Raw genomic sequence first — 649,909 nt, forward strand, 5'->3', positions numbered from 1 at the left:
GCTGAGTGTAGACTATGTGGAGGTGCAGTTGCAACACAACCGGCTGGTGGGCGGTACGCTGAAAGGAGACGTGAATGTTTCCTTCCTGGGCGATGCACCGGTGCGCTACCTGGCCGCTATTGAAACAAGACAGGACGATACCTATTATGCCTTCGCCCTCGAAATAACAGAAGAGAAAAAGTTCAGTTGCTTTGCCGGCGACATTTATTTGTTTCCCAACAGCCAGGTAAAAATTGAAAAATACAAGGGACGATTTATTCCCAGCGCTGTACTGCATGGTAAACTCGATATTAATAAAGGACTGCTGAAAGCACCCGGTATCAGTTTCCAGGACCTCACACTGAGCACACAGAAGCCCTATGTACACAAAGGCGCCTTAAGCCTGCATGGCAGTGTGGGTTTTAAAATAGGTAATTTCCAATGCAGCCTGGATGATCTCACGCTGGGCCTCTCATCGGGCCAGTTTGCCATTGGCACCCATGTGCGCATGAGCCTCATGAACTCAGAAGACAAGGGCTTTGCCGCCACCACCGGCGTAATTGTATTGGGCAGTGTGAAGGAAGAGATACAAACCATTAATACCGGCAAATACGTTGTTGAAAAAACTCGTACCCGCTGGACGTTTGATAAAGTAAAGGTGGGAGATATCGCCATCAACTGCAAGACCACGGCATTCGAACTGGAAGGCGCGGTATCCCTCTTTGATGATCACCCTGTATATGGTAATGGCTTCAAGGGCAAGCTGTCGCTCAAACTGCCGGCGCTGCCCGCGAAGATCGTGGCGCATGCGATGTTTGGCGCCAAAGACGATTACCGTTACTGGCATGTGGATGCCTTTGTGCCCATCCGTATTCCGCTGGCCTCCGCCTTCTCCATCCGGAGATTGTTGGGTGGATTATCCTACCACATGGAACGGCCGCCTGCAATGGACCCGTATAGTGTTCCGGACGCACCGGATTCAACCGGCACGACGAATGCCGATGAACTATTGTCCTATGTACCATCGCGTGAGGCAGGGCTGGGCTTCCTGGCTGGTGTTACCATTGCCACCGAACCTACCCCCACCGTATTTAATGCCGACGTGATGCTGGAGATCATGTTCTCCACATCGGGAGGCTTGCGCTACGTGCAATTTGATGGCGCGGGTTATTTCTTCGCCAACATGAACGAGGGCAAGAAAGGTGAAGAAGCCAAGGCGCCTATAACCGCCAAAGTGTACATGCGGTTCGACAATACCAACAAAAGCTTTCATGCCAGTGTAAAAACCTATATCAACATCTATGAGATCATAAAAGGGACCGGCCCCAACAACCTCGCGGTGGAAGCGGTCATGCACTTTGATCCGCAGGAATGGTGGATGTATGTAGGACGTCCTTCCCAGATGATGGGATTGAATATTGCTGGCCTGGCCACCATACAAAGTTATTTCATGGCAGGTACCAGGGTGGAAGATATGCCGCTGCCACCGCCGGAAGTAACCAGCGTACTGGACATCGGCGATGGCAACTTCATGGCCCAGGAGAATGCCATGTCTACCGGCCGGGGCATTGGCTTTGGCGCACACTTTAAAGTATCGGTGGGCATTGGCAAGGACAAAGGCTTTATCTATGCCTACCTCGGTGTAGGCGCGGGAGCAGATATCCTGTTGCGTGACTATGGCGAGGCGCGATGTAAGGGCAGCAGTGATCCCATTGGTATCAACGGCTGGTATGCTTCGGGTCAGGCGTATGCTTACCTGCAGGGGCGGGTAGGGGTGCGTGTGAAAATACTGGGCCGGAAAAAAGAATTTGATATCCTGTACCTCGCCGCCGCGGCTTTATTGCAGACCAAACTGCCCAACCCTGCCTGGATGCGCGGTGTGATTGGTGTGAAATACTCTATCCTGGGCGGTTTAGTGAAAGGAAAGGCCAGTCTCAAAATGGAGATCGGCTCACAATGTGAGATCGTGAGCGGTAAAGAGATTGACATAAAGGTCATCAATGATATTCAACCCGGCGATCTGTCCAGGGACATCAGCGTATTCAGTGCACCGCAGGTAGCCTTTAACATCCCGGTGGAGAAATCATTCAGCATGATGAACAATGAAGATGTGGTAACCACTTACCAGATAAAGCTGGATGAATTTAAGTTGAGCGATAAAAAGACCGGCGACATCAAAGGCGAACTGGAATGGAATGAAGGAAAGGACGCCGCCACGCTGAACTTCCGCGACATATTGCCGCCGGATGCTGAGCTCATGGCTGCTGTAAAAGTGCACATTGAAAAATGGACAGGTTCCTCCTGGGTAGCGCTTACAGAGAACGGTAAAGTGGATTATGAAGTTAAAGCAGTTAGCTTCCGTACAGGCAGCGCGCCCGGTAACATCCCGGTGGAAAACATTGCGTACAGCTACCCCGTACGTCAACAATTCAACTTCTATACGAAAGAATACAACCGTGGTTATGTGAAACTGAAAAGAGGACAGCCTTACCTCTTCACAGAAACTGACAACAACGGAAGCTGGAAATACTATGCCCGTTTTGAAACCACGGATGGCAATGTCATCAATGCGCCCATGGCCTACGATGTGAACAAAGCGCAACTGGATTTTGAGATACCGGATAACCTGGCGGCGGAAACCATCTACCGCCTGGGTATTGTGAAGGCGCCGGCCAATGCAGTGTCGGTCAACAACAATGTAACGGCACAAAGCACAACGGTAGTGGAGGGCGAAGACGAGACCACTGTTACCGAAAAAACATTGAAAGGCGTAGCGCTGGCAGCCACAGAGACTTCCCTGATGGAAGCTACTTTCAGGACCAGTAAATATGCCACTTTCCGCGAGAAGATGGACGCAGCTTCCAATAGCATGGACCTGCTGGATATTGCGACGGATTATGTGCCGGTCATCGGCAAGCGGTTCGACAGCTATGAAACCTTTGACCGCTTTGAGCTGTCCGGCGATGGTGGTAAAGTATCGCCCTTACTCTTTGCCAAAGCAGCTGTATCGGGCAACTGGTTACAGAACAAGATCGTGCCGCTCCTGTACCAGTCGTACCCGATGGATAAGGATGTGACCATCGAGCAGCGTGATGTGCGCCTGCTGGGCTCGCCGCCATTGCTGGCAGTAAGTGTGTTCAACAACGATCCGGCTCATTATCAGCTAACCAATGAAGCCGTGAATGCAGGTATGGCTCCGGGCATGGCCGGCCGCTTCAGGATCATGTACTTCCTGTCGTACGTAAGCTACCAGGACTACCATGAGCTGCTGTCGAAAGCAGTGGTCAAATACCTGTCGGGCAACACGGGTGCTGTTCCGGCATCCATCAGTCAACTGATGACGACCACTTATCCGGAACTGGAACCCAATCAGCAGTACCAGGTAGAGCTGAATTACCGCTTGCCCGGTACCAATACAGTAACATCAACCATTAATTACAATATCCTGTATAGATAAGACCAACCCATTAACCTAAACTATGAAAACATTAAACCATTGGGCGTTAGCTGCCTGCCTGTTGTACACGGGCGTGGCTGTTGGCCAGCAAAAAGAGCACCGCATCATTGCATTGGCCAATCCCCGCCACGACTCCATTGTCATACGGTGGGCGCCTGCCAGCCAGGTGGCCTGGCAAACCGGCAACAAATACGGTTACTTCATTGATCGTTTTGTGGTGGCGCGTGATGGTAAAGCAGTGGAGCTAACCAATCAGCAACCGCAGCGGTTGCGTGCAGCGGCCCTCCGCCCATTGCCCGAAGGGGAAATGGAATTGCTGGCTGCCAAAGACGACCGGGTGGCCCTGGTAAAAGATGCTACCTGGAGCAAGGACTTCCAGCTTTCTTCTCCGGAAAAGAACTTAGGCGATTACATTACCCAGCGGGGCGAAGCAGATATGCGCTTTGGTTTTGTACTGCTGGCCTGCGACCTTTCACCGGTGGCAGCCAACGCAGCCGGTCTGCGTTTTGTAGACAGAACAGTAAAAAAAGGGGAACGGTATGCCTATAAAATATCCGTAGCGCAGCAACCGAAAGGAGCGGCTATAGAACCGGCCGTTTGTGTCACTTCCCTGCAGGAGCCCATTAAGCTTTCTCCACCGAGAGAGTTCTCTGTGCAGTTTGGCGATAGCCTGGCTGTGCTGCAATGGCTGTCCAATATTGATAAAGGTATCTACACAGCTTATATGGTAGAGCGGTCGCTGGACGGGAAAAAGTTTACACCTGTCACCGACCTGCCGGTGATCTATTCCGGCGACAAAGCAGATCAGTCATTCAGTTACTTCAAAGATTCACTGGCCGATAATGAAACCACTTATTACTATCGCGTGAAAGGCTTAACGCCTTTCGGGGAGTCAGGCCCTTATTCTACCATTGCCCACGGGCAGGGAGCGCCGGCTTATGAAAAGCCGTTCATTGATTCCATTGCAGCCATTGACAATAAAAAGATCTACCTGCAATGGCACCTTGCTGCTTTGTTAAAAAACAAAGCCCAGTCCATTGTGATCACAAGGGCCGGTAAAGCGGCAGGACCGTATAAAGACGTATCACCGGTGCTTGACCGCAAGACGGTTTCCTGGACCGATGAAAAGCCGATAGCAGATGCTTACTACCGGCTGAAGATCAAAACTGTTGATGGACGTACCGTTTACTCGCTGCCGCAACTGGGGCAGGTGATGGATACAGAACCGCCGGCGATGCCGGCAGGCGTAAAAGGAACCATCGACAGTATGGGCATTGTGCGCCTGGAATGGCAGCCCAACAAAGAAACCGACCTGCAGGGATACCGCATCTTCCGTACCAATGCAGCCCACGAAGAGTTTTCAGAAGTCACCAGGCGTATCCTGAAAAAGAACAGGTTTACAGATACCATTAAGATGCAAACACTGTCGGAGAAAATACTGTATCGTGTGGTGGCGGTAGATAAGACATTCAATCCATCAGACTATTCGGATACCTGCACGCTGGTGCGTCCCGACAAAATAGCGCCTGCGGCCCCGCTCTTTACCTATGGCCGCATGCAGGATACGGTCCCCGGTATCTTATTGCAATGGCGCAACAGCCGGAGCGACGATGTGGTAAAGCAGGCATTGTACCGGGTAAATGCAAAGATTGGTTCCGCCAACAGGGAAAGGATACTGCTGGACAGTGGCAACAGTCTGCATGAGTGGCTGGATACGGCTGTACAGGCCGGCAGCACCTATTACTATGAGATCATTGCGGTTGATGAAGCAGGTAATCAATCGAAAGACCGGAGCGGTGATATCCTGTATGAAACAGGCTGGCGTCCGGCCATTAAAGACGTGAAAGCAATGGCCAACCGGGAAAAGCAACAGATCCAGGTGGAATGGAAATACGGCCAGCAAGCAGCCATCTACTACGTGTACCGCTCCGTCAATGACCAGCCCTGGCTGCTGTTTAAAAAACTGGCAGGTACACAAAAAACAGTAACTGATGATGAAATAAAAATAGGCAACAGGTATGCTTACAAAATAAAAGCGGCATGGAAGGAAGGAAAAACAACCATGATGAGCAAGCCTGTTACCGTTGACTATTAAACCTACATCATTCTATGAGAAAACTATACAAGCAATGGACGATGCTCCTGCTCTGCATAGCATCGGGCTGTTCAGTAGCCATGGCCCAAATACGGGTAGAGATCATGGTGAAATCGGTATACGTGGATTATACCATGGACTCTGATGGTTCCTACGGCGGACGGTTCCGTTTTTACTACGATGTAGCTGAAGACCGCTGTGGCCCCTTGCTGCATCCCTTTTGTGGCGATCATGACAAACGTTGTATACGCACAGATGGTAAGTTTTTTTCAGGCGATATCTGGACACCACTTAATATCATCACGCTGCCGGCAAACAGAACTACCTTTACGCTGCACATGCGTACCCACCATGAGCGGCAGAAAGACTGTCCCAGCAGGTCCAGTGAAGAATGTACCGTGGAAAACCTCGGTTGTGGTCACCCCGACAGGCATGAAATGACAACCAGTATGGGCGTTAGCCTGGCCGATTTTCAGCCGGGCGTCTGGACTTCATTAGGCAGGATGACCAACCAGGATGATGGGCTGGCCTATGCCGATCTGCTCATCCGTTATTCTGTTCCCAAACCGGAAAAACCAGCACCGCAGCCCAACCCCTCATCGACTACCTTTTGTGCCCAGGATGTGCTGGAGCTGTCAACCAACGTGCTGCCCAATAATACTGGTCTGCAATACCAATGGCAGTATGCCAAACAAAGCGAAGATTATGAGATCTGGAATCCCGACAAGGACCCGCAAAACTATGAGGACCCGATGTATGGTTGCGGCCACTGGGAATATGATCCCTGGGAAGGACAGATCTGGGTATGGGGAGGCGACTGTCACCTGCCGGATTATATTACTGTTCACAACTGGCGGTCTCTGCCGGTTACCAATAGCAGCACCGACCGTTTTGCGCAGTTCACGCCGCTGCAGGCTATCTTCAACAACAACATTACCGAAAGGTCCAATGTATACTTCCGTACAACGGCCACCAGCCCGGAAGGATTGGTGAGCCCCTGGTCTGATATGTCTGTTTACACCATTCTACCTGCGCCACCTACACTGACTATGTCGGGTGTAGACATCAAACCGTCCTGTATATTTCCCAATAACGGGCGGGTGACCATTCCCTACAATGCCATCAGTACGCCTTTTACACAGGTGCGCTGGTTGCTGAAGAATGGTCACTTTAACAATGGTACCTGTACCATTGTGTTTAACGGGGATGGCACTATTACCAGTACCTGCGGTAACATTGAGTCGCAGAGCAATGGGCTCATCAACGTACCGAAATCGGCTGCAGATGCACCGATCATTATTGATAACTTACCCAAAGGACAGTACACCTTATGGCTCATCAATCCCGGCGAAAACTCAGGCGCCTGTTATACACCGGTAAACATTACCATTGGTGAATACCCGGCCCTTACGCTGGATTCGCTATATGCCAGTAACATTTCCTGCTTCGGGGCCAGTGATGGCGTCTTACGCTTGCGGGCAGGTGGTGGCGATGCTACAGGTGGTTACCAGTTTAAACTGGTGGCTAAAAATCACCCTGCTTTAAGTTTTGATTTTACTACTATCTCAGGAGATGTATTTGAGCGTACCGGTTTGCCGGCCGATGAGTACACCGTGTCTATGAAAAACGCGTGTACGCCGGAAAAATCATTCACCATTGTACTCACAGAGCCAATAAGAACAAGGGGAGCGGCTGTATTCAATCAGCCCACTTGTTACAATCCTGCCAATGGAAGCGTGGTGCTGGATGTATCACAAGGCATGGGTAACTATACTTACCAGTTATGGAATGGAGGTAGTACACCCGTTAAAGAAACAGTGGCTGTTGCTGCCACGCACCTGGTGTTTGATCAGTTGGCGCCGGGCACTTACACCGCAAAAGTGTTGGATGCCAACCGGATGAGCTGTCCGGGCTGGGATACTACCGTGGCGCTCGTGGCGCCGCCGGTACTGGGCACCACGGACTTGCAGGTAGATAGTGTTACCTGTTATGGTGGGGCAGATGGCGTGGTCAAAGTGAAAGGCACAGGCGCCACTGGCCGGTATGTATTTACCCTGCAGCGTAATGGAACTACCGTGAGCACGAATACGGATGGTACGTTCAGCAACCTTACTGCCGGCACTTATTCCCTGATCACGTCAAGACCGGCCGATGAAAGCTGTAATGATACTTATGTTCAAACCATCATAGTACCACAACGAAGCCCATTAAGCGTGGCGTCGCTGACGGTGGTGCCGGTTACCTGTAACGGGCAGGACAACGGCAGCATCCGCGTAGGGGCTGGTGGTGGCTCCGGTAGTTATGCTTATTACTGGGAGTACTGGAATGGTACGGCCTGGCAAAACAATCCTTTCTGGTTTGCAACCGATATACAGATCAGCGATCTGAGGCCGGGCAGGTACCGCGTGTCCATTTCAGATAAAAGATCTGCCGCCAACTGTAAAATTGTTTCAGAAGAGATCACCATCACCGAACCGGCTGTGCTGTTGATTGCAAATGTACAACCCACCGATGCGGCCTGTAAGGACGACGGCGGGCGTATTAAGATCACAGCTACCGGTGGTAATGGCGGTTACCAATACTATTATTCCATTGGCGACAGGCAGCATTATACCTTGTTCACAGAAAATACGCCGCTCACCGAGAATGGTGATTACTATGTAAAAGTAGTGGATGCCAAGGGCTGTTTCGTGGAAAGTGATGGCGCGTATTCCATCAGCCTGCCACCTATACCGATGGCATTTACCCTCGAAGCGTCCGACTACGAAGGTTGGTCGGTAAGTTGCTTCAACGGCAATAATGGCCGTATCACCATTGCGGCCAGCGGAGGCAGCGGCAGTGGTTATGAATACCAGCTCGGCAATGGCGCCTTCCAGTCTACACCTGTATTTGAGCAACTGGCTGCCGGTCAATATACAGTTACGGTGAAAGACCTGCGCGGATGTGTGATCAGTAAAACCATTACCCTCACGCAGCCGGCAGTGCCTGTACTGGGTGCCATTATTGACAAGAAAGAAGTAGACTGTCCGGGTACGCCTACCGGCTCATTCCGTATCACAGCACAAAACGGGCGTGCTCCTTACCAGTACAGTATTGACAATGGCGCTCACTTCCAGGATGACAATGCCTTTACCAACTTAACCACAGGGACCTACCAGGTAGTGGTAAAAGATAAATACAATTGTACCTGGACTACCAGCGTAACCATTGTATCGCTCATTACACCGGTACAGTTTACGCACAACATCAAGCATGTTTCCTGCCATAATGGAAATGATGGTGCAGTAACTGTGACGGCTACTGCGGGTGTAGCGCCTTACCAGTACCAGTGGGAAAACATGAACAATCAAACCAGTCAGCTTACTGCACTGAAGGCTGGTAACTATATGTTGCATCTTACGGATGCTGCGGGCTGTCTGAACCATGATACTGTTACCATTCAACAGCCGGCGGCTGCTCTATCGGCAGTAGTGAAAACCCAGCCGGTATGTGTGGGCAGCAAGGGGAACATAGCAGTCACCGCCACCGGTGGCACACCGCCTTACCGGTATTCAGCCGGCAACAATACCTTCCAGGACGATCCGGTACTGGGCAATCTCAGCGCCGGAACTTATACCGTAGTCATAAGGGACCATAACAATTGTGAAGCATCCTATACGGCGGTTATCAATCCGGCCAATGCGATGCCGGAGATCAACTTCCTGGTGGCTTCTGGTAAAAATGCGCTGGATACACTCGTGATCAGGGAGATTTCCCTGCCGGCGCCGGATTCCGTGCAGTGGAGTTTTGATCCGGCCGCACAGGTACTGGATGCAGGGCCATCGCCACGCATTAAATTCAGTCAGGCGGGCAATTATTGGGTATCCATGACAGGTCACTTCAAAGGTTGTGCTTATACCTTGCGTAAAACCATCTATATAAATCCTTATGATCCCGATGCTGGATTAGTATATACGCCGCCTGTGCATATCATAGATACCGTGGTCTTATTCCCCAATCCCAACAGTGGTCAGTTCTCGGCGCGGGTAAAAATGAGCCGTAAGCAAAAACTGATCATGATCATACAGGACATGGGAACAGGCCGTGAAGTGATGCGCAGGTCGTACAACCCGTCACTAATTACGGAAGACCAGTTCACGCTGGGTAGTGTAGCGCCTGGTACCTATGTGTTGCGCGTGATCACAGAGAATGATAGCAGGGATGTATTGTTTATAATAAACAGATAACCCAACCGAACCTTAACCGATGAAAAAGACGCATAAACAACTGGTAATACTCCTGCTTTCCCTGGCAGTCCAGCGCACCCTCCACGCACAGGCGCTGGACGAACTGGGCGTGAAGAAAGGGATTAAGATCAATGGTTCCATCAGTGCCAATACCGTGGCGTATACGGCATCCGGCATTGATTCCCGGCGAGATCCGTTCAACTGGTTCCTGCAGGGAAACCTGAACATTAATCTCTTTGGTTACAACATGCCTTTCTCCTTCAGCTATAGTAACCAGGGAAGGCAGTTTGCCCAGCCTTTTAACCGGTTCCAGTTTGCGCCTTCCTACAAATGGGCGCGTGGCTATTTCGGTAATACCAGCATGACATTCAGCAACTACACACTCGCCGGCCATATGTTCAATGGAGTGGGAGTGGAGCTGAGTCCGGGTAAATGGAGACTGTCGGGCATGTATGGTACCCTGCAAAAAGCAGTGGCATTTGATGTGAACAATAAAGAAACCTACAACAGTGCCGCCTTTACCCGCAAAGGCTGGGGATGGAAAGCGGGTTATGAAGACAAAGGCAATAGCTATAGCATTAGCTTTTTCCGGGCAAAGGATGATACTACTTCCCTGGCTTTTGTTCCACCGGATGCCAACCTGACGCCCCGTGAGAACACGGCGATTGCAGTAGCGGTGAAACAGAACATTGCCCGTCGTGTGTTTGCCGATGTGGAGTATTCTGTATCTGTACTGAACCGGGACCTGCGGGCGGTCAAAACCTCAGCCGACAGTATGCAGGGCAGCTTTAACCTGTTCAAAAACGTATTATCGCCCACCGCGTCGGCTGTATACTTCGATGCCGTACAGGCGGGGCTGGGGTATACCGGTAACTTCTACAGTGTCCAGGTACGCTATGAACGGGTTGCGCCGGGCTATACTACACTGGGTGCTTACAATGTGGTCAATGATATGCGCAACATAACCATGGCACCCACGCTACAATTGTTCAATAGCCGGGTACAGTTGGCGGGTAATGTCGGCATACAAACCAATAACCTCGATAAATCCAAAACCAGTTCCACCCGTCGTTTTGTAGGAAGTGGAACGATCGGTGTAATGCCCAATGAACATTGGATGATCAATGCTTCTTATTCCAACTTCAGTACCTATACACGCGTGCGCCCGGTACATGATCCTTACTTCAACAATCCACTGGATTCGCTCAACTTTTACCAGGTAAGCACCAGTTACAATGGGGTAGTGGCTTACCAGTTTGGCAGCAAGACCGTTAAGCATGGACTCATGCTCACAGTGAACTACCAACTGGCCAGTGATGCGCAGGAGGCCCAACAGCCGGTACAAACACAGAAAAGCAACTTCTATACCGCCAATGCGGGGTATAGCTATAACCAGTTGGAAAAGGGGATGACCTTTACGGCCGGCGGCAACTATTACATACAGGAAATGCCGGGCATGCGCACCTATTTCACCGGCCCTACGGTGAGTGCCGGCAAAACGGTATGGAAAAAGAAATTGCGGCTCAATGCCTCTTCGGCCTATAACATCACAAAGGCCATCGTGAACAATGCCAGCACCCGCAACAGTGTATGGAATGGCACGTTGCAGGCGGCCTTTACACCGCAGAGCGGGGAGCAGCAAGCTGCCACCACTGCTACGACCACCAATAGTAAAAAAATAACAGGTAGACATAGTCTCAATGCAGGGCTGAACTTTTTGCACCAGCAGGCGGTAACCACCCGCCCCGCCTTTACAGAACTGACTGTAACGGTTGGCTATAACTGGAGCTTTTAACAGCCGCCTGCGTCAAGAACCTAAAAAGATATCCTGATGAACCTGAACCACCTTATCCGAAGAAAAATAAACCGGCTTACCGCTAAGTGGCTGGCCGTTGTTACCATCTGCATGGCAGGGATGTTGGCGCAGCTACCGGCTGCCGCTCAAACCATTCACCCTGTTACGGCTTCTTTGCAACTGGTGCCGCCCTACAGTGTGTACCTGGCCGATTATGCAGCACCGGGCAATGATAAGCTGCGGGTGATCCTGACGCTGAATGACCTGAGCCAGGCTTCCTATACCATCCGCCTGCGTATAAAGGTGGAGCTCAACGGCCGTACCATCATGCAAACGGACCCTGCCTGGCGTCCTTCGGGTATTACCCTCTTACCGGGCATGCCACAGGTGATAGCAGGTGCTCAGTTACAGGACTACCTTGTCACCAATCACTTACAATTCCTCGACGGGTTCAGCAAGGACAATTATGAACGTACCAAAGCCCTGCCCGAGGGGGCCTACCGGATATGTATCATGGCCTATGATTACTACCGGAATGACAATGTAGCCGTGAGTAATGAAGGATGTAACATCTTCTTCTTTCAGAAAAAAGAGCCGCCGGTACTCAACACGCCTTTGTGTAATACCCGGGTGGACAGGAAAGATCCGCAGTTCCTCACCTTCAACTGGAGCATGCGCAATACGCCTTCTCCCTTTGCAGGTGCCTCGGGTACAGGTTATCGCTTTGAACTTTTTGAAGTAAGGCCCGCGGGCAGTAATCCGGAATACATTGTGCGCAGCAGCAAGCCCGTTTATACAGCTACTACCGATGGATTGATGCTGGTATATGGTCCCGGCGAACCGCGCCTGATGGACAGCATGCAATATGTATGGCGGGTACAGGCTTTTGACAAAGACGGACGGGATGCGTACCAGAACAACGGGTATAGTCCGGCCTGTGTATTCACCTACGGAGGTGTGGACCCCTTCATGGCCGCCAATATAGGCCGGCCGGAACTGTTTGGTGAATCCTTGGGTGAGCGCAGTGGTAAATGGTGGTGGCATATCAGCAATGGCAAAACGGTGGATGGATGGAACATTCAATACCGTAAGCAGGCAGCCACTAGCAACAAGAACGATGCCCATGAATGGAACAAACAATACGTGACTGATTCGTTGTTACACTTGTTCAACCTGGAGTCGGAGAATACCTATGAAGCGCAGGTGCAGCCGGTCATACGGGGCATTACCGGCTCCTGGAGTGAAACCGCGGTATTTAAAACATTGCCCAAAAGAGTATATGAGTGCGGCAAAAATGATACGGCTGCCTTTGGATTGGGACAAGCCGGAGCTGGTCAGCCCCTGAACAGTGCAGTAGCAGGTATGGTGATCAGGGTAGGAGACTTTGACATGCAGCTGTTGCAGGTATCGGGCGGCAATGGCCGCTTCACCGGGTATGGTGCGGTAGCTACACCTTTGCTGGGCCTGCGCCTGAATGTAAAGTTTGCCGATGCGGTGATCAATGACCGTTTGCAGCTTACGCAGGGAGAAGTCATAGCACTGAGTGATGGCATTGACGCCTGGATAAAAGACCGCACACAGGTAGGCAGGGACGTGGATGTCATAAAAGGCTGGACAGAAAAGATGCCTGATTTTGAAACGGCATCACTGCCTGTGCTGATCGACTTTGCCCGTGAACTGCTGGGTATCAGCGACGATATCTGGAAAGATACCTATGTATTTACAGAAGCAGAACGTAAGGATGTACAGGATGCCCTGGCAGAAGTGAAGGCAGCCATGAAGGACCTGGAAGATGGCAACCCGGACAATGATGCCGCTGCAGAAAAGAAGCTGCGCACCACCCTCAAAAAAGCCAGACCCCTGCTGGAAAAGCTGAGCAATAACATTGGCAAAGGGGTATTGGTAAGATTGGGACTGACAAGGAAGAAACTCTACAAAGCTGTTGTATCTAATTATATCAAAGAGATAAAGGCCCTTTCAGGCAATGTGTTCAATAGACCGGCAACCAGTGATATGGCCATGCATGGACCTGCCTACGAGGAAGATCACTGGATGTTCATGGCCGGATTGCCTGCCTGTATCAAAGCGCTGGATAAATCCCGGCAGGAACAACTGGCTGGTTACTTACAGCAAAAAATAAGTGTTGATACTGAATGGGACAAGTATGTGGAAACACTGCAGGAGAAAATAGCCGGCAAGCAGGCGGATGAACAATTTTTTGATAAAGTAGAAAAGGATATAGACGCAGCCGGAAAAAACAAAGCTGATCTTACGGTGGAAAGCTGGAGCCAGGACAATGGCAATAGCTGGAACGAAACCAATGAGCGTTTCTGTACCTATGTGCTGGAAGAGTTTGACGCGGCCCAACAGGAAATGCAATTGCTGAACAGTTTGGTGGTTGACTTTTCGACAAACCTAAGTGAGCTCAGTAAAGACGAAGGGGAATATATACTTAATTATGGTGCGAAGGTCCGTCTCAAAAAAGGATTGCAATATACCGATGGAAAGGTGAAGGTAGACGGCAAAACCTATGTACCTATACATGGCGCCCAGGAGCATGATTTCAAAGGATTTTATGAGGAGACAATACTGAGGGGCATTGAGAAAACGCCGGGTAAGGACTCTTATAACATTGATACCCTGAATAAACGGATGGCATGGCTCGATCAAAGCTATTATGAAAAAATAAGTGAGCTGAGCCGCGTTTATGCAAGAGAGTTCTTTAATAATGCCATACGCAACCAGGCGCTCAACCGGTCAAAAGCACTGGAAATAGCCGCCTGGCTGGACAAGATCAATGAAAGTGTATATGATCAGTACCTCAAGCTGGCATGGGCAGATCGCAGCGAACAGGAAATAGGCTTATACGAAATGGGCTTTAGCCTGGGAAGCTGGCAGGATTTTGAGGCAGCTATTAAAGAGTTCATTCTTATCGTTAATAATAAGAACGCGGCCTTATCTGCTGCGGCCAAACAATGGTATGGTGCTACCACGTTGGAGTATAAAGACCCGATCAGGGAAAAGATCATCAAAAAGATCTTATGGCAGTTTAAAGACCAGGATTACTTAAACCTCTCCATTACACTGCGCGACAGTGTGCTGTTTATACTGAATGCAGGCAACCTGCATAGCTGGAACCTGGGTGATAAGATTGCTATGCAACTGGTCATCAAAGTAGATTCGCTGCAACAGAAAGCCTGGATGGAATTGCTGACGAAAGGCAACCGGTTACGCGAATTATTTAGCCATGTTGATGGCGATGAATTCAGTGAGATGATCCTGGGCCTCAGCACCATGGTCGTTAAGCACTTTAAGCGGCCAGCCAACTTCCTGCCGGAGGATGCTATCCTCAAAGGCAGGTACCTGCCTTTCAAAGAAGGATTGTTCACCGGCTATGTGCTAAGTAAATGGATTGATGCCAATGGCTACATCAGTTTAAGCACCCGCCCTCAAATATCGTTCGATCAGAAAGACGCTGAAGGCATTAAGGCGACAGAATGGGTGTACATCGATTTCAAAAGTTCGTTTAAACTGAATGACAACCTTACTTTCCGTAAGGGTGGCAGGCAGGCTATGCCGGCCCTGTTGGCCTATGCGCTCTTTAATGAAGAACAAAACAGGCGCCGCTGGGATGCCGCTAAGTTCACCCTCGACGTAGCGTTGCTGTTTACCGGTGTAGGGGAGATCAATGCGGCTATACAAGCGGGTACCAAGCTGGAAAGGGCTATCCGGATCACCAAAGCGGTAGCTGACATAGGACTTGGTCTCGGTGATATTGTAGTGAATGACGTACTGGCTACCAAACTGAACGGGACGAAGGAAGGCAAGGAGTTTTTGGATACCTGGAATACCATCCAGTTGTATTATGGATTGGGCAGTGTAACCACTGAAATAGGATTGTATGCCAGGAAGCTGTACAAGCAGGGCAAGCTGTTGAAGGATATGAATAACGGTATGGCGTTTAGTGATGAGCTGAAGGAGGAACTGGATGATGTAATGGATGGTGTGAAAAAGGAAACCGGCGTGGCAGATGATGCAACAACCACCACAACGACACCGGCGAAAGTGGTGCCGGCCTGGGAAACTTACCTGAGGAGTCTCGGTTATTCAATGTTTGAAGAAATTGACGGAAATGTTTTCTTCCGGGATGGCATGGGCCGCCTGGGAAGAGTAACCGATAAAACCCAGCCAGCCCAAATTGACTGGTTTACACAACTGTCTGGCGGCAGCTGGCAGGTACACCAGCAAAATGCCTCGGCTTATCTCCGGTTCAAATATGGCAATAACGTATTTCAGCAACTGAAAGTAAAAATTCACCATGTGAACGGTAGTTCCGTAGATTGCTACCTGGATGATGTGGTATTGACCAATAATGGCAGCTACATTATTTCAGATGCCAAGCATAGCCAGCAGGCACAAATTGTAGATGGCGTATCGGTTCCACAATACACGAAGAATCAAACGGACGGCTATCAGTGGATCATTGACGGAAGTGCCGCCAGGATAGAAGTGATTGGCTATAAGGGCGGGGTAGTAATTCCTAAAGGTGTGGATCTGTTGCCTGCTCTTGAGAATAAAATCCTAATATTGACCAACGATTCAAATGGTATTTTGACCGAACTTTCGACCTTTAGAACAAGATGATATGACAAAGCAAGTGGTAAATAAAGCATTACTGGATATGGCACAGCCGGTATTGGAGCCATTAGGGTTTAAAAAAAAGAAAGGGACCGACGGCTGGACTTTTCTTAAGGTAACAGACTTTGGATACAATGAGGTTATTTTGCCGGTATGGCAATACGGAGCAATATCTTATGTGGGCGCATTCTTTATGGTCAGGTTGGATGTCCTGAATAAGGTATTTCTCCCTTTCAGTTCATTCGTGGTAAAAGAGGATGATCAGTCTATGACCTTAGGCGCCGACATTGGAACTTTTGGTTATAAGGATGATCATAAGATCAAGACTGAAACACCGGAAGAACTGGCGGCTGCCATTGAAATGTTGAAAGGCATGATGGTAGATCAGGGACTGCCATTTTTTGAACGGTTTACCACCGTTGCTGATGTAGATAAGGAATTCAATCGGGAAAACAGGCCGAAAGGACTGTACTGTCATGATATCACCCAGCGGCCGGTGGTTGCCCTTACCGCCGCTGCCTTGAATAAAAACCCGGCATTTGATCATTGGGAAAAATATTACCGGGAAGCGCTGCAGCAGGCCACTCCTGTCCTCAAAGAAAAATATGAGCGACTGGTAGTTCATTTGCGGCAGCAAGTATTATCATAGCCGCTCACTTACTACCCTCGCTGTGTAAAAAAGGCTTCAGCAGGTCAATAGGTACGGGGAAGATAGTAGTGGAATTATTTTCTGTGGCTATCTCCCGTAATGTTTGCAGGTAGCGTAAGGTCAGGGCGCTGGGTTGATCGGCCAGGATCTTCGCGGCATCGGCCAGGCGCTGGGAAGCCTGGAACTCTCCCTCGGCAGCAATGACCTTACTCCGGCGTTCCCTTTCCGCTTCTGCCTGTTTGGCCATGGCGCGCTGCATCTCCTGCGGCAGGTCGATCTGCTTTACTTCTACATTGGAGACTTTAACGCCCCAGGGCTCCGTATTGGAGTCAATGATCTGTTGCAGCTTGTGGTTGATCTTTTCACGCTGGGAAAGCAGGTCGTCCAGCTCCGACTGACCCAGCACACTGCGCAAAGTAGTTTGAGAAAGCTGGGAAGTGGCTACCAGGAAATTCTCTACGCCTACAATGGCTTTTTGTGGTTCAATCACCCGGAAATAAACCACTGCATTTACCTTGATGGAAACATTGTCCTGCGTAATAATATCCTGGGTGGGTACGTCCATCACTACGGTGCGCAGACTTACCCTTACCATTTTATCAATCACCGGGATCAGTAAAATGAGCCCGGGACCTTTTACCCCGTTGCCGCCGATCAAACGGCCGAGCCGGAAAACCACGGCCCGTTCATATTCCCGCAGGATACGAATGGCATTGGCCAGCAACAGAATAGCAAATAAAGCAATTACAATAGCTACCACCGGATACTGTCCCATATTATTGATTTTATATTAAGCTTCCGTTCTTTCAACATACAATGTCAGGTTCCTCATTTCCCTCACCCGCACTTTGTCTCCTTTATCAATCCTGCCTGTTAGGGATACCGCATTCCATACTTCTCCCTGGAACATAACAGTGCCTGCAGGGTCCAGTATATCCAGTGCGTAGGCAATAGCGCCCACCAGGCCTTCCAAGCCGGTAACGACCTTTGCCCGCTGCGCCCTTAATCCCATGCCCACCACAAAAAGGAAGAACAAGGTGGTAGTCACCGTAAAAGCAATAATAACGATCCGGGATATCCGCACAAACTCCAGGGACGACTGGCTCCTGATCAACATCAGCGAGCCCAGCAGTAGTGATACGACGGCGCCAATACCCAATACTCCATGACTGGTTATTTTGATCTCCAGTATAAACAGGATGATGGCAAAAATGATCAGCGCCAGTCCGGCATAATTAATGGGCAGGGTATGCATGGAGTAAAAAGAAAGGATCAATGAAATGATGCCAATAACGCCTGGCAGGATAGCACCGGGATTGTACAGCTCAAACATGATCCCGTACAGGCCCAGCAGCATCATAATATAGGCGATGCTGGGATCACTGAGCACATTCAATATTCTTTCTATAAAGCTCATGCTGTAGGGCACTATCCGGGCATCTTTTGTGTGCAGGGTAACGGTGGTGGCAACCAACTCCACCTGCTTGCCATGCACCTGGTCCAGCAGGTCCTCTTCGTGGAAGGCAATAAGATCAATTACGCCTTTCTGCAGCGCTTCTTTTTCGGTGATGGATACACTGTTGCGTACGGCATCTTCGGCCCACTGCACATTGCGGTTGCGTTTTTCGGCAATGGCCCGGATAAAAGCAGCGGCATCATTCGTTCCTTTTGCATTCATGATGGAATCGGTTGATGGCTGAAAGCTTACCGGGTGTGCTGCACCGATATTGGTGCCGGGGGCCATAGCGGCAACATGGGCAGCCAGTGTAATAAAGGCCCCTGCCGAACCCGCATGGGCGCCGCCCGGCGCCACATACACGATGACGGGTACCGGCGATTCCAGCATACTGCTCACGATGATCCGGGTGGATTGCAATAAACCACCGGGCGTATTGAGGTGAATGAGGAGACAGGTGGCTTTTTCCTCCTTGGCTTTTTGGATGCCATCACGGATATAATCGGCTACTACAGGGTTAATAGCGCCATCAATCTTCAGGGAGATAACCGTTTGCGCAGGCAATACGATCGGAAGAAAGAAAAAGCAATATGGTAAGAGATGTTTCACATAACATCTGTTGACAAATGCAACAGTAACTGTTGCCTGAAAGAACTACTGTAATTTACTGAATTCCGGCCATAATCAATCATTTAGTCCACAAACTGCACTGAATACACCATCGGCAGGTAGTTATTGATTACCTGCCAGCTTTCGCCTTTGTCAGGAGAAAAGAAGAAATTGCCGGTAGTAGTGCCAAAGGCTACCCCATTACCGGAACTGGCCAGTGCATGGCGGTAAACAATATCAAAACAGTTCTCCTGCGGCAGTCCTTTTCTTTGTTCCCTCCAGGTTTTGCCGCCGTCATCAGTACGGCAAATGCAAAGCGCTCCCTTAATAGCGGTCCGCGTCATATCACTATTGGCAGGCGCCACCCATGCCTGATCGGGATTGTCTTCCGCAACGGTGATGGCAAAACCAAAACGGGCGGGACCTTCCGGCTCCCCAATATCATCCCAGCTTTGGGCGCCATTGACAGAGCGAAAAATACCGCAATGGTTCTGTTGCCACAGGTTGTCCGGATCGCCCGGTGCGGCTACCAGTATATGCGGATCATGACCCATTTCTGCATAAGGGTCGGGCAGGAAATCGGCACGCAGGCCTTTGTTGCGCACGGCCCAGGTTTTACCACCATCGGCCGTTTCAAATACGCCAGCGCAACTGATGCCGATATGAATATGGTTCTCATCCCGTGGGTCTACTATAATGGAGTGGATGCCGGGCAAGTCGCGGCCACCACCAAACCAGCCTTCCTTACGGGTGGGATGGTTCCACAGGGATTCTACCAACTGAAAGCTGGTGCCTTCATCTTCGCTCACAAACAGGCCACCGGGATCAGTGCCTGCCCATATCTTGGAAGGAAAGCTTTTACCGCCATGCGCCATAGACCATATATAACGCGTGGTGGCTGGCTGGCCATCTTTTACTTCCGCGCCTTCGGGATAGGCAGGCGCGGCTACTTCTTCCCAGGTAGCGCCCCGGTCTTTGGAGCGGTGTAGTTTCACGCCCCAGTGTCCATGATCAAGGCAGGCCCACCAGGTACCGTTGCGTGGGTCGGCATAGGCAATAGAGACCGGTACGCCTTCAAAGGAAAGATTTTCTGTTTTCCATTGGCCATTTTGAAAATGATAGGCAATAAATCCTTTACGGGTGCCCAGCAGGATCGTTGATTTCATGATTGTTGTGTTTACGTGTGTCAGAGTTTACCCCGCTCTGCGGGGCTGAGGGTGACAACTATGAGTATTATCCTCCGGATAAAGCTTGCATAATATAGATCTCACTGTTTTCGGAAAACGGATCGCTCAGGGTGGTCCTGTCTTTGATCATCGTGCCGTCAATAAAAATATTCACATGTTGCCGCAGCTTCCCCTGCTCATCCAGCACATAACTGCGCACGCCGGGATAGCTGCTTTCCATTTCTTCCAGTACAGCAGCCAGCGTATCCCCTTGGGCCGCTGTCTGCTGTAAACCAGGAAAAAACCTTTTTAATGCGTATGTGAACTTTACGGTCGGCATAATTTAATGCGTGTTATAACACTGTCGAAAGTTGTCAAAGCCTACTTCCCTCGTTGCCTTACTGCCTCTATGCCTTCTTCTTATTAATTCTTAGGAAAACCGGGATCTGCTTTCACTTCCTGTATTTGTTTGGTGTGCCGGGTACTGTGTGCCGCCATGAACAGGATCATCTGGTAGGCGTCCAGTTGACCGAACGGCAGGGCAAGCACATGATTGCGCAGGTCTTCATCCGTTGATCTTACATAACTGATGAGATTGGACCTGCTGCTTTTGAATGATTCCAGCGCATCTGTCATGGTTTTAAAGGGAGAGTTCTCTGGCTTTAAATTGTCGAAGGTTTGCCGTTTCTCCGTCCGGTCTCCTATGTTTTGTACCACCTGTGCATCAGTCCATTTTATTTCAGCACGCTTCTCGGGATTGGCGGGTTGTTTAATACCTCCTTCTGTCATTTGCCACAGCATCTGTTCGGTAGTGGCAATATGCTTCACGCATTCCTCTACGCTCCACCGGTCTGGGGCCGGTTTATACTTCAACTGGGCTTCACTCAGGCCTTTCAGTTCCTGTAACAGGTCTTTTTCTGTGCTTTTCAATAAGCGGACTGCTTCTTTTCTTTCTTTTTTTGAAAGGGGGCTGGCAGGAATAGTAAAGGCAAATGTTGCCAGCGCAAGGGCAAAAAATAGCATCTTTTTCATACATAGCAATTGTAGATGAATATTTAGGTGTCAAAGCTAACCTCTTAACCGGTTTGTGAGCGGGGGTGAATAAGACAATCTATAGGGTGGATTCGGACAAAATACCTTCCGTGTACTGTTTTGCAGGGTAGGAGCAAATAAAGGATACTAAAGTTAATAAACTTTTTTAATCTGTTTTTGTTGATTGCTGAAGATTTCTTAACTTATAGACACAATATATGAATGATACTTCCAGTACAGTTCCTTCCGCTGATTTCTCAGGAGATGTTGCTACTCACTATGATCAATTTCTAGGTCCCTTATTCTTTGAACCATACGCCATAGAAGTAGCAAAACGAATTGACCCTGCCGCGGTTTCTATTGCATTGGAAATTGCTGCCGGAACGGGCCGGGTTACCCGCCATATCCGGGAACGTATTCCCGCCTCAGCAAAATTAATCGCTTCTGATATTAGCGGGGAAATGTTGGCTGAAGCAAAGAAGAAATTAAGCCATCTTGATATTGACTGGCAAAATATCGATGCACAACAACTCCCTTTTAGTGACAATAGTATCGACCTGGTTGTTTGTTGCTTTGGATACATGTTTGTTCCTGATAAGCCAAAGGCATTCGCTGAGGCATATCGCGTTTTAAGACCAGGAGGCATGTTTTTATTTACAACCTGGGATAGCCTGGAGCATAATGCTGCGTCCTATACTTCCAGGTCTATAGCAAAGGAATATTTGGAAGAGCCGTTGCCTGAGTCATATAATCTTGCCGCCTCGATGAGTGATGAAGCTGCTATAAGACAATTATTACAGGATGCAAGGTTTTCAAAAATAGCCATTGAGAAAGTAAAACATTTTTCCGTCAGCCCAACTGCAAAAGAGGCAACATACGGTCTTGTAGAGGGAGGACTTATTTATAAGGAGATCAAAAAGCGTAATCCCGCATGGATAGATGAGATAAAAATCAGAGTAGAAAAAGAACTTGCTGAAAAATTCGGCGCTGCCCCTATGAGTGCCCCAATGAGTGCTGTAATCAGCCAGGCATGGAAATAATAAGGACATGGCACAATAAAAAGTATGCCTGCAGGATTTTATTAATCCTTACTACAATATCCGTATACTGGCGCACAAAGATCCTTACTTCTTCCGGCGTTTCTTTCTGTATCCTTTTGGCAATTTTACTTCTCGTATTGCAATGATATTCACTTATAAGTTAATTTACAAATTCAAGGCTGATACTTCAAGGCCTGGTTCTTCCTGCAAACATATTCTGTCGTCCATCTTTGCCTCCCGCGGGAGCCACCCCTTAGTTGTGCGCTTTTGTCCCGAAGCAGAAGCGAAGGAAAGCCGGGGGAGAGCCCTGTCGGATTGGGAGGCAAGAGGTAATGGAATGCTCAGGGAATGGCCTGAGAGTGGCCTGAGGGTTGCCTAAGAATGGCCTATAGGAGTAGGGTATGCAGGGAATATGTGTGGAATACCTGTAGCCTATCCAGGCAGGATGGCTGCCATTATTGTACCATTCGGCTACCATGCCGCTACAAGCCATAGACAATAAGTGTTCTGCGAGGGCTTGCAGCCCTATTTCCGGGCCTCCGGCCCGCTTTAACCGGACATTCCTGATAGCTGTCCCATAGTAGTCCCCTGGTAATCCCATAGACGACCCATAGTCCTCCCATAGTAGAAGTAAGGGACTAGTAAGCCAGTAGTAAGGGAGTAGTAAGGCAATAGTAAGACAACAGGGGTCAAATGCAGGCGGGACGCCGGTTTATATTGTTTCCGGTTGGCAAACCCACTGCCATGGCGGGTTTGATCGAATCACGCATATTGAAATGTATATTCCCAATCATGGAAAAAGTTAGCATAATAGCTTAATACAATTTAACGCAAAAAGCACCTTTCACCAACAAAAACATACAAAAAATAGGGCACCCATTGGTTAGCTCAGCTTACCGGTACGCCATATTTCCTGGCCTGGTTGCGGATAAACTGGTCAGCCTCCTGGCTGCCATCGGCGCATACCTGGTCCATAGGTTTGCCCAGCTTTTTGGTGAGTGTGGGATTGTTGATCACTTCGCGGGTACCCAATCGCCCCTGACTTTGCAATACAGTGGGCAGGCAGGAACTATCACCCATAAAACCTACTTCGCCGGGAACGGTCACAAAAGAACCGCCAATGCCGCCGTGCGAAGTGTAGAAATATTGTTCTTCCGCATGATCAACACCTATATAAGTAAGGGAAGTATTGCTGAATGAACCGCGGGAATGAACATCCGGATGACGCCTGGCATGGGCCACATACTTTACATTCTCCACTTTCATACCGTCAAGGCAAGGCTGGCGGTCTACCGAATCATACAGCCCCATAAAATATACCTTGACTACGGGGCTCAACATACGCGCCAGGTTGGCCACCACCAATCCACCACGACTATGTCCTACCAATACGATCCGTACATCATTCACCGTTAGCGGTTGTTGTTGTAACAGTTGGCTGGTCACCTGAGTGGGTAGCCGCGCCGGTTCATAAATACCATGCTCAGCCAGCATAGTCTGTTTGTGGTATTCAGCACTTTGCTGGCAACTATTCACGTCATACATGTCCAACGGTCTTACCTGCCTCGAACGGGAAGCGGGGAATAACGTACCCAGCCTATGATAAATAAAATCAAGTGATTGCTGTAAGATCTGCTCCGAATCGCTGCCGGTAATGGTGTTGGATGGACCGTGAAACCAGCGACGATCAATTTGCATAGTACCATATTGAACATCACGTACAAACCGGAAAGTATTACTATTGCTGCCATCTGCTTTCATCCAGGAAGTGGAACCGGTGCCATCAATACCAACAACGATAAATTTAGGCTGCATGAGGATTGGTTTGCTGAACGGGCAACAAATTTTAAACCAATTTAATAATTTTGGAAAGATTTTTGCTTTAACTTTATATCGCTACGCGTAGAAGCCTGCTCAAGACAAATCTCCTTTTGACAGCTTCCCGCTTTACTCAATTTTTATTTTTTCCTTTTACCAACGTTTTCTGATCATGCCCATGAAGTACTATTCATTGCCATTGGATCCTGAATGTCTCATGCAGAAAAAAGAGCATCCTGGCTGCACCCTCAAACAATCAGTGGCCGGCCACCTGCACCTCATCGTTACCACGGCATTTGGTGAAATGCAGGGGGAGCACGAGTTTGGTAATGCTATATGGGAACATGATTTCGACAACCTCGCCACCCGTTCAAAACAGCAGGAGCTGATGAAGGAATCGTTAACAAAAGCAGTCAGGCAACATGAAAAACGATTGGATGCCGTGAAAGTGGAAGTAACTGTTAAACAGGAAGAAATGGTGGCGCTGGCAGTCACCTCACGCATAAAAAAAAGACTGGACATTCTGATAATGGGGCGACTCACGGCTACCAGTGAAAACATTGTTTTCCGGGATAGCTTTTTCGTGGGACCATTGTCGTATAGTTAACCATTTATCTTATCTATGGAGAACAGAGAGCAAATAAAGAACCGGATGATAAAAACGGCCGCCAGGCTATGGGGCTATACGGAAGATGAATCTGCTTCCGCTTTCGATCCCCTGGTCAACCTGCTGTTTACAGCCTGTGCGCTGGAGCTGGAGAAGATTTCCGGGGAGGTGGCCGCCTCCAGGGGGCGTTTGCTGGAAAGAATGGTGCAACTCCTTTCGCCCGAAGTATTGAATGGTCCGCTGCCGGCACATGCGGTGTTGCATGCAAGGGCCATTGAGGAAGGCGCCCGCCTGCGCGACAGTGACCAGTTCTTTGTATCACAAAGAATAACTACTGCTTATGAATCCGGCAACAACCAGTTCAAGGATATCTTCTTTTCGCCTACGGCGCCTTTTCATATCAATAGTGCCGCTGTACAGTACCTCGCTACCGGTTACCAGTTATTCTGTTACCGCGAGAAAATAGCCAAGGAGGTCATAGCCCATTGCCTGCCCGGCCGGGAATTGTCGCCGGCCGTATTGTGGCTGGGCATTGCCGGTAGCCCGTCCAGCCTGCACCAAACACAATGTTACTTTGAGATCAGGAATGAAGTGAACCGCGGGCTGTTCTACAGCAACCTGCCGGCTGCCCGTTGGTACTATGGCGACCGGGAGATCATGGCTGAGCCTGGCTACAACCAGGAAGAAGTGAGTGGTGAGCGGCTGGACATAGAAGAACTGCTTACCCGCAAGAACACCAGCTCTTACAAGATCAAAGAGCAGGTGAATGCTTTTTATAAAAACCGGTTCATCACCTTGTTGGAAAAGGAGAACGTAGCAGGAGCCGGAATGCCCATGCCGGCCGAACTGCTGCAATGTTTTGATAAGAAAGACCTGCAAGGGTTACAACAACAGTCCCTGCGCTGGATAAAGATCGTTTTCCCGGAAAACATACCGGCTGCCGTACTGCAGGATGTAGTATGCCACTTCAATTGTTTCCCGGTCATCAACCGGCAATTGCATGAATTATCCTATCGTATGCACGACCTGGTGAACATCATTCCCCTGCAGGCCGCCGATAGCTTTTTTGACCTGCATGAAATAACCGACCAGGAAGGGACTATCTACAACCTGCGCACCGTCCGGAAAAATGAAAAGGAAAAACTGTCGGTGCTCCTGCGCCAGGGCGGTATAGCCCGGTTCGACGAGCGCAATGCAGCGGCCATCGTGGAGCACATCATCCAGTTGCTGAGTGATGAGAGTGCGGCGTTTGCAGTGTTGGGCCGTGAATTTATGGCAGGCGAAATGAAACAATTGCAACAGCTCATCTATAAACTGGAGCAACAGTTGCAGAACAGGCAGCTACACCGGGAGCATACGCCTTTCCTGGTAGTGCGGCCCACCGGTACTGAAAAGATCAATAACCTCCTCATCACCTTCTGGAGTACCGGAGGCAGTCAGGGTAACCAGGTGAAAGCAGGGACCAGTCTGCAGACTTATAAAACAGCCGACGGCTATCACCACCAGGATATCATCCTGGTATCCGGTACCGTGGGCGGGCGCGACCGGCTCAGTGCCGCTGAAAGCATTACTGCTTACAAGTCGGCGCTGCTGTCCCGCGACCGGCTGGTGAGCCTGGAGGACATCAAATTATTCTGCCAGTTACAACTGGGTAATAAGGCTCAAAAAGTACAGGTGGAAAAAGGGGTGATGGTAGCGCAACAGGTAGCGCAGGGATTTGCCCGCACCATTGATGTACGCATTGTGCTGAGCAGGAAAGATTACCTCGACGCACAGGAAAAGAACCAGTTAACCTTCTGGAAAGAGGACCTGGTGCTGCAGTTGTCAAAGAAATCTGCAGGCCTTACCCCTTTCCGGGTATTCATAGAAGAAGCAGCTTAATACACATGCACCAAATCATTGACATAGAAAAACTATTCGAAGAACTATCAGCCAACCGCTATGATATAAAAGCAGAGGCATTGATTGGCCAGGTGCTGCAACAGGCTGGCGCTGGGGATATCGTGGCGATTAACGACGGACGGTTTTTCCGCGAATACCGGAAAGACCTGTATGGGATTGACCGCATCGAAGATTCCTGGAAGCAACAATTGTTGCAACTGCACCTGTCGCGCACAGGTTTGTACGACCTGTTGCCCGAAGGGCTCTTTCATCAGCCGGTGGGAGAAAGCAACCGGAATGATGCAGCCGGCAATATGGCGGCGTATAGCAGGCGGGATAAAAAGAAAGAAGCGGCTGCGCGTAAATTCTTTCAGCCCCTGGAGAACAGTTTCTTTTTACAGCGGGTACAACTGGAGAAAGAAGAAATGCGGTTGCTGACAGGGATAGACAGTGGTTTGCTGGCGGATTACTTCTTTCATTTCTGGGGATTCCCGGAAGGGCTGAACAGGAACAGCGGTGTATTGCTGGTGTTGTTATTGCCTTATGCGCATGTGATTGCCGGTAACCTTGCCCTGATGCAAAGCTGCCTGCAGATATTGTTGCAGGAACAAGTAACCATCTGGCAGGTAGCGCCTTCCATGAGTTATGCCAATGAGCAGGAGGGAGGACTAGGGGAGCAGGCGCTGGGCAATGATATGGTATGTGGTAACCAGTTTTGGGAAGACCATACTTGTCTGCAATACGATATCGGTCCGCTGCAGCATAGCTATCCTTCCGAGTATGTGCAGGGAGGGGAGAATGACCTGGTGCTGGAAGTATTCAACAACTACTTCGCACCGGTAGAAGCAGACATTACCATCAATATTGAAGTAGACCGTGAAAAAGCACTGATCAGATTAGATGAAGAACACAGCCCGATATTAGGTTATTCAAGTATGCTATAAAAATCATGTCACCCTGAGCTTGTCGAAGGGTGCTTTGGAAAAGACTTATCGTAACCATTGCAAAAGCCATAAAACAGTACGACAATATGGAAAGATTAATAACACCAGACCTCAATAAGGTGTTGATGTTACTGGGCATCGGGTTCCTCAGCCTTTCCCTGATCCTCGGCTTCGTGGCCCGTAAGATCCGGAACAGCTTCAAACCTTTCAGCAAGCGGGCTATCCTGTACCTGGTAATAGCCGCGCTGTTATTTGCCCTCACCGGTCTTATCATAGGGGCGCCCTTATTCAGCAGCTATACCGGGTATTTTATTTTCTTCCAGGTGCTGTTCCTGCTGTATGGTACGGCCCATGTATACCTCATGGAGCGCAAACTGCCCTGGGGGGGCGACAGGGCTTTCTGGCCCGACTTCATCTTTACCTTCCTCATCATGGTGGTAGGCGCTGTGGGCTTTGTGCTGGCTTACCGCCTGATGAACCGGGAAGGATTGGAGATAGCGCTCATGCCCTCAGTATTGGTATTCGGGGTGCCCCTGTTTGTATTGTACACTTTCCGGCAGGCTATGGCGCTGCCGCCCAAAGTATTGAAACAATGGTATTATCCCGTACATCAGCCGGTGGAAGACCCGGATGAAAGCAAACTGAAGAACCTCTTGCTCATCAGCTTTGAATTTCAGAAGAAAGGCGAGGATGCCTGGTATACCAACTTCAGGGCGAAAGCGCCTACAGATATGGAACTGGGTACCCTGTTCTATTACTTCATCAATGATTACAATGAGCGGCACCCGGAAGGACGTATCCATTTCGTCAACGGGCAGGGATCGCCACATGGATGGATGTTTTACAAGAAACCCAAATGGTACAATATATTCACCAGATACGTAGATGCAGACAGAACGATCTTTACCAACAACATCAGGGAGAATGATGTGATCGTATGCGCACGCACGTTTGAATAAATCATTACGCATGGAAGCACAACAGGAATTTTTGCCCGTGAACTGGGCCAATGGCATGAAGATCAATAAAAACCATTTTATTGCGCAGGATCATGCATTCACCTGGCGGCAGGCGCAGACTGTGGGGAGTTTTCTCAATGAGCACAACTATGGCCTCTTGCCTTTGCTGGACCGTCACCAGGCATCGGTAAAATTGTTCCTCTCGCTCGATAATGAACAGACTATACACCTGCGCATACAGCATTGCCGGGCCATTACCCGGGGCGGTTATGTGCTGGAGTTTGACAGTGATACAGCGCTCAGTGGTCAAAACCTGGCAGTTACTGTACCTGGTTTGCAGGTGCCCTTCAGTGAGCTCAAAGGTTTGTCGGAAGCCTGGTACGTAGTGCTGTCCGTCAATCCTTATGAACGTATTCCTTTTGGTCCGGCTGATCCGGGCGAATCTCCACCCCGCTTGCCTTTTACCATGCCTGCCTATAGCCTGCACCTGTTGCCGGTGAATGAAGCAGGAACCCTGGCGCCGGGCAGTGGCCAGGTGCCGGTAGGGAAAGTGGTGGTGGAAGAACAGGTGGTCAAACTGGTGGAACAATACATACCGCCCTGTACCGCTGTGAACAGTCATCATGAACTGTTGGAAGTACATGCCGGCCTGGAACAATTCTTCGGACAGATGGAGCTTTATGCCCTGCACATTATCCAGAAAATATTGCAGAAGAAACAACAGAATGAACTGGCCGATGCCATTCACCTCATCTGCCAGCAGATAACCGCCTATACAGCCAGTGAATACAGCAATTTCCGGTTAACCTATCTCTACCAGCCACCGGTATTCATGATCACAGCAGTAACCGGGCTGGCGCGGATGCTTAAAAACAGTATGGACTATTTCACCGGTACCAGCAAGGATGAGCTGGTGAGCTACTTTACCGAATGGTGCGGCGTAACACAGGGAGAACTGGAGGGCGCGATAGTAACTGTTTGTAATTACAAATACAATCACCTGGATATTAATGAGGCGCTGGATAAGGTGCTGAGATTTACACAGATCATTTCAGCGCTCTTTGCCAACCTGTCCAGGCTGGAATACATCGGTAAGAAAAAAGAGGCAGGCATATTCGTGAAAGAGCAGATCCTGGTGCCGCAGCATGAGAACGGAGCAGTAAAAAAACGGAGAAGCTTCCTGGCTGATTAGGCCGTGGTTCGTGTCCGCTGTGGTTCGTGTCCCCACGAACCACTCAAACAATTGACCATTAAAACCATAAAAATGCAAACTGTAGTCAATACCCGGGAAAGGGACCGGGCATTTTTAAAGTTCCTTTTCTTTTTCGTCATCACGGTATGCCTGGTTTCAGGTGCTATCTATTTCGACATGCGCATGCCTGCCAAAGAAAATGAAGTGCTGCGGCAGCAGGTGAGCCGTTACCGTACCCAGAGCCTGGCGCAGGAGAAATTTGCCAACAGTATGGACCATGCCAAAGTATTGATCGATTCCCTGCGGCAGCCCGGTGTAAACAGCATGTACCTCAACCAGCAGATAGCAGTACGTCTGCGGGAGCTCACCGACCTGCAATACAAAGACAGCAGTATTTACAGCCGGATGAATAAAAATATACTCGACCTGTTCCTGCGTTACCAGGATGCGACCAACAAGGTAGTAAGCATGGGGGATATGCCCGCAAAACTGGAAGATTACAAATCGAAGTATGAGCAAACGCAGCGCGACCTGGACCAGGCCCGCCGCGACCTGGACCTCCTGCGCCGCGCCAGCAATGCCGCGGGCTATTAACTGATCATTGAATACTGAGCATTGAACACTGCGTTCTGCCCCTTTAGGGGCTACCGCTTTGTAGAAATTAACATAGACAAATTCATTTGCCCCATAGGGGCAACCCTTGAGCGATGAGTAAACATGTAATATTATATTTTATCATAGCAGTCCTGGCAATTGCGTGCGGCAACAGTAGGAAAGCTGCCAGCAATTGGCAAACCATTGTGGTAAGCACGGCCGATAGCAGCAATCGCACCCTCGCTGCCTTGAGCCCCGATCAACGCCTGCGGGTGAAATATGCCGCCTGGCTGAAAACCGATCCCGACAGTCTGAAAAATATGACCCTCTACCAGTTTATTGATAAATGGATGAAAACGCCGTACCGTTGGGGCGGCACCGATGAAAAAGGGATTGATTGTTCTGCCTTTATGCAACGCCTGCTGCAGGATGTATACAATATCCCCGTGCCCCGCACATCGGTGGAACAGTTCTTTACTAAAAGTATAGAGCCTTTTCATGACGGTCATTATTTCGCTGAAGGCGACCTGGTCTTTTTTGCGACCATTCCCGGCAAACCGGTTTCGCATGTAGGGTTTTACCTGCAAAACCGTGTTTTTGTCAATGCTTCCTCTTCACAGGGCGTTAGCCTGGCCAACCTCGATGATCCTTACTGGAAGAAACGGTATGTGGCGGCAGGAAGGGTGAAGCGGTTTCTTAACTGAACATTGAGCATACGGTATTATTAGTATTTAGTCAACTGCTTTAAACCGCGGTAGCAACCCGAAACCCCAAACGCGAAACCCGAAACAATTATTCAATGATGGAAAATAAAAAAATACAACCGGCTTACCTCGATGATAAGATCATCATCACCATGATCATCCTTAGCCTGGTGGCATTGATGGTCACCGCTTTCCGGTATAAGAGCTATGAACCCTGCCTGGCTTTCCATATCAAAGCGAAGGCTGAATACTACCGTACCGGAGAGCCCATCCGTTTTGAAACAGATGTCCGCAATGGACAGGAATTCCGTTGGGAGTTTGGCGACAATGAAGTGAGCCAGACCAATATATCTTCCGTGGTGCATACTTACGACGTGCCCGGGGAATATACCATCACCCTTACGGTGAATGGAACATGCAGCGAATACAAAACCATCTACATCACCCGGGCGCCTAAACTGGAAAATCCATTGCTGCTGCCCACCTTTGTCTGTCCCCAGTCGGCAGAAGTAGGGATGCCCGTTACCTTTACTGATACCACGGCAGGTGCGCGTAGCTGGGAATGGCGTTTTGGCGAGACGGCTGCCATAGATGCCACTTCCTCCACTGCCAGTTATGTATACAAAACTCCCGGACTGAAAACCATTGCCCTGGTCATCAATAACAATGTGCAGCAAATGGCTACCTGTAAAGTCTTTGTGAACGAAGCGGCACGGCCAAAGGACAACAATAACCGGCGCAACCGGCAGCCCGGCAATATCATCGTGATACCGGCCAAGCCTGTTACGCCCACCCTGAATGAACAGGCCAATGAACAACCAGCCATGAAAGAACCTCCCAAGCCAATGGGCGCCAGCATCAGCAAGCAGGACCTGGAAGGTAAGCTGCGCATGGTGGCCAGCAATTTCTTTAAGGCAGAAGGGTTTACCCCTTATCTCTGCAACAACCTGAATATACCGGTAAGCCTCAATGGAGAGGAGATCACTTTCGTTGAGTTCTGCAACAAGCTGAGCGCCCTTAAAGGCGAAAAGAAAATTAAAGAGCTCAACGTGCAGCAGATCAAGAGCAGTGAAACCAATTGCATCATCAGCCTGAATGTAAGCATGAAGCTGAAAAAAGGCTTCCTCGGCTTATTCTAAAATATATTTTATGACAGAACAATTGAGCGGCATTCACTTATCAGAAACCACCAAACGTGTAAGCCATATAGCGCAGGCGCTGGCGCGCGAGAACATGCACCCACGCATTGGAACGCCGCACTTGTTGAAAGCCCTGGTGCACAAAGAAGCCGGACTACAGCCTTTATTAAAACAACTACAGAAGGATATTTATTACATGGAAGAATGGGCCGATGTGCGGCTGGAATCACTGCCCAAAGCTACCCGGCTGGATGATGTGCTCAGCAGCGACGAGCAGGTGAAAGCCGTGATGGATGAGGCCGATATCATCCGGCTCATGACCGGTAAGGACCAGGTAGAGCCCCTGCATATACTGGCAGCACTCAGCACGCCCGGTGTAGGCTTCAGTTATGAACAACTGAAGACCTTTCCCCTCCAGCGGCAGGAACTGGTAACGCAGGCTGTGCAGGAAGATCCCTTACAGAAAAAAAATGGTGCATCATCTCCTGATCAATCAAACGAAGCATTTAGTCAGCAGGCATTATTAAAATACTGCGTACACAAAAATATCCGGGCGCGTGAAGGAAAGACAGACCCTATTGTAGGCCGGGATAAAGAGATCAGGGCTATGGCAGAGATACTGAGCCGGCGCTCCAAGCCCAATGTATTGATCATTGGCGATCCGGGGGTAGGGAAGTCGGCATTGGTGGATGGATTTACACAGTCTATTGAACAACGTAAGGTGCCTGCCTTCCTGGAACAGGCACAGGTGTTTGAACTGGACAATGGTGCGCTTGCGGCAGGCGCTTCTTATAAAGGAGAGGTGGAAGAACGTCTGAAAAGTATTATCCGCGAGATCAAGCAGTTTGATAAAGCCATCCTTTTTATTGATGAGATGCATGTGCTCATGGATAAACAGGGTGCTATGGCGGGTGCTGCCAACCTGCTGAAGCCTGAGCTGGCACGTGGGGAAATTACCGTCATCGGCGCCACCACGCCCGAAGAGTACCGCAAATACATTGAGAAAGATGAAGCCCTGGCCCGCCGCTTTGATGTCATCAAAGTAGAAGAACCGGATGCGGCTGTTGCTTACAGGATGATGAAGATCATCATGCCGCGCTATGAACAGCACCACCAGATACAGGTAGACAACCATACCCTGCACGAAACCATCCGCCTGGCCAAGCGTTATGTCAAAGACCGCCGTTTGCCGGATGCTGCGATAGACCTGGCCGATCATGCCATGGCTGCCTTACGGTTGACCCGCGATACCGGCGCCAAAGCTGTGCAGGAGATGAAAGCCCTGTTTGAGGAATGGCAACAGCCGGGCAACCAGCATACAAAGGAAGACTGGCAATGGCATTACCAGCAGCTCAGCCAGCGGCTCAGCCCTGTACTATGGGCGGCTGTACCGCCTGCCGCTGGTCCTCTGGAGCACATGGACCCCGACGCCTGGATCGTTTACCTGCAAACAATATATGTATTGCTGGAAGAGGCTGCGGCGGATGACAGGTTATTGTTAAGCAATGCCGATGTGGCAGCCATCGTGGCTTACCGAACAGGTATTCCCATTGGCAAGGTGCAGGCGCAGGAGCAGGACCGGTTACTGAAAATGGATACCATTCTCCGGCAACGGGTCATCGGGCAGGACCATGCGATCCGTTCCATCAGTGAAGCGATCCTCGAATCAAGGGCTGGCCTGGGGAAACCCGGACAACCATTAGGTTCTTTCTTTTTCCTCGGGCCTACCGGCACCGGTAAAACGGAGCTGGCCAAAGCGCTGGCCGATTTTCTTTTCCAGGATGAAAGCGCCATGATCCGGTTCGATATGTCGGAGTTCAAGGAAGAACATGCTGCCGCCTTACTCTATGGCGCGCCGCCCGGCTACGTAGGATATGAAGAGGGAGGCTTGCTGATCAATAAGATACGCCAGCAGCCTTATTCCGTGGTGTTGTTTGATGAAATTGAAAAAGCGCATAAATCAGTATTCGATATTTTCCTGCAGATCATGGATGAAGGCAAGCTGCACGACAAACTGGGGAAGGAGGGCGACTTCTCTAATGCGCTGGTGTTGTTTACCTCCAATATCGGCAGCCAGTTTGTGGTGGATGCATTTAACAGGAATGAGATACCTGATTCCGGGAAACTGATGGAGATCATGAGCCAGCATTTCCGGCCTGAGTTCCTGGGTCGCCTGACAGAAATTCTGCCTTTTGCACCCATGACCACGGCGATGGTACGGAACATACTGGATATTCAATTACGGGGGCTGCATGCTTTATTAGAAAAACAAGGCATTCGTTTGTCCCTGACAGAGAATGCCAAAGAGCAATTGGCGAAGATGGGTTATGCGCCCCAATATGGGGCGCGGCCATTGTCGGGCGTCATACGGAACCAGTTGCGGCGGCCGCTGTCGCGCATGATCATCAGTGGGGAAACGCCCCCGGCATCAGGATGGACATTGGACGCAGACGCCGCAGGCAAACTGGTGTGGATAAAATGACACACCAACATCACACGCTGCGGAGAAACGATTAATTTCCCCGCAGTGTCTCCCGGAGGGGACGCTGCGGATTAGGAAGAGGAGTAAATACAACGTTAACTCCATGTAAACTTTTTGATGAACAAGGGTATGTGGGGATTTTTTACTAATTTACTTGTGCAACGCCGTTATTTTAATTTTTAGGAATAGTATTTGCGTTTATTTTTGTTTTAAGCAACCCCGTTAGTTTTTCCCCTAAACAAGTAAGGTCAGCAATTAGCAGCAGTACATCATGCCTATGGTGTATGAAGGCTGTATTTTACCATATACGTAAAACGATAAACTATGTCTATTGAACCTTATGGAATAGGTGGCACCGAGGTGAAAACCGACGCCTATGAAGCCTTTGCAGATATTCCACAGAACCGTGTATTGCTGGCCGAGAAGCTGACACACGAGCCACCCGTGAAACCGGATATCGTGGAAGGACTCACCAGCATTGATGATGCCTTTGAGCACTACAAGCCGAAAGTGGACATCACCTTTGAAACAGAAGAAGGTGCCATGCGCAAAGAGACCCTGCACTTTAAAGGGCTGGCCGATTTTGGTGTTAAAGGCATTGTGGCCCAAAGTGAATACCTCGGTGATGTGAATATGAAGCAGTTGCAATACCAGAAGATCATCCGCCAACTGAAATCGAATAAGCTGCTGAAGCAGGCGCTGGCAGGTGAAGAAAGCAGGGAGCACCTCATCAAGGCACTGCAGGCGCTGGTAGAAGAGCTGGAAACAGCCAGGTAGTTATCGCCGGTAACTAATCATTGTAAAACCATCCAACCACGTATACCTTATTATTATGAGTACAAAACTTACCAATGCTACGGTGCCGCAGGAAGACATTGCTGTGCAGGAAACATTGAGCCCCGTACGTCAGTCCGCCGAACAATTAGAAAGAAGTGTGCAGGGATTGGCTAAATATGGCGGCTTCGACCTGCTGGAATCAGCCATAGATGCCGTGCAGAACATCAACCCGGAAAGAAAAGCACGCAAAAAAATATTCCTCGAAGAGAACGCCAAAAAAGAAGAAAGGGCTGCCCTGAAAAAAACACTCCAGCTATGGCTGGAAGTGCTCAAAAGCTCCAAAGACATTACTGATATGGTGCACACCTGTGAAGAGCGTTCCGCACAGGCCAGCCAGGTATTAAAGAAAAACCTGAAAACGGCCATCCAGGAAACAGCACAACTGGAAAGGTCCTACCGCTCCCTGGCGCTCTTCTTTAAAAATACAGAAAGCCTCAAAATAAAGAACATCTCCATCATCAATGTAGAGCCGGAACAACTGAAGGACCTGGACAATACCCGGTTCATTGATTCCATCCGTACAGAGCTGCTGGAGAATTATGACCGCCTCGATCTGCGTAATAACTATAGTATATTGGTATTGCCCGGCTACCTCGGCAGCAACAAAGTAGTAGAAAAATGGGCCAAGATCGCTTATGAAAGCAAGGTGATGCTGGTCACCGATTTTGAGAACCTGGATACGCCCGATGATGTAATGGAACTGTTTGAGGCAGCCAACCTCACCAGCGGCGATCCTTACCGCTCCAATGTGATCATGACCTGCAACTGGCTGGTAGGCCGTGGTAAATTTGATGAAGTTGATGAAGCAGAAGACCTCTTTGTGCCACCGGCGGCCGCACTGGCAGGCAAGGTATATACCACCCTCATGTCGCAGGTAACGGCCGGTAAAAAATTCGGCGGTATCAATGAAGTGGATGGCGTCCGTTTCGACCTGAAGAAAAGCGAAATAGCCGGACTGGAAAAGCTGGGGCTTATTCCCATGGTAAAAGAATACGGTAAAGTAATGGCATTCTCTGCCAAGACCTTGTTTAATGGCGATAACCTTGGACTGCAGACTTATTCTGTAGTAAGGGTGTTTGACTACGTAACCAAGGTGATGATGGACTTCCTCAATCGCCGCACATTCGAAAACTTCAATGCATCTACACGCAAAGAACTCAACGGACAAATTGTGAAATTCCTGGATGGCATAACCGGTCCCAGCAAACTGATCGAAGACTTTGCGATCAAACGTTTTGAGCAGGACCCTGTTCAAAAAGACCGGATATACCTGGATATTCACCTGAAGCCTTATTTTCCTGCCAAAACCTTTTTGATCAAACTGGAAGGCCAGAAGGGTGATGATGCCGATAAGGCAGAATGGCAATCAACGTATGAGCAGAATAAATAGGTTTCATTCTCTCCCCCTAAAACACGTTTAACGAAGACATTAAGTTAAGCTCATTGCTGGAATAGGCGATGGTGCCTGGTTGTCTGCCTACAGCGGCAGGGGATCATGCATCGCTATTCCCCCAACACTGTTTTTTATTATTTGGTCTTATACCTTTTTTAATTTTTAAAACCATTAAGTATGTCTTTCAAGTCAAAACTCAAAGTGGCTGGCAAAGAAGTAAATGTGCTGGCCTGCAGCTATGCGCTGAAACAGGAAACCGACGCTACCGGGCGTCCTTCCTCCATTACCCGCGGCGGTAAGATCACCCTCACGATTGAATCCACCGGAGATACCAGCTTCTTCGAATGGATGACCAACAATTTCGAGCGTAAAGATGGGTCTATTGTTTTCAGCAAACGGGATACCGATGCTGCACAGAAAACACTGAATTTCACAGAAGGTTACCTGGTAGATTACAAGGAGAACTTTGATAGTACCGGCGATAGCCCCATTACTGAAACGTTTACCATTAGCGCCCAGACCATTGAAGTGGGAAGCGGTAAACACGTAAATGAATGGGTAAAATAAAATATCCGTTGCAAAAGGGTGGGCAATTGCTTCACCCTTTTGCTGCTGAAGCACACGATCACATCGTCCCGGTTCGTGTCCTCACGAACCGGAATGAGCAACGACACGATCACCAATTAATCTATTTTCCATGTCATTCATAGCAAAATTAAAAGTAGACGGAGACGAGGTCAATGTACTGCATTGCGCTTTTCGCTTCTCACAGGCTACTGACGGCACCGGCAAGCCTACCGCCATACCGCAGGGCGGATCTGTGACCGTAGTGGTGGAAAGTAATGGCAGCACCGACCTGTTTGATTGGATGGTGAGCCCTACCCAAACCAAAAGCGGCACGATCACCTTCTACCGCCGGGATAATATGAGCAAATTAAAAACCCTGGAGTTTTCAGATGCCCATTGTGTGGACTACTATGAAACCTATGACCACAATACTGATAATCCCATGCAGGTACAGGTAACGTTGAGTGCCAAAGAAGTAAAAATGAATGAATCACAGTTCAAAAACAACTGGCCTGAATAAGTCGCCAGCCTCTGGCTGGTGACGGGTATTTCAAAGCCTCCGGCTTTGGTCGAATGTTGCCTTTTTCCGGGACATCACTGCCGGGACGTGAAGCAGGAGCATAGTACGTTCTTTTAAAAGATTGGTTCTCTTATAACCATAAACGACATAACATTTTTTATGGCACAACTCATCAGTAGTAACCTTAGTATTGCCGGTAATCCCATACGGCAAATAACCTCTTTTCAGCTAACCCAGCAGATATTTGATCACCATTATTTCAGGCTGGTCTGCCCCGCCGAATCTATTGACGGGCTGGGCGGCAGCATGCTCCAGGCCTCGCGCAACCTCATAGGAGGTGTACTCCAGGCATCCGTAACGCCTGTGGGCGCAGCAGGTACCTTACAGTTCAAAGGCATCGTAATGCAGGTAGAAGCCGACCGTTTCAGTGGCCATGCAGGCAATCTCATCATCTCCGGTTGTAGTCCCACCATTATCTTAGACAGTGGCCCTCACTGTAAAAGCTGGACGAAAAAGGCCGTCAAAAACATTGTGCAGGATGTGCTCAAACACTTTCCGCAAAACCTGTTGCAGCCACAGGTAGCACCGCTCTATCCCGAAACACTGGCCTATACCGTACAGTATAAACAAACTGCCTGGCAGTTCCTGCAATACATCTGTTCCACGTACGGCGAATGGCTCTTCTATGATGGAGAGCAACTGCATATAGGCCCTCCTCAGGCCGGTAGCGCCGCTTCTTTAACCTTCGGCAGCAGCCTCAGCCGCTTCAGTATGGCCCTGCAGGTGAATCCATCCAACAGTAAGATGATGGCTTATGATTACCTCAACCACGAAGTGTACGACAGTACGCCACAAAGCATAGAAAGCAAGGCGGGGCTGAATGAGCTGGGCAAGCACGTACTGCAGGCCAGTCAGGCAGTATACGCCTCCCAGCCCAAACTCTGGAACAACCAGTTCTTCTCCAACAAGAAGCAGTTGGATGATGTGCTCAATATCAAGGCTGCCATGCAAAGCAGCAACAACGTGCGATTTGCCGGCAGCAGCGACCATCCTGGTTTAAAACCAGGCGGCACCATCAGCGTACAGGGACGTAACCTGCTGAACCTGTCCAATGAAAATTATGGTGATTACCTCGTCCTTTCCATCAATCATTACTTCGATGGACAGGGCAACTACAACAACGACTTTACGGCCATACCATCCGGGATCAAACTGCCGCCGCTTGGCAAACAGATGACGCCCTACAGCGAAACGCAAAGCGGCATGGTGACCGATAACCATGACCCCGATGGACTGGGCCGGGTAAAAGTAAAATTCCATTGGATGAATGGTGCGGAGAAAACGCCGTGGATACGGGTTACCAGTCCGCATGGCGGTGGTGGCAAAGGGATGTTCTTCATTCCCGAAATAGGGGAGGAAGTTATTGTGGGTTTTGAAGGAGATAGTCCTACCAAGCCCTATGTGGCAGGCACTGTGTACCATGGAAAGGCCAACAATACCTTCAGCAATGGCAGCAATGATGTGAAGGCGCTGCAAACACGCAGTGGCAATAAGGTGGTGATGAATGATAAAGACGGGAGTGTTTTTGTGGAAGACAAGGATGGTAACAGCATGCTCATTGACGGGGCTGGTAACATTACGGTGAAATCCAACAAGACGGTGATGATAGATGCTGTGGATGAGATCACTTTCAAGACCAAAAAGATCACCATGTTGGCGGAGAATGAGATATACATGGAATCCAAAAAGTTCGACGGGCAGTTGTCTGAAACGGCGACCCTCTTTGGAAAGAATGAAATGAATGTGCAATCGAAGTCGGCCGTCAATGTGACCTCTGAAAATAAAGTAGACATTGGTGGGCAAACGGAAGTGTCTGTGACGGGTACGGAGAAAGTGTTACTTTCTTCCACTGCTGTGCAGGTACAAAGCCAGGCCGATACCTGCATCGCCGCCGCTACCATCAAATTGAATTGTTGATGTCAGTCGCTCTGCGAGACTTGCAGTCTCGCAGTCCTATTTCAGGGCCTCCGGCCCTATCGAAGTAAAAGCCTAACTAACCTTATCATAAATGAATTAAACAATGAATGAACACAATCCCATAACGGTGCGACTGGATGAGATGGTGAAAGTGTGGAAGAACAATGTGCAGCCTCATCATACCCTCCTGCGCTGGATGCTGAAGCCGGAAGACAGCCGCATGTATGAAGGCTTTTGCCGGCTGGAAGCTTCGGCCCACGGAAAACTGGATAACCTCTTTGTTTTCTTTTATACGCCTTTTACCCGGGCAGAAACCTATAGTTATGACCTCATACAAAACTGGTTGCATGAATACGAAGAGGAGGAGCAACAGAAGGCGATGCGGGCAGCCGGTGTTACCGGCAACTGGGAAGTAAGCCTCTTTCAAAAAGCCGTAGCAGCAAAAGACTATGCCGGCTGCGATGAACTACTGCCCGGCATGATACAGTTATACAGGAACTGGGTAAAAATGCCCACTACGCCGTTTGTATTCAGCCTGCTTCCCAAGCAAATGAGCGACCCGCGCCAGTTCAGACAATGGATATGCCGGTGGATGGAGCAGCTAAGACCTACCGGTACGCAGTTGCTGTTGTTTGATCATGCAGACAGCAATTATTGGGGCGAAGTATTTGAAAAATACCGGCATGAAGCTGTTACCCTTCGCCATGACCTGCGGATGCAGGAAGCCATACGCCAGATAGCCACCAGTGGCCACACCACCGATCCCTATGCTTTTTTCCGCAAGTGTATGTTTGAAATGGGCGATGCATCCACTAAAAAGAATAAGCCACTGTTAAATACTTGGGGCGAAAAGGGCATTGAAACGGCTAAAAAGAGCGGCGATAAAGTGCTGCTGGCCACTGCCTATATCACCTATGCCGGCATGCTGTTTCCCTTCCGTGATCACCCCGCCATAGAGCACTTATTGGATACGGGCATCCGCCTTTGCCGGCAGGAAATAATGGCCGGCAATGAATCCATGAAACCCTTGCTGCTGCAATACTATACTTACAAGGGAGCCTGCTACCAGGTGCAGAAAGAACGCAGGGAGGCGCTGCAATGGTTTATGAAAGCGGGTGATGAGGCCGTACAATTTGGTTTTACTGCACAGGCTGTTTCGGCCTACTACAAAGCGTATGTCTTTGCAGAGTACAAAAACTTCCGGGAGGAAAGCCTGGCAGCCTCCCGCAGTGCATTGCTGTTAACAGACCAGCTCACCGTAGAAGAAATACAGTCGTCAGAATATCCCTTCATGGCTTATGACCTGGTGCAGCAACAGCGGCCACAGGATGCTGCATTGATCAGGACAGTGGAAGAGAAAATGGAGGTGGCCTATGACCACGACTGGCAGCACACCGTAGCCGAACTGAAAAAGAATTATACCAAAAAGAAATTACGCCAGGCAGAAGCCGGCATAGAAATCTGAAACGTAAACAGTCATGTACGTTGCTAATACACACTTAAAACCCGTAATAGGGATCGATATTCACTTTGTGAACCTGCCTTTCCCTTTTGTCCCCTTGCCACATCCATACATAGGGCTGGTCATCGATCCCTTTGACTACATTCCCTTCATCGGGGCTACTGTAAAAGTGAATGGTGTGCCGCGGGGTAATACCGATACCGCCGGTATGATCATCACTTTTGTACACATTCCCTTCGGTGCAGGGTTTACTATATTTCCCATTATTGGTCATGACAGCCAGAACTTCTTCGGCAGTAAAAAAGTACTGGTGGATGGAGCGCCCATGAGCGGGGCAGGGTATATGCTCATGACCTGTAATGACATTGGTTTGCCACTTTCTTTCCGCCCCGGCCGCAAATTCATTCCCATACCTTCCCTGTACCTGCCTACTTCTTTTTGTATTCCCCTGCAATGGGGCAAGCCCGTTATGGTAGGAGCGCCGCTGGTGCCCAACTTCAGCCTCATGGCTTTGCTCAAGGCATTTGTCATGGGCTCCTTTCTGAAAATATTCGGCAAGATCGGTGGCAAGCTCCTGAAAGTACTCAATAAAAAAGTACTTAAAAGGTTTCCCGCCACCAGTAAACTCAGCAGCAAACTCTGCAGAATGGGTTTTGAACCGGTAGACCTCATTACCGGTCGCGTGAACTATGAGTATACGGACTTTGAATTGCCCGGTCCGATACCCCTGCGCTGGACACGTAACTGGGACAGTGATTCCGGTATCCAAAGCGTGTTGGGGCACGGTGTGCAATTAAGCTATGACCGTTGTATACAGCTATGGCCCGAAGAGGAAGCCTTATCGCTCTTGCTGGCCGATGGCCGGCTCACCGCCTTTCCTGTATTGCAACCCGGTGAGCAATTTTATCATCCGCAGGAAAAACTATTACTGCGCCGCAAGCAGAATGGTCACTTCCTGGTGGAAGACTATAATGATTCCTTATACTTCCATTTCAATCATGAAACAGTGCCAGGCACCTGGCGCCTGTCGTTCATAGAAAACTATCAGGGTAACCGCATCCAGTTGCATTATACCGGTAAATACCTGCAGGCGCTTACCGATAGTGCAGGGCGGCGGCTTTTACTGCAACTGGACAATGATCACCGTATTACCAAAGTAGAAGTAAAGCACCGGGATACGCGCCAGGTGCTGGTAACGTATGCTTACAATGAGGAAGGCGATTTAATACGAATAGCCGATGCGCTGGATCAGCCTGTTATAATCGAGTATAACCAACACCTGATGGTGCAAAAAACAGACCGTAATGGACAGGTTTTCTACTGGGAATATGACCAGTACAAACGCTGCATACACACCTGGGGTGAGGGAGGTGTACTGGAAGGGTTTATTGAATATGGTAAAGGCTACAATGTAGTCACCAACTCACTGGGCGAAGAAACGACCTTATTCTATGACGAAAACAACCTGTGTATACAGGAGACAGATCATTATGGTAATCACTGTTACACAGAATACACGGAAGACTTTGAAATATACCGGGAAATTGATGAGGAAGGGCATATTACGGGGTATGTATATGATAATAAGAACCGTTTAAAGGAAAAGCAACTGCCGGATGGCAATAGTCTGCAGTTTAATTACAACGACTATAACCAGCTCACCATGGGCACCAACCCGGATGGTACCACGGAGACCTATGCTTATGATACACAGCGCAGGGCCCGTTTTGTGAACTATCCCAATGGGCAGACCATTGCCTATGAATACAATGAAGAAGGGCAACTGGAAATCCTCATTGCCAATGGCAGCCAGAAAACACGGCTGACGTATGATGAAGATGAGAACCTGGCCAGTGTGCAAATGCCCAATGGCGCCACCGATCACTGGAAATACGATGCATTGGGCCGCTGTGTACAGGCCATCAATGCTGCCGGTGAGCTCAGGTACTATGAATATGATGGGCTGGGCAGGTTGTATCGTTGCCACCTGCCGGATGGAAATAACCTGCACATGGCTTACAACGCTTATGATGACATTGTACAGATCAAAGATAAATTTGGCGAGGTGCGTTTTGAATACACGCCCATGGGGCAGTTAAAAAAGCGTATCCGGGAAAATACAGAACTAAGCTTCCTGTATGATACCGAAGAAAGGTTGTGCGGTATTGTCAATGAAGCAGGCAGGTATTATACGGTAGGGTATAACAAACGTGGAGAGATCATCCAGGAAACCAGCTTTGATGGCCTGCAACGCTTCTATGAGCGTGATGCCACGGGCAGGCTTATCGCAACAAAATATCCCGGTAACCGGCAAACCCGCTATGAACACGATGCCAATGGGCGCCTCGTGCGGGTAGAACACCATGATGGTAGTTGGTTGCTGTTTGGATATGATAAGATCGGCAATCTCATTGAGGCAGTGAATGAGCACAGTACCATACGGCTCGCCCGCAATAAGCTGGGTTATGTGGAGAAAGAAACGCAGGACCAATATACCATTCACAGTGTGTATGATAAGCTGGGCAACCGTATTCGCGTTACCAGTAACCTGGGCGCCGATATTCAGTTGCAGCGGAATGAACTGGGGTTGGTAACGGGTATGCAGGCGAAGGCTGATCAGCTATTATGGCAGGTGCAGGTAAAGTACAACCCGGCAGGACAGGAGATTGAAAGGATGCTACCAGGAGGACTAACGGGGGCATGGCAATATGATCAGGCGGGCCGGCCTGGTATTCATAAAGTAAGTCGCAAAGGAGTGGCGCTCCACTGGAAAAAATACACCTGGGATGCGGGCGAGCGCCTTACCCATGTATTCGATGCCTTAGCACAGGCCGGCAGCCGCTTTAAACATGATGCGGCCGGTAACCTCATCTTTGCGCAATATGCCGATAACCGCATCCTGCATCGTTCGGTAGACAGAACCGGCAATATTTATGAAACCACAGAGCGGGGCGATCGTACTTATAACGCGGCAGGCGCTTTATTACAAAGCGAAAAATACAGCTATGAGTATGACGATATGGGCCGGTTGATTGGGAAGCTGCCCAAACGGGCTGATGCCGGCGCAGGACCTACACGCTATGAATGGTATGCTGATGGCATGCTGAAAAAAGTGATACGGCCCGATGGTAAAATAGTATCCTTTACCTACGATGCACTGGGCCGCCGGATCTCCAAATCATTTGATGGTACCATTACCCGTTGGGTATGGGACCGTGAAGCGCCCTTGCATGAATGGACCTATGCGGAAAAAGAAAAGCCGCAGGCCGTGATCAATGAATGGGGCGCCATACAATATGATAAGCAGGAACCCAATCCCAATGATCCTGCCCTGGCGGCTACGGCCATTACCTGGGTATTTGACGGTGACCAGACTACCGTGCCCTGCGCCAAAATACAGAACGGCACCGCGTACAGCATTATTACCGATTACCTCGGCACGCCAATGGCTGCTTATGATGAGGCCGGGAAACGGGTATGGGAATGTACCTTGGATATTTATGGCCGCGCTATGAGCGTCGCCGGAGATAAAAAATTCATACCTTTCCGGTTCCAGGGACAGTATGAGGATGCTGAAACCGGCCTTTATTACAACCGGTTCCGGTATTACAGTGCCGAAGAAGGCAGGTTCCTGAGCCAGGACCCCATACGCCTTATTTCAGGCGACTTTAATTTGTACTCGTACGTAAAAGACCCCCATAAATACGTAGATCCTTCCGGCCTGCACACCGTCTTCGCCCGCTTTATGAATGGTTCGGAATACCTGGGCGAATTTGAGAGCCAAAGAGTATCCCCGCCCAAATGGACAGAATTTGGTGTGCATGGTGATTCGGAATATTTTTTGCTGAAACAAATATCAACCCGTACCGATCTGGAAGGCAAAACGTTATTTATTAAATCCCTTGGTAATCCCAAGACGAACTACTGGAAGCTCAAATTTCCATTGCCGCCCTGTAAAAAAACAGATGGTGGTTGTGACCGGGCCTTACGGGAGTTTGCGGAGAAAAATAAGATGCGCATCATATACGCCTACGAATATAAAGGCAAGCTTAAAACAGTCAAATATGGCAGTTGCAAATAACGACTTTGAAGCGGCTTTTCAGGAATACCTCGCCTCCACAGAGTGGGCGTCGTATGAAGATCCTTTTGACACTGCTGAATACATTCCGGAAATGCTGCTGGAATTACACGGTGGAGTAGAGGCGGAAAGGGAAGAAGAGATACTGGGAGAACTATTCAGCCGCATCTATTACCAGGAACGGTTAACCACAGCCATCCAGGTAACTATTCGTCCGCTGTTGCTACTTTGTATCCTTGATAAGATACAGTCAAAAGACCTGGTGCTGGAGTTACTGCTCGACATTGAGCAACGCTATCTTTACCTGAAGGGCGTTATTGGCGTCATGCCGGCTAAATATGCCTACCTCGGAGAGGTGTATGACAGTGAGCAGGAGGCAGCCACTTCTATAGAGATCGGTGAAAAGCCTTATTATGAGCTCATCCAGCAGCAACGGGACCTACTGGTGGTTTTGTTCAGCAACCAGTCTCCGCTGATCCGTAACCTGGCCATCAAAGCCTATGGTTTATCAGCCTTGACCGCCAATAGGGAAGCGCCGGCCCTGGATACCCATTTGCTGCTACAACAGGTAAGTAATGACACTACTGCCGGCAATACACTGGTGGCATTGGGCATGGTGGCCCGGCTGAGCGGGCAACCCTTATTGATCCCTGCGGCATTACCTGCCGGTCGCCAATACCAACAGCATATAGCAGTGGCAGAAGGACTGGCCGGTACAGCCAGTCCTGAAACTATAGCCTTATTAAAACAAATAGAGGCAGATCCTGCCGATTATAACTTACTGCCCTGGTATCGTGGCGACCTGCAGTTATTAGCCCTCGCCGGGTTGGCCAACAGCATTAAAAATGATCCCTCTATAACCGGTTACCTGTTTGAGGTGATCCGCCAGCTTAAAAAGCAGCCGGTATCCATTCCTCCTACAGAATTGAAGACCTATGAGGTTGCTGCTGAATTCCTGGCTTCCGCTTATTTCTCCTCCCTGGTGCCTGCTGCCCATAAACGGGGCAATGAGGAACTGACACCGGAACAACTGGCGGTTGTCAAAAAACTCTCCGGCGAATTGAAGATCATTACCAATATACAGGTAGTGGCCGGCCTGCCCGAAAGCATCAAAGCCGTCAACAGCTTTGCCGGACTGGCGCAGTAAGTAATTTACTTTAGCCCGGTAACCTTCTTCAATTCTTCCCGGTTAAGACGACTCATCAATGTAATGGTCTTGGGATGGCTCTTGCCCACAGCATCTATGACCACATACGTCGGAAAACCACCTTCCGCATCAAGCCTGCTCCTCAGTTTACTCAGGATGGCATCGTTTATAAAAATGTGTGTACCTGGTATTTTCATGCCTGCCACCTTGTTTTTCCAAATCGCTATACTTGAATTGGAGCTGGTGCACAGGTAAACATAGGCTACCGGCAGGTCTTTATTTGCTTCATGGAGCTGCTTGCTGGAAGGCAGATCTCCCAGGCAGGGGGCGCACCAGGTGGCCCAAAGATCTATAATGATCGCTTTGCCTTTGAACTTTGATTGCAAATGGACAATAAAGTCATCTATATTCCCGATACTGTCCAGCCTGTAGAGATTAGCGTCAAAAGGCAGGGTCCCCAGGGGTGTACCTATATAAATGCTGTCCTTATCGAGGCTCTTTTGTAATGCCAGCAGACTGTCAATATCCTTTTGCCGCGCGAATGCCTGCGCCAGTTCTTCTTCCATCCGCTTCCTGCACCATTTGGTGCGGGTGCTTTGTATAATGGACGGGTAGGTGGTAGCGAATGTATCCTTATAGGCCTCCAGCAGGGACAGCTTCAGGATATCCGCCTTGGGCCTTTCAAAATGGCGGTCAATAAAAGTTAACTGGTTCCTGAAAGCGGGTCCTGTGGAGGGGAGTCCCTTATGGAACCGGGTATATTGGCTAAGATACCGATAGAATAATACGCCATCATTGCTGGTAAAGTAGGGTGTATGTTGCTTTATTTTTTGCAACCAGTTGGACGGCAGATCACCGCCGCAATGTACGATACATATAGTGCTATAAAACCAGGAGTCCGTTTCATTCCGCACAGCCCATTCAAATGCCGGGTACTGTGTGATAAATTCATCGTCGAGGCGGGATAGTTCCTTATATATTGAATCGGCCCTTTTATAAAATGTAGTGTCCGGATGGCCCAGCGGCTTGCCGTGAAACGCTGTCTCGAGGGTATTTTCCAACATATCCTGCTCTCTTTTTTTGTACAGTACATGTTTAGTCATGGCAGTATTCAATGCGCCGTCGGTCCCGGTGTACACAACACCATCGCTATTAAAATAGATCCTTTTGTGCCTTGCTTTAACAGCATTGATCGTTACCGTCAGGTCTGTATTTACATACACGCCGGTATACAGGTAATTGCCCACGTTCAGCCATATCTGCTGATAAGGTAAGTTTTGATCCAGCGTGATGTGGGCTTCGCCTTTTTCATTGGTGATGGTGTGCCTGGTAATCTGAAAGCTGGTGCCAAGGGTTACCATGGTGCATTTGATGTCCGTTTTCCCCGGGGCATCAAGCACCTTGACAGTTAAAGTGGGCAGTTGCCGTTTGGCCAGGTAATCGCTCATTTGAGCGTCCTCAATCGCCAGGGGTTTCTTGTTTTGTGCATTCAGGTAAGGGCATAACAATACCAGGAAAGCCAGTAGAACCGGTTTCATATACAGTTTATATTAAAGGTGAATAATTATTTCCTGTTCGGGATCAATGCCTGTACAAGGTTTTCTTTTTTGCCTCTTGAAACAGGTACTTCCGTATCATCATCCAGCAGCAGATGCCCTCCGTTTTCCCTTATCCAGCTTTTGATGAAGCTTTTGTTGACGAGGTGCGACTGATGACAGCGTATAAATCCATAATCTGTCAGCAGTTCTTCAAATTCAAATATGGGTCTGGATACCGTGATCTTTTCTCCTCCGGTTAAATAAAAGATGGTATAGGCGTTAGAAGATTCACACCGGATGATCTTATCCGGGTTCACAAAACGCATTTCCCTGGTAGTGGCCAGGGCCAGCCGGTGTTCCTTTTTTTCATCTTTCTGCCTGATCAGCTTCAGCAGATTCTCCAACTGGAAGTTTTGCTTTCGTTGTTCCAGCTTATCCTTCACCTTGGCAACAGCAGCTTTCAGCTCATGCGTGTTAACGGGTTTCAGTAAATAGTCAATAGCAGAGAATTTCACTGCCTGAATACCGTACTGATCGAAAGCTGTTACAAAAACGACCTCAAACTCGCAATGGGGCAACGCTTTTAATACCTCAAACCCGTTTTTGCCCGGCATCTGGATATCCAGGAATACCAGGTCGGGAGCAGTTTCCATGATGATGGAAATCCCGTCATCCGCATTGGTAGCGGTTGCTGCTATTTCCACTTCCGGTGCATGCTTTTTTAAAAGCCCGTACAGGTTGTCAATGTTGTTCTTTTCATCGTCAATGATCACTGCTTTTATCATATCAGCCAGTTTTTAAAGTGTATAACCACACAGGTCATTTCTTTTTCCCTGCCTATTGTCAGCGCTATATGTTGGTCTTCCAGTGTTTCGTTCAGCAAGCTGATGCGTTCCCGGGTGAGTTTCAAACCAAATCCTCCGTTATCGCTGTCTGCAGTTATTCCCTTGCCGTTATCTGTTACACGCACCAGCATGTCTGCTCCCTTTTTCTCAAAGTGTACACCCAATTTTCCCTGCTCATGCAGGGCAGCTATGCCGTGTTTGATGGCATTTTCCACCAGCGGTTGCAGCAGCAAACCGGGCATTTCCACGGCATGGGCATCTATTGAGGGATCAATATCAATAATATAACTAAAGCCGAAACGCAATTGCTCAAGGTTCAGGTAGCTGCTGAGCATGTCTGTTTCTTTGGTTATACTCACAAATTCGTGATTGCTTTCCTTCAACGAATTCCTCATCAGGGTGCTGAACTCCATCAGGTACTGATTGGCTTTATCCGGCTCGTTTTTGGTGATAAATGCCTGGACAGAATTCAGGGAGTTAAAAACGAAATGCGGATTAAACTGGGAGCGGATGGATTTGAGCTGTGTTTGTACCAACTGTTTTTGTATGCCTTGCATTTTGAGTCTGCGTGTCTGCCTCCTTGCTTTGAACAGCAGGATAATAAAACCGGTAGCCAGTACACTTACTGCTGCAAGCCCGGCTTTGAACCAGATCGTTTGATACCATGCAGATATGATCGTAAAAGGATAAACCGCCACATGCTGCCTTTGTACACTATACCTGATATGCAGTTTGTACCGACCGGGTTGCAGGTCCCGCAGCCAGATGAAGTTCTGGTTAAAGTCATTTACCTTCCAGCCTGTACTGTCATTGCCATGAACAAGGTTATACTCAATAATCTCCTTCGATTCCACTATTTCATCCAGGTAAAAGATCAGGTTGTTTTCGTCCGGCTCAAATTCATGCCTTAGTTCCAATGCCGGATACCCTTTTGTCCAGTCTGCCAGCGGTTCCAGGTGCTTGTTGGGCATCCACTGTCTCTTGATAGTTTCCAGGAAGTCGGACAATTGTGCAGGTGCAAAAGTGGCTATTACGGTAGGCTGCTGGTTGATCCAGACAGCCGATAGTGCCACCTGGATGAGATCGGGCTGGTCAATCCTTCTGACCTGGATGGTGAGGCTTTTCCCGAACCCGTTTTTAAATTGGCCCAGGTAAGCTACAGTTTTGTCTTTTTTATCTTTTTGAGCAATCTGAGTCGTGAGGTAAGCTTTACAAAAAAGCCTGGGCCGGGTCCAGGGCACCACCACTTGTGTTTTGTTCTCCAGGATACGGAATTCATATTGCGCCGCATTCTCCCGGTTGATGCCATTGACGGTTACAATAATACCAGATGAATCGAACAGGGGAATGGCGTATTTCCCGGAATAGCTGTCAAAATATAGAATATTGAAGACAGTGGTGTCATTGGCGAATGTTGCCAGTTCCGGTATTTTTTCATGGGCAAAGGAATAGTTGACCGCCAGCTTTTTAGCATAAAAGGCGCCTATCTTTAAATAAGGCTCTTTAAGTGTTGTGGTATAGTTTTTATTGGAGTGGAGATAATACCTGGGAGCGGGATATGAGTAAGGGCTAAAAACAAAATATTTCCGGATGGTATCTCCGGGGCTGTTCATATAGCTATTGATCGTGTCCATCTGCAGCTCCAGCCTTTGCCCTTTGCAAAGGGAAACCAATAAAAGAAGTAAGATTATGCCGGCTGTTGTACGCATCAGAAATGGGCTTCGGGTTTATGAACAACAAAACAAACGAATTCAGGTCAAACTTTATGGGGAGTTTTGAAATTGACAGGAACGGCTTTGAATTTTGATATACCAATTTTTACTACAGCAATGGTATTTGCTGAAAGGCCCGCATCAACAGAAAGGCTGTCACCAGGAAATAGGCTGCACTCACCTACCGTATGGGCCAGGCGGGAAGCCATAACACCGCCTTCAAAGGAAAAAATGACAAACAGGATAATACCCAGGCGAATGCCCCATATATACGGCTTGTGCAAAAAAAACAGTCGGACCCCGGGGCTATTCGTATAACCCCAGGTTCCGACTGTCAAGGGAGAAATTGCATTTATTTAGTGCCCGATCCGGTAAAGGTGAAGCTACCAACCGGCAGGTACACATCCTGTGCATTTCTTCCGGTATCGAATGCCTTCAGTTGGTTTATGGCATTTATATACCGGCGATGGCCATGCTCAAGCACCCATGCCATTTTAATTTCAACGGCAGCATGTGCAGGTAATAACTTGCCATCAGGTCCCTGCAACTTAATTTTCAGGTCGCCTTTGTAATAAGCGGGCAGCTTGACAACTTTTTCAATATGCTGCGATTCATTGCCTATTTCAATAAGGCCTGTATCAAATTTAGCTGCAGGATCATCATTGCGCAGAGAGATCTTTGAACCGGCAGGGACATTCCTGCATTGTACCAGGAAAGCAAATTTTTCCTCTGTGCCGTCTTGGTTATAGAATTTCAGTGTTTCTTCAGCCTGCTTCTGCGGATCCTGGTTATGCCAGGCTGCTGCACCGTTATGGGTTATCCAGAGTTGGGAGTTCCAATTGCCCGGTGTGATCTTCAACGGATCGTTCTTCTCAAAAAACTCATAGTTCAACACGGCTATAACGCATACATGATCCTGGGAGGTTGGGTTAAAAAAGAACGCCTCAGAGGCACCGCGTACACCTTGACCTAGGGGGCCTGGTTTGCCATCCATTAATAAAATATCTCCTTCAGAAGCCTGGCCTTTCTCCGTGTAGCATTGGATCCAGGAAGAAGGAGGCTGGTTAAAACCGCCGGTGGTATAAAACATCTGTACTTTAGGTGTGATAGCCCCTAAAAAAGCCATATTCTGCGCACGTGCGTAAATATAGTTCTTACCGACAATGGGCGTTTTCCAGTATTCATTGTTCCAGTTTTCAATTAATTGCTGAGGTTGCAATGGTGTGTTTTCGTTACACACAATATCAAGGCTTTCGGTATATGAACCGGGTGTGGGAATAAGGCCAATGTCATAAATGTTTTTACGGCAAAGTATCCCCCTCCATTGTGAAAAAGCGACTTTAGCATATTCGTCAGCAATAGACCGGTCTATACCCAGTGCCTGTACAAGGCTTTTAGAAAGTATGGCATAATCCATCTGAATGCCGGTCCAGTAGGTGTCTCCATATACAGCACTTACCACGTTGGCAATATCCTGGTAAGTAAGCTTGGGGCTCATACTTTTGTAAATGAGGTATATGGCATCCGTGTCATATTCCCCATCATTAAAGTATTGAATGGCTGCGTCCCACATTTGCTGTATGGTCCTGATGGAATCCAACGCTGCAGGCTTTTTTGCGGTACTGTTTTTCTTAGAAGTAATTGAAGTGTTTGACATAGATTTTGATTTTTTAAATTATGCCTACTCTGATAATGGCTTTTCGGCATCCGCCCATAGTCGAATATTTCATCTCTTGTAGAATCAAAACAGAAATTTGAAAAATCAATTTAAGGTGAAGTAATAAAGAGCCCTATTGCATGAATTTGATTCTTAGCAATTACTATAATACTTATAACACAGAGGCTTCTAATCAGAGAAGATCATCAAAAGGAGTAAAACATACAGGCCATGCAGCGCTTAGGTGGGGAGCCAATCTTTGCCTTAAATAAAAAGGATAGGAAAAATTAACGGATGGTGAAATTAATGCATATTAATGAAATGGCCAACCCGTATAATGACGGTATTTTTGCACGTTCCGTGCAAAGCGCAGACATGCGTTTCAACTGGTTCTATTGAAAAACAACTTGCTCATACCGATAGGTATCGTTATCTTTAGAATCCTATCCTTTACTTCATCCAAAGTTTCCATCTCTCCGTTCAAACAAAGTAACCTCGTCCGATTAATCTGTATGCGTGAACACTCCCGCAGTGAGGTCTAATGTTTTTCCACCAGTAAAACCTATAGTTATGCGTACATTGCTAAGAGTTGTTATGGATGTAACCGCCGCTAATAAAGCGATATCGGATGGCACACTTCCACAAATTATTGAGACTACTATGGATAAGCTGAAACCTGAGGCAGCTTATTTTCATGCGTCAGACGGTCAACGGTCTTGTTTTATGGTATTTGATCTGAAGGACCCCTCTGAGATACCTGGTATTGCAGAGCCCTTTTTTATGAATTTGCATGCCAAAGTTGAATTATGCCCGGTCATGAACGCGGAAGACCTGAAAAAGGGGTTGACCGTAATAATGAAAAAATAAGTGCTCCTCTATAGAGCAACATTTATTCAAACTAAAAGAAGCCATCTCCCTGTTTTTGTAAACACAGGAGATAGCCTCTTTGTATTGCCAGACAGTCAACTGTCAGCTACCGGCTGCATAGTGACGTTGTATTGCTATCAAGGTTCGTTTTTCATGGTGTTGTTTGGTTTTACGGTCATTGATTACCAGGTTGGCTTGCGTACCTGTCCATAGCCACCTCCCCTGGGACGGTCTTCAAAATGCAGGTGCGGACCTGTCACATTCCCCGTAGCACCTACTTCACCCAATTTCTGACCTGCTACTACCGTAGCACCGGTGCTCACTGAGCGAACAGAGAGATGGCAATACACATAATCGCGGCCATTGGTGGCACGCAGGCCAATCCATCTGCCATAGGCGCCACCAGTATTGTTTGACCAGGCAATAGTGCCACCCAGAACAGCTACCACCGGAGTACCCGTGGGAGCGGCATAATCATCTCCTGTATGGTAGCCCGCTGCATAACGGGGATCTACAATACCAAATGGATACGTTACCACTTTGCCGGGAACGGGTGAAGGGATCCTGGCCGCAGCGGCAAGTGTAGTAGTCTCATCGCTGGCTTTTTGTTCAACAACCGCTTCTTCCTGTGCAGCAGGTTTTTCGTTTTTGCTACAGGATAATGCAGTTACCATAAGTACTAACATGCCCAGGGACATGCTTTTGCTAATTGTGATGCTCATAGTTGTTAATTGTATTTGAAGGTTAAAAAAGCAATCGTTTTTATTCCGTTGCCATCAGTTTTTTACTGGCTGTTTTACCGGTTTGTAAACGGATCGTCACAGTATATAAGCCGGTTTTTAATTTGCCGGTAGGTAAGGTCAACTGGTTATGACCTTGCTGCAACATTACCCGTTGTTGACGCACCATGCTGCCGTAATGGTTTGTCAGGGTAATCGTTGCCGCCTGTGAAGCCTCCTTCAGCAGGTAGGTTACTTTCACGTCAGAACCGGTAACAGGATTGGGTGATAACCGCAGGTTATCAGTATCTGGCGTTAGTTCACTGGTTTTTGTTGCGGGTTGAGCGGCCATCAGGGCGGCAGGTACCTGAATGGTTACTGTGTCAGGCCCGTAATAATGATCCAGGATCCACGCATATGTTTGATCAGTACCCCAGAAACTGGAACCCCATTGGCACATGCCTTTCCCACTGCCATTATTGGTCCTGCCCGCGCAACGTGTATCGGATATACAGGCCCAGGTGGTACCATTGCCACTGAACCCATCACCACAACCGGCATTGTTGTTCTCTGACGCATAATCGGCTTTTATAATAGCGCCATTCTTGATCAGTACTACACCAGCCGTTGCAATGGCTGCATTCTTCACGCTGGCAGCCCGGTCATTCTGCCAGGTCTGGTGACAGACAGCAGCCGACAGATCATAATTATTGGCAAAGGGGTGTTGCACATACCAGGCGCCGCGTGAGCGGTAGGCTACAGCACCAGCTTGTAAAGAAGGAGCATTCCAGCTGGACAGCCACTCATCATCCAAACCTGTTTGTACATACGCTTCCAGGCTCATGACCTGTACCGATAACGAACTACAGGGTGTTGTACAGGCGCAACTGGTAGCAACTCGTATAGTGGAAGGAATACCCGGCACAGCAACTACTGAACCCGATAGATCAAGGTTGATATCGGCTGCAATGGAATCATCAGCTGCACTACCGATGAAGAAAGTGGTGAGGGAATTATAGCCACTTTTAGAGATCGTAATATTATACCGGCCTGTATCGGCCCCAAACACTACCTGGCCACTGGCATTGGTAGTGAGGGTAGTGGTTGTTCCACCCACTTTGGTGGCGGCTATAGTAGCGCTGGCAATAGCCGTACCCGCACTTTGGTCTTTTACCGTAAAAGCGATCCTGGTTACACCAGGCGCAGTAGGCAATTGCACACTCACACCACCCGGCGTATAATAATGGTCCAGTATCCAGCCATACGTTTTATCGCTGGCCCAGAAGCTGGAGCCATATTGGCACATGCCTCTTCCATGCCCGAATTTGGCTCTGCCCGCACAGCGTGGATCCGATATGCAGGGCCAGGAAGTACCGGTGCCGCTATAACCATTGCCACAACCTGAATTATTATTTTCAGAAGAATATTCAGACCGGAAAATAGCCCCGTTCTTCAGCAATACGGTGCCGGCTGTAGCGATGGCCGCGTTCTTCGTACTGGTAGCTACATCATTTTGCCAGGCCTGGTTGCAGGTAGTGGCGGCAATATCATAACTGCTGGCCACCGGGTGCAATACATACCAGGCGCCGTATGTACGATAGGCCACTGCACCAGCTTGTAAGGAGGCTGCTCCCCAGCTGGCTATCCATTCATCATCCAGGCCCGTTTGTGTATAGGCTTCCAGGCTCATCACCTGTACCACGCTGCAACTGGTGCAGGAGCAACTGGTGCCCACCCGTATGGTGCCAGGTACGGCAACGGCCAGTGCTGCGGCGGCAGCCTCATTCTTTTGGGCAGCAGCTATGGCAGCTGGTTCGGCGTAGCGTTGCTGTTCCTCAGCGGCTGTTCTGTCAAACAGACCATGCTTATGTACTTCTGTTTCTTCTGTTGGTGTTGCTCCCGGCTGCTGCTGCAGCCGTGGTGAGCCGGCAGCTGTAAGCGCGATCTTTAGCGTATATACATCAGGTATCGCATAGAAGTTTTGAATGGTATAGGCTGCATAACCGGCCTTCGCTATGCGTATGGCAATGGCCGGCGGTGTTTTGCCTTCCGCAATAGCAGCTGCTGAGGCTGGGAATGCTACAGAAAAGTAACCCTCATTGTCCGATACGGTCTTATAAGCACCGACGCTTACCTGCGCACCTGCCAGCGGTGTATTTTCATCAGCATCCCTAACATAACCACTGATCACCAGCTGGTCTTTATTCACGGGCCATTGCCTGGCCTCAGTGGTTGCAGCGGTAGCGACAGGATCAAGATTGATATGGGCTTCAATAGCCCGGTCGGTACCCGTTACAAAATAAGTGGTCAATGTTTGATAGCCCGGCGCCGCAATGGAGAAGTCATGTCTTCCTGTGCTGGCATCAAACAGCGCTTTGCCATTTTTGGCGGCTTGCAATGAGCTGGCTTTCCCATTGGGCGTTGTTACGCTGACTGTAGCGCCTGGAACAGCAAAGCCGGTTTGTTGGTCCTTTATGATAAAGGTGATTTGTTGTGCCAATAGTTGCACAGGCAGCAAGAATAAAAGGATCATTACAGGGAGTAACTTTTTTCTGATCATAAGATTTAGTTTTAATTGGTTGACAAATTGGTTGTTTGGCTACAGCTATTTTTTACTGTAGCAGGTTAGGCATAACAGGGTACTTCTCCGGGAATACCGGAGACAATAGGGTTATAAGCAAGGGATGTCCTTGTTGTAAAATAAAATGGCTATAGGGCAGGTGGCAAAACCAGGCTGGCTATGTCGGCAGTAAGATCAGTGATGCGTGATGGGAGAGTGGCCAGGCAATAGTTGATGAGTAAATCTTTTTCATGGATAGTATAGGTTGGTTTACGTTATTATGTACAACATAATATTAGCAAGAAGTTTTCAACTTACCATGAGATGTTGATAAGAATTTGTCAATTACATTAGCTACAGCCATGCGGATTGCGGGTTCCTGCCGGTTGTGTATAAGCGTGTGTTGTGTAATAGGTAGCGTTAAAGCAGATTGACGCAAAGGCAAAGCTTACAACGCCAGCTTATCTAAGAATTCACCCTTACGCCGCTGGGAAACTTCCAGCTCTGTGCCATCGGCCATGATCACATATCCACCTTTCCCTTTTACGTAACTTTTATTAAGCTGACCATACAATATTGCTCAGTTCAATAAACTCATGATCCCTCCGCTGCCTGCAGGCGGCCCTTGCCAAAATAGATGAGTACAATGTAATTACCGGGTACAAACCGTACCTTAATAATCATTTAGTTGCGGGCCGGCAATTGCTTGTACACGGTATTACAAAACTAACGTATGAAAACAATCTGTTTGGCAGTACTCGTCTTAATAGTGCATATATGCCCTGCACAAAAAGAACAAAGCGATAATCGCTTCAGCAATAACAAAAACAAACCGGAACGCCAGGAATGGTTGCGCGACCTTGGGTTCGGGATGTTTATCCACTTTAATGTAGATGCCCAGCTTGGCATCACCATCAGCCATTCCCTGGTAGGCGCTTCAGACGATTACCTGCAGCGTTATTTTAAGGAATTGCCCAAAACCTTCGATCCCGCTAAGTTCAACGCCTTTGAGATTGCCAAACTGGCAAAGCTGGCCGGGATGAAATACATCGTTTTTACCGCCAAACATCATTCCGGCTTTTGTTTCTGGAATACCCGTACTACCGACTTTAATATCATGAAAACGCCTTATGGAAAAGATCTTTTAAAGACATACGTAGAAGGGGTACGGAAAGCCGGCCTGGCAGTGGGATTCTACTATTCGCCGGAAGATTTCCGGTTTCTGTACGAGAATAATATCCTCATCAAACGGGGTGATATGAAATTCGACAAGAAGACCAGCGACGCCTATGATGATCTTGTGAAGAAACAGACGACAGAGCTGTTTACTATGTTTGGCAAAATTGATGTCCTCTTTATTGATGGAGAACCGAAAGAGCCCTGTAAGGAAGTTGCCTGGAAACTGCAGCCCGATGTAGTCATTACCCGTGGCGCCATCAATACACCTGAACAAACCCTGCCAGGCGTAGCCCTGAATGAGTTTTGGGAGTCCTGTGTTACCATGGGTACACAATGGAATTACAAGCCAACGCATGACGATATCAAAAAAGGTGGACGGCTGATAGAACTATTGGTAGAAGCCCGTGCTAAGGGAGGTAATTTCCTGCTGAACGTGGGGCCGCATCCCGATGGATACATTCCTTATGAGCAGGAAATAGAACTAAGGGAAGTGGCAGCCTGGCATTTCATCAATCAGGAGGCAATAGAAGGCGTGCGTCCCTGGATTGTAACCAATGAAGCGAATATCTGGTTTACCGCATCCAAAGACAAGCGCACGGTGTATGCAGTCATTACCGGTATACCCGATTGGGTAAAAGGAGACCGCAAAGAATTTGTATTGGGTTCAGTGAAGGCCACACCCAATACAGTCATCAGCGTATTGGGCCAGAATGATAAAGTGACGGAATACAAGAACGAGCTGGATGTAAAATCACGGTATGAACAGAAAGACGATGGCCTGCATATTTCAGTGGCCAGGGCCCAAAGGGTTTATGACAACTACAAATGGCCCAATCCCATTACCGTAAAAATTACCCATGTTGAACCGGCCCTGGAACCGCCGGTGATTGAAACATTGGCAGCAGCAATAACCCCTGAAGGAGTGAGCGGGAAAGGCAGGTTGTTAAAAAAGGGGAATACAGATAAAGTCAAACTGCTCTTTGAATACAGGCCCTATGCAGGATTTGCCGAAAACCTGTACAGCACTACCTGGTTAAAGACCTCATCTGTAGAAGCCACTGCAGAAGGGCCATTTACCATGCCGCTCCCGGTACTTGAAAAAGGGAAAGAATATGAATTCCGGGCAGTCGTGATCCATCCGCAGCTAACTGTCAGGGGCGATGTAAAACGCTTCACCGTGAAATAAACTTCCGGTAGGAGTCTTTAAAATTTCTTCAATAACTCTTCCAGCCAGTTGTTTTTACTTAGGTCGAGTGGGATATTGGGCTGTATGCCCACATTGTCTATGCCGAGTCCCACATCAATCCGGCGGGAGCGGGTGGTAGAATAATATAAAGTAAAGGCGGGGCAATAAAAATCTTTCGGAACAATATTGGAATAATCCAATACGCCCTTGGAATGCTCACCGGCAAAAACTACTTTCTTACTTTGCCGGGCGATCAGTAAAAACTCTTCAGTAGAGCTGCCACATCCACGATTAATAACGATGGCTACTTTGGCAGGGGCAGACCAGATGTCTGGCAGGCTATCTGTTTCATCATCTGCAAAATGGATCAGCTCCCGTTCTTTTCCTTTTCCACGATAAATCCGCTGTAATATCTTGTCCAGGTAATCATCGGGAAGCTTGCCCCGGTATTTACTGACCATATATTCCCAGGCGGCTATATTATCAGGGGTGGTCAGCAGGTCAAGACCAATTCTTTTTACAGGATTGGTGTAAATGATAGGTTTTAGGAAGGATATCGAATGATCGCTGCCACCTCCATTGCCCCGCAGGTCTATAATGAGTCTGGGCATGGATTGAATGTGCTTTAAGTTGGCCTTTATAATAGAGTCAATGGCTTTGGCGTAAGCACCGTCAAAGCTCCTGATACGTATATAACCGGTTGAATCATTGATGGTTTTGAAAGAGACAGTGGCATTAAGTCCCTCTTCAAACAAAGGTTGCGCAGCTTCCGTTTTTATCACAGTTCCCTGCTTATACCAGCCTTCCTGCTCGAATCCGTTTTGTTGCTTAAATCCGATAGTGGAAAAGCGGACATCATGGTTACGATTGTACCAGATGCCCTGGTACGAATCCTTGCCTGTTTTGATCAATTCAAACTTCACCTGGCCGGGTTTCCACAGGGGTGTCCGGGAATTAACTATTACGCCCGTGTAGGAACGTAGCCCTTTTTTACTTTTCACCACCGCCACCTTGTAAGTGGAATCGCGCATGTAATAAATACCTTCGATAGAGGAGGCAGGAGTATTGCCCAACCGGCTAACTGCCTGTTCGTCCAAGCTGATCATTTCCACATGGGCTTTGTCGGCAGGTACCTCTATAAAAACATGATGATCTTTGAAAAAACTAATCCAGTGGCGAATAGTAAAGAGGTAGTCAGCCCTTGATTGAGCAGTCTTCGCATAAGCATAAGATTGGCGTGTATGTGCCTGGTAAGCCTTTTGGGTGGCAGGGGTTACCTTATCTGTAAATCCTACATAGTTTTTCTCCATATAGGCTTTTATACTATCCAGTGTTTGATGACAGCTAACAGGCTGACTAATGCCGGTAAATGTAAAAAGTAAAAAGGCGATAAAGAGAGCCAGCATCTTTTGGCTGGTAGTCCGGGCGGTAAATTTGATACACATAAATGGGGTAGGGATCATTGTTAATAGGTTCCAAAAATAGGCCGGTTAGACTAAAAAATATCAGTGGAGGATCTATTTTTTTATTATAGTAGTCTTGTTACTTGTGTGCGTTACCGTACAAACCGGTAAGTGCATTTTATCAGGAAAATATTCCGGGCCCGGTCATTTGAAAAAGCATGGTCAAATAAACTCTTGCCCAGTGGCCTGTCAAGGTCAGCAGCAGCATCGGGTGTATTGCCCTGCGACCATACTAGGTATAGTTCAGAACCGGGCTTATATTCCCAGCGTACTACCAGGTTGGAACGGAACTGTACAAAATTGAAATCAGGCTTGCTGAAACTATAATCCGGTGTGCCGTCGGCATTTTCATCTACCTGGTATTGACCGTTATTGAAATTGACCTCATTGGCTTTAAATACATAAAACCTGTCATCGTATTTTTTAGCCAGTGGATCAGCTACGTAACCAAAATGGTCATACAACGGGCGGGTGATAAAGGGCTGCCCGTAATACTGAAGCGTTAGATCAGGTGTGATATTATAACTCAGCCTGCCGGTGAAGCGCAGCGTATTTTGTTTTACTTCACCTACGATTGTCCTGGTAGTGTTATTATATTGAATGGCGTCCACAAACTGGTCCTGCCGGCGCCAGTAATAGGAGTAACTGCCACTGAGGCTTATCTTTAAGGCATTCAGCGGCTGGTAACTCACGCCTGCCTCCAGTTCGTATAGCTTGAATGTATTGTTAAATCCCCACCGGCTGAAGATACCCGCATTTACAGCAACCTTCTTCCGGAAGTCGCTGTTTACATAAAGGTTGTGCGCCAGGTTGGCCGGCAGCCGCATGGAAGAAGCGCCACGAAGATCGGTATTGGATACTTCATATACTGTCCAGGTAAGGCCTGTGCCCGACTGCCAGTTGTTGTTAAAGACAGCGTGTGTGTTGGTGTTGAATGCCTGGTACAGGAATTGTCCGCCATAATCCCACCTTGACCAGTGGTTGTAATTGATGCGTGCAGTGCGGAACAGGAAGAAGGGCTTTTGCCAGTGCACGCCGGCCCATGTAAAGTGATTGATCTGGTTGGAAGTAAGCAGGAAACCGATATCATTCAACTCCAGCCCGGGCGAACGCAGGGTGAGTCCTGTTTCAAATCGTAATAACTGGCCCGCCTTTCCCTGACGGCCACCAATCTTGCCAAAGCGGATGGTGCCGCCCATGCCGGTCAGAGAGGTTCGGTTGCTATCCACCGATACCTCCGGGGCATTGGCGCGCTGAAAGAGGTGTTCAAAGGCCGTTTGGGTATTCAGGATAGCTTCCTTGCTGCCCTGCACCTGGCTGAATACCACATTGCCCCGCAGGTACCAGGTGCGGTTCTTCCAGAACTGTACAAAATCAAGCCCGCCGGAATAGGCGCTGCGGTGCAACAGGTCACTCAACCCTTTCTCCCGGTTGACGGCGGTAAAAATGCCCCCTATAATCGTATTGCCCGATTTAATATCTTTTTGCAACCTGCCTACAAAATAACTGGTCAGCGGTTCCACCAGTTCTTTTCTTCTGTTCCCGGCATCATCAATCGTAGCCATCTCCCGTTGGGTGATACTTTCCAGCACGCCAATACTCCAGCCTTTCTTTGTTTTGCCACTGAACTTGGCTGCGCCCAGTATCGAAGTATTTTGCGGGTACTTAACATACTCTCCAGGACCCACGTTGGGATAACCATGCGGCGAACTGCCAATGCGGCGGGAATAGAACAGCAGGTCCGAATCATAGTCGCCACCGGCTTCAGAGCCCGTTAACTGGTAATCAAAAATATTCCTGCTCTCAATAAAAAAAGGCCTTCGTTCTCCAAAGAAATTCTGGAATCCGTCAATGCGAACCTGCGAAGGATCGGCTTCTACCTGCCCAAAATCAGGGTTGATCGTGAAATCGAGGATAAGATCATTTGTTACCGCCAGTTTGCCGTCTAGGCCGGCGGTGAGTTTCGTGTCGAACCCTTTGGCAAATGGATTACCTGCTTCTTTTTTATACTTGTCGGCCTGTGCAATCACATAAGGCGCTATTTCCACCTGCCGGTACATGGGTATATTCTTCAGGCCTCGCAGTTCGCCAAAACGGCTTACCCATACGCCGGAGTTTTGGGGAATATGTTGCCAGGTAGAACGTTCTTCCTTGCGGAACAACCGGCGGGTCACCTGGAAGCCCCATACCTTTTCCGGCTCATTGCCATACCGCAACTGGCTAAGGGGGATCTTTACTTCGGCTGTCCAGCCTGTCGCATCCACGTGCGTTTTGCCATACCAGATAGGGTTCCAGTTGGCATCCCAGTTATTGCCGTCACTCGATACAAACTCATCGCCCCGCACACCCGATACTGAAAGGGTAAAAGAAAAAGCGGTACGCAGGTCATGGTAACTGTCAATATTGATCTCCACCCAGTCGCCGGGAAATTCATCCCGCCGGCTCATTCGTCTGATAATAGAGTCCGGCGCCGCGTCATGACAACGGTAAGCAATATACAGGAATTGCTTGTCGTACAGGATCTTGAAACTGGTAGGCTGGGAGGGAGGTTTGCCGTCATTGGGCTGCCATTGGGTAAAGTCGCCGCCCCATTCCACGGCATTCCAGGCTTCTTCTGAAGGAATGCCATCGAGGGTAATAGAACCGCTTAATGATTGGGTGAAATATTGCTTTCGGATGATCGTATCCGCAGGGTTGGTTTGTGCTGCAGCAGCAAGTGACTGTAATAATAGAACGAACAAGCAGATGTTTCTCATGGTGTGACAAGGGCTAACATCTGCAATAATACTGGTTTGCTGATATATATCAACGATAAAGTGTAGCAGCGGTCATTTTGTCATGATAGCTGGACTGATAACGGTTGAGCTGATTAAAGTTTTGTGATCCTGAAGTAGGCAGTGGCGGGAGGGCGGGGATGCGCACCGGGATAAGGGTCGATATTCAATAATTTGATCTTATAGTTACCCACAATAGTATCAGGCCAGGAAGGGGCAAGGATTAAGGTATGTTGATCAGTATTAACAGAGAAGGTAAATTTTCCTATTGCCATACCTCCCCATATGCAATAAACGCCCCTCGGACAGCGGGATTCATGGATAAGGCTGTCATAACAGATCTTTACCTCGTCATTTCCAAATACTTCAACGCTGCATTTGCCCAGCCGTACAGCTGCTGTTCCTTTAGGGACGTCTTTTTTACAGGCTGCCACAATCATAATAAGGGGTAAGGCCACCAGGAAAAGCAAGGTAGGTTTCATCATTCATTTTCTTGCTTGACAATCTTGTCTGGAAAACTGTTGCATGGGATTCGGGGGGAAGCCATCTCCCTGCATATAGGCGGGGAAATGGCTTTGTTTGTTAAGTACTTACGGTGTACAATCATAATTGCCGGTAAGATAATAAGTATGGTAGCTCATTTCTCCCCAGTCCTGCGATTCGTTGCAATCCAGGTCATTCCATTCTTCCTGGTCCTGGCCCAGGTAAAGCCGGGTCTGTCCGGGATTAACAGTCACCCAATGCGTGGAACTGCTGGTGCCCCAGGGCGCCACATCTACTACCTCTACTTCCAGGGCTACCGGCTGCGTAAACGAACTGCCGTGATAAACGAGGTATTTCTCTGTGATGTGGAAATAATAACAGGAGCTCCCTGTCCACCCGAAGTCATCATATTCAAAATGAAAATCATTGGGGGTAGGACAACTTTGGGCTTCAGCGGCTTTCCAGTCGGTGGTAGCGTCGGGCTGTGCCAGCAATAGACACAATGGGAAAAGATAAATGGCGGTAAGGTTTGTAATGCGCATAAAATAAATGGTTTAATGCCCAGAAATTACGCTAATACCTAACCCTGCGGGTCAGCTATTTATGCAATCTATTCAGTCTGATGGTCGCTGTGGGGTTACCGCTTCAGCACTTTTTCTGTCTTCACTGTTTTACCATTTTCTACGATCATCACCATATACAATCCTTTCACCCAATTCCGGGTATCTATCTGAACAAGGTTGCCGGTAGCCAGTTCCCTGGCCACTTGCTGTCCGGTTGTATTAACGACTACTACCTGGCGCCCGGCCCGCAGTCCGCTTACCGTTAATACGGTTTGCACGGGATTGGGAGCGATGAGCAGCGGAGCAGCACAATCCGAACGCAGGCTGATAATATCGCTGTAGGCCTGCCGTTTGTCTTTATCTATCATCGCCAGGCGGAAATAATTGACACCCGGTTGTATGCCAGTATACTTGTAATGATAAGAAGCGCCATTGGGGTTGTTCCTGCTGCTGACAGCACCCACCGGCCTGTACTCAACAGCATTGACGCTATGCTCCACCACATACTTCCAGCTATTGCTTTCACTGGCGGTTGTCCAGCTCAGTTGGCCGGTACAGTTCACTACCTCACCGCGGAAACTCGCAACGGTAACCGGCAGGGGAGAGAGGAGGTCGCTGGCCTTACTGAAATAACCGGTGGCATCACTGGCCAAATAAGGCACGGTATAGGTGGCACAGTGGGAACTGATGGGAGAACCGCCATCGGTTTGTGTACCCGTGCTCCAGAAACCCGCACTGGTTTGTTGGGTTACAAAGGCCGTGGTATTGGTAAACGAGCTGCCGTTGGTTCCGGTACCCGAGGGATTGGTGGCTGAATTGTGCTGTAAACATATATTGGCAGTGCCGGGTGTGTCAGTATATACATGCCAGGTGCGATCTATGCCTTCTGCAGGCACCGATTCTGTAGCGCCTGAATTGGCATAGTTTTTCACCTGTACATTATAATCATTGGTCGACCCGGAAGTATTGGTGAGGGTAAGGGGCGTATAGTCGCTCTCAGCCTGTCCTACAGGGAATGTATAAGCTGCGTTGTTGGCAACTCCTTCTTTCTTCAATACGCCTGTGCCATTGCTGATAAAATACCCTTCGTAGGCATTGATGGCACTATGTATATAACTGCCTGTGGCCGTCAGGATGAAATTATTGTTATTCAGGGCTACATCTCCACCGGCAGTAGCAAAGCCAAAGGCGCCACTAAGGCGTGTATCGCTGCTGCCTGCCGCGGCCGAATTATCGAGGTTGCACAAAGAAACATTATTCGGATTATAGTTGGTGATGGATACATTCATGTCCACGCCGCCGCCATCTATATATTGAATGGTATTGCCGGTGGCGGTATAGGCCGTAGCATTAGCTGGGTAGCGCAGGCTACCGCTCACGGGGTCGTTGGTGTTTATTGCCGGCCTGGGCATAATGAGTGAGATAATGCCGGCGCCACCGGAATTGTTGACCACAGCACCCGGCTGGTTGATCCACTCATTGCCATAAAAATAGAAATTACCGCCGTTGTTAACGGTAAGCGTAGAACCTGCATTAATATACAGGTTACCATATACAAACAGCTTTCCACTGCTTTCAATAACAATACTGCTATTGTTGCTCAGCCGCAGATCGCCATTAATATATACATCTCCTTGTATGGTAAGCGTACCCCCATCGCCGTTATCAAGGCCGCCATCCTGTACGTATTGCGACCCGGGGCCGGAAAATATAAGGCTGCCGCTGGTGGTAGTAACCCCGCCACGGCTCGCATCAAAAGGGGTGGATGATGTGCCGGGGCATTGGGCTGCAAGCCGGTGACCTGCCGCAGTAAGCAGAAGCAGTATTAACAGGTAGGAATATGTTTTCATAATTGCTCGTCATTGCTTTAAAATGGATAAATAAGTGCGTGCCGGATCGGCGCTAATGGCAACAGAAGCACTGCCGGGAATAGAATAGGTCAAATGGCTACCCACTATGGTTACCTGGTCACCGGCATTCAAATAATAATGGATGGATGTTGTAGCGGAGCCGCTTCCCGGTGGATCGCCGGCTACAACGCCGCCTGATACTTGCACCGAGGTGGTTCCGACAGCGACATCAGCGCCATTTATCCGGATGGATATGTGGAGGAAAGGGGTGCGGAAAGAGCCGCCCCCGCCAACATTGGTTTGAAAACCTGCGCTGATGCTGTACCAGCCCTGCATGCCGGCGGGCACAGTAAGTACACTTCCATTCCAGGCGCTGCCAAAATTATTGGTGGTTACCGCCCAATCAGTAATGGCTGCGGCGCCGTTAATCATTTGTGTGCCGGCGCTTTTTACAAACAACCCCGTAGGGGTGGGTTCATACCTCACCCAGCGTGCGCCATTGTTAAAATAAATACCCGCGCTAACGTTATTGGGACTGGTACCGGCAGTGGCCGTATTATACACTACCATGCCTGCCACATGGGCGGCCAGCGGAGCCGGGTTATCGGCCGCAGTAAGTGCTACACGGTTCAGCAAAAGCCCTTTATTGGCAGCACCAAGTTCCAGGCTCGCATTGACGTTGGGGGCGCTGGTGCCAATACCAATATTGCCCGTTTGTGCCTGGCTTGCAAAAAAGATGGATAAAAACAGGAAGGATAGGATCGTTCTGATCATTGTAGTGGTTTTATGAAATATGGTAAATGTTGGTATACTTTACGGTTTCAGGGTGGCGTGCTTGCCGGCTGGGCTAAGAAGCCCATTACGGTGCTACGGTGCGGTAAAAAAGTAAAGGGCACGTAAACCGGTTTATCACGGCAAATTACGGGTTATGCCTTATGAGTGCCTGTAGAATGACTTGTGGTTTTTTGTAAGATTATTACTACAGGACAGGAAACTATGCGGGCCGCATTTAATCAGTCGTGGATGAACCTCCCTATTTTTGCAGCAACAAACCAATGCTTACGGGATCATTTACTATATATAGTCTGCTGTGCGCTTTGCTGTTTATGGCTGCTGTAACACAGGCACAGGAGGCTAAGCCAGATACCGCCAGGGCCCAGGAGCTGGAACGGGTGGTCGTATCCGCCTCCCGCCGGTCAGAGCATATTTTGCAGGCTCCCATCAGTATTGAAAAGTTAAGCGGTGAGGCCATTAGAAACCATACACAGCCTTCTTTCTTTGATGCTATAGAAAACATAAAAGGCATTCAGGTGATTACGCCAAGCCTTGGGTTTAAAGTGATCAATGCAAGAGGGTTTACCAATACCACCAACGTGCGCTTTGTGCAAATGGTAGATGGCGCCGATATCCAGGCGCCCCATATAGGTGCGCCCATGGCCAATGCGCTGGGGCCTGGCGACCTTGATATTGCCAGTGTAGAAGTAGTACCGGGATCAGCTTCTGCACTATATGGCATGAATGCCATCAACGGAACGGCTAACTTTATTACTAAAGATCCATTTCAGACAGCAGGACTAAGCTTTGCACAAAGAACAGGCGTAAACCATATGGGCGATCATGAACAGGAACCTGCTCTGTTTTCGGAAACTGCTTTACGTTGGGCCAAAGCCTGGAAGAACCGGTTGGCTTTTAAGATCAATGTAACGTATGCGGAGGGGACAGACTGGTATGCCAATAATCAGACCGACCTTAATCCTACTGCAAATAGCTCAACAGGCCTCACCGGAGCGTTGAATCCGGGCAAAGATGCGGTGAACATATATGCTGATGAATCTTCCAACCGGAGAACACTGACCGTAAATGGAAGGCAATATGTAGTAAGCCGCACCGGTTATGCAGAAAAAGACATGAGCAGTTACCGGCTGCAGAATGTCAAAGGCGATATGACAGTAGCCTATAAATTTAAAAACGACGTTCAGCTCTCGTATACATTCAGGATAGCGCACAGTAATACCATTTACCAGCGAACCAATCGCTTCCGGCTTGATAACTACGTGACGGGTCAACACAGTGTGCTATTTAAAACAGGCAGCCTGCAGGTAAGGACCTATGTGAACACAGAAAACACCGGCGATTCGTACAATATCCGCTCCATGGCCGAAAACATAGATCGTAGCTTTAAGTCGGACAACACCTGGTTTTCCGATTTTACCAGTCGCTTTAATACGGCCATTAATAATGGCGCTGCTGTACCTGTTGCCATGCAGGAAGCGAGGAGTTATGCCGACAATGGCCGGCCGCAACCTCATACCACACAAACAGATGACTTGATCAGCCGGCTGCGGGACATCAACAACTGGGATATGGGGGCTGCCCTTCGGGTGAAGTCGGCTATGTACCATGCAGAAATGCAACACAGCCTTACGGATGATGTTTTTAAAAAACTCTATACCCGTTACAAACTGTCTGTTATGTATGGCTTCGATTACAGGCAATATGTGGTGGTGCCCGATGGTAACTACTTCATTAACCCTGTGAAGCAGGGTAGTAACCTCACTTACTGGAAAGCAGGCGGGTTTATACAGGTAAACAAATACCTGCTGAACCAGCAACTGAGGGTCAATGGCGTGTTGCGGATAGACAAGAACCAGTATTTCAATGCCAACCTCAATCCGAGGATCGCACTGGTATATACCCCCTGGCCACAGCACAACTTTCGCCTGGCCTTTCAGCAGGGCTATCGCTTTCCGAGCTTGTTTGAAGCGTTTTCCAACATCAACAGCGGAGGTGTAAAAAGAGTGGGCGGCCTGCCGGTCATGTCGCAGGGCATCTTTGAAAACAGTTACCTGCGTGCTTCTATTGATGCTTTCCAGGCTGCCAATACCAATGATGTGAACACGAATGGGCTCACCCTGGAACAGGCGATGGAAAAGAACCAGGGTTTACTGAAGAGAAACAACTATACCTACCTGGAGCCGGAAAAAATAAAGGGCATTGAAGCCGGCTACAGGGCGCAGCTTCTGAACAACAAACTCACCATTGACCTGGATTTTTACTTCAACCGGTACAGCAACCTGATGGCGCAGGTAGAAGCCAATATTCCCCGGAATGCTTCTCCGGATAGTCTGCTGTACTACCTGAACAACCGGCAATTACAAAACCGTTACCGTCTTTGGACCAATTCCAAAACGGTAAGTAATAACTATGGGGGCACCCTGGGCATTGGTTGGGAGCTACCCAACTACTATAAGCTCAGCGGCAATATTACCATGGCCAAACTGGCCCGTACTTCCCGGAATGATGGCCTGGAGGATAGCTTTAATACTCCTTCCTGGATCTATAACCTTACTGTTGACAATCCGGCTCTTACTCCGCATACCGGTTTTGAAGTAAACTACAGGTGGCAGAGCAGGTATCTCTGGCAATCGTCGCTGGCCAGTGGCTGGGTAGAGGCATATAACACGCTGAATGCGCAGGTACAATACCATACTATCAAGGGTGACTTTCGTATAAAACTGGGGGCAACCAACCTTTTGAACAAATACTATTATTCATTCATAGGCGGCCCTTCTATTGGTGGATTTTATTACAGTACTGTTACTGTAAGTATTCATTAGCGCGTGACTGCCTGTTGATTGCCTGATTTTCAGGACACTGCGGACTATAAATAATTGTTTATTTAACACTTAAAGGATTTTTGCTACATTGCGGTCAGCGCAACTGCCATTGCTTTCAACGGGCGTTAACCTGAGACCATGCGGGAAAAACAACAGCCATACTTTGATCAAAGCGTATCAGATAATTACCGGAACCTGTATACCCGCTACTACACCAGGCTCTACAACTACGGCCGTAAATTCACCACTGATATCATTCTGATTGAAGACAGTATCCAGGATATCTTCCTCGATTACTGGAAAAGAAAAGACACGCACCGGCAGCCGGAGGCGATTAACAGCTACTTCTTCTCTGCATTCCGGTATTCTCTCTTTAAAAAAATAAACCGGGAAAAAAAGCACGTCTCCTTATCAGATGAAAAAGAGGAGCCCGATTTCTCCATTCACCATTTCGCCAGCCGCTATGAAGCTTCGCCCGATATGGAGGAACAAATACAGGCCGCCCTCCGGCAGCTTACCGGCCGGCAACGGGAAGCCCTTTTCCTGCGTTTTTATGAAGGGCTGTCCTATGAGGAAATTGCCGTCATCATGGATATCTCGGTAAAGGCTTCTTATAAACTCATGGCCAGGGCCTTACTGCAATTAAAAAACACCCTTCCCCTTCCTGTTTGGCTGCTCTTCTGGTCAATGTTAAACCGTTATCCCGTGCATTTTTGATCCCTTGGGCAAAAAAATAAAAAAAAGTTTCCCTGCCGTGGGGTAATTATCCTTATTCCCGGCACTATATATACTTATAGCAATGGAGATGCCTGATTATAAAGCGTATGAAAACTTCAGCAGCAGGGACTTTATCTGTAATCCTGCCTTCCAGGAATGGATCATTGAGCCCACGGCTGAACGGGTGGACTTTTGGAAAGAATTCCTCTTGCAATACCCGGCCGCCACGGAGCAGGTGCAGGTAGCAAGGTCCTTCCTGGAGCGGATCGCTTTCCGGGAAGAGTTTCCGGATGAAGCCATCGTGGCGGCTGCTTTTGAAAAGCATCTACAGGCGGTAGCTGCAGAAAACAGCCCGGAAATGCAACCCACACGGGGAAAGGTCCGCAGGTTATGGAAATTAGCCGCAGCAGCTGTGGTGGCAGGCATCCTGCTTACAGTAGCTGCCACGTGGTACATCTCACGCGATACCAGGAAGCTGTACCAGACCCAATATGGCCGCACGGAAAACATTGTATTGCCCGATGGCTCTACAGTAACCCTCAATGCTAATTCGACCCTTCAATATATAGATGACTGGCATAAAGTGCCTACACGGGATGTATGGTTACGGGGAGAAGGCTTTTTTACAGTCAGGAAAGCCTTTCAGCGTAACACCCAGGCACTGCAAAAGTTCAGGGTGCATACGGCCGATCTGACCGTGGAAGTGCTCGGTACCTCCTTCGATATCCGTGAACGGCGGGGCATTACAGAAGTGGTCCTGGGATCGGGTAAAATAGAGCTGTTCTTCCGCAATCCTGCCCACAAAAACATCGTGATGAAGCCGGGTGACCGGGTAGTGTATGATCCCCGGCAGCAACAGGTATTAAAGGATACCACCAATGCCGCCGATTACAGCGCCTGGCAACACAACAAGCTGATCCTTAAAAATCCCACGGTGCAGGAGATCACCCGGTACCTCGAAGACAACTTTGGCTACCGGATCGTGCTGGAAGACCCGCGGATGGGCAGCAAAACGATTAACGGACCTATTCTCTATGATAGTTTGAACGATGCCTTATTCATATTGTCAACTGTTTTAAACACACAGGTTATAAAAAAAGACAGCACCATTATTCTCCGGCCAAGATAAGCGTGCTGTGGTCTCTGATTACTTATTCTAAAAATTGCTAACAATGATTGCTTATCATTTGAGAAGATGCTTCTTCGCATGCCTATGCCTTAGCCTTTTTACTACACAGCTATATGCACAGGCAAAATCCTCCTCCCTGCAGGACGCCTTAAAAAAAGTAACACAGGTATTCGGAACACAGTTTGTGTATGATGCCGCGTTGCTCGAAGGCAAACAAACCAGTTTTGATTTCACCAATGTAGAAAAGAGAACACCGGAGGAAGTGCTTAAAGCTATTCTGTATCCCCATAACATTGTGTTCCTCTACGTAAAACCTAATTACTATACCATCGTTGCCAAAGACCGGATCGAAGGTGTAAATACTGCTGTTACAGCCGCTAATGCATCGCCTGCATCGTCGTCCGTTTCTACAGATGTGGTGAAAAAGAAGCTGACGGTTACCGGCTTTGTGACAGACAGCACCCGCAAAGGCATTCCGCAGGTGACCATCGTGGAAAATGGCACCCGCAACACCGCCATGTCGGCCGCTGACGGAAGCTTCAGCATCGCCATTTCGAAAGAAGAGGCCATACTCAATTTTTCTTCCATTGGTTATGTGGCGCAGGATGTGCCGGTAGGCGGCAGGACTACGCTGACGGTCACCATGAAAACAGCTACCAGCAACCTGACAGAAGTGATCGTTATTGGTTATGGTACACAGAAGAAAGGGGAGGTAACCAGTTCAGTAGCCACAGTAAAAGCAGAGAACTTTACCAAAGGGACTGTGTTGGACGCCGGTCAGTTATTGCAGGGTAAAGTGGCAGGACTTTCTGTTACCGCTCCGAGTGGCGATCCTACCAGCGGCTCACAAATACTATTGCGTGGTAATACGACCCTCTTGGGCGCCAATGCCAATCCGCTGATCCTGGTAGATGGTATTCCCGGCGATCTCAAAACCGTAGCGCCCGAAGACATTGAATCCATTGACGTGCTCAAAGATGGTTCTGCGGCTGCGATCTATGGCACACGCGGCACCAACGGTGTTATCATCGTCACTACCCGCAGGGCCAGCGGTAACTATACCAATTCCGTTGAGTACAGTGGTTCGGTAAGCACCCAAACCATTGCCCGCAAGCTGGACATGCTCACTGCCGCCGATTACCGCAAGCAGATTGCCGATGGCGACCGGGAACCGGTACTCGACCTGGGCAGTTCTACCGATTGGCTGAAAGAAATATCCCAAACGCCCATTAGTCACGTGCACAACCTTACCTTCCGTGGTGGCAACAGTACTACCAACTACCTCGCCAACATCAACTTCCGGTTGCTGCAGGGCATCTTTAAAAAGTCGGATAATAACACCTTTACCGGCAGGGTGGATATCAACCACAACATGTTCAACAATAAGCTGAAGTTCAACTTCGGTATGATCAGCTCACAAAATAAATTTACCACCACCGGCGATGGGTTTAGCTTCAATGGTTACACCTACCGGCAGGCGCTTATCCGTAACCCGACAGCGCCGATCTATGATTCCACCGGCCGCTGGCATGAGGAAACAGGCCAGTTCAACTATGAGAACCCGCTGGCGCGCCTGTATGAAAGTGACGGAAGGAACACCTCGCAGAATATGCGTTACAACACCACCATTACCTTTTTGCCTGTCAGGGGCCTGCGGTTAAATGCCCTCCTGTCCTATTCCAAATTCAACCAGAGCAGGGGATATGCCGAAACCAAAGAGCATATTTCCAACCGCCGGGATTCCCGCAATGGTTTTGCTTCTGTAGGCGGGCGGGAGATCATCGACCGCCTTATGGAACTGACGGCTGAATACTCCAGGAGTATTGTTGATCACCGTTTTTCTTTGCTCGCCGGCTACAGCTACCAGGAAAATGATTACTCAGACCACTGGATGCAGAACTGGGATTTTCCCACCGATCTCTTCTCCTATAACAACATAGGTATTGGTAAAGCACTTAAAGAAGGGCTCGCGCCGCAATCCAGCTACCGGGGTGTAACCAACCTCATTGGTTTCTTCGGCAGGCTTACCTATAGCTACCAGGATAAATACCTCCTGCTGGGTAGCCTGCGTTATGAAGCCGCCAGCCAGTTATACGGCGCTGAAAAGCCCTGGGGCCTCTTCCCCGCGGTGTCTGTAGGCTGGCGTATTACCAAAGAAGGGTTCATGCAAAACCAGCAGTTGTTTGATGATATCAAGCTCCGCGCAGGTTACGGTGTTACGGGTACGCAGCCTGTTGACCTCTTCCGTGGTGTGGCCTTGCTGGGATATGGCAGCTTCTATTACATGGATGGCCAGTGGATACAAACACTGTCGCCTTCACAGAATCCTAATCCCAACTTAAAGTGGGAAGAGAAGCACGAAACCAACATTGGCCTCGACTTCAGCATGCTGAAAGGAAAGATCTCCGGTAGCGTAGACTATTACGTAAGGAACATCAATGGTCTGCTGTATGATTACCAGGTACCCAGTCCGCCCAATCTTTTCACCAGTACGCGTGCCAACGTAGGTAAAATGCAGAATAAAGGGATAGAAGTGATCCTGAACTATATGCCCATCCAAACCAGGACCTTTGTATGGAACACCAGTGTCAACTTCTCCACCAATTCCAACAAGCTGGTCAGCCTGTCCAACGACCTGTACAAGCTCACCAATAACTACTTCACGACCGGTGGTACCGGTGAACCGATCCAAACATTCACACATAGGGTGGATGTTGGCAGCAACATCGGCAACTTCTATGGCTTCAAAGTCATTGATATCAGCGATGATGGCAAATGGATCTATGAAGGCAAAGACGGTAAACCGGTGGAGTACGACGACTTCAACCATGCTTTTGAAGACAAGAAAGTACTGGGCAATGGTCTTCCCAAATACTATGCAGGCTGGAACAACAATTTCCGGTACAAGAACTGGGACCTGGCCATCACCATGCGTGGCGCCTTTGGCTACCAGATACTCAACTTCCAGCGCATGTACTATGAGAATACCAACATCCAGCAATACAATCGCCTGAAATCTGCCTACGATAAGATCTTTGGCAAGGCCGTACTCAGCAAAGACGTTCCGCTGGAATTCAACAGCCATTATGTGGAAGACGGCGATTTCTGGAAAGTAGATAACATTACGCTGGGATACAACCTTACCAAGACAGGTATTTCTTTCATTAAATCGGCCCGCTTCTATGTGTCTACGCTCAACACTTTCATGATCACCGGCTATAAGGGCATTGATCCTGAAGTGAACAGGCTGGGATTGGACCCCGGTAATGACAACCGGGATAAATATCCTACCACACGTACCTATACACTGGGCCTCAACTTAAATTTCTAACGATTAAGCTGCCAATTATGAAACGATATATTATTACTGCCGCTATAGCCGCTACCTGCACGCTGTCCTGTACCAAACTGAAAGATACCAGTTACAACCAGATCATCGCCTCCCAGTTCAATCCCAGTGGCGATGACCTCAACTCACTGGTGGGAAGCGCTTATGTAAACTGGCGTTCCCTCTTGCTCAACTGGAATGGGGTGCACCGCGCCCAGGAAAACTCCGCCGATCAGGTGGTCACACCTGCCCGCCCCAATGGCTGGGTGGATGGTGGTATCTTCCGCCGCATTCATGAACACAAATGGACGGCCGACGACGATGTCATCAACAATTGCTGGAGCCGTACCTTCGCCGGCGTTACCAATTGCAACAGGATCATCTACCAGTTGGAATCAGGCGGTATCCCGCTTACGCAGGGAAAGGAGAACGTCATTGCAGAACTGAAAGTGCTGCGTGCTTCCTATTACTACATGTTGTGCGATCTGTTTGGCAATGTGCCCATCGTTACTGACTTCAACGTGCCCGCGGGATTCCTGCCGCAGCAAAACACCAGGAAACAGGTGTATGACTTTATAGTGAAAGAGATTACGGACAACCTTCCTTTGCTCAGTGATAAAAATGACCAGTCTACCTATGCCCGTTTCAACAAATGGGCGGCCCATACACTGCTGGCAAAAATGTACCTCAATGCGGCTGTATATACCGGCACGTCTGCCTGGGACAAATGCATAGAGCAATGTGATGCGGTTATCAATTCCGGCGCCGGTTATGTGCTGGAAGCAGACCAGCGCGAGGTGTTCAAGACTAATAATGAAAATTCCAAAGAGATCATCTTCGCATTGCCGCTGGATGAGAACTATGTGACCGACTGGAATGCATTTGATATCCACATGCAAACCCTGCAGCCTGCCAACCAGGCTACTTATAACCTCAAGTCGGCGCCCTGGGGTGGTATCTGTGCTATACCGCAGGCTATCAGCAGCTTTGATCCGGATGATGCCCGTCTTACCAGCAACTGGATACAAGGGCAGCAATATGCTGCCAGTGGTGTGGCACTCAAAAGTACCATGGGTGCTACTTCCGGTCAGCCGCTTGCCTTCATCAATCAATTGCCGGGCATTGATAAGTCGGATGAGATACATGGTTTCCGCCTCGGCAAATTTGAAATTAAAATGGAAGCCAGCGTACAGTTGAGCAATGACTGGCCTTTATTCCGGTATGCCGATGTGTGGATGATGAAAGCGGAGTGCCTGCTGCGTACCGGCAAAGCGGATGAAGCGGCGGTTATCGTTACTGATGTGCGCAAGCGTAACTTTAAATCCAATCCTGCCAAAGCTACCGTTACCGGCGCACAACTATTGGGTGGCAGTGTATATGATTATGGTCTGCGTAATCATCTTAATACTACCCATGAGGGTGGGGGCGATATCCAATACGGCCGGTTCCTTGATGAGCTGGGTTGGGAATTCAACCAGGAAGCGAGAAGAAGGCAGGACCTAATCAGGTTTGGCGTATTCACCACCAAGTCCTGGTTATCGCATACTCCCAATGGCAGTTATAGAAGCCTATATCCCATTCCCCGGACAGAGCTCAATAAGAATGGTAACCTGAAACAGAATGATGGATATCCGCAGTAAGGCAAGTGGCTAGTGGTAAATGGCGAGTGGGGCAGATTATTAGCAAGATACTCTTAAAGCCTACTCGCCACTCGCCATTTACCACTCGCTTTATGCTTATCTTCGATTTATCTTATTCTCCGCAGAGTCTCCCAACGGGGACTCTGCGGTTTTAAATGATCATTGTTTCATGAAAAATATCATAGTCAGTATTGTTCTTTTGCTCAGCATAAGTCTCGCAGGTTTTGCCCGGCAATCGCTAAAAACTTTTCCATTGAACGCAGTCCGCCTCCTCGACGGCCCTTTCAAAGAAGCGCAGCAAACCGATAAGCGCTACATGCTTTCCCTCGATCCCGACCGCTTGCTGGCGCCTTTCCGGCGGGAAGCCGGGCTGCCTGCAAAAGCAGCTTCTTATGGCAACTGGGAAAATACCGGTCTGGATGGTCATATCGGCGGGCATTACCTTTCTGCTTTATCACTCATGTATGCTTCAACAGGAGAGGAGCGGGTGAAGCAAAGGCTGGACTATATGATTGACCAACTGGAACAATGCCAGCAGGCCAATGGGGATGGATACATCGGTGGCATTCCTGGTGGTAAGGCCATGTGGGCAGCGGTGGCAGCCGGTAAAATTGATGCCGGCGCTTTTTCGCTCAACCAGAAATGGGTGCCCTTGTACAATATCCACAAACTATATGCAGGCTTATATGATGCCTGGGCCATTGCCGGCAATCAAAAAGCAAAGACCTTGTTGTTGAAATTGTGCGACTGGTGTGTGAAGCTGACAGCCAACCTTTCCGATGAACAGATACAGCAGATGCTGCGCAGTGAGCATGGCGGCCTGAATGAAGTATTTGCCGATGTGGCGGCAGCTACTGGTGATCAGCGATACCTCGCGCTTGCCCGCCGCTTCTCCGACCGGCACATCCTCGATCCACTGTTGCAGCAAAAGGACATGCTGACCGGCATGCATGCCAATACCCAAATTCCCAAAGTAATCGGGTACAAGCGGATTGCTGAAGTGGCGCAGGATACGGCTTGGGCCAGGGCGGCTGATTTCTTTTGGAATACCGTTGTGCGGCATAGAACAGTTTCCATTGGTGGCAACAGCGTGCGGGAGCATTTCCATCCGGCCAGTGATTTCAGTTCCATGGTAGAATCGCGCGAAGGGCCGGAGACCTGCAACTCGTACAACATGCTCAAGCTCACGAGGCACCTGTTCCTGACCAGGCCTTCCAATACCTACATGGATTATTATGAACGAACGCTGTACAATCATATCCTTTCTTCACAAAGTCCCACAGGAGGGTTTGTATATTTCACGCCCATGCGCCCACAGCATTACCGGGTATATTCACAGCCGCAGGAAGGCTTTTGGTGTTGTGTAGGCTCCGGACTGGAGAACCATGGGAAATATGGGGAACTGATTTATGCGCATACGAACAATGATCTCTATATAAACCTGTTCATACATTCCACCCTCGAATGGAAAGAAAAGGGCTTGAAGCTCACGCAGGAAACGGCTTTCCCGTTTGAAGACAAGTCACAGATCCGGTTGTCGCTGGCAAAGCCGGCCCGTTTTACGGTGTATGTGCGTAATCCTTCCTGGGTAACACCGGGTACGATGCGCGTTTATGTCAACAAAAAACAGGTTGCTATACGGCCTGATGGCGGTTCTTATATCGCTATCAACCGGCTATGGAAATCAAATGATATAATCAGTATCCACCCGCCGCAGCATACTGAAGTGGAGCGGTTGCCGGATAGCTCACAATGGGTGTCTTTTGTGCGTGGCCCTATCGTACTGGCAGCAGCTACGGATACTGCCGGCCTGGATGGACTGTTTGCCGATGGCAGCCGGATGGGGCATGTTGCCGGTGGGCCGTTGGTGCCACAGGATGAAGCGCCGCTCATTGTAGGCGAGAGCAATAACATGGCCAGCGCCTTACTGCCTTACACTAAAAATCTAACCACTTTATCCTTTACAGCTCCCGCTCTCTTTTATCAACCCAAATACAAAAAACTGGTGCTGCGACCTTTCTTCAGGGTCCACAACAGCCGTTATGTTATCTACTTTCCCTACACCCGTCCGGAAAACCTGGAGCAGGTAAAGAAGGCGATGCAGGAAAAGGAACAGGCCCGGATGGCGCTGGAAACCATCACCGTTGATGTGGTATATGCCGGGGAGCAGCAACCTGAATCGGACCATGCTTTCAAAGGAGAACAAACAGAAACCGGTTATTTCCGGGAGCGCCATTTCCGCAATGCAAAGGGATGGTTCTCTTATGACTTGCGCAATGCAGGCGGGCAGGCAAAAAAGTTACGCGTCACTTATTATGGCCGTGAACGCAACAGGAGCTTTGATATCTATGTAAATGATGTATTACTTTCAACGGTGAAAATGGAAGGCACAGGCCCCGATGCCTTTACCGATGTAGACTATGCGTTGCCGGAAAGCCTGTTGAATAATCCTCCCTCCAGCATTAGGGTGAAATTTGCTGCCCAGCCTAACGCTGCCACAGCCAATATTTTTGAAGTAAGGTTACTGAAATAGACTACCTCCTCCATAGACTATTCCCCGCAGCGTCTCCCAACGGGGACGCTGCGGTAAAAGGAAAACACATCATCCTTTTGCCAGTTCCCACATATTTACTACTTTTCAGCCCTGTCGCGTTTTTCGTGTCAATTTTACTATTGTTTGTCATTACTACACCATTCCATTATACCTTGACCTATGCTCATCCGAAAACTATATGTGCTGATTGACAGACAATGGCTTACATAATGAGCAGGAGCTACTGCAACAAATAGCCGGGGGGAATGAGACCGCCTTTAAACAGATCGTAGACGTCTATTGGACAAAAGTATATGGTCAGGCGCTGGCCTATTGCAAATCAGCCCCCCAGGCCGAAGAACTCACCCAGGATACTTTCATTGCCATCTGGATCAACCGGCAAAAGCTGCCGGACCTAACCAATTTCGCCGGATACCTCTATAGCATCGCCCGCCACAAACTACTCAATACCATCCGGCAAAAACTGGCGACTACTATCGCTGTTGACAACATCCCCCTGGAAGAAACGAACTGGCGGCCAGATGTACAAATGGAATACCGGCAGGCTTATGACCAACTGATGCAGGGCATGGAAGCCCTGCCGCCAGTACGGAAAAAGGTATTCATGATGAGCCGTCTGGAAGGAAAAAGTTATGACGAGATCGCCACAGAGTTACAGGTATCACGCAATACCGTAAAGGAGCATATTGTGAAGGCGCTCAACTTTTTACGCAGCCATGTGGCAACTCACCACGACTGCTTTTTTCCGGGAGTACTATTGCTCATCTTCCTGCGGGATTAATTTTTTATAAACTTTTTTCAACCTCCGACCACCCTGTCTCCGTAAAAATGTGACTATATACAGGTACCGGCTCTAAACGAATGGAATTTATGCCAACGAATGAACAAATACAGGCTTTGCTGGACGAATATGTAACAGGCAATATCAGTACAGGTGATAAGGCATTACTGCTCATCTGGCTGAACGATCCGGCCATTGCCCCACAAATAGAAGAACTATTGCAACAGGAACTGGCATCGGGCCGGTATGAGGCGGACCCGTATCCTGGTGTGCATACCCGTTTGCACGCCCGTCTGCAGGCAGTCATGGACGCTACTATACAAGCGGACGTGACTGCTGCACCGCCTTCCTTGTTGCGTCGTATAGCCAATAATAAAAGCTGGTGGGCTGCCGCAGCAGTCCTGATTGTCCTGTTGGGCGCCGGCCTGTATTGGGTGCTGCAACCCACGGCTCAAACAACCATTGTAGCGGTACCTGAAACCGATGTACCGCCAGGTGGTAACAAAGCTACCCTCACCCTGGCCGATGGCAGGGTAGTAATGTTGGACAGTGCAGGCAACCAGGTGATCCAACAAGGAAATACTACCGTACGGCAACAGGATGGTCAACTGGTATACGACGCAAAAGCACTCACAACTCACAGCTCACAACTCACCTTTAATACACTCTCCACACCACGTGGAGGACAGTTCCAGGTTACTTTACCCGATGGTACCAGGGTATGGCTGAATGCCGCTTCCTCCATCCAGTATCCCACTGCCTTCACTGGTAGCACAAGAGAAGTGATCATTACCGGCGAAGTCTACTTTGAAGTAGCGAAGAATCCAGGGCAACCTTTCGGGGTTTCCATACTTCCCTTCAAGGGCAGGAGTGGAAGCCGGGTTGAAGTGCTGGGAACGCATTTTAATATCAATGCTTATGACGACGAAGAAGCGCTCAGAACAACGCTGCTGGAAGGCAAAGTGAAGGTCTCGGCAAACGTGAAAAACGGCTCGCAGCTCGCAGCTCATAGCTCACAGCTTCTTTCTCCTGGTCAACAGGCACAGTTAAGGAATGATAAATTATCAGTCATTAACAATCCTGATATAGCAGCTGTCATGGCCTGGAAAAACGGTTCATTCAATTTCGACGATAAGTCTTTAAAAGAAGTCATGCGGCAGCTTGCCCGCTGGTACGATATAGAAGTGGTATATGAAGGCAAAGTACCTTCCGTCACATTGGTAGGAGAAATGGGACGGGATGTGCCTTTGTCAAAAGTACTGGCCTTTCTCAAAGGATCACGCATGCATGTTCGGATGGAAGGAACCAAAAAACTGGTCATTACCAACTGACAATTAATTAAACCAATCCCGTTGAAATAAGGTGCAATCCTGTCCGGAAGACGCTTTCGGGCAAGGTAACAAAAAAGCCGTTCCGCGTAGGAGGCGGAACGGCAGCAGTTTGATCTATAAAAAAAGTCGTGCGAGACTGATTCAATTAACCAAACCAAAACAAAAGTATGCAAAAAACTTTTGCGCGGACACTTATTGTCCGCTCAGAGCTGCTGCTCTTTTTAGCCAACTCTACAAGGTTGGTTAAAAGCTGCTTAACAACCAAAACACTGCTGGCAATGAAGTTGACCTTTTTATTGCTTACTGTAACCTTCCTCAACGTATCGGCCGAAGGGATCGCCCAGTCTGTTTCCTTCTCCGGTAAAAATATTCCCCTGAAAACGGTGTTTTCTGCCATCAGGCAGCAAACCGGCTATAGGGTGGCCTATGCACGCGAGGTGTTGGAGGAGGCCGGACCAGTATCCGTAGAAGCGAAAAATATGAGGCTGGTTGATTTCCTCAACCTCGTGTTGAAAGATCAGCCGGTACGATATACCATTGAGCAGAAAACCATCCTCATCATTGAAAAACCGCGTTCCAGTATAACGGTGTTAGTGCAGGCGCCGGCTCCGTTGGAAGATACGGCCGCATTCCTTATTACCGGTGCAGTAACCGATACAGCCGGCAAACCACTGCCAAGAGCAACGGTATTGGTGAAGGGCCGGCAACAGGTAGTAACCACTACCGACGCTGCCGGAAAATTCAGCGTACGGGTGTACCTGAATGATGTGATCACCATCAGCTATGTAGGATACGAAGAGCTGCAACACGTAGTTAAAAGCAGAACAGGTTCTCTGTACTTTTCATTGAAGCAGGCGGTGAACAAGCTCAATGATGTAGAAGTAGTATCTACCGGTTACCAAACCATTCCGCGGGAAAGGGCTACCGGTTCCTTTGGTATTGTTACCGCGAAAGACCTTGTTAAAATACCCTCTACCAGTATTCTCGAACGCCTGATGGGACAGGTAGCCGGCGTGAATATTTCTACCGCTACAGTAGCCGGCAAAACACGTAGTGGTTCTATCCAGATACGTGGCCTCTCTACCATTCCTGGTTATACGGCTGAGTCAAAGGTGAGTATGGACCCTTTGCTGGTGGTAGATGGATTTGTTACAAAGCAATCCATTTCGGGCGGAGCGCTGGATTTCCTTAACCCCGATGATATAGAGCAGATCACTTTCCTGAAAGATGCCGCTGCCGCTTCTATCTGGGGTATGCAGGCTGCCAATGGGGTGGTGGTAGTAGTTACCAAAAAGGGCATCCGTAACAGCAAACCTACCCTCAGCTTTTCCACTACCTATGGTACCAGTGCACGGCCGCGGATGGATTATTACCCTATCAATTCTTCCGCCGAATACATTGACCTGGAGAAAGAACATATTGACAAAGGTATTTTCCCGGACCCTCTTCCGAGGAGCAATCCCGGCGTCTTTTATCCTGAAAACAACAGCCAGGCGCAAGCAATCATTTGGCGTTATAAACGGAATGAGATCACAGAAGCGCAGATGAAGGCATCGCTCGACAGCCTCGGCCTGCTCGATAACCGTGCACAAATTCGTCAATACCTGCTGCAGCCTTCTTCCACGCAACAGTACAACCTGTCTGTTTCGGGCGGTGGCCCCAATAGCTCTTTTTACTTTTCGGGTTATTACTACCAGGATGAACCGGTATACAGAAGCAATGTAAACAAGGGATACTCCCTCAATGCCGGCAATACAGCCACCCTGCTGAACGGAAGAGTGACCCTTACTACCGGGCTTAATTACAGTAATAAGCGGGATAAACTCAACATGGCCGCTGTTAATGCCTTAAATACCGCCCCCGGTGGGCTTAGGCCGTATGATATGCTGAAAGATGCGAACGGCCAGAACATATATTATGACGTGCTGGTGATCCCTACGCTGGCCAGGTACCTCGAAAGCCGTGGATACCTGCCCTTCAGCTATAACCCCATTGATGAGCTCAATTATTCCAATTCAATTGCCAACGGCAATAATGTTACGTTGAACGTAGGCATCAATACCAGCATCACCAATTGGCTCAACCTGAATCTCTCCGGCAATGTCAGCAGGACATTCGCGGAGACAGAAACCTACGATGAGCCGGAAAGCTATGCGGCAAGAATGTTGGTGAACAAAGCCACCGGGCTTTATCCCACTTATGTATGGAATGGGTTACCCAAAGGCGGAAGGTCGGTGCTCAGCAATGCCCAGGGCAAAAGCTATAACCTGCGCGGAACGATCGGCATCAACAAAAACTGGAACAATACACACCAGGTGAATGTACTGGTGGGAACGGAGATCCGGGAAACCAACGACAAGGGCACCGCCGAAACGCGTTATGGGGTAGATAAATCCATCAATCTTTACCGCTCAGTAAGCGTAGGCGCTACCTATAAGGATATCAATAGCAGTACTCAATCTATACCGGTTACCACCAGCGCTATATCGGAATTTACCACCAGGTCTTTATCTTATTACGGTAATGCATCTTATACTTTCCTGGGCAAATACATTATATCCGGCAGCACCCGTTTTGATGATTATAACCTGCTGGGAGCAGGCAAGCGTGAAAGAGCCATTCCCTTATGGTCGGCCGGGCTTAAATGGAATGCCAGCAAAGAAGCGTTCCTGGAGCGGGTGGCCTGGTTAAATAACCTCGGCGTAAGAATGACCTACGGCTTTAGTGGCAATGCGCCGCAGGGATATGCGCCGGTAACCGTGATCAATTTGCTGGGGGCAGATTTTTATACCGGTCAGCCCTATGGCAATATCAGCTCGCCCGCCAACCCAACCCTCACCTGGGAAAAAACACGGATGATCAACCTGGGTGTTGATTATGCGCTCTTCAAAAACCGGGTGTATGGTTCTGCCGAGCTCTACTACAAATTAAGCACCGACATCATCTGGCAAATGCCGATCAATGGCACCTACGGCTTTTCTACCTTTTTATTCAACACGGCCAACCTGCATGGGAAAGGGGTAGACCTCAACGTATCAGTAGTACCGGTGCTCACCAAAAACTGGAGATGGACCACTACGCTCAATCTCTCTTACAATACCAACATCGTTAAAGACGCCCGGTTTAAGCGACCTACAGGTTCCTTTGATACCAAAACACTGTATGAGGGTTACCCGGTTGATTACCTGTTCTCCTATAATTGGGCGGGCCTCGACAGTACCGGCCAGGCGCTGATCAAAAGCCCGGACGGTAAAACAACCTATACCATCATGGAATATCCGTTCCAGGATATACGTACCTATTCCGGCCGTACTACTTCTCCCTGGTTTGGCGGTTTCAACAACTCCGTTAGTTATAAAGGATTTGAGTTGAGCGCCTACATCTCCTTCAACTTCGGCGGCGTTTTCCGCATGCCATCGGCCAATGGCTATGGTTTCAGCAACAACGGGTTTGTAGGACGGAATAAGGATATTGCCACCCGCTGGCGCAAAAAGGGCGATGAAGCATTTACGGATATGCCCGGCATGGTATACGGTGTAGGCGCCAACTTCTACCAGAGCATCAACCGGTACATTGAATCGGACAAACTGGTGAGAAGTCGCAGCTATATCAAGTGCAGGCAGGTATCACTGGCCTACACCATTCCCACTGCCATCGTCAGCAAAATTGGTATGAAGAACCTGACCATTTCAGCCGTTGCACGTGAACTGGGACTGATATGGGCCAAGAACAAGGAAGGGCTCGATCCGGAATACCTGTATAGTGCAGGTACCGGCTTTCAGTTGCCGCCTTCTGTAAAATATAGTTTCCGGCTTGCTACCAACTTTTAACACCTTAAACTGACTTTTATGAATACTTATATAAAGCTCGTTTCCATCTGCCTGTTTGTTGTGAGCCTGACCGGGTGCCGTAAATACATTGACGAAACGCCCATACAGAACAGCCGGGTACTGGAGTATACCGACGATTACGTGGCATTGGTCAATAACAGGGAGTTCCTGGAGCCGGCATACGGCCTGCCCAACCTGCTGAGTTCGGACGATGTGGACTTCACAGCCCCCGAAGTATTGAACGCTGTTAAGCTGAACCCGATATGGACACAGGTCTATACCTGGACGAAACCCTTCTATACAGCCACATCCGATGACTACGAGTGGAATTATCCCTACCGGGCTATCTATCAAATGAACGTGATCATTGAAGGGATCATGCGCAGCAAAAACGGTACGCTCAGCCTGAAGCAGGTAACATTGGCCGAAGCGCTGGTGCACCGGGCCATGAACTATTTCACCCTGATGAGTATATATGCGAAGCAGTATGATGAACAAACAGCGGCTAATGATCCTGGTGTTCCTTTATTACTGACACCGGAATTGTTTGTAGACCTTACCAGGGCATCGGTAAAAAAAGTGTATGAACAAATGCTGGCCGACGTGAAGGCGGCCATTCCGGCATTGCCGCTGACGCAGCCCACTAATATGAAACCCACCAAGGCTGCCGCGTATGCTTTACTATCGAAGCTATACCTGAATATGAGAGCATTCAACGAGGCAGCTGCATTCGCCGACAGTGCCCTCACCATCAAAGGCGCACTGGCCGATTACAATCCCTATGTAGCCACCGCTACTTATACTTTCCCCAGTCAGTTTAATGATAAAGAGGTTATCCTCCGGAAAGTACAGCGCAATGCCTTTAACCCGGCGCAATTAAATCCCGCGTTACTGGCTTTGCTGGATACTAAGGATATCCGTTACAAACTGTTTGTACAGCCAGGCAGCAAGCTGAGCCCTTCTTTCACCGGGCTGGGTTTTTACCCAAGGGAAAGGTATTCAGGAGGCTCACCCGACAGGGCGGCCGTAGGCCTTACCGTTCCTGATCTATGGCTCACCAAAGCTGAATGCTTCGCCCGTGCCGGTGATAAAGACAAAGCCATGCAAATGGTGAACGACCTGCGTAAAATGCGTTTCAGCCCGGCGGATTATGCAGACCTCACGGCCACCGATGCCGCCGATGCACTCCGCATAGTAGTGGAAGAAAGAAGAAGGGAGTTCTTTGGCCGCGGACTGCGCTGGCTCGATCAGCGAAGGCTGAACAAAGACCCGCAGTTTGCCAAAACGGTTACCAGGACCTTTGATGGCAAAACCTTCACCCTGGAACCCAACAGCAATGCGTATGTATTCCCAATCCCTATTAACCTGATTGCACTAAATCCTGAAATGGAGCAGAACCCGAACTAAGCGTAATTCTTTTAAACATACAATCTAATCATGCTACAAAACAAACGTATTTGTATCCTGTTCGTATTGCTTGTTGCTTTCCGTACCACCGAAGCCCGGCAACACCGGCACCATGAAGAAGCAAAAGCGACGACCAATGAAGTAAAAGACACGAGCAAGCCTGCTCAGCCCGTGAAAGAGCCCATCAAAAAATTCTCCGACTTGATCACGGCAAAGGCAAAAGCAAGGTATGGGATCTTCAATGTATACGGGCTGAATGACCGGTACTTCCTGGAGATCAGGGATTCTGTATTCAACCGGGAAATGGTGGTGGTGAACCGCCTTTCGAAAGGCGGCGCCGATGTGCGTACCCGCATGGCCGGCTATGCAGGCGATCAGATCAATGAACACGTAGTGCGGTTTGAAAAAGGACCGGGAACGAAGATCTTCCTGCGCAGTGTATCGTACAATGAATGGTCCAAAGATTCCACGCAGTCCATGCACAAAGCCGTCCTGAACTCAAACCTGCAGCCGATCGTAGGCGCCTTCGATATCAAGGCTTACTCGAAGGACTCTGCCGGCGTAGTAATTGACTTTACCGATTACATGAATGGTGATAACGACATCCTGTATTTTAATCCCATTGCCAAAACCGCATTTGGCCTGGCTGCCTTACAGGCCGATAAATCTTACATCGTTAGCGTAACGCCATACCCATTGAACCTGGAGATTAAGTCCGTTAAAACCTATGCGCGGTCGGGCACTGGCGGCGGCGTAGCCACTGTGGAGCTGAACAGCTCTATTGTACTGCTGCCGTCCAGGCCCATGACCCCGCGTTACTGGGACAAACGGGTAGGTTATTTTAGCAACAGCTATGTCGATTTTGATGCCAATCCGCAGGGTATAAAACCCATATCCATGATCGCCCGTTGGCGGCTGGAGCCAAAGCCGCAGGACATGGAAAAATACAAAAGGGGAGAGCTGGTAGAACCACAGAAGCCCATTGTATTTTATATTGACCCCGCCACCCCCAAAAAGTGGATACCCTATCTCATCGCAGGCGTGAACGATTGGCAGGGCGCTTTTGAACAGGCGGGTTTCAAAAATGCGATCTATGCAAGACTGGCTCCCACCAAAGAAGAAGATTCCACCTGGAGCCTTGAAGATGCGCGTTACTCTGCCATCGTATACAAACCTTCCGTAGTGGCCAATGCCAGCGGTCCGCATGTAAGCGACCCACGCACCGGCGAGATACTGGAAAGCCATATCAACTGGTACCATAACGTGATGGAGCTATTGCGCAACTGGTATTTCATCCAGTGCTCACCCAACGATCCCCGCGCCCGCACGATGCACTTCAGTGATTCACTGATGGGCGACCTCATCCGTTTTGTATCTTCCCACGAAGTAGGGCATACGATCGGATTACGGCACAACTTCGGCGCCAGCACCGCCTATCCGGTAGAGAAGCTGCGTGACAAGGAATGGGTACGTAAGCATGGTATTGCTCCCTCTATTATGGATTATGCCCGTTTTAACTATGTGGCGCAACCGGAGGACGGACTCACAGGAAGTGACTTATACCCACGGATCAATTATTACGACAAATGGGCCATTGAGTGGGGATACCGCGTGCTGCCCGATGCCAAAACACCCGAAGCGGAAGTCCCTGTACTCGGCAAATGGGTCATAGAAAAACTGAAAGATCGGAAATATTACTTTGGTACAGAACAAGAGGCCGATGATCCGCGTGATCAGAGTGAAGACCTGGGCGATGATGCCATGAAGGCCAGCCTGTATGGTATTAAGAACCTGCAACGGATCATGCCCAATATGCTCCAATGGACCTACGAGCCGAATGAAGATTACAGGGACCTCTATACAATACACAGGGAGCTTAGAAGTCAGTTCATGCGCTACATGGGGCATGTGGTCACCAACATCGGCGGCAAATACAATACCCCAAAAATGCGGGAGGAGGAAGGTCCGCAGATAGAAGCAGTACCCAAGTCCATACAAAAAGAAGCCGTGCGTTTCCTGCAACAGCAACTCTTCATTACACCCACCTGGATGCTGGATACGGCCATCATGGCCCGGACTTACCAGGACCCTGTAGACCTGGTGCGCGGCATGCAAACACAGGTACTCAGCTACCTGCTTTCTGCACAGATGCTGAATGACCTGGGTAATGATGATGCAGCTTCCGACGGTAAAGGATATGCACCACTGGAATACCTCAGCGACCTGCAGAAAGGGATCTGGAGTGAATTGTATACGCACAAATCCATTGACATTTATCGTCGTAACCTGCAAAAGTTTTACCTCAGGAGTGTACTGGGACTCATCAAAGCGCCGGCAGGAGAGATGAGCCCCTTCCAGACCAACCCACTTGATGTGGACGCCTCCTCCATTGGCCGGGCGCACCTCGTCCAGTTAAAGAAAGACATCGTGGCCGCTACGCCACTTGCAAAAGATACGATGACCCGTTATCATTTGCAGGAACTGGCCGCCAGGATAACAGCAGCGCTGGACCCGAAGTAATCAATGACAATCTATACAAACCTTAAACTATGAAAATCAGGATAGGCTGGCTACTCGCAGCAGGCGTACTGTTGTTGACAAGTTGTGTTGATCAAAACGAAAGCGGCCAGGAAGCTTACCGTTGGGTGATCTTCGGAACAATTCCCAGGAAGCCAGGCGAGGACGGTAAAGTTGCCGGCATTGCTACGTGGAACGAGCCGCTGCGTATTACAACAAGAGCCGCAGATACTTTTACGATATGCAACAATTACGACAGTATTTATATATCGTTTCCCGGGAATGCCGATGCGAAACTGTTTAAAAAGGTGCAGATTGAATCCAAGGTTTGGAAAGCCAGGCCGAACTATGGTAACCTGTTTTTTGTGGGTAATTATGTTACAGAAGGCCTTCCTGGTTATTATATCAGCTTTTATTTCACCAAAGACAGGAGTACCAGTATGCAGCTACATTATACAGATCCCGGAAATATGAATGCTGTAATATTATTTGCGAAAGACAGTATCAATATCCTGAAGGAAGCCGGTGTGATCATAGATCCAAGAGATGAGCTCCCGGAACCTCAAAGAATCAACTCGCATCGCTGATAAGGAGAGATTAGTAGCAACAGTCAAACAACAGCAGGGGGCTTATGCCCCCTGCTTGTATTATAATAGGTGGCCGCTCATTCTTCCGACAAAGGGGCAAAATAAGTACAATAACCTCCGGCCTCCACTGGTCCTTTAAACAAGGCGCAATGACCACAATCACCTGTCTGTGCCGGCGGCAGGTACAATTTACACGTACTGCATTTACTGTCTGCCACAGGGGTGACCGCCACATAGCCCAGCTTTTTTCTTTTCTCCTGTTCTTCCTTGCTAACGCCACTTACATCATTGCAGGATGCAGAGGAGGTCTTTTTCTTGCTTTTACAACGGCTCAGCAACAAGGCGCTGCCCAATGCGAGGCTGCCAATGCCCAACGTGCTTTTGATAAACTGTCTGCGTGTATTCATGACTTAGTGAATAGTAGTAAATATTTTGTTCAGTTCCGCTACAGTTTGATTCGTTATGTTGTGTAAGCCGGTCCTGAGATCTTTGATGCTTTTTATTAATGCAGGCGAGGCGTTCGTAGATTTTTCTATGCCATTCATAAAGCCGGTTATGGCAACTGCAAGGCGGTTGTTCAATGGCAGGGGAGGGTGGGTAAGAAGTGTAAGAAAATGGTTTACCTGCGCCTGGTCATTCCTGGCCCCAATGCAATAAGAAAGATCCTGGACGAAGGTGTTTGCAAATTTTGTGGTGTCGGAAATATTGTTGGCGAGCAGTGTCTCCAGCATATAAGAGGTGGAACCTGCCTCAGCGCTTAGCACAGCCATCTGCACGGGTTTATGATATCCATAACGGCTCAATGCCTGTACAAAGGCATCTCTTACGGATTGGTTATTGAACTGCCCCAGGCTCAGTACGGCCTGCAGCACAACCTGGGCTGAACCTTTTTTGATCAGGGCAATCATGACTGGTGCACAGGCCGGATAATGCTCCGCCAGTACCAGGCCATGCGCCTGCACATTGGCCGAACTGTCTGTAAGCGCTTGCTGCACGATGGAAATATCCAAGGCATCCAGAGCTTCCAACACATACAGGGCATGCAACCGTGCCCTTGCATCTCCCGCTTGCCGGAACATTTTCTTTATAGCAGGTATAACCGATTTATCCTGTCTTTCTACCAATAACCGGTGTGCCTGCAAGGCATACCATTGGTTGGGATGAGCAAAAAGGGGCACAAGGCTGTCACCACTCATTTTGCTTAATTGGAACGACGGTTTTTTGTACCTGCTGCCTGCCGGCATGATTCGGTAAATACGGCCTTTGTCACTGCCATTATAAAAATCCATACCGGCTTTCAGGTCGTCCGGGATGGCCGAAGGTGTTTCAATGTGTTGCCTGTAAAAATCGAGCAGGTACAAATAGCCGTCGGGCGCGCTGCAAAAATTCACCGGCCGGAACCAGGTATCTGTCGAAAAAATAAATTCTCTTTTCTCTTCACCCGGCGCACGCCGGGCTGTAAAGAAAATACTATCGGCAGGTCTTGTTAGTACATCCCGGTGTACAAGGTTGCCGGCTACTTCACCGGTAAAAACATTTCCGTAAAATGGGGCAGGCAACCCATCTCCATTATAATAAGTTCCTCCGGAAGCCCCGGTAAAATGGTCTCTTTCATATTCTACCCTGGCCAGTTTGCTGGCCTGGAATTCGGCATTCCTCCTTTTGGTGCGTTCTGCCCGCCAGTAGGGAGTGGCCGATTGCTGGTGCATAATGGGGTCGTGGTCGGATATATTCCTGATCGATCTGACGGTAGGAAGATAGGGGTGCCGGTGGGTATAGCGCCAGGGGATCAGTGTTTGCTGAATATGGATCGAGTTTTCCGTCACGAACCGGTTGCCATCATCATCTAATGCCTGACCAAACTGTCCCGGTCCTGTTTCCGGTTCAAAAAGATGACGATCGAGTCTGAACCGGAAGTCGGCGCCCTTTACAGAAAGCGGTGGCGCCGCCGGGTTATCTTTAAAAGTAATATTGCCTTCCTGGCCCCTGTTGTTGGCATAGATCCAGTTGTCTGCGCCAAACCGCAGGTTGGTGATCTGTGCTTCGGGATTGTCTCTAAAGAAACCGCTGAAAAGCACTTCATGGGTATCAGCCACAAAATCGCCGGTAGTGTCTTTCATATACAGGATCTCCGGTGCGGCGGTAACCAGTAAGCCGCCTTTCCAGGGCAAAATGCTGGTGCCTTCAGATAGCTTGTCGGCAAATACGATGGAAGTGTCTATCCGCCCGTCTCCATCGGTATCCCTGAGTACACGGATCTGTCCTCTTTCTTTTCCCGGTTCAGGCTGTTCGGGATAATCCGACATTAATACCACATAACAATTCCCATCTTCATCAAACTCCATGGCAACAGGATCTGCTACATGGGGCTCAGCGGCGAACAATTCTATTTTGAGTCCCGGAACAATGGAAAGACTTTGTACTGCCTGATCGGGCGGGAGGGGGCCTGGATAAGTTGCGTTGTTTTTACAACCGGTAACGGCGCTGCACGCAAAAAAGAGGAATAGGTACAGACAGCGAATGGACCATGTTGCCGAAGGCATCTGACAGGCGGATTTGATACGGGTCATCAGGTTTTTTTGTTTTTGATGCGTTGAAACGGTAGATTTGGTTCTTGTTCGTTAACGTACACGAATATATCGCTTAATTTCAAAATAATGCTCTTTTTTTAATCCCCCTTTATAGCAATGAAACAGGCAAACAGCAGGCGACAGTTTATTCGAATGGTTTCTTTGTCCGGTATAGGAATATACATGGCGGATGGCCACGCATCATCTCTTGTATTGCCTGGTGGCAATAACCCGGTACAGGAAAAACAGACACCGGTAGTACCGGGTGGGCCATTTATTTCCCGGAGAATGGCAAGCTGGTGGAGTACGATAGAAGACCTGCAATGGCCACAGAAAAAGATCGTTGATAAAATTAAACGGCGCGCCGAAGGGTTTGCTGCAGCAAACATTGACACAGCCATCAATTACGGATTTCATATACGGTTCGACTTTGCCAATTACTTTGGCCAGTTGCATGGCTACTATGCCCAGGTAAAAGAAGAACTGCACCAGCGGGGTATCCGGTTCATGGAGCACTACTCGTGCAACCATGTGGAGCGGCCACGGGGCAATGCCGAATGGCATACCCTGCAAAAATCGCAGCGGCATCATACACTATTATTTCATGATCCTGTTGCTGCGAAATATGCACAGTATGAAGGCTATCTTTTCCAGAGCTTGTGTGAAGTGGATATCAGGGATGGCAGTCGCGGTTATGCCAAACAATACCAGTTGGAAACCTTCTGCCACAACAATCCCCACTTCCTGGATATGCACCGCAAATACCTACAGCGGCATCAACAGGAAGTAGGATGCGATGGCTTCCAGGTAGATGATATGTGTAACTATGCAGGGTTGACTACCTGCGGTTGTACCTGGTGCAGGGAGCGGTTCAGAAAAGACTATGGGCATGAAATACCTCCTTTTGGTGAAAAAGCCTTCTGGGGAGATGTCAGCAAACCCATGTTGCAATGGGGCAACTATGACAATCCTGTATTCAGGGACTGGCTGAAAATGAAAGACGATAGCATTACCGATCATGTAAAGATGGTAAAGGAAACGATCGGTCAGAAACCGTTGATGACCTGTTGTTCCAGCACCGGCCCGGTAGTGCTCAATGCCGTTTCGCTGAACCTCGAAAGGATTGCCGCGCAGGTAGACTTCTATATGCTGGAGAATGTAGGCACCAATATTAAATGCGTGCACTGGGTGGAAAAAGATGCAGAAGCATTACAGCAAAAGGATATTGCCCGCAAGCGGGGCCATGCGCCGGCCATCGCACTGAGCTATACCATTTACCGGGAAGGTGGGTACCTCGGCTGGGCGCTTGCCCGTTTTTGGGGAGTGGCCAACTGGGCCAGCACTTTTCATCAAAGACTGGAAGAAGATCCGGCTGACGCCATGGAAGTGGAAGACCTGATACAACCCATCAACAATTGGGAGATCAACTACAGTAACCTCGATTGTCACGAAGGGCAGGACCTTGTTGAAGTAAGACTGGCGAACAATAGCTATTGCAGGGCCAATGGATGGAAAGGAACGGATGGCAAAGAACACTGGGACAAGGTGAAAGCCTGGTCGGAACAATTTGTGAAGCATAACATCGGCTACCGGTTTGTACGGTGGGAAGAACTGGCCAGTGCAGATGCCTTGCTGGCCGAAAATACCCCGCTGGTGATCGATAGCATGGCTTGCGTGTCGGACAGGCAGTACCAGGCATTATGTACTTACCTGGCAAAAGGCGGTGCAGCCTGGCTGGCATTGCCATTTGGTACACATGATGAAAAAGGGAACAGGCGCAACGTGCCGTTTTCAACCGGTTTGCTGGCGCGTCAATACAAACAATTGATACTGGTTAAAACGGCTACCAGCGGCCCGGTGTTAAACAACCTGTTGACAACCCGAAAATGTACACCGGCGGTTGTGCAAACAGCAGGGAACAGCAATTGGGCCATCAGGGCCAGGAAACACAAGGACAGAACAGTATTCCATTTTCTGAATACGGCCCTGGTGGGTAAGCCTCATCCGGTGATCAGGGATATAAGCAATGTACCTGTCCTGAACGGCATTGAGGCTGATACTAAAGACAACAGGCTGGTGGTGGAAGTGAATACCCGCATCATTCCTGTTTCGTCCTTAACAGTAGTAAGCCCTGAACTGGCGGCACAGAACCGGGTTGTTACAGTCATTAAAAAAAGCCAACAGGTGGTTGAGCTGCACTTCGATCTGTCGGATATAAAAATATATGCAGTGGCGCAATGATCAGGGTATTTCTTTTGTTAAGAAATGAAGTATTTGATAAAAAAGTTTGGCTGGGAGAAAGCTTTTCCGTTAATTCGTGTACGTTAACGAAATTGATACAAAAACACCTTTTATCCTGCGCCCGTTTACAAAATATGTCCCGTTAAAGTTCAGTATCCTTTATTATAGTATCGCTTATATAGTTATCACGCAAATAAATAAGAATGAGTCATACCTCAAGACGCAAATTCATCAGGAACGGTTCATTGGGAACGGCCGGTGTGCTGTTATCATCGGGCCTGCTCAACAATTCCCTGGCCACATCACTTAACACGTCAACTGCCAAACCGGCTATATTGGGTGGCATGCCAACATTTAACCCCACCGATTGGGTAAAGTGGCCGGTGTGGCTGCAGGGTGAAGATGAGCAGCGCTTCCTCGACAGTGTAAGAAGCGGCGTATGGTCGCGCAATAAGATCGTGACGGAATTTGAAACAACATGGGCTGCCATGCTGGGGTCAAAAAAATGCCTTACGGTAGTAAACGGCACCAATGCCCTGATCACGGTCATGAACAGGCTGGATATAGGACCCGGTGATGAAGTGATTACCACACCCTATACCTTTATTGCCTCCATACAAGCCATACTGGCCAACAATGCCATGCCTGTATTTGCAGACATCGATCCGCTTACCTTTCAGATAGATGCTACTAAGATAGAGCGCCTGATCACCAAACGTACAAAGGCCATTCTCGCTGTGCATATACTGGGATTGCCTGCCGATATGGACAACATCATGCGTATTGCACAAAAGCACAACCTGCTGGTGATTGAAGATGCCTGCCAGGCGCACCTGGCAGAGTATGATCACAAAAAAGCAGGTACCATAGGAAAAGCCGGCTGCTTCAGTTTTCAAAACTCCAAGAACCTGCCGATCGGTGAAGGGGGAGCCATTGTATCGGATGATGAAAAACTCATCGATCAATGTTATGCGGCCCATAACCTCGGCTACGGTAATGCTACTTCTACCGGCAGCATTGCTGCTGAAAGTTCGATGAAAGCCGGTAAAGTAAGATTGACCGAATACCAGGCTGCTATTGGCCTGGCGCAACTAAAGCGGCTGGAAGCGCAAACCGCCACCCGCAATAGCAATGCGCAGTACTTAACTTCCATGCTGAAAGACATCAAGGGTATTACGCCCATCAAACTGAATGATAAAGTTACACAGGGCGCCTGGCACCTGTATGCGTTCCGGTATAACCAGGAAGCTTTCAAAGGATTGGCGCGGCAGTCATTTATCAAGGCATTGGCGGCAGAAGGATTGCCTTGCTCCGGTGGCTATAAGGTAATGCATACACAGGAGTTTATGCGCGATGCTTTCAACTCCAGGGTCTATAAAGGTTTTTATACAAAAGACCTGCTCGATTTTAATAAATACAGGGAGAGAAGCAAATGCCCCGAAAACGCATTGCTGTGCAATGAAGCCGTATGGATACCACAGAACGTTTTACTGGGCACAAAGGAAGAAATGGAAAAAATTGCCGCCGTAATAAAGAACATTAGCAACAACGCCGATAAAATCAAACATTAAGAAACTAAAAGTTTAAGAAGTTCATGCAACCAGGTAAGCAAAGTGAGCAGGCTGTTTTGAAGCCGTCTAAGCCATATGAGAAAACATTGATCGCGAAAACTTTTGATTCAGGATTTGAATGGGCGCACGATACCTATAATGCCATTACGGTAGCCGGTGACGGTAGGGTATACTATGTGCTTTCCTCTGAAAAACATGATGTGGCCGGCAGGATATATGTTTATGCCCCTGTTGGTAATGTCATCTCGTTCCTGGGTGACCTGACGGAGGTCTGCGGCGAGCAGGGACAAAACCTCATTTCGCAGGGCAAAAGCCATGTGGAATTTTATGAAAGAGGCTCCAGGCTTTTTTTCTCCACGCATGTGGGATATTATGAATTAATTGATGGCATGGACCGTTTGCCACAGCACGCGCCCAAAGGTTATGGTTTGTACAAGGGCGGCCATATTTTGTCGTACGATCGGCAAACCGGCCGGTTTGAGGATCATGCCATCATCCCGGATGGCGAAGGAGCGGTGTCCATGACCATGGATACAGAACGGGGAAATATCTTTTGCATTTCCTGGCCTTCCGGCAACTTTATTCACTACAACGTGGACACCCGTGAAATGAATGACCTCGGCAGGACGGCTGGTAAAGGGGAGGATGGTACGCCGGGTAATGACTTCAGGTCGCTTTGCAGATCGCTGTTCATTGATCAGCGTGATGGCACGGTGTACTATTCTACGGCGGAAGGGGATATCTATGCTTATGAGCCGCAGTCACGCTTATTGCGTAAACTGGAGGAATGTAACCTGCGGATAGATTACTTTGGGAAATACGATCCTACGCAACCGGGCAGTATGGGCTATAACTGGAGAAAAGTCTTCTGGCATCCGGAAAACGCCGTGGCGTATGGCGTGCATGGAAATTCCGGTTACCTGTTTAAATTCGATCCACGCGAAGAGAAGATCGAACTCGTAGAGCGCATCACGTCGGGTCTGTCCAAAAAAAGCGGCATGTTCGATCAGTTCAGCTATGGTTATCTCGGCTTTCAATTGGGCCCCGACCAGGAGACTATTTATTACTTAACAGGCGGGCCTGTTTATCACAATGGAAAGCGTATTAGCGGATTGAGTGAAATTGCCAAAGGAGCTGCAAGGGGATTGGAAAACCTGCACCTGGTTACCTACCATATTCCTTCCGGCAAGTACAGCGATCATGGTCCGGTGTTTTATGAAAATGGCGACAGGCCCTTGTATGTAAATTCCATTGCTGTTTCGCCTGCTGGCGCTATTTACGCGCTGGCCCGTATTGACCGGAACGGAAAAACAATTACGGATCTGATCAGTATTCCTGATCCGCTGGTAAAAAAAGACAGAAACACCCACGCCAATGGCAAATAAGTATAGGCTTCTATTGTTTTTTGTATTGCTGCAGCAGGTATCCTGGGCAGGCGGCATCAAGGTTGGAACAGGCAGGGTAAGCATAACACCTGAACTGCCTTTCTATTTGAGCGGCTATGCAGTACGTACAACACCGGCGGTAACCAAAGTACATGACCTGTGGGCAAAGGCATTGGTAATAGAGGAAAATACCTCCAGCCGCATCGTGATCATCACCACGGATGTGCTGGGTTTAACTTCTGCTATCACTGAAACCGTGGTCGACAGGGCGCAAAAGAAATATGGTATTGCACGGTCGCAGATTGTTTTCAATGCTTCGCATACCCATTCAGGCCCTATGATATGGCCTGCACTAAGTATCATAGGAGAGTACGATGCGGCTACCATACAAGTTTTTACGCGGTATACAATGGATCTGACGGATAAATTGATGCAGGCGATCGATATGGCCATGCAAAGCCTGGTCCCTATGACCTTGAGTTATGGGAACGGAACCGCAGGATTTGCTGCCAATCGCCGGCAGTTCACGGCAAAGGGCGTTGCGAATGGCGTAAACCCTACCGGGGCTGTTGATCATGATGTGCCGGTGCTGGCGGCCAAAGACGCGGAGGGAAAAGTAAAAGCCATCCTGTTTGGTTATGCCTGCCACAATACGACGGTTACCAGTAACAGTAACATCGTGAATGGCGATTATGCAGGCTTTGCACAGATTGAGCTGGAAAAAATGTTTCCTGAAGCAACAGCCTTGTTTTTTACCGGTTGTGCCGGCGACCAGAATCCCATCCCAAGAGGAACGCTGGAACTGGCAGAAAAATACGGAAAAGAGCTGGCCGGCGCTGTACAGGTGGTGCTGGCCGGTAAAACCGAGCCCGTGGGCGCACCTTTGCGCAGCGCCTATACTACCACCAAACTGGATTTTGAACCGGTTAACCGGGAAGCGATGGAAAAGGAACTGCTGGACAGCAGCCGTTTTAAACAAAGAAGGGCCCGGCTGGTCACGGAGGCCTACAATAGGGGCTGGGATATGTCAACACACCCATATCCTGTGCAGGCTGTGCGCATCGGCAACAAATTGACCCTACTGGCCCTGAGTGGTGAAACCGTGGTGGATTATTCGCTGAAAGCAAAAAAAGCATTTTCATCAGAGCGGCTATTTGTGGCCGGTTATTGCAATGAGGTGGTTTGTTACATACCCACCCAAAAAGTGCAGGCAGAAGGTGGTTATGAAGCAGTGGAGAACATGATATACTATGGGATGCCCGGACCCTTTAAAAAAAATGTGGAAGACAAGGTGTTTGCTGCCATCAATACCGTGATGCAGCAGATTGGTGTGCGAAAAAAATAATTATAACAATGTATTAATTACTACAACATGCCACGACAACTGCTTGTTTTCCTGAGCCTCTTATTGATGACGGCCTGCGCTAATAAAAAAGCTCAACGCTCGGCTGGTGATGTACCGGCCAGCGAGATCCGTACCAACAACCTGAAGAACACTTATGGCACCTACGCCAGGCCGCCGCGAAAAGGAGGGCCGGATGACAGGGTAGATATTCCAAAGCTGATTGATCAGTTAAAGGACCTGCATGCCAATACCTATCACTGGCTGATCTGGCACAATGTGAACGATTGGGACGACCTGAAGCTGTTTCTTCCGGAAGCGAGAAAAAATAACATCAAAGTTTGGGTAACCATATTACCTCCTTCAGAATCCAAGCCCATCTCCAAATTTGATTCAGAACCTTACGCGCAGGATTACCAAAGGTGGGCTACCGAAATTGCCCTGTTAAGTGTAAAGGAACCCAGTCTCGTAGCCTGGAGCATCGATGACTTTGCACATAACCTCACCCGCTTTACCCCCGCGTTTACAGATAGCTGCCTGCAAAAAGCAAGAGAGGTCAATCCCCGCCTGGCTTTCATCCCCTGTGTGTATTACCGCCAGGTAACACCCGCTTTTGCGGCGAACTACGGTCCTTTAATGGATGGAATATTGTTCCCTTACAGGGCCGAATCGGTGCGCGCCAACCTGCAGGATCCCACCATGGTACAAAAAGAAATAGATACGTTGCGTACATTATTCAGGAAGGATTTCCCGGTGATCGTAGATATCTATGCTTCAGCTCATTCAAGACTGGGCCCTTCTACTCCTGAATATGTAAAAAATGTATTGAGCCTGAGTCATCATTATGCCGAAGGCATTCTTATTTTTTGCCACCAGGACCCCGTCACCGCTTCGGAGAAATACAACCTTATCAAAGCTGAATTTAGTAAACAGTAATGATTGCCATTGAAAATTGCCTGACCTGTAAATAAACCCGTTTACAGCAACGGAAGCGCCTATTCAACCTTATCCTCGGGTACGTACACGAACAACCAAAACATTCATCAATTCAACTGTTTCTGTTATGAAAAGAAAATGTAAAGCAGGTTGTATATTCCTGAGGCTTCATTTTTCTTGTTCTTATTGGCTCATGGCATTGTTGATTACCGGTTTTTTACCGGTAACAGGCCGGGCGCAGAGCCAGCCGGTAGTAACCGGCCGGGTAGTGGAGGCCGCCACTAACAAAGGCTTGAAAGGGGTAACCGTATCGGTTAAAAACACCAGCCGGAAATCAGCTACCAGCGAAGATGGCCGGTATACCATCCAGGCAGCTTCGGCAGATGTACTTGTTTTTACTTTCATTAGTATGAAAGTCCACGAGGAAAAAGTGGAGGGTAGGACCGTGGTAAATGTAGGGATGATACCCAAAGACACCTCGCTCAATGCCGTGGTGGTTGTGGGGTATAATTCGGTAAAGCGGGGCGACCTGACCGGGGCCGTGGCGCAGGCCAATATGCAGGATATATCGAAGGCACCCGTAGGTTCCTTTGCTGAAGCGCTGGCAGGCAGATTGGCTGGGGTACAGGTGTCAAGCTCCGACGGACAACCCGGTGGAGGGATGAACATTGTGATCAGGGGCCCGGGCTCCTTAACCCAAAGCATCTCGCCCTTGTATGTCATTGATGGATTCCCCGTGGAAGATATTGACCCGGCTACCATCAACCCGGACGATATAGAATCGATAAGCATCTTGAAAGATGCGTCGTCAACAGCCATCTATGGTTCAAGGGCCGCCAACGGGGTAGTGCTTATCCAAACCAAAAAAGGCAAAGCCGGTAAGGCGGTGGTTTCACTGAGCGCCTCCAGCGGGTTTCAACTGAAGCGGAAAGAAATAGCGCTCATGAGCCCCTATGAATTTGTAAAATACCAGTTGGAACGGTTTCCCACCGCACCCGAATCATGGAGATACATAGCCGGCGGCAAATCGATAGAAGACTATAAAAACGTACAAGGAACAAATTACCAGGATTACGTATTCACCCAGGGAAAGATCAATATTTATAACCTCGCAGTAAGAGGGGGTAACGAGCAAACAAAATATTCCGTGTCGGGATCTTACTTTGATCAGGAGGGTATTGTTATCAATACCGGCCTCAAAAGATATACGGGCAGAATATCGCTCGACCACAACATCAGCAATCGTATCAAAGCAGGTTTTATAGCGGGCTATACCAACGTTACGTCCTGGGGACAAACCATTAGCAGCAGTCCTTCCTCCAGCACATCGAGCTATGTCATGTTCAGAACATGGGCATACAGGCCCGTCGGGTTCCCGGATGCAGGCCTGGACCTGTTAGCGGAAGAAACTGATGAATCGTCTATCACCAGCAGTGATTTCAGGATCAATCCCGTGATAGACCTGGAAAACCAATACCAGTACGATTACAACCGGCAGTTGGAAGGATTGGCCAATGTGAGTGTCAACATTTCGAAAGACCTCGTTTTAAAATTAACGGGTGGCATCCGGAACAACAGTTATACCTACGACCGGTTCTATAATTCAAAGACAACCAAAGGAAGCCCGTCCAATCCCAACAATGCAGATGGTATCAATGGTTCTGTACAGGATACCTATACCAATAGCTGGTCCAACGAAAACACACTTACCTATAACCACGTGTTTAACGAAAAACACCGGCTCTCTGCCATGGCGCTGCTGAGTTTCCAGAAGAACAGGTACCGCACCGAAGGTTATTCCGGAAGGCTGTTGCCCAATGAAAGTCTTGGTATGGCCGGGCTGAATGATGGCATCGCCTTTAACCCCGTTTCGCACAGATCGTACAATACCCGCAGTTCGTATGGCGGCATGGTGAACTATAGCTATGATTCCCGGTACCTGCTCACACTTAACTTCCGGGCCGATGGTTCCTCCAAATTTGCAGCCAGTAACAGGTGGGGCTATTTTCCCGGCGCCGCTGTTGGCTGGAATATGCACCATGAAAAATTCCTGTCAAAAAGCAACGTCATCAGCAACTCGAAGATCAGGGCCAGCTACGGCATCGTAGGTAATGACCGCGTGGGCGATTTTAGCTACATATCGGCATTGACCACTTCCACCAATGGTTATTCTTTCAATGGCGCCACCCCCACATTGGCTGTTTATCAGTCTAACCTGGGCAATGCAGACCTTACCTGGGAAAGGACCACGTCCATAGATGTTGGGTATGAACTGGGACTTTTCAACAACAGGGTAGAGCTGACAGTTGATCTCTATAAAAGAACAACAGATGACCTGTTGCTGAATGCGCAGTTGCCGCCAACTTCCGGGTTTTCGACCGCGTATAAAAACATCGGCAAGCTCGAAAACAAAGGTGTTGAGCTGTCGCTGAATGCCCGTGTTATTCAAACCGGTTCATTTAGCTGGGAAACCGGTTTTAACATCACATTCAACAGGAACAAGGTATTGGCGCTTACAGAAGGGCAGCGCAACCTCGACAATGCCGTTACCACAGATGTAAACTATAACGACAACCTGTATACCTCCGAGATCGGCAAACCTTCGGGCATGATGGTAGGTTATGTTTGGCTGGGCAATTACCAGTACAGTGATTTTAACAATACCGCTCCCGGTGTATATGTATTGAAACCCGAGGTGCCCACCAATGGCAAGCCGAGGAATACCATTCAGCCGGGCGATGTAAAGTATAAAGACCTCAATGGAGATGGCGTGGTGAACAGTGATGACAAAACCATTATTGGCCGCGGCCAGCCTGTGCATTGGGGTGGATTCGTCAATAACTTTAAATATAAAGGGTTTAGCCTGAATATATTCTTCCAGTGGTCGTATGGTAACAACATCTACAATGCCAACCGCATCACCTTTGAAGGCAATACCAACGGAAGAAAGAACATGAACCAGTATGCCTCGTATATAAACAGGTGGACGCCGGAAAATCCCACCAATGAAAACTTCAGGGCCGGCGGAGAAGGGGTGATCGGTTATCACTCCTCGAAATATGTGGAAGATGGGTCGTACCTGCGGCTGAAAACACTGTCGCTGGACTATTCATTGCCCACGCGTTATATAAAAAGACTGTTCATGAGCAGTTTGTCGCTGAATGTGGCCATGCAGAATGTTTTGACGTGGACTAACTATACCGGTCTGGACCCTGAAGTATCTACACGCAACAATATTCTTACGCCCGGGTATGATTACTCGGCCTATCCCCAGGCAAGGAACATCACGTTTGGTGTAAAAGCTAATTTTTAAAACGTATAAACTCCCCAGTATGAAAAGAATACATTTCCTGTTGTTGGTGTTACTGACTGCAACAGGTTCCTGTAATAAGTTTCTTGATGCCAAACCGGAGGATATCGTTTTTCCGGGTAATTATTATCAAACGGAGCAGGAGCTGGATTACGCCTTAACGGCGGTGTATCATATCCTGGGTTCCGACGGCCTGTATGGGAACAATGCCCTCTATCTCTTAGGCTGGTCGGCCGATGAGGGATATATGAACAGGAGTTCCATTGCCGTAGGCGCATTCAGGAATAACAATACCATCAGTGATACCTATGTTACGGCGCTTTGGAGAGAGTTGTACAATGGCATTAACCGGGCTAATATTTTACTCGCCAATGTAAACAACAATACAGCCATCCCCGAAGAAAAAAGACAAATAGTGCGTGGGCAGGCGCTTTTTTTAAGGGCTTACTTTTACTTTTTGCTGGTGCAGAACTTTGGCGGCGTTCCCCTGAAATTGCAACCGAGCAACTCCGCCATTGATGTACATATAGCAAAAGCTACTGATAAAGCAGTGTACGACCAGATCATCAAAGACATGACCGAGGCGGAAGGTTTGGTACCGACTATTAACACCGTCGGTTTTAGTGGCCGTGTAACAAAATCTGCTGTCAGGGGCCTATTAATGCGGGTATGCCTCCATATGGCGGGCTACCCTGTAAAGGAGGAAGCAAGGTACCAGGATGTGATTACCTGGGGAAAGAAGATCATAGACGACACCCAGGCTGGCCACCAGTTGAATGCCAGTTATTCCAATATTTTTATTACAACGGCCCAGGAAAAATATGACATCAAAGAAAGTATCTGGGAAGTGGAGTTTGTGGGGAATGGCACCGATAATTATTCTGAGACAGGAAGAAACGGCTGGATCAACGGCATTTCCACCGCCAATACCAACACGGGCAGGGCCGATGCCTACATGAGTTATACGGCCAAATTATACAACAGTTATGAACCCGGCGACTTGAGAAAGTTCTGGTGTATTCCGTTCTTTAACTACACGGCATTGCCTGCCGCCAGCGGTACCAAAACGCTCATTAACGAGATCGCTACCGAAGCGGGGAAGTATACCAGAACACCCGGTAAATGGCGGCGTGAATATGAAACGCTCATACCCAAAATGGCTACCCGCTCGCCCATCAATATTCCTTTATTACGCTATTCGGATGTGCTGCTGATGTATGCTGAAGCGCAGAACGAATTACAGGGGCCCACTACGGAAGTGATCGACCTGGTGAACAAGGTAAGACGCAGGGCCTGGTCAACCGGTATCAAAAGCATTACCGTAACAAACGGTGGAAGCGGTTACACATCGGCGCCAACTGTAACCATCACCGGTGGGGGAGGAAGCGGCGCAACGGCTAAAGCCGTGATCACGGCGGGTGCCGTAACACGCATCGACCTCGACCGCGACGTCACCGGCGTTACGTTTTACAACAACGGTAAATATACTTCGGCGCCAACCATTACGATTACCGGCGGAGGCGGAACAGACGCTTCGGCCACCGCTGACATTTACCTGTTGACGGACGCTGATGTAAAGCCGGCCTTTACCGCCACCAAAGAAGCGTTCAGGAAATTCATACAGGATGAAAGGCTGCGTGAACTGAATTTCGAGAACCTTAGAAAGGCCGACCTTGTTAGGTGGGGTATTTATTACGAGGTGAGCCAGGCAATGGCCGCTACCATGACGATCGATATGCCCGGTTCTGTATTCATCAGCTATTATTCCAATACAGAAACCCCCAAACATTTATTGCTTCCCATACCGGCTGCAGAAATGGTCACCAATAATAAAATGGTACAAAACTCCGGTTGGTAATCACCTATAAAATAACATGACTATGCAATATAAATTATGGTTGTTCATAGGCTATTGCCTGTTGGCCGGCTCCTGCTCCAAAAAGTTGGGAAAAGTAGACGCCCCGGCATTTGAAGTGACTGTAAAGAAAACAACCTTTAAAGTGGGCGAACCGGTGTTGTTTAGTTTTAAAGGCGAACAGGATAATATTGCGTTTTACTCCGGTGAAGGGTTTAACGACTATGCTTTTAAAGACGGTCGTGTAATAAATGTGAGCGGAAAAGGTGTTGCGCTTGATTTTGCCACTCAGTTATCTGGCACCGGTACCCAAACCAACCAGCTTTCTGTATGGATTTCCGGCGACTACAACGGTAAAAATGACCTTGCCAATATACAGGCAGCTACCTGGGCCAATATTACCGACAGCTTTACGCTCGCTACTGCCGCCACCAGCGTGGCCTCTGGTAAGGCAGATATCAGCTCCTGGTTTACACCTGGCAAACCGGTGTACATCGGTTTTAAATACATCACCAAACCGCAGGAAACAAACGGCCTGGCCCGTTCATGGGGTATACAAACGGTGGTGGTAAGAAGCAAAGCGCCATTGGTGTTAAACAAAGAATTGCTGCTCACAGACCAGGAAAACGCCGGTTTCCGGATCATTGATCAGTATCCGAAAGACGCGCCTTCCAAATCTACTATTATCTCCACCAAAATATCCCTGCTCGGGAATACATACAAGCAGTCTACCGATTCTATTTTTAATCCCAACTATTCTCTTTACAACCCCGCCAACCCGATCTACAATCCGCAGAGTCCATTGTATAGCCCTACAGCAGTTATACCGGTATACGTTCCCTTCGATCCGGCCAGCCCTTACAATGATCCGTTAACCGAAACCTGGGCCATATCAAAACCCATTTACGGTGATTCGGTCAATCTGGGACCCGACTGGGCGCTGTCGCTGAAAGGAATAAATACAGATTACCTGCAGGAATATGTTTATACTTACAAAACGCCGGGCACGTATAAAGTGTATTTTATTGCCTGGAACCAGAATATTGAAGGGGCACAACAAGTGATCAGGCAGGTTGACCTTACCATAACACCTTAACCAGGATAACATACAGCATGACAAAAAACACAACCATTTCAGTTGATTCGTTGAGCCGCAAACAGGTAATTGTATCCATTACCATCATTGGTGTAATGTTCTTTATGTTCGGCTTCGTATCCTGGGTAAATGCCATTTTGATCCCGTACTTCAAGATCGCTTGTGAGCTTAGTCATTTCCAGGCCTACCTGGTGACATTTGCTTTTTATATCTCCTATTTCATCATGTCTGTTCCCGCTTCGTACCTGCTCAAGGCCACCGGGTTTAAAAAAGGTATGATGACCGGTTTCTGGATCATGGCGGTGGGCGCTTTTTTATTTATTCCCGCAGCAGCTACCCGTACCTATGCTGTTTTCCTGTTGGGTTTGTTCATACTGGGTACCGGGCTGGCCATTCTGCAAACCGCTGCCAATCCGTATATCACCATATTGGGACCTAAAGAAAGAGCCGCACAGCGCATCAGCATGATGGGCATCTGTAACAAAGCGGCGGGCATACTGGCGCCTCTCATCTTTGCAGCCGTGGTATTAAAGGCCACCGACAGCGACCTGTTCAAACAGTTGCCGGGCATGAATGCGGTGCAAAAAGAAGCGGCCCTCGATGAATTGATCGGCCGGGTAATTGTTCCTTATATATGTGTGGGCGCTTTTCTTTTTCTGTTAGGTTTAATGATCCGGTTTTCTCCACTGCCTGATATCGATACAGAGCATGAATCGCCCGAGTTGCAACAAGCCAACCAGGGTAAGTCGGGCATCATACAGTTCCCGCATCTGGTATTAGGCGCCATTGGTATCTTCCTGCATGTGGGCACACAGGTAATAGCCATTGATACCATTATTGGTTATGCCGGTTCTATGAACATCCAGTTGCTGGAAGCCAAAGTCTTTCCTTCCTATACCTTGTTTTGTACCATTTGCGGGTATATTATCGGCATCATTGTGATCCCTAAGTTTATCAGCCAGGTAAATGCCTTGCGGGTATGCACCATACTGGGCACCCTCTTTTCGCTGCTCATTATTTTTACACATGGGAAGGTGAACTTTTTAGGACATACAGCCGATATCTCTATCTGGTTTGTGGTGTTATTGGGTTTGTCCAATTCCCTGATATGGGCAGGCATGTGGCCCCTGGCATTAGATGGATTGGGAAAATTCACCAAGCTGGGCGCCTCTGTGCTCATCATGGGTTTATGCGGTAATGCCATCCTGCCGCTTATCTATGGAGCCGTAGCCGATTCGAACGGGCTCCGGCAGGGGTACTGGGTATTAGTGCCTTGTTATTTATACCTTGTATTCTATGCCGTGTACGGGCATCGTATCAGGTACTGGCGTTCCAATAAGAAACTGGTTCTTCAATAATGGTAAATAGTGGCACATGAGTGAGCGATCAATAAAAATTATCAATGGGAACATCATTACACCGTTCAGGGTATTGAACAATGGAACGGTGGTGATCAAAAGCGATAAGATCGTTGATATTTCGGAGCGGGATATAGAAGTGCCCGGCGCCCTTGAACTGGATGCGAAAGGCCATTATGTGATGCCCGGTTTTATAGACATTCACGTGCATGGCGGGGGAGGGGGTGATTTTATGGACGGCAGTGAAGCGGATTTCTTACAGGTCGCCACTACACATTTACAATATGGCACCACTGCCATGCTGCCTACAACACTCACCAGCGACACAGCGGGGATCATTAAAACCCTGCAATGTTACCGGGAGGTAGCGCAACAAAAAACGGGCGGGGCGCAATTCCTGGGCGTGCACCTCGAAGGGCCTTACCTGGCCATGAGCCAGCGTGGTGCGCAAGACCCTGCCTGGGTCCGCAACCCCGATCCGGCGGAATACAAAGAGATCGTCCGGGCATCAGGTGGAGTCATCAAACGTTGGAGTGCGGCGCCTGAATTACCGGGTGCTATCGAATTTGCGCACTACCTGCAGGACAATGGTATTCTACCCTCGCTGGCACATACTGATGCCATCTATGAAGAAGCGGCAGCAGGATTTAAGAATGGTTATACACTCGCTACGCATTTGTATTCAGGTATGTCGGGTGTTACCCGCCGGAATGCTTACCGGTATGCAGGTGTTATAGAAACGGCTTTTTTGATTGATGAAATGGATGTTGAAATAATAGCCGACGGCAAACACCTGCCGGCCCCGTTGTTACAACTGATCTATAAAATAAAAGGACCTGAACGTATCGCGCTTATTACAGATGCGATGCGTGGCGCAGGCATGCCGCCAGGCGATAGTATCCTGGGAAACAGGGACACCGGTTTGAAAGTGATCATCGAAGACGGCGTTGCCAAACTGCCCGACAGATCGGCCTTTGCCGGCAGTGTGGCTACCGCCAACCAGTTGGTAAAAAACATGGTGGTGCTGGCCGGCGTTCCGGTGGCACAGGCAGTGCAGATGATCACGGCCACACCCGCCCGCATACTGGGTATTCATCAACAGAAGGGTACGTTGGCGGGCGGTATGGATGCCGATATCACCATTTGTGATGAACAGTTTCATGTAAAAGCCGTGATGGTGATGGGTGATATATTATACAGGGAAAAATCATTTTGATACGAGATATGATAAAAGAATTCAAACAGGATAAACTGCTGGTCCGTACCTATGAAAACAGGGCCATCATGGGAGCGGAAGCTGCCCGGGAGGCCATTGCTGCCATACAGGCATTGCTACAGGTGCAACAGGAAGTGAACATCATCTTTGCTGCGGCGCCCTCGCAAAACGAGTTTCTGCAGGCGCTCAGCCAAGCGCCTGTTCACTGGAGCCGGGTCAATGCCTTTCACATGGATGAATACATTGACCTGCCTGCCGATGCACCACAGGGATTTGGCAATTTTTTACGGAATGCCCTTTTAAATAAAGTGCCGTTCAGGTCTGTTCATTACTTACAGGGTAATCATCCTGATATAGCAGCGGAATGCAACAGATATAGTGAACTGCTGCGGAACCATCCTGTTGATATTACCTGCATGGGTATTGGAGAAAACGGTCACCTCGCCTTTAATGACCCGCCGGTGGCTGATTTTAATGATCCCGTACTGGTTAAAAAAGTGCAACTGGACGAGGCTTGCAGGTTACAGCAGGTGCACGATGGTTGTTTTAAACAACTCACCGAGGTTCCCACACATGCCATCACCCTTACCATTCCGGCCCTGATGGCAGCTTCAGACATTTTCTGTATGGTGCCGGGGCCTACAAAGGCCACAGCCGTGTACAATACCATCCATCATACCATTGATGAAAGCGTACCTGCTTCTATTTTGAGACGCCATGAACATGCCATATTGTTTACCGATAACCTGAGTGCAGGTATGTTATAACAATGTATATTAGAGTATGAAATCATCGAAGGAAAAAGAGCATCAACTTTCAGGGATCAAAGAGATCGCCCGGCGGGCCAACGTGTCTATAGGTACTGTAGACCGGGTAATTCATGACAGGGCCGGTATAGCCCCAAAGACAAAAGAAAAAGTCCTGAAGATCATACAGGAGCTTAATTACCAGCCCAATATTCATGCAAGGCGGTTGGCATTGGCGAAACAAATAAGGATCGCTACGCTGATACCAGCCAAATCGAATGAAACCAGTTTCTGGGAGGGGCCTTTAAAAGGATTGGAGATGGCTGCTGCAGAGATCAGCCACTATGGGGTACAGGTAGAGCAGTTCTTTTATGACCAGGACTCCATTGATTCTTTTTTACAGCAATCGCGCCTTTTACTGAAGACAAAGCCTGATGGCATATTGCTGGCCCCGTCTTTTATAGAAGAATCTGTTGGGTTTGCCCAAAAATGCCGGAAGATGAACATCCCGTATGTGCTGATAGATTCCGATCTGCCTGGTGAGGGGAGCCTGGCCTATATTGGTCCGAACCTGAATGCGAGCGGTAACCTTGCAGCACACCTGGTCAGTTATTTGATTGACGAAAATGACAGGATACTCATTGTAAATATTTCCAAGGAGCTGGATGACCAGCACCATCTATTAAAGAAGGAAGAAGGATTCCGCAATTATTTCCGTACGCACCGGTGGGACAACCAGATTGTAAAGATCAATATCAATAAAACCGATCCTAAATCTATTGAAAAAGGATTGGCCGCTATGCTCAAGCAGCACGACAATATCAAGGTGATCTTCGTCACCAATTCGCGGGTATCTAACGTGGCGGCCTTTGTAGAAAAACTCGACAGGAAGATCATACTGGTTGGGTACGATTTTTTGAATGAGAACATCGAATACATCAATAAGGGCGTTATTGACTTCCTGATCTGTCAAAAGCCGCTGGAACAGGCTTACAAGGGCGTGATGGCGCTTTACCAACACCTGACCCTGGCCTCTTCGCCGGTAGAAAAGGTCAGCTTCATGCCGATAGATATTATTACCCGGGAGAATTACCGGTTTTACAACTATTAAACAAGTCAGCTTACTCATAAACGGACCATCCCCCGCTTATTGTACGTGTACGTAAACGGTGTCGTTGGTCAAAACAACACACAGCCATGACAACTAAACAACATAGAAGAGATTTCATCAAACAAACCGTGTGCGCAGGCATTGGCGCAGGTGTTCTTTCGCAGTTCCCCTTTAGTGGAATGGCGGCCGGTACTGTTGCCACTGGTAAGCGCATTGGCATTATCGGGCTCGATACCTCGCACAGTACCTCCTTTACCGCTTTGCTCAATGATCCGGCAACCGGCGACGCATTTAAAGGATATAAAGTAGTGGCGGCTTATCCCTATGGAAGCAGGGACATTGAAACCAGCGCCAGCAGGATACCCGGATATATTACAACGGTCCAGGCCAAAGGTGTGCAGATCGTCAACTCCATACCCGAGTTGCTGGGTATGGTCGATGTGGTGATGCTCGAAACAAATGATGGCAGGCTGCACCGTGAACAGGCGGTCCAGGTGATCAAGGCAGGTAAACAGCTATTTATTGATAAACCCATTGCCAATTCGATGGCAGATGCCATTGCTATTTTTGACCTGGCGAAGAAAAACAACGTTCCCATATTTTCTGCCTCCTCGCTTCGTTTCACCGAAGGCATGGAAGAGGTGCTGAGTGGAAAAAAGATCGGAAAGGTCCTTGCTGCCGATGCCTATAGTCCGGCAAAGCTCGAGAAAACGCATATCGACTTTTACTGGTACGGCATTCATGGCGTTGAAATGTTATTTACGGCCATGGGCACCGGTTGCAAAACGGTTACCCGTTTTTATCAGAATGATATGGACCTGGTGGTGGGGGTGTGGGAAGATGGCAGGATGGGTACCTTCCGCGGCACCCGTTGCGGTAAAGCGCTCTATGGCGGCACCATCTTTGGTGAAACGGGCAATGCCACTTACGGTGGATATTCCTATGAGAGAATACTGCATAAAATTATAGACTTCTTTGAAACAGGTATTTCACCTGTGCCTGCAGCAGCAACGCTGGAGATCTGTGCCTTTATAGAAGCTGCCCAAAAAAGCAAGCTCAAGGGAGGCAAGCCTATTCAGATGCAGGAAATATTTAAACAATATCATTACAAGACGTAGTTAAGTGGGAAGGGATCGGAAGCTGCTCTTTTTATAGTATATTATCCGTAATTTTGATACAATAGCCAATCGGTTAATAGCTAATCAACAATGTTTGAGCCGCTTCTTAAGTATATAAACAACTACACTTCTACAACACTTTCAGAAAGCGAGTCTGAGCTGATTAAAAGCGCGTTTACCCTAAAGAAAATAAAGAGGAAGCAATATTTTTTGCAGGCGGGTGATGTATGCAGGTATTTTGGGTTTATTCTCAAAGGCGCTATGCGACAATACCTGGTGGATGACAAAGGGGTGGAACATATTGTGCATTTAAGTATTGAAAACTGGTGGGTGGGCGACCGTGAGAGTTGGGTAATGCTCACGCCTTCGAATTATTATATTGATGCCTGGGAAGATACTGAATTGTTACTCATTACAAGAGCCGACACCTTAAAACTGGTGCAACAGATCCCGGCTTTCAGTGAATTGTTACGGCTGCTGGACGAAAGAAACAATATTGCTACACAAAGAAGAATAGCTTCTTCCATTAGTTATACTGCAGAAAAGAGGTACATTGATTTTATCAACAGCCACCCCGATTTTTTACAACGTTTCCCACAACATGTCATTGCTTCTTACCTCGGCATTACAAAAGAAACGCTTAGCCGGGTACGCAAACAGGCAATGCAAAAATAAACCGCACTTTACTATTTGACCTTTTTGTTTCCACTTTGTTTCCGTTGACATTTGTTAACGGTTTTTTTTATCATTTATCATCGTTTCTCACTCCCTCTTTGATGCAATTTTGGTTATTGATCGTTCGAGCTATCAAACAGCTTATTGACTAATATTTTAAATGCTAAAAGAAATGGAAAAGAATCCGAAAACCGGCCTTGCCGGCCTGCTTCGCCCCGAGGACAGTATTCTCGTGCTGATAGACCATCAGCCTTATCAGTTCACCAATCTGCACAGTCACGAACCCACCATGATTGTCAATAATGTCGTTGCGCTGGCTAAGTCAGCGAAAGTCTTCAACGTGCCCACCATCCTCACCACAGTGCTGGAAGAGCGTGGCGGGTATATCATCAAGGGGCTTCAGGATGTCTTCCCGGAGCAAAAGCCAATCAACCGCACCTTCATTAACACCTGGGAAGATCCGAATGTTACCGATATCGTGAAGAAGAGTGGTCGCAAGCAGCTCGTGCTCGCCGCACTGTATACCGAAATTTGCCTTGCCATGCCAGCGATCCAGGCACTCGCCGAGGGATATGATGTTTTTATTGTTACCGATGCTTCGGGTGGCGTTACGGCGGAAGCGCATGACATGGCCGTGCGTCGTATGGTTCAAGCCGGTGCGGTGCCCATCACCTGGATGGCTGTGATGGCCGAATGGCAGCGTGATTGGGCACGCGACACTGCCGCTGGCGTAGCAGGCGTCGTTGCCGAACATGGTGGCGGTAGTGGGGTAGCCTTCGCCTGGGAACTGCAGCTTCTTGCTACACCTGTTCCTGCAGCGCATTAATAAATCAACTGTTAGGAAGGGAAGCAGCATTTTGGAGCAATATCAAAATGCTGCTTTTTAAAATCATTGTACGTATTTCTTGATAATTAAGAAAGAGAGGATCATGAAAAAGAAGATTAGTTTTTCAGGAAAGGGGTCAAGAGCCGATATTGGTAATATGACCATTTACCGCATGCTGCCCAATAGGTATACCGATGCTGTAGGGCCATTTGTTTTTCTCGACCATATTGCACCGACTGTTCATGAAGTGAATGCAACAGCAAAAAAAGCCGGGACGGGGGCACATCCCCACAGAGGCATTGCAACGCTGACTTACATTCTGAACGGTGAAGCCGAACATTTTGATAGCAAAGGCCATCACGCCAAAGTCGGCGCCGGTGGAATACAGTGGATGAAAGCAGGCAACGGAATTATCCATGATGAAAATCTGACTCCCGATGCCCATGATAAAGACAGGCTAACGCATGCTTTTCAGTTCTGGATAAATCTTCCGGCGCAGCATAAAGCCGAGCCGCCACAATACCTTGCCATACGAGCTAATGGCGTTCCCCAACAGATACTGAATGACAGCGCAGGATGGATTAAAGTAATTGCAGGAGGCTATGATCATTTGCATTCAGCCATACCCGATTACTCGAAGCAGTTTATTTACCACCTGCACCTGGAAGCAGGCAAGCAATTTTCGCTGGATACAGAAGATGGGTTGGAATATGCTGCCTTTCTGCCAGAGCTGGGTGCTACAATAAATGACAGTGCATTCGATGCAGGGGAATTTATTGAGTTTGATCGAAACGGAGGAACCATATTGATCGTGAACAAAAACACCGTGGCAATGGACATTGTCTTATTTGGAGGAGAGCACTACACGGAGCCTATCGTTGCAGAAGGCCCCTTTGTGATGAACAGTCACCTTGAGATAGCAGACGCCTATAAAGATTTCTTTGCAGGCAAATATGGTACAATAAATTACGGGTAACAATTCAAAAGCTTATCCTTCAACACTTACCTTCACTACCGCCATTCCCTTCGTCGTAGGCACATCACTGGCCTTTCCTCTTTCGGCACCCGCCACGCCCAGGAATAATACCCACGGAGCCGTAGTGGCCGGCATCGGTACTTCAAAATGGAAGGGCTTCGATTCATCTTTAAAAGAAACAACGGCCGCCCGCATAGTTTCTTTTTTAAAGCGGTCCTTCTTAAAGTCCGGGAATACTACAGTAATGCTTAATTGATACCCATCCAGGAAATCCTGCTTTGGCCATTCGGGGTGTTGCTGCAGTTGAACGGTCACCTGCATCTTTTTTCGCTTCGTATCTGTCTCTATGGAGAATTGATGGTGTAGTATCTTATCCAGTGAATACTTCCTGCTACATTCCAGCTTTAAAAGTCCCTTCAGACTAAAACCTTTGTCTTCTTTCAATTGTTTTCTGAATATAGCCAGCAGGTCTGTCCATAAGCCGCCATCTTTGTGCTCGGTACGGACCGCATCAAAGATCAGTTTGGCAGGTTTATTGCTGCTTATTAATTGCTCTTTGCTTTGCTCCAGGTCAGCATTAATAGAAACGGGTGTATAAGTACCACGCTTAGCCCGCACATGAGGTTTGTATCGTCTGCTGCGAACGATCGTTACATCATAAATGGAGCCACGCATCTTGACAACAGAAGGTATCAGCTTTGCCATAAGACATAAACTTTAAAAGATGAACAATAAAACAGGGGATCGCTATACCCATATACGAGCAGATATGGTACTTGGATTTAATAAAATATCTTCTTTTTACTATTTTAATGCCTTCTTACAGCGTACCTGCAACGATGTTTCAGTGACATCATAGCGGACTTTCAGCGATCTTACAGCGATGTTACAGCGGCCTTATAGCGATACAAATCAATGTTATATCTTACCCAGGTAAATACCACAGCAGTATCTCTGCCATAGCAGGGAGGGGGCAGCGCCCACCCGGCAGTACCCCAAAAGGCAGGTAAACGTAGTCTCATTGTATCAGCAGCAGCCCCTATATTACTTATCTCGATTACTGGATCACTTATCCCGACAGAAGTTCTATTAGCCTCGACGTGTATGTGTACAATGCTTCCGGCTATGTGGGTGTCGGATTTACGTCGGTGTACGCATATCCCTGTCCTTAATTGTCAAATATTGATCATCGATCATTGATTATTGATCATTGGCCAATATGCAATGATCAACACACGAAGTTCAATGATAAAAGCCCGGCCGCTTGCTCCGGGATTATTCATAAACGGGAGTTTTTTTCGCATGACCGCCTGGTGAGACCCCGGGGTCTGTTTGTAGACTTATATCAAATAGTGATCTATTTTATTGGCTGGTTATAATATAGGATATGCTATCGCGTTTTTTTGCAACACTAGTCAAACTCCTTATCTTTTTTTCGTTGATCGGTGTCAATCCAATAATTCATGAAGACCTTTTTTAAAAGTGCCATGCTTTCGCATGTGCGCACTCACCGCTCTGTAAAAACCTTATTGCTTGCAATCGCTGCCTCCTTTTACCTTTTTCCTGCTTCGGCGCAGAGTTATTATCCCGGCGGATTGGGCAACACTAACCTCATCGTATGGCTGAATGCTGCAAACACCTCTTCTGTTACGCTGACCGGCGGTACTAATGTGAGAAGATGGAGCGACCTGAGTGGGCGTTCCTATCACTTCGTACAAAATACCAACGCCCGGCGACCAGTTTATTATGCTACCGGGGGACCTAACAGCAAGCCGGCTATCAGGTTCACCGCTTCCAATGATCATTACCTGAGCACTCCTTCTATACCGAATACTATTTCATATACGGCTGGTGTGAGTTCCTTTACAGTCGTTAACTTTTCAGCCACATCAGGCGGTGGCTATGAACGGATCTATGATTTCGGGGTCGGTGAAAGTGATAATTGTATCTGGTTCGGACGTCATGGTACTTCCAGCAATATAGCGTATGAAGGCCGTACCAATGGTACATTGGTGCAAACCTATACCAATACTACTTCGATCATTGCCAATGGCACGCATCAAATGCAGGAAGTGATACAACAGGGTGGTACAGCCGGTACTACTTCACCGGTAACCTATTACAGGGCAGGTACTGCCTGGACCAGCGGTGGTACTTATGGGAGCATCACCTACGTGCCTGCTGCCGCCAACCGGGGCAGTAATTATATAGGCCGCAGCAACTGGGCGGCTGATGAGTATTATAATGGCTACATGTCTGAAATATTGTTCTACAATATCTTCATGAATACTACCCGGCGCATCATCCTCGAAAATTATTTATCAGCTTCCTGGGGAATTACAGTCGCTAATTCCAGGTACACCACACCCGCTGTCGGCGATTACGGCACCAACCTCGTAGGCATCGGTTATACCAGCGCCTCCGATCATTTTCTCACTGACGTCAATGGCTCTACTGATGGGCTTGGTTTCAGCAGTGGCGCCACTGCTTCCGATTTCCTGAATACGGCCGGTTACGTAATGGCGGCACATGACGGACAAACCAATTCGGTCAACAGTAGTATCAATATATCCGGCATAGGCAATAACCTGTACAAGTGGAATCGCTCCTGGAATATCCAGAAAACCGGTGGCAACAGCACCGGAAATATTTCCATACGGTTTAATTTTTCCGATTACAACGGATCTTCTCCCAATAGCACTTATTCTTATGCTTTATTGTACAATGCTACGGATGGTTCCTTTACCTCCGGCACCAATCAGTTAAAGGGTAACAATGATGTGATTACCGGCGATATTGTATCGTTTTCTGTAAATGCAGCCAACCTGCCGGCGGGTTATTATACGCTGGTATGGAGTACCTCGGCTGTATTGCCGGTAGAGCTCACCAGCTTTACTGCCACCCCGAAAAACAATAGCAGCCTGCTGCAATGGAGTACGGCACAGGAAACCAACAGCAGCCATTTTGAAGTCCAACGTTCGGTAGATGGGACTACTTATTCCACTATCGGGCAGGTAGCTGCGAGGGGAAACAGCACGGCAGTAAGCTGGTACAGCTTTACAGATCCGAATCCCATAGCCGGCCGCAATTATTACCGGCTGAAAATAATAGATAACAAGGGGGCTGTTAATTATTCTGCCATTCGTGTGGTGGATAGGGAAGGGGCTGCCGCTGCACCGGAAGTTTATCTAACGGCATCCGGCAGTAGCCTGCATATTAACGGTCTTACTGCCACAGGTATGGTTACCGTGCGTATGTTCAACGCGGCGGGACAACTGGTGAAAAGAGTACAACAACCTGCGACACCCGTGATGGATATTGCCATGGAACTGCCCGGGGGATGGTATATGGCCGAGATCAGCAGCGCAGACAAAACATACAGGAAGAAGATCATTAAGCAATAAAGCGCTCAGTGTTTCAGTGCGTCCAGCACCTCAGCTTTACGCCTCCTGGAAACCTCTACGCGACTGGCATCCTTGAGTGTAATAAAACCATCGTGGTCAATAAAAGAAATAAAGCTTTTATTGACCAGGTGCGATTTATGACAGCGGATGAAATGATAAGGCGTCAATAGCTCATCATACTCGCCCAGTGTTTTGGAGGAAAGATATTGGCGGCCGGTAGTAGCAAAAAAACGGGTATAATTGCCAACAGCCTCACAGCGGATGATCTCGTTGGGGAAAAGGAAATGCACGCCTTCTCTCGAAGGCAGCGCCAGCCTGAAATCAGTGTTGCCGGTGGCATGTATATTCTGTTGCATATTGTCAAAAAGCACCTGCTGATGGAGTACATCTTCCTGTGAACTGGTAAAGCGTTTTACAGCCTGGATCAGCTCTTCCACATCAATGGGTTTTAGCAGGTAATCAAAGGCGCTGAAGCGGATGGCCTGGATGGCATACTCATTATAAGCGGTGGTAAAAATTACCTTGAAATTCTTATTGGGCAGTTGCTGTAAAAGATCAAAACCGGAAATATGCGGCATACGGATATCCAGGAACACAAGATCTGGCTGATACTCACCGATCATGGCAGCAGCATGCTTTGCATGATTGCACACAAATACCTGTTGTATCTGCGGAATAAACTTTTCAATCATCAGGCGCAGCACATCGGTGGCTCGCTCTTCATCATCAATAATCATTGCTTTAACCATAGGATTATCTTTAAAAATTATACAGATGGATAATGACTCTTGTTCCGGAAGCGTTGCCTGCTGCATCCTGCATGTCAATAATTGAAAGGGAGCTGTTGGAGCTTTTTTGCTCATTCCAGGCTTTCAGTCTTTCATGTCCTACACTGACGCCTTTACCGGTATGACGCCGGGCATCTGCATTGTGCTCCTTCATCGCCTTGCTGGCGGCACAGCCAATACCATTGTCCTCTACAATACACTGAATGCCATCGGTACCGGTCTCTGAAAAATGGACGATCAGGCGGCGATGCCCCTCTTTATGCAGCAGGCCATGCCACAAGGCATTTTCAACAAAAGGCTGAAAGAAGAGGGTAGGTACATACGTTTCCTCCTGGTCAATGGCGGCATCACAGGTAATACGGTATTCAAAACTTTCTTTAAAGCGCAATGATTCAAGCTCCACATACAGCTTTAAGATCTCCAATTCCTCTTTCAGCGTGATCTTCTCGCGGTCGCTTTGGGTAAGCACCAGCCGCAGCAGCCTGGAAAATTTGGAGAGGAACCGGGTGGCGGTGGTCTCTTCGCCGGCCAGTATCATTTGCTGAATGGAATTGAGGGCATTGAACAAAAAATGCGGGTTCATCTGCAGCCGCATGCTTTGCAGCCTGGCTTCGGTGGCCTTCTGCTTGTTCAGTAAAGCTTCCAACTGGGCCTGCTGCTTGTTCTGCTCAGCTTCAATAACCACCATCTTATCGGCCAGCAGGGCTGCGATCGTGGTAAGTATCTGCAAATGCCGGTCGGTATAAAAACCCTTTTGTGAATGCTCGCTGTCTATGATCCCGATCACCTTGCCGTCCCGTATCACGGGAACAGTAATTTCGGAATATCGCCGCACATCGTCTACAATATACCGCGGGTCTTTGGTGGTGTCGTTGATGATCTCCGGCTTTCCACTCTGCGCCACGCTGCCTACAATGCCTTCTCCCGGTTTTATCTCTATAGGGTTCATGATCTTGTTCTCTTCGGTTGTTTTAGGTCCCCAGGCAGCTTTCTGTACCAGTAATCCGCTTTTTTTATCCAGCAGGTAAATCACGCAGTCCTCAAAGCCCAGCCGGGCAATACAGTTCCTGGCGGTGTCCCAGAGCATTTCATCAATCGTCGTCTTTTCATTCAGCAGGGTAGCAAAATAATTGACCACCTGCTCTATTTCGAGCTGGTGCTGGTAACTGAGTGTCTTTACCTTCTGCAGTTCCGTCTTTTCGGCTTCCCTTCTTCTGATCATCTTTTCCCGGCTGCGGATCAGGTAAAAAGAAAGACCGAGCACACCCAGGGCAGCAGTGGTGATCACCCACCATTGGCGCCACCAGGGCGCCAGGATGGCAAAGCGGATGGGCGTTTTGCTTTCCACCCATTGTACGCCATCGGAGGAGGCTTTTAACCGGAAACTGTATTTCCCCGGCCTTAAAGAATTATAACGCACTTCATTCTGGTCCATCACCGTTGTCCATGTCTTATCGGTCCCTTCCAGCATATACTGGAATAAAATATTGCGGCTCCCGAATACATTCACTGCCGCAAAATGGAAGGCTACATTATTACGGCTGAAGGGAAGCTGGAAAAAATCCGAAGCCACGAAATAAGTGGAATCAAGAACAGACACCTTAAAAGTGAGGGGATTGGGGTTCGTGTTTAGCTGCAGCATAGGACGGGGATCAAAAAAACTGATCCCTTTTTCGCTGCCCCAATATTGTATACCGTCCGCATCATTGAAATGAGCGCCTGGACGGAAACCAAAATGCCCCAGGCCGGCCCTGCTGTCAAAATAACGGAACGATTTACGGCGTGGATCAAAGCAGGTGATCACCATATCATTACCGATCCAGATAGTGCCCTGCTTGTCTTCCAGGAATCCTTCACACCGGTTCAGCCACAGCCCGTTTTGTTGGGTGTAATTGTCAATCCTGCCGTTGGGTTGCAGTATGCTCATGCCTTCCGGCGATCCGATATACACGGCGCCATCGGCTGCCTGGATGAACGAGTAGCAGTAGTCGGAGACGAGCTTTTTTTCTTTGTTGAAGATAGTGACCGAATCTGTAGCTGGGTCCCAGCACCAGGCGCCCAATCCCGCTGTGCCCAGCCAAAGGCGGTTTTGCCGGTCCACATATACCGTATTCACCCGTTTGGTGACCAGTTGCTTAAAAACAGGATGCGATGAAAGCGGATCAACTTGTTGTGTGAGAGTATTGATCTTATAAACGCCGCCTCTGCCGCATGCCCAGATCATGCCTTCCTGGTCCATCGTAAGGTGTGCAATAAAATTATTGCGCAAGGTGGAGTCCAGTCCGCCAAAACCATTATTAAAAATCCTGAATTGGCCGCTGGTTGGCTGCATCACGCCAATGCCGCCGCCATCTGTGGCCACCCATACCTGGCCCTTCCTGTCTACGCATACACTATTGATCTCGATCTTCCTGAAGCCGATGCCTTCATTGGGGTACGGGTATTCATAAAACGTGGACGTATTGGTGTGCGGGTCCCAGTTGATCAGCCGGTCATAAGCGGCCAGCCAGAAAGTACCGTTCTTGTCTTTGGCGATCGCATTGATGTGCCCGTCAAACAGTTGTTCGTTCTTATCCACGAAATAAGAAAGATGGGAGGCGGAGTAATTTTTTGTATTGAAATAAGAAAGCCCGGAAGTAGGAGAGCTGATGAACACATTCCCATTGTCTTCACAGTGGATGCCGGTATTCCAGTCGGATGCCACCGACAAAGGATCATAAGGCTTGTGCCGGTATTGGGCCAGTTGTTTCGTTTGCGGATCGAAAATAAAGATGCCGCCAAAGCGGGTAGTAATGATGATGCGCCCGTCGACCGCCTTACGCACCTTATTAATGTTATACCTTACGGTACGGCCTTTTTCCGTGAGGATGGTGGAGAATTGTTCTTCAATTTTCCCCGTTTTGATGTTAATGGCATACATATACCCTTTAAAGCTGGCGGCAAATACCAGGGTATCGTTCAGTTTGCAGGCCGTTGAGATATCAGGCAGTTCAAGCCGGAGCATTTCTTTTTTGCGGCTGTAATCGATCATGATCAGCCTGCGGAAGCTGCCGCACACCAGCAACGTATCGGGGCTGAACAGGTTGCCATTCGTAAAATTTTCCTTTAAAAGAAGTTCGCCTGAAAAAGCAAGGAGCTCCCATTTTTTGTGCTGTTCATTAAAATAGAAATGCCCTTTGTCTGAGAGAATAATAACGCCATAGGAGCGGGTTTCCACCTGTATAGTCGCATTGTACCCGGTAATGGTATCGTGGGGAATGATCTTGTGAAATTGTCTTTTCTCATCAATCATGGTGACTCCTTTAATCGTCCCTACCCAGATGCGGTTACGGCTGTCGCAGATCAGGCCGCCGATCTGGTCGGTGAACAGTCCCGGCGTATTTTGCCTGGTAAACAAGGTCAGCGTTCGCCCGTCGTACAGATGCAGGCCATTACTCGTCCCGATCCACAAAAAACCATTACGGTCGGTAGTGACGGCGGTCACATTGTTATCCGACAGGCCGTTGGAGGTATTCAGGTGATGGAACGCAATAGGCTGCCCGCCTGCAGACAGGGTCAGCAGCAGGAAAACAAATACGGCTCCGTGTATGGCTTTTTTATACTTCAATCACCGGCAGGTTCCCGTTTAATCGTTTAATTGGATCTATAAGTTAAAAACATTATTTACTTCCGGCAAACTTTTTACCAGGTTAATAGCTGGATAAGCAGGATGCCAGCATTAATATAAGGAAGTGTTTCATTTCCATACTTTTTTTAATAGTATGTTATAGTGAGTGTGTAACTGGACGAACCCGTAACAATTTGTTTTGCAATACGGCCCTGACTATCCGTTACTGGTCAGTTATGGGATGATATTTATCTGTCCGATCTTTATTTGATCACCGCAATGGGTAACCCCATATACCATATAGGTCCTGGCGCCGTTTCCATTGGGCTGCAGCGAACCAAGCGGTATAAACACCTTCAGGATTTGGGTGTCAAAATCATGTGCGGGAGGTGCTGTAGTAACATCCTGCAGCCCTGTACTAACCCACTTGATGTCCTTAAATTGAAAGTATTTACCGGTAACTTCTCCATAGGGATTCCCGCCGGCAGACTTGGAGAAGTTGCCACCAATGGAACTGATGATTTGTATATTGGGTTGGTTGATGACGTAAAAGCTCTTGATTGCACCCGCCACATTAGTGCCTTCGATCTTTAACTGGAAATCCATTTTGCGTGCCGGCCTGGTGGGTATGTTTACACCCCCGGGAGAAGGAACTGTACAGTTATTCAACTGACAGAAATCTTTGGGCGGAAGATAAAAAATGAGTCCTCCGCATACCTGGTTCAGTATCCTTTTGGAGGCAGGTATTTTTACACCATTCACATAAAGTCTTAAATCATTAAAATACTTGTCATTACCATAGATGCCGGAGATGCCACAGGACATCACTACAGAATCACCGGGCTGCACCGCCTGTGTGTATTGCTGAGGCCCGAAATGATAGCAGATATTATTGATGCCTGGAAGACCTACAAAATAACTGTTGCTGTCGGCGGTAGCCGTTATATTATTCTGTTTTACCCGGATCTTGCCATAATCAAAACCCTTAAAAAGCGTATCGCCGCCCCCGGTGATATATTTATAGGGAACTTTCACTACCAGCTTGGTTGCAGTGGCGCTGACAACGTCGGCCGTCATCACCGTATCGGAAGTAGTAACGCCATATCCTCTTATGCTAACAATGTTATTGGCCACAGTGGTGCTAAAGCCTGTGCCGGTAATGGTCAGCTCACTTCCCCAAAAAGCGTATTTGGGTGTAACATCGGTAATTTTCAAGGTGCCTGGATTGCCTCCTCCAGGGCCTCCGCCGGAGGAGGGATTGTCATCTTTGTTGCAGGATGCAACCATTGCGGTTGTTATGATACTACCCAACAAGATCTGTTTGAGATTCATGGTTATTATTTTTACTGTTTGTGGTAAGTTGGTTTGATAGTGATCAATTGCATTGGTATTGATGATTGAAAGTGGCAGTCACTGGTGTGCTGTAATGGTAGGTTACTTTCACACTGCTGATCTTGCTTGCATTGTCAAAGCTGTGATCGAGGGTGGCTATGTAGGTTGGGTTACTGAATGATTTTACCAGGTTCTTTGTCTTTATGAAAAAGAACCCATAATTGGCATACTGCAGGTGGTGAAAGAAGTCGCCATCCCCGGATGGCTTGTCAGTATGGTATTCATACGTTGTAGTGTTGCCGGAGTACTGGTGTTTCACCAGGTTGCCGTTTGCCCATTCAAACGTTTCTACCGAGGGAGTGCCTCCGGTGGATTTGGTGGTGGTTATTTTTATTAGCTGTGTACCGCTGTACTCATAGACTGTATTTTCCCATTCGGTCCCCGAAAGGTTCTTTTCCATTTTTACGTTGGATACCAGGCCATTGCTGTTGAGGGTAATCATACGCTTGTAAGAAAAGGAGCCTGAAAGGGTTTCATTGACAATGGCGGTGTTGCTGGAGTAAGAAAATGTCCTGACCCTGTTCTTATAAGTTACCGAGGCGAGTTTGTCTTCGGCATTATAGGAGTAATTGTAGTCGAAGCTCTCGGCGTCGCTTATGCTGGTGGTGGTGATGATCCTGCAGGCTGGCTTGTTGCTGCTTCCTTTTTTACAGGCATAAAAAGGGACCATGGTCAGCAGAAAAATGACCATCGCCACGGGCACATTGATTGTTTTCATAACTGGTTCTTTGGTTAATGCCGTGAAAATAAGCACCACATCCTGGCAGGATTCCAGGTTTCTATCCTCCGGTTAGTAGCAATTACTGAACGGTAAAAGGTCAACTGATTGCCCGCTGCCATGATGCCTTTTGCCCAATAAGTATTATTTTTACATTCCTGCACTGCAGTCAATAAAGCCTTTTCCGGTAAACCTTTCCTCTTCGCCCGTCGAAGCCTTAGCATAAACGGGGCCTTATCGATCACCTGCTTCGCCATTACATGTTGTATTTAATAACTGCTGAAACAACCCGTGCCGTCAGATCCATTACATAATGAACAGGAATTGCTGCAGGGCCTGCAGGCCGGGGAGGAGCGCGCCTTTGCGGCCATTTATGAGCGCTATGCACCTGCTTTGATTGACTATACGGCAGCACGGCTTACCTCGCTGGAAGAAGCCCGGGATATCATTCATGATTTATTTGTGTACCTGTGGGAAGAGCGCGCCCATATCAACATTGCCCACTCCCTGCAGGCATTTTTATTCGCTGCCGTGCGCTACCGAATCATTGACCATATACGCCGCAGGATCACCCGGCGGGAATATGCCGATAAAGTACAGGCTTTGCAAACGGCTATTATATCGGAGATGGAATATGCGCTGGACGTAAAAGACCTGCAACTGGTTATTGAAAACGCTGTACGGGAATTGCCGCCCCGCGTGCAGCAGGTGTACCGCCTCAGCCGCGACCAGCACCGCAGTGTTACAGAAATAGCTAAGGAACTGGGCGTTTCCCCGCAAACCGTCAAGAACCAACTGACCACAGCATTAAGCCACCTCCGGTCGGTGCTGCACCACCTGCCTTCCTTCCTTTGGTGGTTTTAACCTGTTCGTTACCATAGGATTAAAAAATTATTATCAAACGATAGTACTACCTCTTTTTTGATCCGACTACTAATAACAGACTATACCTATGGATCAATCAACGATGCAGGAATTATTGGACCGCTATCTGTCAGGAACCTGTTCTCCGGAAGAGCAACGGAAAATAGAAGACTGGCTGAACCATCAATCCCGGGAAAACAATGAATGGACAACGATGGACGCGTCTGCGAGAACGGCCTGGATGACTGGTGTATACCAGGATATCCGGCATACCATTACGCAACAGGCGGTAGCCGGCAACAACGAAAAACCAGTGATACCCTTTTACCGGCGACCATTCTTCCGGATGGCTGCTGCAGCAATCATCGTGCTCCTGCTGGGAGCCGGCGTTTATGTATGGTTAATCCGTACCCCTGAAAATGTTTTACCCTCAACAGAAGGGTTGTCCAATCGCTTTAAGAACGATGTGCTGCCGGGTGGTAACAAAGCCCTGCTCACCCTGGCCAATGGCGCTACCATTGTATTGGACAGCGCCGCCAATGGAACACTGGCGCAGCAGGGGAGCGTGGTGGTAACAAAAAAAGCAGATGGCCAGTTGGCTTATGATGCAAAAGCACGCACAACTGACAACTCACCACTCACCTTCAACACCCTTTCCACTCCGCGCGGAGGTCAATACCAACTGGTATTGCCCGATGGCAGTAAGGTATGGCTGAATGCTGCCTCTTCTATTCGCTATCCGACTGCCTTTACCGGTAAGGAGCGGAACGTGGAGGTCACCGGCGAAGCTTATTTCGAAATAGCGAAAAATGCGAAGATGCCGTTTAAAGTGAAAGCAAATGGCCAGGCGGAAGTGGAAGTATTGGGCACCCACTTCAATGTGAATGCGTATGACGACGAAGCTGCGATAAAAACTACATTATTAGAAGGGAAGGTGAAAGTAACACCGGCTACGGGTCATAGCTCGCAGCTTCTTTCGCCCGGACAGCAAGCACAGCTTATCAATGATCAATTATCAATAATCAATAATCCAGATGTGGAAGCAGTCATGGCCTGGAAAAACGGCCAGTTTAGCTTTAACAATACAGATATCAAAACCATCATGCGGCAGATTGCAAGGTGGTATGATGTAGACGTATCCTATGACGCGAATGTGCAAGATACTTATACCGTGAGTCTTTCACGCAATGTGCCGGTATCAAAACTGTTCACGTACCTGGAATTAAGTGGTGGCGTGCATTTTAAGATAGAAGGGAAGAAGGTAACGGTGATGGAATAAATAAAACAATATAGGATACGAATGAAAAAGTCTTTTTAAAAGAACTGTGTTAATTCAAAGCAAAAACCGTCTCGCGGCCAGGCGAAACGGTCAATCGTTTGGATTAATTCAACTGTAACAATCATTGTCAGACTGCTATCATCCCGACAAATTTGTCGGGACGAGTAAACATTGTTTAACCAAACACTACCAAAGTTATGCATTTTAAGTGGCAAAATCCCGCTTTAACAGGGATTGCAGGAAAGCCTTTGGCCTTGTCGTCGGACAGGCGGTCCGAAGGATTCCTTCGGAGAAAGGCGCTCACCAAAACGCTGTTGATCATGAAGCTGACGGTCCTCTTATTACTCACCGCCTGTTTGCAGGTAAGCGCAAAGAGCTATGCCCAACAGGTATCCCTTTCCCTGAAAGACGCCCCTCTCGAAAAAGTCTTCAAGGAAATACAAAAGCAAACCGGCTACCAGTTTGTCTACAACAACCGGCTGGTGCGCGGCTCCAGGAATGTATCGCTCCAGGTGAGCAAAGTTTCTGTGGAGCAGGTGCTGCAGCTCTGCTTTAAGGATCAGCCATTGACCTATGCCATTATTGATAAGACCATTATTGTAAAACCCAAAGAGGTGCGCTCTTTTACAGCAGCGTCTGCACCGGTACTGATAGCTATCAGGGGCACGGTACAGGACGAAGAAGGCAATCCGTTGATGGGCGTATCAATTACGATAAAAGGAAGCGATAAGGGGGTAACCACCAGTGCCAATGGTGAGTTCTCTATACCGGAAGCAGATGAAAATGCTACGCTGGTATTTTCTTCTGTAGGTTATGAAGCGCAGACCATACCCGTGCAAAAAAGGACCAGCTTCTTTGTCCGTCTTAAACGTTCTACCAAAGCCCTGGATGAAATGTATATCATTGGTTATGGCACTACCACCAAAAGATACAGCACCGGTTCTGTAACGCGGATCACTTCAGACGACATCAGCAAGCAGCCGGTGACCAACGTACTGCTGGCCATGCAGGGACGTATGCCCGGTGTTTATGTGGCGCAAAACAACGGTTTGCCGGGAGCAGGTCTTACCATACAGATTCGAGGCGCTAACTCGCTCAATAGAACGCCGGGCCAGCTACCTTACACTATCAACCAGCCTTTATACATCATAGATGGTGTGCCTTACCTGTCGGAGCCTATCAATACACAGAGCACTACTTCCAATGTGCTTCCCTCTGCAGAAGGTAACACCCACCCGATGAATACCATCAACCCGGCAGATATTGAAAGCATTGATATCTTAAAGGATGCGGATGCTACCGCTATTTATGGGTCCCGGGGGGCAAACGGCGTAGTGCTGATCACTACCAAAAGAGGCAAAGCGGGCAGAACGCAGTTCACCATGAATGTAAATACTGGTCAGTCCAAAGTAGCCAACTTCGTGGAGTTGCTGGGCACCCCCGAATACATCGCCTTGCGCAAAAAAGGCTTTGCCAATTACGGGAATACGCCTACGGTGGCCAACGCTCCCGATCTGTTGGTATGGGATACCACCGCCTATACCGATTTTCAAAAGGTGCTGATTGGTGGTACGGCTCATTCCACTGATGTTACCGCCAGCGTATCCGGCGGCGATACCCGCACCAATTTCCTGCTCAGCGGCAGCTATCACCATGAAACCAATGTATATCCCGGTGGCCAGGGTTACCGGCGCGCTGCTGCCAATATCAGCATAAACCATAGCTCGGCCGACAAAAAGCTGTCCATTGGCTTTACGGCTATTTACAGTGCTGATAAAAACAACATCACCGCTACCGACTTAACTACGTACGCATACAACCTGTCTCCCAATTTTCCCCTGTACAAAGCAGATGGCAGCCTCTACTGGACAGGCGATCTCCTGGGCACTAAAAACCCGCTGGGTTATTTGTACCAGACCAACGACAACAAGACCTCCAACCTGATGAGCAGCCTCAACCTGAAATACAACCTCATCAAGGGGCTGGATATAAAGACAACCATGGGCTTTAGCCGTACAGATATGGACCAGGTAAGGATCACGCCGTCTATCTCTATGGACCCGGGTGTTGCCAGTAATGTGCCCGGCTCAATGTTCAGCTACAACTATACCAACAACTATATTATTGAGCCGCAGGCTACGTATAAAGCCACTATCTGGAAAGGGACGCTGGAGGCACTGGCTGGCGGTACCTGGCAGTTCAGGCAATCAAAGCAACCTTTTTATACGATTGCCAGCGGGTTTGCTTCGGATGAATTCCTGCGGAATCCTTCGCTGGCTACTACCATAAGCACCCGCACCTCATCACAGGATTACAAATATGCTTCCTTCTTTGGCCGCCTGAATTATAATTGGGATGGCCGCTATATAGCGAACCTTGTATACAGGCGGGATGGTTCTTCCCGCTTCGGGCCTGGCAATAAGTATGGCAATTTCGGATCAGCGGGAGCCGCCTGGATATTCTCTGAAGAACAATTTGTTAAAGGGTTGCACTGGCTCAGCTTTGGCAAATTGCGTGGCAGCTATGGTGTAATAGGCAGCGATGCCATTGGTAACTACGGCTACCTCGACAGCTATAGTTCATACTCCTATGCATATAATGGAATGGCCGGTCTCTATCCATCCAGGCTGGCCAATGCCGATTACAAATGGGAAGAGACCCGTAAGCTGGAAGCAGCTATTGAACTGGGCTTTCTGAATGACAGGTTGCTACTCACTGCTGCCTTTTACCGCAACCGTACCAGCAACCAGCTTATTAACTTCACGGTAAGTCCGCAAACCGGGTTTACCACCTACCAGTCAAACCTGCCGGCATTGGTTGAGAACAAAGGATGGGAGTTCTCCCTCAGCAGCACCAATATCCGCAATAAGGATTTTACCTGGAGTACTTCGCTCAATGTAAGCCTCAACCGGAATAAACTATTGAAGTTCGATAACATAGAAAAGACATCTTACTTTGGCCAATACATAGTAGGCAATCCCATCAGCAGCGTGTATGTGTATCACTACAAAGGCATTGATACGCTCACCGGATTGCCCTCTTTCGAAGATGCCAATAAAAGCGGTACCATCACAGGTGGATTTGCTGCTACCGGCCGGGGCGACCGGTATTTTGCCGGCACTACTTACCCGGAATACTTTGGAGGTCTTTCCAATACCTTTAAATACAAAGGCCTTTCACTGGACATCCTCTTCCAGTTTGTGAAACAAAAAGCAAGAAGCATCATGAGCGCTTCTTTCTATCCACCGGGTTATATGTATAACGCTTCGGCCGAAGTGGTGCACGAATACCTGGCGCTGGGTTCGCGGGATAAACTCATCACCGCTACTACTTCACCGTCCTCCGCTTTAGCCGCTTACTTAGCTTATTCCAACTATACCGGTTCCGATGCGTTGCTGGTGGATGCTTCCTTTATACGGCTGAAGAACGTAAGCCTGTCTTACAGTCTCCCGGAAAAGCTGCTGCGCAAAGCCCGGCTCAACAACCTGCGTCTATATGTACAGGGACAGAACCTGTTTACCATTACTTCCTACGATGGATTTGATCCGGAATCACAGTCGGTAAGCGTGCCGCCTTTAAGGACCATTGTTACAGGTATTCAGTTCACCTTTTAAATCAGCTACTACCATGTTTAAAACATACATCATACCGGTTATTACCTTCTCCCTGGCCATTGCCTTGCTGCCGGGTTGTAACAAGCTTGTTGAAATAGATCCGCCGCTGAATGAAATGAGCTCCGAACGGGTATTCAAATCGGATAATACAGCGAAGTCAACATTGTCAGGTTTATACAGCCTCTTGTCGCAGTCCCAGGCACAGGTTATACAGCTCACGCTTTTCCCGGCCCTTGGATCGGATGAACTGGAGCTTCTGCCCGCCAGCGTTACCTATGAGGATGTGCGGAACAATACCATGCAGGCCACTTCTTCCAATGCCTCCGGTTTTTTTAATGATCTCTATGCTTCTGTATACCGCGCCAACAGCATCATTGAAGGACTGCAGAAATATACCGGCACTTCTGCCGCGGTGAAAAAGCAACTAACAGGAGAGGCGAAATTCATCAGGGCTTATTGTTACTTCTACCTTGTTAATCTTTTTGGTAAAGTGCCGCTGGTGCTGGAAACAGATGTTACAAAAACGGCTTACCTGCCAAGGACATCTGTAGACTCCGTATATGACCAGATCATTAAAGACCTGACAGATGCAAAGGATAGCCTGCCTGCTGATTATTCCGCTTCATCAGGCAACCGCACCAATGCCAATAAGTATGCGGCTACTGCTTTACTGGCGAGGGCTTATCTCTATACCGGCAATTACACGGCAGCAGAGAGCAATGCTACAGAAGTGATCAATGCTACTTCGCTTTATTCACTGATACCTGCTGCCAGCATGGGCACCGGTGTTTTTATAAAGAACAGCGCAGAAGCCATTCTGCAGTTTATGCCTTACCTCAATGCGACTAACAGCTACACAGCAGAAGGCGCCACCTTTGTGACCACTACCTCGCAGTATTCCCTGCGCACTACTTATGTGAATGCTTTTGAAGCCGGCGATCTCCGCAGGTTGAAGTGGATCAACGAGGTAACGCTTAATGGGGTGGTCAACTACCAGCCTTATAAATACAAGTACAGGACCAATGCGCTGGCGGTAGCGGCCGGTGTTACCGAGTATCCCATGGTATTAAGGCTGGCCGAGCAATACCTCATCCGTGCCGAAGCGCGGGCGAATACCGATAATAGCACAGGTGCCCTGGCCGACCTGAAAGTAATACGCAACCGTGCAGGTCTGGCGGAAAGCACTACTACTGATAAAGCGGCCCTGTTGCTGGAAATAGAAAAAGAAAGGCAAACAGAATTATTCTGTGAGCTGGGCCACCGCTGGTTTGATCTGAAACGTACGGGGCGGTCTGATGCAGTGATAGGAGCTATAAAAACTACCTGGAATAGTACAGACGCTTTGTATCCCATACCGCAAACAGCGAGAGACGCAAACCCTAATCTATCACAAAACGACGGGTACAACTAATTCGCCCCGGTGCGTGTCCCCACGCACCGGAATAGAGTAATCATTCATTTATCATCACAATCATGCACCAAAAAACATTAAGCAAGGTCCTTGCAGGCTGTTTTGTATTGACCTTACCCGCCTGCTTTGTAACGAAGAAAAAGAAAACGCCTCCCCCCGCGCCGCCTGTGGCTGCGGTAAGGAAGGATACCGCACGCCCGGCTACGGCCATTAAACAGTATAAGGACTTCATTACGCCAAAGACCATCACGCAAAAAGGGTTGTTCACCGTTCACCAGGCAGAAGGCAAATATTATTTTGAACTGGCCGATTCTCTCCTGGGCCGCGACATTATGGTCATCACCCGTTTTATTAAAACACCGGCCGGGGCCGCCAATTATGGCGGTGAAGAACTCAATGAGCAGGTGATCCGGTGGGAGAAGGGACCTTTCAATAATATATTCCTGCGCGCTGTGACACTGATCAGTGCGGCTGATAGTACCAACATGATCTATAAAGCTGTCAGCAACTCCAACCTCGACCCCATCATCGCTGCTTTTGATATCAAGGCCGTGGGCAAAGATTCAACCAGCACCCTGATAGACGTAACCGATTTCTTTAAAAGCGATGCGCCCATCCTCTCCATCAGTGGTGAGGCGAAAAGGGTTTTCGGCATGGGGCCACTGGCCAATGACAGGAGTTATATCAAGAGCATCCGCACGTATCCCATCAACACGGAAGTGTGCATGGTGCGTACCTGGCCGGCCACGCCCTCGCCCACGACACGGCTGCCGGCTGTCTTTGCAGGAGCGATGACCCTTGAACTGAACAATTCATTCATCCTGCTGCCTCAAGTGCCGATGCGCAAACGCCTGTTCGATTACCGGGTGGGTTATTTTGCCAGTGAATACAACCTGTACGGCGATGATCAGCAGGAAGTAGAAAGCAAAACTTTTATTCATCGCTGGCGGCTGGAACCACGCGAGGAAGATATGGACAAGTGGAAGCGCGGAGAGCTGGTAGTACCGAAAAAGCCCATCGTTTATTATATAGATCCTGCCACCCCTAAAAAGTGGCGGCCTTACCTTATTGCAGGTATCAATGACTGGCAGGTGGCTTTTGAAAAAGCAGGATTTAAAAATGCCATCACAGGTAAAGAATGGCCGGAAGCCGATACCACCATGAGCCTGGAAGATGCCCGCTATTCGGTAATACGGTATTATGCTTCTCCTACTGAGAATGCCTATGGCCCCAACATCGCCGACCCGCGTAGTGGCGAGATCATAGAAAGTCATGTGGGCTGGTTTCATAACGTGATGAGACTGGTGCATGACTGGTACATGGTACAGGCTGCAGCTATTGATCCACGCGCCCGGAAAATGGTGTTTGATGATGAACTGATGGGACAACTGATCCGTTTTGTATCCTCTCACGAAATTGGGCATACACTGGGCCTGCGCCACAATATGGGCAGTAGCAGCCGTACACCGGTAGAAAACCTGCGCAACAAAGCCTGGGTGGAAGCGCATGGACATACGGCCTCTATTATGGATTATGCCCGTTTCAACTATGTGGCGCAGCCGGAAGATAGCATCAGCGAAAAAGGTATATTTCCCCGTATTGGTGATTACGACAAGTGGGCCATTCAATGGGGCTATTCACCCATCACCGGCACCAGTGATGAAAAGGAAGATCATAAAATACTGAACCGCTGGATCATTGATAGCCTGAAAGCCAATCCCCGTTTATGGTTTAGTGGAGAAGGGAAAGACTTCGATCCACGCTCACAAACGGAAGACCTGGGCAATAATGCCATGCAGGCCAATGAATATGGCATCAAGAACCTGAAACGCATTATGCCACACCTGGCCGAATGGACCAAAGTAGAAGGAGAGGGGTATGCAAACCTGGCCCACATGTATGGAAAGGTATTGGACCAGGTAGACCGGTATGTTTCGCATGCCCTGAAATACATTTGCGGTGTATACCAGACTGCCAAAAGTGTAGAACAACCGGGTGATCTTTTTGAACCTACACCAAAGGCATTGCAAAAAGAAGCTGTTGCCTTTATCAACCGTCATCTCTTCGATACACCGCATTGGTTGCTCGATAAAAGCATCCTGAATAAAGTAAGCCATCCCTTGCTCACCAATGGAGAGAAACTGGCCGATATGCAGAAGACCATGCTCATGCTGGTATTGTCCGGTGGCCGGATGAATCGTATGACGATTGATGTGAACCGCTGGGGTGCAGCCAATACCTATACGCCGCATGAACTGATACAGGACGTAAAGGCAACCGTATGGCGTGAATTAAAGACAAAACAGCCCATTGACAACTTCCGCCGTGATCTGCAAAAAACTTACGTATCCATCTTTGCCAGCCAGCTGGATCCTAATGCTGTACAGGGGGGTATCCAGGGCCTGCTGGTGTCTATGTCGGCTTCCACCATCGTGAACACCGATATCAAGGCCATTGCGTTGGCCCATCTTACAGCATTGAAGAAGGAGGTTACGGCTGCCATACCTGGCACTAAAGACAGGATGAGCCTTGAGCATTTGCAGTTTGTATTACAAATGATCAATAAAGCGCTGGACAATAAAAAGTAAGTACCATGCCGAAAATACATTACATCCTCGCGGCTGCTGTTATCACACTCTGCTCCGCAGCGTCCCCTATCCGCCCTGGTTCGTGGGGACACGAACCGGGGCAGGGGTTCACCATCAACGGTCACATAGAAGGCCTCTCTTCCGGCACCGTTTACCTTGTTCATGAGTACGATCAAACCACCTTTACAGATTCTGCCGCTGTTACAAATGGACGGTTTGTGATAAATGGCCGCCTGCCGGAGCCGCTGGTCTGCACCCTGAAAGTGTCGGGCACTAATCAGATCAGGATATTCTTTGTGGAGAATGCACAACTGTCTGTAACGGGCAGCCTGCGCTCACTGCACAATGTGGTCATTACAGGGAGCCGGGAGAATGACGTGTGGAACGGCTTCAAGGATAACGGGCAGGAGGTAATTGGTGAAAAAATAATGGAAGTGCGACAAGCTGCCAGGAACAGGAACAACCTGGCGGATTCCCAGCGGGCCACCTTGTCCCCGGCGGACCATGTCATCATTGATGTTTTCAAAGACAGCGTGATGCAATCCTTTGTGACGTCACATACCACTTCGGTAGCGGCCGCTTTTATTATCTATAACACCTACGTTGTTTATCCTGATTCTGCAAGGGCCAGCCGACTGTATGACCTGTTGAGTGAGGAAGTAAAACATTCCTATTATGGCCGGCGCATCCGGCAATACCTGGAAGCGCCGGTGGTGACTGCCATCGGGCAAAAAGCGCCGGGTTTTTCCCTCCCCGATACAGCAGGTAATATGATTTCTCTTGCTGGCATTAAAGGGAAGTATATACTGATAGATTTCTGGGCAAGCTGGTGTGGCCCCTGTCGTAAAGAACATCCTTTTCTGATAGCTGCTCATAACAGGTTTCATGCTAAAGGGTTCGACATCCTCAGTATCTCGGTGGATGAGAGCCGGGAGGCCTGGCTAACGGCTATCCATAAAGATGGCCTGCTTTGGCAGCAGGTATCGGATGGCAAGGGGATGGGAGGAATAGTGCCGGGTATGTATGGCGTAAAAAGTATACCTAAAAACTTCCTGCTGGATAAAACGGGGACCATCATTGCCAGGAACCTGCGGGGTGAAGAGCTCGCAAAGAAATTAGAAATGCTGTTGCCCTAAGCTAATAATACAGCTTTGAGCATTCTTTTGTTACCCCGTTTATCAGGGAGCTCTTCCGGGCTCCCTTTTTTGATGCAAAAAAAGCCCGGTGGAGGCTCTTGCTCCACCGGGGCACTTTAAAAATGGCCAGGGTCCCTCATAACATTAATGCAGTAATGTTATTCATCAGGCTGACCGGTATGTTTATCACTAAGGCATAATCCATAATTTGCTCGTAGCCACGTCCGTTCCATTCGTCACTGCCTTCCAGTTATCACTGTTATAAGTGATCTCACTATCGGGATAAGTAAACCGCGTATAACTTCCAAAGTTGGCGGTATAATATTGCGTATTTACAGCCGACATCGGCGTTTTACCACCCGTGCGGCGCAATAACGTCCAGGTATCCCAGGGCTGGCGGAACTGGTCTATCCATTCCTGCGCATAGATCTGCTTTAAGGCGTTGGCCGGTGTTGCTACATCATACGCCACATTGGTCAGCAGAGTGCTGATCTGTCCTGCCGTAGCGGTAGCTGCCGCTGGTTTGTTCACGGCCCATACCGGTGAGTTATAAGCAATACTGGTCCAGAAATTGAGGGAGGCGGTAACGCCGGCATCATATTCTGTCTTCGCCGTAGTAGCATTGGCCGTTACGCCCAGGCCCCTGTTATACACTTCGGCTTTCAGGAAATGCACTTCCGCAGCAGTGAGCATCAGCTCAGGAATATAATTCTTGTCCTGTTCAAAATACAGGTTAAAAGGAGAATATATGCAGGCCGCTCCTTTTTGAGCCCAGTTTGTGTAACGGTCCTGGTGATAAGGCGCTCCACCTTCTGTAGGCGTGGAGGTGGTGGGATTCTGCGGGTAAGCAGCCCAACTGCCGGCATTGTTGGTCTCAAAGAAATACCGGGCACGGGGATCAAAAATACCACTGCCATCAGTATTGTTATTAGACGACATCAATCCCCACATCGTGCTTCCCATACGCAGGTAGCAGTTGGCCGAGAAAGACCATTCCCGCCATTCCAGGACAAGTCCCGGTATTTTAGTGGGCCATAGTCCAATATTGTCTCCATCGGCCAATAAAGGCTTGCTCAATGCTTCGGTGATATGCGTTGCTGCCAGGGTGCTGTTCTTATCATACATTGTGATGGCTACCCGCAGCCGCAGGCTATTGGCAAACTTGGTCCATAGCGCAATATCATTGCCCAAAAACGTCTCATAAGCACCTACGGAATATTGAGAAGAGGATGTACTGAAATTATCAACGGCCCACTTCAGGTCGGTCAATACAGATGCGTAAATATCTGCCTGGCTATCATAAGCTGCTTTAAAAGCCGATGATCCGTCAAGTGCTACCTTACCTGCTTTTGAGTAAGGCATGTTGCCATAATAATTGGTGGTCTTGATAGTCTTATAGGCCATAATGGTTTTCATCATGGCGTACACATTGTTCATGCTGCTCACATCTTCACTGGCGGCAATGCGGCTTTCCAGTACCCGGTAAGTGCCCAATGTGTTGTAATAATTGTTCCAGGCGGCATCCCGTGCATTGAGATAGGGATATGAGCCGGAAGTGATCATACCCTGTTGTGTAATGGGGTAGATCCAGGCGTTGAATACCGACTGCTCGCCCGCAGTAAGCGGTAGAGAGCTGATCACTGCATTGAATAACTCCGGGATAGAGGCTGTGGTAGGTTGATTCCAGGGGGCATTCAACGATTCAAAATTCTTCTTACAGGCGCTGCCAAACAGCAAGGTGGAGAAAAGCAACAAGTATATACGTTGACGAATAGGTATCATAATCGGTTGTTTGAAGGTTAAAATCTCGCTTTTACAGAAAATCCTAAATCACGTGTGCCCGGGAATTGCGCCCACTGGATACCCTGGCCATTGCCCACACCATTCACCGCTTCGGGGTTCAGGTTATCCGGGAGGCTGGAGTACAGGTAAAAGAGATTACGGCCAATGAAAGAAATATCCAGGCCCTGCAATACTTTGGTCCCCTTCAGGAACTTAGCCGGTATGCTGTAAGTGAGTGTTACTTCCCGCAGCTTAACCCAGGTATTTTCAAACACCCCTTCACTGCGTGGCATAGCATTCACATTAGACCAGGCTTGTGAAGTGCCGGCATACTTCCACATATAGTGTACTACATCTGTATTGGGCGTACCGTCGGCAAAAACACCATCCAAAATAACGCCGTGGTTGGCCTTGGTGCCATCGGGATAAGTATAAGCCAGACCGCCGCCATTCCTTTCTTTCAGGGTTTTTGGAGAAAGACCTTCCCCGATAGCAGCGCTGTAATCAGCAGAGAACAGGTCGCCACCGAGTTTGAAATCGGTCAATACATACAAGCTGAAATTTTTATACCGTACATTATTGCTTAAGCCACCGGTCAGTTTGGGCGTGGCATTACCAATAGGCACCACATCAGTAGTAGTCACATATTGTGTACCCACTACCTGCGTGCCGGAGCCGCCATCGCTCATAACCCTTTTAACTACTTTTTTGCCATTGAGGTACGTGTAATCATAGCCATAAATGGTACCGTAGTTTTCTCCTACCTTGGCGTACATCATCACCCCGTTGGAGCCCCAGAGGGAAGCCAGTTGGTACTTGTCTACACCTTCAGCCAGTGATACCACTTTGTTCTGGTTATGCGCGCCATTGAAGGTTACATCCCAGCGAAGGTCCCTTGTTTGAACCGGTGTCCCCTTGATAATAAACTCAAATCCTTTGTTGCTCAGTTCACCGGTATTAAACGTGATGGCGCTGGCGCCGGAAGAGGTGGCCAGTGTGGCGCTTAAGATCTGGCTGGTGGCCTTGCTGCTATAATACGTAAAGTCAACATTCAGCCTGTTGTTGAAAAAGCCCAGTTCAAAACCTGCTTCATAAGAATTGTTCCGCTGGGGCTTCAGCAAATTGGCCGGAGGCAGGGAAGCTTGTAAGGAACGCACCGGGTAGCCGCCAAAAGAACCAGGCCCTATTTCGGTGTTTAAAAAATTGGAGATCACGTACTGGTTATAGGTATACTGCGTCTGATAAGGATTGGTGCCATTGGCGCTTTCTGCTGCTGACACTTTCAACTTGCCATAACTGAGCCAGCGCATATCACTGAAGGTTTCGCGGAATGCCTCTGTAAATATGAAGCTGGCGCTGGCCGAAGGAAAGAAATAAGAAGAGGTCTGTATCGGCAGGGTAGAGGACCAGTCATTTCTGCCAGCCACCTGCAGGAACAAATAATTATCATAAGAAAGGTCCAGTATCCCGAACAAAGAGTTGATATTGTAGTCGCGTCTTGCTTCTGTAGGACTGGCGATGGAGTTGGTCGTATTATTGGCTAAATAATATTGAAAGGGAACACTGAAAGGTCCTTTGTTATAGGAGTTTACATCATGCATCCTGCTCTTCAGCGCTGCATTGCCGATCATCAGGCTGCCATTGATCTTTTTGCCAAACAGGTTGTCCTTATGCAGCGTAGTAAAAGCCTCGAAATTGACATCCTTATTTTCTACCTGCTCTACGCCATAAGCGCCAAGGGTACCCAGTACATTGGTAGGGTAGTTCTTTGTTTCTATCGTGTTCATGGCATAGCTGAGAGAAGCACGGCCGGCAACCGATAACCAGGGTGTAAGATCGGCCGTTAATTTAATAGAACCTAACAACTGGTTGCGCTTCAATTCCTGGTTGTTCATATACAACTCCCAGAACATGTCGCTAAAAGCATTGTTATTATAAGGATAATAGCCAAGCGGAGAGGTTTGCGCAAAAAAGTTCTTGCTGCCATCTGCCAGGCGATAAGAACTGAGCTCGATAGGCCTGTAATCCCTGGGCATACCATAGATCATGAATTGCGCCCAGCCATTATCATTGGCAGGATCGGGAGTATTCAGCCGGTTATAATTGGTATAACTGGCGCTGACCTCAGCCTTCAGTTTCTTTGAAATGATAAGACTGGAACCAAGGTTGATATTATTCTGGTCATAATTACTGTTCGGTACAATGGCCGTATTGGTGAGCCTTGATAAACCTACGCGCACGGTACCAAAATCACCGCCACCACTGAAAGAAAGATTATGTGTAGTCGTATTGCCCGTGCGGAAAAACGCTTTCCGGTTATCAGGTTGTGGGCTCCAGGTGCGTTTTACACCGTCCCACCAGATAATTTCGGTGCCATCCAGTTTGCGTCCCCAGGATGCCGCAGGACCATACCAGCTAAACTTGTCCCAGGAAGAATAGCCGCCCGGTATAGCGCCCCCCACCTGGTATTTATCGCCTGCAGGTTGTGCATCCCAGGGATAATTGCCGGGATAGCGGAGTTCACCGCTGGCAGTGGTGGGAAATCCAGGCTCGGCAGTCCACAAAGCATTGGCGCCACCGTAACCATATTCATTTTGTACATCCTGGTAACGGTAGGCATTGGTGTAAAAAGTGGATACATTATAATCAATGCCAAGACCGGGTCTTTTACTTCCTTTTTTGGTAGTAATCAGGATCACCCCATTGGAGCCCCTGGCGCCATACAGCGCAGCAGCGGCAGCGCCTTTCAGCACCGTAACATCCTCCACCTCATCACTGTTGATGAAGTTCATTACAGAGCCCCAGTCTTTAGGGCTTACTACATCTGCTCCTGCTGCGGTGGAAGCCATGCCACCGATGGGCTCGTTCTGTACCTGGATACCATCAATGACCAGCAGGGGCTGGTTATTGCCCAGGATACTGTTGTTGCCCCTGATAACGATCTTGGAGGAACCACCCTGTATACCATTGGAGGCTGTGATATTTAAACCGGCCGATTTACCCATCAGGCCCGTGGCCAGGTCGGGTGCAGCAGCCTTGGTAATATCATTCGCTACTACCTTTTGTGCTGAATAACCAATAGCCTTGGATTCTCTTTTAATACCCAATGCAGTTACTACTACTTCATTCATGGCATTGGCTGCATTGACCAATTGAATAGCGTATTCGTCTTTAGCGCCTACGGTTACTTCGAGGGTCTGGAAACCCACTGCGCTGATCACCAGCACATCTCCCTCATTGGCCTCGATCTCAAAATTACCGCTGGCGGCGGTGCTGGTGCCGCGCTGGCTGCCTTTGACCACGACGCTGACGCCGGGTACCGGGTTGCCTGCTGCATCTTTAATACTTCCTTTGATGGGCTTGAGAAAAGGTGCTGCAGCCGAATTGTTGGCAACATCCTGGGTGAGATAGCTATACAGCTTATTTCTCTTCAGGATCACCTGGCTGCCAACAGCTTCAAAGCTAATGTTGTAAGGTTGTAATAGGGTACGGAGGATGGCCGACAGTGCTTCATTGCTGGCTGTCACAGTTACTTTTTCTTTTTCGGGAAGGGTATTACGGGCATAGGAGAACTTAATGCCTGCCTCAAGGCTCAACTTGCGCAGCGCCGACTTAATGTCTTCATTTTTGACAGATACTGATATCTTCTTGTCCAGCACGCCTTGCCCGGTTGCATCCGTTGCAAACAACGAAGCACTGAGGGCAAGTGTGATAAAGCATTGGACGAGTGCGACTTTCATAACAAACGAGGGGTCTTGAATACGCAATCGGAATTTCTTCATAACTTGAGAAAGTTTTGCAGTTAAGTAATTAATGTAGAACCCCCTTTTCATGGTTGACAGACCAGGATTGAAAAGGTTTATTAACGGTTGGCGGCTGTTCCAGAGCAGCCAACCGTTTTTTTAAAACATTGATTTCACAGGGCTTTTATCTTCCGGCTATTTGCATCCTTTGCCTTCTATGTTGATACCATAGTCACTGATGCTGTAAGAGGCACCTATGGTTTTTGTGATGACTTCCAGTTTTTCTTCGAGGCTTTCATTGCCCAGGGAAATAGTAATAAAACAATTCCCAAATACTACCTTGTCGTAATGCACCGGCAGGGCATACATTTTTTCCAGCGTTTTGAATACAGTATCCATGGATGCATCTTCGAAATTGTACCCATGGAGGTTACCGCTTTCCAGTTCGATAGCCGATTTACCGGCATAGGCAGTGGTGATCAGTTCTCTTCCCTGCAATGAATACGTGCACACCTGTTGCGGTAATACGATCCTTGCAGCGGATTGCTCCAGGTCCTGTCCCTTCAGGTATACAGACACTTTGCCGGTCTTCACGGTAACGGATTCCTGGTTATGGGAAGTGGTTACCCGGAAACTGGTGCCCAGTACTTTGACCACCATGTTTTGGGTGTAGATGTAAAAAGGCTTGTGAGGGTTCCTGGCTACATCAAAGAAGGCTTCGCCCGTGAGGGACACTTCTCTTTTGTCACCATTCATTAAACGGTTATAAGTGATGCGGGCGCCTTTGGCAAGAGTGATCCGCGATCCATCCGGTAAAAAGAACAGTTCATTTTTGTCATTGCCATTGTAACGGATCACTTCCTGCGAAGGCGGGTTTTCCCGGATTGTTTTTGCTACCGGTGCAGCCGTATGGTCCGGCTGTCTGGATAAGGTAATCCCGAGCAACAGAGCGATGGCAGCGATGGTGGCGGCGGCCAGCCAATACTTCCATGTTGCGGTCCGGTGCATCTTCGGTGCAGGAGTTGATTCGCGGTCAATAGTGTTACGTATATTTCCCCATAGCTGTTCTGTAGTATCTTCTTGTGCTTCCTGCTCCATGTCATTTTCCGCAATCCTCAACTCCAGCAGGAATTGCCGGGCAGCTTCGGCCAGTGCTGCATGCTCAGCGCTGGCGGCCATCCACTGTTGCCAATAGGTTGTATAAGGACTTTGTGGATTGATCAGCCAGTCAACAAACCGGTTGTCCAGCAGCAATTCATTTATCCTTTCCTCTTGCTGATTCATAGTATAAGTGTGAATAGGTATACCATTACTATAATAATGGCAGGTTCCCGGTTTATATACTCACTTTTAACAAAATATTTTTAGACTTTTTTTCCGGGGTCAGGAGAAGTGGCAGGAAAGTACGCCTGCCGCAGGGTTTTCAGGGCGCGCTGCACCAGGTTGAGCACCGATTGGTAGTTCATATTCATCGTGGAGGCAATGATCTCATACGGGAAGTTGTGATAGAAGCGAAGGTAGATGACTTCCTGCTGGCGCCTGGGTAATTTATCGAGGAGTTGCTGGAGGGTTTTGCGGGTTTGTATTTCCTGCTCTCTGGCCAATATCTCCAATTCAATGGGATTGGTGAGCAGATCATTGGAAGAAAGCTGCATTTCTGCTTCACTGATAAATGACTGCCGGGTGGCAGCCCTTGACAGTTTATTCCGCAAGGCCCTGAAGAGGTAATATTTGGGTTGATCTGTATCGGCCAGGTTCTCCCTGTTCCTCCAAAGTTCCATGAACAGGTCCTGGATGCTGTCTTTGACCAGGTTAAGATCGGGCGTAACCCGCAAACCATAATTGATCAATGATTTGATATGGCTTCTGTAAATACCTTCCAGGGCTTTTACATCGCCGTTCTTAAAACGACGCCACTCCATATCGTCATGGGAGACAAACAGACGCAAGTTTCTTTACTGTTAACTTAATCAAGATCAATAATTGCTTGCTTGTATTCTTACAGATAAGCAATTATTGATGTGAAATTGAAGATAGATAAATTTATTTTAATTAATGTTAAATAGACAATCATATACCTGATACAGCTATAATTTTTCAAGATGGATATCCACCCGCAACGCTTTTAATCCGCTTACGCCCTGCAACTCTTCCAACTCAAGCTGTTCAATGCCGGGCTTTAGCAATTGCTTGCTTTGCAGGAACAGGATATATTCCTGGTATTCCTGGGCTTCACGTGGATTGGAGTATACCATGGCTATTTTTCCAGGTTGGGTAAGCCTTTCTTTGGTGCCCTGTATACATACCTTGTCCAGCCTTTTTTTCATCACCTCATAGCGGATGTTGTACGAGCCTTCCACATCAAAACGCCGTTCATCTTTCCGGAAGCTGATAGAAATGGGTTGACTGTGTACCAGGATCAGTTGCGTGGTTTGCAGCGGCACTTTCAGCGAGGGCAGCAGCTTATGGGTGATGCACGCAATCTCTGCCATGGACCTTAATTGCCATAGCCGGATGTTCTTGAGGTACAACAGGTCAAACTGGTTATGGGGCGAAATGGACTGCCCGATGTAAATGGTATATTCTACGCCATCGGTTTTATATTTCTCAAAATAATGGGGGAAAGATTCCTGCATAATGGCTTCTGCTACTTCAAGACCTTGCAACACGGCATCGTTAATAGCTGTCAGGGTAGCTTCATACTCATTGCGGAAACGATAGAGGTAGCTGGCGGGATCATGCACCTGGTCAAAATAATGGGCTATTGTTTCCTGTGCCTTCCCATTGCTTTTCTGGAGGTGCTGCAGCACAGGATGCAATTCCTGTTCAAAAAAGTCACTGATGCGTACTTCATTTTCTGCAGCGAGACTCTTGTCAATGGATTGCCGGAAGTTTTGCGTTTTAAACGTTAGTCCTTCCAGTAATGGTAACGAGAGCTGGACCTCCAATTGATTTAAAATATCCTCTACCAGGTTTAAATGTTCCTTCAGGTCTTTTTGAATGGCATGACTTCTTTCTATGGAGGAGTTGCGGATATCAACGGCGCCATACAAGGGATACACCTGTTCAAAAACAACATTGCCGGGCATGGATGCCGGGCCTCCATTGTCGTGGCTATGCATATACTGCCAGGCTACTTCTGCAAACTTCCATTCCACGGAAGGCTGCAGGGCGGTGAATTTCTCCTTGATCAGCTTTTCGATCCGGTGGTTAAACGTGTCCCGGTTCTTTAGCAGGGCTAATGATAACAGGGGCATGGCCGGTTCTATTCTGGACAGCACTTCCTGGTTAAACTGGTTGGGGATGGGGGAGGTCAGTTCCAGCAATCCCAGCAGGCCATCATTATTCTGTATAGGATAGGAAATATAACTCCTGGCGCCTGCTTCCCACAAATGTTTCAGGAAAGGCGCCATGGTGGTCATCTGCTCATCCAATACGGCAATCGGAACAGGTTCAGGATGTTCTGTAAGAAAGCCGAGGCATAGCTGGTAAGCAGCCTTGCTGGCTTCATCATCCGCCCGCCAGTTTTTGCCCATTAAACTATGTGATATACAGGTTTCATCCAGTACAAACTGATCATTGAGCTTTACGAAAGGCATTAATCCTACCTCCACATTATTCAGGCCTGTCAATGCCTGGATATGGGCTTTCAGGTCATGGATGATCCCGGTATCGCAGACTTCCTGTCGCAGCAATACTTTCTTGATGGCTTCCAGCGACTCCTGGGTGGTAACATCTTCCGCCACCCAAACGGCGAAGCCTTCCACTTCAAACAGGCTAAGCGGCATCTTTTGCAACTGCATTTCAAGGTCCATGATCCTGAACGTGTTGAGGCAAACAGCGCAATCCTGTATTTGCGGTAAGGTCCCTTTCAGGTGTATATCAATGAATCGCCTGTCATAGCGGAGCCTGTAATATTTTTTGATGCCTGTGACTGCATCTGTTACGGGATATACCAGGTCTGTACTGTCGTTCAGCTTAATGCCATAAAACTTATCCAGCACATGTTCATAGATCAGGGAACACAATGCCTGTTTAATATATTGCTCCGGAACATCTGCCGGTAGCAGGAACTGTGCTTCTTCCTTGTCAACAAATAATTTCCTGAAAGCACTGGAATAATTAAAGACAGTAAACTGGTAAGGCACAGCCATGGTAAACAGGTTCTTTTCCTGCTCACTGATGACCGGGAAAAGAACAGTGCCCAGCAATTCAAGCAGGCCCTGGTGTTCGTCCAGCAAGCTGCGGTCTTCTACCGGCTGCAACAGGGCAGGCTCTGCCTCAAACTTTTCAATCAGGTAGTGATAGAATCCCGACCGGGTATCGGTACTGCCTGTTAGCTTGTCTTTTAAGTAATTAATAAAAGGAAGGAAGGAGATCTTGCTGTCAATCATCAGGCGTTCATCCGTAATGCCTGGCAGGGCGGCAAGTACTTTCACTTTTTTAGGGTAGCGGATAGCAGGAATAATATCTTCCAGCATAACGCAGTATTTAAAGTGAATAATAGGATCCAGCAAACAGCAAAGGTAACAATTATATAATTGGACTGCATGCTGTATTTGTATGCCAGTTTTCCAGTCGCGGGAATAAATTTTTGTTAAAGGAGGGGTAAGCAGGTCTCATCGGGACAAGACCCGGTTTCATCGAGCAAGAAGCCTTGGTGATCCATCTTCTTTTAATCTTTACATCAGACACAGTTCTTATACCCGGAAACCAATTTATCAACGTAACTAAAAATTCTCAGCATGGAAAGAAAGCACTTTTTAAGGAATGGCTTAGCGGCCTTAGGTATGGTAGCCGTTGCGCCCCTTGCCTGTAAGAAAGATACCTCTGGAAGCACAGACGATGGCAGCGGTTCCGGCTCAGGTTCCGGCTCCTGTACGGTTAGCCCCTCTGAAACCGAAGGGCCGTTTCCTACCAAGTCGCCTTCTTCCCTGGTGAGAAGCGATATTAAGGGCGACAGAACCGGTGTTGCTTTCACGGCTAAGATCTACATCAAGAATAAGAACAACAGTTGCGCCGCTCTCTCCGGCGCGCTGGTTGATATATGGCATTGCGATAAGGATGGCTATTACTCTGAGTACGGCGGTACCAGCATGCAAACTGTTGATTATACCGCTGTACATTTTTTAAGGGGACGGCAAACTACTGATACAGATGGCCTGGTGACTTTTACTTCCATCTTCCCGGGATGGTATCAAAGCCGCGCCACGCATATTCATGTACATATTTATAATGCAGCGGGAACGTCCCTCCTGGTAACACAGATCGCTTTCCCCGAAGGCAGTGGAAGTGCGGTAGCTACCGTAAACAGCTCGGCAGGTACATCGTATGGTTACACCAAGGGCATGACAGGATATACTTATAATGCATCAGATAACGTATTTAGCGACGACTCGGCAGGTGCGGAATTGTCTACCGTTACGGGCAGCATTTCAGGAGGATACACGCTTACACACACGATCTATGTTGCTGCATGAGTGGTTGAGAAACGGGTTTAAAAATCCAATGTGCTGAAAGTGTGCGTATACGGGTTTGCAAGTTCTTCATGGGTTGTCGGTCTGAAGCTTGTGAACCCGTTTTTTTTAAAATCATAAGTTATGTGTAAAGGAATTATTCGCCTGTGTTACCGTAAGATCATTGATGTAAATGCCACCAATCCCTGGGACAAGCTGGTATTTGAAGATTCTTATACAGAATTCCTGATGCAGGCGCAATTGTACAACCAGGAAAAGAAATACACTTCCTTCAGCCAGTTGATCACTCATGTGCCCAATGCCGAGCGACTTCATTTCCTGGTAAGCGCTGCTGTAATGGGCTATCTGCAACAGCTCAATGGAAAGATCCCTGATATGCTGAATGCGCTGGGACGATTGTTCCTGCCCTTTAAGCATTTCCGTTTTGAGATCATTAATTCCGACATAAAAGATAAAACAAAGCACCAGGTAGCTATTAATTTCTTTACTGATCACCTTACCTGGCATGATACCATTAATAACCAGTTATTGTTATCCATTCCCGGCAATACCGAAAAGGATGAGCTGTTGACCGAACTGTTTTCCCTGCCGGCTTATGTAAGTATTTACTCTTTAAAACCTGTACAATAATATGATACCACAATCCAAAGGGAAAATATTCCTGTCCGACGAACGTGGCCATCATGAACTTGATTGGTTCAGGAGCTACCATACGTTCAACTTCGGGCAGTACCAGCATGAACATAAAGGGGCTATGGGTCCGCTCTATGTATTGAATGATGAAACGCTGGCAGGCGGAAAAAGTGTGACATTGATGGCGGAAGAGGATTCCGATATCCTGCTGGTGCCTGTAGTGGGAGCGCTTTCCGTAAAGGACGGTATAGGCAATTCCTGCCTGGTGGATGCAGGACAGTGCTATCTCGCCACTGCACCGGCGGGCACAGCCATTGAACTAAGCAATCCATACGAAGAGGAGCTGATCAATTTTTTGCAGGTATGGTTTAAACGTGGGGAGGCTAATGTCCCTTCCTGCAAACCAGCAGCACAACTGTGTTCTTTTGATCTCTATGCTAATAAGGACAAGCTGGTTGAATTATTTCCCCGGACTGGTTCGTGGGGACACGAACCAATAACATCCAACAAACCGTATGGCAGGCAGTTCATCGGCAAGTTCACCGGCCGGGCGGAAATTACACATACGATCACGTCTCCCTATAATGGCTTATTTGTATTTGTAATAGAAGGCGCATTTGAAGTACAATACAGGATGTTGCATGCAGGCGACGGGCTGGCCTTGTGGGACCTACAGGAAGTGGAGTTCGAGGCCTTGTCCAATGATGCGATCATATTGGTTGTAGAAATGATGGTTTAGTGAAAAGTGAGTGTGTTTGCTTTGATAGAAGAGGCTAGTGGCGAGAGGTGGTTAATTAGTTAGCAAGTTACAGCTAAGGCCCACTTGCCACTAGCCATTTACTACTCGCTACTTATTACAACGCACAATTCTCATGATAGTTCTTCAATATGATCGGTTCCTGCGTCATTTCAAAGCCATCGTACTTCACCAATAGCTCATCCAACACCGCTTCCGCTTCTTCTATCAGGGTGGCTGTAACAAGCCGCTGACGCAGCCCGGCAAAGCGGGGTAATCCTTTAAAATAATACAGGTATTGACGCCGCATGGAATAAATGCCGGCAACAGGGCCTTTCCAGGCTACTGACTTGCGCAGTTGTTTCCTGCTTACCGCAACGCGTTCGGCCAGGGTGGGAGCGGCGTGTAGCTCACCGGTTTGTAAATAATGTTTGATCTCGCGGAAGATCCAGGGATAGCCAATGGCGGCACGGCCGATCATAACGCCATCCACGCCATAGCGGTTCTTATACTCCAGTGCTTTTTGTGGTGTATTAATATCGCCATTACCAAAGATGGGTATATGGATGCGGGGATTGTTCTTCACCTTGGCAATCAGGCTCCAGTCGGCCTCACCCTTATATAGCTGGCAGCGGGTGCGTCCATGAATGGCCAGCGCTTTAATGCCTGCATCCTGTAAGCGTTCCGCTACTTCTTCAATATTCTTATTGTTATCATCCCAGCCCAGTCTTGTTTTCACCGTTACCGGCAGGCGGGTGCTTTTTACACAGGCTTCGGTAAGCCGTACCATTAGGTCTACATCTTTTAACACACCGGCCCCGGCGCCGCGGTTCACAATGCCTTTAATGGGGCATCCGAAATTAATGTCCAGCAGGTCGGGATTGGTCACTTCCACAATGCGGGCGGCCATGGCCATTCTTTCTTCATCGCCGCCGAAGATCTGGATACCTACAGGCCTTTCTTCATCGAAAATGTCCAGCTTACGCCGGGCCTTGATGGCATCCCGGATCAATCCTTCACTGGAAATGAATTCTGTGTACAGGAGGTCGGCGCCATTGTCTTTGCATACCACCCGGAAAGGCGGATCGCTCACGTCTTCCATCGGCGCCAGCAGGAGCGGGAAATCGGGTAGGGTGATATGGTCTATTTTAATCAAAGTGCCTCGATAAAGGCTGCAAAAGTACATATAAAAAGCGAGTGGTAAATGGCGAGTGGCGAGTGGGCCTTTGATGCGATTTGCCAACAAATATGCCCCACTAGCTACTAGCCATTTACCACTAGCCCCTTACTCACAACCCTCTTATTGATAGACTCTTATATAATCTACGATCAACCACTGAGGGAAATAGGTCGTTGCATCCGGGTTGCCCGGCCAGTTGCCACCCACGGCCAGGTTGAAGATCAAAAAGAACTCTTCATTGAAGGGATAGTTATTGGCGCCCAGATCAGCCTTGTTGACGGTAGAAAATACGTTGCCGTCTATCAGCCATTTGAGCTGGTCTTCTTTCCATTCCAGCGAGAATACATGAAACGCATCATTAAAAGTGCCGGAAGGCAGGGTATAATTCCGGTTGATCTGGGTGCTGCCCGGACCGGGGCCATAATGAAGGGTGCCATGTGTTTTATTGGGTTCATGGCCCACTACCTCCATCAGGTCAATTTCACCGCTCTTAGGCCATCCGCCAAACACATTTTTCTCCGGCATCAGCCAAAAGGCAGGCCAGATGCCTTTGCCTTTTGGTAAGATAGCCCGGATATCTATGCGTCCGAATTTGATCGGTTTCTTTCCTTGCGTAAGGATCTTGGAAGAAGTATAATTCTTGCCGTTAAAACTTTCAGGCCTTGCTTCAATGATCAGCTTGCCGTTTTGGAAAAACAGGTTCTCCGGTCTGTCGGTATAATATTCCAGCTCATTATTACCCCAGCCGCACAGGCCCGGACAACCATCGCCATTCTGGTGACCCCAGATGGTGTTGTCAAGCGAAGTGCCATTGAACTCATCACTCCAGGTCAGGGTATAGCCTGCATAGGAAGCAGGGGCGTCATAACCTGCATTGTTGAAACCTACTTTGGTATCATCATTACGGATCGTACCACTGCCCACCAGCTTCTGCAGACTACCATTTACCGGGTTTTGCAGTTGTACCGCAAAATTGTCATCGCCTTCCCGGATATCATCGCCTATGACGGATACAATGATCTTCTTTTGTGTTTCTCCGGCAGGGATCGTGATGGTCTGGTTGCTGACTGTTACATAATCTTCTCCTGCCTTGGCGGTACCACTGGTGATGGAATAGCTGAGGGTGATTTCCTTGGCCGATTTCTTGTCCAGCGTTACCTGGAACTCAAACGCTGTAGAGGCATTGTTGCCCTCAAACAGGGTTACATCATTAATGGAGATAGCAGGGAGCGCACCATTGCCCCCCGGCTCTCCCTTACTCTTACTGCACCCCGTTGAAGAAAACGTAAACGACAGGGAGCAGATAATAATAGAAAGTAGCTGGACCATATAAACCTGTCTTTTATTCATAATGCAATTGTGTGTATAATTAAAGTGTCAGGCTGAGCCATGTCATCCTGAGCTTGTCGAAGGATTGCCGAAGGGCTTCGACAGGCTCAGCCTGACATTCTTATTTCGCTTTGAAGGTGAACTTCCATTGTCCCCAGCCATACTTTTTGTTCAGGACCATTTTGGTAGCTGTCATTTCAATAATATCATAGGTAATAGCGGCTTCAGGTATGCCGGTAGTACCGGTTTCGCCTACTTTATATAAGGCCATATAGGCGCCGGTACCTATCACCTGCAACTTATTACCACTAATTACTTTAAAATTAAAATTACCACCGCCCCAGGGCTGGTATTGGGCAGGTAACTGGCTTACGTTCACACAACCAACCGGGAAACCAATATCGGTGGGCCAGGGATTGCCGCCTTCATCATCTACCCGTATATCGCCTTTCACATCGAGGATGAAAGTACCGTCTTTCTTGAAAGTATACTCATCATTAAAGGCGCAGGGACGGCCAATAACATCACCTTCTCCGCTCGACCACCACTGTCCGCCACCGGGATCACCTACCCATAAAGCGCCACCACCCGGTTGTTCCAGCACCCAGGTCTTGGTGTCACAATTCGTCAGCAGGGCTTTTCTGCCGGCGCAACCATTGGGGTCATCTGCGGCTACGCTTACTGCTACGGTAGTGGAATCTATACCACCGTCGGACATTAGGATAAGCTTTACTGTATAGTCACCTTTCTCAGGATAATAGGCAGTGTCAACCTGCCGGCCTTGCCGGGGGCCGCCACCATCACCGATATTCCAGCGGTAATAGAAGGAGCCCGGCGTAGTAGCTGTAAGCAGGTAGGTATTTACTTTGCCCGTTACAGGGGTTACGGTAAAAGCTGCTTTGGGTTTGGCGCCAATATCGCCAAAGCTTTCTTTGGGGCTGCAGCCCGGCATCAAAACAGGCACCAGTAATAACAGCAGCCAGTAGTGGATATATTGATTGTTCTTGCGTAACATGATTGTTAGTTTTTTATTCATAACCTTTATTTTGTACCAGCACCTTATTGGTTACATCAATCTCCTGCTGGGGAATGGGCAACACTTCATTCTTATTGGGCTTGAACCCTCTTGGTCCCAATACATCGACAGCTTTGTTGGTGCGTACCAGGTCGAAGAAGCGATGCCCTTCAGTAGCCAGTTCCAGGCGGCGCTCTTTATAAATATTATCTAGGGTGGCAGATACGGCAGTCAGTCCTACGCGATGCCGCACCGTATCCAATAAATATTGCGCACGTGCTGCATCACCGCCGCCACGCACCAGCGCTTCTGCTTCCAGCAGGTAAGTATCGGCCAGCCTGATCTCTATTTCATTGATCGGCCAGTTGATCTCTGCAGTGCCTACATTGGAGCGGACCGCTGTTTGTGGTGCATACTTCCGTACAAAATAATCGGTGTTCTGGTAGCGGGCATTGTACTTGGCGCCCTGCGCTTTCATGGCATTGCCATCAATAATGGTATGCGGGAAACGGGGATCGCCGGTCATGGCAGCTACCAGGTCTTCTGTAATGGGACAGAATCCCCAGCCACCGGAATACAATGGACCATTATAATCAGCGGCTCCTACGAACTGAGGCGCTACATTTCCTTCACCACCATTGATCCAGCCCCAGTCGCCCCAGGCAGCGAGGTTGGAGTGGGGGATCTCCAGGATGGACTCAGCATGGAACTTATTGTCCGGGCGGAAAATATCACCAAAGTTGGACAGCAAATGATAGGCTGCTGATGTATTCACTTCTTTCAGCAGGTTCGCGGCTTCTGCCATGCGGGCATTGTTATTCTGATATAAGATCGCTTTGCCCAGGATGGCTGTGGCGGCGCCCCTGGTAAGACGGCCAAACTCACTCACCGATAGTGTAACGGGCAGATCGGGACGGGCCTCTGTAAGGTCCTTTTCAATCTGCGCATAAATGGCGGATGGTTCTGCCTGCTTCTGGCTGTACAGTTCGCTGGTAGGAATAGAGGCGGTAATCAGTGGCACCCTGCCAAAGAAACGTACCAGGTCAAAATAGAAATAGGCGCGCAGGGTCTTGGCTTCTGCAATCACCCGCGATTTAAAACTGGCCGGTAAACCATTCACCTTTTCAATCTTCTCCAATACAAGATTAGCGCGGTATACACCGGTATAACTCTTTTGCCAAAGACCCAGTTGAGGCCCGCGGAAAGGATCGAGCGTAAAATTATCATACGCTACCCAGCTTGGCTGGTCCGATGCATCACTGCCGCCTGCATAGGCATCATCAGAAGCGGCGGAGAGCAGCGGCATCTTCATCGTATAACCGCCGGAGTTGCCCCATTGCATCACGTCATACACCGATACCAGTCCCTGGAAAACCTGTTCCTGGTTCTTGTAAAAATTATCTTCCAGCTCCGTGCCCTTGGGTTCCAGTTCGAGGAAACTTTTGCTGCACGAAGCGCTTGCTATGAACCCGCCGATCAGTACGGGCCACCATTTTATATTGATTCGTTTTGCTTTCATTACTCAGGATTTTTTGTGGAATTAAAAACCAATGTTAATACCTGCCATCAGGGCGCGGGCCTGCGGATAAATACCCCTGTCCGTACCATAGCTGTCACCACCGATCTCAGGATCAAAACCATTGTATTTGGTAAAAGTGAACAGGTTATTGCCGGTGAGGTACACACGCACTCTGGTTAGCCCGGTTTTCCTAATAATGTCCTGTGGCAGTGTATAGCCGATCTGCAATACCTTGATGCGGAAATAAGAACCTTCCTGCAGGTAGAAATCTGAACTGCGGCTGAAATTCTGGTTGGGATCATTGAATACCAACCGGGGGAACTTATTGGAAGTGCCTTCGCCTGTCCAGCGGCTCAGTGCTTCTGTGGTCCAGTTGGCGGTAGGCAGGTCAAAACGGCGCAGCGCCTGGAATACTTCGTTGCCGGCCACGCCTTGTCCAAATACCAGCAGGTCAAATCCTTTCCAACTGGCTTCGGCTGTGAAACCAAAACTTACATCGGGCGTAGGATCGCCAATGATCGTACGGTCATCATTATTAATCTGGCCATCGGCATTATAATCCACAAACCGGATATCGCCGGGCTGTGCATCGGGTTGCAGCAGGCCGCCGTCTTTATTCCGGTAATTCGCTACTTCATCATGGGTCTGGAAAAGCCCATTCGTTTTAAAGCCAAAGAAAGAGCCAATGGCATAGCCTACGGAGGTACGGGTCATCTCCACACCCTGCGGACCAAACTTCTGTCCTTCCAGGAACTTCTTATCTGCTCCGAGGTAAGTCACCTCGTTCTTCAGGTAAGAGACATTGCCACTTACGCGGAAGTTGACATCGCCGATTTTATTATTATAACCCAGTTCCAGCTCCACACCACGGTTCTCCATGTCCGCGATATTGCCGATAGGACCTGTGTTGCCGGCATAACCCGGTACAGAAATGCCCAACAGCATGCCGCTGGTCTTCTTATTGTACACATCAAATGTGAGGTTGAAATTTTTGAACAGCACCGCATCAAAACCGATATTGATCTGCGATGTTTCTTCCCACTTCAGGTCGGGGTTGGAAATGGCATTCGGGCTTACGCCATTGATCAGCACCGGTGTTTGTCCAATGGTATAATTCCTGCCACCGCCCACCGTAGAGAGGTAACGGAAATCACCAATGCGGTCATTACCGGTCACGCCATAAGAGCCCCGTATCTTCAGGAAGCTCACCGCTTCAGTAGCAGGGAAGAATGCTTCACGCGAAGCTACCCAGCCTACGGACACAGAAGGGAACACGCCGTATTTGTTATTGGGGCCAAACTTGGATGATCCGTCACGGCGTACCAGGGCTGTTAACAGGTACTTGCTGTCATAATTATAAATAATACGGCCATATAAAGAAGACAGGGATTCCTGGTACTCACCGCCCCAGAAGAACTGGTTGGTTTGCGGAACCGGGAATGCCAGGGAGGCATCTTTGATATCATTGACTGGGATACCCCGCTTGGTACCACCTTGTGATTTACCGGTGTTCTTTTGGGCGGTGGTACCCACCATGCCGGTAACATCATGTTTGCCGATGGCGCGGTGGTAAGAGAGTTGGTTTTCCCACACCCAGAATACGCCGCGGTTCGATTCACGGGTATAGCCATTGAGCGTAACCTGGTTGGTGGTATTAAGGTAATGTACCGGGGAGAAACTTTCATTGCCCCAGAAAGCGAGGTCGGTACCGATCGTACTGCGGAGCCTTAACCCTTTAATGGGTTCTACTTCGCCAAATACATTGGCCACGATCTTATCCGACCAGTTATTGCCCTGCGCTACTTTTAAAGCAGCTACGGGGTTTAGTATCTCTGAGGTAACAATATTGGAAATACCATAGGGGTTGCCATTTGCATCCCGTACTACAGGATAATCACTGTAGGGGCTTGAGTTGATCAGTGCCGGATCGGTAACGATCAGCGGCGTAATAGGGTCCATATTAATGGCCCGGTTGAGCGGGGTGCCCCATTCGCCATTGGTGCCTACACCTACAGAAGAAATGCGTGTATAACCAATATTGTTGCCAAAGGAGATGGCATTGGTGATCTTATGGGTGGAATTGAAACGGACCGTAAACCGCTTGAAATTGGAGTTGGACGGTGCTACAATACCTTTCTGGTCCAGGTAACCGAAGGACGCATAATAAGTTGATTTGTCAGAACCACCCATCAGGCTCAGGTCATGGTTCTGGATAGGAGCGCCGTCATCAAAAACCTGGCTTTGCCAGTCGGTCCCTTTGCCAAAGGCTGCCGGATCAGCAAAGCGGGGCGCCTGGCCATTGGCCACATACGCTTCATTGAGCAATGTGGCGTATTGGGTGGCATTGAGCAGGCTCAGCTTACGCCATGCTTTTTGCGTACCATAATAACCATTGTAGTTAACGGCTATCTTGCCGCTTTTACCTCTTTTGGTGGTAACCAGGATTACCCCATTGGCCGCGCGGGCGCCATAGATGGCTGCAGAAGCGGCGTCTTTTAATACTTCAATGGATTCAATATCATTCTGGTTCAGGTACTCAATACCGCCGCCGATCTGTACGCCATCTACAATGTACAGCGGATCACTGTTACCGATGGTGGTGGTGCCACGGATGCGCACGGTAGAGCCTGCGCCGGGCTGACCGGAACTGCTGGTGATCGTTAAGCCCGATACCCGCCCTTGCAGCGATTGTTCAATACGCTGTACAGGCATATTCTCCAGGTCGCTCGCCTTTACCCGGGATATGGCGGTGGTAACGGCCCCTTTCCGCTGGGTACCATAACCTACTACCACCACTTCATCCATACTGCCGGACCTTTCTTCCAGCGTAATGACGATGGCGCCGGCGTCACGGACCACGAATTCCTGTGTGGCCATGCCAATATGGGAAATGATCAGGGTGCTACCTGCTTTGGGAAGGGTAATAGAGAACTTGCCCTGCGCATCGGAAGTGGTGGCAGTTTCAGTTCCTTTTACAGTGATGGTAGCGTTGGGTACCGGCAGGCTGGCACTTTTACTGGTTACCGTTCCGGTAACGGAGATGGTTTGTGCATAGACCTTACTAATAAGCAGTGTCTGGAATAGTACTGCAAGGCTTAGCAGTACAACTTTCATTTTCATAAGCAAACAATTTTGGTATGATGGAACAGGCAATAAGGGAAAACATCTACCCGATTACACAAGGGTGTTTACGTAGCTTTCCCCGCTTCCTAAAATTATTAATCAGTACTGCAAGCGCATATTTTGTAACTACATCACTACTACATCATCCCGTTATAAGTCAATAAAAACAGTCTTTTAGGCTACAACAATACTACATCATCAAAAAAATGTTACTTTCACATAGACCAACCTGCTTATGAAGAGATCAAAACGATTGCTGCTGTTACTGATTACAGCGGGCTTCACCTGCTACGGGCAAAACACCATCGGTTTGCCGGAGATCATCAACTATTCTAAACATATTTATGGTGGTGGCACCCAAAACTGGGACATTCAGCAGGATGCAAACGGTATTATGTATTTTGCTAATAATGAAGGTGTGCTCAGTTTTGATGGCACTCACTGGCGTATCTACCCCTTGCCCAATAAAACCATTGTCCGCTCCATCGCCATCGGGAAAGACAAGCGGATCTATGCAGGCGGGCAGGATGAGATCGGCTATTTTTCCCCTGATTCTACCGGCCGCCTCGTCTTCACTTCCCTCAAACACCTGATACCTGATAAGGAGCGCTCCTTTGCCGATGTCTGGGATATCATTCCCTGGGGCAATGATATTTTCTTCCGTTCTGTGCATAAGATCCTGCAACTCACCAATCAAACCATCATTGTGTACCCGGCTGTATCAGAATGGGCCTTTATGGGAGTGCATGATAAACAGTTGGTTGCACAGGACATGAGTCACGGGCTGCTGAAATTCAGCCAGGGTACCTGGCAGCCTTTGATCAGGCAGGAAAACCTGCCGGCCGGATTGTACACCAGTACCCTGATACCCATGGGCAATGACAGCTCCCTGCTGGCTACTTTGAAAGACGGACTGTTTACCTTATCCGGCGGCCGTGTTACGCCCTTTCATTCGCCTGCTTTGGACATAGTGGCCAAAGAGACCGTGTATGGTGGACTGGCCCTGGAACACAATTGGTTTGCCCTGGCTACCAGCCTCGGCGGCTGCTATATTTTTAACCGGAAGGGCGAACTGATACAAAGCTTTTCCCGTAAAGAGGGACTGCAGAATAACAATATCACCAGCATCTTCCGTGACCGGAACAATAACCTTTGGCTGGGACTGGACAATGGGATAGACTTTATTGCCTATGACAATGCCATCAAACATATTTACCCGGAGAACCTGAATGAAGGTTCCGGCTATGCAGCCCTTATTCATAATAACCAGCTCTACCTCGGTACTACCAATGGCGTGTATACAGTGCCTCTTACGGATATGGATGATCTCAGTTTTGTAAAGGGCCGGTTTGCCCCGGTGCCCAATACAAAAGGACAGGTATGGGGCTTATCGGAGATCAACGGGCATGTATTACTGGGGCATCACGATGGTTCCTACCTCATTACTCCTAAGGGCGCCATTCCTGTCAATGCCAAACCGGGCTGGGGTTACTGGACTTACCTGCCGGTCAATAAAGTACTTCCTTCTGCACAGGTATTGGCGGGTACCTACCACGGACTGGAATTGCTGGAATACAGGAATGAGGCGTTTTATGCCGGCAGGACCATTGAAGGCCTGGATGAACCGGCCCGCTTTATCACTTTCGATAACAACAATATTGCCTGGGCTTCGCATCCTTATCGCGGTGTGTACCGGATTGATATGAGTGTGCGGCCTGCTCAGGTGAAACTATATGCCGATAAGGAGGGGCTGCCTTCCTTTATGAATAACCACGTTTACACCGTCAGGAACCAGGTAGTGGTGGCTACGGAAAAAGGCGTGTATACCTACAATGACAAAACCGGCAGGTTTGAAAGTTCGCCCTGGTTCAGTAATATGCTTGGCAATACCAGCATCCGTTATCTGAAAGAAGATACGGATGGCAATATCTGGTTCATTCATGAGAAGCAACTGGGCGTAGTTGATTTTTCTGCCGGAACGCCCCAGCTCGTTTACCTGCCGGAGCTGAACGGGAAAATGGTGAGCGGCTTTGAGCATATCTATACCATCAATAGCCGTAATATTTTTTTGGGGGCCGAGAACGGTTTTTATCATATTAACTATGAGCAATACCGTAAGAATAAATACTTGCTGCAGGCGCATATCAATACGGTTACTTCTACTACGGGGCAAACAGACCGGCTGATCTTTGGCGGTTACTTTGGTGAAGTGAATGATACCAGGGGGCAGGAGAGGGCGGCCATTCCCGCTATTGCCTGGAAATGGAATTCCCTTCATTTTGAATATTCATCTTCCTTATATGGCCAGCAGGCCAATATCGCCTACAGTTATCAGCTCAGGGGATTTGATAATGGCTGGTCCGAATGGTCAAAGAAAACGGAAAAGGATTATACCAACCTGCCACCAGGCTCTTATACCTTTGAAGTGAAGGCCCGTAATAACCTGGGCAATGAATCGCCGGTGAGCAGGTATACGTTCCGGGTATTGCCGCCCTGGTACCAAAGCTGGTGGGCCATGACGTTATATATTTTATTGCTATGTGCGCTGGGCTATAGTCTGTATAAGCGGCAGCAAAAGAAATTCATTCGTCAGCAGCAGCGGCATGAAGAGGAACGGAAGCGGTTGCAATACCTGCACCAGTTGGAAAGGGAGAAGCAGGACAAGGAAATTGTAAAGCTGCGCAATGAAAAGCTGGAGTCGGAAATAGACCATAAAAATAAAGAGCTGGCTTCGTCGGCCATGCACCTGGTGCAAAAAGGGGAGTTGCTCACCAGGATCAAAGAAGAGCTGATGCGTCTGAAAAAAATGCCTGCCAATGGTGATGATGGAGAAGAACTGAAAAAGTTGCTACGCATTCTCAATGAAGAAGATAAAATGGACCAGGGCTGGGAGCAGTTTGCCTTTCATTTCGACCGGGTGCACAGTGATTTCCTGGTGGCGTTGAAGGAACATTATCCGATGCTTACAGCCAATGAGATCAAATTGTGCGCCTACCTGCGCATGAACCTGTCAACCAAAGAAATAGCACAATTAATGAATATTTCTGTCCGGGGTGTGGAGATCAGCCGCTACCGCCTGCGCAAAAAACTACAAATATCTACCGATACTAATTTGTTCCAGTTCCTGATGAATATTAAGTCTGTTAATTCATGATACCGCCCCGGTTCGTGTCCCACGAACCGGCTGTTACCCAACCCTTTTTCCCCGCTATTCGTATCTCCCTTTGAACCGGATAGGGAATGCAGGTGATTTATCCACATCTGTTCATGCCGGGTAAATAGTGTTTCTGGTATTAATAATTGGCTCGAAACTTGCGTTCTCCCTATCATCCAATACCTGCCTCTTACCCTTTACTTTATGTTGATCGCATTCGTAGATCCTAATCCTGCTTGAAAAACAGTCCCAAAGCGAGTTGCTGCTTGAAACCCAAAAATCAATCTTACGTATGCGAAACTACGCCCTGTTGTGCTTATTGTTACCTGTATTCAGTGTTGCCCAGGAATCCAATCGTTTTCACCTCACTTTCTTTGGTGGAGTCGCTAATTACCAGGGTGACCTGCAAGGCAGGACCTTTACTTTTAATCAATCCAATCTTGCTATTGGCGCCGGTCTGAAATATGACCTTACACCGCACTTTGCTATCCGGACAGGCATCAACTATGGAACTGTTGAGGCGGCTGACAACCAGAGTGACCAGGCCGTTCTGCGTGCCCGTAACCTCAGCTTTCAAAGCCGCATTCTGGAAGGGAACCTGTTATTGGAGTACACGCTGTTCAATATGGAAGATAAAAAGATATCTCCCTACTTGTTTGGTGGTGTGGCCTTGTATCATTTCAATCCATATGCCTTCGATTCGTCGGGCAATAAAGTGTTCCTGAAGCCCCTGCATACAGAAGGGCAGGGACTGGTAGCCGGCAGGAAAGAATACAAGCTCACCCAGTTTGCCATTCCTTTTGGTGGAGGTATTAAATTCCGGATCACCAACAATGTGATATTGGGTTATGAGATCGGTCTGCGTAAGCTATTTACCGATCACCTCGATGATGTGAGTACTACTTATGCAGATCCTTTTGTGCTCGCCGGTCAGGACAATATAGGATTGAAAGCCGTGGAAATGTCGTATCGTGGTGGAGAGCTGAAAGATGGCGATCCCGTATATCCTGCTGAAGGCACCATCCGCGGCGGCTCCAAATACAAAGACTGGTATTACTTCCAGGGCCTCACACTAACCATTGGTTTAGGCGGTGGTAATGGCGGCTGGGGTGGAGGCAAGGGCAGTATCGGCTGTCCCAAAAATGTATATTAGAAAAAGTGATATCTCTGATACAAACCGCGGCGCTCTTATGAGCGCCGCTTCCATTTCTCCCGTACCTTTGCACCCGCAAATACAAGCGCATGGCATACAGGCATCAGCAGCATTTTATTGAGACGTTGGAACAGGCGGGCGAACTGGTACGTATTAAAACGTATGTAGATCCCAAATTGGAGATCGCTGAGATCACTGACCGCATCAGTAAGACATCCGGCGGTGGCAAAGCCCTGCTGTTTGAGAATACCGGGTATGATTTCCCGGTGCTGATGAATGCCTATGGCAGTGAGCGTCGCATGTGCCTGGCCCTGGGGGTACAACACCTCGATGATGTGGCCCGCAATATTGAAGACCTCTTCAAACTCCTGTCATCGCCCAAAGAAAGTATACTGGACAAACTGAAACTCCTGCCCAAACTGGGTGAGTTTGCTTCCTGGATGCCCAAGGTAAAGAGCGGACGAGGAGCCTGCCAGGAAGTGATCTGGCAGGGTGAAGCGGCTGATATTAATAAGCTGCCTGTGATCACCTGCTGGCCCAAAGATGGCGGCCCCTTTGTTACTTTACCGATCATTCATACCAAAGACCCTCATACCAAAATCCGCAATGTAGGTATGTACCGCATGCAGGTATTTGGTCCGCAACTCACCGGTATGCACTGGCACCGCCATAAAGTGAGCGCCAAACATTTCAGTGAATATAAGAAGCTCGGCATCAAAATGCCGGTAGCGGTAGCCCTCGGCGGCGATCCGGTGTATGCGTATTCAGCTACCGCTCCTTTGCCGGAGAATGTGGATGAATATATGCTGGCAGGCTTCCTGCGCAAGCGAAAGGTAGAGCTGGTAAAGTGTATTACGCAGCCTTCCATTGAAGTGCCAGCCGATGCCGACTTTGTGATTGAAGGATATGTAGACCCAAATGACGAACTGATCTGGGAAGGGCCTTTTGGCGATCATACCGGTTATTATTCACTGCCCGACTGGTATCCTAAGTTCCATATCACCGCTATTACACACCGCAAAAACCCGGTATATCCTGCTACCATTGTAGGCATTCCCCCGCAAGAGGATGCCTGGCTGGGCAAGGCTACCGAACGCATTTTCCTGGCGCCTATCAAGATGACGATGGTGCCGGAGATTGTGGATATGGATATGCCCGTGGAAGGCGTATTCCACAACCTGGTGATCACGAAGATCAACAAGGAATATCCCGGTCAGGGCCAGAAGGTGATGAATGCGATGTGGGGCGCCGGACAAATGATGTTCAATAAAATACTGGTGCTGGCAGATGGGAAAGTGCCCATCACAGATTATAAAACACTGGCGCAATACGTATTTAAGAACTTGAATCCGGCTACTGATATTTATTTCTCGCAGGGGCCGATGGATGTGCTGGACCATAGCTGCAGCAAACTGGGCTTTGGTGGTAAGATGTGTATTGACGGTACTGCCAAACTGGAAGAAGAAACGGATGAGAGTTTTGTGTTCCGTGTTTCGGGTTCCGGGTTGGATGATAAGCTGGTTACTTCAACATTCCCGGAGATACACAGCCTTAACAGCAGCCTGTTGGCCTACGATATTCCCTGCATTCTCATTTCCGTTCAAAAGAACCGTAAGGGGCATATCCGCGAACTGCATCAGCAGTTATGCCAGTTACCCGCCCTGGAAGGTATAAAGATGGTTCTTTATGTAGAGCATACGGTAGATGCCAATGACCTGCCGGTAGCTTTGTGGCGCTTCTGCAATAACCTGGACCCACGGCGCGACAGCATACCAACAGAACAACCTTCCCAACAAGATCCTGGTAAGAAATGGGCCTGCATGGGATTTGACGGCACCATTAAAACAAAGGCTTTTGATGACTTCCAGCGCGACTGGCCCAATATCATTGTGGCTGCCGATGAAACGATTGAATCAGTAGACAAGAAATGGTCCGCCCTGGGACTGGGCGATTTCATTCCTTCTCCATCCCTGAAGTTCAAAGGGCAGATCTATGGGGAGGAAGCAGTGGTGGAATAACTCACTGCTTCTTGATCACAATCCGTTGTGCATCATCCAGCGCTACATCGTCGAAGAATTTCTTGACAGCAGCATATTCCGCAGCTGGTATTTGCAACTGGTTCAGCATAAGTGAGGTGGCAGAAAATATAGTCTTCTGACCTTCATCATACCAGAATTTTGTTTGATAGCTGGCAAGGCCACATTTGATCTCTTTGCTCTGCGGTAAAGCCTCGATCGCAAAGCCATCGGGCAGCTTGATCATGGTCGTATCTGTTTTTACGTATGGATTCTTGAAATAATAATCCAGTTTCCGCTTATCGGCTTTCGGCAACTTCGTTTCACTCAGTTTGTATTGGCGCGGGCTGAGGAACATCTTATTGCCCGCGATAAACTCAGGTACTTTTTCTATCACCATTTCGAGTTCAGCGAGCATGTTGACCGGGTCTTCCTTCCTGGCGAAAATGAATTCATCAGGCTGCTTGTAGCCCATATAGTTGACGATAAAATCCTTTTGATCATCCTTTTTTTCATTGACCACATAGTCGATCAGCATCTTGAAATAGCCGGTAGTGTTGAACTTACTCACTACTTTACCGGAGCCATCAGGCTGAATAACGATCGTAGTCAGTACATCAAATTTATTGGCAGTAGCAACACTTTTCGGCGTAGGTACCAATACGCCCCCCTCTTCGGTGATCAACAGCGCATTCCTGTTCTCTGTACTGGAGCCCAGCATACCAAAATCGATTACCTTGTTGGTACATTCCAGCCAGATAGTGTCCTTAGGCTGAGGCACACACAGGATCACGTGGTTGAACCTGGCCATAGGGAAATTCGGATCCACAGGCGCCATGTCGTATTGCGAATTGATGAGCGCCCGGTGGCTCCTGACCCCTACAGCTTTAAGCGCTGCATGCATGTAGTTGGTCAAGCCCTTGCAATCACCATATTTCTTCTGGTCGGTAAAAGTAGCGGGCAATGATTTCCATCCGCCAATACCCAACTGTATGCTGACGTACCGAAAATTCTTTTGCAGGTAGTCATAAATGATGCGTGCTTTTTCACGGTCATCTTTTGCATCTTTTACCAGGCTTTTAAGGAATGCCTTGCGGTCTTCGGGAAGTACATCGACGCCTTTGTGTAGCTCGTTGTACCATAAGCCGAGGTTCTTCCAGGTGCTCATGTCGCCTTCGTAATCATCCATCTTGAACCGGTTGGCTGCCAGAAGGATGAGGGGATACCGGTCCGTGGGGCTCACAGCGCCCGGCTCTGTTTGAATAGCCGGCAAATTGTTGACCGACCATACATAGATCTTGTACTTATCGTCTTCCGTTACTTTAGGAGGCAATTTGATCTCCTGCTCTTTATAGCGGAGGTCCAGGCTCTTGGGTACCTTAACGGTAAAGGAGGATTGCTGTACGCCTTCATCCGGTACAATGATGCTGTATGCAGGCATGAAGAGGGAGCCTTTATATTTCTTCTCCACTTCGGTCTCGATGGTAATTGGATAGGAAGGTGCGGGAATCTTTATATAGGCCCTCTTGTCGTCATTGATAAGGTCATCGCTGCCGCCATAGGTCATCAGGTCTTTCTTCTTATACTTGTTGATCTGCTTGCCCGCCGCATCATATACTTTGATCTCTACACTTTCCAGGAAGAAGAACTTATTATCATATTGCTCTGAGAAAAATAATTTGTATTCACCGTCTGCATTCAGGATGGTGTATATTTCGTGCTTTTTTAAATAGCCCCTGTCGATATCCGTGATCTCAAAAAAAGTATTCTCATAACGCTTCACGATATTGGCATTCTTTTTAACCGGCTCAGGTATGGCTGTTACATCCAGGGAGGGTACCTGTGCCTGCAAAAGAAGCGACCATAATACAGGGGCAGTCAACAACAGTATCTTTTTCATAACCTTACTTTTTCTTGAATACGATCTGTTCGTTCAACAGATCGAACATCTTTTTATAAAACTCTTTCAGCTCGCCATATTCATCCACACTATACAGGCTCTTTTTAAATTCGATCCGTATACGGGCCAGTATTTTATTGGTATTGGCATCATGAAAGATCTCCCGTATAAAGATCACCGTTTTATCGGCATTCACCAACTGGAGTGATTTAGGCAACTCATCCGGTGCATATCCTTCCGGTATATCAATATAGGTGCTGAAGTTGACATGCTGCCGGAAACCGAAATTGACATCGCTGAAGCGGTTGGTGGCAATAAAGGGGTTAGACTCATAACCGGAGAACAGGTTCACCGGTACAAAAATATAGTCGCCGGTCACAGTGGCCGGTCCCTTAAACTGCAGGTGCTGGGCCAGGGGCAGGGAATCCTGCTCCACATTTTTTACATCAATACTGTCAACGGTAACAGAAGAGCCCGGTTTGTGAAAGCCACTCAGGTACCGTTCACGGCCGCGTTTCCAGGAACGTAACCGGTCGGTGCGGGCATAATGCGTGCTGTTAACATATACATCGCCGGTTATCACATTCCCGGCGCCGATCTTCAGGGATACGGTCAGGTTCTCCCGGTATTGAAGCGTTTCATCGGTGATATTGATAATGCCGCCTTTCTTCCGGTGTACAATAAAGGCAGTGGTATTCAGGATAGGGAAGGGGACCATTTCCGGTTGCCCAAACTGGTCGGTAGCATCCAGGAAGTATTTTTTATCTCCGATTATCACTACCACATAGGTGGCATTGAACTGGTCTACAAAAGGATATTGGGTCAACACCTTTCCATGGCGTCGTTCACTCACCAGCATGGGATAAGCTTCCAGCCCGCTTTCCGTGAGCAGGTTCAGTAAAATGAGGTTCACATCAGTGATATTGCCGGTTTTCTTGCTCCAGGCTGTTTTCACGCCTTCCATAGTGCTGTAACCATTATAGCCGTTCCAGTTCATATAATTACGTGTATAATTATATACCCGCTTCATTTTTTCCACGGGAGAAGGCAAGGCTTTCATTTGCGTGGTAAACTCTTCCGTGCCGCTGATGTTTTTGCCGATCTGGGCACCGAAATAAGAAGCTGTATTCAGCTCACGCGTTACCTCATCCCAGGAGGTCATATACTTTTGCCGGCCAAATCCACTGTTGTTGAAGGCCGCTAATTGGAAAGTTACCCGTTGCAGGTAATCTTTCCGGGCATCCATATAGGGTTCATCACGCAGACCGGCAATGTCGCGCATTTCAAAGATCGTTTTGCCTTCACTGGGCTTTTTGTCTACTTTCATTTCCAGTTGATCGCTTTTATATACCATGTAGGCAAACTCCGTATTGGGTGGAACGGTCAAGGTATACTTGCTTAGCACTACCGGCAGTTCCTGCTGGAATTGCCAGTCATCCAGGCCACCGTAGTGCTTCATCGTACTGCGGTATTTGTATTCTATGATGCTGCCTGGTTTAACGCCAGGAAAAGTGAATTTCTTCCGGTGAACCAGTTCATTGCTGGACTCCGTAAAAATAGCCTTCCTCTCCAGGTGCTGGATGGTATGATTGCCGGATGCATCAAAGTTGAAGGCCAGTGCTTCAATATCGTCAATCGATTCAAAATCATTCCGTACATAATAGGGGATAGCCACATTGGCATATTCAAGCCCTTTCTCTTTCAGTATTTTGATACGGATATGACGATAGGTGATCAGGTGACGGTCATCATCATAATCCGATACGGCTTCGTCAATCAGTACAATGGCATCGGCTTCCTTGTCGAAGGCGCATACCTTCATGGCCCGCTCTTCATTCGTCAACTGCGCCCAGGTTTCAAATTCCGGTTGTGCCCATACTGTTATACAACCTAATAACGGCAGGATCATCAATGCTGCATGTCGACATAGCCGGTTCATCATACCGCGTGTTGCATTCATGTACGTCAGGATTTAGCTTTTTTACGGATCGCGTATTGCTCATTCAGCAAGGCGAATAACTGCTTATAAAATTCCTTAAAATCCGGGTATTCTTCTGCTGTATAAAAAGGTTTTTTAAATTCCAGCGAAATACGCACCGCCAGCGTGTTCTTTTCCGCATTGATCCGGCGGGTAATGGAAATGCTGGTATCCGGCATGATCATCCGTATACTTTTGGGCAGGGCCTCAAACTCATAGGTCTCCGGTATCGTGATATTGGCTACTACCTGGTAATTCTGGTTGGTGCCAAAGAAAACATCGGAAAACCGGTTGTCTGCCACAAAAGGATTTTTTTCCAGGCCGGTAAACAAGTTAACGGAAAAGTATTTATAATCGCCTGAGCTGTTCACCGGCTGGCTGAACGATGCGTTCTGTATCAGGGGCAGGCTGTCAATATCTTCATTCTCAATGCGCAGGGAATCTATTTTGATACCGGAGCCGGTGGAAGTGAAGTATTCTTCTATGAACTTATCTTTCCCTTTTTTCAGTATGGGCATACAGGTAACGCGGGAATAATCGTAGGCTGTAACGCTGGTCTCGCCTTTCATAAGTCCCTGCTCATCCACATCGGCCCTTACCACCACCGTTTTTTTGAAGTGTGGTTTTTCATCCCACAATACACGCCATCCCCATTCCCAGGTATCTATTTTTTCGATCACCAGCCCTTCTGAATACATGACTTCATAGGGGATCAGGTGGGAAGGGGTGTATTTTTCCGTGGCATCCAGGATATAATTGTTCTCGCCAATCGTTACATAGGCCAGCACTTTGTTGAACTGCTGCCAGTGGGCTACGCCTGTATTTACCCGCCCGTTGCTCCTGGTGCTTACCAGCAGGGGCGATGCTTTCAGGCCGGCATCTTTGAGCAGGTTCACCAGGATGAGGTTGATCTCGCCATTGGTACCCTTCTTATCCTTCCAGGCGCTCTTTACTCCATTCAGCGCCCAGATATTGCCATACCCGTTCCACTCCATGTTCTTCCGCACGTAGTTGTGGATAGTGACCATTTTCTGGTAAGGATCTGTCTGCTTTTTAAGGGCTTCGTCCAGGTCGACAGTGCGGGGTATTTCCCTTTTCAGTTGTATGCCAAAGTCTTCATCTTCCATCAATCCCCGGATGATCTGTGGCCAGGTACGCACAAAGCTGCGCCGGGGTGCGCCGGGAGGATTAACGGCGATCAGTCTTGTTTCGATCCGCTGCAGGTAATCGTCCTCACAGGTGATATAGGGTTCGTCCCGCAAGGCCGGGATGTTCGACATGGTGAGGACCTTGATGTTCCGCCGGCTCTTGTTCTCAGATTTCTGTTGTACCGGCAGCACGCACATAGGCGTGGAAACAAATTCCACTTCTTCGGGAAAGTCTGCCCGGTACCGGCTGTACTTCACCGGGATTGATTTCTGGAAATACCAATTGGTGAGGCCAATATTGGTATGAGTATATTTGTATTCAATGATACTGCCTGCCTTTGCTTCGGGGAAAGTAAATACCTGTTCAGAAAACCTTTTATCAATCGGCTTTTCGTAGATCAGCTTTTTCTCCACCTTCGTGGTAATGATATTGCCGGCTGCATCCAGGTTATACGTCTGGGCAGTAAGGCCCTTGATGTTTTCATCGTTGCGGTAACTATGATATGGAATGTGTATATCGGCGGTTTTTAGCCCCTTATCCTTGAAGATCTTGATCCGTATATGGCGTACCAATTCGATGGATCCCATATTGTCACAATAGGCTTCTGCGGCATCGAACAGCACCATGGCTTCGGCATCTTTGTCAAAATCGCATTCTTTTAACTGGAGATCTGCCTTCTCAACAGTACCAAATGCAGGAATGTCTTTGTCCCGTTGGGCAAAAACCGGCAAGGAAAGCCCTATTACGGCAATCAGGGCAAGCGTTTTTCTCATATTTGGGGTTTAGTTTTTTGAACCTGGGAGGCTCTGCCGGATCTATAGTCTGGCATATAACGCAGGAATTGTCCCGCTATTATTCAGGAACCTTTAACAGGAATAATTATTTAAATATTGGCATATATGAATATGGCTGGTTAGTTTTGCCAATGGAGGTGGTTGGTTGGGAATGGACAGGCAGCATGAATAAGGTACGAAATACCTTTGGTTTTGGAAGGGTTGCATACTAAGGGGTTTATTCGACAGCAATTAACGAAAAAAAATCTTAATAAATATTAAAAATAGCACTTGATCATGTTCGTGAAAACATCTGTTATGGTGATCTGCTGGGTAGCAATGGCCGGTTTAGGGTATTCCCAGACGAAAAAGCCTGCGCCGGTTAAAACAATGGGCGCCAAACCCGCTGCTGCAAAGGCTAAGAGCCCTGTTAAGCCAACGGGGCAGAATACCCTGTTGTGGGAAATTTCAGGCAATGGATTGCAGCAGCCTTCCTACCTGTTTGGCACCATGCATATTTTGTGCGATAAGGATGCCACGCTGAGCCCTAACCTTAAAAAAGCGATCAAAGATGTGCAGGTGATCTATTTTGAGCTGGACATGGACGACCTGGCAGAAATGATGAGCGCCCTGAAATACCTGCGCATGAATGATGGAAAAAAGCTGTCGGACCTGCTGACCCCGGAAGAGTATGCGCGTGTGGAGAACTATTTCAAAACCCATAAAACACCCATGCCCCTCTCTTTTATGAGCCGTTTTAAGCCTTATTTCGTTTCCAGCCTCATCGGAGAGCAGGTAATGACCTGCGAGGACGGACAGAAAAATGGCATGGAACAGCAGATCATGAAGGAAAGCCAGCAGTATGAGAAGGAGATCAAAGGGCTGGAAACACCGGAGTTCCAGGCCGGACTGTTTGATAGCATTCCCTACGACAAACAGGCCAAAGACCTGGTATCCTATATTGACAGTATTGACAGCTATAAGAAGGTAACCCTCGAAATGGTGGATGTATACCGCAAGCAGGACCTGAAACGCATGGATTCCCTGGTAAGCAAAAGCGATCCGGGCCTGGAAAAATATATGGATCTGTTGCTATATGGCCGTAACCGCCGCTGGGTAACTGCCATGCCCGATATCATGGGACCCCGTTCTGCCTTATTTGCTGTGGGGGCCGGTCACCTGACCGGTGAGCAGGGTGTGATCAATCTGCTGAAGAAGAAAGGGTATAAGTTGACGCCGTTGAAGAACTGATAAAAAGGCAAGTGGTGAATGGCGAGTAGCGAGTGGAGGAAGTTATCAGCAAACAATTAAGCATAATAAAAAACAAAATAGCTAGCGGTAAGTGGCCAGGGATATACCCGCAAAAGCCCACTTGCCACTAGCTATTTACCATTTACTTCTTAAAACTGCTCCAGTCCGCTGAAAAAGAAGCTGCCTTCAATAGCGGCATTCTCATCACTGTCACTACCGTGAACAGCGTTTTCACCTACAGAAGTAGCATATAATTTACGGATGGTACCTTCATCTGCCTGGGCAGGATTGGTAGCACCGATCAGTTTGCGGAAAGCAGCCACCGCATTTTCCTTTTCAAGGATAGCGGCAATGATAACGCCACTGCTCATAAAAGTGACCAGTTCGCCATAAAAAGGGCGCTCCTTGTGTACGGCATAGAATTCGCCGGCTTTTTCAGCACTCAGCTTAGTTTGCTTTAAGGCTACGATGCGGAAACCTTCTTTCGTGATCTTGTCCAGGATAGCTCCGGCATGACCATTTTTCATTGCATCGGGCTTAATCATCGTAAACGTGCGGTTACTCATATAGTTTTACTCAATTTTGGCCGCAAATATAGAGAAACGTTTCGGGTTTGGTGTTTGGGGTTCCGGGTTCTTTTGCTTTACCAATCAGTAACCAGTATACCTGAAGCTAAAAAATGCGGCAGCAACCCGAAACCCCAAACCCGAAACTCAAAACTCAAAACTTTAAACCCGAAACAGTTGGCCGTTGGACTTTATTTCCGCAACTTTGCCACCATTTTATGCAACCTATCCAGGAATTATATCCTTTACTTCATACGCCGCGTACCGTGGTGATTACCATGCATCAAAAGCCCGACGCCGATGCCATGGGATCAGCCCTGGGACTCTACCATTTCCTGCAACAGTTCGGACACCGGGTAACGGTGATCTCACCCACCAACTGGGCCAGGTGGCTCAACTGGATGCCGGGCTGTGATACCGTAGTGGATTTTGAACTGTACCGGGAGAAGGCAGAAGGTATCCTGGACCAGGCAGAATGGCTCTTTTGCCTGGATTTCAATGTATTACAGCGTACCAAGAACATGGCCCCCAAAATAAGGTCCTTGTCTTGTACCCGTATTTTGATTGATCATCACCAGCAGCCTGAGGTAGCCAGCTTTGCCTATGGCATCAGCGATACGGCCAAAAGCTCTACCTGTGAAATGGTGTACGATTTTATTACCGGCTCCGGCCATGGCGATAAGATCAATACAGACATCGCAGAATGCCTCTATGCCGGTGTAATGGCCGATACAGGTTCTTTCCGTTTCCCGGCGGCCAGCGCCCACGTGCATGCCATGGTATCGGACCTGAAAGGGCGTGGGCTGAACCATACCCAGGTACACGAAAACATTTATGATAACTTCCTGGAAAACCGTTTACGGTTTATCGGTCATGTACTCCTGCACCGCATGGAAATATATTATGAGTACAATACGGCCCTGATCGCGATCTCCAAGAAAGACCTGCTGCGTTATGAAGTCAAGACCGGCGATTCTGACGGACTGGTCAATTACCCGCTCAGCATCCAGGGCATCAAACTGGCGGCCCTGGTCATTGACCGGGATGAGGAACGCAAATGGAGTTTCCGCAGCAAGGGCGATTTTGATGTGAATACTTTCGCGCGTAATTATTTTGAGGGGGGAGGGCACTATAATGCATCCGGCGGACGCAGCAGCGCTTCCCTGGACCAAACTGTGCAGGACTTCCTCGAAGCCATGAAAAAAAGCGCATTACAATTACAGGATTAATGAACACTATATAATTGCCGCTGGTGAAGTGGCAGGTGACCTATAAAAAACAATTAACTCAAATGAAAAGAACAACGATTCTTCTTGGTAGCCTGGCAGTCATGCTATTAATGGCAGCATGTTCAGGCGGTGGCTTTAAGAAAACACGCAGCGGCCTGTTATACAAAGTAATATCTGACGGCAAAGGAAAAACCGTACAAAGAGGGCAGGTCATGAAGTTTCACGTTTCACAGCGCATAAAAAGTGGTAGCAAAGACACTTTGCTGGGAGAAACTTATGGCAAAATGCCCCAATATGCGCCGGTTGACAGCATCGGACCCATGTACCACCCTGCAGAAATATTCCCCCTCCTGCGCAAAGGCGATAGCGCTGTAGTGGTAATGCTGGCCGATACCCTGTTTAAAAAGAACCCCGGTGGTTTACCTCCCTATATCCACAAGAAGGATAAGATCTATATCACCTTTAAAATACTGGATGTGTTCACTGCTGACAGCCTGGCCCAGAAAGACCAGACAGCGGAAGGTATGAAAGAGCAGACCCGTCAGCAGGCAGAACAACAAAAGCTGGCTGAAGAAGGCATTAAACTGAGACCCCTTGCCGTAAAGGAAATTGAAGACTACCTGGCTAAGAATAAGATCAGCTACCAAAAAACAGCCAACGGTACGTATGTACAGATCAAGGACCCGGGTAACGGCGTTCAGGCTGATTCCGGTAAAAAGCTTTCTGTTAAGTACGTTGGTAAACTGTTCCCTACCGGTAAAGAGTTTGAAAGCAATACGTACGATGGACTGGTACTGGGTACTGGCTCTGTGATCAGGGGATGGGATGAAGGACTGGCTTTCTTTAAGAAGGGCGGTAAAGGAACTTTATACATTCCTTTCTTTGAGGCTTATGGCGACAGGCCCGGCCCCGGCGGCAAACCCCATGCAAGCCTGATGTTTGATGTGGAAATCGTGGATGTAACAGATGCCCCCGCTGCTCCTGCTGCGCCCGGCCCTGGTGCACCCCCTGCAGGCGAACCGCACACCAATCACTAAACAGTGGATGCATAAATTATTGAAAGGCAGTCTGTAAGGGCTGCCTTTTTTAATGGGCTCATAATCTATTATCATGGTGTTCAATTGATTATCCGTCCCGGAAAACTTACTTTCTCTTTTCCGGGCTTTGCTACTTTTATTCCGCCCAGGTTCGTAGGGACATGAACCTCGGCGGTGGGCATGCAGGCAAGGTAAATTATAAAACATTGAATGTCAATAAAAAACTAAAAGAGTTGAGGTTGCTTATGCAAGCGTGGGAGGATCCACGGCTGTATAGAGGCTTCACTTCGAAGGAAGTACGGATGCATATCGCTATAAGGTCGCTGTAAGGTCGCTGAAACGTCGCCGGAAGGCCGTTGAGAGGTTGTTATAATGATGCGGGAAGGGATGGTCTTTTTTCACCGCAATCGGATGGGACTAATATATTATATGTATATTTAATCATATAAACCATACTCTATAACAATTTACAAAATCCAAGCCTTATGGCCAAATTAAGACCCTCCCTTATTAAGATCCAGGGAACCCTTATGGGGGTTACTATTGTCAACAGCAAACGATATGGAGAACATGCCCGGGCCGCGCGGGGTACTTATAAGCCTGTTACTATTAACGATGGATTGGTTCAAAGCGGTGAACGGCTGCAGAACAGTAACAGGCCTGCCAAACTAATTTTTGATGCCGTGCGTGATGAGCACAAAGATGGCGGCTTTTGGACCGACCTGTTGTCTGTTTTCCGGAAGCAACTGAAAGAAGATAAGCGCTTTAGTTTTAAAGGACTGCTTAAGCTGGAGTGTAGCAAAACACACAAACTGGACAGTTTGCTGCATAGGCAGTTTGAAATTGATACTATTAGTGCAGCCAATACACTGGATGTTACAGTAACCCTGCTTCAACATCCTAAGTGGGACCGAAAACTTTACCTGGATGGCTACCAGTTGGGTGTTACAGCGGTGTATCCTGATTTCAATGCAGACACTGTTTGCAAAGCAACAGCCCGTACGCCAGTGATCCTGTTCAAGCAGGAATTGACGCCGCTGCATTTTCAATTACCCATGCCCGCAACAGATGCTCCCTGGGTTTTGTTTATGCATGTAGCTGCCAGCCGGAAAGGATATATTTATGATTTACCGCAACATAAAGGGATGGCTATTGTAAAGGTGCGTAGTGAACCTCCTGCTGAAGATGCTTCGAATGTTTTGCCGGTTGGACATGCTTAGGGGGTGATTTCATTCATCTTGAAGAAACTATTTTCCGGCAGGGTTGGGAGGTTCCCCGAATCGTTCCTGTAAGTTTTGCCCATAAAACAGGTATAAACACCTTCGGATGTTTCAATAATTTTTTGTGCTTTCGGATCAATGAACGATTCCGTTATAACATTTGTTTTTGTAGAATTTAAGAGGGTTTGATTGATTACAAGGTTGTGACTGATGGGGCGAAGCTGTCCCTTTAGTTGTCTTGTTCAAAAAATAATTATTATTAAATTTACTCCTAAAACATTTTATGCCCCTCTATACTATGTCCGAAGTTCATCATCAACTTATTTGCCAAAGCTTTCATGCTATTTTCAGTAACAAAGGATATATGGGCTCCATTGCAGAAAAAGCAAAAATTAATTACCAAACAAAAGGCGGGCACAAGGTGAACAAGCAAAACAGGCTACATTATTTTGCTATTGGCCATGCATTCAGGCAAATAAATACCAAAGCTATTTTCAAGTGCCAACTGGATGAAGATGCTCAAATGGAATTGCCAACAGCATTTCCTGCTTTACAGAGCAACAAGTTTAATTTCACAGAAAATACGACAGATTATTTATTGCAGTTAATCGATGACCTTAGAAATCTTAATGCACATTGCCTGCATGATTTTGAAAAAATAAAAGTCAGCAATATTGATAAACGCGTTGTTGATTTCCTAAAAGAAAGTTTTGAATTGGCGCTTATACAATCATGCTACAAACTTAAAGTGCAGAATGCGGAGAACAAAAATATTATTCTTACAGACGAAGAGAAAAACAAGATATTGGAAGATGTTATTTCTCCATCAGATGAATCTGCGCTCATAGATTTTGTTCGAAATATATTTTACCAGACTATTTATACGAACCCCTATAATAAGTTAAAGCAGGAACAGCAAAAGCACAAGGATTTTATTGACCAGTTTAAAACCAAGGCCGCCCTGATTGAATGGATATTGTTTAAGGATTTGAAAAAAGACTTACCCTGGATATTGAATAAAGATGGCGAAGGTAGATCTGGAAATCACAGGCATACGCTTATTACAATACCTGCGGGGAAGTACCTGAGTTATGAAGCCTGCTTGTTTATGCTGACCATGTTCCTGTATAAGAATGAAGCCAATTTGTTAATACCAAAACTAAAAGGGTTCAAGAAAAATGGAAATGTGCAGGATGAGAGTAAACTGGAGGTATTCAGGCTTTTTGCCAAAAAATTCAAAGGACAGGATATTGACAGTAATGAAAACCACCTGGTAAAATTCAGGGATATTATACAATATCTTTCAAGGTATCCGCTTGCATGGAATAAAGAACTTGAAAATGAAAATAATGCCGTATGCGAAGAATTAAAAAGGCAAATTCGAAAACTTGAATTAGAAAGGTTATACCCTGATTTTAAGAATGAGGGAAAATTTTACTTATATGCTAACGAAATGCTTTGGGGAGAAGGAAACATTCGCAATTGCGGATTGACAGACGAAGAAATTATACTATACGAATATGAGATTTTTGTGCATGACGAAGTGAAAAACTATGATAATGAGCTGGAAAAATTGAAAGATAAGTTATTAAAAACAAGTCAGGATTCAAAAAAAGAAAAAATACAAAGCAATATTAGAAAAGTAAATGCAAAAATTGATAGAATTGTAGATGCCGGAGGAGAAATGTACAATCGGCGCACAGAGGAGCTAAAACTAAAAATAAAGCATAACACCTTGTACCAAACTTATGGCAGGAACCAGGACCGATTTATGGAATTGGCGATAAGATTTCTTGCAGAGCATAATTATTTTGGAGGATATGCCCGGTTTAAAATGTATCAGTTTTACACCGTGGAAGAGCAGGAGCAATATCTGAAAGAACAATATGGTACAATCAATTTCGATAAACTGAAATTTCATGGCGGCAAGCTTATACATTTCGATACTTTCCCTAATCATCTTTCAAAATACCCTGATTGGGATATGCCGTTTGTTATTGAAAATAATGCAGTGTATATAAAATTACCCGGTAATAACAGGATCATTTGCCTGCAAAGGGGATTGGTAATTTATTTACTGGAACATGCTTTGAAAAAGGATCCAATCGAAGAAAGAGGCAGTACTTTACTAACCTATTATTTGCAAGCCCGCCATAAAGATTTTTCAGATGCTGTAAGTGTTCTGCAAGAACAGGATACAATTACCACCGAACAAAAGACCGGGTTCAAAAAAATACTTCCCAGACGCTTGCTTAATCAATATGCGCCCGCTATAGATAACAGCGAAAATATTTCTGCTTTTAAAGCCATTCTTGTAAATGCAGAAACAAGCGAACAACGTTATGCAGAATTATGGCAAAAGGCAAGGAAGACAGACTATCTTAAAGAATTTGAAAAGAAAAACAAAGGCAAAAACTTTAAACTGAACTTTATAAGAAAAGCCTGGAATATAATGTACTTCCGGGAAGTATATATGAGCAGCAAAGCCTTCTCAAAGCAACAGGAACAGGATACGCAAAAAAATAAGGAACATGAAAAAGGGCATCATAAAAGCCATCATATAACCAGGGAAGGGTTTAATAACTTTTGCAGGTGGATGTATGCTTTTGATGAAGCGCCAAAGTATAAATCATTTTTGCGTGGTTTGTTTGAACAGAAAAACTTTTTAGACAATGCGGAGTTTGCCAGTTTGTTTAATCAAAGCCGTTCGTTAAATGAATTATATATAAACACAAAGAAAAAATATGAATCCTGGCTTAGTAATCATGCAACCAGCGCAACGCCAGCAAAATACCAGTTTGATAATTATACAAGCTTATTGTCTGAGGGCGTAATTCATGTCAATGTTTCGCATTTTGTAAATTATTTGAAACAAAAGAGGGAAATTGGTACAAATGGTGATGGCGCTCTTTTATTCAAAAGCCTGGAAAATACAAGCCATTTAATCAGCAGTTATTATTTTGACAGGACTTATAACAAACAAACTGACAAAAAAATAAAAAAGCTTTTTAGCGAGTTAAACCAAAGTAAACTGGAAGACTGTCTTTTGTATGAAATGGCAATGTATTATTTTAAGGAAGACGATAGAGTAGCTACTCATATAAAGAATAATGTACTTGATATTTTGCAGCAGGATATTGTATTTACGGTAAACAAGGGAGCTACAAGCCAATATAACATTATTGTTCCGTTTAAGGATATTGATAAATACAGACAGTTAAATGCAGGTAAGCAAAGCTCCGACTTTATTAAAGAACTGCCTCTATATTTAAAGGAGGTTAAAGGAGAAAAAGCAATAAAACCTGTTTGGGAATTTTATGCAAAAAGCAATAACTCAATTACGATCGCTCATGTAAATACCGTTAACAGCCACCTTATAAAAGCTGCATCCGGTTTTATTAAATGCATTATGTCGCTTGAAGAATATTATATATGGAAACAATCTCTTATGTTGGCCAATAGTAACAGACTTGATATAAGAGATATTACGTGCTTGTATAACGAGTATTTGAAGAATGACAAGGAAATAAGAGACCGTGCACTGCATTTCAATCTTCCCTATGGGAAAGATGGAAGATTGAAAAACTACCAGGTAGCCGTCATTGACTTTGAGAAACTTTTTATTAAGAAAGAAGTTTCATCGCGTATTCAGCAATACAATGACCTTGGTTTTATGCAGCAGCAGGTTACGGATATCTTTCTTAACCAGCTTCATAATGAATATTTTGATAGGGCCGGTAAAGAAACAAAAGACAAAAAAATAAAAGCCGGGGAAGCAAAAGAAAAATATTTTTCTGAAGTTATAAAACCTGTTTTGCAACATGGATAAATTGTCGCTTTACGAATTTCTTTCCTTTTTTCTGCCGGGTATAACAGTCATATATATAATGTACCAGGTAATGCCTGCCGGATACGGTTTTTTGAAGCCTTCTACCGACCTGCTGGATGGTTTAATGATAAGTATTATTGCACTGGCAACAGGATTGCTGGTGCACAGTATTAGTTTTTTGTGGCTGAAATATAAATGGTATAAGTGGCTTGTGTACCCGAGTGTTAATTGCATCGTTGCAAAGGACAAGGAAACTATAAAAATAAATTACAGGAAATTAAAGGAGAACGAAGAACATAAAAATGATACGGCAGAAGAAATATTTGACAAGGCATATTGGTATCTTGAATACCACGGCAAAATTGATACGGCCAAAATGTTCCAATCTATGTATTTCTTTTTAAGAAATATGGTAACACTTTGTTTGCTGATGATACCTGTCCTAAGTTTAAGTCTTATTTTCTTTTACTCTTTTAATACTATTCTATTTATTGTCATACTCTTTTTGTCACTTTTTGCCATAAGCACAATAGCAAATTTTTACAGGCGCAAAATGGTAGGCAGAATATTTGGCAATTATGTTATTGCATTGAAAACCTAACTCTGTACTCTATATGTTTCACATAAGAGGTGCATTTTTATATCGTAAAATGCGATATAACCAATTTATTTAAAAGCAGTTCTGCAAATGCTGTTGTAACTGCTCTTTGTTTGAAGGGTAAAAACAACGGAACAGTATGATATAATCTATAATATTTTGTTGTAACTGCTCTTTGTTTGAAGGGTAAAAACAACTGAGAAGACTTCCTTTTGTATATCCGTTAAGTTGTAACTGCTCTTTGTTTGAAGGGTAAAAACAACATGTATGATTACGCTATTTAAATGCCTCTTGTTGTAACTGCTCTTTGTTTGAAGGGTAAAAACAACATCAATGGTTTTACATACGACTATCAATTTGTTGTAACTGCTCTTTGTTTGAAGGGTAAAAACAACCATACCTTCGGTACGTTCCATCACCAAACGGTTGTAACTGCTCTTTGCTTGAAGGGTAAAAACAACTTCCATTGGAGAATTTAATATAGGCGGAAGGTTGTAACTGCTCTTTGTTTGAAGAGTAAAAACAACTGTTCGGAGATAGGCGTAAGAAAGACTGTCTGAACCCATTATCCTACAGGCAGGTGCCCATTTCGGGCGGCATCCCGCTGTTGCGGGACAAGCTCTAAAGGCGCCGTAGCCTATGCACAAAACCAGGGCTACAAAGCGACAGCCCCGCTGGGGCTGGATTGGCCTATCCAACCAATGCTCCCCCGGTATGGGAACTGCCGCCGAATTTGCAGCAATGACTGAAGGAGGAAGAACAGTCAGGAGTCTGGAGCCGGGAGTCTTGAGTTCAGAGTCAGGAGCAGGATGCGCTACAACTAATGCGGGGTATGAAAAGCCTGTGCAGGTATGGGTAATCAATGAGAGCGGTCAACTGGTTTTTAGCGGACCAGCCCCTGGTATGTATTTTTCTTCTGATATACCTATAGTCAATTGTCTTTCTTCAACTCCATTTGCAGGATTGGGAAGTCTTTCCCTTCTGCGTCCTTCTCTAAGCGGTTAACCACCCGGAATCCTTTTTGCAGGTAAAAGTGCAATGCCTGTGGATTGTCTTCGTTAACATCTACCTGGGCCACCTGGTGATTGGTAATGGCAAAATCGGTGAGCAGGCTGCCATAGCCTTTTCTGAAATGGTCTGGGTGAATGAACAACATTTCAATTTTGCCGGGCGATAGTCCTAGGAAGCCTGTAACTACCTTTGCTTCATTCTTCAATAAATACAGGTCCACCAGGTCAAAATATTCTTCCAGTATGCGCTGCCTGAAGTAGACGATATCTGCATCCTGCAAAAAATGATGGGTAGCTCTTACTGAGGCCTCCCATATATCAATAAGTACTGTGTGATCGCTTTTGCCGGCCGGGCTGATTTGTATGGACGTAGTTGGCATGATACCGTAAGTTAATTCATTCAAACGTCTGCCCAAAAGTCAGAATATTGCCTTCCGGGTCTGTTACATGGAATTCCCGCAATCCCCAGGGCTGACTTACCGGTGGGGCAGGAATAGCTGCTCCTTTGGTCAATAGCTCTGCATACAAGGCATCTGCATCCCGGATATACGTGTAGCAACTGGCAATGCCTGTATGTTGTGGTGTGCGCAACACTAACAGTAACCGGACACTGTCGCGGTCCATAACGCCCAGGTCATGTTGTGCATAGTTAATGCTGAACCCCAATACATCACGGTACCAGGCAATACCGGCAGGCACATCGTTGAGCGGCATGGAGGGCATGATCTTACGGAGTTGCCCGGCACCGGCCTCCGTATGCAGGTGGGCATAGAATTCATGGTAGGATTTCCCAAACCAAAGCGCATGGCCATCGGGGTCACGCACTTCAAACAGTTCTATCTTGATCCAGTTTACTTTTTCGGGCCGGGAGGGATTACCGCCGCGGGCAGCAATAGCGGCATGCATCCCTTGCACATCTTCCACTTCAAAGAAGACCATGGCCGATCCGCGCGGGGGGAGCGGGCCTGAACTGTCTACTACTAAACCTTCTTCTGTATAGAATTGGATGCGGGCAGGGCCATAGACCACTTCGGCCAGGGAGGGGACACTGCTTTTGGAAGTTTCCGGCGCTTTGTCAAATCCCAGTACGTCACGGTAAAAAGCCACACTATTGTCTATATCACGCACTACGAGGTGACGGCTTACGGGGGAGGTGATGGCGGGCTTGTGGAGATCCTTATGTCCATTGTTGACAGTTGACATAAAAGTTTATTTAGTTAGGAGGTGGCGCCGTATTGACGGAATAAAGCATCGAGGCGTTCAATGGTTGGCGAGGGTAAATCGCTTTCCTGCGCCAGCCAGCCCAGCATGCCGCGTTCAATGGAGGCGCCGGCTTTGAGTAAGGTTTCTATGATGACCATATAATCCACTTCTTTTTGCGGCCAGCGGTATACGCCATCACTGTTGCCTACGGCCCATACGGCGCAACCAATGGCATTGCCGCCATACATGTTCCTGACTTCCGTGGAAGCACCTCGTGCAAGGAGTAGTTGTATCGTATCGGGATGTCCGCCGATAAGCGCCCAGTGCAGGCTGTACATACCATCCACATTGGTATTGAGGTCGAGGCCCTGATTGGCCAGGAACTCAATCACGGCGGTATGTCCATACTCACCCGCCCACATAAGGCCGCGCTCCAGTTGTGTTTGCGTGGCGGTGGGCAGGAGCGTGCCATCTTCCCGGAAGTATTGTTGCACCACATCCAATCTGCCCACACCAATTGCTGCTTCGAGGTCGAGGCGCGCGCCTTTGCGCATGAGATAATCGGCGGCTTCCGGGCGGCCATTGGCCAGGCAACCATTAATGGTACAATGCCCATGGCCCGATGCTCCGGGATCATCAATATAGGCGCCTGCATCCAACAGTATTTGCAGCATGGTGGTCATAATGCCCGCTTTGGCCGGATGAAAACTGGTAGCCATCAGTCCCAGGGTGGTGGAGCCTCCGCCGTACATACCGGCCGTGGCATTTACATCGGCGCCGGCCGCCAGTAGGAATTGCAATACTTCTACCGCATTGGAAGGATACCGCTGGCGGTAATTTTCCACGCCATTGGTGCCGGTATAATGCAGGAGCATGGAATGATGCGAACGCATGGAACGCGCGCTGATGAGGGAAGGATCATCCTGCAATAGTGTTTGCAGGGCAGGGATATCGCCGGCTACGATGGCCTCCACAGCAGCTTCGAACCGGGCTGCCAGGGAACCGGGTTGTGTAATGGCAGCTACCCAGTCGGCCAGGTCTTGCCAGCTATTGAATGCATACAGGTTGGTAATAGCGGCTACTGCATCAGTTTTAGTAATGACCTTGTTGCGGAACTCCTCGTCTGTCAGCCGCCAGAAATAGTTATCCTTTATAAACCGCAGGGCTTTTTTATCCCTGGCTATACAGGCTTCGTACAGGTCATCGGCCTGTTGCTGGTACTGGTCCAGGCTGGCCTGTAATGGTAGTGGTTGCATGTTCATGATAGCTATTTTTCAGGACCTATGCATTACTAAACGGAAGCCGATACACTCATCGGCGGCATCCCGTATAATTGCGTAACGTTTATCTGTCCTGCAGTGTACAGCCCAATTGTGATGACAGCCACCTCTTAATATCCGGTCGGTACTGTTTCCGGAAAAAGGACTTCCGTCTTTAGGAATAGAATTGGTGTCCGTGGTAAAATGATCCTGACACCATTCCCATATATTGCCACACATATCATGAATCCCTAATTGATTAGGCGCTTTTTGGCCCACAGGATGTGTTTCATTGCCACTATTGTCCTTGTACCAGGCCACTTCATCTATATTATTACTGCCACTATAGATAAAGTTATCTTTCCAATATTTTCCGCCGCCGGCAGCATATTCCCATTCAGCCTCTGATGGCAGGCGAAAGCTCAGTCTTGCATTTCCGGTATACTGGTTGTTAATATCACTTGCAATGGTGCTTGTGTTTATTTTATCTAAAAAGCCGCCAATCTTTGTAATGTCATCCCAGGATACATGTTCTGCAGGTTTGTCATCTCCTTTAAAACGGAAGCGGTTTGCTTCTGTGCCCATCAAATATTTCCATAGGGCTTGCGTGACGGTACATTTTGCAATGAAAAAGTCTTTGATATTTATTGCCTGTTTTTTTTGTTCTTCTCCCAATAAAAAGGGGCTGTCTCCTGTGCCTTCTACAAAGATCATGGTAAGGTCATGAGCAATACCTTCCAGGTGAAATGTATATCGGATATCCATAGTTATATAAAGGTTAATGGTTATTGATGTGCGTTATGCTGTTGAAGCAGCGTGATGATGTCCTGGTGCCCCTTACGTGTGGCCCAGGCCAATGGGCGGGCCCAGGGTTCATTGGCCGGGAGATTGGGATCGGCTCCTTGTTGCAACAGCCAGGTTACCATGGCTGTCTTGCCTTCGCGTGCCGCCCAGCCAAGTGGGGTAGCCGACCTTCCCGTTTCCTGTGCATTGAGGTCACAGCCATAACCGATACAAATAGCTGCAATATCAATATCTCCTTTGGCGGCGCAGCGGTGAAGCAGGGTAATGCCCAGCCAGTTGCGGCGGTGCGGGTTCAGACCCCGTTCAAACAGCCATTGGGTATATTCAGCCGATCGTAGGGTACTGGTATCCCACCAGGCGGTTGGGTCCCACAACTGACGATGTAAGGCATCCGGCTGATAGCGAAGGATCAGTTCGATATGCTGCCGTTTTTCTTTGCCGATAAAGCCGTTGATCAAATGATCTACCGGTAGTTGCGGATTGGCTTGCAGTTGTGCGGCCAGCGCTTCTATGTCATCATGCTTTGCGGCGCCATCTGATGGCCGTGTTTTGCGGGCATAGGAAGCAATCAGGTCTATGATCTCCTGTGGTGCGTTGACATGTTTTGCCATAGAAAGACAGTTGCCGGACGATTCCACTTCGGCATTGGCATCGGCGCCATTTTCCAGCAGCAGTTTCACAATATCGAAATGCCTGCCACCAATAGCTGCATGCAGGGCGCCGCCCCAGGGAGCAATCTCCGGTTCCGGTTCATTGGGATTGGCGCCACGTTCCAGCAGCAGTTTTACCGTTTCAATGTGTCCTGCGGCGGCAGCACAACGCAAGGGCAACCCGGAATAGTAACCTACATGAGCAGGGGGCCGGTTGGCCAGTCCGGGATCGCGGTCCAGTAATGCACGTACGCGTTCATAATGGCCTACTTTGGCAGCCACACTGATATCGTAATCAGCGCCGCGTGCTATCAGATATCCGATGAGGACTTCATGTGTTCTCAGTCCTGTAGCAGGAAGATCGCGATACCAACTGCGGTAATTATAATCCCCCCTGGTAAGGTCCAGCGGCCGGGCTCCATCGGGACGCATGGCATTGACATCTGCTCCTTGGGTAAGCAGGTAATCAACCAGGTCCAGTTGCCTTGTTAATACGGCCCAATGGATGGGTTGATTGCCCTGTTGATCGGCAGCATGGAGGAGTGCCGGTTGCTCTTTCAGCAAGGCATATACTCTTGTTGTGTCAAAGGCTTTGATAGCGGCTGCAATGGTATCTCCTTCAGGCGCGATATGGTAACGGTCCCTGTAAATACTTTCAAAAAGGCTGGCCAGTTCATGATACCCGCGTTCACGGGCCATGGCCAATACATCACCTCCGGTATTGAACGGATCGGCGCCTTGTGCCAGCAGATAGCTGACCGCCGCCTGCTGGTTCTCCCGGACAGCGAAATGCAGGGGTTTGAAATATTCAAAGGAACAATGTACCAACCGGGGATCATGCGCCAGCAGTTGCTGAATGGTTGGCAGGTCGCCTGCAACGGAGGCACAGGTCATGTTCCATACATCGGTGCCGCGTCCCTGCGACCAGTGCTGATACGTTTCCCTTTTCAGTTCATCGGGCTGCACCATGCGGGCAATGGTTATGTTCCCTTCATAAAGCATACTGTATTGTTTAGCCAGGTTGCCGTTCACCAATGCAATAACAGAGGCCATCCGGGGCTACTACAAAAAAGACCTTCCAAAAGGTGTCGCCGTATTTTTGAACATCGATAGCGGATGTTTCCTTTTGCAGGCCATTCGACCGCAATTCTGCGAAAGCAGTATCTACGCTGTCTACCGAAAAGAAACATCCATCCTGGGTAGGGTCGCCGCCATTTTCCGCCAACCCTATCTGGATATCGTCCCGCTCCAGGATGGCCGATTTATGTGGCACATCGTCACGCGATATGAGATTGAATCCCATGATCGTTTGGTAAAAAGGAAGGGCCGCCTCCAGGTCGTTGACCGGCAGGTTCATCGCATCTTTTTGGTAAGGGCTGGCCGTTTTAAAAATTGCCTTTGTCTTTTCCATAAATAAAGTCAATGGTTAATTATTCATGTGCGTTATACTGTTTCAATAGCGTGATAACATCCTGGTGTCCTCTGCGGGTGGCCCAGGCCAGGGGAGTGGCCCAGGGAGCGCCTGCCTTGTTGGGATCGGCGCCCTGCTTCAGCAGGAATTCCACCATGGGCAGCTTGCCATATTTGGCAGCAAGGCCTAATGGGGTAGAATAGAATTCTTCTTCTACGGCATTGATATCTGCTCTATGTTCAAGGAAAAGAGTCACGTTCTCTATATCGTTCCGCCTGGCATACACATGCAAGGGTGTAATGCCCAGCCAGCTCCGGTAGTTGGCATCCATGCCCTGTTGAAACAGGAAGTTTGTCAGTTCCCGTGACGCTGCAACATCCTGCGGCCCCCGGCTTTTTACACTGATGGCGATCTGTTTTGCCAGTTGGGGTTGGTAGCGGAGCATCAGGCGCACAAAGGACCCATGCCCTTCGCTGGCGGCATTCTCCAGTGCATTGACGTTATTGGCCAATGCAGGATTGGCGGCAAATACGGCGGCGCCTGTCAATAGATCTCCATCATAGGCCAGCAGGTGTACTTTGCGGGTGGCGCCATGGATGCAAAGCAGTTCGATCATGGGTTTATCATCATTGTGCATGGCCCTGCTCAAAGCATCTCCGGAGCTTTCCACTTCCGGATTGGGATAAGCGCCATGGTCCAGCAGTAATTGCACAATATCCATATGTTTATAAGCCACTGCTTCATACAGGGCCTTTCCCTGCGGGGCATTGCCTGGTTCGGGTAAAGAAGGATCTGCGCCCCGTTCCAGCAACAACCGAACGATGGCTATATGCCCGCCTGTTGCTGCATTGGTGAGTGCGGCACCCGAGCCCGGATAGCCGGTACGGCAATCAGAAATACGGTTCACGAGTGCAGGGTCCTGGTCCAGCAATTCCCGCACGCGCGTTATATTTCCTGTGAGCGCTGCCATGTACAGGTCAAGCTGTGCGCCGCGGGCCATTAGATGGTTGAAGATATCGCGGGGAGTAGCTACGGTGTCTTTGGGCACGTCGCGCCAGCCACGATAACCATAATCACCATTGCACAGGTGGATAGGTCTGGCGCCGTCAGAACGTTTCGAGTTGATATCTGCTCCGCGGGCCAGTACTTCATCCATCATATCCGGCTGCCGGCTCATCGTAGCCCAATGAATAGCCTGATTGGTAGTGTCGTCACGGGCATGCACCAGCTCAGGTGACGCGTCCAGCAGAGCCCGCACTTGTGCCATATCCCTGTTCCTGATGGCCGCTGCTATAGCATTGCCTTCCGGCGTGCCTTGTTGCCCGGTAATGGCATTTTCCACCAGGTGCTGTATTTCGGTATAACCACGGTCGCGGGCGATCTGTAATAAAGTATCGCCGGTACCGGAATTGATCGGACTGGCGCCATGCTCCAGCAGGTAAGCCACCACGGCCGGCTGGTTCTCCCGCACCGCGAACGACATGGGATTGCGGTAATCATATTCACTGCGCAGCAGGGAAGGGTCTTTGCTGAGCAGGCTTTGAATAGCCGGCAGGTCGCCCTTCCTGGCGGCGCAAAACATAGCCCATACATCTGTTCCTTTTCCGGTAGACCAGAATAAGGGTTCGTCTTTGGTGAGTGCTTCCGGTGGATACATGCTGATGATTTTAGCGTTTTATGCCGCACCTGCCCGGCGAAGCATACTCTCAATAGCTGTGTGTCCTTTCTTTTTGGCCCAGGCCAGGGGAGTGGCCCAGGAAGCGCCAGCCTTGTTGGGATCGGCGCCCTGCTTCAACAGGAAGTTGACCATGTCCTCATGTCCCCATCTTGCTGCCATGCCCAGCGGGGTGGATTGGTACTCTTCGTCTATGGGATCAAGTTGTGCGCCGTGTTTAAGTAGTAAGGCCGCTTTTTCAAGGGCGCCTTTCTGCGCCATATCATGCAGCAGGGTAACATGGTGCCAGTTCATCACATCGGGGTTCATACCATGCTCCATCAGAAAAACGGCGCTGTCATATCGCTCGAAGTAATAGAACTGCGTCCATTTTAATACGTCAGGTACTTTGGCGCCATAGCTCATCAGGAGTTGCATCATAGCCTGGTTGTTTTCCTTGGCAGGCATCATCAAAATGCCTTCACTCCAAAAGAAGGTTTCATCCAGCGCCAGGGCAGGATTGTCCTTTAATAGCTGGGCTGTTGTATCCAGGTCTTCTTTATCTACAGCATTTTCAAAATCCTGCTCCTGTTTGCTCCTGTTGTAATGGATGCCTCCGTTATCACCCCTGAACCGGCAACGCGAAAGATCACTAAGATACTGTTGCAGCAGGCTGGCAATGGTAGTATTTTCCCTGTCCTGCGCGATGGTAAGCAGGTTGTCCAAAAAAGGGTAAATGCGGTAAGCAGGATCAAGGGCGCCTTCGTTCAGCAAATATTCAACCAGTGGTGCGTGCCCCTCCCGCACGGCCAGGTGAACAGGTGGTGTATAGTTGTATTGCGCATAGATGAGGCCGGGGCATTTCTGCACCAGTTCCTGCACGCGCTGCAGGTTGCCGTCCCGGCTGGCCGTGAGTATTTCCCATACTTTGGTGGTAGTAGACACACCATTGTGTACCTGCATGAGCAATTCCTGCTTCAGTTCAATGGGTTGTATCATGTGACGATAGGAATTTAATCAACAGGACAGATCTCTGCCAGTTTTTGCAGATCGCGCCAGCCATAGCCGCCATGAAATTCTCCTTTCTTACTATACAATCTTTCGCCATGCAGTGCTTCATGAAAACGGCAGGAAGGGTTTTGGGGTATACCAAATAATACCATAGAGGTAATGCCCTGGCTCAGAAAGCGACGTGCCACATATCCCATCAGCAACCGGCCCAGTCCGAGACGCTGGTATTCCAGCAACAGGTAGATCTTACTGAGTTCCCCGCCAAAATCCGGCAGGTCGGCATGATTATATACTAATCCTTTGGCAAACCCGATGAGCCTGCCTTCACGGTTCTGAACAACGTAACAGAACCAGCTTCCATCCTTTACGGTAAACTGCTCGCGCCACTGGTATTCGCGGATCTCAATGGTGGGCGGGTTCCTCACTGTCCAGTAGGTATCATTCCAGGTTTGTACATGCAGGGCTGCCAATGCAGGCAGGTCATTTTCAGTAACTTCCCGGATGGTAAATGATTCCATCGTTTCGCCCCACTCACGCAGCCGGCGCATATTGGTAGTTTTGGAAGGCCTTCTGAGTCCCATGATAAAACGTCCTATGGCGTGATTCAGTTTCATATAAATACTAACAGGTTACAAATACGTGAGCCATCGCTTTTCCGGGTGTGCCTGTTTATAACCGGCGTACCAGCGGCTGGCAACATACAAGATCACTACGTCTATAAAGAATACCAGGTACAGCAATCCGAGGCTCCATTTGTATTCCGGCGGAACAGCACTAAAGGGGGCGATCCCATACCATTCCTGCCCGGTGATGCCATACTGCATAAAGTTAACCAATAGCGCGCTGAGATGAATGAGCGGAATATGCAGGAGGTAATAAAACAGGGGTACCCGGCCAATGGTGGTGAGCACCCTGGCCAGCCAGCCCCGGGCTTTTTCTGCATAAGGGATAAGGGCAATGGCCGGTCCCAGTGTCATCAGCAGGTACCAGGTGGAGGCGGGGTATTTGCGCTGGTCGAGCAGGCGGTAAATAAAGGGCCTGGTATCATCGGCATCCGGTATACCTAACGCGATCCTGGTACTACCGCCAATGATGAAGGCGGCAATAGCGCCTACCCCGATCTGCAGGCAAATGCGGCGGCGCCTGGCCGGCTCCATTTGCAGGATAAGGCCAAAGCCATAACCCGCGGCCATGACGCCAATCCAGGGAACAATGACATACAGTATGGCCACATTGGGCGGGCCTTTCAGTCCGGAGGAATAGATAAACTCCCAAAAGCGGCCAAAAGGTTCCTGGAAGGAGGACGGGAATGCTTTCGGCAGTAAGCCAAACAACTGCTGCAAAAGAATGATGGCCAGGCCTATGATACCTACGGTTAATGGTTTGAGCCGTACCAGCAGGGCCATCCCCATCATACTCCATCCCAGCATCCAGAGTATGCCGATAAAGATGAACTCGCTGTAATCCACGTTGAAGGCCCAAAAAAAACGTACAAGGGTAAGCTCCAGTATGACCAGCAAGAGGCCGCGGGTAAAGAGGAAGCTGGTCAGCTTGCGTTGATCGGGTTGCTTTTTCCCATAGAAGAAAGCGGCTGTACCGGCAAAGAAACAAAAGACCGGTGCGCAGAAATGGGTGACCCAGCGGGTGAAAAAGATAGCAGGCTCAGGCCCGCCGGGTGGCTGCCCTGTATAACACCGCACATGGTCAATGACCATCAATACCATGATGGCGCCGCGCAGCAGATCAACAGATTGCAGGCGGGTGGGGGGAGTTGTGTGATTCATGGTGTTTTTTTATGGCTATACTTTCCCTTTACTGATCACTCGTCGGCAGGTTGAATTTCACGTTAATCAAAGACTCCAAAAAACATTTGTGATACCCTGTTTGAAAACCTACATAAGCTGTCTTTTTATCGTGAAAACAGGAGGAGCAGGTAATATAGTTGCCGGTAGCCAGTGATTTTCTTTTTAGATTTGGAAGAGCAGGCAACGAGGCATTGAGGTAACGACGTGAAAAGTCAACAAGTGTAAACTACTTTTTATGAGTACGATTCCTGTTAGTGGTCAATTAGTTCTCCGGGATGCCAGTGCAGCACAACTGGAGCAGGCTGTTGCTGAGAATCACCGGCAGTTGTTTTGTGACAATGCCAGGGCATTAGGTGGCGTTGTAAATGTTGCTGACGGACTTACCTATACGTATACACCTGCCAACGGTTCGGCTGTTGTATTTCCTTCATTAACTTCCGGGAATGCAGGTGCGCAACTGGATGCGATGATGGATTTCTACCGGGCGAATCAGGCACAACACGTAGGCTATTGGTCACTGGCTCCCACAGCACCTGCTGATGTGGGGGCCTATTTACTGGCCCGCGGCTTTCAGCCGGGATGGGAACCCTGCTGGATGGCCCTGGACCTGGATGTTGCACAAACCGATGAACTGGCGCCGGCAAAGTTGGAAATACGGGCATCTAATGATACCCCTGTGCATGATGTGGAGGGACTTCCTTATAACGATACTGGCGGTCCTATTTCAGATGCCTTATTCCATACCTGGCCCGAAAAGGTACAGCGCTTCGTTGCTTTCCTGGATGGTGTCATCGCAGGGCAATGCTGCCTGTTCTTTACGACCGGTGCCAATGGCATTGCCGGCATGTATAGTGTAGGAGTAGTGCCTTCGATGCGCAGGAAAGGCATTGGCAAAGCGATTGTACTGGCTGCCTGTCGCTATGCCAAAGAGCACGGCTACCAGTATGTGATGCTGAATGCAAATGGTATGGGACGACCCGTCTATGAGCGGGCCGGATTTCAGGTGATTGGTCACGGTATTACCTGGTGGCTGATGGGGCAACGCTATATTACGCATCCACCTGCACGGCACATTGTATCACTGGCAGAAGCAACCGGCAGAGGCGAGATCGCTGCCTTGGAAAAAATGGGTGCATCGGCTACTCCCGAAGAGTTGAATACACCACTCACCAATGGAATGACCCTGTTGCAACTGGCGGCACATTGCCGGCAACCTGCGGCGGCTGAATGGCTTATTGAACACGGGGCATCCCTCACGGCGCTGGATGCGTGGGACCTGGGCTGGAAAGAACGTGCCGCAGCGCTATTGGCTGCCCATCCACCCGAAGTAAACCGCACTTATTTTGACTGGCAGGGCACTTTATTGCATATTGCCGCACAAAGAGGCGATATAGCCCTGGCGCAACTGGCGCTGAACGCCGGTGTTGATCTTTCGATAAAGGATAAGGAGCATGATGCCATAGCATTGGGCTGGGCTTATTATTTTCACCGGAGGGAGATCATAGCACTGATTGAAAAACATAGTGCCGGTTCCGGTTCGTGAGGACACGAACCGGTGCGACAGTGAGGAAACGGACCTGGGCGACACGGGTTCTGGTTAGTGAAGACACTAACCGGGGCGATCAATAACTTTATACTATTACAAAATCAACTGCTTTGCGTTCCCTCTTTCTAAAAGGTAATTTATTCCACTGGCTCTTCTGGGGTATTTATATCATCTATGGGATCATGGACTCCCGGCCTTGGATCATGAAAAAAGGTTTTGTGTGGTCCCTGCAGCCCTTGCTGCTCTTTTTTGCCATGATAGCGCTGTTGTTGTATGGAAATATCCGCTTCCTGATACCGGTATTCCTGGAAAAGAAAAAGATCGTATGGTATATTATCGGTCTTATTGCCATTATTGTGCTGTATACTTACCTGCGCAGCTTTAACCAGCAATATTGGGATGCCCAGGTATGGCCGGATGAGCCAATGGCGCTTAATGGTTATTTACACTGGAACGTTTTTAATGCCTTGTGGTTCCTCGTCATGTCGTCCCTGCTGTATTATGCCCAAAAATCGAATGAACAGCGGCAGCAGGTAAAAAATATACAGATATCACAACTGCAAACAGAGCTTAAATACCTGCGGGCGCAGGTAAACCCGCACTTCCTATTCAATGGCCTCAATACGATCTATGGTTCCATTGACCGGCAGAACCAGCAGGCAAGGGATATCCTGTTGCAGTTTGCCGACCTGCTGCGTTACAATCTCTATGAGGCTGATGTAGACTGGGTGGAACTGGAGAAGGAAACTCTTTATCTGCAAAACTATGTGGCGCTGCAAAGGGCCCGGAGCGATAGCAATGTGCAGATAACGCTGGACATCAATGTAATGGATGGGTCAGTAAAAATAGCGCCTTTGATCTTCCTTGCTTTTGTGGAGAATGCTTTTAAATACAGTACCCGGGATGATAACCGGAGCAATGTTATTAAGATATCTTTGCAACAAGCGCCCGGCCGCATTGAATTCACCTGCTCTAATACGTATGAGCAACTGGAGCAGGAGGCAGGCGGCATTGGATTGAGCAATGTGATGCGCAGGCTGGAATTGCTGTACAAGGACCATTATACGCTCAATATTATGAAGGACCAGGCTGTATATACCGTTCACTTAACGCTGCTGGTATGAAGAAACTACGCTGTATCATTGTGGACGATGAACCCATCGCCCGGAAAATATTGCAGGAGTTCGTGGAGCAGGTGCCTTTCCTGGAACCTGCCGGCCAGTTTGAGAATGCTTTGAAAGCAGAAGCCTTCGTGCAGTACAACAAGGTGGATATTATGCTGCTCGATATTGAGATGCCCAAACGCTCGGGGCTTGATTATCTCAAAGGCCCCTCCATAAAACCCCTGGTTATTCTCACCACGGCCTTTCCGCAATATGCACTGGAAGGGTATGAGCTGGATATTATTGATTACCTGTTGAAACCGGTTGCCTTCAGCCGGTTTTTAAAGGCGGTACAGAAAGCCAAAGAGTATACCGATCTCCGCGACGCTACCGCACCGCCCACACTTCCCTCCTGGATCTTTGTGCGAAGCGACAAACGGATTGAGAAGATTGAACTGAAAGACATCCTGTATATTGAAAGCCTGGGCAATTATGTAAATATCTATACAGATCAGAAGAAGATACTGGCTTATCTTACCCTGAAAGGGCTGGAAGGACAGTTGCCGGCCCTTGAGTTTATGAAAGTCCACCAGTCATTCCTCGTCAACTGTGCCCGTATTGATGCCATTGAAGGCAATACCATCCGGATGAAAGACAAAACCCTTCCCGTGAGCCGTAATTACCGCGACGCCCTGATGCAAATGGTAGAGCAAAGATTACTCAAACGATAGCAGCTTTTGGTCAAGGATTTACGGCCACAGGCGTAAAACTTTTCCCCGTATCCCGGCAGATGAATAGGTTTACCTTAAATCATACTTGTATGAGGTACTTAAGTATTGTTGGCTGCATGGGCGTATTGGTGGTGGTGCTTCTGGCCGCCCACGTATTGCCAGGTAACAGAACGGTTGCCGGCACTGCAGTCTCCGGTGTATTTGAAGGCACCAGCCCGGGAGTGACACACGCAAGAGCCTTTCTTAAAATTCCCCTGACTGACAAATGTGATTTCATCAAATGGAAACTCACTCTTTTACAGGATGATAAAACAAAGAGCCCTGCCACCTTCAGACTGGAGCAGGAATACGGTTTTTATGTTGACAACCGTACCGATAAAACACTCGGACAAGCGGTAATAGAAGGCAGGTGGGAAATCACAAAAGGAATACCCTCAAAACCGGATGCTGTCGTGTACCGGCTTTATTCGGGGCCGCATTCCATTTATTTTGTACAGCTCGATCATAACCTGCTTCATTTCCTGGACGCTGATAAAAATCCGGCAGTTGGCAATGGCGGCCAGAGCTTTACGCTAAGCAGGACCGGCAAGATCATACCGCCTATGTCTATTTATCAAACCTTACAGACGTCTGCCTCACTGACCAGCGGTATAAAAGATTCTGTACTGGTTTATGAAGGCCGAACACCTTGTACGGCTATTGCCAGGGAACTCAACCTGCCTGCCAATCCGGAATGTTTTAAGCTGAAATGGCTTCTTACCTTGTACCAGGACCCTCAAACAGGAAAGCCTGTACGGTACACGTTGAAGCGTATTTTTCATCAGCAAAATATTATTGAAGGTACCTGGACAGTCATAAAGGGAACAGCCGCCGACCCCCAGACCCTTGTTTACCTGCTTGATCCCGGTAAACCCGGCTATACGCTTTACTTACAGAAAGGAGATGACAATGTGCTTTTCTTCCTGGATGCAAAGAGGGACCTGCTGGTGGGGAATGAGCTTTTTAGTTATACCTTGAACAGGAGGAAGCTTAAGTAGTGGCAACGTTGCTGAAAGCTACAAAATAAAAGTGCGAGGCTGCAAGCCTCGCACAGTACTACAAACTTTGCACAGCGTTGCGGCCTCGCACAGTCAGAGCAAATATTTTCTATTATTAAGCCATCACACCAATCTTATCTCCCTTCCAGTCGGGGAAGAGTGCTTTATCGTTGTTGATGCGCAGGTGTTTATCGGCCACTTCACTGAATACGGCCCGGAAGTCGGTAGTAACAGCGAGGTCGCGGCCATCTTCCAGGTTCTCTACTGACAATGGATTCACCAGGCCATGTACTTTACCGCCACCCACATCATTGCCCAGTATAAAGTTGCAGGAAGCCCTTCCGTGGTCGGTGCCTGCCGTGCCATTCTGTTTTACGGTGCGGCCAAACTCTGTCATCGTCATCACTGTTACGTCATCCTGGTAAGCGGAGAGGTCGTTCCAGAAAGCAGTTATACAGTTACTCAGGTCCATTACATTGCGTGCAAAGATACCGGTCACGGCGCCCTGGTTGAAATGCGTATCCCAGCCGCCGGATTCAGCAAATGCTACTTCCAGTCCCACATCCATTTTAATAAGTTGGGCTATTTGTTTCAGGGAGTTGCCTAAGGCACTGGTGGGATACACCACATTGTTGGCCGGCTTATAATTCTTTATAGCTGTTTTCTGCAACATCTTGATGGCGTCAAAGCTTTCCTTACCGGTTTTATTCAGCAGGGAAGAAGAGGTTTGATCATAAAGGTCTTCAAAGCTTTTGGCGGCTACATTGGAGCCCATCGGGTTGCCCCGCATCTGGATGGCGAAGTCCTGCAGGTTGCTGATGGCTACAGAAGGATTGTCGCCATAGAAAGAACGTGGCATGGAAGAGGTGAGGCTCACGGCCCGGAAAGGCGTAGCATCATGTCCCAGCAATCCTACGGCCCGGTTGAGCCAGCCGCTGGCCGTGCCTTTGTTGAAAGGCGTACCACTTTCCATATAATCCTGCGCATCAAAGTGCGAGCGGGTATTGTTGGGCGAGCCAATGCCATGTACAATGGCCAGGCGTTTTTCCCGGAACAGGGGTTCAAACACTGCCATAGAAGGATGGAGACCGAAACGTCCATCCAGATCTATCAGTTGACCGTTGGCGTCGCCTTTGGCGGCCGTCATGAACAGGGTAGGGCGCGCCGCTTTCAGGTATGGATCGGTAAACGGCGTTACGGCCATAAGGCCATCCATAGCGCCGCGCTGGAATATGCAAACGAGTATTTTATTTCTTTTGTACGGATGAATGATCTTCTGACTATTGGCGGCACGTGCAATGAAGGTAGGCACACCACCTACGCCAATTCCGAATAAGGCCAGACCACCTGATTTTAAAAATCCTCTTCTTGTAGCCATGATAATAAGGTTTTTCTTTGAGACTTATTTACGTTGAAATTCCGGTGAACCAATGATGATACCTACTACCTGCGACAGCATGTTGTTATTGCCTTTGGCATATTGCATGGCATAGTTATTCTTAGCAGGATTTTTGGGTATTTTGTTGGGATTCTTTTTTCCGCCGCCTTTCTTTTTAGGCATCAGTTCCGTTGTTTCATCCATCTCCGTCATCGTATTTTCTTCATTGTCCTGCATCATGGTAGTCTGCTGCTGTGGCGGGGTTGTTTTGCCTGCAGCCTCATCTACTTTCTTACCCAGCTCCGGATCGTTCAGCAAAGGAGTGAGCCGTTTGATAGAGGCTTCAAGGTCGCGCTCCGGCATGATCATTTTGCCATAGGTTTCCAGTGCTGCTTCGGCACTTTCCGGTTCCCGGTGGTTATTGAGTGCATAGAGGTCTACTGTTATGCCTGGTATGCGGTTAGAAGCCAGCGCCAGGCCAAAGTTCATGCGATTGAGCAGGGAGCCGGTATTGATCCAGTATTTACCATTATCGGGGAAGCCGGTGGGCGCCTGGTAATAATACATCCGTTGTCCCATCTTACTTACCCAGGTATACAACTGGTAAGGTTGGGTAATGGTGGCATTGAGGTTGCGCACCGAACTGATGGCCAGTTCAAAGGGCGACTTGGTTTTTTCCCGCAGCGCTTCTTTACTCCAGAACTCCGGTGAGGTGGCCATGGTGATGAGCACTTCGCGGATATTGCCCTCTTTGGCCAGGAAGGTTTGGGCCATTTTATCTATCAGGCTTTGGGGCGGATTGTCATTCACAAAACGCACGGCCAGTTTGCGGGCAATGAATTTCGCGGTAGAAGGGTGGTGGGCCAGCATGTGCAGCAGCTCAACGCCTTCTTCATAGCCGCCATTGGCTTTAAATGGTTTGCCCAATACTGTTTTGGCGCTTTTGTCATGACGGTTGGCGGCAAACAGAAAGTCTCCTTCCCGTACATAGCCCTGCTTCTGCATCTTTTCTTCTCCCAGTCTTTCAAGCTGTTTGCGGGCCGCATTGGCGCCATAATCGTTCAGGGGATATACTGTCCAGCCGGTTAATATTTTGGCGGCCTGTGTTACATCCTGTTGGGTATAACCACCATCCACACCCAGTGTATGCAGTTCCATCACTTCGCGGGCATAGTTTTCATTAAGTCCCCGGGTCTTGCGTAATTGTTGTGCTTTTTTCAAAGCCATGGCCTTGGCGGAGGTATCGGATTCCATGGCTTCCATCCGTTGATCAAATTGCTGCTGCGCTTTGGCGGTCCGCGGATTGGCTGGCGGCATATTTTCACCCATGCTGGTAAAATTGTCTAAGTAATACAGCATGGCGGGTGATTTGGCCGTAGCCATCAGCATGGTTTCGAAATTGCCCAGTACATTCGGGCGTATGGCGTCGCGCTCGTAAGCCATGACAAACGGGCCACAATCATTTTTGGTGAGGGATACATTGAAGTGGTTAAACCAGAAATCGGTGAGCACTTCCTGTAACTGGTTCTCTCCATAGGTGGCCCTTAATATCTTCTGGTTAGCTAACTGGCGGTACAGTTCCTGCATGGGCTTCAGCCCTTTTTCATCCATATAGCGCTGCAGTTGGTCCTTATAGCCTTTCTTGTCGCTGGCATTCACGGAGTCTTTGTGGATATAGCCATCCCGGATGGCCATACGCACCAACTGGCCACCCCTGGGATAGATGTCGGCAATTTCGTCATTGCTCAGCTTCAGGGCATCATAGGAACCCAGCAACTGTGTGAGGGTGTCATCGGGTAGTTTGGCTTCCAGTTGTTGCCGGAACCATTTTTCCAGTCCCATATTTACCACAGCATCCACATCGCCGGGACGGGCGCCAAAGGTGAACCTGTTCAGGAGGTGGGCGGCGGCCTGCCTTTCGGTCAGTTTTGCTTTTTTGTAAGGAAAACTAAAGGGAGCTGATGAATTGTCTAACGGACGCAAGAAGAAGGAGCATAGCAATACACCTGTTACCAATACCGCGAAACTGGTGTAAAAGATCCTGATGTAATTTTTCATATTAAGATTTATTGCAGGATTAGTGCTGATGAATGGATGTCGGTTGCTTCAGGATGTTAGGATACAATCGTTCAAAAAAGTTGCCACAAATGCCTGCCGGTCATTTATTAACACAAGGCCGGGTTTTCTGGCAGGCACAATATGTCTGAGACCCTGATTTCTCCCCGAAGTTTAACGGTACTTTAAATAAATTATTGAGGAACAGGCAGCTTGCAGGTAAATGCGGGGAGGCGGAATAAATGGGGGCAAAGGATAGCTCCTGGGGGCAAAATCCGCGAAATCATGGTTCTGACATAATATTGCGGTATCTTTATAACGCATTTGCCTCTTTTCTGTGATGCAGGCCGGGATAAGCCGGCTGATCCGGTAACGGGGTAATTTTCAACCAATAGTGCATGCTGATCGATTCATATAACAGGGTTCATGATTATCTGCGGATCTCACTGACAGACAGTTGCAACCTCCGTTGCTTTTACTGCATGCCTGATGAACATATTACCTGCCTGCCCAATAAACAACTGATGCAACCGGATGAGATAGACCATATCGCCGGCCTGTTCGTGCAACTGGGTGTGAAGAAGATCAGGCTGACGGGTGGCGAACCCCTGGTACGTAAAGGAGTGGGGGAGATCATCAGGCGCCTCGGCGCTTATCCCGTAGAATTGACGATGACCACGAACGGTGTGCGGCTGCAGGAGTTTGCGGCCGACCTGCAGGCGGCTGGTATGCGCTCCATCAATATCAGCCTGGACACTTTACAGGCCGATAAGTTCATGCTCCTGACCAAAAGGGATAATTTCCAAAAGGTATACGATAATATCCACGGGATGGTGCAACTGGGCTTGCGCGTGAAGGTGAATGTGGTGGCCATGAAAGGAGTGAATGAGGATGAGATACCGGCCTTCATCGCGCTGACAAAAGAACTCCCGCTCCATATCCGTTTTATTGAGTTTATGCCTTTTACCGGCAATCACTGGGAACATGCCAAAGTGATCGGCCTGCAGGAGATACTGGATATTGTAGCGCAGGGGTATTCCTTTGAGCCCATCCAACACAAGAAGCACGATACCGCCAAGAATTTCCAGGTAGCCGGCCATGCAGGCACTTTTGCTGTGATCAGTACAATGACAAAACCTTTCTGTGGTGATTGTAACCGGATGCGCCTCACGGCTGACGGCAAGATGAAGAATTGTCTCTTTTCCCAAACAGAGACCGACCTGCTGGGCGCTTTGCGGCGTGGTGAAGACCTGGTGCCCCTGATCAAAGAATGTATCTGGTCGAAAGCGGCGGAAAGAGGCGGACAGTTTGTAGATGATTATGCCCATACCGATCCGCTGAGCATAAAGAACAGGAGTATGATTGCCATTGGCGGTTGATACTATACATTTGCACTAACCTACTACAAGCGCGATGAAACCTACCATTACGATTGAATACTGCCCCAAATGCGGCTGGATGCTGCGGGCCGCCTATATGGCCCAGGAGCTGCTTACTACTTTCAGCGATGACATCAAAAGCGTGACGCTACTGCCCTCCGAAACCGGCGGCCGTTATGCCATCTATATTAATGATGACATTGTATTCGACCGTAAAGAAACCGGTCATTTCCCCGAAATAAAAGAACTGAAACAATTGGTGCGGGACGTTGTAAATCCTGCTAAAAGTCTTGGTCATTCCGATAAGAAATAATGAGCAATCAAAAAGAAACACCTGCTTTGTTATCCGTACAGGAAGCAAAAGCATTGATCACAACCCATACTTCTTTAAGGCCATCGGTTACCCTCCCGCTCGAAAAAGCATTGGGACGGGTACTGGCCGCCAGCGTCTATTCACCGGTATCCATACCTGCTTTTCAGCAAAGCGCCATGGATGGGTATGCTTTTAATTATGATGGCTGGAAACAGCGTGCTGTACTGAAAATAACCGGCGAGATGGCCGCAGGCGCTACAGCACCCCTGCAGATTGCTGCGGGAGAAGCTGCCCGCATTTTCACCGGCGCGCCCTTGCCCGGTGGGGCCGATACAGTGGTGATGCAGGAAAAGGTACGGGTGGAAGACAATGAGCTTATTATTGATGATGCCGATTTACAGCCCGGAGGCAATGTAAGGCCCATTGGCTCAGAAATAGCCGCCAATGAACTGGCCTTACCGCAAGGCGCTGCGCTAACGCCTGCAGCCATCGGGTTCCTGGCAGGCATGGGCATCCATGAGGTAGCTGTTTATCCCGCCCCCAACATTACGATCATTGTTACCGGCAATGAATTACAGGCGCCGGGTACGCCCTTGCAATTTGGCCAGGTATATGAGTCTAACTCCTACACGTTGCGCACTGCCTTACAACAAATGCAGGTGGGGCCTGTTTCCCTGATGGCCGTGGAAGATGATTTCGATAAGTTGCTGCATACGCTTGCCCAGGCATTATCGGAATCCGACATGGTATTGATCACTGGTGGTGTGAGTGTAGGCAATTATGATTATGTGGCAAAGGCATTGGAAATATGTGGGGTGACACGCATTTTCCACCGGCTGAAACAAAAGCCCGGAAAGCCCCTGTATTTTGGTAAAAGGGATGAGCAACTGGTGTTTGGATTACCCGGTAATCCTTCTTCCGTGCTCACCTGTTTTTATGAATATGTGTATACCAGCATCCGTGAACAGATGGGTTATCCGCAAGCCACTTTGCCCGTTATGCGGATGCCCTTGCTCAACGACTATGCCCGGAAACCGGGACTTACCCAATTCCTGAAAGGATACTGGAATGGAGAAGGGGTGCGGGTATTGCAGGCGCAGGAGTCGTACCGTATGCACTCATTTGCCGTATGTAATTGTTTAATTGTGCTGCCGGAAGAAGCGGGAGATGTAACGAAAGGACAATTGGTAGAGGTACATTTATTACCTGTTTAGTATAATAGCCGGCAATGGATTTAACGCTGATACTCTTTTACTGTCTTTTACTACTGGTAGCTTTTCTCTATGCTTCTGTAGGCCATGGCGGCGCCAGCGGTTACCTGGCATTGATGGCGCTCTTTGGTGTGGCGCCTGCGGTGATGAAACCCACCGCACTGGTATTAAACCTGTTTGTATCGGCCGTGTCTTTTATCCAGTTTTACCGGGCCCGGCATTTTAAAAAGGAAATATGCTGGCCACTGATCGTGGCTTCCATACCTATGGCGTATATCGGCGGCAGGATCACCCTTGATGCGGATATCTATAAAAAGATACTGGGCGTGGTGCTGCTGATCTCTGTGGTGCGCTTCCTGATGCCTGGCAGCACCGCTGCCGGGAAATTGCGGCCTGCCAATCGTACCTGGTTGTTCATTATTGGCGGACTGATCGGTTTGCTGTCGGGCATGATTGGTATCGGAGGGGGTATTATTCTTTCTCCCATCCTGTTATTGCTTCGCTGGGCCGATGTAAAACAGTCTGCTGCGCTCAGTGCTGTTTTCATTTTCGTCAATTCCCTGGCCGGATTATTGGGGCAACTTAGCAAATCGGTATCCTTTACGCCTTCCATGTATGCTTATGTAGGTATTGCCCTGGTGGGAGGGTTGGCTGGTGCTTACTTCGGCGCCAAACACTTCAAAAATTCGGTATTAAAGTATATCCTGGCGGGGGTATTGCTGCTGGCGGTGTTTAAACTGATATTCACCACTGCGTAAGGCAAAGGCAACGAGGCATAAAGGCAGCAAGGCAACGAGCAGAGAAGCCTTCGGTATAAAGTGGTATTTTTGTGAGGTGATTTTTTAGTAAGCAATAATTTATCATGGCGCTAACCATTCAGCTTTTTGGACAGTTTAAGGAAATGGCAGGCAGCCCCACGCTGCAGGTGGAGGGGGCGGCTGATACGGACGCCCTGCGGCGCAAGCTGGAAACCATGTTCCCGGAATTGCAAAGTATTCCTTACCTCATAGCTGTTGACAAGGATGTGGCTACCGGCAATACCGTGTTAAAGCCTGCTGCTGTCATTGCTTTATTACCTCCTTATTCAGGCGGATAACCTGTTATTGATTGATGTATGGAGAAGAAGATGAAAAATATATTTGTACAGGGCGCTATTGCACCGGCTTTTGTGGCCGAGAGCATACAGAAGCATAGTACAAAAATGGATATTGGCGCCCACAGCATTTTTATGGGACAAGTGCGGAGTGATGTAATAGATGAGAAGAAGGTGGTGGCCATTGAGTATACGGCCTATGAAGAAATGGCGCTGGAAAAAATGCATGTTATCCGCGAGGATATCTTCAGTAAATACTCCCTTACCTGCATGCATATCTACCATAGCCTGGGCAGGATAGCAGCAGGGGATATCTGCCTGTTTGTATTCACCTCTTCGGGTCATCGTAAAGCGGCCATTGCTGCTTGTGAAGAAGTAGTGGAACGCATCAAGCAGGAACTGCCCATCTGGGGGAAAGAGCTATTCGATAATGAAACCCATCAGTGGAAGGAAAATAAATAAGCATGGTCAACATCACCCATAAGGTCAGCAGCCTGCGTACCGCCATTGCAGTAGCCCGTTTAACAGTATCAAAGCCAGAGACCATCACCGCCATCCGGGATAAAAAGGTGCCCAAGGGCGATGTGTTTGAGTTTGCGCGGGCGGCTGGTTTGCTGGCCGTGAAAAAGACCAGCGATGTGATCCCTGATTGTCATCCCTTACCGGTGGAATATACTGCCATCACGTACGCCATTGAAGAGCAAACGGTAATTATTTCCGTAGAAGTACATACCATCTATAAAACAGGCGTGGAAGTGGAAGCCATGCACGGCGCAGCAATAACGGCCCTTACGATGTACGATATGCTGAAGCCTATTGACAAGGGTATTGAGATTACCTCCATTAGCCTGCAACAAAAGAAAGGCGGCAAGTCTGATTTTAAAGACCGCACGGGTTCTTTGCGTTGTGCAGTAATTGTTTGTTCCGATAGTGTATCGGCCGGCAGCAAGCAGGATTTTGCGGGTAAGGCCGTGGTGGAAAAGCTGCAGCAGCATGGACTGGCCACTGCCCTGTATGAGATCATCCCCGATGAGTTTGCCATGATACAGGAGAAAGCAGGTCAGTTGAGCAATGAAGGATATAATCTTGTATTATTTACTGGCGGTACAGGTCTTTCACCACGTGATGTAACCCCGGAAGCTATTACACCCTTATTGGATAGGACTGTTCCCGGCATTATGGAAGCTGCCCGCAGTTATGGTCAGGATCGTACGCCCTACGCCATGCTGAGCAGGGGAGTGGCCGGATTTATAGGTAGTACGTTGGTGCTCACTTTACCCGGCTCCACCCGCGGTGCAGCAGAGACCATGGATGCTTTGTTTCCCTACATACTGCATATTTTCCGGGTGGCAGAAGGGATGCGGCATGAGTGAGGACTTCTTAATCACTTTCCTGTTAGGCGGGTCGGGAGATTAGAATTTCCACCATGGCTTTTTTGATTTCGCTTTAGTAGGCTCGTCTTTATCATTTCTCAATATATTGGGTTCAATGCCCATTAAGGCTGCATTGCCGTATGGTTCAATTCCGGGGCCAACATCTTTGGGTATGTAGCGCTGTGCGAACACTAATCCGTCTTCTTCAGAAATATCAAACGATCTTACAATTATCGCATCATTTCTTTCGCCTTTAACTGTTGCATACCCATCATAGGCAATTAAAGCCAGTCTTGGTCTGGGATTAAGATCTTTTAGAAGTTTTTCAGCTTCAGCAGGAGCATTCTCCAGCCGCTCTGTCAGAATTCGGGTTAAACTTTTTTGATCACCCATCTTTGCCATAACAAATGCAACTAATGGTCCCCCGCCATCCCTGATTGAATTGATCCCGTGGTCCAAACCTAAAAAAATGAAGTCTGTATATTCCTGACTAATCTTGTTAATGTCTGTCATAAATGAAATGTCTTTTTGTGAGCTATTAGTCATGATTCAATTAATAGCACTAAGTAGATTTTTCCTTCGGCATTTTTATAAACCTCGATACCACTTAAGTCTAAATCAGACAAGTCATGCCCCCAAACGCCATACTTGCCATTGGTTTCATTTCTATTTATAAGCCCTTCTCTTTTTTCCAAAGGTATTGTCTTGGTCGATGCCGTTACTTCTTCCTCTTTATAGATTAAATGATATCTTTTGCTTATTTCCTCAATTAACTGTTTTTTGGTAAAACCATTGCCTGATGTTAGTAGTTCGAATGAAGCGGGCTTATTTAAGGGGTAATCAACAATAAGGGTTGCTTTTGTATACGGCAGCACAATTTTATCGGCATCGATAAGTTTTGAAATTTCCTCGTCGGTCTTTTCAAGACTAATCCAGGGAATAATTCCGTCTTTAAATACTTCTAAATCTTCTTTTGTAGGTTTTAATCTTAGCTCAATTGTGGTAACCAGTGCGCCTATTGTATCCAGCCGGGATTCTGTTTCTTCCTTCGCTTTCAGTATCGCTTGTTCATAGTCAGAGGGTTTGATTTCCGTTACTGAAGAAGATGGCTTCTGATTGCAGCTAATAAAGGCTATTATAATGATAAAAAGCAGTTTATAGTTTATAGTTTTGCCTACGGGATTTTTCTCGGGTAGTGGTGGAATTGCCAGGCAATTAATGACGTATATCTTCATGAGTCACAATGTACACAACGAAACCGTTTTTTACAACTATTCAAGTACGGACCAGGATGTCCCGGAATTCTTCAGCATCTCCTGATTGGATGAGCGTGAGCAGTGATGTATCGGGCAATATAGCGGTGTTAAAGAAGAAGTTGCTGAATTGGCCAACCGGCTGGTGAGCATGTACCGTTCTGATATAGACCAGTGTCGCCAACTGATACTCAAGGCTAAACGAAGCGTGTTTGCAAGGTTTGGAAAAGCGAAGCTTTATCTCCATGAAATGGAAGCCAGGTTGAATGAAATCGAAAGAGAATTGCCAGTTAGCCGTCAGATTTCGTTTGACCCGGTGCAAGCGCTTCGACAACTCAGCAGGATTTCTTACCTGCAAGGTAGTGAGTATCCTGGGGAAGTCGAAGCTTGTGACCGGCTGTTGAAAAAGATGAATGCTGACCGAAAAACAATGCTGTTGTTGTGGGCCGGGCATGCAGCAGTGGTTTACAATGATTGTATTCAACAAATTGCCAAAGAACTTACAACGCAAGCTGAGCTATACAATAAAGCCCATGGTGAGAGCAGAACCCTGCTTGATCAACATACTTATACCATCAATAGGGAAAGAAGTAAGTTGGGTTACGCCTGATCAGGTATTATTTCTTTAACCACTCCAGGATACAGATGATGATGGCGAGTGCTACTTCGGCCACCAGTATCATGGCGCTGGTTAAACCTACTTCCACACAATCTCGGAATGTGATGTTTTCGTTTTCCAACAGTTGGGCTATACCTGCGCCCAAGCTAAGCATCACGAGGCCAATCTGAGTACGGTCTAGCTTCTTGCTTATGCTGATGAAGGCTGGTGACTGCAATTCATCTTTCTTTGGGTAATAAAACTTAACCAGGAATATCAACGCGTAGAATACAACAACTGGTATGATGAAGGTGAGTGAGGTCATGGATGCGGAGTGTGAACAGTAGTTTACAGAAATGCATGGGGTCATGTCCATATAATGGTTGAATCTTACGAAGTCGTATCTTCCATCTTAAACTTATTCCTGTTATTCCTATCGTGCTAAGACCTTTGAATTTCACTAAGCCCTTCAAATATGAGTTCTGTAATTGTCCAGTTGTCCCGACTACGTTCTGTAATAATCACGACGGATCAAATAAATCATCCATGGTGATGGTGCTTTGGATAAAACCAAGGGAATGCAGGTTTTCCTTTAAACCCCAAGTTGTTATGAGTACCGGAAAAACGCTCTTCCGTGTCTGTGTCTCCTCCTTGAAGGTAAATAGTTTTCTTTCAAGCTCTTTTTTATAGACTTTGGTTAGTGTGAAAGGTTCCTGGGTAAATTTCACTTCACAAAGATTAATTACATGATCTCTTCTGTCAATTAAGAGATCAATTTGGACGCTTCGTTCCTTATCGACCCATGAAGATTCTTCGGTATAAACCCCACTTATGCCCAATGCTTTTTTGATAGCAGTAACGTGTTGAAGACATATGCTTTCATAGGCATAGCCGCTCCATGCCCGCCATGCCGGACTATCTATCCGGCTCAACCAGGCTCCGGCACCCGATAGTTTTTGATCCTTTATAAATTTCAGATAAAACAGGGTATATGGATCCGAGAGTCTGTAAATACTGTCTCTGATCTTTTTTCCAAACGGAACACTTTTGCTGATAAATCCGCTCTCCTCTAATTCACGGAGAATCGTTGTAAGAGCCCCACCATCTTTGATGCCGCTCAATTTCACCATTTCTTCTCGGCCAAGTCCTTTAGGCTTGCCGGCAAGCACTTCGATGATCATGATGTGCCTGTCAGCCTGATTGAATAATGAGCCATATAGATTGTCATATTCTAATGCCAACAATCCATTTTTTGAAAAGGCCAGCCGGTCGATTTCCTGAAATGCACTCTTCCCTTGCCTGATGGCGTTAAGGTAAAAAGGCACTCCGCCCATAGCCATGTATAGCTGAAGTATCTGGTACCTGTCCAACTGAGTTTGATGAGCGCGAAAGAAACTTTCTGTTTCCTGAAGTGTAAAAGGCAGTAAACGGATTCTCTGAGTAACCCTGTTATAAAGCCCTCCTTTGTTGTTGATCAATTTATTGATCATCCAGGATGCTGCAGATCCGCAAACCACCAGCAGAATATCCGGACGATTGGAAGCCCAGGCATTCCAAAAATGCTCAAGGGCAGAAAGGAAATTAGAGCGTGGCGTATCGATCCAGGGCAGTTCATCAAAGAAGACTACTTTTTTAGGAGCCTTTAACGTTTTAAGGTAATTCCTTAGTAAACTAAAAGCATCAAACCAGTTTTTCGGAAGCTCACCCGGACCTATGCCTGTATCCAGTTCCCTCAAAACAGAAAAGAAATTGGCCAGTTGTTGTGAGGTATTAGCCCGCGCTATACCTGTCATTTGGAATGCAATTTGCTTATTGTAAACCTGACGTATAAGAAAGGTTTTGCCTACTCGCCTCCGCCCATAAACTGCCAAAAACTCTGGTTTTTCACTTTTAAGCAATTGTTCCAGCACTTTTTGTTCCTCGTTACGTCCAATTATTTTCTCCATCTTGAAACTATTTATCTTGCGGCAAGTATAAAGAAATAGGAACTTACCGCAAAAAATAACGCCCTAAATAGCGCTAAGCTATGTAAAAATGAACCTTGGCGCTAATATTAATTATTGACACATGGCTACTACATTGATTTGTAATTATTTATGTGCTATGTGAGATTCTTATAGGGGCCTTACCCCCTTACTCGATAGAACGATTCCCGGCATTATGAGGGGAGTGGCCGGATTTATAGGTAGTACATTGGTGCTCACTTTACCCGGCTCCACCAGCGGTGCAGCAGAGACCATGGATGCTTTGTTTCCTTATATACTTCATATTTTCCGGGTAGCGGAAGGGATGCGGCATGAGTGAGGTTTTACTGAGCTAATCTGCCCAGTAGTTTTAATTTATGCTTTACTTCTTCCGACCAGGGAAAGCCGATGGAAAGCCTCATACAGTTTTCAAATTGATCCTGTAAGGTAAACATCCTTCCCGGGGCAATGCTTATTTTCTGTTTTAGAGCTTTGTCAAACAGTTCTGTGGTATTCACTGTTTTATTGAACTCCACCCATAAGGCAAGTCCACCCTGCGGCCTGCTTGTTTTAGTGCCTTCCGGAAAATATTCCGCTATAGCCTGTATATAATGCTGATAATTGCTGTGTAAGGTCTGACGCAACTTGTGCAGATGATTTTCATACCGGCCGCTTTTCAGGAAATTGGCTACCGCCTCCTGTATAAGGGTAGAAGATGATATGGCATGAACCAGTTTGAGTTTCAGGATCTGTTCCTTGTATCTGCCTGGTGCTACCCAACCCACACGATAGCCCGGCGCCAGGGCTTTGGAAACTGAGCTACACCACAACACGGTTCCCTCTTTATCAAATGCCTTGCAACATGTTGGACGTTGAGTGCCAAAGTAAAGATCGCCATATATATCATCTTCTATGAGCGGGATATGATGTTGGGCCAACAGCTTCACCACTTCTTTTTTATGTTCATCAGGCATACAACTGCCCAAAGGGGTATTGAAGTTTGGCACCAACAGGCAAAGGTTGATCCTGGGGATTGCTTTTTTCAAGGCATCTATTTCAATGCCAGTAGCCGGATGTGTAGGCAGTTCAAGTACTTTTAGTCCCAGGCTCCTGGCCAGTTGTAAAGTGCCGGGATAACAAGGGCTTTCCATAGCAATGGTATCGCCAGGCTTTCCCAAAGCCATCATGCAAAAGGATAAAGCATTCATCCCCCCGGCGGTAGTTACCAGGTCATTTTCATGAAGACTTCCTCCCCAATACATGGCGCGGGCGGCAATCATTCTCCGCAATTTTTCATTGCCCTGCAACTGTTCATAGGCTGTACCGCTACCCTTAAGTTCCCGGGTAGCATGTATTATTTCTTTATTCAGTTTTGTTAATGGCAATAATTCAGCGGCAGGCGCTCCAACAGAAAAAAGCGTAAGATCAGTTTTGCCGATGTTGGCATAGACTTTCCTGATCAATTCCTCCGGCTCTTTATTGTTGCTGACCTGTGAGGGCTTGCTTACTTCCGGAAGTGGAAGTTTTCGATACGATAGCCGGCTTACAAAATATCCGGATTGTGGTTTTGATTCAATGAGTGATTGGGCTTCCAGCTCCAGGAAGATCCTTTTAGCGGTATTCATGCTGATGCCATGCTCCTGGCACAACATCCTGACCGAAGGCAGACGGTCACCAGGCTTTAAAACTTCATTCCTGATCAGTTTGGCAATATTGTTTGATATGTCAACGTATAGAAAATCGTTTTTCATGCTATAAAGGTAACTGTGTCCATTAAAATAGTCAAAACTGAGACTGTGCCCATTGGGCAACCCTGTCTATTTTTGCATGAAAACTGCAATAACTATGTCAGAAGTAATTATTAAGACAGGTAAAGAGAATATGGATGTTACAATGATACATCGTTTCCTGACAGAAGATTCCTATTGGGCTAGGGGCATTTCCTATGCGCTGGTGGACCGTTCACTGACCCACTCATTTTGTACCGGCGCCTTTGTAAATGGTAATCAGGTCGGATTCGGAAGAGTGATCACTGATTATTACACTTTCGGGTGGTTCGCTGATTTTTTCGTATTACCGGAATACCGCGGACAAGGAATTTCCAAAAAAATATTATCCCATATATTGGAGCAACCGTGGTCTAAACGTTTGAGAAGAAAGATGCTCAATACCAGCGACGCACATGGCTTATACCGCCAGTTTCAGTTTAAAGATCTTGGGAACCCTTCCTATGTATTGGAAGTATATCAACCCGATATTCACTTACAGTATAGAGAAGAAATAGAGGCGTCTCAGGTTTTGTAGATATTAGCCTATTTAAAATAATAATCCATGTTTATACCCAACGCATTCAAATTCGAAGATACCGCGGGCAAGATCGCCTTTATGAAACGGTACAGCTTTGCTACTATAGTGACCTGTAAAGACCAAATGCCAATAGCTACCCAATTGCCGTTTGTTGTGGATGAAAGTGCCGGGAGTTTGCGGTTATGCGCCCACCTGGCTGCTGCCAATGAACAGGCAAAATATATAGAAACGAATACTTCCCTCGTCATATTCTCGGAGCCGCACGCTTATATCTCGCCTAAGCATTACGATAAGCGGGAGAGCGTACCCACCTGGGATTATATTGCTATACATGCCTATGGAAGGGCCAGGATCATCGAAGATGAAATGGCCAAGCTGAAAGCCCTGGAACAGATGATACATTTTTATGAACAGGATTATATGGAACAATGGCAAGGCCTTTCCGATAAGTTCAAAAAGGGCATGATGCAGGGTATTGTAGCTTTTGAAATTGAAGTAACAGATTTACAGGGACAACAGAAGCTGAGCCAGAATAAAACAGTAAAAGAGCGGGAAAAGATCATTCAACAGTTGGAGAAAAGCACTGACAGCGTTCAAAAAGATTTGGCGCCTTTCATCAGGAACTTGTCGAAGTAACGTGGTCGCTTTTTAGCAATAGCAGTAGATGGCATCCATGAAGCTTCCGCTAATATTTCTCCCATTCCCAATGCTCTGATAACATCCTGTATCGCTTTATATCAGTATCGTTGCTGTCGCCCCATTTTGTTTGTCCAAGATTGTCGCGAATTTCGTAACGGACCAGGAAACATCGGGGATCGGTATTGTTTTTTGCAATAGCCCTGTCAATTTCTTTCATAGCCTCATTGTATTTTTTTAATTGATTGAATACAGAAGCCCGGTACATATTGATCCTATAATCCTTTAATCCAAGCTCTTCAGCTTTGTTTATGTTATCAAGTGCATTATTAAAACAGTTTTTGGTGTCATCTCCCCAACCTAAATAAGGGCCTCGGTGAAAATGTGCAAGGGCACGGGCAAGATACAGTTCGGGAGCTTTTGGATGCTGGCTGATGATGGAGTCAAAATGAATAACCGGATGATCAGCACTGGAGTGGTTATACCCAAACTCTTCTGCTTTTAGCCAATGCCTGAAGGCCGATTTTTTGTCTCCATCGAGGTATTCAGCCCTTGCAAGCGTAAAGTAAGTATCGCAGTACTCAGATACTCCCTGAGGCCGGTCGTTTAAATGATTGTCGGGTATTTCTTCAATGGTCGTCTTTAAATCGTCAATGGCCCCTTTATAATCCTTAAGGTATTTCATTTTGAAATTTGCCCGGTCAATGTTTGCATTGGTGCTGCCTTTTGAAACGGCACACATAGTACTATAATCTGCTAATGCTTTGTCGTACTTTCCCAGTTTAATGAACAACTCTATTCTCGTTCTGTAATTTTGCACTTTACTTTCCCAGTCCTCTTGCCACTTGTAGGTTTTGCAATTGATGGCCAACGAAATATTTTCGATCGCTTTCTCGTATTCCAGGGTTTGGGTATATGCGCTGCTAAGAAGGTATAATATTTCGCAATTTTTAGTGCCATTGTTCTTTTCAATTCCTTTCTCAATATCCGCAAAGGCTGGTTCGGGCTGGTTATTTTGAAGGTAGTAGGTAGCCCTCTTGAGATAATAGGAAGCCGGAAGGTCTTTATCCGATAAAAAAGAAAGGTCAATGCCGGGTTGGTATTCAAGATAACCATTGGCCGGCAATTGCTTCACCGTATATAAAGTCAATCCGTTTCTGAGCAATGCGCTGTTCCTGTCATGGCCGCCCTCATTGGTGTAGGTATTGCTATCCTGCTTAGACCGGTAATACTTGAAATAACCTCTTTGTATTACCAGTGAATCTATTCCATCCCGGAAGCCCATACCATTTTGGCCCATGATCCCGATCATATCAATCATCATGGTATCTTTCTTGTATATGATGTACATTCTTTGGTTTGATCCGGCATCTGAATAGCTATTTTCATCTATATCTGCTGTTGACGGCAAACTAAATCCGGAAGCACGCCCGTTGATACGGGCTTTGCTATATCCCTTTAATAGTTTCGGGTATAGAAATGTTTCCTGGTAGATCTTTTCTCCGGCCAGAATAAATGTCCTGATTTTTAAAGAAGTGTCGGTGAGCAGGTCTATCTTATCAAGTTTGTCATTGTACAGGTTGTTAATGATTAACCCACCCCCGCCACCTGGCTGTCCGTACAATTGCCCGGTAAAAAGCAGCAGTAAAAAAAGAAAGTTCCTGTTTACAGCATTCATGTACAAAATGTGAAGATGGTAAAATGAGTATCTCCTGATTCCGAGATTACAAAATTTGGATGAAACAACAGAGGATTTATGCATCTTAATCGTTGGAGGTATGTTAAATGGCAGAAAACATAGCTTCCTTGCTCCCGATCAATTATTATATAGCTGTGGATTTTTATATGTAAATTAGGTGATAGCTGATCTGCGATGATGAAGATATTGCCTTATATCGTGTTATTCATTTTTTGCCAGAAGTCCCCGGACCCTGGTATGCTACCACCGAATGGATTTGAAAAAACGCCTCAAGTAATATCCATTAAGAAGGGTATTATCCCGGAAGCATCAGGCATTGCCGATAGTAAAAGAAACGCCGGTTATTTATGGGTACAGCAAGACAGTGGTAATCCTCCTTATGTCTATTTATTAAAACACGACGGCACGATAACGGATTCTGTATTCATTGAGGGTGCTGACAATAGGGATTGGGAAGATATGGCCCTTGCCGGTAGTCAACTGTATATAGCTGATATTGGTGATAATAATGCGGCCCATTCTCAATGCACATTTTATTATTTTACAGAACCAGCCCGAGGCACGCACAAAATTGCTGACTTCAAAACAATCCATTTCAAATACCCGGATGGTGCGCATGATGCTGAAGCATTCCTGGTAGATCCTGGTACGAAAGATATTTATATTATCACCAAGAGGGGGGAGAAATCGAAAGTCTATAAACTCGTTTATCCGCAAAGTACCACCGCATTAAATGAAGCCGTGTTTGTGGCCAATCTTGCCTTCAATGGTGTGGTAAGTGCCGCCATTTCCCCCGATGCCAAAGAGATCATTGTAAAAACCTATACCCACCTGTATTATTATACCAAAGAGGCTTCCCAGTCTATAGCTGCGGCGCTCGAAAAACAACCTTCCACCTTGGATTACCAGGTAGAAATGCAGGGAGAAGCCATTAGTTTCAGGCTTGATAACAAAGGCTTTTATACCCTCAGCGAAAAGAATTTTAATGTTATACCATCCCTTCATTATTATAAGCGGAAGTGAATAAGCTGTACTTTAGGTCATTTTAAAAGTTGTTCCAATACTTTCTTGCCACCTTCGTTTTTGGGATTGAGTTCAACCGATTTTTTATACATGTTGACTGCTTCATTTTTGTGTCCCATTTTTAAAAGAATCTCCCCGTAACTGTCGTAAGCGTTCCAACTGTTAGGAAATAATTCTGTGTTGAGCTTGAAGGTTTCATAGGCTTCCTGGTATTTGCGTTCTTCCGGAAAATGAAAGGGATTTGGGTTGTTGCTGCCTCCCATAAAATCATATCCCAGGTAATTCAATTCTTCTTCACTGAGTTGATAATGTAAGGTGTCTTGTTTTAATGAATTGACCGTATCACTGGCTGCAACAGCACCGTCCTTCAGCAATACACGGGCGTAAATAGCCGCTAAACTTTTTTTGGGAAGTGATACCTGAACGCCATTGAGTATTTTCAATGCCGCAAAGCCTAAGGGCTGAGCGTTAGTATAGTGAATATTGTCGAAGATGATGATGGTCTGATGTTGGGAGATATTTCTTATCAATATGCAATTGATGCCAGTAGCATTCCCATTGTGATAAACCGCCTTTCCAAATGTGGTATCAGTTGATACTTCCCATCCCAATCCGAAGTTTCCGGGATTATTGTTCCCATTATTTAGTTTTACCGGTGTAAAGGCTTCATTAATTAGAGACGCCGGCAACAGCTTACCATTGTAATAGGCCTTATCGTAGTTGAGTAAATCATGAACGGTACTTACATAATCTCCGAATCCTGAAAAATTATAGGCCGACCAATAGTTGACGATATAAGGAACTTGTGTTGCTTTGACCAGGCTGTCTGAATAGCGGTGCGGATAAAGATAAGCATAGGCCAGTGGAACCTTGTTAGAGTCACTATATTGAGACCGCATTGATAAAAAATGTGTATTGGTCATATTGGCAGGCCGCAAAACATACCTTGTTATGTAGTCAGGGTGCATCATGCCGGAAACTTTTTCGATCAATAGTGCCAATACTATAAAATTCACATTGTCATACCTTCCTTTATCGCCGGGTTGATAAAGTAATGGCTTTGGATTTGACACCACACCGTCCATGAAATCAGCATTGGTAAATACTCTTTCAGGTTGTTGCTTTCTTATACTGTCAAAAAAAGCATTATAGGGAGGAATACCCGAGGTATGAGATAGAAGATGTTTGATAGTAATTTTTTCGTACGGAAACCAGGGCAAGTATTTTTTTACAGGATCACTTATCTTTAGCTTGCCGGATTGGGATAGTTGAAGTATAGCTGTGGCGGTAAGTGTTTTGGACAGTGAGGCAATAACGAATGCTGTGTTATTGGTATTGGCTATCTTTTTTTCAAAATCGGCATACCCAAATGATTGTTCATAAATAATTGCTCCGTTTTCTGCTACCAATACATTTCCATTGAACTGCCCGCTTTCAGCCAGTGCTGAAAAGTATTTTTTCAAAGCCACCTGTTTAGTTTGGCCAAACAGATGAGTGAAGCTTAGCAAAAGAAGAGGAAGAATTTTAATTTGTTTGTTAAACATGAAACGATTTGTTTAAGAGAATCAATATTGTCATTCTTTTGGCAATGGGCATGCCTGATACTTAAATAGAAATAAATCAACTATTTATATAGCTATATGCCTATAACGCCGTTCGTTTTCAATACAACAGATGTACGCTTATATTACAACTAAGAGGTCCTGTTTTTATAATCTAATTACAAACGATTACCAGATTATCCAGTACATTAAAAAGGCTTAATCTATTACGATTATTTTTTATAGCTTTAACTTATAGAAACTCTCAATCAAACCGGCATGTTGGGCGTAGTATTATCCGGCGGGCTAAGTTCCCGCATGGGAACCGACAAAGGGCTGATGAAGCTGGAGGCGAAGACCTGGGCGCAAACAGCGCTGGATAAGCTCACCACTTTACAGCTTCCAGTGGTTATTTCTGTAAATGCCACACAATATGAAACCTACCCGGCTGTATTCCCCGCAGAACAATTGGTAAAGGATAATGAGGGCCTGGATATCCACGGACCACTGGCTGGTGTGCTGAGTGTGCATGTTCAATACCCCCAGGAAGACCTGCTGGTGCTGGCCTGCGATATGCCACTAATGGATCCGGTGATCATAGAACAATTGATTATAGCGTACAGGAATAACGAGGAAGAAGCCTATGTATTTACCAATGGTGGAGAGCCGGAACCGCTGTGCGCTATCTATACTGCCAAAGCATTGGCCGCCACCCTCCAACGCTACCATAATCGTGAACTGTCAAAGCATAGTATGAAGTTCATGCTGGAGCACCTGGTGGTCCATTTCATCCCTTTACTGCCAGGCCAGGAAAAGTTCTTCCGCAACTTTAATGCGCATGCGGAGTTGAATGGGTTGTAGTTTTGGGTTTCAGCCACCGGCGGCAGAGCTGGTAAATGGGTTTCTCCACAGCTATATACAGCACTATACTTACTATCCATAATAACACAAAGTTCCTGTCGGGGAGCAATACCCAGGATTTGATCTTCAGGTTTACATAACTGATGTGTACGAGATAAAAGGCAAAAGAAGCATTTCCTAAGAATACCATTACACGGGAAGCAAAAAAACGCTGTACCCAGGTCTTTTCTTCCATCAGGCCGGCAAAGGAGATAACGGTAAATACAGGCAAAATAAACAACAGGATGAGCAGGCCGGGCAGGGTATCGGTGCCATGCTGGTAGATATTTTTTGGAAAAAGGCCTATGGTATAACAGGTAATAAAAATACCTGCTATACCTATGAGGGTTTTGTGCGGTAGTTGCTTTAAGAAGGTGGTACGGCCGCTTTTCCAGGCGCCCGCCAGCAACATGCCCGCCAAAAACTCCGTACTGCGTCCGAAAAAAGTGGAATGCAGGAGGAAGTCGGCTGGGTAGAAGAATTTTCCGGGATTGCCATTTACCTGATGCCAGGTATAGCCAACGGCCCATGCTGCTGCCAATAAAGCAATTAAAAAAGTAACCAGGTACAACAGGTGTTTGCGCTGAAGCAGGCATAGCAATGGCGCCAGCCCGTAAAAACACATTTCTACATTCAGCGACCAGGCCTGTGCCAGGCCATCCAGGTTATGAGCGTTGGAAAAGGCATGTGCCAGTGAATAGGTAAGTGGGGTAAAGGCCCCCTTGCTATAAGGGGTGTCTAAATAATAGCAGGTAAGAATGAGCCAGTATAAAGGCATGATCCGTGCAAGTCTTAACCCAATATACCGCCAGTAGGCGCCAGGAGATTGTAAAGGCTTCTCTCCGTAGGTGTACGCGATGAGAAAACCGCTAAGCACAAAGAAGAGGGAAACCCCAATATGGAATTCATTCAGTAGGCGGATAACTTCAACAGGCAGGCTATCGCGCCAGTATTTGCGGTTGTGGTAAACAAATACCAGGCAGGCTGCCAGGCAACGAAAACCGGTCAACGCATTAAACCTTGTGGGTTCTGGAGGCAGATTTTTTCTCTCTACGGCAGGTAGTGGAACAGGTTCCGCCACCAATGTTGTCAGGGGCATAGGCCGATAAAGATACTATAAACCCTGTACCGCCAAAACTGGTTTTCCTGCAACCATAAAGTCGTTCTTACCTGCTTCGCATACCGGACAGCAATAGCTGGCCGGCAGGGCGGCAAAGGAAGTCCCTTTGGGAATGCCATTGGCCGGCTCGCCATAAGCTTCATCATAGATGGTAAGACAGTGCTTGCACTGGTACACCAGTGTTTTGGCTTCACCGGCAGGAACCGCTTCTTTTTTAGGTACGCTGGCTTTTTCCTGCGCCACGATATCGGTAAGCTGCTGCTTATAATACAGGAGGATGGCCCGGCGCAATTGCTCTGCCAGCAACACCTTGGGGTTGTTGCTGCTGAATACAAAACCTGTCCGCTCATTGGGATTGAAATTCTGTGCGCATAAGATATCGTATACAAAGAACATCTCTATACCGGCAATGGTAAGCAGGGGCCTGCGCCTTACCAGTAGGCTACTGAATACTTCACTTTTGCGTCTTGTTTTAATGCCAATGCAAATGCCAAAGGTGCGGGTGTCTTCATTGTTCAGGCGCTTCAGCAGGTAACGCTTCAGCTTTAATCCGGCCGCACAGTTATCCTCTACCTGGAAATTGAGCTCGTTGGCTGCATGACGTACATTCACCTGGTGACGGGCCAGCAGGTTATTCCACAGGTGACGGTTTTTCTCGGTAATGTTTTTAATGATCAGGGATTTCCAGGGTGTAGAACATACCTGTCCGATCTTGGTTTGCAGGCACAGGCGGCAGATGTCTTTCAGGAAAGCAATGTTGAATAACTCATCCCGCCGGTAAATGCCGAGCCAATACTTGTCGTGGTACCTGTTCAATCCTTCATAATAGGGTAGGTTGAAGCCGGGCAGCCGGGCAGGCGCTTCCGCAGTTTTGGTGATATAACTTTCCTGTCTTACCCGCTGAAAGAGGTCGTCGCCATTGGCCTGCTTGTTGTCATAAAACAGCTCCTTATGCTGCAGGATGATGTTTTCAATATGTTTCGACATCCGGGCCACATCATTGGTATATACCATTTCCTTCCACTCATAGATAACGTTGGTACGGGGGAAACGGATAAAGAGGTGCCAGAAGTGCTGGGCCTGGGCGGAGGCCACCCAGTTGATATTGCCGGTCAGTAAAGGCGTAAAGCTCTGGTTGCTGTCGGAAATATTGATCTTCAGCCGGGGCTGGTAATCCACCAGGTCGAAGATGTCTTTGTACACCCCTTCACTGAGCCAGGTTTGGTTGATGAATACTTCTTCGGCAGGGTAGGAGCTTACAATATTGGGATGACGGTCTTCATCCACTTCATACTCCACATCCAGTTGTTTCAACTGCTCCTCCAATACCGGGAAGTCTTCATTGACTACATCAAACAGCAATTGCTGACGCAGGCCAAACCGCACTTCCGTAATACCGGCTTTGCCGGCTGCAATGAGTATATTCAGCAGGTCGCCGGGGGAGATGATGCCGCCCTGAAAATTGATCTTGATGGTGTACGTGTACTTCATGGGTTTACTCAGTTATAGGTAATGCTTCCTGCGTTTGCAATTGCTTCTCCAGTATAGCCTGCACTTCCGGCCTGCAGCTTCCACAGCCCAGTCCCGCGCCGCTGGCCTGGCACAAGGCTTTCAGTTCCGTGCATCCCTCTTTGATCTTGTTCACAATGTTGCCTTCGCCAATATTACCGCAACTGCACACCAGCTTGCCAATGGCCGCTTCTGCTTTTTTGCCGGACCTTAATAACTGCAAACGCTTCTCACTTAGTTCCATTTTGTTCTGTATCAGGTCGCGGAACTCCAGGAACTCCGATTTATCGCCGATCAATATAGCGCCCACCAGCCGGTCATTGTAGATGATACATTTCTTGTAATAACGTTTTGCCTTGTCAATGAATACTACCTCTTCATAGCCAGGATCGGCAGGACATTCAGCCAGTCCCAGCGAGACCAGGTCGGTGCCATGCATTTTCAGGATGTTCATGAGCAGCGAACCATCATAGTATTTGGAAATATCGCCTGCCAGGTAACGGGCAACAATTTCCGCCTGTTGTTCGGCGGCAGCCGTAATGCCGTAGAGGAAGCCTTTGAATTCTGCGATCTCACCGATGGCATACACGTTGGGGTCGTTGGTGCGCAGGTACTCATCTACTACTACACCACGCTTGCAATCCAGTCCGCTGGCGCGGGCCAGTTCAATATTGGGTACGGTACCGATGGCAATTACAATGGCCTGGCAGTTGATCATCAGGCCGCTCTTCAGGCGGATGCCTTCTATCTGCTGACTGCCCAGGAAACGTTCTATTTCATCGTTGTAGTAAATATCAATGCCTTTATCGGTCAGTTCCTCGTGCAGGAGCTGACTACCCAGCGGATCAAGCTGGCGGTCCATAAGGCGGGAGATACGCTGTATCACGGTCACTTCCACATTCACTTCCCGCAGGGAGGCGGCCAGCTCAATACCTAATAAGCCTCCACCTACAATCACTACTTTGCCATTGGCCGGATCAACGTGGTTCTTAAAGTTGTCTGCATCTACCCGGCTGCGCATGGTGAAGATGCCGGGCAGGTTGGGGATGTCACGCAGGAGGGCAGCGCGGCTGCCGGTAGCCATGAGTAACAGGTCATACTGATGGGTGTGGCCATGGCTGTCGGTAACTGTTTTGGCGGCCCGGTCAATATGCTCAATGCTTACACCGCGATGCAGGGTAATGTTATAATCATATTCTTCCTGGTCGGTCATTTTCACCAACTGGTTCCATTCCTGTACACCGCTGATATAATCGGGCAGCATCACGCGGTTATAGAAAGGGAAGTTCTCTTTGCTGAACACCACGATCTCATCTTCCGTATTCAACGCCCGGTAGCTCTTTACAAAACCACAGGCGCCGGCGCCCGCACCAATCACGATGATCTTTTGCTTTGGCTTTTGATAGCGTGTTACCTGTACGGCACTGAACTTAAAATCAGGCTCTTTACTCTTAGGGTCTACCAGGTTATTGGTGAGGTTATTGGCCCGGTTCAAGTCGTTGTTCAATACCTTACCCCAGTGCATGGGCAGGAATACCACGCCCGGTTTAATATCGGTAGTTAGTTTGGCTTTCACCCTTACTTCACCGCGGCGGCTGTTGATCACCACCACTTCATTGTCGCGGATATTGCGGGTCAGCGCATCATCGGGGTGTATCTCCAGGAATGATTCGGCAATGTGTTGATTCAATTTGTTGACCTTGCCCGTTTTACTCATGGTATGCCATTGATCGCGTATACGGCCGGTGGTGAGGATGAGGGGGAAGTCATCATCGGGCATTTCCGATTCATTGCTGTCGGGGAATGAATGGATGATGGCTTTGCCCGAAGGCGTATAGAATTGCTTATCGGTAAACAGGCGCGGGGTGCCATGACCGTTCATGACTTTATTGTACGGCCATTGTACACTGCGTTTTGCTTTTAATATGTCATAGTTCAGGTCGCTGATGTCAATGCGGGTACCGGCTGTTAAAGCTGCATGCTCTTTGTAGATATCTGCAAAACTGTTGTAGTCAAATCCTTTGTAGCCCATCTTTTGGGCAAAGCGGCAAATGATCTCCGCATCGGGCAGGGCTTCACCGGGGGCGTCCACCACTTTTTGCAGGTAGCTGATGCGGCGCTCCGAATTGGTCATCGTGCCTTCCTTCTCCGTCCAGGCGGCGGCAGGCAATACCACATCGGCATATTGCAGGGTTTCGGGCCGGTTGCTCACATCCTGCACCACTACAAATTTTGCTTTCTTCAGGCCTTCTTCTGCCATGCGTACATCGGGCAGACTGATGAGGGGATTGGTGCACAGTATCCAGATGGCTTTTAACCGTCCATCATTCAATGCCTCGAACATCTCTGTAGCCGTGAGTCCCGGTTTGGGGGCTATCTTGCCGCCTCCCCAGAATTTTTCTACTTCCTCCCGGTGGGAAGCATTGAGCAGATCACGGTGGGCCGGCAATAAATTGGAAAGTCCGCCTACTTCACGGCCTCCCATGGCATTGGGTTGTCCCGTTAAAGAGAAAGGCCCCGAGCCGGGTTTGCCGATATGGCCGGTGATAAGGTTGAGGTTGATCAGGCTGAGGTTCTTGTTTACGCCGATCACACTTTGGTTGAGCCCCATGGTCCACATGGTAATGAACCCTTTGGCCTTGCCGATATAAGAAGCAGCCAGGCGGATGGCTTCTTCTTCCACGCCACAGATCACGGCTGCTTCGGCCACACTGCGCTCAAATACGGTATGCCGGTATTTTTCAAATCCTTCCGAGTGATGCTGAATGAAATCATGGTCTATGCGGTCTTCCTCTATCAGGCAGCGGCCAATGGCATGGTGCAACACCACATCGGTGCCGGGGTTCAGTTGCAGGTGCACATTGGCGAGGGAGCAGGTTTGTGTTTTGCGGGGATCGCTTACAATGATCTTCAGGTTGGGATTGGCCGCTTTGGCCGCTTCCACACGCCGCCATAAGATGGGATGACACCAGGCCGGATTGGCGCCTGCCACCAGGATACAATCAGCGAGTTCTATATCATCATAGCTGATAGGAACACTGTCTTCTCCCAGCGCCATTTTATAACCCACTACTGCGCTGCTCATGCACAGGCGGGAGTTGGTATCAATATTGTTGCTGCCAATAAAACCCTTGATGAGCTTATTGATCACATAATATTCTTCTGTTAGACATTGCCCCGATGCATAAAAAGCTACGCTATCGGGACCATACTTCTGGATAAGGGTTTTGAATACGGCTGCTGTTCTGTCCAGCGCCTCCTCCCAGGTAACCCGCTGCCGGGGCTGGTGACGGCTGTACCGCATTTCGGGATACAATAACCTGTCGCTGGTATCCATCACGGTATAATGCAGGTTCATGCCCTTGCTGCAGAGCATACCTTTATTTACCGGGTGATGAGGATCTCCTTCCACCCGCAGGCTGCCATTCTTTTCCTTGTTCACAATAATGCCGCAGCCTACGCCACAATAACAACAGGTTGTTTTATACGATTCATTCATAGAATACATTAAAATCTGTCTTCCAACTTCGGTTTTTATTTCGCTCTTTGCAAGGCCGGAGCCACTTCAGCTTTATCTTCTTGCTTACTTACCAGTCTATAGATTAAAATGATCACACCAGTCACAAATACGCCTGTACCTAAGTAAAAGAAGGCATCGGCATAAGGCATTCCTTTAAACAGGAAGCCGATGGCCATAGCGCCCACATTACCACCAGCGCCTACAATACCTGCTACGCTGCCCACTGCTTTGGGGTTGATGAACGGCACAATGCTGTAGGTAGCACCATTGGCCATCTTGAGGCAAAGACCAAAGAAGAACAGGAGGGCAATGGCGGCGCCCAGGCTGCCTGCTTTGGCAAAGAGGATGATGCCGATCCCTTCCAGCAACAGCAGGATGGTGAGCAGGTTCACTTTGCCATTAAAGCCAAAACGGTTGCCTACTTTATCAGATACAATACCACCTACGGCACGTGCAAAAATGTTGAGCCATCCGAAGATGCTGGCCAGCAGGCCCGCCATGATGATGCCGGCGCTGTATTCGTCGTGGAAATAAGTGGCGGCAAAATTATCCACTGTGATCTCCACGCCGAAGCAGGCGGCATACGCAATAGTGAGTATCCAGGTACGATAATCTTTGGCAGCCAGCAGGAAGGTGTTTTCTTTCTTGCCGGTATTGCGTTCTATCTCCTCAAAATTGCCTTGTGGTGTATCCTTGGTATAACGGAAATACAGGAAGGCCATTATCAGCAATAAGATGCCGGGAACGATCATGGCCAACCGCCAGCTATTCTCTTTGCTTACCCAACCCAGGCCCACAAAACCTGCTGCGATTAATGGCATAATGATCTGGGTAGCACCACCACCGGTATTGCCCCATCCGCCGGCTACTGCATTGGCAGTGCCTTTGATATTGGGAGCGAACATCACAGAGGTATGGAATTGTGTCAATACAAAAGAAGCGCCGATGACGCCAATGGCCAGGCGGAAGATGAGGAAGCTGGTATAACTTTGGCTTAATCCGATCAACATCACCGGGATGGCGCACAGTATCAGCAGTAAGGTATAGGTCCTGCGTGGTCCCCATACATCACAAAGGCGGCCAACGATGAGCCGGGCAATGATGGTAGCTGATACAGAGGCAATACCGATATTTCCCTTTTGGGCTTTGGTCAGATGCAGTTGTTCACTTACCAATGGCATTAACGGTGCAATACCAAACCAGGCAAAGAAACAAAAGAAGAAAGTGAGCCAGGTAATGTGAAAAGTGCGCATCTGTACGCCCTTCAGGGAGAATACCTTTAATTTTTCAAGCGGTTGATTGTTGATGAGAGCCATAATAGTTTTTTAATGATTCGTTAGGCATGTATATCGTCAATAGAGAATTTTTCTATCAGCAGGTTCAGGAGCTTGTCGTGGATCCGTATATATTCCGGGTCATGCACGATCTCCTTTTTATTCCTGGGGCGGGGCAGTGGTATATCCACTATTTCCTTGATGGTGGCGGCTGGGCCATTGTTCATGATCACCACACGGTCCGATAAGAAGATGGCCTCTTCAATGTCATGGGTTACCATTACAATGGTCTTCTCCCGGTTGTCGAGGTTCCACAACTTCAATAATTCCAGGTGCATATTGCTTTTGGTGAGTGCATCGAGCGCGCCGAATGGTTCATCCAGTAATAAGATGGAAGGATTGATGGCAAAAGCCCTGGCAATGGCCACGCGTTGTTTCATTCCGCCCGATAATTGTCCCGGCAACTTATCCTTGTGTGGCCAGAGGTTCACCATCTTCAGGTTCTTTTCCACCAGCTCTTTTTTCTCCGCAGCCGGCTTGTTCTTCAGGGCGGCGTCTACCGCTTCATAAATGTTCTTATATACACTGAGCCAGGGCAGCAGGGAATAGTTCTGGAAAACGATGCCCCGGTCGGGACCAGGACTTGTTACCACATTCCCATTGGCTACAACCGTTCCTTTAGTGGGCTTCACCATGCCGCTGATGGTGCCCATAAGGGTTGATTTGCCACAGCCGGAGTGACCGATGAGCGAAACGATCTCACCTTTTTTGATCGTTAAAGAAATATCCTGTACAGCCGTATAAATGCCTTTGGGTGTTTTAAAACCGACGGTCACATTGTTCACGGCAATACTGTCCTGGTTCAATACCGGGTTCAGTATCTCTTTATCAACGGCAGCCAGTTTGTCTGTGCTGTTAGGTTTTATAGATGGAAGGCTCATTGTACGTGTTTTTGAATGTTAAAAAATAAGATCAGCTTGCATACGTGAACCGCTTTTGCAGCGACATAAACAGTTTATCGAGCAGCAGCCCCACAATGCCAATGATGATGATGGCTACCAGTATCTTGGCCACACTGCCACCATTAAAGCCTTCTTCCCATACAAAATACCCCAGGCCAATACCGCCGGAGAGCATTTCCCCTGCCACGATCACCATCCAGGCCACGCCGATGGAAAGCCGCAACCCGGTGAGGATATGCGAAAAGCTATAGGGCAACATGATCCTGGTGATGTATTTCCAGGTAGAGAAGCCAAAAGCCTTGCCTACGTTCTTATGATCTTGCGGAATATGTGATACGCCAAAGGCGGTATTGATGAGGGTGGGCCACAGCGAGCAAATGAAGATCATAAAAATGCTGGCCTTGGGGGAGTCCTGGAAAATGGCCAGCCCCAGCGGGAACCAGGCCAGTGGTGAAACGGGCCTTAACAGTTGTACAATAGGATTGATGATATTCATTACGGGTTTGCTGGCGCCCATCACCAGGCCGAGTGGGATAGCAATGAGACTGCCCAGGCCAAAACCGGTGGCCACACGGCCCAGTGAGCTCAGCAGCTTGGTGCCGATGCCTTTGTAATCCGGATCGTCCTGGAAAGGGTTTTGCATTACTTCTTTGAACACAACCCATGTCATCCGCGGAGAAGGGATCTCATTTTTGGTGGAAGCTGAAATCAGCTCCCAGATACCACCCACCAGCGCTATCCCTGCTATAAAGTACAGCAGGGAGGATAGTGTTTTGAGTGAAAAAAGAGTTTTCATGCTTATTATAGTTTAGCGTGATTATCGTTTGGTTGTTTTTAAGTAAGCCGCCACGTTATTGGGATCAAAGGATACATCATACGCGGTTTTGAATGGCTGCATATCCGGTTGTACCGGTACGCTCATTTCTTTGGCTACTTCTGCAAACAGGTCATCGAGGATTAATTTTTCCACGATGCCTTTGTAGTCAGGATCTGATTTCAAATAGCCAAACCGTACATACTGCGCCAGGAACCAGGTAGCGTGTGATTTGCGGGGCATATTTACGATGCCATTGTTATAAAAGGTCATGTAATCATCCTTGTACTTTTGTACACCCAGTTCACAACCCAGGTCATAAGAACCTGCCAGGCGGGCTTCAATTACTTGTAATGGAGCATTTACATAGTTGGGTTTGGTAAGCCAGCTTGCTGCTTTTTTCCGGTTGCCCATATTATCGAGCCATTTGCAGGCTTCAATAATGGCTTTCATCACTTTCTTTAAGTCTTCCTTGTCGGTAGCTGCGAAGTTGGCATTTACCACCAGTGCTTTTTCCGGGTGGTGCTTCCACAGGTCCTGCGTAGAGATATGGGTGAATCCAATATTCTGGGCAGCAGCGAGGCCATTCCAGGGCTCACCTACACAATAGCCTTCCATATTGTCTACGCGCATATTGGCTACCATTTGCGGCGGGGGGATGGTAATAATGCCGACTGATTTCTGGTTGATGCCGGCAGCAGCCATCCAGTAACGCAGCCATATATCGTGTGTGCCGCCGGGGAAGGTCATAGCAAAGGTTACTTCTTTACGTCCCTGTACTGTTTTTACAGCGCCTGCTGCTTTGTTCACTTCCTTAAACCCTGCCAGTCCGCAGAACTCTTTGGAGAGCGTGATAGCCTGGCCATTGTTGTTCAGCACCAGGGCAATTTTCATTTCAGTACCAGCCTTGCCGCCAATGCCTGTGTACACAGAAAGGGGCATGGAGAACAGGCAATGGGCGCCATCCAGTTCACCATTGATGACTTTATCGCGTATGTTGGCCCAGGAGGCTTCTTTTGAAAGCTCTACATCAACGCCGTATTTTGCGAACAGGCCTAACTCTTTCGCTGCTACCAATGGTGCGCAGTCGGTGAGTGGTATAAACCCCAGCTTGATCTTCCTGGCCGGTGTAGGCATTTTAAAGGAGGATACACTGGAAAATAGAAGTACGAGGCCTATGAATAGGAGGGATTGTTTTATATAGCGTGTCATGTTTGTTGTTGTTTGCATACCTGAAAATTTGTTTTGCTTCATCATCGTTGTTGCCTATTGCCTGATCGCTACGGGTTTGCTATAGAAAAAGTCCGGGCGGATATTGATCATGGCATAAAACCATTGACCTGTTCTCCGGTACGTATCTGCTACTGCATCGGTAGTGGCCTGTGCTTTGGCAAAGGGCATGCTGGTAGTTGCCTTCATAAAAGAGTAACCCAGCTCTATATTGGTAAACTTGTTCAGATTATAGTTCAGTAAAAAGTCGATCTCAGAGCCAAGGCCTTTGCTGATCACGGTACCATCGGCTTTCTTCATATCCTTGTGCAGGGCGAAGTAGTGATAGTCTACCCCGGCGCTCAACGCATTGCCGGTAAACTTGGCTTTCATATAAAAGTTCTGCAGGCCGCCGGCAGGAGAGCCGGTCCCTACGTAGAAGTAATCCATATAACCCCAATGCCTGTGTGGCGTGCCATACAGCGGGTCAAAGCGGTTATTTTTAGCGGAAGGATTAACGGCATCATTACCGGAAAGCACATCATAGCCCGGGCCAAAACTTATTTTGCCCTTTTGGTAGATACCTGAAATGGTATAGTGGTAAGCATCCAGCTTTACGCCATCGCGGTCTTTACCCGATTGTGCGTAGTAAGCGCCCTGTAAAGCGATCTTGCCAAAGCCTGAAGCATTGCCAATGGTATGATTGATCATTAAACCATAGGTATAGCGACTGCTGGTGCCTGAGTAATCGAAGGCGTCGGAACTGCCGGCACTGGCAAAACGCCGTCCATATACATAACCGCCATTGGCAGTTACGGAATCAATTTTATATTTTCCAAAATTGTCGTTGAAGAAGAGGGCGGAGAACTTTGTCTGGTTGAATTTGCGGCTGATGTAAACGCTGGTGAATGATTTATAATCCTGCGTGGCGGCATTGGTGCTGGCCGGATTGCTGAAAGCAGGATTGCCTGTTTTGCTGCTGTTGTTGGCGATGCTGCCACCTGCCGTGAGGGGTAATATGCCAGCGGGTGTGGGCACCAAAGTACCGGCTGAGTTTTTGATATAAGGAGGCACATTGCCGGGCACATAGGAGGTGCCTGTGATGCCAAAGGCGTCTGAGTTTTGGTTAAAGGCGTAGCCAACATCTACCTGCCAGCCTTTATGCACCATTTTGAGCAAGGCCATATCATGACGGCGGCCTTGTTGCAGCCAATCCAGGTTGCCTATTAAACGTACATCATCATAGATCAGTTCCTGCCGTCCGATCTTAATGGAGAGCTGGTCAACTAATTTAAATTTAAAAGTGGTGTCTGCTTTGTTGGCGAGCATCACTTCTGCCCAGCCTTCATGCAGCATAAGTCTGTTGCCATCTGCAGGAGAAATGGAAGATGCGTCCTGGCCCCATACACGCACGTCCTGTACAGAAACGCCAAAGGTTACCTTGTCCCACTTGTAACCGAAGTTGAGCCTTGTTCTTTGTGAAGTAAATGTTGCTGCCTTTGAACCAACGGGCACAAGGTTGCCGAGCCCGTTACGAACCTCGGTACGTGTACGCAGTTGGCCTGTTAAGGAGAACTGCCCGTTTGTGTTGATGACGAAAAGCAGCATACACGAAAAGAGACTGAGTTTTGCAATGAAATTCTTCATAGCTTTGTTTTGGTTTTAGATTGTTTGCGATTTAAAATCACGGCCCGTGTGCGACGCCAATCTCCACGGGCTTTTTTATTTAAACTCTTTATTCTTCTACTCCTATATATACTACACCTGCTTCTACTTTCACTGCATAAGTCTTGATCACATAATCATCACCACTGAGGCATTCACCGGTGCTGAGTGAAAATGTTTTCTTATGAAAAGGGCAGGCTACCTTGGGTTCATCGTTCTGGGAACCGATCATGCCGCGGCTTAAGGCCATTTGCTGACGATGCGGGCATTGGTTTTGGGTAGCATACCATTCATTGCGACGGGTAAAATGGAACAGGGCTATCTGTTCATCTTTGTGCTTTACGCATACACCACCATTTTCCGGTACGTCTTCTACGCGGCAGGCGGGAAACCAGGTAAGTGTTTGTTCGAGTGTGGGCATAGATATATAGTTTGGTCAATAAGAACCTGTGCCCCGGTCCCGCTGTTTAGCGGGACGGGACTTCGTTGGTTAATACAAAAACATTCAGGCTGCTTCTGTATTGATCAGAGCAGACAAACAATCGTTAGAGGAGAAATAGGAAACAGGTTAAGTGTGTTGCTTTGAGAGAATGAATGACGGATCAGAGACTTACTTCCATTCTGTAGCTCGTTTTTGACTTCTCATGGGTTCAAATTGTACAGTAGGATCTTTTTCTTCCGGTGCATTGACAAAGTGATTGAACCGTTTACGCAGTTCAGGACTTTCTACCACTTCCTTCCATTCGCATTTATAATTGTCTACCAACAGTTGCATTTCTGCTTCCAGTTGTTCAGCAACGCCCAGGCTGTCATGCACCACTACATTTTTCAGGTAAGAAATACCGCCGTCCATCTTATTGAGCCAGGTGGCCGTCCTTGTTAACGGATCGGCGGTTTTTATATAAAACATGAGAAAACGATCAATGTATTTAATACAGGTTTCGCTGTCCAGGTCAGTACCCAGCAATAAGGCATGTTGTGGCTTAGAACCGCCATTGCCGCATACGTAGAGGTTCCAGCCTTTGTCGGTGGCAATGATGCCAAAGTCTTTTGACTGGGCCTCTGCACATTCACGGATACAACCTGATACGGCCGACTTGAGTTTATGCGGCGCGCGCAGGCCACGGTACCTTTCTTCAATCTGGATGGCAAAGCTTACACTGTCGTGCAAACCAAAGCGGCACCAGGTGCTGCCTACACAACTCTTCACAGTACGCAGGGCTTTTCCGTAAGCATGTCCGCTTTCAAAGCCGGCAGCGATCAGCTCTTCCCAGATAGCAGGCAGGTCGCTCACATGCGCACCGAAAAGGTCAATGCGCTGACCACCGGTGATCTTGGTATAGAGATGATATTTCTGTGCTACCTGCCCGATAACGATGAGCTTTTCCGGTGTGATCTCGCCACCCGGTATACGGGGTACTACAGAGTAAGTACCGCCTTTTTGAATATTGGCCAGGTAACGGTCGTTGGAGTCCTGTGCAGTAGCATTGCCTTTCTGCAGGATCATTTCATTCCAGAGGCTGGCAATGATAGAGGCGATGGCGGGCTTGCATATTTCGCAACCATCGCCTTTGCCTAATTTATCCAGTGCTGCATCATAACTTTTCAGGTCATGTACTTTCACCAGGTCAAACAATTCCTGGCGACTGTATTGGAAGTGTTCGCACAGTACATTGCGTACATATTTGCCCTGGGATGCCAGGGTGTGTAGCACCAGGTCTTTCACCATCGGTACGCAACCACCGCAACCAGTACCTGCTTTGGTACATTTCTTCACTGCATCTACCGTTTCACATCCCTGCTCGCTTACGGCGCTGCAAATGGCTGCCTTGGTGATGCTTTCACAGCTACAGATGAGGGCTTCATCGGGCAGACTGGTTACGCCGGCGCCTGCTTCAGCAGATCCACCGCGTGCACCTAATATTACATCTTCCGGATTGGGAGGAAGTACTACTTTGTTCTTGCAGGTTTGCAGCAGCATATTGTATTGCTCTGCATCGCCTACCAGGATACCGCCCAGCAGGTGCTTGCCATCATTGCTGATGTTAATGCGTTTGTACACGCCTTTGAGGGTATCTTCCCACACAATGCTGCGGCCTTCTTTGGGATGTACGAAAGGATCGCCAAAGCTGGCAACATCTACACCGATCAGTTTGAGCTTGGTGCTCATGTCAAAACCGGTAAATGCTTTTTCACCGCCTGTGAGGTTGGCAGCTACCACATCGGCCATTTCATAGCCGGGTGCTACCAGTCCATAGATCATACCTTTATGTAAGGCACACTCGCCAATAGCGAAGATGTGCGGATCGGTGGTCTGTAATTGATCATTCACCACAATACCGCCGCGGTGACCTGTCTCCAGGCCGCAGAGCTTGGCTACCTCATCACGGGGTTTAATACCCGCAGAGATCACCAGCATGTCTACATCAATCGTGGTATCATCGGCAAACTGCATAGCTGTGATGCAGTCATCGCCCAGGATGGCGGTGGTGTTGGTGTTGGTGCGAATGTGCAGGCCCAATGCTTCCAGCTTGGTGCGGAGGGTGTGGGAGCCGGCATCATCTATTTGCCGGGGCATCAGCCGGGGGGCAAACTCGATCACCTGGGTATCAGTAATACCGAGGTCGAGCATGGCTTTGGCCGCTTCGAGGCCCAGTAGTCCGCCTCCGATCACAGCGCCTTTCTTAGCATGGCGTGCGTAGGAGGTCATCATCTCCAGGTCTTCGATGGTGCGGTAAATAAATACGCCTTGTTTTTCAACGCCGGGAATGGGCGGCACAAAAGCAGAAGAACCGGTAGCCAGGACCAGGTAGTCATAGCTTTCGGTGATGCCTTTAAAGGAGTGAACGGTTTTATGGGTCCGGTCAATACTTTGTACCGGATCACCCAGGTGTAAACGGATCCCATTATCGGCGTACCATTCAGCAGGGGCGAGTGTCAGTTCGTCTGCTGATTTGCCGGCAAAGTATTCGCTCAGGTGAACCCGGTCATACGCGGGCCTCATTTCCTCTCCAAATACGATCAGCTCAAAGGGCTGTTCCCCCTGTTTGGCCAACAGTTTCTCGCAAAACTTGTAGCCAACCATTCCGTTTCCAATGATGACGATTTTCATGCAGTGCCTTGATTTTAAGTGTTAATGACTGCGAGCAAGCAAACATTAATAAAAAACGCATGTAACAAAGTGGCATGTAATCGTCAGAAATAAATTATGTTTTCTGTGACTTCTGTCATAAATTTAGGAATAATTATATTAAGCAACAAAGAATAATTTTCAATATATTCATATAAATAAAATAATAATACATGATGGAGCCCCGATTATCCCTGGTGGGAGCGGGTCCTGGAGACCCGGAGCTGATTACCCTGAAGGCTATTAAAACACTACAGCAGGCCGATGTAATATTATATGATGCACTGGCAAATGAAGAATTATTATCATATGCCAAACCGGGCGCTATTACCCGTTTTGTGGGCAAGCGCTATGGCTGCCATGCTTTGTCCCAGCAGGAAATCAACCACGTGATCATAGAAATGGCGCTGGCCCATGGTCATGTAGTACGCTTAAAGGGCGGCGATCCCTTCGTATTTGGCCGTGCCCAGGAGGAAATAGCAGCGGCCCGGGAAGCGGGCATCCCGGTACAGGTAGTGCCCGGCATCTCCAGTGCGGTGGCAGTACCGGCGGGACAAATGATCCCCTTAACCTGCCGGGGCATCAATGAAAGTTTCTGGGTAACCACCGGCACCACCCAATCCGGGGAAATATCAGCCGATATTAAGCTGGCGGCCCAGTCATCGGCCACCGTTATTATCCTAATGGCTATGAGCAAGTTAGAAGCTATTATGGAGATCTTTGCCGGCCATGGGAAGGGCGATACGCCGGTAGCCATTATCCAGGAAGGCACCACCAGCCGGGAAAAGATGGTAATGGGTACCGTACGGGATATCGTATTCAGGGCGCAGTATGCAGGGTTAGGAAATCCGGCCGTTATTATAGTCGGGGAAGTGGTAAAGTTGCATCCAACGATGCTGCCTGGTTTGGAATCCCAGGTCGCAGATGCTTATGCGTCCCGGCAGCAGTGATGTATTATATATAATAATATATGCACTAAATTGCGCTAACGATTGTAAAAACCGTCATTTGAAGATCGAAACTTTAGTCCCAAAACCTAAACGATCTTATCTTCACGCCCATGAAGTCGGTTAAAACCAGTTGTGACCTACAGCATTGTTTTTTGTGTAAGCGTTGTTTAAAAGAATGGATACCTGCCATTGAAGCCAATAAAAAGAGCTACCAGTTTAAAAAGGGAGAGCTCATTTTCCGGGAAGGCGACCCGGTAACCGGTATTTATTTCTTATATGATGGCAAGGCAAAAGTGCACAAGAAATGGGGCGAGGAAAAGGAGCTGAATGTGCGTTTTGCCCATCAGGGGGATATTATCGGGCACCGGGGACTGGGTAAGGACACCATCTACCCGGTATCGGCCACGGCCCTGGAGACCTGTACGGTTTGCTTTATTGACCTGGCATTTTTCAAGACCACCCTCAAAGTAAATACTGAATTCACGTACGACCTGCTGATGTTTTATGCCGAAGAGCTGCAGGAATCAGAAAAACGGATGCGCAACCTGGCGCACATGCCCGTGAAAGGACGCATTGCCTATGCCTTCCTGATATTGAAAGAAAAGTTTGGCCTTACGCCGGAGGGCTTTATCAATATTTCGCTCACCCGGCAGGACATCGCTTCTTATGCCGGCACCACGTATGAAACCGTCTTCCGCATAGTGACCGATCTTACCCAGGCCAAAATTATTACGGTTGATAATAAAGACATTACCATCCTGGATGAAGCAGCATTGGTACGCCTCACCCAGGAAGCGGAGAATGGGGGGTGAGTGGGCGCCTGATGCGCTGTATATGCTCTGCAATAGGCCTGCGAATGGCCTCCGACTTGCACTGGCTCCTCAATGAAAACAGGCTGTCTGAGAGCACTCCAGTGCAAGTTTTAGCGGATAAACGTGCCTTATCCCGGCCTGGCTGATACTATAACCTGGCTATGATGGCCAATGCGATTAACCACACACCGCCAATGATCAACCCTGTCCTGTTAGGTGCCCGGAATAATCTCAAAAACAGGAAATAAAGTGGTATGATAAAAAAGCTGCCGATTATAATAGCTACGACCATTTTGAGGTCCATAGCCTCCGGGAAAGGCTTTTTCAACATCCAATGCGATATGGCCGTCCAGATGATATAGACGGAAACAAAGGCAGTAGTAAGAGATATTGCTCCAGGTAATCCATTCGTACCTTTCTCTGCCCCAAAATCCAGGTATCCCCGGCGCCAGCCACCATCATAAGTTGATATGCGAAAAGCTTTCTGAATACGCACACCACCCAATCCCACAAAGAAAGCAATGCCTGTAATAACCCAGAACCAAATTCCGAATGCATTGGAAATAGCCAGCGGATTGATAAAACGCTTCACCTGATTGGTTGATCCCGCAATCAGCCCCATGAACAGGAGGAATGCCAGGTAGATGAACAGCCGGGAGTTTCCTTCGCCGTTATTGATTTGCGGAGCTGATGAGGAAATAGGCTGCACCGGATCAGCAGGCTTATCCGCTACGTGAGGTGACCTGAACAACTGGACCAGCAGTTTTACGAGGAAGTAGAGAAAGACGCCCCATCCCCCAACTACCACAATGATTGACATGATCCCTCCTCCGTCACTTTTTGTCATAGATCTGAATACCAGCATGAAAATGATGAATGCAAGGCATAATACAATGAGATTGGTTAAGTTCTTATTCGGCTTTGCCATATAAGCAGTTTTTGGGGTTAGTGATGGTGGTTAGTGTAAAATAATTTAAAACTCGGAAAGAAAACCCGTATCTCTGCGAAGATTGCTTTTTTGACAGTTGTCAATAAGCCTTTTGTCATCTCATTTCCCCCTTTTGTCTACCCCCATTCGGTTAAACGCAGGATAATGGTAGCTTGCAGCCATGCCGATACGCTCGAGATATTTCTCACCAGGTATGCATGTGGTTATCTGGACCGCCTTGCTCAGCGTGCCATTGATTGTATTCCATAAAATAGAGACCGGCTTGCCCAATGGTTTTTTCCTGCTCGGCAACCTGTATCATATCGGCCTGTTTTACTTCAATGCTTTTTACTTGTATCCCCGGTTCATGACCCGGAAACGCTGGCCGCTGTATATTGTTTTCCTGGGCATCATTCTTGGAGGCTCGTATTACATAAAAGTGGGGCTGATGGGATTGATTGGCTATGAGCAACCAGGTGGACTTTATGCCGGGTACTTCTTTTTCCCACCCATCCCTTTTTTGATCGCTTCCATTATTTACCGGCTTATTACAGATCGTATACAGGCAGAGCGGGCAGAGAAAGAAGCACAGGCAGAAAGGCTGGCTTCTGAGCTGAAGTTCCTGCGCTCACAGGTAAGTCCGCATTTCCTGTTCAACGTACTCACGAATATGGTTTCGCTGGCCCGTAAGAAGTCGGACCAACTGGAGCCGGCCCTCATACAGTTGTCAGATATGCTGCGCTATATGCTGTATGAAACGAATGGCGAGCGCTTCCCTGTCACCAAAGAGGTTGAATACCTGCGCAATTATATCGAACTGCAACAGCTTCGTTTTGGAGAAGATGTAAGGGTGCAGGTGGACATTGAGCATAGTGAACCTTCCTGTGCCATTGAACCAATGCTGCTGATCCCCTTTGTGGAAAATGCTTTCAAGCATGGCATTGGCCTGGTGAAAGATCCGTATATTAAGATAGCCTTACAGGTAAAGGAACAATATTTGCACTTCCGGGTAGTGAATAATTATAACCGGGATAATGTGTCAAAGGATGCCGGTTCCGGGATAGGACTGGCCAATGTGCGTAACCGGCTGCGCCTTTTGTATGGCGATAAACATACCCTGACGATACAGGACAATGGCGAAGTGTATGATGCCGACTTAAAACTTGCTTTATCATGCTGAAATGTATGGCAGTAGATGATGAGAAACTGGTACTGGACCTGCTGGTGGATAATATACAACAGGTGCCTTTCCTGCAGTTGGTAAAAGCCTGCCGGAATGCAATGGAAGCCGCGGCCATATTGCATGAGCAGCCGGTAGACCTGATTTTCCTGGACATCCAGATGCCGGGACTGAATGGATTACAATTTTTACAGTCATTGAAGAACCCGCCCATGGCCATCCTGGTCACTGCCTATAAGGAATATGCGCTGGAAGGGTTTAACCTCGATGTGGTGGATTATTTGCTGAAGCCGGTATCTTTTGAACGCTTCCTGAAAGCCTGCAATAAAGCGCAGGACCTGTATAACCTGCAGCAGAAGTCTGCAACCAAAGAGGAAGCGCCGGATTATTTCTTCGTGTATGTGGAATATGTGCAGGTGAAAGTGTCTATACCCGATATTTTATACATTGAAGGGATGAAGGATTATGTAAAGATCTTCCTGGCATCTTCTTCCAGACCGGTGATCACCAAGATGAGCATGAAGGCGATACAGGAAAAACTGTCGGCCTTCCGTTTTATACGCACGCATAAATCTTATATCGTTGCAGCCGGTAAAGTAACGGCTGTTAAACGTGATCTTATTTGCATTGGCTCCCTCGAACTTCCCCTGAGTGAGAATTACAAGGGGGAGGTGGAGAAAGCACTTGCGCTCTGACAAAAGGTGAGTCGCCCTGCAGCCCGGCCTTCAGCGCTGCAAGAGCGGCCCACCTTATTTCTTAAGTCTCCTCATTTCCCCCTTACGTCTATTCACCACTGATCAAAGTCTATTCTCCGGGCAGGCGCCTGCATAGCGATGATACTTTTGGGTTGTAAAAGTATTGAGCTATGAAACCTAACAATTTCCCTTATGTCTTTTTTAGCGTGTGGCTGATGGCAGGCATGACCCTGCAAGCTACTGCACAGACGGTTATCCGCGGGAAGGTATTGAACAATAAACAACAGCCTTTGCCGGCGGCCAGCATTGGTGTGAAGCAATCACGCATAGGTACCCGGGCCGATACTGCCGGCAATTTTGTCCTGAGCCTGCTGGTCCATGATAAAGTGGTATTGAAAGTGTCTTCTGTGGGCTACCAGCCTAAAGAAGTAGAAGTGTCCGCGGGTGACTCCATGATTACTATTATACTGGAAGAGGAAAGCGTCAGTCTGGGTGAAGTGGTGGTAGTGAGCGCCGGCAGTTTTGAGGCGAGTGATAAGGCGAAAGGCGCTTCGCTAACACCCATTGATGCGGTAACAGTAGCAGGTAATGGCGGCGATATTGCCAATGCCTTAAGGGCGCTGCCCGGCGCTCAGCAGATCGGTGAACAGGAAGGATTGTTTGTGCGTGGCGGAACAGGGGAGGAGGCCAAACAATTTGTAGATGGCGCCCTGCTGCCACATCCCAATTTCTCCCCCGTGCCCGGTATGCCGCAGCCGGCAAGGACCAATCCCTTTTTATTCAAAGGCATCCTGTTCAGCTCCGGTGGCTATTCTGCCTTATATGGCCAGGCGATGAGTAGCGCATTGATCCTGGAAACGGTTGACCTGCCCGATCGGTCCTCCGCCAGCTTGCACGTATTCCCCATGAGTGTAGGCGCGGGATTCCAGCAATTGGGTAAAGACCGCAAGAGCAGCTATGGCGTGAATGCGCGGTATGGCAACCAGACCTGGTACAATAACCTGGTGGGGGCCAAACCCGATTTCTTTTACGGGCCCGAATACCTCACGGGCGATGCCAATTTCCGCATCAGGACGAGTAAGACAGGCATGCTGAAATTCTACAGCAATTATGGTTATAACCATACCGGCATGCGGACCAGCGATGCCGACAGTGCAGGCCTGTTGTCTTCATTCGAGTTGAAAGGGTTCAATGTATACAATAACCTGTCGTACCGGGAGTCCTTGCGGCATCAATGGAAGATAGACGCTGCGATTGCGTACAATTATTTTAAAGAAAATGTGGCTAATCAATTATTGGATGCAAAGAAGGCCCCTGTCTTTATTCGGGTATATCCTTATGATCAAAAGAATAACAGCCGTGATACACGGTCCGGCTTTGCGCAGGCCAGGGTGGTGATGAGCAAGGGGTTCCGGCGCAGGCAGTCCCTACGGTTTGGCGGGGAATATTTTTATAACAAAGACCACTATACGTATAACGATACGTTGCATACCGGGCAGGATAACCTGGTGGCCGCCTTTGCAGAAGGGGATGTATACATCGCCAAACACCTCGCCGCTAAGGTTGGCGTGCGTGCAGAGTATACTACTTTGTTACGACGCATGAATGTAGCGCCACGGGTCAGCCTGGCCTGGCGTTTCCCCGATGCCGGACAGATCAACCTGGCTTACGGTGTTTTCTATCAAAAGCCGGAGGATAGCTACCTGTTACAGAATAGGAACCTGGATCTCAGCCGGGCCACACACTACCTGGTCAATTACCAGTATAAAGCCAATAACCGGTTATTCAGGGTGGAGGGATATTATAAGCGTTACCAACACCTGGTTACTACGCAGCCCGCTGTTGCCAACGACGGTAAAGGATATGCCAGGGGTATTGAGCTGTTCTTCCGCGATAAGCGCACGTTGAAAGGTGTTGACTACTGGATTACGTACACGTATCTCGATACCAAACGCAGGTTCCTCGACTTCCCAACCTCCATGCGGCCGGCATTTGCCACACCGCATACAGCTTCCCTGGTGGTGAAACGCTTTTTCCAGGAGATCAACCTGAGCGCCAACCTGGCGTACACCCTGGCTACCGGTCGCCCGTACTACGATATTCAAACCCATGCTAACGGTACCACTTATGTTGCCGATCAGGGCACTACTAATACTTATAGCGCGCTCAACCTGAGTTTCGCCTATATATTCTCGCTGTTCAAGGGTTGGAAGAATAAAGACTTCTCCGGTATCGGGCTGGGTATGAATAACGTGTTTGGCAGGGAGCAGGTATTTGGCTATAACTACAGCGCCAATGGCCTGTATAAGCTGCCCATTACACAACCCGCCGCCCGGACTTTTTACTTCGGCATTTTCATGACGTTCGGCATTGACAGGAGAGACGATTTTATCAATGAGAATTTGTGAGTGATGAGGCACAAGCACGCAGCGGCACTTGTCGGCGCTGCATGCGTGCGCCAGTGAAGAGTAGTGAATGCGTTCCTTCGATTATCTAAATTAAAAATAAAACAAGATGAAAAAGGTACTTATTATGACGATGGCAATAGGTATGATCCTGACTGCCTCCCTGGCCCAGGATAACCCTGACCAGCAATTGCAGGCGGCGGTGGCCCGGCTCGGCAAGGCCACTGCCGTTAAGGATTACCGGCAACTGGCCATTGATTTTGCCGGCATTGCCGCACAGCAAAAAAACAACTGGTTGTCCTGGTATTATGCAGCCTTCTGTAATGCCAAAACAGGCTGGCTGTACGAGAATGATGGCGAGCGGATAGAACCCTTTGCCAACCTGGCGGATGAGCAGATCAAAAAATCATTGTCCCTGCTGGATACCGCTACACAGAAAAAAGAATTATCTGAAGTGTATTGTGTGCTGAGCATGGTGAACCGGGCAAAGGTGTTCATCAATCCCATGACGTATGGCCGCCAGTATGGCCCTGTGGCCGGTCAATATGTGCAGAAGGCCCTGGCGCTTGATGCCACTAATCCGAGAGCTGTATACCTCGCAGGCTGGGAAAAGTATGCGACACCCAAGATGTGGGGCGGTGATAAGAAGAAAGCCAAAGAACTGCTGGAGCAATCCTTACAGCAATTGAATGCGCAGGGCGCTGCCGGTACTGCACCACATTGGGGGAAGCAGGAAGTGGAAGCGTTGCTGAAGAAACTTAAATAAAAAGAATTCCCCGCAGCGTCTCCCGAAGGGGACGCTGCGGATTAAGCAAACTTTAAAATGCTATTTTATGCCATTTGTATTATTGATCTTGATGCGTGTGTTATTTATAGCCAGTATGGTATTTATTATTGGTTACGTATTTGGCGGGTTCTCTAAGAAGCCTGCGTTGGTAACACTTACAAAAGTAGCGGTGATCGTATCTATTGTACTCTTTATTGCCACAACAGCGCTCTCTTTCCGTTTTGGCGGCTGGCGCCACCATAACGGCAACAGATATGAGTGTGGCTGGCAGCAGCGGGATTCAATTAGCCGGTAAGAGAATTGATTGTAGGCTGGGAAGGCGGTAAGTAGTACCGGCTTCCCGGCATTTATATCATGAATATAAGTTGTGCATTTTGTCGAGCCATACAACATAAAAGGTATTGTAGATAAAAAAGCCATGAACTCTCCCATGCTCATTACGGTTAATGGAGAATTGGTAAGGGATATCTACAATATCCGTTTCTTTCGGAAAGCCGAAACAGGATTCGGTAGTATCTGTCCAATTAATAGGGTGTGCTTTTAAGGAAGGGCTTCTGTTGGAAAGTAATTCCTGTTTAGTTAAAGCAGATAGGTTTTTTACACGGTCCAGCACTTCAACAAAATAAGTGTTGGAATGCGGATGATAACAAAACTTCTGATGGATGCCATCAAGGTACTTGAAGGAGAAATTAATAAGTTCTTTTGCTTTTTGCTCTGCTAACTGTTTTGCTTGTGAAATAGAAAGATTACCAATAGGGGGAGTTGATTTTCTAATCTTGCTCATCCATCGAAAACTTTGAATAGTACCCCTTTATCAATGCTTTATCAATAATCCTGTCGGATGGGGCGTCATCTGCTAATCCTTTTCTGGTAATAAGCCAGGGGTCTTCATTGTGGGTCAATTTCTCTAATTCAAAAGCTTCCAACCCAAAATACTCGTAGCAAACATCTTGCAGCAGTTGCAGGGTATCTGCCGGTAGTTGTTCTTTTATTTTAGTAAAAGCATCGGGAGTAAGGTCATCTCTCATAAGGGGCTTCCAGCCAAACTCGCGGTAATCATTGTAAAGGGCAGGAATAACCGGACCATGCACCCATGCCTGGAAATTCTCAGCAATCAGGTCTCTTTTTACAAGGACCATATGCCAGGCCTGTGCATAATACACCAGTTTCTGCAACTTTAAGTTGGTGATAGGTGATTGCCTTTCATTGGATAGTGCTATAAAATAATCGGCAATCAGTGAATATCTCTGTACCGCTTCCATTCCACAAATATAGTATTTTTAGAATGTCTAACTAATTTTTTTAGGAACAACATCCAATTTCCCCACCATCCATAAAATGAGTATGCCTAACAGTGACATGAGCACAAAAGACCAGCGCAGGTTGAGGGCTTCGGCAATAAAGCCTACTGCCGGAGGCACAATGAGGAAACCAAAATATCCCACGGTAGATACAGCCGCAATAGCAGGGCCGCCACTCATATGCTGAACTTTGCCGGCCATGCTGAAGGTCATGGGCACCACGCAGGATACGCCAAAGCCTACCAGCAGGAAGCAAAACCAGCCGAACAAGGTATAGGGCAACAGGGCTGCCAGCAACAGGCCGCTGAACATCAATATACCGCAATACCGCAGCAAGGTTTTAACACCAAGGCTGTTGGCAAGCCGGTCGCCGGTAAAGCGGCCGAGGGTCATCGCTGCCATATAGATCGCATAACCGGCGGTAGCCATGCCGGCGGTAGCGCCGGTAGCTTTGCGCAGGTAAATGGCTGCCCAGTCGGTCATGGTGCCTTCGCAGGCCATGGAGGCAAAGGTGACCAATCCGAATTTCAGCATGGTCCTGTTGGGCCACACAAACCCGCCTTTGCGTTCATGCGGTGAAGGGCGCTGGTGTACACTGTCTTTGAAAAAATAACAACAAAGACTGGTGAGTACGATGCTTACCACAAGGAAATGCCAGGAGGTACCAATATTGGCAGATACCATGAGGGTGCCTAAACTTCCTGCCACAAAGCCGGCAATGCTCCAGATGCCATGCAGGGAAGCGATGATCGACCGGTTGTACAATGCCTGCACGCCGATCGATTGCGCATTGGCGGAAATATTGAAGAGGTTGCGGGATGATCCGAAAAAGAACAGCAGTACTACCAGTTGCCAGGTTTGCGTTGCAAAGCCTACCCCGCACATCATGATATTGTACAACAGGGCGCCGGATATCATAATATAGCGGCTGCTGAAACGGCGTAATAAGAAGCCGGTGAGGGGCAGGGTGAGCATGAGCCCTGCGGGCATGGCAAATAATACAGCGCCCAGTTGGGCTTCATTGAGGTGCAGTTTCTGCTGGATGGTGGGAATGCGGGAGGCCCAGGTGGCAAAGCCAAAGCCTGAAACGAAGAAGAAAACAGCGATAGCGATACGGGCTCTTACAGGGGATACGCTTTCCGGGTCACCAGCCATAGTGTTGATCTGCTTAAAATGAAGCGGCAAAGATAAGTAATTACAGCCGCCTCCAGGCCACTGCTGCAACCACCGCTACACCGCCCTGGGTGGTTTGGGTAACCACATACTTTATCTTCTGGCCGGTATAGGTGGTATTATAATACCCTCATTATTGTGGCTTACCCATTACAAGATCCGGTTGATAGAAAACAGGTTATTGCATACGGATATGCGGATAGGGGAGATGGCCATCGAGCTTGGCTTTACAGATGAAAGCCATTTGAACAGGTCCTTCAAAAAGCTCAAGGGCATGAGCCCGACGGCATACAGGAAGAAGTTTTTGCCAGCCCAATGAAATAGTGTTGCGGTGACTTGCTTGCTCAGCTCTGCGAAGGCTTGCAGCCTCGCAGCATTATTTTGTTGCTTTTAGCAACAAAAAGCCGGGAGAAGAGTCTCCCGGCCTGTAGCAAGAAATCAACAGTCAAGAAAAACTGATCGCAGGATGGATCAGAAGGTTAAATCGCTTTACTTATTATTCGCATTATTGTTGCTACTGTTATTGGTATCGGTGCTGGTGGCGGTGGCGGAACGATTGTCTGCAGCCACTTTCTTTTCCAGTATAGCTATATATTGCTGCGCATCTTTGTTGGCCGGGTCTATTTCCAGTATCTTCTGCAGGTGCGCGATGGCTTCTTTATAGTCCTTTGCTTCATTGGTTTCATAAGCGGCAATGTATCCATACGCTTCGATGAGCCATTTCTTATCGGTGGCAGAAGCTGCTTTGGTAGTATCTTTTTGCAATACATCTATTAGTGCCTGGTAATGCGGAATAGCGATCCCCTTTTCCATGGCCGAATCCTTCAGGGAGTTGGCCCTTGCGCGCCAGTAATAACCAAAGCTTTGTTCTGGGTATTTCGCTATGTATTGGCCAAAGACCGTATCGGCCTGTGCGTATTGCTCCGCCTTGAAGTGGGCAATGCCCCAGTTGAACAGGTCAATATTGGTGGCCCTGTCATTGTTGGTATAATATTTACCCAGCCAGATGGCCTGGTTGACATTGTCCTTTTTGTCTTTGTAAAGGTCGCTCAGTTTTTTGTAGTAGGTAAACAGGGCAGCGGAATCTGTTATCTTGGTAACGGCGGCCTGGTAAAAAATGAGTGCCGAATCTTCTTTGCCGGGCATAGCATGGTAAAGACCGGCCATGACTTCATAGTCCTTCACTACAAAGTTGCTGTCATTGGCATGGGCGAAATAAGTGGTCATGGAATGAAAAGCCCTGGCGGTGTCCTTTAATCCAAGGTAGCTATAGGCCAGCAGCTTGTGCAGGCGCGGCATGGAATCGGCTGGTAATGCTGCCAGCGTATGCTGAGCCATGGCAATGGCAGAGTCGTATTTTTTATTGATATACACCAGGTCTATATGCTGGTATTCATTCTCCGCATTGTAATCACTGATCAACAGGTACTGCCGGAAGTGGTCCAGCGCCTTTTGTGCATCTGTAAAATAATAGTGGTAATACAGTTCATACCAGGCGGGTGCATACAAGGGATCGGCTGCAATGGCTTTGTTGAAATAATCGAGGTAAGTATCGGCATTCTTTTGCGCCACGAATATTTTGCCCATCTGGTAAAGGGCGGCGGCATTTTTACTGTCTTCATTGAGTGCGGCCTGGTACGACCGGTAGGCTTCTGTGCCATTGGCAAGCCGGCGGTAAGCATTGCCGCGCAGTACATGGAAAGCCGGCGCATTGATGTCTTTTTTACCGGCCTGGTTCAATACCAGCAGGGCCGCATGGGGATCGCCGTTCTTTTCACTGATCTGTGCATTGGCCACGGCCAGCAGGATGGCAGGATCTTTTTTGCGATCGTCGCCGATAGCCTGTTCAAAATACCAGCGGGCGCTGTCGGCATGGTTGTTGGCCAGTAACAACTGGCCATAGGCTACTTTGTACCAGGCATTGTTCTTTATTGCGGGCGTGGCCAGTTGCAGACTGTCGGCTAACTGTTGGGTTTCCTTCAGGGGCAGGTAAGCCTGTGAAAGCCGGTACCAGGCTTCGGCATTATTGGGGTCGGCCTGCAGCACTTTGTGCAGGACTGCTTTGGCGCTTTGATAACGCTCATGGTAAATAAGTTGAGTGGCATCGGGTACACTTTGCGCTACCAGGAGCGTTGAAGCCAGCAAGCCACCAAGCGAGAAGAGTGTTTTTTTCATTTGTCAGCGTAATTGAGCCTTTTAAATGGCCTAAGTATAGCCAAACTTAGCCAGTTGTGATTAGCCATCTATTAGTGTGGGATTAGAATGAGATTAGAATTTGTCTGAACTATGATTATAGGGTTTTGAAGGATCCAGTGGAGTTTTGTAATAGCTCGTGGAGCTGTAACTTAGTGTCCTTAAAATTATTGCGGTAAGTTATGGAAGAGAGAAAGATACTTATCGTGGAAGATGAGCCTAAGATTGCCGATACGCTGAAGGCCGGACTGGCAGAGAATGGATATCATGTAGAAGTGGCCTATGATGGCAGGATCGGTGAACGGCTGTTTATGTCCCACGCGTTCAACCTGGTCATACTGGATATTAACCTGCCGGGTATGAACGGGTACGACCTGTGCAAGCTCATCCGCAGCAGGAATGCACAGGTACCCATTATGATGCTTACTTCCCTGGGCAGGCTGAATGACAAAATGGAGGGATATGATGCAGGCGCCGATGATTACCTGGTAAAGCCTTTTGAGTTTAAAGAACTGCTGGTGAAAATAAGGGTATTACTCAAGCGTACGATGAACCAGCATATACCCATCGGCAACCTGCTGAGTGCAGACGGTCTTACGATGGACCTTGATAGAAAGGAAGTGGTCCGCGATGGCAATAAGATCACGCTTACCGTGAAAGAGTTCCAGTTGCTGGAATACCTGCTGCGCAATAAGAACAGGGTCGTGTCGCGCGCTGATATTGCGGTGAATGTATGGGAAATAGATTTTGATACGAATACCAATGTGATAGATGTGTACATCAATTACCTGCGGAACAAGATTGATAAGCAATACCCGCAGAAACTGATACAAACACAGGTGGGCATGGGATACATTTTAAAGGAAAGCACCCGTTGATGCCGGTACGATTAAGAATAACCCTGTTATTTGGAAGCATTGTTTTCCTGATCCTGCTGCTGGTGTGCGGATCGGTGTATTATTTCTCGTATACAGAGCGCACGAACGATATTATACTCCGGCTTACCAACCGCGCTATCACCAGGGCGCGTTTACTGGGGCAGCCCAATTTTGACCAGCATGTGTTGCGTGCGATTGATTCCTCCACCATGATGGCCCTGAAGGATAAGACCCTGCAGGCCTATAATTACCTGGGACAAAAAGTATACACGTACAGCGATGAACCTTCCGACACCCTGACGGTGGATAAGCGTATCCTGGAAGACGCCCGGGTAAAAGGGCGGGTATATTTCAGGATCGGTAAGAAGGAAGCAGTGGCCTATCATCATACAGACCGGGTATCACGACTGGTAGTTATTGCAGCAGCGTATGATGAAACAGGCTTGGAGAAATTGCAGCAACTCCGGAATATCCTCTTGTTCAGCTTTCTCACAGGCAGTATTATTGCTTTTGCAGGTGGCTACTTCTTTTCGGGCCGCCTCTTGCGCCCTATTAAACAGATAGCCGATGATATTAATGAGATATCAGCGCAAAACCTGGCCCGGCGCATCCACTCCGGGGAAGTGCATGATGAATGGCAATACCTGTCGGAAACCCTGAACCAGTTGCTGAACCGCCTGCAGGAAAGTTTTGATATGCAAAGGCGTTTTATTGCCAATGCATCCCATGAACTGTCAACACCGTTAACTTCCATATCCAGTCAACTGGAAGTATCCCTGCAAAAAGACCGCGAAGCGGAGCGGTACAGGGCCGTCATGCAGTCGGTATACCAGGATGTACGGCACCTGGGTAAGTTAACACAAACCTTGCTGGAGTTTGCCCAGGCGTCGGGTAATACAGGCGGACTGGAGATACAACCGGTAAGGATTGATGAAGTGTTGCTGGCGTTGCCTGCTGAAGTGAATAAGCTCGATCCCGATTATACGGTGGCGTTGTCTTTTGGCAATATGCCTTCCGACGACAATGCCCTGATCGTATTTGGCAATACCGAATTGTTGTCCCTGGCCATCAGGAATATAGTGATGAATGCCTGTAAATATTCCGATGATCACAAAGCCATCGTAATGCTGGATACGGCCGATGGCCGGTTGACGATAGCTGTGGAGGACAAAGGCATTGGTATTCCCCACAGTGAACTGAGATATATTTTCCAGCCTTTCTACCGCGTTAACCATACCGGCAGTACCGGTGGTTTCGGGCTTGGCCTGTCGCTGGCGCGCCGTATTATCAAACTACACAAAGGAGAGATCACCGTCAGCTCCCGGCCGGGTGAAGGTACTTTATTCCGGATCATACTGCCGGCAGGTCAATTCTAATCGTATTCTAATGTCAAACTAAGCATTGCCTAATCAGGGCACTTCAAATTGCCAGGGAAAGTTCGCACGATGAAGTTCAACTTTTCCCTTTTCCTGGTATTCTTTGTAACAGCTTTACTGGCCCTCAGCGGATGCCTGTATAAGCAAAGCATCTCCTATAAACTAAAGAACAGGGCCCTCATACTGCAAAATGATTCATTGATATCTGTTAATATTGAGCTCACCCGTGAGCTGCAGAAGATACAAGGTGATTCCTTGTTAAAAAGGAAACGGTCTACTGCAAAAGTGAAGTAATAATAAGCCTGGCAACAAACGGATGTTCGTATGGCATAGTTTTTACCGGTTTACAGGAACAGAGGGGGTAACAGCTGTTTTTGCCGTCGGTAGTAATTGTATAATTTTTGTATATGAACAACTTCTGGAGCCAGGTCTTCCTCGGTAACACTTTGAGCAACTGGGTAATTGCCATCGGTATCATTGTCGTCACCTTTGTGGCATTACGCATCGCCAGAAGTAGGATGCTCAGTAAGCTGAAGGTGTGGTCACAACGCACCAATACCCAATTTGATGATTTTTTGATCTCCCTCATCAATCGTTTTATCGTTCCCTGCCTGTATATCCTCGGTGTGTACTGGGGTGTACAAACGTTGAAACTGAGTGACAAAATGGGCCGGGTAGCGGATGTGGTGATCCTGTTTACAGCTACTTATTTCGTTATCAGACTGATCGCGTCTGCCATTGCCCTGGCTACACAGGCTATCCTGGGCGACCTGTTCAGCTACTTCGTGATCTTTTTCGATAAGCCTTTTGAAATCGGCGACTTTATTATTGTAGGCGATAAGATGGGCGCTGTAGAATATGTGGGCATTAAAACCACCCGCATCCGGTCGTTGGGCGGGGAGCAACTGATCTTCTCCAATACCGATCTTACCAACTCAAGGGTGCATAATTACAAGCGCATGGAAAAAAGGAGGGTGGTCTTCACTTTTCGCTTAAGTTATAATACACCGGTAGAAAAGGTGAATAAGGTACCCGGTATCGTGAAGCGCATTATTGAGACGCAGCCGGATACACAGTTCGACCGGGCGCATTTTCTTTCCTTTGGTGATTTCAGCCTCAATTTTGAGATCGTGTACAATGTATTGAGTCCGGATTATAACCTGTATATGGACAGGCAGCAGGCCATCAATCTTGAGATCGTGAAAGCGTTTGAGCAGGAGGGGGTACAATTTGCCTATCCTACCCAAAACCTGATCGTTAATAACAACGGTGGCCATAAAGCTGCCCGTCCGAATGATTTTCCAGTGAACGTGAGTTCCTGATCATAAATGAAAAAATGCACTTATTATGAATCAAACACTATCTGAAGTTCTTGAACTGCGTGAGTATGCTGAAGAGAGATTGACAGCGCATATGGCCGGGGTGAATGCAGCGGAAGGAGAAGACCGGAAAAGGAGATTTAATGAACACTTGATCAGATATATTGATGAACTGAATGCCAAATGTAAAGAGATCAATGGCGGCGATTATGATGGCCGCTATAAATCACTGTACGCACTCATCAATGAATACCAGCATAAATTCATGTCGAGGTACCGCCTGTAAATATTTTTTAAAGAGCGCATAATTGTATCTTAGCGGGTCAACCATCCAACCGTTAACTGACCCGTTATGAGATTAACCCGGCTGTTTACAGAATTCTTCCAGAGTGAAAAGGCCGGCGGCCTCATCCTGGTCATCTGTACAGTTATTTCCCTGGTGATCGCCAATACGGCTATGGGTGATCACTATGTTCATTTCTGGCATACGGAGGTGGGAAATAAGCCCCTGGAGTTCTGGATCAATGATGCGCTCATGACCATCTTTTTCCTCCTGGTGGGGTTGGAGCTGGAGCGGGAGTTATACATTGGTGAACTGGCCGCTATCCGGAAATCCATGTTGCCGGTATTCGCTGCCATCGGTGGTATGGCAGTGCCTGCGCTCATCCATTTTTTGTTTAATTACGGTACCCCTTCACAGGATGGTGTGGCCATTCCCATGGCTACGGACATTGCTTTTTCGCTGGGCATCCTTTCCCTGCTGGGCAACAGGGTGCCGGCTTCCTTAAAAGTATTCCTCACCGCATTGGCCATTATTGACGACCTGGGTGCTATCCTGGTCATTGCCTTCTTTTATTCCAAAGGGCTTTCCGGTCTATATCTCGCGCTGGCATTGGGGGTGTTTGGTGTTATGCTGGTGCTGAACAGGCTCCGGGTGTACCGGGTATGGATCTATTTAGTATTGGGGGTGGTGATGTGGTTTTTGATGGTCCGCTCCGGCGTGCATGCCACCATTACAGGCGTGCTCACCGCTTTTGCCATCCCTTTTGGGAATGGCGATGAACAATCTCCTTCCTACAACCTGCAGCATGTCCTGCACAAGCCGGTGGCTTTTTTCATATTGCCCTTGTTTGCCCTGGCCAATACGGCAATTGCCATTCCGGCTTCCTGGATGCAGGATCTCGGCACGGCCAACAGCCTGGGTATTTTAGGCGGCTTGCTGGTGGGTAAGCCGGCCGGTATCTTTTTGTTTGCCTTGCTGAGTATGATGCTGGGCTTATCGGCCCTGCCCGGAGGCGTGCGGAAAGTACACCTCTTGTTCACGGGCCTGCTGGCCGGCATCGGCTTTACCATGTCTATTTTCATTACGCAGCTTGCCTTTAAGGAGGGATCCCTGGTCATCAGTTCCAAAATAGCCATCATCATTGGCTCTTTAGGGGCGGGATTGCTGGGATTTATATTGCTGCGGTGGTCGCTGAGGAAGCCGCCCGGAGGGTAGCGTCATGGGTTTATTCCCCTACCTTTGCCCGAACATTCAAATACTATTGTTATGGCTTTACCTAAGTTCATGATAGCTGATGATCCCGTAACTGATCCGGACAATGAATACATCTTTCATACCCAGGAGCCGCGCTTTGTGGCCAAAAGGGTAGAGGACGACGATGAGAATGCCCATATTGATATTGTGGAAGAGATTGATGATGTGGCCGGCTTCTTTAACAATGATCCGGTGGCCTTGCAGGTATTGCTGGATGAGCTGGGCGAGTGGTACAGTGATTATATGGACTGGCTGGAAGAAGATGAGGAAGAGGATTAGTCAGAACCAGGATTTAATGGATGGGAAGAATTGATGGGAGAACGGACGCCAGGCCCAGTGGGACGGCGAATTGCCTGGAGAATGCCAGCCCCGGCGGGACTGCCGCTTGGTAGCGCTGGTTTTGTGTGTTGGCCACGGCGCCTGTAGGTGCCGCCCTTAAATGGAAGCATCCTCCAACGGGTCCTCCCATTACGGTATAACGTCGTTTTACAAAGCCCGGGCTTCCCGCTGATGCGGGAGAGCCGGTTTAACTTCCCCGCAGTGTCTCCCCATAAGGGGACGCTGCGGGGAGTATTGTTTACTGTTTGTTCTGTTTTGCGGGGTCAAACATTCAACAAATAGTCAGTGTAAAAAATAATACAATTTCCTTTAGTACACTTATGTCTGATAGTTGTTATACATATATGTGAGATAGTCTTACCCGGTAATTCGGGTACACATAACGTATAACCAACCTCCATGTTAAACCGTATATTGATTGCGCTTGCATTCACCATTTGTCATATATCCTACCTTGAAGCCCAGGAATTACCCTCATTTTCAAAGGAGCACTCAAACCTGATTATCCGTTTTAATGATTGTGTTAAGCGAAAGACGGAAAAGCTGGAAGCCCAACTCACGCGGCAAACCGAAAAATACCTGCAGCGCCTTGCCAGGAAGGAAGAAAAGCTCAGAAGAAAACTACAAAAGACTGATTCCACCGCCGCCAAACAACTCTTTGAAGGTTCTGCTGAACAGTATGCAAAGCTATCGGAGCAACTAAAGAATCCCGTATCCCTTACAGGCCGTGCAAGGGGGCAATATCTCCCTTATGTAGACTCGCTCAAAACCTCCCTGTCTTTTCTTCAACAGAACAGTAACCTGCTTCATTCGGAAGAAGCCCAACAGGTCACCAGTTCCCTGCAGCAGGTGCAGCAATTACAGGGCAAACTGCAGCAGACCGAGCAAGTAAAAGCCTTTATCAAACAACGCAAAGAACAGATCAAAGCCGCCCTTAGCCGCTATACCAATCTCCCGGGCTGTATTACCAAAACCTACCAGGATTTCAATAAAGAACTGTTCTATTATTCCCAACAGGTGCAGGAATACAAGGATCTGCTGAATGACCCGGATAAACTCTTGACGAAAGCATTGTCGCTGCTCAACAAGCTGCCTGCTTTCCAGAGTTTTATGCAGCAGCATTCCGAACTGGCCGGCTTGTTTGCCGTACCCGCTGGTTATAGCAATGGCCAGAGTCTGGCCGGTTTACAAACCCGCAATGAGGTACAGCAACTGATTCAAACCCAGTTGGCTTCCGCAGGTCCTAATGCCAATGAATTGATGCAACAGAACCTGCAGGCGGCCCAGGCGCAGCTCAACCAACTCAAAGACAAGATCAACAAGCTGGGCGACGGCGGCGCCGACCTGGATATGCCTAATTTCAAACCCGATAACCAGAAGACAAAATCTTTCTGGCAGCGACTGGAATATGGTACCAACCTGCAAACTCAAAAGTCAAACAATTTCTTTCCCACCACTTCTGATATTGGTTTATCGGTGGGGTATAAGCTGAGTGACAAAAGCATCATTGGTATCGGCGGCAGTTATAAAGTAGGCTGGGGTAAGGATATCCGAAACATTGCCATCACTAGTGAGGGTGCTGGCCTGCGTTCCTTCCTCGATGTAAAACTCAAGGGCAGCTTCTTCGCCTCCGGTGGATTTGAATATAATTATCACTCCTTGTCTTATACCCAAACACTCACGGCCGAAGAGCAAAAGCAGGCTGAAATCTGGCAGCAGAGTGGGTTGGTGGGCATCAGCAAAATAGTTTCCTTAAAAAGCAAAGTGTTCAGGAAGACGAAGCTTCAATTGCTATGGGATTTTCTCAACTACCGGCAATTACCCCGCACACAGGCCATCAAGTTCAGGGTGGGATACCATTTTAAATGATAACAACTAATCTCTACTACCTATGCATTTTCTTCGGGTACTGTTTGGGAAAACTGTGTTGGTCTTTATGCCTGCTTTGCTGGCGAACCTGCCTGCTATGACGCAGGAAGGTTCGCCTTATCCACAGGTCACCATTGCCTCTCCCAATGCCGCTTCACTGGGAAAGTACACAGATGTTCCTGTTAATTATCATACCGGTATTCCACAAATTAATGTGCCCTTATATACCGTAAAAGAGGGGCCGTTGACCCTGCCTATTGGCCTCAGTTATCATGCTGGTGGTATTAAAGTGATGGAGCCTGCCAGTTGGATAGGCGCCGGGTGGTCCTTGCAGGCCGGTGGCATGATCAGCCGGGTAGTGCGTGGAGCACCTGATGAAGGAGGTACTACCGCCATGGGTATGTATGGTCATTTCAGCCATTATGGTTTTAGCAATTACCTGACAACAGGTAGTCTAACAGCGCCCAACGACCAGGCTTTTGCCAATGGATCATACGATGGTGAGCCTGACTTGTTTTCGTTTAATTTTAATGGTTATTCCGGTAAGTTTTATTTTGATGATGACCGCAAGCCGGTATTGGTGAATGGGGAAGACCTGAAGATAGTCTACTATTTTCCACGCGATACCGCGGGTTCCTATAATACCTATACTTCCAATATTCAGGGCTTTATTGTTACCGTTCCTTCGGGCGATCGGTATCATTTTGGTATTACGCCTGGTGGTAGCACCAGTAGCGTACCTGCAGTAGAACTCAGCTTCGTGTATTCTGGCGATCCCAATATGACAGACCGTTTGTTTGTCAGTTGGTTCCTTACCAAAATCGTATCGGCCGATGACATGTTTTCAATCAGCCTCCATTATCAGCCGGAAAACTGCAGCTACTATACCCTGTCCATGAGTCCTGTCAATGGTAATTTTGTACCCAGTTGGACCAACCCGGCACAAAATGAATACAGGTTGACGAAGAACTATATTCAAGGGGTACGCCTGAACCAGATCACTTTTTCCAATGGAACGGTTGACTTTATTCCGGGGCAAGTACGTACTGATATCGGCAATAGTTTCTATACTGGCGCTACTTATACTGATCTTGCCAATACAGAAGCTAAATCACTGGAAGCGATCTCCATTACCGGTAACCAGGGCTTTTGTAAAAAATATAGGCTATACCACAGTTATTTTACAGCACCTACAGAAAACCTGCCAGGCTATCTTTCCAATTACGTCATTCAAACAGACAGGTACCGGTTAAAGCTGGACAGCTTGCAGGAACAAACCTGCAACAACAGTTTGTCCCTTGCTCCTTATAAGTTCATTTATTACAGCAATACCTTACCACGGCGGTTATCCTTTGCACAGGACCACTGGGGATTTTACAATGGTGTGGCAGGCAACAGTACGCTGGTGCCTACCTATACGATTAATACATTCAACACGGTAAGCGGTGCTGACAGAGATCCGCGCTGGCCGGCTATGTTGAATGGAGCACTGACAAAAGTGATATATCCCACCGGAGGTTATACAGCCTACGAATTTGAGCCCAACAGGATCTGGACAAGCACCAGTACTACCGGGTATATGGAATTGTACCGTTATGGTTACAGTGTGGGTTATAGTGGCAACCTTACCGCCAGTTATGGCAATGTGGTGCTAAGCGGAAGTTATTATAGGGTAGTGATGGTGAACGGGCCTTGTCCGCCCAACACTTCCGGCTGTGCCGCCGGTATGACCATCTTAAACAGCAGCAACGCTGCCGTAGCAACAATGGGCATCCCAGGCAATTCAAGGGATACGCTGATGATCCAATTGCCTGCCGGTACGTATAGTGTAAATCTGTCCAGGCAGGCTACACAGACCGGCCAGGGGGCAGAAGTATTCTTTACCGAAATTATTCCCAATGTTCCGGTACAGCAAAACGCCATAATAGGGGGCTTACGGGTGAAGTCAATTGTTCAAAAGGACAGTCTTGTTTCACAGGACAGTATTAAAACAGTGTATGACTATAATTTTAACGGGCAGTCAACAGGTACTCTCTATAGCCGCCCGGCTTATGTGCAAATTGTGCGGAATGAGGTGGTGAAAATGTTTGGAATAACCCCTTCGGCCAATAATACATCTACACACCTTTATTCCAATGGCTGCATGGGATCCGAAACCGGCAGTAATCCCCAGCCGTACTTTAAATCGGCTTGTCCCATTTTTCCGATGGCTTCGACGCAGGGCAATCACATTGGTTACAATGAGGTAAAAGTGGGACAGCCGGGCAACGGATACAGCATTTACCGGTATTATGGTTCTGGCCGGTGGGACGATGTGCATGATGATATTGCTTACAGGAATATCAATCCTACGGTGTGCAGCGCTGCCATTCCCAATAGCCCTGCAGCCCCGCTTCCTTATGAATACAGGCGTGGACAGCTTAAGTATGAGGGGCACTTTACAGCAGGCGGACAGTTATTGAAAGAATCGCATTATATGATGGAATACGACAGCACGCAGGGAACGCCTGCGTATATGGTAAATTATGTATTAAGCGCTGTGCTGGGCACCAGGTATGAGTTGAGAGGGTATCGTAAAAAACAAACACAGGTGATCACTCATACCTATGTACCAGCTACGGGAGCTAATAGCCAGGTTGTGCAGGGGGTATACCATGAAAGCTCCTGGCACAATCAACCTACCCGGCAGGTTGTTATTTATGCAGCAGGCGATACACAAACAACAAGGATTAAGTATGCGGCTGATTTCCGTATTTCCGTTTGTGATACCATCTCCACCGGGTTGCCGGCTTACACCAGCGCCTGCAGTTCCTGCGATGTGGCTATGCTTACTGCTACAGCCAACTGTACCACCGTATCCTGCCGTTATCAGGCCTGGATTAATAATATCATTTGCCGCGCCAATGCCCGCAAGACTTATATCACCAAACGCCGGAATAATTTTACCAATCCAACCAATGCTTTTAATTCCTGTCTGCTGAACGCTAAAAATGCGGCTGATGCTTCGCTGAAACCCATTCTGGAACTACAGCAGCAATATATCCTGGCGCCTATAGAAAATTCAGCATGGAAAAACAACCTTTTGCTGGGTGCTTCCTTTAACAGGTATGATTACATGACTTATCCAACAGGCAAGGCATACCTGCAAAGAGGGCGGAAAGTAAATCTATCTGCTCCTTCAGGAACATTCACCTATGCTGCCACAGCGACCAATAATCAGTCGCTGATAGTTGATAGCCGATATGAAAATGAGGGTGCCTATCAATACTATGCAGGCAATCCTGTTCAGCTAATCGGGAAAGATGGCGTGCGTAATTCTTATATATGGGATTATCAGAATTCGCTTCCGGTAGCACAAGTTAGTAATGCCTCTGCCGACCAGATTGCTTACACTTCTTTTGAAACTACTGGCCTGGGCGGCTGGATGATGAATTATGGCTCTTCTGTTGTGAATAATGGCGGCATCACCGGGAAGAAAACTATTGCCGGCGGCGTCAATAAAACGGTGCCGGTGGGTAATTATATCGTGAGCGTGTGGAGTACCGGCAATACCTGGATCAATGGGCAGTTGCAAACACAAACACCTGCTAAAACGATAGGTTCCTGGCGATGTTTCGAGAAGAAACTTCTCAATGTAACCACCATTAGTGTGGCCGGAGATAATATTGATGAAGTAAAGGTTTATCCGGCAGATGCTCAAATAACTACTTACACCTACGATCCGTTGATTGGGATGACCAGTCAGTGCAATGTTCAGAATAAGATTATCTATTATGAATATGATGGTTTTGGCCGTTTGTTGCGTATCCGGGATGAGAACCGCAACGTTCTCAAACATTTCAATTATAAATATCAGCAAAATACCAACCAATAACCCTTGTCTGCTAAACTATGAATATACCTACCACGAAGCATCCATTTAGGAGAGGCCGGAACCTGTTATTGGGTCTGCTGCTCCTGCAAATTATAGCGCAGGCTCAAACGCCTGCCGCTCTCCGGACTCCTTATAGCAGTAACATCAAAGTCAACTATATCCGCAGTTGGGAAGCTATGGCGCCGGATACCAGCGCGACCAGCCTGGTTGCCCGCCCGCTCAGAGACGTCAAACAAACCACTGCCTACTTTGACGGCCTGGGCCGTCCGCTGCAAACCGTCGTTAAACAAGGCTCACTCACTAGCGGCAATAGTCCTGTAGACCTGGTAAGCCCGGTGATCTATGATGAGCTCGGCCGGGAAAAATACAAATACCTGCCCTTTGCCGCTAATAATGCTGGTAGCAATACTTCCCTCAATGATGGCCTTTTCAAACTTAACCCTTTTCAGCAACAGGCACAGTTTTACAACACGCAATTAGCTGGTCAACCAGGTGAGACAAATATAGGTGGCAGTCTCAACTGGGCCTATGGACAAACTACTTTTGAAGCTTCACCGCTCAACCGGGTGCAGGAAACTTTTGCACCCGGCAGCAGTTGGGTGGGCTCCTCCTCACAAGCAAATGAAAATGACCGTCGCTCTATAAAAAGAAAATATTTTTTTAATACCGTTACTGATAGTGTGCGGATCTGGACTGTCTCTGATGTGACGAATAACTGGGGAACTTACAGTACTGCCGCACGCTACCCAGTAGGCGAGCTCTATAAGAACATCACAGTAGATGAACATGGCAAGCAGGTCATAGAGTTCAAAGACAAGGAAGGACAGGTTATCTTGAAAAAAGTGCAACTTATCGCAAGTGCCGATAATGGTGCCGGCAGTGGGCATGCCGGATGGCTATGTACCTATTACGTGTATGATGACCTAAGTAACCTGCGCCTCGTGATCCAGCCTAAAGGAGTGGAACTGTTGCTGGCCAATAGCTGGAATACCAGCTTTGACAACAGCGTTATTCTTAATGAGCAATCTTTCCGCTACGAATACGATGCCCGCCGTCGCATGATCTGTAAAAAAGTGCCCGGCGCCGCAGAAGTGTGGATGGTTTATGATCAGTGGGACCGGCTGGTGCTCACCCAGGATGGTAATTTGCGTGTAATGAACCAATGGCTCTTCACCAAATACGATGCCCTCAACAGGCCAGTATACAGTGGTAAATACACTAATGCTACCTATATCAGCCAGAGCACTATGCAGGCTTATCTGAACAGTCAGAATATGGGGCGTTATGAGACCTATAACCCTGGCAGCCCGCTACCCATGTATAGCCTTGCGCAAAGCTTTCCGGCGGTCACCTACAGCAATATTTTGTCCATTACCTATTACGATGACTATGCCTGGGTTTATGGAGTGCCACCGGCTTTCAGAACTTTTGACAACAGACTCAGCAACTATTTTGTCAGTCCTTCCAATAGTTATCCTTATCCACAGGTAGTGACGCCCACAGTTGACAATACCCGCGGACTGGTCACCGGCACTGTATCAAAAGCCCTGGACGGTTCTACCGCTTTTGCTACTACCATATTCTATGATGAAAAAGGACGGGTCATCCAAACCAAGGCAGAGAATTATACCTGGGGTTGTGACGTCACTACCACGCAGTATAACTTCAGCGGCCAGCCTCTTACCATCGTCACCAGGCACGAGAAAGTACAGGGTACCAATCCGCAAACCCATATCGTTGTCACCAAAATGGACTATGACGACCTTGGCCGGTTGCTCACCACCAAAAAATCGGTGAGCAGCACCATTGGCAGTCAAATCATCAGCAAGCCCGAACAGGTCATTGCTACTAATGAATACGATGCGTTAGGACAACTGAGAAAGAAGAAACTGGCGCCCAGTACAGGACCCGGCGGGGGACCTCTGGACAGCCTCACCTACGACTATAATATCCGGGGCTGGATGCTGGGCGCCAATCGTACTTATGCCAAAGACACCAACAGCGCCACCAACTATTTTGGCTTTGATCTCGCTTATGATAAACGTGCGCTCAATGTTAATGGCCTTTCGGCCAACTATGCCGATTCCCTCTTCAATGGCAACATCGCCGGCATGCTCTGGAAGAGTAGTGGCGACAGCCGGGTAAGGCGATATGACTTTTCCTATGATGCGGTGAACCGGCTGACCAGTGCTGCCTTCAAACAGTTTGCGGGCAGCAGCTTTAACCTTAATGCAGGTGTTGACTTTAGTGTGAGCAACCTCAGCTATGATGCCAATGGCAATATCCTGCGCATGGACCAGAAAGGCTGGAAGCCGGGTGGCAGTGCCTCTATTGACAACCTGGTTTATACCTATTACAACAATGGCAACAGCAACCGCCTGCGAAATGTGCGGGACCTTGCCAATGACCCGCAAACCAAACTGGGGGATTTCCGCAGCTCTTCTACCTATATGACGGCATTGGGAGGTATTAAAACAGACTCTGCAGTTGATTACACCTATGACCCCAACGGTAACCTGAAAAAGGACCTGAATAAAGACATTGGCACCGCCGCTGCAGAAGACATTGTTTACAATCACCTAAACTTACCGCAAACCATCACCGTGCGCACCGCAGGCGGGGCAGTGAAAGGCACTATTAGTTATACTTACGATGCCAATGGTGTCAAACACCGCAAGCGGATACAGGAAACGGGCAGGCCGGATAAGGTGACCTTATACATGGCAGGTTTTGTCTATGAAAATGATACCCTGCAGTTCCTGGGCCATGAGGAAGGCAGATTGCGTTATGTAAAGCGACGTTTCCTGCATGGTGACAGTGCTTACCGCTTCCAGTATGACTACTTCCTCAAAGACCACCTGGGCAATGTGCGTATTGTGCTCACCGAGCAGACCGATACGGCGCAGTACCTCGCTTCCCTGGAAACTGCTTACCGTACCAAAGAAGAGCAACTGTTTTATAACATTCCGCAAGCAGCAGTACTTAAAACATCTGTGCCGGGTGGCTATCCCAATGATCCTGATCCGGTCACCAATCCCAATAGCTGGGTGGCCCGCACCAATGGCAGTAACAACAAAATAGGTCCGGCCATTGTGCTGAAGGTCATGAGTGGTGATAAAGTAGACATAGGGGTGAAAAGTTTCTACCGGGGCAGCGGCGCCGGCAGCAGCACCAATGATCCCATAGCCGACATCCTCACCTCCCTTGCCACCGGCATCGTAGGAGTGACAGGTGAAAGCAAGGGGACCTTTTCATCGTTAAGCAATGCAAGTAACAGCCCGCTGCTGGGAGCTTTAAACAGCTTCCGCAATACGGAGAACAGTACCCCTTCGGATAAACCCAAAGCTTACCTGAACTGGATACTGCTGGATGAGCAGTTGCAATATGTACCTGCCAGCAGTGGTGCTGACCCAATACAGGATACCGGTTTCATCCGCGTATTGACCAGCGGCGGACCGCTCAGCATTACAAAGAATGGCTTTTTGTATATTTATGTAAGCAATGAAACCCAGAACCGGGATGTGTTCTTTGATAACCTGAGCGTTCGTCATTATACTGGGGCCTTCCTGGAAGAAACGCACTATTATCCGTTTGGACTCACCATGGCGGGGATCTCTTCAAAAGCTGTTGGCAAGCTGGATAATAAATATGAATACAATGGCAAGGAAAAGCAGGAGAAAGAGTTTAGTGATGGGGGTGGGTTGGAGTGGTATGATTATGGGGCGCGGATGTATGATGCGCAAGTAGGACGTTTTTTTGTACAGGATAGGTTTAGTGTGAAATATAAAAATTTAACTTCTTATCAATATGGTGGGAATAACCCTATTGTAAATATCGATATAAATGGAGACAGTATCATTGTTGGGCAGATAGCTTTAATTGATCCAAAAAGAAATGTTGACATTAGAGTTAATACTATACATTTTGAAGGAAAACTTATCAATGAGTCAAGTACGACATATACACCAGAACAAATGCAGGGGTTTGCAGACAGAATAAATACACAAATTGCTTCCAGCTTTACAATTTTTGATGGTGATGGCGGTGCAATTACTACTTCTAATGTTGCAGTAGAATCGAATGCAAACCCTTTGACAGAGAGTGATCATGCTATTAGAATAGTTGATACCGATAAAATGCCAGATGGTGTAGGAGGTTTTTTCCCCGCTGGTACGGTAGTAGGAGGTGCAGTATCAGGACAAAATATGATCTATATTTCTTCTAGGGTAACTAATAATGGTCCAATGGCGACCACCGGGAAAGCTGCAGTGATAGGGCTGGCCATAAATGGTCTAAATAGCCTTGAAAGGACAGCCGCGCATGAGTTTGGTCATTCTGGTAGATTAGACACAAATCCTGGCTTTCACCCTGCTCCAGGCACTTTAAATGGCAATTTAATGCATATGGCAGATTCTCCGAATGCAGGCTTGATAATAACAGGTTCACAAATAAGTGCTATAATAAAATACTATGAAACTGGTCAACTTAATAGGCGCAAACAAAAGTAAAATTGGTTTGATTTGTATAGCTTTTTTGGGTTTATGTTGCTCTATAACTCAAAAGAAGCCTTATGCAGAAAATACATTTCTGATGGTGGATTTTCAAGATCACTTCAATAATGATATTGTCGGACTTAAATTTAATAATTGTATTGTTTTTTCTGGTGAACATATAACCACTAAATTTCCTGTTGGATTTGCGAATTTTCGTGTACGCTTTTTAAAGGAAAGAAAGAATAAATATAGAGTTCTGTATTCTGATAAGATGATTGTGTGTAAGAGCAGAGAAAAAGTGCTAAAGTTGGTTGTTCAATTAAATGATAGTGAGCATGAGTTTTTCATCGACCTTGGTAAGGGGAAATACATTGGTTTTAGCAAAAAAAACAAAAAAGAACTTTACTTTTTTCAAAAAAATAAACCTTTTGTATACGAGTAATTCTTATTCCCCGCTGAGTCTCTTGCTTTTTTGTAGCTGATAAGAATGCAGTACTATTGGCTTAAAATATATTTTTTTATTTCATATTAATAGTATAGTTTTATGCCTCCAACAGTAAATTTTTGTACTATGGCAAAAGGTACCAAATACAGCTCCGGAAAGCAGGGTTCCAAACCACCGGCCCGGAAAAGTGCCAAAAGCGCTAAAGTAAAGAACTATACTGCCAAGCCACCGGCGCCTTCCGTAGTGAAGGAAGGGGTTATAGCCTACCTCAGTGAAAAGAGAACGGCCGCCATTAATTACCAGCCCATCAATATACCGGTGATACTTTCCGGCGCTGCCAATAAGCCCGAAAGCCAAATGACCCCCCTGGAAAAAATGGATATTGCCCGCATGGGCATCAGCAAAAAAGACCTTGAAAACCTGAAAGAAAAAACACGCCTCGATTATGACAAGCTGGCCATAGCCTTGGCCGTTACAAGAGCTACCCTAATTAATAAAAAGGGCGATGAAAAGTTCAATACTTCTCTCAGTGAGCGCATCATAGACCTGGCCAATCTTTATTCTTATGGCTATGAGGTCTTTGAAGATGAAAACCGCTTCAATCAATGGATGTTCCGCCCCAACAGTGCATTAGGTGGCCAGGCCCCTTATGATCTTATTGATAACCAGTTTGGCCGCGAAGAAGTACGGGATATCATCGGCCGCATAGCTTACGGCGTTTATTCTTAGTTCTATGATCGTTTACAGGGTCGGTAAAACCAGATATGCGCAGGACCTTACAGGAGAAGGCGCCCGCCTGCACGGCGGACGCTGGAACCACAAACTCACTGCCTGTATTTACACGGCAGAAAGTCGCTCCCTGGCCACCCTTGAATACACAGTGAATACCAACATTGAAGACATTCCCCGCTCGCTTAGCATCACCACGTATGAAATACCCGATGATGGTATCCTGTATGTAAGAATATCTGAGCTGCCAGGCAACTGGAAAGAGGCGCCTGCGCCCTCAGCCACGAAAGACTTTGGGACACGCCTGTTAAAAGAAGCCGACTATCCTGTTATCAGGTTCCCTTCCACTATCATTCCCTATGAGTTTAATTATATATTAAACCCGCTTCATCCTAACAGTGACGACTTTCAAATAGTAGACATCAGGGACTTTGTTTACGATGTACGGATCAAGCGCGTATAACAAGGGAGCGCTATCAGCCGAAGCAGCCCCAATATCAACCTAATATTAACTTTGTTTTAATTGTTCTGCCCCACACACGGGCTCTTCCCAAACTACTCTATGTTTGCCCCCGTATTGAATTTTTGTGTGATCCTTGCCCACCTCTGCCCCCACAAACAGGACCTTTTTTTCAAACACAAACACATTACGGAAACAAACCTGGAAAAGTATGAGAAAAACGTTACTCGTTATTACCTGCTTTCTGTTGGGTGCAACCGGCAGTATACATGCCCAGACACTCATTCACTATTGGAATTTCAACGCCTTTGATACAGAAGCCAATCACCTGGCGCCTTCCTATACAGCAGGCGGGGCCGGCCTGGCCTATATAGCCGGCGGTTCCAGCATCAATGATTACGGCAACGGCACAGGGCAGAACTTCAATGTGCAAAACCTGAATGCCCGCAATGGTGATCCCTCCGGCAATCACCTGCGTATCAACAATCCCATTGGCGCAGCACTGATCTTCTCATTACCTACTACCGGCTTCCAGGACGTAGTACTGAAATACGCCACCCGCCGCTCCGGCTCAGGAGCAGGCACCCAGGAAATTGCGTATACCGTGGATGGTGTTAACTATACGCCGTTCACCACCATTGCCCCCAACAATGGCGATCCTACGCTCCAGACCCTTGACTTCAGCGCAATCCCTGCAACAGATAACAATCCCAGCTTTAAAGTAAGGGTTGCCTTCTTATTGGGCAGCGGCGGCGATGTAGGCAATAACCGTTTTGACAATATAACCCTCGATGGTTCGCCCGCAGGGGCAGATGTATTGCCGCCGTCTGTAAGCTTTACCCCCGTAAACGGCGCCATTGACTTGCCGGTCAATACAGCACCTGTTATTACTTTTAATGAGGAGGTGCGCAATATTGACAACAGCGCCATTGACAATAGCAGTGTTGATAGCCTGGTGATCTTTAAACTGAGCAATGCAGCAGGAGCTGATGTACCTTTTAATGCGGCGTTCTCCGGGAATGTCATTACCATCACGCCGGCAGCTCCATTGGCCAACAACCAGCAATACTATGTGGCGCTCAAAGCAGGCGTAGTGGAAGACCTCAGCAATAATGCCGTCACCACTGTGCAAACTGCTACTTTTACCACTATTGCTACCCAAACCATATTCAATCCCGGCGATCTGCTGTTCGTGGGTTACCAGATGAATGCCATACCCAATGAGGACCGTATCGCCTTCGTGACCTTGGTTGATATCCTGCCCGGCACCAAGATCAACTTTACAGATGGCAAGTACACCACCAATTTACCGGCCCAATGTGCGGGCGGCATTGTGTGGACAGCACCCGCCGGCGGCGTGACTGCCCGTACCGTGGTCACCATTAACAATGATGCAGGCGCCGCCAATATCGGTACCGTAACCGGCAGCACCTTCGGCCTCAGCGCCAATGGCGACCAGGTCATCGTATACACCGGTACACCGGCAGCGCCTCAATACATTACAGCCCTTAGCTCTAATGCCTGGCTGGCTGCCAATACCAGTTGCAGCGGCAGCTTCTCTACGATACCGGCGGCCCTCACAGATGGCGTAAATGCTATTAACTTGAGCACAGCAACCGGTAACACAGCCGGCAATACAGTGAATGCTTACTATACAGGCACGCTCACAGGAACTGCTGCTACGGTAAAAGCCCTGATCAGCAATCCTGCCAACTGGACCGGCACCGCTTCCGGCACGCCGGCGCAATCATGGCCCAACTGGAATGCGCCCGGCAATCCCGGCGGCAGCAATACAACAATTGGCTTTAGCAGTGCCGTACTGTCTGTTTCAGAAGCAACGGGCACAGCTACTGTACAAATTAAGCTCACCAATCCGGCAACAGCCGCTGTAGACCTCGTAGTAAAAGGCGCACCTTTCAGTACAGCAGGCGCCGGCGATTTCACCCTGGGCACACAAACATTGCATTTTACAGCCGATAGCAACGCCACGCAAACCATTACCATACCTATCCGGGACGACGCTGCCAATGAGCAGGATGAATATTTCATCCTGAGCCTGGAAAACCCTGCTGGTCTTACGATCTCCGGCAACCAGTTCATGACGGTATACATCAGGGATAATGATCGCCAGGCCCCTGTTCCCAACAAGCAAATAGAACTGTCCTACATAGGCAGCTATGATCCTTCCGGCAGCAACAATGCCAGCGCCGAGATCGTAGCCTATGATTCAGCGTCCAAACGCCTCTTTGTGATCAGCGCCATCCAGAACCGCCTGGACATAGCCAATTTCTCCAATCCCGATTCCATTAAGCCCGTTACAGCCATAGACATGATACCTTATGGAGGCATTACCAGTGTGGCTGTGCGCAACGGTATAGTAGCCGCTGCAGTGCCCAATGCCAACCAGCAGTTAAATGGGTCTGTAGTTTTCTTCAACACAGATGGTGTTTTCCAAAAGCAGGTTACGGTAGGTGCTTTACCGGATATGATCACCTTTACACCGGATGGCAAAACCGTGATGACTGCCAATGAAGGACAACCCAATGATTCCTATACAGTAGACCCTGAAGGTTCTATCAGCATCATTGATATTTCCGGTGGCATAGCATCGCTTACCCAAAACCAGGTGACCACCCTCGACTTTACCGCCTTCAATGCACAGGCGCCGGCGCTTATTGCAGCAGGTGTGCGCAAAGGTTTCCCTGGTAGCACCCTGTCTCAGGACCTGGAACCGGAATACATCACCATCACACCCGACTCAAAGAAAGCCTGGGTCATTCTCCAGGAAGCCAATGCCTTTGCGGTGGTAGACCTGGTAACCAAAACAGTAACGGATATATGGCCGCTGGGTAAAAAGGACCATAGCCTGCCTGGCAACGGCTTTGATGCTTCCGACAGGGGCACGGAGATCCACATTGCCAACTGGCCGGTGAAAGGTTTGTACATGCCTGATGGTATTGCCAACTATACCGTAAACGGTACTACCTATATCGTAGGCGCCAATGAGGGCGATGACCGCGAATACAGCGCCTTTAATGAAAGGGTAAGGGTGAATGCTGCCACTTACAAGCTGGATGCTGTTGCTTTCCCCAATGCCAGGGAATTGAAGGATGACAATAACCTGGGCCGGTTAAGGGTTACTACGGCCTCCGGCGATACAGATGGTGATGGCGACTTTGATGAGATACACCTGATCGGAGGACGTTCTTTCTCTATCTGGAATACTGCCAGCAAATCAATAGCCTACGACAGCAAAGACGATTTTGAACAATACCTGGCCAAAACACCAGCCAACAACCCTATTTTCAATACCGATCATGAAAGCAACGCGCGCAAAAGCAGGAGCACTTCCAAAGGACCTGAGCCGGAAGGATTGGCCCTGGCCGCCATTGAAGGCAAACAATATGCTTTCATCAGCCTCGAACGGCAGGGTGGGGTAATGGTCTATGATATCACCAACCCCGCGGAGGTGAAGTTTGTGGATTACAAAAACCCACGCAACGTAGCCTCCTACGGCGGCGATAATGGCCCTGAAGGCATTGTGCACATCTCCAATACCGCCAGCCCGGATGGTAAACATTACATCCTGGTGGCCAATGAGATCAGCGGCACGCTCAGCATATACCGTTTGAACAACATTACACCCCGGTATTACCAGGATTCCGACCGGGATGGTTATGGCCGCAATGAAGGTTCCAGGTTGTCAGATAAACCCATCCCAGGTTGGGTACTGTTGGGAGGTGATTGTGCCGATTGGGATCCTGCTGTGCACCCTCGTGCTGCTGAACTGGCCAATGGCCGCGATGACAACTGCAACGGCCAGGTAGATGAAGGATTGCCCATGCTGCGGTATTACATGGACGTAGACCATGATGGTTATGGCCGCGATGATAATTCCAAACTATCAGCTATTCCGCTGGCGGGTCATGTACTGGTAAATGGCGATTGCAAAGATTGGGACGCTACGGTATATCCAGGCGCTGCTGAAGGGGCCAATGGCCGTGATGATAACTGTAATGGCCAGGTAGATGAAGGATTGCCCATGCTTCGGTATTACATGGACGTAGACCGTGATGGTTATGGCCGCAATGATAATTCGAAACTATCCGCTATTCCGCTGGCCGGTCATGTACTGGTGAATGGTGATTGCAAAGATTGGGATGCTGCAGTATATCCTGGTGCTGCTGAATTGGCCAATGGCCGTGACGACAACTGTAATGGCCAGGTAGATGAAGGCCTGCCCATGCTCAGGTACTATATGGACGTAGACCATGATGGTTATGGCCGCAATGAGAACTCCAAGTTATCAGCTATTCCGTTGGCTGGTCACGTACTGGTGAATGGTGATTGTGCCGACTGGGATGCTACGGTGAATCCGGGTGCTGCAGAAGTAAAGAATGGCCGTGATGACAATTGTAACGGCCAGGTAGATGAGCAACTCATCACCGCTACACAGGCTGCGAGGGAAAGCAACGGCAAGCTGGTTCCCGAAAGCAGCAACACGGCGGGTGAGTTGAATATAGTGGTATCACCAATACCCAGCTATCATGAGTTTACCGTGTACCTCCAGCAGGGAACACCCCTGGAAAAAGTTCGTATCCGCGTATATGACCCGGTGGGAAGACTGGTAGAAGTGAGAGACAACCTCGCTATCGGCAGCAGGATTCCGTTGGGAGGTAATTACGCCCAGGGACATTATACACTGGAAGTTGTGCAGGGAAAGAACAGGAAGCTGATTAAACTCATCAAACTATAAGGCGTCTCCCAAAGGACACTCCACGGAAAAAACAAAAAAGAGACCGTCTCAAAAAAGGGACGGTCTCTTTTTATTATACGGCCACTTATTCACGTGCCCTGTTATTGGTATTATATATTCACAGCCGTGCCTGTGGCCACCACCATCAGCATGCTGCCATGACTGCCTACGGTTTCGAAGTCGAGGTCGATGCCCACTATGGCATTGGCGCCCAGCGCCTGCGCTTTTTGCTGCAGTTCCGCCATGGCCGATTCTTTGGCCTGTTCAATAACCCGCTCATAAGTACCACTGCGGCCGCCAACAATATCCCTGATACCGGCAAACAGGTCTTTAAAAATATTGGCGCCAATAATTGTCTCAGAGCTGATAATGCCTATATATTTTTGAATAGGCTTCCCTTCAATCGTGTTCGTTGTTGTTAAAAGCATGGCTTTTGTTTCTTTCATTAGTAGCAGCCAGCCCGGAAATATTACAACAGGTTGAGGAAAGAATGCTTCAAAATGGGGGCCGGGATCACCTGTTTCTACAACAGCCTGCTGGCAGCAGAATTGTGCCGTCTATAACAAACATTGTTCATTTAATTGTTAGTTATGACAATTCAGCCAGGTGAATTCCCTGTGGTGATACAGGCGTATCAACCCTCGGGCAGTGATGATCTCTTTGTAGCAGAACAGGTAGTATATAACCAGGCAGAAGCAGATGGCTTTACATCCCGTTACACGGGTTTGCTCATAAAAGCAAGGAAACCCAACTCCACCGAATTGCAACCGGTAACCAATCATACCCCCGCCCGTACCCGCTCAAGAGGGATCGGCCCCGGCTTTATCATCATTCTGTTATTGATTGCTTTGATAGTAGCTGGTTTTGCAACAGGATGGATACAACGGAATTTAAATATATCTATCTAAGTACAATACCATCGAAGCTAAACGAAAAAAGCGCTGTGTTGGGAAATCCTCACAGCGCTCTGGTTATATACCTGATGATAAATTACTCGGATTTCAGGCTTTTTACAGGATTGGCAAAAGCGGCTTTGATGGCTTGTGTGCTCACGGTAAACAAAGCAATAACAAAGGCAAGTATTCCCACCGCCACAAATACCCAGGCACTGATATCAACCCGGTACTCATATTTGTCCAGCCAATCTTTCATCAGCCAGAATGCCAGCGGTGAAGCGATCACACAGGCTATCAGCACCAGCCACATAAATTCTTTTGATAAAAGGAGCCATAGGTTGACCACAGAAGCGCCTAATACCTTGCGGATGCCAATCTCCCGCACCCTGCGTTCGGCCATGAACATGGCCAGTCCAAATAATCCCAGGCAGGAAATGAAGATAGTAAGACCGGCAAAAATAGATGCCAGTTTACCTACCTGGTTTTCTACTACAAACTTTTTACCGAACTCCTCATCTGTAAAACTGTATTCGAAGGGTTGGGAAGGGTTGTATTTGTCAAATATGGGTTTAATAGCAGCCAGTGCCTTTTTCAGATCGGTTGTTGGCGGCAGCCGCAGGAGAATATTGTTGACAGAACCCGTTTTACTGGAATTGAACAGGATGGCCAGCGGAGCAACAGATTTGAACGGATCGGCCAGCACCACATTCTCCACAACACCAACAATCGTCTTCACCTGGTTGCCCGATTTCATGGTTTTGCCAATGGGGTCTTTATAACCGATCACTTGCAGGGCAGCTTCATTGATGATGATGGCGTTTGAATCTGTTGGGAAATCCCTCGAAAAAGCACGCCCCTGTTTGAATTGCAGGCCCGCCGTTTTTTCAAAATCCCAGCCCGCCATGATGGCATCCAGCGCAATATCTGTAGCAGGGTCCTTGCCTTCCCAGGAAAAATCACTCCATGAATTGTAAATGGCTGTCATCGGTTGTGATGTCTTTGCCATCGATTCAATATGCCCGGTTTTCAGCAGTTCTTCTCTTAGTGCTTCATAGTTAACAGCCAGGTCGTAGCTGGCTGGAATATTCAGCATATTGTTGGGGTTATATCCAATAGAACGCTTACGTGCATGATTGATCTGCTGAAACACAATGATGGTGCCTATGACCAACACAGCGGAAATAGTAAATTGAGTAACCACCAGGGTTTTCCGGAAAATAGCAGGGCCCTGGCCTTGCTTAAACACACCTTTCAACACCTTCACCGGCTGAAAAGAGGAAAGATAGAAAGCAGGATAACTACCGGCAATCAGTCCGGTGATCAAACAAACACCCAGCGCGGCGCTCAACAGGAAGGTACTACTGAAGTCAAACCTGATGTATTCAAAGCCCAGGTCTTTGAGCAGAGGCAATAACAGTTGCACCAGTATGAGCGAAACTAAAAAAGCCAGGAAGGTGGTCAATACCGACTCGCTCAGGAATTGACCTATAAGGTCTGTCCTGCTTGAACCTACCACTTTCCGGATACCCACTTCTTTGGCCCTTTTCTCAGACCGGGCAGTGGAAAGGTTCATAAAGTTGATACAGGCAACCAGTAATATAAAAGCACCGATAATCCCAAATAGCCAGATATACGCTATTTTCCCGCCTGCATTCACCCAGTTCTTATAATCGCTGTACAGGTGCCATTTCCCGAGCGGATGCAGGAACAGTACCTGGTTTTTAATCCGTGCATCCTTTTGTACATTTAATGGACCGATCTTTTTTGATAAAGCATCCATAGAGGTGCCTTCCTTCAATTCCACAAAATTCATCAGGAAGTTATTGCCCCAGTCTGTTTTGTTATTTCTTATCCATTCTTCCTGATCGATCGCGTACTGGTAGGGGATCAAAAATTCAAAGTCGATAGTAGAGTTATGCGGTACGTCCTGGGCAATGGCGGTTACCCGCACATCATTAGCGTTATTTAACCTGATAGTCTTGCCCATCGGATTTTCTGATCCAAACAGCGCATGGGCAAGAGATGCTGTGAGGATAATGGAATTGGGATCTTTTAAGGCGGTTGCAGTATTGCCTTCGATCAGTGGAAAGGAGAACATGTCCAGGAATGCAGGATCTACGTACCAGCCCATTTTATTCAATTTGTTATTGCCAGCCATCAGACCCTGACCAGTGGGAGCTGCCCGTGAAGTTCTCTTTACTTCGGGATAATTGTTTTTCAGTTCATCATGTAAAGGTAATGGAGTAAGCGATTGGGTGTTTTTCTGGTCATTGAACATGACATGTTTCATGACCATCGCAAGCTGTTTTCCATTCGTATGAAAAGTATCAAAACTGGTTTCATACTGTATCCATAAGCCAATGAGCAAAGCAAAGGTGATACCTGCCGACAGCCCAAAAATGTTAATAAACGACAATGTTTTATTGTGCGCAAGGTTCCGCCAGGCGACCATAAAATAATTCTTAATCATATCCGCTAGCTTATTGAACATTGCTGATCTAAAAGGATGCCACTTTGCAGTCTTCTGTTAATCAGCTAATTAAGCTTAATAACACCGGGTACATTGTCCGCTTTTGTTACACCGGGTGTACGGCTGTGTGCAGCTGCAATAAAAAAACGCCGTGGGAAAATCCCGCGGCGTTTTTGTTAAGCAAAGCGCCTTTTTTAATTGGCACTTATAGTAGCATTGGCGCTAATACCATAAAAGGAGAGGGTGGCATTCTCATCCAGTACCTGTCCCTGGTAATACAAATAATTGATGGGAACGCCTGCCCAGAGTTCTACCTCGTCCTTTACTTCACCAACAGTGTCACTGGGATGGACCAGCAACCAGATAATGGTAGTTTGCCCATTTATCTTCAGCTTCACATAAAGATTGTTGGGATGTGGTTCCGGTTCACCGCTCAGTACGATTGGAGCATGAGCAGTAGTAGAGGCTGGCGTGGTAAAGCCTGTCATCAATAGCAGGCACGTAGCGATTAATGGAAATAATTTTTTCATGGAAAAGTTAATTTATTAGTGAATATAGCCAAAAACAGCCACCCATAACTGTATCGAAGCAACGTTTTTTTAATAACAGCCATGTTCACCAGCTATACAGCGTATCGTGGACTACCAATAACCGCTTGCGTCTATTTCATTGTCTATCATATCAGTATCCTGAAGGATAGCGATATACAAGGGTATACTTGTCATAAACCAGCAATAAAAGTAAATAGGTTTGCATCCGTAAATCATTACTAGAAAACAAGTATACAATGAAAAAGATTTTGCATGTAATATCCAGCCCGCGGGGTAAGGCATCCTACAGCATTAAGCTGGGCAATGAGATCGTTGAAAAATTGAAGCAGGCATACCCTGGCAGTACCGTAAAGGAAACGAACCTGGTAGACCATCATTTTCCACACCTGGAAGAATCACATATTACTTCTTTCTTCACTCCGGCCGAGAACAGAACAGCCGAGAACAAGGAAGCGATCAGGCACTCCGATGAGTCCATTCATGATATCATGGAAGCCGACATTATCGTGATCGGCGCACCGATGTATAATTTCTCTATCCACTCTGCCTTAAAAGCCTGGTTTGACCATATTGTACGGAAAGGTGTCACTTTCAGTTATGACAGTAATGGTCCGCAGGGGCTGGTACAAGGAAAAAAAGTATATGTGGCATTATCTTCCGGCGGCGTTTACTCAGAAGGGGCTATGCAATCCTATGACTTTGTAACATCCTATCTCAGGTTTATGCTTGCCTTTATCGGTATGACAGACATAACCATATTCCGTGTGGAAGGGACCTCCGTTCCGGGTATACAGGAAACCGCCTGGGAAAAAGCAGTAAGCTCCCTGGCCCACCTAAGTGCCTGAAATTTTGCCGCCCGGTAATCCCATTTTGCAGGAAAGAATGGGCACTATACCGAAACAAGTTTTTCTTATCTGCTTCATGGAACAAATTGCTGCCAAAACCAAACTATGCAGCGTTCCTGTTTCCTGTTCTTCGTTCATCGTATTGGGTTAAGTATGCTGATGGCAGCATGTACTGTATGCACAAAAGGGCAATCCATTGCCGGGCTTGACAGTTTGCTCCAAAGTATGGCAGCCAAAACCAAAGGGGCAGGTATTGCCGTGGCTGTTATAAAAAAAGACAACCTGGTATATGCCCGCGGATTTGGATATCGTGATGTTGAACGTCGTTTGCCGGTTACGCCGGAAACTGTTTTTCCGGTAGGCTCCTGTACCAAGGCCATGACAGCCGCTTTAATTGGCAACCTGGGCGCCAGGGTGGCCCTTGATGCGCCTGTGCAAAGCTATTTACCAGGCTGTAAGTTCTATACAACGGCTATGACCGAGCAGATCACTGTGCGGGACCTGCTGTGTCATCGAAGTGGGCTCGCCCGGCATGAGTATTCCTGGTTTTTTATGGCTGCCGGTAACCGCGACAGTATGCTCAAACGGGTAGCATTCCTGGAACCAAATGCCAGGATCGGTGAAAAGTGGCAGTACAATAACTGGGGTTACCTGCTGCTGGGTATGATCGGGGAAAAACTATGCGGCATATCTTATGAGGCTGCTATTCATCAGTACTTATTGCAGCCATTGCAGATGACGCACAGTTATTTCTCGCTCGACAGCCTGCTGGCAGATAAAAATGCAGCACTTGGGTATAAAACAGTTAAGGGCCAGGCAAAGCTGATGCCTTATCATCCCATGGAATTAATGGCGCCGGCAGGCGGGCTGAACAGTACAGCGCCTGATATGGCACGGTGGGTATCATGCTGGATCAATGGCAAGGCCGTTATTCCGGCAGCCTTCCGTACACAGGCTATTTCTTCACAAGTAGTGACCAAGCCGGCATTACCCTATAATGACCAGGCAGGTACTTTCTTTTCCAATTATGGTTTCGGATGGTGGCTGGCTTCTTACCGCGGGCATTACCGGGTAGAGCATGGCGGCAATATTGATGGGTTTACCAGCAATGCCAGTTTTTTCCCGGCCGACAGCCTGGGCATTGTGGTACTTTGTAACCGTGACGGCTCTTTATTACCAGCACAGATCCGGAATGCGATCGCAGATCATTTCTTTCAATTGCCCGTTCCCGGGCGGGTTACGGAAACAAAGTCAACGGGCAGCAAGCCTGACAAGGAGCCTGCGCAGCCACCTGCCATACCGGAAACCATCCCGCCCACCCATGCTTTATCTGCTTATACCGGTACTTATGAGCACCCCGGTTACGGTCGTGTTACCATCATCCGGCGCGGAGATTCCCTTTTTGCTCAAATGGGTGCGTATACATGGTGGTTATGGCCACAACAGTATGATACATTCCGGGGTGTGGTATTTGTGGCAGGGGAGCGCCCGGATATTGACCGGCCACAGTTATTACTACAATTTCAGGTGCACCCGCATGGATATATTGAGAGCCTCTCCATACCTTTTGAACCTACCGTGGCGCCCATACGGTTTGTAAAACAGTTCTTACCGCCGCGACCGCTTCCTCAACTGCTCACGTATACCGGCGCCTTTAAGGTAGGCAGTGATACGGTGGGTGTATCTTTAAAAGAGGAGGGAGCTTTATACCTCGTCTTGCCTGGTCAGCAGTTGTACGACCTGCTGCCACTGGAAGAAGACCTTTTTATACTGGCAGGCCCTAAGGGATACTGTATCAGGTTTACCAGGGATAAAAAAGGGCTTATCACCCGTTTTTGTTTACAGCAGCCAAATGGTAACTTCATCGGTGAACGGATCAAATAATAGTATGAAACGATATATAGTATTGCTTTTGCACCTGGTTTATTGGGTACTGTATGGAAGCCTCTGTGTTTTTCTCCTGTATCTTGGACGGGGAGAGCCGCAGACAATGCTGGATGAAGATGGCCTGCTCTATACAGGCGTTGTATTGGTTATTGCAGCACTTGCCTTCTACGCCTTTTACTACGGGTGGTTTTGGCGTTACCTGGCCCAGCGAAAGCTGAAGGCATTTATTGTAGCCGGACTGGTAACCTGCGCCTGCATTTCCCTGTTCGTTATGGGCATCCTGGTTGCTGTCTTTTATTACTATGCCGACTTCCTGCCTGAAGCAAATGTAATAATACCTTTCCTGATCGCTTTTTTCCTGTATTCCATTATACATGGCATTGCCGCTACCGCCATCAGGGGCTTCGTGCACTGGTACCTGGAATTGCGGGTAAAGGAAGCGTTGCAAAAGAAAAACCTGGAAACGGAACTGGCCTTATTGAAAGGACAGCTTCAGCCTCATTTTCTTTTCAATACGATCAATAACATAGATGTGCTTATTGGCAGGGAACCGGCCAGGGCTTCCAGCTACCTGCAGCAGCTTTCAGGCATGCTACGTTATATGTTGTATAAAGGTCACCTGGATACCATACCGCTGGAAGAAGAAATCCAATTCATACAACAATATATAGCGCTGCAGAAGATCCGGAAAGCGTCCCCCGATTGGGTGAGGCTGGAAGTAGGGGGCGATACAGGAGAATTGACCATAGCACCTTTACTGTTCCTGCCTTTCCTGGAGAATGCTTTTAAATATGGGACCACCGGCGAGGGGACAGCGCCGGTTACTATACAATTACAGGCCAATAACAGGATACTTCATTTTCATTGCCAGAACAGTTACGCTTCAACTGTGCAGGCGCCGGATGGTCATAGCGGACTTGGATTATTCCTGGCACGGCAACGAATGGACCTGCTGTATCCCGGTCGTTACAGTTTGGAAGTTCAGGCCCTGCAGAATACCTTTATCGTTCAATGCCGCATTGATCTGTGAAACAATTAACCTGTATCATAATAGAAGATGAGCCACTGGCGCTGCTGCGTACCAAGGAGTATGTGGAGCAAGTGCCTTTCCTTCATTTGCTGCAAACCTATAACAGCGCACTGAAAGCATTGCCGGCATTGCAGGAGCAAAATGTGGACCTGCTCTTCCTGGATATCCAGATGGAAGGGCTCACAGGTATTCAACTGCTCCAGGCCCTGCCTCAGCCGCCATTGGTGATCTTTACCACGGCGTATGAAGCGTTTGCCTTAAAGGCATTTGAACTGGAAGTAGTAGACTACCTGCTGAAGCCTTTTTCATTTGAGCGTTTTTTATCAGCCGTATTGAAGGTCCGTAAGCGGATGCAAAGCACTCCGCAGCCTACGCCTGCTTATCTATTTTTTAAAACCGCCTGGCGTCTTGAAAAAGTTGACCTGGGAGATATCCTTTTTATAGAAGGAGCACGGGATTACCGGAAGATCTGTTGCACAAAAGATAAACTGTTAACGCCTGAAACCTTCATAGAGCTGGAAGAGCGCCTGCCGGCATCCTTATTTTGCAGGGTGCACAAATCATTTATCGTATCCCTCTCAAGAATAGATGCTGTAGAAGGCGACCGTATACTCATCGGTAAAGAAAGAATACCCGTTTCAGACACCTACCGGGCCACCTTTTATAAGGCGCTTTTGTAGTGGCGCCTGGTACAACGCTGGCATAATCGCTACCACCATTTGTCTTTTATGGAATAAATGGCTACATCGTATCTTGCAGCCTGTATGGTCAACAAGGTATTGCATTTTTTAGCTCGTTTTGGGTTAGACTGGTTTATACTTTCCATCATCGGCGTCATCATACTGGCCTCACAATTCCCCGGACCGGGCATTGCCGACGGACCTTTTTCCCTATCCTCCCTTGCCAATATTGGCATCTCTCTGATCTTCTTTTTCTATGGGCTGAAGCTCAACAGGCATAAACTGGTAGCTGGTCTCAGTAACTGGCGGCTGCATATCCTGGTGCAGGTGAGTACCTTCCTGTTGTTCCCGTTATTGGTCTTGGTGTTCAGGCCCTGGCTGGATGCAGGGGGCACACATACATTATGGCTGGGCACTTTCTTCCTGGCCGCTTTGCCGTCTACTGTTTCTTCCTCCGTGGTCATGGTGTCTATTGCCAATGGTAATATCCCCGGTGCTATCTTCAATGCCAGTATTTCCAGCCTGCTGGGTATTTTTATTACACCGGTATGGATGAGTGTGGTTACCGGGGGCAATCACAATAGCCTTGATATGGGAGATATTATGATGAAGCTCCTGTTGCAAATATTGCTGCCGGTGGTGATGGGCCTGTTGCTGAATCCCACCAGGCTGGGGAAGGTAGCGGAAAAGTATAATAAACAATTGAAATACTTTGATCAGCTTACCATCCTGGCCATTGTGTATACAGCTTTCAGTGAATCATTTGACAAGCACATGTTCAGCAACCTGAACATGGCGGCATTACTTATCCTGGGCGCCTGTATGCTGGTGTTGTTCTTTGTGGCTTATTGTATTACTGGTTATACAGCCCGCCTGCTGCATTTTAACCGGGAGGACAGGATCACCGCCACCTTCTGTGGGTCCAAGAAATCACTGGTACATGGCACGGTCATGGCAAAGGTCATCTTTATGAACAGTCCGCTCACCGGCATCCTGCTATTGCCCATTATGCTGTATCATGCCCTGCAACTTATTGCCGTCAGCATCATTGCCCAACGGATGGGTAAGCAGCACCGGCCAGTAAAATAGTTTTAACATTTCTATGGCTTTGTAAACTACCAACAGGAGAAATAAAACGGTGTACCGGCCGTTAGAATGCCAACCCACACCGTTAACCATGCACAAGCTACTGCCGGCCTGTATGGCCTTCCTCCTTGCTTTAACCGCCTGCCAAACGCGGGATAATACAGACGTTATTAAAGCTATTGATAATAGCCTGATTAAAGCCAACGAAATTATTGCTGCTAATAACGAAATCGTGCACGACGACCTGGCAGCGAAGCTGAAAGATCCACAAACCAAAGCAAAGGCGTCCATCTGGATGCCGAGGGCGCTTGCTGTGAATGCGTTATCTAAAGAGATATACAAATATATCGACAACCTGAAACTACAGTTGGCCGCCATAAAGGAAGACGATAAAGCAGGTATCCAGGAATTGTTTCGAAAGGAGGGAGATAGCTTATACAATAAGTTGGTCCGTTATAATAAAGATATTGTACAGGTATTGAGTCCGGAAGCATTTAGCGATAATCCGATGTTAGAAGCTCAGCTAAAAAAGGATATTGAGTCTTTTAAAAAGGACATAGCAGCCCGGTCAGGTATACTTGATAGCGTGCCTGAGCAACCTCTCCACAATCAAAATTGGGGAAAAACATATTTGCATCCATCCTCCCTGTCGCTTGGTACGGCCCTATTAAATAAAATGCAAAGTGATGTATTGGTAACAGAAAACAACATGGTTAATCACATAAATAGGCAGATACCCTATGCTTGGGGTTACCATTATGAAGTGTTCCATGCAATAGCTGCATTAAGCAGCAGTTATGTTAAAGCCGGTCAGGTGATTGAGGTTACTGCCGGTATAGGTGCTTTCAGTGCTGCTTCGAAACCTACGATCACGATCAATGGATCGGCTATGAACGCTAATGAAGATGGAGTTGCCGTATATAACCTGAAAACGAATCAAAAACCGGGGAAATATGCGGTTCCCGTCAGCATACAATATACCAGGCCTGATGGTTCCATAGAAAAAGTTGCCAAGAGTCTAGAATACATTATTGCTGAATAGACTTCCCAGATACAGGGCTGCCGCCAGGCCCTATCCCCTTATCAAGCCCAGGCCCACTTTTTGCCGTAGTTTCAGCAAAAAACAGCTATGACTACACAACAAACAGCTATGACTACACAACAGATTGCCGACCGGCTGGTAACAATATGCAAGTCGGGCGAATGGGAAAAAGCCCAGCGGGAACTGTATGCCGAGAATGCCGTAAGCCTGGAGCCTTATGCCACACCAGCTTTTGAGCAGGAAACCCGGGGACTGGCCGCCATCCTTGAAAAAGGCAAGAAGTTTGACTCCATGGTAGACACTATGCACAGTCTTAAAGTTTCGGGCCCGCTGGTGGCCGACAACTCCTTTGCTTGTGTTCTGGATATGGATGTGACCATGAAAGAAGGAGGTCGCATGCACATGAAGGAACTCTGTGTGTACCAAATAAAAGACGGGAAAATTATTGAAGAGCGCTTCTATATGTAGAAAAGCCTGGACGTCTTATACTGTACTTATGTGTACGGGATAGGATAAATGTCCCGTACACATAAGTACTGTTTTTGCACCACTACTTTTTCCACTTTATCCGGAAGAAACCCTCAATCTTTGTTGCTTCCCAAATAGCAGGCTACCAGCCTATGTATAAAGAGATATTCCCTACATCCTGCCGGGGAAGCCCTTTGATCAGGGCGGTTGAACTCTTCTGGGTAAATGACAGGCCAATATTTCCTTTGGATACAACAGCCCCAAGGTCTATCCGGCCAATCAATCGCTGCTGTTCTGCAAGTCGCACATATTGGGTTTGGGTCCCGGGTTCACTGCCTTGCTGTTTAATGCCGTGATTGAAAACGCCTCCTTCCAGTAATGCATTGTGCAATATTAATTCAGCAGCAGGCTGTATGGTAAAATACAATTGCCACCTGTTGGTCCGTTTCTTTCCCGCAGTAAATTGCTGCATATAACCTTCAAAATAAGGATTCATATTGCCGATCCTGATTGTGGTATACAGGGCAGCGCCATTGAGCATGGTACCTGCATATACTTGTCCGCTACCAATAATTTCGGCCCATTGCCGGTAACGGGCCAGTTGTTTATTAACGGTAAAATGATAATTAAGCAAAAGGTCTGCAGGCTGTTGATAGGCCCATCCCCTTGGAGGCTGCGCACCGATGACCCGGTGTATCAGTTTCTGTGTTTCCTGGGCCAGGGAAGGCGGTCCCATTACACCCAACACCCATTCTGTTTGCAGGGATAATTTTGTAACCGGATTGGAAGAATGCAGGGAGCGGCTCACAAACAAGGCGCCTGAATAAGGATAATCTGCCGGATCGGGTTTGCGCCGCAGGATATTATCGGGAGTGATTATTACCTGCATCAGGCTCCAGCTATGGGTATTGATGCTGTTCTTACCTGCCTGTGGCATTAGCTTATTCATAAAGGACCTTTTCTGTTTCCGCCAGAACAGGTCGAGCCTGGTGCCATTGGTATAGCCCCTGTCGCTGCCTATATCATAGATATTAATAACATCATTGTCTTCGTACACCCGGAACATATACCTGTTGTCAGGCTGTTCCTGTGCAAGAACCGTTGAAAATGGCAGGCCTGTGACCAAAACAATAAAACACCAAAAGCTCCTTCGCATAATTAAAGCACTAAAATATAAATAAAAGCCGCCTCAGGAAACCCCTTTTTTGGGGTATTTGCCTGTAACAGCCTCCGCGAACCTTTTTTCCCAGCACAGTTACCGGCTAAAACTGCACACTTACCCAACAAACCAACACACTTACTGGTTTGTACTTGCTGGTATAATCTTTCCCATTTAATTTACACTGTAAGGCATTCAACTCCATGAGGTCCGCGTGGAATGACTGGTATTGACTGCTTTGTAACCATTAACCTCTATTCAACACCCAAACCTGACTGCGAATATGGGCATACCATATCCGTACATAACCCTTTATCTTTTCACTGTAGTGGTGGCCCTGCTTCTTGCCACGACTTCTGTCAGTGCACAATCGAGGCTTCGGCAGACCCAACCTGATACCACGCAACCCGCCAACAAAACTTCCCGCAAGCTCACCGATTCCCTTCGTTCCATCACCGATACCACCCTTAAAGCGGTTAAAACACTGGCCGGCTACCAGCAGGATAAACTACTGGACGGCGCCAAAGCCACTTACCAATCCAAACGCTCTTTACTCAAAGGGCTCTTGCCCGGCAAGCAATCCCTGCTGCCCAAAGACTCCTTATCCCTTGACATCAATCATCCCTTTAAAAAGCTGCTGCACACAAAACCATTGTTAAGAATGACCGGTGGTTACATCAGCTACCAGTTCAACTACCGCTCGGCCATTGATACACCTTATGTGGAAAAAGACATTGCCCAGCACAATATTACGGGCAACCTGTATTTCACCGTAGCGGGCCACCTGCCCCTGCGGGTGACCTGGTGGTCGCGGCAAAGCAATTCGCGGGTATTCCGCGATATCACCGATGTGCAGGCTTCCTTTGACGGGGCCGCCTTTCAGCAGCAATTGCAGGCTTCGTTGCGCCATCGCCTGCTGGCCCTGGCGCCTTCTTTACAGGATTCCCTCACCGAAAAGTTATACAACCTAAAGAAACTCCAACTGGGTGGACTGAAAGACCAGCTCCTGGGTTCTTTCTCGCCGCAAAGCCTGGTAGAAGCCAATGAGACCCTGCGGGTGCCGCGCATCACCTGGCAGCCCGGGGTGGCCGATAGTGTGAACAGCCGGCGGGAAGACTCCCTGAAAAAAGCGGCAGCACTCTTTCTCGACCTGTATGCCAAAACCAAAGGGGAAGTTGACCGGCTGGAAAATCAGGTAGACTCCCTCCAAACGAAGTATGAACAGAACCAGCAAAAGGTCCGGCAGTTCAAACAACTGGTCTCCGGCAAATGGGAAGACCTGATCGCTTCGCGGAGCTGGAAGGACAAACTGCAGCAATACGGCATGAGTAATGTGGAAGTGCCGGCTAAATATCGCTGGCTATTGGGATTGCGGCAGTTCAGTGTGGGCCGCAGTGTGACCAACTACAGTGAGCTGACTGTTAAGAATACCAGTGTCAATGGCCTGAACTTCGAATACAACTCCTGGTACTACCTGGCCGTAGCCGCCGGTGTGGTGGATTACCGCTACCGTGATTTTGTGGTCAATGGGGCCAATAAGAAACCGCAATACCTCTACCTGGTCCGGGCCGGTATTGGCCGGCTGGAAAAGAACTACTTCATCCTTTCTGCCTTCCGGGGAGAGAAGCAATTGTTCCCATCCAACGGCGCGCGATTGTCCTCCATCACCGTTACCGGCTTCAGTGCCGAAGCCAAAATGCAGGTGAACCGTACAACCTACCTCACAGCAGAAGTAGCCAAATCACTCGCCCCTGATTTTAGAAACAATCCTTCGCGGGGCAATACCAAGTTCAGCCTGTCAGACCACAGCAACCAGGCTTATGCGCTGAAGTTGTATTCCTATATTCCTGCTACCCGTACCCGGCTGGAAGGTTATTATAAACAGACCGGGGCCAACTTTCAATCCTTCAGCAGTTTCCAGACCAATGCCGCCCTGGAGAGCTGGAGTGTCAAAGCAGGGCAGGACTTCTTCAAACGCAAATTGCGGCTCTCCGCCGCAGTGCGCAAAAATGAGTTTACCAATCCATTCCTGCCACAGGACTACAAAAGCAATACGGTGTTCAAAAGTCTGACGGCTACGTTTAAAATGCGCAAGTGGCCGGTCATCACGGTGGGTTATCAACCCATGAGCCAGCTCACGGCCCTGGACAGCCAGGTGGTGGAGAACCGTTTCCAGGTACTCAATGCCAGCGCCTATCATATTTACAAGATCAATAACCTGCGCACGGCCTCTACCGTGGTGCTCAACAAGTTTTACAATACCAACAGTGATACCGGCTTTGTGTACTACAATGCCACCAATGTATTCTGGGCGCAGCAATTCTTTTTCAAGGCTTTTACGGCCCAGGTAGCCGTATCCTGGACGCAGAACTCCGGTTACCGGCTGGCGGTGCTGGATGAAGGCATTCAACTGAACCTGACCAAACTGGGCTCAGTGGGCTTTGGGGTCAAGATCAACAGCCTGAATGATCAGGTGATCAAAACAGGGGGGTATGTCAATGCTGGTGTGCGGGTATATAAACAGGATGTGATCACGCTGAGCTATGAACGGGGTTACCTGCCAGGCTTTAACAAAGGGCTTATAAGAAATGAAATGGGCACGGTGCAGTTTGTAAAGAGTTTCGGGTTTTGAGTTTCGCGTTTCGTGTTGCTGCCGCCTGTTGAACTTCCTGGCAATATTCAACTGACTTCTGTGGCAACAACCTGCTGATCATTTATCAGGCAGTTACACAGAAGAACCCGAAACCCCAAACCCGGAACCCGAAATAGATTTGATGCATGAAACAAACAATATGAAAAAGATATTTCTATTCATTGTACTGTTATTCGTGGGATGGCACGCCCACGCACAGGTGGTGCTGAACCTGCAGTTGCCACCACTGGGCCTCACCATCAAACCGCAGCTCTGGAACCTGTCACTGGTTAATACCTCAGCGCAGGACCTGCAGGTGCGCATTGAAATGGTGATGACCGATGTGTCCAATAACCAGCGGGTACTAACAGGTACCTCCAAGCTCATCCTGCTGCCAAGAGGCGTAAAACAACTGCAGTTGAGTGATGTGATGCCCATTACCTACAATCCCGGCAGTCCGGGTTATGCGGTAGACCCTTCGCCGGAAGGTTTTCTGCCCATTGGCCTGTTCAACATCTGTTATACCGTGATCCGGGTGCAGAGTGATGAGGTGGACAGGCTGGGCGAGGAGTGTGAGACCATTGAAGTAGAACCCATCAGTCCGCCCCAGCTCATGATGCCGCTGGATGAAGAGCAGGTGGACATCACCCGTCCCTTCTTTGCCTGGATACCCCCTTCTCCTTTCAATACCCTCAACAGCCTGCTGTTCGACTGGGTGCTGGTGGAAGTGCAGGCTACCCAAAGTCCGGCTGATGCCATCCAGCAGAATGTGCCGGTACTCAGCAGGCAAAATATCTCCTTTACCAATTTACAATACCCGCTGTCTGCTCCCGAGCTGGACAGCAGCAAGCTGTATGCCTGGCGCATTACGGCCAAGAATAACATGAGCCCCATTGCGAACAGTGAAGTGTGGAGTTTCCGGGTGCGTCGTTACGGGCCGGATACCATCGCGGCTACGGGCACGGGTTATTTTGCAAAGCTGTACCGGGAGGAAGGGGCCGCCTTTGCGATCTGCACGGGTGTGCTGCGTTTTGAATACCTCAATGAGCTGAACAGTGCTGCGATCAACCTGCGCTTGTTCGACATCAGCACGGCCATGCGCAAACAGATCACGCTGGATAGTACAGACCAGCAAGTACGGCTGGGACAAAACTTTGTGCAGGTAGACCTGCGCCAGACCAGTGGCATGATCCATAAACACATGTACCTGCTGGAAGTAGAGAATGCAAGAGGGGAGAAGCGGTACCTGAAGTTTGAGTATAGGGAGTAAGAAATAAGGAACTGGCTATTCAAAAATTGACTATTCACTATCTGACTAAATAATTATCGCATGTTAGTTTCTCTGGCGCGTTATCACAAGAGTATTGCCTGGTTTTTTGTGGGATTGTTTTACCTGGAGCTGGTCATTACACCAGTGATGGTAAGGGCAGCAACCAACAAAAGCATTATTTATGCCGGCGCTTACCGGCCGTATGCAGCAACCGGCATCCCTGGCAAAAAGGAAAACAGTATGATGCCGGCAGTTCCTGAGCCTGGCCGGCCATTACCATCGGCGGAACCTGTTAATGCCGGGGAGAAAAAGGCGCCGGAGATCGTGAAACAAAAGTTCACTACTGGTCCCACGCAGCCGGAGATGCAAAGCTTCCAATCGGTCAATGCCAGTAATATGGTGGACCTGTTCACCGGCGATTTCTCCTACAATATTCCATTGCTGGATGTAGGAGGGTACCCGGTAAACCTGAGCTATGGAAGTGGCATCACCATGGATCAGGAGGCGAGCTGGGTGGGGCTCGGGTGGAATATCAACCCCGGCACGATCACCCGCAACATGCGCGGATTGCCGGATGACTTCCAGGGAGGCGAAGATGTTGTGACAAAAACCATCAGCATGAAGCCCAATAAAACCGTGGGGATTACGGTGGGAGGCAATATTGAGCTGCTGGGCAAAAGCCAGTTTTCAAAGGTGGAAGGCAAGGGCGGTGCTATAGACTCCGTTAAAGGCCGCCCCGGAACAGTAGGCATTTCACTCGGCGTATTTCATAATAGCTATAAAGGATGGGGTACCGAGACCGGCTTAAATGTAAGCATCAACTCAGGCCTTGGTGCTGCAGGTGGATTGACCAGCGCTTTATCCCTCACCAACAACTCCCAGAGCGGTCTGGACATTAGCCCTTCTTTTGGCTACCATATTGGTAAAAGTGAAAGCAAGACAAGGGGCGAGCTTACTATTGGCACCAATTACAATTCCCGCACAGGTATACAGGACCTGCAAATCACCGGGCAAGTGAAGCAGCACGTTGCCAGCTACCATTCACAAAACTATAGTACAGGAGTTGCCATTCCTTCTTATATATCTTTTTCGAAGCCTTCCTATACGCCTACGATTTCGGTGCCTTATACTTCCACACAAATATCTTTTACTGCCAAAGTGGGTTCAGAGCATTGGGCATTGCACCCCAATGGTTATGTGCGTGGTTATGCTTCCACGCAGAAAATAGCTACTGACGACCGTACGGTTAAGGTGCCGGCATACGGATACCTTTATTATGAAAAGGGAGGTGGTAACAAGAATGTGCTGCTGGATTTTAACCGGGAAAAGGATGTAGCCTTTAACCAGGAAACGCCCCATATCGCCTTGCCGGTTTATACGTATGATACTTATTCCATTACAGGAGAAGGAACGGGAGGCATGTTCAGGCCCTACCGGGGGGATATTGGTTTTGTGCACGACCACATGATGGCTACCAAAAGTAACAGCGACCGGCTTTCCATTGATGTTGGGTTAGGCACTGTGGTACATGGAGGCATTGATTTTATTAACAATACCAGTACTACAAGAACTGGTCCGTGGTTGAAGGAAAACTCCCTGAAAGAGGTAATTGCTTTCAGACAACAGGACACGGTATTTGAAAATGTGTATTTTAAAAACCCCGGGGAAAAAACAGTTGTTAACAACCAGTTCCTCAGCAGTATTGGTGGTGATAGCCTGGTGCGGGTAGATCTTTCTCCTTTACAAGACCAGAACATCTCCTCTGTTTTTGCCACCCGTAACTTGTCTGTATTCCACAACAGCCGGTCGGCCCGGAAACTGTCTTTATCCGGCAATACGGTGCGCAGCGAACGTGATAAAAGAACACAGGTCATATCATACCTTACAGCCCTGGAAGCTTCCAAAGTGGGGTTGGATACGATTATTAAATCTTACCCTTTAAATGTATTTCCCGGCAATTCCTGCAATGTGAATTACAGCATTTTGAACAGGGTAGACAATGATCGTCAGCCTCATCACCTGTCAGAAATTACCGTTTTAAATGGTGATGGCAGGCGTTATGTATATGGTATACCGGTCTATAACAAAACCCAGGTGGAAGTCACCATGGCGACCGATACGAGCAACGCTGCAACCGGCCAGGTAACTTACTCAGACAACGACAATTCGGTAGATAACGATCAAGGCAAGGACGGCTATTACAACCGGGAAAAGATGCCGGCTTATGCGCATTCGTTTTTATTGTCGGCCATTGTATCACCGGACTATGCTGACCTTACCGGTGATGGGGTATCTGAAGACGACAATGGAGAGGCGGTTAAGTTCAATTACAGTCAGGTATATAATGCGGACGCAACGTATAAATGGCGGGCGCCCTATCAGTCGTACGAAGCTGCCTATAATGAAGGACTCAAAACAGACAAGCGCGATGAAAAGGGAAGCTTTACCTATGGCGAAAGGGATGTATGGTACCTCAATTCTATTGAGTCAAAAACCATGATCGCGACGTTTGTATTGGAGAAAGATTCTATCAGGCTGGATGGGTATGGTGTGCTCAATGAAAATGGCGGGCGGGATGGCAATCAGAAACTATACAGACTTAAGCAGATCAATCTGTATACCAAGGCTGATTATCTAAAACACGGCGCCGCATATGCAAAACCTATTAAATCGGTGCATTTTGGGTACAGCTATGAACTGTGTAAAAAGAATCCGGGATCATTGAACAACGCCGGGAAGCTAACACTGACAAAAGTATGGTTTACTTATAATAAGAATAATAAAGGTGCGCTGACTCCTTACGTATTTACCTACCATTCCAGGAACCCGGATTACCGTAGCGGAGCTACAGACCGCTGGGGCGGCTATAAAGATCCGGCCAGGAATCCGGGCAATGGTGCGCCGCTCACCAATGCTGATTATGCTTATACCCTGCAGGAAGGAACGAGCTGGAATGCAGACAGTGCTGCAGCCAATGCAGCCCCCTGGACATTGTCGGAGATCAGCCTGCCATCGGGTGGTAAAATAAAGGTAACCTACGAAAGTGATGATTATGCCTATGTGCAGAACAAAAGGGCCATGCAGTTCTTTACACTCGCAGGATTTGGCAATAATAACAATGCCGCCAGTAACAACCTCCATCAATGGAGTTCAGCTTCCAATGATTACCTGTATGTATTTGCAAATGTAAGCGATCCCGTAACAGATAAAGCTGAGATCCAACGCAAATACCTCGAAGGTGTAAGTCAGCTTTTCCTGAAGCTGGCGGTCAATGTGCCTGGCGATATATGGGGGAAAGGATATGAGATCATTCCCTGCTATGCAGATATTGAAGATTACGGTGTGAAAGACGGGTCCGACAACAAGGTTATCTGGATCAAAGTAAAACCCATGGCGAAGGGGTATAGCCCCATGGCCACAGCGGCCGTTCAGTTCCTGCGCCTGAACCTTCCCAGTAAAGCCTACCCGTATTCTGAACCGGGCGATAATTTCAGCCTGAAGAATGTACTGGGTATGCTGGCTTCCGTAGCTGGTAATATTACGACAACCATTGAAGGTTTTCCCAATACAGCCCGCAGAGGTAATTGGGTAAATACGGTAGAACTGGATAGATCATTTGTCCGCCTCAATAACCCGGTGTACAAAAAACTGGGAGGCGGGCTACGCGTGAAAAGGGTAGAAATAAAAGACAACTGGTATAATATGACCTCCCATCAACAGGTGGAGGCATGCTATGGCCAGGATTACACCTATACTGCCACCATTGCTGTGAATGGAGCGCCTGTGACCATCAGCAGTGGGGTAGCCGCTTATGAGCCTGCTGTGGGTGGTGATGAAAATCCCTTCCATGTTCCGCATAAAGTGTATGCGGAAAAAGTGGGCGCTCTGGCACCGGTAGATTACCTGTATACCGAAGAACCTTTTGCGGAGACTTTCTTCCCGGCGCCTATGATCGGTTATAGTAAAGTAAAAGTGCAAACCATTCATAAAACAAAGAAATCGGCCAATGGATTCGATGTTACGGAGTTTTATACTGCAAAGGAGTTTCCTACGGTGGTTGAGTTTACGCCCATTGACAATGAAAGTAAGAAAACCTTTAATCCCCCCATTGCCAACGCATTAAAGTTCAATGCACGGAATAACATTACCTTATCGCAGGGTTTTAAAGTAGAGCTGAACGACATGAACGGTAAATTAAAGTCGCAGTCATCTTTTGCGCAAACTGATTCTGTTCGCCCCATCAGTTATACTTATAATTACTATAAACTCGAAAATAACCAGGCTTTACAGCAAAAGCTATCCAATAAAGTAAGCGTCATTGATTCGGCCAATGGCGTAGTGCGGCACAATGCAGAGATAGGCAAAGAGGTGGAACTGATGATTGACCTGCGGGAGCAGGTTTCCATAACCGAAGGAAGGAACATTGAAGCCAATGTTGATTTTGTGCATGTTTTCCCGCCGATCGTCTGGTTTCCCATGATCCCCCTGCCAACGATGGAAACCAATCAATACCGGTCGGTGGCCATCACCAAAGTGGTAAATCGTTATGGAATACTGGACAGTGTATTGCACATAGAAAAAGGAAGCAAGGTCACTACCCGCGACCTGGTGTATGATGCAGAAACGGGACAGGCCTTGGTGAACCAGACCAATAATGAATTTGATGATCCGGTATACAGCTTCAACTATCCGGCCCACTGGACGTACAGCGGTATGGGACCGGCGTATCAAAACATAGGCGCTACATTGGTGAGGAAAAGTGTACGGCAGGGAATTATGTACAATGAAGATGGAACACGCTTCAATACAGCCCGTTTTGAAAGCGGCGATGAGATGTTAATAACTGCCAGAGACAAGAGAAATTCCACCGTAACCGATAGCTGCTCACCCTTTTTCTATTCATATGAAGATAAGGTAAACTATAACCGGATATGGGCCATTGATGCTGGCAAAGGCATCCAGCAACACAAAGGGATGTATTTTATTGATTCTGCCGGCAGTCCGTACAATGGGGAAATTGCCACCCTGAAAGTCATACGATCGGGCAAACGAAATATGCCTGCCGCTTCCCTGGGAGCTGTTACCACCCTGGTAAGCCCCATTAAAAATGTGGCCAGCAAAGACCGTATTGTTATTGATTCCACTACGGAAGTGATAGCAGCCAGTGCCGCCCGCTTTAAAGACCTGTGGAAGATTGATAACGTGTGGAAGCAATACGATAGCTGTGTGACCGATTATGATTATTCAGATCCAAAAACAACAATAAAAATTACAACAGCAGCGCTGTTGCGTCAGCACCGTAATTCGAGCGGGCAGTTAACAAATGTGACGGATTATGATTATAAAAAAATAGTCGCCAGCTACCAGCGTTTTGGAAATGATGAATTCAGGACCAGGGCATTGCTCAAACTGGACCTGTCTCACATCCCGGCCGGGTCTATTATCGACGAAGCCACCATGGGGTTTTATGGAAGCCCACCCAGTAATATGTGGAGCCATAGCCCCTGGAATAATCTGAATTATTCTTATGAAGGTATTGGTGAAGCAGTATCCAGTGTAGTGTTCCGGTACCCCCATCCATTTTATGGTACTGAGCAGGTGCCCTGGGTCAGTGAAGCCAGTCTTAGCAGTGCTACCAGTATTCTTGCCACACTACCGTTCAGAGGATATGCAAACAATTGTCAAAATTATAGCGTAGCAATACCTCCTCTGATGCTGCAATTTATGTTGTCATTGCCGCCCGAATACCAGAACCTCGTGTTAAAGCTGAACACAGAAGCCCGTATTGGCAGCGGCAACAAAACAGTGAGGTTTATGAGTTTCAGGGGAAATGATGAAGTTACAGGTCCTCCACCCTGCGAACAGAATTCATCATGTAATAATCCCTGCCCGGTAGAACTACATGTTAAATACCGCATCCCTAAACAGGTTTGCTACAAAGTATGCCGGTCGGAGGTACTCAATAAAGACACCTTGAATCCCTACCGGTATGGCATATTGGGCAACTGGCGGGTAGACACGGCCTTTACTTATTATGCCCGCCGGAAACAATCGGAAGTTTCCCTAGCCACAAATACCCGGACCGATGGCGCCATCAAAGGGTTCATTCCTTTCTGGACACTGGGAACAGGCGCGATGAAACCTGCTCCGGATTCCACCCGTTGGGTATGGAACAGCAAGACCACACTGGTCAATGGCAAGGGTATTGAAATAGAGAATAAGGACCCGCTGAACCGGTACAATGCCGGGTTGTATGGATATAACAACACGTTGCCCTTGGCTGTAGCACAAAACAGCCGGCACCGGGAGATCGTTTTTGAGGGCTTTGAAGACAAGGATTATAAAACCAGTCCCTGTTCCAACTGCGATGACAACGGTTGGATAAAGGCGGACGGAAGAACGTCAACTACCAGTCATAGCGGCCTGTATAGTACCCGGTTGAACGGCAACAGCAATATGCTAACCAAAGTACCAATAGGTACGGCAGCTTCTGACACCACCTCCACTGGCATCTCCCTCAAAGTAGATTCACTACCATTGGTTACGCAAACAATAACGCCCAAAGGCAATGGCTTGCTGACGCAATATGGCGTTTACCTTGCGTTCCCCTCTTTAGGGATCAATTCCTGCGTAGGTCATAATATAATTAGTCCCAATATTGAATGGTCGTCACAAACGGCTGTTTCTGTGCCCAACCAGTACTGGGGTGTCGGGCAGAAACCTTCACAGATATGTGCCACCCGGTATTATGCAGTTAAGTGGACAGGCAAATTGCAACCTAAGTATAGTGGCAACAATTATCGCTTCGAGGTGACGGTAGATGATGAAGTGACCCTTAAGATCGGAGGCACTACTATCATAAACTATACCGGCAAGGGACCTGTAACACTGTCGTCTTCCCCGATACAGCTCACGGCGGGGCAGCTTTATGACATTGAAGTGTTGATGAAAAATGGCGCTGGAATAGGATCTATTGATCTCCGGTGGTCTATAGGTTACATATCCCTGCCAACACCTATCCCGGTTACCTCCTTCTACCAGAATGCGGCGCAGGCTGATGGTTCTGTTGTTAATGATACCACCTGGTGCGTTAAGTTCAGAAGTCCCGTTCCCGTCAATGCCATCCATCAGAAGTTTACGCCATTACAGGGCGGCAAGATGGTATTCAGCGCCTGGGTGAAAGAAGAGATACCGTGTTCCAATGGAAGCAGCTATAACAGCGGCAGGGTTCGCCTTACGTTCAACAATGGCAGTGGCGTAACCTATACTTTAAAACCGAAGGGAAATATCATTGAAGGATGGCAGCGCATTGAGGAAGTAGTGGATATTCCTGCCAATGTTACGGAAATGAATGTGTACCTGGAAACGGCAACTTCCACCGCTGCGTATTTTGACGATCTGCGGATGCATCCGTTCAACAGCAATATGAAATCATTTGTGTATGATCCGGTGAACCTGCGGTTGACAGCAGAGCTGGATGAGAACAACCATGCCACGTTCTACGAGTATGACGATGAAGGCACGCTGATACGGGTTAAAAAAGAAACAGAGCGGGGCATAAAAACCATCCGGGAAACCAGGAGCGCTATACAAAAAAACAACTGATTAAGGACATGAAAAGCATTATATATACCATCAGCCTATTGATCTTATTCGCAACCGGTGCAGCTAAACGGGGAATGGCTGCTCCGGACGGGTTAAAGATTGACACCACAGACGCCAATGAATCATTAAAAAGCCTGGAAGCTGTGCTGGATAACACAGGATTGGAATTTTATGCAGGCTTTCATCGGGAAACCGCCGATACTTCGGGAGTGGTACGTGATACGCTGCTGGCATACTATGCCACCTTCGGCACCAATTTCCGGAGCGTGTTTGCAAGAATTAACAACCCTGAAAACTATAAAGAAGTTAACCACGTTCAGAACGACAGGGAACATGTTACGGTGGAGTCGGATACCAAACTGGTCTTTCTGAATAAGCACATCAGTATTATGCAGGCTGTTTTTCAATTGGATCTGCTGGATCCCCGGTTTGTTACAGGCAATGTACAACGGATGTATACCATTGATTCATCGGCCTACAAGGTCATTAAAGTAGAGTTCAAACCGGAGTCACCTTATCTTTTTTATACGCTGAGCTATGATCCCACAACGTTGCAGCCCCTGGAATTAAATTATGCAACAAAGATTGATGATGGAAGCGGCACCAGCGGATATGATAGAATACGGATGGTTTACAATACCTGGATGGTGGATAGTTATATGAACTATAATGAGTTTTTAACTGACCAATACTATACACGTATCAACGGTATCTACCAGTTAAAGCCATTCTATGCTGATTATGAAATCATTGATAACAGTGCTTACTAATAAATATACAAGCATGAAGCGCGTAAAAATCATTATTGTTTTTAGTCTGTTACTGGCCGCCTGTTTGTCATTGCCCGGGATCACCTATGGCAGCAATGAACCTTATGCCGCAAAGCCACTGAAGGGCACCCAGATCCGAAAGGACTCATTCAGTATAGTAAAGGATACTGTATATTTTGACCCCGTTTTAAAACCGGTGCAAACCACCTTTAAGGTTCGTAACCTCATTACTTTTAAGATCAATGAGTTTGCCAACCTTAAGTTGCCTGACACGTTCGAGGTTAAGGTAAAATTCAAAATATATTACACCCGTAATAATGCTAACAACGAGGCAGTAGCGGATACCCTGCCAGACACCGCCCTGACTGTAAAATACTATAAGAATGCTGCGTATCCACATAAGTCCATTTTCACCTTTACCGGCGGGCATGAGGTAAAGGTAAAAATTACTGATGTTGTTGTAACCAAAGGTATCCTGTCGGAGTTTGAAAGTGTCCTGATGCTGGAGAATGAGCTCTTCGTAACCAGGGAATTCAATTTTTCCTGTACCAATAATGCCGTGACAGCATTGAACACGCCGGTATACAGTGCAGCCAAAGGCGAGCTGGAAGTATCCTGGAACACACAGCGCGCGGCCGATGAATATGATCTTGAGTGGGCGTATATTGATGATTCGGCACTGGCCAATTATTACCTGCCGGGCGATACGGTTAATTTTGATAAGGCTAAGATCTTTAAAAATAACGCTACACGTGTAAGCATTATATCCACCCGTTATTTCATACCCCTGCTGTATGATGGCAGCGGCCGGCTTTTTTACCGGGTAAGGGCCGTGCAAACAAGGGCCAACAGTCAACGGGTTGAATCTGTATGGAGCACTGATTACGCTGCAGGCCTGGGCAACTATCCTTTCACAGGACATGAGAACAAACTGAACTGGCAGGCCACTACCTCCTTTGCTGAAGAGGGTAAACGAAAAACAGTAGTGCAGTATTTTGACGGATCGTTACGCAACCGGCAAACCGTTACCAAAGACAATACGACCGATACCACGCTTATTGCCGAGACTTTTTATGATTACCAGGGCCGGCCGGCCATACAGGTAATGCCTTCGCCCTCCCTCAGCAGTCTGATAAAGTACACCCCTAATTTCAACGCCACTGTCAACGGTGCTGAATATGGCAAAAACCAGTATGACGGACTACTGGCCGACTCCTGCCATTGTAAGCAGGGGGCACCGGCTATGGACACGGTGAACGGTGCCGCTAAGTATTATTCTCCCAACAATCCGTTGAAAGATAAAGACTATCATAAATACATACCGGATGCCAAAGGGTTTCCCTTCTCAGAAACCCGCTATACACAGGACAATACCGGTCGCATCAGCCTGCAAAGCGGGGTAGGAGCCGATTTCCAGATTGATTCGGGCAGGGCTACCCGCTACTTTTACAGTGCTGCCGACCAGGAAGAACTGGACGCATTGTTTGGGACCGAAGTGGGGAATGCTTCGCATTATTTCAAGAACATGATGCGCGATGCCATCGGACAATACAGCATCAGTTATGTAGACATGTATGGCCGTACCATTGCCACTGCCCTGGCTGGAAAACCCCTGACCAAAATGGATACGTTGAGTTCCAGCAAATCTTTCTTCATCACCAAAAAGCTGATTGACAGTACGACCAATGTTGTCAAGGGAACCAGTATAGAATCCAGTAAAGGACTGGTGGTCACGAAGGCCGGGAACCATCGTTTTAAATATTCTTTGCTACCTGACAGTATTAATATTAAGGACTGCCAGGATACGATCATTTGCTATGACTGTAGTTATGATCTTGAAATTGCCATTACAGACGATTGCAACAATTCAACCCTGCCCAATGGCGTGCCCTACGTAATTACAGCCAGCAATCTTACAATTGATACGACCCTCAATGCCAATGATTCATTGAAGATTGATCAAACAGTATTCCTGCGGGAGGGCAATTACGTGGTCACCAAAAAACTGACCATCAGCAAAAAAACGATGGATGATTACCGGGCCGTATTCCTGCGCCGTAATACCTGTAAAACACTGGACCAGTTCATTGCTGACCAAAAAGCAGCTTTGAATATTGTCTGCCAGCCAACCTGTGCATCGTGCAAAACGGCGCTGGGAACCTGGGAAACCTTCCGGCCCAACTACATGCAGCAAATGGGTATTGCTGTGAGCGATACAGCCGCTTACCGCGTTGCTGCCTACAATGCCTTCCTCGAATTTTCGGCCAGTTGTGAAGACCTCTGTGTGGGCCGGACCCTGGATAAAAGCTACCGTGCACAGATGCTATCCGATGTAACGGCGCCGGATGGCCAATATGCCGATCTGGATCCGGCTGCCATTGACGGTTATTCGATTTTTCGCAAAGAAGAAAATGGCCTGCAGGCTTACCAAAAGCGTTCCTACACCGATGAAAACGGCATGGCCGATGCATTGAACCCGCAAACGCTGAATATGGTTGATTTTTCGGCCCAATTCAAAAGATCATGGGCTGATTCTTTACTTCCCCTGCATCCCGAATATGACAAGCTGGTGCTTTTTGAAAAGTGGAAAACCAGTCATGAATGGGATGTAAGGTTTGAAAATACGGAGACCTACCAGGCCGCTGTTGACAGTGGCTACCTCAACCCGGCCGATTTCAATAACCTGCCTGCCCATGCGAGGTATACTTATTATTACCAACGGGCAGATCCCTTTTTCACTACGCTGCTGCCTTCTTTAAAGACCGACATGCAGGATTCGTTGTTCAACGTTGCCAGGGTTGACGGCGAACCCAGCATCAATGCCTGGTCTTTAGCCACCATCATGGCGCATTGTCCGGATAAGGACGAGAGTTGCCGGCAGGCTTATTCGCCCGTGGGCCAAGCCTTTACCATGGATGCGTCCTGCTCCGGTGAACTGGATATTGCCTGGCGTTATTTTCGGGAAATATACCTGCAGAAAAAGCGGGAAATCATGGATGCCCAGCTCACTGCGTATGCCGAAAGCAATAAAGCCGCCGGATATTATGGCCGTCTTTTCGCATCAGGGCATGCTGTTACGTTTGTAAGCCCGGCTATTGCAGCGGCAGGAGGCGGGTTAGGCGGATTGATCAGTGATACTACCCGTGCCAAGGACAGCATCAGCACATTTATCCTGGACAATTGCAAGGCGTATGCACTGCAATGGTGGGAGGAACTGAAACCCTGTAACTTCAGTTCGCTCGATTCTACCAACCTTATTAACAGGCTGATACAAGTGTGCAAAGAGGGTGGGGACGACACCCATCTTTTTGGCGCCAGCACCGTAAAACCTTCCAGCACCAACCTCGACAGGAGTTTTGAGCAGGTCATTAAAGCCTATGCGGGCAGCAACTACAACAGTACCTGTAACGTGTACCTGCTTACCGCGCCAAGGCCTTATGAAAACCAACCTATCTATTACGATAAGCCCATCATGCAAAAGCCGGATAGCTGTGAGTGTGCTACCATCAGCAACCTGTATAGCAAATATCAACTGACCGGCATTGACACCGATTTTTCCGGCTTCATTTACCGCACTACCGGCACCCGTATATACCAGGGCGTTTTAGATACCCTGCGCATGGCCTGCAATGGAGAGATCAATTGCAGCATGCTGAAAGCCCCACTTAGCCTGCCACCGGTATTACAATGCGGCGGCGGAGAAGAAACATGTGCAACCTGCGATGGCATAGATACCCTGTATAAAAAATTCAGGCAGGAGTTCCCTTCTGCAACACCCTCTTATAATGACACAGGCAGTGTTCAGCGGACTTACAATACGCTGTTTGAAAAGTTCATGAATACCCACCTGGGATTTGGTAAAAAAACAGCCGAATACCTTGACTTCATTAATTCCTGCAGTACCACTTCTGATAAGTACTGTAATGTGGCCCTGGCATTTGATGGCACTGCCGGGAAGAGAAGGGTAACCATTCCTGTACAGAATAACCGGCTGAACCTGGGCAAAGGAGATTTTACCTTCGAAGCAAGGGTAAAGCCAAAAACAAATGCTAAACATAACTCCATCCTCACTAACAAGACTATCAGTTCCGGATCTACAGGTAATGGTTTTATGTTCCTATTATTGGAAAACGGCCAATTGTTGCTCCAACTGCAAGGTTGTTCCAACTATATTACTTCCAATACCGGCGGCATCAACCTGTATGATGGCAAGCCACACCATGTAGCCGTTTCCCGGCAGGGTGACTCCTTAGGTTTTTATGTTGATGGAATTAAAGTGCCTTATGCACCTGATTATTGTGGAGGTGCATCTGCGATCCCTTCGCAGCGTGACATTACCACCAATGGCCCCTGGTATATTGGCCTGGATACCACAGGCGCAAATCCCAATCCGCTTGTTGGTTTCAATGGCTGGATGGATGAGGTAAGGGTGTGGAATACAGCCCGTACACCATCGCAGATTGCGGCCAATAGGAATGCCAGGCTATCGCCACAGCCTCACCTGGTGGGTTATTATTTATTGCGCAGCAAGGACACCTGTGCACAATCCATTATTGATTATTCTATAACAGATACGGCACTCCGCAACAATGGGTACCTGGGAAGTTCTCCGGCCAAAGATGTACTGGACCCTGTATGGCTTTCCGAAAAGCAGGTATCCTATATCGGCGCTGATCCGGTAGGAATACCCAATACCTGCGGTTGTACTGGCGGAGGAAGTTCTCCGGTTTGTGATTCCCTGCAAATTATCCTCAATGATTACAGGAAGTACGGCGGCATTCCCCACCTCGATGCCAGCAGCGTAGATACCACCAACTGGAGGGCTAATTTTGGCAGCACCACCATTTACAATGCAGGAGTGCCTTTGGGTGAAGTGATTAAAAACGGGGTAATGAGGTTGCCGGATTATTATACCGATACATTGCCGGATACCTCTCCTTATAGCAAGGGCGCCTTTGATCGGATCAAGGACACACTGTGCCTTGATTCAGCAGGCTTTACTTTTGAAACGCGGTTAAGACTGCCCGACAGCCTGGTGATCCCGAACTTTTACAATGATTCCTGGTGGCTGGTCCTGTATTCGGATGCCGCCACTTCGGGCAGCCTGCTGGTATCCCTCAAATTGACTCCCAATAAAGGTGCTGCTATTTGCACCCACCAGAGCGATCCCAAAGTATCCTGTATTGAAGAGAATGTGCCTCACCTGCCCATGGATGTCTGGCGCAGGATCAGGCTACAATTCAAAGGCAGGCAGTTCAGCTTTTACATAGATTCCATGCTGGTGGGTACCCGCACACTGGATGCGCCCATGACAAAGATCTATTGGTGGTCTTTTGTGCAATATTCCCAAAAAGGAGAGATTGATTATGTCAGGATCTACGATACCACCGGCAAGTATTTGTACAAAGAAGAATTTGACGATCCACACCATTTGGCCCGTCCCACCTCGGCCACAGATTGTAATGGTTGTGAGCCTGATTTTGTGCAGTATTTTAACCAGCGCACCGGCAGCAACTATACTTATAGCCAGCTACAATCCATCTATAGCAACTCCTGCAATGTGTCGCTGGGCGATTGTCCGGCCAATGAGCAGCCGCTCACTTTATGCGGCCGCACCGAACCGGTATTCCCGCCGGTAGCGCTGCAGCAGCACTCACCCTGTGATGACTCTACTTTATTCGCAGTGTCCAAAGGCACCTTGCTGTATGAAGCCTACCGCGACTCGCTGATGAATAGTTTTGATGACCGCTACCTGGCCAAATGCCTCAATGCCCGGTATAATGAAAGATTTACGGTAGATCAGCCCATCAGCGAATACCATTACACCTTGTATTACTATGACCAGGCTGGTAATCTGGTGAAGACCATTCCGCCACAAGGTGTTGACGTAAGCAAATTTGCCTGGGCTGCGAGTTATAGCGATTCTGTGAAAATCGCCCGCCGCAACCGGCAGGTGCTGAAACCTGCCCACACATTGCCCACCCAGTACCGGTACAATACGCTGAACCAGGTAGTAGAACAGCAATCGCCGGATGGTGGCATTACTGATTTCTGGTACGATAAGCTGGGCAGGTTGGCTGTTTCCCAAAATGCTAAACAGCGTGCAGCAGGCAGCAGCAATGACCAGGACAGGCTGTATAGCTATACCCAATATGATAACCTTGGCCGTATTACTGAAGTGGGCCAGGTAAAGAATACCAGCGCCAATGGAGCGATGGTTGATGGAGTAAGCCGTAGTGCTTCTTCGCTGGGTACCTGGTTGTCAAACCTCGATAGCCGGCGGGAACAAATCACCCAAACCATTTATGACCTGCCTTATAGCGGTTTCATTGGTTCGTATGCTCCCCATACAGTAATTGTGCAGCGGAACATGCGCAACCGGGTGAGCTATGTAACCTATACAGAGCACAACAATCCTGCTGCACATAACCAGGGCACTTTCTATACCTATGACATTTTGGGCAATGTGGATACCCTGCTGCAGGATTATGGTTGTGGCAATTGCGGAGTAGAGGCTACCTACAATATGATGAACAGGAACGGGAATGCCCGTAAAAAATTCACTTACCAGTATGACCTCATCAGCGGCAAGGTGAACATGATGATGTATCAAAATGGCTGGAGTGATATGTGGCTGCACCGGTATACCTATGATGCAGAAAACAGGTTAATATTAACTGAAACCAGCAATGACAGTCTGGTCTGGGAAAAGGATGCCCGCTATGAATATTACCGGCATGGACCACTGGCGCGTACAGTGATCGGAGACCAGTTGGTACAGGGTCTTGATTATGCCTATACGCTGCAAGGCTGGCTGAAGGGAATGAACAGTACCGGCGCCACCAGCACACATGATATGGGCGCCGATGGCAAGGTAGGCAGCCTTAACCAATATGTGGCCCGTGATGCGCTGGGCTTTAACCTCAATTATTTCCATGGAGATTATAAGGCGATCAATGCCGGGGTAACTCCTTTCCCATCTTACCGCGTTCCTGGCACGGGTCTGCCTGATAGCGTGTACCGGCCGCTGTACAATGGCAATATCAGTAGTATGGCAACCAACATCCGCAAGTTCCAGGCGCTTGATCATCTGCCGATATTCTACAACTACAAATATGACCAGCTCAACCGCCTGGTGAAGCAGGATGCGTTCTTCTTCAGCTTCAATGCATCATCTAATAGTTACAGCAACAATTGGGCGCCCGACAGCACCTTCCATGAAGATATGTCATACGATGCCAATGGTAATATTCAGTATTACAACCGGTATGCCATCGGGCCCGATTCCAAAATGGATGGACTGACGTATAAGTATTATCCCGGCACCAATAAACTACGGCAGGTAAATGATCACATAGTGGCCAATAAATATGGCTCCAATAGCTGGGAACTCATTCAGGATCTGGACGATCAGTCCGATAGCAACTACGTATATGATGAGATAGGCAACCTTATAACAGACAAGGCAGAAAAGATAACCAATATTAAGTGGAATGTTTACGGGAAGATCACAGAGATAACGCGTAATGCAACAGCTTCGGATAAAGCAAACTCCACCCGTATACGCTATACCTATGATGCGCAAGGCAACCGGATCGGCAAGGTCGTAGAAAGAGCAGGGACAGCAGTAAAAGAGTTTACCTGGTACGTGAGAGATGCGCAGGGCAATATAATCACTACCTATAGGGCCAATGGCAATGTTGATTCCACTACGCTGCAAGACCTGGCGGTAAATACCTATGAACAGATGATCTATGGCAGCCGCCGCCTGGGTTCGTTTATATACGAAATACCTGTTGATGGCGGCCCTTCCACCCGGCAGTTTTACAGTGCAGGCTCTTTTGACCGGGGCCGTCGGCAGTATGAGCTAACGAATCACCTGGGCAATGTGCTCACCGCTATTAGTGATAAGAAGATGGGCGTCTCTTCAGGAGGAATTGGTTCCGCAATAGATTATTACGAACCGGACATGGTGAGCGCCATGGACTATTATGCCTTTGGCATGGTAAGCCGGGTGGTAACTACCAGTACAGGAAAGGACTACCGTTTCGGCTTCAATGGCAAGGAAAATGACAATGACGTTAAAGGATGGTGGAATCAGCAGGATTACGGGATGCGGATCTATGACCCGAGGGTAGGAAGGTTTTTGAGTGTGGATCCGTTGACAAAGAGCTATCCTATGTTAACTCCGTATGCGTTTGCGGAAAATAGCCCTATAGAGAATATTGACCTGGATGGTCTTGAAAAGAAGGCATCAACTACATTTAGCGCTGACATTCCTTTAATAGGTGTGCCTACTGTCCAGCAATTAAAGACTAGAATGGTAGTAAACATAGAGGGGGAACTCGTTGAAGAAAAAATCGCACAACAAGTAGTAGAAAAAGCTCCCAAACCCAAGTGGGGCTGGTTAAAGGGAGGTGGGCTTTTGGTTGGTTTTTTGCTTACTCCATTAGATGCAGGAACGAGAAAGCCTGATGGGCCAGCCCCGGAAGGCCTTGTATGGGGAGGGGATTATTATATTGAAAAACAACCTGCCCCTTTAACCCTTTATAAGCCCAAGGATATTGAAAAAGATCCAAGAAGAATTCCTCCTCCCCCCATAGATGATGAGGACGGAGCTTATCTTTATAAAACTTTGGATGAACAAAAGAATACTGGAAGCGGAGGTTTAGGAATTGTAGATTTGCCGATGGATAAACCTATCCCGTATGTTGGAATAACAATCCGTTCTATACTGGGGGGACGATATTCGGGTGGGGGTACAAGAAGCGATAACGTTAAAATTATTGGTAATTCTAAATCCAACGTTATAAAAGGAGCTGAATCTGCAGTAATTGCATTAAATACTTATGGTGTAAGATATAAAGACCATTTAACAAGTCTAAGTAGTAAAGATGTTAGAATGAGTACAAGAATTGCAAATTTAAAATTTAGCTATAAGAATCCAGTTTGGATCCAACTTGGTATAAATTGGTTAAATAGAATTAGACCCGGCTGGGACAAACCCAAGCATAAAAACTCACTCCTTTTTCCAGAAAACCCTAGAGGAACGAATAGTACTAAAAGTGACTAATGATACTAGTCTTTAATAAATTATATGTCAAAAACAAACAATATTACATTTGGAGATTCTAAAATTTTTGCAATAGAAATAGCTCCATCGACTAACTCAAAAAAATATTATTTGCGCCTTTGGTTTCAGGATAATGCCTTTGGCGATTTTAAACGATCAGGGGTTTTATTAAGTATAATTAAGGGTTATTTTAAATTCTTAAACCATATCGATTCTCTTTATGAAAAGAAGTTTGATGTAATGACCGATAGAGAGATTTTTGATGATATTGTAAATGTAGTCCAAAGAAATCTTCCTCAAGAACAAGAAGATGTTTTAATCCAAAGAATGATGAGCTATGAGTTCCCTACTGGAGACTATCAACTTACGGATTTTGGAATTGTTTTAATTAATGTGAAGCAAGAAGGCATTGTAAAACTTTTAATTTATGAGATGAGTGATAAGAATAAGTCGCCTCAATTTTATTCTTATGCAATACCAACGAAGTATTTTTTTGAAGTTTATGAATCCTTCGTTCAATATGCACATGACAATAACCTTTTTAAAAGTAAATAATTAAATATTTAATAGGAGTACAACTTATAGATTAGTCTACCTTATCCAACCATTTGCCTGCTGATAGACTGCAGCCTTTGTAAGAGACTACGTAATGAGAATGATTGTATAAAAGAATTCGGGATAAAGGAGTCATTGAATATACAGCGGTATCTGGAGCCGTCAACTCCTCGCATCATGAAAAATAATCCCCACCGTATGGCGCTGGCCACTGTGGATTTCGCTCACGCCATGCTTCATATTTACGCGGTAATACCCTTTACTACCTTTCACCGGACGAAAGTTGGTGGTAAATAAGAGAATGTCTCCCTTGCGGGGCGTTAAGACAATGGCTTTGGATTGTGCCCGCGGCACCTGTTGGGTGAGCACAAATTCACCACCGGTATAATCCACGCCCGGCTCATTGAGGAACATGACCAACTGAATAGGGAAGAAGACCTCGCCATATAAATCCTGGTGCAGGGTATTGTGCCCGCCGGGACCATATTGCAGGATCAATACGGTAGGATTTACCTGGCCATGTTGGCGACAAAGCTCCTGCAGGGCGGTGAGGGTAGGCGGGAAACGGCGGTCAATATTCAGTACTTCCATCCAGGTGTTGGCCACCTTTGTCAGCTTGGGATATACGGTTTGCCGGATATCCTGTAACAAAGCAGGCAGGGGATACGTAAAGTATTTATATTCGCCCAGGCCAAAACGATAACGTTCCATCACGATCGTTTTGCGGTACAGATCAGCCTGGTTGTATTGCTCAATCAGGGTATTACATTCAGCCGCATTCAGCACACCCGGCAACAAAGCATAACCGGTAGTATGCAGGCTGTCTTCAGCGGTTTGCCAGTCCAGCGCATTGATCCTGTCTGTTATCGTTTTCATACACACAAAGCTACCAGCCCGGTACCACCTGGGAAACCTGATTCTTGCGGGATTATTGAAAGGCTTGACAGAACTAATCAGGATCGATACTGTTTGCTGAATAGCTTTTCTTTCCTTTCTTCAGCCGTTTCCACAATCCTCCCGGCGACAACGGCCGCAACAACTGGCCTGCATAGTTTTTGGGGAAGTCTTCTTTAATGCCGTATTGCTCCGGCTCGCGGGGCGGACAGGTATAGGTACCGAAGAGTTTATCCATCAGGGGAGAGATGTTGGCATAGTTGCCGGCATCGCGCTCAATGTCATGGTGCCAGTGATGCAACTCCGGTGAACCGATCAATACTTTCAAAGGGCCTAATGGCAAGCGTACATTGGAGTGAATGTAGATAGCCCATATACCCCGGAAGGCTACAATGGCCGTCAGCGACTCCAGCTCAAAACCCATCAGGAAAGCAGGCAGGTTAATCAGTCCAACCGTATAAATGGAATCCAGCGGATGCTCCCGGTGGGCCGCCAGCCAGTCGAGGTGCTCCGCAGTATGATGTACTTTGTGAAAGCGCCACAGAAAATCGACCCGGTGCTGCAACCGGTGCCCCCAGTAGATCAGCAGGTCACTGAAGAAAAGCACTTCCAGCGCCTGCAGCCAAATGGGCTGACCGGCCACCCAGCCCCTGAATTTTGCGGGAACAATGCCATCGAGCCAGAAACTGAAATAACCCAGTAGCCATAACACCACTCCATTCCACAGCAAGTATTGCCCCAGGAAATAGCACAGGTCCAATACCCAGTGTTTCCGGAGCACCTTTTGATCCCTTTTGGCAGGGAATACTTTTTCCATGGGGATAAACACCAGGGCAAGGAAAACAAAACTGGCGCCGGTGGCCAATAGCAGGTAGAGCCAGGTCATGACGATTAATGTTTTAAGGTGTCACGTTTGGAAGCCCGTATACTATCGGTAAGCCGTTTTGTGGTAGCAGGGTCGATGATCCTTCCGGATTTTGAGCCACTCATCATGTACAGTTTTCTACGTTCGGCAGAGTCTATTTCACGTCGCCGCTGAAGGGTATCCAGCTTGCGCCGCGGTTCTGTCAGCACGATGCTTTTGGAAGAAGACATGAATACATGCCGTGCGGAGTCCCTGGGTCTGCCTAAAGTGTCTTTCAGAACAGGCTTGCCGGTATCTTCCGGGAGGGTGTTGGTTAAAGCTGGCATGACATTGTCCGACAGGCCGGGTCCAATAGTATGCGTCTGGTACAGTATAAAGGCGCCTATTAAAAGGACAAAGCACAACAGCGTAAGCCCTTTTATAAGATTGTTTTTTTTCATATCAGCTAATTGAGGGGGAGTTTAAGGAATAGATGCTGATAGGGGCCCAATTACATACGGATGGCGACATAAGAGGGCAGGGGAATTAAGATAGCTCCGGGATAGCTGCAAGACACCCCATTCTGCTCCGACAGTAAACAGTAGGATAATCCAGAGATAATCCACATATAAAGCAGAGATATTCCAGAGATATACCACCTCTTATAATTCTGGAATATCTCTTAAATATCTGAATAATAATAGTTTATTATATCTAAAATAAATAAGGGCTTAAAGGCGGCTAAAGATGAACGGACTAAGGACTTGACCTTCTTGTAACCATAAGATCCCCTAAAACAAGAAGGCCGCCCAGCTTACCGGGCGGCCTGCAAACCTTGCTACATCTTTCTTACTTATTTAGACAAAGCTTCAAACTCTTTATCAGTCAATATGATATCTGCCGCTTCCAGGTTTTCCTGTAAGTGGTTCAGCGAGCTGGTGCCGGGGATCAAAAGGATATTATGGGCCCGTTTCAGCAACCAGGCCAGGGCGATCTGCGCCACAGTAGCATTATGGGCGGCGGCTATGGCGCTGATCTTGTCGGCCAGCGTTTCCGGACCGGAGGCCAGCGGGAACCAGGGAATGAAAGCGATGCCGCGTTGAATGGTATAATCCAGTACGCTTTCCCATTGGCGGTTGCCCAGGTTATACAGGTTTTGAACAGATACGATGGGTACTACCTTTTCGGCCTGTTCTAGCTGCGCCACGGTTACTTCCGACAGTCCTACATAGCGGATCTTACCGGCTTTAACCGCCTCCGCTACCGGGGCCAGCGTTTCTTCTACCGGTATCCGGGAGTCGATGCGGTGCAACTGCCAGAGGTCAATGGTATCCACTTTCAGCCTTTTTAAACTGCCTTCAATATTTTCCCGGATATAGTTGGGATTGCCTTCCACTACCCATTCCCCGGGACCAGGACGCCTGAAGCCGCCTTTGGTGGCAATGATCAATCCTTTCTTATAAGGATGCAATGCGTCGGCAATTAATGATTCATTTGTTTTGGGGCCATACGCTTCTGCTGTATCAATGAAGTTGACGCCGCCTGCCACGGCAGCCTGTAAAACCTGCTTTGCCTTTTCACGGTCTTTGGCCTCGCCAAATACGCCGGTGCCTGTTAACTGCATGGCGCCATAGCCTAAGCGGTTGATGGTGATATCGTCTCCTAACTGCCACGTGAGTGGAATGCTTTGTGTGGTGGTACTTGTGCTCATTCTTATTTGTATTTGAATTGTATTGAAGTGATTACAGATAAAATAACAGCCTATACAGAAAGATGTTCAGGAAAGGAATAATAGAATTCAAACAGATTCTTACAAAAATCAAACAATGCCTCCCTAAGACTGTAACATTCCTTCACCTTCCTCAAATTCTTTAAATCCTCTAAATCACGGTTCAGACTATAAGGGGTTCCATGTATGTGAGCAGGAGTTTTTTGTGCGTGTGTTGATTTTCGTTAAATTGAGCGCTACACAATATTTCTTAACCTTAAATTTTATCGGTATGAAACAAAGCGAGCAAGCGAAGCCGTTCTTCGCTCAGTTCCTGGAAGCGCAGCAGGCAAAGAATCTGCTCCGCCCCAACGAAGCCAACCAACTCGTATGGCCTCCTGTATCACTTCCCATTATTGAACATGACCAGACTATGAAGTATCCTTCTGATGGCGACGATGATTGGCCAGCATCATAGGCAGCAGCTTTCCGGATGAACCTTATTTTATTTCTTTAAACTTTATGTCATGAAGCAAAGCGAGCAATTAAAGCCGTTCTTCGCGCAGTTCCTGGAATCCCAGGCAAGAGTGCAACGGCCCAATGAAGTTAATAGCCTGGTATGGCCTCCTGTAACGCTCCCCGTTTTTGATGAAGCCCATACGCATAAGTATCCTTCTGATGGAGATGATGATCTGCCGGTAATAGACTAAACAGGCAGATGCCGGTAGCCGGCTAAACATTACTTCATTATTTAAACTTTATGTTTATGAAACAGCAGGATGCGGGAAAACAACCTTTCTTTGCACAATTCCTCGAAGCGCAACAACGCACACAGGAAACCGCTGCACAGCCTTTTGTTGACAATGGTCCTTTTATTACCAAGCCATTGCTGGATATGGAGCACACGCTGAAGTATCCTTCTGATGGCGATGAAACATAGGCTTATAAATTACCCGATTTCATCTATCAAAACAAACAAGCAATAGCTCACCAGCTATTGCTTGTTTTTACTATTGCCATGGTCTTATGCATTACCCATTCCAATGACTTTTATACGATTGATCTTGTACAGCAGCACCTCGAAAAGATGGGCGTTCCTTCGTTCCGGTTAAATACGGATGAGTTTGCCACCGGGTATAAGTTCCGTTATACCATCCGGCAATATGAATTGCAGGGCAACGGACAAACCATTACCGATGCACAGATCAGCGCCGTATGGTACCGGAAACTGTGGAACATGAAGATCCCGGCCGACCTGGACCCGGCTTACCAGCCTGTTTTTACCAGGGAATACCAAACTTACCGGGACCTCTTTTTTAATGTCTTGCAACGCGTGCCCTGGATGAATCCCATGCACACCGATCATGCAGTATGTAATGATAAACTGCAGCAGTTGCGGATGGCCTATGCAGTGGGCTTGCCCGTACCTGCCAGCATTTTTACCAATGACCCGGCCGTCATCAGGGATTTCTTTACACACTGCAAAGGGGAAGTAGTGATGAAGCTGCATCATGCCTTATCCAAAAGCATGAAAGGGGATGGCCCCTTTTTCCCTACCACCCGGTTAACAGCGGAAGGACTTGAACACCTAAGCGGGCTGGCTTATTGCCCCATGATCTTCCAGGAGTATATTCCCAAAGCGTATGAGCTGCGCATCGCTTATGTGGATGGCGTATGCTTTGCCGGCAAGATACCTCATGAAGAAGCTGCTACACCCACCGACTGGCGTGCGGGTACCACCCTGCAATGGCAACCGTATGTATTGCCAGAACCTGTGCAGCAAAAGATCCATCAACTGATGAAGAACCTGGGCCTTGTTTTCGGCGCCCTTGATATGATCAGGCATACGAATGGGGACTACGTTTTCCTCGAAGTAAACCCACAGGGAGAGTGGGGGATGTTGCAAAAATACCTCGGCTATCCGATTGCAGAAACCATTGCTGAAAAACTGATAACACGAATAAAAAATGGCTAAACAAAAGATACTGATCGTTACACACAGTGCTGATAATACCAGCACCCAGATTGTTATTAACCATATTATTGAGGCGGATGGTGAAGCAATCCGTTTTGATGTAGACCGTTACCCGCTGGAAACCAGTCTTACTACTTCTTTTCAAAACAACCGCTGGCGGATCCTGCTGGATACCGGCAATACCGTGCACGACCTGGAGGATGTAACAGCCGTATGGTACCGCCGGAGCTTTAACCTGGGTAAAGGACTGCAAACGGTTATTGACCAGGAATACCTGCGGGCTACCGTGGAAGAAGTAAAGCGTACGCTGATGGGGATGCTGGAAGGATTGAATTGCTTTCATATGGCCCGCCATAGCGTGTACCGCCGGCTGGATAGCAAGGAAGAGCAATTGAAAGTTGCAGTAAGGAATGGCTTGCTGATCCCGGATACCTGCATCAGTAATAGTCCGGAGCAGGTACATGCATTCATACAGCAGCAGGAGAGAGGTGTCATAACCAAAATGCAAAGCTCCTTTGCCATTTACCGGGAAGCGGAAGAGCATGTCGTATTTACGAATGCGGTAACGGTGGATCACCTGCAGGAGCTGAATACGCTCCGGTATTGCCCGATGGTGTTTCAGCAGCAGGTAGAAAAAAAGCTGGAGTTACGGGTAACGATTGTGGGGCGGGCAATATTTGCTTTCAGTATTGATTCGCAAAAGGTAGCCAATGCACAGGTAGACTGGCGCAAAGAAGGGGTGAATATGGTGAATGACTGGCAGCCTTATACGTTGCCGGATGAGATACAAGCAAAACTATTATCCTTCATGGACGATTATGGCCTGAATTATGGGGCCATTGACCTGATACTGTCGCCGGATGACCAGTATTACTTCCTGGAAGTAAATGCCGCTGGTGAATTTTTCTGGCTCGACAGGTTGTGCAACCATGCCATTTCACGGCAGATAGCAGCAGTGTTGATGGGCACAGTTCCGCGCAGGTAGATGATCCTCGTTGTCGTTATGGAAGTAAGGCATACGCAATCGTTGCCGGCATCGATTGCGTAAATAAAGTGTGGAGGTGACAATTGTTCGTTTCGTTTATTTATTCAATTTAGTCTGGTCACAGTTATTCATCTCCTAACGATTAAATGCCTTATTATGAAAATCTATTTCAGCATGCTCATGCTGTGCATCCTTATTGCCGCTTGTCAAAAAGACAAAGTTGCCACTCCCGAAGAATTGCCTGTTGATGAAGCAACGCCCGAAGCGCCCCCGCCACCTGCTTCCTCCAATGCCCGCAGTGTAACCGTCACTACGGAAGCGGCTTTGAAAGCTGCCATATCAGCGGCGGTGCCCGGTGATATCATTACTATCAGCGGCACCATTAGACTCACCAGTACCTTGCAATTGCTCAAAAGCGGTACCTCCAGCTCCAAGATCAATTTTACCGGTGGCACGCTCGATTGTTCGGGCATTGCTTCCGGCTGGGGTGTTAAATGCAATGGCAGTTACTGGAACATCACCAATATGGTGATTAAAAATGCGCCCGATTGCGGCCTGGTATTCCAGACAGGTGGTTACAATTATGTGTACAATGTAACGACTTCGGGCAATCATGATTCGGGCCTGCAGATCTATAATGGCTCGCACCACAACAACATCAGCTATTGTAAGTCCAACGACAATTATGACAACCAGAATGGCGGGGAAAATGCGGATGGCTTTGCCTGCAAACTGTCTGCCGGCGCGGGCAATAAATTTGATCATTGCTCCGCCAATCATAACTCCGATGATGGGTGGGACCTCTATGGCCAACCCTCTACGGTGACCATCACCAATTGCACGGCTACCAATAACGGGTACGGAACCAATGGCGATGGCAATGGTTTCAAACTGGGCAGCGCCGGACAGAATGTGCCACACACCGTGACCAATTGTACTGCCAGTTATAATAAAGCCCATGGGTATGACGGCAACGGGAATACCGGCCACATCACCACTACAGGAAGCGGTGGCACCGGTAATGGCAGTTCGTTGTTTTACAGGATCTACTAGTAAATACTATTTGCCGGGAAGGCGGAGAGATGGTAAATATTCCCGCCTTCCCGGCAATGATCGCTTAATGCCTTTAACATGGAAAAGACGTAGAAATATTGAGCGGACATACCTATCGTAGCATATCAGAACAGCAATAACAAGCTTGTAGAAAATAGCATACGGCCGGTAACCTAGGTAGAAAAATTATTTGTTACAGGCTCACATCAAGCCGCTAAACGAAGTGGCCTGTTATATGCTTGCTGGATGCCTGCAAAATGCACTGTATACCCCTTTTGAATGGCTGAAACAAATGTTGCAACATATAGCTGACCATCCCACCACCAAGACACAATACCTGCTCCCACATCAATACAAAGTCTTAAATGTATCGAATGATTCTTGAAAATCATACACTTTGAATGATGACATTAAAAGGCTCAATTTGCCCTACAGGAACTTAGCATCGCTCGCCCGTAAACGCTTTATGTACTTTATGTCATCACTGAATATAAATAAACAATTTTAAATCAGTCATTTAAGCATTATTTTAAAATAATTATATATAAAGCTGCCTGGTTTGTGTACTTTGAATAAGTTGCGCCTGTATATTTGCCCTGTTAAAGTCAATATTATGCAGAATAATACTTCAGAAGCAACTAATCAGACACCCCCAACAATTAAAGCAGATACTCAAAGAAGGAGTGCATCATACCCTGCATTAACTCCGTTGGAAGCTTACAATTTTGCTTTGAAGGTAAATAATAAGTATTCTAATCAGGATGTGACTCGTAAAGAAATTGGTCATGCTCTTAATGTTCACGACCTCTCTATTTCCCGTGATGTAGCGGCAGCAGCAGCTTACGGCTTTTTCAATAAAACTCTAAATAAAGGAGAAAAAGAGTTTAAGTATCAAGTCACTGAACTGTTTTTAGATGTATTTCGATATGAAAATGAAAAGCAAAAAAAACTTGCCTTAATAACAGCATTCGGTAAACCCAAACTTTGGCAGGAGCTAATATCAAAATTTGACGGAGCTACAATTCCTGAGGAATTGTATAACACCTTAGTAAAACATCACAGCATCACAGATGCCGCTTCGAAAGAAGTTGCCGATATTTTTATCCGATCTGGGAAAGAAGTCGGTGTAATAAATGAAAACAGGGTTTTGAATTACAAAGTATCGCTTAATGCTATTGCCAAAACGCAATATGCTGAAATTATAGATGAAACTCCTAACGGCAATAATGGAACACCAAATTCATTACCTCCTGCTAGGGTGGAAAGTAACGACTACATTGTCCCAAATGCGGATATTAAAGTTCCAATCCACTTGACCAAAAATAAAATGGCATACATGGTGTATCCGGCCGATATAAATAATAAAGATATTAGACTATTGGACCATGCAATTAAAGGTATATTGCTAAGGTTAGAACTCGAAAAAGAAGAAGGGACTGATGTCCCCCCTTCTAATACTGATGGTAATGTTGATAGTAAATAGATGCTATCGTCCACATTAGAGATTTAGCAGGTCTTCTTAGCTCATTACTGAGAAGAAATACGCTAAAATATTATCCGCCGTGACAGCAACAACCCACTTAGCAGAGTGGCCGCCCCGTTTCTACGGGGCTTTGTTGTTTTCAAAGATAGCCAAACTCCGACAGACTTCACAATTGATTTGTTTGTGGGCTCGCGCACCCTTGTCTACCTATTATACAGTTACTCTAATATTATTATGAATCAATTTATTGAGATTGATTTGTTTTCCTGGGTTCAGTCTACTTTTTGACAAAATTGCTTACAGGATGGCAAATGCCAGGCCGGCAGGAAAAGGTAAATTACATTTACTTGCGTTGACCAGTTATGTCAATGCTTAAATGTACAGTATGAACCTGCCTGCCATTGTAAGGACCACCTGCTTGTTACTATCCCTGTTTATCACTTTACGCCTGTCTGCCCAGGAAATATATGCCGGGCGTTACAATGCAAAGTTTACTGCGCCGCCACGCCTGGTGCCCACCGCTAAAGTGCCCGATGCACCACTGGCCGGTAATGGAGACATCGGACTTACGCTGGGCGGCACGCCCGATCAATTAACTTTTTACCTGGGCAAAAATGATTTCTGGCGGGCCTGGCCTGTATATCCTGGTGGCGGGATTGCATTGCCCGGCGGACTGAATATCGGCATTGATGCCTTGAAAGGCGCTTCCTGGTATGCGGAGCAGGTAATGGACAAAGCCATGATTGCAGGCACTTTTGTCAAAGGCGATACCACGGTAACCCTCAATGCCTGGGTGGCTGCTACCCGTAATACAGTGATCGTTGAATTCACCGCCAATCAATCCTGCCGCTTACAAGGGAAGTTATGGACTGCCGAAGGGAATGCGTCTGTGAACAGTGTAGGTTTATCCCGGGGCGTGCATTGGGTAACCCGCTCTTTTAAGGATACCACCTTACAGGAATGGCCCTGTCAGGTAGCCATCGCCATGAGGACAATGGGAGGTGTGATTGATCAGGACAATAGTGTAGCGCTGTTGCCCGGCCAAAAAGTAACCATTGCATTAACACTGTATACCAACTTCGATCATCCGCAATGGAAGGAGCAGGCCATTCGGGCAGCGACATTAACCCCGCATACCATTGAACAAATGCGGAAGGAGCATATCAACTGGTGGCGTGAATTCTGGTCGCGGTCATCCATCCGGATTGGCGATCCTTACCTGGAACAATATTATTTCGCTTCGCAATACCTGTTTGCCTGCTCATCGAGAGGCAACAAGTTTGCGCCCGGTATCTGGGGTCCTTTTATTACCAAGGATTCTGCTGCCTGGGGTGGCGATTATCACCTGAATTACAATTACCAGGCGCCTTACTGGGCGGCTTATTCTTCCAACTATATTGATCTGACGGATAATTATGACCAGCCATTGCTGGATTATATGGAAAAGGGAAAAGCACATGCCCGTGACTTATTGAACATGCGGGGTATCTATTACCCGGTAGGCATTGGTCCCCGGGCGCTGGTTACCACCCGCTGGCCATTAACGCCGGAAGAAATGGAAAAGCGTTATGGTACACGGGAGAACACCATTGATGGCGGATATAAATTCCTGGGCCAAAAGATCAATGCAGTGTTTGGCGTAGGCAATATGCTGATGCGGTTTTACAGCACGTATGATCAGCCATACGCATTGCGGGTATATCCTTATTTAGTAGAATGCGCTAATTTCTGGGAAGACTACCTCAAGTTTGAGAATGGCCGCTATGTGATCTATATGGACCACTTTAATGAAATAATGCCCCGGCTGGGTACCACCGGCGACTGGCGTAGCCGGCTGGGCGATTTTAATTCAACGTTGTCGCTGGGCCTGGTGAAAATGTTATTTAAAGGGGTGATTGATATGAGTGATTACCTGGGAAAAGACAAGGCCAGGCGGGAGAAGTGGTTGCATATATTCACTCACCTTAGTAAGTTCCCGGTGGCAGACATAGACGGAAGACCCAGCTTGCAAAGCGTGGAGAAAAGGCCCTGGGGCGCTGAGCGGCCTGCGGGACTGAACAGGGTTTCCATACATGGTTTGATCCTGCCTGCAGGCGTGGCTGGTCCGGTAACCGACTCAGCCTTTAACAAGATATTACTGGGTGATGTATCGCACTGGAAAGACAGGATGAAAAGCGCCGGTGAATGGGGCAATACCCTAAACAATGGTATAGAGACTTGTTTTCCCGGCGCTGTACGGGTGGGTTATAATCCCGATGAGATACTGAATAATTTAAAAGCACGCATTGCCTTGCAGTCATTGCCCAACTTATGGATCACGCAAGGAGGAGGAGGTATTGAAACCCTGGCGGCAGTGCCGCTTACCATTCATGAAATGCTGCTGCAAAGTTATGAGGGCGTGATCCGCCTCTTCCCTAACTGGAACCCTGCAAAAGATGCACAGTTTGACCAGCTAAGAGCTTATGGCGCTTTCGTTGTAAGCAGCCGGTTGCAAAAGGGGCAGGTAGAATATGTAAAGTTATTCAGCGAGAAAGGCCGCCCCTGTGTACTGGTTAATCCCTGGCCCGGGAAAGCCATACAGCTTATACGGAATGGTAAAAAAGGAGAGACACTCAAAGGAGAGACCATACGTTTTCCTACGCAAGCAAATGAAACCATTCAAGTCGCAATTACCCCGCTATAAAGCCGTATTAGGCCCTTCTGCAATCTGAATACTCCTGCTAACTTGCAATAGGTTTTAGATAGCCTGTTACCCTTACATTTTAACCTAAAAACATCAGTTATGAAAAAGTTCTTCAAGATTGTAGGCATTGTCATTTTAGTATTGATTGTAGTGGTGCTGGTGGCTGGTTTAATTGCTCCTAAAAAATATCACCTTGAACGGGAGATATCTATCAATGCGCCGCGGGAAAAAATATGGCCACAGGTGAGTTCGCTGCCCAATACCCATAAATGGAATCCCTGGAGTGAGCAGGACCCGAATATCAAAGTAAGCTTTGAAGGCCAGGAAGGAACCGTAGGATCAGTATATAAATGGGAAAGTAAAGAAGTGGGCACCGGCAATCAAACCATCACCAGGCTGGACCAACCTGGCAGGGTAGAATCCCATATTCATTTTATTAAACCTTTTAAAGGGGAAGCAGATGTATTTATTGACCTGCAGGAAACAGGCAACGCCACTAAAGTAACCTGGGGATTCAATACAGAATATGCTTACCCGATGAATGCCATGTTATTGGTCATGAACATGGACAAAATGATGGGGGATGCATACGATAAAGGTCTGGCCAACCTCAAGCGCATCAGCGAATCGAATTAATAAGCAGGTAACCCTGGCAATTACCGTATAGCAGAGAAAGTGAGCGGCTTCGTGATAATGGACTCTATTTTCTCTACGATCTTGCCGTCTTTTTCCGAAGCATCGCGGGCGGCAATCCATGCGGGATCGGCACGGAAGGCATCAAAAGACTTCTTTCCGGCTTCTTCACTGCGGTGCGCCAGTATATACACCAGCTTAGGTTGGGTACTGTCTTTTTCCACCGTCGTCCAGTAAGCAACATTCGTCATGCCATGCTTTTCAAACAGCTTTAGGGTATGGTCCTTAAAGCGGGTGAGCAGGGTGGGCAGTTTACCGGGCAGGCAGGTATAAGTCCTGAGTTCAAACGTACGGTCGGCGCCTTGCCGCGAGGCTTTGATGATGGGCGAGATGGCAGCAGCCGTCATAAAAACGGAAGTTATTTTGGTCAGGATCTTGCCATTCTCTTCCGACTTAGCCGCCACCTGTTTCCATTCCGGGTCGGCGCCAAAGGCTTTCCAGGATGCGTCGCGGGCTTCCTTGCTGGGATAAGCCAGCACATAATACAGTGCGCTGTCGGCATTATTCACCGGCAACCAATAACCAATATTGGTCATGCCATGCTTTTCAAAAATGCGGGTGGTATGGTTGGTAAAGCGTTCTATCAGATTGTTTAGTTTGCCGGGATGGCAGTAATAGATGCGCAGCTCAAAGTACCGGGTATCTGTTTGTTGGGCAAAGGATGCCGGGCTCAGCAAAACAAATAAGGCAATGCAATAGAGTAATTTCATGTATACAGTGATTAAGGAGCAAAAGGTAATTAATCTCCCAGATATACCGGAATACCCCAAAGGCTTGCATAAGGTAAGTGGGGCATACTAAGGTCCATTTCCGGGAAGTCGAACAAAGTAACGGCCCAGTAATAGGGGATGACAAACTGGTCGGAAAAAAGCAGCTCAATATAGATCATACCTTCTCCATATGGCCCCTCTCCATTCTCAAAAAGCGCCATATTGCCCGTAGCTGCAGCCTGGGTAAGCACTGCTTGTATCTTCTGTTGTTTTGTTAGGGATGCAAACCCATACGGATTAGCTTCATATACCGCCGCAACCAGTGCATTATAAGGTGCTATGGTTTGTTTTACCTGGTTAATTCGTTCCGGTGCACTTTCTTCGGAAAAAATAAAGTACTCCATAAATTCGCTGAAAGTATTCAGGTCCAGCAGCGGCTCACCTCCGGCAGTATCAATGGGATCAATGATGGTGTCGCTCAGGGTTTGGATGTCATTCATTCCGGGGTCCTGGTATACAATGTTTACCTTTGCTTTACTGCAGGCTGCGGCCAGCAACAGGAAGGAGAAGAGGGCTTTTTTCATGCGATAAGGTTTTGGGCAGGAACAAAATACAACATTTTGCCCTTAAAACAGCCATATGTTGTAAAAAATGCATGCAAAAAGCTGATTATCCGAATATATTTTAAGAAATTTGCACTTCCGTTTTAAATTCTAAAAAATGAGTAAGCAAGCTGCTACGTTATTCGACAAAGTATGGGATTCCCATGTGGTCAGGAAAATTGAAGATGGCCCTGATGTGTTCTTTATTGACCGCCATTTTATTCATGAAGTGACAAGTCCGGTAGCCTTCCTGGGACTGGAAAGCCGCGGTCTGAAGGTCATATTCCCCGAAAAAACATTTGCGACAGCCGATCATAATACACCCACTATCAACCAGCACCTGCCAGTGCAGGACCCGCTTTCTGCCAACCAGCTTAAAGCATTGGAAACCAACTCATCCAAATATGGTATCTCCCATTGGGGATTGGGTAATCCCAAGAATGGTATTGTACACGTGGTAGGTCCGGAGAATGGCATTACCCTGCCGGGTATGACCATCGTGTGTGGCGACTCTCATACCTCAACCCATGGAGCCTTTGGCGCCATTGCTTTCGGTATCGGTACCTCAGAAGTGGAAATGGTGCTTTCTTCCCAGTGCATCATGCAGCCCAAACCAAAGAAAATGCGCATTAAGGTGAACGGCAAGCTGGGTAAAGGCATCACCCCCAAAGATGTGGTGCTCTATATCATCTCGAAGCTTACCGCTGCCGGTGCTACCGGGTACTTTGTGGAATTTGCCGGCGAAGTGTTTGAGAACATGAGTATGGAAGGCCGTATGACGGTTTGTAATATGAGCATTGAAATGGGCGCCCGTGGCGGTATGATCGCCCCGGATGAAACCACTTTTGCGTATATCAAAGGCCGGGAAAAAGCGCCGCAGGGCGAAGCCTGGGATAAAGCGCTGGCGTACTGGAAAACATTGAAAACAGAAGAAGGTGCCGCCTTCGACCTGGAACACAATTTCGATGCAGCAGATATTGAACCCATGATCACGTATGGTACCAATCCCGGTATGGGCATTGGCATCACCCAGCATATTCCTACCGCACAGCAAATTGGCGGCAGCAAAGCGAGCTACGATAAGTCACTCGACTATATGGGCTTCCATGAAGACGAAGAAATGCTGGGCAAGAAAGTGGATTACGTGTTCATTGGCAGTTGCACCAACGGACGTATTGAAGACTTCCGTGCTTTTGCCTCTATTGTAAAAGGACGCAAGAAAGCCGAACATATCACCGCCTGGATAGTACCCGGCTCACATATCGTAGAGCAGCAGATCAAGGATGAAGGTATCCTGGACATACTCACCGAAGCAGGCTTCCAGTTGCGTCAGCCCGGTTGCTCAGCTTGCCTGGCCATGAACGATGACAAGATCCCTGCCGGCAAATATGCCGTCAGCACCAGCAACAGGAACTTTGAAGGAAGACAAGGACCCGGCGCCAGGACCTTACTGGCTAGTCCCCTGGTGGCCGCAGCTGCTGCAGTGACCGGTGTGGTGACTGACCCGAGGGAATTGATTTAGGCATTTAAAAAACAACATTCATCAACAGAGCTTGTAGCTCACAGCTTAAATACGACATGGCTTACGATAAATTCACGGTATTAAAGAGTTCAGCGGTTCCTATGCCCATTGAAAATGTGGACACCGACCAGATCATTCCCGCCCGCTTTTTAAAGGCTACCGAACGCAAAGGATTTGGTGATAACCTTTTTCGCGACTGGCGCTACAATAATGATAATTCACCCAAGAAGGACTTTGTTTTAAACAATACTATTTATTCCGGTAAGATACTGGTAGCCGGCCGCAACTTCGGCAGCGGCAGCAGCCGCGAACATGCTGCCTGGGCCATTTATGATTATGGCTTCCGCTGCGTGGTATCCAGCTTCTTTGCTGATATCTTTAAGAACAACTCTTTGAACATTGGCATCCTGCCGGTACAGGTAAGTCCTGCCTTTCTCGACAATATCTTTACCGCCATCGAGGCCGATCCCAATACACAACTGGAAGTGAACCTGCCCGAACAAACGATCACGATCCTGGCCACCGGCGAAAAGGAATCGTTTGACATCAATGGCTATAAGAAGCACAATATGATGAATGGTTATGATGATATTGATTACCTGCAGTCTTTGAAAACCGAAATTCAATCATTTGCTGCCAAAAGCATGTATTAAAGCCAGTAACGATTATGCCTTCTGCCCCGCGCTACATTGAAATAATGGATACAACGCTCCGTGATGGTGAACAGACCAGCGGCGTATCTTTCTCAGCTTCGGAAAAACTGACGATTGCCCAGCTTTTACTCACCGATGTAAAGGTCGACAGGATTGAGATCGCCTCCGCCCGGGTGTCGGAAGGAGAGTTTGCTGCCGTAAAGGCCATCACCAAATGGGCCAAAGCAAACGGGTTGCTCCATAAGGTAGAAGTGCTCACTTTTGTAGATGGTGATGTCTCCGTACAATGGATGCAGAAAGCCGGCGCCAAAGTGATGAACCTGCTTACCAAGGGCTCCCTCAATCACCTGACCCACCAGTTGAAGAAAAAGCCCGAACAACATTTTGCTGAAGTAGCAGCCGTGATAGCGCTGGCCAAAAAGAAAGGACTGGAATGCAACGTGTATCTCGAAGACTGGAGTAATGGTATGCGCCATTCGAGGGATTACGTGTTTCAATACCTTGACTTCTTACAGCACCAGCCGGTAAAAAGGATCATGCTGCCCGATACATTGGGTGTGCTCATTCCTTCTGAAGTGTACGAATACATATCAGCCATCGTACAGCGGTATCCCGGTATCCATTTTGATTTTCATGCGCACAATGATTATGACCTGGGTACGGCCAATGTGCTGGAGGGGGTAAAAGCCGGCGCGCATGGCATTCACCTTACCATCAATGGCATGGGAGAGCGGGCCGGCAATGCGCCATTGGCCAGTGCGGTAGCTGTACTGAATGATTTCATGCCGGATGTTAAAACAGCCGTAACAGAAAAGTCTTTATACACCGTCAGCAAGCTGGTAGAGTCCTTCTCCGGTTTCCGTATACCGGTCAACAAACCGGTAGTAGGGGAGAATGTATTCACCCAAACAGCCGGTATTCATGCGGATGGCGATAAGAAGAATAAATTGTATTTCAGTGATCTCATGCCCGAGCGTTTTGGCCGTCAGCGCAAATATGCACTGGGCAAAACCAGCGGCAAGGCCAATATTGAGAACAACCTGCAACAGCTTGGCCTGCACTTGTCGGAACCTGACCTGAAGAAAGTAACCCAGCGTATTATTGAGCTGGGCGACCGGAAAGAGGTAGTTACACAGGCCGACCTGCCCTATATCATCGCCGATGTGTTGAACAGCAATACTATTGAAGAGAAAGTGGTCATCGAAAATTATGTACTCACGCACTCCAAAAATCTCAATCCTTCTGTCACCATAAAGATCTCCATTGAAGGGGAATTGTATGAAGAGCATGCCCAGGGCGATGGCCAGTATGATGCCTTCATGAATGCACTGAAAAAAGTGTATAAACAAAGGAAGCAGGACCTGCCTGTATTAACCGATTACGCCGTGCGCATTCCACCAGGCGGTAAAAGTGACGCCTTGTGCGAAACAATCATCACCTGGAGCTACAACAACAAGGAATTCATCACGCGCGGACTGGATAGTGACCAAACGGTTTCAGCGATCAAGGCCACTCAAAAGATGTTAAACCTGATATAGTATAGCTACCGGTCACTGGCATCTGGCGGTCGCTTGTTATATTTGCAGCCTCAACAGAAATCTTTCAAATCATAATAATCCATAATGGCTACGAAGCATATCTTAATTGTTCCCGGAGACGGAATAGGACAGGAAGTAACAGCAGTTGGTAAAAAAGTATTGGATAAAATTGCTGCGAAATTCGGACACAGTTTTACTTATGACGAAGCATTGATCGGACATGTGGCCATCGAGGCAACAGGCAATCCTTTACCGGATGAGTCACTGGAAAAAATGAGGAAATCAGATGCCGTGTTGTTTGGCGCGGTAGGCCATCCGAAATATGACAATGATCCTTCTGCCAAAGTAAGGCCGGAACAGGGATTGCTGAAAATGCGCAAGGAACTGGGCCTGTATGCCAACCTGCGCCCCATCAAGTTATTTGATGAGCTGCTTGGCGCCTCCAGCATCAAACCAGAGATCTTAAAAGGAGCAGATATCCTGTTCTTCCGTGAGCTGACCGGTGATATTTACTTTGGTGAAAAAGGAAGAAAGAACAACGGGGATACCGCTTTTGATGTGGCCGAATACAGCCGTTATGAAGTAGAACGCATTGCCCGCAAAGCATTTGAGGCAGCACGCACAAGAAGAAAGAAGTTATGCTCTGTAGATAAAGCCAACGTCATTGAAACCTCCCGCCTGTGGAGAGAAGTAATACAGAAAATAGCACCGGAGTATCCTGATGTAGAAGTAGAACACCAGTTTGTAGATGCCACAGCTATGTTGCTGATCAAAGATCCACGCCGCTTTGACGTAGTGGTTACCGCCAACCTCTTTGGCGATATCCTCACGGATGAGGCATCACAAATAGCAGGCTCCATGGGCATGCTGGCCTCCGCTTCGATAGGCGATGGTACAGGTGTATATGAGCCGATTCACGGTTCGGCCCATGATATTACCGGTAAAGGAGTGGCCAATCCGCTGGCTTCTATTTTATCGGCCGCCTTATTGCTGGACATTTCCTTTGGCATGAAAGCTGAATCGGAAGCCGTTATTAATGCTGTAGACAAAGTGCTGAAAGCAGGTTTCCGCACCAGGGATATTGCCGATGCGCAAACACCTGCTGATAAAATACTGGGTACCGAAGCTATTGGCGCAGAAGTACTGAAGTTTATTTAATGTAATGACTGCTCCGACTTGTTTACGACAAGGGAATGGTCTTATGAAAAAAGATGGGGCACCCTGAGAGGCGCCCCATCTTTTTTTATCTATTCAACACTACCTACAACGCTTTATTTTCCTATCCACACTTTCAATTTAGCCGGTTCACTGCCTGGCTCCGTAATATGTATATAGTATAAGCCTGTTGGTAAACCACGGGTACTGATGGTAAACCGGGTAGCGGTGGAGCTCATAGTGGCTGCCTTCCGGAAGTTGCCATACATATCATAGACTTTTATGTCCACTGATCTTTTTTCAAACAGCTTCAGGCTTTTGCCAAGGCGGGGCTCCGCAGGCGGAGGCGGGCAGATCGGTTTCAGCACGGTGATATCCCCACCTCCCGGATTAACACTTACCGTATAGGTAGGCGCCTTCCTGACTTCTATAGGTCCGCCACCGGACGATGAACCAGCGTATACTGATTGCCCGCAAGGTCCATTATACTTTACTTCATAGTAAATGGTTTGTCCGGCGGAAATCGTCCATGTGTAACTGCTTCCGCTACCAATGTAGGAACCGTTCTGGTACCAGTTATAGTTATAGGGATGGGTACCTGGCAACAGGTAAACGGTTGCTGTAAACTGTGTAACGGGATTACAATAGCCGGTAGTAGTGGTGCTGCCAGAGGCCCAGATAGGCGGAATGCCAAACACGACTGTTTGTGAATAAGAAGTAGTGACCCCATCTTTTACAACCGTTGCCGTTAGTGTACCCACACCGGGATAAATGGTAGGTGTAACTGCGGCCAGCCTGCTGCCCTGGACAATAGTGGCCAGGTGTGCCGGAGAAACACTCCAGGTTACCTGGGCATCGCCCTTGAGGTTATTCAGGCGGTAGATCTTCCTGGCATTATCACATATGGAAGAAGGTCCGCTAACATAAGGTGTGGGGGGTGGAACGTAACAATCCGGCGTAATAGAAGGCGGAGTGAAAGTGGTAGGACAAGTAGAACAATTCACCGTTCTGATCAAGGTATAGTGTTTGCGGCAATCAATATCTACCGACACTATCCTGTAGTAGTTCCTATAATTCGGACTATTATCATAGAACTCGTAATTGTTGACGCTGTTATTCGCAGCGGCAATATGGCCTATCTTGTACCAGTTAGCGCCGTCGATACTTTTTTCCACTGTAAAATGATCTATATCCGATTCATCATAGGTGGTCCAGTTCAGCTTCACCCGTGAAGGACTGGAAAGCAAATTAACGGTGAATGCTCCAAAAGTGACGGGTACTACAATAAATACACACTCATCAAGATTGTTTTCGAAATAGTTAAGAATTACGAATGGATCCGGCTCAGCATCTCTCCTGATCAGGATACTTACCGGGCCGCTTTGTAATCCATTGTTTGGAGGAAGCCCTCCGCAGGGAGGGGCCGGAAAATTAAAGACAATACCCTGACCGCCGGTGGGCGCACTGGCAATCAGGTTACCCATGGTAGTGGTTCTTGTAATGTTGACCAATTCATCAACAATAACACAATTGGTATTGCCAACAATCAAGGTTACGCGGTAGTCCCCGTCTGTAAATACGTTATAAATATTCTGGCTCACCAACCCCACGAACTGGTCATTGTTATAAATACCCGTGGGGCAATAAGCAGACTGGGCCTGGGTACCAGGCGGTTTGAGCAGCATCAGCAGGAGCATTAAGGGAATGCTCCTTAGCAGAAATTTATTCATGGTATAAAGTTGTTTTGGTTAAGGGTTATTTTCCGATCCACGCTTTCAATATAGCCGGCTCACTGCCTGGCTCCGTAACGTGTATATAGTATAAGCCTGATGGCAAACCACGGGCACTGATGTTAAACCGGGTGGCGGTGGAGCTCATGGTGGCCGCTTTCCGGAAGTTGCCATACATATCATATACTTTTATATCCACTGATCTTTTTTCGAACAATTGCAGGCTTTTGCCAAGACGAGGCTCCGGAGGCGGAGGCGGGCAGGACGGTTTCAGCAAGGTGATATCTGAACCTGCCGGATTAACACTTATCGTATAAGTGGGCGCTTTCCTGGCTATAGCTATACCACCTGAAGATCCATCGTATACTGATTGTCCGCAAGGACCATTATATATTATTTGATAGTAGATAACCTGGTTCGGGGAGAGTGTCCAGGAGCGGCTGAGCCCGGTGCCAAGGTAAGCGCCATTCCGGTACCAATTGTAATGGTATCCACTGGTGCCCGACAGCGGATACACAGTGGCTGTATAGGTGACATTGCCTGTGCAGGGGGCGGGCGATGACCTGTTATGCGATACCGGAATGTAGGGGATGCCAAAAGTGATGGCCTTGGTATAGGTAGAAGTAACGCCGTTCTTGACGACTGTTGCCGTAAGCGTAGCAGCAGCCGGAGCGCCGGCGATAGGCGTAACGGCCACCATTCTGCTAACCGGTGTAAGCGTAGCCACGCCAACGGGTGAAATGCTCCAGGTTACCTGCGCTTCGCCTTTAAGATCGTTCAGCCGGTAGAGCTGACGGCTGTTATCACAAATAGAAGGAGCACCACTGATGTAAGGCGATGTAACCGGGGAGCTGCAATCCGGTGTTACGGATGGAGGCGTGAAGGTAGTGGGGCAGTCGGAACAGGAAGTAAACACAATCTTTGTATACTGCTTATGGCAGTTAAGGTCTATCGATACAATCCTGTAAAACCCATGATTAACAGGACTATAATCATAAAACTCATAGCTGCTGCCATTGGGGTTGTTTGTAGCAGTTACCTGTCCTATTTTGTAATAGGTAACGCCGTCACTGCTTTTTTCAACACTGAAATAACCCATGTCTGTTTCCATATAGGTAGTCCAATTCAATTTTACCCGCTTGGGATTGTCCAGCGAATTTCCGGTGAATGGTCCGAAGGTGACGGGAAACGCAATGTATTCACAGTCGTTCAGCTCATTATCAAAAAAGTTAAGCTTCAAAAACTCTTCTCCGCTTTGTTTCTTAATGATCATGCTCAGGGCGCCGGTCTGTAATTCATTGTCGATCAAACTTCCGTTACAGAGCGGGCTGCCAAACGTAAAGGCAAGACCGGGGCCTGCCGAAGCACTGGGTATGATGGTATTGAGGGCCGACGTTTTTGAGACATTGACCGGCTGGTCTACAAAAAAGATACAATCTGCGCGCCCGCTTGCAATGATGGTCAACAGGTAATCGCCATTTACAAAATCATTGTAAACGCTCGACGTAACCCCCAATCCTATGGACGAGGAGTTATTGTAAATATGCATAGGGCAAAAGGGCTGGGCCTGTGTTGCTGAGGGTTTAATAAGCAACAATAGGAGAAGCATGGCAATCATACTTCTGATAAAGGTTTTTTTCATGATGATAAGAAAAGTTTTGGTTAACAATATAAAAAGATAGGATCGACAGTGGGGACGGTAGAATAGGGAATTAAGATATAAAAAAGTATTGGAATTTAGTTCGAATAAAGTATATTTTCGTGTAGCTGTTATTTTTAGTGACTGCTATTCAGGAACAGTGTTAATTAATTCTTATCCCTGGATATTTTGCCGCCAAACTAACTGTATGCCGAAACCTTATACCTATGCACTACTATTGATAGTGATACCATCAATAGTTTTTTCCCAGGATTTCTCGAATAAAGGGAGAGACTTTTGGGTAGGTTATGGCAATCACGTTAAAATGACTGCTGTTAATCAGGCCAATGCGCAGGAGATGGTGCTCTACATCACTTCTTCCCAAAATGCCAATTTTAAGATTGAAATACCAGGTACAGGCTGGTCCTGGTCGGGCAGTGTGATGGCCAATGCGGTAATTACCAGCCCGCCGATCCCCAAGTCGGGCCCGCATGATGCACGGTTGGTCAATGAAGGGCTGTATAAACGTGGCATCCATATTACCAGCGACAGGGCGGTAGTAGCTTATGCGCATATTTATAACCAAAATGTTTCGGGCGCCACCTTACTTTTCCCTACCAATATATTAGGCATTGATTATTACTCGGTCAATTATACGCAACGGTCAAATGAGCCGGGTTCCTATTCTTTCTTTTATGTAGTGGCTACTGAAGATGATACGCAGGTGGAGATCATTCCTTCCAAAACCACCCGCGGCGGCAGGGCTGCCGGGGCGCCTTTCCTGGTGACACTGATGAAGGGGGAGATCTATAATGTCCTTGCTGATGAAGACCTTACCGGCTCGAAGATACGGTCGGTAAGCGGCGGTACTACGGGGTGTAAGAAGATCGCTGTCTTTTCCGGATCGGGTAAGATCTTTATTGCCTGCAGCAACAACCAGAACAGCGCGGATAACCTTATGCAACAGGCTTTTCCTGCGGCTGCATGGGGTAAAAAATACCTTACGGGGCCCACGCAGGGCATGCCCAATAATTTTTACCGCATTGCTGTCAGTGACCCGGCCACGCAAGTGACTGTCAACGGCATACCGCTCACAGGGCTGCAGGGCAATTTCTATTATGAGTATACTTCCGGCACCCCCGATATTATAGAAGCCTCACAACCTGTAATGGTGGCACAGTATATGACCACCCAGCAGGAGTGTGGCAATAACCTGATCGGCATGAATGGTGATCCTGAAATGATCTATGTAAGCCCGGTGGAACAAACGATCAGCAATATCACCCTTAATTCTACCCCCAATTACCAGATCTCCTCCCATTTTATCAATGTGATTATCAGATCCGGTTCGGTGAATAGCTTCAGGCTGGATGGCGCAGGACAGGCAGCGCAGTTTACACCACACCCGGTTGATCCTGCTTATTCCATTGCCCGCTTACCTGTTACGGGTGGGCCGCACCGGTTAAGCGCCGACACCGGGTTTAGCGCTATCGCCTATGGTTATGGCAATCTTGAATCCTATGGTTATAACGCAGGGGCCAATGTGATTGATTTATATCAATACCTCACCGTCACCAACAGCAACGCCAGTACCCATTCGCCGGCAGCCTGCAGCCAGCTTCCCTTTTCCATTGCCCTCACGCTGCCTTACCAACCTGCCCGGCTGGTATGGGATATACCCCTGAACCCTACAGTAACAGACAATGCGCCTGCTTACTCCCAAACTTTCACCAGGAATGGCAAACAGTTGTATGTATATAACCTGTCCGGTAGTTATGTTTATAATTCACCGGGCGTCTACTCCCTGAAGGTCACTGTTGATAATCCAACAGGGCAGGGATGCTCAGGGCAACAGGAGATAGAATATGATTTTGAAGTGTACGATAAACCTGTGGCCAATTTCAATGCTGTCAACCCCTGCTCGGAAACGGCTGCCGGCTTTGTGGATGTGTCGAACCTGGATGACCGGACTGCCACGAAGTGGTTCTGGGATTTTGGGGATAATACGATTGATTCGGTTCAGCATCCTAATCACATTTACCCGTTGCCCGGTAACTATAATGTACGTATGGCTGTCATGAGCGATATCGGGTGTGTGTCGGATACGGTAACAAAGACAATACTCATCAAACAAGCGCCGGTAGCCCGGTTTGGCGCCTCCGGGAATTATTGTACCGGTGACCGCATCCTTATTGCTGACTCTTCTCTTTTGTACAATGCACTGCCCTTAAAAGAATGGCGCTGGGATTTTGGCGATGGCACGCCGGCCATAACGCATGTTACAGCGCCCGCGCCTTTCACACATGTTTATACAACCCCGGGTACTTATACGGTAAAGCTCACGGTAAGATCGATAGAAGATTGTTACAGCGTAGCTTTTGAACAGGTGGTCATTATTCATGCGCTGCCAACTGCCGGCTTTCTCCTGCCGGCCAGGGTTTGTTTGCCCGATGGCGCGGCCACCTTTACAGACCAGTCAACCAATCCATCCACGGCAGGCGCCCTTTCGTATAAATGGTATTTTGATGATCCCCATGCCAGTCCCGGTAATCCTGATTCGGCCATGGTGCAACATCCTGTTCATATTTTCTCAGCACAGGGTTCTTATGCTATCCGGCTGCTGGTGACTACGCCGGAAGGATGTAAAGGTGAAGCAATGCAGGTATTTTCATCTGTGTATGCGCAGGCCGCTGCAGACTTTACCATTACCAAAACTGATAGCTGCGCCGGCGCCGGCATTCATTTTACCGATCAGTCGGACGGCCGGGGAAGGAATATCACGGGGGCGCACTGGGATTTTGGCGATGGCAATACAGGTAATCTTTTGCAAGCGGACCATATTTTTACCATTGCCGATACTTTTGAAGTAGCGCATTTTATTGTTACTGCAGAGGGATGTCACAGCGATACCGTGAGCCGGCCCGTTATTATCCATGCATTGCCGGTAGCCGGGTTCACCCCTGTACAGCCATCTTGTGCAGGCAGGGCTGTGCAGTTTGCTGATGCCTCGACGATCTCCGGCGATGCCCTGGTAAAATGGACCTGGGATTTTGGCGATCATACCGCGCCGGTGGTTACTGCAGGTGCAGCTACTTATACCTATGCGCAGACTGGCGATTACCCGGTGACCCTGCAGGTGGAAACAGATAAAGGCTGCAAGAGCGCTATTTTTTCGGCGATGGTACCGGTCCATCCCATTCCTGCCGTTCAGTTCCAATTGCCGGAGGCCTGCCTGCTGGACCCCTTTGCGGGTTTTACCGATCAGAGTACCATTGCTGATCATTCAGAAGCGCAATTTGTGTATGCCTGGCACTTTGGCGATCCTACTGCGCCTGGCAATACCAATTTTTCTGCTGCCCAACATGGACAGCACCGGTATACGGCTGCCGGTAATTACCCCGTTCGCCTGAGGGTTACTTCAAAGGATGGTTGCGCAGACAGTGTTACACAAAATTTTGTATTGAATGGCGCTACACCGGTAGCTGATTTTATCATAGAACAGGGTAGTAGTGCCTGCAATGACAGCACCATTCGTATCGTGAATCATTCATCGGTGGATTTTGGAATGATCACGCGGCTGGAGATCTGCTGGGATGTGGCCAATACACCTGCGCAGGTAGTAACGGATGAAACGCCGGTGCCGGGCAAGGTATATGAATACGTTTACCCTGCGCTGGTGGGTGTGGCCAGTGAAGTAAAGCAAGTGAGGATGCGGGCTTGGTCGGGAAGCCTGTGTGTACACGAGGTAATAAAGACGTTTACCTTGCATGCCACGCCCCGGCTTGAATTCCTGCCGGTGCCCGGTCAATGTGTGGATGGGGCTCCACTGTTTATTACACAGGCGCGGGAGGTCAATGGCTTACCAGGCACAGGCACTTTCAGCGGTCCGGGCATCAATGCTGCCCATCAATTCGACCCCGCTTTAGCGGGAACGGGTATTCATACGCTGCGATACAGTTTTATTGCTGACGGTGGTTGCCGGAGTGAAAAAGAACAAACCGTTACGGTATGGGCATTGCCACAAGCTTCTTTTACGGTACCAGGTTCCACCTGCGAGGAAGGACCTGTTGAGTTCAGGGCAGTGGGAAGCGCTGCCGGGCAAACGATCACTGAGTGGACCTGGGATTTTGGTGATCAGTCGCCCGTAGTGACTACCAATATTACTCCGGCGTCACATACCTTTGCCGCCGCCGGCCAATACCCGGTGTCCTTGCGTGCAGTGACCGACCGCGGCTGCAGGAGTACTGTAGTGACTGCGCAGCTTGTCATTGATCCACTGCCGGTGGTCGATTTCCGTATACCTGTTATTTGCCTGCCATTGGGAAAAAGCACATTTACCGATCTTTCTTCATTGCCCGGCAGTACAGCGCCTGTATTTAGTTATCACTGGAATTTTGGTGATCCGGCTTCCGGGACTGCCAATTATTCCAACCAACAACACCCCACCCATTTTTACCAGGGCCTGGGCCCTTATACCGTGCAATTAACGGTGACCTCTGAAAAAGGTTGTGCAGCTTCGGCCGGCCGGCAGGTGACCGACATCGTGAACAGTCCGGTGGCCGGTTTCGATTCTCCGGCAGAAGCCTGTACCGGCAGCCTGCTGTTGTTCAAAGATAAAAGCAGGGATGCCGCCTGGCCCATTATTGCCTGGAACTGGCAGGTGAACCACGTTGCGCTGAACAAGCAGGATATTGATTATGCTTTTGCCGGCGAAGGAACGCAATTGATAGCGCTTACTGTAACCAATAGTAAAGGATGCAGCAGCGAGCCGGTGACCAGGCAGGTAACTATTTATGGTTATCCCCGGGTAGAGGCAGGTCCGGATCTTACTATCCTGGAAGGAGAAAGCGCTATGATAAATGCCCGGGCGCAGGGCAGCAGCCTGCATTACCGGTGGACGCCATCGTTCTATTTGACGAATGATACTTTGCTGACACCGGTTATAAAACCCACCCATGATATAACTTACCGGCTTACGGTAACCGGCAAAGCCGGCTGTACAGCATATGATGAGGTGAAGGTAACGGTGCGGAAACTTCCGGTAGTGCCCAATACCTTCACACCGAATGGTGATGGGATCAATGATGTATGGCATATCGAATACCTGGAAAGTTACCCGGGCAACACAGTAGAAATATATAACAGGTACGGGCAACTCGTATTCCGGTCGGCGGGCTATCACCAACCCTGGGATGGAAAACAAAATGGCCAACCCTTACCCATTGGTACTTATTATTACATCATTGATCCAAAAGAAGGTCGTAAAAAGATGACAGGTTCTGTTACCATTTTACGATAAGCCCTTAATATTTTACTACAATATCTTTGCTGACGGGCGATTTGGCGCCGCCATTAAAAACAGCCTGTATTTTATAGATATAAGTGTTGTTGATGGTTAGCTCTTTGTCTTCAAAATTGCCCGGATTTTCATTTAATGTCTGGTAAATAGTGGCAGGCTCGCCCTGTTTGTTGCGATAAATGATCATTTTACGGATACCTGTTTCGGGATATTTCCATTGAAGGGCAATGAGGCGTTTTTCTCTTTCTGCTTTGGCTGTTACCTGGTCAATGGGTTTCCTGATGCCGGTTTCATAAAATACTTCTCCGGATAGGGCTTTGGCTATATTGCCGGTGCTGTCGTGTGCTTCAAGTCGATAAATATATACCTCCCCGTTGTGCAGGCCCTGACGGTCTGTGAATTCAGATGGTTCTTTGCCCGCAGTCCATTCCGCCAGTTTTGTTGAACTATCAGAAGATCTGGGCTGGCGATAAAGCACCTGTTTGGCCAGGTCATCGGCATGGCCTGAAATGAAGGCGAGGCGGATGGTGGTATCCACTCTCCTGATCTGTCCAAATACAGGAGGCGCAGGCGGAATGGTATCCGGCCTTTTCAATGCAAGCGCGGCTGAATAAGCGGAAGCGTTGAAGTTCTGATCAATGGCTATTACTTTGTAATATACTTTTGAAGTAAGGGTGTTGATGTTCACCGTATCCTTAAAAGCTGGCCTGGCCAGGATATTCCTGGTTACTTCTACAAATTCTTCCTGCTGGTTGTTGGAACGGAATACCCGGTAGCCCAACAGGTCTTCTTCCTTATTACTGGTCCATTTTATACGTACGATGCCCAATGAATCAATGGTCCCTGCCAGGTCTGAAGGCAGTACCGGCGGCACGCTGTCTATCAACAACGCGAGGTGTGAAAAAGACAAGGAGATGTCGTCATTGGCCAAAACGGTTTTTACACGGTAATAATTACTGCGTCCCGGAGACGGATCGGTAAAAGTGAAAACATCTTTGGGCAGCAAAGTAGCATTCAGTTCCTTGTAGGGGCCTTCATCTTTTGAAGCCCGCAGCACATAAAAACCCTTTATCGCCTGGTTCATGGGATTATCAAGGTGCCAGCTCAACCGCACTTTTTCGTTCCTGAGCACGGTGGTGCTGTCCACAATGGTGAGCGTGGTCATTTCCTCCTTGCCCTTGCCGGCAAATATATTGGAAGGAGGCCCGGTTACACCAAAGGGTGTGATACCCCTGATGCGGTAATAGTATTGCCGGGTATTATCGGCCAGGGAGTCGACATAATAAGCGTATTCCTGGTTTTTCTTTTCGGAAGTAGTGATCAATGGTTCGGAAGAAATGTTTTTAAAATGCTGACCATCTTCCGACTTTTCAATGATATAAGCTGAGTAAACGCCCTCATGCAGGAATACCGACCATTTGAGGATAGCGGACTTATCGGAGAAGGTGCCATTCAGATCGCTGATAATATTGGCTTTGAAGTTTTCTTTTGCATCTATTACAATAATGCCCGGCTCGTAATTGAAGTTAGGAATAGCTTTCCCCAGCTTTATGCGATAGATATAGCGGTTGCCTGGTTTTACATCTGTATCAGTAAAGGAAAGGGCGGCTGCTTTGGCCGATACCGGGGAGATATCGCAGATTAATAAAGAGAAGCCAAACCTGTTGTCCAGTTCCTGGCTTTTGTGCAGGATACCGGTACCTCCTTTAATGGAAGTTTCCAGTTTGAACTCATCGCCATAGATCGCCTCTTTAACAATAGCGGCACGGTCATCTGTCAATTCGATGGAGTCGAACCGGGCTTTGCTGGCCGGCATTAAGGGGGTAGGAGTGAGCAGCTTTCGTTTCCTGGCAGTGGCCGGCACCATCGTACTGTCTTCTTTCAGTACAAACCTTTCCAGTATATAGCCATACTTATTGCCCATTTGCCATAGAAAGGGAGTAGAGGGAGCCCACCTTAGTTCAATGGTGTCGCCTCTTCCATCAGCTAGCATCCGGATACCCTGTATATTTTGTGGGGCCGGGGCCTTGGATTGTTCCGGTGCTTTTGGCTTTTCCGGAGCCTTGACTGTTGGATTTACCTGCGCCTGTACCATCGTAATCATTCCGCTGATCAGTACAAAACCTGTTATCCATTTTTTCATAACGTGCGGCATTTTACTTTAAAGTTTATTGTCCGAGTTGCAGGTTGAGTTGTTTAGTAGTAATGGGCCAGGGGTTACCGGGCATGTGATAGTTCACTTTAATACCATAGGTGCCCGGAACGAGATCGTTAAATCCCCATGACAGCAGACGTTCTGCACCGAGCGGTATATCTGTAACGCCTTCGGCCAGGTAGATGACAGCAGCCTTGTTTCTCAATTCCTGGAAGTCTTTGGCACAATACCACGACAGGTAATAAGCAAACATCACATCGTCGTCTTTGGCAGGTGCATAGCCGGCGCTTACCTGCTCATTGGTAAGCATATAGCCATTGGGATTAAGGTTGTTGTGCAGCTTCACGGCTTTCATGGGCGCATACTGGCCATTTTCATCGTAATCGCCCAGCAAGGTAGGATCGCGCCAGGTGATGTTTACATTGTAGTTGAATTGTCCATAATATTCATACATCATCGGGTGCATGTACCAGTTGATCCATGTGTTGTTCGTGGCGCCCAGCCTGATGAGGGGCTCATCATTGTTGCCTCTTCCAAAGAGTTCCACTTCATCGAAACTTTCCACCGTGGAGAAGCGTTTGCCAATGGCTGTCACATTTCCTGATATTACATTCACTGCATTCTGCGCATTGGTCAGTGCGTCGAGCTTATCATTGAGCGTATTAAACATACTGCTGCGGAAGTTGATACGGTAGATGATGAGCTCGTTATTTACGCTCAGCGTATTGGCTATGCGGCTAGCCATCATGGTGCTTCCCTCCGGGTTAGGGTCATAGGCTGTTGTGTTGGCGGCATTGAGGGCGTCCATTTCCGCCTGGTTATCCATCGAAAAGCCCTGGTTCATTTCCTGCAGCGTATTGGTGGCTTCGGATACATATACATTCTCCTCCTTTATATAGAGGCTGTCCTGTATGCCTGTACCGGTTACGGTGCCTACCGGTACTTTCACGAGGGAAAGTTCATAAATGCTGTTATTGGAGATACCTGCCGGGAAACTGAAGACCGCCAGGTTGCCGGCATAACTTACATCTGACTCCAGTATTTGACCATACTGGCTTTTGAAGCGGGCTTTAACGCTCCATTGTCCAAACTGGTCGTTGGTAGCGAATACGTCGGGCTGTCCGGTCTTCAACTGTAAAAATCCATAGCTGTGCTGGTTCTTATAAAAATTGTATTGTCTTGAGATCGGGTAGCTATAAGCTATATTTTCAGCAGGCACTGAAGTGGGTGCATTGTTGGTCGTGAAAACTACTTCCCTTATCTCTTTGTCTTCTGTACCGGAACCGCCGGGGTTCACCCAGTTGCCGTTGATCTTTTCCTGCCATTTTACTTCCACCCTGAACCTGTAGGGAGTAGTACCGGCCAGGTTAATGGAAGTATTGAACACAACCGCATCATAGGTACTGTTGTATTGAACGTTGCCCGGCGCTGAGGAACCATCGGAAACCTTGGTAAGCGTAACAGATACCGGCGTGATCCTGTATATGTGCACGTTGCCGTCGTCTTCCACCAATGGCATTTCTGTATTGATAGGGGTATTGAAAACGGCAGTCGGCTTGGCAAATACGCTGACCAGCGTAGCCTGGTCGTCGGGCTTCATACTTTCGATCACTTTGATATTGTCAATTTCGCTGCCTCCGCTCACCGGTGCGCAATCCTGCCCGATGGTGAAGGTGAACCGTACAGAGCCCTTGATCAATCCGCCGAGGATACGGAAGCGGCCGCCCACTGCTCCTTTCATAAACGTGGGTTTAGGCAGGCGCGCCTGCAGGATGGCCGCGGCGCCTACATCAATAATGCTGAATTTCTTTTTGCGGATCTTGATGCCAATGCTTCCCTGCAGGTAAGCGTATACCTGGCCGGCTGCATACCAGCCATCAATGCCTGGTTTAAAAATGCTGCCACCGCAATTCACCTGTCCATTGTAGCGGGTGATCATGATATCAGCTCCTGCGCCTATCTGGAACCCGGCATAGAAGGGTCCCATCGTGAAATCGCCGTTTTTGGGGAAGCGGGCGGCAAAGTGAACGCCAAATCCAAAGCCATTGCCCGAGGCCATGGGGCCCCCGAAATCGGGCGGTGTCCAGTTGCCCCCAAGGATTTCCGATATCTGCGGTGGCGGTGGTGGCATGCGCTCGATCTTGGTGCCCATCATAAAGTAGGAGCGAACATTCACAATACCTATCAGGTCCATCCCCATCATTTGTGAGGGCCTGCCGATATACATATACCAGTCGCGTGGGTCTACGTGCACCACGGCTTCTCCCACCAGGCCGGCAGCATCGTGCATTCCCTTCATCACGCCCCCGATATTGACATAGGTCTTTATGCTGGCATGGAAAACCTTGTTGGGGTTATCATACAGCATATCAATGAAGCATTTTACCGGTGCTGAGCTTTGGGAAGCTACATCACCGGAAGATTCAAAATGCTTACGATCGCGGTTCATACCGGAGAAGAAATAAGCGCCTCCCTTGAACCAGATCTGGTTGATGCCGCCGTGGGTATTAAATTCAACGCCGAGCGTAGCATCGGCATTGATAACTTCTTCACGTTTAACTACCAGGGTTACACCCAGCATAATACCCAGCCCCACGTTGGGGTTGGGGGTAAACTTAAACTCATCAGCGGCTGTCCTGTTTGACAGGCCCGCACTATCGGTAGTAGGCGGTATATTGCTGCTGGTGAGGGCCGCGAAAGTTGCATGTGAATTCTGGTGGTCACGCTGCATGTGATAAGAAAGTCCGCCCAGAATACCGGTGAGGTCTATAGGCGTTACAATGGGGATCCTGACCGGCACATACAGGTTGGCCTGCCAGTAACGGTAATCCTGGCCATTCTCGTTTTTGCTGCCGAAGTAAACGTTGGCACGGGCGGGATTCTTCAGCGGTGGGAATTTGAGGCTGATATTGCCGCGGAACCCATCACCGTACAGGGGATCGTTGTTAAATATATTGAGGGTGCCGTCCAGTTCAAGCGATCCTATTTTGGCGGCTATGCTGACAGCGCTGAACTGCAGGCCATCATATACCCATTTGTGTTTTTTGTACTCCGTGCCATCGGGGGTTGTTTGTACTGTTTCTGTCATCTGGGCCATTACCTTCACGGAGGTTTTTGCACTAAAGCCTTTGTCTTCCGAGTTCATCAGGTTGAGGGCAATATCCGTTTTCAGAAAGGCCTTACCATTATCAATGCCGAAACCAATATTGCTTACAGAGATGGGGAACTTGGCCATGCGCGGCTGCGTGGCGCCGGGATTTGAATTGGTCAGGGCAAAAGTGCCGCGTATAATATAAGGACTGCTGGTACTTAGCTCCAGGTTCTGGAATTTCAGTTGGTCAACATTAATGATCGGCTGTGCAATCGTGATGGAACCATGAAGCAAAGCGCCGGCCGTAAACTTACCATTGTACTTTTTCACCATTACCTGCGAGCCGGAATCCAGTTTGAGTGTGCCGCCCCAGGCCATATTATACACATGGTTGGCATTGGTTTGTATAACGAAGCTGAAATTGAGCTCGCCATTCCGTTGCTCTATGGCCGCGGCATAACTCAGGGTGTCGTCTTTGAGGAAAGGCAGGTTCATGGTGCCTCCCAATGCCCCGCCCACCAGTCGGTTCTGCAGTATCTGCATGCCGATGGTATCCACAGAGAAAGCCCAGCCATCAATGGAGCCGGTATGAATATCAAACAAGTTGCGTATGCCCAGTAAACCGGAAAAGCCCATTTCGTCTATGACCACATGGTGGGCGGTAAACATAGCGCGTCCCTGGCTGGTGGAAATGCCTTTGGGCAGTTTTACTTTTAATTCCCGCAGGTAAAAGCCACGCCACAGGTTGGCATCGCCCCCGTAGTAAGAAGGATAATCGGTGGGGTAATAAAAATCGGTAGGGTTCGAAAGATCGCTAAGGTCTACCGTGGCATCTGTTACTGAAAAAGCCATATCACCCAGTCCTGCAATCTTGAAAGGGGAAATGCTGGTATTGATAAGGAAGTTTAAACCACGTTGTCCCACTACCTGAAAAGTAGCTCTTACATTGGCAGCGCCCGGGTCCATATCGAGGTCGGGCTCAATCATGCTTTTGTCGAAGATGAATTCACCTTTGAGGCTGATACTCTGGAAGCCATTACAATCCCATTCGATGTAATTATTGCCATCGGCCAGCAGGCGGAGCTTTACCTTTTCATTGATCTCGATGATTCTTTCCGAGACCAGCATCAGGCGGGTGGCGGAGGATACACCAATTCCTCCGTTGGGCTTGAAGGAAACGTTTTTGGCGGCGAAGGCAAGGAAATCGTCGTCGGCCGTATTGGGTAGCTTCACCGCCGCATAGGCGCTGAAGAAGCCGCCCTGGGGCGTAATACGCGCACTGTCTACCGCGATGATGAAAGACTTGCCATCAATTTCCTTTACGATACCGATGGGTAGGGTGGAAAGCTGACTGGGATCAAGCTGCGATACCAGCAGGCCATTGTTTTTTACATAGTCCACTTTTTGCTTCACACGGGTTTCCTGCTCTCCGGGACCATCAACGGCCATAGCGGTACTCCAGCACATCAGCAGCCATAAAACCGGCCACAGGGTTTTGACCGGGCGAAAGGATAAGGTTGTCTTTTTCATCAAGCGGTTATTTGGTGTGGGGTGAATGGTTTTGGTTAGCGAATGTTAGCTGGTATGTATCTTTTCTAATACTGTTAGCATCTTCTCTCCCATAGGTTCGCCTGCATCAATAAAAGGAAGGATGTATTGTTTATTTATTTCGTAAATCCTTTCCTGTGCAGGATTATTAGCCAGCTTTGCAATCAACAGTGATTTAAGCATCAGCATATCATAGTTAAACAACCAGGCTTTACTGATATAATATTGTAGCGGATCGGCTGCAAGCCGGTCAATATCATCATGCAGGACACTATCTAATGCTTCGATGCTGTTGTATTGCTTTAATACAGGGAAGACAAATTGCTCAAAATCGGTTTTCAATTTTTGAATAAGTTCCCGGCATCCGGTCTCAGACAGCTCCACATCAAACCCATAATGCGGCCCCTGTGAGAAAAGATCGAACTCCTTATTCTTTATTTTAACAGGATTAAAAAATAAAGTGCGCTCTGTTGTCACATCCTGCCTTGCATAGCCAAGGATGGATCCGTATAATGTCCAGAAGTTCTCTACCTCTTTAAAATATTTATACACGGCCACTGCCACACTGTAATTTTTAACTGGTTGGTATAAGTTACAGTAGATACGGTCAAGGCCTACCGGCGTTTCGGCCTGGAATTCGCTTAGGTCTTTTACAAAAGAATAGCCTTCCAGTGATAACCAGGTGCCCAGTTCTGCAATCAACATCCTTTCAAAATCAGCTTTTTTCATTTTTTATCTTGGTACTTTAAGTAATTCAATATGTCCGTCCATCATTGTCACCTTATAAATATCGCCAATTCTTATTGATAATCCCTGCAAGCTGGCTGAAGGCTGTCCGTAAGGAAGTACAGGAATAGCCGGTGCATTGGCTCCCCAATAGGAAGAATTGATAAATGTATTCTGAGGAGGTGTATAGTTAGTGCTCAAATCAATTTTTGTTTCCACATAAATAGCAGGCTGGGTAATATCTGCCGCTCCGGTCAAAGCATTGCGCCGGAAAAGAACCACGTCCATGATCGGTTTGGCATCCGGTATATTTACTTGTACCTGTCTTACTGTTAATCTATAGTTTTGATTATAAAATGCCTGTAATTCAGGTACTATTGCAAAATTACCGGTTCTGAAAGCATCTTCCGCCCTGGATATATAGTCTGCTTCAAATAATTTCCCCAATGGGCTTGGCCCCTTTCCTTTGTCTTTAATGGTGGTAGTGGAGAGATTTCCCCTGTCATCTCTAAAGGTTATAGAGATCTCTTCAATTTCGCTTTCGAGCGCCAACGGTAATTTGATTTTACCGTCTGGTTTGGTGGTTTCGTTGATAAGCCAATACTTCATGCCAAAGGTCGCCTCCTGCTGGGACATCCTGTATATCTGCAGCCAGGCCGGGTCTGTATAAAAAGCCGCCCGGAGTGCTGCAGCCCTGGTGCTGTTGCCCAATGCTGTATTATTGGCCAATGAGCGTTCCAGGTTAATAATAGTAGCCGGATCAAATGAATTCAACTCAGTGGCTATTGCCATTCTCACAGCATCATCTGGCGCCGCTTCGAGGAATGCTACCGTGCGTGCCGCATTGGCGAGCTTACCGGTTTTTAAGTTGTTGACGGCTGTTTGTACAGCGGAAGGACTATATGCAGTTCGAGCCGCATTTTCACTGCTTCTTGCCACGTCATCGAGGGCGGTTTGTTCCTGGGCGGTCAATGTTTGTTGGGTACCTCCCTCATTTTCCAGGTATCCCTGTGCCCGGGCAGTATTTACTTCGTTCCTCAACCGCAATGCCTGTGCATTCAATTCCACCGACATGCTGGCCAGCCCATAGCCCAGCTGTATATAGGTCCAGGCTTCCAGGATCCTTTGTCCTTGCTTGGTTTGCACCAGTTTGGTATAGAGTACATCATTAATCACAATATCGGCAACTCCTATACCCATATCCATGATGCCTTTTGCTATCCCTCCGATTTTGCCCAGTGCGGAAGCTCCCTGTATTGCCAGCTTGATCTCATAAGCTCCAACAGCGATCTGTATCACATCGAACGTTAATTCTACTCCCCTGGCAATCCTGCGGTTATTTTCTTCATTCACCAGCGCATACACCATGATGGCGGGTAGTCTTATTTTTTGCCCCTTTTGGAAAGCGAGATTACTGTTCAGCCTGAAATAATCCCTGAACTCAACCAATACCCACTCATAGGGATCAACCGCTTTGAAAGACTCTGCCTGCTCTGTTACATTCACCCGCAGGGTACCTGTAGGATTGGCGCTGAATGATATTTTCTTGTGTTGCAGATTTACTTTCGTGCCATCACCATTAAATGACTTGAAATAAGAGTTGCCTCCACCGACTAATCCTTTCAGGAAGCCGGGATAGAACTTGAATACTTCTTTGTTGGTGATCCGGAGACCAAACTTTTCGGCCACCAGGCAATCCGGGCAGGGTTTGTTAGCCTTAATAGCTTCGAACAACCAGGTAATAAAATTGGTCCATCCTGCAAATCCGGCATCAACCGGGTGGGGATTGTCGAAACCACTAAAATCTGCACACAAACGTTTGAGAACAGTTTCATTGGTATTCCGGGCAAATTCTTTAGCCATCCTGTCAATCAACGTGCCCAGTTCCTGCGATGGCGTATTCTTCAAAAGCTTAAAGGCTAGTTCTTCCTGTTCTGTTTTCAGACCAATGGCGCCACTCATGGATCCATACAGTCCGTAAAGTGTATACTGCGACAGCACTTTGATGAAATCCATCCGTGTATTCATCGGCAGACCCTGAATGTCCTGCTCTGAAGCGAAGTACAGGTAATCAAAGATCTGGCTGGTCGTTACCGTTGCATATTGATACGTGTTGGGGAAATTGCGGGTTTGTGCAACTCTTGTTTCAAGGTGCGCCAGCAACTTCGTATAGAAATATTTATAAAACTCATACGGATTGTTATCGCCAAGTTCCTCGAGGCTTGGGGTTGCAATCAGTTCATGCTCGAACAATGATTTATAACCACCAAGCATTTTACTGATGCAAAAGTTGGAAACCGGATAATTGATACCTTGCTTCCAGCGTCTATACCAGCAGGGATGACTGAAGGCATTAAAGTGTTCAGGATAATGTTTCCTGGCATACGCAATGCTGAGGAGATAAACAATCTCAGGTTTTTCTGAATTATGGATAATAGATTCCAGTATATCAACCGGCAGGTCATTACATTTTCCGGTCATAAATACACTTGGCTTGAATGGCCTTTCCTGGCGGGCAACTGCACTGGCGCTGTTATTGTCAAACAATCTGGGCGCAAAATCAAATACGGTAATGGCTTTTACACTGCTTCCTTTCTCATAATCCGCCAACTGGAGACCATTCTTCAGTTCAAATTTCACCACATGGGCGCCCAATTGCGGCACCTGGTCGTCGTTTTTGGATTTTAACAGGTAGAAAAGGAATCCCTCACGGGTATTATCGGTTGGTTTTATGTAGTTGAACGGCGTTGATCCGCTGATATAGCCGGTGAAATTATTAGCTCCGTCAAATTGAGCTGCATATTCGGTTTTCTTCCCTTCTTCTTCATAGGTAAATCCATTTAAAGTACCGAATAACCGCTTGTTGTTATCCCAATCACACAGGCCGTAATAGAAGTAAGGATAACTTAATTTGCTTTTTTCCAGGTAGATCCTTTGTCCACCAGGTGTAATGAAAGTGAAATACTTCTTATCATTATTCAACAGGCTTGAGTCGAGTGGTAAAACAGCCACCACGTCTTTAGCCTCGTCATTATCTTCCAGGATGCCGGTAACCAGGCCCGGATCATGGATCTGGTCCCACTGAAATTTATATAGGGAAACAGTGGGAGAATCGGAGTAATCCATCAGGTTACTGGTGGAACCCCTCGGTACGTCAATGGTTTCATCAAAGAGGTGGACAAGGTTGAAGGTGCCATGGCCGATTTCATGCGCAATGGTCCTTCTCAGTTTTTGCTGGTCATTGCCAATGGCGCCGGTGAAAATATACCCAAACTGGTTGCCTCTTGGCATATCACCAGCTACAGTAGCTTCGTCTTTTGCCTGGTTGAGAATAAACAAGTACAGTTTATCCTTTATGAAGTCGCGCTCTGATTTGAAAGTCCTGATCAGCGACTTCATTTCTGAACTATACTTGGTGAGCAGATTACTGCCCGAAACATCGAGAACGCCATCCGGATGGGTATCCCATGCAGTGGAAGTCAGTTTGGGCTGGATGGAAACTTTATAACTGACGTTCACTTTTCCATATACCTCATTCAGGTACTGTTGAATGCCAGCTATATCCGTGATGCTGTCCTGAACAGGGATCAACACTACTTCCTTCATGATGTTCTCATAAGAAGGCAATTTGAGTTTACCCAGTGTTATATAACCTCCTGCCTGTGGATAAACGGCAAACAATTCCTGGGCATCACCGGCCGGCCCTCCTACAATGGTTACCTCATATTCACCAGCTACCGATGTTTTGGCAGGGGTGAATACAATGCCTTTACCGGTTACAAATTTTACACTATCGGCCTTATAATTTTGATCGGTAATATCAATTTTTGCAATGACCTTATCAGGTTTGCCGGGAGCCAATGCCTTGCTGGATACGTAGTAGGGGGTGTTGCTGACACTGTCCGTGAGTTTTTCATATTCACGGGCAATAATTAAATTATTGGCAAATCTTTGTTGCCAGCCATCAAATCCATATACCTGTGATGGATGCGGCTTAAAGGCAACTTTTGCCTTACTCAGGTCTATCTTATTGAGCCTGGCTGGGTCCATGCCCGGCAAGCCTCCGCTTTTACCTACTTTGGTAACATTGCCGTTTTTGTCAACATTGTAGATATTGCCGTTAACGTCTTTTATGGTGTAGGGCAGCGTGACGTTGGCCAGGGTATCTCTACCACCATCGGGCCTGAGTATGACAATGCTGGTTACTCCGTTGACGATTGGCAGAACGGGTTGTATACTGGTTGCAGAAGCAATCTCATAATTGGTAATATGGTCTGTTTCGCCATCACCTGTTATTACATCGCCCACATCATTACCTCCGCTTTGTGCATCCCTTTGCTCCTTCCACCATTCCTGCAGATCACGGCTTACAAAATGCACTTCGCCCTGTGATACCATACCGGCATCATCAATATAAATGTTGTTGAACTTTACGGCGAAGACCAGCCCGCCGAGGAAGGGGAGACTTATTTCCCCTTTACCGGAGAACCAGCCGGCCTGGGTGGATACAATGCTATCAGTGGCCCTGATCTCGAAATCGCGATAAGTAATTACGGCGCCCGGTTGCAGGCTGATCATGGGGCGGTTATTATTGCTAACCGGTACATCCGTCACATTATTACATTCAACGGGGATGATCTTTTTAGTACGGAAATAACGCACGTCCGAATACATGCCATAACTGCCATTCTTCCGGCCCTGTATGCGGCACTCATATTCTGTATCGGGTTGAAGATCGAACACGCGCAGCGTATCGGCTTCTGTTTCTGAGGTGAACCAGTTATAACCGCTGCCGCTTTTCTTATAATACACCTTATACCCGTCGAACTTCACAGGATCTTTGGTCCACCACATCTTTCCTTTGCGTTCAGTTTCGCCAATGGCATTCAGGCTTAGTACGCTGTCAAGACTTCCATAGGGATTGGCGCCCGGGCCGCCCCAGGTGAAAGTGCATACTTCGCTAAAGCCATTGTTCCTGAACAGATCAGCTCCATTGATGTCTACCGCCTGCACGCGCCACACATATTCAAAAGTGTCCCGGAACAGGACAGGGGTGGGTAGCAGGTCGAAGAAGGTTTGGTTCAACGGCGTACTGTCTACATAAATAGGCGGCAGGCTATTGGCTATATCATTGGGGTTGGTACCGCGCGGATTGATCTCATACAGGAAATACCGGTAATAGGTACTGTTGCCCGAATTGATAGAGGCGGTATTGCGCGGCATCCAGGAAAAACGGATGAGTGATGAATACTGGGGTTGTATTTTGGACCCGCAGGCAGGCAGGTTCAACAGGGGAGGCTCATTTTTGGCCAGGAAATAAAAGCCATACCCGTCATTGCTTACCTGTACATCCTGCCGGTAATAGTCAAAAGCCGCGAAACCAATCTCATAAAACCCTTCGGGAAGGGCACGGTTTTGCTCATACAAGTCCCGGCTATAGCCAACAAAATCGAGGTTTTCCGATTTGAGGTAGGGTTCCAGCGTGGCCCCGGCAAATACCTGTGCTACGTTGGGCGACAAGGTGATGGCGGTGGGATTAAAGCTGGGACTGGTTTGCATGATCATCCGCCCGTTTAGTTTGACTGTAAGGCGTAACCGTACCTGGTAGGTCGTTTGTGTGGCATCCCTGTTCACCAGGATACACTGCAGCTTATCATTCCCATTCACGGCATAATCGGCCAGGTATACAGAATAGGGGGGCAATATCCTGGTGGTAGACTGTACCGGGAAAATGGTTTGCGCCTGTGCCGCAAGCGTACACAGCAGCATGACTGCTACCAACAGAAAGTTGTTTTTTACTGTCAACGGGCCGGCAACAAACGAAACGAACCGGTGAAAATGCCTGTACATACGCAAAAGGTTAAGGTTTGGGTTTTGATACCTGTTTTTATTACCTGAAATTGAACACATAGCCTACATTGACAGTCATTTCACGAACGCTCTTTTTCAGTAAACTGTTCTTAAAACGGGTTGTATAATTCAAACTGAAGGAGGCGCTATGGCCTGTAATCAGTTTCATCTTTTCTTTAACGGGCTTACCGGCCGGCGGCGTGAGGCCAGCCGTTGCCAAAGATTGCCTGGCAGCCGGTGTTGTTTTCTTGGCCGGGTCTCCTTTTTTCACGGGGGAAAATTGAAGTCCCCACCGCAGGTTCAATACATCATTATTCACGATGCCATTGTTCATGGATTTATTATAAGCAAATGCCACCGTGTTCCTGATCATCTTTTTGAACAATTCATTATTGAGGCTAAATGTGGGACCCATGAATACGGTATTGGTGCCTGCTGCGGTATTTTTATTGTAGCTGAAACCGGTAGAAAGATTGATATTCTTCTCCGTAATGGACAATGTCCAACTGAGGTTACCTGAATAGAAATCCGATAAATTTTGTTTCCCGGTTTCTGTGCTCTCATCATTGGCCCGCTGGTAGGAGGCATTGAACATAAGCCCATGGCGATAGCGGCGATTACCAAAATTATAGCCGGCCATTCCATTAAAAGTCTGGTTTACCTGGTAAAAATTGAGGGTGTCAAACGTATTCTGGTAAAAAGGATCTGCCTGTGGCCGCACGTTGGTGTAGGTGGAGAAATTGGAATAAGTGCCTGCGATGTTCCATTTTTCATTGGGGATCACATTCACATTCATATTGCCTACAAAACGTTTGGTGGTAGATGTTTTCTGTTTATCCAGGTTATCGCGCTGCACCCCTATATTCCCGGAAAAATTCACTTTACCCCTCAGCAGGCGCACGCTGGGCATGATGGTATAATTTTCCAGGTCACTGTTAAAATAATAAGCGCCCAGTGTCTGGTATTCAGGCGCCACCCTTTCATATTTAAGCTGGATAGCATAATTATTGCCGGTGTAGCCAATGCCCACATTGGCCGCGTCAAAAAAGCGGGTGGTATTGCGTGTTTTGATATACCGGGCCAGCAGGCTGTAGTTCTTGGATATCTTTTTGGCGGTGTCGCTGCGGAGATCGCCGGTGAGGCCCGAAATAGCATACTCCACATCCATAAACATACGTTTGCCGATCTTCTTTTTACCACTCAGGCCTATGACCACATTTTCCTTGGGTGTAATGTTGCCACCGGATGGAATAAAAGGGATCGAGTTAGGATCATCTTTAGCTTTGAAAAAGATAACGTCAATGGCCTGCCCGTTCGACTCATAGCCGGCCTTCACTCCAAAGCCGGTGCGTTTAAAGGAAGCCGTCGTATTGGTAGATGCGGTCCGGGCATCGGTATAGGGGATCGCTTCCTTTAAAGTTCCATACATTCCCATCAGCCGCCATTTCTTGGGTGTAAGCTCCAGGCCAAAGCCTTTGAACTGATGGCCGGCAAGGGTATAACTGGAAAAGGTCATATTGCTGGTGCCTACATGTGTTTTGATCCATTTATACTTGGGCGAAAAGCGTATGCGGTTGAAAGGCTGCGTATATCCCAGCCTGGCATTCGTATAAGAAAAGCTGAAAGGAACATCCAGTCCAAACAAGTTGATGTTGATATTGCTGTTGGCATACCAGTTGAACGGGTCGCGCCTGTTGGCAACGCCATTGGCAGTATAGCTGATGGTATTGAGGCTGAATGAACCGTTCAGCTTAATGCCTTTTTTAAAACTGAAAGCCCGCACTTTACTTTCCACGGCATCCAGGTCCTGTGCCGTGCCGGTAACGGCGCAACAAAAGCTGATCAGTATTATGGCAAAATGCTTGTTCATTGACTGGTTATGATATCCGGGATAAAGGAGTTCGTTATTGTTTAATAATTAAAAGATCCCTTGCGTCATTATCAGTCAATATCTTCAGGAAATAGGTGCCGGCCGGCAAGGTGCCGTTGTTGTTCAGGTTGATCGTTTCCATAACCTCTTTTACGGAATTCCAGTGCCGGTAATACAGCAGCGTTCCGGTAATTGTTCTCACATACACATCCAGTCGTTGCTGGCGGAATAGTTTAACCTGCAGCGAGAACTGTCCTGTATTGGGATTGGGCATTACCAGCACGGTATCAATCCCCACTATATTGGGATTGTTGTACACAATGGTAGAATCGAATGGCTTGATCTGCACATTCTTTGTCATCGGGAGGTCGCACCCGCCAAAATATGGCGTCATCTTAATGGCAAAAGAGCCGGCGCTGTTAAACCTGATGCGTGGCGAGAACTGGTTATCATCTACCACAACTGTTCCCGGGGCAAATTCCCACTTCACGGAGTCGGGTCTGGGACTGCATACTTCTTTTGCCACCACCGTATCAAAGGCATTTTGCTTGCTCGATACGAGGAAGTTGACATAGGTATTACTCATATTCCTGGTAACCACCGGTACGGTCATTGTATCGGTACAATTATTAGCGTCTTTTACCTTGACGAGGTAATTGCCCGCAGTAAGGTTGCTGAACTCAACGGAAGGCTGATAACTGGTGCCATTGTTAATAGAATAAGTATACGGCGACACACCTCCGCTGACGGCAAATGTGATCCGGCCGTCAGATGAGCCGATGCAGATCGGTCTGGCCGACACGTTGGTCTGTATTTTATAGGGTTGCGTCAATAATATGACGGAGTCTTTACGGCAGCCCAGTGAATCAGCTACCCGCACCCTATACACGCCTGCCATGAGCGAAGACACAGCAGAAGTACTGGCGCTTACGCCGGTCCAGGTGTAGGTGTACGGTGTTACTTTATTGATACCCGAAGTAACAGTTACCGCAATAGACCCGGTATTGGCATTGAAACAGGTGATATCCTGTTTGGTAACAGCCAATACAGGGCCTGTACTCTTGTAAGTAAGCAGCCTGGTGGTAACGCGTGTACAACCGTTGGCATCTTTTACGGTAACGGTGTATTGTCCCCAGGGCAGATTATTGAATACAGGACTGCTCTGGTAATTTTCCCACCAGCCACCGGTAGTACCGGTCCTTACTACCTTATACTGGTAAGGCGGGACACCACCTGATGCTGTAATGGTAATATTACCGCTGCTGTCAGTAGAGCAGATCGCATTGGTGTACGTAGTATTGGCTGTGATGACCGATGCCGGCTGGGTAAGTGTTACATTTTGGGATACAACACATCCCCGGCCATCTTTTACGTAAACAGTTTTGGCGCCGGCCCCCAGACTGTCAAATACATTGCTGGTTTGCCAGGGACCGTTGGGACTGAGCGCATATTCATAACCTGCGTAATTACCGCCATTGCCTCCTGTTGCATTCACCGTGATCCTGCCATTTAAATTGCCATAGCAGGAAACATGATAGCCATTATAATTCAGGAGGGTAATGGTGAAAGACAGGGCCGATGGCGGACTGGTAATGGTAACCGGATCAGGATGTACCAGCTCACAGCCGAGTGAATCCCTCACCTTCACCGTATAAGTACCCGGGCCAAAGGCATAAGTCTGCGGGTTGTAGGGCGTGGGCGATCCGCCGGAAGGTGTAAAGATATAGGTATAAGCGCCATAGCCGCCCGCTGCTACTGGTACAATACTGCCGGCGCCATTCAGGCATTTAATGTCGGTGACCATTACATTGGAAAGGATGAGGTCATAATCAGGTTCCCGCACAACCAATTCTCCTGAGTAGCTATTACATTGTTGCGCATCTACTGTCTTCAACCTGAATGTGCCGGCATGCAGGTTGGTAAGGGAAGCGCCACTGCCCTGGCCATTGGCCGTATAATCGAACCAGGAATCATTCAGTTTCTGCTGCCAGGTATAACTGAAGCTGCCGGTACCGCCTGTGATGGCATTTAAAGTGATCGCACCATTGTTATTGCCTTTACAAATGGCATGTTGTATAGTGAAGGTATATTGTACATCATTGGGTTGTGTTACCGTAACCGGTGTGGACCAGATCATACTATCGGTACAATTGAGGTCGGCATTCTTTACATACGCCGTATACGTCCCGGCTGGTATATTCACGAAACTTCCCGAAGCTGAAAAGAATGTTTCCAGCGAGGTGCTGTTAACAAGGTAAAAACGGTAAGCCGACTGGCCTCCTGTGGCTGTAAACTGCAACTGGCCATTACCGGCTCCATAGCATGTAATGGGCGTATTACTTACCAGTGATAGGGCAAGCGGCGTCACATTATTAATATCGAAACTGTATTGGTAACCTGCACAGCCTGTACGTTCCGCATCAAGGATACTTAATACATAATTACCGGCTATCAGTTGTGGTACTTCCCATACCGTATCGCGGGTGTCATTGTGCGATGCTATGGTGACGCCATAACTGGTAAGTAAATAATTATATACACCTCCTCCGCGACGGGCTGTTACGGACAGTTTTCCATTGATGGGCGATACACAGGTAGGCTGGCTCACGATTGGTGTAGCATCTACCCTGGTGGGCTCGCCGATCACAATTAGTTCTGCAGATGACTGGTTACAGAAATCTGTCACTTTTACCTGGTAGTTGCCGGGAGCCAGTGAAGTGAACTGACCGGTATAGTTGATCGAAGTAGCGGAGGTAAGGGTATTGGTTATTGAATAAGTGAGGGATGACCGGTTACCTCCCGTACTGGAAAGGTTTACATAGCCGTCCTGTGCACCAAAGCAGGATACCGTTCGGCTATAGGCATCTACCCCCAGTTTAACCGGCGGGAAAGAGTCAATTTTTATGTTCTGGTAAGCATAACAGGCGCCATAACCCCCGCCCGGGTTAGCCACTATGAGGGTGTACTCACCGGCAGGCAGGTTGGTCAGGTTGAGCGAAGTGCCGCTGAAGTTGCCCGATCTGACGCTAAAGCCAATACAGTTTTGATTGGCAGGATCGCAGTACGTGGAAACGTTGTCAAAACCCGCATTAAGTATATAGGAATAAGCTCCAACGCCAGCTATGTTGGCCAGGGAGATGGAACCCGTAGCGCTGCCGGGACAGGAGGGCAGGGATAAAGGGACTTCCGGCAGGGAAGGCGGCGGCCCCGCAACGCTTATTGACATAACATCCGACCAATACGATTCTACCTCATTGTAGGCTTTTACCCGGAAGTAAACGGTTTTTGTAGTGCCGTCATGTACGTTCTGGAAAACGTCGGCCATTGGATTGAATACAATGGAATCTGCATAGGGCGAATTATACGGCAGCGTATTGGTAAGCGGATGCCAGGTGCCATGGATAATAACAGGTGGGAGGTTACAACAGTTGGAAGACTCCCATACCCATATTAATCCCCAGTTGCCCCATTGGTCATAACCATAAGTTTCTATCCAGCGGCCGCAGCCCATCATGGGGTCGGGTGGGCCGCAATACTCGGGGTTGGGCTCCGTCCAGAATTCATTTGAAACAAGGTATTCCCATTTGTATTTGATGCCGGCCTGGTTGAAGTTGTTGTTCTTCGTCTTTAACGTTAATAGCTGGTTGGGACAAATGTTTAACCCAAGCTGATCGGCATTCTTTAATACCGGCATATCCGGGCGCAGAATGGAATAACGTACCTGGAGGTCAACCCAGGAGGTAGGACCATTATAATTGTTCATTCTCGGCAAAGCAGTGAATACGCCTGGCTGAATATTGGTGAAGTCGAAAGTAAAGACCTGTTCCATATCCCACAGGTCGGGATGCTTGAAGGAAACGTCGCTGGTGCCCTGTGAGGTACAGTTGTCGCTTCCGTCTTTGCGTTCATGGTGAGTGCCCAGCCTGATCCTGAACTGGCGGGGAGCGTTAACGTCAACTAAAAATGTATACAAGGTATAGTTCGGATATACTACCGAGTTGGCATTGGAAGTAAGGCAGGAATACAGTAGGTTATACCACTGATCGCTGCCATAATAACTTTCCCGGAACAGCCGGTAACGGGCGCCATTACTGTTGCCATCCCAATAGTTGTTGCCATAGGCCACCACCTTCAGTTCAATCTGATAGGAGGTTTGCGACCAGGCCTGGCCGGACAGAAATAAGATACATAACAGGATGGCTGTAGTATAAAGGTTCTTTGACCGGAGGCTGGCTGGCCTGATAGTACTAAACATAAGACGGGTTTGTTTGGGGGTTAAAGCATTGCATGGCAATGCCACCTGAAACGCAATCAGTCGTCACCAGGAGCGGATTAATGTACAGGACACCAGGCAGCTTACTCCCTGAAAGGCAGGGAATGGCTGGCCGGCGTAAACTATGCGCAGGTATACGGGGAAGCTTTCTGTAGCAGGGAAGCTGTAGAATTAAGCAGCAGAGCAGGTTTCCTTAATGAAGCAATGTTTAAGTGGTCGTGTTAACCAAAAAGCCCGGGAGAGTGATTGTTCTCAATATTTCTGGTGGAGATGGGCGGGGCAACCCATTGTAGTTGCGGTGACTTCAATCGAATAAGGTGCATGAATGTTAGTTTTAGGCTGTAACAATGAATCTGTACTAAAAATAATACAATAAAATTATCATGCACAAAAAAAATTATCCACATACCGGCAACGGCCCCGGGTACACGTTCCCCGCATATATATAAATAGCGGTTAGTCAACTTATTTACCATAGAAAAGGGCCTCCGGAGAGGCCCCGTCATCATACTCCAAACTGGGTTAGTGGTGGTCTGTTTGTGGGTGCCTGCTTAAAACTTATAAGCAAAGCTCACCACAAAATTCCTTTTCTTTTGGGGATTCACAGACCAATACCCGATATAGTATTCCTCATTATTGAGGTTATTTACATTGCAGGCGATCCTGAAACGTGATGCATTATAAGATACAGCGGCGTTCAGCAATGTATAGGCCGGGAGGTAAAAATCACCGGTCGCGGTATTGTCAATCACCTTGTACTCGCTGCCATAATTGCCGCCAAAACCAATAGCGAAGTCTTTCAGCGCTCCTTTGGCAAATTTGTAGTTGGCCCAAAGATTAACCAGGTTGCCGGGGCCCTGGCCTCCGGGATTTCTGCCTGGCTCAGCATAAAAGTCGTCTTTATCTCCTTTCACTATTTTAATATCATTATAGCTATACCCGGCAATCAGGCTCAGGCCGGCAAGGGGATATGCTTTTACATCCACCTCAAAACCCTTGCTTCTTACTTTACCCTTTTGCAGGTAATTGTAAAAATTATTGGGGTCGCCCGATACCCGGTCAGTCACCTTAATATCATAAATAGAAAGGGTAGCGCTTAGTTTATTCTGCAATAAATTCGCCTTAACACCATATTCGAGCTGATCCGCATGCTCTGGCTTGAATGATTTAAAACGGGTATTGCTGCCATCAGGGTCCGATACCTGGCGGGGCGCCACATTAATAAACGCATTCATGTAATTGGCAAACAGGGATACCTTATCCACAATGGGCTGGTACACGACGCCAAACTTGGGCGACAATGCCCATTGATCATAGTTATCATCAGGCGTACTTTTCTCACCTTTTGAATCAAAATAGTCGGCCCTTAAGCTAAACATCGCCATCAATCCGGGCGTAATATTCAACACATCCGAAACATAGGCGCCAAAAGAACTATTGGTTACATTGCTGTTGCTCACACCAGTGCCGGCCATCATATTGTCAACAGAGTTTTTCGTCATATACACCGGGGCCATCGTATCGCCGGAGAATGGGTCTACATAGTTCACATCGCCCTGGGGCGTTACATTCCTGGCCCATCCCCATCCCGAGCCATTGTCAATCACATTCCGGTTAAAATAATCCAGTCCCACCAGCAGCCGGTTCCTTAAACCGCCGATCCTGAAATCGCCGTTAAAGTTCTGCTGAATGCTGGTCGTATTCGTTGTTTGCTGCTCCTTGTGGAAATACTGGCTGAACCAGTTATCACCGGCAACATCATCCCATATATACGTATAGTATCCGTCGCCCTTTACGGTACCCCTGGCAACAACAGTTTGTGAAGTCCATTGCGGAGATAACTTGTATACGATCTGTCCCTGGAAAGTATACCGGGGATTTTTGATCGTGATATCATTGCTGGTAAAGGAGAGGCTGTTATTGAGCTTCAGCTCATCAATCGACTTAAAGTCGAGGGGAGAGGACCTGTCAGAATTGAAAAACACAGGTGGTACGGCCCTTTCTTCTTCCAGGATCTCTGCCATGAAATGAAAGGAAAGCTTGTCATTCACTTCATACACCAGGGAAGGAGCCAGGAAAAAAGCCTTCCTGAAACCGGCATCCTGGAAACTGTTTTCTGAATGATAAGAGGCGTTGATGCGCATGGCGATCCTTTCCGTTTTGCTCAAAGGCGTATTAATATCGGCAGTGACTCTGTTGAGGCCAAAGCTCCCAAAATTATAGGCGATCTCACCACCGGTTTTAAAGTAAGGTCTTTTGGTGATCGTATTGATATAGCCGCCATAGCTATAGAAGCCGCCGCCAAACAGCGTGCTGGAAGGGCCTTTGATCACTTCGATCTCTTCTACATTGGCCATGTCTAAATTGCCGCTCACAATGCCGGGTAATCCATTGTATAGGAGAGGCTGGGCATCAAAACCCCTTAATGCGAAATAAGAAGCCCCGTCGCCGGTCCTGCCGGTAGATTCCCAGGTCCGCGTAATGCCGGGCACATTGCGCATGGCATCGTCATAACTGGTAATGGCTTGTTGCTTGAGTATTTCTGAAGAAACTGTATTGTATACCTGGGGGTTCTCCAGGTTTTTCAGGGGCATTTTGGCCACGCCCCGGTTTTCCCTGTTTAAGTTTTTGGAAGATACCACCACCTCTTCCAGTTGGGTGGCATTCTCTTTCAGCACAAAATCGGCTACAGTCGTCTGACCTGCTGTAACCGTCACTTCTTTTTCCGCTGCAGCAATGGAAACAGCAAAAGTGGTGAGCTTCCAGTTGCCTGGTTTTACATTCACGATCACATATTCACCTTTTTCATCACTTATACCCGACAAGGAGGAGCGTTCTATATGAACACTAACATAAGCGGCAGGTTTGCCATCGCTGGTAGTGATTGTTCCTTTGATCGTTCCGTTGTTTCCTTTGGGATTTTGCGCCATCACAGTGCCCGTAAGTATGCATATCCCGAGCACTATAAGCAGTCTTGTCATTGTTAACATGGTTGTATAGCTGTATTTGGCTGCAAAAGTGTTGAAGCACAGGAACTAACGGTATCGCGATCGGGAAATTTTGGTGCCGGAAAGGAAAAATCTTACAGTAAAACGGTCATATATCACGCCCAATCAGCCTTTCATCACATAATTCTTTTCCCTACGAAGAAATTCGTTATTCTTATGTTGCCAATTTGCTATCACCCTCAGCCAAGCGAAAGCCATGAAAAAGTCTTTACTACCTGCTATTTTGACGGCAGTCCTGTTTGTGCTGCCCGGATATATGTTTTCCCAAACTACCATGAAGCTATCGGGAACGGTTGCTGACAGCAGCAAGCCCCTTGCCCTGGTAACAGTGCGCCTCTTTAAAAAACCCAACCAGCCCCCCTTACAAACAACTTTATCAAAGGACAACGGCAGCTTTCAATTCAATAAACCGGACACGGGAAATTATATACTGACCTTCACGCATACCGGCTTTGCGCCAAAACAATTGGCTATTACGGTCGCGCCACAGGCGGGGGATATGCAGATAGGACCTGTACAGTTATCAAGGGCAACAGGCATGCTGAAAGAAGTGGTGGTCAATGCACAAAGACCAATGGTGGAGCAGTCGGACGATAAAATTGTTTTTAATGTGGAAGATGACCCCACCAACAAAACAGAAACGGCCATAGACATCCTGCGGAAGACACCATTTATCACGGTAGATGGTGAGGATAATATAAGGGTGAACGGGAAATCCAACTTCAAGGTATTGCTCAACGGCAGGGAAACCTCCATGTTCGCCAGGAACGTCAAAGAGGCATTAAGGGGATTTCCCGGGGCCATGATCTCAAAGATTGAGGTGATAACGACACCTTCCGCCAAATACGACGGCGAAGGGATAGGAGGGTTGATCAACATCATCACGAAGAAAAAAGTGGCCGGTTATAATGGTACGCTTTCTTCTTTTTCAAGGACCAGTGATAAGCTGAATAATTTCTCCGTGAACGGGAATGCCAAATTGGGCCGCATCGGTCTCAGCGTTTTCCTGAATTCCGGTTTTTCAGATCCTGTATTGCAACACAATACCAATACAACGATCCCTTCCACGCAAACCATCTATACCAAAAGAACACTGGACGGCGATCAATACACCAGCTCGAGGTGGAGTTTTGGTAATGCAGAATTAAGCTGGGAACTAGACAGCCTCAACACCATTAGTTTATATACGAATATTGACAGTTGGTCCAACAAAACAGAGAGTGATCAAACGATCACGACTGAGTTTTCAGGAACTCCATCAACCACCAGTTATTACAGCCTCAATAACAAAGCGAAAAACCCGGGTATAAACGTTGGAAGCGATTACATAAAGAAATTTAAAAGAAATAAAGAGCGGGAATTCAGCCTGCGGTTTTTAGGCGAGTTTGGCAAAAGTGATGCGGAATTGAACAGTTTCCAGGATAACCCCGGCACAGACCGCTACCTAATCAACAACAGCTATGCTACCAACAATCAATACACTATCCAGGCCGATAACAGCATTCCGGTAAAGAAGAACGGCAAGTTGGAAGGGGGCGTAAAAGCCATTTTGCGCCGCGCCAGCTCCGACTTCCAAAGTCTTATCAAATATGGTGCAACGGACGATTACAAAACGAATACTTCCAATACAGATTATTTTAAATATGCCCAGGATGTGATCAGCCTTTACAGCATGTATAGCCTGCGGTTAAAGAAGATAAATTTCCGCTTTGGTGCCCGTGTTGAATATACGAACGTACAGGGCGACTTTATCTCCTCGAAAACACAGGTCAAAAATGATTATTTTACTTTACTGCCCAACATTCAGTTCACCAACCGCATCAGCCAGGTAACCACCCTGGTGTTTACCTATACAAAAAGGCTGCAACGGCCTTATATCTGGGACCTCAATCCGTTTGTGTACAACAACGACTCCCTGAATATTTCCTATGGCAATCCGGATTTAGGTCCGCAAACGGCTCATGCCCTTTCTGCACAATTGCGGTATGGCAAGGGGAACACCTTTGCGGGGATCAATATTGAAGGAAGCTATAGCGACAACAAGATCCTGCAGTATTCCTCTTTTGATCCGCAAACAGGGATTACCAAAACCACCAGCCTCAACATCGGGAAGGAATTTCAGTCTAGCCTGAACCTCAATTTCAGCACAAAGATCACTCTCAAATGGAACCTTTTTGTGAATGGTTCACTCCGTTACAGCACGGTGAAAAATAACTCCGATGCTTCACAGTCCAACAGTGGTTTTGGCTGTAATTTCAACCTGAATACGAGTTACCGGTTCACGGATAAATTCACGGTGAGCAGTTACCTTGGTTTATGGCAGGAGCCCCGGACCATTCAAACCACTTATCCTTTCAACACCTGGCACAATGTGGCGCTCAATTACAAAGTATTTAAGAACAAGATCAACATTTCTTTACGAGCGGTGAACTATACCGAAAAAACGCATGATTTCAAGAACATCACCAAAGACAAGAACTTCTACAATACCAATATCACCCGTCAGATCAGGCGCGGAGGCGTGCTGGCGCTTACCTGGAACTTTGGCAAGCTCACTGAAAATGTATCGAAAAAGAAAGGGGTAAGCAATGATGATATCCTTACCAAACCTGCAGCACCGGCCGGTAATTAAGCTTTGCGCAGGTCTTGGTGGGAAAAACCCTGATTATGAAACTGAGCCACTATCCGATTTGGACATTCTACGGATTTTCTACAACTTTAAGGAACTTCTAACATTTAGCCATGTAATCATCTATATGTTAAAGCGTTACAGTTTTTTATTGAAAATAAATTTTTAGCATTCTGCTGAGTAGTGGATTGATTTCCCATCATTCTTCTGCGGGGAAAATGGTATATTTAACCAACAAAATTTGTGGCTTGTTTAATTATTACGAAAGGGTAAAATCCCGGCCGGAAATTTTTAGCCAGCTTGCCTGCAGGGACCTCCTGTTTGTTCATTATAAATGCCCAATGGAAGTGAATATACAGGACATGTGGTCACAGAATAATTATATCCAGTATATACTAAGCGGCAAAAAAGCATATCACACTCCCGGCCACTCATGGCTGATGAAAGCCGGCGAGGCTTTTTTTGTAAAGAAAGGTGCCTGCGTCATTGAGAAGTTTTTTGATGAGCCACTCTGCATCATGACCTTCTTTATTCCCGATTCCTACCTGCAGTCCTTTATGCGAGAGAATACTTTATTAAAATCAGCTTCTCCTTTGACGAAGCCGAAGAATGAATTGCTGATTCCGCTGCGTGTGAACAACATCATGACCGCTTATTTTGATTCGCTCATCCCTTATTTCTATTCGGAAACAAAACCATCAGAAGATTTACTGGAATTAAAATTCCGGGAACTGCTGCTGAACGTTCTTGACAATCCTGAAAACATTGATCTGAAAAATTACCTGCTGCATCTTCTTTCGCCGCAACACGATCCGTTTCAGCAGGTGATGGAAGCCAACTGTCTTTATAATCTTTCCCTTCCCGATTATGCCAAAATGCTGAACCTTAGTTTATCATCCTTCAAGCGGCATTTTATTTCTGTGCATAAAACCACACCCGGTCACTGGCTGCAGGAGCAAAAACTGAATCATGCCTACAAACTTCTTGTCAGCACAGGTAAACCGATAACCGATATTTCTTTTGAAAGTGGTTTTGAAAACAGTACTCACTTTAGTCATCTTTTTAAAAAACGGTTTGGTCTTTCGCCGCTAAAATACCGGAAGCAAAACGAAGTCTCCCCGATTTCCTGAAATTGAACTTTTTTGACAGCTAATTGAGCTTAATAAACATGCCTTAAAATAAGGATGGATTTAATTTTATGGCAGCCTATTCACTTCTAAAACATATACTATGCAAAACGAGACAGCTATTCAGGAATTCAGTACTGCCTTGAGAGGCTCACTCGTTCAGCCACAGGACAAAGAATACGACGAGGTACGCAAGGTATACAACGGAATGATTGACAAACGGCCCCGTATGATTGCCCGTTGTGCGGACGTGGCAGACGTCATTGCCTGTGTGAACTTCGGCAGGGAAAATAATTTATGCGTAGCCATTCGCGGTGGCGGCCACAACGCAGGTGGGTTGGGTATTTGGGATGATGCGCTGGTCATTGACCTCTCGCTCATGAAAGGCATTCATATTGACGTTGTAGAAAAAACGGTCTTGGTTCAGGGCGGCTGCCTGATAAAAGAAGTAGATCACGCTACACACGCTGTGGGCATGGCCGTGCCTACCGGCATCATCGGAACTACGGGCATAGCCGGTATTACTTTGGGTGGCGGTTCGGGGTATTTAACCCGTCAATATGGCCTCACCATTGATAATCTTTTGGAAGTCCACGTTGTATTGGCCGACGGCCGTTATGTAAAGGCTTCCGCAAAAGAAAATAAAGACCTCTTTTGGGCACTACGCGGTGGCGGCGGTAATTTCGGAGTGGTGGTTTCCTTCGTATTTAAGCTGCACCCGGTGCATACCGTATATGCCGGGCCTATGTTTTGGGATATTGAGGATACCGTTGAAATGATGAAGTGGTACCGTGAATACATTGTTGATGCTCCAGAAGAAATGTATGGCTTTTTTGCTACGCTTACCGTGCCCCCTGTGGCTCCTTTCCCGGAAGAATTGCAAATGAAAAAAATGTGCGGCGTCATATGGTGTTATACAGGGCCTCTAGAAAAAGCCGAAAAGGCTTTTCAACCCATACGCAGTTTTAAAAAACCCCTATTGGATTGGGTAGGACCTAAGCCTTTTCCTGCCTTGCAAAGTATGTTCGACGCCTTGTATCCTAAGGGAATGCAATGGTACTGGAAGGGCGATTTTGTAAACGAACTGAGTAATAAAGCAATTGAACTTCATTACAAATACGCAAAGGAACTGCCCACCTGGCGATCTACCATGCATTTGTTTCCCATAAATAGGGCGGCAGCGAAGGTGGGTAAAAAAGATACGGCATGGAATTACCGTGAAGCCAATTGGTCCGAAGTGATTGTAGGCGTTGATCCGGACCCGGCCAACAAAGATTTAATCACTAAATGGGCCAGAGATTATTGGGAGGATCTGCATCCTTATTCCGCCGGAGGCGCTTACGTCAACTTCATGATGGAAGAGGGTGACGAACGGATAAAAGCTGCGTACGGGGATAATTACGAACGGCTGGTGGAGATCAAGAACAAATATGATCCGCATAACTTTTTCCTGGTGAATCAGAATATCAAGCCTTCGGTAAAAGAACATGCCCGGCTTTAAGATTTATATAAGTTCGAATCCAGCAGAGAGGATTATGTAATAAACTCAGATTTTAAAAGGAATCTATTTTTTTAATGGATAGGGGTAAACCGAACTTTGATGATCATATACTAAATAACACTATTAAAAGCAGGATGTGGAACTGATTGAACAGGAGCTTATTGATTTATTGAAGAAAGGAGATGCTGATGCATTTGAAAAAGTTTTTAAAACTTATTTTAAGAACCTTCATGCGTATGCTTTATACATTTTAAAAAACTCTGAGTCTGCCAGAGAAGTTATACAACAAGTTTTTTATAAAATTTGGGAGAAAAGGGTAAGTCTGAATATTCACACGTCAATGAAGGCTTATTTATACAAATCTGTTTATAATGAATGTATGCTTCAACTCAAAAAGAAAAAAAACAAAGAAGCCTACCTCTCATATATTCTGAAACAGGATGCCAATAAACTGGCACAGGGGGCTTCGGAAAAAATTGAAACAACTGATTTAGAAATAAGATTACAAAAGGCTCTGAATGAATTACCGGAACAATGTCGTACCATATTTCAGTTAAATCGTTTCGAGGGATTAAAATACCATGAAATTGCTTCGCAAATGAGCTTATCGCTTAAGACAATCGAAAATCAGATGGGAAAAGCGTTGAAGCGGTTACGTATAGCACTTGCTGAATTTCTTCCACTGATCATTTATTTATTATGGCAGGTTTAAAAAAATATTATCAGAAAGGTATTCCGGATTCATTACTTGCAAAGTATGTAGTGAACGAGACGACAAGCATTGAGTCCAGTAGGATTGAAAAATGGATAACTGCTAATGAAAAAAACCGTCACTATATGGAGGGGCTTATTATGATAATAGAAAATTGCCGGCAGCCACAACAAATAACACCCGAAATTGAACAGGCAGCCTGGGAGGGATTTTGGCAAAGCACGCAAAACCCCCGGACGAGAGCAATACCTGCTCGTTCGGTTTATCGACTTGGCAGGTGGGCTAGGGCGGCAGCCATCCTGATATTGATTGTGGGGTTGGCTGTAGGTTTATATACAATAAACCGTCATCAGCCGCCGCCTATTGTTATGAGAGAAATTCATGGTGACGGGATACATGCCGATACTTTACCCGATGGCTCCCAGGTATTGCTGGATAACCATTCAAAGCTGTTTTATCCTTCCATTTTTGCAGACAGCCAGAGAAATGTTGAACTCGAAGGAACCTGTTTTTTTTCTGTGACTCACGATACGCATAAACCGTTCCGCATTAAAGTAGAAGATATTCTTGTGACTGTTGTAGGAACATCGTTTACTATTCAGAGCGATTCAGGTAAAACGGAGATCCAGGTTTATACCGGGATTGTTGAAGTGACCCGGCATGCCCATTCTTTAAGGCTTTATAAGGGCGAAAAACTTAGCGTACTGGTAACTGACACCACACTGGCAAAAGTATCTCCCGATACAAGCCAGCCAGTAAACCGCCCGTCGGTTACCCGGCAAAATGCCGCAAGGAAAGATGCTAAAATTTCACCTGATGAACTGGAGGAGCAAAAGAAAATAGCGAAAAATATCATCAGCGATATTATTAGCCAGCGTATTGTTCCCGGAAAAGACAGCATTGAATGGTTTGGGCTTACGGATAAGGAGTTCATCATAAACGGGGTCAAACAAACAGAAAAGACTCATCAGGAATTCAGAAAAAAGTACCCTGTAAAACCTGACTATGGTTTTTATTTCGGGCCAGTACAAATGACGGGTAAAGGAGCTTTTATAACCAGAGAAGATATAAAACTGTAAAAATCATGAATTACAAAACACGGGTAATTAATTGTACAATAACCTTCTGTGTTCTTGCTTTCTGCAGCATACAGGTAGTGGCACAAAACATTACGGCAAGGATCGATAGTTTTTTTTTAGCTACTGGTAACGATGAAAACATAAATGGGAATGTTTTGATTGCTGAGAAAGGAAAACTCATCTATCAGCGTTCATTTGGGTTTGCTGATTTTGAAAAAACAAAACGGAACAAGCAAAACTCGTCATTTAATATAGCATCGGTTACAAAAACGTTTACTGCTACTGCAATTTTACAATTAAGGGAAAAGGGAGAACTGCAATTAGATGAGTTCTTTATTAAATATTTTCCCGACTTCCCATATCCTGCGGTTACCATACGAAATTTATTATCGCATACTTCCGGTTTAGCCGACCTGGAAATCTTTTTTGAACCTTTAAATAAAGAACCGGGGAGGATATTTACAAATGCCGATGTTATCCCCTGCTTAAAGCTTTACAATAAGCCATTGAAATTCCAACCGGGAGATGACTGGAATTATTGCAACACGAATTATGAATTGCTGGCCTTACTGGTTGAGAAAATCGGCCAACAGTCTTTTGCTTCCTATTTACAGCAACATATTTTTCTTCCGGCAGGTATGATAAATACTTATATCGAAACAGAAAAAATTAATAGAGAGGATACAATGTCAGTTAAGTGTTATATGCCGGGGAAGTTGTATCAATCAACATACATGCCTGTTGACTCTGTCGCCTCTCCAATGATTCATTATATTCTGGATAATTTTTCCGGATTACAGGGGCAGGGCATGATTGTAAGTACATTGCCTGATTTGTTGAAATATGACAACGCACTTTATACCGGGAAGCTGCTCTCTAACACATCCCTGAAGGAAGCTTTTACTCCTGTAACGCTCAATAAGGAGAAAGACTATAATGCAAGCCTCAGTAGCCGCCTTGGCAAAGCATATTATGGCCTGGGTTGGGAAATTTATGCAGATAGTTCAATGGGGAAAGTGGTTTCACATGGCGGCAGTTATCCTGGTATTATGACCCTTTTTCTACGGAATGTCAGCAAAAAGCAAACTATTATTCTTTTTGACAACACAAACTGGACTGGTATCTTTTTTATGGGACACATGGCGCTTAGAATGTTAAACGAAATGCCTGTAATCAACCTATTGCCTAAGAAGTCAATTGCCAGGGTATATGGGCTATCTTTAATGGAAAATGGGTCGGAGACTGCGATCAATTCACTGCTTGAACTAAGAACTGATACCATACATTATACTGTAAGTGAAAAGGAATTTAATACGCTTGGCTACCAGTTTCTCATGGATGGATACATTCAGAAAGCTGTGGAAACATTTCGATTAAATAGCTTACTATTTCCCGCCAGCTTCAATGTGTATGATAGTTATGCAGATGCCCTTGTAAAAAATAACCAAAAAGATGCCGCTATTGTAATGTATAGGAAATCACTTTCCCTAAACCCGGGCTATGAGGAGGCAAAAAATAAACTCAATAAATTACTTGAAAATAAATAAAGTAAATTCAGGGAAACTGACAAGTGAAATCAAAACCGGGGAAAGCACCTATTTTACTACCTTCTTCACTTCGTTGATCGTTTCACCCTTTAGCTCCAGGAAATAAACACCTTTCGCCAGCTTACTCATATCAAGCGATAGAGACGTAGCGCCGGCGCCAGGATTCCATTGCTGTTGAATGAGCGTTTTTCCAACATTGTCGAAAACCCGTGCCTGCAGCTTTTCCGGTCTATTCAGGGAAATCGTGAGGTTGAGTTCATCAACAACAGGATTCGGGTAAAGCAATACCACAGGCTGGCTGTTTGTTAATGATAGCGGCACAATTTTCGAATAGGTAAAACGGCCATCGACATCTATTTGCTTTAGGCGATAGTATAGTTTCGACACGCCGGTCAAATTAACCTGGCGATCTGTATACGTATAGGAATGAATGCCGGAACTGTTTGCTGCCGCTACGCTTCCAACTGGCGAATAGTTTCTACCGTCGGGGCTTCGTTCGACCTCGAATGATTGCGTATTCTGCTCGCCGGTAGTCTTCCAATGAAGCAAGGCATCATCCTGTACGAGGCGGCCGCTAAATTCCAACAAGGTCAATGGCAGGGCAACGGCAAGGTTGGCGACCCACAATTCCCTTCCATGGGTTTCATCAGACATGACCGCGAATAGCTTCCCATTTGCCTCGGCAAAAGAAACCGGATTGCTTCCCCCATTGGCTACCACATCCTGTATCATCCCTGTTCCCGCCACCGTACCGTCGCTGCGCCAGGGTTCCGGACCTGCCGTTCCGGTAATACCAGCAAAGAAGAGGCGTCCCTGTATACCATATAAACTGTTCGGCCCGCCATTACCATCCGGCGAAACATTTTTCACCATCGAAATGCCCGTGACGGCATCATGCTTCCATAGCGCCCGCCCATTGGTGCCATTATCGGCCGTAAAATAGATGGTATTGTTGATCTTGAGAAAGTCTTCAGGATTACTGCTGGCTGTCCCGGGATTAATATCTTCAATGATGCCATTGTTATAAGAAACGATCGTACGGAATTCAAATCCCTGAGAGGGATGATAACCTACATAGAAGGGAAAACCTACCAGTTCGGTTATATAACGGGGATCGCCTGAGCAGGTACCCGGGCATAGATCTACTTGCATGCTGGTGCCTGCCGCTGTGCCGTCGCTCGCCCAAAGTTCCTTGCCTGCAGTGGCGGTAGTTGCGTTAAAATAAAGCCGGTTATTGACGTTGGCAAAATTCGTGGGAAAACTGCTTCCCCCGGGATAAATATCTTTTACCATCACCGTTCCAGCGGTGGTGCCATTGCTTTTCCATAGCTCTGTTCCGTTTGCGTCATCGGCGGAAAAATACAAAGTATTATTCACGACGATCAGACCTATCGGTGATCCGTTATTGGCGCCAGGATTAATTTCCTTTACCATCGTAGTGCCGGCAGCAGTGCCGTCGCTCTTCCACAACTCTATACCACTGGAAGCAATACCATTGGAGGCGCTGAAATAGATGGAACTGCCCATAGCTGTTATATAGGCGGGAGATGAGCTTTGTGAACCAGGGCATACATCTTTTATCATTACTGTACCGGCTGCCGTGCCATCGCTTTTCCATATTTCCTGTCCATTCACACCGTCGCTTGCATTGAAATACAGAAAGCCGTTCAAAATGACAATCGACTGAAGGGTGCTCCCACTTGATCCGGGGTTGATATCCTTCACCATCGTGGTGCCTGCCGCTGAACCATCAGTTTTCCACAACTCCGCGCCATGTATACCATCGTTGCCAACAAAATAAATGATGCCGTTCAAATTATGCATACTTACTGAAGATACGAGCCCGTTCCCGCTGGCAATTGGACTGATGTCTTTTACCATTACTGTACCTGCATCCGTGCCGTTACTCTTCCAGAGCTCGGGACCATTGACGCCATTGTCGCCGGCAAACAATAACAGGTTATTTAAAGATCCGAGGTTTTCATTTCCCACAGAGACACCATTGCCACTGCCCGGATAACAGTCTTTAACCATCACTGTGCCTGTAGCAGTTCCGTCGCTTTTCCAAAGCTCCCAGCCTGCTGCGGTGGTTGCACTAAAATACAGTGTGCCATTTATGTTGATAAGATTTCTGGGAAAACTACCAACGATGCCCACGACAATATCCTTTACCAATTGGGTCCCCGCACTGGTCCCATCACTTCGCCAAAGTTCAAGACCGTTCACACCATTGTCTGCGTAGAAATACAATATATTATTGACTACGGTTAGCGCACCTAAATAACTATAGTCGGGGCCGGGGCGAATGTCTTTCACTAAAACCGTTCCTGCCTCAGTGCCATCACTTTTCCAAAGCTCTTTTCCATTTGTCGCATCGCTCCCTGCAAAGAACAACGTACCATTTACGTTCACGAGATCTATGGTTTCGGCATAACCGAAATCACGTATCATCATCGTTCCAAAATATGTGCCGTCCGTTTTCCATAAAGATTTGCCGTATAAAAAATCATTTGATATGAAATATACTATGTCATTTATATTGGTCAGACTGGATGGATTACTTCCGGGATCATGCGCATTGTCTCTTACTATTACAGTGCCGGCAGCGGTGCCGTCGCTTTTCCAAAGCTCAGCCCCATAACCTGTACTACTAGCGCTGAAATACAGCGTTCCATTAACATTTGTTAAATCATGAGGCGTACTGTTCGTCGCTCCCGGATAGATATCTTTTACCATCACGGTTCCAGCCGCCGTGCCATCACTCTTCCATAATTCATAACCGTTCGTTCCATTCGATGAAGTGAAAAAGATAGTACCATTTACATTCGTCATCCAGCCAGTTCCGGCGTCATTTGACCCCGGAAAGATATCCTTTACCATCACAGTGCCGGCAGCCGTACCATCGCTCTTCCACAATTCCATTCCGTGTATACCGTCGCTCGCCTGGAAAAACAATACCCCATTCCTATTGGTGAAAAACCTGGGCTCGCTCGAGGAAGGCCCCTGGAAAATATCCTTTACCAACACGGTGCCGGCTGTTGTGCCATCCGTTTTCCAAAGCTCATACCCTGTTGTTTTTGTAGATGCCGCAAAATAAGCGATGCCATTTATTTCGAGCATATCTCTGGGCTCCGAGCCTAATAAGTAACTTTCTGGTTTAACCTCGTTAATATCTTTTAATAATGAAAATACCTGTGCATAGCTTTTTTGTTCCGTTACGATAAAGAAAAAAACAAATAACAACAAGGCTGACTTTCTCATGTGAGACAGTTTTTAATGAATAAAAAAGGGGTTAGGCCATTAAGGACAGGATTCATTCATTCAGGTAATGACAATAGGATGTTGATTCGGACTGGCGCCGGCCAGCAACGATTATATTGAGGGGGGTAACCCCTACGGTATTTCGGGAAACAGCTTATTTACTTCTCCCGCAGCCTCACCATTACAGACTATTTATAGAGAAACCCGATAGGAATTCAAAAGCATACACTTTTTTTTCTTATTGCAGGCCCTTAGGTGGTAACTCAAATTTAACCAATGGGGCGGCTTTTAGGGGCTGCCCTTTTTAACCCCTTTTTTGACTTGTTTTAACCGAACAATCGTGCAAAGTTATAATAGCAAAAATCATCTGACAATCACCATAAAGGATGAGTGCAAATCGATGTATTGTAGATTCCGCCCCCATTGTGACCCCAGCCCGGCTGCCTGATTCCGGCACAATCTGCCCCCTCTACATGTAGATTTGGCTCTTGACATTCCGGCATATGCCCCCCCTTTTGAGTGTTTGAAGAGCTGGTAACGAGATCGTTTTATTGCTGCATTTGTACACTTGCCACCTTACACTTCAGAATAAGGATGGCAGCAAAACCTTCAGCAGGTACTCTGTGAATCTTTGTATCCACGGAAATTTGTATAATTTGCAAATCCGCAGCAAATTAATACCCCATGAGTTTTATCAACGTAGACCGGATCCTTTCGAAGACAGGAATTGACACCCCAATACTCACCCGCTGGATCCTGCCTTTATTGTGTGGTTTACTGTTTGTGTATTACCTCGTTGTTAGCCTTATCAGCCAGGGCTATTATCAGCATGACGAGGTGACCCACCTGATACAGATACAGAGATTCTGGCATTCGCCTTTGTTATATCTTACCGATCCCTGGAGCAGGGGAGGGTATAAGGTGCTGTATGCTATTCCCACTTTATTTGGGTATTATGCCGTAATAACGACCAACATTTTATTTACAGTGGGAGCCGCGTGGAACTCGTACCGCATCGCCCGTGTATATGAATTAAAATATGCCTGGCTGGCGATCCTGCTTACCGGATTGCAACCTTTTGTGATCAACCTGTCGTTCCGTTGTTATGCCGAAGTACCCGCCATGTTCTTTATCACCCTGCTGGTGTATCTATACCTGAAAAAACGATGGGTATGGGTGGCGATAGTGGCCTCTTACTTATTTACCATTCGGGCCGAGCTGGTTGTTTTTGCGCTGTTGATGGGCGGCTATTTTGTGATTCAGAAAAAATGGATCCCGTTCCTGTGCCTGGGTATCGCCCCGGTTATTTTAAACATATTAGGCTTTTGTTTAAATGGTGATCCATTGTACGTATGGCACCTGATGGTGCAGGGCGGGTTGAAAGATACCTATCCACGAAACGGCTTTTTTTATTTCTGGTTCATGTTGCCGGAGATATCGGGGATGATCGTCGTTTTTCTGTTTATAACCGGTTACCTGGCTATTTTGTATTGGGGTAAGGAAAAATGGACGGCGTTGAAGAAGTACCACGCTGTGTTTATTGTTTTTACAGTTTACTTCCTGATGCATTGTGCGTTTACGGCGCAGTCGTTTGGATTCGGCCGGTCTGGTGGCGTAGGTCGCTTTATGCTGGTAATTTTGCCCATGGTATCGGTCATTGCATTGATCGGTATTAACTTCCTGGTAGCGGATGAAAATAAATGGTATAAGCTGGTGCTTTGCAGTATCCCCTTTTTACTCCTCCTGTTGTTATGGTGTTGCATGGATAAAGTAGCACCCCTGGTGTATCATGGATATGCTACACTTAACTTTAAAACGTATAATATAGCGGCGTTGGTTACCACGTTTATCATGGCCATAATCCTGATCTTTAAAGCCGAAGGACGGGCGCTTGTGGCCGGATCATTGGCGTTTATTATTTCGTTATATGCCATAAGATGCATTAAACCTTTTCCATTAACTGGAGAAGATAAAAACCTGGTGACTGTCGTATCGTGGCTTTTCCAGTCAAATATCCATCCCCGCCAGTTATACGCCAATCATCCGGTAGCCCGTTATGAATACGGCAATCAGATCCATGATCTGTTGCAAGTAAAGAGCTACGACTTAAATACTGTCGTCCACGCACAGCCAGGTGATGTGTTTGTATTAGAAGGGCATTATACCGATGGAGGTATTCGTAAGCAATTACTCTCATCAAACGATTTTCAAGTATTAAAAAAAGTAGACTCAAATAATGCTAATTATCCCGTGTGGGTGGTGGAGAAGAAATAATGACAATGGTTGTTTTCACTTACTGACAGTAAGGGATTCTTTTTCAGTCTTAAAAGGTTATTACATATTTAAGTCGCTGAATTTCTACCAAATCATCCAGATACGGGTTCGCATTTGTTCATCCGCCCCGACGAAAGAAAGGTGTAAAGAGCTTTGGCTTCCCATGCTCCAGGAGTCTGACGCCTTGCTGCTTGGTGGGCCTGAGCGCAGGAAGTAATGGTGATGACCCGCTTTGGAACGACCTACGGTGGCCATACGCTGCCAACTGAAAGCGAGAAATCGCTGGGAATGTTTGATTTTGCAATTCATCCTCGTTAAAAATTATACCCATGTGGAGGGTGTTGAAAATAATCCCCCCTGCGACAACAGGGGGGTATTATTTTAATATACGAAATAAAAGCAGGGAGTAAATATTTTAATACCAGCAAGTTCCTGAACTCCATCGGGTCTGACCGGCCTGAACAATCTTAAACTCGCCGCAATTTGTCATTACAGCGTAACCATTGGGGTATATATGGGTATGTGTGTGCCAATATGGAGTGTTATTGTCGTCATATAGAACCAGGTTGCCGTCGGATTGCATCTCCAGCCGGGTAATCTGCGGATTTCCGTAGGTATTGGAATGCCACAGGTAAGTTTGTATGTCGTCATAATAAAGTACCAGGTTGCCATCGAACTGCAGAATTACATAAAAACGTCCGTCGGGAGACATGATATACTCGCCCTGGTATAAGCTCTGTCCTGGATAAAGCACATCTGTTGACCTGCGATAGGGCACGTTTAAAGCTGTTCCTTTGGTGTTGGAAAAAGGTATCCGGTAAGCTTCGGTGTTCAGGTATCCTTTTGACGTTTCCGGAATAGTGGTGGATGTTTTGGTAGCATCACTTTTAATGAATGCTGAAGAAATCAGCATTAGCAGCGGCATTGCATATAAGATGCGTTTATTTTTAAGCATAGAAAAAAGGTTAAATTGTTTGAATTGTGTGATGTTTTGCCAGGGCGGGATTGCGGCGAACCGGTAAATGATAATGAGGAGGTGAACGTGTAGGCATGGCAGCAGGTTTTATGATTGTGAAGTGGTTTAAACGGGGAGGATTATGTATGGAAGGATACAGAAAGGGTTGGAGTGCTCGGAGTGTTATAACCTTGTAAAATATACGAAATATACATACATGAATATGCGGAATGGTAATTTTATTTAACAAACATATAGTATGGATATTGTGTTCTGTCCGGTGTTGATTTGGCCATGGCTGGCCCTTACCAGTTTCACGCAATAACTTCAGGCTTCTCAGGAATTGTCCCCAGGTATAATTATAGGCTCTTAATTGAGTGATTATTAGATAGAAAGACTTTTTGAATAATTGGCAAAATTTGGGTAGCCCGGCTGCTCCTGATGACTAAACAAGCATTCAAATACTTACATTTACAGGCAATTACAGAAAGGTATATGAAAATACAGGCGGTAGATATACAGAACATTTGGGATGCTCTCTCTAAGGGTGTTATGCTTTTGCGGTTTCCGAAGTATTCTCCTTAGTTGTTGCATTTCCCATAGGTCTGAAAGGTTTGTTCGAATCCAGTCAACCCGACTGAAATTAAAAAGGCTTTAAGTCATTGAACTTGAAGCCTTTTTTGTTCGAATAAATTTCACTTCTTTTCACTTCTAAATCGTCAATGTATTGTGAAGGAGTAATTTGTGTGGATTCGAATCCAGCAGTCAGGCATATCTTTTAGGAGACGCGCACTGCGATATGTCGATGAGTATATATTCTTCAGCCAGCATAGCCCTTAGGTTTACATCAACTATTTCTTTTAATTTACTGAAGGCAGAGAACCCCATGTTGGTGGCAGGCATTTTGTTAGACCTATGAATTATTTATTGAAAAAATAGCTCCAAATAAAGAATTATCAAGCCGCATTACATTGAAATATTTTGGGATTTCAATAAAATTGTTCCTCTATTGATAGTGTCCCCTCAACTACGTAGAATAATTCATCTTCGTGATTATGCCAGGGAATTTCCAACCCTTTAATTTTTACAACTTTTATATATTGGTCGTTTACTCCTCCAATAATTCGGGGAGAAAAATAATTTTCAACTACTAAAAAAGCATCTTTCAAATTCATATTTTAATCTGTTTTCTTTTTATAATTTTCCCTTCTTTTTTTGCAAGATAATAGAGAACAATTCCAATAAGTAATAAAAAGGTTACTGTAAAAACTGAGTTTTCAATCCCAACAGCCCCTCCTGTAAATAACTCAGGTCCATTAAATTTTGATTGAATTATACTTCCCATATCGCTTAGACCTGTAAGATTAGAGCCATAAAATGGTTGAGCAAAATTCCACCCTAAATGAAAGAAAAAAGGAAGCCATATTCTTTTAGTATATACAAATAACATCGCCATAGTGAACCCCCAAACCAAATAATAAAATAAACTAAATAAATTTGCATTGGGATTAAAAATGTGTTGAGTTTCTACTAACATTCCAATGACAATGGTTAGATTAGTACCTAACCAATTTTCACACTCCCGTATTATTAATCCTCTATGAAATAAATCTTCAATTAATGCGGCAACCATTAATAATGTGAATAACTTAATTGAATAGTGAGCTGTTGTTATGCTAATAATCTGGTAGTATCCTAATAAGTATAAAATGAAAATGGATAAAGAAATTGTCAAAAACCCAAACGCAAAACCACCAAGCATTTCTTTGGTTAAAAATTTTATGGATAATTCTGTAATTTTTCGTTTATCATATAAGCGAAATAAATAGTAATAGCTTACCAATAAAACTATGAAGGAAATACAATGAATAATCGGGTCTGTAATGCTTCTATCCTCACTAATGCTATAAAAAAATGGTTTTGATACAAAATTTTGAATTCCTACAAATAGTGAAAAGGGGATACTGATTCCTATAATAATTTTAGTGAGTGGAAAATACAAAACTCTTTTTATGGATACATTCATTAGTTTTTCTGATTTATTATATTGAAAGTTTTAGCAAATAAAAGTATTTAATACCTTTGCTACTAGTACATACAATAAAGTAGGCTACATACTAAAACTATAGTAATGATGATTATCAATATTTTAAGTTTATAAGAAAATGAGAAAAAAAATTAAAAAGGCACATTGTGCTGTTGATTATGCTTTTCAGCGAATAGGGGGGAAATATAAAGGACGAATTTTATGGGTATTGAGGGATGGCTTATTGAGATACGGAGAATTAAACAGGGTAGTAGTGGGTATTACACCAAAAATGCTTACCCAAACACTAAAAGAACTGGAAGCTGATGAACTGATTACAAGAAAAGTTTATTTTGAGGTTCCTCCCAAAGTTGAATATTCACTTACCGAAACAGGAAAAGAATTAATTCCGTTTATTAGCCAAATGCGAAGTTGGGGTGAAAAACAAATGTCATCAAGTTGAAACTTTGAGTTAGTAGGGTGTTGCCCTTAAATCTTTGATGAACTGGTTCGGCAATTGTCCAGTCAACCCGACTGATTTTTGAAACCCGCTCTGGTAGTAGGTTTTATTTTTTCAGGTTTTCGGCTAAGCATGAATTGCCAATTTACATAGATGTAATTTACAAAATACATAACTCCAATTGACAATATGCATAAAAGCAACATTAATAATATCTCTATAACACCCCCACCCAACTACTGCACCCTCGAGCTCGTCCCATACCACTCTTGCTGTCCAACCTGGTAAACCACATTACCGCTCTGCTGTCCGTTACTAACATAATTAAACTGCACCACAGGAGTGGAAGTAGGGGTAGTCGTTGTCAAAGGAGCCACAACCGGCTCTTCCTGCATAACTGGTTCTTCCTTCACCGACACTTCCTTCTGTGCGCCTTCTTCCGCTACACCAACTTCTTCCACACATGCCGGTCCCATCCACTGCATCACCCGCAGGGCGCCACCCTTCAGCAGTACAGGCTTATCGTTCTCCATCGTATAGAACTTGATGCCCAGCAGCCAGAAGCAGCCAGGTGCGTCGCTCGCCAGGACATGTTCAGGGCAGAATGGCGCGCCGCTTTGCCGGCCCATGGCCAGGAGCGGACTTTCCTGTTTATCCTGGCGGGAACGGCGATTATCGAAGTCTACCGTCAGCATACACGATACCAGCCGGTAATGCGTGGCTTTCGGCGGCAACACTTTTTTCTTCCGTAGCCGGAAAGCCGGGATCTGCAGGCTCACCTTACCGGCATCCACCGTATAACAATTCTCCACATTCAGCGGCAGTGCATCGTCCAGAGACAGGTTGTGGTTAAACTCGAAGCCCGTCAGCACCGATGGGTCGCCTGCTTCAATCTCCCGCTCACCCCAGTCATGCACCGGGTCCGCCTGGATCACTTTTAGCATCTGCGCAATCATCCGGCCGCTTAGCCGCATATTTTTCACCCCGTCCAGCAGGCTTCCCATCGCCACCCGCAACCGTTGCGCCGCGGCCGTCGCCCGCTTCCATTCCGCCGCAGTACGGTGTGCATTCTTAAAACTGCCTTTGTTCTTTATATGCCATTCGGTAGGGCCGCTTTTCGCCTTCACCTGCTGCCCGAATTCGTTCACGAAAAAGGTCAGGTCGCCGATCGAACCCCTGATTTGAAAGGGAGATATTACTTTAGCCATAAAAGTGTTTTCTCCTAATTTACAGAGAATAATGAGTTAAATGATACCCGTATCCGGTCAATCTTGGGGTGAAATGTCAAACCCGGGCTATTCAGTAGCTCGCCGGAAGTAAAAACCTTGTCCCATACACGCTTCCCGGCCGAAGGCAGGTCCTCCCGGGGACGAAGTACGGCAGCCGTAAGCCAATAGTAAGCCAGTAGTAAGGGAATGGTAAGGCAATAGTAAGGCGAAGAGGGTCAAATGCAGGCAGGACGCGGCTTTATATGTTGACCGCTTGGCAAACCCAATACAGGAGTGGGTTTGATCGAAGAGCCGTTTTTAAAAAGGAATGAAAGGGTCATAAAATAGATCATGTATTCTAATATACGAAAAATAAGCATCCCCTGCTACGTTCCACCCATCTGGCTAATAGGTTTTAACTATTGAAGTATAGAATTAATCGATCTTGTTTATTATCCCAATATCATAATTTTACCGTCCTGTATAGATACCAGGTGCAGGTAATTGTTCTTCAATATCATAAACTTATTAAAAATGGAAAAAGCATCTAACGACATCAGTAAATGCCCGTTTCATAATGGCAGTATGAAGCACAATGTTGGCGGTGGCGGCACCAGGAATCGCGACTGGTGGCCCAACCAGTTAAAGATAAGTATCCTGCGTCAGCACGCGGAGAAATCGAACCCGATGGGTGAGGATTTTAACTATGCCGAAGCTTTTAAAAGCCTCGACCTGGAGGCGGTGAAAAAAGACCTTCATGCACTGATGACCGACTCACAGGACTGGTGGCCGGCCGACTTCGGTCATTATGGCCCCCTGTTCATTCGCATGGCCTGGCATAGTGCAGGCACTTACCGTGTGTTTGATGGCCGTGGTGGCGGAGGCGCCGGACAGCAACGTTTTGCCCCATTGAATAGCTGGCCCGATAATGTGAGCCTGGATAAAGCCCGCAGACTGCTTTGGCCGATTAAACAAAAATATGGCAACAAGATATCCTGGGCCGACCTGATGATCCTTACCGGTAATGTAGCGCTGGAATCCATGGGCTTTAAAACATTTGGCTTTGCCGGTGGTCGTCCGGATGTATGGGAACCGGATGAAGATGTGTATTGGGGCGCTGAAACCAAATGGCTGGGTGGCGATATCCGTTATGCACATGGCGCCCACGGCGTGCAAGAGGCACATGGCGTATTAGTGTCAGACGAAAGTGCCAACGGTCATACCCACGGCCGCAACCTGGAAAAACCACTTGGGGCTGTACAGATGGGGTTGATCTACGTGAATCCTGAAGGTCCTGACGGTAATCCTGACCCCATTGCGGCCGCTAAAGACATCCGTGATACGTTTGGCCGCATGGCGATGAACGATGAAGAAACCGTTGCCCTGATAGCAGGCGGGCATAGCTTTGGCAAAACCCATGGCGCTGCTCCTGCTACCCATGTAGGCAAAGAGCCCGAAGCTTCCGACATGGAGCTGCAAGGCCTGGGCTGGAGTAATAGTTATGGTTCCGGTAAAGGCGCTGACACTATTACCAGTGGATTGGAAGTAATATGGACAAAAACGCCCACGCAATGGAGCAATAACTTCTTCGAAAACCTGTTTGGCTTTGAATGGGAACTTTCTAAAAGTCCGGGCGGCGCCCACCAGTGGGTAGCTAAAAATGCAGATAGTATCATCCCTGATGCGTATGATGGTTCAAAAAAGCACCTGCCCACCATGCTTACTACCGACCTCTCCTTACGCTTTGATCCGGTATATGAAAAAATATCCAGGCGCTTTCTGGATAACCCCGAAGCATTGGCAGATGCATTTGCCCGGGCCTGGTTTAAATTAACACACCGTGATATGGGGCCACGTGCCCGCTACCTGGGTCCTGATGTACCGGCAGAAGAACTGCTTTGGCAAGACCCTATTCCTGCGGTTGATCATGCATTGATAGATGAAAAAGACATAGAGGCCCTGAAGGCAAAAGTATTGGCATCCGGATTGAGCGTAGCAGAACTGGTATCCACAGCATGGGCTTCAGCATCCACTTTCCGTGGTTCCGACAAACGCGGTGGCGCCAATGGCGCACGCATTCGCCTGGCCCCTCAAAAAGACTGGCCCGTAAATAATCCGGCGCAATTGCAAAAAGTATTGAAGAAACTCGAAGGCATTCAATCAGCATTTAATGGTGCCCAGTCGGGCGGTAAAAAAGTGTCACTGGCAGACCTGATCGTATTGGCTGGTTGTGCAGGTGTTGAAAAAGCAGCGAAAGAAGCGGGACAGGCGGTCACCGTTCCGTTTACACCTGGCCGTATGGATGCTACCCAGGAACAAACCGATGTGGAATCAGTCGGCTACCTGGAGCCCCTGGCTGATGGTTTCCGCAACTACCGCAAAACAAATCTCCCGGTATCTACCGAAGCGTTGCTGATAGACAAGGCGCATTTGCTTACGCTTACAGCACCTGAATTAACCGTATTGGTGGGCGGCATGCGTGTATTGAACACCAACTTTGATGATTCCAAACACGGTGTTTTCACATCACGGCCGGGCCAGCTTACCAACGATTTCTTTATCAACCTGCTCGACATGAACACTGCCTGGAAAGCTGTTGCTGAAGACAGGGAACTTTACATAGGTAGCGACCGCACTACCGGTCAACCTAAATGGACAGGTACCCGTGCAGATCTTGTATTTGGCTCCAACTCAGAACTGAGGGCTATTGCAGAAGTGTATGGAAGTGCAGATGGTAAAGACAAATTTGTGAAAGACTTTGTAGCAGCCTGGAATAAGGTGATGAACCTGGACAGGTTTGATATAGCCTGATTGTAACTTTAGCGAATAAAAAAACACAGCCTCCGATAACGGAGGCTGTGTTTTTATACAGATATGCGTAAATGCTAATTAATGTGTTCTACAATGTGTGACCCCTGTTAATCCAGTTCGCCTGTTTTCATGGTTGATTTGGCACTACTATTTACATTGGCCACTTTGCCTTTAAGCTCCACTTTGATCACAGATGCAATAGGATCAGGAGCCGCAGCAGGAACTTCCATAACAAGGTTTCCATTCACGGCTTTCGCTTTAACCTTGCCACCTGCCAGGAGTTTGGCAGCTACCACTTTATTTTTCAAACCTGGTATTACCAGCTTGCCATCTTTTGGCCAGTCAAATACAGTGAAATAAAGGGTAGTGTTAGTTGCAGTTTCCTTTCTTGTAACCCGTCCCCATGGCAGCGGTGCTAGAGGGCTTGCCTTGGTAGCATAGATCGCCTCGCTGTTTATTTTCATCCAGTCGCCGATCTGCCGGAGGCGGTCAATACTTTCGGACGGGAAAGTACCATCATCCTTAGGGCCAATATTCAATAAATAGTTTCCTCCTTTTGAGGCAATGTCTACCAGGTTTTGGATGAGTGTTTCAGTAGTTTTCCATTTATCATCCCAGCTTTTAAAGCCCCAGCTTCCATTCATGGTCATACAGGTTTCCCAATCTTTGCCATCCAGTTCGCTAAGGCTGGGGATCTTTTGTTCCGGTGTTTTCGTGTCGCCGGGAAAGTTGGGACGTTTTAAGCGATCATTGGTAATGATATTTGGTTGCTGCTTCAGCAAAGCCTGCAATTTAAGCGCAGCTTCGTCGGTCATGTTGGTGGGTGTGTCCCACCATAGAACGGCTACATCGCCGTAATTGGTCATCAGTTCCCTTACCTGCGGTACAGCCACCTCATCAATGTACTGTGCAAAGGACCTGGTTTCCTGGGCAGGGTCCCAATGACCACTGTGTTCTTTTGTATAGGCATCAATGAGCGCTGAATCAGGATTAGGCCATCCTTCCTTCATTTCCTTTCTTGCCACTGATCCGCCGGGATTGTTCCAGTCCTGGGCCTGGGAATAATAAAACCCTAGTTTAATACCATACTTTTTGCAAGCAGCCGCCAAAGGTTGCAAGAGATCTTTGCCATAAGCGGTTGCATCTGTAATATCCCATTTGCTGGCTTTTGAATCAAACAGCGCAAAGCCGTCGTGGTGTTTGGCCGTGATGACGATGTATTTCATCCCGGCTTCTTTTGCCAGTTTCACCCAGGCATCCGGATCGTATTGAACAGGGTTAAAGCTTTTGGCTTTCTCCTGGTATTCGACCACCGGGATTTTGCAGCGGTTCATGATCCATTCCGCACCTCCCCGTGCCTGGTGATGATCATGGTACACACCTGCCCATTGTGCATAGACACCCCAGTGAATAAACATACCAAAGCGGGCCTCACGCCACCATTTCATCCGTACGTCTTTGGCAGGATCTGGCTGTTGGGATGGCTGGGCACTCAGCCATTGGACCGCAAAAAATGATAAGAATAGCAGGCAATACCTTGTCATGCGCGTAATGATTGATTTTTAAGATGTATAGGCTGCAACTAAGGTATAAATAAGCAAGGGGCGACACCCAATCTTGGCTAATTATTAAACGATTTTACCGTTCGATCACCGGATTGAGCCATACAGACCAGCAGTTGCCATTGTGCGATGCGGTGTTTTCAACTTTCAGTTCAAGGCTATTCACCTCCCTGATGTCTATTTTAACCGGCGTTTGCTGGCCGGTTGTTAAAACAGGGGAGGTGTACAGCAGTTTGCCGTCGCCCCAAATGGTAAACCGCACAGGTCCCTGCTCTTTAACCAGATCATCCCGGCAGGCAGCCAGCGCAGAGAAGGTATGCCATTTTTTGCCCAGGTTAAAAGCATACACCGAGGGCGCATGAGCAAACAATCCTTTTTCATATAGTTTACCCTGGCTCTCCAGGAAGAAAGTACGTTCATGTTCTTTGGTATAATAATTCCGGGCAGGTTCCCGCCAGCCTACCTGTGCGTTTTCCCATTTGGCATCAGACAAAAATAAACGGTTGCTGGTGGCAGTCAGTGGATCTGCCGGCGGAGCGGGATGAACAATGGTCTTCAGTATCCTCAGCTTTAATTCAGTTTCGGTCGTTTTTTCTTCTTTCTGGAGGCGATCGTAAAAAGCAGTGATATCTACATCTGTAAATGCCAGCTTCTGGGGAGAGTATGCCACACCATCACTGCCCACCGTGAAATAAGTGGTGGTGGAGCGGGTGGATCCATTCGGAAATAATAAATAGATGGTTATCTCGTATAGACCACCGGGCAGTTTTCCGAACTGCATGCTCAGCTCATTGCCAGCCCCTATGGGGTGAATAGTGCTTTTGTTGAAGTATTCGATGATATCGGCTGTACGCAGCAGCGTGTAGCAGGCATAAGGACGGTGTTGAGTGGTGAGAGGACTTTTGATCAATACGCCTTTATCATTGTTTTCGTAGTGCAAAGGAGTATGTGTAAGCTCCTGCATATCATTCAGTGCTTTGGCAGACTGTGTAAAGACCGGATGGCTGATCAACTGCAAAATACCGGCAGCAGAGATGGTGGCGCTTTGCTTACCACACCAAAGGTAGTCCCTGAAATGCCGGCTTCCGAACTGCCCCATCAGGGATATGTCGTCAGCAGCCAATTCCGAAGGATGGCCAAAGTCGTGCGGCAATCCGAACATATGGCCCATTTCATGCGCGATGCCGCCAATGAACCAGCTATTGAATTCAGCTACGCTGAAGTCTTTGGGGGCTCCCGCCACATCAGAATTGATCATCCGGTGGAGGGTGTCGGTAAGCCGGTCAGGATCCAGCAACTCACAATCTACCGCAAAACATAATCCCTGCTGCGACCATCCGGTACCCCAATAAGGAGAATGAAGAACATAGGCACTATCCTGCCTTTTGTAGCACAAGCCGGTAATGATAAGTACATGGTCTTTGGAAAAATCGATCTTTCCGGCGGCTTTTTCACTGATCTCATTCCGGATGTTCATTCCGGATTCTGTAGTGTAGCTTTTTGATGGCAGGTCGCCTTCTACCAGGGTAATAAGGTATTTGTCGCCTGACTTTTCGAAAGGAACGCCATTGGATTGGATACCGTATTTGTTAAATTGTTCCTGGTAGAACTTGCTCACCGCTTTCAATGTTCTGTTTAAGCGTTCCTCCCAGTGGGGCAGGGGCTGCAGATCATTGCCATGGAAGTAAACCACTTTTACTACTTTACCAGACGGCGCTTCGCCGGCGTGGTATGTCTTAATAACCAGTTCTGCGGCCTGTATAGCGTCTTTGCCGTACGGACGGTTCAATGACGAGGATTGACCAAAACAATTAAACACCAGGAGAACAAAAAGGACACTTATAGTAAAAAAACGCATTGTAAAAAGGTTTAGGATAGAAAAGGGGGTTAGCTACTAACAGGGCAAAATATAAGTACAAAAAAAATAATTTTGTCTTTGGTGTATTAACTTTTGCAAGACTTTATATTATGACTAAAACAATGATTTCCGGCATTGCGCCATTCTTTATCGTAAAGAATGTTCCCGCCGCATTAAGGTTTTACCGCGACCGTCTCGGGTTTGACATCACGTTCCAGGGACCCAGTGAAGACGATATCTTCTTCGGTATTGTCGAACGGGGTGGGGCGATGATCATACTGAAGGACGTTGGTGTTGATCCCGTACCGAACTATACGCGGGATATCAAACAAGGCATTGCCCGCTGGGACGCTTACCTCCATGTGCCGGACCCTGATGCACTGGCGGCAGAATTCTCGTTGCGCAATGTGGATTTTTTTCTACCACTCAACGACGGCGGGGATGATGGTCTGCGGGGATTTGAAGTCCAGGATACTGATGGATATGTTTTGTTCTTTGGGCGCCCCAGTACGGGGAATGGGGATAGGACCAGCCAAAAAAAATAGATTTTTTTACCAACCTGCTGAACAATCTGTCAATCTTCTGTGTTTCTTTCTTTTTGTCAACTTTGATCTGGCTTTTCTTTCATATTAAAAATATGCCGGGAAGCCAGGGAATCTACACTGCTATGATATCGAAATTGCCCTATCGTATATTATTATATATACGGGGACTGTCTATTTGGTTTGTTCCCACCTTAACCTTTTTGTATGAAAGGTAATCCTATCGGCCTGCATACAATTAAGGACCTGAAAGATATTGCGGGTCACTCCTGGTACCCGGACGATCTTCAGATTTTACTCCGCAAGCCTAAAAGCCACGAGCATTCTTTTCAGCATCCTTTCCGGTCTGATTCCTATTGGGTTGTTTTGGTTACGCAGGATGTATCGCATAATCCCCTGAGTATCCAATTGAATTCAAAAGAATATGTGCTGCGGGAGAATGACCTCCTGATCGTACCGCCGCATACCGTGCGGCAGCCGTCTGATACAGAGCATAGCTGTGACCTCGCCTGCGTAGCTTTCAGGCCCGATTTTCTTTTTGAAGCCGGTATATCCCAAAGGCATATTGATTCCTTTGAGTACCTCTCCTGTAGCCCCTGCACCCATCTGCATTTGTCTGCAGAAGATGCATCCCGGCTTATGACAGTGATACGCATGTTGCAGGAAAAGAATTTTTCCGAGGAAGACAATCCTTTTGCCGCCGAGGTGGTGCGCCATTTCTTTAATGTATTCCAGTTTGAACTGGCCGGCCTTTATTATAGGTACACGAACCAGAAGAAAGTAGCACATGACCGGAAAGAGGAGCTCTTATGGCGGTTCCTTACGCTGCTGCCGGAACATGTGAAAACAGAACGCAGTTTGCAGTTCTATGCCAACAGACTTTATGTAACCCCGAAGTACCTCACGCAAACGGTGAAGAAGGTGTCGGGCAAAACCGCCGGGAAGTTTATTGATGACCTCGTGATTGTGGAGGCCAAGAATTTACTGCGCGACCCTTCATTGACCATTGCCCAGGTAGCAGACCGCCTTGATTTCAGCGACCAGTTTTTCTTCAGCAAGTTTTTCAAACGTTATACAGGCGTTACCCCATCCGACTATCGCAGGAGCGCTTAATACTTCACTTTTCTTATTGTTCAAACAACCGGTGCAATTGCCCTGCAGGCAGGCGTTTCAGCATGTCTATAGGTGAGCGTTATTAATTGCAAAACAAGCCTTGTGGCGCGATTGTTCACGCTTGTGATCCCTATTTTTCAGACAGGAGAGGAAGATGGAAAGGATGAGAATTTTAGACATAATCCGGGGACTTTTTGACATTGTGGCTCTGTCGGCGGCTCTTCAACTTTGCAAATGTTGACCGGAATATTATAAGTTGGAAAGTTGATTCATGCGAAAAATACTAAAGGAAAAAGTCTCTTTATTCAGAGACGCGGATTTGATCAGGGAGCAAGATGTGTATCCTTATTTCCGGGTGATTGAATCGGGACAGGAGACAGAAGTAGTGCTCAACGGAAAGCGTGTACTGATGTTTGGCTCTAATTCTTATCTCGGCCTGACAAACCACCCGAGGATAGCAGAAGCTGCCAGTGCTGCTATTAAAAAATATGGCAGTGGTTGTGCAGGTTCCCGTTTTTTAAATGGTACGCTGGACTTACATGTGGAGTTAGAGAGCCGGCTGGCCGCTTATACCGGCAAGGAAGACGCTATCCTTTTCAGTACCGGCTTCCAGGCCAACCTGGGCGTATTATCTGCCCTGGCAGGCCGTGCAGATGTACTGTTACTGGATGAATACGACCATGCTTCTATTATTGATGGCAGCAGGCTTTCGTTTTCGAGGGTGATCAAGTACCGTCATAACGATATGAGCGATCTCGAACAGCGGCTGAAGAACCTGCCTGTGGATGCTTTCAAATTGATTGTTACCGATGGCATTTTCAGTATGGAAGGAGATATAGCTCCGCTGCCTGCTATTACAACCCTTGCAGAAAGATATGGCGCTGCCGTGATGGTAGACGACGCCCATGCGCTGGGCGTTATTGGCGTGAATGGTGCAGGTACTGCCTCTCATTTCAATCTTACGCAGGAAACCGACCTCATCATGGGCACCTTCAGTAAGTCGCTGGCTTCGCTGGGAGGCTTTGTGGCAGGCGACAGGGAGGTGATCGATTACCTGAAGCACAAGGCCAGGGCGCTTATCTTCAGCGCCAGCATGACACCTGCTTCTACCGCCAGTGTGATAGCCGCCCTGGATATTATTGAAGAAGAACCTGAACGCATCAACAAACTGTGGGACAATACCAACCACATGCTGCTGTTGCTCAAAGAATATGGTTTCAATACCGGCGACACGCAAAGCCCCATTATCCCCGTACGCATCGGTGATAACCATAAAACGTTCCTGTTCACCAAAGCCTTGCAGGACAAAGGCATTTTTGTGAACCCGGTGGTATCGCCTGCCGTTCCCTCAGAATCATCCCTGATCAGGCTTTCGCTGATGGCCACCCATTCTTTCAGCCAGATTGAAGAGGCGGTAGAGAAAATGAAAGAAGCGGCCCTGGTGTTGGGTATTGAACTGGAACTGAAAAAAGAAAGCGCATGACCGGTATTGTAACAGTACACGCTTCAAAGCAACTGAAGGCCTTTATTGACTTTCCCCATGACCTGTACAATGGGGATGCGAATTACGTGCCCGAACTTTTCATTGCGCAACGCGATCTGCTGACGCCCGGCAAGCATCCTTTTCATGAGCATTCTAAAGTGCAGCTTTTCCTGTACTATAAGGACAATGTTATCTGTGGAAGGATTGCCGCCATCCTGAATAACAACCACAATCACTTTAACAATACTACCGATGGGTTCTTTGGCTTTTTTGAATGCGTCAATGACCCGCAGATAGCCTTAGCGCTGTTTGATTCAGCAGAACAGTGGCTGCAGGCACAGGGCGCCACCACCATCATTGGCCCGGTGAACCCATCGACCAACGAACCCTGCGGCCTGCTGATCGATGGCTTTGATAAGCCGCCACTTGCCATGATGACCTATAATAAGCCTTATTATACGGCTTTGATGGAATTGGCGACCCTGCAAAAGAAGGTAGACCTGCTGGCTTATGATATTCCCATAGCCGAAGTTGGCGACCGCCCTGTATTGCTGGAAGAACGTTTGCTGACAAGGCTCAGGCAGAAGCAGATCACTATCCGTGCTGTGAACAAGAAAGACCTGGCGAATGAAGCACGAAAGGTGTTGGAAATATATAATGCCGCCTGGGATAAGAACCTTGGATTTGTGCCTATGACCGCTAGTGAGTTCAACTATCTGGCCAAGGACCTGAAGATGGTGCTGGACGAACAGTTGTGCCTGATTGCAGAACACAATGGCAGGCAGGTGGGCTTTGCGCTGGCTATTCCCGATATCAACCAGGTTCTGATCAAAGTACGGCGCGGCAGGTTGCTGCCTACCGGTATATTCAAGCTGCTGTTGGGCATGAAAAAGGTGAACCGCATCCGTGTACTGGCGCTTGGTGTGATGAAAGATTACAGGAAACTGGGCATTGAAGCGTGCTTTTATGCAGCCCTTATCAGAAGGGCCAATGAACGAAAAATGAGCGGGGGTGAAGCATCCTGGATATTGGAGCACAATGAACTGATGAATAAAGGCATTGAACGGATTAACGGCAAGGTATACAAACGCTACCGCATATATGAAAAACCCTTATGAAAGAGAAGGTACTGATAACGGGCGCCAGCGGGTTCATCGGCTTTCACCTGGTCGAAGCTGCCCTGCGCAGCGGACTTTCGGTGTATGCCGGCATACGGGCAGGCAGTGATGTAAGCCACCTGAAAGGGTATGATATCGGGTTCTGTGAACTGGATTACACCAACACGGAATTGCTGACGAAACAATTGGCCGCCACCGGGTGCACTTATATCGTGCACGCGGCCGGCGCTACCCGGGCAGGCTCACAGCAGGTGTATGATACGATCAATGCAGCGTATGGGGTGAACCTGGCCAATGCTGCTTTGGCAGGCATTGGTGACCAGCTTGCCAAATTCGTTTTTGTGAGCAGCCTGGCGGCCCTCGGTCCTTCGAACAGCCATGACACGGTGATCACAGAAGCCGCAACACCAGCTCCTGTAACTGCTTATGGCAGGAGTAAGTTGCTGGGTGAGCAAAAATTACAGGCACTGCCATCACTTCCACTGGTAGTGCTGCGGCCTACGGCGGTGTATGGTCCGCGAGAGCGGGATATTTTTATCATGCTACGTTCCATCCATCGCGGCATAGAGGCCTATATCGGACGGACTGAACAACAATTGAGCTTTATATATGTAAAAGACCTGGCTTCGGTGATCATCAACTCCCTGTTCTCCGGGCTTTCGAATGAAACGTTCAATATTTCCGATGGCAGGAGTTACGACCAGTATGAACTGGCCAATCTTTCCAAACAGATTCTGCACCGGAAAACTATACGATTGCACCTGCCTTACGGAATGATCAAAGGACTTGCTTTTGCTATGGAAAGACTGTATGGATGGCGCGGTAAAACACCCGTGCTGAACAGGGAGAAACTGCATGAACTGACGGCGGTAAACTGGCAGTGCAGTATTGAAAAAGCCAAAACGCAACTGGGCTTTTGTCCGCAGTACGCTTTGGAGCAAGGCCTCCGGGAAACGTTGCAATGGTACCATCAAAATAAGTGGTTATAATTTATTATAAGAAAAATCAAGGATTATGAAGAAACAAATATTGCCGGCAGAAGGAAAATTAGGCATCCTGCTTCCAGGTTTGGGCGCAGTGGCCTCAACTGTGATTGCGGGAGTTATTGCTACCAGGAAGGGCTTGTCCAAACCGATCGGATCGCTTACCCAAACCGGCCATATCGAGCTGGAAGAAGGAGAGGGGGACCGTTATCCGCTTATCAGGGATTATGTACCGCTGGCTGCACTGGAAGATGTGGTGTTTGGCGGATGGGATATTTATGAGGACAATGTATACCAGGCTGCCAGTCATGCGCGGGTACTTGACCAGCATTTGCTGGACGCTATCAGGCCCGAACTGGAAGTGATCAAGCCGATGAAGGCTGTTTTTGACCGGAATTATGTAAAGAACCTGGATGGCACCTTCATCAAGCAATCCGCTACCAAGTGGGATGCTGCCCAGGAACTGATCAAAGATATTGAAGCATTCAGGAAAGCTAACAAGGTAAGCCGTGTGGTGATCGTATGGACCGGCTCTACAGAAAAGTACCTGGAGCAATCAGCCGTGCATGAAACGATCGCTTCTTTTGAAGCAGGACTGAAGAACAATGATGTGAATATTGCCCCCAGCATGGTGTATGCTTATGCCGCCGTAAGCCAGGGCGTTCCTTTTATCAATGGCGCGCCGAACCTGACCACTGATATTCCTGCGATCGTACAACTGGCCCGCAAAACGAAAACGCCTATTGGCGGCAAGGATTTTAAAACCGGGCAAACACTGATGAAAACCATTGTGGCTCCTGGTCTGGCCGCACGCTCCCTGGGCGTGAATGGCTGGTTCTCTACCAATATCCTGGGCAACCGGGACGGCCTGGTGCTGGATGATGAACAGAACTTTAAAACGAAGGAAGTGTCCAAACTGGGTGTACTGGAAGATATCCTGCGTCCCGACCTGCATCCTGATCTGTATGGTGAGCTGTACCATAAGATCCGCATCAATTATTATCCTCCTCATGGAGATAATAAAGAAAGCTGGGATAATATCGACATTTTCGGCTGGCTCAATTATCCCATGCAGATCAAGATCAATTTCCTCTGCCGTGATTCTATCCTGGCTGCCCCCATTGTATTGGACCTGGCGCTTTTCGCCGACCTGGCCCAACGCGCAGGCATGTATGGCGTGCAGGATTGGTTGTCTTTTTATCTTAAATCACCCCAGACGCAACAGGGCCTGCCTGCGGAGAATGATATTTTCAAACAACTGAATACCCTGAAACAGGTATTGCGCACTATAAAGCAGCAGGAAACACAGGAGTTACCTGCATTGGACCTTACTAAAGAAACAGCACCGGCTATATGACGGGCATAGCCAGCATTATTGCAACTGCAGGCGGTATTGGCTTTCTCAAAAAAGGAGGAGGCACTGCTGCCGCAGTTGTTTTTTGTATTGCCTGGTACTTTTTCCCGATGGGATACGCTTACCAGGCTTTATTGCTGGTAGTGCTGCTGGCAGCAGGTACATGGAGCGCCACCAAAATGGAAACAGTGTGGGAACATGACAGCAACAAGATCGTTATAGACGAGGTGGCGGGCATGATGATAACGCTGGCCTTTCTGCCAAATGACATTGTGTACATTATTACCGGCTGTGTGCTGTTCCGCTTTTTTGATATTGTAAAGCCACTGGGTATCGCCCGCGCAGAACTGTTGCCGCGTGGCATGGGTGTGATGGCGGATGATGTACTGGCAGGTATTTACGCCCAGTTGATCCTGCGGGCAATGGTGATGGCTAAACTTTTTTGACCATGATCACTTTTCTGAAAGCCAATATGGCCTCGCTGGTGGCTTCACTGAGTGATTTTTTGATGACGGTATTGCTGGTGCAATGGTGCGGAACGGACGTAGTGATGGCAGCAGTAGCAGGTACTATGACGGGCGGTATTGTTAATTTTTTAATAGGCAGGCATTGGGTTTTCAAGGCAGGCGATGAAAGGGCAGTAAGGCAACTTTGGAAGTATGCGCTGGTATGGACCGGCAATTTGTTGTTGAATACAGGCGGGGTATACCTGCTGGCTTATGGCGCCGGCTTCCATTATGCAGCATCGAAGGTAATTACTTCCCTGCTGGTTGCTTTCCTGTACAATTATCCCTTGCAAAAGCATTTCGTGTTTAGCAATAATTGGTAGACGATGATTAGTTTGATTGATATTAAGAAGGGATTGACCTTATTCTTTTTTGTTGTAGGCTCTTTTGTTTATGCACAAGGGCAAACGGTCGTGAGGGGGACTATCAGAGACGCTCAAACCCGCTCACCACTTGCTTTTGTGAGTGTTTATTTCAAAGGCAGCAAGGGCGTGGTGAGCGACGAGGATGGCCGTTATACGATTTCCACCGCCAATCCGAAAAATGTAACGCTGGAGTTTTCCTTTGCCGGGTATAAAGTATTTCAGAAAACGATCGTGGCCGGCATCACGCAGGACCTTGATGTGAACATGGAGCTGGAGGAAATGGCGGCGGTGGTGGTAGGTAAAAGAAGAAGGACCAAATACAGTAATAAGAATAACCCGGCGGTAGACCTGATCAGGAAAGTGGTGGACAACAGGGACCGCAACCGGATGAGCGCTGCTGATTTCTTACAATACCAGCAGTACGAGAAAATGGAACTTTCTCTTACGAACAAACCGGAAAAGCTGATGAACAACAGGCTTTTAAAAAACTACAGGTTTTTAGTAGAGAACCAGGATACTTCGAAGATCGAAGGGAAGGGCCTTGTGCCCGTTTACCTCGAAGAAACGCTTTCCGATAAGTTCTACCGGAAAGATCCCCGTAAAGAAAAGACCTATGTGCTGGCCAAAAAGAAAGTAAACCTCGGTGAGTTTGTAGACAATGAGGGCATTACACGGTACCTGAACAGCATGTACATGCCTATCGACATTTATGAGCCTAACCTCACTTTACTCTCCAACCAATTATTAAGTCCCATTTCGGACCTGGCGCCTACCTTTTACCGGTTTTACCTGCGTGATACAATAGAATTGGATGGGATCAAACTGGTGCGTTTGAATTTCGCCCCCCGCAATCCCAACGACCTTTTGTTCAGGGGAATGATGTACGTCACCCTCGATAGCAACTACGCCGTGCAGAAGATACAAATGGAGCTGACAAGGCATGCCAATCTCAACTGGACAAGAGAACTGCGCATTAAGCAGGACTTCGAGCGTGGAACTGATGGCCGGTATCATGTGATCATGAGCAATATACTTACAGAGTTTGCCTTGTCTAAAAAAGCTTCCGGCGGCCTGGTGGGAGAGCGAACCGTTTCTTATAAAAATTACGTCATCAACCAGCAGGCCCCTGATTCGGTGTATGAAGGCAAAGCGGAAGTGATCGTTGACAGGCCCGCTGCTACTACGGATAGTTTCTGGGTAGCCAACCGGCATACGGCGCTTTCTTCGACAGAAGAGAAGGCCTACACCAATATGGACAGCCTGAAAAACATGAAGTCGTACCGGCGGCTGATGGACTGGGCCACTTTTTTCCTCGCAGGGTATAAATCTGCCGGTCCGTTCGACATCGGGCCGGTGAATGCATTTTATAGTTTTAACCCGGTAGAAGGTTTCAGGTTACGCTTCGGTGGGCGCAGCACGCCGAAATTCAGCAAGCGGCTTTATTTTGAAACGTATGCAGCGTACGGTTTTAAGGATGAGCGGATGAAGTATTTCTTATCAGGCGCCTATTCCTTTAATGGTAAATCCATCTATTCCTTTCCCTTGAATTTTGTACGGCTGAGTTTCCAGCATGACACGAAGATACCGGGACAGGAACTCCAGTTTGTACAGGAAGATAATTTCCTGCTGTCTTTCAAACGGGGTGACAATAACAAATGGCTGTACAATGATATTTTCACGGCCGAGTACGTACGGGAATTTGGTAAGAATATCAGCTATACCTTCGGTTTCAAGAACTGGAGACAACAGGCTGCCGGCAGTATTGTGTATCAAAAGCTGAACGGCAGTGATATAACCACCGTGCCTGACATAACCACTACCGAGCTTTCGGCAGAGTTGCGCTGGGCGCCGAACGAGCAGTTTTACCAGGGAAAGGCTTACCGCATTCCCATTTATAATAAGTACCCTATTTTCCGCCTTCGCTTTATTGCCGGCATCAAAGGGCTGGTGAACGGTGATTATGATTACCAGAACCTGACCCTTAATATTTTCAAGCGGTTTTATTTGTCGCAGTTCGGTTATGCCGACGTAGTGACAGAGGGCGGTTATACTTTCGGACAACTTCCTTACCCTTTGCTCACGATCCACCGGGCCAACCAAACTTATGCTTACCAGCTCAATTCTTTCAATATGATGAACTTCATGGAGTTTGTCAGCGACCATTATCTATCGGTAAGTACGGATTATTATTTCAATGGGTTCATCTTTAATAAACTGCCGCTCATTAAAAAGCTGAAGCTGCGTGAGGTGGCCGGCTTTAAAATGCTGTATGGCGGCGTACGCAGGGAAAATGATCCTGCCTATAATAAGGGGACGTTTTTGTTCCCTACCGACGAAACAGGCAAAACAACTACTTTTTCCCTGGGCAATAAACCTTATATAGAGGCCAATGTGGGTATCGGCAATATTTTCAAGGTGCTGCGGGTAGACCTGGTGAAGCGCCTTACGTACCTGGAAAACCCGGATGTGCCGAACTGGGGCATCCGCGCCAGGGTAAAGTTTGATTTTTGATTAAAACGTTTTGTTATGAGCCAGATCGTTATGCGTGACCGTTTGCAAAAAGGCATTTACAGCATTATAGACCCGGTGGTACGTGGCCTGGTGAAGGTGGGCGTTACACCTAATTTTATTACGACCACCGGCCTTGTACTGAATGTTGGCGTGGCGATCGTGTTTATTGTGGGCGCTGAGGAAGGTAACCGGGGAGACTTTTCTTATGTTGGCTGGGCAGGCGCCCTGATCCTGTTTGCCGGGTTGTTTGACATGCTGGACGGGCAGGTGGCGCGGATAGGCAATATGAGTTCCCGCTTTGGCGCTTTGTACGATTCTGTGCTGGACCGCTATAGTGAATTGTTTATGTTCCTCGGTATTTGTTATTACCTGGTGGCCCATCATTATTTCCTGAGCTCTTTATTTGCCTTTATTGCATTGATCGGCTCTATGATGGTGAGTTATACACGCGCCCGCAGTGAGGGGCTGGGTATCGAGAACAAAGGTGGTTTAATGCAACGGCCGGAAAGGGTGGTGCTGACTGCTGTATCGGCGATTGCCTGCGGTATTACGGCCTCCGTTATTGGCGGTGATTATAAATTGTCTGTTCCCGGCCTTCCTTTCCATGTGTTTGAAACGATGTCGGTTTTCACGATCCCTATTACCGTGATGGCTGTTTTAACAAATATTACCGCTGTTAAAAGATTGATAGACGCCAAAAAAGCACTTGACAATAAAGTATGACGCGTAGTTTTTTTCTGCTATTGCTGAGCTGCCTGTCTTTTTTATACGCAGCAGCGCAGGAGGGCTTCCCGGTTCCGGCAGGTAACGCTCAACAGTTGTTTTACCTGCAACGTACTTCCAATACCAATACGATTGTGTATGAGCTGAATTATAAGAACGGGACACTGGACAAACGCAATCCTGTACATCCTTTCTGGATCCGGTATACCGAGCAAAGTCAAAGGGCCGAGTTGAGTTGGATCCAGCGTACGTTTGCCTACGGGGTGAGGATAAAACTGATGGAGGATAGCAGTTACCGGGTACGGTTGGTTTCTTATGCGGGCTATTCCATGTACCTGAAAAAGGGAGCAGACGGGAAATACAGGCTGCATGCGCCCATTAACGGGCAGCTAATGATACTTAATCGCGTTTTTGTCAAGATCACGGGCGGCTCTATGTGGTCACCGGATATCGAGTATTTCGAGTTGAGTGGGACAGATCCGGCCACCGGCAAGCCTGTTTCTGAACGCAGGAAGGTATTGGCCAGTGAGATCAAAGAGTGATCGTTATTTTAAATTTTTGTGCGATGAAAAAGTTGTATGTATCCAACTCTACCGAATCGGTGAGAATGTTCAGGAGCGCCTGGATGGAAGCTTTGTCGAAAGTGCATTTTTCAGTGCCCCTGTTTATTTATATTCCCGTGATCGGGTTTATGACCTGGTTGGCTATTGATAAAGGCATTTCAACAGGGTATTATTTTTTATTCCTGGTTGCCGGCATTGCCGTATGGACTGCTACAGAATATGTATTACACCGGTTTGTTTTCCATTTTGAGCCTTCTTCTGAATGGGGCAAGCGTATCCATTTTATTTTTCATGGCGTGCACCACGATTATCCCAAGGACGCCAAACGCCTGGTGATGCCTCCCTCAGCCAGCATTCCACTGGCCGTCGGTTTTTACTTTTTATTTTCCGGGCTGTTCCCGGATAAGGTTTACCTGTATCCTTTTTATGCCGGTTTTATTGCCGGCTACCTGGTGTATGATATGCTGCATTATGCCATGCACCATTATAATTTCAAGAGTGATCTCATGAAGCGGGTGAAGCAACACCATATGCTGCATCATTATTCAGATCCCACAAAAGGGTATGGCGTAAGCTCTTCGCTGTGGGACATTATTTTGAGATCAGGTTTCCCCAAGAAGAAAAAGTAATATGCTGAAATCTGCCCCTGCTGTATTTTTTGCGCCGAGGACTGTTGTGGTTACAACCCTTATTGCTGTTTTGTACCTGCTGCTGTCCGTATGGCTGGTAGGCTTCAAGCCGGACCAACTGGTATTGATCGCTATTTTCAACGGGCTGTACTATAGCTCCGGTATTACGCGGAAGTTCATTACCGGGTTTTCCATCTTTATCGTTTACTGGATCATTTATGATTACATGAAAGCCTTCCCCAATTACACTTTCGGGGAAGTGCATATTGGGGAATTGTACAACGCAGAAAAGGGGCTATTCGGCATTACCACCAAAGCAGGCATCATTACGCCCAATGAATTTTTCCAACAACATCATAATGGAGTAGGTGATCTGCTGAGCGGCCTGTTTTATTTGTGCTGGGTGCCGGTACCCTTGTTGTTTGCCACTTATTTATTTTTCAGGGACCGGTCTTTGTTCCTGCAGTTTGCGCTTGCGTTTTTTGTGGTGAACATGATCGGTTTTGTAGTGTATTATATTTACCCGGCGGCGCCACCCTGGTATGTACAGGAACATGGGTTCGATTTTATTGCTTCAACACCTGGTAACACTGCCGGGCTCAAACGGTTTGACGAATTGGTGGGCGCTACGGTTTTTCAATCTTTGTATGCCAAGGGGTCGAATGTTTTTGCAGCCATGCCTTCTTTACATTCCTCTTACCCGGTGATTGTATTGTTTTATGGCATCAAGGGACGTTACCGGTATGCCAGTGTTGTGTTTGCCGGGATCATGGCAGGCATCTGGTGGGCGGCCGTATACACCAGTCATCACTATGTGCTGGATGTGCTGGCGGGTATTTGTTGTGCAGCGGCAGGCATTTTCCTGGTAGAGTGGGGGATTTCCCGGCCGGGATGGTTTTCCAGGTTCTTTCATTCTTATTTGTATAAAATTGTTTAAGCGATTTTTTTATGAGTGGCCCTTCTTCTTCACCCGACAAACAAGCACTCCTTACCCGGCTAAGCACCGGAAACTTCGACGCCTTCCTGTACGATTGTGATGGCACGCTGGCCGATAATATGGGCGCCCATAAGGCCTCTTACCGCGCGGTAGCTGCCATGTATGGCTTCGAACTGGATGATGCTATTATCGATGAACTGGCAGGCTGGCCAATTGTACAGGTAGCCGGGGAGATCGGGAAGCGGTACCAGGTGGATTTTGATCCGGCTGTTTTTGCCCAGCAAAAGAATATATTGTACGAAGGTTCCTTTATCAAGGAGACAAAGCCTATCGAATTTGTGGTAGCGCATTTGAAAGCGCATGCCGGCAAGGTCCGTATCGGCGTAGTATCCGGCGGCAGCCGCGCGTCGGTTTCCAAAACGCTCCGGTTGCTGGGCATCAGCCAACTCGTAGAAGTATTGGTATGCGCGGGGGAAACACCCAACGGCAAACCTTTTCCTGATCCTTTCTTATATGCCGCCAAACAGTTAAGCGTGGAACCTTCGAGGTGCCTCGTCTTTGAAGACGGGATCCCCGGTGTACGGGCAGCGGAAGCCGCCGGTATGCGGTGGATACGGATAGATCATTTGTAATAACTTTGCAGGTTTATCCAGCATCATGTCAATATCACTGCAATTACAGCATATAGAAAGGCCAGGTTATACCATAGACCTGTTTGTACCCAATGCACCCGATGTGCAGGACAGCTACCATCGGCAAAAGCAGGTACAGGCACAAATTCCTTTTCCGCATTGGACTAAACTATGGCCTGCTGCACTGGCTATGGGTGATTATATATACCAGCACCCGGAACTTGTACAGCATAAAACCGTGCTGGAACTGGCCGCCGGACTCGGGCTGCCCGCTTTTGTCGCTGCCCGCTATGCGCAAAGGGTTTGCTGTAGCGACTATTTGGAAGAGGCTGTTGATACTATGACCAGGTCGGCTGCGTATTTACAGCTTTCCAATGTTACCTGTCAGGTATTGGATTGGAACCTGCTGCCTGACGATCTTAGGGCAGAAGTATTATTGCTAAGTGACATCAATTACGATCCGGACCAGTTTACCCTCCTTTACCAGGTATTGGAGCGGTTTCTTCGGCAAGGCACAATTATCCTGCTAACAACCCCACAACGGCTCATGGCCAAACCTTTTATTGAAAAGCTGTTACCATTTTGCAAACAACAGCAGGAAATGATGATTGATCATCTTCAGCAGCCTACGCCTGTCAGCTTACTGCTGCTATCTGCTTAATTGGCCGTTCATGATAACATTTAGCCATTCGACCAACCTCAATGGTAGAAAAGATACCACGAAAGTGGTATTTTTTTTCCTCGTGAATTAGTATAATTTTATAATCGCATCCTGCACAAGTCTTCTTCAAGGATTCCACCCGTTAATCTTGACCCTGCTTTGGGCTCCCGGGCAGCATTTTTTGCAACAATCCCAACCACTCCTTTTTTCTTAAGCTTTATTGAGCTTAATGACTTTTGTTTTCTTAACCTTTCGGTAATCATTCCAGGCGATCGTTTTGCAGCAGCAGATCTAAACTCGCTATGATCAAACTCAACAAACATTTTCTCCATTTTAACTACTAAATTTTCATTTATGAAAAAGATTACTATTTTCTTGCTTTTAGTTGTGGGTATGGCATTAAAAATTAATGCTCAGATAGAAGCCACTACCGGCAAAATAACTATGCTTCGCGTTCACGATGTGGGCACAGCATTTGGTCCTCCTAATAATCAAATTGACGCCGAGGTGATTGTCAAGATAAGCTCAAAGCCTAACAATGCATTTGGGTTCAAACTTCGTAGGGATAATAACGAGCTTACGCATAAGGCTATGTACGAATTAATAAGGGAAGCGTTCCTGAATAACAGGGATGTAAAGATAGAATACCAGGTAGTACCAGGGAAAACCAACTTTATCTTATTCAGGGTAATAACAGTTGGGCCTGAGGGAACGATGTAATTCATAAAAGAAAGAGGCTATCGGAAATGATAGCCTCTTTCTTTTTATATATGGTGTGTCCCGGAAGCCGCTTTGTCACAACGCCCCAACTTTTGAACCTGGTCTATCTTTTTAACTTGACCCAAAATGCTTACCTTAGAATAAGGTATTGAATCCTCCTCCCTCCACCTTTTCCTCCGTCACCTTTGACTTCAGTCGTTCGCCATTGACCTTCATTATTTAAAAATTTAGAACCCACTTTTATGAGAAAGATTCATCTTTTCGCAGCGATTACTTTTTTAGTAGCCTGCACCTCCAGTCCCGACAAATCAAAAACGGAAACAGTGAAGGCCTCCGATCCCGATTCGGCAAAACAGGAAAGCCTGACATATCCTTTCACTCCTGATTATTCTTCAGATTTTGAGATCGGCGACGCAAAAAATGCACAAACACTGCTCGAATTGTACCGGAACTGGGACAACAACACACTTGACAATTCAAAGAGTTCTTTCGCAGAAATTGACACCATGTATTTTTCCGATGGCACTATGTTTGCCGGCAGCAGGGACAGTCTTTTTGCTATTGCTAACAAGATGAGAGGGCAGATGGGCAGTGTCGTTGATTCTGTTCATGCCTGGGTACCGCTCAGAAGTAAGGATAAAAATGAGGATTGGGTATTGATATGGACCCGGGAGATCTCAACAGACTCCAAAGGGAAAAAAACAGCAAAGGAGATACACGAAGTATGGCGGTTTGATAAAAATGGGAAAATTAATTTGATGTATCAATACGAGCAGCGCCCTCCAAAAATGCCGCCATCACCACCACGGAAAAAATAATAATTGTTTTCAAAGACCTCCGCCGTTGGGTTTCACTGAAGCCAGGCGGATGCTCTTTTATTCCAACAGCACTGTCAAAGAGATTGCTCCATCTTTTAGGATATACGGACTTCCGTGCAAAAGTTCCGGACTGTGCTCAAAAAGCAGGGTATCGGCGCTAAAAATATAAAGCTGCAAGGGTATTGGGCCGAAGGAAGTGTCGGCTTATAACAAAAAGCAAAACCAACGGTAAAATAAGCTGGTTGTAATACGTGTTGCCCAGGCAGGAAAGGCCCGGGAAACAGCCTATTTGGCCGCCTGAAAACGGAGGGATAATCCAGAGATAATCCACATATATACCAGAGATATTCCGGAGATATACCACCTCTATATGATCTGGAATATCTCCGGATTATTTCAATAATATTTATTTTATATATTTAAAATATATCATAACTTAGATACAGCGTAGTATACCTATACTAAGGGCTTAACCTTCTTGTAACTACAAACTTTACTGCAATGGCAAAAATGAAAGGCAATCCCGGCGATGGCCTGCGCGGCTCACTCGGGGGACTCTCTTATTACAAAATGCGCGGAGTAGAAGAAACCATTGTGCGGGAACCAGGCGGGGCTTCCAAAGAAAAGGTCGAAAAGGACCCCAACTTGCACATGATCAGGCGCAACAATGCAGAATTCAGTGGCCGGTCCACGGCCGGCAAATGGATACGCAAAGTGATCCAGGCACAACTGCCGATGGCGGATTACAATATCTCCGGACCGCTGGCCTCCTTGCTGAAGGTGGTGCAAAAACTGGATAGCCTGGGCGACAAAGGAAAGCGTACCATCCCGTTGTCGGCCAATCCGCTTGTAATTAAAGGGTTCTCACTCAACAAGAAAAACCTCTTCGATTCGGTGGTGCGCAGCCCGGTGGATTATGCAATAAGCCGGGAAACAGGCTCGGCCAGGGTACAGGTCCCGGCACTGACGCCTGCCATCAATTTATTTACCCCCGATCATTATGCAATGTTCAGGTTGGTCATAGCCTGGGGTGTGGTGCCCGATTTTTATCCCGATGGCAGAAAGGACCAAACCTATAATATCAGCCCGGGAACGGTACCTGAAATGACGTTTTACGATAAGATCAGGTATTATCCTTCCCACCAGGCTTATGATAATATTCCCACGGAAGAATTCAGGTCAGATTGGTATCCTGTCAGCAAAGGCGCTCCCGCTATGGATAGGGAACTTACCCTGCGTGTGTTTCCGCCTGATACAGATTTTACCCTGGTGCTTTCAATAGGTATTTGCTATGGCATCATGGAAGCAGCCGATTATGTACGGCAAGCACCGTATGTGGGCAGTGCCAAGATCCTCGCTGTAGGGTAAGGGTAGCCAAAATCAAGCACAAAAAAAGAGGGCATCGAAAGATGCCCTCTTCCAGTGACTTATAGACAGGTTCCTATGCCGTCAATTATATTAATGGACGAATACCAATGACTACATTATCATTTGAATAGGCGCCCATATGACATGCAGCAGATGTGCCGCCACCGTTTAAGTTTAAGATATCGACTGCTGCATTTCTGGCTGGAGAAGCTGATTGCAATTTGCCCAAATCGGCATTACCCCATTCAGATGATACAAGCTGAGGATCAGACTCCAATGAAAAGTCATCAAATTCTGTAGCGGCCTGCCATTCAGCTAATGATTGCGTTCCGGTTCCGCGGGAATGGACATATCCCCATCTGGAATGTCCGAAGCTCAAATTATGAGATCGACTTTGTACTGCTGCGTCAGATTGAGTTTTAGGAAAATTGAATAATGGAGCAGTACCCGTCTTTATATTATTGTGTGTTCTCCAACCTGATCCGGTAGTACCCGCTCCGCCATATGCTGGGTGAATACCTTCCATTTCTCCGTTCATTGTTGCATTTATCAATGTATTATTGATAACATCAATATCACGGATTTGATAACCTGCCTGGTTCCTGCAAAGTACATGATAATTTCCGCCAACCTGGATATTCTGATATACCTGGTTTCTTCCTAATTCTCCGGATGTATCCATAAAATTAACGGCTCCGACCGTATTCCAAAACGTGCTTCCACGAACCAGGTTTCGCCTGAATATTATTCCGCCTAATATCCATCTATCGACACCTGCTCCCTTACTGGTTAATGCTGTTTCAACGTTATCAAAAAAACAATTCTCTATGGTAATAAGTCCTGTCGATGTTGTTATGTTTGAGCCTGGTTGACTAAATAGCTGAATGCCCTGTTCACTTCTCGTTGCATTCTCCCGGCTATAATTTTCAATCCAGCAATCACTCACCAGGTTATTCTGACAACCAACCCCTTCAAAACGAATGGCAGCATGGTTATTACTGGTATATGCCTCAGGCCAGGAAACAGGACCACGATCAATTCTGAAGTAAGAAATTCTATTGTATTTGCCACCGCATACGATTGGTCCTGTATCCGCTTGTGTTGGGGCAAGCGATTCAGTAATATAGAATCCATACCAATGATGACCAGTGTCTAATCCTAAAACAGGGGAACCATAACCCTGTTGCGTTCCATTGTGTCTTAATGTGCTTCTTCCCGTAGTATTCAATGCAGCATAATTCTCTGCAAAGAATATGATAGGATTGTTTTCAGTGCCATTAGCCAAAATTTGAAATGAAGCGTCCCATGGATGATTTTTATTAACGCCCATATACTCACCGGGACCGCAACAAACTCTCCAGCCGGGTTGGGCTAATTGTAATGCCTGTGCGAGCGTATAGGGATCCTGTTGTGTACCATTTCCTGAACCAGTAGCAGATGCGCTAACCCAATGCGTTGCTGATAAAGATGCCAACCTGGTATTTACGCGGGGACCGCCACCTTCATCATCGTCGTCAGATTCATCTATTTTTTTGGCACATGCATTCAGCAGTACGGCCATTGCGGAAAGGCCGACCATCCCGGTCACCCCTTTCTTTAAAAATTCCTTACGTTTCATAGCGGATATTATTTATGGTTATGATGTGAATGGGTACAGGATCATGAATTCATATCACATGTGAAAGTGCAATTCATTGCAAACACCAAGCCAAATAACGTACATGTGCAGTGTTTTTTAATACAGGAAAACATTTACCAAAACGGAGATATTGTAAGAAAGCTGTGCTTATCTCGTAGATTAACGATAAGAATTGTCGTGATATACCCCTTAGATCGTCGCATTATCCCCCTTGAGTTCAGAAAGGGCCGCGGTACATTTGGGAAACAAATCTTTAACCAGTAATCCAGTAATTTATATGAATGTACAAGAACAAATCAAAAAGTATATTACCAGCCAACCTGAACCCAAACGTAGTGACATGCAAGCGTTGCACCGCATCATTCTGCAAGTAATGCCAGCATGTAAATTATGGTTCCTGGATGGTAAAGACAGTGAAAATAAAACTGTTTCTAATCCTAATATCGGATATGGATTTCAAATCATGAAATATGCCGATGGAAAAACCAGGGAGTTTTATCAAATTGGTATGAGTGCAAACACAACCGGGATCTCTGTCTATATACTTGGTATTAAGGATAAGAAATACTTAGCCCAGACATATGGGAAAAAACTCGGCAAGGCGAGCGTGAGCGGATATTGCATTAAGTTCAAAACACTGAAAGATATAAACATTGATATACTTGAAGCGGCAATACGATATGGGGTTGAGACTCAAAATGAAAAAAAGTGAGCTAAGGTTTGTGCAGGCACAGGGCCCCAACATTAAAAGTGTTGTGCTCTACCAACTGAGCTACGAGTTCAACCTCTCAACTTAATAACTTCCTCATTTACTTCCCCGCGGAGTCTCCTGCTTTTCGGTAGTTGATAAAAATACGGTACTATTGTTCGGAGTACTACTCCTTAGGGTATTGATCGTGGTGCAGGGACGCTGCGGCTGTTATAGCGGGACAATAACTAAACGGTTGGTTGATCATTTTTTGACTCATTTGTTGTAAGTTTAAGGCCATGAGAATGGCTCCAACACTTTAATACTTCTTCGTTTTCGTTTTTGATCGCGCTTGTTATCAACTGCGCTGTCTTGTTATTGTTCATTCTTTATTAATTTTTTATGGAAGAAGTATTAAATTCAATTCAGATAAAACAGTTTATTGAAGGAGGTTTTGTTCGTATCGACAATGCGTTTCCCGAAGAAATCGCTGCTGCGGTTCGAAATATTTTATGGAAAGAGATGGCTCTTGATCCCAACGATCCATCTACCTGGCAAAAACCCGTCATCCGTTTAGGTATGTATTCGCAGCCTCCGTTCATACAATCAGCCAATACACCAATATTGCACGCCGCCTTCAACCAGTTGGTAGGAAAAGACAAATGGTTGCCCTGCCGAAGTATGGGCACATTTCCCGTTCGGTTTCCATCAGCGGAAGATCCTGGCGATACCGGTTGGCACGTAGATGCCAGCTTTGGTGATAATCCGGCAAATTATTTGGAGTGGCGCGTAAACTGGCGTTCGAAGAATAGAGGATTGCTAATGTTGTTTCTATATTCTGATATTCAGGAAAATGATGCACCTACAAGGATTAAGGTGGGATCACATTTAGATATTGCCCGATTGTTGAAACCTGAGGGAGAACGGGGTATGTCTATTTTGGAGATGGCTGCACAATTTCCTTCCTTGCCAGAGAGAGAAGAGATATTGGCTACCGGCAAGGCGGGTACAGTATACCTGTGCCATCCATTCCTAATACATGCTGCCCAACCACACAGCGGAAAAGTGCCGCGGTTTCTGGCACAGCCACCACTATTATTAAGGGATGAGTTAATGAAGGAGGGGCAGGATGATAATTACTCCCCGGTAGAAAAGGCCATTAGCTTAGGTATAAACTAGGCAGCCATGTTGCACCGTGTTATCTTTGTTGGGCAAAAGCGCCATATAGGAAAACACTTTTTACAATACTTATTATGACGGGGCTTACCAGTACAGCTACTGCACAATCAACCGGCCAATATGCCCAGGTAAATGGATTGAACATGTATTACGAAGTACAGGGCGATGGTTTCCCGCTTGTGGCCATCAAAGCGTCCGCACTTGTCATCAGCGGCAACCAGGATGTGTGCACCCTCGATCATGCCCTGGAAATGAGCCGCCTGCTGCAACACGCCCAGTTAGCTATTTTTCCGGGTGGACATGGAGATTATATAGGGGAAATCAATAAATGCCCGTTAAAAATCTGAAAGACTTGGTTTACAAATGCTGTTGATTTCCATAAAAATGTTGCTGTTACAATTACGCAAATAAGTTAAATTAGCTGTATTGCCGCAATAAGTTTACGGCAATGCAAGCGTTAGCGGTAATGCAAAAAAATATCACAATCATGATTTATAATATTTTAAACGGCGACTCTCTTGCTTACAGTTTCCCAGATACGAAAATTGAAGGCGATGTAATAGTTGTTAGAGAAGGTCTTATAGATGGAGATTTGTCAGGCGACAATCTGCATGACTTTTGGCAATCAAGAGCAAAGTATATGGGGTTAACAGAAGCTGAATACCATAGTAAAGTTGTAAAAGAGTTTGAAAAAATAAGGAATGCGCCTGATAATTCAGCGTTTAATCTTTGGTTTGAGTATGACTTGTTTTGTCAGGTAAATATGTGGTTTGTTATTTCAATTATCAATAGTTTGCCAATAAAGAAAAAAGTTTTTGCTGTTTATACTTCTTATTTAGACAAAGCCAGTAAACAATTTTGGAATGGTTTTGGACCAGCAAATTCAGACGAACTTAAAGTTTGTTATGCGAATAAAATTCCTTTAAGTGAAACCGACATAAATTTAGGGAAAGACTTGTGGGAAGCTTACAAAAATGGTAATCTTGAAGAGTTGACAACTCTTTCAAAGGATCAATCTTTAGCTTTTCCGTATTTACAAGAAGTAGTAAAGGCGCATGTTGACCGTTATCCAAAAGATGGCACAAAAGGAAGACCTGAAAGAGTTATTGAAGACATCACAAAAAACATTTCTACTGACTTTCATAAAGTGTTCAAAGAATTTTGGAACAGAGAAAGCATTTATGGTTTTGGTGACACCCAATTAAAACATCTTTATGACAAAGTAATGCACTACCGCTAACAGTGCATTGGCAATATATAGAGTAAAAAAAGAAGGCCACTGATTTCAGTGACCTAATTCTAATAAGTGCCCCCCTGGGACTTTACTTTCAAAAGGGTTGCCAACGGTACAATACATTGCGGATCAACTAAACATATCTCCCAAATATTTGAGCAGCATGCTGAAACAACTGGTCGGCCAGACAACGCAACAGATCATCCACGAAAAACTGATCGATAAGGAGAAGGAAAAACTGTCGACAACGGAATTGTCGGTAAGCGAGATCGCCTACCAACTTGGTTTCGAACATCCGCAATCATTCAATAAGCTTTTCAAGCTCAAGACCAAACAAAGTCCGCTGGATTTTCGGCAAGCGTTTAATTAAATAAAACTATGCAAACCATCGCGCCGTTTCTTCAATATATACGGCAAAATAACAAGTTGCCCATCAGAATCGTTTCGCCGGACTTCGGCCACCTGACGGCTGAAGAAGCGGCAAATTTTATTGTTCCGCATCGTTCGCCTTATTATTTTTTTATGTTTATGCTGAATGGCCGCAGCTGTCATCAAATCGATCTGAAGCAATACGAAGTGACCGGTAATGAATTGGTTTTTGTTACGCCTCACCAGGTTCATAAGCAGGAAGTTATTGGCAAGGGAGGCAAATTTGTCAAGCTGGGTTTTGATGAGAGTTGCCTGTTCCTGCTGCTCAAACAATATCCTTTCCTGATCGATCCGCTGAATTACCAGAAAGTCAGTTTTGCCCTCGCCGCTGTGCTGCGGGTAAAGGCAATTTTTGCCATATTGCTGGATCTGTTGAGGCATTGGGATACCGCGCCGGAACTGATCCTGGCACACCTCAATAGTTTACTTACCGAGATCAACACGGCATACTTTCTTACCCCGACCGCTCCGGCGAGAAATAAGCTTGCCCGCTACATCGACTTTAAAACATTGGTGGAAAAACAGTTGACCGAGCAACCCAGCGTCCGGCAGATTGCGGAAGAACTGGGCATCAATCCCAACGGATTATATAAGCTCGTGAAACAGCATTCCGGGCTTTCTCCTAAAGAATATATCACTAAACGGTTGATTTTGGAAGCAGGGCGCCGCTTATATCACACGAAAGATCTCTCGATCAAAGAATTGGCCTTTGAGTTGGGCTTTAATGATCCTGAATACTTTTCCCGTTTGTTTAAAAAAGTCACAGGACAAACCATCCCACAGTTTTCGCAGGATCTGTCAGGGAATTAGATCGATTCGTCCGGCCTTTTTTGCCCCGCGATCAGGAGCTTTGTTCACACAATAAAGCTATACGGAAATGAATAAAAATCAGGAAACAATATTAGTTACAGGAGGAAACGGCCTTGTAGGCGCGCGTCTGTTACCACGATTAGTAGCGGCAGGTATCAATTGCCGTGCCTTGGTGCGCGGCGGTAAAGGCGTTCCGGCCGGAGTGACGCCTGTGGAAGGTGATCTGCTGGATCCGGCATCGCTTATAGAAGCTGTCAAAAATGTATCAGCGATCGTTCATCTGGCGGCCGTGTTCCGCTCACCGGACACGGACCTGATCTGGAAGAGCAACCTGGAGGGTACGCGTAACCTTATTGATGCGGCAAAAAACAGCGCGTCTGGTGCCCGCTTCCTATTTGCAAGTACCAGCCATGTCTACAACACGAACAATCCGCACCCTGGCCGGGAAAATGATGCGGTTAACCCGCAACATGCTTATCCCGCCAGCAAAGTTGCATCGGAGAATGAGTTACGCGAAAGCAAACTGAACTGGGCCATTTTGCGTTTCCCCTTTGTTTATGGTGATGGTGATGGCCATCTGGAAGAGTTACCAAAACATGTAATTGCAGCGAAATATCATCCAGCCATGAGGATAAGCACCATCCATCATCGCGACATTTACACAGCCGTTATGATGGCTTTGGATGGGATCATGGACGGCCGCATTGTCAATATTTCGGATGAAGCACCTACATCAATTTATGAACTGTTGAGCATTGTGGGAGAAACTATGGTATCGTCATCTGAGCCGCTGGTAAACCCCTGGTATCTCCATGCTGATAGCTCGCTTGCACGTAGCTTAGGCTTTCAACCGTCGGTCAGGACCGTTTACCAGGCGGTACAAGAAAAGCTGCTTTAATATGGTTTTCAAATTTCCTTGAGCTGACCTCTCCGGAAATGATTACCTCTTTCAAGGCTTGAAACGTGTAAAGAAGTAATCACGTTAACATACAAATCAAAAGAACGTGGTGAACGAGATGAGCAGAAGGATTTGAATTAGCATAAAATAAAAACTCCGAACAATGTTCGGAGTTTCAGTGAACCCGCTGGGACTCGAACCCAGGGCCCCAACATTAAAAGTGTTGTGCTCTACCAACTGAGCTACGAGTTCAACCTCTCAACTTAATAACTTCCTCATTTTCAGAGTCGTTATGTCGTTTTTGGGAGTGCAAAAATACGCCAAAAACACATCGTACCAAATTTATTTCAGATTTTATTTTCACACCCTGTGGATTGAAATTGCTTGGTTTTTTAAAATCTCCGCAAAACCACGGCCAGTCTGGGCTGGTGGGAGTAGGGGGCCTGCTGATGCCATTCAAAAAAGATATACAAACAAATGAGTTACAGAAATTTAAACCGGCCATCTGTCTCCTGCCAACAAAACCGGGTGTAATTTAGTTATGAATACACGCTATGGATTATACCCGGGAATTCAGGAAATTTATCAGCAGTCAGTATTTGTATACCGGCGTCCGCATCACAGCAGGCGCTATTATACCGGCCGTAATCCTGCACCAGTACGACCTGCTCACTTCCATGATGGCCGTTCCCCTGGGCGCGCTGGTAGTCAGTACCACCGATACACCCGGCCCCCTGCAACACCGCCGCAATGGTATGCTGGCCAGCATCCTGATCAATAGCCTTATTGTACTCATCGTAGGCTTCAGCCGGCCCTTTCCCTGGCTCATTGGCTTGGAGATCATTGCCTTTGGCATGCTCTTTTCCCTCGCCGGCGTGTACGGCAACCGCGTCAATTCGATCGGGCTCATTGCCCTGCTGGTATTCATTTTCAACATTGACAGCCACCTTGCTTCTTCCAATATCTGGCGCGATGCCGCCTGGTTTACTATCGGTGGCGTATGGTATGCAGGGCTCAGTCTGACCCTCTATACCCTCCGCCCTTATAAACCCATTCAGCAGTTGCTGGGCGAGAGCCTCATGGAAATTGCCGGTTATCTCCGGGTGAAAGCAGCCTTCTACGATAAAGAGCGGGATACCGATCACCTGTACAGGGAACTCATGCGCTACCAGATCGTCGTACACCAGCACCAGGATGAGCTGCATGAAATGCTCTTCAAGGCCCGGCGCCTCATCACTGAATCTACCAGCAAGGGGCGCATCCTCATGATGATGTTCCTCGATAGCATGGACCTCTTTGAGCGCATTATGACTACCCAGCAGGAGTATGAAGCGCTTCACAAAGAATTTGACGATACGCCCATCCTGAAAGCCTATCACAGCATGATCCTGCAGGCGTCGGATGAACTGCAAAAAATAGGACTGTCCGTACAGGAAGGATTGCCTTACAGGGACGACAATTCACTGGAGGAAGCCTACAAAGAAACCAGTGATGCTTACTTCGCCCTGCGGGATAAAGAACTGGGACCACATACCATTGAGGGATTTATCAAGCTCCGGCATATCCTGTACAGCATAGAAGACCTGGTAGAACGCATCTCTATGCTGGCGCATTATTCTACTTATGACCGAAGCATCAGCAAGAACAAAGACGCCAGGGAAAAATGGCTGAAAGAGCAGGCGCCGCCCGACCAGGAGATCAACATCCGGTTACTGCTCGATAACCTTTCCTTGCAATCGTCCCACTTCAGGCATGCCATACGCGTTACCCTGGCCATGATGATCGGTTACACCATTTCCTTGCTGTATCCGCTCGGACACGGATACTGGATCCTGCTGACCATCGTTACCATCCTCAAACCGGCATACAGCATTACCAAACAGCGCAACTTCCAGCGTTTGGGCGGTACCCTTATCGGTGCTGCTTTCTCCTTTGCGGTCCTGTACTTCATTAAGGACAATACTGCCCTGTTCATCATCATGCTGCTGGCCATGATCATTTCCTATACCTACATCAAGCTCAACTACCTGGTGGGGTCTATTGGTATTACCTCCTACGTGATCCTCAGCTTTCATTTCATGAACCCGGGCGGATTGTCGGCCGTATTGCAGGACAGGATCATTGATACGGCCATTGGTTCTCTCATTGCTTACCTCGTATCAAAATTCGTATTGCCCTTATGGGAGCATGAACAGATAGATCCTTTCATAGAAAAAACCGTAACTGCCAACCGGCGTTACTTCAACGTTGTATCGGTGGCCTTCACCGGCCAGTCATCAGAAAAAAGTGATTACCGGGTTGCCCGTAAAGAAGCCTTTGTGGCGCTGGCCAACATGTCTGACCATTTTCAGCGTATGCTGTCGGAACCGAAGAACAAGCAGCCTGGTCTGCCGCAATACCATCAGTTTGTAGCAACCAGTCACCTGCTGGCCTCGCATATTGCCTCTCTTTCTTACTATGCGCAGCGGTCGGCTCCGCAATATGCCTCCGGTGATTTTCAGCCGCTCCTGAAACAGGTGGATGATCAGTTTGGATCTGCGCAAAGCCTGCTGGACAATAAAGCCCTGCCTGCTATAGAACAAAAGACCGGCGACCATCCCATACGCGCCCGCCTGCAACAACTCTTTGAACAAAGACGGCAGGAGATGAAAGCAGGAGCGGGTAACCCGGAACAATCTGTACGCAAAACACTCTCTGATCTCAAGGCTATTACCGACCAGTTCCAGTTGATCTATTCTATCACGGTTGAACAGGTGAAAATATTAGACAAGCTGAAGAAGGAGGAAATGTAAATAATTTAATTTTGCCGGCCGCCAATCAACTATACAATCAAACCATGAAACAATCCTTAGCGCGCATAGCACTCGTAGTAAAAGATTATGATGAAGCCATTGCCTTTTATACGGAAAAGTTACATTTTACTTTAATAGAAGATACCGTTTTAACACCCACCAAAAGATGGGTAGTGGTAGCGCCGCCGGGATCAGATGGCTGCTGCCTGCTGCTGGCGAAAGCCGTAGGTGAAGAACAAGAAAGCAGGGTAGGGAACCAAACCGGCGGCCGGGTATTCCTCTTCCTGTATACCGATAATTTCGACCGGGACTATATCAACCTGCTGCACCAGCACATCACCATTGTGCGTGAACCCGTAACCGAAACCTGGGGCAAGGTGGCTGTCTTTGCCGACCTCTATGGCAACCTGTGGGACCTGATCGAAGCGCCCGGCAAATAAAATAGCCAAGAAAATATTCTACCCGAGAAAGTTGAGGAAAAGATTGCTCAAAAAAGCGGCCGCTAATGGGTGGACAGTAATAAAACAGGCGGGTTCTTCCAAAAGACGGTGGGAAAAGGATTGAGGTACGTAACTTTATACAACGGTTGCTTAAATTGGACGATATGGAAAAAAACATTACCAAATCCATAGACATCAATACCTCTCTCGCAAAAGTCTGGAATGCCCTGGTGAATCCCGACATCATCGCCCAATACCTCTATGGCGTGGAAACCATTACCGACTGGAAGGTAGGCAGTGAGCTCATCTTTGTACATAATCAAGAGGGTAAGCAGGTCAGGGATAAAGGGGTGATCCTCGACTTTGTGCCGCCGCACCTGCTAAGGCATACCTACTGGACGCCTTATTCTGGTTTGGAAGACAAACCAGAACATTATACCACCATATCCTATAGCCTTACCGCAGAGAACAACAAGACCATTTTAACGGTTACACAAACCAACTTCAACAGTGAGGAATGGTACCGCAACCTGCTGGCAGGATGGGATGATGTACTCACCACCATCAAAAAAATTGTTGAAAGTTGACAGCCCAGGCCATTAAAACCCCACTTGAACGCATACAACTCCTCCGTAGATTATTTCTGCAGGAGCACAACTGCCAGATACGCTACAATGCCGTACATGAGCGGGACTGGTCCGATTCTTACCTGCTCCTCATCGATGATGTGGAAGTCGGCTACGGTTCGGTCAATGCACAGGACATACGGGGTACCCGCGAAACCATCTTTGAATATTACCTCGTGCCCCATGTAAGGAACCATGCCAATCTATTATTTCGTGAGCTCATCCTCGCTTCCGGCGCTACGCTCATCGAATCACAAAGCAATGTACCGCTCTTAACTGCCATGCTGCATGAGTTTTCCGAAAACATTGGCGCTCCTGTTGTACTATTTGAAGATCATCAGGTGACAGATTACACCATACCCGGTATTATCTTTCGTATGCTGGGAGAAGAGGAGAAGGTCTATAACCAGGATCCCGGCAAATACGTACTGGAGCTGAATGGTGAAGTCATCGCCAATGGCGGCTTCCTCCTGCATTACAACATGCCTTTTGCCGATCTGTTCATGGATGTAAAAGAAGAATACCGCAGAAGGGGATATGGCAGCTACCTGCTGCAGGAAGTCAAAAAACAATGTTATCTCGCCGGCCGCATCCCCGCCGCCCGTTGCAATGTAAGCAATCCCGCCTCCAAAGCCACCCTGCTCAAAGCCGGCCTCAAAGTAGCCGGACATATGCTCATAGGCTATGTAAAAAAGGATTTACTTACTTTTAATCATGATCATCGCTGAAACAGAACGTCTCGTTATCCGTGAGTTTACTATAGATGATGCCCCTTTTATCCTGGAGCTCGTCAATGAGCCCGCCTGGCTGACATTTATTGGCGATAAAGGCGTAAGGACCACAGATGATGCCGTTCGTTATATCCTTAACGGACCGGTGAAAAGTTACCACACCCACGGCTTTGGCCTTTGGCTGGTACAACTAAAACAGGAAAACATTCCCATTGGCATGTGCGGATTAATCAAACGGGACCTGTTGGAACATGTAGACATTGGCTTCGCTTACCTGTCTGCCCATAATGGCCAGGGATATGCGTATGAAGCAGCTACCGCTACGCTTGAATATGCCAAAGACAAGGTTGGATTAAAACATATCCTGGCCATCACCAACCAGGACAACTTCCGTTCCATACGGTTATTGGAAAAGCTCGGACTGAAATTTGAAAGGTTGATCACCTTACCCGGAGAACAAAAGCCCATTCTCTTAATGGGAGCCAGCCTGCTATCCGGCAACAGCTAAAGGCCAAAAGCTAACTGCTAAGAGCTTTCTATGCTATAATTACTTATTTTTGTTTGCACTTTAACCGGTAATTATGCAGGATACAATCATAGAACTGAAGCACGTCAATATATACCAGGGCACCAATCTCGTATTACAGGATGTAAACCTCCGGGTACAAAAAGGCGAATTCGTATACCTCGTAGGCAAAACAGGTACCGGGAAATCAAGTCTGCTCAAAACACTCTATGGCGATCTTCCCCTGAAAGAAGGCGATTGTACCGTAGTAGGTTTCAACCTGCGGGAAATGGACTGGAAAAAAGTACCCTTCCTGCGCCGTAACCTGGGTGTAGTATTCCAGGACTTCCAGCTACTGACGGACCGTAACGTGAATGACAACCTCAAATTCGTATTGCGGGCTACCGGCTGGAAAGATGAAAAGCTCATGGATGAAAAGATCATTGATGTGCTGGATAAAGTAGGATTAAAGTCCAAAGGCTTTAAAATGCCTTTTGAATTAAGTGGTGGCGAACAGCAACGGGTAGATGTGGCCAGGGCATTACTCAACTCACCCAAACTCATCCTGGCCGATGAGCCTACCGGTAACCTCGACCCGGAAACTTCCGATGAAATCATGCAGCTCCTGTTCCATATTTCCCGTGATTATGGTACTGCCATTGTAATGGCCACGCACGATTACATCGTTATCAACAAATTTCCGGCGCGTATGGTGCGTACGGAACGGGGCAGGGTCATAGACAATGCAAGCATTGACATGGTATGATCTCCATATTAATTCCGGTATTCAACCAGGATATCAATAAATTGGTGGCCCGGCTAAGCGCCGGGCTTTCCCATTTACAGCAGGGAGGTGAGATCATCGTTATGGACGACGGTTCTGATCCCGCCTTCCGGGACATCAATAAACCCATCGCACAACAGCCCTTTGTACGCTACCTGCCACAGGCACAAAACCAGGGACGCATACGCATCCGGCAAATGCTGGCCGAAGCTGCTGCCGGCGAATGGTTGCTCTTTCTCGATGGTGATAGTGAAGTCGTCTCAGATAACTTTTTACACAACTATATACAGGCCATACAACCTGGCGCCGCTGTAGTAGTAGGGGGCAGGACTTATACCGCTACGCCACCGGAAGATGACGCTCTCAGGTTACATTGGAAATATGGCTCCCGCAGGGAAGGCAGGCTGCCAGGCAAAAAGCACCAGCCCGCTTTTATGTCCAACAACTTTCTCATACAGGCCCGTTACTTCCAACAACTATCGTTTCATACCGGCTGGAATGGGTATGGCCATGAAGATACCTGGATGGGACTACAATTGGAAGAAGCTGGTATACCGGTGCGTTACATTGATAATCCTGTTATACATGGGGGACTTGAAAAAAACAGCGCATTCATTGCAAAGTCAGCAACTGCGCTCCTAAATCTTCACCAGCTCAGTGGGATGGTTCCTGCAGCATTGCTGGCCAGGCATGTAAAAATATTCCGGGTATATAAAAAACTGGAAGTTTGGCGCTGTCGCTGGATAGTATTAGCTGCTTATGCGTTATTGAAAAACTACATCCACCGTAACCTTCATTCCTCCAATCCTTCCCTCACACTCTTCGACCTTTACAGGCTGCAATACTTCATTCGCCTTGTTAATTCAGCACATTAATGCCTCGCTTCCTCTCCCTGCCACAACAACCGCATCAACTGCTTCGTAAGCTGGCCATGGTTCAGGAAGGGCGCCAGGATCTCCTTGCGCAGCAACAATTCATGCTCATCAAAAGGCTGATGATACAACTGGATAATAATTGACTGGAATGCTTCTACCGTAGTAGCTACATGGCAGGCGGTATCTAACCCGGAGTTATTGATCATCGTGGGGTTCACCACGCAATGCCTGCCCGAAAACAAAGCATTCAGCAACTTTACCGACCTGCTTTTACGGCAAAAGGAGGGCAGTACATTAATCTGTGCTTTCCTGACCAGGTCATGCATCTCCTGGGCAGATGGGTTGGCGATCAGGCAGGCATGGCCATGTAAATTCACTTCCCGCTCAAGCCGGGGTGAGGGCTGCTTACCTGCTATAATAAAGGGGACTTCAATCTTATTGAAAATATTTGTCAGCAACCAAATGGCAGCTTCCTCGTTTTCTGCTACCGACAGGTTACCATGATACAAACAAAAACACCCGATGCCTGTTTCCGATTCCACTTCCGTGAAGGGCAGGAGGGGAGGCACACACACCACATTCCTCGCATGCAGCTTCTGCCGGTATACCGCTACATCCTGTTCAGACAAAGCCAGGAATATCGCTTTATCGGCTATATCCTTTTCATAGCTCTTCAGCAACCGGCTTTCATGATGGTAATAGATCTTCTTCAGGGGTTGTAATACGGTAGTCGTTTTGCACAATTGCTCATAATACTCATGCTCCACATTCATCAGCCGTACAAAGATTGGCCGGTTGTCAAAACGCTCATCATTCAGCAGGTAAGTGCAATGAATGCCCTGCAGTAAAATAGGATGATCATCCTGCAGCAACCTTTCCCGCAATTGGTTACAGGAGCGGGAAGCAACAATATAAGGGAGCTTTGGGCTGATACATTTATGCCCGGTGAGCTTTTGATAATACTTCACCTCTGTACAATAAGCCGCCAGTTCAGGCTGATGACCACGGCCATCATCAAAGCAATGAAGATGGATGTGCACACCGGCGCCGTGTAAGGCTTTAATAGTACAAAATACATCTATCACGCCACCATAATCGATGGGAAATGGCACATCCGATGATACAATATGCAAGTGTTTTTCCAAAATGCTATGCTCAGATAATCGTTGAATAAAAAGCAATCAGTTTCTTTTCTTCCTGTTGCCAGTTAAAAATCGTTCTCGCAGTTACACAGTTTTGTTGCAATTCCCTGTACAAAACCACATCATTTAACAATCTGTTAAGTTGCACAGCAATGCTGTCAGGACTCAGGTCGTTAATAAGAACAGCAATTGGATACTGATTGTTTATTTCCCGGTAAACCGGGTAATCCACACCCAATTGGGGAATTCCAGCCTGTATATAGTCAAAAAAACGATTGGCAAGGGAATAATAGTTGCTCTGACCCTTATTTTCAAACAAAGTAATCCCTATCCACGCATTAACGGTATAATTAGTTAATTCGTGTGGCAGGATCAATCCCTTAAAAATAACCCGCTCCTGCAGCCCATGGGCAGCTACCAGGGCTTTCGCCTGCTCCATAAAATTACCATCGCCACAAATGACCAGCCGGGCCGCTACCTGTTGCATCGCCGGGATCAGCGTTTCAAAGCTCCTGCCTTCATTCACCGCTCCCTGGTACAGGATATAGGGCTCCTGTTTCTCCGGTATCGTCAGCGGCTGTAATACCGGCACATTGCGGATCACCCCATAATCCACTCCATACATCTCTTTAAACGCAGTCGCAATGGGTTGATTTACAGTATATCCAGCCTTAAACCGTGGAACGGCAAAGCGCTCCACCCGTTTCCAGAACTGGTAAATGCGGGGCCGGGTAACCACCTCCTTCATCTCGCAGAATAGCTCATGGGCGTCATATACCCGCGGAATGCCTTTCATTACCGAAACCCAGTAACAGGGGAGGATAGTATCCAGGTCAATGGCGCAAATGACGTTTATTTTATTGAATATCAAATAAAAAAACAATCTTATATTATATTCAATATAAAAACCTTTGCCTTTGGCAAAAAAGCAGGACAACCTTTTCTGCCGGAAAGGCTGTTCAAGCAATGGCACAGATCCCCGCCGCTGCCTGCCCACCAGCGTTACCGCATAGCCTGCAGCACTCAGTGAACGGCAGATCCGTATCATCCGCTGATCATAACTGAGGTCATTGGTAACAGTAAATACAAGTTGTTTCATACTGGCAGAAGAGACTAACCGCTTTTTGTCTTTTTTTAGACAATTGAAAAAAAACGGGCAGGCAAGATATTAAAATCACGATTAATTCCATACCTTTGCCGCCAAATTATAGAAGAAGTAAAAATTTGGATGTTCTAAAAAAAAATTGAGATGCCGTATTTAACCAAAGAAAAAGTATCAAACATCTTCACCCAATTTGGCGGAAATGCCACCAATACCGGTTCTATTGAAGGTCAAATTGCTTTGCTGACTGAGCGCATCAATGGGATTTCCCAGCACCTGCAGCAAAATAAGCAAGATTTCTCTACCCACCGTGGATTGATGAGGCTGGTAGGTCAACGTAAGCGCCTGCTGAACTACCTGAGCAAACATAACCTGCAAGGTTATCGCCAATTGATCGAGAAACTCGGAATCAGAAAATAATCAGTATATGTGATAAGATACTATTCCCAACTGTAGACACCGGTTGGGAATACTTGTTTTACCGACATACTGATTAGTAGCTTGTAAATTGTATTTTAAACCTGGTTGCCTTCACAAACCATTCCTTCCCGCCTACCCGTTTGCGATTGCCAACCTTAAATTGAGATTGTATGCTCTCTCAACCTATTAGTGTAACATTTGACATTGGTGGTGGCCGTATGGTAACCATCGAAACCGGTAAACTGGCCCGCCAGGCTCATGGCTCCGTTACCGTTCGCCAGGGAAACAGCATTATGCTTGCTACTGTTGTAGCCAACAAAGAACCCAAAGAAGGGCAAGAGTTTTTCCCCCTGGTAGTAGATTACAACGAAAAATTTGCCTCAGCCGGCCGTATTCCCGGCTCTTTCTTCAAACGTGAGGGAAAATTGAACGATTATGAGGTACTGGTAAGCCGTTTGATCGACCGTTCATTACGTCCCTTATTCCCCGAAGATTATTTCTGCGATGTACAGGTACTGGTGACGCTCGTATCCAGTGATAAAGAAGTAATGCCCGATGCATTAGCTTGTCTGGCTGCTTCTGCCGCACTCGCAGTTTCAGATATTCCGATTAAAGAAGTTATCTCCCAGGTACGTGTAGCACGCGTGGAAGGTAATTTCATCGTTAATCCCAGCCGTACAGAACTGGCCACCGCCAATATGGACTTCCTTATCGCCGCTACCGATAAGAACCTTATGATGGTGGAAGGTGAGTCAGAAGAGTGCAGTGAAGAAGACCTCGTAAAAGCACTGGAGATTGCACATGATGCCATCCGTATCCAGATCAAAGCACAGCAGGAGCTCCGTGACAAAGCGGGTGTAAAAGGAAAACGTGAGTACGTAAAACCTGAGCAGAACGAAGAATTACGCGATAAAGTAAATGCTTTCGCAAAAGATAAGATCTATACCATCTCCAAAAGCGCTTCTGCCAAACATGACCGCAGCGATGCTTTTGATGCGCTGAAAAAAGAGCTGATCGAAAGCCTGGGTGAAGAAGTAGATGACAAAACTAAAAAACAAGCTAAGAAATACTACGAAGACCTCCAGTGGGAAGTAGTGCGTGACATGATCCTGAATGATCGTGTTCGGCTGGATGGCCGCCAGCTTGACCAGGTTCGTGGCCTGGCTATGGAAGTGGATGCCCTCCCTTCTCCCCACGGATCAGCTTTATTTACCCGTGGTGAAACACAATCACTCACTACCGTAACACTCGGTACGCCACTGGATGAGCTGCTGGTAGAAAGCGCTGCCAACTCTGAATATTCAAAATTCATCCTGCACTATAACTTCCCGCCATTCTCTACCGGTGAAGTAAAAATGATGCGCGGCCCCGGCCGTCGTGAAGTAGGCCACGGTAACCTGGCCATGCGTTCACTGAAGCAAATGATGCCGGGCAACGAGTATCCTTACACCGTACGCGTGGTAAGTGATGTACTCGAATCCAATGGTTCTTCTTCTATGGCCACTGTTTGTGCCGGTTCACTCGCCTTAATGGACGCTGGTGTTCCTGTACCCAAACACGTAGGTGGTGTAGCCATGGGATTGATCACCCGCGCTTCCGACAACAAATATGCTATCCTTACCGATATCCTGGGTGATGAAGATCACCTTGGAGATATGGACTTCAAAGTAACCGGTACACGCGAAGGCATCTGCGGTGTGCAAATGGACATCAAAATAGACGGCCTTAGCATGGACACCATGCGCGAAGCATTGGAGCAGGCCCGCAAAGGACGTTTACACATCCTCGAAGCCATGTACGAATGTATGCCGGCTGCCCGTGAAGAAGTGAAGCCGCACGCGCCAAGAATGGAGAAACTCTTCATTGATAAGGAATTCATCGGTGCTGTGATCGGACCACAGGGTAAGATCATCCAGGAAATCCAACGCGAAACAGGTACTACTATCAATATTGAAGAAGTAGGCAACTACGGAGAAGTAAGCGTATTCAGCCCGGCTAAAGAAGGGTTGGATAAAGCAGTGGCCTGGATCAAGGGCATCACCGCTATGCCTGAAGTAGGATCTGTTTACGAAGCTACCGTGAAAGGCATCAAGGAATTTGGCGCCTTCGTGGAATTCCTGCCTGGTAAACAAGGTTTATTACACATCAGCGAGATCTCCCATAAACGTCTCGAAACCATGGAAGGCGTACTCAAAGAAGGGGAGAAAGTAAAAGTGAAACTGATCGGAATAGACCACAAGACCGGTAAATTCAAACTGAGCCGCAAGGTATTAATGCCCAAGCCCGATGGTGCCCCCCGGTCACCCCAGGGCAATAGCGCTGCTCCCCAGCAGTAACCTACAGCATTAATGCTAAAAAATAAACAAGGGTGAGCCACCTTCAACAGTGGCTCACCCTTATAAATTTATATACATGTCCAGCTACACCCATCTCCAATTTCACAACGTCTCCAAAGAGCAACAGGAGATTCTCATCGCGCTCCTGAGCGAACAGGGCTTTGAAGGATTCGAAGAAGGTACACAGCAACTAGCTGCTTTCATTCCCGAAGTGCAATGGAATGAACAGGCAGTGGCAGCGCTGGCAGCAACCTATGGGGTCACTTACACAACAGCAAGCATTGCGCAAAAGAACTGGAATGAAGAATGGGAAAAAAACTTTGAGCCGGTAATCATCGGGAACTTCTGTGCTATCAGGGCGCACTTTCACCAATCCATCACAGGCGTCAAACACGAGATCATCATTACACCCAAAATGAGCTTTGGCACTGGTCATCATGCCACCACCTACATGATGGTCGAATACATGGAACAACTTGATCTCACCGGTAAGTCAGTGCTCGACTTCGGCACCGGTACCGGCATCCTCGCAATATTGGCAGAAAAGTGCGGCGCTACAGAAATAGTAGCCATTGACAACGACGATTGGAGCGTGGAAAATGCCGCTGAGAACATTGATGTCAATCATGCCAGCCACATATTGTTGCAAAAAGCGGACAGTTTAGAAAAATTTGGCCTATTTAATGTCATACTGGCCAACATCAATAAACACGTATTGCTGGCAAATATGGAATCTCTTAAACAACATTTAACACCCGGTGGCGTTATAATAATGAGTGGTTTATTAGCAGGCGACCGTACTGATATTGAAGCGGCTGCCACCAGCAGTGGTTTGAAAATTGTGGATCAGAAAAATCAATATACATGGATTGCCTTGCGATTAACCAGTAAGTAACAGAATAATGTAATGTTATCCATTGTATTAAGCTGTTTTTCCTTTATATTTGAATTTTCCAACTTCAACCAACTATTCAATGAAAGAAGTGCTCGTCATTGTAATAGCATATTTGATCGGCTCTGTTCCAACTGCTGTCTGGGTCAGTAGAGGTTTCTTCGGCATCGATATCCGTGAATACGGAAGTGGAAATGCCGGCGCTACTAATACTTTCCGCGTACTGGGTTCCCGCTGGGGTACTTTTGTAATGATCATAGACATGCTGAAAGGCGTAGCTGCTACCAGCCTTTATCTTTTACTACCTTTTTACGCAGATACTACCAATGAATGGGACCGCACCAACCTTATGGTGGGCCTCGGTCTGGCGGCTGTATTGGGACATATATTTCCCATCTGGGCCGACTTCAGGGGTGGTAAAGGGGTGGCTACCTTATTTGGGATGGTCCTCGCCATTCAGCCCGTAGTGGCCGTTTGCTGCGTAGGTGTATTCCTCCTGGTACTGTACCTGACCCGCTTCGTATCCCTCAGCTCCATCTTTGCCAGCATTGCTTTTGCTGTACTCATACTCTTTATCTTCAATGAAAAAGAACCTTTGTACAGGGCATTTGCCATTGCAGTGGCGCTCCTGGTGATACTCACCCACCAGAAAAACATCACCCGCCTGCTGCGTGGCAGTGAAAGCAAAGTGCCCATCTTAAAGTACCGCGACCGTAAGCGGGAACGCCGGCGCTCCAAAGAAGACTGATCAATACATAACAACGATAGTGAACCTGTATTTCGTAACCATGAAATACAGGTTTTTTTATTGCTGCACATTAATCTGTTTGCCAGATTATTGCGTACGTTATATTTGCTGCAGCTTAGCATCTGGAAACCTGCGTCCCAAACCCTGAATCCCGGAGTTGGTATCATTTTAGTATTAATTTTGATAAAAATTATCCCGATGAAACGACTATTCGTTGTTGCCTCACTATTAGTCCTCCTGACAGGTTGTAGCCGTAATGCCATCACTGGCAGAAGCCAACTTTCCCTTTTTAATGAAGCCGATATCCAAAGTATGGCGGCTACTGAATATACCCAATTCCTTTCCCAGAATAAGGTAATCAGCACTTCAGGCAGCAAAGATGCTGAAATGGTGCGCCGGGTAGGGCAGCGCCTAACGGCCGCGATCAATAACTTTTATGCCAATCAACCCGACATTGCCCAGGAACTGAAGCAATACAAATGGGAATACAACCTGGTAGATTCAAAAGAAGTCAATGCCTGGTGTATGCCCGGCGGTAAAATTGTAGTTTATACAGGTCTCCTGCCCATCACGCAGAATGAAGCAGCCCTGGCAGCGGTAGTAGGCCACGAAATAGCTCACGCCCTGGCAAAACACGGGAATGAACGCATGAGCCAGGCCACTGCCCAGCAATTGGGTGGACAGGCCCTCCAGATAGCCATTGCCAACAAAACGCCTGCAGCCCAGAACCTCTTCATGAGTGCCTATGGTATCGGTTCGCAGGTAGGCGCCCTGCTGCCTTTCTCCCGCAAACAGGAACTGGAAGCCGACCGTTATGGACTTATCTATTCAGCCATGGCCGGTTACAATCCGCAGGAAGCAATCCCATTGTGGGAACGTATGGCAAAGGCTGGCAGTGGTCAGAAGCCACCCGAAATATTGAGCACACACCCTGCAGAAGCTACCCGCATCCAAAAGCTCCAGGAGTTAATGCCGGAAGCCCTTAAGTACTATAAACCAGTCGGTAAATAGTATATAGAATTATTGTAATAATTGTTTTTCTACGACCCGTCAACACACAATTAAAGGTGCTGACGGGTTTTTTAATGTAAAAAGTGCGCATTCGTACTGTATTTGCCTTACCTTTGCAATCCCGTCCAAAACTTAAATCCTAAGTCACTTACTAAAAAACTTCTCAGGCATGTCGCAAAACTTGTTAGATAAGCTTCAGCTTCAGGAAGAGAAAAACGTACTGATTCAGGGACTTCCTTCTTCAATCGAAAAACAGTTTGTAAAATTAGCTTTCGCTAAAAATGTAACGCCTTTGTTGAAATCGCGCAAAATCGACTTTGCACTGGTGTTTGCAGTAAATGAAAGTCAGCTTACAGGCATCATGAAGGATGTACTACCTGCCTTACAGGAAGAAGGTAAATTTTGGATTGCCTATCCAAAGACCACTTCCAAGATCGTTACAGACCTCAATCGCGAATGCAGTTGGAATTGCATCCGGAATGCCGGGTTTGAAGGTGTAGGTGAAGTAGCGCTCGATCACGTATGGACCGCCATGCGTTTCAACAAAGTAGCCGCTGCTCCTGCAAAACCCGCCCGCAGAGCGCCCGTGCCCGGAAAGCGCGTAGCTGCCATGGCCGACTAATCAATCCGCCGTCACACACAAAAAGATACTTCACAGACCCGTTCACTAATGGGTCTGTTCTCTTGTTTCCGTAACTGTCCATATATGTCATTCATCAATATTGAAATAAAAGCCAGGACTGAAAGGGCTGCTGAGATCAGGCAATACCTGCTAAACAGGGGAGCGGAATTCCGTGGCACAGATGAGCAGACAGATACTTACTTCAATGTACCCAACGGGCGCTTGAAATTGCGGCAGGGCAACATCGAGAACAACCTCATCTGGTACCAGCGCACTGACCAGGCAGGTCCCAAACAATCGGACTGCCTGCTTACGGCAGTAACAGATGCAGCCTCCCTCAAGCAATCACTCACCAAGGCACTTGGAGTTAAAGTAACAGTGGTGAAAAAACGGGAGATCTATTTCATCAACAATGTAAAATTCCATCTTGATCAATTAGAAGGACTCGGCAGCTTTGTGGAAGTGGAAGCCAGCAACAAAACAGAAGACCTGCCGGTAGAAAAACTGCAGGAGCAATGCGAATACTACCGCAAAGCGTTCCAGATACGCGAAGAAGACCTCCTGCAATACTCTTACAGTGATATGCTGTTAGCGAAGAACTTCACTTCATAATCACCGTCCCGCCTTGTTTTAATATTTCCCGTTCCATTTGCTTCAGGTGCATATGGGTCTGGATCAGTACAAGCTGTTCCTCGGGTGTATGTGGACGCTCCAGGTCGCGCTGGTTTTCTTCCACCATGCGCCGGATCTTGCGTAGCTTAAGATAATTGACCGTAGAAATAACTTCTTCCCGGTAAAGGTCTTCCCGGCTGGGCAGTTTGCCGTCAAAATGTTCACTCCAGTTAGGGCTCAGCTCATAGGCAAAGTCCATCACCGTTACTACCATCGCACTCAGTTGCTGGTCTTCATGATACAGGAAATTCTTGGGGCCGGGCTCAATACCTTCATCATACCATACTTTATAAGTATCCATCACCCGTACCAGTTCCTTATTATCAATCATGTTCTGGTCAACCGACTCTTCAAAAATAAAATCGGCCACGCGGCGGTTCTCATCCCAGGGCTTCAGACCAAATTCGAGCAGACAGCGCACCATCCCACGCTCACTCATCTCGTCCTTGTTAAACAGCGAGCCGGCCTCATCTTCCGGGATAAAGGGTGGGGGCTGGTCTTCGTAATACTGCCCGTCATCCACCGGCAGCTTACTTTCCTGCTTCATTACCTTATCGCGGATAAACTTATTCACCAGGGTATTTAACCCGGTTTCATCAATGCGCAGCAAACTGGAGCAGCGGCGTATATAATCCTGCTGTTTCGTAAAGTCTTCTGCTTTATTCAGCTTGGCGATCGTTTCCGCGATCTGGTTTACCAATGCCGCTTTCTTATTCGTATCATCACCGGCATCCTTCATCAGGATCTCTACCTGGAACAGGATAAAATCCTTCTTATTCGCCTTCACGAAATCCTGGAACTTGGCGGCGCCTATCTTATTCACATAACTGTCGGGGTCTTCATTATCCGGTATCAATACCAGCTTTACATTCAACCCTTCTTCCAACGCAAGGTCCAAACCACGCAAGGCGGCTTTCACACCGGCTGAATCACCATCATAAATAATCGTCAGGTTCTTTGTATACTTCTTGACCAGTCGCAACTGATCGGGCGTAAGCGAAGTACCACCGGAAGCCACTACATTTTCAATTCCCGCCTGGTGCAGGGATACTACATCAGTATATCCTTCTACCAGCAGGCATTCATCGTTCTTGTCAATAGCCTGACGGGCGAAATAAGAGCCATACAGGATCTTACTCTTATGATAGATCTCATTCTCCGGCGTATTAATATACTTGGGTGCCCGTTCGGCTTTGCCAATAACACGGGCGCCGAATCCCAGCACCTTACCGCTTTGATTATGGATAGGGAAAATAATCCGTCCCCGGTAATTATCATAAGGCCGTTCATCACGCACCACGATCAGGCCGCTCTTTTGCAGGTACTCCTGGTTATACTGGCCAGCAATGGCTGCTTTGGCAAAAGCATCACGCTCCTGCAGGCAATACCCGATCTGGAACTTCCTGATAATCTCTTCCCGGAAACCTCTTTCCTTCAGGTAGCTCATCGCAATATCCTGTCCCTCTTCTGAATCAAATAACTTCTCTGCGAAATATTGCTGGGCAAACTGGTTGATAATATACAAACTGTCGGCAACCTGGTACTGCGCCTTCAGTTCAGGGCTCACCTCCGTTTCCTCGATCTCAACATTGTACTTATTGGCCAGCCAGCGCAGCGCTTCCACATACGAATACTTCTCAGCCTCCATCAGGAAGCTGATCGAATTGCCGCTCTTGCCGCAGCCAAAACACTTATAGATCTCTTTTGTGGGAGAAACGGAAAACGAGGGCGACTTCTCATTGTGGAAAGGGCAGAGCCCGATATAATTCACACCCCGCTTCTTCAGCTTCACAAAGCTGCCTACCACCTCCACTACATCTACCCGGCTTAATATCTGTTGTATCGTTTGCTGACTGATCATTGGTTCACACTGTAAAAGGTCAAATTTAAAGGCGGTAAAAGGAAATTGCAGAACTATTTTTCCACCTTGATAAACAATTACTTAGAATTCGCCAGGGGCCTGCCTTACGGCTTTCAATAATGGGTTTCCCTTATCCGGTATGGTTCTTTTTTACCATGTGTCTCAAATGAGCTAATTTGCATATATATCCAGTATCTCCGCAAAATCCTGTCTATTATTAAAATCCATGCGTATGAAAGTGAATACTACCCTTAAGAATATGCTATGCCTTCCCAGGGCAGCATGGTGTTTCTTTATATGCATTTTACTTTTATCACCGTTTCTTACAAAAGCCCAGGGCCGCGTGCTCATCAATGAATACCTTCCCTGGCCTAACAATACCTGTGGCACCACGGCAGAATTTATCGAACTCTATAACTTCGGACCCGGTCCTGCAAATATCGGTGGTTATATCATCACTGATGGCGATTATGCAGTTACCATTCCCGCCAATACCATCATACTGCCGGGTGAATTCTTCGTACTGGCCGGGCAGGATATCATTCCCCAGAACTGTGGCAATGATCTCCGGAATGTTACGGTGAACCTTAACTGGAATACCTGTGGTTGTACCAGTGCACCTATACCCACTACAGGCGACGGCTTCATAACAGATGGAGGCGGCAGCAACGAACAGGTAGTGCTGCTCGATTCCAATCTGAAGATCATAGATGCCATAGCCCGGGGTACTTCTGTGGAGTCTTCTTCATCCATAACCACCTCCACAGCAGGCGGACAATTCACTGCCCGTACTTTTGACCTCGATAACATGGGCATTCAGTACGAAACCATCGGGGAGTCTGTAGGCCGGGGCAATAGCCTGGCCCGGAAAATTGATGGTGGCTGTGGCTGGATAAAAGACACGCAGGAAAGTGCCGGCGATATTAACAATACAACCGGGCTTGTATTGGATTGGAATGCTTCTTTTTCTTTTACAAAAGCAGCTACCTGTAACAGTACGGGTGGTATATCCATAGCTGTTTCCAATGCCTTATTATTTCCCATGCACTACACACTGGGAAAAGATGCAGATGGTAATTTTCTATACGACTTCAACGACAACTACCTGTATGGTACGGATAGCACAGCACCTGATATGCAGCTATCAAACCTGGATTCCGGGAGGTACCGGTTAATCATGGAAAGCAGCCTCGGTTGTGATGTCACCATGTTCGATTTCTCTATCCTGGGATGTTCGGCACTCATACTTAACCAGCTCTCCAGGAATGCAGGAGCAACACGCAATAACAACAATACCATCATTCGCATCGCAGAAAATCCTTTTGCAGATCAATACACTCTATTAATACAGGCACCTGCAAAAAACAGGATGCAGCTAATGGCGTACGACCAACTAGGTCGTCTGGCATTCACCCAAATAATCAACGTGATGCAAGGCAATAACAGCATCAGGCTCACGGCACACCGAATGCAGCCGGGCATTTATATCCTGCAGTTCCGGGACCAGGAAGGAAGACTGGTGCAAGCCATTAAAGGCATGAAACGATAAGAACACCACTTCGGTGGGTGTATACCTATTTACGAAAAAAAAACAACATAGCCTAAAAAAAGGCGGTAAGTTTTCCCCGCTATTACGCACGGTTGGATAAAAATCCCCGTAAGTTCCATCCTGATCCTGAATTTTAACGACGCTGTTTCCTCAAATCTTCCTAAATTAGGACCAGAACAGCAAATCAGTCTATCAATCGCGTTCTTCAGTTCTTTTATTTCTTCACCTAAATTTTTCTCCCATGGTTACTACAGACGTAGCACAGCTCTCAAGAGAATGTAATGCCTGGCGGGAGACATTACGTTCCTATCGCGACGAATTTGGCCAACTCCGGCAGCGCCTCATAGACGTAGCCGCCAGTCAGACAACAAAAGAAGACCTGCTCGAAGTAGAGCACCTGGACAATCAGCTTCACATCCAGCTCATCAACATCCACGACCTCAAGCACGCCATCAAATCCCACACCCGGAAGATCGACTTCGAAACCGCCAAAGGCCAGATCAATGACGACGTAGCGGCCACCCACGAAAACCTCTTTGACGAATACCAGCACCTTGAACACACCCTACAGGAAGTAAAACAGGAATTTCGCAACTTCGTAAACCGAACGTGATACTGCCCGCATAAAGGGCTCCATAAATAATTTTAATGTAGCGGCATTATAGCATGACCGTTTACATTGACAGCTACTTACGTCATTGTAACCACAAAGACGTAACAACTTACTATCCCCATAATTCGGCGCCAAATAATTTCCATCACCATTAAAATCGTTTGCTATGCCGGAATTCGATACTTCACACGTAAAAAACATTGTCTTGCTGGGCCATGCCGGCGCCGGTAAGACCACGTTGGCGGAATGCATGCTCTTTGAAGCCGGACTCATTAACCGCCGCGGTTCCGTCCAGGAACGCAACACCGTCTCCGATTACCACGAATTGGAACAGGAAAGGGGGAACTCCATCTTCTCTACCTTGCTCCACACCAAATGGCGGGGTTATAAGATCAACATCATAGACACACCGGGTTATGACGACTTTGCCGGCGAAGTGGTATCAGCACTCCGCGTGGCAGATACCGGCGTCATGTTGCTCAACGCCGTTATGGGGGTAGAAGTGGGTACAGACATTATATGGGATTACACCGAACAGTTTAAAACGCCCATGATCTTTGCCGTCAACAAACTGGATGATGACAATGCCGACTTTGACAGCACCGTACTGGAAGCAAAAAATCACTTTGGCAACAAAGTGGTCGTAGTACAATACCCGCAACAACAAGGCGCTGGCTTCCATGCCATCATAGATGTGTTGCGCATGACCATGTACAAATTCCGTGATGCCGGTGGCAAACCGGAAAAATTACCGATACCGGAAGAAGAAAAAGCCAGGGCGGAAGAACTGCACCGCGAACTGGTAGAAGCAGTGGCCGGTAACGATGAAGCCCTCATGGAAAAATACTTTGACAAAGGCGAGCTCGATGAAGATGAAATGAAAGAAGGACTGAAAAAGGCCATGATCAACCACGACCTCTTTCCTTTATTCTGCCTCTCCGCCGAACGCAATATGGGCAGCGGCCGCCTCATGGGATTCATAGACAACGTTTGCCCCAGTGCCAATGAACGCGCCAGCTCTGCGAAACTTGCAGCTTCGCAGGAAGGGCCTGCTTGTCTTTTCATTTACAAAACCATATCAGAGCCCCACGTAGGCGATCTCTCTTTCTTCAAAGTTTATTCAGGCACCGTTAAAAGTGGTATGGAACTCGTGAATGAAACAACGGGCGTTACTGAAAAGCTCAACCAGTTATTTGTAGTGGAAGGCAACAAGCGCATCAATGTAAATGAACTGGTAGCGGGCGACATTGGAGCCACACTCAAACTGAAAAATACACACGTCAACAATACCCTGCACGAAAAAGGGAAAAACATAGAACTGGAACCCATCGTATTTCCTACGTCCAACATGAGCATGGCCATTGAATCGATCAAAAAAGGGGAGGAGGAAAAACTATCCCTGGCACTGCACCAGTTGCCGGAAGAAGATCCTACCATACGGGTGGAATTCTCCCAGGAACTCAAGCAAACCATCATTCATTGCCTGGGCGAGCTGCACCTCACCATCATTAAGTGGAGAATAGAGCACCTGCATGGGGTGGAAGTAAAATTTACTAAACCACGCATACCCTACCGGGAAACCATCCGCCGCATGGCCGAATCCAACTACCGCCACAAAAAACAATCAGGCGGCAATGGCCAGTTTGGCGAAGTATTCATGCGCATAGAACCCTGGTATGAAGGGATGCCCGATCCAAAAGGATTAAACGTGCGGGGAAGGGAAGAGTACCCTCTCGATTGGGGCGGAAAGCTCGTCTATTACAACTGTATCGTAGGAGGCGCTATTGACACCCGCTTCCTGCCCTCCATCTTAAAAGGCGTCATGGAAAAAATGCAGGAAGGGCCGCAAACAGGCTCCTTCGTACGCGATGTGCGGGTATCAATCTATGACGGCAAAATGCACCCGGTCGATTCCAATGACATCTCCTTCAAGATCGCCGGCCTTATGGCCTTCAAACAGGCTTTTGCGCAGGCAGATCCCCAGATACTTGAACCGATCTATCATGTGGAGGTACTATGCCCGGACGACCTTACCGGTTCCGTTATCGGCGACCTCCAGACACGCCGGGCCATTGTAGAAGGCATGGAAACAGAAGGACATTTCACCAAAATACTGGCCAAAGTACCGCTTGCCGAAATGCATGACTATTCCTCCTCCCTGCGTTCCATCACCCAGGGAAGGGCCAAATTTTCCATGCAATTTGATGACTACGCCGCCGTGCCTGCAGAAATACAGAAAAAGCTGCAGGATGACTACCATAGACTTGCCAAAGAGGAAGTATAAAAAGTCGGCCACCCATTCATTCAGTGCTTACTGAATGAAGTGCTTACCAGTGTACAGCATGCAGGTTATTTGCTAAATGCAGGTAGCCTGCATTTTTTTGTTAAAGAGATGCTAAATTATTTCCTCCGAAAGGATGTATCCTGGTTGTCGTCTAATCCTAACCAAAAGATAGACAACCCATTATTGAATAACTGTTACCTCTTAATGAAAAAGACCGGAAGTTTATTAGCCATTGCTTGTTTTGTGATCAACGCTTATGCACAGGAAAATGGCCCGCCCGCTGGTGAACACAGCCGCCAGGCCGCAGGCCGTTTATATGGAAGGATAGTAGATAGCAAAACCAACAAGGGCGTAGAAGCAGCTTCCGTACGCTTGTTTATCATTGTAAAAGACATTACCGGACAAAATAAAGACAGCCTGGCCGGTGGCATGCTCTCTAAACCAAACGGCGACTTCAGCATAGAGAACCTGTCTGTTAAAGGCAACTATCGCCTCAGCATATCAGCCATTGGATTTAAGGAAATAGACCAGCAGATCGCTTTTCGTAAAGCAGGGGGAGGCCTCGTTGAACAGGACCTGGGCAATATCAAACTGGAACAGGATGCCAGCACGCTCGATGTGGTAACAGTTACCGGTCAGAAACCCGCCCTGCAAATGGGCATTGACCGTAAATTCTTTGATGTAGACAAAAGCTTGACTGCTGCCGGTGGTACAGCCCTGGATGTCATGAAGAACATTCCTTCTGTGAGTGTGGATGTGGATGGCAATGTAACCCTGCGCAACAGTACGCCACAGGTATTCGTAGATGGACGCCCCACCATCCTCACCCTCGATCAGATCCCTGCTGATAACATTGAAAGGGTAGAGCTCATCACCAATCCCTCTGCTAAATTCGACGCTGCCAGTACAGGAGGCGTTATCAACGTCATCTTAAAGAAGAATAAAAAGCTTGGTCTCAATGGCCTTGCTTCTGTAGGCGCCGGTTATCCGGATATCCTCAACGGCAACCTCACGCTCAACCTGCGGCAGAATAAATTCAACTTCTTTGTCAGCGGCAACTACAACCAGTCAGGAGGCATTGCTAAAAGCAAAGCCTACCGACTCAACAGGAAAGCAGGGGAACCACAGGACTACTTTAACCAGTCCTCTTCTTCCGACCGCCTCCGGAAATTCGGCTCCATACGTTTTGGGGTTGATTACTTCCTCGATAACCGCAACACCATTACCCTTTCCCAGAACTTTGTAAGCGGCAACAATAGCAACCATGAAAAACAGGACCAGCAATACCGTGACCTCAGCAATACCTTAACGCAATACGGCATCCGTACCTCCGATAGCAGGGGCAACTTCAACAGAAGCAGCACACAGCTCTTATACAAACACAAATTTGCAGAGGCCGGTAAAGAATTGAATGCCGACATTAACTACAATACAGGCAGTGGCGGCGACAGGTCAAACATCATCAATAGTTATTTCAATCCCGATGGCACACCTGCTACTGATCCCAATGTCGTGCGCAACAGTGGCTCCAACGACAACGACCAACTCACTGTACAGGTGGATTTTACAGATCCCAAAGGAGAACATACCAAACTGGAAACGGGCGTACGTGCCTTTATCAACAACTACCGCAGCGTTTTCAACGCCGTCTCCGTAGCCAATGGCGCAGAAACCAAACTGCCATTGAGCAATAACTACAAATACCGCCAGATAGTCAATGCGGCCTACATTACTTACAGCAGTAAATTGGGTAATATCGGGTACCAGCTTGGTTTACGGGCAGAGCAATCCAAATTTGACGGAGAGCTTATTGATAGCGCCAAAAAGTTTGGATATGACTATCCCGATAAGATTGACAACCTTTTTGATGCCTTATTCCCCAGCATCTTTTTGACCAAGGCATTAAGTGAAAGTGAAGAGATCCAGGTAAACTATACCCGTCGTATACGCCGTCCCGACTTCTGGAACCTCAATCCCTTTGTGGATATCAACGATCCGGTCAACCTGCGCCAGGGCAATCCCAACTTAAGGCCCGAATTCACCAACTCATTTGAGTTCAACTACAACAAATCATACAGCTCCGGCAGCTTCCTCGGTGTTATATACTTCCGTAATTCGCAGGGTGAAATAACCCAGTTCAGCGACACCATTACCGCAGCGCAATATGAGCAGCTCAACAATGCAGCAGTAGATCCCAATGCCATCCTCAACACCTTTATCAACGCCAATACAGAAAATGAGTGGGGGAGTGAACTGACACTGCAGCAAAAAATAGGCAAGCACTTCGACTTTACGCCTACCATCAACCTGCAGTATACCAAAGTAAATGCGAAGCTGGAAAAAGTGGACCTGAGTAATGAAGGGTTCAACTGGGAAGCCAAGCTCATTGCCAACTACCGGATAAGCAGCAAATCCAAAATACTGGACAAGCTCAGCTTACAGGCCATAGGTGAATATGAATCGCCGGAGATACTGCCGCAGGGAAAACGGAAAAATCAATACAGTGTAGATGCGGCCTTGCGCAAAGACTTCCTCAAAGGCAACAAGGGTACCCTTACCTTCAGTGTCAATGACGTCTTCAACACCAACCGCTGGGGCACCATCTATGATACGGAGAACTTTTACCAGGATTCCTATCGTCGCCGCAACGTGCGCAACTTCCGTGTCACCTTCACCTATAAATTTGGCAAGTCAGACTTCAACCTCTTCAAACGAAACAACCGCAATGGCGAAGATAGGAACGACGATGACGGTGGGGATCGCAGTTAATATTACTGCACGAAATCCACATACATATACTTAAAATTGATCACCAGCTCCCTGAACTTTGATAGCACATCCTGGCCGAGATTGCCATAATAAAACTTATCCTTCGCATCCGTGCTGGTTGTCTTTACATCAAGATTGGCAAGGGAAAGGGATTGTCCGCCAACCTTGAAAACCGTGGCGGGAATACGCCAGGCTTTTGAAGTGCTATAACCACCTGCACCGCCTTGTTGCATATCATACACTTTGCCGGTAGTCTCAATAGTGGTCTTATATTGATGATAGAAAGGCTGATTGAGATCTGTTTGCTGGGCGCCTGTATCAAAAGTGAAGGCCAGCGTATCTTCATTAACGCCAACCTGGATTACGGGTGTCAGCTCATCCATACCAAAATTACGGATCGCTTTATCGGTAGCGTATTGCGGCACGGTAATAAAGCCGCCCTTGTCAATACGGACTTCCTGTAATTGTTCAATCACCGGGAAACCAATAATACCATTGATCTTATAAGCGCCGCCGGCAAAAGACAGGGCACTGTCCGGGAACACAATAAACACCACATTATTCACTTCCACATCACCCATGCGCAACGTTTTGGCAATACCCAGGTCGGCATCTACCTCAATACCGGTAATAGCCCGCACCTTATAAGTGATATGCAACAGGTCCAGCCCCGCCTTAGCAGCATAACTTTCCGTGATCACCGACAGGTTGGCGCCTGTATCAAATACAAAATCATATGTGTTATTTCCGAACTGTACAGGTACATTGATCAGCCGGGCCATGTCGCGCTTATAGGCAATACGGCTGTCCTTACGCACCTGGGTACGCTGTGCCGGGGTCTTTTGCAATCCTTTCCAGATAATATCCGAATTCACCACGTCCCTTTTTTCTTCGGGCGTAAGTGTATGTCCATATTTAGCGAGCAACAGCTCACTGGCTATATGCGCCTCCCTGTATTCATACAGCTTTACATGGTTGTCAACCTTTTTTCCCAATAACCTGCTCAACTCTTTATCAGAGAGCTGTTTACTGTACTTATGCAGCAATACATCAATGTCCTTGTTGGAGGCCCGAAGCTCATGGAAGAAATTATGTACAAAAGCCTGGTAATACAATTGGCGATGTACCGGTAATGCATCTTGCCCCGGAGAATTCAGCGCCTGCCGCAGTTGGAAATAATGCCGCCGTTCCAGCAGACTGTCCAATGGTGCATGGTTTTCAGCATGCAGTGCATAAGTCACAAACAATACGACTACAACAATAAAGATCCTCATAAATAAAGCTTATTCAGGTTTGCAAAGTAGTAGCAATGCGGCAGGTAATATTAGTTAAGGATATGTGAATTGCTAAAAAAGGGCAATGAGTTGTGTTTCCGCAATTCGTAATCATTCGTGTAATTCGTGTTTTATCTTTGCAGTCCAAATCACTAATAATGATAGACCAACAGCCTGTAACCGCCACGCCCGAGCTCGTAAACCGCCTCATCCGTACCCGGCGCAGTGTATTTACCCAGCAATTTGAGCCTGGTAAGGCCATTCCCGATGAGATCATCTGGCAGTTGCTGGAAAATGCCAACTGGGCGCCTACACATAAACTCACGGAGCCCTGGCGTTTTACCGTATTCAGTAGGGAAGGATTAAAGACCCTGGCGCAGCAGCAGGCTGCCATCTATCAACAATTTGCCGGCGCTAAATTCAAACAGGGCAAATATGAGCAAATGCAAACTGTGCCCTTATTGTGTTCCCACGTCATAGCCATTGGCATGAAGCGCCACGACAACCTGCCCGAAATGGAAGAAATTGCGGCCGTAGCCTGTGCAGTGCAAAACATGTACCTCACCGCCAATGCATACGGCATCGGCGCTTATTGGAGCACGGGTGGTATCACCTTCATAGAAGAAGCCAAAGCACTATTCGACCTCGGCCCCGATGACAAGCTCATGGGATTCTTCTATCTCGGTTACATCCGTGTACCTTCTACAGATGGTAAACGGAACAGCATTGCAGAAAAAGTAAAATGGGTGAAATAGTAAGACCCTAATAGGACACCATAATATACTGTGGTCCTTCTGTGACCAGGGGTACGATCACGGCGCCGTTTTTCACTGGTAGTTCTGTTCGTGCCCCTTCTTCTTTACCAATAGCCATTGTAACCAGCGTAGCTTTGGTGGCCTTACCTACATTTACTGTATAATTGGCCGTGGTAGAACCATCATAAGTACCGCGCACCACATAATACACCTTCAGTTTGGGATTCGACTTATGATCATACCGGGTTACGGTAACACCGGTACTGTCGCCATTCTTTACCATCGTGCTCCAGCCTTTATAATCATGCAGCACATTCATACGCGTGGCATACCACCACCAGATGGGCATCCGGTGAGAGCCTATATAAGCATATGTAGTAGGATCAAACTTTTCAATCACCATTAGCATCGTACCAAACACGCCGGAGCCATCAGAAGTATGGAAATAATTGTATACTGTTTCAAGGCCATTGGGCACAGCAGCAGCCCGCTCCAGCGTACGTACCATAAAATTGGCCGATACCACGGTGTCTGGTATGCCGGGAACAGCCTTCACATTATAATCACTATTACCGATAGCATAACCGATCTCTGTCCAGCGCAGACCTCTGCCGGGGAAATACCTGTCGCGGAAATTCCGGTATGCTGTGATCCGCTCGGTTACCTGGAACTGTTCCGGGCTTACTGCATCCGCATCGGTATGATGCACCTGCCCGCCATACCGGTTACTGATATATTGGTTAAAGCAAAAACCATCTGCCGGGAATGGCTGACCATGATACAGCCAGTAATTCAAAAAATACAGGGCTTTCCATTGTACCGTATCTGCACTCAGCAGGGCACCCAGGTATACTTTCGCGTTCGGGTCTACTGATTTAATAGAATCCCAGGCCACCTTCAACTTTTGCAACAATACGATGGGGGAGTGGTAACCCGTGGTGCCCATCCAGTTCTTATCATCCTCATTGCCTATTTCAAACACCTTGATCTTGTCCTGTCCCGGTGTAAGATTAGGGTGGGTATTACCATACACGCTATAACTGGCTGGTAAAACAGCATTACGGTTGCTGCCCCACAGGTACGCCATTACCTTCCACAGCCTGCCATGGTTCTTTGTCCAGGGTTCATAAGCCGTGCTGTCGCTTCCGGGGGGAATATCTTTAAAGGCATTCGTGCGTGTAAGGGAATTATAATCATCCGTTCCCTTCAGGCCCGGTACTGTTTTAATATTGGCGCCATTAATATACAGCATCACGGGCGTGCCCATACTTTTATGAAACACCAGCGCACGCTTATCAAAATCTCCATACTTATCAATCTCGAAAGCCTGCTTGTCAATATCGGCGGCATCATCATGCACCCAGTTAAAAACATTGGAGGGTGCGCGGTAGGAGCCATACAAGGGAAGACCGTTGCTCAGCTTCATATAATTAATATCCTTGCCACCAATGGCCGAACCTCCCTGGAAAGTGATACCGGGATCGGGCAGTTGCACAGCAGCAACAGTTGGTACCAGCGGTGAACACTTCGCTACTGCATTACCATAAATACGGAACTCCCGTGTATCGGCCGAAGGGTCGGGTGATTCAAAACGGATAAAACGAATGGGACTGCTCACATTACTGAGCTCTCCCTGCAGCAATGTCCAGGTCTTGCTGCCGCCGGGCAATTTGTATTCGCCCTTCTTCACCCGGTTACTGTCGTACACGGTCACTGTCCAGTTGCTGGGGCCATAGCCGTGATAATAATCAATGGACAACTTATCATAGCAGCTATCGCCCAGGGAAATAAAGAACACCATGGGCGAGGCAAAAGCGTTATTCATATAATACTCCTGGTCCATCTTATTATTGTCGGCAATACTGCGGTCAAACAACAACTCAGGATTCTTTTTGCCGGTTGTATTCCAGAGATCGCGGCCCGCTACAATATTGATCAGGTGCGCACCGGCAGGCGGCTTCCGGCTATCAGCCGGTTCTGCCGAACAGCCGGCTACCAGGCTCAGGAGAACAAGGCTAAAGAAACGATACTTCATCAGTTGATATATTTATATATGTAGGACCACAGTTCCGGACAAATATAAGGAACACCCGTAAAGAGGTGACACCTATTATCACTCGCTCGCCTCCGGCCTACGGTGTACCCATAAGTTGATAGATTTGTGAAATGATAATAAAGGGCGCGAACTACAGGGATTGCTTTAATGACAAACGACTGGAAAAGAGGGGCCTGGATTTATTGCGTCGGTTATTTAGCGGGTCGACGCGGGCTATTCAGCAAATTTCGATGTCCCGGGCAGAGCAGAAAGGCTTTTACCGGTTTTTAAACAATGAGAAGGTAAAGGAGAGTTCTTTAATTGAAGAGTTATCGGGGCGATGTGGTGAGTCCGTAAAAGGTAAGCTGGTATTAAGTATCCAGGATACTACGGAGATTAATTTGAGCAGGCATGCCGGACGACTCAAAGCAGATAGCGGGTTAGGGTCGATTGATGCCGTATTAAAAGGGGTCGGCTTTAAAATGCATCCTTCTTTGGTTATAGATGCTGCCACCCTTTTCCCGTTTGGCTGGGCAGACATACACATCTGGCATCGGGGTATGGAGAAAAAGAGCCTGACCCGTTATGAGATGCAAAAGCTTGAAATAGAAGAAAAAGAGTCATTTAAATGGATAGCTGCTGCCCAGAAAAGTAAAGAGGTATTGAAGCAGGCCAGTGCTGTTATTATTGTACAGGACCGGGAAGCAGATATCTACGATCAGTTTGTACGGGTGCCGGATGAGAGAACCTTTTTGCTGATACGTTCCCGGTGTGATCGCAATCTCACCGATGGCACTAAATTATGGGATCATGTGCAAACGCAGGCCTGCAGTGGTATATATAGTGCCCATATTGAGGCGGACAAGCGCCGGGGGTTGCAAAAAAGAGAAGCTGTTATAGAAGTCCGGTATGCGTCAGCAACGCTTAAAAAACCAGCAGGGACAGGAAAGGATAAAGAATCAGTGGTGGTAAATGTGGTAGAAGCCAGGGAGACTACAGAGGGAATAGAAAATCCTATAGAATGGAAACTGATCACCACCCTTCCTGTTCAAAGCTTTGAAGATGCCTGTCAGGTTATTGACTGGTACAGATGTCGCTGGATGATAGAGGAAGTATTCCGGGTTTTAAAAAAAGAGGGGTTCCATATAGAGGGCAGTGAACTGGAAAGTGGCTGGGCAATCCGGAAATTGAGTTTAATGATAATGGATACGGTTATTAAGCTGTTCCAGATGCAGTATGCTTATAGCTTACCGGAAGAGGAGATGGAGGCCGCTGTAAGTTTTACGGAGGCAGAAATAAGTTGTTTGCAATCCCTGAACACCAGACTGGAGGGTAGTACCGATAAACAAAGTAACCCTTATAAAACAGGCTCGCTGGCCTGGGCCAGTTGGATCATAGCCAGACTAGGAGGTTGGAAAGGTTATCAATCCCAACGACCACCGGGTATAACAACATGGTGCCACGGCCTCAAAAAATTTTATTCAATTTTTGAAGGGTGGACTTTACAAATAAATGTGGGTACACCGTAGGCCTCCGGCGAGTGAGGCTATTCCGTAGCCTCCGGCTACAACGTCGTTTGCGTAGGTGTGAGCCGGAGGCTCACCAATACCCGTCACCAGCGGGACGCTGGCGACTGTATAGTCGTCGGCACAAAGGGCCGGGTGGTCGCAAAATGAACCCGGATCGTCCGCACGCCCTTGTTACTAAAGGGAAAGGGGTATTTTTGTTATAGTTATGCAAATATCCCGCAAACGGCTGGTAAGCATTCTGCTGCACGTACTCTTTACTACCCTCATAGTAATGGTGCCTGTTTTCCTCATGCCCCTCAAAGAGCAGAAAGATCCCTCCAGCAAAAACTTCTACAACATTCCCACCATTATTATGACGGCTATGGCTACCATTGCCTGTTATACCAGTGCCTATTGGTTGTACCCACGCTTCCTGCTCAGGAAAAAGCTGTTCAGTTACCTGGGCATCACCCTCACTATCTGCGCCTTTACAGCGGTGATCTCCGGCGTAACCACCAACTTATTCTCCGATATACCCACGCCTTTTATCTGGGCACATATTGTCACCAAGTTCTTTATTGTGTTATTTGTGATGGGTACCGGTACGGCCTACCGTTTCGTCATGGAGGTAATGAAGCAGGAATCCAAGCAGAAAGAAAGCATGACCATGGAGCTTTCCTTCCTGCGCTCGCAGGTAAGTCCGCACTTTATGTTCAATACGCTCAACAGCATGGTGGCACTGGCCCGCAAGAAAAGCGATAAGCTGGAACCTGCACTCATTGAGCTCAGTAACCTCATGCATTATATGCTCTATGAATCGGACGAAGAGAAAGTCAACCTCTCCAAAGAAATAGATTACATACAGAGTTATATTGACCTGCAAACACTCCGCTTCGGGCACAATGTAAAGATCCTGTTTACGGTGAATAAACCCCTGCCTTCCGATCCCTGCATTGAACCCATGCTGCTCATTCCCCTCATTGAAAATGCTTTTAAACACGGCATAGGCCTCATAGAAGAGCCCGAAATTGACATCCGGCTTTGTGTGGAAAGAGAAGGATTGCTCTTGCTGGTACAAAATAAATACAATGACAAAACGATAGAGATCAGGGATAAAACATCCGGTATCGGACTGGTAAACCTGGAGCGGCGGTTAAAGCTCTTATACCCGCACAAACACTCCCTGTACCTGTCGAAGAACGGCGCTTACTTCAAAGCATCCTTAAAACTCAATCTGCATGATCAGGTGTCTGGCTGTTGATGATGAAATGCTGTCGCTGGAATTACTGGAAGACAATATCCGCCGTATTCCATTCCTGCACCTGGTGGGTCGCTGTGGCAATGCCTATGAAGCCATGGACATCATGCTCCGCGAACCGGTAGACCTTATTTTCCTCGACATACAAATGGGCGGTATTACCGGCACCCAGTTCCTGCAAAGCCTGTCCTCAATGACCAGCAAGCCCATGGTCATATTTGTTACGGCCTATAAGAAATATGCGCTGGATGGTTTTGAGCTGGATGTATTGGATTACCTCGTAAAGCCGGTAGCCTTTGAACGTTTCCTGAAATCCGTTAACAAGGCAGCAGAATACCATGCACTCAGGAATGTTGCAGCCTCACCCGCAGCAGCCATACCGGCGGCGACCGATTACTTCTTTGTGAATGTGGAATACAACCTGGTCAAGATCTCCATCAGTAATATCTACTTTATTGAAGGACTCAAAGATTACATCAAGATCTACCAGCAGGGAACGGATAAGCCGGTCATTACCCGCCTGCCCATGAAATCTATAGCAGAAAAACTGCCGGCCAACCGTTTCATACGGATACATAAATCCTACATCGTAGCTGTTGACAAGATAACTTCCATACGTAAGAACCGCATCTATATTCAACAACATATCATTCCCATCAGTGATTCCTACCGCGATGATCTCTTCCGCATCATTGATCCGCAAAAACTTATTTGAATTACACCAATAGGGGTATTCGCTTTCTGCGTTGTCTACACATACGGCAATCATGTCGCATAGTTTGTGAAACTGGTATACTTCGTTTTTACAGGCAGGGGAGAGGTGGCAACTTTATACCAGTAACATCAACCTACATTATGAAATATTCACTTGTCACCTTATTGCTTTTGGGAGCTGTCACCGGCAGTATCAGTTCCTTTGCCCAGAACACGCAAACCGTCACCGGTACGGTAATAGATAAAGCGTCGGAGCGCCCGCTGGCCAATGTATCGGTAAGCATTGCGGGCACCCGGATCGGCGCTACCACCGATTCATTAGGTCGTTATTCCCTGTCGGCTGTTCCGCTGGGTCGCCACCAGGTAGCATTTACTTACATTGGTTATAAAACCGTTACCATTCCCGAAGTGCTCGTCACATCGGGCAAGCAGGTAATCCTCGATGTACCGCTCGATCAGCAGATCGCAGCGCTCAATACCGTCACCGTTACCGCCGGCAGAACAAGAAAGGGTATGGCGGCCAATGAATTTGCCGGCAGCAGCTCCCGCTCTTTCAGCATGGACGATGTAACACGGTATGCCGGCGGCAGGAATGATCCCGCCAAACTGGCCAGCAACTTTGCCGGCGTAGCCAATACCAATGATTCGCGTAATGACATCGTGGTACGGGGTAATTCGCCTACTGCTGTATTGTGGCGCATGGAAGGCATTCCTATTCCCAACCCCAACCACTTTGCCACGCTCGGTACCACCGGTGGGCCGGTAAGCGCTTTAAATACCAATGCCCTCAAAAACTCTGATTTCTATACCGGCGCTTTTCCGGCGGAATATGGTAATGCTACTGGTGCTGTATTTGATATTGGCCTGCGCACCGGCAACAAAGACAAATTTGAAAAGACCATCCAGTTGAATATGTTCAGCGGACTGGAAGCCATGCTCGAAGGCCCATTGAGTAAAAAGAAAAACGGTTCTTCCTTCCTGGTAGGTTACCGTTATTCCTTTGCACAGATAGGGCAGTCACTCGGCTTCAACGTGGGTACCGATGCAGTGCCCAAGTACCAGGACCTGATCTTTCACCTCAACTTCGCCAAATCAAAGCTGGGTAAGTTCAGCCTGTTTGGTATGGGGGGCGTAAGCAATATTGATTTCATTGGCGCCGACCTGGACTCTACCGACCTCTTTGCCAATAAAGATGAAGACACTTATTTTGAATCCAGGATCGGTGTGATAGGACTAAAGCACACGCTCGACATCGGCAGCAACAGCTACCTGCGTACCATGGTTTCGTATTCCTATGTAAGCAATGAAGGCATGGTGTACAAATATTTTGATTCATTGACCGAACGCCAGTTCCTGACCGAACAGTCTACGGAGAACACAGGCCTGCGTTTCTCGTCCTTCATCAATTCCAAGATCAGTTCCCGTTTTACCATGCGCGGTGGTATGCTGGCCGAACAAATCGGTCTGAACACGTACGTACACACACGCGAAGACCGGCCCGACTGGGAAACCACCCGTGATTATGATGGCAGTGCCTGGCTGCTGCAACCTTATGTACAGGGCAAATACCGTTTTACAGAAAAGCTGTCGCTCAATGCAGGCTTGCATGGCATCTGGTATGACCTGAATGAAACTTCTGCGATAGAGCCACGCGCTTCACTCAGCTATGCCATAGCCAGCAATCAAACCCTCACCTTCAGCTATGGGCTGCATCACCAGCAACAACCTTTGCCGGTATACCTGTACCAGGAAAGAAAACCGGATGGCACCTATGATCAGTCCAACAAGGAACTCGATTTCACCCGCGCACATCACTATGTAATCGGTTATGACTGGTTCTTTGCCCGCGACTGGCGGCTGAAAGCAGAAGCTTATCATCAATCTATTTCCAATGTGCCGGTAGAACGTACGCCCAGTGGATTCTCTGTATTGAACAGTGGCGCCGATTTTACTTTCCCGGAAAAAGCAGGACTGGTGAACAATGGTACAGGCACCAATACCGGTATAGAGCTCACAGTAGAGAAATTCTTCAGCAAAGGATTCTACCTGCTCACTACAGCCTCCATCTTTGATGCAAAATACAAAGGCAGCGATGGCATTGAGCGGAACTCTACCTTCAACAACAAAGCTGTGGTCAATGTACTGGCCGGCCGTGAATGGAAAATGGGCCGCGACGGACGCAATGCCTTTACCATAGATATTAAGTTTACCCAATCCGGCGGACGCTATTATACCCCGGTTGACATGGCAGCATCCAACGCCACCGGGTATGAGCAACTGGATGAAAGCCGGTACAATGATGAGCAGTTTTCCAACTACCTCCGGTTCGATACCAGGTTTGGTATCCGGCTGAACAGTCCTAAGCGTAAGCTGTCACATACTTTTTATCTGGACATACAGAATGTAACCAACAGGGAGAATGTATTCATACAACGATACAACCGGGTGATGAAACAGGTAGGCGTTGTAAACCAGGTAGGCTTTTTCCCGGATATCCTGTACAGGTTACAATTTTAAAAGGTGAGGGCGGTGTTGGATAAGAAGAAGAACCATAGGCCCGGGTAATGACCGTTAAATCTGTTGATTAAAGGTTAGGTTAATAAGATCTACGGTCCCCGGGCTTTTTTAATGCACACTATCCTAATGGATGTATATGGTGAACGTACCTCTTTACATCGGTGTATTGTTGATCATTCCTATAGCGGCGCAGGCGTCTGCCGACAACCGGCAACAATTGCCCAATGGTTATGGAGTAGGTGCTGTTATGCGTACCGATATTGTCATCCTGCATGAAGCCATCAAAGAGAATATCCGGCAGCAGGCATTACTGATATGGGTAGATGCACCAGGGAAGCTCCCTACACGCCACCAGGTATTACCGGCTATAGAAGCCATCATTAATAACATCAGGTATGTATCTATTGAAAATACATGGTATCAGATTATTGATGGGGTAAGCAGCACCAGCTTACTCCGGGAAGTTACCGCCGGCGCAGGCGCCACAGTGGAACAGAACAGCGTAAGATCAGTCATGGCTATGCAAAGACAAGGGGCATACCATGATGGTTTTACAGCGCCTGCTGCCGGCACCCAATTCATCCGGCCTTCAGATAAGGAGCAGTGCAAAGTGGTGGTTACAGTATTTGTTCATGCTCCTGATCTGGCCGGAGATTACAATCATCCCCAGGAGGAGTGCCAGGACCTGGCTATGGTGGTAGACCGTTACCAACCGCTTTGTTAAACCGTTAAAAGTTCAATCGGTTCATATGCATTTTTTGTTAATTAGGACACGCCCCGTTTCCACGGGGCGTTGCTTGTATGTTAGGTAGGTGATGACCACACCATCTCAACAAAATTCTTCCTAATAATTCTTGCAACACCTCGTTTACTGCCATTATTGCAGTAAATTAGCCTATCAAAATTGGTTTGCTGATGAACCTGCCTAATTTCCCGTATGTTTCTTCCCACCTTACTCCGAAGGTCCGCAGGACTCCTTTGGAGAGTCTTTTGGACCGGCCTCTATTGCCGGGTTGCTCTTAGCAAGGTCTTGAAAAGTGGTCCGCTTAGCGTTGGTTTAGCGTAAATCTGGCGTTCGTTTAGCATAAAGTAGCTTCATCCTGCCTTCAACTATGGAACAGCTATGGAACAACCATGCTTTAAGACGATGAAAAACACGGGTCAGTGATGCTGGATACGGTCCAAAGTATCGCCAAAATGACATATTAAATCCGGAACCGGTGTATGAAAGGAAGGGGAAAATTTTCTATGTGCTGTAAAAATGGGAGCGTTGCGGATCAGGAATTATTGCCTTGATTTCTTCTGTGGGCCTGTAATTCGCCATCGCGTTTGCCGGAGCGATAACCCACGCGATAACAAATGACTGGTATCAAAACAAAGAAAGCCAGGACAAACAAAATGAGAATCCATTCAAGGCCGCCGGGCATGCTGATAAAAAGATTCATGGGAAAAGATTTCTCTAAACTTATTTAACTTTTATGGCAAAAGCAAACTGTACAGAATCAGTCTGTTTCTGCTGGTAGCTTTACTGGCTGGTAAATTTCTGGTAACTTTAATCTTTCTGCCAGCCAGATTCGTATATGATACAGAGCGTCGGCTGGTTTAAGCTTAGAATAAAACCGGCCGGCGCTTTCTACTTATAATTCATATTATGTTAAATAGGATTAGGCAGAATCCAATTATGCCCAATGAGCTTTCCACATTACTGAGACGCTATAGAGATTTGAACTTGCAGGATGTGCTTGACCACGAGCGCTTTAACGAATACTCAATCGTACACCACTCTACCAGTATTGAAGGTTCCACATTAACAGAAGTTGAGACACGATTGCTCCTGGAAGAAGACATTACCCCTAAAGGAAAGCCATTGACCCATAGCTTAATGGTCAAGGATCACTATAATGCACTGCGGTACGTGCTGGACGCTGCCGTTGCGAAAAAAGCCATTACAGTCGAATTTATTCAGCAGATTAATGCCCTGGTCATGAAGAATACTGGCAGTGTTTACAATACTGCTTTGGGCGAGATTGATGCCTCTAAAGGGATGTTCCGAAAAGGAAACGTGAGTGCTGGTGGCAGCTATTTTCTCACATTTGACAAGGTGGTACCCTACACCACAGCGCTTGCAAAAGGTCTGAATGAGACTTTTCTTAACGCTAAAAGCGAGGAAGAACAATTAAGAATCTCCTTTTCTGCGCATTTTGACCTTGTTTCGATCCACCCTTTCTATGATGGAAATGGCCGTACCAGCCGGTTACTGATGAATTATATCCAGGCCTGCCATGGCCTGCCCCTGGCTATTGTATTCAAAGAAGATAAAGCGGATTATTATGTTGCCCTCCAGGATACGAGGAAACAAGAGGACAAGGAGATCTTTTATGCTTTCATGTTTGGGCAATACAAGAAGCACCTTGAACAGGAAATTGCCTCCTATACGCAAGCTATGACCTCAAAACCATCCCCCAAAAAGGATAAAGGGAATGGATATTCATTGTTCTTTTAATGCTCAAAATCTTCAGAAAGGAAAAGGTGCCTGAACTGGCCGTTGAATTGTACCCAACTGGTAGCAAAGGGCTAAGGGAATGCTCTGCGATAGCACTAAGAAAGTATTCAGATAGCACTGGGATAGCTCTATACACAGTACTGTTCCAGACCACTCTTAGACCATTCCCTGGCCACTCCCAGACAATCCTTAGAGCACCCCCTGCCCATTCCGGGCACTAAAAAAGGCAAAGCTTTGAGCCTTGCCTCTTCGTGAAATTAGTTTCTTGGTGTAATGATCTCTTTGCTGTTGGTCAGTATGCAAACCAGGTGCTTCAGGCCGGTGAATCGGATAATGTCGGCGTGGCTTCCAGGTCTACATGGTTTTTGTCATGAATGTCCTTGTACACTCTTAATTCGCCCGATTTCTCGCCACTGCGGTAGCCCATCCAATACGTAAAGCATGGTACCGTGACGAGAATAAACACGATTAGCAGCAGATCGTTGTAGGTTGACATGGTCACGTTGATTTAAAGGTTAGGAATCCACTTAAAAATAAAAAAAACCTCGTAATTAACGAGGGTTCCTTTAATTTATTCTTAACAAGTTCCCGATTTAGCTGCCTGTTTTGGGGCTGCTAAAAGGTTTTACTTATTAGTGTTTGCGGTCTACATTGTTGAATTTCTCGGTGTACAGGGTTGTTTTTTCCTGTAACTTCTTGATATCCGCGTCGTATTGCTTCATTTCAGCCGTTGCCTTCTTGGTTTCAGCCGCGTTCCGCTTTGTTTCCAGTTGACTGGTCTTTTCTTCATTGATCGTGATCAACAGGTCCAGGGCATTCTTCAGGATTTCCTTGTCTTCCATTTTCAGCTTGCCTTGCTTGTCCAGCAGCTCATCAACCTTTTCAAAATACGGAGTGGCTTCGTCAAATTTCTTTACTACTTCCTGGCGCAGTTCTTCTTTCTTTTTCAGTTGATCGGGCGTCAGTTTGGTGCCGCCTTGCGGACGGATAGCCTTGTTCTCGGTATTGATGTCAACACCCTGGTTGTACAGGATCTGTCCCATTACCATATTGGCATTGGCATAATCAGGCTTCTTTTCCAGGGTACGTTTCATCATTTCAGCAGCCTTGGCAATCAGGTCTTTTGAATTGGCCGGACGCTTGGTAACGTCTTCCTGGTAACCTTCTTTGTACAGTTCAACAGCATAGTTGAACAGGAAGATATGATTGTCCGGATTTTCCTTGATCACCTCTTCATATTTCTTGAACAGATCCGCTTTGGAGCCTTTATCGCTCAGCATTTCGAGGTCAAAACCTGTCCAGAAAGAATCCTGGGGATATACTTCTTTACCCAGTGCAGAGAACTTTTGTGCGGTAGCTATATCATTCTTCTCACGATAGTGAGCGGCCAGCCATTTGTAGATCTCTACAAAACCTTCGCTTTTGGCTTTGGCTTCTGCGATTTTAGCATAATAAACAGCAGCCTCATCAGGCTTGCTGGCTTTTTCAGCAGAGATACCTGCGTATAAAGTAGTTGTGGTATCCAGCTTCATCGGTACAATACCTCTTTCGGCCAGTACATCAAATACATCGAGGGTCTTCTTGAAGTTGTTCAATGCTTCATTGTAGTTGCCGGCATTATAGAAAGTAGCGCCATCTTTTGAATAACCGGAATACACATCTATCAGCGGCTGGTTACCTTCAAAGGTCATCAGCAGGTATCTTTTCTTCTCATCTTTTTCCTTGCTCTCTATTTCCAGGTATTTTTTAATCGCTTGGAAAGCTGCTTCCCGGGCATCGGGTACGCTGGCCTTCAGGGTTGAATCCTTGCTGATAGCCAGGTAGATCTTGGCTTTCTGGAAATAAGGTTCTGAAAGAGTCTGGTTCTTTTCAACAGCCAGCACTCCATCAATCTCGGTTTTTGCCTCGGTCAGTTTCTTCTTTCCGAGCAGGTCTTTAGCCTTATCCAGTTTTTGGGCATACAGACCAGATCCTGTAGCGGCCAGCAATACGATCAGCAATACTTTTTTCATTGTTTGCTTTTATTAGTTTAAAGTGATAGTTGGTTTTTATGGGTTGTCAGTACTTTCCTCAGATGCGGTTTCTGTATCTCCGGTTGCCTGTTCATCGCTATTTAATCCGGCAGTACCGGCTTCAGCAGCGGGGACAATGGCTGTATTTTCGGCCGTTTCCTCATCATCCTCATCCAGTTTGGTAATAGCGGCGATCTCGTCCCCGTCATTCAGGCGGATCAGTTTTACGCCCTGGGTAGCCCTTCCCTGTTCACTAACCCCCTTGATCGGCATCCGGATGGTAACACCACTTTTACAGGTGATCATCAGGTCCTCTTTTTCCGTTACATCAAGTATGCCCACCAACGGACCGGTCTTATCAGTAACAGTGATGGTCTTTACACCTTTACCGCCACGGTTGGTGATCCGGTATTCATCTATCGCTGTACGTTTGCCGTACCCTTTTTCACTTACCACCAGTACTGTACGGGATTTGTCGTCCTTGCCGACACATATCATGCCAATCACTTCATCATTGGAATCTTCTATTTCAATACCGCCCACACCAATGGCGCCACGGCCGGTAGCCCTTACTTTTGCTTCCGGGAAACGGATGGCGCGGCCGCTTTTTACAGCCAGCATGATCTCGCAATTGCCATCTGTCATCTTTGCTTCCAGCAGTTCATCGCCATCCAGGATCGTGATGGCATTCACCCCTGTTTTACGGGGATTGCTGAAGTCTTCCAGTTCGGTCTTCTTCAAAACACCTTTCTTGGTGCAAAGTACAATATTGTGGCTCTTGACAAAGTCTTTGTCTTCGAGGTCTTTGACGTCAATGATGGCGCGCACCTTATCATCCGGCGGCAACTGGATCATGTTCTGGATAGCCCTTCCCTTGCTGGTTTTCTCTCCTTCGGGGATCTGGTATACATTGAGCCAGAAGCAGCGTCCCTTTTCCGTAAAGAACAGCATGGTATGGTGGGTGGAGGCCACGAACAGGTGTTCGATGTAATCCTCTTCCCGGGTACGGCCGCCGATCACACCACGGCCGCCTCTCTTCTGGGCGCGGTATTCTGTAGCGGAAGTACGTTTGATATAACCAAGGTGGGAAATGGTGATTACCACATCCTCTTCCTTGATGAGGTCTTTGATGCTTACTTCATCATCGAGGTAAGTGATCTCGGTCTTACGTGCATCGCCGAATTTATCTTTTATTTCCTGCAGCTCCTTTTTGATCACATCGTAACGCATGCCTTCATTGCCCAGCAGTTCCTGCAGGTAAGCGATGAGCTTCATCAGCTCTTCATATTCTTCCTTGATCTTCTCACGTTCCATGCCGGTTAAGCGTTGGAGACGTAATTCGAGGATGGCCTTGGCCTGGATCTCATCCAGTCCCCAGCCTGCATTCACGAGGTTGTCTTTGGCGATTTCCGGCGTAGCAGAGGCGCGGATCATGGCGATCACTTCATCGAGGTGATCCAGGGCGATGAGGTAGCCCTGCAGGATATGCGCTTTCTTTTGCGCTTCCCTCAGTTCAAATTCCGTACGGCGCACTACCACTTCATGGCGGAACTCCACAAACTCCGTGACCATATCGCGTATGCTCAGGATCTTGGGACGTCCCTTTACCAGCGCCACATTGTTGATGCCGTAAGAGGTTTGTAATTCGGTGTATTTATAAAGCTGGTTGATCACCACATTGGCGATGGCATCCCTTTTCAGGTCTACCACGATGCGGGTACCTTCTTTTTCGTTGGATTCATTGTTGACGTGGGCGATGCCTTCCACGATCTTTTCATTCACCAGTTGACCGATACGGTCGCATAAAGCATCCCGGTTTACCTGGTAAGGCACTTCGGTGATGATGATCTGCTCCCGGCCGCTGGGCTTGGAATCCAGCATTACCCGGCCACGCAATACTACCCGTCCGCGCCCACTGTACATACCGGCTTTCACGCCTTCCATACCGTAGATGATGCCACCGGTAGGGAAATCGGGCGCCTTCACATAGCTCATCATTTCTTCCACCGTGATATCGCGCTTGTCAATGTAAGCGATACAGCCGTCAATGACTTCAGAAAGGTTGTGCGGCATAATGTTGGTGGCCATACCGACCGCAATACCGCTGGAACCATTCAGCAACAGGTTGGGAATGCGGGAAGGCAATACGGTTGGCTCTTTCATCGAGTCGTCGAAGTTGAGCTGGAAATCCACTGTTTCCTTGTCAATATCTTCCAGCATGGCCTCTGCCATTTTTTCGAGACGAACTTCCGTATAACGCATGGCCGCCGGTCCATCGCCATCCTGGCTACCGAAGTTACCCTGACTGTCAACCAGGGTGTAGCGCATGCTCCAGTCCTGCGCCATACGCACCATGGCGTCGTATACCGAGCTATCACCATGCGGGTGGTATTTACCCAACACATCTCCTACAATACGGGCAGATTTCTTATACGGCTTGTTATAAGTAACTCCCATTTCATTCATCGCATACAGGATGCGCCGGTGAACCGGTTTTAATCCATCCCGCACATCGGGTAAGGCACGACCTACAATCACCGACATCGAATAGTCAATGTAGGCGGTTTTCATCTGCTCTTCAATGTTCACGGGTACGATCCGGTTCTGATCATTCGTTTCTAATGGTGTGAGATTCTCTTCCATAGCTGTATTTAGCTGATTTTATCCATTTTATGTCCGTCGGGATGACGGATCGCGATGGGTGGCAAATTTACCCTATTTACCCCGGAATACCCGTTATAAATCAGTGTTTTTTGACCTCACTTTTCCACGATTGTGGAGAAGAACAATGACCTGAATACGAAAGCCTTTGGGATCATTTCACGGGAACGATTTTTACCTTCCATTCCGGCCCGCTGCTGATATGAAAGGAATCGGCAAAACTCCGCATATTAAGTGCGAGGGAAAAGTTCATCAGGCTGTTCAGGTAAGCCAGGGGCTGCCCTTCCGGAACAGCGCCAAAAGTGCTGACCACCGGCACCGGCCGGTTGAATACAACGGAGTCCCGGAAAGTGATTATTGCCTGCACTTTTTTATCAGGTGAAAGCTGTAATTTATTGAATATCGAGTCGTTAATGTTCGTCCAAATATTCCCATATTGAATATCCAAAACAGGTATGTTTCCTGCCAGGGTATCCCCTTTCAGCACCGGTTTCTGGTAGGGAATCCTCACTACCGAGTCGCCCAACAGCGGGCCTACCTCTTCAAAACTGATGACGCCGGCGGCCAGGCGGGCGCCGGTATAGGCATAAACATCCCGCCCATGAAAGGTATAGGATTTCCGGGAGTCTTTTCTTCTATTTAATTCTTCATCAATTTCCCTTACGGATTCTATACCAATAGATTCTGCTATTAGTGTAAGCGTGCCATTATCGGGTGTTACGAAATACTGTCCAGTGCGTGTTTTTGCCACCACCGACTTTCTACCGGTACCTACGCCCGGGTCTACCACCGATACGAATACCGTTCCGGCCGGCCAGTAAGGCGCCGTCTGCTGCAGCCGGTAAGCTGCCTCCCAGATGTTATAAGCGGGGATCTCATGGGTAAGGTCATACAGCTTCAGGCCCGGGTCTACTTCCGTAGCCACGCCTTTCATAGCGCTCACAGCGCCGTCCTTTACCCCGAAATCACTTTGGAAGACAACTACTCCATTTTTGGAGGTGCAGGCGCTTAAAGCGACCAATAAGATACCATAAATAGCTTTCATCTTTTACAGTTTGAGCAGAGCCGGAAGTTAATTGTTTTTCTGCCAAACGGGTTTCACCGGATCCGGTGAGGGATAATTTTTCGTATATTACAAAAAGGCCTTTTCTGCCTATTTCTATGTTTGGGAAGCAATATTATAAAAACCTCTTTTTGATCAAAGCCGCCATGGCATTGAGTTTGCCAATCGGAAATAATATAAACCCGCATCCCACCTGCATTTGATCCCTGTTTTCTTACTACTCCTTTACTTCTCCCTTACTATTGCCTTACTTCTCCCTTGCCTTTACTATGGGACTGCCCGGGGACTACTATGGAACTACGAGGGGACTGCCATAGGACTGATAGAAATCCAAGGTTGCGTAGTTTCCACTAACTACCTATTCATTAATATGTTAATTTCACGCCCAAAGTAAGTCCACTTGAAGTTTTTGAAATCATCCTTTTGGTTACATTCCATTTTTTATACCCTATTACAACGTTTTTCCCTCTTCTTTTTTGGAGCCGTTTCCTTTATTGTGCTTGTCCGGGGATTTTCCAAACAGGACCATGGTGTGGAAACGAATGGCGTATGGGCCATGTATGTAACCATTCTTTCATTGTTTGAAGCCATCAAACAGGGCCTGTTGCGCAACCCTACCATCAAGTTCCTGGGACTGACCGAATATGCAGATAAAAAGAAGGAGGTGCAATCCTCCTCCCTTGTGATCAATATTTTATGCTCTGCATTGGCTATCCTCTTGTTCACCGTTGGGGGCGGCTGGCTGGCGCATTTTTTCAAAATGCATGACCTGATACCCATGCTGGCCTGGAGTGCCTTTTTCGTAATGCTGCTGATCCCTTATAACCACTATGAGGTGCTGTTGCAGGCGCATTACCAGTTCCCGAAGATCTTCTGGGCCTACTTTGTACGCCAGGCGATCTTTTTTACGGGGGTGATCCTGCTCACGTTTGTATACCCCGAACACCTTACCCTGCTGAACCTGGTGCTGGTACAGATCGGCGCCCTGTTGGCCGGTGTACTGGTATTGTTCCGGTCTACAGCTTCTTACCGCTTGCGCGGTTTCCATTATGATGTCAAGATCATGCGCGGCATGTTCCACTTTGGCAAGTATATTTTCGGCACGAACCTGTTCTCCAATATGGCCCGCACATTTGATCACTTTGTAACGGCCAATATACTACCTCCGGATATAGGCAAACACTATGTGTCTTATTACAACATCGTAGGCCGTATCAATAACATGATTGATGTGCCCTCACTGGCTGCTGCCGATGTATTGTTTCCCAAAAACGTGCAAACGCTGGAAACGGACGGGCTGGGCAAGGTGAAGTATTATTTTGAACGCATGATGGGTACCATCCTGGCATTGATTGTACCGGTATCCTTGTTCATCTTCCTGTTTCCCAAATTCATTATTTATGTGCTGGCCGGCCCGGGATATTACGATGCTATCCCCATCCTGCAACTGACCATCCTCTTCAGCCTGGTGCGGCCACTCGGTTTCCAGTTTGGCTCCACGCTCGATGCTATCGGAAAACCGCAGGCGAATTTTTATGTAAGTGTCGGCCTCACCCTGTTTAATCTGGTGGCTACCTATATTGCCTTGCATAAGTTTGACGGCATGGGCGCCGCCTATGCAACAATTGTATTCAATATCGTATCTTGTTTTGTACTGCTGGCTATCCTGAAGAAGTATGTGCATGTAGAGGTCAGGAATATTGGCAAATACATGATCCAGAGTTATAAGGACCTGTTTGGTTTTGCCCGCAAAAAACTAATAAAGACGAGTGGATCTTAAAGCAGCCATCCTGGAGCAACATTCCAAAGCACAAACCGACCGGATTGTGCAGTATGTAGGCCATGACAAGAAGCGGTTCAATGAATTGATGAAAGTATTTTTAACCGGTGATGCCCTCATACAGCAAAGGGCCGGCTGGCCACTGAGCTACTGTGCACAGGAAAATCCTTCCTTTGTACTCCCCCACCTCGAAAAACTGCTGACCTTACTGAAGAATCCCCGTGTACACAATGCAGTAACCCGGAATATTGTACGCCTGCTGCAGGATATAAAGATCCCCGAACGCTACCAGGGCCCTGTAATGAATACCTGCTTTGAGTTTATCGCCTCTCCTACCCAGCCTGCGGCGGTTAAAGCCTTCTCATTAACGATATTGGAACACCTGGCGGATGATTACCCCGATATTATCCCGGAACTGAAACTGATCATTGAAGAACAATGGCCGCATGAAACGGCGGCTTTCCATTCACGGGCCAGGAAGATATTGAAGAAGTTTGGCTGATATTCTTAGTCCGCAGAGTCCCCTGCGGGAGACTCCGCGGAGAACCTAGGAAGTTTGGCTGATGCTAATGAAGGTGCACTTGTGTTGCCGGAGGCAACGAAATAGTGATTCGAGGCTGCAAGCCTCGAATAGCCTTATTGCATCTTGAAGGCATAGATCATGCCCATATCACTGATGGCCTTGGTGGGACGCGGGAATACAACACTGCTGAAGCCATTGGCGCTAAGCAGTTTTTCCAGTGACTGATACCCCTTGAAGTGCCACTCAATAATGATGACTTTGATCTTCGCCAGCAGTCCGCTCTCATGGAGCTTTTCGAGTATTTCATATTCCGCTCCTTCGCAATCTAATTTAAGGAACAACTCTTCTGCAGGGTGTTTGCTGAATATCTCCTGCACCACTTCCCGGATATCCCTGATCTGTACCGTGATGGTATGAGCCGTATCGGTATCAATGCGCTCCAGGAAGAAATCGGTGGTGCTCTTGGTAGCGCTGTCTACATTGCTGATAGGAATGACCAGTTCGGAAGTGCTGCCGCCTGCGCCGAGGTTATAAGGCACTATTTTATGGCTGATGGCGGGATTGAGTTTGAAGTTGTCTACCGCTGCGTCATAAGTTTCCTTGAAGGGTTCGAAGCTATATACCTTTTGCACATTACCCATATTGGCAAAGTACAGGGAGGCCACGCCCACATTCATGCCCACATCACATACCACCAGGTTTTTATTATAATGCAGGCTGTACAATCCCTCAATAAAAAGCTCGCTGGCCACGTAGTAGTTCTCGAATGAATTGGCCCTGATCTTTACCTGCTCCCAGGTGATGTACACTTCCTTGCCTGTATTATCAATCTTTACCTTGTCGTGCTGCGCAATGTCCAGCAACAGGTCGAAGCTGAAACGGCAGGGCGCTATTTGTTCAATGGCAAAAGCCTGCCCGGTTTTATTGATCACTATCTTTCCCTCCTTAACGGAAATCTCCTGCACCCTTTCGAGGGGAAAGCTGTCTTTGGCCAGAAAATGGGCTATCCGGTAGCTTTTAAATTTGAGAAAAAAATAGAATAAGTTGATTGCTTTGATGAGCTTCTTCATGAAGGAGGAATGTTACTGTCGGTTGTTAGGAGGCGGCAATATATATAAATTATTGGTGCAGTGCAAGATTCCCTTTCTTATAGAGTATTTTTTCTACTATCTTGGGCGGCAAATGAGGATCGCGTTCACGATATGTACCAATAGCTTTCTGTCGCTGGCCCGGGTAGTGGGCAATTCATTGAAGGCACACAACCCGGATTATACCTTTTTTATTGGCCTGTGCGACCGGCGGGAGACAGACCTGGAGCCCTGGTATGAAGGGTACCAGGTAATTCCCTGTGACGAAGCAGGCATTGAAGACCTGGAAGGCATGGCTATTCATTATGCCGTCAGTGATATCAAGAATGCCCTGAAGCCCTTTTTCCTCGAATACTTTGCCCGTAAATATCCCCAGGCAGAACATATTCTGTTCATTGACCCGGACATGGTGATCTATGAAAAGCTGGAAGAGATTACCAGCCTGCATCAACAAGGTGATATCCTGCTGTTTCCCCACCTGCTGCAACCCCAGCCTTTCGATGGTAAGTCGCCCGACGAAATATCTTACCTGGCGACCGGCACGTATAACCTCGGCCTGATCTCGGTTGCCGTTAATGAAAATACACTCCGGTTTATTACCTGGTGGCGCGACCGCCTGCGGCATTATTGTTATGTAGACTGGAAGGCAGGTTTATTTTATGATCAGAAATGGATTATCCTGGCGCCGGTGTTCTTTGACAAGGTGCTGGTGGTAAAACATCCCGGCTATAATGTGGGCTATTGGAACCTGATGGAACGCGCCATCACAAAGGTCAACAACAAGGTGATGGTAAATGGGACCTATGGCCTGGCCATTTACCACTTCAGCAATGTGCACATCACCGGCAATAAGCTCTTCACCGATCAGCAGAACAGGTATACCGAAACCGACTTCCCTATTTTGATGGAGCTTTTCCAGGGTTACCGCAAAGACCTGGTAACAGAAGGCTATGAAACCACCCGGAAGAAAGTGTGTTACTATGCCAATATGCATGAGAACCATTACCGGGAACTGGCGCGTAAAACCACCAAGGGCAGGATCAAGCTATGGATAAAAGAAAACTTCCCCCGGTCGTGGAAAGCTAAATTGAAGAAAGCATTGTCGGGATTGATGGAAGGATAGAAAGCCCGATGCTATTTCTTCGGTAGTACATAAGTCTCCACATCCTCTTTTACAATAGTCTTGCCCGATAAGATGATAAGACGTTCTACCACGTTGCGCAATTCACGAATATTACCAGTCCAGTTATGTTGCTTCAACGCATCGAGTGCATCCGGCTCAATACCCTTTTTGGTAATGCCATAATCGGCGCAGATATCGCCCAGGAATTTATCTACCAGTAAAGGAATATCATCCCGGCGGTCATTGAGTGATGGCACGTGAATGATGATCACACTCAGGCGGTGGTATAAGTCGAGGCGGAAATTCTTTTCATCTACTTCCTGTAACAGGTCCTTATTGGTAGCGGCAATGACCCGTACATCCACATTGATGTCCTTATCGCCCCCTACCCTGGTGATCTTCCCTTCCTGCAGGGCCCGCAATACCTTGGCCTGCGCGCTGAGACTCATATCACCAATCTCATCCAGGAAGAGGGTGCCGCCATGCGCCTGTTCAAACTTGCCGATACGCTGTTTAACGGCAGAAGTGAAAGACCCTTTCTCATGGCCAAAGAGCTCACTTTCGATCAACTCACTGGGAATGGCCGCACAGTTAACCTCGATCAGCGGACCTGATACCCGGTTACTTTTTTCATGCACCCAGCGAGCTACCAGCTCCTTACCTACCCCGTTCTCGCCGGTTACGAGGATACGGGCATCTGTGGGAGCCACTTTATCAATGGTTTCTTTAATACGTGCAATGGGACCAGACTCCCCGATCATTTCCTCCACTTTGCTCACCTTACGCTTCAGCACCTTGGCTTCCGCTACCAGGTTGGTTTTGTCCATGGCATTGCGGATGGTGATCAGCAGGCGGTTCAGGTCTGGTGGCTTGGAAATATAGTCATAGGCGCCTTTCTTTACTGCTTCTACGGCTGTTTCAATAGTACCGTGGCCGGAGATCATGATTACAGGTACATCAGGGTTCGCTTCCCGGGCCTTGTCCAGGAATTCAATGCCATCCAGTTTGGGCATTTTGATATCGCATAATACTACATCGTAGCTTTTTTCCTTGAACTTCTTGAGTCCTTCCTCACCATCCCCTGCTTCATCAATTTTATAGCCTTCATAGGAAAGTATCTCGCTCAGCGTTTTACGGATTGCCTTTTCGTCGTCGATAATTAATATGTTTGACATATGCTTAACTGTCTTTTTCTATGGAAAATTAAAGCCTGTTCATCTACGCAAGATAAACCCAAAAGTAATGATATGTACTGACCGCCGGCCAGCTAATTTTTCTCTTCTCCTCTTGTCAATTATCCTGCCGTTTTTGAGCAGTTGCCAGGAAAGAGGGAGCCAACCGGCTCCTGCTGCTACCGGAAGCCCTGTTACACTACAAAAAGTAGCCAATATTGCCCTGCCGGCCGGGTATAGCCGTATGAATGGCGGCGACAGTTCTTTTGCCCAATGGTTGCGACAATTACCGCTGAAAACAGACAATAAAGTATACCTGTATGACGGACGTTTGAAAGGCAATCAGGCTGCCCAGTATGCCGTACTGGATATACCCATTGGTAAAAAAGACCTGCAGCAATGTGCCGATGCGGTCATGCGGTTACGGGCGGAGTTCTTTTATCGCCGCGGTTTGTACAGCCGTATCTGGTTTGCAGATAACAATGGCAAGAAGTACATCTGTCCTGCCGGAGCTGATACGCCACGTTTTGAAAAATACCTGGAGCAGGTATATGCCTGGTGTGGCACCCTTTCCCTGGAAAAACAATTGAAACGCGTGCCGGTATTTGGCGACATTCAGCCTGGTGATGTGATCATTAAAGGAGGATCGCCGGGGCATGCTGTAATGGTCATGGATGTAGCCATTAACAAGGCCGGCGAAAAGATCTACCTGCTGGCGCAGAGCTATATGCCGGCACAAAGCATTCACATTTTAAAAAATCCTATGGATCAGCGCCTGAGCCCCTGGTATAAAGCAGATAATGAACAGGTTATAGAAACGCCGGAGTGGACTTTCACCCAACAGCAGTTACGCCGCTGGTGACATAAGGGTTATCCTGTACAGGAGCACGATTCGTAAAAGTCCTATTGCATAGACTGTCCCTGTTTATTACTTTAGTACCAGCATCATCCTTTGAAAAAACTATTATTTAATCTAAAAATGTCCCTATGAAGGCTCAGCTCAACATTCAGAGTCCCTCTGTCAGCAAAACTGTTATGCGTTTAACCCTCGTTGGAGGTATTTTATTAGCCGCCGTTTACGCTTTTTTAATGCTTTGTTCTTCAGCAATCAAAATTATTGAATAGGTCGGATGACCCTATAGCAAGCAAAATGCCGGTGACAATCACCGGCATTTTGTGCTTACTTTGAGTGAACCCTATTATCGTGTTACCTCTACCTCCAGCACGGTATCATACTCCTCTTTTGGTACTGCCTTGGTGTCAATCACTACATAGCTATCCGCCAATACCTGGTACTTCACCGGTGTTTTGCCCATGAAGGTTTTGATGGATTTGATCTTATAAGGAATCTTCAGGAAGAGCTTTTCTTCGGGCGCCTCCAGTAAATGCAGGTACACTTTGTTGCCCTTCTCTGTTACTGCGCCCCAACTTTGTGGCGTAATAAATCCTCCCCTGGTGCCATAAATAGTTTCGCCATAGGTCTTCAGCCACTGGCCCATAGCAGCCAGGCGCTCTGTAAACTCCGGCTGGATAACACCATTGGGCATCGGCCCGATATTCAATAAGAAGTTGGCATTATAACCCGCTGCTTTTACCAGGTACTGCACCAGCTTTTGGTTGGATTTGTAATTGCGGTCGGTGATATTAAAGCCCCAGGAATCATTGATGGTCTCACAGGTTTCCAGTGGCAGTTTGGATACAGCTGCTCCGCCAAAGCCGGTTGTATTACCGCCGGGCAGGTCTTTTTCAAAGGCCTGGAAATCCTCGCCCGGTATGGGTGTAAGGTGGTGGTTATTGCTGATCATACACTGCGGCTGCAGGCGATGGATAAGACTGTATATTTCGTCATACTTCCAGTCTACTTTGGATACAGCCTTTTTATTGTGGTCATTTTCCAGTTGGTCCCAGTGGCCATCGAACCAGATGCCGGCCACCTCTCCATAATTGGTCAATAATTCCGTAAGCTGGGCTTTCATGAAATTGATATAGCCGGGCCAGTTGCTCTTTTCCGTACGGCCGGTGCCTTTACCGGTACGGCCTGTTTCATATTGATAATCGCTGCGGTACCAATCCAGCAGAGAGTAATAAAAGAATAGCTTCACGCCCTGGCGATGGCATTCATCTGCCATCTGTTTCACAATATCTTTCCCATAAGGGGTGCCCATGATATTCCAGTCAGACTGTTTGGTATCCCACAAGCTGAACCCATCGTGGTGGCGGGTAATGAGGGTGATGTATTGCATACCGGCATTTTTGGCGGTGCTCACCCAGGTCTTTGCATCAAAGCTGATGGGATTGAAGATATTGATAAGCCGGCGGTATTCCGGCACCTGTATATTGCGCTGGTTCATTACCCATTCCCCATGTCCCAGCACACTGGAAGCGCCCCAGTGAATGAACATGCCAAAGCGGGCACTGTCGAACCACTTACGGGATTCCATGTTTTTGGGGGAAGGTGTATAGCCAGACTGACTGAAACCGGTGCAGGTAATGATGGCGAATACGAAGGCAAGCGTTAGTCTGATCATAGCGAATTGTTTGGAAAATGGAAGATACTGATATTACGTTAATTGAGCAGGTATCCTGATATTTTGCGCAATCGATTTACCAAGGGTAGCCCCTACGGGGCAGATTTAAACATGCCTTGTTTTCTACAAAGCGATAGCCCCTATGGGGCAAAAAAATCCCGGAGCAATTGCTCCGGGACCTATATGATAACGATTGTTGTTCTTATTTCTGCAGGTACATTACTTCCTTCACCAACTTCACTGTGCGGGGCACATCAGGCAGTGCAGCCGCTACGAGGTTCGGGGCATAGTGCAGCGGTGCGTCAGCAGCCGTGATACGGCGGATGGGGGCATCGAGGTAATCGAAAGCTTCCTTCTGGATGCGGTACGCAATTTCAGAAGATACAGAGCACATAGGCCACTGCTCTTCCACGATCACCAGGCGGTTGGTTTTCTTCACGCTCTCCACGATGGTCTGCCAGTCCAGCGGACGGATGGTGCGCAGGTCAATCACCTCTGCACTGACGCCTTCTTTTTCCAGCTCGGCAGCAGCGCCCAGGGCTACTTTCATCATTTTGTTGTAGGAAACGATGGTCACATCGCGGCCCTGCTTTTTCACATCGGCCTTGCCAATAGGGATGAGGTATTCCTCTTCAGGTACTTCCCCCTTATCACCATACATCACCTCACTTTCCATGAACATCACCGGATCATTGTCACGGATGGCCGATTTCATCAAACCTTTGGCATCGTATGGGTTGGAGGGAGAAATTACTTTAATACCGGGGATATTGGCATAATAGCTTTCAAAAGCGGTAGAGTGCTGGGCGCCCAACTGGCCGGCAGAGCCATTAGGTCCGCGGAATACGATGGGGCAGCTAATTTGTCCGCCGCTCATTGCCAGCATCTTAGAAGCGGTATTTAAAATTTGATCTAAAGCCAGTACAGCGAAGTTCCAGGTCATGAACTCTACAATAGGACGCAGGCCATTCTGGGCGGCGCCTACTGCGATACCGGTAAAACCCAGTTCGGCAATGGGGGTATCAATTACCCTTTTAGGGCCAAACTCGTCCAGCATACCCTGGCTCACTTTGTAAGCGCCATTGTATTCTGCCACTTCTTCACCCATCAGGAATACATTAGGATCTCTTCTCATTTCTTCGCTCATCGCTTCGCGCAGCGCTTCACGAAATGCTATTAATCTTGCCATCCGGTTTCTTGGTTTTATTATTATACTCCCGACTGCACTAAAGTTTCATCGGGCGACGCAAAATTATTGGTTGCGAGGCAGATAAACAAATGATTCCATCTTTGTCCTCAGGCCCCTCAAAACTGTCCATACGTCAAACGGATTTCCCCTGCCCTCCTGTATGGAATAGGTTTGTGTGGCTTACGTGGTATTATCGTAATTTTCTATCTATGAATTGGTGCTGGAAATATCTTTTCCCTTCTTTATATGGCTTGCTGGTCTATGCTACTATCCGGCTGATCAATGATACCCTGGCTTATGATAAATTCTGGGAGCGTCCGCTGATCTTAAATACTATTGAGATAGGCTTTACCTTATTGATGGGTTATATTGTATACTTCTCCTTACAGCGCGTATTTCGTTATTTCGACCGGTTCCTGAAGGAGGGGGCGGCATCCAAAACCATCCTGCGGGAGCTGTTTTGGGTTTTTGTAGTAACAGAGACCGGGGTGAACCTGGTGATGACGCCCATGGTTGCACTAACCGACGACGGGCTATCGTGGGGCGATTTCGCTATCATCAATGTCATTCCGCTTTTGTATAATCTCATTTATTATGCGGTGGTGCGCAGCAACAAATTACTGAAGGCATACATTGACAATAAAGTACAATTGGAAAAGATCACCAATGATCACCTGCAAACAGAGCTGAAGTTCCTGAAAGCGCAATACCATCCGCATTTCCTGTTCAATGCCCTGAATACGGTTTACTTCCAGATGGATGAAGATGTACAGGCCGCCAAGAAAAGCATTGAAAAGTTCTCCGGCCTGCTGCGCTACCAGTTGTACGACCAGCAACAAACCGTTTCTATTGGCCAGGAGATACAGTACCTGACCAATTTTATAGAACTGCAGCAGGTACGTACTTCTGATAAGTTACAACTGACCGTTAACTTTGATGCCGGATTGAATGGTCAGCAGATCTATCCCCTCCTGTTGTTGCCGCTGGTAGAGAATGCCTTTAAGTATGTGGGAGGCCGTTACAAGATCAATATTGACGCAAAGCTGGATAATAATAACCTGTTGTTTACGGTTACCAATTCTATCCCGGTGAATATACCGGCAAAGGCGAACAGCGGTATCGGACTTGAAAACCTGAAAAGAAGGCTGGAACTGTTGTATCCCGGCAAGAGTACACTGAGCACCCATAAAGAAGCCGATTCTTTTTCGGCCGAATTGCAAATAAAACTGAACTGATGCCACGCAAGATCACCTGTATTATAACCGATGATGAACCCATGGCCCGCAAAGGCTTACAGGGATATGTGGAGAAGATTGACTTCCTGCAGTTGACCGGCGTTTGTGAAGATGCCCTTCAACTGAATACCTTGTTAAAGCAACAGCCGGCCGACCTGCTTTTCCTGGATATTGAGATGCCCTATATTACCGGCATAGATTTTTTGCAGCAAACACCACATCCTCCCAAGGTAATCTTCACCACGGCCTATGAGCAATACGCTATCCGCGGATATGAGCTGGATGTGCTGGACTACCTGCTGAAGCCCATTTCTTTTGAGCGCTTCCTGAAAGCAGCCAATAAAGCCTTTGATTATTTTCAGCCCGCCCCGGCCGCTGAACAGACCTATATTTTCGTGAAGACCGATACCCGGCTGGAAAAGATCAGCTTTGCAGATATCCTGTTTGCAGAGGCCATGGAAAATTATGTAGCCATCTATACGGCTGATAAAAAGTTCATCACCCACTCCACCCTGAAAGGCATGCAGGAAAGCCTGCCTGCGGCTATGTTCATCCAGCCTCATAAGTCGTACCTGGTAAATATGAATGCCATTGGTGCGGTAGAAGGCAATATCCTGCACATCGGTAAATACCAGGTGCCTATTTCCAAATACCAGAAGGAAGAGGTGATGGAAAGGATCGGGTATAGGAAATAGTTGCCGGTTCTTTAGTGCAAATTTGCTGTACTTGTTTTCCTGCTTCCGGTTTTTCAACTTTTGGTCTTCCTGACTTTCCGGCTGCTGTTTGGGGGTACTAAATTGCATTTAGTACAATTTTACCTGCATTCACGGTGCTTTTTACGATTTTTATAGCGTGAAGAACAGACTACGCTTGCACATCCTTTTTTGGGTGGCTTATCTACTGCATGAAACAGCCATGGAATATGCCTGGTTCAATTCTTATTTTCCGGATGTAACGATCGGTGAAAGGCTATGGCTGGCCGTCCGCACGGTATTGTATATGGCCCCTTCCAAGGCATTGCTGGTATATTTCTTATTATGGTTCGTTATTGACCGGGGCATTAACAGGAATAAATCGATCCCATTGCTGATTTTGGCGGCCCTCCCCGTCCTGCTGCTCTCCATTTTGCTGTACCGGGTTACCCTGCATTATTATGTAGTGCCCGTTTTGCTGAAAAATGCCTGGAAGGATGATCAGTTATTGAAATTACAGCGGGTGTTATCCGCCTTCCTGGATGTTGGTTTTGTCGCAGCCTGCGCGGTAGCCATGAAGCTGCTGCGGATGAATTGGCTGAGCCGGGTCAGGGAAAAGAAGCTATTACAGGAGAAGCTGGAAGCAGAGCTGAAGTTCCTGCGAACGCAAACCAACCCGCATTTCCTGTTCAATACGCTGAATAACATTTATGCACTGGCACGTAAAAAATCGGATGATACAGCCGATGTGGTGATGAAGCTGTCCAAGCTGCTCCGTTTTATGCTCTATGAATCACGCAAGGCACGTATTTCGGTGAGCGCAGAGATACGCATGATCGAAGATTACCTGGAACTGGAGAAGATCCGCTATAACGAACGGCTTACGATCCATTTTGAAAAGGATATTGACGACACGGCCCAGCAGATTGCGCCCCTGCTGTTATTGCCCTTCATTGAGAATGCTTTTAAACATGGCGCCAGCGAAACAAGGTTTGATTCGTATATTCATATAAAGGTAGAACTGAAAGACGGCCAGCTACGGTTTTGTATTGAAAACTCAAAAGAAGAGAATGGCGATACCACGGTTACCGATAATATCGGCCTCAGCAATGTACGCCGGCAACTGGAACTGATGTACCAGGAACACAGCCTGCAGGTAGATAACCAGAAAGACCGTTTTACCGTTCACCTCACTATTAACCTTAACAAAGATGCAGCGCTATCATTGTCTTATTATTGAAGATGAACCACTGGCCGCCGAAGTATTGCAGGACTATATCCGGCAGGTGCCCTTCCTGGAACTGAAAGGCGTAGCCAGCGATGCCATCTTTGCCATGGAACTGCTTCAGCAGCAAAAGATCGACCTCATTTTCCTGGATATTCACCTGCCCAAACTGAAGGGCTTCGATTTCATCCGCACACTGAAACAGCCACCACATATCATTATTACCTCCGCCTATCATGAATATGCCCTGCAGGGCTATGAATACAATGTGGTGGACTACCTGCTAAAACCTATTGAGTTCAGCCGTTTCCTCATGGCAGTGAATAAGCTCAAGCAATCGCCCGTACCGGCTGTAAGCATCACCTCCTTTATACCTCCACCGGAAAGGGCCTACCTGTTTTTCAATGTGAGCAAAAAGAAGGTAAAAGTGTACCTCGATGAGATCCTGTATATCGAAAGCCTGAAAGAATATATTCGCATTTATACCAAAACAAAGAATATACTCACCAAGTTCCAGTTGGGGCAAATAGAAGAACTCCTGGCCAAAAACAATTTCCTGCGTATCCACCGCTCCTTTATCGTGGCGAAAGACAAGATTGAGGCTTTTACCGCCACTGATGTGGAGATTGCCGGCAAACAGATACCCATTGGCAGAAGCTATAAAGAGCTGGTACAGTCCATCCTGGAAAAGAGTGCCGGATAAATACTGTCACGAAAGGCAGCCTTCTGACTACAAAATACCATTTTAGGGGTACCAGTGAAATACTATGGCCGTTATGGCAGGCTGGTGGGCATTATCCCTGCACTGGTTGAATAGTACCGGCAACAGTGCAGCAAAGTTGTTGGTGAACTTATCTATTATATAGGAAAGTCTGTTCACCTATAGAGTAAGCCATGAAAAAGTTTGTATTGCCACTTTTGCTGGTAATGGGTGTTTTATACCTGGTATCAGGAAAGATGCACCAGCCGGCGCCAATAACAACATGCAGCAGCACACAACCCGAAAAAGATGGGCTACTGCCGGTAGAGATGGTATGGTGGGCGCTGGAAGTGCCGTAAACAATTATTACATGAAGGAGAAGGTTCCGTTGGTGTTACGTTAAAGCAGGTCAGTCAGACCTGTCGTTTGACCGGCTATCCCCTCTGCGGGTAGCCGGTTTTTTATTGGCAGTACCGGCCCTGTTTTAGCGCGCCTGTTATTCCCGGTTTCCGGTCCCGGCCAGTTTTTGTGTCCTGTTCCGCACAATGATGCACTTATCATGGTCCACTTCCTTGAACCCATACTCATAACAATAGTAGTAAGTCTCTTTGTCCCTATTAACAAAGATGCCGGTAAAGAAATCGAACCGGTATCCCTTTTTGGCCAGTTCAGCTTTTGACCGGGCCGTTGCTTTTTCTACCCCTTCCATGGTTTCTTCCAATATGCGCCGGTTGCGCCGGAGGATGTTATTGATGTTGCGTACATGGTTCACAGCATCGCTGTTTAACTGGTTATTGTAGTTATTGCGGCAGGAGTCGTCACAAAACTTCTTATCCGCCCTTCCTTTAACCGTTTTCCCACAGGCAGGACAGTTTCTGGTTTCCGTATTCATAGTCAATGATTTATAGCGTAAAACGGATGGTAGTAGCCGTTTGTAAGCGCTTACAAACGTTTACAAACACTTACATCCGACTATAAACGACAAAAAACCGACTATGGATTTCCCGGGGGTACATCTTTGTGGTGACGGCAGGCAATAATGCCGGTCCGGAATAAAAAAATCAATCACTATTTAAAACTTAGCATTATGTACGCACTTAGAAACAAAGTTCAACTGATCGGACGTATAGGCATGGCACCGGATATAAGGATCACACCCCAGGGAAAGAAATGGGCGCGCTTTTCCCTGGCCACCCATGAAACTTACCGGAATGTCCAGGGAGAGAAAGTAACAGAAACACAATGGCATAACCTGGTGGCCTGGGGTAAGCTGGCCGAACTGACCGAGAAATACCTGGTTAAAGGAAAAGAAGTGGCCATTGAAGGTAAGCTGGTAAACCGTAGTTATGAGGATAAAGATGGCACCAGGCGGTATATAACGGAGATCCTGGTAAGTGAAATATTGTTCATCGGAGCGCAACGTCCCGCTGCAGCAGAAGCCGCATAGCCAATAATCCGTACCCTTCCTGCAAAGTACGCAGCTTACCACTTCGGGTAGTGGCCAGGGCTGCGTACTTGCTTAAAAAGCCCCAACCACTTATTTTAGCGTAAACTTTGCAACATGCGAATAAGCCGCGTATTTGTAGGAGGATTCCTTTTTGTTGCCTTATTGGTGGTAGGATTCATCCTGCTTTTACGGAGTTGCCTGGCACGCTATGATGAACGCACCGCCCTGGCGCCGGTACTGTACTTTGAAAAAAATGGCAAAGCCGTACTCTTTAGTCTGGTGCAATATGATAAAACCAACAATTACTCCAGTCGCGGAGGGATTACCAGCAAATCTGTCAGCAGCAGTTACTTCATTCAGCAAAATGACCCGGTAAGCGGCGTTAGAACGGCTGAAGAAAAAGTTAAACACCACAGCGATATTAAATACCATCCGGTGGAAACAATGGGCGCTTCAAAAGAACTGGCCTGGGTATTTATAGGAGAACTAATGGCCTTTGATCCTTTTACCCTGGAAAAGAAAGCAGACATTGCCCTGCTGGAAAACAAAAACCCTGCCTTGAAGGGTCAGTTCCCGGAAGAAAGAAGGTTCTACCTGTTCAATGATGACGACCAGCAGGTATACTTTACAGCCAATGATGGCAGCAAATGGCAATTGAATACCACTACCCTGCTGGCAACGCCCACCCATTACGATCCGGAGAAAGCACCGCAGGACGCTGCTGTACAACAGGTAGAAAAGCTTCAACAACAGAACCGTGCCGCACAGGACTCCTTGTATAAAAATGAATATCCGGCCACCTTATATGCCAAAGGGCAGATCACGGAACAGGAATACCGCTGCCGGATGACCTTGTATGCGAGCCAGCAGAAGGATCTGTACAAACAACGGGATAGTTTGAATGATGTACTATCGGCCCTGCGCTCCCGGGCATTCCATGAACGGCAAAGGCAATCTGCCATCCGTAACCTGCAACGCGCAAGGCCATCCTATGCACAAACAAAGACGAACCAGGATACTATGGTCGGTAAATGGTATGGTTTGTATGCAGTGGAGGAATGGGATAAATTATACAACCGGGTGCAACATCAGTCCACCTATGATGAGACAGCCCGGGGCCAGCTATACCTCAGCACCTATACCCCTTCCCGCAATGGCGACCTGCTGATCGAAAAAGAACAGGCTACCCTATTATCCCCCTCTTCTTATTTCCTGCATGGCGGTTTTCTGCTGGATAAAACAACAGCCATGCCTATACGGCTTGCCGACCCGCGTGGTTACCTGGTGGTTTATAAAGATAAGATCGGCCGGGAAGGAAAGATAGTATTGAGCCGACTGAATGAGCAGGGAAAACCAGGCTGGACCTTTGCAACCGGACTTACAGAATGGATTGACTGGCGCTATACCGGAAAACAGTTGTTCATCCTGGGAGCAGATAACCGGGAGCTGAGCGGCACCCAGGCCAATGCACTCTTCTGTATAGACCTGACCACCGGCAAGGCCAACAGGTATGATTATTTTACTGACCGGAAATAATCATAATGTTGTAAAGTTGTCAGGCTTCCACTCCTGCACAGGAAAGCAGTGCTGTAAGACAGTCCGCGACTCTGTTTATAATTCTTTCTTCATGAGCCAGTCTGTTTGCGGATCATTGCCCAGGACGAAGATGTGCTGACCGAATTTCCGGAATCCCCATTTGGTATAAAAATCAATAGCCCGCTGGTTGTTCTCCCATACACCGAGCCATACTACTGCTTTCTTTTTCTCCCGGGCAATGGCCAGGCATTGTTGCATTAAGGCGGTGCCTACTCCTTTGCCGATGGTATGGGTAACTGCATAAATACGGCCAATTTCTATAGCAGGTGTTTCTCCCAGTTCAGGTGGATTGAGTGATTCACGCATACAGGCATACCCCACCACTTCTTCGCCTTGCATCGCCAGTAAAAAGATCGCGGAGGGGGCTGTTACTTCGGCCATCAATTTTTCGCGGGAGAACTGTTCATGCATGAACTTGTCCATATCCTCCTGCTTATTGTCGGCAGCAAAGGAATCGTAGAACGTTTGCCGGCTCAGGTCGGCAATCAATCCGGCATCCGCCGGTGTGGCAAACCTGATGGAAAGGGTACTCATAAACTGATCACCATGGCGCTGGCGCCTCCTCCTCCATTACAGATACCCGCAGCTCCATAACGGCCCTTATTTTGTTTGAGCACATTGATGAGGGTAATAATGATACGGGCCCCGCTGGCGCCCAGGGGGTGACCCAGACTTACTGCCCCGCCATGTACATTTACTTTGGCAGGATCGAGCTTCATGCGGCGTGTATTTTCAATGCCTACTACCGAGAAGGCTTCATTGAGTTCAAAATAATCTATCTGCTCCATGCCAAGACCAGCTTTGGCTACGGCCTTTGGCAAGGCAATGGCTGGCGTAGTGGTAAACCATTCCGGCGCCTGTTCAGCATCGGCATAGGATACGATCTTAGCCAATGGCTTTAATCCCAGCTCATCTGCTTTTTCCTTGCTCATCAATACCAGCGCCGCAGCACCGTCATTCATAGTAGAGGCATTGGCAGCAGTAACAGTACCGTCTTTCTGAAAAGCAGGCTTCAACTCAGGGATCTTATCAAATTTTACATTGAAGGGCTCTTCATCTTTGGCAAATAAAACAGGGTCGCCCTTGCGTTGCGGAATAGCTACCGGTACTGTCTCCTCATTGAATTTACCGGCGGTCCAGGCAGCCTGGCTGCGTTTATAGCTTTCTATGGCAAAGGCATCCTGCTCTTCGCGACTGATGCCACATTCCTTAGCACACAGTTCTGCCGCATTACCCATGGCTTTGCCATCATATACATCGGTAAGACCATCTTTGGCCAGGCCATCAATGAGCCCCGCATTGCCATATTTATTACCCCAGCGCATTTGCTCCACATAGAAAGGAACATTGCTCATACTTTCCATACCACCGGCTACCACAATATCTGCATCGCCCAGGGCAATACTTTGGGCGGCCATGGCAATAGACTTCATACCACTGGCGCAAACTTTATTAACAGTAGTACAATTCACTTCATTGGGCAGTCCGGCAAACTTAGCTGCCTGGCGGGCGGGCGCCTGTCCCAGGTTGGCCTGGATCACACATCCCATGTACACGTCCTGCACCTGTTCGGGTTTAATACCTGCCTTTTCCACGGCCGCTTTGATGGCAATTGCCCCTAACTGAGTGGCGCTGAAATCTTTAAGACCACCTCCAAAACTTCCGATAGGAGTACGTACAGCAGAGATAATATATACTTCGCGTTTGTTCATATAGCTGATCTTTTTAATAGAAATTGGTGAAGAATAAGGCTCAAACGGATGCAAAGATAACGATTGTTAGTTTAGTATCAACTCATACCGCTGTTCTGTTACCGGCCTGTTGAAAAGAGCTTCAGAGGGTTTTTCTTCTGCCAGCACAAAACCATGTCGTTTATACAAAGCGACAGCGGCGGGCAGTTCATTGATCGTCCACAGGTAAGAAGAAGTATAACCGGCCTGTTGCAGGAACTCCATGTACAATTCCATGAGCCTCTTCCCCAGCCCTATGCCCCGGTAGTCGGGGTGCAGGATAAAATAGCGCAACTGTGCTGCCGTGCCGCGGTGCATGAGCAGCAGGAAACCTACGATCTTATCCCGGTGCTCACAAACCCATACACGGTCTCGGGCAGGATCATACTGGTGATAAAATTCCAGCAGCCCTTCCGCCACATAACTTTCGAAAGCAATGCCCAACCGGTATTCCCGGCTGTATAGATAGCCATGCAGGTAAGTCACGTACCCTATATCACCAGGCTGTAAAGTGGTGCGGATATGAATGTCGCTGAGTTGAAGTGCAGGTTCCATATAATAATACTTATAGCATAAAGATAACGGTAACCGGTTGCGCCAGCCACCCGATACTTGCGATGTTGCAGAATATACCCAATAATGCAGGCATAGGCGTTTGCCGGTCATTGTATGGCATAAGAATTATGACTTCATTATAAACACAAGTGATATAAAAAAGAAACATTGCCATTAACAAGGCGCTATAATATTTCTTTCCCATCCGTCCCTTTTATATATGAGAAAGCTGATCACGTAACATGATCAGCTTTTCTTTTTATAGGTAAGCACGGACTAAAATCATTGTCGCAAGGCATCAAACTCTGCCGGCGTAGCCCCTTCTATGTACTCTTTGAACTGACGTATATCTCGTTCCACGATCTTTGCAAAAGCCGGGTTCAATATCTTAGCAATTGCCACGCCAATATCGCCTGCGGGTGGACGATAGGTGATGATTACCCGTACTTCTGTTCCTTCCTCTACATCCCTGAACTCTACCTTGCCTGCATTTTCAATAGCCGAACCGGCAATGGATTGCCAGCCGATCAATACGCCATATTCATCTTTTACGATCTCTGCATTCCAGCGTATCCTACCCAGGTTGGCGGGAATAATAGCTTCCCAGCGGGAATGTACCGGGTCTACTTCCCGTACACTGGTCAGGTGATGCATAAAGACAGGCAGGTTTTCCAGTTTGCGCCAGAAGCGATACACTTCATGGCGGGGTTTGTTTACAACCAGTGTAGTACGCACATTGATGGCGGGCGTACGCCGTACATTCCTGGTTTTGCCCAGGGCCGTATAGCCCGGACAATTACCTGAAGCGCCCCGGTATAACAGGAATCCGCCCAGCATGCCTTGCAACAGACTTTTTACCGGGTGTCTGGTAAAATGACGCACCCCATGACTAATCAGGACTACCCCTGTGGTGGCCGACAGCAACCGCTCGGGCCAGCTCACATTGATCACATTATTGCTTTTTATGGAATTGGGCAAAACCGGATCATCCAGCCAGCCCGTCATTGGATTATAGTCTTTCATAATGCTTTTTGGGGTAATTGGTTACCAAAATCCTGCCGGACAGTCAACCAATTATTTACCGGCAGTTATGGGGAATATGAGCAACAATTTGATACAGAAAGGATAACTATTGTTTTATCACCGGAATTTGTGGAAATTGAGTCGAATAGCATCATTGTTGGTTTATGCAGCGTATATTTTTCCTGTTCCTTTTTATAGCGTCCTTCAGTTATGGCCAGTCAGGCAGGGGCACGGCATCCGCTATGGCCACTACCCTGCTCTCGGGCCAGGACAGTGCCATGCATTTGTTCGAGCAGGCGCTGGAGCTGATGCAACGTAACGCGCTCCGCAAAGATGTAGACTGGGATTCGTTGGTAGTAGCAGCCCGCGGGCAGTTGTCTGAAGCTACTTCTATCCAGGATGCACATGCTGTGATCAACCAATGCCTGCAACGGGTGCAGGGCGCCCATAGTTTTGTAATGCCTTCCCGGCATGCAGCCCTGTACCATAATGATACGGCCCGGCTTAAACGCACCCCTGTATTGAAAGAACTGGTAGGCGCTATAGAATACAATATGGAAGATCAGGGCATTGGCTATATTGCCGTACCCTGGGTGAGCACTTCCGATCCCCTTGTTTGTACCCTGATTGCTGATAGCCTGCAATCACTTATTGGCCGGCTGGCGGCACAAGGTGCTACCCGCTGGATTATTGACCTGCGCAAAAACAGTGGCGGCAACTGCTGGCCCATGCTGGCAGGCATAGGCCCCTTGCTGGGCAATGGCGTATGCGGCTATTTTGTGCGGGATGCCCGTGTTACCAGCATCCGCTACCAGGATGGCGTAGCGCTGCACAACAATACACCGATGTGCAAAACCAGTAAATCAGTGACACTGGCCGATCACCAGCGGCAGCAAATGGTGGTGCTTACAGGTCCTAAAACCTCCAGCTCCGGGGAGATCCTGGCCCTGGCCTTTAAAGGCATGCCCCACGCCCGGCTGATGGGCGAACCTACAGCGGGCCTCACCACTGCCAATACTACTTATGATCTCTATGATGGCTCCACACTGGTATTGACCATTTGCCGCGAAGCTGACAGACATGGCAATATCTGCGAAGGCCGGATCGTACCCCACGATATTATTAAACCCGATCCCCTGCACAAAGAGGAAGACGTGGTAAAAAACAATGCCCTGATGTGGCTGCAGAGTTTGTAAATGAAGTCAGAAGTCTGACGTTTGAAGTCTGAGATTTGGATTCGGAACAATCTGAGACTGCATTTTCGGGCTTCTGACTTCAGACGTCAGACTTCAGGCTTCCAATTTCTTCGTAACTTTTAGGAAATTTAACCTATGGCGCAAAGCAGGCATCGTCACAAGCACGCGCATCATCATGCGCACCCTACTCATCCAACAACGGGACCAAAGCAATCAACACAGCGCAAAGCCGTAAAAATTATGATGATCTTTATGGGCGTATTGGGACTCTTTGTGGCGTATGTATCTGCAGGGCCCGATTTATTATGGCTTGTTGCAGGCGTGGTAGCTGGTGTAGCGGCAGGCTTTTTCGTAGGACGCAGTATGGACAATGCAGCGATAGCAAATAAAAAAAAGTGACACCCCCTTCACAAGGTATCACTTTCTTATAAACGATAGCAGGCAAGCATTTTAATTATCGAGAGAAGCGAAATAAAATCCTTCTTCGCTTAGCACATATTCGTTGGGTATAAAACGTAACAGCGATTCCCTCACCATTTCTTCTGCAGCCTGTTGATAGCGGGAGCCCACTTCCGGTGTTTTCAGGGCAAACTTCCAGCTTTGTATCTTTAGAATCGCAATTTTACTGGCATGAATCGTATGGTTTTCCAATAACCTGAATTTCTCTGCCAGGTAATCCTGGTCATTTTGGATGTTGGGGTTCATAGGGATTGAATGAGTGTTAATCAAATAGCCTAACCATTTAAATTAACGCCCGTTTAATATGAAAATTGTGCCCCGCCGGAGAAAATATAAAACCTTCATTATGAACAATGTTTCCACCTCCTGGTACAATCAATCAGCCGCCGAATTGTCAAAATTGCTGGAAGTTTCGGCCAATGGATTAGCAGCGCAGGAGGCGGCGGCCAGAAAGGAAAAATACGGCGCCAATACCCTCCCCCAGGCCAAAGCCAAGAGTATCTTTGTCATCTTCCTCACCCAGTTCCTCAGTCCACTCATCTATGTGTTGATCGGCGCCGGCATCCTGTCGGTCATAGCCGGGGAGACCAGTGATGCTATTTTTATCGCCGCTATTATTGTGATCAATGCTATCCTGGGTGCCTGGCAGGAATGGCAGGCTGAGAACAGCGCTGCTGCCCTGAAAAACCTGGTGACGGTAAAAGCAAAAATAAAACGGGATGGAAAAGTGCAGGAAGTAGCTGCAACAGACATTGTACCGGGCGATGTGGTATTGCTGGAATCTGGTGTGAAAGTACCGGCCGACCTCCGGCTGATAGAAGCTGAAGAACTCAGTGTGGAAGAAGCCCTGCTCACAGGCGAGTCGCAACCGGTGATCAAAACCACCGGTCCATTGCCTGACAAGGACCTGTCGCTGGGCGATCAAACCAATATGGCCTTTACCGCCACCACCGTGCTCAAGGGCCGCGGCTGGGGTTATGCAGTGGCTACTGCAAAAGATACCGAAATCGGTAAAATAGCGGGCTCGCTCTCCGAAGCCAAAGCAGAAAAGCCACCACTCCTGCAACGCATGGATGTTTTTTCCCGGAAGATCAGCCTTGCCGTAGTGGTCGTATGCGTGCTGCTGGGACTGATTGGCTGGTACCGGGGTATGCCGGCGATGGAGATATTTTTCCTGATGATCGCTGTAGGTGTATCAGCCATTCCCGAAGGATTACCGGTAGCGTTAACAGTAGCATTGTCTATCGGTACCCGCCGCATGGCCAAACGGAATGTGATCGTACGCAGGCTGCCTGCTGTGGAAGGGCTGGGCAGTTGTACTATGATCGCCTCCGATAAAACAGGTACGCTCACGATGGACCAACAATCTGTAAAAAAGATCGTGCTGCCGGAAGGACTTGTTTTTACAGTTACAGGTGAAGGGTATGATGGCGACGGCACGATCAAAGACAGCCAGGAGCAGGACATCGCAGCATTACCGGAAACCTTGCACCGGTTTATCCAGGCGGCGGTACTTTCCAATGAAGGCGTACTGAACAGGAATCGGGAGAAGTGGGAATATACAGGCGATGCAGTGGATGTAGCGCTGCTGGCAATAGCCTGGAAAGCCGGAAAGTCGCCGGACGATTTTAAAAAAGATATTGAGATAGTACAGATGGTGCCTTATGAATCAGAGAATAAGTTCTCAGGCATATACTACAAACACAATGGTGAGCTGTTCTTTGCCATGAAAGGCGCCCTGGAAATCGTGGCGAAGAAGCTACCTGAAGAAAACTACCAGCAGGCCCATGCAGCATCAGAGAAGATGGCGGCAGATGGTTACCGGGTATTGTCGTTTGCAGCAGGTAAAGTAACTGATACAACGCTGGAACAACTGCCCACCTTGCAATGGATCGGACTGGCCGGGTTGATAGATCCGTTAAGACCTGAGGCCATCAGCGCGGTGAAAGAATGCGGAGAAGCCGGTGTGTCGGTAGTGATGGTGACAGGTGATCACCCTGCTACTGCCCTGTTCATCGCCAAAGAACTGGGCATTGCAGAAAAGAAGGAGCAGGTAATCACGGGAAAAGAGTTGGGCGCCCTGGAACAACAGAACGGGGGGCGCATTGATGAACATTTAAAGAGTAAAAAGGTCTATGCCCGGGTCAATCCCCTGCAGAAAAAGCAGATCGTGGAGAGCATGAAAAACCAGGGGCATTTCGTAGCCGTTACCGGTGATGGCGCCAATGATGCACCAGCCTTGAAAGCAGCCCATATTGGCATTGCCATGGGCAGCGGGACCGACCTGGCCAAAGAAACCGCCTCCATTATTGTAACAGACAACAATTTTGCCTCCATCACCGCCGGCGTGGAAGAAGGACGCTTTACTTATGAGAACCTGCGTAAGATCATTTACCTGCTCATTTCAACCGGGGTGGCGGAAATATTACTGGTGGCTATCCCGCTGGTGATGGGCATGCCCATTCCTTTCCTGGCTGTACAGTTGTTGTGGCTCAACCTCGTAACAAACGGCATACAGGAAATTGCCCTGGCCTTTGAAAAAGGCGATCTGGCAGTTATGAAACAACCACCACGCAAGCCTGCGGAAAGCATTTTCGACAGGCTGATGTTGCAACAGGTTTTTACTTCCGCGGCTGTCATGACGGTGATCACTTTCAGCACCTGGTATTACCTGATCGAAATACAAGGGATGGAAGCTACCCACGCACGTACGGATGTGATGATGCTGATGGTACTGTTGCAGAATTTTCATGTGCTCAACTGCCGCTCCGAAATCCGGTCCTTATTTACCATCCCATTTTCCAATAATAAGCTGATCCTGGTAGGCGTGTTGCTGGCCCAGGGCGTGCATATCCTGGCGGCTTACATACCGGGCCTGAACAGCACCCTTCAACTGGAACCGGTGCGCATGAATGAATGGCTTATTTTGCTCGCCCTTGCGGGCAGTATTGTGCTGGTGATGGAGCTGTTTAAATGGATAAAGAGAAGGCATAAAGGCAACGAGGCAACAAGGCAGTAAGATAAGAAGTTTGTTTTTTGCTAAATGCTTATAGATAGGTATCTTGAGCCTTTGGAGGAGAAAACAGAATAGAAAGTTAAGAAAGCGCTTCCGTTTATAAAAAAGTGCCCCCTGTTTTGTTTGGAACCATCTAAAACTAATACATTTATGCCGCTTTTTTACACTAATTATTTAAACTTGCTATATGGGCGATCTGCAGATTAAAAAGAATGCAAAGCAGTATGATGTGGTGATTGTAGGTTCAGGCGCCGGCGGCGGTATGGCTACTTATATCCTGGCCAATGCAGGATTAAAAGTATGCCTTATAGAGGCGGGACCTATGTATGACCCCCGGACGAATGTCACGCAATTCAAGAACCCCTGGGATTCTCCCCGCCGTGGAGCCAGTACCAAATTCCGTCCTTTTGGAGATTTTGACGCCTGTTACTGGGGTTGGGAAATTGACGGAGAACCTTATACTAAAGCCAATGGCACCCAATGGGACTGGTGGCGCGCCCGTATGCTGGGTGGACGTACCAATCACTGGGGGCGCATCTCCCTCCGCTTTGGCCCCAAAGATTTTAAACGCAAAAGTATTGATGGCCTGGGTGAAGACTGGCCCATCGGGTATGAGGATATCAAACCTTTTTATGACCGTGTAGACAAACTGATTGGCGTATTTGGCACCAATGAAGGGCTGGAAAATGATCCCGATGGTATCTTCCTGCCGCCTCCCAAACCACGCCTGCATGAGCTGATGATCAAGAAAGCAGGAACTGCAGCTGGTGTGCCGGTAATCCCTTCCCGCTTGTCTATCCTTACCAAGGCGCTCCCGGGCAATAAGGACCGTGGGGAATGTATTTTCTGCGCCCAGTGCGGCAGGGCCTGCTCCTATGCCTATGCCGACTTCTCTTCTTCTTCTGTACTGATCAAACCCGCCCTGGCTACGGGCAATGTAGATGTTGTATGTGATGCTATGGCGCGTGAAGTACTGACCGACCGTGAAGGAAAAGCCACTGGTGTTTCTTATGTGAATAAGAATGATATGAATGAATACCAGGTGAATGGCCGCGTAGTGATCCTTGCTGCCAGCGCCTGTGAAAGTGCCCGTTTATTGCTGAACTCCAAATCGGCCCGCCACCCCAATGGACTGGCCAACAGCAGTGATGTAGTCGGTAAATACCTGCATGATTCCACCGGTACCGCCATGGGGGGCGTATTGCCACAGCTCTTTGGCCGCAAGCGGTACAATGAAGATGGCGTAGGCGGCATGCACGTATATTCTCCCTGGTGGGGCGATAATAAGAAACTCGATTTCCCCCGTGGTTACCATATTGAATACTGGGGAGGCATGGGCCAGCCTGCCTATGGCGTTGGCTGGGGCACTGAGGGTATGAATGGTAAGTTCGCTGTAAACGGACAAAAGAAAGAGGCCGGAGGTTATGGTAAATCGCTGAAAGAAGATATCCGTTTCTTCTATGGAGCAAGCGTTGGCATGGCAGGCCGTGGTGAAGCACTCTCTTTGGAAAGCAACTACTGCGCTATTGACCCCAATGTAGTAGACAAATACGGTATCCCTGTTTTGAAGTTCAACGTGAAGTGGTCTGACCATGAGATCAAACAGGTAAAGCACATGAAGGAAACCTTCCGCGAGATCATGCACAATATGGGTGCAGTCATTACCTGGGGCGATGATGGTACCGCCGAAAATAACTATGGCATCGATACACCGGGTAAGATCATTCATGAAGCTGGTACCGTACGGATGGGCAATGATGCCAAACGTGCGGCCCTCAACAAATGGAGCCAGGCGCATGATTGTAAGAACCTGTTCTGTGTGGATGGCGGTCAGTTTGTTTCACAGGCCGATAAAAATATCACCTGGACCATCCTGGCGCTTTCCATGAGAGCCAGTGAGTATATCATTGATGAAATGAAGAAACAGAATTTATAGAATACAGTATCCAGAATCCAGAATTCAGCATTAAACATATGGACAGAAGAAAATCCCTCAAGGCATTGGCATTAGGAACGCTTTCAGCAGGTGTATTGCTGGAAGCCTGTAAAGATGGCGATGCCGATAAAAAAGCCGCGGAGGCCAAAGCCGCCACGCCGGCATCAGCGATTGACCGTATGAAAGAGGAAGAGGCGCATTACAAAGCTGTTACCGCCCAAACCTTCTTCACACCGGCAGAAATGGCTACCATTACCATCCTGGGCGATATCATCATCCCGAAGGATGAGGTTAGCGGCAGCGCTTCTGATGCCAAGGTGCCCGAGTTTATTGAATTTATTGTGAAAGACATGCCGGAGCACCAGATACCCATGCGGGGTGGTCTGCGCTGGCTGGACATACAATGTCTGAAGCGCTATGAAAAAGCCTTCAAGGATTGCAGTCAGCAGCAGCAAATGGAAATGGTGGATGAGATCGCGTGGCCTGCCAAAGCCAAACCCGACATGGCGCAGGGTGTTGCTTTCTTCAACCTGATGCGCAACCTTACCGCCACCGGCTTTTATACTTCCGAGATCGGGGTAAAAGACATTGGCTATGCCGGCAACAAACCCAATAAATGGAATGGCGTGCCGGAAGATGTATTGAAACAATACAACCTGGCCTATACAGAGAAAGAAATAAAGGAGTGCGCCAGCTACACCTGATAAGACTTAGCTCGTAACAAAAAGTTCCCGGTAACTGCTCAGTGTGCCGGGATCTTTCTTTTTATCTACCGCCTAAAGGTTTCTTCTTATTCCGGTGTTAATAATCCGCTTGTTATTTCAAAAAATAAGCATCTGTTTGTACATTTGCGTCACGGAAAAAAGGAATTTAATCGTAGCGTATTACTGGCCAATCCTCTTTTATATACACCCGGTACAGTTAATCGTTGTTTCCATTAATATTATCCCCAGGGATATGGCTTTTATACAGGGTATTGTTATACCCGTGCCTACTCCCCCACCCGATGTAACTGTTGTTTAATCTGTTTCTGAAGAAGCATGATACGCTTTGCTTTTTGCCGGTAGTCTTTACACTGCTGTGGTGAGATCTTTTTCATTGATCAAAAAATAAAACTATGTGCCATAAAACTCATTATATTATTAGGTCATTATTTGTTTCTTTTATGTTATTATCCGCTACATTGGTGATGGGCCAGCAGGTCAATGATGGCATAAAAAGCCGGTAGCCCTGGTAAAATAGTGGCAGACGGTTTGGCAACCAATAAGAACAGGTCTGCTTTTTTACGAGTCCCCCTTGTGCTGCTGCATCAGTACCTGGGGGCTCGTTGTTTTTGGTTGTCAACCACTTATTTAAAGCCTCCAATATGGCCCTTTCAGCTTATCTTTGCGCGCTGAAAATTAAAATAATATGGCTTTACAAGCAGGTATCGTAGGACTGCCGAATGTAGGAAAATCAACATTGTTCAATGCGGTGAGCAATAGCGCCAAAGCACAGGCCAGCAATTACCGTTTTTGCACCATCGAGCCCAATGTGGGACTGGTAGATGTGCCCGATGCGCGGCTTGATAAGCTGGCCGAGCTGGTACTACCCAACCGTACCGTACCTACCCAGATAGAGATCGTAGACATTGCCGGACTGGTGCGTGGCGCCAGCAAAGGAGAAGGTCTGGGCAACCAGTTCCTGGGCAATATCCGCGAGGTGGACGCCATCATCCACGTGATCCGTTGTTTTGAAGATGATAATGTACTGCGCGATGAAGGCGCTATTAATCCCATCAGCGATAAAGAGATCATCGATACAGAACTGCAGTTGAAAGACCTGGACAGTGTGGAGCGTAAGATCGGCCGCGTGGAGAAAGCCGCCCGTACCGATCCCAAGATGAAGGCTGAACTGGATGTGCTGGTGCGTTGCAAAGAGTACCTGCAGCAGGGAAAGAGCATCCGCGCCCTGGGCCTCTCCAAAGAAGAGCGCGCTGCCATTGCTGACATGTTCCTGCTTACCGAAAAGCCGGTATTATATGTAGCCAATGTGGATGAAGCCTCCATGCACACCGGCAATAAATATTCCGAAGCATTGGCAAAAATGGCCAAAGAAGAAGGCGCCGGGATCATTATTATGAACAACAACATTGAAGCGCAGATCGCTGAAATGGAAGATCCTGCCGACCGCCAGTTGTTCATGGAAGAATACAAGATGACCGAGCCGGCCCTGAACCGCCTCATCACCTCAGCCTATAAACTGCTCAACCTGTATACCTATTTCACAGCCGGCGTACAGGAAGTGCGCGCCTGGACCATTCACCAGGGATGGAAAGCGCCACAGGCAGCCGGTGTGATCCATACCGACTTTGAAAAAGGCTTTATCAAAGCGGAAGTGATCGCTTACAATGACTTCGTTCAATATGGTTCAGAATCTGCCGCCCGCGAAGTAGGTAAGCTGCGCATTGAAGGCAAGGAATACATCGTGAAGGATGGCGATGTGATGCACTTTAGGTTTAACGTCTAAGCCGGTAAATAAAAAATGTCAGTAAGGAGGGCTTGGTGTAGCTGTTTAGGCGGCTGCGCTAAGCCCTCCTCGTTTATTTTACAGCCACCGACCGTATTTTCCGAAGTATATTGTTAAATATTTGTTAATAGCGCTTGTTATACCAGAATAATTAGATTTCTGTAAAAGTGTGATAACGCTATCTTATGTAAAAAAAAGTCATTCTTTCCCACGGCATAGCCGCGCTGCCTCCTGCCCGTCCCCCTCCTGCATCAAAAAATAATATCTTACTTTATATAGGTATGAGACTAACCGTTAGTATCATACTGTTGGGCCTAAACCAAAACCATTAACCTTGATCCTGCATGAGAAAATTGATTGGCCTATCCTGTGCCGGCATACCAGGCTGTGTGTGTTGCTATTGCTGGTATTTCTAAACGGCTATCCTCAATCCTCTTCTCCGGCCGGCATCACAGCTCCCATCAGCCGGCAAAACATAGACACGTTTCCCGATCCTCTTACCTTATACGATTCCATTAGCTGGCAGTACAGGGGTGCCTGTAAAGGACTTAACATAGCGTGGTATGTATTGCCGCCCGCCAAACAACCTGCACCACCTGTCACCAATACCAGCCTGCCAATAGTACCAGTGGCTTCCAAACGGGTTCCCTTATTAACTGTTCATGGCAATGTGCAGTATAACTTCCTGTACCGCTCATTTGTGGATACGCCCTTCTCTCAAAACAATTTTCAGCAGCATACCATCCAAACCTTTCTCACGATCACAGTGAAGGATAAGTATCCGCTTAAAGTGAACCTGTCTCAACGTATCAGCAACTCGCCTTATTTCAGGAACTTCTTAGACCTCCATGCACAATTCGACCGGTTTGCTTATCTGAGGAATGCCAGGCAGCAACTACTGGACCGCCTTGCGGGTATGCACGGGCAACGTCCCGATCTTGCCAAAGCTGAGAAAGCATTAAAGGAACTCATTGATCAATATAATGCGCTCAAAAGCAGGTTGAGCGGCGGGGATGTATTGCAACGGATCGTGGAAGAGCGGGAAAGGAACTATCACCGGCAAGCCCGGTCCCGTAGCGAAGGGCCACCCCTGGCTGCGTCAGGCATAGACCTGCCGGCTTTTGATCAGCAACAATTATACAAAATGGGAAGCCGGGTAAAAACAAAGCCAGCATCGCTTCAGCAGGCCGACAGCAGCTATACCCAATTTATTGATCAGCAAAAAAAAGAACTGGATAGCCTGCAACAAAAAATGGTGAGGCTTCAATCGTCTACAGACAGCCTGAGGAATGCCCTTAACAAAAGCCTTATCCAACTGAACCAACAGGTATACAAAGCTACTTCCCTGGCAGACCTGAACAGGATTGAAAGAGAGAATGGCCTGCAACGCGAAAAGCCCAAAGGCATAGATCGCTTTTTGACCAACCTGAAAAGCATTGGCATAGGCAGGTCGGTGGTCAACTATTCAGAACTCACTGCCTGGAATGTATCGCTAACCGGGTTTAATATGGAATACACCCCTGGTATCTATACAGCGATAGCGGCAGGCAAAATAGATTATGGCTTCCGGGACTTTCTGGGCAGGAACTCCCGGCAAAAAGGGCAAAACTTCCTGATGGGGCGTGTTGGCATCGGCAATATAGAAAAGAAAGCCCTCATCTTCTCGGCCTTTACCGGCAGGAAATACAATTATGGAAGCGTTATCTCCGACACCGTGTCCAGTTATGTAAACCTGGCCGGCTATTCGGTAGAAGCCATCTTTAAGAAAGATGAAAACACGGGCTTCAGCGCTGAGATAGCCAAGACTACCAAACCGGTGAGCGGTCCCTTGCGGAACAGTGATGGCATGAAAAGCCTGTGGCAGTTTAGCGATAATGCCAACCTTGGCATCAGCCTCAAAGGGCAAACGCTTATACCCAAAACCGGCACCCGCCTGAGCGGTCTATACCGGAAAACCGGTGAAAGCTTTCAATCCTTCAGCCTGTTTACCTACAACACCGATCAAACGGCGTGGTCGCTAAAGGCGGACCAGCCCTTCTTTAAAAATAGAGTAAGCATAGTGGGTATGCTGCGCAGGAATGATTTCATCAGTCCCTTTACGGAAAAGACATTTAAAACCAGCACTGTTTTTAAAAGCATACAGGTTAATGTACGTATCCCGAAATGGCCGGTAGTAAGCGCGGGTTACTATCCCGGCACACAACTGTACATCGTAGACAAAGAAAGGATCCGGGAAAACGCTTATTATATGTTTAATGGCTCCCTGTTATACCAGTATGCCGTTGGCAATACCAGGATGCTTTCTTCACTCATCTACAACAGGTATTCAGGTAAAGGGACCGACTCCGGCTTCATAGCGTATACGGGCGTCAGTTATATGGCATCCCACACCGTGCTATTCCATAAAGTGCAGTTACAAGGTGTGTATGTTTTTACCGACCAGGAGCAAATGCAGTTCTATACCCTCGAAGCCAACGCAGATTATTCACTGACCAATTGGCTGCAGACAGGAGCTGGTATTAAATACAACAAAATAGCAGGAGGAAAAGCATACAACGGAAGCCGTGGCAGCCTTTGCATTGACATTAAAAAACTGGGCGGCTTACGGTTGCAATACGAGAAGTCGTATTTGCCAACGATCTGGCAAACATTGTATCCTGTAGAAACAGGTACGGTATCATGGTTTAAATATTTCTGATATGAGCAAAAAACTGATCAACTTTTTATTCTTTTTTTCGCCGCTCCTAATGCAGGCGCAAATAACGGTGAATGTCATATTACCGCCGGCAGGCATGGTGCAAAAAGATCAGTTATGGAACCTGGCCCTGGTCAATAACTACAACACACAATTTGAGATCAACATCCTGTTCACGCTACAGGATGCAGTAACCGGTCAGTCAGTATTATCAGCCGGCACGAGGAGCATATCCCTGGGCAAAGGATTAAAAGTATTACAAGCCCGCGATGTGCAACCTGTTCAATACAACCATGCCGCAGCAGGGTTTACCGGCAACTTCCTCCCGCTGGGTTCTTACCTCGCCTGTTATACCATCAGCAGGATACAGGGTGATGGCACAGAAACATTAGCCAATGAATGTGTGCGCCTCAACATCAGTCCCTTAAGCCCGCCCCTGCTGAATACGCCTGCGGATAAATCGGTCATCAACTCCACCTATCCGCAATTTACCTGGCTGCCTCCTACCCCGCTTGATATGTTTGACAACCTGCAGTATGATATCAGTGTGGCAGAAGTGATGCCTGGTCAGTCCCCTGCCGAAGCCATCCTGTACAATACACCCAAATATGTATCGGGCCGCCTGAAACTGCCGTATGAAAGTTATCCTTCTACTTATACAAAGCTGGAAGCGGGTAAAACCTATTCCTGGCAGGTCACTGCCAGGAACGGCGATTCCTATGCGGCTGCTACGGAAGTGTGGACATTTAGGGTAGTCAATGATTCGGTTCAGCAAACAACGGCAGTGGCCAGTTATATCCAGTTGAAAAATAAACAGGAACGTTCCGGCATCAACTATATAACCGGTAAAGAACTGCACATCAAATACTATGCTTACGATCCCAACAGAACAACAGCTATAAGGATACTGGATAGGAATAAAGCAGTATTACTGGAGCAAAAGCGCGACCTGGTATATGGAGACAATTTCATCAGCCTCAAACTGGATAACAGGTTCCACAAGGGACAGGTATACCAGGTAGAAATAACCGACTTAAACAACAATACTTATACAGCGGCATTCGGCATACAATAACCACCCCTAACCGGATTCATTATGATTCAATTACTGGCAGCAAAATACAACAGGCATATTGCCTATATCCTTCTCCTGATCTTTATGAGCAGCCTGGCTCCTGTATATGGGAATGTTGGCGTTAGCAGGAGGCCGTATAATACTAACAGGATCACTGATAAAAAGAGGGTCGTCAATAAGGTGCACGTGTTCGGCCCTTCGGCAATGCCCGGGCCGGTAACAACGCGAAAAGGTAGTGCGCCGCACAAACAGACAACGCCTGGCGTGATAACAGCTATTAAAAGCGCGGATATCGGCGGACCCAGCCAACCCGAAATGTCGTCCTTCCAGGCTGCCGGCGCCGGTAATATGGTAAACCTTTTTACGGGTGATTTCAGTTATAATATTCCCCTGCTGGATGTAGGCGGCTACCCGGTGAACATCTTTTACGATGGTTCAGTGAGTATGGAACAGGAGGCAAGCTGGGTGGGGCTCGGGTGGAACATCAACCCCGGCAACATCAACCGGAATATGCGGGGCGTGCCGGATGATTTTAACGGCAAGGATACCCTGATACAGATACAGCAAATGAAACCCAATAAAACCTGGGGCGTGAACCTGGCCGGGGATATCGAAATAGTCGGATTAAAAACCATGCCCGATTGGTTGTCCGTTTCCATAGGGGCCAGCCTCGGACTTTCAGTCAATAACTATCTCGGGCCAGCCCTTGACTTTGGACTAAAGGGAGGCGTAGGCATCAAGATCGCCGGAAAAGCAAAGGCCGAGAAAAGTGGCGATTCTACAGCGTCGCTGAAAATTGGCGCCGGCATAGGCGCTAATGTTAATTCCCGGGCGGGGTTTACCCTCTCGCCCAATGTGTCGTTGACGGCAACGCATTTTGTCAACAACGGGAAACTTACCAATGGGTTATCATTGGGTACCAGTTATAATTCACGGAATGGTATCAAGGCTTTACAGATCAGTGAGCAAATGAGCTTTAACGCAAAGGAACCGAAAGGAACATTGAAAATGAGCAAAGATAAACTGAGCGGCTGGACCACGACGAGAGACCACTCTTCTTCGCTTAGTGCATCATTGGCCAGCACCTCCATCAGCTTTACCAAACCCAGCTATATCCCGGCTCTTCGTATGCCGTTGACTAACCAGGCCTGGTCGGGACACTTCCAGTTGGGTGGAGCCATATGGGGCCTGTATGGTTCAGCGGAAATAGAAGTATACGGGCAGTCATCCTCCGTAGCCGCAGGGGATGTAACGCAAAGAAAGCCCATGGTGGGTTACCTGTATTATGAAAATGCGCAGGGTAATCCGGCGGCCGTCATGGACTTTACCCGGCTGAACGATAAAGAGGTGACTTCTGTTACGCCGATCATCTCTGCGCCTCAATACAGCTATGATGTTTTTTCTATCCAGGGCGAAGGCACGGGCGGTTCTATCAGGGCCTACCGCAACGACCATGGTTATGTGCGCGACAACTATACCGGTTCAAAAGATAAGAGCCTCAGCTTCGGGCTGGATATCGGCATACCCGGTCATATTGGCGTCAACTTCAATACCATTAAAACACCTACCACCATTGGAGAATGGGACCAAGGCAACCTGCTGAGGGCAGGCCTGGGCTTCAAAAAAAGTGACACTACCTGGGAAAATGTGTATTTCCGCAATCCCGGGGAGATCAGCGTACTGCACGACCAGCAATTCAATAAAGTAGGTGGAACAGACCTCGTACGGTTTCGCCTCGGTGGTACCAAGGTCAACCCCACCGTAGAACCGGTATTGGAACGGTTCTCTGCCGACAACAAACTGACCGGCACCCTGAATATGGTAGCCACCGCAGAACCGGCAGAACGCAAGAAAAGAACACAGGTGACCAGTTTTTTAACAGCCTTTGACGCTTCCAAAGTGGGGCTCGATACCGCCATAAAGAATTACGACAACCAGAATATCCTCGATGCCTCAAAGAACCTTGTCTTTACCAATATTCCCAGGGTAGGTGGCTACCGGAAGGCACATCATCTATCACAGATCAATGTTACAGAAACCGATGGCAAAAGATACGTGTATGGTATCCCGGTATATAATATCCGGCAGAAAGACTTTACGTTCTCTATAGATGGAGAAACGGCGGAAGACCTGATCCCTTTTAACCCAGCCGATGCCACGCCCCAATCGGGCCTGCTGGGGTCAGGCAGTAACGTGGATGGCTTCCTGCAGATTACGGAAACGCCGGCCTACGCCCACTCCTTTTTATTGTCGGGATTACTGTCGCCAGACTATGTAGATGTTACCGGCAATGGCATTACCGAAGATGACCTGGGCGGCGCAGTAAAATTCAATTACACAAAGATCAATGGAGTACATAAATGGCGTACGCCGCTGACCTCCGACCGGAAAGCCAATTTTAATTCGGGCAATCTTACCTATAAGAAGGACAACAAGGGCATTGTGTCGTATGGCGAACGGGAATCCTGGTACCTGCATTCGCTGGAATCAAAAAGTATGATCGCCTTTTTCATCCTGGGCGACCGGGCCGACGGGAAAGGAGCATTGGATTCTTTGCAGGGCATTAATTACAGCGACGCTTCCATGAAGCGGCTTGCCAGGATTGACCTGTACAATAAAGCTGATTTGAAGAAGAATGGATTACAGAATGCCAGACCAGTAAAATCTGTTCACTTTCAATACAGCTACCGGCTTTGCGCCAATACACCCGCCAATAATAACAGCTACAGTGAAACCATTGACGGTTATGAAGTGAATACCAAAAAAGGAAAGCTGACCCTCGACAAGATCTATTTCACCTTCAATGGACAGTCAAGGGCCAACAAGAATCAATATGTATTTTATTATGGCTCCGATACCTCCGGGCCTAATAATCCTGCTTATGAATTCAATGCGTCAGACCGCTGGGGCAGCTACAAGCCCAGGAGCATGAACCCTGACAATATGAAGAATGCCGATTATCCCTACGCTATCCAGCCAAAGACGGAAGCTGCCACCCAGCAGGTACAGCAGCAGGCGGGCGCCTGGGCATTGAAAAAAATACTGTTGCCATCCGGCAGCCAGTTAGAAGTACAATATGAAAGTGATGACTATGCTTTTGTGCAGAACCGCCGGGCTACCGCCATGATGGAGATTGTAGGATTTGGCAAAGACAATATCCCCATGACGAATAAACTGTACGATACTTACTGGCCTACTACACCGGGCAGTAATGGGCTGGCCGGACTTACCGATAATGACCGGGTATATGTAAAGGTGCCCGCTGCCTGCAGCACCAGGACTGAAGTGTATGAAAAATACCTGCGCACGATAATACCGCAGCAAGTCAGTCAACTGGCTTTTAAGCTGGCCGTGAACATGCCGAAAGGTGTGGAATATGTGACTTCGTATGCTACGGTAGCCGACTATGGTGTAGTGAATACCAGTGATACAATATGGATACAATTAAACCCCATCGAGGGTATCAGTCCTTTATCGTTAACAGCCGTCGAATACCTGCGGGAACAACTGCCGGGCCAGGCCTTCCCTGGTTATGATGTTTCGGAAAGTTCAGGTATGGCGCAGATAGGCGATATGTTGGCCGGTATGCTGGATGCCTTAAAGAGCGCCTTCAAAGATCCGTTCAAGCACCTGCGTTCGAAAGGACTGGCGCAATCCGTTGTATTGGCCCGGTCGTTCGTGCGGCTCAATGATCCCGATGGACGCAAGTATGGCGGTGGCAACCGGGTGAGGAAAGTGGTATTAAAGGATAACTGGGACAAGATGACCAATCAATATGGTTCTACGTATGGCCAGGAATATGATTATTCGACCACGGAAACGTTCCTCGGACAAACAAGGACCGTCAGCAGCGGCGTGGCTTCTTACGAGCCAGGTATCGGGGGGGAAGAAAATCCTTTCCAATCCATTGTGCAGGTAGCCAATAAACTGCCCCTGGGCCCTACTTCCTATGGCGCCATTGAAATGCCTGTATTGGACGCTTTCTTTCCCTCGCCCATAGTAGGATACAGTAAGGTTACTGTACGGTCACTCAATAAGGGAGTGCCTGCCGCCCAAAAGAAATCACGCTCAGGCGTTGGCAGGCAGGTCACGGAGTTTTATACCGCCAAAGATTTCCCCGTCTATTACAACCATACCCCTTTTGATCCTTCCGTAGATAAGCAAACGCACACCGGCTCCTATAATGCGTTTTTTTACAAGCGGGCCTTCGATAGCCGGGCCCTCTCGCAGGGATTTATTGTGGCTACCAATGATATGCATGGAAAAATGAAATCCCAGTCGTCGTATGCAGAGAATGATTCCACAACAAGAATTAACTACACCGAAAACTTTTACCGCAATACCGGCAGCAAAGGATTGAATGAAAAATTTGACTTTGTCTACAACAACCTGGGCGGCGAAGTAAAGCAGGGCAATATGGGTATTGATGTTGAACTGATGACAGATACCCGTGAGTTCACTGTCAAAAGCTCCAGTCTCGAAATACAGGTGCAGGTAGACCTCTTCCCCGTCATCTTCCCTTTCTGGCTGCCCTTCATCTGGCCGGTTTTCGGCAACAGTGAAAATACCTACCGGGCAGTGACCACCACCAAAGTGATCAGCTATCATGCTATCCTGGACAGTGTCATGGTGATTGACAAAGGCAGCCAGGTATCTACTAAGAACCTGGTCTATGATGCAGAGACAGGCATATTGATCGTGAGCCGCACCAACAATGAATTTGACAAACCCATTTATACCACCAATTATCCCGCCTATTGGGCATACAGTGGCATGGGGCCGGCTTATAAAAACATTGATGCTATTTATGCTCAGGTATATTTCATTGATGGGAAAATTACCAGTGGAAATGTTCCGTTATCAGCCATTGAAAGCGGTGATGAATTATTTATTATAGATCCCGGTTCAGCGCCAACGGAATGCTCAGGCCGTCCTGTTTCTCCCGATTCAATAAAACATGTATGGGCATTAGACAAGAAAAAGAATAGCCAGTCGCTTACCTCCACCGATCCAGACTACATATTCATTGACAAAGAAGGGGAAATTTATACACGCAATAATGTAACGTTTCGCATAATACGCAGCGGTAAACGCAATTTGTTGGCTGCCTCTCTGGCGGGTGTTACACAAATGAGCAATCCGGTGGATCCTACTACGCATAAGCTGCTGGTGAATAATAATAGCAAAGTGATCAATGCATCGGCACTGGAATACCGGGAAAAATGGCAAACGGATAATAATGTGATCCGGAAGATCAATATACAATATGATCCATACACCTGTATTGGCACAGAAGTGATTGATTGCAATGGCTACCTGGAGAAGCGGATCAATCCCTACCGCAAAGGGTTTATAGGTAATTTCAGGCCGCACAGAAGCCTGGTGTTTTATGGCAGCAGAATGGGAACCACTCCGGGCACAGCTACCAATCTGCCTGACAATGGGTTCCTGAACGGGTTTAAACTATACTGGGATTTTGACGCCTATAAAAACCTAATTCCTGATGTAAGCAACACACAATGGGTATGGAACAGTGAAGTCACACGCTTCAATGCCAGGGGCATGGAGCTGGAGACCAAAGACGCCCTGAATATTTACTCAGCAGCACAATATGGGTATGACAAGACTTTGCCGGTGGCCGTTGCCAATAATGGCCGCTATCATGAAATAGCTTATGAAGGGTTTGAAGATAGTGCCTACTCAGCAACATTGAATCCTGTTTCAACGAATCCATGTATACAAAAACATATTGATTTTACAGGGATCGCTAACACCCAGATCATCAATACAACCCAGGCTGGATTTGAGGCGCATACCGGGAAATATATGCTGGGAGTAAATCACAATAGTACAGCCTCCAAAACAATTCCTGTTAAGAGCACTGTAACCGACAGCTTTACCTTACTTTTTGGAGCAGATGTGGTAAGTACATTATTTGCCACGGGCGGAACACTTACACAGGTATCCGCCCTGCCCGCCAATGCTCCCCAGTTTCCCATGCAATTTTCAACTTCCAACCTGGGCATGTCTTTATCAACCGGCGCTCATAACGTAGTAGGTCAAATTGCAGGAAGTACGACCCATTACTATCTGCTATATAAAACAATACAATACACAAAAATCACAACTCCCGGCACCTATACCCTTTCATTGTCCACTTTTCAAACCAATGCTGAGATCTCGCCACCGGATGTTTTTGACATGAGCGCCATTTCTATTACCATCAAAAAATCAGACAGTACGACCGTTGGATCTTTTACAACTTACAGCACCAATTCCCCGCTGTCCACTGGCGTGTTTCTGACCTGTGACACCTATATTATTGAAACCTTGTGCAGCGTAGATATTCAAAAAACATACACCGGTGTTACAGGATTTAAAACTCTCAATGCCGGCTTCAATTATTCATTAAATACAGGGACTATCAGTTACATGACCCTGGCAACACAGGAAGGCTGTGATTACACCACTCCTATCAAAGCAACCGATTCCATGCTGAATCCCACCTTCAGTCTCCCTTCAGGCAAAAAAATGCTCTTCAGCTCCTGGGTAAAAGAATCCTGCGGTAATCCGGCCAATGGAACCCCCTGCAATAAGAGTACTTATACAGACAACTCGGTGAAGCTGCAATTCAACGATGCCGGTACTTCAACCGATGTGACATTGACACCCTCCGGCCCCATTATTGACGGCTGGCAACGCATAGAAGGGGAATTCCTCGTGCCGGCCGGCGCCACTACCATGAACCTGAGCTTTATTAACAATGCGGCAGGAACTGCCTGGTACGATGACATCCGCATGCATCCCTACAACGCCAATATGAAGAGCTATGTATACGACCCGGTAAACCTACGACTGACGGCCGAGCTGGATCCCAACAACTATGCTACTTTCTATGAGTATGATGCGGAAGGCGGATTGATCCGTACCAAGGTGGAAACCAAAGAAGGGATCAAGACCATACAGGAAACGAGAAGCTTTAAGCAAAAGAATGTAACAACTATTCAATAACAGCCGATATGACTGATCAATCATTCACCCTGTCTGCCCGTTTTCGCCACCTGCTTGTCTTTGCCGGGTGCCTGTTCCTGCCGGTGATCCTGCAGGCGCAATCAAAAGATACACTGGCATTGATCAAACAGTTCATACAGGCCGGTAGCTCCTATAAAAAACTACCGCTGTACCTGGAGATAGAGCAACAGAATTCCACCAACTTCATCATCAGCGAGGAAGATACCACCTATACAAAGGGAACTTTTTACCTGCTGCCGGGTGTTTCCTATGTACGTTTTGGTGACATAGAACAGATCGTGAACGACTCGATGGCGCTGCTGGTGAGCGACAAAATGCAACACATGGTGCTGTTTGCCGATGCAAGGCCTGTACAGATGCAGCTAAAAGCCCTTACCGGACCGGCCTGGCAGGATACGTCGGCTATACAGGTAGCTACCAGGTTTACCGTGCAGGCCATCACACCGGGCGAAAACAGGTCGGCGCTGTTGCTTTCCGGTAAGCGGTTGCTCATGAACACTTCCCTGCCCCGGGAATCCATGGAGTTACATTATGATACCAGGTCCAACCAGCCGGTGAAGATCATCACCATTAAAAGAACACTGGTGCCGCTGGAAGCCAATGACTATAAAACGCTTCAAAGCAACGCAGCCATGGCTGGCAAACTGGTCAACAAAGAAGACTCAGCATACTATCTCGTCAAAGAGCAGGTAAGCCATTTTATATACCGGCAGATCCGGCATGATACCGCTATGAAAATACCGGTTATTCTAAGCGACAGGATCGGCAGGGATAGCGAGGGGAAATTCCAGCCGGTAAAAAACTATGAACATTACCAGCTCAGTATTAATGAATGAACACTTATCCTAACAACAGACTACCTAATTACCTATGCCATCCATCATGCAACCTGAACAACTGCTTCAAACAGGAAATCCTTCCCGGTGGAAGATGCCAAAAGTATTAGTCGTGCTCCTGGCTGCGCTGTGTTGTAGCCTCGCTGCCCTGGCCCGACAGCAGGATGATGGCATAGAGGACAATCCGCAGGTTCAACAGCTTACCGGCCCTGCGTTGACAGTAGGCGCTTCTATCTTCACTTCATTTATTCCGGGTACCCAAACCGATAGCGCTATCGTTAATATCGTTTCCCTGAAGCTGAAAGAAGAGACTGATCTGTTCATCAGAAATAACTTCACCGCTACAGTAAAGCTGAAAATTGTATATGGGAAAGATGCTGCCCACCTGGATTCCATTACTCAGCAGCTATTATCAGTAACTTATAATAGAGAGCAACGTTCAAAATACAATGCCCAAAATTATATCCATTTTAAAGGTGCAGGATATGTACGGGTTACGGTGCTGGAAATAACACCCTCAACGGTGGGCGCTATCAATATCGTCAATCTGTTGCAGGTAGAAAACGAAATGAGGGTAACACGTTACTATACCCTTGGCAATAATATTCAACCGGTATCATTTACTACCGGCACCCCTTCCTCTACAGATGATGAGCTGGGAGTGAACTGGGCCTGGCCCACCGATGCAGGCCATACCCATACCCAACTGGAATGGACCTGGCTGGAAAATGAAATGGCTTCCTATTACTATGTAAATGGTAGTTTGAATTACGACCTATTGTTCAGGAATAATTCCACCCGTATTGACCTGCCGCATAACATCAACAGCTACCAGATACCGCTGCTCTATGGCGATGCGGGAAAGCTGTATTGCAGGATCAGGGCGGTCAATATCAAAAAGAATGGCAGCCGCAGTGATGGCCCCTGGAGTACGCCCCAAAGCCCCTTCTTTGCCGGACACCAAAATAACCTGAACTGGCAGGCCGCCACAAGCTTTGCAGAAGAAGGGAAACGAAAAGCAGTGATCCAATACTTTGATGGATCCTTGCGCGGCCGCCAAACCGTTACCAAAGATAATGCTACCAATACCACGATAACCGCCGAAACCTTTTATGATGGTGAGGGCCGTCCGGGCATACAGATACTGCCGGTACCGGGTATCAGTACTAAGATTGGTTATACGCCCAATCTGAATTTGTTTGCAGCCAATACAACACTTGGATTAAATACACCGCAGGCAGCCAATACCGACCCGGCCGCTTATTTTGACCTGCAGCCCGTCGCTACTCCCACCAGCATTACCCCGGCACTACAAACAGGCAGCGGAGCTGCTTTATACTATAGTGCTTCCAATCCCGAAAAAACTACAGACGCTAATAAAAATATACCCGACGCAGAAGGCTATCCCTATTCAGTTACCCGCTATACCCCCGATGCTACCGGCCGTATCCAGGCCCAAAGCGGTGTAGGCGCCGCCCTGCAAATGGGCAGGGGACATGAAACGAAGTATTACTATGGCACTGCGGCCCAGGAAGAGCTGGACGGCTTGTTTGGAACAGAAGCCGGCAACTATACCCATTACTTTAAGAACATGGTAAAGGACGCCAATGGGCAGATGAGCGTGAGTTATACCGATATGCATGGCCGCACCATTGCCACTGCACTGACCGGCGATGCGCCTACCAATATGGTCCCCCTCTCCCTCAATGCCACACACTATCCTAATCAGGCAGGTACGCTCATTACCCGGAACCTGCTCAACAGTACCACCAATACCGTCAAGGGCAACAGCATTGAAGCTATCAACACCTTACTGGTGCCAGCCACTACCTTGCATGAGTTTACCTATAAACTCGATCCCGAAAAGCTGCAACTGACCTCCTGTACCGGCCCGCAGGTGTGTTATGACTGCATGTACAACCTGGAGATATCTATCACGGATGAATCTGGCGACCTGCCTCCCATTGTACGGCGTTACAACAATATTAATCTTGCCGCAGATGATGATTGCAATACCGGTGTTCAGGGTTTTAAGGATTCCACTGGCGCCTTGATCCCTAATAATACCATCATAGATACCATTACGCTGCTGCCCGGCGCCTGGACCATCCGCAAAACCCTCACCATCAGTGAGACCTCCCTGCAATTGCAGAAAGAAGCCTGGCTGCAGAAAGGCCTCTGCAAAACAGAACAGCAACTGATTGATTCGCTTAAAAGCGTGCTGGAAACCATTACTGGCTGTAATACGCCGGCGGCCCCCGTTACCTGTACTTCCTGTCTGGCTGAACTGGGAGATTCCATTACTTACAGGACGAATTACCTGAACGCAGTGGGCAATCCCAATCCCGTGCCGCCCTCCTTAAGTGATGAGATCCGTGCTGCCTGGAAGAGCGCCAAAGCCACTTGTGAACAGCTTTGTACCACCACTTCCGCCAACCTGCCTACCAAACGGCAGTTAATGCTGGGCGATATGATGCCTTATGGCGGACAATATGCCAGGGATACCGGTACCAGCAATACCTATAAAAAATACAATATTTTCTCTATCCAATATGCTGGCCAACCTTTCTTCAGGAGTCCGCTCACCGGGAATCAACCCGGTGCCAATTATTATAACTCCCAGGGGCAAGTCGATCCTGTACAGCAAACATTGAGCACCATTACGCCGGATGATTTTACTTCCGCCTTCCAGTACCAATGGGCCGAGGCCCTGTTGCCCCGTCACCCTGAATATGCCCGGCTGCTGTTTGCCGAAAACCAGTTGACGGGTAGCTACAACTGGATCAATACCTTCCTGCAAACAAATACCTGGGCACAGGCCGAAGCCGCCAATTATATCCTGTATACGGGCAACACAACTGCCGCCCCGCACAACGATCCGTTTTACGCGGTGTCGCCAGGCTCTAAAAGCGCCATGCTGACAAAGGTGAACGACAATTATATAAGCAGGGAAGACATTACGCTGAGCATGTGGCAGATGGCCTATGGGGATGTGCGGTGTAAAACCCTAACCAATGCAAGCCAGCAAAAAAGTTGCTACCTGAATGCGCCCAAGCAACCGGCCACCACCCTTCCTGCTCCCTTCAACAACCTGACTACCGCTGAGAAAGACCAGGTATGGCTCACTTTCCGGAGCTTATATGGCAATGAAAGAGAGCGGCAGGTAAATGACTACATCAATACCAGCGTACCGCTGGCCGATGCCAGCCAGATCGTGGCAGATGGCTATACTTTACACTTCCCTACAGAAGCGCAAATGGTGCAGCAGTACAATGACAACGGGGAGTGGAACTGGTGGCCCGCTACACCGGGAGGCCCGCCCGCTATGCCGCTCAACCAGGGTAGCACGTCTCCTGCACAAACCTATGCCAGCCGGTGCGACAGTTATATCAACAACTGGCGCCAGGCCCTGCTGCAATGCCCACAGTTGGCAGCCCATCCCGATACAGCCCTGATCCTTGCCGCCATTACTACCCAAATGGCAGCCGTGTGCAAAAAAGGAAGCGATGCCGCCAACCCTTATGGCGCTTCAAATGTAGCGCCCGGCACACCAGTGGATGGCAGTCCGCGCAATTTTGAAGAAGTGATCAACAAGGTGTTTGCCGACTACGATATTCCCGAAAACACGCTCTGCAATCCCTATGTGATTGAATTTCCCAAACCTTATGGCAAGAATCCCCGGTTTACTCCCGAATTGGTAACAACGCTGGATACCTGCAACTGCAGCCGGTTTACCCAATTAAAGAATGAAGCTACGCTGGCTGGTTATAATCCGGCTGTGCTTAGCTCACTCAACCAGTATTTCCTGGCCACCTATAATGACACCATTACTGCCACCCTGTATTACGCCTTTAACAGTTGCAGCCAGTTGGGCAACCAGGTGGTTTGCTATACGGTGTATGATACCATTTATCATCCCTGCGGCCAGCTTGATCCCTGCAACGCCTCACTCATGTCCCGTTCCGCGCAGTCCAAAAAAGGAACAGATACGTCTGCGTCTGCCAAAACCAACCAGATGATGGTGCCTGAATGTCCTACTGGCTATCATTGGAGCTATACATTAAACCAATGTGTGGAAGATGGCACCGAACCTCCTCTCTGTCCGGATGGATACCATTGGGATTTTGAATTGCTGATGTGCGTGGAAGATGCCCCTCCTCCCCAGTGTGCTACCCCTTGCCCCCGCTCTGTTTGCGATACGATTCGCAACTTCACCATACCTCTCATTACACCGCAGCCCTGGCCTGCCTTCCTGAAATGCGGTTATACAGGGGGGCGGCGTTGCCTTACCTGCGCCGATCTGAGTAGCCTTACCCAGGCCTTCAAAGACTCCTTTGACGCACCTTTCGATTCAGCGCCTGTAATGACATCAGGTCTTACACCGGAACAGATTGGTTATAATGTACTGTACCAGCGCTTCCTGAATTACCGCACCGGTTTCCAATACAACTGGCTGGAATACGCACAAGCAGCGGCTAATGCCGGTTGCAACCTGGCCAATCTCGCCGGTAATGCTACAGCTACGCAAAACGTGATCTGCGCCGATACCAAACCATTGAATGATACCACCGGCATCCTGCTCAGCAATCCGCCCTGTCAGCAGGCCTACAATATGGCAGTGGCCTGGGCCCAGCAGATATATGAATCGAGAACGCAAACCCTCATGGCCGATTTTGAAACGGCTTATCGCGCCAAATGCCTGGCCGCTGCAGCCATTGAGGAGTTTTCCGTAAAATACAATAGCAAAGAGTACCACTACACGCTGTATTATTATGATATGGCCGGCAACCTGGTGAAAACCGTGCCGCCCAAAGGAGCGAGACCCAATTTTACCGACACTTTCCTGCTGCAGGTAAGAAATGCCAGAAGGGATCATATGGAGAAAGCACCTTCCCATCACCTGGTAACCGATTACCGGTACAATAGCCTTAACCTGGTCAGAGAGCAACGCTCACCAGATGCAGGCACTACCCTGTTCTGGTTCGATCGTCTCGGACGTCTGGTAGTGAGCCGGAATGCCCAACAGGCTGCGAATGATAAATACAGCTATACCCGCTACGATCATTTGGGTCGCATGACCGAAGTAGGCCAAAAGCCACAAACTACGGCGATGACACAAACTACCAGTCAGGATACTACTGCGCTAAAGGATTGGCTGTTGAACAGTGGTGGAACGCGGGAACAGATCACTTTTACGGTTTATGATCAGCCCTATGTATTCCAGAATAATACCTATTTAACACAAAGGAACCTGCGTAACCGCGTTAGTTTTACTGCCACCCAAAAACTGGCTACAGATGCGCTCCACTATGCAGCCAGCTTTTATACCTATGATGAACATGGCAATGTGGATACCCTGTTGCAGGATTTTGCCGGTGTGCCGGAAATGGAAACCATTGACCAACGCTTTAAAAAGATCGCGTATAACTATGATCTCATGAGCGGCAAGGTGAATATGATGAGTTACCAGCCCGGCAGCTATGATGCTTTTTATCACCGTTATCAATATGATGTGGAAGATAAGCTCACCACTGTGGAAACCAGCCGTGATAAAATATGCTGGGAAAGAGATGTCGCTTACCAGTATTACAAATATGGCCCGCTCTCGCGTACCGTGCTGGGATCACAGCAGGTGCAGGGCATGGACTATGCCTATACCCTGCAAGGCTGGCTGAAAGGAGTTAATACCACCGGCATCAGTAATGTGGGTCTTGATATGGGCCGGGATGGATCCATCGGAGGCGGTAATGCGGTAGTGGCCAGGGATGCGCTGGGATTTGCCTTACACTACTACGATGCCGTGGAGGGAAGCAATGCCTGGATAGATTATAAACCTATTACTGGTACATCGGCCTTTGCCCGGCCGGGTGCAGCTTCCGCCTTTGTATCCCTGTACAATGGCAATATTGGCGCCATCAGTATCAATAATATAGGCTTGAATAAAGGAACCCAGTCTCCCATCAATACCCAGCCCTTGTTTTACCGGTACCGGCATGATCAGCTCAACCGCATGATAAGCATGCAGGCTTATAAGGGGCTCGATGCTGCCGCCAATCAATGGGCGCCTGTTGCTATTAGCGACTATAAGGAATCCGTGGCTTATGATCCCAATGGCAATATACTTTCTTACCTGAGGAATGGTACTCCTTCCATGGGCCAACAAGAAGTCATGGATTCCCTGACTTATTATTATGAGGGCAACTCCAACCGGTTGACTTACGTTAACGATTCTGTTTCTCTCAATGTCTATGCAGAAGACCTGGATGACCAAAGCCCCGGTAATTTCACTTATGATGCCATTGGCAATCTGAAAACAGATTTTGCTGCAGGCATTACCAACATCACCTGGAATGTGTACGGCAAGATAGCCAGCATAGAAAAGGGCAGCACGATCATTACCTACGGTTATGATGCGTCAGGTAATCGCATCACCAAAACGGCCAATAACAAAACCACTGTTTATGTGCGGGATGCATCAGGCAACGTAATGAGCATTTATGAAAAACCGGCCAGTACGCCCCTTAAACAGGTGGAAGTACATTTATATGGCAGCAGCCGACTGGGCATGACCACCACTTTAACAGCAGCACCTGTCACGGTGAACCTGCAAGGAGGGCTCAGTCCTGCCACCCTAAGCACCTTTACACGGGGCGAGAAGGTCTTTGAAATGAGCAATCACCTCGGCAATGTGCTCACCACCCTTACCGACCGTAAGTTGCAGCACAGTACGGATAGTACCTTGCGGGATTATTATGAGGCGGATATATTGACTGCTACGGACTACTATCCCTTTGGCATGATGATGCCTGGCCGTGGGGTGGCGTTAACCGGTTGTCATGAAGAGTTGCAGGATGCAGTGGAGTTGAAAGTGACCAGCGACCTGAATAGCGGAGTAACTCAACCAATTGCCAATAGGTACCTTCATAACGGCGTCACCTGGCAACAGCAGGCCAATGGTATTGTTTCACTTGTCAATGGGACTTTCCGGGTGGAAAACAGCGGTACTTCCGGCAGTGATGGTATGCTGGTGGTAGTGCCCTCCTCTATGATAGAGCCATTTACCACTTATATGATGGAGTGCGATATCATTGAGCAGTCGCCTAGCATTACAGAGTTCAACATACAGGCAATTTCTCAAACGAACGACTCCTATCGTGTGTCCATTCTTGCCTCCGGCACAGGACACCGTTCCATCATTTTTACTACGGGAGCTACAGTGGGTAACTTTGTGGCCTTCCGCATTTCGGCACGGCCGTCTACCGCAGGTTTGTATTTTATCGTGGACAACTTCTCGTTGAAGAAATATACCCTTGTCAATCAAACGCAGGAGTTCGCTACTGATTTCAATACAGCCAGCATGAGCGGTGTGGATATCAATGACAATGGTAAGCTATGGAAACCGCTGAATGCTTCTATTACCAGCCTGAGCGTGGTAGGTACAACCGATAAAAAAATTCAGGTGGCCTGTACCAATGCCAATGACAGCAGGATGATGACCGATCTGCCGGTGGTAGTAGCAAATGGAAGGCGTTACCTGATGAAATTTAGTGTAGAGCAAAGCCAGGCAGACAAGCGTGTATATTTGACGATACTCACCCGTTCGGGAGGCGGGGTCTGGACCGCTACGTCACATACAGGGTTGTTTTACCTAGGCTCCGGCGATTTCCAGTACAATTTTGAATTGCCGGCCGGTGCCGATCAGATGCAGGTTCACTTCTCCCGTTTCAATACAGGTAATACGTTCGATGGATTGGATGTGCCCTATACCATTGACAACTTCAGTGTGGTCTACCTTGAACCGAAAGACAAGAAAACTGTTACGGTTTGCGATCAGCCTCCCAGTGGAGAAGGTATATACCGGTATGGCTTTAATGGCAAAGAGAATGACAATGAAATAAAAGGTGAAGGCAACCAGCAGGATTACGGCCTGCGGATCTATGATCCAAGGTTGGGCAGGTTTTTGAGTGTGGATCCGCTGACTAAGGATTTTCCCTGGTACACTCCATATCAATATGCAGGCAATAGCCCAATATTAAATATTGATTTAGATGGTGCCGAACCGCTGCCATCTAATCCGATAAATGGCCAGCAAGCTATAGGAGATAATACAGGAGAGGGTATGACCCCCGTAAATGGATTTGTGGCAATTCCTAAGGAATCAAAGGTTTTATACCAACGTGTAGACCAAGGCACAAAAACAGGTGTGAAGGCGTGGATTCCCATAGCATTCAATACCCCGGAAGGAGAAGTATACAAATGGGATCAGGATAAAAGATGGTATGTTACAGATGAGGGTAAAGAATTTGTACAGGCAATGTATAATGATATTACAGATTGGGGTATGAGAAATATGGGTAAAGTGCTTACATCTTTTTTTGGAAATGCTTTAGAAGGTGACCCATTCAAGGATATAAAAGCGGCATATGACTATTATCTGGCAAATGGAGGAGGCAACGCCGGCGGATTTATATTGAATACCCTTAAAAGCTCTGTTTCAAATTCATATGAGGATATTAAGGCAGGAGGACATAGAAGATTAGGCGCTTTTATTGGAATCTGGAATTTCACCAGTAGCTTAGCGAGTGGAAGTTTATTGACAAAAAGTACTGCACCAATTAAAACAGGTACTCTTGTAACAATGGCGGAGGAATTATTTGCACAAGGCCTGGCGCAGGAGATGATGAAAAAGCCGATTAAATATGGAGTATACAAGCTTTTTGGTGCACAGGGAATGGTTGGCTCCACCTTTAACCTGAATGTCTTTTTTATGGAGACTGCAAAACAGTTTAAAAGCTTGAAAAATTTTCGGGCCGCAATGTCTGCCTTTGAAGACGCAGCTACCAAAGCTGGTGCAAAAAAGGTTTCAATATATGGTTCATCAATAGTAAATGATGGCTTTCTTAATGAATCAGTAATGAGCCGGTTTGGGTATACTGTTACCAAAACGAACTCAGGTATGCTCTTCGAGAAAGCCTTGAAATAAATTTTATGAATGCAAATAGTTTAAGGGCTATTTTCCTGCGAAAAGGAGAAGAAGGGCTTTATACAAAAGCTAAAAATATTATTCCTGGATATGTACTTTCAGATACAATTTCCGACAAAGACATTATTGTCAGCTATTACAAAAACGATGAAGAGTGGCTTGCTCTTACGGACTCTTTGTTATTATTTAAGAATGATTTTTATATGGACTTAATCAAGCTGAAATATACTGATATTGAAAATGTCCACCCTTTCCCATTTGGCGTTGATCCAAACTTTACAATGTCCAAAAGCGAGGATTTTATTTTCCTAAAAACCAAAACGGGGAATGTGTACAACCTGAAAGTTGAATCAGGCAGACCAAGAAATGGAATTCTGCAACTACTTCATCATGCAATCTAGATTAAAGAAGATGGATGTATAATTTTCATACAGGCATAACCGTACCTGAGGAATACTTGTAAAAGAACAAGTATTCCTCAAGGAACAATAATGTGGATGTGTGTTTCACGCTACAACCCAAATCCTTCAATCTGATCCGATACAAGCCTGATGAGTTTGCCCAATAGATCTGCAATAGCTTAAGCCCAGCAACCAAATCCTGTGCTTAAGGCAGAAAAATCATTATCTTTGACGCAGATACAACTTTCCGTTAGCATGTCAACTCTCCTATTCGCCCTTATAGGTATCCTTTTATTAGACTTCATGGCCATACTATTCTTCCTGAAACCTGCCTGGCTGGAATATGTCCGGATACAACAACTGATGAAAACAGGATATTTTACCAAGGGTCCAATCATAGACTACAATCAAAAAAAAGATGAGGATTTGCACACTACATATGCACCCATAGTAAAACTCACTACTCAAAATGGCCAGGAACTTATTATTGAATCTGATGATTATAGCTCTATACGAAAGGATATTGGGGAGTTGGTCACTATCTGTTACGAAGCCGAATACCCTGCAAATGCTATTATAAACCCACAGTCTTTAATCTGGTCTCACTTATGTGTTATGATCTTCGTCTCGATCATAATATTGGGGATTACTATTGGAGTGGTATTTTTTAGCAACACGTTGTAAATTCACTGAACACAACCAACAGATATGCCAACTGTTTATGGACCTCTTAACTCTCCCCTGGCTAAATCCCTTAAGACGATATGGCCGGATTTCCAGCATAAGAATATTCGACACACAAGAGTTGTAGTTCCTCGCCAACAAGCATGGAGCATCTATACAATCCGGTATAATGTAAAGCTAAGCAAAGCAGCCTTTTCAGATCAACCAGGATACGAAAAAGCATTAGCGGAATTAAACAGTTTTAAGGAAGAGCTTGTTGCGATTCATACATTCACTGATATTAAAGAACTCGTTATCGTATTTTCAGACGTGACAGATACTTTAATCATTGGGAGTTTCTTGTGGTAATCCAAAGCATTGGCGAAAAAGGCGAAAGTAGAAGCTGTAAAGACTACACTGGCTGCAAATCTCCAAGGATAAGTCCGAAATAAACCTCCGGGCTTTGTGACTTCCCGGAGGTATGTGTGATTTTTATACACTTTAATTTCCTGCCACCACTACAATTACAGCGGTCATTCCCAGGTGGTGCCTGCAATGATAGGCAATAGTTCCGGTGCTGTTAAATGTGCGACTGTAACTGGCGCCCGGTTGCATATCGCCACTATCAAAACTATTGTTATCAGCAGTAACGGTGTGAACCATCGTATCATCGTTTTTCCATATTACTGTTGTTCCCGACACAACCTGCAGGTTGGTGTTGGAGAAAACAGAATTCTTCATGAACACCGTGGGGGAATTATTGTTGCCATTTCCGTTATCCTTATCCTTACTGCAAGCCGCCATCAATGTAGCCATCAACAGGACCATAAAAGTGTAGCTAAAAAGATGCTTCGTTTTCATACACCTACATTTCAGATTTAACAAATAGCAGTGCAAAGAATATAAGTTGCAACAATTGGGCCCGGGGAAGCATTTTTAGACAAGAAAAGGCTTAGCGTCTGTATTTCAGGCAGCAATAATGTGTTAAAAAGTTCCCCCATAAGGGGTAGATGCTGTTAAAGTATACCGGATTCTATCGGTCCAACTCATTGGAGAAAACAGTTTTTTTCTTATATTGTAGTATACGATTACCGCATATTCATTCATTTTTTCATGATCAGCCTTTCGCACATATCCTACTTTTTTCTTCCTGCCGACCCTTCTCCCAGGGAGTCCTTGTGGACCGGTCTGTCTGCTTTTGCTTCTTTTGCCTACGCTTAAAGTACGCTTATGATACGCTCATGGTACGCTTATGATGCCCTCCACATCTTGGCTTACTTTCGGCTTAGTATGGACTTAATATGGGCCTGATAGGAGCAATATATGGGCTGCCTATAGCCGGTAACGCGGAAAGACCGGAAAGGGATATGAGATTGGGGTTTCATTTGTAATCAATAGTAATCATTTGTTATCCTTTATATTCATTTGTTTCATGCTCATTTGGAAATGGGTACCAGGCCGCTGTATGTTTGCAGTGAAAGTGGTGATGGTTCTTTTTCTAACATTTAAAAACAATTTTATGGCAAAGCAAAAAGGTACACATCGATTTACCGGTAAGATGGGCGCCACCATCGGGTATAAACTGAAGGATGAGTTCATCGAGCGTGAGAATGGTTCCAAAGAAGGCAAGGCGTTTAAGAAAGATCCGCGCCGTTGGCGTACGATGCATTATGCTGGTTTGTTTGCCCAGGCCTCCCAGACGGTAAAGTTTATTTATCGTGCATTACCGGAAGACCAACAGCAGCATGGCGTATATGGCAAGCTTTCCGGCATGGCATTTACGATGATTAAAACAGGTAAAACAGTAGAAGAAGTGAAGGAAGTATTGACAAAACAATATGTGGAAGATAAGAAGCCGCTGGTGGAGGAAGTTGTCGCGGCATCCTCCACGCAAAGCGGGACAAGCTCTTCGGGAGACAGTGCGAAGAAGGAGGCCGTGGACACAGGCACGTCTTCACGCCAGCCTGCTCCGTCTGCTTTCCCGCAGAATCGGGATAGGCCCTGCGAGGGTGAGACAGGTCGCACTAATTCTTTTAATCCGGAAAGGGACCTGTATGTGATGGCTACTGTAACCATGCCTGGCTTTTATTCAACGGTGTGCAGATGAGGTGGTTTAAAATGCAAATGAGCGTTGAACTATATTAATACATAGCTAAAATAATGATGCTAGTTTTTCATACCTGAGGTAGATGGATAATAAACCTTGCCGGCGGAGTCAACAACACTGGGATGACCTAGTATCGGGTTAGGAGCCGCATAGACCCATATCTTTTCGCCTGTTCTGGCATCCAAAGCATATAAATTTCGGTTGACGCAACCTATATAAATGATGTCATTGGCTACTGTGGCGCTGCCAAATAAATCGTCTCCAGTGGTGAATGTCCATTTAAGCTCACCGGTAATGGCATTATAAGCATACAGTTTGGAATCTTCGTTCCCATAGTACACTACATCTTTGGCTACAGTCGGACTGCTATAAAGTGATTTTCCTGTAGGCGTTTTCCATTTCAGAGCACCATTGGTGGCATCGAGAGCACATATATACCAGTCCAACTCATAAAGTTCCAGTCTGCCGGCAATATATATCAAACCATTGGCCGCAGTGGCACTGCTGTATGTTAGCCCAATAACCGTTTTCCAAACAATTTCCCCTGTATGAGCATTGAGGGCATAGAAATAACCTCCGCCCGCAACATACAATAGGTCTCCCAATATCAATGGATTAGCTCCGATAAAACTACCACCAAGATTTCTTTTCCACTTAACGGCACCGCTGGCTAAATCCAGTGCCATCATATCGAATACGCTATCTATATACAAATTCCCATGTGCAATAGTCGGGCTGCCTTGGAATAAGGTGTTGGTGCTATTAGGAAAGTATCTCCATTTTACAAAGCCGGTACCAGTATCTAACTTATAAATATTGTTGCTTGACACAGCAAATAATTCATCGTTATACATCAAAGGACTCCCTCCAATACCTCCATAAAATCCAGTTATCCATTTCTGTGTGCCGGTGGTTCCATCAAGCGCTGAGAATTGCTGCCATACGTGCTGAATATATACCGTTCCTTTATGGAGTAAGGGAGCTGATCTTGTCGGATGCCATAACTTTTTTTTCCAAATCTCTTGTCCCGTTAACGCATCCAGGGCAAAAAAATAATCTTCGTCATCACCGAAGTAAACAATCCGGTTGGCTGTATTTAACAAAGGTTTGTGTTTGCTAATTTTAACAGTATAGGAATGCGTGGTGCCATCCCCCGCCATGACTTGGTATACTACTGGCATAGAGAAATCCCGGTTACTGCCAGGATCAGGAGATATAGTCTTACCATTATGAACAATTGTTGCTTTCAGATTAGTAATATTTGTTTCTGCTGGAACCCATGCACTGATGGTGTCTGTCCCAATAGTGGCAGTTATATCATTAGTAAGGAAACCTGCATTATCTGTTTTTAGAAATATGAATGAGGTAATTTCCTTTTTGTCAGATAGCGAATCTTCATCATAGGGTTTGCTACAGCTATGCAGGACTATTATGATAGGAAAGACTGCCAGCAATAAAGTAATCGGGTATTTGGTAATGGAGCGCATGGGGCATATTATTAGAAAGTAGAAAAATCTTTTATAAAACTGTTTTCTGCGCTGTTTATTTTTAGAAAAGTGAAAATTCCCTTCGTTTGAAATCTTTATTGTATCCAATCATCAGCCTCTTTAACTGCCTGATAGATCATCTTATCCGACAAACGCTATTCATTCGGCTTTACCTGGTGGTGAGTCAGTTACCATAGCTGCAGTCGCATTCTTCACAAGATTATAAACAACCTGCTAAACCTGTCACTGGAAAGAATTTATACAGACAAGTTGAATATTTTGTAGTATCGGACTTCCATCATCCGACCTTCCATCGTGCAAATGCACTTCCAATAGCATAACCTACATCTTCACCTTGATCGTCCCCCATTTCCCTTCATCGCCTATGCCGCCAAGTCCTTTAACTTCCAATACCGGCACCAGGAACTTATCGGGCGCTACCGGGCGGATAAATTCTCCAAAAGGAACAAAACCGTCGGCATTGTTCATGACCATCTCCCGCCTGATGGTTCCATCTCCATCAAAATAAGCAGCAGCTAATACAGCGTTTTTGTATTTATTGGAGGAAGTGGGTGGCTTGAGAGGGTCCCTTTTTAAGTTATCTTCATTGTCATTATAAAAAATAAAAAGTTTATTACCACAGGGAAAGGCTGCATACGAATCACCTATTGTACTGCCGGCGCTCACACGGTATTTGGGAATGGACGCTACCCTTACAACTCCCTCATGGATACGGGCATGCAACAAGCTACCGGAAATATTAAATGTCGCCCTTCCCGTCCAATTTGTTGTCCTCCACATACCTACCAGGGCCAGGCTGCCATCTGCCAACTCAAATCCCTGTAGCCGCACATCATTCAAACCGTACTTTTTTTCTTTGGTACTGGCCCAACCATCAGCAGTCAATTGTTCGATCAGTTCTTTGCTAAAGGGTGTTTGGGTATCGCCTTGCAATAGGTAATCTGCTGTTGAAATGGCTTTTTGGTATAAGCCGCTGAGGGCAAATGGATGTTCAGAATAACTGCCTATCACATGGACCAGTTTGCCCGATTTTGAAGGTATCAATAGTACCTGGTACACTTTGCTATCCCTGGTTTTAACCTCATGCTCTTTTAACTTACCGGAAAAACTATAAACCCCCACTTTATAAACCCATTCGTCTTTACCAGTACTATATTGATAAGAAGTATAGGCTATGCCATTATCGTCCAGGCAGGAAGTGAATTCCTGTATCTTATCCGTTTTAGCCACTATATCATCTTTCTTCCACTCAAGGGCCAGATCTTTGTCGAGAACTGCCAGATAAAACCGGTTGCTCAGTGTGGACGACCAACTCACCAGCAGTTTTTTATCATTGGGAGACGCTTTTACTTGTACACTTACTGCATCGTACAGCTTTTCCGATTTAAAAAGCCCGGTATTCGCCTGGGGCATTTCGAATAGCAGCGTCCCCTCGCCGGGTTGCAGGGTTTCCGGGTCAATGCTGGCAATAAATAATTTGAGGCTTCCTGTTTCCTCTTCATAAATATAATACAACAGGTAAAACTTTGAACCGAATTTCCTCAATTCTGCAGGAAAAGGGCCAAACTTCTTTTCGCCATTTAGCAGGTCATATTTCTTTAGCACCTTCATGGTGCTGTCGAACCTGAACAACTTAATCCCCATCTTTACCTTCGATAACTTGAAGGTATAAATCAGTTGCATATTTGTATAATCCGGGACCATGGTAATAAAGTCTGCATGTAACCCGGGAATTGAGTTAAGGGGCGGCACCGCTTTATATGTTGGGGACAGGGTCGTTTCAAACTGTTGTGCACTGCCTTGAAGATATATCAGGCAAAGAAACGGTATGATTGTTTTTATGAAACGACGTGGTGACAGGAGGTGATTACTAAAGAAACCAGACATGAAAAGAATATTTAGTTGTTCCTTTTAACTGATTTCGCCTGTTTGTTATTACAGAAATTCAAAGAATAATTATTGGAAAGAAATATAACCGGTAGATAGTTTCGAGCTTATTAACTGCAATTGCTTTCTGAAATAAATTCATCAACAAACTATGTTTCAAAATATCTACACTTCCTACCTTATTGATCATGGTTGGGTCCAAATTGGTCCTATTAGTTATAGGAAAACAGATGCTGGCATAGAAATTTTCTTCGACACCTCCAGTCAAATAGAAGTAGATAAAGGAGGCATCAGAGCTGGCAATTATTATTTGGAGGATCTAAATGATCTGATCAAAGTATTGGATACTCTTGAGAATATGTAACAGGTCTCTTGTCATCCCCCGTGAAGTGCTTGTGAAAAAAAACAAATAAAAAATGGAGTGTTCCACGGGGAACCACAATATGGACGAGTGTTTCACGTTGCGGTAGCGTCCCTTGACTTGTGTCAAATTTTACCGTCTATTTTGCTGGCTGCACAATAAAACACCAGCAGATCTAAACCTGTCCAGGCACTTATACAGTAGCTACAAACCACCGGGGCCTGGAAATTGCTACCTTCAAGGGCGAATAAAATGCAACATCACCAATTATCAGCACACATTAAGCCTCACCATTTATGTCCACTTCTAATGCGACGGTAACCTCCGATAAGTTCGGCATTTATTTTACAGGTATACCCCGGGAAAAAGCGCCTGCGGTTTCCTATAAGCTAAGGACTTACTATATAGATCATTTAACAGAGCACTTATTCAAACGGGCGGGTATCGTATTGAACCAGCAATGGCAAATTATGCTTTCCATCATCTTTATGGAGGAAGGCCCGCACTATACCAGTAGCGAGATTTTCCTGGCCAAAGGAGCAAGAACAGTCAGCCAGGAAAAGGCGAAGATCTATGAAATGATTGTTCCCCTGAAGCTGGTATCGGCGCACGATGACATCCTGGAAGGTACCATCCATGTGCTGGAGCAGGCCTTAACGGTATTCTTTACCCATCAATATAAAAAAGTAACGACGCCCCTTATGCAAGCGCTTTGGGAAAAGGTAGACCTACCCTATTTACGGTCGTTGCCATTTCCGGCTCCTTTGGCAGAACAGAAATATGTGGGAGATTTGGTACGCCCGGATGGAAGTATTGAGTTTTATTAAACGAGTCCTCCGTGAAAAACGAAAGCGCTAAAACTTTTTTTCCTTTCCCTTCTTCTCAGATATGCCTGAACTACAACAGATAGCTGTTTAAAAAGTGGAATACTTGTGAAAAAAAACAAAGAAACACGTGATGTTCCACGGGGAACCACAATACGGGCGCGGTTTTCACGTTACAGTAGTCAAATTGACTTATGTCAAATTTAGCTCCCCTCCTGCCGTTATCCCGGTATACCTTTCAATCATCCATTGCACTCATCCCCCGCCACTCACAACATCGGCGCTACCAGCCGGGCTGTCTTTTCGGCCATCTCATAATACCAGGGCCGCGCATCCCAGGTAATGGGATCAATCCTTTCGGCGCCTTTCAGGTCTTCATAAAAGATAGTGCGTAATTCATGGGCGATCGCCTGGTCATACACAATGGCATTCACTTCAAAGTTGAGGTCAAAACTGCGGTAGTCCATATTGGCGGTGCCTACAATGGCCACCTTGCTGTCGGTCACCATCGTTTTCGCATGTACAAAACCTTTCTGGTACCGGTATATCTCCACACCCGCTTTCAGTAACTCACTGTAATACGACCGGGCAGCCGTATTCACAAATACAGAATCTGAAACGCCCGGCACCAGTAGCTTCACTTTCAGTCCGCTCAAGGCTGCCACGATCAATGCTTCGAGGATGCTTTCACCCGGGATAAAATAGGGCGTGGTGATCAGGATCTCTTCCTGTGCCAGGAAAATGGCCTGCAGCAGCGAAAACAGGATCGTGGGTCTGTCGGAATCCGGACCGCTGGCAGCTATCTGCACCAGCTTATCGCCTTTGGCGGATATATGCGTTCTGGGAAACAGGATACTGTCAGGCTCAATATGCTCATTGGCACAAAAATTCCAGTCGGCCAGGAAAAGATACTGCAGGTATTGTACGCCTGGTCCTTCAATACGCAGGTGGGTATCGCGCCAGAACAGCTTACCAGCGTCATTGGCGTCATTAACATACTTGTTGCTGACGTTGATGCCGCCTACAAAGCCCACCTTGCCATCCACGACAATGATCTTGCGGTGATTGCGGTAATTGAGCCGGTTGGCCAATGCAATAAAGATGATCTTGTGAAAAGGAAAGACCTGTACCCCGGCTGCCCGTAAACGGCGTACCATTTTCTTACGGATGGAGCGGCTGCCAAAATCGTCATAAATAAACCGCACATCCACTCCTTCTTTGGCTTTCCGGATCAGTATCTCTTCAATAGCCCGCCCTGTTTCATCATCCTCATAAATGTAGTATTCGATGTGGATATGGTATCGTGCCTTTTCGAGCGCTTTCAATACTTCCGGGAACTTCTGTTCGCCATTCACCAGTACTTGTACCTGGTTGTTGGCCGTTAAGGGACTGGAACTGTCTTTCAGCAGCAACCGCGCCAGTTCTTTGTTATGGGCAATGGCCGGGTTACTGCTTTCGAGGTTGTGCAGGGTGTAATGCACAATGGCCGACTGTATTTTCTTTTCGAGGTTATTATCCCTGACCAGCTTTTTGTTGTATATCTTTCTTTTCCGGTAATTGATACCAAAGGAGAAGTAGATAAAGACCCCTGCTATGGGAACGAAAATAACCAGCAGCAGGTAAGCTACTGTTTTGGTAGTACTGCGGGTATCATAAATGATGCGCAGACTTGCCAGCGCTACTACAATGATGTATACAATTTCGTAAACGGGTAACCAATTCATGGGCGACGCGCCGGTTAATACAGCCGGCCTGTTGAATGCGCCGCTAAGGTAATTTCTTTAAGGGGATTATTTCACTTTGGCGCATATCAGGTAAACCCTGAGTGTGCGGGAGTCGCCGGATGTGTTGTGCACCGATAAGCGCCAGGCAGTACTGGTTATTCCGCTCTTGTCTTTGATTTGGAGGCTGCCTGCTCGTAACTGGCATTGGGCTGCAGGCCAATGTATAGCTTAAAAAAATTATGGCCCCAGTTGGTGGCGGCGGCTTTTACCCAACCTCCGCTTGTAAAGGCGCTGAATGCTGTGATATAATCAAACTGGAAAGTGGAGTTACGGGGAACGTCTTTTATCACAGCCGTTACTTTCCGGTCTTCAAAGTTATCGATGCGGATCATTTTGTTGAGGGGATCTGCATCGCCAAATAAAGCTTTGGCAGTCGATTCAGTGAGTACAATGGAATAAGGATCTTTCAAAGCCGTAGCTGCATTGCCTTTCAGAACAGAGAACTGAAATATTTTCAGGAAGTCGTCCCCACCTATCATGCCCTTAGGACGCAATCTTTTATCTCCTAGCCCGAGCACATTGTCAACAGGACCAAAAGCGGGCGTTGCCCAGGCCACTTCCGGGATGTCGTTTTTCAGCGCCTCTGCCAATGGCAAACATACTCCGTCTTGTGTGTGTATCTCTCCGTTATTGTTATAATTAAATCTTACCTGGTAGGCCTGCTCATAGCCGGGAAGGAAACGATCATAAGATGACTGGTCATATACCCAAAGGCCGATCAGCAAAGCAACAGCCATACCTGTTGCCAGGCCAAGGATGTTTAATATACTGTATGCCTTATTGTGTAGCAGGCTGCGCCACGCGGTTTTAAAGTAATTGCTGAACATAATGCAGGGAATTCTGGTGTAACTGGTTGTGGTAAAGCTGCTAAGAAAATGCCATCTTTTGAAGAGGTTGCCAATCAGGGTATTATGAATTTATGAAAAGTGTAAATGTGCGGTTTCGATACAATGGATGTTCGCTTGTATGTCTGTCATATTCCCCACGCACTGCATGGGGATTCTTACTTAATTGGTCACGCAATGCGTGACTTTTTCAAAAGCCTGGTGCTGGTCGCAGTCGCCCCCCTAAAATGACTGGGACACCCCCCTTCAAAGAAAATTCCTGTTGATAGCTTTGTTCCATCAAAAACAAAAAGTCATGAAAACAACAAACATTCTCTACTGGATCTTTACAAGCCTCTTTGGCGCCTTTATGCTTATGTCGGCTATCCCTGACATTTTCAGTCACCCGATAGCTATTCAGGGCATGCACACCGAATTGGGTTACCCGCTTTACTTTATTCCTTTTATTGGAGTAGCAAAGTTCCTGGGTGTTATTGCTATCCTGCTGCCCGGCTTTCACCGTTTGAAGGAATGGGCTTATGCCGGCTTTGCGTATGACCTGATCGGCGCCACCTATTCTGTATTTTCCATTGGCAAGCCCGACTGGGTATATATGCTGCTCTTCGTCGCCTTTTATACTTTTACTTATATTCTGTACCGCAAGCGGAAGAAATTGCTGGAGCAGGCGAAACTGGCCCCACGTGCAGAAGGCGTACTGGTTACCAGTGCGATGGCGTAAACCGGTAATTTATCCAATTTAAATCTCCACATACTACGTGGAGATTTAAGTTGACTTATTTCAATTTTCTTATCGTGCTGTTCGCAACTAAGGATTTCATTTGGGCGATGGCAACTTTGTTTAATTGTATTAGTCTCTCACTTTGAGATAAATTCTGTTGGATAAGTAAAGCATTTATACCTTCCATATTACTCAAAACGACCAATTGCTCAAGTGTTGCATGATCCCGGATATTACCGCTTTTTTCGGAATTTGCCTCTCTCCATTCTTTAGCAGTTACTCCAAAGAGGGCAACATTCAACAAATCAGCTTCGCTGGCATAAACTAAATTTGTCTGTTGTCGTGTAATTTCTTTTGGTATCAGATTTTCCTTAATAGCATCAGTATGAATGCGATAATTGATTTTGGAAATAGTACGTTGCAAACTCCATTCTAATTGAAGCCGGTTGCTTTCCTCTGCTTTCAGGCGTTGAAACTCTTTGATGAGGTAGATTTTGAATTGTGGGCTGATCCACATACCAAATTCAAAAGCAATATCCGGATGGGCATAAGTACCTCCATAGCGGCCTGCTGTTGCTTTCAGTCCGATAGCGTTTGTTTTCTCAACCCACTCTTTAACGCTAAGTTTGTAGCTATTTAATCCAGCCTGACTTTTAATTATGGCGAATTCGCCATAATTAAAAATGGGATTATAAACAGATTCCCAAATGCCCAGATATTCAATCGTATTCCTGTTACGAAGCCAATCAGAAAGAAAAAAATCACCGTCTTTTGCTTTCAGCATATCAGTAAGAGAAATAAATTCTTGTTCATTTTCAACAAGAATGGTTATTTCCCTTCCTTCAACTTGTATTTTTTTGCTTTTACTCATATTGGCACAAATTATAATTACAAACCAGGTCAATTGGATAGGTTTTAACAGAGCTTTCCTATAAGCACCCTTATAAATGCTAATGAGATTCTCTTTCTTGCTAGTTTGACCGATGTGCTGTGTTGTAGTGGAGAAAATAAGAAATATAAATGCTAATTTCGGAAAAAAGCTGCATGATAACAATATTTTATTAATATTAAAGTGTCATTATATCAATGCAGTAGAATGTCTTTTCGGTTATTGGCAGCAAGCTTGCTTTATCAGCTTATAACTATCATAACGAAATACTTTTGCTTTTTTTGCTGAGCTTTTGGATACTTTGCTTTCATACGAGTCCGAAATTCCTTTGTCCGTATAAAATTGCCCGGTGAGTTTAAGGTTGTTGTCAAAATACCCTTTTGTATAATAATCTTCGGGGATCTTCAGCTTTGGATTGGCCGGTTCAATGAAAATACAATCTTCTTCTTTGGTTTCGTAGTCAGGATTGTTCCTGAAATACTTTGTTTCAATAAAATCGGCACAATCACAGGCCCAGTTGATATGCGCCACTTCGATAGTTTCTATTTTACCGGAAAGCTTTGTCGGTTGATCGCTGCAACCTGTCAGCAGTAAGACTCCGGAGATTACCAGGAGAACTATACGTTTCATGGAAGCTATATGTCAAGTGTTAGGAAATAGGCTTTTCTTGTTGTTGTATCATACCACAAGAACCAAAACTGCTGATCCTGCCGCCGGCTAAGTGGTTTGGCATGAAAGATAAAAGTCGTGTCCCACCAGGCGGCGGGTTCGCTGTTTAATCCGCCAAATAGTCCCCTTGTTGCGCTGGGTTCCGGTTTCAGCTTCAGGCTGGTGGCAATCTTTTTAACTGTTGAATCGTGGCACTCGAAGGCAAGCCAATAGGATGCGTCTATGCCCCATTCATCGGCATAGATATTAATATTTTTGACATCCTTACCGGGATTAAAGCCCATAAACTGCCGGAAACTTTGCTGGTTGCTGGTACAGGACGTTATGAGGAAAATAAAAATGCCTGGTATAAGGGTTAAAAGCCGGCTTAACCGGTCAGTAATCTTCTTATTAAAATCTTGCAGGGGCATATAATGGGGCTTACAGGGGTATATAGCCTAAATATACGCAACCTGACTCAATTCAGCGCAGTCACGTTATCAGGCATCTGCCTTTCCAGCCACAATCCGCTCCAGCAACTTCAGGACATCTTTGGGCAGGGCCTGACTGGTATAGAAGTCCTCTCCTGTTGGATGCAGGTCTTTTTCGATCATCATCCGCAGGCATTCCTGGATGATATACCAGGCCATGTTCTGGTTGCTGAAATCCACCACTGGTTTGGCGGTATAAGGGAGCGCTGTAAATTGTCCAAGGTTATTACGAACAGTAGTCCATTGGCAAAAATCCAATATAATGGGAACTATTTTAAAGGCGGGGTCTTTGGCTTGCCGTTCAAAAGCTTTCTTTATTTCATACTCCTGGATATATTTTGTTTTCATGAAATTAGGACTCACCATAAAACATACAATATCAGACTGTTCAAAATGTTCTTGTATTACGTCATGCCAGTCTGATCCTGCAGTTAGCTCCGTACAATACCAGTGTGCTACTTTTCCATCTTGTTGCAGAGGCGATAGGTGTTCAATGAATTTATTGACGAGAGGTAAATCTTCTTTGGAATAAGAGATAAACATCTTTTTTCCATTTCCAGCGTTCAAGCGGCTTTGAGATTGATCCAGGGGGCGCCCGAAAAAAAGCACTCCATCCAGCAATTCGTTGATATTTATAGCGGAAAAAGGTCTTTTTTTGCATTCAATTGTATTCTTGCCAAATTCTTTTCGCTCTAACAATTCACTATAATCATAAAAATGAGTATCCTCAGTGCCTTTGCAGGTAATACAGTTACAAGGCACCATTTTATAGTACCTGCTTTTATACACGTGCTCCTCACTCTCTAACCTTTTAAAGAAATCGTTATTAAGCGTATCTATCTGAAATGTAATTTTATGCATCAATTCCTTTGAAAAAGGACCGTGTACGCGAATGCTTATTTGTTTATTATCCCACGACTCTAATATTTCTGCAATTGTACTTGGACAATCCAGGCCATTCCCATTAATTTTTACACCTGTTTTCCATACTAATTGCTCATTATTTTGCAAATCAATATGCTTATGAAGACGTACAATAAGCCTGGTAAGTAACCCCCTGGGCATAAAGTCGTACCTATATTGCAAAAACAAATCAGTTCTTAAATGCCAGGTATAGCCTTTGGGGAACGTATCTGGTAGCATTTCTGGAACAATATATACTGCATTTTTTATATTGTCTATCTCGTAGCACAATTCAAATTTCATCATTAAAGCCAGCAACTTCTTATGAACATCTTTCCTATATCCTTTATGTTCCCATATTTTCGGCAAGTCTTCATCTTTGAATCTCCCCTTTTTATCCTTAACCTCCGTATTATCCAATACAGCAAATACGGCATCCGTGGCCCATACATTCTGAAGAATAATAAAATCCTCCAAACTCCCATAATCCTGAAAATGCAGAAACACACCCAGATCATGAAAAATACGGCTTAATTCCATCTGTTTCTCAAAATCAGTCACCTCAAAACGACTGCACAAGGCCGAATAGTCCTGCCGGCTTATATAGGGTGTTCTTTTACCCTTCTCCTGTAACTCCGTTCGAATATTCATCCAGTTTCTTGGCAACGGAAAACCTACTAATGGCAAACGTTTTATCTCATTCTCTACATCTTCTTTAAATCGATTAAACTCTTTTTCTTTATCTTCTTTATAAGCTGCATGAGACGGGATCAATGCATTTAAGTCTAATTTGTAATCATTTTTAAGGAATGAAAAACGTATTTTCTTTTGGGGGAAGTCAATATTTACCTGACGCCCATTTTTTTCGTTTCGTACTAAAAAAAGAGGACTATTACCGCCTAACAACTCAACAGCCTGAAGCCAATAATTAATGGTTGAATCGTTATTGCCAACACTATCTTTTCCTGTATCCATCACTAAAACATATAATGATCGATGGGTTAAGAAGAATTGGTGGGTAGTTTGATATATCTGTTGGCCTCCAAAATCCCAGACGTTGTAATAAAACATACGTGACTGGCCTTCTTTATCCATAATATTAAATCCTATTCTTTGAATATCTATGCCCCTGGTGGTTTCTTCTTCCTCGGGCAAGGCAGCATAGCGATCTACTAATTTAAAACGAAGCGAAGTTTTACCGGCTCTCGGCTCTCCTACTATTAGCATTTTTGCTTCATACAAATATTCTACACCCTGCGAGTGCATTTCGGTAAAATAATGTACAATGCTTTTATTTCCTTGTTTTACAATTTCGACAGGAGGAGTAGTCAACGGGTTATCACTTATATTAATATCTCCATAATTAGTTTTCCAAACTTTATCAAGTACTATGCTCATTGGGGTATTCCCCCTCTGAAGAAAAGTTAACAACTGTTTAATATTCTGTATCCTGTTGCTACTGAGATTAAGCTGTTGTAAGTTTATTAAACGCTCTATACCTTCCAGGTGAGTTATCTTATTCCCGTTTAGGTTTAGTTTTTTTAGTTCTGTCAGGTTTGTTATTTCTTTTATAGCAGATATTTGATTTAAACTGAGATTTAATTCACAAAGAGCTCTCAGTTGTTCCAGCCCATTCAAATATTGTATTTGATTAGAGCTTAAATCCAGTTCCTGTATAGCCGTCAACGATTCCAGACCTACAACATTGCTCAGTAGATTGGCATTTAAGTGTAACTTTTTAAGGGAAGATAAATCTGACAAGCTTTGTGCATTTCGTATTTGATTTCCGCTTAGATATAAATCTTCGAGTGACGTTAATTCTTTGAGGGGGCTTATATCGGTTATATTATTATTACTCAGATCAAGTTCCTGTAGTGATGACAATTGCCGAATCCAGCTTATTTCCTTTATTTTATTATTGCTGAGATTCAGATAAGACAATTTTTTAAAGTTGTAGGTGTCCGATAAAGATCTAATGGACCATTCGCGGTTACCATCTCCGGCACAAATAAGTGTACTAATTTCTATTAAATCTGCAAGGCAGGATGGCGCAACTGTAAGCCTATTGGCATCTCCCTGATTTTTGCTATATACCCATTTGTTCAAACGATAATTCCACCATTTATTACTAAGGACAAGGCTCTGCAGATGTTTGCATTTTCTTAATTCAGTATCTATTAAATCTCCTTCAATAAAGTCTTCATTGGTTAACCCACAGTTACCCAGATCAAGCTCGGTCGATTTATTTTCATAGCATTTATGTATCAATTCAAGAGCCTGATTACTCATAAGCAAGTTTTAAGAATGATTTGCAATCAATTGACTTTGAAGATATAGGATATTTGATTCCATGCAAAATACTGATTAGCAACTTGACATGTATCATACACGTTTCTCCAAAAGATACACCAACTTAGATAGTGTACCCGCAACACGCCCTCTCTTTCTACCTCTCGCACAACCTCCCCTTAACTTCTACCTACCTCCAACCTCAGTGAAAGCATTCCTGAAGCATTCCGATTCCAATCCGCCAGCCAGGATATTCCGTACATATCCCCTATATATCCCTATGATATCCCGTAGATGATCCCATCTTTAAGAGGTGGAGATATCTACGGGATAAGTAATAGTTGTGTAGGGGATGTATACGTTATATACTAGCTAACGGCAGGCTGGCGGTATGCTTACGCCAGCCTTCAGCAATGCATTTGCTTACCTTTAAAACCATCTTATTATGGCCAGAGTAATTGCCGGCCCGGGCGCCGGTTTCCAGGGGTCAGTGGATGACCTGTCTTTTTATAAAATGAGGGGCGTGGAAGGCACCATTGTTCGCCGCAAGGGCGGGCCCTCCAAAGAGCAGGTTAAAAATGCCCCCTCCATGGTACAAACCCGCCGGGGCAATTCAGAATTTGCCGGTAGGGCCAAAACAGCCCAATGGATCATGCGGTCCCTCTTTTACCACAAATCCCTGGCCGACCACAATATTGCCGGTCCCCTCAATGCCCTGATGAGGCCTGTGCAGGCACTGGATGGGGAGTCGGTGTTGGGACAGCGTGATGTACGCTTATCAGCCAACCCACAAATACTTAAAGGCTTTTCCCTGAACCGCAACAATCCCTTTGATACGGCCATCAGGTATCCTATTGAGTATGTATTGGACCGGGACACGGCTACAGCGTTTGTTCAGGTGCCGGAACTACAGCCGGGTATTAATCTCTTTGCCCCGGAAAAGTATCCCTGGTTCAGTATTGTTATTTCCCTGGGTATTGTGCCCGATCTTGTTTTTACCAAAGACCAGGAGCCGGCCGATCCGGATTATGATTCCTTTACCGACTCCGAAGCCAGGTCTTCCGTTCATGCCTACAGCTATACGCATCCGGAGTATCAGCTATTAGACACGCTGCCAGTCTGCGCCGTTACCGTATGGCACCCGGTGAAGAAAGGCTGCCCCGCAATACCATTGGATCTGCAGTTGCTGATACCCCCACCCGATAACCATTTTACCCTCCTGCTAAGCATCGGCATCAGGTATGGCATACAGGAAGATGCCCAAACCATCACCCAGGCCCGGTATGCAGGGGCCGCCAAAATATTGGCGGTGGAATAGTCTGAACCCTGACCGGTTTTGGCTTACCCTATTTTTGTGTATTTTAGCTATGGTACGTACAAGGCCCCGGCCTTCGTAATGATATCCTTGTAGTAACACCCCGAACAATGATCAAACTCCTGACCAGCATTTCACTGATGGCAGCATTATTGTCTTGCACCAATAATGACCGGAAAGAAAATACTCCTTCCACTAAAGACTCAATAGCTGTTGTTGGCGCCAATAAAAGCGTTGACAGCCTGACTCCTGACGGTTATTTCAGCATTGGCAAAGACTCTATACTCATCTCTCCATTTGAAATAGCTGTCAGTTTAAGTCCCCGGGCTGAAGAAAGGATTAAACAAGGAAAGGAAACAATCATTGTTCATGTTTTTTTTACAGGGACACCCAGAGACAGTTCCGGGGCAGAACTCGAAGAAGACGGTTCTTTTCATGTGGCAGCAACGAAAAAAGAGATTGTTTATGGACAAGTGGCAAGATTTGACAACGTCAGGTTTTCCCACAAGATATATGACCAGCTTGCTGACAAGGATATTGAGCTGGGCGTAAATGTTTATAGCGGACGAAAATCCTCGCCGGATAATTTGTTAAACTGCGAGTCCCTGTTCGACAAGATCAGCCACGTAGCGCACAAACGGTTTACTCTAGAAGGCAAGCTGATTTATGGAGACGATTAAGCACCTGCACTACCAATTCCCTCAATTACCCAATATGAATGCATAAAAAAATGCCCGCCATTACAGCGGGCATTTTCTATGGCAAGTATAAACAAATAGCTTTTAGAATACATTATACGCAAACGACACGTAGTACACCCCACCGATATAAGGGTTACCCAACGCGCTGTAATAATATTTATTCAGCAGGTTGGAAGCGCCCAGCTTCACCAGGCTGCGGATCTTCGGGAATTTGTAGCTCACCATTCCATCGAGCGTACCGAAGGAAGGAATGGTACCGGCCGCAAACGTGCCCTGCCACTCTACTTCATCCTGCCAGCGGTATACGAAGTTGAAACCCCAGGGACCTTTGGCAATGCCATCATTGCCCACGCCCACATTGAAACGCAGTTTGGGCGTATTGAAGAAGGTGATCAACCCGGCAGGTACATCATTCAACTGATCGCCTGATACATTGGCGCGGAAGTTATAACCGCCCCGCGCCTGGTATTCACCGCCAATGCCCCAGCCAATGGCTTTTACATCTTCTTCTGAATTTTCGGGATAAGAAAAGTTCTCGGTAGCAAGTGGGTTGGCCACATTGGTCACCGGCGGAGCGAGGGCCCTGCCTACTGCCCGGCGGGCAATGAAGTCCTGGTACTGGCAATAGTATACATAGGCATCTACCAGCAGTTTTTTTATGGGCAGACCGCGATAGCCCAATTCATACGAGTTGGCCGTTTCGGGTTTCAGTGGTTTAAAGGGCGCCTGCTTTAATAAGCCCGGATTGGGCGTACCAGCAGCTACAGAGGCCCGGAAATCACCAATACTTTCGGCGGTATATACCGGGTTGGTGTCAAAGTCATAATAGTCCTGGAATACCGGCAACCCGCCAATGAGCCTGGCGCCTGGTACAGCGAGATCAATGTACTGGTCCTGCGTGGAGGGAAAACGATAAGCGGTCTGGAACGACAGGCGAATGTTATTATCCTCCGCTACTTTGACCAGGGCAGTTACCCGGGGGGTAAACCGGCCATCAAAGTTCTCGTTCTTATCGTAGCGACCGGAAGCGGTCAGCTTCAGTACATCATTGAACAAGCGCTTTTGTAACTGGATATAGCCGCCATATTCGTCAACATCAATCCCGCCACTGTCCCTGAAAATCGTGCCATTGGAGTTGAGGTGATAAATACGGTAATTGGCGCCTACCATCACTTCCACCACTTTCACATAATCGCTTAGGTTGAGCTGGCCTTCCACATGGTAAAGAGCCGATTTATCAGCAAACCGGGCTCCCCCGGCAGCAGTTTTATCGTTGATATTGGTATTGATGGCCGTGTTAAACGCCGTTTCAAAAGCCGCAGTACCGGGTACTAACCGGCCATTATCAGCGGCGTTCCTGGCAGCGCCATGCGCCTGAGGGTCTGCTAAAACAGGCAGCCAGCCACCCGATCCATTGGGAATGATGCCCAGCCTGGAAACACTATATATGCCGGCATACTGCTGGAACCAGGTAGCGTTAGGCTTCCATAAGTTATTGACAGCCAATGCTGCTGTGGTAGCCGTATAGGAGTCGCCGGAGTTTTCCTGGGTAGTGTAAGCCCTTACAAACCAGTTCTTGGCTTTTACCTCGGCTAAGTATTGACCCAGCTTAAAGTTCTTGAGCGAATAGCGGTCGGCCCCGGTATATACCGTAGTACCCGTACCCCAGTAGGCCAGCAGGGAAGCTTCAATGCTGGGAGTGATCTTATAATATAAGCCGGCATTCAGCTTTACGCTATAGGCATTATAATCTACGAGGTCTGCTTCATTATAGCCTGTCCGGCTCACCAACTGGCTGCCAAAGATGCCTTTATAGGGATTATTGGCCGCAGGGGCGGTGGGTATGAGGAAAGGAAGATAGGCCGCAAGACCGGCAAAAGCCGGATTGGCCGCAATCTGTTGGGCGGTAAGGCCGGCTGCGATGCTGGCATCCACCCCTGCAACGCCAGCCGGTGAAATAGCAGCCACCTGGGCCCTGATCACCTGCGCAAGGCCTTGCATACTTGCGCTGGCCTCATCGCCATATACATTGATACCATCGTAGTTATTATCGCTTTGCCGGTTACCGTCTTTCACGGAACTGAGTACATTGTTACGGGCCAGGTTGCGGGTATCATTGGCCTGCCAGTCTTTGGCGGCAACGAACTGTCCGCCGATCTTGAAGGCCAGTTTATCACTGATCTTTTTACCCCAGCGCATGGCCCAGTCATAATAGGGAGAAGCGCCGCCCCGCGGGCTGTTGATGTTCATGATGCCCTGCTTTACCTGGAAACTCAATCCCTGGTATTTAAAGGGGTTCTTGCTGGTGATGAGCGCGGTACCGGTCATACCTCCCGATCCATAAAGGGCTGAAGAGGCGCCCTGCAGCAACTCCACATTGTCAATATCCAGTTCGGTAGGTCCGGTGATGATGCCTACAGAGAAGTTCAGCGCCGGCGCCTGGTTATCCATTCCATCCACCAGTTGGTTGAAACGAAGGTTACCACTGCCATTAAAGCCCCTTGTGCTGAGGGTATTGAAAGTGATACTGGAAGTGGTCATATCCACTCCTTTGAAATTGGCCATGGCCTGGTAATAGCTCGGTGCAGCAGCAGCGCGTACACTGGCAGCCCCCATGCGTTCGATAGATACCGGCGATTCAAGGATACGTTCTGCCACACGGCTGGCAGATACCACCACTTCCAGCCCCAATACAGAACCAGGTACAAAATTCACCTCTACTGCATCGGAGGCATTGTTGACGGTTATTTCCTGCGATTCATATCCGATAGAGCTGAACAGCAATGTTAGAGGTGGGCGTTGACTGGTAACGAGTTTAAAATTTCCACGTTCATCTGAAAAAGTGCCGGTGGTAGTGCCTTTTACAGTAACAGAAACAGCCGGAACTACATCTCTATTGGTACTGTTCCGGATGGTACCGGTAATGGTATAAGTCTGGATCTGTGAATAAGAAATGACGGCAATAAATAGTAGAATGCTTGTTAAGGCCGCCTGACAGCGGAAGCTTCTTCTCATGATGGCAGTTTTTGTTAATAGTATTTGTTATCACTAATCTACGTATTGTAAACATCACCTTAAAATTTAATTTTTAAACATATACGTGGTGATTGTTAATATCTCAGTCATTCTTTTTTTCTGGCATTTGACCGCCTGCTCTATATTCGCGCCATGAACGCATACCAATTCCCCGGACAGACAAGGTTTTATAAAGGTAAAGTGCGAGATGTGTACACCATCAAGGACGAATGGCTGGTGATGATCGCCTCTGACCGCATATCTGCATTTGATGTAATATTACCCAGACCCATACCCTATAAAGGACAGGTCTTGAACCAGATTGCAGCTTATATGCTGGAGGCTACCCGTGATATTTGTCCCAACTGGTTGCTGGATGTGCCGGCGCCCAATGTGTCGATTGGTCAAAAATGCGAGCCGTTTAAAATTGAAATGGTGGTGCGCGGGAATCTTACCGGCCATGCCTGGCGTACGTATGCCAGTGGCAAAAGAACACTGTGCGGCGTAGCCCTACCGGAAGGCATGCACGAAAATGACTACTTCCCTACTCCTATTATTACCCCCTCTACCAAAGCAGCCGCCGGCCATGATGAAGATATTTCCAAAGAAGAGATCGTCGCCCAGGGACTGGCTACGGAAGCCGACTGGAAGATACTGGAACAATATGCCCTCGCCCTGTTTGCCCGTGGCAAGGAAATAGCTGCCAGGCAAGGACTGATACTGGTAGATACCAAGTATGAGTTTGGCAAGTACAAGAATGCCGTATACCTCATGGATGAGGTGCATACGCCCGACTCCTCCCGTTATTTTTATGCCGATGGTTTTGAAGAGCGCCAGGCCAACCGGGAAAGACAGCAGCAACTGAGTAAGGAGTTTGTACGGGAATGGCTCATCGCTAACAATTTCATGGGCAAGGAAGGACAAACTGTGCCGGAGATGAATGACACCTGGGTGAATACCATCAGCGGCCGGTATATTGAGCTGTATGAAAAGGTGATTGGGAAGCAGTTTGTGCCCGAGTTCTGGGATGAGCAGAAAACACATGACAGCATTGTGCATGCGCTGAATAAACTGGGATAACGGATACCGGTGGCAATATTTTCAGCCGGGATTACGTTTATAGGTAGGCGATAAAACACGCCACCTATATTAAAATCCCTATATATGCAAAACTCTGCAAGCCCTAAGAAAAAAATGTCACTTGGCATGAAAATCCTGATCGGTGTGGGTATACTCGTCCTGATCGGTGTCATTGGCGCCCAGCTTGATGATAAAAAGGAAACGGCTTCGATCGCCTCCAGTGCTACTGCCGAACTTACCCAGGCCCAAAAAGACAGCGTAAAAAAGGCCGAGGAAGAAGCCATCAAAAAGAATACGATTACCGCCAAACAGTTAACGGCCGCCTATGCTGACAATGAAGTCAGTGCCGACAACAATTATAAAGACAAATCCTTTTATGTGAGCGGCACCATTACTGATATCAAAAAGGATATCCTGGATAATATTTATGTTACGCTGGAAGGCAATGAAATGTTCAGGCAGGTACAATGTTATTTTGAGGACAAAGAAACTGCCGGCAAATTACAAAAAGGCATGAAAGCTACATTCCAGGGAAAATGCGACGGCCTTATGATCAATGTGCTCATGAAAGATTGTGTACTGTATAAAGCAGAATAACTTATATAAAAAGCTAGTAGTGATGGCTAGTGGGAAAACTCCCTGCTAGCCATTTGCTATTTACCACCAGCCCTGATTTCCACAATTCATACAAATTCTCTTTTGCATCGTTGGGAGGCCGGGGTACCTTTGGCCTAAAATCAATACATGCAAAAGATACTGGTCATTGGCGGTACCGGCATGATCGGTAAGCCGGTTACCCGGGCGCTGATAAAGGCCGGCTTTGCAGTGAGTATACTGGCCCGTGATCCGCAAAAAGCGCAATCCTTATTCCCCGGCGCCCGCATTGTACCCGGTGATGTATTTGACCCGCTCAGTTTGCTCAAAGCTTTTGAAGAACAGGAGGCGGTATACATCAGCTTAAGTCCTCCCCGTACTGCCCGGCGCAAAGACCGTATGCCGGAAAGGGAAGGCATTGATAACATTATTACCGTGGCGCAGAAGACCGGTATCAAAAGGCTGGCCCTGCTTTCTTCGCTGATACAGCATTACAATGGCATGAATGGCTTTCACTGGTGGATATTTGACATCAAACAAGCGGCGGTAGAAAAGGTGAAACAAAGTGGTATTCCCTATACGATCTTCTATCCTTCTACCTTCATGGAAAGCTTTGACCAGTTGCTGCTACAGGGAAAGCGCATTATGCTGGCAGGCGATTCCAAAGCTCCCATGTATTTTATTGCGGCCGATGATTATGCGCAACAGGTAGCGCGTTCTTTTCAGTTACTGACAACTGAAAGTAAAGAGTACCCTGTTCAGGGGCTCACCGCTTATAACTGGAAGGATGGCGCGCGGATCTTTATAGCGCATTATACCAGGGCTCCCTTAAAGACCCTGAAAGCCCCTTTGGGTATATTCAAGTTAATGGGTACCCTGATCCCGATGGTTGATTACGGGGCCAAAATATCAGAAGCGTTGAACAAATATCCTGAACAGTTTGAAGCACAGCAAACCTGGACCGAACTGGGTAAACCCACCATTACACTGGCACAATATGCATCGTCCATTGCCGTGAAGCGTTAAAGCTCCTTTTTAAACAGCCATCCGTATAACAGCGCTGTATGGTAGGACTGCTCATAAATGTGCAGGGCGTTTTGCTTTTCGTAAAAGAATTTGATGGCTTCATCTACCCTCCTTTCTGTAAAAGCTTGTTCTTTCCAGTGCAATGTTTGGGCAAGCGCCTGTAGTTGGGGAAATGTATGCAGATAGTTTTTAATCACCACTTTTTCTTTACCGTGGGCAAAAGAGCGCTCCGCCCCTTTCTGCAGGGCTTCCGGGTGCATGTCGGTAATGAATACCAGGCCACCGTTTTTCAATACGCGGTCCCACTCCTGCAAGGCGGCAGGCAGGTTTTTAATATAGCCAAGAGCCAGGTTACAAATAATAACATCGCAGGTACTATCGGGCAGTTCCGGTAGTAAGTGATCCCTTAATACATGTGTTTCAGCGGGCGGGAATTTCTGACGCAGCTTGTCCAGCATTTCTGCTGATACATCATACCCTATCAGCCGGAGCGGACGATGGGCAAAGAGCTTTGGCCAATGCCGTCCGGTACCGCAACCAATATCTGCTATGACTTTGTTCTCCACAGCAACATTTCTCATCATGGCGGTAAACACCTCATCATCCAGGTAGATCATCAGGTTGCCCGGCTGGTCATCATAGGTAGCAGCCCAGCGATCATAAGCCCGCACGGCATCCATTTCTTTCTTGCCCTGCACCAGCAGGCGTACTTTCCTCTTTATGTGTTGTAGTAAGGTCATGCTGTTTGTGCTACACTTTTTACGGGCAATGCCAGTCCGGGAGCATGGGCATGGATCGCGCGGATCAGGGCCTGCAGGTCACCGGCCACATACTTACCCGCATTGTTCACCCCTATGGCGCTATAGTCTTGCAGGACCTGTTCGCTCAGGTGGAGCTGGTGAAGCAGGCTTTCATCAAACAAAACGATCTTTCCTTTCTTCAGCACCAGCAAAATGTCTTCCGGGTTAATGGCGAAAAAAGAATCCAGGCTACCTGGCTGTCCCTTTTGCCGGGCAATCACGATATCGGCCTGCATGCCTTCTTTCAAGGCGCCCACTTGCGGCTTATTCCACAAGGCAGCAGGCGATGTAGTAAGGGCATTGAACAATTCCTCGTCGGTGAGTAAACCTGTTTTCCGGGCCAGGCGCACCTGCTCCCAGGTATTCCAACCGGCAGAGAGTGTGGAGTCGGTGCCGAAAACAATGGAAGTGCTTTGCTTAAGCTGGTTGATCGCCGCTGTAGCGCCCAGTAAAAAGAAGTTGGAATCCGGGCACCATACCAGGCCTGCAAAAGCCCTCGCCTGCCGGGCATCCATGGCCACCCCATGAATACCGATGAGTTTTTTCTTAAAGATATTCCAGTTGATCAGGGTATTGATCTCCTGCCGGGCTTTGGCATTGGTGCCTTCCCCGATGTGGATGGCCCAGGGCCGGCCATTGCCCAATGGTTTGTTGAGTTTCAGTCGCCACCCTTTTTCCAGTTGCACCGAATGCAGCATATTGCAATCCTGGAATACCTCAATGCAGGCGTCGGGTGCGGACACATAGTGACCATGATGCACCACCGTAGTGACGCCATTCAGCAGGTTTTTGTACACGCCCCATTGTACCCGCAGGTCGCGGGGCACCTGTAGCACGGGGTCAATCAGGTGCTTGTTGACCGCATGTATATCCGTACCCCATTCCGTATAATCATTGTACACGCGGTTGCCCAGCTTTGGGAAGAGGTCGAAGTCAAGATGATCGTGGGAGTTGATAAGGCCCGGGAAGGCGATGCAGTTATCCAGGTGAAGGGGTAAGGCGTCAGGTCCGGAGGACTCCTTTGGTGAAGGCAGGTGTAGGCTATTGCTATTGCCGGCGACATGGATCACCCCTTTATCCACCAATAAGGTTTGGGTAGCGCCATTAACAACCGGGATATGATGCAGGATGATCATTTGCCCGAATATACGCAACCAGCAGCCTGATAGTTGCTGCCTGAACAGACAAAAGCCGCCCGGATTTCCGTGGCATGATTATATCATGTAATTTCCGGGCATGAAAAAGCTGCTTTTTAACCTGTTCATGATGACATTGCCAGTACTTGCTATCAGCCAGGAATATTACCTGCTTATCGGAACCTATACCTCCGGTAAAAGCGAAGGCATTTATGTATACAAATTCAACAGCGCTACGGGCGATACCAGCTTTGTAAGCATGGCGCCTGTCAGCAATCCCAGCTACCTGGCTGTTGCCAGGAATAAAAAATACGTGTATTCGGTGATGGAAGATGGGGAAGATAAAGGCAGTGTGGCGGCATTTGAGTTTGACAAGAAGACCGGAACGTTGAAATTCCTCAACAAACAGTCCAGCGGCGGCGATCATCCCTGCTATGTATCCATTAATGAATCGGGTAAGTGGGTGACGGTAGCCAATTATAGCGGTGGCAATTTTTCCCTGCTGGGAGTAAGTCCTGATGGCTTCTTGCGGAGCGCGGAAAGAACCATCAACCTCTCCGGCAATGGCCCCGATAAACAGCGGCAGGATAAACCGCATGTGCATTCCACCGTTTTTGATCCGAAGGAAAAGCACCTGCTGGTGCAGGACCTAGGCACCGACCGGATCAATGTGTATACTTTTGATGATAAAACGGGCGAACTGAAAGAGGCCAAAAAGCCGTATGTGGCGGCGAACCCCGGCGGCGGCCCCCGGCATATTGATTTCCATCCCAACGGAGATTATGTATACCTCATGGAAGAGATGAGCGGCCATGTGAATGCCTATGCCTACAATAAAGGCAACCTGCAATTCCTGCAAACCATCTCTGCTGTTAAAGCAGATTATAAGGGGGCCATTGGCAGTGCAGACCTCCATGTATCGCCCGACGGCAAGTTCCTCTATGCTTCCAACCGTGGTGATGAGAACGATATTGCCATCTTCGCTATCGACAGGTCAACCGGCAAACTGACCCTGAAAGGTCATCAGTCTGTGCTGGGCCGTACACCGCGCAACTTCAGCATAGATCCTACCGGCCGCTACTTGTTATCAGCCAACCAGAACAGCAATGACATTGTGATCTTTAAACGCGATCCCGAAACCGGCCTGCTCATTGATACCGGCAAGAAGATACTAATAGACAAGCCGGTTTGCCTGAAATGGATTGCGGTGAAATAAGCGTATGGACTCACCCCTACCCTATGCTGTCGTTCGGTTGAGCAGTTCCACCACATTGTTGACCTGGTATTTTTCAAACATTTTACTGCGGATATTGCGTACTGTATTATGGCTGATGCTTAGCTGGTGCGCAATTTCCTTGGTGGTAAGTCCCTGCCGTATCAATACAATGAGGTCCTGCTCACGGGGTGATAGTTTTTGAACCGTTTTATCCGGGCAGCATTCGCCCAGCTTTATCAGCGCTTCATTGAGTTTGAATACTTCCACTTTTACACCGGTAAAAGTTTTCTCCTGGGTGATATCGCGTATCATACAGAAGTAAACCCTGTTGCCATTGCTGAGGCGGAAAGAGGCCTTTTCATCATGCACGTACAGGTAATGTCCTTTGGCATGCAGCAGGCGGTAATGGAAGGTGCAACGGATATTCAGGTGGTCTTCGGGCGGTTCATTCCTGACGATGGATTCGCAGTATTCAAAACAGGTTTGCAGGTGAGGCGCATCCGCTTCGTGTATCAACTGCAACATGCGCTCCGGCCGCTCCCTTTGCAACTGTTCCGGGGCATAACCCGTGATCTCCCGGCAATTGCTGCTCACATAAAAGAAGTCGTGGTGCTGTACGGGGCAGGTCATGATCAGCCATTGCGGAAATATCTTGTGCAGGCTGTATAAGGTAGCCACTATCTCATCATTGTAATTAGGTACAGCTTCAAAGACCCGCTCATCAAGAAATGCCAGGATACGGCGGGAGGTCCGCGCCAATAGTGTTTTGTGCATCATGCTGAAAATGGTTTTGCGCCACGGCGTTCTTTTCTCCGCAGGGTCTCCCGCTGTTGCGGGACAAGCTCTTCGGGAGACCCTGCGGGGAAGTAAATTCCATAGTGCTTAGGGAACTCAAATTTCCCATTTAGCCCTGCTGTTTCCTATCACCGAAAGGGGGGAGAGCTGGTTGCTGGTAACTGGTTGCTGTACTATTGAAGCTTCGGCCTTAGCCTTGCCCGGGACTTATTGAAGATATTACTGCCTTTGTCAACGCCTTTGCGCAGTTCCTTTTGTTGCTCCACGGGCAGGTGGATGAAGTCATGGCAGGCAGTGCTGCAACAGCCTTCATATTGTTTAGCGCACTCTTCACATTGAATGAAGAGCAGGTGACAGCCTTCGTTGGCGCAGTTGGTATGTGTATCGGCGGGTTTACCGCACTGGTGGCATTTGGCAATCACATCTTCCGTGATCCGCTCGCCCAGCCGGTCGTCAAATACAAAGTTCTTACCGGTGAACTTGCTGTCCAGGCCCTGTTCTTTCACCTGCCGGGCATAGTTGATGATGCCGCCTTCGAGGTGAAATACATTTTTAAAGCCATTGTGCAGCATATAAGCGCTGGCTTTCTCACAGCGGATGCCGCCGGTGCAATACATGATGATGTTCTTATCCTGCTGGTCCTTCAGCATGTTGACCGCCATCGGCAGTTGTTCGCGGAAGGTATCGCTCGGCACTTCCAGGGCGTTTTCAAAATGGCCCACCTCATATTCATAATGGTTGCGCATGTCCACTACAATGGTACCGGGATCGCGCAGGAGGTCATTCATTTGTTGGGCATTCACATATTTCCCTTTATTGGACATATCAAAAGCGGGATCTGCAATGCCATCGGCCACGATCTTATCGCGCACTTTTATTTTGAGTACCCAGAATGATTTGCCGTCATCATCCACGGCTATGTTGAGCCGCAGGCCATTTAAGGCGGGAATGGTATACAGGTACTGCTGCAGGGCCTCGTAATGGCCCGCTGGTACGCTGATCTGGGCATTGATGCCCTCCTGGGCCACATAGATGCGTCCGAACACTTTCAGGGCCTGCAGGGCCTTATACAGCGTATCACGGAATGCCTGGGGATCTGGTATGGGGAAGTACTGGTAAAAGGAAATGGTGATCCGGGGTTCTGTTTCCTGGTACAAACGTTCCTTTAACTCCTTCTGGGAGACTCTGTTGTGTAAAATAGCCATGGGTAAAATTTTGCGACCGTATGCCTGACGGTCAAAATTTTGAAACGGTGCAAAGGTAAGAAAGTTTCGGGTTGGGCGTTTGGGGTTTCGGGTTCTTCCGGTGTAACAACCTAAGTATAGGGTACTTGCCGTATTCGAAAGGCTTTTGCTTAGCAGTAAATAGAGAAGTTGGTAAGGTACTTATATCGCGGCAGCAACCCGGAACACCAAACCCGGAACCCGACATAAAAAAAAGGGCCCGGATAGAAATCCAGCCCCGTTTTCAAAATCCAATATCCTATGAAAAACCGATAATGATATTTCAATTGGCGTGCCAATCCGTTTTTAAACGGGAAAGGCCGTGCCAGACCGGCAAAACGCTCCCACAGCGGGAAGTTTTTTCTGATAATGGGAAAAAGGAGCTTTGAGCCACGAGCGGCGAGCTGCTAGCCAATACCATTTGCTGTTAGCTTTTTGCTCGCAGCTCAAAGCTCACAGCTCGTAGCCTTGTATTCTACTCCGGCAACTGGATGGCGCCACCCAGCAGTCCGCCCAATCCGATACGCACTCCTACCTGTCCTTTCTGGCCATTGAGGTAAGAAGCCACAACATCCACCCGCACCAGTTTGAAGATGTTTTCAATGCCGCCGAACACTTCCACATAGTTATTGTCCTTGTTTACCCAGAAGGCATTGCTGCCGCCTACGAGGTGCCAGTTCAGTTTTTTGAACAGGGGGATCTTGTTGGTGAGGAAACCATTGAAATGATGTTCCAGGTGCCCTACTGCATAGAAGGAAGCGGTGGTGCTGTTCTCATAATAAGGCGCCAACTGGAAGCTATTGAGGTAACGGCTGGCAAAGATCAACTGGTTGCCGTTAAAATGCTGGTAATCCTGGATGGGCACTTTGTTGTCATTGATAAAGCCGCCAATGCCGAGGCGGTACTTCATCTGGCCCTGCAACCTGAAATTCATATCATCCCATACGGCAAAGCTCCACTTATCAAAATCCACATCACTGCCCAATACGTTGTCCAATCCTTTTTTATACGAAACAGAGAAAGTAGGGTATTTAGAGCCGATGGCCTGTTTGCTGTGCGGATATTGTACATATCGTTGTCCCGGCTGATACTGCGCCCCTATGCTTGCGATGAGGGCCTGGTGACGGATGAACTGTCCCGGTATTTTTTCATTGGGATAGTTGGGCGAAAACACCTTGTCCTTATCCTTGAAGATCGAGAAGTCGGTCGTATTCTCCAGTGGCAGGCGGTCCTCATACAACACACCGGCGGTAAGACGCAGGTCGCTGTCAAAACGCTTGTTGTAAATGAGCTGGCCGAAATAGTTCTCATAGATCTTCATGTAATTCCGGCGGTTGAACAGTGTATAGAGGCTGTTCATTAAGGGAGAGATAGGTTTATCCTGGTTAAACTGGCTTACTCTTTTACCCCCTGCCAGCGTCCAATTGGTCCTGCTGGTAGTGCCACCATCCTGGTCCCAGTTAAATTCCCTTTTCCATAGCTGTAAAGTGCCCCAGGCATTGAGGTGGGTATTACTGAACCCATACCGCACATGGGGTGTAAAACTGATCTGCCGCCCCGTTTTGGGGAAGGACCGGACGATGGTAGCTTCCGCATTGGCCACCAATCCCTCTACAGTATTGTATTGCAATTGCGGCAACAACGGCCTCCAGGTAAGCCGCACCGGTCTTTTCTGGTTATAATTAAAACGGTTGAATCCGCTCCACATTACTCTCATAACGGTGATCTTACCCTGTTTGCGGCGCATGGAATCTGTGCGGGCTTTTGTCCATAAGGAATCGCGCCGGTATTGCATGGCACTGTCCTTGATCTTATAATCTTTGGCTTCTTCCAGCTCCAGTTGTACCGGCCGGATAGAATCCCAGTAGGCCTTTGACTTTTTATTGATGGCTGTATCGTACTTGATCACCACATTGTTGAAATAGTTTTTCTTGAACCCGGGATCAATATCATACTTGTTGTACACATTCAGGAAATTACCGGTGGCGTCAATACCAAACAGGTTAAACGTGAAATACACTACCTGGTCCTTGGTTTGCCATACATTATTGCTTACCGGCACATGGATCTGCTTGATGCGCATGGTATCCAGTATTTCCAGTTGGGACTTTTTGGTCAATTGAAGTTCCAGGCTATGGATGCGCCAGTCGCCTTCGGTAATATTGATCGTACCATTGAACAGGGGTTCATAATTGCGGCGGGCGATCACCTGGATCTGGTTGATCTCCTTGCCATCTTCCCAGAAAGAGCCTAAATATTTATAAGCATAATAATTGAGCGCCCCATCGGCAATAGGCGATACAAAGCCGCGTGGGTTGAATTGGGAAGTGAGTACATTAACGCTGTTATTATAAAAGTTAATAAAGGTGGGAAAGTTAAAACCATAACCTCCCTGGGAACCACTCTCCCTTCCGGAAAGCACCTCCAGCTTTATTTTATTGGGCTTTTTGTAGGCTATTTTAGTGATGGACTCAGACAGGTGTATGATACCTTTGCCGGCAGAATCCACGCCCATCTCCTTTCTGTCGTTCTCTTCTATCTTTTGTCCGAATATCTTTTTGGGCAGCTTACGGGTTTTGATGAGGGTTTTAATATAGGCTTCGCAGGTAAAGGAGTCCAGCGGCGCCACATAGTCTTTTTTCTTACGGATGGCATTGCGGATGATCTCGTAGGCCGGGTCTTCGGCATTGGCCTTGACCACTACTTCCTTCATAGTGGTTTGCTGAACGGCCAGTTCGAAGTTAAGGGTGAGCGCGTCATTGGTTACGGTGACCGTTTTTTCTACCTTGGCATAGCCTACATATTGGCAGGTGATGGTATAGGTGCCGGGCGACAGATCCAGGAAATAACTGCCCTGGCTATTGGTAGTGGTGCCGGTGGTGGTCCCTTTTACGAATACCGAGGCGTAAGGCAGCACTTCGCCCTGCTGGTTCTTAACGGTACCACTTACGCGGCCGGCCTGTGCACATATAGAAGATAAGAATAATGTAGCTAAACAGAGTAATGTTTTTGTCATAGCAGTGGTTATGCAACGAAAATAGGAGGTTTCATTACAAGCCCCACTCCATGTATAACATTTTCAACAGTTTTAACAACTTGCGGGGAAGCGGTTAGCTTTTAGCCTTTAGCTGTTAGCAATTAGCAGCAACCAATCAGCCACTCACTTCTTTCTAACGTAGCTTCCTGTCAGGGCGGCGAAGCCGGCTACGAGGGCGGCCACCAGTGCAGTAACCAGTATTAATAAGATCCAGGAACCACCGAGGGGAAATACCTGCGCCATTTTTTGTGAGAGGATGTGCTGGTTCTTCATATCTATCCAGCAGGCCAGCAGGCCCCACAGGAGGAATAATCCAAGAAAGCCAGACAGGTAAGCTTTCCAGGGCTTTTGGGGTATGAGGGCTGCTACCATGAAGGCTGCAACAGCCAGGCTCCACCAGCCCAGGTAAAGACCGGCAGCAAAACTTAATAAAGCGGTTAGTATAATGGAAACAATGAATTTCATCTGTTACAGTTTATTAAAGGTCATGGTATATTTCACCTGCGGACTTTTTCCTTCGGTCTCCGTCATCATCCACAACTTCTTGTATTTGCCGGCTGCCCAGTCGTCCACAAAATTATCGTAGTACTTACTACCGGGATTGCCTTGCTGGCCGCCGGGATAGATGCCCCAGGCATCTGTTTTATCGGTCAGGTGAACGATCATACGCCAACTGGGACCATGGAATTGCTTGGTGGCATTGATGACATGCTCTCCGCCGCCGGTATTCAGGTGAAACCTGCTGAGGGGGGCCTGGCGCAACAGGTGACGTATACCGGAATCTTTGTACTTACCCCATGCGAGCCTGCCTTCTGCGTCGGCTTTTTTGAGTAAGGGCACTGCCTTCTTGAAGGCTGTGGTCACTACATCTGCCACCGTTTCTTTATTGGGAGTAGTAATATTATCGGCCTGGGCAAAAGCGGAATCCCTGAGCAGGGCTTCCACCAGGGTAAAGGATTCAGGCATGATCACCGGCTTGGGTGCAGCAGCCAGCTCATCGCTCCACACTTCCGCTTCAAGGTTACTGAACCAGGCAGTGAAAATAGCAACACCTTTTTCTTCGGGGTCATTCCGCAGGTTCCAGGAACGTACGGTCTCCAGCAAGGCCTTTTCATCATTGGCCAGCATATGCTCTTTGATATTCTTCAATAATACCGGCAGGGCCATTTCAGCAAACACGTTATAATTCTGTGTTTGCAAGGCCTGCATATCTTCTACGGTGATGCCTTGCATTTGCCGCAGGTAGCGATTGATGGCAAAGCCACGGTACAGGTCAAAGTTGCCCCCCAGGTAATAGGGATACGTCGTATCGGCCGGCAATTGGTTGGCACTGCTCACAAAATCCACACCGGTAGTTACATTCGGGTTTTCGGGCTGCGGTATGTTGCCCTGCCACCTGTAACTGCTATCGGTACCGGGCATAACAAAATCGCCTTGTCTTTTCCATTTGGCCGGGAATAACCCTTGCTGCCAGATGGCTATCTGATTGTCTTTGCTCGCAAATACAAAGTTCTGCCCGGGGCAGGTAAAATGTTTAATGGCATCGAGGTAGTCGGCATAACCGGTAGCCCTGTTCAGCAGGTAAAAGGTCTTAAGCTCATTGGAACCATCATGCGCCTGCCAGCGCACAGCCAGGTTGGTCTCCGCTGTCGCCCTGTCAAAACCGTTAAAAGAGGCATCATATTGTACAGGGCCAAAGATGGTATACGCTACCGTATCCAATACGACGGGGCCTCCTTTTACTTTAAACGCTTCCGTTTTTACTATGGCAGGTTTCCAGGCGCTGTCGAACCAGTATTCCTGGCGGGATTCATCTTTAAAGCGAATGGCATAATAATCTTTTACATCGCGGCTGGCATTGGTAACACCCCAGGCCACCTGGTCGGTAAAACCTATAATAATAGCGGGAGAGCCGGGAAAGCTGGCGCCATAGGCATTGCTTTGCGGCGTGTGTAACTGCATTTCAAACCACAGGGAGGGCAATGATAAGCCGAGGTGCGGATCATTGCACAAAATAGGACGGCCGCTTTGCGTCTTATTGCCGCTCACCGCCCAGTTATTACTACCATTATCTTTATCAGGTTTGTTAATGGGTACAATGGTGGCGCTGTCTTTCCACCGGAAATAGAGGGAATCTGCCGTAGCAGGCGCTACCGGCTGAATGGCCGGCAAAGGAAAATCAGTACCCTTCGGCACAATGGGGTACAGGGAATCCTGGGTAATGGGATACAGCCTGTCGAACAGCTCCCGGCTCAGTACTGATTTGGCATTGGTATATTCAATGTCATTTTCACTGCCGGTAAGGTCATAGCTCATATACTTCAGGAACAGGGCCGTTTTCAGGTTGGTCCAGTGTTCGGGCCGGTAATTGAGCAGGCGGTATTCAAGCGGGAGGCTGCCGGCGGTAAGCTGGTCTATATAACTATTGACGCCTGCAGTATAAGCATCCAGCACCTTTTTGGTGGTGGTATCACTTTCCATGACCTGCAGGGAATTGTTGGCGGCATATACCATACCCAGACGCCGCATATTACGGTCGAAATCCAGTATCCTGTTTTCCTCTCCCCTGCCCAGCACTTCACTCAACCTGCCTGCCGCTGCATGGGTCTGGAATTCCATCTGCCACAAACGGAACTTTGCGTGCAGGTAGCCCTGTATGAAATACAGGTCTTCATCATTCTGAGCAAACACATGGGGAACCAGCCGGTCATCGAAATATACTTCCGCCTGCTCTTTCAAAGGGGGAAGGCGGAGGGTCATCGTATAATCCTGGTCAGTGGGTTCAGCATTCTGCCAGAAGCCTTCCTGCGGGCTCAGAAAACCTCCCAAAGGAGGAATACTGCCCAAAGGCATACTTAAAGTGACGACCAGGCCTGTTGTAACAACAGCGGATATCAGTAATGGAACAAGTCTCATACTAACGGAAGGGGTTTAAAGAATCGTTTAAAAGTAACACGAACTGGTAATACCACAAAATTGTATTGTGGGGCAAGCAATTAGCATGCAATTTTACACCAGAGTTTGAGGGAACATTTAAACAGTCGTCGTTTTTTAACCGGATGCCTCTATGAAACAAGGGTGGCATATCCGTCATCAAAAACCGGCCCCCGTAGGGCCGGTTTTTAAAAAAGCTAACAAGGGAGCATTTTCAGTCTTACTCAAATAGGTCATAGGTTGCTAAATCCGTCGTTAATGAACCGGTTCATACGTGAACCGGTTTTTTTAATACAACATCAACCCACTCACCCCTAAACACATAGGCGTCCATAATTATTATTATAATTTATACGTTATACTGCTTGCATTATTAATTAGGGTGGCTTACCTTGCAGTAACAAATTTCAAAACACCCAATCATCCTAAACTCCTCTTTTATGAAAAGGTCATCTACATCTTCCATCAACATGTTCCGCCTGAAAAAATTAGCTGGTATTACACTCGTCTGCTGCATGTTTGTAGTAGGGCTTGTAGTTTAAGCATCCGACATCATTTCCTGTTCACCTGATTCCTGGCTCGCTCAACAAGCCAGCGGTAATTCCTGCGTCCCGCCTGGCGGGAGCAAGATCATTCTTAATACAACAACTGTTTAGCCTGTCTCATGACAAAGTAGCTACTGCAGGCTATACTTTTGGCTGATCGTACCTTTATTGCTTCTGCGCTATTGACTAACCGGCCTACCCCAGCCTGGTATACCCTGCTTTTGTCCCATAAATCTTACCAATCCCTTTAATCCCGGTTCGGACAATTTTTCGTACCTTTTGGGTAGTTCTTTTTATATTCCTCACCTTTAATTGTTTTGCTATGAAAAAATCAGCTTGTCATGCTTTGGCATTGTTACTGGTTCCATGGCTGGCCTGCAATGATCAGGCCGCACACGAACAGGCAAAACTATCTGACTCCCCCTCCTCCCAGGCCGCTATGATCCTACCCCCTGCCCAGGACACTACCCTGCCCAGCGGGCGCCGGAACATTTATCTTGTAGGATTTCGCAATAAACCCGGCTTCTATGTAGAACGCAGCATTTTCCCTGCCGGTTATAAGGGACTGCCGCATATACACAACAGCGATATTTATGTAACCATCATCAGTGGATCGGCTCATGTAGGTCTGACCGATAAGTTTGATACCACGGCCAAAGTACCGGTATACGGCCCCGGCAGCTTCCTCGTGATCAAGGCTGACCAGCCGCATTATGAATGGTTCACAGAAGAATGTACCATGCAGATCGAGGGCATCGGCCCCAATGAAACGTTTTATGTGAATGAACCGGTAGGTAAGAAGTGATCACATCAGCAACTCCAGCAGGTTCTTTACTTCTTCCATCGTATTAAAGGCATGGAACACGATCCTTAACCTTTCACTCCCCTTTGGCACCGTAGGATATAAGATGGGACGTACATCCAGGGAGGCCGACTGCAGCCGGCCGGCGATCGCTTTCACCTTATCATTACCGGGAATGATGACCACCTGTATGGGCGTTTGGGAAGGCAGTTTCCGGTATGCGAGGGGCGCCCGCTGAAAGTATTGTACCAGTTGCTGCAGGTGCGCCCTTTCGGCCTGCATGGAAGGGAAAATACTATAGGCTGCCTGTATGGCCGCCACACTGCTTTCGGGCAGGGCTGTTGTATAGATAAATGCGCGGGAGAAATTGATAAGGTAATCACGCAGGGTGTCACTGCCCAATACCACGGCGCCATGACAGCCCACCGCTTTTCCGAATGTATGGATACGGGCAAAACAGGATCGCTGCAGTCCCAATTGCTGTACCAACCCTTCTCCCTGCTCCCCCGCTACACCAGTGGCATGCGCTTCATCTACCACAAGGTGCGCCTGGTATTGCTGGCAAAGACGCACCATCTTTTCCAGTGGCGCTTCATCGCCATCCATAGAGAATACGGATTCTGTTACCACGAATATATTACCGGTAGCCGCTTGCAGCCTTTTCTCCAGGGCCGCCAGGTCATTGTGCTCAAAAGAAAAAGACCGGGCAAAGCTGAGGCGGATGCCATCGCGTAAAGAGGCATGGCTCAGGGAATCGTATACAATTGTGTCGCCCCGCTGTGGCACGCTGCTCAATAGCCCCAGGTTGGCATCATACCCGGAATTAAACAATACGCCGGCCGGCGCCTCATGAAAGGTGGCCAGTGACCGTTCTGCCTGGTCTATCCGTTCATAATTACCGGCCAGCAAACGGGAGCCGCCCGAGCCATGCTTCAGCGGCGGTGTACCAGCCAGGTGTTTTTCGATAAGCCCATCATGTATAATGCCCAGGTAGTCGTTGGAACAGAAGTCTGTTTTGTCCTTGTGCAGGCGTAGGGTACGGAAAGCCTGTGCCGCTTTTCGCTCATCCAGCTTTTTATGGAGGAAGTCTTCGTTCATCAAAAATGTTTCGGGTTTCGTGTTTAGCGTTTCGCGTTGCTCCGCGCTTTCATCTTTGATGCATAAAGGTAACAGCTTCCCGGCATCCTGAAATATTCTAACTTGCGCCCATGGAAATCAATGACGTAAAAAATATATTGGGCCTGCACCTGCCCACCGATCCCCGTTGGGTAGACCTGGCAGGCATCTCACTCGAAGATATCCTCACCGACCATGCTTATTGCGAGCAGAAAGCAGCCACCAGTTGTATCTCCCTCATCCAGCGGTACAGCGAGAAGGAAAAGCTGGTGCGGGAACTGAGTCCCATCGTTACCGAAGAATGGGGCCACTTCAGGCTCGTGCTGGCCGAGCTGGATAAACGTAACCTGAAACTGGGCAGGCAGCGGAAAGATGCATACGTGAATGAGCTCATGAAATTTGAAAAGAAAGGCGGCTCACCCGAAGAACGGTTCCTGGACAAGCTACTCATTTTTGCGCTGATAGAAGCCCGTAGCTGCGAACGCTTTAAACGGCTCAGTGAAGGGCTGGACGATGATTACCTGCGTAAATTCTATCGCCGCTTCATGGAAAGTGAAGCGGGCCACTATCACCTCTTTATTGAACTGGCTGAGACTTATATTGATAAAACTGTTGTGCGCAAACGCTGGCAGGAATGGCTTACCTATGAAGCGGAAATCATGAACGGGCTGGAAGTGCGTGGGGACAGGATGCATTAAGGCCTCCATCCATGCTTAATCAGCACAAAATCAATAATTGGCGCAGTTAGACCATTGACAACCCCAAAGGTTTAATGTGAAAAAATAAATATTAAATATTTTAAGAGATAGCAGGACTCCCTACTAACTCCCTCATTCCTGCATTATACTTGCTATCAGCTATTTAGGAAACAGACTTCTATATAAAGTATAATTATCCAATCCTGCAATAAGGGCAACTGGGTAAAAGGGGGATTGCATATTATAAAAAATCACTCTACTTTGTTCCAAAATCTGTAACCCATGAAAGCGACTATTACCTTTGCCCTTTTTATTCTGGGCACCCTGGTTGCCAGTGCAACCCCTTTAGAGCTTCCAAAGTATAAGTATGCTTCTGCTCCTGTTCTATCCGCTCCGGCTTCGGCAGGTATCTTCAGCACCTTCCAGGCACACCGTAAACAAAACGGCGTAGCATTGGCATGGACTGTGAATACCGCAGTAGAAGAATTTGTTATTGAGCGGTCGTACGATGGATCGTATTTTGAAACCCTTGATCATGTGCCGCCGGCTACAGGCGCCCGTAACCGGTATGAAGACCATACCGTATTACCCGGGTACATTTATTACCGCGCCAAAGCGGTATTGGCCGACGGTACGATTGACTATTCCGTAACGGTAATGGTCAGGATCGTAAGACATGGTTGATCGTATTTTTTGATCGTGATCCCGGAGCATAGCTGGTAATGCGGCTATGCTTCGGGCTATCACCAAAATCCATCGTATGAAAAAAGCTATACTATTCGTATTGCTGTGTGGCAGTGCTGTATTGATACAGGCCCAGATCACCTCCCCTGTTAAACGAGCCAATTTTGGCGTAGATGCCGACCTGCGGGCCAACTTCTTCGACGGGTTTGTAGAAGTGGGTAATGATGACTGGTTCAACAATGGTACGGCCGGAAGCGGCACGTTTATCATAGATACTACCGGCGCCTCCTGGATACTGCAGCAATATACCAGCACTCCTTCCATGCGGATGATCCCCTTTTTCAGGGGCATGCGGTACCCGCAATTTACGGTTGTCAACAACTCCATGCTGATTGACGGCATCTTTATACGTGACCACCATGGTGATGACTCCACCGTATTTGCGGCCGGCTCCAACAAGAATGGCATGAGCCCGGCAAGCTGGACCTGCCCGGTATCACAGGGTGTTCCTGACAAAAATGATATCCTCGACATGATGATGCATGTGCGGAGGGCAGGCCCCACTATCACCGATTCACTCTGGATGTTTGGCGGCGTATCGCTGGCCAGTACCACCGGCAACCGGTATTTCGATTTTGAGATGTACCAGACGGATATTTACTTCGACCGATCTACGCTTAGCTTTAAAGGATATGGGCCCGATGCGGGCCATACCAGTTGGCAGTTCGATGCCGCCGGGAATGTGACGCAAACAGGCGATATCATTTTTACTGCCGAATACAGCAGTTCTTCCCTCTCCTTTATAGAAGCGAGGATATGGATACACAACAGCGCCCAGTCTATTACCCCCACTGCATTCACGTGGGGTGGCGCGTTTGAGGGTGCTACCTACGGCTATGCCAATATTGTTCCCAAGGTGAGCGGCACTTTTTATGCCGGTCTGCAAAGCACCAACAATACCTGGGCCGGTCCCTTTAAAGTGGTGCTGCAGGATAACAGTGTAGAAGACAATTACACCGCCCGGCAGTTCATGGAGTTTTCCGTGAACCTCAGCAAACTGGGTCTGGACCCGCTGGTGAATATGGGCGATCCCTGTAAAATGCCCTTCCGTAAAATACTGGTGAAATCAAGGTCTTCAACGTCCTTCAATGCAGAATTAAAAGACTTTGTAGGCCCATTTGATTTCTTCCGCGCGCCTATGGCATCTGCCTCGGCCGATGTACCCATGTATTGCGGCACCAATGGCGTTAGCAACATTACAGTCAACAATGCGCTCCTCACCTCCCTGTATACCTGGACAACGCCTGATGGCAATATCGTAGGAGACAGCACAGGTCCCTCCATCACCGTTGATCAGCCAGGCACTTATATCGTGAGCCAGGAGTTAATGGATAGCTGTGGCAGTTCCTATGCAAAAGACACCGTCGTCATCACCCTTGATCCTTCCTGCTCCCTATTAAGCAGTGAATTGCTGGCTTTTTCGGCGCAGTTGAGAGACAACATTGCAAAGCTTAACTGGACCATTAATAACAACCCTTCTGCTTTTTATTTTGAAGTGGAACGGAGTTATGATGGCCGGAATTTCACCAAACTCAGGAGGATATACCAGACCGGTGAAACCAGTCTTACGGCATCGTACAGTTATCCCGACGATCTGCAGGCTGTCAGTAAAGGGGTGGTATATTACCGGCTGAAAATGGTAGACAAGGCCGGCCGTGCTTCCTACAGTAAAATAATACCTGTTGCGCTCCAGGAAGGCAGGAGAACGGTATTGCTCTCCACCAACCCGGTACGCAGCGGAACACGGCTACTGCTCACCGGCTACCAGGATGAAAAGGCTGTTGTGTACCTAACAGACGTGACAGGCAGGCTGTTAAAAACAGTCACCACCAGGCTGTTAAAAGGCGCTGCCGTGGTTGACCTGCAGGGACTCAACAACTGGAAAAACGGGACCTATATTATACAAGTGATCCTGGGCAATGAAACGTTTACAGAAAAAATGATCATCGCCCGGTAAGAAGGACAGTTACGGGTTTGGAGTTTTGATCCGGAACACGAAACTCCAAACCCGAAACCTCCTTATCTTGCACCCTTGCTAAAGCTGGATTCCATATCATTGGTGCAATTCAAGAACTACGCCCAGGCTTCGTTTACTTTCAACGACCGCGTTACCGGCATTGCCGGCAAGAATGGCGTTGGCAAGACCAACCTGCTGGATGCCATTTACTATTGTTGTTTCACCAAAAGTTATTTTGCGCGTTCCGATGGTCAGAATGTTTTGCGCGGGACCGGTGGTTTCCGCATAGAGGCGCATTTTACGTTATCGGGAGAACCGTTTAAAGTGGTGTGCATTCTCCGGGAAACCGGCAAAAAAGAATTCCTGCTGAATGATGAACCCTATGAGAAATTTGCGCACCACATTGGCAAACTGCCCTGCGTGATCATTGCGCCGGATGATACGCAGCTCATTACCGATGGCAGTGAAGAGCGCCGGCGTTTCCTCGATGCCCTGCTGTCGCAACTGGATGCTGTTTATCTTCAGCACCTGATTGATTACAACAGGGTGCTGCAACAACGCAATGGTTTCCTGAAATCACTGGCCGAAAAAAGAGGGCCCGATACCAGTCTGCTGGAAGTGTATGATGAACAACTGGCCCGGTATGGCAGTTATGTATATGAAAAAAGAAAGCATTTTCTCCGGGAATTTATCCCCCTGGTACAAAAATTCTACCGGCAGATAGCCGGCGTTGATGAGCAACTGGACATTGTGTATGAAAGCCAGTTGCTGCAGTATAATTTCCCCGACCTGTTTTTCCGTTTCCGGGAAAAAGACCTGTTCCTGCAAAGAACGAATGGCGGTATCCACAAAGATGACCTCGATATACAACTGCAACAGCAATCCTTCAAGGGAATTGCCTCCCAGGGGCAACGGAAAAGCCTCTTGTTTGCCCTCAAACTGGCTGAGTTTGAAGCGTTAAAATCGGCCAAAGGGTTTGCCCCCCTCCTGCTGCTGGACGACGTTTTTGAGAAGCTGGATGAAGAACGCATGCACAACCTCCTGAGCCAGGTATGCGTGGAAAATGAGGGGCAACTATTTATTACCGATACCCACGAAGAGCGCATTCGCCGGCATTTCGGCCAACTCATCGGTACATACCAGGTTATTTGTCTATAATCAATTGCATAAGCCGCAAGGAAAAGGTAGATTTACCCATCTAATCGTGATGACAAAAACGTATATTACATACCAGGAGAAGACGATTGCTTATGACTAATTCCCTTGAATCTATTATCGCGTTTCTCGAAGAGACGAATGACCCCCGTGTAGCTTATTTTTCCTACACCACCGACGAGGATGGTGAGCGCGGCGCCATCAGCGCCAACAAAGAAGGCCTGCGTCTTTATGCACTCGAACTGCTCAAAAAATCGCTTGAAATAGAAAGACTGCCCGAACAAAGCAGCCTGGTACTTTGCCCGCATGAATGGATGGTGAGTGAAACAGGTTATAGCCTCATCAGTTGTGTTCGCCCGCAATATCATTCCCGTGAAACCATCCTGCGCATACTGGAGCCCGCCCGGCACTGGATGAGCCACTCACGGTTTGATGTGTAAAACGGTTTATGCCGCTTCAGTCCTCCGATTCCTGATTTCTTACTAACTTGCACCCATGGGACAATACTCGATGAGTGACGCGCTGAAGCATTTTATGCAAAATCCCCGTTACAAGGGTCCTATGCAGGCTTTGCAGATTGAAGAGGTGTGGGAAAAGATCATGGGAAAGACCATTTCCAAATACACCGATAAAATACAGATCTACGGCACTACCTTATATATTACTACCACAGTAGCCCCCCTCAAACAGGAATTGCTTTACCAGAAAGAACAGATCGTTCAGCGGGTGAATGAAATATTAGGAGAGAATACGATCAAAGAAGTGGTGATCAAATAATCATTGCAGTCTTACTCTTGGATCTACTACTCCATAGAGTATATCCGCCAGCATATTCACAGCGATAAAGAAAAAGGAGGTGATCAATACTGAGCCCATCACTACGGGGAAGTCCAGCTTTTCCAGCGCATCTACCGTTACCTTGCCAATCCCTTTCCATCCAAAGATATATTCCACAAAGAAAGCGCCTGCCAGCAGCTCTGCAAACCAGCCGGTAATGGCCGTGATCACCGGGTTGAGGGCATTGCGCAGGGCATGCTTCCAGATCACTGTGCTGCGGCTAAGCCCCTTGGCATAGGCCGTACGTATGTAGTCCTGGTTCAGCACATCGAGCATGGAACCACGGGTAAGCTGGGTAATGATGGCCAGCGGACGTATGCCCAGGGTAAAAGCAGGCAGTACCAGGTTTTTTAATTGCAGTTGCCGGCCCGCAAACGGATCGGTATCAAACAGGCTGCCGGTCATGTTCAGCCCGGTATAACTGCTCAGCACAAAGCCAAAAAGGTAAGCGATCACAATACCCATAAAGAAAGAGGGCGCTGAAATGCCCAGCACACTCGTAAAGATGGCCGAGGTATCCATCCAGGTATCTTTCTTCACGGCCGCGATGACCCCCAGCGGTATGCCCAGTACAATAGCGATCAGGATAGCTGCCAGCGCCAGGATCATCGTGCCCGGCAGGGCTTCCATCAATACTTCCCACACATCCTTCTTTGTTTGATAGGAACGCCGCAGGTAAGGCACTTTCAATCCCAACTTTGTATCTTCTCCTACAAACCAGCCATTGAGTTGCTTTTTGTCAATTTCTTCCTGCGTATGCATGGCAATGGGCGAAACATCATTGAGGTACAACCCAAACTGCTTCCATACCGGTTGATCGAGGTATAGCTCCTTACGGATGTTCTCCCGGGTGGCTGCATCGGCGCTCTGCCCCAGCATGAGCCTCGACGGATCGCCAAAGCCCTGGAACAGGAAGAATACCAATACCACCACGCCCAGCATGACGAGGATACCGTATAGCACACGTTTGGTGAAGTACTTGATCAACCGGTCATGGTTTTTGTTGTGTTGAATCTGCTACCGGTTGTACCTGCTCAGCAGGAGCCGGATTGGCTGATAAGGTCAGCACCACCGGCAATGCCTTATCCAGGTCGGCATAACTCCATTTCCGCAGGATGGTTCCTTTTTTCATCAGGTATAAGGTGGGATTGGTGCGCGCCACTGTTTTGATCACCACCGGATCAAGCCGTAACGGGAACAGTTTATTGAATACTGCCGGCGCCTCAGGGCTGTATACATCGGCTATCGGAATACTGGTAACCAGGAAACTGCTGATATGCTTCTGTGTGGCTGTTTGCACGATCGTTTCCATTACTTCGGGCCAGGTGCCTTTATGATAGCCGTCTTTCAGGAAGAGGTAAAGCTGGTATTTGTCTTCCTGCAGCAGGGCCTGCGTGGTATCGTTCTGGTAAAAAGTTTGCAGGAAGAAATCTTTGATCTTCGGCTCGGCATTGCCTTTACGCACCACTTTATCATACCGCTTTACAAACTTATAGACTGCATCATCAAAGTCTTCCGGGAACTGATCGGCCGTAAACTCTACTTCCTTACCATCTTTCACATATACAAAGCTGATGACCGTACTATCGGGAATAGAGCCCGGCGGCGCCTTCATTTTCTCCGGGATGTTATTGCCCACTTTATACGGCAGACAATCCATGACCGGCAGGTGCAGTAATACAAACCACATGAAGGCGAAAGAGAAAACTGCACTGAAGAAGAGTATAACGACACTACCGCGGGTGGGCAGTACCGGTTTTATTTTATTGCGGAAGATGAATATAAAGCCGATCAATACCAGCAGTATGAGGTCTTTCATAAACGACTGGTTGGCGGTGAGGGGTATGCAATCGCCAAAGCAACCGCATTCGCGTACTTTACCGGAGAAGACTGCATAACCGGTGAGGAAGGTGAAAAACAGGATCAGCAGTAATAAGAGCCAACTGAACAGGCGCATCTGCCAACCAACGAGTACCGCTACGCCGGCAATGATCTCAAAAGCGATCATGGCTACCGAAAAGGCCAGCGTATAATTATCCAGGAAGCCCCAGCCCCATACCTCAAAAAACTCCTGCATTTTATAACTGAGACCGAGGGGGTCATTGGCTTTCACCAGGCCGGAGAAGATAAATAAAACGCCCACGATGATGCGGGATATGGTAAGAATATATTTCATTTGACTGGATGCTTGATAAAGGATGCAAGATAAGGGTTGTGGGTTAAAGAGGCAACGAGGCATTGAGGTATTGAGGCAACGAGACCTAACCCGTCTGTTCACCAGGCAATTCCTGGCATATAGGCCGGGATTCTCAATGACGGGCCGGTTATTCACAATGGCCTGGAAAAGTACCGGCCGGCGAAGGAGATTTGCTACCGGTTCAAAACAATATTTCAAACCTAAGCATCCCATGTTATGTTACATTACAGAATTATCATTATTATAACCGCTTTACTATGGGAGCCATTATTATCCATGGCTCAACAAGACGAGGCCGGCAGTTTTAGCATCTTTGCTGCGCAGCAGGAAAAGGTATTTGTCAGCTTATATGAAAAACGAGATGTAAAAAGCTATACCAGCTTGCTGGATACCTGGCTGCACCGGTATAACGAGTTGCCTGATACTGCCAGGAAGCAGTATACCCGGTACCTGGCCAATGCTCATTATAATCTTTCCTGTACTTATGCCTTGCTGCACCGCACGGAACCGGCTCTTGATCACCTGGCGCAATCCATCAGGGCCGGCTATGGCAATTATTCACATATTATGCAGGACGCCGACCTGGCAAGCATTCGCGGGATACCCCGGTTTAAAACGCTGGTGCAGCCATTGCGGGCAACGAGTGACTATCTCTATATCTTGCAGCGGGGAAAAGGCTATAACGGGCAGGACAACCGGCCTTTGCCGGCCTTTACGTATCAGGCCGCCAATGACTCCAACCTGGTGGCCTTGCGCAAGGGATTTAAGCTTGATTCCATTGCCGGGCAAGGCAATGATGCATCCAAAGTGCTGAATGTGCTGCACTGGGTGCATGAGCTGATCCCGCATGATGGCAACCATGAGAACCCTGCGGTGAAAAATGCCCTGAATATGATCTCCGTTTGCCGGAAAGAAGGCCGGGGCTTAAATTGCAGGGGGCTGGCCACTGTGCTGAATGAGTGTTACCTCGCCATGGGTTTTGCATCGCGGCTGGTAACCTGCCTGCCCAAGGACAGCCTGGGCACAGACTCCGACTGCCATGTGATCAATATGGTGTATGTGCCCTCGCTTAAAAAGTGGATATGGGCCGATCCTACACAGGATGCGTATGTGATGAATGAAAAAGGTGAGTTGCTGGGCATACAGGAAGTAAGGGAAAGGCTTATTCGTAATCAGCCGCTGATCCTGAACCCTACGGCCAACTGGAACCACCAGTCATCAACCACCAAAGAATATTACCTGTACAACTATATGGCTAAAAACCTGTATATACTGCAATGCCCGGTGAACAGTGCTTACAATATGGAAACACCGGAAGCCGGCAAAACCATTCAATACATACAATTGAACCCGCTGGACTACTTTAAACAAAAGCCGGATGTAACCACCAGCACCCGGAAGAGCGGTACTACTTATCAATATTATAACACCAACAACCCCGCCGCCTTCTGGCAGCTCCCCTAATATGAAAAAGTTATTCCTTGTACGCTGTTTCCTCCTGGTCTGTTGCGGGCCGGCCGCAGTAGCGCAGATCAACTGGAAAGATACCAGCCAGCCCTTTACGGATATAGAATGGAATAATTATTCCACCACTTACCTGGGTGAAGGCAGTGACCGCATCCCGCTGATCGTTACTGCTATTCCCTATAACGGTATGTACGATCATGGTGATGGCGATGCCCCGAATACGCCTATGGACATGAGTTTTTCCGGCTCGGCTTTTCGATTCCGCTCCCAACTGTCCAACAGGACGATGCAATTGTACACGTATGATTCCGGGGTGGTGTACTTCCTGACGCCCGGCATCTTCAGGGAGTCGGCTGCGCATTATGAGTTCAGGGTATTACAGGATGACACCCTCATTATTAAGCCCTGGGGCCCTGTGACCCAGTTTACCGACAGCAGCTTTGCGTTAAATGAGTTCCGCCGTAACATGGGTTTCCTGGGTGGTTACAGCACCACCTGGGGGCATTACCTGGCAGCAGAATTGCGCCTGCAGTTCGATACCTCCGAGGTATTTGCGAGGTCTGTTGTTTACTGGCGACCGACCAAACCCGTATTGCAGGGCCTCTTCACTACCCGTGAATTGACACAACAGTTGCTGAGCGTCTCCAATGATTACCGGGTGGACGAAGCTGCTACTAACCCGGCACGGTGGAAGCAATATTCACCTGCTGACCTGGATAGCCTTACCGGACTTCCCCGGCATTGGATCGTAGCCCCCAATCCCGATGCACTGGCTTTCCAGGTAAGCGCCCGGGTGTACCGGAAAGGGGCCCTTGAATACCGGTTGCTGCGCAATGGCAAACTGGTAACCGACTGGACCGGCAATAAAGCCAACAACAGCTATATATGGATAGACAGCCCCGGTCCCGGCGATTATGTATTGGAAATGCGTTACCGCCAGCAGCGGCACAACGTAACGACCTATCCCTTTACGGTAGAACCGGCCTGGTACCAGACCTGGGCCTTCTGGATCATACTCGGTGTGTTGAAATTGGCCTTTGTCGGCTTCCTGATCGTATTGGTCAAACTGTGGCGGCAACGGAAAAAAACGGCGGCAGAGCAGGCCAAGAAGGAACGTTTTGAACAGGGGCTGAAATCGGTGTATGCACAGCTTAATCCCCACTTCACCTTCAATGCCCTTTCCTCTATACAGGGACTGATCAATAACAATGATATCCGGGGCGCCAACCGCTACCTGGCCGACTTTGCCAGCCTGGTGCGGCATTCCCTGGCCGATAGTGAACAGCCGTCCATTCCCCTGCAGCGTGAACTGCAAACCCTGGAAACGTATCTTACACTGGAAAAGCTGCGGTTTAACTTTACTTATGAAATCCATTGTGCAGACGAGGTACCGGTGGCCGAAACAGCCATCCCTTCCCTCCTGCTGCAACCCCTGGCAGAGAATGCCGTGAAGCATGGCGTAGGTACTTTACAGGAAAAAGGACTGATCCGGATAGCCATTACCAGGCAGGGAGGTGACATGGTGGTGCGCATCAGCGACAATGGACCTGGATTTGGTGCCACCCAAAAGCAGCCAGGTTATGGCCTGAAGTTAACCAGGGACCGGATACGGCTGCTCAATGATATGTCGGCAACAACACCCATCGTCCTGAACATCATCAGCACGCCCGGTAATGGCGCTACGATTGAATTATTATTTAAAAACTGGCTGGCATGAACCCGCTGAAAGCGATATTGGTAGATGATGAAAAGAATAATCTCATCAACCTGGAGCAACTGTTAAAGACTTACTGTCCGGATGTGGAGGTCGTGGCCGCGGCCATCAATGCCGCCGAAGGCAAAAGCGCCATCCTGCAACATCGGCCGGAACTGCTTTTCCTCGATATACAAATGCCGGGTAAGAATGGCTTTGAACTGTTGCAGGAACTGAACCAGTATGACTTTGAGGTGATCTTTGTAACGGCGCATGATCAGTATGCCATTCAGGCGGTGCGGTTTGCCGCGGTGGATTACCTGCTGAAGCCCGTCAACATTGATGAGCTGCAGGCGGCGGTATTGCGGGCATCGGCCCGGAGCCGGGAGAAAAGAAAGAACCTGCAACTGGAAAACCTGATCCAGCTATTACAGGAGCAGAAAGAAGACCACCGGATAGCGCTGACCACGATGAAAGAAACGCGCTTCATCCGCACTACAGAGATCATACGGTGCGAATCGTCTAACAATTATACTATCTTCTTCCTGGCAGGCGGTGAAAAACTCACCGCCTCCAGGCCTATTTTTGAATTTGAGGAACTATTAAAAAGTTATGGGTTCATACGCTGCCACCAGTCGCACCTGGTGAACCGGAAATACGTGAAAAGCTGGCTGAAAGAAGATGGTGGTTTTCTCTTGTTGGAGAATGGACACCAGGTACCGGTTTCAAAGAATAAGAAGGAAGTGGTAGCGTGGGCGTTGAATCAGTGATTATTACCCTTTGTGCTTTCCCTCTCCGATCAATATGAGTGCAAATACGGAGTAGTTAATAATATCCACATAATTGGCGTCGATGCCTTCGCTGATCAGCGTTTTGCCTTCATTGGCCAATATCTGGCGTATGCGCATGAGCTTCATCAGGATCAGGTCGGCAAAGCTTTCCTGACTCATGTCGCGCCAGGCTTCTCCATAATCATGGTTTTTATCCAGCATGGTGGCCTTTGTAAAGTCGATCTTTTCAGTGTATAGCCGCTCTACTTCAGCTACCGGCAGGTCTTCCATGGCACTGGTGGCCAATTCCAGTTGTATTAACCCGATGACGCCATAGTTCACCATGCCCTTGAACTCGCCGGCGATATCATCCCCTACCCGTTGTGTGCCTTTTTCCTGTATGGTACGGATACGCTGGGCCTTGATAAAGATCTGGTCTACGATAGAGATGGGACGCAGTACCCGCCAGGCGGTGCCGTAGTCTTTCGTCTTCTTGATAAAAATATCCCGGCACGATTGAATAGCTGCGTCGTATTGTTGATTGGTAGTACTCATTATGCTGACTTCTATATGCTTTCTCTTTACCTTTAAGCCGCCAAAAATAACGAACAAAGGTTAAATGTATACACTCAATTGTAAAGGCAGGCTGCTGGCTGTGGATAAACCACTGGTAATGGGCATTATGAATACCACGCCCGACTCCTTTTATGCAGGCAGCCGGTACGCCGAAGCGGATGTACTGAAGCAGGCAGAACGGATGATTAACGACGGGGCCGCCATACTGGACATTGGCGGACAAAGCACCCGGCCCGGCAGTGAAAGGATTTCTATAGAAGAAGAACTGAAGCGGGTAACCGGGTCTATCCGGGCCATCCACCAGCGGTTTCCGGAAATCATTCTCTCTATTGATACTTTTCAGTCCCGCGTGGCGGCAGAAGCAGTGGCGGCCGGCGCCTCTATTGTCAATGATGTGAGTGCGGGCAGTATTGATGACGCGATGATCCCTACTGTGGCCAGCCTGCAGGTGCCCTACGTACTGATGCACCTAAAGGGTACGCTGGAAACACTCAAGCAGGAGGCTATGTACGAAAACCTGGTTCGTGAGGTGCTGGACTTCTTTATTCAGCAAGTATCGTTATGCCGGAAGGCGGGTATAAAAGATATTATCCTGGACCCCGGTTTTGGTTTCGGGAAGAACACACCCCAAAACCTCATGTTATTGAAAAACCTGTCTGTTCTCGATATGCTGGCGTGCCCCATCCTCGTGGGCCTCTCCCGCAAGACTACCATCTGGAAAACACTGGGCATTACGCCCGATGAAGCCCTCAATGGCACCACGGTGTTAAACACCATCAGTCTCCTGAATGGCGCGCATATCCTGCGGGTGCATGATGTTAAGGAAGCCATGGAAACCATAAAACTGTGGCAGGCTTACCGGCAAGCATAAGTTGTTTTTTACGCTACATATATTTTGACCTGCTTTAATAACCTGGCTGAATACTAACAAATCATACCAATTACTCAATGCGGCGATGATGAACCATTGCCTGTAAGTAGTTTGCTGCCGCAAAAAAGTAAAGCATGAAAAAGAAAAATGTACTCATTCTGATATTAGCAGGCTGTATAGCTTTTTGTCCGGGAGCTTTCGCTCAAAATGTAGGCATTGGCACTACCACGCCTGCGTATAAGCTGGATGTAAAAGGGCATATCAACATCAGCCAGGATTCTTTTTACAGGATCAATAAAGTGCCTGTATTATCCATCAGAGGATCTTATAACATTTTTGTGGGCCCTTATGCCGGGGCTAGTACCCCGCCCTATCCCATCGTAGACAATAACGGCAGTGGTTCCTGGAATACCGCGATGGGGTATGAGGCCGGTTATAACAATTTTAGCGGCGACGCCAATACCTACATTGGCTTTAAAAGTGGCAGGACAGCATCTTCCGCCAGCCACAATGCTTTTTTGGGATACGGTACCGGTTTAAACAATTCAGGTTCCGACAATACATTTCTAGGTGCGTTCAGTGGTTCTGATAATACAGGAGGTTATAACAATGTTTTTGTAGGCACGTCGGCAGGAACAAACAACAAAACCGGCGCTAACAATGTGTTTGTAGGAGACGAAGCCGGCTATGATAACACCGAAGGACATTACAATACCTTTGTGGGCGCCCAGGCCGGCAGTAACAATATAACCGGTGATTACAATACTTTCCTTGGTTACAATGCCCGGCCTTCCTCTCTCCTACCCAATCTTACCAATGCCATGGCCATTGGTTACAATACGCAGGTATTTGGCAGCAATCATGTGCGCATCGGCAATACCAACGTAACGTCTATTGGTGGTTATGCGGGCTGGAGTGACCTGTCTGACGGCCGGTTCAAAGTGAATGTACAGGAAGCTGTACAAGGGTTGGCCTTCATTAAGCGGTTACGGCCGGTTACGTACAACCTTGACCTGGCCAAGCTGGACCGCCACCTGCAGGTGGAGGCTGACAGTATTTCCAACACACCGGCTTTCCGGAGCGCCCGTGCCGCCAAAGAGCAAGAGTTACACAGCGGCTTTATTGCGCAGGAAGTGGAACAGGCAGCCAAGGCGCTGGGCTTTCACTTCAGTGGTGTGGACCTCCCGCAAAATGATAAGGACACTTATAAGCTGCGCTATGCTGAGTTTACCGTACCCCTGGTAAAAGCCGTACAGGAACTGGCGGCGGAGAATGAAGCACTGAAAAAAGAACTGGCCGAACTGAAGAAGCTGGTGCAAAAACTGGTTACTTCCGATTGAGCCAGGCTTCGGGCACCGGCACAATGCAAATGTTCATGGACCTGCCATCGGCCGACAACATAGCAGATTGTATTTGTATGCGGGCGCCATCCGGGTACCATCTCCCTCGCTGTTTCGTGTACCGCGATGGCCGAGGGCATTGTTAACTATCCTGTGATGTCCTGAGAACAATTTTTATTACCGCACTGTAAAAGTAGTGGTAAGTGTTATGGGCGCATTCATCGGCAGGCTATGCGCCCCTGATAAAGAACGGGCATGACGTCCCGCCTCTCCTAATGTATCCAGGAACAGGCCTGAGGCGCCATCCAATACCCGGGCAAAGTCGTTCCAGCCTTCTGTGGTGAGCATTTTTGCTTCTATGAAATTTAGTCCAACGATGTTATCAAAACCTACGTGCTTATGTATCTGGGCCAACACATTCAATGCACAATACCTGGCAGCCAGAACACCCTCTTCCGTCGTAAGTTCCGCGCCCAGCCGGCCCCGGTAAGCCAGTTTGCCGTTGTGCAAAGGGAACTGCACCGCCACATAGGCCATATTACCTATCACTCTAACCGGTTCATACAAGCCACCGGGCTTCGGCGGCTCTGCCGGAAGCGACAAACCCAGGGCGGTCAACTTAGCGATTATATCCATTCGATTAACATTTGATATATGAAGATAGTTAATCAGTTCTGTTTAACTGCAGTATCCATTCCGGAAGGTAGTAACGTTCTACTCTTTTTTGCGACGCAACATGAAATCCCTACATTGAGGTATCGTTATGATCACAAAAGAAACACTGGAAACCCGTTTAAGGGAAGCCACCGACACCTTGCTGAACATGGCCAGGGAATCGTCCTGGAATGCTATTTCCAACCATTGCCGATATATTCTTTCTGCAATAAAGTTTGAACAGTTCAACAATGTTTTTGCAGAAAGGAAAATCAGGATCGCCGAAAACAATAAAAAGGAGCCTGTATCACTGGCAGACATCATGCCTGCACTCCTGGACATGTATTCCAATTTATATGATATCAACCTGTATATACACCTCGCTAAAAAGAAGCTTACCATTATTGACATCCGGTACTTCCCCAAATCATTACAGGAGGAAGATTACAGGAAAACCATTGCAAACAATCCTCCCATGTTACACTGCAAAGTAGCTATACCACCTTATGCTCATGAACTTAATCTTCCTAAGCCTCAACAACGATTTGATATTAACTGGGAGCACAATCCCTGGCACCATCAATGGAAGATGTTCTGGTGGCGATCAAAGACACAGTAAAAAACTCCCCCGCCCCCTGCAACAATACACCACCGCGCCCGTCTTTCCGGATGTATCTTTGATCAACAGCGTTCGTTAACCACCAAAACACCCACCATGCAACGCCGTTTGAAGACCTTGCTTTTTATAGCTATCAGTATAGGCGCCGGTATACTCCACGCACCGGCACAAACGCCTGGCACAACAGGCAAGCACCTAACCGAAAACCCTGCCCCCCTACCCGGTAGCCTGACCACGGATCAAATGCAGGCCGACTTTGACACGTTACGGAAAGCATTGGAAGAAGTTCATGGCGGATTGTATCGTTTTTCCACGAAGCCGGCCATCAACCACCTGTTTGACAGTTGCCGCGCACGGCTTAACAGTATCCATAGTCAGCGGGCGTTCATGATCCTGCTGTTTGAAATGCTGGCCCAACTACGTGATGGTCATATGCGGCTCGAAGCGGATGCCGCTACCACTGCTGCGCTGGCCCAGGCCCGGCTATTTCCGCTCCGCCTGATGCTGGAAGGCGACCGGCTGATGGTGCTGTATAATGATACGCCCGGCGATTCCACTATTCGTCCCGGTATGGAACTGCTCACGGTTAACGGACATAGGGCTGCCCACATCATCCACACCATACTGCCCGGCATATCCGGCGACGGGTTTATTGAAACCTTTAAGCGCAAACGGCTGGAGCGTAGCTTCGCCCCATTTTACTGGCTGTATGTAGATCAAGCCACGGCGTTTAGCATTACAGCAAAAGACAATACCGGCAACACGATCACCACAACATTGCCGGGTATTTTGAATGCAGCCAGAGAACAGAACAGGGCCGGCAACCCGGTTAATACGCCCATCATTACCAACCTGGCCCGGCTGGATAGCGCCAAGGACAATGTATCGCTCCGTTTTATCAATAACACTGATCTCGCCTGCCTGCGCATCCGCACGTTCGGCGGAGATGCTTTCATATCGACCCTTGACCTGGTATTCCAAACCCTGCACGACAAGAAAACGAAAGCACTGATCCTCGACCTGCGGGGCAATGGCGGCGGCGTAGATGAATACGGCGCGGCCCTTGTTTCACAATTGACCAACAAGCCATTCCGTTACTTCGACCGTATCCACCTGACCAGTATCCTTCCCTCGTTTACTAGCTGGAAACCGGGTACGGTGGAGAATTTACGCAATGGTGTGGTGACTGACCCGAAGGGCGGCTACCTGGTAACACCCCAACTGCATACAGGTGTAGGCGGACAAAATCCTGCCGCGCGCCCCTTTACCGGTAAACTGTTTGTTTTGCTGGATGGCGGCACCTTTTCCACCGCTGCCGATGTAACTGCGTTGCTGCGGCATTTAACGAATGCCACTTTTATTGGCGAGGAAAGTGGTGGTGCGGCAGAAGGCAACACGTCGGGCCTTAATGCACTCGTTAAACTGCCCCATTCAAAACTGAGCCTCAAAATACATTTATACGAATACTGGAATGCCATTCCGCCTGGTAAGAAAGGTCGGGGCACCCTGCCCGATCATGCTGTGGAGACCCACGTGGCAGATTGGCTGCAGGGTATTGACGCGCCCATGAAGCGGGCCTTGTTATTGGCCACTACTTCGAAGTTTTGAATACCTGCTGCAACACTTCTTGTATACCTTCTACTTTGTGGGTTTTGGCGAGGACGGTCCCATCGGGTGATACGAGTATATAGGTTGGGAAATGGTAGATGCCCTTTTCGTGCAGGAACCCGCCTAAGGTACCTTGCAGATCGGATAATTGGTTCCAGCGGGTACCGTCTTCCACGATAGCCTGTTTCCAATCCTTTGCTTTTGTATCGGCGGAGATGCCAATGATCTTAAATCCCTGTTTGCTATAGGTTGCTGCCAGCTTTTGCAGGGCAGGCACCGCTTTGCGGCATGACGCTCCCCAACTTGCCCAACAATCAATCATTATATAATCCTTTCCCTGCAGGGCCGCAAAAGCATGTGCTTTACCGGCAGTATCGGGCAAGGTGAAGCCGGTCAGCTTGTCGCCTGTTTTTAACAGGTCGTCATAAGGCTTTGTCATTAACAGGAAAGACAGTTCTTCCGTTAAGAGGTTGTCTCTTTTGGCCTCTTCGGTGATGGAGTGGTACAGTTCCAGCAACAGGGGAAAAGGACTATCTTCCATGAATACGACCATGACGGCCAGGGCATAGGCGGAATTGTTGTGGGCCCTTATCCAGTTGGCAAACTGTTCCTGGCGTTGCTGATTCAGTTTTAACTTTTCAGCCTTCCCTTTCCTGATGAGCGCGGTATCTTTTTCGTTTGCCAGTTGCGTGTTGAGCCGTGCCTCCTCGTTGACAAAAGCGTGTAAGGATTGATAGAAATCATGCTGGTCATCGGCGATGGCTGAGCCGGAAAAGCTGATACGGGTAAACCGGCTGGCTATCTGCATGTGTACGGGGTCGCCGGGCTGCAGGAAGACGGGATAACCATAGCGGTTGGCGTCAATAAAGAATTCAATGATGTAAAGTTCCCGCTCGCTGACAGGTACATTAAATTCGAAGGTGGAGTCCCGGACGATCAAAGAATCAATATATCCTTCTTCGCTTGTTTGCATCAGGCGTACCCTGGCCCCCTTGTGCAGATCGGGGAAGATGCCGGAAAGCCGGGTATCTGTTTGTGCAAAGCCTGTAAGTGTAGTGAGTAGTAATGCTGTTAGGTGCAGGCGTATAAGTGTCGTCATCATGTAGGTATTCAGGTCAGTGTTAAAGAAATCTGCCTGAAAGTATAAAAGTAACCCGTTGCGCAGTAGTACTGTGCTGTTAAAGTATGCCCAATTCTATTACTCCAATTTATTGGAGAAGTCGGGATAGGGATTTACTCCGATCGCAAACTTTTCACGGGCTTCATCAAAGCCGCTTTCACACTTTGGTAACCAACTGTAGATAGCGCCACCGCCAGTATTATCCCAACGGCCGATACAAACACCCATGGTCCAATCGTAATATGGTATTCAAAATCCTGCAGCCAGGCATTCATCATCCACCAGGCGAATGGAGCCGCCAGCAGAAATGCGAAGAAGATAAGAACGATAAATTCCTTCCCAAATATCCAGAGAATCTCCGCTACACTACTGCCTAATACTTTGCGGATACCGATCTCTTTTGTTTTTTGTGCTACCATAAAAGCAACCAGTCCGTACAGCCCCAGGCACCCGATAAAGATGGCAATAAAAGAAAATATACGGATGAGTTTGAGCATGGTAGCTTCCGTTTCATAGAATCCGGCGATCTGTTCATCCAGGAACTGATATTCATAGATCCTATCCGGGTGCATACTGCTCCAGGCCCTGTCGAGCTCAGCTAAAATGGCCGTAATATTTTCCAGGTTCACTTTTAGCGCATAGCTATAGTACCGACCGGCATCAGTAGTAAGCGCAAGTGCATTGATGTCTTCATGAAAGGAACGGTCATGAAAATCCCTGAGCACCCCCACTACGATAGCACTGTTATTTCCGCCGTTGAATTCTATCTTTCTTCCAATGGCGTCTTGTGGTGATTTAAGTCCGAGCTTACGAACCATGGCTTCGTTGATTAAAAACTCACGGGTCGTATCCGACGGAAAAACATTCCTGCCCGCCACCAGTTTCAGATCAAACGTTGAGAGGTATTGAGCGTCGGCTGATTTCATATTTACCCTGAATGCTTCATATTCAGTACGTGTGTCAAAGCGAATGGAATTGAACCAATTGGATTCAGAAGCAGGCGCCCCTGAGCACAATGACACTTCCCCGACACCGGGTATATTGGCCAACTTGTTCCTTAAGGTGGTCATTTTAACAGCAGTGGAATCAGAAACAACAGGCAGTATTACAACCGCCTCTTTATTAAAACCCAGATCGCTCTGTTTGGCGTATTGCATTTGCTGCGTGATCACGATCATACCCATGATCAATATCAGTGAAATAGTGAATTGGGCAACGATCAGCGTCCGGCGAATTTTAAAGCCGCCGATATGTTGGATGGATAGTTTTCCCTTTAATGCCATGATTGGCCGGAATCCGGATAGCACAAGTCCGGGGTACGAACCTGCCAGAAAAGTGACCAGTGCGCCCAATACCGGAATAAACACCCATAACTGCCAATCGCCCAGCAAATTGATAGACATGCTGGTATGGAACCATTCATTTACCAATGGCAATAATGGGTAACTTAAACCAATAGCCACCATGGTTGCCGTGATGGTTATAAGGGCCGTTTCTGCAATAAATTGCCAGAAGAGAGACCAGCGCCTGCTACCCAGCACTTTTTTGATGCCTATTTCTTTCGAACGTCTTAAGGCCTGTGCAGTTGCCAGGTTGATGAAGTTAACACAAGCCGTTATAATGAGGAACAGCCCGATAAAAGACAGTATCCAGATATTCCTTTTTTCCATGGCGCCACCATAGCGGCCATCAAAATGCATTTCGGAAAGCGGCTGCAGTTTGTAGTGGTGAACATTTTTACTGGTGGGGCGGTATTTTTTTACATAAGCAGGCAATACCTTTTCCACCTGTAGTGGTGATATGCCGGGACGCAGTCGCACAAAACATTGAATTTGGGTTGAAATACCACCCCAGGCGTTATCACTGGCAAACCAATTGTTGTAGGAAGTAAGCGTTGGCCACGATATGTATATTTCTGACCGCAGGTCTGTATTGACCGGCAGATCCTTCAGGACGCCGGTTATTTTGATATCCGTTGTATTTGAAAGCCTGAAGACCTTATTCAGCGGGTCTTCGTTACCAAAATATTTTCGTGCTATATTTTCGGTTATAACAGCCGTATTGGGCTCAGCAAGCGCCGTTTTAATATCGCCTCTCCCCAAAGGCAAGTTGAAGATGTCGAAGAATGGTGTTTCTGCAAAGGCCGGTCCTGTAGGTTCTTTGAATTTTTTGATGCTTTCTCCGGACTGTATGCTGATCAGCTCATTCTCAAATGTTGCAATACGGGCCACCTGTTCGCCAAAACTGTAATCATCACGAAAAGCTTTGCCAAAAGAAGGAGGAACGCTTGCTGCATAGCTTACCTCGTCGCGGTGTTGTTCCGTTACAAACCGGTAAATGCGGCTGGAATCTTTATGAAAATTGTCAAAGCTAAGATGGTATTGGGCCAGCGAAAAGATCAGGATACCACAGGTAATGCTTAAGGCAAGCCCCATGACGTTTAAAAAGCTATACGTTTTGTTCCGGACTAGATTACGCCAGGCGATCCTGAAATAGGTTTTGATCATGTTATGGGGATTAGTAATGAAATATGGTAGCTAAGAAAGTGCCAGTAAGTGAAATGTATGATTTACAACGGTTTTGAGCGATATGACCTGTACTATTGTTCGCTTTCGTACAGGGTCCGTACGGTTTTGATACAGCCATTTTCACCGGCGAAGAAGAATAAATTTATACGGTAGAAAACCATATAGTATTATATTAGTTGCTTCAAATGATATAATACTATGATATGGTACGAGGATGAGGTGAAGCGTGTAGAGCAGGAGAAAAGCAAGCTGGCATACGAACCGAAGACGATCTTTTATGGCAGTTCTTCCATCCGGTTATGGAATGATCTATATGAAGACTTTAAGGACTTTTATCCCATTAATCTTGGCTTTGGCGGCTCTACACTGGCGGCCTGTGTATGGTTTTTTGAACGGATATTGACAGGCTATCAACCGGAACGGATCGTGTTTTATGCCGGCGATAATGACCTGGGTGATGGCAGGAACCCGGAAGAGATATTTATTTTTTTTCAGCAACTGGCTGTACAGGTAAATAACAGGTTTCCCACTACTTCCTTTTATTTCATTTCTGTGAAACCGAGCCCCGCCCGCTGGCATATGATTGACAAAATACGCTATACCAATGCCCTGGTAAAAGGCGTCATTGACAAGCAGGGAGCGCCTTTTCATTATGTAAGCATTGTAGAAGGTATGCTGGGCAAGGCGGGTTTGCCGGTGAAAGACCTGTTCCTGGAGGACGGGCTGCACCTGAGTGATAAAGGCTATGTTGTGTGGAAGGAGCTATTGCTGGAATACCTGGCACAAAATCCTTAAGGATTGCATAATATATTATTCCGGATATTAAGCTTATATTATGTCACTTTTAATCCATGAACAGGGAATATCGGAAATGGTTTAGTCCGGCGCTGCAAAGAGATATGGAGTTGCTTGTATTTGGACATGCAGGCATGCCCGTGCTCTTCTTCCCTACCCGTACCGCCCGGTTCTATGATTATGAGAACTGGCGTATTATTGAAGCCATACGGCATAAGATTGAAGCAGGTTTTATACAGGTGTTTTGCGTAGACAGTGTTGATACGGAAAGTTTTTATGCTTCCATTCCCCCGGCTGATAAGATAAAGCGGCATCTTCAATATGAGCAGTATATTTTACTGGAAGTACTTCCCTTCATCAGACGCGCCAATCCTCATCACAATGGCATTGCTACGGCGGGCTGCAGTCTGGGCGGCTACCACGCCCTGAATATCGCTTTGCGGCATCCCTCCCATTTCAGCAAGGTAACAGGCATGAGCGCCCGTTATGACCTCTCTCTATCCGCCCATAATTTCCCCGACCTGCTGAACGGTTATTTTGATGAGAATATCTATTACAACATGCCCAGCATGTATATGCCCAATTTGACCGACCCTGCCCTGCTGCTGCAGATCAGGAAGCTCACAATTGAACTGGTCGTGGGCAAGGAAGATCCTTTTTATGAGAATAATCTCCATTTAAGTCAGACACTCACCACGAAAAACATCCCCCACCGCCTGTATGTATGGGAGGAAGAAGCCCACCGGCCACGGTATTGGAGGAGGATGGTGCAGTGGTATTTGTAGCCCATGTGCGTACAGGCTATGATGATCTTTTTACCATTCAATTCAAATGAATGTCAGGGCACAATATTACTTGTTATGCGCTTAATAAAATCGTATTTTTATACCAGTCATGCACAACGAATGAAACAGGTTTGCAAATACAATTATTTCCATCTCCTGCGTCCGGACATCCTGGAGTCATGCTCCTTTTCCGGTAGCATCCCTGTTGCATTTTTGGCCGACACATCCACCACTCCCCGGAATGCTGCAGCTACTATTACGCTACTGTTCAACTACTATTCAGCTACTGTTGAGCTACTGTTTACCTGTCTTTACCGGGGGCTTACCCGCTTGTTGCCCCGGACCAACTATGGGATTCCTATTCCCGCTCCTTCTCTTTCCTTACCATTATTGTAGTCTTTTAGGGGTGTACTGGGCTGCATAAGCTCCCGGAATGGCCTGGGAATGCTCATGGCATGGTACTCCAGCGCCTATAGGAGCGTTTAAGTGCCGATATGAGTGCTGAGCATATTTAATTAGATATTCTTCAATACGCAGTCATATCAAGGTAAATAGTGTCAAAAGCCATTCCCCATCAAGGTAGACAGGGTTCAATATGATATGGAAGCACCTTCAATGTTTTCGAAACCTTTTGTCACGTGGTATCCTGCTGGTTAGATATTGTAAATTTGAGTAAATCATTTTTTATGGCAACGCAAGCAGGTCCCCTGCCCTTCACAGGGTCAATAGGCAATGTTACCGGGTATAAAAAAAACGGTAAACACTTTATAAAAGAGAAAAGTGTGATCACCCGTGACAGGGTGCTTCACAGTGCCGGTTTTGCACGCACCCGTGAGAATGCCAAAGAATGGCGCCGGGCCGTGCGGGCAGGTATGCTGGTACGCCATAGCTTCAGGCGCCTGCTGAAAGGCCTGCAACTGGCAGATAATGAACTGTCGGGCAGGCTTCATGGGTGGATGAATAAGATCGTGAAGTCGGACCTGGTGAGTGACCGCGGGGAAAGGACCGTATCCAAAGGGCAACTGGAACTGCTGGAAGATTTTGCCTTCCGGTCGGCCACCACTTTTAGCAGTGTTTTCTTTGCCGGCCCGGTGAGCTCTATTGATACAGTGACAGGCACCTTGAAGCTGGAGATCCGTCCTTTTGATCCCACCCGGCGGATAAATGCACCTGAAGGAGCTACTCATTTCAAAATAGTTGCAGCCGGCGCTGCCATTGATTTTGAAAAAGAACGTTGCCAGCATAATTATCAGGAAACGGGTTATTTATCATTGGCGGCAATGGTACAGGAGCCTATATGCCTGGAACAAACGATCACTCCCCTGCCGGGGCAATCCTTACTGCTGGCTATAGGGGTGGTATTCTATACACAACACGGGGATGGACGTTTTGATCGGGTGGATGGTGGGGTAATGCGGATATTGCAGGTGTTTAGTGTGTTGAAGTGAACTTTTGCCGCAGCGTCCTCGCCACCCTCAAGGCCAGGCCAGGAGAGACACTGCGGAGAAAATAGTAATGATGTAGCTTAATGATCATTCAACGGCAGCCCTCTTCGCTGGAACTCTTTCCAGTTCAGGTATTCTTCTCCCTTGCGTTGTTCTACCATAGTAATGCAATCCTCTACAGGGCATACCAGTTTGCACAGGTTGCACCCCACGCATTCTTCTTCTTTAATGGAATAGGTGTTGTACGGCTTGCCGTATTGCAGGTTGATAGACTGGTGCGAACCATCTTCACAGGCTATGTAACACAGACCGCAATGGATGCATTTATCCTGGTTGATGTTGGCCACAATATGGAAATTGATGTCCAGGTCTTCCCAATGTGTTAATGTGGGAACGGATTTCCCGATAAAGTCCTCAATTTTCTTAAACCCTTTTTCATCCATCCAGTTGTTCAACCCTTCACACATGTCCTCTACGATCCTGAAGCCGTGTTTCATCACAGCAGTACATACCTGTAAAGTAGTGGCCCCCAGCAACATGAATTCTGCCGCATCTTTCCAGGTGCTGATACCACCGATACCGGATACGGGCACTTTGGAAGTAACAGGATCCTGACTGATGGTTGTGAGCATCTTCAAGGCGATCGGCTTTACGGCAGGCCCGCAATAACCACCGAAGGTGGATTTACCCCCTACATTGGGATTGGGAACGAAGGTGTCCAGGTCGATGCCTGTAACGGATTGAATGGTATTGATGAGCGACAACGCATCGGTGCCTGCTTCTACAGCAGCCTTCCCTGTGGGCACCACGGAGTGTACATTGGGCGTTAGCTTGGTAATAACAGGGATGGTGGCCTTTTCCATCACCCACTCCACTACCATTCTGGCTATTTCAGGGTCCTGGCCAACGGCAGCGCCCATGCCTCTTTCCGTCATGCCATGTGGACAACCAAAGTTCAGCTCCAGTCCATGGGCACCGGTATCTTCTACTTGTTTGATCAGTTCATGCCAGCTTTGCCGGTCATTGTCGGCCATCAGGGAAACGATCATGGCCCTGTCGGGAAAGAGCCTGATACACTCTTTTATTTCCTGGAGGTTGAGGTCCAGCGGCCTGTCGGAGATCAACTCAATATTGTTGAACCCCATTACGCGGCTGCCGTTGTAACTGACAGCGGAATAACGGGAGGAAACATTCTTTACCTGGCTGCCCAATGTTTTCCAGACCACGCCACCCCAGCCTGCTTCAAAGGCACGCAGTACGTTTATTTTTTTATCCGTGGGCGGTGCACTCGCCAACCAAAATGGGTTAGGAGATTTGATGCCGAGGAAGTTTGCTGATATGTCGGCCATAAAAAGAGTTTGTAGTTTCGAGTTTGTAGTTTCGGGTTGCTCCGCACTTTGAAATTTGTTGATTATTTATTGCTCCAGGTATTTCAAAATTGCCTTTGCGCCGTCTTTGCCTGCCTGTACGGCGTCTACTACTTCTTTGCCACCGTTTACGCAATCGCCGCCGGCAAATACGCCCGGAATGCTGGTAGAACAGTTGTTGTCTATTGATATCCTTCCCTTATTATGCTGTAGCTGGTTGGTGCTTACCAATTCCTCAAAAGGTACCTGTCCTGCTGCCTTGATCACCATATCCACTTCGAGTGTAATGGTTTCGCCGGTGGGTACAGGAGAACGACGACCACTGACATCGGGTTCTCCCAACTTCATTACGTTACAAATAAGCTGGGATACATGACCATCGGTACCGGTCAGTGCTGCAGGCGCTGCCAGCCAGATCAGCTTACAACCATCCAGCCGGGCGATATCCAGTTCAACATTCGTACAGGGCTTTTCTGCTTCTGTTCGCCTGTACACGATGGTTACTTCTTTGGCGCCAAGACGTTTGGCCTGTGTGGCGGCATCAATGGCTGTCATACCCAGTCCGATCACTGCTACTTTATCACCCACCGGAACAGTTGCATAGTTGTTGGTGCGGATAGCGTAAATAAAACCGATGGCATCTACTACGCCCTGCAGGTCTTCACCCGGTATATCCAGTTGCCGGGCCAGTCCTACCCCAAAGCCGAGGTAAACGGCGTCATAGTTTTTCTTCAACTCATCCAGCGTAATATGCTTTCCCAGTTCCTGGTTGTATTTGATATCAATACCCCCCAGCGAGGTAATGTAGTTCACTTCTTCTTCGCAGAACTGTGGCGTTACTTTATACGCAGCAATACCATAGGTCATTAAGCCACCGCCTTTACTTTCTTTTTCATAAATGGTCACCTCAATCCCTTCCCGGCTTAATACATGGGCGCAACTCAACCCGGCAGGACCTGCCCCTACGACAGCCACTTTCTTACCGGTGGCAGGTTTGCGTGTAAACAAGGGCCATTTTGCTGCCATGGCTTTTTCGGTAGCATACCGTTGCAGTTTGGCAATGGGTATGGCTTCTTCTCCCATGAGGTTGTATACGCAGGCGCCTTCGCATAGTTTTTCTACGGGGCAAACCCTGGAACAACCGGCCCCCATGATGTTGGAAGAAAGAATGGTATGCGCCGAACCTTTTATATTTTCTGTAGCAATCTGTTTGATGAATTTAGGTACATCTATACTGGTAGGACAACTTTTCATGCAGGGCGCATCATAACAAAACAAACAGCGGTTGGCATCTACCAGCGCAGCACTGTGCGTTTCAAACGGCGGGTGGATGTCGCTGAAATGCTGATCGTATTCTCCGAGAGTTAATTTATTACTAGTGATGGGCACAGTTCAATGAATTATTAATTAATAATTATTAATTATTCGCTGCAGGTCTTTGGTTACAGTAATCAATGCTTACAATTCAGTGATCTTTCCATAGGTTTCAGGTCTTCGGTCGCGGAAGAACTGCCATACGCTTCTTACTTTTTCAATTTCATCCAGGTCAAGATCGGCTATCAGCAGTTCATCATTGTCTTCCGATGCTAGTGCCACTATTTGTCCGCGCGGGTCAACGAAATAAGAGCTGCCATAGAATCTGCCCAGGTTCCAGGGCTTTTCTTCGCCTACCCGGTTAATGCATCCCATGAAGTAACCATTGGCTGCCGCATGCGCCGGCTGTTCCAGCTTCCACAAGTACTGTGACAAGCCCGCTACGGTGGCCGAGGGATTGTACACGATCTCGGCGCCATTCAGTCCCAGACAACGGGCGCCATCGGGGAAATGCCGGTCATAACAGATGTACACACCGATCTTTGCATACTTTGTCTGGAACACCGGGTAACCTAAATTTCCAGGCTTAAAGAAGAATTTCTCCCAAAAGCCGGAAGTATGCGGAATATGGTTTTTGCGGTATTTGCCGAGGTAAGTACCATCCGCATCAATCACAGCCGCCGTATTGTATAAAACGCCCGCCTGTTCCTTTTCATAAATGGGTACAATGATGACCATACTGTATTTCTTCGCGTACTCCGCTATGCGTTCGGTAGTAGGCCCAGGTATCACTTCTGCAGAAGCATACCAGGCGCTGTTTTGCCCCGGGCAGAAATAAGGTGTATTAAAGATCTCCTGCAAACACAATATCTGTACGCCCTTTTTGCCTGCGGCTTCAATAAACGGCAGATGCTTCACGAACATCGCTTCTTTGATTTCTTCAATAGTACCCTCCCCTTCTGTTTTTGGCAAGCTCATCTGGATCAGTCCTGACTTAATGATTCGTGGCATGGTGTTAAGCGTTTAATTGGTTTAAGTTGATGAGTTAGATCTTTCCTTCCACTTTATTTCTCTTAATAAACTTCCCATATCCCTTTTCTACATGACACTGGTTGTTATCAATAGCTACCTGTCCGCGTAATAAAACCGTCTTTACTTTACCGGTTACTTCCCAACCTTCATAGGCCGAATAGTCCACATTCATGTGGTGCGTGGAGGCAGACAGGGTGTGCTTCTCCTGCGGATCAAATAGGATAATATCTGCATCACTGCCCACAGCAATGGTCCCTTTACGGGGAAACATCCCGAATATTTTAGCCGCATTGGTGGAAGCCACTTCTACGTATTTATTCAGGGTGATCTTTCCTTTGTTCACGCCTTCACTGAATAACAGTTCCATCCTGTTCTCAATAGCAGGGTGACCATTGGGGATCTTAGAGAAATCATGTTGCCCCATCAGCTTTTGTTCCCATTTAAAAGGGCAATGATCGGTGGCCACTACGTTCACCAGTCCCTGGTTAATACCGGCCCATAAGGTAGCCTGGTCTTTGGGCTGGCGCAAGGGCGGGCTCATGACCCATTTGGCGCCTTCAAAATCCTTTTCATATAAGGAAGCATCGAGCAACAGGTATTGAATACAGGTTTCCACAAATACTTTCTGGTTCCTGCGGGTGGCCTGTCGCACGGCATTCAGCGCGCCTTCACAGGTAAGGTGCACAATGTACCCGGGACAACCCGTATAATGGGCCATATCCGCAAAGCGGGCGGAGGCTTCCGCTTCGGTCACTTCGGGTTGCGACAGGTAATGGTACAGCGGCGATAGTTTGCCTTCGGCTTTGTGCCGGGCTACCAGGTAATCGATCATATCACCATTGGTGGCATGTACATTGATTAAGCCGCCCTGCTTTTTTACTTCCTGCATCAGTCCTACCATCTGCCGGTCATCGATCATCAGGGCGCCTTTATACGCCATAAATGTTTTGAAAGAAGTAATGCCTTCTTTTTCTATGATCCCCTGTATCTCTCCTTTGGTATTGTCATTAAAATCTGTGACCGCCATGTGAAAGCTGTAATCGCCCACAGCCGTTCCATTCGCCCGGCTGTTCCATTCGTCCAACGCAGCCTTTAAAGAGTTCCCTTGCTTTTGTAATACAAAATCGATCACGGTCGTAGTGCCGCCAAATAAAGCGGCCCTGGTACCCGTTTCATAATTATCACTGGAAAAAGTGCCCATGAATGGCATATCGAGGTGTACATGCGGATCAACGCCGCCGGGCATTACCAGTAAGCCGGTGGCATCTATTTCCTTATCCGCTGTAACGGTTAAGGCGTTACCAATGGCGGCGATCACTTCCCCGTCAATCAGCACATCCGCCCTGTAGTCGTCTGTAGCGGTGATAATCCGTCCGTTTTTGAGCAGTGTTCTCATGTCGTTTTATTACGGTACTTCATTAGTAAAATATAAGTGGCTCCACTCACAAAGAATCCCACGAACCAGGCATAATGGTACAGGTTGGAGATCCAACCCGGCACCGCCTCTTTACTGACCACTCCTATGTTGGTGAGGAAGCCGGGAATATTGGGAATGATACCCAGCAGCAAGGCAATGATGGCCTGGCTGTTGAACCCATTGTTATACCGGTAGCGGCCATCCTGCTGGTATAACTCTTCCACCACCAGTTGCTTTTTGCGCACCACATAGTAATCGGCAATCAAAATGCCGCCTACCGGCCCTAACAGGCTGGAATAGCCTACCAGCCAGGTAAAAATGTATCCACTGGGATCGGCCACCAGTTTCCAGGGAAAGATCAGGATACCGATAATGCCTGTGATGTATCCGCCTGTTCTGAAATTGATCTTTGCCGGGGCCAGGTGGGCAAAGTCGTTGGCCGGACTTACAATGTTGGCTGCTATATTGGTAGCCAGTGTGGAGATGGCTACCGCGATCATGGCTATACTGACCATTACTTTGCTTTCAAACTTTCCGGCCAGCACTACGGGGTCCCAGATAGTAGTACCATAGATGATGGTGGTGGCAGAGGTAACGACTACACCGATAAACGCAAAAAGTGTCATAGAAGGTGGTAGTCCTATGATCTGTCCTCTTACCTGTGCTTTTTGACTAACGGCATAGCGTGTAAAGTCCGGGATATTGAGGGAGAGCGTAGCCCAAAAGCCTACCATACCTGTTAATCCCGGAAAGAAGAATGCCCAGAAAGCGGCATCATTGGGAAACCTGGCCGGACTGGTGAGTATGGGACCTAAGCCACCCTTCACGGTATGGATAGCCCAGTACAGTAATGCCAGTGCTGCCACTGGTAAAAAGATTGCCTTAAATACCAGGAGCTTTTTAATACTGTTTACCCCCAGGTATACGACATACATATTGAGCAGCCAGAATAAAAAGAAGCAGATAGCAGGCCCTGTTTGTAACCCGAAGGATGCGGGGAAGATGGCCGGCAACTGTTCCATAGCCGGGAACCATAACCGCAGCATTTGATAGAGGGCAAAACCACCGATCCACGTTTGGATACCAAACCAGCCGCAGGCCACAATAGCCCTCAACATAGCGGGGATATTGGCGCCAATGGTGCCAAAGCTGGCCCTGGCGAATACCGGGAAAGGAATGCCGTATTTAGCGCCTGCATGGCCATTCAATATCATGGGCACCAGTACAATGGTATTGCCCAGGAAGATGGTGAGGATGGCCTGCCACCAGTTCATGCCGCCATCGATCAAAGAGCTGGCCAGCATGTAGGTGGGGATGCACAGGCTCATACTGATCCACAGTGCGGCGTAGTTCCAGGTGGTCCAGGTACGTTTGGCAACAGGCACAGGGGCCAGGTCTTCGCTGTACAGGGAAGCGGAAGGCAATGTTTGTGGGATTTCCTGGGTTATTTGCATGTAACTTTTTTAATTAATCCACATGAGCATCGGCAATGGTCAATGCTTCACTGATGATGGCCAGTCCTTCATTGATCTGTTCTTTGGTAATGCAGAGCGGCGGGGCAATGAAAATGTAATTCCAGCGCACAAAGGTGTACATGCCCAGCTCTTTGATCTTAGCGGCTACCTTGTTCATTACTGCCATTTCATCGGGTTTGGCATTAAAAGGCGCCATGGGCTCTTTGGTCGTTCTGTTCTTTACGATTTCCAAACAACCCAGCAAACCTGTATTGCGCCAATCACCAACAGATGGATGTTTTTGTTGTAAAAGCGCCACCTGCGTATCCATGTACTGCCCCATTTCGGCAGCATGCTCAACCAGGTTATCCTCTTCATAAATGCTCAGCGTTTCCAAAGCAGCCGCACAGCTCACCGGATGGGCAGAGTAAGTAAGGCCCAGTGGCAATATGTTGTCATCAAAATTCGCGGCAATTCTATCGCTCACCATCAGGCAGCCAAAAGGTAAGTACCCGCAGGTAAGCCCTTTTGCCATGGCGATCATATCGGGAACGATACCGTGATTTTCAAAACCAAACCATTTGCCGGTACGTCCAAATCCACTCATCACCTCATCGGCAATGAACAGGATGCCATGCTTATCACACAGTTCCCGTACTGCTCTGAGATAACCCACCGGGTATTTTAAGCAACCTGATGAGCCTGACTCACCTTCCAGTAAGATGGCCGCAATATTGCCCGGCCCTTCAAAAGCAATGATACGTTCCAGTTGGGCCACCGATTCTTTTAACAGGTTTTCTTCGCCATAAGGCCAGCGGTAGAGAACCGGGATATCAAAATGTACAAAATTGGGCGCCTGCTGCGCATCTACCGGCAGCCTGCGCGGATCACCGCTAACGGTCATAGCGCCAATGGAAGCGCCGTGATAAGATTGGTAACGGCTCAGTATCTTATGCCGCCCCGTGTGTAAACGGGCCAGCTTAATGGCATTTTCAATGGAGGAAGCTCCGCATAAGGTAAAGAAGGCTTTGTTGAGATCGCCGGAACAAATGGACGCCAGCTTTTTGCCCAATTCGCCACGCACCTGTGTAACGCAACCGGGCGTAACATACGACACCTGCTGCATTTGTTTTACCACCGCAGCGGTTATACGCTGATCGCCATGGCCAATATTGACATTCATGAGTCCGGATGAAAAATCAATATACCGTTTGCCATCATAATCATACAGGTACACTCCTTCTGCATATTTCACCGCAATGGGCGCAATGCCTTTTTGCTTGCACCAGGAGAATAAGGTGTAATCGAGGTTGTCCTGGATGATTGCCAGGGAGGGGGATATGGTTGCTGTTTGGGACATACTGCATTGTTTAGTGAATCTTCAATAAGACAATATTTCGGGTTTGGGGTTTAGTGTTTCGGGTTCTTTAAGTGTAACGACGTACGCTGTATCAATTAAGTCATGAATTACAAATTGCGGCAGCAACGCGAAACTAAAAACACGAAACCCGAAACTGTATCAGCTCATCCAGTTCACGCCTGCTTCGGGATTCCATTTGATGGTGCTTTTCTTTAACCGGGTCCAGAACTCAATGGAGCTTTTACCGGTAATGTCGCCTACGCCAAATTTGCTTTCATTCCATCCACCAAAGGAAAAAGGCTCCCGGGGTACCGGCACGCCCACATTCACCCCGATCATGCCGGCGCTGGCCCTTTCTATTACATACCTGGCGGCGCCACCGTTTTGGGTGAACACACTGGCTGCATTGCCGTAAGGGTTATTGTTTTCAATGGCGATGGCTTCATCGAGCGTGTTGGTGCGCATGATGCTAATGACGGGGCCGAAGATCTCTTCCCGGGCAACTGCCATATCCGGTTTTACATAATCGATCACTGTGGGGCCTACATAGGTACCTTCCTCTTTTCCTGCCACCACGGTATGCCGGCCATCCACCAATATCTTTGCACCTTGTTGTTCCGCTTCTGTGATGTAACGCTCAATGCGTTGTTTGGATTCCTTATTGATCACAGCACCGAGGTCTTTACCGGCCACGATCTTCCGGGCTTCCTGGCAGATCTTTTCAACGATGTGATCGATCTCTCCAACGCCTACCATGGCAGAGGCTGCCATGCAACGCTGCCCGGCGCAGCCGCTCATGGAGGCGGTGATGTTCTGTGCCGTCATATCGGGCCGTGCGTCGGGCAATACCAGCAGGTGGTTCTTGGCGCCGCCCAGCGCCAGGCAACGCTTGAGCTGTTGGGTAGCCCGTTGATAAACGTGCTTGGCTATTTTAGTAGAGCCTACAAAAGACACGGCTTCAATACCGGGATGATCGCAAATGGCATTGACGATCTCCGCATCCCCCTGCACCACATTCAATACACCATCGGGTAAGCCTGCTTCTTTCAGCAATGCGGCCAATCGTCCCACGCTCAATGGTACTTTTTCGGATGGCTTCATGATCATACAATTGCCCAACGCAATGGCATTGGGAATGGTCCAGTTGGGCACCATCGCCGGGAAATTGAAAGGCACGATAGAGGCTACTACGCCCAGGGGCACATGTTCGGTGCGGCATTCGATGCCTTTGCTCACTTCCAGCGTTTCGCCGGTCACCAGTTGCGGGAGGGAACAGGCAAACTCGGTGAGCTCAATGCATTTCTCTAATTCGGCCACGGCCTCGCTCATGGTCTTGCCGTTCTCTTCACTGCATAAGGCAGCCAGTTCGGGTAAGTTCTTTTCCAGCAGGAACTTATACTTGTAAAAGACCTGTACTCTTTCTTTAATGGGCGTTTTACTCCAGCCGGGAAAGGCCGCTTTTGCCGCTTTTACTGCTTTGTCCAGGTCGGCAGCCGTAGAACAGGGAAGCTCGGCCAGCGGGGTGCCGTCCCCAGGAGATGTGATTGTCAGTATTCTATCAGACTGGATGGTCTCGAAACGGCCATTGATAAAATTCCTGATCCTTTCGTATTTCATATAATGCGTTTTGGGAGGGAAAGAAAGCCATCATAAGTTAAACCATATTCTTCATAAAACCATATCTGATAGCATTATAGGGGGGTATATGCTGAACAAAGGGAGAGTGATCCGGGGTGGTTGGGAATAAAGCTATTTAGAGGCCGTTATGCTCCCAGTGCAGCTTTAACAGCCGCCTTCCTTTGTCTGGAAACCGGTAAACGTAATTTGTTTGATAGTAATACAGCTCCTTCATTCAGGTAGCTTTGAATAAAGGATTTATTGACCAGGTGGGATTTATGGATGCGGAGAAAGTTGTGTTGCGTTAAAATTTCTTCATACTCCTTAACGGTCCTGGCGCTCAGGTGCTTCCGGTTATTGGTAAGGTAAAACCAGGTATAATTGCTGTCTCCTTCACAACGTATGATCTCAGCAGGCGAAAAAAAGATGGCCCCTTCTTCCCCTGGTATGGCCAATTTAAAGTTGGATTGCTGGTGAGATTGGAGGTTTTGTTGCAGGTTGTTGATGAGTTCAGCCGTCTGTTTTTTATGGAGCAGCTTTTCTTTGTATCGCCGGATGGCTTCTTTCAGTTCATCGGCATCGATTGGCTTTAATAAATAGTCCAGGGCGCTGAAACGGATGGCCTGTATGGCATATTCATTGTACGCGGTAGTAAAAATGACTTCAAATTCATACCCCTGCATTTTCCCGAGCAACTGGAAACCATTGTCCTCCGGCATAACGATATCCAGGAAAACAAGTTGCGGCGCAAAGTTTTGCAGCAGGGCCAACGCTTCTTCGCTGCGTGTGGCGATCCTCAGATCACTTATTTCAGGAATATGCCTTTCCAGCATCATGCGCAGCACATTTGCCGCCACCGGTTCATCATCTATAATTAAAGCTTTTATCATACGGTCCCTATTGACGTTTACAGGTATTTGGCAGGGATCTCCAGTATCACCCTGGTCCCACAGGGCTCTCCGGTATCCTCTTTAAGATCTGTGATGTCAACTTTTGTCCGGTATTCCGGGTCCTGACTTAGCAGGTCGAGCCTTTCTTTTACCAGCCTGATCCCTTTTGACTCGTGGTGTAATAGTTCATGGTTGGCCTTTTTCATTTTTTGGGCTTTCTCCCTGCCCACTCCATTGTCCCTGATCTCACAGACCAGGTAGAAATCGGATGGCATAGTGAACGCTATGACCAATTCCTTATGTCCTTTTTTACCCGCCAAGCCATGCACAATGGCATTTTCAACAAAAGGCTGGATGATCATACCTGGTATCATGATGGCTTCGGCATCAATGTCATCATCTACCGTAATGCAGTAACTGAAATCTGGTCCCATGCGGAGGCCCTCCAATGCCAGGTACAGGTGTTGCAATTCTATTTCATTGTAAAGTGATATTTTAGAATGCTGTGTGTGGTGCAGTACGAGGCGCAGCAGCTTTGAAAACATCGAAATATACTTGTTGGCATTATCGGTGTCATTTTGCAAGGTAAAGTGCTGAATGCTGTTCATTGCATTGAAAATAAAATGCGGGTTCATTTGCGCCCGCAACGCTTTTACTTCCAGTTCAGATATCTGTTCCCTGATCCCGGCCTTTCGTTTCACCATTCTTATCCTTATTTGCATCCAGGTATACACGATAAAAATGATCCCTGCTATCACGAGCAGTCTAAACCACCAGGTTGCCCAGAAGGGTGGATAAATATGGAAAGGAAAATCCTGCACGGCGGCATACCAGTTCTTATTATCGAGGGAAGCCTCTACCCTGAAGCTGTAGTAGCCCGCAGGAAGTGCGGAAAAGCGAACGCTGTTGTTGCGCCCCGTATTGATCCAGCCTGTATCCAGGCCTTTTAACCTATACCGGTACTGAATGGCCTGTGTGTTTTTAAAATAAGGGGCAGCGAAAGTTATTTCAACGGCATGCTGTTGAGCTGGCAAACGAAGGGTGCTGGCCTGGCCCATGTAGTAAAGGGAATCAGCACCGTTGATCCGTACTTTCTCAATGATCACTTTAAGAGCAACCGGGGCAGACGTTATTTTTTCGGGTATTAAATAATTTAAGCCATTAAAACCGCCCAGGTAAACATATCCGTTGGAAGAAGCGTAAAAAGCGCCGGGATGAAAAAGTTTATTCTGCACGTGGTCGGAAACATTGAACCACTCCAACCGTTGTTCCTGCCACAAATACCGGTATAATCCGTTTTCAGCCCCGATCCAGGTATTACCGGCTTTATCCGGGAACAACAAATAGATACGCTGCTCAGCCAGTTGCGGAAGTATCCTTCTTTTTTTGATCTGTCCTTTTTCCATCCACACTTCCTCCAGGCCGGTGGAGCCCGCCCACAACCGGTTGTCTTTTTGCAGCACCATACATCGCACCGGGTCTCCCGCTTTATGAGCAGTATCTGCAGCAACAACCTTGAAGGCTGCATCTGTGTGCACAATACCCCTGCCTGAATAAAACCAAAGTGAGCCATCATTTTCTTCCACAGCTCCCATCGTATTATAAGCTGCCCCTTTAAATAAGGCGGGCTCTACCCGGTATGTTGACTTACGTATAATATATACAGCACGCATGGCCAATACCAGATGGTCGCCGTTTTCCCTCGTTATGATCCTGTTGATAAAATCAGTGCTTACTTTTTTCCGGAGGCTATCGCCCTGCTTTCCTGTGGGATACAGCGGACGCGAAAACTGCTTCGTTGCCGGGTCAAAAAGCCAGATGCCACCGGCAGTAAGTCCTACTATGAGTTTTTGTCCGTCAAATACCAATCCCCTCACAGAAGGCGAGTTGAAGGTCTCCTGGCTGTTGCCCGGTAAATACGAGGCCACCCGGCCGTTCTTTACGTCCAGGTTGGTCAATCCCTTCACGGTTGCCAGCCATAAGTTGCCAGGCCTGACTTCCGTGATGGCCCTGATGTCGTTGTTCCAGTTTTTCCCGGCGGCCGGATAACTACGCAGCCAGCCAATGGAATGACGGAAGGGATTGAAGAATACGATCCCCTCTTCCTGTATCATCCAGAAAGTCTTTTCGGCATCGAGGTAACTGGAAAAATAATTATTGTCATCGGCCAATGGATTGCCGGCATGGAACAGCACCGTCCTTGTAAAGTTTTTTGTGCGGACGGAGTACCTGAAACATCCCTGGTTGGTGCTTACAAAATATTCCTGCCCCGAAAGGGGAAACGCATTTTTGACCAGTACAAAACGGGCTTCAACGGAAGCAGGGAATTGTGTTTGTTGTAAAGGGGTAAGCGTGCCGGCCTGCAGATCTACTTCCTGCGTACTGAGGTCTCCACCCGACACCCAAACCTGGTGTTCATTCAACGGCATGATGGTACGTATATTCTTACACCTGATGGCTGTTATTTTACCCGTAACGGTATTGAACGAGGTCAATGAATCATTGTAGGAGAAGAACAGGACACGGCCTGATGCGGCCAGGATCCGCCGGGCAAAACGAGGACCGTTTAAAGCAGCCAACGGAAAATACTCAAACATTCCTTTCGATGAGGCATACCGGTACAATCCGTTGTGGGCGATCATCCATACCATGCTATCGGCTGTTGCCAGCAACCTGCCAAAATACTTTTTCCCCTGGCTATTCGTAGCCACCTCTTCAAACCCCACATAATCGTTCCTGAACTTCTTTATGCCGGTGAGGGAAGTGATCCACACATTACCAGCAGCATCAGCGGCGATATCCACGAGGTCTTCCGTGAACCGGAACTGTTGTACCGATTGCCCATTAAACCGCTGCACCATTTTTTGGGATAATAACCATAAATAACCATGCTTATCCCTTGCTATCTCCCGGATGTCTGTAGTTTGAATGCCATTGCTTTCATTCAGCACCTGGACATGAAAGTCCGGTAGCTGGGCATAGCTTACGCCGGCCACCAGCAAAAAAAGAAAAAAAGGTATGGTTTTAAGGAAGGTCAATATGGTAAAGCCCGGAAATGTTGATAAGATAGGATTAAATCTGGTTTAATGGCATATTTACGGGCATGGTCAATATAATTATATAAGCCGTACCAAAGCATCCTACTCCCAAACCTATCAGGATAGCTGGAAACTTAAACCAGTATTTGATGGCCAGCCAACCGTAATACAGGCCTGCGAAAATAATTAAAGGCGCCAATAACCGATAGTATAAAAAGGCATCAAAATGAAAAAGGCTCATGAGCATCGTCCACAAACCGAAAATGGCCTGTGCTGCGCCATGGCTTACATTGAGCCCTGTCCAGGCTTTCCACATGGTTGTTTGGGAAGATATCCTGAGCCGTGTATAATGCATGGCAATACGAACGTGTTTGTCATCGGGAGATAAAGCGCCTGGCTTTTTTATATCCAATATGATCAATACAATATGCAGTAATCCCAATAGCAGAAAGGGTATGGCCCCCAGCACCAGGAATGTTTTTGCCAAATTATATGTTGCCATATGTTTATTATTTGAAACGTACGAGGTGTGCCGGTGGGCGAAAGGATCAGTAACCGCAGAAGAAACGGCATTCGTGAAATGCCGCTTCTGCCTGACCTGTGAAGAAACTTTTTATCTTATTTGTTCATATAAAAAGCGCCGCCGTTTGAAACATTATAGCGATAACCCCAGGTGCCTGTTAAAGTATTTTTAGCCTCGTTCAGGGTAGCTGTAACGGAATACCCGTTTGAAGCGTCAGCGAGATAACGTAAAGAAGCTACAAACTTATAGCCGTTGATCGTCCATGTACCCTTTGCTAATTTAACGCCATACTTGTTGACCTCTTCTATAGTGCCACTGCTCCCAAGGACAAAGGCAAAATAAAGAGCGGGTGAATCGGACCCATTACCATATTTACCCACCCAGTTGCCGGCCATTTCACTGGACTTAGGAGTTGTAGTAGCATCATCCTTATCCTTTTTACAGGCCATAAAGGTGCTTGCACATAATAAACTGAGAACTGTGATCCTGAGAAGTTTCATTGTTTAAAGTTTAATGATTAATTTTTTATTTGTTATGCGAAGCTACCGGGTTGAATGGCTGCCAACAACTCACTTAATCCAATAGCAGGTTTCAGTTATTGAATGGTAAAAAGAAAGCCGGGAAGGCGGTATGACGGAAGAATTTTCCGCCTTACCACCTTCCCGGCAACATTCTTTGTGGAACTATTTTACAAATCGCCTCGTAACAGACTTACCTTCTTTGGTAAATACGAGCGTGTAGATGCCAGCGGTAAGTTTTGATACATCTACCCGGTTGGTAATGGGCCTGGCATTCAGTACCTGCCTGCCCGCTATGTCATATACCCTTACCAATCCGCCCGACAGGTCTTCCGCAGTCATTATATAAAGCTGGTTGCTCACAGGATTAGGAACTATTTCGAATCCCGCTTTAACAGTGGCCGGTTCATCCGGCGTGCGTTGTGTAGTTACAGCCGTTGATCCTTGCGCATTTACCGCTACTGTAGAAGCTACTACCAGCGAGGAAACCTTGTCATTCCAGCCATCATTCACCAGGCAATCATCATCAGCCGTCTTCACCAGCGTGCTGCCCCCGAAATTATCATCCCAGTATAAGGTTACCTTATATCCGCTTTGTACACGCAGGGAAGAGATGTCATCATTGAGTATGCCTTTGGCCTGCAACTGCGCCAGTGTATAACTACCCGGCAGCAAGGGGACTGCATAACCTCCATAGGAGCAATCCTTGTACACGGTAACTGCCCCGTCGGGATAGGTGAATGGAAAATCAATACGCGCCTGGTTGAATTGCGTTTCATAGCTGGCCGGCCAGCCGAAAGCAGTGGTGGCCAGCGGCTTCAGGTTCACTCCGGCCGCCCCGCTCCAGAAGTGAATAAACTCACCCCAGTTCATACTGCGGCTGTAAGCACTGCCACTTTTGGGAAAGTATTGCGACAAGAGGGTAAAATACCTGTTCAGGGTTTGCGTGCCTCCATAAGCACTGTAAATGGGATAAAACCAGTCGCGGAACCAATAGGTATTCGCGCGGGGAAAACTGCTGGTGCCATTGATCATAAGGTTATACCAGCGGGTTACATCACTGGTGCGGCCAAGTCCGCGGTATACATCATAGATGAATATTTCGGCCCACTTGCTATCGCCCCAGATGCCAAAGGCCGGCGAATTCTTGATGCCCTTGCTGGCCCCTTCCACAATATGGGCCACTTCATGGGTTACAATATCCAGGTCATTGTTGGCGCCGCTGGTCCAGGGGCCGGGGCCTACGTCGATGACATTCCGGTAATCATGGCTGGCGTCAAAATACGTGGAGGGGTGACCGCCACTGTATTTGTTGGTATGAAAGATGGCAAACAGGTGGGGATCGCTGCCAAAGCTACCGTACACCGACTTGGTATAGCGCCATACATCGCCCGCAAAAGCATAAGGCCAGGTTACGGAAGCGCTTACGTCATTGTCGTAATAAACGGCCACATCATTGTCGTAAAACTTTCTGTTGAGCAACTGGTTGTGTTCAAACCAGTGTTCCTGCCAGGTAGCAGGCGGCGTTTGCGCCATGATAGTACTGCTTATGATCAACAGGAATAGGAAAGAAAAGGAAAGGTGTTTCATAATAAGGAAGGTTGAATGGTGAATAATGTTGATAGGACAGTTGAATGAAACATTACCATTAGTGAGTATTGAAAAAAGAATCCAGCATTCAGCATTCAGTATCCAGGAGCTTTTGCGTGGCTCGCTGTATTCTTCTGAATGCTGAATTCTGAATTCTTTACTCTTTGTTTTTACTTCACAAACTGTTTCGTGATCACTTTATCCTTCTTTGTAAAGATCAACGTATAAACTCCCGGCGTCAGGGCAGACACATCTACTTTATAAGTAGCGGCCCTGGGAGCAAGTACCTGCCGGCCATTGGCATCCACTACACGGATGGTAGCGCCGGTAAGACTTTCCCCGGTACGGATGTTTAACTGGTTGCGCACAGGATTGGGTGATATGCTGAAACCACCGGCATCTGCTACCTCATCCATAGTGGCTTTGCCTGTTGCAGCAGACCTTGAAGCCGTTAACCCCGAACCACAGGTACCCATGGGCTTCCACCACCAATCGGCTGTGCCTGGTGTTACGTTGTACAAATTGTCTGACTGGCTTTGGTACAACACGTTGTTATATACCACCAGGTCGCCATTGTTGTAAATTTTGGGATAAGGCTGATAAGCAGCCACGCCGGTACAGTTCACGCCACCGCCGGTACTGGTTACAGTGATGCTTACTGCTGTGGAGGTCGTTTGTGCCCCGGCATTGTCCGTGGCTTTAGCGGTAATGGTATAAGAACCTGCCGCTATATTGGTCCAGCTAAAGCTGTACGGACTGGTTGCGTCGGATCCCAATAAGGTGGCGCCATTATAAAATTCCACCTGGCTTACGGTGCCGTCGGCATCAGCCGCTGTAGCCTGTATAGTAATAGAAGCGGGAGCTGTAAAGGAAGCATTAGCAGCAGGAGCTGTAATACTAACTGTAGGTGCTGTATTACCTGTACCACCGGAACAATCACGCACATAAGCCCAGGGCAGTCCATCACCGGTATTGATATCCGGCTGATTGCCTTGCGTCCACCATTTGGCCTGGTACACTTTATTATTGTACACTACCTGGTTGCCGCTGGTATATACGGCCGTTGCACTCCAGGCTGCAATGCCATTACAGTTGCCACCACCGGAACCAACAGTAATGGTCACAACAGCAGAAGTAGTAACAGCACCTTGATTGTCTGTAGCTCTCGCAGTGAGGTTGTAAGTACCATTGCCTACACTGTTCCAGGCGTAACTATACGGACTGGTAGCATCGGTACCCAGCAAAGTAGCACCATTGTAAAAATCCACCTTGGTGACAGAACCATCTGCATCAGCCGCCGTAGCCTGTATGGTTATATTGGCCGGCGCTGTAAAGCTGGCATTGTTGGCCGGGGCAGTAATGCTTACCGTGGGTGGCGTATTGCCAGGATTGGTACCCAGGAAGTAATTATAATAGTTGGTGGCAAACTCATCATTGTTGGTCTTGTCCCAGTTGATAGACCAGGTCATGATGCCACGCAGGCCGGGATAGCCGGATGGTTTCCTGAGCGTGTACTGGCCACCGAAGGAAGTGCCTTTGGTAAGGTAATCCAGCGCCTGTTTCACACTGGCGGGCGCCAGATAACCACCGGAAGGAGCCGCCGCCGGAACAGCAGGCAGGCCAAACGCCACCTGGTCTTCCCGCAGCGCCGGGAAGGTCATACCGGTGCCTGCTACCGGGAAACCATAGAGCAACATCTCTGTCATAGCCACAATGAAGTCGGGCGTAGCCTGAGAATATACCCTGTTGTCCATACCCATCACCGATCCTGTATTGTAATACTGCGGGTGAATGACGGTAAGTTCATTCCGCAGGCCATAGATCAATGGCAGGTAAGCGCCTACGAGGGGCGAGTAATTGGACCCGTAAGCTGTTTGCACATAGTAGGTTTCCGGCGCCATGGTGAGCCAGCAATCTTTGCCCTGCCCTTTGCGGTAGTTAATGATCTCCTTGATGGCGGCGATCATATTGACCACTTTGGGTGTAGTGGGGGCGGTGAAATTATTATCCCCATTATCCAGTTGCAGGGAAAGCCCGCCTTCTATATCAATATCAAACCCATCGAAATTATACTGGTCCAGCAGGGCTTTCATAGAAGTTACGAAAGCTTGTTTCTGCGCAGCTGAAGTTAAAACGATGGTGCCGTTTTGTCCGCCCAGGGAAAGTAATACCTTTCTTCCCTGTGATTGCAGGTATTGTATGTCCGCAATAAAATCAGCAGTGGTGGTATTTTCCGGTACAAAGCTGATGGTAGCATAATCGGCAGCGCTGCTACCAAAGGCTACCTGGATCACATTGTAGTTGGGATTCACATCACGCAGGCGGATATAGGGAGGTGAAGCCGTGGCAGATCCCCAGTTGTGCCAATACCCTACGATCACTTTACCGGTTGATACCACAGGACCATTGTTCACCGTAACCGAACTGATGGAAGAAGTAGTGGTAGCACCGGCATTGTCAGTAGCTATGGCTTTGATGCTGTACGTGCCAACACCTACATTGTTCCAGGCAAAGCTGTAGGGGCTGGTTGCATCTGAACCCAGCAAGGTGGTGCCATTATAAAAATCCACTTTGGCAACGGAGCCGTCTGCATCACTGGCAGTGGCTTGCAGGGTAATAGCGGCAGGTGCCGTGTATACTGCATTATTGGCCGGCGCGGTAAGGCTCACCACCGGGGCAACATTACCGGTACTGCCGGCAGCAAATACGGCATTGATCTTATTCACCAGGGGTGAAGTAGTGTTGGGGCAATGAATGAGTTTTCCCTTTGCCACGGTGCTGCTGGTCATGTTGGTCATATCTCCATACACCTGCCAGATGATCACACCGGCCAGTCCATTGTCCTTGATGTATTGCGCTTTTTCACCAACAGAACGTTCATTGTCATAACTCAGGAAGTAGTTGCCTTTCGTTTTATAAGGCACTTTGGCCACATCATCCCAATGATCTGTCCAGCCCGATCCGGCGCCGGTAGTGAGTTGGATATTGGCATAGTTGGGGGTGCCATCCCAGAGGTCTTTGGCCCAGTTGGTATAATCGGCGCAGGTCTGTATAGGTCCATCGGGTTGTACAGTCTCCGCGCGTTTTACGGTAGCGCCATTCAAGGCCGCAGCCGATGAAGTGATCACTCCACGTCCATAGAAAGGAGCGCCAATATTCACTTTGCTCATGTTCACCCCCAACTGGCGAAGCCCCTGCACAGTAGCATGTATGGAAAATCCGGAATATTCGGCACCGGGATAGTCATACAATGGTGCATTGTGTCCTGCCTTGTTGCTCCAGCCACCATTGTAATCATAGGTCATCATGTTGAAATAATTGAGCGTATTGCTCAGCCTTGGCCAGTCGAATCCCTGCAACTTGGAAGGTGGCGCGGCAAAACAGGAGGTCATGAGTTTAGTGCTGCCAATAGCTGCGCGCACCTGTTCCAGCAGGATCGCAAAGTTGGTAAAGTCGGCCGGGCCATAGTGCTCTATGTTCATGCCCGCATCGTTGGGATATTCCCAGTCAAAGTCAATGCCGTCAAAACCCATGTTCACCAGCTTCTGGCAGTCGGCTACAAACCGTGCCCGTTTGGTAGCATCGGCCGCCATTTCGGGATAATGCTTGCACATACTCCATCCGCCGATGGAAGCCAGTACCTTCACCCCTTTCTGATGTGCCAGCTCCAGCAGGCCGGGCGCACCGCCTTGCTTATGGATCGCCAGGGGGAAGCTGCCTGTTTCGCCGGTGTTCACATTCTTCCATCCACCGCCTTCATTGCGATACCCTTGCTGATAAGCATAGCTGCCATCCGAAATATAATAGAGGGTTTCCAGCTCGCCATGCAGCAGGTAGAGGTCCCAACTGCTGTAGATATCTGTATTCAACAGGGGAGATGGCGCCTGTACAGCACCCACCTGGTAAATGTTCTTATTGCGGAAATCACCGCTGTGCAGCGAACCATCCTGCGCCACACCAAAGAAAGAAAAATTGAGGATGGTGTATTGTGAATAGTCCACATTCAAATGATTGTACCCGCCTTTGGGTACGAGGTTGGCAACTTCCTTCCAAGCATCCCATTGGGTAATATAACCAATGACCTGCTTGCTGTGTTGCTGCGTGGTTGCAGAGACTGGTGGCGTTACCTGGGCCGAAAGTATGCCTGAGAACAATAGTAATAAACAGCACCAGGTAATTCGGTGCCAATAGTGTCGGTTCTTCATTATAATATTGGTTTTACTTAATAAATTGTTTAGTGATTACCTTATCCTTCTTCGTAAAAATCAACGTATACATACCCGGAGCCAGGGAGGATACATCTACTTTATAAGTAGCTGCCCGGGGGCTTAATACCTGCCTGCCGGTTATGTCTACTATACGGATAGTGCCGCCAGTCAGGTCCTCACCTGCCTGGATGTTCAACTGGTGCTGAACCGGGTTGGGATACAATACCCATTTGTCTCCGGCGGGCGCATCATCACTAATCGTGCCGTCTGTTGTCTTACCTGCTGAGGTTAACAATCCTGTAGCAGGTGGTGTAATCCGCAGCCAGTTGAGGTTCCAGCCGCCGGCCTGTGCATATACGCCTACATTGTAGGTGCCTGCATTGATATACACGTTGTGCGTAATGGTGGTCCAGTTTTGCCAGCCGCCGGTAGAAGGAACAGCCAGGGCGCCCAACTGGATAGTACCGGCATTCAGGTCAAGCGATAAAGTGCCACCGCCATTGAGACTGGCCACCCGGTATTCCACTTTATACGTACCGCTTACCGGGAAATTGATATTGTAGTAAGCCATCCAGTCGGTGGCATCTATCCAGCCTACATTTTGTCCGCCACCGGCATCAGTACAGGCTTCTGTTTGTATGCCCTGCATATTGCTATAATTCTCGGCCTGGATGGTAATGGGATTACCGCCCCCGCCACTCCTTTGCAATACTACTTCATGAATGGCCGACAACAGGGAGTTAGCTCCGGTAGCATCCTGCGAAAGCTCCCACATCATAATGCCATTGCCCTGGTCAAATGCGAGGTTGGTCTTGCTTTTAATGGTGGTAATACCATTATAGCCTACGCCGCTGAACACATCGGCATAGGGATTGGCGCCGCGGCCTACCAGCGTAGCAAAAGATTCCCAGGAAGGCCGGCCATAAAAAGGAACACCCAGCACTACTTTGGAAGCAGGCAATCCCCTGCCCTTCCAGTAATTGATGGATTGTGTGGCATAGCTATACGTGGAATGGTCGAAATTATTAAAATCATACGCCATCAGGTTCAGGAAGTCCACCACATTGAACACACTGTTGAGAATGCTGGCACCATTAATACCCACCACTGCCGCTGTGAGTAGCTTGCCCCGGTTATGCATCTCGGTAGACAGTTGCTGCATGAGCGTAGCATAATTGTTGGCAGAAGCGCCATTGTCTGGGTATTCCCAGTCAATGTCGATGCCATCCAGGTTATACTGGTTCACAAAATTGATCATGTTGTTCACAAAACTGTTGCGGTAGGTACTATTGGCGGCCAGGCTTTCAAAAGCGCCATCATCGCCATTATTCCAGCCTCCTACAGCAATGAGCACCTTTTTGCCATTGGCATGCGCCAGTGATACGAGGCTCTGTAATTTGGAGGGGTTTTCTATGGCCTGTAATCCACCCGTAGCTGTGGGCAACAGGAAAGCATAATTGATGTGGGTTAGCTTACTGTACTGAATACTGTTTACATTGCCTGCCCAGGAAGGCATGTAGCCTACTACTTTGAATTGGGGAAGGACAGACTTTGTTGCAATGATAAATAGGACAAGAAGAATGGATGTCTTTTTCATAGTTTATTTGTTTATTAGAGAATTCAGAATATAGAATTCAGAATCCAGTATTCAGAATCTTTTACTCAGCCAGAGAAATACAGGCACCTGTATTTCTTCTGGATCCTGGATTCTTTACTCTGTGTTTTTACTTAATAAATCGTTTTGTGATGGTCTTTCCTTCTTTGGTGAATAGCAACGTATACACCCCCGGTGCCAGCTTCGATACATTGATGCGATTGGTGGCCTGTGTAGCGGTCAATACCTGCCGGCCCATGATATCGTATATGCGCAGCAGTCCGCCGGCGAGGTTTTCCCGGGTAGCAATCCGTAATTCATCTTTTACGGGGTTGGGGAATATCTCAAAGCCGGTTGCATCACCGGTAGCTTTCCGTTCATCTGTGCCGGTGGTGTTGGCAGCTATGCGTGCTGAACCCTGCCGGGTAATGCGTATCCAGTTCAGGTTCCATCCACCGGCCTGCGCAAACACGCCTACATTATAGGTGCCTGCATTTACATGCACAGTATGCGAAATGGTAGTCCAGTTTTGCCAGCCACCGGTAGAAGGCACATCCAGTGCTCCGAGTACCGTAGAACCTGCATTCAGGTCGAGTGATAACCTGCCGCCTCCGTTGAGGCTGGCCACGCGGTATTCCACCAGGTAACTGCCGGTAGTGGGGAAATTGATGCTGTTATAAGCCATCCAGTCGTTGGCATCTATCCAGCCTACATTTTGTCCGCCGCCCGCATCGGTCGTAGCTTCGGTTTGCACACCCAGCATGGCACTGTAATTCTCTGCCTGGATGAGTACGCTGGAAGGACCGCTGCTTTGCTGGTATACCCGTACATAATCAACATACATATTGGCAGGCATAGCGCCATTATTAACGGTAAAGCCGGGCCAGTTGCCGCCGATGGCCATGTTCAGGATGATAAAGAAGTTGTTGTGGAATTCATGCGTGCCATTGATGCCGTTGGCAATATTGGCCTCATGAAACTGTACTCCGTCAATAAACCATTTGATGGAGGATGCCGTCCATTCAATAGCATACACATGAAAACCCGTTACGTTCACCGCGGTATTGCCACCGTAATTGGCATACTGCGCATTGTGGTCGCGCCAGTGTATGGTGCCGTATGTCCTGTTCTCGGTGTTCACGTGCTCCATCACATCTATTTCACCACAGTCGGGCCAGCCGGCGGTGCCAATATTATCGCCCAGCATCCAGAAAGCGGGCCATACACCCTGGAAGGCAGGCATGGCAATACGGGCTTCCACCCTTCCGTATTTCCAGGATTTACGCCCCTGCGTTTTCATACGCGCTGAGGTGTAATTCATGCTGCCGAAGCTCTCATTGCGGGCAGTGATCACCAACTGACCATTTTGTACTGTAGCATTCTGGCTGCGGTAATACTGCAGTTCATTGTTGCCCCAGCCGCCCGATCCGGTACCGGTTTCAAATACCCAGTCGGGCCCAATGCCATTGTCAAACTCATCCTGCCACACAAGCTGCCAGCTTTGTGCTGCTGCAGGATACACCGTGAAGAAGAGGAAGGATAATAAAATGGTAATGCGTGCAAAATGTTTCATAAGCATAGGTTTTTATTGATGTTATTTAATATAGCAGGCGCCGGCGTTTCGTTGGCCGGTTATTGTTATCACTTACTTAGTGTACCCATACTTGTCTTGTGTAACCATGCTTTTTCTATTTTTTTTATGCACACTGGTATTTTCCGAAGTTGCCTGGGGAAGCTTACGTATGGATATGCTAAATCGATGTAGACCTAAGCGGTAGTATATGTGTAGTGCTTAAGGGTAATCCTGTACAAGCCTGGAAATGGTACTGTGACGTAGCGATGACGTAGTTGTTGACGTAGTGGCTAATCCCCTACTTGCCAGGTAGGATAATAAAATTGCTTTTATTGCCCCGCGGGAATATCTTTGAAGGATGGAAAGGCATGATTATGATGCTATTGTTGTCGGCTCAGGGCCTAATGGACTGGCAGCAGCCATTACCCTCCGGCAACGGGGATTATCGGTATTGTTAATAGAAGGGAAAGACAGTATTGGCGGCGGTATGCGTACCGCGGAACTTACCTTGCCGGGTTTTCAACATGATATCTGTTCGGCTATTTTGCCCATGGCCGTCACTTCTCCGTTTTTCGCCACCCTGCCGCTGGAACAGTTTGGCCTGGAATATATCTATCCCGAAGTAGCTGCGGCCCATCCCTTTGATGATGGCAGCGCGGCTGTATTGAAACGGTCTATACAGGAAACAGCCAGGTTGCTGGGGGCTGATGAAGGCGCCTACCTGTCACTGATGCAACCTGTAGTAGCAGACTGGCCATTGATCGCCAGCGATATATTGGGGCCTCTTCGTTTCCCAAAGCATCCCTTGCGGATGGCGCGCTTCGGATTAAAGGCATTGCCGTCTGCCGCTGCTATTGCAAAGCGGTTCGCCACCCAAAAAGCCAAAGGGCTGTGGGCCGGTATGGCTGCCCATTCTATCCAGCCGCTTACCAATGCTACCACTTCGGCAATCGGGTTGGTATTATCGGCAGCAGGTCATCTGTACGGTTGGCCCGTGCCCAGGGGCGGCGCTATTACGGTTGCCAATGCGCTGGCTACTTATTTCACCTCACTGGGCGGGCAGCTACAAACAGGTTTTATGGTGCAATCGCTGAGCCAGTTGCCTTCTGCGCGTGCTGTATTATTTGATGTAACGCCCAAACAATTAATGGCCATTGCCGGTGATCAGTTCTCCGGTCTTTACAAGTGGCAACTGAACCGCTTCCGGTATGGCATGGGCGTTTTTAAAGTAGACTGGGCGCTAAATAGCCCTATACCATTTACCGCTCCTGAATGCAGGCAGGCAGGTACAGTGCATCTTGGCGGTACCTTCAAAGAGATCGCTGCCGGCGAGCAACTGGCAGCAAGCGGCGGCCATCCGCAACGTCCTTATGTATTACTGGCGCAGCAAAGTCTTTTTGATGATAGCAGAGCCCCTGCCGGGAAACAGGCGGCCTGGGCTTATTGCCATGTGCCCAATGGCTCTACGGTAGATATGACTGCTATTATTGAAGAACAGGTGGAGCGGTTTGCACCGGGCTTTAAGCAAACCATCCTGGCCAGGCACACCTTTAATTCCATGCAACTACAGCAATACAATCCCAACTATGTGGGTGGCGATATCAATGGCGGCATTATTGACCTGGGCCAGTTATATACCCGTCCTGCCTTACGCCTGTCTCCCTATAAAACATCCGCCAAAGGCCTGTATATCTGTTCTTCTTCTACACCACCCGGTGGCGGGGTGCATGGCATGTGCGGATATCATGCTGCCCGACAGGCGTTAAAGGATGTATTTAAAATAAACTAATAATAACTCCTATTTTGGTGATAATCAGTGCTTAATTGGAGTATGCTGCCTGATTGTCAACCCTTCTCTTGCCGCAAAACTTAACATTGGCGGATAAACCCTTCTATTATCTTTATGTTATCATTACATTATCATTTCGTAACTTATCAGTAAATCATTGTACAATGTCGACGAGTAAGAACACAGAAACGCAGCAGGCAACTTCCAAAAAGTCAACACGCAAAGAGATCGGCCTCCAACTGACCAACGTGTTGAACGGCCTGAAAGATGCATTGGGGCAAAAGAAATTTGAGCGCCGTATTAAAAAGGCAGCCAAATTACTGACAGCAGGCATCAAAACAAAACCTGTAAAAAAGGAGAAAAAGGGGAAAGGGAAAACAAAGACCAATAAGTCAAAAAAAGCAACAGCACCTAAGGCTGTTAAGCCAGTGACAGAATAATTTATTCAGCCTTTACCAATTCCACGGGGCAGGCAGCTTTTTCAGATAGCTCTTCCGGTTTGAATAACCTGTCTGCCGCCTCCTTTCTGTCATCCGTTCCAACATCTACAAACATTTTATCAACGTCTGTCGCCAACGCCAATATTGTATTGACGGACGGTGCAGTAATTATTTGCGTGGTGTAGTTTATACCGGCAGCATCAGCTTTGTCTTTTATCAACCTAATTTTTCCCTGTATTAACTGGTCGTCATCCTGCTGCGCATCTGCTTCATTGGTCAGCGCCTCAGCCGCATCAATATCACTGGGAAACACATATCCCTCTTCTACCGGCTCTTCCTGCAGGAAAAGTACCCGCAGGTCTGACTTATGTTCCTGCGCCCAGGCTATAGCGTGGTCCAATGCCGTGTAGGAAAAGGAAAGTCCGCTGAAAATAACCAATGTGGAAGACATAACTGAAGTTTATAGTTTTTTGTTGTGGTTGTTGCCTCACAAACCTCTTGCAATTATGCGGCCAGCCCCGGCCCCACAAACTATAAACATTAAACCATAAACTATATACTGATAACTCAAAGGTAACATTGAGAGAATAGTTTTGCCGGGTATGGAATACATCATCATATTGGGCGCTTTCCAGGCTTTACTGGCCCTTTGCCTGTTTATTGCCAGCAGGCGTAGAAAACCTGCCGATAGTCTGCTTACCTGGATGTTGATCTGCATCTTCACCCATCTTTCCATTAAGTTCATTATTTATGCTGCGTCCGGGAGTATACTACTCAAAACGGCCTTCAATACTTTTATAGATCTCGCCTATGGTCCTTTATTATGGATGTATGCCCGGAAAGTGAAAAACGATCATTACCGGCCCTTACAGCACTGGTATTTGTTGTTGCCCACCTTTGCGGCAGCCGCCATTTATACCTTCATCACTGTGAAGCTCATCAGTGATCCGCCGGGGGCTGTACGCTGGCTTAGCCTGTATAATGAGGTCACCAAGTACCTCATCCTGCTTTCCACGACTATATTCCCCCTTTTATGTTTGCAGGTGAGCGCTCAACTGCCGGCATTCTGGAAAAGTGAACAGCAACTGATCAAAAAGATAGCCGCCTGCTTCCTGTTGATACCGGCCCTATGGATGATTACCAATATCATCAATGCCCTGCATGCGCTTGACGACCAGACGATCAATACCGGCATCCGTATCATTGCCTATTCCAATATGCTGGTGATGTGCCTGTTCATCATCCAATACCGGTTGCAGGCACAGGCATTGAATAATAAGGCATCGGATGAAAAGCAACCGGCAGAACCGTCTGACTTTCCCGTGCCGGTTATTTTGGTGGAAGAAAAGGAATCACTGGTATTAGCTGTACAGCCTGCCGGGGGAGATGTTGTACCGCGTAAATCAGCACTTACAACACTGCAGCGCGAAGCGATCGCTGTAAAACTGGCCGTGCTGATGCAGGAGAAAAAGATCTATACCGATCCGGAGCTTACCCTCGAAAAGCTCTCATCGCTCATTAAAACCCCGCGCCATCATCTTTCCGAAGTATTGAACCAATACCTCCACCAGACATTTTACCAGTATATTAATGACCACCGCATGAAGGAAGTGCTGCACCTGCTGGACCGTTGCCGGCAGCAGGAGGTAACACCTAATATATTATCACTGGCTTATGATGCGGGCTTCAATTCCAAATCTTCCTTTAATCAGTATTTTAAAAAGACCACCGGCTACACACCTACTGAATACCTGAAACAACCGAGGAAAACAGAAAGCCCCCGATTGGCACCCAATTATATCAACCTGCAGCAGTCAATTCAGCCACATTGATAACATTAGCATAATACCTGCAACCCGTTGACAACCAATTACAGCAAGTACAAACGGACGCATTTGCACAGGTACCCGTACTACTCCGCCGGTATGGACGTTTACCGCCCAGAACTATAGCAGCTTTGCCGGAAATTCTTTTGCCATGCGCATCCAATTACGAACTGACTGCAAACGCTTTTTCCTGCTCTGCTTCTTCAACACAGGTATCCTGTTATCTGCTGTTGCACAAACGATCAAAGGCACCGTAGCCGGTAAAGACGGGCAACTACCCGGCGCTACGGTCAATGCTTCCAGCACCAGCAGGTCGGCGTCTACCGACCTGAATGGTGCTTTCACCCTCTCCCTTCCTGCCACCGGGAAAACAACCATTACGATATCTTATGTAGGTTATGAAACCAAAATACTGGACCTGGAGGTAAAACCCGGTATTACCGATGCCGGTATTATTGAACTGAGTGCCGCACAAAGCCAGTTGGGCCAGGTAGTTGTCAAAGGCACCATAGCTGCTTCGCAGGCCAAAGCCTATAGCATCAAGAAGAATTCCATCGCTATTATGGATGTACTGGCGGCTGATGCCATTGGTAAATTGCCGGATCGTAATGCCGCCGAAGCTGTACAACGTATGCAGGGGGTGGCTGTAGCCCGGTACCATGGCGAAGCTGATGCCGCCACCGTAAGAGGTACTCCTTTTGCCTGGACCTCTACTATGTTCAACGGCAGCCGCCTGCCCAGTTCCAATGTACTGGGCAACCGTTCCTCCGTATTGGATGCCGTGCCTTCTGAGATCATTCAGTATGTACAGGTGGCCAAGGCGCTGACACCCGATTGGGAAGGTGATGCTATCGGTGGTTCCGTAAACTTTATCACCCGCACGGCACCAGTAAAACGTCAACTGAATGCCAGTGTAGCGGGCGGCTATAATACCTTTTCACAAAATAGCACCTATAATGCCTCGCTGGTTTATGGCGACCGCTTCTTTAATAACAAGCTGGGCATTATACTGGCCAGCGCTATCTGGGACCGCCAGTGGGGTACTGATAGTTATGATGTGAGCTATAATACCGGGCTGGCCAATCCGGTACAGCAGAAGTCGATCAACAGCATCATGTTCAAACGCTATATGGGTAAAAGGCAAACGTATGGGGCCAACCTCGGATTGGAGTATGCCTTCAACACTTCCCATAAGTTGATTTTCCGCGGACTGATGGATAAGTTCAATGATATACGTCCTGTGTACGAATCCTATATTGATTACACCAATAGCCGCTACCAATACAATTACCGCTATTCCCATTACCAGACAAAACTGAACGGTGCAGAACTGGGCGGCGAGCACCAGCTTGCTGCCCGGGTAAAACTGGACTGGTCGGTGAGCGATTATATATCTAAATACTTCCTGGAAACACCTCCTACCAATGGCAACAAAGGCCTGCCGATTGCTACCTTCCGCCAAAAGATCACTGGCGGGTTCAACAACCTCTCCAGCGATGGAAAAAGGTACTGGGGTTTTGATTCGCCCGATGGCATAGGCGGTGATCCCCTGCATTTTGATGCCGGCGTAAAAAATGCGGCAGAAAAAATGGATGATACCAAACTCACCTTGCAGCAATTGGTGATCGCCCAACTGGATACCAAAGAAGAAGATAAGACCGCCCAATTGAACCTGAAGATAAATGCCACCGATAAGGTAAGCCTGAAGTTTGGCGGCAAATACCGCCACAAAGAGCGCACCAGCACCTTTGGTTCCAATATCGTATTCCTACCAGGTGCGGCTTTGGGTGTTCCCAATTCACCAGCCCTGCTGTCACTGAGCCAACTAAGCCGGGCTGATTTTCCCAAAGGGAATGGGTTCTTTCAGGAGATGGCGGGGAATTATGATCAGTACATCGTTAACCCGCTTGCCAAACAGCAGTTGTTCGACCTGTATGATACAGCCATGCTGCGCAAGAATGGCTTCAGAAATGTTACCCCCGCCGGCAATGCTACTAATTTTTATACCGGCACAGAAGATGTAATAGCAGGTTATGCCATGGCAGAAATTGATGCTACAGAAAAGCTGAAGCTCATCGCCGGCGTGCGCAATGAATATACCAGCCTGGAGCTGAAAGGCTCCAAAGCCACTACAACCGGCTCTCCCGCTACCACTACTATTACACCAGTCACCGTAAAGAACGACTACAATGCCCTGCTGCCCATGGTGCATGTGAAATACAGTCTTAACAAGCAGGCCAATATCCGCGCTGCCTTTACCCGCACTTTTGTGCGCGCCAATTTCAATGATATGACGCCGGGCGAATCGGTAGACAATACCAAGGCACCTATCACCATCACCAAGGGCAATCCCGATCTGAAACCCACCTTTGCCAATAATTTCGACCTGATGGGTGAATACTATTTCTCTAACATCGGGTTATTATCAGGCGGCTTTTTCTATAAGCAGATCCAGGATGTTATTTTCAGCGATAAGGTGTTTTATACAGAAAATGGCAACAACTATGCCCTTACACAGGCGCGTAACCTGGACAATGCCCACCTCTACGGATTTGAAGCCGGTATTAACAAACGGTTCAATTTCCTGAAAGGCTTCTGGAGCGGCTTTGGCGTAGAGTTTAATTATACCTGGATTGAAAGCGAAGTAAAAGTGCCAAGAACAACAGGCACTACCAAAGTGATGGACAAGACCAGCCTGCCCAACCAGTCAAAAAGCCTGTTCAATGCCATCCTGTTCTATGAGCGTAACGGTGTGATGGTCCGCCTGGCTGGCAATTACCGGGGCAAATCGGTGGAGACGATCAATCTGCAACTGGGGCCTGACTTCTATATCTGGACCGATAAGAATTTCACACTCGATGCATCAGCTACGATCAGCATTACCAAAAACCTCAAAGCCTTCGTAGAGCTGAACAATCTCACCAATGAGCCTTTAAGGACGTATATGGGCGATCAGCGCCGCGTAACCATGACAGAGTGGTACGGCCTGAGAGGACAAGGCGGTATACGGTGGGATATAATTAAGTAGTCTCTCTTTTGTCTTTACTATTCACCATTAAAATTATATCATGAAAAAGATCATTTCCGTTATAGCAATCATTCTTCCCTTTATTGCTTCTGCCCAACTGGCCGACAGCACCCAACGCCTGGTACGCATGCAGGGCGCCCTTAATTTCCGGGATGCGGGCGGTTATACTACCAAAGATGGCAAACAGGTAGTATGGGGCAAGGTATTCCGCAGTGCCGATATCAGCAAGCTCACGGAGACCGACCTGCAAACCATGGCCGGTAAACATATTTATACCGTAATTGATTTCCGTGGTGTAAAGGAATCTGCTGCTGCACCGGATAAGTTGTTGCCGGCTACAGATTATACCTTGTGTTCTGCCGGCAGTGACAGCCTGCCCGACATGAAACAAATAGCCCTGCTGGTAAAACAAGGCGGGTTCTTGGAAAAGTTTTATGGCGACGCCAGCCTTCCCTATTATGGTGCGCGTTATAAGCCCCTGTTCCAAAAGTTGCTGGCTTTGCCGGATACCGCCTCTCTCCTGTACCACTGTACCGGTGGCCGAGACAGAACAGGCATGGCCTCTGCCCTGTTCCTCTATGCGCTGGGTGTTCCGGAATCAACCATTGAAGCCGACTTTACGGCTTCCAATGTTTACCTACAGCCGATGCATAGCCGTATGTACCAGGGAATGTCGCAAGGCATGGGCCTGGACATGGCCACTGTGAAAAAAGAAATGGAGCTGCGGCCGGAGCTGCTGCATATTTTCTTTGGTGCCATCAAAAACAAATATGGTTCTATAGAGCAATTCATGCAGCAGGAACTGGGCATGGGCAGTAAAGAGCTGGCAGTACTGAGGAAGAAGTATACAAGGTAAAATAGCAGTATTGATTACTCAAATCGCATGGAAGCAATATTCCATGCGATTTTTCTTTTTCCCATAACACACACTGCAAGAATATTGCAGTGAGGCGGGCTAACTTCAATCACTAAACCTTTATCACATGCGAAAAATTAAAATCCTCCTGATGTCCGCAGCCGTTGTATTGGCTGTGGGCGCCGCTATGGCTACCAAAGCAAAAGTTGCCTGTGACTCCCTTCCACAGTACTACAAAGTGGGCAACAATTATTATCCCGCCGGGGAGTATGGAATTGATTACGTATGTGAGTGGGACCATTTTGGTACCTGCACGTACTATTATGATCCGGGTTCCAAAACGTATTACCCTTGCAAAGCCGGGAAGATCTTGTGGGTGAGGTAACATTTACCGATGCAGCATGAATGCCGGCCTTGTTCCTGGTCATGCAGTAGCAAGGCTGGCATTTGTATGTTTCCGCATGGGTTGTTTCTTCCAATAGGTCAAACTGCGCCACAGCCATTCCAGCGGGCCAAAGTGGAAATACCGCAGCCAGAGGTGGCTCCAGATGATCTGTACTGCCCATACTGCCAACACAAAATAATATACTTCCACCCGCTGCAATTTGCCATACATGCCAAAGCCTACGCCATAAAAGAAAATACCACAGATCAGGGATTGTGTAAGGTAATTCGTGAAGGCCATTTGTCCCGGGGCCCGCATCAGCGCAAACAACCACTTGAACCAACCCGATTTATACAGCAGCAGGAGAAAGCCCAGAATACCAAAAGAGCGAAACAGGCGGGATAATGTGTACAGCTCAAACCAGGTGTGTTTGGTATATTCAAACCAGTTGAAATTGTATTTCACCGTCGGCTGCATCCGTACATACGAAATCCATAACCCCACACCCAATCCTGCTATCGTCATGATCCCATACATTTTGGCCGACGCCTGTCCCAGCAGTACACCTGTTTTAAAGAAAGCCATTCCCACGAACATGAACGCCAATACATCCCATACCCCAAAGTAAACAAACCTCAATAGCATTCCTTCCAGTATGGCGGTCCTGAATTCATAGACCTCTGCATAGCTGCCGGTCGTTTTCCGGATGGATTTTTCCATGCGCTTCACTTTCTTCTCGTGCGTGCTTCTTTCCTTCATATCAGTCATCGCAGTCAGTTGTTCTTTTTGCAGTTCTGTCAGCTTTGTTTTGGTCGTATCTATGGCTGCTACCCGCTCACCTTTGGTGATGACAGCTTTATCCAGGTACAGGTCCCTGTTTTCCCGGGCCATCATGAGCAGAAAACAAATGCCGGCCCCTATCAGCAATTTCTTTGGCGGCAGTTTCCGGAATACATACATGATAATGCCCAGGCAGGCATAGTCAAACAGGATATCGCCATACCACAATAACAACCAGGCATCAAACAATCCAAAGACCAGGAGCCATAACTGGCGCCGCAGGAAATACTCTGCGGGCAATACGCCAGTCAGTTTCTTTTCGGCCCTGCTGGTGAATAAGATAATGCCGGCGCCGAAGAGCATGGAAAAAATGGCCCGTTGTGTGCCCTCTGGGAACAAGATCACCCAGCGATAGATCCAGTAATTAATCGTGCCAAATTCATTGAGCACCGAGGGATCATAGCCAACAGCAGAAGGAAGACCAAAGCCGGGAATGTTCATTAATAAAATACCGAGGATAGCAAAGCCCCTGAGTGCGTCCATAATCCCGATCCGTTCAGTTTGACTTACGGGGGCAGCGAGGGGGGATGCTGAAGCAATAGCAGCAGTCATAGATAAGGTTTGGTTTAATAGTATAGCAAAACTATATGCGTATATAGTATGTCAAGATAAGGTTTTCTCTCTAATTCTTTTGTGGAATTATAGGCGATCTGCATCTACACGCAAATCATATGATGAAAAATAAGCTGATACCCTTTCGGAACAACAAGAGAATAGTTTATTTTTTAATATTAATCGTTGTCCTATCCAGTCATCTTAGTTGGGCGCAAAGCTCAAAAACAGACCCGTGTACTGAATTTACATTGAACATTAAAAAAGAAGGTGGCAAAAGTGATACAGTAAGACTTTTTTATCCTGATTGTGCTGCAAACGGTTTCGATACTATTTTAGTATTGAATGGCCCGGTAACCTATCGTGGTACCGTAGAGCGGGCAACGGAAGCCATACTGTACACTGATATACGTTATCGATACCTCGACGGACCGCCTGTAATCAGATTCATAATAGAACCGGGGCTTATCAACTTATCTTTTAGTTCGGAGAATGATACTGTCCGGAACCTGAAAATAACAGGATCAACATCCCAGGCTGAAAAAGAAAATTGGGAAACAGCCAATGCGGCTTTGTTTGATCCTCATTATCGGGGCAGTTTAGACTCTTTGTATGAAAAGCGTACAGCGGCAGTCATTGTATACATAAAAGCTCATCCTGATTCTTATTTTAGTGGCCTGTTACTTGATCACTATAAACGCAGAATGCCGCTTGATTCTGCGCAGGTTTATTATACCAGCCTGACGACTCGTGTAAAGCAAAGCTGGATCGGTAAAAGCATTTTAAAAGAGTTGTTTGCACTTAGCGGTGATATGAATTTTAGAAAACAAAACAGCGACCCTGCTTTTTTTAGTCAACTGGAAAAAATTAAAAGCTTCCATGATCTCTCCTTGCCCGATATTACCGGGCGGGTCCATCATCTGTCAACATTAAAAGGAAAATATGTTGTTGTTGATTTTTGGGGCAGTTGGTGCGGGCCCTGTTTTGAAAATATTCCGTATTTAAACAACCTGGTTGCTGCCATGAAAGGCAAACCCGTTGCGTTTGTTTCCATAGCCATTGATAAAGACCTTGACAAATGGAAAAGGGCCATGGCAAAACATCATTTTCCCGGTTTAAACCTGGTGGATACGGCAGGGTTTGCGGCCTCTTACTATAATGTGCCCTGGGTGCCCAAATATGTTATCATAAAGCCGGATGGTTCAATAGCTAATGGCGATGCTCCCTATCCGATATCAGGGGAATTAAAGCCATTATTGCTCTCGATTATAAATAAGAAAGAGTAGGTTTTAGTTCGACACCAGATGCTAACAATAAGGTAACATTGACGGACGCTATTGGTTTTCGGGTATCCTTAATTTCGCGCGCCGGAAGGTAGTTATCATTCCTGCCTCCCGGCAACCGGTTACGCATGAAAACTGCTGCGCGCTCCACGATCAGGATATCGTTCATATTACTCATAATGGCTGTCATTGGCTGTTTGCAACTCTCCTTCCGGAAAGCAGTTTCCCCTTCGGTTGGTATCGTTGATGTTTACCTTACTTCTTTTGAAAAGGCTACGGCTGATTTTGAAGGTATGGCTCTTGCCTGGAAAGCGGGCCAGTCATCCCCTGATAGCCTAAAGGCCGGTTTATTGCGCACGAGACTTGCGTACAAAGAGGTGGAGTTCCTATTGGCTTATTATTTCCCGGAATACGTAAAAGAACATATCAACGGAGCACCCCTGCTGCATATAGAGCGCAACGACAGCCGCGCGATGGTTGTTACCCCGCAAGGCTTGCAGGTGCTGGATGAACTGGTATTTGGAGAGGAGTCCGAAAAGGAAAAAGGACAAATAGCGGCGCTTGCACAACAACTGAAAAAGCATAGCCAACACCTCATTGATGGTTTCCGGCAGCAGCCAATAAAAGTAACCGACTGGGCCAACGCGATTCGCCTGCAACTGGTGCGCCTGTTTACGCTCGGTGTTACCGGTTTTGATACGCCCGGTTCGCTGAATGCCCTACCGGAAGCCATTAGCTCGCTTGCTGCCATCAAAGCGATCACGGTGTCTCTTGCGCAAGAATATGGTGATACTGCTGCTTTTCAACCCTTGCTTTCCCAACTGGGTGAGGCTATCGCTTACCTGCAACAACCCGTGGGCTTTGATGATTTTGACCGGCTCAGTTTCCTGCGCAACCATATCAATCCACTGTACAAGGCTTTCCTGTATTTTCCCACCGGCAGAAGACAGTCAGGCTCTTCAGGTACTGCTGCTACCGGCAATATTGCCTGGAACAATGCCAGCCATACTATTTTCTCCGATGAGTTTTTGAATCCATATTATTTCACGGAGCTGACGGAAAAAGAAGACAGCAAAGCATTGCATGCATTGGGTGAAAGATTGTTTTATGATCCTATCCTCAGCAGCAACAATGCTATTAGTTGCGCTACCTGCCACCAGCCAGAGCTGGCCTTTACAGATGGCCGACCTAAATCTGCCAGCAGTATGCAGGAACGTACGGTACAGCGGAATGCACCTACCCTGCTCAATGCGGTGTATGCAGACCGCTATTTTTATGACCTGCGGGCTTTCAGTCTTGAACAGCAGGCCGAGCACGTGATCTTTCACCAGATGGAATTTAATACGGCCTACAGTGATATTACCCGCAAACTCAGCAGGGATGCAGATTATACAGCACGCTTTAAACAATGCTTTGGCGACAGGGAGGTGACGCGCGAACGTTTCACAAAAGCCCTGGCTTCCTATGTATTGTCCCTGCGCTCGTTCAATAGCCCGTTTGACCGGTATGCGCGCGGTGAATCCGATACGCTGAATGTGTTGGCACAGCAAGGCTTTAACCTGTTTATGGGAAAAGCCGCCTGCGGCACCTGCCACTTTGCACCCACCTTTGCCGGGCTGGTACCTCCGTTGTATACAGAAAATGAAAGCGAGATATTAGGATTGCCAGAGCAGCCGGGTATGAAGCTGGCCGACAGCGACAACGGCCGTTATGATAACGCGGTATTCAGCGAGAAGGCCTGGATCTATGAAAAGTCGTTCAAGACCTCAACGGTACGTAATGTGGCGCTGACGGCTCCTTATTTTCATCACGGCGCTTTCCCAACACTGGAGCAGGTAATAGATTTCTACAACAATGGCGGCGGCACTGGTATGGGATTAGCGGTGAAGAACCAGACACTGGCAGCAGATTCCCTGCACCTGACAGACGGTGAGAAAAGGGCACTGATCGTATTTATGGAGTCGCTGACGGATGGAAAGACCGAAAGCCGGAAAGTACGGAAGTAAGAAGTAATGAAGCAAGCAATACAACCTATATACAGGAAAGGATGGATGGCAGCAGGCATGGTGCTGCTGGTCCTGTTGCTGCAATCTTCTTTTCGCAATACCAGTCCGGATGAAGCCACCCGCACCATCATCCTGCAACAGGCGGCCCGTTTTACAACGGCTGTTAAAGCATTGAATACGTTGGCCCATGCCCTGGCAGCCGGCAAATCCTCTCTTGCTGCATTCAAACAGCAATTGCTGGCCACCCGCCAAGCCTGGAAAGGCATTGAATATATGGCAGAGTATTATTACCCTGAACATGTAAAAGAATACCTGAACGGCCCGCCATTGGATCACCTGGACCCCTACCCATTTGATTCGTCTTCCTATTATGGTACGTCTGCTGCTGCTTACCTGGGCACAGCACCACTGGATTATCTCGAGCGGGACCATTTCCTGGGTAAGCCCGCCGTGATCGCCCCCCGTGGCTTGCAGGTATTGGATGAGGGTATATTTTCCGGTGAACTGACAAACCCCGGGCACATCGTACAACTCACTGCCGAACTAGAAGAGAAGTGGCTTATCGCGGCACAGGCATTGAACAAAAGAAAATATTTCCTGCCGTTTGAAGTAATAGAAGCTGCCCGCCTGCAACTGGTACGCATCTGCACACTGGGTATTACTGGTTTCGATACGCCCGGTTCGCTCAATATCATTGCAGAAACAAAAGCAGGCATCGCGGCCTTACAGCAGGTGATGCAGCCACTGTTGCAGCAAACCACAGATTCTCTGTCGAAAAAGGCTACCTTGTATTTTGAGCGCACGCAACATTTCCTGGCGCAACAAAATGATTTTGATACGTTCGACCGGCTGGCTTTTCTTACCAACTGTTTGAATCCCCTTTACAAAGTATTGCTGGACATTCACCGGCAGCAGCAACTCACCATTTCCTCAACACTATCGGGTAAAACGCCTTCCTGGAATGCGTATAGCGATAATATTTTTGCGTCTGACTTTCTGGACCCTTATTACTACAGTTTGCTGCAAAGGGATAAAGACAATGAGGCGCTGCGTGCATTGGGTAAGCAATTGTTTTATGATACAAGGCTCAGCAACAACGGGCAGTTGAGCTGTGGCAGTTGCCACAAACCGGAGCTTTCGTTTACGGATGGGGTTCCCAAATCGTATGCCGCTACAGCAGGCCGTACGGTATTGCGCAATGCGCCTTCACTCATCAACGCCGTATTTGCCGACCGTTATTTTTATGACCTGCGTTCTTTTGACCTGGAAGACCAGGCCGGACAGGTGATCAGGAACCATGAGGAGTTTGATACTGATTTTCCCGAGCTGCTGAAGAAGCTACAGGCCGACAGCAGCTATGTAACTGCTTTTGCACGCGCCGCAGGAAGCACCACTGCCCTCCCTGCTCTTACCCGCTACCGCATTTCATCGGCACTGGCCTCTTATATTATCTCCCTGCGTTCCTTCAACAGTCCTTTTGATCAATATGTGCGGGGAGAAAGAAAGACCTTGCCACTCAAGGTAAAGCAGGGCTTTAACCTGTTTATGGGTAAGGCCAACTGTGGTACCTGCCACTACCCGCCCCTGTTCAGCGGACTGGTGCCGCCACTTTACCGTGAAAGCGAGAGTGAGGTACTGGGTGTGCTGGAGAAACCCGGCATGCGCAAGGTGGATGAAGATAAGGGAAGAGCTGGCAACCAGGTGCCGAATGAGCATGCTTCCATTTACCGGCATGCCTTCAAAACAATGAGTGTGCGCAATACAGCACTTACTGCACCCTATTTTCACAACGGCGCGTACCGTACATTAAAGGAAGTGATTGAGTTCTACAACAATGGTGGTGCACAGGGCATTGGTTTGTCACAGGCGCTGCCCAACCAAACACTGGCGGCCGATTCTTTGCACCTGTCCCTGGCCGAACAGGATGCACTCCTTTCTTTTCTCCAATCACTTACAGATTCTGTGGCCATCAAACGATTTGCCCGGTAGTGATAGCGCTGCAACGTTGAACGCTGATTTTATTGTGTGCACAATTGTGTATAACCCCAGACTTAAAGATTCCTTAATAATTAAAAAACACCGGGGGAATATTAAACCAACACTTTTGCACCCTTAACTAAACCGTTATAGTTCTTATGTCGAAAAAGCAACTATGGATACTGATGCTTGGCTTTGTGGGATGGATGACGACGGGAACAGCACAGACTATTCCAGGAGATTCTATTGTTTTCGGGCCTATGTTCAGCCCGGTGTACCACGACTCGGTAAGGGTATGGGTGGTGACCAAACAGAACACTGGATCTGGGGATGTATTTTCGCTTGAACTAACAGCGGGCAATGCACCCGGCACTCCTTTAACCGGTACAGTACACAATTCCGATGACAGGCTCGGTTACCAGTTAAGATCATGGGTATATCCTGCTCTTATCGCGGGACAAGCCTACACTGCGGTGATCAAAAAGAACGGTGTTGCTACGCACCGCAAGGCTGTTATTAAGAACGAAAGCAGTCTGCTGGATGATTTTTCTTTTCTTACTGGTGGTTGCGGACGTATTTATGATACGACCCGCTGTATAGACAGGCCCGAATCGCAAACCCATAAGAACGGTGATCCTGCTATGTTCAACCGCATGGCGGCAGAGAATAGTGACCTGATGATCTGGCTGGGCGACGCTACTTACCTGCTGGGGTTACAGCATGCCATGGGGCAATGTCCCAATGGTATAGACGACTGGGCCAATAAGGACATGGCTTTTGCGCGTTATATGTTCTACCGCAACTTTCACGATTCGCTCACCAGGGCGATGCCTCAACTGGCCATTCCCGATAACCACGACCTCGGTCCGAACGAGTTCAACAAAACATTGCCTACCATTGGGCAAATGAGGGAGATCTTTATGGACTGGTGGCCCAATCCTGCCTACAAGAGCACCAGTGAAGGACAGGGTTTGTATTCTTCTTATCAATACAAGGATGTTGAATATTTTTTATTGGACAACCGCAGCTACCGCGACGGTACTACCCAACACCTGGGACCTGAGCAGTTCGAATGGCTGAAACAGGGTTTAAAGCAATCAAAAGCTACTTTTAAGATACTGATCAATGGTACGCCTTCTTTTGCTAAACATTGGGGCGGCCGTAATTTTTCCATTACATCACAGGGGGATGAACTGGTAAAATGGATCAAAGATCAGAACATTGACGGAGTGCTTTGCTTCAGCGCTGATATTCATGAGCAGGAACTCTATGGCCGCTATGCGGATGTAAAGTATCCTTTGTTTGACATGCTGAGCGGCAACCTCAATTCTGATGTAGGAAATGGCCAGTTTACCGTTGATTATGCCAGTGACCGCATCCTGCGCGGTGTAAAACAAACTTACCTGAAGGTGACGGTATACGGCGAAGCCGGCAACAGGAAAATGAGGGTGGCTTACACCGGTCCGGACGGTCTTCCCTATTTTCAGTCTGTTATCCACTCGGATATGCTGAAGAGCATTGACGACAGCGTGAAAAAGCTGTCGCTGGGCTTCAGCGGTTCCCTGCTGGATTCTTCGGCATTCCAACACCAGTTGACTGCTACTGGTCTGGGTTATGGCAGCAATAAAGACGGAGTAGCGCAATCGGCCGGCCTGTTCAGTGCAGCTACCAACCTGCAATGGGCTTACACGCCTGCTTTTGATCTGCAGGACCGTCCATTTACGCTGGGCTTCTGGATCAATCCTTCCCAATTTCCAGCCACCGGTGCGGCCGTGTTTTCCAATGCCACTGCCGGCGCTGGTATTACCATTGGTTTCGACAAGGATGGTTATTTACAATACATCGATCACAAGACAAATACGACCTATACTTCTACCCGCAATCTCGTGCTCAACAAATGGGCACAGGTGAGTTGGAAGTACGACAATGTAAGGCGTCAGTTGTCTGTATTCTACAATGGCTGGCTGGTGCAAGCCTGGACCGGTGTAGTTTCTCCTTCCGCAGCTACCGGCGCGCTGCACATCGGCAACAATTTTGAGAACAAACATTTTATTGGTTTGCTGGATGAAGTGAAACTTTACGGCAAGCTGGTATCAGATCAACGTATACTGGACAACGCCGGTTATACTTCCCATCGTGGTGACGTGATCAAACTGAACGCTTCCAATATGGCTATACCCGGTGCGGCTGTCAATACAGCCATGGTCGGTGATTTCACCATTGAGTTCTGGGGCAAGGTCAATACAGATCCCGGTGCTAATATCAAACTGCTGGCCAGCAATGGTCGCGTGAACAACAATACTACAGGCATCTCTTTTGAATTCCCCGACAACAACAAGCTCAATGTGGTGTTGGGCACCAATACCAGTAGCTGGAGTTCCCTTACCGATAAAGGCAATGCCTGGAATGTAGGTGAGTGGAACCATATAGCTGTTACCGCTACCAAAAACGGTACGCTTACGTATTATGTAAATGGCGAGAAGGTGGCTGATATGCCTTTCACCGCTTATGTACCCAACAACTGGGGCATTGGCCTGGGCAATAGTCCTGCCTATGCCGGTACATTGGCGGCTGAACTGGATGAACTGCGTATCTGGAGCAAAGCCTTGCCTGCAGATAGCATCCGCAGGCATATGCACCATCCGCTTACCGGTAAGGAAGATGGCCTGGCATTGAACTACGATTTTAAGGCTTATACCGATACTTCTATCATGAGCACTGGCACCCAGCCCGTGGAGATAAAACTCAGCGGTGCTGAAATTGTATCTGCTACCTCTCCCGTGGCAGTGATCGATTCCCTGTACCAGCAGGCGATAGCAGCCAACTGGAGCATCAGCAACAAAGCTATCGGCGGCCTGAGCTATACAGAAAAGATAACCGGTTATATCAGCAATATTGTTACCGGTAAGAATCCCGATTCCACACTGGCAGTAACAAAGAACAATATCCATTATCTGAAAGGCGGCTGGCAGATCGATGCGCTGAATGTGCCTGCTGCTACTATTAAGGTTATACTTGCACAGGCATTGCCCAAAGCAGATTCGATTGTGAAAGCGGCTACCCGCTGGTACCTGCTGGAAGAACTGACCACGGATTCACTGGTGATCGTAAGCCAGGGTAATTTTGATGGACAGAACCTCACGTTCATCAACACCTACCTGGAGCCTGGCTATTACCACCTTGGGTGGCTGGCCGATCCTACCGGCGCTATTGGCCGTGGGGGAGCGCTTTCACTCACCGGTGGCCACAAGGTGCATGTACCCGACAGCAAGGTGGATGCCGTGCTCTCCGGTAAGTTCACGATCGAATATTGGGCCAAGCTGACAGAAGACCCAGTTACCAGCGCCAAGATGATGGCCAGTAACGGAAGGATCAACAACAATACCGTTGGATTTGCTTTTGAATTCAACGCCAGCAATGCGCTGAATGCAGTATTCGGCACCAATACCGGCAACTGGAACAGCATTGCTTCTAATGTGGTATGGAAAGTGGGCGAATGGAACCATATCGCAGTAACCGGAGCGCCCAATGATTCGCTGAAGATGTATGTGAATGGTACGCTGGCCGGTAAGAATGCGTTTACTGCCTATGCTCCCGGCGGTGCCTGGGATCTCGCACTGGGCAACAGCACCAACTACACCGGCAATGAGATGAAGGCTACAATGGATGAGTTCCGCATCTGGAAGAAGGTGAAAACACAACAGGAGATTGTCGAGGGCATGCACCTAAGCACTGCCACCGATACGGCGCTGGTATTTAATTATACATTTAACCAGGACAATATTGGCTATGCCATCAATACCGGTACCGGTAACGACAGCATATCCATGACCAATGCGCAGATCATTGCTTCCACAGCTCCTGTAGCTGATATGGATACGGCTTACCGTACTATGGTGACTGCCAACTGGAGCCTGCGGAATGAAACCGCCAATGGCCTTTACCTGAAAGATGCCATCACGGGTTTTAACACCAACCTGGTGGTAGGTAAAGATTTCGATAAAACAATTGTGAAACTGGGCGCTGCCAAAGATACTTTCTATGTGAAAGGCGGCTGGTGGTTAAATGCGCTGGATATGAAGACGGGTACGCTGGTAGCTGACCTGGCGAAGATATTGACCAACGCAGACAGCGTGGCCAAATTTGCCAGCCGTTACTACCTCATCAAAGGTGATCCTGCTGCTACGTATACCATTGTGGCTTCCGCTCCTGCGGTCAATAAGATCGTGGAGTTTGCCAATGTATCCCTCGATTTCGGCAAATACTTCCTGGGTTATAAGTCTTCTGCGGCTGCCCCTGTTACGGCTGTGTTCAAAATAACAGCCGGTACAGACGATGCCGAGCAGAACCTCGACATCAACAGCGGGGCGATGGACCTCACCAGTTCCGACCTGGAGTTTACCAAAGACGGTACGAAAGACCAGTTCCTCGGTGTGCGTTTCAGCCATGTAACCATTCCGCAGGGCGCTATTGTCAACAATGCCTACATACAGTTTACGGTAGATGAAGTAAATACCACCGGTGATGTGAACGTGATGATCGGTGTGGAGAATACCGACAACCCGCTCACGATGACTACCGGCGCTTTTGATATTTATCACCGCCTGATCCATTATGGCGATACCCTTATCTGGAAACCCGGACAATTTGCTGCCGAAGGTGATTCCGGTATCAACCAGCGCACGACCGATCTGTCGAAGCTGGTACAGCATATAGTGAACAGGCCTTCGTGGGCGTCCGGCAACCCGATGCTGTTTGCGATGGTTGATCCCGCCTACCTGAAAGTGCCTGGCTATACCGGTAATACCGACAAGCGCGTGGCCCAGTCTTTTGACCGCAACCCTGCCACCGCTGCGAGGCTGGTGGTCAACTATACAGTTCCCAACAGGTTCCAGACCGGTACTTTCCCCCTTGCAATGAAGGCCTCCTGGAAGTACAATGATACGGCCGACCTGAGCGGACGCAACTGGACAGCGGTCGATTACAACGACAGCACCTGGGCGTTTGGCAATGGTATACTGGGCTATGGTGAAGGCAATGAAAGTACTACGCTGCAATACGGCAATGATGCCAACAACAAGCGTCCGACTTACTATTTCCGTCATACGTTCAAGGTAGACGACCGCACCAAATACGATTCACTGGTGTTTGATGTATTGAGAGACGACGGAGCCATTGTATATGTGAACGGTACAGAAGCCTTCCGCATGAACATGCCGGATGGTACAGTGAATTACAATACCTATGCTACTGCAACCGTGAATGCACCGGATGAAACGGCGTATTTCCGCACAAAGACAGCCAACCTGCTGCAAAACGGCATCAATGTAATCGCTGTAGAACTGCACCAGGCTACTGCCAACAGCTCCGACCTGAGCTTCGATATGCAAGTAGGTTATACCCTGCCTCCGCTGGCGCCTGCCTCCTACCCGCTCACCAAAGGAAGTGAATGGTCTTACCTCGACAACGGCACCAGCCTCGATGCCGCCGCCTGGAAAGACTCAGCCTATGCAGACCGTCACTGGGCTACCGGTAAGGGACCGCTTGGTTATGGTGATGCCATGACTACTACTGTATCTTACGGTCCTGATGCTACCAACAAATACATCACTACTTATTTCAGGCGCGGTATCGTGATCGATACAGCCCATGTAGCTGATTCTGTAGAGATCGGTATCCGCCGTGATGATGGCGTGATCCTTTACATCAACGGTAATGAAGTAGTGCGTGACAATATGCCGGCAGGGGCAGTGAATTATCGCACGAAGTCTTCTTCTATCGTGGATGGCGCTGCCGAAACTACTTATTTTACTTTCCTGTTGCCGAAGACCATCTTCCGCAATGGCCATAACCAACTGGCTGCCGAGGTACACAACCGCGACAGTTCCAGCTCCGATCTTGGTTTCGATCTATATATTAAGGACGCTCCTGTTAAAAATCCACCTTTTGTATGTGCCGATAACCACATCGCGTGCTTTACTTCCATTGATCCTACAGCGCAAACCAATAAGCTCATCATTCCTGCCGGCTCACACCGCTTCCAACTGATCTTCAAGGAAGGGGAAGTCTATACGAAAGGCAGTGGTACGGTACCGGGCAATCATGACTTTACGGGTTATGTGCCCCTGAATGGCAGCAGCACCAAAGGTCACCTCTCTGTAAATCATGAGAACCAGCCCGGTGGTGTGTCTATGATCGACCTGCATTACAATGATACCACCATGTTGTGGGTGGTGGATACCACGCAGGCAGTGGATTTCTACAACAATGATCTCATTACTACCACCCGTAACTGTTCCGGCGGTATTACGCCGTGGGGTACAGTAATTACCAGCGAAGAATCTGTCAACGCCGGTGATGTGAACAAGGATGGTTATGAAGATGTGGGCTGGCAGGTAGAGATCGATCCGCTTACCGCCAAAGTGCTTGATTACAACGGAGACGGCAAACAGGATAAGCTGTGGGCAATGGGACGTATGAACCATGAGAATATTGTGGTGCTGGCCGACCGGAAAACCGCTTATTATGGAGAAGACGGCGGTACCCATTGCGTGTACAAGTTTGTAGCCGATAAAGCCGGTGATCTTTCTGCCGGTAAAGTATATGTACTGAAACTGGACCAGCCGCTGGTAAATGATGATCCAAGCGGTACCACTGCCCAGTGGATACTGGTGCCCAATGCCACACAGAGCGATCGCAACAACCTCAACTCCATTGCTGCTTCCCTCGGCGGCACCAATTTCAACGGTGTGGAAGATTGTGAAATAAGTCCCATAGACGGTAAGATCTATTTCACGTCAAAAGGCAAGAACCGTGTATACCGCTTTACCGATAAGGGAACATCGGTGGATAATTTTGAAACCTTTGTAGGCGGCACTTCCTATACCATCAATACCGCCAGTGGCGCCAAAACAGAGCCCTGGGGTGATGGCAATGATAACCTGACATTTGACAACAAAGGCAACCTGTGGGTATTGCAGGATGGCGGTTTGTACTATATCTGGGTTATCCGCCCCGATCATACGCAAAGTAGTCCCAAAGTAGAACTGTTTGCCTCCTTCCCTGCCGGTTCTGAACCTACGGGATTGACCTTCTCGCCCGATCATCGTTTCGGATTTGTATCCGTACAGCACCCGAGTGGCAGCAATGCCGACCAGGTAGATGCCAGCGGCAAAACGATCCGGTTTAATAAATCGGCTACCCTTGTATTCTCGCTGAACGAACACCTTGGTATGCAGATACCAGTGGCTGGTTTTACAGCCGACACAACGGTGGCGGTAGTAGGCAAGCCTGTAAAGTTTACCGACACCAGCAAAAACTATCCCACCAGCAGGGCCTGGAAGTTTGACGGCGGTAGCCCTGCTACTTCTACCAACACTACTGAAACGGTGACCTATCATACACCGGGCAAGTACAAGGTAGAGTTGATCGTGAGCAATGCAGCGGGCGCAGATACAGCTATTGCGGTTGATTATATCGAAGTGAAGAATGCTGTTACAGGGATCAATGACCCGGATGACCTGGCGAAGAGCCTGACTGTATCTCCCAATCCTACCAATGGAAGGATTATGGTAACGTTCAGGGTACCAGCCGGCGAACAGGTGTCGATGGAGTTGTTCGACCTTTCCGGTAAACGGCTGGGTACACTGGCTACGGTAAAGGCTACCGGCCTTACGCAGCAGGTGCCGCTCAACCTGGAACCGTTGGTGAAAACAAATCAGGTGGTGGTATTACTGGTTAGAACTGCCACGATGACTAACCGCAAGTTGCTGCTGTATACGAAGTAAGAAAAACACGATAGCAAGCATAGGCAGAACCGGGGTTGAGTAAACTCCGGTCCTGCCTATATAAAAAGGAAGTGTATGAAGTTCGTTTTACCTGTCATATTGATGTGTACGGGTATGGTTGCCACCGCGCAGCACGCCAATCCCAAGAAGGCAGCGGTCTATTATACCCTGACCGATGCGCTGAAGGACAGGGAGGCCACGCAGCTCAACCTGCGCGACAAGCAACTGTTTACCCTCAATGACAGCATTGAAAGGCTGGAGCATCTTCGTTTCCTGAACCTGATGGGTAATAACCTGGAAGCATGGGATGAAAGCCTGTTTCGCTTGCGTAAACTGGAAGACCTTATTCTGCGGCAAAACAAGCTGCGGGAACTGCCTGAACAGGTAAGCCTGTTGCACCACCTGGTACAACTGGATATTACCGGCAATACGATTGCCCGGATACCGAAGGGAATAGGCCGGCTCAGTAAGTTACGCTTTCTGCATGCCGCCATGAATGTGATCAGTTCCCTCGATGCATCTATTGGCGATTGCAGGAGCCTGGAGGTGCTGGCATTCCAGTTCAACCAACTGAGTTACTTGCCTGCTTCGATCGTACACCTGAAAAAGCTACGCGTACTGAACCTAGGTTACAACCAATTCAATGAGTTTGATCCTGCCTGGCTGGAACTGGAAAACCTGCAGGAATTGAACGTCGAATACAATTTCTTCCGGCGGTTGCCTGATGCGGTGGAAAGATTGGGCAACCTGCGCACGCTGATACTTACGCACAACCGGCTGGATTCCCTCCCCGAAACACTGACCAGCCTGCAACACCTGGAACTGCTGGTGGTTTCGGAAAACAACCTGACGAAACTGCCTGCGCATATAGACAGGCTTCAGCACCTGAAAACCCTGATCGCGCTGAATAATCCTTTGAGTAAGGAAGAGAAAGAAAGGATCAGGAAGGCCCTTCCGGGTTGCCAGGTATATGTTGATAAGGATTAAAAGATTATGCTGCCTGTGTATTGCTTTTTCTAATGGTTATTTTTCTTTGGTAAGAACCCGCTCCGCGCCTCCTTTCCGTTTTATAATCATCTGGTTTTTCGCGGCGTCGAACTCAATGACTACTGCACCCTCGATCTGAAATTTATCGGGTGCCGTTGCTTCGAGCGGGACACCGGATTGCGCGCCCGGCGGTTGAAAGAAAAGCGTCCCGCCCTCTCTGGTGATCTTGCATTTCACGGCAGCTTCCGGACCCGAATAAACGCCGACGTATTTGTCCAGCACTTCCGGGCTGATGACGAGCGACTCCAGGGCGGGAATCGTAAACGGTTTATTGTAGTAAATATCCACAACGCCGCGCACGATGTTGTCTACAGGGTACACCTTGGCGTTCGTCGTATAGGCGACTGCCAGCTTTTCTTCCGGCTCGTAAGACAGCCACGCTCCATAGTTGTCGCCCCCGCCCGTATGGCCGTAGAAGGTCTTGCCAGCGAACGTGAAAGGCATCATTCCAAGGCCCTCGTCGTTCCTCATCGTTTTCATCTGATCGAGGCTTTCCCGGGAAATCAATTTCCCGTCAAACAGCGCCTGGATGAATTGGGCCAGGTCGTTCGAGGTCGAAATAATATGTCCCGCGCCGAAGAAGACGCTTGGATGGGTTTCGCCCCCCTGTTTCCAGTTGCCGCCGAGGTTAAAATAGGTAAGCGCTTCGTTTTTGTTCACATCAATATTTCCGGTCGCGGTGTAGGTATCTTTGAGCCCGATCTTTGCCGTTATTTTTTCCCTGAGGACTTCCTCGTAGGATTTGCCGGTTACCTTTTCAAGGACAAGACCTAACAGGAAATAGGCAGCATTGCTGTAGGAATTCTTTGTGCCCGGTTCGAAATCGGGCGTGGCTTTGGCGATAAGGGCGAGCACCTCCTCCTTCGTTATTGGGATCGTGCTCACGTTTTCCTGAGCATTCTGAGCGCGCCTTACGTTAGGGATACCGCTGCGATGCCCGAGCATTTGCACAATAGTAATTTTTCCTGCATTTGGGATCTGCGGGAAGAATTTATCGAGGTTGTCTGTCAGCTTCAATTTTCCTTCTTCAGCAAGCTGTAAGATCATCGTGGCGGTGAACATCTTTGTGATCGAACCGATCCGGAACCTGTTTGCCGCCGTCAGAGGTCTCTTTTCAGTTCCATTGATCTGGCTGTAGCCGATAGCGCGTGTGTAAAGAACCTTGCCGTCTTTGGCGATGGTCAGGCTTCCCATTGCTTTATTCTTTTCGGCAAGCCGGTCAAAAAACTGGTCGAGTTTAGCTTTGTCCGGCGATTGTGCGAAGCCTGCGGTGAACAGCGTCACTGCCAGTAACGTTGCGGATAAGTTGTTGCTTTTTATCATTTTCAATACTATTTATGTAAAAGTGCTTTGCATTTCAAAGTTAATGGAAAGTACTTTGTATTTCAAAGTATGTGAATAGAAAAATAATTGCCTCCTTAAAGCGTGTATAATAATTTCCCCATTACCCGTCCCAGGCTTTCACCGACTGCACGGTAACCTGCTGTAGTACTTTTCGGAGCATTCCAGGGGGTTTCTATACAAAATCCAATAGTATTTGGATTGGCATTTTCAAGCACCCAGGCTTCACTGACCAGCTCTTCCGGTGTAGCTACGGAAGGCTTAGGTCCGTTCCTGTGTTGTTTTATTTTACCAAATTCTTCTTTTAATAATTCAATAAAACGTTCCTGCCGGGGAAAGGCTTCTTTCCCCATATAGGTCTTATCCAACACATACATTGTTTGCACCTTATTACCTGGTGCAGGATTATGCAAATCGAGGAAAATGTTCATGCGGCCTTCCTCCGCCAGGCGCCGGATATATTGCTGCGATGCGGCTACCTCCGGCCAGTGAGGGGTTGGGGCCCAATCGCGGTTATGATCATGCGGGAGCGCGTGCTTGCCTCCATCTCCGGTGGCTACGTGGTCAACGTCCATTAATGGGATAATGTATATATCAGCATACCGGCGAAGCCATACAGCTTCTTTATCTTCACCAGCCAGCCATTCTGCCAAACCAACTGCTACCCACGATCCACCAACTTCCCAGGCATGTTGCCTTGCCTGCACCCATATAGCAGGCCGCTGGAGATCTGGCTTGCTGCCTTCACTTATTTTTAGTGCAGGTACGTTTCTGCCTTCCCGCGATTGGGCAAGCGTGAAAGCCTTCATGAAGGGATGCTTCTGCGTAAGGTGTTGAATAAATGCGGCCGCATCTGTGGGCGTAAAAGGAGGCCCCCACGCAATCCACAAGGTGGAGGACCCTGGTTCAATCCTGTAACGCATGTAATTGCCTTCTCTTATGCCCGCGGGAGTATGTTTCCAGATTTTACCATCAGTAGAATAAGCTGCCCGATCGGGCCAGGTCCAGTCAGGCGGCAACTTACGAAGGTTTCCCGAAGGTCCCCCCTGGACTAATTCGCCTGAACTCAACACTTCTAAAAAAACTGGTTTGTTGCTGTTAATACTGTCTATGCGCAGGTTCCACCAGTTAGGCATACCCCGTTTCGGATCTCCGGCGGGAATGATCCGTATAGTCTGCGTTGCATTATCTATACCCAGCACGCGGGCAGACCCGCTTTCAAAAGAGGTCGTTACGCGCAGTTCCTGGCAGCGGGGATTTTTACATGCCAGGAAAGCAAGAATAAGCAGGCTAACTATTTTCATGGTTGTTTTTCTGCTTCTTCTCTTAAAAGCTTCTCAACGGCGCTTCCTAATTTTTGCCCCACTATACCATATCCTTCCGGGGTGCCGGAAGGTGTATTCCAGGGAGTTTCTATACAGAAGGCTATCGTGTTGGAATTGGAATGTTCCAGCACCCAGGGAACGCTTACCCGGTGAAATAAGGCTGGATTTTCTGCTGGCGGCCGTGCGGGATTTTGTTTCAGTCCTCCGAATTCTTCAATCATTAAGTCAACAAAACGAAGTTTCCGGGGATCCGCTTTTTCCGGCATATAAGCTTTTTCTATTACGTAGGCTGTTTGTTGTTTGTTGCCTGGCGCCGGATTATGAAGGTCCAGGAATATATTCATCCTTCCCTCGTTAGCCAGGGCAAGTATGCGCTTTTGCGCTGCAGCCACTTCGGGCCAGTGCGGTTGATCACTCCAGTCCAGGTTATGGTCCTGGGGCTCGCCATGTTTTCCCCCATCGCCGGTAGCTACATGGTCAACATCCAGCAGCGGGACCACAAATATTTCCGCATGTTGCCGGAGCCATCTTGCCTGCTGGTTATCGCTTACCAGCCATTCTGCCAGGCCTGTACCTACCCATGAGCCGCCGCATTCCCAGGCATGATGGCGGGCACTTATCCAAATGGCAGGCCGCTGATCAGCGGGCTTACTGCCTTCTGCAATCTGCAATGCAGGCACCTGCCTTCCCTCCAGCGACCGCCCAAGGATAAAGGCTTTAGCAAACGAATAGGTTTGGGAGATACGGTTAACAAAATTCAGTGCGTCAGTTGGCGTAAAAGGCGGGCCCCATGCCAGCCATAAAGTGCCGGTAGCTGGTTGTACCTGGTAAACCATCCGGTTGTTTATTTTTTGACCTTCTGCCGTTTGCTTCCATGTTTTTCCATCAAGGGATAGTGCAGCCTGGGCGGGCCATGTCCATCCTGGAGACGTCTTTTTGCCCTGTCCGGTAAGTTCATCCGGTATCAGGTCCTCGCGCACCTCTACCTCCAGCACAAGTGGAATGGTCGTATTAATTCCATCAATTCTTACATACCACCAGTTAGGTATACCCCGTTTCGGATCACCTGCCGGTGTGATCCTTATCGTTTGAGTTTGCTGGTCGAGAGACAGTACACGCGCCGAGCCGCTTTCAAAGTTGGTGGCCACTTTCAGTTCCTGGCCAATGGCAATGCAGGATGGCAAAATGAGAAAGGACAGGAGGAATTGTTTGATCATTTTAATAGGCTGATTGCCTAAATGTAGGCTATACTTATAAAAGGATCAGCATGTACATTGGCTAACTATTATCTTCCTTTAACAAGTTCCTGTATAACTGCAATATGATGGTCATCATGCTCTGCGGTGAAATACGCTATATCAATGATGCGCATGGGCTGCTGTAAGCGGGGATGCATGCTTGTTTGGCCGTTGCCCGGCACATTGATGCTATCCAGGAGTTCTATAGTGGCCCTTCTTTCTGCAAGGAATTTTTCGAGCAGCGCTGTAATAGCGTCTTTATTAAAACCGGCTTCAGACGTTGCTTTGTTTTCAAGGTCTGTAGCAGTCAACACCGGTTTTTGTTCCAGTATATCGTGCATGCGGGTACGCCATAGAGGCTCCAGCACGGAAAGGTGCCCTGTATGCTCTTTCACAGACCATTTACCATCCGGCTGATGCGTCAGAATGTGTTCTGGTATACTGGTTAACAGTTGTGCCAGGATATCCGGCGCCTGTTGGAGGCGTTGATAAATGGAGGTATATTCATCCGGGCCAAAGCTGAAATCAAACTTCCGCCCGAACCATTTTGAGGTACTCATAATAGTGTTTTATAAGCGTTCTGTTGACTTATTGCACGCAATTCGAGGCAAACCTTTTCTATTTCTTCTTCCGTATTGTAATAATGAACGGATGCCCGTACGATACCATCCAACCCTTTCCGATTCATGTAATAGAGCGTGGATTTGGCAAAGCCGATATTGACGTTCATATTCCTGGCCGCCAGTTTTGCCCTGACTTCCGCTGCCGGTACACCGGCTATTGAAAAGGTGACGATGCCACAAAGTTCATCGCCCTGGTCATGCACTGTAATACCCTCCAATTCCCGGAGGTGTTGCCGGAACAAAAATGCTAATTGCTGTATCCGTTGCCATATCCGTTCTACGTCTATGTTCAACGCATACTCCACGGCTTTCTGAAGGCCCATCATCACTGCAAAGTTCTTTTCATACCATTCAAAACGCCGTGCATCCTCCCGCACCACGAATCCCTGCTGATCCATACTGGTAACGGTGCGGCCATCAAAGAACAACAGTTTTAGCTTATCCAGCATTTGCCGGCGTACATACAAAAAGCCGGAACCACGCGGCCCGCGCAGGTACTTGCGTCCTGTTACAGCCAGCATATCGCAGCCTATGGCCTGTACATCTACCGGCATTTGGCCCACCGACTGGCAGGCGTCTAATAAATATACAATATTGTGTTTCCGGGCCACCTCACCTATCTCGGCGGCTGGCAGTACATTCCCGGCTGTGGAAGGAATGTGCGTAACGGCGATTAACTTTGTCCGGGCAGTAATGGCTGCCTCCAATGCGCTTACCGGGAAATTACCTTCGGCATCATTGGGGATCATTTTAATGACAATGCCGTAAAGCTTTTGTGCATTCAGTAAGCCCAGCACATTGGAAGCATATTCCATTTCAGAAGTGATCACTTCGTCGCCCTGTTTAAAGTCCAACCCATTAAAAGCAATGTCCCACGCAGCACTGGCATTCTCCACCAGGGCTATCTCATCGGGATGTGCCTGAATAAGTTGCGCAATCAGGGTATGCGTATGATCCAGTTGCGTGCGGTATTTGGCTTCTGTTTCATAACCGCCGTACAAGGCTTCTTCCCGGAGGAAATCAACCATGGCATTCACAACGATATCCGGCGGCAAAGCGGCGCCCGCGTTGTTCAGGTGAATGCGTTCTGCCGTGCCTTTGGTATCCGCCCTGAATGCTTGTATCTCTGCTTCAGTAAAGGGCTTTACTTCCATAATGAGCATGTTGGTGAAATACAAAGTAACAGGTTTTACCAGTTTCGGAACAGATGCAGATTTGACAATTTTGGCTATATCAGATCCAGTGTATCGGTTGATAAGGACTAAAAAGCGTAATGGACCTTTATCATGAAGTAGCGTTCCAGCAGGTTATACCTTTGGGTAGAAACCTGCGTAGGTGTAATGGTGTTGAAGGTAAGGGCATGGACGTTGGAAAGATTGCTTCCGATGCCATTCAATACGAGCTTGTCTTTGATGAGGGCGTATTGCACGTTGAAATCGAGGAAAAGGTATGATTGATGTGTGTTTCCGTTGGGCATGACGTAATATTCTGCTTTGCATTCGACATTTAACCGTTGCCCTGGCATGTAATACAGGCTGACCCTGTTTTCCTGGTACAGGTTGTTGTTGGTCTTTTTAAACTGGTTGCTGTTCATTGTCTGACGGCGGAGTTTTAGATTCGACTGTACCAGTATGTTGACGCCTGTCCATACGGATTTAAAACCCAGTTTTATATCGCTGGTATTAAAACGGATATAGTTGTCGATTGCATTACTCCTGTTCAGGTAATTGCCCCATGTACTGTTTACATCCAGTATCAGGTTGCCGCTGAAGGGCCGGATGTATTTTTCCAGCCTGGCATAGGCAATAAAATACCTATTGGTAAATGCATAAGGTATTGTTTCTGTTTTTTGATACCTGGCCGTAGAGAGAATGTCTTCTATATATCTTTCCCCCTTTATCGTGTATACTACACCACAATAGGCGAGTAATTGTCTTTTGAAGAAATCCGAAAGCGCATAGTTGAGGCTAAAGATATGCCCGGTAGCAGGTGAAAACTGGCTGGCGCCTTTGCGGAGGTTGCGGTAGCCGGCCATCCACCAGGCAGGCACAAGATCGAAAGCGGCCGGCAGTTCTCTTTGCCAGGTATAGATGGCATTGAGGGCGCCTCCCTTTTTAAATTGATACGAGGTGGTAAAACGGTGTTTGAATAAGGTATAGTTGCTGGCTGTAACGGCCCATTCGTATTTCCCTTTTGTAAGGGTACTGCTGCCATCAAATTTAATGTTGCCGGTTTTATATCGCAGAGAGAGTGTTGTGAAGATAGACTGGTCACGCATAAGATAGTCTGTCATATAAGGCTTGCCGGCGGGGAGCGCGTTGCCCGTACTATCGATGCCATAGATACCGGTATTAAAATCCCTGTTGAAGTGGTTATAGCCGAGGTTGAGGGTATAGTTCCAGTTGTTAGCCGCGCCTGCAAGATGCGTGTTCACGGAAAGCTGTTGCAAAGGAAAATTGCTTTCCTGGCGCAGGGAATGAATGGTATCGGGGTGAAACCCTATTTCAGCCGCATAGGTCAATGGTGTGATGTAGAGATGCTGCGGTACCTTGTTCCGGTTGTACAGGATCTCCGCGTCCAGCGCCGTATTGGAAGAGAACCGGTTGGTATAGTGAAAGCGGTTTTCTACATGTATTTTGTCGGTAGCCAGCGTGGTGAAAAGATTACCGCTGCTTAGCAACATGTCTGCACGGTGGTCAATGGAACCGCGCTCGTATTTGAAATCATACTCAAACAACTGCTTGTTGCGCCGCATATAAGACATTTCCAGCCTGGCGGCACTGAATGATTGTTGCTTGTTCAGGGCGGTGGATTCTGTGAAATGTACTGCCGGCGTATTGGTCAGATAAGTAATGTCGCGCCACTGTTGCTGTATGGTCTTTTCTCCTATCAGGTACATCCCCCCTTTGATGGAGAGGTCTTTGACCGGGCGGACCAGGAAGCCGGCGTTGATGATCTTTGCGTTGTTGATATTGCTGCGTTTGGCATCTATCCCCTGGTAGTTCAGTTCGGCGCTGGCTGCAATGGGGGTTATTTTTTCTGCCGTTGTTTCAAAACTGCGGCTCATGCTTACGGGGTCGGGTTTGTCGCTGGCTGTAAAGGAGAAAGGGCTTACGCCAATATTGTTCATGTTGCCCAGTACGGTGATTTTCGCCGCCGGCGTAATCGATAAGAGGTTGATCCGGTTGTCGTATTTCCCTCCCGGCACGCCCCCTCCGAGATCCGTATTCCCGCTCAGCAATACCTTTTTTTTGAGCTTCAGGTTCAGCACCTGTTTGTTGGTATTCACGAGTCCTTTCAGCAAAGGATTGTCATTGTAATTGTCAATAGCCTGTACCTGTTCTACAGCATCCGGCGAAAGATTGCGTGTCAGCATTTTGAAGTCGCTCCCATACAGGTCGTCTCCTTCAATCAGTACTTTTTCAATCAGGCGGCCATTGAATTTAATATTGCCATCATTGTCTACATCAAACCCCGGTATTTTTTTCAGCAGGTCTTCCACACTCTGTTCATTTTTATTGCTGAACCGGCTGATAGAAAAGGTGGTGGTGTCTCCATTTACCCGTATGCCGAAATTATTGGTGACCACTACGCTGGGCAGTAGGCTGCCGGCTGCAGAGAGCCTGATCTCCACTTCGTCTTTGTACAGGTTGATAGGAGCTACATGCTTTTTAAAACCAAGCATGGTAATTTCCAGCACCGGGTGGGTAAAAGCGGCCGTGAATGTAAAGGAAAAGCGGCCGGCGCTGTCTGATAAAGCGTAGAGCACCTTGTCTTCATTGTTCAGGGTATATTTCAGCAACACGCTGGCGTTGGACAGGGCTATGCCGGCAGTGTCCCTGACTGTCCCGGAAAAGCGTTGAGGCTGTGCCAGTGCTTCACAGGACAGGTAGCAAAAGAGGGCGATGATGAACAGGCGCTTCAGCATATTGCCGGTTAGTTAAGGTTAACGGGATCGGATACCGGAATGCTTTCTAAAATACAAACAAATCGTGTATTTGTGGGAGGCAGATAGGTTAATTAAGGTTAATGTGGCTTGTTGCAGGTGTGGTTTAAACAAAAGGAAAGCCGTCCTTGTTTGTTGTTGTTGCTAACTATTAGGGTTGCGGCTCTTGAGGGCAGTCGTATTCGATGATCCAGATTTCTACTACGGTACCAACGTACTCGCCGTTTTCATCATAGATATCCCATTCAAATATCCAGATGTCTATACAAGTATCCGGCTTTACCTTGCGCAACACCTTCACTGATGTTGCCTGGTTATTGGCCAATGATGCGGGTTTGCCTTCATGGAAGTTGATAACAACATTAGGCGCCTTGGCATCGAGGGAGAGTTCAGCAAGGATACGGTCTTTGAGGGTTTCTTTTGATTCCTGTGTTAAAATGACCGGTTGAACACTTGTTTTGGCCAATGTGGACACCCCGATGGCCAATACGGCTACCAGGAGCATAATAGATTTTCTCATAAAACGAAGGTTTTAGATTGTTAGGAAAAATGCAGGACGACTTTCCTATTTGTTGAATCAGGGGGTAGTAAGAAGGTATGCTGATCAGAGAGCCAGGTCTAGTTCAAGGGCTACAATCTTCCGGGTGGATACATTAAGCCTGACCCCGGGCATGGTGTTGGCAGCCGCCATTTTTTGCCGGTCTTCCTGCTTTTGTGCAGTGAATTTCCTGAATTGTTCCCTCGACACTTTTTTGCCGGTGAAGTGGTTGGCCAGCAACAGTTTTTCAGGAGAAGGCAGGCTGATTTTGACGGCCGTAAAAGCTACCTGGTGCTTGTCGTCTTCTGCCTGCAATATAAGGCCCGGCAGCCCGCCCAGTTTCCAGGGTCCTGCACTAACAGGTATGTCTGTGGTAAACCAGGCTGTATAATTCCTTCCCCTGAAAATGCCGGTAGCTTTACGGCATTCAAAGGAGGCAATGTTTTTGGTTTCGGCCGTAATGTTCCATTTGATGGGCGCCAGGGTATCTGAGATCAGGAATTCCTCTCCGAAAGCCGTTTGATGAATGGTAAGCAGGTCGCTGTTGTAGTTTTTTAAGAACTGCGTGCCTGTTGCCGGAAGGGCCACACCGGCCAGCCGTTCTTCTACCTGTTTGGCCACTGCATTCTTGTCTACCTGGTTGGAGTCAATTCCCTGGTAAAATACCTTTTCGGATGCTTTGTAATCGCTTATCCCGGATTGATAGATGGCGGTTGACCGGCCAATGTACAGGAACATGGTTTTGGTAAAATACGTAAGGCCGGTTGTATTGGAATCACCACTGTAGGCAAGTTGTTCCTGGTAAACGATTTTGCCCATGGCGGTATCGGCAGGCTGTGATAAAGCAGGAAAGGAGAATAACATAGCCATTAAGGCATAAGTAACACCTGAGCTTACTTTCATGTGACTAAGGTTTAATCGGAATGAAAACTGTGTAATGGTTATCCCGTACAATGAATTTAAACCAGAAAATGACACTAACGCTAACGAATGCTGTATTTTGTTTTATTTTATATGTAAGTCTTTTTGTCAATAAAGCAGGGGCTGGGGTAATTGTTGAACTGGTATCCAAGGGAAACATATTAAAAACCAACAGCTTACGTCTTGCCATCTTTTTCAACTAATTTTGCCCCAAAATTACCTGATTTGAGTGCTACTGTGTTTTTGCTGACACCGCCTTTTACGCAACTGAATACGCCCTACCCGGCTACCGCTTACCTGAAGGGGTTCCTGAATACCCGGCAGATCAGCGCTTTCCAGGCCGACTTGGGTATTGAGGTGACCCTGGCGCTGTTCAGCCGTACCGGATTGCAGGAACTATTTACCCGCATCAACAGCAACACCCCTACTGCACTATCTGAGAATACTGCCCGCATCATCGCCCTGCAAAACGATTATATTGATACCATTGATGATGTAATCCACTTTTTACAGGGCAGCAACCCTACCCTCGCCCACCGCATCTGCAAACGTGATTTCCTGCCCGAAGCCAGCCGTTTTGCCCAATTGGAAGACCTGGACTGGGCTTTCGGCTCTATGGGCAACCAGGACAAGGCCAAGCACCTCGCCACGATGTATCTGGAAGACCTCTCCGACCTGATCCGCGAATGTGTGGATGAGCATTTCGGCTTCAGTCGCTATGCAGAACGATTGGGCCGCTCCGCCAACAGTTTTGATGAACTGTATGCCGCCCTGCAAAAAGAGTACACGTATATTGACCAGTTACTGATCAGTATCCTGCAGGAGCACCTGCAATCGGTGCAGCCAAAGCTGGTAGCTATCTCTGTGCCTTTCCCCGGCAATCTGTATACTTCCCTGCGCTGCGGCCAATGGGTGAAACGAAATTATCCGCAAGTGAAGGTGGTCATGGGCGGCGGCTTTGCCAATACAGAGCTGCGATCACTCTCTGATCCCCGCGTATTTGAGTGCTATGATTTTATCACGCTCGATGATGGTGAAGCGCCATTGGAAAACCTGGTACACCATATTGAAGGAAAGAAAACAATAGAAGAACTCAAACGTACTTTCGCCCTGGTTGATGGCCAGGTGACTTATTTCAACAATAAAGCCTGTACTGATTATAAACAAGGCCAGGTAGGTACGCCTGACTACAGTGACTTCCCGCTGAATAAATACATCTCTGCCATTGAAGTGGTGAACCCCATGCACCGCATGTGGAGCGATGGCCGCTGGAATAAGCTCACGATGGCACATGGTTGTTACTGGGGCAAATGCACCTTCTGCGATATTTCGCTCGATTATATCCGGCTGTATGAACCCATCGCTGCTTCCCTGCTCTGCGACCGCATGGAGGAGATCATTGCGCAAACGGGCCAAAACGGTTTTCACTTTGTAGATGAGGCCGCGCCACCGGCGCTGATGCGTGCGCTGGCATTGGAGATCATCCGCCGCAGGCTTACCGTAAGCTGGTGGACGAATATCCGGTTTGAAAAGAGCTTTACCCGCGACCTGTGCCTGCTGCTGAAACGAAGTGGCTGCATTGCTGTATCGGGCGGACTGGAAGTGGCCAGCGACCGTCTGCTGGAGCTGATACAAAAAGGGATTACCGTAGCGCAGGTAGCGCAGGTGAACCGCAACTTTACAGAGGCAGGTATTATGGTACACGCCTACCTCATGTACGGCTTTCCCACGCAAACGGCCCAGGAAACGGTTGACTCCCTCGAAATGATCCGGCAAATGTTTGCCGCCGGCATCCTGCAATCAGCCTTCTGGCACCTGTTTACCATGACGGCACATAGTCCTGTTGGCTTAGCGCCGGAGCAATTCAATGTTCGCCGGGAAAGTATGCTGGTGGGCAGCTTTGCCAATAATGACCTGGTGCATGTTGATGAAACCGGGGCCGACCATGAGACCTTCAGTTATGGACTGAAGAAATCATTGCTGAATTATATGCACGGCATCGGGCTGAATGAACCCCTGCAAAAGTGGTTTGATTTTAAGGTACCCAAAACAAAAGTAGCGCCTGACTACATTGCCCAGGTGCTCACACAGGATCAATACACAGCGGCCAAGCCCACTACCAAGATCGTATGGCTGGGCCGTCAACCCGCTGTAGAGCATTTCACCAAAACGAAGAAAGGCAATAGCTGGGAAATGACGGCCCTCACCTTCCAGGACAAGAAAGAAAAGTACAGCATCAGTGTAGGCCGTGAACAGGGCGACTGGCTGGCCGGCATGCTGGAAAAGTTATCTGTGTCCAATCCCAAAACATCCACGCTACAGGATGTGATGGACAGCTACCGCGCCGCCGGCTTCGAAGACTTCGAACTGTTCTGGGACAATAAGCCAGTGAATACGTTGCATAAGGTGGGGTTGTTGAAGTTGTAGCCTTCAGCTTACAACCTCAACAACCTCCCTGCTGATCATTACAAACGGATGACCTTAACAGTCTTCGTCTGCTGATCCATATTCACTGTAAGAAAGAATATTCCTGCATGAGCGCCTTGCAGTAAGAACCGTTGCTTTTCTACCATAGACGCCGATTGTATACTTCTTGTAACAAGCACCCTGCCGGCAGCATCTGTCAACACCATTTCCAACCGGCGGCCTGCCGCACCACTCACCTGCACATTTACTTCATTGCCAGGTACAGGGTTTTGCAACAGGCTTACTGTAAAATCTGCATCTGCTGAAGCAGAAGTCGAAGCCGTCTTACCTGTTGCCAATAGTGTAACACTTGCCGGCGCTGGTTCTGTCCCGTACACCAGTTCGCCTTTCACATATACGGTGATGTGTGCATTCTCTCCGAAGGCAGCTTCCGGGCGGAAAGAATGATCATCTGCCTGGTTGAAAACACTCCAGTCGCTCTTTGCCATCCGCTGCTGGATATTACCCGTAGTACTGGCAGGATACAGGTTGTCTGGCGCTATAAAAGACAGCTCCAGGTAGGTGTCTGCACCATTGAGCGCGGAGGCAGGTTTTACAATCCTGCCATGTACGAATGCATTGCCCATAGCCGCATAGTCCAGGTAATAATTCACGGCACTGCTACCTTCTGCGGTAAACCAGTAACGCATGGTGATATCCGCATAATTGACCGGCACATTGCCTTCATTGTTCAATTTTAACCAGGGAGCAACCGTATTGGCATTGTTACCAGCATTTTTGCTGTACACTTTCAGGCTTTTCACTACCGGTATTTCCAACGGCTCCGTACCACCCACCAATACATTGTTTTGGTACACCGTAATACGCGCGTTTTTCGTATAGGCGCTGGCTGGTGTATAGGAATAGTCGTTCGTTTTCTGAAAATTGGTCCAGGTACTCTTTGCTGCCCTTGTTTGTATAGGCCCTGAATTTCCATAGGCAGCCAGGCTTCCGGCGGTGCTGTCGAAACGGTATTCGAGGTAACCGTAAGCGCCTTCGTATGGTGCAGCCAGCTTTACGTAACGCATTTTTACTTTGCCTGTTCCTAACTGCGCATAGTCGGTATACAGGTTCGTCATCGCGGCATATTCTTCCGCTGTCAGCCAGTAACGAACGCTGATGTCCTTATAAGGCACTGCTTCACCGGTTTCATTCTGTACCTGTAGATGATTGTAGAGTGTGTTGTCTACAGGCTTGCCCGATGCCGGGTCCTTATGCAGTACGATCAATCTTTCTGCCGCCGGCAATGAATAATAGCCCCATACCCTGAACTCCAGGATGCCGGTAGATTCCACATTGTTTTTCATGACTACGCGCAAACGGCTGGCATTCAGGTTATGCAGGGATACCTGGTTGAAGCTGTCTTTACCCAGGGGCACGTCTGCTACCCGTACCCAGGCATTGCCATCCCAATATTCGAGGTAAGCCGTGGTGGGTGTGCGCACGCCGCCACCATCATCAAACCAGTAGATCTCTGCTTTATCAAGCACAGCATTAGACGGCCATTCGTAGGCTACCCATTGCAGCGAATCGGGATTGTACCAGTTGCCATAAGCGCCATGACTTTTATCACCGGAATGCAAAGGGGTAAACCCATCGTTTACCGCGCCGAGCGTTTCCCAGGGTGATACATAAGAAGTGGATGCGGTGGCTTGCATAGCCAGGTTTTCCACTACTGTACTGATCTTCACAACAGCGCTGTAGCGGCTGCTTCCCGACAGGAACACCTGCCGCAACCGGTAGTAGCTGTTGCTGCTATTGCTGGCATGTGTTACCCGGTAGCTTTGTGCGGGGTTCTTTTCAATGGTTGCTACTTTAATAAAATGTATGCTGTCGGTACCATACTCCAATTCGTACTGTGCTATAGAATCTGCTGCTAATGTTTCCCATTGCAACTGGTTCGCCCCATCTGTGCGGGCGCCTGCAAATGACAGCAGGTGGTAACCGGGCGCCGGCAAGGCGGAATCTGAACCCCATACCCGCCATTCGATGATGCCGGTAGATTGTACATTGTTCCGCATAGAAAGCCGTATTTTATTGGTGCGTATGCTGCCCGGCAACAGGATATTGAATACATCACGCTGCACGGGTATGCTGCCCAGGGAAGTCCAGGCATTGTCTTTCCAGAATTCAACATAAGCCGTATCCGGTATACGCACACCTGTGTTATCATCAAACCAGTATACCTCCGTTTTATGGATCAGGTACGATTGTGGCCATTCGTACTGCACCCATTGAAAGGAATTGGGATTATTCCAGTTGCCATATACGCCATGCCCGCGATCGCCGGAGCCTGCAGGCGTAAAACCATCTTTGATGGCCGCCAGCGACTCCCAGGGCGACACATACGATGTAGTGGCCGTGGCGCTTAAAGCAAGGTTTTGTACAAATGTTGCCGGAATACAGTCGGGCGATTCACGGATAGCCATTACCTCATCAGAGAATAAAGTATAGGCAGGATTGATATCTATGTTGGAAACATCGGCAGCTCCCTTGCCATCACATTCCGCGCGGCCATTGTTAAAGTTGGGTGTTTGCAAGTATACACCGGTACTGCTGCAACTGCCAATCTCCGCATCGCCACCTACAACCACCCCGTTGCCCAGGGTTACACCCCACTCCAGTGCATTGTCTTTTGCGATCACATTGCCCGATACCGTGCAGTAGCTGAGGATGGCATTATCCGTCACCTGTACGCTGCCACTGAGGGTGCCACCAAACACCTGGGCGTTACCACTCACCACTACGTTATCGCTTAATACGGCATTTTCTACCCATGCGGTACCTTCTATCCTTACATTGCCTGTAAGCCGTGAGGAGCCCCGTACAATAGCTTTGGGCCCTACATACACGGAAGCATCCACGGTAGCACTGTTGCTTACCCAGCCGCCACCATTGGCATGGATATGGCCTGCCGACCTGAATTCATCCCGGTAACCGGTCTGGTACCCTTCGGGTACTGCATTGGCGATGCTGATCTCGTAAGGGAACCTTTTTATTTTGGGGAAACCTGCCTCCCACACATAGGTAGTATGTGAAGACGGTGCCCCTGACACCACCAGGTAAAGGGCTGTTTCATCTTCCTGCATGGCGAAAGTCACTTCCCCTTCCGGGGCAGTATATGACGCGCTGTACCGCGCTGTTTTACCATCTGCCTTTACTGCCACAAAACCATACCGCCAGCCTGCACCGGCCGCTTCTGCATGTCCCTTGAACTTCACTTTTACCATCCTGTTGGCACAGGTAGGATGCAGTGGAATGATATTATAACCATAGTCCTGCGGCGCGTGATAATCTGGCACCACATAGCGTGGCAGGGAGTCGTTCACGCGTTTTAATAGAGTGTATTGCCGCCAGAGATAATGCGGTTCTGCATTTTGCAGGCGGCGCAGTTCGGCGCGTATGTAAGCGCCTGTTCCCAGCACATTGTAATCTGCAATGACATCCCGTTTCGCATATTCCCATATAAAATCATTCAACTGACTTTGTGTCCAGCCTTTCAGGCGGCGATAAGTCATCAGGGGATGTTCATTCGCAGCCGACTCCTGCCAGAGCCGGTTCACCATACCAAGGCTGTCCAGTTCCTGTATCGTGAGCAGGAGGTTGAACGCGCAATAGTGATGGCGGGTAGAAGAATACTGGAAGCTGCGGGTGGCCATCCACCGGGGCACATCTTCTTTCGCAAACTGTGGATATAGCTGCAATCGCATGAAGTTGGCATGCGTTTCCCAGAATGAACCGGTTGACTGGTTCCTGAATCCCCCGGCCAGGTTGCGGTCAATGTTGTTCTGTCCCTGCAGCGAGTGCGTAAGCTCGTGGCTGAGCACAGCGCCATCACGCACCGCCCCCGGGTGTACCCACATGGCCCCGATCACTTCATCATAACTGCTGCCGAAAGCCCATCCCGTAGGGCCTCCCGGCGGCCATGTATCATTGATGACCACGATGATCTTGTACTTGCCCAGGTTGGTCGTAGAGTCGTCTTTACAGAACCGGATCCCGTGTACAAATTTGTCATAGATCTTCTCCAATGTGTCCAGTACCTGCGCAGGTGTAAACCGGAGATTGGGGTCCGTATAAGTTTCAGGATGCTCACCTACTACGGGGCCCCAGAAACATACAAAGTTCTCCGACTGTACCGAACGGTTGTACGACCAGGTACTGAGCGCTGGGTCTGTAGAAAAGATCCGTGGAATATATACCTGCTTTTGGGCGCTTGCCTGTAGGGCAAGGCATAGACATACAATTGCGTAAAAATAGCGCATCAAATAAATGTTGTGGGTAATAAAACTGTAATTACATCCTGTATGTGATGAAGATAGCGAAGGAAGAGAGCACAGTCATGACTGATATTAACTAATTCTAACAGGAAGTTAACCTGTTTGTCTATTCGCAAAAAGGCAGGTCAAAACGGATTGCGGTTAGCTATGCTGGGTGATGAACCGGTTTATTTGGAGAGAACAAGATTTTCTCTTAAATTACAAGAACACGATTCCCGCGTATTTATTCACTTCTTTATGATCAGTCGTTCCGACATATGCTGCTTTTTTCTTCCTGCCGGTACTTTTCCCAAGGAGTCCTTGTGGACCGATCTGTCTGCTTTTGCTTCTTTTTCCTACGCTTAAAGTACGCTCCAGGTACGCTTATGGTACGCTCCTGATACCCTCGATATATCGGCTTACTATGGGCTTAGTAGGGGCTTACTATAGGCCGGATAGGGGAAAGATATGGGCTACATATAGGCGCTAAGGCGGAAAGATTGGAAGGATATATGAGATTGGGCAAAGCGGGCCGGAGGTCCGAAAATAGGCTGCAAGCCTCCCGGAGCGGCGAGAAAGGTATGAAATTGGTAAAGTGTTTAAAACCAGCCTATTCTGCTGCTAAGGCTGGGGTGATCCTGTTTAAACGAATCACCCCGGAACCCGGCAGGATTGCCAGGCACGGGGTGACCCACCTTGTGGTACAAGGCTTTCGTTTGGTTGGTTTAATTGTAGCCAGGATTCTGGTACATTTTCTCAGGGTTCAGGTTATATTCATTGAGGGGTATAGGAAAATAATAGTCTTTGGTAGTGATATTGGCGAGCGGTGAATTGTTGTAATCCGCCTGGCTCTTGGCCTTGAAATAAGCCACCAGCTCTTCCTTTGTAAAGAAGCGCAGCAGATCATGCCAGCGGTGGTGCTCAAAAGCCAGCTCTATCCGGCGCTCATGCAAAATGGCCAGTTTCAGCGTGGGGTATTTGGCCGCATAAACCGGATCGGCCATCATCACCGCATACAAAGGACGCTGTGCCCGCTCCCGCACCATATCGAGGTATTGAATGGCGGTAGCATCATCATTGAGCAGCATATGCACTTCCGCCAGGTTCAGGATGATATCGGCATAGCGCAACACGATCCAGTCATTACCACCATAACCGAGGTTGGTAGCGCCGGCGCTGTTATCCCTGAACTTGGTAATGAAATAAGCCTGCACCGAAGGATGGCTGGCGAACTTGATCGAGAAATCCGTACGCAGGTCACCCACTTCAAACTCTTTCCGCAGATCGGCCGTCAGCGTACCACCTGCACCGGTAGAAGCAAACAGGGAATTGATGGTTTCTCCCCTCGCCTGGTTATTGGCGGCAATCCTGGAGCTGTAATTGGGATCGCCTTGCCTGTAGGCAATCTGCCAAATGATCTCCTTGTTGGTGCCTTTTTTTGTTACATCAAATACTTCGGCAAAAGGAATATCTGACAGTTTCGTAAACCCACGCATATTGTAGCAGGCCAGCAAATAAGTCTTTGCATTGTTCAGGTTCGTTGTTTTATCAGCACTCAGGTCAGTGGCCATCTTCAGGTACACCTGTCCCAGTAACCCATTGGCAGCCTGCATGGATACACGGCCCTTGTTGGCTTCAGTCTGTACATTGGGCAGGTTGCTGGCTACTACATCCTTCAGGTCGGCTACGATCTGCGCATATACATTCTCTTTCGTATCCCGGAAAGTATGTTGGGGCAATTCATCAAACCTTAACCTTTCTGTTACCAGCGGTACGCCGCCAAACTCCTGTACCAGGTTGAAGTACATGAGGGCGCGTATAAACTTTACCTCGGCCTTATACTGCGTTCTGGTACCCTCATTGGCAAAAGAAATAGAGTCAATTTTTGACAGCACGAGGTTGGTCCTTGAAATGGGTACATACAGCGCTGTCCAGTGATTTTGCAGCCAGGTATTGATGGGCGCCAGGGAAAAGCTGGTGAACTGGAAGGGCTCGCCGTTATTGGATTGGTTATCGGTGCTGTTCACATCATCCGAACGGTCATCGGTCCACAGGGAAGCGCCTTCTCCAATACAGTTGGAGCTTCTGAGCCCTTCATACACACCATTTACGGCCAGGGCCACATCATTTTCTGTCTGGAAGTTTTCATCCACCGGCACCGCATTGGGATTATCCTGCTCCAGGAAGCTCTTGCTGCAGGAGCTTAATGCACCTGCGATACTTAAGCCTATTGTTATTACAAGTATGTTACGCATAAAATATTGTTTAGATTGTTCGACCATTAGAATTGCATTTTAACGCCCAGGTTAAAGGCACGCATCAACGGATATTTGCCATAGTCAACACCCGGCGCCAGGTTGGTGCCATTGTTATAATCTACCTCGGGGTTATAGCCCAGGTAATTGGTAATCGTGAACGCATTGTCTACACTACCATACACCCTTAGAGAACTAAGTCCCAGTTTTTTCACAACGGCCAGGTTGCCCAGGCTATAGCCCAGCGTAATATTGGTACAGCGAAAGAAAGAACCATCTTGCAAATAGTAATCAGAGAGACGGGTACTGTTGCTTTGTGTACCACCACGGGAGGCGCGGTAGATCTTTCCGTCACCAGGCTGCGCTTCGGAACGGTACCTGTTCTTTACAATTGCATAGTTATTGCCGGAACCTTCCATGTTGTTGATATAATAATCCTGCCCGTCAATCACATCATTACCCTGTGAGCCATTGAAAGAAGCCATAAAGTCAAATTGCTTATAGCTGGCGCTCAAACCGAAACCATAAGTGAAATCAGGATAGGGAGAACCAATCACCTGCTTGTCGGCCTCATTCACAATACCATCACCGTTCACATCTACAAAATACAGGTCGCCGGGATTGAGTGGTGTGGAGGAGTAAACAGAACGGGGAGGCCCTTTCAGCTTATACCCCGTTGGGAAAGTATTATTGGGCAGCAGTGCGGCATTATCAGCAGCAATATTGGCCATGTCCGACTGGCGTACCATACCTGCCACGCGCAAACCATAGAACATGCCAACAGGCTGTCCTTCCATTGTAGCGTGTGTGATATAGGACCTTTCGGCACCGGCGGTAAAGATGGTGCTGGCGCCGCCCAGGCTCACTACTTCATTTTTATTGTGGGTAATATTACCACTCAAATTCAGACTGAAGTCTTTTGTATTGATCACCTTCACATCCACCTGCGCATCAATACCCCTGTTGCGGATATCCGCATCAGACAGATTGGTAAGCACTTTGGTAGAACCCGAGCCGGCCGTAACATTCTGATTGAACAGCAGATCGTACGACTTACTGATATAATAATTCACCATGAGGTTTACGCGGTTGTTCAGCAAGCCGAGGTCGGCGCCAAAGTTGAACTGGGAGGTAGATTCCCAACCCAGCTTCGGATCGGCCAGGTTGCCGGGAGAAAAGGCCGTATTCACCGTATTGCCAAATACGGCGCCACCCATAGGCTGTATAGGCTGCTGGTAGTTGTAATTACCGATATTGTTATTACCGGTAAGTCCCCAGCTTGCACGCAACTTAATGGTAGAACCTGCGCCCAGCCAGTCGCCATAGAACTTTTCATTGGAGAGGTTCCAGCCGGCTGATACAGAAGGGAAATATCCCCAGCGATTCTCAGGACCAAAGCGGGAAGAAGCATCAGTCCGGAAAGAGCCGGTAACAAAGTATTTATTATCGTAGGTATAGATAGCACGCGCCAGGTAAGAAACAAGGGTAGTAACCGATTTGCCGGTTCCCCCGTTGATATAAAAATTAGCGGCATCTGCGCCGCGGGCGGTAATTTCCTGCACATAGTCACTGGAAAGGCCATTGGCGCCTACGCTCACCATATCGTTGGTAGTTTCCTGGGCCGAATAACCGGCCAGTACATTCAGGTTGCCTTTTCCGATGGCTTTTTTATAATTCAGCGTGAACTCGGCCAGCTTATCCAGCATGTTGATGGTTTGCGCAGAAGTATTGGCTGCCCTGATAGCAGCCGGTGAACCGGGCGGATTGGCGCCACTGCTCAGGTTGGTAGGATAATAGTACTCGTATTTCTCATTGTAGGTTTGTGCGCCGATGTTCACTTTACCGGAGAGGCCGGGGAAGAACTCATAGGAGGCACTGGCATTGTAAGTGCCACGGGTACCTTTACGGGTGATCTTCACCCGGTCGGCCAGGGCCACTGGGTTCTCAATACCCTGGAAGGCATAGTTATAACCATCAATAGGAATAGCAGCATTGCCCAATGCATAAGAGCCATTGGCGTTATACACCGGGAAAATAGGCATGTATACCAATGCACCGAGGATAGGTCCCTGGTGGAAACGGCCTTCCTGTACTTCGCGGTTATTGATGTCGGTAACAAACATGCTGGAGCTTACCTTCAGCCTGGGTGTTATATCTGCATCAATATTGGCGCGCAGGTTAATGCGTTTCTGGTAGGTGAATTTGAGGATACCATCCTGGTCCTGGTAGCCGCCGCTGATCAGGTAACGGGTATTGTTGTTGCCACCGGAGAATGACACGTTGTGGCGCTGCATCAATGCATTGCGGTACAGTTCATCCTGCCAGTCGGTATTGTACTGCGGTTTCAATACTGTTTGGGTGGGAAAATCATACAAGGCTTTGATGATGGTAACATTACCGGGATTGGAACCCAGCCGGGCGATCCTGGCTGCATTGTCATCAGAATAATAAGCATCATTCCAGGTAATGCCTTTGGCAATCACCTGATCTTTATAAGCGCCGTTACGGCCATCTACAAATAACCGGGCAAACTCATAGCTATCCAGCATGTCTACCTTTTTGGCCAGTTGGTTGATGCCCGCCATATAATCGTAGTTAAGTTTTCCCTTGCCTTGTTTACCGCGTTTGGTAGTGATGAGCACTACACCGGCAGCCGCGCGGGATCCATAGATAGCTGCAGAAGCCGCATCTTTCAATATTTCAATAGACTCAATGTCGTCGGGATTGATGAAAATATCATTGCCGGAGGTGCCGGGGTTGTAACCAGTGGTGGCATTCGTGCCATTGCCCGGGCCCTGGCTTACATTACCACCCACGGGATAACCATCTACTACATACAACGGCTCAGAGCTGGCATTCACAGACCCAATACCACGTACCCTGATCTTCGTGCCTGCATAAGGTGCGCCACTTACCTGCGCCACCTGTACGCCTGCCACTTTTCCCACCAGCGCCTGGCTGAGCGTAGGTGAAGTAAGGGTCAGTTCTTTGGCCTTCACACTGGAAACAGCGCCGGTAAGATCACTCTTGCGCAGGCGCTGGTAACCGATGGAAACCTCTTCCAGCATTTTGGCATCTTCCTTCAGTCTCACATTCACGACCGTCTTCTCTCCTACCAGGATCTCCTGTGCAGCATAACCTGCATAGGTGATCACCAGCACATCATTCGCAGTAATAGCAACAGTAAACTGCCCTTTGGCATCGGTCATCACTGCTTTCCCCGATTGCCTGGCCAGCACACTGGCCCCGGACAGGGGTTCATTATTTTCAGTCGTTACGGTACCGGACACCGTGCCTGTTTGCGCCCGTAGCGGGTTTGAACAGATGACTAACACAGTCACCAGGAGGAACAATAGTTTCGGAAGCACTCCCCTGCCTTTGGGCAAAGGGATGACAGTTGCAATTTTCTTTTGCATTAGTTATTATTTGTAATAAGGAAATGAGGTCGTGTGGCAGCAATCTGTTTCAGGGTGGGCCGCCCTTGCATGGCTCATAGTGGTGCTGCAGGGCGACTCACCCTATCGCTGGCTTACCAGCGTACTTCCATCATATTGGCGTTGTCCTTACGGGACGAGCTTGCGGCAATGCCTTTCATTGTATTACCGAGGAGCGTAAAGCCTTCCAGTTCATCGGGCCGTTCATTGATATCTATTACTTTGATCTCCTGTTCTGTACCGGCGGCAAGTGACTTCTCAAGATCAAGGAAAGTGAATCGCCATTTCCGGCCTTCTACCTGGTTCTGTATTAAGACCAGTATGTTTTTGCCGGGTATCCAGTGCAGGTTTTGCACCCAGGGTGAGCAGGTAAACTTTTTAACCAGGATGCCTTTTTCAGAAGTCTTTTTGGCCTTCGCCAGTAAGGCGGGATCATATAATCTTACCTCGTTGGCTTTTCCGCCATAATCGGCAGTGGCTACATACCATTTGTTGTTGTATTGTACGTATTCAGGTCTGGTGCCCTGTATGCAGGCGTCGTCTTCTATTGTATTCAGCAGGTTGCCATCCAGGGTACCGGTTTTGAGTAGCCCTTCCCAGTTGACGGAATAGATGACTGCTTTCCACTGCGTGCCTGCCGTATTCAGCCGGATACTGTTGCCGATGAAAACAGGTAGCTTATCATGGATCGCTATACCGGTGGGGTGATTAATCACATCCGTGTCATGCAGTGTTAGCCTGTATTCTTTGTTAGTATATACGATGGAGTCGCCGGCCAGGGTGTATTCCCTGATCATGCCTACTTCCCTGTCGCCGTATAAGAACAGACGGTCCTTTTGGAAAGACACGCCCTGGCAGGCGCCCAGAGAGTCAATGGACAAGGCATGGGTGATGTGCATGTCCACATTGGCTTGGTGGGATGTCATCGCCAGCAGAAAGCAACTTAGAAGTATAGTAAATGTTTTCATGTTTTTTCGTTTGCTTCGATAACAGATTTCTCGTCCCTTAAACCCGCTGATAGCATAGCAGCGTATGTTGGGACTCGAAATGACACTTAAGAAAGATGGCATTCGCCGCTACGGGTCCATGGGTTCGGTGGGGTCAATGTGCAGGGCATCGGTGAGCGGGTAAAATTCCGCTTCGGTTTCGGAGAGGCGTACGCCCGGTTTGTAAGGCACTTCATCCAGCTCCCGTTTACATCTTTCCACCAGCGTGCTGGTGATCCACATACTCTGCCCTTTTTCTGTGGAGGTCAGCCCTGGCTTATCCATGGGCATGCCATAGCGAAACATGAGCCGTACCGCATTCCGCATGTTGGTAGTGGTATGCCGTGCATGTGGCTCCATGATGATGGCATTTTCCGGCACCTGCAGTTTCTGGATGAGGAAACGCTTCATTTCTTCCGCCTCGTTGTATTTTGTTTTATAGGGATGCACTTTACCGCCTGACACCATAATGAAAGGCGCCAGACCCTTGTGGTATTGTATGGCAGCGAGGCGACAACGCAACATACCACCGGCGCTGAGGGGCACAGCCGGATCATCGGGGCCTGCACCGGGCACCAGGATCACCGAATATTTATAACTGGTCCACTTGATCATCTTGATCCGGTCGCAGGCAGCTTTGTTCACTGTTATTTCCATGGGTTCATAATCTGCCGCCTGGTCTCTTTCATTCAATTCTATGAACTGCAGGGAGGCCCTGAGCGAAGGCAGAAAGAAAAGGCGTGTTCCCGCGCATTCCTGCAACACTACATAGGTAGGTGAATACAGCATACTGCCATAGCGCGGATGATGTACATTGAAGCTGATGGAGTCAATAAGGGGGTAATTGGGTTTCCTGCCTTCGGCATACACACCTATGGCAAAGTTGATGCCCATGGCATCCTGTTCCCAGGCTTTGCGCAGCAGCTCAGCAGGACGTTCCTGGTGAAAAAGGATATAGGTGCCGGAAGGGATCAGGTGTTGCTTTACCAGTTTGCCCAGCGCATTGTTATCGGCATACAAGACAAGGAGGCGGGCGCTGACAGCTTGTATCTCCTGCTCAGTGAGCTTCATACTTTCTGTATAACAGGGGGCATTGTTAGCGCAGGTCTTCAGGGCATGCTCCAGTCCGCCCAGCTTGCGTTGGGCGATATTGGCCAATGCGGTGTCGCTCTCCAGCAGCTTTTTAGTGGCGGCATCCTGTTGCAGCAAAGTAAGCAGGTAATAATTCTTCGCCTGTATGATATTATTACCGGTTACCAGTTTATAGTGTCCGTCAGGAGCTGATTGTTGTGCAAAAAGATAACAGGCCATGATCAACATGGCTGTTGTGAGGAGCGCCTTAACCATTATTTGTGTAGTATTTCTTCGGCGGCAAAAGTCCTGCGAACACATTAACTCAATATCATCCCTGTATTACCGGATTGTTACGAATATCTTAAAGCATTTTAATATGAACATCAGTTAAGTCTTCTTACTTCAATACCTGTTTCAGTAGCGCCGGCCGATTGATACTGTTCTTTGATATCACGGAATGGAAATACTTTATTGCGCAGTGGCGTAATACCCACAACAGTGCTGCCATAAATCAACTCCAGGGCTTTATCCAAAGACAGGTCACCGGGATAGCCCATTTCCTGTAAAGGCAGTTTGCTGAATTCGTTGATCTCATGATCGGGCAGCAATCCATTGCTGTAATTTCCTTTATCATTGGCATCAAAAACCTTGTAAATGGTGGGCATTAATACCCACTGCACCTGGCGGGGGTTCCTGTTGTCTTCAATACGGAAGGAAGCTTCGTCCTTGCCATGTGTTTTGGTGCCGATGCGAATAACGGGCATGTAAGGTTTCAGGTTATTGCACAGGATCTCCGCTGCAGAAATGGTGGCGCCGGAAGTAAGTATAAAGAGCCTTTTCAGTCCGAGGTTCCGGGCCTGTAGCTCACTCATATTCTTACCCGGGTTGCTGGTTGAAAAAGCAATGGTCTGACGGAATGTTTGCTTAACAGTGCCGCCAAACCGGTTGCCTTTAAAAGTCACATATACCTGATCGGGGTTGAAGGAAGGCACCAGCATGGCTGCCAGTTTGGCCGAAGAAGCCACACTGCCGCCGGGATTAAAACGCAGGTCGAGGATGAGTTCGGTAACGTCTGCGTTCTTGAGCTTTTCTATGCTTTCCAGCACTTCAAAATCCAGCCCATCCACACAATGAACATACGACAGGTAACCGGTCCTGACGCCATTCTTTTCAAAAAAACGGGTGGCGTATACACTTTTGTACGGTACATAGCCGCTGTTGATGGTTACCTCCGCTGAATCGGTGAGAGCGGTACCATTGCTATTAAATACAGCGAGCTGAAGTGTAATGGCTCCTTTGGTATTGAGCTGGTCAATCACCGTGTTCATATTGGCAGGGGTGATGGTTTCATTGTTCACTTTTGTAAAGAACAGGCCTCTTTTTAATTGTTTTTTGTAGGATGGGCCATCCGGAACCACCAATGATACGATGCCCACCAGCCGCTGGGCATCAAAAGGGTGACTGATGAGCGAATAATGGAAGCCGAAGAGATCGGCCGTTGAGCCTGCTGGTCCTATATCCTTCCGGTTGCTGATCCAGGAGAACCGGTCGGCGGGCGAGAGTAACTTTTTAAAGAACTCCTGGGTAGGCAGGGTATAATCTGGTTTACCGGTCATTTGTTCGTTCCAGTAATAATAGCGTTTCAGGCTGTCGTACACCCATTTGTTGTCAATACCCAATGCATCAGTGGGCTCAAAAGGGACAATTTTCTTGCTGCAAAACAGGTTTTCGACAGAGACCAGTGACAACAAAATGATACACACCCATTTAGTTTTCTGCTGAGCAATAATGGCAGGAAACCTGCTACTGTTCAGAAGCGCCATAAATTCACCAGTTTTAAGGAATTTTTATTTTTTTGTTACCTTTTGAGAGGTAATTTTGTATTGGAATTAAACAATTACAAAACATTAGGGTGACCGTTCGCGCGGTTGCCCTTTTGCATTATATACAGGAAAGCAATTACCTGTGAAGTTTCCTCCACAGGTAATTGAGTAAATACATAGGACAAATTAATTACGGGCCTATTGCTTTATAAACAGCTTGCTTTGACGCTGACCGTTCACGCTATAGATCACGAAATAATTGCCAGTTACCAGTTTCTTCACATTCACTTTTGTTTGTACAGCACCTTCAGCCACATTCTGGTTCAGTATCTGGCGGCCATCCACACCTACTACCTGTACAGAAGCACCGGCAGCAGCCTGCGGGTGTTGCACCAGCAATTGATCAGCTACGGGGTTAGGATAAATGCTGAGTTTGATCACACCATCCACTTTCAATACATCACTCACCAGCTTAACACCATCTTTGCTGGCGGTACGTACACGATAGAAGGCAGTAACATCTGTACGGCTATCCTGCAGCTCATACAGGTCTTTCTGACCAGCTTTTTTAACGGTACGCAGCGCAGAGAAGGTTTTGCCACCGTCAACAGATTTCTCAATGACAAACTCTTCTGCATCCTGGTCGGTAGTATTCCACTGCAGGGTGAGCAGTTCATCGGTAGTTTGTTCGGTAGATAGCCACAGGCTGATGCCCAATATCCTTGTGCCATCAATTACGAGTACATTGTCAAGACCACCGGTAGGATTTTTGGTATCAATCACTGTATTGTTCACAGAAGGCCACTTGTCAATAATGATAAAAGGCCAATTGGGTACAAACACAACCGGATAGTACGATTTTTTGAACCCGCCATCCAATGCATAACGGTCGATACGCCTGATGCCATTGGGCAGTGCGTTAGGGATAATAGTACCCCAGGTCCTGTCAATGCCATTTACACTGTCGGCATAGAAAGGAGCATATCCATTGGCTACTGTGTTGGCAGTGCCATCACTTTCAATAAAGGAACCGGATATAGGCCTTCCCTGTGCCAGCGGATTATCATACAGGAACACAAATTGCTTAGCGGCAGCGTTGCCGGTAAGCGCAGTAGAACGTATGGCAGTACCACTGAGTGAATCAGCAGCCGTACCAAAGTTGATCACTTTTACAGCGCTGGTAGTAGTCAGGTTGGAAACAGGAGCAGCTCCACCGGCGCCATCATTCAGATTAATGCGCAAATACAGTGAAAACCCTGGCGTAAACAAACCAGCTACGTTCACTTCATTGGCAAACCAGCCTGTATAAGATCCTGTAGAATCGGTGGTAAACTCACCATACCGACCGGCAACAGATAATGAAGCTGCCGTAACTCGTACGAAGCTACCAGTATCTTTTACCAGGATATAGCTCCCGTTACCAATAGAAACCGGATCAGTGGGGTCAAGAACGAACCTGTTGTGATAGCGATAGGTGGCATTGGGCAGCAGACCATTCAACTGAAGGCGTGCTACAAAAGGTACCCTGCGTTCGTCGGCCTGGTTAAATGTGCCTGCACCCTGGATATATTGAGGAAAAATTACTTCCGTGATGGACTGGGCGTATGTTGTTGCATAAGCCAGCATCAGTAAGAACAATACACTAAATTTTTGTTTCATAAATCTCTTTTTGTAGAAATAGAACAATGCATACTGTTTAAAAAATACTAATCTGAATACCATGCCGTGAAAGAAGGGTATTCAGATTAGTGTGAGAAGAAATTACCTGTTTCAATAATTTAATGGTCAAGGATGAAAGTGCAAAAGCTTAGTCACAAGCTGCACCACACCAGGTTTTAGTCCAGCCCGCCAACCAATCGCTGTTAGCAACGGTTGTAGCAGCAAATGCACCACGGTAGTTGGTACTTGTGAAGCTCCAGCCATTGGCAGTACAAATCGGTGCACAGAAACTGTTAGTTGTTCCCAATGTCAGAGCAGGAGAGCCAGGAAGCGGCCTGAAATCGTAGGTACAGCTAAATGCATTAGCCAATTTAATAGTATCTTTTGTACTGGGCGGGCAGAAAGTACCATACTTGTACAGTTTGTTGCTGGGATCCAGAACAGTTGTAGCTGGATTGACCGGAGTGGTGAAAGCATGTACAATGTTATGTGTAAAGGTAGTGGGGCTGCCTGCTCCAACTATGTTTAAGCCGGTAGGGAAACCCATAAAGATTGAATTCACTACGCAAAATCTGCTATTCCTGCGGAATTGTGCTGCGTTTAATAACGGTTTTCCAGCGGCTGTAGCAGAATCGCACAGGCCAATCACCGTCATATTGGAAATGGTCGGTCTTGTTACCGGAGTGTCAGCAGATCCTTGTCCGTCATTGTCAGATTCTATACCGTTAGGATTGGCTGAATAGGTAGCTTGCGGCGTTAACACTGATACGGCAAACTGAATGCCTCCCCTGAATCCGAAATCAAAATCGAATGCATCGTCATCGGGCTCAAAAGCAAACAGGTGCTTGGCGTTAACTGTACCACCAAAGAATTCGAATGCATCGTCATTGCCTTTGTACACTTCGATAAAATCCAAAGTAGTACCAGCTCCTACACCACCGCAGGTTAAACCATTCAGCTCATTGTCAGTAGCAATAGCCTGGCCAGCATACTCAATACGTACATAACGTAAAATGCCTGAATTGTCAAGGCAATTGCCCTGACCCTTAGTGCCACCGCCATATTTAACATCTACACCAGCAGGTACAGTGGGAAGGTTAATACCCTCAATAGAAGTATCGGCCTTGTTGATAGGCGCTCTGCCCAGCAATACGATACCACCCCAGTCGCCTGGTTGAGGGCAAGCTTCGTTGGAAGTAAATACAATGGGACAAAGAACGTCTCCATCTGCTTCGATCTTACTGCCGCGGGTAACAACGATAGCAGAAGCATTGGAAGCAGGCGTTAAACGATTTGCCCGGATAACAGTGCCCGGATCAATAGTCAGCGTTGCGTTGTTGCTGATATACAACTTACCATTCAGTACGTAAATGGTATCGCAGCTTAAGGTCCTGTTAGAGTTGATTACACCTGACAATACAGCAGTTCCTAGGCTATCGCAACATGCAGCGGGAGGAAGCGTGCCGGCAGTAGTGCCACGGGCATCAAATTTGTCGAAGTTCCTTTTACAGGCAATAATGGTTACTGCAGCTATTGCAACCGCAGCAAAACCGAAAAAGATTTTCTTTTTCATAGTTTGATAAGAAATTTGGAATTAAACAATTAAAAAACAATTACAGAAATATTGAAACAGGTAATCTCTTTGATTGGACGGGCGGGTGAAACGAAGTGTTTCAAGAACAGCGCTGCGCGCATTGGTTGTATTAAAGGCGCCTTTACAGGCAGCGGGAATTGCAGCAGCAATTACTGCGACGGAGAAAAAGAGGTTCTTTTTCATAGCCGATAAGAATGGTTTAATGGTTATTACAGGCGAGTGGTGAGTGCTGGCAGCAAATGTTTACCACTCGCCGCTTGCTGCCAGCTTTCCCTATTTACTTCCAGTCGAACAAAATACCAAAGCGTACGGTATTGGTCAGGGGATTTCTGTTGATCTTATCACCTGTAGGCACCAGGTACGAAAAGTTCACAGTGGCAAAGCTAAAACGGATGCCTGCGCCTGCTGTAATGTTCTGCCAGTTGCCCGATTCATAGGTCTTACTGTTGTACCCCAATCTCAGGTGTAACATATCGTTATAGGTATACTCCATGCCAAACCCGAACTGCCATGCTTTGTTGCCAAAAGAATCGAACCAGCTTCCTACTACTCCCTGATCATGGTATTCCTTCATGCCCTCTTCATTATCCGGCAATTCCGGTACCAATAATTTATTAATGTCTGCTGCGAACGTCATCTTATTGTTATCATCCCACGCCTCCGTATAAGCGGCGCCGATACCGAGATTGGCAGGGAGAAAATCCTTTTCATCTGAATTGTCGGTATAACCTATTTTACCACCCAGGTTAGATAAAGAGAGGCCGGCTGTCCATCCTGCACTTTTATCATTCAGTCCATTATAAAATATGGACAGATCGCCTGCCACAGTATTGCCGGCCTTGTAACTAACGCCATTCATATTGCCGGTAGATAAATTCGAGTGTATATACCTTAATGCGGCTGCAATGCCAAACTTATCGGACAGCTTACGGGAATAACCCACATCAATCGCCATTTCCCGTGGATTGCTGGTTTGCAGTTTATTTCCGTTATAGTCTACCAGCGCCAGGTCGCCCATGCTGAAGTAACGTAGTGAGGCGGACAGTGCCTGGTTCTCATCCAGTTTATAGTATCCGGCCAGTGTAGCCAGGTATACATCATCGGCAATCTCTTTCAGCCAGGGTGTGTAGGTGGCGCCAATACCAGCCTTACCTGTGGCAAATGGGATTTTAGCCAGGTTATAAAAACCGCTGTTGGCATCCGGGCTTAAGGCTATACCTACATCCCCCATTCCACCACTGCGCGCATCGGGTGAAATACGCAGAAAGGGTACCGCAGTAGTAGTAATATTAATCGTATTGCTGTTATTGCCTTCCTGGGCCTGTAAGCGACCTGTAATGATGATCATCAGAAGAACAAAGATAACAGGCCGGAGTCTATATAACTGTTGCATGTATGAGAATTTAAAATGAAATCTTTTCGGTTCTTTATTTTCTGTCAGCAATTCTTAGTGATATTACCTGATCACTACTTTTGATTTCAGTATATATCCGCCGGGACCATTCACCCGTACATGGTAAATGCCGGCAATAAGATTACCTACCGGTAACTGGTAAGTGTTATGTCCCTGTACGAGTGTTACATTTAGCTGCAGCATTTTTGTACCGTGCTGGTCAAATAGTTGAATGCCTGCTTTGCCGGCCTCTACTGAATAAATATTTACCCTTAGCTGGCCGGGGCTGCTCATATACGCATTCATATTGTCCTGCAAGCGTCCCTGTGCTGGCAATACGGTTAGTGTACCATTTCTCTGTACAATGTTGTAATTAGCGGAAGTCGCTCCTGAAACAATAATGGGGTATTTTCCTGCCAACGAAGTACTGGTAGCAGTGGTGCTTACAGACGGCGGCGAACTCAGGTTGTTAACAGTTTCCCCGTTTACAAATCCGCTGTAGACAAACTCCAGAGTTGGATTAGCCTCTCCTTCAATTTTAGCAGTATCCAACGCACGTATCTCCAGATTGGCCTTTTGCACAGTTAGTGTCCTTACTACATCCGGGGCAGGCGCATTGAGCGCATCTCCCGGTTGTGAAGCGGTAATATTGGTAGTGCCGGCGTTTATGACGTGTATAGTGCCATTAACAACAGTAGCCACACTGGTATTACTGCTGGAATAGGACACCGTTAATCCTGAGCTGGCTGTAGCGCCTGCTGCAAAATCATCATCGCCATACCTCTTTACCGGCAACGCATCAAATGTTATGGTTTGAGCCGGTAATGGGCTAACCGTTAATGTACCATTTACATGAGTGATCTCATAATTGGTGGCTGTAGCACCTTCCACTTTAATAGGATAATCTCCCGGCTGGGAAGCAGTGTTGGCCGTAGTGCTGACAGTTGGCTGTGTAGTAAGGTGCGTATTGTTTTCATTGTTGACAAAACCAGTATAGATAATGGTCAACGCTGGATTGGGTTGACCAAACAGTCTTGATTTGTTTTCGGCCTTAATGGTAAGTGACGCCTTGTTCACTGTGAGCGACCGGCTTACATCGGTCGCCGCTTCATAATTGATATCACCACCCTGGGAAGCGGTTATGGTAGTAGAGCCGACGCCAACAATATGTATTTTATTATTTACCACCGTAGCTACTGCCGGGTCACTGCTGGTATAAGCAACCTGCAATCCTGAGCTGGCGGTAGCCGGATCAAAATCAGCATTCCCATACGTTTTGGGCGCTATCGGATCAAAGGTGATGGTTTGTTGTTGTTTGGAAGCTGTGACCTTTAAATTACCAGGTACATACGTAATGGTATAGTTGGCCGAGGACGCACCATCTACTGTAATAGGATAATCACCGGGCGACGATGAAGCAGTAGCGGCGGTGCTGGCTACGGGTTGGGTGGTTAAGTCACCGGCATCATCTCCGTTTACGAATCCGGAATAACTCACCGTGAACACCGGAAGTGGGTCGCCCTGTACCTTTTCTTTATCATCGGCAGTGATGGTGAGCGACGCCGGGTTAACTGTCAAAGACCGTACTACCGGCGTAGCAGCACTATAATCGGTATTGCCGGATTGTTCTGCCGTGATATCTGTTGTTCCTGCTCCAACAATGTGAATGGTATTGCCATTGATGATCGTAGCAACAGCCAGGTTACTGCTGGTATAGGTAATCGGCAAAAAGGAACTGGCAGTAGCGCCCGGGTTAAAATCCGCGTCGCCATACGTTTTTGCCGTTAATGGACCAAATGTAATAGTTTGAGGCTGCAATACAGTTCCAGCCCCCAGCGTTACTACGTTGCCGTTGAGCACGAGGACATCCGTTATTCCACCGGTTGTATTCACGGTGCTAACTGTTCCGCCACCATCTTTCGCCCAGTTGCCATCCGTGGAAGTTTTATTGCCTATTTCACTGGCATTGGCCAGGCTGTATTGCACAATCTTCCGGATACCATTGGCCAGGTTATTGGGAATAATGGTGCCCCATGTTTTATCCTGCTCATTTACATTCGTAGCATAAAAGTCTGCATACAGGTTGGTAGCCGTATTGGCGGTCCCATCGGCCTCAATAAAGGTGCCTGCCACCGGCCGGCCGGTACCGGCTTCATTGTCATACAGCATCACAAAATTCTTAGCTACGCCGGATGTTGCGGGGGTACTGCGGATACCTGTTCCATCGGCTGCTGTACTCCCGAAATTAATGGCCGTTGCAAAACTGCTGGTAGTTAAAGAGTGAGCTACAGAGGTACCCCCGTCGCCATCATTTAAGGAGATCCTGGCGTATACAGTAGTTCCCGGAAAAAAAGTGGTAGCGGCAGAAGGTTCGTTCACAAACCATCCTTCATAAGCACCCGAAGGATCGGTTGTAAATTCGCTGTGCCGGCTGGCATTGGTAAAAGAAGTTAAAGTAGCCCGTACAAAAGAACCTGTTTGTTTCACCAGGATAAAAGACCCATCCCCTGCGCCAGACGCAGTGGGGTCACTTACCATACGATTGTAATATTTGTATGTTTTATTGGGATTGAGCCCTGTAATCCTTAGCCTGAAAGCAAAGGGCACCCTTTTTTCATCAGCCGTATTCAGTGTACCGGCTCCTTGTATATACTTTGGAAAGTACACTTCAGTAATGGATTGACCAAATGAAAAGATCGTCATTAAAACCCCTATCAGGAACAGCGCAACGTATTTCATAATAGTTTTGATTGTAAAAGTCATATCACCGAATGTCATTTGTATTAGTAAAGGTTTTGGCCAATAATTGTATATACCCCATTTACAGGACCTGTGGCCTGTGCAAAAAGAAAAGCTGAAAAGTCTGGATTGCTGCTATCGAATACAGTTGCACTCACTTCAGCTAATAGCTTCTGATCCGGTTCCGTTGAATAGAATTTAACCCTCGCTCTTCTACCAGCAATATGCAGTCCCCTGAAGTATTTTGAGAAAACGCCTTTATACAATATAAAACTGTCCGTATCTACATAGTTGACTGGTCCGTCGGGGGCGGTATTTTGCACTACTACTTTCACGGATTCCGGCAATTCGTCCAGTGTATAGGCTATTGCTATTTTGGTATAACCAGCTTCCGGTAAGGCTTCATTGACGGGCGGCCCTATGTATGATAAAGGAGCGCCGGCAGAAGGCTGGAAAAAAGTGACTTTGTTGATGAGGCCCGGTCTGTAAATGATGGTAGTATCCAGCAATTTATTGCTGGTATAATAATCCGCCACCTGGATCCTGTGTTTTGTATCATAATATTTAACATTGCTATACACAATGTTCCCATTAGGGGCCGTGAGGTAATCTGTGAGCAATACCTCATCTGCGGACACCTTTAAACGGAACGCATCTTTCGAAATAGCCTGCATGGCCAGTCCGGTGAATTTAGGCTCATCAACAGGCGTTTCATTTTTTCCACAACCCATGTACAGGAGCAATGAAAAAACAGCAAGGCACCTGAAAGAACGTGTTGCAATAGGGTTTCCTTTTGTCATCGTAATAATTGTTCTGTTAGTCTAATAATTATTGAAACCTGTAAGTAAGATTTATACTAATATTCGTTCCTCTTTTTACTTTATAGTTGGTAAGGTCCAGCTCTTCGTTGTAGCCATCTCCTTTGGGATCATTATTGGGCCCGGGGGCAGTGGCAACTCCATTTTTTATACTGGTATTTGAATAAATAACAAAAGGCTGGTTCAGGATATCTGACAGGTTCATTTTTAATTCGGCCTTTTGTTTGAACAGTCGCACACTTAATTGCATATCCATCACATCCCTGGTATTTTCCCATTGAATGAGGAATGGATCGGTGCCGCCATTAACAATACGCCGGCCAATGCGATTATAAGCGATGTTGAATCCCCATGTCTTGCTCTGGTAATTGAGGCCTGCATTAATGATGAAAGGCGACAGGCCCTGGATCGGCCGCTTGTCACTGGCCACATAGTTGGTGTCTTTTCCGGTAAAAGGACTGGTAGTTACCTGGTGTCTTATTTCACCATCGAGATGGGTATAGTTGGCGCTGATGGCCAGCCGCTTCAGCCAGGTACTTGCCGGATCAATAAATGACAATGTTTTCCGGAAGTCAAACTCATAGCCTTTGGCAGTGGCCTCGTATAGATTTTTATATTCTACTGTATTGGACGTGTTGCCAATATTGTAAAAACGTTCTACAGGATCTGTAAACTTTTTATAGAAAACAGAAGCAGAAATAATCTCATCACCGGAAGGGTAATATTCAACCCTGAGGTCATAGTTGTTAATGCGTGATATCTTTAATGCTTTTTGCCCAATGACCTCTGCCAGCTCGGTAAAATCATAATATACATACGGAGAACGTTCCACAAAATCGGGGCGTGCGAGGGTTTTACTGTACGCCAGCCTGACATTCATTTTATCGGTTACGCTGTATACCAGATTCACAGAAGGTAGCCAGTCTTTTTCACGATAGGTAGAATCATCAAAGGAAGACAAGCCTGTTTGATAATTATAATAAATGGTATTCAGGTCCATTGTATTGTCTTCATACCGCAGGCCACCAATAATACGTAGTTGCTGAAAAGGCCGCAGGTCAAGCATGGCATATCCACTCCTTAAACGCTGTGAGCCGGTATATTTATCACCCAGGCTGCCGATGGCCCTGGTAGAGGCCGGATAGTATTCGAGGTAGCCGTTGCCTAAAGCTTCTGTAGTAACGATGGCATAATAGGGTAAGCCTGCCCTGCTTTCAGTATAGCCAGGAGGTCCCAGTATCCTGAAGTTGGAACCATCAAAATCGGCTTCCCGTTCAGAATAGCTATATCCCATTTTAAATAACTGGTTTTCTTTCAGTACAGTAAAGGGAAGCGAAAAGTTAGCCCCTGCATTTTTGCGTGTCTCTTCCAGCAGGGATGAATACAATCCACCCATCAATAGCAATATGTCATTGAAGTTGTATTTGTACATGTCGCCCGGATATCCATCGAGCCTTGTACCGGTAATGAATCGCGTATCGGGCTGATCGCGGTTTAAGCTGGTATAGTCGGCAAACCAATCCAGCTTGATGGCCTGTTTGGTGATCTTGTGCTCCCCCTCTACCCTGGACTGCCATAATTTGTTGTATAAAGTAACCTCCCCGGTCCTCCTTGCATACCATCCCTGGGATACATAGTCACCTTGCCGGGTATCAAATTGATTACTATAACGTTTATTGTAAAGGTTCTTTAACGATATACGATGTTTAACTGATTTCCAGGCAACATTAAACAGTCCTCCTATTGTTGTGTTGTACCGGTACCGCTCACTGGCAAATTCATACTGGTTATTAACGCTTGCTTCTCCTTCTTCCCTGAATTGCTCATTGAGGTAGGTGCCTGCTGCTATAAAACCGAGGGAACTTTTTTTAAACCGTTTGTTTAATCCTCCGGCCAATTGGAAATTCTGTGATGGCCTGTAGGGAGAACTAACGAATTGCCAGCGATTCGGTATCTGGCTTCCTATTCTCCTAATGTTCTCCTGGTCATTATCTGCACGGTATTTAAAGAACTGAACAGGATCCATCAAACGGCCATCCCCGAAGTATTTCCGGTCTTTATCCACTTCGCCCCACCAGGCTTTGTCATCCCGCTTGTAGCTAAGCATTTTCTGGTTGGCGCTGGCAGTATTGTATCCTGTACCCACGGTTACACTTAAAAAGTTATCGGCCGGTACATCTTTGGTAGTGATCTGCACAAGACCACCGGCAAACTCACCGGGAAGATCGGGGGTGGCTGTTTTGTTGACCACAATATTGTCAACCAACTGACTGGGAATGATATCAAAGCTGAAGTTTCTCCTGTTGGGCTCCGTACTGGGCAGGGAAGATCCATTGATCAATACGTTGTTGTAGCGATCACTAACCCCGCGGATGGTTACAAATTTATCATTCTGCACCGTGATGCCACTTACCCGTTTTAAAACCTGTGCGGTATTGTTATCAGGCGTTACCCGTATCTGTTCTGCACTAATACCATTGGTCATACTGGCATTGTTTTTCTGCGTCATCAGCAATGCTTTTACCGACTCGCGCCGGGCGCCACCGGTAACCACCACTGTTTGCAGTTGCCTGGAATCAGCCTGTTCCAGCACCACGCTCAGGTCGGTCACTTCCCCCTCCCGTACGATCACATCTGTTATTTGTTTGGTTGTATAACCAATAAATGAGACCTGTAACGTATAAGTGCCCGGAGACAATGTCACTACATAATCGCCCGAAACGGAGGTGGTAATGCCTCTTTCCACTCCCTGCACGGAAATGCTTACGCCTGGCATTGTTTCATTTTTATCATTGCGTATCACCCCCGTTACCTTTCCCGGCTTAACACTGGTTGCTGCGGGTGGCGGCGGCGGGGTGGTAACTTTAACAGCAATCATTTTTTCAGATACCTGGTAGGCCAGGCCGGCCTGTGCGCTTAGGGCCTCCAGGGCTTTACCCAGCGTAATGTTGTCATAACTAAAATTGGAAATACTGATCTTATCCAATTGCGTCTGGGTATAGGAAAAATTATATACGCTCTGCCGGTCCAGTTCCTGCAATATTCTTAACGCAGTGGTGTTCTGGAGCTTAATGTTTACTTTTTCTGTAAGTGCGGAAAGTTGTGCGGAGGCAAAAAAGCTGAGTAATAAACAAAACTGGGTACAGCACAGCCATCGCATTACTGCGCGGCCGCGTAAACGGTTAGTTGAGGTCATATCAATCATCCTTGTATTTTATTATGTCCGGGACTATAAACTATTACGGCATTACTTTGTGATCGTCACCTTCCCCTGCTTCAGCGAAAAGTTCAACCCATGCACAAATAATACATTGTGCAGGGCCGACTGCCAGTCGTTCACCGTGAAAGTGGCCGTAATCCGTTTATTGCGTAACAGGTTTTTATCATACACCATCGTGAGGTGATATTTATCGCCAATACGTTCTATTGCTTCTTCCAGCGGCAGCTCATTGAATACCAGTGCACCGGTGGTCCATGCATTGATATTGTTCACTGCCATGGGTGATAATTGCCAGTCTTTCGTTTGCCGGGAATACCGCATGGTTTGATTGGGCGCCAACAGGGCTGTAAGGGCCTTTGCTTTGTCTTCCAGTGCTACTTTTCCATGCACCAGGGAAACCCTGATCTCCGATTCATGCTGGTAGGCTTCTATGTTAAAGGCTGTACCCAATACGCGTGTATGTATATTGCCTGTTTCTACAATAAAAGGCTTTGACGCATCTTTTGTCACCTCAAAGAATCCTTCTCCCGATAGTTTCACATACCGCTGTGTGTGGTTGTATTGTTGGTTGTCGAACTCCAGCCGTGAGTTCCTGTTGAGCCAGATAATGGTACCATCCGGCATGGTGATCTTACGAACCACATGCTGGTCGTTATCAATGATTGACAATGAACTTAGCGATTGGGCAGCCGATACTCCCTGCCTGCTTTTGATGTACCATAACAGAACGGCGGCGCCCATTGTGACTACAATAGCGGCCGCTGCGACGTACTTCCGCAATATCGCCATCCTCCTTACCGGGGCTGCCGGCAGACTACGTATTTGCTGCATCAGTTGCTGGTGCGTACGGGCTTTGATTGATTCCAGCACTTCAGGCGTCAGTTCTTTTTCTGCCTCCAGGAAGTCTGCTTCAGCAATCCATTTCCTGAACAGGTTGATCTCTTCCGGCGTACAGTCGCCTTTTTTAAAGCGCTGTATAAACGCTTCTATTGATTGTCTGGAGGGTTGCATGCTGTAGTAGTAACACGCGGACTAAAAAGTACCAGAAGTTCTACATTACCAAAATGTTAAGAGTAACAAGGAAGGACAATAATTAAAACAGGAGCCCAAACATATGGGAATAAACACGTTTGCAGGCTACACGAAGCCGTTTGGAAGCAAGATGTAACTGGTTTTTAACGGTTTGCCGGGATAAGAGCAGGTCGCTGGCAATCTGGTCAATGGATTGTTCCTGGTATACGTTACGTATAAATATATCCTTCATCTTACCGGGCATACCGGTCAGGGCAGTGGAAAAAGCCCGGTCGATGGAATTCCATTTTTCCTTTTCTTCTTCAGTAAGATGGTATTCGTTGGCGGGTGCCTGTTGCGCCAGGAAAGATTCAAAGCTTTTATAATGTTTTTCCTGTAAGCCTTTGGAACGGAAGTAGTTGAATACTTTATGATAGAGTGCGCTTACCAGGTAGGACCGGATAGCGTCTGGAGCAGGCAGGTGGTGGAAATTCTTCCAGATGTCGGTAAAGAGATCGTGTATAAGGTCGGCGGCATCATCGGTGGAGCCTGTTTTTTTGCAGGCCAGCCTGAATAGGAATTCCCAATAGGCATGATACAGCTCATTAAAAGCTGCTTCTTTTTCATCATGGATAAGTAATGCGTGCTGGTTCATAACCTGTGTCCGCAAATGTAGAAGGTAATTTTCCCAATTGCATGGATTGGACTGTTATGAAAATATGAACAGGATGTTACCTCGCTTCCGGGCATGATAAAGCCCATTGAACATCAGCTCAATGGGCTTGCAGGTTAGTAACCCCCTGCCCTATCCGTTCACCCATAGTGCCCAGTCGCTGTCAAACTTATACCACTTATTATCAGCGCCCTGCCACTTCCATTCAGGTACTTCAGCCCATGTTTTACCATCGGTGCTCCATACCAGTTTTTTGTCATGTATCTTTAACCATTTACCGTCTTTATCGGCCCAGGCGCCCTCTTTTACGGCCGCCCATTTTTTGCCGTCGGTACTCCACCATAAGCCTCCCTTTTTATCCAGTTTGTACCAGTAGGTTTTACCATCTTTCATTCCGGGCCAGGTACCGGTAGTGGACTTCATCCAGTCGGCTACCTGAACGCTATAGCTCATACCGGGCATTGGCTGGGAAGCGGCTTGTAAGTTGCCATGGGTTGCCATCAGTAAGGGCATGCAAATAGCCATGAGGTTCATTGTCCTTTTCATTTGTGTGCTGATTTAATATTAAAAAATGATTGTGTCCCTGATTAAGCGATCAATAATCGCTGATCATGTTGCAGGAAGCTGTGGAGTTACTGGTAACGGGCTGTTTATGTAAGCGCCATTATATATACGATGTGTTTTCCTTAAAAGTTTTCAGGATTGTACTTTGCCCATTACATATAATTGGGAGAGATCGGGTACCGGACTTCCACCGGCTTTTTCCAATGTGATGGCAAATGCCTGGGCCTGCTGTACGGGTTTTAATTGGCACAGGGTTTCACAGTTTTCCAGCATACCTGCATCTACCGTCTTACCATCTATCAATGCCCATAGCTGGTATTGCTTGCCCGCGGGAGCTGCCGGCAGGTTGTTGGCAAGGAGGTAAACATTTTTGTTGCTGGTATTCCAATAGAGTGTTACGAGGTTGTTTTCTTTGCCTGCTATACCCGGCATGGATACTTTGAGCATGCCGGGTGCTGTCATAAGCTGCATATTATTGCGAAGTGCCGTAAGGCGGTTCTCATACGTTTTGTTATTGGCCAGCAAGGTAGTGCGCTCCTGCAGCAGGGCGCTGTAGTCGCTGGCAGCTTTTGTATACTTGCTGTAGAAGTAGATATTGAAACCTGCGCTTGTGAGGAACAATATCAGTGAAGCGGCGGCGAGCCAGGTGGCCCTCCTGCTCATGGTGCGAACGGGGGCTATGGATTCAGCTTCAGGTATGGCGAACTCATCATTCAAAGTAGCAAACAGTTTCTCTTTGATACCGGCAGCTACAGGGACGGCATATTGACGGGTGGTATCCTGCAGCCATTTTTCAGCCTGCCGGATGGCAGCGTCCACTTCAGGATACTCCAGGCGCAGCCGTTGTAGTTCGGCTGTTTCCTGTGCACTGGCCATGCCCAATACATGGCTTTCAATGACACCACTTTGTATGTATGCCTGTATATCCACTTTACAATTTAACCTGTTGTCTTAATTGCAATATCGCTGCTCTTATCCTTGTTTTTACAGTACCCAGCGGAATATTCAGTATCCCGGCTATTTCTTCCTGTGTATATCCCTGGAAATAGGATAGTTCCACCAGCACCTTATATTCTTCCCTCAGTGTTTGTATGATCTTCCGCAGTCCCAATTCTTCCGCAGGGTTAGGTCCATGATCCGGCAGCAGGGCGTATTCTTCCGTCAGGGAATTGTTGCGCTTACTGTTCTTCCAGTCCCTGCTGCGCAAGGTATCAATGGCCGTCGTTCGTGCGATGTTGTACATCCAGGTGAATAACCGGCCCTTGCCCGGGTCGTACTGCTCTATCTGCCGCCAGATCTTCACAAATACTTCCTGCAGCACATCGCCCGACACTTCGGTATCCTGGATAATGCCTGCAATGACACCATTGAGGGTTGACGCATAGTGATCGTATAGATAGCTGAAAGCTGCCTGTGTGCGTTGTTTCAGCAAACCAACCAGCTCCTGTTCCGTATATGTTGGGGATCCTTTCAAAAGTGATAAAGTAAATCAATTGCACCCTTATATACGAAGTGCCGCTCCAAATAGTTTTGTTCCGGCTGCCATTTATCAGAAAATCTTACCTTCGCGCCCACCTAAAAAAAGAAGTATGAAACTGGACGAACAACTGCAAGCAAGAAGCGGCGCTACCTGTGAATTGTGTAAGGCGGCACCCCCCTTAAAAATGTATGAAGTGCCTCCTGCCACCGGCAGTAGTCCGGATAATACTATATTGATATGTAATAAATGCCTGGCACAGATAGAGAAAAAAGAGGAATTGGACAGCAATCACTGGAAGTGTTTGACCGAATCTATGTGGAGCGAGGTGCCTGGTGTACAGGTGGTGGCCTGGCGCATGCTGAACCGCCTGCGGCAGGAGAGCTGGGCGCAGGATAGCCTGGATATGCTCTATTTTGATGAAGCAACACTGGCCTGGGCCAAGGCTACCGGCGATCATGAAAATGACGCCAGCGTTGAGTTGCATAAAGATTGCAACGGTAATGTGTTGCAGGCGGGCGATACAGTCGTGCTGATCAAATCACTGGATGTTAAAGGCTCCACATTGAATGCCAAAATGGGCACTGTAGTGAAGAATATCCGGCTGGTGGAAGATAATACCGAACAAATTGAAGGCAGGATAGAAGGACAGGTGATTGTTATTCTTACCAAATACGTGAGAAAGCAGCACGACTAATGCCGGGCAGGACGGGTAAGGATGGCAAAAGTTGACCGGGAGTATAAATTTGATTTTTAGGGCTTTCCAACGAAGTTTGTACTACCATTTAGCTTCCCGTTACGCTATATTATGACAATGAATTGCTTTTCCATTCTACCCGGCATCCTAACGATATTCAGATCAGGCAGTATATTATTATTTCTTATACTCATCATTTCAGGTGTCCAGGTATATGCACAGCCCTCGCCTATCCGGCTTACGGAAACAGTGCAGGCGGGCGGATTTACCATCGCCGCTGCTGGTAAGGCATCACCCTTGCTAATTGATACGGCCGACGCTACGGTGGTCAGGATTGCCGCCACTGCGTTGAGCAGCGATGTTAAGCTGGTTACCGGACTGGCACCTGCTATCCATGATCAGCCCACAGCTATTCCCTATGCGGTTATTATTGGCACCCTGGGCCATAACAAGCTGATTGATGCGCTGGCCGCGAAAGGCGCTCTACCAGTCGCCCAGGTGAAAGGGAAATGGGAAACTTTTTGCATTACCATCGTTAATAACCCCACCAAAAATATACAGAAGGCATTGGTGATTGCAGGCAGTGATCCGCGCGGAACGGCCTTTGGAGTGTTTGAATTATCGAAGATCATGGGTGTTTCGCCCTGGGTATGGTGGGCTGATGCCATGCCCCAACACCGGGCCGCGATGTATCTTTCTGCAGGGGTATCTATTATCGGACCTCCTTCCGTAAAGTACAGGGGCATTTTTATCAATGATGAAGACTGGGGCCTGCAGCCCTGGGCAGCCAAAACTTTTGAACCCGAAACAGGTGATATTGGCCCAAAAACGTACGCCAAAGTATTTGAGTTATTGCTGCGCCTGAAAGCCAACCTGATATGGCCGGCCATGCATCCCAGCACCAACCCCTTTTATCATTATCCCCGCAATAAACAGGTGGCTGCCGATTATGCCATTGTAACAGGCTCCTCACACGCGGAACCGATGATGCGCAATAATGTGGGAGAATGGGACAAGAAAACGATGGGCGATTTTAATTACCTCACCAATAAACCCACCATTACCCGTTATTGGGAAGAGCGGGTAAAGGAAAGCAGCCTGAATGAGGTGATCTATTCCCTGGGCATGCGGGGCGTGCATGACAGCGGCATGGAAGGTGTGAAAAATCCCAAAGATGCGGTGCCTTTACTGGAAGGGATCTTTACCGATCAGCGTAATATGCTGAAGCGGCATATTGATAAAGACGTAACGAAGGTACCCCAGGCATTCACTGCCTATAAAGAGGTACTGGATATTTATGATAATAACCTGAAAGTGCCTGATGATGTAACGCTGGTGTGGCCGGATGATAATTATGGTTATATACAACGGCTGAGTAATGAACCCGAAAAGCAACGTGCCGGCGGTTCAGGGGTATATTATCATGCTTCTTACTGGGGCCGTCCGCACGATTACCTGTGGCTGGGCACTGCCCATCCGGGCCTGATGCGGGAGGAAATGATGAAGGCGTATGACAGTAAAGCAGACAGGTTGTGGGTGCTGAATGTGGGCGATATTAAGCCGATTGAATACAATATGGAGTTTTTCCTCGACATGGCTTTTAATGCGACACTCTTTAAAGACAGCAAATACACAAAGCAGCACTTACTTACCTGGGCAGGCAACCTGTTTGGCAAAGACAAAGCACCTGCCATACAACAGGTATTGTGGCAATATTATCAACTGGCTTTTGAAAGAAAGCCTGAGTATATGGGCTGGAGCCAGACAGAGCCCACCACCAAAACTTCTTACACTACTTATAACCATTTCTTTTATGGCGATGAAGCGCAGCGAAGGATTGATCAATACGATTCGCTGGAGCGGGCCGTAAAGGCTTTGCGCGCTTCCATACGTTCTAATGATGCTGATGCCTTTTATGAACTGGTGTATTACCCGGTAAGAGGCGCTTCGCTGATGAACAAGAAGTTCCTTTACCGCGATAAAAGTTATTATTATGCCCGGCAGAATAGGTTGAGCGCCTACGATTATGTTCGCCTGTCGAAACTGGCTTATGACAGTATTGTGCAGGAAACGAACTGGTACAATACGCAACTGGCAGGTGGTAAATGGAAAAACATACTATCTATGTCTCCCCGGAACCTGCCCGTGTACCAGGAACCGGTGCTCACTCCTTTTACCACCGATTCATCGGCTGTATGGGGTGTAGCGCCTGAAGGTGATAGCACGGCGGCCGGTTCACGTCAGACTTTACAATTGCCGGCATTTGATGCGCTCAACCGCCAGCAATATTTCATTGACCTGTTTTTAACCAACGCTACTACTGTAAACTGGACCGCTGCTATAACAGATCAACGCATCCGCCTTTCTGCTGTTAGCGGTACACTTAGCCCCACAGCAGGCAAAAGCCAGGTACGTATTTGGGTGGAGATTGACTGGCGTGCAGGAGCAGCGGGCAGTCCGCTATCTGATCAGATCAGTTTTACCGGCGCTGGCAAAACGTATGCGGTATCGGTAACCGGTACTCCCCTTTCCACCGGGCAGGCTTCCTACCAGGGCTTTATTGAAAATAATGGATTGATCTCTATGTATGCCACTCATTATAGCTGGAGTAAGATGACTGCTGCGGGTCAGTGGAAAGTATTGGATGACCTGGGCTATACAGGCCGGTCATTACAAGCGTCTTTCCTTCAACAGCCTACTATTACTGTTACGGAGGATGCTATCAAAAAGAATAACCCCTGGGTAGCGTATGATTTTTATACTTTTTCGGCAGATACACCCATCGTAACTGTTTTTTCATTGCCCACGCATCCGCTGCACAAAGCCTATAGCGTGCGCTATGCGCTCTCCCTGGATGATGGTCCGCTAACCATTGTTGACTTCCGTACAGCAGGCAGAAGTGAAGAATGGAAGCAAAATGTATTAAGGAACAGCGCCATCAGGAAAACAATGATGCCCGCTATCAGCGGCGGCAAGCACACTTTAAAGATTTATAGTATAGATCCGGGTGTTGTTATAGATAAGATATTGCTTACCTTGGGCAGCACAGGTAATGCCTACAGCACGATTGCTGAAACACGCCTGAAAAAGGATACCCCATAAAATCCGGTATGACCCAACCAACTGCCGCTATAGCTATGACATCTAAAAGAGAAATTACGATTTATGACCTGGCCAGGGAGCTGAATATTTCCACGGCAACGGTGAGCCGGGCGCTCAATAATCACCCCAGTGTAAGTAAAAAGACCCGGAAGAAGATCAGTGAGTTGGCCAAGGCTACCGGTTATCAGCAGAATAATTTTGCCAGCAACCTGCGTAAGCAGAAGACACATACGATCGGCGTTATTATCCATGAACTCAACAGCCGCTTCATTGTATCGGCCCTCAGTGGTATTGAAAAGGTAATAACAGCGGCCCATTATAATATTATCATTGGTCACTCTGCAGAGACCAGCAGCAAAGAAGCAGCCAATGCCCTGAACCTCTTTCACAAAAGAGTGGATGGCTTGATCGCTTCCCTGGCTTATGATACGGAAACCCTGGATCATTATGAGCCTTTCCTGAAGAAAGACATCCCGGTGGTTTTCTTTGACCGTGTGAAGAAGGATAGTGCCGGCATCAAGATCGTGATTGATAATTTTAAGGCTGGCTATGAGGCTACTACCCACCTCATTCAGCAGGGATGTAAACGGTTGGTGCATATTACGGGCAACCTGATGCAGAATGTGTATGCCGACCGGTGGAAGGGATTCCAGTCAGCCCTTGCCGATAATAACCTGCCCTGCCTGCCGGAGCAGCTTATTGTGAACGACCTGGATGAAAAAGCAGGTATTGAGGCAGCCCTGCAGGTACTGAGCATGCCGGAAAGGCCTGATGGCATTTTTGTAACGAATGACCTGTGCGCCGCTGTTTGCATGCAGAAGCTGAAAGAAGGCGGCCTGAAGATACCGGAGGATATTGCTATTGTGGGGTTTAATAATGACCTTATCAGCCGGATAGCAGAACCTGCCCTCACTACCATTAACTATGCAGGCATAGAGATGGGTGAAGTGGCGGCTAAATGCCTCATCAATCAATTAAATCATAACAAACTGCCCGATTCCAATTATACCATCACCCTTCCGGCGGCTTTATTGATCCGGGCCTCCTCCCTGAAGAAAAAATTATAATGCCGGCCTGTGGAGGCTTGGCAACCAGCGAACTATCTTTTACCGTCTTTGTTAGTACATTGAACCGGACAGCTTACCGGCCGGTGTTTTTTCTTATTGCGTAAACAGGATTTCCAAATACGGTTGATAATGAACTTTCTGCGTCGTAATTTTGCACCCGGTTTAAATTGACCATAACCATACCTGCCTACGAATGCTTTGCTACTGTGAAAAAGGGTAATAGCCCGTTTTTCCTTAAATAAATGTGTATTATATATAATGATTACGACTGATATCTGTATTATTGGAGCCGGCCCTGTAGGATTATTTGCTGTTTTTGAAGCCGGCCTGTTGAAAATGCGTTGCCACCTCGTAGATGCCTTACCCCAGGTGGGCGGTCAGCTTTCTGAGATCTATCCCTATAAACCGATCTATGATATTCCCGGTGCGCCGGAGATCAAGGCACAGGAGCTGGTAGATAACCTGAAAAAACAGATAGCGCCTTTTGCCCCCACTTTTACCCTGGGCGAACGGGTGGAAACGATCGAAAGGCAGGAAGACAAGTCTTTTATTGTTACTACTTCAGATCATACGAAGATCCATTGCAAGGTGATTACCATTGCAGGCGGACTGGGTTGTTTTGAGCCCCGTAAGCCGGCCATTGAGCAACTGGAAGCTTTTGAAGGCAAGGGGGTGACTTATATGGTGAAAGATCCTGAACTGTTCCGGGATAAGCATATCGTACTGGCTGGCGGCGGTGACTCTGCCCTGGACTGGACTATCTATTTATCCAATGTGGCCAAATCAGTGACGCTGGTTCACCGGGGCGATACGTTCCGGGGCGCGCCGGATTCGGCTGAAAAGGTGTTCCACCTGGCTGAAGCGGGCAAGATCAACCTGGTGCTGAAATCGAATATTGTGAAGATCAATGGTAACGGGAAGCTGAATGAAGTGCTGATAGAAGGCAGTGATAAAACGGTTACCACGATGGCTACCGATTACCTGATCCCGCTCTTTGGTCTGAGCCCTAAGCTGGGCCCTATTGCCGACTGGGGACTGAATATAGACAAATCGGCCATCAGCGTGAATACGTTTGACTATTCCACCAATATAGAAGGTATTTATGCTATTGGTGATATCAATACTTACCCCGGCAAGTTAAAGCTCATCCTTTGCGGCTTCCATGAATCGGCCCTGATGGCGCACAGCGCTTTCAAGCATGTGTACCCCAACCAGCGCCTGAGCTTTAAGTATACCACTGTTAATGGCGTCAATGCATTTTAAAAAAGAAAGAAGGAAACATGATCAATATCACCGTACTCAATAAGGCAGGAGAAGAAAGAGAACTGGAAGTACCTGAAGATATGGGATTAAACCTGATGGAAATCCTCAAGGCCAACGAATACAATGTGCTGGCTACCTGCGGCGGCATGGCCATGTGCGGCACCTGCCATGTACAGGTACTGGAAGGAATGGACAACCTGGCCGCGCACAGTGATGCCGAACTGGATATGCTGGATACGCTGCCCGATGCAGAAAGCAACAGCCGCCTCGCCTGCCAGCTAAGGGTAGATGAAAACATGCATGGCGCTGTATTCAAACTCTGCGCTGAAGAAGACGTAGAGGTGGCATAAGCTCCTTACTACTATATTTGTCAAAGCCAGCCTGAACATACGCTCAGGCTGGCTTTGTTTATTTGTTATTCTATCTTCTTCCATTCATACTGTCCATTCCGGTGTACTATCAAACCGGTCACTTTTCCTTCGTTGTCTTTGGAAAACACAACAAAGGTTTCTGCAGGCATGTCTATGAGGTAAAACCTGCGATCGGTCAACGCGTACATTCTGAAGGCCATGCCATCTTCGAGGAATAAACTATGACCGTTCCTTTTGATCATGATGGTTTTTTGCCCCAATACCGTTTTGTATTTTCCGGTATAAGTATCCATCACGGCATCACTTACTTTAGCTTCTTTGGGCATCAGGTTGCCCAATACTATTTGAGGGATCTGGCCGAATAACCTGAAGCGCTGATCGCTGAAGCTGGTGGCATCTTCGCCGGACTTAACATTGGTAAGCACAGCTACAAAGACATCCTGCACCGGGAAATAGCTTTCCATGGAAATGAAGCCACTCACCTGTCCTTCGTGCTTTATACAGGGAGCGCCATACATAATGCCAATGTTCCAGCCATAGCCATAATTGGTAATCTTGCCATCCTGCAACCGGTAAGGGGTAAAGGCTTTTTCCAGTGTTTCTTTTTTAACCAGCTTACCGGCCAATAATGCATTGTTCCAGGCGTAGAGGTCATCTACGGTACCCAGCAGATCACCAGCACCGTATCCAATGGAAAGGGTTTGGTAGTAAGTATTCTGGTAAAAACCTTTATCCCGTGTGTAACCATTTACCCGGCCGGGAATAATGGTGAGCTCATTTGCATACTCTGTATGCTGCAGTCCTGCTTTTTCCAGCACCTGCTTCCGCATGTAATCATGGTATTTTTGACCGCTTACTTTTTCAATGATATAAGCCAGTAAGGTATAGCCGGAATTGGTATAGGCATATTTTGTACCCGGCACAAACTGCAGGGGCGCATTTTTGAAATGATTGATGATGAACGCCGGCGTAAAATCATGCCGCTCTATGTAGGGATCGGGGTGATCAATAGTCATATAATCCGGAATACCGGAGGTATGGGTGAGCAAATGCTCAATGGTAATGGTATGTCCTTTGGAAGGGAAATCTTTGATGTATTGCTGCACACTGTCGCTCAATTGTAACTTACCCTGCTCTGCCAGTTGCAATATGCCGATGGCCGTAAACTGCTTGGTAATGGAGCCTATTCTGAATACCATATCTGGCTTCAGGGAAACATCCAGTTCCAGGTTGGCGCTGCCGAATGCTTTGCGGTAAATCACTTTTCCTTTGCGGGCAGCCAATACCACGATACCGGGTTCCTGGGCTTTGAACTGGGATTTAATCAAACTATCAAGGGATTTTTCTACGGCACGATCAGTGGGCGCCTGTGCATAATTCTCCAATACATACAAAACGGTCAATAGCAGGACAGCAATACTTCTTTTCATATACAGGTATTTAATTATCCGGCAAAACACCTGTAAAAGAGGCTTTTAACCTATTCAAATCCGGATTTGAGCAGTAAAAGGATCCATTATTCCTGCTTTTCGATGACTGACTTGCGGTATTCAGAAGGCGACATGCCGGTAAGCTGCTTAAAGGTGCGCTGAAAGGTAGGCTGTGAGTTGAACCCGCAGTCGAACGCAATGCCGGTCATGGTAAGGTGTTGCAGGTCGGCCGCCACCACCCGCTTTTTGAATTCCCGGATGCGGTATTCATTGACAAATTCATTAAAGCTGGTGTGCAGGTGCTGGTTGAGGACGGCCGAGATGGTTTTGGGAGCAATACCCGTATGCCGTGACAACCCGGTAAGGTTGAGGGAGGGATCGAGGTAAAGTGTTTCCTGCTCCATGGCCTTTTTCAGGGCAGCGATGGTTTGCTGTACTACATCGGCCGGTATGGCAGCAGTGCTGCCCGTGGTTTTGCGGATGACTACCGGCAGGTTGTAGGTTACCAGTAATGCTTTGATGCCCAGCCAGTAGATGAGTACGGCCAGTGGAATGAATACAGGATACCAATCTACCAGTTGCAGCAGCCGGTTGCTGTACCGTGGAATGACATAAGGAATTAAATAAAGCAGCCATATAAACTGGAAAACGAGAAATACCCGTACAAACTGGCGTAGCCAGCGCAGGGTAACCCTATTTTCTGTTTCCACGCCACCGGCAGATGCTGTGGAGGGAAAAGCCGCCAGGTAGCGGGCAGAGAGCCATAGGTAAATGGTAAGCGACAGCCACCGGGGTATATCCACATATATATTGTACACATCCCTGTAATAATCCATTGGAATGGCCTTTTTTATGAGCCCTATCAGGATGCCACCTATGTATATTACCGCTGCTATTTGTGGCAGCACATCCAGCAACACGGAATAAAAGTGCTTGCGGTAGGGACGCAGGCGGAAATCCGGTTCAAGGCTGGCGCGGATGTAAAAGTATAGTAAGGGCCCCATGGGCATAATGATCATGAGAGGAATGAAAGCGTCTATAAAACCACCGAGGGTTGTGGTGTATAATATTGACTCCTGGAAAAGGCGAAGATCAAGGCAGGCAAGGGAGAAAAACCAGAGCATAAAGGCAAGCATCCGGTTGGCTTTTTGATGCCTTTTATTCCAAAAAAGTAAAGCACCCGTAATAAGCCCCTGAATCGCGCCCAGTGCTATAATTGTCTTTAATACACTTGTTATTGAAACCATGTTTTATATATCCTTTCAGAAGGTTAATAAACACCCTGCATTGGTTAATATTTGAGTATCTCAATCGTTGGCACCTTTTTAAATTTGAGTATTGCCCCGATGGGGCAATATTAATCCAAATTGAACATGCAAATAAAACGATCTGTACGTAACAGTACGCTTGCTGCAATGCTTGCCATGATGGCTGCACCGGCCATCGGCCAGGAATCTCAATCGCCACCCACCTCCCGTCCCAACCTTGCTATTGTAGCTACGCCCAGTGCTTCGGGCAGGTTTGGCGCTTCATTGGATGCGTTGAATGATGGCCTTACGCCTACCCCCTCCGGTAATAACCGGGGTGGCGGCAACCGGCAATTTCCCCGTTCCCAATACTGGGTACAGTATGAATGGGCGCAACCGGTAAGCACGAAGGAAATAGCGGTGTATTGGTGGAACTATAACAACGGCCTCCGCCTGCCGATGGCCTACCGCCTGCAATACTGGGATGGTAAGGATTTTGTGCCGGTAAAAAACGCCGCCGGTTTGGGCCTGACCAATAATCAATACAATACAACCACTTTTGATGAAGTAAAGACTACCCGGCTGCGGCTGGAGCTGGACTCAGCCGACAGGGCCAGCGCCACCCTGCTGGAATGGGCGGTGTATAAAACGGACAACTCCCCTGCCCCCGCTCCGCTGGTAATAGCAGGTCTGGACCGCGATGTAATGGTTGACGGTAAAACTTACCTGGCTGCTGCCATTAAATCGGTTACCCCTGTGGGTAAAATTGCCTGGGCCAAAGTATCCGGTCCCGGTACGGTTACCTTTAGCAATACCGGCGATAAAAATGCTACTGCACAATTCTCTGCTACCGGCAATTATGTGCTGAAGCTTACCGCCACAGAAGGTAATAACACCACCTCCTCCACGCTGAAAGTAAAGGTACACCAGCCTCCTAAGGAGAAGCGCCTGGATGTAGTGTACACCAAGCGCTATAAGATTGACAGCAAGCTGTGGAGCGACCGCGCCAAAGCGATGATCGTAAACTGGATACCTTTCTGTATTGATCAGAATGAACGCACTGATATCACTACCGGTGAGGGCGGCCTGGATAATTTTATTGAAGCTGCCAAAGCATTGCGGGGTGAACCACATGCCCGGCATAAAGGCTATGTATTTTCCAATGCCTGGGTACACCAAACGGTAGAATCCATGTGTATCGCCCTGATGGTAGACCCGCAAGGCGATGCTGCTATTATTGCTGCACAGGAGAAGATGAAAAAGAAGCTGTCAGCATGGATACCCATTATCCTCGCTGCCCAGGAGCCCGACGGCTACCTGCACACCGCCTATACCCTGCGAGATACTACCCGCTGGAAAGAAAGATGGGCCGTGAGAAACCGGGGTGATCATGAAGGATATGTAGCCGGTTACTTTATTGAGAGCGCTATCAACCACTATACCCTTACTGAAGGAAAGGATAAAAGGTTGTATGATGCCGCCAAGAAACTGGCCGACTGCTGGGTAGCGAATATCGGTCCGGGTAAAAAAGCCTGGTATGATGGTCACCAGGAAATGGAACAGGCCCTGGTGCGCTTTGGCCGTTTTGTAAATGATATGGAAGGAAAAGGCAGTCATGGCGACAGTTATATACAACTGGCCAAGTTCTTATTGGACAGCCGCAAGGATGGCAGTGAATATGATCAAAGCCATGTGCCGGTACAACAGCAATATGAAGCCGTAGGCCATGCCGTACGGGCCACCTATAATTATTCGGCCATGGCCGATGTGGCGGCCGAAACAGGCGATGTGGATTACCAGAGCGCCGTGATGAGCCTGTGGGACAATATGATCAATAAAAAGTATTACCTCACCGGTGGTATTGGCAGTGGTGAAACCTCCGAAGGTTTTGGCGGTAATTACTCCCTGCGCAATAATGCTTATTGTGAATCCTGCTCCAGCGCCGGGCTTATTTTCTTCCAATACAAGATGAACCTGGCCTACCACGATGCCAAGTATGCCGACCTGTATGAAGAAACGATGTACAATGCCCTGCTGGGCTCACTGGACCTGGAAGGGAAGAATTTCTATTATACCAATGCTCTGTCCTCTGCACAGCCCCGCTACCAGTGGCATGTGTGCCCCTGCTGCGTAGGCAATATTCCCCGTACGCTGCTGATGATCCCTACCTGGACCTACGTAACCGGCGATAACGGTATTTACGTGAATATGTATGTAGGCAGCACGATTAAGGTAGAACGGGTGGTAGGCACTGATGTAGAGATGGTGCAAAAAACAGATTATCCCTGGAGCGGTGATGTGGCCATTACGGTAAATCCCAAAGTATCCAAAACATTCACCGTGTATGTGCGTGTACCCAATCGTACCACGAGTGAACTGTATACACCGGTACCACAGGTGAGCGGGCTGAAATCACTGAAGGTAAATGGTCAGGCAGTGCCTATGAAAATAGAAAATGGGTATGTGGCCATTCGCCGTACCTGGAAAGCAGGCGACAAGATCAATGTGGTACTACCCATGGAAATACAGAAGGTAACAGCCGATGAAAAGATAGAGGCCGACAGAGGTCGCGTAGCCCTGCGCTATGGTCCCATGATCTATAATGTGGAAACAGCCGATAACAATGGTGACATCAATAAATCACTTGGTAAAACGCCTTTAACACTGGAATGGAAACCCGAATTCCTGAATGGTGTGATGACCATTAAAGGCACCTGGAGTGATGGCACGCCCCTGATCGCCATTCCCAACTATGCCCGGCTGAACAGGCTGCCCACTACCCCATTACCTTCCAATGCACAACAAACCGTACCTACCCGCCCCAATGAACCGCCCCAGGCGCGTATGGACCGGGTGGCTGCTTCGGCGGTGTGGATTAAGGAGTAAAAGAATAGCTATTAGCATATGGGTCGTAAAGAAATGAGGCCGTCTCAAAAGTAATTGAGGCGGCTTCTTTATTTTAGGAGTACGGTTATTCACATATCTGTATAAAAAGACGTGATGCGTTCAAGGGTTTAGTATTGTTTTTGTGGCATGATCTGGCATGGCC

General features: G+C 47.7%; 458 protein-coding genes, 1 tRNA gene, 1 pseudogene and 1 CRISPR repeat array (1 of these 461 running past the window's edge). Of the genes and pseudogenes, 268 read left to right on the forward strand and 192 right to left on the reverse strand.

Annotated elements, in window-relative coordinates; translation table 11 throughout:
* The 6 genes in view from HB364_RS25190 to HB364_RS25215 are tightly spaced (at most 36 nt apart) and all read left to right on the forward strand, a layout consistent with a single transcriptional unit that may run on beyond the window.
* On the forward strand, positions 1 to 3,436 hold the 3' portion of the coding sequence (locus HB364_RS25190; protein ID WP_167291122.1) for a hypothetical protein. The gene continues 941 nt to the left of window position 1, outside the view; 3,436 of the gene's 4,377 nt are visible here — the last part of the coding sequence; the start codon falls outside the window, past its left edge; the stop codon is at positions 3,434 to 3,436.
* 22 nt (positions 3,437 to 3,458) lie between these two features.
* Entirely contained in the window at positions 3,459 to 5,531 is a 2,073-nt protein-coding gene (locus tag HB364_RS25195; protein ID WP_167291123.1) for a fibronectin type III domain-containing protein, read from the forward strand.
* Positions 5,532 to 5,545: 14 nt separating this feature from the next.
* The gene (locus HB364_RS25200; protein WP_167291124.1) at positions 5,546 to 9,757 is read left to right on the forward strand and encodes a hypothetical protein; all 4,212 of its coding nucleotides are present in this window, start codon (positions 5,546 to 5,548) and stop codon (positions 9,755 to 9,757) included.
* A gap of 19 nt (positions 9,758 to 9,776) precedes the next feature.
* Positions 9,777 to 11,552, forward strand: coding sequence for a hypothetical protein (locus tag HB364_RS25205; protein ID WP_167291126.1), 1,776 nt, complete (start codon positions 9,777 to 9,779; stop codon positions 11,550 to 11,552).
* A gap of 36 nt (positions 11,553 to 11,588) precedes the next feature.
* Positions 11,589 to 16,196, forward strand: coding sequence for a fibronectin type III domain-containing protein (locus HB364_RS25210; RefSeq protein ID WP_167291127.1), 4,608 nt, complete (start codon positions 11,589 to 11,591; stop codon positions 16,194 to 16,196).
* Position 16,197: 1 nt separating this feature from the next.
* Positions 16,198 to 16,839 carry a hypothetical protein gene (locus HB364_RS25215; protein ID WP_167291129.1) on the forward strand — a complete coding sequence of 214 codons (642 nt, stop codon included), beginning with the start codon at positions 16,198 to 16,200 and terminating at the stop codon, positions 16,837 to 16,839.
* A gap of 4 nt (positions 16,840 to 16,843) precedes the next feature.
* Here the strand turns inward: HB364_RS25215 and HB364_RS25220 are convergent, their stop codons facing one another.
* From HB364_RS25220 to HB364_RS25240, 5 genes are all read right to left on the reverse strand, one after another.
* A complete protein-coding gene (locus HB364_RS25220) occupies positions 16,844 to 17,614 on the reverse strand; it encodes a slipin family protein (RefSeq protein ID WP_167291131.1) in 771 nt (256 codons plus the stop codon).
* 15 nt (positions 17,615 to 17,629) lie between these two features.
* A complete protein-coding gene (locus HB364_RS25225; RefSeq protein WP_167291133.1) occupies positions 17,630 to 18,904 on the reverse strand; it encodes an NfeD family protein in 1,275 nt (424 codons plus the stop codon).
* Positions 18,905 to 18,987: 83 nt separating this feature from the next.
* The gene (locus tag HB364_RS25230; RefSeq protein ID WP_167291135.1) at positions 18,988 to 20,070 is read right to left on the reverse strand and encodes a WD40/YVTN/BNR-like repeat-containing protein; all 1,083 of its coding nucleotides are present in this window, start codon (positions 20,068 to 20,070) and stop codon (positions 18,988 to 18,990) included.
* A gap of 67 nt (positions 20,071 to 20,137) precedes the next feature.
* Positions 20,138 to 20,410, reverse strand: a complete 273-nt coding sequence (locus tag HB364_RS25235) for a MoaD/ThiS family protein (RefSeq protein ID WP_167291136.1) — start codon at positions 20,408 to 20,410, stop codon at positions 20,138 to 20,140.
* Between the two features lie 83 nt (positions 20,411 to 20,493).
* Positions 20,494 to 21,102: a DinB family protein gene (locus HB364_RS25240; protein WP_167291138.1), complete on the reverse strand. Its 609-nt coding sequence runs from the start codon at positions 21,100 to 21,102 to the stop codon at positions 20,494 to 20,496.
* A gap of 218 nt (positions 21,103 to 21,320) precedes the next feature.
* Here HB364_RS25240 and HB364_RS25245 point away from each other — a divergent pair, with 218 nt between their 5' ends.
* Entirely contained in the window at positions 21,321 to 22,142 is an 822-nt protein-coding gene (locus HB364_RS25245) for a class I SAM-dependent methyltransferase (protein ID WP_167291140.1), read from the forward strand.
* Positions 22,143 to 23,030: 888 nt separating this feature from the next.
* Here HB364_RS25245 and HB364_RS25250 read toward each other — a convergent pair.
* Positions 23,031 to 23,957: a hypothetical protein gene (locus HB364_RS25250; RefSeq protein WP_167291142.1), complete on the reverse strand. Its 927-nt coding sequence runs from the start codon at positions 23,955 to 23,957 to the stop codon at positions 23,031 to 23,033.
* A 175-nt stretch (positions 23,958 to 24,132) separates the two neighbouring features.
* On the opposite strand from HB364_RS25250, the gene HB364_RS25255 reads away from it, so the two are divergent.
* The 17 genes from HB364_RS25255 to HB364_RS25335 all read left to right on the forward strand — a co-directional run bounded on the left by HB364_RS25255 (position 24,133) and on the right by HB364_RS25335 (position 46,443).
* Positions 24,133 to 24,567, forward strand: coding sequence for a GPW/gp25 family protein (locus HB364_RS25255; RefSeq protein ID WP_167291144.1), 435 nt, complete (start codon positions 24,133 to 24,135; stop codon positions 24,565 to 24,567).
* Between the two features lie 15 nt (positions 24,568 to 24,582).
* Complete coding sequence (locus HB364_RS25260; protein ID WP_167291146.1) at positions 24,583 to 26,448, forward strand: type VI secretion system baseplate subunit TssF; 1,866 nt, start codon at positions 24,583 to 24,585, stop codon at positions 26,446 to 26,448.
* Between the two features lie 5 nt (positions 26,449 to 26,453).
* Positions 26,454 to 27,392: a type VI secretion system baseplate subunit TssG gene (locus HB364_RS25265; protein WP_167291149.1), complete on the forward strand. Its 939-nt coding sequence runs from the start codon at positions 26,454 to 26,456 to the stop codon at positions 27,390 to 27,392.
* An 86-nt stretch (positions 27,393 to 27,478) separates the two neighbouring features.
* Positions 27,479 to 28,351 (forward strand): TssN family type VI secretion system protein, encoded by an 873-nt coding sequence (locus tag HB364_RS25270; RefSeq protein ID WP_167291150.1) that lies wholly within the window; start codon positions 27,479 to 27,481, stop codon positions 28,349 to 28,351.
* 10 nt (positions 28,352 to 28,361) lie between these two features.
* Positions 28,362 to 29,543 (forward strand): hypothetical protein, encoded by a 1,182-nt coding sequence (locus HB364_RS25275; protein ID WP_167291152.1) that lies wholly within the window; start codon positions 28,362 to 28,364, stop codon positions 29,541 to 29,543.
* Positions 29,544 to 29,615: 72 nt separating this feature from the next.
* Positions 29,616 to 30,137 carry a type VI secretion system TssO gene (gene tssO / locus HB364_RS25280; RefSeq protein ID WP_167291154.1) on the forward strand — a complete coding sequence of 174 codons (522 nt, stop codon included), beginning with the start codon at positions 29,616 to 29,618 and terminating at the stop codon, positions 30,135 to 30,137.
* 113 nt (positions 30,138 to 30,250) lie between these two features.
* Positions 30,251 to 30,841: a C40 family peptidase gene (locus tag HB364_RS25285; protein ID WP_167291156.1), complete on the forward strand. Its 591-nt coding sequence runs from the start codon at positions 30,251 to 30,253 to the stop codon at positions 30,839 to 30,841.
* 98 nt (positions 30,842 to 30,939) lie between these two features.
* Positions 30,940 to 31,980, forward strand: a complete 1,041-nt coding sequence (locus HB364_RS25290; protein WP_167291157.1) for a PKD domain-containing protein — start codon at positions 30,940 to 30,942, stop codon at positions 31,978 to 31,980.
* A 10-nt stretch (positions 31,981 to 31,990) separates the two neighbouring features.
* Positions 31,991 to 34,462, forward strand: coding sequence for an ATP-dependent Clp protease ATP-binding subunit (locus HB364_RS25295; protein WP_167291159.1), 2,472 nt, complete (start codon positions 31,991 to 31,993; stop codon positions 34,460 to 34,462).
* Positions 34,463 to 34,786: 324 nt separating this feature from the next.
* Positions 34,787 to 35,239, forward strand: coding sequence for a hypothetical protein (locus tag HB364_RS25300; protein ID WP_167291160.1), 453 nt, complete (start codon positions 34,787 to 34,789; stop codon positions 35,237 to 35,239).
* A gap of 55 nt (positions 35,240 to 35,294) precedes the next feature.
* Positions 35,295 to 36,689 (forward strand): DUF5458 family protein, encoded by a 1,395-nt coding sequence (locus HB364_RS25305; protein ID WP_167291162.1) that lies wholly within the window; start codon positions 35,295 to 35,297, stop codon positions 36,687 to 36,689.
* A 180-nt stretch (positions 36,690 to 36,869) separates the two neighbouring features.
* Positions 36,870 to 37,259 (forward strand): type VI secretion system tube protein TssD, encoded by a 390-nt coding sequence (tssD, locus tag HB364_RS25310; protein ID WP_167291164.1) that lies wholly within the window; start codon positions 36,870 to 36,872, stop codon positions 37,257 to 37,259.
* 130 nt (positions 37,260 to 37,389) lie between these two features.
* The gene (gene tssD, locus HB364_RS25315) at positions 37,390 to 37,779 is read left to right on the forward strand and encodes a type VI secretion system tube protein TssD (RefSeq protein WP_167291165.1); all 390 of its coding nucleotides are present in this window, start codon (positions 37,390 to 37,392) and stop codon (positions 37,777 to 37,779) included.
* A 159-nt stretch (positions 37,780 to 37,938) separates the two neighbouring features.
* Positions 37,939 to 39,756, forward strand: a complete 1,818-nt coding sequence (locus HB364_RS25320; RefSeq protein ID WP_167291166.1) for a type VI secretion system Vgr family protein — start codon at positions 37,939 to 37,941, stop codon at positions 39,754 to 39,756.
* A 103-nt stretch (positions 39,757 to 39,859) separates the two neighbouring features.
* Positions 39,860 to 41,221: a hypothetical protein gene (locus HB364_RS25325; protein ID WP_167291168.1), complete on the forward strand. Its 1,362-nt coding sequence runs from the start codon at positions 39,860 to 39,862 to the stop codon at positions 41,219 to 41,221.
* A gap of 13 nt (positions 41,222 to 41,234) precedes the next feature.
* Positions 41,235 to 45,299 (forward strand): RHS repeat-associated core domain-containing protein, encoded by a 4,065-nt coding sequence (locus tag HB364_RS25330; RefSeq protein ID WP_167291170.1) that lies wholly within the window; start codon positions 41,235 to 41,237, stop codon positions 45,297 to 45,299.
* Positions 45,283 to 46,443 carry a hypothetical protein gene (locus HB364_RS25335; RefSeq protein ID WP_167291172.1) on the forward strand — a complete coding sequence of 387 codons (1,161 nt, stop codon included), beginning with the start codon at positions 45,283 to 45,285 and terminating at the stop codon, positions 46,441 to 46,443. Before HB364_RS25330 ends, HB364_RS25335 begins: the two co-directional genes overlap by 17 nt.
* 5 nt (positions 46,444 to 46,448) lie before the next feature.
* Here the strand turns inward: HB364_RS25335 and HB364_RS25340 are convergent, their stop codons facing one another.
* The 4 genes from HB364_RS25340 to HB364_RS25355 all read right to left on the reverse strand — a co-directional run bounded on the left by HB364_RS25340 (position 46,449) and on the right by HB364_RS25355 (position 52,195).
* Positions 46,449 to 47,981, reverse strand: coding sequence for a TlpA family protein disulfide reductase (locus tag HB364_RS25340; RefSeq protein WP_167291174.1), 1,533 nt, complete (start codon positions 47,979 to 47,981; stop codon positions 46,449 to 46,451).
* Between the two features lie 26 nt (positions 47,982 to 48,007).
* Positions 48,008 to 48,766: a LytR/AlgR family response regulator transcription factor gene (locus HB364_RS25345; RefSeq protein ID WP_167291176.1), complete on the reverse strand. Its 759-nt coding sequence runs from the start codon at positions 48,764 to 48,766 to the stop codon at positions 48,008 to 48,010.
* Positions 48,763 to 50,535 (reverse strand): sensor histidine kinase, encoded by a 1,773-nt coding sequence (locus tag HB364_RS25350; RefSeq protein ID WP_167291178.1) that lies wholly within the window; start codon positions 50,533 to 50,535, stop codon positions 48,763 to 48,765. Before HB364_RS25350 ends, HB364_RS25345 begins: the two co-directional genes overlap by 4 nt.
* 355 nt (positions 50,536 to 50,890) lie before the next feature.
* The gene (locus HB364_RS25355; RefSeq protein ID WP_167291180.1) at positions 50,891 to 52,195 is read right to left on the reverse strand and encodes a hypothetical protein; all 1,305 of its coding nucleotides are present in this window, start codon (positions 52,193 to 52,195) and stop codon (positions 50,891 to 50,893) included.
* Positions 52,196 to 52,765: 570 nt separating this feature from the next.
* Here HB364_RS25355 and HB364_RS25360 point away from each other — a divergent pair.
* Complete coding sequence (locus HB364_RS25360; RefSeq protein WP_167291182.1) at positions 52,766 to 53,062, forward strand: hypothetical protein; 297 nt, start codon at positions 52,766 to 52,768, stop codon at positions 53,060 to 53,062.
* 182 nt (positions 53,063 to 53,244) lie between these two features.
* On the opposite strand, the gene HB364_RS25365 is transcribed toward HB364_RS25360, so the two are convergent.
* Entirely contained in the window at positions 53,245 to 53,784 is a 540-nt protein-coding gene (locus tag HB364_RS25365) for a M23 family metallopeptidase (RefSeq protein ID WP_167291183.1), read from the reverse strand.
* A 40-nt stretch (positions 53,785 to 53,824) separates the two neighbouring features.
* Positions 53,825 to 56,341: a carboxypeptidase regulatory-like domain-containing protein gene (locus HB364_RS25370; RefSeq protein WP_167291184.1), complete on the reverse strand. Its 2,517-nt coding sequence runs from the start codon at positions 56,339 to 56,341 to the stop codon at positions 53,825 to 53,827.
* A gap of 733 nt (positions 56,342 to 57,074) precedes the next feature.
* Between HB364_RS25370 and HB364_RS25375 the strand changes: the two genes are divergently transcribed.
* Entirely contained in the window at positions 57,075 to 58,706 is a 1,632-nt protein-coding gene (locus tag HB364_RS25375; RefSeq protein ID WP_167291187.1) for an alpha-L-fucosidase, read from the forward strand.
* 17 nt (positions 58,707 to 58,723) lie between these two features.
* On the opposite strand, the gene HB364_RS25380 is transcribed toward HB364_RS25375, so the two are convergent.
* The 6 genes from HB364_RS25380 to HB364_RS25405 form a co-directional block, all read right to left on the reverse strand.
* Positions 58,724 to 60,151, reverse strand: a complete 1,428-nt coding sequence (locus tag HB364_RS25380) for a S41 family peptidase (protein WP_167291189.1) — start codon at positions 60,149 to 60,151, stop codon at positions 58,724 to 58,726.
* Positions 60,152 to 60,261: 110 nt separating this feature from the next.
* Positions 60,262 to 62,925 carry a DUF5916 domain-containing protein gene (locus HB364_RS25385; protein ID WP_167291190.1) on the reverse strand — a complete coding sequence of 888 codons (2,664 nt, stop codon included), beginning with the start codon at positions 62,923 to 62,925 and terminating at the stop codon, positions 60,262 to 60,264.
* A gap of 113 nt (positions 62,926 to 63,038) precedes the next feature.
* The gene (locus tag HB364_RS25390; protein ID WP_167291191.1) at positions 63,039 to 63,428 is read right to left on the reverse strand and encodes a hypothetical protein; all 390 of its coding nucleotides are present in this window, start codon (positions 63,426 to 63,428) and stop codon (positions 63,039 to 63,041) included.
* A 105-nt stretch (positions 63,429 to 63,533) separates the two neighbouring features.
* Positions 63,534 to 63,968 (reverse strand): hypothetical protein, encoded by a 435-nt coding sequence (locus HB364_RS25395; RefSeq protein WP_167291192.1) that lies wholly within the window; start codon positions 63,966 to 63,968, stop codon positions 63,534 to 63,536.
* Positions 63,969 to 64,063: 95 nt separating this feature from the next.
* On the reverse strand, positions 64,064 to 65,839 hold the full coding sequence (locus tag HB364_RS25400; RefSeq protein WP_167291193.1) for a T9SS type A sorting domain-containing protein: 1,776 nt from the start codon (positions 65,837 to 65,839) through the stop codon (positions 64,064 to 64,066).
* Between the two features lie 9 nt (positions 65,840 to 65,848).
* Positions 65,849 to 66,613, reverse strand: a complete 765-nt coding sequence (locus HB364_RS25405) for a hypothetical protein (RefSeq protein WP_167291194.1) — start codon at positions 66,611 to 66,613, stop codon at positions 65,849 to 65,851.
* Positions 66,614 to 66,894: 281 nt separating this feature from the next.
* Between HB364_RS25405 and HB364_RS25410 the strand changes: the two genes are divergently transcribed.
* The 12 genes from HB364_RS25410 to HB364_RS25465 all read left to right on the forward strand — a co-directional run bounded on the left by HB364_RS25410 (position 66,895) and on the right by HB364_RS25465 (position 89,277).
* Positions 66,895 to 69,456, forward strand: a complete 2,562-nt coding sequence (locus HB364_RS25410; RefSeq protein ID WP_208420100.1) for a TonB-dependent receptor plug domain-containing protein — start codon at positions 66,895 to 66,897, stop codon at positions 69,454 to 69,456.
* 138 nt (positions 69,457 to 69,594) lie between these two features.
* On the forward strand, positions 69,595 to 70,173 hold the full coding sequence (locus tag HB364_RS25415) for an RNA polymerase sigma factor (RefSeq protein ID WP_167291196.1): 579 nt from the start codon (positions 69,595 to 69,597) through the stop codon (positions 70,171 to 70,173).
* Positions 70,174 to 70,255: 82 nt separating this feature from the next.
* Positions 70,256 to 71,302: a FecR domain-containing protein gene (locus tag HB364_RS25420; RefSeq protein WP_167291198.1), complete on the forward strand. Its 1,047-nt coding sequence runs from the start codon at positions 70,256 to 70,258 to the stop codon at positions 71,300 to 71,302.
* 43 nt (positions 71,303 to 71,345) lie between these two features.
* Positions 71,346 to 74,633, forward strand: a complete 3,288-nt coding sequence (locus tag HB364_RS25425; RefSeq protein ID WP_167291206.1) for a SusC/RagA family TonB-linked outer membrane protein — start codon at positions 71,346 to 71,348, stop codon at positions 74,631 to 74,633.
* A gap of 17 nt (positions 74,634 to 74,650) precedes the next feature.
* Positions 74,651 to 76,270: a RagB/SusD family nutrient uptake outer membrane protein gene (locus tag HB364_RS25430; RefSeq protein ID WP_167291208.1), complete on the forward strand. Its 1,620-nt coding sequence runs from the start codon at positions 74,651 to 74,653 to the stop codon at positions 76,268 to 76,270.
* A 253-nt stretch (positions 76,271 to 76,523) separates the two neighbouring features.
* Complete coding sequence (locus HB364_RS25435) at positions 76,524 to 78,803, forward strand: glycoside hydrolase family 127 protein (RefSeq protein WP_208420101.1); 2,280 nt, start codon at positions 76,524 to 76,526, stop codon at positions 78,801 to 78,803.
* 208 nt (positions 78,804 to 79,011) lie between these two features.
* Positions 79,012 to 79,605 (forward strand): RNA polymerase sigma factor, encoded by a 594-nt coding sequence (locus HB364_RS25440; RefSeq protein ID WP_167291211.1) that lies wholly within the window; start codon positions 79,012 to 79,014, stop codon positions 79,603 to 79,605.
* An 89-nt stretch (positions 79,606 to 79,694) separates the two neighbouring features.
* Complete coding sequence (locus tag HB364_RS25445; RefSeq protein ID WP_167291212.1) at positions 79,695 to 80,936, forward strand: FecR domain-containing protein; 1,242 nt, start codon at positions 79,695 to 79,697, stop codon at positions 80,934 to 80,936.
* A 278-nt stretch (positions 80,937 to 81,214) separates the two neighbouring features.
* Positions 81,215 to 84,766: a SusC/RagA family TonB-linked outer membrane protein gene (locus HB364_RS25450; protein ID WP_167291214.1), complete on the forward strand. Its 3,552-nt coding sequence runs from the start codon at positions 81,215 to 81,217 to the stop codon at positions 84,764 to 84,766.
* Positions 84,767 to 84,784: 18 nt separating this feature from the next.
* The gene (locus tag HB364_RS25455) at positions 84,785 to 86,173 is read left to right on the forward strand and encodes a RagB/SusD family nutrient uptake outer membrane protein (RefSeq protein WP_167291216.1); all 1,389 of its coding nucleotides are present in this window, start codon (positions 84,785 to 84,787) and stop codon (positions 86,171 to 86,173) included.
* A gap of 30 nt (positions 86,174 to 86,203) precedes the next feature.
* A complete protein-coding gene (locus tag HB364_RS25460; protein WP_167291218.1) occupies positions 86,204 to 88,693 on the forward strand; it encodes a zinc-dependent metalloprotease in 2,490 nt (829 codons plus the stop codon).
* A 29-nt stretch (positions 88,694 to 88,722) separates the two neighbouring features.
* Positions 88,723 to 89,277 carry a hypothetical protein gene (locus HB364_RS25465; RefSeq protein ID WP_167291220.1) on the forward strand — a complete coding sequence of 185 codons (555 nt, stop codon included), beginning with the start codon at positions 88,723 to 88,725 and terminating at the stop codon, positions 89,275 to 89,277.
* 77 nt (positions 89,278 to 89,354) lie between these two features.
* On the opposite strand, the gene HB364_RS25470 is transcribed toward HB364_RS25465, so the two are convergent.
* Positions 89,355 to 89,684, reverse strand: coding sequence for a high-potential iron-sulfur protein (locus tag HB364_RS25470; RefSeq protein ID WP_167291222.1), 330 nt, complete (start codon positions 89,682 to 89,684; stop codon positions 89,355 to 89,357).
* A gap of 3 nt (positions 89,685 to 89,687) precedes the next feature.
* The gene (locus HB364_RS25475; RefSeq protein WP_167291224.1) at positions 89,688 to 91,847 is read right to left on the reverse strand and encodes a PVC-type heme-binding CxxCH protein; all 2,160 of its coding nucleotides are present in this window, start codon (positions 91,845 to 91,847) and stop codon (positions 89,688 to 89,690) included.
* 183 nt (positions 91,848 to 92,030) lie between these two features.
* Between HB364_RS25475 and HB364_RS25480 the strand changes: the two genes are divergently transcribed.
* From HB364_RS25480 to HB364_RS25555, 16 genes are all read left to right on the forward strand, one after another.
* Positions 92,031 to 94,088 (forward strand): hypothetical protein, encoded by a 2,058-nt coding sequence (locus HB364_RS25480; RefSeq protein ID WP_246228617.1) that lies wholly within the window; start codon positions 92,031 to 92,033, stop codon positions 94,086 to 94,088.
* 203 nt (positions 94,089 to 94,291) lie between these two features.
* Complete coding sequence (locus tag HB364_RS25485) at positions 94,292 to 95,659, forward strand: DegT/DnrJ/EryC1/StrS family aminotransferase (protein ID WP_167291227.1); 1,368 nt, start codon at positions 94,292 to 94,294, stop codon at positions 95,657 to 95,659.
* Between the two features lie 23 nt (positions 95,660 to 95,682).
* Complete coding sequence (locus HB364_RS25490; RefSeq protein WP_167291229.1) at positions 95,683 to 97,044, forward strand: hypothetical protein; 1,362 nt, start codon at positions 95,683 to 95,685, stop codon at positions 97,042 to 97,044.
* Positions 97,034 to 98,389: a neutral/alkaline non-lysosomal ceramidase N-terminal domain-containing protein gene (locus tag HB364_RS25495; RefSeq protein WP_167291230.1), complete on the forward strand. Its 1,356-nt coding sequence runs from the start codon at positions 97,034 to 97,036 to the stop codon at positions 98,387 to 98,389. Before HB364_RS25490 ends, HB364_RS25495 begins: the two co-directional genes overlap by 11 nt.
* 27 nt (positions 98,390 to 98,416) lie before the next feature.
* Positions 98,417 to 99,322, forward strand: coding sequence for a hypothetical protein (locus HB364_RS25500; protein ID WP_167291232.1), 906 nt, complete (start codon positions 98,417 to 98,419; stop codon positions 99,320 to 99,322).
* A 127-nt stretch (positions 99,323 to 99,449) separates the two neighbouring features.
* On the forward strand, positions 99,450 to 102,635 hold the full coding sequence (locus HB364_RS25505) for a SusC/RagA family TonB-linked outer membrane protein (protein ID WP_167291233.1): 3,186 nt from the start codon (positions 99,450 to 99,452) through the stop codon (positions 102,633 to 102,635).
* A 19-nt stretch (positions 102,636 to 102,654) separates the two neighbouring features.
* On the forward strand, positions 102,655 to 104,490 hold the full coding sequence (locus HB364_RS25510) for a RagB/SusD family nutrient uptake outer membrane protein (protein ID WP_167291235.1): 1,836 nt from the start codon (positions 102,655 to 102,657) through the stop codon (positions 104,488 to 104,490).
* A gap of 22 nt (positions 104,491 to 104,512) precedes the next feature.
* A complete protein-coding gene (locus HB364_RS25515; protein WP_167291238.1) occupies positions 104,513 to 105,583 on the forward strand; it encodes a DUF5017 domain-containing protein in 1,071 nt (356 codons plus the stop codon).
* Between the two features lie 17 nt (positions 105,584 to 105,600).
* Positions 105,601 to 106,941: a sugar MFS transporter gene (locus tag HB364_RS25520; protein WP_167291240.1), complete on the forward strand. Its 1,341-nt coding sequence runs from the start codon at positions 105,601 to 105,603 to the stop codon at positions 106,939 to 106,941.
* 16 nt (positions 106,942 to 106,957) lie between these two features.
* Positions 106,958 to 108,157, forward strand: coding sequence for an N-acetylglucosamine-6-phosphate deacetylase (gene nagA / locus HB364_RS25525; RefSeq protein WP_167291242.1), 1,200 nt, complete (start codon positions 106,958 to 106,960; stop codon positions 108,155 to 108,157).
* An 8-nt stretch (positions 108,158 to 108,165) separates the two neighbouring features.
* A complete protein-coding gene (locus HB364_RS25530) occupies positions 108,166 to 108,924 on the forward strand; it encodes a glucosamine-6-phosphate deaminase (protein WP_167291244.1) in 759 nt (252 codons plus the stop codon).
* 16 nt (positions 108,925 to 108,940) lie between these two features.
* Positions 108,941 to 110,014 carry a LacI family DNA-binding transcriptional regulator gene (locus HB364_RS25535; RefSeq protein ID WP_167291246.1) on the forward strand — a complete coding sequence of 358 codons (1,074 nt, stop codon included), beginning with the start codon at positions 108,941 to 108,943 and terminating at the stop codon, positions 110,012 to 110,014.
* Positions 110,015 to 110,100: 86 nt separating this feature from the next.
* Positions 110,101 to 111,132 carry a Gfo/Idh/MocA family protein gene (locus HB364_RS25540; RefSeq protein ID WP_167291247.1) on the forward strand — a complete coding sequence of 344 codons (1,032 nt, stop codon included), beginning with the start codon at positions 110,101 to 110,103 and terminating at the stop codon, positions 111,130 to 111,132.
* Between the two features lie 90 nt (positions 111,133 to 111,222).
* Positions 111,223 to 111,807: a Crp/Fnr family transcriptional regulator gene (locus tag HB364_RS25545; protein WP_167291249.1), complete on the forward strand. Its 585-nt coding sequence runs from the start codon at positions 111,223 to 111,225 to the stop codon at positions 111,805 to 111,807.
* A 172-nt stretch (positions 111,808 to 111,979) separates the two neighbouring features.
* Positions 111,980 to 112,633, forward strand: coding sequence for a hydrolase (locus tag HB364_RS25550; RefSeq protein ID WP_167291251.1), 654 nt, complete (start codon positions 111,980 to 111,982; stop codon positions 112,631 to 112,633).
* A 103-nt stretch (positions 112,634 to 112,736) separates the two neighbouring features.
* Complete coding sequence (locus HB364_RS25555; RefSeq protein WP_167291253.1) at positions 112,737 to 113,609, forward strand: pirin family protein; 873 nt, start codon at positions 112,737 to 112,739, stop codon at positions 113,607 to 113,609.
* Between the two features lie 12 nt (positions 113,610 to 113,621).
* Here HB364_RS25555 and HB364_RS25560 read toward each other — a convergent pair whose 3' ends face one another.
* Positions 113,622 to 114,314: a hypothetical protein gene (locus HB364_RS25560; protein WP_167291255.1), complete on the reverse strand. Its 693-nt coding sequence runs from the start codon at positions 114,312 to 114,314 to the stop codon at positions 113,622 to 113,624.
* A 758-nt stretch (positions 114,315 to 115,072) separates the two neighbouring features.
* Between HB364_RS25560 and HB364_RS25565 the strand changes: the two genes are divergently transcribed.
* On the forward strand, positions 115,073 to 117,013 hold the full coding sequence (locus tag HB364_RS25565; protein ID WP_167291257.1) for a T9SS type A sorting domain-containing protein: 1,941 nt from the start codon (positions 115,073 to 115,075) through the stop codon (positions 117,011 to 117,013).
* 5 nt (positions 117,014 to 117,018) lie between these two features.
* On the opposite strand, the gene HB364_RS25570 is transcribed toward HB364_RS25565, so the two are convergent.
* From HB364_RS25570 to HB364_RS25590, 5 genes are all read right to left on the reverse strand, one after another.
* Positions 117,019 to 117,762 carry a LytR/AlgR family response regulator transcription factor gene (locus HB364_RS25570; RefSeq protein ID WP_167291259.1) on the reverse strand — a complete coding sequence of 248 codons (744 nt, stop codon included), beginning with the start codon at positions 117,760 to 117,762 and terminating at the stop codon, positions 117,019 to 117,021.
* A 10-nt stretch (positions 117,763 to 117,772) separates the two neighbouring features.
* Positions 117,773 to 121,408, reverse strand: coding sequence for a sensor histidine kinase (locus tag HB364_RS25575; protein WP_167291261.1), 3,636 nt, complete (start codon positions 121,406 to 121,408; stop codon positions 117,773 to 117,775).
* Positions 121,409 to 121,642: 234 nt separating this feature from the next.
* Positions 121,643 to 122,740: an IPT/TIG domain-containing protein gene (locus HB364_RS25580; protein WP_167291263.1), complete on the reverse strand. Its 1,098-nt coding sequence runs from the start codon at positions 122,738 to 122,740 to the stop codon at positions 121,643 to 121,645.
* 43 nt (positions 122,741 to 122,783) lie between these two features.
* Positions 122,784 to 123,518, reverse strand: a complete 735-nt coding sequence (locus HB364_RS25585) for a hypothetical protein (protein ID WP_167291265.1) — start codon at positions 123,516 to 123,518, stop codon at positions 122,784 to 122,786.
* Positions 123,519 to 123,532: 14 nt separating this feature from the next.
* Positions 123,533 to 123,775 (reverse strand): hypothetical protein, encoded by a 243-nt coding sequence (locus tag HB364_RS25590; RefSeq protein ID WP_167291267.1) that lies wholly within the window; start codon positions 123,773 to 123,775, stop codon positions 123,533 to 123,535.
* 34 nt (positions 123,776 to 123,809) lie between these two features.
* Here HB364_RS25590 and HB364_RS25595 point away from each other — a divergent pair, with 34 nt between their 5' ends.
* From HB364_RS25595 to HB364_RS25620, 6 genes are all read left to right on the forward strand, one after another.
* A complete protein-coding gene (locus HB364_RS25595; protein WP_167291268.1) occupies positions 123,810 to 124,382 on the forward strand; it encodes an RNA polymerase sigma-70 factor in 573 nt (190 codons plus the stop codon).
* Positions 124,383 to 124,470: 88 nt separating this feature from the next.
* On the forward strand, positions 124,471 to 125,661 hold the full coding sequence (locus HB364_RS25600; protein ID WP_167291270.1) for a FecR family protein: 1,191 nt from the start codon (positions 124,471 to 124,473) through the stop codon (positions 125,659 to 125,661).
* 197 nt (positions 125,662 to 125,858) lie between these two features.
* Complete coding sequence (locus HB364_RS25605) at positions 125,859 to 129,275, forward strand: TonB-dependent receptor (protein ID WP_167291271.1); 3,417 nt, start codon at positions 125,859 to 125,861, stop codon at positions 129,273 to 129,275.
* Positions 129,276 to 129,288: 13 nt separating this feature from the next.
* On the forward strand, positions 129,289 to 130,686 hold the full coding sequence (locus HB364_RS25610) for a RagB/SusD family nutrient uptake outer membrane protein (RefSeq protein WP_167291273.1): 1,398 nt from the start codon (positions 129,289 to 129,291) through the stop codon (positions 130,684 to 130,686).
* A gap of 62 nt (positions 130,687 to 130,748) precedes the next feature.
* Positions 130,749 to 133,274, forward strand: a complete 2,526-nt coding sequence (locus HB364_RS25615) for a zinc-dependent metalloprotease (RefSeq protein WP_167291274.1) — start codon at positions 130,749 to 130,751, stop codon at positions 133,272 to 133,274.
* A 5-nt stretch (positions 133,275 to 133,279) separates the two neighbouring features.
* The gene (locus tag HB364_RS25620; RefSeq protein WP_167291275.1) at positions 133,280 to 134,410 is read left to right on the forward strand and encodes a TlpA disulfide reductase family protein; all 1,131 of its coding nucleotides are present in this window, start codon (positions 133,280 to 133,282) and stop codon (positions 134,408 to 134,410) included.
* 189 nt (positions 134,411 to 134,599) lie between these two features.
* Here the strand turns inward: HB364_RS25620 and HB364_RS25625 are convergent, their stop codons facing one another.
* The 5 genes from HB364_RS25625 to HB364_RS25645 form a co-directional block, all read right to left on the reverse strand.
* A complete protein-coding gene (locus HB364_RS25625; RefSeq protein WP_167291276.1) occupies positions 134,600 to 136,192 on the reverse strand; it encodes a SusD/RagB family nutrient-binding outer membrane lipoprotein in 1,593 nt (530 codons plus the stop codon).
* Between the two features lie 17 nt (positions 136,193 to 136,209).
* On the reverse strand, positions 136,210 to 139,974 hold the full coding sequence (locus HB364_RS25630; RefSeq protein ID WP_208420102.1) for a SusC/RagA family TonB-linked outer membrane protein: 3,765 nt from the start codon (positions 139,972 to 139,974) through the stop codon (positions 136,210 to 136,212).
* 156 nt (positions 139,975 to 140,130) lie between these two features.
* Positions 140,131 to 141,219, reverse strand: a complete 1,089-nt coding sequence (locus HB364_RS25635) for a FecR family protein (protein ID WP_167291277.1) — start codon at positions 141,217 to 141,219, stop codon at positions 140,131 to 140,133.
* Positions 141,220 to 141,299: 80 nt separating this feature from the next.
* Positions 141,300 to 141,884, reverse strand: coding sequence for an RNA polymerase sigma factor (locus HB364_RS25640; protein ID WP_167291278.1), 585 nt, complete (start codon positions 141,882 to 141,884; stop codon positions 141,300 to 141,302).
* A gap of 138 nt (positions 141,885 to 142,022) precedes the next feature.
* Positions 142,023 to 144,416, reverse strand: coding sequence for a hypothetical protein (locus HB364_RS25645; protein ID WP_167291279.1), 2,394 nt, complete (start codon positions 144,414 to 144,416; stop codon positions 142,023 to 142,025).
* 264 nt (positions 144,417 to 144,680) lie between these two features.
* Between HB364_RS25645 and HB364_RS25650 the strand changes: the two genes are divergently transcribed.
* From HB364_RS25650 to HB364_RS25660, 3 genes are all read left to right on the forward strand, one after another.
* Entirely contained in the window at positions 144,681 to 145,415 is a 735-nt protein-coding gene (locus tag HB364_RS25650; protein WP_167291280.1) for a dioxygenase family protein, read from the forward strand.
* A 120-nt stretch (positions 145,416 to 145,535) separates the two neighbouring features.
* Complete coding sequence (locus tag HB364_RS25655) at positions 145,536 to 146,042, forward strand: hypothetical protein (RefSeq protein ID WP_167291281.1); 507 nt, start codon at positions 145,536 to 145,538, stop codon at positions 146,040 to 146,042.
* A gap of 1 nt (position 146,043) precedes the next feature.
* Complete coding sequence (locus tag HB364_RS25660) at positions 146,044 to 146,784, forward strand: pirin family protein (protein WP_167291282.1); 741 nt, start codon at positions 146,044 to 146,046, stop codon at positions 146,782 to 146,784.
* A 115-nt stretch (positions 146,785 to 146,899) separates the two neighbouring features.
* Here the strand turns inward: HB364_RS25660 and dusB are convergent, their stop codons facing one another.
* The 5 genes from dusB to HB364_RS25685 all read right to left on the reverse strand — a co-directional run bounded on the left by dusB (position 146,900) and on the right by HB364_RS25685 (position 154,944).
* A complete protein-coding gene (gene dusB, locus HB364_RS25665; protein ID WP_167291283.1) occupies positions 146,900 to 147,937 on the reverse strand; it encodes a tRNA dihydrouridine synthase DusB in 1,038 nt (345 codons plus the stop codon).
* 144 nt (positions 147,938 to 148,081) lie between these two features.
* Positions 148,082 to 149,290 (reverse strand): family 16 glycosylhydrolase, encoded by a 1,209-nt coding sequence (locus tag HB364_RS25670; protein WP_167291284.1) that lies wholly within the window; start codon positions 149,288 to 149,290, stop codon positions 148,082 to 148,084.
* Between the two features lie 121 nt (positions 149,291 to 149,411).
* Positions 149,412 to 150,305 carry a PKD domain-containing protein gene (locus HB364_RS25675; protein ID WP_167291285.1) on the reverse strand — a complete coding sequence of 298 codons (894 nt, stop codon included), beginning with the start codon at positions 150,303 to 150,305 and terminating at the stop codon, positions 149,412 to 149,414.
* A gap of 13 nt (positions 150,306 to 150,318) precedes the next feature.
* Positions 150,319 to 151,824: a RagB/SusD family nutrient uptake outer membrane protein gene (locus tag HB364_RS25680; RefSeq protein WP_167291286.1), complete on the reverse strand. Its 1,506-nt coding sequence runs from the start codon at positions 151,822 to 151,824 to the stop codon at positions 150,319 to 150,321.
* Between the two features lie 21 nt (positions 151,825 to 151,845).
* Positions 151,846 to 154,944 carry a SusC/RagA family TonB-linked outer membrane protein gene (locus tag HB364_RS25685; protein WP_167291287.1) on the reverse strand — a complete coding sequence of 1,033 codons (3,099 nt, stop codon included), beginning with the start codon at positions 154,942 to 154,944 and terminating at the stop codon, positions 151,846 to 151,848.
* A 238-nt stretch (positions 154,945 to 155,182) separates the two neighbouring features.
* Here HB364_RS25685 and HB364_RS25690 point away from each other — a divergent pair, with 238 nt between their 5' ends.
* The 3 genes from HB364_RS25690 (at position 155,183) to HB364_RS25700 (ending at position 161,272) form a co-directional block, all read left to right on the forward strand.
* A complete protein-coding gene (locus tag HB364_RS25690) occupies positions 155,183 to 158,101 on the forward strand; it encodes a ligand-binding sensor domain-containing protein (protein WP_167291288.1) in 2,919 nt (972 codons plus the stop codon).
* A 292-nt stretch (positions 158,102 to 158,393) separates the two neighbouring features.
* Entirely contained in the window at positions 158,394 to 159,254 is an 861-nt protein-coding gene (locus HB364_RS25695) for a DUF6089 family protein (protein WP_167291289.1), read from the forward strand.
* A gap of 89 nt (positions 159,255 to 159,343) precedes the next feature.
* Entirely contained in the window at positions 159,344 to 161,272 is a 1,929-nt protein-coding gene (locus HB364_RS25700) for a menaquinone biosynthesis decarboxylase (RefSeq protein ID WP_167291290.1), read from the forward strand.
* A gap of 1 nt (position 161,273) precedes the next feature.
* On the opposite strand, the gene HB364_RS25705 is transcribed toward HB364_RS25700, so the two are convergent.
* From HB364_RS25705 to HB364_RS25715, 3 genes are read right to left on the reverse strand one after another with little or no spacing between them, the layout of a single operon-like run.
* A complete protein-coding gene (locus HB364_RS25705; protein ID WP_167291291.1) occupies positions 161,274 to 163,169 on the reverse strand; it encodes a DUF3857 domain-containing transglutaminase family protein in 1,896 nt (631 codons plus the stop codon).
* Between the two features lie 4 nt (positions 163,170 to 163,173).
* The gene (locus HB364_RS25710) at positions 163,174 to 165,129 is read right to left on the reverse strand and encodes a DUF3857 domain-containing protein (RefSeq protein ID WP_167291292.1); all 1,956 of its coding nucleotides are present in this window, start codon (positions 165,127 to 165,129) and stop codon (positions 163,174 to 163,176) included.
* A gap of 5 nt (positions 165,130 to 165,134) precedes the next feature.
* On the reverse strand, positions 165,135 to 167,069 hold the full coding sequence (locus HB364_RS25715) for a DUF3857 domain-containing protein (RefSeq protein ID WP_167291293.1): 1,935 nt from the start codon (positions 167,067 to 167,069) through the stop codon (positions 165,135 to 165,137).
* 297 nt (positions 167,070 to 167,366) lie between these two features.
* Between HB364_RS25715 and HB364_RS25720 the strand changes: the two genes are divergently transcribed.
* Complete coding sequence (locus HB364_RS25720) at positions 167,367 to 168,320, forward strand: TraB/GumN family protein (protein ID WP_167291294.1); 954 nt, start codon at positions 167,367 to 167,369, stop codon at positions 168,318 to 168,320.
* Positions 168,321 to 168,469: 149 nt separating this feature from the next.
* Here the strand turns inward: HB364_RS25720 and HB364_RS25725 are convergent, their stop codons facing one another.
* Positions 168,470 to 168,886, reverse strand: coding sequence for a nucleoside-diphosphate kinase (locus tag HB364_RS25725; protein ID WP_167291295.1), 417 nt, complete (start codon positions 168,884 to 168,886; stop codon positions 168,470 to 168,472).
* A 218-nt stretch (positions 168,887 to 169,104) separates the two neighbouring features.
* Between HB364_RS25725 and HB364_RS25730 the strand changes: the two genes are divergently transcribed.
* The 5 genes from HB364_RS25730 to csx27 all read left to right on the forward strand — a co-directional run bounded on the left by HB364_RS25730 (position 169,105) and on the right by csx27 (position 176,802).
* Positions 169,105 to 170,115 carry a DHH family phosphoesterase gene (locus HB364_RS25730; protein ID WP_167291296.1) on the forward strand — a complete coding sequence of 337 codons (1,011 nt, stop codon included), beginning with the start codon at positions 169,105 to 169,107 and terminating at the stop codon, positions 170,113 to 170,115.
* A 62-nt stretch (positions 170,116 to 170,177) separates the two neighbouring features.
* Positions 170,178 to 171,152 (forward strand): FKBP-type peptidyl-prolyl cis-trans isomerase, encoded by a 975-nt coding sequence (locus HB364_RS25735; RefSeq protein ID WP_167291297.1) that lies wholly within the window; start codon positions 170,178 to 170,180, stop codon positions 171,150 to 171,152.
* A 485-nt stretch (positions 171,153 to 171,637) separates the two neighbouring features.
* Entirely contained in the window at positions 171,638 to 172,372 is a 735-nt protein-coding gene (locus HB364_RS25740) for a hypothetical protein (protein ID WP_167291298.1), read from the forward strand.
* Between the two features lie 364 nt (positions 172,373 to 172,736).
* The gene (locus HB364_RS25745) at positions 172,737 to 176,201 is read left to right on the forward strand and encodes a hypothetical protein (protein WP_167291299.1); all 3,465 of its coding nucleotides are present in this window, start codon (positions 172,737 to 172,739) and stop codon (positions 176,199 to 176,201) included.
* A complete protein-coding gene (gene csx27, locus HB364_RS25750; protein WP_167291300.1) occupies positions 176,194 to 176,802 on the forward strand; it encodes a type VI-B CRISPR accessory protein Csx27 in 609 nt (202 codons plus the stop codon). The genes HB364_RS25745 and csx27 overlap by 8 nt, the downstream gene beginning before the upstream one ends.
* A 92-nt stretch (positions 176,803 to 176,894) precedes the next feature.
* Positions 176,895 to 177,326: direct repeats of the CRISPR family, unit length 36 nt; unit sequence GTTGTAACTGCTCTTTGTTTGAAGGGTAAAAACAAC.
* Between the two features lie 404 nt (positions 177,327 to 177,730).
* Here the strand turns inward: csx27 and HB364_RS25755 are convergent.
* The 10 genes from HB364_RS25755 to HB364_RS25800 all read right to left on the reverse strand — a co-directional run bounded on the left by HB364_RS25755 (position 177,731) and on the right by HB364_RS25800 (position 187,585).
* The gene (locus HB364_RS25755) at positions 177,731 to 178,189 is read right to left on the reverse strand and encodes a GNAT family N-acetyltransferase (protein WP_167291301.1); all 459 of its coding nucleotides are present in this window, start codon (positions 178,187 to 178,189) and stop codon (positions 177,731 to 177,733) included.
* 16 nt (positions 178,190 to 178,205) lie between these two features.
* Entirely contained in the window at positions 178,206 to 179,012 is an 807-nt protein-coding gene (locus HB364_RS25760; RefSeq protein WP_167291302.1) for a VOC family protein, read from the reverse strand.
* A 14-nt stretch (positions 179,013 to 179,026) separates the two neighbouring features.
* Positions 179,027 to 180,274: an ankyrin repeat domain-containing protein gene (locus HB364_RS25765; protein WP_167291303.1), complete on the reverse strand. Its 1,248-nt coding sequence runs from the start codon at positions 180,272 to 180,274 to the stop codon at positions 179,027 to 179,029.
* A 12-nt stretch (positions 180,275 to 180,286) separates the two neighbouring features.
* Positions 180,287 to 180,985: a formylglycine-generating enzyme family protein gene (locus tag HB364_RS25770; RefSeq protein ID WP_167291304.1), complete on the reverse strand. Its 699-nt coding sequence runs from the start codon at positions 180,983 to 180,985 to the stop codon at positions 180,287 to 180,289.
* A gap of 71 nt (positions 180,986 to 181,056) precedes the next feature.
* Entirely contained in the window at positions 181,057 to 182,778 is a 1,722-nt protein-coding gene (locus HB364_RS25775; RefSeq protein WP_167291305.1) for an ankyrin repeat domain-containing protein, read from the reverse strand.
* The gene (locus tag HB364_RS25780; RefSeq protein ID WP_167291306.1) at positions 182,738 to 183,136 is read right to left on the reverse strand and encodes a VOC family protein; all 399 of its coding nucleotides are present in this window, start codon (positions 183,134 to 183,136) and stop codon (positions 182,738 to 182,740) included. The genes HB364_RS25775 and HB364_RS25780 overlap by 41 nt, the downstream gene beginning before the upstream one ends.
* A gap of 19 nt (positions 183,137 to 183,155) precedes the next feature.
* Positions 183,156 to 184,793, reverse strand: coding sequence for an ankyrin repeat domain-containing protein (locus tag HB364_RS25785; RefSeq protein ID WP_167291307.1), 1,638 nt, complete (start codon positions 184,791 to 184,793; stop codon positions 183,156 to 183,158).
* Between the two features lie 18 nt (positions 184,794 to 184,811).
* Positions 184,812 to 185,789, reverse strand: coding sequence for an ankyrin repeat domain-containing protein (locus HB364_RS25790; protein ID WP_167291308.1), 978 nt, complete (start codon positions 185,787 to 185,789; stop codon positions 184,812 to 184,814).
* A gap of 14 nt (positions 185,790 to 185,803) precedes the next feature.
* The gene (locus HB364_RS25795; RefSeq protein ID WP_167291309.1) at positions 185,804 to 186,415 is read right to left on the reverse strand and encodes a GNAT family N-acetyltransferase; all 612 of its coding nucleotides are present in this window, start codon (positions 186,413 to 186,415) and stop codon (positions 185,804 to 185,806) included.
* A gap of 15 nt (positions 186,416 to 186,430) precedes the next feature.
* A complete protein-coding gene (locus tag HB364_RS25800) occupies positions 186,431 to 187,585 on the reverse strand; it encodes a DUF1624 domain-containing protein (RefSeq protein WP_167291310.1) in 1,155 nt (384 codons plus the stop codon).
* Positions 187,586 to 187,841: 256 nt separating this feature from the next.
* Here HB364_RS25800 and HB364_RS25805 point away from each other — a divergent pair, with 256 nt between their 5' ends.
* The 4 genes from HB364_RS25805 to HB364_RS25820 all read left to right on the forward strand — a co-directional run bounded on the left by HB364_RS25805 (position 187,842) and on the right by HB364_RS25820 (position 192,023).
* Complete coding sequence (locus tag HB364_RS25805; protein ID WP_167291311.1) at positions 187,842 to 189,149, forward strand: GNAT family N-acetyltransferase; 1,308 nt, start codon at positions 187,842 to 187,844, stop codon at positions 189,147 to 189,149.
* A 113-nt stretch (positions 189,150 to 189,262) separates the two neighbouring features.
* The gene (locus HB364_RS25810; RefSeq protein WP_167291312.1) at positions 189,263 to 190,276 is read left to right on the forward strand and encodes a sensor histidine kinase; all 1,014 of its coding nucleotides are present in this window, start codon (positions 189,263 to 189,265) and stop codon (positions 190,274 to 190,276) included.
* A complete protein-coding gene (locus HB364_RS25815) occupies positions 190,273 to 190,986 on the forward strand; it encodes a LytR/AlgR family response regulator transcription factor (protein WP_167291313.1) in 714 nt (237 codons plus the stop codon). The genes HB364_RS25810 and HB364_RS25815 overlap by 4 nt, the downstream gene beginning before the upstream one ends.
* Before the next feature lie 89 nt (positions 190,987 to 191,075).
* The gene (locus HB364_RS25820; protein WP_167291314.1) at positions 191,076 to 192,023 is read left to right on the forward strand and encodes a copper resistance protein NlpE; all 948 of its coding nucleotides are present in this window, start codon (positions 191,076 to 191,078) and stop codon (positions 192,021 to 192,023) included.
* Positions 192,024 to 192,138: 115 nt separating this feature from the next.
* On the opposite strand, the gene HB364_RS25825 is transcribed toward HB364_RS25820, so the two are convergent.
* Both HB364_RS25825 and HB364_RS25830 read right to left on the reverse strand, forming a co-directional pair.
* Positions 192,139 to 193,401: a DUF1501 domain-containing protein gene (locus tag HB364_RS25825; protein WP_167291315.1), complete on the reverse strand. Its 1,263-nt coding sequence runs from the start codon at positions 193,399 to 193,401 to the stop codon at positions 192,139 to 192,141.
* A gap of 24 nt (positions 193,402 to 193,425) precedes the next feature.
* Positions 193,426 to 195,459, reverse strand: coding sequence for a DUF1800 domain-containing protein (locus tag HB364_RS25830; protein WP_167291316.1), 2,034 nt, complete (start codon positions 195,457 to 195,459; stop codon positions 193,426 to 193,428).
* A gap of 395 nt (positions 195,460 to 195,854) precedes the next feature.
* Between HB364_RS25830 and moaA the strand changes: the two genes are divergently transcribed.
* The 7 genes from moaA to moaCB all read left to right on the forward strand — a co-directional run bounded on the left by moaA (position 195,855) and on the right by moaCB (position 200,825).
* Entirely contained in the window at positions 195,855 to 196,835 is a 981-nt protein-coding gene (gene moaA / locus HB364_RS25835) for a GTP 3',8-cyclase MoaA (protein WP_167291317.1), read from the forward strand.
* A gap of 34 nt (positions 196,836 to 196,869) precedes the next feature.
* Positions 196,870 to 197,148 carry a SelT/SelW/SelH family protein gene (locus HB364_RS25840; RefSeq protein WP_167291318.1) on the forward strand — a complete coding sequence of 93 codons (279 nt, stop codon included), beginning with the start codon at positions 196,870 to 196,872 and terminating at the stop codon, positions 197,146 to 197,148.
* Positions 197,148 to 198,362: a molybdopterin molybdotransferase MoeA gene (locus HB364_RS25845; protein ID WP_246228618.1), complete on the forward strand. Its 1,215-nt coding sequence runs from the start codon at positions 197,148 to 197,150 to the stop codon at positions 198,360 to 198,362. Before HB364_RS25840 ends, HB364_RS25845 begins: the two co-directional genes overlap by 1 nt.
* A gap of 14 nt (positions 198,363 to 198,376) precedes the next feature.
* The gene (locus tag HB364_RS25850; protein WP_167291319.1) at positions 198,377 to 199,117 is read left to right on the forward strand and encodes a sulfite exporter TauE/SafE family protein; all 741 of its coding nucleotides are present in this window, start codon (positions 198,377 to 198,379) and stop codon (positions 199,115 to 199,117) included.
* A 104-nt stretch (positions 199,118 to 199,221) separates the two neighbouring features.
* Positions 199,222 to 199,455, forward strand: coding sequence for a MoaD/ThiS family protein (locus HB364_RS25855; protein ID WP_167291320.1), 234 nt, complete (start codon positions 199,222 to 199,224; stop codon positions 199,453 to 199,455).
* Between the two features lie 18 nt (positions 199,456 to 199,473).
* On the forward strand, positions 199,474 to 199,914 hold the full coding sequence (locus HB364_RS25860; protein ID WP_167291321.1) for a molybdenum cofactor biosynthesis protein MoaE: 441 nt from the start codon (positions 199,474 to 199,476) through the stop codon (positions 199,912 to 199,914).
* A 2-nt stretch (positions 199,915 to 199,916) separates the two neighbouring features.
* Positions 199,917 to 200,825: a bifunctional molybdenum cofactor biosynthesis protein MoaC/MoaB gene (gene moaCB / locus HB364_RS25865; protein ID WP_167291322.1), complete on the forward strand. Its 909-nt coding sequence runs from the start codon at positions 199,917 to 199,919 to the stop codon at positions 200,823 to 200,825.
* A 39-nt stretch (positions 200,826 to 200,864) separates the two neighbouring features.
* Here moaCB and HB364_RS25870 read toward each other — a convergent pair whose 3' ends face one another.
* The 3 genes from HB364_RS25870 to HB364_RS25880 are packed head-to-tail and all read right to left on the reverse strand — an operon-like array spanning position 200,865 to position 202,325.
* A complete protein-coding gene (locus HB364_RS25870; protein ID WP_167291323.1) occupies positions 200,865 to 201,338 on the reverse strand; it encodes a hypothetical protein in 474 nt (157 codons plus the stop codon).
* 29 nt (positions 201,339 to 201,367) lie between these two features.
* Complete coding sequence (locus HB364_RS25875; protein WP_167291324.1) at positions 201,368 to 202,060, reverse strand: hypothetical protein; 693 nt, start codon at positions 202,058 to 202,060, stop codon at positions 201,368 to 201,370.
* 40 nt (positions 202,061 to 202,100) lie between these two features.
* Positions 202,101 to 202,325 carry a hypothetical protein gene (locus tag HB364_RS25880; protein ID WP_167291325.1) on the reverse strand — a complete coding sequence of 75 codons (225 nt, stop codon included), beginning with the start codon at positions 202,323 to 202,325 and terminating at the stop codon, positions 202,101 to 202,103.
* A gap of 3 nt (positions 202,326 to 202,328) precedes the next feature.
* Here HB364_RS25880 and HB364_RS25885 point away from each other — a divergent pair, with 3 nt between their 5' ends.
* Entirely contained in the window at positions 202,329 to 202,688 is a 360-nt protein-coding gene (locus HB364_RS25885) for a hypothetical protein (RefSeq protein WP_167291326.1), read from the forward strand.
* A gap of 7 nt (positions 202,689 to 202,695) precedes the next feature.
* Here the strand turns inward: HB364_RS25885 and HB364_RS25890 are convergent, their stop codons facing one another.
* Together HB364_RS25890 and HB364_RS25895 are read right to left on the reverse strand one after the other, a co-directional pair.
* Entirely contained in the window at positions 202,696 to 203,001 is a 306-nt protein-coding gene (locus tag HB364_RS25890; protein ID WP_167291327.1) for a hypothetical protein, read from the reverse strand.
* 196 nt (positions 203,002 to 203,197) lie between these two features.
* A complete protein-coding gene (locus HB364_RS25895; RefSeq protein ID WP_167291328.1) occupies positions 203,198 to 204,622 on the reverse strand; it encodes an AAA family ATPase in 1,425 nt (474 codons plus the stop codon).
* A gap of 214 nt (positions 204,623 to 204,836) precedes the next feature.
* Between HB364_RS25895 and HB364_RS25900 the strand changes: the two genes are divergently transcribed.
* Positions 204,837 to 204,980: a hypothetical protein gene (locus HB364_RS25900; protein ID WP_246228619.1), complete on the forward strand. Its 144-nt coding sequence runs from the start codon at positions 204,837 to 204,839 to the stop codon at positions 204,978 to 204,980.
* 4 nt (positions 204,981 to 204,984) lie between these two features.
* Here the strand turns inward: HB364_RS25900 and HB364_RS25905 are convergent, their stop codons facing one another.
* Positions 204,985 to 206,391, reverse strand: coding sequence for an aminotransferase-like domain-containing protein (locus HB364_RS25905; RefSeq protein WP_167291329.1), 1,407 nt, complete (start codon positions 206,389 to 206,391; stop codon positions 204,985 to 204,987).
* 94 nt (positions 206,392 to 206,485) lie between these two features.
* Between HB364_RS25905 and HB364_RS25910 the strand changes: the two genes are divergently transcribed.
* Both HB364_RS25910 and HB364_RS25915 read left to right on the forward strand, forming a co-directional pair.
* On the forward strand, positions 206,486 to 206,944 hold the full coding sequence (locus tag HB364_RS25910; protein ID WP_167291330.1) for a GNAT family N-acetyltransferase: 459 nt from the start codon (positions 206,486 to 206,488) through the stop codon (positions 206,942 to 206,944).
* 27 nt (positions 206,945 to 206,971) lie between these two features.
* The gene (locus tag HB364_RS25915) at positions 206,972 to 207,583 is read left to right on the forward strand and encodes an FMN-binding negative transcriptional regulator (protein WP_167291331.1); all 612 of its coding nucleotides are present in this window, start codon (positions 206,972 to 206,974) and stop codon (positions 207,581 to 207,583) included.
* Positions 207,584 to 207,632: 49 nt separating this feature from the next.
* Here the strand turns inward: HB364_RS25915 and HB364_RS25920 are convergent, their stop codons facing one another.
* On the reverse strand, positions 207,633 to 209,261 hold the full coding sequence (locus HB364_RS25920; protein WP_167291332.1) for a tetratricopeptide repeat protein: 1,629 nt from the start codon (positions 209,259 to 209,261) through the stop codon (positions 207,633 to 207,635).
* 195 nt (positions 209,262 to 209,456) lie between these two features.
* Between HB364_RS25920 and HB364_RS25925 the strand changes: the two genes are divergently transcribed.
* The gene (locus HB364_RS25925) at positions 209,457 to 210,305 is read left to right on the forward strand and encodes a hypothetical protein (protein WP_167291333.1); all 849 of its coding nucleotides are present in this window, start codon (positions 209,457 to 209,459) and stop codon (positions 210,303 to 210,305) included.
* A 17-nt stretch (positions 210,306 to 210,322) separates the two neighbouring features.
* On the opposite strand, the gene HB364_RS25930 is transcribed toward HB364_RS25925, so the two are convergent.
* Positions 210,323 to 211,849, reverse strand: coding sequence for a serine hydrolase (locus HB364_RS25930; protein WP_167291334.1), 1,527 nt, complete (start codon positions 211,847 to 211,849; stop codon positions 210,323 to 210,325).
* A 276-nt stretch (positions 211,850 to 212,125) separates the two neighbouring features.
* On the opposite strand from HB364_RS25930, the gene HB364_RS25935 reads away from it, so the two are divergent.
* Positions 212,126 to 212,707, forward strand: a complete 582-nt coding sequence (locus HB364_RS25935; RefSeq protein WP_167291335.1) for a molybdenum cofactor guanylyltransferase — start codon at positions 212,126 to 212,128, stop codon at positions 212,705 to 212,707.
* Here HB364_RS25935 and HB364_RS25940 read toward each other — a convergent pair.
* The 10 genes from HB364_RS25940 to nirB form a co-directional block, all read right to left on the reverse strand.
* Positions 212,676 to 213,845 (reverse strand): acyltransferase family protein, encoded by a 1,170-nt coding sequence (locus HB364_RS25940; RefSeq protein ID WP_167291336.1) that lies wholly within the window; start codon positions 213,843 to 213,845, stop codon positions 212,676 to 212,678. The two genes, HB364_RS25935 and HB364_RS25940, sit on opposite strands and share 32 nt — an antisense overlap.
* 15 nt (positions 213,846 to 213,860) lie before the next feature.
* Complete coding sequence (locus HB364_RS25945; RefSeq protein WP_167291337.1) at positions 213,861 to 215,357, reverse strand: rubredoxin; 1,497 nt, start codon at positions 215,355 to 215,357, stop codon at positions 213,861 to 213,863.
* 4 nt (positions 215,358 to 215,361) lie between these two features.
* Positions 215,362 to 218,874 carry a nitrate reductase gene (locus tag HB364_RS25950; RefSeq protein ID WP_167291338.1) on the reverse strand — a complete coding sequence of 1,171 codons (3,513 nt, stop codon included), beginning with the start codon at positions 218,872 to 218,874 and terminating at the stop codon, positions 215,362 to 215,364.
* 35 nt (positions 218,875 to 218,909) lie between these two features.
* The gene (locus tag HB364_RS25955) at positions 218,910 to 220,211 is read right to left on the reverse strand and encodes a NarK family nitrate/nitrite MFS transporter (RefSeq protein WP_167291339.1); all 1,302 of its coding nucleotides are present in this window, start codon (positions 220,209 to 220,211) and stop codon (positions 218,910 to 218,912) included.
* A 20-nt stretch (positions 220,212 to 220,231) separates the two neighbouring features.
* Positions 220,232 to 221,110 (reverse strand): ABC transporter ATP-binding protein, encoded by an 879-nt coding sequence (locus HB364_RS25960; RefSeq protein WP_167291340.1) that lies wholly within the window; start codon positions 221,108 to 221,110, stop codon positions 220,232 to 220,234.
* Positions 221,111 to 221,141: 31 nt separating this feature from the next.
* Positions 221,142 to 221,927: an ABC transporter permease gene (locus HB364_RS25965; RefSeq protein WP_167291341.1), complete on the reverse strand. Its 786-nt coding sequence runs from the start codon at positions 221,925 to 221,927 to the stop codon at positions 221,142 to 221,144.
* A 21-nt stretch (positions 221,928 to 221,948) separates the two neighbouring features.
* Entirely contained in the window at positions 221,949 to 223,175 is a 1,227-nt protein-coding gene (locus HB364_RS25970) for a CmpA/NrtA family ABC transporter substrate-binding protein (RefSeq protein WP_167291342.1), read from the reverse strand.
* Between the two features lie 36 nt (positions 223,176 to 223,211).
* Positions 223,212 to 224,801 (reverse strand): alginate export family protein, encoded by a 1,590-nt coding sequence (locus HB364_RS25975; RefSeq protein ID WP_167291343.1) that lies wholly within the window; start codon positions 224,799 to 224,801, stop codon positions 223,212 to 223,214.
* An 88-nt stretch (positions 224,802 to 224,889) separates the two neighbouring features.
* A complete protein-coding gene (gene nirD / locus HB364_RS25980) occupies positions 224,890 to 225,240 on the reverse strand; it encodes a nitrite reductase small subunit NirD (protein ID WP_167291344.1) in 351 nt (116 codons plus the stop codon).
* A 189-nt stretch (positions 225,241 to 225,429) separates the two neighbouring features.
* A complete protein-coding gene (gene nirB, locus HB364_RS25985) occupies positions 225,430 to 227,931 on the reverse strand; it encodes a nitrite reductase large subunit NirB (protein ID WP_167291345.1) in 2,502 nt (833 codons plus the stop codon).
* Positions 227,932 to 228,122: 191 nt separating this feature from the next.
* Between nirB and cobA the strand changes: the two genes are divergently transcribed.
* Both cobA and HB364_RS25995 read left to right on the forward strand, forming a co-directional pair.
* Complete coding sequence (cobA, locus tag HB364_RS25990; protein ID WP_167291346.1) at positions 228,123 to 228,899, forward strand: uroporphyrinogen-III C-methyltransferase; 777 nt, start codon at positions 228,123 to 228,125, stop codon at positions 228,897 to 228,899.
* Positions 228,900 to 229,009: 110 nt separating this feature from the next.
* Complete coding sequence (locus HB364_RS25995) at positions 229,010 to 229,711, forward strand: Crp/Fnr family transcriptional regulator (protein WP_167291347.1); 702 nt, start codon at positions 229,010 to 229,012, stop codon at positions 229,709 to 229,711.
* A gap of 148 nt (positions 229,712 to 229,859) precedes the next feature.
* On the opposite strand, the gene HB364_RS26000 is transcribed toward HB364_RS25995, so the two are convergent.
* A complete protein-coding gene (locus tag HB364_RS26000) occupies positions 229,860 to 230,639 on the reverse strand; it encodes a hypothetical protein (RefSeq protein ID WP_167291348.1) in 780 nt (259 codons plus the stop codon).
* A 214-nt stretch (positions 230,640 to 230,853) separates the two neighbouring features.
* Between HB364_RS26000 and HB364_RS26005 the strand changes: the two genes are divergently transcribed.
* The 5 genes from HB364_RS26005 (at position 230,854) to HB364_RS26025 (ending at position 236,001) form a co-directional block, all read left to right on the forward strand.
* The gene (locus HB364_RS26005; protein WP_167291349.1) at positions 230,854 to 231,819 is read left to right on the forward strand and encodes a sensor histidine kinase; all 966 of its coding nucleotides are present in this window, start codon (positions 230,854 to 230,856) and stop codon (positions 231,817 to 231,819) included.
* Complete coding sequence (locus HB364_RS26010) at positions 231,813 to 232,514, forward strand: LytR/AlgR family response regulator transcription factor (protein ID WP_167291350.1); 702 nt, start codon at positions 231,813 to 231,815, stop codon at positions 232,512 to 232,514. The genes HB364_RS26005 and HB364_RS26010 overlap by 7 nt, the downstream gene beginning before the upstream one ends.
* A gap of 170 nt (positions 232,515 to 232,684) precedes the next feature.
* On the forward strand, positions 232,685 to 234,922 hold the full coding sequence (locus tag HB364_RS26015; protein WP_167291351.1) for a TonB-dependent receptor: 2,238 nt from the start codon (positions 232,685 to 232,687) through the stop codon (positions 234,920 to 234,922).
* A 106-nt stretch (positions 234,923 to 235,028) separates the two neighbouring features.
* Positions 235,029 to 235,685 carry a hypothetical protein gene (locus HB364_RS26020; protein WP_167291352.1) on the forward strand — a complete coding sequence of 219 codons (657 nt, stop codon included), beginning with the start codon at positions 235,029 to 235,031 and terminating at the stop codon, positions 235,683 to 235,685.
* Between the two features lie 67 nt (positions 235,686 to 235,752).
* Entirely contained in the window at positions 235,753 to 236,001 is a 249-nt protein-coding gene (locus HB364_RS26025) for a hypothetical protein (protein WP_167291353.1), read from the forward strand.
* A gap of 57 nt (positions 236,002 to 236,058) precedes the next feature.
* Here HB364_RS26025 and HB364_RS26030 read toward each other — a convergent pair whose 3' ends face one another.
* Genes HB364_RS26030 through HB364_RS26040 form a run of 3 tightly spaced genes read right to left on the reverse strand, consistent with a single transcriptional unit; the run spans position 236,059 to position 238,192 of the window.
* Positions 236,059 to 236,490 carry a hypothetical protein gene (locus HB364_RS26030; RefSeq protein ID WP_208420103.1) on the reverse strand — a complete coding sequence of 144 codons (432 nt, stop codon included), beginning with the start codon at positions 236,488 to 236,490 and terminating at the stop codon, positions 236,059 to 236,061.
* A complete protein-coding gene (locus HB364_RS26035) occupies positions 236,477 to 236,968 on the reverse strand; it encodes a Panacea domain-containing protein (protein WP_167291354.1) in 492 nt (163 codons plus the stop codon). The genes HB364_RS26030 and HB364_RS26035 overlap by 14 nt, the downstream gene beginning before the upstream one ends.
* A 27-nt stretch (positions 236,969 to 236,995) precedes the next feature.
* Positions 236,996 to 238,192, reverse strand: coding sequence for an MFS transporter (locus tag HB364_RS26040; protein ID WP_246228620.1), 1,197 nt, complete (start codon positions 238,190 to 238,192; stop codon positions 236,996 to 236,998).
* A gap of 124 nt (positions 238,193 to 238,316) precedes the next feature.
* Between HB364_RS26040 and HB364_RS33250 the strand changes: the two genes are divergently transcribed.
* Positions 238,317 to 238,499, forward strand: coding sequence for a helix-turn-helix domain-containing protein (locus HB364_RS33250; RefSeq protein ID WP_262889839.1), 183 nt, complete (start codon positions 238,317 to 238,319; stop codon positions 238,497 to 238,499).
* A 170-nt stretch (positions 238,500 to 238,669) separates the two neighbouring features.
* On the opposite strand, the gene HB364_RS26050 is transcribed toward HB364_RS33250, so the two are convergent.
* On the reverse strand, positions 238,670 to 240,355 hold the full coding sequence (locus HB364_RS26050) for a tetratricopeptide repeat protein (RefSeq protein ID WP_167291355.1): 1,686 nt from the start codon (positions 240,353 to 240,355) through the stop codon (positions 238,670 to 238,672).
* A 200-nt stretch (positions 240,356 to 240,555) separates the two neighbouring features.
* Between HB364_RS26050 and HB364_RS26055 the strand changes: the two genes are divergently transcribed.
* From HB364_RS26055 to HB364_RS26120, 14 genes are all read left to right on the forward strand, one after another.
* Positions 240,556 to 241,251 (forward strand): response regulator transcription factor, encoded by a 696-nt coding sequence (locus tag HB364_RS26055; RefSeq protein ID WP_167291356.1) that lies wholly within the window; start codon positions 240,556 to 240,558, stop codon positions 241,249 to 241,251.
* Positions 241,251 to 242,627: a HAMP domain-containing sensor histidine kinase gene (locus tag HB364_RS26060; protein ID WP_167291357.1), complete on the forward strand. Its 1,377-nt coding sequence runs from the start codon at positions 241,251 to 241,253 to the stop codon at positions 242,625 to 242,627. The genes HB364_RS26055 and HB364_RS26060 overlap by 1 nt, the downstream gene beginning before the upstream one ends.
* 69 nt (positions 242,628 to 242,696) lie before the next feature.
* Positions 242,697 to 242,921, forward strand: a complete 225-nt coding sequence (locus HB364_RS26065; protein ID WP_167291358.1) for a hypothetical protein — start codon at positions 242,697 to 242,699, stop codon at positions 242,919 to 242,921.
* Between the two features lie 113 nt (positions 242,922 to 243,034).
* The gene (locus HB364_RS26070; protein ID WP_167291359.1) at positions 243,035 to 243,949 is read left to right on the forward strand and encodes a mechanosensitive ion channel family protein; all 915 of its coding nucleotides are present in this window, start codon (positions 243,035 to 243,037) and stop codon (positions 243,947 to 243,949) included.
* Positions 243,950 to 243,974: 25 nt separating this feature from the next.
* Positions 243,975 to 244,232 carry a hypothetical protein gene (locus tag HB364_RS26075; RefSeq protein WP_167291360.1) on the forward strand — a complete coding sequence of 86 codons (258 nt, stop codon included), beginning with the start codon at positions 243,975 to 243,977 and terminating at the stop codon, positions 244,230 to 244,232.
* A gap of 66 nt (positions 244,233 to 244,298) precedes the next feature.
* The gene (gene nhaA / locus HB364_RS26080) at positions 244,299 to 245,444 is read left to right on the forward strand and encodes a Na+/H+ antiporter NhaA (protein ID WP_167291361.1); all 1,146 of its coding nucleotides are present in this window, start codon (positions 244,299 to 244,301) and stop codon (positions 245,442 to 245,444) included.
* Between the two features lie 51 nt (positions 245,445 to 245,495).
* A complete protein-coding gene (locus HB364_RS26085; RefSeq protein WP_167291362.1) occupies positions 245,496 to 245,762 on the forward strand; it encodes a hypothetical protein in 267 nt (88 codons plus the stop codon).
* 459 nt (positions 245,763 to 246,221) lie between these two features.
* Entirely contained in the window at positions 246,222 to 247,691 is a 1,470-nt protein-coding gene (locus tag HB364_RS26090; protein WP_167291363.1) for a hypothetical protein, read from the forward strand.
* Between the two features lie 67 nt (positions 247,692 to 247,758).
* Positions 247,759 to 251,565, forward strand: coding sequence for a hypothetical protein (locus HB364_RS26095; protein WP_167291364.1), 3,807 nt, complete (start codon positions 247,759 to 247,761; stop codon positions 251,563 to 251,565).
* A gap of 17 nt (positions 251,566 to 251,582) precedes the next feature.
* Complete coding sequence (locus HB364_RS33255; protein WP_246228621.1) at positions 251,583 to 256,073, forward strand: DUF6443 domain-containing protein; 4,491 nt, start codon at positions 251,583 to 251,585, stop codon at positions 256,071 to 256,073.
* The gene (locus HB364_RS26105) at positions 256,036 to 256,500 is read left to right on the forward strand and encodes a hypothetical protein (RefSeq protein ID WP_167291365.1); all 465 of its coding nucleotides are present in this window, start codon (positions 256,036 to 256,038) and stop codon (positions 256,498 to 256,500) included. The genes HB364_RS33255 and HB364_RS26105 overlap by 38 nt, the downstream gene beginning before the upstream one ends.
* A gap of 129 nt (positions 256,501 to 256,629) precedes the next feature.
* Positions 256,630 to 257,232, forward strand: coding sequence for a type II RES/Xre toxin-antitoxin system antitoxin (parS, locus tag HB364_RS26110; RefSeq protein ID WP_167291366.1), 603 nt, complete (start codon positions 256,630 to 256,632; stop codon positions 257,230 to 257,232).
* Positions 257,233 to 257,236: 4 nt separating this feature from the next.
* Entirely contained in the window at positions 257,237 to 257,695 is a 459-nt protein-coding gene (locus tag HB364_RS26115; RefSeq protein WP_167291367.1) for an RES family NAD+ phosphorylase, read from the forward strand.
* A 208-nt stretch (positions 257,696 to 257,903) separates the two neighbouring features.
* A complete protein-coding gene (locus HB364_RS26120; RefSeq protein WP_167291368.1) occupies positions 257,904 to 262,448 on the forward strand; it encodes a choice-of-anchor I family protein in 4,545 nt (1,514 codons plus the stop codon).
* Positions 262,449 to 262,558: 110 nt separating this feature from the next.
* Here the strand turns inward: HB364_RS26120 and HB364_RS26125 are convergent, their stop codons facing one another.
* Positions 262,559 to 262,876 carry a heavy metal-binding domain-containing protein gene (locus HB364_RS26125; protein ID WP_167291369.1) on the reverse strand — a complete coding sequence of 106 codons (318 nt, stop codon included), beginning with the start codon at positions 262,874 to 262,876 and terminating at the stop codon, positions 262,559 to 262,561.
* A 162-nt stretch (positions 262,877 to 263,038) separates the two neighbouring features.
* Between HB364_RS26125 and HB364_RS26130 the strand changes: the two genes are divergently transcribed.
* Entirely contained in the window at positions 263,039 to 263,356 is a 318-nt protein-coding gene (locus HB364_RS26130) for a hypothetical protein (protein WP_167291370.1), read from the forward strand.
* Positions 263,357 to 263,438: 82 nt separating this feature from the next.
* Here the strand turns inward: HB364_RS26130 and HB364_RS26135 are convergent, their stop codons facing one another.
* Complete coding sequence (locus HB364_RS26135) at positions 263,439 to 265,814, reverse strand: ABC transporter permease (RefSeq protein ID WP_167291371.1); 2,376 nt, start codon at positions 265,812 to 265,814, stop codon at positions 263,439 to 263,441.
* A 194-nt stretch (positions 265,815 to 266,008) separates the two neighbouring features.
* Positions 266,009 to 266,344, reverse strand: a complete 336-nt coding sequence (locus HB364_RS26140; RefSeq protein ID WP_167291372.1) for a ubiquitin-like domain-containing protein — start codon at positions 266,342 to 266,344, stop codon at positions 266,009 to 266,011.
* 257 nt (positions 266,345 to 266,601) lie between these two features.
* Between HB364_RS26140 and HB364_RS26145 the strand changes: the two genes are divergently transcribed.
* From HB364_RS26145 to HB364_RS26175, 7 genes are all read left to right on the forward strand, one after another.
* Complete coding sequence (locus tag HB364_RS26145) at positions 266,602 to 267,210, forward strand: FMN-dependent NADH-azoreductase (protein ID WP_167291373.1); 609 nt, start codon at positions 266,602 to 266,604, stop codon at positions 267,208 to 267,210.
* Between the two features lie 105 nt (positions 267,211 to 267,315).
* The gene (locus tag HB364_RS26150) at positions 267,316 to 269,094 is read left to right on the forward strand and encodes a serine hydrolase (protein ID WP_167291374.1); all 1,779 of its coding nucleotides are present in this window, start codon (positions 267,316 to 267,318) and stop codon (positions 269,092 to 269,094) included.
* Positions 269,095 to 269,098: 4 nt separating this feature from the next.
* Positions 269,099 to 270,127, forward strand: coding sequence for a sensor histidine kinase (locus HB364_RS26155; protein WP_167291375.1), 1,029 nt, complete (start codon positions 269,099 to 269,101; stop codon positions 270,125 to 270,127).
* Positions 270,124 to 270,807 (forward strand): LytR/AlgR family response regulator transcription factor, encoded by a 684-nt coding sequence (locus tag HB364_RS33580; protein WP_167291376.1) that lies wholly within the window; start codon positions 270,124 to 270,126, stop codon positions 270,805 to 270,807. Before HB364_RS26155 ends, HB364_RS33580 begins: the two co-directional genes overlap by 4 nt.
* Before the next feature lie 57 nt (positions 270,808 to 270,864).
* Entirely contained in the window at positions 270,865 to 271,896 is a 1,032-nt protein-coding gene (locus HB364_RS26165; protein ID WP_246228622.1) for a bile acid:sodium symporter family protein, read from the forward strand.
* Between the two features lie 88 nt (positions 271,897 to 271,984).
* Positions 271,985 to 272,935: a hypothetical protein gene (locus HB364_RS26170; protein WP_167291377.1), complete on the forward strand. Its 951-nt coding sequence runs from the start codon at positions 271,985 to 271,987 to the stop codon at positions 272,933 to 272,935.
* Positions 272,936 to 273,022: 87 nt separating this feature from the next.
* Positions 273,023 to 273,403 (forward strand): nuclear transport factor 2 family protein, encoded by a 381-nt coding sequence (locus tag HB364_RS26175; RefSeq protein ID WP_246228623.1) that lies wholly within the window; start codon positions 273,023 to 273,025, stop codon positions 273,401 to 273,403.
* A 142-nt stretch (positions 273,404 to 273,545) separates the two neighbouring features.
* Here the strand turns inward: HB364_RS26175 and HB364_RS26180 are convergent, their stop codons facing one another.
* Positions 273,546 to 274,559, reverse strand: coding sequence for a lipid A deacylase LpxR family protein (locus HB364_RS26180; protein ID WP_167291378.1), 1,014 nt, complete (start codon positions 274,557 to 274,559; stop codon positions 273,546 to 273,548).
* Positions 274,560 to 274,845: 286 nt separating this feature from the next.
* Between HB364_RS26180 and HB364_RS26185 the strand changes: the two genes are divergently transcribed.
* The 6 genes from HB364_RS26185 (at position 274,846) to HB364_RS26210 (ending at position 296,467) form a co-directional block, all read left to right on the forward strand.
* Entirely contained in the window at positions 274,846 to 277,194 is a 2,349-nt protein-coding gene (locus tag HB364_RS26185; protein ID WP_167291379.1) for a hypothetical protein, read from the forward strand.
* Positions 277,195 to 277,354: 160 nt separating this feature from the next.
* Positions 277,355 to 278,464, forward strand: a complete 1,110-nt coding sequence (locus tag HB364_RS26190; protein ID WP_167291380.1) for a hypothetical protein — start codon at positions 277,355 to 277,357, stop codon at positions 278,462 to 278,464.
* A gap of 60 nt (positions 278,465 to 278,524) precedes the next feature.
* Positions 278,525 to 286,069, forward strand: a complete 7,545-nt coding sequence (locus HB364_RS26195; RefSeq protein WP_167291381.1) for a PA14 domain-containing protein — start codon at positions 278,525 to 278,527, stop codon at positions 286,067 to 286,069.
* A gap of 8 nt (positions 286,070 to 286,077) precedes the next feature.
* Complete coding sequence (locus HB364_RS26200) at positions 286,078 to 286,839, forward strand: hypothetical protein (RefSeq protein WP_167291382.1); 762 nt, start codon at positions 286,078 to 286,080, stop codon at positions 286,837 to 286,839.
* 13 nt (positions 286,840 to 286,852) lie between these two features.
* Positions 286,853 to 295,912, forward strand: coding sequence for a LamG-like jellyroll fold domain-containing protein (locus HB364_RS26205; protein ID WP_167291383.1), 9,060 nt, complete (start codon positions 286,853 to 286,855; stop codon positions 295,910 to 295,912).
* 24 nt (positions 295,913 to 295,936) lie between these two features.
* Positions 295,937 to 296,467, forward strand: coding sequence for a hypothetical protein (locus tag HB364_RS26210; RefSeq protein WP_167291384.1), 531 nt, complete (start codon positions 295,937 to 295,939; stop codon positions 296,465 to 296,467).
* A gap of 162 nt (positions 296,468 to 296,629) precedes the next feature.
* Here HB364_RS26210 and HB364_RS26215 read toward each other — a convergent pair whose 3' ends face one another.
* The 4 genes from HB364_RS26215 to HB364_RS26230 all read right to left on the reverse strand — a co-directional run bounded on the left by HB364_RS26215 (position 296,630) and on the right by HB364_RS26230 (position 299,916).
* Positions 296,630 to 297,343, reverse strand: coding sequence for a 2OG-Fe(II) oxygenase (locus HB364_RS26215; RefSeq protein ID WP_167291385.1), 714 nt, complete (start codon positions 297,341 to 297,343; stop codon positions 296,630 to 296,632).
* A gap of 73 nt (positions 297,344 to 297,416) precedes the next feature.
* Positions 297,417 to 298,247: a sterol desaturase family protein gene (locus HB364_RS26220; RefSeq protein ID WP_167291386.1), complete on the reverse strand. Its 831-nt coding sequence runs from the start codon at positions 298,245 to 298,247 to the stop codon at positions 297,417 to 297,419.
* Positions 298,248 to 298,252: 5 nt separating this feature from the next.
* On the reverse strand, positions 298,253 to 298,666 hold the full coding sequence (locus HB364_RS26225) for a hypothetical protein (protein WP_167291387.1): 414 nt from the start codon (positions 298,664 to 298,666) through the stop codon (positions 298,253 to 298,255).
* Between the two features lie 392 nt (positions 298,667 to 299,058).
* Positions 299,059 to 299,916, reverse strand: coding sequence for an aldo/keto reductase (locus HB364_RS26230; RefSeq protein WP_208420104.1), 858 nt, complete (start codon positions 299,914 to 299,916; stop codon positions 299,059 to 299,061).
* Between the two features lie 289 nt (positions 299,917 to 300,205).
* On the opposite strand from HB364_RS26230, the gene HB364_RS26235 reads away from it, so the two are divergent.
* From HB364_RS26235 to HB364_RS26275, 9 genes are all read left to right on the forward strand, one after another.
* Positions 300,206 to 300,391, forward strand: coding sequence for a microviridin/marinostatin family tricyclic proteinase inhibitor (locus tag HB364_RS26235; protein ID WP_167291388.1), 186 nt, complete (start codon positions 300,206 to 300,208; stop codon positions 300,389 to 300,391).
* 49 nt (positions 300,392 to 300,440) lie between these two features.
* Positions 300,441 to 300,623, forward strand: coding sequence for a microviridin/marinostatin family tricyclic proteinase inhibitor (locus HB364_RS26240; protein ID WP_167291389.1), 183 nt, complete (start codon positions 300,441 to 300,443; stop codon positions 300,621 to 300,623).
* A 56-nt stretch (positions 300,624 to 300,679) separates the two neighbouring features.
* Positions 300,680 to 300,853, forward strand: coding sequence for a microviridin/marinostatin family tricyclic proteinase inhibitor (locus tag HB364_RS26245; RefSeq protein ID WP_167291390.1), 174 nt, complete (start codon positions 300,680 to 300,682; stop codon positions 300,851 to 300,853).
* Positions 300,854 to 300,931: 78 nt separating this feature from the next.
* Positions 300,932 to 301,888: an MvdC/MvdD family ATP grasp protein gene (locus HB364_RS26250; protein WP_167291391.1), complete on the forward strand. Its 957-nt coding sequence runs from the start codon at positions 300,932 to 300,934 to the stop codon at positions 301,886 to 301,888.
* Entirely contained in the window at positions 301,881 to 302,873 is a 993-nt protein-coding gene (locus HB364_RS26255) for an MvdC/MvdD family ATP grasp protein (RefSeq protein WP_167291392.1), read from the forward strand. The genes HB364_RS26250 and HB364_RS26255 overlap by 8 nt, the downstream gene beginning before the upstream one ends.
* A 156-nt stretch (positions 302,874 to 303,029) precedes the next feature.
* Entirely contained in the window at positions 303,030 to 303,926 is an 897-nt protein-coding gene (locus HB364_RS26260; RefSeq protein ID WP_167291393.1) for a right-handed parallel beta-helix repeat-containing protein, read from the forward strand.
* Positions 303,927 to 304,539: 613 nt separating this feature from the next.
* On the forward strand, positions 304,540 to 305,409 hold the full coding sequence (locus HB364_RS26265) for a hypothetical protein (protein ID WP_167291394.1): 870 nt from the start codon (positions 304,540 to 304,542) through the stop codon (positions 305,407 to 305,409).
* Positions 305,410 to 305,794: 385 nt separating this feature from the next.
* The gene (locus HB364_RS26270; RefSeq protein ID WP_167291395.1) at positions 305,795 to 308,092 is read left to right on the forward strand and encodes a glycosyl hydrolase family 95 catalytic domain-containing protein; all 2,298 of its coding nucleotides are present in this window, start codon (positions 305,795 to 305,797) and stop codon (positions 308,090 to 308,092) included.
* Positions 308,093 to 308,191: 99 nt separating this feature from the next.
* Positions 308,192 to 308,728, forward strand: a complete 537-nt coding sequence (locus tag HB364_RS26275; RefSeq protein WP_167291396.1) for an SRPBCC family protein — start codon at positions 308,192 to 308,194, stop codon at positions 308,726 to 308,728.
* A gap of 20 nt (positions 308,729 to 308,748) precedes the next feature.
* Here the strand turns inward: HB364_RS26275 and HB364_RS26280 are convergent, their stop codons facing one another.
* Positions 308,749 to 309,495 (reverse strand): NIPSNAP family protein, encoded by a 747-nt coding sequence (locus HB364_RS26280; RefSeq protein ID WP_167291397.1) that lies wholly within the window; start codon positions 309,493 to 309,495, stop codon positions 308,749 to 308,751.
* Between the two features lie 29 nt (positions 309,496 to 309,524).
* Positions 309,525 to 310,079 (reverse strand): hypothetical protein, encoded by a 555-nt coding sequence (locus tag HB364_RS26285; protein WP_167291398.1) that lies wholly within the window; start codon positions 310,077 to 310,079, stop codon positions 309,525 to 309,527.
* 136 nt (positions 310,080 to 310,215) lie between these two features.
* Between HB364_RS26285 and leuC the strand changes: the two genes are divergently transcribed.
* The 4 genes from leuC (at position 310,216) to leuB (ending at position 314,968) form a co-directional block, all read left to right on the forward strand.
* Positions 310,216 to 311,619, forward strand: coding sequence for a 3-isopropylmalate dehydratase large subunit (gene leuC / locus HB364_RS26290; RefSeq protein ID WP_167291399.1), 1,404 nt, complete (start codon positions 310,216 to 310,218; stop codon positions 311,617 to 311,619).
* A 56-nt stretch (positions 311,620 to 311,675) separates the two neighbouring features.
* Positions 311,676 to 312,272 carry a 3-isopropylmalate dehydratase small subunit gene (gene leuD / locus HB364_RS26295; RefSeq protein ID WP_167291400.1) on the forward strand — a complete coding sequence of 199 codons (597 nt, stop codon included), beginning with the start codon at positions 311,676 to 311,678 and terminating at the stop codon, positions 312,270 to 312,272.
* Between the two features lie 44 nt (positions 312,273 to 312,316).
* A complete protein-coding gene (locus tag HB364_RS26300; RefSeq protein WP_167291401.1) occupies positions 312,317 to 313,810 on the forward strand; it encodes an alpha-isopropylmalate synthase regulatory domain-containing protein in 1,494 nt (497 codons plus the stop codon).
* 84 nt (positions 313,811 to 313,894) lie between these two features.
* Positions 313,895 to 314,968, forward strand: a complete 1,074-nt coding sequence (gene leuB / locus HB364_RS26305; protein WP_167291402.1) for a 3-isopropylmalate dehydrogenase — start codon at positions 313,895 to 313,897, stop codon at positions 314,966 to 314,968.
* Positions 314,969 to 315,081: 113 nt separating this feature from the next.
* Here the strand turns inward: leuB and HB364_RS26310 are convergent, their stop codons facing one another.
* Both HB364_RS26310 and HB364_RS26315 read right to left on the reverse strand, forming a co-directional pair.
* Positions 315,082 to 316,695, reverse strand: a complete 1,614-nt coding sequence (locus tag HB364_RS26310; RefSeq protein ID WP_167291403.1) for a T9SS type A sorting domain-containing protein — start codon at positions 316,693 to 316,695, stop codon at positions 315,082 to 315,084.
* A gap of 25 nt (positions 316,696 to 316,720) precedes the next feature.
* The gene (locus tag HB364_RS26315) at positions 316,721 to 318,337 is read right to left on the reverse strand and encodes a hypothetical protein (protein WP_167291404.1); all 1,617 of its coding nucleotides are present in this window, start codon (positions 318,335 to 318,337) and stop codon (positions 316,721 to 316,723) included.
* A gap of 205 nt (positions 318,338 to 318,542) precedes the next feature.
* Between HB364_RS26315 and HB364_RS26320 the strand changes: the two genes are divergently transcribed.
* Positions 318,543 to 323,633, forward strand: a complete 5,091-nt coding sequence (locus HB364_RS26320; protein ID WP_167291405.1) for a PKD domain-containing protein — start codon at positions 318,543 to 318,545, stop codon at positions 323,631 to 323,633.
* A 4-nt stretch (positions 323,634 to 323,637) separates the two neighbouring features.
* Here the strand turns inward: HB364_RS26320 and HB364_RS26325 are convergent, their stop codons facing one another.
* The 7 genes from HB364_RS26325 to HB364_RS26355 form a co-directional block, all read right to left on the reverse strand.
* Complete coding sequence (locus tag HB364_RS26325) at positions 323,638 to 325,776, reverse strand: fibronectin type III domain-containing protein (protein WP_167291406.1); 2,139 nt, start codon at positions 325,774 to 325,776, stop codon at positions 323,638 to 323,640.
* Positions 325,777 to 325,801: 25 nt separating this feature from the next.
* Positions 325,802 to 330,409: a hypothetical protein gene (locus tag HB364_RS26330; RefSeq protein ID WP_167291407.1), complete on the reverse strand. Its 4,608-nt coding sequence runs from the start codon at positions 330,407 to 330,409 to the stop codon at positions 325,802 to 325,804.
* Between the two features lie 45 nt (positions 330,410 to 330,454).
* A complete protein-coding gene (locus HB364_RS26335) occupies positions 330,455 to 331,156 on the reverse strand; it encodes a hypothetical protein (protein ID WP_167291408.1) in 702 nt (233 codons plus the stop codon).
* Positions 331,157 to 331,159: 3 nt separating this feature from the next.
* On the reverse strand, positions 331,160 to 337,003 hold the full coding sequence (locus HB364_RS26340; protein ID WP_167291409.1) for a fibronectin type III domain-containing protein: 5,844 nt from the start codon (positions 337,001 to 337,003) through the stop codon (positions 331,160 to 331,162).
* Positions 337,004 to 337,043: 40 nt separating this feature from the next.
* A complete protein-coding gene (locus tag HB364_RS26345) occupies positions 337,044 to 338,873 on the reverse strand; it encodes a hypothetical protein (RefSeq protein ID WP_167291410.1) in 1,830 nt (609 codons plus the stop codon).
* A 34-nt stretch (positions 338,874 to 338,907) separates the two neighbouring features.
* Positions 338,908 to 343,128: a hypothetical protein gene (locus HB364_RS26350; RefSeq protein ID WP_167291411.1), complete on the reverse strand. Its 4,221-nt coding sequence runs from the start codon at positions 343,126 to 343,128 to the stop codon at positions 338,908 to 338,910.
* Between the two features lie 569 nt (positions 343,129 to 343,697).
* On the reverse strand, positions 343,698 to 346,127 hold the full coding sequence (locus HB364_RS26355; RefSeq protein WP_167291412.1) for a TonB-dependent receptor: 2,430 nt from the start codon (positions 346,125 to 346,127) through the stop codon (positions 343,698 to 343,700).
* A 223-nt stretch (positions 346,128 to 346,350) separates the two neighbouring features.
* Between HB364_RS26355 and HB364_RS26360 the strand changes: the two genes are divergently transcribed.
* From HB364_RS26360 to HB364_RS26385, 6 genes are all read left to right on the forward strand, one after another.
* Positions 346,351 to 348,786 (forward strand): outer membrane beta-barrel family protein, encoded by a 2,436-nt coding sequence (locus HB364_RS26360; RefSeq protein ID WP_167291413.1) that lies wholly within the window; start codon positions 346,351 to 346,353, stop codon positions 348,784 to 348,786.
* Positions 348,787 to 349,124: 338 nt separating this feature from the next.
* Positions 349,125 to 349,913, forward strand: a complete 789-nt coding sequence (locus HB364_RS26365; RefSeq protein ID WP_167291414.1) for a helix-turn-helix domain-containing protein — start codon at positions 349,125 to 349,127, stop codon at positions 349,911 to 349,913.
* Positions 349,914 to 350,013: 100 nt separating this feature from the next.
* A complete protein-coding gene (locus tag HB364_RS26370; RefSeq protein WP_167291415.1) occupies positions 350,014 to 351,411 on the forward strand; it encodes an FAD-binding oxidoreductase in 1,398 nt (465 codons plus the stop codon).
* A 136-nt stretch (positions 351,412 to 351,547) separates the two neighbouring features.
* Positions 351,548 to 352,123 (forward strand): RNA polymerase sigma-70 factor, encoded by a 576-nt coding sequence (locus HB364_RS26375; RefSeq protein WP_167291416.1) that lies wholly within the window; start codon positions 351,548 to 351,550, stop codon positions 352,121 to 352,123.
* Positions 352,111 to 353,202: a FecR family protein gene (locus HB364_RS26380; RefSeq protein ID WP_167291417.1), complete on the forward strand. Its 1,092-nt coding sequence runs from the start codon at positions 352,111 to 352,113 to the stop codon at positions 353,200 to 353,202. Before HB364_RS26375 ends, HB364_RS26380 begins: the two co-directional genes overlap by 13 nt.
* A gap of 5 nt (positions 353,203 to 353,207) precedes the next feature.
* Positions 353,208 to 354,749 carry a serine hydrolase domain-containing protein gene (locus tag HB364_RS26385; protein ID WP_167291418.1) on the forward strand — a complete coding sequence of 514 codons (1,542 nt, stop codon included), beginning with the start codon at positions 353,208 to 353,210 and terminating at the stop codon, positions 354,747 to 354,749.
* Between the two features lie 48 nt (positions 354,750 to 354,797).
* On the opposite strand, the gene HB364_RS26390 is transcribed toward HB364_RS26385, so the two are convergent.
* Complete coding sequence (locus tag HB364_RS26390) at positions 354,798 to 358,010, reverse strand: ELWxxDGT repeat protein (protein ID WP_167291419.1); 3,213 nt, start codon at positions 358,008 to 358,010, stop codon at positions 354,798 to 354,800.
* A 684-nt stretch (positions 358,011 to 358,694) separates the two neighbouring features.
* Here HB364_RS26390 and HB364_RS26395 point away from each other — a divergent pair.
* Positions 358,695 to 360,284 carry an LTA synthase family protein gene (locus HB364_RS26395; protein ID WP_167291420.1) on the forward strand — a complete coding sequence of 530 codons (1,590 nt, stop codon included), beginning with the start codon at positions 358,695 to 358,697 and terminating at the stop codon, positions 360,282 to 360,284.
* A gap of 415 nt (positions 360,285 to 360,699) precedes the next feature.
* Here the strand turns inward: HB364_RS26395 and HB364_RS26400 are convergent, their stop codons facing one another.
* From HB364_RS26400 to HB364_RS26410, 3 genes are all read right to left on the reverse strand, one after another.
* Positions 360,700 to 361,239 (reverse strand): hypothetical protein, encoded by a 540-nt coding sequence (locus HB364_RS26400; RefSeq protein ID WP_167291421.1) that lies wholly within the window; start codon positions 361,237 to 361,239, stop codon positions 360,700 to 360,702.
* A gap of 989 nt (positions 361,240 to 362,228) precedes the next feature.
* Positions 362,229 to 362,414 (reverse strand): cupin domain-containing protein, encoded by a 186-nt coding sequence (locus HB364_RS26405; protein WP_208420106.1) that lies wholly within the window; start codon positions 362,412 to 362,414, stop codon positions 362,229 to 362,231.
* Entirely contained in the window at positions 362,411 to 363,265 is an 855-nt protein-coding gene (locus HB364_RS26410; protein ID WP_167291422.1) for a CPBP family intramembrane glutamic endopeptidase, read from the reverse strand. Before HB364_RS26410 ends, HB364_RS26405 begins: the two co-directional genes overlap by 4 nt.
* A 139-nt stretch (positions 363,266 to 363,404) precedes the next feature.
* On the opposite strand from HB364_RS26410, the gene HB364_RS26415 reads away from it, so the two are divergent.
* Positions 363,405 to 363,728 carry a winged helix-turn-helix transcriptional regulator gene (locus HB364_RS26415; RefSeq protein WP_167291423.1) on the forward strand — a complete coding sequence of 108 codons (324 nt, stop codon included), beginning with the start codon at positions 363,405 to 363,407 and terminating at the stop codon, positions 363,726 to 363,728.
* 233 nt (positions 363,729 to 363,961) lie between these two features.
* Here the strand turns inward: HB364_RS26415 and HB364_RS26420 are convergent, their stop codons facing one another.
* On the reverse strand, positions 363,962 to 364,933 hold the full coding sequence (locus tag HB364_RS26420) for a hypothetical protein (RefSeq protein WP_167291424.1): 972 nt from the start codon (positions 364,931 to 364,933) through the stop codon (positions 363,962 to 363,964).
* Positions 364,934 to 365,467: 534 nt separating this feature from the next.
* Here HB364_RS26420 and katG point away from each other — a divergent pair.
* A complete protein-coding gene (katG, locus tag HB364_RS26425) occupies positions 365,468 to 367,744 on the forward strand; it encodes a catalase/peroxidase HPI (RefSeq protein ID WP_167291425.1) in 2,277 nt (758 codons plus the stop codon).
* Between the two features lie 107 nt (positions 367,745 to 367,851).
* Here katG and HB364_RS26430 read toward each other — a convergent pair whose 3' ends face one another.
* Both HB364_RS26430 and HB364_RS26435 read right to left on the reverse strand, forming a co-directional pair.
* Positions 367,852 to 369,288 (reverse strand): alpha-L-fucosidase, encoded by a 1,437-nt coding sequence (locus tag HB364_RS26430; protein ID WP_167291426.1) that lies wholly within the window; start codon positions 369,286 to 369,288, stop codon positions 367,852 to 367,854.
* A 94-nt stretch (positions 369,289 to 369,382) separates the two neighbouring features.
* On the reverse strand, positions 369,383 to 371,095 hold the full coding sequence (locus HB364_RS26435) for an NPCBM/NEW2 domain-containing protein (protein ID WP_167291427.1): 1,713 nt from the start codon (positions 371,093 to 371,095) through the stop codon (positions 369,383 to 369,385).
* Between the two features lie 179 nt (positions 371,096 to 371,274).
* On the opposite strand from HB364_RS26435, the gene HB364_RS26440 reads away from it, so the two are divergent.
* The 15 genes from HB364_RS26440 (at position 371,275) to HB364_RS26510 (ending at position 385,284) form a co-directional block, all read left to right on the forward strand.
* Complete coding sequence (locus tag HB364_RS26440; RefSeq protein ID WP_167291428.1) at positions 371,275 to 371,709, forward strand: VOC family protein; 435 nt, start codon at positions 371,275 to 371,277, stop codon at positions 371,707 to 371,709.
* A 204-nt stretch (positions 371,710 to 371,913) separates the two neighbouring features.
* Entirely contained in the window at positions 371,914 to 372,819 is a 906-nt protein-coding gene (locus HB364_RS26445) for a helix-turn-helix domain-containing protein (protein WP_167291429.1), read from the forward strand.
* 271 nt (positions 372,820 to 373,090) lie between these two features.
* Positions 373,091 to 374,302, forward strand: a complete 1,212-nt coding sequence (gene spt, locus HB364_RS26450; RefSeq protein WP_167291430.1) for a serine palmitoyltransferase — start codon at positions 373,091 to 373,093, stop codon at positions 374,300 to 374,302.
* The gene (locus tag HB364_RS26455) at positions 374,299 to 375,420 is read left to right on the forward strand and encodes a GNAT family N-acetyltransferase (RefSeq protein WP_167291431.1); all 1,122 of its coding nucleotides are present in this window, start codon (positions 374,299 to 374,301) and stop codon (positions 375,418 to 375,420) included. Before spt ends, HB364_RS26455 begins: the two co-directional genes overlap by 4 nt.
* Entirely contained in the window at positions 375,417 to 376,409 is a 993-nt protein-coding gene (locus tag HB364_RS26460; RefSeq protein ID WP_167291432.1) for an NAD-dependent epimerase/dehydratase family protein, read from the forward strand. The genes HB364_RS26455 and HB364_RS26460 overlap by 4 nt, the downstream gene beginning before the upstream one ends.
* Before the next feature lie 25 nt (positions 376,410 to 376,434).
* A complete protein-coding gene (locus HB364_RS26465; protein WP_167291433.1) occupies positions 376,435 to 377,760 on the forward strand; it encodes an inositol-3-phosphate synthase in 1,326 nt (441 codons plus the stop codon).
* Entirely contained in the window at positions 377,757 to 378,203 is a 447-nt protein-coding gene (locus HB364_RS26470) for a phosphatidylglycerophosphatase A family protein (RefSeq protein WP_167291434.1), read from the forward strand. The genes HB364_RS26465 and HB364_RS26470 overlap by 4 nt, the downstream gene beginning before the upstream one ends.
* Before the next feature lie 2 nt (positions 378,204 to 378,205).
* Positions 378,206 to 378,586, forward strand: coding sequence for a GtrA family protein (locus tag HB364_RS26475; protein ID WP_167291435.1), 381 nt, complete (start codon positions 378,206 to 378,208; stop codon positions 378,584 to 378,586).
* 3 nt (positions 378,587 to 378,589) lie between these two features.
* Positions 378,590 to 381,139 carry a DUF5686 and carboxypeptidase-like regulatory domain-containing protein gene (locus tag HB364_RS26480; RefSeq protein WP_167291436.1) on the forward strand — a complete coding sequence of 850 codons (2,550 nt, stop codon included), beginning with the start codon at positions 378,590 to 378,592 and terminating at the stop codon, positions 381,137 to 381,139.
* 15 nt (positions 381,140 to 381,154) lie between these two features.
* Positions 381,155 to 381,862, forward strand: coding sequence for a CDP-alcohol phosphatidyltransferase family protein (locus HB364_RS26485; RefSeq protein WP_167291437.1), 708 nt, complete (start codon positions 381,155 to 381,157; stop codon positions 381,860 to 381,862).
* On the forward strand, positions 381,859 to 382,404 hold the full coding sequence (locus HB364_RS26490) for a DUF4833 domain-containing protein (RefSeq protein ID WP_167291438.1): 546 nt from the start codon (positions 381,859 to 381,861) through the stop codon (positions 382,402 to 382,404). The genes HB364_RS26485 and HB364_RS26490 overlap by 4 nt, the downstream gene beginning before the upstream one ends.
* Positions 382,405 to 382,427: 23 nt before the next feature.
* Complete coding sequence (locus HB364_RS26495) at positions 382,428 to 383,054, forward strand: sterol desaturase family protein (protein WP_167291439.1); 627 nt, start codon at positions 382,428 to 382,430, stop codon at positions 383,052 to 383,054.
* Position 383,055: 1 nt separating this feature from the next.
* Positions 383,056 to 383,991 carry a phosphatase PAP2 family protein gene (locus tag HB364_RS26500; protein ID WP_167291440.1) on the forward strand — a complete coding sequence of 312 codons (936 nt, stop codon included), beginning with the start codon at positions 383,056 to 383,058 and terminating at the stop codon, positions 383,989 to 383,991.
* Between the two features lie 11 nt (positions 383,992 to 384,002).
* Positions 384,003 to 384,623, forward strand: a complete 621-nt coding sequence (locus HB364_RS26505; protein ID WP_167291441.1) for an HAD family hydrolase — start codon at positions 384,003 to 384,005, stop codon at positions 384,621 to 384,623.
* A gap of 25 nt (positions 384,624 to 384,648) precedes the next feature.
* Entirely contained in the window at positions 384,649 to 385,284 is a 636-nt protein-coding gene (locus tag HB364_RS26510; RefSeq protein WP_167291442.1) for a class I SAM-dependent methyltransferase, read from the forward strand.
* 98 nt (positions 385,285 to 385,382) lie between these two features.
* Here HB364_RS26510 and HB364_RS26515 read toward each other — a convergent pair whose 3' ends face one another.
* Positions 385,383 to 385,616, reverse strand: a complete 234-nt coding sequence (locus tag HB364_RS26515; RefSeq protein WP_167291443.1) for a hypothetical protein — start codon at positions 385,614 to 385,616, stop codon at positions 385,383 to 385,385.
* 22 nt (positions 385,617 to 385,638) lie between these two features.
* On the opposite strand from HB364_RS26515, the gene HB364_RS26520 reads away from it, so the two are divergent.
* From HB364_RS26520 to HB364_RS26530, 3 genes are all read left to right on the forward strand, one after another.
* Positions 385,639 to 386,004, forward strand: coding sequence for a hypothetical protein (locus tag HB364_RS26520; RefSeq protein ID WP_167291444.1), 366 nt, complete (start codon positions 385,639 to 385,641; stop codon positions 386,002 to 386,004).
* A gap of 242 nt (positions 386,005 to 386,246) precedes the next feature.
* Positions 386,247 to 386,822 (forward strand): hypothetical protein, encoded by a 576-nt coding sequence (locus tag HB364_RS26525; RefSeq protein ID WP_167291445.1) that lies wholly within the window; start codon positions 386,247 to 386,249, stop codon positions 386,820 to 386,822.
* Positions 386,823 to 387,323: 501 nt separating this feature from the next.
* A complete protein-coding gene (locus tag HB364_RS26530) occupies positions 387,324 to 388,190 on the forward strand; it encodes a hypothetical protein (RefSeq protein ID WP_167291446.1) in 867 nt (288 codons plus the stop codon).
* 85 nt (positions 388,191 to 388,275) lie between these two features.
* On the opposite strand, the gene HB364_RS26535 is transcribed toward HB364_RS26530, so the two are convergent.
* Positions 388,276 to 389,808 carry a hypothetical protein gene (locus tag HB364_RS26535; RefSeq protein WP_167291447.1) on the reverse strand — a complete coding sequence of 511 codons (1,533 nt, stop codon included), beginning with the start codon at positions 389,806 to 389,808 and terminating at the stop codon, positions 388,276 to 388,278.
* A gap of 298 nt (positions 389,809 to 390,106) precedes the next feature.
* On the opposite strand from HB364_RS26535, the gene HB364_RS26540 reads away from it, so the two are divergent.
* The 7 genes and pseudogenes from HB364_RS26540 (at position 390,107) to HB364_RS26570 (ending at position 395,067) form a co-directional block, all read left to right on the forward strand.
* Positions 390,107 to 390,541 (forward strand): DUF1801 domain-containing protein, encoded by a 435-nt coding sequence (locus HB364_RS26540; RefSeq protein WP_167291448.1) that lies wholly within the window; start codon positions 390,107 to 390,109, stop codon positions 390,539 to 390,541.
* A gap of 378 nt (positions 390,542 to 390,919) precedes the next feature.
* Positions 390,920 to 391,696 carry a phytanoyl-CoA dioxygenase family protein gene (locus tag HB364_RS26545; protein WP_167291449.1) on the forward strand — a complete coding sequence of 259 codons (777 nt, stop codon included), beginning with the start codon at positions 390,920 to 390,922 and terminating at the stop codon, positions 391,694 to 391,696.
* Positions 391,697 to 391,770: 74 nt separating this feature from the next.
* Positions 391,771 to 392,043, forward strand: coding sequence for an alpha/beta fold hydrolase (locus tag HB364_RS26550; RefSeq protein ID WP_167291450.1), 273 nt, complete (start codon positions 391,771 to 391,773; stop codon positions 392,041 to 392,043).
* A gap of 101 nt (positions 392,044 to 392,144) precedes the next feature.
* Positions 392,145 to 392,936 carry a DUF1835 domain-containing protein gene (locus HB364_RS26555; protein ID WP_167291451.1) on the forward strand — a complete coding sequence of 264 codons (792 nt, stop codon included), beginning with the start codon at positions 392,145 to 392,147 and terminating at the stop codon, positions 392,934 to 392,936.
* Positions 392,937 to 393,018: 82 nt separating this feature from the next.
* A pseudogene (locus tag HB364_RS26560) lies at positions 393,019 to 393,300 on the forward strand (helix-turn-helix domain-containing protein); the annotation flags it as partial.
* 8 nt (positions 393,301 to 393,308) lie between these two features.
* A complete protein-coding gene (locus HB364_RS26565) occupies positions 393,309 to 394,169 on the forward strand; it encodes a helix-turn-helix domain-containing protein (protein ID WP_167291452.1) in 861 nt (286 codons plus the stop codon).
* 67 nt (positions 394,170 to 394,236) lie between these two features.
* On the forward strand, positions 394,237 to 395,067 hold the full coding sequence (locus HB364_RS26570; protein ID WP_167291453.1) for an NAD-dependent epimerase/dehydratase family protein: 831 nt from the start codon (positions 394,237 to 394,239) through the stop codon (positions 395,065 to 395,067).
* 179 nt (positions 395,068 to 395,246) lie between these two features.
* Here the strand turns inward: HB364_RS26570 and HB364_RS26575 are convergent.
* A tRNA-Lys gene (locus HB364_RS26575) sits at positions 395,247 to 395,319 on the reverse strand.
* A gap of 302 nt (positions 395,320 to 395,621) precedes the next feature.
* On the opposite strand from HB364_RS26575, the gene HB364_RS26580 reads away from it, so the two are divergent.
* The 7 genes from HB364_RS26580 (at position 395,622) to HB364_RS26610 (ending at position 401,820) form a co-directional block, all read left to right on the forward strand.
* Positions 395,622 to 397,859, forward strand: a complete 2,238-nt coding sequence (locus tag HB364_RS26580; protein ID WP_167291454.1) for an FUSC family protein — start codon at positions 395,622 to 395,624, stop codon at positions 397,857 to 397,859.
* Positions 397,860 to 397,903: 44 nt separating this feature from the next.
* Positions 397,904 to 398,299 carry a VOC family protein gene (locus HB364_RS26585; RefSeq protein WP_167291455.1) on the forward strand — a complete coding sequence of 132 codons (396 nt, stop codon included), beginning with the start codon at positions 397,904 to 397,906 and terminating at the stop codon, positions 398,297 to 398,299.
* 164 nt (positions 398,300 to 398,463) lie between these two features.
* Positions 398,464 to 398,886: an SRPBCC family protein gene (locus tag HB364_RS26590; RefSeq protein ID WP_167291456.1), complete on the forward strand. Its 423-nt coding sequence runs from the start codon at positions 398,464 to 398,466 to the stop codon at positions 398,884 to 398,886.
* A complete protein-coding gene (locus tag HB364_RS26595; protein ID WP_167291457.1) occupies positions 398,883 to 399,653 on the forward strand; it encodes a GNAT family N-acetyltransferase in 771 nt (256 codons plus the stop codon). Before HB364_RS26590 ends, HB364_RS26595 begins: the two co-directional genes overlap by 4 nt.
* On the forward strand, positions 399,640 to 400,164 hold the full coding sequence (locus HB364_RS26600; RefSeq protein ID WP_167291458.1) for a GNAT family N-acetyltransferase: 525 nt from the start codon (positions 399,640 to 399,642) through the stop codon (positions 400,162 to 400,164). Before HB364_RS26595 ends, HB364_RS26600 begins: the two co-directional genes overlap by 14 nt.
* 73 nt (positions 400,165 to 400,237) lie before the next feature.
* On the forward strand, positions 400,238 to 400,927 hold the full coding sequence (locus tag HB364_RS26605; RefSeq protein ID WP_167291459.1) for a cell division ATP-binding protein FtsE: 690 nt from the start codon (positions 400,238 to 400,240) through the stop codon (positions 400,925 to 400,927).
* A complete protein-coding gene (locus tag HB364_RS26610) occupies positions 400,924 to 401,820 on the forward strand; it encodes a glycosyltransferase family 2 protein (protein WP_167291460.1) in 897 nt (298 codons plus the stop codon). Before HB364_RS26605 ends, HB364_RS26610 begins: the two co-directional genes overlap by 4 nt.
* On the opposite strand, the gene HB364_RS26615 is transcribed toward HB364_RS26610, so the two are convergent.
* Positions 401,817 to 402,953, reverse strand: coding sequence for a glycosyltransferase (locus tag HB364_RS26615; RefSeq protein WP_246228624.1), 1,137 nt, complete (start codon positions 402,951 to 402,953; stop codon positions 401,817 to 401,819). The two genes, HB364_RS26610 and HB364_RS26615, sit on opposite strands and share 4 nt — an antisense overlap.
* Before the next feature lie 22 nt (positions 402,954 to 402,975).
* Positions 402,976 to 404,061 carry a glycosyltransferase gene (locus HB364_RS26620; protein ID WP_246228625.1) on the reverse strand — a complete coding sequence of 362 codons (1,086 nt, stop codon included), beginning with the start codon at positions 404,059 to 404,061 and terminating at the stop codon, positions 402,976 to 402,978.
* Between the two features lie 150 nt (positions 404,062 to 404,211).
* Between HB364_RS26620 and rpsO the strand changes: the two genes are divergently transcribed.
* From rpsO to HB364_RS26655, 7 genes are all read left to right on the forward strand, one after another.
* On the forward strand, positions 404,212 to 404,484 hold the full coding sequence (gene rpsO / locus HB364_RS26625) for a 30S ribosomal protein S15 (RefSeq protein ID WP_167291462.1): 273 nt from the start codon (positions 404,212 to 404,214) through the stop codon (positions 404,482 to 404,484).
* Positions 404,485 to 404,654: 170 nt separating this feature from the next.
* Positions 404,655 to 406,820, forward strand: coding sequence for a polyribonucleotide nucleotidyltransferase (pnp, locus tag HB364_RS26630; protein ID WP_167291463.1), 2,166 nt, complete (start codon positions 404,655 to 404,657; stop codon positions 406,818 to 406,820).
* Positions 406,821 to 406,896: 76 nt separating this feature from the next.
* Entirely contained in the window at positions 406,897 to 407,715 is an 819-nt protein-coding gene (prmA, locus tag HB364_RS26635) for a 50S ribosomal protein L11 methyltransferase (protein WP_167291464.1), read from the forward strand.
* 79 nt (positions 407,716 to 407,794) lie between these two features.
* Positions 407,795 to 408,460, forward strand: coding sequence for a glycerol-3-phosphate 1-O-acyltransferase PlsY (gene plsY, locus HB364_RS26640; RefSeq protein ID WP_167291465.1), 666 nt, complete (start codon positions 407,795 to 407,797; stop codon positions 408,458 to 408,460).
* Positions 408,461 to 408,658: 198 nt separating this feature from the next.
* Entirely contained in the window at positions 408,659 to 409,471 is an 813-nt protein-coding gene (locus HB364_RS26645) for a M48 family metallopeptidase (RefSeq protein WP_167291466.1), read from the forward strand.
* Between the two features lie 169 nt (positions 409,472 to 409,640).
* The gene (locus tag HB364_RS26650; protein WP_208420107.1) at positions 409,641 to 410,093 is read left to right on the forward strand and encodes a hypothetical protein; all 453 of its coding nucleotides are present in this window, start codon (positions 409,641 to 409,643) and stop codon (positions 410,091 to 410,093) included.
* Positions 410,094 to 410,177: 84 nt separating this feature from the next.
* Entirely contained in the window at positions 410,178 to 410,705 is a 528-nt protein-coding gene (locus tag HB364_RS26655) for a class IV adenylate cyclase (RefSeq protein WP_167291467.1), read from the forward strand.
* On the opposite strand, the gene dnaG is transcribed toward HB364_RS26655, so the two are convergent.
* Positions 410,695 to 412,626, reverse strand: coding sequence for a DNA primase (gene dnaG / locus HB364_RS26660; protein ID WP_167291468.1), 1,932 nt, complete (start codon positions 412,624 to 412,626; stop codon positions 410,695 to 410,697). The genes HB364_RS26655 and dnaG overlap by 11 nt on opposite strands.
* Positions 412,627 to 412,858: 232 nt before the next feature.
* On the opposite strand from dnaG, the gene HB364_RS26665 reads away from it, so the two are divergent.
* The 4 genes from HB364_RS26665 (at position 412,859) to HB364_RS26680 (ending at position 419,841) form a co-directional block, all read left to right on the forward strand.
* Positions 412,859 to 414,175 (forward strand): lamin tail domain-containing protein, encoded by a 1,317-nt coding sequence (locus HB364_RS26665; RefSeq protein WP_167291469.1) that lies wholly within the window; start codon positions 412,859 to 412,861, stop codon positions 414,173 to 414,175.
* Positions 414,176 to 414,416: 241 nt separating this feature from the next.
* Positions 414,417 to 414,788, forward strand: a complete 372-nt coding sequence (locus HB364_RS26670) for a hypothetical protein (RefSeq protein WP_167291470.1) — start codon at positions 414,417 to 414,419, stop codon at positions 414,786 to 414,788.
* A 166-nt stretch (positions 414,789 to 414,954) separates the two neighbouring features.
* On the forward strand, positions 414,955 to 417,072 hold the full coding sequence (locus tag HB364_RS26675; RefSeq protein ID WP_167291471.1) for an elongation factor G: 2,118 nt from the start codon (positions 414,955 to 414,957) through the stop codon (positions 417,070 to 417,072).
* Positions 417,073 to 417,276: 204 nt separating this feature from the next.
* Positions 417,277 to 419,841: an outer membrane beta-barrel protein gene (locus HB364_RS26680; RefSeq protein ID WP_167291472.1), complete on the forward strand. Its 2,565-nt coding sequence runs from the start codon at positions 417,277 to 417,279 to the stop codon at positions 419,839 to 419,841.
* Positions 419,842 to 419,843: 2 nt separating this feature from the next.
* Here the strand turns inward: HB364_RS26680 and HB364_RS26685 are convergent, their stop codons facing one another.
* Entirely contained in the window at positions 419,844 to 421,115 is a 1,272-nt protein-coding gene (locus tag HB364_RS26685; RefSeq protein ID WP_167291473.1) for a pepsin/retropepsin-like aspartic protease family protein, read from the reverse strand.
* A gap of 158 nt (positions 421,116 to 421,273) precedes the next feature.
* Here HB364_RS26685 and HB364_RS26690 point away from each other — a divergent pair, with 158 nt between their 5' ends.
* Positions 421,274 to 421,870, forward strand: a complete 597-nt coding sequence (locus HB364_RS26690) for a nitroreductase family protein (RefSeq protein ID WP_167291474.1) — start codon at positions 421,274 to 421,276, stop codon at positions 421,868 to 421,870.
* A 7-nt stretch (positions 421,871 to 421,877) separates the two neighbouring features.
* Here the strand turns inward: HB364_RS26690 and HB364_RS26695 are convergent, their stop codons facing one another.
* A complete protein-coding gene (locus tag HB364_RS26695; RefSeq protein ID WP_167291475.1) occupies positions 421,878 to 423,905 on the reverse strand; it encodes a hypothetical protein in 2,028 nt (675 codons plus the stop codon).
* A gap of 131 nt (positions 423,906 to 424,036) precedes the next feature.
* Between HB364_RS26695 and HB364_RS26700 the strand changes: the two genes are divergently transcribed.
* The 5 genes from HB364_RS26700 (at position 424,037) to HB364_RS26720 (ending at position 430,626) form a co-directional block, all read left to right on the forward strand.
* Positions 424,037 to 425,434 carry an IS4 family transposase gene (locus tag HB364_RS26700; RefSeq protein ID WP_262889840.1) on the forward strand — a complete coding sequence of 466 codons (1,398 nt, stop codon included), beginning with the start codon at positions 424,037 to 424,039 and terminating at the stop codon, positions 425,432 to 425,434.
* Between the two features lie 205 nt (positions 425,435 to 425,639).
* Entirely contained in the window at positions 425,640 to 426,674 is a 1,035-nt protein-coding gene (locus tag HB364_RS26705; protein WP_167291477.1) for a sensor histidine kinase, read from the forward strand.
* A complete protein-coding gene (locus HB364_RS26710; protein ID WP_167291478.1) occupies positions 426,652 to 427,386 on the forward strand; it encodes a LytR/AlgR family response regulator transcription factor in 735 nt (244 codons plus the stop codon). The genes HB364_RS26705 and HB364_RS26710 overlap by 23 nt, the downstream gene beginning before the upstream one ends.
* A 140-nt stretch (positions 427,387 to 427,526) precedes the next feature.
* On the forward strand, positions 427,527 to 429,902 hold the full coding sequence (locus tag HB364_RS26715; RefSeq protein ID WP_167291479.1) for a TonB-dependent receptor: 2,376 nt from the start codon (positions 427,527 to 427,529) through the stop codon (positions 429,900 to 429,902).
* A gap of 136 nt (positions 429,903 to 430,038) precedes the next feature.
* The gene (locus tag HB364_RS26720; protein ID WP_167291480.1) at positions 430,039 to 430,626 is read left to right on the forward strand and encodes a hypothetical protein; all 588 of its coding nucleotides are present in this window, start codon (positions 430,039 to 430,041) and stop codon (positions 430,624 to 430,626) included.
* Positions 430,627 to 431,179: 553 nt separating this feature from the next.
* Here the strand turns inward: HB364_RS26720 and HB364_RS26725 are convergent.
* The gene (locus HB364_RS26725) at positions 431,180 to 431,347 is read right to left on the reverse strand and encodes a hypothetical protein (protein ID WP_167291481.1); all 168 of its coding nucleotides are present in this window, start codon (positions 431,345 to 431,347) and stop codon (positions 431,180 to 431,182) included.
* Between the two features lie 206 nt (positions 431,348 to 431,553).
* Here HB364_RS26725 and HB364_RS26730 point away from each other — a divergent pair, with 206 nt between their 5' ends.
* On the forward strand, positions 431,554 to 432,405 hold the full coding sequence (locus tag HB364_RS26730) for a Fic family protein (protein WP_208420108.1): 852 nt from the start codon (positions 431,554 to 431,556) through the stop codon (positions 432,403 to 432,405).
* Positions 432,406 to 433,037: 632 nt separating this feature from the next.
* On the opposite strand, the gene HB364_RS26735 is transcribed toward HB364_RS26730, so the two are convergent.
* The 3 genes from HB364_RS26735 to HB364_RS26745 all read right to left on the reverse strand — a co-directional run bounded on the left by HB364_RS26735 (position 433,038) and on the right by HB364_RS26745 (position 438,123).
* Positions 433,038 to 434,417, reverse strand: coding sequence for a tetratricopeptide repeat protein (locus HB364_RS26735; RefSeq protein ID WP_167291482.1), 1,380 nt, complete (start codon positions 434,415 to 434,417; stop codon positions 433,038 to 433,040).
* Positions 434,418 to 434,453: 36 nt separating this feature from the next.
* Entirely contained in the window at positions 434,454 to 437,060 is a 2,607-nt protein-coding gene (gene gyrA / locus HB364_RS26740) for a DNA gyrase subunit A (protein WP_167291483.1), read from the reverse strand.
* 172 nt (positions 437,061 to 437,232) lie between these two features.
* Positions 437,233 to 438,123: an SAM hydrolase/SAM-dependent halogenase family protein gene (locus HB364_RS26745; RefSeq protein WP_167291484.1), complete on the reverse strand. Its 891-nt coding sequence runs from the start codon at positions 438,121 to 438,123 to the stop codon at positions 437,233 to 437,235.
* A 418-nt stretch (positions 438,124 to 438,541) separates the two neighbouring features.
* Between HB364_RS26745 and HB364_RS26750 the strand changes: the two genes are divergently transcribed.
* Together HB364_RS26750 and HB364_RS26755 are read left to right on the forward strand one after the other, a co-directional pair.
* Entirely contained in the window at positions 438,542 to 439,921 is a 1,380-nt protein-coding gene (locus HB364_RS26750; protein WP_167291485.1) for an oligosaccharide flippase family protein, read from the forward strand.
* Positions 439,911 to 440,423, forward strand: coding sequence for a hypothetical protein (locus tag HB364_RS26755; RefSeq protein ID WP_167291486.1), 513 nt, complete (start codon positions 439,911 to 439,913; stop codon positions 440,421 to 440,423). Before HB364_RS26750 ends, HB364_RS26755 begins: the two co-directional genes overlap by 11 nt.
* 134 nt (positions 440,424 to 440,557) lie before the next feature.
* Here HB364_RS26755 and HB364_RS26760 read toward each other — a convergent pair whose 3' ends face one another.
* The gene (locus tag HB364_RS26760; protein WP_167291487.1) at positions 440,558 to 441,514 is read right to left on the reverse strand and encodes an FkbM family methyltransferase; all 957 of its coding nucleotides are present in this window, start codon (positions 441,512 to 441,514) and stop codon (positions 440,558 to 440,560) included.
* A 112-nt stretch (positions 441,515 to 441,626) separates the two neighbouring features.
* On the opposite strand from HB364_RS26760, the gene HB364_RS26765 reads away from it, so the two are divergent.
* Positions 441,627 to 442,655, forward strand: coding sequence for a hypothetical protein (locus HB364_RS26765; protein ID WP_167291488.1), 1,029 nt, complete (start codon positions 441,627 to 441,629; stop codon positions 442,653 to 442,655).
* An 11-nt stretch (positions 442,656 to 442,666) separates the two neighbouring features.
* Here the strand turns inward: HB364_RS26765 and HB364_RS26770 are convergent, their stop codons facing one another.
* Positions 442,667 to 443,830 carry a sigma-54-dependent transcriptional regulator gene (locus HB364_RS26770; RefSeq protein WP_167291489.1) on the reverse strand — a complete coding sequence of 388 codons (1,164 nt, stop codon included), beginning with the start codon at positions 443,828 to 443,830 and terminating at the stop codon, positions 442,667 to 442,669.
* A gap of 133 nt (positions 443,831 to 443,963) precedes the next feature.
* Between HB364_RS26770 and HB364_RS26775 the strand changes: the two genes are divergently transcribed.
* Complete coding sequence (locus HB364_RS26775; RefSeq protein WP_208420109.1) at positions 443,964 to 444,689, forward strand: DUF4846 domain-containing protein; 726 nt, start codon at positions 443,964 to 443,966, stop codon at positions 444,687 to 444,689.
* Between the two features lie 337 nt (positions 444,690 to 445,026).
* Here the strand turns inward: HB364_RS26775 and HB364_RS26780 are convergent, their stop codons facing one another.
* Both HB364_RS26780 and HB364_RS26785 read right to left on the reverse strand, forming a co-directional pair.
* Entirely contained in the window at positions 445,027 to 446,355 is a 1,329-nt protein-coding gene (locus HB364_RS26780) for an alpha-L-fucosidase (protein WP_167291491.1), read from the reverse strand.
* Between the two features lie 202 nt (positions 446,356 to 446,557).
* Complete coding sequence (locus HB364_RS26785) at positions 446,558 to 447,544, reverse strand: pyruvate dehydrogenase complex E1 component subunit beta (protein WP_167291492.1); 987 nt, start codon at positions 447,542 to 447,544, stop codon at positions 446,558 to 446,560.
* Positions 447,545 to 447,753: 209 nt separating this feature from the next.
* Between HB364_RS26785 and HB364_RS26790 the strand changes: the two genes are divergently transcribed.
* The 5 genes from HB364_RS26790 (at position 447,754) to HB364_RS26810 (ending at position 451,755) form a co-directional block, all read left to right on the forward strand.
* Positions 447,754 to 448,779, forward strand: a complete 1,026-nt coding sequence (locus HB364_RS26790; protein WP_167291493.1) for a sensor histidine kinase — start codon at positions 447,754 to 447,756, stop codon at positions 448,777 to 448,779.
* Positions 448,779 to 449,474 (forward strand): LytR/AlgR family response regulator transcription factor, encoded by a 696-nt coding sequence (locus HB364_RS26795; protein WP_167291494.1) that lies wholly within the window; start codon positions 448,779 to 448,781, stop codon positions 449,472 to 449,474. The genes HB364_RS26790 and HB364_RS26795 overlap by 1 nt, the downstream gene beginning before the upstream one ends.
* A gap of 193 nt (positions 449,475 to 449,667) precedes the next feature.
* On the forward strand, positions 449,668 to 450,711 hold the full coding sequence (locus HB364_RS33585; RefSeq protein WP_167291495.1) for a sensor histidine kinase: 1,044 nt from the start codon (positions 449,668 to 449,670) through the stop codon (positions 450,709 to 450,711).
* Positions 450,683 to 451,399 (forward strand): LytR/AlgR family response regulator transcription factor, encoded by a 717-nt coding sequence (locus HB364_RS26805; protein WP_167291496.1) that lies wholly within the window; start codon positions 450,683 to 450,685, stop codon positions 451,397 to 451,399. The genes HB364_RS33585 and HB364_RS26805 overlap by 29 nt, the downstream gene beginning before the upstream one ends.
* Before the next feature lie 191 nt (positions 451,400 to 451,590).
* Entirely contained in the window at positions 451,591 to 451,755 is a 165-nt protein-coding gene (locus HB364_RS26810) for a hypothetical protein (protein ID WP_167291497.1), read from the forward strand.
* A 137-nt stretch (positions 451,756 to 451,892) separates the two neighbouring features.
* Here HB364_RS26810 and HB364_RS26815 read toward each other — a convergent pair whose 3' ends face one another.
* Complete coding sequence (locus HB364_RS26815) at positions 451,893 to 452,288, reverse strand: hypothetical protein (protein WP_167291498.1); 396 nt, start codon at positions 452,286 to 452,288, stop codon at positions 451,893 to 451,895.
* A gap of 195 nt (positions 452,289 to 452,483) precedes the next feature.
* Here HB364_RS26815 and HB364_RS26820 point away from each other — a divergent pair, with 195 nt between their 5' ends.
* A complete protein-coding gene (locus tag HB364_RS26820; RefSeq protein WP_167291499.1) occupies positions 452,484 to 452,843 on the forward strand; it encodes a single-stranded DNA-binding protein in 360 nt (119 codons plus the stop codon).
* A gap of 114 nt (positions 452,844 to 452,957) precedes the next feature.
* Entirely contained in the window at positions 452,958 to 454,379 is a 1,422-nt protein-coding gene (locus HB364_RS26825) for a PA2928 family protein (RefSeq protein ID WP_167291500.1), read from the forward strand.
* 75 nt (positions 454,380 to 454,454) lie between these two features.
* On the opposite strand, the gene HB364_RS26830 is transcribed toward HB364_RS26825, so the two are convergent.
* From HB364_RS26830 to HB364_RS26845, 4 genes are all read right to left on the reverse strand, one after another.
* On the reverse strand, positions 454,455 to 454,973 hold the full coding sequence (locus HB364_RS26830) for a GNAT family N-acetyltransferase (protein WP_167291501.1): 519 nt from the start codon (positions 454,971 to 454,973) through the stop codon (positions 454,455 to 454,457).
* The gene (locus HB364_RS26835) at positions 454,970 to 456,151 is read right to left on the reverse strand and encodes an acetyl-CoA C-acyltransferase (protein WP_167291502.1); all 1,182 of its coding nucleotides are present in this window, start codon (positions 456,149 to 456,151) and stop codon (positions 454,970 to 454,972) included. Before HB364_RS26835 ends, HB364_RS26830 begins: the two co-directional genes overlap by 4 nt.
* 66 nt (positions 456,152 to 456,217) lie before the next feature.
* Positions 456,218 to 456,724 (reverse strand): GNAT family N-acetyltransferase, encoded by a 507-nt coding sequence (locus HB364_RS26840; RefSeq protein ID WP_167291503.1) that lies wholly within the window; start codon positions 456,722 to 456,724, stop codon positions 456,218 to 456,220.
* A 282-nt stretch (positions 456,725 to 457,006) separates the two neighbouring features.
* Entirely contained in the window at positions 457,007 to 457,747 is a 741-nt protein-coding gene (locus HB364_RS26845) for an SRPBCC family protein (RefSeq protein WP_167291504.1), read from the reverse strand.
* 164 nt (positions 457,748 to 457,911) lie between these two features.
* Here HB364_RS26845 and HB364_RS26850 point away from each other — a divergent pair, with 164 nt between their 5' ends.
* Together HB364_RS26850 and HB364_RS26855 are read left to right on the forward strand one after the other, a co-directional pair.
* Complete coding sequence (locus HB364_RS26850; RefSeq protein ID WP_167291505.1) at positions 457,912 to 458,943, forward strand: S41 family peptidase; 1,032 nt, start codon at positions 457,912 to 457,914, stop codon at positions 458,941 to 458,943.
* Between the two features lie 240 nt (positions 458,944 to 459,183).
* Positions 459,184 to 459,342, forward strand: a complete 159-nt coding sequence (locus HB364_RS26855; RefSeq protein ID WP_167291506.1) for a hypothetical protein — start codon at positions 459,184 to 459,186, stop codon at positions 459,340 to 459,342.
* Positions 459,343 to 459,393: 51 nt separating this feature from the next.
* Here the strand turns inward: HB364_RS26855 and HB364_RS26860 are convergent, their stop codons facing one another.
* Positions 459,394 to 459,648: a hypothetical protein gene (locus HB364_RS26860; protein ID WP_167291507.1), complete on the reverse strand. Its 255-nt coding sequence runs from the start codon at positions 459,646 to 459,648 to the stop codon at positions 459,394 to 459,396.
* Between the two features lie 100 nt (positions 459,649 to 459,748).
* On the opposite strand from HB364_RS26860, the gene HB364_RS26865 reads away from it, so the two are divergent.
* The 11 genes from HB364_RS26865 to HB364_RS26915 all read left to right on the forward strand — a co-directional run bounded on the left by HB364_RS26865 (position 459,749) and on the right by HB364_RS26915 (position 488,916).
* Positions 459,749 to 462,421 (forward strand): cation-translocating P-type ATPase, encoded by a 2,673-nt coding sequence (locus HB364_RS26865; protein WP_167291508.1) that lies wholly within the window; start codon positions 459,749 to 459,751, stop codon positions 462,419 to 462,421.
* A gap of 184 nt (positions 462,422 to 462,605) precedes the next feature.
* Complete coding sequence (locus HB364_RS26870; RefSeq protein WP_167291509.1) at positions 462,606 to 464,354, forward strand: GMC family oxidoreductase; 1,749 nt, start codon at positions 462,606 to 462,608, stop codon at positions 464,352 to 464,354.
* Between the two features lie 38 nt (positions 464,355 to 464,392).
* Complete coding sequence (locus HB364_RS26875) at positions 464,393 to 465,058, forward strand: gluconate 2-dehydrogenase subunit 3 family protein (protein WP_167291510.1); 666 nt, start codon at positions 464,393 to 464,395, stop codon at positions 465,056 to 465,058.
* 706 nt (positions 465,059 to 465,764) lie between these two features.
* On the forward strand, positions 465,765 to 466,862 hold the full coding sequence (gene ychF / locus HB364_RS26880) for a redox-regulated ATPase YchF (RefSeq protein ID WP_167291511.1): 1,098 nt from the start codon (positions 465,765 to 465,767) through the stop codon (positions 466,860 to 466,862).
* A gap of 334 nt (positions 466,863 to 467,196) precedes the next feature.
* Entirely contained in the window at positions 467,197 to 469,560 is a 2,364-nt protein-coding gene (locus HB364_RS26885) for a GumC domain-containing protein (protein WP_167291512.1), read from the forward strand.
* A gap of 1 nt (position 469,561) precedes the next feature.
* On the forward strand, positions 469,562 to 470,632 hold the full coding sequence (locus tag HB364_RS26890) for a hypothetical protein (protein ID WP_167291513.1): 1,071 nt from the start codon (positions 469,562 to 469,564) through the stop codon (positions 470,630 to 470,632).
* Positions 470,633 to 470,653: 21 nt separating this feature from the next.
* On the forward strand, positions 470,654 to 477,643 hold the full coding sequence (locus HB364_RS26895) for a hypothetical protein (RefSeq protein WP_167291514.1): 6,990 nt from the start codon (positions 470,654 to 470,656) through the stop codon (positions 477,641 to 477,643).
* 8 nt (positions 477,644 to 477,651) lie between these two features.
* Complete coding sequence (locus HB364_RS26900) at positions 477,652 to 478,500, forward strand: hypothetical protein (protein ID WP_167291515.1); 849 nt, start codon at positions 477,652 to 477,654, stop codon at positions 478,498 to 478,500.
* A gap of 94 nt (positions 478,501 to 478,594) precedes the next feature.
* Positions 478,595 to 487,483, forward strand: coding sequence for an RHS repeat protein (locus HB364_RS26905; protein WP_167291516.1), 8,889 nt, complete (start codon positions 478,595 to 478,597; stop codon positions 487,481 to 487,483).
* Positions 487,484 to 487,488: 5 nt separating this feature from the next.
* Positions 487,489 to 487,884, forward strand: a complete 396-nt coding sequence (locus HB364_RS26910) for a hypothetical protein (RefSeq protein ID WP_167291517.1) — start codon at positions 487,489 to 487,491, stop codon at positions 487,882 to 487,884.
* Positions 487,885 to 488,592: 708 nt separating this feature from the next.
* Positions 488,593 to 488,916: a hypothetical protein gene (locus HB364_RS26915; protein ID WP_167291518.1), complete on the forward strand. Its 324-nt coding sequence runs from the start codon at positions 488,593 to 488,595 to the stop codon at positions 488,914 to 488,916.
* 132 nt (positions 488,917 to 489,048) lie between these two features.
* Here HB364_RS26915 and HB364_RS26920 read toward each other — a convergent pair whose 3' ends face one another.
* A complete protein-coding gene (locus HB364_RS26920; RefSeq protein WP_208420110.1) occupies positions 489,049 to 489,408 on the reverse strand; it encodes a cupredoxin domain-containing protein in 360 nt (119 codons plus the stop codon).
* Between the two features lie 658 nt (positions 489,409 to 490,066).
* Here HB364_RS26920 and HB364_RS26925 point away from each other — a divergent pair.
* On the forward strand, positions 490,067 to 490,654 hold the full coding sequence (locus HB364_RS26925; protein ID WP_167291519.1) for a hypothetical protein: 588 nt from the start codon (positions 490,067 to 490,069) through the stop codon (positions 490,652 to 490,654).
* 59 nt (positions 490,655 to 490,713) lie between these two features.
* On the opposite strand, the gene HB364_RS26930 is transcribed toward HB364_RS26925, so the two are convergent.
* Both HB364_RS26930 and HB364_RS26935 read right to left on the reverse strand, forming a co-directional pair.
* Positions 490,714 to 492,249 (reverse strand): PQQ-binding-like beta-propeller repeat protein, encoded by a 1,536-nt coding sequence (locus HB364_RS26930; protein ID WP_167291520.1) that lies wholly within the window; start codon positions 492,247 to 492,249, stop codon positions 490,714 to 490,716.
* 234 nt (positions 492,250 to 492,483) lie between these two features.
* Positions 492,484 to 493,845, reverse strand: coding sequence for a hypothetical protein (locus tag HB364_RS26935; RefSeq protein WP_167291521.1), 1,362 nt, complete (start codon positions 493,843 to 493,845; stop codon positions 492,484 to 492,486).
* Positions 493,846 to 494,706: 861 nt separating this feature from the next.
* Between HB364_RS26935 and HB364_RS26940 the strand changes: the two genes are divergently transcribed.
* Positions 494,707 to 495,237 (forward strand): hypothetical protein, encoded by a 531-nt coding sequence (locus HB364_RS26940; protein ID WP_167291522.1) that lies wholly within the window; start codon positions 494,707 to 494,709, stop codon positions 495,235 to 495,237.
* Positions 495,238 to 495,503: 266 nt separating this feature from the next.
* Here HB364_RS26940 and cls read toward each other — a convergent pair whose 3' ends face one another.
* Together cls and HB364_RS26950 are read right to left on the reverse strand one after the other, a co-directional pair.
* Positions 495,504 to 496,958 carry a cardiolipin synthase gene (gene cls / locus HB364_RS26945; RefSeq protein WP_167291523.1) on the reverse strand — a complete coding sequence of 485 codons (1,455 nt, stop codon included), beginning with the start codon at positions 496,956 to 496,958 and terminating at the stop codon, positions 495,504 to 495,506.
* Between the two features lie 155 nt (positions 496,959 to 497,113).
* Positions 497,114 to 497,845, reverse strand: coding sequence for an ABC transporter permease (locus HB364_RS26950; protein ID WP_167291524.1), 732 nt, complete (start codon positions 497,843 to 497,845; stop codon positions 497,114 to 497,116).
* 313 nt (positions 497,846 to 498,158) lie between these two features.
* Between HB364_RS26950 and HB364_RS26955 the strand changes: the two genes are divergently transcribed.
* Positions 498,159 to 498,581, forward strand: coding sequence for a DoxX family protein (locus tag HB364_RS26955; RefSeq protein ID WP_167291525.1), 423 nt, complete (start codon positions 498,159 to 498,161; stop codon positions 498,579 to 498,581).
* 55 nt (positions 498,582 to 498,636) lie between these two features.
* On the opposite strand, the gene HB364_RS26960 is transcribed toward HB364_RS26955, so the two are convergent.
* The 4 genes from HB364_RS26960 to HB364_RS26975 form a co-directional block, all read right to left on the reverse strand.
* Positions 498,637 to 499,452 (reverse strand): KilA-N domain-containing protein, encoded by an 816-nt coding sequence (locus HB364_RS26960; protein WP_167291526.1) that lies wholly within the window; start codon positions 499,450 to 499,452, stop codon positions 498,637 to 498,639.
* Positions 499,453 to 499,689: 237 nt separating this feature from the next.
* Positions 499,690 to 500,100, reverse strand: a complete 411-nt coding sequence (locus HB364_RS26965; protein ID WP_167291527.1) for a lipoprotein — start codon at positions 500,098 to 500,100, stop codon at positions 499,690 to 499,692.
* A gap of 5 nt (positions 500,101 to 500,105) precedes the next feature.
* Entirely contained in the window at positions 500,106 to 500,549 is a 444-nt protein-coding gene (locus tag HB364_RS26970; RefSeq protein ID WP_167291528.1) for a hypothetical protein, read from the reverse strand.
* Between the two features lie 69 nt (positions 500,550 to 500,618).
* Positions 500,619 to 503,801, reverse strand: a complete 3,183-nt coding sequence (locus tag HB364_RS26975; protein WP_167291529.1) for a COR domain-containing protein — start codon at positions 503,799 to 503,801, stop codon at positions 500,619 to 500,621.
* Positions 503,802 to 504,246: 445 nt separating this feature from the next.
* Here HB364_RS26975 and HB364_RS26980 point away from each other — a divergent pair, with 445 nt between their 5' ends.
* Positions 504,247 to 505,119, forward strand: a complete 873-nt coding sequence (locus HB364_RS26980) for a hypothetical protein (protein ID WP_167291530.1) — start codon at positions 504,247 to 504,249, stop codon at positions 505,117 to 505,119.
* Between the two features lie 107 nt (positions 505,120 to 505,226).
* Positions 505,227 to 505,796 carry a hypothetical protein gene (locus tag HB364_RS26985; protein WP_167291531.1) on the forward strand — a complete coding sequence of 190 codons (570 nt, stop codon included), beginning with the start codon at positions 505,227 to 505,229 and terminating at the stop codon, positions 505,794 to 505,796.
* A 102-nt stretch (positions 505,797 to 505,898) separates the two neighbouring features.
* On the opposite strand, the gene HB364_RS26990 is transcribed toward HB364_RS26985, so the two are convergent.
* Positions 505,899 to 508,832: a TonB-dependent receptor gene (locus HB364_RS26990; RefSeq protein WP_167291532.1), complete on the reverse strand. Its 2,934-nt coding sequence runs from the start codon at positions 508,830 to 508,832 to the stop codon at positions 505,899 to 505,901.
* A 153-nt stretch (positions 508,833 to 508,985) separates the two neighbouring features.
* Between HB364_RS26990 and HB364_RS26995 the strand changes: the two genes are divergently transcribed.
* The 3 genes from HB364_RS26995 (at position 508,986) to HB364_RS27005 (ending at position 511,532) form a co-directional block, all read left to right on the forward strand.
* Positions 508,986 to 509,912: a phosphoribosylaminoimidazolesuccinocarboxamide synthase gene (locus tag HB364_RS26995; protein ID WP_208420111.1), complete on the forward strand. Its 927-nt coding sequence runs from the start codon at positions 508,986 to 508,988 to the stop codon at positions 509,910 to 509,912.
* Between the two features lie 126 nt (positions 509,913 to 510,038).
* On the forward strand, positions 510,039 to 510,509 hold the full coding sequence (locus tag HB364_RS27000; RefSeq protein ID WP_167291533.1) for an OB-fold protein: 471 nt from the start codon (positions 510,039 to 510,041) through the stop codon (positions 510,507 to 510,509).
* Between the two features lie 147 nt (positions 510,510 to 510,656).
* Entirely contained in the window at positions 510,657 to 511,532 is an 876-nt protein-coding gene (locus HB364_RS27005) for an SDR family oxidoreductase (RefSeq protein WP_167291534.1), read from the forward strand.
* On the opposite strand, the gene HB364_RS27010 is transcribed toward HB364_RS27005, so the two are convergent.
* Both HB364_RS27010 and HB364_RS27015 read right to left on the reverse strand, forming a co-directional pair.
* Positions 511,529 to 512,272, reverse strand: a complete 744-nt coding sequence (locus tag HB364_RS27010) for a class I SAM-dependent methyltransferase (protein WP_167291535.1) — start codon at positions 512,270 to 512,272, stop codon at positions 511,529 to 511,531. The genes HB364_RS27005 and HB364_RS27010 overlap by 4 nt on opposite strands.
* Positions 512,269 to 513,468 carry an amidohydrolase family protein gene (locus HB364_RS27015; protein ID WP_167291536.1) on the reverse strand — a complete coding sequence of 400 codons (1,200 nt, stop codon included), beginning with the start codon at positions 513,466 to 513,468 and terminating at the stop codon, positions 512,269 to 512,271. The genes HB364_RS27010 and HB364_RS27015 overlap by 4 nt, the downstream gene beginning before the upstream one ends.
* A 100-nt stretch (positions 513,469 to 513,568) precedes the next feature.
* Between HB364_RS27015 and HB364_RS27020 the strand changes: the two genes are divergently transcribed.
* Entirely contained in the window at positions 513,569 to 514,684 is a 1,116-nt protein-coding gene (locus HB364_RS27020) for a lactonase family protein (protein WP_167291537.1), read from the forward strand.
* A gap of 21 nt (positions 514,685 to 514,705) precedes the next feature.
* On the opposite strand, the gene HB364_RS27025 is transcribed toward HB364_RS27020, so the two are convergent.
* The 5 genes from HB364_RS27025 to HB364_RS27045 all read right to left on the reverse strand — a co-directional run bounded on the left by HB364_RS27025 (position 514,706) and on the right by HB364_RS27045 (position 522,655).
* Positions 514,706 to 515,461 carry a LuxR C-terminal-related transcriptional regulator gene (locus HB364_RS27025; protein WP_167291538.1) on the reverse strand — a complete coding sequence of 252 codons (756 nt, stop codon included), beginning with the start codon at positions 515,459 to 515,461 and terminating at the stop codon, positions 514,706 to 514,708.
* 191 nt (positions 515,462 to 515,652) lie between these two features.
* Positions 515,653 to 516,684, reverse strand: coding sequence for an oxygen-dependent tRNA uridine(34) hydroxylase TrhO (gene trhO / locus HB364_RS27030; protein WP_167291539.1), 1,032 nt, complete (start codon positions 516,682 to 516,684; stop codon positions 515,653 to 515,655).
* A gap of 493 nt (positions 516,685 to 517,177) precedes the next feature.
* Positions 517,178 to 519,718 (reverse strand): DUF5686 and carboxypeptidase regulatory-like domain-containing protein, encoded by a 2,541-nt coding sequence (locus HB364_RS27035; RefSeq protein WP_167291540.1) that lies wholly within the window; start codon positions 519,716 to 519,718, stop codon positions 517,178 to 517,180.
* A gap of 144 nt (positions 519,719 to 519,862) precedes the next feature.
* Positions 519,863 to 520,204, reverse strand: a complete 342-nt coding sequence (locus HB364_RS27040; RefSeq protein WP_167291541.1) for a hypothetical protein — start codon at positions 520,202 to 520,204, stop codon at positions 519,863 to 519,865.
* A 3-nt stretch (positions 520,205 to 520,207) separates the two neighbouring features.
* Entirely contained in the window at positions 520,208 to 522,655 is a 2,448-nt protein-coding gene (locus tag HB364_RS27045) for a penicillin acylase family protein (protein ID WP_167291542.1), read from the reverse strand.
* An 885-nt stretch (positions 522,656 to 523,540) separates the two neighbouring features.
* Between HB364_RS27045 and HB364_RS27050 the strand changes: the two genes are divergently transcribed.
* Complete coding sequence (locus HB364_RS27050; protein ID WP_167291543.1) at positions 523,541 to 524,023, forward strand: cupin domain-containing protein; 483 nt, start codon at positions 523,541 to 523,543, stop codon at positions 524,021 to 524,023.
* On the opposite strand, the gene HB364_RS27055 is transcribed toward HB364_RS27050, so the two are convergent.
* Positions 524,024 to 525,118, reverse strand: coding sequence for an aminotransferase class I/II-fold pyridoxal phosphate-dependent enzyme (locus HB364_RS27055; RefSeq protein ID WP_167291544.1), 1,095 nt, complete (start codon positions 525,116 to 525,118; stop codon positions 524,024 to 524,026). It abuts the gene before it with no gap.
* 110 nt (positions 525,119 to 525,228) lie between these two features.
* On the opposite strand from HB364_RS27055, the gene miaE reads away from it, so the two are divergent.
* From miaE to HB364_RS27085, 6 genes are all read left to right on the forward strand, one after another.
* The gene (gene miaE / locus HB364_RS27060) at positions 525,229 to 525,834 is read left to right on the forward strand and encodes a tRNA-(ms[2]io[6]A)-hydroxylase (RefSeq protein WP_167291545.1); all 606 of its coding nucleotides are present in this window, start codon (positions 525,229 to 525,231) and stop codon (positions 525,832 to 525,834) included.
* A 282-nt stretch (positions 525,835 to 526,116) separates the two neighbouring features.
* Positions 526,117 to 526,518 (forward strand): hypothetical protein, encoded by a 402-nt coding sequence (locus HB364_RS27065; RefSeq protein WP_167291546.1) that lies wholly within the window; start codon positions 526,117 to 526,119, stop codon positions 526,516 to 526,518.
* Between the two features lie 76 nt (positions 526,519 to 526,594).
* Positions 526,595 to 528,535 carry a T9SS type A sorting domain-containing protein gene (locus HB364_RS27070; RefSeq protein WP_167291547.1) on the forward strand — a complete coding sequence of 647 codons (1,941 nt, stop codon included), beginning with the start codon at positions 526,595 to 526,597 and terminating at the stop codon, positions 528,533 to 528,535.
* A gap of 75 nt (positions 528,536 to 528,610) precedes the next feature.
* Positions 528,611 to 529,693, forward strand: coding sequence for a DNA replication/repair protein RecF (gene recF / locus HB364_RS27075; protein WP_167291548.1), 1,083 nt, complete (start codon positions 528,611 to 528,613; stop codon positions 529,691 to 529,693).
* A gap of 92 nt (positions 529,694 to 529,785) precedes the next feature.
* A complete protein-coding gene (locus HB364_RS27080) occupies positions 529,786 to 530,130 on the forward strand; it encodes a hypothetical protein (protein WP_167291549.1) in 345 nt (114 codons plus the stop codon).
* Between the two features lie 55 nt (positions 530,131 to 530,185).
* Positions 530,186 to 530,467, forward strand: coding sequence for a DUF721 domain-containing protein (locus HB364_RS27085; protein ID WP_167291550.1), 282 nt, complete (start codon positions 530,186 to 530,188; stop codon positions 530,465 to 530,467).
* Here the strand turns inward: HB364_RS27085 and HB364_RS27090 are convergent, their stop codons facing one another.
* Positions 530,468 to 531,514 (reverse strand): ABC transporter permease, encoded by a 1,047-nt coding sequence (locus tag HB364_RS27090; RefSeq protein ID WP_167291551.1) that lies wholly within the window; start codon positions 531,512 to 531,514, stop codon positions 530,468 to 530,470.
* Positions 531,515 to 531,518: 4 nt separating this feature from the next.
* A complete protein-coding gene (locus tag HB364_RS27095) occupies positions 531,519 to 532,703 on the reverse strand; it encodes a BT_3928 family protein (protein WP_167291552.1) in 1,185 nt (394 codons plus the stop codon).
* Positions 532,704 to 532,940: 237 nt separating this feature from the next.
* Here HB364_RS27095 and HB364_RS27100 point away from each other — a divergent pair, with 237 nt between their 5' ends.
* The 3 genes from HB364_RS27100 to HB364_RS27110 are packed head-to-tail and all read left to right on the forward strand — an operon-like array spanning position 532,941 to position 536,654.
* Positions 532,941 to 534,188, forward strand: a complete 1,248-nt coding sequence (locus HB364_RS27100) for a transglutaminase-like domain-containing protein (protein WP_208420112.1) — start codon at positions 532,941 to 532,943, stop codon at positions 534,186 to 534,188.
* A 1-nt stretch (position 534,189) separates the two neighbouring features.
* On the forward strand, positions 534,190 to 535,908 hold the full coding sequence (locus tag HB364_RS27105; protein ID WP_167291553.1) for a sensor histidine kinase: 1,719 nt from the start codon (positions 534,190 to 534,192) through the stop codon (positions 535,906 to 535,908).
* Complete coding sequence (locus HB364_RS27110) at positions 535,905 to 536,654, forward strand: LytR/AlgR family response regulator transcription factor (RefSeq protein ID WP_167291554.1); 750 nt, start codon at positions 535,905 to 535,907, stop codon at positions 536,652 to 536,654. The genes HB364_RS27105 and HB364_RS27110 overlap by 4 nt, the downstream gene beginning before the upstream one ends.
* Before the next feature lie 3 nt (positions 536,655 to 536,657).
* On the opposite strand, the gene HB364_RS27115 is transcribed toward HB364_RS27110, so the two are convergent.
* On the reverse strand, positions 536,658 to 537,209 hold the full coding sequence (locus tag HB364_RS27115; protein WP_167291555.1) for a DUF1599 domain-containing protein: 552 nt from the start codon (positions 537,207 to 537,209) through the stop codon (positions 536,658 to 536,660).
* Between the two features lie 64 nt (positions 537,210 to 537,273).
* Here HB364_RS27115 and folP point away from each other — a divergent pair, with 64 nt between their 5' ends.
* Positions 537,274 to 538,101 (forward strand): dihydropteroate synthase, encoded by an 828-nt coding sequence (gene folP, locus HB364_RS27120; RefSeq protein ID WP_167291556.1) that lies wholly within the window; start codon positions 537,274 to 537,276, stop codon positions 538,099 to 538,101.
* Positions 538,102 to 538,235: 134 nt separating this feature from the next.
* Positions 538,236 to 539,441 (forward strand): tail fiber domain-containing protein, encoded by a 1,206-nt coding sequence (locus HB364_RS27125; protein WP_167291557.1) that lies wholly within the window; start codon positions 538,236 to 538,238, stop codon positions 539,439 to 539,441.
* Positions 539,442 to 539,618: 177 nt separating this feature from the next.
* Here HB364_RS27125 and HB364_RS27130 read toward each other — a convergent pair whose 3' ends face one another.
* Positions 539,619 to 540,077 (reverse strand): RidA family protein, encoded by a 459-nt coding sequence (locus tag HB364_RS27130; RefSeq protein ID WP_167291558.1) that lies wholly within the window; start codon positions 540,075 to 540,077, stop codon positions 539,619 to 539,621.
* A 127-nt stretch (positions 540,078 to 540,204) separates the two neighbouring features.
* Here HB364_RS27130 and HB364_RS27135 point away from each other — a divergent pair, with 127 nt between their 5' ends.
* Together HB364_RS27135 and HB364_RS27140 are read left to right on the forward strand one after the other, a co-directional pair.
* Positions 540,205 to 540,714 carry a hypothetical protein gene (locus tag HB364_RS27135; RefSeq protein WP_167291559.1) on the forward strand — a complete coding sequence of 170 codons (510 nt, stop codon included), beginning with the start codon at positions 540,205 to 540,207 and terminating at the stop codon, positions 540,712 to 540,714.
* 96 nt (positions 540,715 to 540,810) lie between these two features.
* Positions 540,811 to 542,322, forward strand: a complete 1,512-nt coding sequence (locus HB364_RS27140; protein ID WP_167291560.1) for a S41 family peptidase — start codon at positions 540,811 to 540,813, stop codon at positions 542,320 to 542,322.
* On the opposite strand, the gene HB364_RS27145 is transcribed toward HB364_RS27140, so the two are convergent.
* Both HB364_RS27145 and HB364_RS27150 read right to left on the reverse strand, forming a co-directional pair.
* Positions 542,306 to 543,421, reverse strand: a complete 1,116-nt coding sequence (locus HB364_RS27145; RefSeq protein WP_167291561.1) for a TlpA disulfide reductase family protein — start codon at positions 543,419 to 543,421, stop codon at positions 542,306 to 542,308. The genes HB364_RS27140 and HB364_RS27145 overlap by 17 nt on opposite strands.
* Positions 543,422 to 543,555: 134 nt before the next feature.
* Entirely contained in the window at positions 543,556 to 545,949 is a 2,394-nt protein-coding gene (locus tag HB364_RS27150) for an ABC transporter permease (RefSeq protein ID WP_167291562.1), read from the reverse strand.
* A gap of 219 nt (positions 545,950 to 546,168) precedes the next feature.
* On the opposite strand from HB364_RS27150, the gene HB364_RS27155 reads away from it, so the two are divergent.
* From HB364_RS27155 to HB364_RS27170, 4 genes are all read left to right on the forward strand, one after another.
* Positions 546,169 to 546,765: a GDSL-type esterase/lipase family protein gene (locus HB364_RS27155; protein WP_167291563.1), complete on the forward strand. Its 597-nt coding sequence runs from the start codon at positions 546,169 to 546,171 to the stop codon at positions 546,763 to 546,765.
* A 56-nt stretch (positions 546,766 to 546,821) separates the two neighbouring features.
* Positions 546,822 to 547,550, forward strand: a complete 729-nt coding sequence (locus HB364_RS27160) for an esterase family protein (RefSeq protein WP_167291564.1) — start codon at positions 546,822 to 546,824, stop codon at positions 547,548 to 547,550.
* Positions 547,551 to 547,625: 75 nt separating this feature from the next.
* Entirely contained in the window at positions 547,626 to 547,946 is a 321-nt protein-coding gene (locus tag HB364_RS27165; RefSeq protein ID WP_167291565.1) for a hypothetical protein, read from the forward strand.
* A gap of 290 nt (positions 547,947 to 548,236) precedes the next feature.
* Positions 548,237 to 548,998, forward strand: coding sequence for a hypothetical protein (locus HB364_RS27170; protein ID WP_167291566.1), 762 nt, complete (start codon positions 548,237 to 548,239; stop codon positions 548,996 to 548,998).
* Positions 548,999 to 549,075: 77 nt separating this feature from the next.
* Here HB364_RS27170 and preA read toward each other — a convergent pair whose 3' ends face one another.
* The 15 genes from preA to HB364_RS27265 form a co-directional block, all read right to left on the reverse strand.
* Positions 549,076 to 550,344 carry an NAD-dependent dihydropyrimidine dehydrogenase subunit PreA gene (preA, locus tag HB364_RS27175; protein WP_167291567.1) on the reverse strand — a complete coding sequence of 423 codons (1,269 nt, stop codon included), beginning with the start codon at positions 550,342 to 550,344 and terminating at the stop codon, positions 549,076 to 549,078.
* 66 nt (positions 550,345 to 550,410) lie between these two features.
* Positions 550,411 to 551,751 (reverse strand): NAD(P)-dependent oxidoreductase, encoded by a 1,341-nt coding sequence (locus HB364_RS27180; RefSeq protein ID WP_167291568.1) that lies wholly within the window; start codon positions 551,749 to 551,751, stop codon positions 550,411 to 550,413.
* Between the two features lie 69 nt (positions 551,752 to 551,820).
* Positions 551,821 to 552,687 (reverse strand): nitrilase-related carbon-nitrogen hydrolase, encoded by an 867-nt coding sequence (locus HB364_RS27185; RefSeq protein WP_208420113.1) that lies wholly within the window; start codon positions 552,685 to 552,687, stop codon positions 551,821 to 551,823.
* Positions 552,688 to 552,721: 34 nt separating this feature from the next.
* Positions 552,722 to 554,104 carry a dihydropyrimidinase gene (gene hydA, locus HB364_RS27190; protein ID WP_167291569.1) on the reverse strand — a complete coding sequence of 461 codons (1,383 nt, stop codon included), beginning with the start codon at positions 554,102 to 554,104 and terminating at the stop codon, positions 552,722 to 552,724.
* Positions 554,101 to 555,579: an NCS1 family nucleobase:cation symporter-1 gene (locus tag HB364_RS27195; protein WP_167291570.1), complete on the reverse strand. Its 1,479-nt coding sequence runs from the start codon at positions 555,577 to 555,579 to the stop codon at positions 554,101 to 554,103. Before HB364_RS27195 ends, hydA begins: the two co-directional genes overlap by 4 nt.
* Positions 555,580 to 555,592: 13 nt before the next feature.
* Positions 555,593 to 556,939 (reverse strand): aminotransferase class III-fold pyridoxal phosphate-dependent enzyme, encoded by a 1,347-nt coding sequence (locus HB364_RS27200; protein ID WP_167291571.1) that lies wholly within the window; start codon positions 556,937 to 556,939, stop codon positions 555,593 to 555,595.
* Positions 556,940 to 557,098: 159 nt separating this feature from the next.
* Positions 557,099 to 558,556, reverse strand: coding sequence for a CoA-acylating methylmalonate-semialdehyde dehydrogenase (locus HB364_RS27205; RefSeq protein WP_167291572.1), 1,458 nt, complete (start codon positions 558,554 to 558,556; stop codon positions 557,099 to 557,101).
* A 146-nt stretch (positions 558,557 to 558,702) separates the two neighbouring features.
* Positions 558,703 to 559,446, reverse strand: a complete 744-nt coding sequence (locus tag HB364_RS27210) for a LytR/AlgR family response regulator transcription factor (RefSeq protein WP_167291573.1) — start codon at positions 559,444 to 559,446, stop codon at positions 558,703 to 558,705.
* A 17-nt stretch (positions 559,447 to 559,463) separates the two neighbouring features.
* Entirely contained in the window at positions 559,464 to 562,484 is a 3,021-nt protein-coding gene (locus HB364_RS27215; RefSeq protein ID WP_167291574.1) for a sensor histidine kinase, read from the reverse strand.
* A 34-nt stretch (positions 562,485 to 562,518) separates the two neighbouring features.
* Complete coding sequence (locus tag HB364_RS27220) at positions 562,519 to 562,986, reverse strand: LIC_13387 family protein (RefSeq protein WP_167291575.1); 468 nt, start codon at positions 562,984 to 562,986, stop codon at positions 562,519 to 562,521.
* Between the two features lie 116 nt (positions 562,987 to 563,102).
* A complete protein-coding gene (locus HB364_RS27225) occupies positions 563,103 to 563,507 on the reverse strand; it encodes a hypothetical protein (RefSeq protein WP_167291576.1) in 405 nt (134 codons plus the stop codon).
* A gap of 183 nt (positions 563,508 to 563,690) precedes the next feature.
* Positions 563,691 to 565,115 (reverse strand): T9SS type A sorting domain-containing protein, encoded by a 1,425-nt coding sequence (locus HB364_RS27230; RefSeq protein WP_246228626.1) that lies wholly within the window; start codon positions 565,113 to 565,115, stop codon positions 563,691 to 563,693.
* A gap of 170 nt (positions 565,116 to 565,285) precedes the next feature.
* Positions 565,286 to 569,320, reverse strand: a complete 4,035-nt coding sequence (locus HB364_RS33270) for a glycosyl hydrolase family 18 protein (protein ID WP_317170725.1) — start codon at positions 569,318 to 569,320, stop codon at positions 565,286 to 565,288.
* Between the two features lie 13 nt (positions 569,321 to 569,333).
* The gene (locus HB364_RS27260; RefSeq protein ID WP_167291577.1) at positions 569,334 to 570,920 is read right to left on the reverse strand and encodes a glycosyl hydrolase family 18 protein; all 1,587 of its coding nucleotides are present in this window, start codon (positions 570,918 to 570,920) and stop codon (positions 569,334 to 569,336) included.
* A gap of 127 nt (positions 570,921 to 571,047) precedes the next feature.
* Complete coding sequence (locus tag HB364_RS27265) at positions 571,048 to 572,490, reverse strand: carbohydrate-binding protein (RefSeq protein ID WP_167291578.1); 1,443 nt, start codon at positions 572,488 to 572,490, stop codon at positions 571,048 to 571,050.
* Between the two features lie 358 nt (positions 572,491 to 572,848).
* On the opposite strand from HB364_RS27265, the gene HB364_RS27270 reads away from it, so the two are divergent.
* Positions 572,849 to 574,279 (forward strand): phytoene desaturase family protein, encoded by a 1,431-nt coding sequence (locus HB364_RS27270; protein ID WP_167291579.1) that lies wholly within the window; start codon positions 572,849 to 572,851, stop codon positions 574,277 to 574,279.
* Between the two features lie 164 nt (positions 574,280 to 574,443).
* On the forward strand, positions 574,444 to 574,719 hold the full coding sequence (locus HB364_RS27275) for a hypothetical protein (protein WP_167291580.1): 276 nt from the start codon (positions 574,444 to 574,446) through the stop codon (positions 574,717 to 574,719).
* A 1-nt stretch (position 574,720) separates the two neighbouring features.
* Here the strand turns inward: HB364_RS27275 and HB364_RS27280 are convergent, their stop codons facing one another.
* Positions 574,721 to 575,170, reverse strand: a complete 450-nt coding sequence (locus HB364_RS27280; RefSeq protein ID WP_167291581.1) for a universal stress protein — start codon at positions 575,168 to 575,170, stop codon at positions 574,721 to 574,723.
* A 151-nt stretch (positions 575,171 to 575,321) separates the two neighbouring features.
* Between HB364_RS27280 and HB364_RS27285 the strand changes: the two genes are divergently transcribed.
* The 4 genes from HB364_RS27285 to HB364_RS27300 all read left to right on the forward strand — a co-directional run bounded on the left by HB364_RS27285 (position 575,322) and on the right by HB364_RS27300 (position 580,814).
* The gene (locus HB364_RS27285; RefSeq protein ID WP_167291582.1) at positions 575,322 to 576,551 is read left to right on the forward strand and encodes a helix-turn-helix domain-containing protein; all 1,230 of its coding nucleotides are present in this window, start codon (positions 575,322 to 575,324) and stop codon (positions 576,549 to 576,551) included.
* A 145-nt stretch (positions 576,552 to 576,696) separates the two neighbouring features.
* Positions 576,697 to 579,573, forward strand: coding sequence for a TonB-dependent receptor (locus tag HB364_RS27290; RefSeq protein ID WP_167291583.1), 2,877 nt, complete (start codon positions 576,697 to 576,699; stop codon positions 579,571 to 579,573).
* Between the two features lie 40 nt (positions 579,574 to 579,613).
* The gene (locus tag HB364_RS27295) at positions 579,614 to 580,429 is read left to right on the forward strand and encodes a tyrosine-protein phosphatase (protein ID WP_167291584.1); all 816 of its coding nucleotides are present in this window, start codon (positions 579,614 to 579,616) and stop codon (positions 580,427 to 580,429) included.
* Between the two features lie 127 nt (positions 580,430 to 580,556).
* Positions 580,557 to 580,814, forward strand: a complete 258-nt coding sequence (locus HB364_RS27300; RefSeq protein WP_167291585.1) for a DUF6520 family protein — start codon at positions 580,557 to 580,559, stop codon at positions 580,812 to 580,814.
* Between the two features lie 39 nt (positions 580,815 to 580,853).
* On the opposite strand, the gene HB364_RS27305 is transcribed toward HB364_RS27300, so the two are convergent.
* On the reverse strand, positions 580,854 to 582,206 hold the full coding sequence (locus HB364_RS27305; protein WP_167291586.1) for a DUF418 domain-containing protein: 1,353 nt from the start codon (positions 582,204 to 582,206) through the stop codon (positions 580,854 to 580,856).
* 122 nt (positions 582,207 to 582,328) lie between these two features.
* Here HB364_RS27305 and HB364_RS27310 point away from each other — a divergent pair, with 122 nt between their 5' ends.
* The 5 genes from HB364_RS27310 (at position 582,329) to HB364_RS27330 (ending at position 596,246) form a co-directional block, all read left to right on the forward strand.
* A complete protein-coding gene (locus tag HB364_RS27310; protein WP_167291587.1) occupies positions 582,329 to 583,492 on the forward strand; it encodes a TlpA disulfide reductase family protein in 1,164 nt (387 codons plus the stop codon).
* 125 nt (positions 583,493 to 583,617) lie between these two features.
* Positions 583,618 to 585,495 carry a cytochrome-c peroxidase gene (locus HB364_RS27315; protein ID WP_167291588.1) on the forward strand — a complete coding sequence of 626 codons (1,878 nt, stop codon included), beginning with the start codon at positions 583,618 to 583,620 and terminating at the stop codon, positions 585,493 to 585,495.
* 6 nt (positions 585,496 to 585,501) lie between these two features.
* A complete protein-coding gene (locus HB364_RS27320) occupies positions 585,502 to 587,484 on the forward strand; it encodes a cytochrome-c peroxidase (RefSeq protein ID WP_167291589.1) in 1,983 nt (660 codons plus the stop codon).
* 146 nt (positions 587,485 to 587,630) lie between these two features.
* Positions 587,631 to 595,259: a LamG-like jellyroll fold domain-containing protein gene (locus HB364_RS27325; protein ID WP_167291590.1), complete on the forward strand. Its 7,629-nt coding sequence runs from the start codon at positions 587,631 to 587,633 to the stop codon at positions 595,257 to 595,259.
* 75 nt (positions 595,260 to 595,334) lie between these two features.
* Positions 595,335 to 596,246: a leucine-rich repeat domain-containing protein gene (locus tag HB364_RS27330; RefSeq protein WP_167291591.1), complete on the forward strand. Its 912-nt coding sequence runs from the start codon at positions 595,335 to 595,337 to the stop codon at positions 596,244 to 596,246.
* Positions 596,247 to 596,282: 36 nt separating this feature from the next.
* Here HB364_RS27330 and HB364_RS27335 read toward each other — a convergent pair whose 3' ends face one another.
* The 8 genes from HB364_RS27335 to HB364_RS27370 form a co-directional block, all read right to left on the reverse strand.
* Positions 596,283 to 597,629: a serine hydrolase domain-containing protein gene (locus HB364_RS27335; RefSeq protein WP_167291592.1), complete on the reverse strand. Its 1,347-nt coding sequence runs from the start codon at positions 597,627 to 597,629 to the stop codon at positions 596,283 to 596,285.
* A 95-nt stretch (positions 597,630 to 597,724) separates the two neighbouring features.
* Positions 597,725 to 598,951 (reverse strand): M14-type cytosolic carboxypeptidase, encoded by a 1,227-nt coding sequence (locus HB364_RS27340; RefSeq protein WP_167291593.1) that lies wholly within the window; start codon positions 598,949 to 598,951, stop codon positions 597,725 to 597,727.
* The gene (locus tag HB364_RS27345; RefSeq protein WP_167291594.1) at positions 598,948 to 600,189 is read right to left on the reverse strand and encodes a M14-type cytosolic carboxypeptidase; all 1,242 of its coding nucleotides are present in this window, start codon (positions 600,187 to 600,189) and stop codon (positions 598,948 to 598,950) included. Before HB364_RS27345 ends, HB364_RS27340 begins: the two co-directional genes overlap by 4 nt.
* Before the next feature lie 68 nt (positions 600,190 to 600,257).
* Positions 600,258 to 600,770 (reverse strand): DinB family protein, encoded by a 513-nt coding sequence (locus HB364_RS27350; RefSeq protein WP_167291595.1) that lies wholly within the window; start codon positions 600,768 to 600,770, stop codon positions 600,258 to 600,260.
* A complete protein-coding gene (locus tag HB364_RS27355; protein WP_246228627.1) occupies positions 600,767 to 602,011 on the reverse strand; it encodes an aminotransferase class V-fold PLP-dependent enzyme in 1,245 nt (414 codons plus the stop codon). Before HB364_RS27355 ends, HB364_RS27350 begins: the two co-directional genes overlap by 4 nt.
* Before the next feature lie 83 nt (positions 602,012 to 602,094).
* On the reverse strand, positions 602,095 to 604,761 hold the full coding sequence (locus tag HB364_RS27360; protein WP_167291596.1) for a carboxypeptidase-like regulatory domain-containing protein: 2,667 nt from the start codon (positions 604,759 to 604,761) through the stop codon (positions 602,095 to 602,097).
* 169 nt (positions 604,762 to 604,930) lie between these two features.
* On the reverse strand, positions 604,931 to 605,299 hold the full coding sequence (locus HB364_RS27365; protein WP_167291597.1) for a PRC-barrel domain-containing protein: 369 nt from the start codon (positions 605,297 to 605,299) through the stop codon (positions 604,931 to 604,933).
* Between the two features lie 84 nt (positions 605,300 to 605,383).
* The gene (locus tag HB364_RS27370) at positions 605,384 to 606,220 is read right to left on the reverse strand and encodes a GLPGLI family protein (RefSeq protein ID WP_167291598.1); all 837 of its coding nucleotides are present in this window, start codon (positions 606,218 to 606,220) and stop codon (positions 605,384 to 605,386) included.
* 243 nt (positions 606,221 to 606,463) lie between these two features.
* Between HB364_RS27370 and HB364_RS27375 the strand changes: the two genes are divergently transcribed.
* Positions 606,464 to 608,665, forward strand: a complete 2,202-nt coding sequence (locus tag HB364_RS27375; RefSeq protein WP_167291599.1) for a B12-binding domain-containing radical SAM protein — start codon at positions 606,464 to 606,466, stop codon at positions 608,663 to 608,665.
* A 38-nt stretch (positions 608,666 to 608,703) separates the two neighbouring features.
* Here HB364_RS27375 and HB364_RS27380 read toward each other — a convergent pair whose 3' ends face one another.
* The 18 genes from HB364_RS27380 to HB364_RS27465 form a co-directional block, all read right to left on the reverse strand.
* Positions 608,704 to 612,969 (reverse strand): DUF6055 domain-containing protein, encoded by a 4,266-nt coding sequence (locus HB364_RS27380; protein WP_167291600.1) that lies wholly within the window; start codon positions 612,967 to 612,969, stop codon positions 608,704 to 608,706.
* A gap of 719 nt (positions 612,970 to 613,688) precedes the next feature.
* Complete coding sequence (locus tag HB364_RS27385; RefSeq protein ID WP_167291601.1) at positions 613,689 to 615,218, reverse strand: RagB/SusD family nutrient uptake outer membrane protein; 1,530 nt, start codon at positions 615,216 to 615,218, stop codon at positions 613,689 to 613,691.
* A gap of 26 nt (positions 615,219 to 615,244) precedes the next feature.
* Positions 615,245 to 618,634, reverse strand: a complete 3,390-nt coding sequence (locus HB364_RS27390) for a SusC/RagA family TonB-linked outer membrane protein (RefSeq protein ID WP_167291602.1) — start codon at positions 618,632 to 618,634, stop codon at positions 615,245 to 615,247.
* 113 nt (positions 618,635 to 618,747) lie between these two features.
* On the reverse strand, positions 618,748 to 619,620 hold the full coding sequence (locus HB364_RS27395; protein WP_167291603.1) for a hypothetical protein: 873 nt from the start codon (positions 619,618 to 619,620) through the stop codon (positions 618,748 to 618,750).
* Between the two features lie 108 nt (positions 619,621 to 619,728).
* Entirely contained in the window at positions 619,729 to 620,985 is a 1,257-nt protein-coding gene (locus HB364_RS27400; RefSeq protein ID WP_167291604.1) for a YdcF family protein, read from the reverse strand.
* A 110-nt stretch (positions 620,986 to 621,095) separates the two neighbouring features.
* Positions 621,096 to 622,535: a S41 family peptidase gene (locus tag HB364_RS27405; RefSeq protein WP_167291605.1), complete on the reverse strand. Its 1,440-nt coding sequence runs from the start codon at positions 622,533 to 622,535 to the stop codon at positions 621,096 to 621,098.
* A 198-nt stretch (positions 622,536 to 622,733) separates the two neighbouring features.
* Positions 622,734 to 624,194, reverse strand: coding sequence for a T9SS type A sorting domain-containing protein (locus tag HB364_RS27410; RefSeq protein ID WP_167291606.1), 1,461 nt, complete (start codon positions 624,192 to 624,194; stop codon positions 622,734 to 622,736).
* Between the two features lie 148 nt (positions 624,195 to 624,342).
* Positions 624,343 to 625,767, reverse strand: coding sequence for a hypothetical protein (locus HB364_RS27415; RefSeq protein ID WP_167291607.1), 1,425 nt, complete (start codon positions 625,765 to 625,767; stop codon positions 624,343 to 624,345).
* 21 nt (positions 625,768 to 625,788) lie between these two features.
* Positions 625,789 to 625,971 (reverse strand): hypothetical protein, encoded by a 183-nt coding sequence (locus HB364_RS27420; protein ID WP_167291608.1) that lies wholly within the window; start codon positions 625,969 to 625,971, stop codon positions 625,789 to 625,791.
* Between the two features lie 94 nt (positions 625,972 to 626,065).
* A complete protein-coding gene (gene porV, locus HB364_RS27425) occupies positions 626,066 to 627,181 on the reverse strand; it encodes a type IX secretion system outer membrane channel protein PorV (protein WP_167291609.1) in 1,116 nt (371 codons plus the stop codon).
* 63 nt (positions 627,182 to 627,244) lie between these two features.
* Positions 627,245 to 629,920: an MBG domain-containing protein gene (locus HB364_RS27430; RefSeq protein WP_167291610.1), complete on the reverse strand. Its 2,676-nt coding sequence runs from the start codon at positions 629,918 to 629,920 to the stop codon at positions 627,245 to 627,247.
* Positions 629,921 to 629,964: 44 nt separating this feature from the next.
* On the reverse strand, positions 629,965 to 630,720 hold the full coding sequence (locus tag HB364_RS27435) for a hypothetical protein (protein ID WP_167291611.1): 756 nt from the start codon (positions 630,718 to 630,720) through the stop codon (positions 629,965 to 629,967).
* A 28-nt stretch (positions 630,721 to 630,748) separates the two neighbouring features.
* The gene (locus tag HB364_RS27440) at positions 630,749 to 633,934 is read right to left on the reverse strand and encodes a TonB-dependent receptor (protein WP_167291612.1); all 3,186 of its coding nucleotides are present in this window, start codon (positions 633,932 to 633,934) and stop codon (positions 630,749 to 630,751) included.
* A gap of 51 nt (positions 633,935 to 633,985) precedes the next feature.
* Complete coding sequence (locus HB364_RS27445) at positions 633,986 to 634,969, reverse strand: FecR family protein (RefSeq protein ID WP_167291613.1); 984 nt, start codon at positions 634,967 to 634,969, stop codon at positions 633,986 to 633,988.
* Positions 634,970 to 635,051: 82 nt separating this feature from the next.
* Positions 635,052 to 635,624, reverse strand: a complete 573-nt coding sequence (locus HB364_RS27450; protein WP_167291614.1) for an RNA polymerase sigma factor — start codon at positions 635,622 to 635,624, stop codon at positions 635,052 to 635,054.
* 150 nt (positions 635,625 to 635,774) lie between these two features.
* Positions 635,775 to 636,188, reverse strand: a complete 414-nt coding sequence (locus HB364_RS27455) for a hypothetical protein (RefSeq protein WP_167291615.1) — start codon at positions 636,186 to 636,188, stop codon at positions 635,775 to 635,777.
* A 150-nt stretch (positions 636,189 to 636,338) separates the two neighbouring features.
* Complete coding sequence (locus tag HB364_RS27460) at positions 636,339 to 637,136, reverse strand: anti-sigma factor (protein ID WP_167291616.1); 798 nt, start codon at positions 637,134 to 637,136, stop codon at positions 636,339 to 636,341.
* A gap of 1 nt (position 637,137) precedes the next feature.
* The gene (locus HB364_RS27465) at positions 637,138 to 637,680 is read right to left on the reverse strand and encodes an RNA polymerase sigma factor (RefSeq protein WP_167291617.1); all 543 of its coding nucleotides are present in this window, start codon (positions 637,678 to 637,680) and stop codon (positions 637,138 to 637,140) included.
* Between the two features lie 115 nt (positions 637,681 to 637,795).
* Between HB364_RS27465 and HB364_RS27470 the strand changes: the two genes are divergently transcribed.
* The 5 genes from HB364_RS27470 (at position 637,796) to HB364_RS27490 (ending at position 644,162) form a co-directional block, all read left to right on the forward strand.
* Positions 637,796 to 638,380 carry a PhnA domain-containing protein gene (locus HB364_RS27470; protein WP_167291618.1) on the forward strand — a complete coding sequence of 195 codons (585 nt, stop codon included), beginning with the start codon at positions 637,796 to 637,798 and terminating at the stop codon, positions 638,378 to 638,380.
* Positions 638,381 to 638,497: 117 nt separating this feature from the next.
* The gene (locus HB364_RS27475; RefSeq protein ID WP_167291619.1) at positions 638,498 to 641,482 is read left to right on the forward strand and encodes a glycosyl hydrolase 115 family protein; all 2,985 of its coding nucleotides are present in this window, start codon (positions 638,498 to 638,500) and stop codon (positions 641,480 to 641,482) included.
* Between the two features lie 8 nt (positions 641,483 to 641,490).
* The gene (locus HB364_RS27480) at positions 641,491 to 642,549 is read left to right on the forward strand and encodes a LacI family DNA-binding transcriptional regulator (protein WP_246228628.1); all 1,059 of its coding nucleotides are present in this window, start codon (positions 641,491 to 641,493) and stop codon (positions 642,547 to 642,549) included.
* 258 nt (positions 642,550 to 642,807) lie between these two features.
* The gene (locus HB364_RS27485) at positions 642,808 to 643,812 is read left to right on the forward strand and encodes an NAD(P)/FAD-dependent oxidoreductase (RefSeq protein WP_167291620.1); all 1,005 of its coding nucleotides are present in this window, start codon (positions 642,808 to 642,810) and stop codon (positions 643,810 to 643,812) included.
* Between the two features lie 17 nt (positions 643,813 to 643,829).
* The gene (locus tag HB364_RS27490; RefSeq protein ID WP_167291621.1) at positions 643,830 to 644,162 is read left to right on the forward strand and encodes a 2Fe-2S iron-sulfur cluster-binding protein; all 333 of its coding nucleotides are present in this window, start codon (positions 643,830 to 643,832) and stop codon (positions 644,160 to 644,162) included.
* Between the two features lie 65 nt (positions 644,163 to 644,227).
* Here the strand turns inward: HB364_RS27490 and HB364_RS27495 are convergent, their stop codons facing one another.
* Positions 644,228 to 645,613, reverse strand: coding sequence for a serine hydrolase domain-containing protein (locus tag HB364_RS27495; RefSeq protein ID WP_167291622.1), 1,386 nt, complete (start codon positions 645,611 to 645,613; stop codon positions 644,228 to 644,230).
* Positions 645,614 to 645,699: 86 nt separating this feature from the next.
* On the reverse strand, positions 645,700 to 646,749 hold the full coding sequence (locus tag HB364_RS27500; protein WP_167291623.1) for an AraC family transcriptional regulator: 1,050 nt from the start codon (positions 646,747 to 646,749) through the stop codon (positions 645,700 to 645,702).
* 237 nt (positions 646,750 to 646,986) lie between these two features.
* Between HB364_RS27500 and HB364_RS27505 the strand changes: the two genes are divergently transcribed.
* Positions 646,987 to 649,746 (forward strand): glycoside hydrolase family 127 protein, encoded by a 2,760-nt coding sequence (locus HB364_RS27505; protein WP_167291624.1) that lies wholly within the window; start codon positions 646,987 to 646,989, stop codon positions 649,744 to 649,746.
* Positions 649,747 to 649,909 lie beyond the last annotated feature (163 nt).

Source organism: Paraflavitalea devenefica (genome assembly GCF_011759375.1).
Classification (GTDB): Bacteria; Bacteroidota; Bacteroidia; order Chitinophagales; family Chitinophagaceae; genus Paraflavitalea; species Paraflavitalea devenefica.

Coding starts and splice junctions, on each gene's coding strand:
- HB364_RS26075 (WP_167291360.1), top strand. CDS start 243,975: ATGAATCAAACACTATCTGAAGTTCTTGAACTGCGTGAGTATGCTGAA.
- HB364_RS25925 (WP_167291333.1), top strand. CDS start 209,457: ATGATGAAGATATTGCCTTATATCGTGTTATTCATTTTTTGCCAGAAG.
- HB364_RS25805 (WP_167291311.1), top strand. CDS start 187,842: ATGAGTACGATTCCTGTTAGTGGTCAATTAGTTCTCCGGGATGCCAGT.
- HB364_RS25720 (WP_167291294.1), top strand. CDS start 167,367: ATGTTCGTGAAAACATCTGTTATGGTGATCTGCTGGGTAGCAATGGCC.
- HB364_RS25465 (WP_167291220.1), top strand. CDS start 88,723: ATGAAAATCAGGATAGGCTGGCTACTCGCAGCAGGCGTACTGTTGTTG.
- preA (WP_167291567.1), bottom strand. CDS start 550,344: ATGGCCGACATATCAGCAAACTTCCTCGGCATCAAATCTCCTAACCCA.
- ychF (WP_167291511.1), top strand. CDS start 465,765: ATGGCTTTACAAGCAGGTATCGTAGGACTGCCGAATGTAGGAAAATCA.
- HB364_RS26925 (WP_167291519.1), top strand. CDS start 490,067: ATGGCAAAGCAAAAAGGTACACATCGATTTACCGGTAAGATGGGCGCC.
- HB364_RS27410 (WP_167291606.1), bottom strand. CDS start 624,194: ATGAAACAAAAATTTAGTGTATTGTTCTTACTGATGCTGGCTTATGCA.
- HB364_RS26875 (WP_167291510.1), top strand. CDS start 464,393: ATGGACAGAAGAAAATCCCTCAAGGCATTGGCATTAGGAACGCTTTCA.
- HB364_RS25255 (WP_167291144.1), top strand. CDS start 24,133: ATGCCCATGAAGTACTATTCATTGCCATTGGATCCTGAATGTCTCATG.
- HB364_RS27295 (WP_167291584.1), top strand. CDS start 579,614: ATGAAAAAGATCATTTCCGTTATAGCAATCATTCTTCCCTTTATTGCT.
- HB364_RS26085 (WP_167291362.1), top strand. CDS start 245,496: ATGGCTTTACCTAAGTTCATGATAGCTGATGATCCCGTAACTGATCCG.
- HB364_RS25630 (WP_208420102.1), bottom strand. CDS start 139,974: ATGAAGAAATTCCGATTGCGTATTCAAGACCCCTCGTTTGTTATGAAA.
- HB364_RS26270 (WP_167291395.1), top strand. CDS start 305,795: ATGAACCTGCCTGCCATTGTAAGGACCACCTGCTTGTTACTATCCCTG.
- HB364_RS27160 (WP_167291564.1), top strand. CDS start 546,822: ATGAACAGGGAATATCGGAAATGGTTTAGTCCGGCGCTGCAAAGAGAT.
- HB364_RS26585 (WP_167291455.1), top strand. CDS start 397,904: ATGAAACAATCCTTAGCGCGCATAGCACTCGTAGTAAAAGATTATGAT.
- HB364_RS25755 (WP_167291301.1), bottom strand. CDS start 178,189: ATGCCAACTACGTCCATACAAATCAGCCCGGCCGGCAAAAGCGATCAC.
- HB364_RS26690 (WP_167291474.1), top strand. CDS start 421,274: ATGATAGACCAACAGCCTGTAACCGCCACGCCCGAGCTCGTAAACCGC.
- HB364_RS27480 (WP_246228628.1), top strand. CDS start 641,491: ATGACCCAACCAACTGCCGCTATAGCTATGACATCTAAAAGAGAAATT.
- cls (WP_167291523.1), bottom strand. CDS start 496,958: ATGAATTGGTTACCCGTTTACGAAATTGTATACATCATTGTAGTAGCG.
- HB364_RS26405 (WP_208420106.1), bottom strand. CDS start 362,414: ATGAATTTGAAAGATGCTTTTTTAGTAGTTGAAAATTATTTTTCTCCC.
- HB364_RS27450 (WP_167291614.1), bottom strand. CDS start 635,624: ATGAACCAGCACGCATTACTTATCCATGATGAAAAAGAAGCAGCTTTT.
- HB364_RS26890 (WP_167291513.1), top strand. CDS start 469,562: ATGAGCAAAAAACTGATCAACTTTTTATTCTTTTTTTCGCCGCTCCTA.
- HB364_RS25815 (WP_167291313.1), top strand. CDS start 190,273: ATGAAGAAACTACGCTGTATCATTGTGGACGATGAACCCATCGCCCGG.
- HB364_RS26815 (WP_167291498.1), bottom strand. CDS start 452,288: ATGAATACGGAAACCAGAAACTGTCCTGCCTGTGGGAAAACGGTTAAA.
- HB364_RS26770 (WP_167291489.1), bottom strand. CDS start 443,830: ATGTCAAACATATTAATTATCGACGACGAAAAGGCAATCCGTAAAACG.
- HB364_RS26490 (WP_167291438.1), top strand. CDS start 381,859: ATGACGCGTAGTTTTTTTCTGCTATTGCTGAGCTGCCTGTCTTTTTTA.
- HB364_RS25515 (WP_167291238.1), top strand. CDS start 104,513: ATGCAATATAAATTATGGTTGTTCATAGGCTATTGCCTGTTGGCCGGC.
- HB364_RS26810 (WP_167291497.1), top strand. CDS start 451,591: ATGAAAAAGTTTGTATTGCCACTTTTGCTGGTAATGGGTGTTTTATAC.
- HB364_RS27370 (WP_167291598.1), bottom strand. CDS start 606,220: ATGAAAGTAAGCTCAGGTGTTACTTATGCCTTAATGGCTATGTTATTC.
- HB364_RS26120 (WP_167291368.1), top strand. CDS start 257,904: ATGAGAAAAACGTTACTCGTTATTACCTGCTTTCTGTTGGGTGCAACC.
- HB364_RS26710 (WP_167291478.1), top strand. CDS start 426,652: ATGATCAGGTGTCTGGCTGTTGATGATGAAATGCTGTCGCTGGAATTA.
- HB364_RS26705 (WP_167291477.1), top strand. CDS start 425,640: ATGCAAATATCCCGCAAACGGCTGGTAAGCATTCTGCTGCACGTACTC.
- spt (WP_167291430.1), top strand. CDS start 373,091: ATGCGAAAAATACTAAAGGAAAAAGTCTCTTTATTCAGAGACGCGGAT.
- HB364_RS26300 (WP_167291401.1), top strand. CDS start 312,317: ATGGATACAACGCTCCGTGATGGTGAACAGACCAGCGGCGTATCTTTC.
- HB364_RS26765 (WP_167291488.1), top strand. CDS start 441,627: ATGAGGATCGCGTTCACGATATGTACCAATAGCTTTCTGTCGCTGGCC.
- HB364_RS26620 (WP_246228625.1), bottom strand. CDS start 404,061: ATGAAACAACTTGTATTTACTGTTACCAATGACCTCAGTTATGATCAG.
- HB364_RS26905 (WP_167291516.1), top strand. CDS start 478,595: ATGCCAAAAGTATTAGTCGTGCTCCTGGCTGCGCTGTGTTGTAGCCTC.
- HB364_RS26505 (WP_167291441.1), top strand. CDS start 384,003: ATGAGTGGCCCTTCTTCTTCACCCGACAAACAAGCACTCCTTACCCGG.
- HB364_RS27280 (WP_167291581.1), bottom strand. CDS start 575,170: ATGTCTTCCACATTGGTTATTTTCAGCGGACTTTCCTTTTCCTACACG.
- prmA (WP_167291464.1), top strand. CDS start 406,897: ATGTCCAGCTACACCCATCTCCAATTTCACAACGTCTCCAAAGAGCAA.
- HB364_RS25705 (WP_167291291.1), bottom strand. CDS start 163,169: ATGAAAAAGATACTGTTGTTGACTGCCCCTGTATTATGGTCGCTTCTT.
- HB364_RS26365 (WP_167291414.1), top strand. CDS start 349,125: ATGGAAGTGAATATACAGGACATGTGGTCACAGAATAATTATATCCAG.
- cobA (WP_167291346.1), top strand. CDS start 228,123: ATGATGGAGCCCCGATTATCCCTGGTGGGAGCGGGTCCTGGAGACCCG.
- HB364_RS26170 (WP_167291377.1), top strand. CDS start 271,985: ATGCACAAGCTACTGCCGGCCTGTATGGCCTTCCTCCTTGCTTTAACC.
- HB364_RS25995 (WP_167291347.1), top strand. CDS start 229,010: ATGAAGTCGGTTAAAACCAGTTGTGACCTACAGCATTGTTTTTTGTGT.
- HB364_RS25800 (WP_167291310.1), bottom strand. CDS start 187,585: ATGAATCACACAACTCCCCCCACCCGCCTGCAATCTGTTGATCTGCTG.
- HB364_RS26285 (WP_167291398.1), bottom strand. CDS start 310,079: ATGAAAAAAGCCCTCTTCTCCTTCCTGTTGCTGGCCGCAGCCTGCAGT.
- HB364_RS25685 (WP_167291287.1), bottom strand. CDS start 154,944: ATGAAAATGAAAGTTGTACTGCTAAGCCTTGCAGTACTATTCCAGACA.
- HB364_RS26780 (WP_167291491.1), bottom strand. CDS start 446,355: ATGATCAGACTAACGCTTGCCTTCGTATTCGCCATCATTACCTGCACC.
- HB364_RS25915 (WP_167291331.1), top strand. CDS start 206,972: ATGTTTATACCCAACGCATTCAAATTCGAAGATACCGCGGGCAAGATC.
- HB364_RS25560 (WP_167291255.1), bottom strand. CDS start 114,314: ATGGCAAAGCTGATACCTTCTGTTGTCAAGATGCGTGGCTCCATTTAT.
- HB364_RS26220 (WP_167291386.1), bottom strand. CDS start 298,247: ATGACCTGGCTCTACCTGCTATTGGCCACCGGCGCCAGTTTTGTTTTC.
- HB364_RS25530 (WP_167291244.1), top strand. CDS start 108,166: ATGATAAAAGAATTCAAACAGGATAAACTGCTGGTCCGTACCTATGAA.
- HB364_RS26915 (WP_167291518.1), top strand. CDS start 488,593: ATGCCAACTGTTTATGGACCTCTTAACTCTCCCCTGGCTAAATCCCTT.
- HB364_RS25970 (WP_167291342.1), bottom strand. CDS start 223,175: ATGCAAACAACAACAAACATGACACGCTATATAAAACAATCCCTCCTA.
- HB364_RS25955 (WP_167291339.1), bottom strand. CDS start 220,211: ATGGCTCTCATCAACAATCAACCGCTTGAAAAATTAAAGGTATTCTCC.
- nirB (WP_167291345.1), bottom strand. CDS start 227,931: ATGAAAATCGTCATCATTGGAAACGGAATGGTTGGCTACAAGTTTTGC.
- HB364_RS26680 (WP_167291472.1), top strand. CDS start 417,277: ATGAAAAAGACCGGAAGTTTATTAGCCATTGCTTGTTTTGTGATCAAC.
- HB364_RS27325 (WP_167291590.1), top strand. CDS start 587,631: ATGTCGAAAAAGCAACTATGGATACTGATGCTTGGCTTTGTGGGATGG.
- HB364_RS27345 (WP_167291594.1), bottom strand. CDS start 600,189: ATGATCAAACAATTCCTCCTGTCCTTTCTCATTTTGCCATCCTGCATT.
- HB364_RS26400 (WP_167291421.1), bottom strand. CDS start 361,239: ATGCTTAAAAATAAACGCATCTTATATGCAATGCCGCTGCTAATGCTG.
- HB364_RS26095 (WP_167291364.1), top strand. CDS start 247,759: ATGCCTGCTTTGCTGGCGAACCTGCCTGCTATGACGCAGGAAGGTTCG.
- HB364_RS26860 (WP_167291507.1), bottom strand. CDS start 459,648: ATGAACCCCAACATCCAAAATGACCAGGATTACCTGGCAGAGAAATTC.
- HB364_RS26475 (WP_167291435.1), top strand. CDS start 378,206: ATGATCACTTTTCTGAAAGCCAATATGGCCTCGCTGGTGGCTTCACTG.
- nhaA (WP_167291361.1), top strand. CDS start 244,299: ATGAGATTAACCCGGCTGTTTACAGAATTCTTCCAGAGTGAAAAGGCC.
- HB364_RS26845 (WP_167291504.1), bottom strand. CDS start 457,747: ATGAAAGACTATAATCCAATGACGGGCTGGCTGGATGATCCGGTTTTG.
- HB364_RS26715 (WP_167291479.1), top strand. CDS start 427,527: ATGAAATATTCACTTGTCACCTTATTGCTTTTGGGAGCTGTCACCGGC.
- HB364_RS25625 (WP_167291276.1), bottom strand. CDS start 136,192: ATGATACCTATTCGTCAACGTATATACTTGTTGCTTTTCTCCACCTTG.
- HB364_RS27415 (WP_167291607.1), bottom strand. CDS start 625,767: ATGAAAAAGAAAATCTTTTTCGGTTTTGCTGCGGTTGCAATAGCTGCA.
- HB364_RS25300 (WP_167291160.1), top strand. CDS start 34,787: ATGTCTATTGAACCTTATGGAATAGGTGGCACCGAGGTGAAAACCGAC.
- HB364_RS26395 (WP_167291420.1), top strand. CDS start 358,695: ATGAGTTTTATCAACGTAGACCGGATCCTTTCGAAGACAGGAATTGAC.
- HB364_RS26190 (WP_167291380.1), top strand. CDS start 277,355: ATGAAAAAGATATTTCTATTCATTGTACTGTTATTCGTGGGATGGCAC.
- HB364_RS27440 (WP_167291612.1), bottom strand. CDS start 633,934: ATGACCTCAACTAACCGTTTACGCGGCCGCGCAGTAATGCGATGGCTG.
- HB364_RS25730 (WP_167291296.1), top strand. CDS start 169,105: ATGCAACCTATCCAGGAATTATATCCTTTACTTCATACGCCGCGTACC.
- HB364_RS25680 (WP_167291286.1), bottom strand. CDS start 151,824: ATGAAAGCAAAACGAATCAATATAAAATGGTGGCCCGTACTGATCGGC.
- csx27 (WP_167291300.1), top strand. CDS start 176,194: ATGGATAAATTGTCGCTTTACGAATTTCTTTCCTTTTTTCTGCCGGGT.
- HB364_RS27500 (WP_167291623.1), bottom strand. CDS start 646,749: ATGCTTGCCTTTATGCTCTGGTTTTTCTCCCTTGCCTGCCTTGATCTT.
- HB364_RS25675 (WP_167291285.1), bottom strand. CDS start 150,305: ATGTTACGCAAGAACAATCAATATATCCACTACTGGCTGCTGTTATTA.
- HB364_RS27485 (WP_167291620.1), top strand. CDS start 642,808: ATGATTACGACTGATATCTGTATTATTGGAGCCGGCCCTGTAGGATTA.
- HB364_RS26480 (WP_167291436.1), top strand. CDS start 378,590: ATGATTAGTTTGATTGATATTAAGAAGGGATTGACCTTATTCTTTTTT.
- HB364_RS25850 (WP_167291319.1), top strand. CDS start 198,377: ATGGATTTAACGCTGATACTCTTTTACTGTCTTTTACTACTGGTAGCT.
- HB364_RS33255 (WP_246228621.1), top strand. CDS start 251,583: ATGAATATACCTACCACGAAGCATCCATTTAGGAGAGGCCGGAACCTG.
- HB364_RS27435 (WP_167291611.1), bottom strand. CDS start 630,720: ATGACAAAAGGAAACCCTATTGCAACACGTTCTTTCAGGTGCCTTGCT.
- HB364_RS25345 (WP_167291176.1), bottom strand. CDS start 48,766: ATGATAAAAGCAGTGATCATTGACGATGAAAAGAACAACATTGACAAC.
- HB364_RS27490 (WP_167291621.1), top strand. CDS start 643,830: ATGATCAATATCACCGTACTCAATAAGGCAGGAGAAGAAAGAGAACTG.
- HB364_RS25620 (WP_167291275.1), top strand. CDS start 133,280: ATGCCGAAAATACATTACATCCTCGCGGCTGCTGTTATCACACTCTGC.
- HB364_RS25700 (WP_167291290.1), top strand. CDS start 159,344: ATGGCATACAGGCATCAGCAGCATTTTATTGAGACGTTGGAACAGGCG.
- HB364_RS27055 (WP_167291544.1), bottom strand. CDS start 525,118: ATGAACGAAGACTTCCTCCATAAAAAGCTGGATGAGCGAAAAGCGGCA.
- HB364_RS26105 (WP_167291365.1), top strand. CDS start 256,036: ATGAAACTGGTCAACTTAATAGGCGCAAACAAAAGTAAAATTGGTTTG.
- HB364_RS27200 (WP_167291571.1), bottom strand. CDS start 556,939: ATGTCCCAAACAGCAACCATATCCCCCTCCCTGGCAATCATCCAGGAC.
- HB364_RS25380 (WP_167291189.1), bottom strand. CDS start 60,151: ATGTGTATCAAATTTACCGCCCGGACTACCAGCCAAAAGATGCTGGCT.
- HB364_RS26165 (WP_246228622.1), top strand. CDS start 270,865: ATGGCTACATCGTATCTTGCAGCCTGTATGGTCAACAAGGTATTGCAT.
- HB364_RS25740 (WP_167291298.1), top strand. CDS start 171,638: ATGGCCAAATTAAGACCCTCCCTTATTAAGATCCAGGGAACCCTTATG.
- HB364_RS27165 (WP_167291565.1), top strand. CDS start 547,626: ATGCGCTTAATAAAATCGTATTTTTATACCAGTCATGCACAACGAATG.
- HB364_RS25645 (WP_167291279.1), bottom strand. CDS start 144,416: ATGCTGGAAGATATTATTCCTGCTATCCGCTACCCTAAAAAAGTGAAA.
- HB364_RS26215 (WP_167291385.1), bottom strand. CDS start 297,343: ATGAAAACGATAACAGACAGGATCAATGCGCTGGACTGGCAAACCGCT.
- HB364_RS25500 (WP_167291232.1), top strand. CDS start 98,417: ATGCCACGACAACTGCTTGTTTTCCTGAGCCTCTTATTGATGACGGCC.
- HB364_RS25905 (WP_167291329.1), bottom strand. CDS start 206,391: ATGAAAAACGATTTTCTATACGTTGACATATCAAACAATATTGCCAAA.
- HB364_RS25960 (WP_167291340.1), bottom strand. CDS start 221,110: ATGAGCCTTCCATCTATAAAACCTAACAGCACAGACAAACTGGCTGCC.
- HB364_RS25715 (WP_167291293.1), bottom strand. CDS start 167,069: ATGAGAAAAACGCTTGCCCTGATTGCCGTAATAGGGCTTTCCTTGCCG.
- HB364_RS26580 (WP_167291454.1), top strand. CDS start 395,622: ATGGATTATACCCGGGAATTCAGGAAATTTATCAGCAGTCAGTATTTG.
- HB364_RS26555 (WP_167291451.1), top strand. CDS start 392,145: ATGCAAGCGTTAGCGGTAATGCAAAAAAATATCACAATCATGATTTAT.
- HB364_RS26370 (WP_167291415.1), top strand. CDS start 350,014: ATGCAAAACGAGACAGCTATTCAGGAATTCAGTACTGCCTTGAGAGGC.
- HB364_RS26670 (WP_167291470.1), top strand. CDS start 414,417: ATGGTTACTACAGACGTAGCACAGCTCTCAAGAGAATGTAATGCCTGG.
- HB364_RS27080 (WP_167291549.1), top strand. CDS start 529,786: ATGACTAATTCCCTTGAATCTATTATCGCGTTTCTCGAAGAGACGAAT.
- HB364_RS27260 (WP_167291577.1), bottom strand. CDS start 570,920: ATGAAAAAGACATCCATTCTTCTTGTCCTATTTATCATTGCAACAAAG.
- HB364_RS25895 (WP_167291328.1), bottom strand. CDS start 204,622: ATGGAGAAAATAATTGGACGTAACGAGGAACAAAAAGTGCTGGAACAA.
- HB364_RS27170 (WP_167291566.1), top strand. CDS start 548,237: ATGGCAACGCAAGCAGGTCCCCTGCCCTTCACAGGGTCAATAGGCAAT.
- HB364_RS25375 (WP_167291187.1), top strand. CDS start 57,075: ATGAAAACAATCTGTTTGGCAGTACTCGTCTTAATAGTGCATATATGC.
- HB364_RS26195 (WP_167291381.1), top strand. CDS start 278,525: ATGTTAGTTTCTCTGGCGCGTTATCACAAGAGTATTGCCTGGTTTTTT.
- HB364_RS33270 (WP_317170725.1), bottom strand. CDS start 569,320: ATGAAGAACCGACACTATTGGCACCGAATTACCTGGTGCTGTTTATTA.
- tssD (WP_167291165.1), top strand. CDS start 37,390: ATGTCATTCATAGCAAAATTAAAAGTAGACGGAGACGAGGTCAATGTA.
- HB364_RS27300 (WP_167291585.1), top strand. CDS start 580,557: ATGCGAAAAATTAAAATCCTCCTGATGTCCGCAGCCGTTGTATTGGCT.
- HB364_RS26135 (WP_167291371.1), bottom strand. CDS start 265,814: ATGATTAAGAATTATTTTATGGTCGCCTGGCGGAACCTTGCGCACAAT.
- HB364_RS25780 (WP_167291306.1), bottom strand. CDS start 183,136: ATGGAAAAGACAAAGGCAATTTTTAAAACGGCCAGCCCTTACCAAAAA.
- HB364_RS26390 (WP_167291419.1), bottom strand. CDS start 358,010: ATGAGAAAGTCAGCCTTGTTGTTATTTGTTTTTTTCTTTATCGTAACG.
- HB364_RS26565 (WP_167291452.1), top strand. CDS start 393,309: ATGCAAACCATCGCGCCGTTTCTTCAATATATACGGCAAAATAACAAG.
- HB364_RS26150 (WP_167291374.1), top strand. CDS start 267,316: ATGCAGCGTTCCTGTTTCCTGTTCTTCGTTCATCGTATTGGGTTAAGT.
- miaE (WP_167291545.1), top strand. CDS start 525,229: ATGGAAATCAATGACGTAAAAAATATATTGGGCCTGCACCTGCCCACC.
- HB364_RS26980 (WP_167291530.1), top strand. CDS start 504,247: ATGGCCAGAGTAATTGCCGGCCCGGGCGCCGGTTTCCAGGGGTCAGTG.
- HB364_RS27380 (WP_167291600.1), bottom strand. CDS start 612,969: ATGCGCTATTTTTACGCAATTGTATGTCTATGCCTTGCCCTACAGGCA.
- HB364_RS26205 (WP_167291383.1), top strand. CDS start 286,853: ATGAAGCGCGTAAAAATCATTATTGTTTTTAGTCTGTTACTGGCCGCC.
- HB364_RS25940 (WP_167291336.1), bottom strand. CDS start 213,845: ATGCCCCTGACAACATTGGTGGCGGAACCTGTTCCACTACCTGCCGTA.
- HB364_RS27150 (WP_167291562.1), bottom strand. CDS start 545,949: ATGATCAAAACCTATTTCAGGATCGCCTGGCGTAATCTAGTCCGGAAC.
- HB364_RS25360 (WP_167291182.1), top strand. CDS start 52,766: ATGCGTACATTGCTAAGAGTTGTTATGGATGTAACCGCCGCTAATAAA.
- HB364_RS26725 (WP_167291481.1), bottom strand. CDS start 431,347: ATGAATCTTTTTATCAGCATGCCCGGCGGCCTTGAATGGATTCTCATT.
- gyrA (WP_167291483.1), bottom strand. CDS start 437,060: ATGGAAGAGAATCTCACACCATTAGAAACGAATGATCAGAACCGGATC.
- HB364_RS25890 (WP_167291327.1), bottom strand. CDS start 203,001: ATGACCTCACTCACCTTCATCATACCAGTTGTTGTATTCTACGCGTTG.
- HB364_RS26245 (WP_167291390.1), top strand. CDS start 300,680: ATGAAACAGCAGGATGCGGGAAAACAACCTTTCTTTGCACAATTCCTC.
- HB364_RS27455 (WP_167291615.1), bottom strand. CDS start 636,188: ATGAAAAGGACAATGAACCTCATGGCTATTTGCATGCCCTTACTGATG.
- HB364_RS26410 (WP_167291422.1), bottom strand. CDS start 363,265: ATGAATGTATCCATAAAAAGAGTTTTGTATTTTCCACTCACTAAAATT.
- HB364_RS26550 (WP_167291450.1), top strand. CDS start 391,771: ATGACGGGGCTTACCAGTACAGCTACTGCACAATCAACCGGCCAATAT.
- HB364_RS26185 (WP_167291379.1), top strand. CDS start 274,846: ATGGGCATACCATATCCGTACATAACCCTTTATCTTTTCACTGTAGTG.
- HB364_RS26260 (WP_167291393.1), top strand. CDS start 303,030: ATGAAAATCTATTTCAGCATGCTCATGCTGTGCATCCTTATTGCCGCT.
- HB364_RS26355 (WP_167291412.1), bottom strand. CDS start 346,127: ATGACAAGACTGCTTATAGTGCTCGGGATATGCATACTTACGGGCACT.
- pnp (WP_167291463.1), top strand. CDS start 404,655: ATGCTCTCTCAACCTATTAGTGTAACATTTGACATTGGTGGTGGCCGT.
- HB364_RS26005 (WP_167291349.1), top strand. CDS start 230,854: ATGCATGTGGTTATCTGGACCGCCTTGCTCAGCGTGCCATTGATTGTA.
- HB364_RS27330 (WP_167291591.1), top strand. CDS start 595,335: ATGAAGTTCGTTTTACCTGTCATATTGATGTGTACGGGTATGGTTGCC.
- HB364_RS25840 (WP_167291318.1), top strand. CDS start 196,870: ATGAAACCTACCATTACGATTGAATACTGCCCCAAATGCGGCTGGATG.
- HB364_RS26970 (WP_167291528.1), bottom strand. CDS start 500,549: ATGCCCCTGCAAGATTTTAATAAGAAGATTACTGACCGGTTAAGCCGG.
- HB364_RS25215 (WP_167291129.1), top strand. CDS start 16,198: ATGACAAAGCAAGTGGTAAATAAAGCATTACTGGATATGGCACAGCCG.
- HB364_RS26060 (WP_167291357.1), top strand. CDS start 241,251: ATGCCGGTACGATTAAGAATAACCCTGTTATTTGGAAGCATTGTTTTC.
- nirD (WP_167291344.1), bottom strand. CDS start 225,240: ATGCCCACACTCGAACAAACACTTACCTGGTTTCCCGCCTGCCGCGTA.
- HB364_RS27105 (WP_167291553.1), top strand. CDS start 534,190: ATGAAAAAGTTATTCCTTGTACGCTGTTTCCTCCTGGTCTGTTGCGGG.
- HB364_RS25285 (WP_167291156.1), top strand. CDS start 30,251: ATGAGTAAACATGTAATATTATATTTTATCATAGCAGTCCTGGCAATT.
- HB364_RS26345 (WP_167291410.1), bottom strand. CDS start 338,873: ATGAACAAGCATTTTGCCATAATACTGATCAGCTTTTGTTGCGCCGTT.
- HB364_RS25670 (WP_167291284.1), bottom strand. CDS start 149,290: ATGGTCCAGCTACTTTCTATTATTATCTGCTCCCTGTCGTTTACGTTT.
- HB364_RS25210 (WP_167291127.1), top strand. CDS start 11,589: ATGAACCTGAACCACCTTATCCGAAGAAAAATAAACCGGCTTACCGCT.
- HB364_RS26665 (WP_167291469.1), top strand. CDS start 412,859: ATGAAAGTGAATACTACCCTTAAGAATATGCTATGCCTTCCCAGGGCA.
- HB364_RS26730 (WP_208420108.1), top strand. CDS start 431,554: ATGTTAAATAGGATTAGGCAGAATCCAATTATGCCCAATGAGCTTTCC.
- HB364_RS26155 (WP_167291375.1), top strand. CDS start 269,099: ATGAAACGATATATAGTATTGCTTTTGCACCTGGTTTATTGGGTACTG.
- HB364_RS25330 (WP_167291170.1), top strand. CDS start 41,235: ATGTACGTTGCTAATACACACTTAAAACCCGTAATAGGGATCGATATT.
- HB364_RS26175 (WP_246228623.1), top strand. CDS start 273,023: ATGACTACACAACAAACAGCTATGACTACACAACAGATTGCCGACCGG.
- HB364_RS25775 (WP_167291305.1), bottom strand. CDS start 182,778: ATGGCCTCTGTTATTGCATTGGTGAACGGCAACCTGGCTAAACAATAC.
- HB364_RS25875 (WP_167291324.1), bottom strand. CDS start 202,060: ATGAAGATATACGTCATTAATTGCCTGGCAATTCCACCACTACCCGAG.
- HB364_RS26955 (WP_167291525.1), top strand. CDS start 498,159: ATGAAAACAACAAACATTCTCTACTGGATCTTTACAAGCCTCTTTGGC.
- HB364_RS27210 (WP_167291573.1), bottom strand. CDS start 559,446: ATGATAAAAGCTTTAATTATAGATGATGAACCGGTGGCGGCAAATGTG.
- HB364_RS26835 (WP_167291502.1), bottom strand. CDS start 456,151: ATGAACAAACGCGAAGTATATATTATCTCTGCTGTACGTACTCCTATC.
- HB364_RS27265 (WP_167291578.1), bottom strand. CDS start 572,490: ATGAAACATTTTGCACGCATTACCATTTTATTATCCTTCCTCTTCTTC.
- HB364_RS25400 (WP_167291193.1), bottom strand. CDS start 65,839: ATGAAAACATATTCCTACCTGTTAATACTGCTTCTGCTTACTGCGGCA.
- HB364_RS27110 (WP_167291554.1), top strand. CDS start 535,905: ATGAACCCGCTGAAAGCGATATTGGTAGATGATGAAAAGAATAATCTC.
- HB364_RS27230 (WP_246228626.1), bottom strand. CDS start 565,115: ATGAAACACCTTTCCTTTTCTTTCCTATTCCTGTTGATCATAAGCAGT.
- HB364_RS26315 (WP_167291404.1), bottom strand. CDS start 318,337: ATGAAAAAAACCTTTATCAGAAGTATGATTGCCATGCTTCTCCTATTG.
- HB364_RS26050 (WP_167291355.1), bottom strand. CDS start 240,355: ATGAAAAAAACACTCTTCTCGCTTGGTGGCTTGCTGGCTTCAACGCTC.
- HB364_RS27015 (WP_167291536.1), bottom strand. CDS start 513,468: ATGATCATCCTGCATCATATCCCGGTTGTTAATGGCGCTACCCAAACC.
- HB364_RS26340 (WP_167291409.1), bottom strand. CDS start 337,003: ATGTACAGGCATTTTCACCGGTTCGTTTCGTTTGTTGCCGGCCCGTTG.
- HB364_RS26030 (WP_208420103.1), bottom strand. CDS start 236,490: ATGAGCAAGATTAGAAAATCAACTCCCCCTATTGGTAATCTTTCTATT.
- HB364_RS25415 (WP_167291196.1), top strand. CDS start 69,595: ATGCGGGAAAAACAACAGCCATACTTTGATCAAAGCGTATCAGATAAT.
- HB364_RS25975 (WP_167291343.1), bottom strand. CDS start 224,801: ATGAAGAATTTCATTGCAAAACTCAGTCTCTTTTCGTGTATGCTGCTT.
- HB364_RS26525 (WP_167291445.1), top strand. CDS start 386,247: ATGAGAAAGATTCATCTTTTCGCAGCGATTACTTTTTTAGTAGCCTGC.
- HB364_RS26910 (WP_167291517.1), top strand. CDS start 487,489: ATGAATGCAAATAGTTTAAGGGCTATTTTCCTGCGAAAAGGAGAAGAA.
- hydA (WP_167291569.1), bottom strand. CDS start 554,104: ATGAGAACACTGCTCAAAAACGGACGGATTATCACCGCTACAGACGAC.
- HB364_RS25535 (WP_167291246.1), top strand. CDS start 108,941: ATGAAATCATCGAAGGAAAAAGAGCATCAACTTTCAGGGATCAAAGAG.
- HB364_RS26870 (WP_167291509.1), top strand. CDS start 462,606: ATGGGCGATCTGCAGATTAAAAAGAATGCAAAGCAGTATGATGTGGTG.
- HB364_RS27050 (WP_167291543.1), top strand. CDS start 523,541: ATGAAAAAATCAGCTTGTCATGCTTTGGCATTGTTACTGGTTCCATGG.
- HB364_RS25830 (WP_167291316.1), bottom strand. CDS start 195,459: ATGAAAAATTACATCAGGATCTTTTACACCAGTTTCGCGGTATTGGTA.
- HB364_RS27125 (WP_167291557.1), top strand. CDS start 538,236: ATGAAAAAGAAAAATGTACTCATTCTGATATTAGCAGGCTGTATAGCT.
- HB364_RS26850 (WP_167291505.1), top strand. CDS start 457,912: ATGCAGCGTATATTTTTCCTGTTCCTTTTTATAGCGTCCTTCAGTTAT.
- HB364_RS25405 (WP_167291194.1), bottom strand. CDS start 66,613: ATGATCAGAACGATCCTATCCTTCCTGTTTTTATCCATCTTTTTTGCA.
- HB364_RS26985 (WP_167291531.1), top strand. CDS start 505,227: ATGATCAAACTCCTGACCAGCATTTCACTGATGGCAGCATTATTGTCT.
- HB364_RS27310 (WP_167291587.1), top strand. CDS start 582,329: ATGAAAAATAAGCTGATACCCTTTCGGAACAACAAGAGAATAGTTTAT.
- HB364_RS26015 (WP_167291351.1), top strand. CDS start 232,685: ATGAAACCTAACAATTTCCCTTATGTCTTTTTTAGCGTGTGGCTGATG.
- HB364_RS25900 (WP_246228619.1), top strand. CDS start 204,837: ATGAGGGGAGTGGCCGGATTTATAGGTAGTACATTGGTGCTCACTTTA.
- dnaG (WP_167291468.1), bottom strand. CDS start 412,626: ATGATCAGTCAGCAAACGATACAACAGATATTAAGCCGGGTAGATGTA.
- HB364_RS25885 (WP_167291326.1), top strand. CDS start 202,329: ATGGAAGCCAGGTTGAATGAAATCGAAAGAGAATTGCCAGTTAGCCGT.
- HB364_RS25770 (WP_167291304.1), bottom strand. CDS start 180,985: ATGATCTTTGTAGAAGGCACAGGAGACAGCCCCTTTTTATTGGGAGAA.
- HB364_RS25450 (WP_167291214.1), top strand. CDS start 81,215: ATGAAGTTGACCTTTTTATTGCTTACTGTAACCTTCCTCAACGTATCG.
- HB364_RS26500 (WP_167291440.1), top strand. CDS start 383,056: ATGCTGAAATCTGCCCCTGCTGTATTTTTTGCGCCGAGGACTGTTGTG.
- HB364_RS25470 (WP_167291222.1), bottom strand. CDS start 89,684: ATGAATACACGCAGACAGTTTATCAAAAGCACGTTGGGCATTGGCAGC.
- HB364_RS26200 (WP_167291382.1), top strand. CDS start 286,078: ATGAAAAGCATTATATATACCATCAGCCTATTGATCTTATTCGCAACC.
- HB364_RS25355 (WP_167291180.1), bottom strand. CDS start 52,195: ATGTCAAACACTTCAATTACTTCTAAGAAAAACAGTACCGCAAAAAAG.
- HB364_RS27395 (WP_167291603.1), bottom strand. CDS start 619,620: ATGAAAACATTTACTATACTTCTAAGTTGCTTTCTGCTGGCGATGACA.
- HB364_RS27475 (WP_167291619.1), top strand. CDS start 638,498: ATGAATTGCTTTTCCATTCTACCCGGCATCCTAACGATATTCAGATCA.
- HB364_RS26855 (WP_167291506.1), top strand. CDS start 459,184: ATGATGATCTTTATGGGCGTATTGGGACTCTTTGTGGCGTATGTATCT.
- HB364_RS26590 (WP_167291456.1), top strand. CDS start 398,464: ATGGAAAAAAACATTACCAAATCCATAGACATCAATACCTCTCTCGCA.
- HB364_RS27155 (WP_167291563.1), top strand. CDS start 546,169: ATGATATGGTACGAGGATGAGGTGAAGCGTGTAGAGCAGGAGAAAAGC.
- HB364_RS26900 (WP_167291515.1), top strand. CDS start 477,652: ATGACTGATCAATCATTCACCCTGTCTGCCCGTTTTCGCCACCTGCTT.
- HB364_RS25270 (WP_167291150.1), top strand. CDS start 27,479: ATGGAAAGATTAATAACACCAGACCTCAATAAGGTGTTGATGTTACTG.
- HB364_RS27505 (WP_167291624.1), top strand. CDS start 646,987: ATGCAAATAAAACGATCTGTACGTAACAGTACGCTTGCTGCAATGCTT.
- HB364_RS26250 (WP_167291391.1), top strand. CDS start 300,932: ATGGTCTTATGCATTACCCATTCCAATGACTTTTATACGATTGATCTT.
- HB364_RS27035 (WP_167291540.1), bottom strand. CDS start 519,718: ATGACAAAAACATTACTCTGTTTAGCTACATTATTCTTATCTTCTATA.
- HB364_RS27305 (WP_167291586.1), bottom strand. CDS start 582,206: ATGACTGCTGCTATTGCTTCAGCATCCCCCCTCGCTGCCCCCGTAAGT.
- HB364_RS26920 (WP_208420110.1), bottom strand. CDS start 489,408: ATGAAAACGAAGCATCTTTTTAGCTACACTTTTATGGTCCTGTTGATG.
- katG (WP_167291425.1), top strand. CDS start 365,468: ATGGAAAAAGCATCTAACGACATCAGTAAATGCCCGTTTCATAATGGC.
- HB364_RS25550 (WP_167291251.1), top strand. CDS start 111,980: ATGGAAAAGAATCCGAAAACCGGCCTTGCCGGCCTGCTTCGCCCCGAG.
- HB364_RS26745 (WP_167291484.1), bottom strand. CDS start 438,123: ATGAAAGCTATTTATGGTATCTTATTGGTCGCTTTAAGCGCCTGCACC.
- HB364_RS26445 (WP_167291429.1), top strand. CDS start 371,914: ATGAAAGGTAATCCTATCGGCCTGCATACAATTAAGGACCTGAAAGAT.
- HB364_RS25615 (WP_167291274.1), top strand. CDS start 130,749: ATGCACCAAAAAACATTAAGCAAGGTCCTTGCAGGCTGTTTTGTATTG.
- HB364_RS27340 (WP_167291593.1), bottom strand. CDS start 598,951: ATGAAAATAGTTAGCCTGCTTATTCTTGCTTTCCTGGCATGTAAAAAT.
- HB364_RS26430 (WP_167291426.1), bottom strand. CDS start 369,288: ATGACAAGGTATTGCCTGCTATTCTTATCATTTTTTGCGGTCCAATGG.
- HB364_RS27025 (WP_167291538.1), bottom strand. CDS start 515,461: ATGATGCACAAAACACTATTGGCGCGGACCTCCCGCCGTATCCTGGCA.
- HB364_RS25195 (WP_167291123.1), top strand. CDS start 3,459: ATGAAAACATTAAACCATTGGGCGTTAGCTGCCTGCCTGTTGTACACG.
- HB364_RS25205 (WP_167291126.1), top strand. CDS start 9,777: ATGAAAAAGACGCATAAACAACTGGTAATACTCCTGCTTTCCCTGGCA.
- rpsO (WP_167291462.1), top strand. CDS start 404,212: ATGCCGTATTTAACCAAAGAAAAAGTATCAAACATCTTCACCCAATTT.
- HB364_RS26545 (WP_167291449.1), top strand. CDS start 390,920: ATGGAAGAAGTATTAAATTCAATTCAGATAAAACAGTTTATTGAAGGA.
- HB364_RS25655 (WP_167291281.1), top strand. CDS start 145,536: ATGTGTAAAGGAATTATTCGCCTGTGTTACCGTAAGATCATTGATGTA.
- HB364_RS25320 (WP_167291166.1), top strand. CDS start 37,939: ATGGCACAACTCATCAGTAGTAACCTTAGTATTGCCGGTAATCCCATA.
- HB364_RS26385 (WP_167291418.1), top strand. CDS start 353,208: ATGAATTACAAAACACGGGTAATTAATTGTACAATAACCTTCTGTGTT.
- HB364_RS25790 (WP_167291308.1), bottom strand. CDS start 185,789: ATGATACAACCCATTGAACTGAAGCAGGAATTGCTCATGCAGGTACAC.
- HB364_RS27405 (WP_167291605.1), bottom strand. CDS start 622,535: ATGGCGCTTCTGAACAGTAGCAGGTTTCCTGCCATTATTGCTCAGCAG.
- HB364_RS25710 (WP_167291292.1), bottom strand. CDS start 165,129: ATGAATGCAACACGCGGTATGATGAACCGGCTATGTCGACATGCAGCA.
- HB364_RS26125 (WP_167291369.1), bottom strand. CDS start 262,876: ATGCTTTTAACAACAACGAACACGATTGAAGGGAAGCCTATTCAAAAA.
- HB364_RS26130 (WP_167291370.1), top strand. CDS start 263,039: ATGACAATTCAGCCAGGTGAATTCCCTGTGGTGATACAGGCGTATCAA.
- HB364_RS25395 (WP_167291192.1), bottom strand. CDS start 63,968: ATGCGCATTACAAACCTTACCGCCATTTATCTTTTCCCATTGTGTCTA.
- HB364_RS27470 (WP_167291618.1), top strand. CDS start 637,796: ATGAAACTGGACGAACAACTGCAAGCAAGAAGCGGCGCTACCTGTGAA.
- HB364_RS26020 (WP_167291352.1), top strand. CDS start 235,029: ATGAAAAAGGTACTTATTATGACGATGGCAATAGGTATGATCCTGACT.
- HB364_RS27185 (WP_208420113.1), bottom strand. CDS start 552,687: ATGCCACGAATCATTAAGTCAGGACTGATCCAGATGAGCTTGCCAAAA.
- HB364_RS25660 (WP_167291282.1), top strand. CDS start 146,044: ATGATACCACAATCCAAAGGGAAAATATTCCTGTCCGACGAACGTGGC.
- HB364_RS27270 (WP_167291579.1), top strand. CDS start 572,849: ATGGAAAGGCATGATTATGATGCTATTGTTGTCGGCTCAGGGCCTAAT.
- HB364_RS25520 (WP_167291240.1), top strand. CDS start 105,601: ATGACAAAAAACACAACCATTTCAGTTGATTCGTTGAGCCGCAAACAG.
- HB364_RS25290 (WP_167291157.1), top strand. CDS start 30,940: ATGGAAAATAAAAAAATACAACCGGCTTACCTCGATGATAAGATCATC.
- HB364_RS26360 (WP_167291413.1), top strand. CDS start 346,351: ATGAAAAAGTCTTTACTACCTGCTATTTTGACGGCAGTCCTGTTTGTG.
- HB364_RS26420 (WP_167291424.1), bottom strand. CDS start 364,933: ATGGCTAAAGTAATATCTCCCTTTCAAATCAGGGGTTCGATCGGCGAC.
- HB364_RS27085 (WP_167291550.1), top strand. CDS start 530,186: ATGGGACAATACTCGATGAGTGACGCGCTGAAGCATTTTATGCAAAAT.
- HB364_RS27420 (WP_167291608.1), bottom strand. CDS start 625,971: ATGAAAAAGAACCTCTTTTTCTCCGTCGCAGTAATTGCTGCTGCAATT.
- HB364_RS25505 (WP_167291233.1), top strand. CDS start 99,450: ATGAAAAGAAAATGTAAAGCAGGTTGTATATTCCTGAGGCTTCATTTT.
- tssO (WP_167291154.1), top strand. CDS start 29,616: ATGCAAACTGTAGTCAATACCCGGGAAAGGGACCGGGCATTTTTAAAG.
- HB364_RS25340 (WP_167291174.1), bottom strand. CDS start 47,981: ATGAAACCGGTTCTACTGGCTTTCCTGGTATTGTTATGCCCTTACCTG.
- HB364_RS26320 (WP_167291405.1), top strand. CDS start 318,543: ATGCCGAAACCTTATACCTATGCACTACTATTGATAGTGATACCATCA.
- HB364_RS25480 (WP_246228617.1), top strand. CDS start 92,031: ATGGCGGATGGCCACGCATCATCTCTTGTATTGCCTGGTGGCAATAAC.
- HB364_RS26470 (WP_167291434.1), top strand. CDS start 377,757: ATGACGGGCATAGCCAGCATTATTGCAACTGCAGGCGGTATTGGCTTT.
- HB364_RS27320 (WP_167291589.1), top strand. CDS start 585,502: ATGAAGCAAGCAATACAACCTATATACAGGAAAGGATGGATGGCAGCA.
- HB364_RS25570 (WP_167291259.1), bottom strand. CDS start 117,762: ATGGTTAAAGCAATGATTATTGATGATGAAGAGCGAGCCACCGATGTG.
- HB364_RS26535 (WP_167291447.1), bottom strand. CDS start 389,808: ATGAAACGTAAGGAATTTTTAAAGAAAGGGGTGACCGGGATGGTCGGC.
- HB364_RS25605 (WP_167291271.1), top strand. CDS start 125,859: ATGCATTTTAAGTGGCAAAATCCCGCTTTAACAGGGATTGCAGGAAAG.
- HB364_RS27005 (WP_167291534.1), top strand. CDS start 510,657: ATGCAAAAGATACTGGTCATTGGCGGTACCGGCATGATCGGTAAGCCG.
- HB364_RS25260 (WP_167291146.1), top strand. CDS start 24,583: ATGGAGAACAGAGAGCAAATAAAGAACCGGATGATAAAAACGGCCGCC.
- HB364_RS26820 (WP_167291499.1), top strand. CDS start 452,484: ATGTACGCACTTAGAAACAAAGTTCAACTGATCGGACGTATAGGCATG.
- HB364_RS26145 (WP_167291373.1), top strand. CDS start 266,602: ATGAAAAAGATTTTGCATGTAATATCCAGCCCGCGGGGTAAGGCATCC.
- HB364_RS27285 (WP_167291582.1), top strand. CDS start 575,322: ATGGAATACATCATCATATTGGGCGCTTTCCAGGCTTTACTGGCCCTT.
- HB364_RS25555 (WP_167291253.1), top strand. CDS start 112,737: ATGAAAAAGAAGATTAGTTTTTCAGGAAAGGGGTCAAGAGCCGATATT.
- HB364_RS25495 (WP_167291230.1), top strand. CDS start 97,034: ATGGCAAATAAGTATAGGCTTCTATTGTTTTTTGTATTGCTGCAGCAG.
- HB364_RS27220 (WP_167291575.1), bottom strand. CDS start 562,986: ATGGCAACATATAATTTGGCAAAAACATTCCTGGTGCTGGGGGCCATA.
- HB364_RS25425 (WP_167291206.1), top strand. CDS start 71,346: ATGATTGCTTATCATTTGAGAAGATGCTTCTTCGCATGCCTATGCCTT.
- HB364_RS26520 (WP_167291444.1), top strand. CDS start 385,639: ATGAAAAAGATTACTATTTTCTTGCTTTTAGTTGTGGGTATGGCATTA.
- HB364_RS25385 (WP_167291190.1), bottom strand. CDS start 62,925: ATGAGAAACATCTGCTTGTTCGTTCTATTATTACAGTCACTTGCTGCT.
- HB364_RS26350 (WP_167291411.1), bottom strand. CDS start 343,128: ATGTTTAGTACTATCAGGCCAGCCAGCCTCCGGTCAAAGAACCTTTAT.
- HB364_RS26610 (WP_167291460.1), top strand. CDS start 400,924: ATGATCTCCATATTAATTCCGGTATTCAACCAGGATATCAATAAATTG.
- HB364_RS26090 (WP_167291363.1), top strand. CDS start 246,222: ATGTTAAACCGTATATTGATTGCGCTTGCATTCACCATTTGTCATATA.
- HB364_RS26540 (WP_167291448.1), top strand. CDS start 390,107: ATGAATGTACAAGAACAAATCAAAAAGTATATTACCAGCCAACCTGAA.
- HB364_RS27275 (WP_167291580.1), top strand. CDS start 574,444: ATGTCGACGAGTAAGAACACAGAAACGCAGCAGGCAACTTCCAAAAAG.
- HB364_RS25460 (WP_167291218.1), top strand. CDS start 86,204: ATGCTACAAAACAAACGTATTTGTATCCTGTTCGTATTGCTTGTTGCT.
- HB364_RS26735 (WP_167291482.1), bottom strand. CDS start 434,417: ATGAAAAAAGTATTGCTGATCGTATTGCTGGCCGCTACAGGATCTGGT.
- HB364_RS27365 (WP_167291597.1), bottom strand. CDS start 605,299: ATGAGAAAATCTATTATGCTCCTGGTAGCCGTATTGGCCATCGGGGTG.
- HB364_RS26805 (WP_167291496.1), top strand. CDS start 450,683: ATGCAGCGCTATCATTGTCTTATTATTGAAGATGAACCACTGGCCGCC.
- HB364_RS26265 (WP_167291394.1), top strand. CDS start 304,540: ATGCAGAATAATACTTCAGAAGCAACTAATCAGACACCCCCAACAATT.
- HB364_RS25410 (WP_208420100.1), top strand. CDS start 66,895: ATGCTTACGGGATCATTTACTATATATAGTCTGCTGTGCGCTTTGCTG.
- HB364_RS25855 (WP_167291320.1), top strand. CDS start 199,222: ATGGCGCTAACCATTCAGCTTTTTGGACAGTTTAAGGAAATGGCAGGC.
- HB364_RS26695 (WP_167291475.1), bottom strand. CDS start 423,905: ATGAAGTATCGTTTCTTTAGCCTTGTTCTCCTGAGCCTGGTAGCCGGC.
- HB364_RS26210 (WP_167291384.1), top strand. CDS start 295,937: ATGTCAAAAACAAACAATATTACATTTGGAGATTCTAAAATTTTTGCA.
- HB364_RS25365 (WP_167291183.1), bottom strand. CDS start 53,784: ATGAGCATCACAATTAGCAAAAGCATGTCCCTGGGCATGTTAGTACTT.
- HB364_RS25860 (WP_167291321.1), top strand. CDS start 199,474: ATGGAGAAGAAGATGAAAAATATATTTGTACAGGGCGCTATTGCACCG.
- leuC (WP_167291399.1), top strand. CDS start 310,216: ATGAGTAAGCAAGCTGCTACGTTATTCGACAAAGTATGGGATTCCCAT.
- HB364_RS27390 (WP_167291602.1), bottom strand. CDS start 618,634: ATGCAAAAGAAAATTGCAACTGTCATCCCTTTGCCCAAAGGCAGGGGA.
- HB364_RS26645 (WP_167291466.1), top strand. CDS start 408,659: ATGAAACGACTATTCGTTGTTGCCTCACTATTAGTCCTCCTGACAGGT.
- HB364_RS27445 (WP_167291613.1), bottom strand. CDS start 634,969: ATGCAACCCTCCAGACAATCAATAGAAGCGTTTATACAGCGCTTTAAA.
- HB364_RS25760 (WP_167291302.1), bottom strand. CDS start 179,012: ATGTCAACTGTCAACAATGGACATAAGGATCTCCACAAGCCCGCCATC.
- HB364_RS27040 (WP_167291541.1), bottom strand. CDS start 520,204: ATGAAATTCATTGTTTCCATTATACTAACCGCTTTATTAAGTTTTGCT.
- HB364_RS26975 (WP_167291529.1), bottom strand. CDS start 503,801: ATGAGTAATCAGGCTCTTGAATTGATACATAAATGCTATGAAAATAAA.
- HB364_RS26000 (WP_167291348.1), bottom strand. CDS start 230,639: ATGGCAAAGCCGAATAAGAACTTAACCAATCTCATTGTATTATGCCTT.
- leuD (WP_167291400.1), top strand. CDS start 311,676: ATGGCTTACGATAAATTCACGGTATTAAAGAGTTCAGCGGTTCCTATG.
- HB364_RS25240 (WP_167291138.1), bottom strand. CDS start 21,102: ATGAAAAAGATGCTATTTTTTGCCCTTGCGCTGGCAACATTTGCCTTT.
- HB364_RS25945 (WP_167291337.1), bottom strand. CDS start 215,357: ATGAAGTACACGTACACCATCAAGATCAATTTTCAGGGCGGCATCATC.
- HB364_RS25935 (WP_167291335.1), top strand. CDS start 212,126: ATGTTGGGCGTAGTATTATCCGGCGGGCTAAGTTCCCGCATGGGAACC.
- HB364_RS26325 (WP_167291406.1), bottom strand. CDS start 325,776: ATGAAAAAATGGATAACAGGTTTTGTACTGATCAGCGGAATGATTACG.
- HB364_RS25455 (WP_167291216.1), top strand. CDS start 84,785: ATGAATACTTATATAAAGCTCGTTTCCATCTGCCTGTTTGTTGTGAGC.
- HB364_RS27430 (WP_167291610.1), bottom strand. CDS start 629,920: ATGAAATACGTTGCGCTGTTCCTGATAGGGGTTTTAATGACGATCTTT.
- HB364_RS25965 (WP_167291341.1), bottom strand. CDS start 221,927: ATGAAAACTCTTTTTTCACTCAAAACACTATCCTCCCTGCTGTACTTT.
- HB364_RS26795 (WP_167291494.1), top strand. CDS start 448,779: ATGCCACGCAAGATCACCTGTATTATAACCGATGATGAACCCATGGCC.
- tssD (WP_167291164.1), top strand. CDS start 36,870: ATGTCTTTCAAGTCAAAACTCAAAGTGGCTGGCAAAGAAGTAAATGTG.
- HB364_RS25745 (WP_167291299.1), top strand. CDS start 172,737: ATGGGCTCCATTGCAGAAAAAGCAAAAATTAATTACCAAACAAAAGGC.
- HB364_RS27315 (WP_167291588.1), top strand. CDS start 583,618: ATGAAAACTGCTGCGCGCTCCACGATCAGGATATCGTTCATATTACTC.
- HB364_RS25485 (WP_167291227.1), top strand. CDS start 94,292: ATGAGTCATACCTCAAGACGCAAATTCATCAGGAACGGTTCATTGGGA.
- HB364_RS25250 (WP_167291142.1), bottom strand. CDS start 23,957: ATGCAGCCTAAATTTATCGTTGTTGGTATTGATGGCACCGGTTCCACT.
- HB364_RS26280 (WP_167291397.1), bottom strand. CDS start 309,495: ATGAAATTACTCTATTGCATTGCCTTATTTGTTTTGCTGAGCCCGGCA.
- HB364_RS26655 (WP_167291467.1), top strand. CDS start 410,178: ATGTCATTCATCAATATTGAAATAAAAGCCAGGACTGAAAGGGCTGCT.
- HB364_RS25220 (WP_167291131.1), bottom strand. CDS start 17,614: ATGGGACAGTATCCGGTGGTAGCTATTGTAATTGCTTTATTTGCTATT.
- HB364_RS27095 (WP_167291552.1), bottom strand. CDS start 532,703: ATGAAATATATTCTTACCATATCCCGCATCATCGTGGGCGTTTTATTT.
- HB364_RS26700 (WP_262889840.1), top strand. CDS start 424,037: ATGATAATAAAGGGCGCGAACTACAGGGATTGCTTTAATGACAAACGA.
- HB364_RS26720 (WP_167291480.1), top strand. CDS start 430,039: ATGGTGAACGTACCTCTTTACATCGGTGTATTGTTGATCATTCCTATA.
- HB364_RS27385 (WP_167291601.1), bottom strand. CDS start 615,218: ATGCGTAACATACTTGTAATAACAATAGGCTTAAGTATCGCAGGTGCA.
- HB364_RS26865 (WP_167291508.1), top strand. CDS start 459,749: ATGAACAATGTTTCCACCTCCTGGTACAATCAATCAGCCGCCGAATTG.
- HB364_RS27045 (WP_167291542.1), bottom strand. CDS start 522,655: ATGAGACTTGTTCCATTACTGATATCCGCTGTTGTTACAACAGGCCTG.
- HB364_RS25265 (WP_167291149.1), top strand. CDS start 26,454: ATGCACCAAATCATTGACATAGAAAAACTATTCGAAGAACTATCAGCC.
- leuB (WP_167291402.1), top strand. CDS start 313,895: ATGGCTACGAAGCATATCTTAATTGTTCCCGGAGACGGAATAGGACAG.
- HB364_RS26935 (WP_167291521.1), bottom strand. CDS start 493,845: ATGCAACTGATTTATACCTTCAAGTTATCGAAGGTAAAGATGGGGATT.
- HB364_RS26225 (WP_167291387.1), bottom strand. CDS start 298,666: ATGAAAAAAAACAATCTTATAAAAGGGCTTACGCTGTTGTGCTTTGTC.
- HB364_RS25230 (WP_167291135.1), bottom strand. CDS start 20,070: ATGAAATCAACGATCCTGCTGGGCACCCGTAAAGGATTTATTGCCTAT.
- HB364_RS26275 (WP_167291396.1), top strand. CDS start 308,192: ATGAAAAAGTTCTTCAAGATTGTAGGCATTGTCATTTTAGTATTGATT.
- HB364_RS26235 (WP_167291388.1), top strand. CDS start 300,206: ATGAAACAAAGCGAGCAAGCGAAGCCGTTCTTCGCTCAGTTCCTGGAA.
- HB364_RS26510 (WP_167291442.1), top strand. CDS start 384,649: ATGTCAATATCACTGCAATTACAGCATATAGAAAGGCCAGGTTATACC.
- HB364_RS26310 (WP_167291403.1), bottom strand. CDS start 316,695: ATGAATAAATTTCTGCTAAGGAGCATTCCCTTAATGCTCCTGCTGATG.
- HB364_RS26830 (WP_167291501.1), bottom strand. CDS start 454,973: ATGAGTACCCTTTCCATCAGGTTTGCCACACCGGCGGATGCCGGATTG.
- folP (WP_167291556.1), top strand. CDS start 537,274: ATGTATACACTCAATTGTAAAGGCAGGCTGCTGGCTGTGGATAAACCA.
- HB364_RS26070 (WP_167291359.1), top strand. CDS start 243,035: ATGAACAACTTCTGGAGCCAGGTCTTCCTCGGTAACACTTTGAGCAAC.
- HB364_RS25565 (WP_167291257.1), top strand. CDS start 115,073: ATGAAGACCTTTTTTAAAAGTGCCATGCTTTCGCATGTGCGCACTCAC.
- HB364_RS26840 (WP_167291503.1), bottom strand. CDS start 456,724: ATGGAACCTGCACTTCAACTCAGCGACATTCATATCCGCACCACTTTA.
- HB364_RS26940 (WP_167291522.1), top strand. CDS start 494,707: ATGTCCACTTCTAATGCGACGGTAACCTCCGATAAGTTCGGCATTTAT.
- HB364_RS25590 (WP_167291267.1), bottom strand. CDS start 123,775: ATGGCGAAGCAGGTGATCGATAAGGCCCCGTTTATGCTAAGGCTTCGA.
- HB364_RS25235 (WP_167291136.1), bottom strand. CDS start 20,410: ATGCCGACCGTAAAGTTCACATACGCATTAAAAAGGTTTTTTCCTGGT.
- nagA (WP_167291242.1), top strand. CDS start 106,958: ATGAGTGAGCGATCAATAAAAATTATCAATGGGAACATCATTACACCG.
- HB364_RS25510 (WP_167291235.1), top strand. CDS start 102,655: ATGAAAAGAATACATTTCCTGTTGTTGGTGTTACTGACTGCAACAGGT.
- HB364_RS26115 (WP_167291367.1), top strand. CDS start 257,237: ATGATCGTTTACAGGGTCGGTAAAACCAGATATGCGCAGGACCTTACA.
- HB364_RS25690 (WP_167291288.1), top strand. CDS start 155,183: ATGAAGAGATCAAAACGATTGCTGCTGTTACTGATTACAGCGGGCTTC.
- HB364_RS26465 (WP_167291433.1), top strand. CDS start 376,435: ATGAAGAAACAAATATTGCCGGCAGAAGGAAAATTAGGCATCCTGCTT.
- HB364_RS27360 (WP_167291596.1), bottom strand. CDS start 604,761: ATGCTGAAGCGCCTGTTCATCATCGCCCTCTTTTGCTACCTGTCCTGT.
- HB364_RS26035 (WP_167291354.1), bottom strand. CDS start 236,968: ATGGAAGCGGTACAGAGATATTCACTGATTGCCGATTATTTTATAGCA.
- HB364_RS25920 (WP_167291332.1), bottom strand. CDS start 209,261: ATGAATGCTGTAAACAGGAACTTTCTTTTTTTACTGCTGCTTTTTACC.
- HB364_RS27020 (WP_167291537.1), top strand. CDS start 513,569: ATGAAAAAGCTGCTTTTTAACCTGTTCATGATGACATTGCCAGTACTT.
- HB364_RS26335 (WP_167291408.1), bottom strand. CDS start 331,156: ATGAAAAAAGCTGATTTTGAAAGGATGTTGATTGCAGAACTGGGCACC.
- HB364_RS27350 (WP_167291595.1), bottom strand. CDS start 600,770: ATGAGTACCTCAAAATGGTTCGGGCGGAAGTTTGATTTCAGCTTTGGC.
- HB364_RS25695 (WP_167291289.1), top strand. CDS start 158,394: ATGCGAAACTACGCCCTGTTGTGCTTATTGTTACCTGTATTCAGTGTT.
- HB364_RS26675 (WP_167291471.1), top strand. CDS start 414,955: ATGCCGGAATTCGATACTTCACACGTAAAAAACATTGTCTTGCTGGGC.
- HB364_RS26415 (WP_167291423.1), top strand. CDS start 363,405: ATGAGAAAAAAAATTAAAAAGGCACATTGTGCTGTTGATTATGCTTTT.
- HB364_RS26530 (WP_167291446.1), top strand. CDS start 387,324: ATGGCAAAAATGAAAGGCAATCCCGGCGATGGCCTGCGCGGCTCACTC.
- parS (WP_167291366.1), top strand. CDS start 256,630: ATGGCAAAAGGTACCAAATACAGCTCCGGAAAGCAGGGTTCCAAACCA.
- plsY (WP_167291465.1), top strand. CDS start 407,795: ATGAAAGAAGTGCTCGTCATTGTAATAGCATATTTGATCGGCTCTGTT.
- HB364_RS25430 (WP_167291208.1), top strand. CDS start 74,651: ATGAAACGATATATTATTACTGCCGCTATAGCCGCTACCTGCACGCTG.
- HB364_RS25785 (WP_167291307.1), bottom strand. CDS start 184,793: ATGTATCCACCGGAAGCACTCACCAAAGACGAACCCTTATTCTGGTCT.
- HB364_RS25325 (WP_167291168.1), top strand. CDS start 39,860: ATGAATGAACACAATCCCATAACGGTGCGACTGGATGAGATGGTGAAA.
- HB364_RS26330 (WP_167291407.1), bottom strand. CDS start 330,409: ATGAAAAAGACAACCTTATCCTTTCGCCCGGTCAAAACCCTGTGGCCG.
- HB364_RS25910 (WP_167291330.1), top strand. CDS start 206,486: ATGTCAGAAGTAATTATTAAGACAGGTAAAGAGAATATGGATGTTACA.
- HB364_RS26455 (WP_167291431.1), top strand. CDS start 374,299: ATGACCGGTATTGTAACAGTACACGCTTCAAAGCAACTGAAGGCCTTT.
- HB364_RS26995 (WP_208420111.1), top strand. CDS start 508,986: ATGAACGCATACCAATTCCCCGGACAGACAAGGTTTTATAAAGGTAAA.
- HB364_RS27065 (WP_167291546.1), top strand. CDS start 526,117: ATGAAAGCGACTATTACCTTTGCCCTTTTTATTCTGGGCACCCTGGTT.
- HB364_RS27205 (WP_167291572.1), bottom strand. CDS start 558,556: ATGAAATACGAAAGGATCAGGAATTTTATCAATGGCCGTTTCGAGACC.
- HB364_RS26685 (WP_167291473.1), bottom strand. CDS start 421,115: ATGAGGATCTTTATTGTTGTAGTCGTATTGTTTGTGACTTATGCACTG.
- moaCB (WP_167291322.1), top strand. CDS start 199,917: ATGGTCAACATCACCCATAAGGTCAGCAGCCTGCGTACCGCCATTGCA.
- HB364_RS26485 (WP_167291437.1), top strand. CDS start 381,155: ATGAGCCAGATCGTTATGCGTGACCGTTTGCAAAAAGGCATTTACAGC.
- HB364_RS26440 (WP_167291428.1), top strand. CDS start 371,275: ATGACTAAAACAATGATTTCCGGCATTGCGCCATTCTTTATCGTAAAG.
- HB364_RS27135 (WP_167291559.1), top strand. CDS start 540,205: ATGATCACAAAAGAAACACTGGAAACCCGTTTAAGGGAAGCCACCGAC.
- HB364_RS27010 (WP_167291535.1), bottom strand. CDS start 512,272: ATGACCTTACTACAACACATAAAGAGGAAAGTACGCCTGCTGGTGCAG.
- HB364_RS26760 (WP_167291487.1), bottom strand. CDS start 441,514: ATGAAGAAGCTCATCAAAGCAATCAACTTATTCTATTTTTTTCTCAAA.
- HB364_RS26255 (WP_167291392.1), top strand. CDS start 301,881: ATGGCTAAACAAAAGATACTGATCGTTACACACAGTGCTGATAATACC.
- HB364_RS27140 (WP_167291560.1), top strand. CDS start 540,811: ATGCAACGCCGTTTGAAGACCTTGCTTTTTATAGCTATCAGTATAGGC.
- HB364_RS27225 (WP_167291576.1), bottom strand. CDS start 563,507: ATGAAACTTCTCAGGATCACAGTTCTCAGTTTATTATGTGCAAGCACC.
- HB364_RS25200 (WP_167291124.1), top strand. CDS start 5,546: ATGAGAAAACTATACAAGCAATGGACGATGCTCCTGCTCTGCATAGCA.
- HB364_RS27070 (WP_167291547.1), top strand. CDS start 526,595: ATGAAAAAAGCTATACTATTCGTATTGCTGTGTGGCAGTGCTGTATTG.
- HB364_RS26065 (WP_167291358.1), top strand. CDS start 242,697: ATGAAGTTCAACTTTTCCCTTTTCCTGGTATTCTTTGTAACAGCTTTA.
- HB364_RS25295 (WP_167291159.1), top strand. CDS start 31,991: ATGACAGAACAATTGAGCGGCATTCACTTATCAGAAACCACCAAACGT.
- HB364_RS25765 (WP_167291303.1), bottom strand. CDS start 180,274: ATGAACATGCAACCACTACCATTACAGGCCAGCCTGGACCAGTACCAG.
- HB364_RS26965 (WP_167291527.1), bottom strand. CDS start 500,100: ATGAAACGTATAGTTCTCCTGGTAATCTCCGGAGTCTTACTGCTGACA.
- HB364_RS25650 (WP_167291280.1), top strand. CDS start 144,681: ATGGAAAGAAAGCACTTTTTAAGGAATGGCTTAGCGGCCTTAGGTATG.
- HB364_RS26240 (WP_167291389.1), top strand. CDS start 300,441: ATGAAGCAAAGCGAGCAATTAAAGCCGTTCTTCGCGCAGTTCCTGGAA.
- HB364_RS26495 (WP_167291439.1), top strand. CDS start 382,428: ATGAAAAAGTTGTATGTATCCAACTCTACCGAATCGGTGAGAATGTTC.
- HB364_RS26785 (WP_167291492.1), bottom strand. CDS start 447,544: ATGGCAAGATTAATAGCATTTCGTGAAGCGCTGCGCGAAGCGATGAGC.
- HB364_RS25845 (WP_246228618.1), top strand. CDS start 197,148: ATGAGCAATCAAAAAGAAACACCTGCTTTGTTATCCGTACAGGAAGCA.
- HB364_RS26650 (WP_208420107.1), top strand. CDS start 409,641: ATGTCGCAAAACTTGTTAGATAAGCTTCAGCTTCAGGAAGAGAAAAAC.
- porV (WP_167291609.1), bottom strand. CDS start 627,181: ATGCAACAGTTATATAGACTCCGGCCTGTTATCTTTGTTCTTCTGATG.
- HB364_RS25870 (WP_167291323.1), bottom strand. CDS start 201,338: ATGACAGACATTAACAAGATTAGTCAGGAATATACAGACTTCATTTTT.
- HB364_RS25930 (WP_167291334.1), bottom strand. CDS start 211,849: ATGTTTAACAAACAAATTAAAATTCTTCCTCTTCTTTTGCTAAGCTTC.
- HB364_RS26895 (WP_167291514.1), top strand. CDS start 470,654: ATGATTCAATTACTGGCAGCAAAATACAACAGGCATATTGCCTATATC.
- HB364_RS25610 (WP_167291273.1), top strand. CDS start 129,289: ATGTTTAAAACATACATCATACCGGTTATTACCTTCTCCCTGGCCATT.
- HB364_RS25350 (WP_167291178.1), bottom strand. CDS start 50,535: ATGCGTACAACAGCCGGCATAATCTTACTTCTTTTATTGGTTTCCCTT.
- HB364_RS25725 (WP_167291295.1), bottom strand. CDS start 168,886: ATGAGTAACCGCACGTTTACGATGATTAAGCCCGATGCAATGAAAAAT.
- HB364_RS25445 (WP_167291212.1), top strand. CDS start 79,695: ATGCCAACGAATGAACAAATACAGGCTTTGCTGGACGAATATGTAACA.
- HB364_RS25635 (WP_167291277.1), bottom strand. CDS start 141,219: ATGAATCAGCAAGAGGAAAGGATAAATGAATTGCTGCTGGACAACCGG.
- HB364_RS26515 (WP_167291443.1), bottom strand. CDS start 385,616: ATGGAGAAAATGTTTGTTGAGTTTGATCATAGCGAGTTTAGATCTGCT.
- HB364_RS27335 (WP_167291592.1), bottom strand. CDS start 597,629: ATGATAAAAAGCAACAACTTATCCGCAACGTTACTGGCAGTGACGCTG.
- HB364_RS25580 (WP_167291263.1), bottom strand. CDS start 122,740: ATGAATCTCAAACAGATCTTGTTGGGTAGTATCATAACAACCGCAATG.
- HB364_RS26010 (WP_167291350.1), top strand. CDS start 231,813: ATGCTGAAATGTATGGCAGTAGATGATGAGAAACTGGTACTGGACCTG.
- HB364_RS27100 (WP_208420112.1), top strand. CDS start 532,941: ATGTTACATTACAGAATTATCATTATTATAACCGCTTTACTATGGGAG.
- HB364_RS26140 (WP_167291372.1), bottom strand. CDS start 266,344: ATGAAAAAATTATTTCCATTAATCGCTACGTGCCTGCTATTGATGACA.
- HB364_RS27400 (WP_167291604.1), bottom strand. CDS start 620,985: ATGGTTAAGGCGCTCCTCACAACAGCCATGTTGATCATGGCCTGTTAT.
- HB364_RS25335 (WP_167291172.1), top strand. CDS start 45,283: ATGGCAGTTGCAAATAACGACTTTGAAGCGGCTTTTCAGGAATACCTC.
- HB364_RS25950 (WP_167291338.1), bottom strand. CDS start 218,874: ATGAATGAATCGTATAAAACAACCTGTTGTTATTGTGGCGTAGGCTGC.
- HB364_RS25475 (WP_167291224.1), bottom strand. CDS start 91,847: ATGACCCGTATCAAATCCGCCTGTCAGATGCCTTCGGCAACATGGTCC.
- HB364_RS25545 (WP_167291249.1), top strand. CDS start 111,223: ATGTTTGAGCCGCTTCTTAAGTATATAAACAACTACACTTCTACAACA.
- HB364_RS26055 (WP_167291356.1), top strand. CDS start 240,556: ATGGAAGAGAGAAAGATACTTATCGTGGAAGATGAGCCTAAGATTGCC.
- HB364_RS25820 (WP_167291314.1), top strand. CDS start 191,076: ATGAGGTACTTAAGTATTGTTGGCTGCATGGGCGTATTGGTGGTGGTG.
- HB364_RS25490 (WP_167291229.1), top strand. CDS start 95,683: ATGCAACCAGGTAAGCAAAGTGAGCAGGCTGTTTTGAAGCCGTCTAAG.
- HB364_RS26570 (WP_167291453.1), top strand. CDS start 394,237: ATGAATAAAAATCAGGAAACAATATTAGTTACAGGAGGAAACGGCCTT.
- HB364_RS25420 (WP_167291198.1), top strand. CDS start 70,256: ATGGAGATGCCTGATTATAAAGCGTATGAAAACTTCAGCAGCAGGGAC.
- moaA (WP_167291317.1), top strand. CDS start 195,855: ATGCTGATCGATTCATATAACAGGGTTCATGATTATCTGCGGATCTCA.
- HB364_RS27495 (WP_167291622.1), bottom strand. CDS start 645,613: ATGAAAAGAAGTATTGCTGTCCTGCTATTGACCGTTTTGTATGTATTG.
- HB364_RS25825 (WP_167291315.1), bottom strand. CDS start 193,401: ATGGCTACAAGAAGAGGATTTTTAAAATCAGGTGGTCTGGCCTTATTC.
- HB364_RS27195 (WP_167291570.1), bottom strand. CDS start 555,579: ATGCAAATAACCCAGGAAATCCCACAAACATTGCCTTCCGCTTCCCTG.
- trhO (WP_167291539.1), bottom strand. CDS start 516,684: ATGGCTATTTTACACAACAGAGTCTCCCAGAAGGAGTTAAAGGAACGT.
- HB364_RS27130 (WP_167291558.1), bottom strand. CDS start 540,077: ATGGATATAATCGCTAAGTTGACCGCCCTGGGTTTGTCGCTTCCGGCA.
- HB364_RS25795 (WP_167291309.1), bottom strand. CDS start 186,415: ATGAAACTGAATCACGCCATAGGACGTTTTATCATGGGACTCAGAAGG.
- HB364_RS25275 (WP_167291152.1), top strand. CDS start 28,362: ATGGAAGCACAACAGGAATTTTTGCCCGTGAACTGGGCCAATGGCATG.
- HB364_RS27145 (WP_167291561.1), bottom strand. CDS start 543,421: ATGACGACACTTATACGCCTGCACCTAACAGCATTACTACTCACTACA.
- HB364_RS25370 (WP_167291184.1), bottom strand. CDS start 56,341: ATGATCAGAAAAAAGTTACTCCCTGTAATGATCCTTTTATTCTTGCTG.
- HB364_RS26950 (WP_167291524.1), bottom strand. CDS start 497,845: ATGTTCAGCAATTACTTTAAAACCGCGTGGCGCAGCCTGCTACACAAT.
- HB364_RS25600 (WP_167291270.1), top strand. CDS start 124,471: ATGGATCAATCAACGATGCAGGAATTATTGGACCGCTATCTGTCAGGA.
- HB364_RS25245 (WP_167291140.1), top strand. CDS start 21,321: ATGAATGATACTTCCAGTACAGTTCCTTCCGCTGATTTCTCAGGAGAT.
- HB364_RS26825 (WP_167291500.1), top strand. CDS start 452,958: ATGCGAATAAGCCGCGTATTTGTAGGAGGATTCCTTTTTGTTGCCTTA.
- HB364_RS25585 (WP_167291265.1), bottom strand. CDS start 123,518: ATGAAAACAATCAATGTGCCCGTGGCGATGGTCATTTTTCTGCTGACC.
- HB364_RS26990 (WP_167291532.1), bottom strand. CDS start 508,832: ATGAGAAGAAGCTTCCGCTGTCAGGCGGCCTTAACAAGCATTCTACTA.
- HB364_RS25390 (WP_167291191.1), bottom strand. CDS start 63,428: ATGATGAAACCTACCTTGCTTTTCCTGGTGGCCTTACCCCTTATTATG.
- HB364_RS26790 (WP_167291493.1), top strand. CDS start 447,754: ATGAATTGGTGCTGGAAATATCTTTTCCCTTCTTTATATGGCTTGCTG.
- HB364_RS25305 (WP_167291162.1), top strand. CDS start 35,295: ATGAGTACAAAACTTACCAATGCTACGGTGCCGCAGGAAGACATTGCT.
- HB364_RS27290 (WP_167291583.1), top strand. CDS start 576,697: ATGCGCATCCAATTACGAACTGACTGCAAACGCTTTTTCCTGCTCTGC.
- HB364_RS26460 (WP_167291432.1), top strand. CDS start 375,417: ATGAAAGAGAAGGTACTGATAACGGGCGCCAGCGGGTTCATCGGCTTT.
- HB364_RS26960 (WP_167291526.1), bottom strand. CDS start 499,452: ATGAGTAAAAGCAAAAAAATACAAGTTGAAGGAAGGGAAATAACCATT.
- HB364_RS26025 (WP_167291353.1), top strand. CDS start 235,753: ATGCCATTTGTATTATTGATCTTGATGCGTGTGTTATTTATAGCCAGT.
- HB364_RS26180 (WP_167291378.1), bottom strand. CDS start 274,559: ATGCGAAGGAGCTTTTGGTGTTTTATTGTTTTGGTCACAGGCCTGCCA.
- HB364_RS27000 (WP_167291533.1), top strand. CDS start 510,039: ATGAAAATCCTGATCGGTGTGGGTATACTCGTCCTGATCGGTGTCATT.
- HB364_RS25540 (WP_167291247.1), top strand. CDS start 110,101: ATGACAACTAAACAACATAGAAGAGATTTCATCAAACAAACCGTGTGC.
- HB364_RS26230 (WP_208420104.1), bottom strand. CDS start 299,916: ATGAGCACAAGTACCACCACACAAAGCATTCCACTCACGTGGCAGTTA.
- HB364_RS25880 (WP_167291325.1), bottom strand. CDS start 202,325: ATGGAGATAAAGCTTCGCTTTTCCAAACCTTGCAAACACGCTTCGTTT.
- HB364_RS27115 (WP_167291555.1), bottom strand. CDS start 537,209: ATGAGTACTACCAATCAACAATACGACGCAGCTATTCAATCGTGCCGG.
- HB364_RS26380 (WP_167291417.1), top strand. CDS start 352,111: ATGGCAGGTTTAAAAAAATATTATCAGAAAGGTATTCCGGATTCATTA.
- HB364_RS26605 (WP_167291459.1), top strand. CDS start 400,238: ATGCAGGATACAATCATAGAACTGAAGCACGTCAATATATACCAGGGC.
- HB364_RS26600 (WP_167291458.1), top strand. CDS start 399,640: ATGATCATCGCTGAAACAGAACGTCTCGTTATCCGTGAGTTTACTATA.
- HB364_RS25735 (WP_167291297.1), top strand. CDS start 170,178: ATGAAAAGAACAACGATTCTTCTTGGTAGCCTGGCAGTCATGCTATTA.